The sequence below is a fragment of the Candidatus Blochmanniella chromaiodes str. 640 genome (assembly GCF_000331065.1).
Taxonomy (GTDB): Bacteria; Pseudomonadota; Gammaproteobacteria; order Enterobacterales; family Enterobacteriaceae; genus Blochmanniella; species Blochmanniella pennsylvanica.
Genome location: NC_020075.1, coordinates 1 through 791,219, shown reverse-complemented (window position 1 = coordinate 791,219; position 791,219 = coordinate 1). Strand labels below are relative to the sequence as shown.

Here is a 791,219-nt window from a genome sequence, read left to right as displayed (position 1 = left end):
ACATTGAACCTCGTTACATAACTAACAACAAACCTAGTAAAACGACCCCACAAAATAGAGAAGAATTTTTTAGTTGCATTCCACACCGCAACCACCCACCAACGAAGGTCCACCCTAGTCGGCAGCCACATCCAGAGCGAACTCCCACCAACCAACTCTTATTTACTTTACATATATACGCATATACATATATATGTATCCGTTGACCGAACATTTTAACAATTATATTTAAAAAAGTTGCAAAATTCAATGAAAAGAATAGATTAAATTATCTGCTTATTGAAGATAATTTGAAATAATATTGATTATTGTATGTTATTAGGATTGTATTATTGAGGATTGTTATAGTAGTATATAAAATATTAGAAATAAAAATTTGAAAGTAGGTTATTATTGTTTATTAATTTTTTCTTAATAACTAAATTTATGGAAATATTTGAATTAATATTTTGAGTTATGTTATTGCGGAAGACGGGCTCATTCCATTTAAATAGTCAATATATATGCGTTAATATGTTTTCCATTTTAAATGAATAAGTAGTTTTGTAATCAAACTTAATACATAATTATATGTTGTAGTTAAAGGTTATGGAAAATTGATAATATTTTATATTAATTACAGGCTTGTAGCTCAGGCGGTTAGAGCGCACCCCTGATAAGGGTGAGGACAGTGGTTCGATTCCACTCAGGCCTATCATGAATTGATGTATGTAATAGTAGATAATGAGAAATGTTCAATAGGATTTGTATCCTATTTATGTTTTTTTGCGCATGTTCGATGAATCACTATAAACTACGTGTTAATTATGTTAAATATATGGATTACAAATTATCCGTGATACTTAGATAATGATTTTTGTTTTTTGTATTTTACTCAATACGTGTTGAAAAAAATTAATTTTTATAATTATGATTCCATATTTGTGATGGATGATGGGAATTTGTAATATGTATATAGGCAAAATAAACAATTTAAAACTAAATAAATTTTAAAACATACGTATACATATTAAGGTTATGACATTATGCCAGTTCGGGTATTAAACAGGTTGCCTGCGATAAAAATTTTACAGAATGAAGATGTTTTTATTATGCAAAAATCACGCAATACTTTTAAAGAACAAAGTTCTTTAAAAGTATTGATTCTTAATTTAATGCCAAAAAAAATTGAAACGGAAAATCAATTATTACGTTTATTGTCAAATTCTCCCTTACAAATTGATATTCAATTATTGCGTATAGATGGTCATGTCCCTAAAAACACACCTGTTGAGCATTTAAACAACTTTTATTGTAGTTTTCCAGATATCCGATATAAAAACTTCGATGGTTTAATTGTAACTGGTGCTCCTTTGGGATTAATTAATTTTGAAAATATAACCTTTTGGCCTCAAATTGAACAATTATTCTTATGGGCAAAAGAACATATTAATTCGATATTATTTATTTGTTGGGCAGTACAGGCGGCTTTAAAAGTGCTATACAATCTTCCTAAATTTACTCGGAAACGTAAATTAGTAGGAATTTACCAACATAATACTATAAATTCACATGCGCTTTTAACAAAAGGATTTGATGAAAAATTTTTGGCGCCTCACTCTCGTTATTCGGATTTTCCTAAAGATATAATTTATCGGAACACAGATTTAGAAATTTTAGCAGAATCTGATGAAGCAGGTGCATATTTGCTTATGAGTCAAGACAAGCGTTTAATATTTATAACTGGACATCCAGAATATGACGCGATGACTTTATCTCAGGAGTATTATAGAGATTTAAAATTGGGATTAAGTCCAATGCTGCCAGATCATTATTTTCCTCAAGACAATCCTAATTTAGTTCCTAAGATCAGTTGGAGAAGTCATGCGTATTTATTATTTGCAAATTGGTTGAATCATTATGTACAACAAAATGTCATTAACATTTAAGTTCTTTCTGAACAGATTGAGTGAGATGAATAATAAACTATCATATTTATTCTGTAAAATTAACTTATGAAATATAAATTCAAAAAATTATAAATATTTTAAAATTATATAATTTCCTCAAAACTATAGTTTTGAGTTTGTTGTTATTGCGCATACAAAAGATTATGTATTTTTTGATGTCTATCTGATACCAATGATATTGGTTGGTGTATAAAAGTGTATTTATACATAATCAAGAATTTTTCAATTTACATAAATATATGCAGATATATACTATATTGATATAGAAATAAATGGTTAATTTCGTATATTTAGTTTCCTGTATAAATTTTCACCATATTTATACGCATGAGGTACGATAATTATATATAAATCGGTTACTACATTTATGTAGTAACCTGAATGAGTTATGGCGCGTTGAATAGTTTATTTTAAATTTAATTTTTATTCACTTACTTTTGTGATAGAGCATAAGAAAATGAATTATGAAAAATATAAATCCTAATCGTACACAAGCTTGGCAGCATCTCAAACAACATTTTGAAGATATGAAGAGCACATCAATTAACGATTTGTTCAATCAAGACAAATATAGGTTTGCTCATTTCTCTAAAACATTTAATAATGAAATTTTAGTGGATTATTCAAAAAACTTAATCACGAACGAAACTATTATTAAACTAATCTCTTTGGCTATTGAATGTGATCTGATAGAAGCCATTTCAGATATGTTTCATGGTGAAAAAATTAATTGTAGTGAAGATCGTGCTGTATTACACATAGCTTTAAGAAATATAAAAAATACGCCAATTTTAGTGGATGGATTCAACGTAATGCCACAAATAAATGCAGTACTAAATAAAATGAAACAATTTTGTAATCGGGTTATTCAAGGTAATTGGACAGGTTACACGGATAAAATAATTACAGATATTGTTAATATAGGTATTGGCGGCTCCAATCTTGGGCCTTATATGGTAACTGAAGCATTAAAGCCATATCGAAATCATTTAAATATGCATTTTGTCTCTAATATAGACGGCACACATATTTTTGAGACATTAAAAAATTTAAATCCAGAAAATACACTATTTGTAATAGCATCAAAAACTTTTACTACGCAAGAAACTATGACCAATGCGCTTAGTGCACGTAACTGGTTTTGTAAAGCTACTTCTGACGCACAACATATATCGAAGCATTTTATAGCATTATCCACAAATACCATAGCAGTGCGTAAATTTGGTATTGATCCATCAGAAAATATGTTTAAATTTTGGGATTGGGTAGGCGGGCGTTATTCATTGTGGTCATCAATTGGTTTACCGATAATGCTATCAGTAGGAGTGAGCAATTTTGAGTTATTGCTGACTGGAGCTCATGACATGGATATACATTTTTATAGCACACCGTTACATGAAAATCTACCAGTAATTCTAGCGCTTATTGGTATTTGGTACAATAATTTCTTTCAAGTTGAAACTGAAGCTATTTTTCCTTATGATCAATATATGCACCGTTTTACAGCATATTTACAGCAAGTAAATATGGAATCTAACGGAAAATGTGTAGATCGCAATGGATGCCCTATTACATATCAAACTGGCCCTATTATATGGGGAGAACCTGGGACTAATGGACAACATTCATTTTATCAATTGCTTCATCAAGGCACTAAAATGGTTCCATGTGATTTTATTGCACCAGCAATTAGTCATAATCCTATATCTAATCATCATGAAAAATTAATATCAAATTTTTTTGCTCAAACCAAAGCGTTGGCTTTTGGAAATACACATTTAACATCAATGCAAAAATATGTAAAATCTAAAAAAAATTACAAATATGAACAATGTATAGTTCCTTTTAAGTTATGTAAAGGAAATAATCCTAGTAATTCTATTTTAGTTAAAAAAATTACTCCTTATACTTTAGGAGCTTTGATTGCTTTATATGAACATAAAATATTTACACAAGGCATTATTTTTAATATTTATACTTTTGATCAATGGGGGGTGGAATTAGGAAAACAATTGGCTGACAGTATTTTACCAGAATTAAAATATGAAAGTATGATTTCTAAAAATCATGACAGTTCAACTTATGGTTTAATACATTGTTACAAATCTTGGTGTGGTTAATGTAATTTTTTTGATGAAAGCTACATTTAATTGTGGTAGACGTGTGGAAAAAACATGTTTTGAGTAGTGTTTTTATTATATTTAAACATTCTATGATCTTCTTAAAAAAAGATAATACATAACATTCCGAGTAATTTTTTTATGATATAAAATCCAATAATTCGGAATTATACTAGTATTAAAAATGTTTCTTTTTTTTGAAGTTTCTATATAAATCCAAGATTCTTTTTCCAATAGATTATACCTTTCTAATAAAAAAATAACTTCAGGTATAATATTATTTTGAAAAGGAGGATCAAGAAAGATGACATTATAAGTCGTAGTCGATTGTTGTAACCAAGAACGACAATCAGTATATATTATTTCACTGTTATATGCTGAAAAAGACTGAATGACTTTTATCAATGCAGTAATACAAATATGATTATTATCTAAAAAAGTTACTTTATTAGCTCCTCTAGACAATGATTCTAGACCTAGTGCGCCGCTTCCAGCAAAACAATCTAAACACACCGCTCTAGAAATAATAGGATTAAGCCAACTAAATAATATTTCACGCATACGATTAGTAGTTGGACGTATCTTAGAATGCCGAGTAATTGGTATGTTTCTTCCCTTCCATTTACCGCCAATAATCTTAATTTTTCTGGATACGCCTAAATGTAATTTATTTTTCACACATCCACTATATTTCTGTATATATTAAAATAATAATTCATAGGACATTTTTATTTTTTGAAATGAAAAGGATTTTTATTATGAGTCATGAATCATCAATTTGTTTTTATGCTATATAAATCTAATTACTTATACATAAACTATAGAAGTTTGACAATTATAGTTTCTAATGTTTTGTATATCTACAACCCATTTGTTTTTTGTTATACTCTTTATTAGTTGTATTTGCGTCTGCAATTATGTGTCGTGTATTACATGTAAATATTTTGTATTTTTGAAAAAATAAAAAATAAACAATATCAATGAAAATTGATTAACAAAGTATGTAATAAAAACATCGAAATAAATAAAAAATAACATCGTATATGTTAATGATAATTATGAGGTGAATATATATGAATTCTGCATATAATTTATTTAATAGACTGAAACAAAGTTTGTTGAATACTCGAAAAAAATTGGGTGATAATATAATAGAGTTAATTCGTAATAAAAGAATTGATACTGTTATTTTAGACAAACTTAAGACTCAATTATTAATCGCAGACATCAATATACATACTACCCAAAAAATCATTAATAATTTGAGAAATTATATTAGTTTTAATACTAATTGTAATGAACAATCTTTTCACGATGCATTACGTAATGAAATGTTAAAAATAGTTACACTCATTGACAGACCATTATTTTTACAAGAAAAAAAACCATTTATTATATTAATGGTAGGGGTGAATGGTGTTGGAAAAACTACTACTATTGGAAAATTAGCACATTATTACCGATTAAAGAATAAAACTGTAATGCTAGCAGCAGGAGATACCTGTAGAGCCGCAGCTGCAGATCAGTTAGAAATTTTGGGAAAACGTAGTGGTTGCACCGAAGTCATCACAAAAAATACCACTGCTGATTCTGCTTCAATAGTTTTTGATGCCGTTAAAATAGCTAAAATAAAATCTGTTGATTTACTTATCATAGATACCGCAGGTAGATTACAAAATAAAATATATGCTATGGAGGAATTAAAAAAAATTATTAGAGTAATAACAAAAATTGATGCAGCGGCACCTCATGAAACCATGTTAGTTCTTGATGCCAATATCGGACAAAATTCTGTAAATCAAGTACGCATGTTCAATGAAGCTATTAAAATTACAGGAATAGTTATGACCAAATTAGATGGTAGTGCTAAAGGAGGCACTCTTTTATCTATTGCTGATCATTTTTCAATACCAATACGATATATTGGGATAGGGCAAAATATTGATGATTTACAACCATTTAAATCACACAATTTTGTTGAAGCTATTTTAAAAGAGTAAACTCAATAACAAAAAACGCTACTTATAATTTATATGGGTGTTTTTAAAAACAAGGTTATTAATCTGAATAGCAACAAAAATATTTTTATAAATAATTATTGAAAATAATGTTATTCATATTTATGATGTTTTCTGAGGATTTTAATTAAAAGAGACTAAGTTTAGATAATTAAAATAATATTTATGATTTATTGAAGTAAAAAAGTCATAAAACCCAGAATATTAATTAAAAATAAAATTTAAAAATAGTACAGATTGACAACAAAAAACGAATCGACCGCATCTATTGGCATTTGTATATTCTGTACATAATCCACGCATCATTAATGTTCACTTACAATTCAGATTATACTAAAATTATCTATGAAGTATTTAATGTTATTAAGAATAATGATTAGTTATAATAGGTAATTTATGATATATTATATATAATTAGAATTAGCAATAAAATCAATGATGATTACGTTAATATATACACTATTTAAGTGTCATACATCATTCTGTTGTTGATACAAAATTTTTTACAATGATTCTGATGCAATTACATGCAGACGCAATGATGTACTCATAATTATCTGCGTATACATGGTTATTTTAGGAGAATAAATGCCTAAATATATACAAAAAAATGTAACTTTAATTCCTCAAGGGAATTTAGAAGCTTATATAAAAGTAGCCAATGCTTATACTATGTTAACAGCAGAAGAAGAAAAAACATTAGCTAAACGCTTATACTATAATGGTGATTTAGATGCTGCAAAAAAACTCATTGTATCACATCTAAGATTTGTTGTTCATGTTTCTCGTAATTATTCTGGTTATGGATTACCTCAGGCCGATTTAATACAAGAAGGTAATATTGGTTTAATGAAAGCTGTTCGTCGATTTAATCCAGAGTTAGATGTTCGTTTAGTATCATTTGCTGTACACTGGATTAAATCCGAAATTCATGAATATGTTTTAAAAAATTGGCGTATTGTAAAAATAGCTACCACTAAAGCGCAGCGTAAATTATTTTTTAATCTACGCAAAACTAAACAACGTTTAGGTTGGTTTAATGCAGGAGAAATAGAAATAGTCGCAAAAGCTTTAAATGTGACTAGCAAAGACGTGCGTGAAATGGAATCCCGAATGTCAGCGCAAGATATGACTTTTGAACAATCTTCAGATGAAGATAATAGAGGAATAACAATAGCACCTATTTTATATTTGCAAGACAAAATTGTTTCCTCTAATGAAGAAGAGGAATGGATTGATCAAGTTAGCGATAAATTAAATGCAGCTATAAAGACTTTAGATGAACGCAGTCAACACATTATTCGTGCCCGATGGTTAAATGTAGATAATAAAAGTACGTTACAAGAATTAGCTAATCAATACGGTGTATCTGCTGAACGAGTACGTCAATTAGAAAAAAATGCCATGAAAAAAATGAAACTAATTATACAAAATTAATTAAAATTTTTTTGAATTTCATTGGTGAAACTAAATAATATAAAAATTGTTAAAATGTATATATACTTATTAATTTTTAATTGTTTGATTATAGTATATCAATTTGATATAATTCATATTTATTAATGATTTTTGATGTTACACATTTTTAATTTAAAAAAAAGTTATATAGTAGCTATAGCATTAGTTGTGAAGTTATTTTGCAATAATCGAATTGACTATTGGCGCCATAATACTTTTTTAAATTTTTTACTATAATTTTTTATGAGTACTTCATATAATAAAAATAGCTCATGGAGTGAATTATGACAATTGTCGGTCATATATTAGGATTTCCTCGTATTGGATTACATAGAGAATTAAAATATGCTCTAGAATATTATTGGGATGGAAAAATCAAAGAAGATAAATTATTAGAAATAGGCCGTACATTACGCAAACGTCATTGGAAACAACAGAAAGATTCCGGTATCGACTGGATCTCAGTAGGTGATTTCGCATGGTACGATCATGTTTTAACTACTAGCTTGATGCTCAATAATATTCCAGATAGGCATCGTATTGGTCAAGAAAATATTAATTTAAATACATTGTTTAGAATAAGCCGAGGGTATTCTTTAGACAAAAAATTGATACCTCCTTCAGAAATGAAAAAATGGTTTAATACAAATTATCACTATATAGTACCCGAATTTGTTCCCAATCAGGAATTTAAGTTAAATTGGACTCAATTATTTGATGAAATAGATGAAGCTTTATCTTTACAATATACGGTAAAACCAATACTACTTGGCCCAATTAGTTATCTTTGGTTAGGAAAAATAAAAGGAAAAAAATTTGATCGTTTGTCATTATTACCTAATTTATTATCAGTATATCAAGAAATATTAGATATTTTATTATCAAAAAATATTGATTGGATACAAATTGATGAGCCCATACTAGTTTTGGAGCTACCGTTACAATGGCTAAATGCATATTTAAGCGCGTATGAACAACTTCATGGTAAAGTTAAGTTACTATTAACTACTTATTTCGATAGCATATATCATCAATTAGATATTATTACGCGATTAAAAATAGATGGGCTACATGTAGATCTGGTTTCTAATCCTGATAATTTACCTGTACTGCATGCACGACTACCAAAACATTGGACATTATCAGCAGGAGTAGTTAATGGACGTAATGTATGGAAAACTAATTTACATGATTGGTTTAAAAAACTATATCCTTTAGTAGGCGAGCGCAGCTTATGGATAGGTTCTTCTTGTTCCTTATTACACAGTCCTATTGATCTAAATACGGAGATCAAGTTAGATAAACACGTTAAAGAATGGTTTGCTTTTTCGTTGCAAAAATGTTACGAAATAAAAATGTTATGCGCTGCATTGAATGCTAAAAACACAAGTGACGCGACATATGAAGATACACTTAGTGAATATTATATTTCTAATAACTTACGATCGTATTCTAGTACAATTCATAATATACAAGTTAAAAAACGTCTCGAACACATCGATGAAATTTCTTATTCTAGATCTTCTCCGTACACAACACGAGTTACATTACAGCATAAGAAGTTGAATTTACCATTATTTCCAACAACTACTATCGGTTCATTTCCTCAAACTGAAGAAATTCGTAAACTTCGTTCGCGCTTTAAAAATAACCAAATCAACAAAGAAGATTATCATTGTAATATTAAGAATTACATTAAAAAAATTATTATGGAACAAGAAAAATTAGATTTAGATATTCTAGTACATGGAGAACCAGAACGAAATGATATGGTGGAATATTTTGGAGAGAATTTAAATGGATTTATATTTACTCAAAATGGGTGGGTACAAAGTTATGGTTCACGTTGCGTAAAACCTCCGGTAATTATTGGGGATATTAGTCGTTCAAAACCCATTACTATAGAATGGATAAGTTATGCTCAGTCATTAACTAATAAACCGATAAAAGGTATATTAACTGGACCTGTCACCATAATGTCTTGGTCGTTCCCACGCGAGGATATGCAACGAAAAACAATAGCATTGCAATTAGCCTTATCGATACGTGATGAAGTAATAGACTTGGAAAAATCTGGTATTGGAATCATACAAATTGATGAGCCAGCTTTGCGAGAAGGATTACCTTTAAAACGCTCTGATCAAAAACAATATTTAGAATGGGCAATTAATGTCTTTAGGATCACTGTATCATCAGTGAAAGATGATACTCAGATTCATACTCATATGTGTTATTCTGAATTTAGCGATATCATTTATGCTATTCTAGCATTAGATGCGGATGTTATCAGTATAGAAGCAGCTAGATCAGATGAGAAAATATTAAAATCCATACGACATGTAATAAAGAATTTAAATGAAATTGGACCAGGAATATACGATATTCATTCTCCAAATAAACCAACCCAAAATGATCTTATCAGAAGAATTAATCAATTGTTAAAATATATCCCAAAACAACGTTTATGGATTAATCCTGATTGTGGATTAAAAACAAGATCATGGCCTGAAATTAAACATTCGTTGAATAATATGGTGTCTGCAGCTAAATTATTGCGTAAACAATTTTATTCATCGTAAATAATGACTAATAATTTTTATTAATTGATTGTATAGCAATCAATATCAAGATAAAATTACCGAATTTATTGGTAATACAGTGGATTGATTACGAAATCATCTATTTAAGGAACGATCATTGAATCAGTTAAAATTGATATTTTTTATGAATAAAAAATAAAGAATTTGGAAAAGTTTCCCACGAATCTTAAACATTCTTAATAACTTTTAAAAAACACGCAATAGTTAGATTATGACTATAACTCATTCATTTCATTTAGGTTTAAAGATCGGGGACCTTCAAGGGGCAACTTTAGCTATCCTTCCAGGAGATCCTAATAGAGTTAAAAAAATAGCTTCTCTGATGGACGGAGCGGAATACATTTTTAGTAATAGAGAATTTACAACTTGGTCCGCAAAAATCAATAAAGAGACAGTAATTGTTTGTTCTACAGGTATAGGCGGTCCATCTACTTCTATTGTAGTAGAAGAGTTATCTCAATTAGGCATACGTACATTCTTACGTGTAGGTACCTCAGGAGCTATCCAAAAATATATAAAAATAGGCGATGTGTTGATTATCACTGCTGCTGTTCGCTGTGATGGAGCAAGTCAACATTTTGCTCCATTAGAATTTCCAGCAGTAGCAGATTTATCATGTACTATAGCTTTAATTCAAGCAGCTAAAAACATTGGTATTAAATCACATTTCGGTGTAACCGTATCTTCAGATACATTTTATCCTGGACAAGAAAGACAAGATACATATTCTGGGCGAGTTATTCAAAAATTGCGCGGGTCCATGGAAGAATGGAAAAACCTGGGAGTTATGAGTTATGAAATGGAATCTGCAACACTACTAACTATGTGTTTAAGTCAAGGATTACGAGCAGGAGTTGTTACAGGCGTTATTGTAAATCGCACACAAAAAGAAATTCCAAACGTTACTTTAATACATCATACTGAATATATGGCAATGAAAGTTGCAATAGAAGGCGCTCATATTATTTTGAACAAAAGCAACACTTTACACTGTTATGCAGAATAATATTAATCATTATTCTTTAAATATTTCTATTCATTTTAATAATATTCAGTTATTGACAAAAAAATTTTAAAATAACATATTATTATTTTTTAAATAAAAGAATCGAGAATGGAATTTAGCATGCTGTATTGTCTAAATAACATCATATCATTAATATGATATAAGACCTACTTCTATTTGTATTCCTACACTATTGATATGTTGTATATAATGATTAATAATAAGTAATTATTATAAAGCTTATTTATGAATATATTTTATGACAGAGAATCTATGCCAATTACTTTATTTTATTTGTATAACATAATTAGCATATTCGCAGGTTTCTTAATATCTGGAATATTTTTTAAGATCATAAGCAAACGGTATATAAAAAAATATAATAATGCTTATGCATCTCATGAGAATGCTTTATGTGTAACTGCGCAAAATTTAAAAAATGAGTCTGCTTTACGTTATAATATTGAACAGAAATTGCAAAAAAAATCTCAAGTGATATATGAACTGTATGGTAAATTATCCACTGCCGAAGAGCGTTTAAAATTACTAAATCATTATCATCAAAAATGTGAAAAACTAAATAATGAATTACATGTACAATTAAATTTAAATCATTCTCAAGAATTAAAAATACAAGAATTAAATATTCGTTTAGAAGAATACAAATTAGCAACAGAAGAAAAACAGAAGTTGTTCACCAATAGTGAAAACCGATTAACTATGCAATTTGAAAATTTGGCAAATCGTATTTTTGAGCAAAACGGAAGTAAGATAGACCAACAAAATCGAATAACTCTTGAGAGAACATTATATCCATTAAAAGAACAGTTAGAAGGATTTAAAAGTCAAATTCAAAATAATTTCTCAAAAGAAGAACAATCGAGACATACCCTGACATATGAAATTCGTAATTTACATCAATTGAATGCAAAAATTACTCAAGAAACTATTAATCTAACACAAGCACTAAAAGGAAACAATAAAACACAAGGAAGTTGGGGAGAAATAATTCTAACTCGTGCATTAGAAGCTTCTGGTATGCGTGAAGGTCATGAATTTCATGTGCAAGTCAGCATAAAACAAACTGATGGAAATAGATTGCAACCTGATGTAATCATACATTTACCTCATGGTAAAGATGTAATAATTGATTCTAAAGTATCTCTAGTGGCTTATGAACGTTATTTCAATAGCGATAGCGAAGAAGATCAAAGGTTAGCTGTCACTGATCATGTACATTCATTACGTGCTCATATAAAATCATTAAGCAAAAAAGATTATCAAAAATTATTTGGATTGAACACATTAGATTATATTTTAATGTTTGTCCCTATTGAATCAGCTTTTATGTTAGCTATCAAAAAAGAAGCATCATTATTAACAGATGCTATGCGGTGTAATATTATGTTAATTAGCCCTACAACATTGTTGATAGCTTTGCGCACTATTAATAATTTATGGCGTTATGAATATCAAAACTGTCATGCTCAAAAAATTGCTGATAAAGCAGGCAGATTGTATGACAAACTACGGTTGTTTATGGATGATTTGAATAAAATTGGTCTTTATCTAAATAAAGCAGAAGTTGTTTATAGTGCAGCAAAGAATAAATTTTCTGAAGGAAAAGGTAATATTATAAGTCAAGCGGAAGGTTTTAGAGCGCTTGGAGTGCAAATAAAACAACCAATTGTTACTAATGTGATTTCACCGAATTCTATATTTTTATGTGATACAAAAAAAAAATCTTCCGATGTATCTAATTGTGAAGATAATATCACTGAAAATATATGTCATAAATCTTTATCAAATTATTGATTTAGTACATTAAAGTATGTGACTTGATAAAATCAGAGTACTATTTTAGTAAAATTAGTATTATTTTCTGACAAATAGAAATTTAATGATAATTACGGTAATGATGAATATGAAGAATAAATCTGAAAAAGAAATGACTCATTTTGGTTTTCAAAATGTTTACAAAGATAAGAAAACATCATTAGTGTCTAATGTATTCCATACTGTAGCATCACAGTATGATTTAATGAATGATTTAATGTCGTTTGGAATACATAGAATGTGGAAACGATTTACGATTTATCGCAGCGAAGTATATGTTGGATGCATTGTATTAGATCTAGCTGGAGGTACTGGAGATTTAAGTATTCAATTTTCCCGGTTAGTAGGTAATACAGGGATCGTAGTGCTAGCAGATATCAATGATTCCATGCTACATATAGGGCAAAAAAAATTACGCGATTTAGGTATATTAAATAATGTAATATATATACAAGCTGACGCTGAAGCTTTACCTTTCTCTGAAAATACTTTTGATTGTGTTGCTGTTTCTTTTGGATTACGCAATTTTACAAATAAAGAACAAGCATTATTTTCAATACATAGAGTATTAAAACCTAGAGGAAAATTATTAATTTTAGATTTCGGAGTGCCTACTTTTAAAGTATTGCATAAAATATATGATTTATATTCATTTCATATTTTACCTAAAATAGGTAAATGTATAACTCAAGATATTAATAGTTATCGTTATCTTGTAGAATCTATTCGTATGCATCCAGATCAAGAAACTTTAAAAAACATGATAATACGAACAGGATTCAACAATGTTGAATATTTCAATATGACTTTTGGGATTGTTGTATTACATTGCGCTTATAAATGTTAAAAAAATATTAATATTCAGTGCATTATTAAAATAGACAGTGTCATTATTTTTTTAACATCGCCAAGAACGTGAATATTTATTAAATCCTGTAAAGATATTTTATTTCGATCGCAAAAAACTATGATATTAAACTATTTTACTATCTTAGTAAGAAACAATTATTTATTTTTATATTTATAAAAAACAAATTAGATAAAAATAGAATATACAATGATACTATATATTATGTGAATGAACAACCTATAATACAGTAGATGATGAGTATATTCATTTTAAGATTAGCGAGGATGTTTAATTAATTTAAAATTTAATTAAACAATGTAAACTCGTATCTAGTTTTAACATTATTAGTATTTGTGATACTTACAATCAAACTTATATATTATCAAACAGATGAAATTTTATCTCATACTTTATAGATTTTTATGAAAAAAACGCATTTTAATTAAAAATGTTTACATGTAACTATACTTGATAGTAAGAACACGGTATAAGCCTAATGAACTAAAAGTAATCCTTATAAAGATGTATTATTTAAATATAAAACTGAATATTTTCCTAATCATTTTAAACAAATTATAGGCAATCTGATGCTTGTTGATGAGTTATGTCGACTGTATTCTATAATTAAAACAATATTAAATTATGGGCTAAGTGATTTTGTTCCTACTCATCGACTAATTTTTCCATTAAGAATAGGTAGTAGATTTCTTTTACGTGTTTTAAATAAGCATTCTCAACTAACTTTAGGGGAACGATTTCGTTTAGCATTACAGGAGTTAGGTCCAATATGGATTAAATTTGGGCAAATGCTTTCTACTCGACGCGATATCTTTCCAGATTCTGTTGCAGATCAATTATCAATACTACAAGATCGTGTGGCGCCTTTCGATGGGATTATTGCTAAAATGTGCATAGAACGAGCTATTGGGAATTCATTAGAAACATGGTTTAAAGATTTTCAAGAAATACCATTGGCATCTGCATCTATCTCACAGGTACATTCTGCCAGATTAAAAAAAAACAATAAAGATATAGTAATTAAAATTATTCGACCCGGTCTTTTACCTATTATTAAAATAGATATATGTTTAATGTATAGATTAGCCAAATGGATTTGTAAATTTTTACCAGAAGGACGGAAATTTAAGTTCTTAGAAGTTGTTTCAGAATATGAAAAAACTCTTTTTAATGAGCTCAATTTGCTAAAAGAAACAGCGAATACTATTCAATTGAGAAGAAATTTTAAAAAAAGTCAAATATTATATATACCCAAAGTATACGTAGATTTTTGTAGCGAAAACGTTATGGTTATGGAGCGTATCTATGGTATACCAGTATATAATTTAGTTGCGCTTAAAAAACAAAAAACTAATATGAAATTATTAGCAGAACGTGGAATAGAAATATTTTTTACTCAAGTATTTCGAGATAGTTTTTTTCACGGAGATATGCATCCTGGTAATATTTTTATTAGCTATAAACACCCAGGAAATCCAAAATATATTAGTGTTGATTGCGGCATTGTAGGATCTTTAAATAAAAAAGATAAATACTATTTAGCAGCAAATTTCATAGCATTTTTCAATCATGATTATCGTAAAATAGCTGAATTGCATCTTGATTCAGGTTGGATACCTTTGGATACCAACATTGAAGATTTTGAATGCGCTATGAGAACAGTATTTGAACCAATTTTTGAACAACCGTTAGAAAAAATTCCTTTCAGTAAAATATTGTTGTACTTATTTAATACTGCACGATATTTTAATATGGAAATACAACCCCAATTAATTTTATTACAAAAAACTTTATTGTATATCGAAGGAATAGTTAGACAATTATATCCAAATTTAAATCTTTGGAAATCTGCTCAACCTTTTTTAGAAAGATGGATGCGGGATCAATTAAAATTGTCAACAACAATATGTGCTTTAAAAGACAAGATACCTCATTGGATAGATAAAATACCAGAATTACCGAATTTATTATCTCATGAATTTAAACGTTCTTGTATGTTACAAAAAAAAATAGAAATATTAATAAGAGAATTAAGAACTCAGCGAACTAATCACGGTCAAGCGCTATTTTTATTTGGTGTTGGTGCAACATTAGTTACCAGCAGTATTTTTTTGTATATACAGGATAAATATTTAAAAATTTTTTCTATTTTTTTATTTGTAATTGGAATCTTTATTTGGACAATAGGTTGGAAACGTATCATACAATAACAATATGCTATTACTATTTAATTAAATTTTATTTTCTAATACAAGTTTATTTGAACAATTCAACGAAACATCTTATATTAAATGAGTGCTGAAATATAATAATATCAATTAATTCAATCATAACTTTAAAACTGTACTTAATGATAATTATACGATATTTTGTAATATTATTGAATCACAACAACATTTAATGATCATTAATAAGTTATGAAATATAAAGATTTACGTGATTTTATAAAAATATTAGAACATAAGGGAGACTTAAAAAGAATTAAATTTCCTATTAATCCTGATTTGGAAATAACAGAAATTGCTGATCGCACTATTAAATCTGGAGGACCAGCGCTTTTTTTTGAAAATCCTACAGGATATACAATACCTGTTCTTTGTAATTTATTTGGTACTCCTAATAGAATAGCTTTAGGAATGGGAAAAGAAAGCATTTTATCTTTGCGTGATGTTGGAAAATTACTTGCCTTTTTAAGAGAACCTGAATTACCGACAGGAGTGCATGATTTTTTTTCTAAAATACCTCATTTTCGTCATATCCTACATATGCCAATTAAGCGCGTCAGTACAGCTCCATGCCAAGAAAATGTTTGGTGCAATCAAGATGTAGATATCACACATATGCCAATAATGCGTTGCTGGCCTCAAGACGTATCTCCTGTAATTACTTGGGGTATCACGATAACGCGTGGTCTGAAAAGTAAACGACAAAATCTTGGAATTTATCGTCAACAAGTACTATCTAAAAACAAAATCATTATGAGATGGTTATCTCATCGTGGCGGTGCATTAGATTTTCAAGAATGGCATAAAAATACTTCAGAGAGAAGATTTCCAATTACTGTAGCATTAGGCGCTGATCCAGCCACTTTAATAGGAGCAGTAGTTCCCATTCCTGATACATTATCAGAATATGCTTTTTCTGGTTTACTAAGAGGTTGTAGAACTGAAGTAATTAAATGTATTTCATGCGACTTAGACGTTCCAGCTAATTCTGAAATTGTATTGGAAGGGTATTTAGAACGAGATGAGACAGCAATAGAAGGTCCCTTTGGAGATCATACAGGATATTACAATACTACTGCTAAATTTCCAGTATGCACTATTACCCATATTACACAACGGAACAATCCAATTTATCATTCTACGTATACTGGTCGTCCACCAGATGAGCCTGCGATTCTTGGAATGGCAATGAATGAAATGTTCATCCCTATCATACAAAAGCAATTCCCAGAAATTACAGATTTTTATTTACCTCCTGAAGGTTGCTCATATAGATTGGCTATTGTAACTATAAAAAAACAATATATTGGACATGCTAAACGTATAATTTTTGGAATATGGTCTTTTTTGAAACAATTTATGTATACTAAATTTATTATCGTATGTGACGACGATATTAATGCTCGGGATTGGAATGATGTAGTATGGGCAATAACTACACGCATGGACCCTGATCGAGATACCATAATAGTAAAAAATACCCCCATTGATTATCTTGATTTCTCTAGTCCTATTTCTGGTTTAGGCTCTAAAATAGGTATGGATGCAACAAATAAATGGCCCGGGGAAACTGAAAGAGAATGGGGTATTCCAATTAAAATGCACGATACGGTACGACATTATATTGATAGTATTTGGGATAAACTAGACATATAGAAATAATATTTTACAATAAAAAATAATATAATTAAGTAAGGTAATTAAGTAAGATGCAAAATTAAACGCATAGCAGTATGGTGGATGTTTTACAATAAAAATAAAGAGACATACTGCAATGTATTATCAATAAATCGTCGCATACATTGTTTCTATATTAAAAAAATTTATATTAAGACCTCTCTGTTAATAACAACAGACAATTGTTACACTTTCTTTTTAAAAGTATAAACGCTATAAACACGTCTGTAATGATATATTGTAACTATGAAAACATATATATTAAATAGTTTTAATGTAAATTTTTATATAATATAAGCACATTCAATAATACTATATGCTATATAAAAATATTTTATGACTAACAATTATACTTAAACAGATGGAAATATTTTTTAGATAATCATTATCTATACCTACTTTGACACAACAATCATACACTCTGTTAACTCGTAACAATCACATAAATTTACATGTATATTACACAATGTGTAACATACTATAACTAAAACGAACATCAATAATTAAATTAATTTTAATATTAACTAATTTTGAATAGTATTCAATCATAATATTACAATATTTATATTTTTATATGAAATATTTATGTATATATTAGGAGGGGGAGGGTATGAAAAAATTGCATCTTATTTGGATAGTAATTTATTTGATATTTTCATGTAAAAGCATTGCATCTGCAATTATAGAAGGAAGGCAATACATTCGACTAAATAAACCTATTCACAATGCACCTCAATTATTGGAATTTTTTTCTTTTTACTGTCCACATTGCTATCAATTCGAAGAAATTTATCATATTTCATATAATATAGAACAAACATTGCCTAAAAATATAAATTTTTATAAATATCATGTGAATTTTATAGGTAATTTAGGAAAACAATTGACACATGCTTGGGCTGTAGCAATAGCATTAAGAATAGAAGATAGAATCAGCCCTATATTATTTACAGCGATACAAAAACAACAATCTATTCATACTGTAGAAGATATTCGTGAAATATTTATTAAATCTGGTGTTAATGCAGAAAAATTTGATGTTGCTTGGGATAGCGTATTAGTGAAATCTTTAATTTTAGATCAGGAACAAGCAGCAATAAATTTTCGTTTGAGAGGAGTACCATCAATATTTATCAATGGGAAATATATGATAAAAAACGAGAAGTTAGATATATCATCAGTTAATGCTTATATAAAACAATTTTGTGAGTTGTTAAATTTACTTATAGATAAAACGTAATTTTTGTATATTCATAATATTATCATACTGGCGTATGCAAGTATTCTATTTTTTATTGAAATTATTTTACGCAATGACTGCATTGATTTTATTATTTTGTTGTTTATAATAGCCTTATAGTTAATAGCTTTACTAAGCAATAGTCTAGTATTCTCTTGTCTTTTCTGTAAGATTAAGTCATATATAAATGTCATTATGATTACAATTATAAATAATCCGATAATTTTAGTGGATGGATCTTGTTATATACACCGTGCATATCATGCTTTTCCAGAATTGATCACTAGTGATGGAAAGCCAGTGTGGGTAATATATGGAGTAATCAATATGATTAAAAGTCTATTGATACGATATCAACCTACTCACATGGTGGTTGTTTTTGATGCCATGGGAAAAACCTTTCGTAACAATTTATTTGAAAAATATAAAGCCAATCGTATGAAAACCCCTAAACATTTATATACTCAAATTGATCCATTATGTGAAATAATACAGGCCATGGGGTTATCAATTCTTAAGGTGCCCGATGTAGAAGCAGATGATGTGATAGGCACATTAGCTATATCTTGTGCGCGATCAGGAAATTCTGTGTTAATTAGCACGGGAGATAAGGATATGGCTCAAATAGTATCATCTCAAATAACTCTTATTAATACTATGTCGAATATTATTTTTACTCCTAAAGAAGTAGAAAAACAGTTTGGAGTACCACCAACTTTAATAGCTGATTATTTAGCATTAATAGGAGATCGTTCTGATAACATTCCTGGAGTGCCTGGAATAGGAAAAAAAACTGCTCAGATTTTATTAAATAAAATAGGTAATTTAAAAGTATTATATGATCATTTAGATAAAATTAGTCTATTAAATTTAGGTTTACGCGGCGCTAGAGCGATACAAAACACATTACAAGCCAATAAAGAAGTAGCATTTCTTTCTTATAAATTAACGACTATTAAAACAGATGTATCTTTAAATATATCCGATTATCAATTGCTAATACAACAGTTAAATATTAACACTTTGCAATTATTATTTACACAGTATGAATTTAAAAATTGGTTAATAGATTTACAATCAGGAACATGGCTGAATAAATATCACCATTTGAAACATGTACCATCACACCGACGGTTAAATAATATGCTTTTGTTTCAAAAACATAATTTATTATCAGATTATTCCAAAGAAAAAAAAATTATCAAAATAATATGTAATATTGAAATGCTTTTTCATTGGATTGAAAAAATTGACGAATCCAAATTTTTTATATTTAGTATACATACAGATGTATTTAATGTTGCTACAGCCAATATCATAAGTATATGTTTATCTATAGATACTAAAGAAAGCGCGTATATTCCTATAAAAACTGATTCAATTAATAATCATCAGAATTTTTTATATCTTGAAGAAATATTATCAATTTTGCAACCAACATTAGAAAATGAAAAAATAAAAAAAATAGGCCAGCATTTAAAATTTAGTTATTCTATCTTAAAGCGTTATAATATAAACTTAGCTGGCATGGCGTTTGATGTTATATTAGAATTATATATATTGTATGGTACTGCTAATTATCATGATATTAAAAATTTTTTAGATAAAGATACGTTTAACGTTGTTACAAATTTTAAAAAAAATTATGATAATTATAATGAAAATAATATAATTTCAGATCTAAAAAATATACAATTACAATCTTTATATGCTGCTAAATTTATCAAGTCCCTATTTAATCTACACCATACTTTATGGCCGAAGATAGAAGCAAATAAAAAATTAAAAAAAATATTTGAAGAAGTAGAAATGCCTCTAATATCGATTTTATCACGCATTGAAAATTATGGTGTATTAATTGATAAAAAACTACTTAATACACATGCGGTAGAGTTAGATTATCGGCTTCATGCATTAGAGCTAGAAGCGTATCAATTAGTAGGTACACCTTTTAATCTTGCTTCAACTAAACAATTACAAGAAATATTATATAATCAGCAAAAATTGCCAATTTTAAAAAAAACACCTAAAGGGGCTCCTTCCACTAATGAAGAAGTATTGAAAAAATTATCAAAAAAATATTCAATGCCAAAAATCATTTTGCAGTACCGTGCTTTATCTAAATTGCAATCTACTTACATTAATAAATTAATCGCTATGATTAATAAAAAATCAAATAGGGTGCACACCTCATATAATCAAACTAGAACTTCTACAGGACGTCTTTCTTCTACTAGTCCTAATTTACAAAATATTCCAAATAGAAATTACGATGGAAGGAAAATACGTCAGGCTTTTATTGCTCCAAAAAATTTTTTAATTGTAGCAGCTGATTATTCCCAAATAGAATTAAGAATTATGGCGCATCTTTCTCAAGATATCGAATTAATCAATGATTTTCTTTCTGAAAAAGATATTCATACTGCAACAGCTTCTGAAATCTTTGTTACTGCATTACACTTGGTTACCGATGAACAAAGACAACGAGCTAAAACTATTAATTTTGGATTAATTTATGGAATGAGCGCATTTGGATTAGCACGTCAATTATCAGTAACATGTAAGGAAGCTCAAAAATATGTAGATCGTTATTTTAATCGTTATCCTGGTGTTATGAAATATATGCAACATATTCGAGAGCATGCTAATAAATATGGTTATGTATCTACACTAGACGGAAGAAGGTTATATTTACCAGATATTTATTCTGCTAACATTCTTCAAAAAAAAGGCGCTGAAAGAGCAGCGATTAATGCTCCTATGCAAGGGAGCGCCGCTGACATTATTAAAAAAGCAATGATATCTATTGATAATTGGTTACAAAAAGATGAAATTCCAGCGCGTATCATTATGCAAGTACATGACGAATTAGTATTCGAAGTACATAACGATATTGTAGACCCTGTTGTAAAAAAAATTAAAAAACTAATGGAAGAATGTTTCATTATGGACGTACCACTAAAAGTAGATGTTGGTATTGGAAAGAATTGGGAGCAAGCACATTAATATATCAATTTATGTTAGGTTAATATATTATTATATAATAAGTATATGATTAATAACAATTGATTGAAATAATGTATTTATATATAAAATCGTATGTTTTGAGATATACATACAGAAAGGATATGATAAATCTTAAAAATATATTATCTTAACCAATTATTAAGAACTCTTTTTAATGAGTGTATTCCATATTTTTTGACAACAGAAAAAGGTTCGACTTGTATATGCGTTTCAAACATCATCTTCATATCATGTATTATTTTTTTAGATGTAACTTGCAAAATATTTCTAGAAATTTTATCTGATTTGCTCAATAAAGTAAAAACAGGAACATCTACTGAAAGAGCGCTTTCAATTGTTTTTTGATCTAAATCCTTTATTGGATGCCTAATATCCATCATTAATATCAATCCTTTTAAATTTTTTCTTTTTTTTAAGTATTCACATATCACGTCATGCCAGTAGTTTTTTCTTTTTTTCGTCTTCTTAGCATAACCATAGCCAGGAAAATCAATCAAACGAATACCTGGGCTGACCTCAAATAAATTAATAAGTTGTGTGCATCCCGGTGTTTTACTTACTTTAGTCAATTTCTTTTGATAAGTTAACGCATTAATAGCGCTAGATTTTCCGCTATTAGAATAACCAACAAAAGCTACCTCCATACCTATTTTTTCATTAGGTAAACAGTAAACTGCAGGTACGCTTATTAAAAAATGAGTAATATGATAATCATGTATCATAACATGGTAAATATGAAAATAAGTTTCTAAATTTAGAAAATTTATTTGTTTAAATATTCAATCCTACAACAACTCGTTTTATATAAACAAAAAACAAATTGCTTTTATTCTTAATAAAATTTTTTGAATTATCATAATCAACAATAATATTGTTATATACGTATTTTTACATATTTTACAAAAAATTGTTTTTAAACACTATAATATAGATCAAATTCTACAGGATGTGGCGTAGTAGATACTAATTTACTGTCTTTTTGACACAATAAAATATATGTATTAATATACTCTCGGGTGAAGACGTTGCCTCGGGTTAAAAATTTATGATCTTCAGATAAAGATTTTAATGCTTCGTCAAGAGATTTAGCCATGTGCGGTATGGCTAATGCTTCTTTTTCAGAAATAGTATATAAGTTTTTATCAATAGGATCTCCAGGATGAATTTTATTGATAATGCCATCTAATCCGGCCATAAGCAATGCAGAAAACGCTAGATAAGGATTAGCAGAAGGATCAGGAAAACGGACTTCAACACGACATGCTGCGTCGTTTTTTGATTTTTCTAGAGATGATGGAATGCGAATCGCGCTAGAACGATTACAAGAAGAATAAGTCAACATTACTGGAGCTTCATAATTTGGAACTAAACGTTTATACGAATTAGTAGTTGGATTGGTTATAGCATTTAATGCTTTAGCGTGACGCAAAATACCACCAATATAAAATAAAGCAATATCAGAAAGGTTGCCATATTGAAGACCTGAAAATAAATTAGTATCTTTTTTATGTAAGGATATATGGCAATGCATGCCTGACCCATTATCATTTATAATGGGTTTAGGCATAAAAGTTGCAGTTTTCCCAGAATTATGAGCGACATTGTGTACTACATATTTATATATTTGTATTTCATCAGCTTTTTTAGTAAGAGTATTAAATCGAGTTGCTATTTCATTTTGACCCGATGTTGCAACTTCATGATGATGAGCCTCTACAATCAATCCCATTTTTTCCATTGTTAATGACATGGTAGATCTTAAGTTTTGAGAAGAATCTATTGGGGGCACCGGGGCATATCCACTCTTTATTCTAGGACGATGACCTTTATTCCCATCTTTATAAAATTTACCACTGTTCCATGATGATTCCTGATCGTCGACGATTACATACGATCCTGATATTGTTGTTGCAAAATGAATACTGTCAAATAAAAAAAATTCTGGTTCAGGACCAAACATAACAATATCGGCAATACCAGAATTATACAAAAACATTTCTGCTCGTTTAGCTATAGACCGTGGATCTCTATCATAATTTTTCATAGTACTAGGATCAATGATATCGCAACGAATAATTATTGTAGCATCTTCATAAAATGGATCTATCACAAAACTAGTAAGATCAGGCATTAATATCATGTCTGATTGGCTAACATCTTTCCATCCTTTAATGGAGGACCCATCAAAAATTTTTCCATGTTTAAATAAATGATCATTAACCTGTGTCTTAGGGATAGTAATGTGTTGTTCTTTTCCTTTTGTATCAGTAAAACGTAAATCAACAAATTTTATTTGATTTTCGTTGATAATAGAAAAAATATTTTCAATATTTGTCATATTTATACTCTCAGTTATTATATTATACGATGATAATATTGCTAAAATCATGCGCTATAAAATACTATCTATAAGGATTTTATGATCAACATTTTTTAAAACTTTATTTAATTAAAATATTTGCATTGACATGATTACCAATGTTGCATATACATGCAATGTATTGAATCAGATCTGTTGATCCTTTATTAAAAATTTAATTTTTTAAAAATAACATTTACGTATTATATTACTATTATTTTAATAAATAATCTAATGTAATAAAAACAAATAATACTTGTATGCATAATTACTATTAATCATTTTTTAATTATTTTTAATGCAACATAGATAAAATATCATAAAGTTAATCGTGCTATATTTTGTATTATATACAGCATAAATACTATGAAATGTAATTGCACATACACATTTGTATATGAATTTAAAAAATTAATAATTTTATACGAGTTGTTATTTTGTTGATGTATATCATGAAAAATGCACTTACATTATAAGTATCATTAGCAACATTAAAAACAGTTTTAGGACTTATACAATATACTATTTGTGGTAGACTGTTGCTCTATAAATAAGAAATTATACACATTATATCAATACTAAAAATTTGCATCAGAACAATGTAACAATCTTCAATTTTAATAAATTTTTTAATTTCTACTATGCTAAAGAGACCGTTTTTCCTGCATATCAATTTCATGGCTTAAGCAATATTAATGTTTTTATAGCAATATATAGTTGGTATTTATTTTTTAGTAATTAAGTCTTCTTCTATTTCTCTGAGAGCAAGCACGGTATATTTATCATTATTATTTTTCGTAATTAATGTTTCTTTCCCACCAATTTGCATTTGCCGTGCACGTCGCGCGGCAACTAATATTAAATCAAATATATTACCAACTTTTTCTACTGCATCCTGTACAGTTATACGTGCCATTTTCACTTACCGTGTATGTGGATTTTATTTATTAGTTTAAATTCATATTGATCGTAAACACATATATATATTCATGTATTTATATTAATTTATTATTTATATATCTGGCAATAACAAATGATTGATTAATGTTGCGTAGCGTATTTTTTGATGCGCTATTCGCAATTGCTCGGATAACATAATTGACTGTAAATGCGTCAAAGCAATGTTAAAATTATCGTTTATGATAATATAATCATATTCTTTAAAATGGCTAATTTCATCCATTGCTTGGCCAATGCGTGTGACAATCACTTTTTCTGTGTCTTCTCCTCTTAGATACAATCGACGTGCTAATTCTTTCCTTGATGGAGGCAAAATAAAAATAGTATAGATATTTTTTGATATTTTACTGCGAATTTGTTGGGCTCCTTTCCAGTCAATATTCAGCACAATATGTATACCAGCATTTAACATCGTTTCAATATCAGTTTTTGCGGTACCATAATAATGATTAAAAATCATCGCATATTCAAAAAACATATTTTTATCGATCATATATTTAAATTCTTTTTTTGAAATAAAATAATAATCTTTTCCGTGTATTTCTCCAGGTCTTTTGATACGTGTGGTATAGGAAATAGATAGTTTAGTTTGATAAACAAAGTAATCACATTGTATCACAGTATGAATTAACGTAGATTTTCCTGTCCCACTAGGAGCGGATATAATACACAATATTCCTGAATTTTTCATCATAAAATGATCAAATACATATTTGATTGCATAAATAACTAATATTTATAAAAATAAATTACGTTCGTACATAATACTTATGTCGTGAATAATTATATATTTGGTTCTAATTCATGTTAAACATTATTATTTGCATAGATATATTAAGATTGTTTTAATAGAAGATCCTCAATAAAACATTTTGTAATTTAATTACATTAAAGTATACATTGTTACTATCAAATTACTAAAATTATTAATTTCACCGAGGACCTTATTTATGTTAATGAAAATCTATAGCGCAGTATGCGTGTATGTCATATTGTTATTTTACCATATTATTTTTTTGTTGTATTTCAAGTAAATTACATACTTCTCTAAAGCTTTTAAGCTGTACATCAGACAAAAGGGAAAATATACGATCTAAAATGATGTTATGTGTATCTTCAGCAACACGTAATTTATCGCGTCCTTTTTCTGTAATATAAACGTATTTTACTCTACGATCTGTCAGACTTTGTTGTCGGCGTAACATTTCATCTTTTTCTAATGCATCAAGAACTGTTACAACAGTTCTTGATGAAAACCCCATATAATTTTTAATGTCTGTTGCACTGGTTTTTCCGGTAGTAATAAGATGCAAGATTTTCATTTTAGACATTGAAAGACCTTCATTAATTAATTGACCATTTATTTCTTTGCGTAAACGATGATAAATACGAGATAAGGATTCTACCATGTTTGAAATGTCTGTTAATCTATTCATAATTATTTGTCTCTATATTGAATCAATAATGATAATAGGACTGTATTTGGCAGTATCAGTTAATAATAGTCTAAAAATAGTAATTATTATTTTGAAGTATTGTTTATTGAGAATAATAACTTTTCAGACAATTATTTATATCTGACAATCAATTATCTTTTTAATTAACTATTGTAGTGTATACCTCCTAATTTATTGTAATTTTACTAAATTAATATTTTGGTTTTATTAAAAAAGAGCAGACATTATTAGTTCAGAATATATATATTCTAATATTTAATTTGTGTTGTTTTATTATTTATATTTTATCGGAGTTTTTTTAAATTTGAAATATGACTATCTGAAAAATAAAACTTCTTATAGTTTTGTTAAAAAATAATTTTTTATATTTTATGATTTATTTTTAATCTTAAAATTCTATATATCTGTAAGTAAACAGATTTAAATCAGAAATACAACAATTTTATTATAAAATATAAAATAATATTTTATATTTTTATGAAAATAAAAATAAAAAATTATATATTTATATTAAATAATATTTTTTATTGAATCATATATTCTCGTTTAAATTTACATGTATTTATAAAAATAATAATATTAAAGGATGTATATCAGTTAATTTATAGTAAAATATTAACTATATAAATTTATATAGCACTCAAATAAAATGAATTTGAGTGCTAAATTATATTAAAAACTTTTATTAAAAATAATAATATTAAAACCTAATTTTTTAATAAATGAATCTACTTTGTGTATGCACACGTATATAATAGTTATTGTTTATATACACATGTCGCTGCAATTAAAGTTTAAGTATATTAAATTTCAGTGTTCAATATTATTTATTGTTTAATTAGATTAGTTAATTAAAATGAAACATTGTTTGGTAAGGTCACAATATAATTAATAATTATAAAATTAGCAGGTTATATGACTGATATAGATTTTAAATATGAAAAGATTTTATATTTTATAGGTAGGTACTCTGATTATATTTACTCAATGTTCTGCGTTTGCTCGCGTATCTGTTCAATAAGTATTTTTAAGGAAATTGCTAATTGAGTAATATAAGAATTTATAGATTTAGAAGTTAATGTGTTAGCCTCTCTATGTAGTTCTTGTATTACAAAATCTAGTTTTCTACCAACAGCCCCGTCCCCATCGAGAATACGATGCATCTCTTTGATATGAATAATTAGACGATCTACTTCTTCTGAAATATCAATTTTTTGAGCTATTATTAATAATTCTTGTTCCAATCGTATTGAGTCAGAATAAATGCAAACATCTTTCATTTGTTCCAAGAGTGTTTTGCGTTTGTATTCTAATACATTAGGGATATGTTGATGAATTTTGTTTAATTCAGCGTACATTAGATGTAATCGTTCTATAATTTTATTTTTTAAAAAAATACCTTCTCTTTTTCTATTTTGTATCAAATTATGTAATGTTTCTTTAAAACATATTAATAATTCGGAATGAACATTATTTATATTATTTAAATTATTTTGTTTATACGTTATTACTCCTGGCCAAGATAAAATATCTATCGGGTTAATTTCACCTTCATTAGTTAATGTTTTTACCCATTTTGCGTATAACACAAGATCATGCACCAATTGTTTATTAACAGTAAGTGACTCTGTGTTATTATCGCAATTGTTATTTATTTTGATATGTAAAGTGCATTCTATTCTTCCTCTAATAATAGCATCTTTAATATTTTTACGAATTACCCATGACAAATCACAAAGATATTTAGGTAAATCGATATGAATATCTAAATAACGTTGATTTAAAGAACAAATTTCCCAGGTAACATTACCCCATGTATATTTTACTTCATGTCTTGAGAAAGCTGTCATACTATGAATCATAACAATTACCTAAATTTCGTTAATATGTACAAAAATAAACTTTAAGGTTGCCAGAATTCTATTCTGTCATGCATTTTTTAATTAATTTATATACATCAATATAATTTTTAAAAAAAAATCAGAATTTTTTAATGCCCATAAAATTTTATAATTAAATAAATAGTAGTATGCACAACATTACAATTGATAATAATTTATTAAAATTATTGTTTATATTAAAAATATATAAATCATTACAATAACACGTTCAATTTTATCTATAAAATAATTAATTTGTTATTATTTAGTGAAATAGCATAGTAAAAATATACTTTAAACATATTATGTTTAAAGTATATAAAATAAAAGTTTGGTATACGACATATATAAATGTTAAATAATTTTATTATATTTATTATTAAAAATATTTTTTATTATAAAATAATTTATGAATTTATAGTGAATTTATTTCCCTCATGCATATTTTATATAACTCATTTGTTAATAATTAAATATAATAAAATATTAAAAAATTATTTTAAAAATAAACAATCATTTGAAATTTATATCAATAAAATTGATAAACCAATAGTTATTACTATATAGCGATCAATATTATTTAGTATATATACCACCATTAATATATTTAATTTAATATTATTATCTTAATGATATATATAACAAAATTATATACATTGATAATTTGAAAATACGCATTACATATTTATTAATGTGTAATTAACAATATTTTACATCGAATGCCCAAAACCATGTGGTCCCCGTCCAGTAGGTATAAATGATTTAACTATAGAAAACCTAACTTGAATTATTGGCATAAAAACTAATTGTGCTATTCGTTTTCCAGGATATACAATATACTTTTTTGGTCCACGATTCCATAAAGACACTATCAATTCTCCTTGATAATCTGAATCAATTAGCCCCACCAAATTTCCCAAGACAATACCATACTTGTGTCCCAAACCTGATCGAGGCAAAATAACACCTGCTATCTTTGTATCGGAAATATGTATCGCAATACCGGTAGAAATTAAATGAGTTTTCCCGGGATAAATGGTCAAAGGTTTATCTAAGCAAGCTGATAAATCTAATCCAGCAGATCCTAACGTAGCATATTTTGGTAAATAAAAATGTTTATAAATTCGATTATCAATAATTTTAACATTAATTATTTTCATTATAACGATCAATAATTTCGTTAATAAGTTGTTGTGCTAATAATTTTTTTTTTCTTAAAGGCAATATAACACTTCCTTTATTCCAAAATAAATATAAAGCATTATTATCACTATTGAATCCTTGGTTCATACTAGAAATATTATTAGCACAAATTAAATCTAAATGTTTACTAATACGTTTATCTTGAGCATATTTTTGTATATTATTAGTTTCAGCGGCAAATCCAACGACATAAGGACGGTTTTCAATTAACGACCCTACTTTCGCCACAATATCGGGGTTCTTAACCATAATTATTTTTAAAGTATTTTTATTCTTTTTAATCTTGTCAAGAGAAACATGACAAATGCGGTAATCTGATACCGCGGCACAGCCGATAAAAATTTGTTGATTACTAATGTCTCGCATAACTGCTTCTTGCATGTCTAAAGCGGAAATAACATTAATACGTTGCACTCGAATAGGAGTACGTAAATTCACCGGACCTGTAATTAATGTAACTTTTGCTCCTTTATCTGCAGCGGCTTGAGCGATAGCAAATCCCATTTTTCCTGAACTATAATTAGTAAAAAAACGAACGGGATCTAAGGCTTCGTGAGTAGGACCAGCAGTAATCATGATATTAAGATGACTTAAAGAACTATCATGAGAAAAGTAATGTTTTACGTATTCAGAAAGTACTTTGGGATCCGTCATGCGTCCATAACCAATATCATTACAAGCTTGACATCCGTAATCCGGGCCCCATATTAAAACTCCTCTTTTTCGTAGAATATCTAAATTTGTTTGAGTTGCAATAGCTTTATACATTTGTTGATTCATAGATGGAGCTACAGCAATAGGAGCTGTTGTAGCTAAACATAAACTACATAATAAATCATTAGCTAATCCTACAGATAATCTAGCTAATAAATTGGCTGTAGCCGGAGCAAGTAAAACTAAATCAGCCCATTTAGCTAATTTTATGTGAGGCATTGTGGTTTCTATTTGAGGGGTAAGAAAATTATCCAAAACTGGATGACACGATATTGTTTGTAAACTTAAGGGGGTAACAAATTTTTTTGCAGATTTTGTCATTATCACTCTCACTTCTGAACCTTGTTCTTTTAAACATCGTACAAGATCTATAGTTTTATATGCTGCGATACCACCGCTTACTCCTAATATGATATGTTTATTAATTAATCCCGTCATATTATATTTCACATGATATTGAAGATGATTTTAATTTTATTTATACTAACAAAAACTATTAGTTTTTGTTAGTATAAATAAAATTAAAATCATCTTCACATGATATTGGGTTTCAGAAAATCTGCAATTATATTGTGTTCAGCATAAAAATCTCATATAATATATCTCAGTTTATTATGTATAGAGTAAACATGCATAGGAACATATATAAATAATAATAAAAATAAAAAATTTAATGACTTAAATTTACTATATTTAGATATATTGGTGCTATGTAAATATTTGAAATTGCTTAATTTTATTGTGCTTAATAGTAAAAAATAAAATAACAAATAACAATTATAATATATTTGGAAATCTTATATTAGGTGTTTTAAATAATTTTAAATCTCATAGATAAAAAATAGGAATAAATAATAAATTGTTTTTATTGTTTTGGTTATAAATAATTGTTCTAATAAAAATTAGAGGAGATCATATGGCACGTGTGTGTCAAGTTACCGGAAAACGTCCTATGAGCGGAAACAAACGTTCTCACGCAATGAACGCAGCGAAGCGTTGGTTTGCACCTAATATTCATTCTCATCGTTTCTGGGTGGCAAGTAAAAAACGTTTCGTTGCGTTACGATTATCTACTAAGGGGATAAGATTGATTGATAAGTTTGGCATTGAATATTTTTTCACCAAAATATATCCTAAAAAATAAATAATACTCATCGGGAATAATGTAATGGCTAAAGAAAAACGAGAAACAATCCGTTTATTTTCTTCTTCTAAGAATGGGCATTTCTATAGCACCACAAAAAACAAACGTACTAGCTCTGAAAAAATGACATTAAAAAAATTTGATCCTTTTGCACGAAAACATGTAATATATATAGAAAGTAAGAATAGTTAAATAAAGATAAGACTGCAAATTCAACGGTATACGGTATATTATAAACCCTCCTACAGCTCAATACATATTGAGCTGTAGGAGGGTTTATTTAGTTTAAATATCTAAAACACTATGCTGCTCAGTTTATATTATCAGTTTGTGTTTATATATTTTTATACAGTATCAACATAAAAATATATAATCTATACGTATAGCGCTTCAAATTTTCGCATTTTTTCTTTTTTAAAGAAACGAAATGTTTTTGTTTTTTTTCTCAGTATTGCGTAGTTTTTCAATAACCTTCTCAGCGATAAAATTAGGTATAAAACGATCTATTCTCCCTCCATATTGAGCAATTTCTTTCACTAATTTAGAAGAAAGACATGCCCATATATCCGTAGATATCATAAATATAGTTTCTACTTCATTCGAGCAGTAATTATTAATTTTTGCAAGTTGTATTTCATATTCAAAGTCTGATCTAGTTCTGAGCCCACGAATTAAAATATTCACTTGTTTTTTTTTCATCACGTTTATAGTGAGGTCATTAAACCCAAACACTGTTACATAATCTAACATTGCAGTTGCTTGCTTTGCAAATATTACACGTTCTTCAAGACTAAACAAAGGATGTTTTTGTGAATTTTCAGCTACCGCTAAAAATATTTTATCAAAAATTTTATGTGCTCTAATAATTATATCCAAATGCCCATAAGTTAATGGATCAAAAGTCCCTGGATACATAGCCTGAATTGTCATGATATATTGAATAAAATTTATGTTTTTGCGAAAATAAAGAGACTATAACATATGTATATATATTTCAAATATGCTAAACTACATTTTATTTATATGAAGATATAGTTTTTAGTGAAAATATAGAATGTTCAACTTATTAAATAATCGCATTAGAAAGTTTGACGTGAACATAAATAAATTGTCAAAATATTTTTATAAATTAAATTGTTTCGTACTTATATTTCCATGTATCAAAAATATTTTTTATTAACATTTAATAAAATATTTATTTTAATAATAAAAATACGACGACTATTGGCTGCAATAACACTTAAGAAAATTAAATAACCATCTTCAGTAATACCTATATCTGTAACATCAAAATAAAAATTTTAAGCATTTTGGCCATTTTCTACATTAATTAAAAATCTTTGTAATTATACATCTCTCCCTAAAAATATAAATAACCTTATATTAAATATTTGTTTATATATAAATTCATAAAAATCACGATAAACATCTTTTTGATTATATGAAAAAGAAAAATTATATTTTCATTAAAATTATTCTTTAATAACAGCCATGATTCATTCAATATGTTACATACAACAACATATTTTTAGATATTGCAGTTTTTAGTCTAATTTGGGGTTATAGTTAATCTGATAAAAATTCACTTGTAAATATATGAATATTTAATAACAACTGTTATATTAATTTATAACCATTACAAAATATCATATGAAAAGTTATTTTGGAACTAATAAATAACTATCTAACAAACCCAATAATTGCTTTAGTGCTCCTTGATTATGCTGCAGTACTTTGATGGCTCTATGACCATAGTTCACACGACACTGTTGATTTACCAGCAACATAGCAACAGCCCTTACTAAGGATTCTGTATCAGTTACTGTAATTAATCCATTTGATTTACATAATTTAATGCAAATATCATTAAAATTAAAAGTATACGGTCCCATGATCAATGGAATAGAATGTGCAGCTGGCTCCAACGGATTATGTCCTCCATGTTTTACTAAACTACCTCCAATAAATGCTATATCTGAAACACCGTATAGTAACATTAATTCTCCTATAGTATCATTAATAATTACTTGTGTTTCTTGAGATGGAGCAACCCCATTACTTCTCATGATATAAGACAATCCGGATTGTTCAGTAATGTTTTTAACACTAATAAAACGTTCTGGGTGACGTGGAGCTAAAATCATTAGTAAACTAGGAAACCTTGTCAAGAGATGTTTATGTGCTTGTAATAATAATATCTCTTCTCCTGAATGAGTACTACTAGCTATCCACACCTGTCGTTTTTTAATCCAATTTTTTTTTAAAAATGAAATTTTATTTAATAAATCTTGGTTCATTTCAATATCATATTTTAAATTACCTGTGATAAATAATTGATTTTTTTTTAACCCTAATTTAAGAAATCGAGAAGCGTCTTCTTTATTTTGAGCAGCAATTAAAGTAATACGTTTCATAATCAATGAAATAAAATAACTAAATCTATTATATCCTGTAAAAGAGCGATATGATAACCGAGCGTTAGCAATAATGAAAGGAATCTTGCGTTGATATAATATATTTATGAGATTTGGCCATAGTTCAGTTTCCATAGCAATAACTAATCGCGGCTTAACTTGATTAATAAATCGTTTCATAGCACCAGGTAAATCATAAGGTAAATAACTGCAGTGCGTATTATGACTAAATTTAGAGCGCGCCAATTCTATGCCTGTAGGAGTCATCGCAGTTAATGTGATTGTTATTTTTGGGTAACGCTGCTGCAAAGCACGTATCAGGGGGATAGCTGCTAATGTTTCTCCTAAGGACACAGCATGTAAAATGATTCCATCAGATTGGATAGATTTTCTATAAAATCCGTAGCGTTCCAACCAACATTTACGATACGATGGCGATCGTCTGCTGCGCCATAATAATCGTATCCATATTATAGGTTGAGCAATATACATTATAATATTATATATTGTAATGTACATTATAAACATATCATATCCTAAAGTAATCAGTTATTTATATTCATAATTACTGATTTAATTATTTTATATGTATTTAAACTATATATCAATATCGCTATTTTTTATATAATATATTTTAATAATCAATACCTATATAAATTTTAAAAAACAATTTATCTGGAAAACTATCTATGTTTCTTGCTAGTTGTTAACAACTATGTTGATGAAATATTTTTACTTTAAATTAAAAAATAATGAATTTTTATAAATATTTTTGAAAAAATAAACATTGTATTGTAAACGATACAATCGTTAATTACTGGTTTAATATTTTTTGAATAATTCAAATGATTTGTTAAGTATGACAATAATTAGTTATTAGATAATATTTATAAAGATGATATTTATAATAAATAAATTATATAATCTATAAAATCTGATTAATTTTTATACAACTAAAATGTAAATTAATCATCCAAATAAACACATTTAATATATAAATATTATTTTTACATTAATAATTTGTATTAACATCAATTATATGTTGGATTTAATTTAAAATTCATTACTTAATTGTCATTGACACTAGAATATTCCCAAATTTGCAATCTTATAGTTTTGTTAGTATAAATAAAATTTATTACAAGTTGCTTGAAAATAATTTCAATTACTTTTTTACTATTTTATATTTTAAAAAAATTTATTTATTCAAACTTATAAAAATATATACGTACTATGTATATAATTATTTTTAATATTGAATAATAATTTTAATTCATAATACAAATAATATTTTTAAAAATTAAACAATAAGATTAAACATGATATATGTATTTTATTTTTTGATTTTATCGCATATTTATCTATTTCCATCGTAACGTAATGATAGACACACGGACTACTTATTCAGAATAAAATTATGTTAAAAACGATTTTATTTCTGTAACTTTTAAATATTTTTAGGAATTTATTTTTTCTATGTTAAATATATTTTATATTTTTATTTTAAATTATAAGCAATAATCTATATATATAATCATATAACTATGTACGATGAAATATATAATTCAAATGTTGTTTATTTCATTGTATTATATAGATCTTTTCTGACACAGTATAACAAGCATAATTACTACATATATAATATTTTTTAGTATTGTTGCATAGTTACCAGCTACTACATTAAGTTTTAGATATTATATATTAAATTATGTATAAAATACATGTTAATCACTTTATCGGATTAGATTGTAAACTCATTTTATTATGTTAAATTCTTAATTATCTTTTATTATTTTATTTATACTGTCAATAATTTTATTGACAGTATAAACCAGTAATTTGTTCATAAAAAATGAATTTTTAGTAAAATTTTAATGCTAAAATTAACAGTATCACGTATTTTAATTGTAATATTTATAAAAAATAATAAAAATATATTTTTTTAATCAAGAAATTAATATCTATTATTATTATTTGAAAATTTTAATTTTCCTTAAATAATATTAAATAGTTAAAATGACAAATACACACAATTAAAATATTTAAAAATTTAATATTTGAGAATTATATTCAATTTTTACACCAATATGATTGCAAGAATATTCTAGCACTAGAATGATGAAGAGATTGTAGCGCTGTTTGTTAAAAAAGTCATTAATTCATTAATTAGATCTAATAATTTGCAGTAATTTATAATTGAATGTGAAATGATATTAATTTAAAAATATTGATATTCATCAATAAACAATCTAATTTTTTAGATATTATTCTTTTTATGGAAATACAATTCTTTACTTTTAAACCATATAAACATTATTGCTCCTAATGGATTGATATTTTTTGTTATCAAATAAAAAATATCAATTTACAATTAAAGCATTAAAATTAATATAAGGTTTATATAAACAAGTTTAAAAAAATATTTTTTAAATATATTTTAAATTTAAAATTTTTTGTAATGATTTCCAAACGTGTATAGGGGTTAAATGTTGCATTTTTTTAGTTGAAGATCGTAAAACAATTTGGTTCTGTCCATATGTTCCGATCAATTTAGGATTAGTTGGTCCATACAATGTAATATTAGGACAACCGAGCGCTGCTGTCAAATGACTAAGTCCAGTATCAACAGAGATTACAGCTGTTGCTCCAGATATTTGGATAGCAATCTCTTGCAGCGTTAATTTTGGTAATATTATTATTTGGTTGCAATGTAATCTCGCTAACCGATTAGTACGTAATTCTTCGCTTTTTGTCCAAAAAGGTAATTTAATACAATATCCTGCATTGATAGCATATTGAGCAATAATACTCCAATTTAATTCCGTCCAAAGTTTTTCAAATTTAGTAGTAGAATGGAAAAATATTAAATAAGGAGTATGATGTTTTTGAGGTGGAAATAAATGTTCAATATTATATTTTCCTATATAAGATGGTATAGGATATTTTAAGCTAAGAGAAAAAAGCTGTCGGATGCGCTCTACAGCGTGTTGATTTTTATTGGAATAATGTCGTTCATGATAAAATAAAGAACTCATAGGTTCCCGTACACTCATATAGTCCATGCCATGTTTTTTACCACATGTCATACATGTTACTAACAATGATGTCTTTAATAGACCTTGAGCGTCAATAATTACGTCATATTTTTTTTTTAATTGTATGCAACATTCACGATATTTCTTCCACGAAGACAATTTGTACCATTTTTTTATCCAAAATCTAAGGTTTATAGGAATAATTTGATGTATTCCCGGATGCCATCTAAGAATGTCAGAAAAAGTTTCTTCTACAATCCAATCAAACAATATATTTGGTACAATATTTGATGCATCAGTAACAGCAGGTAGAGTATGTATAATATCTCCCATAGAAGAAATTTTTATAATTAAAACCTTCATGACAATTATCTTTTTGATTGATCAATGTAATAATGTTTTTAATGCCTTTAAAACTTGATCTGGAGTAATATCTATTAAACTGTTATGATAACCATATAAACTATCGCCGTTTCGTATGGGATAATATCCTGCCATACGACGAATCACAATAGATTGAGAAAATAAAGGTGGAGTAAACTTAGGATTACTAGGCCCATACAACCCTATTACAGGACGTTTCAATGCGCAAGCTACATGCATTAAACCAGAATCATTACTAATAATTCCTGTGCAAGCTGCTATAATCGCAATAGCTTCTCCTAACGATGTGATTCCTATAAGATTGTTACAATGTTGTTTCATATTTTTGAGAATGCTATGTTGAATAAATCTATTAATTAGCTGATCTTTAGGGGATCCTAATATTACTACATGATATCCACAACGAATTAACCGAATAGCTAATGTTATGTAATGATAATGAGGCCAACTTTTAGCTAATCCAAATTCCGCGCCTGGGCATAAACCAATCAGTGATTTTCTGTGACAATACAAATTAAATTTGTATAATACATCTGCAATTTCTTTTTCATTTACACTTAATTGGGGTAACGGCAGCGGATAGGGTAAATTATAACAATTTTTTGTAACATTATAATCACATACCAAAGCGGCATAACGTTGTACCATTAACGGGAATAATTTTTTTTTAAGTATTCTCAAATCATTCAATATACCATACCTCATTTCTCCACGCCATCCGGTTCGAATCGGAATGTCCGCAAAAAATGGTATTAAAGCAGATTTAAATGAATTAGGTAATATTATCGCTTGTTGATATTTCTCATTTTTTAAAAATTTTCCGAGATGGTAACATTTTGATAATTCTAAAACTCCATGCCCGTAAGGAATAAATAATGTTTGATTAATTTCAGGCATATGATTGAACAGATCTTTGCACCACATCGGAGTAAGAACATCAATCTTAATATTGGAACAATATTTCTTAATTAACAATCGATACATACTATGTGATATCACGGTATCGCCAATCCATGAAGGACTAATAACTAATATTTTCACAATGAAAATTTTATTTACTTAATGATTACAATGATTGTCATTGTTGTATGACAACCAATTTAAATAGCGACATATACCTTGATTAAGGTTAGTAAATTCCTTACAATAACCTGTCGTTCTTAACTGAGAGATATTTGCCTGAGTAAATATTTGATAATGATCACGTATTTTTTTTGGCATAGAAATATATTTAATGGTTATATTTTGATTAAAAAAACTTAACACGATATTAGCAATGAACTCAAATGATTTAGATTTACCTGTTCCACAATCAAAAATTCCAGATATTTTATTATTCCAGGCCCAAAGATTTATATCAACTATATCTTCAATATATATAAAATCCCTGTTTAACTGTTTACTTCCAATAAATAGTGTTGGGTGTTTTTTACTGGTAATTTGTTGATATAATTGAAATATTATACTAGCCATACTACCTTTATGTGCTTCGTAGGGGCCATAAACATTAAAGTATCTTAATCCACAAACCTGAGATGCAACTTTTGGTAATATAGTACGCACATATTGATCAAATAAAAATTTGGAATAACTGTATATATTCATGGGTTGTTCATATGTCTGGGGATGAAGAAGCATTCTGGTATCTTTACCATACACTGATGCAGAGGAAGCATATATAAAAGGAATTTTGTTTTTAAGACAATAAAATAATAGATCTTTAGAATATTGATAATTATTCTCCATCATATACTTGCCATCCCATTCAGTAGTAGAAGAGCAGGCTCCTTCATGAAACACTACATCTATATCCTTAATATAAGAATTAACAGGATTATTCAGTATATTTTTGATAAAGCAATTTTTATCCATGTAGTCCGAAATATACAAACTTTTCAGATTGTTATATTTTTTTCCATTTTTTAAATTATCTACCACTAAAATATTTTTGTATGCAATTTTATTTAAAGCCTTAATAATATTGCAACCTATAAACCCTGCTCCGCCAGTGACCACAATCATACTTTCTCACATAATTACATGTATACTTAAATATAATTAATATAATAATTTAAATTATTTTATATAACACAACATCATGAAATATAGCGTTTTAATATTTAATAGAAAAAATATATTACTTTAAGTTATTTACTATATGCAATATGCATATAGTAAATCTACAATTTTCGAGTACACTGTTTCCTGAATCATTACAGAAAACATAATGTAAAAATTATTTGTTATTGCCTGATGTATAAACCACTCAGGATGAAAATATATCATAAATAATATTTATTTATTAACATTATTTACAAAAAAACGTACTAGTTTTTTATTTCAACATAGAATATAATGATTTTATGATGTGTTTTTGATACAATAGCTATTGTATGTATACTTATTCATGATATTTATATTTTTATTTGATACTATATCATCAAGTATAAAATATATTTATTATTACGATAATATCTTAATGATTCATAATTTTCTATCTTTATTAAAAAACTACATGATACTGCAGAATATAAATAAATTTTAGTATATTATATAGAGTTATTTTTCAAAAAATTTGCGATCTATGTACATCCAGGAAATAACAATATTTTTACAACGCCATATAATACTCAGTATTATATGGGTACTTTTGTTAATTGCAGTGTTGTACACAACAATTAATAGTTGGTTATTTGGGTCTTCTGAAATATTACGTGATACAGCAATTTATCTAATAAATAAAAAAAATGCGATAGTAATAGATATTCGTAGTCAAGATGACTATCACGCAGGACACATAACAAATAGCATTAATGTTTCAATAGAAGAAATTAAAAATAATAATATTTGTCAATTAAACAGGTTTAAACAGTATCCATTAATTATTGTACACGATAATAATGTGCTGGCACATTCAATTAAACGGTATCTATATAAATTAAAATTTGAAGAAATATATGTACTACATGGCGGAATAGTTGGCTGGAAATCTGATAATTTTCCTCTTCTATTAAAAAATAAAGCATTAAAATAATGAGAATAAAAAATGGCTTATATTGAAATTTATACAAAAAAAAATTGTCCTTACTGTGAGCGAGCTAAAGCATTATTGAAAAAAAAATCTTTAGATTTTAGAGAAATTTCTGTAGATTGTAGCAACTTATCAGATTCTTTAAATATAGAAATGAGACAACGTTCTGGTGGTCGCACTACATTTCCGCAGATTTTTATAGATGGTCTACATATCGGGGGGTCGGATGATTTGTTACTTTTAAATGATCAGGGTAAATTAGATCTAATCTTAATAAATACAAACAGTTAATAAATTATGATTATTTATTAAATTTTGTAATGTACTAAGGGTGTTTTTTGTGTTAGAAAGCAACAGTAATAATGTTTTATTTCGTATACAAAGAATTTATATCAAAGATATTTCATTTGAAGCTCCGAACACTCCTGGAGTGTTTCAAATAAATTGGAATCCAAAAATTAAAGTAGATTTAAATAGTGATGCTAAGAATATTCACATTGATATGTACGAAGTGGTGTTATGTGTTACTGTTACTGCAAAAATTGAGGACGATACAGCTTTTTTATGTCAAGTAAAACAAGCTGGAATTTTTAATGTTTCAGGATTAAACAAGACACAAATGAAACGCTGCCTTAAAGTGCATTGCCCGACTATTTTATATCCCTATGCTAGCGAATGCATTAGCAACCAAGTGTCGAGAGGCACTTTCCCTCAACTTAACTTAGATCCAATTAATTTCGATATTTTGTTTATTCAGTCCTTACAAAAGAAATATAATGATACACTTAAAATTTAATATTTTAAAAATAGTTAGTTTAAATTATTGTGTCTATTAAATACCCTAAATATCCTAACATCACTATTATTGGAGCAGGTTCCTATGGAACGGCCATAGCTATTGCGTTATCTAGAAATGGTCATTCCGTATTGTTATGGGGACATAATGCAATTCATATTCAAAAACTCCAAATTAATCGATGTAATCAAGCCTATTTACCCGGCATCGCTTTTCCACCATCATTGTATTTAGAGAAATCGTTGTCTATAGCTTTATCTACTTGCCGAAATTTATTGATTGCGGTTCCAAGTCGTGTATTTGGTCATGTTTTGATGCGATTAAAACCAAATTTAAAGAGCAATACTCGTATTATTATAGCATCTAAAGGTTTAGAACCAAAAACTGGACGTTTATTACAAGATGTGGCATATGATATTTTAGGAAAAAATATTCCTATTGCAATTATATCTGGTCCAACTTTCGCTAGAGAACTCGCTATGGGATTACCCACGGCAATAACTCTAGCTTCTAATGATACTATATTAAGTTGTGATCTACAAAATATACTACATTGTAATAAAAATTTCAGAATATACAGCAACACAGATACTATTGGTATTCAAATAGCTGGAGTAGTAAAAAACATTATTGCTATCGGAGCAGGTATTTCTGATGGCATAGGGTTTGGATCCAATGCCCGGACAGCATTAATTACGCGGGGTTTAGTAGAGATGTCTCGCCTAGGTATAGCAATTGGAGCGACACTAGACACTTTCATGGGATTAGCTGGATTAGGAGATTTGATATTAACTTGCACTGATAATCAATCACGTAATCGTCGCTTTGGAATATTATTGGGACAGGGTTTCGAGATACATCATGCTCAAAAAAATGTTGGGAAAATAATAGAAGGATTCTATAACGTACAAGAAGTATATATGTTATCTGTTAAACACAAAGTAGATATGCCTATTACCGAACAAACATATCAAATACTATATCAAAATAAAAATGTTCATGATGCAGCTCACTCTTTATTGGAACGTACACAAAAAGAAGAAAAATTAATGGTTTAAAATAATTAATAATAGATTTCAATTATCATTCATACTACGGCGATTAGGTAAGTGTATGACTTTAAATATATTAGAAATAGTTTGGAGTAACATTAAAATTGAAGCAAGATTGTTAATTGACTCTGAGCCTATATTAACCAGTTTTATATATACAACCCTATTAATGCACACAAACTTTAAAGATGCATTAATTTATATACTATCTAAAAAATTAACTAACACAGATATATCTACAATTGCTGTTATTAAGATATTAGAAGATATATTCGGATCCGATGACAATATCATTACTTCTGCTGCACAAGATATTTATGCAATACGTTTAAATGATCCATCTGTCACTAAGTATTTTACTCCTTTTTTATATTCAAAAGGATTCCATGCACTGCAAGCGCATCGTATTTCTCATTGGTTATGGAAGCATAATCGTAAAGAATTAGCTATGTATTTTTATAATCATATTTCTACTATTTTTAATGTGGATATTCATCCTGCAGCAAGTATCGGATATGGTGTTATGATAGATCATGCGACTGGTGTAGTGATCGGAGAAACATCAGTTGTAGAAAATAATGTATCTATAATGCAATCTGTGACCTTAGGTGGAACTGGCAAAATAAGTGGTGATCGTCATCCTAAAATTAGGCAGAAAGTAATGATTGGAGCTGGTTCTATTATTTTAGGTAATATTGAAGTAGGATATGGTGCTAAAATTGGAGCTGGTTCTGTCGTACTACACTCTGTACCGCCTCATGCTACAGTCGCAGGAAAACCCGCCAGACTTATAAAAAAAATCAACAAATAATAATAACTTAATAAAATTTACTACATTTAAAAATATGTATAGTGCTTATTACACTACCGATAATAAATATAATCTATAATATACCGTACATATCAAGTATTTAGAAAGTTAGTATATTTATGTAATAATTAATATATAAAAGATATTCAATACTTTTGATTACAAAATTGATAATATACCTGTACAATATAGGTGTATTATACTTAATATGTAATTTTAATTACGCATAATATATCAATGTAATTTGATGCATTGTATATGAGATTAAAAATAATCGTATATTTGATATATCAGTTATATCAATAACGTATATTTTCTTTTCACATTTCAATACCTTGTAAGATGATCCTCATGATATAATTCATATAATTAAAATCGTTTGCTAATGTGATTATGTATTAATACCAGGAAAACATCATATATGTATAAAATTAATGTACTTCACTACAAGTGATACAATATATATATTGTTATAATAAATAATTAAAATAAATAATACTCCCATGCTCAATATTTAGAGAATTTATTAGTATTTTTAATTTAATTAAAAATACTAATAAATTAAAAACTAACAACAATTTCACATATAACTGTTATATATGTATCTGATACAGCCTTTTATTTTTGTATATTTATATAATAATTATATTTTTATTATTATTTATTTTATATTTCGACATGATTATAGTCTGCTGTACATAACAACATAATAGAGTTTTGTGTTTATGATAAAAAAAATAGGAGTATTAACAAGCGGAGGGGATTCTCCAGGAATGAATGCTGCTATTCGCGGCGTAGTACGGGCAGGTCTTTCTGAAGGAATAGAAGTGTATGGAATATATGACGGTTATTTAGGATTATTTCAAGATCGAATGATACAATTGAGTCGTCGTAGTGTTTCAGATATAATAAATCGTGGAGGAACTTTTCTTGGTTCTGCTCGTTTTCCTGAATTTAAGGAAGATGCCACTAGGACAATAGTTATCAACAATATTAATCAACGTAGTCTCGATGCTCTCATAATAATTGGAGGAGATGGATCTTATTTGGGCGCTAAGAGATTGAGTGATATAGGATTTCCTTGCATCGGATTGCCTGGGACTATTGATAACGATGTTGCTGGAACTGATTACACCATTGGTTATTTTACAGCTTTAGAAACAATTGTTGATGCAATTGATAGGTTACGCGACACATCTTCTTCGCATCAACGTATTTCTATTGTAGAGGTAATGGGACGTTGTTGCGGTGATTTGACTATGGCAGCAGCAATAGCTGGAGGTTGTGAATTTATTATAGTCCCCGAAGTAGAATTTAACCCACAAGATCTAGTAAACGAGATTAAATCTGGTATTTCTAAAGGGAAAAAACATGCTATAGTAGCTATCACAGAACGTATTTGTAATGTATTTTATTTAGCGCGATACATTGAAGAAAAGACTGGTAGAGAAACTCGTGCTACAGTTTTAGGATACATCCAACGCGGAGGAAAGCCTGTTGCATATGATCGAATTCTAGCATCTCGGATGGGAGCATATTCTATTGATCTGCTATTAAAGGGTTATGTAGGGCGTTGTATTGGGGTCCAAAATGAAAAATTGGTACATCATGATATTAACGATGCTATACAACATATGCAACGTCCATTCCGTCGAGATTTATTGAAAACAGCCAAAAAACTATTTTAAGTTATTTTAAAATCATCATAAATAACTTGTTTCTTAAATAAGAATATTATTGATACATAATCAGATTATCTTTGCTTATATAAATATCACTTATTTAGTGTTTTGAACTATTAATATCGTTACATCAATAATATATAATACTACATTAGGATATTCCTGCATATTATTAAGCAGGATATGATTTCTTATGGTTTTCAGCAGTTTGTACGATCATAGAAAAACTATTCGCGTTTAAAGAAGCGGCTCCTACTAATACACCATCAATATCTTTTTGATCAAAAAATTTAGTAACATTTTCTGGTGTGACAGAACCCCCATACTGAATTGTTATTTTATCGGCTATAGATGTATCATAACTTGCAATATAATCCCGGATTGATTTATGAACTAATTGCGCATTTTCTGGAGATGCGCTAGCACCACTTCCTATAGCCCATATAGGCTCATAAGCAATAACTGAATTCTTAAATGCTTCTATGCCAAGTAACGTAATGATTGTGTTGATTTGATTAATGCATACTGACTGTGTGTATCCAGAATCGTATTCTCTTTTATTTTCCCCTACACATAAAATAGGAATTAATCCAACTTTTTTTAATATAAAAAATTTTTTAGCAATATATGCATCATTTTCTTTATGATGTATTCTCCGTTCAGAATGACCTATCAGAGCATATCGTACATTAAGATCTTGTAACATTTCTGCTGAAATATCGCCGGTAAATGATCCAGATAAATGAATATCAACATTTTGAGCACATAACTGAATACGACTGTTCAATAAATAACGCTTAGTTATATCTAAATACATTACAGGCGGAGCTATAGCTACATTACATTTAGAAATATTATCAAATGTATTAACTAATGTAATAATTAAATTAGTTATGGTATTTTTATTGCCATTTAATTTCCAGTTTCCTATTATCAATAGACGTCTCACACTGTCTCTCCCACAGAAATTACTTCATAACAACTATTTGCGATACATAAATCAACATTAATTAACATTAAACAAAATAATGCTATGTATTACACGATTAGAATGTATGTACTTAAAAGATACGCAATTGTATATTGCAACATACGTTGATATTATAAAGATGTACAATAATAAATAATTTTGTAATACAACTGTCAGTTATAATTACTGTACATTATGACTATTTATATTACCAATAACGTTCTTGAGTAACATGACCTGGTTTATATCGTAAATGATCTTGCATTCCGTATTTTTTATTTAATATTTTTTTAGTATCCTGTATCATTTGCGGATTTCCACATAACATCACGTGACTATTGTTAATATCTAATTGTAATCCTACTCTTTTTTCTAAAGAGTCATTTTCTATCAAATTAGGTATACGTCCAAAAAGTGAACTATAAGATTCTTCTTGACTTATGATTGTTTGTACGTGTAATTTACCATTATAAAATTTTTGTAATTTTCTTATTTGAGATAAATAATTTAAATTTTTAGAAAACCTCACCGCATGTACTAATACAATATTTGAAAATTGATACAATCTTTTATCATGATCTTCGAGTATTGATAAATATGGGCCAATCCCTGTTCCGCTAGCTAACATCCATAAATTTTTACAATTTGGAATTTCATTGAGTATAAAGCGTCCGTACGCTTTTTTAGTAAGCATAAGAGTATCACCGGGACGTAAAGTACATAACAATGGGGTACATTTCCCTTCTAGTACAGTAGCTATGTAAAATTCTAGATTTGGATTATGCGGAGCATTAAGATATGAATAAGCACGTTGTACGATTATATTATTTATTTTTATCTTTATTTTTGTAAATTGACCAGCAATAAATGTATTTACTGGAGCTCGTACAATAAGACTAAACAACTGATCTGTCCAATTTTTTATATCAATAATTTTCCCGGAGACCCATGTAGACATACAATTTACCCGTATTCAGTTATATTCAAATATTTAATTTTATTAAGTAACTTCATTGGTATGATCAGAATCAGTATTGAAATTTGTATCTGTTATTATTTACCCCTTAGAAATTAACACAAGATTCCAACATAAAAATTTTTATCTAAAAAAACAACATAAAAATACTGTAATTATTGCTTATTCGATTGAACGTAATTTTATGATATTAAAACAATAGTACATTTAATCAGATATTTTAATGGTTATAATTTTTTATAAAATCATTCTATGTAAAAGATCTTTTATTTATAAAACTAAATACTACAAATAATAGAGTGACTATTATAGTGCTACTATTTATATAGTAGTAATATTTTTTGATTATATTCGTACACGACATATATGAACTAATCTGTAGTGATTTAAAATTTAAATTATCTAAATCAATGTTACTTTAATGATTCGATTATTTTTAGAAAATATATTTTAATTATGTATAATTTTAATTATAATTTTTGTAATTTTTACTACGATGAAGATCGTATATAACTATGTTATATTAACAAATACATAAGATGTATGTTTTTTAATAAAACTTACGGTCATAAATAAAAATAAACACTCCGGATTACCATTGAACACAAGTATGTTACATAGTTTTTATAAATTTAGTTTATTAAATATAATAATTTACTTTAAGCGATTAAAAATACTTTAAACACTTCATACAACTCATTGCTGTAACTATGTAATCAACTATATGCTTCTTGAAAACACGTAAGATTGTGTATTAATTAGATAAAAATATCTGTTATTGTACAATTCCATATGTTTGTATTTATAAAAAGAATGCAATTGCAAGTATCGTACATTTTATTTGGCATATTTATATATGCGCATAAATGGTTATTTGTTCGTATCCTATGTTCAGTTTTAAAAATTCAATAGTTATTATTCTATCAAAATTTATTATATAAAGTAAATATTTGTGTTATTTAATGCGATTAAGGTGTTAATCGTTTATGAGTATAAGTATATTCACTTATGTAGTTGCATATACAATATCAATAGATTATTATGTAGCTATAAACATCAAAAAAAATAGTTTGAGTTGTTATCAGAATCTATGTCAATGTATAAGATATAGCAAATTTTTTATTTCAACTATACATCAGTAAGAATTTTATTAAGCTGTTGCTAATATATAATAACAATAAATCATAAATTATTTTTTGTCGTTAATAGTATCTACATATACATTTGTAGATACATGCAATAAATATTATGAATTTTGTATAAAATTTAGCATGAACTATGTGTTTAAATAGATCAAATATACAACATTAATTGTAATGAATAGAAATATTTGGCTGTGCATGAACGTATAAACATCTAATGTTATTAAGCGCTATAAAATAAATTTATAATTTATTTTTATTATGATAAAATACCAATTTATCAGAAGCATAAATATTTAGCTGGTATTAAAATACATTATGAAGAAAAATGTGCATCCAAAATACAGTGAAATATCTGCATATTGTTCGTGTGGAAATATTATTAATACTAAATCTACTTTAAATCGAAACTTAAATATAGATGTGTGTCATTTGTGTCATCCATTCTATACAGGTACACAACGTATACTAGATACACGTGGGCGTGTAAATATTTTTAATAAACGCTTTAATCTTTCTACTAATGCTGATTTTTTACCGATTGAAAAAAAATTAAATAAAAAATAAATATAGAATTATTTACGTAAGGGGACGTTATGTAGCATCAGAACCATCCGCGCTATACTTGAATAGAAAATAAATATAAGTTCATTAAATTTTATGGGTGTGAAGTGATTAGAAGCAATATACGTGTAGATTTTAATTGTTATCAGAAAATCTATATGCAATATAATTGTGTTTGGATAAAACTATATTAAATCTGGTCAGTAAAAATATTTTCGTACACATAAAAATTTCTATACTTATAACGTACCAGTGTTTGTAGAAATATAGGTCAGTTTAGTTATTATTATGAATATAAAAAAATCTACAATTAGCGTTAGAAGTGGTTTAAATAGCGATGAGCAACATGGATGTGTCGTACCTCCTATTACTCTTTCAACTACTTATAATTTTTTTGGATTAAATCAGCCTCGTCCTTATGATTATTCACGGCGCAAAAATCCTACGCGTGATGTAACTCAACAAACTTTATCAGATTTAGAATATGGAAAAAATGCGATTATGACAAGTAGCGGCATGTCTGCTATTTATTTAATATGTTCTGCTTTGCTTGAACCAAACGATTTATTAATAGCACCTTATGATTGCTATGGAGGTACTTATCGATTATTGGATGCGTTAAACAAAAAAGGTGCATGCAAAGTATTATTTATTGATCAAAATGATACACAGATTTTATTAAAATCATTAGCATATAAACCTAAATTAATTTTTATAGAAACCCCAAGCAATCCTATGCTTCGAATAGTAGATATTCATACTCTTTGCAACTTCCAAAAAGGTATCTTATATGTTGTAGATAATACATTTATGACTCCAGTATTTCAAAATCCATTAAATTTAGGTGCCGATTTAGTAGTACATTCTTGTAGTAAGTATTTGAATGGACATTCAGATTTAATAGCAGGAGTAGTAATATCTAAGGACACATACATTTCCGAAAAATTAACTTGGTGGGGCAATACGCTCGGTATTACTGGAAGTGCCTTTGATAGTTATCAGTTGTTGCGTGGTATGCGTACTTTAATGCCGCGTGTTTACCAACAACAAAATAATACTAAAAAAATTATTGCTTTTTGTCAAAAACAACCCCAAATCAATGCATTATATTATCCGGGATTACCCAATCACCCTGGATATAACATTGTTTGCAAACAACAAAGCGGATTCGGATCGATATTTAGCTTCGAACTGAAGGGCGCTAAAAATGTTTTACTACAATTTTTACGATCATTAAAATTATTTACATTAGCAGAATCGTTCGGAGGTGTTGAAAGTTTAATTGCTCATCCAGCCACTATGACGCATGCTGCTATGCCAGAAAATGCTAGAAAACGCGCTGGAATCAGTGATATGTTGCTTCGTGTTTCAGTAGGACTAGAAGATAGCGATGATCTTATTACTGATTTAGAACAGGCATTTGCATCAATACAATAAGGTCTCTCCATATTATTATTATGCGCATTATTAATATTAATCAATCTTATTTATAACAAATAATAATGGACGATTTATTATAAAATTTTGTTAATTAATTGAGCAATCGCAAAATTCACATATACAGTTTCTTATTTTAAGAAATCATTTATATTTAGTTAATGAAACGTTATTTTTCTAAATCTCATCTACGATGCACATTAAAATAATAATTTATTGCGCTAATGTAATGTATAAACGAAATATTTTATCAATGAGTGACATTCATTAAAATACCTATAATAATAGATTATTAGATTATTAATCTCAATGATTATTTATGTAACGATGATTTTATTTAGAAAAAAGCATACGGTCTATATAATATACATAGGTCTATAAGCATTTATTTTATAGCTTCAAGAAGGAAAACATGAGTATGTTCCATGCCACCCAACAAGCAGTATTAAATCAATATTTAGCTGAATTACAAGGAAATATTAATGTTTCATTTGAATTTTTTCCTCCACGTACCGATGAAATGGAACAAATATTATGGAAAACTATAAACAAATTAAGCAAATTAAATCCTATTTTTGTTTCTGTAACATATAGCGCTCATTCTGGAACACGAAATTATACTGATAAAACAATTAAAGACATAAAAAAACGTACTGGATTAATAGTAGCTCCTCATTTAACATGTATCAATGAAACTCCTCAAGCATTACAAACTATTGCTCAAGAATATTGGAATAATGGTATTCATAATATAGTTGCATTAAGAGGCGATCAAATAAAAAAAAACTATCAATCGTCTATGTATGCTTCAGATTTAGTATATTTATTAAAAAAAATTGGAAATTTTGATATAGCAGTAGCTGCTTATCCAGAAGTACATCCAGAAGCAAAAAACGCACAATCAGATTTAATTAATTTAAAGAAAAAAATAGATGCCGGCGCGAATCGTGCAATCACTCAATTTTTTTTTGATGTAGAACAATATTTAAGATTTAGAGATCTTTGTGTGTCGGTTGGGATTGATATAGAAATTATTCCTGGAATATTGCCTATCTTTAATTTTCGTCAATTACAACATTTTATCACTTTTACTAAAGTGAAGATACCGCATTGGATATATGTAATTTTTCATGGATTAGATCATGATTTGGAAACACAGAAAATGCTTGGAACATTTGTAGCAATAGACATGATCAGAGTCCTTCTTAAGGAAGGAGTAAGAAATTTTCATTTCTACACTCTTAACAGATCAGACTTAACATATGCAATATGTCATACATTGGGAATAAAAAATAACAAAATATAATGTATGAATAATATTTCAAAATTAATTAAATGATTACGTCCATCACAAATCATAACTTAAATATGATAAGTTTATTTTTTAGAGTCTTTTAAATATATGTATATTGAAGAGCTAAATTTTCAAAAAATAATAAATATTGTATTAGATTGGTTATCAGTCAAATATATATACATATTTTATATGTATAGAATAGTATTCTATATACAATATTTTTTACTTGTAAATAGAACTGCAAAGAATATATAGTTATAAATGTGACCATTACAATATGCAAGATGACACTCAACATAGTATTTATAAAAATGAAAATATTTTGAACAAAAAACATATACTCTATATTAAAAATAATATTAACAAAAATTATAGATTACATTACATATATATTCAATTTATGTTAATTATATATATGGTGTATAAATTAAACAATTAATAAAAATATATGATTTATTTTAAAAATACACACAAGCAACCAACAATATTGATATTAGATTCTGGGGTAGGTGGCTTATCTATTTATATTGCGATACGAAAATTATTACCACATGTACGCTATTTATATTTTTTTGATAATCAAGCTTTTCCTTATGGTGAACACTCAGAATTCTTCATTATAAATCGTGTAACCTCTATAATTGAAGCTGTGCAAAAACAACATCAATTAAATCTTGTGATCATCGGTTGTAATACTGCCAGTGTAGTTTCATTAAAAATATTACAAAATCATTTTCTATGTCCCATTGTTGGGGTGATACCTGCAATTAAATTAGCGTCTAAATTAACTAAAAATGGTGTTATTGGTGTCTTAGCAACACATCGCACTGTCAATCATGATTATACTTTGAATCTTATAAAACGTTTCGCCAATAAATATAAGGTCATGTTACTAGGTACATCTGAATTAGTAAATTTAGCTGAATCTAAAATTTATGGCAAAAAAATACCAATATCAATTCTTCGCGATATTCTCACTCCCTGGTTAAACATGAAACAACCTCCTGACACTATAGTACTTGGATGTACTCATTTTTCTTTATTAAAAACAGAATTAATTGCTGCATTATCTTCAAATAGCTACTTAATAGATTCGAGACATTCAGTTGCTAAATATAGTTTTCGTTTGCTACGCAAAAACACAAATAGTCCCACGAATGACTTTTGTTCTTACAGGCCAAATAAAATCTATTGTTCTATGAACACAGAAAAAGCTATCAAATTAAAATCTATTTTAGAATCTTATTATAACTTTTTTTCTTTAGAAATATTATCAATATAAATTGAACACATCATCTTATTTCAATAAGAACACATTGTTTATTAGTTTAATTAGTAATTGAAAAAATTAATTATTATTATGGAATAAATACATATTTACACTAATAGCAATTGATAGCTTTTTTTATCGAATTATTGAATGCTGTTTTATTTTTAGTACACAATATTGTATGCAAACGTCTGTATAATGCAGACTGCATAGATACAGTTATCAACTTTAAATGAATATTACTAACGCATATATAATAAATTCAAAATAAACTGTAAATGAACTTTTCATGCAAGTATCTTTTTATTCAATTATATTGATAATATATCAGTATTACTAATAGTAATGTTAATTAATACAATATCAATTGTATTTTATATACGTCAATCTTGTTTTAAGCCTATTTAATTATGAAAAAATCAAATTTATAATTATATTATTTTATTTGCATGTTTCTGTGAAACTTGTTACAGTATAATTGGTTGATGTGGGGCTATAGCTCAACTGGGAGAGCGTCTGTTTTGCACGCAGAAGGTTAGCGGTTCGATTCCGCTTAGCTCCATTATAATGTATATGCAGAGTATTATATAATTTACTATACAATATAAATGAATATAAAAATGTATATACACAATATTTTCTAATAAATTTAAAGTATGTATAGTATATTACTATAAAATCATCATATAAATTATAATGGTGCGGTAGTTCAGCTGGTTAGAACATCGGCCTGTCACGCCGAGGGTCACGGGTTCAAGTCCCGTCCGCACCGTTTGCGCACCGTATGCTTATCAAAAAATAAAAGGGGTGTAGTTCAAATAGGTAGAACGTCGGTCTCCAAAACCGGGTGTTAGGAGTTCAAGTCTCTTCACCCCTGTAAAAATATGCACAATATCACAGATTATTTTTTGATATAAAAATGTTTATATTTTTTTATTTTTTAATATTTTCTATCAAATATGATTTGAGCATATAAAACTGGATAAGTATGTTATTTAGTTAATATACGTCGCATAAATAATGCAACGTATATTAACTAAATCTACTCGTGTATTTACGTTATAATTCCATGTTTTTAAACTGTGTAAAACCAATAAATAATTCAATAAACTGCAATTCTGCTTGCATTCTATAACCTTTGTTAATTATTATTGCTCACAATTTCGCGCAAAAAAAAGCAATTTTATAATCTAAAATTTTAAATATTAGAAATATATATAGTATAATAATAAAATTCACATGTTGTTCTACTTTAAATAAATAGATTTTATTAAACAAATTTAAAAAATAGAGGTTTGATTTTCTTCATACATTAAATAAAAACTACTATCACAATAACAGAAAACAAACAATGACAAAAATTAGATGATGATCATAATCAGCAATTACACAGAAATAATATTATTTTAAAAACATCATTGCCAAATCTAATTATATGTGGTACATAAAAATATAATGAAGTTATACTATACGATTAAATAAAATGTATACCATATGGTTAGTTTAGTATTTACTAAAAATTAAGAATAAAAAGATTTGATATTTTTTAAATGTTAGGAAAATTAAAATTTTTACTTTTAACGTGATTAAGATTGGTTTTAGTATAAAACAGACGCAGAAAATTAATAAATAATATTAATAATAATATTATTTGAATTCATATATTTATAAAAACTCCGAAATTACTGGTTTAAAATATTATTGTTAGTTTTTAATACAACATATAATGAAATGTTATTTCAAAAGTTAACTATCGACAATTATACGATATATAGGCCATAAAAGAAATTCTATATAAGCAACAATATTTCATTTTAAACCAGAAAAATTATTCTATTATTTAATTTTAAAAATAAAAAGATTTTTCATGTAGTTAGCACACAATACATAGTCATTTTTAAAAAATAAAATTATTTTAAACATTTTTACGTACAAATATTTACTGATATCCCAAATCTACTTGAATCTAATAAACAATATGTAATGTCCATACACTTTGCAATTGATTCAAAATCGGTTGATTTACATCAGTAGCCTGATTAGATTATTATTTCATTTATAAAATCATATGAGGAAAAAAACATGAACGGAGCTCAGTGGACCATAAAAGCGCTGAGAAAAAAAGGTGTGGAAATTATTTTTGGTTATCCGGGTGGAGCAATTATGCCGATATATGATGCATTGTTTGACTCTGAAGTAGAACATTTATTATGTAGGCATGAGCAAGGTGCGATTATGTCTGCTATAGGATACGCTCGAGCTACTGGGAAAATTGGTGTATGTTTTGCGACTTCTGGTCCGGGAGCTACTAACCTCATCACTGGATTAGCTGATGCATTATTAGATTCCATCCCTATAGTAGCTATTACTGGACAAGTGGGATTAGAATTTATTGGTACCGATGCATTTCAAGAAATAGATGTATTAGGTTTATCTTTAGCTTGCACTAAACATAGCTTTTTAGTACATTCATTAAACATGCTACCTGATATTATTGATGAAGCGTTTTTTATTGCTTCTGAAGGCAGACCAGGTCCAGTGTTAATAGATATACCAAAAGATATTCAATTGTCTACTGGAAAATTAATCTCAAACTACTGTATTAATAAAAAAGATATTTGTAGTATTGAAAGTGATATAGAAAAAGCTCGAGTGCTAATGCTGCAAGCATGTCAACCGATACTTTACGTAGGAGGAGGTGTAGGTATGGCTGGAGCAGTAACTTCATTACGTACATTTATTTCTAAAACCAAAATACCTACTGTAGTTACGTTAAAAGGACTAGGTGCGCCAGATTATACAGAAGATTGTTATCTAGGAATGTTAGGCATGCATGGAAATCAAGCAGCTAATTTAGCAGTACAAAAATCTGATTTATTAATTGCGATAGGAGCTCGATTTGATGATAGAGTAACTGGACGATTACATACTTTTGCTCCACACGCAAAAGTAATTCATGTGGATATTGATCCTTCAGAATTTAGTAAATTGCGATTAGCGAATGTTTCTTTATCTGGCAATTTAAACGATTTGTTATTTGCTCTAACACAATCCTTATCTATTGATCCATGGAGAAAAAAAGTAAAATCTTTAAAGTTAAAGTACCGTTGGTCTTATCAATCATCTGATGATAAAATTTATGCTCCAACTTTATTACGAACAATCAGTGAAAATGCTCCTTACGATACTGTGGTTACTACAGATGTTGGGCAACATCAAATGTGGGCTGCTCAACACATGCAATTCAGTCGTCCAGAGAATTTTATCACTTCTGGAGGGTTGGGAACCATGGGGTTTGGCACGCCCGCAGCTATTGGGGCTCAAATTGGTCGACCCAATCATATGGTGATATGTATTTCTGGTGATGGTTCATTTATGATGAACATACAAGAACTCGCCACTATTAAACGTAAAAATTTGCCTATTAAAATTGTTTTGTTAGATAACCAGCGTTTAGGAATGGTGCGTCAATGGCAACAATTATTTTTCAATAAACGTTACAGTGAAACTACATTAACAGATAATCCCAACTTTCTTGTTTTGGCTAAAGCGTTTGATATTCATGGAATATGTATTACTTATACATCTCAAATTTTAGACGCAATTAATATGTTATTTACACACACAGGACCTTTTTTATTACATGCGCTGATTAATGAACATGAAAACGTTTGGCCATTAGTTCCACCTGGTTCTTCAAATGATGCTATGCTGGAGCAGTAATATGACATATTATTCGCTGTTTATAAAAGCCAGGTTTTGCCCAGAGGTGCTTGAACGTATTCTCCGGGTTATTCGTCATCGTGGATTTGAGTTACATACATTAAATATGTTGTCATATAGTAAGCTCAACAAGAAAAAAATAAACATTTTATTAACTGTTTCTAGCAATAGAGCAATATATTTATTGTCTGCACAATTAAATAAATTAATGGATATACATTATATTAAAATTGAATAAATTAAAAAATAATAATTAAATTCGTACTTTCTTCGACTATATTTCCGAGGAAGATATCAGATGAATATATCAAACTTTATTTGGTTTAATGGGGAAATCGTACCATGGAAGGAAGCTAAAGTACATGTAATGTCTCATGCTTTGCACTATGGATCATCAGTGTTTGAAGGTATGAGGTGTTATAATTCACATAAAGGTCCCGTTATATTTCGTCATCGTGAACATATACAAAGATTGTATAATTCCGCAAAAATTTATCGTATGCCTATTTTTTGGAGTATTGATGATTTAATGGAAGCTTGTAGAATTATTATTCGAAAGAATAATCTAATCAATGCATATATCCGTCCTCTCGTATTTATTGGAAATGTAGGTATGAAAATTAATCCGACTCCCGGATACGTTACTGACATTGCTATAGCAGCTTTTTCTTGGCTACCTTATCTGGGAGAAAATTCTTTGAAACAAGGGATTGATGTTATGGTATCTTCCTGGAATAGAGTTCCAGCAAATACCCTTCCAAGCACAGCGAAAGCTGGCGGAAATTATCTATCATCGATGTTAATTAGCAATGAAGCTCACCGAAATGGTTATCAAGAAGGAATAGGTTTAGATATATATGGTTATATTTCAGAAGGCGCCGGTGAAAATTTATTTGAAGTTAAAAATAATATTCTTTTAACACCACCATGTGCTTCTTCTATTTTACCTGGAGTCACACGTGATACTATTATTAAGTTAGCAGTAAATATTGGTTTAGAAGTACAAGAACAAGTATTGCCCCGTGAATCTCTATACATAGCTGATGAAATATTTATGTCTGGTACTGCTGCCGAAATAACCCCAGTACGTAGTGTAGATGGAATTAAGGTAGGTACCGGTACGCGCGGACCCATCACTAAAAAATTACAGCACTTATTTTTTAACTTATTTACTGGAATTACTGAAGATCAATGGAATTGGTTAGATCCAGTGCATTAGAATACTACATTGATGCAAATGTTAATTCTCATAAGATAATCAATATTCAATAATATAGAATACTGGAGTTAAATATGCCTAAATATCGCTCTATTACTACTACACATGGTCGTAATATGACTGGTGCTCGAGCATTGTGGCGTGCTACAGGTATGACCACTGAAGATTTTGATAAAATGATTATTGCTGTAGTTAATTCATTTACCCAATTTGTTCCTGGGCACATACATTTACGAAACGTAGGAGCATTAGTGTCCGAACAAATTAATATTACTGGAGGAGTTGCAAAAGAATTTAATACCATTGCAATAGACGATGGAATTGCTATGGGTCATAGCGGCATGCTATATTCTTTGCCATCTAGAGATCTTATTGCTGATTCTGTGGAATATATGATTAATGCCCACTGCGTTGATGCTATGGTATGTATTTCTAATTGCGATAAAATAACACCTGGAATGTTAATGGCGGCATTACGCTTAAATATTCCAGCTATCTTTGTATCAGGCGGACCAATGGAATCTGGTGCAATAACTTTGTCTAATCAAAACGTTAAGTTAAATTTAATTGACGCAATCACTTGTTCTGTAGATCCGAATATTTCTGATGTTGATCAACAACGCATTGAATCAGCAGCGTGTCCTACATGCGGGTCTTGTTCAGGGATGTTTACGGCGAACTCTATGAATTGTTTAACAGAAGCATTGGGATTAGCACAACCGGGTAATGGATCGTTGTTGGCTACTCATTCTGATCGTAAAAAATTATTTTTAAATGCCGGTAAATATATTGTTCATTTAGCTAAATCTTATTATGAAGAGAATAATTATTCTGTTCTACCGCGCAATATAGCTAACAAGTCTTCTTTTGAAAATGCAATGATGTTGGACATTGCAATGGGTGGCTCTACTAATACTGTATTACACTTACTTGCGGCTGCTCAAGAAGGAGAGATAGATTTTACTATGGCAGATATTGATAAATTATCTCGAAAAGTACCGCATTTATGTAAAGTAGCTCCAAATACTCAACGATATCACATGGAAGATTTTCATCGAGCTGGAGGAGTAATGGGTGTGCTTGGTGAATTACATCGTTGTGGTTTATTACATGAAGACACACGTAATATATTGAATAAATCTTTATTAGAAACGTTATTAAATTATGACATTTTTTCATGTGATAATTTTGAATCAAAAAACATGTATGCTGCAGCACCAGCAGGAATACGTAGCACACAAGCTTTTATTCAAAAAAACAGATGGACTTCATTAGATACGGATCGTCGCTCTGGATGTATTCGTTCACGTGAACATGCTTATAGCCAAGACGGAGGTTTAGCAGTATTGTACGGTAATCTAGCTGTAGATGGATGTCTTGTAAAAACAGCTGGAGTTCATATAAACCTTCAAAAATTTAGTGGACCAGCTAAGGTGTATGAGAGTCAAGAAGAATCTGTTCAAGCAATTTTAACAGGAAATGTACATTCTGGCGATATTATTGTAATTCGATATGAAGGACCAAAAGGTGGGCCAGGTATGCAAGAAATGTTATATCCGACATCTTTTCTTAAATCCATGAGGTTAGATTTATGTTGCGCTTTGATTACAGATGGTAGATTTTCAGGAGGAACATCAGGACTATCTATTGGTCATATATCTCCGGAAGCAGCTAATAAAGGATTAATTGGACTAGTACACGATGGGGACATAATTAATATCGATATTAGCATGCGTAGTATTACCTTAGAAGTTTCTGAGCATATACTAAAAATACGACATGCAGCAGAAATTGCCCGAGGAAATAAAGCGTGGACCCCAACCAACAGAAATAGAAACATATCTATTTCTTTACAGGCATACGCTCACTTAGTAACAAGCGCAGACAAAGGCGCGGTTCGTGATAAATCTAAATTGTTAGGATAACATCCTAAATGAAAAAAATTTATTCTTTTTCTCATGCACCTTGTCCTGCAGAATATCTACGTGCTGCTTTGCGCTCTCACGTGTATGAAGTAGCTCAAATAACTCCATTACAAATTATGAACAAATTGTCAGAACGTCTTGAAAATACAATATTAGTTAAACGAGAAGATAGACAGCCGGTACATAGCTTTAAACTACGTGGAGCTTATGCTATGATCTCAAGTCTTAACGAAACACAAAAATCTTCTGGAGTTATTACCGCTTCAGCAGGTAATCACGCTCAGGGGGTAGCTTTTTCTGCTACTCGTCTAGGTATTACATCTTTGATTGTGATGCCTATAAATACCGCTGACATAAAAATAGATGCGGTACGTGATTTTGGAGGAAAACCGTTATTATGTGGAGCTAATTTTGATGAGGCTAAAATTAAAGCTATGTATTTAGCTGATAAACATCAATTAACTTTTATTCCTCCATTTGATCATCCAACGGTAATCGCGGGACAAGGAACATTAGCGATGGAATTATTACAGCAAGATGCTCATTTAGATCGCATTTTTGTTCCAGTAGGAGGGGGTGGTTTAGCGGCAGGTGTTTCTGTATTAATTAAACATCTTATGCCGCAAATAAAAGTTATAGGAGTTGAATCAGCAGAATCGGCTTCTTTATGTGCTGCCTTATCGGCAGGTATGCCAGTGTGGTTGCATAAAGTAGGTTTATTTGCTGAAGGAGTAGCTGTACGATGTGTTGGCAACGAAACATTTCGTTTATGCCAAGAATATCTAGACGATGTAATTACAGTGGATAATGATGCGATTTGTGCTGCAATAAAAGATTTATTCGAAGACGTACGTGCTATTGCTGAACCCTCAGGTGCGTTAGCATTAGCTGGAATGAAGAAGTATATTCAAAGATATGCAATTCGAGGCGAAAGAATAGCTCATGTTCTTTCAGGTGCCAATATAAATTTTCATGAATTACGTTATATTTCAGAACGTTGTGAACTAGGAGAGCAGCGAGAAGCGTTAATGGCGATTACTATTCCAGAAAAAAAAGGTAGTTTTTTAGAATTCTATAAAATATTAGGAAACAGATCAGTAACAGAATTTAATTATCGCTTCAATGGATCTAAAAACGTTTGTATTTTTATTGGTATACGTTTGAAGCACGGACGTTCCGAAAGAAACACAATAGTTCAAGAAATACTCGCTAATGGTTTTCACGTTGTAGATTTATCTGACGACGAAATGGCTAAATTGCATGTTAGATACATGGTAGGAGCACGTTTATTCCAGCCTTTACAGGAGCGAATTTTTAGTTTTGAGTTTCCAGAAGCTCCAGGAGCATTATTGAAATTTCTTCATACTTTAGGTGCTAATTGGAACATCTCTTTATTTCATTATCGAAATCATGGTACTGATTACGGACGTGTTCTAGCCGGGTTTGAACTATCTCATCAAAAAGAATCAGAATTTAAAGAATATTTATCTAAATTAGGATACGAATGGCACGATGTTACAACTAATCCAGTGTTTGAAGTATTTTTAAATTAATAAAACATTGTGATGGAAAATTATTAAATTATTTTTAACATCATTTAAAAGAGATATTTTATGGCTAATTATTTTAATACATTAACTTTCATAGAAAAATTAAAACATTTGGGAAAATGTCGATTTATGAGTAATAATGAATTTTCTAATGGAATTCAGGCATTATTATCTAAAAAAGTAGCTATAATAGGCTGTGGATCTCAAGGTTTGAATCAAGGTTTAAATATGAGAGATTCAGGGGTAAATATTACATATGCTTTACGTCGTGAATCTATTCTTAATAAACAAGAATCTTGGGAAAGAGCAACAAGGAACGGATTTCCTGTAGGAACTTATGATGAAATCATTCCCAAATCAGATGTAGTTATTAATTTAACTCCAGATAAATGTCACACATCAGTGATACGACAAATAGAACCTTTAATGAAACATGGATCCACATTGGGGTATTCACATGGATTTCATATTGTAGAAGTTGGAGAAAAAATTCGTCAAGATATTACTGTCATCATGGTCGCTCCAAAATGTCCCGGTACAGAAGTTCGTCAAGAATATCAACGAGGATTTGGAGTCCCTGCTTTAATCGCCGTACACGAAGAAAACGATACATATGATATGGGCATGACATTAGCAAAATCCTGGGCATTTGCACTTGGTAGTCATCGCGCTGGGGTATTAGAATCTTCATTTGTAGCAGAAGTTAAATCAGATCTTATGGGAGAACAAACTATTTTATGTGGAATGTTACAAGCCGGATCCATTCTTTGTTTTGATTATATGATTAGTAATGGTGTTAACGCTGCATACGCAGGAAAATTCATTCAATGTGGTTGGGAAGTCATAACTGAAGCATTAAAACAAGGAGGTATTACATTAATGATGGATCGATTATCTAACGCTTCTAAAATACGTGCTTTTATATTATCTGAAAAACTAAAAAATATATTAAAACCAATTTTTGAAAAACATATGGAAAATATACTTAATGGAGTATTTTCTAAAGAAATGATGTTGGATTGGGAAAATAATGATTCTAAATTACTTAAGTGGAGAGAAAAAACCAGTCAACTTCCATTAGAACAAGCTCCAAATTATCAACAAGAAATTTTGGAACAAACATATTTTGATTATGGGATATTAATGGTAGCTATAATCAAATCAGGTATAGAATTATCCTTTGACACAATGATAAAATCTGGAATAGCACCAGAATCGGCATATTATGAATCATTACATGAGTTACCTTTAATTGCAAATACTATAGCTCGTAAAAAATTATATGAAATGAACATGGTAATTTCTGACACCGCAGAATACGGTAATTATTTATTTTGTGATAAGGTAGTACCTTTGTTAAAAAAGACTATAATACCTAATTTAAGAACAGGAGATTTAGGTATGGCATCCAAGAATATTAACGTTGATAACATTGTTTTGCGTAATACTAATGACATGATTCGAAATCACACAATAGAAAAAGTTGGAATTCAACTAAGAAGTTATATGCAAAACATGAAAAGTTTATCGTTTAATTAATGATTAAAACAGAACTATATTCTTGTAATTACAGCGATATTATTGTGATGAAAGATCATCGAGTTGACTCCTAAATAAGAATGAATTTTTTTGGATAAAAACGATAAAAAATTATATTATATTATATTATATAATCAATTATATAAATAATTTTAAATATTCAACAATATACATAAAATAAATAAGTTAATAATAATGATATATAATGATTAGAAGAAAATAAATTATAAGGAGGACAAATGAATCAAATTATCATGCACCTGACAGATTCTAATTTTAAAGAAACGGTGTCAAACTCTACCGATCTTTTTTTAGTTGATTTTTGGGCCGAATGGTGTAATCCCTGTAAAGCAATGATACCTATTTTAGAAGATATCGCTGTTGAATTTAATAATACATTAAAAATAGTAAAATTAAACATAGATGAAAATCCAATAACTACAAAAAACTATGGGATTAAGAGTGTTCCTACTTTATTATTGATTCGTCATGGAACGGTGCTATCTACTAAAGTAGGGTTGCTGTCCAAGCAAAAATTACAAGAATTTTTAAAAATACATGTATAAATGAGCACTTATTTTTAAAACATTTATAATTTTTAAAATTATTTTATATGTTAGTAGACGTTTCTTTAGGATTACAGTAGAATGACAGAATGTCGTATATGATTAATTATAAATGTTTAATTTATAATGGAATATAAATATATTGCCGCTATTATATAGCGGCAATAACAGGTAATACAATTTAATTTTATAAATTAATTATGGACTATATTTTCAATATGGTTATAAAGATTACCGCTGGATTTTTATAAATCTATTTTTTCTGTGATAATCCGATAGTAATTAAACACCTTAACGTTTATTCATGCTCGATATTGTAAGCATAGGATAGACAATCAAATATGTATTGTGCAGGAAATTATTCCATAATGTTACGTGTATACTTTATCTTTGTAATACCAACAATGTATATAACTCCAATTTAAGAATCCATAATTATGAATCTTACAAAATTAAAAAACATACCAGTTTCTGAATTAGTACATCTCGGAGAAAGTATGGGTCTAGAGAATTTAGCACGTATGCGCAAGCAAGATATTATTTTTGCTATTTTTAAACAACATGCTAAAACTGGAGAAGATATTTTTGGGGATGGTGTATTAGAAATATTACAAGATGGTTTTGGGTTTCTTAGATCTAGTGATAGCTCTTATCTTGCTGGACCAGATGATATTTATGTGTCTCCAAGCCAGATTCGTCGTTTTAATTTACGTACTGGAGATACTATTTCTGGGAAAATTAGACCTCCAAAAGAAGGTGAACGTTATTTTGCATTGCTTAAAGTAAATGATGTAAATTATGATAAACCAGAAAATGCTCGTAATAAAATTTTGTTTGAAAATCTTACTCCATTACATGCCAATTCACGATTACGCATGGAAAGAGGAAATGGTTCTACGGAAGACTTAACCGCAAGAGTATTGGACCTGGCATCACCTATTGGGCGCGGTCAGCGCGGTTTAATTGTAGCGCCTCCTAAAGCCGGCAAAACCATACTTCTTCAAAATATTGCACAAAGCATTAGTCATAATCATCCAGACTGCGTATCAATAGTGCTCTTGATAGATGAACGTCCAGAAGAAGTTACTGAAATGCAACGCTTAGTACACGGAGAAGTAATTGCATCTACCTTTGATGAGCCAGCATCTCGTCATGTTCAAGTATCTGAAATGGTAATCGAGAAAGCTAAGCGATTAGTAGAACACAAAAAAGATGTAATTATTTTGTTAGATTCCATTACTCGATTAGCGAGAGCCTATAATACTATAGTACCTTCATCTGGAAAAGTGTTGACAGGAGGGGTTGATGCCAATGCTTTACATCGTCCAAAACGCTTTTTCGGAGCGGCTCGTAATATGGAAGAAGGAGGAAGCTTAACTATTATAGCTACTGCTTTAATAGATACTGGATCAAAAATGGATGAAGTAATTTATGAAGAATTTAAAGGAACTGGCAATATGGAATTGCATTTGTCAAGAAAAATAGCTGAAAAGCGTGTTTTTCCGGCTATTGATTACAATCGTTCTGGAACTAGAAAAGAAGAACTATTAACTACTCAAGATGAACTGCAAAAAATATGGATTCTACGAAAAATTATTCATCCAATGAGTGAAATTGATGCAATGGAATTCATGATGAATAAATTATCTATGACTAAAACCAATGATGAATTTTTTGATATGATGAAGCGTTGTTAATTTATTGTAATAATTATTGTTTACTGTATTAACACATATTTTAAAAAAGACTATTTGTCGTTTTCTATAACGACAATTTTTAAGATCTTTATATAAAAATTTATTTAATAAATTATCTATATATATTAATTTTTAATTGCTGCCCCGCATATTTTTCATAATGGTTTATTTTTATGAATCAAGTATTATGGTAGTATTTAGAATACTTAAATATCCATATATTTCCAATATCTTCATGTATAAGTAATAAATTTTTGATTAATTATTTTGTAATATATATATGATACAAATATCAGATATATGATAGAATATACATATGTCGATGTTGAAAATGTGTTCATGTTATTTCTCTCATATACTATATATAGATTTATGGGTATATCAATATTTATTGATATCTTTTATGTAAAATACACGACACTCTAAACTATAAAATACTCTTTGATTTTCATAAAAATTTTTTCTGCAGTTGTTTTTAATGAAATTCAGTGAATAATATATATGTACTAAAAAATTATTAATGCAAACTGATTAAACCATATTTTGTTGATATTAATTTGTATTAAATATATATGCTAATTCAGCGTTCGTAGCTCAACTGGATAGAGCATCGCCCTCCGGAGGCGAAGGTTTCAGGTTCAAATCCTGTCGGACGCATTGATTTATTTAAATTTTTATGAAAAAATTGAAGTTGATCGATGGTGATTGTAGCTCAGTCGGTAGAGCACTGGATTGTGGTTCCAGAAGTCGTGGGTTCGAATCCCATCAATCACCCATTAAAAATAAATGACATAAAGCGAAGGTGGCGGAATAGGAAGACGCTCTAACTTCAGGAGTTAGTGTCTTGATCAAGACGTGAGGGTTCAAATCCCTTCCTTCGCAGAGAAATAATTGTTATTATATCGCAAATGAAATGATTGGTTATTAGTATTTCAATATTCCTCAATGGAGGACATATATAATACGAAAAAATTATATGAAAGTCAGAAAGCATCGGCGAGTGGCGCAGCTTGGTAGCGCTCCTGGTTTGGGACCAGGAGGCCGGAGGTTCAAATCCTCTCTCGCCGATTCCTATAAACCATATCGAGAAAGATTAAGTATTTTTGTTATTGCATTTTCTAAAATTTTTTATGTGTTCATAGAAATGATTATTCGTATTTGGTTTGGAGTGCTCATAAATTATGCATTCTTAATCAAAAGATGAGTTAGTATCTCGTTGTTTGCTGACTGCGCTATAATAATATTTGTCCAACCTAAACGTCTAGCTAATTTAGCTAGACGTACACTTACCACGATTAATTTACATCGTATCAACCAAGATGTGCGATAAGATTCAGGAATTAAATAATATAGGTGTTGTAGTATTTCTCCAGAAGTAACTACTACTGTTCTAATATTCAATCCTAATAGATTAGATAATTGTTCTTCTCTATTATATTGCAACGGTTGTCTAGTATAACATTCGCAGGATGCAACAAATACTCCTCTTCTTTGAAGAGTGTCATCTAAAATAGTACGTCCATTATTACCTCTTAGAATAAGAGCGCGCTTTCCATAACTATACATTAGTTCAGGTAATTGTAATAAATTTTCACTAGTTTCCTGGATTGTAGGATATTTCACCAATATTCCCGATAACTTGTACATCATTACACTAGTCGCATGACCAATGGAATAATATGCTAATTTGGTAGGCCAGGATATTCCTATGTTAAGTAACTGATTATGAGCATATTTAATTGCATGTTGTGATATAATGCACAAAAAATCTCCTTCAGAAAGTAGATTTAATTTCTGTTCTAATGAATATAATTCTTTTCCTGTAGAAAAGTAAATTAATGGAAAATGATATGCAAATTTACCAAAAGAAAGTAATTTATTTACCAATTGTTCTCCATATGGAGAAGGACGAGTAATTAAAATATTCATAATTTTTAATTCGATACATGATTAAATTAAATCAAATAAAAAAATGTTATCGTTTAAATTTAATTAATAAATCTTCAGCAAGGATAAAACCTAATTTTTCTGCTTGATCTAAAGGCGCCCTTCCTTCAGTACGAATAATCTTGCTACCATCAGGTAATCCAATAAGTGCTCTTAGCCATATTTGATCCTCTTCAATTTCAGCATAACTAGCAATTGGTAAATGACAATAACTTTCCAAATAAGTAGTAACAGCGCGTTCCGCTCTGACACGAAATGAGGTTTCTGGATGATATAATGGTGATAATAAGGATAAAATATCAGCATCATTCGAACGACATTCGATGGCTATAACACCTTGTCCCATTGCTGGTAATAGATCAGACGGATCAATATGAACACGAATGTACTCATGTAACTGTAATCGTTGTAATCCAGCTACAGCTAAAACTATCGCATCATATTGTCCATATTGTAATTTTTTTAATCTAGTATCTATATTCCCTCGCAAGTTACTAACTACTAGATCTGGACGATGCGCTCGTATTTGACACTGTCTGCGTAAACTTGATGTACCTATTATACTACCAATCGGTAACGTATCTATGTTAGGATATTTTAAACTAACAAAAGCATCACGTGGATCATTGCGTTTACATAGAACTGGAAGAGTTAATTCATCTGGTAAAGGCACTGTAATATCTTTCATGGAATGAACAGCAATATCGGCATGAAAGTTTATTAATGCATGTTCTAATTCTTTAATAAATGCACCTTTTTTAATTTTATTTTTTGCATCAATATTTAAAAATTTATCTCCTGTTGTTACAATGGGCATCAACTCTATGCTTAATGTTGGATGATAATGTTTCAATTCATTATGAACATATTGAGCTTGACAAATAGCAAGTTGACTTTTTCGTGTAGCAATTTTTAAAATTTTATTTTTCATCAGTATAATTATGTTAAGACAATATGATTGTAATTTTTAATTAATCTAAATGTTTTTTATATAATTAAATTATAAAAACCTTTATTAAAAAATTTTTAAAATAAGTAAATGTTTATTACTTTAATCAGTTTTAATTATTTTTTATAATTAAATAATAAAAATAATACGTTAAATTCAGATTTTTAATTTTTATGTAATTAAAACGTTTTAGGTAAATCAGCAGCAGTTTTGTGGCGATATTGTATATTGCATACAATCATAGTATTTTGATATTTAAAAAATTGGGACTTAAATAAATATTTTCTCGATAAATTATAGAAAAAAGTTCCTTTGTATATTATTACTTATAGTATTGCAATACTATCACATTTAAAATTTTAATTTTTATTATTTTTTTATAAATATTGAAAATAAAAAATTTATTATAAAATGATTTGATTATTATTAATTATAAAAATTAATCTTACTTATTTTACATGTGATACTTTAATTATTGATGAAAATAAAGAAAGTAACAAGTATTAATAATTTATGCATATAAATTATTCAGTATTTTTAGTTATTGAAAATAAAATCATTTTTATTGTAATAGTTTAAAAGGATACTTGTTTATGTACAAGTATATTGTATCAAACAGTGATATTATTATTTCAAATAAGAATATACCTTTATTAATCATTGAAATAATAATCATGATTATGATATTAAAAATTAATTTCAATGGATATATTAATTATTATATAAAATCCAAATAAGTAATTAAAAAGATAAACATTATAAAATATGTTTTTTGCAAAGATGTTATGATGATCACATGAATGTAATCATTTTTTATTTGTTATTATCCAAAAAGATATTTTCTAAAAAGAATGAATTATGTTCTTATTTCTATAATATAAGCAATATTTTTATGTATTGTATTGTACAATGTAATCAACAGTATTTGCATTGCTTTCAGATGTTGCAATAAATACAATAAAATCAATACTCGTTGAGTACCATAAAACACTAAAACCATTTCCAAAAATTAGTGATGTGTGATGCTATGTGAGGAAGGTATGCGATTTACCAAAATGAACGGGCTGGGCAATGACTTTGTCATCATAGATGCTATTACTCAAAATATACATCTTACTTCTGAAAATATCAGATATTTATCAGATCGATTTTATGGAGTTGGTTTTGATCAATTGTTAATAGTAGAACCTCCTTATGATCCAGCAATAGATTTTCATTGTCGAATTTATAATTCGGACGGAACAGAAGTAAATCAATGTGGTAATGGTATGCGTTGTGTTGCGCAATTTGTCTGCTTAAAAAAATTAACTAATAAACGAAACATTCATATTAGTACTCGCGCTAACCATATAATATTATCTATTATGAATGACAATCGCGTATCTGTTAATATGGGGGCGCCTATTTTTGATCCAAAACTTATTCCGTTTTATATATCACAATATCAAAAAACTTATATTTTATTTTTACCTACGCAAATAATACTATGTGGTGTAGTATCTATGGGTAATCCTCATTGTGTTATTTTAGTAGAAAAAATAGAAAATATCCAAGTTACTTCATTAGGATCAGCATTAGAAGATCATCATTGTTTTCCAGAGCGAGTCAATGTAAGTTTTATGCAAATTATTAACTGTAATAATATTCGATTACGAGTATATGAGCGCGGAGTAGGAGAAACTCAAGCTTGTGGAACTGCCGCCTGTGCGGCAGTTGCCGTAGGCATTCAACAGGGATTATTATATGAATCAGTAAACGTAAACTTGCCTGGGGGTACTATATCAGTAAATTGGAAAGGGGCAAGTAATGCATTGTACATGACTGGATCAGCGTCTTATGTATATGATGGATATATTAATTTATAAATATATAGTAAATCCACCAAAATGTTATTATTTTTAATTCACGTATTTTATATTGAAACTTTATTTAGTATTTAATTTTTTATACATTATATGAATATAATGCAGTGAGCATATAAATATTTCATTGAAAAAATAACGATTGTAATTTAATAACATTAAAGGTATAAATTATGCATGTTTACCGTACATTACAACCTTTTTATGCTATAACTCTAGATTTAGATAACACATTATATGATAATTATCCGGTAATAAATCGGGCCGAAGAAAAGTCAATATTGTTTTTGCAGCAATATCATCCCGCGTTATCTAAAATACAAAACAAGGATTATTATCAATCACGTAAAATGCTTCAATTTATAGAACCAAATATTTGTCATGATGTAAATTATTGGCGTTGGAAATCTTTAAAGATAATTTTATTACAATCAGGATTGACTCAAAATGAAGCACAATTAGGCGCTGATTACGCTATGGAAATTATTATACATTGGCGCAACAAAATCGATATTTCCCGGAGTACACATAATGTATTATCGGCATTAAGTTCTAAATGGCCATTAATTGCAATCACTAATGGCAATGCGAATCCTGTTTCTTGTGGACTACAACAATATTTTCAAGATGTATTACGTGCTGGAATTAATGGTCGCGCTAAACCTTATAAAGATATGTATTATTTAGCTTCAAAGCGTTTTGGAATATCTTGTAACAATATTCTACATGTAGGAGATGACTTGAATACAGATATAAAAGGAGCAATACATGCTGGGATGCAGGCTTGTTGGATTAGTCAATATAACTTAAATCAATATTGTTCAGTTGATGCAACACTGTTACCACATTTGAAAATTTCAAAATTAACATCATTAACATATTTATTATAATGTTAATAGTTATGTTGAATTCATATATCTATAAGTAATTATTTACTATGTGTTGTGATATTTTATGACTGTTTATAACATTCTTGATCAACTAAATGATAAACAACAAGAAGCGGTAACTGCTAATGATCAAAATATATTGGTGTTATCTGAAGCTGGTAGCAGAAAAACTCGAGTATTAGTTAATCGCATTCTCTTGGTTACAATTAGTGAAAAATATATCCAATGGCCAATAATCGTGATTACTTTTGTGAATAAAGCTGATTCAGTAACGCGAAATAGCATACAATCTTTAATTGGTGTTCAAAAAAATGATTTATGGATTAGTACTTTTCATGGATTAGCAAATCGGTTATTACGCGCTCATTACGTAGATGCAAATTTACCAAAAATTTTAAAATCCTCGATAACAACGATCAAATTCAATTTTTGAAATTAATATGCTCACTTAACTTAAATGCAAACAAGTATGGCGTACAAACTATGTATTATATCAATAGTGAGAAAAATAAGATTCCAGATATTCCAAATATAAATATTAATAGCAATTCAATAGAAATAAATGATATGGTTCCGAATTTATCAGTTTTATCAAGACATATGTAATCGCTCTGAATTAATAGATTTTAATGAATTATTGAAACATGCATATATGTTATGTTGAAATTATCTGAATATTTTACGTTATTATCCAAAACGATTTATTAATATTTTAGTGGATGAATTTCAAGATACTAATACAGTTCAATATGTTTTTTTACGCCTTTTATCAGGAGTCAGGAGAAAACAATAATTTAATGATTGTTGGCGATGATGATCAATCTATTTATGAGTGGAGAGGAGCGCAAATAAAAAATTTTCAACGATTTTTAGAAGATTTTACACGTATTACATTAGAACAGAATTATCGTTCTGCTAATAATATTTTAAGAGCTGCCAATACTCTTATTTGTAAAAATGATACACGTTTCAAGAAAAATTTATGGACATGTAAAAATAAAGGAAATGCTATTTCTCTATATTGTGCTTGTAATGTAATAGATGAAGCTATGTTTGTAGCAAATAATCTAATAGATTGAAAAAACGACATGGTTTGCTAAATAAGCAGATGTTTTATATCGAAATAATTTTCAATTTTTTATTAGAAGAAATTTTATTAAAAATATACCTTATCACATATATGGAGGAATAGAATTTTTTGAACGCAAAGAAATCAGAGATATTATAGCTTATTTAAAATTTATTCTTAATCAGAATAATGACACTGATTATATGCGAATCATTAACACACCCCCATAGAAGAATTGGTCAACGTACTTTAAAGCTTATTAAAAAATACGTTAATTTAAATCACTTAAGCTTGCGGGAAAGTAACTGATTTATTTCAAACAAAAAACGATTAAAGGTAGATCTGCTATTGCTCTAAAACAATTTATTATATTGATAGATTCCTTAAAAAATCAAATGTCCATTATATTGCCCTTGCATGAACAAATTTTTTATATTGTTAAGTTATGGAATATGTATAAAAAATATGTCATCCTAACCATATTGTGAACGCATACACAATATTAAAGAATTTGTAACAATGAGTAAGCACAATACAGTATTCTATCAGCATCAACGATAAATACATACATATCCATTACAACAATTTTTATCGTATATTTCTTTAGAATTTGAAGAAAATTTATCTAATACTTATTCAAATGCAGTACAACTCATGATGCTACATGCTTCAAAAGGATTAGAATTTTCCCAAGTATTCATTATAGGCTTAGAAGAAGGGATTTCTCCAAACAATGTTTCTTTAATTAACAAAGAATTATTAGAAGAAGAACGTAGATTAATTTATGTTGGCATCACACGTGCTATGGCATAAATTAACAATTAGTTATTCAGAAACTCGTTATATTTACGGAAAAGAGATGATCATTCAATCACCATATAGATTTGTTAATGAATTACCGATAGATTTTTTAAAAGTATAATATATTGATGTTACTCATCAAGAGTGAAGCCCTGTTATTTGTATAAATTTATATTGCTATTTTATTGAATTTTCAGAGAGTTATTACTCTAATCTTCATTAGAATTATTATATAATACAAATATATCTATATTTTTATTAAAAATATTTATAAATATTGACAATCTTTTTATTCTAGGCGTAACATGCCCGCTCTAATCTGCAGATTGTACTTATACTGGCTCAGTGAATAACATCTAATCGAGTATTTAAATAATTATTATAATTGAATTATATTTATTACTAAATAAATAAAAACTTTACGAATTATTTGTACGTCATAGATATTCGATACGCGATGATGATCGTTTATAGCTGTTTTGTCACGTAATGCGTATTGTCGAATGTCGAAATTACATGGCATGAGAATAGCTATTTATTATCTAATTTTAGTTATTGTGATCTAATGTAGACTAATTTGTATCCTTTGAGGAAGCAATGATATATGTATAATATATTTCAATTAAAAAATAATCATTTATTTCGTATTAATGAAAAAGATAAAATATCATTTTTAAATAATATTATTTGGATTGATATAATAGATTCACGCGGCGATGGTCATAATTATATACCAAACATATTGCTTCACCAAAAAATAAAGTTTTTTGAATTGAAAGACATTAACAAGACTACACGTTTCTTTAAAGATAAAAATGGATTACATATTCATTCTTTTTTCTTTTCATATAATAGCCAAGAACAAATAGATAACTCTAGTGTATTCTTTACCATTCACAACGGATGTTTATATACTTCACGAAAAAAAGAATTTCCAGTATTTTGTATGTATCAAAAATATTTGCATAACCATTTGTTAATTAATGGAAATGCTTATGAATTATTATTAAATTTATTTGAGGTAAAACTTGATGACCTAACAAATAAAATAGAACATATTTATTCTACCTTAGAAACATTGAGCTCTGTTATTATGAATGGACAACAAATCGATGAATACGATCATGCGCTTGCCGATTTAGCTATATTGGAGAATATAGGATGGAAAATTCGTGTTAATTTATTAGATACTGAAAGAGCAATAAAATTTTTAATACGTAAAGTAAAATTACCTGTATCACAACAAAAATATGCTAACGATATTTTAAATGAAATCACATTGTTATTACCTCACAATGAATATGTATTTCATCAAATCAGTTCTTTAACCCAATCAGCAATGGGATTTATTAATATTGAACAAAATAGAATTATAAAAATTTTCTCAGTTATTTTTTTACCTCCAACTTTAATTGCATCTAGCTATGGAATGAATTTTAAATTTATGCCAGAATTACAATGGTCATTTGGTTACCCTAGCGCTATTATTTTAATGATCCTATCAGGACTTGCTCCGTACATTTATTTCAAATATAAAAATTGGCTATAAATATTATAAATATAATTGTAGTACATATATAATTTTTTCTAAAAAAATACTAATCTAATTAAGCTTAAATGTTTTGAAATTATGTTCTTACATGTATCCCAGCAAAAAGATACGATAAAAACTCAATACATTTAAATTATTTTATATCCTTTTTCATACAATGAATCTATGAAATCTTTGTAATAATAATTACATTTTATAATTAAAAAGTTACTATATTTAATATTTTGAAAATTCATTCAATAAATTATTATTTATAAATCATATATATAATATATTAATTTTTATTGATATCATGTCATAATATATTGATATAATAATGATTATTTTTTATTATTTTTAATAAAAACAAAGAGAGGTAATAAATGTTTCGCATCGTTGCGTCTGATTTAGATGGTACTTTGCTAACACCGGACCACCGATTAACGTCTTTTACTAAAAAGATTCTAAAATTACTAACTACTCGTAATATTCATTTTGTTTTTGCTACTGGTCGACATCATACAAATGTCATGCAAATACGTGATAATTTGAAAATTAATTCTTATATGATTACTTCTAATGGAGCTAGAATACATAATACCTACGGGAAGTTAATTGCTTCTTACGATTTAGCTACAGAAATTGTGGCTGATTTATTACGAGTAGTACATTATGATTCTCAAATTATTACTAATATCTTTTATAATGATAAGTGGCTGATTAACCGATCAATATCAAAACAAAATTGTTTTTATAACGGATATGAATCTGATTATGATATATATCAGAAAGATACATTGCCCTTGCATGGTGTCTGTAAAGTATACTTCACTAGTAATAATTATAAACGACTGTTGTCTTTAGAAAAGAAATTACATGCGCGTTGGAATCATCGAATCAATATTAGTTTTTCGCTCCCTACATGTCTTGAAGTGATGCCGGAAGGAGTTTCAAAAGGACATGCTTTAGAACAAGTAGTTAAATTACTAGGCTGTCAACTAAAAGATTGTATTTCATTTGGTGACGGAATGAACGATCAAGAAATGCTAAAAATGGCAGGAAAAGGTTGTATAATGAGCAATGCACAGCAAAGATTGAAAGATACCTTGCCATTCTTAGAAATTATTGGCAGCAACAAAGATGATGCAGTACCTCATTATTTACAATGTATGTATCATAATATATGGTCTGATTTGTCATTAACAAATGGTGTTTTAAATTAATATTTTTATTAAAAATATTATGATTTTTAATATTTTTTCATTATTTATTGAATAGTTTGATGAATTTTCTACATGATTTTTTGTGTTCATGTTTATAACTTTTATATATAACGATAGCTCATAACATTGTTTTAAATAATTAATAAAGTACAACTATGATTTTGTTTAATTAATATAACAAACTTTTTAAACAGTTATATTTCAAACAAAACGTTGTATAAAAATAATCATTAATATATATTTTTTTAAAAAATTATAATTTTTGTAATTTCGCTCTAGTAAAATTAATTTGTTGTATTTTAATTGAAATAATAAATAAATGTATAAATTTTTTATACTCAATTTTTAAAAAAATTATTTATGCTAATTAATTTAAGAGAATCTACTAAAAATTAAATTTAAAACATCCAAACATATTTATATAATGAAATAATTTTTCAATTAAGTTATATACATAAATAACTATGTATCCCATCAAGTAACATTTGAGTAGAAATCATTACTAATAATAAACCCATTAACCTCTCCAATGCTCCGATACCCTTATTACCCAATAAACGAGAAAATACATTAGACAACATCAAAATTAACATAGATAATCCCCACGCAATAATTAATGCTAAAATTAAAAAATTGATTTTCTGAGGATATTGATGAGACAATAACAATAACGTTGCTAAAATTGAAGGACCAGCGACTAAAGGAATAGCAAGCGGCACTAAAAAAGGTTCTTCTCCATCTGAAAATCCAGTATTATTTCCTTCTTCTGAAGGAAATATCATTTTTATGGCAATTAAAAACAACACAATACCTCCAGAAATTGAAACTGTTTCTGTGTGTAAATTAAGAAATATTAAAATATGTTCACCAACAAATAAAAATCCTAACATTAATAATAAGGCGATTATCATCTCTCTAATTATTATAATTTGACGTCGTTTTGGTTCTAGATCTTTTAGTATCGACATAAAAATTGGTAAATTTCCAATAGGATCCATAATTAAAAACAATAGAACTGTAGCTGATATCATTTCATTCATTATTATTTTCCTAAAAGTTATTTGTGTTTTATATACACCACGCTTTTTATAAAGTAAATTACAAAATATTATTATAAACGTATTACATCATATTACATATATTTTTGATACTTAATAATGACTGTGAGATTGATAATGAAAAATATTGGGTTTGTTGGTTGGAGAGGAATGGTAGGTTCAGTATTAATGAATCGCATGAAAGAAGAAAATGATTTTAACTATTTTCACTCAATATTTCTTTCGACATCACAAATAGGAGAACATGCTCCAAACATTCAAGCATCACAAGAATTATTATTACAAGACGCTTGTAATATCGATCTGCTTGATTCTTTAGATATTATTATTACGTGTCAAGGCAGCGCATATAGTAAAATTATTTATCCAAAATTAAGAAAAATTGGATGGACAGGATATTGGATTGATAGCGCCTCATTTTTACGAATGAATGATGATGCGATTATTGTTTTGGACCCTGTTAATCAAGTATTGATAAAACAAAGTATAAATAACGGTATTAAAACATTTGTAGGAGGTAATTGTACTGTAAGTTTAATGTTAATGTCTTTAGGTGGATTATTTGCTCATAATTTAATCGAATGGGTTTTTGCCTCTACGTATCAGGCAGCTTCTGGATGTGGAGCACGCGCCATGCGTGAGCTATTAATACAAATGGGCCAAGTGTACAATATAGTAACTGATTTGTTAACGTCCCCTTCAATGGCTATTTTAGATATTGAACATATAATTACTAAATTTAGTAAAACTGATTCCTTGTTAGTAGATTGCTTTAAAGTTCCTTTGATAGGAAACGTCATTCCGTGGATTGGTGATGATATGTATAATGGTCAAACTCAAGAAGAATGGAAAGGTCAAGCAGAAACTAATAAAATCCTCAATACTTCTAAAATTATAACAGTAGACAGTTTATGTGTACGTGTGGGCGCGTTACGTTGTCATAGCCAAGCATTTGTTTTAAAACTTAAAAAAGACATTTGTTTAAAAGAAATAGAAGAATTACTCCAATCTCATAATAAATGGGTAGAAGTTATCTCAAATGATGTTACGCAATCATTAAATAAATTAACTCCTGTTATGGTATCCGGAACACTCAAAATACCCATCGGTCGGTTACGCAAATTGCACGCAGGTAACAAATATATCTCAGCTTTTAGCGTGGGCGATCAGTTACTTTGGGGAGCCGCTGAGCCATTACGCAGGATATTGCGTCAATTACTATAAATTTTATTTGTTCTACAAATAACAGATTTGCAAATATATAATTTAGGAGCATTTCAAATAGAAATGCAATGCTGAAAATTTTAAACAAACTAACTCAATTATACAAAAACTTATGATTACTTTACTAAAAAATCTTTTGGAATAAAAAATAAAATCTCTAATAAAAAGAATGCGTCCCGTGTTGATGTTGAGTCATATCTAGTACCCCTTTTAATTCTGGAAAAAGATTCTTTAAGGTAGTTTCAATTCCTTCTTTTATGGTATAGCTAGCCATTGCACAGCCGTTACATCCGCCATAAAATTTAATAACAGCTAACAGATCTTCAGTAATACGTATTAAAGATACACTGCCTCCGTGTAGCTCTAATTGAGGATTAATCTGAAACTGTAATACATGTCTTACCCGATCCTCCAACGAATCATTATTCATATTGTTTTTTGTATCATTGCATTCTTTAGTAGCATTCGGAGCTTTAATAGTAAGTTGAGAATCTAATTCATTAATCATCACGTCAATTTTTGCGTCTTTAAGGAAAGACACATACACTGAATCTACATGTACAGAAAAAAGATCAAACTCAATGACCACATCACTGGTTTTAAATTCTTCTGGTGGACAAAAACAAACATTACATTTTGCATGAACTGTACCTGGGTTAACCACAAACACTCGTATCTGAGTACCTGGTTTCTTATCCGCTAGCAGTTTAGTAAAATGTTTTTGTGCAATTGGGGTTATATAAATCATACGATATGATACCTAATTATTTTTTAAAAGTACAAATAGTTTATAGTTTTATCGCGTACATGTTGTATAAACTATTTGGAATAACTTATATATATTGTTATATACTTTCGATATATATTATTTATTTCTTTGTATTTTGATAAATAGCCTATACTGTATAGTTACACGTAACTAGTACGCTCTATGTATGTAATTTAAAAAACTATTAACTACATTAATGACGACTTTGATTTATTGTAGCAAATTTATTTCAACATATAAACAATATTTAAGACAATAAAATGAATATAAAATTGACCGTATTATCTAGTACTTAAAAATCTGGTATCTGTTGATGAGAGAATTAACTACTATATTTTGATTTTCAAAACGAATTAACAAAAAATAGTTAAAAACTATATGATACTAAAAAGATGAAAAAATAATATTTTTTATTACACAATTATTAATTCACACGAACCTCAAATTCTGATAAAGGGATATTTACGAATAGTTAATTCACTGATAAATATCTATGATATTTATGTATAGGAAATTACATAGTATTTAAATCATACAAGAAAACACGATGTAAATATTAAATATGCAATCATTTATTTTTCTAAGAAAATAATTAATTTCAATAACATATTTAAAGTACTACCAATCAGATATTAATAACAATTTAAATATACTTAATATTAAATTTTAATTTTTTATCAAAATCCTAGCGACATCTTTCTTTCGTTTTCAAAAAGACTGATTTTATTCATGATAAAAAACTTATAGTTTTAATATTCATCAAAATGATTATTAATCATAATAATTAACATATCAATTCATCATGCATTACATATACATATGTTAGATTTTTCAACGTACTGCATTATTTATTATAAAATACACATAACTTATTATTTTATATATTTAATGAAAGAAATGTATATCTCTCAATTATATGAATATGTATCAATTCAGATTGATAATGAACATTGAAAATTTATGTGATTTTATCTAATCATATGAGTATACATAATAATAATTTAATTATTATGATAAGTATCAATGTAAAATATAAAAAGCCTACAATACCAGTGTTTTTAAAATTAATTCCGTATCTTTGATAAAGAGATAACATTCTATATATTAGACAATAAAATGTTTAAATTATTAATTAAAAATAAATTTATATTTTAAAAAAAATAATGTTCTCTATATAGAATTAAATTAACCTTGTACTTGCCTTTAATGATATTTGTTCATTGTCAAATTTATTCTCCACTATGAGAATAAATAAGTTTCTAAGTTGTATCTGAACAAAGATTTGTATTACAATGATAGTATGTCGTTACATGTTAACAATTAATAGTATTATTGCGATCATTATATTATCATATAATAGATGTACATTTATAAAAATAAGATGATTTTAATGCTTTATATTTTTTGTATCTGTACATTTGTTGATCAGTTGGGTCTTCATATAAAGTGATGAAACGATAAAATGAAGAAATCATTTTCATATAATAATATGTTAAAAAAAAATAATATTTTTTTAATTGGCCCTATGGGGGCTGGGAAAAGTACCATTGGGCGTCAACTAGCAAATCAATTAAATATGGAGTTTTTTGATTCTGATCAAGAAATTGAGACTCGTACCGGAGCAAATATAAGCTGGGTCTTCGACGTAGAAGGAGAAGCGAGATTCCGCGATCGTGAAGAAAAAATTATCGATGAATTAACAAAAAAACAGGGAATTATATTAGCTACCGGAGGTGGTTCTGTTAAATCTCACATAACACGGAATAATCTTTCCGATCGTGGATTCGTGGTATACCTAGAAACAACTATTGAAAAACAATTAATTCGAACGCAACATGATAAAAGGCGTCCATTACTGAGATCCTCATCAGCATCAGGAAATACTCGCGAATTACTACAAGTATTAGCAAAAGAACGTAATCCGTTGTACGAAGAAATTGCAGATATAAGAATTTCTACGGACGAACAAAATGTCAGGGTTGTCGTTAACAAAATTATTATTCTTCGTAAACAAAACAGTGTATAACGTTTGTTATTATAAATTCATCATTTTAATATTAAAAGCTTTTATAATTTTGTTATGGAAAAAATTATCATAAAATTACAAAAAAGAAGCTATCCAATTATTATTGCAGACAAATTGTTTAATGACTTTTTACCCTTTTGGCCATTAAATATTGATGACAAAGTAGTATTAATTACCAATGATCGAGTGGCGCCGATTTATTTAAACATATTACGTAATTTATTGATTAGATCAGGCATTGTTACTGATCAACTAATTTTACCAGATGGTGAACAAAATAAATCTCTAATTACATTAGATACAATATTTACTAAATTGCTGAAAAAAAATTATGATCGCAGTACAATACTTATTGGCCTGGGAGGAGGCGTCATTGGAGATATAACCGGATTTGCAGCCGCCACATACCAACGTGGAATACGTTTTATTCAGGTCCCAACAACATTGCTTGCACAGGTAGATGCATCCATTGGAGGAAAAACTGGAATTAACCATATACTTGGTAAAAACATGATTGGAGCTTTTCATCAACCTATTGCGGTTATTATCAATTTAGATGTCCTGCATACGTTGAGTATGAAAGAGTTTTCTTCTGGATTAGCTGAAATCATTAAGTATGCTATAGCTCTTGACTCTAGTTTTTTTGGATGGTTGGAATCCCATTTAGATGATTTATTAATTTTGCATTTACCATCTTTAATATACTGTATTCGTCGTTGTTGTGAATTAAAAGCATCCATAATTGCAATTGATGAACGTGATCAAGGTATTAGAAGTGTATTAAATCTTGGACATACCTATGGTCATGCTATCGAATCATACCTGGGCTATTCACAATGGTCTCACGGTGAATCTATAGCAGCAGGTATCATGATGGCAGTAAATACTGCATTACGTTTAAATCAGTTTAATTGCAGTGATGCAAAACGCATAAAATTATTATTAACACGAGCAGGTTTACCTGTGCGTGGCCCAAAAGAAATGACATCAAAAAACTATTTAGAGTATATGAAACGCGATAAAAAGTCAATATCAGGACAACTTAACTTAGTTTTGCCTACTTCTATAGGAAACGTAAAAACTGTCTTTAATGTAAACCATGAGTTAGTATCGTCATCCATTGAAGATACTAACAACTAATAACTATATTTAGTGATTAATAAGTATTAAAATTTGATATAGTAGGTGTATGTATTATAATGCCCATGAGAAGATTTTTTTAAAGTACAGTATAATTTAATAAAATTATTACTCAATAGTATTGAGTTAAATTCTTTATTTTAATTATGTTGGGATTTATTATTGCACTATACGATATAGAAAATATAAATAATCTAAATTTGTAGATAATTACTTCAACATACAAATCATATAAAATATAAATCTTTGCTTGAAACAATTCTGTCTTTATAGATTTATGAAAATAAAATATTTTATGTAAAAGATAATAATATAATCTTTCTCAATTTATATTATTATTTGATTTAATTAAATTAAAATGAACTATTTTATAGTATATAATCTTTAATGGAAATTAAATGAAACGTTTCTTAATAGCTCCATCTATTTTGTCAGCTAATTTTGCTAAATTAGGAGAAGATGTTACTAATGTTATATCTGCTGGCGCAGATATTTTACATTTTGATGTTATGGACAATCATTATGTTCCTAATTTGAGCGTAGGATCTATGGTGTTACGGTCATTACGTAGTTACGGGGTTAGTATCCCTATTGATGTGCATTTAATGGCAAAACCAATAGATCGATTAATTTTAGATTTCGCTGCTGTTGGAGCAAATTATATTAGTTTTCATCCAGAAGCAACAGAACATATTGATCGATCATTACAATTGATTAAAGAATACGGATGTAAAGCGGGATTAGTTTTTAACCCTAGCACCACTCTTAATTATTTGGAATATGTAATGGATAAAATTGACCTAATTGTACTAATGTCAGTAAATCCTGGTTTTAGCGGACAATTGTTTATTCCCATGATTTTAAATAAAATACGTCAAACACGTAAATTAATAGACAATACCAACTATAATATTGATTTAGCAGTGGACGGAGGTATTAATATAAAAAACATACATTCAATTTTAAAAGCTGGTGCAACTACGTTTATTATAGGATCAGCTATCTTTGGATCTGAAAATTATTACGAAGTTATACATAATTTTCGATCTGTTTTATCAAATTAATAATGAAAGATATTTAGTATTTTATTTTTAAATAAATAATTAAAGGAATACAATTTATAATTACAATAATTATTTTATTTGAAACAAATGTTATTTACACATATCATTTATTTTTTATAAAATAATGTTGTTTATAGGTTATATAACTTAATATCATACAAACTATATGTTTTTGCTGTGTAAACTTTAAAAGTAATAACATTATAATTTTTATTATAAATACTATGGAATATATCTGTATGAATAAACCAATTTTATTTAGCGGAGCGCAGCCATCAGGTGAACTTACTATTGGTAATTATATCGGAGCGATACGTCAGTGGGTTAAAATGCAACAAGATTATCAATGTATATATTGTATAGTAGATTTACATGCAATTACAAATCAAAATAATTTACATCGATTATATGAAACATCATTAGATACATTAGCTTTATATTTAGCATGTGGTATTGATCCTAATAATAGTATAATATTTATTCAGTCCCATGTTCCAGAGCATTGTCAATTAAATTGGTTATTAAATTGTTATACGTATTTTGGAGAGCTAAATCGTATGACTCAATTCAAAGAAAAATTAATACAACAAAAGGAAAATGTTAATATCGGGTTATTTAACTATCCAGTACTAATGGCATCAGATATTTTGTTATATCAAACTAATTTAGTTCCGGTAGGTTCTGATCAGAAACAACATTTAGAATTAACACGTAACATTGCTGAACGTTTTAATCATACATACGGAACAATTTTCGTTGTTCCAGAAGTATTTATTCCTACATGTGGTTCTCGTATTATGTCCTTGTTAGAACCAAATAAAAAAATGTCTAAATCAGATCGTAGATCTGGTAATATGATTACTCTTTTGGATGATATTAATATGGTATCAAAAAAAATTAAACGTGCTGTTACCGATACCGATCAACCTCCAAGAATTAAATACGATCCTATTAACAAACCAGGTATTTCTAATTTGTTAGAGATTCTTTCCGGAATAAGTGATCAACCTATTACGTATTTAGAAGAAATTTTTAAAGAAAAAACATATTTCCAGTTAAAAAATGAAATTATTAAATCAATATCATCGATGTTGATAAAATTTCAAAATCGTTATTATACTGAACGTTCTAATGAAGATAAATTACGTTATATATTGTGTGTAGGAGCAAAAAAAGCGCAAAAAAAAGCTAATGTCACTTTAAAAAAAGTACATAAAGCAATGGGATTGAGTAATTAATTAAAAATAATTAATTTTTAATTTTATTAAATATAAATAATATTTATGTATAGTAGACACATAAGTAAAAATAAAAATATTATTTAAATTAAAAAATGAATATGTAATAATGACAGTATTTTCATAGGATATTAGTTATTGAATTAATTATACTTATTACAGCATAATAAATTAATCATCCGCACTAATTTATGATTTTAAATACATAAAAAATGTAATATGTAAATTACAATTGCGTTTAATTGATATTATTTATATGTAAAATAAATTATATCTTTATGTTCTTTCCGTAAATACAATTGATTATTAATCAGATTAATTTGAAACTATGTTCTATAAAAATTTTGAGTGCATGATAAAATTAATCTAACTACAATGAACAAAATTCTTATTATTGATAATTATGATTCTTTCACTTGGAATCTTTATCAATACTTTAGAGAGATGGGTGCTGTTGTGGAAGTTAGAAGAAACGATGCTTTAAATATTATAGATATTGAGCAATTATCTCCTGAACGTTTAGTCATTTCCCCTGGACCTAGTACACCAGACAATGCAGGTATTTCTTTAGATGCAATCTATTATTTTCATAAAAGAATACCTATTCTTGGGGTATGTCTTGGACATCAAGCTATAGCTCAGTTTTTCGGAGCTAAGTTAAAATATGCACAAAAAGTCATGCACGGTAAAATTTCTCTGATCCATCACAACGGAAGCGGAATATTTACTGAAGTAACACAACCTTTAAATGTAGTTCGGTATCATTCTTTAGTAATAGATTCGAACACTATGCCATCATGTTTAGAAATCACTGCATGGAGCACATGCAATGATAAATATACTGAAATAATGGGTATTCGTCATCGTAACCTGCTTATAGAGGGCGTGCAATTTCATCCAGAAAGTATATTAAGCGAACAAGGACATCAAATTCTAGGCAATTTTATGAAGTATTAACTTAAAATTTATCAAATTTGTTGCAGTTCTAGCACTGAAAAGTGATTATTTCTTATTTCTGGTAATTATTAAATTATGATTTTAATACTCCAAAAAAATATATTCAAGGATGCATCTTAATGGCTGAATGATTATTTTATACATTCATCTTATTTTTTTAAAATAAGATGAATGTATAACTCCAATGTTAAAATTTAGTGTAATTCACTTACATGAAATATGTAGAATTTTTCTTCATTTTAAATTGAATTTAATTATGTATTTTTGAATATTTTTTATAATTAGTTTATTTATAAAATTTAAAATTAGTTATACATTCCTTTATTAATAACAAATATAAAACTAAATTATTGTACCTAATGTAGGGATAACAGTAATTTTACTAGTAATATTAAATATTTTAAATATATATATAAATTTATAGGTGCATTGATCTTGAAATATATTTTATGTTCATAAAAACTTATGAACTCAATTTTCAGGAACTACGCTGATTACAGAAATTATATAAAATATATATATCTAAATTAAAAACTGTAAACAGCCAAATTATAAATTCTTTAATTCTTAATAATATGATCGTACCGTTCAATACTTAATTATAAACTGATGCTAAAGTAATATGCGATTTTTAATTTCAAAATACCCCAGAATATAATTAAATGATTAAAATTAAAACATTTCTAGTGATTCTTCATGTGTATAAAAATACTTACATTAATAATTTTTATTAATATGTATTTTTAAAAATTTCAACTTCAAAGTTATAAAACATATAAATTATATGTATTTATTCATATGTCAATATCATATATTGATATGATCAAATCTCAAAAATCTTTCAATGTTTTCATTGATTCCCATCATAAACTAAGAACTTTTAATAAATCTAAATTTATTAAAATCATCGATGTGAGATGCTTATATCAGTTTATAGAACCTATTACATAAACATTTATGTGTTTAGACATATATATATTTATTATAAATGTATATACTCAAAAAATTAATGGTTATACAGGATATCGTAATCATATGTAATAAAAGAGTTATCTTATAAAAAGGTGTAAAATATGAAAACATTTTTTGTTAAATTCATTTTATTCATTTCTATTATTTCTCTTGCTCTTACCGGTATTATTTGTTAAAATGATAAAATTGAAGAAGGGGAAATGTAGGAAACAATTTATACTAAAGTTTCCGATTTTTATAATTGAAATGCATAAAATCGAAAATGCATTTCAATTATATTGGCTGAAAATTTGACTAATCGAGAGTTTATGATATCAAAAAAAGTTTACAGAAATATAATTTATTAAAAATATATTATTGCTATAATAAAATATTTATTGTATTTTTTTTAGAAAAATAAAAAGGTTTAAACATAATATAGTATTTGATACTACTCCTATTTTAAAAAAGGATACAACATTATAATAAAATGTTATATATACTCCGATATAATGCGGTAAAAGTTAATGGTGTTGTGCTTTTCAAAAAAATCGTTTTTTATTTGCAGCAAATAATGAAAATTTATTAAAATACTTATTTTATTGAGAATTCATTTAAAAGAAAAATGTATTAAATTGTTTTTAATTAATAAGGTGTGTGTTTTTACTTCGAACTTAGTAGATAAATATACCGCTTCTGTTATAATTTTATTGACCTTACAATTTAATAATAACAAGATCGTTGTCTGTTATTAAAGTTGAGAGAGATAACAACAAATAGTATATTTTTGTAATATGGTCTTATCAGAAAAAATGGAGATTTTAATAATGACAACAATCAATCAACTTGTTCGTAATGCACGTCCAACAAAAACTTTTAAAAGTAATGTACCCGCTTTAGGAGCCTGCCCACAAAAAAGAGGAGTGTGCGTGCGTGTATACACTACTACCCCAAAGAAACCAAATTCTGCATTACGAAAAGTATGCCGTGTTCGTTTAACTAATGGCTTGGAAGTGACTTCTTATATCGGTGGGGAAGGTCATAATTTACAGGAGCATGCTTCAATTCTGATTCGAGGGGGACGGGTTAAAGATCTTCCAGGTGTTCGGTATCATGTTGTTCGTGGTGCTCTCGATTGCGCAGGTGTGCATTCACGTAAGAAAAGTCGTTCCAAATATGGAACAAAACAACCAAAATCATAGCCCAAAATATCAGGTTTCTTTTTTATTTTTTAATTTAAAGTAAATTTTAAAAAAAGACAATCAAGGTTCAGGTAGTTGAAATGTAATAATTTTTTATTTATGATTTTCCTTTGAAAGAAAATATCTATTAGTCAAATAGGAATTATAATTAATGCCACGCCGTCGCATCGTTACGAAACGCAATATTCTTCCAGATCCAATATTTGGATCTGATCTTTTGGCAAAGTTTATCAATATATTGATGTTAAATGGGAAAAAATCTACTGCAGAGTCAATAGTGTACTCTGCCTTAGATAGTTTATTCAGACGATCTAATAAAAATTGTTTAGAAGCATTCGAAATAGCTTTAAATAATGTGCGCCCAGTTGTAGAAGTAAAATCTAGACGGGTTGGCGGCTCTACTTATCAGGTACCAGTAGAAGTTCGTCTCGTACGTAGAAATACTTTAGCGATGCGGTGGATTATTGAAGCTGCTCGTAAAAGAAATGATAAATCTATGGAATTACGTTTAGCGAGTGAACTTTTAGATGCTATAGAGGGTAAAGGTCACGCTGTTAAAAAACGTGAAGAAATACATCGTATCGCAGAATCTAATAAAGCTTTTGCCCATTATCGTTGGTAATAAAATTTTTTGAATGAACATCATCTGATTTTTTCAAACATATTTAGGTGTTGCTTAAAATAATAATCTATCAAATACAGCAACATTTTTCGTTAAATTATAAAAATATTATTGAGGATATTAATGACTCGTGTAACACCGATCGTACGGTACCGTAACATTGGTATAAGCGCACATATTGACGCTGGAAAAACTACTACCACTGAACGAATTTTGTTTTATACAGGTGTAAATCATAAAATTGGAGAAGTTCATACTGGTTCTGCAACTATGGATTGGATGGAGCAAGAACAAGAACGGGGAATCACAATTACTTCTGCAGCTACTACCTGTTTTTGGTCAGGAATGGCCAATCAATTTGATTCACACCGTATTAATATTATAGATACTCCTGGGCATGTAGATTTCACTATTGAAGTAGAACGCTCTATGCGCATACTTGACGGGGTAGTAATGGTCTATTGTGCTGTAGGAGGCGTGCAACCTCAATCTGAGACAGTATGGCGCCAAGCAAATAAGTATAAAGTACCACGTATTGCATTTATAAATAAAATGGATCGAGTAGGCGCAGATTATCTACGAGTTGTAGAACAGTTAAAAACTAGATTATTTGCTAATCCTGTACCTATTCAATTAGCTGTAGGCTCAGAAGATAAATTTACCGGAATTATTGATTTGATCAAAATGAAAGCTATTCACTGGAACGAATTAGATCAAGGCGTTACTTTTAGTTATAGTGAAATACCTGACAATTTAACAGATTTATCAGGTATTTGGCGCAAGCATTTAATAGAGTCTGCTGTTGAGGCATCTGAAGAATTAATGGACAAATATTTATCTAATAGTGATCAGTTGACAGAACAAGAAATTAAACAAGCGTTACGTCAAAGAGTATTAAGTAATGAAATAGTATTGGTAACGTGCGGATCTGCTTTTAAAAATAAAGGGGTACAAGCGATGTTAGATGCTGTTGTGGAGTATTTACCATCTCCAAGTGACGTGACATCCATCACAGGTGTGCTGAAAGATGGATCTACGCGAGTTAATCGTCATGCTAACGACAATGAGCCGTTTTCAGCGTTAGCATTTAAAATAGCTACTGATCCATTTGTAGGAAACTTAACTTTTTTTCGAGTTTATTCAGGCGTCGTAAGCTCCGGAGATAGCGTTTTAAATCCTATAAAAGAAAAACGTGAGCGATTCGGTCGAATAGTGCAAATGCATGCAAATAAACGAGAAGAAATAAAATCTGTTCATGCGGGTGATATTGCTGCAGCTATTGGTTTAAAAGATGTTGATACTGGAGATACTTTATGCGCCCCATCTTCCCCAATTATATTAGAACGTATGGAATTTCCAGAACCCGTGATTTCTGTGATGGTTGAAGCTAAAACTAAATCAGATCAAGAAAAAATGGGTTTTGCTTTAAATCGTCTAGCTCAAGAAGATCCATCATTTCGTGTATGGATTGATAAAGACTCTGGACAAACTATCATTGCTGGAATGGGTGAATTGCATTTAGAAATTCTTGTAGAACGTATGAGAAGAGAATTCAATGTTGAAGCTAATGTAGGTAAACCTCAAGTTGCTTATCGCGAAACTATTCGTACTAGCGTAAAACAAGAGGGTAAATTTATTCGTCAATCAGGGGGCCGAGGTCAATTTGGACACGTTTGGTTACGCATTGAACCTATGCCTGCACGTGAAGAAGGTTATAAATTTTTAAATGAAATTGTAGGAGGAGCTGTACCCAAGGAATATATACCTGCTGTAGATAAAGGTGTACGGGAACAAATAAGTAATGGTATTCTTGCTGGATATCCAATTGTAGATGTTTGTGTAACTATTTTTGATGGTTCTTATCACGAGGTTGATTCTTCAGAAATAGCATTTAAAATAGCAGGATCTATAGCATTTAAAGAAGGATTCATGAAAGCTCATCCTGTATTATTAGAACCTATTATGAATGTAGAAATTGAAACACCTGAAGATTATATGGGAGATGTTATTGCAGATTTAAATCGTCGAAGAGGCATAATCAGTGGATTAGAAAATTCTACAATTAGTGGAAAGATAATTTGTGCTCAAGTTCCTTTATCTGAAATGTTTGGTTATGCTACTGGTTTACGTTCACAAACTCAAGGACGCGCTTCTTATTCTATGGAGTTTTTAAAATATAACGAAGTACCTAATAGTATAGCGCAAATTATCATAAATTCTCGTCAAATTAAGCAATAATAGGTAATATTTAGGTTCAATTATTTTTGAAAAACCATAAAAAGACCTAAGGAGTTTAAAGGTGTCCAAAGAAAAATTTAAACGTATAAAGCCACATATTAATGTAGGTACTATTGGCCATGTAGATCACGGAAAAACTACTTTAACTGCCGCTATAACCACTGTTTTATCCAAAAAATATGGTGGTTACGCACGTGCTTTTGATCAAATTGACAATGCTCCAGAAGAAAAAGCACGAGGAATTACTATAAATACTTCTCATGTTGAATACGATACTGCATATCGGCATTATGCGCATGTCGACTGTCCTGGACATGCCGATTATATAAAAAACATGATAACTGGAGCTGCGCAAATGGATGGTGCAATTTTAGTAGTAGCCGCTACTGATGGGCCGATGCCGCAAACCCGTGAACATATTTTATTAGCTAGACAAGTAGGAGTACCTCACATCATTGTATTCATGAATAAATGCGACATGGTAAATGATGAAGAATTATTAGAATTGGTTGAAATGGAAATGCGAGAATTACTATCTCAATACGATTTTCCAGGAGATAATACGCCAATCATTCGAGGATCTGCTTTAAAAGCATTAGAAAATGATGAAATATGGTCTAATAAAATTTTAGAATTATCGGATGTACTGGATAATTATATCCCAGAGCCTAAACGTGTTGTAGATCAACCATTTTTACTACCCATTGAAGATGTATTTTCTATTTCTGGACGAGGTACGGTTGTAACAGGTCGTATTGAACGTGGTGTTATCAGAGTAGGAGAAGAAATAGAAATTGTTGGTATAAAAGATACAATAAAAACCACATGTACCGGAGTAGAAATGTTTAGAAAATTATTAGACGAAGGACGTGCTGGAGAAAATGTTGGTGTTTTATTACGTGGCACTAAACGAGATGAAGTAGAGCGCGGTCAAGTATTATCGAAACCTGGGTATATCAAGCCACATTCTCATTTTGAATCAGAAGTGTACATTTTAAATAAAGATGAAGGAGGAAGGCATACTCCTTTTTTCAAAGGGTATCGTCCTCAATTTTATTTTCGCACTACAGATATCACTGGCACCATTGAATTACCAGAAGGAGCAGATATGGTGATGCCTGGCGATAATATTAGAATGATCGTTCATTTAATTGCCCCAATAGCTATGGATGACGGTCTTAGATTTGCTATTAGAGAGGGGGGTCGTACTATAGGCGCTGGTATTGTATCTAAAATTATATCCTAATCACATAAATCAATAGATATAATTTTTTAATCATATGATAGGTATGTAAAGAATGAAAGTAAAAAAAAAATGTATGTATTAGAAATAATTAAATGGATTAGCATTATAGGATTGATCGCAACATCTATTGTTGGAAATTATTTATGTTGCAATTATAGCGTTTTAGCGAGAAGTATGGTAATTCTCATTATTGTGGCTACTGCTATGTACATTGCGTCAACTACTAAAATAGGAAAACTAATAATTATATTTGGAAACGAATCACGTACTGAGTGTCGAAAAGTAGTGTGGCCTACTTATCAAGATGGACTCAACACTACTTTAATCGTGACAGGAGTAACAATAATTATGTCGTTATTATTATGGGGATTAGATACTATTTTAGTTCATGTGATATCATTTGGGCTAAGGTTGTAATATGACTGTCACATCAAAGAAACGTTGGTATGTTATTCAAGCATTTTCTGGATTTGAAAATCGTGTAGCTCATTCTTTGCGTGAGCATATTAAACTGCACAATATGGATACGATGTTCGGTGAAATCATGGTCCCAACAGAAGAAGTAGTCGAAATGCGATCTGGACAACGCAGAAAAAGCGAGCGTAAATTTTTTCCTGGTTATGTATTGGTGCAGATGATAATGAATGATTCTAGTTGGCATTTAGTAAAAAGTGTTCCGCGTGTTATGGGTTTTGTTGGAGGAACATGCGATAAACCTGCTCCTATTGGGGATAAAGAGATTAATGATATTATGCATCGGTTGCAACAAATAGGTGATAAACCTCGTCCTAAAACATTATTTGAACCTGGTGAGCTTATTCGAGTCAGTGATGGGCCTTTTTCTGACTTTAATGCTGTAGTAGAAGAAGTAGATTATGAAAAAAATCGTCTAAAGGTATCAGTTTCTATTTTTGGGCGAGCCACTCCGGTAGAATTAGATTTTTCACAAGTTGAAAAATCTTAATGTAAAATTAATATATAAAAATATATATTTAACTGGTACGGAAAAAGGTAATCATTATTTTGTAGTTATTGTTAGCGTGAACCAATCAAAATAAATACCAGAAATATTATTAGCTAGGACAATGAATATGGTAATAAAAAAAATAAAAGCGTATATTAAACTTCAAATTTCTGCTGGAGCTGCTAATCCCAGTCCTCCCATTGGACCTGCTTTGGGACAACAGGGTGTTAATATCATAGAATTTTGTAAAGCATTTAATGAAAATACCGCCCAACTTGAAACAGGATTACCCATCCCGGTTGTCATCACTGTTTATAGTGATCGTTCTTTTTCATTTATTACTAAAACTCCTCCTGCTTCAATATTATTGAAAAAAGCAGCAAATATTCAATCTGGATCTGAAAAACCAAATATAATAAATGTTGGTAAAATATCGAGCGCTCAAATTTATGAGATCGCAAAAATTAAAGCTGTTGATATGACAGGAGCTAATATAGAATCAATATCACGTTCTATTATAGGTACAGCTCGTTCTATAGGACTTAAAGTGGAAGATAATTGATATGACGGGTAAATTAAGCAAAAGAATGCGTATGATGCGAGATTGTGCAGATACATCTATACAGTATCACGTATTAGATGGATTAGAATTATTAAAAAAAATGGCAAGCGCTAAATTTGTTGAAAGTGTTGATACCGCTATTAATTTAGGTATTGATGCGCGTAAATCCGATCAAAATATACGTAATAATGTGATTCTACCACATGGTATTGGTCGTGATATTCATGTTGCTGTTTTTACTCAAGGTGACAATATAGTGTTAGCTAAAAATGCGGGAGCTGATTTGGTTGGATTAGAAGATTTATATGATCAAATAAAAAATAAGAATTATCGACCAGATGTAGTGATTGCATCCCCTGATGTTATGAATGTAGTAAGTAAATTAGGTCCTATTTTGGGGCCAAGAGGATTAATGCCTAATCTTAAAATGGGTACTGTATCTCATGATATAGCAGAATCAGTGAAAAATGTTAAATCAGGGCAAATACGTTATAAAAATGATAAGAGTGGTATTATTCATTCTACTATTGGAAAAATTAATTTTGATCTTATACAACTTAAAGAAAATTTAGAAGCGTTAATAGTATCTTTAAAACAAGCTAAACCGATTCTATATAAAGGAACATACATTAAAAAAGTAACTATTTCCACTACTATGGGTAGATCTATATCTGTTGATCGAAATAGTTTATGTGTTGTAATTAATTAATATTGATTATTTTTATTAATAAGATTCTTTACATGATCTTCAAATTGATCTAGAATCTTCTTGGAGTGGTGTGTTCCTTGTATTTATATAAATTGCATATTGAGATAAATTTGTGATTTTTGAGTAAAATAACAATAATAACTGCATTCATATACATGAATGCAGTTATTAACTATAACAAATTTAAATTAATTTATGTTTGTTGTCTGTCTAATATGAATACAGGCGATTAAAATTAATTGAAGTTTTTTATATTTAACATGAATAAATTAGTTTATGATCATGCATAGAAGTTTATGATTGGTGCATTCGTGTATCAATATATATTGGGCTATAGCGCGGTGTTATTAATGGCATTAAACCTTCAAAAAAAAGAAGCGATTATCTGCAAAATTCATGAAACAGCTACGAGAGCTGTATCTGTTGTAGTAGCAACTTTAGACAGTATTGCTGTTAATGAAGTAACCAAATTGAGAAAGGAAGCACGTGATATTGGTGTAAGCATACATGTCATTCGTAATACACTCATGCGAAAAGTAATCGTAAACACACCTTTAGCGTGTTTACGAGAAATTTTAACAGGACAAAATATTGTTGCATTTTCTATGAACCAACCCCGTGATTCCGCGCGAATTTTTGTAAAATTTACTAAAAATCATGAACCTTTTAAAATAAAAGGTGCAGTTTTTGAAGGAAAATTTATTCCTGCGTCTAAAATAAATCTCTTGTCTGATTTACCTAATCATAAAGAAGCTATTTTTAGATTAATAACAATTATGAAAACAAGTAGCATAGGAAGTTTAATACACATTTTACATATATTATCTAATCAAAAAAATAAATTATAGTTTAGTAAAAATGTTGTATTTATTTTGAATAAATAGTAATTTGATTATGTAATATTTTTTAATATTTTATATTTTTGGGAATTTTTATGTCTCTTACAAAAGAACAAATTTTAGATGCTATTTCTAATATGTCTGTTATGGATATAGTTCGGTTAACTTCTATGATGGAAGAAAAATTTGGGGTCTCCACTGCTTCACTGACTACTGTTGAACCTGATACATCAGAGGCAATCGTAGAAGAGCAAACTGAATTTAATGTTTTTTTAACTGCTGTTGGTAATAACAAAATTCCTGTCATTAAAACTGTGCGCAGTATCACTGGTTTAGGGTTAAAAGAAGCTAAAGAATTAGTGGAATCTGCTCCTGTCATTTTGAAAGAATCAATAAACAAAGATGACGCTGAAACCTTAAAAAAAACTCTAGAAACAGTAGGCGCATCTGTCGAAATTAAATAAAGATAAATCAAACAATTTATTATTGATTCGTTGTCTGTAGGATTTTATACCATTTGTATGGAAGTGATATTGAATATTTAACAAGTAATAGAATTATGGTACTTCTAAATTCTATATGCATTTAAAAAATAAAAGCACATAAATACTGTATGTGTCTAAATCTAAAATAGATATAGAAATGTATAACTATATTATATAGCAGCTAACTTATTTCTTTGAAAAAACAATCGCCCATATTAACTATCGAGGGACTTTATGGTGTATTCTTATACTGAAAAGAAACGTATTCGTAAAGATTTTGGAAAACGCCCTCAGGTTTTGGATATTCCATATCTTCTTTCTATTCAGATTGATTCTTTTCAAAAATTTATTAAACAAGATCCAGAGGAACCATGTGGACTAGAAGCAGCTTTTAGATCTGTTTTTCCAATTAAAAGCTATAATGGCAACGCTGAATTACAATACATCAAATATCAATTAGGAGAACCAACGTTTGATGTGAAAGAATGTCAGACACGTGGTGCTACCTTTTCTGCGCCGTTACGTGTACGCCTATGTTTAATTATTTATGAACGAGAGGGATTAAATAACATAATAAAAAATACCAAAGAACAAGAAGTATATATGGGTGAAATTCCTCTCATGACTAATAACGGTACTTTTATTATCAATGGTATTGAACGGGTTATTGTATCTCAATTACATAGAAGTCCCGGTGTGTTTTTTGATAGCGATAAAGGCAAAACACATTCATCCGGAAAAGTATTATATAATGCACGTATTATTCCATATCGTGGATCTTGGTTAGATTTTGAATTCGATTTAAAAGATAATTTATTTGTTCGAATTGATCGACGACGTAAGTTACCAGTAACAGTAATATTGCGTGCTTTAAATTATACTACCGATCAAATTTTAAATATATTCTTTAACAAAGTAATATACGAAATTCAGAATAATACATTATATATGCATTTAATCCCTGAAAGATTACGCGGTGAAACAGCATCTTTTGATATTGCTGTTAATGGTGTTATATATGTAAAAAAAGGACGTCGTATTGCAGCTAAACACATTCGTCAATTAAAAAAGGATAAAATTTCAAAAATTGAAGTACCCATGGATTATATAATTGGTAAAGTTGTTATAAAAGACTATTTCGATAAGAATACGAATATACCTATTGTTACAGCTAATACAGAAATATCTTCTGACATATTGCATAACTTAATTCGATCAGGATATGAATCCATAGAAACATTATTCAGTAATGATTTAGATTACGGTAATTACATCTCTGAAACTTTGCGTATTGATGCAACTACAAATAAATTTGACGCATTAGTAGAAATTTATCGTGTAATGCGTCCAGGGGAACCCCCTACTAAAGAAGCTGCCGAATATTTATTTGAAAATTTATTTTTTTCAGAAGAACGTTATGACTTGTCTTCTGTAGGAAGAATGAAATTCAATCGGTCATTACAACGAGTACAAATAGAAGATTTAGGAACATTAAAAAAGGATGATATTGTTGATGTAATAAAAAAATTGATTGATATTAGAAACGGTAAAGGAGAAGTAGATGATATCGATCATTTGGGAAATCGACGTATTCGTTCTGTAGGTGAAATGGCAGAAAATCAATTTAGAATTGGATTAGTTAGAGTAGAACGCGCGGTAAAAGAACGCTTATCTTTAGGTGATTTAGATGTGTTAACTCCTCAAGACCTGATTAATGCTAAACCAATTTCAGCTGCAGTAAGAGAATTTTTTACTTCTAGCCAATTATCTCAGTTTATGGATCAAAATAATCCATTATCAGAAATTACTCATAAACGTCGCATATCTGCTTTAGGACCGGGAGGTCTAACTCGAGAACGTGCGGGATTTGAAGTACGTGATGTCCATCCTACACATTATGGTAGAGTCTGCCCAATCGAAACTCCAGAAGGGCCAAATATAGGTTTAATTAATTCATTATCTGTATATGCTCGAGCTAATAAGTATGGATTTTTAGAAACTCCATACCGAAAAGTCCAAAATGGCATTGTTAGTAATGACATTCATTACTTATCTGCAATTGAAGAAGGTGATTTCGTTATTGCTCAAGCAAATACAAACTTAAATTCAATAGGTGAATTTATTGACGATCTGGTAACTTGCAGAAATAAAGGTGAATCTGGTCTTTTTAAAAAAGACCAAGTTGATTACATGGATGTATCTACACAACAAATAGTTTCAGTTGCTGCTTCATTAATCCCTTTTCTTGAGCACGATGATGCTAATCGTGCTCTTATGGGCGCAAACATGCAACGCCAAGCCGTTCCTGTTTTATGTAGTGAAAAACCATTAGTAGGAACTGGAATGGAACGCGCAGTAGCTATAGATTCTGGTGTTGCCGTAGTAGCTAAACGCGGCGGCGTCATTAAATATGTAGATGCATCACGTATTGTAATACATGTTAACAAGAATGAAACGCATACTGAAGAATCAGGAATTGATATCTATCAATTAACAAAATATATTCGATCTAACCAAAATACTTGCATTAATCAACGTCCTTGCGTGTCTTTAGGAGAACTAGTAGAACATGGAGATGTTATAGCAGATGGTCCATCTACTGATTTAGGAGAATTAGCTTTAGGTCAAAATATGCGAATTGCATTTATGCCTTGGAATGGATATAATTTTGAAGATTCGATGTTGGTCTCGGAACGTGTAGTGCAAGAAGATAAATTTACAAGTATACATATTCAAGAGTTAACTTGTGTATCTCGTGATACTAAATTAGGACCTGAAGAAATTACGGCTGATATTCCAAATGTAGGAGAGACAGCTTTATCTAAATTAGATGAATCTGGAATTATCTATATTGGCGCAGAAGTAATAGGAGGAGATATCCTTGTCGGGAAAGTTACACCCAAAGGAGAAACTCAATTAACACCAGAAGAGAAATTATTGCGTGCTATTTTTGGTGAAAAAGCATCCGATGTAAAAGATTCATCTTTACGTGTTCCCAACGGGGTTTGTGGTACTGTAATTGATGTACAAATATTTACTAGAGATGGTATTAATAAAGATAAACGTTCATTAATAATTGAATCCGAGAAATTAAAACAGGTTAAGAAAAATTTAAGTGAAGAATTACAAATTTTTGAATCAGCTTTATTTGATCGTGTCTGCGATGTATTAATGACCAGTGGAATTGATAAAAAGAAATTGTTTGAAACTAGCCGCAATGCTTGGTTAGATCTGGTGTTATCAGATCCAGAAAAACAATATCAATTATCTCAATTAACTAAACAATATTTTGATTTAAAACGCATGTTTGAAAAAAAATTAGAAATTCAACATCGTAAAATCACTCAAGGAGATGAATTAGCTCCCGGTATTTTAAAAATAGTTAAAGTATATTTAGCTGTAAAACGTCAGATACAACCTGGCGACAAAATGGCAGGAAGACATGGAAATAAAGGAGTAATCTCTAAAATTAACCCCATTGAAGATATGCCATATGATCAACATGGAATACCGGTAGATATCGTACTCAATCCTCTTGGAGTACCATCTCGAATGAATATTGGTCAAATTTTAGAAACACATCTTGGTATGGCGGCAAAAGGTATCGGAGATAAAATAAACTTTATGTTGCAACAACATAAAGAAGCAAATCAATTAAGAAGATTTATGCAGCAAGCGTATAATTTAGGAGAAGGATCGCGTCAACACATCAATCTTAATTCATTTTCAGATATAGAAATATTAAAATTAGCTAAAAATTTAAAAAAAGGCATGCCGATTGCTACTCCAGTATTCGATGGGGCTACAGAAAAAGAAATTAAAGATCTTTTAAAATTATCTGGATTACCTAGTTCTGGTCAGATTACATTATTTGATGGGTGCACAGGAGAAGCATTCGAGAGACAAGTTACTGTGGGCTATATGTACATGTTAAAACTAAATCATTTGGTAGACGATAAAATGCATGCACGTTCTACTGGTTCTTATAGTTTAGTAACCCAACAACCACTGGGTGGGAAAGCTCAGTTTGGAGGTCAACGTTTTGGAGAAATGGAAGTTTGGGCATTAGAAGCTTATGGAGCATCATATACTTTACAAGAAATGTTAACTGTAAAATCAGATGATGTAAATGGACGTACTAAAATGTATAAAAATATTGTTGATGGCAATCATATGATGGAACCGGGAATGCCTGAGTCTTTTAATGTTTTATTAAAAGAAATTCGTTCTTTAGCAATTAATATTGAACTAGAAGATTAATATTTTTAATTAATCTCTATATAAACATATTTTATAAAGCATATAGTACTTATGTGTTCAAAGGTATAACTTTAATAAAGGCTCATCTGTGAAAGATTTACTTAGATTTTTTAAGATACAACATACTCAAATAGAAGAATTTAATGCAATCAAAATTGCACTTGCTTCTCCAGATATGATTAGATCCTGGTCTTTTGGCGAAGTAAAAAAACCAGAGACTATTAATTACCGTACTTTTAAACCTGAACGAGATGGTTTATTTTGTGCACGCATTTTTGGGCCTATTAAAGATTATGAATGCTTATGCGGAAAATATAAGCGTCTAAAACATCGCGGGGTAGTTTGTGAAAAATGTGGAGTAGAAGTAACACAAAGCAAAGTACGACGTGAACGCATGGGACATATCGAATTGGCTTCTCCTACTGCTCATATTTGGTTTCTAAAATCATTACCCTCGCGTATTGGCTTGTTATTAGATATGCCATTACGTGATATAGAACGCGTTCTATATTTCGAATCCTATGTAGTAGTTGAAAGCGGCATGACTAGTCTCGAATGTCGTCAGGTCTTAACTGAAGAGGAATATTTAGATGCATTAGAAGAGTTTGGAGATGAATTTGAAGCTAAAATGGGGGCTGAAGCCATTCAAATTTTATTGAGAAATACAAATTTAAAAAATGAATGCGAATACTTACGAGAAATATTAGAAGATAGTCATTCTGAAACTAAACGAAAAAAAATAACGAAACGTATCAAATTAATTGAAGCATTTATATATTCTGAAAATAAACCTGAATGGATGGTTTTAAATGTGTTGCCAGTACTACCTCCTGATTTAAGACCATTAGTTCCATTAGACGGAGGACGTTTTGCTACTTCTGATTTAAATGATTTATACCGTCGTGTTATTAATAGAAACAATAGATTAAAACGATTATTAGATTTAGCTGCTCCAGAAATCATAGTACGTAATGAAAAAAGAATGTTACAAGAAGCAGTAGATGCATTGCTAGATAACGGACGTAGAGGACGTGCCATTACTGGTTCTAACAAACGTCCTTTGAAATCTTTAGCTGACATGATTAAAGGTAAACAAGGTAGATTTCGTCAGAATCTTTTAGGGAAACGTGTTGATTATTCTGGTCGCTCAGTAATCACTGTTGGACCCTACTTAAAATTACATCAATGTGGATTACCAAAAAAAATGGCTTTAGAATTATTTAAGCCATTTATTTATGGAAAATTAGAATTGCAAGGTTTTGCTAGTACTATTAAAGCGGCTAAAAAAATGGTGGATCGAGAAGAAGCTGTAGTATGGGATATTCTCGATAACGTAATTCGAGAGCATCCAGTAATGTTAAATCGTGCCCCTACATTACATAGGTTAGGAATTCAAGCTTTTGAACCAGTATTAATAGAAGGAAAAGCTATTCAATTACATCCATTAGTCTGTGCTGCCTATAATGCGGATTTTGACGGTGATCAAATGGCAGTACACGTTCCATTAACACTAGAAGCTCAATTAGAAGCTAGAGCTTTAATGATGTCTACTAATAATATTTTATCTCCTGCTAATGGAGAACCTATTATTGTTCCATCACAGGACGTAGTATTAGGTTTGTATTATATGACTCGTGAACGTTCAAATGCTAAAGGTGAAGGAATGGTATTAACTGGCTCAAAAGAAGCAGAATGTCTTTATCGTTTAGGCTTAGCTGATCTACATGCTCGTATTAAGATACGTATTACCGAATATGAATATGATAAAAACGGAGAATGGTCAAAAAAAACAAATCTTGTCAATAGTACAATAGGACGCTCTATATTGTGGATGATTGTTCCTAAAGGATTACCATTTATATTGGTCAATCAAGTGTTAGGCAAGAAAGCTATATCCACAATGTTAAATAATTGTTATCGTTTGCTAGGCATGAAAGCTACTGTAATCTTAGCTGATCAAATTATGTATACTGGGTTTGCATATGCTGCTCGTTCTGGAGCTTCTGTTGGTATTGATGACATGATGATTCCTTCGAAAAAAGCGGATATAATCGATGAAGCGGAATCTGAAGTGATAGAAATACAAGAACAATTTCAAACTGGATTAGTGACAGCAGGAGAACGTTATAACAAGGTTATTGATATTTGGGCTGCAGCTAATGAACGTGTTGCGCAAGCAATGATGGATAATTTAGCTACTGAGACTGTGATGAATCGTAATGGACAACTAGAAAATCAAGCTTCATTTAATAATATTTTTATGATGGCAGATTCTGGGGCTCGCGGATCAGCGGCACAAATTCGTCAACTTGCCGGAATGCGTGGTTTAATGGCAAAGCCGGATGGATCAATTATTGAAACACCTATCACTGCAAATTTTCGAGAAGGATTAAATGTATTACAGTATTTTATTTCTACACATGGAGCACGTAAAGGATTAGCTGATACTGCTTTAAAAACAGCTAATTCTGGTTATTTAACTCGTCGTTTAGTAGATGTTGCTCAAGATTTAGTAATCACTCAAGACGATTGTGATACATTTTCTGGCATTGTAATGAGTCCTGTTATTGAAGGAGGAGATGTAAAAGAACCGCTACGAGAGCGTGTATTGGGTCGAGTTTTAGCAGAAGACATTCTAGAATCCAATGCGGATACAGATGGTAAAGTACTGATTGTACGCAATACTTTATTAGACGAGTATTGGTGTGATGTTTTAGATGAACATTCTATTGATACTGTCAAAGTGCGATCTGTTGTGACTTGTGATACTGATTTTGGCGTTTGTTCAAAATGTTATGGTCGAGATTTAGCTCGAGGTCAAATTGTAAATAAAGGAGAAGCAATTGGCGTCATTGCTGCTCAATCTATCGGTGAGCCAGGCACTCAATTAACTATGCGGACCTTTCATATTGGGGGGGCCGCCTCCCGATCTGCTTTAGAATCGAGAATTCAAATTAAAAACACGGGTACTGTCCGTTTAAAAAACATCAAATCCGTAATAAATGGAGAAGGAAAATTAGTAGTCATCTCACGTAACACCGAACTTAAAATTATTGATCAATTTTCTCGTACCAAAGAAAGCTATAAAGTACCGTATGGAGCTGTAATAACTAAAAAAAATGAAGAAAAAGTCATACATGGAGAAATAGTAGCTTATTGGGATCCACATACTATGCCAGTGATTGCTGAAGTAAGTGGATTTATCCAATTTATTGATTTGATAGATGGCCAGAGTATTGTTAAACAAACGGATGAATTAACGGGATTAACCTCTATTGTAGTATTAGATACCTCTGAACGTGTGAGTAGCGCTAAAGATTTAAGACCTACATTAAAAATAGTAGATATTAATGGTTACGATATCTTTATCCCAGGCACAGATGTGCCTGTTCAATATTTTCTGCCTGGTAGAAGTGTAGTTCAATTAGTTGATGGATCCAGAATTATTTGTGGAGATATATTAGCAAGATTACCACATGAAAGTAGTGGTACTAAAGATATTACCGGAGGCCTACCGCGTGTTGCTGACCTCTTTGAAGCACGTCGTCCAAAAGAATCGGCAATTTTAGCAGAAATTAGCGGGACCATTTCTTTTGGAAAAGAAACTAAAGGAAAACGTCGTTTAATGATATCTCCTATTGAAGACGGTGATGTATATGAAGAAATGATTCCCAAATGGCGTCATCTTAATGTTTTTGAAGGTGAATACGTAGATCGTGGAGATATCATTTCTGATGGACCGGAATCTCCACACGATATTCTGAGATTACGTGGAGTTCACGCTGTAACTCGTTACATTGTAAATGAAGTGCAAGATGTTTATCGATTACAAGGGGTAAAAATCAACGATAAACATATAGAAGTTATTGTGCGTCAAATGTTGCGTAAAGCCACTGTGATTCGATCAGGCAGTTCTGATTTTTTAGTAGGTGAACAGGTAGAATACTCACGTATTAAAATTGCTAATCGAAAATTAGAAAATGAAGGAAAAGTAAAGATCAGCTTTATACGTAATTTATTAGGCATCACTAAAGCTTCATTAGCAACAGAATCATTTATTTCTGCAGCATCTTTTCAAGAAACAACACGCGTATTGACAGAATCATCTGTGGCTGGAAAGCGAGATGAACTACGTGGTCTTAAAGAGAACGTCATTGTTGGTAGATTGATCCCTGCTGGAACTGGCTACTCTTATCATCAGGAGCGCGTACATCATCGTCATTTCAGTAACAAAAAAGAAACAGAAAAATCTGTAATAACAAATATTTCTTCCCAAATTACAGCAGATGAAGCATCGGCGAATTTAACTGAACTATTAAACGCAACTTCTCCTAAATAAATAAAATTTCAAAAATATTATAACAAATAAGGGTAAGAGCTATATTGTAAAGTTACGTTATAGGAATAAATAACAATATTATTTGAGTTAATATTATTTAATTTATATTGTAATTTTTACATACATAGTTTGATTAGTTTATCAGCTAAATATGGGTGTGCATTTTTATTATTTTAACGATAAGCTTTTTATTCGATGTCAAATGAACAATTGACGATTATACTGCCCATAAATTTTCTTATAAAGAATGCTATATATTATTTTAATATAAACACTTGTTTATAAACAACCTAATCAAATCAACATTGTTGATTACACATGTTTATATTTTTTATATAAAAAGTTAGCACTTTTCTCAATTTTATTGAGAACATGAATCCTATTCAATATGTCTTAAAAAAATTATTATCTACAATTTTTAAATGGTAAAAAATCTATTATTTTGATACACAATCACTTTTTCTATCAAAAAAAATGTCTAAGACTCTCGTATGTTCTCAAGAAAAATACAATAATTTTTTAAACAATTAATGTCTAAAATGACGAATATGTGTGAAAATCATCGCAATACCATGCCGATCAGCAGTTTTAATAATTTCTTGGTCTCGAATAGATCCTCCTGGTTGGATAATACATTTAATACCTATTTCAGATGCAATATGTACTATGTCAGAAAAAGGAAAAAAAGCATCAGAAGCCATCACTGACCCTTTAGTATTCAATGTGCCCTGATGTTCTTGAAAGGAAGTAGCTATTTTTGCCGCATACACTCGATTCATTTGACCGGTTCCAATTCCGATAGTTTGACAATTTTTACCACAAACAATGGCATTAGATTTAACAAATTTAACCACTTTCCAACAGAATAATGCATCTTTCATTTCTTCTTTTGTTGGTTTCCGAATAGTAACTATCTCTAAATCTTCTAAATTTGTCATGACATCATAATCTTGTATTAATAATCCTCCATTAATTCGTTTGAAATCTATATCTGATGTTCGTGGGGTCCACATTCCACACCTCAATATTCGTACATGTTTTTTATTAGATACAATACTAATACAATCTCGATTAATATTTGGAGCGACGATTGCTTCGACAAATTGTTGACTAATAATAGCTTGAGCTGTTTCTTTATCTAAAGATCTATTAAAAGCAATAATTCCTCCGAACGCAGAAATCGGATCTGCTTGATAAGCTTTAGCATACGCAGTACAAATAGTATCAGATGTTGCTACACCACATGGATTGGTATGTTTAACAATCACACAAGTTGGTTCATCGAACATTTTCGCGCATTCTAACGCCGTATCCATGTCTACTATATTATTGTAAGATAATGGTTTTCCTTGTAATTGCTGAGCATCAGAAATAGATCCTGTGTGTTTCTTAGATATATCCATATAAAATGCTGCGCGTTGATGTGGATTTTCTCCGTAACGTATATCTTGTTTTTTTATAAATTTAAGATTCATAAAAGTTAAATTTTTAGGAAAATAAGAAAAGGATTGATCACGATGATGATCATTAGTTATGGACGCATGATAGTTGCTTTGTACTTGATGATTAAAATAATCAGAAATTGTATTATCATATTCAGTAACATATTTAAATGCTTTTACCGCCAAATGAAAACGAGTGTCTAAACTGAGTAATCCATCATAACGATTGATTTCATCTAAAATTTTTTTATAACTATCATTATTGACTACAATAGCTACGTTTTTATAATTTTTTGCTGCTGCCCTCACCATACTTGGTCCACTGATATCAATACGATCTAACATTTCTTCTTGAGAATATTTTTTATTTTTTGCAAGCAAAGAATTAAATGAATAAAAATTAACTACTACCATATCAATTGGCGGAATATTATATTGACGCATGATAGCATCATCTAATCCTCGTCTACCAAGAATTCCGGCATATACTTTATAGTGTAAAGTTTTAACGCGTCCGTCCATAATTTCAGGTAATTTAGTATACTCAGAAATCTTGATTACTGGCAATCCAGCATCAGATAATATTCGAGCCGTACCCCCAGTAGATAATAATTGAATACCCCGTTGAATTAATGACTGAGCAAATTCTAAAATATTGGATTTATCAAATACACTAATTAATACACGACGAATTAACAATGATGATTGTGTCATAATATCCTCACAACAATAATTAAACTACGGTATCAATGTATCTTAATCAATATTATACAATAGTAACATACCTATAGTATTATTATTATATATCATTCTCTAAGACATAAAATGATTTAAATAATTTTTATAATTATAAAAATGTAGTTTAAATATTTTAAATAAAAACTATCAAATCATAAAATAATATTAAATACTATTGACATCAGTTAAAATCAATGATAATGATGTGTTTGTTTTATTTTTAAAATGGCATGAAATATGTATAATTAAAAATATAGTTCTTTAACAATTTGATTTTTAGATAATTGGTGTGGGCACTTGAGCAAATATAAGATATAGTATTATCCGTTTTAAAGCATAGAAAGTTAATTAATTAATAGTTACTGATTAAAATTAACGAAATTGTTTTATAAATGGAAATTAATTTTTAAATTGAAGAGTTTGATCATGGCTCAGATTGAACGCTGACGGTAAGCTTAACACATGCAAGTCGAGCGGCAACAGAGAGTTGCAAATTTATGTAGCTCTGCTGGCAAGCGGCGAACGGGTGAGTAAAGTCTGGGGATCTGCCCGGTGGAGGGGGACAACTATTGGAAACGATAGCTAATACCGCATGAAGTCGTTGAGACCAAAGTAGGGGACTTTTTTATTAATTAATAAAAAAGCCTTATGCCACTGGATGAACCCAGATAGGATTAGCTAGTAGGTGGGGTAATGGCCCACCTAGGCCACGATCCTTAGCTGGTCTGAGAGGATGATCAGCCACACTGGAACTGAGACACGGTCCAGACTCCTACGGGAGGCAGCAGTGGGGAATATTGCACAATGGGGGAAACCCTGATGCAGCTATACCGTGTGTGTGAAGAAGGCCTTCGGGTTGTAAAGCACTTTCAATGGGGAAGAACTTAATATTGCTAATATCAATATTAATTGACGTTACCCATATAAGAAGCACCGGCTAACTCCGTGCCAGCAGCCGCGGTAATACGGAGGGTGCGAGCGTTAATCGGAATTACTGGGCGTAAAGAGTACGTAGGTGGTTTGTTAAGTCAGATGTGAAATCCCTGAGCTCAACTTAGGAACTGCATTTGAAACTGGCAAGCTAGAGTTTCGTAGAGGGGGGTAGAATTCCAGGTGTAGCGGTGAAATGCGTAGAGATCTGGAGGAATACCAGTGGCGAAGGCGGCCCCCTGGACGAAAACTGACACTCAGGTACGAAAGCGTGGGGAGCAAACAGGATTAGATACCCTGGTAGTCCATGCCGTAAACGATGTCGATTTGAAGGTTGTAGACTTTGATCTGTGACTTTCGGAGCTAACGCGTTAAATCGACCGCCTGGGGAGTACGACCGCAAGGTTAAAACTCAAATGAATTGACGGGGGCCCGCACAAGCGGTGGAGCATGTGGTTTAATTCGATGCAACACGAAGAACCTTACCTACTCTTGACATCCAAAGAATCTTATAGAAATATGAGAGTGCCTTCGGGAACTTTGAGACAGGTGCTGCATGGCTGTCGTCAGCTCGTGTTGTGAAATGTTGGGTTAAGTCCCGCAACGAGCGCAACCCTTATCCTTTGTTGCCAACGAGTCAAGTCGGGAACTCAAAGGAGACTGCCGGTGATAAACCGGAGGAAGGTGAGGATGACGTCAAGTCATCATGGCCCTTATGAGTAGGGCTACAAACGTGCTACAATGGCGTATACAAAGAGAAGCAAACTCGTGAGAGCAAGCAAACCTCACAAAGTACGTCTTAGTCCGGATTGGAGTCTGCAACTCGACTCCATGAAGTCGGAATCGCTAGTAATCGTGGATCAGAATGTCACGGTGAATACGTTCCCGGGCCTTGTACACACCGCCCGTCACACCATGGAAGTGGGTTGCAAAAGAAGTAAGTAGCTTAACCTTAAGGAGGGCGCTTACCACTTTGTGATTCATGACTGGGGTGAAGTCGTAACAAGGTAACCGTAGGGGAACCTGCGGTTGGATCACCTCCTTACTTTATCAAAATAATATGAGCAAAAGCGCCCACACCAATTATCTAACATTATTTTATGGTAATTGAAATATTTATAAAATACCGAGATTAAATTTTTATTGTTGCTAGAACTCAGTCCCCTTCGTCTAGAGGTCTAGGACACTGCCCTTTCACGGCGGCAACAGGGGTTCGAAGCCCCTAGGGGACATTAATAGGTTTTTATTATGATAAGCGGGTTTTTATAAATAAAAAAATTTAGTATTTTTGTTCTTTAACAATCAGGAAAAAGCTTAAAATTAAAAATATTAGTGTAAATATAGGTTATATAATTTTTTTTTTCATTTGAAAAGTCGGATGCAATAATAATTTCTATGTTTATTGCATTACAAAAAAATTATATACATTTGCATATTATGCTAATAATACTCTAAAAGTATAATTACAGTATCTATATACCAAGTATGTGTAATATCTTAACAAGATTTATAGAAATTTCAGGATTGCGAAGTTAAGTAATTTAAGCGTACACGGTGGATGCCTTGGCAGTCAAAGGCGATGAAGGACGTGCTGATCTGCGAAAAGCATCGGTAAGCTGATTTGAAGCGTTTTAACCGGTGATTTCCGAATGGGGAAACCCAATGCAATTTAAATTGTGCATTATTATTCAGTAAATTAATAGCTGAATAAAGCAAACCAGAGGAACTGAAACATCTTAGTACTCTGAGGAAAAGAAATCAATTTGAGATTCCCTTAGTAGTGGCGAGCGAACGGGGAACAGCCCAGAGTTGCATAGTGTCATTAATATATTAAGAGAATAATTTGGAAAAATTAGCAATATAGAGTGATAGCCTCGTATCTGAAAATATATTAATTACTACGACTCAATGAGTAGGACGGGACACGTGGTATCTTGTCTGAAGATGGGGGGACCATCCTCCAAGGCTAAATACTCTTGACTGACCGATAGTGAACCAGTACCGTGAGGGAAAGGCGAAAAGAACCCCGGCGAGGGGAGTGAAATAGAACCTGAAACCGTGTACGTACAAGCAGTAGGAGCGCAAATTTTGTTTATTTGTGTGACTGCGTACCTTTTGTATAATGGGTCAGCGACTTATATTCTGTAGCAAGGTTAACTAAATAAGGGAGCCGTAGGGAAACCGAGTCTTAACTGGGCGTTAAGTTGCAGGATATAGACCCGAAACCCGGTGATCTAACTATGAACAGGTTGAAGGTTAGGTAACACTAACTGGAGGACCGAACCGACTAATGTTGAAAAATTAGCGGATGATTTGTGGTTAGGGGTGAAAGGCCAATCAAACCGGGAGATAGCTGGTTCTCCCCGAAAGCTATTTAGGTAGCGCCTCGTAAATTCATCTTTAGGGGTAGAGCACTGTTTCGAATAGGGGTCCATCCCAGACTACCAACTCGATGCAAACTACGAATACTAAAGCATGTTATTACGGGAGACACACGGCGGGTGCTAACATTCGTCGTGGAGAGGGAAACAACCCAGATCGCCAGATAAGGTCCTTAAGTCATGATTAAGTGGGAAACGATGTGAGAAGGCTTAGACAGCCAGGATGTTGGCTTAGAAGCAGCCATCATTTAAAGAAAGCGTAATAGCTCACTGGTCGAGTCGGCTTGCGCGGAAGATGTAACGGGGCTAAATCATGCACCGAAGCTGCGGCAATAGAATTTTGTACTTAAATGTTTTTAAATTTATAATTTATTAATTATTGAGCATAAAATTATATTGGGTAGGGGAGCGTTCTGTAAGCCTGAGAAGGTATGTTGTAAAGCATGCTGGAGGTATCAGAAGTGCGAATGCTGACATAAGTAACGATAAAGCGGGTGAAAAACCCGCTCGCCGAAAAACTAAGGTTTCCTGTCCAACGTTAATCGGGGCAGGGTGAGTCGATCCCTAAGGTGAGGCCAACAGGCGTAGCCGATGGAAAACAGGTTAATATTCCTGTACTAGATATAACTGCGATGGGGTGACGAAGAAAGCTAGGTTTGCCGAGGATCGGTGGTCTCGGTTTAAACGTGTAAGCTGAAAGATTCAGAAAATCTAATCTTTCTAACGCTGAGGCGTGATAACGAGTCATTAATATGACGAAGGAATTAATGCTATGCTTCCAGGAAAAACCTCTAAGCTCCAGGTTATGTCTAATCGTACCATAAACCGACACAGGTGGTTAGGTAGAGAATACTCAGGCGCTTGAGAGAACTCGGGTGAAGGAACTAGGCAAAATAGTGCCGTAACTTCGGGAGAAGGCACGCTGGGATGTAAGTGAATGAACGATATTGCTTCTGGAGCTGAAACCAGTCGAAGATAACAGCTGGCTGCAACTGTTTATTAAAAACACAGCACTGTGCAAACACGAAAGTGGACGTATACGGTGTGACGCCTGCCCGGTGCCGGAAGGTTAATTGAGAGGGTTATCTTATTAAAAAGAAAAGCTCTTGATCGAAGCCTCGGTAAACGGCGGCCGTAACTATAACGGTCCTAAGGTAGCGAAATTCCTTGTCGGGTAAGTTCCGACCTGCACGAATGGCGTAATGATGGCCAGACTGTCTCCACCCGAGACTCAGTGAAATTGAATTCGCCGTGAAGATGCGGCGTACCCGCGGCAAGACGGAAAGACCCCGTGAACCTTTACTATAGCTTGATACTGAATATTAAATATTGATGTGTAGGATAGGTGGGAGGCTATGAATTAAGGGCGCTAGTTCTTATGGAGCCATTCTTGAAATACCACCCTTTAACATTTGATATTCTAACTTAGATCCGTTACCCGGATCAAGGACAGTGTCTGGTAGGTAGTTTGACTGGGGCGGTCTCCTCCCAAAGAGTAACGGAGGAGTACAAAGGTTAGCTAATCACGGTTGGACATCGTGAGGTTAGTGCAAAGGCATAAGCTAGCTTAACTGCGAGAGTGACGATTCGAGCAGATGCGAAAGCAGGTCTTAGTGATCCGGTGGTTCTGTATGGAAAGGCCATCGCTCAACGGATAAAAGGTACTCCGGGGATAACAGGCTAATACCGCCCAAGAGTTCATATCGACGGCGGTGTTTGGCACCTCGATGTCGGCTCATCACATCCTGGGGCTGCAGTAGGTCCCAAGGGTATGGCTGTTCGCCATTTAAAGTGGTACGCGAGCTGGGTTTAGAACGTCGTGAGACAGTTCGGTCCCTATCTGCCGTGGGCGTTGGAAGATTGAGAGGGGCTGCTCCTAGTACGAGAGGACCGGAGTGGACGCACCACTGGTGTTCGGGTTGTCATGCCAATGGCATTGCCCGGTAGCTATGTGCGGAAAAGATAACCGCTGAAAGCATCTAAGCGGGAAACTTGCCTCAAGATGAGTCTTCCCTGAGGATTAAAATCCTCCTGAAGGGACGTTAAAGACGATGACGTTGATAGGTCGGGTGTGTAAGCGCTGTGAGGCGTTGAGCTAACCGATACTAATGGCCCGTGAGAGCTTAACTTCGCAATCCTGAAATTTTTAAACAATTGATCGATTATAATAAAAAATAGTGAAAATAGAATGTACATGAAATTACATTTAATTTTTATAAAATACGATTAATTAATCGATCAAATCTTATTTTATGTATTCTATAGAGAAATTGTCCTATCTTTGTAGGATAATCAGATACATGTTGTAATGATGTATAATGCGTTACATGATTCGTATGCATACGAATCATGTTTAGTTCTTTATTTTTTTGATGAAATAGCAATTTACATGGGTCATGAACAAGTAAAGCATTTTCTAAATCAAATCTTATAGATCTAGGGTTTAAATTATTTCCAGTAATCAACTGCCATTCATCATCTACCCAAATACCCTTAACATGATACCCATTATTGCCTTCTTTCCACATCCGAACTAATAATCGTTTATCATCAACATATTTTTGCAATTTTTTTAAAAAATAACGTAAATTTAATTCATATAAATATGGCAAAATACTAATTAGTGTAAATGGATGATGTGCAGGAACATAGAAATCATTAGCAATTTTATCTCCCACAATAATTTCTATATTTATTCCTTGATGTAATAAAGAAACCAAAGCACGTATTAATACAGTAGGCATATTAAAATAAGGTGTACACAATACAACTTTATTTCTTGCTGAATAAATTAAATGATAAATAGTCTTATTAAGAGCGCTGTTTTTACCCAATCCAACTAATGGAGAAATTGCTAATTCATGAAATGTAGCATTACCCTGATAACGATAACAAACTCTCCGTAAATTACGACGCAACAAACGAATATTATTCTTACTGTTGTTTAGTTTTTTTAAAGAATTTCCGTATCCCAAATTATTAGTTACTTTTGCAGACAATAATTCTTGATCAATATAATTCAACATAATATCAGATAATTGCGGATTACGTATTATATGATACCGATCATATCTATATTTAGTATTTACATGTAAATACTCACCATTTAAATTTGCACCACTATACAATATCTGATCGTCGATAATAAATCCTTTTAAATGAAGGACTCCTAAAGCTTCATTCACATGGATTGGTATTCCATATATTGCAATCTCAGTGTTAGGGTACTGTTTTATAATATCTGTATACCAATCAATATTCGTATATTTTTTAGAAGAACCAATACGAACTCTTCGCGCACGATGCCAATCTACCAAAATTCTAATTTTAATTTGAGGACGAAGTTTTTTAACATGAAGTAAAGCATCGATAATTTTTTTACCACCTAGATCATCATCTAGATACAATGTAACCAAACAAATATGATTGCTTGCCCTAGAAATAGCGTGCAATAATGCAATTCTAAATTCTTTAGGGCTAAATAGAATCTTAAAATAATCTACTCTTTGAATAATTTTAGGCAATTCTCTAAGAAATCTTTGATGATCATCATACTTATTCAATTCGTTATATTTTATTTTTTTTGTCATAATAAATAAAAATATCTTATCTTAATTTGAAGACACATTATAAAATATAATAATCATACATAATACGAATAATTCAATAAACCAACTCGAATACTATATGTACATAGAAAGATAATGAATACCATAATATCTAAAATTTTTTAAAATCTTTTTTATCTTTTTATAAAAACCGAATCATTACGAATGATACTAATATTTTATTATTAACAATATACATATTAAATACATATATCATTTGGATGATAGCTTTAATGATAAAGTACACCATAATATTTTTTTAAGTAAATCAATTATAAATTAATCGTAAACTGTAGTAAATTGCAATAAAAAACTATATATGAAGTATAAAATATATATTATTGAACAATAAATGAGTTAAATGCCCTATTTATAATAAAATATTTTATGCATAATAAATATACTTAAAAAGTATCTCATACATATCTTCAAAAACACACTAAATTAATAAATTACTTTTTTAAAAAATTAGTGTTTTATCGTATTGGAAAATATATTAATTAATACAACACCAATAATAATGAAAGCAATACCAATAACAGCTAAACTATCTAATTTTTGATCATAAAATATATATCCCGCTGCAGTAATAAACACAATACCGAGTCCAGCCCAACAGGAATATGCAATACCCATTGGTATTGTTTGCAAAACTAGAGATAACAACATAAAAGAGAATGTATAACCAATTATTACTACAATAGCAGGATATAATTTACTAAATCCTTCAGATGCTTTTAAGTAAGAAGTAGCAATAACCTCGGAAAGAATAGCAATAAATAAATATAAATAATCCATAAGATTTTATTCTTCATTCTTTAAAACTTTTTAATTACACGCAATAGATATTCTTGTATTAAATAAAATTCTTTCATGAAAAAATTTATTTTTTTCATGAAAGAATAAACGAGAAATAAACATGATTTCATTAGAGAAATTTTTGAGTGACGATCAATAAAATTTTATTTTATTGATCGAATAAATAAGCTATAACTAAAACTCCAAACCATTCCAAAATATAAAAACCCCTGCACATTTCGTCATTCTTCATCATTTAATTTTTTTTCTATTTTATTTGATCTTTAAATCCTGGTGGAGCTGGCGGGATTCGAACCCGCGTCCAGAATTCTTTTTATTTTTAGTAACCTACATGCTTAGGTCTTGAATTACATTTAATTGGCGTAGATATATCAAGACCAATCACTAACCAACTAGCTTTTTATACTTAACGTTAAGCCAAAAGCAAGCATTTACGCGCACTCTTATTTATATGACCTCTCTATTTATTTTTAATATCTAAGAGTAAATATTGAAACGAGAGGGAACCTTCAGAATATTAGTCTGATTTAAGCTGCTAAAGCAACAGATTCTCTATATGTAGTATTATTTGCATTTATCTTTTGAGGCTTTTTACGAGGCCTGCCTCACCTCGGCATGCACTTTAAATAATAAGATACTCCGTCGAATCCAAAATCAGCCCCATTCTAACATCGAAAACAATTATATCATCGGTATACTGTATATACAAATAATTATTTTTTCATATACTTTAAAATACGTATTTTTTCTTTCTTCCATTTATGCATATGTATTATATTTCTTTTGTCGTATTTTTTTTTACCTTTAGCAAGGCCAATATTCACTTTAATCCAAGAATTTTTCCAATACAAATCCAAAATAATTGCAGTGTAACCTTTTTGATTAACTTTTTCAATTAAAAATAATAATTCATTTTTTTTTAATAACAATTTACGCACACGAACGGAATTGTGAGCTTCATTATAAAATTGAGTTACATTTGATTGAAATATAGAATTACAAATATACGCTTCCTTATTATAAAAAGATACGTAACTATTATTAATAACTACCATATTAGAACGAGCAGATTTTACTTCCCATCCTAACAATGAAATTCCAGATTCAATTTTTTTTTCAATAAAATATTCATGATATGCATGTTTATTTTGTGTAATTTTCTTTAAAATTAACTGATTCATAATAATTTTTTTAAAAATATTATTTTTTATTATTAAAAACCATTATATTAATATGTATGTAATATTTAAACCCATTCAAAACAGGATTGATATGGCTTACATTAAATATTTTATTTCAGTACCATATAGTGTAGAACAAATGTTTAATTTAGTAAATGATATTAACTCTTATACTAAATTTCTTCCTGGATGCAATGTAAGTAAAATTTTAAAAAAAAATAATAACGAATTGATTGCTGAAATGAATATAGTTTCTAACGGAATTGTTAGGTCATTGATTACTCACAATTTTTTTATAAACAACAAAAGTATCTCAATCCTTTTAGTAAAAGGACCATTTAAATCATTTTATGGATATTGGGAATTTATTCCTATTACTTCTGCTGTCAGTAGAATTGAATATTCTTCTCATTACGAATTTAAATCAATATTTATCGAAAAAATTTTTAATCATATTTTTAAAACTAAATATAAAAACATAATTACAGCATTCATTTCCAGGGCTCATGTAATATACGGAACGTATCGCACATTATAACATAAAAACAAAAACACGTAAGGGTATTATTACTCTTTGTTTATAGTTACCAAAATATCATGAGCATCAAATTTTAATGTTAAAATTTGATGCTCCAATATTCTATTACCTCTACGATAATAAAAAATATAATACCATGTGTTTGGGTTTAAAAACCCTTCTAATGTCGGATCTCCGATATTAGAAGATATTTCCAATTTTGTCATTCCAAGACGAATCTTTTTAATATCATATTCATTTAAACGATTTCCTTGCTTAATATCAAAGGATATCGGCATATATTGCGGCATAGTACAACTTACATTACATACCAGCGTTATAATAAAAATACTGGTATGTAAGGTTTTAAAAAATACTTTCAAATACATAATTTTCTGCTTAATCTATTTTTCAAATACAATATAAAATATATAATTGTTTAATTACAACTATTATCTTTTTTGTTGTAATTATCAATACAATATTATTTTTTTGTTTCAGCAATATTTTGTGACCAACCAAGCTTAATATTTAGCGTCTTAAAATAGTTATAATTATTAGGATGAATCAAATCAAGATAATGATTACTACGTTTAATAAAGATCTCCTCTTCTTTGCATACCAAAACAGGAGTTTGGTTATCATAACCTATTTTTAATTCAGATGTTACTTTAGAAAATTTCAGACAAATTATACTTTTACTATTAATCACAACTGGCCGAGATGACAAAGTATGAGGGCATATTGGTACTAATAAAATAGCATCTACTGTAGGACTAAGAATAGGTCCTCCGGCAGATAAAGCATATGCGGTTGATCCAGTTGGAGTAGAAATAATTAAACCATCAGATCTCTGTGAAAAAATAAAATTATCATCAATATATAACTCAAATTCAATCATATGTCTAATTGTGTTTGTATGTAAAATAACTTCATTAATAGCACTACCTAATCTAATCAGTTTGTTATAGCGTTGTACTGTTACATCTAATAAAAAACGTTTTTCGTTAATAAAATGACCTGATAAAACATCAGATAACTCCACTAGTGCTGAATTAGGGTCCAAATCAGTAAGAAAACCAAGAGTTCCACGATTGATCCCGATAACTTTAATATCGTGTTGTGCTAGAATATTCGCGGCTCTTAACATATTGCCATCTCCACCTATAACTATAGCTAAGTCTGCGTAATTTCCTATATCATTTAAATCACCTACAACTGCTTTTTGTACGTTTAATAAACTAGCAGCATGATGTTCGATAATTACTGTAATCCCTTTACTATATAACCAATGATATAAAATATCATATGTATGCACAGCTTTTGGATAACGAGAATATCCGATAATACCAATAGTACGAAAAATAGAAGAAGTCATATTATTATTGAATCCTTTCTGTTTTTGTTATAACTTTTATTCATAATAAATGATGTCTTGAATACCTGTTATTCATCCTTATAATAACTGAATTATAAAACATATAATCAGGAAACGGAGGAGAAAATTCATGATAGATAATAATGTAAAAAACAATATCGATGAAAGTACATTACAGAATGAAAAAATAGAAAAAGAGGAACTATTAGAATCTGTTTCGACAGTAGATAATGTTATTGATCCTAAAAACGATCAAATCATTAAATTAAAGATACAATTAGCACAACTTCAAGAACATGAACGTAATACGGTATTACGTCTTACAGCTGAAATAGAAAACATCCGTCGGCGTAATACTCAAGAAATAGAAAAAATCCATAAATTTGGATTAGAACGATTTATCTTTGAATTATTACCAGTCATTGATAATTTAGAACGTACCATGAGTATTTCAGATAATTCTAATACTTTATTATCTGCTATAATAGAAGGCATTGAATTAACATTAAAATCGTTTTTAGACACTGTGCACAAGTTTGGATTAAAATCTATATATGAAATTAACGTGCCATTTAATCCCGAAATACATCAAGCAATATCTATAATAGAATCTGAAGACCATAAACCTAATCAAGTATTAACAATGATTCAAAAAGGATACATTTTGAATGGAAGATTAATTCGACCCGCTATGGTAACAGTATCACAATCTAAATGACGAACTACTATGTTTTTTAAAATGTTATAAATAAAAAACAGTACTCATTATATATTTACAAAGTTTCATGTACTTTTCCATGAAATAATAACGTGTTGTGTTTTTTATTCAATTAATATGATCATACTTCACATAATATTTTCCATAAACAATGTAATTATTGTTTATTCAATTATTAAATTTTAATTTAATAATTGAATTTATTAAAATATACAGATTTTTTAAATATATTATAAATTACTAATTTATCATTGTTGATTTATCACAATAAATCAACAATGATATCAAGAGTACAAGATATAAAATAATTAAATTTACATGAAAGAAATCATCCTCATAACATATTTTTAACTTATATTAGTTTTGAGTCAATTATTTTAGGTTGCCAATTAATAATCTGTTTATTTTGTTGCGCTAATAATATATTAACCTTAGAAAAATGATGACATCCTAAAAATCCACGTTGAGCTGATATAGGTGAAGGATGTGACGCAGTGAAAATATAATGTTTTTTATGGTTAATGATGTTACCTTTGTTTTGAGCATATTTTCCCCATAGTAAAAATATAACTTTTTCCTTATGTGTGTTCAGTATAGATATTATTTTGTCTGTAAATCGTTCCCATCCAATATTAGCATGAGAACAACTTCTTCCTTCCTCAACAGTTAAAATACTATTAAGCAATAACACCCCTTCTTGCGCCCAACTCTCTAAACAACCGTGTTCTGGTATTACAAAATCGGGCATATCAGATGCAAGTTCTTTATAAATATTTCTTAAAGAAGGAGGAGGCAAAACACCAGGCAATACAGAAAAGGCAAATCCATGTGCTTGATTTGATCCGTGATAAGGGTCCTGTCCTATAATAACAACTTTTATAGATTCAAAACTAGTAAAACGAAACGCGTTAAAAACATCTTTTTTTTTAGGATAAATCATAATACCTTTTTTTTTACGTTTCTCTATAGCAAACAATATATTCTGAAAGTACGGCAATGTTTTTTCTTTTGATAACAAAAATCGCCAATTTAATTTTTGAGACACGGTTTATTTCCGTATTATTATGTAATCGTACAAATAAAATTTTCACTTATCATTGATGTTTTTATTGATTACCAAAAAATTTATGTATTTAAACACATATAATTTATTTGTAACTTTTTAATCTTAGCACTAAAAATTATAATAAACAGTTAATATCGAAAATTATAATAAATTTGTTACCACAATTTATCATATAGTCTAACAATGAAATATATCTAATATCCGAATAGCTAACTGCATATATTTTCGAATAATTTTTCAAAACATCATAAATATTCTTATACAATCATTTTCATATATATCTATAATATTTTATTATACACTAATTAATCACTATTTTTATACTAATTATATTTGTTTTTTACATTCAACTAATATTAATCATGATAAAATACATACGTAATTTTTCTATTATTGCGCATATTGATCACGGAAAATCAACTTTATCTGATCGGTTGATTCAAACTTGCGGTGGATTAAACGAACGTGAAATGACATCCCAAGTATTAGATTCCATGGAGTTAGAACGAGAACGTGGTATTACTATAAAATCACAAAATGTGACACTCAATTATAAGTCTAAAAGTGGTCAGCCTTATCAATTGAATCTTATTGATACTCCTGGCCATGTTGATTTTTCTTATGAAGTTTCTCGATCTTTAGCAGCATGTGAAGGCGCCTTATTAATAGTAGACGTTACTCAAGGAGTAGAAGCGCAAACTGTGGCTAATTATCGAATTGCTAAAGAAATGAATTTAAAAATTATTGTGGCATTAAATAAAATTGATTTATCAACAGCAGATCCTAATCGAGCGTCTCAAGAAATTAAAAACATCATCGGTATTGACGTAAATAATGCAATACAATGTTCAGCTAAAACTGGTTATGGCATACCAGAATTACTAGAGTGTTTAATTCATGATATTCCTCATCCTCAAGGAGATCCATGCGCTCCTCTGCAAGCACTAATTATAGATTCCTGGTTTAATCAATATTTAGGTGTTGTATCGTTAATATGTATTAAAAATGGCAAATTATATAAAGGTGATGTATTGAAATCCATGAACACAGGGCAAAAATATACTGTTGATCAAATAGGTATCTTTACTCCAAAACAAGTAAAACGAGAAATATTAGATTGTGGAGAAGTAGGTTGGTTAGTCTGTGCCAACAAAAATATCATAAAAACTCCTGTAGGAGATACATTTACTCTGTCAACTCATCCCGCAAAAAAAGCATGTCATGGTTTTAAAAAACTTCAACCTTATGTTTATGCGGGATTATTTCCTATAGGTTCTAAAAATCAAAAAATCTTTCGTGATGCTTTATACAAACTTAGTTTAAATGATTCTTCTCTATTTTATGAACCAGAAAGATCAGAATTTTTAGGTTTAGGATTTCGTTGTGGGTTTCTTGGATTGTTACATTTAGATATAATCCAGGAAAGACTAAGACGTGAATATTCACTTGATTTACTTGTTACAGCTCCAATGGTAGTATATGAAATATTAACCATTGACAATAGAATAATCTATGTAGATAGTCCATCAAAATTGCTTTCTTTAACTAAAATTAAAGAAATACGTGAACCTGTTGTTTTATGTAACATATTGCTTCCAAAAAAATATCTTGGAGAAATTATTTCTTTATGCATTAAAAAAAGAGGTACTCAGATTGACATAATATATCACAGTACTCAAGTTACATTAACTTACGAATTGCCTATGTCTGAAATAATATTGAATTTTTTTGATCAAATAAAATCAGCATCTCATGGATATGCTTCATTTGAATATAAATTCAGTCGTTTTCAGATATCGAACATAGTATGCATAGAAATATTAATTAATAAAAAACGTATTGATGCATTAACAGTAATTACGCATCAAGAACAATCTATATATCATGGTCGCCTATTGGTTAATAAATTACAAAAATTAATCCCAAGACAACAATTCGATATTGTGATTCAAGCAACTATTGGTAAGCGAATAATATCACGTGGCATTGTAAAACAACTACGGAAAAATGTTTTAGCAAAATGTCATGGAGGCGATATAACTCGAAAGAAAAAATTACTATATAATCAAAAAGAAGGAAAAAAACGTATGAAACAAATAGGCAATGTTAATTTACCCCATACTGTATTTCTAGCTGTCTTTGATGTCAATAACAATAAAAAATAACTAAAGGATTTTATTTGTATGATTAACGCATTTTCTTTGATCTTAGCAATTATTACAGGAATATCAGGTATTTTCTGGAGTATAAAAAAATTATATACATTAATGTATGATCGTGATCAACATAAAAAAATATTCCTTCAACAATCAACCAAGACTTATCAACAATCAAAAAATGCTTATTCATTGATAATCTCATATTGTTCAATAATTTCTGAATTTATATCCTCAATTTTTCCGATATTATTATTAGTATTTATAATACGATCATTTGTTTTTGAACCATTCCGAATACCTTCTGGATCCATGATGCCTACTTTGTTAATAGGAGATTTTATTTTAGTAAAAAAATTCATATATGGTATTAAAAATCCTATTACTCAAAAAACATTAATTAATACTGGACATCCAAAACGTGGAGATATAATAGTGTTTAAGTATCCTAAAAATCCTGAACTAAATTATATTAAACGAGTAATTGGAGAGCCAGGAGACAAAGTAATCTATAACATTATTACTAAACAATTAATAATATATGTGAATCATGTTAATAATATTGCATGTATACAACCATTACCCATTGTTTATAGCAATGTTGTTCCTAGTAATTTTATTCAAGTATTTGATAATGACGTAGACGGAAAGGTTAATTCTTCCTTTATTCAAATAGAACCGCATCAAAAATGTCCTCATGGAATTCGACTCATTCAAACTACAGAATCGTTCAATGGAATAGAGCACAATATCTTAACAATGATACCTCCTGGTGATCAAAACTTAATCAAAATGTATGATCAACATACAAAACACTTAATATCTGAGTGGTTAGTGCCCGCAGGTGAGTATTTTGTAATGGGAGATAACAGGGATAACAGCGCAGATAGTCGTTATTGGGGATTTGTTCCTGAACGCAATATAATAGGAAAAGCAATAATAATTTGGATGAATATAAAGAAACAACAAGAAGGAATATGGCCAATTAGTATCCAATTCCATAGAATTGGTAATATACAATAAGATATTCATATTCTCTAATTATAATTTAAAATTATTTTATTACATTTGTTGTAATCAATCTGGTTAAAATTGATTACAAAAAGTTTTCTCCATGAACATTGGAAGAATATATAATACATAAATATTATGTTAGTTAATGCATTGCAAGAAAAACTTGGTTATATTTTTAATCGATATGACTTATTATTACAAGCGCTAACTCATAGAAGCTCTAGCAATCAACACAATGAAAGACTAGAATTTTTGGGCGACGCCATATTAAACTATGTAATAGCTAATTTGTTATATCATAGGTTTCCTCATATTAGTGAAGGAGGTATGAGTAGAATGCGTGCAAATTTGGTACGCGAAAATACATTGGCAACACTAGCACGAGAATTTAATTTAGGAGATTATCTACAATTAGGACAAGGTGAACTAAAAAGCGGGGGATATCAACGTGAATCCATTTTGGCTAATACAATAGAAGCGTTGATAGGCGGTATATTTTTAGATAGTAATATTCAAACTATTGAAATATTAATTATTAATTGGTATAAAATTCGTATAGATCATATGGATCCTTATGCTTATGATACACAAAAAGATTCAAAAACTCGTCTGCAAGAATATATGCAACACCGTCGTTTGCCGTTGCCTGTATATTGGATTAATCAAATAATTGGAGAGGCGCACAATCAAATATTTACGATAAATTGTCAAGTTAGTAAATTAACACAACCGATTATTGGATGCGGTTCTAGTCGACGTAGAGCTGAACAAAATGCAGCAAAAAAAGTTTTAGAGGTACTAGAAGAACATAACTAAAACATATGATTAATCACGTGGCCATTGATCGTAAATCGCTTAATATATTAGGATCTTAAACAAAATTATCTCATTTTATTAAGTTTATTCAATAAATAAACATACCTTTGTTAAAAGGTATGTTTATTATTTTAAAGCACAACTTCACAAATGCAAGAATCATCTCAAAGGACTTATTAAATCTAATCATATATCATACATATATAAATAAATGTTCTTTAATCGGTCTATTTTATAGAGATATTTTTATTTTGTTGTAATTTCAATAATGCTATGTTCATATTATTTGAACCGACACAAATAACTTTGAAGATGACAATATCAACATTTTCAGTATTATATGGAACTTTAATATTAATAATATTTATGTAAATATCTACATCGTGTAATAGTATATTCTTATAAAATGAAATTTATAGATCTTCACACAGTCCATTCAACCATTAAAGAATTATGTGAAAAAATTGTAATTTTGAACCAGAAATAACTGTTTGTTATCAACATTACATTTTAATATATCAACAGTACGAAATAATGTAATTTAAATTAAATAGAAAACAACAAAAAAATACATTTAAAAAGAAATATATATAATTTATATTTATATTCGATGACTATCAAGTAACTATATTTAAGGCATACATATAATGTCAAATTTATTATTAGGTGTAAATATTGATCATATCGCAACATTACGTAACGCAAGAAATACTATGTATCCTGATCCTATATATGCTGCATTCATTGCAGAACAATCAGGAGCAGATAGTATTACTATACATTTAAGAGAAGACCGTCGTCACATTACAGATCGAGATGTCGAAATGTTATGTAAAACCATACAAACATCTATGAACTTAGAAATAGCAGCAACAGATGAAATGATTAATATCGCATGTACATTAAAACCACATTGTTGTTGCTTAGTACCGGAAAGGCGTCAAGAACTTACAACTGAAGGTGGTTTAGATATAATTAATAAAGCAAATAAATTGCAAGATATAATATTTAAACTTACTGAAGCTGGAATTAGAGTTTCATTGTTTATTGATCCTAATGAACAACAAATTAGTGTTGCCTATAATATAGGTGCGCCTTATATAGAACTACATACCGGAATGTATTCTCATGCTACAGATGCAACAACTCAAAATTTAGAATATAAACGTATCAAAAAAAGTGTGCAATACGCTGTCAATAAGGGTTTAAAAGTTAATGCTGGACATGGTCTTAATTATTATAACGTACGACCTATTGCGATGTTACCAGGAATACAAGAATTAAATATAGGACATTCTATAATTAGCCGATCAATATTTTGTGGATTACCAAAAGCTATTCAAGATATGAAGAAATTGATACAAGACTCAAGAAGAGGTTAATAGTGATTCACGGAATCGGAATAGATATCGTTGATATTAGGAAAATAAAAAAAATAATAACACATAGTGGAGATAAGTTAGCTACGCGTATACTTAGTAAATCAGAATGGAAAATATACAAAAATAAAAAGCATCCTGTGCATTTTTTAGCAAAGCGTTTCGCTGCAAAAGAAGCGGTATCTAAAGCATTTGGAACTGGAATAAGCCAAGGAGTGACATTTAATCAAATTGAAATATTTAACGATAAACTAGGAAAACCAATGTTACATTTATTCTCGTGTACAGCTTTATTAGCTAATAAATTATCATTAAAAAAAATGCATATTACTTTATCTGATACTAATTCGTATGCATGTGCTTTTGTTATATTGGAACGATAAAAAATAAGATATAAATATTAATGATCTTATAATTAAAAAAAAATTATTTTGATGTTGTATCGTAATACAGAATGAGTATCTCAATATGCCTTTTAGAATTATTTTATTAATTGTGCATTGTAATATTTTTATTACAATCTGAATGTACGAAATAGAAAATGTAGATACGATATGGATGCGTCATGCTATTGCATTAGCTGCCCATGCTGAAATGATTGGAGAAATATCAGTAGGAGCTGTTTTAATTCAAAATGGTAAACTTATAAGTTACGGTTGGAATTCTTCTATTATATGCCATGATCCAAGTGCTCATGCAGAAATTGTAGCGTTACGTACAGGGGGAAAGGTTTTGGGCAATTATCGATTATTAGGTACTACTCTTTATGTTACTCTAGAACCATGTATGATGTGCATTGGCGCAATAATTCATGCTCGTGTTTATCGATTAGTTTGTGGCGCTAAAAACAGTAAAACTGAACAAAGATCATGGCTAAAAAATACACTCCGTCATCCAATGAATAATCATCATGTGTTTTTAACAACTGGGGTATTAGAAAAAGAATGTGCTTGTCAATTGAATAAATTTTTTAAACGTCAACGTAAAACCTGATATCATCAGATAATATCAATAAGATTGATCATCTAAAACAACCTTATATCTATTTAAATTTCAAGTAAAAACCTATGTGAGAATATTGTAACAAAAAGATATAGAGCATATCTTACTTAAAAAGTAAGTGTTAATTCTATTAAAATGAATATAATATAACCATATTTATATTTTTATATTTTATTATCATTAATAAGATTGTTATTAAAAGTAATTCTTGCTTCATTTCAATTAAAATAGACTGATGTATTTTTACGCATACAATGTATTTTATTTAGACAAGATAAGAGGTTATACATGTCCATATGTACGAATTATGATATTGAATTGTGGAAAATAATACAACAAGAAACTATTAGACAAGAGGAACATATTGAATTAATAGCATCTGAAAATTATGTTAGCACTCAAGTTATGAAAGCACAAGGCTCTCAACTTACTAATAAATACGCTGAAGGCTATCCAGGTAAACGTTATTATGGTGGATGCGAATATGTCGACATGATTGAACAATTAGGCATTAATCGTGCAAAAGAATTATTTTCTGCAGACTATGCAAATATACAACCACATTCTGGATCACAAGCTAATTTTTCTGTTTATAATGCTTTATTGCATCCTGGCGATACAATTTTAAGTATGCATCTAAATCATGGAGGACATTTAACGCATGGCTCACAAGTAAACTTTTCAGGAAAATTATATAACGCTGTATTTTATGGAGTTGACGAAAATGGTTGTATTAATTATGAAAAAGTACATCATTTAGCTGTAAAACATCGACCAAAAATGATCGTAGGGGGGTTTTCTGCATATTCTGGTATTATAAATTGGTCTAAAATGCGTCAGATTGCAGATGCTGTTCAAGCATATCTATTTATTGACATGGCTCATATCACGGGATTAGTTGCGGCGGGTATATATCCAAATCCACTACCACACGCACATGTAGTGACTGCTACTACTCATAAAACATTAGCAGGGCCCAGAGGTGGTTTAATTTTAGCTAGCGGAGGTAATGATGCATTGTACAAAAAATTAGATGCTTCGGTTTTCCCTGGTTCTCAAGGAGGTCCTTTGATGCATGTTATCGCAGCCAAAGCAATTGCTTTAAAAGAAGCAATGGATCCATCTTTTAAGGTATATCAACAAAAAATTGTTCAAAATGCTAAGATAATGGTTAAGGAGTTTGCATTACGCGAATTTAAGATTATCTCTGGAATGACTCATAATCATCTTTTTTTATTAGATTTAAGAAATAAAAATATCACTGGGAAAGATGCCAGCACAGCTTTAGAGCGTGCTAATATCATTGTTAATAAAAATAGCATACCAAATGATTTTAGAAGTCCTTTTATTACCTCTGGTATACGTATTGGTACGCCAGCAATAACTAGACGTAATTTTAATGAAAACGATGTACGAAAACTATCTCATTGGATCTGTGATATATTAAATCATATCGATAACAACGAAATTATTTTTTCCATAAAAAATAAAGTTTTACGTATATGTTCTCAGTATCCCATATATAATAAAAGTTATTAAAGTAACATCACTATATAAATTATATCTAGAATGTAAAAATACAAGTTGTTCTTTCAAGATATAGGAATTTATTAATATCTTATTGAGGCAGATATTCAAATAATTTGTATAATTGATAAAATAGTCCGGATTATTTTCACATTACCCGCAATTATATTTCCAGACAATAAATAATTATCGGTTCCGGTAAAATCTATAATTAAGCCTCCCGATTCACGAATTATTAAAAAACCACTAGATAATTTATTGGTGTAGTTAATTTTTTTAAAAAAAATAGAAACACACCCATCTACGCGTCCAACTGCAACATAGGCTAAATCTAAAATAGTTGATCCAGTATAACGAAAATATGCGCATTTATTAGTAAACTTACTTAGTAGATTAATAGTCATATGTTGCTGTTCATAAGAACAAGATATAGCAATAATAGCCCTATGCAAATTTTTAGCGGTACCTACACGAATCCGATAACCATTAAGATGAGCTCCTTTTCCACGACAAGCACTAAATAACTCATTATGTATAGGATCATATATTACTCCTATTTCGATATGGCCTTTAATAAATACGGAAATAGATAAAGCAAAAAAAGGAAATTGCTTAATAAAATTAACATCATTATCTATAGCTCCAATTATCCAGAAAACGCTTTCTTTGAAATTTACATCATTAACAACATCGTGGGTATTCCATGTATTAATAACAGTATGTAGCGGATAAAATTTTCGAATAATTGCCGTAATAATGTAATATGATTCTTTATTGATTTTAGAAATAAGATTACTTATATGATTTGACTGTACACTATTTTTGTCAAACAATTCATATTGTTTAACGACAAAGTTCCCCGCTCTTCTTATAGATTGAATAGCAATGTTAAGCATCGGATGCATAAAGCATTCATCCAGTAATTCTCATTAAATGAAAAATAGAACATATCAAAACCCGCCATATATTACAAAATTATATTTTTTATATAACACAGATATTGTATTATAGCTCCATTCAACACGTAATACATGTGTTCTTAATATACATAAAGATATCTTCAAAATTATGTTATAAATAAAACATTCATTTTCATTACAAATATATATCTGATATATAGATCAATTCATAGATTTATTATTTCTATGAAAATAATAAATTGAATTATAATGAAAGATTGAATTCTTTAAAATTAATTAAAACAAAGTATTTTGTATAGGCATGTTGATAAACAGTTATACACAATATAACAATCTACCATTATTTAATATATTTATTAAAAACAAAACTGCATTATTTTCATTAAAAATATTATTTTTATAAATAATTAGTTTTTTATTACTACAAATAATATTAATACTAACAATCATTTATTATGGTGTAATTTTTATTACAACGTTACATACAAAAAGTATTGTACACAATTGAAATAACGTCTTACTATTGATTCAATATACATTGCCCATAGCATATATCATAAACATGATATATCGTTAGTATATATTTATATAACTTCAATTAAACGCTTATGGAGATAAAAATATAAAATAGGTTTCAATATTTTATATAGTAACAAATAATAATATCATATAAAATGAATTTTTTACCGTAAAATACAAATCAAGACTAATAATAAATATATTTTAGAGCATTCAATTTAATATATTATATAAATAAGCTGATTTTATAATTTTTATATTTTATACATCAAAATAAGTTTTTTATTTTTGGAGTATGTTAGATGAAGTTACCAATATATTTTGACTATGCTGCTACTACTCCCGTAGACCCTAGAGTAGTAGAAAAAATGATACCATATTTTACCCTAGACGGCATATTTGGTAACCCGTCTTCTCGTTCTCATTATTATGGTTGGAAAGCAGAGGAAGCGGTAGATATAGCTCGTAAACAAATCGCTCAGTTGATAGGTGCTGAATCACATGAAATCATTTTTACTTCAGGAGCTACTGAATCAGTAAATTTAGCCATTAAAGGAATAGCCCAATCTTATCACAAAAAAGGAAAACATATTGTTACCAGCATGACGGAACACAAATCAGTTTTAGATACTTGTCAATATCTTGAGAACAAAGGATTTGAAATTACCCGTATAACTCCACAACCCAATGGTTTAATCGCTTTCGAACAAATTAGTAACGCACTACGTGATGATACAATTTTATTATCTATTATGCATGTAAATAATGAAATCGGTGTAATCCAAGACATCAAAAAATTTGGTAAATTATGTCGTCTACATGACATAATATTTCATGTAGACGCAACTCAAAGCGTTGGTAAATTACATATTGATCTATCTGATTTACCAGTGGATTTAATGTCTTTCAACGGCCATAAACTATATGGCCCAAAAGGTATAGGTGGTTTGTACATACGACAACATAGGCACCCAAAACTCCATATTACAGCTCAAATGCATGGAGGAGGACATGAATATGGTATGCGTTCTGGTACATTACCAGTCCATCAAATTGTTGGTATGGCTGAAGCGTATCGTTTGGCTAAAGAAACAATGACGACAGAAATGATTTATTTAAAAAAAATGAGAGATCGTCTATGGCAAGGATTACAACAAATTGAAGGAATATTAATTAATGGCGATTTAGAGTATAGTATAGGCACATTGTTGAATATTAGTTTTAATAATATTGACGGTGAAACATTAATTATAGCATTAAAAGATTTTGCATTATCTTCTGGATCTGCTTGTACCTCTGGCACTTTAAATCCATCCCATGTACTGCAGGCTTTAGGAAGAAATAATGAACTAGCATATAATTCAATCAGATTTTCTTTAGGGCGTTTCACAACTGAAGAAGAAATAGAGTACGCTATCCATCATATAGCTGCTACTGTTATTAAATTAAATGCTATGATATATTTATTATAATTTTACAATAAAAAAAATAAATTAATTTGTTTTTCATATATGAAATTTATGACGATAATCAATATATCTATAAAAAATCTAAGAAATTTTACTAATATTATTCGAAAGATAAATAAAAAAATAATCATTAAAAAGAATATTTTTTATAGATTAGGTTGCATCTTTTATTTTTGTAATATTTTTACTATTAAGTTTTCTCCATAATTAATTTATATGTAACCATTTTTACGTATTTGTTTTAATATTAAATATTTAAGATATTGCATGGATGTTATTTGTAAACAGCAAGGATTTTATTACTCATCAACACTCTGATCATGTAATTAAGATCGACAAAAATATTTTATTTCATAATGAAATACAGATATGGATATTTCTACTTGTCTGTTTTGTGTTTATTCTGAGTTCAATTTATAGTTTTTAAATCGTTATAGATTTTAAAAAATATTAAATAATATAAACAATATTATCTACAATAATTATTGTTTTTATATTTATTTTCTATACAATAATATTAGTAAATGATTAATAGGAGTTTTTATGGTTTGCAAAGAAAATACGCTGTCAATCATAAAACCAGATGCTGTTGCTAAAAACATAATCGGATCTATAATTAGTAGATTCGAGACTGCTGGTCTTACTATTGTGGGAGCTAAAATGTTGCAATTAACATATATACAAGCTTCTGAGTTTTATTTTGAACATCAAAAAAAATATTTTTTTGACAGTTTAGTAAATTTTATGATTTCTGGACCAGTATTTGTACAAATACTGGAAGGTAATAATTCGATACAACGCAATAGGGAAATTATGGGAGCCACTGATCCAGCGAATGCGTTAGCAGGCACCATTAGATCTGATTATGGTTATAACTATACTAAAAATGCCATCCATGGATCGGATTCTAAAAAATCTGCTATACGTGAAATTTCCTATTTCTTTGATACATAAAAACATACAGATACATTATCTTTTATAAAAGTAATCATTTTAGCTATACAAAAAAATGATTTTTGATTAATAAATTATTTTATCAAAAAAATAATGTTAACGCAAAATATAGATCAATTTAAGTTAAAAAGAATGCCGGTAATGTAGTCAATTTCTATTGAGCAAATGCTCATAGAGCATTACTGTTGATCAACTTTCGCAAAATTGGATCTTGAGAAATATATCTTTATGTATGTGAAAAAAGTTAATTTACTTAACATGAACAAAGAAGAATTACTAATTTTTTTTGATAAATTAGGTGAAAAACCTTTTCGTTCTCATCAAATAATGAGATGGATATATCATTATTATTGTGACGATTTTAATTACATGACAAATATAAGTAAGTCTCTAAAAATCAGATTGAAACAAATAGCGGAAATCCGTGCACCAATCATTATAAAAGAACAACTATCTTCAGATGGAACAATTAAATGGGCTATGAAAATTGATGAACAACAAATCGAAACAGTTTATATCCCTGAAAATAAGAGAACCACTTTGTGTGTTTCATCACAAATTGGATGCCCTTTAGGATGTAGTTTTTGTGGAACAGCGCAACAGGGATTTAACAGAAATCTGAATGTATCGGAGATAATTGGTCAAGTTTGGAGAGCAGCGCAATTTATTAATCTTAATAAAAAAATAAAAATAAAAAATAATAGATTTCCTATTACTAATATAGTGTTTATGGGTATGGGAGAGCCATTATTAAATATTGTTAACGTTGTATCGGCGATCAGAATTATATTAGATGACCTTGGTTTTAAGTTATCGAAACGACATATTACGCTCTCAACTGCTGGGATCGTACCAGGTATAGAAAAATTAAAAAATATGATTGACATCCCATTAGCTATATCTCTACATGCTCCAAATGATATCATTAGAAATAAAATTATGCCAATTAATAAAAAGTACAATATTAATAGTGTATTAGAAGCAGCGCGTAGGTATTCGATAGACACTAAATCTAATCACGGTAGAATAACAATAGAGTATGTATTGTTAAAAAATATTAATGACGATGTCCTTCATGCCCATCAATTAGCAAAACAACTTCAAGGTATTCCGTGTAAAATTAACTTGATCCCATGGAACCCAATTCCAAATATACGATATGCATGTAGCTCACAGATTCGTATGCGTGCATTTCTTAAAGTTTTATTGAAATACAATATAATAACCATCATACGTAAAATAAGAGGAGCGGACATTAATGCTGCCTGTGGACAATTAACAGGAGAAGTAATTAACCGTATAAATTTACAATATAACTCGTTATAAACAATATCGTTGTATTTAATATTATTATAAGATTAATAAGACGGAATTTTTTAAAAAAGGGTCATAAATGTAATATGACAATTACGCATATTGCTATGTATCATAAAATTATAAAAATTATGATTCCTATTATAAATATAATTAAATCTCTTAATTGATATAATCAATAAATTCAAAAAATATATTTATTGTGTAAAAACATGAAAATATGGGAGATTATATGAATAATTTTACGAACATTGTTCGTCGAAAATCTACACGTATTTATATTGGCAATGTCCCTATTGGAGACGGCGCGCCTATTGCGGTACAATCCATGGTAAATACTCGTACTACAGATATTTTAGAAACAGTTGCTCAAATTAATGCCCTAAAAAAAGCAGGAGTAGATATTGTCCGAATATCGATACCTACTATGGATGCAGCTGAAGCTTTCAAAATAATTAAACAACAAGTAATTAATACTCCATTAGTAGCAGATATTCATTTTGATTACCGTATTGCATTAAAAGTAGCTGAATACGGAGCAGATTGCTTACGTATCAATCCCGGTAATATCGGGAATAATAAACGTATTCGATCTGTAGTGCATTGTGCTCAAGATAAAAATATATCTATTCGTATTGGTGTAAATTCTGGATCTCTTGAGCGTGATTTACAAAAAAAGTATGACGGAAATCCAACAGAAAATGTATTATTAGAATCAGCAATGAGACATGTAGATATTTTAGATAAATTAAACTTTCATCAATTTAAAGTTAGCGTTAAATCTTCTGATGTACTAATCACAATACAAGCCTACCGCGCATTAGCATCAAAAATAGATCAACCATTACATATAGGTCTTACTGAAGCTGGGGCTTTGCGTAATGGGACAGTAAAATCTGCAATGGCTGTAGGTTTCTTATTAAACGAAGGCATCGGGGATACAATACGTATATCATTAGCTACAGATCCTATAGAAGAAGTTAAGGTGGCATTTGACATTTTAAGAGCTTTAAGAATTCGTGCTCATGGTATTAATTTTATAGCTTGTCCGGGATGTGCTCGACAAGAATTTAACGTAATCAATGTAGTTAATGCGTTAGAAGAAAAAGTAAGTGATATTACAACGCCTATGGATGTATCTATTATTGGATGTGTAGTTAACGGACCAGGAGAAGCATTAAAATCAACCATTGGTGTTGCCGGCGCACGTAATAAAAGTGGTATATATGAAGATGGTATACGACAACAAAAACGCTGTGATAACATATCAATAATTGAAGAATTAGAACGTCGTATTCGAGCTAAATCTAAATTATTAGACCAAAATAACCACAACACTACCCTATCACATATAATAAATAATTGAAGATTACAAATGCTTAAATATGATAAAAATATCCAATCTGTCCGCGGTATGCATGATTATTTGCCGAAAGATACGATTCTATGGCAATACATAGAAAATATACTTATAACTATATTAGGCAGTTACGGATACAAGGAGATTAGATTTCCTATTATTGAAGACACAAATTTATTCAAACGCTCAATCGGAGAAGTGACAGATGTAATAGAAAAAGAAATGTATAATTTTACTGATCGCAACGGTAATAATTTAACGTTACGTCCAGAAGGAACATCTGGATGCGTCCGCGCGGGTATTAAGCATGGGCTGTTTTATCACCAAGAACAACGTCTGTGGTATCTCGGTCCGATGTTTCGCTATGAACGCCCCCAAAAAGGACGTTATAGGCAATTTCATCAATTTAGTGCTGAAGCTTTTGGTCAAATAGGACCTGACATAGATGCTGAGTTAATTTTAATTACTGCTCGTTGTTGGAAAAAATTAGGAATTAATCATCATGTATCGTTAGAACTAAATTCAATTGGCTCTTTATCATCTAGAATAAATTATCGTAAAAAATTAATAACTTTTTTGGAAAAAAATTTAAGCAATTTGGACAGCAATGCTCTACGTCGTTTATATTCTAATCCATTGCGTATCTTAGATACCAAAAATACTAAAACTAAGGAATTACTACTTAATGCGCCTATATTAAGCGATTATCTAGATGATGATTCACGTGTTCATTTTTCTGAATTATGTCAATTATTAAATCTCTTAGGAGTGTCGTACAGGGTTAATCCGTACTTAGTACGCGGTTTAGATTATTATAACAAAACAGTTTTTGAATGGGTTACTGATAGTTTAGGAGTAAAAAAAACTATTTGTGCTGGTGGTCGTTATGATGAATTAGTCCAAGAATTAGGAGGATATTCAGTACCTGCGATAGGATTTTCCATAGGATTAGAACGTGTAATATTATTAATACAAGAAATTAATAATATTACCATTTTACATAAAAATATATATATTGATGTATATTTCATTAGTATAGGAGACAATTCTCGAAAACATGCAATGTTATTGTCTGAAAATATTCGTTCAACATTACCATCTCTGCGATTAATGGTACATCATGGAGGAGATGATATAAAAAAACAATTTTATTGTGCTAATAAACATAAACCACAAATCGTATTAATCATGAACGAAAAAAATGCTCTTGACAAAACGATTATTCTAAAAAATTTACGATCAAAAACTCAAGAAATATTAAAACATGATGCAGTTTCTGAAAGATTAAAACATATACTACATATTACGAGTAATTCTACTGATAATAAATAATCATAAAAATGATATGAATTTTTCTATAAAATATAGTATCGCTAATACTTAGCGCATCTTAGCAGGTTTGAAGAATATACATAAAATTAAAATTATGAGACGATGCAGATCAAAATTATTTAAGCATTAATCTATTTATACATACTCGAAAAAATAAAATCTAATCTTTCGGTAACTAATAAGAGCTATTGCTAGAATTTGTAATGATTATATTATACTTTAATTATTAAATAATTATTCAAAATAGAAATAGCTTTATTGTGTTATTTAAGACTGATACTATGTGTATTTATACAATCGCTTATTTATGGGTAATTAAATAATGCTACCTATCATCACTCTAATTGGGCAAAAAAATGTAGGTAAATCTACTTTATTCAATAAATTAACACATACACGTGATGCTTTAATATCTAATTATCCAGGATTAACACGAGATCGACAATATGGTTATTTTCAATGCAAACAATTTAAATCTATTCTTATTGATACTGGGGGTATTGATAAATTTTGTAGTACAAAAACAGAAAATATTCAAAGTTACGTAACCTATCAAACAATTCTCGCAATGCAAGAAGCTGACATTTTATTATTTGTTATGGATAGACAATCTGTAGGAACATCTATAAATAATGATATTTTTAATTTTTTAAAAAAAATAAAAAAAAACATATTTGTTGTCATTAATAAAATTGATAACATCCCACATCATATACACACAATGATATGGGATTATTGTTCTTTTGGTATAAAAAATATTATTTTTATTTCAGCGATTCATGGGCATGGAATTGATAATTTATTAGAAAAAATATCTTCATTAATTTCAAAAAATATATTTTTTTTCAACAATAAAATACCTGAAAGTCATATAAATAATACTATTTATCAAAACCACATCATTAATCCGTCATTTAATAAAGTAAATACTGCTATCGCAGTAGCTGTTGTAGGACGCCCCAATTCCGGTAAATCTACTTTTGTCAATCATATTTTAGGAGAAACCCGTATGATTACCTGTAGTACACCAGGAACTACTCGAAATTGCATTCATTTACCTATAATATATGACAAACAAAAATACATATTGATTGATACAGCAGGCGTACAAAAAAATAAAAGAATAGATAATGTAGCGGAGCAAATTTCCATTCTAAAAACATTTCGAATCATTAAGACCGCGCACGTCCTCCTATTCATAGGAGACGCAAATCTGGGGATATCTGACCAAGATTTACATTTGTTACAATTTATCCTAAATTATGGTAAAGCATTAATAATCGTTATTAACAAATGGGATTTGATATCCCCAGATTTGCGCAATACAACTAAAAAAAATTTATACGAAAAAATAAATTTTATTAATTTTACTCAAATACATTTTATTTCAGCATTGTACGGGAATGGAATTAAAACGTTATTTCAATCAATCAAAGCAACAAATTTACGTTCTCGTTATACAAAAACCATCAATACAGCATATTTAATCCGAACATTGCACGCTGCAATCACGAAATACCCTCCCCCATTTTTACATGGTAAAAGAATTAAACCCAAATATATCCATATTGGAAAACATGAACCATTAACTCTGATTATCCATGGCACTCACGTCAGCAAATTACCTGATGATTATAAACGATATCTAAAAAAATATTTTTATCGTATGTTAAACATCACAGGTGTTTTATTACACATTCAATTTAAAGATAATATTAATCCATTTATTAAAAAATAAAAATATGTCGTATATAATATATACAGACGCAACGCGAGCAATTTTTATTTGTGCAGAATTGAAAATAATCAACGAACATATTGATCTTTAACGATCTATTGCTTCTATATAATTTAATTTCAAAGCATTACAAGTATATTGTCTAATTTTATTTACTAATATAAGATCACCATTTAAATTCTTAGTATATGATGGGATCATATCTATAATTTTATTTTTCCACACATCACTATTAATTTTATTATCAAACATTGTATTCAAAAGTTGTAATATTATTGAAACTACAGTAGATGCCCCAGGAGATGCACCAAGAAGCGCCGATAAAGTACCATCACTTGAATTAACCACCTCTGTTCCAAATTGTAAAATACCTCTCCTGTTGCTATTTCTTTTAATAATTTGAACACGCTGTCCTGCTGTTACTAAAGTCCAATCTGACGGGTTAACTGTCGGATAGTATTCTCTAAGCTCGTCAATACGGTTCATGTTTGACATAACTAACTGATTGATTAAATACTTAATCAAATTAAAATTATCTATCCCAGCTTGCAAAATCGGAATAACATTATGCTTATTTAAAGAATGAAATAAATCTAACCATGATCCATATTTTAAAAATTTACTACTGAAAGTTGCGAATGGGCCAAACAGCAAAATCTTCTCACCATTTAATATTCTAGTATCTATATGAGGTACTGACATTGGAGGCGCGTTAACAGATGCTTTCCCATACACTTTAGCTAAATGTTGTGCAACTATCTTCGGATTTTTTGTGACTAAAAACTGACCTCCTACCGGAAATCCAGCATATCCATAAACTTCTGGAATTCCAGAAGTTTGCAAAAGACTAAGAGATCTTCCTCCAGCTCCTATAAAAACATAATTTGTACGAATACATTTTTTGTGCTTACACCGTCGATCAATTACATGCACATCCCAAGTTGCGTCGTTATTATTTTGTACAGATACAACATCATGCTGTAAATACATTTTAAAATTTACATTTTTTTTTAATTCATTCAACAATTGCTGAGTAAGCGCTCCAAAATTAACATCGGTACCCATCTCCATGCGAGTAGCGGCTATTTTCTGCGATATATTACGTCCATCAATAATAAGAGGAGCCCACTGACGAATTTGCTGTAAATCTTCCGAATATACCATACCACTAAACAAAACACTATTCAGCAATGCTTGAAAGCGTTTTTTTAAAAAACAAACGTTTTCTTCGCCCCATACAAAACTCATATGTGGTACATTATTAATAAAAGAATTAGGATATTTAAGTACTTTTATTTCTACTAAATATGCCCAAAATTGCCGCGATATTTCAAACGCTTCATTAACAGCAATAGCCTTTGAAATATCAACGGAACAATTTTTATTGTTATACTGGGTATAGTTAAGCTCGCAAAATGCTGCATGTCCTGTACCAGCGTTATTCCATACATTAGAGCTTTCCTGTGCTGGTTGACTAAGACGCTCATATATATGAATTCTCCAAGTCGGCTCAAGAATTGTTAAGAACATACCAAAAGTTGCACTCATAATCCCAGCACCAATCAGCACTATATCTGCTGAAGATGTAATTTTAATCAATCGATGTTGTTGATTTATAACAGCAACATTACTCATATATTTACTCAAATAATAATATACTTAACATATTTAGTTACCGTAACTAAGACAAAAAATTTTAATAACATGTAATTTACACACCACACAAAAATCCTTATAATTAGATCATATCTCAATAAAGAAATAAAAATAAATATCAAAAAAATAACTAAAAACAGCATTAAATCATATTTTTAACGTTCAATACAAATAACGTAATTAAAATAATAATTTTATTTTAATAAAAACTTAATTGTTGATACATCACGCATACAATATAATTATAATTAATACCATAATAATTTATATTTAATTTTAATAAAATTCTATAATGATTAATTTTTATAACCTGCATTCTAAACTTGATTAATTATATAATTCATGATAAAATTAACAATGTTAGGTGTTATAGAACACAATTATAATCTATAGTGTGCTTTTCCTTGATCTTATAGAGTTAGTCTATTGATGTTTGGGATTTGGTTTTTGAATTTGGTTGTTTGGTGTCTGTGTTTTTGGTATGCGTTGTTTAAATTTTTGGTTTTGGAAGACATGGGGTGATGAAAAGAAATTACCGCCGTAGTAGTGTCGTTACTGTAGTATAGGGTATACTGATAATTGTAATGTTGACTTTTGTTAAAGAGGCTTTGACTTTTGATGATGTGTTGATCGTTCCGTCTCGTTCGAGGGTGCTTCCTGCGGAGACGGTTTTAAAAAGTTTTTTGACTAGTGCTGTTTCTTTGAACATTCCTGTTGTATCATCGGCGATGGATACAGTGACTGAGTCAAGTCTAGCTATCGCTTTAGCGCAAGAAGGCGGGGTGGGTTTTATTCATAAAAATATGTCTTTGGATCACCAGATTAATGAGGTACGTCGGGTTAAACGTTATGAAAGCGGAATAGTAACGAATCCTCAATGTGTTACTCCTGATACGACTTTATTGCAAGTGAAGGAGTTGACCTCTCGCAATGGTTTTGCTGGCTATCCAGTTGTGATGAACACAAATGAGTTAGTTGGAATTGTTACGAGTCGTGATGTTCGGTTTGTCAGTGATTTATCAAATTTTGTTTTTTCTGTTATGACTCCTAAAGAACGTTTAATTACAGTGTTGGAAAAGGAAAATAGAGAAGTAGTATTAAGTAAAATGCATGATAAAAGAGTAGAAAAAATTTTGTTGATTGATGCTGCATTTCGTCTTAAAGGTATGATCACTGCAAAGGATTTTGAAAAAGCAGAACGTAAACCATATGCGTGCAAAGATAATTATGGAAGGTTATGTGTTGGAGCTGCTATTGGAGTAGGAGAGGATTATAAAGAGCGTGTTGAAGGGTTGGTTGATGCTGGTTTAGATGTATTACTTGTTGATTCTTCTCACGGGCATTCAGAGAGAGTATTAGATTGTATTGCAACAGTTCGAAATATGTATCCTAATTTATCAATTATAGGGGGCAATGTTGTTACAAAAGAAGGTGCATTAGAATTGGTCAAATCTGGTGCTAGCGCAGTGAAAGTTGGTATTGGGCCTGGTTCTATTTGTACAACTCGTATTGTTACTGGTGTAGGGATTCCACAAATTACAGCTATTTCTGATGTAGCAGAAGCCTTAAAAAATACGAATGTCCCGGTTATCGCGGATGGTGGTATTCGTTTTTCTGGTGATATTGCTAAAGCAATAGCGGCTGGCGCGCATTGTGTAATGATTGGTTCGTTGTTAGCAGGTACAGAGGAATCACCAGGAGATATAGAATTTTATCAGGGCAGATCTTTTAAAACTTATAGAGGTATGGGTTCTTTAGGGGCTATGTCTCAAGGCTCTGCTGATAGATATTTTCAACAACAGGATCCCGTCATTACTCATAAATTGGTTCCGGAAGGGATAGAAGGACGTGTCCCTTATAAAGGAAAATTAGAGACGATTATACATCAATTAATGGGTGGATTGCGTTCTTGTATGGGATTGACAGGCTGTGTTACTATTAATGATTTGAGGACGCACGCTAGGTTTGTGCGTGTCAGTTATTCGGGCATGCAGGAAAGCCATGTGCATGATGTAATGATAACAAAGGAATCTCCTAATTATCGTTTACGATGATTATTAATAACTAGTTAAGTTTATGTGTGTATTACTGCATTATTTTTGCAGTTTGTGCGGCGCGGTATCACGAACGTAGTTGATCATTAACATGTGGTTAATCAATGATAGATCAATATAAATAATAGAATAAGATATAATGTGAAATGTAATAATCATCGTATTTTAGTAATAGATTTTGGATCTCAATACACTCAGTTGTTGTTGAGAAGGATTCGTGAATTAGGAGTATATTCTGAATCTTGTTCTTGGAACATTAGTAAATCTCAAGTATATGCATTTAATCCTAATGGTATTATTCTTTCTGGAGGTCCTTATAGTGTTATCGATAGTGATTTTCCGTATATTCCTGAATTTGTGTTTCAATTAGGTATACCTATATTTGGAATTTGTTATGGTATGCAAATTATGTCGTTTCAACTAGGCGGGCGAGTAGAACGTGTTATTGCGCAGCGTGAATTTGGTTGTACTCAAGTAACAATTCTTTCTAAAAGCATTTTTATAAATGATATCTATGATTATGTTGATGATGTTACGGGGTGTTTTGCTCTTGATGTATGGATGAGTCACGGGGACGTTGTTACTACTGTTCCCAAAGATTTTACGGTTATTGGTGTTAATAAGTATCGAAAAGTTGCTATGATGGCGAATGAAGATCGTCATTTATATGGTGTTCAATTTCACCCGGAAGTTACCCATACTAAAAAAGGAAAAAGTATTTTAGAACGTTTTATTACGTGTATTTGTCGCTGTAAATCTTCTTGGAAAATAGCGAATATTATTGATGATATTGTTATGGATACTCGTGTAAAAGTAGGTAATGATAAAGTAGTGCTTGGGTTTTCAGGTGGGATTGATTCCCTTGTTACAGCTTTATTATTACGACGCGCAATTGGTCATCAATTTATCTGTCTTTATATTGATAATGGGTTATTATCAAATTATGAATTTGATCGAATTAAAAATTTTTGTGCTCTAAATTGTAATTTAGATATTATTTATCTGTCGCAAGAACAACGATTTTTCAATGCTTTAATTGGAGTTAATGATCCAGAGAAAAAGAGGAAAATAATTGGTAGAGTTTTTACAGAAGTTTTTGAAGAGCAGATTCGTAATTTAGTAGCTGTAAAATGGTTAGCTCAAGGTACTATATATTCAGATGTTATTGAATCTGGTGTATCTTTATCTTCTTTTAAAAATGTGATTAAATCGCATCATAATGTAGGTGGTTTTTGTGGAATTACGGATATTCAATTACTAGAGCCTATAAGAAATTTATTTAAAGATGAAGTTCGCAGTATTGGATTGGATTTAGGGATACCTTATGATATAGCTTATCGTCATCCGTTTCCAGGACCTGGGTTGGCTATTAGAGTATTAGGTGAAGTAAAAAAAGAATATTGCGATATTTTACGTAGAGTGGATTTTATTTTTATCGAAGAACTTAAGCGTGAACATTTATATTCCAAAATTAGTCAGGCCTTCGCAGTATTTTTACCAACTCATTCAGTAGGAATACAGGGTGATCAACGTAAGTATAAGTGGGTAATTGCTCTTCGTGCAGTGGAAACTATAGATTTTATGACAGCACATTGGGTTTATTTATCTTATGATTTTTTAAATAAGGTATCTAATCGTATCGTCAATGAAGTTGAGGAAGTATCTCGTGTGGTGTATGATATTTCCTCAAAACCTCCAGCTACTATTGAATGGGAATAAATGTATTATACAGTTATAGGTTATATATTTTTGTGTACTTTTATTGTTTTATGTGACCTACAATTTAAAGTATGTACTTCCACTATGGAAGTACATACTTTACTCATTAAATGTGTATCAATAGTAAAAATTTTATAATACAATAAGAAGAGTATGCAATTAATGCTATAAAATTAAATATGTATATATGTTATGAGGATTGGTATTTATGTAGTTTATGATGTCATCTCTTGTAGAGATGACATCATAAACTACATAACAATAAATATATATACGCGTAATAATTATTTCATAGTGTTTTATAAAAGTTAATGTGGTTATTATTGTTCTAATAATTTTTGTAATGGATGTATTGTTTTAATTTTTGAAAATATTTTATTTTTCATTTTAATGAGTGACGAATTATCTCAAAATTTTATTGACGGTTGGTTAGGGGAGTTAAGATTAAATTTTGCTTTACGTGGTGGACGTAGTGTGTTGACCAGATGTAAGCATGTTGGTCCGTTTTACGTGAAAAAAGTTTTTTACTCTGAAAACGATAACACTCCGCATGTATATTTGTTACATCCTCCTGGTGGATTAGTGGGAGGGGATAAATTAGTACTGGATGTTAAATTAGAATCAAACAGCCGGGTATTGTTAACGACACCCGGTGCTGCTAAATTTTATCGTAGTAACGGTTTGTATTCAGAACAGAAACATGTATTTAGATTAGAACGTAATACTTCTTTAGAATGGGTTCCTCAAAGTAGTATTTTTTTTCCTAAATCTAAAGCAAAAATAGATACTACTTTTATTATAGAACAAGGATCTAGAGTTATATCATTTGATATGTTATGTTTTGGAAATTTATCATTAGGTACTTCTACTTATCCGGAGGAAGTAGATATCCATCTGAATATTTGTTTATCTGATTCAATTGGATTACAGGAACGTTTTCGGATTAATGAATTAAATTGTGTTATGAAATTAGGCGGGTTCCGAATAAGTGCTTTACTTTTTGCTGTTCCATCGGATGAAAAAACATTATATAAGGTACGTAAATTAATAACATCAGTTAAACATTTTCAAGTTGGAGGCGCTACATTGTTAGATGAGATTCTTGTAGTACGATTATTAGGTAATGACAATCAGTATTTAAAAAAAATGCTTCATCATATTTGGTATACTATACGTCCTTTTATAATAGGGAGAAAAGCTATGCTACCGCGTATTTGGTTGACATAAGTCAGGAAAATCTATGAAGTTATTACCTCGGGAAAAAGATAAATTATTGTTATTTACAGCAGCATTGTTAGCAGAAAAACGTCGAAATCGCGGGTTAAAATTAAATTATCCAGAAGCAATAGCATTAATTAGCGCTGTAATTTTGGAGGGTGCTCGTGAAGGGAAAAGTGTTGCGGAATTGATGGATGTAGGTAAAAACGTATTGACTAGAGATGATGTTATGATAGGAGTACCTGAAATGATTACTAATGTACAAGTAGAAGCTACTTTTAGTGATGGAACCAAATTAGTAACAGTACATGATCCAATAATTTAATGAATGAATGAGGATACCAATAATATTATGATACCAGGTGAATTCTATATTTCTCATGGAAATATAGAATTGAATGCTGGAAGACAACAAGTCTTAGTAACAGTTATAAATACTGGAGATAGGCCCATACAGATTGGTTCTCATTTTCATTTTTATGAGGTTAATAGTGCTTTAAAATTTAATCGAGTTATCACTCGTGGATTTCGTTTAAATATTCCATCAGGAACAGCAATACGTTTTGAACCAGGACAGTTTAGGACCGTAGAACTTGTAAAATATGCAGGTGCATGTAAAATTTATGGGTTTTGTAAAGCCATTATGGGAAAGTTAGATTAGTTATGTTATTATCCAAGCATGATTATGCCTCTTTATTTGGACCAACTATTGGCGATTCTGTACGATTAGCAGATACTGAATTGTGGATAAGAATAGAAAAAGATTTTACTGTGTATGGGGAAGAAGTAAAATTTGGGGGAGGCAAAGTTATACGAGATGGTATGGGTCAAGGACAAATGAGTAGTAAAGATTGTGTTGATTTAGTATTGACTAATGCAGTAATTCTTGATTACTGGGGAATAATAAAAGCAGATATTGGTATTAATAATGGTCGTATATCAGGTATTGGAAAAGCAGGAAATCCGGATGTACAGCCAGATGTGACAATATCTATTGGCCCTGGAACAGAGATAATAGCAGCGGAAGGTAAGATTGTTACAGCTGGAGGAATAGACGCTCATGTTCATTTTATTTGTCCTCAGCAAGTAGAAGAAGCATTGTGTTCCGGAATTACTACATTTATTGGAGGCGGTACTGGACCGGCAACAGGAAGTAATGCAACTACCTGTACTCCAGGTCCTTGGTTTATATCTCGTATGCTACAAGTAGCAGATACCTTACCTATTAATATTGGGGTTACCGGTAAAGGTAGTGCTTCTTTTCCTGATTCTTTAGAAGAACAAATAATTGCAGGGGCGATTGGTTTAAAGGTGCATGAAGATTGGGGTGCAACACCTGCTGCTATCGATTGTTGTTTAAATGTGGCTGATCGTTTTGATATTCAGGTTTCTATGCATACTGATACTTTAAATGAATCAGGATTTGTTGAGGATACCTTATCTGCTATCAAAGGTAGAACAGTGCATGCTTATCATACTGAGGGCGCGGGTGGAGGACATTCTCCAGATATTATACGTATGTGTGGATTTTCTAATGTGTTACCATCGTCTACCAATCCTACTATGCCTTATACTGTTAATACAATAGATGAACATTTAGATATGATGATGATTTGTCATAATCTTAATCCTAATCTTCCTGAAGATATGGCATTTTCAGAGTCTAGAATTAGGAGGGAGACAATTGCAGCTGAAGATGTATTACATGATCTTGGAGCTTTATCTATGATTTCTTCTGATTCTCAAGCTATGGGACGAGTCGGAGAAGTGATTTTACGTACTTGGCAGACAGCACATAAGATGAAACTACAGAGAGGTTCATTATTAGGTGATGCTACTAGATATGATGATAATGTTCGCATAAAACGGTACGTTGCTAAATATACAATTAACCCAGCGATAACTCACGGAATTTCTCATGAAGTTGGTTCTGTTGAAATAGGAAAATTGGCAGATTTAGTACTATGGTCTCCTGTTTTTTTTGGAGTTAAACCAGAGTTAATAATTAAAGGCGGTATGATTATCTCTTCTGTTATGGGAGATCCTAATGCTTCTATACCTACTCCTCAACCAGTACATTATCGATTAATGTTTGGAGCGCGTGGTAAAGCAAAACATGCTACACGTATGACTTTTCTATCTCAAGTTGCTTATAATTCAGAATTAACAGATTATTTAAAGTTGGTTAGTTTGATTGGTGAGGTTCGTCATTGCAGAGATATTCAAAAGAAGCATATGATTAATAATTCTTGGCAACCAGTTATTGAAGTAGATTCTCAAACTTACCAAGTACGTGCTAATGGAGAATTATTAACTTGCGAGCCTGCATCTGTATTACCAATGTCACAACGTTATTTTCTGTTTTAACGTGAAATATAATCACACGTGATATATATAAAGTAGATATTGTTTTTTTTATTAAATGCTTTGAATAATTGTTTTTTGGTATGAGGGGTAATAACAAAAATTATTAATATTATTATATTTGATAGCGATGAAGAATTGTATATGTGATTTACAATGTGTAGCGATCTTTAATGATATTGTGTGGTGGTAACTGGAAATCTAAATATTACAAGGATGGATGTTTATAATATAGGTAGAAGTTTAATGCTATATGTACACTGATATATTCTTATCAATAAGATTTACAATATAGTGTTGTATTGTGGTATTTATTAGGTATATTTTAACGAAATTTTCGATATAATGAAATAAATACTATTTTGAATAAAGAAATAGAGTTTTTTGTGATTGTTATTTTGATAATAATTTGAGACTACAATGATATTTATGTTAATATTTTATAAATATTATTTATATTATTATAATTATGTGTGCTGATCACGGTATTAATTCAGTCTTGTCTTTAATGCAATTGGTTAGTTCTAACTTTCCTGTGGGAAGTTTTGCTTATTCACGAGGTTTAGAGTGGGCGGTAGAAAATAATTGGGTTAATTCTGTAGAAACTTTTTATTCTTGGCAACAACAATGGATTGATGGGCCATTAATTTATTTAGAATGGCCGATGCTTAAACGTTGTTACTATTATGCTCAAATTAGAGATGAAATGAATTTTTTCCAATGTGCGTTAAGGATATTGTCCTATCGTGATACTCATGAGCTTAGATTAGAAGAGAGACAACGCGGGAAAGCGTTGTCGAGAATAATATCGCAATGGTATCCATTTACGGATGGAGATACTTGGTTATCAGCTTTAGAACATAGTGGCTTAGCATCTATAGCATGGTTAGGGTATACGTGGAGTATTTCTTTAGAAAATTTAGCGTTAGGATATGCCTATAATATGTTGGAATCTGCTACAATGGCAGGTTTGAAACTGGTGCCTTTTGGGCAAATAACTGCTCAGAGATTATTAAGATCCTTGATGGAGCGCCTTCCTAATGATTGGAAGAAATCTGATATGATAGCAGATCATGAACTGGGCAATGGTTTTCTGTTGCAATCTATAGCATCCGCCTGTCATGAGACACAATATTCACGATTATTTCGTTCCTAAAAGTATTTTATTGTTAATAAAATATACGTTTATAAAATATATTATATGGATAATCAATTTTTAATTGAGGGGCATGTGTTTTGTTATTAAATCAATATAAAAAACCATTGCGTATAGGTGTAGGAGGTCCTGTAGGATCAGGTAAAACCGCATTGCTTGAAGTGTTATGTAAAAGAATGAAGGATAGCTATCAATTAGCAGTGGTGACTAATGATATTTATACTAAAGAAGATCAACGTGTTTTGATAGAAGCAGATGCTTTGTCGGCTGACCGTATTGTTGGAGTAGAAACTGGAGGATGTCCACATACTGCTATTCGTGAAGATGCTTCTATGAATTTATTAGCTGTAGAAGAATTAATATCGAAGTTTAATAATTTGGATATTATTTTTATTGAAAGTGGTGGAGATAATTTGAGTGCTACTTTTAGTCCAGAATTGTCAGATTTAAATTTATACGTTATTGATGTAGCTGCAGGTGATAAAATACCTCGAAAAGGTGGACCAGGTATTACACGTTCTGATTTTTTAATAATTAACAAAATTGATTTAGCTGAATATGTGGGAGCATCGTTGGAAATAATGAATCGTGATACAAATCTTATGCGTAAAGGTTTACCGTGGTCTTTTACTAATTTAAAAACAGGTCATGGTGTACAATCCGTTGTTGATTTTATTTTGAGACAACGATTATCTATTTGTAATAGAGAATAATATAGTAGTTCGTTGAAATTTTCTCGTAATAACGATTTTGTTATGAAAAATAAACATATGAATTTTTAAAAAACTATATAGATATATATATTAATTATGTATTTGATGTAGATCTTCCGCATCTACTTGTATTTGTGTTCTTTCATTTTAACGGTTGCTTGATACCAGAACCAGAACAGGAAATGTAAAAATTGTTTAATTAAATATTAAATTACGGCTGTGTGTATTTCCGTATGTAAAATGATTGAAAAAATTATGTCTAGCATAGAACAATCACGGGTTATTGTCTAAATATATAGCAGGAAGGAGTAACGATATTGTTATTACGGGTTTTGTGGTAATTCCAGGCGTTTATAGAAGCGTAGATTAATCTAGCAAATAATATTGAAAAACTGATTAATAATATCCATTTGGCAACTCGTATTTTTTTTTTTCTTTTCATAAAAAGAATGTGAAAATTATTAAGATAATCCCTCATTGTAACATTTCTTGATAGAAATCACAAATATTCTATGAAATATATGTTTTTATTTAATTTTAAAATTATTATTTATTAAAGCATGTTTCGTTATGAAACACATTTTCATTGTAAAATGTTTTTTATTCAAAATAAATTAGATTAAAATTAATAAAAGTTATTTATTTTTTTTGAGGGGATTGATTTTTTATGGATTTAAAAAATTAATTATTAAATAATTTGTGTGATTATTTATCATACTTATTTTGACTTACACGGTGTTTGTGTGAAAATATAGAGATTTAATTATTGTTAATATAATATGAAATATTAATAAAATACTTCTAATTTTTGATGCAGATGTTTTTATATAAGTTTCTTTGGAGATAAGTACGTCTCCATCATAACATAACACACTGTATTTGAATATTTATTTTATTTTTAAGCACAATATGATGATGCTATTTGCAATAGTTGTAACTTAAAATGATATTTATTAAAATTAAAATCATAATATAGATAGATTGTGTTATATAATTCCGCTGTTTGTATTTGATATACATTGTATATAGGAGAGTAAATGATTTAATATATTAAAAGTGAATTTTTATTTCATCAATAAAATTCTTCAAATATCAATTTAAATAATATCCCATATTTATTATCTAAATATGGGATATTATTTAAATTGATATTTGAAAGTATAATTGCTTAGGCTTAAGTATTTGCTTTCATGGAGAACAAAATTGATATGAAAATAGTTGAAATTAAACATCCATTAGTACGTCACAAATTAGGGCTAATGCGTATTTGTGATATTAGCACGAAACGTTTTAGAGAATTGTCTTCAGAATTAGGTAGTCTATTAACTTATGTAGCTACCGATGATTTAGAAGTGGAAATAGTAACTATTAAAGGGTGGTGTGGATTGGTGAAAATTGCGCGTATTAAGGGAAAAAAAATAACAGTGGTACCAATTTTACGCGCTGGATTAGGAATGATGAATGGTGTATTGGAGCACCTTCCAAGTGCACGTATTAGTATAATAGGGATTTATCGTAATGAAATTACTTTTGAGCCGATTCCGTATTTTCATAAATTAGTTTCCAATATTAATGAACGTATGGCTATGGTGTTAGATCCTATGTTAGCTACTGGCGGATCGATAATTGCTGCTATTGATTTATTAAAGAAATTTGGATGTAATAATATAAAGGTTTTATCGATAGTAGCGGCCCCAGAAGGAATTGAAGCTTTGGAAGAAAAACATCCAGATATTGAATTATACTTAGCCTCTATAGATCAAAAAATTAATAAAAACGGTTACATTATACCAGGATTTGGAGATGCAGGTGATAAAACATTTGGAACTAAATAATATATGATCTCTTATAATTAAGAATTTTTTAATTGTTTTAAGTGTATTTGCTATACAGATCTTATATTACGGATTTTTCATCGAAAATTAATAATAATAATAATATAAAGATATACATGCATATATACACATGCGCTGTTATCTATGTGGTGATGCATGTTTATCATGTAGATAACGTAGTACGATCCGATCATGATCAATAGGTTTAAAAGATTTAAATACTTGTTCGATAGTACCAGTTTGGTCGATGATGAAACTGACACGATGTATGCCGTTATATGTTTTTCCCATAGAATTTTTTTCTCCCCACACTCCAAATTTCTTGGAAATTTGGAAGTTTTCATCATAAAGTAAAGTAAAGTTTAACATTTCTTTTTTAGAGAATTTGAAAAGTTTTTCTGATTTATCGTTACTAACTCCAATTACCTCTATACCTAATTTTCTGAATGTATCCATATTGTCTCTTAATTTACGTGCCTGTATAGTACATCCTGGTGTCATGGCTTTAGGATAGAAATAAATAAGAATTTTTTTTCTTCCTATATGAGAATCGATACTGACTAAAACACCATTTTGATCAGGTAAATTAAATTGAGGTGCTGTGTCTCCAGGCTGCAATAATGCCATTATATACTCCATTAATAATCAATAGTTATATATACACTAAATAATTCACGATTAAATTTTAATATTATTTTTAACCTCTGTATAGAAATACATAAATTATTTAATAAAAAAATTTTATGTTTATGTATGTTCATGAAAAAATTAGGCTTTAATATAAGAAAGCGATTAAAATTATTTTTAAAAAATTTTAAATTATAATATTTTTAAATATTATTAACGAAGAATAATTTACTTAATAATTAAAAATATAATGAAAATAATTTTTAATTAATTTAAAATATTAAACGGTAGTAAAAGATAAGCATGTTTATTAATAAACATATATTTTAATATTATTAAAAATAATGTTATTGTTTGTTATATATGACGAGCGGTTAATATTTTTATTTGATATTTTTTTTGCCATTTTATTTGAATGTTTTTATTGAATAACAATATTTTACAGATTCTGTTTATTGGAGACAATAGTTCATGTTTATGGGAAGTATAGTAGCATTAATTACCCCAATGGATTTAAATGGCGCTGTAGATCGAATAAGTTTAAAAAAACTTGTTGATCATCATGTAGTCAGTGGTACGTCAGCTATTGTTTCCGTTGGTACAACTGGAGAGATGTCTGGGCTTACACATGAAGAGCATGTTGATGTGGTTATGCGTACTTTAGAGTTTAGCGATGGTAGATTGCCCGTTATAGCGGGTACTGGTGCTAATTCAACGGCAGAGGCGGTTGCATTAACTAATAAATTTAATGATAGTGATATAGCAGCTTGTTTAAGTGTAACCCCTTATTATAATCGTCCCAATCAAGAAGGATTATTTCAACATTTTAAGGCTATTTCAGAAAGCACAGATTTACCTCAGATATTGTATAACGTTCCAATACGTACTGGTTGCGATATGTTACCGATTACTGTTTCTCGCTTAGCAAAGATAAAAAATATAATTGGTATTAAAGAGGCGACAGGAAACTTAAATAGAGTAAATCAATTAAAACAGTTGGTTCATGAAGATTTTATTTTGTTGAGTGGAGATGACTTAAGTGCATTAGATTTTATGAAACTTGGAGGAGTTGGGGTAATTTCCGTTACAGCAAATATTGCTGCAAAGGAAATGGCTGAGTTATGTAAGTTAGCAAATGAAAATGATTTTTCAAACGCACAACACATTAATCAGCGCTTAATGCCTGTGCACCAAGCGCTATTTATTGATTCTAATCCTATACCAGTGAAATGGGCTTGTAAAGAATTAGGATTAATATCGCATTATGTTTTGCGTTTACCTATGACTGTTTTATCTGAGGTACATCGTGATGTTCTAAAGCAAGCTTTAATAGATTCAGGGTTATTTTATAATCAGTCTAATTATAAATAATTATTTATATAAGGGTTATAATGTTAACTTTTTTAGAGATTTTGTGTATGATATTACTATCAGCTTGTTCTTTAGGAACAAGCCAGGAAGAACGTTGTAAGCTCAATGGTGATTTATCATATTTAGATGCGGCATCTTTGGTAGAATTAAATATACCGGAAGATTTAGATGGTGTATTACCTATATCATATGATGATTATGTTATTCCTGATGTTACTAAAGAAGATAATACTATTGCTCAAAAAGTAGGTAAACAACTAGATATATGTCCTCCGTTAATTTTTTCTACAGATATGTCACATGAATCATGTTTAATTAATATTGAAGATTAATTTTAATATAAGCAATCAGTAATACTTGTTTGTTGAGATTATTTTCAATATATGTATTAAAAATAATAACTACATGTTTATTATTCAGTATTCAATTATTCCCTCATATAATAAAAATGTATCTTAGTTTCAGAACTGCTATAATAATACATTATGCATTTATTGTATTAGTATTAAATCTTCTATAATTTTTTTATATATAGAGCTAAGTAATTTTAAATCAATTAGATCAATATATTCGTTAACTTTATGAATCATATGGTTACGTGCTCCTAATTCTATGACTTCTGTTCCCATTTTAGCTATAAAACGTCCATCAGAAGTACCTCCTGTAGTTTCTAATCGAGGTTCAAATTTTTGGTAATATTTAATTGCATTGATTGCAACGTTAGTTAATTGTCCAGGTTTACTAAAATAAGGCTCTGCAGAAAGTTTCCAATTGATATTATAAAGTAAAGTATGACGTGTGAATATGTCATTTATGTATCTTTTAATATTGTCAATAGAACATTTATCATTAAAGCGTACATTAAAATTTAATATAACTGTATGGGGTGTAACATTGTTGTTCTTATGATTAGAATAAATATTAGTAATTTGCATAGCAGTAGGAGGAAATAATATACTTTTTTCTTGATCCCATGTAATGTTTAGTAAATCTGATAGTGCTGGAATGATTAAATGTATTGGATTTTTAGAGAATTGAGGATATGCGACATGTCCTGGAGATCCATGTATTGTCAGTTGTCCAGTAAGTGATCCACGTCTACCATTTTTTATAACATCACCTAGTTGATCTTGACTGGATGGTTCTCCGACTATGCAATAGTTTATATGTTCATTACGTGCAATTAGAGATTCTACAACTTTTGTGGTTCCGTTGAGACCACTGCCTTCTTCGTCAGAAGTGATAAGAAATGCAATCCGCCCTTGATAATTAGGATGTTGGTCGATAAAATTGGCAGAGGCTACTAACATAGCTGCTAATGCCCCTTTCATATCAATTGCGCCTCGCCCATGTAATATATTATTATGTACTAATCCTGAGAACGGAGGGTAATCCCAGTATTGAGGATCTCCAGGATCGACCACATCAGTATGCCCAATAAACAATAATGTGGTGTGTTTTTGTTGTTTTTTACAACTATGAAATGCCCAAAGATTAAGGGTGTTATCAAAGCGCATTAACTCTACATTAAAATTTAGTTTTTCTAAATAATTTGCAATTATTTCATGACAACTATGATGGTTTGGGCTAACCGAAGGTTGCTGAATTAATTTTTGAGCTAATGTTATTAGCGCTGAATAATTCATTTTATATTTTCCCGTGATAATAGTTCTGATAAAATTATTTTGAATTTAATAATTCACACGAATAAATCATATATATAATCAATGTAAAATTCAGATATACAACTATACCGATATTTATTGATATAGTTGTATATAGGATGTTTTTTATAAAAATTAAACATTTTTGGTGATCTGTTGTTTTAGGATTTTTTGAGTAATTTATATGATTTATTGATCACGTAGTCTACAGTAAAGTCAAAAAATTTAAATAATTGATGTGATGGAGCTGATTTTCCGAATGTTTTCATACCAATGATTTCACCATATATTCCAACATACTTATACCAATAGTCAGTGCTACTAGCTTCGATAGCTATTCTATTAATTATTGTGCTTGGTAATACGTATTCACGATATGATTTATCTTGCTGATCAAATATATTAGTAGAAGGTAACGAGATGACTCGTATTTTATAGCCTTCATCGGTTAATCGGTAATATGCTTGTATTGCTAATATTATTTCTGACCCAGTAGCAATTATAATTAATTCAGGGATATTTTGACAATCTTTAAGAATATATCCTCCGCGATTAATGTTATTAATTTGTGTTGATGTGCGTTCTTGCTGCATGAGATTTTGTCTAGACAAAATCAATGCGGTTGGCCCGTGGTGTTCAATTGCTGATTTCCAGGCAATTGCTGTTTCTACTTGATCACAGGGACGCCATACTATTAAATTGGGAGTCATACGTAAACTTGATAATTGTTCTATAGGTTGATGAGTTGGACCATCTTCTCCTAATCCAATAGAATCATGAGTATAAATCATAATATGATGACTATTCATTAATGCCGCCATGCGAACCGCGTTGCGTGCGTATTCAACAAATGTTAAAAATGTAGCAGTATAAGGTAAAAAAGATCCATAATTAGCAATTCCATTGGCAATAGCAGTCATCCCGAATTCACGTACACCGTAATGAATATAATTTCCGGCAGGATTTTTCATAATAGAAGAAGATTGAGACCAAGTTGTCAAATTGCTGGGTGTTAAGTCTGATGATCCACCAAAAAGCTCTGGTAATTCTTTAGAAAAAAATTCAATTGTAATTTGAGAAGCTTGACGTGTAGCAATATTTTGAGAATGCACTTGTAAATTTTCAATAAATTTTTGTGTTTTTTTATGCCAATCTTCGGGTAATTGTCGTTGTATTCTTCTTATTAATTCTTTTGCTAAATTAGGATAGGTAACTTGGTATTTTTGAAAAAGTTGTTGCCAATTATCTTCTTTTTTTTGTCCCAGTATCGTGGCATTCCATGATTTATATATTTCTTTTGGTATGACGAATGGAGGTTCATTCCAATTAAGCGCTTTTCGAGTAGCAGCCACTTCTTCTGCTCCTAATGGAGCACCGTGAGCGCTATGTGTTCCGCTTTTATTTGGAGCTCCGAAAGCAATAATAGTATTACATATTAACAATGATGGTTTATCTAATGTGGATTGAGCTTGATCAATTGCAGCTTTAACAGAATTTCTATTATGTCCATTTACATTACGTACCACATGCCATCCATAAGATTCAAAACGCATAGCAGTATCATCTGTGAACCATTCTTGTACATTTCCGTCTATAGAAATACCATTATTATCGTAAAATATAATCAATTTATTTAATTTCATAGTTCCAGCTAGCGCACAAGCTTCATGAGAAATACCTTCCATCATGCATCCATCTCCTAAAAATACATAAGTATAATGATTGATGATATTAAACTGTGCGCGATTAAATTGAGCTGCTAGTGTTCGTTCAGCAATTGCAAATCCTACAGCGTTAGCAAGACCCTGCCCTAACGGCCCTGTTGTAACCTCAATGCCATCCGTATGCCCATATTCTGGATGCCCGGGTGTTGTTGAGTTTAATTGTCTAAAATTTTTTAGATCTTCTATAGATATTTTGTATCCAGTTAAATGTAGTATGCTATATAGCAGCATTGATCCATGTCCATTAGATAAAACAAATCGGTCTCTATTAATCCAGTTGGGATTGTTTGGGTTGTGATTTAAGTAATCTCTCCACAATACTTCAGCAATATCCGCCATGCCCATGGGACAGCCGGGATGTCCAGAATTGGCTTGTTGTATAGCATCTATGCTTAATATACGTATAGCATTAGCTAATATTTTTTTTGATAACATAAAGTATTTTCCTAATATTAAATGTTTTAATTAAATGATTATAAATTCTTCTCTCTTATAGAGAATTATCGAATACGTTTAGTGAATTTTTCCATACTTATTTTGTTATTTTTTAATAGTTAAATTTATACACAGAAATAGGTTTATTAAATTTTTTATTTAAAAAAGAAAGTACACCAAATTTGATAGGCTGTGTATGCAAGATTAATTGATTGTGTTTCTTGAGTAATTTCTTAACATTTGTTAAGCAATCATATTCATCTGTAACCATTATTGGATTATCTGTATATAAATTAGTATTGATAGAAATATTTTTTTCGTAATATTTATTATGGTTAAAATAATTTTTATTTATTTTTTGTATAATGTTAGGATGATTATAAATACTGAATAGTACATATTGACTATACCAGTTGTAAATAAGATTTATAAATGGATAAATAAAACATAGATTTAATTTGGTACATGTGCATTTTTGATATAAAGATAGTAAAAATGTTAAATTAATTTGGATATTGTTTTTTTGAAATTCTGTTGTTTTTTTTATGATTTTCCAATTGATAGTGATTTTGATAATAAAATACACTGGATCTGTCTTTTTATTTTTATAAATTGCGATAAATCTGTGGTGTTTTTTTATTCTAAAATATTTATTAGAAGAAGATATTATATCCATTTTTATGAAGACATATCTTGGAATATTGTCTAAAATTTTAGTGTCGATATAAGTTTGTAACTTATTTATTGTGTTAATTGTACTAATAAATGTAACATCATATTTTTTTATAGTATAAATTATTATATATTCAATTAATTTGTAATGAGAACTAAAAAAAAATGGTTTTAGAATAAGAAGTGGATTAGTAATAGTATTATTATGTGGATAGTAATACCGAATGGTGTCAATATTTTTGATATTCTCTACAATTACGGAAATTTTTCTTAAACTACTTGATGGATTCACTACTGACTCCGTATTACGTATTATAATTGGGTAATGTTAACGATATTTATAATCATTTTAAATTCATAAAGTAAAATATGTTTATGATCATAAATATTATTTATTATATGTTTTATTTCTATTAAAAAATGTATATATAATATATATATTATATAAGTTGTATTATCATATCTCAAGGTGAGATATGTATACATTGTATGTCTATCAATATTCTATTAATTAATGTGCGTACATTTGTATGTCAGGTGATTGTATTAAAATAGTAAAAATTACTATCATAATTTAATGTTGATTGTAATTTTATTATATAGTTGCAAAGATTATTATGATTGCAGTAACGTTTTAAACGTTAAGTTCGTGAGGTTTTATTTTGTAGAGTGTAACACAAGTATATTATAGTACGTAATTAATTATCATTACATATAATACATCATAAGCAATGATTCTAAAGAATGAGTGTTATTATGTCATGTGTAATGGAATGTAAGATTATATAAGCGGTTTAATTTTTTATATTGTATGATCTTTTCATAAGATAATTATATGTTGTGTAGTACATAATTAATTAATAATAAAAAATAATATTTGAATTTATTTAAAATAATTATTTTTTATTTTTCTTTTGCAACGGGCTATTTTGTTTAGATTACAATTATAGTACATCACAAATTTTATTGTAGTATTAACCATAATAAGCATCGCTTAAATTGTATAAAATTAATTGAAAATATTAATACATAAAGATAATCATCTGTTACATAAATAATTTATTGCAACAGAATTATTTGTTTTAATTTTTTAAATTTTAGTTATTGATATGATCATATTGAGAATTATTTTAGGTTTTAATTCGATTTAACGAAAATATCTATATTTATATGTAGAAATCATTTTCTAAATTATCTTTATGTCTTTATGTAAGATCTTTTATATAGTTTAAAAAAAAGATAATATTACTATATTTTATTATAAATTATAATATTGAATATGGTAGTATTTTTACAGAGAGAAGTATAGACAAAATTAATCAAATATGCTTGATTTAAATTTCATTCAATTAATAATTGGTTACAAAACTTGTGTGCAAGTACAAATTTGCGTGCAGTTTATGTCTTAATGATGCATGTATTATATAATGTGTTCTATCAACTGGAAGGAAAATCTCTATTTTGAGTAGGTATGTTTGTATTCGGATATATATGATTATTATGCATACTGTTTTAAAAATAATTAAAGTGACAGCATTATTGTACTGTGTTTTTTGCGCTCCAATACATGGAACTATTTTATTAAATAGTTCTTATGATGTGTCTAGAGAATTGTTTTTAAAGATTAATTCTGATTTTATCGAATATTGGAAAGATCTTCATCCTGAAGATGAATTAATTATTCGTCAATCTCATGCAGGATCTACCAGACAAGCTATGGCTATATTACAGGGACTGCGCGCGGATGTGGTGACATATAATCAGGTGATAGATGTACAAATTTTGTGTGATCGCGGACGCTTAATTCCTAAAAATTGGCAAGATCGATTTCCACATCATAGTTCGCCATTTTTCTCAACTATGGCTTTTTTGGTGAGACGAGGCAATCCAAAAGGAATTTATAATTGGTATGATTTAACGAATGAAGGGTTGAAAATAATATTTCCTAATCCTAAAACATCTGGTAATGGACGTTATACTTATTTATCGGCTTGGAATTGTTTTTTAAAAAATAGCGACGGAGATATAGAGCAAACTCGAATTTGGATGCAAAAATTTTTAAAAAATGTAAAGGTATTTGATACTGGAGGACGCGCTGCTACCTCTACTTTTGTTGATCGTAATCAAGGAGATGTACTAATTAATTTTGAATCTGAAGCAAAATTAGTTTTAAGTCAATATGGATTTAATAATTATGAAATTGTTATACCCACTCCGAATGTTTTGGTAGAATTTCCAGTGACTTGGATAGATAAAAACGTCATTAGAAATGGAACCAAAGATGTAGCACGAGCTTATTTAGATTACCTATACCTTCCTTCAGCACAAAAGATTATTACTAAGTTTGGGTATCGCGTCAATACAACTGACATTGCTCAAATATATCTGAATGGATCTTCTGGGAGTCAATTATTTAGAATAGAAGATCAATTTGGTAATTGGAATACTGTTATGGATACTCACTTTAAACGGGGCGGTGAATTAGATCAATTGTTATCAATAGGGCATCGTTGATGTTATTTTCTTCATCTAAACATACCTTACCTGGGTTTGGTATAGCACTGGGCGGAAGTTTATTGTTTGTTTGTTTGATTCTATTATTACCTTTAAGTGCGTTAGTTATGCAATTATCTCAGATGAGTCTTTCTCAATATTGGGATGTAATTACAGATCCAGCATTATTGGTTTCTTATCAAATCACCTTATTAGCTGCCGGGACAGCAACATTATTTAATGCTATATTTGGGCTGTTAGTATCATGGGTAATAACTAGATATCAATTTCCTGGCCGGAAATTATTAGATGCGTTAATAGATTTACCTTTTGCTTTGCCTACTGCGGTGGCGGGATTAACTTTGGCAACATTGTTTTCAACGTCAGGTTGGTATGGGTCTTGGTTATCTCAATTCGGCATCACAGTATCGTATACGTGGATAGGTATATCTATTGCTATGATTTTTACAAGTATTCCATTTGTAGTACGAACCGTACAACCGGTACTAGAAGAGTTTACTGTAGAATACGAAGAAGTAGCAGAAACTCTTGGAGCTGATCATTGGCAAATTTTTTGTAATGTAATTTTTCCAGAATTGGCACCAGCTTGGTTGTATGGTGTAGTGTTGTCGTTTATTCGAAGTTTAGGTGAATTTGGTGCGGTTATTTTTATAGCTGGAAATGTTGCCTGGAAAAATGAAGTTATTTCTTTAATTATCTTTATTCGTTTACAGGAATTTGATTATCCAGCTGCCAGTGCTATTTCTTCTGTAATTTTAATTATTTCTTTATTATTATTATTTTTTACTAGTATGTTTCAATTACGAATAAACCGGAGGTTTAAGGGATCCTAATGATCAGCATGTTGAATAATTATGTCAATAGAAATTACAATAATAATTTCAACAGTAGTATTACATGGAACCAATGGATTTTAATTGGTTTCACTATGTTTATATCAATGATGTTGTTGTTAGTTCCTTTAATTGTGATTTTTGTATCTGCTTTTTCAGAAGGTCTAAAAATAGTAATAGTAAATTTAATAAATCAAGATATGATACATGCTACTTTTTTGACGGTTATCATAGCGTTATTTACGGTACCTATTAATGTATTTTTTGGTGTATTAATGGCTTGGTTGGTGACTCGTTTTAAATTTTATGGAAGACAGTTATTGTATATATTAGTAAATATACCCATCGCTGTTTCTCCAGTAATTGTTGGATTATTGTATTTATTGCTTTATGCAAATAATAATGCAATAGCAAGTTGGTTGGATTTGCATAATATACAAATAATATTCACATGGGTAGGATTAGTGTTAGTTACTATTTTTGTTACTTGTCCTTTTGTAGTGCATGAGCTTGTTCCTATGATGGTGAATCAAGGAAGACAGGAAGACGAGGCAGCGATACTTCTTGGAGCATCTGGTTGGATGATGTTTCGTTATGTTACTTTTCCAAATATTCGTTGGGCTTTGTTATACGGGGCTATTCTTACTAATGCTCGTGCTATTGGTGAATTTGGAGCAGTATCTATAGTATCAGGGTTAATACGGGGTGAAACATATACTGTTTCGTTGTATGTAGAATTATTATATCAAGATTACAATACTGTAGGCGCATTTGTTGCGGCATCATTATTAGCTTGTATTTCAATTCTTATGTTGTTTATTAAACATTATTTACAAAGTCGTTTAAAACGTAATAATTAATATTATGATCAAGGATAAGAAATGAGCATTGAGATAGATGGAATCACGAAATTTTTTGGTCATGATAAAATTTTGACTAATGTTTCTTTACATATTGAATCTGGAGAAATAATAGCGTTATTAGGACCATCCGGTTCTGGAAAAACCACATTACTACGTATTATTGCTGGCCTAGAACATTATAATAGTGGTTGTTTGCGTTTTAAAGGTAAAGATGTTAGCCATCTTAGCGCACGTGATCGCCATGTTGGTTTTGTTTTTCAAAATTATGCTTTGTTTCGTCATATGACGGTATCAGATAATATTTCTTTTGGAATAAGAATGTTGCCACGCCATAAACGTCCAAATTCTCATATAATTAGCAAAAAAGTTACGCAATTATTAAGCATGGTTCAATTAGAACGTTTGGCAAATAGATATCCTACTCAACTTTCTGGGGGTCAAAAGCAACGTGTAGCTCTGGCTCGTTCTTTAGCAATTGAGCCAGAAATTTTACTGTTAGATGAACCATTTGGTGCATTAGATACACAAGTTAGAAAAGAATTGCGTCGTTGGCTTCGTAAGTTACATAATGAATTTAAATTCACTAGTGTTTTCGTTACACATGATCAAGAAGAAGCTATGGAAGTTGCTAATAGAATAGTAGTGATGAATCGAGGAGTTATTGAGCAGATAGGTACACCTAAGGATATTTGGTGTGTGCCGGCCACTCGTTTTGTTTTAGAGTTTATAAGTGAAGTGAATTGTTTACAAGGAGTAGTGTGTGGATCGGAATTATTTATTGGGTCTTATCATTGGTCTTTACCGTATATTCCAGCTTTACAAGGAAAAGTAGAATTATTTTTTCGTCCGTGGGAGATGGATATGAGCAAAGAGCATAATGTGCTTTATCCATTACCAGCTAAGATTGTGAATGTTAGTTTGCATGGTTATTATTGGCAATTAAGTGTAGAGCCTTTAGGATGGCATCAAGATTTATTGACTATAATTTTAGGAATTAAAGATATTTTTGGTGTTCCAGAATGCGGTGCATATTGTTATTTAAGCGGACGTAATGCACGATTATATTCAGGAGAAATAGTGTTGTAATTAATGTTTTTTTGAGATTCTGTAATTTATTTAATTAGTAGTAAATATTGTTTTTTAAATGTGTGGTTTATTTAGAGCATAGTTTTTGTATAGATAGTGTGTGTAGATCGTTGATAATTTTCATGTTATAAGAGTTAGGTTTTTGTTTGTGGATTTTGTGGTACTCAGCTATCTGAGTAATCAGATTTTAAAATATGTTGTAAGAAGATATATAGCCAATTAAAAAATTTTTTGTATATATTATATTATTCCTGATTCTATTTATGAAATAGATTGTTTTTATTTATACGTTATATTGGTTATTTTATTTGTGTATAAAATGTAGATATAGGATTAGGTTTAATTTTTTCAAATAAACTATACGATGATTTATTTATAAAATTATAAAAAATTTTTATTCTTAAATTATATGTTTACTATCATAATGGTTTTTGACAAAAGAATAGTTTTATAGTTTTTGTATATTATGTGACACATGTGTATGTGTAAGTAAATGCATTAATGATTCTGTGGTTGAATAGTTCAATGCTTTTTGTGCCAATTTTTTTGCATCGCGATAATATGCGTTACGGATTATGTTTTTTATGTGTGGAATAGATATAGAGCTCATGCTAAATTCATCTAATCCCATTCCCAGTAATAGTAGAGTAGTACGTTCATCTCCTGCCATTTCTCCGCACATAGCTGTCCATTTCCCTACAGTATGTGAAGCTTCAATTACTTTTTTAATTAATATTAGAATAGACGGAGATATGGGATTATATAGATGAGATATTAATTTGTTGCCGCGATCTACTGCAAGTGTATATTGAGTTAAATCGTTAGTTCCAATACTGAAAAAATCCACTTCTTTAACTAAATGATGAGCGATAATTGCAGAAGCAGGAGTTTCGATCATGACACCTACTTTAATATTTTCGTCAAATTTTTTTCCTTCTTGACGTAATTGTGTTTTTAAAAAATTTAATTCTGTATTTAAAGTTTTTACTTCTTCTACTGAAATAATCATAGGATACATTATGCGCAATTTACCAAAAAAGGAAGCTCGTAAGATAGCGCGTAATTGAGTATGTAATATGTCTTTTCTGTCTAACATAATGCGAATTGCGCGCCATCCAAGAAATGGATTTTCTTCGTTTGGGAGGTGCATGTAAGGTAAATTTTTATCACCCCCAATATCCATAATACGTATGATTACAGATTCGTTAATCATGGATTCAGCGGCATTTTTATAAGCTTTAAATTGTTCTTCTTCTGTGGGGAATGAATTACGATTCATAAATAAAAATTCAGTTCTATATAATCCTATTCCTTCAGCTCCGTTTTCTTTAGCTCTAACTATATCGTGTATCGTACCGATATTAGCGCATATTCGTACTTGACGCCCGTCGAGAGTAATAGCTGGGAGATTCTTTAATTTAGTTAACTCATATTTTTCAGAAATATATTTCTTTTTTAATGTATTTATATTTTTGATGATGTTTGGGGTTGGATTGATGTAAATTTTATTATTTAAGGCATCGAGTATTATCCAATCTCCATTGGATACTCTTTTTGTAATTATACCAGTTCCTACGATGGCTGGTAGTTCTAAAGAACGAGCCATAATAGAGGTGTGTGAAGTTTTTCCGCCGGCATCAGTAATAAATCCCAAAACTTTTTTTAAATTTAATTGTGCAGTTTCTGATGGACTAAGATCTACTGCAATAATGATCACTTCTTCGGTAATAGAATTTAAGTCGATAATTGGAATTCCTAGAATGTTTTTTAATAAACGATTTCCAATATCTCGTACATCAGTAGCACGTTCTTTTAAATACTCATCCTCTAGTTGTTCTAAAGCTTTTGCTTGGGTTTCAATTACTGAATGCACAGCGGCATCAGCGCTGAATAATTCTTCTTTAATAAGAGTAATAATATCTTGTTCAAGTTCTTCATCTTCTAGCAATATAATATGGCCTTCAAATATAGCTTCTTTTTTAGAGTCTAACTGTTTTTTTACTTTATTTTTAATTTCTTTCAATTGCTTGGAAGTTTCGGAACGTCCAGAAAGAAATCGATTGATTTCTTGTTCAATAGTGCCAATATTGATTTTTTCTAAATTGATAATGATTTTTTTTTCTTGTAATAGCAACGCTTTTCCGAAGGCGATGCCAGGTGATACTGAAATTCCTGAAATCATAATTCTACCTTCATTAGAGTTATAAATAGTGTAATTATTCAAATATTGATTGATTATATTGTATTTATTTGAGTTCAGTAATAAACTCAATTAAATGTTGTACTGCTTGTTTTGCGTCCGCGCCATCGGCAGAAATAACAATTATAGATCCTTTGCTTAAACCTAGTGTTTGTAGTTTGAATAAACTTTTAGCGCTTGCTTTTTTCCCGTTAGAGATTACTGTAATTTCAGAATTAAATTTTTTTGCTGCTTTTACAAATTGAGTAGCTGGACGAGTATGTAAACCATTGGAAGCAGTGATTATAGTTTCTTGTTGATACATTTTTATCTCCATTTAATTTAACAATATGATAAAAATATTATTTTCATGTAAATTTACTAAAATTAAATATTTTTATTGATGAAACACAGGCGAATGATACTGTTATACGTATAAATAATTTATTAATTTTTTGTTTCTTTTTCATGTATATCACATTCACAATAGAATATGTATTAAAGATATTTTTTCATCGGATCTCCTGATTTTTAATGTCTTAAAAAGATAGTATTCTATTTACATAATGTAATTAATTCAATATTATTATAAATTCTGCAATAAATAAAATATACAAATTGTTTTTATTTATGTAAAAATAAATATAGAAAACATCGTACATGAATGTTTTCTATTTTTTTGAATGTTAATAGAAAATAAAAATTTATTTTTATAACTTTGAAAATAATACAGTACTTAAATATCGTTCACCAGACGATGGAAGTATAACTACTATATTTTTATCAGTATAGGCTTTGTTTTTTTGTAGTTGTACCGCTGCTGCTAATGCGGCGCCCGAAGAAATTCCAGCTAAAATTCCTTCTTTTTCCATTAAATATTTAGCGTAGCTAACAGCTGCATCTATGCTTACTGTTTCTACATGATCAATTAAAGTTAAGTCGAGATTTTTTGGAACAAAACCAGCACCAATACCTTGGATTTTATGTGGCGCTGGTTTTATGTTTTGACCTGATAACGTCTGGGTAATGACTGGAGATTCTTCTGGTTCTACTGCCACGATAATAATTTTTTTATTTTTTTTGGTATGTTTGAAAAATCGTCCAACTCCGGTGATAGTACCTCCTGTACCAACTCCAGCTACAAATACATCTATTTGTCCGTCCGAGTCATTCCAAATTTCAGGTCCTGTGGTTTTTTCATGAATTTCTGGATTTGCAGGATTGCTAAATTGTTGTAATAATAAATAATGTTTAGGATCAGCAGCAACAATTTCTTCTGCTTTAGCAATGGCTCCTTTCATTCCATTACATCCTTCTGTCAATATAATTTCGGCTCCTAGAGCTTTAATTAATTTAAGACGTTCAACGCTCATGGTTTCCGGCATGGTTAAAGTTAATTTATAATGTCGTGCGGCCGCTACGTAAGCTAGAGCAATTCCAGTATTACCACTCGTTGCTTCTATAAGTCTCGTATCTAATTTTAATAAGTTTCTTTTTTCTGCATCCCAAATCATATTAGCGCCAATACGACATTTAACGCTAAAGCTAGGATTTCTAGATTCTATTTTAACAGCAATATGACCATTGCCAATATTATTAAGACGGACTAATGGAGTATGACCAATAGTGTAAGAATTATCTTGATAAATTTTATACATATTTAATAATTCCTCAAGTGTTATGCATCACTATAATGATGAGTTTGTGGTATAGAATATCTTTTATATATAGTTTGGATCAAATAAAAATGTAAATTTTTTATTCTGATATAAATATTAGAATAAAATTAGCTATTATGCATTAATTATAGACGTATATTCAATAATATTTCTGTCATCTTGTCGATATAGATAATTCATAACAATTAATTGGTGTTGTTGATATTTAAACAGTGATCACATTAAACAACTATATGTTTGAAGATATTTTTATTATAAAATGTTAAATCACGTGTAAATAAAAATAACGATTTTAAATATGAATTAATTATCGCAACCCATATCATTGGGATATCTATATTATGAAATTTGTTAAACAAAAAATACAAAAATTAAGAAAAAAATTACGTCATTGGGAATATTTATACTATACAAAAAATGAATCTGCAGTATCCGATGAAAAGTATGATGCGATGTTAGAAAAACTGAATCAGTTGGAACAAATTTATCCACATTTGATTACAGAAAGTTCTCCTACTCAACGTATAGGAGGTGTGTCTCAATATAATTTCAAAAAAATACATCATAAGGTGCCAATGCTATCTTTAAATAGTATCGTTGCATCGTTTCAATTGTTGTCATTTGATAAAAGAATAAAAATTAAACTACATGCTAATCATGTTATGTCATATTGTTGTGAATTAAAAATAGATGGGGTGGCAGTGAGTTTATTGTATAAAGAAGGGAAATTAATTTATGCGGCAACTCGAGGTGATGGTAAAATCGGAGAGGATGTTACTGAAAATATAAGCACTATTCGCTCAGTACCCATGTGTTTAAAAATAGATTCTAATAAATATGGTAAATTACCATATTTGTTAGAAATTAGAGGAGAAGTATTTATATCTAAATTATGTTTTTTAAAATTGAACAAAATAACGATACAACAAGGCAACAAACCTTTTTCTAATGCGCGAAATGCTGCTTCTGGTTCCTTACGTCAGTTAGATCCTAGTGTTACAGCCACGCGCCCATTAAGTTTTTATTGTTATGGCATTAGTAACTATTGCGGAGAAAAGGAATTACCAGATAGTCATTGGGAACGATTACAATTATGTGAAAATTGGGGTTTACCGATTAATAATTATATCCGCTTAATTAGTGGAGTTAATAAAGTATTAGAATATTATTCTTATATAAAGACAATACGATCTAATTTGGAATTTAACATTGATGGAATAGTTATTAAGGTAAATAGTTGCACATATCAGAGTAAATTAGGTTATGGCTCTAGAGCACCGCATTGGGCTCTTGCCTATAAATTTCCTTCGGCAGTAAGTTCTGCTAAAGTAGATAACGTAATTTTCCAAGTTGGGCGAACAGGTATTATTACTCCAATAGCTTATTTAGAGCCTATTGTAATTTCTGATGTTACAATTAGAAAAGTAAACATGCATAACATCAATGAAGTTAAAAGACTTGGATTAATGATTGGCGATATAGTTCGTATACAAAGATCTGGCGATGTGATTCCTAAAATTGTAGAAGTAATTTTATCAGAACGTACCGATCATGTAAAAACTATAGAATTACCCCGATTTTGTCCGGTATGTGGGTCTCGTATTAAAACATGGCATAATCAATCAATATTACGCTGTACGGCCGGATTATCGTGCCTTGCTCAACGAAAGGCAACACTTGAGCATTTTGTTTCTAAAAAAGCAATGAACATTTATGGAATGGGAAATAAAATTATTGATCAATTAGTTAATCAAGGTTTAATATTTACTTCATCTGATGTTTTTCGTTTAAACAAAAATAAGTTACTCTGTTTAGAGGGCTTTGGTTTGGAAAATATTGAACGTTTATTAAGGTCTATCGAGGATTCTAAAAAAATTACTTTGGCTCGTTTTATATATGCGCTAGGTATTTATGGTGTAGGTGAAACAGTAGCTAGTAATTTAGCTATTGTATATAAAACTATAGAAAATTTGGCCGCTGCTGATTTACAATCATTATCAAATTTGAAATATGTAGGGCCAATTATAGCTAATAATATATATCATTTTTTCAGAAATCCAGACAATTTAAAAAATGTTCAAGATTTAATTGATCCGGCTATTGGTATTCAGTTACATGTTATTACATGAAAATGAGAATTTAAAAGATTAAAAAATTATAGGTATATCAAAATTAGAGTTGTGTATATTAGCGATATCTATGATTAACAATTAAAAGGATGCAAATTTAAATTGGGCAATGGATACATGTTAACTGTTTTTTAAGAGAGTTTTTGTTGTTTACATCCTATTTTAAATAAATGTATTCATTTTAAAATAGGGAGCTTTGGTTTAGAGGTAGTGGATATTAAGCTGATTACTTAGTAGTCGATGAAATTGTTAGTGTGATAGAAAATAAACAATTTTTGGGTCGTGCAGGATTCGAACCTGCGACCAATTGATTAAAAGTCAACTGCTCTACCTTCTGAGCTAACGACCCCAATTAAAATTTAGAACGATAAAATAGGTGATGGCGGAATCGAACCGCCGACCCTCTCCTTGTAAGGGAGATGCTCTGCCAAACTGAGCTAATCACCTTTTCTGTTGAATTGAATTATATGGATTCATTGATACGAGTCAATGGGTTTTTATAAAAATAGAGATTTTTTTAATTGTATTTTATTAATGTGAAAATCAAATTTCATTTTGTATTGACTTAAATGAAAATTTAATGATTATCTACAGTCAGGTACTTAATTTTTATGAATATTAAAACTCGATTCGCACCCAGTCCTACAGGTTCCATACATATTGGAAATATTCGCACTGCTTTGTATTCTTGGTTGTTTGCTCGAAAGCAAGGTGGTAAATTTTTATTACGTATAGAAGATTCTGATTTGCAACGTTCTATAGATGATACAGTTGAGCTGATTGTTGCAGGGATGCATTGGCTTAATTTAGATTGGGATGAAGGTCCTTATTTTCAAACTAATAGGTTTAGTCGTTACAATAGTATAATAAGTTATATGATTCAACATGATATGGCTTATAAGTGTTATTGTTCATCAGAAAGATTAGAATCGTTGCGATCAAATCAAATAAAAAACGGAGAAAAACCTAAATATGATGGTTATTGTCGTTTTAAATCTACGGATGTATATAGTTCTTGTATTAGTTCTTATGTGGTACGTTTTTGTAATCCTCAGGACGGCGTAGTAATATTTCATGATCAAATCAGAGGTACAATTACATTTAATAACAAAGAATTAGATGATCTAATTATTCGCAGAGCCGATGGTTCTCCAACGTATAATTTTTGCGTTGTAATAGACGATATGGATATGCAAATTACTCATATCATACGAGGTGAAGAACACATTAATAATACTCCGCGTCAGATTAATATTTTAAAAGCATTGCGAGCTCCGATACCAACGTATGCTCATGTCTCAATGATATTAGATAATAATTTAAAAAAATTGTCAAAACGCTGTGGAACATTGGGTATTATGCAATATCGTGATGATGGATTTCTCCCTGAAGCAATACTTAATTATTTGGTAAGATTGGGATGGTCGCATGGAGATCAAGAAATTTTTAGTATTGCAGAGATGATAAAATATTTTGATTTGAGTAGAATTAGCAAATCTCCTAGTATTTTAAATCTTGAAAAATTACTTTGGTTGAATCATTATTATATTAATCATTTACCAATAGACTACGTAGCTTCCCATTTATCATGGCATATGCATCAGCAAAAAATCAATATACAAAATGGTCCAAAATTAACTGATATAATAAAATTATTTGCAAGACGTTCACGTACATTAAAAGAAATTGTAAATAATTGTCTATATTTTTATATAGATTTTGATTTATTCGATAATAAGGCAGCCAAAGATTATTTAAAACCTGTTTCGATAACACCATTAAAATTTTTAAGAAAAAAATTCAGTAATATAGTTGATTGGACACCAGAGATTATTAAATCTATAATTATAGAAACCGTCAATGAATTTAATACTAGCATAGATAAAATAGGTATGCCGCTTCGTGTAGCATTAACTGGAACAAATTGTTCACCAACGCTCAGTATTACCGTGCATGCAATTGGCCAGTCTCGCGTATTAGAGCGTATTGATCAGGCTATACGCTATATTTCGACATAGTATTAGATGGGAATATAAAAATAATAACTGTTGTGCATATACTTATTTTAATTATGACGTTAAGGTCATATCGGCTAGAATATGGAGTTTTAATAGTTATTGTTATTCAATAAAAGCGCAAAAATATCATCGGGATTATTTTTTATATAAAACAGAGAAACAGAGGATATTGATAACGGGGCTGTAGCTCAACTGGGAGAGCGCTTGCATGGCATGCAAAAGGTTGGCGGTTCGATTCCGCTTAGCTCCATTTATTTTCTTTATATTTTATTATTATGATATGATTTTTAAATCACATAATATTAATGTATGTGTGTTTTTATTTTTTGTTTTATGAGATTTATTTTGATTGTATTAATAAAAAAATTATTTGCTGTATGCAATCTAGATTATTAGAAGTTTTTATCTCTAAATAATATTAAATATCTTGATTTATCATTTAATAGTTAGCAATAATCATCATATAAGTAAACCAACTATTGAAGCAGATAGCATATTGATGAGTGTGGAGCTATATATTAGTTTAAATCCGAGATGTTGTGAAATCATATTACCTTGTGTTTTATTAAGTCCTTTAATAGCACCTGCAATAATACCAATAGATGAGAAATTAGAAAATGAAACCAAGAAAACTGATGTTATTCCTACAGCTTGAGGCGATAAATCACTAGAAATGTTTTGTAGGTTTATAATTGCAATAAATTCATTAGAAATTAATTTAGTTGCCATAATACTGCTGACTGGTAGTATTTCATCAGTAGGTATACCCATAATCCAAGCGCAAGGAAAAAAAATATATCCTAAAATTTCTTGTAAAGATGTATTAAATAATATTTTAAATGTGAAATTAAGAGCAGAAATGAGAGCGATAAACCCTATCAACATTGCAGCAACAGTAACAGCTATTTTGAATCCAATTAAAATATATTCTCCTATAATTTCAAAAATATTTTGATTATTGATGTAAAAATCGGTGATGTCTATATCTTTTTCTTTATCTACTACATAAGGATTCAGTAATGATAATATGATAAAAGCACTAAACATATTTAATATTAATGCCGCTACAACATATTTTGGAGCTAGCATGGTCATATAAGCACCAATTATGGAAAGAGACACTGTAGACATGGCAGTTGCTGCCATGGTATACATTCGTGGTGCAGGTATTTTTCCTATAATATTTTTATATACTATAAAATTTTCAGATTGCCCTAAGATCAATGAACTAACAGCATTAAAAGATTCTAACTTTCCCATGCCATTAATTTTGGATAAAATAGTTCCAATTATTCGAATAGAAAATACTAATATATGAGTATATTTTAAAATACCAATTAGCGCGGAAATAAAAATTATTGGACAAAGTATGTTTAAGAAAAAAGTAGCTAATCCCTGTGCGTGCATTCCTCCAAAGATAAAGTTTGTTCCTTCTGATGCAAAAATTAATAGTGTATCGAACAAAGTACATAATTTTCGTATGGAATTTGATCCTAATTGGGAATGTAAAATAAAATATCCAAATAAAATTTCTATTATTAATACTTGAAAAATAAAGCGTACACGAATTTTTTTTGGATTACTACTGACAATCAGTGACAGAATTACTATCGTAGTAAATCCTAAGAAAAAATGAAAAATGCGAGACACAATTTTTACTCCAGCAATATTGCGCAGAAATTATTTGTATTATTCTATATACAACAGAAATTCAATAAATTTATTTGTACATCTTGTAATTCATTAAAAACTCTATTTGTACGTTATAGCATCATAGTTGTTACAAGATAATTAATGGATTTAAAAAAAATATAATTTAAAAAGTTAGCCTATGCTATACTTATTTGTATTCAAAACGTAACTATCTATAGTGAAATTAGATCTTCAAATTCGATCTCTAATTATATACCCATTATAGTACAATTACTTTATTTAATGTATATAAAATAAGCTCGAATAAGATGATTCTATAAGGATTATCAGTATGCTAAATGAGCAAGATTCAGTGACGGAACATCGTTCTAGAAGAAAAATCAAATTCGCGTTGCTTGGTCCTGCTTTTATAGCTGCTATTGGGTATATCGATCCTGGGAATTTTGCAACTAATATACAAGCTGGAGCTACTTTTGGTTATCAGTTACTGTGGGTTGTAGTATGGGCAAATATAATGGCTATGCTAATTCAATTACTTTCTGCAAAATTAGGTATTGCTACTGGTAAAAATTTGGCAGAACATATTCGAGATCAATTTCCAAGATCAGTGGTATGGATGTATTGGATTCAAGCTGAAATTATTGCTATGGCTACAGACTTAGCAGAATTTATTGGAGCTGCTATTGGATTTAAAATATTGCTTGGTATACCCTTATTACAAGGTGCATTATTAACGGGTTTGATTACTTTTTTAATTTTAACTTTACAAAGATACGGAAAAAAACCATTAGAATTTGTTGTGGGAGGTTTATTATTTTTTGTTGCAATTGCTTATGTTATTGAACTTTTTTATTCGAAACCTAAATTTATTATGTTAGGTATGAGCATGTTACTTCCAATACTTCCAAATAGAGAAGCAGTTTTTTTGTCAGCAGGGGTGTTAGGTGCTACAATTATGCCACATGTTATTTATTTACATTCTTCTCTTACTCAGGATAAGAGTATAACCGCAAGTAGATCGGAGCGATATTCTTCTACGAAATTGGATGTCGCAATCGCAATGACTATTGCTGGCTTTGTAAATCTATCTATGATGGCTACTGCAGCAGCGGTGTTTCATTATGGTGGATATACTGGCATTTCTAATTTAGATGAAGCTTATTTAACATTGTCTCCTTTGTTAAATCATACTGCTGCTATAGTTTTCGGTTTAAGTTTAACAGCAGCTGGATTATCTTCAACAGTAGTAGGTACTTTGGCGGGTCAAGTGGTCATGCAAGGATTTGTTCGTTTTCATATTCCTTTGTTGTTGCGTCGTGTTATTACCATGCTGCCGTCATTTATAGTTATTTCTTTTGGAATTGATTCCACACGTATTTTAATAATGAGTCAAGTACTACTTAGTTTTGGAATTGCACTTGCGTTAATACCGTTGTTAGTATTCACTGGAAATGTTAAATTAATGAATGAATTAGTGAATTCTTTATGGATTAAATTGATTGGTTGGTTAATAACAATAGTGGTAATAATTTTGAATATATATTTATTAATTGGCATTATTATTTGATAAATCAATACATTATATAGGTGATTGCTTTAAAAATTTTCTGTTTTATCGCGTCGTGGTTCACTATGTATGTTTGCGTTATTATTAAAATTTGTTTTAATTTAATTAAATAAAATTTATTATAGATTTATATGTAGAAGTAAACATTATTTATAAATTATTTTGTCTCTATTTTAGAAAAAATAGATAATTATTAATTATTTAATTTTTATAATTGTTTATATTTATGTGTTTATCACATAAATATATCTTACTATTATGTATTGTTGTATTTAATAGGCAATTAGGGCATGGAAATGTCTATTTTAAAGTTGTAAATTTAATAGAAACAAGATTGTACATGGTACTGTATTGTACATGTATTTTAAGTGTATTTAATGTCGAGTTAAATATGCTTATATAACTACTGTGTGTCTTCGACAGGAATCGAACCTGTAATTAGCCTTTAGGAGAGGCTCGTTATATCCTTTTAACTACGAAGACTTGTTGATCATATATTCAAATTGTTATTATTACATTCTAATAAACATACATTTATATATGTTATTTGGCGTTTTTTGGATACTGTAAAATGATAGATGTCTTTATATATAAAAAAGATATACATGGTATAGAACTGTTTTAAAATGTACAATTTGTTAAAAAATAATTTTATTGATTTAATATACATGACATTATATCTACTTATGATTTGATTTTGCATGGATAATTGTAAAGATATTGATCGTGGTTTTGAGTTATACATACATGTATTTATTTTTTTTAGTTTAATCCTATATTTAGTTTGGATTATTATTATATTTTTCACATTGTGCGCGTTGTCTAAGTAGATGATCCATTACAACAATGGCGACCATAGCTTCTGCTATAGGTACTACTCTAATTCCTATGCAAGGATCATGTCGTCCTATAGTAACGACCTGTGTTTCTTCATTTTCACGTGTAATGGTTTTCCCTGGTACTGTTATGCTTGAGGTTGGTTTAATGGCTATATGCATGATTATTGGTTGACCATTGCTAATTCCGCCTAATATTCCTCCTGAATTATTGCTGTTAAATCCATCTAATGTCATTTCGTCTCGATGTTCGCTACCATGTTTAGTAATAACTGAAAATCCATCTCCAATTTCTACTCCTTTCACTGCATTAATACTCATCAATGCATGAGCTAAATCAGCATCAAGTCGATCGAATACAGGTTCACCTAAACCAATTGGTATATTTTCTGCTATTACTGTTATTTTTGCGCCAATAGAGTCTCCAGATTTTTGTAAATTATTTATTAATGTATCTAATGCGGTTAATTTTTCAAGATCAGGACAAAAGAATGGATTGTTATTGACTTGCCGCCAATCTTTTAAATTACAATGAACATCGCCCATTTGTGCTAAGAATCCACGAATTTTTATATTTTTTTTATTAAACAGATATTTTTTAGCAACAGCTCCTGCTGCTACACGTACTGCTGTTTCACGTGCTGAAGAACGTCCTCCGCCGCGGTAATCTCTAAAGCCGTATTTTTTTTCATAAGTATAATCAGCATGCCCAGGTCGGTATAGATTTTTTATTTTTTCGTAATCTTGAGGTCGATGATCAGTATTTTTAATGATTAATCCTATACTAGTGCCCGTTGTTTTTCCATTAAAGACACCAGATAAAATTTCTACCGTATCTAATTCTGATCGCTGACTAGTATAGCGAGAAGAACCCGGGCGTCTACGATCTAGGTCGTATTGTAGATCTTTTTCTGTTAAAGGAAGACTTGGGGGTACTCCATCAATAATACCACCTAATGCAGATCCATGTGATTCTCCAAATGTTGTAACTCTAAAAAATTGCCCAATACTATTACCAGCCATTATTAAAATTTCCTTAATTGTTGATTATTCAGTGTTGTTAAAAGATAATAATTGCTTATAAGTTAACATAAATACACCTTCTCCTCCGTTAGAAAGACGCAACCAACGAAATGGTATATTTGGATAACGCTCTATTAATGCCATTTTAGTGCTGCCTACTTCGCATATTAAAGTTCCATTTTTATTTAAATGATGTATAACGTTCATTAATATTTTTTGAATTATCTTTAATCCATCATTATCTGCAGATAATGATATCACAGGTTCATAATGAAATTCTTTCGGTAATTTATATATATCCGAATTCTTTACATAAGGAGGGTTAGTTATGATTAAATCGTATTTTAATTGCGGCAAATTGCTAAATAAATCGGAATGAATAGGGAAAACACGATGTTCTAAATTATATAGTTTTATATTATGTTCAGCTACTTTTAATGCATCGATAGAAATATCTACTGCATCTATTTCAGATTTTGAGTAAATTGTAGCAATTGCAATAGCGATACATCCGCTGCCAGTACCTACATCAAGAATACGATATGGGTAATAGGGTAATAGATCATTAAAACATGATGTAATTAGCTCTCCAATTGGAGAGCGAGGAATAAACACTCGTTTATCTACATAAAACTTTAGACCACAAAACCATGCTTGATAAGTTAAGTAAGGGACTGGTATGCGTTTATTGATGCGATAGTTAACTAACTGGATTATTTTAGAGCGCTCTCTTGAGGTTAAATGAGCTTGGTATATTTGGGTTGGAATATTTATAGGTAAATATAAACTAGGTAGTATTAAATGTAATGTTTCGTCCCAAAAATTATCAGTACCATGCCCATAAAAAATTGGGTTAGCATTAAATTGACTGCTACTCCAGCGTAATATGTCTAATATAGTATTAATTTCTGTCAGTTTTTCCTTAGTTGCGTTTTTCATAGATTGTAATTCCTGTGATTATATTCATATATAGATCTTATAAAGTTATTGTATTTGAAAGTGTAATTTGTTTTATAATTAAAAATTAAAGTATTATATTTTTGTAATTTATGTGCAGACATGTACATATGAGGATATTGGTGTTATTAGATAGTTGAATAAATGTATATCATGAGTATGGATATCATATAATTATGTATTCGTGTTTATTGATTGTATATATAGATATTTTATATATGATTTTGTACTTTGTTGTAGTTATATGTTGATTGTAATTTATTACACTAACTAAGTTAAGCATATGCAATTCAATTGCATTGAATATGTTTTGTAATTAATACAACATTTTGATTTTAAATCACTACCAATTGTAAATATATGTTTATGTTTGTAGTGAGCTATAATTGTTGTGTTTATATTTTTCATAAATGTGTTACGATTTTTTTGTGCTATGAGATGTAGTGCTATTTATTTTGAAACAGTATACTTTGATGATTAAATCACATTATATATAATTATATTGGTATGCGCTTGATACTGTCATATATTATAACGGTATAAATAATTATTAAATCGCAAAATAATACAATTTTGTATGTTGGATTACAATTTAAGGGGATATGTCCTGAAGATCAGTAGAATATTCTTTTAAAATATTTATATAAGTAATGATTTGTTTTTTAAATTATTGAGTTCTTTCTTATGTTAATAATTTTTACCGTACGATTTAACATTTTAAGTAGATATGTTTAAGGTTTAGTACGATTTTGGTATTGCAAAACATTATTATCATGAGGTATATAAAAAAAATGAAACGCGCTGTTATCACTGGTTTAGGGATTATATCAAGTATTGGAAATAATCAGAATGAAGTTTTGGTTTCTTTAAAAAATGGTAGATCTGGAGTCACTTTTTCTCAAGAATTAAAAGAATCTGGCATGCGCAGTCATGTTTGGGGTAATATTAAACTGAATACATCAGGATTAATTGATCGTAAGATTGCTCGTTTTATGAGCGATGCATCTATTTATGCTTATTTATCTATGGAACAGGCCATAATAGATTCTGGATTATCTACAGGTATGGTTTCTAATGATCAAACAGGATTGATTGTCGGGTCTGGGGGGGGATCTCCACGTAATCAAGTTTCTGGATCTAATGGAATGCGTTTGCGTGGTTTGAGAGGAGTGGGTCCTTATATGGTAACTAAATCTATGGCTTCAGGCGTATCAGCATGTTTGGCTACTTCTTTTAAAATTCGAGGGGTCAGTTATTCTATCAGTTCCGCTTGTTCTACATCTACACATTGTATCGGAAATGCGGTTGAATTAATTCAATCAGGAAAACAATCTATTATTTTTGCTGGAGGCGGAGAGGAATTATGTTGGGAAATGGCTTGTGAATTTGATGCTATGGGTGCATTATCTACGAAGTATAATATGACACCAGAGAGAGCATCTCGTCCTTATGACATTAATAGAGATGGATTCGTAATTGCGGGAGGCGGAGGGATAGTTGTAATAGAGGAGTTAACGCATGCTTTAAGTCGTGGAGCTTATATTTATGCAGAAATTGTTGGGTATGGAGCTACGTCTGATGGATGTGATATGGTTGCTCCTTCTGGAGAAGGAGCAATTCGATGTATGAAAATGGCATTAAGAAATGTTGGCGGTTCGATAGATTATCTTAATGTGCACGGTACATCAACTCAAATAGGTGATATTAAAGAAATTTGGGCTATCCGTGAAATTTTTGGTGATCAACATCCTTCTTTTTCTTCTACTAAGTCAATGACTGGGCATTCATTAGGTGCCGCTGGAGTTCATGAAACTATTTTTACTTTATTAATGTTAAAACATAATTTTATCGCTCCGAGTATTAATATTGATCATTTAGATCCATATATGAAAAATATGAGAATTGTTATTAATAATCCTGTTTATCGTAAATTGAAAACAGCCATGACTAATAGTTTTGGGTTCGGGGGGACAAACGCTACATTAATTATGAGTAAATATTCCTGAATGTTTTGTTAATATTTTGGTTATATAAGGTTTTTAGTGTCGTACATTGTATTTTATACGCATAAAATACAATGTTTAGTTTTAAATGTGTATATTCAGGGCATTGAGGTTTAAACCGATATTGTACTTGTATGATCGGGTATGACGAAATCATGCAATCGTGGTGAGTGGTTATTATGATTATTTTAATCTTTACATATAGTAATTTGTTTGGAGTGTTAATTTGAGAATTTTGGCTGATAAAAATATACCACATATTTTTAAATTATTTGGTTTACATAACACAGTGACAATTTGTGAAGGGCGTGGCATTTCTGCTAAAGATGTAAGAGATATTGATATTTTGATAGTACGTTCAGTGACAAAAGTCAATAAACTATTATTAGATGATAGTTCCGTAAAATTTGTGGGTACTGCAACCGCTGGAGTTGATCATATTGACCAAAATTATTTAAAAAAATATGGAATTAATTTTGTTTATGCTCCAGGAAACAATGCTGTAGCAGTAGTAGAATATGTTTTTTCAGCATTACTTTGGCTGGCGCAGCGTGGTAGATTCTTTTTGCGTGACAAAATTGTTGGAATTGTGGGAGTAGGACATATTGGTAGTTTGTTGAATGAGAGATTACGTAACTTCGGTATACATACTTTGTTGTGCGATCCGCCATTAGAAAAAATAAACTCAAGTAAACCTTGGAAGTCTTTTGAAACATTAGTTGCTGAAGCAGATATTTTAACTTTTCACACTCCTTTAATTTATTATGGAGATTATCCTACATGGCATATGGTTGATATTGATGTGTTAGAGGCGTTGCCTTCTAATCGTGTTTTAATTAATACTTGCCGAGGTTCTGTAATAGATAATAATGCCTTACTAAAAGTTTTAGAAAACGGTAAAAAATTAAACGTGATATTGGATGTATGGGAAACAGAGCCAGAATTATCTTTACCTCTTTTATCTTATGCGGATATAGGGACCCCTCATATTGCTGGATACTCTACTGAAAGCAAGACACGCAGTATTCTACAAATATATAATGCATATTGTAATTTTTTTAATATTTTTAATGTAATTAATTTATCTGCGTTGGATTCTCCTGTGATTTATTATTTAAGAGTTCAGCAAGAAATCGATGAAATGTTGTTACATAAATTGGTTAAATTTGTGTATAATATACAATATGATGACGTTATATTAAGACGATTTGCTGCTAAATCAGGAGGATTTGATAAGATACGTAAACATTATTTAGCTCGTAGAGAGTGGTCTTCATTACGCGTAGAAACATACATAGATTCTAATAATGAAATATTAACTAAGTTGGGTTTTAATATATGTTGTGTGTAAAATTATATTTGCATATGTGTTGTATTGCGTCCATGTTTACTAGTTTTTGTATTATAATGTGCATATTGAGTGATTGGGTAATTGAGTGAATTATAACTGTATTTTTAGGGTAAAGAGTTTTTTATATACAAGCATTTTTTAAGGATTATTGTTTGTATATGTTGAAAAGTGTTTTATGTGCAATTTATTATGAGTGAGGTATATCTACTTTTATATATAGTAGATAAGAGTTTGCATTTTTTGTTAATCAGAATGCCATGTAATGTAGTCTATTGATTTTTTTATTAACAGTTATTGCGTGCTGATTTTACGATATTTTTATATTGCAGATATAGATTATGAACCATTGTGTTTTGTGGTTCCATTATCTTTGAAGTTAATTAAATTGTATTGTATGTGTATGTATTGTTTTTTTAATATAAAATATCAGTTATGTATCTTTATATTTAATTGGAACTCATGTAAACAGTATTAATCTCATATAGATTCATCACATATAATAAATTAATAAAAGTTGTAGTGTAATGCAGAAATTAGCTTTAGGTATTGAATACGATGGGTCTTGGTACTGCGGTTGGCAAAGACAAAGAGATGTGCCTAGTATCCAGAGTTATATAGAAAATGCTATAAAAAAAATAACATCTGAATCAGTAACGGTATTTTGTGCGGGAAGAACCGATTCTGGAGTACATGCTTTGGGACAAGTTGTTCATTTTGAAACTTATTCTTGGCGCTCAAAATCAGCTTGGACGTTGGGTATGAATCGTTATTTGCCGTCAAGTATTTGCGTGCGCTGGGCTAGGTTAGTAAATAAAGACTTTCATGCTCGATTTAGCGCCATTTCTCGTCGTTATTGTTATATTATTAATAATAATTGCATACGATCTGCTTTGTTATTTAGAAAAACTTGGCATTATAAAAAATATTTAGATATCAATAAAATGCGTGATGCTGCTCAGTATTTATTAGGAGAAAATGATTTCTCTTCGTTTCGTGCAGCAGGGTGTCAGTCATATTCAACACGAAGAAAATTATATCATATACGTATCATACGCAAAGGGCAATGTATTGTGATAGATATTAAAGCTAACTCTTTTATGTATCGTATGGTACGAAATATTGTAGGTAGTTTAGTAAAAGTTGGTTGCGGGGAGCAACCAGAAACATGGATTGCAGAGTTGTTAGAAAATTGCAATAGATCACTAGCTGGGGTAACAGCTCCAGCTAGTGGTCTATATTTGGTGGAAGTTAAATATCCTTCAGATTTTTCTATCCCTTCTTCTTTCATCGAAGAACTGTGGCGCGCATAAATATTTTTCATTTTGTATTACATTATTATCATATTTGTACATATTTCTTTCTGTGAATCTGTGTTCTAATGAGAAATGAATTATTTGTTTATAATCATTTTTATAAGATGTCTTCATGCGATTGAATTATTTTTATTATATATTCTCAAAATATGTATATGAAAATAATTATATATGATATATATTTGATATACCGTATTACTATTAATGAGGCGGTAGTTTTATTAAGCTATATTTTTAATAATGGATTTATTTTTTATAAATAATTTGTGAACATGGAATTATTAATGTTTAAAGTATATGAATATATGTTAAGTATACTTAATTTCGTTAAAAATTTAAAGGTTAAAAATGAGTTGGATTGAACGAATTTTTAATAAAAGCACCATTATACCTACCAGAAAAATAGATATTCCAGAGGGAATGTGGACTAAGTGTGATAATTGTGGTCAATTGTTATATAAAAAAGAGTTAGAACGTAATTTAGAAGTGTGTCCTAAATGCGATCATCATATGAGAATTGCAGCGAGGGTACGTTTATTTTCTTTTTTAGATAAAGGAAGTACATCTGAATTAGGAAGTGAATTTGAACCCAAAGATGTTTTAAAGTTTAGAGATTCAAAAAGATATAAAGATCGTTTAATTTCAGCACAAAAAATAACAAAAGAAAAAGATGCATTGATAGTTATGCAGGGTACTTTATATGGCATGAAGATTGTTGCTGCTTCTTTTGAATTCGCTTTTATTGGCGGATCGATGTCTTCTGTAGTGGGAGCTCGTTTTGTGCATGCAGTAAATCAAGCCTTAAAAATTAAGTGTCCGTTAGTTTGTTTTACTGCAAGTGGTGGCGCTCGTATGCAAGAAGCTCTTATGTCTTTAATGCAAATGGCGAGAACTAGCGCCGCTTTAGCTAATTTACATGAACGATGTTTACCATATATTTCTGTTTTAACTAATCCTACTATGGGAGGAGTATCTGCTAGTTTAGCTATGTTAGGAGATCTGAATATTGCTGAGCCAAAAGCACTTATAGGATTTGCTGGGCCTAGGATTATTGAGCAAACAGTTCGAGAAAAATTACCGTTGGGATTTCAACGTAGTGAATTTTTGTTGGAAAAGGGGTCGATTGATCTAATTGTACGTAGACCAGATTTGCGATTTAAAGTAGCAGGGTTATTAGCCAAGTTAACTCAACAACCAATACCAAAAGTTGATTATAGACATTGTGTTGAATAGATATCTATATTTTTATTAATTTATATCCATGATAAAATACTACAATAATTAAAATTGTTGTAAAATATGAATAAAATTTTTCATACTCCCACCGGGCGATCATCTCTGGGAAAATGGCTGCATTATATTGAATCTTTAAGTCATGTATTAATTGATTTAAATCTCGATAGGGTACGAAAAATAGCTACTAATCTTGGTTTAATGCATCCTGCAGAGTATGTTATACTAGTTGGAGGTACAAATGGTAAGGGCACCACATGTTGTTTATTAGAAACTATTTTATTAAATAATAATAATACGGTTGGTTTATATACTTCTCCTCATCTACTTTCTTATAATGAACGGATTCGAGTGTGTGGAAGAGAGCTTCCAGATAGTATTCATATTGAAGCATTATCTGTTATAGAGTCCGTACGTCATCATATTGCATTAACTTATTTTGAATTTATTACTTTGTCTGCTTTGTATATATTTAAGCGAGCTAAATTAGATGTAGTAATTCTTGAAGTTGGATTAGGCGGTAGATTAGATGCTACAAATATTGTCAACCCTGATATTTCTGTGATTACTAATTTTGCAATAGATCATACTGATTTTTTAGGTATAAACCGTGATATGATTGCGCAGGAAAAATCCGGTATTTTTCGTTTTAACAAACCAGCAGTAATTGGGGAAAGTTGTTTTCCGGTGGTTGCGCGCAAAATGGCGCAATATTGTGGAGCAATGTTGTTTGCGCGTGGGAGGGACTGGAATTTTCGTGTTTATGGAAATAAGTGGATTTGGTGGGAGTGCTCTAATGATTATAAATTATTATATGATTTACCGTTACCTATAATTCCAATAGAAAATGCCGCTACAGCGTTAAGTGTATTATATTGGTTACCTTTTTTGGTGGATAAAACAGCAATAAGCTATGGGTTGCAAGTAGCTACGTTGCCAGGACGTTTTCAAATAGTTACTCGCAGACCGATTGCAATATTAGATGTAGGGCATAATCCTCATGCTGCTAATTATTTAACTAAACGATTACCTGGCCTTCTTAAAAGAAGGACAGGTAAAGTGAGAATGGTCATAGGAATGTTAAAAAATAAGGATATTCAAGGTACCATATATTGTTTAAGTCATTTGGTTGATGTCTGGTATTGTTCTGATTTAAATGTCCCGTTTTCTGCAAGTTCTGTAGAATTATTTGATTGTTTGTTGCATTGTAATGTTCAAATATTTAGTAATATATTAGATGCTTGGAATCAAGCTGTATTAGATGCATCATTTGATGATTGCATTTTAGTATTTGGATCTTTTCATGCTGTCAGTCCAATTATGAGAAATATAATGAAGTAGTTATAAATTTATATTTTGTGTATATTCTGATTAGTGTTAGGAATATGATGGTCTTTGATATTTTTGTTATTAAATAGTTTACATTAATTATGTAATATTAATATAAGTAGAAAATAGAAAATTAAAAACTAAGGATCTTAGGTTGTTAGATATTTTAATTGTATAAAATTGTATGTGTCAAAAAATTTATCGCAAATTAATTAAATAAATTTAAACAAATTTTTTTTTTATGATTTTGTGATTATTTATTTGGAAATTGCATTTTTGAGAGAATACTATCAATAGTATTTTGAATTTTAGTTAATTTAATTAAGATTTAATACTTATGATCGCTGTAATATATATTATATATGTTTTATATATAATATATATTCTGTGCAAGAATACACTAATTACTATATAGTATACAGAATTATATTGTCAACTGTGTTATATAATGCAGTATGTGTGGGGTTTTTTATCATTTTTTAATTTTAACTTGTACTAAATCAAAATGGCTATAGTAAATAGTTTGATAGATTCATGAAATAAATTATTAAGTACGTCGTCATGAGTGCATTTTTAATGCAACGTGATAGTAAAAATTTGAATGTTTATGTTTTATAGTAGTTAAAATTATAATTTAATGTAAATGTAGTGTTTAATAATAAAAAAGCAGGTATATAATTTGTGTGATATTTATCATTGGGGTTTAATAGCATTTATAGTTGGTATCTTGTTTTTATGTATTTTTATGTTGTCTTGTGGATATTTTCTGGGAGGATGTTCAAGTTCACATTCTAAAAATGTGCCATTTGAGTCGGGAATTAAATCTATAGGGAATGCTAGAATACAATTCTCTGTTAAATTTTACTTAATTGCGATGTTTTTTGTAATTTTTGATGTAGAAGGAATATATGTGTATGCTTGGGCTATATCTGTACGAGATGTAGGTTGGATAGGGTTTAGTGAGATCTTTATTTTTATTTTTATTTTATTAGTAAGTTTAATATATTTGATACGAATTGGTATGTTTGATTGGATAGAACAATCATCACGATATGTCCATTGTGTAGATTTTTTTGATATTGATACTTCGAGATATTTAAAAAAAGTAATAAAAGGTAGCAGATATGAAATATACTTTAACGACAGCTCGAACAGATAATAGTGAAGATGAGCAATATCCTCTTCAAGAAAAGAAGATTGCGACAGATCCGTTAGAAAAGAATATTCAACGGAATGTTTTTTTTGGAAAATTAAGTGCTTTTTTACATAAAATTGTTAATTGGGGGCGAGGCAATTCTTTATGGCCTTATAATTTTGGATTATCCTGTTGTTATGTTGAAATGACTACCGCGTTTACTGCAATACATGATGTTGCACGGTTTGGTTCAGAAGTGTTACGCGCCTCTCCTCGTCAAGCGGATTTTATGGTTATAGCGGGTACTCCGTTTCTTAAAATGGTGCCAGTAATACAACGATTATATGATCAAATGTTAGAGCCTAAGTGGGTGATTTCTATGGGGGCTTGCGCGAATTCCGGAGGTATGTATGATATTTATTCTGTGGTGCAAGGAGTGGATAAATTTCTTCCTGTGGACGTCTATATTCCTGGATGCCCACCTAGACCTGAAGCGTATATTCAGGGGTTGTTATTATTAAAAAAGTCTATTAATGAAGAACGACGTCCACTTTCTTGGGTGTTGGGAGATAAAGGGATATATAGAAAAAATATGGAGTCAGAGCGTCAACGTAAACGTAATACTCGCATAGCAGAAACTGTTTTATCTTCTCCAGATGATGAACTTAATATATATTCAAAACAAAATGGTGAGGTATAATCAAGATTTTTAAGAGTTTTTGTGATAATTGTCATTAGTTGGTAGATATTATGTGTAATGATTCTACAGGTATTTCTTTAGTTAAAAATATTTACCCGATATTAGATGATTTATTCTCCGTATTCAGTTCTGTAGATTTTGTGCTACAACCTACTCATACTGGAATTTTAATAATTTGGATTAAACGTGAGATGGTAATCTCGGTGTTGACATTTTTAAAAACAACATCAAAACCGTATATTATGTTATATGATTTGCATGGCATAGATGAAAGGTTGCGCATACATCGCGAAGGATTGCCAGAATCAGATTTTACAGTGTTTTATCATTTAATTTCCATATTACGTAATGATGATATAATAATAAAAGTTCCTTTGCTAGAGCAATCTCTATACATAGACACAGTAGTGTCTGTGTTTGTAAATGCGAATTGGTATGAACGGGAAACGTGGGAAATGTTTGGAATTCATTTTAATAAGCATCCTAATTTAACACGTATAATTATGCCAAAAAACTGGAATGGATATCCGTTACGCAAAGAATATCCAGCTCGTGCTACAGAATTTAATCCTTTTATTCTTACGAAACAAAAGGAAGATTTAGCAATGGAAGGATTATTATTTAAACCCGAAGAATGGGGTATGCATAAACATAGTAAACATGAAAATTTTATGTTTCTTAATTTAGGACCTAATCATCCTTCAGTGCATGGAGTATTTCGTATTATTTTACAATTAAATGGAGAAGAAATTATAGATTGTGTTCCAGATATTGGTTATCATCATCGAGGTGCTGAAAAAATGGGAGAACGACAAACTTGGCATAGTTACATTCCTTATACTGATCGTATTGAATATTTAGGGGGCTGCGTCAATGAAATGCCCTATATTTTAGCTGTTGAAAAACTTGCTGGAATTACAGTACCGGATAGAGTAAAAGTGATCCGAATTATGTTGTCTGAATTATTTAGAATTAATAGCCATTTGTTGTATATTAGTACTTATTTACAAGATGTAGGTGCTATGTCTCCAGTTTTTTTAGCGTTCACTGACAGACAGAAGATTTATGATGTTATTGAATCAATTACCGGATCTCGTATGCATCCTGCATGGTTTCGTATTGGGGGGGTTGCTCACGATTTACCTAGAGGTTGGGAGTATTTATTGAGAAAATGTCTTGACTGGATTCCACATCGCGTTTCTTTTTATGTTAAGTCAACATTAGAAAACAGTATATTTAAAAAACGAGCGTGTGGTATTGGCGCATATAATGCCAAGGATGCATTAGATTGGGGAGTAACTGGAGCAGGATTGCGTGCTACCGGCATTGAATTTGATATACGTAAGTCACGTCCTTATTCTGGATATGAAAATTTTGATTTCGATGTACCAATAGGAAATGGAATCAGCGATTCTTACAGCCGAGTAATGTTAAAAGTAGAAGAAATATATCAAAGTGTACGTATTTTGGAACAATGCTTGCAGAACATGCCAATAGGCCCATTTAAATCAGATCACCCTTTAGCAACTCCTCCTATGAAAGAATACGCCCTACAACATATAGAGACTCTTATTACTCATTTTCTGCAAGTATCATGGGGTCCTGTTATTCCAGCTAATGAGTCCTTTCAAATGATTGAAGCCACAAAAGGTATTAATAGTTATTATTTAATTAGTGATGGGAATACTATGAGTTATCGTACTCGTATTCGTACCCCTAGTTTTCCTCATCTACAGCAGATTCCACATGTTATTCGTGGTAGTTTAATATCTGATTTAATTGTGTATTTAGGTAGTATTGATTTTGTTATGTCTGATGTAGATCGTTAATAAATGGAGCAATATGAGTAATATTAAAATTAATGATATGTCTACTAGTTTAACTAGTGATGGTTTTTTTCAATTAAGTCAAGAAGAATGTAATGCTATTCAAGAAGAATGTACACATTATGAAGATATGCGCGCCGTTTCTATTGAAGCGTTAAAAATTATTCAAAAAAATCATGGGTGGGTACCAGATGAAGCAATTATATTGATTGCTAAAATATTATGTATTTCTGCCGCTGATCTAGAAGGTGTCGCAACATTTTATAATCAAATTTTTCGTCAACCGGTAGGTCGTCATATCATTAGGTATTGTGATAGCGCGGTATGTTACTTGGTTGGGTGTGAAAAAATCAAAAACACTTTAACATATCTGTTGAATATTACAGTGGGTAGTACAACTTTAGATAATCGCTTTACCTTATTGCCTACTTGTTGTTTAGGTATTTGCGATAAAGCTCCAGTCGTTATGGTAGACAAAGATATTTATCCTCATATAGTTCCGGAAACAATTACAAAATTGTTAGGACAGTATTTATGAGCAATACTTATGATGTTAGTGCAGAAAATAATCCACTTACATGGAGAATGCGTGACGATAAACAACCAGTATGGTTGCATGAATATAAATCTAAAAATGGGTATCGAGCTGCGTATAAAGCAATTACTCAAATGTCTCCAGAAGAGATCATTGAATTAGTTAGAAATTCAGGTTTAAGAGGTCGTGGAGGTGGGGGGTTTTTTACTGGAATAAAATGGTCTATGATGTCTGAAAGTAAGTCAGTCTGCTCTCGTTATTTAGTGTGTAATGCAGATGAAATGGAGCCAGGAACTTATAAAGATCGATTTTTAATGGAACGATTGCCTCATTTATTATTAGAAGGTATATTAATTTCAAGTTATGCTTTAGGAGCGTCACGAGCGTATATTTTTTTGAGATATGAATACATAATTGTTGCGAAATATTTAACTCGCGCTATAGCCGAGATTAAATCAATTGGATTGATTGGTAAAAACATATTGAATAGCGAGTTTAATTTTGAGTTATTCTTGCATACAGGAGCTGGAAGATATATTTGTGGAGAAGAAACAGCGTTGATTAACGCTTTAGAAGGGCGTCGAGCAGTGCCGCGTGCTAAACCACCTTTTCCAAGTCATGTAGGATTGTGGGGAAAACCTACATGTGTCAATAATGTTGAGACGTTATGCAATATTCCAGGAATTATTGAGCATGGGACCACTTGGTATCGGAACATTTCTTCTAAAAAAAGTAATGATTCAGGTACAAAATTAATGGGATTTTCTGGGCGAGTCAAAAACCCAGGGGTTTGGGAGCTACCTTTTGGTACGACTGCTAGAGAAATTTTAGAAGATTATTCTCGAGGCATGTGTCCTGGTTTTAGTTTAAAAGCATGGCAACCTGGGGGTGTAAGTACAGATTTTTTAACTACAGATCATTTAGATACACCTATGGATTTTGATAAAATTGCTATTTCTGGTAGTAGATTTGGAACTGGTATGGCAATAGCGATAGATAATACTGTAAATATGGTGTCTTTAGTGCGTAATTTAGAAGAGTTTTTTTCAAGAGAATCTTGTGGTTGGTGTACTCCTTGTAGAGATGGGTTACCGTGGATAGTAAAATTGTTGATTTCTTTGGAAAATAAAGACGGCAGACCTGGAGACATAGAATTATTAGAGAAATTGTGTTGTGTACTCGGACCTGGAAGGACTTTTTGCGCTCACGCCCCAGGAGCTATAGAACCTTTGAAAAGTGCTTTAAAATATTTTAAAAATGAATTTGAATTGGGTATTCATGAATTTTATAAAAAGGAACCGAATCGTATTATTTGTGTGCAAATTAATTAAAAAACTTTTTATCAAAAAAATAAATATAAACATTTATATGTTTAACATAAATAATGTACATTGATGTTTTTTAAACTTTTTCAGGCGTCAAAAAATATAAAATTGGTATATTAAAATGATGATTTCTATTTATATAGAAGGGAAAAAGCATACAGTGGAAGATTCAAAAAATATACTGGAAACATGTTTGTCTCTTGGATTCGATATTCCTTATTTTTGTTGGCATCCTGCTTTGGGCAGTGTTGGAGCGTGCAGGCTATGTGCAGTAAAACAACAATATTTTAGTAACACAATAAAAGATACAAAAAGTCATTTGGTGATGTCTTGCATGACACCAGTATCAGACGGTAGTTCTATTATTATTTTTGATGATGAGGTAGAAGAATTTAGAAAAAATATATTGGAGTTGTTAATGATTAATCATCCTCATGATTGTCCAATATGCGAGGAAGGAGGTAATTGTCATCTTCAAGATATGACAGCAATGGTTGGACAAACATATCGTCGTTATAGGTTTAATAAGCGTACACATTATAATCAATATTTGGGACCGTTTATTGGACATGAAATGAATAGGTGTATTACTTGTTATCGTTGCATACGTTATTATAATGATTACGCCGGAGGTGATGATTTAGGGGTATTCGGGGTACATGATAACATTTATTTTGGACGAGTACAGGATGGTATGTTACGAAGTGAGTTTTCTGGAAATTTAATAGAGATATGCCCTACTGGAGTGTTTACTGATAAGACACAGACACAAAATTATACCCGTAAATGGGATATGATTTTTGCGCCGAGTATCTGTCAACAATGTAGCGTTGGATGTAATATTATTGTAGGTGAGCGTTACGGAAAGTTGTGTCGTGTTGAAAATCGCTATAATGGCAATATTAATGGTTATTTTTTGTGTGATCGTGGTCGATTTGGATGTGACTACGTTAATATTGATAATAGACCTAAAGTTCCATCAAATAAGCAAGGTGATAATTGGGTTGTGTTGAGTGAAAGACAAGCAATACAAGAGGCTACTAATGGATTGAAATATAATTGTAACAAGATAATTGGTATTGGATCTTCTCGCGCCAGTATGGAAAGCAATTTTTCTTTATTAAAATTGGTAGGACCAGATAATTTTTATAATGGGATTAATAATCTTGAACAAGAGCGATTATTATTAATAATTGAAATACTGTGTAATAGTGGTATTCAAGTTCCGTCGTTACATGAAGTGGAAAGTTATGATACAGTGTTAATATTAGGAGAGGATTTAACTCAAACTGGAGCACGAGTAGCACTGTCGATACGTCAGGCAGTTAAAGGGAAAGCTCGTAAAGATGCAGAGGCTCAAGGAATTTTTGATTGGCAATCAGCGGCTATTATAAATAACGCTCAAGGTATTAAAAATAATATATTGATAACTGGGGTTGACAAGACTAAATTAGACGATGTTGCTATATTAACATATTATGATTCAGTACAAAATCAAGCACGGTTTGGTTTTGCTATTGCTCACGCGTTAGATCATACTGCTCCCGAGGTTAAAGATTTTGATTCTAAACTGAATGAGAAATTAGATATAGTTGTACAAAAATTAATGGAAGCGCACAAGCCATTAATTATTTCAGGAAGTAGTGCAGGTAGTAAAGAGTTAATTGCTTCAGCAGCAAATATTGCTCGTGCTTTAAAAAATCGGGGGAGTGAGGTTGGAATTACTTTTATCGTAGGAGAAGTAAATAGTATAGGTTTGGTAATGTTAGGTAAAAAAAGTCTCGATGCTGCTCTTATAGATATTTGTAGTACTAATACTTCATCCGTTGGTTTAATTGTCTTAGAAAATGATTTATATCGTCATGCACAGGCAAATCAAGTTGATGTTGCTTTAAACAAGGTTAATTATTTAATTGTATTAGATCATCAATATACTCTGATTCAAAAGCAGGCAAATTTAGTTTTACCAGTTTCTAGTTTTGTTGAAAGCGATGGTACTGTGATTAATTACGAAGGGCGTGCACAAAGGTTTTTTCGCTTATATAAGCCACAAAATTATGAAAAAAATACAGTTATTTTAGAAAGTTGGAGATGGTTATATTTGATACATGATTGCTATATAAATTATATTAGAAAAAAAAATTTGCATATTGATCAGATTATAGATGCTATTATTTATTATTTTCCAAAATTAATTGGAATTAAACAGACATCTCCGGACGCATCTTTTCGTATATATGGACAAAAATTAGCTCGAGCACCGCATCGTTATAGTGGACGCACAGCGATATATGCTAATGTTGATGTACACGAACCCTATATATCGCAAGATGATGATACGATGTTTTCTTTTTCTATGGAAGGTAATCATAATGTTCAATCTTTTCATAAACAAGTGGCGTTTGCATGGGCTCCGGGATGGAATTCTCCGCAAGCATGGAATAAATTTCAAGATAAAGTAGGTGGGAATTTGCATTCTGGTAATCCGGGAATACGTGTATTACATTCTGACAATGGTGCGACATTGAATTGGTTTAATATGATTCCTCAATCTTTTAAAATTATGAAAAATATTGATCGGTGGCTGATAGTACCTTATTGGCATTTATTTGGCAGTGAAGAAACCTCTCAGCGATCCAAGTGTATTCAAGATTGTATGCCAAATCCTTATGCGATGATCAATCAATTAGATGCGTTACAACTAAAAATACAAAAAAATATGTTGCTTAAATTTACATGTGCTGAGCAAATTTTATGCTTACCGATCAAATTTAGTAGTAATTTACCTACAGGCCATATTGGATTACCTTTAGGTTTTCCAGATATTCCTTTATTTTTATCTGGTATGTATGCACAAGATGTTCAAGGAGTATTATTGTGATGTTTGGTTCGTCAGAAATTGTTACGAAACATTGTGTTTCCGAAATTTTTCATGCGGTAATTATTTTGTTAGTGGTAGTCGCTTGTGGTGCATACATGAGTTTTTTAGAACGCAGGTTATTGGCGTTGTTTCAAAATCGTTATGGTCCTAATAGAGTAGGTTGGCATGGTTCATTACAATTATGCGCTGATTTAATTAAAGTTATGTTCAAGGAGGATTGGATCCCTCCATTTTCTGATCGTATTGTATTTGTTTTAGCCCCAGTGATAGCTTTTATTTCATCATTAATGAGTATATTGATTATTCCTTTTACGCCTACATGGATAATATGGGATTGCAATATTGGTATATTATTCTTTCTTATGATGTCAGGATTGATGGTTTATTCAGTGTTGCTTGCGGGTTGGGCAAGTAACAATAAATATGCTTTAATTGGAGCTGTGCGTGCTGCAGCTCAAACTCTTAGTTATGAGGTGTTTTTAGGTTTATCTATAATGGGTGTAGTTGCTAAATCTGGATCGTTTAATTTAAAAATTATAGTTGAAGATCAGTTATATCTGTGGAATGTAATTCCTCAGTTTGTAGGATTTATTACTTTTTTTTTAGCGGGCATGGCTTTGTGTCATAGACATCCATTTGATCAACCAGAATCAGAACAAGAGTTGGCAGATGGTTATCATATTGAATATTCCGGTATTAAATTTAGTTTATTTTTTATTTCTGGATATATCAATATGATTGTCATTGCTTCATTCATTGTAACACTATTTTTTGGAGGGTGGCAAGGGCCTTGGTTTCCTCCTATGATTTGGTTTATTACTAAAACTTTTTTATTCTTGATAGTGTTTATATTGATACGTGCGGCGTTACCACGTCCACGTTATGATCAAGTTATGTTGATAGGTTGGAAAATTTGTTTACCAATGACGTTGTTTAATTTATTAAGTACTGCTGTTGTTATTTTATTATAATTATTAATATAGGTTAAATATATTATGATGAAGTTAAAAAAGGTTTTCATAGATATTGGTTCTATATTACGTAGTATTTGGATGATAGGAATGCAAGCATTTAGTAAACGTGAAACTCGGATGTATCCTGAAGTTCCGTATATTCCATCACCTAGATATCGTGGTCGTATCGTATTGACTCGAGACTCTTCAGGTCGAGAACGTTGTGTAGCTTGTAATTTATGTGCTGTAGCTTGTCCAGTAGGGTGTATTTCTTTGAAAAAAGGAGAATCTACAGATGGCCGGTGGTATCCAAAATTTTTTAGAATCAATTTTTCTAGATGTATTTTTTGTGGTATGTGTGAAGAGGCATGCCCAACAGCAGCTATTCAATTAACTCCAGATTTTGAAATGAGTGATTTTAAAAGACATGATTTAGTGTATGAAAAGTCTGATTTATTAATATCGGGTCCTGGAAAATATTTAGAGTATGATTTTTATCAATTTTCTGGTAAGGAAATATTAGATAAAAAAAAGGGGGACGCGATAAAAGAATCAAAGCCTATAAATGTTAAAAACATATTGCCCTAATTTTGAAGTGATGGTTAATGAGAGGAGTGTGGTATGACGTCGCTATTTTATATTTCTGGAATTATAGCAATATTGTCTACGATATGTGTAATACTGCATTATAATCCAATGCGTGCTTTATTATACTTAATAGTTTCATTTTTATCTATATCATGCAATTTTTTTTCTTTAGGAGCATCTTTTGCTGCTGCTTTGGAAATTATTGTTTATGCAGGAGCTATCATGATTTTATTCGTATTTGCGATAATGATGCTTAATACGAAAAATATTATATTTGGTATACAAAAGAAAAGTAGATTTTTAAACCCCATATTATGTTGTGGTTCTGTGTTGTTGGTAGGTATTTTGTTTGCAATTTTATTGTACATATCCTTTGTGTTAAAAGATGATTTTATAAATGTAAACAACTCAATAATAGACTCAAAACAAGTTGGTGTTGCATTATTTGGGCCATATATATTAACGGTAGAGCTGGCATCATTTTTATTATTAGGTGCGTTGATTTCTGTGTTTCATTTGTCTCAAAATAATACATTATCTGATGATTGTATTGATTCTACTCAATTACAAAAATATAAAATATGATTCCTTTATCGCATGCTTTTAGTTTATCTATAATTTTATTTATATTAGGTTTAATAGCTATAATAGTAAGACGTGATTTATTGTTTATATTATTAGGTCTAGAAATTATGATTAACGCTGCTGCTTCAGCATTTGTGATAGTAGGATCTTTTTTGGGGCAATCAGATGGTCAGATTATGTATATTTTAGTAATTACTTTATCTGCTTCTGAATCTGCAGTTTCTTTAGCATTATTACTTCAATTATATCGTCGTTATCATACATTGCATATTGATAATATTAGTGAGATGCGTGGATGAATTTACTTTTTTTAACTATACTTTTCCCGTTATTAGGATTCATTACGTTAGCTATTTCTCAAGGAAAATGGCCAGAAAATACTTCTTCTATAATAGGAGTAGGCACGATAAGTGCGTCAGCGTTGGTTACTATATACATTATATTTAATTTTTATTGTAATTCTAGTAATGATGTTAATTTTGTGTTTGTGCAGGAACTTTGGACCTGGTTTACTATTAATGCCTTATGTATTACTGTAGCACTTAGATTAGATGGGTTATCCTTAATCATGTTATCAGTAATTGTTGGTGTTGGGTTTATCATTCATTTATATGCCACTTGGTATATGAGTGGATGCGAAGGATATTCTCGTTTTTTTGCTTACACTAATTTATTTATGGCAAATATGGTGCTTTTAGTGCTTTCAGATAATTTGTTATTGATGTATTTTGGATGGGAAGGCGTAGGACTGTGTAGTTATTTATTAATTGGATTTTACTATTCTGATGCTAAGAATGGAATAGCAGCTTTAAAAGCATTTATTATTACTCGTGTTGGAGACATATGTTTGGTATGTGCGTTATTCATGATTTATGATCAATATCATACCTTGAGTTTTAGTAAATTACTAACGTTGGAACTAAAATGTTCATCGTGTCATATTTTTAATGATATCACATGGATATCTTTTATGTTACTTATTGGAGCAATAGGTAAATCAGCTCAGTTACCCTTACAAAATTGGTTAACCAGTGCTATGGCTGGTCCAACCCCAGTGTCGGCATTGATTCACGCAGCTACTATGGTCACTTCTGGTGTGTATTTAATAATTCGTATGAATAATTTTTTTTTAATGACTCCAAGTATTTTATACTTGACCGGTATTATTGGTTCATTAACTGTGATTTTATTTAGTTGTTCAGCGTTATTTCAAAGCAATATTAAAAAAATTTTAGCATATTCTACTATAAGTCAAATAGGATATATGTTTTTAGCACTCGGAGGCAGACATTGGGATGCAGCTATGTTTCATTTAGTAACACATGCTTTTTTTAAAGCGTTGTTGTTTTTATCTGCGGGTTCATTAATCTACGCTTGTAGATATGAACAAAATATTTTTAAGATGGGAGGGTTATATAAATTTATACCTTTAATTTATATTTGTTTTTTAATAGGTGGGGCATCTTTATCTGGAGTACCTATAATTACCGCTGGAGTTTATTCAAAAGAAATGATCATGTTAAAAACATTAGATAATCATGATTATTTTTTCTTGTTATCTGGAGTAATAGGAATGTTTTTAACACCTATTTATACGTTCCGAATGATTTTTGTTGTGTTTCATGGTGAGAAAAAAATAGAGCCACGTGTATGTAATAAAATCGCTCAAAATTTACCTTTAATCTTATTGTTATTGTTATCGACGTTTATTGGTGGATGGATCCAATTACCTTTGTTAACAGATACTATAATTACTAACGTTAGTGAGGTGTATAATTGGGGTCAAATATATCTTGAAATAATATCGGGACTTTTAGTAACGTTCGGTATTTGGTTGGCATCAATTTTTTGGATGGACTCGTCGCGCAGGATTACAGGAGAAATTATTAGACCTCGTGTAACAGAAGTAATAGAACGATACATAGTATTGTTATGTTATTATGGATGGGGATTTGATTGGCTTTACAAATTGATATTTATAAAGCCATATTTATTTATAACAAAAAAATTATCTTATTCTGATCCAGTTGATGTAATCGTGAATGTTATCGTATCGTTATTATTTTGGCTTAAGAATGGTTTGATATGTAGTGAAAATGGTAAGCTTAATTGGTATATAGTATCGATGAACATAGGGGCAATTATGATATTAATCATGATATTAATTTATGATCGTCTGTAAATCAGTGTAGTATTATTGGTATACAATATAAGGAAATACAAATATTTAATGTATGTGTTTTAGCGAGAAAAACAAAAATAATATGTTATTAATTATCTTAATATTTATTCCTTTTATTTTTGGACTGTTATGTTGGCAGTCAGAACGTATTGGATGGTGGGTACCGCGTTGGGTTGCTTTATCTGGAATGAGCATAACATTCATTACTACTTTTTTTTTATGGCAGTACGAGTGCTATGATTTATTAAATTCGCATCCAACAGAACATGTGTTTCCTAAATGGCAATTAGAATATATATATCCTTGGATCCCAAGATTTGGAATTAGCGTTCATTTAGCATTGGATGGATTTTCTTTGTTGATGGTGACATTAACTGGATTTTTAGGATGCATGGCAGTGTTATGTTCTTGGTGTGAGATTCAGCGTTATCACGGTCTTTTTTATCTTAATTTATTGTGGATTTTAGGTGGAGTTATTGGTGTTTTTTTATCAATTGATATGTTTTTATTCTTTTTTTTCTGGGAAATAATGCTTATTCCGATGTATTTTTTGATATCTTTATGGGGACACAAAGAGGTTAATAGAAGTGGTCGCATTAATACTGCTATTAAATTTTTTGTTTATACTCAATTTAGCGGATTATTTATGTTAATTTCTATTATTGCTCTTGTTTCTATACATCATGATATGCATGGTGTGTGGTCGTTTAATTATCAAGATTTATTGAATATGTTGCTGCCAGTGCATGCGGAATATTTAATTATGTTGGGGTTTTTTTTTGCTTTTGCAGTAAAAATGCCAATCGTTCCTTTTCATGTTTGGTTACCTGATGTTCATAGTCACGCTCCTACTTCTGGGTCAGTCGATTTGGCAGGAATTTTATTAAAAACATCGGCTTATGGATTTTTCCGATTTGTTTTACCGTTATTTCCTTGTGCTTCAAAATCTTTTGCCCCAATTGCTATGTGTTTAGGTTTGGTAAATATTTTTTATGGAGCCTGTATGGCATTCGCACAAGCTGATGTTAAGCGTTTAATTGCATATACCAGTATATCTCATATGGGATTTGTATTGATCGCAATTTATAGTGGTACTCACTTATCATATCAGGGTGCTGTGATACAAATGATTTCTCATAGTTTATCTGTTTCTGGAATGTTTATAATTTGCGGTCAATTATATGAGCGAATACATACTCGAGATATGCGTTTGATGGGAGGGTTATGGAGTCGCATGCATTTAATTCCTGCTTTTTCTTTATGTTTTGCAGCAGCAACACTTGGATTACCTGGTACTGGAAATTTTATAGGAGAAGTGACGATTTTGTTCGGTAATTTTCAATCAGCACCTATAATTACAATAATAGCTTGTTTTGGAATAATATTATCATCAATTTATTCTCTTATTTTAATGCAACGCATATATTATGGTCCAATATTGGTTCCCAGAGTTAATAAAATTGGGTTATTAAGAAATATGACACTACGGGAAAAGAATATTATTATAACATTGTTATTATGTATTTTTTTAATTGGGTTTTTTCCGCAATATATTTTGAATGTTTCATATATGACAATGCACAATCTTTGTATTTTTTTAAAAGAATATAATTGTTCAATGTGATTACATTATAACGATATAGGATCTTGATTTGTTATGCTAATAACTTGGACGCACATAATTCTATTGCTGCCTATACTAATTATTGGAATGACAACTGTTATTGTTATGTTATCTATTGCATATCGTCGTAATTTACTTTTACATACTTCATTAACAATATTCGGATTTAGTTTAGCAATTATATCGGTTGGATTGGTATGGGATCAAAGAGCTCGAAATTTTTTGCAATTAATATGTGTTGATGATTTTTCTATATTATACATAATATTGGTGTTAGTTTCTGGTTTATCAAGTTCTGTATTGGCTTATAAATGGTTGTTAATTTATCCGAGTAATAATCGTGACGAGTTTTATTTATTATTACTTATTTCTAGTATTGGCGGTATTTTACTAGCAACTACGAATCATTTAGTAATATTATTTTTAGGAATGGAACTGATTTCGTTGCCGTTATTTGGGTTGATAGGTTATTCTTTTTTTAACAAATTTTCTTTAGAGGCAAGTATTAAATATATTATATTATCTGGAGTATCTTCATCATTTATATTATTTGGTATAGCATTGATATATGCTGCAACTGGTTTTTTGTCTTTTACCAGTATTAGTCAATTGTTACGTTTGCATATTATTGCGTCGAATCAATCTATACTTATGTCAACCATAGGACTAGGTATGATGATGGTTGGGTTCGGTTTTAAATTGTCATTAGTTCCTTTTCATTTATGGACTCCTGATGTATATCAAGGAGCCCCATCTTCAATATCATTGTATCTGACAACTAGCAGTAAAATAGCTGTAATATCTGTATTGATACGATTATTGATGGTGTTTCCTAATCAGTATAATAAGGTATTTTGTATATTTTTATTAGGTATTGCATGTTGCTCAGCGTTATTCGGTAATTTAATGGCTATTAAACAAGATAATATTAAGCGTGTTTTAGCTTATTCTTCAATTGCACATACAGGTTATGTTTTAATTGGTGTTATTGCGATATTACGGGTCAACCACCCCATGGCTTTGGAAACTATTGGTATTTATCTTATAAGTTACGTTCTGACTAGTATTGGTGCATTTGGTATTATCAATGTAGTATCGTTTTTTTATGCCAATGAGGACACAGACGTAGATTCTTTGTTTGTATATCGTGGTCTTTTTTGGCATCAGCCAATGTTATCGGTATTATTTACGATTATTATATTGTCTTTAGCGGGCATACCTATGACATTAGGTTTCATTGGGAAATTTTATTTGTTTGTTTTGGGAATAGACAGTAAATTATGGTGGCTTACTATTTTTATAGCAATGAGTAGTGTTATTAGTATATTTTATTATTTAAGAATTATAATCAATTTATATCTTAGTCCTATAAATCGTTTAAATATCAACTCTGATTCTTTATCTAGTTGGAGTGTTACTCCTGATAAGATAATAGTGATTATAGTATCTTTTTCTATATTATTTTTAGGATTATATCCAAAGCCTTTGATTTATTTTATGCATTTAATATATCCACCGGTACTTTAATTGAAATATAAATGTAATCGGAGGATTTTACATTTTAAATTATTTAACGAATGATTTTATGAGTTTATGAATTTATAATAATGTCGTTTAAAACACGTGTTACAGTAGTTTTAATATAATATGTTCTATAGGAACACAGCAGCATATCAAAATTTCATTAGAACGAATATAACCTAAAGGTTCTGTGTAATATTGTACTTTTCCTCTTATTAATAAAGCACGGCAACTTCCACAGTAACCTGATCGACATTGATAATTTAATGATGGTATATGATGCATTTCGAATGCTTCTAATAAGGAACGATACATTCTGTTGTTATGCACAAATTGTATATTTAAATATTTTTTTTGAAGAAAAAATATTTTACAATTGAAAGTCATGAAATTCATTTTCGTCAATATTAGGATCTATTTGGCCTACTAGATAAGAACTGGCTTCTACTTCTTGTGGCGCCACTTGAACATTATCTGATGATAACCAAGAATTAATCCATGGTATCACGTTAGATTTAATGTCGAAGGGTGTTCTTAACCCGATTGCTTGCATACGTATATTGGTAATATATTCAATATATTGACAAAGTATATCTTTATTTAAACCTATCATAGAGCCATCTTTAAATAAATAGTTAGCCCAATTTTTTTCTTGTTCTGCAGCCATTAAAAACAGCGCATAACTTTCTTGTTGGCATTCTGTACTGATATCGGCCATTTCTGGATCATCTGATCCAGAGCGCATTAAGTTTAAAATATGTTGAGTAGCGTTTAAATGCAAAGCTTCGTCACGTGCTATAAGTCGTATAATTTTTGCATTACCTTCCATGAGTTCTCGTTCAGCAAATGCAAAAGAACAGGCAAAGCTGACATAAAAACGAATAGCTTCTAGGACGTTAACGCTAATCAAACATAAATATAATTTCTTTTTAAGTTCATGTAAGTTTACTGCGACAGTGTTATTATTGATTTGATGAATACCGGGGCCTAAGATATGATAATAACTGGTTAATTCAATTAAATTATCATAGTACGTCGAAATATCTTTAGCACGTTTTAAAATTTCTTTGTTGCTGATAATATCATCAAATATCAAAGATGGGTGATTAACAATATTACGAATAATATGGGTGTAGGAACGGGAGTGAATGGTTTCAAAAAATGACCAAGTTTCTACCCAAATTTCCAGTTCTGGTATAGAAATTAATGGTAGTAATGCAATATTGGGACTGCGTCCTTGAATAGAATCTAATAAAGTTTGGTATTTTAAATTGCTAATAAAAATGTGTTTTTCATGGTCTGGTAATGATTGAAAATCTATACGGTCTTTAGAAATATCTATTTCTTCTGGGCGCCAAAAGAACGAAAGTTGTTTTTCAATTAATTTTTCGAAAATGGAATGTTTTTGTTGATCAAATCGAGCGATATTTACTGGTTGTCCTAAAAACATCGGTTCGAGCAGTTGATTATTTTTATTTTGAGAAAAAGTTGTATAAATCATTTTTATTCCTTTTTTAAAAATAAATATAAATATGTAGGTTTTAGTAAATAGTAGTTACTTTTCTAAATTGTACAAGCATCACTTGTACAAATATTTGATTGGTTATGTGGCAGTGTTTTTTGTACATCTTGAGCTCCATCACGGGTGTTATGATAATATAATGTTTTAATACCAAGTCTGTATGCGTATAATAAATCTGAAAGTAGCTGTTTCATAGGTACTTTGTTTTCTGGAAATCGAGAGGGATCGTAATTAGTATTAGTTGAAATGGATTGGTCAATGAATTTTTGCATAATTCCTACTAATTGTAGATATCCCCGATTATTCGGTATTTGCCATAATAATTCATAATCAGATTTTAGTTTAATAAATTCAGGTACTACTTGACGCAAAATTCCGTCTTTTGAAGTTTTTATGCTAATGTAACCTCTGGGAGGTTCTATGCCATTAGTAGCATTAGAAATTTGTGATGAAGTTTCTGATGGCATTAATGCAGATAATGTAGAATTTCGTAATCCATACTTTTTAATCTTCACACGTAAATCTTCCCAGTTATAATGTAATGGTTCATTAATAAATGAATTCAGGTCTGTTTTATATGTATCAATAGGTAAGATTCCTTTTGAATATGAAGTATCATTGAACCACTCGCAAGATCCTTTTTCTTGAGCCAAATTGTTAGACGCTCTTAATAAATGATATTGAATAGCTTCGAAAGTACGATGTGTTAGTTTATTAGCACTACCATCTGAATAGCGTACCCCATGTTTAGCAAGATAATAAGCATAATTAATTACTCCAATGCCTAAAGAACGTCTTCTTACAGCACTACGTTGTGCAGCAGGAATAGGATAATGTTGATAATCTAATAAAGCGTCAAGAGCTCTTACTATTAAAGTAGAGAGTTCAGATAAGTCATCAAGATTTTCAATGTTACCAAGATTGAAAGCAGATAGTGTACATAAAGCAATTTCACCATTATGGTCATTAATGTTATTTAAAGGTTTGGTTGGTAAAGTGATTTCCAAGCATAAATTGGATTGACGAACTGGAGCGGCAATACTATCAAAAGCACTATGAGTATTACAGTGATCTGTATGTTGAATATAGATTCTTCCAGTAGAAGCTCGCTCTTGCATCATTAAAGAAAACAATTCTATTGCTTTAATTTGTCGATGTCTAATATTACGATCATTTTCATATATGTTATATAAGTGTTCGAATTCATTTTGATTGTTAAAAAAAGCTTCATATAGTCCTGGCACATCAGACGGGCTAAATAGTGTAATATATTTTCCTTCAATAAGACGTTGGTACATTAATTTATTGATTTGTACACCATAATCTAAATGACGTATTCGATTAGAATCGATTCCACGATTATTTTTTAAAACAAGTAAATTTTCTATTTCTAAATGCCAAATAGGATAAAATAGTGTGGCCGCTCCTCCACGTACGCCTCCTTGAGAGCATGATTTTACTGCTGTTTGAAAATGTTTATAGAATGGGATACATCCGGTGTGGAACGCTTCTCCGTTACGTATTGGACTACCTAATGCTCTAATACGTCCAGCATTAATACCTATTCCAGCGCGTTGCGCAACATATTTTACAATAGAACTGGATGTTGCATTGATAGAATCAAGACTATCATCACATTCGATTAATACACAGGAACTAAATTGGCGTGTTGGTGTGCGTACTCCAGACATAATAGGTGTTGCTAAAGAAATTTTAAAAGTTGATATCGCATTATAAAATTGTTGAATGTAATGCATTCGAGTTTTTTTGGGATATTTAGAAAATAAACAGGCTGCAGTTAATATATATAAAAACTGAGCACTTTCATAAATTTCTCCGGTTACCCTATTTTGTACTAAGTATTTACCTTCTAATTGTTTTACAGCAGCATATGAAAAATTCATGTCCCGCCAATGATCAATAAATGTATCCATTTGATTAAACTCTTCCGCATTATAATCATCTAGCAAATGTTGATCGTATTTACCAATTTTTATTAATCGTAACACATGATTATACAGTTTTGGTGGTTCAAATTGACCGTAAGCTTTTTTACGTAAATGAAATACTGCTAAACGTGCTGCTAAATATTGATAGTCTGGTTCTTCTTCAGAAATTAAGTCTGCTGCTGCTTTTATGATTGTTTCTTGAATATCGGAAGTTTTTATTCCATTATAAAATTGTATGTGGGAACGCAATTCTACTTGTGAAACAGAGACTTGCTCTAAGCCTTTGGCGGCCCAATTAATAACTCGGTGAATTTTTTCAAGATTAATAGGTTCGTGATGACCGTTTCGTTTGGTAACTAGTAGAGTTTGGTTCATATAAATGTATACCTGTTGTGAAATAATAATAATATTAGACCACAGTAATTTGTGATGAGTAAATTATGGATCAGACTCGTGATAATTCGGTGAATTAATAATGACATCATAATTTTTATGTATAAAATAGTAATTAATTAAATAGTAATACAGGTGGAAAATATTGCATGATTCTTATTTGGTATAAATATTCTAAATATCAATAATAACTGATTGTGCCTATAAATACATGTGATTATGCTGTACCGTATTATTATTTTAATATAATTGAACAATTGGATTATGTCTTTAATATTATATTGATCATATTAAAAAAAATTGTTCTTGCAATAGTAAACGTTTATTATTTATTAATTTGTAATCGCTCTATATCATATAGAGCGATTATTTTTTAGTTTAGCATGTAAGATATAATTTGTATCGAGGTTACGTATTAAGGCGCATTTATTAGTGAGGGGATTATAGCATAATCCGGTGATGTTTTGTTCTTCTAAAATGGTAGAGTCAATCCATTCTAGTAATTCAGATGGGGTAATAAATTTATTAAAATGATGAGTGCCTTTTGGAATAATGCGAAAAATATATTCAGCGCCTATTACAACGAACAGCCATGATTTAAATGTACGATTTAATGTGGAAAAAAATACTGATCCATCTATCTTAATCATAGTAGAGCAAGCATGAACGATTGATGAAGGACACGGTACATGTTCTAAAACTTCCATACAGGTTACTACATCGTAATGATTAGCATGGTTTAAGGCATGGTTTTCTATTGTTTCTTGTATGTAATGAATATTTAAGCCTTGATGTAAGGCATGTGATTTTGCAACTTCTAAAACAGAAGCATTGATATCTAACCCAACAACTTCTGCGCCTGCTTCTGCCATACTTTCTGATAAAATACCTCCACCGCAGCCAATATCTAATATTTTTTTACCAAATAGTCCATGGCTATGCTCAATAATATAATTAAAGCGTGTCGAATTAATGTGATGCAATGGTTTAAATGCATTAAAAGGACCCCACCATTGTGATGTGGATGCCTTGAATTCATCGATTTTTTTTTTATTCATATTTTTTGCTTTTTCTGTAAGCTCATCAATAATTATGTCTTTTATGTTAAGATTTTCTTAAAATAAGAAAATGGGAATGCTATAGATTTGAATATTAGTATATAAATTATTTACAACTATCAGTTCATCGAAATATGGTTATGAACTGATTTATATGTAACATGATAAATGTATTTATCTTTGTAGAGTAATTTAAATATTATTAAAACAGTTTATATTACAGTTTAATAGATTATTTAAATAATTTTTAAATATATATAAATTAAAAATAAATAGAGGATATAAATGCATGAATGATTTTGCTAAAGAAATCACACAAATTAACATAGAAGAAGAATTAACACATTCTTATTTAGATTATGCCATGTCAGTGATCGTTGGGCGTGCATTGCCAGATGTTCGAGATGGATTAAAACCCGTGCATCGGCGTATATTATTTGCCATGCAAGTACTTGGGAATTGTTGGAATAGAAATCATAAAAAATCAGCTAGAGTAGTAGGTGATGTTATTGGAAAATATCATCCTCATGGGGATACCGCAGTATATGAAACTATAGTACGCATGGCACAACCTTTTTTAATGCGCTATGCTTTAGTAGATGGACAGGGTAATTTTGGTTCAGTAGATGGTGATCCAGCGGCGGCTATGCGTTACACTGAAGTACGTATGTCTAAAATAGCAAATGAATTATTGTTAGATTTAGACAAAGAAACTGTTGATTATGAACTAAATTATGATGGCACTGAAAGTATCCCAGGAATATTACCTGCTAGAATTCCAAATCTTTTGATTAATGGTTCTTCTGGTATTGCTGTAGGAATGGCTACTAATATCCCTCCTCACAATCTTTCTGAGGTAATTAATGGATGTTTGGCGTTTATAGATAATGAGGATATTACTATTGAAGAATTAATGAAATATATTCCGGGCCCAGATTTTCCTACTGCTGCTATTATTAATGATAGCGGTGGTTTGAAGGAAGCATATAGCACCGGAAGAGGTAAAATTTATATTCGCGCCCGGTCGGAAATTGAAACTGATGTTAAAAGTGGTCGTGAATCCATCGTAATATATGAAATTCCTTATCAAGTTAATAAGGCTCGATTGTTAGAAAAGATCGCGGAATTAGCGAAATTAAAACGCATTGAGGGAATATATAATTTGCGTGATGAATCTGATAAGGATGGTATGCGAATAGTTGTTGAAATTAAACGTGATGCTATTAGTGAGGTAATTTTAAATAATTTATATTCTTTAACTTCGTTACAAACTTCATTCGGTATTAATATGGTAGCGTTACATCAAGGCCAACCAAAAATTATGTCATTAAAAGACATTTTATCTGCCTTTGTGTGTCATCGTCGCGTAGTGGTAATACGTCGTGTTACTTTTGAATTAAAGAAAGCTCGTAATCGTATTCATATTTTAGAAGGGTTAGCGATTGCATTATTTAATATTGATTCAGTTATTAAACTTATTCGTCAATCTAATAGTTCGGTGGAAGCTAGTTCTGTTTTAATATCTTCATCGTGGAATATAGGCAATGTCTTTGATATGAAACAGAGAACTTCTATTAATTTGATGAAATCTGAGGGGTCAGAAGTCAAGAATGCTGTTCACAATAATCAATATTATCTTACCAAGAATCAAGCACAAGCTATTTTAGATTTAAAATTACATAAACTTACTACTTTGGAGTATGAAAAATTATTGCAAGAATATAGCAGTTTGTTAGAAAAAATAAAAAATTTAATCTCTATCTTAAAAGATCCTAAATGCCTTATGAAGGTAATTCGTCAAGAACTATTGATGATACAAGAAGAGTATAACGATTCTCGTCGTACTGAAATTAGTAGCAATATTGAAAATATTAATGTTGAAAATTTAATTAATCAAAAAGATGTAGTAGTAACTTTATCATATCAAGGTTATGTTAAATATCAACCATTAACAGATTATGAGGCGCAAAAACGAGGAGGAAAAGGAAAATTAGCAACACGAATTAAGGAAGAAGATTTTATTACGCGATTATTAATAGCTAATACTCATGATACGGTTTTGTTATTTTCTAATTATGGGCGTATATATTGGATGAAAGTTTATCGATTGCCTGCAGCTAGTCGTGGATCACGAGGTAAACCAATTATTAACTTGTTACCATTAGATGTGAATGAACGAATTACTGCTATTTTACCAATTCAAAATTATACAACAGGACATCAAGTATTTATGGCGACTAGTAGTGGAGTTGTAAAAAAAACGCCACTTACTGAGTTTAGTCGGCCACGTAATGTTGGTATTATTGCATTGAATCTTAATGATGGGGATGAATTAATTGGAGCTGATGTAACCGATGGTAGTAACGAGGTAATGTTGTTTACTGCTTACGGAAAAGTTGTACGATTTAAAGAAACGCAGGTGCGCAGCGTAGGTCGCTCGGCGATTGGCGTGAAAGGTATTCATTTATTACAAGGTGATCGCGTAGTATCTTTAATTATACCAAAAGATAAGAGTTCTATTCTTACTGTTACTCGAAATGGTTTCGGAAAACGTACTAATCAATCAGAATATCCAATCAAGTCTCGCGCGACTCAAGGTGTGATTTCTATTAAGGTTACGGAGCGAAATGGTCATGTAATTGGTGCTGTGCAAGTAAATCAATCTGATCAAATAGTAATGATCACTGATTTAGGTCGATTAGTGCGCACTCGTGTTTCTGAAGTTAATATCATTAGACGTAATACTCAAGGAGTTATGTTAATTCGTACAGCATGCGATGAATGTGTCGTTGGATTACAGTGTGTTGTGGAATCGGTATAGAAATTAAAATTGTTTTATTTGACTCAGTATTGAAGAGAATTTATCGTTATTAATTGTTGGTTTTAATAATGAAATTTTATTCAATAATATAGGATTTTTACATCTGTAACAATTAATGTTGTATTTTGTGTTGTTTATTCATTTTTTAATATTTATTATGTTAATATATATGTGGTATACAGTAATTATTTCTAATATAATAATAAAAAATAATTACTATGATTTATGAAATAATTAATTGGAGTAGTGATTATTTAAGTTGAGGTAATGTAACAAACAGGCAATGTTATATTATAACATGATCATTTTATTATTGATATTGAACATTATGATCATAAGTAATATGATATTCAATGGCAGGAATTGTTAGATGTGTACATTGAATAAGAAATCATTGTGTATTAGATAGTAAATAATATAGATAGAGAGAAACATGTAGGTTTTTATGTGTTTATACGTAGGATTTTTGTGTGTATTGTTCAAATATGAGCTGAATTGCTGGAGAATTGTATTTTATTAATATGCCGATATAGTTGATACAATGTGAGCAAAGTGGGCGGTTTATTATGTAATAGTTAATAACTAAGAATGGATTGGCGCATATAAAGTTGTTGATTTATTTTTGAAGAAAGTTACTGGATGTTATTGAAATTGTTAAATAGTATTTTTTATTTACTATATGGTGAGGTATTAATATGAAATTACGGTGTTTTACTAGCCTGGTTGTAACTATGGTTATGGCAAGCACTGCCGTGGCTTCTGAAATTTACAATAAAGATGGGAATATATTAGATATGTTTGGTAGTCTTGTTGGAGGTCATTATTTTTCTAAAGATAATACTAAAAATGGGGATAATTCGTTTGTAAGATATGGTTTTTCTGGAACAACATATATTAATGATCAAATTGTTGGTTTTGGTATGTGGGAGCATGAAATTTCCTTAAAGAATACTGAAGGAAGCATCGTAAATAATAATGATAAGGTGTTGCTTGGATATGCAGGAATAAAATTTGGAAATTTAGGAAGCATTGATTACGGAAGGAATTATGGAGTATTGTATGATGTGGGATCATGGACAGATGTAACACCAGGATTTGGAGGAGATATATTGTTTGTGGATAATTTTTTATCTAATCGTAGTTCGAATGTGATTACATATCGTAATAAAAATTTTTTTGGTTTCGTGAATGGACTGGATTTTGCCTTGCAATATCAAGGTAAAAATGATGTGAACAAAGCAACGGGTCGTACTTTAAAAACGGCTAATGGAGAAGGCTACGGGGTATCTGCATCGTATTCATTGGATAATGGGTTTGCTGCATCCCTGGCTTACACTAATAATAAACGTATCATTGAACAAACTGGTTTAGATAGCAATCTTTGTTGTAATGATAATGCTGAAGCATACTCCTTGGGCATCAAATATGATGGAAACGGTATGTATGTAGCAGCAATTTATGGAGAGACTTATAATATGACTCCATTCGGTAGTTTTTGTGATAATCTTAATCCAGAATATATTTATGGATTTGTTAATAAAGCTAAGAATATTGAATTAGTGGCCCAATATCAATTTGATTTTGGTTTACGTCCTTCTGTATCTTATTTGTATTCAAAAGCTAATGATGCGGAAAATGATGCTTACAGCAATTTCTTAAAAAAATGTGTTACAGTTGGAACAAGTTATGTTTTTAATAAAAATATTTGTACTTCTATAGATTATAGAATTAATTTATTACATAAGGATAGTTTCACCAGTGCGTCTCAAATTTGTACCGATAATGTTGTTGCATTGGGCGTAGCTTACGCATTTTAAGAATAGGTCGACATTAAATACTAAAACAGGCGAATTAAAATATTAATTCGCCTGTTTTAGTATTTAATGTATCAAGGAATGGAATATGTCTAAATTATGCATTGGTATTATTTGCGGGGGTCGTTCTTTAGAACACGAGATTTCATTGAAATCAGCTATGTGTATTGCACGGTTTATTGATAAATTTCGTTTCGAGGCCATGATTTTATGGATAGATAAAAAAGGATGTTGGCATTTGAAAGATATCGATTTTAATGATTTATCGTATCATAAAGATGAAAAAATTTCTATTTTGTTACAAAATTGTCCTTATCCATTTAAATTTCATACTAAAAATATAAATATTTTATTAAAATTTGATGTTATTTTCCCTGTAGTTCATGGAACTCTAGGAGAAGATGGTGCTTTGCAAGGTTTATTGTGTATGATGAATTTGCCATTTGTTGGATCTAATGTTTTGAGTTCATCTGTAGGGATGGATAAAGACGTGTCTAAATGTTTGTTGCGTGATGCGGGTTTATCCGTAGTACCATTTAGAACTGTTTTGGCTCAGGATCAACATAATATAGATTTTGATTATTTTGTTTCTATCTTTGGACTACCTTTATTTGTGAAACCATCAAATCAAGGGTCGTCGATAGGAGTATCGAAAGTTACTAAATGTAAAGATTTTAACTTAGCTTTAATCAAAGCTTTCTCTTTTAGTAATAAAATATTAATAGAACCAGCTATTATTGGAAGAGAATTGCAATGCGCAGTATTGGGTAACGATAATCCAAAAATTAGTGTGTGTGGTGAAGTTATATTATCAGATAATAATTTTTATACTTATCATGATAAATATGTGAAACGTAAAGCACAGATCATGATACCTGCGTTAATTAATGATGCAATAAGTGATGATATTCGTCATATTGCTTTACGTGTATTTCAAGTGTTAAATTGTTCTGGAATGGCGCGGGTAGATGTTTTTTTAAATTTGGATAATAAAATTTTTATTAATGAAGTTAATACGTTACCTGGATTTACTTTCGATAGTATGTATCCTAAATTGTGGGAGGTAAGTGGATTAAATTTTCAAGAGCTAATTACGAAATTGGTAGAATTTGCGCTAGATCTACATGATAAAAACAATTGTTTTTATCATGTAGATGATGCTGTATTTAAATATTTTCGGCATGAGAGGATTTGAACCTCTGACCCCCGACACCCCATGACGGTGCGCTACCAAACTACGCTACATGCCGTTTTAGGTTTATTATAAATAATTTGTAAAAAATATTATTTTTTATGAATACACAACTGTATATTTGCATCCTGAAAATAATCATTAGTTTTTGTTTGTGATCATTCAGATATTTTTATATATATATTTGATGTTATATGTATTGGTACTTTATCATTTTATGTTCAATATTTATTAAATTTAATTTCATTAGTTGTTAATAAACATTTTATTACATGGTTAATGTGCATTTAATATTTCATTATACAAAGAAAATAAATCTTAATTTATAATTAAAGATGTATTTTTTAATTAGGTGTTATTTATAAGATAAATTATATTATTAAATACGTGTAAAATCAATATGGATTAATTTGGACTTGAAAGGATGATATTGTAGTTCTTGTACTTTGACTGTAATAGGTTGTTGATTTTCTATAAACAATAGGATAACATTATTTTTGTATAATTGTATTATAGCTTCAGGATGTAAAATATCGTTTTGATTCAATATAATGGATATGCTTGGTTCTTGGCCTCTATTGTAGATAACAGCTGGACATTTGTTTTGTTTACGTAGCCGTCTTGTTGCGCCTTTTTTGTGATAAATACGTAAATTAGCTTTGATTGTTAACATTATTGTAGTACCACGTTAAGTATTTTTATTAATAATTTGATTATAATATCTATAAATTTAAAACGATGACTCTCTTATCACATAAAGACAACATGAATAACCATTCATATAATTAAATACTATATGTCAATAAATATTCTTTAGTATTTGTCTTCCGTAAGGAATTATCAAGTGAATCATTTCAACCGTTTAATATATTAAACAATGAAAGTAATTGAAAATTTAACATTTATACCTCATTAGGTTTATCTGATTATATTAGTCTGATGTATTTTATTTGTATTAAGTATATCAATTTGTGAAAATTATAAAAAATTCTGATGGTTTTATAGTCCTATGCTCGTGATATTCATTGAATTTGATGTCAAATTTTATTTTGAAAAATTTATGATATCATAAAATTCATAAAAATGTAATAGAATAAATATTCTCGATGATTTGATCATTTTTTTAAAAATTTTGATTATTTGTAAAATATTTTCGATAGAAAAAATATATTAAAAATAAACGAATAAATATAATTTGATTTTTGTATTTTTAATATATTAATGGATATATAATTTATTTGTAGATTACAAAATTATAAATGTGATTTACAGAGATATTTATGTATAAAAATGAGGAATGCATTCTTGATGCTTTTGCATAAATTATAATATTTATTTTTTTACAATACGCAAGTGTTGGTGATGTTTAGGTGTTTTTCTATAACAAATGTAATTATATAAAAAGATCTAAGTAATTTAAAATTAAATTTATATACTTGATTGCGGGTTTGTAATAATAAAATATGCATTTTTAATATTAATCAATGTATACTTGATTTAATTAAAATGCTTTGAAGGTGATTAGTACGATATAATATTACGCGAAAAGTTTTTCTTGAATGTATTTTTAGAGAAAGTTATATGTCTATATTAACACAAGAAGCGCTATTAGTACGTGATGCTTTATCAGTTCGAGGATTAGAAAATCCATTAATTGAGTTGAATATTAATCATAAAGTACGTAAACGTCGCATTGAAGACCATATGAGAGCTATTGTGCATCTTCTTAGTCTCGATTTGGAACATGATAGTTTATTAAATACTCCTAAACGCATAGCTAAGATGTATATAGAAGAAATTTTCTCAGGATTGGATTATTCAAATTTTCCTAAAATTGCAATTATTCAAAATACAATGCAAATAAATGAGATGATTACAGTGAGAGGTATTAATATCACTAGCACTTGTGAACATCATTTCATTGTTTTTAATGGTAAAGTGACTATTTCTTATATTCCAGAAAAAAATGTGATTGGTTTGTCAAAGATAAATAGAATAGTTCAATTTTTTTCTAAAAGACCGCAGTTACAGGAACGATTAACAAAACAAATTTTTTTAGCGTTGCAAACCTTACTTAATACAGATAATGTGGCAATATTTATTGATGCAGTACATTATTGTGTTAAAGCTAGGGGTATTCATGATGTTAGCAGCACTACAACTACTACTGCGCTAGGGGGGTTATTTGAATCTAATACGAATACTAGAGAAGAATTTCTGCACGCAATTATGTATTGTAACCATTGATTTATATTTTTTTTATTTAAAATTTAATAAGGTTATTGTATATCATACAATATGAATTTTTAAAGGCATAGCAATCTGATTTATAATATTTGTTTAAGTATTTGTAATGAAAATGGAATGTTTTATGCTTATTTGAATAGATATGAGAATCGTTTTAAAGGTTTATTTTTATTGATATAGAACTGTAACTGTATATCAGAATATAAATTTAAAATAGAAAATCATGTATATAGCTTTTTATTAAATAGATTGATTTAAGAATTTATTTTTTTATGATTAAATGTGCCAAAAAAGACTATGAAAATTGAAATTTCAGTGTAATTGAATTTATTTGTGTTAATGAATAATATGGATTTAATATCTATATCCATATTATGTTTTTAGATTCGTTTAGTTTATTGCAAATGTAGTTGAGGAGTGTTGTCTTTAGAGGTTCCATTTTTAATGGAAACATGAATGAGTATACTTAGAATTCAAAATTTTTTAAATTATATAAGAATATTGATATGAATGGCGCATATAAATACAATAAATTCTATCAAGTAATAGTTTTATGAATAAAAGGAATGGTTATTAAAAAATTTATTTAATATTTAATTTTGTTTATTGTTATTAATTTTATTAATAATTATTTTTTGTAGACAACATATGTTAATATTATTTTGTTTTATTTTAAAGTATTTTGAAAGAATTAATTGTATTATCTTGTGTAATCACAAGATTAAGAAATATTTTTATTTATCTGCATTAATGTATTAAATGTAACATTAAATTTGTATGTATGTTAAGTTTTTTCGAGTGATATTTTTTTAAACAAAAGTTTATATCATATATATATCTTTAATTTTTGATAATACAATTCCTGTATAGTTTCCATTATCTTTGTAGCGTATGCAAAGATAAAGTTAGTTGTTTTAACGTTATTATGTTTATCTTAAAGAGTGTGATTCGTGCTCTTCATACATTATTACCCGTCGTAGGGTGCTCATGTAATTGAGATTTATTTGTCATAGATGCAATTTGATCGGGATGGATTCGAGAAAAAATTATTTTGAATTTATTAATTCGATGATTTGATAAAGGCGCAGAAAGACTGCCCCATGTAAGACGAGTGTTGAGAAAACATTCGCTATAATTAGCTAATTTAGGTAAGACAGGTTTCAAATAGATCATCAGCACACGAAACAACTGAATACCCATAGAATAAATAGATAATGCCTCTTGTCTACGGTCTATTTTTTTTGCGATATGCCACGGAGCATGTTTATCTATGTAACGATTAGCTTCATCTGCTAATTTCATAATTTCACGCATTGCGTAGTTAAATTCTCTTTTTTGAAATAATTTTCCTATATAATGTCTGGATTCAATAAACATATTATATATAACTGGATGTGTTAATGTATTCGACAAATGGCCATTATAATATTGATGTATAAATCCAGAATTTCTAGATGCTAAATTTAATATTTTATTAATAATATCTGAATTTACTCTAGTAATAAAATCTGATAAATTCAAGTCTATGTCGTTAGCATGAGATGAAAGTTTCGTGGCATAATAATATCTTAAATAATCTGGGTTTAAACATGATAAGTAAGTACTTACGTTGATGCAAGTCCCTTTAGATTTTGATATTTTAGATCCATTTAAAGTAACATGCCCATGAACAAATATATTAGTTGGTTTGCGAAATTGACTGCCTGACAAAACAGCTGGCCAAAATAAACAATGAAAGTAAATAATATCTTTACCTATGAAATGATATAAGTCAGTTTTGGAATTTGAGCCCCAAAAGTCGTTAAAGGATATGTTTTTGTTTTTTTTGCATAGGTTTTTAAAGGTACCCATATATCCAATAGGGGCATCCATCCATACATAAAAATATTTTTCTGAAGAATTAGGAATTTTAAATCCAAAATAAGGAGCGTCTCTAGAAATATCCCATTTTTTTAAACCTAATTTAAACCATTCTTCTACTTTGTTGGCTATTTCTTTTTGTATGCTTCCTGATCGAATCCATGTACGCAATGTATCAGTAAAAGCTGGTAAATCAAAAAAGAGATGTTCAGACTTGCGTATTATCGGAGACGTTCCAGAAATAACTGATTTGGGGTTTATAAGCTCTAAAGAGGTATAGATAGTACCACATGCTGCACAATTATCTCCATATTGATCATCTTTTTTGCATTTTGGACATATGCCTTTAACAAATCGATCTGGTAAAAACATATTTTTTTTAGAATCATATAATTGAGAAATAAATTTAGATTTGATGAATCCACGTGTGTTTAATCGAGAGTAAATGTCATGTAGTAATTCACGAGTTTCTTCACTGTGAGTAGAATAGTAGTTATCATAGCTAATTCCGAATTTATAGCAATCTCGTTGATGTTCTTGTTGTATTTGGGCAATCATTTGTTCTGGGGCTATATTAAGTTGTTGTGATTTTAACATAATGGCAGTTCCATGCGCATCATCTGCGCAAATAAAGTATACGCAATTTCCTTGCATGCGTTGATAACGAACCCAGATATCTGCTTGTATATGTTCTAACATGTGTCCAATATGAAGTGAACCATTAGCGTAAGGCAAGGCACAAGTAACTAGCATTTTTTTTGTAGTCATAATAGTTTTGTGGATTTAAAATTTAAATATATCGTATGACGATATATACTGTAGATTGTTAAAATGTAATTGTTTTTTATAATTTACATCATGAATATACAGTATTTATTATATATATATATTATGATAATTAAAATTGTATTTGGTTATTTTTAATAGTTTTTATTAATGTTTTAATATTGTTGTAATGGTGGTTTATATCCAATAAAAATTCTATTTTATAATTTATTATGCATTTTAAATTGAATTTAGTACGGTGTAATAATATTTTTATTATGATGTATAAAATACATATATGTATATGGTCTACCTTGAAGATATTTTTTAAAATAAATATTCACAATTGGCTCTGTTAATTATGATTTTATAACATTGTTCAATCTGATTATTGCTTTATGTTTTGTATTTACATTTTAATATTGTTTAAAACTTTTTATTTTTATATTGAAGTATTTATGTATAATATGTTCATATTATGCACTAGATACAAATTAGTCATTATTTAACTATTATTAAAATATATAACATACTTATACCCCAGAGGAGCAGATATGTTCAAACAAAAAAAGATTGGTATTATCGGTATGGGTGTTATGGGTCGAAATTTAGCATTAAACATTGAAAGCAAAGGTTATTGTGTTGCCATTTATAATCGTTCTAAGGATAAAACCGATGCAGTTGTTACTACTAATCCAAAAAAAAATATCATCCCATGTTATTCAATAGAGGAGTTCGCGCTATCCTTAAATAAACCTCGTTTTATATTTTTAATGATTACATCAGGAACGCATATCGATAATGTTATAAAAATATTGTCCCCTTATATGAATCCGGGAGATATTTTAATTGATGGAGGTAATTCATTTTATAAAGATACTATGCGTCGTAATCTTGAGTTATCAAAAAAAGGGATAAATTTTATTGGAACTGGTATTTCTGGGGGAGAAGAAGGGGCTTTAAAAGGGCCATCGATTATGCCTGGAGGGAACATAGATGCATATAAAATGGTTGAGTCGATTTTTAAGAAAATTGCTGCTCGTGTTAATGATGAAACTTGTGTTGCATATATAGGACCAAATGGATCTGGTCATTATGTGAAGATGATACATAATGGTATAGAGTACGGAGATATGCAAATAATTGCTGAAATATATTTTTTTATAAAAAATATATTTCATTTAACTCATGAAGCATTAGGAGAAATTTTTGATAAATGGAATCAAGGCGAATTAAATAGTTATCTTATTGAAATAACAAGTCGCATCTTCGTTAGAAAAGATGCCAATCATGGTTACATTCTTGATTCTATATTAGATGTGGCTAGAAATAAGGGTACTGGGGCATGGGCTACTCAAGATGCAATTGATTTAGGAATACCATTAAGTATGATTACTGAATCAGTGTTTGCTCGTTATATGTCTGTACTTAAACAACAACGTCTTAAAGCATCAAAAATATTGTCAGGACCTAATAGAGAAAATTGTTTTGAAAGCAAATGTTTATACGTAGAAAAGGCGCGAAAAGCGTTATATCTCAGCAAGATTATTTTATATGCGCAAGGTTTTTATCAATTGAAAATTGCGTCCGATAAGTATCATTGGGATTTGAATTACAAAAAAATTGCTCAGATTTTTCGTGCGGGATGTATAATTAGATCAAAATTTTTACAAAAAATTATTGATATTTATTCTCAAACTCCAGATATTACTAATTTGTTATTGTCTCCATATTGTGTCAATATCGCGAATGATTACCAACAAATGTTGAGAGAGGTGGTAGTGTGCGGCATTAAATACGGTATTCCCATGCCTACATTATCTGCTGCTATATCTTACTATGATAGTTATCGCAGTAATGTGTTACCTGCAAATCTTATTCAAGCTCAAAGAGATTGTTTCGGAGCACATACTTATGCGTGTTTTGATAAAAAAGGTACGTTTCACACTGATTGGTTAAAATAAATATAAGGTTAATATTATTTCAATAATAATTGAATAATTTAAGTAATAGCCAATATCCCATGATATGTGGGATATTGGAGATATCGCAATTTATTAGTTTTTATTCATTAGGATTGTTTTTTTGTTATATGCATAATAAATTCATTGGTATCCCTGCGAATATATATAATATTGATTATATATATCATTACTAATAACATTAGTAATTGTTTGGTTTCATTATACATATTTATATATGTATAATATTATTGTTCATTGGTTTAATTTGTTATTATTATTTCGAATTTTTAATTCCTTGATGATTGCATTAAAATTTAATGATTTATGTTGTAATAGGACTAATAAATGATAAATTAGATCTGATGCTTCATTAATGAGTTCTTTTGTATTACAACAGGAAATAGCTGCAAGGGCTGTTTCCAGGCCTTCTTCACCAACTTTTTGAGCAATGCGTTTAACGCCACTAGCATACAAACGAGATGTGTAGGATGTATTAGAGAGATAAGATGATATATTTTTTTTTGAGGATATAATATTTTCTAATTGATGAAGAAAACTTAATTCTGCTATCCCAGGATGGAAGCAGCTGCTAGTATTATTATGACAAGTAGGTCCATGAGGCAAAGCAAAAATTAATAATGCATCCTGATCACAATCTGAATACCAATTGATTAATTTTAATATATTTCCAGATTTTTCTCCTTTAGTCCACAATCTGTTTTTGCTGCGTGAAAAAAAAGTAATATGCTTAGTTTGTTCTGTTTTTATTATTGATTCTTTATTCATATGTCCTAGCATTAATACTTCTCCTGATTCAGCATGTTGTATGATAGCGGGTATTAGACCATGATTTTTAGTCCAATTTAATTGCTGATGCTGATTTTTAATTAGCATAATCTAATTTTTATTCCTTCTTTATCTAAAAATTGTTTCAATTTATGAATGTCAATAATTTGATTATGAAATACTGAAGCTGCTAACGCCCCATCTACATCGGCATCACGAAAGGCTTCTAAGAAATGTTGATAGGTACCAGCTCCCCCAGAAGCTATAAGTGGTACTTTACAATGTTTTCTAATATTTCGTAAGTGATCTAAATCATAACCATTTTTCATTCCGTCTTGATTCATCATATTTAATACTATTTCTCCAGCTCCATATTCTTGTACCTTTTTAACCCAATCCAATGTTTGCCATGTTGTGATTTTTGCACGAGTACTGTCCCCAGTATAGCATTTTACTTGGTAAATCTTTTTTTGAGGATTATGCCAGGTATCGATGCTAACTACAACGCATTGTGTGCCTAAATGGTCAGCTAGTTCTTGGATTAGCATTGGGTTAATCAAAGCAGGAGAATTAATTGAAATTTTATCTGCTCCAGATGCAAGAATTTGTTTAGCTTGTTTTAATGTACTTATGCCCCCAGCCACACAGAATGGTATGTTTATTACCTTAGCAATCTGAGAAATCCATCTCTTATTCACTACCTGATCATTAGGTGATGCTGTGATGTCATAAAATACTAATTCATCGGCTCCTGATTTTGCATATCTATTTGCTAATTCTAAGATATCTCCTACAATTTTATGATCTTTAAATTGTATTCCTTTAATTACTTTGTTATTAGCTACATCAAGACAAGGAATTATTCGTTTTGCCAACATGATATAGCCTCATTGATAGTAAATGTATTTTCTAAAAAAGCACGACCAATAATGATTCCTGCCACTCCAGAAGAACGTAATTTAGATATTTCTGCTAACTTATTAACACCTCCAGACGATTGAAATGCTATTCGTGGCCAAGCATGACATATTGATCGATATAAAGATATATTGCTACCTAACAAAGTTCCATCTTTGGAGATATCTGTGCAAATAACATGTTTTAAGCCTACAGTATAATATTCTTCTATTATTTGTTCTAATTGCAAATCAGTTTCTTTTTGCCAACCGTAAATAGCAACTTTTCGATTTTCTTCAGAATAAACGTGTATATCTACCGCTAAAACTAAAGTATTTGGATCAAAATATTCAAACCATTTTTTTACTATCTTTGGTTGTGCAACTGCTATAGAACCTAATACTATGCGTGTTGCTCCTGATTCTAACAGAATTTCTACATCTGAAGCGTTACGTATACCTCCTCCTATTTGTATCTTAGATAAAGAATGAGCTTCTTTTATTAGTTGACTAATTAATAAACTTTGTCTTTTTAATGGATTTTTTGCTCCATCTAGATCAACTAGATGTATCATTTTTGCTCCTTGTCGTATGTATTCCTTCAATAATGATATAGGTTCTCCGTAATTAGTTTGCATGCAATAAGATCCTTGATACAGTCTAACTATATTTCCGTTAATAATATCTAGCGCAGGAATAATCACAAATTATATCTCCAAAAAATTTTTTACTAATTGTTGACCGGGCATTCCTGATTTTTCTGGATGAAATTGTACACCAAAAAAATTTTTATATTTTATAACCGAACTAAATAATTGTCCGTAATTTGTTTGAGAAATTGTTACAGAACATACTTTTATGCAATAACTATGTGCAAAATAAAAATAATCGTTTTCTTTTATGCCATAAAATAAAAAATGTTTTTTTGGAATAGTAATAGTATTCCATCCCATATGTGGTAAGGGAAAACCGTGGTATTGCATACGTTTGACAGGTGTATGAATAATATTTAAAGTGTTTACACCATTATTTTCAGAACTTATGGATCCAAATAACTGCATTCCTAAGCAAATACCCAAGATTGGTTTAGTACAATTTTGTATCAATGTAATTAGATTTTTTTTTTTAATTCTTTCATCGCGGATGAAGCAGCTCCAACTCCTGGTAAAAACAGTTTGTCCGCATGAGATATAACATCAGCTCTGTCACTTATTATTGGGTTGTGTCCTAATCTATGCAGCATGGTTTTTACAGATAATAAATTAGAGCAGTTGGTGTCTATGATAACTATATTCATAGCAATGTTCCTTTAGAGCTTGGTATATTATTATTGTCTATGTAAATGGCTTGACGTAACGATCGCCCGAAAGATTTAAATAAACTTTCTGCTTTATGATGATCATTCTTTCCAGTTGCTTGTAAATGTAAAGTACAACCCATTTTTGAAGATAATGAACGAAAAAAATGTTCTATCATTTCAGTACTAAGATCTCCTATTTTTTGAAAAGTATAGTTAGCTTCATAGTGAAAGTATGTTCGTCCAGAAAGATCTAATACACATTGCGCAATACTTTCATCCATAGGCAATGTAAATCCAAATCTTCCGATGCCACATTTGTTGCCTAATGCAGTGTTTAAAGCTTTTCCTAATGTTAAAGCTGTATCTTCTACAGTATGATGATCGTCTACATGTAAATCGCCTTTTGCCGTAATATTCATGCATAATCCAGAATGTACAGCTATTTGCTGTAACATATGATTAAAAAAATTAATCCCAGTATTAATGTAACTTTTATTATTTTGATCTAACCATATCGTGATGTCTACGTTAGTTTCTTCAGTGATGCGATGAATATGCGCTGATCTGTGACGTTGCGTTAAATAGTTTTTAATTTTTTTCCAACCAAAATTAGTACGATTATATTGTATTCCTTGAATATCCATATTAGTTGCTAAAATCATATCAGTATTTCGATCTCCGATAACATAACTATTAAATTTATTTAATTTGTTATCGATTAGCCAAGAATTTACTAATGCAGTTTTTGGTTTACGACAACTACATTCTTCTTCGGGAAGATGAGGGCAAATTAGTATTTGATTGAATTTAATACCTTGAGATTGAAATATTTGAATCATTAGACGATGTGGTTTATCAAATTTTTCTTTAGGAAATGAAGCACTTCCTAATCCATTTTGATTAGTAACTATAACAAATTCAAAACCTATATTTTTTAACGCTATAAGAGCAGGAATCACATATGGTTCCAATGAGAATTTGTCTAAAGAATCAATTTGAAAATTGTCTTTTGGTTCATTAATTAAGGTTCCATCACGATCTATAAATAAAACTTTATGATTCATGAGCGCTCCTATTTATCTATATAGATAATGATGCAACATGTAATTTTTTTAAAACAGAAACTACGTGTTTGCATTCATTATATGTGCCGACAGTGATACGCAAGCAATTAACTAATCCTGGTTGATTGCTTTGATCTCTTAAAACTATGCCTTGATGCAATAATGTCTTAAAAACCTGATATTTTGGATTGAATTTAACCAATACATAATTAGCGTGACTATTAAATACTTGTTGAACACAAGAACATTTTTTTAAGCCTGTAATTAATATGTTTCGGTTTGTATTGACTGTAGCTATTCTATTCTGGGTGTATTGTATGCTTATAGGGGTTAAAGCTTGTTCTGCGATATCAATTACTGGAGTAGATAATGGGTATGGTGCGATCACTTTTTCTAATAATTTAATAATTTCTGGATTAGCTAAAGTGAAACCACAGCGTAATCCTGCTAACGCGAAAGCTTTAGATAAAGTTCTTAAGATAACCAGATGAGGATATATTGGTAGCCAACGTACTAGGCTTGCGTCCGGGCAAAAATCAATATATGCTTCATCAGTTACTAATAACGCTCGGTTTTGAATAATTTTTAATAACTTTTTTAAACTATTTAAATGAATAATGTTACCAGTAGGGTTGTTTGGGTTACAAATATAAATTAATTTAACATTGTTTAATTGTGATTTAATGGATGCTAAATCAAGTTGCCAGTTTTCCTTTTTAGGTATAATCCGATAATTAATTCCTAAAATTTCTGCAGTGGTTTTATACATACCGTATGTCGGGGGGCAAAATATAATAACGTCTTTTCCAGGGTTACAAAAAACTTTCATTAATAATTCAATACTTTCATCGGCTCCTCTCGACACTAAAATTTGATCAGATCGAACCCCGGCATAATAAGCATAATTGTTGATCACTTCTTGTGGTTGACAAGTAGGATATCTATGAATTTTTTTATAACGAAATTGATAGTCGGGAGCGATTGGAAATTCATTAGCGTTCAGCCATATGTTACCTGAATGTGTGCATTTTCTAGCAGATTGATAAGGTTTAAGCGTTAATATATTATTCCTAGCCAAGTAACGAATGTTCATTTTGTTCCTTGATATAGTTTATACGATGTGTTATGGCATATTCATGAGCTTTTAATTGTTCGATTTGTGTTAATGTTGTAACGGTTGATGATAGTTGCAATAATCCATTTTGGGTTAATTGTTGTACCGACATTCTTTTTTGAAAATCTATAACTCCTAGACCAGATGTGGCAACTGCGCGCCCGTATGTAGGTAAAACGTGATTAGGCCCGCTTGCATAATCTCCAGCAGTTTCCGGAGACCAATGTCCAAGGAATATTGATCCGGCATTCGTGATGTAATGTAAATAATCTGATGCATTTTCAATTTGAATAATCAAATGCTCTGGAGCATAGCTATTGCTTATAGAAAAACATTCCATTAAATTATTAGTAATAATCATGCGACTATTCAATAATACGTTACGAACGATATCATTTCGTGGTAACAATTTTAATTGTTTATGTAGCTCTTTTTTTGTTTTTTCTACAATGCACGAGTAGGGCGTTATAAGTATTGCGTGCGAATCAGGTCCGTGCTCTGACTGTGACAAAAGGTCTGCTGCGATAAAAATAGGATTAGCTGTATTGTCTGCAATAATTAATATTTCGGAAGGTCCAGCTAGCATATCAATAGCAGCTCCATTTGGAGCAAGATTAATTTGTCGTTTTGCTTCTGTAACCCATATATTACCTGGTCCAAATATCTTATCTACTTTCGGAATAGACTCAGTGCCAAATCCCATAGCGGCTATAGATTGACTACCTCCTACTTGATAAATTTCGTCGATACCGCAAAGTTGTGCGGTATATATAATTACGTCCGGAATTGGTGGGGGTGAACATAATATTACACGTTTACATTTCGCAATACGAGCTGGGACACCTAACATCATAACTGTTGATAACAGCGGTGCAGTTCCTCCTGGTACATATAGTCCAACAATATTTAATGGGCGAATAATTTGTTGACAATATACGCCTGGAAGAGTTTCCACGATTATCTCTGAATAACATTGTGCTTGATGAAACCGTGTTATATTGGTCATGGCGGTATGTATTGCTTGTTTTATTTCATTAGACAAGTTACGTCCCGAATTCATGATAATTTCAGTTGGGATTTGCAATTGTGTAGTTTGGACATTGTCAAAATCAAAATTAAATTTAAATAAAGCACGATCGCCTTCGTTATAAACTTTTGTAAGTATATTTTTAACATTTATATAAATATCGTTTAATTTGTTATTTATTGGACGGGTAAGCAGTGTTTTTTGTTCAGATTTGGAACAATCATTCCAATAAATAGATATAGGATGTTCATGAGAAATCATAATATTATTCCATCATTTTTTCTATTGGTAATACTAAAATAGAACTAGCTCCAAGATTTTTTAAATTTTCCATTGTTTCCCAAAATAATGTTTCATTACTTACCATGTATATTGCCACACGATGTTGATTACCTGCTAATGGCAATACTGTTGGACTTTCTGCTCCAGGTAGTAAATTAATAATTTCCTCTAGTTGTTCAGCAGGGGCATGCAACATGATGTATTTAGATCCCCTGGCTTGGATTACTCCTTGAATACGAATTATTAATTTGTTTATCAGTGATTGTTTTATGTTGGATAATTCTCCAGATCGTTGAATAAGACATGCTTTAGATCGATAGATTACTTCTACTTCATGTAATCCATTAGCTTCTAAGGTAGCTCCGGTAGATACTAGATCACAAATTGCATCTGCTAATCCAGCACGTGGTGCTACTTCTACTGAGCCATTTAGTAAACAAGATTTAAAATGAATACCTAATTTATCTAAATATTGTTTCAGAAGATGTGGGTATGAAGTGGCGATTCGTTTCCCTTGTAAGGATTTTGGACCATTCCATGGTTCATCTATGGGTAAGGCCATAGATAACCGACAATCTCCAAAATCTAATCGGAGTAACATAATGTAACAAGGATTATCTCCTTGCGATCGTCTCGTTAATAACGCTTCTTCTAATACATTTTCTCCGATAATACCTAAATCTACTATACCGTCCATAACTAAACCAGGAATATCATCATCGCGCACTCGCATTATATCGATAGCCATGTTTTCTGCAAACGCTAATAGACGTTGTTGTTGTAAATTAATTTTAATTCCACATTGTTCAAGAAGTTGTTGGGATTCTTTGCTCAATCTTCCTGATTTTTGTATTGCTATTCGTAATCGCGATCTATCCAGCATGATATTTTACCTTATGTCAACAATTTTCCATTACTAAATACTTTTTTAAAATTCTTGCAACAGAAGTACCTTTGATATTTTTAATAAACAAAATATTAAAAAAGATTTCTATTATTAAATGTGTTTGAAGGATTTAGTCAGGGTAATGATGATAAATTAACATATGAAGTACAGTCTTCCTATTGAAAATTTTTTATTACTTTAATATATTAACGAATATAATTAAATTTGTATAGAGTTGAATGTTATAAAAGTTACTTTATTTATATACGTATATAATTAATATTTTAATTAAATTAAAAAATTATTTTAAAGTATTAGCTTGCATAGTTGAGAAGTAATTATGTAATAATCCGAATATGTAATTATATATTGCGTATGTTCGCATGATATACATGTATTATAGTGTATATTGTTAGTGTAAATTATGTGATTTTTTTTTGCAAATTTTTTCATATATTTTAGTTTAAATTAAAGTATACCGAATTATGTATATATGAAAAAATTAAAAACTAATTTTTAATAAAAGTTAAAATGAACTTCATAAAGATATTGATAATATTTTTGTAATGAATGTAGAAGTGTAATTTTTTGATCATTATATTTATAGATTGACAGAAGTTGATTTAGTTTATCGTTATAAGATTTTGATTGATCTGTATTAAATAATTTATTTTTTTTATAGTTCAACCATTTTTTTTGTTCTTGGTAATTTAAAGTATTAGGAAAATTTCGGGCTCTATAGTAAAATAAGAGTGGTTTTAAACGAGTATCAACGTGGTCAGTGCATAAATTTTTCAATTCTTTTGAATGAGTTCTACGGATGCTTTCAATTATTTTACGATCAGAATTATTGAAGAGTCTATGATATAATTGACAGTCTACATGAAGATTATTATATATATTTTTTTGATTGATGTAAGATCCTATAATAGTATATAGTGTATTAATTTTATTACGTAGATAGACGCTATTTTCATGCATTCTAATAAAATTTAAATTTTTTAAACAGTATCGATAGTTGGTAGAGAGCTGCATGGTATAAGTAGTGTTAATATTGTTTTTTTCAAAAAAGTTTATTGGTATTAATATGGGGCACGCATTTAATCGAATCAATCGTAGTGGTATTTTTTTTAAAATATCATATATCGTTATGTGATTAGAGTACAATTTTTGATATATCGTATTGATATTTAAATTAACTAAATTATCTATATTACCATTTAAATCACATGCTATTAAAATGTTAGGATTGATGGGATGTCGAGAAATTGGAGCTATATAAGTTATAAAATTTTTATATTTATAATTTATTTTGTTCATGATAAATATCAAAGGATTCATGGTATCTAGATCGATTATTTTTTGCAATTGATATTTGGTACGATGATCAAATAGAAATTGAAATAATTGTGGCTGAACTTCTTTTATTAATTTTGTTAATTCTAAAGTAGCGTATACATCCGACATAGCGTCATGTGCACTGAAATGTTTTATAGCATTTGCTTGTGTTAAATCTTTTAGACGAAAGCTGGGTTTATTTTGAATGTTCAATGGCCATGTAATGCCATTTGGACATAGTGAATAACAGGCACGTAGTACGTGTAATAAGTCCCATCGGGAATTTCCTTGCTGATAAGCCCATAAATAAGGGTCATGAAAATTTCTATAAAAAATGTTTCTACTGAATTCATCGTCAAAATGAATATTATTGTATCCAAGAATACAAGTTTTAGGGATACAAAATAGTTGATAAATACGACGAGCGAACTCAGATTCAATCAATCCATGACGTAAAGTATCTTGAGGAGCAATTCCAGTAATGAGGACGGATTGCGGATCGGGGAGATAATCATTTGATAAGCGACAAAAGAAGATTTTTTCTTTTTCTATAGGTTTTAATGTATTATTCGTACGAATTCCGGCAAATTGCGCTGGTCTATCTAGTGCTGGATTGATGCCAAAAGTTTCATAATCATAAATAAAAAAACTAGGTTGTGATACATTAATATGTGTTAACATCATGATGTGAGTTGTTTTGATTGAATAATCATCAAATTATTTATTAAAATTATAATAATTTAATTAGATTTGATTGTATATATGTATGTATTATATATAGTTGTTTTAATTTATTATTGTTACTAATAGTCTAATCATAAATGTTTACAATATGTAATGACATTACATGATACTGATAATGTTTGTTACATTAATCTTTAGTTTGATTTAATTAGGGATGTGAAGTTTTAGTATAAGGATGTTTTCAGTAAATATAAATAGGATATGATTATGAGAAATGATGTTAATCAATCATTTTATGATGTATTAGAATTTGTGCGTATATTCCGTCGTAAAAATAAACTGCAACGAGAAATTGTTGATAATGAAAAAAAAATTCGTGATAACCAAAAGAGAGCGTTATTGCTGGGTGATTTAAGTGATTACATTAAGTCTGAAACTTCTATAGAAGGGATACAAGTTATTATTGCTAATATGCGTAATGATTATGAAGATCGAGTAGACGAATATATTATAAAAAATGCAGAGTTATCAAAAGAGCGTCGTGAGTTGTCAAAAAAATTAAAAAATTTTAAAGAATCTACAATTGATTAGATTTGATGATTCTTGGTTTTTAAAATATTTATTTTCATTATATAGAAAATGTGTGTAATATTTAAATATATAAATAAGTAAGATACTTCATTTTCTAAATAAAGTATTAGAGGTAATGAGTTTATAAAAACAAAAGAATTATTGTTTCTTATTTATGATAATGGAATATGAAATATCATATTTATAATATTATTTTAATTTAATAAAAATATAATATGGTGATCGTTAATTTTAAATTACATTTTTGTGATATATTTACGTTGATTAAATTATTTGTAAATATTAATTATTTTGATACAGAATGTTATTCTGTGTTTCTAGTTGGGTTTGTGTTAATTAAGGTCAAATCTATTTTAGAATGTTTGTTATTTGTATAATATCCCGCAGATATACATATTCCAATGTTATAAGAAGGATGTAAATTATATTAAATATGAGTTGTTTATGATGTTATAGATTTTACATTTATCATTTTGATAATTATGGTAATAATTAATGATGCATTGTTATTGGAATATGCTAAAGAAACTTTAGAGATCGAAATTAACGAAGCTCAAAGAATGTTAGACAGGTTGGATGAAAGCATTGTGTTTGCTTGTCGTATGTTGTTAGATTGTACGGGAAAGGTTGCTGTTTCTGGAATAGGTAAATCCGGTCATATTGGAAAAAAAATTGCTGCTTCTTTAGCTAGTACGGGTACTCCGGCTTTTTTTGTTCATCCTGCAGAAGCTTTGCACGGTGATTTAGGTATGATTGGAACACAAGATGTAGTAATGTTTATTTCTTATTCAGGTCGTGCTTGTGAAATAATCACTTTGATGCCGTTGTTAGCAGATAGCGGCATTCCTGTGATCGCATTTACTGGAGATATTAGTTCCCCTTTAGCTAAAGGGGCTACGTGTGTTCTTAATATAAAAATACAAAGAGAAGCTTGTCCTATGGAGCTTTCTCCTACTTCAAGCACAGTTAATACTTTAATGATGGGTGATGCGTTAACAATGGCGCTTATGAGACATAGGGGTTTTAGTTTAGAACAATTTGCTCGATCTCATCCAGGAGGTAGATTAGGAGCACAATTGTTAAATTGCGTACATCATTTGATGCGTACTGGAGAGAATATTTCGAAAGTTTTTTGGAAAGTTACAGTAATGGATGCTATGTTTGAATTAAGTCGTACTGGTCTTGGATTAACTGCTGTATGTGATAATCACAATCGTGTTGCAGGAGTATTTACTGATGGAGATTTAAGGCGTTGGATAGTACAAGGTAAATCACTCGATGATCCTGTTGATATTGCTATGACTAAGCCTGGATATTGTATTCTGAAAGAATGGCGCGCAAGCGTAGCATTAAAAGCTTTGCATCAGAGGAAAATTACCGCAGCGCCAGTAGTGGACAAATTAGGAATATTAGTTGGATCAATTAACATGCATGATTTGCATCAAGCTGGGATAGAGTAATTATTTAATTTTATTTGTACTATAGATAAATTTAAATAATCATTAAATTAAGCAAAAAAATTCTCTTAATTTTGTCATTTGGCTCCTCTGACTGGGCTCGAACCAGTGACATACGGATTAACAGTCCGCTGTTCTACCAACTGAACTACAGAGGAACCAACACATAACCGTAACATTTTATAGGAATATTAAAAAAAATACAAGTACTTCATGATGATCAAAGTAGTCAAGAAGGTATTATTATGTATAAAAATAGTGTTTTTATATAAAAATATATGTAATTTATATCCGATGATATACAGAGCGTGTTGATTCCTTCTTTTCCATATAGACATAACAATGGATTTGTACGGTTATAATATATATAACAGTATTTTAAAGATTATTATACTATATTAAAGGATATGTGATATTTAAAATTTTTTAAATAGGGAGAGATGCCGGAGTGGTTGAACGGAGCGGTTTCGAAAACCGTTTTAAAGAAATAATATCTTTCAAGGGTTCGAATCCCTTTCTCTCCGTCATTTTTTGAGAGTATAAAATATGTTGTATTGTGTGACATTTTAAATGTCGTGCTTATAGTACCACCATATGAATAAATCGTATTTGTTAAGGATTTAGTGTTTTTGAGTATAATTCTTTATGTCATTGGGATTATTGAATAATTAATGATGATATTTATCAGTATCACATGATTGCTGGTGTTAGTTAGCGTATATATGATTGTTGTCAATGTATTTTAACACATATAATGATGTGATGTTTTTGAGATGATATCTAAAGGTTTTCATTTACTTATATGGGATTCCTATGTATTCATATATAGAAATCCCATATAAGTAAATGAAGTGATGCACTAATAAGTATAATTTAATAATCGATTTTATATTTTAAAAATATGACAATATAGTAATGGCATCTTAAAAAATACTGAAGATAAGATCATAATGTGAATGTATATGATTATGGCGGTGAGGAAGGGATTTGAACCCTTGATACAAAATTATATGTATACATGCTTTCCAGGCATGCTCCTTAAGCCACTCGGACACCTCACCATATTAAAAGAATAATAAAAAATAATTATAAAATTTGCTGTGTTTGATTGAAGTTAAGTTTGATTAATCAAATTATTTATTAATTGAGTGATGTTCAATGTGTGCATATGTTTTTGTTTAGGTATGAAAAAATATTTGTATTTGTATTCATCGTAAGTTCCAGTAATTAGTAGGTAGTGGTGCATTCGTATTGTTGTTTTATTATTAATCACAGTTTACGTTTCTTATCATGATTATTATTAAGTAAAGATTGAAAAGAATAATATTTGAATTGACAATATAGTCCTAATAATGTAATCAGTCCTATTATACTTAAAATGATCCAAGGTAGTTGCGTAAAATTTTGTTCTTTTCCAATATCATACAACCATCCACTACCACTATATCCTACAGTACCTCCTAAAGCTAGACTTAATTTACTAAAACCTATATAACTACTACGTGCTTTATAGTCCGTTAGTAGCGCTCCCAAAGTTTCTCTTGCAGGTTCGGCAATAATAGATCCTATATAGAATAAGCTAATTAAAATTAATAAAGTATGTAAGTTTTTTACTAATCCAATAGGAAATAAACTAATTATCATAGTTATTAATCCTGCCATCAAGCGTGTTTCTAGTTTGAAATATTTCTCGCTCCACCAAGTTATAGGCATGATTAATAATAAAGATAAAATTGCTTCTATGATATACATCCATTTGATATATGATAATTGACCGGATACTTCATGAATGCGAATGGGTAACATTAACATTACTTGAGCTGATAAAATATAATAACCAGTTAGAGTGAAGACATAAATTACAAATCGTTGATTATTAAGTACCTTTTTTATTCCTTCTAACAATGAAGCATGGGAACTAGAAATTTTATATGCAGGTAACCGCCAGGCATTAAACACTCCGGCAATAAAAAACAATATTGCTCCGGTAAAACATACTAATTTAAAGTTATATTGCAATAACCATGTACCTAGCACGATTCCGATGATGGCGCACATACTGTCTTCTAGCATTAATACAGAATAAAACCGCCCTAATTCCCATGGACGAACTAATTTAATTACTAGTGCGGTACGTGGAGGATCAAATAACGTGCCACCTAATGCTGATAACACACATGCAAGACATAGTAGTAAGGGGGTGTTTGCAACACTCATTATAATAAATCCCAAAGTACGAATGAATAACCCGGATACAATCATAGGCTTAGCTCCTAATTTGTCAGCAAAAGCGCCACTAAAAATGCCTAGTCCTTGTTGAATAAATTGTCTTAATCCTAAAGCAAATCCTACTAAGAAAGCGCCCCATCCTAATTGTTCGACAAAATATATTGAAATCAATGGAAAAACAACATAAAACCCTATAACTACAAACATGTTATCTATAATTAAAAAACATTTACCCAATCTTCTAGCTTTAGATATTGTATACATGAGTCACCGTTTATGTATTTTCGTATACATTATTATTTAATGTATGCACGAAAATTATTTTAAAATAATTATAATTTTTTAATTTTTAAGTGTAATGAAAATTAATATGTATCTTCTATTTTTTGTAAGATATTGATATCAATCAATATTGATATTGTTTACATTTTATTTTTTGTATATGTTATTTTAGGCATAAAATTTTAAAAAATAGGTGTAACAATATTTATTGAAGATATAAAAAAAATTATGCATATATGCGACATATTTATTTATGTATAACTAATTTTTTGGAAAAATTAAAGGAGCATTTTAAATGATCATCTTTTGAAATATATGAAATAAGAAATATAATTCTTTTTATTGGTTCTTTTTTCATGAGTACTGTGTTTTATATGTATTAGCATGCATATACTATATCAGAGATATGTAATAATTGTAATTATATGTGAATTGTATTAGTATTTTAAATATATGATTTTTAAAACATTTTTAAATGTTCTTTCGTGGAAATAATTTTAAAATTGTACATAAAACTGGAGCAATCGTTTAAGTTATAAAAAAATAGTGTTTTTGTGTTGTTGTGTTAATACTGAATGCTAAATATTTTGAATATGATGAATCTGTTAAAGTCTTTGACCGCGATAAGTTTTATAACTATTTTATCTCGTATTTTAGGTTTTATTAGAGATACTCTCGTAGCTCGAATGTTTGGAGTTAGTATTATGACAGATGCATTCTTTATTGCTTTTAAATTGCCTAATTTATTAAGACGTATTTTTGCTGAAGGAGCATTCTATCAAGTTTTTCTTCCTATATTATCAGAATATCAATCTCGAGAAAGTAAAGAAGAAATACGAGTGTTTATTTCTAGAGTATCTGCCTTGTTAATATTTACCGTAACTGTTGTAGTATTCATTGGTTTACTGATAGCACCTTGGGTTATTATGGTTATTGCTCCAGGTTTTAATAGTTCTTCAGAAAAATTTATTATGACTATTGAGATGTTTCGAGTGATGCTTCCTTATATTTTATTAGTGTCATTGACATCATTAATGGGGGCGATTTTGAATGCTTGTAATTTTTTTTTAGTTCCAGCGTTTACTCCTATTTTTTTAAATATTAGCATGATAAGTTATATGTTATTTATGGGATATTCATATTTTCATGTTCCTATTATGGGATTGGCTTGGTCAGTTATTGTAGGGGGAATATTACAGTGTGTTTATTGTTTGTTATTTTTAAAAAAAATTAATATGTTAGTTGTTCCAAAAATGCAACTTTATGATAATAGGGTATATAGAATATGTCGATCCATGGTGCCTGCTGTGATTGCGGTCTCAAGTAGTCAAGTATCATTAATTATTAATACTGTTTTTGCGTCTTTTTTAAGAGATGGTTCTGTTTCTTGGATGTATTATGCTGATAGGTTAATGGAATTACCTATTGGAGTTTTTGGTGCGACATTAAGCACTATTTTAGTGCCATATTTATCTCGTTTTATTTCTAGGAAAAATTATGGAGATTATTTTTATTTAATGAATTGGGGTATAAGATTATGTTTTATATTAAGTTTACCTAGTGCTCTTATTTTAGGTGTTTTGTCTAAACCGTTAGTAATAACATTGTTTAAGTATGGGAAATTTTTAGAATTTGATGTGTTAATGACACAGTATTCTGTAATTGCGTATGCAATAGGTTTGCCTGGGTTAATTTTTACCAAAGTATTAACATCTGGCTTTTATGCGCTTCGTGATATTAAAACTCCAGCGTATATAGTTGTTATTGTTCTTTTTTTTACTCAATTTATAAATTTAGTATGCATTAATACATTAAAGCATATTGTTTTTTCTTTTTCCATCAGTTTGGGTGCATGGCTAAATGCGGGGTTGTTATATTGGAAATTTAAAAAAAAATATTTATTTCAATTGCAATCTGGATGGTTATTTTTTTGTTGTCAATTAATGATTGCTCTTTTTGTAATGTGTATAGTATGTTTGGGATTATTAATGTATGTATCTAGTTGGGATCAAGGAAATATCTTGTATAGATTAATTAGAATGATAGGGGCTTTGATATTAGTTAGTAGTAGTTATGGTATAATGTTATGGTGTGTAGGGATGCGTTTAAAAGATTTTATTTTTTTGAGTAAAGATTTATATTGATGTAATAAAAGATATATTAATTTTTACATATATCTTACTGTTTTAATTCCTAACAAATTTAATCCTGTTTTCAAAGTACGCATAGTAATTAATGCTAATTTTAATCTACTATATTTTATATGTGTATTATGTGCTTTGATAATGGGACAGTTTTCATAAAAGGAGGAAAATAATACGGATAATTTATATAAATAAGAACATAGTATGTGAGGAGCACCTTGATTTGATACCGCAACAATCATTTCTTCAAATTGAAGTAAACAAATTGCTAACAATATTTCTTCTTCAGTTTCTAATTGAATATTGTTTTTTTTTAATTGAAAATTAGGTTGTTTAGATCTCTTAAAAATAGCAGAAATTCTGGTACATGCATACTGTACATAAGGAGCTGTATTTCCTTCGAAGTTTAACATGTTATTCCAATCAAATATGTAATCTGTAATACGATTTTTTGATAGCTCAGAATATTTAATCGCTCCGATACTAATAATATGTGCTAGTTTATTAATTTCAGTATATTTTAAATTAGGGTTTTTGTTTAATATTAAACAACGGGCGCGTTCTAAAGCTTCATCTAATAATGTTTTTAATTTCAACGCATTGCCAGCTCGCGTTTTAAATGGTTTACTGTCTTTTCCAAGCAGCATACCACACATATGGTGTTCTAATAAGACTGATTTTTCTATATAACCTGCTTTATCAGCAATTTCCCATGCTTGTATTAAATGTTGTTTTTGTCGAGAATCAATATAGTAAATAATTCTATCGGCATGTAGTACCTTGCAACGATATTTTATACACGCAATATCAGTAGTGCTATATAAATAAGCTCCGTCTTTTTTTTGAATAATGACTCCAAAAGGAGTACCGAGTTTGTTATGATAATTTTTGAGAAATACCACAGTAGCTCCATTACTTGTGACGGCTAATCCTTTATTTTTTAAATCTGACACAATACCAGGCAGCATATCATTATAAAAACTTTCTCCTATAATGTCGCTTTTTTTTAAGTTAATATTCAATCGTACGTATATGTCCTGATTGTTCAATATGGAAATATCTACTAGATATTTCCATATTTGACGATAATGTTTATCGCCTTTTTGTAATTTTAGAACATAATTGCGGGACAATTCAGCAAAATCAGGATCAATATCATATTTTTTTTTAGCTTCTCGGTAAAAATGTTCTAGCGTAGATAATTGTATAGTTTTATTTAATAAAAATCTAGTTTGTGCATTTTTTTCTATATAGGCGATTAGCATACCGAATTGAGTGCCCCAATCCCCTATGTGGTTGGCTCGAATGACATTATGCCCTAAAAAAGATAAGACACGTGCGATACTATCTCCGATAACAGTTGAACGTAAATGCCCAACATGCATTTCTTTTGCAACATTTGGTCCAGAATAGTCAATAACAATAGTTTTTGGTGTAGCTGGAGTAATACCTAAATGAGATGCGGAAAAAATATTATTAATTTGATTGGATATCCATTTTGTGTTTAAAAATATATTAATAAATCCTGGTTTTTCAATTTTTATTGTATGAGCAACATCATTTAAATTAATAAACTGTATGAATTTTTTAGCGAATTCTTCTATAGGTATATTTAATTTCTTAGAGATAGCTATTAATCCATTAATTTGATAGTTTCCAAATTTTCTTTTTGTTGATTGTTGTACTTGTATCAGATGAAAAAATGATTCATTTGTAATTGCAAGTAAAGCTCTATGAATTTTTTTTAGTAAAAATTTTTGAATATTCATATAAGTGTTTTAAACATATATTATTTCTATATTAGTAATACAATTTGATTGTTTGATATATAGTAAAACTATATTTTGTAATTGTATAAATATCTTTAAAGTTATTTTTTCATTTGTTCGAACTATTCATGTTAGTGCTTATAACACTTAGATTGGTGAATCATTATTGATAATTATATAATGTTCTGATGTGATTTTTTGAAAAATAAATAGTAACAATTATATGTGAAATAAAATATATTTTATTTCACATATAATTGAGGATTTAATTCTATTTGTAATAAAAATATCATAAATAAAAACCATATACAAGGATACATATGTATCCTTGTATATGGTTTTGTTATGTATTATTTATTTTAAATAATTAAGTGTTGTAATTTTATTTAAATAAATATAAGGTAAATTTAATTTACGGTTAATTTAAACAAATTTAAGTATAGTGTAGAAAAAGGTTCTATAATGTTTTTATCAAATTATTCACATCATGTTGGAAATAGTTTTATTTTTGTGAATTGTTGAAAAAAGCGTATGTATTTTGTAAGTTATAATATGCATGTGTTTAATTGATATGTAATTTTCTGTAAAATAGATATTATTCAATTCGATATTCATGATTAGAGGTATTCGTATGCGTACTGCATATTGTGGTCAATTGAATTTGTCCCATGTCGGTTTAGAAGTTACATTATGCGGTTGGATTAATAAATATCGTAATTTTGGTGGGTTAATTTTTATTGATTTACGTGATAGAGAAGGATGTATACAGGTTTGTTTTGATGTACATCAAAACAAAGAAGTGTGCATATCTGCTGCTAAATTGAAACAAGAATTTTGTATACAGTTAATAGGTATGGTGCGCGCCCGCCCTAAAAATCAAATTAATAGTAATATATCTACCGGTGCTATTGAAGTAGTAGCGAAAAAATTTTCTATTCTTAATATTTCTGATCCATTACCATTGGATATTAGTAAAAATAATATTGAAGAAAATAGACTAAAATATCGTTATCTTGACTTAAGACGTTCTATTATGTTTTATCGAATAAAAACTCGATCGCGTATTATGTCAATTGTTCATCGTTTTATGGAATTAGAAGGATTTTTGAATATCGAAACACCGATGTTAACAAAAGTTACTCCAGAAGGTTCTCGTGATTATATTGTTCCTAGTAGATTACATACGGGTAAAAATTATGCTCTACCCCAATCACCTCAAATATTTAAACAATTATTAATGGTTTCTGGTTTTGATAGATATTATCAAATTACTAAATGTTTTCGGGATGAAGATTTACGTGCAGATCGTCAGCCAGAGTTTACGCAAATAGATATTGAAACTTCTTTTATGACAACACAAAAAATACGAGAACTTATGGAAATTTTTATTCGTATCATTTGGCGTGAAATTTTAAATGTAGAATTGGGAGTATTTTCGCAGTTTACATATTCTGAAGTAATACAGCGTTTTGGATCTGATGCTCCAGATTTGAGAAATCCAATAGAAATGTTTGATGTATCATATTTATTTAATTCAACACAAAATAGGTTGTCATTTATTAGAGCAAATAATATTGATGTACAGGCAATAGCTATGAAGGTGCCTAATGGTAGACAACTGACACAAAAACAGATCGATGAGTATATTTATTATTCTAAACAATGTGGTTTGAAGGAATTACTGTGGGTTAAGGTGCAATTTAGTGACAATGATATTACTAAAAAAGAGATTCAAGGATCAGTCACTAATTTTATAGATAACTTAACTTTAGATATTATTTTAAATAAAACTAATATTAAAAGTAATGATATTTTGTTTGTTGGGTTTAATGATAATAAAAATCAATTTATCACAAAAATGTTAAGTGCTTTAAGATTAAAATTAGGTAATGATCTGTGTTTAATTAAGAAAGATTCTTGGGCTCCGCTATGGATAATAGATTTCCCGATGTTTAAAAAGAACAGTCATGGAGAATATACATCTATGCATCATATGTTTACTTCTCCAAAAAATTGTGACGTTCAAATGTTAAAGAAAGATCCGTTATTAGTAATTTCAGAAGCTTACGATATGGTGATTAATGGTTGTGAGATTGGTAGTGGATCAGCGCGTATCCATTCATTTGATATGCAACAAGCGGTATTTAACATTTTAGGTATTACTCAAAACGATCAGAAAAAAAAATTTGGGTATTTCATGGATGCATTAAAATATGGAGCGCCTCCACATGCTGGTTTAGCATTTGGATTGGATCGGATAGCTATGTTACTAACTGGTTCTAAGAGCATTCGAGAGGTGATTGCGTTTCCTAAAACTACGGCATCAGTAGATATAATGGCAAATACGCCTGATTAATTTATGTTATCAAGCAGAAGTGTTTAATATTGGAGTATTCATGTGAGTAGATTTGTTTTGTATTAGAAAAAATATTTAAGGAGGTTATTGTAGATATTGTAAAAAATAAAAGTAATCAATAGATATTACTATATGTAATTATATATCACAAGGTACATAAGTAATGTGATTTTTTTATTGAGAGACAGCGTTAAAATTAAAGTCATTTTTATTATTTTCTGTAATAATTTCTTTTAATTTTGGTCAAAATGACTCTCTTTTTGTTGGAGATCGTAATATAGGCTATTAATTAGTGCGTAGTATTATTGTTAGTTCTATTAAGTTATTATATCGTTATATGTATAAACATTATTTTGTAATGGTATTTGTGTTTCTGTTAATGATTGTGATTGTAATGGTTTGTGAAGTTTTTACTTCATGCATGTTGAATAAAAATAAAAAAAATTCTAGCAAAGCACTTCTTATTAAGAACCATGAGTTTCATCAATTTGAAATTATGAAAAATGGAAAATTTTTCAATAGTGTGATGGTTCATTCTAATATTTTGAAGAAACATTGGTGTTTTAATGAATCATTAAGAGACATAAACATGTATAACTATACAGTATCTCAGAATGAGATATTGAGTAAAATTTTAATAAAATATAGTAACAATGGTATCGATACTTCTGAAATTACTCTTTTACTACAACAGTATCCAGTATTAAGACAGATAAAAACGGGGCAAATACTTTCTTGGATAATAATTACAAAAAAAAAATTACAATGTTTAGTGTGGGATATTTTTCCGCAGGAAATTCGTGTCTACAATCGCATGAATACTAGTTTTACAGAAGGAATTATTAGATTTTCAAATCAATTAAATGATGGGTTATCTCCTTCAGTTTTATTTATAGGTAAATTAAGTGGAACATTTATTGATAGTGCTCGTTCTTTAGGTATAGAGGAAAATTGTATTATGGATATAACTAATGCATTACAATATCAATTAGATTTTCACAAACTACATCAGGGAGATAGATTTTCTGTATTAATATCAATAATGATGAATGATGATCATAGTATTAAAAGTAAATTACTTGGAGCGAGATTGTGTACTGCTGGTAAAGACTACTATGTGTTTCGCGCAAATAACGGTAAATTGTATGATCGTGAAGCTGTGAGATTAGGGGGTAATTTTATACGATTTCCTACATTAAAACCATTTCGTGTGTCTTCTAATTTTAATTTAAATAGATTGAATCCTGTGACTGGTCAAGTATCCCCCCATTCTGGAGTTGATTTTGCCGTTCCAATAGGTACCCCTGTTGTATCTGTAGGAGATGGAGAAGTTATCGTCAGCGCATATAGTAAAATTGCTGGTAATTATGTGGCAATTAGGCACAATTGTCATTGTACAACTCGATATATGCATTTAAAAAAGTTATTAGTTAAACCTGGACAAAGAGTTAAATTAGGTGACAACATAGCGCTATCTGGAAATACGGGTCGATCGACAGGACCTCATTTACATTTTGAAATATGGATCAATCATCGTCCCGTAAACCCATTAACTACTACATTATTAAATTTTGAGAAGTTATTAGGACATGAACGTACGATATATTTAAAGCAAGTAAAAGAAATTCTTCCTCAATTATGTTTTGATTAGATGTATTTAATTTTCTAATTTTTTAGAGCAATATGGTTTTTATTTAGTTTCTTTTTTTTTAAGATAGTTTATGCGCATGTATGCGGGGTTTTTTAAGTAATATTACATATTATTATATTATATGTGTAACGATATTATGAATTTTCATTTAATTGGAAAAAATATTTCAATCCATGATAATTATTCTACTTGTAAAACGTGACTAATATTAATTACATCACATTTATTGTATATATCATTTTGTATCACAACTACTAATTCACCAGATAGAAGAAGTCCTTTGTCACGTAATAAATTACTAGCATATTTGGCATCTATCACGTTATTCCCTGTTCTATTAAAATAAATAGGAATAACTCCTTTGTAAAGAGTAACTATATTTAAGATATGTTTGTGTTGGGATAGCGCAAAAATAGGCAATTTTGAATTGATACGAGACATTAATAACGTAGTACTCTCAAATTCAGTCAAAACGATAACTGCACTTACTCCTGCTAGATGATTGGCAGTGTACATTGCCGATATAGCGATAGCTTCTTCGATATCATCAAATTTTTTTTTTTGATTGATGTCTGATAAAAAATTGATGTTTGAAATTTTTTCGGCACCCAAACATACATTAGCCATAGCTGCTACAGTTTCAGATGGATATTGACCTGTAGCAGTTTCAGCGGATAACATAACTGCGTCAGTACCATCCAATACTGCATTGGCTACGTCCATTACTTCTGCGCGAGTAGGCATAGAATTATGAACCATAGATTCCATCATTTGAGTTGCAGTAATGACTGCGCGATTAAGAGCGCGTGCTCTTTGTATTATTTTTTTTTGTACACCCACTAGTTCTGGTTCTCCAATTTCTACTCCTAAATCTCCTCGGGCTACCATGACTGCGTCTGATGCATGAATGATGTCATCTATTGTTTCGTCGGATGCAACTACTTCTGCACGTTCTATTTTAGAAATAATTTTTGCATGACTACCAGCATCGGCAATTAATTTTCGTGCACAATTTAAATCTATACTGCTACGAGGAAATGATATTGCTAGGTAGTCAACTCCAATTTGAGCTGCGGTGATAATATCAATTTTGTCCTTGTTTGTTAAGACTTTCGCTGAAAGCCCGCCTCCTAATTTGTTTAAGCCTTTATTGTTGTATAATGTACCTCCAATAATTACTTTAGTATATATTTTAGTATTATGGATTGTTATAACTTTTAATTGAATTCTCCCATCATCTAATAGAAGTAAATCTTCTGGGTGTACATCTTGTGCGAGTTCTTCGTAATCAACACCTACGCATTTGTGATTACTGTTATTATTGTTTGTCATCATGGAATCAATTAAAAAGTTATCTCCAGATTTTAAATGTATTTTGTTTCCCTGAAAAGTTGAGATACGGATTTTAGGGCCTTGTAAATCACCAAGAATAGCAATATATGTACTTAGTTTGGAAGCGATTTCGCGTACTTTTTCTGCTCGGACAAAGTGTTCTTGTGTTTTTCCATGAGAAAAATTTAGTCGTACGATATTTGCTCCTGAGATAATTATTTTTTCAAGATTGTTACCTTTATCTGTAGCAGGGCCTAAAGTAGCGATAATTTTAGTTCTTCTCAATTGTTGAGACATAATAGTTCCTTATGCAACTTAAATTTAAATAACCAATATTAAAGTGTGGCGATCATTAATTATGTTATTAATGTATTATAATTTATGTTTATTTTATATTAAATTTTAATATACTATATGATAGTATACCTATTAAATATAGAATATTTGTTCTCGATATTTATAAAATAATTAATTAAATTTTTTTGGAAATATTAGCAAAATTAATGCAATAACATCTAATATAATAAATATTAATGAAAATCTATCGATTTAATAAACACATAGATAATTGCAATTGTAGTAGATAGGATAGTAGATAGGATTTTTTAATATAAAATAAATTATTTAATTATGAACAAACTTATGATACGTTAATTCAGGTATTATAAATTATGTACTATTATATATTTTATTAATATTTAGGAATATTAATTTTTTGGATATGACGTTTGATGATATATCTTAAAGATGTAAAAATTTGTTAAAAAAATTGTGAAAATATAAAGACAATTAATATCAATATTATAAATGATGCTTAATTTTTTACGGGTTATTACGTTTATAAACCTAAATTTAACTAAGCTACTTATTATTGTATTTTGATTAAATATAACAAGTTTATACTTGTTATATAACCTACCTATATATGATGAATATTAAAGATTTATATTCATCTGACATATCAGAGAATAAATATGAGATCAACATCTATCACTCGAGCATGTAATTTAATTATTTTTGGAGCAAAAGGTGATTTGGCACGCAGAAAATTGTTTCCATCATTATATCAATTAGAAAAAATAGGCGCTATTCATCCTGACACACGTATTATAGGAGTAGGTCGTGCAGAATGGAGTCTTGTTATGTATATCGAAGTCGTATATGTTGCTTTAAAAACATTTATGCCAGACCCTATTGATGAATCGCTATGGAATGTGTTTAGAGCACGACTTGATTTTTGTAATTTAGATGTATATCAAACTGAACGATTTGTTTTGTTGTTAGATAAGCTAAAGAGCATAGATATAGAGACAGTAAATTATCTTGCTATGCCTCCTGATACGTTTGGTGTTATATGTAAAGGGTTAAGCACTATTGGATTAAATAAAAAATCAAATCGTGTAGTTATAGAAAAACCATTGGGTACTAATTTAACTTCTGCTCGTATTATTAATGCGCAGATATCAGAATATTTTGAGGAAAAGCAAATTTATCGCATTGATCATTATTTAGGAAAAGAAACAGTTTTGAACTTATTGGCATTACGTTTTGCGAATTATTTATTTTCTTCAAATTGGGATAATAATACTATTGATCATGTGCAGATTACTGTGGCAGAAGAAGTAGGTATTGAAGGTCGTTGGAAATATTTTGATTCGGTAGGGCAAATGCGTGATATGATACAGAGTCATTTATTACAGATTTTGACTATCATAGCTATGTCACCCCCAACTAATTTAAGCGCTGACTGTATTCGAGATGAAAAAGTTAAAGTGCTTCATTCGTTGAGGAAAATTAATTGTAATAATGTACATGATGTTACGGTGCGTGGACAATATACGTCTGGTTTTATTCAAGGGAAACCAGTACCTGGTTATTTAGAAGAAGAAGGGGCTAATAAAAGCAGCAATACTGAAACATTTGTATCTATTTGTGTCAACATAGATGATTGGCGTTGGACTGGTGTGCCATTTTATCTACGTACTGGGAAAAGGTTACCGATTAAATGTTCTGAAATTGTAATTTTTTTTAAAAAACCAATAATTAATTTATTTTCTGATTCGTATAAAGACTTACCTAACAATAAGTTGACTATTCGATTACAGCCAGATGAAGGGATAGATGTTCAAATTTTGAATAAAGTACCCGGATTAGGCCATAAACATCGATTACGTACTACCAAATTAAATTTAAGTTTTTATAAAGATTTTTGTCCAGAACATGTAATTGATGCATATGAACGATTATTGTTAGAGACCATGCGTGGTATTCAAGCATTATTCGTTCGTTGTGATGAAATAGAAGGTGCTTGGAGATGGGTTGATTCTATTGTGCAAGCTTGGGAATTGGAAAATAACGCTCCCAAGCTTTATCAAGCTGGTACTTGGGGACCTACAGATTCTGTGACAATGATTGCTAAAGATGGTCGTTTTTGGAATGAATATAAATTTTATACGTAATGATTTTATATATTATAGTGATCATTAATGTATCTATTATAATTAATAGAAGTTTAAAATTTTTTATTTTTAAAAAAGATATTTGTAACAATTGGATGTTTTTAATTGTTTAAAACTTTCATATAGAAGTGTTTTTATTGTATATAAAAGATTCTTTAAAAATTGAAATTATCTATATCACTAGATATTATTTAAATATTTAGGGTATCTTAGTAAAGAGGAAGATGGTTTTTATGATGCGCATTATATTGTTTTTAATTACTAATTTATCAGTAATGATATTATTTGGTAGTATATTGAGCTTACTGGGATGTTGGTCCTCTACTACATTTGAATTAATGAAAATGGCTGGAATATTTGGTTTCGGAGGAGCGTTCATTTCGCTATTATTATCTAAATCTATAGCTTTATCTGCAGTTAATGGATTGATCATTAGTCAAGCATCTAATGATGTAGAACATTTATTATTGAAAATAATAAATGTTCAGGCTAAGAAATTAGATATTGTTGCGCCACAGTTGGCAATTTACGATTCTATAGATATGAATGCTTTTGCTACGGGAGCAAGAAGAAATTCGGCGTTAATAGCCGTTAGTACTGGTCTCTTAAAAAATATGAATCCAGAGTCAATTGAGGCTGTTGTTGCTCATGAAATGAATCATATCGCTTCTGGCGATATGATTACTATGACTCTTATTCAAGGTGTAATTAATACTTTTGTGATTTTTGTATCACGTAGTCTTGCTGCGATGGTTTTTTATTGGACTTCTTTTATAAATGACCAAAATGATGAGCAGTTTGATGTTCGCAGTAGTAATTATTGTGATATTAACAATTCTATGGTGTATATTATTGTGTCAATAATTTTAGAAGTTGTGTTTGGTATGTTTGCTAGTATCATCGTGTTTTGGTTTTCTCGTTATCGTGAATTTTATGCGGATGCTGGTGCTGCTAAATTAGTAGGATGCAGAAATGTTATTGCTGCCTTACAAGAATTAAAACATAGTTATACACTTAACACATCTAATCATATTACTACTTTGTATATTAATAGTATAAAAAAAAGTATATTAAGTGATTTGTTCGCATCTCATCCTTCTTTAGATAAACGGATAGAAGCGTTACAACATGGTACTTATTTAAATAAGTCGTCTTATTTTTTTAAATAAATAATTTTGATTAAAGATGAAAATGATTGTTTTTATGAGTTTATGTACAGGGTTATGTGTCATATGATTTACAAAGTAAAAAATAAATGCTATCTTACCCGTAGCATTTAGTGCGAGTGCAATGTTTTTATAGAAATTTTTATTTTAATTTAATTATGTTCTAAAATAACGAAAAAATTTGTTTTGTTTTTGGGTTTTATATGGTAGAAATAGTAATGTAGAGTAGTTCTTTATTTATATGTAAAATCTTTTAGACATTATTATTAATTGAATAAATTGGTTTATATAGTGAGTGCGCTGAATTGCATCATTATTTTTAGTATGCTTTTTGCATTATTTTTTCAATGATGATAGTGAAAATATGAATGAAAGATTTTTATATATTATTAGTAGGATCACTAAATCTTACGATTCAGTGATCAAATGTCAGGTAAACCGAGATATGCTTCCGTATATAAGTAGTATTTTGATAACTTCAGTAAAGAAGTGTTATGTATGAATAATATAATTTCCTCTTATTTGAATGTTTCACGAGAATAATAACTCTGGTTTGTCTTTTAATCGCTGTTACGGCAAATGTAAACACTCTAAAGGAAATACGTAAGATGGCAAAAATTAAAGGTCAAGTAAAATGGTTTAATGAATCTAAAGGTTTTGGTTTTATTACACCGTCAGATGGTAGCAAAGATGTATTTGTACATTTTTCTGCCATTCAAGGAAATGGATTTAAGACTTTGTCTGAAGGTCAAAGCGTAGAATTTGAAATTCAAGATGGACACAAAGGTCCATCTGCTGTAAACGTGACGGCTTTATGATATATGATGATTAATTAATGTATGTGTATTTATATAAAATGTAAAATAAGGGTATTTTGAAAACAAACAGCGAGTATCATAGTACAAATTTACTGTTGATGTGAAATACATAGTACTTTTTTTAAAGTTTAAAATGTGTGTAGGTAGGTATAGAAAATAAGATGCGGTACTAATGTGTTAATTTAGTAATTTTGGTAAAGATCTTAAAAAATGGATGATGGTTACTGCTGTGATAGTGTGTTAGAGCTACAAAAAAATAAGAGAACCTAAGAAGTAAAAGTATTAATTAATATTAAAAAAGGTTCTCTTATTTTTTTGTAGCTCTAAATTTTTTGTTTAAAGACTTAATAATCTAGACCAGTATCCAAAAATTCCGATCCCAAAAAATCCTATAATAATCCATAGTGCATTTACTTTCTTATTCAGTAACCACATACAAGCAAACGTTAATAATAAAGGAACGAATCCAGGAATGAGCTGATCTAAAATATTTTGTACAGTTGTTACTACTGTATTTCCATCATTATCAGTAATTGTAGAAAGAACGCATGGTATGTTTACATGTGTCCATTTATTAACTAATGCTCCCATAACAAATAAACCTAAAATTGAAGAACCTTCTGTCAATTTTTGTAAAACCCCTCCTTTCATATCATTAACAACGCTGATTCCTTTTTTGTAGCCGTACATTATACCATAATAACGAGTAGCTAGCCTAACCGTGTTGAACAAAATAAAAAATAGACACGGACCTAGCAAATTCCCACCTATAGCGATTCCTGCTCCTAGGGCAGCAAATACTGGTCTAGCAGTCCCCCAAAATATCGGATCACCAACTCCAGCTAAAGGTCCCATTAGCCCAACTTTTAAACCATTGATAGAAGCATTATCTATAGTAGTAGCACCATTAGCTTTTTGTTCTTCCATGGCCATAGTGACTCCTAATATAGGCGCAGCGACATATGGATGCGTATTAAAAAATTCTAAATGTCGTTTAATTGCTTCTTTTTGATCTTTGCTGTTTTTTGGGTATAAACGTCGGATTACTGGAATCATAGAAAAACAAAATCCTAATGCTTGCATACGTTCAAAATTCCAAGATCCTTGAAAAATATTAGAACGAATAAAAACCGCACGTATATCATTTTTCTTTAATTTTATTGTTTTAGTTTTAGTATGGATTTTTTGAGGATTATTAATCATTATGATTACCTATTAATCTAGTCTTATTAATCTAGTTCATCATCAAGATTACTTGCGGATTGAACAGTTTGGTTAGAAAGATTTTGATTTTTAACTTGATTATAGCGTGGAGACAATTGAATGTACAGGATGGCCAGAATTATACCAATGATACCCAATGCGACTAAATTGAAATCGGTAAAGGCTGTAATAACAAATCCTAAATAAAAAAAAGGCATTAAATATCCGGTGCGCATCATATTTATAACCATAGCATACCCAACTACAACAATAATACCTCCAGCAATATTTAAACCATTAGTTATTACCTCTGGAATAGCATGGAGCATAGAGTGCACTGTTTCAGTTCCAACGGAAACTCCAACAATAGTCGCTGGAATTGAAACCCGCATAGCTTGTAACATAAGAGCTGTAATATGAATCCAACTTAAAATTTTCATATTACAGTGTTCAGCTGCTTTGTCAGCGGCGTGTTGAAATGCTACAGTAATAGTACGCACAATAATGGTTAATACTTGTCCGGTAGCGGCTAATGGAATTGCTAAAGCGATTCCCGCTCCGATAGGTTGTTGCCCCATAATGACTAAAATAGTAGAGATAATTGAAGCTAAAGCAGTATCGGGTGCTACAGCAGCTCCTATATTCATCCATCCTAGTGCTATCATTTCTAGCGTGCCTCCAATAATGATTCCAGTTTTTATATCTCCTAAAATTAATCCAGTTAGCGTGCATGCTATTAACGGTCTATGGCATTGAAATTCGTCAAGTATTGAGCCCATTCCGATAACACAAGATGTAATGAACAATAAAATAATTTGAAGTGTGTTAATTTCCATTTCATTTCCTAAATATATGAAAATAAAATATAGCGTTTACATGAATTTATTAAATAAAATTGTACATCTAATTAATTAAAAATTATTTATTTTTTTTATTAATTGCATCATTTTTAATGATGGATCTGATGGCACTTTACGTACTTCTAATTCAATGCCATATTGATCGAGTTTTTTAAAAGCTTCAATATCTGTATTATTTACTGATATAGCATTATTTATTTGTTTTTTATCTTTATAAAAAGCCATTCCTCCAATATTTACTGAATTGATAGGAATGCCGCCCTCAAAAAGACGTAAAACATCTGTAGGATTAGTGAATAACATTATCACTTTATCTCCGGCATATTTAGGATTATTGTATACACGTATAGTTTTATTGATATCTAGAACATGAGCAGTTATTCCGGGGGGAGTTACTTGAGTAAGTAAAGTTTTTCGGATCATATCTTTAGATACTTCGTCGTTTACTACTATGATGCGTTTAATATTGTATTCTTTAGCCCAACGAGTTACTACCTGTCCATGAATCAACCTATCGTCAATACGTGCTAGGCAAATGATCATATGGTTTTTGTTATTTTTATCTGATAGTTTATTAGGTTTAGGTACGGTGGAGTGTTTAGTAATGTCTTTTTCATCGTATAAATGGGTGTGAGTTAGGGAGTAATTTACTGATTTTATACTTTCATGACCAGATTTTAATGCTATTTGTATTAGTTCTTGAAAGGAATGGATATTGTCGCGTGCCATGAAAACTTCTATTAACATAGGGATATTCATTCCTGTAACGATATCGTATTTTTCTTTATTTAACACGATGCTATGAGCAGCATTAAACGGGCTGCCTCCCCAGGTGTCCACCAAAAATAATACTCCTGCGCTTTTATTAAGATTTGCTAGATGTGCATGATATTTTTCAATTAATATTTTAGTATTTTCTTCGGGTAATAGATCAACCCATGCAACATTTTGTTGTTTTCCTATGATCATTTCAGTGGTTTCAATCAATTTTTTAGATACAGAACCATGAGCTCCTAATATAATAGCAATAGTCACTACTTTTTCCTCTTTTGTATGTTTTTAGCAATTCCTTGTGATTTTAATTCTTAAAATCACAAGGAATTGTTTTTAATGTTATCGTATATAGGTTAACATTGTTTTGATATGTAAAAGTAAAAATTGTATCACTATAATAGTTTAGATTATTTTCTGATTTTTGTTTCAGTCAACGGACAATACAGAATCAAAATAAACTTGATATACTGTAAAAAAATCAACGAGTATATTATACTGTCTTTTTTGTCATAATGATACATTATCTTTAATGTTAAAGCATTTATTTTCAATAATTTGAAAAGATATTTTATATTATTCCATAATAATGATCTTATTATGTAAGTGATATCCACATAATTTATGATTATACATAACATATTTTTAATTTTTATCAATGCCCTCCTTTGTACAAACTTGTATTTTGATCGTGTTTAATTTATTGCTGACAACTTCATTATGTAATCAGATATTTTAATATGTTTAATATAAATATGCCATGAGACGATTTGTTATCTAATGTTCAATGGAGATTATCATGGAATTTTTAACAGACATATCAATGTGGATAGGATTCTTAACTTTAATAATTTTAGAAATTGTACTTGGCGTTGATAATTTGGTTTTTATTGCTATTTTAACAGATAAACTTCCAAAAAAACAACGTGAACGTGCATGTATTATTGGGTTAACTTTAGCATTAATAATGCGTATTGCATTATTATCTTTGATTTCATGGTTTGTTACGCTTACAAAACCATTATGCAAAATTGCTACTTTTTCATTTTCTGGTAGAGATTTAATTTTATTATTTGGTGGCATGTTTCTTTTGTTTAAAGCAACTACTGAATTACATCAACAATTAGAACATAAAGTACATAATCACACTAGTCGTGGATATGCTAGTTTTTGGGTAGTAGTGATACAAATTGTAGTTTTTGATGCTATTTTTTCTCTCGATGCAGTAATAACGGCTGTTGGTACAGTAGAGAATTTGACAATAATGATAATAGCAGTTGTTATAGCAGTAATAATAATGTTTCTATCATCTCGTTTATTAACTAACTTCATTAATAGTCATCAGACTGTAGTAGTTTTGTGTTTAAGTTTTTTATTAATTATTGGTTTGAGTTTAATTGCAGAGGGAATTGGATTTTATATACCAAAAGGTTATTTATATGTTGCTATTGGATTTTCGGTATTAATTGAATTATTTAATCAAATTGCTCACTGTAATTCCATGAAGGGTCAATCAACTAAATCAATGCGTGAACGCACAGCAGAGGCGATTATGAGGTTAATGGGTGGTAATACAGCTCAATGGGACTTTGATACAGAGAAAAATTCTTCACTTCTTTTATCAACAAAAACACATTTTGCTGAAGAGGAGCGCCATATGATTACTGGAGTATTATCGTTAGCTTCACGTACCTTACGCAGCATAATGACTCCTCGAAATGAAATTTCGTGGTTAGATTCTCAAAAATCCGTGCAAGAGTTATATTCTACGTTAATGAATACTCCTCATAATATGTTTCCAGTATGTAACGGTGAATTGGATCAATTAATAGGCATTGTTCGTGCTAAAGATTTAATGGCGGCTATTGCTAATGGAGAGCAATTAGAAACACATGCTTCAGAAAATTTGCCCATTGTAGTTCCAGAAACTTTGGATGTCTTAAATTTATTAAAAGAATTGCGGCGTGCAAAAGGAAGTATGGTTGTTGTATCTAATGAATTTGGTATTATTCAAGGATTAATAACCCCTTTGGATGTATTAGAAGCCATAGCTGGTGAATTTCCTGATGAAGATGAAACACCAGAAATTGAGATAATTAATAATGGGACAGGTTGGTTAGCAAAAGGTAGTATGGATTTGCATGCATTGCAACAGGCATTGCAGGCTCATGATTTGGTGCATGTTTGTGATCATGTAGCTTCTTTAGCTGGCCTGTTATTATCTCGTTGCGATCGTATACCAAAAGAGGGCGATGTGTTAACAATTAATAGATGGCGTTTTATAATTCGAAAAATGATAGAGTATCGTATTGAATTAGTAGAAATAGAATGCCTTTTATTTTTTAATGATACGCATTAATAAATAGTATTGTTACATATACACATATGTATGTGTGATACTATGAATTGTTGATTTAAAGCAGTTATTTTAAATAAAATTTTTTTAGTAGTGGTAGCAATAAAGTAGAGATTTTGTATTGCATTTCTTGATATTCTGCTTCTTCATCGCTATCAAAAATAATACCGCTTCCTACTGAACAAAATAGGTATTGTCTTTCAGCTAATATTGTTCTGATAGCAATATTGGTATCCATATTACCACAACAACTTAAGTATCCAATACTTCCAGACCAAACGTTCCGGCGTTGTGGTTCAAGTTGTTCAATTAATTGCATAACTTGAATTTTTGGGGCTCCAATTATAGATCCTCCTGGAAAACATGCACGTAATAAGTCACAAGCAGAAAAATTATTAGAAAGTTCTCCTGTAATGGTACTGATCATATGATGTACCCCTGGAAATGATCGAATATCAAATAATTTAGATACATGAATACTGCCCGGAACAGCTACTTTTCCAATATCATTTCTTAATAAATCGACAATCATTAAATTTTCTGATTGATTTTTTGTAGATTTAGATAATTTAATAATTTGGTGATAATCATCTTGTGCGTTTTTTAATCTAGGTAACGTACCTTTAATAGGTTGAGTTTTAATTTTTGTATTATGTAACCTTAGAAAGCGTTCTGGAGATAAACTGAGTATACTTAATTTGTTTGGTAGTCGAACAAAAGCTGAAAAAGGTGCGTGATTATAATGTAACAGATAACGAAATGCTATCCATTCATCTCCTATATATGGAGCAGAGAAACGTTGAGAAAGACATACTTGATAGCAATTTCCTGAAATTATATGTTTTTGGATAGTATGGAATTTTTGCTTATATTCAGATCGACTAATGTTACTTTTCCATGGTTGTATGAGATTGAATGATGTATTAGAAACATGATTGTTATATATATGTTGTTGTGCATATACCCAGGTCAATATTTGATTAGGATCGTCGTGAGTAACAAGATAATTTTTACAAAGTTTATGATCTGCAATGATTGCCCAGCGATACAAACCTATTGCCATATCTGGGAACGAAAGGTCTTGTTCTGCTAATTTTGGTATTGATTCAATATATCTTGCGAGATCATATCCAAATACACCTAAAAATCCACCTTGAAATGGTAATTGACAGTTATTTTCTGGTTTCATATTCATGATATGAATATATTTTTTTAGTAATATAAATGGGTCTGTATTATCAATTTGATGATTTTTATCATAAGAAATTGTAGTGATATTGTTGTGCGTTGTTAATGTAAGAGTTGGATGAGTAACTAATATATCAAAACGACTATCTGGGTGTTTATTATTATGACCAGAATATAATAACATAGACCATGGTGTATTAGATAAAGGATCAAAAAGATTCAGTACAGTATAAGGATGATAGGGTAATTCTACAAGATGCATGCTCATTTAAAACAGATTTTTTCCTTTATGATTGTAAGCATATATATTGATTATGCATATAACATTTTATTGTTATTTTTTTAAAAAATGAAGAATATTTAAAATTTATGTTGTTGCATGTATCAGATTTAATGATTGTATATGTATTGGATTTTAGAATACTTTAAAAAATTAAATGATCAGTACATCTATGTTATTGTGTTAAAACGCTTGATCATCATATCATTGAATGATTAAAATATTAATATAATTTTTTAGTTTTAATGATTTTAGTTGGTTTAGTAAATTTCACACTTTACTATAAGTAAAACATATAGTATGTAATGCAGTTATAATTTTCTTTTTATACAATTTCATTTTTATTTACATGATATGTCTACTCAAATTTTGGCTTTTGATACTACCACTGAATTGTGTTCTGTTGCCATAATGATTAATCATAGCATATATGATCATAAAATTATAGCTCCAAGGAGTCATTCAGAGAATATATTGCCTATGATTAATCAATTATTAATAGAAGTAGGTGTTACCTTACAATCCTTGGATTGTATTGTATTTAATAGAGGACCGGGTAGTTTTTCCGGGATACGTATTGGGATAAGCGTCGCACAAGGATTAGCATTAGGAGCAGATTTACCATTAGTAGAGGTATCTTCTTTGGAAGTACTAGCGCAGGGGGCTTGGCGTATTTTTTCTGTTAAACAAGTTATATCTACTATTGATGCGCGTATGGGTGAGTTGTATTGGGCTCATTATTATCGAATGAGCGACGATAGTTATTGGATACGTAGCGATAATGAGTCTATTACAAAACCGGAAATAATTGCAAAAAAATTAATATATTCTGGTTCCCAGAAGCTACAGAGTAACTTGGCGCTTGTAGGAACAGGTTGGAATAACTATCTAGTATTGAAATGCATAAGAGTGCCGGGTGTGATTGGCTTAAAGAAGAGTGTTATGTCGCCTGAAGCACAGGACATGTTGCCTTTAGGCATATGTAATTGGAGAAACAAAATATTTATTAATCCAAATCAGGCGCAACCTGTGTATTTACGTAACGTAGTAGTTGTAAAGAAAAATGATATTTAGTTTTTAATAATGGCTATTAATGATCTAATAATGTTAGATGTTGTCTGTACATTTTAATAATTTTTACGTAAGTAAACATATATTTATTATATTTTGGAATTGTAATATGATTATGTATAGAATTGTTTCGTAACATTACGGCATGGTTATATTTTTTATTTTTTACTGTAATTTGGATTTTTGCAATAAAAATTTTTTATTGGATATTGATTAGAAAAATAAGGAGATATAACAAAGTTGTTGTAATTTTGTTTTGTTTTTATATATTAATGTAATATCTTTTTATACTGAGAGAAGATTGTTTATTAGTAGTATTGATGAATTTTTTAATTGAAGATTGGCATTAATTGTACGATTTATTGTGTCTCTTCATTAAAAAAAATTATCTTACATTTTAAAATAGATGTATTGTTGTCCTTTTTTTCTAATTGGATTGAAAGTATGCGTGGATTATGTATATATTTACTTATTGTTTGGACTAAATCTTTTTTTAATTGAGGTAAAAAATATGGAGCAAAATTATTTCTAATGTTATGGTCAGAAACAATTTCTTGTAGTCTTTTTTTAGCGATGTTGGCCGGTGTTTTTTTTCTAAAAAAAAAGAAATTTACTAAAACCATAATAGTATTATCTCTTGAAAAATCGTTTAAAAAAATTGGGTTTTTTTTCTTCAATAAAGCGCAAAGGACATGGATTACCTAACAAACGATCTACTGTATCTGAATAGGCTTGTCCTGCATGAGATTTTGAATCCAAAATAATTGGTTCACCTTGATTAGATGCTTTTAATACTGATTTATCTTCTGGTATAACACCTAGAACAGGAATTCTTAATATCTCTATCACATCTTCTAAACTAAGCATATCTCCTCGTCGAACGCGGCTAGGATTATATCGAGTTAGTAATAGGTGTTCTTTGATTGTGTCTATACCATTTTCGGAGCGTTTAGATTTAGATGCTAAAATACCCAGTATGCGATCTGAGTCATGTACTGATGAAATTTCTGGATTGGTAGTAACAATGGCTTCGTCTGCAAAATATAGAGCTGTTAAAGCTCCGCTATCAATACCTGCAGGAGAATCACATATTATAAATTCAAAGTTCATTTTATTAAGATTATTTAATATTTTTTCTACTCCAACTCGAGTTAGAGAATTTTTATCACGTGTTTGTGAAGCAGGTAGAATATATAAATAATCAGTATGTTTATCTTTAATTAATGCTTGATGTAAAGTGGCATCGCCCTGGATGACATTAATAAAATCATATACTACTCTACGTTCGCATCCCATAACTAAATCAAGATTACGCAATCCGATATCGAAATCAATGACAGCGGTTTTTTTACCTTTACGCGCCAGTCCAGTAGCGAGAGCTGCGCTTGATGTTGTTTTACCTACTCCTCCTTTTCCTGAAGTAATAACTATTATTCGTGTCATAAACAAATCCTTATTGCAGGATACATTATAAATTTTGAATGATAAGCATATCGTCTTTTAAACTAAGTCTTACCGGTTTACCTGAAAATTCTTTTGGAATTTGATCGCTTAGCCAATAACGTCCTCCAATAGATACTAGCTCAGGAGATAAATGAGTACAAAAAATTTGAGATTCTTTACTACCAGAGGCGCCGGCTAATACTCTTCCTCTCATCGTACCATAAATATGGATATTTCCGTCGGCAATAATTTCAGCTCCAGCGCTAACATTTGCAATAATAATTAAATCTCTGTTGCGAGCGTATATTTTTTGTCCAGAACGTATTGGTGTATTGATTAATTGTGTTTTAGAGATTATTGGGATGTTTTTTTGTAAGCATTCTGCAAAATATTTATATTTGACAGAGGCTCCTTGAGTAAGAATAGGTATTCCACTATGAATAATTATTTTTTTTAATTTGTTATCATGACAACAACATACTCCAACTATAAATAATCCAGCATCGGATATTGTTCGACATAGAGCATCCCAATTATTGCAATAATTAAGATTACCAACGTCTATAACAACTGGAGTGTTTTTTAATAAAAAAAAGGGAGCTTTTTTTATTTTTTCTTCTAATGATCGACGAATTACCCCTATACACGTACTATAGACATGTATCACCAATAATGTAAAATTACTCCCTTTTATGCTGATAGACACATTGATCTTTCACAATTTAGATATATATGCATATACTTATATGCAACACGATTATTTGTATGAACGTATGTTTATTTATTATTCGTTTTATGATTTATATATATTAATTTTTATTTTAAAGTATAAAATACTACTATGCCTATAGTAGAATATGTGAAACGATGACTTGTCAATAAAAATTAATTAATGACCATACATAGTTCAATAACTGCTGTAGTATAATGTATTTCATCGATGTAGTAAATACGACGTATTTAAAATTGTACGATGTTAATGATTGTTTATTTTTTATAAATTATCAGGACAGTTATATTTTTTTTAACATGAGATTAAGGTTAACATATTATAATAGTATATTGGTAATATAATTTTTACTTTTTAAAATTTTAGATATTAATGTAATATATATATTTTATAAAAGTTTTAAAACAATAAGAAATACTAATAATAATATTATTTCAGAAGGTATATATTATGTAGTGCAATATATATTTGAGTTGGTTTTGTTCAACAATATTTTTTTGAACAAATATATGCTAGAATTACTCAGTATATTTCATGTTGATTTTTCAGTATGCACGCAATTAGGGTAAGTAGGTGACTGCAATAAAGATCGGTGATAATATATAATTTTTGTGTTTTATGTATAAATAAGTAATATATACGCTTAAATACAAAAAATTGGTATTAATTTTATTTATATTCTATTTATTATTCCATTTTTTGAGATCAATAATTTGTGATAACGATACGAGTATCGCTATTATTAAGTAGTTAGCAAAAATTATAAGCATCCATTGAGATATTTCTAATGATAAAAAGTACCATTTGTATCCGGCGCAATCACCATCAGCATCAAACATACTAGGCCACCACTTATTTAAAGGTAACCAATGAGGAAATTGGACAAACAAATCACACATGAAAAATGGGGATGGATGTAATTGAATATCAGTATATTCTTTAGCTAGCAACAATCCTTTCCAGGCGCTGTATATCCAAATCGGAATAGAAAAAAATCTTAAAGGAGTAAATGGAGCAATTGTTCCAATCAATCCAGCAATTCCTATACCACACAAAGCACATCTTTGGTAAACACATAATACGCAAGGTTTTATTAAAACAATGTGTTGTAAATATAAGGCTATTAACTCTAAAATAACAACAGTAAATATTAACAAAACCCAGCTTTTTCTAGTTTTAGAGCAAATATTTAAAAAATTCAACATAAATAATTACCTAAAATTAAAATAATTCAGATTGATATATTTTAATATTTTTTGAAAAATAAAAAATTTGATATCAACAAATCTGTTGTATATTAAATTGTTATATATGATATCTGTGTAATTACGTATACGTTTAAACCTTACTAAGGTTATCAAATTAGAAACAATGAAACAAGTATAACAATTTAATATATATTTATTTGTGGTTAATAGCATTGAGATATTAATATTTATAATTTTTCCAATGCAGGTCAATTGGATAGTATAGATTTATATACGTTGTCAACGACAATATCGTATGTCATATTCATAATATGAATTAATACTATTTTTATAGTTTTCCTATTTTATTGATCTTTATTTATATTTCAAATATCCAATTGATAAGAGATGTTATTTGAGGATGTTGCAGAGATAACATCTCTTATTTGAAAGTCATTAAACAGTTTTTATTTGATTCTAATCATTAATGAGATTACCTATGTAATAGGTTGAAGTATTTATTGGATGATATTATTTAATGTTTTGTAATATATACACTTAAATCGATTACTTTGTCAGAGTAGCCTGTTTCATTATCATACCAAGATATTAGTTTAGCGAAATGATTATTTAATAAGATGCTTGCTTGTGCATCGAAAATAGAGATTAATTTTTCTCCGTTAAAATCGCTAGATACCACTTTTTCATCAGTATATCCTATAATTCCTTTTAAATTTCCGTAAGCGGCATTTTTAATAACATCACAAATATTTTTATAAGAAGCGGATTTTTCTAAACGGACGGTAAAGTCAACAACAGAAACATTTGGAATAGGGACTCGGAATGATATTCCAGTTAATTTACCGTCTAGCTCTTTAATAACTTTTCCTAATGCTCGTGTCGCTCCAGTAGAAGATGGAATTATATTTTGGTAGGCACCACGTCCACTTCTCCAATCATTATGTATTGGGGCATCAACGGTTTTTTGAGTAGCGGTGGTAGCATGAACAGTAGTCATTATACCTTCAATGATGCCAAAATTGTCGTTAATAACTTTAGCTAATGGAGCTAAACAATTAGTAGTGCAAGATGCATTAGATATTATTTTTTCTCCCTTGTAGAGATGGTTATTAACTCCCATAACAAACATTGGTGTATCATCTTTTGATGGGGCTGTTAATACTACTTTACGGGCTCCAGAGAAGATATGTCCATGAGCTTTTTCTTCAGTTAAAAACATTCCTGTAGATTCAGTAACAACATCAATATCAAAATTTCCCCAATATAAGTTTTTTGGATCTTTTTTTGAAGTGTAGTGCACAACTTTATCATTAATGATTAGATGGTCACCATGTACATTAATTGTTCCTTTAAATCGTCCATGAGTTGAATCATATTTCAACATATATGCGATATGTTCAATGTCGAGTAAATCATTAATGGCGACAACATCTGCGTCTTTTCTGTCTTGTACAGTTCTAAAAATAACGCGACCAATTCTACCAAATCCATTAATACCTATTTTAATAGCCATATTATTATATGCTCCTGTTTTAGTTGTGATTATATGTTATGTTGTAAATTTTAAATGAAGGCATGGAATATTGTTTTATATATTGAATTCTCAATAAGAATTATTGTAATGAATTCAAAGTAATGTGCGTGTTTGATGTTTTTGATATTTTATATATTACATATTAGCGATATGATATCATATCGCTAATATGTAATATATTTAATTTTTGATAGTTACGTGTATTTTATAATTTATTATGATCTAATAATATAAATATATTTTTAGATTCCTCTTTTATAGGTACTTAAATTAAATGAATTTATTAATGTGATTTTTTGTGATTGAATCATCATTTTTCAATGCTATAAGTATGTAAATAAAATTTTTTTTTTATCTTATAATTGTTCTGAATAATTTAAATCAAGAGCATAGCAATTTTTTGGATCATTCCACGAAAATTGTAGGATATTAGAGTTATTTATTTTTATATTATTATCAAAATTAATTAATGAAACGTAATGATTTAATAAATTTATAATTATAGTATGAATAACTTTATTAGCTTGTTGTATTAAAACATCTATCCAATTTATTTTATTTTCGTACCAATTTAGTTGATATTCTTTTAAGTGAGCTAGTTCAATAGCTTTATTTATTGCGTCATCTAAATCTCCTATATTGTCAATTAATCCATTTTTTATTGCATCATAGCCAAGCCATACATGGCCTTGAGCGATTTTATGGATATCTTCTGTAGTTTTACAGCGAGATTCAGCCACAGTGTTAATAAAATAATGATAACTGGTATTTACATAAAGTTGCATCATATTTATATATTCAGTAGGTAGCGGGGTAGTTATTGAAATATTTGATATAGGGGATGTATTTACTCCATCACTATGAATACCGATGGTGTCAAGAGATTTTTCAAATGTATTAATAATACCAAATATACCGATAGAACCCGTAATAGTACTGTTACTTGCAATAATAACATTGGCTGGTGTTGATATCCAATATCCGCCAGATGCTGCTATGCCACCCATAGAAACCACTACTGGTTTACCAGAATCCCTGACAGCTATTAATTCTAATCTAATTAATTCAGAAGCATTTACACTTCCACCGGGACTATTGACACGAAGTACTATTGCTTTTATTTTAGGATCAAACCGAGCGCTGCGAATTTTATGCGCTATAGTATCACCACCAATTGAACCTGGTATATCAGGTCCATCCACGATAGGGCCATTAATACATATTATTGCTATTTGGTTATCTTTTTTTTCAGGAGCTATAAGATTATAATCATACATGCTAATTGCATTAAACGAAGTGCCTTGTTTATTGGATCCAAATATTTCTTTCATCGTATTTTCTATAACAAAATGGGATGCGATTTCATCAATCCATTTATTTTTCAGCGCATAAGCTGCAGTATCGCCTTGCATTCGATGCAATTCATTTAATATATTGTTGATTCCCGGAAAAATTGATTGTGTTGTTGTGTTACGATTAATAGATATTATTTTTAAATATTGATCCCATAAACGATTTACCAATTTTGTTTCTTCATGTCGCACATGATCAGACATTTGATCTTGAATAAATGGTTCAACAGCAGATTTATATGTACCTACTCTAAAAATATGAGTATTAATTTTTAAATTATTTAATAGAGATTTATAATATAATTTGCTAGTAGAAATTCCTCGTAAATCTACAAATCCATGTGGTGTGAGATAGATTTTATTGGCATAACTAGCGAGCAAATACTGTGATTGATTGTAATAATCAGAAATAGCATAAATTGGCTTACCAGATTCTTTGAATTCACGTAATGCTTTACCAATATATTCTAATGATGTTTGATTGCTTCCACAAAAGTTTTTTAATGATAATATCAATCCAGTTATATGTGGATCGTTTTTGGCTTGACGTAATATACTAATAATATCAAATAATGAGTTTTCTTGAGCATTTGGTTTATTTGTATTTAATAAATGTTGACTGAATTTTTGAAATTTACTATATGTCACTGGTTTATCTACAATAATACCAGAAAGATCTAGAATTAATGCAGAGCACTTTGATAACGAGGCAGAAGAATCACGTAAATTTAAATATACTCCCACACTAATTACAATGAAAATGATGAAAAATATATTTATTATTACTGTTCGTATAAGATGCAGTGTACGTATGCTATATCTAAGTACTTTATAAATGATCTTCCATATATTCTGGATGAACGACTTTATCATTAAAAACATTATATAATATCCACATTAACTTTATATTTTCACATTTAAATCAAATTAGGTATCACACAATACGTATAAATTAAATGAAAATTATGAAATTTTTATGATTTTATTAATTTTTACATATATAAAAATTAAAAATTTTCAGTGATATCATGTCATATTAGTAGTTAAGGTTTATATAAAATGATTTCCGTGTGATGTAAGTACATATTAAATATCAAAATCTACCCATACCGGAGCATGATCGGACGGTCGTTGCATTCTACGAATATCATAGCTTATATCACTATTTTTGCAACGATTGGCTAGAGGACGTGTTGCTAATATCAAATCAATACGTAAACCATTATTTTTGTAAAATCCATGGGATCTATAACTGAACCAAGAATAACGTTCATCATTTTGAGGATGCATGTTGCGGTATATATCTACCAAACCCCAGCTCATCAAACGATTGATCCATGTTCTTTCCTCTGGTAAGAAAGAACATCGACCTGATGCGATCCAACGTTTTTTATTTTTTTCACCAATACCAATATCAAAATCTGTAGGACTAATGTTCATGTCGCCCATAATTAGTAACAATGAATGACTATGATAGGTATGTTCTACGTAGTTTTGGAAACTTTTATAAAAATTTTTTTTGTACATAAATTTTTCTGGATGATTTTTATTTTCTCCTTGGGGAAAATAACCGTTAATAATAGTTAATGTTCCTATTGGTGTCATAATATCAGCCATAATTATCCGTTTTTGTGATAAATTGTCATCATCAGTTAGTCCGCGAGTAACAGTTAAAGGAGTTTGACGTAGAAACAATGCGACCCCATGATATTTTTTTTGACCGTAATAATATACGTGATAACCATGTTGCAGTATTTCTTTTACAGGGAAAAAATCATCATGTACTCTAGTTTCTTGTAACCCAATTACATCAGGTTTCAATTGAAAGATAATTGCGTTTAATTGATGCATACGAGCACGTAATCCATTGATGTTAAAAGAAACAAATTTCATATGATGGCGATCCGTATTTATTTTCGATTATAAAATATAGGCGTTACTGATTTAGTAAAATAAAAATAATTAACAACAACTAATAATTATACTTTGTATGTGTATAATAGTATATGAAAATAAATACCATTTGTTACAATTATTTAATTATTAATCGGTTTAGTATATTAAATTCTTTAAAGATAGTAGTAGAGCTACAGAACTGTAGGCTATTATATATGTATGTTTCTATATAATACAATGAATTAATAAGTTCAAAACATTTGTTGTGTTTTTAATAAATTATTTGGGTATGAGTATGCTTGTGAGTATAAGAAGATTATTGAATGTATTATAATTAATTATTATGGTTCTAATTTTATTATATATTTATTATTGAACGATCAATTAATTTAACTAATAATTGAAAATTATAGCTATTATTGTAATAGTTCATAAAATGTGTGCTTCAGTAATCTGTAGCTTTGTTTTAATTTTATTTCATAGAATGTTTATATATAATGGTTAGTCATTTTAATTAAAATCATGTTGATTTAACATTGGTTTTTATCAACTTTTTATAAAGTTTCTGCAGAATAATTAAAAAGTAATTTAAATGCGTATTTGAAATAATGTGTAGAAAAAACAGATTTATAGCTTGTTCTAAAAGCCTATTTTGATCTTATTATTAGGAGGGTTGTTGTATCTATAATATAGATATATTTTAAATATTATTTGATACTAATGATTTTTGTATAAATTTATTTTTTCAGTAATGTGAAATTATGTTGAAACAATTGAAAATTTATGTGCTGCATAATTGCAAAAAAATCTTATGGTTATTAAATAATTTTTAATATGTTTTATGTCGAGGTTTTTAGTGCCATCGCCAAGTGCATTGTATCTTTTTTATATGTCAATAGGACATATTGTTAAAATTTATAATCACAAAAGTTTTAGAAAATATGTTGAATGATATCATTTGAACTTTTATTGAAATATATTAACAAATATAGTGATCATCCTAATATACATGATGCTAGGATATTTCTAATATTTATTATATCATTAATTTTTATTAAACATATAAAATATATTTATTAGTACAAAAACAATATTATTGTATTAAATTAAATTATATTATGATGTTATGTCGGGATTTTTATTTTTAACTATTTTAATAATTCTAAAAAAACAGTATAGATCGTAAGTATATGGACTTATTTGGTATATATTTATAGGTATTGCGTTTTTAATTAAGAATCAATTTTTAGTAAATTGTGTATGATATTTCCATCTAATATTTTAGATCAGGGTTATGAAGGAAATAATAATGGACATCTATACAAGTGACCATATTTAATAATTGTGATGTTTATGTTAATGAAAAATTTTTCAATTCTACAGTTGATATCAATATAGTTATTTTTATTTTTTAAGATTTATATTTTTAAGGAATATACTATACTAGTAAGTATAGATTATTAGTTATAATTAATGTTGTAGGCATATGTGTAAAATACACAGAGCTATTTTGAGATGGGATTCAACAGAATTTATTTATATGTATAAAAAATATTACCATAATGTAATATAGTGACAATTTGTTTGGGTAATAACAAATTTATATTAGCGATAGAAGTTATTAAAATTAATGAAAATTTGTTTATTTCCGCTAAACGGGGTAGTAATTGGACAATTAGCATTTCGATAAAAACAGTAAATATACAATAGATTTATTAATTTAGTTAAATATATTTGTATTTTATAAAAAGTAATTGTGATTGTTATATTCGATATTATGAATTAAATAATATTAAATTTGAATGGTTGTGAACAGTATAGTACATATTAAATTATGCATATGATGATTTCAGACAAAGAGCTTGAAAATATTACCAAGAATTTCTTTGTTTGAGATGAAATAAATAAGTATTATTTATCATTAATTATAGTAAAAAATCTTCTAATTTTTTCTTTTTTTCATCGATAGCTTTTTTGATAATTGAAGGAGTACGTCCTTGTCCGGTCCAAGTTTTAATTTCACCATATTTGTTAATATATTGATACTTTGCTGGGCGAGCTGCACGTTTATTTTTATGAATAGGCTTAGTATTAGAAGTTATATTTTGTAATAGTTCATTAGGATCTATCCCATCAGCTATGAGCATATCACGATATTGTTGTAATTTTCGAGAATGTTTTTCTATTTCAGCTTGAGCTTGATTATTTTCTTCTCGGCGTTCATTAACAACTACTTCTAATTTTTCTAACATTTCTTCTAAGGTATCAAGGGTGCACGCTCTAGCTTGCGCTCGTAAAGTGCGTATATTATTAAGAATTTTTAGTGTGTCGTTCATTAACTTAATCTCAAAATGTGATAAATAATAAGTCTAGTATAAGGATAGAGCGCTAATTTATTTTCTGCAAGACCTAGGGTGTTTAATTTATAAATAATCTTATTATATTTTGTGTTAATTGGTAATTAAATATATATAGTGTTATAAGTATCAGTGAGTATGATTTATGTTTTTCTATTAAAAATATTTAATTAATTTTAATTAAATGATTTATGTATTATTTATAATAATATTTAATATTATTTAATGTTTAAGTATTATTCATTCAAATTAAAATTATTTATTTACTTATAAAATTTTTAAATACAAATAATATCTTTTTATTAATTTAAATTATTTTGTAAATATATGGATTGCATGTTAAGTACAGATTGTTTTATTTACCTGAATCATTATTTTGAATATAAAATACAAAGTAGTGTTAAAAACATATATGGTATTGTAAAAGTGTTTATCTTAGATAAAATAAAAAAATTATTTCATCGCACATTAATTTAGTATATAAAAATAAATGTTTTTTATAAGTTTATGGATTAAATAATTTTTAAACCTAATATTATCTATAATTTAAATTATATTTATGTTGCTAGTAGTAAAATACTGTGAGTCGAATAGGGTGTTAATTGTATGGCACAATTATATTTTTATTATTCCGCAATGAATGCTGGAAAAACTACCGCATTATTACAGTCTTCTTATAATTATCAAGAAAGAGGAATGCGCACTGTGTTATATACTGCTGACATGAATTCTAGAGATAATAGATATAAACAAATTAAATCTCGTATTGGATTATATGCTTCTGCTAGAGTATTTAACATTAAAACTAATTTTTTTGATCAAGTAGTAACTATGCATCAAAAGGATATAATACATTGTGTGTTAGTGGATGAGTGTCATTTTCTCAACCGTAATCAAGTGATTGATTTAAGCAAAATAGTCGATGTGTTAAATATTCCAGTATTATGTTATGGATTACGTACTGATTTTAGATCTGATTTATTTTCAGGTAGTCTATGGTTATTAGCATGGGCAGATAAATTAATCGAATTAAAAACTATTTGTTATTGTGGACGAAAGGCTAATAGAGTTCTTAGAATTGATGATCAAGGTTTAATAATTCGAGATGGCAATCAAATATTGGTTGGTGGAAATAATCGTTATGTTTCAGTGTGCCGTAAACATTTTGTAGAACAATTAGAGTCACCATTATCTTTAACAAAACGTGTATATAAAAATAGATAATAGTTTATTGAAGCTATGTATATGTTACTTTCTTTTAAATAAGATATATTTTTATGCACAATCAATTTTATATTCAAGTTCTAAACTGATATGGATATTACTTGTATTTTGGATTCACTTTTATTAATCAATATGGATTAATTTATATTTTATATATAACAATTTGTAGTTATATGTAATGACGATGAAATACTGTGTAATTTCATCATGTACTTGGCGCCAGGTGTTAGGTTAATTAAATACAGAATATATTTATTGTTTTAAACGTATATAGAATTTTACTTGTATGCAAATTAAATTGATAAGTGAGTATACGTTTAATTGTGATAAAGGGATTTTATGAATATTTTAATTCAAATTAATAACACCCTATTTAATGGATGGGGTATGGGATTTGTTATATTTATTTTGAATTATGTTGTTGAAATTAAAAGTTAAAAAATCCTTATAACAGAGGACTTAAGAAATAAAATAAACGTTCAACAATGCGTTCCCAATAAGGACGGTTAGCCCATTTTTGGGGATCAATCGTTTTAGAGTGTGCAATATAATTCTCCTGTGTTTTTTCTAGCTCGTTACTAAAATCTTTACTATCAATGACTAATGTGATTTCAAAGTTTAGCCATAAACTGCGTATGTCCAGGTTTACAGTTCCTATTAGACTTAATTGTTGATCGATTAATACACTTTTTACGTGTAGTAATCCATTTTGGAATTGATGTATTAAAACCCCGGCTTTTAATAATTCGCTAAAAAATGCTCTACTAGCCCAGTTTACTAATACAGAGTCGTTGTTTTGAGGAATAATAATATGTACTTCAACTCCCCGTTGTGCTGCTGTACAAATGGCGTGTAATAAATCATCACTAGGCACCAAATATGGAGTAGTAATAATAAGCTTTTTACGTGCTTCATATAATGATATTAGTAATGCTTGATGAATTATTCCTTCCGGGCATCCTGGTCCAGAGGGGATAATTTGAATAGTATGTCCTGTTGATATTAGTTTATGAGCTGCTACTATGTGAGTGTTGAATAACAATGGGAACAATACGTGTTGTCCTGTTTCAATTTCCCAATCAGAAGAAAATATTATGCTCATTGCTGAAGCTGCAGGCCCGTCTATACGTACCATAATGTCGACCCATTGTCCAATTCCTATGTTTTTTTTAAACAATTGGGGATCTACCATATTCATACTGCCAGTATAAGCAATATGGTCATCAATTAATATCATTTTTCTGTGTTGCCGCAAATCCATACGACGTAAGAAGACGCGTAACAAATTGACATGTAGTGCTTCTACAATATTCACCCCAGCTTGACGCATTATATTAGGACATGAACTACTGAAAAAATTGGCGCATCCGGCTGAATCTAATATGATGCGACACCGGATGCCTCTTTTAGCTGCTATAATTAATTTTTTTATAACATGATCTACTAGCCCCCCAGACTCCCAAATATAAAATACCATATCAATGCTGTGTTGAGCCAATTCAATATCTTTAATTAAAGATATAATGGTATCGTCAGTTTTTTTTAATAACTGTATTTGATTGCCTTTTAGAGCGCCTATTCCTTGACGATGTTCGCAAAGCTTAAACAATGAAGAAGCGATTACGCTGTGTTCAGTGGAAAATATATGTTTGTAGGTTTTTAGTATTCGTATGCGACGCATAGTAGATGACCATGCTATCTTACTTCTATTAGATCGTTGTTTACCAAGGTTAGATTCTCCAAATAATAGATATGTAATAATACCTATTAAAGGCAAAACATAAATTACTAATAACCATGCCATAGACGATGGCACTGCGCGGCGTTTTATTAAAACTCGAAATGTAACGAGTACGATTAATAACCAATAACTGCATAAGAAAATACAATTAAATATGGCATGAATCGCAATCATGATTACATAAATCCTATTGAGATATTTATGAGATATTTTAAACAAAGACTATAGATTATTATTGAATATTTATTTTATGACAAATTTTATAATCATATAAAAGGTGTAGATATATATAATGATCAGATATTGATTGATAAAATATATTAATTAATATTAATAATTATTTAATAATATCAATTTTATTATTATATTTATGCATTATATACAGTATATGATATTTGCAAACACTTATTATATTTTGAGGAAATAAATTAATTTGTAATTTTATGTATATAATTAATAATTATTATGCGATGCAATATATATATCGATTATTAATACTCAAATAGTATAAGCAATGAACGCAAAAATGATGTATGTGTTTAGTTGAATTATTTAATTTTAGATAATTAGAATTGATGCATAACTATTTATTGTCGTATATATTCATGTATTTAAAATATTAAGGAAAGTGATTTACAATAATTACTAGTATAAAGACATAAAATATTTAAAATTATAATGAAATATGAGATTTTTTTTTAAAAAAATAAAAAATTTGGTTATAGATCCGTTCCGCCGGATTTGGTGCAAACTGCATATGTCAATTTATTTTTGTTGTTTTTTATCATGTGTAATACATGCATTTATAATGCATGTATTATTACATTATTGTTATCATTTTGTTAATCAGTCTGTTTGCGAGCAAAGATCTAATATAATGACATTGTCATTACTGCAAACTAGTCAACTTTTTCATGAATCGTTAGAAAAAAAACAATTGTCAAAAACACTTAAAACATGTCATAAGCAGAGAAATTCAAGATCTATAGTTCGTTCAGAAAAAAAAAATTTAGATAGTTCTAAATATAAATTCAATGCTGATAAAAATTTGCCTTTGGTTGAGAAAAACGATGTTAATATTGGAGAATCTACAACATATTCTGTGCATGTGCCTAAAAAACATCATGATCGACCGTATATATCTTCTTGCGCAATTAATCGCGTATATCCTGAATATCCTAATAGAGCGAAAATATTAAATGTAGAAGGAAAAGTTATTGTACAATATGATGTGAATGCTAGAGGTAAAATTGATAACATGTGTATATTATCAGCGGTTCCTCCTGGTATGTTCGAAGAAAGTATTAGATCAGCTATGCGTCGTTGGGTATATGAGAGCAATAAACCAGAAAAAAAATTGATTATTACTTTCAAATTTTGTTTAAATTCTGTAAAAATTTTTAGTGATTAATATTACATATGGTTATGTTAATAAATTGATTTTGCAGGTTTATATGAAAATAATGCTTTTAACTAATTGAATAATTTATTATTTTGGGTTGCAATATATACATGTTTTTGTTTTATATGAGTTATTTTTAATATAAATATAAATAAAATTTTTTTAAAAAATTAATAATTTCATACTGTTCTGATAATCATATATAATCGATATAAATAAATTAAAATAATTACAGATGATATATTGTTCGCGGTATTTATTAAAATCTTAACAACGAAGACCCAAGAATGGAAATAATGGATGCATATCAGTATAAGTATAGTTTTTATTAGAAACCATAATAATATTGGTGGTGTAGTTAAATGAATGTTACGACAGCTTACTTTTATACTAAGGCGTATAGCTTCCATAATAGATATATTATTAGTGATAATCATAACCGGAGTTAGGCTGATTATAATGGCTAATAGAATACCCGGAACAATTGCTATCATTAAACCCAGTTGTATGCACAATGTAGTGTAAAAAATTAATAGTAATAATTTTGGAAATAATGGTATTGCTAACTGAATAATATTTATTATATTGAAAGATTGATTATTTTTATCGGTAGTGGATAAAACATGTAACATGGTTAGTATATTTCCGCATAAAAAAGTATTACTTAGAAGCTTAGTAATACTATTAGCAGCAGATAATTTTAATAAAATATACTGTTGATCTGACGATAATTCTTTGATCATGTTCTGTAAGCTTTCATTAATAAAATTATTCATAAATATGAAATCTTCTTTTTTTGGTAATAAAATATAATCTAAGCTAGCTTGAATTAATGTTGTAGCTAATATTAATGTTGTAATATTTATGTAATAATTACGAATAAAACATAATACGTCTTGAGATATTCTGATTATCATAATTTTTATAATTTTTCCAAAAAATATTTTTTGAAAGTAGAGAGGTCATATTTCTTCAAAATTGAATTCGGGAAATATGATCAAATTATTTAATTTCAATTTAAATATAATATGATTCAATAAATAATTATATTCAACATATTGTTTAGAGAATACTTGTATTTGGAAATTTTTCGATAATATATATAGTTTATATATAATAAACTAAAAATTTTTTCTTTAACGCATTGTTGATCTATTGTACGTGTAGATATGTTTATAAGTTTAAGGTATCTGCATACGGATCTTAATAAGTATTATGATAATAATTTTGTATATCAAAGTAATATTAAATTTAATATAATGTATTTCGTGGTTTTTTGTAAGGATGCGCGTGCTAATTTTGATGATTATAATATATAATCGTTCGGTTTTTTATTAAAAATAAAAACAGAAAATACCTATTATTACTAATTCTAATGAGTATTAGAATTCATGGACGTTTTCATAAGACGTACTAATTTTTCTATTTTCTTAAATGCTAGTTTTGTGTTAGATATATTTTCTTCTATAATGCTTGCAATTTTAGAACCGGTAATGATTCCAGAAGTTCCTAACAATAACGATTCTTGAGCTTGAAGCGGTGTGTGTATTCCAAAACCTTGTAGTATAGGTAATGTTTTTTTTTGTTTTTGGATACACATAATTATACTATGTAATACAGCATTGGAAATTTTTTTTGTATTAATATCAATGCCAGTTACTCCGGGTCGAGATAATAAATAGATGTATCCATGGCCGAGAGTAGTAATATTATGGATTAATTCTTCGGTAGCATTAGGTGGACAAATGAAGATGTGGGCTATTTTATGTTGTATAGCAGCATTATAAAACGGTAGACTTTCTTCTACAGGGAGATCAGGAATTAATATAGAATCTATATCTAGTTTTGAGCAACATGAATAAAAATTATCTATTCCATTTTTAAAGACTAAATTTGCATAAATTAGTAATCCGATGGGCAAATTTGGATATTTGTTGCGAATATTGTGTAGTATTGTCACGCAACGTGAAAAATTTATACCTGATTTGAAAGCACGTTCCATACTTTTTTGTATTATAGGTCCATCTGATATAGGATCAGAAAATGGTATTCCTAATTCTAGTGCATCGGAACCTGAAGACACTAATGTATCGATGATATGCATAAAAGAAATAGGATCGGGATATCCTACAGTAATAAAAGGAATAAATGCTCCTAATTTTTTTTTCTTTAAATGTGTAAATAATTTTTTGTAACGATTCATTGTTATCTATCTCTTTCTTTTTGTAATGCATTATGAACGGTAGAAATGTCTTTATCTCCCCGTCCAGACAAATTAACTACTAAAATTTGTGCTTTATCTGGTTGTTTCTGAATTATTTTTAGTGCATGAGCTAAAGCGTGAGCGGATTCTAGAGCTGGAATAATTCCTTCATGAATAGATAATTTCTTAAAAGCGGTTATGGCTTCTATATCATTAATAGATACATATTGTACCCGGCCAGTATTTTTTAGATAAACATGCTCTGGACCGACAGATGGAAAATCGAGACCAGCGGAAACAGAATAAGAGTTTTTTACTTGTCCTTCCGAAGATTGTAAAATTGAAGTTTTCATACCAAAATAAATTCCTATACTTCCATGTTGTAGAGCGGCACCATGATATTCAGTATTTATACCTAATCCTCCAGCTTCTACACCTAATAACTGCACTGATGGCATGTCAACAAAATCAGAAAATATGCCAATAGCATTAGATCCTCCTCCTACGCAAGCAATAATTGCATCTGGTAAGCATTGCTCATATTTTTGTATTTGTTTGTATGTTTCTTTTCCAATAATACGTTGAAATTCTCTAACGATTGTGGGAAAAGGATGAGGTCCAGCAGCTGTACCAAGCATGTAATGGGTGTATTCATAAGTTTTCGACCATTCGCGCATGGCTTCGTTACAAGCATCTTTTAAAGTTTCAGATCCATGATGTACTGGAATAACTTGTGTGCCCATTAATTGCATTCTCAAAACGTTGAGTTTTTGACGTTTTATATCTTTAGATCCCATATAAATACGACATTTTAATCCTAAAAGAGATGCTGCAATGGAGACAGCCACTCCATGTTGTCCGGCACCAGTTTCAGCGATTATTTCTGTTTTAGACATACGTTTTGCTAATAAAGCTTGTCCTAATACTTGGTTGGTTTTATGAGATCCTCCATGCAATAAGTCTTCACGTTTTAAATACAGTTTAGCGCGAGTTCCTTTTGTTAAATTTCTACATAATGTCAAAGGAGTAGGACGACCGGCATAGTTGTTTAAAAGATATTTGAGTTCTTTTTGGAAAACAGCATCATCTTGAGCTGATATAAATGCTTCTTCTAATTGAGTTAGGGCTGGTATTAGAATTTGCGGTACATACATACCTCCAAATTCTCCAAAATAGGATTTTAATTTTATCATATTGATTACTTTATTTTTTAATTATTTGAAATATATATTCCTTTAATAAGACCTGATTATTTGGAAGACTTTGATGAGTTTCTGGTGATTTTTAATACCTGGTTTAATTTCAACTCCAGAATTAAAATCTAAACCTAAACAACCTATGCGCGCCGCTTTATTACAATTGTTTATTGTCAATCCTCCGGCTAAAATTACTTTATCTAATTGCATGCTAGAAAGCAGTGACCAATCAAAAGTTTTTCCACTACCCCCTCCACTATCTGCTAAATAGCGATCTACGTTCAGTATATTACATTTCGACAATGGTCTGTGATTCATATTAATACTTTTCCATATATGACATGTTATGGGTAATCGTGTCCGTAAAATATTAATATAATCTTGATCTTCTACTCCATGAAGCTGAACTGCTGCTAGTCCTAATATGGTAACCATGGTAACAATATAAGAAATTGGAGCATTACAAAACACACCAACATAACTTAAATGTTTTACACAAGAAACAATACGTTGCGCAATTGTGATATTTATGTAGCGAGGTGAAGTGGGAACAAAAATTAGCCCTCCATATATTGCGCCTGATTTGTATGCAATATCAGCGTCTCTCACTCGAGTTAGTCCACATATTTTATTTTCTCCTAAAATTAATTTTTTAATGGCTGTATTAAGCTTTGGTTGAGACATTAATATTGTACCTATTAAAAATCCATTAACATATCGTCTAAGTTTTCTTATATGACAATAATTGCTAATACCAGACTCGCTGATTACAGTGATTGTGTTAGGTATATCTTTACTTAGAGTAATAGTGCGATTTAAATCAACGGACAAATCATTCAGATTACGATTATTTATACCGATAACTTTAGCTCCTAAATATTTAGCGCGCTTTAATTCATCTTCGTTTGCGATTTCTGTTAGTACCCCCATACATAATGTATGAGCTATTTTGACCAATTTTTGATAGGATGCATCATCTAGAATTGATAGCATTAGTAAAATAGCATCAGCTTTATGTAAGCGCGCAAAATAAATTTGCCATTCTGAAATAAAGAAATCTTTACATAATATTGGTTGTTTTACAATGTTACTCACTTGGTGTAAAATATTAAAATTCCCATGAAAATATTTATTATCAGTTAATACTGATATCACTGAGGAGTAATTTTTATAAGTCTGCGCTATTTTGATAGGATCAAAATCATTACAAATAATACCTTTAGAAGGAGACGCTTTCTTACATTCTAATATAAATATTGTTTGATATTTATTGCGAGACACAGCGCTATAAAAATCACGATTGCTTGCTTGTGTTTTACTTTTTAAAAAATGTAATGAATGCTGTTTTTTTTGATCAGCTATCCACATTTTTTTATATGATAAAATTTTATCGAGTATTGTGTGTTGCATGGTTTTGTATCTTAGTTTCTGATAAAGAACTCAAAAGAGTGTAAGGTATGCCATGATGCATTTTTTCTAAAGCTAGTTGTGTATTAGCGCGTAGATCGTTATACCCAAATAATTTTAATAATAATGCTACATTGGCTGCTATTACAGCAGAATGCGCAGGTTTTCCTCTTCCTTTTAATATATTGATCATGTATTCGCGGGCTTGTTTTCTCGAATAACAACGTAATATTTCTATTGGATAAGAGTCCATCCCAAAATCCGATGCTGTCAAAATATAATTATTTATGATGCTATTGTGTAGTTCCGCTACATGAGTAGCGGAGTGTAATCCCACTTCATCAATTCCACCGCAATGTACTACTATAGCGTGATTATATTTAAGTAATTGTAATATTCGGATTATAGGCGATAATAATTCTTTTTTGTATACACCAATAAGTGTTAATGGTGGTTTGGATGGATTAATCAATGGACCTACTATATTAAATAATGTAGGAATTTTTAATTGCTTACGTATGGGCATAATGCGATGTAGCACTGTATAGTATTGCGGGGTATATAAAAAGCATATACCCAATTCATCAAAATTTTTACGTGCTTGTTGTGGACTGTTGAGTATTAAACAATGTTGTTTTAGTAAGTCCATTGATCCCGTTAAATTAGATATACTACGGTTGCCATGTTTAATAATTTTTGCGCCGCAAGTTGCAGCTACAATAGCGCTGATTGTAGAAATATTGATAGTATTACTATTGTCTCCTCCGGTGCCTGTAATGTCTGCAAACAAGCTATTTGGACGAGGAAAAGGTTTAGCGTGAGTTAATAATATATTCACAGCACCTATAATTTCTTCAAAGGTTTCTCCACGTATTTTCATACTAATAAGTGCCGATGCAATTTGTATTGCAGATAATTTTTCTTTTATTATGGAATGTAATAATGCTTCACTTTGTTTTTGGTTAATATTTTTACCTTGATATAAGGTGTCTAAGATGTTTTGCATGTTATTTTTCCTTGTCTAAGCATATTGCCCATGCGATAGTTTGTTGAATAAGTCGTGTTCCATGAGTAGTTAAGATAGACTCAGGATGAAATTGAAACCCGCAAATCCGATCAGAGTCATTACGTACTGCCATTGCTGTGTGTTTATTGTAATAAGCATTAATTTTTAAATTATTTGGTATAGAACTACCTATTAATGAATGGTATCGTCCTACTAAAAAAGGGTTTGGTATATTAGAAAACATAGCTGAATTGTCGTGATGTATCAAAGAAGATTTTCCATGAAAAATTTCTTTTGATCGAGATATGTTCCCTCCATAAAATTCTACAATGGCTTGATATCCCAGACAGATCCCAATGATTGGGATTTTTCTATGTAATTGTGCTATCAATTTTGTCATGCATCCAGCTTTACTAGGGGATCCAGGACCTGGCGATAACATTAAAATTGGGTTTACCATATTCGATATGGTATCGATAATGATCGATGCAGGTAGTTGATTAGTATATATTAGCACTTGATGGCCGTGATTGCGCAACTGATCTACTAAATTATACGTAAATGAGTCAATGTTATCTAGTAATATTACGTTAACCATTGTTAAAATAACTCCTTAGAACCATGTGCTGTAGAGATGGCATGTAAAACAGCGCGTGCTTTGCTACGGCTTTCATCGGCTTCTGATTGAGGTATGGAATCTATTACCACACCGGCTCCTGCTTGTATTGTAGCTATTTGATTTGTGACGTAGGCTGATCGTATGATGATACATGTGTCTAAATTTCCAGCACCAGTTAGGTATCCAATAGCGCCTCCGTAAGTGTTACGACGTGTACCTTCTACTTCATAAATCAGTTCCATGGCTCTAATTTTTGGAGCTCCAGTTAATGTGCCCATATTCATACATGCACGATAGGCATGTAGTATATCAAGATCATGACGCAATTCTCCCACCACTCTAGACACTAAATGCATAACAAAAGAGTATCTATCTACTTTTAATAAATCAGCGACATAACGGCTACCCGTTTTACAGACACGTGCTAAATCATTTCTTGCTAAGTCTACTAACATGAGATGTTCTGATAATTCTTTATGATTTAAGCGCATTTCTAATTCTATACGGTTATCTGCATCTGTATCCAATGATCCGTCAGTACGATAAGTTCTAGCTCGTGTACCAGCGATGGGGTAAATTTCAATTTGTCGAGTATCTGCATTGTATTTTAAAGAACTTTCAGGAGAAGCTCCGAAAAGTGTAAATGCTATGTCTTGCATAAAAAACATGTAGGGACTAGGATTATTAGTTTTTAATACATGGTATGCTGCTAATGGTGAAGGACAGGGAAGGAAAAATCGTCGTGAAGGGACAGCTTGTAATATTTCTCCTTGACGTATAGATCTTTGTATTTTACGTATAACTCGTTTGTATTTTTCGTCATTTGGATCACAGCGTAATGTCATATTATGTATTTTTTTATAAGGAATAGATTGCGGTGTTTGGTTAATTTGGGTTTTTAATTGGTTCATCCTAGTTTGTAATCGATCTTTTTCTAAGATATTTGGACTAAACAAGGTAATTTGTAATGAAGCAGTATATTTTTGATGATCAAACACTAATAATGTTTCGGCTAAATAGAAACAGTAGTCTGGGCATGTATAAGTATTGATTAACCGAGGAAAATATTCAAAACAAGATATTAAATCGTAGGAAAATAAACCTCCCAAAAATGTAGCTTTGGGGGTATCATGAAGAGGTTGTATTATTTTTAACAATGAGCGTAGACAATCAAATATTGAAATCGATCGTAGACGTGTATCTTCGTCAGTCATGGTCTGTGCTGTAGGAAACATAAATTTGATGCTGTTAGAAGTTTTATGAATTTGTATTTTTGTGGGTAATGTTTGTACTAGTAATGGAAGTAAACTTGCGCCATTTTTAGTTAAAGCTTGTACAGTAACAGTTGATCCATAAGCGGTAATACGCAATGCGCTATCAACAATCATCATACTTTCTATGTTGTGTTTTTTATTAATTTCTGCTGATTCTAATAATAATGTCGAATTACGTTTATTACATAATTGATTAAAAACGACTGCTGGATTAGAATGATAGCGCACTTGAATATTTAGACATTTCATCTGATTTTTTTGATATCTCATTATTTTTTTAAATTTCCCAGTGATTTATTTATCAAAAACCTCATTTATATTTAAGGATCTAATTGCAATATTTTCAATCATAGTAATATTCTAAATAATTGCTTAATTACTAGAAATGGTTTCAATGAGAGAATACTCATTTTTATTGCGATGTGATTATATTTATTTTATAGATGCACGAGTGCTAATGATATTAGTAATACTATTTTTTTTTTAAAATGTCAAATAGCAGTAATTGAAGGATAGTAAAAAACATTTTTTAATTAAATGCACTAATTTATATAATTTTTTTAATAGACAGCTTATTCATTAATAAGCTGTCTATTATTTCTATAAATATCAAATGTATGGTTTTTTATTTAAAGTATAATTATTGTGAAAAATATAAAATCATACTAAATTATAATTAATATATATATTTTATTATTTTTTATAGGTCTTGGTGGTTTTATTTGGATAGCTGTTATTGTATAAGCAGCTATAATATAATTTAGTAAATGTATTTAAATAATACTATTAAAAACATATGTTTATACGTACGTGAAATATATTATGAATATATTTTTTATATATATGACTTTTTTGTCATGTTGCGACATAAAAATTATTTAGTTGTTACATTTGGTTTGCTGTGTTAATTTAATGGTAATGTTAGGCTAACATTAGGATAATATATTTGTATAATTTTATGCTATTTAATGGTGTAAAAATAATTAATAAGAATATTTATATAAATGTTTTGATTAATAGCTATGAAAGCTTATTACATGGAATGTATATGAATTTTTTATTATTTTAATTAACGATATAAAGATTAATATATGTATATATATATGTACATATAAAGACAGCTTATTGAGAAACTTTGTTTATCTTAAAGAAGATGAAACAATTATGTTCGTTATGTTTTTATTTATGCGAATGTAATTAATTAATTTAATAACTAGTAAGCTACTTTTGATTAAAAGTAAAAATTTTTACAGTATTTGGAAAAGGATTATTTTAAACATATCAAGATATGTGCAAGATATAGTTTATTTATATTAATGGTATGAATTCATCTTTAATTGAGTTTATAAAACAGTGATTAATGGAAACTTACAAGGATTTTTATTTAAATTATTCAAAATAAATATTGTTATAGAAACTATTATCGTTTGTTAGTTACATCTCATTGAATTCATGATAGCTTAAGTATAAGTATGCATGTAAGTAGGTTGGTTGCAATATATTTAGTCGTGATGATATCATATATATATTTAATATTACATATAAATAAATTATTTTAATTTTTAGTGTTTATAGAAATTTTAATTGACATAATTCTAATGAATTATGGATCAAATAATGATTTATGTGCATTGGAATGATATGAGTAAAAAACTAGATATAATAATAAAAAATAATTAAGTTTAATAATTTTTTATAGATAAAATGTTATTAAATTAGTATTTAAATTATAGTATATATACTAATATTATTTGTTGATAGTATATTATACTAATGTATAAATTTTTTTTGCAATGGGAATTGCAGTATTGAATTAGATATATATATCTTTGGATATATGAATTTATATGTATGTGTCGTTAGTGATTAGATCTATTTTTATTAACCGAATTTAATATGTAATATTCATTACAATAATTATTGTTGTATAGTCAATGTTACTATAAAGTTGAATATATTATTTTTAGAGGATTTTTAAAATAAATTGATGATAGTTGATACCCCAAAATAATATTATATAATAAACTTTAAATTAAGTCTATAATTATTATTTTTATATATGAATGAAATATTTTAACTTATATTTTGATATGTTTTATTATTAATTGTGAAACAAAAAATGCTAATAACTATGTTATTATAGAAATAGTTGTTTGTTAATGAATTTATATTGATAGAGTTATTTTTTAAAATTGTGGTTTTATGTATTTTAAAACAGAAAATATTAGTAGTAAGTAAATTATTTGAAATTTCAGAGTTGTATAGCATCAATTTTATTGTATATACACAGCGGAGATATGTGAAGTAGTTTTAATTAAGGTTAGTTAACAACTAAATATTAGTTGTGTTCTATAGAGAAAAAATTGGAAAATTTATGTAATGGTAATATTATCAAAGAATTTATGTGTGGAGTAGGATAGAATTGATTGCTTATTATAATAATTTAAAGTTGCTTTTGTTTGTAGATGATCGATTATTTGGATCAAGAATTATTTTTTGAATATATTTGGGTTGGGTATTCGAAATTAAAATAAATGTTTGAATATGGATGGATATTCAAGTATGTAATCTATTTTAGATAATAGGGAGTCATAATTAAAACATATATAGATTACGCATATGATACGAATAAGTTCTGAATACAAGGATAACATGTTTTTATACACAGGAGTATATGATTTTTAAATTTGGTATAGTTAAATTGGAATGAATTAATATGTTAATAAAGGGGTTGTATTTGATGCAATAAATAAGACTTTAATTGTGGTGTATGTATTATTTAACGAATTTGAAAGGTAATAGTTTTTTGAATAAAAGAAAGATATTATGTTTGTGGATATTTTTCATACTTTGAAAGTATGTGTAATTTATGATAAGTTGGTGTATATTAAAATTAATTAAATTTAAATATTGTTTATCAATAGATTATTATTTTTTTTAGTTATTTTTATTTAGAATAGACTTATAATTAAAGTCGTGGTCTTTTTCTATAAAAGAATAAATAAAAAATGATTTTTTAAAAATACAACTTATAAAAAATTTGGATAGATTTTATTATGTGAATTAAATGGATTTAATTTTGTATATTTCATTTAAATTAAATACTGATATTTAAAATTATAATTTTCTTGATTGAAGAAAAGAAGATTTGCTCAAGTAGATAGAGCATGCGCGTATTGTTATTTTGTATATACAGAAGTAACTAATAAATTTGCTACATAAAAACATTTTTGCTTTTTTCGTTATCACGTTTATAATTTTTATTTATGATAACTATAAAATAAATGTCCCAATTTAGATGCTTTGGTATCTAAATATCTAGAGTTTTCTGGGTTTCTTCCTACAATTAACGGAACTCTTTCTGTAATATTAATACATGATTTATTTAAGATTTCTACTTTTTTTGGGTTATTAGTTAAAATACGTATTTTTTTTACGCGCAGTAATTTTAAAATATCTGCGCAAATAGTAAAGTCTCTTTCGTCAGGAGCAAAACCTAAACATTGGTTTGCCTCTACTGTATCAGCTCCGCTATCTTGCAATGCATAAGCACGAATTTTATTCAATAATCCGATATTACGTCCTTCTTGCCGATGATAAATTAGAATACCGCGTTTTTCTTCTGTAATACAATGTAATGCGGTTTGTAATTGAAATCCACAATCACAACGTGAACTAAATAAAGCATCTCCTGTTAAACATTCAGAATGTATTCGTGTTAATACTGGATCTGGTCCAGTGATATTTCCATATATTAATGCAACATGATTATGCCCAGTGAAATTTTCTTCAAATCCTACTATTAAAAAATTTCCCCAAAGTGTTGGTAATCTTGCTTCTGTTACCCGCCTAAGTCGCATGTTATTGCCTCTCTCAAGATGTCATCAAGAATGTTTATTTTTATTAAAGCATTGATAGTTTCTCAATAATAGTATTGAAGTATAAAATATGTTATATATACAAATATCTGTATTATGTTTGTTATAGTGCGATAACTTTGTTAATTAATAATTTCGATATTTAATATCATTGCCATACGTATAATTGTTTAATTTTTTTATAACATATATTATATGTGTTATTTATATTACAAATAATATTTGTTAGTGTTGTTCTTTTTAGTGAGTTTTATTAAAAACTATATGAAAAGATGATATTAAATCAGACAATTACAACTTGTATCTACAATTTTAAATATTAATATCTTTTTGAATTTTGAAGTTATATTAGTATAATGTATTTAATAACATTTATGAATATCTATTGCAGATTATTGATTTAATTAAAATTTTTTAAAACAAATAGGAATGATATACATAATTGGTATTTATTTTAATATATGTTTGTAATTACAGAGAAAATAAATACTTTGATATTTAATTGTGCCTATTATAAAAAAGAATAAATGATTGTGGATAGAGAAAATATCATATGTTTGTAATTTTTTAGATATGAAATTAGTACAACAGTTTATGAAATTAGTTAATATCTGTATGCAGAGATTTTATTGGATATTTATTGTTAAAAGATGATGGTATTGCAGATTTGAGTGTTTATATTATTAATATAAATAAATAAAATGATTTTAGTAAAATTTTTATGTTGTTTGTTATGAACAAACAGGTTTAAGGAACTAATACAATCCTAATTGTATAAGATTTTATTTTCTATTTTTTGTTTTTACATTAACATATAAACTATAAAAATATAAAAGTATAAACTAATAGAATGATAAATTCTGTTTTTAGGTAAAAATAAAAAAATTGATATGTGATATTAATTTATGTTAAATAATAGAAATGAATAATAGAAGTATTAAAATGTGATTGATTTTTTTAGATAATTTATTTTAATTTTATATAGAAATGAAAAAAGAATCCGTGCATGATCCATTTGATATATACTCAGATTTAAATTGCGTCTTAATATAACAATGATTAGAAATATTATTCGCAATTAATAGCGATTATGTAATTATAAATGTAATAATTATTTTCTACATATATCTGTATTTTATAATTTAGAGTGTCTACAGTGATTATACAGATCTGGATTTATCTCAAAATTAATATTTTTGAGATACACTAATGAGTAAGTCAAATTTAATTTGAGACTTTACAACAATATAATTAATAAAATTTTGGTTAAATATATCGCGACAGATATAATACAGAGTATTTAAAAATTTTTAAGATGAATGATGAGTAATAATGATTTGATAGATTGTTTACAAATATAATTTTTTAATAAATTTTTTGATAGTTGTGGTGGTTGCATAGAAGCGGATGGTGTATGTTTTTAATTAAAATATACTAGTATATTTTAATTAATGATCATTAATTAATTATCGCAAAATAGAGTTGGGGCATGACACGAGAATGGTTTATTATGGTTGAAATTCATATTGATGTTTGTGATATGGCAAACGTAGATTTCAATGGTAATGAAACATACAGTTTGTAGATATGATTATTATGACAGTAGTAATGTTTTATGAATTTTTTATTAGTAACTTATATAATTAAGATTGAAAACGATGTTGCTGTAATAATAGACAAGTTTATAAAAATGCAATAATATTTGTTACAATTAATTTTAAATGATTGATGTATTGATTATATATTTTAAATATTGGTTATAAAAAACTTTATATTTTGGAGATACAAACATGGCATTGCTTAGTAATAAGCGAATTTTAGTTACCGGTGTAGCTAACAATAAATCTATAGCTTACGGTATAGCGCAGGCCTTACATAGAGAAGGTGCTGAATTAGCTTTTACTTACCATACCGATAAATTGAAATTGAGAGTACAAAATCTGTCTAAAAATTTTGATTCTAATATTGTATTACCGTGTGATGTATCCGAAGATTCTTATATAGATAAATTATTTGTTGAGTTGAGAAAAAAGTGGTCGACGTTCGATGGTTTTATACATGCGATAGCGTTTGCTCCTACTGATCAATTGAAAGGTGATTATGTAGATACTGTTACTCGTGAAGGGTTTACATTATCTCATGTTATTAGTTCTTATAGCTTTGTAGGAATAGCTAAAGCATGCGAAAACATGCTTAACAATAGCGCATCCTTGGTTACATTGACTTATTTAGGTGCTATGCGTGCTACTCCTTATTACAATGTAATGGGATTAGCTAAGGCTTCATTGGAAGCGAATACTCGTTATATGGCCAATGCCATGGGACCAAAAAAAGGTATTCGCGTTAATGCGATTTCTTGCGGTCCTGTTCGCACTTTGGCGTCCTCTGGTATTAAGAATTTTAAAAAGATGTTGTTGTGTTATCAAAGGCAATCACCGATGCGTCGTAATATTTCTATCGATGAAATTGGAAATGTTGCTGTATTTTTATGTTCTGATTTATCATCTGGTATTACTGGTGAAATAATTTATGTTGATGGAGGATTTAATATCGCATCTAATATAGATGATGTAGAATGATTAATATAAATTAGTAATGCGGGATATAGTTATTATATTTGAATGTTTGAGACCGTTCGTGTTTTTAAAAATTTTTGGTTATAGTGAATATGTGATTTCTTTATAATTTGTTTTTTATTGTAGAATTTAATATTTAATTTTCACAATGTGATTGTGTTATAAGTATGATTTGTGAGGGTTAGATTCGTGTTGTAAGAATAATATTAGAATAATTATTAATTTTTAGAAATAGATATACACGATAATGGAATAGATATGCGATATAATATTATACCAGTTACTCCTTTTCATCAAAATTGTTCAATAATTTGGTGCGAAGTAACACATGAAGCAGTTTTAGTAGATCCTGGAGGAGAAAGTGATAAATTACGGTCAGAAATAGATAAATTAGGAGTAAAGGTAAATAAAATTTTATTGACTCATGGTCACTTTGATCATGTTGGTAGCGCTATGGAGTTACGACAATATTATAAAATTCCAATAATAGGCCCAAATAAAGCTGATCAATCGTTGTTAGATAATTTGTCTGTTCAATGCAGAATATTAGATATAGATCTGCCTAACAATAGTACTACTGCGGTTATCCCAGATATTTGGCTAGAAGATGGTGATACAGTACAAGTGGGCCGCGAAGTTTTTGATATATTACATTGTCCAGGACATTCTCCGGGGCACATAGTATTTTGGAATAAAATACGAAAATTTATGGTGATGGGAGATGTATTATTTAAAAAAAGTATTGGTCGCACGGATTTGCCCGGAGGGAATATTGCAGTCTTAATGAATTCTATTAAGACTAAATTGTTTCCATTGGGAGATGATATTCTTTTTTTACCGGGACATGGTAGCAGCTCGACGTTGGGTTATGAGCGTTTAAATAATATTTACATAACACATGCTATATCATAGAACAGTAAAAATTTATGATTCTCTCATGGGAGAGAAATTCTTTAAATTTAAAAAAGGCCGATGCGTGTACGCCGATTTATTATTTGTTTTTTATAAATATTTAATGCATTTATTTTAATTAAAATAAATGCATTAAATATCCACCAACCATCTTATCACCGAGATGGTTATGCTGTTGTTTGTAAAGTTTTAATTATAGAATTGCTGACATAATTGATGTTGTCATCTGATAACCCAGATAAATTAATTCTACCCGCTCCTACTAGGTAGATACCAAATTGATTTCTTAATCTTATCACTTGATTTTCATTTAAACCCATAAAAGAAAACATACCGCATTGTCGCTCAATAAAACTGAAATCTCTATTTTTATCATTAGTTTGCAAAGTGTTTGCAAATAATTTTCTCATATGATTGATGCTTTCTCGCATGTTTTTGAGTTCTTTTTCCCATGTAGATCGCAAAGTTTTGTTATTTAATATCAAAGATACAACGGATGCTCCATGAGCTGGTGGATTGGAATAATTTCCGCGAATAATAACGCGTAATTGACTTAATGCGTGTTCAGCATTTTTATTATTATTAGTGATTACAGTACACGCTCCTACCCGTTCATTATATAAACCGAAGTTTTTTGAATAAGAATTACATACTATCAACTCTGAATTTTTTTTACAGAAAATATATAAACCTTCAAGATCTTCTTGTAAACCACGCGAAAATCCTTGATAAGCTAGATCAAATAAAGGTAGCCATTGTTTTTTTGCTGATAATTCCGATAATATACTCCATTGTTCAGCGTTAGGGTCAATTCCTGTAGGATTATGACAGCAACCATGGAATAATACGACATCATTAGGATTAACGTCTTTCAAACTTGAATATAATTCATTAAAACTTAGTGAATTAGTGACACTATTATAATAAGGATAAGTATATACTTTTAATCCTGCAGCAAGGAAAATATTTCTATGATTAATCCAAGTAGGAGAACTAATCCATATGCGTTTAGAATTAGTATTTTTTACTATAAATTCAGCTGCAATACGTAACGCACCAGTCCCTCCAGGAGCTTGAACAGTTCGCATACATTTTTTTGAAATAATAGAATTATCATCTGTTCCAAATAATAAATATTGAGTTGCAGTATTAAAGGAATGTAAACCCTCTATGCTAAGATAATTTTTACTGATTTCATGTTTTAATAACCATTCTTCAGCTTGCTTGACGCTAGTTAAGACAGGAGTATTTTTCAGTTTATCGATATATACTCCTATTCCTAGATTAATTTTATTTTTTCGTTCATCAGCATCATAAATTTCTGATAAACCAAGAATTGGATCATCAGGTGCCATTTTAATAGATTTAAACATAACATGCATCCGTATTTATTATAATATGCAGAATATTTTATTTATATCAAAAATTATTATGTTTTTCCAATTATTTATATTGAAATTTTCAATTTTAATAATATAAGAATGTAAATATATAATCATACATATAATATATGTATATATGAATTATTTTTAAGCATTATATAATTAGATTTATTTTGTTTATGTATTTATGTCTATGCCTATAGATTTTGTCAAAAATTAATGTTTTTTGAGGTTCTGGGAAATGGAATGACATCTCTAATATTTTTTATTCCTGTTACATATATCATTAATCTTTCAAAACCTAATCCGAACCCTGAATGAGGCACTGTTCCGTAGCGGCGTAGATCACGATACCACCAATAATTTTCTTGTGTTAAACAGTTTTCTTGTAATCTTTGATCTAATTTTGATAATCTTTCTTCTCGCTGAGAACCTCCAATTATTTCACCGATCCCGGGAACTAAAATATCCATAGATGCCACAGTTTTATTATCATCGTTTAAACGCATGTAGAAAGCTTTGATGTTTTTTGGAAAGTTTTTTATTATTACTGGAGATTTGAAATATTCTTCCGACAGATATTTTTCATGTTCAGAGAACAAATCTGTTCCCCAGTGGATTGGATTATTAAATTTTCTGTTGCATATTTCTAGTAATTTTATTGCGTCAGTATATTCTATATGATTGAATTTAATCTCAGAGAAATTTTCCAGAATAGTAATAATATTTTTATTTATTTTATCAACTAAGTATTTTATATCGTCGGAACGTTTTTCAAGGAGTATTCCGATGATGTTTTTAAGTAAAGATTCTGCTAAAATAATGATATCATCTAAAGTCATAAATGCAGCTTCTGGTTCTATCATCCAAAATTCAGCTAAATGTCGATTAGTATTGGAATATTCTGCTCTAAAAGTTGGACCAAAAGTATATACTTTTGATAGCGCACAAGCATAAGCTTCTGCATTTAATTGACCTGATACTGTTAAAAAAGCTTTTTTACTGAAAAAGTCATAGGTGTCGTGAGTATGATGTAATTTTTCGTTTGGATTATTTAAAATTTTTTGAGTTTCTGAAGTAGATACGCGGAACATTTTGCTACTTCCTTCAGTGTCACATGCAGTAATTATAGGAGTAGGAATCCATATAAATCCTTGTTTATGCAAAAAGTTATGAATAGCTTGTGATAATGTGTCTCTGATGCGAGCAACGGCACCAATTGTATTAGTACGTGCTCTCAGATGAGAAACTTCACGTAGATATTCCATAGTATGTTTTTTAGCAGTTATTGGGTAAGTACTAGGATCTTCTATCCATCCTAATATTTTAATGTTTTTTGCAATTACTTCAACATGTTGTTTTATACCAATGGATTTAACTATTATTCCCACAATTATAACTGAGCAACCACTAGTTAAACGCAATATCTCATTTTTATAGTTATGTAACTTATCATACGCAATTATTTGTAACGAGTTGATACATGAACCATCGTATAAATCTAGGAAGGAGATTTTAGCTTTAGAATCTCGTCGGGTTCGAATCCAACCTTGTATAGTAATTTCAGTATTTTTTGATACATGACCACTTAGTATATCTACTACTGATACTACATTCATTTTATAGTCTCCTGATTTTTAGACTAATAATATTTTAATTTTTTAGTTATATTGTAAATATTAAACATCATATACTGATAATTGTATTTGAAATAGTATATAGCTATATAGCTCACAATTTTTTATTTCTTTAAGTACACTCGTAATCAGATATAGATAATTGTTACAACTTAATAAATTATTAATCAGAGATATGCTTATTATTATAATAATATATATATTGTTAGTTGTTGTAATATACAATAGTTGCGTCTTTTATATGAAATAAGTTAAATTTTGATGGAGTTAGTTAATAGAGGTACATTAATATGCAAAAATATTTTTATATTTTATATCTAAATATTTTAGAATACTGTAGAATTCTTAAATAATCCAACTTTTAAATCAGTTGCAGTATAAATTATTTTTCCATCACATGATACTTCACCATCAGCCATGCCCATAATTAGTTTTCTGTTGATGATTCTTCGAAAATGAATAAAATAAGTAACTTTTTTAGATGTAGGTAAAATTTGGCCAGTAAATTTAACCTCTTTTACTCCTAAAGCGCGTCCTTTACCTTCTCCTCCGAGCCAACCAAGGTAAAATCCTACTAATTGCCACATAGCATCCAATCCTAAACATCCCGGCATAACTGGATCTTTTATAAAATGACAATTAAAAAACCACATATCTGATTGAATATCTAATTCTGCTTCTATAAATCCTTTATTATAATTTCCTCCATTTTTAGTCATTTTTATTACTCGATCCATCATCAGCATGTTAGGAGCGGGTAGTGTAGGTCCGTTTTTTCCAAATAATTCACCCCTGCTGGAAGCTAATAAATCTTCTTTTGTATAGTATTCACGTTTATTAAGCATAGTACATCTCATCTTATGAATATATTTTCTCATTTCGTACAATATAAAATATCAAATTATTAAATCTGATTATATTCCGCGTGTGTGTATGTATATAATGAATAATATTTATTGCACTATATATTTAGTGATTTTATCAAATGATTAAATTTTTTTGATAAAAAGTTTAAGTCATTATGTTTTAATAAGATTTGAAATCTTATGTTCATTTTATGAATTATTCTAATATATTTATTTTAATCTGAAAATATTATTGTTTATTAAACATATATGAATCTATTTAAGTGCGCGTAATTATATTTAATATATATTACTTTAATATAAAAATGATTATTTTTGATATCAAACATGATTTAATGGTGTGTGATTTTATAAATATATATTTCTTAAAAAATATATTTTTATTAAAGATAATTAATATATATATTATGTTTTATTAAAAATATAGTTCTATATTAGATATAATGTGAATCTAAATTCTGACAAGATATATTAATTAATATTTATTATAATTAATATGTGGTAATAAAATGCTTTAAGCATCAATTGATATGTTCGAGTGAGAGTTTCTTATAGGCTATGAAGATAAGAGTTATGTTGCATATAGGTATTATTAGAAATTAATTATTACGATTAAATTATTATTTGAATTTGATATCAAATAATAGATATGTTTAATATTTAAGATATTTTTGAATTCAAATGGCTATATTATATTATAAATATAACCATTTGAAAAAAGTGTTTAAAATAAACCTATTTTGTATAGGAAATATAATATATTTGATAATTTTTTCATATATACATAAAAAGTTTCTTGGATATGAAGATTAATTTCTTAATCTTGGTGTTTGTAGTTGTAAACGAATAGATTCAGAAAGCTCATCTAAAGTTGTTTGTTCTGGATGTGTTAGTATGTTCTCATACCCTAGTTGTACTTCTGCTAAGTAGGTATGCATGGGTTTTCCTTCTTCATCTTCCATAACAACATGATACCAGGGAGATTTACGTAGGGTGTCATTTTTTGTAATTTCATCTAATGTAGGTTTTTCAAGAGAATATTCTGGATCTATATCTATTATTACTCCTAAATATCCTAATAATTTATGCCGTACTTGTTGTCCTATTCCAAATTTGCTAGCTATCATAACCCTCCCCTATTAAATGTCATCTACCGGAAATAATAGGATAGATATGGGATAAGATGATAAAATCAAGGGTAAATTATTATTAAGTAGATTTGATGTAAATAAACAATTTGTTTTTTATGTTAAATAAATTTAACAGCCCTCTATTTTAATGTCAAAAATATTTAATAAAACAATTTATTCTAAATTAAAATTGTGCTTATTGTATTATAAGCATTTAACGGGTTTAGGAAGGCCAGAAATTTTTGCAATTTTTTGAACTGCAGATCCTTGTCGAAATAAACGAGCAAGGTATTGGCTATTTCCTTTTTCTTTACCATGTTTAAGCGCTATAGCATTGATTAGTATTCGAATTTTTGGTAGGGAATTAAATTCCATATAAAATTTTCGTACAAAATATATAATTTCCCAATGTATTGTATTCAGTGTAATGCCTTCTAATTTAGCAATATTAATTGCAATTTCTTCATTCCAATCTTCAAGGTGAATTAAATATCCTTGCATGTCAATATTAGCATTAATTTGATTATATTTCATAGAGTTATTCCTTAATTACTTAATAAATTTATTATTATTATTCAATAATAATGCGCGGAGACTAAAATAGTGTTTATATTTAGATGTAATATATACTTGATATAGGTTAATAATAATGTTTTTAAATATGGTCTTTTTGTTTATAGGAATTATTTTTTTTATAATTCAGTATTGATTTCAGTATTAAATTAATAATTTAAACCATTTAATTTTTTGCTATACGTAGAAGTATAATGTATTTATTGTATGTATAAAAAAAAATGATAAAATAATTTATTATTTCAAATCTTATGGAGGAGTGGCCGAGTGGTTTAAGGCGCCGGTCTTGAAAATCGGTAATGTAAAGCATTCTAGAGTTCGAATCTCTACTCCTCCGGAGATTTAAAGTATAATGATATTTTTTGTACTAATGGAATGTGATAGAACCAATATTTTTGTTATTTTTTAAGAATTTGTATAAGTAAATATACTTTTTGAAAAGTAGTTATTTTGATGATTAATATGTGGTTTTTCATTTATACTATTTTAAGAGCATGCATTCAGAAGTAATTATTAAAGTTTTTGCTCTAATATTTTAGTTATTTCGTAGATATATATTTATGTTGAAAATTTTAAAAGGTTTTTCTAACTTACTGAAAATGTTAGCAGATATTGCAGTGTTTCATTGATTGGGTCGTGTAGGATTTGAACCTACAACCAATTGATTAAGAGTCAACTGCTCTGCCATATTGAGCTAACGACCCAATTATATTTTTAAAATATATGATACTATGTTAGTAACTAAATTGAATTTTGATTATTTATTCTTTATATATTACTATGTGTAATTGGTTATTTAATGAGTTAAAGACAGCCCAATTAATTACAGTAATTCACAAGTATTGTATGTACAGCAGTAGAATACTATGGTCTTCATATTCTATGATATCACATAATAATAGAAAAATTGATGATTATGTATTTTATAAATATTTTATGATGTAAGGTTGCAACGATGTAGTTTATTAAATACATGGATACTACATTTCAATTGTATGTTATAAGAATATTGGTTATAGGTTAAATGAGTAGTTCTTTATCTAATTAAGTGTATCAATTATATTGATGGTGAATAATGTTATTATGTAAAATTCTTTATATGTATAAAGAATGGAGTATGTATTTGTACGATTATAGCTCTTTTAAGAGCTAACATTTTAATTTTGTTAAATTAATTGTTTTTTGTTATTATGGATATTATTAATATACCTACGTATCTTACTTTATTACGTGTTGTCATGGTACCGTTTTTTACGGTAATGTTTTATTTACCTGTAAGGTGGGCGCCGATGATATGTACCATTATGTTTTTTGTTGCGGCTGTTACAGATTGGTTTGATGGGTTTTTGGCTCGTCGTTGGAAACAAACTACTAGCTTTGGTAAATTTTTAGATCCAGTAGCAGATAAAGTTATGATAGTTGCAGCACTTGTTTTAATAGCTGAGCATTTTCATACGTGGTGGGTCACATTACCGGCGTCCATTATAATTATTCGCGAAGTGATTATATTAGCATTGCGTGAATGGGTAGCTGCAATTGGTAGTCGTAACGGAATTGGGGTTTTATGGATTAGCAAAATCAAAACATTTGTACAAATGTTGGCTTTAACTGCATTACTATGGAGCTCTGATGAATGGATAGTAATTATAGGCATTGTTGCGTTATATGTTTCAGTGTTGTTGACATTTTGGTCTATGTGCCAATATTTATATATTGTGCGTTATGACTTGTTTAATTATTGATTTTTATTTATATAGATTATAATTTTAAGGTGAGCATGTAATTGTATTTATTTGAAAAATTGGACTGGCATTGACCGCTATCTATATATAATATAGGGTTATTTATGTAAACTTACATTATATTCTAGCATTAAGTATGTATATTACTTATATAGAAAACGTACACTTATTTAAAGATAAAAATACAATTTGAATTTGATCACTGATGCCAATACGATGAAGATCATGTTGATAATTGAATCTATATCATATAAGGATTATATCCTTTTTAAATAAAAGGATGGTGTGAAATTGCTATAGGTCTGTTATTGTTAAGTTGATCAGTAACAATTTAAATTGTTACTGAAGAATATATGAGATTAAAATTTGGTTATGTTGATAGGGTTTGTATTTTGTTGTATGTCTGGTTAATATTTTTTGTGAGGCGCGTTGGCAGAGTGGTCATGCATCGGATTGCAAATCCGTATATCTCGGTTCAATTCCGAGACGCGTCTTTTTATCTGAACAGCCCGGGTGGTGGAATTGGTAGACACAAGGGACTTAAAATCCCTCGGCTTTGACTGTACGAGTTCAAATCTCGTCCCGGGTAGTTTTTTGCTATAGTACTATGTGTGATAAAAATTTTTTAAATATTAAAAATGGTTTTTATTCAAAAATAAATTGATTTGATAATTGCTAGTATGTATTTGCAGTACGATGCCATTATGTTTAATATGGATAGTTATTTACTAATAATTATTTATTTTCATTGTTGGTAAGTTTACGTGTAATGTTTATCGGTATACCGGAACGATCTTTTAATGCTTTGTTAATTATTTCATAATCTACGTTGGAATCATTTATTAATATAGATCGTATTTTTTGTTCTAAATGTGCTATTATCGATGCTTCTGATCTTTTTTTGTCTTTGTTACAAGACAACGGATTATGAATTTCTAAATACCGCATACCATTTTTTTCAACAGTACTTTTCACAGGTTCATTTATAAATTGTACTTTAGTACCGACGGGGACAATGTTGAATAGGTATTCAATATCTTCAGGGCGTAATCTTATGCAGCCTCGAGTTATTCTAAGGCCGATTCCGAAATTCCTATTAGTGCCGTGGATTGCGTAATTTTTTTCTAAGTATAAAGCATACAGCCCCATAGGATTACTAGATCCAGCCGGAAATATGGTAGGTAGGATTTCTCCATGTTTAATGTATTCATCACGCATACTTTTGGTAGGGATCCAAATTGGATTTTTTTTTATGTGTTATTGAGGTTATCCAATGTGATGGTGTTGCATTTTTAATGGTTCCGATAGCTATCGGTAACACAATTACAGTATTTTTTTTTTCAGGATAATAGTATAATCGCATTTCAGCGTTGTTAATAACAATACCTGAATGAGGCGTATTTGGTAAAATTAATTGATGTGGAATTATTAATTTTTTTTCTGAATCTGGAAGATATACATCGACGTCAGGATTAGCTTCTAACATGTTGCTCATTCCTACTTGAAATTGTGCAGAAAAATACTCAAGAGAATATGTATTGTTTTTAGGTGTGAAAATTTCAATATTTTCGCCTATTAGTCTATTATTGTTATCAGGTAATGTATAAACAGTAGCAGTAGCTAAATACTGATGTAAACCAATAATAAAAAATATTATATTATAAAAATATATTTTTGTGTTCATATTTATTTATATTGTTTAAAAAAATATGTGTTTTGTTGTTTTTATATTATGATTAATAGCGTTGTAGAAATTATTTAAAAAATTCTTAGGAACGTTTAATTTTAATTTATAATCAATCCATGTAACCTCTCATTATATCAAAAAATTGCATGAAATTGCAGCGGTATATAATAATATAATTTTTATTAATTTCAAAAAATGATTATTTAGTTAAATAGAAATATTTTATTATATGATGTGATTTAAATAATTATTTAATTATGAAATGAGATGGATAAATTACGCATATTTTTAGTATCTGCATGTATACCAATAATAATTTATATAATATGAGTAATTTTATCGGCTTGCAATAAGTTGTTTGATTTTTTTCGTTTAATTAATATAAAGGAGATTCTCCAGGAGGACGGGTTTTAAATCGACGGTGCAACCACATATATTGGTCAGGGGCTAGTAAAATGACTTGTTCGATTACTTTATTAATATGTTTGATCATGTTGATATTTGTGTCTAAAGGTATTTCATTTTGTTGATTTGGCAAAATTAGTAGTTCATATCCGAGAACATTAGGTAATCTGCGTGCCACAAAAGGAACAATTGCAGGTTTGGCTATTTTTGTGAGTATATAAGTACCGATAGTACTCGCTGCATTTGACACTGCGAATAAGGGGGTAAATACACTGTTTTTATATCCATAATCATGATCTGGTGCATACCAGACGATTTCACCGTGTTGCAAAGCTTTGATCATGCCTTTAATATTAGTACGGTCCAACATGGTTTTATTCGATCTTAATCGTCCCTTGGTTTGTAACCAGTTTAATAATGGATTATTATTAGGACGGTAGACACCAATGCCTGGATTTAGCATACCTAAAATTCGTGCACCTAATTCTAGAGTAAAAAAATGCATCCCAATTAGTAATATGCCTTGATTTTTTTTTCGTGCTTTGGTTATACTGTCTAGTCCATTAATTTTAAACCAGCGTTTAATTCTATGTTCTGACCAAAACCAAGCCATGCCAGTTTCAAAAACCCCCATACCTATCGATTCACAATTTTTGTTGAACAAATTTTTTTGTTCTTGACTTGGTAAATTAGGGAAACAGAGTTCTAAGTTTCTACGAATAATGCGCATGCGGTTTGTCATAAAATATTTTGTAATACGACCAATTCTAGTACCAAGATAATGTATGACAGGATAAGGGAGCAATACTAAAATATATAATGTTCCTATACCTATCCAGATTAACCAAAATCGTGGGCTTAAGAAAGAGTAATTAAAAACCGGAAGTTTTCTCATATGTAGTTGACATCATATAAACGGCATAATTAAAATGTATTAACGTATATTTACAATATTAATTGTTACGATCATCTATATTTTTAAAGATCTATTTTCATAAAATAGCATGCATACATATTTGTGTATAGCACATATTAAATTGTTTATGTAATTTTGCAGCGAATAAAATTTTTTAAAATTAAGTATATATGTGCATGCATCTAGAAAATGTATTTATTTGAATTAGTTATTTCTTTAGAGATTGTAAATCTTAAAAAGAAAAATACAATTATAAATTCATTTTATTAAAAAATGAAGAACTAGTTTTTATTTTGAATTATATTTTGGATATATGAACGGTATGTGTATGTAACGAACTTTCGAGAGTTATTTTAGTGTTATGTTACATTTATTGAGTAATATTTTACTGCATTTTCTTTGAGGTAATTTTTTCTCGACGTTGTTGTAACCGATATTTAAAATTTATACGAAAATGACGAGAAGATCGACGTATACGCCTAATTAGTTGTGTATGGTTATTGTTGTCTTGCTGAGATATGTTGTTGTGCTGTTCAGCAATGCTATGGTTAGCATGTGGATAATGAATGATAGTATTGGTACTTTTTGGAATATATAGAGTATTTGATGTCAAATCAGAGGTATGAATATTTGTAGAATTATCAATAGTATTGGAGTTGACTTCAGCAATGGTGGGTTTTTTGTCAAAAATGCGGGAATCTGCTGCATTATATGTTTTGTAGGAATTGATATTTATAGATACTACTGGTTCTTTATTTACTTTCATATGCAAGGTGTGTTCAGATTGGTAAAGTTTTCGCCATATCCAATATTCTGAGTGATGTGCCTTATTTAAGTGCTGATGTTTAACGTTGTGCATATATCTTTTTTTATATTTCTGTATAGGTGGTTTTTTCGTTATTTTTTCAATAGATTGTGTTGGATTAGTGTAGTAGGGAGTAGGTATGGACTTGTAAATATTGTCATTAAATTTCGATAGAGACTTAGTATTGTTATTATTATTTTTATTAAAAAAATCTGTTATTTTTTTATGATTATTTAAATTAGTTTTGTTTTTTGTATTATGGGTATAATTTTTTTTATTATTATTGCTATTATATTTAGAATAAAAATTCGGATATGACTTGAAACAATGATTTACGCTCTGAGATGGTTTGTGTTGATATATAATTTTAATGTATATCCAATGAATGTTTTTGGTGATTATTTTTGATAATGTTTGTTTTAAATTATTATAACTTATGATACATAAACTGAGTATTTTATGGCAACGATTTTTAATGTTATCAAACCATGATATTTCTCTTTTTGATTTAAATTGTAATTTGTGATTTGCATAATAAAAAATTTTATTATAATCAGGTATTAAATTTGATAGGGCACGCGCTGTTGACTGTAGTTTTTCTGTAGTATAAGTATAATTTGAAGAAATCATTTCTCCTGATGATTGGGTTATTTCATAGTCTTGATTTGTTGCTAACAAATAGCTTGGTTTATTGTATGTTTCTCCTTTACGTATACGTCGTATTTCGTAATTTGGAGTTTTCATTTGTGCATAAGGCACTATAATGGCACGTACTCCTTTTTGTCGTTGTTCTATATCGCTAATGGCTTTTCGTTTTTCATTGAGTAAATATGAGGCGATAGCTACAGGAACGATAGCATGTACTTCATAAGTATTATCTTTTAGTGCTTCTTCTTCAATTAAACGTAAAATTGATAGAGAAAGAGATTCATTGTCACGAATGCTGCCTGTTCCGCTGCAACGCGGGCAAATATGATGACTTGATTCTCCAAGCGACGTACTTAATCTTTGTCTAGATAGCTCTAATAGACCAAATTTAGAAATATGTCCTATCTGAATGCGGGCGCGATCCTGATGCACCGCTATTTTTAAGCTATTTTCAATTTCTCGTTGATGTCGAATTGGAGTCATGTCTATGAAATCTATAACAATTAATCCACCTACATCACGAAGACGTAACTGACGCGCTATTTCATCAGTTGCTTCTAAATTGGTATGAAAAGCTGTATCTTCAATGTCTGCTCCTTTAGTAGAGCGTGCAGAATTAATATCGATTGCTGTTAGAGCTTCGGTAGTGTCTATAACAATGGAGCCTCCAGATGGTAATCTTACTTCTCGTTGAAACGCTGATTCTATTTGAGATTCTATCTGGTAGTGACTAAATAAAGGAATATCGCCATTATAAAATTTTATTTTTTTAGTGAAATCTGGGCGACCTAAAGAAGTTATATGTTCTTTAGCTAAATGCATAATTTTAGGATTATCAATTAAAATTTCTCCTATATCTGGGCGTAAATAATCTCGAAATGCACGTACAATAACATTACTATCCTGATGAATTAAAAAAGGAGCCAAGTGCTTTGCTGCGGTATTTTTGATGGTTTTCCAATGTTGCAAGCGAGAAGTTAAATCCCATTCTAATGCCTCGATAGATTTTCCCAGACCAGCGGTACGAATAATTAAACTCATTCCTTCAGGTAATTCTAAAGTAGATAGAATTTCTTTTAATCCGATACGATCGTTTCCCTCAATTCGTCTTGAGATTCCGCTGGATTTGGGATTATTTGGCATGAGTACTAAATAGCTACCTGCTAAACTGATAAAAGTAGTTAATGCAGCACCTTTATTTCCTCTTTCTTCTTTATCTATTTGTACAATTAGTTCTTGTCCTTCACATAAAATTTCCTTAATATTGAGCTTATTATAGGAAGCTGGCGAAGAAAGAAAATATTCGTGTGAGATTTCTTTTATAGGAAGAAATCCGTGTCGCTCGACTCCATAATCTACAAATACTGCTTCTAAACTAGGTTCAATTCGGATAATTTTTCCTTTATAAATATTTGATTTCTTTTGTTCATGACCTACTGTTTCAATATCTAGATCATATAATCGTTGTCCATCTACTAATGCTACCCGTAATTCTTCTTGTTGAGTAGCGTTAATTAACATTCTTTTCATTATAATTTTTGCTCAATGTTGATATATTGAAATGTAGATATTTTGATTTAAATATCTAATTATTTTCAGTATTTTTATAGTTTGATGTTTAATAGATTTGCATTTACAACTTAAATGTATAATTATTTTTTGCCTAGAAGGTTCATGGAATTGTTAATAACCATATATTTATGCAAATCATAATATTAGTTATCGATAGACTATTGTATAGTACATAACGTTATTGCGAATGATATTTATTATTGTTGTTATTTTTTAGAATATATCAGCTATAAGTAATCTTATTGTAACCAAATGAACTAATAATTGTACTTGATATTAGATGAAAAAATAACACTCTAAAAATAGTATATGTATGAAATTAAATGTTTTAATTTAAAATTATTAATTGTGAATATTAAATATATCAATTTTACAGTATTTATCATGCAAGCTTATATTAGCTTGCTAAGATTACGATCTTTTCATTACCTTTATTATTATATTAAAACAATTATGTAATTGCCATGGGTTCTTATGAAAGAACATGATATAAATGTACATTTTATTAGAATTTCTTCAAATTCTTCTGGTCAAAGAATTGATAACTTTTTATATACTTATTTAAAAGTAGCACCTAAATCTATGATTTATAAAATTATACGAACTGGTGCAATACGTGTTAACAAAAAAAGAATTAAATTTCAGTATAAATTGCAAATAGGAGATTTATTAAGAATTCCTCCAATAAGAGGAATAAAAATCAATAGATTTAATACGAAATATATGGAAGAAGTTGCATTCTTACAGAATATCATAATTTATGAAGATGATTATTTATTAGCACTGAACAAGCCTACTGGCGTTGCTGCACATGGAGGAAGTGGGCTTAAATTTGGTGTTATTGAAGGATTGCGAGCATTACGTCCTAAAGCACAGTTTTTAGAGTTAGTTCATCGTTTAGATCGAGAAACTTCTGGTGTGTTATTAGTGGCTAAAAGACGTACTGCTTTAGTATATTTACATGAACAATTACGTTTACAAAATATGAAAAAGGAATATTTAGCTTTAGTACATGGAAGATGGGATGTAAATCTACAAATAGTATCCGTGCCATTGTTTAAAAAAAACACTTTACTTAACAGTAGCAGAGTTGTTTACATAGACTCGGAAAATGGAAAATTTTCTACAACTCATTTTCAAATTAAAGAATATTTTGATAATGTAGCAACCTTTCTGGCAATTAAACCTATTACTGGACGCACACATCAGATTAGAGTACATACTCAATACGCGAGTCATCCTATTGTAGGGGATAACCGGTATGGTAATTATCAATCTAATACTCGATTTAAACGATTTGGATTTAATCGATTATTCTTACATGCTTCTATAGTGCGTTTTATACACCCAAACACAAAAAAAAAATTCCATATACATGCGCCATTAGATCAATCATTTCATAATTGCTTATTTTTTTTAAGAAATTTATCTGTAAAAAGTTATGATTGTTTATTAGAAAATATTAGTAAAAATATAGATAATTTAAAATAATTAAAATTTATTATTGTTAACTTTTTATTAGAAGGATGATATGCGTAATTTTATTTTAAAATAATTGTGCCTATTTATTTTTTTAATAAAAAATATAAGTAAGTTAACATTGATTTAATTACTTATTTTTAATAAAAATATTTTACGAAACAATGCATTTTTGAAGTAACCGCATAATTTAATTATGAACTATGTGGTTAATTTTAGTTACAAATATTTAGAAACTTTATCTTAAAGAGTAAAAAATTAATCAATTGTTTTAATGAGTTATGAAGTGCATGTATATTTAGTAATGTTGATGATGAGTAAGAATGTAATATTTAGGATGAGCTATATAATATCATAAATGAAGGATTGTATATATTTAAGTAAATGGAATTTTATTGAAATATATCATGAAATTTTATTAGTTGGATTAATATATTAGTGATCGATGTTAAAAGATCTATTGTTAATATCTCTTAAATGATATTTTTTATTTTAAAAAGCAGTAAGTTCATAAAATGAAACTGTAAAAATACAGCATTATGATATATTGGTATATTTTATATCAACTTATTTTTATACAGTTAATATATAATTATGTGTGTAAATGTAGTGATTGTATGTGGTCACTATTTTCTTAAACAGTTAGAAGCATGTTTTGTGATAATGTAAAAAAGTAGGTTGAATAAATAAGAAATTATATTTGCGGAACGATAGATAATTAATCATAATATATTTTCTGCTAAATAATTATTTTTATATTGAAAATGAACAATATTTCTATCTTAAAAAAAACTACATGTATGTGTGATTAAATAAGTGAATATTTTAATTATTAGTCAATCTTATTAAGATTAGATCGGTTTTTTAATAAAAAATAATATTGAAATATATCAAAAGGAGAGTATAGCATGGCCGTACAACAAAATAAATCTACTCGTTCTACAAGAGGAATGCGTCGTTCTCATCATGCGCTGCGCTCGGTTACTATATCAGTAGATCGGACATCTGGAGAAACACATCGCCGTCATTGTGTTACTTTTGATGGATTTTATCGTGGGCGAAAAATGATTGAGAAATAATTTTTGAAAAACGATATACAGCTACAAAATTTGGTTATCGCATTAGATGCGATGGGTGGCGATTTTGGTCCTGTGGTAACGGTGCCAGCTTCTTTACAAGCGTTATCTTTATATCCAAAACTTAGATTGTTACTCGTTGGAAATCCTGATGCGATTTTACCTATATTAGCAACATCAAAATCTATAGACCTTGATAGATTAACTGTTATTCCAGCAAGATCGGTAATAAGCGGAGATGTAAGGCCTGCTCAGGCTATCAGAGTGAGCAAAGATACTTCGATGCGCGTAGCTTTAGAGCTTATCAAGTCAGGTCGCGCTCACGCTTGTGTTAGCGCGGGAAATACAGGGGCTCTCATGGGTTTATCTAAATTAGTGCTTAAGTCTGTACACGGTATTGAACGCCCTGCTCTAACAACGTTGCTGCCGCACAAAAAACAAGGAAAAACTGTCATTTTAGATTTAGGCGCGAATATTTCATGTGATGGTGCAATGCTGGTACAGTTTGCGATTATGGGTTCAGTATTATCAAAGCAAATTTTAGGCGTAAGTAATCCAAGAGTAGCATTATTAAATATCGGATCGGAAGAAACTAAAGGATTAGATAATATTCGTCACGCTTCCAGAATATTACATACTATTTCATCAATTCATTATGTTGGTTATGTTGAGGCGAATGATTTATTAATGGGGAAAACAGATGTTTTGGTTTGTGATGGATTTATTGGCAATATTACTTTAAAGACTATGGAAGGAGTTATAAGAGTTATTTTATCAACGTTACAATCTTCAGAGAAAAAAAATAAGTTGAACTGGTTTATGCAAATTATTAATTTTTGGATCAGAAAGTATCTGTTTAAGCAATTTAATCAATTTAATCCTGATTGGTATAATGGTGCTCACTTGGTAGGTTTACGTAGTACGGTAATAAAAAGTCATGGAGCAGCTAATCAACACGCATTTATTGCTGCTATTACACAAGCAATGCATGCCGTGGAACGGGAGGTTCCAGAAAAAATTTCTCATCAATTAAGTACAGTGTTATCTAAAAATAATCATTAATATACATGTTTACTAGAATTCTTGGAACAGGGAGTTACTTACCTAAAAACATTAGATCTAATATTGTTTTAGAAAAAATGGTAGATACATCGCATGAATGGATTGTTGCCCGTACTGGTATTCAAGAACGGCGTATTTCTACTTCTGATGAAACTGTTGCCAAAATGGGTTATTTTGCTGCTAAAAGAGCTTTAGATATGTCTTGTGTGCACTCTGATAAAGTAGGGATTATTATTGTTGCAACTACATCTTCCAGTCATGCATTTCCTAGTTCAGCGTGTCAAATTCAACGTGATCTACATATACGAGATACTATTGCTTTCGACTTATCAGCAGCTTGTTCTGGATTTGTTTATGCACTAGGTGTAGCGGATCAATATGTTAGAAATGGAAGCGTAGATTATGCTTTGGTTGTAGGGTCAGATACTTTAAGTCATACTCTAAATCCTAGAGATCGTGGAACATTGATTTTATTTGGGGATGGAGCAGGCGCAGTAGTACTTGGTCGCTCGAAAACACCAGGTATTATTTCTATTCACTTACATGCAGATGGAGATCATGGGGATTTATTGACTCTTCCTAATTGTAATAGAAAGAGTCCTGCTATATCTAATTATTTAACCATGTCTGGCAACAAAGTATTTAAAATAGCTGTTTCTGTTTTAGCGCGCGTTATCGATGAGACTTTGAATGTTAATAATTTACATCGAGATGAATTAGATTGGTTAGTCCCTCATCAGGCTAATTTAAGAATTATTTCTGCTACTGCTAAACGATTAGATATGGATATGAGAAAAGTAGTAATTACGCTTGACAGACATGGGAATACATCTGCAGCTTCTGTTCCTTTAGCGCTAGATGAAGCTGTACGTGATGGTCGTATTAAGTCAGGTCAACTAGTATTATTAGAAGCGTTTGGGGCTGGATTTACCTGGGGTTCAGCATTGTTACGATTTTAATTATGAGAGGAATATTAATTATTATGAATACATTAGCTGTGGTATTTCCAGGACAGGCAGCTCAAAAAGTAGGGATGCTAAGAACTCTTGCGGAACATTATCCGCTAGTAAAAGAGACTTTTTCTGAAGTATCGGAGGTTCTAGGTTATGATATATGGAAATTGGTACAACGTGGACCTGTTACAGAATTAAATAAAACTTATCGAGCGCAGCCGGCTATTTTAACAGCTTCAGTAGCTGTTTGGAGAATATGGAAACAACAGGGAGGTTGTGCGCCAAAGATAATGGCTGGTCATAGCTTAGGAGAGTATTCTGCTTTAGTATGCGCGGAAGGTATGGATTTGTATTCTGCAGTTAAATTAGTAATGATACGTGGTATGTTAATGCAAGAAGTAGTACCTTATGGACGTGGAGCTATGTCTGTAATTATCGGGCTAAGTGATGACGTTGTTTTTGAATTGTGCAACAAAGTAGCAGCACAACAAGATCAAATTGTTTCTCCTGCTAGTTTTAATGGGCCTGGACACGTGGTTATTTCCGGACATAAAGAAGCAGTAAATCGTGTCAATTTGTGTTGTAAAAATGCAGGCGCAAAACATATACTTATGCTGCCGATTAGTGTTCCATCACATTGCTCATTAATGAAACCAGCAGTTGTAAAATTCAGAAAAGAATTAGAAAAAATCGTCATCACTACTCCTAGAATACCAGTAGTAAATAATGTTGATGCGTGTGTTGAGTGGGAATCTAAAGATATTCGTAATGCATTAATACGGCAATTATATACTCCGGTGCGTTGGCATGAAATCGTGCAATATTGCATTCATCAAAAAATTAAGAGATTTTTAGAAATGGGACCTGGAAAAATATTAACTGGATTGATACGTAATACTGTTAGTGATGTGTTTAGTTTATCAGTAAATGATCCTGTTTCTTTATCAGAAGCAATTAGAATGAATAAGAGTTAATATATTTGTATAAGAGGAGTACATGTAGGATGAATTTTAATGGAAAAATTGTTTTAGTAACTGGTGCTCGTCGCGGTATTGGTCGTGCTATTATCGAAATGTTTGCAATGTATGGAGCTACTGTAATAGGAACTGCAACTAGTGAATTAGGCGTCAAAGACATTAATAGGTATTTAGGAAATAAAGGAAAAGGGATGCAATTAAATGTTGCAGATAAATGTTCTATCAATCTTTTTTTTGAAAAAATGCGCCAAGAATTTGATAGCGTTGATATATTAGTGAACAACGCTGGTATCGTCCAAGATAATATTTTGTTATACATGAAAGATGATGCATGGCAATCTGTTATTGACGTAAATTTAACTGCTGTGTACCGTATGTCCAAAGCGGTAATAAAATCGATGATAAAAAAACATTATGGTAGAGTTATTAATATTGGTTCTGTAGTTGGTGTTGTGGGTAATCCTGGGCAATCAAATTATTCGGCTGCTAAATCAGGATTGATTGGGTTCACAAAGTCTTTAGCTCGTGAAGTTGCTTCGAGAGGTATTACGGTTAATCTGGTAACACCAGGATTTATTTGTACAGATATGGTGAAAAAATTAACTGATAAACAAAAAAATGATATTTTATTACAAATACCAGTTAATCGTTTTGGAGATCCAAAAGATGTGGCTTATGCGGTAATATTTTTTGCCTCTGATCATTCAAACTATATTACTGGACAAACGATACATATTAATGGAGGAATGTATATGGGTTAATTTATTCTATGTGATTTATTTTAATAAAAATATAAGAAAATAAAAATGTATTTTATTCAGCGTTTGCAGTGTGTGTTTTATATTTTTGGATACTATTATATAAACGCACGTTGATAGGAAAATAAAAATATGAGTACTATAGAAGAAAAAGTAAAAACAATTATTTCTGAACAATTAGGGGTTAAACAAGAGGAAGTAGTAAATCATGCTTCATTTGTCGAGGATCTTGGAGCTGATTCTCTTGATACTGTTGAGTTGGTTATGGCATTAGAGGAAGAGTTTGATACTGAAATTCCAGACGAAGAAGCTGAGAAAATTACAACTGTTCAGGCGGCAATAGATTTTATTAGTAATAGTCATCAACAAAATAAGAGTAATTAATTATAAACTGATATTTTTATCTTGTTGTATTGAATAATATATAAATGATTTTTAGCGCATTATATTCATAATCATAATATGAATTGAATTCTATTGGAGGTAATTTTTGTTATGTATCCATTTGATTAAATGTGCGAGTATTATTTTTATCTAGTTTAATAATTTAATACATTGCTTAATTATAAGCGTACATTATTAATTAATAAATTTACGAATTATTTCTTATGAATAAATCGAATTATAGTATGAAAAATAGTAATGATAGTGTATGAACATTAAAAGATAGTAGTTTCAAAGAATTTAATTCTATAGAGAATATTATAAATATTAATATAAATCTTTTTTACTATAAAATTGAAGATATCATAAGAGCTATATGATATTCAGGTTAAACAAAAATTTGTGCACATAGAAGACATAGGGCGAGATAGATATTAATTGTATGCATATTGATATTGCATGCATTAATGTATGATTACGTTTATTTTAATATGAATAACGTGCAATGCATATAAATAAAAAATAATGTTTATCTTTTGTTATATATGATCATTAAAAATTGTTTTAGTATTAATTATATTAAATAATTATTAACATTATTAAACACTGACTGATTGAGATTAAAATGTATTGGGTGAATGGAATTTCAAAAAAAACAATATCATTAAATAATCGTGCTTTGCATTTTGGAGATGGATTTTTTACGACTGCTAAAGTACAGAATGGAAAAATTGATTTTTTAGATTGGCATATGGATAGATTGGTTATTTCAGCAAAAAGGTTAATATTTAAAAATTTTAATTTTAATCTTCTGTATAAAGAAATGCAGCAAGCAGCTGCATATAGTGATATATATAGTGTTATTAAAGTAATAATAAGTAGAAGTAATAGCCACAGACTATATGGATATCGATGTAGTAATGATATTGAACCATTACGTATAATTCATGTTAGTCGATTGCCAAAATATTACACGCGCTGGATTCATTCTGGGATTCATTTAAGAACGAGTATTGTGCGGTTAGCACGTAATGCTTGCTTGGCAGGAATAAAGCATCTTAATAGATTAGAACAAGTTATGATTGCCATTTGGGTAAGCAAAAGCGAAACTGATGAAGCATTAGTTTTAGACACTGATGGAAACGTGGTAGAATGTTGTAGTGCCAACATTTTTTGGAGATATAAATATCAGGTATTTACTCCATCTTTATATTATTCTGGTGTTAATGGAATTATGCGTCAATTGGTATTAAAATTATTACCAAAATTAGGATACTGTATACGAGAAGTGACGGTTGGACCTGAACATTTAAAAAATGCAAATGAAGTTTTTATTACAAATGCTTTATTACCGTTAGCGTCAGTTAATTCAATTGATGATTTTGTGTATTCGGATAGGACATTATTTCATTTGCTACGTTTTCATATTATACATAATAAAATTTAAAATATTTACAGTGTTGTGTAACATAATATATATAAAATATTTATGCCCCCTGTTAGTTATAATTATGTATTGTATTGATTTATTTAAAAGTAACTAATGATTGCAATCATAATTGTTATTCAAGATGTTGCTATGTAGCGTAAAAAATGATATTTGCATCTGTACGATATAAATCATGATTGGAAATCTTTGTAGGATTGATTAGGTTTTATTATTTTGGGGTTTTATGGTTATATATTTTAAAAGATACGATTAGAGCATATATAAGATTATATATTTTAATTATTGTTTATTTTCATAAATATGTAAAATTTTATAGATTGTAATAAATGATTAAATAAAACGATTACACAATGTATATTAGGATTCTATGGACAATAGGTTTATTACGATTGAAGGGTTAGATGGTGCTGGAAAAACTACTATTACTCATAGAGTAAGTAAATACTTAAATCAATATGGTGTAACCAATATTTTGACCACTCATGAACCCGGAGGTACGCCGGTTTCGGATTTTTTACGTGTATTGATTAAATATGGTGGTCCTATGAATGAACCTATTAATAGTATATCAGAATTATTAATGATATATGCTGCGCGATTACAATTAATAGAAAATGTTATTAAACCAGCTTTATCTAAAGGTTATTGGGTAATTGGGGATAGATTTGATTTGTCTTCTCAGGCGTATCAAGGAGGAGGCAGAGGAATTGATATATTATTGTTACATGCTTTATCAAATAAGATCACAAATACCTTATCTCCAGATTTGACATTTTATCTTGATATTTCTCCAGAATTAAGCATATCACGTATAAATCATAGACAGAAATTAGATCGTATTGAACAGGAGCCTCTGAGTTTTTTTGATCGTGTACGTTCTTGTTACAAAAAATTAGCTTCTGAAAGAAAAAATATTATCACGATTGATGCTACTCAGAGTTTAGAAGAAGTTTCCATGTCTATTTATAGACATTTAGATTGGTGGTTCTTGCATCCTCAGGAATAATCTATAATGAGATGGTATCCTTGGCTAGATAGTACTTATAATCAAATATTAAATGCTTATCGACAAGATAGAGGACATCATGCCTTACTTTTAAATAGTAAACGAAACAATGGTGAAAATACTTTAATTTATGCTATTGCGCGTTGGTTAATTTGTTCTCATCCTGACGCAAATCAATGTTGCAATATTTGTTATGATTGTAGATTAATGAACGTAGGACATCATCCAGATTATTACGAAATAAGTCCTGAAAATAATACTCAAACTATCGGTGTTGATATTATTCGTGATTGTATTAATTCTCTACACAAATATGCATGCCAAAGCAAAGTAAAAATTATATATATAGGATATGTGGAATGTTTAACGGATCAGGCTGTTAATGTATTGTTAAAAACACTTGATGAACCCCCAACAAATACTTATTTTTTTTTTAAAACTCGAGATTACATGAGAATATCATCAACGTTGTTGAGTCGGTGTATGAGATGGTCTATTATATCTCCTAAAGAATCGATTGGATTACAGTGGTTAATGAAAAATAGAGAAGAGATAAATGATATTTTGTTGGCGCAGTGTGCATTACGTTTGTGTGATGGATCTCCTATAGAAGCTGAAGATATGTTTAAATTAGGTTTATGGAAACAACGATTAGAATTGTGCAAATGTATAAATTATGTCATTGCAAACGGGGATTTTTTAAAACTTGTGCCATTTTTAAATATTTGTAAGAATGATATATATTTGTATTGGTTTATAACTGTACTTGTAGATGCATTAAAATGGAAGCAAGGGATAAAAAAAAGATTTTTAATAAATTTAGATCAAGTAGAATTGATCACTGTTATTACAGTTCATTGGGGTATTGTATCTTTAAGTCGTCAGTTACAACAATGGTTGGTGTTGTTACGTTATTTTCAAGAATTTACTAATATTGATCGCGAATTATTATTGACTTATCGATTATTAAATTGGCAACAAGATATTGTTGAATCTTGTTTGCATTAATGGAGTGTATAATGTTATGTTTTTGGTGGATTCCCATTGTCATTTAAATCAACTGAATTATCAAGATGTTCACAAAAATGTTTCAGATGTGTTGAACAAAGCTAAACAAAAGGGGGTTCAATTAGTCTTGTCGGTCAGCCTTACTATGTCAGATTATGAAGATATGGTAAAATTAATTGGATATAGAAGTGATGTTCTGTTTTCTTGTGGAGTGCATCCTACATATGTATATAATATTAATAATTTTGACAGCGAAAAATTGTATGTTTTGTCTTCTAAAAGGAATGTAGTAGCTATCGGTGAAACTGGATTAGATTATTATCATCGATTAGAATCGGATAGTAAAAAAAAGCAAAAAAAAGCATTTAGAGAACATATTCGTGTTGCTAAAGCAACAAAAAAGCCAATTATTGTACATAGTCGCAATTCTTGCCAGGATACTGTCACGCTTTTACGATCAGAAGAAGCAGAGGAGTGCGGTGGTATATTGCATTGTTTTAGTGAAGATATAGATACTGCAAGATTATTGTTAGATCTTAATTTTTATATATCTTTTTCTGGAATGATAACGTTTACTAAATCTTATATGATGCAGGAAGTAATTAAATATATACCTTCCGACCGTATTTTGTTAGAAACTGATTCTCCTTATCTAACCCCAGTTCCTTATAGAGGACAAGAGAATCAACCTGCTTACATATATGAAATTGCCAAATATGTAGCGTCTATAAAAAATATAAATATAGATGAATTAGCGGTTATCACTACATCTAATTTTCGTACCTTGTTTCATTTGGAATAAAATTATAATAATATTATGTATTAATTTGTATGTATAAATAAATTATTGTTCGTATTTTTATTAATTTTTAGAGCATGGTAATTATACTGGTGTTGGATTATGCTTCAGTTAATGTGAGATTCATTTATGTAGTAATTATAGAATAAAATATAAGGGATAGTATTTTTAAATAATGTAGTATCTGTATTTGTTATTTTAAGAGTATAATGTTATTTGATGTATTTAAAAAAAATTATTGTAGAATTCGTATGATTTTTAGGAATAGAATAAGTTATGAAAAAAGACAATATTTTTATGAATATTATTCACAAAAAAATCAAAACCGATATATTATATCAGGATGAGTTAGTTACTGCATTTTATGATTTAAAGCCTCAGGCGCCTGTTCATGTATTAATTGTTCCTAATATTTTGATTCCTACCGTTAATCATGCTAAAACTCATGATGAAATAATATTAGGTAGATTATTTATAGTAGCCGCAAAAATCGCTGAACAAAAGAATATACATTCTTCAGGTTATCGTTTAATAGTTAATTGTAATGATCATTCTGGCCAAGAAATTTATCATCTTCATATGCATTTATTGGGTGGAAAGCCTTTGGGTCCTTTGTTACAGCAGTAACATAGTTTAATTAAAAATGAATTTTTAAATTAATTGTGTGTTTATTTCAATAAAATAGTGTATTTGTACATATGCAGGATACATAGATAATGAAGTGTGGGGTTTTTTATATCAAAATGCATATAATTAAATAAAAAATTAAAAAAAGTAATATGAAATTTTATTGTCGACAATAGAATTGTATATATTATGATTGTAAATAAAAAAATAGTGTATCTATTTCTTAGTATGATTTTTTTAGATCATATTGGTTGGTGTGGCGATAATGTGCCTATTTTGACGACAGAACCTACTTTATTAATACCCCAAAAAATTAATTTAATTAATTGGCAACCGGTTTTATTAAGAATGCTGCAGAGTGTATTTTTTTTTGATAATATTGAACGTGATAGCGTATTATTAGTAAATATGGTAAAGAATAAAACTGATGGTATTTTGCAGGCCAGCAAAATTACGAATATTTTGATTAATTATATTGTAGAGAATACCAGAAAATATAATGTTATCGATATGGGAGTGCTGTATTCTGTGTATAGGGAATTAGGTATGTTGCCAGAAGATAATAGAAATTCCTATAGTTTTTCTATGAAAATTGCAAATTATTTAAAAGCGAATTATATTTTGTATGGCATTGCTTATGGAGATGCATCTAAACCAAGTTTAGAATTGCAATTAATATCCGTTAAAACCGGTGAGATTTTACGTGTTGTTAATAGTTCTGTATAGGGTATAAACAGTTCTAATAATATCGAGACGTTGGTAATTTAACACCTCTTTTAAGAGACTGATAAATATTATATTGAGAAATAATTCAGTTATTAAGATTTTATTAAAATAATTATATGTATTGAAATAATAAATATAATTATTTTAATAAATTTTGTATTCGTATGCATATGTGCATGTAATTATATATGATTGTGTATTATTTTTTTTTATATTTATGAGGTAACTTAAACAAATATTGATGCATCGATCAACTATATTGTTTATTGCGCTACGTTATATTTCAGGAAAATCGATAGATCAATTTGGTCGATATATTTATTGGTTTTCTAGTTTTGCTATTATGATAGGTGTGATGTCTACGATAACTGTGTTATCAGTCATGAACGGTTTTGAGAGTGAGTTAAAACAAAATCTTCTTAATTTCATACCTCATGCGTTACTCACTACCTCCAAAGGATACGTACATGTTAGAGATAAACCAAATTTAGTATTAGATCAACTACATAATATAACACACGAGGAACCATTGGTCATATCCGATGTGATATTGCAAAGTTCCAATAAAATTTCGTTTGGAGTAATGTTAGGGATTAAACCAGATTGTTTTGAACCGTTGTGTGATTATTTGGTAAATAAACATGAAAATCAATTGGTTTTAGGAAAATATTATATAATCCTTGGTTCAGAATTAGCAAAAAAACTTGAAGCACATATAAATGATCAAATTCGTTTGATTATTCCTTCTGTTATGCAGATCACTCCTATTGGCTATATCCCCAGTCAACGATTGTTTACGGTATTAGATATTTTTATTACTAACAGTGAAGTTGATTCTTATCAAGTATTGGTTCATCAATCAGATGCTGCTGCGTTAATGCATTATCCATTACAATGTGTTACTGGGTGGCGTTTATGGCTACATGAACCATTTTTGCTCAGCAATTATACTCAACAATTGCGATTACATACAGATTGGATTTGGAAGGATTGGAGAGAATATAAAGGGTCTTTATTTCAAGCGATGAAAATAGAAAAAAATATAATGTCTTTGTTATTAGGTTTAATTATAATAGCAGCAGGTTTTAACATTGTTTCTTTTTTAGTATTATTAATATTGGAAAAACAAATAGAAATTGCAATACTCAAAACATATGGTTTCACTCGCCGACAGATTATCTTACTTTTTATGGTTCAAGGAGTTACTAATGGTTTTTTTGGTATTATATTGGGAACGATATTGGGAGTATTGTTATCTCATAAGTTAAATAAAATATTATTATTTTTAAAAATATTTCCAGATACTATATTTTTACCTATAGAAATAAAATATTCTCAAATATTAAGTGTCATATTCATGACGTTTATTATGATTTTATTAGCTACATTCTACCCATCGTGGAGAGCAGCTTCCTTTCATCCTGCAAAAATTTTACGTTATGGCTAATATTCCATTGTTGCATTGTATTCAGTTAACAAAATATTATCAACGTGCTAATTTCTTAATTAAAGTGTTGCATTGCATTACTCTAAGTATACAATCTAACGAAATGGTTGCTGTGGTAGGCGCATCTGGATCTGGTAAAAGTACATTATTGCATTTGCTTGGAGGATTAGATAAGCCAACTGAAGGAGAGATATTTTTTGAGGGTCATGCGCTACATAAGTTAACTGACAATGAACGTTCTGTGATACGCAATAAACGGTTAGGATTTGTTTATCAATTTCATCATTTATTGTCAGATTTTGATGTTTTAGAGAATGTAGCAATGCCCTTGTTGATTGGAGGTATTGCGTTTAATCAAGCAAAAAGTAGAGCGCAATGTGTATTAGAGTCAGTTGGATTAAAAAATCATATTAATTCTTTTCCGCATGAATTATCTGGAGGAGAAAGTCAACGAGTTACTGTAGCTCGGGCTATAGTAAATAATCCATCTTTAATATTAGCTGATGAACCAACTGGTAATTTAGATCAAAAGAATTCAGATAGTATTTTTCAATTATTAAAAAAGTTAAATACATATTATGGCACAACTTTTTTAATAGCAACGCATGATTTAGATTTTGCTAAACAATGCCATAAAATATTAATGATATCTAATGGTAAAATAAAATTGAGTCAGAATGATTCGTTTAGGTAATTGTTTATAAATGATGTTGTCTTTGAAAATTGCATTAAAATTTCATCGAGGTTCGAGTAGTAATATTTTAATGTCCTTAATGTCTTTGATTTCTGTTATTGGTATTACTATAGGTATAACTATATCTATAATTGCATTAAGCACAATGAATGGTTTTAAATATGAATTAAGTAATCGTATTTTATCAGTTATTCCGCATGGAGAAATTGAACCAATAAGAGCGCCATTCATTAATTGGCAAACAGTTTTAGAGTGTATTCGTAAAATACCAGATATTAGTTATGTGAATCCTTATATTAATTTTTATGGCGTTGTTGAATATAATAATAAATGGCATGTAGTTTATGTCAGAAGTGTAGATTTAAAGGAAAAAGTAAATGAAAACGCATTAATGAATTTTATAGAAAAAGATTCTTGGAAATATTTTTGTGAAAATGTAGAAAAAATTATTTTAGGGAAAGGCATATCAGAAGATTTAGGAATTAAAGTGGGTGATTGGATTACCGTTTTGACTGCTCATGATTTTCGTTCGAACAATAAATTATTGTCATCCAAAAAAATTCGTTTACAAGTAGCTGGAATATTAAATTTAAATAGTCAATTAGACTGCAATATTGCTATAATGTCTTTATCAGACGCGCAACATTATTACGATGAAACGTCAGATGTTTCAGGAATAGCTATTAAAGTTAATAATATTTTTTCTGTTAATAAAACACTATATAAAATTCAAAGAATGCTTAATCATCAGGTTTTTGCGCGAAGTTGGATGGATACTTATGGGTATATTTATCAAGATATTCAAATGGTTCGCATAATTATATATTTATCAATGATATTAATTATAGGTATTTCTTGTTTTAATGTAGTTGCTGCATTGATTTTATCCATAAAAGACAAAAATTATGATATTGCGATAATTCGCGCATTGGGGGCTAAAAATATTTTAATTCAATATATATTTTTTTGGTATGGGTTAATTATTTATATAATTTCTAGTATTATAGGAACTGGACTGGGTATTTTTATAGCTTTTAATTTAACGAGTTTAATTACGATATGTAATGATTTATTGGAAAGTAAAATTTTATCAGAAGGAACTTATTTTATTAATTTTTTACCAGTTAAGCTAAACGAATGGGACATATTGTTGGTATTAAGCACAACAATATTACTAGGTTCATTAACTAGTTGGTATGCAGCGTCAAAAATAAGGCAGGTTAATTTATCTAAAATCTTAAAATAGCATGATTATGATTTTTATTAGAGTATTATAATGGTGCTTTGAGTAGATAGATTGGTTAAATCACATAATCGGATTTTTTAATAAAATATCAAATTAATATAAATATAATGAGATGATATACTATGTTATTCATTTCAAAATGAATGTGATTGTTATGTATTATAAATACAATATAACGTGAATCGTTCGGTCCGGTTCATGTGCTTTATAGAAATTTATTTATAGTTTTATTATTATATTATATCAGTGATATCATTTGCCATGACTGCCGCCAAACCTATGTAATCACGTGGTGTGATTTTTTGTAATCGTATTTTTTCTGTTGCTGGTAATGGTAATGATTCAATAAAAATTTTTATTTTTTCAGGATTAATCTCTGTATTATTGATGAATTGTTTTGTGCATTCATAAGATTCATGAATATTGTGTCGTCGCATTACTGTTTGAATAGCTTCGCTTAACACTATCCAGTTTTTATTTAATTCGGTTAATACATGTTCTTTATTAACTGTCAGTGTTTTTATACCTTTTAATATGCTATGGTAGGCAATTAAGGCATATCCCATGGCCATACCTAGATTTCTTAAAACAGTAGAATCGCTTAAATCACGTTGCCAACGTGATATCGGAAGTTTAGCAGAAAAATGGTTAAACATGGCGTTTGCTAACCCTAAATTTCCTTCAGAATTTTCAAAGTTTATAGGATTTATTTTATATGGCATAGTAGAAGATCCGATTGTAGTATTGCTATGGTTTTGTTTAAAATAATTAAGAGCAATATATCCCCATATATCTCTATTAAAATTTATTAATATGGTATTAAATCGTGCAATACAGTCGGATAGTTCGGCAATATAATCGTGTGGTTCTATTTGTGTTGTATAAGGGTTCCATTTCATGCCTAAAGATGTAACAAACTCTTCACTGAACTTGCGCCAATTTATTTCTGGATATGCTGTTACATGAGCATTATAGTTTCCTACGGCACCATTCATTTTACCTAGAATTTTAATTGATTCTAATTGATGATATTGACGTATCAAACGGTATGCAATATTAGCCATTTCCTTTCCGATAGTAGAAGGGGTAGCGGGTTGTCCATGGGTTCTAGATAACACAGGAATATCTTTATAATTAATACTCATTTTTTTTATTTCATTAATAATTTGTTTCCAAATGGGCAAAAAAACAGTTTTTTTAGTGTTAATCAGCATCAATCCATACGCAAGATTGTTAATATCGTCTGAAGTACAAGCAAAATGAATAAATTCACTGATTTTTTTTAAATTAGGTAATATGTTTATTTTTTCTTTTAAAAAATATTCTATTGCTTTGAGATCATGATTGGTAATTTTTTCTATTTCTTTAATACGTTCTGCGTCTTTAATATTAAAGTTGATTGTCAGTTTATTTAAAAAATCAGATTCGATTTGTGTAAAAGGCGGTATTTCCGTAATAGAAATTGTGTTAGCTAGTTTTTTTAACCAATGAATCTCTATTTGTACACGAAATTTCAGCAAACTAAATTCACTAAAAATATTACGTAAAGAATCAGTTTGTTTGTAGTAACGGCCATCAATAGGAGATATTACAGTTAAGGGCGATAATGTTATCACTTTTTCCTCTTCATAATTAACTAGATGCTCATATTTTATATGATATTTAAAAATTACAAGTTTATCCAAGATAAAATATGTGTATCTTATTGAATATTTTTATATTTTTGTAAGAAAGTTGTATTTCATAAATATAGGTGATTATATGATATTAGCGTTAATGTTTAAAAACATATGGGATGATGATAATCAATGATAATTCATCACAATGATGGACATGATTTTGTAAAATATTCATATAATTAATTTATTGATATTTGTTCAGGTGATTTTAATTCTAACTAAGCTCATGAAATTATAACATTTATTTATTTATAATGGAAATGTAAATTATATGCAATAACTATTAGTTATATTTGATTTTAACAATTGATATTTTTGATATTTGTTAAAACAATTGTCTTAATGTTTAAGAATCTAAAAAGGGTATATTTTGGTAATAATCCCTCCCCCCAAACAACGTTCTTTTAAATAAAATACTGCTGATTGTCCTGGTGTAATTGCTAAAACCGGAATTTTTAAAATAACTTTAAGATTGTTGTTTAAAAGAGGATATATTTGACATTGAATATCGGGATGTCTATATCTGGTTTTAACTGTGCAATGTAAAGGGGATGTAAGTGTGTGTCGTTTTACCCATTGGGTTTGTTCAGTAATGAACGCGGTAGACATGAGACGCGGATGATTACGTCCTTGCGCTGCAATTAACGTATTATTTGATGTATCTTTATCTATTACGTACCATGGTTGTCCATTTCCTTGTTTCACTCCACCTATTTTTAGGCCTTTTCTTTGCCCTAAGGTATAAAATGATACTCCTTGGTGGGCGCCGATTGTATTTCCATTTATATCGATTATAACTCCTGGTTGTATTGGTATATATTTACTAATAAAGTCTTTAAATTTACGTTTACCAATAAAACAGATACCAGTTGAGTCTTTTTTGTTTGCTGTAATTAAGTTTAATTTTTTAGCAATATTTCTAACTTGGAATTTATTTAATGTTCCTACAGGAAATAAACATTGTTTAAGTTGTTTATAGCTTAGTGTATACAAAAAATAACTTTGATCTTTATTTCGGTCTACACCACGTATCAGATAAGTTTTTTTATTCATATCAACACGGCGTACATAATGTCCGGTTGCAATAAGATCCGCGTCTAGATCTTGCAATGCAAATTCTAAAAAATATTTAAATTTAATTTCTTTGTTACAAAGTATATCAGGATTGGGAGTTCGACCCACGCTATATTCTTTCAAAAACACTTGAAATACATTTTCCCAATATTCTTTAGAAAAATTTATGGTATGTAGATATATGCCCAAATTATCGCAAACAGAATGAGTATCCGATAAGTCAGATGCTGATGCGCAATGTTCTGTGCTGTCGTCATCTTCCCAATTTTTCATAAATAATCCTTCTACTTTATATCCTTGTTGTTGTAGCAACCATGCAGATACAGAAGAATCTACACCACCAGACATTGCAACAATTACTTTTTTTATGTGATTAAATGACATTATTTATAATAAAATAAAATATAAAATGATTCATATAGTATGTAATATAGAAGTTTTGTATTTTAAGTATTTATTTACATAAATGTATGCGGATAATAATAGTATATAGAATAATTTATACGATTTATTTTTTAATTTCCACAATATACATTTTAAAAAAATTAAACATTTTTAACTCATATGAAGGATGGAATTAAAAGATATTTATTTGATCTATAAATATAATGATATAGTGTATCAAATAATATTATCATCACTTAAGTCAATTTGATATATATATATCATATTTTGCTAAATATTTTGTCAATTAATTATTTGTTCTATCAAACATACGTTGATTACTATTATCACATAATAATATATATGGATAAATTACGATAGATCAAGATGATTTTTTATGTAATTAATTATTAAAAGATATATTAATTATTTAATATTTAAATAATTGTTCTTTCTATTTAAGAGATCAGCGCGATAGTCAAATATTTAATTTGTTTCTATGTTATACATGTATATGTAGTGTTTATTATTTTTATTTACATACATAAATTATTTGATATAGCGTATTTACTAATATGAAGTACAGTATGTAGACTGTGAACTTTATCTTCACACTTTGTAGACAAGTATATAACACTCATTATTTATTATAATACAACATCTACTTATGTAAATCGACAAAAAAGTATTATTATTTATAATGTAACATGAGATTTTATTATGACTAAAAATGAAGAAGTGTTGTCCAGTAATTTAGCGTGTTTAAAAAAAAAAACAAATAATTTACAAGGATTTATCCAGGTTAGAGCAGCACATCGACGTGAGCTTATTGATGATTATATTGAATTAATTGCAGATTTAATTCAAGAACGCGGGGAAGCACGTCAAGTAGATTTAGCATTAAGACTTGGAGTAACGCAACCAACAGTAGCAAAAATGTTAAAAAAGTTGATAGCCTCTTCATTAATTAAGCATAAACGTTATTGTGGGGTGTCGTTGACAAAACAAGGAAAGCAATTGGCTTATGAAAATCATATACGACACAAAATTGTAAAAACTTTTTTAATAGATTTAGGCATCAATAAAAAAATTGCTCAAAGAGATGCAGAAGGTATCGAGCATCATGTTAGCAATGAAACATTGTTGGCATTTATTCAATTCTCTAAGCGCTTCAATAAATAATTATTTATGTACGTGATTTTATCTATGTATGTAATACATAGATGGTAAAAAGTAAGTTTTAATGTTGTGTATTATAATTATAAATATTTAATTTTGAGTTTTTATTTTAATAATTTTTTGTTTAAATTTATTTAAGTAAATTACTATTTAATTTTAGTAAAAAACGTATAAAACCTATGTTATCCTTATTTGTTAAAGAAATAAATATTTTGTTCTATACAGAACAGTCAATTTTTTAATATTTTTAGTATAAACTTTAAGTATAATTATTCGCTCGGTAACCAATATAACATGAATCATTATTCGTGTGTCTATGTGTGCATATATGTATAAATAAATATTCTTATATATTTTAATTATTAAAATTGTGGAAAAATTACTTTTTTAAAGTATGAGAGCATCACTTTTGTATAATAATTTTATGAAGAAATACATATTTTGATCATAAAAATTATGAAATTATGAAGATATACATAATACATTTAGTTGTAATTTTGTTACTAACAACTTGTGCTCAAAAAAATATTGAAAAAAATACTACCTGGACATTATATACTCATTCAAAGTACAAGATAATTTATTTTTCTAAACGAATTACACCGTCTATGTATAATGATTACATTCATTATTGTGCTATGAATTATGGAGTAGATGCATCTTTAGTGAAAGCCATTATTCAAGTAGAATCTAATTATAATCCTACTGTAATTAGTAAATCTAATGCTGTTGGATTAATGCAGCTTAAAGCGGATACTGCAGGAAGAGATGCTTATCGTTTGAAAGGATGGAGAGGAGAACCTAGTATTCATGAATTAAAAAATGCTGCTGTTAATATTGATCTTGGTACTGCTTATTTGTCTATATTGCAAAAACAATTAGAGGGAATTATTGATGTAAAAACTAGACGATACGCCATAATTGTTGCTTATGTGAATGGTTTAAGTGCGTTATTGAAAACATTTTCTATTGACCGTAATTATGCTCTTGAAAAAATAAACAAACTTAATCCGGAACAATTTTACCAACATATACAATCTCATCATCCATCTAAGCAAGCGCAACGCTATTTATTTAAAGTTAATTCTGTTTATGTTACACAAAATTAGTTGTAATAATAGTTTTTTATTTTTATAAAAATATTTTATTTTTGATAAATTTTATGAGGTATACGTTATAGCTATTGTGATTTGATGGAACATATTATTAGTATAATTTGTTTATAGCAGGTTAATTTTATGTACTTTAAATAAGTACATGGTATATTTATTTTCGGTTGTTATTGAAATAAATCAATACAGGATATTGATAACTTTTGAACGATAATAAACAATTGTTCTGACTCAGTTAAATTAGTTATAACGATATTAAAAATATAATAATGTTTTCTTGTTCTAATTATTTAATTAAAAAACTTTATTTCACGTAGAGAATAACTTGTGTCTATCTATTTGATAGATAATATACTGTATTTATATACAGTGATATACATTTTATTATTGTTGAGTAGATACAAATATCAATTTATTTTAATGATTTAGATATGTACGATTGATTTATATTTTGTTAGGGGCTCCCTATTCTGGGGAGCTTTCTTAATAATTTTTTAATTTTTGTGCTATTTATTTTATAATGTGGTTATTTTTAGTAAAAATGTAAGAATTACAGACAATGCGATAATGCTTTATTAAAAAATAATATTATTTTTTAATAAATAGTTGATAGACATCAACTATAATGATTGTTGAATTTTAACAAAAGGAAAGTGCGTTGAATTTAATTGGTTTATTTAAAAAATTTATAAATGGATGCTTAATTGAAGAAGTGCTTTTTGATTGAAAGAATATATAAATGAATGCATTTTATTTTTTATATGTTTTTAGTAATTATTAGTGAATAACGTGTGCAATCCATGTAATTTATTGAAAGCACACACTGTTATTACGTGCATGTTGTATAACAATTAAAATTTTAGAGTTAAAAGACAAGATAATATGAATTACATTATTATTTATTTGATGGTGCTATGTAATTTCGGTGCACTGCATAATTCGGTCATTACATTCAAATCCTAATTCTGAATGGAAAGCGCAAATATTACATGAGTTTATTTCTTTGCAACAATATAGTTTAATATGATCTTTTTTAGTGTATAAAAACACAAAACCAATGCTGAGTAATATTACGGCCATTATCGTCAGAGTAATCATATATTTTATATGAGCTTTGATATTTAGTAAGATAGAAGATGATAGTAAATTATTGTTTTGATCTGTGGTTTTATGTAGAGGGGAAGATACGCATGGCCGATCTTCGTGTATTTTTTCTACAATCAATTGATTGTTTAGCTTTAGCCCTCGTTTAGGAATAGTTATAATGGATGAGGAATCTAATCCAAAAGACGTTAAAGTTTTTCGTATTAAACTAATTTGTTGATTTAAGTTGCCGTTAGATGGTTCCAGTCCATAAGCTCTCCAAACGATTGAAAACAAGTGCTCTCGAGTGACTGGCGCACAAATATCAATATTGTGTCGTTTAATAAGCTCTTCTAATACTCGTCCGGCAGAATTAGATAATTTTACTGATGTGTTGGAATCAGTTAATAATGTCAGAGTATATTCTGTAGTGTCAAATATTATAGTTGATTGAATGACATATTTCATTTAATTACTCTATATGAACTGTATATGGGTAAATTAACATTTACGTTAGTTTTTTACATAAGATTCAGATAATATATTTTTTTAATTAAAATATATATAGATGCTATAAGAAGTATTTCATTATAAAAATACATTAACATGATTATAATCTGTGTTATTTAGATTATGGTGTTTACAATTTATTTTTTGATAGTATAACAACATTTTGTAAAAATCTAGCATATTAGTAGGTGTACTGATCAAATCGATATCGTTTTGATAAGTTGATTCTTTTGATAAATTAAATAAGACGTGTTAACTAAACTGCAGGTGAAGATATAGAATAGCAACTCCTTTGACTTTTTCAGTGTTAGTAATAATGTTGTAAATTCAATGTTATATAGATTACAATTTTTTTTAAGTATTATGATATTTGTAAATAATCTCAAGATTAGGTTTTTAGTCAGAAACGTTTGGTTTTAATCGAGATTGTTAATATTATCTATTTATCTGATTTTATATTAGAAGAAATTAAGTTTTTAATATATATTGTAATAACGATGTTAGTATCTTGAAAAGAATGTAACAGTTATGAGTATACATATGATACATGATAAATTTTTTTATAATAATGAAATATTAATTCATATTATATCATTTTTAATATGTTTTATGTTAATCATATTTACTGTTAATAATTCTCAAGCTAATTCAAATGATGTATCTGTTAGTAGTAGACCCAAAGATACTTCGACATCAATGTTTAGTGACATACAAACACTACCTATATTATTCCAAGGAAAAATGCATGATGACGTCATAACTGTTATTTCGCCAAAAAATTCCCCATTGATTTTTAGTGATTCTCCTGCAAAATCTTTGCAGTCGTTGTATGTAATTGATGTTTCTGATTATTTAAAAGGTATTGCTGGATTTTCTGCTATTCGTAATGGAGGAGTGAATAACGAACCAGTGTTTAGGGGAATGTTTGGATCTCGAATACGTATTTTGATGGATAATGGAGAAATACTTGGTGCTTGTTTTTCTCATATGGATCCTGTTAGTGCTTATATTTTTCCAGAGACTTTTGATATTTTAAATATCATTAAAGGCCCTCAAACAGTACTATGGGGTCCTGTAACATCTGCAGGTACATTGCAATTTGAACGATACCATCCTCGATTTGATACATCAAAAATTCAATTACGTAGCAATGTAACAATCGGTGCAAATAATAAAATAGATAAAAATATAGATAGTATTATGGGGAGTAAATATGGCTATATTAGATTAATAGGCAATGTTTCTCGTTCAGACGATTATCATGATGGCAATAAAGACCAGGTACATTCTGCGTGGTATAAATGGAACGCTGATGCGATTTTGTCGTTTAATTTGAGTGCAGATACATATTTAGAAGTCAGCCTAGGACAGGGAAATGGTACTGCAAATTATGCTGCTCGATCTATGGATGGGTTATGTTTTGCTAGAGAAAGTTATGGAATGAAAATAGAAACTTTAGATATCAGCAAAACATTAGATAAAATTGAATTACAAGCTTGGCACAATTATGTAAACCATATTATGGCTGATACTGTGTCTCATAATACAGAACTATCTACTGAAAAATGTTGTGGGTTTAGTGGTAATATTAATAATAATGTTGATCGATTAATATGGGGTGCACGAGGTATTACTGTATCTCAGTGGGACAATATCAAATGTCATAGTGGAGCAGATGTTCAAATTAATACACATAGAGAACATATGAAATCCAATTCTAATTGGAAAACGGACATTGTTTCTCGAGACACTGGCATATTTACCGAATTGATCTTTGATTCATTGTCAAACAGAAGATTTACTGGAGGGACACGATTGGAATACAGTGTGATTAATTTTAATAATTCTTCTAAATATAAACGACATGGCATAGTATATCCCGCTGGTTTTATACGCTACGAGCATAATATCAATCCATTATTGTCATATTATATTGGTGTAGGAACAAGTTTTCGTTTGCCTGATTATTGGGAATTATTTTATACTAAATTCGGTGAAAATATTAATATAGATGATATTTTAAAATTAAAACCTGAAAAAACTTTTCAGGTAGATATTGGAGCATCTTTTCAACATCTACAAATAAATGGATGGATATCATCTTATGCTGGATATGTTAAAGATTTTATTGTGTGTGATTATCGCAACGATGATGCTATACAAAATGCTATTAGTTACGCGGAGAACATTCGTGCTAAAATATGCGGAACTGAAGTAGGATTAAATTATCAATTTAATGAACATTGGCACACTGCTACTAATATCTCATGGGTTTGGGGCATGAATATTGATGATGGTTGCACTTTATTTAGAACTCCTCCATTGGAGGGTAAGATTACATGTCAATGGATACGAGGAAGTTATAGTATAACTGCTAAGTGGAGATTGGCATTGGCGCAATCTATTAATGATTCGTTGATGTCACCAAGGTCTTTTGTTTCTAGAAATATGTTGCCTCATACAGGTGTAAATTGTAATACTTCAGGATTTGGAATATTATCTATGAATTTTGCATGGAAAAGTTCTCAATTTTATAAATTTAGCATTGGTGTAGATAATTTACTAAATCATAGTTATAGAGAATATCTGAATCCATGTGTTCATAAACGGCTTGGATATCCTTCTGGTACTCTGATTTATGAACCAGGACGTACCTGGTGGATTAAATTAGGTATGGAGTTATAAAAAAGATAAAAAATCTTTATTTATATTAATGTGATTGATGCAACGAGTATACATGAATTTACCATGATTTCTTGAAATAAACTTAATAGATAGACTTGTATTTACAGTGGATTTAACGGTGCATATATATAAAAATTTAAATTAGATTTTTATTGTTATCGGCTACGAAAAATAATCCTTCCTTTACTTAAATCATATGGTGTCAGTTCAACGGTGACTTTGTCTCCTGTTAATATTCTAATGTAGTTTTTTCTTATTTTTCCAGAAATATGTGCTACAATGACGTGTCCGTTTTCTAATTTTACACGAAACATCGTATTAGGCAAGGTATCCAATACTGTACCGTGCATTTCGAAACTATCTTCTTTTGTCATTATGATCTCTAAAAAATTAAATAAACGATCCGGAATTCTCTCACAAGATTAGAAGCTAATCAAGTGTTGATTTGATTCGTACGATAATTTAAAATGCTCAATTTTAATAAATTTATTATAAAAGTTTATTTTTTGTCGAATACAATCACTAAATTATAACTATAATAATGGACTATAATGGGACCTATATTGTTAGAATTTGGTTATTTTTTTATTTATTTCAGACATATACACTACTACTTCAGTACAAATCCTACTTTTGTTTTGTATTTTATGTATTCAGATTGCAGTATGTTCACTATATATTTGTGTAATTAACTTCATATGTTTATTCAATGTTGTTACAGCATGCTGTGTAACATTAAACATTAGTTTTTACTTGTTAAATATTAATTTTTATTTTTAGATTTTGTAAGCAAGAATAATTATATGTTTTAATTAAAAATTAATAGATAGTTTTATTTGAATTTTATTTTATTTTTTGTTGTATTAATACATAATAGTAGATAAATAACGTTCAGCGTCTATTGCAGCCATACAACCTGATCCAGCTGCAGTAATTGCTTGACGATAGCTGTGATCCATAACGTCTCCTGCTGCAAATATACCTGGAATAGAGGTGGCAGTTGCGTTGCCATTCATACCGGAATGCACACAAATGTATCCATTGTTTAATACAAGTTGATCATTAAATATAGAAGTGTTTGGATTATATCCAATGGCAATAAATATACCTTGAAGATTTATTATGTGTTCCTTGTGTTGTTGTAGGTCTGTCATACATAAACCGGTAACATCTGTACCATTACCTAATATTTCTTTAACGATATGATTAGTATGCAAAACAACATTACCGCTGTGTACTTTATTCATAAGTCTATTAATTAATATTTTTTCTGCGCTAAATGTAGAACGACGGTGAATCAAATGAACCTTAGAAGCAATATTAGATAAATATAAACTTTCTTCTATTGCTGTATTACCGCCTCCAATAACTGCAACAATTTGTTTATTAAAAAAAAATCCATCACAAGTAGCACACGAAGATACTCCCTTTCCTTTATATTTTTCTTCAGAAGGTATACCAAGACTGCGAGCATATCCTCCTGTACTTATGATTAAAGCGTGACATGTATATTCATGTGTATTACCATATAAACAAAAAGGGTATTGTTTAAAATTTACTTTAAATATGTGGTCAGAGATAATTTCTGTGTGTAAAGAAACAGCGTGCGTATTCATACGATTCATTAATATAGGTCCGGTAAGATTTTTTGGATCTCCAGGCCAATTCTCTATATCTGTAGTAGTATTTAATTGACCTCCTATTTCTAATCCAGTGACTAATACAGGATTTAAATTAGCTCGTGCAGCATAAATAGCCGCGGTATATCCGGCGGGTCCTGCTCCTAATATGAGTAGTTTGCAATATTTTTTTATCACCATAATAATTGTATCTCCTTATATGTTGATTAAGTATATTGTAGTAAGCATTATATTTTTTGGTATGTAATATTAATAGAAAACAGATGCAATATTGTAATTTAAAATAAATTATTACTTAGTTTAGATCATTTTTATAAATTATATTTTTATATGTTATTTTTATGCACAGAAATATATTTTTAACGATATCAATGTTGGATTGGATACATAATTCCTATGTAGTTGAAAATAAGGATTTCAGTCAAAACTACAAATTTGTCATTATATAATAAAATTACTGTAATTAATACTAACTCATACAAAAAATTGTATGTATTTGCGAGATATGCATGCAATATGCATGCAAGCGTTTTATACAAAATTAAAAGTATTTTTTAATTTTATTAGGATTTTGATTTTTGTTAAAGATATATATGTGTTGAAGTAATATATTTAAAACATTATTTGTTTATAATTTTATAAATTAGAGTATATACATAGCATGTATATTGAATCTATGACACAATGATATTGTGTGTAATTATTTATATGAATTAACAGTATTATTATTATTCAAATATAAATGCAATACTTGATATAAATAAAACGATTATTACATAAGAAATTATTATCAATATTTAAGCAAGAGATATCTTCAGTGATTAATGTTATATTGATTGGTATAAGTATAACTTTATTATATTTAATTATCTCTTTAATTAGTTTTAATCCTGCAGATCCTGGCTGGCTACAGACTATTTGGGATGGATCTATTCATAATGTTGGAGGTATGTTAGGAGCGAAAATTTCTGATTTCTTATTTTTTATTTTTGGTATTCCAGTTTATATAATTCCGTTATTTCTGTTCTTTTATCTTTGGAAGATTTGTGTGCAGGGTATGCGTATTACTGTTTTTATTTTTATATTTAAATTAATAGGTATATTGATATTATTATTCGCGTGTTGTGGATTAGCTCATATAACAATCGATAATTTTTTTTATTTTTCTTCTGGTGGCATAGTAGGAAGCATATCGTATGATATTATTTCATCTTATGAAAAAATGACTCATCATGTCAGTATAATTTTATTTTTTTTAATTGGAATTATTGATATTATAGTGTTTTTTAATAAATTTTTTTGGATGATTTTAAAAACTATTAAGAATCAATTATTTAATTATTTACGTTATTTAAGCGCATTATTTTTTTGTAAAAAAAAATATCGATATCAATTTATTCATCAAAAATCGTGTACTAAACGACTCATGTATCCATTGGTTTTTTCTACACAGGATCCTAATTTTTTTAAAAATTTTAAAAATGATTTATTAAACATACAAATCATCCCTGATGTATCTAAAAATATTAGCAGATCTACTAAGCAATGTAATCCTATTTTAAAAAATAATTTTTTTAAAATGAAATGCATTTCAGCAATAAAGATATTTAGTCAGGGTCTCAATTTTATTGAGCGCTTTTTATTTTGTTCTAAATTACGGATAAGCAAGGCAGGTTGCAATTATTATCAAAAAAAATATGTGACTAATGTTGTTTCTAAAGGAAAAAATTGTTTTGTAAAAATTAATAAATTTGACAAAACAATTTGCAGTAGCAATAACAATATACATTATGTTGACAAAAGAGAACAAAAAAATAATGTATCTTTGATACAAGATTTAAATGTAATACGTACTGATAGAAATAATATTGATCAAAAAATTCCCATTTTTGTTAAAAAAAACATAAAAAAATATGTACCCTTATTTAAATGTAAAAAAGTTCCCATGGAGCATCCTACTTTATATTATGACAATCGCGTTGCTACTTTCCCAGATATTGACTTATTGACTACATCTTCTTCAGAAAAAACAACGACAGATTTCTTGGAATTAAAAAGAATTTCTCAATTGCTAGAATCGAAATTACTAGAATATCACATTATAGCAAATGTGGCTAATATTGTTCCTGGCCCGGTAATTACTAGATTTGAGTTGAATTTATCACCGGGTATAAAATCATCAAGAATTTCTAATTTATCACGCGATTTAGCTCGTGTTTTATACACAAATTCTGTTAAAGTGATAGATGTAATTCCGGGTACTCCATATGTTGGATTAGAAATTCCTAATAAACAGCGTAAAACAGTATATCTAGGAGATATTATTGGTTCAGATCAGTTTAGGAATATCAATACTCCATTAGCGTTGGTTCTGGGACAGGATACAGCTGGACAGCCGTTAATTGTAGATCTTAAATCCCTGCCTCATTTATTAGTTGCTGGCACTACTGGATCAGGTAAATCTGTTGGCATTAATACTATGATTATTAGTCTTTTATATAAGGCTACGCCAGAAGAAGTGCGTTTTATTATGATTGATCCTAAAATTTTAGAATTATCAATATATTCAGGTATTCCTCATCTTTTAAAACAAATTATTACCAATACACAAGAAGTTTATGAAGTATTACAATGGTGTGTAAAAGAAATGGAGCGTCGTTATAAACTGATGGCTACGCTCAGTGTCCGGAATTTAGAAAATTATAACAGCCATATAACGCAATTTTATTCTAAAGAATATGTAACAAACAATATTATCAGTAAATACGTGAATAATAATACCGCATCTTGTTCTAATACATTAGACAAATTACCTTATATTGTAATTATTGTAGATGAATTTTCAGATTTGATGATGACTACAACAAAAAAAGTGGAAGAATTAGTTATTCGTTTAACACAAAAGGCTCGCGCTGCTGGGATTCATGTAATATTAGCAACCCAAAGACCGTCAGTGGATGTAATTACTGGAGTAATTAAAGCAAATATTCCAGCTCGTATAGCTTTTACTGTATCAAGTAAAATAGATTCTCGTACTATTCTTGATCAATCCGGAGCAGAATCCTTATTAGGTATGGGCGATATGTTATATTTAGGGCCTCACTCTTCCATGGCTACTCGGGTACATGGAGCCTTCATAGAAGATCAAGAAATAGATGCAGTAGTTAATTTTTGGAAAAATCAAACGATTAGTTCATGATCCTTTCTGAATAATCAGCATTATTATATCTCGTATAGGAATATATATACAGATATATAATGTTGTTGTTTATTTAAACAAATATATAATGATAATGGAGGAGATAATTAATTCAGAATGATGAAACAGACAATATATGCTGTTTTTTTAAACGTTATAATAGCTATTACAGTAGTAGCTGATGATACATCTTTTTTTGTTTTACAAAATCGCCTTAAAAAAATAAATAATTTTTATGTACATTTTATTCAGAAAGTTGTTAACTCTGATAACAATGTGGTGTTAGAATACCATGGAGAATTATGGATAAAACGTCCTAATTTGTTTAATTGGCACATGATATCTCCTGAAGAAAATTTTTTAATATCTGATGGGAAAACACTTTGGTTTTATATTCCTTCTATCAAGCAAGTTACTGCGTATCGGTTGCAAAATTTTTCTGATAATATTTTTTTTATGTTGTTTTCTAGTAACAATGTATATGAATGGAATGAATATACTGTATCTCAAAAAGGGGATTTTTTTCATTTAATACCAATAAGTAACAATTTTACTTTAAAAGAATGTAGAATTAAAATTACTGATCAGGGTATAATCGAGAAATTTAGTATTTTCGAAGAAAAAGGACAACGTGTAGATTATTGTTTATTAGATCAAAATAATAATGACATTGATATAAGTAAGTTTTATTTTGCTCCCTCTAAGGACATTGAACTAGATGATCAAAGAAAATAATATCTATTAGATAATTAATTTAAATTTCTGTTAAATAAATAAGAAAAATTGTTTTTTATGTGAGATATATATCAAAAATCATATAAGACACTGTTCAGTTAATTTTTATTGATATGTTGTAAGAAGTTTGACGTGTATCGTGTTATCTATAAATAAAAGAAATTTGGAAAATGTTATAGTCTAGACATTCCATAATAATAAAACGTATTTGATTATTATTGTATTGGTTCTATATTAGTTTTCACGAAATATTAACAGATTGCGTATTTTGTATCATTGAAAAATAATGGGAGTGTTATTATGAAAATATATATGATTTTAAAAGTCATATATATGATATATATCTTTGTTCTTTAATAAAGATGTAGTAAATTTATTGGAATTGCTTTCAAGTGATCACCTATATAATATATAGGTGTGTTTATATATGAGGGAGGTATTGTTTTTAAAAAAGAATCAAAAATACTATAAAGTAGTGCTACTGTATGTAGTATACAAATGTATTTTTGTACAAACATTGATTTTAGATATTTTGCAAGAATCAAATTAGATAGGTTAGAAAAGCGCATATATGCACTTGAAAAAATATCATTAACATAATAAATCGTGAGATTTTACATTTGGTATAGTGCAATTATATGATATTGTGGATTGTAATAAATAATAATATGGTATGAATTTATCATAATAGTGTAAATTTGTTGTAGTTGTGAAAAAATATATTATTAGTAAAACTAGAATATGATAAAACGAATAGAATAATAGTATAGGTTAGATATGATTGATCCCAATTTATTGCGCAGTAATCTTGATTTAGTTGCTAAAAAGCTTGCTCGCAGAAAGTTTATATTAAATATTAATAAATTTCGTCAGCAAGAGAGTTTGCGAAAAATTTTACAAGAGAAAACTGAAAGTTTACAGACTGAACGTAAAGCTAAAGCTAAAATTATAGGAGTAGCTAAGTCTCGTGGAGAAGATGTAGAGTTTTTATGTCAAGAAGCACATGTTTTAGGAAAAAAATTAACTTCTCTTAAACTTGAAAATAAAGCATTAAAAAACAGGATCAAACAATTTGAGTTATCTTTACCGAATATTCCAGATGATCAAGTGCCTTATGGATTTAGAGATCAAGATAATTTAGAAATTATGCGTTGGGGTAAGCCGGGTCAATATAATTTTCCAATACGGGATCATGTAGCATTGGGCGCATTAACTAATGGTTTAGATTTTTCTAATGCAACAAAATTAACTGGATCACGTTTTATTGTAATGAAAGGACAAATAGCGCATTTGCATCGCGCTTTGTCTCAATTTATGATAGATTTGCATGTTAAACGTCATGGATATGAAGAGTATTATTTACCATATTTAGTAAATCAAGACTCTTTATATGGTGCAGGTCAATTACCAAAATTTTATGAAGACTTGTTTCATATTCAACACTTACAATCTGGAACTAATCCATACGCATTAATACCTACCGCTGAAGTACCTTTAATAAATTTAGTTCGTGATGTAATTCTTGATGAAGAAGAATTACCCATTAAGATGGTTGCTCATACTCCATGTTTCCGTTATGAAGCAGGATCATATGGTCATCATACTCGTGGATTAATTAGGATGCATCAATTTGATAAAGTTGAAATGGTTCAAGTAGTACATCCAGATAAATCTATGCAGATCTTAGAAGAAATAACTAGTCACGCGGAACAAGTATTGCAACTACTTAAATTACCATATAGGAAAATATTATTATGCACAGGAAATATTGGATTTTCTTCTTGCAAAACATATGATTTGGAAGTATGGCTTCCAGCATATAATGCTTATTGCGAGGTTTCTTCTTGTTCAAATGTTGGAGATTTTCAGGCGCGTCGTATAAGAGCGCGATATAAAGGAAGAATGCATAGAAAAGCGAGATTATTGCATACTTTAAATGCTTCCGGAGTAGCAATAGGTCGAGCATTGGCAGCGGTGCTTGAAAATTATCAATTAGAAGATGGACGTGTGGCGATTCCTTCGGTACTATCTCCTTATATGAGTGATATAACACATATTAATTGAATATTAATCTTTAAATACAGGTTTTTGATTTCATTAATTTTATTATTTTATTAAATAAATAAATGTATCATAATATTTATTATGAGTAACTAGATCATTGAATTAAAGATAATAATAAGAAAATTCATTATTTTGATAAAAAATTTTGTTTTGTTTATTGCGCTTAACAATGTTGCTTATGCTAAAATAATAGTTTTCATTTTGTTATATTAAATGAAAATTTCAATATAGTATGTTACTTAAAATTATTTTATATTTTTAATTGTCGTTTCAACAATAGTTCATTATGAAGGATACTGTTTTAATTAATTTAATTATTTATGATCGATCATGATATGAATGAAGTATTTAATTTTAGCGCGGGTCCAGCGATGTTGCCGAAACAAGTTTTAAGGCAAGTTAAAGAAGAATTATATAGTTGGAATAATATGGGCATCTCCGTCATAGAGATAAGTCATCGTAGTGAAGAATTTTTGCAATTAATGCAAGAAGCGAAACAAGACATGCGTGATCTTCTTGATATTCCAGAAAATTATGAAGTTTTATTTTGTCATGGTGGAGCGCGTGCACAATTTTCTGCGATTCCTATGAATTTATTAAAAACATCTTCAGAAAGAGTTGATTATATAATAACTGGGTATTGGGCATACAACGCAGCAATAGAAGCAAAAAAATATTGTAATCCACGTATAATTAATGTGGTCGGCGAAAAAAATGGACTACATAATATTCAACCTATATCTAAATGGGATGTTTCTGAAAATAGTCCGTATATTCATTATTGTCCTAATGAAACTATTGATGGAATATCTGTATATGATACTCCAAATTTTTCTGATAAAATAGTGGTAGCGGATTGTTCTTCAACTTTATTTTCGGGCCCACTGAATATAAATCGTTTTGGTATAATTTATGCTACGGCTCAAAAAAACATTGGCATATCTGGTTTGACTGTGATAATTATCAGAAAAGATTTATTGAAAGAACCTTGCCTAGTAGTCCCGTCTATTTTAAATTATAAAATTTTAGCTGATAATTTCTCAATGTTTAATACGCCTGTCACTATGTCCTGGTACGTTGCTAGTTTGATGTTTAAATGGTTGAAAACACAAGGAGGCTTAAAGGAAATTAATAAACGTAATCAAGAAAAATCAGCCCTTTTATATGACGCTATTGATTCTAGCAATTTCTATTATAATAATATTAGTCTATCTAATCGTTCATATATGAACATCCCTTTTTTTTTAAAAAACAGTAAATTAAATGATCTTTTTTTAAAAGAATCAATATCTTTCGGATTACATGGTTTGAAAGGACATAAAGTAGTGGGGGGTATGCGCGCATCTTTATATAATGCCATGACATTAGAAGGTGTAAAAAAATTAATTAGATTTATGAAATTATTTTCTGAAAAATATCGCTAATTAGATTCAATCGATTGCTATATTCATATGTTAAATAGTTAAATACAATCACATATTATTATTGTAAATGGTGTATTATGGGCTATTAATTTCAAAAATCAAATATTTTTATATAAAAAGTTGGTGAAAAGTGAATGATTTTATCAAATTAGCTCCTATAAAAAAAATACAGGGAACCATCCATCTTCCTGGTTCTAAAAGTATATCAAATCGAGCATTGTTATTAGCAGCTCAAGCTACAGGTACTACTCAGTTAACTAATTTGTTGGATAGTGATGATGTGCGTTGTATGCTGGATGCTTTACGTAATCTAGGAGTATCATATTGTCTTTCAAATAATAGAAAAACTTGCGAAATTAATGGTATTGGTGGTCCGATTCAATCAAAAAATAACAATCAACTAATTTTGTCTTTGGGAAATGCCGGGACTGTTATGAGACCTCTTATTGCGGCATTGTCTGTACAGACTCAAAATATCGTGCTCACCGGTCATCCTCGTATGAAAGATAGACCGATTGCACACTTAGTAGATGCCTTAAGACAAGGAGGAGCGCGTATTGAGTATATGGAACGTAATGGTTACCCTCCCATACGATTGTATGGAGGGTATTATGGAGGCGAAATTTTTATTAAAGGGAGTATTTCTAGTCAATTTTTGTCATCTGTGCTCATGATGGCGCCATTAGCGTATCGAGATACTTTCATTAAAGTGGACGGAGCATTAGTATCCAGACCATATATTGATATAACTTTGTCTCTTATGAAAATTTTTGGAATCAACATACAACATGATAATTATCGTGTTTTTTATTGTAAAGGAAATATGGCATATCAATCACCTGGAGATTATTTAGTGGAAGGAGATGCCTCAAGTGCTTCTTATTTTTTAGCAGCATCAGCTATTCGAGGGGGTACGGTTCGAGTTATAGGAGTTGGTCGTAATAGTAAACAAGGAGATATTTATTTTGCGAATATATTAGAAAGTATGGGAGCAAAGATTGCATGGGGTGATAATTATATAGAGTGTACTCGTGGAGCTGATCTGAATGCTGTTGATTTAGATGTTAATAATATTCCAGATGCAGCAATGACTCTTGCTATTACTGCATTATTTTCTATTAATGGTCCTACGATATTACGTAATATTTATAATTGGAGAGTTAAAGAAAGCGATCGATTAGCGGCAATGGCTACCGAGTTACGTAAAATAGGGGCGGAGATTGTGGAAGGTTATGATTATTTACAAATTACTCCTCCAGTTAAAATAGAATCAGCTTACATTAATACTTATGATGATCATCGCATAGCGATGTGTTTTTCTTTGGTGGCATTATCGGATGTTTCTATTATAATTAATAATCCTAAGTGTACCAATAAAACTTTTCCGGATTTTTTTACACAATTATCTAGTATTAGTGTATTGCAATAAGTATTCTATACAGTGTGATATTCATATATAATCTAAATTGCACATATGAAATCATGATCATTAAATTTTATTAAGATATTAAAAATAATCATTTATATAGTGAATTTTGTGCGCTGCAAGGGGATAATTGTGAACAATATATTTCCAGTTATTACTATTGATGGCCCAAGTGGAGTAGGGAAAGGGACTTTATCTAGGAGATTAGCAAAAATTCTTGGATGGAATTTATTGGATTCGGGAGTGATTTATCGAGTGTTAGCATTAGCAGCTTTAGAAAATAAAATTGATATTAATCGTGAAGAAAAAGTAGCAGTACTTGCGGAAGAGATACAGATAAGTTTTATAAATAGAAAAAATAATTTTTTTGTATCCTTTAATGGTAAAGAAATTAAAAGGGATATTTATACAGAAACTATAGGAAATTATGCATCTAAAATTGCTGTTTTTTCGAAGGTACGTAAAAATTTGTTGACATATCAACGTACGTTTTGTCGATGTCCAGGACTTGTTGCTGATGGGCGGGATATGGGAACAGTAGTATTTCCTAATGCGGAATTGAAAATTTTTCTTTATGCTTCTTTTGAGGAAAGAGAGCGCCGTAGATTACATCAGTTGCAGAAAAAAAACTTTGGTGTTAATTTTAAGTTTTTATTCTCACAAATAAGAGAACGAGATGCGCGTGATTATAATCGACAATCGGCACCGTTAACGCCCGCAATTGATTCATTAATGTTAGATTCTACTCATTTATCTGCTGAAGAAGTAAAATCTAAAGTACTTATGTATATTAGAGAGAGTCTAGTATTCTCATCGAGAGTACTATATAATACTACGCATAATCAAGGATAGTTATGATATATTTGTTATAACTCCATCAAACATGGAGTGTGGTGGATGTTAATTGAAAATTGAAGATTATAAAAATGACAGAATCGTTTGCTCAGCTATTTGAAGAATCTTTAAAAAAAGTAGAAACTTGTCCTGGATCCATTGTTCGTGGAGTTGTTGTTGCTATTTTTAAAGATATTGTGTTAGTCGACGCAGGATTAAAATCAGAATCTGCTATTCCTATTGAGCAATTTTATAATGCTCAAGGAGAATTAGAGATTTCAATTGGTGATTATGTTGATGTTACATTAGATGCAGTAGAAGATGGGTTTGGGGAGACTGTTTTATCTCGTGAAAAAGCAAAACGTTACGAATCTTGGGTATTATTAGAAAAAGCACACCAAAATATGACCACTGTTACAGGTATTATTAACGGAAAAGTAAAAGGAGGATTTACTGTTGAGCTAAATGGCGTACGCGCTTTTTTACCTGGTTCTTTGGTAGATGTTAAACCAATACGTGACACTTCATTTTTAGAAGGGCAAGCATTTGAATTTAAAGTAATTAAATTAGATCATAAACGCAATAATGTTGTAGTGTCGCGTCGCGCAGTGATTGAATCTGAAAATAGTGTTGAACGTGATCAATTGTTAAATCAATTACATGAAGGAATAGAAATTAGAGGGGTAGTTAAAAATTTAACTGATTATGGCGCTTTTATTGACTTAGGAGGCGTAGATGGGTTGTTACACATTACTGACATGGCATGGAAACGCGTTAAACATCCTAGTGATATAGTAAATGTTGGAGATGAAATTATTGTTAAAGTATTAAGATTCGACAGAGAGCGTATTCGAGTATCTTTGGGTCTAAAGCAATTAGGAGAAGATCCATGGGCGGCTATTGTTCAACGCCACAAGGAAGGAAGTAAATTGATAGGACAAGTAACTAATTTAACTGATTATGGATGTTTTATTGAAATTGAAGATGGAGTAGAAGGATTAGTACATGTATCCGAGATGGATTGGACTAATAAAAATATTCATCCTTCTAAAGTAGTGACGGTAGGAGAATCTGTTGAAGTAATGGTATTAGATATTGACAAAGAACGCCGAAGAATTTCTTTAGGATTAAAACAATGTAAAATTAATCCATGGCAGAAGTTTTCAGATATGTATAATCGAGGTGATCGGGTTATGGGCAGGATAAAATCGATTACCGATTTTGGTATTTTTATAGGATTAGAAGGAGGAATTGACGGTTTGGTGCATCTTTCTGATATTTCTTGGTATTTATCTAATGAAGAGGCTGTAAATAAGTACAAAAAGGGTGACGAAATAATTGCTGTAGTCCTTCAAGTAGATGCAGAACGCGAACGTATTTCTTTAGGTATAAAACAGTTAACGGAGGATCCTTTAAATGTGTATTTATCTGCTCATAAAAAAGGAAGTATAGTATCTGGAAAGATTCTTTCTATAGATGAAAAAGGGGGGGTTACTGTCATATTGGATGATAATATGGTGATTGGTTATTTATCTATTCCTGCTGTATCAAATAATAAATCTACTCATAAAAAAACATATATATCATTACACATAGGCAATGATATATTAGCAACGCTAGATGGAGTAGATCGTAAAAATAGAATCGTCAATTTATCTGCATGTAATATATGTGATTCAATTCAAAAATCAGAAGTCAACATTATTGACAATCATATCAAAGAGAAAGATCAGAATTTTTCTAGTGTCATGGTTGAAGCATTTAAAGCGGCAACTAAGAATGAGTAATTATTTTTTATTAAATAATTTTTATATATAATTTATTAATATGTTAGACTGGGTCAGTTATAGGTAACAATAAATAAACTAATTAAATAAATATTTTAATATTTATATATGATATCTATATAGAATTTTAATATAGTTGTGGGGTAGTTAAATTAGTCGTGGTTATAATTGAATTGAGGATTATATATTAGATATAATGAGGTTACTACTTGAGTAGATAAAAAGAATTAAATTTTAATGTTGTGTACTTATTTTATTTTGAAATAAGTTGTCCTAGTTGTTGATTAGTGAAAGTGATAAAAATTTGATTTAATATTAAAAATAGAATAGTATGTATAAGCAAGTTTTGTTTATTTATTTAAGTTCTCTTAATTTAATGTTGTCATATCATTGGTGTTGATAGTAAGGTTTTACAATAAAATAGTTAATATATATGAATGAGCATTAAATTCTTTTTCATCGTTAAAATCACATTTAATCACACAGATTATTAGATATACTAAAGATTAGGAATACGTTTGTATATTATTCAAAAATAATATTTATATATAATAGATATAGTAGTTTTTATTTTTATGCGTATTTATGTTGTAAGATTTTCACGAACATTAGTATATTTGAAGTATTCGATATTTCTAGTATGTTGATTGCGATGTATTCGTATGTTTCGTATGAAATAAATTATGACTGCAGGGACATAAATGTTGCAGTACAATAAAAATCATTCTTCTACTTGGCAAACTTTTCGTCGTCTCTGGCCAATAATTTTTCCTTTTAGAGTAGGATTAGTTGTTGCTTCTATTACTCTGATTTTGAATGCAACAAGTGATGCTTTAATGTTAGCTTTATTAAAACCTTTACTTGATGATGGATTTGGAAAAGCTAATAGAGATGTATTTGTGTGGATGCCGTTGGCTTTAGTAGGATTAATGGGTATTCGCGGTTTTAGTGGTTTTGTATCTACTTATTGCATATCATGGGTATCCGGAAAAGTAGTAATGCAAATGAGGCGTGCATTGTTTAAACATATTATGAATATGCCGGTTTCATTTTTTGTAAAACAATCTACTGGTACATTAGTATCTAGAATTACTTATGATTCCGATCAAGTTGCTTCTTCTTCTTCTGGAGCTTTGGTTACTGTTATTCGAGAAGGAGCATCTATTATTGGTTTATGTATAATGATGTTTTATTATAGTTGGCAATTATCATTAATTTTAGTGTTAATTGCGCCAATAGTATCCATCACTATTAAGCTTGTTTCTCATAGATTTAGAACAATCAGTAAGAAGATGCAGAGCGCCATGGGCCAACTAACCAGCAGCGCCGAACAAATGCTGCAAGGACACAAAGAAGTATTAATATTTGGAGGGCAACACACAGAAAAAGATAGATTTAACTGCGTCAGTAATCGTATGAGACAACAAAGTATGAAGATGGTGCAAACTTCATCTATTTTTGATCCATTGATTCAATGTGTCGCATCATTAGCATTAGCATTTGTGTTGTACGCTGCTAGCATTCCAAGTGTTATGGAAATGCTTACTGCTGGGACTATTACTGTTATTTTTTCATCTATGATAGTTTTGATGAAACCATTAAAGTCTTTGACTAATGTCAGCGCTCAATTTCAACGTGGAATGGCAGCTTGTCAAACTTTATTTTCCATATTAGATTTAGAAACAGAAAAAGATCAAGGCATACTCGATATCACACGGGTACAGGGACATATTATTTTTGATGATGTTACTTTTTTTTATCCTGAAAAAAATACACCATCGCTTTATAAAATCAATTTTTCTATTGAAGCAGGAAAAACTGTTGCTTTGGTAGGTCGATCTGGTTCTGGAAAATCTACTATCGTAAATTTATTAACTCGTTTTTATGATATAGATAAAGGACGTATATTGCTTGATGGTTTTAATTTAAATGATTATAAACTTGCTTCGTTGCGTAATCAAATAGCTATGGTATCCCAAAACGTTCATTTATTTAATGATACTATTGCAAACAATATTGCGTACGCTCGCAGAAATTTTTATTCTAGAGAATCTATTGAAACTGCAGCGCGTATGGCATGTGCTATGGATTTTATTTCTCAAATGAAAAACGGATTAGATACTATTATAGGAGAAAATGGGATACTATTATCTAGCGGCCAACGTCAACGTATTGCAATTGCACGTGCTTTGTTACGGGATTGTCCTATTTTAATTTTCGATGAAGCTACTTCTGCTTTAGATTCTGCTTCAGAGCACATTATTCATAAATCTCTTGATACGTTAAAAAAAAATAGAACATCCTTGATTATAGCTCATCGTTTATCTACCATTGAAAATGCGGATGAAATATTGGTAATTGAAAATGGTTATATTATGGAACGTGGCGTGCATAAGGTTTTGATACGTCGCCAAGGGATTTATGCTCAATTATATAAATTGCAATTTTCTTCTTAATGTTTGATCGTATTTGGTTTAAATCATCGTTTTTTTATTTATTTTTATTGCCATTTTCTTGGTTATACGGTGTAATCAGTACACTGAATCGTATTAGTTATCAGTATGGATGGCGAAAAGTATATCGATTTTCGGTACCAATAATAATTATTGGTAATTTAACAATTGGAGGAAACGGGAAAACTCCGATGGTATTATGGTTAGTAGAGCACTTGAAACGTCGTGGTTGGAAGGTTGGGGTAATTTCAAGAGGATATAAAGGTAAATCGAATAATTATCCAATAATTGTTAATATGAATAGCCATAGTGAGGAATGTGGTGATGAGCCAATGTTAATTTGGAAACGAACTGGAGTATCGGTCGCTGTTTCTCCAAAACGTGCTGATGCAGTTGCTGCATTATTGAGAAAACAACAATTGGATATCATAATAAGTGATGATGGATTACAACATTATGCACTTTTTAGGGATATAGAATGGGTAATAGTTAATAGTGTGCTTCGATTTGGAAATGGTTGTTGGTTACCAGCAGGTCCCATGCGCGAACGCATTAATAGACTTCATACAGTGCAAGCGATTATTGCAAATGGATCAGAAGTAGGAATACAATCTGGAGAAGTATTAATGCAGTTATTTCCTATCGCTGTAGTCAATATATTGACGGGAGAGCGTAAACCTCTTTATTTTTTAAATAATGTTGTAGCTATAGCAGGGATTGGGTATCCTACACAATTTTTTGATACTTTACGAAGTTATGGGATCATTCCGATCAGATCGATTTCATTTTCTGATCATCACGTGTATTCTGAAAAAATGTTAACATCCCTTACTAAAAAAGATGAGATATTACTAATGACCGAAAAAGATGCAGTTAAATGTATAGATTTTGCTCACGATAATTGGTGGTACGTGCATACAGAAGTAAAAATCAATAAGATAGATACGCATAATTTATTGCGCATGGTGGAAAATAAGATTAGATATTATAAGGGTTCAAGATACAATGTACAGTAATTATATTTTTACAACAATATGATAACCATGTAGGAGAAAGATTAAAAAAATAATATTTTAAGTGTGGTTTTATATATAACATTGTCATATATAAAAAATAAATTATTTAAATGATAAAATTATTATTATAAACTATAGAATAGATATAATAGTTTTGTTGTATACAATATGTATAAGTTAAACATTTAATCGATTTAGTAATATTATGATGAAATATCAGTTATTGAAGATTATTGTGTGTCCTGTGTGTCATTCGAAATTATCTTTCGATTTAGAAAAAAAGGAGTTAATTTGTAATGTTGATAATTTGGCTTTCCCAATAAGAAAAGGAATCCCGGTTCTCTTAAAAAGAGACGCTCGTAATTTTATATTATAGTAGGTAAAATATGAATTTTGTAGTAATTATACCGGTTCGATTTTTTTCGACGCGTTTTCCAGGGAAAGCTTTAGCAGATATTAATGGTAAACCTATGATTGTTCGTGTTATGGAAAATGCTTTAGATTCTGGAGCTAATAAAGTAATCATTGCTACAGATAGTTCTTGTATAGCGAGAGTCATTGAATCAGAGCAATCCGAAAGTGAGGTATGTTTAACACGATCTACTCATCAGTCAGGTACTGAACGTCTTGCAGAAGTAGCTATTAATTATAAATTTTCAGATGATCAAATTATCGTACATCTGCAAGGCGATGAACCTTTGCTTTCTTCTATTATGATTCGTCAAGTAGCAAGTATTTTGTGTTCAATAAGTAGTACTATTTCTATGGCTACGTTAGCAACACCATTGAGTTCTTTCAAAGAAGCACGCGATGATAATGTAGTCAAAGTTGTTATAAACATGAATAGCAATGCTCTTTATTTTTCTCGTTCTATGATTCCATGGAATACAGGAGATTTTGTAAATCATCTAGATAGTAAATTCTCTAAGACACTATTACGTCATATTGGTATTTATGCATATCGAGTTAAGTTCTTGCGTCGTTATATTGCATGGACTAAAAGTCCACTGGAACAGCTTGAACACCTTGAACAGCTTCGAGTACTATGGCATGGAGAGGCAATACATGTTTCTGTAATTGATGATGTATTTAATATTAGCGTGGATACTCCAGAGTCATTAAGCCATGTTAATACTGTATTTAAAAAAAATAAATATGCTACAGTACATAACTGATTATGGTAATGTGGATAAACTTTCTTATTAATTACAATACGAATGAATTTAATTATTATTAAAAATAAATACATAGGAGAATTTTAAGCGATTTATATTAAATATAATACATATTATTAATATGTAATTTAAGGATTTCTTTAATTACTATGTTAATAATGATATTATTGTGTCTTCTTATAATGTGAGTATTAAAATTTTTAATGTATGTATAATATTTTTAATTCATCATAGCATATTAAAAATATTTTTAAATGTCATACATAGTGATAATTATTAAAAATCATAAGTGTATTTGTTTATGTTAACGTGGAGTTGGAGTGTAAAAATAATTATGGAGCAACAATTACGTTTAGTAGTAGGAATATCAGGGGCATCTGGTGGAATTTATGGAATCCGTGCATTAACTATTTTAAAAAAATGTTCTGTGAATATAGAATCTCATCTTATCGTTACTAGAAATGCTCTGATTACATTACAGCAAGAATTAAAGATGAGCAAACAATCTGTATATGAATTAGCGGATGTTGTACATTTTCCTCAGGACATTGGAGCATCAGTTGCTAGTGGATCATATCCAACTTTAGGGATGTTAATTGCTCCATGTTCCATTAGAACTATGTCAGAAATTAGTTCAGGAATGACATCATCATTGATTAGTCGTGTTGCAGATGTAATGTTGAAAGAAAAACGTAGGCTAGTGTTAATGATCAGAGAAACTCCATTGCATCTTGGGCATTTACGTACAATGGTTAAATTAACAGAATTCGGAGCAGTGATTATGCCGCCTGTTCCTGCATATTATACACACCCAAAAACTATAGATGACATTATTTGTTATACTGTGGCAAGAGCTCTAAGTTTATTTGGAATTGATACCGATATTTTTCCTACTTGGCTAGGAATACGGGACCGAACTCATGATAATATCATGAAACTAAATTGAAATTATTGCTAACTATTTAATTTTTATATTGATAGATATTTTAATACGTTACTCAATGAGTGTATATTCTTTTAAATTTTAAAAGATAATTAATTTAATAATTTAAAGTAAAAATATATCTAATGATAGCGCGTTTCTTTATTTGTGGAATTAAAACTATCGCTACTATCGTCTGTTGCGCAATCTTCTTCGCTAATGGATGAAGAAGATTGCGCAAGATTTAGTTTGACAAATATTTGTTCCATATCACTGAGGTGTTTAGTTTTTTTTCGTTCTCTTATGGTATTTTCAAGTTTATTTATATGTTCTGTAGTACCCACTGAAGCAAAATTAGATTTCCTATGCGCAAATAAGCGATACGATAAATCATCACTTTGATTGAATTCAATTTCAGAAGATTTAAAAAAAGAATCATGCATTCCTTCGCTATCTGCATTTTTTTCAGAATGAGTTTGTTGATCCTCATGAGATACAGATTGGCTCAATAGCGATGTATCTTTCAGTGTTGATGATGCTATAAATTCTGATGAATCTTTTTCTAAAAAAGGAAAAGGAATGGGAGGGGGAGGAGGAGCTAAAAATATGCGATTATCTTCTATTATAGTATTCTGATCGTTTTCTGTTGTAGTAGTGTTACATACATCATTCTGTGACTGCGGAGCAAAGAAGATATTTGAGACCGACGTATTACTCTTTATGCTACTACTACGCTGATCATAGTCATAATGAATTAATGTATGTGCAGCTGTATTTTCTGTAACGTTAATTCCAGAATCATTATTCATGTTAACAATGGATGCATATTTTTTTTGTGTATTCGTATTCAATAATGGTTTTTGTACAAAATCTTTTACTACAATATGTATATTTTGTTTTTTTTGTTTTTGATGGGGTTGTGTTGTGTTATTAGTAATGTATGCAACAACGATATTGTTTTCTTGTGCAATAGGATAGTTAGGGAAATAGAGCGCATAAGTATTATTTGTTATTGCAACAATATTACCTCCATGATTTTCTAATGACTCCAAATCCCATCGTACATATTTATCATTATTATCATTAATTTTAATTATTTTAATTTCTCCAGGATAACCTGTTATTTTGTGAGTACGCTGTAAAGATGAAAGATAATTATGATCGTTAATGGAAATATAATCGTGATGTGGAATTATCGTAGGTATAAACGGTTGTATTATAGTATCAAGGTTATTTAGTATTGATTTATTTTCGTTATTAGTATAATGAATTTGTTCTATGATAGGAGTACCAAATTGGTAAGTTATTAATACTCGACAAATAGTACTATTGTATTGCTTATTTAAAAAAATATTATTTATGCTAAAACCTAGCATAGGAATGGGTTGATAATTCAGATCTAACGATAAATAATAGTCACTATTTTTTTTATTGAAAATTTTTTTATATTTTTTTTCATAAATAAATTGTTCCAATTTTATTTTTCCGGTAAATTCGAAAAAGCGTGGAAATTTAGTTTGTATATATAATTGATGACCACTTCTTGGATAATGTATGTTACATTTTTGTAATGATGTTTCAGGGTCAAAGATGTTATCTAGATTATAATAATTATTTAACATGAATAATGTATTATGTAACCAATATTCTACACCAACATTAATTGAGTATGGTTGACTGCTTTGTTTAGAAATAGGACAATGATAAAAAGTATTATATCCAATAGCATATTTGTCGTTAGTTAGATGTCTTTTTCCTCCTCCAAAATTAAAAATTTGTTCTGATAAAAGATTGTGTATTCCTAATTGCATAAAGGATAAGTTTTTTTTGTGTTTGTTACGTTGTGTGTAAAACGAATGAAACATATTGATTGAATCGTTTTGCAATTGCATTTTAGATTTGTAAGTAGAAGAAAAGGGAGGTCGATAATTATATGCATGGATGCGTAGTTTATTCGTTGTATAGGGATAAAAATTAAGAGTATGATGTATATGGTCGTGAGTGTGTAATTTCATCTCTTTTTGATATAAATCATCTTGAAACATATTATTACTAATGTTGGATTTAATACCCTCTGTGAGGGTGCTACACCAAGCAATTTTGTTATATGTAAATATTTGAAATATTATTCCTAATATAATAAATGTCGGCATATTTTAATTTTAATTAACGTATCTTATATTGCGCATATACAGTATATTTATATTTTTATTTTATTATTATATATAAATAATTAACATATACAAAATTATAAATTAAATAATTAATTTTTTGAATAGAAATTCAATTTTAAAATGATATCATTGATTTTGTATATATGATACAAACAAATGATTATATTAATATAATTAATAAAATCAATTAATATTTTATAATTAAGTAAGGTGGTATTATTATGGCGATGCGTGTTGAAAAGGATACTATGGGTGCAATTTTAGTACCGAACGATCGATTATGGGGAGCGCAAACACAACGCGCATTAAAATATTTTAATATTTCTAATGAAAAAATTCCTTTCTCGTTAATTAAAGCATTGGCCCAAATCAAGCTGGCGGCAGCACAAGTAAATTATGATTTGAAACTGATAGATTGTGAACGGGCTCAAGCAATTATTCAATCAGCAGGTGAAGTACTATCTGGAATACATAAGGACGAATTTCCAATATCAGTTTGGCAAACTGGATCTGGAACTCAAAGCAATATGAATATGAATGAAGTTTTAGCTAATCGAGCTAATAAATTATTAAGCAGTGAACATAATGCGAATGAGAAATTTATTCATCCAAATGATCATGTCAATAAAAGTCAAAGCTCCAACGATGTTTTCTCTAGCGCAATGCATGTTGCAGCGGTAGTTACTTTAAATGAGCAATTAATACCTAAAGTTAAGATGTTAAAAAAAACTTTATTTGATAAATCTGTTAAATTTAATAACATTATTAAAATTGGTCGTACTCATCTTCAAGATGCTACTCCATTGACTTTGGGGCAAGAGATTTCTGCTTGGGTATCTATGCTAGAACATAACATAGACCATATAGAAGTTACTATACCTCATTTATATGAATTAGCATTAGGTGGAACAGCAGTAGGGACAGGTCTAAACACTCATCCAGAATACGCTGGACGTGTTGTTGACGCATTATCATTTCTTACTAAACATAATTTTGTTAGTGCACCAAATAAGTTTGAGTCGTTATCGACATGTGATGCATTGGTGCACAGTCATGGTTCCTTGAAGGGTTTAGCCGTTTCTATGATGAAAATTGCTAATGATGTACGTTTATTATCTTCTGGCCCTAGATGTGGTATAGGCGAATTAAGCATTCCTGAAAATGAACCAGGTAGCTCGATTATGCCTGGAAAAGTTAACCCAACGCAATGTGAAGCTATGACTATGTTGTGTTCTCAAATTATGGGAAATGATGTTAGTATAAATATTGGAGGTGCATCTGGACATTTTGAATTAAATGTATATAGGCCATTGATTATATATAATTTCTTACAATCGGTACGTTTACTGGCAGATGGTATAGAAAGTTTTCATAAATACTGTATTGTAGGGATTCAACCGAATCATGAACGAATTAAAGAATTACTTAATAGATCACTTATGTTGGTTACTGCGTTGAGTCCGTATATTGGGTATGATAAATCAGCAGAAATTGCTAAGAAGGCGCATTCGGAAGGGTTAAGTTTAAAGGAAGCTGCGTTACAATTGGGTTATGTTGATGAGCAACAATTTGATTTGTGGGTTTGCCCAGAAAATATGATTAATTCTTCAGAAGTATTTTAATTATTGCTAGAACTGAATAATATAAGTAGATTGAATAATAGTAAAAGTATTATAAGTATTTTTAATAAAACGTTATGAAATAATTAAGTGTTATTAATGAATCGTGTTAAACGTTATCAGATTTTATGTAAATTAAGGGATAATAATATTCATCCAGTTATTGAATTAGTTTATCGGTCAGAATTTGAGTTGTTGATTGCAGTATTATTGTCAGCTCAAACAAGTGATATACAAGTTAATAAAGTAACAACGAGTTTGTTTAAAGTAGTTAATACACCACAAGATATGTTACATTTGGGCGTAGATGGGGTTAAAAACTATATTAAATCTATTGGTTTATCAAATACTAAATCTAAAAATATTATTGAAACTTGTCGTTTGTTGATAGACAAATATAATGGTATATTACCGTCGAATCGTGTTGGTTTGGAATCTTTACCTGGAGTTGGACGTAAAACTGCTAATATTATTTTAAATGTAGTTTTCGGTTGGCCTACAATTGCAGTAGATACACACGTATTTAGATTTTGTAATCGTAGTCGTTTTGCGTTAGGAAATACTGTTTTGTCTGTAGAAAAGAAATTATTGTCGGTAGTACCAAAAGAATTTCAAAGAAACTGTCATCAGTGGTTAGTATTACATGGTAGGCATGTTTGCCGAGCTAAACAACCAAATTGTCGTGTTTGTGTGATTAAAGATTTGTGTGAATTTAAGGAAAAAAAACGATTTATATTATAGTAGAAGTTACATAAATAAAATACTACGCATGGTGTAGTAAGGTATAAGGTATTGCGGGAAATTGTATTTATATTTTCAAATAATATAAATAGTTATATACATAAAACAATATATTATCTAAACTAGATCATTCCCATATGATTAAGCAGTGGTGTTTTTTTCCGCGTCTTAATAGTGTAAATCGATTGTATAATCTGTCGGTGGCACAAAAAATATATTCTGTTTTCAATTGTTTTTTTGAGTTTACAGTGATGCTATTAGATGAAATTAATTCTCGTGCTTGTGCACGAGACACTACTAATTTAGATTCTACCAACGCTTGTTGTAATGTAATACCTGCTTTCAGTGGTACGGTCGGTATGCCATCTTGAAATAGCTGTTCGAAATCATCTAAGGTAAGTTTATGTATTTGTCCTGTAAAAAGATTTCTGGTAATTTTTTGAGCTGTTTTTAATCCTGATTTTCCATGAACTAATCGAGTAATTTCTTCTGCTAATATAATTTGAGCTTGTGGTTTTGTATTCTTCATTTTATCTTCTTTTTTTAAAGTATTGATCGCATCTACATCGATGTTGGTAAAAAATTTAAGAAAACGATATACTTCTTTATCAGAAGTATTGATCCAATATTGATAGAATGTATAAGGGCTGGTTTTTTTTGCATCTAACCATATAGTATGTTTTTCTGTTTTTCCAAATTTAGTGTTATCAGATTTGGTAAGTAAAGGCATAGTGAGCCCATAAGTAGTTCTTTTATATATGCGATGTATCAGATCAATACCTGATATAATATTGCCCCATTGATCAGAACCACCGATTTGCAGTATTGCGTTATAATTTTTATGTAAATAGGTAAAATCATAACTTTGTAATAAATTATAGGAAAATTCAGTATAAGAAATTCCATAATTATTTTTTTGTAACCGTTTTTTTATAGCATCTTTATTTATCATTTTATTTACAGAAAAAAATTTACCAATATCTCTTAAAAATGTTAAGAGTGATATAGAAGATAGCCAATCGTAATTGTTAACTATACAGGCTTGCGAATATTGACTATGAGAAAAATCTACGAATAAAGATACTTGGTATTTGATTTTTTCTATCCATTTTTGTACTGTTTCAATTAAATTGAGTTTTCGTTCAGAATCTTTAAAACTTGGATCTCCAATCAATCCAGTACCCCCTCCTAGCAAAATTATAGGACGATGTCCAAATATTTGGAATTGTCTTAAGCATAGCAGTGGAACTAAGTGTCCTATATGTAAGCTGTCAGATGTCGGATCAAATCCGCAATATAAAGTAATGGATTTTGATTTTAATATTTTAATTAATTCTTCTTGGTTTGTAATTTGTGCTATTAAGTCACGTTCATATAAAAGTTGTATTATATCAATATTTTTATTATTCATACAAATATAGTTTTAGTACAGCAATCAAGAGTATTTATTGACTTTTATAAAAGCCAATACTATTTTATTAAGTTTAGTTATATTTTTTATATATCATAAAATTCACTGAAATTGTAATTGTAATTATGGAGATAAACGGTAAATACGCCATGTATGTTTATATCGTTGATATATGAATCGATCATGTAATCGATGCGTTCCGCCTTGCCAGAACTCCATGCTATTTATATTAATTTTATATCCGCCCCAAAATTCGGGAAATGGTACTTTTTTATGGAGATGATTTTTTTTAAATTCTAAAAATTTATTTTCTAGTAAATCTTTAGAGGAAATAACTTTAGATTGATTAGATACCCATGTACTAATTTGATTATTTTTTGGGCGTGTATAAAAATATTTTAATACTTCTTTTTCTGGAAGTTTATCTACACTTCCTGTTATTATTACTTGCCTATCTATAATATTCCAAAGAAAACATAAACTAACTTTTGGGTTATTGGCTAAATGCATAGCCTTACGGCTACTAAGATTAGTATAGAATATCATTTCTTTATTAGTAAAATTCTTTAATAACACCACACGTTGATAGGGTTGACCAGCGTGATCTACTGTAGCTAAACACATTGCAGTAGGATCAGGTATTTTTGAAAAATACGCCTGGTGCAACCATATTGAAAATAACTGAATAGGCTGATTAGTTAAATCTGTATGACGCAATTGTCCAGATATATATTCTCGTCTGATGTTAGAAATATTAGTTTTTTCTATTAGCATAATAATATGGTATTATGTTGGTTGTTATAAAGTATAATAACACATTTTTGTTTGTATCTAAAATAAACAAGAAGTACTACAAGGGATATAATAGTAGTTTTGGTTTTAAAGCTCTTACGATAAAGTTTAATTGATTGATAAATATTCAAGCACATATTTATGTAAGTTAAAAAAGAGTCATTATCAATTTAATTGACGAATAATGATATATTTCAGTATACTATATGATACACATCCGCAGATATTTGTACGGTATCTGGAAAATAAGATATAAAAATTTATTTAATGTTATTGACAGGTATATATGCTTTAATTATATGATATTTTCTAATTCTTATTATGTAAATTTATAATGTTTTTTTCTAATTTAGAAATAATTTTATTTAGAAAAATTGTTTCCTCATTACTAATTCCATTAAAAATTTCATTTTTAGTGATAGAAATGACACGATTTACTTCATGAATAACAGGTCTAGCGTTATCAGTTAATGTAATTCGTTTAGCACGTCGATCATTCAGACAAGTATGTCTTATAATTAATGATTTTTCTTCAAGTTGATCGAGTGTTCGTACTAGAGATGGTTGTTCTATTCCTATGGCTTTTGCTAATTGTATTTGAGATTGTTCCGGAGGTAATTGACAAATATTATGCAATGTAATCCAATGTGTTTGTGTAAGTTTTAAAGGTTTTAAACGATGATCAATTAAAGCACGCCATATTCTTACGAGGCGTGCTAAATCTGATCCTAATGGTGATTCCAATTTTTTCCTTCCTTATAATTGAGTCTACTTTACTTTAGAATTTTATTTGTTTTAGACAATTGGATAATAATATACACACGTGTGATTATAGCGATAATCATATCCATAATATGATTCTAATATGATTTAATAAATTTATTGTACAACAATCGTTATCGTAGTTTATCAATTAGATACGTTATTATGTATAATTTAATTCATTAAAGTATAACATACATTTATTGTTGTGTGTAAATTATTTTTAATACAAGTATTAAAAATAATTTATTGAATGGAATTTACTTATATAAAATAAATAAAAATTTATAATATAATATAATAATTATTTAAAAAAAATTGTTTGTTTAATTATTTATGTTACAATACTAGTCTTTGAGGTTCGATTGCGAACAATTAAATTACTAAAAGAAGTGTGTTTTTATAAATCAACTTGGTGTTATTCATTATTTTTTCTGAGTTATGTATATCTTTATTAAGCATCTGTTATTATATAAATAAATTATAGTTTTTTTCTGTAAATTTTAATATCTTAATGATTAAATAATGAGTATCAACATACGTGATTATCTTAAAAATTAATGAATATTTTAATTTAAGATACATTTATATAAAAATTATATTTTAGATAAAAAATGTGTTGTTTTAAAGAAATAGTTATTTGCTACTTTGCATAAAATGTTCAAACAATCATTTTTACGCGATAAACATAAAAATATAATTAGAATTTATGGTAGTATTAACTGTTTATATAATGTGATATATTCATAATAAATATGATTTGTAAGGACGATCACAGTACTCTTCGAGCAAGATTTCGTGGGTTTTATCCAGTTGTAGTTGATGTAGAGACAGCAGGTCTTGACGCTAATATTAATGCTTTATTAGAAATTGCTGTTGCTACATTTAAAATGGACGAATATGGTTGGTTGTGTGTAGATGGTACTCTTAATTTTCATATTAAATCATTTCCTGGAGCTATTATTCAGCCAGAATCATTAGCGTTTAATGGAATTGATTTAAATAGTCCTTTAAGAGCGGCAGTGACGGAACAAGAAGCATTACATGAAATTTTCGAAATGGTGCACCAAGGCATCGAAACTCAAGGATGTAGTCGTGCTATTATTGTAGCACACAATGCTTTTTTTGATCATAGTTTTTTAATGGCAGCAGTAGAACGTGTAAGTTTTATGAAAAAAAATCCATTTCACCCTTTTGTTATGTTCGATACAGCTACTTTAAGTGGATTAGTATTTGGGCAAACTGTATTAGCTAAAGCGTGTGCATGTGCGGGTGTTCTTTTTGATAAAAACAAAGCGCATTCTGCATTATATGATACTGAGCGCACCGCAATGTTATTTTGTGAATTGGTAAATAAATGGAAAAGACTTGGCGGTTGGCCATTAACTCCTTGTTGTACCGAGTCTTAATATCGTTAAATGTTCGATATTTAGTTACGGCTCTTCTTGTGTTATAAAGAAGAGTTATAAATTTGAATAAAAAATACATTTTCATATTACACTTATCTAGTTTTTATGTGTCTGTATCAGTGGCTACTATACAGACACATAATGTTTAAGTCTCTTTAAAAGAGAGTTAAAATATTCAATTTAAATTATGTCTTAGTTTTACCTGATCAATTAGAGTTTTTAGTGTACCGCTGTGACTCATGTTGAGTATGATATCAGACCCACCTATTAATTTTCCTTCTATCCATAATTGAGGAAAAGTAGGCCAATTAGAAAATATTGGCAGAGCGTTTCTAACATCTACATGAATCAATACGTCAATGTAAAAAAATGATTGAGTATAAGTAGATAATATTTGTGCGGCTTTTGATGAAAAGCCACACTTAGGAGCGCTAGGAGTGCCTTTCATATATAAAACGATAGGATTTTCTTTTATTTGATTTTTAATTTTTTCTATTGCATTATTCATTTTTTATTTATATTGAAAGTTAAAATTATATTTTTAATGAAACTTAATTATGTAAATATTATTTTTATTAATGTAGATAGAGCATTTAACGATTTAACGTAAATCTTTCTTAATTTCTCATAATTATTTTGTGTTTATAAAATCCGTATGTCGATAAACATTAATTATTTTTTTTAAAATTAATAATAGACCACGTCCTTTCAAAGCTGTTTATAGCAGATTTTATAATAATGTCAACTTCAATATTTACTATATTGCCTATTTTTTTTCCACCAAGCGTTGTTTGTATTGCAGTGTATGGAGTTAAACAAATACGTATGTAATTATTGAATATTTTACTTACTGTAAGACTTACTCCATCTACGCCAATTGATCCTTGTTGTAAAATATATTTTTTAAGATATTTTTTTTTTATACTAAACCATATTATTTTGTTGTTTTTTGAAGTAATTATTTTTATAATTTTTCCAGTGCAGTCAATATGGCCGCTCATTAAATGTCCACCAATTTCAGAATGATAACCGATCGATCTTTCTATATTGGTTAAATCTCCTAATTTTAACATACCTATATTAGTTAGTTTTAGTGTTTCATGTATTACATTAAAACTAACTAAATTATATTTCATGGCAATAACAGTCAAACAGCATCCATTATTTGATATAGAGCAACCAATTTTTAAATTTGAGAGTAGATATGTGGGTAATATAACTGTATATGTTTTAAAATTGGTTACTTCATAAATTGCATGTATTGGAACAACAGCTTGTATAATACCTGAAAACATATTTTTCAAATACTATTTAATATTATTTTAAATTATACATAACGCTATTATAGCATGTATCTCTTTTTTGTTAAACATCACTTTGAAATGATTTTAAATCTATGTGATAAAAATGTACTTTCGTAATATAAGATATTCTTAAAACATTTGACGTATGATAAAATTACATGTATTTTACCACATATAAGTGTGGTTTTTGATAAAACATTGCGATTAAGTTGTAGGACGGAAAGAAATAGATAATGTAAATTAGTAATACAGTCTATTTGATGATGGATTATTAAAATTGTATTGTTGTGCGTTCTTAGCTCAGTCGGTTAGAGCACTACCCTGACATGGTAGAGGTCGATGGTTCAAGTCCATTAGAACGCATTAGTTATTGACAACCATATTGAATTAAAATGATAGTGCGATCTTTTTTATATGTAGAGCAAGAAATTAAATAAAAAGATTGTTACTGAATATTTTATTGGATCAAATTGATTTTATTTTTTTTAACGATCAGATGATCAATTCAACACAAGCAATATTATACGACAATAGAGTGTTTGTTAAAAACTAATAAATAATTATTTGCTAATTATATTTTTATATAAGTTAAATTATTACAGTATGGTTTAATATGGGAGAGTATTAAAGATGAATCGTAATCGATTAATATGTTCTGCAATTATTTTAAGTTCTTTTTTATTGGCTAATTGTGCGAGCACAAATAAAATAAAAGAATTATCTTCTGAAGTGCATGACTTAAACGAAAGAATTGATCAAATAAGTAGCGATATAGATGTTTTGCGCCCTGAAATAGAGAAAACAAAAAATGAAGCAGCACGAGCTAATCAACGCATTGACAATCAAATTACTTCTTATCATAAGTAATGGGAATAAATGTGGAAAGAGTATATATGTTTAAGAATTCTTTAAACATAAAAAAATAATGTTAAATCTAATTATAATTAGATTTAATCTGGGATAGCCTTAGTTTAAAGAGCGAATTTAGCTTGAGTTTGTATAGAATCTAGTATCAAGTGTATTCCTTGAGATCGGGACATGCTTAGGTTTTGTCTTAATTCTAATTGATTTATTAAAAAGGGTTTAATATCAACGTTGGCGACTTCTTGTAAATTTAATCCTTGGTATAAACTGAATATTATTGCGATAATTCCCTTAACGATAGAAGAATCGCTGTATCCGTATAATTTGATCAGATTGTCATGAGGTCTTGCAGAGGTTGTTAAAGCAATCCATGTTTGGCTTTGACACCCAGAAATTAAATATTCTTGTGTGCGCATATTTTCTGGAAATGCAGGTAATAACTTTCCGAGATTAATTATATATATATATTTTTCTTCCCAATTAATACAACTTAAGAAATTTTGTAATAATTGGTTTTTTGTTGGAAAATTTATCATCGTTATTAGAGTAATTGTTCATTGGTTCAGTAAATGTTGCACTTTAATTAGTCCATGTGCTAAACGATCAATATCTTCCTTGTTTGTATACATAGCTAAAGATGCACGACACATACCTGGTACTTTAAAATAGTTCATAATAGGTATTGCGCAATGATGTCCTGTGCGTATAGCAATGCCATATTGATTTAACAACATTCCAATATCATATGAATGATGTATCCCCAAATTAAAAGCAATAATACCAACTCGTGTACTTGGTCCGTATAATACTATATTTGGAATTTTTTTTAATATACCTACAGCGTAACGCATTAATTGATCTTCGTAATTGTAAATTTTATCGATACCTATTGTATTGATGTACTCAATAGCATTGCCTAATCCTATGATACCACTAATATTAGGAGATCCTGACTCAAATTTCCAAGGAGAATCTATAAATGTTGCATCTTTAATTAAACTTACATTTCTTACTATTCCGCCTCCCACTATCCATGGGGGCATTTTTTGAAGTAATTCTTTTTTTCCATACATAATGCCAGTACCAGAAGGTCCGTATATTTTATGTCCAGAAAATACATAAAAATCACAATCTAATTTTTGTACGTCTACTAATTGATGCACGATTCCTTGCGCGCCATCAATTAAAATCAGAGTATCACTTTTTTTTCGTGCTATACTAATTATTTCTGTTAATGGATTAATTGTTCCTAAAACATTAGAGATATGTGATATCGATAAGAGTCGCGTACGATGATTTATAAGTTTGGATAATCTGGATATATCTAATGTACCGTTAGGAGTTAATGGTATGTAATGTAATACAATTTTTTTATGTTTTGATAATACTTGCCATGGAACAATATTGGCGTGATGTTCCATTTCGCTAATAATAATATTATCCCCATAATTTATAAAGTTGTGTCCCCAACTGTTAGCAATTAGGTTAATAGCTTCAGTAGTACTTTTGACAAAAACAATTTCTTCTTTAGATGCATTGATAAAATTAGCAATACGTAAGCGTACTGTTTCCATTTGATTAGTTGATTCAGTACTTAACGTGTGAGTACCTCGATGCACGGCAGCGTATTCATTACGATAGTAATGAGTTTGTGAGTCTATGACAATATTAGGTTTTTGAGCAGATGCGGCGCTATCAAGATAAGTAAGAGGGTATTTATTTATCATTCGGTTTAATATAGGAAAATCTGATCTAATTTTTTCTATAGGATAGATTATCATATTATGATCCTTGCTAAAGCTTTATTAACTCTTTTTAATACAAGATCCTGTAGTATAGTATTTTCAAGTGATCCTATAATTTCAATAGCAAAAGCATAAATAAGCATTCTTAAAGCATCTTTTTTTGGAATACCACGTGTACTTAGATAAAATAGCTGATTAGTATCAATGTGGCCTATTGTTGCTCCATGACTACATTTTACATCTTCTGAGTAAATTTCAAGTTTAGGTATACTATGAATAGTTGCATCTTGGTTCAACAACAAATTATTGTTTATCATTATTCCATCAGTTTTTATAGAATTTGGATTTACTTTTATTAGCCCATTAAAAACACCGGCACTGTAATTACATGCTATTATTTTATGTAATTGCCTGCTTGAAGCGTATTCTCGATTATTGTGTTCTAAATAAGTACATATGTTTCCGATATCTTGTTCTGATAGAAAAAGTAAACTATTTAATGATAAAGATGATCCTGAGTGATTGATTTGAGCGCTGGTTCGATGGGATATAAATTTAGGACCAAGAATAACAAAGATACTACTGTTTACATTTGAAGATTGTCCTACATTAATATCATTATGTGCTATATGATAACTTGCATTGTTCTCAAATATTAATTTGACATGGTCTAATTTAGATCGGTTTCCTGTTGTCATGGACATACGCGCGCCACTGAAATGTCCGTTTTTATTTATACTAATAAAATGTTCTATGATGCATGTGTTAGAGTCGTTCCCAATTTGAAGATGGTGATGATAATGAGATGTAACTAATTTATTTTTTACGTTAGATCCTTCATTAATATATAGTAAATATAATGGTTTTTTTGTGATTTTTTTCGTAGGTAAATTTATGTGTATTGTTGCATCACTTAAGCATTCAGTTAAATATAAAAACATGTCTGGTTGAATGGGATTAGTCATATCATGACGATTGGGGTCGCGATTAATTTTGAGGATCCATGGATCGATATTTTTATCACTTAATTCAGGCGAAAATAGACCGTTAATAAATGTTAAGCGATAAGCATCTATTGGAAAACTTAATTTTTCATGTTGCGGGGTATTTAATTCAAAATTTTTAGAAAATTCAAAATTATATGTTAAAAACTCTTCAAATGCAGTATATTTCCAGCTATCTTTTTTAATATTTGGTAATCCAAGTATTTTAATACGTTCCCAATATTTATGTGCTAAATTGGGATTAATATTATTTTTTTGTTTAAATAATCCGTACCATTCGTTTAATACTCGATTTTTGTTATCCAGACAACCAACCATAGCCTTTTTCCTCAAGCTGTTTGACTAAAGAGATATCACCAGATTTTACAATATGACCTTTATGTAGCACATGAACATAATTCGGTTTAATATACTCTAAAATTCTTTGATAATGCGTGATAATCACAAATGAACGTATTTTATCACTTAATATATTAAGACCATTATAAACAATTTTTATTGCATCAATATCTAAACCAGAATCTGTTTCATCAAGAATACATAGTAATGGTTCTAACATCATCATTTGAAGAATATCATTACGTTTTTTTTCTCCTCCAGAAAATCCAACGTTTACTGATCGATTCAAAAGGTCATTAGGCATTTTTAATAACGCCATATTTTTTTGAACGAGTTGGATAAAATGAAACCGATCCATAAGAGGTTGGTGTCTATATTTACGTACAGCATTAACAGCGTGGTGCAAAAATGATTGATTACTGATTCCTGGAATATCTACCGGATGCTGAAATGCTACAAAAATACCTTCTCCTGCACGTTCTTCTGGCTTCAGGAGTAATAAATTTTTATTTTTAAATAATATTTCTCCATTAGTAACAGTATAATCTTGTTGACCAGATAATGTAGCAGATAATGTACTTTTTCCCGATCCGTTAGGTCCCATGATGATGTGTATTTCACCGGGATTAATTTCCAAATTTAGTTTTTTCAGAATAGATATATTTTTTACGCTGACATTCAAATTTTTTACTAATAGCATCATGACTTCTCCTGTTTTGAATGCTATGATTATTGCAAGTACTTATATTATAAATTTTATCCAACGCTGTGTTCTAAAGTAATTTCTAATAATTTTTGTGCTTCTACAGAAAATTCTAAAGGTAATTTAGAAAATATATCCTTGCAAAATCCATTTACAATCATAGAAATAGCGTCATCTTCATTAATTCCGCGTTGCCGACAATAAAACAGTTGATTATCGCTGATACGTGAAGTTGTAGCTTCATGTTCTAACTGTGAATGATTATTATGTGATTCAATAACAGGAAAGGTATGAGAACTACATTTTTTACCTATCAACATAGAATCACACTGTGTAAAATTGCGTGAATTTGAAGCAGTTTTCATAATTTTAACTAATCCTCGATAAGTATTTTGGCTGTTTCCAAGAGCAATGCCTTTTGAAATAATGGTTGAACGTGTATTTTCTCCTATATGAATCATTTTTGTTCCAGTATCTGCTTGTTGTGTACCATTGGTAACAGCTACTGAAAAAAATTCTCCAATAGAGTTTTTTCCTTTTAAAATTACACTAGGATACTTCCAAGTGATAGCAGAGCCAGATTCAGATTGAGTCCACGACATTTTAGCATTTTCTCCAGAACAAAGCGCTCGCTTAGTAACGAAGTTTAAAATGCCACTTTGAGAGTTTTGATTACCAGAAAACCAATTTTGTACCGTTGAATATTTCACTTGAGCATCTTTTAGTACAATAACTTCTACGACCGCTGCGTGAAGTTGATAATTATTGTGCATTGGAGCTGAACATCCTTCAATATAGCTCACATAACTACCTGTATCTGCAATTAAAATAGTACGTTCAAATTGTCCGGTTTTTTTAGAATTCATACGAAAATAAGTTGATAATTCCATAGGACAGCGTACATTTTTAGGAATGTATACAAATGTACCATCAGATACAACTGCAGCATTAAGTGCGGCAAAAAAATTATCTTTAAAAGATACTACAGTTCCTAAATACTGGCGTACCAAATCTGGGTAATCTTGAATAGCATCGTGAAATGAACAAAAAATGATACCTTTTTTTAGTAAGGTATTACGGAATGTAGTAGATACAGAAACTGAATCAAATATTGCATCAACCGCTACGTTTCCTTTTTCATGAACTGGGATGCCTAATTTGTTAAAGGTTTGTTCTACTTCTGTGGTTAAGTATTTTGATTTATTTAAGAGAGTATTTGTATTTTTTTGTACTTTGTGGTTTTTTTGTGTAGTTGCACATGTTGGAGCAGAAAAATAGCTATAGGAATTATAGTTGAGTTTTTGATAATTTCCTTTTAACCAATGTGGTTCTTTCATATTACACCAAGCATTATAACCTGCAAGCCTAAATTCTAGCATCCATTTTGGTTCTAATCTTTTTTGTGAAATAGCATATATTATATCTTTATTAATACCTTTTTTGAGCTCTTCATTATTTAATTTAGTAAAAAAACCTTCCTTATAATACGAATCATTATTTTTAGATAAATTTCTATTAACATCATATATGTTAGAGTTATTGCGCATCATAATAATACCTGTTTTTAAATGCTAAAACTTTCACCGCATCCACAGGAATGTTGAGCCTGAGGATTATTAAATTTAAACATATAATTTAATCCTTCTCGCACATAATCTAATTCGGTTCCATCGATAAATGGCATGGCATACAATGGTACGAATAATTTAGCGCCGTTGTGTTCATACATTAGGCTATTATCATCTAGTGATATAACTTTATCCATGAGATATGTAAATCCTGCACATCCTGATTTTTTTATGGTTACTTTTAATCCTAATATATTAGGGTCTTTATTTTTTAAGTGAAGAATTTGTTGCGCTGCCGCATCAGTTAGTGTTAGACCATTCCAAGAAACATGTTTTTTAGATATGTAGTGTATATTTTTTGTGATATCATTTTTCATGATAAATTCCTTTAAATTTTTTATAAAACATTTTATCACAGTAAACGCTCAATTGTTTGATTGTATAAATATTTATAAAAGTATAAAAATGTGTACGCCAGGATATGATCCTACATATCTAATTATGTTAGAAGTTATAGTTTATCATCATATATTAATTTTTATAAATTCGCATACATATATAATGCTTATTAAAATTTAGTGTAGTATCTATTTTAATAATAGTGCATTAAAGATAGTTTTTTATAATAGTATTCTTCTAAAATTGATTTGCCTGTTTTAAATGGTAAAATGTAACTCATTTAGGGATTCCTATCAATATAGTGTATTATAAAAGCAAATATCATTGATTTGTTTTTTTAAATTAATCGAAAATATTTCATATGAATCTGGTTATAAACAATATGCATAATTTACATGTATGTAATTATGTTAAAAATCTGAAAAATTAATGAAAATTAGGGCCCAGTAAAAACTAACAGTGAATTAGGATATTGTTTTGATTAACCAATTAGAAACCTCTGATAATTCTTTTTTGTATTGAGGCCAGCTTTGCATCCATTCTTTACAGCAACATAGGATACTTTTATTGTTATAAGGGATACCTACTAATTTTTTTGCTAATATTTCTAAAGGACTCGGGTCTAGACTGTCAGTGAAAATGTGGCTACGATGAATGATTCCACGTTCTATGTCGCAATGTAAAGTTACACTGCCCCAATCAAAACGGGTATCCAATTGATGCGTAAATGCAGGAGCGCTGCCAAAATTCCAGTTCCAGTCACTTTGTTTGTTGAATTGTTTAAAAAATTCTGGAATTTTGCAGAAATTATCTGTAGATAATATTTCTGGTTTTACTTTCATTCCATAATGTTGGAAAAATGCTTCTGTTAATCCTAGACATACTTCTTGGTGATTAATACCAGGTTTTAATTCATTTAAATTAGCAACTCTTGATCGAATAGAGGTAATCCCTTTAGTCTCTAGTTTTTTAAAATCTGGATTAAGATAATAATCAAGTTTATCAATGTCAACGTGTAAAAGTAATGTGCCGTGATGAAATTTACGTCCAGATGTTTCACGATATGCAGACCCGCTAATTTTACGTTCTCCATTTTCTGTACGTATGACAATGTCATTTCGTCCAGAAATGATAGCCTTAATCCCAATATAACTCAATCCATTCAAAACTATATTAGAGGATATGCTTTTATCATAATGCTCTTGAGTAGAAATAAAAGTAAAACAAGTGTTGCCTAAATCATGAAACACAGCGCCGCCTCCGCTATTTCTTCTAGCTAATTTAATTCCATCTCGTTCCATACGGCGAGTATTACATTCTTTCCATGCATTTTGAGCACGTCCTATAACTACTGTATTTTGATTTCTCCACAAAAACAGTATAGATTGCTTTTTAGGTATATTTTTATAAATATATTCTTCAAGTGACAAATTAAACCAGGGATCGTAAGAATCAGATAATAATAACCGCAAAGAACACATAGTCCCTCCTTTTTCGATATTTAATATCGCAGGGTAAATCTTGTATGTAAAATATGATTATATTATCACTAATAATAATCATTTTTTAATTATTTTTTATTAAAATTATCAGTATTGGAAGCAAATTTTTATATATTTTTTAATTTAAAATTATATGTAATTAGTACAAATAGCTTCATTAATGGCAATGAATATAAGTTTCTTTATTATTTTATATATTATTGCAATAATATATTTTCATTTCTCAATGTGATAGAGAAATTATATATATATGTACAATCTTTAAATATTTTAATCTTTAGATAAATTTGAGATTTTATTCAATGAATTTTAAAACAAAATGCAGGTATTTTTTATTTTTTAAATAATTAATTGTTATATAATTATATATGGTGTTTATTCTTCATATGTATGCTTACTATGTGGGTATATGAGTTTTTATTTTTGAAAGATTAAGCAATTACAAGAATTAAAGAGCATGCATATATAGATGATTATTTATTTACAACTTATTTATTAACCATTCTTTTTAGAATAATATGAAATAGGGTTTAAAAATAATAATGATAATAATAATACGAGTATCATCATCGCAAGGTTCCGTGGAAACGTTTTTTCAAAATTATCGAACATTTGTTAACAATATCAGAAATTTCTTCTTCTTTTAAAGTATGGGTTTTACTTTGAAAAAATAATCTAATGGTAAAACTTTTAAAACCTTTTGCAATGTTTTGACCTGTGTAAACATCAGATAATTTGATGTCAATTAATTGATCTTCGTTAGCAATTTTTTTACATTCAATAATAACCGATTCTGAAGCCACTTTGTTTGGTACTATTATAGAAATATCACGGAAATTTTTAGGAAATTTAGAAATGGTAGTAATTTTAGGTAATGTAAATTGAGAAATCATATTCCACGATAATTCGAAGACTAGTACCTGTGAACGTAAATTTAATTTCATTTGTACAGTAGGATGAATCATTCCAATATATCCAATACATATATTTTTCAAATAAATTGCTGCGCTTTGACCGGAATGTAATGCGGGATGTGTATATTTTTTAAATCTAATACAATGTAACTTATTAGTTATGTTTAACAACGCTTCTACATCTCCTTTTATATCGTAAAAATCTACTGGACATACTTTTGTAAGATCCCAGTGTTCATTAAATCTGAGTCCGGATCGTATCCCAGCTATCATCAAATCTTGATTTACTTGATTTTCAGCATTTTTTTGTGGAATAAAACATATGCCGCTTTCAAATAATTTCATTTGTTTTTGTTGTCTATTTTGATTATATATTACTGTTTTGATTAATCCAGACCATAAAGACAACCTCATAGTAGACATTTCTGAAGTAATTGGATTTTTTAAAATTAATGGTATTTTTTGTGGGTGTAATAATTTTTGAATATTATAATTTACGAAACTATATGTCATTATTTCTTGATAACCACGATCTATTAATAAATTTTTTATTCTTGATAACGGTATGGTTGATACGTGGGACCGATCTGTTATGAAGTTTGTGCAAAGAGAAACAAAAGGGATATTGTTATATCCATGAATACGTGTTATTTCTGCTATTAAATTTTCTTCTATAGAGATGTCAAAACGCCAAGTTGGCGGGAGTATTTTCCAGATGTTGTCTGAAAATTCTGTTTGAAAACCAAGTCGTTTTAAAATATGTGTTATTTCTGAATCTAAGATACTAAATCCAATAATTTTGTCTAATTTAGTTCGATGTAATATAATATTAGTAGGTTTTGGTAACATACTTTTGTTAGTCATGTTTATTATCGGGCCAGGATAACCACCGCAGCTTCTTATTAATAACGAGGTGACACGATCTAAAGCTAATTTAGATATACTTGGATCTACTCCTCGTGCATAATGAAAGGAATAAAGATCATGCATATGATATAATGTGGATTGACTCGCGATAACAGACGGAGTAAAAAAAGCAGATTGTAATATTATATGACGAGTTTCGGAACAAATAGAATATTTATTTGGAGTGATTGTTCCAGCAATTGATAACGGTTTTTTACAATCAGAGATGACTATTGTATTTGGTAATAGTTTTAAACTGTTGTTATCAGATAATGTTAGAATTTCTCCGGTTTCGGAAAAACGTATACGTATTACGTTACCATCAATTTTTTTATAATCAAAAACATGAATTGGATGCCCCAATTCTAATAATACATAGTTAACAATATCTATAACTATGTTAACTGAACAAATTCCGCAGCGACGTAATTTCTCTGCTATCCATAAGGGAGTGGGGGAAGTAATATGAATGTTTTTTAAAATTCTTCCAAAGAATTGCGGGCATGCATCCGGAACTTCGATAGAAATGGGAATAATATCATTAATTGTCGGAATAATTGATTCTATTTTTATTTTTTTTAATTTTAAATGATTTATAGCTGCTATTTCTCTAGAAATTCCGATTACACTAAGACAATCTCCTCTATTAGGAGTAATGTTGATTTCAATAATATTATCATTAAGACGTAAATAGTTATAAAAATTTTCTCCAATAGGCGCATTTATAGGTAATTCAATTATACCTACCGTGTGACTAGTGATTCCTAATTCTGAAAAAGTACATAATATTCCTTCTGATTGTTTACCTTGTATCGTTTTTAATTTAATTTTACGTCCATCTGGTAGCATTGCTCCTATTTGAGCAACAGCTACTCGAATATTTTTACGACAATTAGGAGCATTACAAACAATATTTAATAATTTATTATCCCCGTTATTGACTTTTGTTATCCATACATTATGTAAATTAGGATGCATTTTGCATTCTACAATTTCACCAATAACTACTCCATAGAAAATATTAGTAACAGGTTTTAATTCATTAACTTTAAATCCAGCCATGGTTAATTGATCAGCTAATTCAATGCTACTAATAGGTGGATTTATCCATTCGCGTATCCACATTTCACTAAATTTCATTTAAATCCTTATATTACTTAAATTGATCAAGAAATTGTAAATCATTTTTGAAAAAAACTCGTATATCGTCAATATTGTATTGTAGCATTGTTAATCGTTCTATTCCTATTCCAAAGGCAAATCCTGAAAATTTTTCTGTATCAATATCAACATGATGTAATATTTTGGGATGTACCATACCGCATCCTAAAAGTTCTAACCAATTTCCAGTTTCTTGTTTTTTCATTACATCTATTTCTGCCGATGGTTCTGTAAATGGAAAATAAGACGGTCTAAAACGCAAAATAATATCTTTTTCAAAAAAATTATACAAAAAATCATATAATATTTTTTTTAGATAACTGAAGTTAACATTAGAATCTACTATTAATCCTTCCATTTGATGAAACATAGGTGTATGATGTTGATCGTAATCTTTGCGATATACTCGTCCAAAAGAAATGATACGAATTGGGGGAGTTTTATTAATCATAGCACGTATTTGAACGCCGGAAGTGTGCGTACGAAGTAGGCGTTTTTCGTCAAACCAAAAGGTATCATGTTCATCTCGGGAAGGATGATACTTGGAAATGTTTAAGGCGTCGAAATTAAAATAATCATCTTCAATTTCTGGACCATGTATTACGGAGAAACCTAAAGTGTTAAAGAAAATCTTCATGCGTTTTATAGTGCTTGTTATTGGATGATGTGTTCCTATATCTGATAACCGTCCTGGTAAAGTAACATCTAATGTATCAGTGATCAGGGTATTTTTTATATTTTTTGATTGTAAAATATTTTTTCGTTCAATAAGTAATGTGTATATATCTTTTTTAGCTTGATTAATAGCTGCTCCTAATTTAGGTTTAATATCTAATGAGGTATCATTAAGATTTTTAATATGTTGGTTTAGGTATCCTTTTTTACCTAAAAATTTAATACGTATTGCTTCTAATGCATCTATATTATTAGATTGCATTATATTTGATTTTGCTAGTATAACTAATTTTTTTACCGGATCTAATGACATAGATATCCCCGTGTCACTATTTTCATATAGTGCTGTCTTGATTAATTAATATGTATAATTAATAATTGTATGATATTTCAATTTGACTAACTGTGTTAATTATTAAATATTATTAATACGAGTTTTTTGTATTATCATTATGAGTTTAATAATTCATGAATATGTATTTTTGATTGAGTAGATTTATGTATGTTCACAATTAATCTTTGCTTTATCGATTAAAGCAGAGAAAGTCTCTCTATCAAAAATAGCTATATCAGCAAGTATTTTTCTGTTAATACATACATTACATTTTTGTAATCCATTTATTAAACGATTATAAGACATACCATATTTACGCGATGCGGCGTTGATGCGGTTAATCCACAATCGACGAAATAAACGTTTCTTCTGACGACGATCGCGATACGAATATTGTCCAGATTTTATAACTGATTGATAGGCAACACGATAAGTACGTGATCTTGCGCCATAGTAACCTGCTGCTTGTTTTAAAATTTTTTTATGGCGAGCACGGGCTACTACACTATTTTTTACGCGTGTCATATGTACTGCTCTCCTAATAATGTAAGCGATGGCATATATTGAAGTTTGCCCTAATCATTAAAACAGCATTAATCTATATATATGGTAAATACTTCATAATTGTAGTTAAATAAATTTTGGGAAGTATAGATTTTTGACGTAAATGACGTTTATGTTTTGTAGATTTCTTTGTTAAAATATGTCGCATATTGGCATGTTTATACTTATATTTCCCTGAGGCTGTTATTTTAAATCGTTTGCTAGCTGCTTGAAGTGTTTTAATTTTAGGCATAAACTAACCCCTATAATTCCTTCATTATATGCGTTGACGCTGATATATAGATAATGTGAATTATTATTTCTTTTTTGGCGCTAAAATCATAGTCATTTGGCGCCCTTCAATTTTATTAGAAAAAAATTCTACTGTTGTTAATTCATGCAATTCGTGACGTATTCGGTATAATATTTTTGCTCCAAGTTGGTGGTGCACCAATTCCCCTCCTCTAAAACGTAAGGTGATTTTGACTTTATCTCCTTCATTAAGGAATTTAATTAAATTACGCAATTTGACTTGATAATCTCCTTCATCAGTACTTGGTCTGAATTTTATTTCTTTGACATGAATCACCTTTTGTTTTTTCTTTTGTTCTTTTGTAGATTTGTTTTTTTCGTATAAAAATTTACCGTAGTTCATAATTCTACACACAGGTGGATCGGAATTAGGGCTCACTTCAACTAAATCAAGACCGATGTCTTCGGATTGCTTCAGCGCTTCATGTAAACTGACTACACCAATTTGTTTTCCATCTACTCCGGTTAGTCGGACTTTTACAGCACTAATTTCTCTGTTAATACGATTTAATCGTATTGATTGTATTTTTTTTGCGAATTTAATAATATGTTATTCCTCCATTTGATAAAGACTGTAACTGTTAATTTCGGATAGTAATTTTTTTATAAATATATCAATATTACAGTTTTTTAATGTTTGACCTCGATATGTACGTATAGCTACTGTATTTTGATTCATTTCTTTATTTCCGCAAATCAACATATAAGGTATGCGTTGTAAGGTATAATAACGAATTTTAAATCCTATTTTCTCATTTCTCAAGTCTACTTTCGTTCTTATTTTTTTATTTATTAGCTTTTTTTCTATAACAGAAACATATTCAGATTGTTGATCAGTGACATTCATGAGCACAACCTGTGTTGGGGCTAACCACGTCGGGAAAAATCCTGCGTATTCTTCCGTTATTAAACCAATAAATCGTTCCATGGAACCAAGAATTGCTCTGTGAATCATTACTGGGACTACGCGACTATTATGATGATCAACATACCGTGCGTTTAATAGATTTGGTAAAGAAAAATCCAATTGTATTGTACCACATTGCCAAGTTCTATCTAAAGAATCAAGTAAAGCAAATTCTATTTTAGGACCATAAAATGCACCATCATTAGGTTGATATTGAAATGAGATATTATTATGCTGCAGTACAGTAGATAAATGTTGTTCTGCCGTATCCCATATCGAATCTGTACCAATTCGCTTTGCAGGACGAGTAGATAATTTTACCAAAATCGTTTTAAAACCGAATGTATTATATACATCATACATCATTTTAATACAGTGGTTTAATTCGTCGAATATTTGTGTTTTTGTACAAAAAATATGACCGTCATCTTGGGTAAATTCGCGTGTTCTCATGAGTCCATGTAAAGACCCAGATGGTTCGTTTCTATGACAATTTCCAAATTCAGCTATACGATAAGGCAAATCTTTATAAGACTTAATACCTTGATTAAAAATTTGAATATGTCCTGGGCAATTCATCGCTTTAATACAATATTCATGACTTTCTGAAGAAGTAGTAAATATATGTTCATGATAATTATCCCAGTGGCCTGTTTTTTTCCATAATGTATGATTAATCATGGTAGGGCTTTTTACTTCTTGATATTTATATTCTTTAAGTTGCGTTCTTATAATTTTTTTTAATTCTTGTAATAAAATCCATCCATTTTGATGCCAAAATACCATACCGGGAGCATCTTTTTGTGTATGGTATAAGTGTAGTTGTTTCGCAAGGTTGCGATGATCATTTTTTTTAGGTACTTGTGACATATTTTTGTGAGTTATACATTATTTATTTTTTGTTCTGTAGAGACTACAAGTATGTGTAATTTTTAATTTTACTGTTTTCAATCTAGTAAAATTTAGAAATTTTAGAGAATTTAAAATTCTGATAAAATTAATGTTGAGTATGTAGTCCATGATATATATTTATATATTTTTCATGATAATATAACCTGGTATGTTCAATAGGGTAAATATTTTTTATTTATAATTGATATTTTATATATTTCAGCAAATGATAGATAAAGTTAATTTAGTTTTCCTGCAGATAAAGTTGGTTATAATATTTGTATTTTTATTAACAATCATTAGCTGTGTTTCCTATAATTACTAGGTTATCTTGAATAAGGCAATAATAGAGATCTATGTCATAATAAAATCCTATGTTTGTTATTGGACTGAATACTATTTGGTCTGCATTATAACAGACTAATTTTTTCACTGCGTGTCCTAATAAATATGTGCAAGAAAGCAATTACATGTCATCTTACATTATAGTCTGTATAATAAACCTAATGTTTAAATTATGATGTATTAAGTCTACAATATCAATAAACTTAACCATTGTCTGCTTAAATAAATATTTTTTTTACGTAAATTTAAATACATATCTCGATAAACTTATAGAAGAGATACAATATAATTATATTGATTTTTCTTTTCGTAAAGTTACAGAAAACATTTATGATTCATTCATACTATAAATATTTCATATAGTCATTTGTTATAATAGGATTGAATGTTTTAAGTTTATTTTTTAATTTTCATTGGATACTATATCCATTATGTAGAAATATTAAATATATCATTTATATATTCAATTGTTATCCCTATAATGTAATTTATAGGGATAACAATTTATTTTGAAAAAAATAATAAAGTACTTGTAAATATTTTAAATTTATTGGATACATATGAAATGTTTTCTTCACGTAGTAACGCTTATTTCATTCTATCATAATATTATTGTGCGTGAAGAACATAAAATACTAAAAACTATGTTGAATTTAACTGATGTTTTTTAAACTGTTAATAACAATATTAATTTTTAATTAATAAATATATATTTTATAAGAAGTATACGGAGGTTCATGTTTAGAAGTTGATTCTTTTTTTGTGTTTTACCAAATGCGGAACTTATGATTAGTAGTGCCTGTCATCTTTTGGTTTAATCATTCTATTTGTAATAAATTGATAAGTCTTTTTATCTTGAGTTTATGAAGATTATGATTTTTTTAAAATAAATAATAATTTATTAATTAATTTTTCAATACATTTAATACTTAAAATTAAGTTAATTCTGTATTATAATTTTTTTTATTAATATGTATTAAAAAATATAATAAATATAATTTAATTTAAGTCTATTTAAAATAAAACACCCCAGAATTCTTTAATAAAATGTTTACAGGTAACTAATATATATATCTATTTTTTATTTACTATATAAATACAAAAGGTACTATTATTATATTCTTTAATATATTGTATCGTATTGTATTTTTATTTAAATAATCATATTTCATCATTATGATTCTTGATGTATTACAATGATGTAATGTTTGCAACATTATTGATATGGGTTTTTGTAAAAAAAATAGACTAATCATAACAAGTCATTATTATACATGATACAGATATAATCTGTCAACATTTGTCATTAATGTAATAATATTGATGAATATTAATAAAAATTTAAAATTTATATAATAATAATAAAATTTATAAATGATAATAAAAATGATGGATATCCAACAAAATTTAGAAAATCAATAAGTATCATTTTTTATGATTTTTGAGTTAATATTATATTCTAAGTTATTTTAGGATCATATTCTTATTTGTTATTGATAACTGAGCTCAGTAAAACTTAATTGTTAAAATATTAAATGTTTAATTTATCTATACTGAATTTATGATATTTTTTTACTATAATTAGTATATATTGTGTTATTGAATTTATATATTTATATTTTAAGTAAAAATTTTTTAAACAGATATCATCATGATTATAGTGATTTTAAAAGTTGTAAACATTCCTAATTGCATGACAAATAAAATGAATTCAAGATATTTATATGAAATATAAAAAAAATTCATGTTTTTTTAAGAAATGATTTTCAATCAGAAAATTTTTTATTATTAATTTAAAATTTTAGTCTAGTGTAAGGTTTTAAAAAGATTTAACTAGTTCATCAATAGATTTTATTTGTGTTAAAAAATTTTCTAATTGATTTAAAGGTAATGCAGAAGATCCATCACATTTAGCACGATGAGGATTAGGGTGTGCCTCAAGAAATAATCCGGCTATGCCTACTGCTGTGCTGGCTCTAGCCATATCATAAATTTGTCTGTTTCTTCCTCCAGAAACAGGACTTAATGGATTACGTTTTTGCAAAGCATGCGTGACATCTACTATTATCGGACAACCTTTGGAAACGTGATTCATTACGTTGAATCCTAGCATATCTACTATCAAGTTATCATAACCAAATACCGTGCCTCGTTCACATAAAATAATGTTTTTATTGCTAAATGAACGACATTTCTTAACAATATGTACGATTTGTGTAGGACTCATATATTGTGGTTTTTTTATATTAATTGGCATACCAGTCTGCGCAATAGATGCAATTAAATCAGTTTGACGAGCTAAAAATGCAGGAATCTGTAGTACGTCTACTACTTCCGATACAGTTTTTACTTGGTAAATTTCATGTACATCAGTCATAAGTTTAACGCCAAATATTTCCTGTAATTCTTGAAATAAACGCAACCCTTCTTCTAATCCTGGTCCACGATATGAGTCAATTGATGAACGATTTGCTTTGTCGAAAGATGCTTTGAATATATGAGGTATATTGAGTTTATGAGTTATTTTTTCATAATGTTCGCAAACTTTTATGGTTATGTCTCGTGACTCCAAAACATTCATTCCTCCAAATAATACGAACGGTAAATTGTTGGATACTTTTATATCAGAGATATTGACTATTAATTGTTGCATGTATATATATCCAATATTTTTTATAATTTTAATATTATAAAACTGTAAATTTATTAGTAATAGCTTTAATTTTTATTAAAGACAACCATAGTGTACCGGTTACATAATGATCATTAATTACCTATAATTTAATCAAGTAAATCCATTATAATATTAAATATTAGTTAAATTTAATACTTATACAACAAAAAAATATGATTTATATAAATATCTTGTTTTTACGGTCATTCAAGTTGTAATGTTTTATTGGCTTTTAATTTATTTATTTAACTTACATTATTCTGTCAATTAAACATTGTACTATATATTTGCGTTTATTAATATAATATTTTAATGGGATTTCCATTTTCCGTATGTTACGCGCTCATAATGATGATAATCACGTATTGTATGGATATGAGTAAATCCAAATTTAAAAAATAACGCGCGCATATAATTTCCTTGATTCCATCCATGTTCCAACACCAGCCATCCATTCTGACGCAAATGTTGAGTGGAATACTTGCAAATTACTGTTAAATCTTCTAAACCTTTTTGTTTTGATACTAATGCATTTTTAGGTTCAAAAATCATATCTCTGAATTGTAAACATGAATCATTTTTATCGATATATGGTGGATTGCTAACAATGAGATTAAATTTTTTATTTCTTAGATATTTAAACCAATTTCCATATATAAATTTTACATTTTTAAAATTAAGTAAAAGCTTATTTTTATGAGCAAGAAATAATGCTTCTTTTTGACAGTCTATTCCTGTAATATTCCAGTTTGGTCGTTCTGATGCAAGAGCTAAAGCTATTGTGCCTACTCCAGTTCCTAAGTCTAAAACATTTAAATGAGATACTTTTAATAAATCGAATACATGTTTTACTAAGCATTCAGTATCTGGTCTAGGAATGAATGTACCTGGCGAAACTTTAAGATCTAAGGACCAAAATTCCTTTGAACCAACGAGATAAGCTATAGGCTCTCCTTTTTTTCTTCGATAGACTAAAGATTCTAACTGAATAATAGTGTCATATTCTAATAATGATTCTCCAAATGCTAACAATTGAGCGCGAGATTTTTTGGTAACTTGACCTAAAATAATCTCTGCATCTCTTTTTGGGCTGATGGATTTTTTTAGTTTTAAATTGGCCCAATGTAACCATTGATCCCATGTCATTATTCTAATTCTAATAATTTATTAAGTTGATCGGATTGATGTTGATGAATGATGGGTTGTATCAAGATATCTAATTCTCCGTTCATTATTTCATTTAATTTATATGATGTAAAAGAAATACGATGATCAGTAATTCTGCCTTGTTGAAAATTATATGTACGAATTCGATCAGATCGATCCCCAGTACCTAGTAAGTTACGTCGGGTGTAAGATACTTCTTGTTGTCGACGTTTCATTTCGATAGCATGTAATCGGGAACCAAGTACTGATAATGCTTTGGCTTTATTTTTATGTTGCGAGCGTTCGTCTTGGCATTCCACAACCAATCCACTTGGTACATGGGTAATACGGATTGCTGAATCGGTAGTATTTACATGTTGTCCTCCTGCACCTGATGACCGAAAGGTATCGATTCTTAAATCATGAGGATCAATACTAGGCAATTCGATATCTGGTATCTCTGGAATTACAGCGATTGTGCAAGTGGAAGTATGAATGCGACCTTGAGATTCAGTATGCGGTATTCTTTGAACGCGGTGTCCTCCAGATTCGAATTTTAAGAGACTATATGCACCTCTATAAGGAATTTTAGCAATAATTTCTTTATAACCACCGCATTCTCCATAAGTAGCATTGATAATTTCCATTTTCCATCGACGAACCTCTGAATAACGAACATACATTCGAAATAATTCTCCCGTAAAAATTGCTGCTTCTTTTCCTCCAGTTCCAGCCCGTAGTTCAATAAAACAACCTAGCTTATCATTAGAATCAGTGGGTAATAGTAGTATTTTTAAGTTTTTTTCAATATTATTCCGATTTAAATAGAATGTCTTTAGCTCATCTTGAGCGATATCATGCATATCTACATCTTCAAGCAATTTTTTTGTATTAATGATTTCTTGTTTTATATCCAACCAACGTTCAAAACAAACAACTATTTCAGATAGTCGAGCGTGTTCTTTAACTAATGTACAAAAATGTTTTTTGTCATCAATAGCATTGGGTTTACTGAGTAATTTTTCTAATACATTAAAACGTTCCTGTAAAGCTATTAGTTTATTGACAATGATAGAATTCATATATCCTTATCTTAAGGAGAGGTGGTTTTTTGTTTAGATAAAAATTGATAACATCAATAATTATCAATATAATTTATATATATATTGTATTTATGAAGATATTATTGATCTTTTTATATACCATTAATTATATTTAAACCACATTTACACGTGAATATTAATAGAACTATACACGTCTTTTTATAAAAAATATTAAAGTATCAACATACCAAAATGGTATCATATATTTTTTATTTATAAAATAATTTAATTTTTATTTTTTTAAAACATATATACCTCGTGAGTAATGAAGATCTATTATTAAATAGATTTTTAGCAGTTATTAAGTATTGTATTTGTGTATATAATTAAGATTATCAAAACAATGTTTAAATTTTTTATTAATTTAAATGATACCTAATTATTATGATTATTTATTTAATAAAGTAATATATATATGAATATCTGAATGAATAGTGAAAATTAAAGTATTGGGATTTAAAGAATTAAATAGAAACAATTGTGTGTTTTTGTTTAAAAATGTTAAATAACAAATTTAATAAATATTTAGATAATTCAAAACATTATTTCTTTTGATTAGCAGATAGATGATTACATTTAAGATGTGAATTTTAATATGAATACAATAAATAAAATTTATGTTTTAACAGATAGTTTTTTAAATTTTAATATTTAAATGTATCAACATAGATGTTTTAGAGTGTTTGGTATAGTGATGTTGATCTGTGTTTCCTGCGTTTATCATCATAATTTTGGTTTGTATGAAGATAAATTGGTATATATGTGGAATAATCATAAGAAATCAATATCCCGGATATTTTATTATCAAACACAAGGTACTATTATTTATTCAGTTAATCACCAAAAGAAGATGCATTTTAGGTTTATTTGGATTCATAATAATGATAATAATCATTGCATGAAATTATTTAATATTTTAGGATTAACTATAATTTCTATATCTGTAGAAAATGGAGTTATTTGTATTTTAAATGGTATAATTTATCAAAATAATGATTTTAAAAATGAAATACAAAAATGGATTGTGGATTTCAACTATTTTTTAAAACAATTACAACAATGGATACTTGGATTACCTGGTAGTAATGCAGAATATAATCTGAATGCTATAGGCTGCTTATCTCATGTAAATTGTTGCTATGGCAATAAAAATATATCTATATATTATCGTCATTATTATACTAATAGTATACCAATTTTGCCTAAAGTCTTGGATGCGCATTATGATCAACATCATATTAAGCTAATAATTAATCATTGGAATGTACGATGAATTATCAATGGCCCTCTCCAGGAAAACTTAATTTATTTTTATACGTAACTGGATGTCGTGCAGACGGTTACCATTACTTGCAGACATTGTTTCAGTTGATTGAGTATGGCGATACGATCAAAATATTTGTAACAAATAATGGTAGAATTAGATTATTTACTATTATGAATGATTTGGTATTTCGTGATAATTTAATTATACGAGCGGCAAAATTATTGCAACATTATTGTTGGCCAAATAAAAAGCCGGTATTCGGTGCAGATATTTTTCTTGATAAAATATTGCCTATCGGATCTGGTTTAGGAGGCGCTTCTTCTAATGCGGCAACTGTATTGATGGTACTTAATCAACAATGGCGATGTTATTTGAACAAACACGTTTTAATGCATTTAGGTTTGATGCTAGGAGCTGATGTGCCATTTTTTTTGTATGGGCGTTCAGCATTTGCTGAAGGCATTGGAAATATATTAACACCGGTTTTTGTTCCTAAAAAATGGTACCTCATTCTTATTCCACCGGTTCGAATTAATACTTTCTGGGGTTTTCAAATGTATAAATTAGAGAATCATTGTTATTCTCCATTTCGTTCGATGAGAGAGTTATTGTCTGTTTCATTTCATAATGATTTCGAAGAAATTATAAAAAAAATATCTCCTGAAATAAAAATTTTTTTTTCGTGTTTGTCGCAATTCGCATTAGCACGACTAACAGGAACAGGGTCTTGTATTTTTGCTGAATTTAAGACTGAACAACTTGCTTATCAAGTTCAAAGTTATTTACCATCATGGGTCAGCAGTATTATAACACGCGGAATAAATCTATCTCCATTACATCAAAAATTATTAAAATGTACCGCATATAGTAGTATAATTTTTTTATCTTAATAAATGTCTTACTATCATCGTCATTATTGATTATATAAATACTTAATAGTATTAGCAAATATAAAATTATGAGATGCTTCTAAATATGAAACTGTTTACTGGAAATGCTATTCCAGAATTAGCCCAGCGTATTGCTAATAGATTATACATTAATCTCGGTAAAGCTTCTGTTGGTCGTTTTAGTGATGGAGAAGTAAGTGTTCAAATTAATGAAAACGTGCGAGGTGGAGATGTGTTTATTATTCAATCGACTTGTGCTCCAACAAATGATAATTTAATGGAATTAATTGTTATGGTTGATGCATTAAAACGCGCGTCAGCCGCTAGAATTACCGCTGTAATTCCTTATTTTGGATACGCTCGTCAAGATCGAAGAGTGCGATCTGCTAGAGTACCTATTACTTCTAGAGTTGTAGCAAATTTTTTATCTAGTGTGGGAGTGGATCGAATTTTAACGGTAGATTTACATGCTGAACAAATACAAGGATTTTTTGATGTGCCAGTAGATAATGTTTTCGGGAGTCCAATCTTATTGGAAGATATGACACAACAGAATTTTAATAATCCTATTGTAGTATCCCCAGATATTGGAGGGGTAGTACGTGCTCGTGCTATTGCAAAATTACTTAACGATACTGATATGGCAATCATAGACAAACGAAGGTCTCGCGCTAATATTTCTCAAGTTATGCATATTATTGGGGATATATGTAATCGTGATTGTATATTGGTAGATGACATGATTGATACGGGGGGAACATTGTGTAAAGCTGCAGATGTTTTGAAAGAAAGAGGAGCTCGCCGTGTATTTGCGTACACTACCCACCCAATTTTTTCTGGAGATGCTTATGAGAATATTCAAAATTCTATGATAGATGAAATTATTGTTTGTGACACTATTCCATTAAAACCAAAAATAAAATCTTTATCTAACGTACGTGTGTTAACTTTGTCTGGTATGCTTGCTGAAACAATTCGGCGTATTAGCAATGAGGAATCAATTTCTGCTATGTTTGATCATTAATAAGATTATGTTGTATATATAAAAATATTAATTTTATATAAATATTGTATTTTTCTTCATGTTAATTGTTTAATTATCATTTTAATGATAGAAAATCTAGTATTATACTAAAATATATACCATGAAAATATCAAGCGATTTTTAATATATGTATATGTGTTCAAGTAAAAATATATTTTTATAACATAAATATTGGGATTAATTAAATTTTAAATTTATAAAATTGTGTAGTGGTGTATATAATAATGACTATTAAGCTTATTGCTGGATTAGGAAATTCTGAAACGAGTTATTTTAATACCAGACATAATTTTGGTGCCAGATATGTTAAATCTTTAGCAACAAGATATAAAGTAATACTAAGTAAAAATACTATATTCTGTGGATATGTTGGGAGGTTAAAATTAGCAACTAATATTGTGCATTTATTAATACCAGATTCGAATATGAACAATAATGGACTTGCAATATCTAAATGTGTTGATTTTTATCAATTATGTCCACAGGAAATATTGATTGCACATGATGATCTTGATCTACCGCCTGGCGTAATACGTATTAAATTAGGTAAAAATATTAATAATAGTCATCGTGGCGTAAAGGATGTTATCGTTAAACTTCATAATAAATATGATTTTTATCGTTTACGTATTGGGATAGGTCATCCTGGTAACAAAAGTAAAGTCATTGATTTTGTGTTAAATAAACCAACTATTTATGAGAAATATAAGATTAACCATGTAATTAATGAAGCAATATTACATACTGAAAGTATAGTTAATAAAAAATTTATTGAAGTTATGAATCAACTACATTCCTATAATCCTGATTTTTTATAGAAATGTTGATTTAAAAGTGTTTAATTTTAATTATAAAAATATTGGTTGCAACAATGAATTTTAATATCTATTTTTTGATTGTTAAAAAAATTTATGCAAATTGATTGTGGTATTATCGGGTTACCGAATGTAGGTAAATCTACTGTATTTAGCATATTGACTAATGCACCTGTTAAAATAGCTAATTTCCCTTTTTGTACTATTCATCCCAATATATCTGTGGTTCGGATACCTGATCCGCGTGTATATCAATTAGCAGGTATTGTTGCGTCACGTGAAACAGTACATGGTAAGATTAAATTTGTAGATATTGCCGGTTTAATAAAAGGGGCTGCTCAAGGTATTGGTCTAGGTAGCAAAATTTTAAATCATATTCAAACAACAAAAGTATTGTGTCATGTGGTACGTTGTTTTGATGATAATCAAACTGTTCATGTTTTTAATGATATAGATCCCTGTAGAGATGCGGACATTGTTAATACCGAACTTATATTATTTGATATTTCTCAGTGCGAAAAAAATATTTGTACTTTACAAAAAAAACATAAACTTATTAACGAAAATATTGAACAACAGCTATTCGTATTGAAAAAATGTTTAGATTATTTATATGATGGAGTTCTTTTGAGGAAGGTATATCTTTCTAATACAGAAAGAACGAATATTGAAAAATTTAATTTTTTAACTAACAAACCAATTATTTATTTTGCTAATATTGATGAAAAATCTGTTACGAATAATACCTATTTAAATAAATTGCACGCATTTGCATTTAATAATAGCATACCATTGATTTCATATTGTGCAATGTTATCTTCATCAAAAAATAGAGATGATCGTTTTAAAACAGGTATGAAACAGAAAACAGATATATTGTGTGATATAGTTAGTGTTATTTTGTCTGTGTTAAATTTACGTACTTTTTTTACTATTAATTCGCATATGACACGTGCTTGGATATATGTAGCCGGAATGACTGCATTAGAAGCAGCTAAAAAAGTACATAGTGATTTTAAAAAAGGTTTTATTCGTGTTCAAATTATTAAGTTCGATGATTTTATTTTTTATCGTGGGGAATTAGGCGCAAAGAAAGCTGGTAAGATATGTTATGCAGGTAAAGATTATTGTGTAAAGGATGGGGATATATTGAAGTTTTTATTTCAAATTTAGTGTATTATCTTAATAATTTTTTTGGGGGTGGGGTAGTTAACAACAATAGCTCGGCCTATTGTTTGGGATAAACAATAGGCCGAGCTATTGTTGTTATATGCGGCTTATTATTAACGGCGATTTCCAAAGATACGGACTATCATTAAAAATAAGTTAATGAAATCTAAATATAAAGTTAATGCTCCTATAATCGAGTATTTACGAAATTGATCTTGATTGTCTATAGATAAAGATGCTCCTATAGATTTGAGTTTTTGAGTATCATACGCAGTTAAACCAACGAATATAATAACGCCAATATATGTAATGAGCCACATTAAAGCTGTATTTTTCAACCATAAATTAACCATTGAGGCTAGTACTATACCAATTAGCGCCATAAATAATAAATTACCAAAACTGCTTAAATCTCGTTTAGTAGTATACCCATATAATGTCATTGCTCCGAACATACCTGACGTCACGACAAACGCGCTAGATATGGATGACGTAGTATACAGTATAAATACACTGGATAAGGTTAAGCCTGTTAACATTGAATATAACATAAATAAGGTAGTTGCTAAAGAACCACTTAATCGTGTTACCATACCAGAAAGAACAAATACTAATGCTAGTTGACCAATAATCAGACTAAAAAATATTATTTGATTAGAAAATAATAATTGAAGTATTGCCGGAGTTCGGGAAGCGTACCAAGCAACAAAGGCTGTCAACAATAATCCGCAAGACATCCACCCAAATACTTGCAAGATATACGGCTGTATTGCGTTATTGACCTGTTCTGACGCTGTATTTTGAAAACGGGGAAATTGATCCATACTTATCACCTTCAAAAATGATTGAAATAAAAAATTTATGTGCATTATATCGCAAGCAAATCATGTGATCAACAAAATGTTTCATAACATCATTTTAAAAATGAATGTGAAGTTCAAATGAATATTAAATAATCGTATATCTTACTTTATCAAAAGTAAAAACTGAAATAAATTATTATTTAAATAATTATTTTAAATAATAATGTTGAACGGTATTTGCTTTTTTGTCAAATTCATATATTAGCGGAACACCTGTTGGTACATTAATTTGAAATATTTCTGATTCATTTAAGTGATTGAGAAACTTTATTATAGCGCGTATGGAATTTCCATGGGCAACGATAATAATTGTTTGACCTTTTTTGATATGAGGTATTATGGATTGGTTCCAACAAGGGATTACTCTTTTTAAGGTTAGTTCTAAACTTTCACTACTAGGTAATTCATCAGTACTGATGTTAGCATAACGATTGTCATTTGTTGCAATAAATTGGTTATTTTCACAAATATTTGGAGGAATAACATTGAAACTACGACGCCATTTTTGAATTGTTTTGTAGCCATATTCTTTTATGGCTTCATCTTTATTTAATCCTTGCAGTGCCCCATAATGACGTTCATTTAGTCGCCAAGATTTTTCTATTGGGAGCCATGCTTGATCTAATTGATCTAATATGATCCATAAAGTATGAATTGCTCGTTTTAATACTGAAGTATATCCATAATTAAAAAAAAATCCATTTTTTTTTAATATTCTACCAGCGCATTGCGCTTCAGAACGTCCTTTTTCTGATAAGTCTACATCAACCCATCCAGTGAATCTATTTTCTTTGTTCCATTGACTTTCTCCGTGTCTTATTAAAACTAATTTAGTTATATGCATAATTTGTTCTCTTATTTTTTTTTGTTTACGAACATATGAAGTGATTATATACTGCTTGTTTTAGATTGGCTATTTTAATTGTATGATGCGTAATATCGAAATAAACTTAAATTGTTAATACGTGCATATACGAATAATATTTTTATTCTAATGCAGTTTAAAAGTGATAATTTTTATGAATTAAATAAAAAATTAAAATAGGTTTGTAGTCCCATACTGAAATACGGTCACATACAGTATGATTTTTTATTTATATTTGATACATTGTTATAAAACGAATAAATATATGATACAAATTATTTATGTAGCGAGCCCGGAAAGTCAGCAAATTCACGTTTGGAAATTAGATAGTATTTATGGGCTACTAGAATTAATACAGGTGATATATACTCATGGACAGGCACAACCTATAGCTATTCATCCTAATAAGCGATTTTTGTATGTTGGAATACGTCCCAATTTTGGAATTACTACTTATCGTATCAATCAGATAGGTTTGTTAGCGGATCACGGGACAATTGAAATCTTCAGTAGTCCCACTCATTTGATTAGCGACAAAAAGGGTGCGTTTTTGTATTGCACATCTTATAGAAATAATACGGTGAGTGTGATTCCTATAAGTATGTCAGGAATGCTTCTTGGTAGCCCTATACAAATTATAGAAGGCCTGTTAGGGTGTCATTCTGCAAATATAGATAAATTCAAAAAATTACTTTGGGTTCCTTGTTTGAAGGAAAATGCTATTAGGTTATTTAACATAAATTCGTTTGGAATGTTGACATCATACGATCCATCTATTATTAAAATTAATGTTGATTCTGGTCCGCGTCATATGATTTTCTGTAATTTCGATTGTTACGCATATGTCATTAATGAATTAACGAGTACTGTTAATGTTATTAAATATAATAATTTTCAAAAAATTCCAAGTATCGTTCAAACAGTAAGTATAATTCCTAAAAATATCAGCATTAACCGATGTTGGGCAGCTGATATACATATCACTCCTAATGGGCGTTGGTTATATTGTACTGATAGATCTATTAATATTATTAGTTGTTTGGAGATCTCTAAAAAGACAAAAAAATTAAAATTTGTTGCTTATCAACTCACGGAAGAACAGCCGCGTGGTTTTGCAATTGATTATCAGGGAAAATTTTTAGTGGTCGCAGGTCAAAAATCAAATTGTATCTCTTTATATAAGATTGATTCAGATAATGGAAAATTAACTATGTTGTCTCGTTATTCATCAGGAAAGGGTCCTATGTGGGTTAGTATTATGGCGTTGAATTGCAAATGAGTATACAACAAAATCATTCATTCTTACACGATGATGATCATGTAACGCATAATTTTTTATAAGTATGATTTTTTATGTACTTATAAATTAATAGTAAATTTATGTGAATATATTTGTATTTTATATATTCGTGTTAAGAATATAGAAACCATAATCGGATAAAACTACCGTTTAAGTATGTTGTTGGTAAAGGATAAAACAAGGTTTATCACAATGATAAGATGTTGGATCTTTGTCTTATTATAAGTGTAATAAAAACACAAAAACTTTTGTTTTATTTTGTTATTTTCCTATATTTGTTCTATCAGATTTTTTAACTGATAATCTTCAAAATTTATAATTTACTTTTTAAGTAAATTGTATAATAGGGAACGCTGGAGGCGAATCATGTGAAAGATAGGATCTTTGTTTTTAAATTTGTTATGATTGTTTGTGATTATTTTTGCATTATATAAGTGTCATGAATATTCATCTTGAGTAATTAAATCTACAGATTTAAGAAACATTTTAGATATATTAAATATTTTTTAAACAAAAGAACATTTAATTATTCTAAACATTTTTATTGATTTTTTTTGTGAGTAAAATGAGTGTACTCACATATCATATGAGTGTATGTTTTGTTTAGTACATAAATTAGTTGATTTTTTTTAAATATTAAATATGACATTTAATATAATGAATTAGTTTGATTAATTGTATATGTGATAATACATATATTAAATTGTGATATCTATATACATAGAATTATATTTAGATTGTATTGTTTCTATTAAAAATATCTTTTATCTCCAGATATTTCAATTTTGTATAGAATATTATAAGAATATTCATCAAGAATAAATAAAATAACACCATTATAATTATAATAGTAGATTAAATTGCTGCAACTTGATAAATAATTGGGATTGTAGTGTATAAGAAGGTTGTTGTTTTTGTTATTTTGGAAGAAAAACTTTATGTTAACTAGAATTAAAAATTCTAGTAAATTTTATTTGTTTTGTATTTTTTAATGTATGAAAGATAAAAGATTTATTTCGAACAATAATTCATTATTATGATAGGTGTATTAGACGTTTTTGAGCTTGTTTTGCTGCATTGCTGTTAGGATATAATTTGCCTACTTTTTTATATATTGTTTTGGCTTTGTCTTTTTGTTCTGTTTCTTGCATGATAATACCGATTTTTAATAATGCATCTGATGCTTTTAATGATTTAGGATAATTCTTTACGACTAATGCAAAATGCCGAGCAGCGTCATGTTTGTTGCCTTTGTTGTAGTAAAGCTGTCCTAGCCAATAATGCGAATTTGATTGGTAAATTGATTCTGGATGATTTCTTATGAAATTCTGGAAAGCCTCTATTGCTTGATTATATTGTTTTTTTTCTAATACTAATGATACTGCTTGTTTATACGCAGTATCTACATCTATTATCATTGCATTATTTGTTTTTTTTGGTTTTTGAATGTTTGAGTGACTAGATAATTTATCAGGAATATTGTTAGAATAGTGTATATTGTTATGTTTATTTGAAATATTATTAGTATGTTGAGGTGATGCTGATTGGTTATTTATAATTTCTGATATATGATGTTGCATATCTTGAATATGTCCACGTAAGATATCAATATCTCGTTGATTTTCAGCTAATTGTTGTTGCATTTGAATTAAGCATTGACTATGTGCGTCATATATCTGATGTAATTGATTAATGCGTTGATTGGTATCTATCTTATGATTTACATCTTTAGCATATACAATATTATTATTTGTAATATTAAAATATATCATCATTATGATGATTATATTTAATTTACATAGAAATAGTATATATTTAATCATATGAATATTATTTATATATTAATATAACGCGTCTATTTTTAGAGTAAGCTTCTTCGTTTTGTCCTAATACAGCTGGTTTTTCTTTACCATAAGATATAGTTAACATTTGTTCAGATAATACACCTTTACTTTGGAGGTATGATTTTACAGAGTTAGCTCGACGTTCACCCAATGCAATATTGTATTCCGGAGTACCACGTTCATCAGCATGGCCTTCAATTTTAATATGTTGTAATGGATTATTATATAAAAAATTGGCATGGATGTTTAATGAGTAAAAAAAATTAGAAGGAATATCATATTGATCTAAAGGAAAATAAATAACATTATTGGATTTTAATTCTTGTGTTTTTAATTGTATTTGTTCATCGATTACTCTACTATTTTTTGTACTAGTACGATTAAAATGATTTAATTCAATTTTTTTTTGATTAGGAGTAGCAGTATCGTACTGAGATAATGAAGAACATGCAGTTATTACTACGCTCACACTTATCGCGAATATTAGTTGTTTAAAAAAATTGTTTGGTTTCATTTATATATCCATTATTCATTATTTTTAAATTGTTAATCGTAATGAAAATAGTTATTATCTTATTCTAAATGTAATGGAGACCAAGTTGGAAATCTTATATCTCCTTGATCTCCTTGTATATGAGCTTTAAAATGACCATCAATAGAGATTAATTCTAAATTGGATTTTGTTGTTAAATCCTTATTAATATTACTGTATACTACCATAGTATTGTTGGGCGCTATACTAGGAGTATCAGCCAACAGTGTATCTGTTAATATTTCTTCTTGTCCAGTTAATAAATTTAATTTAGCAATATTTTGTTTTCCTTGATGTCTATTAACCATTATTATAAATGTTCCATCTGAACTAACATTTGGATTTTGATTACTAGTATGTAGCCAAGATAATCTTTGAATTTCAGCAGTTTTAACATTAATTTTATATATTTGTGGACTGCCTCCTTGGTCTGAAGTATAAGCTATATTTTGATTATCTGGAAACCAACTAGGTTCGGTATTATTGTTCCTATTTTTAGTTAATTGTGTAATCTCTCCAGATTCTAAATCCATAATATATAAATTTAAACTACCTGTTTTGGATAAAGAAAAAGCTAGTTTTTTGCAGTCGGGAGAAAAAGCAGGGGCGCCATTATGGCGCGGGAAACTAACAATATTATTAACTAACCCAGTGTTTAATGCTTGAATAACAAGTTCTGAATGGCCGGAGGAAAAGGTAACATAGGCAATTTTTTTTCCATCTGGAGACCAAGCCGGAGACATTAATGGTTCTGTCGAGCGGCAAATTGAAATTTGATTATGACCATCGTAATCAGAAATATATAATTCATAGGGATATTGATCATTATGAATGCGCAAAACATAAGCAATACGTGTACAAAATGCACCTTTTATACCGGTTAACTTTTCAAAAATTTCATTGCTTATAGCATGGGCTACATAGCGTAGCCATTTTTTTTCTACTGAATATTGATTTTCTGATATTATTAATGCAGGGTTGCTGGAAGTATCTATTAAATGATATGAAATAATGTAACTTTCATCGTAGTTTATATGTACTGTTCCTAATACAATAATGTTAATACCCAGTTTCTCCCAAAAAGTTGGGATGACATCGGATACTTTAGTGGGTTTATGTGGTAAATATTCTACGGGAATAGTATTGAATTTACTGCTATTGCGTAAGTCCGCGGCTATTATTGATGCTATATCTTCAATTGATATTGATTTGTTATACTGATTATTAACACATGTAAAAGGTATTACAGCAATGGGGTGCGCAGCATTTACTCCACATGTAATTTCGATATGCATATCTGCAAGTAACGCAGGTTTCCATAAAAATATAATTAACATTATTGATAAAGATATTTTTTGCAACCAGTGTGGTAGTTTATGAGTTTTTTTAATTATTAAATACATGAAAATTTTATAATGAAAATAGATTATTTAATGGACCAATATATTATTATTATTTTATAAATGTGTAAATATTTTGTTTATTGAGGAGAAAAATTTAATATTGTGTTTTTAAATATTTCGTAAATATCTGAATTTGGTGGTTTAGGAATTTTTGCTAATTTGGCGGCAATAATTGCTGCTTGGCATAAATCGTAATCTCCAGATATAGCGGTTACTGATAATAACGTGCCGTCAGGTGCTAATTTGATACGTAGATTACATTGTTTACCAACATAATACGAAAAGTTATAAAATTTTTGTTGTATTGATTCGCTGATCATATGCTTATATATATTAATTTCATTACTTTTAATCATTTCGTTTGAAATATTATTTTCATTATCATTTTTTTTTGTTGTCAAGTCTAATTTAGATTTTTTGTTATTTTCTATAGATTTTTTTTTGTTAATTAATGTATTCAGTAAATTATTGAGTTCGTTAGAGTCATGGGATTGATAATTTAATTTATCATGTATTAGTATATTGTTTTCTATAGTATTCTGACTTTTCTTTTTAGGGGTGTTGGGTGCTGTTGGTCCTGCCAATGGAGGCTGTGCTTCTGTTATTTTGAATCGATTTGATTGATCTTGACTTTTCTTTTTAGGGGTGTTGGGTGCTGTTGGTCCTGCCAATGGAGGCTGTGCTTCTGTTATTTTGAATCGATTTGATTGATCTTGACTTTTCTTTTTAGGGGTGTTGGCTGCTGTTGGTCCTGCCAATGGAGGCTGTGCTTCTGTTATTTTGAATCGATTTGATTGATCTTGACTTTTCTTTTTAGGGGTGTTGGGTGCTGTTGGTCCTGCCAATGGAGGCTGTGCTTCTGTTATTTTGAATCGATTTGATTGATCTTGACTTTTCTTTTTAGGGGTGTTGGGTGCTGTTGGTCCTGCCAATGGAGGCTGTGCTTCTGTTATTTTGAATCGATTTGATTGATCTTGACTTTTCTTTTTAGGGGTGTTGGCTGCTGTTGGTCCTGCCAATGGAGGCTGTGCTTCTGTTATTTTGAATCGATTTGATTGATCTTGTATGTTGTTGTTTTTTTCTTTTTTCGGGTTAGAGTTGTGAATGAAGGTATTAATTGAATTTTTGTTATTAGCTATTTTAGTAGCGTATTGTTGTTGCTTTTTTATTATGTGTTTATATAGCAATAAAGAAACGATCACATGTACAATGATTGATATTATAACAGCGGATCTAAATTTTTTGTAATATCTATTAAACAAATTTAATAATTATCATCCAAGTTGTGTAAGAATATCGTTCCGTATTCAAACGGAAGGATTTGTTATCATTCCAATTGAATGTATACCGATCTGATTTAACAAATTCAATACTTTAATTATTTCGTCGTATTCTACAGTTTTTGAAGCAGCGATCAAGCACGTTATATTAGGAGCGATGTGTGTTTGATGACTTATTTCTGATGAAATTTGGTCTAAACGCACTTTCTCTACATGTTTAGTATTAATAATGAGATTATAGAATCCCATTCCTAAAATTTCAATAGTAATTATAAGTTTTTCATTGTTGATAATGTTTGGTGTTACTGGGCTATTTGGCAAATTTACTTCAAAGCTTTGTATCCATTTAGATGGTATTAACATAAAGATCATTAAAAGAACTAATAATATATCTAAAAACGGTATGATATTAATATCAGACTTAATCGTGTTTCTGATACGCTTTCTCTTCATATTGATTTTCCTTGTTTAGCGCAGAATCAATATTAAAAAAAATTTGATGATATAGAATCGTAATAAATTCTTCTATAAAGTTGTGATAATCTTGATCCATATTGTTTATTTGTGTAGTTAAGTAATTAAATGCTATAACCGCTGGAATCGCTACAAACAAACCAATTGCTGTAGAAATTAATGATTCAGCAATACCTGGTGCAACAATTTGCATATGCATCATCTGAGTGGCGACATTGTTAGTTGTCGTTGTTGTTTTACCTAATTCTATAAAAACGTGTATAATCCCTAATACAGTTCCAAATAAGCCAAGATATGGACTAATGGATCCGATTGTACCTATTAATGGAATATAATCTTCTAACGATTTTAATTCTATATTTATTGCAGTATGCATACTATCCAGTGTTCTAGACATCATTGTTTCAGGTGAACAATGTTTTGTTTGATATAACTTAGAAAATTCTTTAAAACCTACATAAAAAATTTGTTCAGCTCCATTTAATTTATTACGATGAGCTGCAGCTTTTTGATATAAACTAGATAAATCTATTCCAGACCAAAATTCATTTTCAAATACTTTTAATTTTCTCTGTGCTGAACTTAGTACGAAAATACGATGGAAGATAATACTCCAAGATAAAACAGAAAATCCAATTAATATGAATATGCTAATTTGTACTAAAATATTAGTTTCCAAAAATAAGTCAAAAACATTCATACTAATTAATTCAAATTAAATATTGTATAAAGGGCATAACAATGTGATTATCATAGATAATCTTTATTATTACGAAAGTAATTCAATTCCTAAGATAACATAATCATACACGCATAACAGTTATAAAAGGTAATTCTTACAAAATAATCTTTTATTAACATGTAGTTTTTAAAAAATACATTATAGTAAAATATTACTTAATTTTATCTAAAAAGTGAAATAAGATAAAAGCAAGAAGCGATTACATTATCCATTTGGATATAATAAAGACAATATTAATCATGTCTCATTTACTATTACCACTATATAGGTAATATAGTTACTAATATTATTATTAATGTACATGGCATATGCGTATATTTTATTTACATATATTATGTGTATTGTTGTTTATCAATAGATTTAATAAATTGACCAATGTTAACAAAATTATCTACGATATGTACTCCTGATTTCGATAAAATCTCGTATTTTTCATGAGCAGTACTGCCAATGCCAGAAATAATAGCACCTGCGTGCCCCATACGTTTTCCTTTAGGAGCGGTAGTTCCAGCAATATATGCAATCACTGGTTTCTTAATATATTTACTAATATATTTTGCTGCTTTTTCTTCAGATCTACCTCCTATTTCACCAATCATTACCATTAATGATGTTTGAGGATCTTGTTCAAATAAGGATAACATATCAATAAAATCAGAACCAAGTATCGGGTCACCTCCAATGCCGACGCATGTGGACTGACCCAATCCAAGGTCAGTTGTTTGTTTTACTACTTCATATGTTAAGGTACCTGATCTGGATATAATTCCTACGCAACCTGGGTTATGAATATCACTTGGCATAATTCCAAGTTTACACTGGCCTGGAGTAATGATTCCTGGACAATTTGGTCCAATCATACGTGTGTTATGTTTTTTTAATTGTTGTTTTATTAATAACATATCCAATATTGGAATTCCTTCGGTAATACAAACAATTAATTTAATACCGACATGAATTGATTCTAAAATTGCGTCCTTACAGAAAGGAGCGGGTACATAAATAATAGAAGTCGTCGCACTGGTACTATTTATTGCCTCACCAACAGTGTTAAATATTGGCAATCCAAGATGGGTACTTCCTCCTTTCCCAGGGGAAACTCCGCCTACTATTTTAGTACCATAATTTAATGCTTGTTGAGAATGAAAACTGGCGTGTCTACCAGTAAATCCTTGACAAATTATTTTTGTATCTTTGTTAACTAAAATTGACATTTTTTAAGTTCACCGCAGTTACACTTTGTTGAATTGCATAAATTAAATTATCGGTAACAATAATATTAAGTTTGCTATTAATTAATCGATTAGAACCTAATGTAGAATTATTGCCTTCTAACCGAGCCACAATAGGAATATGTTTTGTGGTATATCTGGACAATGCAGTTATGATACACTCAGCAACTAAATCACAGCATACAATTCCACCAAAAATATTTACAAGTATCGCTTGCACTTTAGTATTTTTTAAAATCATATTAAAAGCTGATATTATGCATTCTTTATTAGCGCCGCCCCCGATGTCTAAAAAATTAGCAGGAATCCCTCCTAATGATTTCATTACATCCATAGTAGCCATTGCTAACCCAGCGCCATTGACCATACAGCCAATATTTCCCTCCAAGGGAATATAATTGATAAAATTCAGCATATCGATTGGTTTATTTATAGCGCATATATTTAACAATTCTGATTGTCTAAATATGGCATTACGATCTACAATCATTTTGGCATCTAAACAATAAAAACAATCATCATCAGTAATAGCTAATGGATTAATTTCAATTAACGTTAGGTCATGTTCCAGCAGCATACGTGTTATGCTAACAATAATTCTGGAAAATTGATTTATTTTGGCTCCAGATAAGCCTAATTTACATGCTAATACCCGTCCTTGATACGGATATATTCCTACTGAAGGATTTATGACAATTTTGTGAATAAAATTGGGTGTTTTTTGTTCTGTAATTTCAATGTTCATACCACCTTGCGTAGAAGCCATACATATTATTTGGGATTCATCTCTATCAATTAATATGCTTAAATAAAATTCTTGAACAATTTTTACAGCTGGTTCTATTAAAATAGAAGTCACTATTTCCCCGGTATCGGTAGTTTGATATGTTATCAATCTATTACCAAGCCATTTATTAGCAAAAGATAATATATTTTTCGTGGAATGTACAACACATACTCCACCTGATTTCCCGCGCCCTCCTGCTCGCACTTGACATTTTACTACCCATGGGCCATAACCTATACTATTTGATACAATACAATGCTCTATATCATTTATAGTAGCACATACAAAACCTTTCAAAACAGGTAAATTGTATTTTTCCATTAATTTTTTTGCTTGATATTCATATAAGTTCATAATATGTGATCGTACGTATTGTGATTGCTTAAGATTAAGATAATAATTTAGTTAATATAATGTATTAATTTATTAAAAATATAAGAATATAAAAAGTATTTATATATATTGTGTTATTATATTTCTAAAAACAAGCGTGTTGGGTCTTCTAACAACTCTCTGATGTATACTAGAAATCTTACCGAATCTTTTCCATCTATTAATCTATGATCATATGATAATGCTAAATACATCATAGGTAATATTACTATCTGCCCATCTTGAGCTATGGGTCGGTCCTTTATTGCATGCATACCAAGAATTGCGCTTTGTGGAGGATTAATGATAGGAGTAGACATTAATGATCCAAAAACTCCACCGTTAGTAATGGTAAAATTACCTCCGCTTAATTCTTCAATTGTTAGTTTACCGTCTCTTCCTTTTTCAGCTAAAGATTTTATATTTTTTTCTATGTCAGACATGCTTAATGTATCGATATCTCGTAACACTGGAGTAATTAAACCACGTACTGTAGATACTGCAATACTTATATCAAAATAATGATAATATACAATTTCTTCTCCATCAATGGATGCATTAATTTCAGGAAAATGTCTCAATCCTTCTAAAACTGCTTTTACATAAAAAGACATGATTCCTAATGTAATTCCATAACGTTTTTCAAACAATTCTCCATATTTTTTTCGCAGTTTTATGATGGGTTGCATGTTTACTTCATTAAAAGTAGTTAACATAGCTGTAGTTTTAGTAACAGCTAATAGGCGTTCTGAGATTTTTTTTCGTAATCGATTCATTACAATACGTGTTTCTTTGCGATCGTTTTTTGTATTTTGTATGTGATGATGCGCTACATTTTCATTATTTTGTTGATCAGTATAATGTAATTTTTTTTCGGAATGAATATGTGACTCTATATCTTGACGAGTTAGACGTCCTTTTATTCCACTGCCTTGAATATTTGTTAGCTGTAAATTATGCTCGGTCATTAATTTACGAATAGATGGAGTTAAAATGTTATGATTTTTGTTATCTCGAGTAAGAATATGTTCTTGAGACGCTACTGATGTAATAGATTTTTGATCTTGAAATATTTTTTTTGTATCTTTTTTGGAAACGATATGATCAATATTTAGACGGCCTAAAATTTGGCCGGATACTACTGTTGATCCCTCTTGTTCTGAAATTGATTCTAAAATTCCTGTGTTTGGAGCAGGAATTTCTAACATAATTTTGTCTGTTTCTATTTCCAGTAAAATATCATCTTGTTTAACTGTATCTCCTGATTTTTTATGCCAAACAGCAACAGTAGCGTCTGCAACCGATTCTGGTAAATTCGGAACCACAATGTCAATACTACTCATTTTCTATCCTTTTTAAAAAAATTAATTTAGATTTAATGCATCGTCAATTAATTTTTTTTGTTGTTGTTGATGCACTGAAAAATATCCCACTGCAGGTGCAGCAGCATCAGGACGTCCTATATAATTTAACGTAATATTTTTAGATATTATGTTATGAAAACAATGTTGTATGTAATACCAAGCTCCTTGATTTTTAGGTTCTTCTTGACACCAAGTAAAATCTTGTACATTTTCATAAGAAGCTAAAATAACCTGTATATTTGTATAAGGGAAAGGATATAGTTGTTCAATGCGAATAATAGCTATGTTATATTGTTCGTTTTTACGTCGTTGAATTAATAAATCATAATATACCTTTCCAGAGCATATTATCACACGTTTGATTTTATTTGAAACGATATTATCGTCTATTTCATTCAAGACCGTTTTAAATGATCCGTATGCTAAATTTTCTAATGAAGTAGTTACTACGGGATGTCTTAATAGAGACTTTGGCGATATAATAATTAGTGGTTTTTTACAATTCATATCACATGTTGCTTGTTGACGTAATATATGGTACATTTGGTCTGGGGTGGAAGGCACACAAACGTGTATGTTATGTTCAGCGCACAATTGTAAATATCGTTCCATACGAGAAGAAGAATGTTCCGGTCCTTGTCCTTCATATCCATGAGGTAAAAGCATTACTAAACCGCATAATTGGCCCCATTTTTGCTCACTGGAACTAATGAATTGATCGATAACAATTTGCGCTCCATTAGAAAAATCTCCAAATTGTGCTTCCCAAATAATTAGCATATTATTTGCCAAACTGGCGTAGCCATATTCAAATGCTAAAGCTGCTTCTTCGGATAACACTGAATCCCAGATAAAAAGAGATCCTTTTTTATTTTCTTCTGTATTAATAAAGTGCATTAAAGGGATATATTTCGTTCCATTATTTTGATCATGTATTACAGCATGTCTATGAAAAAAAGTTCCTCGAGCAGCGTCTTCTCCAGATAAACGAATAGAAATTCCTTGATCTAATAAAGTAGCGTATGCTAGCATTTCTGCCGCTCCCCAATCAAACAGTCTATTACCTAAAGCCATCTCTATTCTTTCATGATAAATTTTTTTTACTCTAGAGTGCATAGCGATACTTGATGGAATATCACTGATACGATAGGCTAAATTTTTTAAGTATTGGATGTTTATTTTGTTAGAATGTAGAGCGTTTTTATTTTTATGTAAGCTATTTGTATGTAAAGAAGCGCGAATATGTATCGGTTTCCATTTATTCAGAACGCAACATTTTTTTTCCAATGTTTCACGATATGTATTAATCATTTGAGAAATTTCATTTGTATTTATAATTCCATTTTTATTTAAAAAATCAGAGTAAATATTAAGCAATGTTGGATGATTACGAATTTTTTTATACATCAGAGGTTGAGTAACACTTGGTTCATCAGCTTCATTGTGTCCATGTCTGCGATAACATACTAGATCAATTATTACATCACGTTTAAATACACTGCGAAAATTTAATGCGGCGCGAGTAACATAAACGACTGCATCTACATTATCTGCGTTAACATGGAATATAGGGGCTTGTATCATTTTTGCAATGTCTGTACAATGTTGAGTAGAACGAATGTCGTGGATATTTGATGTTGTAAATCCCACTTGATTATTAATAATAATATGTACCGTGCCTCCTACATCATAAGCACGAGTTTTAGACATGTTAAAAGTTTCTTGAACGATGCCCTGAGCGCTAATTGCTGCGTCCCCATGAATTGTAATTGGGAGCACGATATTACATTTTTTTTCATCATGATGAATCGATGCTTTAAGCAACTGATCAATCCGAGCTCGTGTGCATCCCATGACTACTGGGCTAACAATTTCTAAATGAGAAGGATTACACAGTAGAGATAAATGTATGATCTCTCCATTCACTGTAATATCCGAATAAAATCCTTGATGATATTTTACGTCGCCACTACTGCAAGTAGTATGGTGTTTATTAGAAAATTCGTCAAATAAATCTTGAGGATTTTTACCTAAAATATTAATTAATACATTTAGACGACCACGGTGAGCCATACCTAAAAATATTTCTTTAATGTTATGATGACAAACGGAGTAACGTATAATTTCTTTTAGCATAGGGATTAAAACATCACCCCCCTCTAATGAAAATCTTTTAACTCCTGGAAATTTTATTCCTAAATAACGTTCTATTCCTTCTGCTGAAACAATTTCTTCGAGAAATTGTTTTTTCTCTTCACCATGAAACTTAAACATTCCCTCTGTGGATTCAAAGTGATTTTGAATCCACAGTATTATATTTATATCAAGAATATGCATGTACTCAATGCCTATAGGACCACAATAAGTTTTTTTAAGAAATTCATATATTTCTAATAAGGTCATTGATTCTTTGTTTATTCCAAAATGGGTTATATCGAATTTTCTTTGAAGATTTTGTAAAACGAAATTATAACTCTCTAAGTCTAAAAGATAGTTTTTATATTCACTGTTCCGTAACTGTAAAGGATCTAATGCGGCGCATTGGTGTCCATATATTCTGAAAGAATTTATTAATTGTAATATCTGTATATAAGTAATATCACTACAAGTATTAGCTTGTGCATGTGCATGTGCATCACGAGATGCGATGTTGTATTCTACTTTAGAATACGTGTTATTTTTTAAATTATCAGAATATTGATTGTTATAATTGCTTTCAACAGATAATTGTTTAAAAACTTCAATCCAACTAGAATCTATGGAATTGGGATTTTTTAAAAAATCTTTATAAATTTGTTCTATATAAGATTGATTATTTTTTGATAAATAAGAAGAATTTAACCAATTTTTCAGTGTGTCACTATACATTCTAAAATCCTTGTATTTTATTAACATTTATTTTTAAAACACTCGACATCAAGTAATTAGTTTAATACAGTATTTGCTATATTATAAATAATCGGTTCTAATTTTATTAGTTACTATAATTATGCATAGATATATATTTCATTTTATTTAGACTGTTGTTTGTGTATTGTGTTAAATTGTGTTTTATAATTATTATTGTTCTCTTAAATGTTATGTATGCCAATTAAATTTTTTGCTAATATTCGTTTAATATGACCTATAGCCTTGGCTGGATTTAACTTTTTAGGACACACACTAACGCAATTCATAATGTTATGACAACGAAAAATACTAAAAGAATCTTGTAAGAGTTCCAATCGTTCTTGATCGTTAGTATCGCGGCTGTCCATCAAAAAGCGATATAAAGTCAATAATCCAGCAGGGCCAATAAATTTATCTGGATTCCACCAAAAAGAGGGGCAAGCACTAGAACAACATGCACATAAGATGCATTCATACGATCCATCTAACTTAGAACGTTCTTCTGGAGATTGTAAATGTTCGTGAAGAAATTGAGGTTGTTGATTGGAACGCTCATGTATTAAAAATGGTTGTACTCTTTCATATTGAAGAAAGAATTGACTCATATCCACTACTAAATCACGAATTATTGGAAATCCAGATAATGGACGTACTACAATTGCATTTTGATGATTGCTATCATATAATTGCTTCAATGAAGTAATGCATGCCAGATTATTTGTGCCATTGATATTCATTCCATCAGAACCACATACCCCTTCTCTGCAAGAACGCCGAAATGTTAAAGTTGGATCTTGTTCTTTCAATTTAATTAAGGCATCTAATAATGTCATATTTTTTGCATGTAATAAATTAAGTGTATAATTTTTCATGCAGGCATTTTTACTAATTTCAGGATGATAACGGTAAATGGAAAATTTAATTTGCATATTTAAACTCCATTTTTTAATAAACACGAGTTTTCGGAGGAAAAGGAGAACGAAATTTTGGTTGCATATTCACATTACGACGAATCATAATATCATTTTTTGGTAAATATAACGTATGACACAACCAATGTTTATCATCACGCATAGGAAAATCATAACGACTATGGGCTCCTCTGCTTTCGGTTCTAAAAATGGCAGCCATAGCAGTTACATAAGCAGTTTCTAATAAATTATCTAATTCTAAGCATTCAACACGTTGTGTGTTGAATGTATAAGATTTATCTGATAAAACCGCACAGTTTAATCGGTTACGTATTTCTTTTAGTTCTTGTAATCCCTTCAGCATTTTTTGCTCTTCTCTGAAAACAGAGAAATTGTTTTGCATACACGACTGCAAATCTTGGCGTATTGTTACTGGATTTTCTGTTGCACCCGATTTATTATTATTCCAACGAATATAACGAGCTAATGATCGTTCTATATCAGAATCGGTAGGTCCGCGAGCCGGCCATTCTTCTTCTGATAAATACGCTTGTATATATGTTCCTGTAGCATGTCCGAATACGATTAAATCTAATAAAGAATTTCCACCTAGTCGATTAGCCCCGTGTACTGATACACAAGCAGTTTCTCCAACTGCAAATAAACCTGGTACTATCGTATCTGTACCCGCATTGTTTACAGTAATTACTTCTCCGCGTACTGTTGTAGGAATACCACCCATCATATAATGACAGGTAGGAAATACTGGAATTAATTCTTTTACAGGATCTATATAAGAAAAAGTACGCACTAATTCCAAGATACCAGGTAAACGTAATTCTAATAATTCTTTTCCCAAATGATCTATTTTTAATTTAACATGAGGGCCGCATGTACCTGAATAACCTCGACCTTCTTGAATTTCCAACATAATTGCTCGAGCTACCACATCACGTCCGGCTAAATCTTTTACATTAGGAGCATAACGCTCCATAAATCTTTCTCCTGCAATATTTAAAAGATATCCTCCTTCACCACGACATCCTTCACTTACTAAGATCCCGACACCAGCTATTCCAGTGGGATGAAATTGCCACATTTCCATATCTTGAGCAGGAATACCTGCTCTCAACACCATGCCAATTCCATCCCCTGTGTTGATATGGGCATTGGTGGTAGATTGATAAATACGCCCTCCTCCTCCAGTCGCAAGTACTGTAGCACGTGCTTTAAAATATGCTAATTCTCCTGTTTCAATAGAAAAAGCAACACAACCAAGTATTCTTCCATCTTGATTTTTTACTAAATCTAATGCGTACCATTCTGAAAATATGGTCGTTTTGTTCTTCAAGTTTTGTTGATACAATGTATGTAATAGCGCATGTCCGGTACGATCAGCAGCTGCAGCAGTACGTGCTGCTTGTTTTTTTCCATAATATAAAGTTTGTCCTCCAAATGGACGTTGGTAAATACGACCATTTTTTAGTCTAGAAAATGGTAACCCCATATGTTCTAACTCCAGAACTGCTTTAGGTCCTGTTTTACACATATATTCAATAGCATTTTGGTCTCCTATGTAATCAGATCCTTTTACAGTATCATACATGTGCCACTGCCAATCATCTTCGTGATTATTACCGAGAGCAACCGTAATTCCTCCTTGAGCAGATACTGTATGTGAACGTGTAGGAAAGACTTTAGATATTAAGGCACAAGAAAATCCCATTTTAGAAACTTGTAATGCAACGCGCATACCCGCGCCGCCAGCTCCTATAACAATAGAAAAAAATTCTTTAACTGGTATCTGATGCATCTATACACTCCAAATAATAATCATCCCAAAAAATAAGTATGCGAACAATATAGAACCGGTTATCCACGCTCCCAACTGCCTTAGCACAGGTAATGTTATATAGTCTTCTAGTATGTGGCGCATACCAATCCAAGCATGACTTAGGGCAGATAATAAACCCATGATACTAAATATTTTAGTGGTGTTTTTGCTAAAAAAATCGTACCATTTATCATAAGATAAGTTGTTAGCTGAAATAATGAAAATAGAAATATACACGATGTATAGCAACATCCAGACGGCTGAAATTCGTACTAGCAACCATTCGTACACTCCGTGATATTTCAAGATTGATTTGATGGATACCATATTAAAATTCCAATGAAAATAGATAACAAAATGGTTAATACAAATACAACTTTTGCGCTAATTTTTCCTATTAGTAACGTTTGATTTAAGCACCCAAAATCCATTAATATTTGACGGATACCAGCAATTATATGATAACTTAGTAAGATCGTAACTGTCCAAAATACAAACTGAAAAATGTAATGATTCATTAATAGAAACCGATGAATTTTGCAAAATTCATTATTAGAAGATAAAGATAATTTTAATATCCAAAGAATTGGACCAATTGTTATGAATAACAGAATTCCGGAGATTCTGTGTAAAATAGAAGTAATAGCAGTAATGGGAAATCGTATAGTTCTGATATTTAAATACATTGGTCTTTGGTTTTTTTTGATCATATAAACGCTCTTAAATATATCACGGTAAAACATATGTTTGCACGCGACTCACGATACATCCTTAAAACATCATAAAAAAGATAATATATGATATAAAGACGGATTACTATTATGGTTTTATTCTATAAATACAATTATTTCAAATATATACACATATATTATCTTTTGTTTTGATACCTCTAAATTACTTTAATCGATTCAGTATTATAACAAATGATTAGATTAGCATAATATCACATCCTGTATATTATTAACAATTTAATAATATTAAAAAATTTAGAATTGAACTCAGTTTTTAATTTTCAAAAAGGGTATATATACAATAATGAAATGAGGTAGATTGTAAATTTGTTTTTATCCTGATCAAAAAAAAGATAATTACAAAAATAATGGAATTTAAATTTGACAACACTTTACTCAAATATTGAGTGTTAGTGTTTAATATCTTTTATGGTACCCTAAAGTTGAACAATGAATATACTAAATATTTATTAGTTGCATTAGATATTATTATTCTGAAAGATAGTGTCGATAATTACCATGCTATCAAACGATAGTAGCATTTAGATAATAAGAACGCTGTATTTCAACAATTATTTTTATTGCGAAAATTATACTGCTTTAATTACACTGCTTTAGTCTTATTAAAGACTGATCCGTTTTATTTAATACAAGATAAATAAGTAAGAAAGTGTGGATATGTTATTTGTAATGCTGATATTATATGTTATTTTTTTTTGGATCTAAAAACTCATTTTTTACAATAAAATAATTGTTGAAATAACAGCATTCCATTGCGTCAATAGTATTGATGTTTTTACTTTTAAATAATGTGCTGTGTTTCAAAATAAAAATATTAAAATACAAAATAAGTTGTTTTTTGTATCGAGTTTAGTATGTATGGTCTTTGGTTTTTATGAATGCATTATTTATACAATTAATTTTAACGTTAGCAACGAGTCTATATTCTATATCTAAATATGTTTTAACGTAATTATAAAGGGATTACTATGTAATTTTATAAAATATATACTTGATTCTTCGGGTAATGATTTAGATCATATATGTGATCATTTCAACAACCCCCCCCAAAAAAATCTATTTATATATGAAAAATATTATTGATATATACATATATGAATATCTAAAAATAGCAATAACCTATACCTATACTATCATAGGTGATGATAAATTGGATAGTCGCATACTCAAATTATGTGTTCATGTTATTTGCGCATCAAATGTATCGAAGATAATAGCCAAATCATATATTTAATATAAAATCATTTAAATAACTATTATATTACAACGCATTCTTCAGATGATTTGTATTATACTGAATACAGTATTGGTTTAAAAAGCAAAGATTTATCTAAGAATTATTTCAAAAAATATGATGTCGAATGCTTATATTTATAGCGACTTATTTTATAATAAGGAATTATAAACATAAAAAATATATTTATTTTTATGAAAATATGCATTAATATTAATAATATTTAATGATATAGTAATTCATGACGTTGATGGTAATTGTATGTGTTTATATTTTTGTGCAAAAATAATGAACATAAATTTTGCCTTACAATCCTAAGTGTTCATAATAATAACGTGCATTGCATATATTCTATTATATATGCAGATATAATTTTTTATTTGTATCTATCTTGTATCCTTGTTATAAGGTCTTGTTAAATAACAATAAAGATTAATAATCTGTAATTATTCAATACTATTGCATTCAATTTATTATCGTGTGTCTTTTACATTAAGATTGATTGATGATAGTATCGATGATACTTATTATTTCTTTTTCAATCTTTTCTCTATGAGAAACACTTAAAAAGCTTTCGCAATAAATTTTGTACACTGATTCAGTGCCTGATAATCGACACGCCACCCAACCATTGTGAGTGATGATTTTTACACCATCCATAGATATTTGATTTTTTAATGAACTCATATTTATGATTTTAGTAATAGGATCATCTGCTAATTCTGTCATATTAATCTGATTAAATAATGTGTTAGAGATAATGGATTTTTGTGTGTAATTAATAGGTAATTGAATACGATTATAATTAGATATACCAAAATTTTGAACCAATTGATCATAATACTTTTGTAAAGATTTATTACTAATAGCAATCATTTCAGCCGCTAATAGACACATAATTAGCCCATCTTTATCAGTAGACCATGGAGAGCAATAAAAATCTAAGAAAGATGCTCCTGCGCTTTCCTCGCCTACAAAACCGAATAAGCTATTAAATAATCCTTGTACAAACCATTTAAAACCTACTGGTACTTCTATCAATTGACGAGAGAGATCGTACGCTACGTGATTCATCATAATACTAGATACATAAGTTTTTCCTATGAATAGTGAACGATTACGCCACAATGGACGATTGTTAAAAAGGTAATGCGCTGCAATAATAAGATAATGATTAGGTTTTATTAAACCAATAGGAGTAATAATTCCATGTCTATCACAATCTGGGTCATTAACTAAAAGCAAATCAAAATTATCATGTAACTTTAATACTCCAGCCATTGCGAATTCAGAAGAGCAATCTAATCGAATACAGCCATCATAATCAAGATGTATAAAACCAAAAGTTTTATCAATTTTTTCACTGATTAAATTTAAATCTAATTGATAAAATTGAGCAATGTTTTGCCAATAATCTATACTTGATCCACTTAAGGGATGTACTCCCAGTTTCAAACCAGATGTTTTTATGGCTTGCATATCAATTATTGTAGATAGTTTTTTTACGTAATTTTGAATAAAATCTTGTGTGTGTATATAACCGCTTTTCCAAGCATTTTTCAACGTCATACGGCGTACGTGTTGTAGATTATTCACTAAAAATTTATTAGCGATTTGTTCAATTGTGCGAGTTATATTAGTAGGAGCTGGTCCTCCATATATTGAATTATATTTTATACCACCATCTTCAGGTGGATTATGGGAAGATGTAAGGATGATACCATCAGCTTTTTTTGAATGATTATTATGATGATTTTTATTATATTGAGTGATAGCATGAGAAATAACAGGGGTTGGAGTATAACCATTATTTTTTTGAACAATAACATCGACGAAATTAGCCGCTAATACTTCAAGTACAGACATAAATGCTGGTTCAGAAAGAGCGTGCGTATCTTTTCCAATGTAACATGGCCCAGATATACCTTGTTGTGCGCGTACTTGTACAATCGATTGACTAATTGCTAATACGTGTGCTTCATTAAAACTGTATCTCTGAGAACTACCACGATGACCTGAAGTACCAAATACAACATTATGAGCGCCATTACTTGGATCGGGAGATAAAGTATAATATTGTGTTATTAATCGAGATGTATTAATAACTTCATTATGTGACGCTAGTTGTCCAGAATGGATATAATTCTTCATTCGAAAATCCCCTAAATTGATTATTTTATGAAATTTTAAAAATATTATGATATCATTTTCGTAGAGTCTATCAGGGTATTGAATTTGTGGTCTTTAATATATAAAGAAATATTAGAACATCTTTTTGATGACCACATTAGATTTAATTTTCGAAAATGCTGATAATTCATAAGTATGCATTAGCAATGTTTAAAGATTACACGGCAATAATAGCTATGTTTATTAAGTAGATAATCTAATGTACAACCTAATAAATACATAAAAATATTGTTTAGATCGTGATAAACAATATCTCAGTGTTATACTTAATAAGTAATTATATTATATGCAACTTAATTATCGATTACGAATTCTTAAAACTGTATACCACAGAACGCCAGTCATAATACTCCATGGACTTTTCGGGGATCTTAGTAATCTTGGGATTATTGTAAAAAGCATAGCTCGATATTGTTCTGTCGTACAAGTTGACTTACGTAATCATGGTCGTTCTCCTCATGAACGATCTATGAATTATTTGGTAATGGCACAAGATATCTTAGATTTGCTAGATCATTTGTTAATAAACAAATGCATAGTTATTGGTCATTCAATGGGCGGTAAAGTTGCTATGACATTATGTATGTTGGCCCCCCAACGTATAAGCAAAATCGTGGTTATTGATATAGCTCCAATAAAATATAATGTACATAATCATGATAATATTTTTCATGCAATTGAACGCGTTAATATATCTGGAGTAAAAAATAGAAACGAAGCTGCACATCTTATGCGGCAGTGTTGTATCGACCAAACATTAATATTGTTTTTACTAAAATCTTTTCATCAAGGATCTTGGGTTTTTAATTTTTCGTCTATTAGAAATAATTATATTCATATCAGTGATTGGAACACATACCACACTTGGTGGGGTCCAGCATTGTTTATGAGGGGCGCATTATCTTCATATTTTGATGATCGTTATTTGCACGATGTTTACCATCAATTTCCCCAGGCGCACATTTGCATGATACCTAATGCAGGGCATTGGGTGCATTGGGATAATGCTGTATATGTATTAAGTAGGATTAATGAATTTATTATCCATTAATTTTTAAATATATATCTTATTTGGTATTTTTGTAAAAATTTATGTAATCGTAAACAAATAATGTTAATGATTAATTAAAATTGATTAGCCATCATAATACATGGTATTATGAACATTGTGGTTGCGTTGCCATTTTGATGTGATCTTGCGAAGATGGATGCATTTTGATCGATAATAAAAATATAATTTATGTTATGTAACATAAAGGATTGGAATACTATGAAAGCAGCGTTAGTAGGTATTTTTTTTAGTAGTGATACAGGTAATACTGAAAAACTTGCTAAAATGATTCGAGCACAGTTAGGAAAGGATATCGCAGATGTTTTTGATATAGCTATGAGCTCTAAAGAAGATATAGAAAATTATGATAATTTATTATTTGGCATTCCTACTTGGTATTATGGAGAACCCCAATGTGATTGGGATATTTTTTTACCTGTACTAAGAAATATTGATTTTTCTGGAAAAAAAGTAGCAATTTTTGGATGTGGAGATCAAGAAGATTATTCAGAATATTTTTGTGATGCAATGAGCATTTTATACGATATTACTTTGAAAAACGGAGCTGTTGTTACAGGATTATGGCCTGCGTCTGGTTATCATTTCGACACTTCAAAAAGTTTAATTGATACGAATAATTTTGTGGGATTAGCTATTGATGAAGATCGCCAACCTGAAATGACCGAGATTCGTGTACAACATTGGGTGAATCAAATTCGGAATGAGATGAATATTAACAACAAATAAAATTATTATATTTGGTACTATTATACTATTAGGATTAATACAAACTACGTCTGAGCATCATGTATCAATGCACTATTTTTATGTTTGCGGTATAATGGTTAATCAATAGAAAGATTAACTAGATATAATTGTGTAACAATTTGAGTGTATTTCTTTACTAATTTTTAGATTCTTTTAAGGTTACGGTTCTGTTAAATACTAGGTAAGATTTTTTAGAATAATGATGGTCTAGAATAAAATATCCTTCTCGTTCGATTTGATATGGACCAGAGCTATAAGAGTGAATTATATTTTCTTCAACAACTCCTTGAGCAATTATTAAAGAATTAGGATTGATATTGGCAATCAAGTTGCTTGCAACAGCAGGATTGGGGTGAATAAATAATTTATCATATAGACGAAATTCAGCGGATATGTTTCTTGTTGCTGATACCCAATGAATTACTCCAGTAATTTTTCTGCCATCTACTGGGTTTTTATGTAAAGTAAATGGATCGTAACTACAGTAAATACAAATGATATTCCCATTTTTATCTTTTTTGACACCCTCTGCTTTTATGACATAAGCGTATCTTAATCGTATCTCCTGCCCCAAAGTTAATTTATAACATTCATTGTTATTTAATATTTCGCAAAAATCAAAACGATCAATAAAAATTTCTTGACTAAAAATGACATGACGCACCCCCATATCAGAGTTATTAGGATGATTTGGCATTTCTATTTTTTCTTCATATCCTACAGGTAAATTATTAATAATAATTTTCATTGGATTGATTACTGCCATAAGTCGTGGAGCATGTTTGTTTAAATCTGTACGAATACATGATTCTAAAAGTGATAATTCTATTTGACTTTCTTGTTTACTGATGCCGATACGATGACAAAATTCGCGAATTGATCTGGCTGTATATCCTCTGCGTCGTAATCCAGAAATAGTAGGCATTCGAGGGTCATCCCATCCATCAACTATGTTTTTTGTAACTAATATATTAAGTTTACGTTTAGATGTGATTATATATTTTAAGTTAAGTCGAGAAAATTCATATTGAGCGGGGTGTGTATTTATATCAATATTATTTAATATCCAATTATATAGAATGCGATTCTCTTGGAATTCTAAAGTACATAAAGAATGAGTAATACCTTCTATTGCATCTGAAATACAATGACTAAAATCGTATGTTGGATAAATACACCAATTTTTTCCAATGCGATGATGTGGAGTGTATTTAATACGATATAATACCGGATCTCGCATCACCATAGAAGGAGAGGCCATATTAATTTTAGCACGTAAACAGGCCTTACCTTCTAGAAAATCCCCATTTCGCATTTTAGAAAAATAAATTAAATTTTCTTTAATACTACGAGATCGGTATGGGCTATTTTTACCAGAACGTGTTAATGTTCCCCGGTATTTTTTAATTTCATCTATGGATAATTCGTCTACATATGCTAGACCCTTTTTAATTAATTTGATAGCATAATCATACAATTCTTCAATATAATCGGATGAATAATGTACATCTCCGTGCCACATAAATCCAAGCCATTGAATATCATATTTTATACCTTCAACATATTCTTTGTGTTCTTTTTCTGGATTGGTATCATCAAGTCGTAAATTGCATTGACCATGATAATATTGAGCAATACCAAAATTGAGGCAAATAGCTTTAGCATGTCCGATATGTAAATATCCATTAGGTTCTGGAGGAAATCGTGTGCGCACATTAGTATGTTTCTTGGATTTCAAATCTTTATCAATAATATGGTTAATAAAATTAGGTCGATAATTCATAAGAATTTTCATTCTTTTATCCTTTTCTAAATATATACCATCATTGCTAATCCGTAGATAACATATCTTCATTGATTTAAATAATGATATCGAATTAAGATTATTACATAAAAATATAAAAATTTTTAAAAAATATCATTCTATATGACAATAATAATATGCACATACATAATATATTGACAAGTTCATTAATTAAAATTTGAAAATATTTAACAGCGTTATAATTATTATCTTAAATCTAAATATATTCCTAGAATAGCTACAATACAAATCAAATAATAATAGATTCTGTTTTTATAATTAAGATGTCATATTTTACGTATCCAAGCCAATATAGATTGATATCTATATATTTTCGTGAAGACATTATGGTCCTTGCAATTATTTTTTTAGATCAATAAGTAGGTAATTATGTAGATCTGCATTGTTACTCAAATTGAGAATAATATAAACGTTACTTTGTTGTTGTAAATTTTAATACTTCTGTATAGAATATATTTGTGTTAACTTTATTATGAGAAAGATAACGTTTTTTTAAAATAAATTAATCGTAAATCTTTATTTAAAGACGGTTGTAATGCGCAGGAATATGTAATTTTTTAATAAGTATACAGGAATGGTTACATAATGGAGATAAACGCATGTATTTAAGTATTGTGACAATTGTGCAAATGATCATATGTTGATATACATAATTGTTCGACAATTACTGGAGCACGTAAGGAACGAATTATCTCATGAGGTAAGTTTATTTCTATAATTTATTATCAGTATAGTACTGTGCTAATAAAATTATTATCTTTAATTTTAAAAAAGAAATCGCATCAGGTTCGCAATTAACCATATATGTATATATATGTATAGTGTTTTATTAGTTTTTAACTAATATAGGATGATTTATTAATAGCTCAATTAAACAAGGATCTTTATATGAGAGTTATATTTTTAGATACCTCTGATCACGTTGCTCAATGGGTTGCGCACTACGTTGTTTGCCGTATTAATTCTTTTCATCCTACCATCGACAATCCGTTTGTATTAGGTTTACCTGCAGGAAGAACTCCAATCAAGACTTATAAAAATATTATAGCGCTGCATCGGTCTAATCAAGTAAGTTTTAAATATGTAGTAATATTTACTATGGACGAATATCTTGGTTTATCTCATACAGATTTAAAAAGCTATTATACTTTTATACATACAAATTTTATTGATCATGTTGATATTCCTAAAGAAAATGTCTACGTTTTAAATGGAAATACCAATAATGTTAAAGATGAATGTCAACGATATGAAGAAAAAATAAAATTATATGGGGGTATTCGTTTGTTGATAGGGGGGGTTGGTAGTGATGGACATCTTGCTTTCAATGAACCTGGCTCTTCTTTAACATCGCGCACCAGACTGAAAAACTTAAGTAAAGAAACTCGTGTATCAAATGCTAAGTTTTTTAATAATAATATTGATTCTGTCCCTAAATTTGCATTAACTATTGGAATTGCTACATTAATGGAGTCACGAGAAATAATAATAATAGCAACTGGAATAAATAAAGCAGCGGCAGTACAAGCAGCAATTGAAGGCAATGTTAATCATATGTGGACTATTAGTTGTCTACAGTTACATCCTAAATCAGTATTAGTATGCGATGAGCTATCAACTATGGAATTAAAAATGAAAACGGTCAAGTATTTTCGAGAACTAGAAATAAATAATCAGAAAGTCATAATGTAATTTCTAAAATATGTATGCTTTAATTAATAGTACGATATACACTGGTAAGGAAATTATTGAAAATCATGCGCTTATCGTTTCTGAAAATGTTATTAAAGCTATTTGTTTGAGTAGCGAGTTGCCTAAAAACATAGATGTACATGATTTATCAGGATCTTTATTGACGCCTGGGTTTATAGATTTACAAATTAATGGGTGCGGCGGCGTACAATTCAACGATCATATAAATGCAATATCAATATGCACGCTTGAAAAAATGCAGGAAACTAATCAATTTTCAGGGTGTACTAGTTTTCTTCCAACGTTGATTACTAGTAATAATGTTCTGATGCAACGAGCTATTGATATCATGCGTGTTTTTTTATCTAAAAATAAAAATCAGGCCTTAGGATTACATTTGGAAGGGCCATTCTTAAACTCTATAAAAAGAGGCATACATAACCCGATATTGATTCGTTGTCCGACAAACGAGATGATAAATTATCTGTGTGAAAATAGTGATGTTATCAGAAAAATAACTCTTGCTCCCGAACAATTAGATATGACATTTATTCAAAAATTAAAAAAATCGGGTATTTGTGTTGCAATTGGACATTCTAATGCTACTTATGAACAAGCACGATTTAGTTTCTCATACGGTGTTAGTTTTGGAACCCATTTATTTAATGCTATGCCCCCGTTAATTGCTCGTGAACCTGGTGTTATCGGAGCTATTTTTGATGTGCCAGAAATATATTGCAGTGTTATAGCAGACGGATTGCATGTTCATTGGGCTAATATTAGATATGCTAAAAAAATTAAAGGAGATCGTTTAATTTTAGTAACTGATGCCACTAGTCCTGCGGGATCTAATAAAATTAGATCCCGATTTCTTTTTTCTAACAAAACCATATATCATCATAATAACATATGTGTGGATAGTAAAGGCACACTTAGTGGATCGACTTTAACCATGATTCAAGCAATAAAAAACAGTGTTAAATATGCTGGAATACCATTAGATGAAGCTGTGCGTATGGCTACCTTATATCCAGCCAAAGCTATCGGAATGGACTATTGTTTAGGTAGCTTAGAAATAAATAAGATTGCTAATTTAACTGTTTTTAACACAGACTATCAAATAAAAAAAACCATAGTTAACGGAAAAATAGTGAATACATCATTGCCATAAATCCGACTACATAGACATATGCTTAAATAAATGTTCATCCCTGATGGAATTTTATCTCATTAATAATTTTTTGTATTAAACTAACAATTTTAAATTTTTATTACTACAAATTATATGTTACCATGTTCATATATGAACAAGGTTGAATTATTATATGGAATAGCTTCGTAATATATATTTCTATGCAGAAATATTTTATTTTTATTTTCAAATCACTTAAATTATAGTTATTTTTATATGAGGGCGCTCATAAAGTAAATCATATAATTTTATAATTTTTTTAATAAAATTATAAGTTTACATAATAACTAAAAATATATCCATTTTATATTCATAAAAGAAAGTTGACGGATATTTTATAATTATTGCATAATGTAGTATGAGTTTATGTGTTTCAGTTCGTAATGGGATCATAACATAGGATAATTAAAAATATTGGCTACGTAGCTCAGTAGGTTAGAGCGCAGCACTCATAATGCTGAGGTCACAGGTTCAAATCCCGTCGTAGCTATTTATATAATCAGATAGGTACAAAGCGGGAGTGGCGAAATAGGTAGACGCGTCAGAATTAGGATCTGATACTGAGAAGTATGCGAGTTCAAATCTCGCCTCCCGTATGTTGTTTATTTAAGTGACTATACACAAGAAATACATAAATAAATATAAAAATATACATGAGTAAGCATATTATGATAAATGGGGCATAGCCAAGCGGTAAGGCAGCGGGTTTTGATCCCGTCATTCCCAGGTTCGAATCCTGGTGCCCCAGTGGATTTTCATGTTATTGAACTCGAATAACAAATATAAAAATGTTGCGTTTTCAACGTTTATATCATGTTTTATTAATGATTATTAAAAATGAACAATCAAAATATATTTAAGTAAGAATCATTTTTACATGTATAATGCGTTGTAGTAATATAAGTATAAAAATTTATTTTTATAATTAAATTCAAGATAGATTTAGAATCTCTCTACATTTGATATATGTATGCAATACTGTATATATACTCTTATATGCCTAAAGCATATTTTAATACTTTTCTTTTTAAATATAAGGAACGCTCAACTGTCATAAATGCAATGTTCCTGGCTATTTTTAATGGCAAGTAATTATTATGAAAAACAACGTATAACCAATCTATGCATGATTGCATAAGGAAAGAGTCATATTTACGGCTTTTTTGATAGGATATCAACACCTCTGAAATACTCGAATACTCGTCAAAAACACGCGAATTAATTAGTAATCGGGATAAACTCATGACATCCCGAAGTCCTAAATTTATTCCTTGCCCTGCTAAAGGGTGCAAAGAATGTGCCGCATCTCCAACTAATGCACCTCCTGAAGTTACGTAGTTGTATGCACATTGACGAATTAATGGAACTACAGTCATATTGTGTAACTTAATGTTACCTAGTTGTTTTTGAAAATTATTTTCGATTTTTTTTTCCAACATTGCTACAGGTAATTGTTGTAACTCCTGAATACGCTCAGGAGTATTGTACCACATTAATGATCCCCAATGATTATATAGAGGCAAAAATCCTATGGGACCCCAAGGAGTAAATATTTGCCAAATTGTTCCATTTTTACATTTGTCTGTTTTAATGGTGAGTAACATACAAAATTGACGATATTTCCAACCAATTACCCCGATTCCTAATATTTTTCGAACTTGAGAATAAATTCCATCAGCTCCTATTAATAAACGACTAATAACTACGGCACCATTATCAAGAATGCATCGCCAACAAAATCCGTCATAATGTGTGGATACTAATATGGATGGGCAATATAATGTTATTGTTTTGAAGTTTACGAAATCTTCCCAAAGTGCTAATTGTAACCGATTATTTTCAATAATGCACCCCATCAAGGATACTCCTGCAGACATGGAATGAAAAATTACTTTTGATGATGGGCATTCCCATACTTCTAGGCGGTGATATGGCGTGCAAAAATTAGAAGGAATTTTTTTCCATATATTAATTTGTTTTAAAAATTCTATTGAAGCATAATTAATAGCAGCAACTCGAATATGCGGTTTTTTTTTTCATTGGAACAGGATGTGTATGATCTACTATGATTACTTTAATGCCAGATTTAGAAAGACGTAATGCTAAAGATGCCCCTATAATACCAGCACCAAATATTAATACATCACAGAATAATTTATTCATAATATTTTATGATCTACATAAAGGTTAAACTGTATATAAGTATATTTTTATATGATGTTAAGATTTTATGCAAGCGAATATTAATTTCAGTAAGTAATCGGGCATATAACACATAGAAATTTCAAATTAAATAAATATTTAAAAATTTAAAGATTTAATTGCAATCATATGTCCTTGACATATGATTGCAATTATTTTAACTTTCAGTTATATTACTGATTTATTAATTTATATTAGTAAATTAAGTTAATTTTTATCTGTATTTTTAATATGTTGTTATACTTATTATTGTTTATTTTTAAAATTTAAAGCATGTATTTAAAAACGTGTATATATTGAAAGTTTTTCATAGCTTATGATGATAGATTTTTTATTTCTAAATAATGTTATATATTACATTTAATGTCTTGATTCAATGTAAGTATTACTATCAATTGTTTTTATTCTGATTAATTTAGGGGTAATTTTTGAATTTAGAAACTAAAGAAATTAGATTACAACCAGCAAATAATAAACGTTTGATCAGTCTATGCGGACCTTTTGATGATAATTTGAAACAATTAGAATCGCAATTGAATATTACTATCAATAGGCGTGATAATTTTTTTAGATTAATAGGAGCATCAGTATCAGTTAATGCTGCCACTAATGCCTTGGTGTCTTTATATTCGGATACCGAGACCAAATGTGGTGTGATTCATGACATTGATCCAGAGCAAGTATATTTGACTATTAAACAAATCCAAATATTACAAACTCAATATAAATATACAAAAAAAACTCGTAATACTTTGATACAAATTGAAACAAAAAATGGGACAATAAAACCTCGTACAAAAAACCAATCAAAGTATATTTATAATATTTTTAATCATGATATCACTTTTGGAATAGGACCTGCAGGTACTGGGAAAACGTATCTAGCTATAGCTGCTGCAGTAGATTTATTAGAGCGTAAAAAAAATAAATATATTGTTTTAACTCGTCCTGCTATTGAGGCAGGAGAGAAATTAGGTTTTTTACCGGGCGATCTTAATCAGAAATCTGATCCCTATGTGCGTCCATTATATGATGCTTTATTTAATATAATTGGGCGTGAAAGAGTAGATCAATTGATACAAAAAAATATAATAGAAGTAGCTCCGTTAGCTTATATGCGCGGACGCACATTAAATGATTCTGTCATTATTCTTGATGAAAGTCAAAATACAACTATTACTCAAATGAAGATGTTTTTAACCCGAATTGGATTTCATTCTACAGTAATTATCACTGGAGATATCACTCAAATTGATTTACCATCTAATCAATCATCTGGTTTAACACATGCCATTAAAGTTTTATCCGTAATTAAAGATATTAGTTTTAATTTTTTTACTAAAGAAGATTCGGTACGTCATGCAATAGTAAGTCGCATAATAGATGCTTACGAAGCATGGGATGAGAAAAAATTTTAAATATACATCATAAGATATACAGATATGCATGAGAATAATTGTAAATTAAAGTATAAATAAAACAAATAGTAGCGATTAATAATTATTATTATAACTAAGGATAATAGATGACAAATAACCAAGTGATTATCGATTTGCAATTAGCATGTAAAAATTTACATGGATTACCTAATCGGAAAATGTTTCAGTCGTGGGTATCTGCTATATTTTCTATATATAAAAAAAAAATAGAATTAACTATACGTATAGTCGATATAAAAGAGATGCACTATTTAAATTGGTATTATTTAAAAAAAGATTGCCCTACTAATGTTTTATCATTTCCCTTTACGCCCCCATTGGGAATGAAATCCCCATTACTTGGCGATGTAGTGCTTTGTCGCCAGATCATAGAATCCGAATCTAAAGAAAAAAATGTACCTGGTAGATCACATTGGGCGCATATGATAATTCATGGATCACTACATTTGTTAGGGTACAATCATATTGTGGACAAAGAAGCTATATTAATGCAACGAGTAGAAAGAAATATACTTCAGCAATGTGGATATCGAACGTGTTGTCATGTTGCACATAGATAATAAAATTTTTATAAGATATAATAAATAATATTATGAATAATAATAATTCAGAGGAGAACGTTAATTCTATTCGTAAAAAAAGTTTTTTCACCTTTATATTACATCATCTCTTTCATAGTAGTCCTAAAAATCGCAATGATTTATTAAATTTAATACGTGATTTTGAACAGAATTCTTTGATAAATTCAGATACTCGAGATATGTTAGAAGGGGTTATGGATATTGTTGAACAAAAAGTTAGAGATGTTATGGTACCTAGGGCGCAAATTATTTTTTTGAAAAATACCCAGTCTTGGGATGAACAACTTAACATTATTATAGAATCTGCTCATTCTAGGTTCCCAGTGTTATATGGTAATCAGGATAAAATTAAGGGTGTTTTAATTGCTAAAGATTTATTACCATTCATACTAAAACAATCACAACCATGTAGTATTGATAAAATTTTACGTCCAGCAATGGTAGTGCCAGAACAGAAAGGCGTAGATAGAATGTTACAAGAATTTCGTCTACAACACTGTCATATGGCTATTGTAATAGATGAATTTGGAGGAATGTCTGGACTGATTACCATTGAAGACATATTAGAATTAATTGTTGGTGAGATTGAAGATGAATACGATAATAAAGATAGTTTTAATATTTGTCAAATAAACCAACATACTTTTATTATTAATGCATTAACCCCTGTTGCAGATTTTAATAAAATGTTTAACACCTGTTTTCATAATGAAGAAATAGACACTATTGGAGGTTTTATTATGCAATCTTTCGGGCATTTACCTACAAATGGGGAATCTATTGATATTTTGGGCTACAAATTTAAAGTTACACTTATAGACAGTCATCGTATTGTGCAATTACTCGTACAAATTCCCAACAACTCATTATATACACCTAAAGAAAATAATTTGTAGACATGATTTTTGTTGTTACTACATATTATAAATATAAACAATATTTTGGGTTTTTTACAGTGTTGTTATTTGGAGCATTCGGTATTTTAGGGTTTTCTCCATATAATTTTTGGCCAGCTAGTATTATTTCCTTAACTGTTTTTTTAAAAACAATTTTAGATTCTACATGGAAAAAAGCCGCATGGAATACATTTTTTTGGGGTATTGGATTTTTTGGTAGCGGATTACAATGGATCTACATAAGTATAGACCAATTTAGTAATATGTGTAGTTGTATCAATATTTTATTAATTGTTTTTTTGGTGTTATATCTGATACTGTTTCCTATATTATTTTCTGTTTTATTGTCGCTGATGCAATCATATACAACTATATGGTCAGCAGTAAGCGCTGCTCCAGTGATATGGTCAATTGTTGAATATATCAGGGGGTATCTGCTCACCGGGTTTCCATGGTTACAATTTGGATATAGTCAAATTGATGGCCCCTTAAAAGGTATTGCTCCTATTTTTGGTGTAGAAGGTATTACATTTACTCTTATTTTAATCAGTGGATTATTAGCTCTTTCTATCAAAAGAGCGCAATTATCGTCATTAATCATATCTTTCGGAATATTATTATTGTTATCACCCTTAACGCGAATACAATGGTATCATTTTCAGCCACAACGCGCTATTCACGTTTCTTTGGTACAAGGTAATGTTGATCAACATATAAAATGGAATTCTAATTATGTAGAAAAAATACTGCAGACATATATAAACCATACTTTACCTTTACTTGGCAAAACAAAAATAGTCATTTGGCCTGAATCAGCTATCCCGGGAAATGAAATTGAGCATAATACAATTTTAACATTATTAGATCATAAATGTAGACAATTTCAAACGAATTTAATTACCGGAATTATTGGAATACGTTACATTCAAAACTATTATCATTACTATAATAGTGTTATAGTACTAGGAGAATCTGAATCCTATAAATATCCGAATCGCAATAGATATGATAAACATCATTTAGTGTTATGGTCTGAAAAGTTGCCATTTCAGAGATTTTTTAAACCATTACTGAATCTTTTTAATGTGCCTGTGCCTTTTATGCAAGAAGGTTGTTATTTTCAACCACAATTGAGTGTGTCGTTCGTAAAAATGACTACTGCTATTTGTTATGAAATAATTCTTGGTAAACAAATACGTGACAATTTTAAATCTGATACTGATTTTTTATTAACTGTTGCAAATAATGCATGGTTCGGTCGGTCTATTGGACCGTGGCAGTTTTTCCAAATGGCTCGTATGCGTGCTCTAGAATTAGGAAGACCTTTATTATGTAGCACAAATAATGGAATTACCGCGATTGTTAATGCAGATGGTTCTCTGCAAGCACAACTGCCTCAGTTCATTTCTTCGGTACTTAGTGACAAGGTCATTCCAACCACAGGTTTAACACCATATGCAAAATTTGGATCCGGTTTTTTTCTGGGCATTATTATATATATATTTCTAATTTTTAAATGCAAAAATTATATATAATTTAAAAAAATTTTTATCAAATCTTCAAAATGCTCAGTATCTAATTACATAGAGATCTCAAAGAGATACATGGCTACACTTTTTATTAGGTATTAAAATAAACATTTCTTATAAAATAAGAAATAAAATTGATTAAATATTATCAATTACGTATATATTGTTATATACTTTGTTATTTTTATTGGATAAAAACAATGTTTATTTAGAAAAAATTAATATTTGTAATTAACTACAATTATTAATTAATTAACATTTTTTAATTTATTGTGATATTTATTATGCATAAATCATATTCTCCAAGCGATATTGAAAGTGCTGTTCAAAAACGTTGGTATAAAAACAAGACTTTTGCAGTCACAGAAGACAGTAATAAAGAAAAATATTATTGTTTATCTATGATTCCTTATCCATCTGGAAAATTACATATGGGGCATGTACGCAATTACACAATTGGAGATGTAATCTCTCGATATCAACGTATGCTTGGAAAAAATGTATTACAACCTATAGGATGGGATGCTTTTGGATTACCTGCAGAACATGCTGCAATTAAAAATAATACAGACCCATCAATCTGGACATACTCTAATATTAATTATATGAAAAGTCAATTGCAATCATTAGGTTTTGCTTATGATTGGAATAGAGAGCTTATAACTTGTCACCCAGACTATTATCGATGGGAACAGTGGTTTTTTACTGTGTTATATAAAAAAGGTTTAGTATATAAAAAAACTGCATCAGTAAATTGGTGCTCATATCATAAAACGGTTTTGGCTAATGAGCAAGTTATTAATAATTGCTGTTGGCGTTGTCATACCCCTGTAAAATATAAAAGAATTCCGCAATGGTTTATAAGAATTACTAATTATGCGGATCAATTGTTACATGGATTAGATCAATTAGCGCATTGGCCTGAACAAGTAAAAATTATGCAACGAAATTGGATTGGGCGTTCAGAAGGCGTAAATGTTACTTTTAGAATTGAAAATTCTAATGATACGTTAACAATATACATGACTCGATTAGATATTTTCATGGGAATTACTTATTTAGTCATATCTACAGATCATCCAATAGCATTGCAGGTGGCAAAAACTGATTTAAATGTAGCTCATTTTATTCAAAAAAATGACGATTTTTATACTAAATTAAACAAAAAAAATGTTTTTTATTTTGAAAAAATGGGAATGCCTACTCATATCTATGCGATACATCCGATTACTAATAGTAAATTACCAATTTGGGTCGCCAATTTTGTAATACCTATGGAGTGTGATGGAATGGGAGCAGCTATATCAATTCCAGCTCATAATCAACAAGATTGGGAATTTGCTTATAAATATAATCTACCAATAAAACCTGTTATAAAGAATCTGGATACAATTACACCAAATATTGCGATGCAAGCGCAAGAAAAGATTTGTGATGGGATATTATTTAATTCTGGTGAATTTGATGGATTAAGTTCTTGTACTGCGTCTAACGCGATTGTCAAATCGTTAATTGCGCGTGGTGTCGCTCAATATAAAGTTAATTATCGCTTAAAAGATTGGGGTATTTCGCGTCAACGTTATTGGGGGGTTCCTATCCCTATGGTAACATTATCTAATGGTGTTGTTAAGCCAGTACTGTTAGATCGATTACCAGTAATTCTTCCAAAGAATATGTCAACTATACAAAAAAGTAACGATGGATATGTCGATAATTCTTTAAAAATGTATCCTAGCTGGATTCAAACTACTTATAAAGGGCAAACAGCCATTCGTGATACTGATACTTTTGATACTTTTATGGAGTCATCTTGGTATTATGCTCGTTATACTTGTCCTCATTATAATGAGGCTATGTTAAATGTGCATGCTGCTAATTATTGGTTGCCAGTTGATCAATATATAGGTGGAATTGAACATGCTATTATGCATTTATTATATTTTCGATTCTATCACAAATTAATGCGTGATGAAGGATTAGTATATTCCGACGAACCTGCAATACGTTTATTATGTCAAGGTATGGTATTAGCAGACTCTTTTTATTATGTGTCTCCTAATGGCCAACATATATGGGTAGATCCAACTCATGTTACAATAAAACGAGACAGAATAGGAGGCATTGTCAAAGCTATTGATAAAAATGGACGTGATTTAATTTATGATGGAATGTGTAAAATGTCAAAATCAAAAAATAATGGTATTGATCCAAATATAATTATTGAAAAATATGGAGCAGATGCGGTGCGGTTTTTTATAATGTTTGCTGCTCCAATTGAAGCACCGTTGGAATGGAAAGAATCTGGCATAGAAGGCGCACAGCGTTTTCTTAAACGTATTTGGAACTTAATATATTATCATATCCAAGATGGACCTGTAGATGCATTAAATGTTGTAATACTGAATCATGCGCAAAAATTTATTCGATACAATGTACATAAAACCATAGAAAAAGTTACTGACGATATTGATCGTAGGCAATCATTTAATACTGCTTTATCAGCTATTATGAAATTAGTAAAAAAATTATACAATGCTCCTAAAACAAGCATGCAAGATAGAGCGGTATTACAAGAGGCTTTATTAGTAATAGTGAGGCTACTATATCCATTTACTCCACATATTAGTTTTATTTTATGGAAGGCTTTAGGAGGATCTGAAGATATCGATAATGCAACATGGCCTATTGTAGATACACAAGCGATACAAAATGACAGAACGCTCGTTCTAGTACAAATTAATGGAAAGATGCGACATAAAATTTTTGTACCATTAAATAGTGATAAGAATGTAGTTTCTAAATTATTAGAAACAGAGGGAGTTTTAAATAAATATCTTATTGGAAAAAAAATAAACAATATAATTTATGTTCCAAATAGAGTAATCAATATTATTGCAAAATAGTAATATGTTGGACATTGCTTATATAAAAAAAATAATTTTTTTAATGATTGTAAGTATTTTGACTGTGATTATCTGTACAAGTTGTGGTTATCAATTATATACAGATACAACCTTAAAAAAATTACGGAAAAATAATATAAGATCCATAATATTATGTAGTTATGACCCATTTGGTCCGATAAATCGAGCTATAATGACTGAGTTACACGCAAGTCGTATTGATATTTTTGATGATTTAAATGATTTACATAGTAATGTGTGTACACGAGAGGCACAAATTCCTCGTTTAAATATCATCAATGCTTCAGAAAAACATATAACCACTTCTGTATTTCAGAACGGAAAAGAAGCTGGATATCAATTGACATTGAGTATACAAACTCATTTATTCATTCCAAACAGAAATTATTACCCCATCAGTGTTTACGTGTATCGTTCACTTATAAAAAATCCTGAAAAAGCTTTATTTAATGACATCCAAGAAAATGATATTCGTAAAGAAATATATCGAGATGCAGCTCAACAGCTAATATATCAATTATTTCTGCGATGTGAAGATTTTAGTTAGGATATGTTGTAAAATAATTTTTTATATTTAATATAAAATTTTTATTTCACCATCAAAAATATATTATGATTTGGATATACCCAGAACAATTGTGTATAGAATTGAAAAAAGAATTGAGATCTGTTTATGTATTATTAGGGAATGATTCTTATTTTTTAGGAGATAGTTATCTAAATATTGTTAATACAGCCAGAATGCTAAATTTCAATGAATCTGTTAATATAGCGTTGGATATGTATTCTGATTGGGAGAATATATTTAATTTGTTCAGAATATCAAGTTTATTTGAAAAACGCAGAATATTATCACTGAAATTTCCTCAAAATTATCCTGTTGCTATTTTAAAAAAAAAAGTGCCTTTATTGTTCTCATTTCTTCATGATGATTTAGTATTAATTTTACATATTCATGAATCGAATCAAATTAATAAAAATAATATTTGGTTACAATGTTTTAAAAAAATAGGAATATTCGTTGATTGCAGCACTCCTACGCATACACGTTTGATAATGTGGATAGAAAATCAAGCTAAAAATATGAAACTTGTTATAGAAAATTTAGCTTGTCAATTATTATGTTATTATTATGAAGGTAATTTAACATTATTAAATCAAACGTTGCAGAATCTGTCTTTAATCTATCCTGATGGAAATTTAAATTTTATTCGTGTAAAAAAAATAGTAACTGATTCAGCATGTTTTAATATGAATCATTGGATAGAATCGATTTTAACGGGCAACAAACAACGTGCTGATCGTATTCTAAGAAAATTGGAATATATAGGTGTCGATTTAGAACTATTATTATGCAGGATTAAATCTGAAATACTGATGATAACTAACATGAAATACAATATGGTGCAAGGAAAATCATTATTTAATTTGTTAAAAAAATATAAAATATATAGAAAGTATCATTGTATGTTGTTATCTAGAGCTGTTAATCGGTTAAATTTATACCAATTATATCAAGCAATAGAATTATTAGTGCAAATAGAATTAATATATAAAAAGGATTATATTGTTTTGTCACGATCAAGTTTTGAACTATTATCACTCATCTTATGTTACGATAAGAAGGTTTCGCTTAAATAGCTATTTTAATCTAAATACATTAGCCATATTTTATAATAAAATTTTTATAAATCTTATTTATTAGATGATTTGAGATAATTATTTATTTAAAAATAAATGCTTATATACAAATATATACATGTGTTTTTTATCAAAAATAATTTACAATAAAGATATTAATGATTTTGATTGATTATATTGATGTGTTTAAAATAATTTTTAAATTTTTTATTAAAAATAGTCATATGTACATGTGTCACATATATATTGTTATATATGTGAGTATATATTGAAAAACTTATAATTCTTATGAAATAAAATAATGATATCGTGCATATTTAGTACGATTATACGTGTGATAATTGAATATTTAACGGAATAACATTTTTATTTAGACTGTATAAAAACAACAAAACACAATAATAATTTGCTATTTACTATATTTCTACAGTAAAAGTAGGTTTATAATGTTGTTTTTTAGAATTAACAATGTGTTATAGTTTCACATTTATCTTAAAAATTAAGAATTGATAAGATAATTATTGTATTATTTAATCAAATACCATACATTATCTGTATATTAAAACAATAGAAAAATCACACCTAAACACATATTTAGGCATTAAATTGTGCAATCCGATGTTCTTAAAGAATTTATAGTTAATGTTATATATAATATACAGGGACAAGATATCGCGTGCTTCGATATGTCTGGTAAAACTAATATTACAGATATTATGATTATTTGTACTGGTATGTCTCGTCGTCATGTAATTTCTATATCTCAAGAGATATTGCGTAAATCCCGTAGTTTAGGGTTACAGCCTTATGGCGCAGAAGGTATGAGCATTGGTGAATGGGTTTTAGTAGATTTAGGTGATTTAGTTATACATGTAATGCAAAAAGAAATTCGTAAATTATATGAATTAGAGAAGCTTTGGAACTAACATAAATTATAAATGTCTGTTTAGGACACAGTATTACGCATACATAGCAATGCATCTATTAAATAAGTGTATAATTGTTTATATCGATAATTAATATTAGATATAGATAAATTTTGATTCAATGAAGTCCAATGGTCATCAAATTTTTCATAATTATTCAGCTGAGTCGTTGTTGTTTGCACGTCGTATAACAATTGCATCTGTTTTTGTATTATTGATCATTGGCATTTTATTTATTCATCTATATCAGATACAGATAATTCATTTTGATATGTATACTACTCGTTCTAATGAAAATCGTATTAAGATTATTCCTATTCCACCTAAAAGAGGAATTATTTACGATCGTAATGGAATAGCTTTAGCATTAAATCGTACTATTTACCAATTAGAAATAGTTCCGGAGAATACAATTGATTTAAGCCATACGATTCATGAGTTGAAATTATTACTAAATTTAAGTGATCATGATATAGAATGTTTTGAAAAAAATCGGAAACGTTCTACCCAATTTGTTTCGTTACCTATTAAAATTGATTTAACGGAAGAACAACAAGCTCGATTTGCTGTTAATAGATTTAGGTTTTCCGGGGTAACAATCAAAAGTTATCAACGTCGTTACTATCCTTATGGATCCGATGTAACTCATGTTATCGGATACGTCGCTAAAATTAACGGGGAAGATATAAAAAGATTGAATAAGCAGGGTATTTTGGGTAAGTATGTTGCAGCTCCTAATATAGGAAAATTAGGTATTGAACGCTATTACGAAAATATTTTACATGGGACGCCAGGATATGGAGCTGTAGAAATAAATAATCGCGGGAAAGTGATTAGAGAATTATATAAAAAATCTCCGATACCAGGAAAAAATATTGTTTTAACATTAGATTTGAATTTACAACAGTATATTATAAAATTATTAGTAGGAAATCGGTCTTCTGTAATAGTTGTTGACCCTCGAAACGGAGGAATTCAGGCTTTAATTTCGCATCCTAGTTATAATCCAAATTTGTTTGTTGACGGTATCTCCAATACAGAATATAGTATTTTATTAAAGGATAACAATTGCCCTTTACTTAATCGTGCCACCCAAGGGGTGTACCCTCCTGCATCTACAGTAAAACCTTATATTTCTGTATCTGCTTTAACATTGGGGGTGATTAATCAGAATTTTTTATTTTCTGATCCTGGTTGGTGGCAATTACCAGGTTCAGAAAAACGTTTTCGTGATTGGAAACGTTGGGGGCATGGAGAATTAAATATTACGAAAGCTCTTGAAGAATCTTCTGATACTTTTTTTTATCAAATAGCCTACAAAATGGGAATAGATAATTTATCAGAATGGATGAATAAATTTGGGTATGGTAGATATACTGGTATCGATCTGTTCGAAGAATTAACTGGCGTGATGCCGACTAAGGCATGGAAAATACAACGTTTTAATCAACCATGGTATCAAGGAGATACGATACCGGTAGGAATCGGGCAAGGGTATTGGACCGCTACTCCTATACAAATGTCTAAAGCTTTAATTACTTTAATTAATGACGGTAACGTGCGCATTCCACATTTACTTGATAGTGTTTTATTAGAAAAAAATTGTGTTCCATACCATCAAACGGAATGTGACCAGGTAGGTGACCCGAAATCAAATGTATGGAAAATAGCTAAAGATGGAATGTTTGGAGCAGCCAATCGTCCAAATGGCACAGTAAGTGGGAGTTTTTCTGGCACTTCATATAAAGCAGCAGCCAAATCTGGTACAGCACAATTATTTAATTTAAAAAGTAATCAAAATTATGATCCAAGTAAGATTTCTGAATCTCTTAGGGATCATAAATTAATGACTGCTTTCGCTCCATACGAAAATCCCACGGTAGCTGTGGTAGTAATTTTAGAAAACGCTAGGATTGGAGTATCAATAGGATCAATTACAAGAAAAATATTTGATTATGTCTTATTGCAATAAATAAACATTTAATTGAGTTATTTTTTATTTATTTTGTCAATCTAACTAGTTATCGTAATACATCATGAGTCAAATTATTCGGAAAAATTCATTATGGAATAGATACCATATTGATTTAACATTATTTCTATTAATTATTGGTTTATTATTATACGGAATTTTCATAATGTGGAGCGCGTGTGGTCAAAATTTTGAAATGATGCGACTAAAAGTGTTTCAAATTATAGGAGGGTTATTGTTGATGTTTTTTTTAGCACAAGTTCCACCCAGAGCTTATGAATTTTGGACACCGTATATATATTTTTTATGTCTTATATTATTAATCTCAGTCAATATGATTGGTCAAATTAGCAAAGGAGCTCAACGTTGGTTAGATTTTGGTATTATAAGATTTCAGCCATCAGAAATAGTTAAGATTTCTGTTTTGCTCATGGTAGCGCGTTATATTGATAGAGAGCAGCATCCTCCATCCTTAAAAAATGTTGGTATTGTACTATTATTAATTATGATTCCTACCATATTTATGTTGCTACAACCAGATTTAGGCACAGCAATTTTAACAGTTAGTTCTGGGTTTTTTGCACTATTTTTATCTGGAATTAGCTGGAAATTAATTGTGTTCACATTATTACTCATGGTTTTATTTGCTCCTATATTTTGGTTTTTTTGTATGCACGATTACCAGAGATCTAGAATAGAGATATTATTACATCCAGAAATCGATCCGCAAGGCGCCGGGTATCATATTATTCAATCAAAAATTGCTATCGGTTCAGGTGGCTTTACTGGAAAAGGATGGCTACATGGGACACAATCACAGTTAGAATTTTTACCAGAACGTCATACTGACTTTATTTTTTCAGTGATAGGAGAAGAACTAGGATTTTTTGGGATATTAATATTATTGTCGTTATATTTAGGGATTATACTGCGCGGACTCCTTATTGCTATCAACACGCAGCATATGTTTGGGCGATTAATTATTGGAAGTTTTATGTTAGTACTGTTCATGTATATATTCGTAAATGTTGGTATGGTTAGCGGTCTACTACCAATAGTAGGGATTCCATTGCCGTTAATAAGTTACGGTGGTTCATCTTTATTAGTATTAATGGCAGGATTTGGCATTGTTATGTCAATAAACGGGCACAGAAAAATGATTTCCAAAATTTTATGAATTAGAAAAAGCTATATAATACGTTATCAACGTTATTATAAATATCATTAATTTTGTGAAAAATTTAAAAATCTAAAAAAATACAGGTGTATACGCCACATGGGTTTTTCAAAAAATAAAAAATAATAATTAATATAAATATAATAATTTAATATGAATAATATTAAAAAATGATATGATATAATAGATTCATGCGCACATAATCTAATTAATATGTAATAACATTGTAATGACATTACATGGGTAAATAAATATGCGTTATCGACAGGTAAATGGATTTGAACTTATATAAATAATAAATGTATTAAATAATTGTATGTAGGAGTATTGTCACCATTTATTATTAATTATAGTTGATTTGGCGCGTACATGAGTTTTATTTGTTGTAAATTAAAATGACATGCTCTGTTTTAACAGAATTCTTCTAATTATTTATTTAAAGATCAGTAATTTTTAAAAAATTATTTTAGTGTGTGTTCTTGCGAATTTTCATGATACATGTAACTCCAGAAATTAGTAAGAACATTCCAATTAAAATTAAGGGAGATGGCCATAATTGTTGATGTATGCATGAATATATTAAACCTGCTACAGTTTCTACCACAATTAATGGTCCTATTAATGTTGTTGGTAATCTTTGGCTAGCTTCATTCCAAAAGAATGTTCCTAACCAAGAACAACAGAATCCAATTAATACCATCAAAAAAATAAAAAAAATCGGTCTAGGCCCGAAGGGTAATGCAAATTCATCTTGGATCAGATCCGAACACCAGATACATACAAAAAAATAAACGAGACACGATAGTGGTAACGTAACCATGCCTTGCGCATTAGCCCAAGTCATGGGCTTATTGTGTGGATGTGTTTTTAACCAATGTGCATTTCTTAATGCATACCATGCCCAACATAAAACAGAAACAATTGCCAAAATTATTCCGCTTACATATTGCCATATATTAAGTATAAAGAACTCATCTCGCAATTCAGAAATATTTACACATAATAATCCCGTTCCCATTAAAAACAATGATATTAGCAAAGTATGGTTTGGTAATTTTTGTTCATTAGGAGAAATGATATGTGTTGTTACAGTTAACATTAGAGGTAATGTACCGATAATAGCAGTTGAAATTGGAACACCGATGCGTTGAATAGCACTTGTTAAACAAGTGTAATATATTATATGACCTGTTAAAACTAATTTTATTGCTTCTAACCAATCTTTTAATAATAATTTGCGTAAATGTGCTCTATCGCACCATGATAATGGCAATGAAATTAATCCAAACGCAATATAACGACCTGATGCTTGTAATATGCTGGGATATTCTGGTATTAATAAAGGACCTATAAAAATCAATCCCCATAATAATCCTGAGATTACAGCAAAAACAATTCCTAATATCATGATATTTTTACTATACTAATGAAATATGCTTGATACTATTATTTATTAAAAATCTATTTTTATTAAATCAAAAGCATATATTATCAAGTATACACATTTTTATTAAATCATGTTATATGAATTATTTAATTAAGACTGATTTATGTAATTGGTGTGATCAATTACATATGATGATATGCGCCCTATAGGATTCGAACCTATAACTTACAGCTTAGAAGGCTGTTACTCTATCCAATTGAGTTAAGGGCGCGTTACTTGTATATTTTACTAAATAATTATTCTTTTTTCGAGATATCTTATTAGATCAAATATTTTCTTTTAAGAAATATATGCTTAGAGAAAGTATATAATTTAAAATTAATAGTAATATATATTACAGAAAATAATATCATCGTGTTAATATATAATTCATTGGATATATTTTAAAATGACCGCTAAGATAATTGATGGTAAATATGTTTCTGAAAAAATAAAACAAAAAATAGCTAAACAAGTGCGTAAAAATATGAATTCCGGAAAACGTGCTCCAGGTTTGGCTATGATTCTAGTAGGACATAATCCAATTTCTCAGATATATGTAACTAATAAGAAAAAAGCATGTGAACAAGTGGGTTTAATTTCATTTCTTTATACTTTACCTATTACGGCTACTGAAAATGAGATTTTTCAATTAATTGAAACTTTAAATAATGATAATCGTATAGATGGTATTTTAATTCAGTTGCCATTACCAAATAAATTAAATAAAATAAATGTTTTAGAACATATTGCTCCTGATAAAGATGTAGATGGTTTTCATCCATATAATGTCGGGCGTTTATGTCAACGATCTCCTACATTACGTCCTTGCACTTCTCGAGGTATTATTACTTTGTTAGAATGGTATAATATAGATATGTTTGTATTACATGCGGTTGTAGTTGGAGCATCAAATATCGTTGGTCGGCCTATGACTATGGAATTATTATTGGCAGGCTGTACGGTATCTGTTACTCATCGTTTTACTCAAAATTTGAAAATATACATTGAAAATGCTGATTTATTAATTGTGGCGGTAGGTCAAGCAAATTTTATTCCTGGTAGTTGGATAAAACAAGGGGCTATAGTCATAGATGTTGGTATTAATCGATTAAATAACGGAAATATAGTGGGTGATGTTCACTTTTCTAGTGCTTACGAACGAGCTGCATACATTACTCCTGTTCCGGGTGGAGTAGGTCCAATGACGGTAGTAACACTGATTCAGAATACCTTACAAGCTTATGATGACCATCATTTAGTAAGATAATTTTTGTTTATTCCATTTTTAATTATTTTTATTACTATTTATTTTATTTGAAATGCCATTTCGTTATTCCTGTAGGCCCATCTTCTAATGTTATTCCCATAACGGTTAATTTTTTTCGTATGCTATCAGCTAATTCCCATTGGTTATTTTTTCGTGCAACTTCGCGGCATTGAATTAATTTTTGAATTTTTTCAAAATGACGATTTGTATTATTTTTTAATGTTATTTTTTTTAAAAAAATCTCTGGATTTTGATGTAATAATCCGATAATATTTGCTAAGTATTTTAAGGTAGCTGCCATACCTTGAGCAAGTGGTGAATGACCTTTAATTTTTAAATTATTTAATCTATGTGCTATATCAAATAATACTGAGTATGCCTCTGGTGTATTGAAGTCGTCATTCATTTTAGAAATAAATTTTGATATAAAATATTCTCCTTCATTATCTCCTCCATTAGGTTGGATTGTAGGATTAGTATCTCGCAAAGCTATGTATAGCCGTTTTAAAGATGTTTGCGCATTTTTAAGATTATTGTCGTTATACTTTAATTGACTACGATAATGAGCAGACATTAAAAAAAATCTTATTGTTTCAGGATCATAATGTTTTAAAATATCGCGTATGGTAAAAAAATTATTCAATGATTTTGACATTTTTTCATAGTTTAACAACAGAAGACCAGAATGCATCCATATATTCGCATAAGAAGTCTCATGAGCACATACGGATTGAGCAATTTCGTTGTCATGATGTGGAAAAATTAAATCTGATCCTCCACCATGAATATCTATTTGATTACCGAAAATGGAATAATTCATAGCTGAACATTCAATGTGCCATCCTGGACGTCCTAATCCCCATGGAGATGACCAACACGGCTCACCTGGTTTATTATTATAAGATGTTGTTTTTTTCCACAATACAAAATCCATAGGGTTTTTTTTTATATTTGGTATTTTTAAGATATTATCATGTATTTTAGGTGGATTTTCTTTGTTAGATAAAACGCCATAATTGTGCATAGTTTCCACAGAAAACATTATATCTCCATTAGGAGCAGTATATGCGTGTTTTTTTGAAATTAACAAACAAATAAATTTAATGATTATATCAATATGTTCAGTTACTTTTGGTTCATAATTTGGGCGTAATATATTTAATGCATCAAAATCTAAATGCATTTCTTGAATCATACGATTCGTTAATTGTTCGGTAGTTTCATTATTTTCATAAGCTCTTTTTATAATTTTATCATCTATATCTGTAATATTTCGGACGTAATCCACCTGATATCCGCAATGACGTAAATAACGAATAACACTATCAAATACTATAAATGTTCTGGCATGTCCGAGATGGCATAAATCATAGACTGTAACACCACAAACATATATTTTAATTTTACCAGCATTAATAGGTATAAACTTTTCTTTTTTTTTTGTTAAGGTATTAAAAATTTTAAGCATTTTAATTTATTCTATACAATATACTCGGCGATATATTGGTCTTTAGTGTATATAAACCTCCTAGATTTATTAGGATCTTCAATCAGTATCATACTTTAATCTAATTAGTTGAGTATTTGGAATCATTGCTTTCATATGCAAAACATAACATATACTATCTTAATCATAAGTATATGACAATGTTTATTGCTTGCATAGTCAGTATAATTATAATTGATAATTATATGACACGACTTAATTCCGTACACTATACTTGTATATAGCGCAGTGTTTATTTATATAAGTGTTTTATTTAATTATTAAATTTTTAACAAATAGTCTTGATCTGGAATGTTAAACATGTAATATTAGTAACACCCATTATTATTCAATATGTGCGTACATGTCTATTTTATTTATTTCAGATGTTCATTTATCTACTAAATCTCCATATATTACTGATGGGTTTTTACGTTTTTTAAGTTATCGCGCAGTGCGTGCTAAAGCTCTTTATATTTTAGGAGACTTGTTTGAAACTTGGTTAGGAGATGATGATTATAATCTATTACATATTAGCATCGCCAAAGCTTTGAAAGCGTTAAATCAAAGAAGAATTTCGTGTTATTTTATTCATGGAAATCATGATTTTTTATTAGGACAGAGGTATGCTAGAGCATGTGGAATGACGTTATTATCTTCTAATCAAGTTTTAAAATTAGCATCAGGAAAAAAAATAATCATTTTACATGGAGATATTCTTTGTGCTAATGATAATTCATATCAATTATTTAGAAAATTTTTACGTCATATTATAGTACAGCGATTATTTTTATCGTTACCATTATCTATACGCTCACGAATATTCAGTGCTATACGTTCATGTTGCTTACAACATACAAAATATAAATCAAAAAAAAAATTAAATATTAATTTAAAAATAGCTACAGATATGTTAATTCAAAATCATGCGGATATTATGATTCACGGGCATACTCATCAACCTGCGATTCATAAGATTTACAGATCTAAAAAAAATGTTTTTAGAATAATAGTGCTAGGATGTTGGAATAAATACGGTTCAATGATAGAAGTAAATGAGAAAAATAATGATATCTTATTTACAGAATTTCCATTATATGAAATAAAAAAGTATTAAATTTAGTATTTTTATATTAATCGTAATATATCTATATATGTTATATATATTTTTTATGGGAAATAACAATATTATTATTTAAAGTAATATTAAAATGATGTTAAGACGCACATACTCTGTTTTCATAGTATACGTATGAAATATAAATAGAAGTGTTTATTGAATGTACTCATTAAGAGTATTTAAATATATGTGTGGTTTCTTTTTTTTGTTAAGAATAAATATTTTAACTACGGTTGTGTTTGCAGATTTCTTCCAGCACTTATGTTTGTTGTTTTATGATACAAAAATTATTAACAAATATTTAAACAAATAAATGTGAGTGCTGTAATATAATTACTCATTTTTGTTGTTAAAAGATAGTTGATTAATTAACAGAATTTAAATTTATCTTATTTAAAGAATAGAATAAAATATAATATGCTCTTTTTAAGATACCACGGTATACATAATGTGCGTGGTACAATATATATAGAAATCATATTAAAGAAGTCAATACAATCAGTGTTTTATAATTGTTATATATATTTAATTATACTATATACAATACTTAGAATAAAATTTCCTATTATATTTTTATAGCGAATTATAAAACAATTTATATATCCGTAATGTTGTGTTGAATATTAATTATTTGATGGCCGGATCTCAGTATTTAATTATACAAGTAATATATCCATATTTACGGTTTTTGATTAATTAGTATTTAGTGTCCATTTATATATTTAAATTAATTATTAATACATGGTTATATTGTTTAGGAATCAAACCAAAAGTATAATTTTGATGAGATAACGATTTTATACGCTGTTATTATCCATAATGATATTGATATTCATAATAAGAACCGAAATGAAAAATGATAACGAGTATCATGAACTAATGATATTAATTAACTCTTTATAGATTTTAGAAATATCACGATTTCCATCAACAGAAAAATATTTCATTTTTTTATATTTCGATTCTTCTCGATAATAATCTAACACTGGTTCGGTGTGTTGGTAGTAATTACTTAATCGTTTACGTATAACTTCTTCGTGGTCATCTTTTCGAGTAGTCAAAATTTCTCCGGTAATATCATCTAATCCATAATTTCTCGGCGGATTGAATTTAATATGATAAGTTCTACCAGAGCCTACATGTATTCTTCGGCCTGCAATACGATCAATAATCACAGAATCTGATGCAAAAAATTCTATGATGTAATTTACAAAAATTTTACATTGTTTCATAGATTTTGCTTGCAAAATTGTTCTAGGAAAACCATCCAATAAAAATCCATTACGACAGTCATTTTGATTAATACGTGTGTTAATTAATTGCACCATAAATTCATCATTTACTAAATCACCAGTATGCATAATATTTTTGTGAAGTTCATAGGACTTATGTGTACTTCTAGTTAGTGTTTGACGCAACATCGTGCCTGTAGAAATATTTGGAATGTTATACTTATTCGCAATAAGATGAGCTTGTGTTCCTTTTCCGGATCCAGGAGGACCTAAAAATATAATACGTATCAAATTTAATTCTCAATAAAATTATAAAAATTTAGTAAACGATGCTTATGATATGTTAAAACATTATCTACTTAATACTCAGATATAAATAACAGCGTTTTATTCAAACATATATTTGAATTTATATTAATCAGATTTTAACAATTGTTATTGTATCACAATTAAAATATAAAATTATATTTTATTAATTGATTACTTTAGATTATAAAAGTAATGTTTCTATTTATATTGTATAAATAACTAGTCAACAATTAAGTTAAAAACAAATTAATATATTTAATAGGATTGCAAGTATTTATGTACATTTTTAAATTAATTTCTTTGCATATGGTTGTTTAATGAATAATTTTTTAAATTTTATTATGCATGAAGGTTGGGCATTGATTTGATTCAATAGGTTGTTTTATCGCTTTAATGATTAATGAAAAATAAATTTTATTACTTAATAATTTTTTAATTTAATTTTTTGATCATTAAATACATAAAATAATAGTTAATTATTATAAAAATCACGGTAGTAGTTCTATTAATTAATGAAAAATTACATTTTTTAAAAATATGCAATTGATATTAATTTGCCATATTACATTATAATTTAGATATATTTGAGAAATAGTGTATTTTATTTAATTAATTTTTATAAGTTTTTATTCTGCTCATAAAGTACTTGAATATCATTTTCATCTATTTCAGCATCAAAAAAAGATTTAATCATTTTAACGTACGGATCACTTGAAAATTCTTTCTTTATTAATGATATTTTTTCTTTATATAAAGTATATAAATGTTCCATTGGTGTTTTAATTGCATAATTGTCATCTTTTTTTATATGTAATTTTATTGCTATACCTATATTATTGCTAAGTGATTTTTGTATGATATTACGGAGTTCTGTAGAATTTAAATGCTGGTAATCAGAACGAACATGTAAGCATATCTCATCTGAAGAAATTTTTTCTTTCCACGAATTCATAACTAATTTTTTTGCTAATTTTGGTAATGACAAATGATATATTTGTGATATCCATAAATCATTGTTTATTGCTTTTTGAAGTATTTCTTTTATGAAATCGGGCATATTTTGATGGTTTTTATGTAGATTTTCTTTATTATTACTGTTATTACTAAACTCTAAATATCCTGATAAATCTTTATTAATTTTTTCGAAACGATCAGAACTATTTTTTAAAATTATTGTATTAATACTGGCAAATCGTTCTAATATATCTTTTATTTTTTTTTGAGATTCTAAAGTTAAATTTGATTTTTTTTCTATGACATTTAACTTGTCACGTTCTTTATATTGTAATAGCTTTGATCGAGCTTCTAATATTGTAGAAGTAATATCCCTAGTATTTCTATTAGAAACAGATTTTGAAATTTTAGGTTTGGTATTATTTGCATTTAATTCAGATTTTTTAAAATTTAAAAGTAATATATTATTTGTTTTTTTTAATTTTTCTGTATTTAATACATTCTTACTATCTTGATTATGATTTTTTTTTTGGAAAAGATCAGTAGCAATATATTGTGTATCATTAGTATTTATTTCGACATTATTATTTGAGCATACAGATTTTTTAAGTGTATGATCATTATCGTCACCATTACCATTTTTTTTGCTTGCTATGTCTACATCAGGACGAAAAGCTAATGCTCGTAACATGGTCATTTCTATTCCCATGCGATGACTAGGAGCATGAGGCAATTCGCGACGACCTAATAGAAATATCTGATAATATAATTGTACATTTTCCGGAGTAATACGATTACTTAATTTACGCATACGTTGATTGATATGTTGCGTTACATTGTTATCCTCTTTTTGTACAGAATTTGACAGAAATTGACCTATAGCTATTTTCTGCAAGATAGTAAGAATTTCATTGAAAACATAATCCCAATGAACTCCCAAAACAGTCAAATTTTCAATTTGGTGCATAATATTATGTATATCTTCATCAATTAAGCTCTCGATTAAACATAATGGATGTTCGATATTCGATATACCAAACATATTATTAATAACATTATTAGTTATCTCATTATTTCCTAAGACAATAGCTTGTTCTGCCAAACTAAGCGCATCACGCATACTTCCTTTTGATGCATATGCTAACGATTCTAAAGCAGAAGTTTCTATGTTTATGTTTTCTTTATGAAAGATATATGTTAGTTGATTTATAATTTGAGAAATGTTTAGAGGTTTCAAGTAAAACTGTAAACACCGGGACAAGATAGTCTCCGGTAATTTTTGGTATTCAGTAGTAACTAAAATAAATTTAACATGTGTAGGTGGTTCTTCTAACGTCTTTAATAAAGCATTGAAACTGTGACGGGATAACATATGTACTTCATCTATAAGATATACTTTAAAGCGACCTCGAGATGGCATGTATTGTACATTATCTAGAAATTCCCTAGTATCTTCTACTTTAGTGCGTGATGCTGCGTCTATTTCAATCAGATCAATAAAACAACCTAATTCAATATCTTTGCAATTATTACATTGACCACACATGGAATATGTTGTGCCTTGTTCACAGTTTAATCCTTTTGCGAATAATCGAGCAATAGTAGTTTTTCCTACTCCTCTTGTACCGGATAATATATAAGCATGGTGAATTTTATTTAATGAAAAAGTATGTGTTATTGCTTGAATGATATGTTCTTGCCCTACAATATCAGAAAATTTTTTTGGACGCCACTTACGGGCGAGTACTTGATAACTCATCAGAATATAACTCATATAGTAATTATTATAAATATAAGAACTAAAACTTATTGGTTTAGTGGGGTATATTTTAATGATTAGAGAACGTCACTAAACTATAGGAATTTATTCCTATTTCCTTTAATAATGATTTTCCACCTAGATTTTCTAAATCTATTATAAATCCAGCATGATTTACTTCTCCTCCTAACCGTCTGATTAATTTTACCGTTGCTGCAATTGTTCCGCCCGTTGCTAGTAAATCATCTATGATTAAAACTTGGTCACCTGGAGTAATAGAATCGGTGTGTATTTCTAAGAATCCATTATCATATTCTAAAATATATGGCTCTCTAATAGTATCACGGGGTAATCTTCCTGATTTACGGGCTGGAATAAAACCTAGTTTCAGTATTAGTGCTAATGGAGCACTGAATAAGAATCCTCTAGCTTCTATACCTACTATTTTAGTTAATTTATGATTTCTATAATAATAGGCCAAAAGAGTAATGCTTGCCGAATATGCTTGAGGATTTTTTAACAATTCAGTGATGTCTCGAAATAAAATTCCTTTTTTTGGATAATTAGGTACAAATTGGATACTTTTTTTGATCAATTCTAATTGTTGATCCGTAACATTTGTCATATTTTTTCCAAAATAGAAACAATATTTATTTGAATTTGTATACATTTATACATAAATTTTATTTTGCCACTAAATTTTATTAAATTATTTTATTCGTACAAGGACATTTATATTTGTATAATTTATAATATCGTTTTTCAATAAAAATAATTTAAATATGATACATGTGCCTTATATATATTTTTAGTGAAAATTTCAAGTGTTTATTTTAAATAAATGAACATTTTTTGTAAGAATATTTTAAATACAGTAGTAGTATAAATATATATAATTGAAATATGCATTTAATTATTTGGTTATTAATAGTAAATAAGTATATTTTATTTTTTAATATAATATGTAAAATGGCGATATAGTTATATATAATGTATTTTAGGATAAAAAATTATTAAATTTGAATAAATTTTCAAATATTATTGGAAATTTGTAAATTTTTTGTTTAAATATATTTAATTATTAGTAAAAGATATGTTTTTAGTGATATTAGTATCGAACCAATTTAGATACTTTTGGATTGATTGTTTATTTGTATCTGAAGCATCGTGCATTCTAAAGATTAAAAATTATGATTTTTAGTAAAATCATAAAAAATTGAGCATTAATATGTTTGAGAAGATACAAAACTATAATGATAGATATGTTCTTAAAAAAATAAACACAATATTTGTAATAACGATATCTTGAACATTTCTATTTCATTGCTTGATATTTTATATGACTAAATATCTATTTGGTAGATCAAAAAAGACGGACGCTAACAAATATTTCTATTTTATTTTTTACTAATACAAAAGACTCATAAAAATTAACATGTCACCTCTACTTTATCGGGATGCTAAACAAAAATACCCATCGTAGTTTTTATTACGGCTGCTTCTTTCCAGACCTGACCGATTTTTTAAAAATTATTATGAATAATTTGATAACATCCCTTTAGAGATTATCTGTGATTATCTTGAATTTATCAAGTAATAATTAAACATTTAAATATTTACTTATATTTAAACTAAAAATACATTTTGTATTTGTAATCATGTGGTTTAAAAATAGTTTTTAATTTTGAAATTAGGTGGTTATTATGTCTATAATGTGATTTTAGAAGTTATGCATCTATATATAGATGACAGGTTTTTATATCTCAATCTTTAATGAATATGCCTTACCTGTAAAACAAAAAATTTTTTAATTATTTTCATAGATTTCTTGTTAATTACTATTTAATGCTAATGGTTAATATTATTTTTCAAAAAATTATGTCAAATAGTTTAATTATTGTTGATCTTATCACCGAATAAAAAATACAGCGCGCTTAGTAGGGCTTAGTATATGATTTAATGAAAATATCATAGTCTGTATGCATATAGCATACAGAAAATTTTTCAAATAATTAAACACACTAACTATAATATAAAATATAGGAAGTGTTACACAAAAATATTAATTTTATTAGAATAACTTGTTTTATTATTTAATCTATAATAATTAAAATCAATAGTAATATTTAACTTTTTACGAGTTTTTGTTTAAAAAATAAAAATTACTTCTATTTAACTAGAACATCATACTATAGTTCTTACATACATTCATATGTGATTATTTTAATACAATAAATGATACACCTTATTTTTAATATATTTCTATGTTTCTAAAATTACACGATATATCATACTAATGGTGCTTTAGGTATTATTTCAGAATTAAACGGGATATCTTGTAGCGCTAATATTAAAACTTCGTCTATTTGTTTGACTGGATGAATATCCAAATTATTAACTACAATAGCTGGCATATCTTCTAAGTCGCGTTTGTTTTCATACGGTATTAATACTGTTTTAATACCTCCTCGATGTGCAGCTAACAATTTTTCTTTCAATCCACCAATAGGTAATATTTGTCCCCTTAAAGTTATTTCTCCTGTCATCGCTACACTAGCTTTAACAGAATTTCCTGTTAAGCAAGAAACTAAAGCAGTACACATAGCAATTCCGGCACTTGGTCCGTCTTTTGGAGTAGCTCCTTCTGGAACATGTACATGAATGTCTTTTTTTTCATAAAAATCAGTATTAATACCTAATTTATCCGCACGCGCTCTTACCACAGTTAATGCGGCTTGAATAGATTCTTGCATAACTTCACCTAATGATCCAGTATATGTTAATTTTCCTTTTCCCGGAACACAAGCAGTTTCAATAGTTAAAAGATCTCCTCCTACTTCAGTCCAAGCTAATCCAGTAACTTGCCCTACACGATTTTCTTGATCTGCATGAATACAATCATAGCGTTGCACACCAAGAAAGTCTTTTAAATTATTTTTATCAATGGTTATATGTCTTATTTTTTTATTCATTAAAAGCATTTTTACTGTTTTACGACATAATTTAGAAATTTCTCGTTCTAAATTACGTACTCCAGCTTCGCGTGTATAATATCTAATAATATTTACTAAAGCATCGTCTTGAATTGTTAGTTCTTCTAGCTTTAAAGCGTTACGCTCTATTTGTTTAGTGAATAAATGCTGTCGTGCTATATTTAACTTTTCATCTTCGGTATAACCAGATAGACGTATTACTTCCATACGATCTAACAAAGGACTGGGAATATCCATTGAGTTAGAAGTAGCAACAAACATAACATCAGATAAATCATAATCTATTTCTAAATAATGATCATTAAAAGTAGTATTTTGCTCGGGATCTAATACTTCTAGTAAAGCAGCAGCTGGATCTCCACGCATATCTAAAGACATTTTATCTATTTCATCTAAAAGGAATAACGGATTCCTTACTCCAACTTTAGACATCTTTTGTATAAGTTTACCAGGCATAGATCCAATGTAGGTACGACGGTGGCCTCTAATTTCGGCTTCATCGCGCATACCACCTAAAGCCATACGTATATACTTACGTCCAGTTGCTTTAGCAATAGATCGCCCAAGTGATGTTTTTCCTACTCCAGGCGGTCCTACTAAACATAAAATAGGTCCTTTAATTTTATTGATTCTGTTTTGTACTGCTAAATATTCTAAAATTCGATCTTTAACACGCTCTAATCCGTAGTGATCTTTGTCCAGGCTTTCTTGAGCTTTAAGCAAATCTTTTTTCATTTTACTTCTTGCGTGCCAAGGTACTGACAGTATCCAATCAATATATCCGCGAACTACAGCAGCTTCAGCAGACATAGGGGACATCATTTTTAATTTTTGCCACTCTGATTCTACTTTGTTTCGTGCTTCCTTAGGCATTTTAGCTGCTTCTATTTTACGTCTAAGAGATTCGTTTTCGTCAATAACAGCATCTAGTTCTCCCAGTTCTTTTTGTATAGCTTTCATTTGTTCATTTAAGTAATACTCACGTTGGCTTTTTTCCATTTGTTTTTTTACGCGATTGCGAATACGTTTTTCAACTTGTAATAATTCAATTTCTGATTCCATCATTGCTATTAAATATTCTAATCTTTCCGTAACATCTGACATTTCTAAAATGGATTGTTTATCATCTAATTTGAGTGGCATATGCGCGGCGATGGTATCAGCAAGACGATCTGCTTTGTCAATATTATTCAAGGATGTTAAAACTTCAGAAGGTATTTTCTTATTAAGTTTAAGAAATCCTTCAAATTGATTAATAACAGTGCGCATTAGAATTTCTTGTTCACGTTCGTTTAATTCATTAGAATGGAAAACACTTGCTTGAGCTTTAAAATGATTTCCAGTATCAGTTAATTCAATGATACGGGCACGCTCTATTCCTTCTACTAATACCTTGACTGTACCATCTGGTAATTTAAGCATCTGTAATATTATAGATATTGTTCCAACCGAAAAAAGATCATTAATACTTGGTTCATCGGTTGCTGCTTCTTTTTGAGCTACTAACATAACTTTTTTGTCGCCATTCATGGCAGATTCGAGACATTTAATTGATTTTTCCCGACCAACGAATAACGGAATCACCATATGTGGATACACCACTACATCACGCAAAGGTAACACAGGTATTTCTATGCGCTCAGTTTGATCAGTATTCATAGAGCGATCTCTCTTGGTTATAACTTGTTAACATTATAACATTTTTAATATTCGGCTGCACCATTTTAATAATCAAATACCTAAAAATATGGGGATAAATCAATTATATTCAACATCGAGCATTATGAAAAATAAAAAATAAATAAAATTATTTATACCAAATTTATTTGGTCATCTAATATTTATTAGATTTTAATTACGTAAAAAATTATTTTTATGTAATTAAAACACGCTTAGTATTTTTAATAATCCAATTTTTATTAAAATAAATATATAATTATATTTCAATAAACCTATTAACTATTGCAATTTTTCAGATATAATCGTTTATTTTATTGAAAGTATATTAGTGTAATCAGTATTTCTTATATATGTAGTTTTACATGTATGTCAAGTTAATCATGTTAACTTGATAAAACATTAAAATTATATTTTTAGATGCTAAGTAATTAATTATTTTTTGAACAACAAATTTGTATCTAATAAGTGCATGTATAACAATATATTGTTATGAACAGACAGTTTTTATCTGTCATTAGTAATGATAATTACAAAGTTTTCAACTCTATTTAATAATAGAAATGCAACAATGTTTAAGTTTGTGTATAAATATGATGATATATCAAAATTTGATAAAAATTTATTTTTGTAAAACTATTTTACATGATAGTAACAGACTATATTGATAAATAATTCTTGGTTATTAATAGTTTTAAATACACAAACTACTAATTATATAATTATATATTATCTCAATCAATTAATATTTGTATAGATCGAGAGTATTTTTATTTTCTATAATGTTTTGATGTGTTTTTATTATGTTTCTAATTGCTTAGGAGAAATTACTGTTTTATTAACACTTTAATTATATAATCTATATAATTAAAAAATAATTATTTTTTAAAAATTAAATTTTTTGATGTTATTTTATTTATGACTATTTAAATGGAAATTATGTTATCATTAACATTATTTATTTTCAGATAATGTTTAGATATTATTATTTAGATATCAATTCATTTATTTAACAATTTCCGATTTTAATACTTTTTATTTGTTATTTATTAAAGCTTTAATTACAATTTATATATAGTTAGGTTACATAAATTAGAAAAGTTATAATTTATTAATTCGATGATATTTATATAACAATTAATTATGTATTATATGAACATATAATATTCATTTCAATTTAAAATAATATTAATTACATCTAAAAATATAATAAAATTTTAAAGAGTTATTCTTTACGCTGTAAAACTACAAAAATCGTGCAATCGATACAATAATTTTATTAATTATGTATATCTGTATATGTATAATTATTATTTTAAATACCTGCTATCTTCATAGAAGATATTAAAACAGATCCACAATGAATATGATTACGTGTTTCAATATCGTGTCCAATAGCATCAATGTTATAAAACATATCTTTTAAATTGCCAGCAATAGCAATTTCATTTACTGGATACTGAATATCACCGTTTTCTACCCAAAAACCAGCTACTCCACGTGAGTAATCTCCGGTAGTAATATTAATTCCTTGCCCCATGATGTTAGTAACAACAAGGCCTCGTTGCATATTCTTAATTAATTCCATAAAACTTAAATTTTGATAACTAATATACCAATTATAGATACCGTCAGCATGTCCAGTGTTTTTTAGCCCCATTTTACGTGCAGAATAACTGTTTAAAATCCAACTATTTAATATGCCATTTTCTACAATAGTGCGGTTCAAAGTTTGTATTCCTTCGCTATCAAATGGAGCTGATCCTAATCCTTTTAATACATGCGGGCGTTCTTTGATTGATATCCAAGAAGGAAAAATTTTTTTCTTCAGATCATTTAATAAAAAAGTAGATTTACGAAATACATTATCCCCATGAATAGCACTTGCTAAATGGTGGAATAAACTTGTAGCTACTTCTGCAGAGAATAATACTGGAGATTCCATTGTTTTTAATTTTTTAGGATTTAAATGATTTAGAGCGCGTTGAGCACATTCTTGTCCAACCCATTCTGCTGAACGTAAATCATCAAATGAACGACTCAATGTATATGCATAATTTTGTTCCATAACATCATTACTTGTAGCAATCACACCACAACATAAAGAATGTCGGCTACTGGTGTAACTTTGTAACATACCATGACTATTCCCAAAAACTTTAGTGGTAAAATAACTGTTAAATCTACCTCCTTCAGTATAAATTATACGTTTATCATATTTTAATGCTGTTTCTTCTGCTGTAGATGCTAAAGTCACTCCTAATTTAGTATCTAAACTAATTGGATGAAATAAGTCAAGATTCATAGAATTGAATGCTAATAGTTCTTTATCGGCAATTCCAGCATATGGGTCGGGAGAAGTATAAGATGCTATATCTGCTGCGGCTGCTACAGTACGATTTATTGCTTTCTTATTTAAATCATTCGAAAGAGCGTTGCCTTTTCGTTGTTGACGAAATATAGTTATATCTAATATACTACGATTATTAAATTCCACATTCTCAAGTTTTCCGTAACGAGTACTGACTGTAATTCCTGTGGTTTTAACTACTGAAACTTCCACTTCATTTGAATATGTATGTGCCAAATTTAATGTTTGATGTACTATATTTTCTAAAAAATTACGTTGTTGTATCACGTCATCTATATCATTCATACTATCCTCCTGTAATAAAAATTCCTAATTAATATAAATGTCTCTAATCCATATCAGAGTTATTAACATCAGTAACTGATGTTAATAACTCTACATCATGATATAAAAAAATAAAAATTTGTTTTTAATTAATAAAAAATTCACTAATTAAAAAATTATTATAAATGTAGCATTTAATGCTAATCAAGAATACGAATGTAAGCAATATCATTAAAATTAATATTTCCTAAGATATGAGAAATTAGATGAAAACATGATTGTATAATTACATGTCTATGCTTGATTCCAAATATACTAATTACTGTTAGTAACATAGACTATGTAGTATATTTTTGTTATAGTCAAAAATTACACATAATTTAATAATATTTAATATAATTACATTATTATTATTTGATTTTTTTATTTAATGCTATGGGTATATGTATCATGCATACAATTTAATTAATTAGTACCCCCAATAGTGATATTATTTAATTTTATTGTTGGTTGACCAACGCTAACAGGTATGTTTTGTCCGTTTTTTATACATATTCCTACTCCTTTATCTAAGAATAGATCGTTGCCAACCATGGAAACACTTTTCATGATTTCGATACCTGATCCTATTAAAGTAGCTCCTTTTATAGATTTAGTGATGCGACCTTTTTCTATTAAGAAAGCTTCAGATGTAGAAAAAACAAACTTGCCCGATGTAATATCTACTTGTCCTCCGCTAAAATTCGTAGCATATACTCCGTAATCTACACTGTTGATAATTTCTTCTGGAGTCGATTGACCTGGCAACATATAGGTGTTAGTCATACGCGGCATAGGTAAAGAAGCATATGATTCTCTTCTACCGTTTCCTGTCGAGGTGCATCCCATTAGTTTAGCATTTAATTTATCCTGCATGTATCCTTGTAAGATACCATTTTTAATTAAAATATTATATTGACCAGGTATTCCTTCATCATCAATAGTTAATGATCCACGTGATCCCTTCAATGTAGCATCATCTACTATTGTACATAATTCTGAAGCTACTATTTTTCCAATTTTGTTAGAAAATACCGAACTACCTCTTCTATTAAAATCTCCTTCTAGACCATGCCCTACCGCTTCATGCAATAAAATACCAGGCCAACCTGATCCCAAAACTACTGTCATAGTTCCTGCTGGAGCTGCTACAGCTTCAAGATTAATTAAACTCATTTGAACAGCATCTTTGGTCCAACAATCGGCTCGAATTTCTCCTTCTGAGATAGTATCTAAAAAAAAATCGTACCCAAATCTCCCCCCTCCACCACTTATTCCTTGTTCTCTTTTCCCATCTTTTTCTGATTGCACTAATATAGATAAACGTACTAACGGTCGAACATCTGCGGATAAAGTACCATCTGTAGCTGCTACTAAAATTTGTTCATAAACACCTGATAAATTGGCATTAACTTTTTGTACTCTAGAATCAGTAGCACGTGCTATTTTATCTATTCTCATTAATAGTTCAATTTTTTCTTCCTTAGATATATTAGACAGTGGATTCATATAGGAATATGCAGTAGGATAAATATCTTTATGTTTCTTTAAATCAACAGTAATATTGTTGTTATTGCAATGACGTTCGTTTGTAATGCTGGTAGCAGCTTTCATGCTACGCATCAATGCGTCTAGAGTTAATTGGTCGGTGTAAGCAAACCCAGTTTGTTCGCCTATGATTACTCGCGCACCAGCGCCCTGATCTATTGTGTAGGAACCAGATTTAATGATACTATCTTCAAGAGCCCATGTTTCATGACAGTATGATTGAAAATATAGATCTGAGTAATCTATTTGGAATTTTTCTGTCATATCTAATAAATATAAAAGATCATTATATTGCAAATTATTAGGTGCGAGTAGTCTTTCAATCACAAAATCTAAGTTCATATAACCTCTATTTAAAATATGATATTAATATGTATCCCCGCCAATTTGGCAAGAATTTTTAGAATATGTACTTTTAATAATTTTTATATGTTTTTATTTAAGTGCTATTTAATATTGGTTAATGTATAATTATATGCTTGCTTTATTTTATTTTGAAATACTTTACTATATATATAAAAATATACTGATTTTTAAATATACTTATACTAAATTAAACACTTTATCAATCTTATTATTTTTTACATACGTGCATACATATATATACATATTTTTAATTAAATGATCCGAGTAAGATAGCGCTTATAATTCGTTAAAGCAATCAAAAATTTATATTTATTTAACTGAAATAATTATTCGATGTTAATTATTACTGTTGGTATTTATAAATCAACAATTATTGATTAGTTTCGATGCATTTTATGCATTAAAAGAACCAAAAATGGCCATGCTCCGCCATCTAATAGGCAGTTCCAAAATATTTCTGGTGTACATAAAACTTTGTTTATCAAAAATTTTACTAAAAATATAATACTTTGATTAATGAACGAAAAAAATATGATAATAAAAGACTGTTGCCAAATAGGCATATACCTAAAAAAATAAATGTTTCGGCTTACTAAATAAGCAAGTATGCTTAAAGATAAAGAGTGTATTCCTAAAGTAGAGCCTAGTATAATATCGATTATTAATCCTAAAGTAAATCCAGTACCGATGTTTACCTGATTTGGAAGTATCGTAATCCAACGAATTAACAATATCATTGTCCAGGATGGATGCACATTCCATATTCGAGGATAAAAGGGAATAATTTGTAAAAAAATTGCAATTATAAAGGAACCGTATACTACCCACAATTTATAATTGTTGAATTTATTGTACATTTTGTCAAGTTGTTTATATTGCAAATATAATTATACTGAATAACATATTTATATATTATCATTATTAATGATGGATTTAATAGATAAATATTTGAATATTAATTTCAGAACTATTCCCAAATTAATACTACATAACATAAAGATTGTAATTTAACCATTGGATGTGCTTGAATGATAGTTGAATCTTGTTCTGAATCTACTATTATATTAGATATGATTGCTACTGGATATCCTTCCGGAAAACGACCATCTAATCCAGATGTTATCAACATATCACCAACACATACATCCAGATATCCTGGATATTCTGCGCGCAAATCTGCGCCATATCCACAACCCATTAAAATAAAACGCATATTATTACGCTTTATTTGTACCGGTAAAGCATGTTCAGGATCACAAATTAACATGACACGGCTACTAAGTGCATTGGTAGAAATGACTTGTCCTATTATTCCTGCATCGGTAATAACTGGTTGACCAATGTAGATATTATTATTCCTTCCTTGATTTATTGTAACTTTATTACCGTATGAATCTGCGTTAAAAAAAAGAATTCTAGCAATTATTTTTCGTTTGTCGTAACAAAAAGGAGAATTAAGTAATGCATGTAACTTGCAATTTTCACGTTTATACTGATCTATTAATAATAATTCACTGTTTTTTAAAAATAACTCTTGACGCAATGTATTATTTTCCAATATTAATTCGTTATACCCTTCTAACACTTTTGTAGTATAATCGTATATATTACGCGACTTATCACATAAATAATAAAATAAATAAACAGAATTATCTATGTAACTTCTTAATTTCAAAAACATATTTAATTTTCCATCGGCAATAATAATAACAACAGACATTATTATTGCCAAAAACAAACGTAATTCTAAATAAGGAAATTTATTACTTACAGCGCTATACATGGAAAGATACCTTGAGTTTAAAAATATTAATTAATATATATTACAAAAGGAATTCATTTTAATTTATATGATTTTATCAACTTAAAATTATAAAAATTATTCTATAGCGCTTTAAAAAATTATTCTTCACTAAATAAATCTCGACCGTGTACATCAATCATATCAAGCGCCTTACCACCACCTCGTGCAACACAAGTCAGCGGATCCTCTGCGATTACTACAGGAATGCTAGTTTCTTTTATTAATAAACGATCGATATTTCTTAATAATGCTCCTCCCCCAGTTAATACCATTCCATATTCAGAGATATCAGATGCTAATTCTGGTGGACATTGCTCTAGTGCCGCCATAACTGCACTGACGATACCAGTTAACGGTTCCTGTAATGCTTCTAAAATTTCATTATTATTTAATACGAAACTCCGTGGTATTCCTTCTGCTAAATTTCGTCCACGTACTTTTATTTCACGAAGTTCATCATCTAAATATGCAGAACCTATGGTATGTTTTATTCTTTCTGAAGTTACCTCTCCAATCAAGGAACCATAATGACGTCTTACATAGCTAATAATAGCTTCGTCAAAACGGTCTCCCCCAATTCTAACGGATGATGAATACACTACTCCATTAAGTGAAATTACTGCGACTTCGGTAGTGCCGCCTCCAATATCTACTACCATTGAACCAGTAGCTTCTGATACTGGTAAACCAGCTCCGATAGCTGCTGCCATAGGTTCTTCTATCAAAAAAACCTCACGTGCGCCTGCTCCTTGCGCAGATTCACGTATAGCTCTACGTTCAACTTGTGTAGCACCTACCGGAACACACACTAACACTCTAGGACTTGGTTTCAAGAAACTATTACTGTGAACTTGTTTGATAAAATGTTGCAACATTTTTTCAGTAATAAAAAAGTCAGCGATTACTCCGTCTTTCATGGGACGAATAGCCGCAATGTTTCCGGGAGTACGTCCTAGCATCTGTTTTGCTGCATATCCTACAGCAGCTACGCTTTTAGGCATGCCTCCTCGGTCCTGTCTAATGGCTACAACAGAAGGTTCGTTTAAAACAATACCTTGTCCTTTTAAATAAATCAAAGTATTGGCAGTTCCGAGATCAATAGACAGATCGCTAGAAAATATACCACGGAATTTTTTAAACATAATAATCTAAAATAGTATTATAATTTTTTTTAAAATTATTCATTCTTTATTAAATCCTCTCGAAAAACAATAAAATAAAATGATCACGCAATATCCCTGAACGTGTTTTGAGTTTTTGTATTAAAAACGTTACATATTATGTAATATTTTGTATTTATTTAATATAAAAATTCAGATATTAACTACATAAAAAATGTTTATATTAAAATACATAATATAAACCATATTGCATGACGAACATAATTATATATGTGTAATACACATGTAGTACTTGTATACTATATAAACAATACCATATAATATTATTTTAGATATTTTCTATACTTATAGAAAGATTACAACTACCTGTTTTGTTGAAAAAATTGTAGCCCAATATTATAATATTGGTATTAAAAAATAAATTGTTTATTACATTAATACTGCGCATAATAGTTTTTATTATTAATAAAAAGTTAAAATGTACATTACAGTAATGTAATATTAGTGTCATTAGTCTTTAACTATAAAATAATTAATACATGCATTATGTAATTATAATGATTTTTCTATGAAATATATTATGAATAAGAAAAAATTTCTCATTTCTAATATATAGGAACACTCGTTAAGTATTAAATAATAAATATGACGATATGCATGAGTTACAGTTGTATACTGTATATTAAATTGATGAGGATATTTGAATATCATGGTAAATACATTTCGTATTTTATTGATAAATGGACCTAATTTAAATTTGTTAGGCATACGTGAACCACATATATATGGATATGAAGCTTTATCTGATGTTGTTGCAAATTTGCATAAAACCTCTGAATCCTTAGGTATATATATGGATCATTTTCAATCCAATGCAGAACATGAATTGATTGAATGTATACATAAAAGTTACAAAAATTTGAATTTCATCATAATTAATCCCGCAGCTTTTACTCATACTAGCATAGCGCTACGAGATGCATTTTTATCCGTGAACATTGCTTTTATCGAAGTTCATCTTTCTAATATACATATTCGAGAAAAATTTCGATATCATTCGTATTTGTCTGATATTGCACTTGGTGTTATTTGTGGGTTTGGAGTATACGGATATCATTGTGCTTTACATATGGCGCATAAATATTTATCCAAAAAGATTAATAAGCGATAGATACACATAGGTTTTGTTATGGATATTCGTAAAATAAAAAAATTAATTACATTGATTGAAGAATCAAATATATTTAAATTAGAAATTTCTGAAGGAAATAAAATAATACGTATTACTCGTTCTACATCTAAAACACCATCTGGCTCAACCCGGTTGCCTACAACGAAAGAATCGGAAACACCAGTCTGTGTTTCAAAAACAGAAACACGTTATGAAAATGTTAAATTAATAGATAATGGGCATGTTATACGTTCTCCAATGGTAGGCATCTTTTACATTGCTTCTAGTTCAGATTCTAATCCATTTGTATCAGTAGGTCAAACGGTTGAAGTCGGCGATACTTTATGTATTGTTGAAGCTATGAAAGTGATGAACCAAATTCAAGCAGATAAATCAGGTGTAATCAAAGCAATTTTGATTGATAACGGTCAACCGGTCGAATTTAATGAGCCATTACTTATCATCGAATAACGAGAATAGAATGTTAGAAAAAATTGTCATTGCAAATAGAGGAGAGATAGCTTTGCGCATTCTGCGTGCATGTAAAGAATTAGGGATAAAAACAGTAGCTGTGCATTCAACCATAGATCGTGATCTGAAACACGTGTTGTTGGCCGATGAAACTGTTTGTATAGGACCTCCTCCTGCAATACATAGTTATTTAAATATTCCAGCTATTATTTCAGCTGCAGAAATTACTGGATCATCAGGAATTCATCCTGGTTATGGATTTTTATCAGAAAACGCTGATTTTGCAGAACAAGTTGAACGTTCCGGTTTTGTTTTTATTGGGCCGCGGTCAGAAACTATTCGTTTAATGGGAAATAAAATATCTGCTATAGCTATTATGAAAGAATCAGGAATAATGACTGTTCCTGGTTGGGATTATGAACTGAATAAAAACATAAATAATAAAATTTATAATTTTTCATGTCAAAATTTACACATTAATTATCCAATTATCATAAAATCTGCTCATGGAGGAGGAGGACGAGGCATGTGTGTAGTTAAAAAAGAATCAGATTTACAAGATGCTATACGCATGATACAAGCAGAAGCAAAAAACACGTTTAATAATGATACTATTTATGCAGAACAATACTTGGCACATCCTAGGCATATAGAAATACAAGTGTTATCTGATGGAAAAGGCAATATAATTTATTTGACAGAACGTGATTGTTCTGTACAAAGAAAACATCAAAAGATAGTAGAAGAGAGTCCTGCGTTAGGTATTAGCTCTGCAATGCGGAAATATATAGGAGAGAGTTGTGTAAAGATTTGTTATAAAATCGGATACCGTGGGGTCGGTACATTTGAATTTTTATATGAGAATAATGAATTCTTTTTCATTGAAATGAATACTCGTATTCAAGTGGAACATCCTATTACAGAAATGATTACCGGAATAGATCTCATTAGAGAGCAGCTAAAAATTGCTTCTGGATATACGTTAAACATTACACAAGATTCAGTTAAATCTGAAGGACATGCTATAGAATGCCGCATTAATGCTGAAGATCCTCATAACTTTATACCTAGTTCAGGATGTATTACTAGGTTCCACGCCCCTGGAGGATTAGGTGTGCGTTGGGAATCTCATATTTATTCTGGCTACTCGGTGCCTCCTTATTATGATGCAATGATAGGAAAATTAATTTGTTTTGGGGAAACACGTGATATAGCTATTGCTCGTATGAAAAACGCGTTATCAGAGTTAATTATTGATGGAATAAACACTAATATCGAATTACAATTAAAAATTGTAACCGATGAGATCTTTCAAAAAGGTAATGGAATTAATATTCATTATTTAGAAAACAAACTTAATATCTAAATAATTAGAAAATAAAACATATATATTTTTCACATAAAAGTGATTGTTGATTTTTAATTAAGGGAATAACATAGCTTCTTAAGTATTAAAATTATAACATGTAATTTGTACTACTAATTTAATAAAATAAACATTAAAAAACATTTGTATATTTTGTATAACCATGTTGTGTTCTTATCATATTCGGTAAAAATGCTAAACTTTCTATGACCCAGTTTGCTGTTTTTTTAGTTTTTTTTGTTATTTTTTTACCGCTACATACTAAAACTTTAGTTCCAATGCCTGCTAATTGGCCTGCCAACATATCATTTTCAGTATCTCCTACCATATAAGAAGTAATCATGTTAATGTTAAAACGTTTTTTTGCATCTAATAACATTCCCGGGTTAGGTTTGCGACACAAACAAGCTCGTTGAAATTTTCTCATTATTCCTTGTGTATGATGCGGGCAAAAATAAATTGCATCTATATACACATGGTAATACATCCCCAAATAAGCAATCATCCATTTTGTTAGCAATAGGAAGTCATTTTGAGTAAATAAACCTCGTGCTATTCCAGATTGATTAGTAACTATGATTAAAAAGAAATTCATTTCTTTCAAAGTTACCATTGCATCTATGACATTATCAATGAAAAAAAAATTATCAATATTATGCACATAGTTTTTATCAATATTAATAGTGCCATCTCGGTCCATAAATATAGCATTATTCACGATGAGCCTCGTATTTATTGTTATAATTGTAAGTGTTTATTTTATTAAATAGTATTAACAATAAAAACTAATATTGTATTATAGCACATAATCATTAGTTTTGTGTCAAATGAAAAACAATATTATTGTTATCAGAATATCGATATTTTCTATAAAATAAGAAAATTTATTGAACAATATTATATTTATATATAAGACCGCATTAGAATATATAACTGTATTGTTTTATAAAAAACACTAAATGTATGCTTATAATAGTGTGGTATTAAATCAAAATTTAATTCTTTAATTATAAATATACTTTAACGACGATTATTATTTTTTATTTTTATAATTACTAATAAACTTTTTCATATCAGGCAAAAATAATGCGTACCAGTCAATATTTATTAGCTACTCTTAAAGAGGCACCTAAGAATTGCAAAGCAATTAGCCATCAACTAATGTTACGAGCTGGCTTAATTCGTCAAGTGTCATCTGGTCTTTATACTTGGTTACCCACTGGATTACGTGTATTACGGAAAATAGAAAATATTATTCGAGAAGAAATGAGTAAAATTGGTGCTATTGAAATAGCTATGCCAATAGTTCAGCCTGCGAGATTATGGAAAAAAAGTGGTCGTTGGACAGGATATGGCGCAGAATTATTGCGTTTTAAAAATCGCAATAATCAGGAATTTGTATTAGGACCAACTCATGAAGAAATGGTGTCAGAAATTATTTGTAAAGAAACAATGCTTCATAAACAGTTTCCATTAATTGTGTATCAAATTCATACTAAATACCGTGATGAAGCCCGTCCTCGATCTGGAGTAATACGTGCTAGAGAATTCATTATGAAAGATGGATATTCTTTTCATATCAATCAGAAATCTCTTCAGAATACATATAATAACATGTATCAAACATATCACACTATTTTTAATCGTATTGGACTAAATTTTTGTGTTGTTCAAGCTGAACCTGGTAAAATCGGGGGGGCGTTGTCTCATGAGTTTCAAGCATATTCTGAAAATGGCGAAGATAGTATCGCGGCTCCTATGATACCTGAGAATAATTTAATTGACTTCCAGTTATCGAATGATGTGATTCCTATCAAAATACAACCGAAAACGGCTGTAGAAACAATGCAATTAATAGCAGCTCCTAATATTAGATCTGTAGAAGAATTAATGAATCAGTTTAATTTGCCTATACACCAAGTTGTAAAAACGATAATTGTTCGCACTAAAAATAAACATATCAATAATGATTATTCTTTGTTAGGATTAGTTATTCGAGCTGATCATCAAATTAGTTTAAAAAAAATTGCGATGATTCCACAAATACATACCCCTTTATCTTTTATCGAACCAGAAGAAATCCAAACAATTACTGGAGCACAGCCCAATTTGTTAGGTCCTATTAACTTGTCTATACCATTGATTATAGATTATAATGTAGCAAAAATGAACGATTTTGTCGCCGGATCTAATATGAGCGGCAAGTATTTTTTTGGGGTTAATTGGAATCGTGATATACTATTTTCAAAAGTAGCGGATTTACATGAAGTGTTGCATCATAATTCGTATACTAATAAAAAAAATATCTTATCCATTCATAACTGTATTGAAATAGGACACATATTTCAATTAGGACAAAAATACTTAAATTTGAATACTAATTATTCACAAAAAAATAATGAGCATAAACATAATTTATCAATGGAAATGGGTTGTTACGGTATAGGAATTACTCGTATTATTGCTGTGATTATTGAGCAAAATTATGATAAAAATGGTATTTTATGGCCGGATGTAATCGCACCATTCAAATTAGCGATCATACCAATTGATATGTATCGTTCTGTTAATGTAAGAAGTATTGCAGAAAAAATTTACACACAACTGTTATCTGTTATAGGAATGGATATATTAATTGATGATCGTAAAGAATACCCAGGTACAATGTTTGCTGATATAGATTTGATCGGAATACCACATATTCTGATTATTAGTGATCGTAGTTTAGCTAATCAAGAGGTAGAATATAAATATCGTAAAAAAAATAAAATAGAAAAAATTAAACTTGAAATGTTAATACGTTATTTGATTGAAAAAATTGTTTCTTCATGAGATTTTTTAATCAATTTGAATTGATAAAATAGTGTTGATATTAAAAAATTTCAGTGATATATAAAGAATATATATATGTAATAGTTATTTTGATTGAAGTTATATCAAATAGCTCTTATTATTAATAATAAACCAATTTATAAAACTTATAGTTTTAGGGCTAATTATTTTATTTAATTAGTTAATAGATATGAAAAATTATTCTAAATGATAACGAACGCTATTTTTAAATATTTTATAAGATATAATATCTTGTAACCAAGATATTTTCCATAACGTATTCTCTTTACTTGTAATTTTACCATTTTGAGTAATGAATACTCCTATGGCAGTAATTAATGTTTTATTGTAAAAAAGCAAAGGAATACGACTTCTTAGCCATGGAGGTACGCCTAATTCCTGCCAAATTTTTTTTAAATGTCGGCCACGATTTCTTCCTAAGATATATAATAACCCATCTATATTTCCAAAAATAATTGATATTTTTTCATCAGATTTTGGGGATCGAACAAAACAATGCGTTAAAACTTTTTTATATTTTTCAAAAACATCATGAGACGTGTTTAATGAAGAATCTATGTTTAAATGCAGATCAAATGGATTTTTAGGCACATGTTCGTTGATACTTAATGGTTGGTATATTAATTTACCTAAATTATATGGTAGTATAAATACATTATGTATGATGTTCCATGATAATTCAATTCTATTTAAAGAACATCTCATATTTACAGGTAAAATATACAACTTTTCACGAAAACGACGACATAGGTATTTATCTAATTGTAGTATTGGGGTTGCATCTTTCCGACTTAATACTACTTCTTTCCAAATACGATTTATAAGTTGATAAGAAGGCATCTTCATAGAAAGATGCGATAACCAACGCCGTAGTAAAGCTTGTCTTTTCGGTATGCTGTATTGAAATAATGGGATAAATAATAAAGAACCATCTGATTCATCAATTAATTTTTGAAAAGATTCTGACAACAATTCATTTAATAAATTTTCTTGATCTCTGCATAGTTGCGCAGTACGCGCAACTACTTGATTAAAACAAGGCCAACGTTGATATATTGATGGCAAAATTTTTATGCGCAAAAAATTACGATCAAAACGTGTATCTGTATTCGTATCGTCTTCTATCCAAACAAGTTTTTTTTTATAAGCATATATTTCTAATTGTTCACGAGAGCAATCCAATAAAGGTCTTAATAACCTGTATTTATTAGCATATAATGCATTTTTACTCATTCCAGATAGTCCAGATGGACCACTCCCTCTCTTTAGTGCAAGGAATAAACTTTCTACTTGATCATTCATGTGATGCGCGGTCAAAAGTATTTCTTTTGAATTTAAACGATTGTATAATTTTTTATAACGAAGATTTCGTGCTAATGCTTCTATATTTCGTTGTTTATTTTCTGTATTATAGCAATTGATATGAATTACTGAAAAAGGTATGCCCCGTATTTTACATTGATTAAAACAATGACTAGCCCATTCATCCGAATAATTACTAATACCATGGTGTATATAGATTGCGCGCAACATGAACGGAGATAATGTGAAATGATCAGAATTATTTTTTAATCTTGTTAATATATCTAAAAGTACTGTGGAATCCAGTCCTCCACTATAAGACAACAGTAATCTTGTATGTCCGACAAGACAATGTGTTACTTTACGATATAAATCCCAATTTTCTGACGATGTATTGGTTGTGATCATATTTTTGCTAATGTAGTAAACATAAAGTCATGACGATTTAAATACTAAATAATAATGATTATATTAATATTTAATATATTAATAATGAGCTCACATTATTTATATAATAAATCAATTATTTTAAAAAAAAAAATATATATATTAATTCAAGATTAACAATATCCATATTGCATCAATCTTTGATATCGTCGATTTAATAATTCTTTTTCATCAAAAGAATCTAATTCGGTCAAATCTAATAATAATTGTGTTTTTAATGAAATAGATGTAGATAATATATCTCTATGTGCTCCGCCTAATGGTTCAGAAATCACACTATCAATTAGATTCAGTTCTTTCAATCGATAAGCAGTAATGCCCATTGCTTCGGCAGCTATAGGAGCTTTTTTAACATTTTTCCATAAAATGGACGCACATCCTTCTGGAGAAATTACAGAATATGTACTATATTCCAACATATTAACTTTATCGCCAACGCTGATTGCTAAAGCCCCTCCGGAACCCCCTTCTCCGATTACGGTACATATAATCGGTATTTTTAATATTGACATTGTACGTAAATTTTTAGCGATTGCTGCAGATTGTCCACGTTTTTCTGCGCCCACTCCAGGATAAGCACCTGGAGTATCTATAAAAGTAATCAGTGGTATTTTGAATCGTTCTGCCATTTTCATCAAACGTAATGCTTTTCGGTACCCTTCCGGCGCGGACATACCAAAATTTCGTTTAATTTTTTCTTTAGTGTCACGACCTTTCTGATGCCCAATAATCATGACTGGTCGGGAATTGAGTCTCGCTATGCCACCTACAATAGCTTTGTCATCAGCATATACTCGATCACCAGATAATTCATCGAAATCGTTAAATATACGTTCTATATAATCCAAAGTGTATGGACGTCTAGGATGTCGTGCTAATTGAGCAACTTGCCAGGCATTTAAGTTAGAAAATATTTTTTGGGTAAGCTCAATACTTTTAGAACGAAGACGATTAATTTCTGCATTAACATTTTGTTTTGATTTTTTATCTGAGTGTACTATCGATGTTAAAGAATTAATTTTTTCTTCTAAATCTAAGATAGGTTTTTCAAAATCAAGAACATTTAAACCCATAAAATTCCTGTTATTAAATTAATGTAATTCTAATTTGATTTGTTCATCCCCAACAAGACTACGTAGATTCCTCAGTAACTGATCAGTTAGGGTAATATACCATTTTTTTCCACAATGTAATTTGATTTGAATACCATTTTTTTGATAAAAAAAATATACTGGTAAAGTTCCAAGTTTATTTTTTTCTAAAAAAAAATGAATATTGGTTAACAATTGATTGTTAACTTGTTTACTCTTTAATGTGATAGATAAACTACGCGTATGTTTTTTATGAATGTCGTTAATATCTTCTAATTTCTGTGCAATCATTTTGTAATGACCACGTATCTTATCAATATTGATCACACCTGTAACAAGTAATAAATTATTTTCTTTTAAACAATGTTGATATTTATGGATCAGTGTTTCAAATATCATTATTTCCAATCGACCAGAATAATCTTCTAAAATAAAAAATACAACACGTTTTCCTTTCTTACTTAATTTTATTCGGATTGATACAATTAAACCAAAAATATGCAATATTTTATTATCTGTTTCTAACAGAACATCTTTTATATTAACGATGTTAGATGCACAACGTTTTATTGTTTTTATATATTGAATAGTAGGATGACTAGTTAAATATAATCCAAGAGCTTCTTTTTCTTTTTCTAATAATAACTGATTAGACCATTGTGGTGTGTTGTCGTCGCGATCAGATATCGCAATAGTATTAGATTCATCTAAACGCATTTCGAATATATCTGTTTGTTTACTATATTTATTTTTAATATGTTGATTAGCATGTTTTAGTACATCATTAAGTGATGCCATTAATTTTGAACGATGTATTCCAAACGAATCACAGGCTCCGGAAAGAATTAATTTTTCAATCATACGATGATTTATTTTTGTACTGTCGATACGAATGCAGAAGTCAAATAATTCTTTAAAATTACCACCTTTATTACGAGATGTTATTATAGATTCTATAGAGGTTTTTCCTATTCCTTTTATAGCTCCAAACCCATAAACAATTTCTTTATTTGCATTAACATAAAAATGATATTGACTGGTGTTAATATTTGGGGGTGAAATTATAAGTTTCATTTTTTGACATTCACCTATTAGGTATACTACTTTATTTAAATTATCCATATCAGAACTTAATGCTGCCGCCATAAATTCAGCAGGATAATGTGTTTTTAACCACAATGTTTGATAAGATATTAATGCATACGCTGCAGAATGAGATTTATTGAAACCATAACCAGCGAATTTTTCTACAAGATCAAAAATCTTCATTGATAGTGTATTATCGATACCATTTTTTGCAGCACCTAAATTAAAAAAAGAGCGTTGTTTAGCCATATCTTCTGGTTTTTTTTTACCAATAGCACGTCTTAATATATCGGCTTGTCCAAGTGTATAACCTGCAAGTACTTGTGCTATTTGCATGACTTGTTCTTGATACAAAATAATTCCATAAGTTGATTCCAATACTGGACGTAGAGATTCATGTTGCCATTTAGCATCAGGATAAGAAATAGTTTCATAACCGTGTTTTCTATTGATGAAATTATCCACCATACCTGACTGTAGCGGTCCTGGACGAAATAACGCAATCAATGCTATCAAATCTTCAAAACAATCTGGTTTTAAACGTTTAATTAATTCTTTTATACCGCGTGATTCTAATTGAAATATTGCAGTAGTTTCTGAAGATTGAAGTACATGAAAGCTTTTTTGGTCATGTAACGATATGGAGTGTATATCAATAATAGCGAGATCATGTTTCAGGCGCGTATTGTTAATCATTTTTAATGCATGATGAATAATGGTCAATGTACGCAAACCAAGAAAATCAAATTTTATTAATCCAATACGTTCAATGTCATCTTTATCAAATTGAGTCATTGGATGAATACTGTCGTTATCATAATACAAGGGAGAAAAATCAGTAATTTTTATAGGCGCAATTACTACTCCTCCTGCATGTTTGCTTACATTTCTCACGATACCTTCTAATTGCAGGGCCATATCGATGAGCTCTGTAATATCTTCGTCGTTTTCATAAAGTAATTTAAGTTGAGGCTCAATAGAAAACGCTTTTTTCAATGTTATTCCCGATTCTAATGGAATTAATTTAGCGATACGATTAATCATCGCATAAGGATGCCCTAGTACGCGTCCTACATCTCGAATCACTGCTTTAGCTGCCATAGTCCCAAACGTAATAATTTGAGATACAGCTTCTGATCCGTAAGTTTTAGAGACATGTTCAATTACTAAATCACGATGATCCATGCAAAAATCAATATCTAGATCAGGCATAGATATACGCTCTGGATTAAGAAAACGTTCAAACAACAAATCAAATTGTAATGGATCAAGTTCTGTAATTTTTAAAACATAAGCCACTAATGAACTAGCTCCAGAACCTCTTCCAGGTCCAACTGGAATATCGTTATTTTTAGCCCATTTAATAAATTCCATAACGATGAGAAAATAACTAGGAAAATTCATATTATTAATTACTTGTAACTCATGTTTTAATCGTAAATCATACGGTTTTCTCTGAACAAGACGTTCTTTAGTCTTTGGAAATAACAAAATTAAACGTTCTTCCAATCCTTTTTTTGCGTGTGCAGTAAGAAAATCTTTAGCAGACTTACACCCAGTAGGAAATTGTGGTAAAAAATATCCACCTAAATCGATGGTGAAATTACATCTGTAAGCAATTTCTACACTATTTACTAAAGATTCTGGCACATCAGAGAATAATTCACACATTTCTTGTTCACTTTTCATAAATTGTTGTGAACTATATTTACGTAACTGTTGGACATTATTTAATGTAGTACCAGCATATATCGCTACGCGAACCTCATGCGCTAAAAAATCTTTTTCATTAATAAAACGTACATCGTTGGTAGCTACTACCGGTAATCCTTTGGCTATTGATAATTCTATCGCTAATTGTAAATAAGATTCTTCATGTTGACGACCAGTACGTATTAATTCCAGATAATATCTATTTGGAAAATACTTGGAATAAAAATATAAACATTGTTCTATCTTTGATTTTTCATTTCTTAATAAATATCTGCCGATATCTCCGTTGCGCCCTCCAGAAAGTAGAATTAAACCCTTGTTATATTCTTTAAGCCAATGGCGTTGAATCATAAGAGCAACATTATTGCATTTATTTTTATATGCTTTTGAAATTAGCATAATTAAATGATAATAACCCTGTTTATCAGTAACCAAGCATGTTAAATTGCTGGGTTTGTTGTCAATGATAAGATCTTGTACTAAAAAATCTGCTCCAATAATTGGTTTGATTCCTGATTTATAAGCAACATCATAGAATTTAATAAACCCAAATAAATTGTTAAAATCAGTAAGAGCTAATGCGGGCATTTTAAGATATGCTGCTTTTGTTATTAATTTATTTACCGTAGCTAACCCATCAATCATGGAGTAATCGCTATGTACGTGCAAGTGAATAAAACGTGGTTTTATCATAATTTAAAAGATCATAAGCAATAATGTATATCTCATTATATTAAACCTAGAGTTTCTTATTAATATCAGAAATCACATGTTTTACAGGAGCAAAGCTTTTTCGATGATGTGATATAGGACCGTATAGTGCTAGTTGTTTTAAGTGAAAAAAAGTAAGATATCCTTTGTTTTGAGCAAATCCATATTTTGGATATTGCTTATCTAATATGATCATATCTTGATCACATGTAACTTTAGCTATAATGGAAGCTGCTCCTATACTTGCTATCCGAGCATCTCCTTTGTTAAAACATTGATAAGGTATTTCTGTAAATCCTGGAGAACGATTTCCATTTATTAAAATTAAATCTGGTTTAACAGATAAATTGTGCACTGCTCGTTTCATTGCTAATAAACGAGCTTCTAAAATATTAGAACGATCAATTTCTGTAACATCAACATATCCGATGCTCCAGGCTAATGCATTTTTAATAATATTTTTATATAAATTGAGTCTTTTATTTTTATTTAATGTATTGGAATCAGATAATCCAGAAATTGGTTGTATTGCATGCAATATCACTGCAGCAGCTATTACTGATCCAACTAATGATCCACATCCTGATTCATCTACTCCTGCAATTAATTTAAATTTTTTGATAGATAGTGTTTGTGATATTTCATTATTTTTTACTTGCACAATAGATAACATTGTTGTCATTTGATTAATCTCAAAACCGCATAGGCTGCTTGTTCATCTGCATTACATCTAATGCTGTGATGTAATTGTCTAAATTTTTTTTTCAATACTATATGTTGATTATTATCATTTAATAAATTAATTAATGTCTGTGCTAAATTTTCAGGACGGCAGTTATTTTGAATAAATTCTTTTACCAATTCATGACCTGCTAATAAATTAGGTAGTGATATCCAGGGAATATTTATAAGATGCTTGGCTAACATGAATGTTAAGGGATGCATGCGATACGCTACAACCATGGGGCATTTGACTAACATACATTCTAAAGTTGCTGTTCCAGCGGTTACTAAAGAAGCATCTGCTGCCATCATTATCTCCCATGCTGATTGATTGCTTAGAATACGATATTTAACCGATGTTGATACAACACTAATAAATTTTTTTATAGATGTCTGATTAGTTAATGGCACTAAAATTTCAAGATTAGGAAAATTATTTTTTAATAATTTAGCGCATACTAAAAAATCATGAGCTAACATTTTAATTTCCCTAATTCTGCTGCCTGGTAATACTGCTAAACAACATACGTCATGAGGAATACCTAATTTTTGACGAGCAGAAACTTTATTTGGATTAAGTGGTATTTGATCTGCTAATGAATGCCCAACAAATTGACATGGTATATTGAAGTGATCGTATATTTTTTTTTCAAAAGGCAAAATAACCAAAATATTATCGGTAGCTTTTTTAAGCGCAAAAATACGTTTTTTCCTCCATGCCCATACTGATGGGCTAACATAATGAATTGTACGAATTCCACGTTTTTTCAAACAATTTTCTAACGAAATATTAAAATCTGGAGAATCGATACCAATGAAAACATCAGGTTTCAAGTTAATAAATCTACGAGCTAAATTTCTACGAATATATAATAGTCGTGGTAATTTCATAACGATTTCAGCAAAACCCATAACTGATAATTCTTCTATATTATACCAAGATTTCATATCTTCAGATTGCATACAGGGACCACCAATACCAAAAAAACATACTTTTTTTAAGTATTTTTTTAATGTACGGATTAATCCTGCTCCTAAAATATCTCCAGAAGCTTCTCCTGCTACTATACCTATAATAATAGTGCGATTATTATGCATGGACGATAGATAACATTGTTAACGAATAATGCCTCGTTGAGAGCGTATTAAAAAATCTACAAATTCATTGATAATTGGATGTTCTGCTGCTAAGGCTTTTAAAGCCTCTTTAGCTGATTCAACAGTTTTACTGCTACGATATAAAATTTTATAAGCATCTCGAATAGCGTGTACGGAGGAACGACTAAAACCGCGCCGTTTTAAACCTTCAATGTTTAATCCAAAAGGTGTTGCATGATTTCCTTGGGCTATTATGAATGGTGGGATATCTTGAACTACACCAGAACATCCTCCAATCATAACATGTGTTCCAATAATACAAAATTGATGGATCGCGGTCATTCCTCCAATAATAGTATGATTATCTACTCTTACGTGCCCTCCTAAAGTAACGTTGTTAGCCATAACACAATGATCTCCTATTATGCAATCATGAGCAATATGTACGTTAATCATAAATAAATTGCTATTCCCTATTTTGGTAACTTTTTTGCCTTGTATAGTACCGCGGTGAATAGTGACACTTTCTCTAATCTGATTATAGTGACCAATCTCTATGCGCGTAGATTCTTTTGCGTATTTTAAATCTTGGTTTACTTCCCCAAGAGAAGCAAATTGATAAATTTGATTATCTTCTCCAATTTGAGTAATTCCATTAATTACAATATGAGATTTCAGTAAAGTTCGCGCCCCTATTTCAACTTGCGCTCCAATAAAACAAAATGGACCGATATGCACGTTATCGTGTATTATAGCTCCTTCTTCTATTATAGAACTAGGATGTATGATGGCAGATTGATGAATCATCAGTTTAAATTTCCTTTCTACGAGCGCACATCATTGATGCTTCACAAGCCATTTCTTCGTTTACTGTAGCGATTCCTTTAAAGCGTGCAATACCACGTCTTTCTTTAATAAATTCCACATCAAGTATCATTTGATCACCAGGCTGTACTGGGCGCTTGAATCGAGCTGCATCAATTGCAGCAAAATAATATAATTCCCCCGGAGCTAATTTACCTGTACTTTTAAAGGCTAAGATGCCTGTGGCTTGAGCCATAGCCTCTAAAATTAATACTCCAGGAAAAATGGGTTTTCCCGGAAAATGACCTTGAAAAAATGGTTCATTAAAGGAAACATTTTTTACCGCTCTTAAGAATTTTCCTTTTTCAAAATTTAGTACACGATCAACTAGCAAAAATGGAAATCGATGCGGCAAAAGTTCTAAAACTTCCTCAATATGCAAAACACAAGTATCAGTAATCAAGGTTTTCTATTCCTGTCTAAGGTAATAAATCGTATTAACAATACTATCCCGTTCATTCTAACAAGATGAAGAATAAGCTGTCCTAATTATCTTAAAATTTATAGGAACAATAGTTTTTTTAATTTTTCTTCTATAGTTTTTATACGTTTATTCATATTACTAATCCGCATAATTAACGCGGCAGTTTTCCACCATACTGTATTTAGTTGTACAGGAATACCTGATGAGTAAATACCAGGTTGTGTTATTGCTTTTATTACCATACCCATTCCGGTTATCGTGACTTTATCACAAATATTTATGTGCCCATTAATTACACTAGCTCCGCCTATCATGCAATCTCTTCCAATTGTTAAACTCCCAGCCATAATGACACCTCCTGCTATTGCAGTGCGCGCGCCTATTATGACATTATGTGCAATTTGGCACTGATTATCAATAATTACTCCGTTTTCAATTTTAGTATCATCTAATGTTCCACGGTCAATAGTAGTACAAGCACCTATTTCCACATTATTTCCAATTTTTACTGTTCCTAAATGAGGAATTTTAGTCCACACACCATGGTCATTAATATACCCAAATCCATCAGAACCAATTATAGCTCCAGATTGTATTAAGCAGCATTCACCAATTTCTACTTCATGATATATAGTAACATTAGCCCATAAACGCGTACCTGTTCCTATTCTTGTTTTTTTTCCTACGAAACTACCGGGACCAATGATTACATCATCCCCTAAAATTACTTCAGATTCTATAACTGCATTAGCGCCAATCCCTACTCTTTGACCTAAAATTGCATCTGAAGCAATTATAGCTCCAGATGCAATGTTTTTTGATGGTTTAGGGGTAGTATCCATCAATCGTGCTATTTTAACATACGCAATATAAGGATCTTCTACTACTAATGCGGCAATCTTACAAAAAATTAAGTTGTTTTTAGACAATATCACTGCTGAGGCGCGACAGGATCTTAGTTGACTTAGAAATCGCTGATCTTTTAAAAAAGTAATATGTCCTACTCGTGCGTTATTTATAGAAGCAACACCAGTAATAATAATATTTTCATCTCCATGTAATTTAGCATTTAACTGTTGTGCTAGGTCAGATAATCGCATTTCGATCATAACTTATCCAACTTGTTTCATTACAGAATTGGTAATGTCTGTAACACGAATACTGTGATACAGTACAGCATTAGTGTCGATTACTATATCGTAATTTTCTTTTTTAGCAACATTCGTTACCACATTCTGAATCATATTCAGAATTTTATCTCTTTCTTCCGTCTGACGTGAATGATTTTCTTGTTGAAATTCTTTAGCTTTGTTAGAGAAAATTTCACGTTGATTTATTAACGATTTTTCTAATTCACTACGCTCGATTGTTTTCATGGTAGCACCATCTCGTTGTAATATTTGTATTTTCATTTGTAAATCGTGCTCCATCTTTTCTAATTCGGTAGCACGATCTTTAAATTCATATTCAAGTTGTTTAATGATTTTCGCGCGTTGTGAAGATTGTTGGAAAATATTAGAAATATTAACTATCGCAATTTTATCCTCAGCATCAACAGGGCTAATTTGTGTTATCCAAATCACCATACTTAATATATATGTCCACTTTTTCACTGTAAACCTCTTAGTTTAATAAAATATAAAAGTTTATACTTTGATAAGATATTTGTTATTTCTATACTGCACCTAAATTTTACCATGTTTTTCCGATACTAAATTGAAATGGTTCTTCTATATCTCCAAGATATTTTTTTATCAATTTTGAATAAGAAAAAATCACTGGTCCAACTGGAGATATCCAGTTCAAAGCTACACCACTGGATATACGAATATTACTTGGAATGCTATAATCTACGATACCAGCTTGTTGTGTTGCTTCAGTATTTTTCCAAAAAGTATCCCATACAGTACCTGTGTCTAAAAACAGAGAAATACGTGCAATATCAGAATGTTGTTTATTAAAATATGTGATAGGAATAATTAACTCAGTTTTAAAAAGAGTTATTGCATTTCCACCAACAGCATCTTGAGAATTTTTTATTGCACATGTAGTATAGTTTTGGCTTGAGTCATTGCAATGATAATAGGCAGCTTTTGGTCCTATACTATTTAATCTAAATCCACGTATTGTTCCAATACCTCCTGCGTAGAAGTTATCATAAAAAGGATTTTCTTTTTTATGTATACTTCCAGAATAACCAGCATATATAGAATTCATCATTATCCAATTATAATATTGGTCTAAAGGCATATAGCTATTGCAATTAATTAGTATTTTATAATATTGATTATTAGACCCAGGTAGTGTTAATGTACTTGATACATTAGCGCGTACGCCATATGTAGGAAAATAAGCATGATTCGAGTTATCAAAAGTCCATCCTGAAACTAATAAAAAATCATTTGTATGAAAATTAATAGCGTTATCCAAAAATTTATTGTTAATCGATATTTTTGGATAAATATTTACAGATTTTAGATAACGCCATATTGCTAGTTGAGGAGCTACTTTACTTAAATAATTAGATACATAATTTAATCCTATATTAAACGTGTTGTATTCAACAATCGGGTATGAGCAATTAACATTAATACCATAATTTTTCAAATTATAATCTGACAAACCCGTTTTGTTAGTATTTAAATCATTATAAAATATTTTCCCTCCTACGTTAATATTATTAATGCCGCAGTAAGGTTTTACAGATGATATTTCAGCATAAGTTTGGTAATTATTTTTAGTACTGGCAACAGCTATAGAGTTTCCAGAACCTAATACATTTTCTTGATACATTCCAAATTGTAAATTTATACCACTTTCTGTTCCAAATCCGACGCTCAAATTTAAATTACCAGTATTACGTTCTTCAACTTTGTAAATAACATCGATTTGGTTTAAAGTATTCGATACATATTCAATGCGAGTGTTTACAGTTTTAAAATAACAAAGACGTTTAAGTCGATCTTGATCTTGAATAATACGAGTATAATCTAATTGCATTTGTTCTGTTTGATGTATTTCTCTACGAATTACTTCATCTTTAGTAATATTATTACCTTCAAAGCGTATTTCGCGTACATAAAAATGAGGCCCTATATCAACATATACATATAATGTTATTGTTTTATTGTTGTCATTTATATCTGGTTCTATGAATATAATAGGTTGCATGTAGCCATTTTTGCTTAACACATATCGTATGTTACGTTCTATTTCTTGAATTTTATTGTTACTATATAATTCTCCAGGAGAGATTATCATGTATTCCTTAATATTAGGAAAATAATCTAATATATTTCCATGTAATTTTACAGAATCAAATGTATATTGCATGCCTTCTTTAATATATAAAGAAAGGTAAATATATTTTTTATTTGGCGTTAAATCAATTTGTGTTTCATCAATATGAAATTTAGCGTAACCATGGTTTAAGTAAAAATTACGTAATTTATCTAAGTCATAAAATAATTTTTGTTGTTGATATTGTCGATTGGGTAATATGGGTCTCCATTTGATTTTTCTATATAATTTAAATTGTGATAACAATTTTTTTGTATGGAATGCATGATTACCAAAAATATTGATTTGTTGTACTTTGGCGGTTTTACCTTCGGTAAACATTATTTTCAAATTAACACGATTTCTTGATAGAGGAATAACTACTATCTTAGTTGTAGCTGTAAATTTGCCAAAGTTATGATACAAATTATCTAATTCTCGTTTTAATTCAAAAATAGAACATTCATTAAATGGTTCACCTGATTGTATTTTTTTTACATTTAATATTTTTTTTATTACATCTTCTGTAATTATTTTATTCCCTTGAAAATTAACATTATCAATAACTGGACGTTCTTTTACTTGGATTATAATAATTCCTTTTTCATTATTAGATATTGTGATTTCTTCAAAATATCCTGTAGAAAACAACACTTTAATACTATTAGCAATATCTTCATCATTAATAATAGTTCCAATTTTTAAAGGTAAATTAAATAGTACTGTATCTAAAGAAATTCTTTTTAATCCGTTAAAAAAAATTTTGTTTATGATTGTATCATCGCTATGTGCTATATTGCTAATTATCAATAAGAATGCTATAAATATTCTTTTCATCTATTGTTATTTATTTTAATCTTTTTATTTTTAATTTTTATTAATTACCATAATCTAGATATATCGTTGAAAATTGCTAAGCACATCATAAACGTAAGTATAATGGACCCAATGATATAACCAAAATTTTGTGTTTTTTTCGATATTGATTTTCCTTTTATTTTTTCTATTATAAAAAATAATAAATGCCCCCCATCTAGTGTTGGAAACGGTAGTAAATTAATAATACCTAAATTGATACTAATTAAAGATAAAAACATAAGATAGTAAATTACCCCAGATTGAGCGGATGCACCTGCTCCTTGCGCTATCGCAATTGGGCCGCTGAGGTGGGTTATCCTAACATCTCCAGTAATCAATTTAAATAAAGTGTTAGTTGTTAGGCATATCAATTTCCATGTTTTTTCGCAAGCTTCCAGTATAGCTAGATGCAATCCATATTGATGAATTGCATGATGTTTTGTTGGAATACAAGTAATTTTCGGAAAAACACCTATAACTCCTTCTGCTTTATCGGAAGGAACCAGATGTTTTTTATCTGGTGTTAAGTTGAAGTTTAATATTTTATTTTTCCGTTCTACTATAATTTTAAAAGTTTTTTCTGGATTATTTTTGATAATTGTAATAAATGACTCCCAATTATGTATTAATTGATCGTCAATTGAGATTATTTTGTCTCCAATTTTTAAACCAGCTCGTTGTGCGGCAGAATCAGATTGTATTCCTGACAAGATTGGTAATACATGTGTATTAAAAGGAAGAATACCCAATGTTATTATAGGATCTTTATTATTGGTAGGTTTATTGAACCAGTTACAAGGCAAATTAATGGTATAAGTTTTAATATGCGTACTATTTATTGGTGTTGCAGAAATAATAATTTTTTCTTTACCTATGCTATTAAGAATTTCCAAACGTACTGCATCCCAATCACGAGTCAGAACATTGTTAATTGATTTAATTTCTACACCAGATGGTACATGTGATTGAGCAATAATGGAGTTAGGTATAACAGAATGGATTATTGGTTTATAAATAGGCACACCTATCATAAAAACTAATGTGTATAACACAATAGAAAAAAGAAAGTTAAACATGGGTCCTGAAACTACAATAATACTTTTTTTCCAAATACGCTTATAATTGAATGATTGATTACGTTCTTCATCGCAAGATGCTATTTTTTTTCGAGTATTAAATAATTTAACGTATCCACCAAAAAGAACAGCGGAAATTACGTATTCAGTATCATTTGAATCTCTCCAACTCCACAAAACAGGACCGAATCCTATAGAAAATCGCTCTACTTTTACCTTTAAAAAACGTGCTGCTACAAAATGTCCATATTCATGGACCGTGATGAGTATACTTAATGCAAGGATAAATGCGATTAAGTTCCAAAAAAAATGTAATAACATGATGTTAATGAATTCTCTATTTTTTTGATGATGATATTAATATAAACTTAATAATATTAGGTAAACGAAAATAGGCACTGCAGCAAATAAGCTGTCTATGCGATCTAACATTCCTCCATGTCCAGGAATTAAACTTCCGCTATCTTTAATACCAGCTTCTCTCTTAAACATACTTTCAGTTAAGTCTCCTATTATAGAGGCTATAATTGCAATGATAGAATAAATAAATATAAGAGATGGATTTATCACCGTGATTGGCATATATTTACTGAATAACCATGAAATTCCTGTTGAAATTAATATACCTCCAATAAATCCTTCCCAAGTTTTTTTAGGAGATACGCTTTCTAATAATTTACGGCGCCCTAATGTTTTACCGATAAGATATGCACTTGAATCATTAATCCAAATTAATATTACAATATACAGTAAACACCATGCTCCGATGGTGCTATCATTGATATGATGAAATTGGCGCAACGTTAATATCCCCCAAAAAAATGGTAATATTGTTAATATTCCGAAAAAAAAACGTAGTACATTAGATTTTTTCCAAAAAATAGCAGAATCAGGATAAGATAATATTAATATAAACGCTAATACCCACCATACTATACTAATGTTACCGAAAATATACCAAAAAATATGCCAATTATTGAAATATAAATATATTTTTTTTATTACAATAATCATTGTAATACACAATAATCCAAATATAGCGCATATCCACATTCGGTGTGCATAATCAGAAAAATGATGCATTTTCCCCCATTCCCATGCACTAATCAAACAAATGATAGATACAACAATCGAGAATGATACAATAGGCAATAAAAATACCATCAAAATAGTGATGGGGATAAGGAGCAACATGCTAATTAAACGGGTTTTTAACACATTTTTTCCTTGATTACATGTGTATTGAAAATTAAATAGATGCGCTGTTTCCAAATCGGCGCTCTCGTTTCATAAAAGTATTTACTGCTCTTTTAAATATGACGTCATTAAAATCAGGCCATAATACATCTGTAAAAAATAATTCAGCATATGCTATTTGCCAAAGCAAAAAATTACTAATGCGATGTTCACCTCCTGTTCGAATCACCAAATCTACTGGAGCTAATTCATGCATACAGATACATTTACATAGAGCATCTTCGTCAATTTGATTAGGAGTTAATATTCCTTGCTGCACTTGCGTGGCAAGTTGTTTTACTCCTTGGATAATATCCCATCGTCCTCCATAATTTGCAGCAATATTAAGCGTAAGTCCACTATTATTGGAAGTTAATTTTTCAGAGCGGTGTATATTTTTTTGTAATTCACCGGAAAATCGATTAATATCTCCAATGATTCTTAGTTTGATATTGTTCTTATGTAGAACATCTATTTCATTATTTAAAGCATGAGAAAACAATTGCATTAAAGAATCAATCTCTTTGTCAGGACGTTTCCAGTTTTCACTGCTAAACGCATATAAAGTTAATGCATCGAATCTATAATTAACAGCGAAATGAACAGCACGCCGTACCGCATTAAATCCAGCTTGATGCCCAACAATACGTAATTTTCCTCGTGTTCTTGCCCAACGCCCATTACCATCCATGATAATAGCAACATGGCGTGGTAATAAATTAGATGAAAAAGTGCTAAGATTTTGATTACGTTGAGATAATATCACATTTATTTATTTTCCAAATTAAATACCTTTGTGTTAAGTAAAAATACTCGTTTATAATAATTAACATTATAATTATAGATTAATGAAATTACTTATCATTTTCGTGATATATATATGTAGTAATTGTGATAAATTTATTAAAGACAACATTATTTATTATATGACACATATAGATATTGCTTTCTCACGAGCTTTTTGATCAATATATAAAATATCTTCTATATCATTAGGATCATTTAAATTTATTGCATCAAGTACACGACGAATGACGTCAGGAATGTCAGTAAAAGAAATCATTTTACGTAAAAATGCTTCTACGGCAATTTCATTTGCTGCGTTCAGAACAATAGTAGCCGATTGACTACAATTATCAGCATCTATTGCTAATTGGAAACAAGGATAACTGCAATTATCTAATTGATCAAAATGTAATTTATTAAGATAATATATGTCTATATTAGATGAGATTTTTAGTCCTATTCTTTTAGGATATGCCATTGCGTACGCAATAGGAATTCTCATATCTGGAGGTGCTAAATGCGCCAATACATTTCCGTCGGAATAGTATACCATAGCATGGACAATAGACTGAGGATGTAATAAAATTTCTATTTCACTTGGTTTAGCATTAAATAAATGACGTGCTTCAATATATTCTAATCCCTTATTCATCATAGTAGCAGAATCTACTGATATCTTACGCCCCATGGACCAATTAGGATGCACGCAAGCCTGCTCTGGTGTTATTTTAGTTAATTGTTTTTGTGGCGTTTTGAAGAAAATTCCTCCAGATGCAGTTAGCACAATACGAGATATACCGCATTCAGATAAAGATGTATTTCCTAAATTCTTCTGACATATCTTTGGTAGATTTTGAAAAATTGCGTTATGTTCGCTATCTATGGGCAGTATACAGGCACGGTATCGATTGGCTTCTTTCATAAACAATTTTCCGCCAGTAACTAAAGTTTCTTTATTTGCCAACAATATTTTTTTACCAGCACGCAACGCGGAAAAAGTAGGCTTTAATCCAGCAATTCCAACTATGGCAGACATCACCATATCCACATCATTAGTTGATGCTAATTCACAGGCATGCATCACTCCAGATAACACTTCAATATCATATTTCCCAGCGGTGATTAAATTTTTTTTCAATATTCGTGCTGCATCTTCAGATATCATACATGCATATTTGGGAGACATCGCTATGCACTGTTCTGTCATGATAGCAACGTTATTTTTTGCGACTAATGCATGCACAAAAAACTTATCGGTGTGTTGTTGTATTACAGATAGGGTAGCTTTTCCAATAGATCCAGTACTACCTAGAATTGTTAAAGATTGCATATGTATAAATTAAATTACTCATTTGGTGTAAAGATAAAAATCTATTATTTATGTTAGTACATATATAAATATGTATCAACGCACAATTTAATACTTAAAATTTCATTAATTCTGATTCTTTTTCCGAGAGAATAATATCAATTTCTTTAATCCAAATATTAGTTAACTTTTGAATTTCATTTTGAAAAAAATGCTCTTCGTCTTCATTAATTTCTTTGTTTTTAAGTAAAATTTTGGTTTTATCATTAGCAATACGACGCACACTTCTTACAGCTATTTTACTTTTTTCTGCTTCAGTTCGTACCATTTTTATTAAAGTATGACGACGTTCTTCAGTCAATGCAGGTAATGTTACTCGAATAGTATTTCCATAAGAAATAGGAATTAATTCCAAATCAGACATAAAAATAGCTTTTTCAGTTGATTTGATCAACTGATGATCAAACACTGTAATAGCTAAAGTACGTGAATCTTCTACTATGGCATTTGCTACTTGAGATAATGGAGTGGATATTCCATAGTAGTCTACTCGGATGTTATTTAATATATTTGGAGAAATACGTCCTATATGAATATTGTTGATATTTGTTTTAAAGTTTTTAATACATTTTTTCATATGTATTTCCGAATCTGTCTGAATATTATCAATTTTATTAATCACATCATATACCTCTGATTTATATTTCTAAATTAAAAATCAATTTATATAAATTTAAGTATTTATTTGAATGTCGCAAATCTTTAAATTATTTGGTTATTAAAGTCCCTTCTTTATATCCCATTATTATTCTTTTTAATGCTCCAAGTTTATTTATATTAAATATGCGTATTGGTAAATTGTGTTCTCGTGCCAATGTAAATGCTGTCAAATCCATAACTTTTAATTCACGCTCTAGTACGTCCTGATAACTCAATTGTTCATATAGTGTAGCATCAGGGTGTTGAATTGGATCAGTAGAAAATACACCATCTACTTTAGTTGCTTTAAGTACTACATCTGCTTTAATTTCAATACCACGCAAACAGGCAGCAGAATCGGTAGTAAATAAAGGGTTTCCGGTTCCAGCTGCAAAAATTACCACCCAATTATTAGACAGTAAGTTAATAGCTTTCATCCAATTATAATGATCGCATACTCCATTTAATGGAATAGCTGACATTAAATGGGAATGAACATAAGCATGATTTAATGCACTTCTCATGGCTAATCCATTCATTATAGTAGCTAACATCCCTATATGGTCTCCTACTATACGATTCATACCGGATTTAACTAATTCAGCGCCACGGAACAAATTGCCGCCTCCCATAACTATACCTATTTGAATACCTATTTTAACTAACTCTTTAACTTCTGTAACCATTCGGTTTAATATAGTAGTATCGATTCCAAAACCTTCGGCGCCTTGTAGAGCTTCTCCGCTCATTTTAAGTACGATACGCCGATAAATTGGTTTCGTGTGAGTTACCATTAATTATATTCCTCACAAAAAATGGCATAAACAGAAGCAAACACTAACTTATTTAAAGTATAATATGCATGTCAATAATTATTCCGATTTAACCAATTTAATTAATAGTTTTTTATTGTTAAAGGGATTGAATATATTACTTTAAAAACCAATGATGATCTGTGTTAATTAATTAAAATTTTAGAAATAATATAAAATATTAATTTACATATCTTCACCTAATTCAAAGCGAGCAAAATTATTAATTTTTATATGATACTCAATCAATAGCTCTTCCACTGTTTTGTTAATATCCATTATGAAGTTTTGTTTTGTTAATACAATATCATTGAAAAATTTACTCATACGTCCTGCGGTTATTTTTTCTGAAATTTTGTATGATTTTCCAGATTTCATAGCAATGTCCATTTGAATATTATTTTCACGAATTATTACGCTTCTAGGAACATCATTTACATTAATATATTTAGGGTTTTTAGCCGCGATGTGCATGGAAATATTCTTCATTAAATCTGAAGTTACATTTCCGCTAGCAGCAACTATTACCCCTATTTTGAATCCGTGTACATAACATCCCAAAAAATCACCCGTCAACACAACAAACCTACGAATATTTATATTTTCTCCAACTTGTGCAATTAAATTAGTTCGTTGTTCTTTAAATCTAGTTTGTAGTATATTAATATCATGAATTTTTTCATTTAATGCTGTAATAATAACAGTTTTAACGAACTCTTGAAAAGTACTATCTTTAGCCACGAAATCAGTTTCACAATTTATTTCTATCATAATACCATATTGCTTATTGGATGTTATTTCTACTGCAATGAGACCTGATGATGTGATGTGTCCAGATTTTTTGCAAGCAGTTTTTAAACCGGATTTTCTCATGTTATCTATAGCTAATTCAAGATCTCCATTAGCTTTAATTAAAGCTTGCTTACATTCTACAACACCAATGCTAGTACGTTTACGTAATTCTTTAATTAAATCGCTATTAATATTAATTATTTTTTCTTTCATAGTAATCTCATCGTATTAAGAATATACATAGAAAATATTATTACACATTTAATTATTAACAAATTTATGTGTAGCATCAATTATATTAGGTATTGCATGCATTTATATGTATCATATTAGATATTATATTTAAATATAGGTTAATCGCGCGTACAGCATCATCGTTCCCTGGAATAACGAAATCTATTCCATCTGGGTTAGAGTTGGTATCAACTATTGCAAAAACTGGAATCCCTAAGCTATTTGCTTCTTTTATAGCAATATGTTCATGTGTTGCGCCAACAGCAAAAATTGCGTCTGGAAGCCCGCCCATATTTTTAATACCTCCTAAACTATTTTCTAGATTAATAAGTTCTCGATTCAAGATCAATGCTTCTTTTTTAGTTAATTTCTTAAAAGTACCATCCTGAGATTGAATTTCTAAATCTTTTAAACGTTTTATAGATTGGCGTACTGTTTTCCAATTAGTTAGCATTCCGCCTAGCCAACGATGATTAACAAAAAATTGATTGCAAGTCAGTGCTGTTTTTTTTACTGATTCACTAGCTGCGCGTTTAGTACCTACAAATAAAATTTTTCCCTTGAGTGCAGCGATTTTATTCAGCTCAATTAAAGCTTTTCTAAACATTACACTAGTTGTTTCTAAGTCAATAATATGTATTTTATTGCGAACCCCGAAAATAAAAGGTTTCATTTTAGGATTCCAATAACGGGTTTGGTGGCCAAAATGAACACCAGCTTGAAGCATGTCGCGTATAGAAATGTTTTCCATTATATACCTCTATTGGTTGTTGAGTAGATTATTTATAATGTTAGTAGTTATCGGTATTTAAATATAGATAGATTACATAATACATGTTATAATTATTTTTTAATAAGTTAAATACGAAGAATAGTGTTTACTATGGTCTAAAACAAGAAATAATTAACATTTATTTTCAAATAAAACATACTTATTGAATAGCAATAAGCGCAGAGTTTTAAAATATACCTAGATGTAATTTATCTCCATTAATGCAATGATTTGTGCATGTAAATCATATGATTTAAAGGCAAAAATATTATGTATTTGTTAATAAAACTAATGATATATATATTATGAAAATTATTATTAAAACGCTTACAGATATAGCAAAGATGCGCATCTCTGGGAAGTTAGCTGCAGAAGTGTTAGAAATGATTGAAGCTTACGTGCAACCTGGTATTAGTACTGGAGAATTAGATATTATTTGCCATAACTATATTACACAAATACAACATGCTATTTCTGCTCCTCTTGGTTATCATGGATTTCCTAAGTCTATTTGTACCTCAATTAATGAGGTAGTTTGTCATGGTATTCCAAATAATTCACATAAATTAAAAGAAGGTGATATAATAAATATTGATATTACAGTGATTAAAGACGGGTTATATGCTGATACTTCTAGAATGTTTATTGTCGGTCGACCAACAAAGTTGGGGTATCGATTATGTAAGATCACTCAAGAAAGTCTTTATTTAGCAATTCGTATGGTTAGACCAGGCATACGTTTAAAAAAAATAGGTCAATCTATTCAAAGATTTGTTGAAAGTCAAAATTTTTCAATAGTAAGAGAGTATTGTGGGCATGGAATTGGAAAATTTTTTCACGAAGCTCCCCATGTATTGCATTATGATGCTGATGATGAAGGTGTGATATTAAAATCAGGCATGACATTAACAATAGAACCTATGGTAAATGCAGGTACTCGCCATATTTATACTGAAAATGACGGATGGACAGTAAAAACAAAAGATCATAATTTGTCAGCACAGTATGAACACACTATTGTTGTTACAGAAAATGGGTGCGATGTATTAACGTTACGTTCTGATGAGTCTTTATCATCAATTATTTAAATCATTATAATTAATAAAAAAGGCATGTGTTTTATTGCCAAAGCATTTTTAAAGATACTTGTATTTATATTAATAAATGACTTTGAATAAGTACAAAAATATGATTATGGGGTGATATATATTGTTTTTATGAAAATAAATAAATCAATTCTTGTTATTGAACAGCAGTATTATTTAATGTATACGTTATTCCATGAATATAACCTGAGTGATAATATGTTAAATGCTAGTCATTCTTTATTAGAGTAGATTTGTTAAATATGAGTAAATTTTGTTTAAGGATATCAACATAATATCCTTAAACAAATATCGCTATATAACTCAAAAACATAGCAATACATCGTAATGTGTTGATGTAAATTTCTAATATTTACTTTGATAAAGATGTTATTTTCATGGTCAATTAGAAACAATATTCTCAAATGAATTTGATATTATGGAATATAAAACATATGAATCAGTTACGAAAAATAATAGAAAGTGCTTTTGAAAAAAAAGAATATATTTCAAATAATAACATTGATTCTACCGTCAATAATGCTGTTCGAGAAATCATGGATAGATTAGATAATGGGACGTTACGTATATCAGAAAAAATCAATGGTACATGGATTACGCATCAATGGCTAAAAAAAGCAATTATGCTTGCATTTCATACTATGGACAATCAATTGATAACGTGGGGGGGTGGTGTTTTTTTTGACAAATTTCCTATGAAATTTTCCGGATGGGATCACACACATTTTGAAAATAAAAAATTGCGTATAATTCCACCGGCTACTGTACGCTACGGGGCTTATATTGCTGATAACACAGTAATCATGCCTTCCTACATCAATCTTGGTGCTTATATTGATGTAGGAACAATGATTGATACTTGGGCTACAGTTGGATCTTGTGCTCAGATTGGAAAATATGTGCATTTATCTGGAGGTGTGGGAATTGGAGGAGTTTTAGAACCCATTCAAACTAATCCAACCATCATTGAAGATAATTGTTTCATTGGGTCTCGTTCTGAAATTGTAGAAGGGGTAATTGTTGAAAAAGGCGCAGTAATCTCTATGGGGGTATTTATAGGTCAAAGCACCAAAATATATGATCGCGCTAGCGGAAATATATACTATGGACGTGTGCCAGCTGGTTCAGTTGTCATTCCAGGCAGTCTGCCTTCTAAAGATGGTCGTGTTAATACTTACTGTGCCGTAATCGTAAAAACAGTCGATTCTAAAACTAAAAATAAAGTTAAGATAAATAATTTATTACGCGACATATAAAATATATTTTTCTTACTTGAAGTACTTTATTCTATGGTATTTTAATTATATTGTTTAAATATTAGCATAAATGTTGTTTATATTTATTGGTGTGAAGTAATTCATTTTTATTTGTTTGATTTATCTGTTTAAACTTGACTAATAATAGTTAATTTTATAAATAATATAGTTGTAATAAAATTCAAGATAACTTTTATTATTTTAAGTAAATATAAACAATAATCATGCGTAATTTAAATGTTTTAGAATTACCCCTGTATGGCATCAATTTAATTGAAGCTTCGGCAGGTACTGGCAAGACATATACTCTCATAATAATCTATATTAGATTATTGTTATGTTTAGGGAACAGATCAGATTTTTCCCGTCCTTTAACGGTAAAAGAAATACTTGTAGTAACTTTTACTAAATCTGCAGTACGAGAACTGCGTCATCGCATAAGAGAAAATATTCATCAATTTAGATTAGATTGTATGCGTGGATATAGTCGTAATTTTTTATTTTCTAAATTATTATTACAAATACATAATGTAGAATTAGCCATAAATCAATTATCTGAAGCAGAAAAAAAAATAAATCAAGCATCTATTTTTACCATCCATAGTTTTTGTCAAAATATCTTAAATCACAATACAATCGAATTAAACATGTTGTTTAATACGAATATTGTTGATAATGAAACAATATTGTACCAACAAGCGTGCACTGATTTTTGGAGACGGAATTTTTATTCACTGCCATTGAATATAGCTAGATTAATTCAAGAATATTGGAAAGATCCAAATTCTCTTTTAAACGATATTATTCCTTATATATATAGATCTAGGTCTAATCTTGATTGTTACAATCATAACGTACATGAAGATAAAAAAAATATCATAACTTATTATGAAAAAATATTGGATCATATCAATCATGTTAAAAAGGAATGGCATAAAAATAAACATAATATAATTACTATCCTCAATTCTTATGACATTAATCGTAGAATATACAATAAAAATAATTTAATACGTTGGATAGATAGAATTAATCAATGGGTCAAACGACCAATAATTGATCATACGATGCCTAATGATTTACAACGTTTTAGAACAACCGAATTAAAGATACATAATAATAGCAATAAATCCGATTATATATGTACTTTATTTGATTTAGTAGAAAAACTATATAGCCAATTATCATCATTTAAAACATCAATATTTAAAATTGCAATAAATGAGATACATAACGATTTAAATAATACTCAACATTATAGGTCAGAAATTACTTTAAACGATCTTGTTGATGTGTTAGCTCATCATTTAGTTAAAGATAAAGACAATAAATTAGCACATATACTGCGTACGCGTTATCCGGTAACGCTTATTGATGAGTTTCAAGATACAGATTGTCAGCAATTTAAAATTTTTAGCACATTATATAATTCTGATTCAGAAAATGGTCTTATTTTAATAGGAGATCCCAAACAATCAATTTATGCCTTTCGTGGGGCTGATATATTTTCGTACATGAAAATACGTCGAACGATATGTAACAAATACAATCTTAATATTAATTGGCGTTCGTCGTTAAATATAGTTAATGCTGTTAACCAATTATTCCAATTGGTTTCTAATCCGTTTATTTTTGAAGATATTCCTTTTATTCCTTCAGTAACTGCTAGCCGAAATAGCATGTATCGGTTTTTGATAAACAATCAATCACAAACAGCTATGTGTTTTTGGTTACATCCTGACGAGATAGTTACAATAGGTGACTATAAACAATCAATGGCACAAGAATGTGCCACTATTTTATACAATTTATTACATGAAATACGTAATGGGACAGCTTGGTTAGAAAATGACAAGTATAAAAGAAAATTAGAAATATCAGATATAACTGTATTAGTGCGAAATCATGAAGAAGCATCACTTATTTGTTCTGCTTTATCAAAAGTAAATATATCAACAGTATTTTTATCCAATCATAAAAATATTTTTGAAACAATGGAATCTTATGAATTATCATTATTATTACGAGCAATCTTATTTCCAGAGAGCCATACAATTTGTACTGCTTTAACAACTGTTTTTTTTGGATTAAATGCCGCTGATATTGAAAGCATTAATAATAATGAATCTAAACAAGAACAAATATTTGAGAAATTTTTTGAGTATTATTCCGTTTGGAAAAAAAAAGGTGTGTATTTGATGATACAGAAAGTAATTTTTGATCATAAAGTACCAGAAAAGTTATTATCTACGCGAGTAGGTGAAAGTAGTTTAATAAATATTTTGCATTTAGGTGAATTATTGCAAGATGCTGCAAGAAAATTGCAAGATGAGCACGCACTTATGGAATGGTTAATATTAAAAATAACACAACCAAAAAATAAAAAAACATCTGATCAAAATTTACGATTAGGCAGTGATCATCAATTGATAAAAATTAGTACAATACATAAAGCTAAAGGATTAGAATTTCCATTAATATTTTTGCCATTTATAGCAGACTTTAATTATGTAAAAAATCCTTTCTTTCATGATAGAAAGTCATATAAAACCCATTTAAATTTCAATACATCAAAATCATATTTAACATTAGCAGATGAAGAACGTTTATCAGAAGATTTAAGGCTATTATATGTAGCGGTAACTCGTAGTATTTATCATTGTTCTATAGGTATTGGCCCAATAGTACGACGATACAAAAAAAAATCTAATACCAATAATGACTTACATCACAGCGCCTTAGGATATTTAATCCAAAAAAAAACTTCTGGAAACGCAGAAACATTGAAGAAACATTTAAAAAAGCTCAGTGTTTATTCGAATGGTGATATTTCCTTCCGTATTATTTCAAAATCGCAAGAACTATTTTCTCGTGCATCGTCTGTTGCATCTAATCAATTGTTATGCGGAAAAAAGTGGAAGACATCACCAAATATTATTCCGTGGAGTGTAACAAGTTTTAGCGCTCTACAACATACTGATGTTGGTATTACAACATATTTAAATTTAGAAAAACAATTAGATATCAGTGAACACATTCAGTCTCAAGAAAATGAGATTCCATTGACGCCACATACTTTTCCTAAAGGAAAAGTATGTGGTAGCTTTTTTCATAGTATCTTTCAAGTTCTGGACTTTAGAAAACTTGTAGATATGAAATGGTTATACGCACATATGGAAAGATATAATATTGACCCAATTTGGGGATTTGTTGTTCGAGAATGGATATATATAGTACTCAATACTCCCCTTAATAATAATTTAACTCTTGCGCAAATAATTCCTGAGAATAAAAAAACTGAGCTTAAATTTTATTTATCTATTAATACGCATTTAACATCGGAAGAATTAGACCATTTATGCAAAAAGTATGATCCTGTATCACGTAAATCTTCATCCCTTACTTTTTTAGATATAACAGGAATGTTAAAAGGATTCATTGATTTAATTTTTCGTTGGAATCATCGGTATTATTTGTTAGATTATAAAACCAATTGGTTAGGAGACAACAATGAGGATTATGTTGGTTCTAAAATAAGACAAGAAATGATTAAACATCATTATGCATTGCAATATCAACTTTATACTTTAGCGCTGCATCGGTTTTTACGTAATAGACTTGTTTCTTATAACTATGAGAAAGATTTTGGAGGAGTATATTATTTGTTTATACGGGGTATGGATGGAACACCATTGAGCAATGGAATTTATTTTTTTCGTCCATTATCGACATTTATTAATAAATTAGATAATTTATTCTCTAAAAATAATCTAAACATCATTAGATGAATAATGTTTAGATTTTATCTCATAAAAAGAACATGATATTTTAAATCAAATAATATATAGATGCGATCTAATGTATTAACGATTAAAGTATGCTTTTATCTTAATAAGCACACATATAAACTTACATATAATTATTAATTCAAATAGATGACTTATATCTAAAAAAGTATAAATTATTTAAGTAAAATTTAAAATTATAATTATCCGTTTTTAACCAAAAAATACAGTTTTTCTGTCGTTTAAAATATACAATCTAATATTGTAGACCGTAAAAATAGTCTCATGAAAGATGTTATTAACAATATTTTAAAATTAGGGTTGTGGCATTCACTAGATGTACAATTTGCCGATGTATTAGCTCTTCCCATTTATGATGGGAATCGACATAATAATATAAAGGAAGCATTAATTTTAGCTAGCGCAACTCTAAGCTCTAAAGTTAGGGATGGCCATGTTTGTTTACCTTTGCAGTGTCTTACTCCCGATAAATTATTTCAAGGAAATTATCCTGAATTAACGTATGCGATATATAGAAAATTAGGGAAATTATCGATATCCTCCTGGCAGGAATTATTGTTTTCTTGTCCCGCAGTTAGTGATGGATCACGGGTCACTCCATTAATATTGGAAAATAAACGTTTATATTTACATCAAATGTGGCAAGATGAATGCATAGTCGCGCAATTTTTTAATCATAAATATCCATCAAATATTTTTCAAAAAGAAAAAATAATTTATGCATTAAATCAATTATTTCCTATAACTTATACAGAAGTTGATTGGCATAAAATAGCTACTGCTATTGGCATAACACATCACAGAGTGCTAATTTCTGGAGGACCTGGAACTGGAAAAACATCTATTATAGCGAAGATAGTAGCGACATTATTGTTATGTAGCAAGAATAATGATCTAAATATTCAAATAACCGCTCCCACAGGAAAAGCAGCAGCTCTTTTAACTGAATCTTTCAGAACAACAATACACAATATTCCACAATTAGAAAAGCTTCTCTTATGTAACTTACCAGAAAAAGCTACTACTCTACATAGTTTGCTTAGAACACGATTATATAAAGAAAATATTCAATATAACTGCTTTAATCTCACGCACTTAGATCTTTTAATTATTGATGAAGCTTCTATGGTTAGTCTATCTATGTTAGCTCAGATAATTTTGATACTTTCTCCTCAAACGAAAGTTATTTTTTTGGGTGATCAATATCAATTATGTTCAGTAGAACCTGGATCCGTATTTAAAGATGTGTGTCAATTTTCTAATTTTTATTATTCTCGTAAACGTTATCAAGAACTTATAGATCTTACAGGTTACATATTGCCTATTATATCTCCTTCTAAATCATCTATGCATTACAATTATAATAGTATTATTGATGGCACATGCATACTAAAGAAAAATTATCGATTTAGTGAAAGTTCAGGAATTAATAAATTATCTGGTGCTATAAATTCAGGAGATTATAATCATGCGTTATCATTGTTAAAATCAAGCATATATAAGGATTTATATTATATTTATTTTGTAGACAAAAAAAGCTATATAACTATGATTCTTAATTGTGCAATGGCATATTCTAACTATTTACAAAAATTGAAACACACTAAAGTCCTGACAGAAAATATTTTAAAGATTTTCAATCATTATCGAATATTATGTGCATTACGTGATGGCCCGTTCGGAGTAATAAGACTTAATTATTATATTGAACAAATATTAAATGAGAAAGGATTAATTCAATTAAATAATTCTAGGAATTATTTAGGTAGACCTATTATTATATTACGTAATAAACCATCATTAGAATTATATAATGGAGATGTTGGTGTATTGTTATTAAATGATCAAAATAAATTGTCTGCATATTTTATTTTGCCACGAGGAGGTATAAAAGTTATACAAATAAATCAATTACCGGAGCATGAAACTTGTTTCGCTATGACTATACATAAAGCGCAAGGATCTGAATTTCAACATACCGCAATAGTATTGCCCAATAAATATATACCATTATTGACACGAGAATTACTCTATACTGCTGTCACTAGAGCTCGTCAATGCCTTTATTTGTACGCGACAGATCATGTAATAATACGCAGTGTTAATTCGATCACACAACGTTATAGTGGATTATATGAAAAAATAAAAAATCATATAATCCCCATAGTTTAATGAATGAAAAGTTTGTGTTTTATTATATATATTGTTTGAAAATGTAGTGTTATGTGTTTGTGTAATATATGCAATTTTTAATTATAAAGTATTTATTATTTTTTGATATAAAAGTTGTAAATTATTATATTATTCTATATTTCATTGGATTAAAAAAGTAATGTTCTGCAGTTTTAATAATTTTTGAAATGTTTTCTTCACTTAAATCAAATGAAATAAGTTTGCGTAAATATGGATCGTGACTCTCTCTAAAAAGAGAATATTTGGTGCCTTGCCAAACTTGTATTAGTTTTCGATGTGCTTCTTTTTGACAATATGGATTTGAAGATATTGTTCGAGTATTCCAGTCAAAAACATGATTCATCCAAGCTCCTCCAGACTGATATAGCAACAATATGGGTGTATTTATACCCTTGTGATAATCGGATATTAGCGTGAATAATAACTTCTTTGCATGCAGTTTTGATAAATTAGGAAAATGCCATGCATCATTAATACCAAACAACCGACTATCACCTTTTCCACCTATAGCACAATAGGTTATATGTTCTAGCCACAACAATAATACATCTTTCATAGAAAGATAGCGAGATTTCCAACGTGTCAATCCATTTTCTTGAACTGCAGTTAATTGACCGACTAATCTAGTCATATCAAATGTTACAGAAATATCTAGATTATGTTTTTCAATACAATGATACGTTTTTATTTGATTCGCTAACATTGTCATTTTTTTTTGTTGTTTAGTCCAATATAATTTTCCAAATACGCCATAAGGTAGAATTCCAGAAGCACTCATACTATGATATAGTTCATCAGTATTTTTACTATGAATTAGATAATCAATCAATTGCATATTTAATTCATAACGATTGAGTCCATCTATGGAAAAAGGTTCGTCATTTGATAATTTCAATATATTTTGATCAAAATACACATTTAAGCGTTTTTGAAACCATATGCGTACTGGATGGCGATAAAAATTATATAAATCTTGAAAAATTATTGTTTTTGCGAGGTCATGAGAAAACGGAGTATTAAAATTCGGATAGATTAATAGAGAATGATTTATATTAATATTTTTTGTAGGTAGCCATTCTTTAGCAAAACTTCGTTTATTATCATTAGGATTGAAATTTTCAGGAGAAAAAGGAAACGGAGGATACCATTGACATAAACGCTGACGTATATGTTTAATATTAATATCTATGTCTATATTTTCATGTTCTTTTGAATAAAAATTTAAAGCAATATATTCTAACAGTTCATTGACCAATACGGAAGGGTAACTCATGCTATTATCATAAATTGAGTGCCCGATAAAACTAATATATATCTTTTCTTGAGCTAATAAAAATGCTATTAAAAATGAATAACAATCTTTTTCGTGTATGTTATCGTCATTTCTACGCGGATTTTTAACCATTAAATTAAAGTCTGGAGATATTTTATTGCGAGGAAACTTATTATCATTCATACCTAAAAAACACACTACTTTATGAGGAATACAGAAAGTTGGAGTAATATTGCAAAAATTAATTACATTTGGTATAAATCGGGGGATTACAGTATCTTGTGCTAATTTGCGACATAATTTATCACGTAATGCTGTTATACTTATAGTTTGAGTATATTCCGCTTGTATGCCTGATTCTAATATATCTCTGTAGCAGTTTTTTAAGAAAAGTAAAACTGTTTTGTTTTCTGAATCCATATGATCACAATGAAAAAAATCGTCAATTATTTCTTTGAAATAGGAAATCCATTCTACCAACGTATAAGAATGACCGAATCGGTCTCTCCATTTTTTTAATGTTTTTAAAAATTCTCCTAATTGACCAATAATATTGATATGATCCCTGATTATTATATCATCATACGGTAAAATTTTTTCCCAGGTGTCATGTTGATTTTTTATAGCGTAACCTAATAACATTCTATTTAATCCAAAATTCCAGGTATTTTGATTAATAATAGGTAAACTAAAATTATACATGGTGTAATCATCAAGCCCCCACCTAATACCAGATTTAATGATCCATTGGTGTAATAATTTTACTTCTTCTTTGTTCATTTTAAACCGAGATGCGATAGATGGTACTGTTAAAAACGAAAAAATTTCTTCAGAAGTAAATCGACTGTACGGTATATTAAGTATATTAATAAAAGTTGATATAATGGGATGTGTATTTTTTTTATAATTATCTATTGCGATATTAAACGGTAAATGTCGATCTTGTATATTATCAAATATAGTTTGAATAGCTGATTTATAACAATGTATATCATAAGCCATAACTATGATGTCTCCCGGAGATAGTGATGGATCTTCTGTCATCATTGATAATAAATTATCATGTAACACTTCTACTTCTCGTTGAATACTATGACAAACATGACAAGTAATTGATTGATCTTCCAATAATAATATATGTCGTTGATTATTTGTAGATGTTGTAGTATCAGGTTGTTTTTTTATATTTTTTATATGATTTTGAAATTCTAAAATGTTTTTTTGTACAATGTGAAGCAAAGAATTTTGTTTAGGAATAATAAAAGATTTTAGTTCAATTTTATTTTTTAATTGAGTAAACAAAGATAAAGTATCATAAGCAACATCGCCCCATGCATCTAATAAAGGATGATTGATATTAGAATAATCATTATGATTGGAAAAATGAACAGCAACAGATGAAGATGAGCGCAATGCATTCTTCTTGCGCAATTGATTTTTTTTTTGTGTTACGTCATACGAATCTTGATCAGATATATAAATCAAATTATGAGAACAGGGATTTATAAACCATAAATAAATATCAATATGGTAACTTAATAATTTTAATATATTCCAATATATAGGCGGTATAGATGTTATTCCAAAAATAAATATTCTACTTGGAAGATAATTAAAAATTATCTTCTGAGTATTTTTTAGGAAATCAATACAACGCTGTAAAGGATATATATTACCCTTCAATTCTTTCTGATTACAACGTATATTCTCTAAGAACATACGCCATATTTTTGATTGCCAGGTTTGATGTGTGTCATCTAAATAATTTATTATTTTATTGGATTCCCAATTGTTCAACCAATCTGGTCGATATATTAAATATTGAATAAATAAATTGGAAAGTTGTTCGGAAAATTGACCTATTTTTTGCTGATTTACATCACCACATAAGTATTTGTGTATAATAGAACACTTTTTTGATATTTGCGTTTGAGATAATATTTTCATAAATTTCCAATACATGATAGACCTGGAAAAGTTATTCGCTATAAAATTATTAGGTTCTATTTTATTAGACATATATTGCATGAAAGACATTAAAGTCATAAATTTGATATTACATGCAATACCAAAATGATTGGCTATTTCTATTTGTATCCATTGGGCCATAATACTGTGTTCTGTTAATATTATTTCAGATTGCATGGGATCAGGTAATGATTTATCTGACATAGTATTAATTAATAGATTTCTGAATGAATTTGATTGATTAGAATGATAAATAGTAAACATTGTGTAATAAAATTATTTAATTTAAATGGAGTGTATTTTTATTAATCTGATATCTATATATCCTCTGTATATATAGAGGATAGGTTGTATTTGTTATAATTATAACGAAAAATATATTATATATGCTTTTTTAAGTGTTATTTCAAACAAAAACAACTTTATTAGTTCACATATTTCAAAAAATAGAAAAAATAAATAAATTGTTTTTCATGAAATGAAACTAATTAAAAATTAAATTTTTTCAATTAGCACTGATTTTTTTTGTATTTATTTATTATATAAATATGGCAGATCGTAGATATAGATATAGATAAATTTTAATGTTTAAAAAACATATATAAACAATTAATAAAAATCAAATTTGATTTAAAGCATGAGAATTATTTTAAAAAACAATGACGTATTAAAAATTAATTGACATAGATTTTTAATTATATTAATAACTTTGATACATCGATTATCTATAAGCAAAATAAATTATAATAGCTCCTAATATAATCATAGGGCATGACAAAATTTGTCCCATGGTGACTATATTGCTAATTAATCCTAACTGACTATCAGGTTGACGAAAAATTTCCGCTATAATACGAAACACCCCATAACAAATCAGAAACAAACCAGACACACTACCCACGGGATGTGGTTGACGAATAAACTTGCTTATGATAATAAATAATATTACTCCCTCCAAAAACATTTCATATAATTGAGATGGATGACGAGGCAGCACACCGTAATTATCAAATAATGGTTCCCATTCAGGATGATCTAGTAGTATTAATACATCTTGATACACAGAATTAGGGAATAACATAGCCCATGGAATATCAATGGCTATTCGCCCCCATAATTCTCCGTTAATAAAATTTCCTAATCTACCGAGCCCTAATCCAACCGGAACTGCTGGAACGACAAAATCTGATATTTGAAAAAAAGGACGATTTTTTTTGTAAGAAAACCATGCGATCGATATAATTACACCTATTAAACCGCCATGAAAAGACATACCTCCTTCCCATATTTTAAAGATCCACAGTAAATTGTTAGAAAAAAAAGACCACTGATAAAATAATACGTATCCAATGCGGCCGCCTAATAAAACACCAAAAAAACACAAACATAATAAATGTTCTACATCTGGATGAGTCCATGAAACATTATTGAAATGACGCATACGGTACGATAATGACCACATAGCATATATAAAACCTAATCCATACATTACGCCATACCAATGTAATGAAATAGGTCCTATTGTAAAAATTACCGGATTACATGTATGATAATAAAGACTCTGCATATTAATTATGCTATTTAATATAATTTTTACAATCAGTTTTAACTACCAAATGTAGTTATTTTAAAGAAACACGTCTCAATGTATTATTGAGATTATCGTGTGTATCTTCAATGGAATATTAAAACTCTTTTTATTGATTATACTATATCTGATTTTCTTCTTTATAAAGAAGCATAGTGTTAAACTATGCTATGATCATATCAACAAATTCTTTCATAACTTTTCTATATACATCTCTTTTAAAGAATACGACTCGGCGTATGGGATACCATAAGCTAACCCACTTCCAGCTATCAAATGTGTAGTCTTTATTACTTTTTATGTTAATTCGTGTATCTTTAGATAAAAGCTTTAATAAAAACCACTTTTGTTTTTGCCCAAAGCAGATAGGCCTAATTTTCCAACGAATTAATTTCTTAGGTAACTTATAATGCATCCAATATTGCGTTGAAGATAGAATACGAACATCTTGATAATTCAATCCTATTTCTTCAAATAATTCTCTATACATAGCTTGTTCTGGGGTCTCTCCAATGTTAATTCCACCTTGAGGAAATTGCCAGCAGTAATGCTGCTTACATTTTCTGGCCCATAATACTTGCTGATGTGTATTACATAGTACAATTCCTACATTTAATCGGTAACCGTTATCATCAATCACCAGATTGCCTCAGTTTTATTAAGATATTTCATTAAATTCTTTTAAATATTTATAATAAATATAACTATTCCTATCATATTTTATAAAAATGAAGAAACGGTAGATTACCCAAAATATATATATGATCCTGTATATCTCTGTTATTGCACATAACAGAGTAAAATTATAGTATTTACATACTCTTTATATTTTATATTATAATTATACTCAACTCAAGGAGTTTTATTATGGTTTGACGTTCTTAAACAATAGCTTGCGCAGAAATTTTTTAATTAAAAAATTTAATTTTAATTTGTATTAAATTTTTCTACTTAGAATCGATGTTATTAAATATTTTTATAAAAATGGAGATATGATGTTTCTTATAGAAACATGCTGAATAATAACCGATACAATTTAAATTAAAAGTAAAAGTGTAAGAATACATTTTAATCTATATCTCACAATTCATAATACGTTTTTTTGTTAACAACACTATAATGAATAATTGTCAAATAAATAAGACTATAAAATAAAATGAAAAAATTATTAGTATATTTAAATCATTTAATCTGGTATTTTACCAGATACTAAATAATAAGTTTTTAGTAAATAATTTTATATAATGTCATATTTATGATATTCAATAATTTCAACAATTTTCCTTATTAAATTTTTCCATTGTTTCCAACATAAATAAATCTTCTAGTTTTTGTTTTCGACGAATTTGACGAATTTGTCCATTTTCAAATAAAACTTCTGGTAGTAACGGACGTGTATTATAATTAGAAGACATAGAAGCGCCGTATGCACCAGTGTCATGAAATATTAAATAATCTCCTACTTTTGCTGAACAAGGTAATTTACGTGCTAATATTGTTCCATGCATATTTTGTGTAAAAATATCCCCAGATTCACATAGTGGACCACCAACGACGGTATCGCATAATGTTTCTAAAACAACGCTGCGATTATCTCCAGGTACTAATGAAATATGATGATAACTACCATACATGACTGGGCGCATTAAATCATTATACCCTGCGTCTATTAATACAAAATGACGATTACCCATGTTTTTTACCGCTCTAATCTGTGTAATTAATATGCCTGATTCAGCCACAAGAAAACGACCAGGTTCTATTTCTAATGTTACTGTGTGATTTAAATATTGGCTAATGTATTTTCTCGCATTATTCCATAATCGAAAATAATGATTTACATCTAAAACCATATCATTATGTTCATATGGTATTGTTAATCCTCCTCCAGCAGAAATAACATCTACATCTATTTTATATTTCAAAATCTGCTGGACCATCGCATTACATACTTTAGACAAATGATCGTACCGTACTCCAGAACCAATATGCATATGCAGTCCGATTAACTGTAGATCATAATGATGAATATAAGATAAAGCTATTGGTATATCTTCATGCCAAATTCCATGCTTGCTATTTTCTCCTCCAGTATTAGTTTTTTGATTATGTCCGTGTCCAAATCCAGGATTAATACGTAACCATATTTTATGTCCAGGAGAACAAGCTCCTAACTGGGCTAACATATCTATCGATCCTGCATTAACAACAATATTTAGTTCTGATATTCTTAATAATGTTTCTTCTTCTAAAATATCAGCAGTGAAAACTATTTCATTACTTTGTTTTCCCGCTTTAAAACCAGCTAATAATGCTCGTTCGATCTCTCCTAAAGAAACAGCATCTACTTTCACTTCATAATTATGCATTAATCGTAAAATATGAATATTAGAACAAGATTTTTGAGCGTACCGTATAACATCAAATTGTTTTAATTGTGTGATACGATTAATTATAATCGATGCATCGTATACCCATACTGGACCTTTATATTTTTTATGTAATTTTTTTAAGTTTTCATAGGTAAGAGCACTTGTTCGCGCAAAGATATTATGTGCCACGCTATATTCCCATTATCTTTTTTGATATATATTTTAAATATCAAAATATTTCGAAATTATATTTCGAATATATAGTCGAAAATCGTAAAACATAGGTTTATATTATTAAAAAATTAATCAGATAAAATCATAAATATATAACTACTTTTAAGTACACTGAAAAAAATATAAACAAATTTTATTTTGGACGAAGTGTAGGAAATAAAATTACATCACGAATAGTATGGCTGTCGGTAAGCAACATAATTAAACGATCAATTCCTATCCCAATACCTGCTGTAGGAGGTAATCCATATTCTAATGCAATTAAATAATCTTCGTCATAATGTATGTGAACATTATTATTATTATTTATTTTATCTTTTTTACCATATGCTTGTTTTAAAAAACGTTCCTTTTGATCTTCTGGATCGTTTAATTCTGAAAAGCCATTTCCTATTTCTCTTCCAGCAATGAAAAGTTCAAAACGATCAGCAAAATCTGGATTGTTGTCATTACGACGTGCTAATGGAGATATTTCTATTGGATAAGAAGTAACACAAGTCGGTTGAATTATTTTTTTTTCTATTACTTCTTCAAAAATAACCATATGTATTCTGTGTAACGTCCAATAACCCTTAACTTTAATGCCAAGTGATTTTGCGATAGATACAGCAGTACATATATCGTCTATATTTTGGGATCTAGTTTCTGGTAGATAATACAATATAGCTTCTTTTATGCTAATTTGCGTAAAAGGATGCTTAAAATCTAATGCATAATCTCCATAATTTATTATATTACTACCTAGTATTTTCTGTGTTACTGATCTTAATAAATTTTGCACTAAGATGATTATATCGCGATAATCAGCATAAGCCATATATATTTCCATCATTGTAAACTCAGGGTTATGATGAGAAGATATACCTTCATTACGAAAATTACGATTTATTTCGAATATTCGCTCAAAACCACCTATCACTAATTTTTTTAGATATAATTCTGGAGCGATTCGTAGATACATATCTATTCCTAATTTATTATGATGTGTAATGAAAGGATGCGCTATAGCTCCTCCTGCAATTGTGTGCATCATTGGTGTCTCTACTTCCATGAAATTATTTTTTTTCATGAATTGACGTATTTCAGAAATCACTAAAGAACGTATTTTAAATATTTTTCTTGTATTTTCATTAATAATTAAATCTAAATATCTTTGACGATATTTTGTTTCTTGATTATTTAAACCATGAAACTTATCTGGTAATGGGCGCAATGATTTAGTTAATAATCGAATTTCTTTACAGTATATTGATAGTTCCCCGGTACGCGTTCTAAACAATATACCGCGTGCTCCTAAGATATCTCCTAAATCCCATTGTTTTATATTTTCATCATATAAATTTGTTGCTAATGAATTAGAAGTAATATACAATTGTATGCAGCCTTCAGCATCGCGTATGGTTATAAAAGATGCTTTCCCCATGATACGTTGACTTATTATACGGCCTGCTATAGTTACTTCAATATTTAATTGTATCAATTCTACATTGGATGTATGAGCGTATTTTTTATGTAATTGATTAGAAATAGAATTACGACGAAAATTATTTGGAAATGCTACGCCTTTTTCACGAAGTTTTGATAGTTTTTTTCGACGAATTTTTAATTCATCATCGACATTAAATTTTTGATATGACTGATCCTTTGAATATACGTATTTAGTCATTATGAATCTCACTTAAAGTGTTTTTAATGCTAATTCTTATAAAATCGTCTAGATCTCCATTTAAAACAGCTTTAACATTACGTTTTTCAAAACCAGTACGTAGATCTTTAACTCTAGAATTATCTAAAATATAAGATCGTATTTGATTACCCCAAGTAATATTTACTTTATTACTTTCTCTCATTTTTTTTTCATAATTTTTTTTTTGTAATTCAAGCTCATATAATTTAGCTCTTAGTTGCTTCATAGCTTGATTTTTATTTTTATGTTGTGAACGATCACTTTGACATTGGGTAACAATATTTGTTGGTATATGAGTGATACGCACTGCAGATTCTGTACGGTTAACATGTTGACCTCCTGCTCCAGAAGCTCGGTAAACATCACAACGTAGATCTTCTGGACGAATGTGAATATTTATACTATCATCTAATTCTGGATATACAAATACTGAAGCAAATGAAGTATGGCGTTTCCCAGCAGAGTCAAAAGGACTTTTGCGCACTAGTCTGTGTACACCAGATTCAGTACGTAACCAACCATATGCATAAGGCCCAATAACTTGAATAGTAGCAGATTTTATCCCCGTGACCTCTCCTGTCGATTCTTCAATAACGTCAGCCATAAAACCTTTGTGATCAATCCAACGTAAATACATGCGTAACAACATACTAGCCCAATCTTGTGCTTCTATTCCGCCGGATCCTGATTGAATATCGATATAACAATTAGAATTATCATACTTTCCTATAAACATACGACTAATCTCTAATTGAGATAATGTACGTTCTAAATCAATTGATTGATCATGAATTTCGGAAAGTAAGATGTTGTCATATTCTTCCGTCAATTCTAACAAATCATTTAAATCCACTAAATTTTTATACAGCTGATCAACAATATTGATAAAAATTTTTAAAGAAGATGATTTTTGTCTAAGAATTTTTGCTGTTTTAGGATTTTTCCAAATACCGGGTGATTTTAGTTCGTTGCTAATTATTTTAAAATGTTTGATTTTGAGATCGTAGTCAAAAATCATCCTTAAACTTCGATATTCTATTTAACATAACTTGAATATGTTGTTTAGTAAAATCGATATCTATCATAAAATTTTATTCCTTAAGATATATATTTTTATTCATATAATTTCACGTAATCGTATATATAGTAATGTACTATAATACAATTCGACAAAGACTCTCTATATAATAATGCAAAGAATATGTATTTTCTTATGATATCAGTTATATAGTATGATTTTGATCTTTGATCGTTATTAATCAAATGTGTAATAAGTCGTATGCAAATACGAAACTGTTATATATGTTTTTATTTATTTAATTTCAATTAATGCTGTAGATAATCATACATGACGAGAGAATAGCATCCTATCAATTATGGTCATACGCTTATATTATCATCTTAATCATACATATAGTTAAAAATCAATAATTGTTTAATTATAAACATTATAATATTATATGGTTAATGATAATGTAATTTTTGTTATCTTTCGGTTGTAGGTATTTAATGAGTAGGATTAATTAGTATATATTATATGATATTTATTTGAAGTTATTTTTATTCATAAGGAAAAATATAATGTTTCCTCGTGTGGCTTTTTTGGGACAGTATCCTGTACCCTCAAAAGATTTGCCGCTAACATTCATCTCCTTAGAAGAATGGACGTTAGTGAGATTAAATGGACCAGATGTTATACAATGCTTACACAATCAGTTTACTTGTGATATTCAAAATTTGAATAAACATAAATATAGTTTTGCAGCACATTGTAATCCAAAAGGAAAAATGATTAGCAATCTATATGTTTTTCATCTTAAAAATCAAGAAATGGCATTTATTGAACGTCTAAATATATGCAAAAAACAAATAGAAGAAATGAAAAAATATATGGTATTTTCTAATGTTACTGTTATTCCTGATTATAATGCAATACTTATTGGAATAGCTGGAATAAATGCAAGAAATCATTTAAGCATGTTTTTTTCAGTTTTACCAAATAAGACACACACAATAATTCATACTCAAGATGTGACCTTACTTTATTTTAGTTCTCCATCAGAACGATTTTTGTTGATTATTAATAAAAAATCAGTATTAGATTATTTGTTAAATAAATCACAGTATCAGATACAACTTAATGATAGTCGTCAATGGGTATCATTAGATATGGAAGCGGGTTATCCAATTATTGAGCCAATAACTAGTGAATTATTTATTCCTCAAGCTGTTAATATGGATATATTAGATGGAATTAGTTTTAATAAGGGTTGTTATATTGGACAAGAATCTATTGCGCGTATTAAGTATCGTGGATATAACAAACAAACTTTATATAGGTTAAACGGTGTCATTGATTATAAAAAAAATTATAACTTGCCTGCTGCTGGTGATCAGGTAGAATTAAAAATAAATAACCAACACTGGAAAAATGTTGGAATTGTTTTACAATCTTGTCAAATTAAAAAAGATAATATATGGGTACAAGTGGTATTAAATAGATCTATTTTAGAACCTTCAGAATTGAGAATTACAAATACACAAACTCATGATAATCTCATGTTTTATTATTGATATTTAATGCATTTAAATATTTCTTATTTTTTTTAATATCACAATATTTATTTTTAGTCGTAATGATCTCGTAGCAACCATTTTGGCATATTATTTAAACCCATAATGCGATGTAAAACATGTATTTTTAAGTTGGGAACCGTGTTTATGAGATAAAAAATAAAATATTGCATGTATTTTAAAAGATAATTCTTATCATGAAGAAACGTGTAAATGTATGGAATATTTATAGAATCTTTAATTATCCTGTATTTTCTATTGCGTTCGTAATACTTTAAATAAGTATAGTGTCCAATATCTTGATCATTTTCTTTCAGATTCTGCAGATGATGTAATAAAACTGCTGCATCTATCAGTTCTGAATTAACATTTTGAAAAAATAAAGGACACATGGTGTACGCAGCTTTTCCTAATAACACCAAACGATGATTTGTAAAGTTATGTGCATATTGCATTCTCAATAGTAAAATATTACAATTTTTACTGTTACATATAACACAATGACCGAATATGTTGCAGATTTTAATTAACGCATAATTAATAGATTGATCGGAAGCAGATACATACAAATATTTTTTAGCGGTACACGGAGGTAACAGCCAAAAAACAACAGAAAGATGCACGTTTTTTAATGGCAATAATATTACTAACCCATCGTTATGAACGATACACCGAAGAGTGTTATTGTGAGTTTTCTCGGTATGAATAATGGTAGTGAATCCATAATATTTAGTATCTTTAAATATTAATGAGATATTTGCGGTGTTTCTTACCCAAGAATTAATGCCATCTGCGCCTATTACTAATTTAGCTTTAAATGTATAATTATTAGTTATTGTAATAAATGCTGCATCTTCACGGTAATTTATTGATTCAGGTGCGTATGAATCTATAAATATAATATTTTTTAATTGTCGTGCGCGATCAACTAAAGCTTGGTATAGATAATATCTATTAACAACATATCCTAACTCAAGATATCCTAAGTAACCAGAATCGAAAACAATTTTACTTATACTATTCTTTTTAATAATTTCTAATTTATGTAATGAAACGGAAAAATGTGATATGTTTTGATGCCAAATTTTTAAATACTGCAGTATTCTCATGCTAGTTATATTAACTAATGATGTTTCCAGACTACATTGATCTGCTTCATATATATGAAGATGGGTTTTATGTTCTATAATTGCAATGCGAAAACAATCACCTAAACCGCAGGCTAATGCCAATCCGGCAATTCCTTGATTTACAATTAATAGATCGAAACTGTCCACATTATTGTTTATTTAAATAAAAATTAATCTGTTTTCCAATTTAATATTGAACTTACTAAAAGATGTCTTAAAAAGGCATTATAGTTAACAAAAAATAAACCCATATTTCGAGCAATAATCAAGGGTAAGTAATGATTGCTAAATAGACGCACTAATCCATCGGTAATTTTAATGGTCCTACATTGATCTAAATACCTGTGTTTTTGGTATCTATTTAACACAGAATAGTCTCCAATATCTAGATTCTGATATAATGCTTGTGTCACTATTTTTGATAACACTACAATATCACGCAATCCAAGATTGAATCCTTGTCCAGCAATAGGGTGTAAATTTTGTGCCGCATTTCCGACTAATGCTAATCTATGACTAATATGACTATTAGCCCGCGTTAACCAAAGATCATAAAAATATCTCTTTCCTATATTCAAAATTTTTCCTAATTTCCATCCGAATACATTTTGCAATTCTTGAGCAAATTTATCTCTATTCCATGTAGATACCTCTTTTTTTTGTTTATCAGAAATACACCAAATTAAAAAACTAGAATCGTTAGCCATAGGCAATATGGCTAATGGTCCATATTCTGTAAATTTTTCAAAAGCTCTTCCAAAATGAGGTATTTCAGTAATAATTTTAGAAACTACAGCAATTTGTTGATAATTCCATCTGAACCATTGCATACCGCAAGTGGCAGCTAGTGTTGAATCTGCACCATCTGCCGCGACCATTAATTTTGAAACTATTTGATGATCATTATTTAAAACAATTATGTTATTTTTTTTTTCACGTTTAATTTTTTTTAAAGTTGCTGGGCAATATACAGTTACAGTAGATTTATTATGTAAAAAATCAAACAATTTCTTTCTAAATATATCTAATTCGATAACATAACCTAATTCTGGTAATTGATAGTCTTGAGCATCAATAAATATTTTATTCAACCGATGATATTCACTAACCTCTACTTGTTTTATAATAGTGGAGCAAGAAGATAAAATTGGAGCCATATTAATTCGTATTAATTCAAAATAAGCGCCTCGCGATAAAGCTATTACATGAGGTGGGTATGCATTTGAGGACAATTTTGTATTATAACAATAAGGAGAATGTTGCTCTATCAAGGAGATTTCTAAATCTCCTTTTGTCAATTTAGATAACATTAAGGCTAGTATTGCGCCCGTCATCCCTCCACCATTTATAACAATAGACATCGATTATTATCTAACGTATGAATATAAAAATTTTAATATCAAACAAAAACATAGTATATATATTATATATAATCAGACTATATATTTTCAAATATCAGTATTATATATTTTTATAATTTAATTTGTTTTAGTTTAATAAAAAACAATTTAGATAACTATATAACAATAAAAAACGCAATATGCAAACATCTTTTGTAAGAATTAACGCACCGATTAAATAAAGTATATTTACAGTTAACTTAAATATGAATTTGATATGAGTATCAAAATATTTTTACATTTGCTATTTGTTATGAACAATTACATTAAATCTAATTGCAATAATTCTTGTTTATTATAAAATACAAGATATGTTTATGCTGTTATATGACGCTTATAAAGATATAAGCATTTACTATAATATCATTTCAGTATTGTTAGTATTTATGGAAAGCAAATCTATTTTTATAATAAAATTAAGTAGTTTTTTAGTATATTGAATATGCATATTCAATATACTACTCTAAAATTTATATAATTTTAAAATAATTTAATCATACAGATGATGTGTAGTATACTATATGGCTACAAAGATATTCTATAAACTGATTGAAATATCCTATTTTTAATTGAACTGCATTTAAATTGCAGATTAATTATATTTTTTATGCAAAATATTTTTTACGTTTAAATATTTTTAAAAATTAAATAATTATTAGTTATTGGATGTGTTCAAAATAAAATAATGATTTTTTTTAATCAAATATTCATATATAAAACAAAATTTTTGTATATGTATATAACCATTATAGTAATTGTTATTGTATTGTATAGTCATTGAAAAATATAAATAGATTATAATTTACAGGAAAGAAATATGCCTGAACAACCAATAGACATTCAAATTTTCGGTCGAACACTACGTATCAATTGTCCGCCTCAACAACAGGATGCTTTAAACAAGGCAGTAGAGGATTTAACTAAACGTTTGCAGGATCTAAAAATTAGAACAAGAGTAACTAATGCTGAACAATTAGTATTTATAGCCGCTTTAAATGTATGTCATGAATTAGCTCAGGAAAAACTAAAAACACGTGAATATGCAGCTAACATTGAGAAACATATTCTGTTATTACAACAAACTATCGAAAAAGCCTTAATTTCACATACTCATATTACTGAGCATGCTAATAGATCACTGGCATGCTCTGAACACGCATGAATTATTATATTATATATTTTGTGTTGTGTAGACATAATAAGATCGTCAGCATAACGAATGTAGATAGGCAAACACAGTTAACACTATTTTCGGGGCAAATAGCGTATAAATACGCTGTATTCATATCAATGAATTCAATCTAATATGTATCTTGATGATAAAAAATCATACAGAAAATTTCTTCGTATGTATATACGAAGAATACGTAGAACTTTAACGTTTCAAGAACAATATACAGCGGCACAATTAATAACTAACAAAATTATGACTATAAATCATATACGTAGATCAACACGTATAGCAGCGTTTATTGCTTTTGATGGAGAAATAAATACTACTTTGCTCATTAAAGATTTGTTATTGATGCATAAACAGATATATTTACCAATTCTGATTGATTCAGGGTCTAAATGCTTGTTGTTTGCACGATATACATTTGCAACACCTCTTATATGCAATCATTTAAATATATATGAACCGAAATGGAATGTTCGTTCTGTTATTCCTATAGAAAAAATAGATGTTGTATTTGTTCCATTAGTCGCATTTGATAGTAGTGGAAATCGATTAGGAATGGGTGGTGGTTTTTATGATAGAACTTTACAAAACTGGAAACATCAAAGTAATTATATACCTATAGGATTAGCACATGATTTTCAAAAAATACCTACCCAATTGTTTCCTATAGAAACATGGGATATAATGTTACCAGAAATTATCACTCCATCTTATCATTTGATTGTAGATACTCATTAAACAATACTTTGAGAAGCATTGTTGCTGTAATATTTAGTTTTGTGATAGTCACATTTTTTTGAATACGGATAGAAGTTTGATGTATTCTCAACAATTAATATTAATTAATTTGCATTTATTATCAAGAAATCTCAATAATGATCATATTAAAAATATATTGATTTATACTGACATATAAATTGTCAATAATTTTTAGTTTTATATTGTTCAAATATGATTTTTTATTAATATAAAAATATTTATTTAATTATTTTTATACCTTCTCTTGTTCCAATTAATACTATATCTGCTCGTCTTTTCGCGAATATACCAACACTCACTACTCCTGGAATATTATTAATTTTGGTTTCTAATAACGACGCATTTACAATCTTCATATTATATACGTCTAAGATATTATTACCATTATCAGTAATTACATTATGCCGATATTCTGGTAAACCACCTAAACGCACTAATTCTCTTGCTACTAATGAGCGAGCCATAGGAATGACTTCTATTGGCAAGGGACCTCTTCCTAATATATTTACTTGTTTACTGCTGTCAACAATACAAATAAATTTTTTAGCTGCAGCAGCAATAATTTTTTCTTTGGTCAAAGCCCCACCCTTACCTTTAATCATTTGCATATGTGAATCAATTTCATCTGCGCTGTCAACATATACATCTAATTCGTGTAAGTTATTAAGATTACATAAAGGAATACCTATTTTTTTTAATTGATTAGATGAGTAATTTGAACTGGAAACCACGCCTTCTATTTTTTCTTTTATACTGTTTAGTGCTTCAATAAAATATGTAACAGTAGAACCTGTTCCTACTCCTATAATTCTGCTAGATTGAACATATTTTAAAGCCGCCCAACCTACTGATTTTTTTAATTTATTTTGTACCATACAACACCCATACAAGACGTATATTATATAATTAGCATGTACTAATTTGATCTATTATTATTGATTTTTGATAATAATTTTCGTTTTATATAGATCAAAAAACGATATTCAATGGGAATTAAAACCATACATTAGATAATTTTTATGATTCATGTAGGCATCGCACTCCATAAACAAAAAACAGGTTTTATGATTTATTTGTATTGAAATTTCATTAAATCTTATTTGTCGTAATCGTAATATTAATAATATTCGTCAAATTTAACTTCATATAATTTGAATTTTATTCGATACACGAACCTAATCTAATATATTATCATTTGTTATTAAAAAATTATTTTACAAAATATTAACAGCATTTAAGGTGTAAAATATTTTTTCTAAATACTTAATCATTGATTTTTGTCCTGCACGAATCCAAATACGTGGATCATAAAATTTTTTATTTGGTTGATCATTTCCATATGGATTACCTAATTGAGTTTGAAGAAAACTTTTATTATGTTGGTAGTATTTTAAAATACCTTCCCAAGTAGCCCACTGTATATCAGTATCAATGTTCATTTTTACAACACCGTAACTGATAGCTTCTTTAATTTCTTCTTCTGTAGATCCAGATCCTCCGTGAAATACTAAATTTAAAAAATTGTCAGGTAATCCAAATTTATTCGAAACATATTTTTGTGATTTTTGAAGAATTTTTGGATCCAATCGTATGTTGCCTGGTTTGTATACACCATGTACATTGCCAAATGATGCAGCTATAATAAATCGAGGACTGATAATATGTAATTTTTCATAAGCATAAGTTATATCTTCTGGGTTTGTATATAAAAGTGAACGATCCAAATGATGGTGATCTATGCCATCTTCTTCTCCTCCGGTGCAACCTAATTCTATTTCTAAAGTCATATTTAATTTATGCATACGACTTAGATACTGTGAGCTAATTTCTATATTTTCTTTTAAAGATTCTTCAGATAAATCAATCATATGAGATGAAAATAATGGACTACCAGTTTCATAAAAATGCTTTGCACCTAAATCCAATAGAGCATTAATCCAAGGCAAATTTTTTTTAGTACAATGATCAGTATGTAAAATAACAGGAATACCATAATGTTTAGAAATATGATGTACATGTAGACTACCAGAGACAGCTCCTAATACTGCTGTATTATGATCATTTTTATCACTATTTAAACCATATCCTGCCATGAAAGCAGATCCTTTTTTAGAAAACTGCAAAATAATAGGAGACTGCATATTAGCTGCAGATTCTAATGCAGCATTAATTGAATCCATTCCTATACAGTTTACTGCTGGTAAAGCAAAATTGTTTTTTTTTGCAAAATCAAATATTTTCTGTACACTATTTCCAGTAACTACACCTGGTTTTATAAAATCGAGGATCTTAGTCATTTATTTTCTTCTGTTGTTAATGAAAGAATACATCGATAAGACTATTTAAATATAGTCGTATACATTTTTCATATATAATACTGGTTAATTCATGTTATTTAAAGCATGCTTTTCAAGCATTTTTACTGATGGAAATGTTTTACCTTCAATGAATTCTAAAAAAGCACCACCTCCAGTAGAAATATAAGAAATTTGATTAGAAATATCAAATAAATCAATAGCCATTAGAGTATCACCGCCTCCAACGATAGAAAAAGCATTACTTTTAGCAATAGCATGAGATATCATCTCCGTGCCTTTTCTGAAATTTGGAAATTCAAATACTCCAATAGGACCGTTCCAAAGAATAGTTTTAGCACAATTTAAAATATCTAATATTCGAGTAATAGATTCATCACCTAAGTCAAGAATTTGCTCATTATCTTTAATATCAATTATAGCTTTCATAGTGACTGGAGCAGTTTCAGAAAATTCTGTACTTACTCGTACATCAGTAAGAATAGGTATATCGCAATTTTCTAAAAGACGTTTTGCTGTAGGTATAAGTTCTTCTTCATATAAGGATTTACCTACTTTTTTACCTTGAGCTGCTAAAAAGGTATTTGCGATACCTCCTCCTACTATCAAGTAATCTGCAACTTTTGATAAAGAATCTAAAACAATCAATTTAGTAGATACTTTAGATCCCCCAACTATTGCAACCATTGGTCTCATAGGATTACATAAGGCCTTTCCTAAAGCTTCTAGTTCTTTTTGCAATAAAAGCCCAGAACAAGCTAAAGAAACAAATTTACCTATACCATGTGTAGACGCCTGTGTACGATGAGCACTACCAAACGCATCCATAATAAATACATCACATAACATGGCGTATTTCTTTGATAATATCACATCATCTTTTTTTTCTCCTTTATTAAACCGCACATTTTCTAAAATTAAAAGCTCTCCTTCCATAAAGTTTACTCCCTCTAAATAATCTTTAACCAGACGTACTTCTTTAACATATCTATTAATCAATTGTTTCTTTAAATATTCAGCCACGGGCTGTAAGGAAAATTGAGCATTATATTCTCCTTCTATTGGTCGACCCAGATGAGAAGTTACCATAACATGTTTACTTTTCTTTAAAGCCAATTTAATAGTAGGTAATGATGCATGAATTTTTCTATTAGAAGTAATAACTCCATTTTTAACAGGTACGTTTAAATCAGAACGAATTAAAACACGTTTACCCGTTAGGTCTAAATCAGTTATTTTGATCATAGTCATGATAGGTAACCTTTTAAATGTGAAGCAATATAGATGGTCATATATTGATGATGAAAAATATTTTTATTTATCTATATATCACTATTTTTTAGTTTAGTTTATTAGTTAGCGACTGAATAAAATAAATAATATATAACTTAAAATAAATTTAATTTTTCAAAATAATTAATTAATAACATAGAAACTCTAAAAAATTAATGTATTGTAAACAACTACTATATACTGAACAGTATTAACCTGCATTAGGAAACATGCAATGTCTTATGAAAGCATAATGTGCTGATTACTTAATAACAATCTGATTTATAAATCATTTATAAATTTAGTGTTGTAATCATATAATCATTTAACATGTTACGTAACTAATATTATAAGTATTGTTGATTTGATGTCAGTATTAAGCATTGAAATATAGTACCAATTTTATCATGCGATGTTATTTTTTCGTGTGATTAATTACAGTGTTTAATTAATGAATAACATATTAAATTAATTTTTAATTCTTCTTTGATTTCACTTGAGTATAAAGCATTTCCAACCCTATTGTAGCTGCTGCTAAAGCAGTAATTTGTGCACAATCGTAAGCTGGTGCTACCTCTACTAAATCAATACCTATAATATTTAAATGTTGAAAACCTCGTATTAATTTTAATACACGGTAACTTGTTAATCCTCCAATTACTGGAGTCCCAGTACCAGGTGCTATAGCTGGATCCAAACAATCAATATCGAAAGTTAAATATACTGGAAAGGATTGAGCGATTGATGTTATTTTATTGATGATAACATCAATGTTAGTATCATTAATATACTCTGCATCTAGCACTGTAAATCCGAAACATTTTTTGTATTCGGTACGAATACCAATTTGTATTGAATGTACAGGATCTATTAATTTTTCATTAAGAGCATGTAATATTACAACACCGTGATCATATTTACTATCGTTATCATAATAATCTGCATGTGCGTCAAAATGTATTATTGCTAATTTTCCAAAAAATTTCGCATACGCACGTAATATAGGTAATGTGATATAATGATCACCTCCAAATGATAACATTTTTTTTCCAGACATTAGTAAATTTTCAGCATGGTTTTGTAGAGAACTGGTGAAATCTTGTATGTCTCCAGATTTATATATTAAATCTCCGCAGTCAATTATGTGCAAATTCTTGCGTATATTCACGTTCCAAGGCCAACGAAAATGTTCCCAGGCTAAATTAATAGATGCCTGTCTAATAGCGGTCGGTCCGAATCTACTTCCTGAGCGACCAGACGTAGCCAAATCAAAAGGAACTCCAGTAATTACCCAATCACTATTACTATTATAAGGATCGAATTCTAATGGAAATCGTAAAAATCCAAAGGAATTTGAAAATAGGGAGCTATCATTTTTATAATTCAAAGTATTCATGTGTTTCCTTTGTTTAATTAATTTTATAAACAGTCTATTATATGTAAAATATAATTTGAGTAAAATTAAATAGAATATTTGTATAAATTAATATTTCTAAAAATTTTTTATATGCTCGGTTGACACAGTTGCAGTTCAACAAGTTTCTCAAATTTAAAAAATTTCTATAAATATGTTCAAATAAACCTGTACTTAAATGTATGATGACATCTATATAGTAAATGAATTACAAACAAGACTTATTTTTATTTATTTTTTAATTTAATTATTTTCTACAACACAAGATGCAAACATTTTATTATAAAATGATTACATAAGATATTTGGTTCGTATAAGTATTGAATATCGTTAGAATTTTAAATTTATATATACAATGATATTGAATAATATAACTTTACTTTTTAATAAATTAATTCAAAACATGATTCAATCATATAAGTGAATAAACGCATAAAAAATTAAGTTAATCGTAATACTTATATAAGTATTAGATGAAAAATATTAGAAACAGGTATATTTGCAACAAATTTTGATCATAATCTATTAATAGTTATTATATAGCTACTTTATCAATATTTGATATATAAATTGAATAATATTTTTATACTATTAAATACAAAAAGGAAGTATGATATGTTGGTAATTTATATAAAATAATTTTATGCGTATGATTAATTTAAATAAATTTACTATACCTATGTTAGGTCATACTAATGTAAGTCACGAACTTGATACTAAAAAGGATATAAAAAATGTCGCAATATTCGTTTACATCTGAGTCCGTATCAGAAGGACATCCGGATAAAATTGCAGATCAGATTTCTGATGCTATATTGGATTCTATCTTAGCTCAGGATCCAAGAGCTCGTGTTGCGTGTGAAACTTATGTTAAGACAGGTATAGTAATAATGGGCGGGGAAATTACTACTACTGCTTGGGTAAATATGGAAGAAATCGCTAGAAACACTATTCGTGATATTGGTTATGTTCATTCAGATATGGGGTTTGATGCAAATTCTTGCGTAATATTGAGTGTAATTAATAAACAATCTTCAGATATTCAATATAGTATTGATCATGGTAATACAAGTACATTACAACGAGGAGCAGGTGATCAGGGATTAATGTTTGGATATGCTACTAATGAAACTAGTGTTTTCATGCCTGCTCCGATAACATATGCGCATCGTTTGATTAAAAGAAAATCTCAAGTGAGAAAAAGTGGGGTGTTGCCTTGGTTGGGATTAGATGCTAAAAGCCAAGTAACTGTTGCTTATGAGAATGGAAAGATCATTGGCATCACTGCTGTTGTCTTGTCTATTCAACATGCTTATGATATAAAGTTAACAGATTTGAAAGAAGCTGCTATGGAAGAAATTATTAAACCAGTGTTACCTAACAAATGGTTATCTAATAACACTATATTTCTTATTAATCCTGGCGGGCGTTTTGTTATCGGAGGTCCTATTAGTGATTGTGGTTTAACTGGAAGAAAAATCATTGTAGATACCTATGGAGGTATAGCTCGGCATGGTGGTGGATCTTTTTCTGGAAAAGATCCTTCAAAAGTAGATCGTTCGGCCGCTTACGGAGCAAGATATGTAGCTAAAAATATTGTAGCAGCTGGATTAGCAGATCGCTGCGAGCTGCAAGTATCCTATGCAATTGGTGTTCCACATCCAATTTCTATGAGTATTGAAACTTTTGGAACAGAAAAAATATCACATGACATTTTAATACAATTAATAAAAAATTTTTTTGATTTTCGTCCTTATGGTTTAATTTCCATGTTAGATTTATTAAGACCAATTTACAAAGAAACAGCTGTTTATGGCCATTTTGGTCGTGAATGTTTCCCTTGGGAAAAAATTGATAAAGCAGACCTTCTTCGTGATGCGGCTGGTTTGAAATGTACACCTTAATAGTATTCACATACTTATTTTTAAGTTGATTTATAATGATTTTATCAATATGGGAATATACAATGTGTTGATCAATGATCATACAATAAGAAGATTGATATTGGTCTTGTATATAATATATATGTTTGGATAATAATTAAAATTATGTAATCAGTTTTTGATAAAAATTAAAATTTAAATACATGTTGTTTATACATAAAATTAATACTTAATTTTATGTATAAACAACATTGCAATGTATGCAAATACAATGATTAAGGTTAGTTAATTTTTAAAAAATTTTTATGAAATATATAGTACACAATAAATATATTTTTAAATATTATAAAATATAATGAGATTTTATATGCTGAATCAACTTCAGTAATTTTTATTAGTCTTTATAAAAACTATATTAAAATATAAGTATATAAATATTTTTTAGATATTTTGATATGTAGTAATTTTGATTAATTTTAATGTAAAAAATAAAATTATAGTATGTGTTATTTGAGAATCTACATGTTTATATGTTGTATAATTAATTGTTGATTTTTTTTGCATTTAAAATGTTATTAGTTTAATTTAAATTTTATTTAAATATTCTCATTATAAATATTGTGTTAAAAAAACACGAATCCATGTGTTCATAATAATTAAAAATACTTAAATTGAAGAGTGGTTTGCACAGAAATCAATCAATTATAATTGATAACAAGGATGTGTATTATTGAAGAAAAAATAATTGATTTAAATTTTTAAACTTTATATTTTTAACAAATAAATTTATAAATAATTTATGTTAACACCACATAAGATAATAAATTTACAAAATCATTTTTTAATAGCTATGCCTGCACTGAAAGATCCATTATTTAAACAATCAGTGGTATATATTTGTGAACATAATGACGCAGGTGCTATGGGAATTGTCATTAATAAACTAGTGACACGATGTACGGTAGAAACTATATTAAACAATCTAAAGATTGTATCCCCCACACGCGATCCGTCTGTTCGATTAGATAATCCAGTATTTTCAGGAGGCCCCTTATTAGATGATCGAGGTTTTATTTTACATACTCCTATAAAAGGTTTTGGTTCTAGTGTTAACATTTCTTCAAAAGCTATGATTACTACTTCTAAAGATATTTTAGAAACTTTAGGAACCCCTAATCAACCAAAGGATATATTGGTGGCGCTTGGCTATTCTGGATGGGATAAAGGTCAATTAGAACATGAATTAATGGAAAATACTTGGCTTACTGCTCCGGCTAATGAAACAATTTTATTTCATACTCCTATTATTGATCGTTGGCGCGCAGCTGCAAAAATATTAGGAATTGATATTTATAATATTGCTGACCAGACAGGTCATGCGTGATGTCAATCGTCGACATAGTTATGGGTTTTGATTTTGGTACTAAGCACATAGGAGTAGCTATTGGTCAGAAATTGACTTGTACTGCACAACCTCTGACTGTATTGCAGTCGCAATCTGGTGTTCCTAATTGGAAACGTATCCGAGATATTTATGATACGTGGAAGCCAATGATTTTTGTAGTAGGATTACCTTTAAAAATAGATGGTAGCGAACAACCTATTACAATTTTAGCAAAGATATTTGCTATTCAACTCAAAGAACTGTTTCCAGTTCCAGTAAAAATGCATGATGAGCGTTTTAGTACAAGTGAAGCACGTTTAAACTATTTTAAATATTATCATGATGATTTATGTGCTAGATCAAATATTAAAATCAATGCAATTGCAGCTGGAGTAATTTTAAAAAGTTGGTTAAACAAATCTTAAGCACAAAAAATAATATTTCCTATATAAATAGAATAAAAAATAATAACTAAATATTAGAAATAATATTAATTATTATAATAATGTTCAAATTTTAAAATTGTTTTTATTATTTGTTATTTTAAAAAATTTTTTAATAATGTAAAAAAAATGATAATACATCAAATGTATAAATTATTCATATTAATTTATATATAAAAAGTTTTATTTTATATGTAAGAATAAATATTAATTTTTAATGAGCATAACAATAAGAAATTTACTCAATTTTATTAGTTTTGTATAATTTGATTACAATTAAAAGATAATTTTAAATTATGATAGATGATGTAATTATACATATTTTATAAATTTTAAATTTCAAGTGAATAAGGGTATTTAAAAATATTTTCTTTGTTTTTATTTATATTTTTTTTGAAATAGAGTGTCAGTACAAACGAAATAAATTAGGAATTGTAATAATGGATAAAAAATCGGTTACGTTAATTGAGACAAATCAGTGTACAGCACCACATTAATAATGTTTGTGATATTATTTTTTTATTTCTAATAAAAATTAGATGATAAAAATTTATAACTTTTAATAAAAATATGCATATGCGTTTGTTATGAATAAATGCATATGCACTGATATATGGACACTGTTTTCTAATAATTATTAGAAATATGATTGTTAAATCACTTTCCTCAAAAAGTAGTTTATTATAAAAGTGACATTAGCATGTTTAAAAATAAATAATTATTAAATTATATTACTAATTATTGAAATTAAATTTTATATTTTGTTAGTTGACTGAAATATCTATAATTACTTTAACAACACATTAATCAGGTATTTCTATTCAGCAAAATTGTTTTAAATTTTTAACAATACCTTGTAATAAAAGTTTTAGTTGATTGCGTAAGAATGCGATTACATTTGATTTTTATATAGCACAAAAACGTATGACTCAAGATATTATTTTTTCAAAAAAAATGTTACTGTGGTATCACAAATATAGAACTCAGGAATTGCCATGGCAATTGAATAAAACAATGTATAAGACTTGGTTATCTGAAATCATGCTGCAACAAACACAAGTGAAAACTGTAATTTTTTATTATGAACGATTTATTTCAAAATTTCCAACTATTAAACAATTGGCGACAGCAGAATTAGATGAAGTATTATTTTTATGGAGCGGATTAGGGTATTATGTGCGAGCTAGGAATTTACATAAAACAGCTAAAATTATTGTTAATCATTATCACGGTAATTTTCCAAAAGATTTCGACACGCTTGTTTCTTTTCCTGGTATCGGAAAATCTACCGCAGGAGCTATATTATCGTTAACATTAGATCAGCATTATCCTATACTTGATAGTAATGTAAAACGAATACTAATTAGATATTATGCTCTCGATTATTCTTTATCAAGAAATAGCTCTGAAGTAAATAATAAACTATGGTTATTAATCAAACAATTACTTCCTAATATAGGAGTTGCAGATTTTAATCAAGCCATGATGGATCTCGGGAGATTAATATGTACTAGTACGTATCCACTTTGCAATGATTGCCCTCTTCGAGAAGGTTGTCGATCTTTTCTAAATCACTGTGTTGATCAATATCCCAGAAAGAAACTTAAAAAAAAATTAATTAAGAAAACTATCTGGTTTTTATTGTTATTGTCACAACAGTATCAAATGAAAATGATATGGCTCGAAAAGCGATCATATCAAGGAATATGGGGAGGATTGTTTTGTTTTCCTGAATTTTCCACCCTTAAAATATTAAATACGTGGTTGTTACACTATAATCTTCATAATAATCAACGTATGAATCTGGCTATTCTAAAACACAAATTAAGCAATATTGATTTAGAAATAAAACCAATATTGCTTAATACACATAAAAAATTAAATTATAAAAAAGATGGGATTTGGTATGATTTGATGCATCCTCCAGTCATTGGATTACCTAAACCAATTTCTATAATACTGCAGAAATTGTAATCATAACGCAGTAAAGATATTGAATTTCCAATTCTCATAAAAATGATTGTTGCAATGTGAGACTTCTAATAATGTCCAAAATAATTTATTGTGTTTTTTTAAAAAAATATGCTGAAGGACTAGACGCTCCATGTTATCCAGGAGCATTAGGAAAATATATTTATGAACATATTTCTAAAATCGCATGGATGCAGTGGCAAGATAAACAAACTATTTTAATCAATGAAAATAAACTCAATATGATGAATATTACAGATCGTACAATACTTGAAAAAGAAATGAAAATTTTTCTATTCGGAAAAAATTTTTCAATAAAAAATAATTAATTACTAGAGTTTTTTCTTTCAATTGTAATGTACATTACACGTAAATTTTTTCGAACTTCGTGTTTAAAGCAAAGCGATGATTTGTTATGATAATAACAAATTTTTATTCTCAATTTATTTACGACAATATCACATGTAGCCATTATTCAATGAACGTGCACTTACGTTTAATTGGTTTTTATGGTTACTGACTGTGGATTAACAATGGTTTTGAAAGCCCAAATATTACTGATTCGTCAATTATTATTTTGTCTATATTATTTTTTGAAGGTAATTCATACATTACATCTAGCAATATATTCTCTAAAATAGCTCTAAGTCCACGAGCACCAATTTTTTTTTTCATAGCGTTTTTAGCAATAGCAGTCAATGATGTTTCTGAAAATTCCAATTTTACTCCATCAATATGAAATAGCATTTCATATTGTTTTATTAAAGCATTCTTTGGTTCTTTTAAGATTTTAATTAATTCTTTTTCTTTCAGTTCATCTAAAATAGAAACTATTGGAAGTCGACCAACAAATTCTGGAATTAAACCAAATTTAATTAAATCTTCTGGTTCAACTTGTGTTAATAATGAATGCTCAATGTTTTTTGTTGTATCGTTGTTTTCTAAAACTCGAAACCCAATTGTACGTTTGTTAGTAGTGCGTTGCTGGATAATTTGATTCAAACCAAAAAAAGCACCACCACAAATAAAAAGAATATTAGTAGTATCCACTTGTATAAATTCTTGCTGAGGATGTTTACGACCTCCTTGTGGTGGTACCGCAGCTGTAGTCCCTTCAATCAATTTTAATAAAGCTTGTTGTACTCCTTCTCCGGAAACATCTCGAGTAATAGAAGGATTTTCTGATTTTCTAGAAATTTTGTCTATTTCATCTATATAAATGATTCCTTGTTGCGCTTTATTTACATCGTAATTACATCGTTGTAATAATTTTTGTACAACGTTTTCTACATCTTCACCTACATACCCCGCTTCTGTCAAAGTAGTAGCATCTGATATAGAAAATGGTACATTAAGAAACCGAGCTAATGTTTCTGCTAATAATGTTTTACCACTCCCTGTAGGGCCGATCAATAAAATGTTACTTTTAAACAATTTTGTACCATTGCTATTTATACACGTCTTTTCATTACGTAAACGTTTGTAATGATTATATACTGCTACTGCAAGTACTTTTTTAGTGTATTCTTGTCCAATCACATAATCGTCCAAGTAATTCTTAATTTCACAAGGGGTAGGATATTTGGTCAATTTTTCGTTAATTATTTTACCTTTATTTTCTTGACTAATTATATCTTTACATAAACCAACACATGTATCGCAAATATGCGCTGATAATCCAGCAATTAATTTTAATACTTGATTTTGATCTTTCCCGCAAAATGAACAACATAATGCACTATTTTTTGAATGATTTTGATGATCATCGCTCACAGTCTGATATCCTTCTGTTTACGTTTAATTCATTTAAAGCAATCTATAAATTACTTGAGATATAAATAACAAATTCAGACATAAATTTTATTACAGATCATGATGATAATGAAACGTAAATTAAGTAATAATTTAAATTTATATTCGCTGAGATAACACACAATCTACCAATCCATACTTCATTGCTTCATCAGCAGATAAAAAACAATCTCGTTCTGTATCTTTATTGATGATATCAATAGATTGTCCGGTATGTTTTGCCATAAGCTTGTTGATATTATTTTTAATTTTTAATATTTCTCTCGTATGAATAGCAATATCAGTAGCTTGTCCTTGGAAAGATCCTAATGGTTGGTGAATCATTATTCGAGCATTCGGTAAACAAAATCGTTTACCTTTGGTACCAGAAGCTAATAGGAAAGCGCTCATGGATGCAGCTTGTCCCATGCAAAACGTACTAACATCAGGTCTTACAAATTGTATAGTGTCGTATATTGACATTCCCGCGGTTATTACTCCTCCTGGAGAGTTAATATACAAATGGATGTCTTTTTCTGAATTCTCTGATTCTAAGAACATCATTTGAGCAACAATTAAATTAGCTACACTATCTTCGATAGTTCCTGTCATAAAAATAATTCTTTCTTTTAATAATAAAGAAAATATATCGTATACACGATCTCCTCGAATAGTATGCTCTATTACTGTTGGAACTACTACCATACGATGACAATAAGGCGTTTTAAAGTTATGTGAGCATTGCATAGCATGTATTATAATCCTCTTGTATTGTATATCTGTTATATAAAAGTTTTATTTAAACCTTGATATAATACAATTTATGAAAAATTTCAAACTAAATTTAATAATCATATTTTATTAAGAAATAATTGTTGAGCATATAGCTTTCTGTTAATTTATTATTAATCAAAATGTTTAAGGATTAAAATAGAAAATATTTATATATTCACATATATATTATTTGTTCTTATCGTATCTTATGTATACGATTACAGTCGCATGTAATAAATAGTTAAAGACATTGCGTATGGATAAAAACTGATTGTTTATGATTTAATCAACTAATTATAATAAAAACATTTATTATTTAAGATGATATTTCTTACAGTCTAATATTTCTAATGATCAGCTAATTTAATCATAACTTATTAAATCTTTATATGTAATTTTTTGCAATAATTTTGTCTGATTAAGAATAAAATCAGTTATTTTTCTCTATAAAAGAGACGCGAATATATTGTTAGCGTTGTCGTATTGTTGTTTCATGATCACATTTTTTGAAACATCGAGTGTATCTAATACACTATTAATAATGTTGTAAATTAGAAGCATAGTTGACATCAATTCTTGAGCTAATATCATTACATGGCAATGCAATTTTACGCGATGTTTATCTGGATCTTCGAAGATAAATCTGCTTAACAATAAATGTGTAATTGTTTTATTTTTTTAAGTTCATTGACATAAACATGCTTAATTACCTTATTACTATGAACTATTGATGCATATGTTATTAAACATAGAAATAAATTCAATACGTTATATACGATATATTTTTTTTATATTTAATTTTTTATTTTATTCTAATAATATAGTTTAAATAAAATTTCACATATTCCTGAGTTTTTACATACATACATTTATTTTTTTAGTATCTATTCTGTGAAATAGACCGATTTACGTCATTTTGATTTGATTTTAAAAACTTTAAAATTTTCATTTTTTAAAAAATAACAATTCATTCATGCATCTTTCCTTAAAGATTATTTGAAATAATATTCATGTTAAATATCAATTTTTATATTGAAAACATCTTCTACATTATAATCAAACATCTTATCCTTATAAATTAAGGCAAAACTAATTATTTTTTTATTAATTATCATAACAACACCTCCAATGTTGTCGTCTCCATCTTATACCATAAGATAGTATAACGATGTTACAAGTAACCTGATTCCAATACTAATTTTCTTATTACTACATTTCTAAGTATATGTATTTTTACATTTTTAAAACTACAACCAATATCCATTTTTTATAATGTCTGATAAAAATTGGTTTTTCATTTCAATATTAATAAATCCTTTCAGTTTTATATGTGGATATACTTCTACTGTGACAGTAGACACAAAATTTTTACTATTATTACAAAAATGTATAAATTATTGCATGTAGGTTTACTAATTAAATTATTTTTTTGATGATAAGATTAATATAATTTTTATTACATTTAATTTTATCATGATTTTATGACTAATAATTAGTCCATAATTTTTCTTAAAAAACAAATAGGTACCTTCTCAACACGGAACCCATGAATATATATGTTTTTAGAAACATGTGTCGATCTTTCACAATATTCTTTATTCGCAATATTATAGAATAAATTAACAGTAATGCGTTTCTATTAAGATTTAATATTTTCAATCATTACGCGTATCTAATTCATTCCTTTTTATTTTATAAATCAAAAATAACAATAAAAGTATACGATATTATGTGACATTACACATAATATAAAAATTATAAATGTAACAGATCTTTAATTCATATTTATATCTAATAAATAATTATCATATAACTCATATTCTCAACATTATCAATGCACTAAATTTTTAATAATGTTATATGTGTCATCATTAAGATGATATCGATACTTGAATAGATATGTAAAATATATAATTAAATTAATTTACATTAAGTTATTTAGTAAAAAATCTCAATTATACCTAACAATACAAGTATTGCTGTAAATTTATTAAAATAATGGAGTATTTAATGTTATCTTTACGTCATAAAATGAAGCTAATTTCAAATAAATATACTGACTATATTTAAAACTTTCTAATAAATGGTAATTATAAAAAATTTTTTGATATATATAATCTATTTACATTAATGCAGGTTTGCGGTAGGATGTTTAACTTAAGAACTTAAAATATATATTCGCATTAGAATAGTTGAATGAAATTCAGAATATGCAAACATAGAAAGATATATATTTCATTGTTACTGTATAGTTTAATAACAATATTAAATGGATGCAGCGATTTGGTTTTATTACATCCTAGAGGCCAAATTGGGATGGAAGAACGTTCATTGATATTGACCGCATTCGGATTAATGCTTAGTATAGTTGTCCCAGTAATCGTGATGGCAATTTTTTTTACTCTAAAATATAGAGCATCTAATCTCAGAAATACGCAATATAGTCCTAATTGGGTAAATTCTAAAGAAATAGAATTTATAGTTTGGGCTGTACCAATTTTAATTATTATCTTTTTAGGAACTGTAACTTGGCAATCTACTCATAAATTAGATCCTAAAAACCCTATTGTATCGTCTGATGAGCAACCAATTATTATTAATGTCATATCATTAGATTGGAAATGGCTTTTTATTTATCCAAAACAAAATATAGCAGTTGTGAATGAGCTTGTTTTTCCAGCGCATATACCAATAAAATTCAATGTTACTTCTAATTCAGTTATGAATTCTTTTTTTATTCCTCAATTAGGAGGACAAATTTATGCGATGGCTGGAATGCGTACGGAACTATATTTAATAGCTAATGCAGCAGGGCGATATAAAGGTATTTCATCAAATTTTAGTGGTCAAGGATTTTCTGGTATGAAATTTACTGTTGTTGCTACACAGACTAAACAAGAATTTGAACAATGGATACAAAAAGCTCGACAATCATCTCATCAAATTAATAATATGTCAATTTATGAAGAATTAGCTAAACCCAGTGAATACCATCCGATAATTTATTTCTCCAATGTACAACCCAACTTGTTTTACAATGTAATCAATAAATTTACACATCAAAAAAAAGAATATTTTTAGCTATAATTCATGTTTCCTTAATATAAAGCATGATTGTTTTGGGAAATGTTGCAAATATATGAGGATAATAAAGTAATGTTTGGAAAATTAACAACACATTCTATTCCATATGAAGATCCAGTTATTATGTCGACAGTTATTATCATTCTTTTCATTGGAGTAATTCTTTCTGGTATCATTACATATTACAATAAATGGCGATATCTTTGGAATGAATGGTTTACTTCTGTAGATCATAAAAAAATTGGAATTATGTATATTATAGTCTCATGTATTATGTTTGTACGTGGTTTTGCCGATGCCATCATGATGAGAGCGCAACAAGCTTTATCTTCTTCTGGATCGTATGAATTTCTTTCAGCCTATCATTACAACCAAGTAATTACTGCTCATGGCGTAATCATGATCATATTTATGGCTACTCCTTTCGTAATAGGATTAATGAACTTGGTAGTTCCATTACAAATTGGAGCACGAGATGTTGCTTTTCCTTTTTTAAACTCATTGAGTTTTTGGTTATTTATGGTGGGTGTAATTTTGATGAATCTTTCCTTAGGAATAGGAGAATTTGCGCAAACAGGATGGTCAGGTTACCCGCCATTATCAAGCAAAGAATACAGTCCTGGTGTTGGTGTCGATTATTGGATATGGAGTATACAAATTTCTGGAATAGGAACTACTTTGACTGGTATAAATTTTTTCACTACAATTTTATACATGCGAGCTCCAGGATTGTCGATGATGAAAATGCCAGTTTTTACTTGGACTGCTTTATGTACAAATACATTAATCATTGCGGCTTTTCCAATTTTGACTATTACTATCGCTTTATTAACACTAGACCGTTACCTAGGAACCCATTTTTTTACTAACGATTTAGGCGGAAATATGATGATGTATATCAATTTATTTTGGGCTTGGGGTCATCCAGAAGTATATATTTTAGTATTGCCCGTATTTGGTGTATTTTCAGAAATTGTTTCCACTTTTTCACAAAAGAAATTGTTTGGATATACTTCATTAATATGGGCTACTATAGCTATTACTGTGTTATCTTTTTGTGTATGGTTACACCATTTTTTTACTATGGGTGCAGGTGCTAACGTTAATGCATTTTTCGGCATTATGACCATGATAATTGCCATTCCAACTGGAGTAAAAGTATTTAACTGGTTATTCACTATGTATCGAGGGAAAATTGTTTTTTCCTCTCCAATGATGTGGACTATTGGATTTATCATTACATTTTCCATAGGAGGAATGACTGGGGTATTATTGTCTGTGCCAGGGGCTGATTTTGTATTGCATAACAGTTTATTTTTAATCGCACATTTTCATAATGTTATTATTGGAGGAGTATTGTTCGGTTGTTTTGCAGGAACCACCTATTGGTTTCCTAAGGCTTTTGGTTATGTTTTAAATGAAAAATGGGGGAAACGAGCTTTTTGGTTTTGGATTATTGGATTTTATATAGCGTTTATGCCGTTATATATTTTAGGGTTTATGGGTATGACTCGTCGATTAAGCCAACACATTGATCCAATATTTTCATCGATGTTAGTAACCGCATCAATGGGTACTATATTGATTGGATTAGGTATTATGTGTCAATGTATCCAAATAATAGTCAGTATTGTAAATCGTGATAAACATAAAGATATAAATGGAAATCCATGGAATGGATCTACTTTAGAATGGGCTGTTTCTTCTCCCCCGCCATTTTATAATTTTGCAATTATTCCTATAATAAACAATGATCGTGATGTTTTTTGGTATGTACAAAATAATAGAAAAATATACTCTTGTCCTGATCAATTTCAATCCATACATATGCCCAAGAATACGTATTCTGGCATTGTTATATCTTTTTTCGCTTTAACATTTGGATTTGGTATGATTTGGTATATATGGTGGCTCGTTGTTTTTAGTATGTTGGGAATAATAGCAACTTGGATTCTTCATACATTTAATAATGATACAGAATATTACGTACCAGTAGAGAAAATTAAAGAAATTGAATGTGTTAATAATGTATAAACATAATAATTTAAATATCAAGACAATATTTGGTTTCTGGTTATACATAATGAGTGATTGTATTCTATTCGCAAGTTTATTTGCAATATACTCTGTGTTATGTAATAACACAGCAGATTGTTCTTCAGGAAAAGATATATTTTCATTACCTTTTGTGTTTATAGAAACTTGTTGTTTATTATTGAGTAGTCTTACTCATGGTAAAGTTATGATATACGTAGAAAAATCATATACGAAACAAATAAATATTTGGATGGGAATAACTTTTTTATTAGGACTATGTTTTATTAGTATGGAGATCTATGAATTTTATCATTTAATTAAATTAGGAAACAATCCATGTCGCAGTGCATTTCTTTCTTCTTTTTTTACTTTAGTTGGGACCCATGGTCTACATGTGATGGCGGGTCTTATTTGGATTGCGGTAATGATTATACATATTGTGTATCAAGGATTGACATACACCAACTATATACGAATGCAATGTTTAAGTTTATTTTGGCATTTTCTTGATGTTATATGGATATGTGTATTTACTGAGGTATATTTACTGGGAGTACTATAATTAATGAAGAATGGTTATACACAGAAGTCATATTTAATTGGGTTTGTATTGTCTTTGGTTTTGACAATCGTTCCATTTTTTATGGTTACATATGACACAATAAATAAAAAAATATTAATAAATATTATTGTATTTTGCTCAATAATGCAGATTATTGTTCATTTAATTTTCTTTTTACATTTAGGAAATGTATCTAATCAAGCATGGAATTTAATATCTTTAATATTCACAATATTTATTGTTTTTATCCTTGTGTTAGGAAGTGTATGGATTATGACACATTTACATCATAATTTGATGATTTAAATAAGATAGTTTAATTATTATGATTAAATATTATTTACACTTAACAAAACCAGGAATTGTTTTAGGTAATTTAATGTCATCTGCAGGAGGATTTTTAATTGCATCGCGAGGTGCTATATCTTATTCTTTATTTATCACAATGATTGTAGGAACAGCCTTAGTAATAGCTTCTGGCTGTGTGTTAAATAACATTATTGATCGAGATATTGATGGAGTTATGGAAAGAACTAAACATAGAGTCTTGGTACAACACGGTCAAATTTTTTTAAATCAAAGTATCTTTTATGCAGTAATATTAAGTATATTTGGATTTTTGTTTTTAAGTTTTACTAAAAATGTTTTGACAATATATTTATCGGCAATAGGTTTATTTATATATGTCGGTGTGTATAGTTTATGGATGAAACGTAGATCTATTTATAGTATAATGGTGGGTAGTATATCAGGAGCGATGCCTCCAGTCATTGGATATTGTGCTGCTGCAAATCAATTTGATGCAGGGGCTTTGATGTTATTAATAATTTTTAGTTTGTGGCAAATCCCACATTCTCATTCCATTGCTATTTTACGATTAAATGATTATAAAGTAGCTTTTATTCCAACTTTCCCTATTAAAAAGGGAGTAGAGTCAACTAAGAATCATATGGTTGTTTATATAATCGGATTTATTATAGCAACTATATTATTTACTGTTATGGGGTACACTAGTTATATATTTTTAACAATAATTAGCATTATGAATTTATGGTGGTTACATATGGGATTCTATGGTTATAGAATAATTAATCACGATAGTTTGTGGGCAAAAAAAATGTTTTTATTATCTCTTATCATTATAGTATCATTAAATTTGCTTTTATCCTTAGATCATATTTTATTCTCTACAAAAAATATATTACTGTAATTATGACATATTCGAAATATTATTAATATAAATGAATAAATAATATAATATTTCTCAATATTTATAAAAATTTTTATTTTGAATATTTCATATAATATATTGATATTTTTAAAATATATAAATTTAAGATATTTCAATATCCATTTATTGTTAATACTATAATGACTAAAAAAGAATTGTATATTATATTGGGATTGAGCATGATATTTGCATTACGTATGGCAGGAGTATTTATGATTCTGCCCGTTTTGACTGTTCATGCTGTTTCCTTACAAGGAGCAAATGGAAGTTCGCTAGGTGTAGCTATTGGAATATATGGCTTAATGCAAATAATCTTCCAATTACCTTTTGGATTAATGTCTGACAAAATTGGACGTAAATCTGTTATTATCGGAGGATTAGTGTTATTTATTTTGGGTAGTGAAATAGCAGCAACTACTAATAATATTTGGGGGCTTATTATTGGAAGAGCGCTACAAGGATCAGGAGCTATTGGCAGCTCACTTATAGCATTGTTATTAGACTCAGTACAAGAACAACATCATATAAAAGCAATGGCGTCAGTTGGCATGAGTATTGGGATAGCTTTTGCTGCTTCCATGGTTTTTGGGCCAATTATTACTAACAGGTTTGGGTTAAACGGATTATTTCATTGTATTACTATATTAATTATATTAGCTATTATTTTAATTTATATTATAAAACCACCTATTTCTTCTCATCCCGTGAAAAATGATGAAAATTTATTTATTATGTTTAATAAAATTAAACATATACTAATTCAGTCACAATTAATGAAACTAAATATCAGCATATTTTTTACACATACTATCTTAATGTTAAACTTTATTGTTTTACCTAAAATCATGATAAATTTAGGATTTCCTCTTAGTGTACATTGGAAAATTTATAGCATTATTATGATAATATCTGCGATCGCAGTATTGACATGTACCTTCTATTTTGAAGGTAAAAATTGTACAAAAAAGATATTAATTGCTTGTATGAATATTTTATTTTTATCTGAACTAATTATGTCAATGAATACGTTATATAGTAAAATGTTTTTATTTGGAATGCAGTTATTTTTTATAGCATTTAGTTTAATAGAGACAATATTACCTGCTTTGATAAACAAAGCAGCACAAAAAAAATATAAAGTAACTACCATCAGTATTTATTCTATTGGTCAATTTTTAGGAATAGGATTTGGCGGGATTTTAGGTGGATTTTTATTAGAAATGAAAGGAGTATGGTTGGTATTGTTTTTTTCATTAACTATATCCTTATTATGTGTTATAGTAATTAACACACTACATTAATTATCTATAATACGGTAAAATTTTACAGCTAATAAATAGTACAATAAAATACATAAGTCCATTGCTTCATTAACATGCAGAATATTTCAATAAATACTGAATAAAAAAATTATGTTTTTTAAAATGTAAAACCGTAATTCTTACAGTATGGTTACTGTAATTTATCAAAAAAAATTTTGTAATTCAGTAATACTTAAACTGATAACGGGACGTTTTCTGTAAAACAATTTCTAGTTTACTTAATTAGTAAGTAAATAATGCTTTCATTATTAATCAATTTTTTAAAATTGAAGTTATTTGTCCAAGAATTACTTGTTTGACCTAATTTGCTATCTAGGTGGTCTGTATACCTTTACATTGCAAAATCCTTGTCTATGCAAATACATTACTTGCAATCGGCTCATTATACCATGATCACAATATAATAAATATATTTTATTGGGATCTAATTTAGAAAATTGATCAATTAAATTATAAAAAGGTATTTTTTTTATTTCTATATTATTTAAATAAAGAGGATTTTTTTCTTGTTCAATTTCTGTTCGTATATCCAATACTACATCAGTAGAATCCAATATTTTTTTAGTTTCTACTTGAAATACATGTTGATTAATAATTTGATCAGGAATGTTTTGTACGTCTATTACATAAGATTGAGACACTGCACGGTTTAACACAGTGAAATCAAAATTATTTTCTTCAAATTCGATAAGTTGTTTTGTTGTTTTTGCAGTTGATTTTTTTGATATTATTCCACAATATTCTGGAACAGATTTTGAAAGTATTTCTGTGCCTATCTTTCGAGCTAAATTGATAATTTTTTCTTTGTCATAAGAAATTAAAGGACGAAATATTACATGATCAGAAACATTGTCAATAAGTGTTAGGTTGCTCAAAGTTTGGCTCGATACTTGTCCTAACACTTCTCCTGTTATTAACGCGGTAATTTTATAACGATTAGCTACCAATGATGCAGAACGTATCATCATACGTTTTAACACTACTCCTATTTGGTTGTCTTTTATTTTAGCAACAATTTCTTTAATGACTTCTGAAAAATCAATAGAAATAAATTTTATTTTATGAGAACTACTAAATTTGTTCCATAGAAAATATATTACTCTACATACTTCAACAGTATGCATATCTCCACCTAAATTAAAAAAACAATAATTCACTTTACATCCTCTCCGAATTAACATATAGCTAGCAACAGCTGAATCAAATCCTCCTGAAATTAATGACAACATTTCTTGTTGCGTACCTATCGGAAAACCTCCTAATCCTTCGTAACGCTTGATAATTATAAAAAGTTGATTATCTTTAATTTCTAAATATATAGTTTTTTCAGGTTTTGTTAAGTTAACTCTAATATTACCTATGTTTTGACACAGTTTATTCCCTAAATAATGTTCAACTTCTTGAGAAGTGAAATTATGTTTACCACAACGTTTCACTCGAACACAAAAACTTTTGCCTGATAATTGAATCTCATAATTCAGACTGAGTATAATTTTTTCATAAATATCTTGTAAAGAACGAAACATATGTTTTTTAATTAATAACAAATGATGAATTCCAGGAATGTTTATTAAAATAGCGCATATCTTTTGATACTTGTTATGATTACATATTACCTCAAGATAATCCCAATTACGTATAATTGATGCTGATTCATTATTTTTTTTTAAAATAGTTTTAATATTTGTAATGAGGATTTTTATAAAAAAAATTCGTATAGCACGGCTTTTTATTGTAATTTCTGGTGATAATTTAATAACTATTTTCATATAAATATTTTAAACATTAAAATACATAAGCATAATATATTAGATATAGTAATCTTATACTATATAAATTATTATTATTTATATAATAATGTGCTCTTCTTTTGGATTATCGCATCAAAAATGATGATAGGCTATCATATACGTAATCAATATATGAATTGATGAAAATAATTATACTAATATATAGATATTTTTATTATGTAATATTATTATATACTGTGTATGTCATTTAAATACATATATCTAATAGTGTTTTATTTTATGATTTTATGGTATTAGTACAATACTATGCTTATGATTGATTTTTCTAATGAGTTACGTGACAGCCATCAACGAGTAGACGAAGCTATTAGTCGTTATTTGATTATGTTTCTTAAGCAAGATGTATCTCTCCTTATGCAAGCAATACGTTATAGTGTGCTGTTAGGAGGAAAACGGTTACGTCCTTTTTTAGTTTATCAAACAGGTAAATTATTTGGTGTTAGATCGTCAAATCTTAATGCTCCAGCAGCAGCCATTGAATGCATACATGCTTATTCTTTAATTCATGATGATTTACCTATTATGGATAATGATAAACTGCGTAGAGGGCATCCAACATGTCATGTCAAATTTGGAGAATCTATTGCTGTTTTAGCAGGTGATGCTCTACATACATTGGCTTTTACCATTCTTTCAGAAGCACATATGCCAACTGTCACAGATCAAAATCGTTTAAAAATGATTGCTACATTAGCTTCTGCCAGCGGAGCTAATGGAATGTGCTTAGGTCAGTCTTTAGATTTAATTAATAAAAATAATAAAAATATATCAGCCACACAGTTAGAAACCATATATCAGTACAAAACAGGATCATTAATTCGAGCTGCAGTTCGCATTGGAGCGTTAGCAGCAGGCAACAAAAGCTGCGACGACGTATTGTCATTTCTAGACCACTATGCTACAACTATAGGTTTAGCTTTTCAAATACAAGACGACATTATAGATATTTCACATGCATATAATCAGAAAAAAAAACGCAGTATGCAATCGCATCATAACGATGTCAACAACACTTATCCAAAAATATTAGGATTAAGCACAGCTCGCACTAAAGCTCAAGATTTATATTGTGAGTCATTAACATCTTTAAAATACATTGCGAAATTAGGCTATAATGTTAATATTTTATCTGCATTTTCGCGTTATATTATTAAACGTAACAACTAAAATTACATAAATAAACAATATTAAATAAATTTAATATGAACTGTAATTCAAATAAATACCCCATATTAGGTTTAATCAATACTCCTAAAGAATTAAGACAATTATCTGAAGATCATTTAGCAAAGTTGTGTAATGAGTTACGTCAATTTCTTTTAACTAGTGTTAGCAAATCTAGCGGCCATTTTGCATCTGGATTAGGGACTATTGAACTTACCGTAGCATTACATTACGTATATAATACTCCATTTGATTATTTAATTTGGGATGTAGGGCATCAGGCATATCCACATAAAATTCTTACGGGGCGGCGCGAACGTATTTTTAGTATTAGAAGAAAGAACGGATTACATCCATTTCCTTGTCGTGATGAAAGCGAATATGATGTTTTATCAGTGGGACATTCCTCTACTTCAATTAGCGCGGGGTTAGGTCTAGCAATAGCGGCAGAGCGAGAAATGCTAGGACGTCGTACAGTATGCGTGATAGGAGACGGAGCAATAACTGCTGGGATGGCCTTTGAAGCAATGAACCATGCTGGATCTACAAAATCTGATTTATTGATTATTTTAAATGATAACGAAATGTCTATTTCAGAAAACGTAGGAGCATTAAACAATCATCATACTCATATTTTATCAAAAAAAGTATATTCCAATTTAAAAGTAGACAATAATAAAATATTGTCTGACGTTTTTTCAACTAATACATTGATTAAACATATTGGTAACCAAATCAAAAATTTTAATGGCACATCAAGTTCATTATTTTCACAACTTGGTTTTAATTATATTGGCCCCATTAATGGACACGATGTATTAGAATTAGTATATATTTTGAGAAATATACGTGATATGAAAGGTCCACAATTCTTACATATTATTACCAAAAAAGGTTGTGGCTATAAACCTGCAGAAAAAGATCCTATTAAGTGGCACGCAGTACCAAAATTTAATCCCGAAAGCGGATCGTTACCTACAGAGCATTCTAAAAATATAACTTATTCTGCAATTTTTGGTGATTGGTTATGCCAAGTTGCGGCTCGAGATAATAAGATTATAGGAATTACGCCCGCGATGAGAGAAGGTTCTGGAATGAGTATCTTTTCTCAAAAATATCCAAAACAGTATTTTGATGTTGCAATTGCTGAACAACATGCTGTGACATTTGCTGCTGGATTAGCTATAGCGGGTTATAAACCTATTGTCGCTATTTATTCAACATTTTTACAACGCGCATATGATCAAGTAATCCATGACGTAGCAATTCAGAATTTGCCTGTGTTATTTGCTGTCGATCGAGGAGGTATTGTCGGAGCAGATGGGCAAACTCACCAAGGCGCTTTTGATTTATCGTATTTACGTTGTATTCCGAATATGATAATAATGACCCCAAGTGATGCGTGTGAATGTAAGTTGATGTTATATACAGGATATCGTTACCGATATGGACCTAGTGTTGTACGTTATCCCAAGGGATATGCAGTACCCGGTAATTTAGTAGATACAACAAAATTGTATACTTTACCATTAAGTAAAGGTGTAATACGTCGCCAAGGAAATTGCATTGCAATTCTTAATTTCGGAACTTTATTGCAATCAGCCTATAATGTTGCATCTGAATTAAATGCGACCCTAGTAGATATGAGATTTGTTAAGCCATTAGATGAAAACTTAATAAAAACTCTTGCTAAAAATCATCAAGTATTAATAACATTAGAGGAAAATACAATAATGGGTGGAGCCGGAAGCGGGGTAAATGAATTTATTATGCAAAATAAGCTATCAATTCCTGTTTTAAATATTGGTTTGCCTGATTTTTTTATTTCTCAAGGTTCACAATCAGAGATACTTTCTGAATTGGGATTAGATAGCATAGGTATTTATAAAAAAATTATAAAATGGATACATTAACAAGGTTATATTCAATGTAGTATGACGTTTGAATAATCTAACGCGCATAAATTTAACTTTCAATATTATTGACATATATATATATATATTTTATTAACATTTTAATGATATAAATTCATTAGTAATAAAATGATGCAAACCGATATAATACTCGCTAATATGTCATCAATAATAATGCCAAATCCACCTTTTATTTCACGATCACACCATGAAATTGGCCAGGGTTTTACTATATCAAATATTCTAAATAATAAAAATGCGATAATCGTCCATAACCAACTATGTATTGGTACTATAATTAATGTCATCCACATACCAACAAATTCGTCCCAAACGATTGATTTAGGATCATGAACACCAAGTATTTTGGTAGTATGATCGCAAAAATATATGCCTACTCCTATTCCAATAATCAAGAACAAAAAGTAAAACTGAAATGAAAATAAATAGTTCAAAATCCACCATATTGGTATTGCTAATAATGACGCTACAGTTCCTACGGGTAGCCAAGAAATTGTACCTAAACCAAAACCAGTAGCAAATAAACACCATATTTTAGATAATTTCAAATCACTAATCATATTTAAAAACATATCAGTAGCACATGTCTATTCGGTTCGGGATTAATAAAAACAATTATTATTCCTTCAAATTTATTTTTCATTATACAAACAATCATATTATTATTTAATAATATGATTGTTTGTACTAACACAAAGCTGATTGGCTATTTTATCTAATACTCCATTAATAAATTTATGACTTTTTTCAGCTCCAAAAATTTTTACAAGCTCAATTGCTTCATTAATGGCAACTTTATATGGTATATCATTACATTTGGTAAGCTCAAATAATGCGATACGTAACACTGAATGTTCAATATAACCTAATTTCTCTAAATTTCGGGATAAATACGGTATCATTAATTTATCCAATTCTTCAGCGCAACTTATTACTCCAATATATAATTCATGAAAATAAGAGATATTGCAATCTTGAATATCTTGCTCTGTTACAACATAACGTTCTATTTCTTTAACATCATTTTTAGATACTTGCCAAGAATATAATGCCTGCAATGTACATTCACGAGCACGCCTTCTACTAATTGCTTTCACATAATTCCTTTTATATATTTATATGTATTAAGAACTATTTTTAATTATTTTTAGTATATTAATCATTTCTAAAACAGCCAAAGCAGCTTCTGATCCTTTGTTATTAGATTTAATACCTGAACGTTCTATAGCTTGACTAATATTATCCGTAGTAAGTAATCCAAATCCAATAGGCAATGTGTTTTCCATGGAAATTCTGGATAATCCAGAGCTACATTCTTTTGCAACAAATTCAAAATGAATGGTAAATCCACGAATTACTGTACCCAAAGCTATTATTCCATCATATTTATGACTAATAGCCAATGCTTTTGCGATTAATGGTAATTCATAGGAGCCTGGAACCCAAATTATGGTTATATTTTCATCTTTTACGTGTCCAATTCTTTTTAAAACATCTAAAGCTCCTTCAAGTAAATTATTATTAACGAAACGATTAAATCGAACAATCGCGATAGCAATCTTAGCTTTATTTGCTATAGTATCGCTTTCAATAATATTCATTATAATCCTTATTATTCAGGTTACTGACATCATTACTTGTTCTTATTTATAAATAAACATGTTATAGCATAGCATAAATTAATATAACTAATAAAAAATATATTACATACCCTTTGGAATTAACCTTAAACGAAGGTCTGGTCCTATATTTTTTACGTCAAGTAATTTAAAAGATTTAATGTCATTCAGACATTTGATATTTGGTAATAAACATAAAGGCCGCGCGTCAGATCCTAAAAATTTTATAGCTTGATACAAAATAAGTTCGTCTACCAATCCAATATCTAATAACACTCCTGAAAAAGTAGCGCCTGCTTCTACCCAAATATTATTAATTTCACGATATCCAAGATGTTGCATTAATTCTGTTAAGTTTATTCGATGATGGCCATGACAATTAATTGATGATAATAATAGTTGTTCTACTGATGAGGGCCAATTTCGATGGTCTTTTTTTAAACGCACGAGTAGAATTTTTCCCTCATATCGTATAATACGATGCGTTGGAAGTACTCTATTTGTGCTATCAATAATGACTCTTAGTGGTTGCCTAATTTGATTGTTGGCATAAATACGTTTCATTTCGTCTGAAAAGCATTCCCAACGTACATTTAATTTTGGATCATCTGCTAAAACAGTGCCAGCAGTAGAAAGAATGACATCACTTTCTGCACGGAAACATTGTACATCTTGGCGCGCCTGAATAGATGTAATCCATTTACTTTCTCCAGAAGACATAGCAGTCCTACCATCTAGAGATGCAGCTAATTTTAATTTAACCCATGGAAATCCGGTACGTATACGTTTGAGAAATCCTCGATTTATTGATTCAGCTTCAGGTAACATCAGACTATGCTGTACTTCAATACCTGCTTGTTGCAGCAAATGTAAACCACGTCCTCTTGCGTAAAAATGAGGATCTAACATAGCTACAACAACGCGTTTAATGCCTGCATTAATTAATGCAGTAGTGCAAGGAGGAGTACGTCCGTAATGACTACATGGTTCCAGAGTGATATAAGCAGTTGCTCCTTGTGCTAAATTTCCAGCAATACGTAACGCATGTATTTCAGCATGCGCGTCTCCTGCTCGTATGTGATATCCCTCTCCTATAATTTTATTGTTGCGAACGATAACACATCCTACATTAGGATTAGGCATCGTAGTAAATCGTCCTTTCCATGCCAATTGAAGTGCTCGTGTTAAAAATCTTTTGTCATGTAGTATAATATTGTCTGTCATAGTATCATGAGATCGTGAAACTAAATATATTTTTATAATGATCAATTTTATTAATAAAAAATAATTTAAATCCGATATTACGAGAGTGCTATTGTTTTGGGTCTCTCGACCATGTCATGATATTAATAAATTATTCAGTAAATGTTGAAGTTATAATCAGACATGAGATACGAGTATCACAGCTAATATTTTATTACATAATAATGTATTAGATTTCATTTGTTTATATATTAATTGTAGTAATGTTTATTGATAATTAAATACGTATGCGTTAATGTATAACGCATACGTAATGTTGTTATAAATTTAATTTTGTTTAAAATATAAATCATACATCATATATAAACTGTATTCCAAAACACTTATGTTTAACAGTAATATCAATCAGTGTTGATATAGTAGCAAAAATACTATTATATTTTTGATGTTTGTTAAGCAAAAATATACAATTAGTAGTGAAAAATTTTATTTTTTGTTAATTTTTATAAAATGATTACGTGCAGTACCAAATTTAAATGCTAACGCAGAAGCTATATATATAGATGATACTGTGCCAATAATAGTTCCAAGTAATAAAGTAACCGCAAATCCGTGTAATATATCCCCCCCCCAAATTAGTAGTATCAGTAGTACCATAATAGTTGTAACTGAAGTTATAATAGTTCTACTTAATACTTGACTCAATGAGATATTAAATATATCTATAGATTTTGATACAGGTGTATAATAGAAATTTTCTCTAATTCTATCAAAAATGACAATTTTATCATTAATAGAATAACCAATTGCTGACATTAGGGCAGCAATAATGGTGGAATCTATTTTAATAGCAAATAAAGATAATATACCTAAAATAACTACCATATCATATATTAAAGATATGACTACTCCAGTTGCTAATCTCCATTCAAAACGAAAAGTTATATATACTAAGATACATATTAATGCGACTAATAAAGCTATTATTCCTGTATTTATCAGTTGACTATGGACGCTGGGACCAATCCAATTTACTTGTTTAACGAAAAAATTTTGAACAATACCTTGTCGCAAGGTATATAGTACTTTGCTTATAGTATGTTGATTAATCTTATTTTCATTAGGATCCAATGGCAATCGTATCATAATATCTTTCTGAGAACCAAAATGTTGCACGATAGGATTTTTGAATCCTGATTGAACTAAAATATTTTGAATATTAATGAGATTTACATCTTTTTCTGAACTAATTTCAACCAACATACCTCCAGTGAAATCTATCCCCCAGTTAAAACCGCGCGTTATCATAGTACAGCATGAAATAAAGAATAAAAATATCGATAAAAAAAATATTAAACGTTTCCATGCAAGAAAATCATAAATTTTATAATAACTTTCACTCATTTTAAAAAATTCAATTAAAATATATAAAATTGGTATATATGATTTAAAAACGTAAAAAGTTAAATGGATAGTTTATTAATACGTCTTTTCCCGTAGACTAAATTAACAACAGCACGAGTACCAAAAATAGATGTAAACATTGATGTGCCTACTCCAATAATAGTAGTAATAGCGAATCCTTTAATTGGTCCTGTACCGATTAAATATAGTATAATAGAAGTAATAATAGTTGTAATGTTTGCGTCTACAATACTAGTAAGCGCTTTACGATATCCCGCGTATATAGCGTATTGCACTGGTTTACCTTGTTTTATTTCTTCTTTAATTCTTTCGTTAATTAATACATTTGCGTCTACAGCTACGGATAAAGTCAATACTATGCCTACTATACTTGGCATAGTTAACACTATTCCTGGGACTATAGACATCGTACTTATCATGAGTATTAAATTAGCAATTAAAGCAACACTAGCGATTAATCCAAAGTAATGATACCATAAAATCATAAAACATATAGAAGTTAATAATCCTAAAGCACATGCAATAAATCCCCGCACAATGTTTTGTTTACCAAGTGTAGGACCAATCATGCGTTCTTCTTCAATATGAATAGGTGCTGCTAAATTTCCCATACGTAATAATAACGAAAGATGACGTGCTTCATTTAAATTGTTGATTCCGGAAATACGGAAATTATCACTTAATTGAGATTGAATAGTAGCAATATTAATAACTTTTTCATGTTTAATTAAAATAGCATGTCCTTTAGAATCTTTTTTTCCGCTATCTTTGTATTCTACGAATAAAGTAGCTATTGCTTTGCCAATATTATTTTTAGTAAAATTAGAAATTGAGATACTACCTGTTTTATCTAAAGAAATATTCACTTGAGGTCGATTATACTCATCTAAACCAACATTAGAATTAATGATGTTGTCTCCAGATAACACTATTTGTTTATATAACGGCACTAAATAACCATTATCGCTCAATTTTATCTCAGAATCTTCTGGAATTAAATTATTATTTATTTTAGATTCACTTATTGTTGAATTAACCAGTCGAAACTCCAGGCTTGCCGTGGTACCAAGCATCTCTCTAATTTTTTCAATATCTTGAAAACCGGGTAATTCTATAATAATACGATCACTTCCATGACGTTGTACTAATGGCTCAGTAATACCTAACTGGTGGATACGATGATGTAAAATAGTACAATTTTGATGTATTGCGTGCTCACGAATTGCATTTTTTTTTCTTTCAGAAAAAATCACATGTAATTTGTTGGTTCCTATTGCATACAATATTCGCTCATTATCTATTTTAGATAGAGGTAAAATTGCTTTATTTCTATAATTAGAATTTTTGAAATTAATTTCAATATCATTATTTTTAATTTTGTATATTTGTAAATAGGGAATGTTTTCTTCAAATAAGATAACTCTTAAAGAATTAATATATTGTTCTTGGAATTTATCTAGTACAGTTTTCGTATTTGCATGTATTACAAAATATATTCCGCCGCATAAATCTAATCCTAATTTTATAGGCTTAGCTTTTATTGCAGATAACCAATGTGGTATGTTTCGAGTATTACAAAGTAATATCTGATATTTTTTTGAAAAAATAGTTGATAGTTTTCGGTAAGCTTGAAGTTGATCCTGTTCCTGAAAAAATTGTATTCGAATTTTATTTGCTTGCGATACAATAGATTTATTAATTATTTTTTCGTATGCAAGTATCTTTTTTATTTGACATAATAAAATATCATCCATCTCTTGATAATTTCGTTCTAGAGCACATTGAGCAATATATATTGTAGGATAATCCCTATATAAACTCGGTAATGTGTAGATTATACCAGTAACAAATACTAAGATAACCGCAAGATACTTCCATAACGGATAATTATTTAACACAAAATCTTATCTCAATCTATATTGAAATTATAAATTATAATGCTTTCATAGTGCCTTTAGGCAAAATAGCAGTAATACAATCACGCTTAATCAATATTTCATTGCCATTAGTGTCATTTTTGTCATTGAGAATAACAAAGATATAGCCTGTTTCCGTAACTTTGACCACACGCCCGACTAATCCGCCATTAGTTAGGATTTCATCTCCTTTAGAGATGGAGCTTAATAATTCTTTATGAATTTTATTACGTTTTTGTTGTGGCCTAAAGATCATAAAATAAAAAATTCCAGCAAATACTGTTAACATGATCACTAAGGAATACGGATTACCCTGAGAATTAGCATTGACACTTGCCCAAGCAGCATTAGTAAATATGTTCATGTATATTTCCTGTTTTATGAATAATTTGAATCATTGGGTCTAATTAAAAAAATACTGAATATAAATTCAACATTAAATACGATTAACACGCTTATAAAAAATATCGATAAAGTTTTGCAATGATTTTGTTTTTATAGCTTGACGTAATTCCTTCATTAAACGCTGATAATATCTTAAATTATGAATGGTATTTAAACGCACACCAAGAATTTCTTTGCAACAATCTAAATGATGCAAATAAGAACGACTGTAATGTTGACAAGTATAACAATCGCAGTCTCCATCTAACGGAGAAGTGTCCTTTTTGTATTGCGCATTACGAATTTTAATTGTTCCATCAGAAACAAATAAATATCCATTACGAGCGTTACGCGTTGGTATAACGCAATCAAACATATCAATACCTTTCTGTACAGCCTCCAGCAAATCCTCTGGCTTCCCAGCACCCATTAAATAGCGTGGTTTATTTGTAGGAATTAATTTGCATATATGAGATAAAATACGATACATTTCTTTTTTCGGCTCACCTACTGATAAACCTCCTATTGCGTATCCATCAAAACCAATATTTATTAATTCTTTTGCTGACATATCCCTTAAATTTTCATACATACCTCCTTGAATAATAGCAAATAACATATTTGAATTATGTAATGTATCGAAACGTAAACGGCTGCGTTCAGCCCAATTTAAAGATATGTTTACTGATTTTTTTACATAATCCCAAGTGTTGGGATAAGATATGCATTCATCAAATATCATAACTATATCGGATTGCAAATCATGCTGAATTTCTATGGATTTTTCTGGAGTTAAAAACACAAGATGACCGTCAATAGGGCTTTTAAAGCATACTCCTTTTCTTGTGATTGTACGAGTTTTACTTAGACTAAATACTTGGAATCCTCCAGAATCTGTAATTATAGGGCCATTCCAACTCATGAATTTATGTAAGCTGCCGTGTAGTTTTATAATGTCTAAACCAGGACGTAACCATAAATGAAAAGTATTACTTAAAATGATTTGTGTTCCACTGGCTTCAACTTCCTTTGAAGTTAATGTTTTTATGGATCCATAGGTCCCTACTGGCATAAAGGCAGGTGTATCTACTATTCCTTGGTTACAAATAAGTCTACCAAGACGTGCGTGGCCATCTGTTTGTAATAGTTGAAATGGCATAAATGTTATCCTAATTAAAGAAATGTTTATTAATTAATATATAAATATAGTAAGTACTAATTATAAACTATATTTATTATAATAATCTGTATTTATATATATTATGCACAATAAAAGTAATATATTCATAACTTAAAAAGTTATATGTATATGCCATAATTTATAATCCTTAATAAATATAATAACAATTTTTTTATATTTTTTCTGACTTAATTAATATTGATTTTAAAAAGTATAAATTAAATAATAATATCGTTTAAGATCTATCAAATAAAATTGATAGAATAAAAGATTTGTTGCATATATGAAAAATATTCAATAGTTTATGGGATTATTATCATCAGTTATTTAATAACTATTTTTTGAATTTCAATATAGATTTTTATTCAGATAAGTTGTATTAATTAAAATTAATTGATTTCATACGTAAAATTGCTAAAATTGTTACTATATTATAGTATATAATTTTGTTAATAAAGTATTTTCAAGGAAATGTTATATCTACTATTAAAAATAATTTATTATATATGAGTGTAATATTAATTATTTGATATATTATTTGGATCGATTTTTATTTACGAATGAAAATATGATGACAAATTTTACAATTAATATTGTCTAATATTATTCACACGATTATTTAATCATTATCGACTACATTTTTATATCATTCTGTGTATCTTTATTATTTACCGATTATTAAATGAAATATTAATTTTATTAAGTCAAAGACTACACATGATTGTTTATTTAATAGCTAGAATACGTAGATGTTGATCATGAAAATATCAATTGACATAATTGAATTTGTATGTTGTTAATCACTATTATTATTGATGATATCAAGTATCATAAATTTCCTGAATTTAATTTTTTTAAGAAGATATTAAATGATCTAATTGAATTGATTAAGTTATTTTTCAATTAAGTGGTCGTGATTGACTCTAAATCTTTCAATTTAGATACAAGGATTTGGTTTTTATTCAAAAAATAAATAAAAAATCTTCAGGTTTTTATAATTTTTTTATATACTGACTTTTAATTGAAAAATACTACTATATTTTCAATATAGAGTAATTATTGTGGTTCTCTGTATTTATTATCGCGAAATATTAAATTTTTATTAATAGTTTTATCTTGAAAATAAGGATTTAAGATAAATTATACAGTAATAATCGATTATTATTGTTAATAATAAACAATAAATTTTATTGCCGAATCATGTTATTGTAGATATAGTATCTACATGAAATAATACTAAATCATCAGATTAGTAATTCATAAAAAAGAATGAGATTTTATAAAAAATATTTAAACAGATAAGGAATTTTTTATTTTAAAAATTTTTTATATAGTATTGTTTGTATAAAGATAGTTTAAACAGTAGAATAAATATTGATTGTCAGCATCAATATTTATATATTTAATGTCGTAAAAATATTGAATGTATTACAACAAAAATTATAAGGAATCAATATGGTATTAGTTAGTCATTGTGCTCCAGATTTTACTTCTTCCGCAGTATTAGGAAACGGTGAAATTGTAGATAATTTTAATTTATTAAATTATATTAATAAAAAAGAAGCAATAGTGTTTTTTTGGCCCATGGATTTCACTTTTGTGTGTCCATCGGAATTGATTGCTTGCGACAAACGTTATGTTGAGTTTCAGAAACGAAATGTGGAGGTTATTGGGGTTTCTATAGATTCAGTTTTCGTGCACAATGCTTGGAGACAAATCCCTGTAAGTCAGGGAGGGATTGGATTGTTAAAGTATGCTATGGTTTCTGATATAAAACGTGAAATTATTAAAAAATATGGTATTGAACACTCGAATAAAGGCGTAGCTTTACGCGCTTCTTTCTTAATTGACAAATCGGGAGTAATACGTCATCAAGTAGTTAATGATTTACCTTTTGGTAGAAATTTTGATGAAATGATTCGCATGGTAGATGCCTTGAAGTTTCATGAGGTTCATGGTTTGCTTTGTCCCGCTCAATGGAACAAAAATAAAAAGGGATTAGAAGCATCACAGAAAGGGGTAGTTGATTATCTTTCTGAAAATTTCTCTCAATTGTAAGTAAATATCCTTGCATTATAAATTAGTAAAGCAATAGGCTCAGTGTTGCTTGAAAAATACAGACGTTTGATCATAAATCAAAATTATTTAAATCAGTAAAATATTGATATTACATCATTATGCCGATAATAGGATTTGAACCTATATCCTTCGCATTACGAATGCGCTGCTCTGCCTTTCTGAGCTATATCGGCATTTGCTTACCAAAAAAGTTTAACGCATAATATAATAGAATATCTTCTACTTTTTATACCGACAAAAAATCCAGCCCTCTAGAACACATACAGACCTAAGTGTATCAAGTTTGTACAAAAAAACAAGTAAATACATGTTTTGTTTCTATTTGTAGAATATCCTTCTGCATGGGTTACGCATTGGAATCAATTTTCATCATTTCTCACGAAATGGACACCATTTCTTTTTCTATAAGCAAGATAAGTAAATGGATTATTTTAATATGAATTTCTTGAATATAATCAAGATAACTTGCATATGGCGCACAAATTTCTATATCTATATAGTTAGATACTTTGTTTTCTTTTTTTTCTCCGGTCAAGAAAATTATTTTCATACCTTGTTTGTACGCTGCTTCTATAGCATATAGAATATTGGTTGATTCTCCGGAAGTAGAGATAGCAAATAGTACGTCTTTCTCATTTCCAATAGATTCAACATAACGGGAGAAAACATATTTGTACCCAAAATCATTACTAACACACGATAAATATGAAGGATCAGAAATAGCTATTGCTGCATAACCTGCACGATTGCTTCTATAACGTCCGGTCAGTTCTTCTGAAAAGTGCATAGCATTACAGTGCGAACCACCATTTCCACAGGATAATATTTTTCCTCCTTTTTTAAAAGCATTAGCAATAAGTTTTGCAGATGATTCTATTGTTTGAATGTTATGTTTTTCACCAGAAAATATCTGCATCATTTTTATAGTTTCATTAAATTCGTTATAAATTATATCATGATACATGATTACTCCTTCAAAAAAATAATATGTTATGATATTATGTATTGTGTCTAACTAACAAATTAAAGACATTAAATTTTAAATAAACATTCATAATATATTTATTTCAGTTTAAAACTTATCTGCAATATAGAGTATATTTATACTGCTTAGAAACGTATCTACTGTTTTATTTTATTATGAAAAACAATCTGAAAATTATTATTTTGTTACATCATTATTATTGTCGCCATATACAAGATTTATTTAACTGCTGTATGCTATCTAAATATTCTTCGTGAGCTAATTTTTCTTGTTCGTTAGCATAAATGATTTTTAATGATCTTTTATTTATACATTTTGTATTATTTAGTCTTATTATATTATTGATTTTATTATTTGATATATTTGTATTCATTATTTCCATAAATTTCATTTTTATTTGACCTCCACTCATAGATAAAAATACATTAGCTAGAAGTCGCGCATCAAGTAATGCGCTATGTAAATTTCGGCGATTACCATTATTAATAAAATAACGTTCGCATAATGCATCTAAACTGTTACGTTGTCCTGGAAATTTTTTTCGAGCTAATTTTAAGCTATCAATTACAGTGCAGTAAGATTCTATTTTTTTTGAGTTTGCCTTGCAAATTCGTAATTCTTGATTAAGAAATCCTAGATCAAAAGAAGCATTATGAATAATTAATTCACTCCCTCGAATGAATGTTAAAAATTCATTTATTATTTCTGAAAAAGTTGGTTTATTTTTCAAAAATTGATCGCTAATTCCATGTACCTGAATGGCCTCAATGTCAATCATACGATTTGGTTTCAAATAAACATGGAATGTGTTATCAGTTAGATGACGGTTTATTATCTCTACTGCACCTATTTCAATAACCCTATGTCCTTCATAATGTGGCCCAAACTTATTCATGCCAGTGGTTTCAGTATCTAAAACGATTTGTCGTATAATATTAGTGCTCATAGCTTTTCATTTGTGTCACACTAGTTATTTAAATTGAAATGATAATATATCCTATAATATGTATAAAAAAATAGAAATTTTTACGGATGGATCATGTCTTGGTAATCCAGGTCCAGGTGGTTGTGCTGCGATATTACGGTATAAACAACATAAGAAAGAATTTAGTATTGGGTACCGATTAACTACTAATAATCGTATGGAATTAATGGCGGCTATTATCGCATTAGAATCGCTTAAAAATCCCTGTCAAATCATTTTAAATACTGACAGCCAATATTTATTACACGGCATTACTCAATGGATTCATATATGGAAAAAACATCACTGGAAAACCTCTGAAGAAAAATTAGTAAAAAATATTGATTTATGGCAACGTCTAGATGTAGCGATACAAATTCATAGCATTATACATTGGAATTGGTTAAAAAGCCATACTGGACATCCAGATAATGAACGATGCGATCAATTAGCTCGATTAGCTGCGAAATGCCCTATAAATGAAGATTTTTATTAATGATTATTATTTGGAATCAGTATTATTACATAATTAATCATATAATAATTATAGAAATATAATTTTCATATATAAGGCTCTTACGTATCGAAATTCTTATGAACTAAACTTATATATCTTCTGATTTAACGACGACACAACACTGTTTACTCGTAATTTACGAAATGTCTGTTGTATTTATTTTTATATTTAAAACAATTAATCTAAGTACTAAAAATAATATTTTTACCCATTGAATATTTCTGAAAAAATTTTAAAATACTTATTTTAAATTTGTATCACTACGATCCATGATGAATATCATTAGAGTCCCTGTATTAAGCACTAATTATATTTGGTGTTTGTATAATTATAAAAATGAATGCATAATTATTGATCCCGGAGAAGCAACAAAGGTACTAGATATTTTAAAAAAATTCCAATTTAGATTACGAGCAATTTTATTGACTCATAATCATATTGATCATGTCAATGGAGTAGCCCCTTTAATTCAATATTTTCCAAAAACGATTGTTTATGGTCCTACGGAAACTAAAAATAATGGCTCTCATTTTTTGGTATCAGAAGGAGATGATTTTGTATTATTACAAAAAAAATTTAAAGTTCTCAATTTACCTGGGCATACACCGGGGCATATTGGGTTTTATAGCGCACCCTGGTTATTTTGCGGAGATACTGTATTTTCAGCAGGTTGTGGTAAAATTTGTATAGGATTTGCTCAATATATGTATGAATCCTTTTTAAAAATTAGATACCTCCCTCGTAATACCTTAATTTTCAGCGGACATGAATATACTCTATCTAATGTTAACTTCGCTATCTCTATTTTACCTCAAGATCAATCCATTATCAACTATCGCAATAAGATTATTAAATTATATAAAAAAAAACAACCCACTGTGCCAACAACGCTAAATTTAGAACTAAAGGTTAATCCTTTCTTTCGTTGTGGTCACTCAAATATAAAAAAATCATTAAATTTACCCTGTGACCTTAAAGAAGAGTGGCAAGTTTTTTCTGAATTACGTAAGAAAAAAGATTCATTTTAGTCTTTATTATATAGTATAATTACTGAATTTAAGTCATTGTCTCTTATTATAATTTTTTATTTTAAAAATTAATTATTACATTCCTAATTAAAACTTTTTTAAATTTCAATCTTACACGCACGTTAGTTCTCATTGTGGTGATAATTGCTTTTCAATACTATTGAAACAACAGATAATAGAATATTTAAAAAATTCAAGTTACAATATTATATTGATGTTTAGTTATATTTTTATTTTCTACAAAAAGAGAAAAACTCGCTAATTATTATTACTTTTCTATCAAAAAAACATAAAAAATAAATTCATCTGTATTGTTTTTAATTGTTTTATAGCTTCGATGATTAGATTCCCATTGAATTTAAATACTTGGCAGCCCCCTACTCTCGCATGAGGACACCCCACACTACCATTGGTACTACGACATTTCACTTCTGAGTTCGAAATGGAATCAGGTGGTACTATCGCGCTAATGCCACCAAGTATTATTTTTCATAATCAAGAAAATATCAATAAATCAAATCAATATTTCATATTATATATGATTTTTTTAAAAATCAAAATAAATTCTAAAAATTATAGACTTCAACTGCACCATATACTTTTTAATAATAGCAAATATTTTATGAAAGAATTATACCCTATATTTATTTCGTTATCAAATCAATACAATTTTACATATAAAATGCAGATCTTAAACGATTTATCACAGGATTAATAGTAGGAAATGTATTATGCCATAATAAAAATGAATGAGCCGCTTGTCCTACTAACATACCTAATCCGTCTGCACAATAATTTGCCCCATTTTTTTTACACCATGTTATGAACAACGTGTCTTGTTTTGTATAAAATAAATCATAACATTTAGTGTCAGAAGTAATAAGAAAATATGGTATTTTTGGAATAGTATTATGTATATTGCTGGTTGTAGCATTAATAATTAAACTATATTTATTGGTGTCATAACGTAATTTATATAAAGGTAAGCATGATATATTTTTATATCCTATTTCCTGATAATAAGATGTCAGTTCCTGTGCCCTAGAAAACGTTCTATTTACTATATTTATGTGACATGTTGTTATAGTCGTTAATAATATAGGAAGAATTCCTTTTGCAGCGCCCCCCGCACCAATTAACAGAATGTTCGTTACCATAGTAGGTATAGGAGGTGCGTCGTTAGAAATGATTTGATTATTATTATCTAACCAATTAAGCCGTTTTAAATCGCCAATAAATCCTATACCATCTGTATTATCTCCCAGCAAAGTACCATTTTTTAATTTTTTTATCGTATTAACTGAACGAGCTTTTTCAGCTCGTTCAGTTAATTGATTACACAAAAAATATGCATTTTCTTTAAATGGAGAAGTAATATTTGCTCCTAATCCACCTAACTTAAAAAAATTATGTAATAAATAATTGAAATTATCTTGTACTGCCAATTTAAGGTTATATTCTTTTGATATTCCAAATTCATGTGCAAATAATGCATAAATATCTGCTGATTTGCTATGTCTAATCGGATTACCAAAAACAGCAAAAGAATTCATCTATTTATCTCCTTGAATAATAAAAAATTATTCGCGAATTAGTTTACCAGTCATAACATCTCTAATTTTTGAAGGATTGGGTCTCCCAAGTATATCTTCATACATGATAGGTATCTTATACCCGAGTTGATCATGTACTTCTTCAATAGTACGCGCAGGAATCTGTCCAGATAAATTCGCACTAGTGGATACCAAGGGTTTTCCAAAAGCCAAGCAAAGACGTTGAATTGGTTCAAAATGACTGACTCGTACTGCTATGGAAGAAAATTGACCCGTTAACCAATATGATCTATTAGCTTGTGCCGGAAATACCCATGTCATCGGTCCAGGCCAAGTAGAAAAAACTCGTGATCGTTGGGTTTCATTTAAGCAACTATCATCAATATACTTAAGTAATTGTGTATAATTGGCAGCAACTAAAATTAAACCTTTTTTCCAAGATCTATTTTTTATTTTTAGTAAAGTAGATATTGCGTTTTTATTATCAGGATCACACCCTAAACCAAACACTGATTCTGTTGGATAAATAATTACTTTCCCTTGACTTAGCTGTATAAGTAAATCTTTCATATTTGGTGAAGAAAATATCCTTATTGTAGATTATTAATTCCAATTAATTATTTATTAAAAAAACATATAATATTCTTTTATTTAAATCGATATTTAAAAATAATAAACTTTCAAGTATTAATTGGGTAACTTTAAAATTTATATGTAATATCTATAACAATTTAAGATTCTTATATATCAATGATTTTTTGATTAACAAAATATTTTTTAGTTATATATTTTATATAGCATTTTGTGGTGCAGCGCACGCAGTTTCTGTATGCATTTAGTACGCGTCAAATATTTATTCAATTACTTAATTAAATAATAAATTTTTATCTCCGTATATTATCATTATGAATATAAAATATCTATATCATATCTTGATTATATTCATAAGTCACTAGATAATATATGGAATTAAAAATTTAATGTAATAATTTTTTATTTTATGTCGATATTAGAAATACTGTATTATCCAGATAAACGTCTTAGAACAATCGCTGATCCTGTTGTTGCAGTATCTGATGATACCAATCAAATTATAAATGATATGTTTGATACTATGTATTTTAAAAAAGGTATTGGTTTAGCTGCAACACAAGTTAATATTCACCAACAAATTATTGTTATTGATCTTTATAAAAAGAATAAACAACGTTTAGTTTTTATTAATCCTTCTATTACAAAAAAAACAGGTGTTATTAGTATTCCTGAAAGTTGTTTATCTATTCCTCAAATATACGAAATTGTTCCACGTTCAGAAAAAATAACCATTCAATCATTAGATCAATACGGCAATAAATTTGAAATGGAAGCTAATAATTTATTAGCAATTTGCATTCAACACGAAGTAGATCATTTGTTTGGAAAACTTTTTATTGATCATTTATCTCCATTAAAAATTAAAAAAATTCATAAGAAAATAAAAAAATTATCTAAAACATTTAAAAAGAATCAATTTCCTCTTTGATATATATTATGGTACACTCAAAACCATTGCGTATTGCTTTTTTTGGAACTACAAGTTTTGCGGCGTGGCATTTACATGCACTGGCTCACTTATCTACGCATCAGATAATAGCAGTGTTTACTCAAGAGATACAGATATCTACATGTAAATCCTTTTTATCTTTACATAAAATAGCGAAAAAATATAATATATCATTATTCCAGTCTCGTACTTTATCTATTTCTGATATTATTTATATTGTTAAAAAAATTAACGTGGATTTGATAGTAGTTGTATCTTATGGATTAATTTTACCGCAAGAAATATTAAATATACCACGACTAGGCTGTATTAATGTACATGGTTCATTATTGCCTCGTTGGCGCGGACCAGCGCCCATTCAACGTGCACTAGAATATGGTGACTCCATTACAGGAATAACCATTATTCAAATGGATTTAGGAATAGATACTGGAGATATTTTGCATATTATGCCTTGCAAAATTTTTCCGAAAGACACTAGTTGTACTCTTTCTAATAGATTAGTGAATATTGGATCTGCCATGTTATCCCAAGTACTGGATCAGTTCATATTGGGTACATCTACTTTGATGCCTCAAGACTCAACTTATGCTACATATGCGCATAAATTAAATAAACAAGAAGCACGTATCAATTGGAATTTATCAGCAATTCAATTGGAACGATGTATCCGAGCTTTTAATCCATGGCCAATTAGTTTTTTTCAAATAAAAAATGACCGCATTAGAGTATGGGATGCCGAAGTAAGCGATCAAAACATCAATAACCACTCGTCGTCGACATCTATATTACCTGGTACCATATTAGCAGCTCATCCAAACGGTATTTATGTTAGCACTGGTTCTGGAATATTAATACTTACTATGTTACAAATTTCAGGAAAAAAAATAACATCTGTGCGCGATCTTCTCAATGCATACAAAGAATGGTTCAAACCTAACTCTGTGTTAGAATAGCAAGATAGAGATATGTTTGTATTTATTACTAAACTTAATTATATATCTCTATATTATTTTTTATATTTTTTGTTTTATTTTAGATCGTTCCACTAGTTCTATATATGCCATTGGAGCGTTATCTCCCTTACGTAATCCACATTTTAGTATACGAGTATATCCTCCAGGTCTATTATAAAAATATGGACTAATTTGTGTAAACAATTTTTTAACAACATCATTATTTCTAGTTTTAGAAAAAATTAGACGACGATTTGCAATCGTATCCACTTTGCTACGTGTAATCAACGGTTCAATAATACGACGCAATGCCTTAGCTTTAGATAAAGTAGTTTTTATTATTTTATGCATTACCAATGAAATAACCATGTTTTTAAACATAGCTTTACGATGTGCGCTAGTTCTGTTTAGTTTAGAACCGCTTTTTCGATGACGCATAATAAATTATCCTTTGTTTTAAATATTAAATTATCTATGATTAATTATCTAAAATATTCGTAGGAGGCCAATTTTCTAAACGTGTTCCTAAAGATAATCCGCGAGATGCTAATACATCTTTTATCTCTGTCAAAGATTTTTTTCCTAAATTAGGAGTTTTTAATAATTCTATTTCTGTTCGTTGTACTAAATCTCCAATATAGTGAATAGATTCTGCTTTTAGACAATTAGCAGAACGTACAGTCAGTTCTAAGTCATCAACAAGACGTAATAAGATTGGATCAAATTCTGGTTTTTCTTCTTTATGTTCTGGTTGATGTATATCCCTTAAATCAATAAATGCTTCAAGTTGTTCAGATAAAATTGTTGCTGCACGCCTAATCGCTTCTTCAGGTTCTATAGTTCCATTCGTTTCCATATCAATAATTAGTTTATCTAAATCTGTACGTTGCTCAACGCGAGCAGCTTCTACATTATAAGAAATCCTTTCTACCGGGCTATAACATGCATCCAATAATAACCGGCCAATTGGTAAGATATCTGATTCAGAATGAAACCTAGAAGAAGCTGGAACGTAACCTCGTCCGCGCTGCACTTTAATGCTCATACTAATAGATGTATTCTCATCAGTTATATGACATATAATATGATTAGGAGTAACAATTTTTACGCTATTACTATCATACAAAATATCATTTGCGATTACAGGACCAATACCGGATTTTTTTAAAGTTAAAGTAACGCTATCTTTTCCTTCAATTCTAATAGCTAATTTCTTTAAATTGAGTAAAATTTCTAGAACATCTTCTTGTATACCTTCTTTTGTACTATATTCATGTAATACCCCATCAATTTCAACCTCTGTTATAGCATATCCAGGCATTGAAGAAAGTAAGATACGACGTAGAGCGTTTCCTAAAGTATGGCCAAACCCTCGTTCTAACGGCTCTAGAGTAACTTTAGCACGTGTTTCAGTAATTTGTTCAATATCTACTAAACGTGGTTTTAAAAATTCTATTACAGAATTCTGCATGTTTCCTCTCTTTTTACTATTTCACAAATTTTACTTATTTTGAATATAATTCAATAATCAAATGTTCATCAATATTTGCGGATAATTCACTACGCTCTGGATAACGTTTAAATAGACCTTGTAGTCTAATGGGATCTACTTCAATCCATGCTAATTTTTCTCTTTGCTGCTCAGAAAGCTCTAAAGAAGCACGAATCCTAGATTGCTTATGTGATTTTGTATGTATTTTAATAACAGTATTGGGAACAACTTGATATGAAGCTATATTAACAATACGGTTTTCAACCATAATGGATTTATGACTTACTAACTGACGGGCCTCAGCACGTGTTGCTCCAAATCCCATACGATACACAGTATTATCTAATCTGCTTTCTAATAATTTTAATAAATTTTCACCAGTGTTACCTTTAATACGTGCGGCTCTCTTATAATAATTAGAGAACTGACGCTCTAAGATACCATATATACGTCTAACTTTTTGTTTTTCTCTTAACTGTATTCCGTAATCTGAAAAACGAGATTTACGCATATTATGTTGTCCTGGAGGTTGATCAATTTTACATTTAGAATCAATAGCACGAATTCCAGATTTTAAAAAAAGATCTGTACCCTCACGACGACTTAATTTAAGTTTAGGTCCTAAATATTTAGCCATATTTTTTATTCCTTGAAAATAAACTAATAAATCTTCTTTAGACACGGCGTTTTTTAGAAGGACGGCAACCATTATGAGGAATTGGGGTGACATCAGTAATACTGGTAATATGAAATCCTGCTGCATTTAACGCTCGTACCGCCGATTCACGTCCTGGTCCTGGCCCTTTAACCATAACTTCTAAATTTTTTACCCCATATTCTTGAACTATTTCAGCGCAACGCTCTGCTGCTATTTGCGCGGCAAACGGTGTAGATTTTCGAGATCCTCTAAATCCAGAGCCTCCAGCTGTAGCCCATCCTAAAGTATTACCTTGCTTATCACTAATGGTGATAATAGTGTTATTAAAAGATGCATGTATATGAGCTACACCGTCTAAAATTTGTTTTTTGAGCCGCTTGCGCGCTCGAAGATTGGATGATTTCATCATTTTATATTTGTGCTTTTTTATTTATTAATACTTATTTAAATTGTTTGTTCATTGATTTACGAGGACCTTTACAAGTTCTAGCATTTGTTCTAGTCCTTTGCCCCCGTACTGGTAAATTACGACGATGACGTAATCCTCGGTAAGTACCAAGATCAATTAAACGTTTGATATTTAGAGTTACTTCTCGGCGTAAATCCCCTTCTACGATATATTCATCAACCGCATCACGTAATTTATCTATATGAATTTCAGACAATTTACAAAGTTGTACATGCTCATCTATACCTGTATTCAAACAAATTGAACGAGCACGGGACTTTCCAATGCCATAAATAGACATTAAAGCAACAACGGCATGTTTTCTGTCAGGAACATTAACGCCTGCTATACGTACCACTATTTTTCACTCCTAAAAGTTAATTAATTATCCTATACTGAACAACCATTATCCTTGTCGTTGCTTATGCTTTGGATCCGCACGACAAACTACACGAATAACGTTATGTCTCTTCACAATTTCACAATAACGACATAATTTTTTCACTGACGTACGTACTTTCATAATGTTTCCTATAATCATATGTATATGATTTTTTAATCAATGATTAAAATGTTTCAGGTTTGCTTTTTTAAGCACAGATTCATATTGACTAGACATCATTAAAGTTTGTATTTGCGCCATAAAATCCATAATTACTACAACTACAATAAGTAAAGATGTTCCTCCAAAATAGAAAGGAACTTTCATAGCAATTCTCATAAACTCTGGTACTAAACAAATAAATGTAACGTACATTGCACCAATGAAAGTCAAACGAATCATAATTTTATTAATATATTTTGCAGTTTGTTCTCCCGGTCTAATTCCAGGAACAAATGCTCCCGATTTTTTTAAATTTTCAGCTGTTTCGCGAGGATTAAAAATTAAAGATGTGTAAAAAAAACAAAAAAACATAATAGCTGCCGCATAAAGTAAAATATATAATGGCTGACCTGGTTGTAGATATAAAGAAATAATAGTTAACCATTGCCAATTAGTACTACTGCCGAACCAAGAAATTACAGTACCCGGAAACAAGATGACACTAGAAGCAAAAATAGCAGGAATGACACCAGCCATATTTACTTTCAGTGGTAAATGTGTGCTCTGAGCAGCATAAATACGACGACCTTGCTGACGTTGAGCATAATGTACTAAAATGCGACGTTGTCCCCGCTCCATAAATACAACAAAAAAAGTAACACTCAATACCAAGAAAATAATTAAAATTAATATAAAAAAATGTAACTCATCTTGTCTCACTTGTTCTATGGTATGGCCTATAGCCAGTGGTAACCCGGCAATTATCCCTGAAAAAATAATAATTGAAATACCATTTCCTATGCCTCTACTAGTGATTTGATCGCCTAACCACATTAAAAAAACGGTACCACAAACAAGACTGATAATTGCTATGCAATAAAAGGAAAATCCTGGATTAATCACTAACCCCGATACATTAGGTAAACTAGTGACAACGCCTACTGATTGTAGTATTCCAAGTATTAAAGTTCCATAACGAATATACTGGTTAATTATTCTCCTGCCACTTTCTCCTTCTTTTTTAATTTCTATTAAAGCAGGGTGTACCGCAGTTAATAGCTGAACAATAATTGAAGCTGAAATATATGGCATAATTCCTAAACTAAAAATAGAAGCACGACTTAAAGATCCTCCAGAAAACATATTAAACATTTCGATAATAGTACCGTGTTGTTGTTCAATAATTTGTGCCAAAACAATCAAATCTACTCCTGGAATTGGAATAAATGATCCCATACGAAAAATGATTAAAGCGCCAATCACAAACATAATTCTACGTTTCAAGTCACCTAATCCTCCTTTGATACTTTGAAAAGTAGATCTAGATCGTTGTTTATTAGTAATTGTCATCATTTTAATTCAATTACTCCTCTATTTGACCGCCTATAGATTGAATTGCAGCACGTGCTCCTTTACTAACACGTAATTTACGTATCGTGATAGGACGTTTAATTTCTCCAGACATTATAATCTTAACAAACTTAATTTTACGACTAATAATATTATAGGTTTTTAAAACATTTAAATCTATTACTTTGTCTGAAACACGAGATAAATCAGATAACCTAATTTCCTGGGTAACCATAGCCTTTCGAGATATAAATCCAAACTTTGGTAATCTACGATATAAAGGAGTCTGTCCTCCCTCAAATCCAAGACGCACCTTACCTCCAGAACGAGATTTTTGTCCTTTATGTCCACGTCCTCCTGTTTTACCCAATCCAGATCCTATGCCTCGACCCACTCGTTTACTTAAATGTTTAGATCCTCTGGACGGAGAAATGGTATTAAGATACATGATTTACTACTCCACTTTGACCGTGTAATTAATTTAAGTTAATCATACCACGGATGGCGGTACATCAATGATTTCAACAACATTTTTAATAAAATAACGACGCAATCCCTTCTCAACTCACCATATACAGTGCTTATGCTTGGGATATCAGCTTTCTCTGATAAAGCTCCAATCCGAATAAGATTAATAATGTTTAACATAATTATAATAACCTAAAATTTCACTAATAGATTTACCTCTTTTTTCTGCGATCATTTCAGGAGATTTCATGCTTTGTAACGCATTTATAGTCGCACGCACTATATTAATAGGATTTGTAGATCCATAAGCCTTTGCTAATACATTATGTATTCCAACCACTTCTAGTATAGCACGCATTGTAGTGCCGGCAATAATTCCAGTTCCTTCAGAAGCAGGTTGCATATAAATACGAGAACCTGTGTATACCCCCTTAACTGCGTGTTGTAGAGTACCTTTATATAAGGAAATAATTACCATGTTACGACGAGCTTTTTCCATTGACTTTTGAATTGCTGATGGAACTTCACGAGCTTTACCGTAACCAAACCCTACCCGACCATTTGCATCTCCTACCACAGTTAGAGCTGTAAAACTAAAAACACGACCACCTTTAACCGTCTTGGATACTCGATTTACTGTAATTAATTTTTCTTGCAATTCACCAGGCTGTTTATCAGTATATTTCATATTATTTACCTTGTTTTAAAAGCTTAACCCAGTTTGCCTAGCGCAATCAGCCAACATTTTCACTCTACCATGATATTTAAATCCAGAACGATCAAAAGATACATTTATAATACCTTTTTTTATCGCCCGTTCCGCAATAATTTTTCCTACTATAGCTGCAGCTTTTTTATTACTGGTTGTTATTAGTTGACTAGAAATTAATTTCTCCGTAGTAGAAGCTGCAACTAAGACGTTAGAATTATCTTTTGCAATTATTTGTGCATAAATATGCCGACAAGTTCGATGTATCACTAATCTTATAGCATCTAATTTATACAACTTTTTTCGTGTTTTCATAGCTCTTTTGATACGAGCATCTTTTTTATTCATGTTACATGATTCTCTATATAATTGATAATAATTATTTTTTCTTAGTATCTTTGTTATGCACTATTTCATCGATATAACGAATACCTTTTCCCTTAAAAGGTTCAGGAGGGCGAAGTGCTCTCAGGTCTGCAGCAACTTGTCCGATAAGTTGTTTATTTATTCCTGTTAGAATAATTTCGGTTTGACTTGGACACGTTGCTGCGATTTCAGTAGGTAGTATATAGTCAATGGAATGAGATAACCCTATGATTAGGTTGATGATATTATCTTGAATAGATACACGATAACCTATTCCTACTAATTGCAGTGTCTTAGTAAACCCTTTTGTAACTCCAGTAATCATTCCATTAATTAATGCACAGGTTGTTCCTATCAAAGCTTTGTTTTTAACATCAAAACTGTTGCTATAGACCATCAGTTTTGATGCATCATGCAATTGTACATTAACCGATTTGTGTAATATACGAGTCAATGCACCAAGCGTACCTGTAATAGAAATGCTATGGTTTTCTACTATTATATTTACAGTTATTGTTTTAGGAACAGAAATTATCGTTTTACATATATGACGCGGAAATATCTTGGTATTAAGACACATAACATATAATCTCCCCACCAACATTAAGCTGACGAGCTCTATTATCTGTGATTACACCTTTAGAAGTAGAAATTATAATAATACCCATACCAGACATTACCTGAGGTAGCTCCTTTCTCTTTTTATAGATACGTAATCCAGGTCGACTAATACGTTTTATGATATCTATGACGGGTTTTCTTTTTTGATAATATTTTAAAAATACTTCTAGAGTTGGTTTGATGCTATCTTTAATATTATATTTCTGTATAAATCCTTCTTCTACTAATACATGAACAATTGCTACTTTCATTGCAGAAGATGGAGTGCAAACTTTTTCTTTTTTAGAAATTTGCCCATTACGTATAGTAGTTAACATATCCGCGATTGAATCTTGCATACTCATTATAGCTCCAAGCAATAAAATATTGTTACAATTACCAACTAGCTTTCCTTAAACCAGGTATTTCGCCGCGCATGGCAGCTTCGCGTACCTTCATACGGCTCAATCCAAATTTTCTTAAAAAAGCGTGAGGACGTCCAGTATGGCGGCAACGATTACGTCGTCTAGATGGGCTAGAATCACGTGGTAAAGTCTGTAATTTTAAAACCGCATTCCAACGTTCCTCATTAGGAATGCGTTGATCAATAATAATTTTTTTTAGAGAAATACGTTGTGTATAATATTTATTAACTAATTTTAAACGCTTTATTTCACGTGCCTTTATAGATTCCTTGGTCATAATTAACGCTCCTTCTATTTGAAGTAATACGATTATTTTCTAAATGGAAATCGAAATGCAGTTAATAAAGCATACGCTTCATTATCAGAAATGGCGCTAGTAGTAATAGTAATATCCATTCCTCGCATATCATCCACGGTATCATAATCAATTTCTGGAAAGATAATTTGCTCTCGGATTCCAATACTATAATTACCATGCCCATCGAAAGATTTAATAGATAACCCGCGAAAATCACGAATACGAGGCATAGCAATAAAAATCAATCTTTCCAGAAATTCCCACATACGCGAACCTCGTAAAGTTACCTTACAGCCGATTGGTTGCCCTTGACGAATTTTGAAACTAGAGATAGATTTGCGTGCTGTAGTAATTACTGGTTTTTGTCCTGAAATTACCATTAAATCTGCTGTTGCTTTTTCTAAAAGCTTTTTATTGGTAACAGATTTACCTACTCCCATATTAATAGTAATTTTTTTAATTTTAGGCACTTGCATAATAGATCGATAACTAAATTTATGCATTAAATTTTGTATTATATTATTTTTATAATAATCATATAATTTAGCCATATATTATTCCAATCATTTAACTATATCCCCATTAGACTTAAATATACGTATTTTTTTACCATTTTGTATTGTAAAACCTATACGATCTGCTTTATTTAAAGTAGGATTAAATATTGCAATATTAGATAAATCAACGGATGCTTCTTTTTCAATAATGCCTCCTGGTTGATTTTTATTGGGGATAGGCTTTTGATGTTTTTTTACTAAATTTATTCCTGTTACTATAACCCTGCCTTTATTATAAAAAACACACTTTACTTTCCCCTTTTTTCCTTTATCCTTTCCACTTAATACAATAACTTCATCGTTACGTTTAATTTTAGCTGCTGCCATATATAATATTCTCCATTAAAGTACCTCGGGGGCTAAAGAAATAATCTTCATAAATTTTTCGTTGCGTAATTCGCGAGTTACCGGCCCAAAAATACGAGTACCTATAGGTTGGACGTTGGTGTCATTTAATAATACACAAGCGTTATTATCAAATCTAATAATAGATCCATCTAGACGACGTACACCTTTTTTCGTACGTACTACAACAGCTTTTAATACATCGCCCTTTTTCACTTTAGCACGTGGTACTGCTTCTTTAATAGCAACTTTAATAACGTCGCCTATATTAGCATAACGACGACCAGAGCCACCTAACACTTTAATACACATTGCATATCGTGCACCAGAGTTATCGGCAACATTTAAAATAGTGCGTTCTTGAATCACACGATTACTCCACAGTAATGATTGAATTTAAATCTTTAAAAGATATATATATGGTTATATATTTTGATTTATTAGTTCTAATTAAATAGATTACCACTAATTCATATGATTATTATCTTTTTAAAAATTAGATTTTTTGATAATAGAAGTTAATATCCAAGATTTTGTTTTAGAAATAGGACGGCATTCTTGTACTTCAACAAGATCTCCAACATTAGTCTCGTTATTAGGGTCATGTACATGCAGTTTAGTAGTACGTTTAATAAATTTTTCATATGTTGAATGCTTAATTAATCTCTCTATAGAAACAACGACAGATTTATTCATTTTTTTGTTACATACACGACCTAGTAGGATGCGAATCCTATCACTCATGGAATATTCTCCTTTTATACTTTTTTATTATTAGATAAATAATGTTTAATAGATGCTATATTGCGACGTACTTTTTTTAATAAATGCAATTGTTTTAATTGACCTGATTTTGCTTGTATACGTAAATTAAAATGTTCACGTAATACCTTTACTAATTCTGACTGAAGCAATGTAACAGTAATAGTGTCATTTTTTTTTTGATTTAATAATTTGACGATGTTATTCATTATCTTCCTATTAAAGTGGTTTTAACGGGTAATTTTGATGCGCCTAATTTAAAAGCATTATACGCTAGTTCTTTTGGTACTCCATTTATTTCATATAATATTTTTCCTGGTTGTATTAGCGCTACCCAATATTCTACATTACCTTTTCCTTTCCCCATGCGTACTTCGAGAGGTTTTTTAGTAATAGGTTTATCTGGAAACACACGAATCCAGATTTTTCCTTGACGTTTTATAGCATGACTGATGGCGCGTCGTGCTGCTTCAATTTGACAAGATTTTAATCGCCCGCGGCTAATAGCTTTTAAAGCAAATTGCCCAAAACTAATATTGTCGTTTACTTTTGTTCCCCGGTTACGCCCTTTATGCATTTTACGAAATTTTGTGCGCTTTGGTTGCAGAAGCATCATATTATCCTTTATATGCGAGTTTTATGTTTTTTCTTGCTAGAATTATTAATCGTTTGATCTGATGAATATCCTGTATTCAGCAACACATCTCCTAAAATTTCCCCCTTAAAAACCCATACCTTAATTCCAATTATACCATATGTAGTACGCGCTTCTGAAAGACTATAATCAATATCGGCACGTAAAGTATGTAATGGAACTCGTCCCTCTCTGTACCATTCAGTACGAGCAATCTCAGCTCCGCTTAGTCTCCCGCTTACTTCTACCTTAATTCCTTTAGCTCCTAAACGCATAGCGTTTTGTACCACACGTTTCATTGCCCTCCTGAATACTACCCTACGTTCTAATTGAGATGCGATATTATCAGCTAACAGCTTGGCATCTAATTCTGGTTTACGCACTTCAGCAATATTGAGTTGCGTTGGAACCCCAGAAATCCTTGCTATATTTTTACGTAATTTTTCAATATCCTCCCCCTTTTTTCCAATTATAAGGCCAGGTCTAGCTGTATAAACAGTTACTCTTATGCTTTTAGCAGGACGCTCAATAATTATACGGGATACTAAAGCTTTCGAAAGTTTTTGCATCAAAAAATGACGCACTTTAAAATCATTCCCTAAATTGTCAGAAAAATCTTTGTTATTTGCGTACCAGGTAGAATGCCACGTCTTAGTAATACCCAAACGCACACCATTCGGATGTACCTTTTGACCCATTTTTAAATACTCCGTCCGTTTAAATATAATTTTTTAATTAGACACTACTATAGTAAGATGACTTGTTCGTTTCATAATTTTATCTGATCGCCCTTTAGCACGTGGCATAATTCTTTTAATAATAGGACCGCTATCGACAAAAATTTTAATAATTTTTAAATTATTAATATCTGAATTATCGTTATGTTCCGCATTAGCAATAGCTGATTCTAAGGTCTTTTTTACTAATTCGGCGGATTTTTTGTTGGTATACTTTAAGATATCAAGCGCCTGAGATACTTTTTTTCCTCGTATTGTATTAACTACTAAACGAAGTTTTTGAGCAGAAGAACGAATATAACGGCATCTAGAAATTGTTCTCATACCAAAATTCCCTCTATAGTACATCTTATTTTAAGATCATAATCATATTTTTAATAATGTTTTTTTATTTTCTTATCAACTGAATGACCACGATACGTACGAGTTGGAGCAAATTCACCTAATTTATGCCCAACCATTTCGTCTGAAATGAATATGGGTATATGTTGACGTCCGTTATGCACTGCTACAGTTAAACCGATCATTCTTGGAAATATTGTTGACCGCCGTGACCAAGTCCTAATAGGTTTTTTATCACCTGTTTCTATTGCTTTTTCCACTTTTTTTAGAAGATGCAAGTCAATAAATGGCCCTTTCTTAATAGAACGCGACATATACTGTATTCCTAATCCTTCAAATTTTATTTATTACGATGAGACAATATAAACTTATTAGTGCGTTTATTACTACGAGTTTTTTTGCCTTTGGTTTGTATTCCCCAAGGAGACACGGGATGTTTTCCAAAATTTTTGCCTTCTCCGCCTCCGTGAGGGTGATCGATTGGATTCATGGCTGTTCCACGTACAGTAGGACGATTGCCGCGCCATCTATTGGCTCCAGCTTTACCTAGCATACGTAACATATGTTCAGCATTACCAACTTCTCCTATGGTTGCGCGACACTCACAGCGAATCTTTCGTATTTCACCAGATCGCAGACGAAGTATCATATACTCCCCATCACGAGCTACAATTTGTATGTAAGATCCTGCAGACCGGGCTAATTGCCCGCCTTTTCCTGGTTTCATTTCTACATTATGAATAATGGACCCTATCGGAATATTACTCATAGGTAAAGCATTGCCTGGTTTTATTGGAACATTCGCTCCAGAACTTATAAAATCTCCTATTTTTACATCTTTTGGAGCTAAAATATAACGATACTCCCCATCCCTATATGAAAGCAATGCTATATTTGCTGAACGATTTGGATCATATTCTAAGCGTTTAATTACAGCGGAAATCCCATCCTTATTACGCTTAAAATCAATGATTCTATAACGTTTTTTATGCCCCCCTCCTATATGTCGCACAGTAATACGACCGTAATTATTGCGTCCTCCTGATCTATTATTAATTTTATTGGATAATAATGAAGAAAAAGGATTCCCTTTATATAAATCATGGTTCACTAATTTAGTCACATGCCGTCTACCCGGTGAGGTTGGGTTGCATTTAATAATTGGCATCTCTTTTAATCTTCCGTATTCATCTATTCTACTGTATTGATAAAATCAATTTTTTGGCCTTTATCTAAAACAACATATGCTTTTTTCCAGTTGCTACAGCGACCAATTTTATTAGCCTTTCTTTTAGATTTTCCTACTACTATCATAGTGTTTATAGTATTTACTTTCACAGAAAACAACATATTGATAGCATTTTTAATATCTGTTTTAGTTGCATATTTCGCTACTCTAAAAGAAAAAGCATTGTGGCGTTCCAATATAATGGACGTTTTTTCAGAGATATGTGTAGATCTCAGTATTTTTAATAAACGTTCTTGATAAATCATACTAACTGTTTCTCAATTTTCTTGATCACGTTATCGGCAATTAAAGTAACGTTGAAATTTATTAAACTTACTGGATCTATATGCGTTGCGGTACGCACCTCTATTTTATGAACGTTACGTGATGCTAAAAGCAAATTTTTATCCAAAAAATCAGTAAAAATCAATATACTTTTTTTTGAAGTTATTGTTCTTAATTTTTCTAATAATAATTTAGTCTTTGGTTCTTTTATAAACAAATTTCTTACTAAGAATAAACGATTATCACAAACTAATTTAGATAAAATGCTTCTTATTGCCCCTTTGTACATTTTTTTATTTATTTTTTGGGCATATAATTTAGGTTTAGCCGCGAAGGTCACTCCACCAGAACGCCAAATAGGACTTTTTACCGATCCAGAACGTGCGCGACCGGTACCCTTTTGACGCCACGGTTTTTTATTAGAACCCGAAACTTCTGATCGACTTTTTTGCGATCGAGTACCTTGACGAGAATTAGTTAAGTAAGTAGAAATTACTTGATGTATTAATGCCTGATTAAAAGGACACTTAAAAATTTCATCAGATACAGAAAACTTCTCTGAATCTAGAATATTAATTTCTGTTGTAAAATCCCTGACTTCTAATTCCATTTACATTTTCTCTCTAATATTTATTTTAACAGACTTTTTAATAGATAAATTACCGCCAATTGCGCCCGGAACAGCACCTTTAACTAATAATAAATTAAGTTTTACATCTACATTAACAACATCTAAATTTTGTACCGTAACTTTATAATTTCCTAATTGCCCTGCCATTTTTTTGCCCTTAAATACTCTACCAGGAGTTTGATTTTGACCGATAGATCCAGGTGCTCTGTGTGACAGTGAATTACCATGACTTGCATCTTGCATATGAAAATTCCAACGTTTTATTGTACCTGCAAAACCTTTACCTTTAGAAATGCCTGTAATATCAACTTTTTTAACATTTTTAAAAATCTGTATAGTAATAATATCTCCTAATGATAGCTGTGGCATCCCAGATTCTTCGCAACGAAACTCCCACACACCGCGGCCAGCATCAACTCCTGACTTTATCATATGCCCTGTTTCTGGTCTATTAATATGTTTAAAGTTTTTAATGCCAGTAGTTACTTGAACTGCGCAATACCCATCGTTTTCAATATTTTTTATTTGCGTCACACGATGCGGTGTTATTTCAATCATAGTTACAGGGATAGATACTCCATCTTTATCAAACAAACGAGTCATACCCAATTTTTGACCAATTAGACCTTTCATGATTATGGATATAACCTCTCTATTACCTTTAGTACAAAAATTATTAATTTGTATTTTATGTGTAAAATACAAATTAATGCCTATTACGATGCATCTTCTATATGCTAACCGAGACTAATTTGTACGTCTACTCCTGCCGCTAAATCTAAACGCATTAAAGCATCTACCGTTTTATCGGTAGGTTCAACAATATCAATCAACCGTTTGTGAGTTCGTATTTCATACTGATCCCGCGCATCTTTATTTACATGCGGAGAAATTAAAACAGTGAATCGTTCTTTTCTAGTAGGCAATGGAATAGGGCCTCGTACTTGAGCGCCAGTACGTTTAGCAGTCTCTACAATTTCTACGGTCGACTTATCTATCAATCGATGATCAAATGCTTTCAAACGAATGCGGATCCTTTGATTTTGCATAACCTAAAATAGATCCTAAAAATTAGTTATTCATAAACAACTCTACATAAACCTTTTTGTATGTTTCACCCGAAAGCGTTAAATGAACATCTAAAACATCTTCGTATCACACACACATCCAAAATGTAAAACTGTTTTTTATTCCTATCGAACATGCCAATTAATTTTGTTATCATTTTCTGCAATAAAACATTACATAAACTTAGTGTACCAATAAACAAATAAAAAACAAGGCTAACAAGAATAAAATTCAAATTATTACCAGAAAATTTTAATATTAAAAATATTATAAACAATGTATATCATTTTGATAAGTATAAAATTATTTTTTCAACTGTGATTGTATATAATTATGCATACCAATTTTTATCATAAGATTTAGCTCTGTTTCTAAAAAATCAATGTGCTTTTCTTCGTCTTTAAGAATTTGTATCATTATATCCCTAGATACATAATCTTGTATTGAACCAGCGTATTTGATGCCTTTGCGTAAATTTTCGATACTATGAAATTCTAAACTAAGATCAGCACGTAAAATATCTTCAACATTTTTTTTAATATTTAATGGATCAAATTTCCTCAAGGTAGGCATACCTTCTAAAAACAAAATACGTTTTGCATAAAGATCTGCATGATCTAACTCATCCACGCATTCTTGATATTCTATCTTATTAAGGCGTTCTAATCCCCAATTATTAAAAATTTTAGAATGTAAAAAATATTGGTTTACAGCGACCAACTCATCGCTCAACAAACTATTAAGATGGGTAATAATGTGATCGTCTCCTTTCATAACATCTCCTTAGATATGTATCCACATACATTGTATTGTTTAACTGTAAATTATAAATTAAATATTTAAAAAATCATACCTATCTTCTTATTTTTAATAAGAAGATAGGTATACGACGTACGCTGGTGCTGATAAGCAGATTCGAACTGCTGACCTCACCCTTACCAAGGGTGCGCTCTTACCTTCTGAGCTATATCAGCATAATTCAATTACATTATATAAGCGGACAGTGGGAATTGAACCCACATCATCAACTTGGAAGGTTGAGGTAATAACCATTATACGATGCCCACTACTACATAGTAAAATCCGTATTCTTGATATTACAAGAATATATGGTATTTGTTGTTTATGTATAATTAAAATGATGGGGGAAGGATTTGAACCTTCGAAGTCTACGACGACAGATTTACAGTCTGCTCCCTTTAGCCGCTCGGGAACCCCATCAAAAAAGTTGTAGATGCCGGTAAAAGGATTCGAACCTTTGATCTACTGATTACAAATCAGTTGCTCTTCCTATTGAGCTACACCGGCATCATTTTAATATTGTTAAAATAACCATTGATTCTTTCTTAGAAACACACTTTTTGAAACAAACTTCATTAAACTAATATTTTTGAGATAATACAATGGTTTAAAACATTTGTAAAAATAAATTTACTTTAATAAAACTAAAATTATTAGTTATTTCGTAAGCTTCCATTATAATACATAATTATAATTAAATCTTTTATTTTGATCAAGCATTTACATGAAATTTCATTCTATAAGATAAGCATTTATCTATGATAATAGAACAATATGCTACATGTTTCATCTGTTCCATTTTTAACTTTCAATCGCAAGGAATGGTCATCTCTTCAAGAAGAGGTACCATTAATATTATCTCCAAGAGAAATCCTAAATTTAAGAGGAATAAATGATAATCTTTCTATGAATGAAGTAATAGAAATTTATTTACCATTATCTAGCTTGCTTAATCTATATATTTCTTCGCATATAAAACGACAAAATACTTTAAAACAATTTTTAAGTATTCAAAACCAACATATACCATATATTATTGGTATCGTTGGTGGTGTTGCTGCAGGGAAAAGCACTACAGCTAGAGTTTTACAAGCACTGCTTAGTAGATGGACTGAACACCGTGTTGTAGAATTAGTAACAACTGATGGATTTTTGTATTCTAATAAAGTATTAAAAAAACGACATTTAATGAAAAAAAAAGGTTTTCCACAATCTTATGATATGACTAGTTTAGTAAATTTTGTTTCCAAAGTTAAATCTGGAGTTCAATCGATGACAATTCCTGTATATTCTCACATAATATATGACATTATTCCTAATGTTCAACAGGTAATTTATAAACCAGATATTCTTATTTTGGAGGGATTAAATGTTTTACAAACTAATCACGATTATCATCGTGACTTACCTTGTGTTTTTGTATCTGATTTTATTGATTTTTCTATTTATGTTGATGCTCCAGAATATTTATTACAAGAATGGTATATCAATAGATTTTTGAAATTTTGTTACACTACTTTTTCCTATCCTGATTCTTATTTTTATCGTTATACTCAATTATCTAAAAAAAATATAACTTCTATCGCTTCGCAATTATGGACTAAAATAAATAGACTGAATTTGCAAGAAAATATCTTACCGACCCGGGAACGCGCAAATTTAATTTTGAGAAAAGACGTGAATCATATAATAAACAACATTCAATTAAGAAAATAAAAACGATTATAAAAACAATAATTTTTTTCTTTACAGTTATTATAAGTATCGATTTTCATTACTGAAACGTTTGGAGCTAATCATATTATATTACAATAAGCATGGGATTTACGTTAATCAAACGGTTATTGTTATAATTAATATAATTTTTAAGATGTATAAACAGAAATATTATTTCCCGAGTAATAACATACTGAACTTATTTGATCCACTATTAAAGCTCCATGTATATTTATCCCAAGAGCTGTGCCGCATATTGTACGATCCCCAACTAATAATGTGACTGGTTTATTATATAAGCAATCAAAAAATTTCCAATATGTAATAAATGGAGTAAACCCAAAAAGCATAAAATCTTTTAATTTCTTACGTAATACATTAATAAGCGTGGCGACTAAAATATTACGATCAATCATGATCCCAATATCCATTAAGTTAATCCAATTCTTACCAATTTTAGTATTTAATGTTGCATGCGTGCGTATAGATAAATTAATACCAATACCTATTATTATATGAGTAATATTATCAGTTCTTGTTATAATTTCGATTAAAATTCCTGCTAATTTTCGTCCATGAATATACAAATCATTAGGCCATTTAATTTTAATCTGAGATGCGCCCAAATTCTTTAATATCTTTGCCACAACAATACTTATCATTAAACTAAATTCAATCATCGTTGGAGGAATCTTACTCAATTTCCAATAAATAGATAAGCAAATACCTTCTCCAACAGGCGCCACCCAAATTTTATCACGTCTTCCTCTTCCTTGAGTTTGGTGTTCTGTAACGCAAGCATCACCCGATTTTATATATGGAATGTTGTCTATTATATATTGATTGGTTGAATTAACTCTATTTAACACAATTACCCTGCCTTCGGGTAATTGTGTTAAAATCTTAGATTCATTTAAGAAAGGGTAAAATACGGGAAAACTATAATTTTCATTATACCTTAACAAGGTTTTCAAATCTCCAAAAAATAAATTGATATTTATATTTAATTCCATTACATTATACTACGTAAGTATGTTTTTCATTCTATTTTAAGATAAAATTATTAGAAATATATTTAATTTCAAATTTATTAAATAAAATTTATATATCAATTATTTACTACATGAACAATTTTTTTGGATTTATTTCTCCATAATTACCAATTAATCTAACTTCAGGTTGTAAATAAATATTAAACTGATCTGCAACCTTATTATATATGTAAAGAGCTAATGCTGCAATTTCAGTGCCAGTAGCTATTTTTTTGCTATTAATTAATACTAATGCCTGTTTAGGATATATTGCTGCTTCCCCAAAAATATAACCTTTTAGTTGACAATATTCTATTAACCAACCTGCTGATAATTTTATTCTACCATCTTTTTGATAAAAATAAGGCATATTTGGATAAATTTGAAATAAGCAGCGTGCTGTTTTAATATCTATTATTGGATTTTTAAAAAAACTACCAGCATTTCCTACTAAAGCAGGATCTGGTAATTTTTTATGTCTAATTATACAAATAAAGTTAAAAATTTGACGGGGTGTAATATGAAATTTGTCTAAATGAGCTAATTCATGATAATCTAATATGGGTTTCCACTTTTTACATAATCTTAATCCTACAGATACAATAGCATATTTCTCCAAACAATTTCTAAAAATACTATCTCTATATTTGAAATCACATTCAGAACAAGTGAACCGAATTTTTTTTCCACTATATAAATCTATAGCATCTACATACTCACATATTTGTGATAACTCAACGCCGTAAGCCCCAATATTTTGAATTGGAGCAGCCCCCACATACCCTGGAATACATGCTAAATTTTCTAGCCCCGGTATATTTTTTTTGATAGTATGAACTACTAATTCGTCCCATTTTTCTCCAGCTCCAACATGGAGTTGCCATGCCGTTTTATTTTCTGTAATAAAAATACCTTTTATCCTATTTAATAATATTGTTCCAGCATAGTTTTCTAAAAATAAAATATTACTACCGCCTCCTAAAATAAGAACAGGTTTTCCTTTTCGATAAGCTTTCCTCCAAAACTTTAATAACGTATATTCATGATGTGCTGTTACTACACTTTTAGCAAATGCGTTAACTGAAAAGGTATTTAATGATTTTAATTGAAAAGGATGCTCATACATTTATTTATTTTAAACAAAAATATTTGATATATTATTTTTATAATAATTATTGAATTTTATTCACACATCGATTCATAATTTCAATTATACTAAAAATATAATTGTATTATTTTATTTTTCAGTTGCTGTAGAATTTCGATTCTTATCTTTTTATGATTATAAAAATCATTATTTAACTTATAGTTTGCAACATAAATTATGAATAAAGATATATACTATATTATACGAGAACATGAAAAACGAGCATTACATATCAATATATATATGATTGCTTATTAAAATTATTTAAAATTTCTTAAATAATTTCATGTTAGAAACATTTAAAATTTCATTGAATAAAGACGATTGTATTATTTACAATATCTAAAGTAATTTTTTTACCTGGCAGCAATTTCCCAGATATTATCTTTTGAGATAATGCATTTTCAATGTGTTGTTGTATAGCACGCTTTAATGGGCGTGCACCGTATACTGGATCAAATCCAATTTTTGATAAAAATACCAAGACTGCGTTAGTAATATTAGTATTCGGATATCCTTTTTCTTCTAAACGATCACATAATCGCTGTAGTTGAATACTAGCAATTTTCATAAGATGTTCAGTGCTAAGTGGATGAAACACTACTATTTCATCTATCCTATTAACAAATTCTGGACGAAAATGTTGATTAACTATGTTTAATACTGCAACTTTAACTTCTTGATAATCTACAATCCCAAAACGTTTTTGAATGAAATCTGACCCTAAATTAGATGTCATAATGATGACAGTATTATTAAAATGTACTGTACGTCCATGCCCATCTGTTAATCGTCCATCGTCTAAGACTTGTAATAGTACATTAAAAATTTCTGAATGCGCTTTTTCTATTTCATCTAACAAAATAATAGAATACGGTCTACGACGGATTGATTCAGTCAAATATCCTCCTGATTCATACCCAATATAACCAGGAGGAGCTCCTAACAATTTTGATACAGAATGCTTTTCCATAAATTCAGACATGTCAATACGCACCATTGCTTTATTGGTATCGAAAAGAAAGATAGACAATGCCTTGCACAATTCAGTTTTTCCTACTCCAGTAGGCCCCAAAAACATAAACGAACCAATTGGACGTTTAAGATCTGATAACCCAGAACGACTCCGACGAATAGCATGAGATATTGCCTTTACTGCTTCGTGTTGCCCAACAACTAATTGATGCAAAGAATGTTCCATATCTAATAATTTATCTTTTTCACTTGCTAACATGCGAGACACGGGAATACCAGTCCAACGAGATAATACTGCGGCAATTTCTATATCAGTAACACGATTTCGTAAAAGACGTATCTTTTTATAATTAGATTGCAAGATTGTAGATAATTTTTTCTCTAATTCTGGAATCTTACCATATTGTAATTCAGACATACGAGCTAAATCACCAACACGGCGTGCTTGGTCAATAGCAATTTTTGCTTGTTCTAAATCAGATTTAATGCTTTGAGCGTTAGATAAAGAAACTTTTTCTTTTTTCCATTCTTTTTCAAGATTAATATAATTTTTTTCTTTCTGAATTAATTCAGTAGTTAAAAGATTTAATCGTTTCATGCTAGCATCATCTGATTCTTTTTTTAATGCTTGTTGTTCTAATTTTAACTGTATAATACGCCGTTCTAATCTATCTAATTCTTCTGGTTTAGAATCTATTTGTATGCGAATGCTAGAAGCAGCTTCATCAATCAAATCAATGGCTTTATCAGGTAACTGACGATCAGAAATATATCGATGTGATAAAATTGCAGCAGCCACTATCGCTGGATCAGTAATATGAACATTGTGATGCAATTCGTAACGTTCTTTTAACCCACGAAGAATAGCTATAGTATCTTCCACGCTAGGCTCAGAAACAAATATTTTTTGAAAACGTCTTTCTAAAGCTGCATCTTTTTCAATATATTTACTATATTCATCAAGTGTAGTTGCTCCTACGCAATGCAACTCACCTCTAGATAGTCTTGGTTTAAGCATATTACTTGCATCCATTGCGCCATCAGTTTTACCTGCTCCAACCATAGTATGCAATTCATCAATGAATAAAATGATATTACTATCTTCTTTAGATACATCACTTAATACGCTTTTTAAACGTTCTTCAAACTCTCCCCTATATTTTGTTCCTGCTAATAGTCCTCCCATATCTAAAGCTAATACGCGACTATGTTTTAATCCTTCCGGAACTTCACCATTAATAATACGTTGTGCCAATCCTTCCACAATAGCAGTTTTTCCTACTCCAGGTTGTCCGATAAGAACAGGATTATTTTTAGTACGTCTCTGCAACACCTGAATAGTACGACGAATTTCTTCATCTCGACCAATAACAGGATCAAGATTACCTTGTTCTGCAAATTTAGTTATATCTACAGTAAATTTTTGTAACGCTTGACGTTGAGATTCTGATTGTTGATTATCAACTAAGTGATTATTGCGTATATAGCTTGTTGATTTTTTTATATTTTCTGGAGATACTCCGGATTTTTTTAATAAATCATTTAATGCTCCATGAGATTCAATGGCTGCTAGAACGAACATTTCTGACGCAATAAAAGTATCATTATGTTTTTGTGCTAATTTATTACATAAATTTAATATTCTAATTAAATCATGAGAACATTGAATATCTCCCCCAATACCTTCTACCTTTGGTACACGATCACATGCCTCTTCAACTAATATAGTGAACTGAAGCATATTAAACCCCGCGCGCTCCAGTATCTGATATACTGATCCATTTTTTTCTTTTAAGAAAGCGAGCATCACATGAATGGGTTCAACAAATTGATTATCTTTTCTAAGTGCTATAGATTGAGCATCAGAAATAGCTAATTGAAAATCATGAGTAAAATGATCCAACCGCATAATATTCATTTTCCTCTTATAAATAATATAAAAATACCTGTAGTCCAGTATATGCCTATCGATATGGCGATTAGGTACTTAAAATTCAAGCATCTAAACCACTGGAATAAAAATATATTTTTATTCACCTAAAGAGCAATACAACTATAAATTTATAAATATATGATATTTCACTACAGTGAGTTTAAGATGTGATTTTCGAGCGAAAAATTACAAGTCCATGACTATATTCAGTAACGATTGTACACAAAAAATCTCTATCATAAGATATATATAATAATGCTATTTAAAATGTCTTTCATTTTTTCTTAATATATTTATTAATTTTATAATATCCTTTGGTAAAGGCACATCCCATTTCATTTTTATTCTAGTAATAGGATGACATAATTGCAATGTAGCTGCATGTAATGCTTGGCGATTTAAAACATGTAAACAGTCATTGACTGTATCAGATACACCTTTAATGAAATAAGTTGATTTTCCGTATTTATGATCTCCTAGCAATGGATGATTAATGTAAGCCATATGTACACGAATTTGATGAGTTCTTCCAGTTTCAAGACGTACACGAATTCTAGTATACATTCCAAATGATTCTATAATAGAATAGTGAGTTATGGCCGATTTTCCCATAGGATTAACTGTCATGCGAGTACGATGAACAGCATGTCTTCGAATAGGTTGATTGATTGTCCCTTCATTATGCAAAAAATTTCCGAGAACTACCGCGTCATATTCCCTAACAATTTTTCTTTTTTTGAATAATCGTAACAAACTGTGATATGCAATCATGTTTTTAGCGACGACCATTAAACCAGTGGTGTCCTTATCTAACCGTTGAACAATACCTGATCGGAATACTTCTGTGATAGCTGGATATTTATATAACAAAGCATTTAGTATAGTACCTGAATGGTTGCCAGCGCCAGGATGAACTACCATATTTTTTGCTTTATTTATTACTACAATATCATCGTCTTCATATACAATATCAAGAGGAATATCTTGAGGAACTATACTATTATTATCGATATTAACAATATCTTTTATTTCAATGAATTCACCGCCCATCATTTTTTTTTTAGGTATAATAACCGTCTGATTATTAACGTTTACTTTTTTAGAAAGGATCCAACATTTTATTTTAGAACGTGAATAATTTGGTAGTAATTCAGAAAGAATACAATCTAATCGTTTTCCAGATTGCGATGCCTGCACAATCATAGGTTTTATAATGTAAGATTCAGGTGTTATCATATTAATATGCGGTTGAATACTAAATTCAACCAAATTGTTGTATGCTGCATTCATTTAAATAAACGTACATACATATTATTTGCTAATATCTACATACTACTAAGGAGTATTAATAAAAAATTTTATGAGACGTATTCAATACTATATAATGATAATATTAATTATTAGTATCATTATGATTTCTTATGCCTCTGCTTCTGTTAACATTGTAAATGATGCTACTTATAATCTTTACAAATCCGCTCAAAACAAATTGTATAATGCTGATTATAAAGAAGCTACACAGGATTTGATGAATTTACTAAATTTATATCTATTAGATCCTTGTCCGCAACAAATTTATTTAGACTTAATTTATGCTTATTACAAATTAAACGATTTAAAATCTGCAAATAATTATATAGAACATTTCTTTAAATTATATCCTAATCATAAACATTTTGATTATGTATTATACATGCATGGCGTAATCAACATGTGCTTAGATGAAGATAATAAAAAATTAATAAAATATTTAAATATAAACTGGTTTGATCGTAATCCCGTGTATGCATGTATAGCATTCCATACCTTTGTAAGACTTATACGCCAATATCCAGATAGTCAATATTCTTTAGACGCTTACAAACGTTTAATTTTTTTAAAAAATAGAGTAGCTGAATATGAACTTTCCATTGTGAAATTTTATTCTAAAAAACATGCTTATATATCAGTAATAGCTCGTGTAGAAAAAATGTTATATCACTTTCCAGATACTCAAGCAACTCGTAAAGCACTGTATTATATGCAGCAAGCTTATCAAAATATATATTTGCCAGATCAAGCTAAAAAAGTAGCAAAAATCATTACTGCTAATCCAGTATATTAAATATACTCTTTTATAAATATGATATCTATATCTATTTTTGTAGATATCATATGATTGATACAATGTTTAAAACATGTATTAATTAAATTAATAATATAATATACATAAGGAATGTAATATTCATCCATATAAATAAATATTAATTTATAATGATACTGTTGCACTACGGAAACTGCAATTATCTAAAAATGTTATATTTGAATATTAAATATTACGGTAATGAATTTTATTATGATTTATAAATCTACAGTGCATATAGCATTTTTGGGTCCTAAGGGATCATATTCTCATATTGCCGCTATGCAATATGCTAGTAGCCGTCATTTTAATCAAGTAGTAGAACATAGCTGTCGAAGATTTGATGATATTTTTAATTTAGTAGAATGTGATCATGCAGAATATGGTGTAGTTCCCATCGAGAATTCTAATTCTGGATTAATTGATGAAATAGGCGATTTATTACTAAACACCCGATTGTCGTTAGTAGATGAAATTACTATTCCTATAAAGCATTGTATTTTAGTCAATAATCATACTGATATAAATCAAATTCAAATTATATACAGTCATCCTCAACCCGTTCAACAATGCAGTGAATTTTTAAAACATTTCTTGACATGGAAAATTGTATTCTGTGAAAGTAGCGCAGTTGCCATGGAAATAGTATCTAAATTAAATCAATCTAATTTAGGAGCTTTAGGCAATAAACAAGGAGGCCAATTTTATGGATTGCATTCACTATTGACATATAATCTCTCTAATTCTCATAAAAATACAACTAGATTTATTATTTTAAAAAATACAAATATTGCAATTTTTAATCATTCTATAACCACAAAAACTATTCTTATTATTTCTGTTCAAGAGCAATCAGAGAAATTATGCGAAATATTAAAAGTATTACACTTTTACAATACTAAAATAACTTATTTAAGACCACGTCTTTTATCATACGAGAGACCGAGAAACATAGTTATTATTGAATTGATGGCGCACATAAATAATGTATACATACAACATATTCTTATAGAATTACAAAAAATTACCTATTCATTGAAAATATTAGGTTGTTATCAAGTGACGCCGCCTACTAATGTAGTTTTCCATTAAAATGAAAAATTGTTACAATTATATGTTGTTAACTATATTCTTCACAAGCTAAATACAGAAAATAATAAATATGTGATCATATAGTATTATTTCAACAATATTAAAAAACAAATACACATATTAGTATACTAAATAATATTTAAATTAAAAAATTATCTTATATAGAAAACTCTTGGATCTAAATAAATAGATTTAATCAAAAATTATTAAATATAATTACAATAATTATTAAAAATTATTATTTACTCTATAAATTATCTTTATAATTATCAATTTGACGCAATATTTTACGACTTTCTTTAAAAAAAAGATCGGTATATGAACCATACCAATTTTGAATTTTTTTAAATTGATCAATAAATTCTTGTTTTTTATTCCGTTCTAATAATATCAAAATCCTACCTAATCTCCTATAATAACGTTTAATTAATATAAGATTGTTTTTGGAATTCATGATGATGTCTGCATATAACTGAGGATCTTGAGCAAATAATCTCCCTATTGTTATTAGTTTTAATCGAAATGTTGGTGAAGAAATAGACAGCATTTGTTTTAAATTAACGTTTTCTTTTGAAAAATAATATCCAGTTACAAATGTAATAAAATAACATAATCCTTGCATAATGCTCATATATTGATCATGTTCTGTTGTATTGCAGAAATGTAACCTTGCGCCCCACAATTGTATTTGTTCTAATAACCATTGATACGATTCTGGAGAACGTCCTTCGCAGTAAATTACTACTTGTTTTACCATACTTCCATGGTCTGGGTTAAACATAGGCTGTAATCCTAATACTGGACCACCATGCATAGCTAATATAGCATTTAAGGATATTTTTTTTACAGATGATAAATCTACTATAATGCAGTTTGGAGGTAAATATGATAATTTACCAACTACATCAGTAACGGAATGAATAGGAACGCTGATTATCACCATACCGGCATCTGTCAGCATTGACTGTGCATGTACCCAGTCATCTTTATCTAAAATCCTTATTTTATATCCAGATAAAGTCAACATTTTAGAAAAAAATTGCCCCATTCGCCCTTTTCCACCAATTATAACGACTGGGCCTAAATTTGGATGCAACGTTTTAAATCCTTTTTCATTTTCATTATAATAAGATTCACTTATAATACGACGCAATATATCTTCTACTAAATCTGGAGAAATACCCAATTCTAATGCTTCTCGCCTCCGACAGGCAACCAACATTTCTTCTCTATCTGGTGAATAAATAAATAATCCATAACGACTTTTTATTTCTCCTACTTCAGAGACTAAAGAAAGTCGTTTAGATAATAACTTTAATAAATTCTGATCTATTTTATCGATGCTGTTTCGCAAAATATTTAGTTCCTTTGTCATACCATTCCAGCTCCTGATATACGATTGATAAGAAATGGTTTTAATTCTTTATGCAAATCATACAGTAAATGTTTGGTTGTTTTCCAATCTATACACGCATCGGTAACTGATACTCCGTATTGCGTTGTAGAAGATGATAAATTTATAGATTGATTACCAGAATAAATATAACTTTCAATCATCAATCCAATAATAGAACGGTTTCCATATTTAATTTGATGTGAAACGGACCGTGCTACATCAATTTGGCGACGATAGTCTTTGTTAGAATTACCATGACTGCAATCTACCATTAATGCTAAAGGCAATCCTGCTTCTGTTATTTTCTTTTCACAACCAATAATATCTTCCGGATAATAATTAGGATTTTCTCCTCCTCGTAAAATTATATGAGCATTAAGATTACCTTTAGTATGCAGTAAACATACCTGGCCAGATTGATTGATACTAATGTAACGATGAGGCATCATTGCAGCATGTATCGCGTTAACTGCATTAGAAAAATTCCCGCTGGTGCTATTTTTAAAGCCTACAGGCGTATACAATCCAGAAGCTATTTCTCTATGTATTTGAGATTCCGTAGTACGCGCTCCAATAGATGACCAACTGAAGAGCTCTCCAATATATTGTGGAATATATGGATTTAATACTTCAGTAGCAAGTGGTAATCCAATTTTTATTAATTTCACCAACATATGTCGAGCAATCTTTAAACCCAATTCAATATCGTTGGAGTCATTCATATGCGGATCGTTAATTAATCCTTTCCAACCAATACTAGTACGAGGTTTTTCTAAATATACACGCATAACGATATATAATTGATCTTGCAATTCTGTTGATAAAGTTTTCAATTTACCAGCGTAATCAAAAGCAGCATTGACATCATGAATAGAACAAGGACCACATATCACCAGTAGGCGCGGATCGCGTCTATGAATAATATTCATAATTATATTTTGAGAATCCAAAATGGTTTTCTGTTCCAAATGTGTTACAGGAAATTGAGTTTTTAATTGCTCAGGAGTAATTATTGAATATGTGTTATTAACATAGATACTGTTACGCTCATTTTTCTGCATATTATTATCCTTAATATAATTATGTATTATATAATAAATTCGTAAAACTTTAATGATCATTAAAAATGATAATATATATATCATATTATGATACACATATAAAACTAATGTAAATATAGTTTTATATTATTATTGTCAATAAATTATTATAAGTTAATTAACTGAGTTACATTTAATTTTTGAATTTATATGAGATTCTTTTAACAATATAAGCACACGTATCTGGGTGGTTATATTGTTACTCATACAACATATAGTATGGAATAACACATAGTATGGAATGTAGTTTTTAAAATTTTAATACATAATATTATATTATTTTAACGATACATGACTTTTTAAAAATTTAAATATTAAAATATTTTGAATTAATTAATTATATTATAAAAAACAAATATACCGAATGATTATAAAACTAATTTACAATCAACAAAATGATTATAAAATTCTAAATGCTTAATATATGTATTAAACTTATATTAAATATTTTTAAGAAAAAATGTATCATGAATTCATACGTACTTTGATTCGTGCAGATTTTCCGCTAAGATTACGTAAATAATATAACTTAGCACGACGAACGATACCAAATCGTTTAATTTTAATCTCTTCAATCACAGGAGAATGTGATTGAAATACTCGCTCTACACCTTCTCCGCTAGAAATTTTCCTTACAGTAAACGCAGAATGTAATCCGCGGTTTTTAATAGAAATAACTACGCCTTCAAAAATTTGTAGGCGTTTTTTACTACCTTCAATGACCCATGTTTTCACTTCCACTGTATCACCTGGATGTAAGTGCGGTATATTTTTTTTCATTTGTTTTTTTTCGAAATTATTTATTAATTCGTACATATATATATTATTTCCTAGTTTTTTTATTTAAAGATAGCAAGTATTCACTTTTAAATTCAGAAAGTAAATTTTTTTCCTCATTAGTTAATTGTGTATAATTAAGCAAATCTGGCCTTTTAATCCAAGTACAACCCAAAGCTTGTTTTTGTTTCCAACGATGAATTTCATCATGATTTCCTGATAATAATACCGACGGTACTTTCATGCCGTCAAAAGTTTCTGGTCGTGTATAATGTGGGCAATCTAATCTTTCTTTGGAAAAAGAATCTGATTCTTTTGAATCTTGATTTCCTAATACGCCAGGCAGAACTCTAGATATCGTATCTATTAATACCATTGCTGCTAACTCTCCTCCGCTAAGTATATAATCTCCTATAGACCACTCTTCGTCAATTTCCGTTTGAATTAATCTTTCATCAATGCCTTGATATCTACCACAAACTAAAATTAATTTCTGATTATCATATGCTAACTTATATACATATTTCTGCTTTAGCTTTCTTCCTTGAGGAGAAAGATAAATCACTTTAATATTATTTCCTAATTCATTTTTCGCTTGATTGATTGCATTTCTCAGGGGTTCAATCATCATTAACATGCCCGGTCCTCCTCCATAGGGACGGGCATCTACGCTGTGGTGTCGATCATATGTAAACAGACGTGGATTCCACAATTTTATGGAAAGAATACCCCTTCGAATTGCTCGACCTACTATTCCATAACGAACAATAGATTGAAACATATCTGGAAATAAAGTAATCACACCTAACAACATATTTTTTTATACTTTATTTTAAAAAACTAAAAATTAGGATCCCAATCTACAGTAACAGTACGTGTAACAAGGTTAATATTTTTAATGACTCTCTTGATAAGAAAAGGAATAAGGCAATTTTTGATTTTACAAAGATTATATTGACACATTTTTACTACCAAAACATCATTTGCTGTAGTCTCTATTATACTGATAATTTCTCCTAAAAGACTCCCTTGTACAGTGATTACTACACATCCTATTAAATCTTTCCAATAATATTCATCATCATTTATACATGGAAATTGTGTTTCATCAATAATAATATTGCAACGACTTAATGACTGAGCAGAATTTCTATTTGAGACTCCTCGTATTTTAACAATATAACGTTTCCCAATTAGTTTCCATTTATCTAAAAAAATTTCTTTCCATGTAGATTGGACGATAATAAAATACGGACTATAATAAAATATATTATCATTTTTTTCAGTAAATGATAATATTCGTACCCACCCCAATATACCATATGCTCCTATTATTCTTCCTATTACTACGGGATGAAGAGGCGGGATCATAACATCTTCTTTATTTATTGAATATTCATCATGTTTCACAAATTCTTTATTAATTTTAAAACACGATCAGATGGACTCGCTCCTTTGTGTAACCAATATTTTACACGTTCTAAATTTACACGTAATCCTGTACGATTACCAAATTTAATTGGACTAAAAAACCCAACACGTTCAATAAAACGCCCATCACGTGCATTTCTACTGTCAGTAATAACTATGTGATAAAAAGGAGTTTTTTTATGACCTCCTCGCGCTAATCTAATTCTTACCATAAGTGTATAACCTTAAATTAATAACTAAAAAACCAACAAACTCAGCGTAATAAAGAGCATGAGCATATCTAGCAATTTCAACAATAAAATATTTTTTAATTAATTGTAAATTTAGATGATATTTTATTTTTTAATGTACGTATCATTTGAAATATTTCATTTTTATTTATTTTCTGTATTGTAATACGTATATGATTAAACGTGTTTAGTAACTTTGTGACATCTTGTACATGTACTCCAGATCCATTAGCAATACGTTTTTTTCTAGATCCAGTAATTATTTTTGGATTCATACGTTCTTTCACAGTCATAGAGTTAATTATGGATTCCATACGTATGAATGTATTGTCATGTGTATATGATTGAATATTATCTAAGTTTACTCCTAGATTAAGAGGTAATTTACCTATTATTTTATTAATTCCTCCCATACCACGTATTTGTTTTATATAACCTAAAAAATCATATAAATTAAAGTCTACACTATTTTTATTAATATATTTTTTTTCTTTAACCCATTTTGATTGGTTATCAATATCTTCGATTAACGAAAGTATATCGCCCATTCCAAGTATGCGTCCAGCTATTCTATATGAATTGAAAGGCTCTAATGCATCAATTTTTTCTCCTGTTCCTATGAATTTTATAGGTTTTCCGGTAAGATATTTAACAGATAAAGCCACTCCTCCACGTGAATCCCCATCTAACTTAGTTAAAATAATTCCGGTTAATGGCAAATTTTTATTGAACACATTTATACTATTAATAGCTACTTGTCCAATCATAGAATCTACAATGAATAAAGTTTCTATTGGATTAACACAGCTATGCATTTCAGCTAGTTCTGAAAGCAAACAATCATCTGTGTCTAAACAACCAGCAGTATCTATTAACAAAACATCATAAGATAATGATCTTGATACAATGGATGCTGCTTTCAGTATATCAATTGGTTTATTCCGAACATTACAATCTTCAAAAAAAATTATATCTTCAGATTTTATCAACGATTTTAATTGTTGCACACCTGCCGGTCTATATACGTCAGTTGACGCTACTAATATTTTTTTATTTTTTTTGATTTTCAAAAATTTCGCAAGTTTTCCGGTAGTAGTAGTTTTTCCAGAACCTTGTGCACCTACTATTAATATTATTGATGGTGTTTGAGTATTTAAATTTAAATTATTGGATCCTTCTCCCATAATTTTTACTAAAGAGGCATGCATAATTTTAATAAATTCTTGACCCGGAGTTAAATGTTTGTTTATATCGCTTCCTATTATACCTTCTTTAACTGTATTAACAAAACCGTGTACTACAGGTAATGCTACATCTCCTTCTAGTAAGGCAATCTTAACCATATTTAAAGTTTCTTTAATATTGTTTTCTGTTAAACGCCCAGAACCAACAATATTGCGTATTGATTGTGATATTTTATTGGATAATTTTTTAAACATCTCTATGGCTCAAAATCAAAGCAAACACACGAACAAATTTATTATATATTCATACTGAGTTAGAATAAACACAATCTTTAATATTTTTAGTTTTTCATTGCAATGAAAAATTGTTTTTATAACTAATTAATTAAATTTTTACTATTCAATAATTTTAAATGTCAAACAATACACCCGAGAGGATTCGAACCTCCGATCGCTCGGTTCGTAGCCGAGTGCTCTGTCCAATTGAGCTACGGGTGCATCGTCACTACTAACAGTGAGGGAGGGATTTGAACCCTCGACACAGTGTTAAGAACCATATACTCCCTTAGCAGGGGAGTGCCTTCAGCCACTCGGCCACCTCACTGAATTTTCTATCCATTCCAGTTATTGGCTATTTTGTTCTTTCTTATGATCAAAAACTCCCTGCTACATTACGTTGTTTTTATGTAATTTACAACTAAATTTTTTATCATAAAATTACTATGTTTGGAAATTTATTTTATAAAATAATAAATTTAGCACAAATTCTGTTGTGATTTTTCAGATTTGATACGTTGATAAATTTCTTCTCGGTGTATAGATATCTCCTTGGGAGCATTTACACCAATACGGACTTGGTTCCCTTTAATACCTAATACAGTTACTGTAACCTCATCTCCAATGACGAGAGTTTCACCAACTCGTCGAGTCAGAATAAGCATTCTTTACTCCTTGAAAAATTCAAATAACCGGACTTCTTAAATTTTACTGTTTTTAAAATTTTTGAACAATATAAAATAAACATCTGCATATGATATTTATACTGTTTGTAAAATTTTAACGCACCACTTTAAGAACACATTAATAATTTTTATTTTAAAACAACTTTTAATATAATTGTGCAATTATTTACAATATATTATGTAATAAGGAATTTACTTCAATAGATATTTTGGATGTAGTTGCCATATTGTTAATACCGGCTTGAGCAAAATCTAGTCTACCTCCGCCTTTTCCGCCGAGGATCTTAATGATATACTGAACTAAAGATAAAGCGTTTATACGATTACGTTCTATTAAATCTTTAGTTACAGCTACTACTAAATTAATTTTTTTGTTTGTATTCAGATTAATAAGAACAATCACTCCTGATTTTAACTGATGTTTAATACAATCTGTCATATTAAATAATGTTTTTGGCGTCATATTGATAACCTGCTTAACTAAGATTCGCACATCTTTAATATAATAGACATCTTTAATAAATGATAAACTTTGTTGTATAATTTGTTGATTTCTTAAAGCATCTATTTCTTTTTCCAATTTTTGATAACGACATTTAAATTCATGTATTTTACTTAAAATATTTTTATCATCACTTTGAGTCGATTGAAAAATATTTTTAAGTAACATTTTATATTGATGTATTGCAGATAATGCTACGTTATTAGTTACTGCTTCAACACGTCTAATACCAGCAGCAATACTACATTCTTTAGTAATCACAAATACACCAATTTCTCCAGTATGCTCAGCATGGGTTCCTCCGCATAATTCAGTAGAAAAATTTCCTATTTTTAGAACACGAACTTTTTTATCATATTGTTTATTTATCAATATTACAGCTCCACTATTTCGAGCTAGTTCTATTGGCATCACATCAACTGTAATTGGAGCATTCTTCCAAATTTGTTCATTTACAATATTTTCTACTGTATTCATTTGTATTGTCGTCATCGTTGCATGATGACAAAAATCAAACCGTAAGTATCGATCGTTCACCAAGGATCCCTTTTGCGTTACGTGAGATCCGAGAACTTGAGATAACGCAGCATGTAGCAAATGCGTAGCGGAGTGATTTAAAGAAATGCATTTCCTTTTATGTTGATCTACTTGAGCTACTATTTCCTCCCCAACGCTAATAGTCCCGCTATTGACTATCCCTAAATGACCTATTGCTTGTCCATATTTTTTCGTATTGGTAACCTGAAAAAATCCGGATATAGTATTTAATTGACCACAATCTCCAATTTGACCTCCAGATTCTCCATAAAAAGGGGTATTATTCAGAATCACTATTCCTTCTTCTTTTGTATAAATTTTATTTATTGATTTATTGTTTTGGAACAATGCCATTACTCGAGATTTACAAATCAGTTTATCATATCCAACAAATATGCTTGATACATTACAAAGTGATAACTTTTCATAACTTATATCAAATTTATTTAGTTCTTTTGCATATTTTTTTTGTGTCAACATGGCTTGATCAAATCCTTCTTGATCTACGTGTATGCCACGTTTTAAACAGACATCTTGAGTTAATTCAAATGGAAATCCATAAGTATCATATAAGTTAAATGCTATTTCACCATTTAGGCAATTTCCTTTTAATCGTATTAATTGTTTTTCTAATAATTCTAAACCTCTTTTTAAAGTATCTTGAAATAATTTTTCTTCACTAAGTAAAATTTCTGCTATAAAATCTTTCTTTTCATGTAAAATATCAGCTATATGGTGCATATATTTAATAAGAGGAGAAACTAATTTGTAAAAAAAAATATCATTTACACCTAATTTTTTTCCATGAAGAATAGCTCTACGAATAATACGACGTAATACATAACCACGTCCTTCATTGGCAGGGAGGACTCCATCTTGGATTAAAAATGAACATGCACGTATATGATCAGCAATCACATACACAGATCTATTTATATAGATATCATTAATTTTCATGATTCGAGATATAGAAGATATTAATTTTTTAAATACATCAATAGAAAAATTACTATTTACTCCTTGCAATATTGAAGTAATACGTTCTAACCCCATTCCAGTATCTACTGATAACATAGGGAGTGATAAAAGACGACCATTTTCTTGACGATCAAATTGTATAAATACTAAATTCCAAATTTCAACATATCTTTCCCCAAATTCTTCTAAACTGCCAGGAGGTCCTCCTTGAAATCGATCACCGCGATCATAAAATATTTCTGAACAAGGTCCACAAGGACCGATATTTCCCATTTGCCAAAAATTATCAGAATCACAAAAATCGTTTGTATTACTACCAATTTTAACAATATGTTCATTAGGGATATCTATTTGATTTGACCAAATATCATAAGATTCACCATCGCAATTATGTACTGTTACCCATAATTTATTTTTAGATAAATTGAACCAATTAACGTCTGTTAATAACTCCCAAGCAAATTGAATAGCCTCATTTTTAAAATAATCTCCAAAACTAAAATTACCTAACATCTCAAAAAATGTTAAATGCCGCTCAGTATATCCAACATTATTTAAATCATTATGTTTACCTCCAGCACGTACACAACGTTGCGCGGTAGCAACACGCTTAAATAATGGCTTATCAATTCCTAAAAATATATTTTTAAACTGATTCATACCGGAGTTAGTAAATAATAATGTTTGATCACTACTAGGAATCAAAGTACTACTTGAAATAATTTCATGTCCTTTTTTTTTAAAAAAATTAAGAAATTCTTGACGAATATCATCAATATTTTTGTACATGTAGATTCCATCATGGAATAAAATTCCATATATATAGCTCGTATTACTCTGTATTATAAACAATTTTCAAAAAGATAGAAATCAAAATCACAGAATATTATGTATATTTAAAGTATATAGAAATTCATTTTCTACTTAAATATCACCAATTATTATTAATAATATAGTAATTTACTATTTTACAAATAAATTTCAAAAAATACAAAGTTTAAAATTTTTATAAATAATTTTTTCTTATATTCATAAATAATAATAGATAAGTATTTAAGCAATAGTATCAAACTATTTCTATATATAATTTTAAAAACATGGATGTAATTTTTTTTGATTAATAATATACGTTTGTATTTGTTAAATATTGTTTCTAACAACATTTCATTAGTATATGTATAGATATGTATTCCAATGTTATTTTGAAATAAATCAGAAGTATCAAAGTGCATTAACACTGTTACTACAATATTCCTCAAATATCGTTATCATTTTAAACATATTTTTTTGCAACAAAATGAATAAAACATAATATAATTTTCCACAGTTACCATAACTTTGTTGCCGCACTGAAATTGCGATACATTTTATTGTTTTGATTAATATCGTAATCGCATAAATATATTATTATATATGCTCGATACTATATTTTATTAAATTAAAAAAGATGATCTTTCTTGTATAATTAAAGCATATCAATAGATATAAACCTAATGTATATACCTGAAAAATAAAATATAAAACCATGTGCATGTATTTTTACGTTAATAACTGACCAAAATTATTTAAACTAAAATATTTCAAATAATCATTAAATTAATTCAATCATAAAAAGTAATATTTATTTATACAAATAAAATATTTTCGTATATTCGAAATATAATATTAATTTGTAATCAATTTAAATTACCTATTTTGGAGATAAAATAAAGGATCTACAGATTTTCCTTTATATCTGATTTCAAAATGTAATTTTACTTCATTAGTTCCGCTGTTACCCATGGTTGCAATCTTGTCGCCCATCTTAACTATTTGTTGTTCATTAACTAATATCATATCATTATGCGCATAAGCGCTAAGATAGTTATTATCATGTTTGATGATAATCAAGTTACCGTATCCTTTCAATGTATTTCCAATATATACTACTTTTCCATTAGCGGTAGCTAAAATAGGTTGCCCTAAAGCACCAGATATATCAATTCCTTTACTACCTCTTTCAGAATCAGAAAAAGTATTAATAATTATACCATTTGTTGGCCAATACCAGTTCTTGATTGTTGCTGAGTCTGATGCTGTTGAACTAGAAACCATATTATAAGACATGTCCATATTAGAATAAGTATTGTTATACGTACTAGAATAAAACAATTGTTTTTTAACAAAAAATAATATTTTTTTAAAAGCATTATTACCGCTATCAAAAGGAATAAAAATTTTTCTTAAGAATTTTTCAAAATATAACCACATTATATTACGACGTACTATTAGCACTTGATCTACTTTTAATACATTTATATTTTTAATATTATTGATTTTTGCTAAATTTAAACAATTATTTCCCGTAATCCAAGCAATATAAAATAAAGTATCACCTGATTTTACCGTATATGTAGACTTGTGATAAGAACTGTAATTTGTATGATTGTACTTATGAATGTTAGCAGCCACAGGTATTATCTGTGGATACCGTATATTTTTCTTTTTATCTTGAGGCATATAAATAGTAATAACATCAGAATTCAGGGATTGTGACGTGCATTTATTATGGTATCTATGGATATTATCTCCAGAGCACCCCTCTAGAGATACAAGAACTACTATTATATAAATTATCGATCTGCTACTATCTACTAGCATAATAGATGTGCTAAACTCCCCTGCTCCCTGCTTATTTTCTATTGATAATTTATTTGTTTAAGAATCATACAATATACGAATAATACATATGCATTCGACATTAATATTAAATATATTTTATATAATCAAATAAACAATTCATAAATTTAACATACATCCCAATGCTACGTATTAATAATCAGTATATAATATTTACTTGTTGCATACAACAATAAAATTATTTTTAATAATTTTTTAGAATCGTTATTATATATTTTTAATATTTAAATATTTTTTTATAAAAAAATCACCGGCATATAGTATATATTAAAAACTAAATAAGTATCTTATAAAATAAGAATAATTTTATATTTTTTATAAATCATAATATTTATATTCAATATACATATCACATATAAATGTGTGCACGATAATATACATCCTATATCTTTATATAGGATCTGATGATACTGGTTGTAGTAATTTACTAATAGATAATAAATATTAGAATATCACATATATTTTGTATATTAATTTATCTAGAATTAGTTACACATCATTATAACCGTAATAATAATTAAAATAATTCTTAGATAAATCTATCGTATTGATAGATTTATATGTGAACTATGAAATAGAAATATACGTATTTTATTATTTTAATAAATGTTTAACGTGTTAATAACACGACTGCTATACACGCAATACCCTCAGATCGGCCAATATATCCCAGTGTGTCAGTTGTAGTGGCTTTTATATTAATACTAGTTACTGAACAATTTAAATCTTGAGATAAATGATGTTTCATCTGATAAATATATGTGTTTATCTTTGGGATTTGTAGGATTACAGTAATATCTATATTTTCTAATAAGAATCCTTGCATGGTAATTTTTTCCCATGCAATTCGTAACAATTTTCGACTATCTATATTATTATATTTAGCATCAGTATCCGGAAACATCGACCCAATATCACCACAACAGGCAGCTCCCAATAAAGCATCGATTAGTGAATGCATCATCACGTCGCCATCAGAATGCGCTTTAATTCCTTTCATACAGGGAATACTCACACCCCCAATGGTAAGCGGTCGACATCCTCCAAATTGGTGCACATCAAACCCATAACCAATACGTAACATGCTTACAATCCTTGTTAAGTTTTTTTATATAATTTAGATAAATAAAAGTTAGCTAATTTTAAATCATTTTGATGAGTAACTTTTATATTATCAGAACGACCGTGTATCACAATGGATTTATACCCACAATATTCTATTGCTGATGCTTCATCAGTAACAGTTACTCTATTTTTTAAAGCTTTTTTAAGACAATATTTTAAAAGATCATAATTAAACAACTGTGGAGTTAAAGCATGCCATAAATTTTCACGATCTACAGTATATCTTATAAAATTAGTCCCACAGTAAGTTCGTTTAATAGTATTACAAATTGGTATTGCTAAAATTCCACCTACTTGAGAAAATTTTGTGATCTCAAAAAGCCGTAATAAATCTTCATGATGTAAACAAGGACGCACCGCGTCATGCACAATAACCCAAACTGATTTTTTTACATGCTGTAATCCAGCCATAACTGAATCAGCTCGAGTGTGTCCTCCAACAACTACACTAACTCTAGGATCGTAAGAAATAGATAATTGACGAAACCAATGATCACGCGCATTAATTACTACGATGCAATGACGAATGCAGGATTGACATAATAAGGCGTTCATAGAATGTTCAATCAAAGTTTTATCACCTATGGTGCAGTATTGTTTCGGCAATAAACTTTTCATGCGTTTCCCAGTGCCTGCTGCTGGAAGGATAGCAGTAATGTATGGAATTTTTTTTTTCAACATATTTAGTATAAACACCCACATATATCAAAATAATTAAACCATCGTTGACTTTTATTTAATTAATATTGCTGTTACAATGTTATTAGATAAAAAGTTTCACCGTGTTTAATCATACCAAGGTCATATCTTGATCGTTCCTCGATTGCTTCATATCCATGAAGTAAATCATAAATTTCATATAATAATTGATTATTGCGAACCTTTAGTTGATCAATATTATTAATATTTTTATATAATGTAATTGTATTATGGATATTTATTAAATCACAAATACCATTTTTTCCTAACCAAAGTGAATATTGTAACCAAGCCAACAATGCCACGAATATACAATTTAACTTATTCATTTTTACGCTAATTCATTATATTTTACATTAATTAATCGATTATATTCACAATATACCCAACTCGCTGTTACTGATAATGAATAAAAATCTATTAAATAGGTAACTTATGGTCATTAAATATATAATTGTAGTTATTGATATAAACTTATAATACATGTTAAAATGACCGATTTAAAAAATCATCATAATTTATGATAATTTTATTATAAAAGAGTATTTTTTTTTTAAAAGATTTATTTTAATTATAAAATATAAAAATTATTGTGTTTCTATTAAAACAAAATAATCTTTACTAAAGATAGTATCCATTCATCATAGAATATGATTAATCATACAAATTATTAAGTATATAAATTTATATTACATCTATATTAGATAGATAAGTTTATTTTAGACAAATGCTCAATACACGATGATCGCAATATTTGATTGATTAACTCTGTGATCGATTTTTGCCCATCTAAATGTATATCTGGTTTTTTTGGTCGTTCATAAGGAGAACTTATACCAGTAAAATTTTCTATTTCACCTAATCTAGCTCTTTTATACAAACCTTTTGAATCACGTTGTTCACACACATTAAAGGGTGTATCAACAAATATTTCAATAAAATGATTGATGGGAAACATATTACGTACCATTTGACGCTCACGATGATAAGGAGAAATAAAAGTAGCTAATACTACTACGCCAGCATCAACCATCAATCGCGCTGTTTCCCCTACTCGACGCATATTTTCATGTCGATCATGATCACTAAATCCTAAATCTCGACACAATCCATGTCGGACATTATCTCCATCCAACATATATGTACTGATATTTCTATGATGTAATTTTGTTTCTAAAACATTAGCTAAAATTGACTTACCGGATCCTGATAGCCCTGTAAACCATAACAATATAGCTCGATGTTTATGTAAAAGCTCACGATCTTGTTGTGTTATATAACAAGTATTCCAAAAAATATTTTTGTTAGATATACGATTGATATTTTTATGAATCATAATATGATTATCATCATGATAAGTCTTGGATTTTCCAATGAGGAAAATGAAAACGAATAAATTCATGTAATGCCAATTCAAATTCACTATAATTTTTAGTATACTTAAACTTATGAGGCGCGATAGGAGTACGAACCATTCCAGCTCCTACAGTCTCATTGGTTAATAAATCAATAAATATCATACTACCAGTTATTGGGTAATGAGAATATTGATCTAGTATCAGTGGCTCATCAAATAACAACCTTGCTAGTCCAATTCCATTGAGTGAAATTGTGTTTGTCTTTTGAGATTGCAAGGTATTAATATCTATTTGGTATTCTATATTTTTTACCTGCGCTCTTACAACTTTAGTAGCAATCTTGACATTAAAATATTGATTTTTTTTTAATGCTTCTTTTTTCATCCATACCACATCTACCAACGCATTCTGAACTGGTGTAATAGTAGCATGAGAATCAATTATCATATCTCCACGACTAACGTCAAGATCATCTTCCAAAGTTATAGCAATTGCCTCTCTAGCCCCAGCATGTGTTTGATCCTCATGAAATTTAATAATACGTTTAATAGTAGAAGTAGTATTGGAAGGAAAAATATTAATACGTTGTCCAACATGCATACTACCGGAAGCAATAGTGCCAACATAACCTCGGCAATCTAAATTATGACGAATTACATACTGTACTGGAAAGCGTAATTCTTGTTGCTCGAAGTGTAAGGAATCATTAATCTGGATATTTTCTAACATTTCCAACAATGTAGGTCCTTTGTACCACTTCATATTTGTTGATAATGTCGTAACATTATCCCCGTCTACAGCAGATATTGGAATAAATGTTGTATGTATCTCAGTCGGTAAATGTTTCTTAGTAAATTCTAAATATTCTTTGCTAATTTTTTGAAATATTTTTTGGTTATAATTTATTAAATCCATTTTATTAATTGCCACTATAATATACTGAATACCTAGAAGTACAGTGATAAACCAATGCCTTTTAGTTTGACTCTGTATTCCTTTACGAGCATCAACTAATAAAATAGCCAATTCGCTAGTAGAAGCACCAGTAACCATATTTTTTGTATATTCTATATGCCCTGGAGTATCAGCAATGATAAATTTACGTTTTTTAGTAAAAAAATAACGATAAGCAACATCTATAGTAATACCTTGCGCGCGTTCCGATTGTAATCCATCTACCAGCAATGCTAAGTCTAATTTATTTTTTTGAGTACCAATTTTTTTGCTATCCGTATAAAGAATAGATAACTGATCATCATAAATTTGATAAGAATCGTGCAACAACCGGCCTATCAAGGTACTTTTACCATCGTCTACGCTACCACATGTAAGAAAGCGCAACAACATTTTATGTTGTTGCGCATATAAATAATTTTCAATTCCTCCATGATTGATAATTTCCTGCTCTATGGTGTTAATCATAATGATCCTTTAGAAATAACCTTGACGTTTTTTACTTTCCATAGATCCAGATTGATCAAAATCAATGATTCGACCTTGGCGCTCACTTTTCTTAGATATTAACATTTCCTCAATTATTGCAGGTAATGTCTCTGCTCGAGATTCAATCGCTCCGGTTAATGGCCAACATCCCAACGTACGAAATCGTACCATACGTGTTTCTACAACTTCTTCAGATGTAAGATTGATTCGATCGTCGTCCACCATAATCAAATTACCATTCCTACGAATCACAGGTCGATTTTTAGCTAAATATAATGATACTATATCAATTTTTTCAAAAAAAATATACTGCCAAATATCTAATTCTGTCCAATTGGATAAAGGAAATACACGAATACTTTCTCCTTTATTAATTTTGCTATTATAATTATGCCATAATTCCGGACGTTGTTTTCTAGGATTCCAACAATGAAATTTATCTCGAAACGAATAAATCCGTTCTTTAGACCTAACTTTTTCTTCATCCCGGCGAGCGCCTCCGAAAGCTGCATCAAAACTATATTGATGTAATGCTTGTTTCAATCCTTCTGTTTTCATAATATCTGTATGTTTAGCGCTACCATGAATAAATGGGTTGATTCCCATAGATATTCCTTCTGGATTTTTATGCACTAATAACTCTAAATCATAAGATTTAGCGGTATTGTCTCGAAATAAATACATTTCATGAAATTTCCAACCAGTATCTATATGTAATAAGGGGAAAGGTAATGCGCTCGGATAAAATGCTTTTCGAGCTAAATGTAACATTACTGAAGAATCCTTACCTATAGAATATAACATGACTGGTTTTTGAAACTCAGCAACTACTTCACGAATAATATAGATACTTTCTGATTCTAATCTATGAAAATAAGTAATATGCTTTCTATTGTGGATCATACATTGTCCTTTTAACTTATATCAAATTAATAATTGAATTAATAAGATAATAATGCAATGCTTTTTGACCAAACCAATTAATTTTACTATGCAATGACACGACATCGCCAATAACTAACAAAGCGGGATAATCAGCCATTTGTGTCAATTTTTCTAATTCAATTAAGGTCCCAATTAAAATTTTTTGATCTTGATATGTCCCTCGACTAATTACGGCTACGGGCGTATGCATATTTCTTCCATGAATGATTAGATTATTCCTAATACTTATAGCATTAACCTTACCCATGTAAATGACTAATGTCTGTTGATTGTTCGATAAACTGTTCCAATTAAATTGATTATCGCCATTTGTATTATGTCCTGTAATAAAAACAACACTATGAGCATATTTTCTATGAGTTAAAGGAATACCAGAATAAGCCGCAACTCCGATTCCTGCTGTAATACCAGGAACTACTTGAAAAGCAATACCTGCCTCCGATATTGCTTGTAATTCCTCTCCGCCCCGTCCAAAAATAAATGGATCTCCTCCTTTCAGTCTAACGACTTTATTTCCTTTTTGCGCTAATTGTACTATAAATTGATTGAGTTTTTTTTGAGAAATTGAATGATTCCCAACATGTTTTCCAACACAAATTTTATCAGCATCGCGCCGGGCTAAATCTAGAATATCTGAATTAACTAAATAATCATATAGTATGATATCTGCTTGTTGTATTACTTGCAATCCTCTGATAGTTAACAATCCTGTATCTCCGGGCCCCGCTCCTACTAACGTGACATGACCTTTTTTATTATTCTTATTTTTTACAGAATTGTTAAGCGCATAATTTAAAACTTTATTGGCTTCTTTAGGGCGACCTTTTTCCATTAAGGTAACAACGTGCCCATTATAAAATATTTTCTCCCAAAACTGACGCCTAAGTACTGTATCTACGATATGCTGTTTTACTTTATTACGCCATGTTCCCGCCAATTTTGCTACAAATCCCAGAGACTTTGGTAATAACAATTCAAGTTTTTCACGTAAAATACGTGCTAAAATAGGCGCTTTTCCGCAAGAAGAAATTCCTATTAAAACAGGATTACGATCAACAATAGCAGGGAAAATAAATGAACATTTATTTTTGTCATCCACAGTATTTATTAATATATTGTGTTTTTCAGCATTTTGGTATATTAAAGTATTTAATTTAGAATCATTGGTTGCTACAATCACTAAAGTTACTTTATTTAACATAATAGGTTGAAAATTTTTACTAATCCAACTGATATTTTGTTTAATTAAAACTTTTTTTAATTCTGTACAAAGGGCGGGGGCTACTATTGTAATAGTAGCCCCCGCCCTTTGTAGCATGTGTATTTTTCGTGCAGCAACAGCGCCTCCCCCAACTACTAACACTGGCCTATTTTTGAGATCAATAAATATCGGTAAATATTCCACGGTATTACGTTGATGCTTAAGTAATAATAAAATATTAAAAGTTTTTAATGTACATATTATATAATTATATAATCACAAAATTATAATTAATGAATAATAGTTCATATTTTTTATTTTTTAAATTTTATTCTCTGCAATTATGAACATACATTTAAGATATTTTAATAATGACTAAAATTAAGAATACATACTATCAACCAGGATACTGTCTTGAAGTACAGTATCCCTCTACTAATACAAATAAAGTATAATTACATAAATATTTCATATAAATAATGAATTCACTCAATAATATGTAAACCACATTCACGTTGTAGCCCAAAAAAACGTGTGTCTTCTTCTTTCATACCAGGTTCCCATTTTCTGCTAGTATGCACATCTCCTATTGATACATAACCTTGTTGCCACAATGGATGATATTCCAAAGAATGTTTTTCAATGTACCTATGAATCTGAAGAGAATTCCAATCAACGATAGGTAAGAATTTAAAAATTCCATTTTGAATGGTTATTATTGGCAATTTTTTACGGCTATCTGACTGATTTCTTCTTAATCCTGCAAACCATGTTTCCACTTTCAGCGTCCTTAGAGCACGATGCATGGGTTCAACTTTGTTAATAGCATTGTATTTTTGGATTCCTTTTATACCCTGTGTCCATAATTTACCATATCGTGCTTCTTGCCATGCTGCAGATTGATTCGGAGAAAATATATGTAAATTTAATTGCATTTTTTCTGTCAATCGATCAATAAATCGATATGTTTCTGGAAATAAATAACCAGTATCAATTAAAATAATCGGAATATTAGGATAATAATGAGTGGTTAAATGTAAACTGACTGATGATTGAATACCAAAACTCGAAGACAATATTGCTCGCTTAGGTAAATATTCTATAGCCCATTTGAACCTATCTACCGTATTTAAAGATTCCAAATATCGATTTATTTTAACTAAAACCAATTTTTGTTCATTAGTGTCTAATGAATTGAATTCTGTAAAAGTCCAGCAATGATTAATAACATTTAATAGTTTATTCATAAAAATCTTTTTCAGAATTTATAACAGCATTAACTATCCCAGATCTTACTACATAATCTCCATAAGATTCTTGACTATTTCTCTCTTGTGCCCAACGACTAATAGTCATATCAAGAATATTTAAAATATCATTTTCCGTAATATTTTCTTTGTACAATCGAGGAATACGCGTACCGATATTATTACCTCCTAAATAAAGATTATAACGCCCAATTGATCTTCCTGTTAATCCAATTTCTGATAACATCGCGCGAGCACAACTGTTAGGGCAACCTGTTACTCGTAAAATAATAGCATCTTTTTCCAATCTATATTTAGACATGATATGCTCTATTTTAGTAACAAATTTTGGTAAAAATCGTTCTGCTTCTGCCATCGCTAATGGACAAGTAGGAAACGCTACACATGCCATAGATGCTTTTCGTTGCGGAGTAATATCATCATTGATTACACCATATTTTCTCAATGTACTTTCAATCATTAATTTATTGTCCTTAGATACTCCAGAAATAATTAAATTTTGATTTGCAGTCAACCTAAAAGAACCTGAATGTATTTGCGCAACTTCTGCAATCCCACGTTTTAAGAGCTTACGGGGATCATTATTTGATATTCTTCCGTTTTCTATAAATAAAGTAAGATGCCAATAATCATCAATACCCTGCACCCATCCAAATCGATCTCCTCTATCTGTAAATACATAAGGATGAATTGGATGAAATTGTACTCCAGAACGACGTTCAACTTCTGATTTAAATGCTGTCACTCCAACGCGCATCAAAGTATACTTTGTTTTAGCATGTCTACGGTCAGATCTATTTCCCCAATCTCTTTGTACTGTAACTACTGTTTCTGCAATTTTTAAAACATCTTTTTTAGAAATATATCCAAATGCGCTAGCTTTACGAGGATATGTGGTAATATCTCCATAAGTCATTGCTAATCCTCCGCCTACTAATACATTGAAACCAATTATTTGGTCAGTGTTCTCGCTTTTGATAGCAATAAAACTCAGATCGTTAGCATGAACATCTACATCATTTATAGGTGGTATCGCAATTGCTATTTTAAATTTACGAGGTAAATAAGTAGCGCTTAAAATTGGCTCAGAATCTGTAGATTCTGTTTTTTTTGAATCTAACCAAATTTCTGCATATGCATTAGATTTTGGCAGTAAATATGAAGAAATACTTTTTGCCAATTCCCATACTTGATAATGTAATGTTGATTCCATGGGATTAGCTGTGCATATTACATTACGATTTACATCTCCAGCAGTAGCTATAGAATCTAATCCCAATTTATTCAATAAACGATGCACATTTTTCAAGTTAGGTTTTAATAAACCATGCAGTTGAAAGGTTTGTCGAGTAGTAAGACGTATTGTGCCATATAAAGTATATTTTTCTGAAAAATCATCGATAGCCAACCATTGTGGCGGCATAATCACACCACCCGGTAAACGACAACGTAACATCATATTAATTAGTGGTTCTAATTTTTGATTTGCTCGTTCTACACGTACATCGCGATCATCCTGTTGATACATGCCATGAAATCTGATTAATTGAGCATCTTCTGTATTAAATCCACCGGTTAAGTTATTGTCTAAATTTTGAGCAATAGTGCCTCTTAGGAAGTTACTTTCTTTTTTGATTCGCTCATTATCGGATAATAAGGGTATATTTTTATCATTGTTATTATCATATTTTCTGTTCATTAGTAAATATCTCTCTGATAACGATGTTGTATCCGCATGTTATGCCAAAATTCATTCGCTTTATCTAAACCCATACTCCCGTGTTTAGATGCTAACATAACTAAAGCCTTATTTACATCTTGAGCCATATGTTTAGCATCGCCACATACATAAATATGAGCTCCTTCTTGAATCCATGACCAAAGCTCTACACCATTCTTTAATAATTTGTTTTGTACATAAATCTTATCATTTTGATCTCTGGACCAAGCTGTATCAATTTTGGTTAATAAACCATCTCTGCAATAACGTTGCCATTCAATTTGATAAAGAAAATCATCTATAAATCTTAAATTCCCAAAAAATAACCAGTTTTTTCCTGATGCACTATCCGCAGATCTTTGTTGCATAAAAGCACGAAACGGAGCAATACCTGTTCCGGCCCCAATCATAATTACTGGAACATTAGAATTTTTTGGTAGTCTAAAATTATTATTAGGTTCAATAAAAATACGTATTTTTTCATTTTCTTTTATGCGATCTACTAAATAACCACTAGCACCACCTGTTCTAAAGCGTTCATTTGTCTTATAACGTACTACGCTTACAGTAATATGTATTTCATCTCCTACCTCTGATTGAGCGGAAGAAATGGAATAAAATCGGGGTTTCATAGGACGTAATATTTGCAATAACTCTTGCGGAGTTATTGCAATTGATACACGATGCATCATTGCAATAATAGGCGTAGTTAAAATAAATTTATTTAATTTTTCTGAATTGCAGAATAAATCCAACAACATTTTATCTTGAGTAATAGTAGCTATATTTTTTACAACAACGGAAGTATTATGAGTTAATTCATAATGTTTCTGTAATGCTTCACTAAGAGACATTGGCTCTTCTTTAACTCGTACTTGTTCAGTTCCTTTCAATCTTAATAATTCTAGTAACTCATTAATAAGATTAGGATCATTTTCATACCACACTCCTAACGCATCTCCTGGTTGATAGTGTAAATCAGAATCAGCAATATCTATCTCTAAATGATGCACATCTTTCAGTGAGTCACGACTAGTAATTTTGTATCGGGTTGATAAACAAGCACTTAATGGATATTCTTTGTTATATACAGTGTTATTTACTTGCTCAAGACTATAACTGTTGTTATTTTGCTTAAATGTAGAAGTAGATATTATTTTATTTTTCAATAAAAGAACTATTTTTTTTCTCCATACATTAGCTTCTTCTTTAAAATCGATATCGACGTCGACTCGATCACATAATCGATGCGCTCCAAGCTCCTCTAATCGGTGATCAAAATCTTTTCCAGCTTTAGCAAAATATTCATATGACCGATCTCCAAAACTGAATACCGCAAAATGAGTATTTGGCATTTTAACTGCTTTATTGGAAAATAAATACCTGTATAACGCAATTGCTTCTTCTGGAGGTTCTCCCTCTCCATAAGTGGAAGTAATAATAATTAATAATCTTTCTTTAGAAATTTTCTTAAATTTGTAATCTCTAGCATCAAACAACATGACATCCATATTAATTGCATGAATATCATCGCGTAATTTCTCAGCTAATTGACGTGCATTTCCAGTTTGAGAAGCAGATATTAAAGTAATTGTTTTATTAAGACAAACACCTTCTATTTTAGTGTTTTCAGAAATATCAGTTATTTTATTAGTTTCTGCAACACTTGTTAATCCCCATAAGTATCCGGATATCCAAATCAGTTGAGAACTGGACAAAGTAACTAAAAATGATCGAATATAATCTAACTGTTCTGAAGTTAACGGTATTATTTCGCTATGTGCTGTTTTTTTTATCATTAAATTAAACTACTTAATCTGTTGTATAAATAACAAATCTTACAAATTAGTAAGGATGTGCATCTTCTTAAAATATCGATATATCCACGTAACCCAATTTATTTGGGTATTAAACAATATGAATTACTAACGTATATAAATAATTTAATTTGAAAATTTTTTAGATCTTATTAAAAAATATTTTTTAAGAATCATTTTTTGTTATTTTAAAACAACATAAACTGTAAGAAAATATAAAACACACATACTTCAACAGGTATGTTGTTATAGTAGCAATATAAAATATATGCGATATAATCAATTATTCAATTTTTTTGAAATTAACAAGAAACAGTTTATAACACAATACAAAAAAGACACATTAAGAATTAACTATATTACTCGTCTATATATTTAGATAGACTGTTTTTGAGCTCACAGCAATAATTACATATATATTTTCATATTAAAAAATACGTAAATTAATTACTTTTTAACTAATGCTCTATTATCGTATAAAGCATACAAATTGTTTCATCTTTTAATTTTTCTATAAAAATATTCTTTTATCTATTTTATATATATATTTAATATACTGAATTAAGTCATCAACTATGACATAAGTTTATTTTTAAATCTATAAAACACTCCTTTTTTTCCTAACATTTCTTCTATACGAATTAGTTGATTGTATTTAGCTACTCGTTCAGAACAACGCACAGGTCCAGTTTTTATTTGACCTGCAGAGGTACCCACGGCTATGTCAGCAATGCTTGTATCTTCAGTTTCTCCGGAACGATGTGAAATAATTGTACCGTAACCTGCATTTTTAGCCATTTTAATCGTTTCTAGTGTTTCAGTTAAAGACCCTATCTGATTGCATTTAATTAAAATAGAATTTGCAATATTTCGATTAATACCCATTTGTAACAAATTTATGTTAGTTGCAAACAAGTCGTCTCCTATTAATTGAATTTTATTACCAAGAACTTTGGTTTGGTAAGCAAATCCATCCCAATCGTATTCGCTTTGTCCATCTTCAATAGAAACTATCGAGTATTTTTGCGCTAATGATGACAAATAATAAGTAAATTCTTCAGAAGTAAAAAACTTTTTTTCACTTTTTATGTGATACTTATTGGTGGATGTATCAAACAATTCAGATGCAGCACAATCTATTGCTAGGACAATATCTTCTTTTAAAATATAACCGGACTGTTCTATAGATTCTTTTATTAATTCTAATGCAGTGGCATGAGAATTAAGATTAGGAGCATATCCACCTTCGTCACCTAATTGCGTGGATATTCCTTTATTACTTAATATTACTCTTAAATTATATGATATTTCAGATCCCATCTGGATTGCTTCTTTGATGGTTTTTGCTCCAACCGGGATAATCATAAATTCCTGAATATCTAAATTATTATCAGCATGCTTACCGCCATTAATAATATTCATCATAGGGAGCGGCATAATAAATGTATTTTTTGGCGCGTCATACAAATCAGAAATATGCTGATATAATGGAACATTTTTAAATGCCGAGGCTGCTTTTGCAACTGCTAAAGAAACACTCAAGATAGCATTAGCACCAAATTTTGATTTATTACTGGTTCCATCCAAATCAATCATAATAGTATCAATAACACGTTGTTGCGTTACATCCATGCCTATTAATGCTTTATGAATGGGTCCATTTACAGAACTGACCGCTTGTGTGACCCCTTTCCCAAAAAACCGTTTGTTATTATTATCCCTTAACTCTAAAGCTTCTTGAGAACCAACAGATGCTCCAGACGGAACAGATGCTAATCTAGAACCACCTTTGATATATACTTCGGTCTCTACTGTTGGATTACCACGAGAATCAATAACCTCACGTCCAACAATATTTAAAATCTTAGGCATTTTTATTTCCTTTGTGAATTAATCTTGATTTTCATGCGAACCAAAAAAATAATATCATAAACATTGACTCGTATGTACTAAATTAATTTATTATGACGATGTTGGTACTCTATTGCAGCTTTTATAAAACCTATAAATAAAGGATGACCTTCACGAGGTGTAGAATTAAATTCAGGATGGAACTGACTACCTATAAACCATGGATGATTTGGATATTCAATTACTTCTACTAAATTATTTTTTTCAGAAAAACCAACACAACTTAATCCAGCATGTGTTATATATTTTAATAACATGTTGTTTACTTCATAACGATGCCGATGACGTTCTAATATAGTACTTTTTCCATATATTTGATGTGTTAAACTCCCCTTAATTAAATAACATGCTTGATTACCTAGGCGCATAGTCCCGCCCAAATTAGTATTATTATTGTGTGTTATAAAAATACCATTCTCATCTTTACACTCAGTTATTAAAGCTATTACTGGGCATTTACAATTAGTTACAAATTCTGTAGAATTAGCTTCTGGCATTCCAGCAACATGACGAGCAAATTCGATCAATGCTACTTGCATACCCAAGCAAATTCCAAAATACGGTATATTGTTTTCTCGAGCATATTGTGCGGATAAAATTTTTCCTTCCACTCCGCGATAACCAAATCCTCCAGGCACTAAAATAGCATCTAAACCATTCAGTGTTTTTTCTATACCTAATTTTTCCACATCTTGGGAGTTAATAAGACGAATATTAACAATAAAACGATTTTTTATCCCAGCATGCTTTAATGCTTCTGTCACTGATTTGTAAGCATCTACCAATTCAATATATTTTCCTACCATACCAACAGTCACTTCTCCTATCGGATGTTCTTGATAATAAATTACTTCCTCCCAATCTGATAGATTTGCCTCGGGACAATTTAAATTAAAACGTTTACAAATATAATTGTCTAATCCTTGGTCTTTAAGTAAAGCAGGTATTTTATAAATTGAATCTACATCTTGCAGAGCAATTATCGCTTGTTTAGGTACATTGCAAAACAAAGAAATTTTTTTTCGTTCACTATTACTGATTACTCGATCAGATCTGCAAATTAAAATGTCAGGTTGAATACCAATAGAAAGTAATTCTTTTACTGAATGTTGTGTTGGCTTAGTTTTTAGTTCTCCAGATACTGCAATAAAAGGCACTAATGTCAGATGTATGTATAAAGTTTGTTCTCTATTTACTTCCATTACCATTTGCCTAATAGCTTCTAAAAAGGGCAATGATTCAATATCACCTACTGTGCCACCTATTTCTACTAATAACACATCGTGACCAAAGGCACCTGCTATAAGACACTTCTTTATAGTGTCAGTGACATGAGGAATAATCTGTATCGTAGCGCCCAAATAATCTCCGCGACGCTCTTTCCGTAAAACATCAGCATAAACTTTACCAGCAGTAAAGTTATTATGATGTCTCATTTTAGTACGGATAAAACGTTCATAATGCCCCAAGTCTAAATCAGTCTCTGCTCCATCTTCAGTAATAAACACTTCTCCATGTTGTACGGGGCTAATCGTACCAGGGTCCATATTGATATAAGGGTCTAATTTTATTATAGTTACACTGAGACCGCGCGCTTCTAAAACTGCAGCCAAAGATGCTGTAGCAATGCCCTTACCCAAAGATGATACCACTCCACCAGTTACAAAAATATAATTCACTCTCACATATCAACCTAAATTATACATTTAATTTATTCACGGTTTAAAATTTTTTTCTATGATCATGGCGGATTATTAGTTAAATAAGTAATTATTATATGCGTATCTTTATTTTTAGAATATAATTCTTATTATTCCTAGATATTCTGCAAAATTTTATAATTAATAAATAAATTATTCGATTGCAAATAAAACATCTAAAAATTACATAACTTGGCTATAAAAAATAAATAACAATACCATCATTGAGTATCATGACATTACGCAATCTTTTACAACAAAACGCAATATTCACTTACTATATAGAGTAATCACAGTAACAACTTTCAATACTTAAAGTGTATACTATACAAAACATGATGTATATATGATACAAACTTTAATATAATAATATTTTATGAACATAATTACAGTAAAATATAACATGTCTGACTATTTGGTATAAGTATTTGTTGTATACAACAAATACTTATACACTGAAAGAAGAACCACAACTACAAGTATTCTTGGCATTTGGATTGATTACAACAAATCGAGACCCTTCTAATCCTTCATAATAATCTATAATACCTCCAAATAAATATTGCAAACTCATAGGGTCTATTACTAGAGTAACGCCATTGTTTTCTACAATACAGTCATCGCTAGAAATTTTATCATCTAAAATAAACCTATATTGAAACCCACTGCAACCTCCTCCTATAATATATACACGCAATTTTAAATGTGAATTACTGTTAATTATTTCATTTTCAGTGAAAAACTTTACTTTTCTGGCTGCAAAATCAGTCAATTGTATAGGAAATTTTGCATCATTATTCATAATTATTAACCTTTTATATCAAATAAAAACATTGTAATTCCTGTTGTAATAATTAATTAATCAATTCATAATTGGAGCATATTTAACTTTATAAAAAATTAATCCATTAAAAAATTTATATAATTACCAAATATATGTTATATACAACGACATTATTTACAATTTATAGACATATATTATATAAATAAATTTTATTTTATTAGGAAATATTTAAATATAATGTTATCAATTAACGATTGATAGAATAAAATAAAAGTGACGTAAAGTATCATTGGACGTTATTATATAAGTCGTACTGCTGTTTTTCCAAACAATTAGCAATCATTTATAGTAAAAATTATTTATCTATTCATTTGTATTGAAATACCTTGTTCTTCTACAGTATTTATTGGTTGCTGATTATATGAGATTATTTTTGATTCTTTAAGTGACTGAAATAATAATTGCCAATCATTCACCCACACCGGCAAAACCTGACAACTATTATTTTTGCTATCATGTAGTGTAAAATTACCACAATTATCTATAGGTATGTACCTAATACCACTAGGTAGTTCTAAATGTAAAGGAGTAGGATTTTTATTATCTAAATACAAATTATATAGAGTTAATGCGCCATTAGTACCTGTTAACTTAGTTCTTCCGTTATTGTCACGTCCTATCCAAACCACAGTTACTTCTGTGTCATCAATTCCAACAAACCAACTATCGCGAAGATCATTAGTAGTTCCGGTTTTTGCGGCTAATTGAGAACAAGGAAATTTTAAAGATAAAATACAAGAAGTTCCTCGTGTTGCTACTTGTTGCATTGCATATAACGTTAAATAAGCTGCTTGAGGGAAAATAACACGCTCTGTCTTGGTAAAATTTTGATATAATACTATATCTTCTTCGTTCATAATATAACAAACAGATGATAAGGCAGAATATTGCCCGCCGCTAGCAATAGTTTGAAACTCCTGAGCAACTTCTATAGGTGTCAAACTAATGGATCCTAAAAGGATAGATGGAAAGGAAGAAATAAAATTAGGCGAAATGCCCAATTTTTTTAAAACATCAGAAATAGCGTCTAATCCTATTGTCATACCTAAATTAACAGTAGGTACATTGAGAGATTTAATAAAAGCATCAATAAGAGTGACCTTGCCTCGAAATTTTCGGTCATAATTTTTAGGGGACCAAATTACTCCATTTGGTTGTTGTAAATGAATAGGCTCATCAGCAATCCATGTATTGAGGTGATATTTATCAGGATGACTTAAAGCTGCTAAATAAATTGCTGGCTTCGCTAATGAACCTATAGAACGACGAGCATGCATAGCACGATTAAATCCAGAAAAATGGGGATCAGATCCTCCTACCATAGCTCGTATTTTTCCACTAAATCGATCTACTACAACTATGGCCCCTTCTAGATCTTTTACGTTATAATAATGTCTTAATTTATGAATACCTAATTCCATTGCCTGTTCTGCTGCTTTTTGGGAAATAGGATCTAACGTAGTAAATATTTTTATTCCAGAAAAATCATTAATTTGATTAATATTTTGTATTTCTTTATTTACCATTTGTGTAAAAGCAGGTTGTAAAATTAATATCTCATCCTTTGGCTGCGTTCCTAAAGGGCGTGCACTAAGAATAGCACACATTTTTTTATCAATAATATCTCTATGTTCTAACAATTTGAGTATTAAATTGCGACGTTCCAGTGTTATGTATGGATTTTTCCAGGGATTATATAAAGACGCTCCTTTTATCATCCCCACTAACATTGCTTGTTGATCTATACTTAATTCATTTATCGGGCGACCAAAATAATAAAAACTGGCTAAAGGAAATCCATGAATCTGATCATTTCCGTTTTGACCAAAATATATTTCATTCAAATATAATTCAAGAATGCGGTCCTTACTATATCGATGATCGAAAATTAAAGCCATATAGGCTTCATTAAATTTACGCCACAATGATCGTGTATTATTTAAAAATAAATTTTTTACCAATTGTTGCGTTAAAGTACTTCCTCCTTGTACAGTACGACCAGAAAAAACATTTGCTAAAAAAGCACGACCAATAGAAGATATCTGAATACCATCATGCTGATAAAAATAACGATCTTCAACAGCTAACAACATATCTATTAATATATCTGGAAACCCTGATCTCGGTATAAATAATCTTTGTTGCTTATTGGGAGCATATAAAATAGATATGATCTTGGGATCAAATCGAAACAAACAAAAATTATTCTTTGTGTCTTGGTTGTAAATGCGGAGTAATTTTTTTTGATTAAAAAAAAAGGATACATGCATTTCTCCTTCTTCTCCACTTGGAAAATTAAAAGGCCTACGAAATAATTCAATGTCATTATTATGTACAACAAACTCTCCTGAATGAGTAATTTTAGAGACTTGACGATACTGTAAAGTTTCCAATAAATGAATTATATCATTTTTATGATACGACATATTAGGTTCTACATTAATCATACGGCTATAAATAATCGTAGGTAATCTCCAAACCTTTCCATCAATACGACTTTGAACTTTCTTATCTAAAAATATTCCATACGCTATAATTAAAACGATAATAAAGAAAAAAAAACATATTACAGTGTATAAAAAAAATAAAGCTCGTTGCACAATGACAGAATGACACTTATATGATAATTGATTCATAAAAATTATATTATTGATATACGTTACAATACTCAGATAAATTGATAATCGGTTATCATTTATTTTCCTTTGATTATACGTGATAGTAGGTCACATAATGAATCACACAAATCTACAACAATTTATGTTTATTTTAAATAAGTAATTCTATCTGTTTAAATAAAACATTATGATTAATGTTAAATAATTAATTAAAAACAAATAAATACTTGGACTACATATATATATTCCTACAAACAAGTTATATTAACTAATAATTAATTATTGAATAAATAAAATGGAATAACACCATAATATATTATTAATGTTTTAAATGTTTAAATATTGATCAATGCCAATGCCAATGCCAATGCCAATGCCAATGCCAACATTATCATAATTATAACTTGCTAAAATACAACAATATTCATACTTATCTTTCTATAAATGTAAATATTTCTCTTTATGCAATACAACTAAGTTTTTATTAAATCAGCTCTAGTACAGTATTAAACTGCGCCACTTATTTAAATTTAATATCAATTAAAATTTTTTATAATTTTTAATTATAAATATAATCTAACAAACTTCTGATAGCTAATAGCATTTTAATTAAAAATATCAAACAATTTTCTAATAATATGAAGCTGTTCTTTATGAAGAAGATTATAAAGAACATTTGATATATACCAAAATATCCATAATATGCGGTTAAAAAATTCCAGTTTATATTCATGTGACTATTGTTATTAACATCTAGAATTGTGAGTATTCTTTGATACTTAATCTACTTAAATAAATATATTTTTTAAAAATTTATAAAACATCGTTAAGGATATACTGATAGTATAGATCATTTTGGTGTTGTATTTTTAAAAAATTTTCGAATTTTTCTTATTCTAAAAAAAATAGACACAAATAAAATTCAAATAATTCGATCATACATAAAATTTCTTAAATTAATGTTTGATGATCAAATAATTTCAATATCTGAAATTTTAAATTTTTATAATTATGACTGAATAAGAATATGATACAAAAATATCTATATTGTATATATATAACATAGATCTTATTATTATAGATTATTTCTGATATGAAGAAGAAATTCTTGTAATGTACTGGTAATGTTATTACCATTAATTCCAGAAGGAATTATTAATATAATATTTCTCTGAATGCAGAAATATTTAACATCATATAATAAACTTAACATATCTGTAATCATATTTTATTATACATAAATTCTTAAATGTACTTAGCGTTCATACTAGTATTTAGATTGTAATTTAAATTAAAAATCCACCATATGCACAATTAATAAGATTAGATGCAATACGACACTGAATGTAATGCATTTCATTACATGTATGATGGATATCATTCAATACAATTATAATTGTATCCTATTATTACTCGTGATACTATCTGAGGATTAGTTAATAATATATACACCATGTGTCTTAACACCGTCTCATTTATCGTTATCAACTATTCAAGTATTATTTTTGTTTGTCACATTTGAATATATAATCAAAATGTTGATACTGTATATAAAATACACATCATAATTAAACACAATAAAAAATTAACATGTATTTTTAATATATTATTATAAAAAATATGAAATATAATTCGATTTTATGATGATATATATGAAACTATCTTACGATGAAATAACATTATTAATTTAAATTGTATAATATAAATTGGTATAAAAAATAAGTTTCTTATACATTTTAATACGATCACTTTAATCAGTGATATCTTATATAGGATTAGTACAAAAATTTATAAATAATATTTTTTTTTGAATATTATTTTTTAATTCTTCATTTCATTATTAATTTCTCTTAGAGAAAAGATCATAGAATGTCATGGACCCATCATACATTCATTGAATTACTGAATATTGTTTTTCCGTAGCAAATATTTTAATTTTTTAAAAAAAATGACACCAATATGTTTTTTAAAATCATTTTATTCATTATATATACAAACGCATGTAAATATTTTATTACAATATTTATAAAATCAACATAAATATGAACATACTTTTAAATACATTAAGGAAATGCTGCAATGTTAGAACGTTCATCTGATGATGTAGATCCCATAGAAACACAGGATTGGTTAAAATCTATTTCTTCAGTTATTCAAAGAGAAGGTGTTAAGCGAGCTCAATTTTTAATGAATCAAATCATACATGAAGCCTGTAATAATGGCGTTATTATTTCTAATAATGAAATAACAAATAATTATATAAATACTATTCCAGTTGAGGATGAACCAGAATATCCCGGAGATCTAGAAATAGAAGAGCGCATATGTGCTGTTGTGCGTTGGAATGCCATTATGATGGTATTGCATGCATCAAAAAAAAACTTGGATTTAGGAGGTCATATTGCCTCATTCCAATCTTCCGCTACGTTATATGAAGTGTGTTTTAACCATTTTTTTCGTGCGCGTAATAAGCACGATGGCGGTGACTTAGTATATTTTCAAGGCCATATTTCACCTGGTATATATGCCCGTGCTTTTCTTGAAGGCCGATTACATGAGGACCAAATAAACCATTTTCGCCAGGAAGTAAAAAATTTAGGACTTCCCTCATATCCTCATCCAAAATTAATGCCAGATTTTTGGCAATTTCCTACAGTTTCTATGGGTCTTTCTTCAATTAGTGCAATTTATCAAGCAAAATTTTTAAAATACTTGAATAATAGAAATCTAAAAGATACCACTTTACAAACAGTATACACTTTTTTAGGAGACGGAGAGATGGATGAACCTGAATCTAAAGGAGCGCTTAATATTGCTGCTAGAGAAAAATTGGATAATTTAATTTTTATTATTAATTGTAATTTACAACGATTAGATGGCCCAGTAATAGGAAATGGAAAAATTATTAATGACTTAGAAAACATATTTAAAGGATCAGGGTGGGAAGTAATTAAAGTTATTTGGGGAAGTAAATGGGATGCATTGCTACACAAGGATACTAGTGGCAAGCTAATTCAACTTATGAATGAAACTGTTGATGGAGACTATCAAACGTTTAAATCTAAAAATGGGGCTTATATACGTAAGCACTTTTTTGGTAAATATCCAGAAACTAGCGCGTTGGTAGACGATATGAGCGACTCTGAAATTTGGGCATTAGATCGCGGTGGGCATGATCCTAAAAAAGTATTTTCTGCTTTAGAAAGAGCTAAAAAAAATAGTTCTGGAAAACCTGTTGTAATACTAGCGCATACTGTTAAAGGTTATGGTATGGGTTCTAGCGCAGAAGGAATGAACGTTGCGCATCAAATAAAAAAAATTAACATAAAAGAAATACGTTATTTTAGGGATAGATTTAATTTAAATCGCGTCAAAGATGACCAAATTGAATCTTTACCTTATTTAAAATTTAAAGAAGGCTCTCAAGAACACATATACTTACATGAGCGACGTAAAACATTATTTGGATATATTCCAAATAGGTTAGAACATACTACTAATTCTCTAGAACTACCAACATTAGAACATTTTTATCCTTTGCTAATACAACAAAATAAAGATATTTCTACTACTCTAGCATTTATACGTGTTCTAAATATATTACTAAAATACACCCCAATTAAAAATAGACTAGTACCCATAATTGCTGATGAGGGCCGAACCTTCGGGATGGAAGGGCTATTTCGTCAAATCGGTATTTATAACTCCATGGGGCAACAATACACTCCTCAAGATCATGATTTACTTGCATATTATCGTGAAGATAAACAAGGTCAGATTTTACAAGAAGGTATCAGCGAATTGGGCGCAGCAGCATCGTGGTTAGCAGCCGCCACCTCATACAGTACTAACGACTTCCCCATGATACCATTTTATGTATATTATTCAATGTTTGGTTTTCAAAGAATCGGAGATTTTTTTTGGGCTGCTGCTGATCAACAAGCTCGAGGATTTTTGATCGGAGGAACATCTGGTCGAACTACTTTAAATGGCGAAGGATTGCAACATGCTGATGGCCACAGTCACATTCAGTCATTGACAATTCCTAATTGTATTTCTTATGATCCAGCATATGCATATGAAATTGCTGTTATTATACAAGATGGCCTTATGCGTATGTATGGAAGTAATCCAGAAAATATATATTATTACATAACTACATTAAATGAAAAATATCATATGCCAGCCATGCCGATAGGAGTTGAAGAAGGTATTAAAAAAGGAATTTATAAGTTAGAATCTTTATCGGGGAAAAATGGAAAAATTCAATTGATGGGATCTGGCGCTATTTTACGTCTTGTTCGTGAAGCGGCTAAAATCTTATCTCAAGAATATAACGTAAGTTCTGATGTATATAGTGTTACCTCTTTTACTGAATTAGCAAGGAATGGGCAAGACTGCGAACGCTGGAACATGTTACATCCCATGGATATACCCAAAATACCGTACATTACTACCGTATTGAATGATTTTCCCACTATAGCTGCTACTGATTATATGAAATTGTTTGCAGAACAAATTAGATGTTTTATTCCAGGTCATCATTTTTTTGTATTAGGCACGGATGGATTTGGTCGATCCGACAGTCGAAAAAATTTACGACATCATTTTGAAGTAAATACAGGTTATGTAGTTACAGCCGCATTAGCCCAATTAGTAAAAAAAGGCCATATTCACGCTGATGTTGTTCTAAACGCTATCAAAATATTTGATATTGACCCTGACAAAATTAATCCACGCCTAATATAAGAGGTAATACGATGACAATTGAAATTAATATACCAAATATTGGAGAGGATGAATTAGAAGTTACAGAAATAATGGTAAAAATAGGAGATAATATCAATGCTAATCAGCCACTTATTATAATTGAAGGTGATAAATCATCTATGGAAATACCATCTTCCTGTTCTGGTATTGTTACTAAAATTTATGTCCATGTTGGAGATAAAGTACATACAGGATCTTTGATTTTACTACTTGATGTGCGAAATCATACTCATGCTTTTACTATTAACGATAAAAAAAATGTTGTTCCTTCTCCTTATATTGTAACAAACAATGATACAAAAAAAGGAGCGATATGTAACGATATACACCATGATGCCGCGATACATGCTACACCATTAGTGCGTCATATGGCTCGTACATTTGGAATAGATTTGTCAAAAATAAAAGGTAGTGGCCGTAAGGGACGTATTTTAAAAGAAGATATTCAAAATTATATAAAAGATATCTCAATGTATTATACAAGCCGTACATCATCCATGCAATCTGATCAATTACCGCCCATATTATCTTGGCCGAAGATAGACTTCAGTAAATTTGGCGATATTACAACCGTAATGTTAAGCAAAATACAAAAAACTTCTGGTGCAAATTTACAAAGAAATTGGATTATGCTTCCGCATGTAACGCAATTTGATGAAGCTGATATTACCGATTTAGAAAGTTTTAGAAAACAACAAAACATTGATATTGAAAAGAAAAAAATAAATTGCAAAATTACACTTTTAGTTTTTGTTATGAAAGCAGTTGCAAAAGCATTAGAAGAGTTGCCACGATTCAATAGTTCTTTATCTCAAGACGGAGAAACACTAATTTTAAAAAAATATATTAATATTGGCATAGCAGTGGATACTCCTAAAGGTTTATTAGTGCCTGTTCTCCATGATGTAAACAGGAAAGGTATTATTTTATTATCACAAGAGTTAGAAGAGCTTGCAAAGAAAGCTCGTACTGGGAATCAATTGACTCCTGCTAATATGCAAGGAGGAAGTTTTACTATATCCAATTTGGGGGGTATAGGAGGTACAGCTTTTACTCCAATTGTTAATGTTCCAGAAGTAGCTATTTTAGGCATTTCTAAATCTTTTATAAAACCAGTGTGGACCGGAAAAAAATTTACTCCGCGTTTAATGCTACCTTTGTCATTATCATATGATCATCGTGTTATTGATGGAGCTGATGGTGCTCGATTTATGACGCTTATTAATAAAATAATTGCTGACACAAGACTATTATCTATGTAAATTACTAATCATATAAAAATAAATTTAAAGATTTCACTTTTTTAAAAAGTGTCTTTCCATCCTTTATGGTTAAAGATAATCTCGCTTAAATTGAGGTATGATATGATAATATCCGTACCATATATAAGTTGAAATACATATTTCTATCAAACTAGATACTATAATTAATAATTGTAATCACAAAATGAAGGCGCCACATATTATGTATATAAAAATAAAAACTCAAATTCTTGTTTTAGGGGCGGGACCAGGAGGTTATTCCGCGGCTTTTCGCTGCGCTGATTTAGGTATGGATACTACAATAGTAGAACGTTATCCTGATTTAGGTGGAGTGTGTCTTAATGTTGGTTGTATTCCTTCTAAAACATTATTACATATTGCCAAATTAATTGAAACACAAAAAAAATTCAATAAATATGGTCTCCTGTCAGGAGAAACACATATTGATCTTGATAAGACGCGTTCTTGGAAAAATAAAATTATTGATCAATTATCAAATAGTTTAAGTGCTATGGCAAAAAAACGGAACGTTAAAGTAATTGATGGAGTTGGTAAATTTATTGATAGTCATACTATTCAAGTTGAAAACAATGAAATGACCTTAGAAATAGCATTCAATTACGCTATTATAGCAGCAGGATCACATACTGTGTCGCTACCATGTATTCCTAATGATCAGCGAATTTGGAATTCAACTGATGCTCTATCTTTACAATCAATACCCGAACGTTTACTCATTATAGGCTCGGGAGCTATAGGATTAGAAATGGCAACAATATATCGTGCTTTTGGATCAGAAATAGATATAGTAGAAATGTGTAATCGAATTATGCCAATTTTAGATGAAGATATTACTAATATTTTTACTAAAATAATTACTAAAAATATTAATTTAATTTTAAATACTAAAGTTAATATAGTAGAAGCTAAGAAAGATGGTATTTATGTAACTATGGAAAATAAACAAACTTTATTAAAAAAAACTCAACGTTATGATGCATTATTAGTAGCAATTGGGCGCGCTCCAAATGGTAACATGTTGAACATCGAGCGTGCGGGAGTAAATGTAAATAAATATGGTTTCATTCCTGTAGATAAGCAGATGCGTACTAATGTTCAACACATTTTTGCTATTGGAGATATTATTGGACATCCAATGCTAGCTCATAAAAGTATTCATGAAGGCCATGTAGCTGCAGAAGTTATTTCCGGTAAAAAACGTTGTTTTGATCCAATAATAATTCCATCCATTATATATACTGATCCAGAAATAGCGTGGGTTGGATATACTGAAAAAAGTGCTCAAGAAAAAAATATAGATTATGAAGTTGCGCTTTTCCCTTGGATGGCTTCAGGTCGAGCAATTACTGAAGATTGTAAAGAAGGCATAACCAAATTAATTTTTAATAAAAAAACGAACAGAATTATTGGGGGATCAATATTAGGCACGAATGCTAGTGAAATATTAGGAGAAATTGCATTAGCCATTGAAATGGGATGTGATGTAGAAGATATTACTCTAACCATTCATGCCCATCCAACCTTATATGAATCAATAGCATTAGCAGCATCCATTCATAATGGATCAATTACTGATTTGCCTAATATAAAAAAACAAACACAATAAATTTCACATGATTCTTTAAAATTTTTTAATAAATAAATTAACGTACAAATAATACTTTACCGTTGTATAGTTTATTGCAATTTATAAGGTAATTTATAAGGTATATAACGAAGTTCATTGCTATTAATACATACAATGAATAATGAATAAATAAATACATTACTTATAACTTTATATTTATACGCTCGGAATACAAGTGTATTTATCTACAAAATATATACATAATCATAAAATTTTTTGCTATTATTAATACGTAACACAATTAACAAACAAGAAAAGTATTCATAATTTAAAGAATGTTGTCAAGTGTTGATATATGAAGTTAAAAGAATATTGTTATGATTTAATTAAACATCATGAAAATATACATGGGGTTTAAATTGATAAAATTTTATTTTTTGATAAACAGTAACCAATATTAACATATACTAACAGAAAAAGTAACGTATACAATTTTAGATTTTTACGGATGAAATGTACATATATAATTAATATATTTTACATATATTCATTTGGGATGCAGAAAGTATATGATTTCATAATTATAAGATACAATATTTTCTCTTTGGTTTAAAGAGAAAATATTGTAAGTGCTGCTTGTATGAACTAATCGATAATTTTTATCTTCACATCCCTTATAAGTATATAAAGGTCTTTTATTACAACTCACAAAAGAAAAACATTGATGATATTTTTTGCTCTTACTTAATAAGATCTTATCAACGACAAAACTTATATAAATTAAATAGTGATACTTTGACTACTAAACATCATCTAATCATGATAGATTCATGATATAATTAAAATAAATTTTTATAAATACTTAAAATTGAATTTTTCGCGCTATTAGTATTAGCACCTAAAATAGAAAAATTATCAAATTTGAAAATATAACAAACATTTAAACTACCGAATGTAATCGAAACAACTTTCAAATTCAATAGTAATATTATGTAATTAATACGATTGAATAAATTTTAATTTTTTAATTAATAATATTAAATCTATAAAAATAAACATCCTTTTTGGCTATTTGCGAATGCCCGATATATTTCAATGCAACTGTTGATAGACTATATATCAACAGCTATTCGCATTCATCAAGAAATAATGAAAACACCACATTTATTAGGATAATAAATATTAATTAATTTTGAAAATCATAAATTATCTATATACCAAACGATATCGGTAAATATACATTTTTATTATCAATACATTCATGTATCGTAATATTCACAATATTTATATACTTAAGTATATGACAACTAAACATCAAATATTTTTTGTAATCGTAAAATTTTTGTTAAATATATTTTAATTAAAAATAAAATATTTTAATACGTTTTCTATATATAACACTTATGTATAAATATGAAGCGTACTTGTTACATACAACATAACAAATTAGGTATACTAAACCTGGTATCAAAAAATTTATATATATATTATTAATTATAAAAATTTTTTTTAATTACTTTAAGCAAAAATAACAAAATTTTTCTAAAGCTACATAAATTTTTATAAATTACAGTAAAAAAATAATAAAAAATGTGTTATTTGATTAAAATTTTTAACAATCATATCAATATATCTGCCGCATTAAACAATGCGACTCACATGTACCAATATTGTCAATATCATTAGATCTTTAGTTGAATATATATCGTCTAATTTATTTTTAAAAACAACACATACAACAGTCTATATATAATATATATTTTCATTTTTATTATTCCTTCCAAAAATCTAAACCATTTTTAGGTACAGTTTTAACGATATCTGTTATAATGCTCCCATTAGGAAAAATGAAATTATTATCTAATGCCATTAATGGATAAAGTACGAACTCTCGATTAAGCAAACCATGATGCGGTATTGTCAATTCAGTACTATATGTAAAGTATTTTCCAAATAATAAGATATCTAAATCTAAAGTACGTGGCTGCCATATAAGAGAATCACGTGATCGTCGTCGTGCACGTCCTTGTTTTCGTTCAATATATTGCATATGACTTAATAATGCTTTTGGAGATAAATTAGTATCTAGAATTATTATCGCATTTAGAAAATCGGGTTGATTTTTATCTCCTAATGGTAGACTACGATAATAGGAGGAAAAATCTATAAGTCTAGTCATTGGAAGCTTAGAAAGAGACCAGATAGCACGATCCGCTTGTTGTTTTGGATTTAACAGATTACTACCAATGCTGACCCAAACTCGTTCCATTTTATTATATATTCCAATAAATTATCAAATTACCGATCCCTTCATTTTCATGAAAAAACTTTAAATAATATCAAAATTAAAACATCACATAAATATTTAGATAAACAATGTCTATAATATATATAGATCAGAAAAAATAGAAACTAAATAAATAGTCATAATAAAATTATATCTACGGTATTCAAAAACTAATTTTCCAGAATTATATCATATAACGCACATATAAATTTAGTTTTATTAATAATTTATCCGGTCATTTGTTTTTCTTTAATTTCTTCTAAAGTTTTACAATCAATACATAAATCAGCTGTTGGACGAGCCTCTAATCTTCTGATTCCGATTTCTACATCGCATGAAGCACAAAATCCAAATTCATTTGTATCTATTTTTTTTAAGGTTTTTTCAATTTTTTTAACAAGTTTATATTCTCTATCTCGATTACGTAATTTAATATTGAATTCTTCTTCTTGCACCGCTCTATCTACTGGATCTGGAAAATTGATAGATACCTGATCTTGCGCACATAACGCAGAATATCCTAAATCTTTTTTGAGTTGATTTTTCCATGTTTTAAGGATACGTTTAAAATGTAAAAGTTGCTCAGAACTCATATATTCTTCATTAGGTTTTCGTTGATATGGTGTAACTCCAGCAATTATTAATACATTCAAAGAAGAACGTCTACGACTGCTCAGTGATTTTGTTGACATATATTTGCTCCTGTATATATATATTAAAAGCAATTCATATCAATATTTTCTTTAAAATTTCATTATTTTTATGTAATATTCTCCAATATTTTTAAACACATGATGAATTTTAATTTTTATTAAAAAGTGATAATTATATTATATTTAAATCTAATATGATAGATATATATGTCATAAATGTTTATTACCACAAATATTTATGAAATATATGTAGGATCATAAATTAACCCGTATTGGTTATATAATTACTTATGTGTAATAATTTATTGATATATATTATGTACAGGTTTATAACCAACTTTTACGTTATTCAAATGAATTTGATAAAGAATTATCATTAATTATAGAAAATTTTTTAATTGCATAATAAGATCATCAATAAATTTTATTGAGGCTTAAAATATTGCAAAAAATAAACAATATTATTTGGATATTTATAAAAAACTATTTTTTACTATAAAATAAGATGTCATCATATAAATTTGTCAGATATCGTTCTAAATATTTTTTAATATTAATTTAATTTTATAATTTTTATAAAAAAATTTCATAAAAACATTTTTTATTTAATAACACACATCACATTATGTCTTATATTGTTGCGCTTACCGGTGGTATTTGTTCTGGAAAAAGTGTTGTTGCTAAAAAATTTTCTAATTTATCAAAGAAAGTATCCGTAATAGATGCTGATGTGATTTCTAAAAACATCACGCAACCTGGCAGCATTGCTTTACGTATGATAACAAAACATTTTGGACCCCACATTTTATTTTCTAATGGATCATTAAATAGATCCATGTTAAAAAAAATTATTTTTTTCAATCCTAAAGATAAAGAATGGCTCGAACAATTGTTGCATCCGCTTATTAGAAAAGAAACGCAGAAAACAATAAATATCTTATCCAGTCGATCATCTTATATTTTATGGGTTGTTCCATTGTTAATAGAAAATAATTTACAAAAATATGCAGATCACACACTAATGATAGATGTACACGCTGATATTCAGTTAAATCGAATTATCAGGAGAGATAAAATACACAAACAATATGCTGAAAATATTTTATTATCACAAGTATCCCGTCAGCATAGATTAAACTATGCTGATAACGTTATTGAAAATAACAAAAGTATTGACGGAATGACACAACATATTCATGATCTCCATAGAGATTATCTTAAGGCAGAAAAAACAATTACTAAAAAAACTATTTTTAGTAAATAAAATAACACTCAAAATTATACCGTATTTATATTTTAGCAAAAAACAGCATACGAAATTATTTGTCATAAATAACACAACAACGTTTGCATAAATTATGGTTATAACATCATAATCATGCGTATATATACATTTATATTTTACAAAAATTTACTACTTATAAATTCAATTTAAATGTGATGATTTAAAAAAAATAATATCAACTTATATTTACTATGCAACTGATTACAATAATGTTAAAATCAAAATATTTTGTATATATCAATGACGTTTATTTACGATTTTACCATGACATTCTTTAAATTTCTTATTAGATCCGCAAGGACAAGCATCGTTGCGACTCACTATTTTATTCTTAGTTAATGTATGTTGATTGAAAAAATGATCTATCGATAACAATTTAGTATTCATTATTTGCGTATTTATAGATTGAAAATCATTATATTTATTAGTTGAATTTAAAATAGATTCTTTTTTATTGAATAATTCTATTACTAACTTGCTCACTTCGCTTATTACTTCATATTTTAAATGATCTAACATTTTAGTAAACATAGAGAATGATTCTCTTTTGTATTCCTGTTTCGGATCTTTTTGTGCATACCCTCTCAAATGAATTCCTTGACGCAAATAATCCATTGACGCTAAATGCTCTTTCCACAGCACATCAAACGTTCTCAACATAATTTCTTTTTCAAAAGAACACATAATATCTATTCCAATTATTTTTCTAGTATGTTCATATTTCTGTGTCATATTTTCTAATATACGTTGACGTAATATTTCTTTTTCTTCATATAATCTGGGCTCTACCTCTATCCATTTTAGAAGAGGTAACTCTAAACAAAAATCTTTTTCCAAACATTTTTCTAATTTCATTACATCCCTTTTATTCTCTATAATTTCTAAAGGAATATAAATATTAAATAATTTTTCAACAACATCACAACGAATATTTCTAATAATATCACTGATATCTGATATATTTAATAATTTATCACGTTGTTCATAAATAACGCGACGTTGATCATTAGCTACATCATCATATTCTAATAATTGTTTTCTAATATCAAAATTACGATTTTCTACTTTTTTTTGAGCATGAGCAATAGCTTTAGTAATCCATGGATGTTCAATAGATTCTCCTGATTTCATTCCTAATTTTTTCATCATGTTCACTAATCTGTTAGAAGCAAAAATACGTATTAATGAATCTTCCATTGATAAATAAAATCTAGACGAACCTATATCTCCTTGTCGTCCAGATCGTCCACGCAATTGATTATCGATACGGCGAGATTCATGCCGTTCAGTACCAATGACATGTAACCCTCCAGATTTTAATACTGCGTGATGACGTTTTTTCCAATCAGATTTAATTTTTAAAATTTTACATGTATTTGCTTTATGCAACGCAGTAATTTCTGCCCGCCAATTTCCTCCTAATATAATGTCAGTGCCGCGCCCAGCCATATTCGTAGCAATAGTTACTGCGCCAGGATATCCTGCTTGTGCTATAATATCTGCTTCTGCAGCATGAAATTTCGCGTTTAAAACTTTATGCATAATTCCGATCTGACTTAAAGCATGAGAAATAATTTCAGATTTTTCAATTGATATAGTTCCCACCAACACTGGCTGGTTTCTCTTAACACAATCTTTGATATCATTAATGATAGCCTCAATTTTTTCATGTTCCGTCATATAAATTATATCTGGAAAATCATTACGAATCATAGGACGATTAGTCGGTATAACGATAGTATCTAATTTATAGATAGATTGAAATTCAAATGCTTCAGTATTAGCGGTACCGGTCATACCAGATAATTTTTCATATAAACGAAAATAATTTTGAAATGTAATTGAAGCTAATGTTTGATTTTCATTTTGAATAGTTACATGTTCTTTCGCTTCTATTGCTTGGTGCAATCCATCTGACCATCGACGACCAGGCATAACTCGTCCTGTGTGTTCATCAATAATAAGTATTTCGCCATTTTTAACAAGATAATCCACTTCACACGTAAATAAAATGTGAGCACGAAATGCTGCATTAACATGATGCATCAATATAATATTATCTGATGAATACAACGATTCCCCTTGGCTCATGATTCCAGATTTAATTAATAATTGCTCTATTAATACTAATCCATTCTCAGTCAGAATAACTTGTCTGGATTTTTCGTCAACTGTAAAATATTCTTCTTTTTGTAAATTATCTATATTTCTTTTATTTTTTTGAATTATGCTAAAGACTAATTCATTGATTTTTGAATATAATAAAGAAGTATCATCTGATGGTCCAGAAATAACTAATGGAGTACGAGCTTCATCAATCAAAATAGAATCTACTTCATCTATTAACGCATAATGCAATCCTCGTTGTACCCGTTCTTCTGGGACAAAAACCATATTATCGCGTAAATAATCGAAACCATATTCATTGTTTGTGCCGTAGGTAATATCTGCTGTATACGCTGCACGTTTCATAGATGCTGATAGTCCCGGTAAATTAATTCCAACAGTCAATCCTAAAAATTCAAATAACGGCTTATTATTTATTGCATCTCTATGTGCTAAATAATTATTAACTGTAACAATATGTACTCCTTGACCACTTAATGCATTCAAATAAGCAGGTAAAGTAGCAGTTAAAGTTTTTCCTTCTCCAGTTTTCATTTCCGCAATACATCGACTGTTAAGAACTATTCCTCCCAACAATTGGACATCAAAAAGACGTATATTAAATATTCTCTTAATAGATTCTCGTACTACAGCAAATGCTTGTGGTAATAAATTCTCGGGGTTTTTTACGCCTGATTCAATAGATTCGCGAAACTCATTCGTTTTAGAAGCAAGTTGACTATCATTTAACTTTTGTATATCTTTTTCCATATAATTTATCATATCCACCACTTTCTTCATACGAAGTAACACGCGATCATTTCTATTTTTAAAAATTTTAGTAAATAATTTAAATGGTGTTAACATGACAATTTATATCTCATTACAATGGCAGCACATTATTTAAATAACATGCAACAATTACATATTTTCCGTTCGTAATACATACGACTACAAGGAAAATTTTAATAAAAATTGTAAAATAATACTAATTAACAATTTATCAAAATAAATGTTAATAAATTGTAATAAAATACATGATAAATATAAATTTTTATTTATTTAAAATCCATGTGCATATCTTTTCTTAAACATATTACAAACATGATACTATTATTAATAGTTGATTAGAATAGTTCTACTATTCTAAGACTGAAATATATTATACAAATTTAAAAAATTTTGAAACAATTACTAATTAATTATTACAATTGTCATTGTATTGTACAGATATATAAAGATATACGATGAGTATCAAAAAATATCTTAATCTGACGATACTAAAAATTTCTATAAATACAAATAAAGGAAATCACAATATCAAAAATATTAGTTTTCTAATTTGTATAATACATGTTATATACATGTAACACTTATTATAATCGTAACAATATATGATGTATTAAATGATTAATAAACTCAGTAAAATTGAAAATAAATTATAATCTAAATTTTTTACTACAGTATTCATTATACACTTACCTAAGTAATCTTTAATATTTTTAATCTAAAAAACTATAGATAAAATATGTAAATAAACATACAGTTGCATATATTTATTTGAAAAACCTCGATCAAAATACATAATATCTATAAATAAATCTAGGTAAATTTGTATGCTAAAATTTAGAATGATTATTATCATATTCTATATTCAAGGATACGATTAAATCTTAAAATACTAAAGGTAAGTCAGATGCGTTAGAAAACGTAGCAAGTTCCCATGCTTCTTGGCATGACAAAACAGTTTTTAATAATTTATTATTTAAGGTGTGTCCCGATTTAAAAGCAATAAAAGAACCAATAAGATTATGTCCACACATAAATAAATCCCCAATAGCATCAAGCATTTTATGACGGACAAATTCATCATCAAAACGTAAACCATCTTCATTAAGTACACGATAATCATCAATTATTATAGCAGAATTAAAACTTCCTCCTAAAGCAAATCCACGAGATTGTAAATCTTTAATATCGCGCATAAAACCAAAAGTACGTGCTCTACTAATATTATGCACAAAAGATGCTGAAGAAAAATTAAAAAAACAATGTTGTGTATCCACATTAATAGCTGGATGATTGAAATCAATAGTAAAATCAAGCGTAAAACCATTAAACGGCCTTAATTCAGCCCATTTTTCTCCATCTTCAACACGTACTGTTTGTTTTAATCGAAGAAATTTTTTTGCACTATTAAGTTCTTCTATACCAGCATCCAATAACAAACACACAAAAGGACTAGCGCTACCATCCATTATTGGAACTTCAGGAGCATTGAGTTCTATAATAATATTGTCAATACCCAATCCTGCTTGAGCAGCACTTAAATGTTCAACAGTAAAAATCTGAACACCATATTCATTAATCAAACATGTACATAATACAGTATTTCCTACTGATTTCACATTAACTTGAAGATCTACAGGAGGATATAAGTCAGTACGACGATAAATAATTCCAGTATTTGCTGAAGTAGGACGTAAAGTTAACGTAACTTTTTTACCGGTGTGTAAACCTACACCAGTAGTTTGCACAACGCGTTTCAATGTTCGTTGCTTTATCATTATATCATCTCATGCAATTATTGTATTATTTACTTTATTAGTAAATCACTATATATATATTGCATTTTTTATACAAATTACTCATTTACACTATTATCTCTAGTTAGTCTGATTGTTTTCTTAGAAAAGCAGGGATATCTAAATAATCTACATCTTTATCAAGAGTTGTACTTTGATGATCTACTGTATTAGATGATGTATGTCTTGATTCTTTAAAAAATGTAGATGCTCTTTGGGGGGAATGATTATGATAATGATTATCTCGTACTACCTTTTTTTCTTCTTTAGTATTAGATAACATAACATCTGAACGTTTATCGATACCAATTCCTGTTGCTACTACAGTAACACGTAGTTCATTATTTATGTCTGGATCTAAAGCAGTCCCGATTACTACTGTAGCGTTATCAGAAGCAAAAGAACGTATAGTATTGCCTACAGTTTCAAATTCATCTAACCGTAAATCTAAACCAGAAGTGATATTCACCAAAACACCACGAGCTCCAGATAAATCAATGTCTTCTAATAAAGGGCTCGCGATAGCTAGCTCTGATGCTTCCTCTGCTCTATCATCACCACATCCTACTCCAGCTCCCATCATAGCATATCCCATTTCTGACATTACTGTGCGTACGTCCGCAAAATCTACATTCATTAAACCCGGTCGAGTAATTAATTCCGCAATACCTTGCACGGCGCCTTTTAACACGTCATTAGCAGCGCTAAAAGCATCTAGTAATGACACCCCGCGCCCTAAAACTTTTAATAACTTATCATTTGGAATTGTTATTAATGAATCTACATATTTAGATAATTCAGAAATTCCTTGTTCAGCAAATGTCATACGTTTTTTTCCTTCAAAATTAAAAGGTTTAGTAACTACAGCCACAGTCAAAATACCTAAATCTTTGGCCACCTCTGCTATTATCGGGGCAGCACCCGTTCCAGTGCCGCCACCCATACCTGCAGCAATAAATACCATATCTGCACCTTCTATAGTAGCCCTTAATACATCACGATCTTCTTCTGCAGAATTACGACCAATTTCTGGATTAGCACCCGCTCCTAATCCTTTAGTAATAGAACTACCAATTTGAATAGTTTGACCTACTGTCATTTTTCTTAAAGCTTGGGCATCAGTATTAACAGCAAAAAAATCTACACCTTCGATACGCTCACGTAACATATGTTCAACTGCATTACTACCGCCTCCGCCAATACCAACAACTTTAATTACTGCATCACTAGTTAATTCCATTGGTTCAAACATAGTTTTCTCCATATTACTTCAGTTATTTTAAAAAATTAATTTTAACGGATTCAGCATATTTTGTACTCATAGCAACTAAAATTCTTTTTTTAACCAATTGTTTACTTTTCTTATCCAACCTTTAATTGTTATTCCTTTTTCTATATCTACCTCATTATTCAAATGAGATTCTTTCCCATAATGTAACAATCCAATAACAGTAGAATAATGAGGCCTTTTTATATCATCTGTTACCCCGTTTGTATTTATAGAAGATGCGATACGAACTTGTGTATGAAACACTTTTTGCGCACAAGCTGATAATCCATCTATAAGAGATGCCCCTCCTGTTAACACAATTCCTGCTGCAAGATGATGTTTAATATTAAGTTGACGAAGTTGTGATTGTAACTGTAATATTTCTTTATTAACCAACATCATCAATTCAATATATCGAGGTTCAATGATTTCTGCCAACATATGACGTTGCAAAATACGAGGCGGCCTACCTCCGACGCTTGGAACTTCAATATTTTCTCCTTTACTAATTAATGATTCTAAAGCACAACCATAACGAACTTTAATTATTTCTGCATCCGATAATGGTGTTCCAAAAGCATAGGCAATGTCACTAGTGACTACGTTTCCAGCATATGGAATAACTTTGGTATGACGTAAAGCTCCAGCAGTATATATTGCTATATCCATGGTACCGCCACCAAGATCTACCACACAAACACCCAATTCACGTTCATCTTCTGTTAACACAGCATGGCTTGAAGCTAATCCAGAAAATATCAATTGATCTACTTGTAATCCACATCGCTCTACTGCTTTGACGATATTTTTAGCCATATCATTATGGCAAGTAATTAAATGGACTTTAGCTTGCATTCTAACTCCAGATAATCCAACTGGATTCTTAATGCCTTCTTGATAATCGATAGCATAATCCTGCGGAATTACATGTAATATTCGATGTTCATCGCGTACTCTAACTGATTTAGCTATGTGTACTACATTATCCACATCTGATTGTGTCACTTCTTCTTCTGAAATAGGTACCATACCTATTTCATTTTTACAACTAATATGTTTGCCAGACAAAGAAAGGTAAACAGATGAAATTTGACAACCTGCCATTAGCTCTGCTTGATTAATAGAATATTGTACACATTTTATTACTGATTCTAAATTGTTCACTCCTCCCTTGTCCATGCCTCGTGACGGGCAATACCCTAACCCAATAACATTTACTATTCCATCAGGCAAAATTTCACCTACCATCGTAGCAACTTTAGCTGTTCCAATTTCCAATCCTACTAATAATTTTTTATCTGAAGCTTTGATCATATTTGTGATTGCCTTTATTTATTTTTTCTTCTATTTACCACGAAGTACAGGAGTGATCGAGTTTGAGCTCCATCTTACAGCAAATCCTGAACGATAACGTAAATCTATATAATCAATACATGTATTATTGTCGTTAATTTTCTGAAAAAGAATAGGATAAATTTTAATGAAATAATATAATCGTTCGATTATATTATTTCTACCTAATTTTAGATGGATATTATCCTGTAAAATCAGTTGCCATGAGTAGCGTGTATCCATTTGCACTGATTTTATTTGAAATTTGATAGATTTTAATATCTCATTAAACGCATAATAATTAGCCAATACTGCCCGCTCGCTGCCTTCTGGTCCATACAAAGATGGCATCACTTTTTTGTTGTTATCTCGATATTCTTTAGGTACTTTAAATATAATTCCTGTTGTACTAATTATGTGAAAATCATTCCAATATGTTAAAGGAATATATTCTATTATATGAATTTTTAATGTGTCCGGCCATTGTTTCCTAACACTAACTTGCTGAATCCATGGCAAACTTTCAATTTGTTTTTGGATAATGTTAACATCCTGTGTTATAAATGTACCTAATACTCCTAGTTTTACTATAAGCTGATGGATATCAGTGTCAGTGGTATAATTCCGTTTCCCAGTTACTATCATGTAAGATACAGGGTTACAACAAACATTATGAATCCATTCTTTTATTTTATAAGAACTCCAAACAATACTAATTGTAACAACAAATATTAGTATCCAATCTAATAATTGATGCTGCAATCTATACCTTTTTTTTAAAACATATTTGATTATCACTCGATTATACACCTCAATCTAATTGAGGTGTATTAGTAAACCCACTCTTTGCGTATTCTTATTTTCATAAAAATTTATTATTGTGTTTCGTTTCCACATTCTATCATTTCGTATCATTAAGAATCATAATTATCACATATTTATGATTAATCGTTTTTAACAATTAATCTACGTACAACCTCTCCTATTGTACCAGCTCCTTGAATTAAGAGCAAATCGTTATTTCTTAAGAATCTGGATAATGCTCCTGATAACATTTGCGTATTTGATATAAATGTTGGATTAATCTTACCAAATTCACGAATTGCATGACATAAGGATTGACTATCTGCTCCTAAAATAGGTGGTTCCCCGGCGGAATAAACATGTAATATCAAAAGAATATCTACATTAGAAAGTACATCAATAAAATCATAATACAATTCTTTTATACGCGTATATCGATGAGGTTGAAATACCATAATCAACCGTCTATCAGGCCATCCGGTCCGGATCGTTACAATAGTAGCTTGTAACTCAGCCGGATGATGTCCATAATCATCTATCAACAGAATTTCTCCTGTTTGACCATTTATTTTATTTAAAGAATAATAACCTAAATTTTCAAAACGGCGATGTGTTCCTTGAAAATCCAACATAGTTTTGAGAATAATTTTATCACTGATTCCTTCTTCAGTTGCTACTGCAATAGCAGCTGTAGCATTCAATGCATTATGACAACCAGGGGCATTTAAAGTAACCTGTAGTTTTGTTTGATTTAAACGCGATACGGTAAAACTACTTTTTTCTATATGTTGATGATAATTAAAAATATGCAAATTAGCATTTTTATTAAAACCATAAGTGATTATCTTTCTTTTAATTTTAGGTAAAATCTCACAAATTACTGGATCATCAATACACACTATAGCATATCCATAAAATGGTAGATTGTGTAAAAAATCAATAAATGCTTTTTTAAGATATTCAAAATTTCCTTGATACTCATGTATATGGTCAGTATCAATATTGGTAATCACCTCTACCATAGGATGCAAATGCAAAAATGAATTATCACTTTCATCTGCTTCTACGATTAAATAACGACTATATCCAAGTCGAGCATGTACACCTTCTGATTTGACTATGCCTCCGTTTATAAACGTTGGATCTAATCCTGCTGCAGTATAAATATTAGCTATCATTGTAGTAGTAGTAGTTTTACCATGCGTTCCAGAAATAGCTATTCCATGTCTAAATCTCATTAGTTCGGATAACATTTCTGCACGCTTAATAACAGGAATACGAGCTTGTTTAGCAGCTAAAATTTCAGGATTATTTGGATGAATAGCGCTGGATACAACAATAACATTGGCGTTGTTTATATTACTATATTTATGTCCAATAAAGATTTTCACCCCTAATTCAAATAAGTGCCGTGTCTTGCTACTATATACAATATCAGACCCAGTAATACAATAACCTTCATGTGCCAATATTTCTGCAATTCCACACATTCCGGTTCCGCCTATACCAACAAAATGTATTTTCCTAATACGATTCATCATTGGTATAGCATTGATCGGGTTAAATAATAGTATATCTGACATATCTATTCAATATACTTTCAATATTTTTCTATTTATAAAGATGACATTTATTAATATATTTATTTTTTTAAGTATTCAATGATTACTTGGGAAACTTGTTGAGTTGCATTAGGCGCAGCTATGCTTCTAGCACGTTGAGCCATACTACATAATGTTTTTCGATCCCAAGATTCTAACATTGCGCTAACAACATCACTTGTAAAATTTTGTTGTTCAATAATTTTTGCTGCTCCTGCTTGCACTAATGGTACAGCATTCCAATATTGCTGACGATCTTTATGATGTATAAAAGGTACGAATATTGCTGGTAACCCTACAATAGATACTTCGCTTACTGTTAATGCTCCAGCACGGGATATCAATATATCTGCCCAAGCATATGCTTGGGCTATATCATCAATAAATTTTACAATTCTATGATAGCTTTGTTTTATTTTTTGATAAGCCCATATTACTTTTTTGAAATCTTGTTCTCCAACTTGATGCCATATGATCAATTTATCAGACAATTTTTCAGCCATATTTGGAATAGTTTTATTTAATATATGCGCGCCTTGACTGCCTCCAATCACTAAAACGCGAATAGGACCAACACGACCTTTCCATCGTCTAGATGGATTTGGAACAGCTAATATTGCGCGTCGTATTGGGTTTCCTACCATTTTAGCATTAGGAAAAGTACCAGGAAATCCTTGCAATACTTTTTTAGAAAAAATTGATAAATACCGATTAGTTAAACCGATAATTCTATTTTGTTCGTGTATTATTAATGGAATACCGCATGTCCATGCTGCTAATCCACCGGGTCCGGAAACATATCCACCCATACCTAATACTATATCAGGTTTCCAATATTTTATAATTTTTCGTGCTTGATATATTGCTAAACAAATAAACAATGGCATAATACACTTATTATGTAGTTTTTCACCATTCCATCCGTTAATACGAATAAATTTAATATCGATTCCATATTGAGGAACTAACTTCGATTCAATGCGATCTGCAGTGCCTAGCCAAACAACTTGATACCCATGATTAATTAAATAATGAGCCACCGACAACCCTGGAAACACGTGCCCCCCACTACCGCCCGCTACAATCATAATTTTCTTTTTTTGATTCATGTTTTTGTGCACTTCAAAAAAGCTTGATTTTTAGATAAACGTGTCTCGAAATCTATTCTTAGCAACTGCATGCTTGCCATTACTGTAATCAAAAAACTAGACCCCCCATAACTAATAAATGGCAATGTTAATCCTTTTGTAGGTAATATTCCGCTAACAGTGCCCACATTAATAAAAATTTGCAATCCAAACCACATGCTAATAGAACAGGCTAAAATACCAGAAAATCTGTGATTAATATTCAAAGCACGATGACCAATAATCATAGCGCGAAGCACAATTATAAATAACATAAATAACACTAAAATCGCTCCAAAATATCCTAATTCTTCCGCAAGAATAGAAAAAATAAAATCAGTATGAGCTTCAGGTAAATATTCCAATTTCAGCACAGAATTTCCTAGCCCCTCTCCAAAACATTTTCCACGACCAAAAGCTATTAATGATTGAGTTAATTGATAACCATTGCCAAATGGATCTTTCCATGGGTCCCAAAAAGTAAGTATACGTTGTATACGATAAGGTTTAATCACAATTAAAGGGATAATTAAAAATATATTGAATACAAAAACCAATATTAATTGACATAACTTAGCGCCAAAAAGAAATAATATAGACAGAGTAGTAATAAAAAGAATAATAATGCTACCAAAATCAGGTTGCGCTAGTAATAATACAGCTAATATAATCATTATTACTATAGGTTTACATATACTCCAAAATTTGGTACATACTTCTTTTGATTTACGTTCTAAATAGTTAGCAAGATAGCAAATAAAAGATAATTTTGATAATTCCGCAGGCTGAATACACAATGTACCCCACATTATCCAACGCGATGCTCCATTAGTAGAATTATTTAAGATTAATGCGGTTATCAACATGATACAACTACACAGCAACATTATAGCACTATAATTCTGCCAAACTATTATGGGTATCTTTAAAATAATTACAGATAATAAAAATGTCACGCTGTAATAAATAATGACACGTTTTATGAAATAACATGGATCATTCGCTAATCGCATACCAGTAGGGATTGATCCGGAACTAATAATAACAAACCCAATTCCAATTAATCCCAACAGAAACCAAAAAAATATACGATCATATAATACATGAATGTTTGATAATTTTTTTTTACCCAATTTTAATGGACGATTAATAATTTTTGTTTTAAAGAGCCTCATTATCTAAATTCTCGCGCAAAACAAGTAAATATCAGTCCACGCATTTCAAATGATTTAAATTGATCTAAACTAGAACAAGCCGGAGATAATAAAACTATATCCTTCGCTTTTATACGACGATTAATAATACGCATTGCTTGAATCATTGTATTTGTTAAAATAACATCACTAAATCCTAATGTCGTCAATAATAATCCATCTTTTCCAAAACAATAAAGATGTATCTCATGTTGTTTAATCAAATGTTTTAAAGAAGAAAAATCAGCTAATTTACCATCACCTCCTAATATTAAATGTAACGTACCAAATAACTTTAAATTGTTGATTGCTTCTTTGGTAGCGATAACATTAGTAGCTTTGGAATCATTAATCCAACTCACTCCATGATTTTTATAAATCAATTGACAACGATGTGTTAAACCAGAAAATTGGCACAATACTTTTAAAGAAACAGATCGAGGAATCTTGATGATATCCGATAATGCTAAAGCAGATAATGCATTTATATAGTTAATACGATTATTAATTCTCATTTCAGAACAATTAAGCACATATTCATTGTATGCAACTATCCAGGTGTGTCCTTTATAATATTTCAGATAATAATCTGCAGAATCTTCGTTTTCACCAAAACTTATACAATAATCATATTCATGATATATAGGTATCGTTAAAAAATCTAAAGCGTTCATCACGCAAAATTTAGCATTTTTATAAATCCTTTGCTTAGAAAACCAATATTGCTTTAATCCTCCAGGATAATGATCCATATGATCTTCACTAACATTTAAAATTGCAGCTGCTATTGCACGTAAACTATAGGTTGTATCTAACTGAAAACTTGAAATCTCCAGTATATAGAGTTGATACGATTTATTTAATAAAGACAGCACAGGTATACCTATATTTCCTGCTACACCAACACGCCATCCAGCGCTCCTAGCCATTCTGGAAACCAATTGGGTTACTGTGCTTTTTCCATTAGATCCAGTAATAGCTATTATCGGTGCAGTTGCTTCACGAGTAAATAATTCAATATCACCAATAATTTCTATTCCTAATTTTAAAGCTTCAATTAAAACTGGATGATCTAACCGTACTCCAGGGCTAACTACAATCAACGTAGCACTCAACAACCATATATCATTAAATGCCCCCAAATAACACTGTACAACATGAGGTAATTTTTTTATTCCGGGAGGATATATACGAGTATCTATTACTTTCGGTATTACGCCACGATCTAAAAAAAAATTAACACAAGATAAACCCGTAATCCCCAAACCGATAATTACAACTTTTGATCCTCGGTAATTACGCATATTTTTATTGCCGTATCTTTAAAGTAATTAATCCCACAAAAACTAACAGTAAAGATATGATCCAAAATCGCACTATAATACGGGGTTCTGGACAACCTTTTAGTTCAAAATGATGATGAATTGGTGCCATTTTAAATATCCGTTGCCCAAATAATCTAAAATAAATTATTTGCAAGATCACAGATAAAGTTTCTATTACAAACATACCGCCCATAATTAATAATAAACATTCTTGATGTAACAACACTGCAATTATCCCAAGTGTACCTCCAAGTGATAAAGAACCTACATCGCCCATAAATATCTGAGCAGGATAAGTGTTAAACCATAAAAACCCAAGACCAGATCCAATAATAGCAGAACATATAATTATTAATTCTCCAGAAAAAAAAATATAAGGAATATTTAGATGACTAGCAAAGTGAATATCATTGCTTATCCATGCAACTACAGCCAATCCAGCTGCAACGAACATTATAGGCATAATCGCTAACCCATCTAAACCATCAGATAAATTCACGGAATTACTTGTCCCAACAATAACGAAATATGCTAAAAAAATATACCAAATACCCAATTGAGGCATAAAATTTTTAAAAAATGGCACTATTAATTGTGTAGATGTAAGACTGCGATCTGACATAAAGATAATAATGACTAATGTTAAAGCAATTAAGGATTGCCAAAAGTATTTTTGTAGCACACTCAAACCCTTAGAACTTTTCTTTTTAATTTTTAAAATGTCGTCAGTTAAACCCAATATTCCATATGTTATTAGTATGAAAAATACATACCATACATATATATTTGATAAATCAGCGCACACCATTACTGATATGACAATAGAAAGAATCAGCACAATTCCACCCATAGTAGGTGTACTTTGCTTTTGAGTATGTGATTTTGGTCCATCACAACGCACTATTTGAAAAAAACACAAATTATGAAACCATGTAATTACATAATGACCTATCCCTAAAGAAATAAACAATGCTGATAAAAAACTAATAATAGCTCTGAAAGTTAAATTACAAACAACATTAAATCTGGATGAATATAGTGCTAATACATTCTCTGTTAGCCAAAATAACATTTTGATTCATCTCGAATAGCATCTATTATTTGCTCCATTTTAAAGCCCCGTGATCCTTTTACTAATACACTAATTGAATTATGGATAGATAACATCTGCTTGATATAAATAATTAATTTATTTTTATTTCGAAAATGTTTTCCTTTTCCACATATTTTAGAAATGCAACAACTAACACTACCTATGGTAAGAATTTTATTGATATTTGTCGTTGCGATTAATTTCCCAATATAACAATGATATTTGATTGATTTATATTTTCCTAATTCTAGCATATCACTGACCACCAATATACGATAACCTGGCATTGTAGTTAGTACATGAATAGCAGATATCATAGAACCAACGTTTGAATTATAAGTATCATCTAATAATAATTTACCTTCACCTAAAATAATTGGAAATAATCTACCAGGTAACGTTTTTATATTTTCTAATCCATAAACTACTTCTGATAAATTTGCTCCTACAGAAAATGCAAGAGCGCTAGCAGCTAAAGCATTAGCCACATTATGCGTGCCTAACATTGATAAAACCACTGGAGAAGTTCCATATGGAGTATGTAAAATAAACCGTATTCTATTTTTTTCAGAAATAATATTACTTGCAAAAAAATCTATGCCTACGTTAGTACGTAAAGAAAAAAACCACATAGATTTTCCCTTCAATGGTTTACGCCATAAAGACAAAGCATGACTGTCAGCATTTATAATACCTGTTCCATTTAAATCTAATTCAGAAAAAATTTTCCCTTTTTCTTTTCCTATTTTAGATAACGATTTAAAACCTGATAGATGTGCAGGGTAAACATTATTTACTAAAGCTACATTAGCAGCAACTATCTTACTTAATTGAACAAGTTCTCCAGGACAACTTGATCCTAATTCGATAATTGCAAAATTGTTTTTTTTCGTTAAACGTAATAAAGTAATCGGTACTCCAATCATATTATTAAAGTTACCTTGTGTGGCTATTGTATGTCCACACTCTTTTAATATAGACGTAGTCATTTCTTTTACTGATGTTTTACCGCTTGATCCAGTTATAGCAATAACTTTTGATGAGACTTTTTGACGCACCCAACGTGCCAACATGATTAAAGCACAACGAGTATCAGGAACTATTAATTGAGGAACATCTAATAATATATGATGATTTACTAGCAATGCCTGAGCGCCAGCAGCAATTGCTTGACTTGTAAAATCATGACCATCAAAACGTTTACCTATTAATGCTATAAACATACATTGTTTATGAATAATATTTGAATTAATAGTAATCTCATGAATAATCAAATCCATACCAATATATTTAGCGTTTAAAATTGGCGCTATTTCATGCAAACTAAATGGAATCATAAAACAACATCGTTCTTTAAAAAATTTTCTACTATGTCTTTATCAGAATGATATATGCGATTATTTCCGATAATTTGGTATTTTTCATGACCTTTTCCAGAAATTAATATTACATCTTCTAAAGATGCCTTTAAAATAGCAGTCTGTATCGCACAGCAACGATTTTGAATAATTTTGATGATTTTTTTTTGGTGTGTTATGCCACGAGTAATATCATTTATAATCGATTGTGGTTCTTCCGTGCGTGGATTATCATTGGTAATTATTATATAATCAGCATACCGGCTTACAATGTAACCCATTAAAGCACGTTTACTTGGATCTCTATCTCCTCCGCAACCAAAAACACACCATAGTTGACCCCAATAATAAAATCGTCTAATTGAAATTAGAACTTTTTCTAACGCATCCGGAGTATGCGCATAATCCACTATAACCGTCGGATATCCATGAGAACGAAATACTTCCATTCTACCAGCTACCGGTTGTAATTGAGATGACGTGTGTACCAATAATGACAGAGGATATCCTAACACTAATAACGTACCTAAAGCTAATAACAAATTGCTAACGTTGAATTCTCCTAATAATTGACTATGAATTACTCCATGACCCCAACTTGAATCAAAAGTTATATCCGTGCCATGAATATGATAATTGACCTTAACCGCACATATCCATTTACCTTTCCAAAAAAATGGTAAATTCCTTGTTATTGTCACTGCGATCGCTTGAGGCAAATAATATAACCATCGACAACCAATGGGGTCATCAGCATTAATTATATATTTTTCTACACATAATTCATCAAATAACCGCCACTTAGACATAGAGTATTGCATAAAGTTACCATGATAATCTAAGTGATCATGGCTTAAATTAGTAAATATAGCTGCTTTAAAATATAAAGCATCCACGCGATATTGATTTAATCCATGTGATGATACCTCCATAGCAACAAACGTAATCTTATCTTTAACAAACTGAGATAATATTTTTTGAGCATCAATGGAAGAGCATGTTGTATTATAAGACAAACACATATTATTTAACATTCCGTTACCTAAAGTACCCATCACAGCGCTTTTTTTTCCTAATAATTGGACCCAACGAGCTAACAAATGCGTTATAGTAGTTTTCCCATTAGTGCCAGTAACACCAATTAAATCCAAAAAACGTGACGGATGATTATAAAAACTACCTGCTATATCGGACAAATACCGTGGTAAATAGTTAACATGGACCACAGGTATTTTATTTAAATGATAACTATATTTTTTAAATATTGTTATACCACTCCAAGATTCTAATAAAACTGCCGAAGCTCCCTTTTTGATCGCATAGTCAATATATAATCTTCCATCAGTCTTAGAACCTTTAACTGCTACAAATAAATTTCCCAATACAATGTTACGACTATCCAATTCCATCCCCGTCAATGCAGGACTAGTAGGATTATTAAAAACATATGGAATAAATAATTTATATAAATTACGTGAATCACACATATAATTTTCTCAAAGAGACCTGATTGCTTATAAAATTACTGCAAAAAATCCGGCACTACATTCATGATTTTTAATGCATTGCCCATCACTGCGCTAAAAACTGGCGCAGATACCATACTTCCATAATAATGACCATTTTTAGGATCATTTATTACTACTGCTAAAGCAAATCTGGGATTACTCGCTGGAGCTACTCCAGCAGTACATGCAATATATTTATTAATATATTTCCCATGTGATCCAACTATCTTAACAGTCCCAGTTTTTATAGCAACCCTATATCCTTTAATTGCAGATTGACAACCACCACTTGGCAATGACACATTTTCCATCATGTCTAAAACAGTTCGCACTAAAGATCTTGGAAAAACTTGATTTCCTAATACCGAGGCAGAATCAACTCGTATAATAGAAAGTGGTCGAGATATTCCCATTCCACCGATAGTAGCATAAACTTTAGCTAATTGTAACGGAGTAATCATCAAACCATATCCATAAGAAAAGGTGGCGCGTTCTATGTCTGACCAACATCTATTATATGGATATATTCCGTTACTTTCTCCCACTAAGCCTATATTTGTTGATTTACCCATTCCAAAATTTGAATATGTATTGACTAAAACTGCTGCAGGCATAGCTAATGCTAATTTAGAAACACCAACATTACTAGACTTTTGTAATATCTCTCTAATAGTCAATTTTTTACGATATAATACATCCTTAATTTGATGCCCATTAAGTATATAGGGTGATGTATTCATAATAGTGTCTTTTGTGATTATCTTATGTTTTAATGCAGCCATAATCACAATAGGTTTCACGGTAGAACCTGGTTCAAATGCATCAGTAATAGCACGGTTACGCATAACAGACTTATTAACAATGGACAAAAAATTGTTTGGATTATACGATGGACTGTTTGTCATAGCTAGAATTTCTCCAGTATTAATATCTATCAATACTATACTACCGGATTCTGCTTTATTCATATGTACAGCATTATTTAATTCACGGTATGCTAAATCTTGCAGACGTTCGTCGATACTGAGAATAATATTCTGAGAAGATTGACCGTTATTCAAAGTAATTTCTTCAATTGCTCGACCAAATCTATCTTTTCGTATTACTCTTGTTTTGGGTTGACCAGTCAACCAAGCATCAAAACTTTTTTCTATACCTTCAATCCCTTGGCTATCTACATCTGTTACTCCTATCAAATGTGCAGTTGCACACCCAGCAGGGTAATATCTTTTCGATCCTTGTTGCAAATATACTCCTGGTAATTTAAGTTGACTAATGTATTTAGAAACAGTAGGATCAATCTGTCGTGCTAAATACAAAAAATGATCTGTAGTATGATTATTGATGAGAGATGATAGTTTATCTGATGATATAGATAATACCTCAGATAATTCTGTCCAACGACGTATATCAGCAGTAATACCGCCACTCTTGCTAATTTCTTGAGGATCAATCCAAACCGAATCAGCCGGTATACTAATTGCCAATAGTTGACCCATTCTATCAGTAATAATACCCCGAGTAGAGAGTGTGCTTTGCACGCGTAACGAACGCATGTTACCTTCATTAATTAGCTGATCAGAATAAATAATCTGCAAAAAAGCTAATCTCAATAGCAAAATAATTAATACAAAAAAAATACCGCTATACAATAAATTAAAACGTTTGTTATTTAAAATTATTTTAAAATTGTAAGGTTCAAACTTCATATAACATAAATTGTATCATCACAGGAGGAGCTATAACTATTTTCAAATAATATTTTTATTTATCACATAAATAAATTTTATAGATTAGTACAATGTATTATCTTGAGTTAGTTCCGTGTAATGCATTTGTAATTTATCCATTGCGATACGTTCAATACGATTATGATGAGATAATATTTTTTCTTCAAGAATTAAACTTCTCCATTCAGTATCCAAATTATTTTTTTCTAACACAAGTTTTTCGCGATCTATAATCATAGATCTAGTTTGATAAGTTACGAAAACAACTAACATTGCTGATATTAATACTAACAACAATAAAAGCAACTGCCACTTACCATATAAGCACAAATCATCATAAATAATACTAACAAGGTTATATTGTTTCTTTTCCGTCATATTTAGATAGCCAATTTTTCAGCGCAACGTAATATCGCGCTACGAGCACGTATATTTCTTTTAATTTCTTGTTTTGAAGGTGTTAATTTTCCTATATTTTTTAACTGACACTTATTTTTATATTTACTAAATATTTGATTATTTGTTAATGGAAGCTTGGGAGGAATAGATAAAGCACAACTATGTTCACGAATAAAGTATTTTACCAATCGATCTTCTAGAGAATTAAAACTAATTACTACCAATCTGCCTCGTGGAGACAATATAATCAATGCATCTTTTAATACTTGCATTATTTCTTCTAGTTCATTATTAATGAACATTCTAATTGCCAAAAAACTTTTAGTTGCAGGATGCTTATTCATATTGCGATGCGGAATAGCATCGCAGATTAATTTCGATAAAATAATCGAGCGTATAATAGGCGCGTATCGTCTTTTAGACACTAAAATCTTAGCGATATTTTTTGCAAATCGTTCTTCTCCAAAATTTTTTAAAACCCAAGTAATATTTTCTTGAGATGCCTTCGATAACCATTCAGCAGCAGATATTCCGCTACTAATATCCATTCGCATATCTAGTAGACCATCTTGCATAAACGAAAATCCTCTGCTACAATCATTTATCTGAAATGTACTGATCCCTAAATCTAGTAAAATACCATCCACTGATCCAATTAATCCTATACTTTTAACATGGTTGATCATTTTGGAAAATGAGCTATGTATTATAGTGAATCTATCATCTTTTTCAGCAATGTGCTTTCCAATTTTGACAGCCAATAAATCTTTATCTATTGCTAACAAACGACCTCGTTTATTTAATTGAGATAAAATTAATTTAGAATGACCTCCTGAACCAAACGTTCCGTCAATATACATTCCTGTTGCTTTAATATTCAATGATTGTATCGCTTCATTTAGCAATACACTTTTATGACTGTAGTGAATATAGAACATATATATAATAATAAAAAATACAGATGCACACATTTGTTATTTCATGAACAAAATACTTAATAATAAAAAACATCAAACACGCAACTTTCTATGTTTCATACTACTAAGTGTTTATATGAACTGCAATTGGAATATATTCCATACTTTATATTCTCAAAAAATAGAATTTGTATGGTTATAACCTAACAACTCATAAAAAATTTTATTATCATTAATAATGATAACACAAAAAATCAATCTTAAAAAATATTATAACGCTATTATATTAACATTTTACTTTCAATAATATTAATAGTTGACAAACGATATTTAATAGACTTAAAATAGATTTAATGTAATAAGTTATTATTTGAAATCTGATATTATTGATTCACAATCAGTATGTTATTAATTAAAATATTATACACATATCCATCCTAACATTCATGAGATGTAGATAATCATGAGTCAACAAGTCATTATTTTCGATACAACTTTACGGGACGGTGAACAGGCTTTACAAGCGAGTTTAAGCGTAAAGGAAAAATTGCAGATTGCTTTTGCTTTAGAACGATTAGGGGTAGATATTATGGAAGTTGGATTTCCAATATCCTCTCCAGGAGATTTTGAATCGGTTCATACAATAGCTCAAAAAATAAAAAATAGTTTAGTATGCGCCTTGGCTAGATGTATTGATAACGATATTGATGTTGCAGCTGAAGCGTTAAAAGTTGCAAAAAATTTTCGTATTCATATATTCTTACCCACTTCAAATGTACATATTCAATCTAAATTGAAAAAAAACTTTGATCAAATTATAGACATGACCGTTCATGCGATACGTTATGCAAGAAAATACACTGATGACATAGAGTTTTCTTGCGAAGATGCTGGACGCACCAATATAGATAATTTATGTCGTATTGTTGAAATTGCTATTCAATCCGGAGCAAGCACAATTAATATTCCTGACACAGTGGGCTACACCACTCCATATCAGTTTGGACAAGTTATTACTTCTTTATATAATCGTGTCCCTATTATTGATAAAGCTATCATTTCTGTTCATTGTCATGATGATCTAGGAATGGCAGTTGGTAATTCTATTTCAGCTATACAGGCAGGAGCTCGTCAAATTGAAGGTACTATAAATGGTATTGGTGAACGAGCAGGAAATACTGCTCTAGAAGAAATAATTATGGCCATCAAAGTACGAGAAGATTTACTGAACGTACATACTAATATTCGTTGTCAAGAGATTTATAGAGCCAGTCAAGTAGTTAGTCAATTATGTAATATCCCTATCCCGGCTAATAAAGCAATAGTTGGCTCCAATGCTTTCTCTCATTCTGCAGGTATTCATCAAGATGGTATATTGAAAAATAGAAAAAATTATGAAATTATGACTCCTGAAACTATTGGTTTAAAAGATGTTAAATTAAATCTCACATCTCGATCTGGAAGAGCGGCAGTAAAACATCATATGAAAACAATGGGTTATCAAGAAAGTGATTATGACATGGATAAATTATATGATGTTTTTTTAGAATTAGCAGATAAAAAAGGACAGGTATTTGATTATGATCTAGAAGCATTAGCATTCATTAACAATCAACAAGAACAATCAGAATTCTTCAGATTAAAATGTTTTCATGTAGATTCTAGCTCTTCTGGAATTGCTCACGCCTCAGTAAAATTATATTGTGGAAACAACACATACACTCATTCGGCGAGTGGTAATGGGCCAATAGATGCAATTTATGAAGCGTTAACTCACATTTCTAAGTTATCTATAAATTTAGAAAGATATCAACTGAATGCAAAAGGACATGGTCGTAACGCGTTAGGACAAGTGGATATTGTTGTATCGTATGAAGGACGTAATTTTCATGGAGTTGGATTAGATACAGATGTAATAAAATCTTCAGTAAAAGCCATGATTCATGTTTTAAATAATATTTGGCGCGCAAAACAAGTGATAATTCAACGCAAATATATCAAAAAAAATAATAACTAGTAATTTGGAAAATCTAAATACTTATGAATAATAATTATCATATTGCAGTATTACCAGGGGATGGTATCGGACCGGAAACTACAAGACAAGTTTATAAAATCTTAAATGTAATAAAAAAACAATTTCAAATCAATATTGTCACCACAGAACATAAAATAGGAGGAGATGCAATTAATAGTGAAGGCACTCCTTTTCCGAAAAGTACTTTAAAATATTGCGAACAATCAAATGCTATATTATTTGGAGCAGTAGGAGGACCACAGTGGACACATTTAAAAGGATCAGAAAGCCCGGAACAAGGAGCTTTATTAGCTTTACGCAAACACTTTAATTTATTCGCTAATTTAAGACCTATATACCTTGCTGATGAATTAAAAGAATTATCTCCTTTAAATATAAATATGATTCCAAATGGAATTGACATTATATTCGTACGTGAATTAACCGGAGGTATTTATTTTGGCCAACCAAAAGGACGTTCCGGGACCGGTTTAAATGAATATGCTTTTGATACTGCAGTTTATCATCGCTTTGAAATAGAACGTATTGCCAACATTGCTTTTAAATTAGCTCAAAAAAGACGTAAACGTGTATCTTCTATAGACAAAGCTAACGTGCTACATACTTCTATGTTATGGAGAGAAGTGGTATCACATCTTGCAAAAAATTATCCAGATGTTGAATTAGAACACTTATACATTGACAATGCTAGCATGCAATTAATAAACAATCCTTCTAAATTCGATATTATTCTATGTCCAAATTTATTTGGGGACATTTTATCTGATGAATGTGCTATGATAAGTGGATCCATTGGAATGTTACCTTCTGCTAGTATTAATGAACACAATTTTGGTTTGTATGAACCTGCCGGAGGATCAGCTCCGGATATTGCAGAAAAAAATATCGCTAATCCTATCGCACATATTCTCTCTATTGCGTTATTATTTAGACATAGTTTAAAACTAGATCATATTGCAATTAAAATTGAAAAAGCAGTTGCTCAAGCATTAATGTTAGGATATCGAACTATTGATATAGCAAAAAAACACGAAAAAAGCATAAGCACTAATGAAATGGGTGATATTATAGCTGCGTTAATTAAAAATAAAAGAGAAAAATAATATGGGAAAATCCTTATACCAGAAGTTATACGATGTACATATAGTGCATAAGAATAAAGATGATGTTCCAATATTATATATTGATAGACATTTGTTGCATGAGGTTACATCACCCCAAGCTTTTGAAGCACTACGTCTAAAAAAACGTATAGTTAGACAACCAAATAAAACATTTGCCACTATGGATCATAACGTCCCTACTACAACAAAAAATATTAATCATTCTGGAAGTATGGCTAAAGAACAATTAGATAGATTAACAAAAAATTGTAATGATTTTGGAATTACGTTATTTGGTTTAAATCATCCTTATCAAGGAATAGTGCATGTTTTAGCGCCAGAACAAGGTATCACATTACCCGGTATGACTATCGTGTGCGGAGATTCTCATACTGCTACTCATGGAGCTTTTGGTGCTTTAGCTTTTGGAATAGGAACATCAGAGATAGAACATGTATTAGCAACACAAACTTTACAACAAATTCGATATAAATCAATGCAAATTAACCTTTCAGGTATTATCGCTCCTCAAATTACAGCCAAAGATATAATTTTAGCAATTATTGGAAAAATTGGGCATGGAGGAGGATCCGGTCATGTAGTAGAGTTTTGCGGACCTATTGTCACTCTCTTAAGTATGGAAGAACGCATGACCCTGTGTAATATGGCTATTGAAATGGGAGCAACTTCTGCTTTAATAGCACCAGACAGTACTACTTACGATTATTTAAAAAACCGTAAATTTTCTCCAACCGGAAAGAATTGGGAACAAGCATTATTATATTGGAAAACTTTATATTCCGACCATGATGCTCACTTCGATAAAAAATTTGATTTTGACGTATCTAATGTTAATCCGCAAGTAACCTGGGGAACTAATCCTAGTCAAGTTATCTCTATTGACCAACCAATCCCATCTCTAGAATCTTTTATAGATCCTATAGAACGCAATTCTGCTGAACGTGCTTTAATTTACATGAAACTTCAATCCAATACTTATTTAACAGATGTTTCTATCGATAAAGTATTCATAGGGTCATGCACTAACTCACGTATTGAAGATTTACGTGTAGCGGCACAAACAATTAAAGGACATCATATTTCCAAAAATACACAAGCAATTGTAGTACCCGGATCTAAGTTAGTAAAAAATCAAGCAGAAAAAGAAGGATTAAATAAGATCTTCATACAAGCAGGATTCGAGTGGCGTTTACCTGGTTGTTCTATGTGTCTAGCTATGAATAATGACAGACTCGAAGCAGGTGAGCGATGTGCTTCTACTAGCAACCGAAACTTTGAAGGTCGCCAAGGGCGTGGGAGTCGTACTCATTTAGTTAGCCCAGCAATGGCGGCGGCGGCCGCCATTGCTGGACGCTTTGTAGATATTCGAAAATTTAAATGATATATATAGGACATATGCGTACATATGATTCAATTTATTCAACATACTGGTATAGTTTTACCACTTGATATTTCTGATATTGATACTGATACTATAATCCCAAAACAATTTTTAAAAGCTATTACTCGCTCTAATTTTGGGTTATACTTGTTTTTTAATTGGCGCTTTCTTGAAAATACACCTAAAATCTTAAATCCAAATTTCGTATTAAATGATCCGTGTTATAAACATGCTAGCATTTTGCTAACCCAAAGAAATTTTGGATGTGGATCATCTCGAGAACATGCAGTATGGGCACTCATGGATTATGGATTCAAAGTTATCATAGCTCCAAGTTTTGCAGATATTTTTCATAAAAATAGTTTTAATAATCGATTATTGCTTATCACTTTATCAGAATTAAAAATAAATGATTTATTTAAAGAAATTGCAACACAAAAAAAAGGTATATCTTTTACTGTAAATTTACACGAACAGATTATTTATATGCATAATAAAAAAAAGTGTTTTTTTGAAATAAATGACTTCCATAAACGTTGTATACTTAATAATATAGACAATATTAGCTTAACTTTGCAATACGATGCTGCTATTAAAAAATATGAAAATAACCAACCATCATATTTAAAATAAATTGCAATAATAAAAATATAAACACATTGGAACACATATATATGAAAAAATTTCACAATAGTATAAATTAAAATAATTAAAAATTTGTATCAAAATGACCAGGAAATATATATCAAGATAATATGATACGAATCAAATATTAAAATTCTCTTATATTATATGTACATGCAAGAGTATAAACATAATATAAAATGATAGACATCAACTATTATCTGCTTTTTATTTTTATATCACTTAATTAAAAAGTGATTCATATAAATACTTCAATAAATGAAGTCTATTATTGGAAATTAATATTTAAATACTAAAAACATGGCGTATGTAAACCAGTAAAAATTGCAAAATAACTCGAATTTAATGTTACCCAAAGAAACACATATTAGTATGTTTTTTCACATCTAAATAAACCAATACCTACATAGATACAAAACATAAAATTCACTACTCATTAATCTATAAAAAAATATTTAAAAATCATGATAATTAATTAATAAGATAATATTCAGTAATAAATATACTATATAATATACTTATTTATCCAAGAATAAAGAGTTCATATTCTTTTTTGAACAACATGTATCAAAATAGTTTAACCAATGATTATTAAGTTTTTTTTTAAAAACACTATCATTAATTCAATTTTTATAATATTTTATACTCAATTTTATTTTTTGGCTCATGCATCTAATTGTCTGCAAATTCCTGTAGCCAATAATCTCTTTTCTATTGATCAACCCATCTATGTGTCATCTGATGAAATAGATATTTATTATCCTAATAATATTCAATTTTCTGGAGATGTCAATATGAAACAAGATAATAACATTTTCATGTCCGACAAATTAATAATATCACTTAATGAAAAAAATGAATTATTATACAATACGCTGTATGCATGTGGCCATGTTAGCTATAACAACAACTATATTATATTAACTGGATCTCATGCTTGGATTAATTTTTATAATAAAAATATAGATATTCATGAAGGTACATATCATTTCTCAGAACCTCCTATTCATGGAACAGCAAATTCTATAATGCAGAGAGGGAAAAATCGTTATACTATTGTCAAGAAAGGAAAGTGTACTTCTTGTGTTTCAAACAAAAACTATTGGAACATAACAGGATCAGAAATGCTTTATGATCATCATAAACATAACATAGATGTATGGAATGCTTGTCTTAAAATAAAAAAAATACCTATATTCTATAGCCCTTATTTATCACTATCTTTACATCAAAATAATGTCTTAAAACACTACATACCTAATATTAAATACAGTAGCAAGCATGGATTGATTTTTAAAATACCTTGCCCTATTAATTTCTCAAAACACTACTCAGGCAGCATCTCTCCATGTTATACATCTAACCTAGGAACAAAATTAGAAACAGAAATACGTTACTCAATTAAACCAGGAACTGGATTATTAATTTTAGATCTCGTAGAAAATAATAAAATGTGCAATCAAAAATTTTCCAACAATTACCCCAACAGATATTGGCAATTATACTGGAAACATAATGGTATTATGAATAAAAAATGGCATTTTAATTCTAATTATATCTCAACTATAGGTTCCAATAATTATATTGAAAATATCAATATACCAACATATACACACTCTAATAATAATTATATGAACCAAAAAATACTGTGCAATTATACTGATAAAAATTGGAACGCTAATTTATCTTATTTTGGCATCACAAATATTAATATTACGACAATTAAAGACTATTATAATTACAACGAATCGTTCCAACTAGAATTAAATTCATATTATGATAACATCAAGCATAAACCATTAAATTTAAAGTTATTTAGTCAAATAACCCAATTTATACCCGTAAATCATCATTATCCAAAAACAATTAGAATACACACGGAACCAACTTTAAATTTCTCAATAAATAATTATTATGGCCATTTTAATACTGAAGCCAAATTAAAAATAACACATTATCGACAAAAAAATATAAATCATTATAACAAAACACAATATCCAAACTATCATTTAGAAAATATAGTTAATCGTATCGTCCCGCAATTAAAAATCAACGGAAAAATGATTTTAAAAAAAAACACGCATATTTCAAAAAAATACAAACATTTTTTAGAACCAAAATTACAATATTTATATGTACCATATCGTTTTCAAGAAAATATTGGTATCTATGATACTGATATGATTCATATAGATCATAAAAATTTATTTCGTGACACTACATATAGTGGATTGGATCGTATTTTACCTGTTAATCAAATTACAGGAGATATAACCATACGATGTTTTAAGAAAAAAAAAGAATTATTTTATGCATCTATAGGTCAAATTTTGAATTTAAGAAAACTTAATTCCGAATATATAAAAATATCTAAATGCACACAAAACACTCCTAATATTCTGTTATTTTCAGGAATAAGTCATTGGAATATTAACGATTATTGGCATATGAACACCGAAACGCAATATGATATGCAACGTCATACATTATCATTTGGAACTATAATATTAGAATACACAGGTAAAGACAACCAAGTTTTACAAACACATTATAGATATGCCAACGAACGATATCTTGAAAAAATACTACCAGATATTAAAGCATCAATATACCACAACACAATTGCTCAATTAGGCGCACTCATTTGTTATCCTTTAATTAATAATTGGAAAATAAGTTGTTCATATTACCATAACATAAAAACTAATCAACTCATTGATCAAACAATAGGAATAGAGTATTATACGCCATGTTGGGGGATTAATGTATCTTGTGAGCGAAAAATAATTGATTGGAACAAACAATTGAACCGTAATACATATGATAATAAAATACGATTAGATATCAAAATATATAACTCTACATCAGATTTTAAAGAAAACCCATATAAAATGTTGAACATAGGCATTTTTCCTTACCAACGTACATTTTAACCTTAAATATCACCACATGAAGTCAAATTCGTGCTTATAATATTGTTAATTATATGAAATTTTGGAAAATATTAATTCTAATATTTACGTTAAAAACAAATATTGTTCTTGGGGCATTAAAAACGGTAGACAAAATTGTAGCATTAGTGAATCACAATATTATATTAGATAGCGATATCAGAAATAATATTTATATGATTCAAGATAATATCTTGAATGGCAATGACAATATATTACAAGACATTTCACATTATCAAAAAATATTAGATCAATTAATCATAGATAACCTCATTTTCCAAATTTCTGATCAACAAAAAATCAATATTGACCACACTCAGCTTAATCAAATGATTAATTGTATTTTAAATTTATATGATATGACATTTGATAAGTTTCGTGCATACCTATATGATATTGGATTAAATTACGAAAAATTTTATTTCCAGCAATATCAGAATATGCTTAAAAAGCAAATATGTGATCATGTTATGCATGATCGTGCTCATATATTGACAAATGAAATAAATAAAATTGTCAAAAAATCAAATATTATCGATATTAATAAGCAATTTAAATTAAGGCATATTACATTTTCATTACCAATACAACCCACTCCAAGACAAATAGATAGAATAGAATATTTTGCAAGATTATTAATTAAAAAAAAAGAATTTAACAATAATATTAAGGAACTTATACGCACATATTCTAATAAAAATATTATTCAAATCATTAAAGTACACGAAACAGAATGGGTTTCATGGAAAGACATACCAATTATTTTTGATAAATATTTACAAAAAATAAACAAAGGCGATGTTATCGGTCCAATTATATCTTGCAATGGAATACATATTGTAGAAATACAAGATATACGTTATAAACAAATTATGCTACCTGTAACTAAAGTTACAGCAAAAATATTTGGTATACAAAATTCGTGTGAAAATATAAGCATAGTGGAACAACTGTTACAAACTAAAGAAAACATGGAAAAAAGTAATACTGCTTTTGACATGATGATTAAAGAAAAATCCAAAGATATATGTTTTAATCATTACGAAGAAAATACAATATGCAAGGATTTAGATGATTTCGAGCCATCAATCCGAAAAGCTTTGAGTTCTTTAAAAAGCAATGAAATTAGTATACCAGTACACACCTCTTGCGGATGGCGTTTAATTCAATTAATAGATATATCTATATTAGAATATAATGAAATAATGTATGAACGTGCTTATTTATATTTATTAAATAACAAATTTGATGAAATTATGAAAAATTGGATTCAAGAATTACGATCCGAATCATATATTAAGATCATTAACTAAAATGATAAAAAAAAATAAACAATTTCAACGCATTGTGCTTACTACGGGAGAACCGGCTGGAATCGGTCCTGACATAATTATTATGAGCGCACAAAAGAAATGGCCTGTAGAGTTGGTTGTGTGCGCAGACCCTAATTTACTATTAGATAGAGCAAAGCAAATAAATCTGCCTCTAAGATTACGTTCTTACCATTCTAAAAAAATAGCATCTCCTTGCATGCCTGGAGAATTATCTGTATTAAAGATGTTACTTCCACAAAAAACTATACCTGGTCAATTAAATGTTAATAACAATAATTATGTTATTCATACTCTAACAAGAGCATCACAAGGATGTTTAAATGGAGAATTTTCAGCATTAGTGACCGGTCCTATACATAAAGCTATTCTTAATAAAGGAAACATAGCGTTCAGTGGGCACACTGAATTTTTATCTCAAATCAACAAATGTAAAACAACTGTAATGATGCTAAGTAATAGAAAATTACGTGTTGCTTTCGCCACTACCCATATACCTATATTATCTGTTCCAAAAATGATTACTCAAAAATCTCTTTGCGACACTATTTCCATTCTAGCACAAGGATTAAAAAAATACTTTGGTGTTCCACACCCTAAAATTTATATATGCGGCTTAAATCCACATTCCGGAGAATCCGGCTATATAGGAAAAGAAGAGATTAATATCATTATACCTGCTTTAAATATTTTAAAGAAAAACATTAATTGTGACCTAATAGGTCCTTTGTCAGCTGATACAATATTTCAGAAAAAATATATTCAACATGCAGACGTAATATTAGCTATGTATCATGATCAAGGTTTACCTGTTTTAAAATATTCTGGATTTGGTCAATCAGTAAATATTACTTTAGGATTACCTTTTATTAGAACCTCTGTAGATCACGGTACTGCTCTTGAACTATCTGGAACAGGAACAGCGCTACCTGATAGTATGATTATGGCTATTACAGTTGCAATTAAAATGTTGAGTCATCGTTATGAAAAAAATATACTATAAAAATCATCTTATAAAAAAAAAATGGAGCCAAGTATTCCTTAAAGATCAAAATGTTATTGATACTATTGTTAAAACTATTAATCCTAAAAAACATCAAAAAATACTAGAAATTGGACCCGGATTAGGTGCGTTAACTAAACAAATTCTAAATATTGCAGATCTCGATTCTTTAATATTAATAGAACGTGATTCAAACTTAGTCAATCGACTAGTTCAAATGTTCAACAAAAAAATTAATATTCTTCACCAAGATATAATGACAACAAATTTTTTTGATTTATCACATAAAGTTGGTCAAAAACTACGATTAATAGGAAATTTACCCTATAACATAGCCACAGAATTAATTGTGTATTTATTCCAATACACTAATGTAATTTACGATATGCATTTCATGTTTCAAAAAGAAGTAGCTACACGACTTTACGCAAATCCTAATAAAAAAGAATATGGAAGACTAAGCATAATAACACAATATCATTGTAAAGTTGTTCCATTGTTAACTATACCAGCAACTTCTTTTTTTCCTATCCCAAAAGTAGAATCTATGGTAATGCGTCTGCTCCCTCACACAAACACTCCCTATCCAATAGTTAATATTGGAAAATTATCTTCACTAACAAAATTAGCTTTTAGACAAAGACGAAAAACTCTTCGAAACAGCTTATCTACATTTTTTAACGAAACAGAAATAACACAAAAAGGAATAAATCCGGCACTGCGAGCAGAAAACATTACTATTAATCAATACTGTACATTAGCAAATATGTTAAATAACAAATAAACTTGCTATATGATGTTTTATCATAACTGGTATCATTATTTTATAATTGTATTTCAACTAAAAAAATGTTATAAATCTATTTTTATTAAAAAATCATATACCATTGAATTATGATATTTTTATTTAAACAGTACTGTAAATCAATACCGCAATAGCATAAAACTCTTTTTTTAACACAAAAAATATTTAAAATAAATCAGTTTCTATTATAATGAAAAAATTGTTTACTAACAGTCGCATATTTTCATATTTTTATAGAATATATTTTTATTATACAAATAATCTTTTTCTAAAAAAGGAAAGTTTATCTTAATACAAAATATTAAAAATATTATGATATATATGTATTTGATCAATTTTATTGTAAAAAAAATCTATAATCACCCAAATGTCTACTTATTTTATTGGAGATGTCCACGGATGTTACAAACACTTACAAACTATATTAGATCATGTATGCTTTAATCCTAAAGTTGATACTCTACATTTTACCGGAGATTTAATCGCCAGAGGACCAAATTCATTAGAGGTATTGCGTTTAGTCTATGCATTTAAGACAAGTGCTTCCATAGTGTTAGGTAATCATGAGTTACATTTGTTAAAAACATATTTTGGAATAAATAGTAGAAAACGTAAAGATTATTTTGATGCTATATTCAATGCTCCCGATCTAGAAGAATTAATTAATTGGTTACGTCATCAACCTGTATTATTCATAGATGAAAATAAAAAGATATTAATGACCCATGCAGGCATTAATCCTAATTGGAATATTAACAATACTAAAAAATATGCCCAAGAAATAGAAGAAATTTTAGTTAGCGACCATTATTTTCTGCTTTTTAAAAAAAACATACATGACAATGTATCTGATACATATCAGATACATAATAATAAATTAAAACAAATACGAGAAAACATGAATGTATTCACACGAATGCGTTATATTTATTTAAATGGTCAATTAGATTTAAAATACAAAGGAGCTCCTAAAGATGCCCCAAAAAATATATATCCATGGTTTTCTTTAAACAAATTAATTGATCCCACATATAATATAATTTTTGGTCATTGGGCATCTTTAGGAGAAATAGAAATACCAGATGGTATTTATGGATTAGATTCTGGTTGTTGTTGGGGAGGGGCACTAACCTTATTGCGATGGGAAGACAAAAAGATTGTTTGCATACCTTGTGACCCATCTACTTAGCTTAAAAATAATTAAATTTGATGATTATTTATACATATTCTATACAAATAGAAATAAATTAGTACCATATTCTCATTATCACTCTTTTAAAAATAATTTATTAATATGCAAGTTTGGTTTCATTAACATAATGTTTATTATTAATCATACTAATTTTTATTAGTAGCGTTCTAAAATAGAAAAATGCAAATAACAAAAACAATCCTCTCTAACTTTATAGAAACTATTGAAAATAGATTTCCATTCTCTTACATCATAATCAGGAAACAAAGTGTCACCATCAATTTCAACCATGTTATGAATATATGTTAAATATAAACGTTGCGCACGAGGTAAAAAAACATTGTATATTTCACTTCCTCCAATTACCATAACTTCATATGCGTCCTGTATTAAAGATAAAGCTTCATCTATATTTTCCACTACAAAAACACCATTATAATTATTTAATAAATTACGACTTAACACAATATTCAATCTATTTAATAATGGTTTCTTACCTATAGACTCGAATGTTTTACGTCCCATAATAATTGGCTTATATAAAGTATGATACTTAAACCACTTAATATCTATAGGTAAATACCAAGGAATAACATTTTTTTTTCCAATTATATGATTGGTAGTCAACGCAGCAATTAAGCTAATAATCATTATGGCACAACGTTCAACGTGTATGTAAAATTATAAAATACTTTTTAATAAAATCTATAATGACAGAAACATACCAAGTGTAATTCTGCAATATATACTAATTATAGTTTTAATGTACTATTTTAGAATGCATATCTTGAAGTGATACCACATGTTCTGTAGCATCAACAGCTAATGACATAGCTGCAGCAAAACTTCCATTTATTGTAGTAATATAATAGACGTTATGTCGCAATGCAATTCGGCATAATAATGTAGCATAATCATTACTAATATTGTCTGTTAAGGTAGTATCCACAATATAACTATATCCACCATTCTTAATTTTTTTATGAATATATGGATGAGTTACATGCACTGGTCTAATCATCTGAGAAACAAGACCAACACTTTTTAGTATCTTCGCTGTTTCACATGTAACATCCAACATAAAACCATTTTTAATAAATTTAGTAACTAAATCCACTGCTTTATCCGTATCTTTATTAGATAATGACAATAATACATCGCCATGTTTTTTCATATACAACTGACTACTTAATGTTGCTTTAGCAAATGCTTCTTCAAAAGTACGTCCAATACCCATTACTTCTCCTGTAGATCTCATTTCTGGGCCTAACTTTGGATTCATATCGATAAATTTGTTAAATGGTAATACTACCTCCTTCACTGAAAAATAAGGAGGAATTACTTCTTTTAAAATACCTTGATCCAACAAAGATTGTCCAATCATTACTCGGGTTCCAATTTTTGCTAACTCCATACCAGTGGCTTTAGATACAAAAGGAATTGTACGTGATGCTCTTGGATTAATCTCAATTATATAAATTTCATCTTTTTGTATTGCAAATTGTATATTTACCAAACCTTTTATATTAAATTTAAATGCTAGTTCTTTTACTTGACAACGTATTCTATCCTGAATATTGTTACTTAACGTATGAGCTGGCAAAGAACACGCTGAGTCCCCGGAATGTATTCCTGCGTATTCGATATGCTCCATAATTCCCCCGATAAACACCTGTTTTCCATCACAAATTGCATCTACATCTACTTCTATCGCATTTTCTAAAAAACTATCTAACAAAACTGGTGCATTATTAGATACTAATATGGCATTTTTAAAATAGAATAATAATTCTTTTTCATTGTATACTATTTCCATGGCCCTACCTCCTAAAACATAAGAAGGCCTGACCACTATGGGGTACCCTATATTTTTAGCTTTTTTTAAAGCTGATTGTATAGATATAACAGTAGCGTTATCTGGTTGTTGTAAACCTAAACATTTTATTGATCGTTGAAATCGTTCCCTGTTTTCAGCTTGGTCAATTGCGTCCGGACTCGTTCCTATAATAGATATCCCGGATGCTTCCATTTCTTTAACCAATTTTAATGGAGTTTGACCTCCATATTGAACAATCACGCCTGTTGGTTTATTTATACGTATAATTTCTAAGATATCTTCTAATGTAATTGGTTCAAAATAAAGAATATCCGATATATCATAATCAGTAGATACAGTTTCAGGATTGCAATTCACCATAATTACATGATATCCGCTTTCACGTAACGTTATTGCTGCATGGACGCAACAATAATCAAATTCAATACCCTGACCAATGCGATTAGGCCCCCCTCCTAATATCATTATAGTTTTATTTGTGTGATTAAATTGAAATTCACATTCACCATCGTAAGTAGAATACATATAAGAAGTATTAGTAGAAAATTCTGCCGCGCATGCATCTACATGTTTATACACAGGATGTATATCATATATAAATCTTAATGTACGAATCTTATTTTCTGATACTCCTGTCAATTTCCCCAATCTTGCATCAGAAAATCCTTTCTTTTTAAGAAAATATAACCGATTCTTGTCAAGACATGATATACCTGCCAACATTATATCATTCTCTAATTGTACTAATTCTTGAATTTGAACTAAAAACCAACGGTCGATATTAGTTAAATAAAAAACTTGTTCCAAAGATATGCCGTAGCGAAAAGCATCGGCAATATACCATATTCGATTACTGCTAGCATTTTTTAATTCATATACAATAATACTAAATGCTTTAGGGTGATTTAAATCAATTTGAGAATCTAGTCCCATTACTCCTATTTCTAATCCACGTATCGCTTTCTGTAAAGATTCTTGTTGACTACGTCCGATTGCCATCACTTCACCCACTGATTTCATTTGAGTTGTCAATTTATTGTGTCGCTCTGGAAATTTTTCAAAATTAAAACGCGGAATTTTAGTTACTACATAATCGATTGATGGTTCAAAAGATGCGGGAATACAACCATTGGTAATATCATTTGATAATTCATCCAGAGCATATCCCACTGCTAACTTAGAAGCTATTTTTGCTATAGGAAATCCAGTTGCTTTCGAAGCTAACGCCGATGATCGCGATACTCTCGGATTCATTTCAACAACGATAAGTCTTCCATTATTTGGATTGACCGCAAATTGCACATTAGCTCCTCCAGTCTCTACTCCAATTTCACGTAATACCATGATTGAAGCATTTCTCATTATTTGATATTCTTTATCGGTCAAAGTTTGAGCTGGCGCCACAGTAATGGAATCACCAGTATGAATACCCATGGGATCAACGTTTTCTATAGAACACACAATTATACAATTGTCTTTAATATCACGTATTACTTCCATTTCATACTCCTTCCAACCAATTAAAGATTCATCAATTAAAAGTTCATGATGGGGATATGAATCCAATCTATATCTACAAAGTTTTTCAAATTCTTCTTGAGTATAAGCAACACCGCCTCCGCTTCCTCCTAAAGTAAAAGAAGGACGAATAATGCAGGGTAGACCGATTTTTTCCAAAACCATCATAGCTTCATCTATATCGCGTGCAACACCAGATCGTGCTGTTTCTAAGCTAATTTTTTTCATAGATTCTCTAAATTTTTGACGATCTTCTGCCTTACAAATAGAATCTATCGTTGCTCCAATTGTTATTATATTAAATTTTTTTAAAATTCCGTGACGTTCTAAATCTAAAGTGCAATTCAAAGCAGTTTGTCCGCCCATAGTTGAGAGCAGTGCATCCGGATGTTCTTTTTCAATAATCTTATGTATTATTTTCCATTGAATCGCTTCGATATAAGTAACATCAGCCATATCAGGATCCGTCATAATTGTAGCAGGATTAGAATTTACTAAAATAATACGATATCCTTCTTCACGTAACGCTTTACAAGCTTGTGCGCCAGAATAATCAAATTCACAGGCTTGACCAATAACTATTGGTCCAGCTCCCAATAATAAGATGCTGTGTATATCGGTTCTTTTTGGCATATTATTATACTCTCAAACTTATTATTTATTACGGTAATTTTTAATTAATTCAATGAAATGACCAAATAACGATGATGCTGCATCATGAGGGCCAGGACTAGCCTCTGGATGTCCTTGAAAACTAAAAGCAGGTTTATTAATATGATGAATACCTTGGAGAGTACCATCAAATAATGAAATATGCGTTATTTTCAACGTATCAGGTAAAGTTTGTTTGTCTACTACAAAATTATGATTTTGCGCGGTAATTATAACCTTGTTTGTTTCTATATCTTTAACTGGATGATTAGAACCATGATGTCCAAATTTCATTTTTATCGTTTTAGCTCCGCTAGCTAACGCAAGTAACTGATGTCCTAAACAAATTCCAAACAATGGGATTGTAGTTGTATTTAAAAAAGTTTGTATAGAATTAATGGCGTATTCATATGCATTTGGATCTCCGGGCCCATTGGCTAGAAAGATGCCATCTGGTTGCATATCAATTATTTCTTTCGCTGTAGTATGTGCTGGAACCACAGTTAATAAACAACCATAATCTACTAATATACGCATTATATTTCGTTTAACACCAAAATCATATACTACAACACGATAAGGTAGGTGCAATGGAGTGCAGAATACTCCAGATTTAATATTCCAAGTACCTTGATTCCAAATATACCGTTGAGAAGTACTTACTTCATGAACAAGATTAAGTCCATTCAATCCAGTAAATTCACGAGCCTTACGCAATGCTAATGTAGCATCAGGCATGTCACAAGCAATGATGCAGCCGTGTTGTATTCCTTTTTCTCGTATTAAACGAGTTAACTTACGAGTATCTACTCCAGCAATTCCAACAATATTTTGTTGCACTAAATAATCTGAAAGGCTCAATGTATAACGAAAATTACTAACAACCGTTGCTAGGTCACGAATAATTAGTCCTCTTACCTGAATACAAGAAGATTCATTATCAAATTCATTAGTACCCACATTTCCAATATGAGGACAAGTTAATATGACTATTTGATAAGCATAAGAAGGGTCAGTAATTATTTCTTGATATCCAGTCATTGATGTGTTAAACACTACTTCTCCTACTGTTTCTCCTTCTGAGCCTATTGCATAACCATAAAATTGATTACCATCTTCTAGTACTAACAATGCTGATTTCATTAAAATAACTCTATCTTAATAGATAAATAAATCATTAAGTATATAACTTACATTTAATTTATTATAAGAAATTGATAAGTCAAATATTAAATTAATAATACTATTATTTTAAATTAAAATAAAACGTGTGTAAATAAAATTTATACATGTTTTATTTATTATTAGTCTCAAAATTCTTTAAATAACATAAATTATGTATCATATATATGATTATATAACTATATAATTATTTACTTGCATCTAGCTATCATAATAATGTATCCATTTCTAAAATATCGCTTATATCAAATAATCCTATTTTATCGCGCCCTATCCAAAAAGCGGCACGTAATGCCCCATGAGCAAATATTAAACGATCCGATGCTTTATGCGTGATTTCTAAACGTTCTCCTGGTCCTACAAATAAAACAGTATGTTCTCCAACGACATCTCCAGCACGTATCGAATGAATTAATATATCTTTATAAGAAGACGCCGATGAATACGTTGTAGGATCAAGATTAGAATCTATAATTCTATTAGAATGAATAGATCGCAATGCATTTACAATAATATTTTGCATTGTTAAAGAAGTTCCAGACGGTATGTCACGTTTTCTGTTATGATGAGTTTCAATAATACTGATATCTGAAGTATTACCTATAACTTGTGTAATCTTATGCAATAATTTAGATATTAACGCTACACCTATACTAAAATTGGAGGAAAAAACAATTCCTATTTTATGAGACGCATTGAGAATAATATTCTTATGTATCTGATTAAATCCAGTAGTACCAATAACTATATTTTTATTATTATTAACACAAAATTTTAAATATTCTATAGATATATCAGGGGCAGTGAAATCAACCAAAACATCAAAATTGTCTTTAATTGATTCCAAATTATCAGTAATTTCTATACCTACTAAAGCATCAGTGTTTATTAATATTCCAGCATCCATTCCGCAAATGTTAGTATTTAAACGTGTTATAGCAGCTCCTAAAACAATTTCTTGACTAAATTGTTTTTCTTTTTTAACAATACACGTTACTATTTCTTTTCCCATGCGGCCAGTTACTCCCGTAACGGCAATACGGAGAGGTGTATCATTCATAATTTTATAACCTTATTAATAATGTTTATTCTTTACATACAAAAAATTTATGACTCTAATGTGTTCCTATATACAATACTAAGTGCAATAAAGTATAATAAATAATGTTACATATCATTTTTAATTTTTTATAATCAACTTCTTTATATTTAATACGTAATGTTACTGTTACAATAAAATCAACAAATCCATTATTATTATAAATACGTTAAATTTTAGGTGTATCAAAAAATATATTTTCTTCCTCTCCGATCATTTCTTCAACAACAACATGATCTGTGCTTAATACACGTAATTTTTCAATAACTTGGAGTACTAAAATGTCTGGGGCTGACGCCCCGGCAGTAATACCAATGTTATTTACCCCACGCAACCAATTTTTTTGAATATCATTAGCATGACTAATTAAATACGTAATTTTCCCAATACGACGTCCTAGCTCCATTAATCTTACCGAATTAGATGATGTTATTGACCCTACAACAAATATCATCTCCACCATTAGAGCTAAATTTTTAAGGGCATTTTGTCTATTAAATGTTGCATAACAAATATCATTTTTTCTAGGACCCATAATATTAGGAAATCTTTTATTTAAAATTGCTATAATCTCTGCAGTATCATCTATAGATAAAGTTGTTTGTGTTACAAAAAATAAATGATTTGGATGATTAACCTGAATGGACCAAGCGTCTGCTTGCGACTCAACTAAATATATTTTTTGTCTAGAATTCACAGAAATATATTGTCCCATAGTTCCTTCTACTTCTGGATGGCCAGAATGACCTATTAAGATTACTTCCATGTCATTACGATTAGCTCGGGAGACTTCCTTATGTACTTTAGTTACCAATGGGCAAGTAGCATCAATTATTATTAAATTTTTAATTTTTGATTGCTCCCGTATCTTTTTTGACACTCCGTGAGCAGAAAAAATCAGAACCGATCCATTTGGTACTTCATTTAGCCGCTCAATAAAAATAACACCTTTCTTAGATAACTGAGTTACCACATAATCGTTATGTACTAACTCATGTCGCACATAAATTGGAGTACCATATACTTGTATCGTTTTCTCTACAATATTAATCGCTCGATTTACCCCTGCGCAGAACCCACGCGGGCTAGCTAATACAACTTTAATTATTTAAACCCTTTTGTATTTTCATGGTAAACAAAATTGCTATATTTATTACTCACATAAAATGTGACAATTAATTTTTAGTAATTTTGTAATTAGATTAATAAACATTATGGTACATATTATATTGATAATAATCATTATACATATCACGATTCTAATATAAATTATTTTTAATAAAATCGTAATAGAATCTTATTGTTACAATAGTAATTCCTATACAAATTGCTATATCTGCAACATTAAAAGTTGGCCAATGCCAATTTTTAATGTGAACATCAATAAAATCAACTACTGCTCCATATAATATTCGATCCAATAAATTTCCTAAGGCCCCTCCAATAACCATAGAGTAAGATATACTATAACATTTTGGGCGTTCAATCAATTTATATAAAGCTATGATAAACGCTACAATTACTAATGTTATTATCCACACAAATATCCAACGATAATATAAACTAGCATTAGTAAATAACCCAAAAGCTAATCCTGAATTACAAACATAATAACAATTAATTCCAGGTAATACTGATAATACCTCACCAATCCAAAAATGAGTCTTTACCCAATACTTTGTTCCTATGTCTAATAACATTATTAATATAGACAACCATAACCATTTTAAATTTTTATAATTATATTTTTTATTCATTAAAAAAACCTACGTTTTTCCCCTGGCCCAACTATATTGTTGACACAACGTGCACAAATATTTGAATAATTTTTATATTGACCAATATCTAATCTATAATGCCAACAACGCAAACACTTCTGACCCTTAGCTTTTTCTAAAAAGATTTTCAGTCCAGGCATGCCCTCTTGTGTATATTGGGTGACATTAAATCCATTGCAATAATCGGAAACTATAGCTGATGATGTTATTAATCCAAAAGAAAGTTCATTGCCTAAGATACGTAATGTATTTGCCAGTTCTGGAGTAGCATACAAAACTACACTGGCATCTAAGGATCCGCCAATAATACCATTAAGACGAGTTTGTTCAACTATTTTATTGACTTCACTTCTAACATTTAAAAAAGTATTCCAATCATGACTATTCATAATTTGTTTTGAATTTATGCTAAATAAGCCATTATACCATTCTTCAGTAAATACATATTTTGATCTATTTCCTGGAATATACCTCCAAATTTCATCAGCAGTAAAAGATAAAACCGGAGCAATCCAACGCACCATAGATTCAATAATATGATACAATGCAGTCTGACAGCTGCGACGTTCTTTACTATTTTTTTTTGTAGTATATTGTCGATCTTTAATAACATCCAAATAAAACGAACCCATTTCTACTGAACAAAACTGCATAATCCGTTGTATTACATTATGAAAATTATATTTATTGTAATCTGATATTACTTCTAACTGTACAGATAAAGCACGATCTACTGCCCAACAATCCAATTCAATCATATTTTCTGGATGTACAGAATCTTTTTCTGGGTCAAAATCACTAATATTAGCTAAACAAAACCGGGCAGTATTCCGAATACGTCGATACATATCAATTGTGTGCTTTAAAATAGCATTTGAAATTGCCATTTCTTTAGAATAATCAGAAGAAGCTATCCATAATCGTAAGATATCTGCTCCGAAATCTTTTATTATCTCCTGAGGACTGATGACATTACCAAGAGATTTAGACATCTTACGCCCCTGGGCATCTACAGTAAATCCATGAGTTAATACTTCTCTATAAGGCGCTTGACCTGTAATTACAGTTGATATAATTAAGGACGACATAAACCAACCTCGATATTGATCTGAACCTTCTAAATATAAATCTGGTGACTGCTTTCTATATTCTAATCTTTCTGGTATCACTGAATAATGAGTAGAACCAGAGTCAAACCATACATCCAGAGTATCTAACACTTTTTCATATTGATCTGCTTCTTCATTGTCTATGATATCTTCAGTTTTTAAATCCCACCACGCCTGTATTCCGTGCTGCTCTACATGTTGGGCAATTACTTCCATTAATGCAATTGTACGCGGATGTAAAATTGAAGTTTTTTTATGAATGAAAAGAGGTATTGGTACACCCCAAACACGTTGCCTTGAAAGACACCAATCAGGTCTATTAACAATCATTTTTTCAATACTATATTCTCCTTTATTTGGAATCCAATCTACCTGGTGTATTTTTTGCAACAATTTATTTCTTAAATTATATTTATCCATACTTAAAAACCACTGTGCAGTAGCTTTGAAAATGACTGGAACTGCATGACGCCAACAATATGGATAATTATGTTTATAGTTATGATTTACGTGTAATAAAGAACCGGATTGATTTAATAACTTTATTATGATTTCATTGGATTGAAATACTTGTACACCATCTAACATAGGGTGCACATTAGATACATAATGACCTGTTTCATTTATTATATTAACTATTTCAAAATTATATTTTCGAGCTACAATATAATCATCAACGCCATGATTTGGTGCGATATGTACTACTCCTGTTCCAGAATCTAGTGCCACATGACCGCTTAAGACAACAGGGACATCAAACGACATAAACGGATGACGAAATTTTAACGATTCTAAGGAACTACCTGAAGTTTCACCTAAAATTCTCCAAGAAAAACATTGTATGCGTTGCATCACAGTATTCACTAAATTAGCTGCAATAATTATATATTTATTATTATTTATCGCAATTAATTGATAACTATAATCTGGATGTACAGAAATAGCTTGATTAGAAGGTAACGTCCAAGGAGTAGTAGTCCAAATTATTAATTCAATAACACGTTGACATGAATCAATATTGAATATTTTAGAAATACGAATATTATCTACTGCAAAAAAAGCAACATCAATAGCCGGAGAACAATGATTATTATATTCCACTTCTGATTCAGCTAATACAGAACAACATTGAAAACACCAATGTACAGGTTTCGTTCCTTTATAGAAATAACCATTAGATATAACTTTGCTTAAGGTACGAATAATATTCGCTTCAGTCTTAAAATCCATTGTCAAATAAGGTCGGGACCAATCTCCTAAGACACCTAACCTTACAAAATCTTTTTTTTGCATTTCTATTTGATCTAAAACATAATTACGACAGATACTTCGAAATTCATTTGGATCAACATTAACTCCTAATTGCCCTATTAATCGTTCCACTTGTAATTCGATAGGCAACCCATGGCAATCCCAGCCGGGAATATAAGGAGCATTATACCCCGTTAAGGTTTTATATTTCAGAATAATATCTTTAAGTACTTTATTTACTGCATGACCTAAATGAATACTGCCGTTTACATAAGGCGGGCCATCATGTAGTATAAATAATTTTTTTTTACTTTTTTTATGACGAATTGCTTCGTATAAATTATCTTTATACCAACGCTCTAAGATAGTAGGCTCGCATACAGATAAATTAGCACGCATTGGAAATAATGTGTACGGTAAATTCAAAGTATTTTTATAGTTAATCATTTATAAATTATTCCGTTTTTATAAATTTTGTTGATATTATTAGTTTTATTAAAATAACTACGTACTTTTATTATATCTTTTTTAATTTGACGCTGTAATTTTTTCACGGAACTAAAATATTGTTCATCACGTATTTTAGCTAAAAAAACTACTTTAATGTGATAAGTATATAAATTTATAGATACATTTAACAAATGTACTTCTAATTTTTGTTGATTTTTTCCAGTAACTGTCGGGCAAATTCCCACATTGGCTATGCCTGGTAATGGATAATTAGAAATACCATACACTTCCACCGCGTATACACCATGTATGGGTAATCGTTTTCCCTGTAATGATACGTTTGCCGTAGGAAATCCAATCCTACGACCTAATTCATCTCCGTGCACTACACGACCAGAAATACAATAAGAATGCCCAAGTAATAACTCAGCATCCAATATTCTATTTTCTACTAAAGCAACACGTATCGCAGTACTACTTATTCTTTGATTATTTTCATCAAAATAAGTGGCGATGCGTATTACTTTAAAACCTGCATTTTTACCTATTTTTTTCAATAAAACAAAATCCCCTTTTCTAAAAGCACCAAACTTAAAATCATCTCCGATATAAACAAACCGAACGTCTAATTTAGATATTAATATATTTTTAATAAAATTGTATGCTTCAATAGCAGCAAATTTTTTATTAAAAGTAATACATAGAATTACATCTACTCCTGCTGTACATAAATAATTCACTTTATCTCTCAATCTAGTTAATCGTATTGTTATTATATTAGATAGATATTCTTTAGGTTGTGGCTCAAAGATCATAACTACAACAGGTAATTTCAAAATGTTTCTTTTTTTTTGTAATTTTTCAAGTAATGCCTGATGCCCGCGATGAAACCCATCAAAATTACCGATAGTAAGTATGCAACCTTTATGACGGGATTTTATGTTATGTAATCCTCTAACAAATTCCATCTTAAATTCAAATAAATTCTTAAAAGATATTTATATTTATTCATATATTTTTAAAAGTGCTAACTTATTTTATAAAATTAATTCAAAAATCATACAAATAATATAATTATTAAAATAGATTTATAAAAAAATTGCACACATGATAGTAATCATATTGAAAATAACAAATAATAATTGTAATTTACAATATAAAAATATAACATAAGGCATATATGTAATTAAAATTTTAAATTTTTTAAAGGTACTTCATATTGGCTAACACTAAATCAGCTCGAAAGTCTCTTATAAAATCAAGACAGCAACGTAAGTGTAATGCAAGCCGGAGATCCATGTTGCGTACCTTTATAAAAAAGGTATACACAGCAATCGAAACTAAAGATAAGACAGCTGCAATGGCTGCATTCGTTTTTATGCAGAAAAAAATAGATCATCAGGCTTGTAAAGGTTTAATCCATAGAAATAAAGCCGCTAGATGTAAATCTAGAACATTTGCGCGTATCAGGTCCATGGGTTTTTGACTGAAGCAAAGGGAAATATAACAACATTTAAAAAATTATATACTGTTGTTGTTGATAACATCATTGTAAGCAATTAACGAGTAAGATCATCGAAGAATTTTTTTACACCATCAAAAAAACTTTTAGATCTAGGGCTGTTTCGGTTTCCATGAGGTCCCTCAAAACTATCTGACAAATCTTGAAGTAATCTTTTTTGTATATCATTTAACTTCACTGGAGTTTCTACCACTACTCTACATAACAAATCACCATTACCACCGCTTCGAACTGATTTTACTCCTTTTCCTCTCATACGAAATAGTTTTCCAGTTTGGGTTTCAGGAGGAATTTTTAATTTTACCCTCCCATCTAAGGTTGGCACCTCAATTTCTCCTCCCAAGGCCGCCATAGAAAAACTAATTGGTACTTCACAATAAAGATTTTTTTCTTCTCTATCAAAAATTGGATGTTTTCTAATTTGAATTTGAACATATAAATCTCCTGAAGGTGCACCATTTTTTCCAGATTCACCTTCACCCGATAAACGTATACGATCTCCTGTGTTTACACCAGATGGAATCTTAACAGAAAGAGTCTTAGACCGTTCTACTCGTCCATTTCCATGACACTTACTACAAACCTCTTTAATAATTTTACCATGTCCATGGCATGTAGGGCAGGATTGTTGTACAGAAAAAAAACCTTGGCGTATTTGAACTTGCCCTTGACCATGACATGTCATACAAGTAATTATAGCTGCATTTGATCTCGCGCCAGTTCCACGACATTTCTCACATGTCGATAAAGTTGGTATGCATATTTCTTTAATAATCCCACGCACTGCATCTTCTAAACTTAACTCTATATTATAGCGCAAGTCCGATCCTCTACCTGCACGACTCCTTCTATTTCCTCCAAATATATCTCCGAACACATCACCAAAAATATCGCTAAAATCCGCTCCTCCTGAATTTGATGTTGCCCCCATACTTCCTGATTCAAACGCTGCATGACCATACTGATCATAAGCTGCACGTTTTTCTGAATTACTTAATACTTCATATGCTTCTTTAATTTCTTTAAATTTTGTTTCAGCTGTAGTATTCCCTGGATTACGATCTGGATGAAATTTCATTGCCAGGCGTTTATAGGACTTTTTGATTTCACGCTCATCCGCATTCTTGGAAATGCCCAAAATCTCATAATAGTCTGATTTAGCCATGGTTTTCTTTATGTCCCTTTGTATACCTATTAATTTAGTAATACATTTATAGATTCAATATTTTCTTGTTTATAATTTTATTAATTACTATTCTCCTGCTCTAAATTTATTTTTTTAAAAATATTATTTTTTGTTCTTTATTTCTTCAAATTCTGCGTCTACTACTTCTCCATTCGGATCAGAAGTACTATTAGAAGACTGAGACTTAGATTGTTCTTGATGTTTTTGACTGGCTTCCAATAATTTTCCAGAAACTTTAATTAAAGACTGAATTTTGGATTCAATTTCATTTTTATCTTCTTTTTTTATGACTGATTCCAATTCTTTTAATGCACCTTCTATAGCAGATTTATCGTCTAATGATATATTATCACCAACTTCCGTTAATTGTTTCTTGGTGCTATGCAACAAATGATCAGCTTGATTTCGAATTTGTACTAACTCTTCAAATTTACGATCTGATTCAGCATTAGCCTCTGCTTCTTGAACCATTTTATTAATTTCTTCTTCATTTAAACCAGAAGAAGCTTTAATAGTAATTTTTTGTTCACGTCCGCTATTTTTATCTTTAGCAGATACATGTAAAATACCATCAGCATCAATATCAAAAGTCACTTCAATCTGAGGTATACCACGCATCGCCGCTGCTATTCCATCTAAATTAAATTGTCCCAACGATTTATTATCACTTGCTCTCTTTCTTTCTCCTTGTAAGACATGAATAGTAACAGCAGATTGATTATCTTCAGCGGTAGAGAAAATCTGACTATGTTTAGTAGGAATAGTAGTATTTTTAGCAATTAATGAAGTCATAACTCCCCCCATCGTTTCAATCCCTAAAGATAATGGGGTCACATCCAACAACAACACGTCTTTTACATCTCCAGACAATACCCCTCCTTGCACTGCCGCTCCGATAGCAACAGCTTCATCAGGATTGACATCTCTGCGAGGCTCTTTTTGAAAAAATTCAGATACTTTTTTTTGAACAAGAGGCATGCGAGTCTGCCCGCCTACTAAAATAACATCATTTATATTAGACACAGACAAGTTAGCATCTTTGAGCGCTACTTTTAGAGGCTCCATAGTACGATTAACTAAATCTTCTACTAAGGATTCTAATTTAGCACGGGTTACTCTAATATTCATATGCTTCGGTCCAGTATTATCTGCTGTAATATACGGTAAATTCACATCAGTTTGATGTGAAGCAGATAATTCTATTTTTGCTTTCTCTGCTGCCTCTTTCAGTCGTTGCATTGCTAACGGATCATTATACAAATTAATACGTTGATCTTTTTTAAATTCATCTGCTAAATAATTTATTAAAAGGCTATCAAAATCTTCGCCCCCTAAATGAGTATCTCCATTAGTAGACAGCACTTCAAAAGTTTTTTCCCCATCAACATCATCAATTTCAATAATTGAAATATCAAAAGTCCCCCCCCCTAAATCATATACCGCAATTGTACGATTCCCTCTGGTTTCTTTATCTAAACCATAAGCTAATGCTGCAGCAGTCGGTTCATTTATAATTCTTTTAACCTCTAAACCAGCAATACGTCCGGAATCTTTAGTAGCTTGACGTTGAGCATCATTAAAATAAGCCGGAACTGTAATAACTGCTTCAGAAATTTGTTCTCCAAGATAATCTTCTGCGGTCTTCTTCATCTTTTTTAAAATTTCAGCGGAAACCTGAGGCGGTGCCATCTTTTGACCTTTAACATCTAACCAAGCATCTCCGTTGTCAGCAGAAATTATTTTATACGGCATGATATTTACATCACGCTGCACTTCTGTATCTTGGAACCGACGACCAATTAATCGCTTAATAGCAAATAAAGTATTTTTAGGATTAGTAACAGACTGCCGCTTAGCTGGTTGACCAACTAAAATTTCTCCATCTTGTGTATAAGCAATAATGGAAGGAGTTGTACGATCACCTTCACTATTTTCTAATACACGAGGCTTATTCCCTTCAATAATTGCAACACAAGAATTGGTTGTCCCCAAATCTATGCCAATAATTTTTCCCATCTATACATCTCCACTGAAAAATCAATTTAACCACACCATGCACCTGATATGCGGTCGAAACTGTACTTTTCAACCTTAAAACAAATTTGTTTTCAAAACTTTTCAAAAAACATTATATGAATTTAAGATAATTAATTATTTTGTAAAAATCACTAATAAAATTATAAAATACCTATATATAGCAAACGGATTATTCATATAATTATTTAATTTTATTCATCACTACTCTTCACAAAACATCACCTTGTTATATATATTTTATATAATTATTTTTAATCTTATTAAATGTATTAACGAACGCAAAATATAAAAAATACTAGATTTTAATATAACACATATATGTTTGTAGTATATGAATAATATTTTAAGACATTATGCTTAAAATTAGGTTGCGTAATGAAGAGAAACATGTAGGTATGTTATACGATAAAACAGGTAATTTCATACGTTCTTTTAATACAATTGGTAATATTAATTGTATCTTTTTTTTTAAAAAATCTTCTACTAACTCTTTAAATTTAACAGGGTGAGCAGTACCAAGAAATATACCAAATTCATCAGAATGTAATTTATCACACAATGATCGATATGCTACAGCGGTATGAGGTTCGGAAAGATATCCTAAATCTGCAATTTCTTGGACTGTTTTCTCGGTGAGAAAATCATTAACACAACCATATTCCAATTCTTTAATGGATTTATTTTCTCGACGAAACAATTCTTCTATTCTAGACCAATTATTTGGAGAGCTTACATCCATAGCATTAGAAAACGTTGAAAGAGTAGGACGAGGTTCCCAATAACCAAACTCTAAAAATCTAGGCACAGTATCATTAATATTAGTAGCAGCAATAAACTTCTTTACTGGTAATCCACAAGATTGAGCTAATAGTCCTGCTGTTAAATTTCCAAAATTACCGCTAGGAACCGCAATAACTAATTTATTACGCATTTGATGCGGTAATTGTGATACCCCTTCAAAATAGTAACAAATTTGAGCTAATAATCGGGCAATGTTAATGGAATTCGCAGAATTTAAATTTAATTTCTGTCGCAGTACACTGTCATCAAAAGCTTTCTTAACTAAACGTTGACATGAATCAAAATCTCCATTTACTGATATTGTAGAAATATTGCCTCCTAAAGTGCAAAATAATTTTTCTTGTAATGCACTAATCTTGCCTCTAGGGTAAAGAATTATAACATGTATATTGCTTAAATTAAAAAAAGCATGGGCTACAGCAGCACCTGTATCTCCAGAAGTAGCAGTCAGAATAACCATCGGTTTATCAGAACAATGGTTAGTCTGATTTAACATTTGCGCCATTAATCGGCTTCCAAAATCTTTAAAAGCCAAAGTTGGGCCATGAAAAAGTTCTAAAATTGCAACATTATTATTTATACACACTAATGGGACTGGAAAATTAAAAGCATTTTTAACACAAGTTAATATACTATTTTTTGATAATTCAGAGCCAATATATGTAGACAAAATATGCGTACTACGTTCTATAAAACTCATTTCTAAGAGAGAATTTATTTCAAATATAGAGAATTTTGGAAGATCTTTTGGGAAAAATAACCCCTGATTTTTTCCTAATCCTTGTAAGAGAGCTTGAGTAAACGTGACTTGTTCACTAGGTTGATTAATATTATATAGTTTCATTAATTATTCACCATAATACGCGCTCCAAGATTATCTAAAGAACAGATTCGAATAAACCCTGAATTATTTTGTAAATAAAAACGTGATAACCAATCAGAAATATCTTCTATTACATCGTGATTGTTACATAATACAAAAACTGTTGGACCAGATCCTGAAATACCGCAAGATATAGCACCTCTCTTCATAAGATTATGCCGTATACAAGATAATTCAATCGGAAACAATCGTGATCGATAAGGTTCTGCAATGATGTCCTTCATACATCTAATTGCTAAATATTCTTGTTTAGTATGGCAAGCATGTACAAATCCGGATAGATATTGACTATGATTAATACAATCTTCACGATCATATTTATTTGGTAATACTGATCGAGATACTGCTGTAGATATTTTAATACCTGGATACGCTACAATCCACAACCAATCATCAAAGCTAGGTATTATCTGGTTAACAATATTACAATTCTGCAATATTAAACGCATACCTCCTAAAAAACAAGGAGACACATTATCAAAATGAATTGAACCAGAAATTTTACCTTCCATTTCCCCCATTAACATGAGCAATTGATCTGTATTAAGTGGACATCCACAATGATAATTCATTGCTACCAATCCAGCTACTATGGAACAAGCGCTAGAACCCAAACCAGAAGCAACAGGAATATTTTTTTCCAATTTAATACTTAAAAAATATGTTTGTCCTAAAATTTCACAAAACTTTCTCCAACATTGGAATACGATATTTTCTTCTAATTGTATTGGTAATTGACTATGAAAAAATCCTGTACTTCTTAAACTAAATGCATTAGCATGCTCGATGCTAATGCAATCTCCAAGTAAGCTACCATTTATTGGAGCAATTGCCATACCTAACGTATCAAACCCTACTCCAATATTAGCAATAGACGCTGGCGCATAAACTCTGACCATATCCACACACATCCTTACTATGATAAAGTGCGTAATAAATCTGCAAATACTCCGGCTGCTGTAACATCATTACCTGCTCCATAGCCACGTAATACCAATGGTAATGGTTGATAATACCGAGTAAAAAATGCAAGAGCATTTTCTCCATCTTTTACTTTAAATAATGGATGATTATTATTTATAGATTCGATTTGCACACGACACTGTCCTTCCTGTATATTCCCAACATAACGCAATACATGTCCTAATTTATACGCCCTTTGAGCTTTATCATAAATAATATCATCTAATAAAGACAATTTTTTAAAAAAACTATCCGTATCATTTTTATTTATAAAATTATATGGTATTACTGGATCGACTTGAATATCATTCAATTCTAATTCATACCCAACTTCTCGTGCTAAAATTAATAATTTTCTAGCTACGTCTATACCAGAAAGATCATCTCGGGGATCCGGTTCAGTATAGCCTTTCTGCTGAGCTAATAAAGTTGCAGCAGATAATGATAATCCTTCATCTAATTTTCCAAAAATAAATGATAAAGATCCAGATAAAATACCTGAAAAACTAATTAATTCATCTCCAGCATTTAATAAATTTTGCAAATTTTCTATAACTGGTAATCCAGCTCCGACATTAGTATCATATAAAAATTTCCTTCGTGATTTTATCACGATATCCCTAAGTCTTCTATACTGTTCCATAGATCCAGTATTAGCTTTTTTATTTGGTGTAATCACATGACAACCATGTGACAAAAAATCTACATAATAATTAACTACGTCAATACTACTAGTGCAATCAGCAATAACTGGATTTAATAAATGATTTTCTTGTATAATTTCCATTAATTTTTTTAAATTACAAGATTCATGAGTTTTCTTTAAAGAAGATTCCCAGTCATTTAAATCAATCCCATTTATGTCGATACACATCATTCGGGAATTAATAATACCACATACTCGTAAGTCGACATGTTTATTTTTTAACCAATATCTTTGACGGCGAATTTGTTCTATTAAAGCAGTACCAACGCCTCCAGATCCAATAATAAATACTTCTATTAATTGATCAGTACTAAATAACATTTGATGAGCTACTCTAATTCCAATAGCAGTAACATTGTTTTTTACCACCACCGAAATAGAACGCTCTGAAGATCCTTGAGCAATTGCAATAATATTAATATTAGCACGAGCTAATGACTCGAACAATTTGCTAGACAAACCAAGTTGCGTACGCATGCCATCTCCCACAACTGAAATAATTGCGAGATCTCGTATGACATCTATTGGCTCCAAAAGTCCATTTTTTAATTCTAAATTAAATTCTTCATTTAATGCAGTGCAAGCTTTTGATAACTCTTGATAAGGCACGCAAAAACTGATGCTATACTCAGAAGATGATTGAGTGATTAACACTACTGAACATATAGCTTGAGACATTGCAGAAAACACACGAGCGGCCATTCCAATCATGCCTTTCATTCCCGGTCCAGAAATATTTAACATTACCATATCATTTAAATATGTAATTCCTTTAACTATATTAGTCACATCATTATTAATTGATCCAATTAATGTTCCAGGAGCATCAGGTTTGAAAACATTTTTTATTAAACAAGGTATATGAAATTGAGCAATCGGCACAATAGTACGTGGATGTAAAATTTTAGCTCCAAAATAAGACAGCTCCATAGCCTCTTGATAAGATAATGAATTTAATAATTTTGCATTAGGTACTTGACGCGGATCACACGTATAAATCCCGTCTACATCTGTCCAAATTTCACAACGACTAGCACCTAAACAAGCCGCTAAAATCGCAGCTGAATAATCAGAACCATTTCGACCTAAAGCAACTAATTCACCCTGCTCATTTCCAGCAGTAAATCCGGCCATTAATATAATATCTAAATGAGAAATAGGTATATTTTTAATACGCCGTGCAGATTCTTCAATATTTACCATGGAGGTCAGATATTCTTCTCTTCCTTGTGCTATAATATTATCCACTGGATTAATAACAGTTATTTGGAGATTCCTCGCATTTAAAAGACTTTCCATTAAAATAATAGACAACTTTTCCCCCAAACAAATAATATTAGCATTTATATTATCTGGACAAAATTTTAACAATGAAATTCCATGCAATAAATTTTTTAAACGAATAAACTCTTGTTCTAATATAAGACGCAAAGTTATATGATTAAATCCTGGTTGAATTTGTGCTATATCTTCCAACAAAGTATTAAAAATAGTTTCTATATTGTAAATATGTTCACATACAGAACTACCATTTAATGTACAATCAATAACTGATACTAGATAATTAGTAATCATTGCAGGCGCCGATAACACCGCTGCTATTTGTTCTTCTTGCGCGTTTTTTTCAAGAATATTGGCGACATGGATAAACTGATTTGCATTAGAAAGTGCAGTACCGCCAAATTTCAATACTCGCATATTTTATCTCCTAAATATGACTCTAATATCCTGAATTTTCATTAATAAAAATAAACAGCAAAGATCACGTAATATTTATCCATCTTACTACTATGCTTTATTAGATAAATAATTATAATAAATAGTTAAAAATTATAACAAACACACATTATATCTAATTATATCATTATATTAATTAATGTAGTACTATCTACAATAAAAATTTTTAAAAATAATCAATTATTATTTGAGTATATAAAGGCTATACTAATGTAGTAATATCTGTTTTGGCAAAAATTATCAAAATATATATACCTACATATACGCAAATACTTTTTATATATACATACAATACATATTGTATACATTTAATTAAAAATAGATCATCTATTCATAATAGAACGGTTTCAGTAATATTAATATATTTATATACTTAAATATTCTTATGTTTGCACATAAAATACACCAATTTATTTTAATAAAAATAGCAATAAAAAATAAAATTACTCATTCTCAATGAGATGTTTATATTCTATAAAAAAGATATTCTTATATTTTTTGATATCAAAAAACTTAATATTGATCAAATCAAAAATTAAAGTAGGAGTAAATAGATTAATTAAAATAACATATTTTATAATTCACGTTTAAGCATCGTGTAGTTTGTTGAACCACATTTAACATTAATTTTTTATTGGAAATAATTTTCGACGTTTTTAGTAAAAACCACGCATATAGTTTTACATTCATATTATAAATACTCTAGCAGTTAATAACTATTGTTAATTTTAAAATTAATATAATTCAATAGAATCAGGATATAAATTCTATTTATCTAACAAATTTTTATTTACATTACATCAAATCATCAGTATGTTGTAGAAGAGGTTGTATGCATATAATTTTAAAAATTAAAAATCAAGATAACATCACTGTATTATTTTTTATATATTTTTTATTACCGATAAAATATTGATTAAATAATTTAAATATTCAGTCTAATACCACTAATTTGTCGCCATAAATCACGCTTTGCGTGAATATCACATTTTAATATTGACAAGGCAGGAGTAGTTAGACATATACTATTCAAATTATTTGATACTTTAGTACCAATCCACCAACAATAATAAGAAAACTCTGATGGAATAATTAGAATTTTAATTTGGTTAGTAGTCAACGCGCATACTTCTCTAGGATTAATCTGCATGGCACGTATAACATCTTTAACAAAAGGATCATTTAATGATATCGGAACATCCGGTGATATTAATACTAACCGAAGAGATGGCCATAACTTAATCGGATTTATGCTGTCTAAAACTACAGGATATCGTAATTTCCAAAGTGTAATACCTAATTCCTGAAAAATAAACGTATGTGGTTTATTTCTATTATTAGTAAGCATAGTTATTCATATTTCACATATCATTATTTAGTAGAAAATAATACAAATAATTTATTCTGATAATAATGTTCATATATTTAATATATGTACTAAAAAATAATTAATTTAAAATGATGTTACTTCATCTGAATTATATACATTTCCAATTAAATATTTTGTTATCAATGTACATCATTACATGAGGACATATTACCTAAAAATTTCATATTTATTGGTTTATTTAAAATACGTGCATGAGACAACTGCGTTAATATTTTGTTGCTAGATAACCCTTTGTCTAACTCAATAATAGCATGAAAGGAAAATAATTTAATATTACCTATTTTGTGATAGCGAATATTAGCAATATTATTCGAAAGCACTCTAATAATATGACGTATTTTAACTCCATCATTACGCCCTACTGATATGTGATAAGCATCCATATTATCAGAAATTTTAGATTGCAACTTAGTTTTAATAACTCTATTTTCGACACGAAAACAATTTTGACGATTACTACTATTTATGCGTATTTTAGAAACTGATTTATTTTTAATAATCGGATCTGGAGGAAATACCAATGGACGATTGCCTTGCGCTATTTTCAGCAAAACAGCTGCTAAATTTTCCGTTGTCAAGTCTCTTCTAGGTTTTATTTGAGGTAATAGAGATCGATATACATCCAAATCATCATTCTCGGTACTTAATTGATATTCTACTTTATTCGTAAATCTCGATAATCGACAATCAAATAAAGTTTTAGAGGTAGGATACTGAACCTCTGGAATTTTTAGTTTTATTTTACGTTCAATATGACGCAACAAACGATATTCTTTATGCTCTACAAATAATAAGGATTTTCCCATACATCCTGCTCTACCAGTTCTACCTATACGATGTATATAGGCATCAGAATTTATTGGTATATCATAATTTATTACTAAACTAATACGATGAACATCTAATCCGCGTGCAGCAACATCAGTAGCTATAAGAATATCTAACTTACCATGCCTTAATCGATCTAATGTCTGATGTCGTACTGTTTGATTCATATCTCCATTCAAAGCTGCACTATTATAACCAAATCTCTCTAATATTTCGGAAATCTCCAACGTTGCATATTTAGTACGAACAAAAACAATAGCTGCATCAAAATCTTCTGTTTCTAAAAAACGCATTAAAGCCTCATGTTTAGCGATTCCTGAATGTACTAACCAATAACTTTGTCTAATATTAGCACACATGCTAGTATTAGAATGAATAAATACTTCTTTTGGATTATTCATAAATCGATAACTTATACGACGAATACCCATAGGTAAAGTAGCAGAAAATAACGCTGTTTGACGTTTAACTGGAATATTTTTAATGATACGCTCTACATCTTCAAGAAATCCCATACGCAACATTTCATCAGCTTCATCTATTACTAAGGTTTTTAATTGAGATAAATTAGCAGTTCCACGGTTTAAATGATCTATTAGTCTACCTGGAGTACTTACTATAATATGAGGTCTCTTATTTAAAGCGCTTAATTGAATGCCATAACTTTGCCCTCCATATAAAGTAACAACATTTATTTTTTTCATATATTTTGCAAAATTAGAACACACTCTCCCAATTTGTATCGCCAACTCTCGAGTAGGCGTTATAATTAAACCTTGAGAACAAGAATTGTTAATATCAACATTATGTAATAATGGTAAGACAAATGCCGCAGTTTTTCCGCTACCTGTATGCGCCATTCCTAACACATCATATCCAGCTAATAAATATGGAATGCATTGAATTTGAATAGGTAAAGGTTTTGTATACCCAACATCATGTAAAACATTGACAATATAACGATTTAATCCTAAATCTATAAAAGAGTCTACAGTTTTCGACATCTGTGATTACCTCATTTTAATAAACAATTAACTGTATAAAATACATATCAAAACCCTTTTAAAAACACAAAAAATACACATGCCTACATGCATACAGAAGGATTAAAGTTATTTCAATAACAACGCTCTCGTCATACATATACTGCGTTTGCAATAACTACAATTAAAAATAAAATTAACAATATTGATTATAACTTCATGAATACGAGTATAAATTCCTTTTCATAAAGAAGAAAAAACTAATTCTTGAAATACTATGAAATATTAACTATATATATACTTTTTATAAGTTATGATAATAGTGTATCATTAATTCAATTAATTTATTTCCTGAGTACCCACATTTATCTTGTATCATAATTTATTCTATTGAGCATCAAATGATTTAATTTGCTTTATTTTAAAATTATAATATGAATTATCTTACACAATTGTATTGTCGCCATATATTTACCCTAATATATGCTTAATATTATTAAGATTTTTATTGTTATAAATTTCAGCACCCAACCTAATTACCTTGAATTGTCACCAATCTTTTCTATGTAATCCTCCGTGCAACTACAATTATCTCACATACGTAAACATATAAAATTTTATCACAGTAAAATACTATGTATGCTATGCACTCGCTTGATGTACTCCTTTCATACTCAAACGAATTCGTCCCTGACGATCTATTTCTAACACTTTTACTAATACTTTTTGCCCTAATTTCAAATAATCAGTTACTTTATTTATTCTTCTTTCAGAAATCTGGGAAATATGAACTAACCCTTCTTTTCCAGAAAGGATAGTAACGAATGCCCCAAATTCCACAATATGACTAACTTTTCCAGTATAAACGGCTCCTATTTCAACGTTTGCAGTGATATCATTAATTCTACGAATAGCTTGTTTTGCTTTATCATAATCTAAAGCAACTATTTTTATGATACCATTATCTTCAATATCGATAATAGTATTAGTTTCTTCAGTCAATGAGCGAATAACTGACCCTCCCTTTCCTATAACATCTTTAATTTTATCTGGATTAACTTTAATGCTATATATCCTGGGAGCAAATTTAGAGATTTCCTGATTAGGAAACTTAATAATTTGTTCCATAACATCTAATATTTGCAGTCGAGCATTTTTTGCTTTTTTTAACGCAATATTTATTATATCATACGTAATCCCATCTGTTTTAATATCCATTTGCAATGCTGTTATGCCTTGACGACTACCAGATACTTTAAAATCCATATCTCCAATATGATCTTCATCGCTAACAATATCAGATAATACTACGAAATCGTTTCCTTCCTTAATCAGACCCATAGCAACACCAGCAACTGATGCTTTAATCGGTACTCCAGCATCCATCAACGCTAATGATGTACCACAAATAGATGCCATGGAGGACGATCCATTAGATTCAGTAATTTCTGACACTACACGTATTGTATACGGAAACTCATTAGCATTAGGCATAACTGCTAACATACCCCGTTTGGCTAAACGTCCATGTCCTATTTCTCTCCTTTTTGGAGCTCCTATGACACCTATTTCACCTACACAATATGGTGGAAAATTATAATGTAATAAAAATCTATCCACACGAATACCAGTTAATCCATCAATATTCTGTGCATCACGTTCTGTGCCAAGCGTAACAGCAACCAGCGCTTGAGTATCGCCTCTAGTAAATAATGCTGATCCATGAGTACGTGGTAATATGCCTGTTTTTATATCTATTTTCCGAATTGTATCTTGTGAACGTCCATCGATACGTAATTTGTTCGTTAAAATACGATAACGAATTGATTGTGCTTCTAAATAATTTAAAAGATACATTATTTCTTTTTCATCTACAGCGGCATGCTGGTAACTATTAAGAACGGTTTTTACTATATCTTTCTTAATACTATCAACTTGAGCATGACGCTCTTTCTTATCAAAAAAACAATATATATCTTGCGCACGAGACTCATACAATTCAGATAAATACGTTTTTAAAGATATATTCACTTCCTTTTCGTTCCAAGAATACTTAGTTTTTCCAACTTTTTTAACTAATTTATTAATATTATGAATCACTATTTGTTGTTGTTCGTGACCAAATATAATAGCGTCTAAAATTTCTTTTTCACTTAGTAAACACGATTCTGATTCCACCATCAAGATATTAGATTCAGTCCCTGAAATCACCAAATCTAACTTACTATTAGATAACTCTGTTGCTGTTGGATTTAATACATATTGATTTTTAATATAACCAACTCTAGCTGCTCCAATGGGTCCAAAAAATGGAATATCAGACAAACTCAATGCAGCAGATACTCCTATTATTGCTACAATATCTGGATTTACTTGCGGATTTACTGATACTACCGTAGCAACTACTTGTACATCATTAATAAATCCCTTAGGGAATAACGGCCGAATAGGACGATCAATCAATCGAGACGTTAATATTTCGTTTTCACTTGGTCGACCTTCTCGACGAAAAAAACCTCCTGGAAATTTTCCAGCAGCATAAGTGCGTTCTTGATAATTTACAACAAGAGGAAAAAAATCTTGTTCTAATCTTACTTGATTAGAACTAACTACTGTAACTAATACTGTAGTATCACTCATACTCACCATGACTGCAGCATTTGCTTGACGAGCTATGGTTCCAATATCTAAAATTACAGTATGCTGTCCATATTTAAATTTATGAATAATCGGATCTAACAAAATAATATCCTTTTTATAATTTAATATATAATTTTTTAATATGTCTAAACAATCATAAGAACATCATGATCTTAAATATAAAATTAAAAAATTTCATTTTCTAATTTATTTTAAAAACTCCTTAATAAATAAAAAATATCATCAAAACATGTATATTCTTCACAAACTAAATTATATTAATGACGTAATCCTAAATTTCGTATTAAATTAGTATAATGTAACATGTTATTTTCTTTTAAATATTTCAATAATCTTCTCCGATGAGCGACCATCTTAAGTAATCCTCTGCGACTATGATGATCTTTTTTATGTTTTAAAAAATGATGCTTCAAATGATCAATGCGTTTAGTTAACAGAGCAACTTGTACCTCAGTAGAACCAGTATCTTTAACGTTACGACCAAATGTAGAAATTATTTCTCTTTTTTTTTCAACACTCCAAGACATGGACAACACCTTTTATGTAAAAACTATATTTAATTTGAAGGTAAATTATATTTAATAAATTAAATAAAATTGAAATCAATATTCAATTTTCTATTGTATTCCTCTATTTAATTAAAAAATACATTAAACAAAAATAGAAAATATATTTCTTTGATTTTATATATTATCTGTATCTATCATAAAAATACAATAAAAACTGTCTAACCCTTATAAACACCAGCAATAACACATATAATCAACACTCATACGTTCACGTAATTTGACTGTATCAATTATCAAAATGCATCCATTTTATATTCTTGATGCAAGAATAACATATATAGAAAATGTCAACATTTTTCATTGGATATATTCGCAAACTCAAGCATGATCATATGCATTGGTATCAAGAATGCATCTAATTTGCAAAACACTTGTACATCATCAAAAGAATCATTGTAAAAAATAGCTTCTAAAGTTGCTGGATTTATCATAGAAGAAGAAATGTACTGTCCTACTGATAAACGACGTAATTCTATTACATGTGCTCCACAACCTAAATACTCTCCAATATCATTCACTATACTACGAATATAAGTACCCGTAGAACAATGGACATCTAACTCGATAATATTTTCTTTTTTTTTAATAAGACTCAGATTGTATATATGAATCGACCTGGGTTTTCTAGGAAAATGTATTCCTTTTCTGGCGTATTTATATAAAGGTAATCCACGATATTTTAATGATGAAAACATAGGAGGAATTTGATTTCTTATTCCTCTAAACGATTCCAAACATTGTTCTAATATATAATCATTTGACTGTACAGGCGACACACTAATAATCGTCCCATCTGAATCAAAAGTATCAGTACTTACTCCCAGCTGAGCGCTGACTTTATATCGTTTATCAGAATGTAACAAGTATTTAGCAAACTTAGTCGCTTTACCAAAACAAACAGGCAGCATTCCTGTGGCTAAAGGATCCAAAGTACCAGTATGTCCTATTTTTTTAGCATTAAACAATTTTTTGATCTTATTTAAGAATAAACCAGAAGATATTCCTTTAGGTTTATCTAATAATAAAATGCCATTAATATCTCTATTTCTTACATTCTTATATCGCTTCACTAGAAACCTTAATGCATTATTAATTTAACTTTTATATCATAATTTCTCTGTAGCAGAAATTAAACTACATACTTTTGCTCCTTCAATTAATGAAGAATCATACTTAAAGAATAATATAGGCGCTACACGTATACACATAGTATTAGCTAATAAAAAACGAATAAACCGTGAAGCACGTTGTAATATCATAACAGCAGTATCTATTTCCTCGGGACCTTCTTTATTAATAAAAGTCACAAAAATATTAGCATTTTTTAAATCTTTAGATACTTGCACTCCTGAAATAGTAGGTATACCTATTCGAATATCATCGATCTTATGTTGCAAGATAATAGAAACTTTTTTATGTATTTCATGAGCAATACGCTGAGTACGATAACTATGTTGAAAGTACATCTGTCTACCTTCCGTAAAAAATAAACATGTATATCACATACAAATAAACACCCAATTGAATAATCTAATAATGAACATACTTAATCTCAGTTATACATGAGATATTTTTACCATATCAAACACTTCAATCATATCTCCAGAATGAATATTCTTATAATTTTTTATACCAATACCACATTCTATTCCACTGCGTACTTCATTAACATCATCTTTAAAACGACGAAGCGACTCTAACTCGCCTTCATACACTACTATATTATCTCTTATAACTCTAATTTTTTTATAACGTTTTATAATTCCCTCAACAACCATGCAACCAGCAACGTTTCCATATTTTGGAGAACGAAATACATTACGTACTTTTGCTAAACCAATAATTTCATGTTTATAGCGTGGCGCTAGCATACCATGTACTGCTTGTTTTACTTCATCTATCAAATCATAAATTACCGAATAATAGCGTACATCTAGCTGATCCGATTCAATTATACGCCGAGCAGTGGGATCTGCTCGAACATTAAATCCTAAAATAACCGCATTAGAAGCTGCTGCTAATGCAACATCAGTTTCAGTAATACCACCAATAGACGAAGACAAAATTTTGATTGTTATATTACCACCAGTTGATAAATTTTCTAAGGATTCACGAATAGCTTCAGAAGAACCTTTCGTATCAGATTTGACAATTAAATTTAATTCAGAAACCACACTAGTATTCTTAATACTGGAAAATATATTTTCTATGTTAGGTTCTTTTTGACGAGCCAATTTTATTTCACGAGATTTTCCTTGACGATACAAAGCTACCTCCCGAGCTTTTTTTTCGTTACGAACTACAATTACACTCTCCCCAGAAGCAGGTGATCCCGATAAACCCAATAATTCAACCGGGATTGACGGCCCAGCTGAAGTAATCTCATGCCCGAATTCATTACGCATGGCACGAACACGTCCATATTCTGTTCCACATAAAATTATATCACCACATTTTAATGTACCTTCACGCACCAGAACAGCAACTACAGGACCACGTCCTTTATCTAAAAAAGATTCAATGACTATGGCCCTTGCCATACCATGATGCACAACTTTCAACTCCAACATATCTGATTGCAATAAAATAGCATCTAATAAATTGTCTATTCCATTTCCTGAAGTAGCAGAAACATGTATAAATTGTGTATCGCCACCCCATTCTTCTGGAATAAGACCATGGTTATTAAGATCATTTTTTATTCTTTCAGGATTGGCTTCTGATTTGTCAATCTTGTTTATTGCTACAACCACGGGAACATTGGCAGCCTTAATATGCTCTATTGCTTCAATAGTCTGAAGCATAACTCCATCATCAGCGGCTACTACTAAAACAACGATATCCGTTATCTGAACCCCACGAGCGCGCATAGCAGTAAATGCTGCATGTCCTGGAGTATCAAGAAAAGTAATCATACCATTATCAGTACTCACATGATATGCGCCTATACTTTGAGTAATACCTCCTACCTCAGAAGAAGCTATTTTAGTTGAACGAATTCTGTCAAGAAGGGATGTTTTTCCGTGATCTACGTGGCCCATAATAGTAACTATTGGCGCTCTATTTGCGAGAGTAGTATCAGAACTTGTTATATCAATATCACGATCATTCATAATTAACTCTTCTAGTTCGTTTTCACGACGTAAAATAACATTATGACCCATTTCTTCTGCCACCAGTTGAGCAGTATCTTGATCGATAATTTGATTAATCGTTGCGATTATACCCAATTGCATCATCGTTTTAATGACACGAGAGCTTTTTATGGACATCTTATTCGCTAATTCAGCTACACTTATAGTTTGTCCAATAATAATATCACGGGTAATTGTTTGAACAGGTTTATTAAAAACTTGTACTAATGTGCTTTGTTTGCGCTTACTTTTATTAACACGATTCGGAATATATAACTCTTCTTCCATACCGAATTCATCAGATGTTGCCTCATATAAACGATGATGATTACCCCTTTTATGTTGTTTAGTCAATTTTCCGCCATTTCGATATCGTGTACGCACACGAGAGCGATTTCTTCTTTCATTTTCTAATTTTTGATTATTATTCTTCTCTAATAATTCAGGCATACAATACAATTTACTATTACTGGAGCTATCTCCTAAATTAGAAGGAATTGCATTTGTATTATTTAATTCAATGTCCCAACAATTTTTAGTCTTTTTTTTAAGCAACTGTGTTTCATCTGAGACTTGTAAAGACTTATCTTCAAATTTACGGGAGATTTTTCCTATGACTTTCTCTTTGTGCTCTATTAATTCAGAATAACGATGATTTTTTTTGGAAATTTTTGTTAATGATGACGGACCGAGAGTATTACTTATTTTTTTGTTGACCAATCTATTATTCTTTACAATTAGACTAGATGCTTCGCGATTAGCATCTAAAACCATTTTGTTTTTTACATCAATAAACTCTGTCTCTTGTAAAGTAGATTGTACATATGTAAGCTTCTTTCGTATCTCTATTTGTACTTTTTTATTTTTACCACCGACACTAGATACACTTAAAATACTACGTGTTTTTCGTTGTAATATTAATTTTTTAGATATGTCGCTTTTATTATTATTCATATACTTAAATAAAATTTCTTTTTCTCTTTGAGTTACAATACCTATTTCTGTTTTTAAAATGCCAATATATGAAAACCATTGTATTAATTGATCTACTGACATTTTCATTTCCGCAGCAAACGATTGTATGGTGGTATCTGTCATGGCTTTCCTTAATTATTACTAATAATAATATTAATGTTTGTTATCATTATTAAACCAACAAATATTGCGGGCTTCCATAATTAATTCTCCAATTTTTTCTTTAGTTAATCCTTCAATATCGGAAAGATCAGAAATATCTTGTTCAGCTAACTCTTCTAATGTAGAAATACCACGTTCAACTAATGTTAGTGCTAATTTATATTCAATATTAGGCAATCTCAATAATCCTGTAACGGGATGAATAACCGCCGCAGTATAATTATCTTCCTTAATATTTTTTTCATTATGAATCACAGAAAAATTCTTTAAAGCACTTTTTGCGCGATCCCTAATTATTTCTACCGTTTTTCTATCAAATTCTTTTATTGATAATAATTCTGTCATAGGCACATAAGCTAACTCTTCAAGCGAAGAAAACCCTGAATCAATTAAAATTTTAGCAAATTGCTCACTGATATTTAAGGAATGAATAAAAATATTTGTGATAGTACATATTTCAACTTGACGTTTCTTTTCCAGCTCATCTACAGTCATAATATTGAGTTCCCATCCGCTTAATTGAGATACTAAACGAATGTTTTGTCCATTCCTTCCAATAGCCTGAGGTAAATTAGTTTCCTCTACTGAAATATCCATTGTATGTTTATCTTCATCTATCACAATAGACGCAACATCAGCAGGAGACATAGCATTGATAACAAATTGAACAGGATTATCATCCCATAATATAACATCTACTCGTTCTCCTCCTAATTCACCAGACACAGCCTGAACACGTGCTCCTCTCATTCCTACACATGCTCCTACTGGATCAATACGCTTATCATTTGTTTTGACGGCAATTTTTGCCCGTGAACCAGGATCTCGCGCTGCGGCTTTAATTGTGATTAATTCTTCTCCAATTTCAGGTACCTCGATACGAAATAATTCAATCAACATTTCAGTCCTAGTACGACTGATAAGTAATTGAGGACCTTTAAAATCCGGTCGCACCAAATAAAGAATACCACGAATTCTATCTCCTAATCTAAAATTTTCACGCGGTAACATTTCTTCTCTATTAATCATGCCTTCAGCATTATTTCCTAAATCTATACTTATACTATCTCTATTAATTTTTTTTACTATACCTGTAACAATATCACCCTGTCGGTTTAAAAACTGTTCTATAATAATTGCACGTTCAGCTTCACGCACCTTTTGAACAATAACTTGTTTTGCGGTTTGAGTTGTAATACGATCGAAACTAATAGATTCAATGACATCTTCAACGTAATCACAAATTTGTACTTTTGGATTCTCAAATCGAGCTGCATCTAATGTAATTTCTTTAGTAGGTTGAGTTACTTGTTCCACTACAACCCACCTCCGAAATGTATTAATCTGACCTGATTTACGATCAATTACAACACGAACTTCAACATCTTGTTCATATTTCTTTTTTGTAGCGGCAGCCAATGCTGTTTCTAATGCTTCAAAAATTTTTTCTTGAGGTACAGCTTTTTCATTAGAAACTGCTTCTATAACAGCCAAAATCTCTTTATTCATCCCAGTTTCTCAAATGCTATTTCCTTAATAGCTATTATGTGTATATCATTGTGTAATTAAATTTTAAAAAACAATTCACCCCTACATCGTATTGAAAACATGATGTATTTGTAATTTATCGATTCAATTACAAAAACTATGATTATAATTGATAAAAATTAATTTAATCGTCCTATTCATATCAGACAACCTTGTAACATATAACAGAATTCTATTCGATATTATGAAATTAATAAACCTTGAGAAATTTCCATAGAAAATAATCAGTGATCTACTTATTTGATAGGTATGTTATCAACATGAAAAGAAATCTATTAATATTCTCTGAATATTAACTAAACATTTAACCATAACTAATTTAATATAATTGATATTATTTATGTAGCTCCTAATAATATCAACATATTTTCCATTATTCTTAAACTACAATACCAGGCTTAATCAGACACAGTATAACACACAACACGTATTATATTGCCTATAGTACAAATAAAGCAACCTACTTGATACGGTTGCGGGGGTCGGATTTGAACCAACGACCTTCGGGTTATGAGCCCGACGAGCTGCCATACTGCTCCACCCCGCGCCTGTACTAAAACAATAGGAATTGTATACCATATAACTTCGAAAAAGCAAATTATTTATATTATAAAACAATACCGAGGACGGGACTTGAACCCGTAATCTCAAATAAGAGAACTACCACCTCAAAGTAGCGTGTCTACCAATTCCACCACCTCGGTTATTAACAACCATCGATAATACGGATATCACATAGTAATACTTTAACTTATGTATACATTTCCGGTTACATACATTTTATATCTTTTTATTACATATAAAAAGATATCTTAATTCATTTGTTGTTGAAAAACTTACGCTTAAAATTTATATAATTTTATTAATCTTGCAATTGACTATTTTGTATATTATTTTGAATATACTTTTGATTTTGTTTGCTATTTATATTTCCCAATAACAAACTAAATAAAAAAAATAATATAGCTAAAATTACTATTAAACACGTTATACCATTATTGATACCTCCTGAACCTAACATATCTCCTAAAGAACGACTACTAAACATTCCTCCTGAATCATTACTTTTGTTTTGTTGTAACATAATCAACGTGATTAGAGCTATTGCTATAATTAAAAATATAACCAAAAAAAAATGATACATAATATTATATCGCCTTATACAAACATTTTATGTTTAAAAAAATAAATAATTTCCGAAACTAAACTACTAATATTTCTTTTTATATAAAAATACTATATAACTCACTTATATTATAATTATTCAATATACGCATAATATTTGAAGTAAATGACTATTGTATTGATTTTATTTCCGATCTTATTACAGAAGCGATCCTATTTGCTAAATATAATATTTTACCATAACAATTTCCCTCCACCATAATACGAATATATGGTTCAGTACCAGATTGACGCAGTAGCACGCGGCCTTGTTCAGATAACTCCTGTTCTGCTGCTTTAGTTTCTTTTCTAACCAAATCAGACTCTAAAGGGCTTTTAATACTAGAACAATATACGTTAACTAAAATTTGAGGCAATAAAGACACATCGTTGCATAATTCATGTAAACTTAAGCAATTATTTACCATTGCGGATAATACTTGAAGAGCAACAATAATACCATCTCCCGTGGTAGTTTTATCTAAAAGTACAATATGCCCGGAATTTTCACCTCCAATATTCCAACCCTGTTTTTTTAACATTGCAAGTACACAGCGATCACCGACATTAGAACGTATAAAAGGAATATTCAACTGTTTTAATGCCAATACAAGCCCCATATTACTCATAAGAGTCCCTACAATACCGCCTGTTAATTGCTTGCAATGTAATTTTTCTCGAGCAATAATATATAGCATTTGATCACCATCTACTTTATTTCCAAAATGATCAACCATAATGACCCTGTCTCCATCCCCGTCATAAGCAATACCTAAATCTGCTTTTTTTGCTAATACATGGGCACGTAATTGCCGAATATCTGTAGTACCACATTCTTTATTAATATTAACTCCATTTGGACGACACGCAATAGTAGTCACGTTAGCGCCCAATTCACGAAACACACTTGGAGCTATATGATAAGTAGCTCCATTAGCGCAATCTACAATTATTTTTAATTTTCTTAAACTGAGATGAGCAGGGAAAGTTCCTTTGCAAAATTCTATATAACGACCAGCTGCATCAACAATACGACTAGCTTTTCCTAACTCTTTTGGGTCAACACACGTTAAACATTTTTCTAATTCTATTTCTATAGAATGCTCTACTTCATTATCTAATTTAGTACCCTTAATAGAAAAAAACTTAATACCATTATCATAAAAAGGATTATGTGAAGCAGAAATTACAATACCAGCCTCAGCTCTAAAAGTACGAGTTAAATACGCAATAGCCGGAGTAGGCATAGGACCAGTTAATGCAGCTGACAAACCAGCAGCAGCTAATCCTGACTCTAATGCCGATTCTAACATATACCCAGAAATACGAGTATCCTTTCCAATAATAATGTAATTAGACCTACCGCCACTAAAACGACTTAATACTTTTCCTGCAGCCCAACCAAGCTTCAGAATAAAATCTGGAGTAATGGGAATGCTCCCAACTTTACCTCTAATTCCATCAGTACCAAAGTATTTGCGGCGCTTCATATTAATTTTTGTCCTTACTTTGTCTGCTGTTTCAACATCATACGCACCACTTTTAATGCTTCTGCTGTTTCCTTAACATCATGCACGCGAATAATTTGTACGCCTTGTATAGCTGCAATCACTGCGCAAGCAATGCTGCCTATTAATCTTTGTTTAGGATTATATGAATTAGAACTAAGATTAAGCATTGACTTGCGTGATATACCTACTAATAAAGGTAAACCAAAATGATGAAAATATTTCAAATTAGCTAATAGCTGATAATTATGTGATAAACTTTTCCCAAAACCAAAACCAGGATCAAGTAATAATTTATTTCTGCTAATACCCGCTGATTCAAAACGAGTGATTTGTTTAGTAAAATACTCGTTTACTGAATGTGTAACATTAGAATATATGGGAGCATTTTGCATTGTATTAGGTTCTCCTTGCATATGTACTAAACATACCGGCAATTTACAATATAATGCAGCTTTCAGTGCTCCTGTAGCAGTAAGAGAGCGGACATCATTAATCATATGAGCACCGATAGCTGCGCTCTCGCGTATGATTAACGCTGATGATGTATTTATTGAAATATAAGTATCAAAACGCTGTGCTATAGCACGTACTACGGGTATAACCCGATCCGCTTCTTCTTCATCACTGACAACATTGGATCCAGGTCGTGTTGATTCTCCTCCGACATCAATGCAAGTAGCGCCATAAGTAATCATATTAAACACATGATCAATTGCTTTAGGAAGGGTACAATAATTACCTCCATCAAAAAAAGAATCAGGAGTAATATTTAAAATCCCCATAATCTGAATTTCAGAAAAATCTAAAATACGTTTATTTGTAATCAATGTCATAAATTTAAAGACATCTCCAAACAGTATTTAAAAATTAATTTAGGTGATCTAATTCATATTAAAAACGTAAAATACTATTTAAGTCTGACAATAAGTCAATTTTTATTTTTATATAAAAATAATTACATATTATTGTGATGCAGCATCAGGATTATCATTGTAAGATTCGCTGTCTACTGACTTTGATTCTTTTATAGAAGAAACACAAGACTCCTTATTGCTATCATTAGTATCAGACACGCTATTTTCCCATCCAGATGGAGGATTAATTGATTTTCGATCCATCAAATCATTTATCTGAGATGCATTAATCGTCTCGTATTTTATTAACGCATCTTTCATAGAATGAAGAATATCCACATTTTTTATCAAAAGCTCACGAGCACGTATATAGTTTTTTTCAATCAGAAATTTAATTTCCTGATCAATAATACGAGCAGTTTCGTCAGACATATGCTTTTCTTTCGCCACTGAACGCCCAAGAAATATTTCTCCTTCTTCTTCTGCGTATAATAACGGACCAAGTTTTTCCGAAAACCCCCATTGAGTTACCATATTTCGAGCAATAGAAGTAGCTACTTTAATATCGTTAGAGGCGCCAGTAGATACTTTATTAGGGCCATAAATTATTTCTTCAGCAAGCCTACCCCCATATAATGTAGAAATTTGACTCTCTAATTTCTGTCGACTAGTACTAATTGCATCACCTTCTGGTAAAAAAAACGTTACACCTAAAGCACGTCCCCTAGGGATTATAGTTACTTTATGAACCGGGTCATGCTCCGGGACTAATCTACCAATTATAACATGACCGGCTTCATGATAGGCTGTGGATTCTTTTTGAGCTTCTGTCATCACCATGGAACGACGCTCTGCACCCATTACAATCTTATCTTTAGCTTTTTCAAACTCTATCATCGATACCATATGTTTGCTATCACGAGCAGCAAATAATGCCGCTTCATTCACTAGATTAGCTAAATCCGCTCCTGAAAATCCTGGTGTACCTCGCGCAATTACTAATATATCTACATCTGATGACAACGGTACATGACTGATGTGTACTTTTAATATTTGTTCTCGCCCCCTAATATCCGGTAATCCTACAACTACTTGCCGGTCAAATCGTCCTGGTCTTAATAAAGCTGGATCCAATACATCTGGACGATTAGTGGCAGCTATGACAATAATACCTTCTTTTCCTTCAAATCCATCCATTTCTACTAACATCTGATTTAAAGTCTGTTCACGTTCATCATGGCCCCCTCCTAAACCTGCGCCTCTCTGACGACCAACCGCGTCAATTTCATCAATGAAAATAATACATGGAGCAGCTTTCTTAGCCTGTTCAAACATATCCCGAACACGAGATGCTCCGACACCGACAAACATCTCTACAAAATCAGAACCCGAAATGGTAAAAAATGGAACTTTTGCTTCTCCCGCAATAGCTTTGGCTAAAAGTGTTTTTCCAGTTCCAGGAGGTCCTACCATTAAGACTCCTTTTGGAATTTTTCCACCTAGTTTTTGAAATCTGCTGGGTTCACGTAAATAATCTACTAATTCTTTCACTTCTTCTTTTGCTTCATCACATCCTGCCACATCAGCAAAAGTAGTTTTTATTTGATCTTCAGTTAGCATACGTGCTTTACTTTTACCAAAAGACATAGCTCCCTTTCCGCCTCCTTGCATTTGACGCATAAAGAAAACCCAAACCCCAATCAATAATAACATTGGAAACCAAGAAATAAAAATAGATGTAATTAAACTAGGTTCTTCTGGAGGCTCCCCAACAACCTTAACTTTTTTAGTTAAAAGAATGTCAAGTAATTTCGGATCATTTACTGGAATATAAGTAATATAACGATTACTATCCTTTTTAATAACCACAATTTCACGACCGTTAATGCGAGCTTCTTTAACTTGATCTTGGTTTAAATCATACATAAAAGTGGAATAATCCAATTTGCGACTGTTCGAGTCGCTAGGCCCAAAATTCTGGAATAAAGACATCAAGACTACTGCAATGACTAACCAGATACCCAGATTTTTCGCCATGTCACTCAAAAGATTAACCTCGCATTACAACAAAATTTAAATAATTTTAACATATCTACATATAAATTATGCTTACTTACGTTCTTTCGCTACAATATAAACCTCACGAGAATGAGACCTAGAGGCATCTGGCTTACGGATCCTTACTATGTTAAATAAGGAATGCACATCACACAAGTATTTATCCAAACCCTTTCCCTGAAAAACTTTCACTAAAAAAGCACCTCTACGCATTAATACGTTACGACATATATTTAACGCCAAATTTCCAAGATGTATGGATCGACTTACATCGATTATTGATATACCGGTTGTATTAGGAGACATATCAGATAAAACCACATTAACCTGTTTCTGTCCTACCCATTTATATAATATTTTAGAAATATTAGGATTAGAACAATCTCCTTTCAAAAAATTCACCCCAGAAATATTACGCATAGATAATATGTCACACGCTACAATACGCCCTGTCTTTCCTATTTTACTTTTTACATACAGCGCCCACCCGCCAGGTGCCGATCCCAAATCTATTACTGTCATACCAGTAGAAAACAATGTATCTATGCGATTTATTGCATCAAGCTTAAACCAAGACCGTGACCGCAGTTTCTGTCTTTGTGCTGCTTTCACATACTGGTCTTTGAAATGTTTTTGTAACCATCCTGAAGAACACATAGAACGTTTGCTATTTACCATATCGGGTTACTTCTCAAATATTTTATTGAATAAACAACATTGGTAAAATGGCGATAATTTCTATTTCTTTCAATCTTACTTAAACAAAAAATAAAAATTCCATAAAAATAAATAAATTTTTTGTGTATATCCAATTTTATATATTTTGCTAATTATTACAAATAGCGCGCATAAACATATATTTAATTGTAAATAATAAATATTTCAAAATAGATAAAAGTAAAAAATATAAATTTAATAATAATGTTAATAGAATCATATATTTGTATTATTAATATTAATTAAATATAACGATTACGAATAAAATTTTATTTTTTACTTTCATAATCATCATTTTTTAAAAAAATTCAAAATAAAAACGAAAATAAAAATATGTTTAACAATATTTAACCTGGAGTATTTTATATCTTACTTTTCCTTTTGGAGTATTAATTCGAACAATATCTCCTTCTTTATGACCAATCAAACCTCTAGCAATAGGAGAATTGATAGAAATCATATGTTCCTTAAGATTTGCCTCATCATCCCCTACAATACTATACGTTTGTCTATATGTTGTATCCAAATTTTCAACGCCAACCGTAGCGCCAAAAACTACTTTATCGTCAGTAGTTAATTTGGTAATATCTATAATATGTGCATTAGAAAGTTTAGACTCTATTTCTTGAATACGACCCTCACAAAATCCTTGTTGTTCTCGAGCAGCATGATACTCAGCATTTTCTTTTAAATCGCCATGCTCCCGCGCTTCGGAAATATTCTTTATAATTTCTGGACGAAGAACATTTCTTAAATAATCTAGTTCCTCTCTCAACTTTTCAGCTCCACGTAAAGTCATTGGTATGCGCTTCATGTTATACCTTTATTATATTGCATACATGTAAATAATAAACAATCACACTACATACAAAAACATGATTTAATTAAACATTATAATTTTATCTTCTTAAAAAACAAAAATTGTCATTACCTAACTTTTAAAAACTTTTTCAAAAAAACATCTCTCTTAATATGTATAAACTATTTTATAAATATCTATGTTTATAAAACATCATCAATTACGATATCATGATATTAAAATTTTTTAAACTTAACGGTATATTATGTGTATTGTTTTAAAATAACAATAGAATTAGCTAATCCTGATTCCTACTCGATGTCTTGTGTATACATAAGAGTTGATTCTTAACTTTGAGTATGATGAATAATAAACTTCATAATACTGTTACATAGCGATAATACATTAGTATTATGCATAGAAGATATAGAGTAATAGCGCCCTTTCCATTTTAAAGAACTAATAACATGGTTAATCCTTTTTTCCGCCACTTGTTGTTCCAACAAGTCTATTTTATTGAATATTAACCAACAAGGTTTGCTAACTAAATTTTCATTGTAATTACTTAATTCATGCTGAATAGTAATAATATTTTCTAATGGATCGGAATTATCCACAGGCGCAATATCAATAAAATGCAGTAAAATTTGACAGTGTTCTAGATGCTTCAAAAATCGCATTCCTAATCCCAAACCATGAGAAGCGCCTTTAATAATACCAGGAATATCCGCAATAATAAATCTATCATAGCTATTAATTTGTACCACACCTAAATACGGTACTAATGTAGTAAATGGATAATCTGCTACTTTTGGTTTCGCTGACGATATTATACGAATAAAACTAGATTTTCCAGAATTAGGTAATCCAAATATTCCAACATTTGCTATTAGAAGCAATTCTAATAGCAAATGTTGGAACTCTCCTGTTGACCCATTTGTATTAAGTACCTTACAATAATGCAAAGAAGATTTAAAATGTCCATTTCCCAAACCATGGCGACCTCCTTTAGCCACCATCAACCGTTTATGATGAATACCCATATCTCCCAATAATTTATTTGTTTTTTTATAACTTACTCTAGTTCCCCACGGTACTTTCACAATAACATCTTTGCCTCTTTTACCAGTACAACCACGGCTACGCCCACTTTGTCCATGCCCGGCTCTAAAAACACAATTAGAATGAAAATAATTTAAAGTATTAATATTAGGATCTGCTAATAACCAAACATCCCCCCCATTTCCTCCATTACTACCATTAGGCTTCTTCAAAAAAGAAGCTCTTCTTCCCGATTTTTGAAAACTGATACATCCATTCCCTCCGTTACCAGCAATAACCGTAATGTTGGTCATGTCAACAAATTTCATAATATATCTCTAACATATCGTCTATATTTATAGTATATACAACTTGTCACTTAATAAGTTAGTGTAAATTTTGTAATAATAAAATTTATTCCATATTGTTAAATAATGTTTTTAGTATTTTTATTCCTTCTATCGTTATCAATATACACAGTTACTTACCTTTCAAATCCGTATAAATACATGAACATTTTTAATAATTCTTAAACCTTATAAAAAACACACATGTCATTTTCAAAATACTAATATAATCATCGCTTGTAACTATACAACTACCAAAATACCTGGGCGCAATTAATCCTTTATTTATAAAATTAAAAATTTTAATTATTAAGTAACATTAACAAATTAAATTTCTATTTCTGAGAAACGATACTAATAAATTTGCGGCGCAATGCTCCCCTTTTTTCAAATAAAACTTTTCCAGATTTTAAAGCAAAAAGAGTATAATCTCTTCCACAACCTACGTATTTTCCTGGATGAAATGTATTGCCTCGTTGGCGCACAATAATAGTGCCTGACGATACATATTCACCTCCAAAACATTTAACTCCTAAACGCTTACTATGTGAATCTCGACCGTTACGAGTAGAGCCTCCAGCTTTTTTATGTGCCATTTTTATTCCTTATTTCTTAATGATTTGGATTGCAATTGCTTATGCTTAATACTTAATGCTTACTATTTTTATTGTTGTAAAACACTGACGATGTCCTTGGAATTTACGAAAATGTTTACGACGTCTAAATTTAATAATCTTTATCTTTTGATTAAGACTCTGAGCTATAATTTCTGCTATAATCTGCCCTTTTTTTATAAAAGGACTCCCTATGTGAAGGAATTCATTAGAGTCAATAAGCAATATTTGATTAAATTCCACTTGATTACCAACCTCAAGATCAATCCGTTCTATATGAATCACTTGGCCTTCAACAACACGATACTGTTTACTACCAGTTTGAAAAACTGCATACATAAATAATAATCCATCTCTTGTTTATAATCTGATATTATTTCTATACATATTGTTATACATTAAAAAAAAATGTTTCTCAACACAATAATAAAATTTACTGCATACTCATAAGCGTAGTTTAACTTAATAAGAAAATTGCATACGTAAACAATATATAAATACATCAACATTTTATATTTATAATAATATTAATGAATATTGATCAAATCTCCGAACTAACTGAACAAGATATGGAAGATGTGAATTCAGAAATTCGCACGCGATTAGCATCTGAAATCACTTTAATTAACAAACTTGTTCAATACATTGTAGATAGTGGAGGAAAACGAATTAGACCCATGATTACCTTGCTGACCGCAAGGGCGTTATGCTATAAAAAAACACAACATGTTACTATTGCTACATTAATAGAGTTTATTCATACTGCTACTTTATTACATGATGACGTAGTAGATAAATCACACATGAGACGCGGTAGGAAAACTACTAATATAATTTTTGGTAATGCTGCTAGTGTATTGGTAGGGGATTTTATATATACACGAGCCTTTCAAATGATGACTGAATTAGAATCCTTGCGAATATTATCTTTGATGGCAGATGCAGTCAATATAATTGCAGCAGGAGAGATATTGCAATTAACACATTGTAATGACCCCACTATTACTATCGATAGTTACATGAAAATTATTTATAGTAAAACTGCTCGTTTATTTGAAGTAGCTTCTCAATCATCTGCTATTTTAGCTGATGCCAATACATGTCAAGAAAAAGCATTGCGTAATTATGGGCGATATATGGGGATTGCCTTTCAACTAGTTGATGATGTATTAGATTATTCTGCCTCAGAAACAATATTTGGTAAACATGTCGGAAATGATTTAAATGAAGGAAAGCTTACTCTTCCTCTGCTACACGCTATTCATCATAGCACCTCAAAACAAGCATCACTTATAATTCAATCTATTAAAGAAGGTAACCATCGTCACTTGTTAAATATAATTTTAGATACAATGCATCAACATGGATCATTAGACTACACTCGAAAACGCGCTGAAACAGAAATCAAAAAAGCTATCTCTTGTCTTGATATTTTACCTCCTTCTCCTTATCGACAAGCATTAGCAAGTTTAGCGACTTATACGGTTCAAAGAATTTATTAGATTTTCATCTTTAAAATCACAAATCATTTGACATTAAAATTATATATAAAATATAAAATTGTGATGCTTATAAACATGAAATACTTTTATTAACTGCAATAAACGCAATTATGTTATGTTAATAAAAATATTGATAATAAAATTAATATAACATATGATTGTTTTTAAATTTATTATCTACATATATAGGCAATATAAATGTATTTCAATCAAATACCAGCGGGAAAAAATATTCCAGAAGATATATATGTGATTATTGAAATTCCAGCTAATTCTGACCCAATTAAATATGAAATTGATAAAAAAACAGGAATAATATTCGTTGATCGTTTTTTATTAACACCTATGTTTTACCCTTGCAATTATGGATATATTAATAATACTTTATCATTGGACGGAGATCCAGTAGATGTCTTAGTGCCTACCCCATATCCTTTACGATCAGGTTGTGTAATACATTGCCGCCCTATAGGTATGCTTAATATGCATGATGAATCTGGAGAAGATGCAAAAATAATTGCAGTGCCCCACGAGAAAATATCAGAACAATACTCACTAGTGAAAGATATAAATGATTTTTCAATTTTATTGCGCAATCAAATTAGTCACTTTTTTAAAAATTACAAAGAATTAGATTCTAAAAAGTGGGTAAAAATAAAAGGATGGAGCAATATTAATGCTGCTAAAACGGAAATTTTAAATGCTTTTGAACGTTTTGAAAAAAAAATTTAATATCACACTTGCACTTTATATTAGATCTTACACATTTTAAGTATATTGGTATTGGGTATACGCAAATATAAAAAACTAAAAATCAAGCTTATATAATATATCAACCGCTTGTTGATTACTTCCTGAAGTAACTTCTAAATATAGTTGCGAACACAAGCAATAACGTACTGTTATTGTTGTCAATAAATCAAAAATGCCAATTCCATATTTAATTTGTAGGCCAGGAGCAATATATCCACTTAACGCAACTAACGGGGCAGTACTAATATCTTGAGTATTTAATGTTAAATCTTGAACACCAAATATCTTTCCTATTTTGTTAATAAACTTCTCACTATTCCTAACAGTTGCTCCGATTAACAACGATGTTACTATATTCGTATCTGTATTCAAAGGAATTACATTTTTACTATCGCCCAATAAATAAGATGTTATCTCTTGTGAAGAAAGGGATAATGAATCAGAGAAAATTTCTATTTTTGGTTGACTAAAAGTACCAGTAATCCGTATACCAACTATACTCCCTTCTTTAATACTAGAAGGATCGCAAATTGCTTCAATATCGATATATGGTTGGTTTATCGCTCCGGAAAACAATAATTGTCCCTTTCGTATTATCAAATTTTGTCCATATGCTTGAAAACAACCAGAAGGTATATCAATATGGCCTGTTAATGCCAAATGATTTTTATTGTATTCAATTTCTAAATTACCTCTTAATTTTGTACGAAAACCCAATCCGTTAAAATTAACATCATTACCAAGACACACGTTAATATTAGCAGAAAAAGAAATAAATAAATTTTTAGAATTATTTAAAATAAGTTGGAGATTATCATCTAGCAAAATTTCTTCTGAAGAAATATTTGTTATATTTTTTGAATACTCCTTCACTTCAATATGAGCCCAAGGGATTACAACATTGCCTTCTATATGAATTTTTTCTGGAGTAATTGTACAATTAAAATCAGGAGATATCTTCATTTTTATTTCTGGTGACATACAAAAATTAATTTGGTTACCTCGTATTTTAAAAAATGCACGTATATTACTAATAGAATCAAAATTCATAATATTCCCATTTAAATGCAATCTATATCCATAATCTGTATCTATTGTTCCATTTAATACAGCATGATCTCCAAAGAATTTTATAAATAATTGACCATTTTTTACAAAAAATAGCGTATCAGGTTTATTAACATTAAAATTTTTTAATTGAGCTGTGCCATAAATTTTTAGGTGACGTTTATATCCATAAAAATAAAGATTTAAATTTAACAATCCATGTATAGGTTCTTGTAACGAAATCAATGAATTACAAAAAGATACTAACGAAACATTTTTAATATGTATATTTCCTGCTAATTTAGATGTATTGTGTAATTTAGTTATTTTAAATAATCCATGGACTTGATCATCATCTCCAATGTTCATAAACCACTTGCAATACGAAGCAGTTTGTGTCAATACGATTTTTGCAGTTATGTTATTTATTGTAATCGGAAAAATTTCGGGCTCTTCAATAGAAGATTGGATGTTAAATTGTTTTCCTGAAAATGAAATTATACCCTTAGGTAATAAGGTGCCTAATATCCAATAACAATCTGTACAATATATACGAACAGTATGCATGTTCATTAATCTTGGCAATAAAATCTTTAAAGAAACTACATTAAAATTTTTGAATGCATCATTCACTGTATTCAATATATTCTCCTTTAAAACATAAGAAATAGGGATGGTGCAATCAACAATTTCCCAGTAATGTGAATCAAGGATAATTTTTCGCGTTAAATATTGATAAGTAAGAACAACATCTTGCATTAATTTCCATGTTCCTATTGAGGTAACAATGTTTGTTTTTTTAATTTTACTATGCCAAGTTTTATGAAAAAGATCTAAATTTCCAAAAAGTTTTACTTGACCAGATAACATATCGCCATAAGCAACTAAATCTAAATAATGTTCTTTAATATTACCTTGTCCTTGTATAATTAATTTACATAACGACACAATTCCACATTTTATCTGATTTGCTTGAAAAAAAATTTTGCTTTGTATAACGGTATCATAACAAATATCCCCGTTTATCATTATTTTTTCAAAAAAAAGGTTTTTTTCATGCCAATACAAAGAACATGCATCAATATTTAACAACAGTCTAGGAGAATATTTAACGGGACTATATAATTTAAATTTTCCATATACACTACCGTTTAATCCAGGTATCAGCACGTTGCAATCTGGAGCCTCCAACACAATGTTAAAAATAGAATCTCTTTTCAAGTCTTCTTGTATTTTTAACACGTTAGGACCCCATTTAATTAGTAATGCGGGTATTTTCCATGTACCAGTTGAATTATTGTATAATACACCTATGCATGAAATATTATTATTTTCTATACTCCCATTAAGATTTAAATCAGATATTGTTATATCCCAAGCGTCAGAATATACGTGTCCTTGCATATTGATGTTACCTGACAAATTTATAGGATATTTTAACCACTTTTGAAAAATATTTATTTTGTTTAACGCACACACACTGTTCCAACTAATCATATCACCCGACCAATTAACCATTCCTTGTATATCAAGATATTCTTCTAATACAGTCATTCTTAATTTAGAAATAGAACAACTATTCACATCTCCCTGAGCGTTCATAACTATATGTACTAATGATGAAAATTGAGCGCTACTTAATTGAGACGTTATCTGAATGGAATAATTTCTTGTTTCACCATTGACAAATACATCGAGCTCTTCTATTAAAGAATCATTCTTTCCTAAAAAAGAAAGTGGTATTTTTCTACCAACTATAGATATAGTTATAGGCATTCCGGATTGTATTATCTTAGTTTTTAATAATACATGTACTGTAGAAATAACACCTAAAAAATCACAACAAAGACGTACCTCGTTATATAATTCTCCTACGATAACTAATTTTATTTTACTTACGTCTTTTTTCTTTATATTGGTAGAATTACTACTAGTATTAAAATGATATTTCGTATAATTGAGGGTTATATTTATTGGGTAATATTCTTTAAATATTATGCTACCTATTACATTAAGGTATCCATATGGCCATTTAAGATTTAAGTTAATATTTGCAGTTTGATTATATAAATATGTTTGTAAATAAAAATAATTAATAATATAAGAATTATTATTATCAAAAATATAAAAATTCTCTCCTGTTATATCCTTTAGAACTATATTTATAGGAAAATTAAAAGAAGGTAATTTTGTTAATAATTTACTAGAAAATGATTTCAATAAATACTTTATATTCCGTTGATTACTATACTTATATATATCTATCGCATTGGTTGCTATATTTGATGTATTTACATCTGGAATATTTAAAACTGCCCCTTTAATATTTACAGGTAAAACTGTCAATAAATTATCTTGAAATGTTAATTCAGTATCTAATTTCGTTACTTCAAACGTAATGTTATTTAAATGAATACAAGTATTATTCAATACTATATTCTTTAATATTATGGCAAATGGGATAGAACGAATATTATTTATTTCTATCCTTTCGTATTTTTTATGTGATTTGTTCGTCGCATCATTTTTTTTTATTTTTATACAAACATCTTCCAAAAAAAGATGATTAATATATATTTTTTTATTCCATATGTCTTTTAGATTTAAAAAAACATCACATTTATTAATGTTAATTACACCTATCGAGGTTTCATATACTACATGAGTTATATTAAAATTACCCCAACTGCCAGAAACAGAATCAAATTCTAAACCAGGAATACAATACGTAATGCCTGTAAAAATTAAATATGTTCCTATATTAGTACCTAATAAAAACACAAAAAATCCACATACTATTGATATCCATAATAAAAAAATAACACAGATTTTTTTTACAAAAATCATAAATCTGGTCCTAAACTGACGTATAAATATAAAAAATGATGATTTATCTTACCTTTGTGAATTAATGGAGTCGCTACGTCCAATTTTATAGGACCTATTGGTAATTGCCAGCGCACTCCAATACCTATACCAGATTTAAAACTATTCCATTTGATATCATTGGTAATCTCTCCTGCATCTATAAAAATAGCTCCCCACCATTTATTAATTACATTATATTGATATTCAAACGTAGTAGTAATAAGTTTAGTAGCGATACCTACAAAAGATTCAGAATTATCATAAGGATATAAAGATTTATATTTGTATCCACGGATACCATTATTTACATTGGAAAAAAATCGCAACATTAAATTAACAGATGAAAAATTGTTGGTATCTATCCAACTTAAGTTTCCACGAGCCAAAATACGATGTTTTTTTAATAACGTCCTAACCCAAATATTTTGAACTTGCACAGCAATAAAATTAACATCCGATTTCCAACAATTATTAGATATATTGATTGAGTAACGCTGGCTATCTCCCCAATACGGTATTATATCTCCACGCTTTCGAATACGAGATATATTTATCCCTGGATAAATTAACATTACATTTTTAATGATATAATTATTAGAACAATGATTAAAGTGCCAATGCACATTAATTGAACGTTGCCATTTATGAGAACAATTCCAATAACGAGCTATATTTATAGTTATAATACTAGACTGAACATTATGTGTATCTTCATGTATCAACCCTCCTTGCAATAAATAGTATTCTTCTAGTGGATTAGAAACCAGTGGAACTTTATAACTTAAATCAAAAGCTTGTTCTGGCTTAGATAAACTACAGTTAGTTTCTAAACTATGTCCATATGCATTAATCCACGGTTTTTTCCAAATGATTTTAGTTCTAGGGCCTGTGTCGATAGTATAACCAGATCCGGTTGCAAAATTATTTTTTGCACAAGGATAGAGAAAAATATCTAATTTTATTTTTTTTTTTTGTTGAAAACGCATATAATCTGAAGAAATCGATACTGATTCAAACCAATTAGTGTAATAAAATCGGCGATTTAATTCCATAACGGATGTAGCACTGTAATATTCTCCCGATCGTATGTTGGATATATTTTTTAAATAATCTTCTTTAATTTGACTACCATGAAACTTAATTCTTTCAAAAACATAACGCTGGCCACTATAAAAATCTATGTTCCAAATGCTCTGACAGCGAGAAGGAATGACAATAAGTTGACTATTTTGGAACTTGGCATCAAAATATCCTTTAAATAAAGCTAAGTTATATAGTTTATTTTTAAATTGTTCGTAATCATTATGATTCAATCTTTTCCCAATAAAAGATTTGCTATCTTTTATTATTTTCTGGTAATCAACGTCCTTTACACCATCTCCTCGTATAACAACATTTACTTCAGTAACTACAACTGGATCCCCAGGTTCAACTTTAATAACTAATAGATCAGAATTTTTATTCAAAGACTTAAGTGGAAAAAAAATCAATGTTGGGGCGTAATAACCTAGTGGGCGTAGTCCAGTTCTAATTGCATTGTCTATTTTTTTTTTAAATCTGAATCTACATACTTTACATTAGTATGTATATTTAATAATTTTTGACGTACATTATAATCTAACTCACTATTTAATCCTTCTACTTGTAAATTAATGCTACTATTACATATCAATGGCATAAAAAAATATATTATTAAATACAACCGTATTATCATATACTTTTTAAGATCCTTAAACATATATCGAATCCTTGACTATATCAAAACTTTAAATAAAGTAATTTTCATACTCCATTAATACACTATATTTATATTTAAACCTTGTAAAAACATAATATATAATTCACACATTATTAAATGTAAAATACACATATTTTATAATTTTGAAAAATAAAACCCATTTGAAAAGACATTTTAATAAATTAAAAAATAATAATTATATTTATTATATAAATAACATAACATCTGTATTTTTTCTACATCTACAACAACTAATATACGAACTCAACATGGATATGTCATATTTTTTGTGTAAATTTTATGAATACCTTACTCTGACGATTCTGACAAATAATATTACAAATTAAAAAATCCAAACATTAATAGTAATTATTTATTTAATTAATATAAATAATTATTATTAATACAATATAATCAATCAATACAATGAAACTTGAAAACCAGGATTTAAAAAAGACTGATTGATATTTTTGTAATGCAAGGGATTACCATTCCAATCATTAACAACGGCACCAGCTGTTCTAGCTATTACATGACCAGCGGCCGTATCCCAAATTTTAGTACAAGAAAACCTTGGATAAAATTGAGCACTACCTTCTGCTATTAAACAAAATTTAAATGAAGATCCAATATTAACAATTTTATAGTCTTTCAACCTGTTTAAAAAATTGTATAACTTATATTGATCACAACAAAAATTACTACGACTCATCACTATAATTGGATAATGAGACATACGTACTGCTATGTTTATACGTTCTCCTCTAGCATTAATCTTCCATACTTGTCCATTATCTGCAGCATATAACACATTATACACAGGAACATACACTACCCCCATAATAGGTTGACCGTACTCAATGAAAGCAATGTTAACAGTGAATTCACCATTGCGTAATAAGAACTCTTTTGTTCCATCCAAAGGATCTATTAGCCAAAAACAACTTCCATCTCTACATTTCCGCCATGTAGTAATATCTTCTTCAGATAAAATTGGGATTTCAGGTGTTAAATTTTTTAAATAATACACAATCACCTTATGAGAAAACAAATCAGCATTAGTTACAGGAGATGTATCTAACTTTTTATACGCGTTTAACTTTAAACCTCCATTATAAATCCTCATAATTTCTATTCCAGCTTTACGAGCAATACAACTTATTTTTTCAACCATTCTATGATAAAAAATCATCATGTATATCCCTAATAAATTTTTGCGTGCTCCGTAGCATAAATTCGAAAAGACAGTATAAAAATAGATTTATAAAATATAAACTTTATTTTTAAGCAATTATATACTATAATTATTAATTGAAATAAAAAATACACACATTCATGTTTATATCTCTTTCAACAAAACATATATACTTTAATATTTTCGTATTACAATAACTAAAAAATTTAATAATTTTTTTATTAAGATAGATAATGATAAAAATTATTTTATTACTTATAATTATTTACTCTATACTATTTCATCAAGGATGATGACATTTATTGTAGAAAAAATATCATTATAAATATGAATATTTATGCTATATGTACCAATAGTTCTTAATACATCATGATTAGGTAATCTAATCTGAGATTTAGAAATATTAAAACCAGAAGCTTCTGTAATTGCAGTAGCTATATCACGAGAACCGATGGAACCAAATAATTTCCCTTCAACACCTGATTTAGCTTTAATAGTAATACTACCTAATCTATTAATGGTTTTTGCGCAAAATTCAGCCTGAGTTTGCGCCTCTATAGCTTTAGCTTGTAACTCAAGCTGGTGCGCTTTAAATATTTCAATATTTTTTTTTGTAGCTGGCATTGCTTTAGATTTTGGTATTAAAAAATTACGGGCATAACCTGAGCGCACAACAACTTCTGATCCCTTATTTCCAAGTTTATCGATATTATCCAGTAAAATAATCTTCATTGTTATTTCCATTATAAAATATACCAATCATATTCATTCACAAAGAATTACACTTTACTGATGATGGTCAGTATACGGTAGTAAAGACAGATAACGCGCTCTTTTAATAGCACGCGCTAACTGTCTTTGATATCTTGCTCGTGTTCCAGTAATTCTACTTGGAATAATCTTTCCGCTTTCTATAATAGAATGCTGTATTGTGACAAGATCTTTATAATCAATATTAATGCATTTTTCCGCTGTAAACCTACAAAATTTGCGATGACGTACAAAACGTGCCATAATTAACTCCATAGTTCATTATAAAATATATATAAATGCAATCAACTTTTTTTACAATCAAAATTGTTTTTTTCTCCAAATTACAGATCTGATCAATATATTTCTATACTTGCAATTATTATTTTTACTACAAAAAATTTACAAAACCACACTAGACCAGCACAATACTGAATATTAAATACAACTATCAACCTTATACATCATACTTGATCCCATATGTACTTCATTATACTATATATTAATTGCATGATGCTCTTGGTTTTCTTCTATCTTTTTCATCATAGGAGATGGTTCAACGACCGCATATTTAGTTCGTACAATCATGCTACGTATAATATTTTTGTTAAAATGAAAATCATCATTTAATTCTTTAACAGTATCTTGCGATACTTCTATATTTAATAAAACATAATAAGCTTTACAAAGCTTATTAACTGGATATGCTAATTGGCGACGTCCCCAATTTTCTATGCGATGGACTTTGCCTTGAGCATTAGTAACAATTGTTGTATAGCGATTGATTATGCTAGATATTTGTTCACTAAAATCAGGATGTACCATAAAAACTATTTCATAGTAACGCATATATTATTTTCCTTTCATTATAAATCTTCCAGTATATTGAACGTAACAACATTCTTAAAAATTATAGATATTTATATTTTTACGTGTTTATCCTTAAATGATTTTTTATATAAATTCGAAAACTTCATCTTCTATGAAGTGACCATATCATATATCATTTCAATCATCATTATTTATATTTCCAACGCTGTCTTAATGCTTCAAACAAACATATTCCCGTAGCTACTGAAACATTCAGCGATGTCGCAACTCCTAACATTGGGATCGTAACTAGTTCATCGCATTTTTTCTGAGTCAGATAACGAATACCATTTCCCTCAGAACCCATTACAAAAGCTAATGGCCTAGTTAATTTGCTGTTAAAAATTAGACGTTGAGATTGCATTACAGTACCAATAATCCAGATATTATATTTTTGAAGTAATTGTAACGTTCTAATTAAATTAGTTACTTGCATAAAAGGTATATTATCTACAGATCCACTAGCCACTTTTCTAACCGTCCCATTTAAACATGCTGAACGATTACGTGGTGCAATAACTATGTGTGCCCCAGCTGCATCTGCAGATCTCAAACATGCACCCAAATTATGTGGATCAGTCACGCCATCTAATATCACTAATAATGGTGTAGTTTTACATTGCATTAAAAAATTCGGTAAAGCATTTTCTTGCATACAATCATTTGGAACTATTTTAACAAAAATACCTTGATGCAATGCACCTTGCGTTTGAATATCTAACTGGCGACGACTACATTCTCGAATGCTAATTCGACGTTGTTTTATTTGATCAATTAACAATTTCAAACGCAAATCTTTAGATTTCTGCATGATACATACAGACACAATTCGATGTGAATAATTATCTAAAACCGATTTTACTGCATGTATGCCGTATACTAATTCACTCATTTCATTTATTAAAATAAATTACTTTAACACACAGTATTGCAATAAATTTTTAAAGTATTTTTTTATATACTATTATTATGAAAGGCATCAGTTGAAATATAATTAAGATGCTTTATTTAAATATTTTATTTACCGTAACTGTATGTCTAATATAATTAGAAATATAGTTTAATATTTATTAACAACACAAATAATCTTCTATTCAAAATAAGATATTAATTTCTTCATACTACTAATCAAGAATCAAATGGATTACGTAATATTATTATTGCAGCACGGTCTGAGCCCGTAGAAACAATATGTATAGGAACCCCAATAAGTTCTTCTATACGTTTTACATACAGCTGTGACTCCTTAGGAAGTTGATGGAATTCCGTGATACCTACGGTACTTATCATCCACCCAGGTAATATTTCGTATATAGGTACACAATTTTCTAGTTCTTCCAAAGAACATGGAAAATTGTGTATTACTTTTCCATTTTTCTTGCGATATGCAATACAAATTTTTAGCTCTTTTAAGCCATCTAAAACATCAATCTTTGTTAAACAACACGAAAAAAAAGAATTAATTTTTACAGAATACCGTACTGATACCGCATCAAACCAACCAATACGACGACGGCGACCAGTAGTAGAACCAAATTCATTTCCATTCATACATAACCAATTACCTATATCATTTGACAATTCTGTAGGGAAGGGACCAAATCCCACACGAGTAGAATACGCCTTTACAATACCTAAAACATAATCAATATAATTAAGCCCAACTCCCGCACCAACACTTACACCCCCAGCAATAGTATGACTGGAAGTAACATAAGGATATGTTCCGTGATCAATATCTAATAAACTACCTTGTGCTCCCTCAAATATTACTGAATCACCCCGTTTTGCGGCATCATCTAATAACTCAGGTACATCGACAACCATATCTATCAGTATATCAGATATCGACATAACTTCATCTAAAACAATTTGATAATTGATAGGCTTCGTTTTATAATAATGAACTAATTGAAAATTATAATAATCGACAACATCTTTCAGCTTATTTTTAAAATATTTCAGATTATACAAATCACTGACTCGTAAAGCACGCCGCGCAACTTTATCCTCATATGATGGACCAATACCACACCCAGTGGTACCAATAGCTTTAGAGATATGATGATTTTCTCTAGCCAAATCCATTGCTACATGATAAGGTAGCAACAGAGGACAAGATGCAGAAATAAATATGCGCCTACACGTTGACACGCCTAGTTTTAGTAACATTTTCATTTCTTTTATTAAAGAAAATGGCGATAATACAACACCGTTAGCAATAACAGCAGTAACATGATTATGCAAAATTCCAGAAGGAATTAAATGTAGAGTTATTTTTTGCTGGTCTACTACAATAGTATGGCCAGCATTGTGCCCTCCTTGATAACGGACTACATATTGCGCTCGGGAAGTTAACCAATCAACTATTTTTCCTTTACCTTCATCACCCCACTGAGCTCCTAACACAACAATACTTCTAGCCATTTCTTAAAGTCGCCTATTTAATTCAAATTAACTATTTGTGACAAAATTAAATATATAGTTCCGATGATATACACCATATATAATATTTGCTCTATACTCTATATATCAAACATAACGAATAATAACTATCCAAGAATATGCGAACACCTTTAACTACATCATTAATTATTAAGCCCGGTAGTACTTTTTGGTGATTTCATAAAACGTAAAAAATCAGTTTCTGCGCTTAACACCATAAGATCATTATTGTTTTTCTTAAAACTATTTTCATATGCACGTAAGGTACGTACTAAAGCATAAAATGAAGGGTCTTCATTAAAAGTAGTAGCATATAGTTTAGCAGTTTCTGCGTCAGCTTCACCCCGAATGATTAATGACTGACGTTTAGCCTCAGCTAGAGTACGTGTTACTTCATAATCTGCTGTAGCACGTAATTTTTCCGCTTCTTCTCGTCCCTGTGATCTATGACGTCTAGCAACAGCATCGCGTTCCGCACGCATACGTTGATAAATTGCATCAGATACTTCTGTTGGTAAATTAATTTGCTTGATTCGTACATCCACTATCTCAATGCCCAATGCAGCCATACTATTTGGATTAACCAAATCAGAAACACGATATTGTTCTTGCATTGACGAGTCATAATTTTTCGAATGAAAATGAAACTTTTTAATATCATTATTACAACGAAATCCTGACGCTTCCTCTCCTGAAGTTCCATGATTTAACGATGCACGTACATCGGTCATTAATTTATTTCGAGAATCTGTTACAATACCTTGAACATTCAATCTCCCTAATTCTGAACGTAAACGGTCGGAAAATTTTCGTTTTATCAGTACTTCTGCTTGGCTAATATCACCCCCTCCTGTTGCTAAATAATATCGACTCAAATCGCTAATACGCCATTTTACATAAGAATCAATAATCAAATCTTTTTTTTCCATAGTAACAAAGCGATCTGCTTGATTGTCCATAGTCTGAATACGTGAATCTAAAATTTTTATTGTCTCAATAAATGGAATTTTTATATGCAATCCTGGATTGTAAATTAATGAATTGTTATCTGCATCGCGTAATACTTTACCAAAACGCAATATAATACCCTTATGCCCCTCTTCTATCGTAAATAAAGAAAAAAATAATATTACTATTACACATATTACAAATGAAAAAAAATTTCGTATCATCTACGACTCTCTCCCTTTGCGCGCAATATCAACACGTTGTACATTAGCCTGTCTTTGGTCTAATACTTTTTCTTTAGGTATAGAATTTGTATGACGAGACAGATGGCTATTTTTTGATATTAACTGTACATTATTCATGTTAGCATCAGTACTAGCACATATTTGATTTAAGTTTAAAGCATCATCAGTATTATCAATACTATCAGAATATACAATATCATTGTTATCTTTAATTTGTTTTAATTGACCTGAAGGTAACAATAGTACATTCTGCGTATCTTTTGAATTTACAAATATTTTTCTAGTATTACTTAACACACGCTCCATGGAATTAATATATAATCGCTCACGAGTAATTTCAGGAGCTGCTTTATATTCTGGCAAAATTTTAGTAAATCTTTGTACTTCACCTTGTGCTTCTAAGACAGTACGTGCTTTATACGCTCGCCCTTCCTCTAAAATACGTTGCGCATGTCCATTGGCTCGTGGTTGTACTTCATTGGCATAAGCTTCAGCCTCGCGAATATATTGTTGTTCATTTTCTCGGGCAGCAATAGCATCATCAAATGCTGCTTTTACCTCTTCTGGGGGGCGAGCTGTTTGAAAGTTTACATCTAATAAAGTAATACCCATATTATAAGGGTGTATCGTTTTCTCTAACACTCTTCGAGTATCACTACGTACCACCGTGCGCCCTTCTGTTAAAATACGATCCATATTATATTTCCCAATAACTCCACGCAAAGCACTATCAGTAGCTTGACGCAAGCTATCGTCAGCATCAATAACGTTAAATAAATAGTTTTTTGGATCAGTTACGCGGTACTGTACATTCATCTCTACTCGGACTACATTTTCATCTGAAGTCAACATCATGCCAGAAGCTGCTAATTCACGTACTGATTCTACATTTACTGGAATGACAACATCAAAAAAAGTAGGTTTCCAATTTAAACCTGGTTGCACTAAATGATGATATTTTCCAAATCTTAAAACTACCCCGCGTTCTGCTTCTTTAATCGTATACAAACCACTAATAATCCACGCAAAAACAACAATAATTAACATTAACGTTATAAAAAAATTTTTATTTTTAGGAAATTTTTCTGAATCCTTATTTTTCTTTCTAAATATATTTAATTTATCAGTTATTTTATCCAAATATTTATCTGAATCTAATATATTAAATTCAGATTTATTCTTATCTTCAATAGAAGGACGACCTACATCATTCTTATCATGATGCCCCCATGGATCATGAATATATTTATAGTTATTAAGATAATTACAAATCATATTTTTCCTCACACATTATATGAGTGATCTATATATATTTTCTTTATTTTAAAAATATTAAACAATATAATCCATCAATAATTTATTATTTTTTAATAAACGACCCCAATTTACAGAAGATAAATATATTTTTAACCTAATATAATTATGATCTTCAACCCAATATTGTTTAACAACTTGTAATTTATATAACTTCTCGCATAAACCGTTACTTATAGGCATTCGTAATTCATAAGAAATCATATAGTTTGATAGCAATTCATTAATAGATTGTAGCAATAAAGAAAGACCTAAATTATTTTGAGCTGATATCCAAACCCGTATTGGACGACCATGATTATCTCGATCAATACGTGGTACTATTTTTTTTAATCGATCTATCTTGTTCATCACCAAAATCATTGGAACATTATGAACGTTTAAATTACTTAAAATACAATGTACCGTGTTAATATTTTGTTCAAATCTTTCATCAGAAACGTCTACAACATGTAATAATAGAGTTGCTTGTACTGTTTCTTTTAAAGTCGCCTGAAAAGAAGATATTAAACCACGTGGTAAATTTTGAATAAAACCTACCGTGTCCGTTAATATAATATCATGTATACCTTTGTATACAATACGTCTACTGGTAGGATCAAGAGTAGCAAACAGTTTCGATGATGTATACACATGTGATGCGGTCATTGTGTTAAATAAAGTAGATTTTCCAGCATTTGTATATCCTACTAAAGAAACAGTAGGTACTCCAATTCTAACACGATGTCGTCTACCCTGTTCTCGTTGATTTTCTATTTTTTTTAGACGCAATAAAATCTGATTCATCTCCTTGCGTAATAAACGGCGATCACTTTCTAATTGCATCTCTCCTGCTCCCCCTCGTAAACCAATACCTCCTTTTTGGCGTTCAAGATGACTCCACTCATGTACTAAACGAGAATTTAAATGCCTCAGTTGAGCTAATTTCACCTGCAACTTACCTTCGTACGTACGTGCACGTTGCGCAAAAATGTTGAGAATCAGTTGATTTCTATCAATAATCTTACATTTCAATAAACACATAAGATTCCGTTCTTGATGAGGAGACAAAATACAATTGAACAACACAATAGATACAGAATTATTCCTAATCATTCGTTCAAGTTCTAATGTTTTTCCGATCCCGATAAAATATTTAGCATTACAAGTTTTACAATTACTAGTAAGAATATCCAATACCTCCATGCCTGCCGTAGATGCCAAGGATAAAAATTCCTGTAAATTGAAATTTTCATTTTGTTTTTCTTTAGCAAAAAAAGTATGGACTAAAATAGATTGATTAGCCGAATAACCCGAATCACACAATAAAAGCTACTCCACAAATTCTACAAATAAGTTATACTTATTTCATCAAATATGATGAAGTTATCACATATTATATAGTATATCATACTTAATAGTATTCGGTAATACTGCATTTAATACATAATTATACTTTAAAAGATTAAAAATCCCTAAAAAAACGATCAGAATGTAGTGTGATTACCAGCGCGACCAACATAATATGAAACAACACGGGAAGGAACAATAGTAGATATAGCATGCTTATAAATCATTTGATTCACTGTATTTCTTAACAAAATCACAAATTTATCAAAAGACTCAATTTCTCCTTGTAATTTAATACCGTTTATCAAATAAATAAAAACCGGAACACGCTCACGACGTAATACATTCAAAAATGGATCTTGTAATGATTGAACTTTGTGCATTTTCAATTTCCTTAAAAATTAATTTTATATTATTCTAAACGGTCTAAATTAAGCAAATAACTTCAAATTTAATTTTTTAAATTTTATATATTAGATAGATTTTTCAATTAATATCTTCGATATACTATCAGTTGCAGCAGATAAATTATCACTATTTAACCAGCATAAATTCGGCCATCTACGCAACCAGGTTAATTGTCGTTTCGCAAGTTGCCGGGTAGCACAAATTCCTTTAATTATCATCTGATTATAGTTAATATCACCAGATAAATACTCCCACATTTGACGATAACCTACACAAGAAATGGACGATTTTACTTCTTTTGTATGTAAATCAGATCGATTAAATAATTTGATAACTTCATCTTCAAATCCAATATCTAACATTCTATGGAAACGTTCCTCAATTCGTTTATATAATAAATCACGACTTGATGGAACAACAGCAAATTGATGAAATCGATATTTCAGTTTTTGATTATTAATTAATTTTAATTCTGTCCATGTTTTACCAGAAATAAAAAAAATTTCTAATGCTCGGATTATTCTCTTATGATCATTTAAGTGAATTTTGTTGGCCGAAATCGGATCAATATGTTTTAATAAATCGTGTATATTTACCCATCCCGTTCTTTTTGCTTCATATTCTAGATCATCACGAATTTTTTGGTTAGTTGCGGGTAAAAAACATAACCCATCTAGCAGAGTTTTAAAATATAACATCGTTCCACCCACCAACAAAGGTGTATGTTCAGACTGTATAATATTTTCCATTTCATTATCCGCATCACAATAAAAATCTGCCGCTGAATAACATTCAACTGGATCACGAATATTTATCAATTTATGCGGGGCTAGTTTTAATTCTTCAGCAACAGGTTTAGCTGTACCGATATCCATATCACGATATATCAAAGCCGAATCAACACTGATAATATCTATTTTTTCTTTTCTTTTCTTTAAAGCTATAGCTAAACTTGTCTTTCCAGAAGCCGTAGGACCCATTAAAAATATAACTAATGGTTGATGTTTAATAAAATTCTCCCTGAATTATATAAAATCAAAAATGTTACTACCTGCAATCATTTCTATAATTTATCAAAAAATTCAATTATTTCGAGACACGCGTTAACTCTTATACATATAAGTATATGCAATAAATATTAATCATTATTGCTGAAAAATACTGAATGTATAATAACTTATTTAATATAATAATTGTTGCTTTTTTATTTATTAATTTACAGTAAATATATATTTTTAAGATTATGAATGATCTAATAATTTTCGTTGTGACATTATGAAATAAGCACGTAAGCCTTTGTATAAAGCATTAGCTATTTTTTCTTGATATCCACTACTAACCAACAAAAATTCGTCTTTTACATTACTAATAAATCCAGTCTCTACTAAAATAGAAGGGATATCAGGAGATCGTAATATACCAAAACTAGAATACTCAGGTATATCCTTATGTAAAGGAGTAATATTTTTTAATTGATGTAAAACATGTGCTGCAATATCATACCCTGCTCGTTGAGCGTAACCAAATTGCAAATCTAAAACTAAATGATTAAAATACGGATCATTATGATAACTAGTTAGTATATCTCCCAATCCTCCCAATAACTCTGCGTGTTTCTCGCTGCGTTGTAACCAATGTATCATTTCACTTTTAGCACGACGATTAGATAACACCCAAACTGATGCCCCTCTAACATTAGTGTTTAAAGAAGAATCTGCATGAATAGACACTAATACATTTGCTTCTCTTTTTCGAGCCAAATTAGAACGTTCCATGACCGATAAAAAATAGTCTCCGTCCCGAATCATAACAGCTTTAAAACTCGGGTCTAAATCCAATAATGTTTTTAGTTTTTTAGCTATATTAATTGTAATATTTTTTTCATATATCCCATGGCGACCTGTAGCTCCTGGGTCTTGCCCTCCATGTCCAGCATCGATAGCTACAATAATAGGAGATAATGTCTTATTGTGATTCTGATTTTTTCTAAATCGTGTATCTATTATTCTCTTTTGATTATTTATCATTTGACCTGAATTAACATGAATTTTACGATGCACAATGGGCGATATTTTGCGAGTATTTACCTCAGGAATAGTAAATATTTCTTTTTTCAAAATTGTTAATATAATACTATAATGCTCTTTTATTTGTTTTTGTGTTACTGTTCCTATATTTGAAGGAGAAGTTAGATCTAATACTATACGTATACTTTGGTGATTAAGAGATGTATTTGTTCGAATGCATTTGACTAAATTAGTGCCATTAAAATTTATTGGAAATATATTTTTTTGAACTTTAGATGTTTTTAAAAGATCTATTACAATTCTTTCAGGGTTATGTAAGGAAAATATCATATACACGGGAACAACAACGCTGTCTAATGTTACTGTAGCTTGATTTGCATTATTGGTAACAGAGATTGAACTAAGAGTTGATGCTATAACTGGTTCAACACATAAATATCTTGAAAATATTGTCATTACGAAAATTATTTCGTATTTTAACTTCATGCGTCTAACTTCCAGCGTACTAACAAAGCATCTAACATTTTGTGACCTAAATTACTAAAAGATTTTATAATGACTTTCCTAGATTCTTTATGATCATGATAATTTATAGTGACTGAAATATCTTCTTTCGGTAAAATTCCCATTCCTTGTTTTGGCCACTCTATTAAGCATATAGTACGCCCATCAAAATAATCTCTAATTCCCATGTACTCCAGTTCTTCTGAAGAAATTAACCGATAAAAATCAAAATGACACACACGCCAATGTTTCAAAATATAAGATTCAATTAAAGTGTAAGTAGGACTTTGTATATGGCCATTATGTCCTAATGCATGTAAAAATCCCTTACAAAAAACAGACTTTCCTGATCCTACATAACCATTTAAATAAATCACACAACCTTGAACACAAACAGAAGCCAAAGTAGCACCTAATGACAGAGTTTTTAATTCATCAGATAATACCAACACATATTTCTTCATCATTAGTATGAATTTAAGAACTTATACATCACAGTATTTTTATAAGTAAAATAATATAAAAGATATCAACATAATCACTTATTATTCAATTAATTTTTATAGATACATAACAATATATATAAAACTTATATAACAAATACAAAATCATAAAAAACACTAATTACATCTTTCTACATTAAATAAATTTTTAATTAGAATTAAAAAATAATAATTTTATACACATTTAAAATTAATTTCTATTACTATAGATTATACCAGAAAATGATTTACTCTTTATATCAATGTTGCAATTTGATATAAAGAGTAAGAGACAAATAAATGTCTAATCAAATATATTGAAAAAATCGTACATTATATAGTCATAAGACTGCAAGTAATTTTGTCATATTCGCTATCCATCAATTTGTCAAACTCATCATTATCGTATCAATAAATATGCATGCTCAATTTATTTTTAAACAACAAATAATTCCTGATTTATATATAATTAACCACTCTAAAATATATTAATAGTGCACTTATTTTAAACTTCATTTGGAATTAAAATACATAATGATAATCAATGATATAAAAGCAAATACTAAAATGGAGCGGGAAACGAGATTTGAACTCGCGACCCCAACCTTGGCAAGGTTGTGCTCTCCCAACTGAGCTATTCCCGCACACTTTAAATAAAAAATAAAAATATAATTATTATTTCAATGAATCTGCATCGTATATTTAGCAACAGTTTACAACCGCGCCAACTAACTATCTTATCAATTGATTTTTCTTACGCTTTCAAATAATATCTATATTATTAATTTTATGGCATCTTGTAATTGTATAAAATGCTTGCGATAATACATTAATTCTGCAACAGATTCACGAATGTCATCTAATGCACAATGGGTTTTCTGTAACCGTAATCCAGATATCAAATCTGGTCTCCAACGAACCATTAATTCTTTAATCGTGCTCACATCTAAATAACGATGATTAAAATATGATTCTAACTCTGGCATATATCGAAATAAAAATATACGATCCTGAGCTATACTGTTTCCACATATCGGTGATTTTTTAAAACCGACCCAATTTCTTAAAAATTTTATTGTCAAATTAGATGCGCTAACCTCATCCAATGTACTACATCTCACCTTTTCTATTAATCCAGTAGCACTATGAACACGTGTGTTCCAATCATCCATTAATAACAGCTGAGATTCAGATTGATGTATTGATATAACAGGACCCTCTGATAAAATATTCAATTTACTATCGGTAACTAAAGTAGCTATTTCCAAAATACGATCCCATTCTGGATTTAGTCCAGTCATCTCTAAATCAATCCATATCAAATTGTCATCACGCATATAACCCCGCTTACATTTATATACCGAATCTTTATTTCAATAAATGACATTACTGCGGTACTAAATTATTTTATTCATATTATTCCATTATTCTTAATTATGTTAAATATTCATGAAATTTATCTAATATTGTTTGCATATAACGCTAATAAATATCAGTCTACAATTTTAAAATTGTAGACTGATATTAACATATTCTTTAAACACACATCAAATATTAAAAAATAAATCATCGCATTATTTAAATAAAATTACAGATTTATTATTTACAAATTTCATTTTTACAACATTTCAAAAATAATAAAATTGATTACTAACAAACCACAAAAAATTTCATCTATAAATTTAATACTACAAACGTAAATAATTACTTTTTATTTCAAATTTAAAATAAATCAATGATCTATAAATATTTCGCGTAACTACATTTACAAAATGTATAACTGCATATATTCTTAAAAAATCAATAAAAACTATATCATTAATCATCACTATTCCTTCATTGATTTTTATCGACAATAAAATTAACTTTATTTCTACAGTGAACCAGTAAACAACTTTTATAACTTTTGTGCGATTAATAACATATTATATGTTATACTTATTTTTGGAAGAAATATGAATTTCCAATACAATCTAACAGCGAAATACATAATCTAATCACTATCTCATAATTACAAATTAATCATCCAAATTAGGTATACATTATGTTAGAAAAAATACAGATTTTATTGCAATATTTACTACCAAAATACTGGATTACTTATTTGGTAGGACTTGGAGCCTCGTGGAAAGGTGGATGGATAACACGTTACACTATTTTGCTATTCATCCATATTTATAAAATAGACATGAAAGAATCCGATAAACCTAATGTAACTGATTATGCAACGTTTAATGCATTTTTTACTCGAAAGCTACATAAAAATGCCCGGACTATCGATACCAACCCATCTACATTAATTATCCCGGCTGATGGGATCATCACTCAAATAGGAAAAATAAACCAAACAAATATATTTCGAGTAAAAAATGCCCCATACCATTTGGATGGGTTACTAGCAGGTCATGACAATATCATTGACTATTTTATTAATGGAAGTTTCGTTATTATTTATATACCCCCACAAAACTGCCATCGTATCTACATGCCTTGTACAGGCACACTCCGTGAAGTGCTATATATACCCGGTAATTTATTTTCAGTACATCCAAAAATTACTAAAAACATGCCTAATATATTTTCTCGCAATGAAAGAGTCATTTGTTTATTTGAAACAGATTTTGGCTATATGGCTCAAATTTTAATTGGGGCTATAATAGTAGGGAGTATTGAAACTACATGGCTAGGCACCATTACCCCTCCACGAGAAGGTATTGTTAGACATTGGCGTTACTCATCAAATAACACAAATACCGATGATTCAATAATATTACAAAAAGGACATGAAATGGGTTTATTTAAGTTAGGATCTACTGTTATTAATTTGTTCGGTGATAAAAAAGTTATTTTAAACAATCTACTACAACCGTATGATATTGCCCGTATTGGAATGCCTTTAGCGCACGGACATAGTCAAAAAAATAATCATACATAATTTACATTACATTATATATTTTTCAGAATCATACAATAATCCTGTGTATATATGGTTACTATTCAAAAGAAAACTATATTTTTTAAATATTTTTTTTTATTGACATACATAATAACATGGTTACTTCCGTTAGTAACGTTTTCCTGTAATTTTTCAAATGAACAAGAAATAAAAAAATATTTACAATATGCGCAACAAAAAGAGCATATAAATTCTCATCAAAAAGCTATTATAGATAATCTACAATCTGCATTGCACTTTATTTCTGAACAAAAATATTCTAATATCAAAATTCAAGAATACCAAAAAACCATAAATGATTTTTCATACATAACTCTTCAATTATATGAAGAGTATAATAATACATCCAATACCATTATTAATATTGATAAAAATCTTTCTGAGAATGAGCTAAAACAGAAATTATTTCACATTGATAATCAATTAACAGATTTATCAGAGCAATTAAAAAAAGAATACGATCATGTACATTCTATCAATGAATTGTTGATATTATCACCGCAACAACAAGTTGCAGCTCAAAATACATTAAATAATTTAGAGCAACGACAAATATTATATACAAATGCAAACACTTTAATAGAACAAGCTAAATTTACTGCATTACAATCAGAACAAGCAGCTAGACAACTAAAAGTAGCCGAACTTAAGCTTGCTGAACTAAGCATCAACAATCGTAAAGAATTATCCCGACTACGCATAGAATTGCTTAAAAAAAAATACAATTATATAAACAATGAAGCACACATACTAAGACACCAGTTAAATGATTTGTGTCAAAAAGAAAAAAAACAATCCATTGATTATATCAAAAAAACATTAACAGAACATAATAACATATTACCAAAATCCATCAAAAAACAATTACAAATCAATCGTGATCTTTCAATTATTCTAAATCAACAAACACATCGTATGAACAATATCGAGTCGAGCAAGCAAGAAATTGCGTCATGTATATTACAAGTACACCAGACCTTCAACAAATTAATTGAACAAGCGCAGTGGTTAGATACATCTTCAGTGCTTAAAGAAACGCTGCGCTCTCAAATCTCTAAGTTACCAAAAATGCCTCAATCTCGACAAATAGATCATGATATGGTGCAATTAAGAACCAAACGTCTACAATATGAAAATCAATTGAATAAAATAATACCGCTATCATCACAAATTAAACAAAACAACGGCATACCACTAACAGCCCCTCATAAACATATTCTAGAGACACAACTCACCATACAACGTAACCTTATCACTTCATTATTAAATAGTTTTGATGCGCAAATCTTAGAATTAACAAAATTAAAAATTGCTCATAGACAGCTTAAAGAAGCACTAAAAGATGTACAAAAAGCTGCACATCGCCATTTATTTTGGATCGCTGATTTTCATCCAATTACTATATCTTATCCTGTAAACGTTTATCAAGATTTATACAAACTATTAACTTCAGATGAATTTAATTATCAAATCATATCTTCTCTAAATAGGATCTTTACTATTCGCAAAACACTGATACTAATAATCATATCATGTATTATAATATCAACTGGATTGTATTATGCTATACATCATCATTATCAAATATTTTTAGAACAATCTAGTAAGAAAATAGGAAAAGTAAATCAAGATAGTTTCTTACTCACTTTTTATAATATATGGTACTCAATGTTAATAGCTTTACCAATCCCGATATTGTGGGCGTTTGGAGGGTATAATTTGAATCATGATTGCTCATATCCTATGTCTGTTGCAATTAATGATGGAATTAAGGTTACAACTTTCATATTATGGATATCCATAGTAGGCGCTTATTTCTCGTCTTCAAAAGGGTTATTTATTGTTCATTTTGGTTGGAATAAAAAAAGAGTTCAACAAGTTTTTTCGCATCATTATACCTGGTCTGTTGGAACAATTGTGTTTTTAATAATGATGCTAACTATATTTAATAATTACAACAATAGAGAGTTTTCCAATACTTTGGGTCGTTTGTGCTTTATTTTACTATGTATTTATTTAACTTTTATTACCAATAACCTAAAACACTCTGGATTACCTTTATATTTAAACAAATATGATTCTTCTGACAATATCATCAATCATGGTTTATGGAATATAATAATATGTGCACCACTAATCGCGGCAATTTCTTGTACATTAGGCTATTTATTTATCGCCCAAGAACTATTAGCGCGACTGGAAATATCATTATTCATTTGGATTATATCATTAATCATATACCATATAATTCGAAGATGGACATCAATCCAACGACGTCGTATTGCTTTTGAACGCGCCAAACAAAAACGAATTCTACAATTAACTCTAAGAACACATAATGAATCTAATTCTTCTCAACTACTACAAACTAATAAATTGGTATCTAATAATGAAAAAAATAGCAAGATTTTAGATTTAGATACCATTAGCATACAATCATTGCAATTGATACGATCTATTATTACTATTATTGCCTTATTATTAATGACTGTATTGTGGTCTGAATTACATTCCTCATTTTCTTTCTTAGAAAACATTACATTATGGGATGTCACTTCTACTATAAAAGGGGTAGATAATATTCAACCTATAACATTACATTCATTTCTTATTGCTATTCTAGTAATTGTTATTACCACAAAAACAGTGAAAAACTTACCATCATTTTTAGAACTTACCGTTTTACAACATTTAGACCTCACACCAGGCACAGGATATGCTATTACCACATTAATTAAGTACATATTGATGTTCCTTGGTGGAATAATAGGATGTTCTTTGATAGGCATAGAATGGACTAAAATACAATGGTTAATAGCAGCATTAGGTGTTGGATTAGGTTTTGGATTACAAGAAATATTTGCTAATCTCATATCCGGTTTAATGATACTGTTTGAAAAACCAATTCGTATTGGCGACACCGTAACTATTAATAAACTTACCGGTAATATTACTCGAATTAACACTCGTGCAACTATTATTACTGATTGGAATCATAAAGAAATTATTATTCCAAATAAAGAATTTATTACAAAACAATTTATTAATTGGTCTTTATCGGATACATTAACACGAGTAGTCCTACGTGTGCCTGCTCCTCTTCAAACAGATATGAAAAAAATAGTAAAAGTTTTATTACAAATAGCAAAAAATTCTTCTTTTTCCTTAAATACCCCGCCTCCAGAAGTATATTTAGTAGATTTACAACAAGGACTACCTATGTTTGAAATAAGAATACATATATCAGATATAAAATTGCGTATGCCTCTATGTCATCAAATACATATGTTAATTATAGAATATTATCAAAACAATGGAATAAAATTACCATACATACCTAATTATCTTTATAATAATCAACTATCTATTAATAATTTTGATTCTAACTACCCGAACACAAGTTATTACACAATAACATAAGTTATTATCATGCTTCACTTTGCTCGGGATATATATATTCCTGAACGGGTATTAATTTTAATCAATTCTCCCAATTGAATAAAAAATGGGACTTTAACTATAGCGCCAGTGCTGACGGTAGCTAACTTAATGCCAGACGATCCAGTGCTATTCTTTTTTATCGGAGTAATTTTTATAATTTTTAATTCTATACAATCAGGAGGAGTTACAAGAATTGGTACTTTGTTCCATAAAGTTACTATATAATGTAATTGAGTTGTAATCCATTTTATGTTCGTTCCTATTATTTTTGCAGCAACTGCGATTTCTTCAAAATTTTTTTCATCCATGAAATACCAAAATTCATTGTCATGATAGACATAAACCAATCTGATCTCCATGATATTAGCTGATTCTAAAAAATCTCCAGACTTGAAAGTCTTTTCTAAAATTTTACCAGAAATTATTTGTCTAAACCGTACACGACTAAAAGCTTGGCCTTTTCCAGGTTTTATGGATTCGTGACTAATGATAACACATGGTTCTCTATTTTGAATAATCTTAAGTCCAGTTCTAAATTCGTTAATGTTGTACATTACCATAAAAATTATTCTAAAAAATCTGTAAAAAAATTAATTAACATTCTACTATAATCACTGAAACAAACAACCCTGATCTAATTAGATCAGGGTTGTTTGTTTCAGTGATTATAGTAGAATGGATATCAAACTACATCATGCCCCCCATATTACCGCCAGCTCCTGCATTTCCTAAGTCTGGTTTATCTTCTTTAGGTAATTCAGTAACCATACATTCAGTAGTAATCATTAAACCTGCAATAGATGCTGCGTATTGTAAAGCAGAACGAGTTACTTTAGTAGGATCTAAAATCCCCAACTCGATCATATTACCATATTTTTCAGTAGCAGCATTATAACCAGTATTACCTTCTCCTGATCTTACGTTATTAGCGATTACTGATGGTTCTTCTCCAGCGTTCGCCATAATTTGACGCAAAGGAGCTTCCATTGCACGGCGAGCTACCTTAATACCAACATTTTGATCTTCATTATCACCACATAGATTTCTAATGGCGTTAGCTACACGAATTAAAGCAACACCACCACCCGCAACTACACCTTCTTCAACAGCGGCACGAGTTGCATGTAATGCATCCTCTACACGCGCTTTCTTTTCTTTCATTTCTACTTCAGTAGCTGCTCCAACTTTAATTACTGCAACTCCACCAGCTAATTTAGCAACACGCTCTTGCAGCTTCTCGCGATCATAATCAGAAGTAGCTTCATCACGTTGTTGATTAATCTGTGCTACACGACTATTTATAGCAGACTTATTACCTACTCCATCAATAATAGTAGTAGCATCTTTGGTAATAACTACACGTTTAGCTTGCCCCATATCTTCTAATGTTGCTTTTTCCAATTCCAATCCAATTTCTTCAGAAATCACAGTACCCGCAGTCAATACAGCTATATCTTGTAACATAGCTTTACGTCGATCACCAAAACCTGGTGCCTTTACGGCAGTTACTTTTACTATACCACGCATATTATTTACAACCAAAGTCGCTAAAGCTTCACCTTCTACATCTTCAGCAATAATAAGCAATGGTTTTCCTGCCTTTGCAACAGATTCTAATATAGGTAACATTTCCCTAATGTTAGAAATCTTTTTGTCTGCTAATAAAATGAAAGGATGTTCTAGTTCCACTGTACCGCTTTCAGGTTTATTAACAAAATAAGGAGACAGATAACCACGATCAAATTGCATACCTTCAACTACATCTAATTCATCTTGTAAACCCGATCCTTCTTCTACAGTGATAACTCCTTCTTTTCCCACCTTATCCATTGCTTGCGCAATAAGTTTACCAACAGTTTCATCAGAATTTGCAGAAATAGTACCTACTTGTGCAATAGCTTTAGGATCTGAACAAGGCACAGATAGTTTTTTCAATTCTTCTACTGCTGCAACGACTGCCTTATCAATTCCACGTTTTAAATCCATGGGATTCATTCCAGCAGCTACAGCTTTGAGTCCTTCATTAACTATAGATTGAGCTAACACGGTTGCGGTTGTAGTTCCATCTCCCGCAGAATCATTTGCTTTAGAAGCAACCTCCTTCACCATTTGAGCGCCCATATTTTCAAATTTGTCTTCTAATTCAATTTCTCGTGCCACAGATACCCCATCTTTAGTTATAACTGGCGCCCCAAAAGATTTATCTAATACCACATTTCTACCTTTAGGACCAAGAGTAACTTTCACTGCGTCAGCCAATACATTCACTCCGCGCAGCATTTTTACACGCGCATCATTACCAAATTTCACATCTTTAGCTGCCATTTCATTTTCCTTAAAGATTTCCAAGTTCAATTAATAAGTTAGTCGCGAATTATTTCTCAACGATAGCAAGGATATCGCTTTCTGACATAATTAATACTTCTTCATTATCAATTTTCTCCACTTTTACACCATACCCGTCATTGAAAATTACGGTATCACCAATACGCACATCTAAAGCTTTCACCCCCCCGTTTTCCAAAACGCGGCCATGACCAACAGCCAATACTTCTCCACGAGTAGATTTTCCTGCTGCAGATCCAGTCAACACAATACCTCCTGCAGACTTCGATTCAACCTCTTTACGTTTAACAATTACACGATCATGCAATGGACGAATTTTCATTTAATGCTCCCTAATTATGTTATCTAACTATTCGCATCCTACATTAATAAACTATGACATTAAACATTATATGCAAACTTTATTAATATTCACCACTTCAGGACAATACCTAAAATGGGGGCATTCAAGATTGCTTCAAGGGGGGATAAGAAAATTTTTTATATATGTACATATTCGTATCTTCATAAGTACACCTTCTTTTAATTAATAAAAATTAATATTTATTTACTTAGTACTTCAAATACAATCGTTATCTTGTATAATAAACAAACAATAATACGAACATCATCCATTATTAAAATAAATATACAATTAAAATAATAGGTAAGACGTTTCTTTTCTATTGCTTAGAAATTTCACTATAGCAATATAACTAACAAATACTTAACCAAATTGTTTACAGAGAAAATGATAATAATTTTGTGTACCACACCTAAAGATATGTCCATTGTTTTGAATTTAACGAAAACTTTATTGCATCATAAATTAGCGGCATGCATAACTTTATTGCAAGAAGCTCGCTCATTTTATTATTGGGGCAACGCTTTAAAAGAACAAGATGAATTACAATTATTAATCAAGACACGAAGTTCCTTAAAAGAAGCGGTGTTAAACACAATTCAACAATTACACCCCTATAAAGTTCCAGAATTTTTAGTTCTTCCTATTATAGATGGGGAACCAAATTATTTATCATGGATGCAATCTGTATTACGGAAGCATTAATAATATTCTATAAATACAAAAAAACACAGCACAATTATTATAACGCAACACCAATAATATAATCACCACCTAATATACTATATAAAATAAACTTTATTTTTAAATTTTATTACAATCGTAATATCTAAAAATTAGACAAAAAAAATACCATCTTATATTAAAATTGCTGCAAGTATCCTATGCAAATAGGAACATATAAAAACTTTCTTTCAATGAAGTATCTTATCTAAAACCATTTTCTATTTAAAAATCATTTTAGATGGAAATGTAATCATCAACAAATAAAATATATTGACGAATTTAAAAGAATAAAGATAATACAATTATATTTCTTTCATACGTATGGTAATAAACACAACTAATAAGCCCGGATAGCTCAGTCGGTAGAGCAGAGGACTGAAGATCCTCGTGTCCTTGGTTCAATTCCAAGTCCGGGCACATCTTAAAGACCCGGTCCAGTTGATTCGACGTTTGAATAAATTAATCATTATTCTTGCTGCATGCCTATGCAATTTACCATAAAACTGCAAACGACTCCAGACATCTTCTGTTGCTCATTGTGATATACTTCTATAGTAAAAATAAAATGATCAATAAAAACTCAACAATCATGAAGTGTTAGTAGAAAATCATCGTTTGTGTAAATAAAAAATTAAAATTAATAAAAATCATACGCGACTCAAATAAAAACTATTACTTTATGATAAGACTGAAAATAAACAGCACATCCAGTACAAAATATCTAAAAATTCTAAAAAACAAATTTTAAATTTTTCTATAACCTTAAGTATATAATACTACATTTAATCAATGCAAACTCATTTATTAATCCAAGTTACTGGGATTATTAGAAGACTAATAACCAATAATATTGCAATAAATAGTTCTGTATTAACTGATTAAAATTACTCAAAATATGAATACTAAGAAATTACAATAATACATTCGAATAACCTCATATTTTAATTGAAGATTGCTAAATTATTTCTACTTAATAAATATATAATTAAAAAATTAATAACTAACATTTAAATGTTAAAAATAACACATTAAAAATATAATTTGTAATGATATTCAATAACAATTAAGTAAAAAAATTAACATGAATATTCTAAATTTCATTAAGGAAAACCAATGTTATTTATATAACACAATAATTGTTCTAATTATTTTAAAAAATATTATTATTATAAATAAAATGTGCTCTTTATAAGTATTCAACTGAAATCATTTCATTTTTTCTATACAGCCACATCATTAATTATCACAACAAACGATCATATTAATTTCTTCATTGAAAACAACATAACCTATTGTTATTAACCAATACTTACTGGTCTAGTTTATTAAATCTCGTATGTCGTGTAGCTAAATATAACGATTTGATTCCGATATATACTCATAATAACTTTTATTGTTTATAAAAACCTAACATAGTCAATGCACATTAAATTTAATATACAATTACAGGGCTATAATAAATAAAATTAATGTAACAACGATCTAAGTAAATTTAGAAATTAAATATAATATGCATAATATTTAACAATCGCTGGTATTAAACAAATAATTTTATTTAAAAAATAATTTTTCTATAATACAAAAATGATACTCTATGCTTACCATTTTAAATCTTTTTAATTTCTTTTAGAAAAAATTACCATACCTCTTATATTAATAAGAGGTATGGTAATTAAATAATTTTAAAAAAAAATAACATCCATCACATCATGTATTCAAAAATCTTCAATCATAACTCTCTATCTATAAATTATCATTATTATAAAATTAAAAATTAAAATTAACATATGCTATATAACACTATATACTAGACATCAACATGTAAATCCATTAAAATCGGTGAAATATGAAGTTATTATTATATTTAATTTCGATTCAATAAAATCCATATAAACATATTAAAATAATACCAATAAAAATATAATATTTGTTGTATAACATATCAAATATGTTTAGTTTTTATTATTAGTCCATTCAATACAATAATCATGAAAAAATTTGAAACTACACTAATTACTTCTGGAAGAGATCAGAAGTATACATACGGCGCAATTAATCCTATTATCCAACGAACATCTTCAGTAGTATTCAATTCTATTCAACAAAAACAGAAAGCTGTAAATAATCATAGTACAACTGATAAATTATTCTATGGTCGATATGGAACTATTACCCATTTTTCCCTACGCCAATCAATGACTGAATTAGAAAATGGTGTTGGTTGCATGCTGTATCCATGCGGTACAGCGGCAATTACTCATACAATCCTTTCTTTTGTCCAACCAGGAGACCATATATTAATGACAGGATCTGCATATGAACCAACTCAGAAATTCTGTCGATATGTTTTAAAAAGAATGAATATAGACACTACCTGGTTTGATCCATTAATTGGAAATAATATTTCTAATTTAATTCAACATAATACTCGTTTAGTTATATTAGAATCACCAGGATCAATAACAATGGAGGTGCAAGATGTTCCTAGCATCGTTAAAACAGTACGTAAAAAAAAATCAGATATTATCATATTATTAGACAATACTTGGTCAGCAGGAGTTTTTTTTAAAGCATTAGATATCGGAGTAGATGTTTCTCTACAATCAGGCACTAAATATATCATAGGCCATTCTGATGGAATGATAGGAACTGCAGTTTCTAACGCACGTTGTTGGGATCAATTACAAGAACAATCTTATTTAATGGGACAAATGGTTGATGCTGACACCGCTTACATGGCATCACGTGGATTACGAACTTTATATGTTAGATTAAAACAACATGAAGAAAATGGACTGCATGTTGCTCATTGGTTAGCGCAACACCCAAAAATAGAGCGAGTCAATCATCCCGCTTTATCTACATGTAAAGGACATAAATATTTTATAAGAGATTTTAGTGGATCTAGCGGATTATTTTCATTTATTTTAAAGAACCGTTTAAATGATTTACAATTATCTAATTTTATTGATCATTTTAAATACTTTAAAATTGCATATTCCTGGGGCGGATTTGAATCTTTGATTTTAGTTAATCAAGTAGAAGAACTACGTCCTATACGTCCTTCCGGTACGTTAGATTTTACAGGAACATTAGTTCGAATTCACGTGGGATTAGAACACCCTAATGATCTGATTCATGATTTATCAGATGCTCTTAACCGCATAAATGCATAGTGACATAAATAACTTTAACGTTCAAAAATATTTTTATCTTTATACATTAACCGCAAAAGTATCTAATCAATGATTTTGATACACATATCCGTAATTTTTACATATTCAAACTAACAAACGATTAAAAATCGTATCCACTCCTCCAATACAGTTAAAAATTATTTTATACATGCGTTTTTAATGATCGAGATATCTGTGTTTCATATTCAATTACCTCTTTATTTAATGAATCAATTTTCACTTTCATAATCTCATAACAGTATTTAGTCATGTCACGTACTTTATTGGGTTCATATTTTTGAGTTTCTATAGGAGGCATAACTTCAATAATCACTACACCATTAGACCAACGATTTAATTTTATTTTTTTATTAGAAATATTAGAAACACAAACAGGTACAATTGGTATTCGAGCTGCAATTGCAGCATGAAACGCACCAATTTTAAACGGTAACAATCCTCTTCCGGAACTACGTGTACCTTCTGGAAAAACCCAAATAGAAATATCGTGCGTTTTAACAGATTTAGCCTTTTGTATTAAAATATTATGAGACCGAGTATTTTTACTACGATTAATTAATATATTTCCACATAACCAATATAGTTGCCCAAAAAATGGAATCCACAATAAATTTTTTTTACCTACTATTATTGTACGGGGCTTCACAACACAAGATACTGTGATCATATCGTAATTATTTTGATGATTCGCAATATATATACAATGCCTTGGTAATTGATTACTTGATAAATTTCGTATTTTAAGTTGAATACCAAAAATAGGAGCCATGCTTCCGAACAATCGACCAAAAAGAGCAGTGTGGTATGACTGACGCGGTCTTAATAAACAATAAATAATACCAAATATACAAATATTAATTGACAATATCAAGACTAAAATAACACGTATAATGGCAAGCATATTTTCTCCTTGAACATATCGCTAGGAACTTGTCACTAAAAAATTTTAGTATAATTATTACGTTTATGTTTAATCAAACAATATCATTTCTTATACTTAATATTTTCAGAACAGTTATTAACTTATAATAATTTCAGTCAAAAACACTATCCTGATTAGGATATATAAATTTTATTCACATAAAATGTTGTCATATAAATATGTTATTGAAATATATTCACAAACTACAAATAAAACACAATCATTATTAATTATATTCAATATATATAATTTCCTTTATGTAATATATATAAAATATTCTTAAAACTTTATTACTTAATGAACAATTATTTTCATTAAGTCATATGAATACGATAAGTTATCAAATCTGAAATAGTTAAAACTGGCATTTTGTGTCTACGTGCAAACGTAATTATTTCTAATATACGCGCCATACTTCCATCTTCATTTGTTACTTCGCATAATACCCCAAATGGCTTTAATCCAGCTAATAAAGTTAAATCAACAGCTGCTTCTGTATGACCAAAACGAGCTAATACTCCCCCATTTTGAGCACGTAATGGAAAAACATGTCCAGGACGATTTAAGTCAGAAGGCTTTGCACTATCTTCTATAGAAGCTCTAATAGTAGTTAATCGATCTGCAGCCGAAACCCCGGTAGTTACACCTTTTGCTGCTTCTATAGTAACAGTAAAAGCAGTTCTATAACGATTACTATTATTTTCCACCATCATTGTTAAATTTAACTGTTTACATCGGTCCTCTGTCAAGCATAAACAAACTATTCCACTGCCATAACGAATAGTTAATGCCATTTGTTCAACTGTCATATTTTCCGCAGCAAATATCATATCACCTTCATTCTCACGATTTTCATCATCCATTACTAAAATACCCTGTCCATTGCGCAATGCTTTTAACGCATTTTGGACACGTTCGACAGGCGATCCAAATTCAGATAAAACATTCCTCCGGTGCATGATAATTAAATCCTCACTAAATACCATAATTTATTGCAATAAAAATACGATCAAACTATAAAAAAGTACAATTTTAATAAATTGAATATATGTATATTCAATTAAAACCTATATCCCCATCCCTCACTTAAACTATCGCCACTAATGCTCAGATTATATCAAATCATTTTCATAAAATCGTACTGATAATGCTGTCAAATTCATATTTTTATGATTAAATGTAGCTCGTGTGTACTAAACCATCTTTACTCTGTATGCATAGACACTATATACACAAAACATGTCACACCTGATATGTTTCAATAAATCAAAAATTTATATTAAAACACTATTTATTATGAGTAATACTACATATATTAAAAATAATTAATAACATTGATATGTTGATTTTAAAAATCAAAAAAATTGATGTCATTCATATGAATTTATTCCAAACATTATTCAAAATATTACATATAATTTAAATAAAAACATCTCGAAATTATTATCATATTAAATGAGCAAATACGAATTATGGAGAATCAAAATAATTTTATATACCTACATAATGTTATTACAAACCAATATAAACACAAATTAAAACCGTCATCCATATTAAGACAAAGATAAAACAATTCTCTTTTAACTACATTGTCATAAATAGAATAATTATATTGACTTTCAAATCATATCAACAATACATTTACGTCTTTCTTATGCCGAGTATTGTCACGCTCGTACGCGCATCTCATGACTTAAACATTCTCTATATTTTAATATCATACTAAAATACATATTTATGATACAGTACCTTACATTCTTTTAATTTTTACGTTTAATAGCATTAATAATATTACTGCTAGAACACCCATTTTGAAAATTTAACACACGCACTGTCCCTCCACGATTCAGCACTCCTTGGCTTCCCTCGATATCACATACATGATAATCACCGCCTTTTACCAAAAAATCTGGAGATAAGTATGCAACTAATCTTGAGGGTGTATCCTCATAAAAAGGAACTACCCAATCTACGACTGTTAAAGCAGCTAATATAAACATACGTTGTTCTAAAGTATTTATAGGTCTTGTTTTACCTTTTAAACGCCTCGTTGAGCTATCACTGTTTACGGCCACAATTAATCTATCGCCAAGTTTTTTAGCATTAGTCAAATAACTTACATGGCCAGCATGCAATATATCGAAGACGCCATTAGTCATGACTATTTTTTCACCTCTATTACGAACTACAGATATTGTCTGTTTTAACGTTTTCTCATCTAATATACCGACAGGCAAAGTAGTACATATATGACTATTCATAATATTTTTCATTTCAGTTACATTACTAGTAGAAGTCCCAAATTTTTTTATTACCGCGCTAGCGGCCAAATTAGCTAAAAAACATGCTTTTTCTAAACTTTTACCAGAAGACAATGCTGCTGACAGTACACCAACTACCGTGTCCCCAGCGCCAGTTACATTATATGCTTCCTTTTTCTGAGTTGAAAAATATAATGGGGCTGCATATCGTGTACATAAAGTCATACCCCTTTCAGATCGTGTAATCAATAAAGCTGATAAATTGTAATCGATTATAATTTCTTGAGCTCGATTTATCAAAATTTTTTCATTACGACAAGACCCTACGATCGATTCAAATTCTGATATATTAGGAGTTAATAAAGTAGCTCCTTTATAACGAGAAAATTGTATACCTTTAGGGTCTACGATAACCGGTACATTCATATAACGTGCCAATTTAATAATCTCTTCTATGCAGTTTAAAGAACCCTTGGCATAATCAGACAATACTAATACCTTATATTTTGGTAAATACAATTCAACTTGTTTAAGTAATTTCGTAGTATCAACATTATTAAAATATTGTTCAAAATCTAATCTGATAAGTTGTTGATTACGTGACATTACTCGTAATTTAATTATAGTAGGACATGTTCTGACTGAGATAAAATTCCATTTTATATTCGATTCGTTAAGTTGCTTTTTTAAAATTTTAGCTGCTTCATCAACTCCAGTTACTCCTAATAATCTCGATCGAGCACCTAAAGAAGCAATATTCATTGCAACATTGGCAGCTCCACCTGGTCGATCTATAACTTTATTAACTTTGACAATCGGAACAGGTGCTTCTGGGGCAATCTTATCGGTAGGCCCATACCAATATCGATCTAACATAACATCCCCTACAATTAATACACTCGATTTAGAAAAATTTGGAAAAATAACAGTCATGATTTACCCAATAAACATCTTGAACAAATAAAAGCATAGCTAATTATACATTATAATAATATTAAAATTATTAATAAATTAAATTATTTTGTAAGTAATCAAAATCATAATACAAACAACTTTAGTACATTTGTAACGCTGTTTGAAATACAACTGAATTTATATTTTCAAAAAATTAAGAATAATATTCTGTCTTAGACTATAGCCCATATTAATACTTTATGTGTGAAATTATCTGTACTATATATAACTTGATGTATCAATTAATGAATTGACTTGATGCATTAGTACCAAAATAATTGTTTAAAAATCTTTGTTTAATATAATTAATAAAAACAAAAAAATCACTATATTTTATTTTTAAAATTATATTCTACATAAAATAGTTTTATTTTTAATTAATCAGTAGCATTTTAATATGCAAACCATTTGATTGAGAATTGCTCAATGGAAAAATATTTAGTGGGTGGCGCCGTACGAGACGCATTGCTAAAACTACCAGTTCAAGAAAAAGATTGGGTAGTAGTAGGATCTAGTCCTCAAGAAATGTTAAATATAGGCTATGAACAAGTTGGAAAAGATTTTCCGGTATTCTTACACCCAGAAAGCCATGAAGAATATGCATTGGCACGCACTGAACGAAAATCTGGTCAAGGATATACTGGGTTTATTTGTCATACAGCCCCTTCAATTACTATTGAAGAAGATCTGTATCGTAGAGATTTAACCATTAATGCTATGGCTTATGACTCACACGGAAATCTTATAGATCCATATCAAGGACAAAGAGATATAAAATTACGACTGTTACGGCATGTTTCTCATACATTTCATGAAGACCCTCTACGAGTATTAAGAGTCGCTCGCTTTGCTGCGCGATTCGCACACATGAATTTTGCTATAGCTCCAGAAACACTAATATTAATGAAACAAATGATTCATGAATTACTATCACTATCTCCAGAACGTATATGGACAGAAACAAAAAAAGCTTTGATTACAGATAATCCACAAGTATATTTTACAGTCTTACGGCATTGCGGAGCCTTAAAGATTTTATTTCCTGAATTAGATGCATTATTTGATATACCTATTTCAACTCAGTATTGCGCAAAAATTAACACTGGTTATTATACCATGACAACACTTTCCAAAGCTGCTTATTTAACAGATGATATCAGTGTACGTTTTTCTGTTCTATGCCGTGATTTAGGAAAAGGAATCCCTCTCAATAAAACAAACAAAAATACCAAACATCATGATCACAGAAAATTGGGGATTACTTTAATTCACAATTTATGCAATAGATTCAAAATACCACATGAAATTCGTAATTTTTCAAAAATTACCTCAGAATATCACGATTATTTATATAACGTAAAAATATTAAAACCTGAAATGCTAATGACCTTATTTCATGTTTTTGATTGTTGGCGCCGCCCAAACAGAATAGATCAAATTATTTTGGTTAGTCAATCCGATCCAATAAGATGGAAGAATTATAATAATTATTCACTCAATCAAGAAAATTTACTACGTACAGCCTTTACCGTTACTAAAAAAATTTCCACTGTAGACATTATTAAAGATGGATTCGCCGGATCGAACATAAGTAGGGAATTATACGCCAGACGTTTACATGCTTTAAATTCATGGAAAAATAAATAAATATAAAATATGTATATACATAATTTTAAAAACACTATAAACAATCGAATAACTTAAAGCAAATATGCACAACTAAAAACAAACCACAAACACATATAGCGGCACTTTTAATGGTATTAAATTTACATACAAAAATAATGTTTTTATATAAATCACAACAATAGTTACCATTATAACAATAATTCTATTCTTTAATACTCAACACAAACCGCATTAACCAATACAAATATCTAATAATTTTAAATTTTTATCAAACACATTAATGTAAATCATGTCATTAACCCCCAATAAATACCTCCTGCCAATAAAAATCGATATATAGCAAAAGGAATTAAAGAAACATTTTGAACTATTTTCAAAAAATATCTTACAGTAAATAATGCTATAAAAAATGCTGTAGCACTACCCGCTATCAATAACAAAGCATCCATGAGACCAATACAAGATCTATAATGATATAAGGTTAATACCGCAGAACCAAATATAATAGGCACCGCTAAAAAAAATGAAAACTCTGATGATATACGCCGATCAAGCCCAACTACTAATCCACCTCCGATAGTAGCACCAGCACGAGAAAATCCCGGCCAAAAAGCTAAACATTGAAAACACCCAATTAAAAAAGCTTGCAAATAAGTTATATTATTGATACGTGATACACGTGGTTCTTTAGATGCACATAATTCTCCAACTAATAAAAAAATCCCTCCAATTATCAATCCATACATAATATATGTTAACTCAAAAATCAAACCAATTTTTTCATAAAAAATCATACCTAACATTATTCCTGGAAACGTTCCTAAAAATATATGCCGAATACATAAATGATTATGATCATCATGTTGTTTAAAAAATATTTTTTTTATACAAATCATACTCATACCATATAATTGACTCCAAAAAATTTTTGTTATAGACAAAATAGCACCTAATTGAATAATTACAGTAAAAGCTATGACTGAATCATCCATGCAATTTAAAATATTTTCTACTAATATCATGTGCCCTGTTGAAGAAATAGGAAGAAATTCTGTTAAACCTTCTACTATCCCCAAAACCAATGAAAAAACTAATCTACGTACATCTAATATTAATGATCTAACATCAATAACGTAGACTATAATATTTAACGTAATATAAATCATTGACATATGCATCACCACGTTACTCATGGTATATAGAAATAATTATACTTATTTAAAAATTTTTCTTATCTTACAGATACATCCATACACTTTTCAACAAACTAACTCTTTTTTAAAGACTTGAGAAGTGTTTTATTCTTTCGTTCAACACATATACCAACATTACAAGCATTATGAATTGCACCAGGTTTATTCACTTTTACACGAACCCAGTAAATACAAAATTTTTCTATCAATGTATTTGCTATTAAATTAGCAACATCTTCTATTAAGTAAAAATGTTTCTGGCTCACTAAACTAAGTATGACTTGATTTACATGAGTATAATCAATATAAGACACTATACTTTGATGATCTTTAAAAAATTCAGTATTACATGACAATTGCAAATCAAAAATTAATTTTTGCAAACAATTTTTTTCCCAATCATTTATACCGATATACGCCATTACTGTCAGTCGATCGATAAATAAGATATCCATCATATATTATATTCAATTACATAAAAATTATTTATTTAAATGATATTGACTATTTAATATACACACATATATATGTAAAATATATGCAATAATTGCTATTAAATATCAATAAATTAATTATTATGATTTTTTTTTCTATTCTAATAACGATATTTGCTTATTTTTTAGGGTCAATATCTAGCGCTATTTTAATATGCAAAATATTACGTTTTCCAGACCCAAGAAATTTTGGATCTAAAAATCCTGGTGCTACTAATATTTTACGCATCGCAGGTCTTAAAATTGCAATTAGTGTAATTCTGTTTGATGTATTAAAAGGAGCAATCCCAATGTGGTTTGGATATCATTTAAAAATTTCACCTATTTTTTTAGGAGCTACGGCTGTTTTTTCCTGCCTGGGACACATGTACCCCATATTTTTTAAATTTTATGGAGGAAAAGGTGTAGCTACCGCATTTGGAGCCCTTACAACCATAGACCTGCATCTTTCCATGGTTATGATCAGTTCCTGGGCGTTGACTGTGCTATCTTTTGGTTATTCCTCGCTAGGAGCTATCGTTACTGCGTTCATTATACCTTGTTATGCTTGGCATTTTCAATCTCAATATTTACTGCCAGCTATCATAATATCTTCTTTAGTTGTAATAAAGCATGCAGCTAATATTAAACGATTATGGCATCACAAAGAAAACCGTATTTGGCGTAATTAACATAAAATATTACTAACACGCAAATTATAATGATTGCTTTATTCGTGGAAGATCTTCTAATGACCAGCGTGGTCTTACTAAAATTGGTAAATCACTAAATAATCCAGCCTTTAGTCTAATTAATCCAGCGTAAGCCACCATTGCGCCATTATCTGTACAAAACTCCGGTCTAGGATAAAACAAGCTTCCTTGTAAGGTATACATCATCTTCAAAAGATACGACCTTAACGCATAGTTAGCGCTAACACCTCCAGATATCACTAAACATTTTAATCCAGTTTGATTTAAGGCACGACGACATTTGATTGCTAATGTTTCAATAATTGCATCTTCAAACGCACGTGCAATATCAGCACAATTTTGAGCATCATGAGAATTTGACATAATAGTATTTACCGTACAAGTTTTTAAACCAGAAAAACTAAAATTCAAACCGGGACGATCAATCATAGGGCGAGGAAATACATAACGCTTCGAAATACCCTTCTGAGCCATTTTTGATAATAAAGCTCCTCCAGGATATTTTAATCCTAACAATATAGCAATCTTATCAAACACTTCTCCAACAGCATCATCAATAGATTCTCCTAATATTTTATATTCCCCTATATTGCTTGCAGACACAAGTTGAGTGTGTCCGCCAGATACTAATAATGCTATAAATGGAAAAGTAGGAACTTTTTTTTCTAACATTGGCGCTAATAAATGAGCTTCCATATGATGAATATCAATAGCGGGTATTTTCCAAGCATACGCAAGTGTCCTAGCAACAGTTGCTCCGACCAATAAGGCACCCATCAATCCAGGTCCAGCAGTGTACGCTATTCCATCAATATTTTTTGGTTCTAAACGCGCTCGATTTAGTGTACATGAAATTAAAGGAACTATTTTTCGTACATGATCACGAGCAGCTAATTCAGGAACAACCCCGCCATAATCAGCATGCAATTCACTTTGACTATATACTTCATTAACTAATAACCCTTTATGTTGATCATAAATTGCTACACCTGTTTCATCACATGAAGTTTCAATACCTAAAACACGCATATAATACTCCATATTTAATTGACAATTACAAAATACTCATACTATTTATATTTCATGTCATAATATTTAATGCTATATTACAAAGTAGTAAAAATATAGTTATTTATATAAATAAAATAACAATAATCCTCAATCAAAATATTAAATAATAGAGACAGATATATGCCAATAATTAAAGTGCGTGAAAACGAATCATTTGATGTAGCGTTACGTCGTTTTAAAAGATCTTGTGAAAAATCAGGAATTTTATCTGAAGTACGTCGTAGAGAATTTTATGAAAAACCAACTACAGAACGTAAACGAGCCAAAGCATCGGCTATTAAACGTCATATAAAAAAACTATCTCGAGAAAATTTAAGACGTATTCGCTTATATTAAAGAAGCTCGTGGTTTTTCATGTGCAAAAATTAAACAATAAAAATTATTTTTCTAATTATAAAATACCAGGACACATTTACCTACATATATGACATTCAACCATCCATGATGATAATAATTATGTTATCTGTTCTCAATAACATGAGCTAAGGTGAGACAATTACCCGAATCCCAAATACAGTAATTAATGAATTGATATCACGTACTAATATTGTTGATTTAATTAGTCAACGCGTTCCTTTAAAAAAACAAGGAAAGAATTTTTTAGCCTGTTGTCCATTTCATACTGAAAAACATCCATCATTTACTGTTAATATCGAAAAACAGTTCTATTATTGCTTCAGCTGTGGATCACATGGAAATGTGATAGATTTTTTGATGCATTATGATCGACTTACATTTCTTGAAGCTATCAAAGAACTATCGATCATGCACGGAATCTCAATAGAAAAAAATCTAAATGTTTGTAAGCGCAATAATTATCTAAAAAATAACTTATATCAGTTAATGAATAAATTATGCGCATACTATAAAAATATCTTAACCCAAGAAAAATATTTATACGCTTACAAATATTTGAAAAATCGTGGATTAAATACCAAAACTATTGATGATTTCAATATTGGATTTGCTCCACCCAGATGGAATAATATAATACAAAAATTTGGTCTTACATTATACGATCAAAAACTACTTGACCAATCAGGTATGTTAATTAGTAGTAATACAAAAAAATATAAATATGATCGCTTTCGTGACCGATTGATGTTTCCTATACGAGATATAGCAGGAAGAATTGTAGCATTCGGAGGTCGTGTTATTACTCAAAACAAAATACCCAAGTATTTAAACTCACCAGATACCGAAATTTTTAAAAAAAGTCAACATTTATATGGCTTATATGAAGCGCGTATGAAACACAGAAATCTCTCTTGCATACTTTTGGTAGAAGGTTATATTGATGTTGTCACGTTAACACAATTTGGTATTAATTATGCAGTTGCTGCTTTAGGAACATCTACTACTGATAATCATATTCGATTGTTGTATAGTATTACTGATCAAATCATTTGTTGTTATGATGGCGATTATGCTGGTAAAAAAGCTGCTTGGCGTACATTAAATACTGCCCTTCCGTATCTTACTGATGAACGTCAAATACATTTCGCATTTTTGCCTCATGGAGAAGATCCAGATACATTAATACGTAAAATAGGAAAAGACAACTTTTTAAAAAGGTTAACTCAAACACAAGATTTATCAAATTTTTTATTTGAAACATTATCAAAAAAAACAAATTTACAAACATTATCAGGTCGAGTTAAATTAAGTAGTCTGATATTACCTATACTTAAAAAAATTCCAGGGCAAACACTGAAATTATGTTTACTGCAACAATTAGGCAATAAAATAGGGATTTTAGATGATAATAAATTAAATCAATTGCTAACAAGAAACCCTGTTACATACACTAATAAAATAAACAGATGTTATGTAAACAACAACATAGGACACATACTGGTAGGATTATTAATACAAAATCCACGACTTTCTAAATTAGTACCAAGTACACAAGGATTAGAACAATTGAAACAGAATGATATTGTAATGTTTATTGATTTAATTCAAATATGTAAAACATATCCAATATCAACTTCTGCGCAATTATTAGAGCATTATCGTGGAAATAAATTTTTTTCAAAACTTGAATCACTAGCATATTGGAATCATTTAATTACAAATGATATGATAGAGACTACTTTTGTTGATGCTTTGACCAAATTATATAATCTGACTCTTGAAAAACGCCAAGAGCTACTTATTGCTCGTGATCGTACATCTGGTCTAACAACGCAAGAACGTCAAGAATTATGGTTAATAAATCAAACATTATCGAAACATTAATATAAAAATTACAAACTCTTTGGATTTAATGTCACTAATGAAAACAATCATGAAGATACCTCCTGAATGAAATTATTTTTGTAATCATTTACTACATATTATCGATAGATGGGACATTACACCACTATTAAACTTTTAAATATAAATATTATTTTGAAACGTGGGAGTATTTTATGGAACATAACCCACAATCACAACTTAAGTTGCTCGTCACACTCGGGAAAGAACAAGGATACTTAACTTTTTCTGAAGTTAATGATCATTTGCCAGAAGACATCGTGGATCCTGGTCAAATCGAAAATATAATCCAAATGATGAATGATATGGGTATTCAAGTCATAGAAGAAGCCCCTAATTCCGACGAGTTTTTATTAATCGAAAACACTCATTCTACTAATGATGAGGAAGATGCAACAGAAGCAGCTGTGCAAGCATTGACTAACGTTGACTCAGAGTTAGGCAGGACAACTGATCCAGTACGAATGTATATGCGAGAAATGGGTACTGTAGAATTATTAACACGAGAAGGTGAAATAGATATTGCTAAAAGAATTGAAGACGGAATAAATCAAGTACAATGTTCAGTTTCTGAATATCCAGAAGCAATTACTTATCTTTTAGAACAATATAAACGCGTGGAAACCGGTGAAACACGCCTTTCAGATTTAATTACGGGTTTTGTAGATCCTGATATAAATGAAAATATATCAATACACACAAACATCAATCACATAACTGCTGAAGTTACAACTGAATCAATATCTGATGACGATGAAGAAGAAAATAATGATGAAAATAACATTGATCCAGAAATAGCCTATGTAAAATTTACAGCACTACGTAATCAGTATGATATAACACGTAAAACAATTAAATATAATGGACGAAATCACATTAAATCATCAAAAGAAATTTTAAAACTCTCTGAAATATTTAAACAATTTAGATTAGTTCCAAAACAATTTGATTATTTAGTTAATAATATGCGCTCTATGATGGAACGAGTACGTAAACAAGAACGCTTAATTATGAAATTATGTGTCGAGATTAGTAAAATGCCAAAAAAAAATTTCATAGCGTTATTTTCAGGAAACCAAACGAATAAAACATGGTTTAATACAGCTTTATCTATGCGCACATCATGGTCAGAAAAATTATATAAAGTTGATGAAGATGTGCAGAATAGTTTATCAAAATTACATCAAATTGAAAAAGAAACAGGACTAACAATAGAACAAGTGAAAGATATTAACCGTCGTATGTCTATTGGAGAAGCTAAAGCTCGAAGAGCTAAAAAAGAAATGGTTGAAGCTAATCTTCGTTTAGTTATATCTATTGCTAAAAAATATACAAATAGAGGATTACAATTTTTAGATTTAATACAAGAAGGTAATATTGGTTTAATGAAAGCCGTAGATAAATTTGAGTATCGTCGTGGTTATAAATTTTCCACTTACGCTACTTGGTGGATTCGTCAAGCAATTACTAGATCGATAGCCGATCAAGCACGTACTATCCGAATCCCAGTCCATATGATAGAAACTATTAATAAACTTAATCGAGTTTCTCGACAAATGCTACAAGAAATAGGACATGAACCAACGCCAGAAGAACTAGCAGAGCGTATGCTTATGTCAGAAGATAAAATTAGAAAAGTGTTAAAAATTTCTAAAGAACCTATTTCTATGGAAACTCCTGTAGGAGATGATGAAGATTCTCATCTTGGGGATTTTATTGAAGATACTAATCATGATTTACCTTTAGATTCAGCAACTTCAGATAATTTACGTACTGCTACTCATGATATACTTTCTGGATTGACTCCAAGAGAAGCTAAAGTATTGCGTATGCGGTTTGGTATTGATATGAATACTGATCATACTCTAGAAGAGGTGGGTAAACAATTTGATGTAACCCGTGAACGTATTCGTCAAATAGAGGCGAAAGCTTTAAGAAAACTACGTCATCCTAGTCGATCTGAAATATTGCGAAGTTTTTTGGATGATTAAGTAAATATCATCTAAAAAGTATGATTACTCGTTTCTTTATAATCATAATACTGTATGTATATAGTTTTATAAATACATTATTCAACACATAACATCAAAAATAACAATTTTTTTATTGTAAAATATGATATACATGATGATAATCAAACACATCAATAAATAAAAATCACACAGTGTAGCAAAAATTAAAATTAATAAAAAATATTATATTATGTATGTAACATAATATTTTATTTAATGAATGAAATAAAGTTATTATATACATGAGGTAAAATTATTAATATAATGATGGTGAACGCTCTTTATGCCATATTGATAGTCATCCAGGCCCCTTAGCTCAGATTGGTTAGAGCAGGCGACTCATAATCGCTTGGTCGCTGGTTCAAATCCAGCAGGGGCCATTCCTTATATTTTAAAGTGTTTAAAAAAGAATCATTTATTCTTCAGTCAAAAATCTAACGTTTTATTTTTAATAACAAAAAACACATCAGAATGGTACACATGGTCATTTTTATTATCAAAAAATATAAAATCTACATTTCTCTTATTATTGATAATAATTAGTTTTTTATTACATATTATAATATGTATGAAAAAATTCTAATCGTTCTAAAAAGAAACCTAATACAATAAATACAAACACCCACAAAAACGAACTGATCCAATTGAATAATTGAAAACGAAAGGAACTTAGCCCAGATATTCCTGCAATAACAGGTAAAACGGTTCGCACAAATGCTATAAAACGACCAATAAAAAGAGCGGACAATCCATGTCTATGGATCATATAATTCGCTCTTTGATAAAATTTATTAGGTAACAGAGATAGCCAACGTTTTAAAATTTTATTATTCTCCAAAAACTTACCTTGTAAATAACTAATCCAACTGCCTAAGCTTACAGCTATTGTTAAAATTCCTAAAGTAATAGTAAAGTTTAAAACGCCCTTTGCGACTAATACCCCTAATATCACTAACAAGCTATCTCCAGGCAAAAAAACAGCTGGAATAATAGCATTTTCCAAAAAAAGAATAAGAAATGCTAACGAATAAATAGCTAATGCTAATCTCACATTAGGGAAAAACACAATATTGTTTTGCCATAAAACTACGTTTAGTAATTCTTTTAAAATATTCATTACTTACTGAATTCCATAGCACACAAAATATTTAATTATTCAAATAAATATAATTTATATTAGCAAATTTACCCTAATTAAATGACTTTTCTTTTAACAGTGTTAATATACTACCTCATTAAAATCTAAAATAACACTTTGATTCCATTTCAAAATAAATAATTTCTAATTAATTACTATAATTCTCAATTTTTTTCGGAAAAATAGTTATAAAAACAACCAATCTATAATTTTTTATAAAACATATCAGCATATCATGTTGATATCTATTTATATCTTCTTATATCATAACGTCTTTTGACAAAGACTACTATTATTTTATTTTTATTAAATTTAGTTTAAAAATATGTATTCCAACTACTAATTAAATCTTTAAAAAATTAAATTACAATATGTAAAAAACATATCTATTCTAAAACAACGACCATTTCTCATAATATATTATGATCAACAACTTACAAATTATTAAATGCGATTTTGATTACTATCTAAATACAATTTAGATAATCTTTCCTGAAGAAACATTATTTAAATATACAATACTAAAAATATCCTGCATTATGAAATAATAACAACAGCATACACGATGATTATATTCAAAATTTTTTAAAAGGAGTTAACCGATAAGCCGGGTTCTGTCTCGGACAATCATTCATCTAAACTAGCATTCACACACTAGTTTCAGCAGCTTACCCAAGTTCAGTACGGACCATACTATTGAACTTCTATTTAGCCTTGCTCCGAGTGGAGTTTACATAACGCGAATTGTTACCAATTCGGATGGTGTGCTCTTACCACACCTTTTCACCCTTACCCATATTATTTTCTATAACATATTATAAATAATTATCGGCGGTTTTCTTTCTGTTGCACTTGTCGTAGATTAATATCCCCCAGGTGTTACCTGGCACTCTGTCCTTTGGAGCCCGGACTTTCCTCCCCTTCATTTGTAATTACAACAACTATATAATCACTTGTAAACACAAAAAAGCAGCGATTGTCTAGTTAACTCCTCAAAATATTATAACCATTCTTTCTATACTATGTCATCAATCAATAACATCTAATCATTAATTTTATTTAATTTTTCATCTATATACTGCTTATAAAGCATATTCTTTTGCACACCATATATGTATCCTGCTAAAATTGCAGCTCTTTTTACAGGTAATTCAGATGCTAATAATCGCATGACCTGAAGTATTTTTGGGGACAATTCATTCTTTTTCAAACAATTTCCTGCTACAACTAAAACTATTTCACCTTGAATCCGGAAATGATCTTTTTGTACCCAAGATAATAATTGACCAACGGGAGCTCCATAAATAGATTCCCATATTTTAGTTAATTCTCGAGCTAACACAACATAACGATCTAACCCAAAAACACTAACCATGTCTTTTAAAGTATCTATTATACGATGTTTTACATCATAAAAAATTAACGTACGTGATTCTTCTGATAAATCTCGTAAACGATCTATGCGTAATTTATGTTTATGTGGTAAAAATCCTTCAAAACAAAAACGATCCGATGGTAAACCAGATCCACACAATGCAGTAATAGCAGCACATGGACCAGGCAAAGGAATAACTCGAATTTTTAATTTCTGACAAGATTGCACTAAACAATATCCTGGATCATTAATCAATGGAGTACCCGCATCGGAAACCAAAGCGATACTCAATCCTCTTTGTAGTTTTGAAATTAATATTGGTATTCTTTTGTATTCATTGTGCTGATGTAATATATATAAAGATGTATGAATAGAAAAAAAATCTAACAATATACGAGTACGACGTGTATCCTCTGCTGCAATACAGTCTACTTGACGTAACACTGATAAAGCCCGATACGTAATATCTTGTAAATTTCCAATAGGAGTCGGCACTATATACAACGCAGATACAAAATTAGGTATTGATGGCGGCATATTCTTCACATATCAATATCTACTACAATAGATCTCATACTTATCAAATAAACAAAAAATATTTACACATTCTTTATTAAAAGCTTCAACATACTAATTTATCATTCTAATACGGAATTTTTATAAAAACATAAATAACTCAACCCATTATCTATTGCAACTAAATTACACTACAAATATGCCGGATAAATAATATTAAATTTAATGAATTAATCTTATTTTTTTTAAAAAATTCTAATATATTTCTAGTGTGCAGCTCTCAAAATATACTTTTAATGTATTTGACAACATTAAATAACAACAATTTTTAATTATAACATAATTTTTCAACAAAATCCTCTATTCATGTGGTATACTCTGAAAACAAATTGTAAGTATGATTAAATATTTAAAATAAATTTTAAAAATATATTATAACTTTTACATATACTTTAATGATTATATTATACTATGTCTATGACATAATTACTATTGCTAGCTTTACATCTCAAAATAGTGTATTTAAAATAAATCTACTCATCAATCTACTAAAAACCAACATTAGTATTATATTTTTCGGTTTCGAATACATGAATGCGTGCACATGAAATATTCATGTCATATATCACAGGCATTATTAATTTTATTTTCTATATTAATGTTACAAGCTTGTTGTTCAGGTATGTTAGCTATTGGGACTGCAGCATTTATAACTACAGCATGGAATGATCCTCGTACTATAGGCACTCAATTAGATGATAATATCTTAGAAAATCATATTGCTTATGCTCTTAAAAAAAACAAACACATTAAAAAATCAACAAGAATAAAAAATGCTGTATACCAAGGCAATGTGTTATTGACTGGACAAACTCATTCTATGTCTTGCGCTGAAGAAGCTATAAAAACAGTAATGAAAATTAATGGAACAAAAAACATTTATAATGCAATTCGTCAAGATAAACCAATATGCATACAATCTATTCTTACAGATATTTGGATTAGTACCCAAATACGCTTAAATTTCTTTATAAAAAGTAATATACATACCTCCAATATTAAAATAATTACAGAGAACAAAGAAGTATTTCTTTTGGGACAAGTTACTCATGAAGAAAGTAAATGCGCCGCAAAAATAGCACATGCAATAGACGGAGTAAAAAATGTATTTACTGCTTTTTCCTATACTTCTTAAAATTTAGCGTAATTATAAGATCGTACATTATACTATCTACTATCACATCCTTAAAACTTTTTACATGAGCCTACACGTAGACAACGCTCACAAATATTATTAAAACATTTATTTTCATGATCTCTTATTAGAGATTCGTTTTAAACCTAATTTTTAGCCACCTTTTACTTTATTCTCATTCAATACTACATACTAAAATAACATTTTAATTCCTACTATATTTAATAATGGCTATTGTTCGCTAAAACTCAGAGATAAAATTATAAAATGACCTTAATTGCAGCACATACTACACAAAAAAATTAATTAATATACTTAATGTACACATCTATAAGTTTGCTTTATTTTAAATGCACTTACAAATATACAACTTATCGATACTCTTACCGATAAGCTTTAAATCTTTTGAATTTTATATTGTGCTTTCATTTACACCCATAATCAATTCTTAAGAAGAATACATTTTAAAAAATATAATAAAATATCCAATTTACAAAAAAATAATGTCCTTATGGAATAAGGATACACTTATTAAATTTATTAAACTAATAACAGTTAAAACAATGCACTATGGATAAACTCTCACTGCCTAAATATCAATTAATACAACACTTACATACAGCTACTATATAATCAACGGTAACAAATACATAAACTCATATTAGATGAATAAAATTCATCTAATTAATTAAACAAAAATTAACAATACCATTAAAAATGGTAATAACATCACCCTATACATCAATTAAATAAATATAATTAAGATTATTGAGATTCCTCCATAAATTATGTAAATCACATCTTTTATGATAAGAATACGTTTTCTCCTTACATTTAAATTAAACTAATTCTAATTTTCACTAAAAAACATCGTATACTGTTATATCAAAAATAATTTCATCTGTATGAACAGAACGAACAATAGTTACTTGTTGTATCAATTAAAATCACATGATTACCATGCATCCACTATTAAAACAAAAACCATTATAAATTATATAATATACTCAAATAATAAAAATTATATATAAACAACAATTATAATCATAACAAGAGTATGTTTATCTCCTGTGATAAACATACTCTTGTTACTAATCATTTAAAATTATTCTCAAATAAACATCAAAAAAGCATAATATCCGAGATTTAACTAACTACTTTTATAATTAACACGAAAAAATAAAAATCTCTCCCAAAAAAAAGTGGTTAGTTAAATCTCGGATATTATGCCTATCTTTAAATGCGATCTACAATCCTAACAGTAATAAATAAAAAATAAAAATAGATTTCTAATCTTCTCTAAGAAATACACATCTACCAATTATAATTAATACTTGCTCAATACGCTGAAATGTGCATATATTCAATTTAATTATCAATCGCACCTGTCGATTAATTACATCTAATACTTACTATAATTTTTTATTCTTGATAATAATTTTATATATAATTTTTGAGCTAATACCAATTAATACATATTTTACAATAAAAGTATTAACGCTTAGAAAACTGAGGCCGCCTGCGTGCTTTACGTAAACCCACCTTTTTTCTTTCTACTTCTCTAGAGTCCCTAGTAACTAACCCAACTGATCGCAATACACCCCGTAATTTCTCGTCATACTGCAATAATGCACGTGTCATGCCATGACATATCGCTCCAGCCTGACCAGATATACCTCCTCCTTTTACAGTAATATATATATCTAATTTATCTAATAAATTAGTAATTTTCAAAGGCTTAATAATGATTGACTGTGTATTGTTTCTAGGAAAATATTGATCTAATGTACGTTTATTTATAATAACTCTTCCATTACTTATCCCAGACTTAATAAACACGCGAGCAGAAGCAGTTTTTCTTCGTCCAGTACCATAATATTGATTTAAATTCATACTTTATTTTCCATCTCTTTTTATTCATTAACAATCTATATCTATAAATTGAGGTTCTTGAGCAGCATGCGCATGTACATTTCCTGAATACACTCTAAGTCTACAATACATCATGCGTCCTAAGGGGCCTTTAGGTAACATACCCTTTACTGCAATTTCAATCACCTTTTCAGGATATCTATTTATCATCCTTTTAAAATTTAATTGCTTAATACCTCCAATATATCCAGTATGATGATAATATATTTTATCATCACGTTTATTGCCACTTACAGATACCTCTTTTGCGTTTAACACAATAACATAATCTCCAATGTCGACATGAGGAGCATATTCTATTTTATGCTTACCAATTAAATATCTAGAAATCACGGTAGATAAACGACCAAGTATTTTATGCTTAGCATCAATAATATACCATTTTTTCTTAATTACATGTGATTTTGCCATAAAAGTTTTCATAAAGATAAACCCAACTCAATATAAAAATTCAATCATATTAACTAAATATAAAGTAATTAATAAATATAAAATAAGATACCTGATTGCTGTAGGGCACAGCGTGCTGCTATTAAAATCAAATGTCTCCAACATCTTTGAACCTAAAACAAGTATACGTTAGTATTTACTTCATACAATATTTTTAGTCTAAAATATATATATATCAATTAAAGCAAATAATTGATATAATTAAGAGACGTTTTAGCATTATTTCATTTTTAAAATTATTCAAATATTTATTTTAAAAAAATATTACTAAAACCTCTATCTATTTACTTACTTCATAGCATTCTATACGAATACTTATTGATAAAGAAAATTAAGTAGAATAAAATTATACTATACAACGTATATCGTAGCTAATAGATGATTGGATACTTACCACTTGAACTATTATACCGATAACATATCAACATATGCAAAAATTATATATCAATCAGTTAACATACAAAAATGAACACATAAATAAAATAATTTAGGAGTATTATCATGATATGGATATGTATATTAGTAAGCTTAATAATTGGAATTATTATAGGAGCATTTATAATGTATTATAAAGCACGCTATTTACTAAATAATCAAAAAACTTTATATAATGAATTACAAGATAAAAAAGTTAAACTAAATGAATACCAAAAGGAATTAAGTAATCACTTTATTTACACTATAAAATTATTGAACAAAATAGAAGATGATTACCGTCACTTATCTCATAACGTCAAAAGAAGCGCTAATTTTTTTTTACCAAATACACATATACAAGATAATATACACGCATTTAATACAAAAAAAACAACTATAAAAAACGAACAATTACCAATAGAAGCGCCGTTAGATTATTCCAGTAATACGGAAAATACAATAAAAAATCATGATAATGAATAATATAAGGCAACTTTTATTAGTTTATATAAATTATTCGATGTCTTATTACACTATGTGCATAGTGTAATAATATGCAATATAAGCAATTCATCTGTCTGAATCTATTGTGGACGTTAAAAATTACCAAAAATAAAATAGAAATTCAAATTTTAGTAATTAAGACTCTATGAACATTTTTAAAACAATATTATTCTTTATATAATATAACTAATTAAATTAATTACCTATGAAGATAACACATTTCCTAAAAATATTAAGTATATTATTCACATTGGGAATTTCATATGCTGAATCTTCTATAAATCACAAAACATTTTCTACAGAAATGTCGGGACTCTTACCGAGTTTAGCTCCCATGTTAGATACAGTACTGCCAGCAGTAGTAAGTGTACATGTTGAAGGTATTCAACCTGCGAAAAGACTTACATTGCCTAAAGAATTTAAATATTTTTTTGGACCAGATATCCCTGGAGGAAATTTTGGATCTAGACCATTCGAAGGACTAGGATCTGGAGTGATTATTAACGCTAATAAAGGCTACATTATTACCAATAACCATGTTGTCAATGGTGCAGATAAAATTAAAATACAACTTAACGATGGTCGCGAATTTGACGCTAAACTAGTAGGACATGATGAACAAACTGACTTAGCATTACTTCAATTATTAAAATTTAAAAATCTCTCTGAAATAAAAATGGCTGATTCTGATATTTTGAAAGTTGGTGATTTTGCTGTTGCGATTGGCAACCCCTTTGGATTAGGTCAAACAGCAACTTCTGGTATTATATCAGCATTGGGAAGAAGTGGTTTAAACCTTGAAGGATTAGAAAATTTTATACAAACTGATGCCTCCATAAATAGAGGAAATTCTGGAGGGGCACTAGTAAACTTACATGGAGAATTAATTGGAATCAATACTGCTATTTTAGCGCCTGGAGGAGGAAATATTGGCATTGGTTTTGCTATTCCTAGCAACATTGTGAAAAATTTAAGCCAACAATTAATTGAATTTGGAGAAGTAAAACGAGGTCAATTAGGAATAAAAGGCACAGAATTGACCGCTGATATCGCTAAAGCACTTAATATCGATGCGCAGCGCGGTGCATTTGTTAGCGAGGTGCTACCGGGTACCGCAGCCGCTAAAGCAAATATTAAAGCAGGGGATATTATTGTATCCATAGAAGGAAAACCAATAAAAAATTTTGCAGAATTAAGGGTGAAAATTGGTACTACTACTCCAGGTAAAATTATAAAACTAGGATTATTACGAGATGGGAAAATTCAAACAGTATCAGTTTTATTAGATGATAGTACCTCTGTGAGTACCAGCGAGGAAATGTTAAGCCCAGCGTTACAAGGAGCTTCTCTAAGTAATGGATATTTAAAGGATGGAACAAAAGTAGTGCAGGTTGAAGACGTAGTAAAAGATTCTCCAGCTTACTCTATTGGCTTACAAAAAGGCGACATAATTGTTGGACTGAATCGTACGAAAGTACACAATTTATCTCAATTACGTAAAATTTTAAATGAAAAACCATCAGTTATAGCACTTAATATTATGCGTGGAGATACAAATATATTCTTACTACTTCGTTAATTTTGACTCTATTTTAAATAACATCACAACTAAAAAATGATAATAAACCTATACTTCATGAAGTCATATCAATTGAAATTGATATTTCAACACATTAAAAATTAAATATCATAAATATACGAATAATTCTAATTAATATTTTAAAAATTATTATAAATAGTATTATAATACATATTAAAATAAATTGTAATTATTCGGGATAATTAATTAACTCAAAAATATATCTTCTAATAATATCACTGAAAATCATCGAAATTAAAAATTGTTACACACCTGATAACAAGATTATTTATTAGTAACCCGTTTTATATGAGCTCCCATATTTCTTAACTTTTTCTCAATATGATCATATCCTCGATCAATATGATATACACAATCCACTATCGTCAATCCTTCAGCAATACAACCAGCTAATACTAAGCTTGCAGAAGCCCGCAAGTCCGTTGCCATAACTTGAGTGCCAATTAATGAATCAACACCATGACAAACAATCATATTGTTTAATATTTTAATACGCGCTCCCATACGAACAAGCTCTGGTACGTGCATAAACCTATTTTCAAATATAGTCTCTATAATTTTGCCCTTTCCTTTGGAGACTATATTTAATAAAGTAAACTGTGCTTGCATATCAGTAGGAAACCCTGGATACGGCTTCGTGCATACAGTAACAGCTTTAGGTCTTTTCCCATGCATGTTCAAACCGATCCAATCTTTACCCATATTAATATCAGCACCAGATTCACGTAATTTTTTTATCACAAAACGCAACGTATCCGGACGAGACCCCAAACATACTACATTTGTACGTGAAACAGCAGCAGCAACTAAAAAGGTACCAGTTTCAATGCGATCTGGCATAATTGAATACTTTCCCCCTCCTAATTTTTGAGCCCCTTCGATAGTAATTCTATTGCTTCCAGCTCCGTTAATATTAGTTCCTAACATAATAAGAAAATTAGCAGTATCAACAATCTCTGGTTCGCGAGCAGCATTATCAATGATAGTAACTCCCTCTGCTAATGCAGCAGCACTCATAATGGTAACCGTAGCTCCAACACTGATTTTATCCATGATAATATGAGCACCATGTAATCGTCCATTCACAGAAGCTGTAACATACTCTTCTTCTAAAATAATTGTTGCCCCCAACTGCTCCAAACCGTTAACATGTAAATCTACTAATCTTTTCCCAATTGAACATCCTCCAGGTAGCCAAATTTTACCTTCTCCAAACCGTGCTACTAATGGTCCTAATGCCCAAATGGAAGCACGCATGGATTTAACTAAATCATAGGATGCGCAGCACGTATTAACACTACTAGTATCTACAAAAACTACATCACAATGATCCACTTTTGCTCCAAGTTGTGTTAATAATTTTATAGTAACATCAATATCTTTTAATTTAGGCACATTAAAAATTTCTACCGGTTCCTCAGTTAATAACGTAGCAAACAAAATTGGTAATGCAGAATTTTTAGCACCTGATATATTCACTTCACCACTTAAAGGAGTAGGACCATGAATATAAAATCTATCCACTGTCATGACCTAATATCAATCATTATAATTAATTCATATTAATTTAAAAACTGCTTCACACATCGCATAATCCACGCTTTTTATTCCATTCCTGAGGATTAAATGCTTGAATAGATATTGAATGAATTTCATTATTTAATATATACTTCATAAGAGGAGCATATATAATTTTATGCCGTTCTAATTCAGTCATACCATCATAAAAAATATGACTTACAGCAATAATTTGATAATTATCCTTATATAAAGAGACATATGCTTCATCTAATGCCAAATTTTTTAATAAAATATTTTTAATATCATCCACGTCCATAATGTCCACCATTTGAATAATTATTAATAACAGCAAAACGCAGAATTATGTTCTCATATTTTTATGCCATAAAATTATTATTCTATTGTTGTTTTTATTTCAAAATATCAATCATTTATATTTCATTATGCATTTAGATAATGAATGATTTAAACTAAAATAACTAATATAACTTAATTAATTAATTACTATTCTCACTTTTTATAAGAAATAAATTACAATATAAAATATTCACAAAATAATCAAAAAATATCAATAATTTCCGTTATTAAATATAATATTTTTATATAATTAAATTAATATGCATAAATATGAAAAACTCTATATTTCTAAAAAATAAAAACATATAACAATATCCTTTCAACTATAAATCAAAATGATTATATATCTCATTCCTACAATATCAGTATTTGCTGCTAAAATATTTATCCAAATATAAAAAATAAATAATATCTAATTTTATTTTTTGGCATAAATACTATAAATAACTATTCTTGTTAAAATATATATTATTGTATCTATCAGCTGTAATGTTCTATATTGAAAAAGTTTTATTTTAATTATTAATTCAATAATAATAGTATATACAAAAAAACATATACTTAATATATCAAAATCAATTATAATCCCTTTTAATCAGGACAATTATATTCATTTATAATAAAAATAAAAATTGATTAATTATATAATTAATTGGCACAAAGGTACCATCTTTCCACTTAAATGGAGTGATATCGATCATCAGCAGCATCTATACAATTAAAAAATTATTTTTTTATTTTTTATAAATATAAAATCTATTTTATTTGTATTTGCTCAATACAAATATACATATTCTTATAACTTCAATACTAAAACTTTTAAAAAATAAAATTATAATTGATATCATTTGCTATGATAATTCATACAACCTTAATGTATATATCAATGATTATTTAATTCACATTAATATTATTGGTCGCTAATCTAAACTAATGTCGACTATATCTTAATAACTTTTAATGATGAAACAATATTCACATATTAATACTAAAATCACACTAAATGTTGTAATGCATCCGTTCAATAAACATCAAATAAATAGCACTTTGCTTACATTTTTATATACACTACATGCAATCAATCAACAACTATAATTAATAATTTCTCACACTATCTATCCATGATAGATAATATCTTTAACCATTTTAGGTTATACATATTTTTAATTATTAATATCATCAAAAATAAATAACAATTTAACAAAAATTTTAATAATTCTTTAATCATTACTATCGATCAATAAATAATATTGGATAATCTAATTACTAACGTAAATGTAATTTTTTACCTATAGTTAAATATTCTTAAATGAAAATTTTCTTATAAAGTTCAAATACCTTCTAATTTTCAATTTTTAACTTTATTAAAAATCAAATTCTTCTTTTTTAATTTTTAAAAATCATAATAACAATTTTTATTTAAATACACTCTAATACTTATTTTCAACAAATCACTTAACACTTATATCTTTATTTATAAAGCAACTGTCAATCATTCCATCTATTATTAATAATCTATTATTTTAATTTATTTATACTCTATATTCTAACTATGTTTATCATCATAAATAACAATTTAATTTTAAGAATAATATTTTTCTATAAAAATAAAAAATTAAAATATACACATTCGATTCATGTAATAAGTTATAATATATAATTTATTTAATATTTTTACTGAAACATTAAAAACTCATTAAGTGATCACAGACACTCTGTCTGCCATATTAACGAATAAATAACAATAAATCTTTAACATAAATAATCATTAAGAATGATACTAAATTAATCTTGTATAAAAATTACACATCATATATTCTAATGATAAAATATTCTTGATTGCCCCATTTTTTCACCTAAAAACATAATTATTTTTATGACACAAATTATTTTTCTATTATACGCATAATACTTCATTACAAACATATATCAAAAATTAAGAATCTATTTTCTATATATAAATATATATATGATATGAATTATGATTTCATCATTAAAATCTATTTAAAAAATAAATTTAGGTGTTTCATTTAATTACTTATTAAATAATTGCAAATTTATATAAATCAACAGTAATTGTGTTTTTTACATTAAAATTCATTAATTAACTAACAATTGCTCACATTGAATATATTCATATATAATGGATACTATTTACGCAGCCTAGCAATGCTACTTAACATACGCAATCTTGTTAATAGATAAAGGTTTGAAAATACACAATATCCCTCAGATCTGCATATCACAGAAACAAAAAATTATATAATATAATATGCCAACAATATTAATATGCAGTATTAACAACTATATCAATAATTTATATCTTAATACAATTTTCTTATACATTGTCTTGTAAAGACAATGTAAAAATATTTAATATAATATATCTTAAATATCTAGTTATTTTAATATGTATTTCATGCAAAAAAAGTTAAAACCAACAATCGTAACAATAATATTAAATCATAACCATCTCTCCAAGAATATCTTTTGTCGTCTAAAAATAAAAAACTATTAAATTACAATCTTTAAATATGAGATCCCACATAATGTTTTATGTTTTAAAATCACTGAAAAAAAATAAAAAATACATTTTTATTTCAATTTTATTCGTATTGATAATAATCTTTCTATCTTTTATTATAAAAAAATCATTAATTATGTTTAATGCATCATTACACCCATTAACTCGGAATGATATATGCACTCATCAAGGCAACGATGTAACGATTAACATATATAGTAAAACAGGACAACTGAAATTTAAATTGACAGCGCACCGCATTCAACATTTTTCAAATCAAAGAATTACTTGGTTTACATGTCCTAGCATTATAGCTTTTGATGACAAAAATATCCCAACATGGAAAATTACAGCAAATCAAGCCAAACTAAGTTATAAAAAAACACTGCACCTATACGGATATGTATATATCAATAATTTAATACATGATAGATACTTTCAATCCATTATTGCAAACCAAGCGACAATTAACTTAATAACTCAAGATATTATTTCAAACAAAAAAGTAATTATACATGGTCATTATTTTTATTCTATTGGGATGAAAATACATGCCAATTTACATACACAAACAGCAAAATTAATTGATAACGTACAAACTTGTTATGAAATCCAACACATATGGTAAATATAAAATAATACTTACTTATATCAATATACTTTTAGCATTTACATATTCTCATGCTTTAGCACACAAAAAATCACAAATACTTCAAATATATTCTGAATGTCAATCAATTAATATGTTGACTAATACAATAATCTTTACAGATCGAGTTATGCTTAAATATAAAAACATTGATCTTTACGCAGATAAGATATTAATCTCTCATACAGAAGATACGCATCATCTATCCATGATAGAAGCACACGGAAATCCTGTTACTTTAAATCAAACACAAAAAATGGGAAATATGATATTTGCTCAATCATCGATAATACATTACAATACCAGCGATGACACTATTACTCTAATTGGTAATGCTTATATAAAACAATCAGGAAATTCTATACAAAGTGATAAGATCATATACTCAATAAAAAACAAACAAATAAAAGCCATTTCCAACCAAGGAAATAAAGTTATAACAATTTTATCAAAAAAATCCATCTAAAAACATATTTAACAGACACTATATAATTAGTTATAGTTTAATTCCATGACAACACTGACTATAAAAAATCTATCTAAAATTTATAAGGGACGATATGTAGTTAAAAATATAAGCTTATACATAACTTCTGGAGAAATTGTTGGATTATTAGGCCCAAACGGATCAGGAAAAACTACGACATTTTATATGATATTAGGAATTGTTCAACATAATTCCGGTAGTATTTCAATTGGCGAAAAAGATATTAGCATGTTACCAATCTATCGTAGAGCTCAATTAGGGATAGGCTACTTGCCTCAAGAAAGCTCGATTTTTCGTCGATTAACTGTATTTGACAATTTAATGGCTATATTACAAACTCAACGTAATCTTAATACAAAAAAACGTAATAAGCTTATTATAGAATTAATGAATAATTTTCATATTAGTCATTTAAAAAATAATATTGGACAAACATTGTCTGGAGGAGAACGAAAACGTGTAGAAATTGCACGAGCATTGGCTGCTAATCCTAAATTTATATTACTTGACGAGCCATTTTCTGGAGTCGATCCAATTTCAATAACAGATATACAAAAAATTATTAAACAACTTAAAACCCGAAAACTTGGAATACTAATAACCGATCATAATGTAAGAGAAACATTGCGTATATGTGAGCGAGCATATATAATTAATCAAGGACAATCAATTGCTCATGGATCTCCTAACGAAATATTAAATAACAAACACGTACAACAAGTATACTTAGGAGATATATTTAAGCTATAACACACGATATCAATCGTATTTATATATAAAATAATTTAACCAAACAATTTTAACAATTTAAAACTCAAAAACCATACCGAATAATTTAAAAAATAATTTGTAGTATATATATTACAAATATCATGTGAATTAATCTATAAATAATCAAATTTAACACTCTGAATTAAAGTAAATATGAAATAACTAATAACAAATACTTTATGTGCCATATAATAAAATATATGCATTATCAACTAGATAATTAGAACCCTAGAAGCAATTTTTAAACGGGGATATTATACTGATTTATAGTAATCAAGCAAAAAAATTATAAATTGATGATATTTTAAATATGAAATACATTTATATTTTTAATAAGTTAGTATTACTTTAACTAAAATAGTTATTTTGTTTACAAATATAAATCACAAGATATGAAGAATATTATCAGCCATATTTCTAATAAATTATTAAAATAATTTATTCTTATTTATATCTTACAATTATTCTAATTTCACCAAAAAATAATTATTATTCATATTACCCTGAACCCTCTTGAATCAATATTCAAATTTATTTAGACCTTACAGATATCTATTTAAACGACAATAAAGATATATGTGCTGTTAATAACAGCACATATACAGATTAATGTTAATATATATTTTACACGGTATTATTATATATAATCCAATCATTTATATCTAAAATTATATCTTGAAAACACACTGAATTCCTCGTTAGGTATAAGAAAGAATTTAATTAAATAAACACGAGAAAAATTTTATTTTTTGTTATATACAAAAAATAAAATACCTTTATTCCTACCAAACAACACTGAAATTAAAAAAATTATACTACCACATAACACTATAGTAGGTCCTGCCGGCAAAAACATATAAAATGATCCAATCAACCCTATCCACGAGCAAAAAAAAGCAATAAATACCGATAACAATAACATATGTATTAAACTCTTAACCCAACACCGAGCTGATAAACCAGGTAACATCATTAAACCAACAGACATTAAAGTACCAGTTACTTGAAAACTCGCTACTAAATTTAACATAACTATGGATAAAAAAAATATTTGAATACATCTCGATATTTCAATATTATTATCTCTTAAAAAATCTGGGTCAAATGTTTCAATAATTAAAGCTCTGTAAAATAATGCAATAGTAAGTAAAGTTATAGTACTAATGATTCCAATACATTCTAAATTTAATAAATTTACAGACAAAATAGATCCAAATAACAAATCCAACAAATCTACATTAGGACCATGTAACGACATCAATACAACTCCAAATGCCAAAGATCCAAGATAGAGTCCAGCAAAACTAGCATCTTGTTGCAACAATGTTTTTTCGCTAATCCAAATAGACAATATTGCAACCATTAAACCAGAAATAAATCCTCCTATACTCATTATCATAAATGACATTCCTGAAAAAAAATACCCTATCGCTACACCCGGTAATATAGCATGAGATAACACATCTCCCACCAAACTCATACGCCTCAACATTAAAAAACTACCTATTGGCGTTATACTGATAGATAATACACAACAAGCAACTATAGCTCTTCGCATATATCCGCAATTAATAAAAGGATCAAATAACATATGAATCATCATAAAAACCTTTTCTTTCCCAGAAATAAATATTCCCATATACATGGGATGTATATAATCAGTTCACAATACCATAAAATTAAATTTTTCACATTTATATAGATGAATTCCAAATACTACGAGAACAAGTTAACAACAATGTATTAGGAAAATATTCAGTTATGAATTCATTATTATTATGTAACGCAGCAATCACAGTACATCCACGTCTACACAATAGATTTACAGCACGTATCATTATTTTACAAGTATTTATATCAATTCCTTGAAATGGCTCATCAAGTAAAATTAATGATGCTTGCTGAGCCAATATTCTAGCAAATAACATACGTTGCACTTGCCCTCCTGATAAAGTTTCTATATATTGATTTAATACATCTAACAATTTTACCTGACCTAAAGAACGCCAAATTACTGCTCTTTGATGTTGATTCAGTCTTTTTAATAAATTTATTCTTGGCCAACAACCCATAGATACTACGTCGAATACAGTTAATGGAAAATAAGGATCTATATTTCTGTTTTGAGGTAAATAACCCATACGAGGTCTACCTTTTTTCCCAAATTCCAATCGACCGGAAACTGGAGGCAACAAACCAGCTAATGTTTTTAATAAAGTAGATTTTCCTATTCCATTGGGTCCTATAATAGCAATCATGCTACCATACTTAATGCGACCACTTACAGATGGGCTAACATTACGGCCACAGTAACCCGCTATTAAGTTATATAATGTCATCATAGTTTTAACATTATATTATTCATGGCAACAAAGAGGACCAAAGAATGGCAGCCCATGAGCATAACAATACAATCAGTACTATGAGCATACGAATCAAACCTGAAGCAAGAAACAATTTCATACCAATAGACAAACTTTGTTTAGAGTGATACGACAACGATAAATTTCCTTAATAATTTAGTTATGTTATAACATAACATACATGAACCAAAAACCAACTACTTTTTTGTCACTAAAAAAAACAAATCAATATATAATCCTTTTAACTTTAATAAATTCATATAAATATTCTAGATTTTTTATGCTATAATATACATTATTACTAAAGTTAGTAGATTTTAATTAATATAAAACTTACTTTATAAACATATGAAATTTTTTTCACAACAGACACAACGTGATTACTATAATTTCAAAATAAAAAATTAAAATTCAATACTTGTTCATCTAGGATTATTTTTTATAATTACTTGATACTTCTTATAACACTGCCGAAGGCCGGACTCGAACCGGCACGCCATTAAGGTGATTGATTTTGAGTCAATTGCGTCTACCTATTTCGCCACTTCGGCAAAACACGAACATATCTAACAAATCCATCTGATGTAAAACTATGCAGCCACTAAAATTTACCAAATTTTTCAAAAGAATTCAATATACAGAATCAATTTCTTCACAATCATTCAATTTAAACATTAGATTTGTAAACATAATATAATTTTTTAACAAGGTATCATTTTAAAAAAATATTAAAAATATTCACAAAACCATCTACAAATATGCCATCGTAGCAACATAAACAATTGCTAAATACACATTTAATATGCTACATTATAATAATGTAATAATTTTTACTTATATCAACCATATCATCACTTACATTGCTTATGCTTATAAAAATACAATCGTATTGTGTGCTCGATTATATCTATGATTAACGAGCATATTATTCTTGAATACATTTAATATATTTTACTCTTGTATATTTATACATTATAATACAGGGTAAAATAAATATTACATAAAAATTTTTTATATGAATAATTTTGATTTCAATTTACTAATAATTCTCAATGCACTACTCGAAGAGAATAGCGTAAACTTAGCAGCAAAAAAATTAAATGTCACTGCTCCGGCTATTAGTAAATCCCTCAACAAAATACGCATTCTATTTAATGATCAAATTTTAGTACGCAGTGGAACTAAATTAATCCCTACGCCTAAAGCAATCTCTCTAAAAGAAAATATTAAAGAATTAGTGAACCGTATTGAATCAATATTTAACAACAACATAGTATTTGAACCTAAAATTGCCACTATATCATTTACTATTGCATCGAACAACGCTATTCTTTTTATCCTTAATACCATCTTATTTCAAAAAATGAAAGATAAAGCTCCCAAAGCATTTATTCATTTAGTAAATGACTCAGACTACGATGATAATTTTTTAAGAAACCATACCATAGATTTATATATAGGAGAAATGCGCGCACTTAATCCAGAAATAACTATTCGAACTATCTACGTATCCAAATGTTGTATAATATCTCGGAATCATCATCCTATTTTGTCTCAAACTAAGAATATGGATAATTTATTAAAATATCAATTCATTAAAACCAAACATGAGTATTTAACCAATTCCGATGAACATAGTAAATATTTTTGGTCGGAGCGTAACTTAATTGGTATTACCCCAGAATACATCACTACTGTAAACGCTATAATTCATTCAGATGCACTAGCGATAATACCAGAATTTATATTAACAATGATACAAAAATTAAATATACCAATCACACATTTTAATACTGATTTAAATTTAGGAAAAAAAAGCATTATTCAAGCATGGCATTCTAAACACAACCGCTCTTCCGCTCATAAATGGCTACGAGAATTTACTAAAAAAATATTTTTAACTAGTATAGTATAATAAAATTTATTAAAAATTTTTATGTTCACAAAATTATGAATATATCCGCATAATAATAACACTAATTACCAAAAATATTATACTGGGTGATATTGATCCAATTATTGGAGAAACACTGTGTATAGCACTTAATATTCCAAATATTTGATTTAAAATATAAAATAAAAACCCCGCTATACTTCCTACGAACAATCTAATACCTATCTTTTTTTTATATAATGGCCCAAAAGTAAACGCTAATGCCATTAGGGTCATAACGGATCCAGATATAGGGGATAATATTTTCTTCCAAAAAATCACTTGATAATATTTAGAATTTTGCCCAATCCTATTAAAATATTTAGCACAATGATATAATTTAGAGATAGATAAAAAATTTGGATGAGTGATCATCATGGATAATCTATATGGGGTTAATTCAGCATTCCATTCAGAATGTGGTATATTTTTATTAACAACGGATGTTTTTTGAGAAATATCTAATTCATTTACATTAATCAAATGCCATAATTTATCAACAAACACTGCCCGTTCAATATAACATATCTTTTTTAGCTTTCTTTCTTCGTTAAAATTATATAGCTTTACTCCTAACAATTCATTATAGGCTATTACATTTTCAACACAAACAAAATCATTCTTATCTATGAACCACAGATTTTTAATCTTTATAGAAAGTAAAGAAGTATCATGTTGTGATTGATTACGATACATGCACATTATTTTTTCGCTATTAGGCACCACCCATTCATTAGAAATGAAACTGCATAATAATACAGGAACAGAAGCTTTTATGACTGATAAAGTGATCTGTAACCTACTAAATCCAGAAATCTGCATTGCTATAAATTCATTATGTACTTCAAGCATGCACAAACCTAAAAGCCCACCTAATAAAGTAGCTATTGGAAAAAATAATTCAAAATCTTTTGGCAAACTTAAAATCATGTAAATAATAACATCAAAAAAAGAATGATTTCCTTCTCCTATCTTACGCAATTCATCAATCAATTTAATTACACTAGATAAAGATAATAACACTAAAAAAACCGTTGTTGTATTTGATATTACCGTTTTTATAATGTAATAATTTAAAATGTTGTGCATATATACTATGTTTTTATATGATATCGATAACACATTATTAAAACTAATTTTTTTATATAAGAAGTATCCCATGAATTAAGCAATAAAACTATCGATAGATAAATACTATTAATAACCCACATCCATACTATAGGATTTATGTTATCTAAAAGAACACAGGAACGTAATAAAATATGAAAAATAAAAAAAATTATATATAAAAAAACAGTTACCAATAAATTTATTAAATAATTATACGAAACAACAGTAATTAATAACGTTGTGATCATTGGCATAAGAAAAATAGATACTAATAAAGTTAAACGCCAATGTAACTCTGCACGCATCTCTGATTTATTAGAACACCATAACTGATGCATAAACATATGATCAACAGATTCATTTTCTTCATAAAATGTTTTAATAGTACTATTGATTAACATTTGATACTGAGAAAAATCAGTAATAAGCACATCCTGGCACAACTCACATTTATTATAAATTTCATAATATGTACCTTTTTTTAAAATAATTAATCGGGAGCCATCAGGATTTCTACAAACACTGCCTTGATCTGAAGTAATAATTATAAACATACTGTTATCTTTATCTGAATTTGTTTTTGACAAAAACACATTTTTTAATTTATTTCCCTGAATGCTATCCGAAAACAAAATTAAATATTTAGTAGCCAATGGTTGAAATTTTCTTTCTGAAAAAATAACTAAATTAATGTTTTCCTTAATTTTATACAATAATTTACTTTGATAACTTGAGCAATAAGGAGATAACCACGATATATTAATCATAGTGCATGTAGCAACGATCCCACTAAAAAAAAATATACTTCTTATAAAAATGTATTTATCTACGGCACAAGAATACATAGCTATAATTTCATTATGAGCATGTAATCGATAAAACGTTACTAAAACGCTCAAAAATACGCTAAAAGGAATAAGTAATTTTCCTGATTCTGGCATATTTAATCCAAGACATAGAAAAACCAAATATATTGAAATACCACTATCTATCACCAAACTCAACATTTTGATCAATTTTTGACAAAAACACACTAAAAATAATAATGTTAGAATGATTAACTGATTTCTAAATATTTCTTTCAATATATATTTGGTAAATATCATTATTTTACCTAAAAAACTTGTTTTTAAATAAAAAATAAGTATCGTAATAATAACAGATTGTGGTATTAAAAAATGATACATATTCGTTTTTTATAATGTAAGAAAATTATCCATTACGTTATAAACACAATACAATCTCACCCTGATATATTTCAATGTTTTATATAAAATATAAAAATTGTAAATATTGTGACTAATTTATTTTTTGAGTATGCCATTTGACATATTTATATACAGGAAATATTATGATAAAATTTAACGTTACTAGCGGGCATCAAGAATTATATCCTGATAGTTGCATAATTACTGGTACATTTGAAGAATTAAATTTATTTCCTTCAACAAAAAAAATTGATGACGTAAGCAAAGGATACATCAGTTCATTGTTACGTCGTGGCGCGTTACACGGAAAAGTCGCGCAAACGCTCTTATTATACGATGTTCCTCATTTACATAATAGACAAATTTTATTAGTTGGGTGCGGTAAAAAATCTGATTTTGATGAAAATTGTTATAGAAAATTAATTCGAAAAATAACAATCTTATGTAAAGAGATACCTATAATTAGAATATTACTTTTTTTAAGTGAATTAAATATAAAAGGATACGATAATTATTGGAAAATAAGACAAACCATGGAAATCGTTAATGAAGAGTTGTATGTTTTTAATAAATTTAAAAATAGCAAAAAAACTACACTGAATAAATCACTAAATGAAATAATATTACATATACCTAATGAAAATGAATTAGGATGTTGTAAAAAATCTATTAGAGATGGATTATCTATCGTTCATGGAATAAAAATAGCTAAAGACCTAGGAAATATGCCCCCTAATTTTTGTACTCCTGATTACTTTGTAAATCAAGTAAATGAATTATCTAATTGTGATAACGTCACAATAAATATAATCAATGCTTTAGAAATGAAAAAATTAGGTATGAATGCTTATTTAGCGGTAGGAAAAGGGTCTAATTATGCTCCCGCAATGCCTATAATTAAATACAGAGGGCATCCTGAAGGGTCTAATATTCCTCCCATTGTACTTATAGGAAAAGGTTTGACCTTTGATTCTGGTGGAATTTCTATCAAAGAATCAAATAAAATGGACGAAATGAAATATGATATGTGCGGAGCTGCCGTAGTATATGCAATTATGCGTATAGCCATAGAACTAAATTTACCATTAAATATTATCGGAATACTTGCTATTTGTGAAAATATGATAAGTCATACTTCATTTCGTCCAGGTGATATCCTGACTACTTTATCTGGAAAAACAGTGGAGGTATTAAACACCGATGCTGAAGGTCGTTTGGTTCTATGTGATGCATTGACATATGCAGAACGTTATAAACCAGATGTTGTAATAGATATAGCTACATTAACTGGAGCTTGTGTTATTGCTTTAGGACATCATTTTAGCGGTTTAATGTCTAACAACAAAAACTTAGCCGACGAACTAATTCTGGCTGGACAACAATCTAAAGATTATGTTTGGAAATTACCATTAGACGAAATGTTCCAAAAACAATTAAAATCTACATGTGCGGATATGACAAATGTTGGGGGTAGACCTGGTGGTGCTATTACAGCCGGATGTTTTCTTCATCAGTTTGCCTATAAATATCGTTGGGCACATTTAGATATTGCTGGAACAGCATGGGTATCTGATTATTGCGATAAAAGCGCAACAGGTCGCCCCGTTGCGCTTTTATCGCAATATCTGATTAATAGATCATCCCATAAAATTTAAATTATCTTTATTAATCAATACTAACTTTATAACAGAATCACACCAAAATAAATTTATATTTTATTTTTATAATCAATTATCATTGATTATAAAAATAATAAAAATTAATAACATATGAAACGAAGTATTTTTTATTTACTATCTCAAGAATTTGAACAAAAAAATAGACCTAATTACATAGAACAGCTTGCTTGTAAGTTAATAAGCACACAATGGAGATCTGGAAAAACCATCTTAGTAACTTGCGAAAATGAACATCAAGCTACAAAAATAGACAAAATATTATGGACATTTGACCAAAATTCATTTGTGCCACATAATCTATTTGGAAAAACCATCCAGAATGCTCCAATCGTCATATACTGGAGTCAGTGTTGCTACGATAATCAACCAAAAGATCTATTAATAAACCTTATGCTAAAAAATATGAATTTTTTCTTAAATTTTAATGAAATAATAGATTTCGTTCCTATATCTGACATTTTAAAAAAATGGGCAAGATACAGATACCGATCTTACAAAAGAAATGGATTTCAGGTAAGTGTTGTTAACACACCAACTGAATGAGTAATTATATCGTGGAAAAAATATATAATCCTAAAAACATAGAAGAACCAATTTATAAATTTTGGGAATATGGAGACTACTTTAGTCCCCATGGAAATACATCTCAAGAAAGTTATTGCATTATGATGCCTCCTCCTAATATTACAGGACAATTACATCTCGGACATGCATTTCAACAAACTATTATGGATGTTTTGATTCGTTATCAAAGAATGCAAGGAAAGAATACTTTATGGCAAACAGGAACAGATCATGCTGGAATTGCCACTCAAATGTTAGTAGAACATAAAATTTATAATAATACAGGTAAAACTAGACATGATTACACACGAGATGAATTAATAAAAAATATTTGGGCATGGAAAAGTCAATCTGAACAGATTATTACTTACCAAATGAAACGATTAGGAAATTCAGTAGATTGGAAACGACAACGTTTCACCATGGACACAGAAATGTCTTATGCAGTAACAGAAGCTTTTATTCGATTATATCAAAAAAATTTAATTTATAGAGGAAAAAGGTTAGTAAACTGGGATTGTAAATTACAAACCGCAATTTCTGATCTAGAAGTTATAAATAAAAAAACAAAAGGCTCTATATGGTATATATATTATAAATTAGATAATGCTACTATCAGTTCGAATTCTCATCACTTAATTGTCGCAACAACGCGACCAGAAACTATGTTAGGAGATACTGCCGTTGCAGTGCATCCGGAAGATACTCGCTATAAAAATTTAATTGGACAATACGTTATTGCACCCATAACTAACAGACGTATTCCTATTATTTCTGACAAAAACGTAGACATGTTTAAAGGCACTGGTTGTCTTAAGATTACTCCTGCCCATGATTTTAATGATTATATTATAGGAAAAAGACATGGATTGCCTATGATAAATATTTTTTCACTTGATGGCAAAATTCTTAAAAAACTAGAAGTATTTAACAGTTATGGACAACTTACCGATCAATTATACTGCAAAATTCCCCAAATATTCCATAATCTTAACAGTGATAATGCGCGAAAAAAAATAATTTCCGAATGCAATGCACTTAAATTATTACACAATATAGAACCTCACGATTTAACAATTCCATATAGTGATCGCACTGGCACTATAATTGAACCCATGTTAACTGATCAGTGGTATATACGCGTTAAACATTTAACACAACACGCGATAGACGCGGTAAATTTAAATATAATTAATTTCGTTCCGAAACAATATAAAAATATGTATTTCAGTTGGATGAACAACCTTCAAGATTGGTGCATCTCTCGTCAAATCTCGTGGGGACATAAAATCCCTGCTTGGTATGATGATAACAACACAATATACGTAGGATACTGCGAAAAAGATATCAGAATAAAAAATAAATTAAATAATAACGTAATATTGCATAGAGAGAAAGATGTATTAGATACATGGTTTTCTTCAAGTCTTTGGACATTTGCTGCTTTAGGTTGGCCTAAAAATACTAATTTATTAAATGTATTTCATCCTACTAATATTATAATCAGTGGATTTGACATCATATTTTTTTGGATCGCACGAATGATTATGTTAACTATGCATTTCATTAAAAATGATAACGGATCGGCACAAATTCCTTTTAAAAATGTATATATTACTGGTCTTATACGCGACGAATTAGGTCAAAAAATGTCTAAATCTAAGGGAAATATTATTGATCCAATAGACATAATAGATGGTATTTCAATAGAAAATTTATTAAAAAAACGTACAAAAAACATGTTACAACCACAATTATCTAAGCATATTATAAATAATACTATAAAACAATTTCCTAATGGAATTAAACCTCACGGAACTGATGCTTTACGATTTACATTGGTAGCATTAGCATCATCTGGACGGGATATACATTGGGATATGCAACGACTAACAGGTTATCGTAATTTTTGCAATAAATTATGGAATGCTAGTCGCTTTGTTCTTATGCATACCAAAAATCAAGATTGTGGTATATCTATCAATGAAAAATCATTTGCCTTAGCAGATCGTTGGATCATTACAAAATTTCATCAAACAATACAAATTTTTCATAAAAAATTAGAAATTTATCGTTTTGATGAAGTAGCAAATATTTTACATGAATTTATTTGGCATCAGTTTTGTGATTGGTATCTAGAATTAACGAAACCAATACTTTATCATGGAAATGCATTAGAACTAAGAGGTACACGTTACACATTAATCACATTATTAGAATCATTACTGCGACTAACACACCCAATTATTCCTTTTATTACAGAAAAGATTTGGCAAGAAGTTAAAACAGTTACTGGGAATAACGGAAAAACTATCATGTTACAACCATTTCCAAAATATGATGCATCTGTAATTGACATGAAATCCGTAATAGATATTGAATGGATTAAAAACGCCGTTTTAGCAATACGTACCGCTCGTGTAAACATGAATATATCATATAATATACCCCTACAGATAGTATTTAGAGATACTTCATCAGAAGTTAAAAAACGCATTACAGAAAATTCCAACATTTTATGTCATATTGCTCAATTAAAAAGTATCCATTTCATATCAAAAGGCACGATCTATCCAAAATCAATGACAATGCCTTTAGATTCATCAGAACTATTAATACGTATACCAGATATATTTAACAAAGAAAACGAAATAAATAGATTAAAAAAAGAATCAGAATTAATAAATCGTAAAATTGAAACAATACAAAAACTACTAGATGACAATAATTTCATTAAGCAGGCGCCAAAATCTGTCATCAAAGACAAACAAGCGCTATTAAATTATTATGAACGAATTCAAAATAAATTGATTGATCAATGTGCTATCATGAAGAAACCGTAATTATTTTATATAACAATATCTAAATAAAATAACTTGGAGAATAAATTTTCTATTCGTATTTTAAGTATTAAAAATTTAATAATAAATTTATTTCTTTATTTTTAATTAATTGTTAAATAATTGTCACGCTATGTTTCATCAAAATTAATTTCTACACATTTAAAAAATTTAAATTTAACATAATAAAATTTTTTTTAAATGACATTTTTCATTGAAATATAAATAACCACATTATCTATATAAATATCAACAGATAGGTAAATGTCATATGAATCAATTATATAAACGGTCTTTTTTACGATTAATAGATTTCACTATAAATGAAATTTATTATCTATTACAATTATCCAGTTATTTAAAACACCAAAAAAATACACATACTGAAATTAAAAAATTAAATGGAAAAAACATTGTACTCATCTTTGAAAACCATTCAACTAGAACAAGATGTGCTTTTGAAGTAGCAGCATTTGATCAAGGCGCGTGTGTGACCTGCTTGACTCCAAATATTAGTCAAATTGGGCATAAAGAATCTATTAAAGATACTGCTAAAATATTAGGAAGGATGTATCATGGGATTCAATATCGTGGTTATAGTCAAGATACAGTTACTACATTTGCACAATATTCTGGAGTACCAGTATGGAATGGACTTACTGTGAAATTTCATCCAACACAATTACTTGCTGATCTTATGACTATGAAAGAACAACTACCCCATAAAATGTTTCATCAAATGAAATTAGCCTATATAGGAGATGCAAAAAACAACATCAGTAATTCTTTATTAGAAGCTGCCGCAATAATGGGATTCGATTTAAGATTAGTATCACCTAAAATATTTTGGCCGATACAAGAGCTATTTATAAAGTGTCAAAATATTGCACAACGTAATAATGGAAATATCACACTTACTGAAGATATCCCTATCGGAATAAAGGACGTAGATTTTCTATACACTGATGTATGGGTATCTATGGGAGAAAATGAAAAAGTATGGAAAGAACGTATTTCTTTATTATCTCCATATCAAGTAAATCATCGTATGATCCAAAATACCAATAATCCAAATGTAAAATTTTTACATTGTTTACCGGCATTACACAACAGTGAAACCACTATTGGTAAAAAAATAGCACGACAATATAATTTAAAAAATGGAATAGAAGTAACAAATGACATATTCGAATCTCCGTATAGTGTAGTGTTTGATCAAGCCGAAAACCGTTTGCATACTGTCAAAGCTCTGATCCTGGCAACATTACTGCCTGATTCCACTAATTTTAATCAATAGTAATAGAATAGATTCTATTATTTTTTTATATAAATACTAAAAATAATGCCTTATTTTTAATGCAAATTCATTAGGATAAATTATATGCTTCAGGTTATCAGTACAAAAAAATCTCCCATTCCTCTCGGACCTTATGTACAAGCGATAGACATAGGAAACATAACATTTGTATCTGGGCAAATAGGAATACGCCCAGATACAAATGTTATCCCCGACAACATTTACGATCAAACGTATCAATCACTAGAAAATATCAAAAATATCATAGAGGCCGCTGGCCTACAAATCAATAATATTATTAAAACTACATTATTCATTGTTGATATCAATGATATTCCTACTATAAATATCAGCTATATGAAATTTTTTCATTCATCTTCTTTACATGAAGATATAATTTTACCAACACGTTCCTGTGTAGAGGTTTCTAGATTACCAAAGAATGCCAAAATAGAAATTGATGCTATCGCTACACGTATTTTATAAATTTAATAATAATCGTGAAAATAAAACACTAACACACAACAAATGAACAAATTATTTCGCATAATCCCTATTATTCTAGAAATGCTCTCACAGTTATTCATTAATAATAAAAAGCATATAAATACAACATAGTCATAATATGACTGAAATTTTTTCATCATTATTGCATACATTTTTCTTTCAAAAAGAAAAATCTGATAATACCAAATACTGTAGAATCTTATTCTTGCAATAATTACGAATAATAAACATATTATTCATTTAGATAGCATCTCTGATTCATATATCAAAGCTTGTTCTGTATCATACTGATTCTCCCACTTTGCAATTACTAACACCGCTAAAGCATTACCTATAACATTTAACGCTGTACGACCCATGTCTAAAACCCTATCCACTCCTGCTATAAACGCCAATCCTTCCAATGGAATACCTACGCTGCCTAATGTAGCTAACAATACTACAAATGAAACTCCTGGAACACCAGCGATACCTTTAGAAGTGATCATTAAAGTCAATACTAAAATAATTTCCTGACTTAAAGATAATTCAATACCATATAATTGTGCAATGAAAATAGCAGCAATACTTTGATATAAAGTTGATCCATCTAAATTAAAAGAATAACCAGTAGGCACTACAAATCCAGTGATAGTTGACGGAGCTCCATAAGCTTCCATTTTTTCTATAATACGTGGTAATACAGTTTCTGAACTAGCAGTAGAAAAAGATAAAATCAGTTCTTCTTTTAAAATACAAATTAATTTCCAAATTCTAAGATTGCATATGCGTGCCACTATACCTAATACTACTAATGCAAAAAAAACAATAGCACCATAGACTAATAATACAAGTTTAGTAAGAGGCAACAAAGAGCTAAATCCAAAAGTCGCAACTGTAACTGAAATTAAAGCAAACACCCCAATAGGAGCATAACGCATTACTATATGTGTTACTTCGAACATAGTATCCGCTACAGAATTAAAAATGTCCAATAATGGAGTTTTAGTTTTTTCTGGCAATGTAGCTAGTCCAAGTCCAAAAATTACCGAGAAAAAAATAACTGGTAACATATCTCCTTTAGCCATAGAATTAATAATATTCGAAGGAATCAACGATAACATAGTATTTACCAAATTTGACTGTATTTCAGATGTAGTTTGCTCGTACATTGAAATATCCGTTTTCGAAAGAAGAGACATGTCAATGCCATAACCAGGATGCAACAAATTAGCAAAAGCTACACCAAGTACTATAGCAAGTGTTGTAATAATCTCGAAATAAATAATAGTCTTTAAACCAATACTTCCCAATTTTCTTGCATCTCCAATACCAGCGATTCCAACCACCAATGTAGCCATTACAATGGGAACCACGATCATTTTTATCATACGAATAAAAATTTCTCCAGCTGGAGAAAGAAATGTCGTGATCATCCAATCTTTTAATTCTGTTTGATTATGCAATACAATTCCTAAAACAATACCCAAGTTTAAAGCAAAAAAAATTTTCCAAGCAAGGGTAATTTTAAACTTTCTAATCATCATAGTTACCCCTTAATTAAAATGAGTTATTTTTTTATTTCACATCAATCCGGAATTAATTATATCAACTGATTTAAATTCTCTTCCAAAAAATCCCCATTAAACAACACAAACGTACACCAAGAAACTGCTAACCAAATATAAATTAATTTATAGAAAATTTCTTAACCTTCATATCAAAAAAATGTCACATAACCTATAAATTATTTATTAAACACAATTACTTGAAAAAACAAAACTCAACGCAACATCTTTTTATGTGCATTGAGCAATATATATACTGAACACCTAAAATTATATATCAACTATTTATAAAAACTTACAAAGAGACACAAGAACACTAACATTAATATCTATAACTTCCAAAATAGAGATATACCCTTAACAATTTTTTAAATTACCTTTTCAACAAAGGATAAGATCATCCATCGTTTAAGTCAACTGTTTACATAATTAAATATTCATAAAAAATTTCATTTTATTAACAAATTATATCTTGCATTAATGCGTAACAACCATAACAATAATAATATATTTTACAATATATGTAATCGCTCTTTACTATATCAAAAAATATGACAATGGAATATGTGTGATCTTGACATCAATTCCTGTTAATTCCTTAAAATTTCTCAGCATTAATGATATAAATATTTATAAAAATTGCAATCACCCTTATTAAATAAGGTAATATTATTCATTCTCTGCTAATAAAGCTTCTAAAAAATCTAAGTCGCGTAACAATTTAGTTAACGTTTCATTACTAATTTTTTGTTGCGCACGTAAATGATAATATTCTCCTCTTTCAGCGCGTAATGCGTTTAACCTCATCCGTCTCTCTAACTCTTCAGTTAACATAGAATTTACATCATTATTTCCGTCTATACGACGGCGTAAATTACCTATAACACGTGCGCTTACCTCATTAATAATTTGACTATCAATATTTTCTTCTTGGCTATGCATTAACCGTTCTTCTAGTTTATATAAACTTTCAATAGCTACTTCTGCTGCTATAGCCCGTGCCATACGCTCTTCTTTTCGTTGTAATAATTTATCAGATACTATAATTCCCTGCAACAACCACGGAAGAACAATTACACCACATAATAAAGAGAATAAAATAACACCAGTGGCAATAAAAACCAATTGATAACGAAACGGAAAAGCTGATCCATCTCTTAAAAAAAGCGGTATTGAAAGTACTCCTGCTAATGTAATAGCACCACGTACTCCAGCAAAAGAAGCAATTAAAATTTCTCGTACACTATATTCACTAAATACCATTGGACGTTTAGTCATAAAATATAAACTTATATTTTTCATTAACCACAACCACCCAAATCTAAGTATCATTAATGCGAAATAAATAAGAATTACATATACAAATAACATCCATGTTTTAGTAGTTGGATCCATTGCTGCTTGTGAAATAGAAGTCGATAAAATATCTGGTAATTGCAATCCCAGCATAATAAACACCATACCATTAAACACAAACTCTAACATTGTCCAAACACTATTTCCCCTCAAACGCATAGCTAACGGGGCATTACGGATTATTCCTGATTGGCCAATAGTCATTCCTGAGGCAACTGACGATAATATTCCAGATACTCCAATATGCTCAGCAACTAAATATGCCGCAAAAGGTAACAATAAAAGAAGTATTGTTTGAGTAGCAGGATCACCACCACTCCAATGCGTAATAAACCTTAATGATTTACTATATCCCCAAGTAACAGCTATCCCAGTTAATAAACCACCCATAGATATTTTAATAAATTCTATAGAAGCCCCGCTCACACTGAAAACCATAGTGCCCATAGCTACTGAAATAGCAAATTTAAGAGATACTAATCCTGACGCATCATTCATCAAAGCTTCTCCTTGAAGAATGTCCATAAGCTTTTTAGAAATACGTCCCTCTCCTACAATACCTGAAAGCGCTACTGCATCAGTTGGAGATAAAACTGCTGCCAATGCTAACGCTGCTACAAGAGGCATGTCTGGTATCATCCAATGAATTAAATATCCAATACCAACCACAGTAATAATTACCAACACCAATGCTAATATAACAATTTCACCTCCATGACGTAAAAACTCACGAATTGGAGTTTTCCAACCATCGGAGAATAATAACGGGGGGATAAAAAGCAATAAAAATAGCTCAGGATTAAAATCTACATGTAATCCAAATCTAGGCCAAGCTAATAAAGCCCCTAATACAATTTGCATAAGAGGCAATGGCATTTGAAACGGCAAAATTCGTGTTATAACTCCTGAAACAGAGACAGCTAAAGTAAGAATCAGAATCGTAAAAAAAATCTCCATACTTTAAATCTCAATCATATCCAAAAAAATAAGTATTTTTCTACAAATATAGTATTTAGTTTTTATATGTACTTCATATTGTGAATAAGCACGGCATACCTATAAAGTATTAAACAAAACGATAAAATTATATATATGAATATACGCGGCCTTTAATTATACACTACTCATAAGAAATGAAATATTTTTATATTTACTCTAACAATATAAATTTATAATTTTGTTATTTAAGTACTATCAGTATAGTACTGATATATAATACTACACTGATTGCAACATCCTAAATATATATTTTGCAATAGGTTTAGGAATATTTAACACGCTTTAATATAACTACATGGATTGAATACTAGCAAGGACATAAGTACATATTTGATATGCTTTTATGTTTAAAAAAACACAGCAATAATATCAAATATTTTAGTACACTACGCATGTTGTGTTTATAGGTGTATATGAACGTAAAAAATAATTATTGAAAAATCCAACCTATACCACCTATACAATAATGAAAATGACTCATTAATTTTTAATACATCTAACCCATCTAAAAAGGAATATCCTCGTCATCGAAATTAACATCGACCGGGTCACCCCCCGATACATCATTCGATATGGTTTTATCGTCGCTATTCATTACATTCTGATTATCTAACGATACATTTTCTCCTGAATGACGACTACCCAACATTTGCATTGCGCCTCCAATACTAACAATAATTTCAGTAATATACCGATCTTGTCCATTTTGATTTTGCCATTTTCTAGTTTTTAACGATCCTTCAATATATACCTGAGAACCTTTATGCAGATATTCTGATGCAATTTCTGCTAATTTCCCAAATAACACCACACGATGCCACTCAGTTTTTTCTTTAAATTCATTAGTTTGTTTATCTTTCCAGGATTCAGTAGTAGCTACTGAAATATTAGTAACCATACTACCACTAGACATATAACGAACCTCTGGCTCCTGACCAAGATACCCTATTAAAATAACTTTATTAATTCCCCTATTAGCCACAACTCCTCCATTCATTACATCGTATGGTTATTTTTAATATTTTATTAAAGTAACCACGCTATTGCCGTTTAATAAACCCGTATATTTAATATACTTAAATAAAAATTAATATTATTACTAATATCTTTACAAAAAACCCACACAATAAAGTGTATTATATTAAAAATCAATATTCTTCACTTAACACCGCACTATATTAGCAAAAATAATTTAAAATTATTTAACGTATTTTATGAACAAATGTAAATTATATTTAAAATAAATATATAATAATAAATTTCAAATAATCATTCATTCCATGTGTTATATTTGTTACAGTATAAAATATTATAAAAATAATATACATACATTATGTGCCATTTTTTACAAAACAGATACCAAAAGTTTATCATAGAATAAATACATAAATTATTTCATATAATAATATCTATAACCAATCCATATCACTAATAAAATATTAATATTGACCAGATTCAACATAGTTATCAAATCGAGAACATTTTCCGTTAAACATCAATCGTATAGTGCCAATGGGACCATTCCGTTGTTTCCCTAGAATAATTTCAGCAATCCCTTTCATTTCACTGTTTTCATGATACACTTCATCACGATAAATAAATAAAATAAGATCAGCATCTTGTTCAATTGCTCCGGATTCACGCAAATCTGAGTTAACGGGATGTTTGTCAGTGCGTTGTTCTAAACCTCTGTTTAACTGAGAAATCGCTATGACTGGTACTTTCAATTCCTTAGCTAAAGCTTTTAACGATCGAGAAATTTCTGAAATTTCTAATGTGCGATTATTAGATAAAGACGGTACTCTCATTAATTGTAAATAATCAATCATAATTAAACTCAAACCATCGTGTTCACGGAACAACCTACGAGCCCGTCCACGCACTTCAGAAGGTGTTAAACACGAGGAATCGTCAATATATATATTGCGCTTTTCCAAAAGAAGTTCCATAGCACTAGTAATTCTTTCTCGATCTTCATTATTCAGTCGTCCCGTGCGAATACGTACTTGATCAACTCGAGATAATGAAGCTAACATACGTATCATAATTTGATCGCCAGACATTTCTAAACTAAATATCAATACTGGTTTTTTTTCAGTCATTGCGGCATGTTCACACAAATTCATAGCAAAAGCAGTTTTTCCCATAGAAGGGCGAGCGGCAATAATTATAAGATCAGATTTTTGTAAACCATCAGTTTTTTTATCCAAGTCTCTATATCCGCTAGAAACACCAGTAACACCATATTTTGGTCTATTACATACCTGCTCAATATGAGCGATTGTCTTTTCTAAAATATGGTCTATTCCTTTTGGATTAATATTATGATTGCTTTTACTATGTGAAATTTGAAAAATGAGAGATTCAGCTAAATCCAATAGCTCATCACTGCTTCGGCCTTGAGGATTATATCCGGCATCAGCAATTTTATTTGCTATAGAAATCATTGCGCGTATTACTGATCGTTCGCGTACTATATCTGCATATGCAACTACGTTAGAAGCACTGGGAACATTCTTTGATAATTCTGCTAAATACGCAAATCCTCCTACTAATTCCAATTTTCCTTGAATCTCTAAAGATTCTGACAGTGTTATTAAGTCAATAGGTTTATTTGTTTCCAGTAAACGTTTCATTTCAGTAAAAATAATTCGATGAGCATAATTAAAAAAATCATCAGAATTTATTTGTACTGATATATATTCCCATTGAGTATTATCTAACATTAAACCACCTAACATTGATTGTTCAGCTTCTAATGAATACGGTGGTATTTTCATATTATTTACTTGCTGATCATGAGAAACATGCATTTTTAATATTTTCCCCGCATAAATTTCTATTTTCCTTAACAAGAAATATCTAAATTTTAAACACGAAAAATCATATTTCCACTATTACAATACCATATAAAACACCTAAAATAATTACACTGATATAAATCATAAAACCATATGTACAGACATCATGCGTACATACATTAAAGTTATTTAAAATAATATAAATAAAATTAAAAAATACACTGTTATATTAAATAATCTCAGCATTTTTTATTAACGTAATTTGAAAATACTTACAGTTTATTAATGAATTAATAACATACAACAAATAAACATCTGTTATAAACGAAAAATAACATCGCTTATGTGTAATTATCCTGTAATATCATTCATATTCGTTTACTGTAAACTGTATACTTATAAATGCAAAAGATGTAATAATTTTATAAATCCATAATTTTTTATATACTATATAATTACTTTTTAGCATCATCTTTTTCAGTACATACCTAATAATTTTTTATTTATACGTCCTATGCTGATAGTAATACAAACATATCATTAATAATTAAGGAACAGTATGAATACTAATATCCAAAAAATATTAACTCAAATTAAAAAACTATGCGAACAACGATGTGTGCGTTTAACACCGCAACGCTTGGCAGTGTTACGATTGATATCCCAATACAACGGAGCTATAAGCGCTTATGATTTACTGCATTTACTGCGACAATCTTCACTACCTCATGCAAAACCTTCTACTATTTATCGTGCTTTAAATTTTCTATTAGCACAAGGATTTATTCATCGCATTGAATCTACCAATAGTTTTATGTTATGCCGCTATTTTTTTGAATTATCACATAATTTTGCTTTCTTTATTTGTAAGAGTTGCAAACAAGTTACCGAACAAACTACAAAAGGAATCGAAGAAATTTTACAAAATACGGCTAAAATTACAGGGTTTACTATGTTTAATAATGTTATTGAAGCACACGGACTATGTCCGAAATGTATTGCCCTTGAATTGCGACCAAATTTTAAACCCTAATTATTTTAATATATGTAATGACATTAATAAAATACTAATATATACGTCATCAATTAACGTAATGACACACATCAATTTAAGTAAAAATCGATGTTGCAACTATACCTATGTATTAATACTAACTTAAACTAAAATTATTAATGTTCAGAATCTATAAAACTACATAAAAATTAACCACAAACTTATTATTAATATTTTATTACACACAGCAATCGTATTCATTTAAATACGTTTATCCTGCACACTCTTATTGTTTAGAGTGAAATTGATTATATTTAAATTAATGGAAACTCGAAGCAATACCTATGAACACTAACATACCTACATAATTATTACTTAAAAAAGCCTGAAAATATCTTATTCGTTTTCTTTTATTAATTAATATTTGTTGCCACATAAATAATATGATGACTCCAAATAATGAAAAAAAATAAAATACTACAGTAAATCTCTCCTTCCATCCAATAATTCCTAATATAAATACAATACATAACTGCAATATTCCTATTAAAAATTTATCCATGTCGCCAAACAATACAGCAGATGACTTTATTCCAACATATATATCATCTTCCCGATCTATCATAGCATATTGCGTATCATATACTATTGTCCATACAGTATTCATTAGAAATAATAACCAAGCAGTACTATTTATGGGATTATTAATTGCAGTAAACGCCATTAAAATAGGCCAACTAAACAATAATCCTAACATTACTTGGGGAAAATAAATATATCTTTTAAGATACGGATATATCCAAGATAATATTAGGGCTACTACAGATAAAAAGATAGTAATAAAATTAAAACTTAAAACCAATATGAATGCAATAAAAAGAAGTATCGATAACGCCACTAATGCCTCTTTTTTCCTGATCATACCAGATGGTAATGGACGGGTTTTAGTACGTTGAACATGACTATCGATATCGTAATCAACATAATCATTGATTATGCAACCTGCAGAGCGCATACACAGTGCCCCGGCAACAAACACTATCAAAACAACTTTGTCAGGGATACCTTTGTGTGATAACCACAGCCCCCATAAAGTAGGCCATAATAATAGAAAAAACCCAATAGGTTGATTAATGCGCATTAACTGTGCTAAATTATAGCACTTTTTGATAAAAAAAAGCCTGTTTGACATAAAATTAGTAAATAATATAATCGTTATAACTTTTACCGATAATACTATCAATGATAAATATCATCATCATAGTATATAGAATGGCATTGCGGATATTTATTTCGTTTGTATTTCATGAAATAACTACGTATTACTGTAATTGTATCCATTGCCAATTTGTTAAACCAATAAATATTGTGTCATATACAATAGGAAGCAGACATGAAATATTTTTATAAAAAACATGATCATACAATAGAAAAATATATCATATATGCACATGATCATCATAAAAAAATATAATTTTCTTTTTCTCTACATAGATTCTCTTAGATAATACGAATTTTATCATTTTAATAATGGCGTATTTCTTATGTCACATTTTCTCTTTAACTTAGAAATACACATCAGCATTATGTTGATTCTGGCATTGATTCTCGTATTTGTTTATGAAGCTATTAATGGTTTTCATGATACTGCTAATTCTGTAGTCACTGTAATTTACACCTGTGCGTTACGTTCTCATAGCGCAGTATTGATGTCGGGAATATTTAATTTTTTAGGCGTAACATTGAGCGGTTTAAGTGTTGCATATACAATTATCCACTTACTTCCCACACATTTTTTTATGAATACCAATGCTAACCATATTTTAGCTATGATTTTTTCTACATTATTTGCGGCAATACTATGGAATCTTGGAACGTGGTATTTCAGGTTACCTACTTCTAGTTCTCATACTTTAATTGGAACATTAATTGGGATCGGATTAGTGCACGCAATTATTACGCATTGCCCAATGATGCAAGGATTGAATATTCCAAAATTAATTAATATTTTTTTATCACTAATAATATCACCAATAATAGGTTTGACACTAGCTAGAATAATTATGTTAATATTATGTAGATACTGGAATAACAACAAAAAACATAAAAACATTCATATTACTCCAACTCAACAAACGCAACAATATGGAAGACCCCAACCATCATTATGGACTCGTATTATATTAATTTTATCTGCAGCTGGAGTTAGTTTTTCTCATGGAGCAAACGATGGGCAAAAAGGAATTGGACTCATTATGTTACTGTTAATAGGAGTAGCTCCAGCAAACTTCATGCTGAATATGCATGCTAGCAGTCATGAAATATCCCGTACTCGAAATGCTGTTAACAATTTTTATGAATATTATACTCAAAACTATAACAATTTTAAAACTATCATACCATCAGAAATCACATCTATGCCTATATCATTAGCATTAAATCAACTAAAAGTTATCGTTCCTTCCATTAAAGACTCTACGCAATTTTTTATAAATAACAATAACGTAACATATTTTAATAAATGTCTGTCTACTTCAGAAACAGAGATACAACTAAGAAAAATTTTTCATGATTTGTCACTAACTCTTACTATTATTAATAACGCTTTATTACTACTTGAAAATTTAGATAATTATGCGCAATTAAACATAGATCAACGCTCCCAAATGAGACAATTACTCATATATATAGTAGATATTTTAGACCAAATCATAGTACTTCCAGAAACTTCATATAAAAATAAAAATTTTCTTAAACATTTAAAAGAACATTTGCTGCACACAATTGAATACGCACCGACCTGGATTATTTTAGCTGTTGCATTGTCATTATCTCTGGGAACGATCATTGGATGGAAACGAGTTGCTACCACTATTGGTGAAAAAATAGGAAAAAAAGAGATGACTTACGCACAAGGTTTATCAGCTCAATTAACCACAGCTATTTCCATAGGTACGGCAAGTTATGCTGGTATGCCTGTTTCCACAACTCATGTGTTATCCTCATCCATTACGGGAAGTATGCTAATTCGGGGATGGGGAGTACAAGGGAAAACAATAAAAAATATATTAATAACTTGGTCATTAACTGTACCTGTTTCTATTGTGCTAAGCGGAAGTTTTTATTGGGCTACACTACGGTTATTACATAAATATATTCAAATATAAAAAATATAAACATAAATAAAAAATTAAATCAACAAACTTGTAATATTGTTCTATATTTTTATTAAAAAGAAAGTTCTTCATTTCAAATGATATTTTTAAAATGAAGAATTTTGTAAGTATTAAAAAAATAATACTTATTACCATTTCGATTTATTAATTAACACTTTTATTTATAGATAACACGATTATCCAGATTTCTTTACACATGACTATCAAAATAGTCTAGCATGAAAACTAATATGAAAAAATCTTCAACATCAGTATATCGATAATCCTTTTAATAAATAATTCAAAAAATACACATATTATTTTAAAAAATAAAAACCTCACATCCTTTGTCTATAATAAACATTAAAAACATCAATCTATCATTCTTAATTGCAGAATGATTCACATATAAAATAATATTTTTAATAATTTATGCATATTATATTGATATGGAATGGTCAACAGAAACAGGGATCCCGTAATACTTTAGCATAGGTTCTACTGTCATAGTTTGTGTGCAAAATTTTACCAAACATTTTTTCAAATCGATAGTACCCCCCAACGCAAGGATGTCATTAAGAAACAATTTCCCTATTTTTGAATTAAGAATACCTAATTCTTGAAAACGACACCAAACGTTAGATGCTAACATATCTGCCCATAAATAGCTATAATACCCCGCAGAATAATCATCAGAAAAAGCATGCAGAAAAGAGTTAGGGAAACGATCCCAATCCATTGAAAGATGACACGTTGATACTTGTTTTATTACTTCGTTAAATATTTTTAATGCACTCCTTTTTTCTCCTGGTATATATTCATGATGTATTCGTAAATCAAATAACCCATATATCACTTGACGTAAAAGATAAGATGATGATTGATATGTTTTTATTTTTAATAAATTATTTATGATATAACCAGGTAACGATTCTTTTGTTCGATAATGCATAGAAATTAATTGTAATACATCGGGATCCCAACAAAATTTTTCCATAAGTTGACTAGGTAATTCTAATGCATCCCAAGGTACTCCATTAACTCCAGATATTTCCGGAATATCAATACGTGTCATGATATGATGTAGTACATGGCCAAATTCATGAAACAAAGTCATCACATCATGATGCGTTAACAAACATGATGATTTTTGATTCTCTGAACAATTAAAGTTACAAGTTAAGTATGCGATAGGTTTTTGGCTAATAGTATCATTTCGATACATCTTACCTACTAACTCATCCATCCAAGCACCCTCACGTTTATCATCTCTAAGATACATATCTAAATAAAATCCTCCCATCCATCTATCTTCTCCATCAAAAATATCAAAAAATCGTACATCAGAATGCCATGTTTCTACATTAGAACGCTCTTTAATAGTAATTCCGTAAATACGATTCACTACTGCAAACATTCCATGAAGTACTGTTTTTTCAGGAAAATAACAACATAATTCTTCATTTTTAATAGAAAAAAGATATTGTTTCTGTTTCTCTCTATAATATGCAATATCCCATGGATTTAAAGATATACAAGAGCTGTTTTTTTTAGAAAAATTTTGTATTTCTAAAAATTCCTTATATTCAGAAGAACGTATCTGGATAGATAAATTCATAAGAAAATTAAATACTTTTTTTGGGCTCTGTACCATTCTTTTTGATAAAGATTTTTCAAAATAACTTCTAAATCCTAATATTTTTGCTAACTCATAGCGTAATGCAAGAATTTCATCCATTACTAAAGTATTATCCCATTTTCCACTATTAGGTCCTTGGTCAGAAGCACGAGTATTAAAAGCCCAATATAGCTCTTCTCTAAGTTCTTTTGTATCACAATAAAAAAGAACTGAAGAATAACTAGGGTATTGCAGTGTAAATAACCATCCTTTTTCTCCACGAGCTTGTGCTGTTAAACGAGCAATCTCCAATGCATGATCTGGTATCCCAGATAATAACTTTTTTTCAGTAATTAACTTGCTCCAACCTAGCGTTGCATCAAATACATTATTAGCATAATTTGACCTTAATCGAGACAATCTAGAAGTTATATATGCATATATTTTTTTTTTCTGGGGAGATAAATAAATCCCCGATAACTTAAAATTATGTAAAATATTATTTAATACTTTTTTCTGTATTACGCTCAACTTTTGACCGGAATCTCCACGTTGTAATGATTGATAAGATTTATACAATCCATCATGTTGATTGATCCAATTCCTATATTCAGAAATAAATGACAGACTTTCTTCATAAACCTTACGTAATGCTAAATTATGCTGTACAGAATTTAAATGTGTTATCGGAGACCAAATGCGTTGCAATTCATTTTCTGCAATCATCAACGGATAATATAACGTATCCCAAGTTATACGTTTTTCAGATACAATCTGATCTACCGTATTATAACAATTAGTCAAAATCTTTTGTACAGCTTCTTTTACATGATTTATCTTAATAGAAGAAAATGGAGGGAATATAGAATAATTTAATAACGGATTATTATCCATATAATAAAACCTAAAAATTAGTAACTATTATGTAGCCAAATTTGAAATCTTCCGTTGTATCGAGTTTATATATCTAAACGGGACACACGTATATCTGATGTATACACTTATTTATTTATTAAATGATCTTGATTACAGTATCATTTCGCACAAAAAATTAAATAAAAATATATTACTACTTTTATATCGGTGAGGAAGGATTTGAACCTTCGACCTATACGTCCCGAACGTATTGCGCTACCAAACTACGCTACTCACCGTACTATAAGTATAGTCATATATAACTACAATTTAAATACAAATATTTTCGTTCTCATTAACACAATTAATAATAATAAAATTTAAAATTACTAATTCAATCTTATCAATAAAATAATCCCTCTGGATATATATTCAAATTATATTATTTATAATATCAAGTTTCATTAAAAATCAATATATACATAACTATCATTTTAATAACGCAATTATTTTTTATACATTTATTAATAAATAATCTACTTGTATACATTATTTATTAATAAATGTATAATTTAAATTGTTCTTAGAATTACTACGCTTTAATATTTACATAACTATGGAGAAATTTTTATTATGAGTTTCATATTACCTTCTTTAACTTATTCATATGATGCTTTAGAGCCATTTCTTGATGAAAAAACTATGAAGATTCATCATACAAAACACCATCAAGCATATATTGATAACGCTAATGCAGCACTAATTGATTTACCTGAATTTTCCAATCTACCTGTCATAGAATTAATAAAAAAATTAAATCATTTACCTAATCAGAAAAAAACCATATTACGCAACAATGCCGGAGGACATATCAATCATAGCCTTTTTTGGAAGTATCTTAAAAAGAATACTATACTTCAAGGATCATTAAAAGATGCAATAGAATACAACTTTTCAAGTATCTCTTCTTTTAAAGAGCATTTTGAAAAAACTGCTATCAGTCGTTTTGGATCTGGTTGGGTATGGCTCATAAAACACAATAATATTTTATCTATAGTATCTACTGCCAATCAAGATAACCCATTAATGGGGATAGATATCTCCGGAACAAATGGGTATCCAATTCTTGGATTAGATGTGTGGGAACACGCTTATTATTTAAAATATCAAAATCGGCGTTTAGATTATATTAGATCATTTTGGAATGTAGTCAACTGGGATGAAGTATACGCACAATTTAATCAAGTATAAAAATACTTGTTAATTAACTAAAGTGGTCAGATTTTTTCAATATTCATGTAAAACTTATGGCCACTTTCTAAATCTCAATCAGTAAGTGTCTTGAGATGTATATTTGTACATTTAAAATTTTAATAAAGCAATATCCGCTATCCTTAAAAATAAATTTTTAACCTTATTTAGCAAAGTTAATCGATTAATTTTTATATCTTCATTTTCATCCATAATTATAACATTATCAAAAAATGCATTTACTGCGCTTGTTATTGTTATAGCAGCAGTTAGTGCATCATAATAACGATGGTGCATGCACAATACCTGTAGCCTCTTTTCTATCGAAATCACCTCCATGGCTAAACATATTTCTTCTGGTATTTTTAACAAAAAATATTGCACATCCTCATTACAAGATATTTTCTTTTTTAATAGTATATTAGATATACGTTTATAAATTAAATTTACCTTAACATTTTCCTCTTTGTGTAATCTAAAAAAATCAGTAACTGCTTGTATTCGGGCATCGATATCTACTACGCTATCAGATTTAACACTTAACACTGCTTTAATAACATCTAGTTTATAACCTCTCGAGGTATACCAGGAAAGTAAACGATTACACATAAAATTATGAATATCATTAATAACTGTCGTATTAATTAATTGTGAACCATATAATTTTACTGACTTTTGTATTAGATCAAATAAATTTATTGGTAATTTTTTATATATAAGAATGCGTAAAATTCCAATTGCAGATCTCTTTAAAGCAAACGGATCTCTATTACCTTTCGGTAACTCTTTCACACCAAATATACCTGATATAGTATCCATTTTATCTGCGATAGATACAGCACAAGAAATATGAGTAGTAGGAAGTGTATCCTTAGAAAAACGTGGTTGATAATGTTCCTTTTGTGCTAATGCTATTTCTTCTGACTCACCATCACGGCGAGCATAATGCATACCGATAGTTCCTTGAGCTGAAGGAAACTCAAATACCATATTGCTCATTAAATCACACTTACACAAATACCCAGCGCGTTTTGTCTGTTCTATATCTACACCTATTTTTTCAGCAATCCATCCAGATAATTCTTCTATACGCCAACTTTTATCACGCAAAGTACCAAGCCTACTATGAAATAACACAGAATTTAATTTAGGTATATAATCTTCCAAACGACATTTATTATCTTGCATTAAAAAAAACTCTGCATCCATTAAACGTGGAATTATCACATTTTCATGTCCAGCAATAATTTTCTTATAATTATCTGAAATCGTATTCGATACAAAAATAAAATACGGTAATAAAACTCCATCGATAACATTATACACCGGAAAATATTTTTGATCGTATTTCATAATATGAAGTATTACTTCGCGTGGTAATGCCAAAAATTTATTATTAAATTGACCAGAAAGAATTACAGGCCATTCAACTAACGAAGTAACCTCTTCTAACAAAATTTTTTCATCCTGAACATCTACAACTCCCCCAATTTTTCTAGCTTCTTTTTCTATCTCCGAACATATAATATTTTTACGTATATCGTAATCTGCTATTACCCAACCCTTTTTAATCAAAATATCTGGATAATGATCTGCATGTTCAAGAGTAATTTTATCGTCTTCCATACATCTATTGCCATACAATACCCGATCTGTTTTCATGCCAAAAAAATAACCAGGAATAAGATATGTATCTAACAATATAGTCACAGTACGAACAGGTCGAATAAATGGAATATCTATGTCACTCCAACGCATCATTTCATAATTATTTAATTTTTCTAAAGCGGAACTAATAATTTTACACAATAAATATTTTAAATTTTTATGTATTACTATATTTTTATCGCATTCCAATGTTCTTTGAACATTATTCACGCACACACCACTTCTAATATTTATATTATTAACTATATGATTGATTTGAGTATCTGTATTGTTAATATATTTATCATATGTGTCGCCAGTATCTGATTGATCAACACATGCAATTTTAGTATTAAAATCACTTTTTATTATTAAATTAGCCTTGACTGCTAAACGACATGAAGATGCAAACCAATTAACCTTATCGTAAACAAAATTATTTTTTTTAAACCCACTAATAATTTGATAAAAAAAGTCTTTTCCTAATTTTTTTAAAATTTTAGATGGTAACGATTCAGTACCAATCTCTACTAAAAAAGTACATACTTTCATTATAAAATTATCCTTGCATTATGTTATAATTTCCTCATACACATAGGAAATCCTAATTTTTTACGAGATGCATAGTAAGATTCTGCTATCATTTTTGATAATTTGCGAATACGTAAAATATAATTTTTTCTTTCTGTAATGGAAATTACTTTCCTAGCATTTAATAAATTAAAAATATGTATTGCTTTTAAAACTCGTTCATATGCTGGCATAAGTAATGGTCGTGTCATAGTGATTAAATATTTTATCTCATTTTCATATTGACTAAAAATTTTAAATAAAAATTCAATATCCGTATGCTCACAATTATAAATTGATTGTTCCAATTCATTTTGATGAAATAAATCTCCATACGTAACAGGTCCTAATGAACTATAACCCCAAATCAAATCATAAACATGATTTACTCCTTGAAGGAATAAAGATAAGCGTTCTAAACCATAGGTTATTTCTCCAGTAACAGGTCTACATTCTAATCCTCCTATTTGCTGAAAATAAGTAAGTTGTGTTATCTCCATACCATTCAACCAAATTTCCCAACCTAATCCCCATGCTCCAAGCGTAGGGTTTTCCCAATTATCTTCAACAAAAAAAATATCATTTTTTATGTGATTTAATCCAAGTTTTTTTAAAGAATCTAAATATAATTGCAGCATATTTTTTGGAGAAGGTTTTATAATTACTTGAAACTGATAATATTGTTGTAATCTATTTGGATTGTAACCATATCGACTATCCATCGGTCGGCGAGATACCTGAACATAAGAGGCAGCAACAGGTTCTGGGCCAATAGCATTAAAAAAAGTCATAGGATGTGAAGTAGCTGCTCCAACTTCTATATCTAATGGTTGAGCTATAATACAACCGCAACCTTCCCAATAACTTTCTAATGCCCGTATTAGTCCTTGAAAAGTTTTTGCATCATTGTTATCGTACATTTTATTTTATCTATTTTAAAGGCTCATTGTGGTTCCACATCTATTTACGATAATAACAACTATTCATGAATTATTATTAATAATATTTATAATATAATGAAAACTGAATCTATGTTTATAGAAAATAATTGCTATCATGTAACTAAAAATATTTTAAATTAAAAAATCAGTATACATTATACATGTATAGAGCATTATAAAATACCAATACTTACATTTTTATATCTATCAGAATAGATATTATTTTTTCTACACATATATATAATTACGAGATATTTTTAAAATAAATTATTTAAAACATATTGATTCTACATCGATTTTATAAATATGCTATATAAACGAAGTAAACAATCCACGTTCATATGTAATGAACGCCATGGTTTTGTCCTTAATATTGATAAGGAATTACATATTGCAGAAATTCTACATGCATTAGGATATAACAATGATTTCCCAAAAAACACCAATTATAATAATTTCTTATCTAATAATGTTTATTTTTATAATGATCGTGATACCATTAGGTTTATTTCCTTGTTTTTTTTCTGGATTTTTAACTTATGAAATTATAGTATCTTTTGCGTCTTACTTTGAACGATTTATTGGAATAAATCGTGCTCGAGGGGCTGCAGTAGCATTCATTATTATAAGTATATCTATTGTTATAACTATAGGAATTATTAATTGTACTAATTTTTTCACAGAAGATATTAATAAAATTACTATTTCTATTGAAATTAATAGAATTTTTTCTGATTTTAAAAAAAGACTTCCTGATTTTTTACCCTCTTTTTTACCAAATACTACCGAAGAACTAAAAGATCAAATATTTACTTGGATTGAGTCAAACTTAATTCTTATTCGAAATATGGGACATACTTTCCTACACGGATTTATTGCTTTACTAGTAGGAGTAGTAGTTGGTGTTTTAGTATCTTGTTCCAAATCTACAAAACAACACACTCATGATACATTTTTTATTACTCAATTATCAGAACGTATATATAATCTTTCTAGAGCGTTTCGTAACATTGTTTTTGCTCAAATTAAAATTTCTTCAGTGAATACATTGTTAACATCTATTATAATTTTTGTTTTACTACCATTAATTGGGCAATCTTTACCATTAGGAAAGACCTTAACTGTCATTACTTTTATTTTGGGTATGTTACCAATTATTGGTAATCTTATTTCCAATATTATGATTACTATTGCAGCTTTATCCATCTCATTAAGTATCGGAGTAATGATGCTCATTTATTTAATATTAATTCATAAGTTAGAATATTTTCTGAATGCCGAAATTATTGGAAATAAAATCAATGCTAACCCTTGGGAATTAATACTTGCAATGCTTTTACTAGAATCAATATTTGGATTAGAAGGCTTAATAGCAGCCCCAATTTTTTATGCTTATCTAAAAAATGAACTACGTTCGAAAAAATTAATCTAATATTTTAGTATAAAACTTATACATATAAGTAACTAATGACTAATTGAACATCGAAAAATTACCAAAAAACCGAGCTCCATATATACAATTAATAAAGCCCGGCTTGATTATCGAACACTTTAACAAACAAATATAACAATAAATTCACCTATTTAATTTCTATACGCCTTGGTTTTAATGTATCTGGTAAAATTCTTTCTAAATGTATATAAAGAATTCCATATTCCAAATTTGCACCTGTTATTTGAATATGTTCGGATAATTGAAATTTTCTTTCAAAATTATGCTCAGTAATACCTTGATACAAATAATTTTTAGAATTTTGATGAGAATCAATATGTATTCCTTTTACTACTAACATATTATCATGCATTGTAATATCCAACTCACTATTTGTAAAACCGGCTACTACAATAGAAATACAATATTTGTGTTCGCTAACTAATTCAACATTATAAGGTGGATAATTTCCATTATTTTGTCCAATCTCCAAAAAATTCACTAATCTATCAAATCCAATGACAGAGCCATACAACGGAGAAAAATCAAAATTATGCATACATAATACTCCTAATCAAGTGTTTGCTAATTTTTATGAATACAAAAGTAAATAAGGTTTAATTACTATATCTTTCATTCTAATATCACCCACTTGTATTATAATACAATTTGTGCCTATAATATCAATACATAATTACATAATAACAATCTATTGACTCACGAAACCATTTTTCTATATAAAATTCATATAAAAAAATTATCTTTATAATTTAGTAATCTACATTTGTTGCTTTTAACGCATTCTTTTCAATAAATGCACGTCTTGGTTCAACTAAATCACCCATGAGCGTGGTAAATAAATGATCAGCTTCTATCGCATCTTTTATTGTGACACGCAACATACATCTGTTTTTTGGGTTCATAGTTGTTTCCCATAATTGATCTGGATTCATTTCACCTAGTCCTTTATAACGTTGTATTACTAATCCTTTTCTAGATTCTTGCATAAGCCATTCCATTGCTTGATCAAAAGAATGTACCTGTTTACGATATATCCCATATTCTATATATGCGTCTGAAAGAAACAATTCATTCATTTGCATTCCAAAAGATATTAGTTTTTTATATTCATGACTTTTAATAAAATCAATACTTAATACATAATCTATGTTGATTCCATATGTTCGTATCCGTAATACGGGTTCAAAATATTCATTCTCATGATGTTTTAAAATAACAAAATCGTAACTACTGCCATATTCCTCAAAACTACTCAAAGAGTCAACTAAAGATCTCATCCATATTTTAACGCTTTCATAACAATAACATTGTTCCTCAGATAAAACTGAATGATAAATTAATCTATTCAATAGTATCCTGGGAAATTGATGTTCCATACGAACAATAATTTTTTGTATTAAATAATATTCAAAAACTAATTGTTCCAATATTTTTCCTTTCAAAGGAGGTGCATCAGGATTAATGTAAAAACGAGAACTACCTACTGCTATTGATATTTGATATTTACTCATTGCCTCTTCATCTTTAAGATATCGTTCTTGGCGTCCTTTCTGAACTTTATATAAAGGAGGTTGCGCGATAAATATATGTCCTCTTTCAATAATTTCTGGCATCTGGCGATAAAAAAAAGTCAATAACAAAGTCCGGATATGCGCGCCGTCAACATCTGCATCCGTCATGACTATGATATTGTGGTATCTCAATTTATCTGGATTATATTCATTTGGGCCAATGCCACATCCAAGAGCAGTAATTAATGTCATTACTTCTTGAGAAGTCAACATTTTATCGAAACGTGCTTTTTCTACATTCAAGATTTTTCCTTTAAGTGGTAATATTGCTTGATTTTTACGATTTCTACCCTGTTTTGCAGAACCACCAGCAGAATCTCCTTCTACCAAATATAGTTCAGAATAAACTGGATTTTTTTCTTGACAATCAGCTAATTTACCTGGAAGTGTTGAAAACTCTGACAAACCCTTACGACGTGTCAAATCTCTAATTTTTCTCGCTGCTTCTCGAGCACGAGCAGCCCCTATAACTTTATTTATTATATTCTTAGAATCTATTGGGTTTTCTAAAAAAAATTCTATTAACTTTTCATAAACTAATGACTCAACGGCAGTTTTCACCTCTGATGACACCAATTTATCTTTAGTTTGAGAAGAAAATTTTGGATCCGGTATTTTAATAGATAATATAGCAACAAGTCCTTCTCTAGCATCGTCTCCTATGGTTACAACCTTAACTTTTCTATTATATCCTTCTTTATCCATATAAAAATGCATTGTTCTTGTAATCGCAGCTCTTAATCCTGCTAAATGAGTCCCTCCATCCCGTTGAGGGATATTGTTAGTGAAAGAATATATCTTTTCTTGAAAGTTATCGTTCCATTGTAATGCAACCTCTATATTAATTTCCCCCTTATTACCTAAGTAATAAAATATATTAGGATGAATTGGTGTTTTATTGACACTCAAATATTTTACAAAAGCTTTCACTCCACCTGCACAATGAAAATTTTCTTCTTTATCGTTACGACAATCACGCAAAATAATTACGATTCCAGAATTTAAAAATGATAACTCTCTAAAACGTCTAGCTAAAATATCATATTGAAACTCAGTCTTACCCGTAAACGTTTTAAGACTTGGCCAAAATCGCACTATGGTGCCACTATGTTTGCTATCGCCTATAATTTCTAAAGGTGATAACGGCCTTCCTTCACAATAAACCTGTTTGTAGGTTTTAAAATCTCTTTTTATTACTAACTCTAATCTCTCCGACAATGCGTTTACTACTGATACTCCAACACCATGTAATCCTCCTGATACTTTGTAATTACTATTGTCAAATTTACCTCCAGCGTGCAATACAGTCATAATAACTTCAGCCGCAGATACTCCTTCTTCTTCATGTATACCTGTGGGAATACCGCGTCCATCATCCTGAACCGATACTGAATTATCCTGATGAATTATTACTACTATTTTTTTACAATACCCCGAAATAGCTTCATCAATAGCATTATCTACTACCTCAAATACCATGTGGTGCAATCCTGTTCCATCGTCAGTATCTCCAATATACATCCCAGGACGTTTTCGTACTGCATCCAACCCTTTTAAGATCTTAATACTTGAAGAATCATAAGCACTCAACATGATCTTATTCCTGTATAAATACACATATAATATGAACTAATTTTTTTCAAAAATACATATAACCAAAGATAACGCCAATCGAACTATTACATTTACCAAATATACACGCATACATGTATACATAATTATTTCTTATGACACAAATATTTATTTTCATAAGAAAAATATACTGACCTACATTTTTTAATTTTTAAATATATAATCACGTAGATAATTTATATGTTCTAGTATTATTGTTACTGCGTGCTATCAATTCAATCACATTTGATAACATTAAAATACATGTTAGGTTACAATCTGTAAATCATTATTATATCCGAATTGGCATGACAATATATGTTGCTCCATGACATTTCTCGGTACTCTCAATTTGCACGCTGGATATTTCACTTGTCAAATAAAACCGTAAAAATTGAGTATCCATTACATGAAGAACATCAATCAAATAATCTACATTAAAAGATATTTTCATACTCTTTCCTGCATAAAAAACGTCTAAAATTTCTTCCGATGCTTCATGTTCAAAATTATGCGCGGTTATTTTTAATTGATTAGTAATTAATGTAAATCGAACGATACGAAGTTTTTCATTTGCAAGAATAGCTGCACGTTTTAAAGCCTGCTTCAAAATACCGCATTCTACTTCCAAAACATTTTTTGAACGCTTTATAAAAACATCATGACAATTTGGAAACACAGCATCAATCAATTTAGAAGTAAAAGTATAATTCTCTGTCTCCATGCGGAGATTATTACTATTTGTTTGAATATTAACTAATTTTTCTTTAACGTTTAACAAACGTAAGATTTCGATAACTCCTTTACGAGGTATAATCGATGATTGATTGGGTAATAATAAATCCATAGTTATTTCACAACTTGCTAATCGATGTCCATCTGTCGCAACAATACGCAAAATATGTTCTTTAGTTTCAAATAATATGCCATTTAGGCAATAACGTACATCTTGATGGCCCATAGCAAATTGGGTTAATTCAATCATTTTTTTTAAAATAGCCTGGGATATAACTAATTTTAGATTATTACCCCATTTTTCTAATTTAGGAAAATCTAACGAAGAAAAAGTAGATAAATAAAATTTACTACATCCAGAACAAATAATCAGTTTTTTGTCTTTTGATACTATGGAGATTTTTGATGATTCAGATAAACTACGACAAATTTCAAAAAACTTACGCCCTGGTACTATCACAGACCCAATGGGATATTTATCTTGTAATATAACACGAACTGTTATCTCTATTTCTAAGTCTGTAGCAGTAATACATAAGCAATTATCATTCACTTCTAATAACACATGAGTTAATATGGGCATTCTCGGGCGTCCGCTAAGAATGCCCACTACTTTTTGCAAAGATTGATATAATAATTTCCTATCTATTACAAAATTCATAACCAAACTCAGTAAAACACAACATTTCGAATAATCACATGACAATGTGATATCACTTTAAAAATCTCAAACACATATCGCGACAGTATAATATGTACAATTGAAACATAAACACATTAACACATTAAAAACTGAATAACATATCCATACAAGTAATTACCTCCATTAGTGCTATTCTTAAGAAAATAATTATTATTAAATATAATAAAACAAACTTTAAATATTTTGACTTTATATACTATATCCTATAATATGAGTTTCAATTATCAGCATATAATAATTAGATAGCAATAATTAAATAATTTTATTCTCATTATCAAATAAATACACAAGAATGTAAATATGAAACGCACCTTTCAGCCTTCCATATTAAAACGCAATAGAACGCACGGGTTTAGAGTAAGAATGTCAAGAAGACAAGGCCGTAAAATATTATCAAGGCGTAGGTCTAAAGGGCGCGTTCGATTGGTTGTATCTGTTTTAAATATTCACTAAAATTTTATTAGTGCAGCAACCAAATGAATAGAAAATTTTTACCTAAACAGGCACGATTGTTAAATTTAAATGAGTTTGTTTTTGTATTTCAAAATCCAGAACGCATCAAAACAACTGGAATCACTTTGTTCAGTCGATCCAATCGATTAGGGTATCCTCGTATTGGGCTAGCTATCTCAAAAAAATATGTTAAGTATGCTCATGAACGCAATAGAATAAAGAGACATATTCGTGAAACTTTTCGTACATGTCAACATAACTTATTAGCTAAAGACTTTGTTCTAACTATTCGCTCAAAAGAGATTATTCATTACAAAAATAAAACATTGATACAAGAACTCGAAAAATTATGGTATCACCATTTGTGTTAATAGAAAAAAGCATAATATGGCTGATATATGGATACCAAATCAGTGTTAGTCCTATATTGGGTCATCATTGTCGTTTTCAAAAAACATGTTCTCAATATGGGGTGGAATCAATACATAAATTCGGGGTATTACGAGGTATCTGGATGACATGTATTCGTATATTGCAATGCCATCCTTTAACTTTAAATAACAATGAAGATTTTAAATATTATTCACATTCACATATTCAGGACATAATCAACATGGATTCGCAACGTAATTTCTTTGTGATAGCTTTTTTAATTATGTCGTTTATACTATGGCAAATATGGCAAACAGAATATCATCAGAGAACTAATATTCAAAAAATAAATATACATGAAAATACATATCCATTAATTCGTTCTGAAGATAATGATGCAATAAAATATGTACATCATACAAGTCATGTGATTACTGTAAAAACAGATGTGTTGTTACTCAAAATAAATACTTATGGAGGAGATATTGAAGAGGCATATCTCGTGAATTATTTAGAGAATTTACATTCTAAAGAACCTTTTCATCTCTTAAGTACGTCACAAGCATTTACATATCAAACAAACAGCGGACTAATAACTGAAAACATACCAGACCAATCATATAATAAAAAATTTTTATATACTACCGCAACTGATAAAAGTTTATATACCATACCAAAAAATGAAAATAAATTACAATTAACTTTAACGCATTACGCTTCTGATGGGATTACATATACTAAGAATTACATTTTTCATAGAAATGATTACTCCATATATGTATTCTATACCGTAAATAATATGAGCACTTATCCATTAAAAATTAAGTTATTTGGTAATATAGTACAATCCGAACATTATCCCAAATCACATAATAACAGCGATAACGGAGATAATTTTCCTTTATACTCCTATCGAGGACCAGCATACTCTACTGATAAAAAAAAATATCAAAAATACAGCTTTAAAGATATAAAAAATATGAATTTAAAAATTAATACTTCTAAAGGTTGGATAGCAATGTCGCAAAAATATTTTGCGACAGCTTGGATTCCTCTTACTCAAGGGAATAATACATTTTATACTACCTACCATAACAATAATAGCGCTTCTATAGGTTTTCAATCTAATTCAATAGATCTCCCGATAGGAGAAACAGGTAAATTCCAATCTATATTATGGATAGGCCCAAAAATTCAAGAAAAAATGAAAGAAATAGCTCCAAATTTAGATCTATTAGTTGACTACGGATGGTTGTGGTTTATTTCTCAACCATTGTTTAAATTATTGAGCTTTATTTACAGTTACATAGAAAACTGGGGAATATCTATTATTATAATAACATTAATTATACGTCTAATCATGTATCCTTTAACTAAAGCACAATATACTTCCATGGCAAAAATACGTATGCTACAACCTAAATTGTCTATAATACAAGAAGAATATAAACACGATAAATATCAATACCATCAAAAAACTATAGAATTATATAAGTTAGAAAAAGTAAATCCATTGGGGGGATGCTTACCTTTATTAATCCAAATGCCAATATTCTTAGCTTTATATTATATGTTATCAGGTTCTGTAGAATTAAGGCACGCTGAATTTGCTTTCTGGATTCATGATTTATCTGCTCAGGATCCTTATTACATATTACCGATATTAATGGGAATTACTATGTTTTTTATACAAAAAATGTCGCCGACTACAATTACTGATGCGATACAGAAAAAAATGATGACTATCATGTTAATCATTTTTACTATATTTTTTTTATGGTTCCCATCTGGTTTAGTATTATATTATATAGCAAGCAATATCATCACTATTATTCAACAATACATGATTTATCATGAACTAGAAAAACGAGGATTATACAATAAAAATAACTAATAAAAATATTCAAAAAAATTTATAACTCAAGTATATCTTCGCATTATAATATGTTTTAAAGTATAATAAAAATTATGAGCTATACAATAGATACAGTAGTTGCTATTTCCACACCTCCAGGCCGTGGAGGTATTGGAATTATACGAATATCTGGAAAATCAGTTCCTGAAATTGCTCCTAAATTGTTAGGAAAAATACCAAATCCCAGAAAAGCAGAATATTTACCTTTTTTGGACACGGACGGATCCATATTAGAACGAGTAATAGCCTTGTTTTTTCCTGAACCAAATTCTTTTACCGGGGAAAACATACTAGAAATCCATGGGCATGGAGGTCAAATAATCCTAGATATATTATTGGAACGTATTTTAAAAACATCTTCTGATATTCGAATAGCACATCCAGGAGAATTTACAAAACGAGCATTTTTAAATAACAAAATAGATCTTGTACAAGCAGAAGCAATAGCTGATATTATCGATGCTACTTCATATCAGGCTGCAAAATCAGCATCAAATTCTTTACAAGGAATTTTCTCTCGTAAAATATATATAATATCAGAACAACTTACTAATCTACGCATGTACGCAGAATCATCTATTGACTTTTCAGAAGACGAAATTAGTATCATACCATATGAAGATATAAAAAAAAAATTGAGGAACATTATAAACGATGTACAAAAAATGTATAAATCAACCTATCACGGTGTTTTACTTCGTGAAGGGATAAAAATAGTAATTGCTGGAAAACCAAATGCTGGAAAATCTAGTTTATTTAATGCATTAGTTGGCATTGATAGAGCAATCACAAGTACGATATCCGGAACCACACGAGATACATTGCATGAGTATATCCAATTAAATGGAATAGCATTCCATATTACTGACACTGCTGGGCTACAAAAAAAAAGCGATAACGAAATAGAACAAATTGGGATGAAACGTACATGGGAAGAATTAAGTAACGCAGATCATATATTATGGGTAATTGATCCTAACGATGTAACAAATAAGGAAAATGATATCACATTAAAACATGTAGAAAAAGTGCTGTTTTGTAAAAATAAAAAACCCCCTATCACAATTATACATAATAAATCTGATTTAACCAAAAATCAAATCGGAATTAGTATAATAAATAATTATACAATTATCACGTTATCGGCTTTATTTAATGATGGAACAGACTTATTAAAAGAATATTTAAGTAATAATATCAAGTCTAAAATACAGCAAGATTGCTGCAGCAATCTTTCTGAAAATCAAGGAAATTTCATTGCGCGGAGACGTCACTTAAATGCACTTGAAAAATCTTCTAAATACCTTTTGTCTGCCCAAACACAACTATTATCTACTATGTCAATCAATGAACTTTTTGCTGAAGATCTTGGATTAGCACATAAAGAATTAAGCAAAATTTTTGGAAAATTTACTCCTGATGATTTATTAAAAAGAATATTCTCTACATTCTGTATTGGGAAATGATAATTTATGAACTTATAAGTAATTTTCATAATATTTTATAAATATAAATTTCAAGAATGATATCGTTTCTTTGCTATGATTACATATAGGTTATAGATTAATAATGAATAGACTACACATGCAAACAAACATATACACTTTGATAAAAATATAGAAAGAAATAATTTCTGAATAAGCTACATTATATAATGTTTGATTGGCGAACAATTCTTAAACAAAAAATAATTTTATTTTTTATTTTTTAATCGCTTCCGATTTAAAATGGAAAATTGTCGTATCCTACTAATAATAGTTTCATTAGCTGCCACATCTCGAGTTACTGTAGTTCCAGCTCCAATAGTTACATTTTTTCCAATAGTGATTGGAGCTACCAGCTGACTATCAGCTCCAATAAAAACGTCATCATCAATAATAGTTTGATGTTTCATCATGCCATCATAATTGCAAATAATAGTGCCAGCTCCGATATTTACTTGATTACCAATTTCTGCATCACCTAAATAACTAAGGTGTTTAACCTTGGATTGCTCTCCCAATCGGGTATTTTTTATTTCTACAAAATTTCCCACATGACTTTTTTCTTTTAATTCAGTTCCTGGTCTCAACCGAACAAATGGTCCAACTTTGCTTTGGAAACTTATTGTTGTATTTTCAATAATTGAAAATGGGTATATCTCTACATCATCTGCAACTATCGTATCTTTCAATATACAACTTGCTCCTATTTTAACTCTATTCCCCAAAGAAACATGCCCCTCAATGATCACATTTATATCAATGTACACATCCTTCCCATGTACTAACGTTCCTCTTAAATCAAACCTATTTGGATCAATAATCATCAACCCTGATGATAATAAACATTGTACTTGTCTTTGTTGATATTGTTTATCTAAATTAACGAAATCTGATTTACTATTTACTCCCATGATTTCAAATGTATCATCAGGGCACATGGTATGTATACTGTAACCTGATTGATGAGCTATCTGAATTATATCTGTTAAATAAAATTCATTTTTTGACTTATGAGTTGTTAATGTGCTTAACCAACACTTTAAATGATTAGAAATAGCAATAAAAATACCAGTACTAACTTCTTTAATTTTTTTTTGATCATCATTAATGATGTCGTCATGTTCTATGATACTAACAACACTCCCTTCCTGGTTCCGAACAATACGCCCATATCCTTTTGGATTAGATAGCGTAGCAGTTAACATACTTATATCACATTGGGATTTAATGCTATGCAATCGTTGTAATGTTTTATAAGAAACAAAAGGAACATCACCATATAAAACAAGAACTTCTTCATCATCACTGATGAAAGGTAACACTCTCTGAACAGCATCTCCGGTCCCAATAAGATCATGTTGCAATATCCAATATACAGGAATTTTGTATTGATTCGTATTAATTTCTTTTATTATCATTTCTCCTTTGTATCCATGCACTACATATATGGAGCTCACACCTACCTGCATTACAGAATCAATCAAATGTTGTAACATAAACTTACCACCAATTTGGTACAACACCTTTGGTGTATCAGACAACATTCTATTACCTCTACCGGCAGCAAGGATAATCGCGCTGAAATTAATATACGACATAATCTTTATCTTTATATATTTTTGTGATTCTTATTTTTGGTTATAAACTATTTTTATTACATTAAACATATAACTACATATACATAAACAGAAAAATTATTTATACAACAAATAGAAATATTATTACTAGTTACATATACTTATTTTTTTTAGTTAATTCCATTAATCTAAGTTTTGCAATAGCTTTAGATATATCTGAAGTTATTTTAATATAATCTATATCAGAACTATGGCGATAATTCTTAATATGTTTTTCAGCTTCATGTTTAGCTTCTCTGGCTTTTTTTTCATCTAATTCTTCCGCTCGGATGGCTGTATCCGCCAATATCGTCACTATATTTCTTTGAACCTCAAGTATACCTCCAGATATATATATATATTCTTCATTATCATGTGATTTTACTATGCGCAATACTCCTGGCTTAATCGACGTAAGTAACGGAGTATGACCTGGAAAAACACCCATTTCACCTTCAATACCTGTTACTTGAATTTTACGAACTACGCCAGAGAATATTTCTCTTTCAACAGAAACAACAGTTAAGTAATAAGTACATTCAGACATTCTGATATCCAGACCTTTTATCAATAAAATAAAAAATTTAAAGCATTTTATTTTTTTTTATAACCTCTTCTATAGTGCCTACCATATAAAATGCTTGCTCTGGAATATGATCATATTTTCCTTCTATAATTTCTTTAAATCCTTGAATAGTATCTCTTAAAGAAACATATACACCAGAGAATCCAGTAAATACTTCAGCAACAAAAAAAGGTTGTGATAAAAACCGTTGAATTTTTCTCGAACGTAATACTATTAATTTATCTTCTTCTGATAATTCATCCATACCTAAAATCGCAATAATATCTTTAAGCTCTTGATAACGTTGAAGGATAGACTTTACATCACGAGCCACATTGTAATGTTCTTGCCCTACAATCAGCGGATTTAATTGTTGACTATTAGAATCTAATGGATCTACCGAAGGATAGATACCAAGAGCAGCAATTTGACGACTTAAAACTATAGTTGCATCTAAATGCGAAAAAGTAGTAGCAGGAGATGGATCTGTAAGATCATCTGCAGGAACATACACTGCTTGCACAGAAGTAATTGATCCTAAACTTGTAGAAGTAATACGTTCTTGTAAAATACCCATTTCTTCTGACAACGTAGATTGATATCCTACTGCCGATGGAATACGCCCCAATAATGCAGAAACTTCAGTCCCAGCAAGAGTATAACGATATATATTATCTATAAATAACAATACATCATGTCCTTCATCTCTAAATTTTTCCGCCATAGTAAGACCAGTTAAAGCCACACGTAATCTATTTCCAGGCGGTTCATTCATTTGACCATATACTAAAGCAACTTTATTAATAACATCAGAGTTTATCATTTCGTTATAAAAATCATTACCTTCACGAGTGCGCTCCCCAACACCAACAAATACTGAGTAACCAGAATGTTCTACAGCAATATTACGAATAAGTTCCATCATATTTACGGTCTTTCCAACTCCTGCTCCTCCAAAAAGACCTATTTTTCCTCCTTTAGAGAACGGGCACATTAGATCAATTACTTTAATACCAGTAACTAAAAGATCTTGGTCAGTAGATAATTCGGAATAAAGTGGAGCAGATCTATGAATAGACCACTTTTCTTTTTCTTTAATTGGTCCTTTCATATCAATTGGTTCACCTAATACATTCATTACACGACCTAAAGTTTCTTTTCCTACCGGAACTTCAATAGAGTGTTTTAAATTAATTACTACTAACCCACGACGTAATCCATCAGTATTACCCATTGCAATACAACGTACTATGCCTCCACCTAATTGTTGCGCTACTTCTAATATTAACTTTTTATTAAAACTATCAATATGCACCTCAAGCGCATGGTATACAGTCGGTACTACATCTTGATTAAACGCAACATCAACCACTGCTCCAATAACCTGGACAATTTTTCCAGAACTCATATTAATTATACCTCTAACTATCTTTTAAGTTTATATTACAGAAGCTCCTGAAACAATTTCTGTAAGTTCTTCTGTAATTTTAGTTTGTCTAGCTTTATTATAAAATAACTTTAAATCATTAATAATAACTTCTCCATTATCCGAAGCTGTCTTCATCGCCATCATTCGAGCAGATTGTTCACTAGCTAAATTTTCTACTACTCCCTGGTAAACTTGTGATTCAATATATCTTTGTAATAAACTGTTTAACAAAACTTTAGAATCAGGTTCATATAAATAATCCCAATATTTAGTTTTTAATATAGAGTTTTTTGAGGAAATGATTGGTAGAATCTGTAAGATCTGAGGACTCTGAGTTAAGGTATTAATAAATTTATTGTACGCTAAATATAATCTATCTATCTGATTATTATCATACAACTGCAACATTACTCTCACAGACCCAATTAGAGCTGACATTTTAGGAGCATCTCCAATTCCATAAACACAACTGACTATCTCTGTTTGCTTTATGGAGCGTAAAAAAGAAGCACCCTTTGACCCAATAATAGCTAATCTAATCGTTATTCCCTCGTTACTCCATTTGTTAAAATCATGCAATAATGTTTTAAGTAAGTTAATATTCAACCCTCCTGTTAATCCTCTATCTGTCGAAACTACCCAGTAACCAACAGATTGAATTTTTCGTTCTAAAAAATAAGAATGTTTATATTCTAATGTCCCTGAAGAAATATGATCAATTACTTTACGAATAGTTTCCGCATATGGTTTACTTATTAACATACGTTTCTGAGTTTGATAAATCTTAGCAACAGAAATCATCTCCATAGCCTTGGCAATTTTTTGTATATTGCGAATGCTATTTATTTTCCCGCGTATTTCTTTCAAACCAGACATATTCCTATTCCACAACGATAACGCATTTGAGTTTACCAAGATTGATTTGATTTAAAAGTCTCAAGAATACTTTTAAATTTATTTTCAATATCAATATTATATACACCATCATGATCAATTTTTTTAATCAGCTCCTTTTCCGTATAAGTCATATACAATATTAATGCAGACTCAAAATCACTTATTTTTGAAACCTCAACATCTTCTAAATAACCATGCACTGCTGCAAACAAAATGATGGATTGACATGAAACAGTCATGGGTGCATATTGTTTCTGTTTTAATAATTCAGTTACCTTTTGACCATGCTGCAATTGCTTTCGAGTAACATCATCTAGTTCTGAAGCAAATTGAGAAAAAGCAGCTAATTCACGATATTGAGCTAAAGCAGTGCGAATTCCTCCAGATAATACCTTCATGATATTAGTTTGAGCAGATCCTCCAACTCTCGATACCGAAATACCTGGATTTACCGCAGGACGAATTCCTGAATTAAATAAATGAGATTCTAAAAAAATCTGACCATCAGTAATCGAAATAACATTAGTCGGAATAAACGAAGAAACATCTCCAGCTTGAGTTTCAACAATAGGTATTGCAGTTAATGAACCAGTTCTTCCTGTTATCTTTCCGTGAGTACACCGCTCCACATAGTCAGAACTAACCCTAGAAGCTCGTTCTAACAAACGAGAATGTAAATAAAATATATCCCCTGGGTATGCTTCACGCCCAGGAGGACGTCGTAGTAATAAAGAAATTTGACGGTAAGCGATCGCTTGTTTAGAAAGATCATCATATACAATTAATGCATCTTCCCCGAGATCTCTAAAATATTCTCCCATAGCACATCCAGAATAAGGAGCTAAATATTGTAATACAGCTGATTCAGAAGCAGATGCAATAACCACAATAGTATTAGACAACGCACGATGTTCTTCTAGTTTTTTTACAACATTAGCTACAGTTGTTGCCTTCTGACCAACAGCAACATAAATACATTTAACCCCGCTATAACGCTGATTAATAATAGCGTCAATTGCTAATGCAGATTTTCCAGTTTGACGATCTCCTATAATTAATTCACGTTGACCACGTCCAATAGGTATCATAGAGTCGACAGACTTATATCCTGTTTGAATAGGTTCATCTATCGATTTGCGATCAATTACACTAGGAGCAACAGCTTCTACCGGAAAATAACAGGAACATTGTATGACTCCTTTATTATCCACAGGGACCCCTAATGCATTTACTACTCTTCCCAACAACGCTGTTCCTACTGGAACTCTTAATATATTTCCTGTGCATTTTGCCACCATTCCTTCAGACAAATTTAAATATGAACCCATAACTACAGCACCGACAGAATCACGTTCTAAATTCAATGCTACAGCAAACTGATCTGATGGCAAAGCAATCATTTCACCTTGCATGACATTAGTCAATCCATGTATATGGATTACTCCATCACCTACAGCAGTAATAGTACCTTCATTACGAATCTCACACGTTATATCAAATTGGGCAATACGTCGCTTAATTAATTTACTAATTTCATTTGAATTTAATTGCATAATCTTGTTTTTACCTTGTAACTACTGTTAAAATATTAAGATTGTAGTACGTGATTTAAGCGAAAAATACGTCCACGTATACTTCCATCAATCACAGTATCTCCAATACGAATAATTACACCAGCCAATATATCTTTATCTACTTTGTGTACTGGATTCACTGTTTTAGATAAACGTTTAGCCATTATATCAGTAATTTTTTTCAGCTGATTATACTTCAAAGGCCAAGCAGAGATAATTTCTATTTCTACAGTATGAACATATATAGAACATAAATAAGTAAACTCTTTAAATACAATTGGTAATAGTAATAAACGATTATTTTCCGCCATAATATAGATTATATTTTTACTAAAGGTATCAACTTTCTTCTTTTGATAATCTTCACAAATAGCAATAAATATATCTGACAATCTTTTTGGGTCTAAACATCTAAAAAATAAAGATTGTACTAGTCTATTCAGACTAATCTCAGAAAATAAATCAAGAACTGATTTCCACTTGTTTATATTTTTCTTTTCTACAGCTATATCAAATATAGCTTGAGCGTACGTACGCGCAACCACAAGCATACTAGACATCTAATCCTCATATGACAACGTATTAATAATATTATTTAAAAGATCTATATCAATCATTTCATTTATAGAATGTTCTATAACTTTCTCTGTACCCTCAATTACAAGTTTGCTAATTTTCTTTCTTAATTCGTCAGTAACACGTTTTCTTTCATAAATAATCTGTTCTCGAGCTTGAGATAAAATTCTACTTTGCTCCTTTTCAGCTTCATGTTTGGCTTCATTAATTATTTGCATTTTACATTTATTTGCTTGTTTTATAATTTCTTGAGCTTTGACCCGAGCCTGTCTCAAACAAAGCAAAGCTTCAGCATTGACACGCTCAGATTCTGTTTTAGCATGAGTAGCAGAAACTAAATTATCAGAAATTTCTTTTTGGCGTTTCTCAATAATAGATATAAATGGATACCACACATACTTCATGCAAAACCAAACAAACAAAACAAATGAAATAGTTTGACCTAATATTGTTGCATTAAGATTCACAGCGCAAATCCTGATATTTAATAATCATATAATAAATACATTCAATTAATTTTCATTGTTAAACCGCAGAAAACATCACATACAAACCAAGACCCACAGTAATCATTGGTATTGCATCAACCAATCCCATGACAATAAAAAACTGAGTTCGAAGAATCGGAATGAGATCTGGTTGACGCGCAGCCCCCTCTAAAAATTTACCACCTAAGATGCCAATACCGATAGCCGCTCCAATTGCTGCTAATCCCATCATTATTGCTGCAGCAATATATAACATATCAAAATTTAAATGTTCCATAATAACCTCTCTGCAATCTTCTGTATTACATTATTCATTTTAACAGGAGTCATGGGCTGTAGATAAATAAATCACCGTTAAAACCATAAAAATAAAAGCCTGTAATGTAACAACTAAAATATGAAAAATAGCCCATGGTAAATTTAAAACCCATTGTCCCCACCATGGTAATAAACCAGATATCAAAATAAAAATCAACTCACCAGAATACATGTTTCCAAATAATCTAAGACTAAGTGATACTGGTTTAGATAACAAACTAACAACTTCAATAATAAAATTAATAGGAATACACGTTGGATGATTAAATGGATGATACATCAGTCCTTTAATAAAACCATGAACGCCATTAACGTAAATATTGTAGTACATAACAAGTACAAATACATTTAAAGCTAGCGAAGAAGTGATATTCACATCGGCAGACGGCACAACGCGTAAAGCAGGTAATCCTAACAATTTAGCTATAGCAGGAAATAAATCTATGGGAAATAAATCCATTGCATTCATTAAAAAAATCCAAACAAAAACCGTCATAGATAATGGCGCAATTAGTTTATTTTTACCATGAAACATATCTTTTACGTTGTCATCAATAAACAATATTACTAACTCAATAAACACTTGTAGTTTTGTGGGAACCGCATAAGTTGCCACTGTAGCCAAACGACCAAAAATTAATAAAAATAAAATAGCCAATAATATTGAAAAAAACATCGAATCTACATTTAATACCCAGAATGAAGAAGTATTTTCCGAGCTCACTAACGAAAAAGTACTTAAATCAAATTGCAGATGATATAAATGATGTCCAATATATTCTTGGGAAGTGCCTTTGATTCCTGACATAAACCACCTTTCAAAAAATATTGGCTGCAATATACTATAAATATTTTACAATGTTCTTGTATAATGCAACATTACAACCTCGATATACAACATGTCACTAACATGTCGAAATTCTAAATCATTATTATATATAACTTACAATGATGTTGTATCCGAGCAGAACGACAGTGCCTGCATCAACTTTTAAAAAATTAGTACTAATAGAAAATAACAAGAACACTCTCTCTTTTTACACAACCATATACTAATGCAATACAAGAGAATTAAAATGGCACTATGAATTAATTAGTAAATTTCACATAATATGTTACAACTTACAGAAACAAACACACGACCGAACTATAGTTCGGTCGACAAGTCATTTATCTTGTAATTAATAACCATTAGTACGGCACGTATATTTATTCAATACTATGAAATAGTACACTTGTATACAACTAAAAACTCAGTATAATCCTATTTTCAAAAAAATTCAAAGCGCAAAATTTAGATACGTATAAACAACCGTATAATATTAAAAATAGTACCATACATAACAAACCCATTAAAATAATCTAATTACTATTATTATCTCTATAAAACTATTATTGGAAAAGACATAAATATACCGGTTTTCTACACGACCAACTCTCTTCATATTGTAACAATCACAAACACCCTATACAGGAAATAAATAATACCTTGATTAATAGAAAATTCATTATTCAACAGATTAGCATGTATTGTGCTCTAACAAACCTTGTTTTTTTAACCAAACCAATAAATTAGAAATAGCCGCAGGAGTTATACCAGAAATGCGAGAAGCCTGCCCAATAGAATAAGGTTTATAATTATTGAGTTTATCGATGACCTCCTGAGATAATCCAGAAACAATATTGAAATCTATGTCAGTCGGTAACAATGTATTTTCATTATAAATATGTCTCTTTATTTCTTCTTGTTGATGACGAATATAACCTTCATATTTTATTTGAATTTCAATTTGTTCGAATACTTGACGATCCAATATAGATGGACTAAAAGTACTTAGTTGAGATAACTTTTTATAATTAATTTCTGGCCTTCTCAACAGATCTTCGCCATTTGTTTCATGTGTTAAAGGTGTTTTAAGAAAATTATTTAATTGTGCAACATCTGAGCTATACGGGAAAATATAAGTATTACGTAATCTCTGACGTTCTTTTTCAATGTTTTCTCTTTTGCAACAAAAAGCTTTCCATCGTGACTCGTCTATCAAACCTAACTGTCGCGCGATCTCAGTCAATCTTAAATCAGCATTATCCTCACGTAAAGACAGACGATATTCAGCACGTGAAGTAAACATACGATAAGGTTCTTCTGTTCCATGTGTACAGAGATCATCTACAAGCACCCCTAAATATGCCTGATCTCTTCTAGGGTACCATCCTTCTTTATTTTGGGAAAACCTAGCTGCATTAATTCCGGCCAATAATCCTTGGGCAGCTGCTTCTTCATAACCAGTAGTACCATTAATTTGACCAGAAAAAAACAATCCAGAAATAATTTTACTCTCTAATGTTAATTTTAAATCACGAGGATCAAAAAAATCGTATTCAATAGCATATCCTGGCCTAATTATACAAGCATTCTCTAATCCCTGAATTGATTTAATCATTTGCATTTGTACACAAAAAGGTAAGCTAGTAGAAATACCATTCAGATACACTTCAGGTGTTGTCAAACCTTCAGGTTCTAAAAAAATTTGATGAGCATTACGATCTGAAAAACGAGTTATTTTGTCTTCTATAGATGGACAATACCGAGGTGCTATTCCTTTTATTAAACCTGTATACATAGGACTCTGATATAAATTTGATCTAACTATTTCATGTGTTTTGTTATTAGTATGGGTAATATAACAAGGCACCTGCGTAGGATGTAGTTTTGTAGATCCTATAAATGAAAACACAGGAATAGGATCATCACTATATTGCGCACGTAAAGAACCAAAATTTATCCCTTTGGTATGCACACGAGGAGAAGTACCCGTTTTTAACCGACTAATCTGCAAAGACAATTCTTTCAATCGCTCTGATAACAATGACGATGACTCCGAATCTCCAGATCGACCTCCTCTAAAATTATTCATCCCAATATGAATCTTACCATTGAGAAAGGTTCCGGTTGTCAAAACAACAGACGTGCCACTAAATTTCATTCCTAATTTTGGAGTAATTACTCCAACAATCTTGTTCCCGCTAACTATTAAATCTTCTACTGACGCTTGAATAACCAACAAAAATTTTTGATATTCAAGAATACTACGTATTGCTTGACGATATAATATTTTATCTGCCTGAGCACGTGTTGCTCTAACAGCAGCTCCTTTACTACTATTAAGTACTCTAAATTGAATTCCTGATTGATCGATAGCATAAGCCATCGATCCACCCATCGCATCAATTTCTTTCACTAAATGTCCTTTCCCTATGCCGCCAACGGCCGGATTACAAGACATCTGTCCAAGAGTATCAATATTATGAGTAATCAAAAGCGTATTACATTGCATCCTAGCAGAAGCCAAAGCCGCTTCTGTCCCAGCATGACCTCCTCCAACAACAATAACGTCAAAATGAATGGGATAGAACAT

General features: G+C 29.5%; 609 protein-coding genes, 40 tRNA genes, 3 rRNA genes, 3 other RNA genes and 6 pseudogenes. 286 read left to right on the top strand and 375 right to left on the bottom strand.

Features of this window, described 5'->3' with window-relative positions; genetic code table 11:
* Positions 1 to 13: 13 nt before the first annotated feature.
* Positions 14 to 214, bottom strand: a complete 201-nt coding sequence (locus BCHRO640_RS03360) for a hypothetical protein (RefSeq protein WP_148282917.1) — start codon at positions 212 to 214, stop codon at positions 14 to 16.
* 406 nt (positions 215 to 620) lie between these two features.
* On the opposite strand from BCHRO640_RS03360, the gene BCHRO640_RS03270 reads away from it, so the two are divergent.
* The 3 genes from BCHRO640_RS03270 (at position 621) to pgi (ending at position 4,069) form a co-directional block, all read left to right on the top strand.
* Positions 621 to 694, top strand: a tRNA-Ile gene (locus BCHRO640_RS03270).
* A gap of 331 nt (positions 695 to 1,025) precedes the next feature.
* Positions 1,026 to 1,928, top strand: a complete 903-nt coding sequence (locus tag BCHRO640_RS03265; protein ID WP_015344861.1) for a homoserine O-succinyltransferase — start codon at positions 1,026 to 1,028, stop codon at positions 1,926 to 1,928.
* A gap of 485 nt (positions 1,929 to 2,413) precedes the next feature.
* Positions 2,414 to 4,069, top strand: coding sequence for a glucose-6-phosphate isomerase (gene pgi / locus BCHRO640_RS03260; RefSeq protein WP_015344860.1), 1,656 nt, complete (start codon positions 2,414 to 2,416; stop codon positions 4,067 to 4,069).
* 90 nt (positions 4,070 to 4,159) lie between these two features.
* On the opposite strand, the gene rsmD is transcribed toward pgi, so the two are convergent.
* Positions 4,160 to 4,747, bottom strand: coding sequence for a 16S rRNA (guanine(966)-N(2))-methyltransferase RsmD (gene rsmD / locus BCHRO640_RS03255; protein ID WP_015344859.1), 588 nt, complete (start codon positions 4,745 to 4,747; stop codon positions 4,160 to 4,162).
* Positions 4,748 to 5,142: 395 nt separating this feature from the next.
* Here rsmD and ftsY point away from each other — a divergent pair, with 395 nt between their 5' ends.
* The 10 genes from ftsY (at position 5,143) to polA (ending at position 22,003) form a co-directional block, all read left to right on the top strand.
* The gene (gene ftsY, locus BCHRO640_RS03250) at positions 5,143 to 6,069 is read left to right on the top strand and encodes a signal recognition particle-docking protein FtsY (RefSeq protein WP_015344858.1); all 927 of its coding nucleotides are present in this window, start codon (positions 5,143 to 5,145) and stop codon (positions 6,067 to 6,069) included.
* A 606-nt stretch (positions 6,070 to 6,675) separates the two neighbouring features.
* The gene (gene rpoH, locus BCHRO640_RS03245; RefSeq protein ID WP_011283162.1) at positions 6,676 to 7,524 is read left to right on the top strand and encodes an RNA polymerase sigma factor RpoH; all 849 of its coding nucleotides are present in this window, start codon (positions 6,676 to 6,678) and stop codon (positions 7,522 to 7,524) included.
* Between the two features lie 305 nt (positions 7,525 to 7,829).
* The gene (gene metE / locus BCHRO640_RS03240) at positions 7,830 to 10,124 is read left to right on the top strand and encodes a 5-methyltetrahydropteroyltriglutamate--homocysteine S-methyltransferase (protein ID WP_015344857.1); all 2,295 of its coding nucleotides are present in this window, start codon (positions 7,830 to 7,832) and stop codon (positions 10,122 to 10,124) included.
* A 232-nt stretch (positions 10,125 to 10,356) separates the two neighbouring features.
* On the top strand, positions 10,357 to 11,151 hold the full coding sequence (gene udp / locus BCHRO640_RS03235) for a uridine phosphorylase (protein ID WP_015344856.1): 795 nt from the start codon (positions 10,357 to 10,359) through the stop codon (positions 11,149 to 11,151).
* 246 nt (positions 11,152 to 11,397) lie between these two features.
* Positions 11,398 to 12,966, top strand: coding sequence for a DNA recombination protein RmuC (gene rmuC / locus BCHRO640_RS03230; RefSeq protein WP_071819622.1), 1,569 nt, complete (start codon positions 11,398 to 11,400; stop codon positions 12,964 to 12,966).
* Positions 12,967 to 13,075: 109 nt separating this feature from the next.
* A complete protein-coding gene (ubiE, locus tag BCHRO640_RS03225) occupies positions 13,076 to 13,834 on the top strand; it encodes a bifunctional demethylmenaquinone methyltransferase/2-methoxy-6-polyprenyl-1,4-benzoquinol methylase UbiE (RefSeq protein WP_236608098.1) in 759 nt (252 codons plus the stop codon).
* 590 nt (positions 13,835 to 14,424) lie between these two features.
* On the top strand, positions 14,425 to 16,065 hold the full coding sequence (gene ubiB / locus BCHRO640_RS03220) for a ubiquinone biosynthesis regulatory protein kinase UbiB (protein ID WP_015344853.1): 1,641 nt from the start codon (positions 14,425 to 14,427) through the stop codon (positions 16,063 to 16,065).
* 207 nt (positions 16,066 to 16,272) lie between these two features.
* The gene (ubiD, locus tag BCHRO640_RS03215; RefSeq protein WP_015344852.1) at positions 16,273 to 17,736 is read left to right on the top strand and encodes a 4-hydroxy-3-polyprenylbenzoate decarboxylase; all 1,464 of its coding nucleotides are present in this window, start codon (positions 16,273 to 16,275) and stop codon (positions 17,734 to 17,736) included.
* Positions 17,737 to 18,367: 631 nt separating this feature from the next.
* Positions 18,368 to 18,997, top strand: coding sequence for a thiol:disulfide interchange protein DsbA (dsbA, locus tag BCHRO640_RS03210; RefSeq protein ID WP_015344851.1), 630 nt, complete (start codon positions 18,368 to 18,370; stop codon positions 18,995 to 18,997).
* A gap of 195 nt (positions 18,998 to 19,192) precedes the next feature.
* Positions 19,193 to 22,003, top strand: coding sequence for a DNA polymerase I (gene polA, locus BCHRO640_RS03205; protein WP_015344850.1), 2,811 nt, complete (start codon positions 19,193 to 19,195; stop codon positions 22,001 to 22,003).
* 143 nt (positions 22,004 to 22,146) lie between these two features.
* Here polA and yihA read toward each other — a convergent pair whose 3' ends face one another.
* The 8 genes and pseudogenes from yihA to coaBC all read right to left on the bottom strand — a co-directional run bounded on the left by yihA (position 22,147) and on the right by coaBC (position 31,035).
* On the bottom strand, positions 22,147 to 22,746 hold the full coding sequence (gene yihA, locus BCHRO640_RS03200) for a ribosome biogenesis GTP-binding protein YihA/YsxC (protein WP_011283153.1): 600 nt from the start codon (positions 22,744 to 22,746) through the stop codon (positions 22,147 to 22,149).
* Positions 22,747 to 22,937: 191 nt separating this feature from the next.
* Positions 22,938 to 24,362, bottom strand: a complete 1,425-nt coding sequence (glnA, locus tag BCHRO640_RS03195) for a type I glutamate--ammonia ligase (protein WP_015344849.1) — start codon at positions 24,360 to 24,362, stop codon at positions 22,938 to 22,940.
* Between the two features lie 748 nt (positions 24,363 to 25,110).
* Positions 25,111 to 25,299: pseudogene (gene rpoZ / locus BCHRO640_RS03190) on the bottom strand (DNA-directed RNA polymerase subunit omega); the annotation flags it as partial.
* 96 nt (positions 25,300 to 25,395) lie between these two features.
* Positions 25,396 to 26,037, bottom strand: coding sequence for a guanylate kinase (gene gmk, locus BCHRO640_RS03185; RefSeq protein ID WP_015344848.1), 642 nt, complete (start codon positions 26,035 to 26,037; stop codon positions 25,396 to 25,398).
* Positions 26,038 to 26,338: 301 nt separating this feature from the next.
* Positions 26,339 to 26,779 carry a MarR family winged helix-turn-helix transcriptional regulator gene (locus tag BCHRO640_RS03180; protein ID WP_015344847.1) on the bottom strand — a complete coding sequence of 147 codons (441 nt, stop codon included), beginning with the start codon at positions 26,777 to 26,779 and terminating at the stop codon, positions 26,339 to 26,341.
* A gap of 1,001 nt (positions 26,780 to 27,780) precedes the next feature.
* The gene (locus tag BCHRO640_RS03175) at positions 27,781 to 28,662 is read right to left on the bottom strand and encodes a YicC/YloC family endoribonuclease (protein WP_015344846.1); all 882 of its coding nucleotides are present in this window, start codon (positions 28,660 to 28,662) and stop codon (positions 27,781 to 27,783) included.
* A gap of 728 nt (positions 28,663 to 29,390) precedes the next feature.
* Positions 29,391 to 29,843, bottom strand: coding sequence for a dUTP diphosphatase (gene dut, locus BCHRO640_RS03165; RefSeq protein WP_236608120.1), 453 nt, complete (start codon positions 29,841 to 29,843; stop codon positions 29,391 to 29,393).
* Positions 29,827 to 31,035 carry a bifunctional phosphopantothenoylcysteine decarboxylase/phosphopantothenate--cysteine ligase CoaBC gene (coaBC, locus tag BCHRO640_RS03160; protein WP_015344844.1) on the bottom strand — a complete coding sequence of 403 codons (1,209 nt, stop codon included), beginning with the start codon at positions 31,033 to 31,035 and terminating at the stop codon, positions 29,827 to 29,829. Before coaBC ends, dut begins: the two co-directional genes overlap by 17 nt.
* 478 nt (positions 31,036 to 31,513) lie before the next feature.
* On the opposite strand from coaBC, the gene rpmB reads away from it, so the two are divergent.
* Both rpmB and rpmG read left to right on the top strand, forming a co-directional pair.
* The gene (rpmB, locus tag BCHRO640_RS03155) at positions 31,514 to 31,741 is read left to right on the top strand and encodes a 50S ribosomal protein L28 (RefSeq protein ID WP_015344843.1); all 228 of its coding nucleotides are present in this window, start codon (positions 31,514 to 31,516) and stop codon (positions 31,739 to 31,741) included.
* Between the two features lie 24 nt (positions 31,742 to 31,765).
* Complete coding sequence (gene rpmG, locus BCHRO640_RS03150; protein WP_011283144.1) at positions 31,766 to 31,933, top strand: 50S ribosomal protein L33; 168 nt, start codon at positions 31,766 to 31,768, stop codon at positions 31,931 to 31,933.
* Between the two features lie 222 nt (positions 31,934 to 32,155).
* On the opposite strand, the gene coaD is transcribed toward rpmG, so the two are convergent.
* From coaD to rfaD, 5 genes are all read right to left on the bottom strand, one after another.
* Complete coding sequence (gene coaD, locus BCHRO640_RS03145; protein ID WP_015344842.1) at positions 32,156 to 32,671, bottom strand: pantetheine-phosphate adenylyltransferase; 516 nt, start codon at positions 32,669 to 32,671, stop codon at positions 32,156 to 32,158.
* A 728-nt stretch (positions 32,672 to 33,399) separates the two neighbouring features.
* Positions 33,400 to 34,674, bottom strand: coding sequence for a lipid IV(A) 3-deoxy-D-manno-octulosonic acid transferase (gene waaA, locus BCHRO640_RS03140; protein ID WP_015344841.1), 1,275 nt, complete (start codon positions 34,672 to 34,674; stop codon positions 33,400 to 33,402).
* A gap of 1,907 nt (positions 34,675 to 36,581) precedes the next feature.
* Positions 36,582 to 37,553: a lipopolysaccharide heptosyltransferase I gene (gene waaC / locus BCHRO640_RS03135; RefSeq protein WP_015344840.1), complete on the bottom strand. Its 972-nt coding sequence runs from the start codon at positions 37,551 to 37,553 to the stop codon at positions 36,582 to 36,584.
* Positions 37,554 to 37,574: 21 nt separating this feature from the next.
* A complete protein-coding gene (gene waaF / locus BCHRO640_RS03130) occupies positions 37,575 to 38,615 on the bottom strand; it encodes a lipopolysaccharide heptosyltransferase II (protein ID WP_015344839.1) in 1,041 nt (346 codons plus the stop codon).
* An 18-nt stretch (positions 38,616 to 38,633) separates the two neighbouring features.
* A complete protein-coding gene (rfaD, locus tag BCHRO640_RS03125) occupies positions 38,634 to 39,596 on the bottom strand; it encodes an ADP-glyceromanno-heptose 6-epimerase (RefSeq protein ID WP_015344838.1) in 963 nt (320 codons plus the stop codon).
* A gap of 562 nt (positions 39,597 to 40,158) precedes the next feature.
* Here rfaD and BCHRO640_RS03120 point away from each other — a divergent pair.
* The 6 genes from BCHRO640_RS03120 to pfkA all read left to right on the top strand — a co-directional run bounded on the left by BCHRO640_RS03120 (position 40,159) and on the right by pfkA (position 44,952).
* Positions 40,159 to 40,608: a rhodanese-like domain-containing protein gene (locus tag BCHRO640_RS03120; protein WP_015344837.1), complete on the top strand. Its 450-nt coding sequence runs from the start codon at positions 40,159 to 40,161 to the stop codon at positions 40,606 to 40,608.
* 12 nt (positions 40,609 to 40,620) lie between these two features.
* Complete coding sequence (grxC, locus tag BCHRO640_RS03115; protein WP_015344836.1) at positions 40,621 to 40,896, top strand: glutaredoxin 3; 276 nt, start codon at positions 40,621 to 40,623, stop codon at positions 40,894 to 40,896.
* Between the two features lie 49 nt (positions 40,897 to 40,945).
* Positions 40,946 to 41,401 carry a protein-export chaperone SecB gene (gene secB / locus BCHRO640_RS03110; RefSeq protein WP_015344835.1) on the top strand — a complete coding sequence of 152 codons (456 nt, stop codon included), beginning with the start codon at positions 40,946 to 40,948 and terminating at the stop codon, positions 41,399 to 41,401.
* Between the two features lie 29 nt (positions 41,402 to 41,430).
* Positions 41,431 to 42,459 carry an NAD(P)H-dependent glycerol-3-phosphate dehydrogenase gene (gpsA, locus tag BCHRO640_RS03105; protein WP_015344834.1) on the top strand — a complete coding sequence of 343 codons (1,029 nt, stop codon included), beginning with the start codon at positions 41,431 to 41,433 and terminating at the stop codon, positions 42,457 to 42,459.
* Positions 42,460 to 42,514: 55 nt separating this feature from the next.
* Positions 42,515 to 43,264, top strand: a complete 750-nt coding sequence (cysE, locus tag BCHRO640_RS03100; RefSeq protein ID WP_015344833.1) for a serine O-acetyltransferase — start codon at positions 42,515 to 42,517, stop codon at positions 43,262 to 43,264.
* Positions 43,265 to 43,989: 725 nt separating this feature from the next.
* Positions 43,990 to 44,952 (top strand): 6-phosphofructokinase, encoded by a 963-nt coding sequence (pfkA, locus tag BCHRO640_RS03095; protein WP_015344832.1) that lies wholly within the window; start codon positions 43,990 to 43,992, stop codon positions 44,950 to 44,952.
* 166 nt (positions 44,953 to 45,118) lie between these two features.
* Here pfkA and tpiA read toward each other — a convergent pair whose 3' ends face one another.
* Both tpiA and BCHRO640_RS03085 read right to left on the bottom strand, forming a co-directional pair.
* Positions 45,119 to 45,895 carry a triose-phosphate isomerase gene (tpiA, locus tag BCHRO640_RS03090; RefSeq protein WP_015344831.1) on the bottom strand — a complete coding sequence of 259 codons (777 nt, stop codon included), beginning with the start codon at positions 45,893 to 45,895 and terminating at the stop codon, positions 45,119 to 45,121.
* Between the two features lie 229 nt (positions 45,896 to 46,124).
* Positions 46,125 to 46,874: a ferredoxin--NADP(+) reductase gene (locus BCHRO640_RS03085; protein WP_015344830.1), complete on the bottom strand. Its 750-nt coding sequence runs from the start codon at positions 46,872 to 46,874 to the stop codon at positions 46,125 to 46,127.
* 1,478 nt (positions 46,875 to 48,352) lie between these two features.
* Between BCHRO640_RS03085 and rpmE the strand changes: the two genes are divergently transcribed.
* From rpmE to BCHRO640_RS02990, 19 genes are all read left to right on the top strand, one after another.
* Positions 48,353 to 48,601 (top strand): 50S ribosomal protein L31, encoded by a 249-nt coding sequence (gene rpmE / locus BCHRO640_RS03080; RefSeq protein WP_015344829.1) that lies wholly within the window; start codon positions 48,353 to 48,355, stop codon positions 48,599 to 48,601.
* Between the two features lie 285 nt (positions 48,602 to 48,886).
* On the top strand, positions 48,887 to 50,035 hold the full coding sequence (gene metB / locus BCHRO640_RS03075) for a cystathionine gamma-synthase (RefSeq protein ID WP_015344828.1): 1,149 nt from the start codon (positions 48,887 to 48,889) through the stop codon (positions 50,033 to 50,035).
* A gap of 412 nt (positions 50,036 to 50,447) precedes the next feature.
* Positions 50,448 to 51,341, top strand: coding sequence for a methylenetetrahydrofolate reductase (metF, locus tag BCHRO640_RS03070; RefSeq protein ID WP_015344827.1), 894 nt, complete (start codon positions 50,448 to 50,450; stop codon positions 51,339 to 51,341).
* A 439-nt stretch (positions 51,342 to 51,780) separates the two neighbouring features.
* Entirely contained in the window at positions 51,781 to 52,614 is an 834-nt protein-coding gene (murI, locus tag BCHRO640_RS03065) for a glutamate racemase (protein WP_015344826.1), read from the top strand.
* Positions 52,615 to 53,091: 477 nt separating this feature from the next.
* Positions 53,092 to 53,164: transfer RNA gene (locus BCHRO640_RS03060), tRNA-Ala, on the top strand.
* Positions 53,165 to 53,300: 136 nt separating this feature from the next.
* Positions 53,301 to 53,374: transfer RNA gene (locus tag BCHRO640_RS03055), tRNA-Asp, on the top strand.
* Between the two features lie 31 nt (positions 53,375 to 53,405).
* Positions 53,406 to 53,479: transfer RNA gene (locus BCHRO640_RS03050), tRNA-Trp, on the top strand.
* Between the two features lie 1,205 nt (positions 53,480 to 54,684).
* Positions 54,685 to 56,325, top strand: coding sequence for an acetolactate synthase 2 catalytic subunit (gene ilvG, locus BCHRO640_RS03045; RefSeq protein WP_015344825.1), 1,641 nt, complete (start codon positions 54,685 to 54,687; stop codon positions 56,323 to 56,325).
* A 1-nt stretch (position 56,326) separates the two neighbouring features.
* A complete protein-coding gene (ilvM, locus tag BCHRO640_RS03040; RefSeq protein ID WP_011283125.1) occupies positions 56,327 to 56,563 on the top strand; it encodes an acetolactate synthase 2 small subunit in 237 nt (78 codons plus the stop codon).
* A 60-nt stretch (positions 56,564 to 56,623) separates the two neighbouring features.
* Positions 56,624 to 57,544 carry a branched-chain amino acid transaminase gene (locus tag BCHRO640_RS03035; protein WP_015344824.1) on the top strand — a complete coding sequence of 307 codons (921 nt, stop codon included), beginning with the start codon at positions 56,624 to 56,626 and terminating at the stop codon, positions 57,542 to 57,544.
* Positions 57,545 to 57,618: 74 nt separating this feature from the next.
* On the top strand, positions 57,619 to 59,469 hold the full coding sequence (gene ilvD, locus BCHRO640_RS03030) for a dihydroxy-acid dehydratase (RefSeq protein WP_015344823.1): 1,851 nt from the start codon (positions 57,619 to 57,621) through the stop codon (positions 59,467 to 59,469).
* A gap of 8 nt (positions 59,470 to 59,477) precedes the next feature.
* On the top strand, positions 59,478 to 61,022 hold the full coding sequence (ilvA, locus tag BCHRO640_RS03025; protein ID WP_015344822.1) for a threonine ammonia-lyase, biosynthetic: 1,545 nt from the start codon (positions 59,478 to 59,480) through the stop codon (positions 61,020 to 61,022).
* A 60-nt stretch (positions 61,023 to 61,082) separates the two neighbouring features.
* Positions 61,083 to 62,558, top strand: a complete 1,476-nt coding sequence (ilvC, locus tag BCHRO640_RS03020) for a ketol-acid reductoisomerase (protein ID WP_015344821.1) — start codon at positions 61,083 to 61,085, stop codon at positions 62,556 to 62,558.
* A gap of 239 nt (positions 62,559 to 62,797) precedes the next feature.
* Positions 62,798 to 63,124 carry a thioredoxin gene (trxA, locus tag BCHRO640_RS03015; RefSeq protein ID WP_015344820.1) on the top strand — a complete coding sequence of 109 codons (327 nt, stop codon included), beginning with the start codon at positions 62,798 to 62,800 and terminating at the stop codon, positions 63,122 to 63,124.
* 437 nt (positions 63,125 to 63,561) lie between these two features.
* Positions 63,562 to 64,821, top strand: a complete 1,260-nt coding sequence (gene rho, locus BCHRO640_RS03010) for a transcription termination factor Rho (protein ID WP_011283119.1) — start codon at positions 63,562 to 63,564, stop codon at positions 64,819 to 64,821.
* A 583-nt stretch (positions 64,822 to 65,404) separates the two neighbouring features.
* Positions 65,405 to 65,478, top strand: a tRNA-Arg gene (locus BCHRO640_RS03005).
* A 44-nt stretch (positions 65,479 to 65,522) separates the two neighbouring features.
* A tRNA-His gene (locus tag BCHRO640_RS03000) sits at positions 65,523 to 65,595 on the top strand.
* Between the two features lie 22 nt (positions 65,596 to 65,617).
* Positions 65,618 to 65,703, top strand: a tRNA-Leu gene (locus tag BCHRO640_RS02995).
* A gap of 112 nt (positions 65,704 to 65,815) precedes the next feature.
* Positions 65,816 to 65,889, top strand: a tRNA-Pro gene (locus tag BCHRO640_RS02990).
* Between the two features lie 111 nt (positions 65,890 to 66,000).
* Here BCHRO640_RS02990 and hemD read toward each other — a convergent pair.
* Both hemD and hemC read right to left on the bottom strand, forming a co-directional pair.
* Complete coding sequence (gene hemD / locus BCHRO640_RS02985) at positions 66,001 to 66,750, bottom strand: uroporphyrinogen-III synthase (protein WP_015344819.1); 750 nt, start codon at positions 66,748 to 66,750, stop codon at positions 66,001 to 66,003.
* Positions 66,751 to 66,796: 46 nt separating this feature from the next.
* Positions 66,797 to 67,699: a hydroxymethylbilane synthase gene (gene hemC, locus BCHRO640_RS02980; RefSeq protein ID WP_015344818.1), complete on the bottom strand. Its 903-nt coding sequence runs from the start codon at positions 67,697 to 67,699 to the stop codon at positions 66,797 to 66,799.
* 1,058 nt (positions 67,700 to 68,757) lie between these two features.
* On the opposite strand from hemC, the gene dapF reads away from it, so the two are divergent.
* The 8 genes and pseudogenes from dapF to yigL all read left to right on the top strand — a co-directional run bounded on the left by dapF (position 68,758) and on the right by yigL (position 75,093).
* Complete coding sequence (dapF, locus tag BCHRO640_RS02975) at positions 68,758 to 69,582, top strand: diaminopimelate epimerase (protein WP_015344817.1); 825 nt, start codon at positions 68,758 to 68,760, stop codon at positions 69,580 to 69,582.
* A 170-nt stretch (positions 69,583 to 69,752) separates the two neighbouring features.
* Positions 69,753 to 70,469 carry a 5-amino-6-(5-phospho-D-ribitylamino)uracil phosphatase YigB gene (yigB, locus tag BCHRO640_RS02970; protein ID WP_015344816.1) on the top strand — a complete coding sequence of 239 codons (717 nt, stop codon included), beginning with the start codon at positions 69,753 to 69,755 and terminating at the stop codon, positions 70,467 to 70,469.
* Positions 70,470 to 70,533: 64 nt separating this feature from the next.
* Positions 70,534 to 70,902 carry a UvrD-helicase domain-containing protein gene (locus BCHRO640_RS03295; RefSeq protein ID WP_051015647.1) on the top strand — a complete coding sequence of 123 codons (369 nt, stop codon included), beginning with the start codon at positions 70,534 to 70,536 and terminating at the stop codon, positions 70,900 to 70,902.
* A 316-nt stretch (positions 70,903 to 71,218) separates the two neighbouring features.
* Positions 71,219 to 71,548, top strand: coding sequence for a UvrD-helicase domain-containing protein (locus tag BCHRO640_RS03395; protein WP_171805067.1), 330 nt, complete (start codon positions 71,219 to 71,221; stop codon positions 71,546 to 71,548).
* A 43-nt stretch (positions 71,549 to 71,591) separates the two neighbouring features.
* Positions 71,592 to 71,768 (top strand): annotated as a pseudogene (locus tag BCHRO640_RS03405) (3'-5' exonuclease); the annotation flags it as partial.
* 331 nt (positions 71,769 to 72,099) lie between these two features.
* Entirely contained in the window at positions 72,100 to 72,351 is a 252-nt protein-coding gene (locus BCHRO640_RS03340) for a 3'-5' exonuclease (RefSeq protein ID WP_083865968.1), read from the top strand.
* Between the two features lie 592 nt (positions 72,352 to 72,943).
* The gene (corA, locus tag BCHRO640_RS02960; RefSeq protein ID WP_015344815.1) at positions 72,944 to 73,888 is read left to right on the top strand and encodes a magnesium/cobalt transporter CorA; all 945 of its coding nucleotides are present in this window, start codon (positions 72,944 to 72,946) and stop codon (positions 73,886 to 73,888) included.
* A 365-nt stretch (positions 73,889 to 74,253) separates the two neighbouring features.
* Complete coding sequence (gene yigL, locus BCHRO640_RS02955) at positions 74,254 to 75,093, top strand: sugar/pyridoxal phosphate phosphatase YigL (RefSeq protein WP_015344814.1); 840 nt, start codon at positions 74,254 to 74,256, stop codon at positions 75,091 to 75,093.
* Between the two features lie 446 nt (positions 75,094 to 75,539).
* On the opposite strand, the gene BCHRO640_RS02950 is transcribed toward yigL, so the two are convergent.
* On the bottom strand, positions 75,540 to 76,133 hold the full coding sequence (locus tag BCHRO640_RS02950) for a YhgN family NAAT transporter (RefSeq protein ID WP_011283112.1): 594 nt from the start codon (positions 76,131 to 76,133) through the stop codon (positions 75,540 to 75,542).
* A gap of 135 nt (positions 76,134 to 76,268) precedes the next feature.
* On the opposite strand from BCHRO640_RS02950, the gene asd (BCHRO640_RS02945) reads away from it, so the two are divergent.
* Entirely contained in the window at positions 76,269 to 77,375 is a 1,107-nt protein-coding gene (gene asd, locus BCHRO640_RS02945; protein WP_015344813.1) for an aspartate-semialdehyde dehydrogenase, read from the top strand.
* A 157-nt stretch (positions 77,376 to 77,532) separates the two neighbouring features.
* Here asd (BCHRO640_RS02945) and BCHRO640_RS02940 read toward each other — a convergent pair whose 3' ends face one another.
* On the bottom strand, positions 77,533 to 78,123 hold the full coding sequence (locus tag BCHRO640_RS02940; RefSeq protein WP_015344812.1) for an NfuA family Fe-S biogenesis protein: 591 nt from the start codon (positions 78,121 to 78,123) through the stop codon (positions 77,533 to 77,535).
* A 1,510-nt stretch (positions 78,124 to 79,633) separates the two neighbouring features.
* Here BCHRO640_RS02940 and aroK point away from each other — a divergent pair.
* The 17 genes and pseudogenes from aroK (at position 79,634) to rpoC (ending at position 102,986) form a co-directional block, all read left to right on the top strand.
* Positions 79,634 to 80,170 carry a shikimate kinase AroK gene (aroK, locus tag BCHRO640_RS02935; RefSeq protein WP_015344811.1) on the top strand — a complete coding sequence of 179 codons (537 nt, stop codon included), beginning with the start codon at positions 79,634 to 79,636 and terminating at the stop codon, positions 80,168 to 80,170.
* A 54-nt stretch (positions 80,171 to 80,224) separates the two neighbouring features.
* Positions 80,225 to 81,310 carry a 3-dehydroquinate synthase gene (aroB, locus tag BCHRO640_RS02930; protein WP_015344810.1) on the top strand — a complete coding sequence of 362 codons (1,086 nt, stop codon included), beginning with the start codon at positions 80,225 to 80,227 and terminating at the stop codon, positions 81,308 to 81,310.
* Between the two features lie 398 nt (positions 81,311 to 81,708).
* Positions 81,709 to 82,374: a ribulose-phosphate 3-epimerase gene (gene rpe, locus BCHRO640_RS02925; protein ID WP_015344809.1), complete on the top strand. Its 666-nt coding sequence runs from the start codon at positions 81,709 to 81,711 to the stop codon at positions 82,372 to 82,374.
* A gap of 239 nt (positions 82,375 to 82,613) precedes the next feature.
* Entirely contained in the window at positions 82,614 to 83,612 is a 999-nt protein-coding gene (trpS, locus tag BCHRO640_RS02920; protein ID WP_015344808.1) for a tryptophan--tRNA ligase, read from the top strand.
* 375 nt (positions 83,613 to 83,987) lie between these two features.
* Positions 83,988 to 84,569 (top strand): anthranilate synthase component II, encoded by a 582-nt coding sequence (locus BCHRO640_RS02915; protein ID WP_015344807.1) that lies wholly within the window; start codon positions 83,988 to 83,990, stop codon positions 84,567 to 84,569.
* A 1,778-nt stretch (positions 84,570 to 86,347) separates the two neighbouring features.
* Entirely contained in the window at positions 86,348 to 86,722 is a 375-nt protein-coding gene (gene rpsL / locus BCHRO640_RS02910) for a 30S ribosomal protein S12 (protein WP_015344806.1), read from the top strand.
* Between the two features lie 151 nt (positions 86,723 to 86,873).
* Complete coding sequence (rpsG, locus tag BCHRO640_RS02905) at positions 86,874 to 87,344, top strand: 30S ribosomal protein S7 (protein ID WP_015344805.1); 471 nt, start codon at positions 86,874 to 86,876, stop codon at positions 87,342 to 87,344.
* A gap of 123 nt (positions 87,345 to 87,467) precedes the next feature.
* On the top strand, positions 87,468 to 89,582 hold the full coding sequence (gene fusA / locus BCHRO640_RS02900) for an elongation factor G (protein ID WP_015344804.1): 2,115 nt from the start codon (positions 87,468 to 87,470) through the stop codon (positions 89,580 to 89,582).
* Between the two features lie 61 nt (positions 89,583 to 89,643).
* On the top strand, positions 89,644 to 90,828 hold the full coding sequence (gene tuf, locus BCHRO640_RS02895) for an elongation factor Tu (protein ID WP_015344803.1): 1,185 nt from the start codon (positions 89,644 to 89,646) through the stop codon (positions 90,826 to 90,828).
* A gap of 63 nt (positions 90,829 to 90,891) precedes the next feature.
* Positions 90,892 to 91,245: pseudogene (gene secE, locus BCHRO640_RS02890) on the top strand (preprotein translocase subunit SecE); the annotation flags it as partial.
* 1 nt (position 91,246) lies between these two features.
* Entirely contained in the window at positions 91,247 to 91,792 is a 546-nt protein-coding gene (gene nusG / locus BCHRO640_RS02885; protein ID WP_015344801.1) for a transcription termination/antitermination protein NusG, read from the top strand.
* A gap of 127 nt (positions 91,793 to 91,919) precedes the next feature.
* On the top strand, positions 91,920 to 92,354 hold the full coding sequence (gene rplK, locus BCHRO640_RS02880; RefSeq protein ID WP_015344800.1) for a 50S ribosomal protein L11: 435 nt from the start codon (positions 91,920 to 91,922) through the stop codon (positions 92,352 to 92,354).
* Position 92,355: 1 nt separating this feature from the next.
* Positions 92,356 to 93,063, top strand: coding sequence for a 50S ribosomal protein L1 (gene rplA, locus BCHRO640_RS02875; protein ID WP_015344799.1), 708 nt, complete (start codon positions 92,356 to 92,358; stop codon positions 93,061 to 93,063).
* A 296-nt stretch (positions 93,064 to 93,359) separates the two neighbouring features.
* Positions 93,360 to 93,911: a 50S ribosomal protein L10 gene (gene rplJ / locus BCHRO640_RS02870; protein ID WP_236608097.1), complete on the top strand. Its 552-nt coding sequence runs from the start codon at positions 93,360 to 93,362 to the stop codon at positions 93,909 to 93,911.
* Positions 93,912 to 93,997: 86 nt separating this feature from the next.
* Positions 93,998 to 94,366: a 50S ribosomal protein L7/L12 gene (gene rplL, locus BCHRO640_RS02865; protein WP_015344797.1), complete on the top strand. Its 369-nt coding sequence runs from the start codon at positions 93,998 to 94,000 to the stop codon at positions 94,364 to 94,366.
* A gap of 255 nt (positions 94,367 to 94,621) precedes the next feature.
* Positions 94,622 to 98,647 carry a DNA-directed RNA polymerase subunit beta gene (gene rpoB / locus BCHRO640_RS02860; RefSeq protein ID WP_015344796.1) on the top strand — a complete coding sequence of 1,342 codons (4,026 nt, stop codon included), beginning with the start codon at positions 94,622 to 94,624 and terminating at the stop codon, positions 98,645 to 98,647.
* An 88-nt stretch (positions 98,648 to 98,735) separates the two neighbouring features.
* A complete protein-coding gene (gene rpoC / locus BCHRO640_RS02855) occupies positions 98,736 to 102,986 on the top strand; it encodes a DNA-directed RNA polymerase subunit beta' (protein WP_015344795.1) in 4,251 nt (1,416 codons plus the stop codon).
* 527 nt (positions 102,987 to 103,513) lie between these two features.
* On the opposite strand, the gene purH is transcribed toward rpoC, so the two are convergent.
* Positions 103,514 to 105,142, bottom strand: a complete 1,629-nt coding sequence (gene purH / locus BCHRO640_RS02850; protein WP_015344794.1) for a bifunctional phosphoribosylaminoimidazolecarboxamide formyltransferase/IMP cyclohydrolase — start codon at positions 105,140 to 105,142, stop codon at positions 103,514 to 103,516.
* A 432-nt stretch (positions 105,143 to 105,574) separates the two neighbouring features.
* On the opposite strand from purH, the gene BCHRO640_RS02845 reads away from it, so the two are divergent.
* The 3 genes from BCHRO640_RS02845 (at position 105,575) to BCHRO640_RS02835 (ending at position 110,608) form a co-directional block, all read left to right on the top strand.
* Positions 105,575 to 107,141 (top strand): 16S ribosomal RNA (locus BCHRO640_RS02845).
* A gap of 114 nt (positions 107,142 to 107,255) precedes the next feature.
* Positions 107,256 to 107,328, top strand: a tRNA-Glu gene (locus tag BCHRO640_RS02840).
* A gap of 298 nt (positions 107,329 to 107,626) precedes the next feature.
* Positions 107,627 to 110,608, top strand: a 23S ribosomal RNA gene (locus BCHRO640_RS02835).
* A gap of 82 nt (positions 110,609 to 110,690) precedes the next feature.
* On the opposite strand, the gene pssA is transcribed toward BCHRO640_RS02835, so the two are convergent.
* From pssA to smpB, 4 genes are all read right to left on the bottom strand, one after another.
* Positions 110,691 to 112,067, bottom strand: a complete 1,377-nt coding sequence (gene pssA, locus BCHRO640_RS02830) for a CDP-diacylglycerol--serine O-phosphatidyltransferase (RefSeq protein WP_015344793.1) — start codon at positions 112,065 to 112,067, stop codon at positions 110,691 to 110,693.
* Positions 112,068 to 112,553: 486 nt separating this feature from the next.
* On the bottom strand, positions 112,554 to 112,883 hold the full coding sequence (locus tag BCHRO640_RS02825; protein WP_015344792.1) for a DMT family transporter: 330 nt from the start codon (positions 112,881 to 112,883) through the stop codon (positions 112,554 to 112,556).
* A gap of 292 nt (positions 112,884 to 113,175) precedes the next feature.
* Positions 113,176 to 113,566, bottom strand: a transfer-messenger RNA (tmRNA) gene (ssrA, locus tag BCHRO640_RS03335).
* A gap of 51 nt (positions 113,567 to 113,617) precedes the next feature.
* Complete coding sequence (smpB, locus tag BCHRO640_RS02820) at positions 113,618 to 114,085, bottom strand: SsrA-binding protein SmpB (RefSeq protein ID WP_015344791.1); 468 nt, start codon at positions 114,083 to 114,085, stop codon at positions 113,618 to 113,620.
* Between the two features lie 91 nt (positions 114,086 to 114,176).
* Here smpB and BCHRO640_RS02815 point away from each other — a divergent pair, with 91 nt between their 5' ends.
* Positions 114,177 to 114,623 (top strand): type II toxin-antitoxin system RatA family toxin, encoded by a 447-nt coding sequence (locus BCHRO640_RS02815; RefSeq protein WP_015344790.1) that lies wholly within the window; start codon positions 114,177 to 114,179, stop codon positions 114,621 to 114,623.
* A 29-nt stretch (positions 114,624 to 114,652) separates the two neighbouring features.
* Here the strand turns inward: BCHRO640_RS02815 and BCHRO640_RS02810 are convergent, their stop codons facing one another.
* Together BCHRO640_RS02810 and nadK are read right to left on the bottom strand one after the other, a co-directional pair.
* On the bottom strand, positions 114,653 to 114,901 hold the full coding sequence (locus tag BCHRO640_RS02810) for an outer membrane protein assembly factor BamE (RefSeq protein ID WP_236608096.1): 249 nt from the start codon (positions 114,899 to 114,901) through the stop codon (positions 114,653 to 114,655).
* Between the two features lie 185 nt (positions 114,902 to 115,086).
* On the bottom strand, positions 115,087 to 115,980 hold the full coding sequence (gene nadK / locus BCHRO640_RS02805; protein ID WP_015344789.1) for an NAD(+) kinase: 894 nt from the start codon (positions 115,978 to 115,980) through the stop codon (positions 115,087 to 115,089).
* Positions 115,981 to 116,110: 130 nt separating this feature from the next.
* Between nadK and grpE the strand changes: the two genes are divergently transcribed.
* Positions 116,111 to 116,698 (top strand): nucleotide exchange factor GrpE, encoded by a 588-nt coding sequence (grpE, locus tag BCHRO640_RS02800; protein WP_011283085.1) that lies wholly within the window; start codon positions 116,111 to 116,113, stop codon positions 116,696 to 116,698.
* A 352-nt stretch (positions 116,699 to 117,050) separates the two neighbouring features.
* Here grpE and ung read toward each other — a convergent pair whose 3' ends face one another.
* A complete protein-coding gene (gene ung / locus BCHRO640_RS02795) occupies positions 117,051 to 117,743 on the bottom strand; it encodes a uracil-DNA glycosylase (protein WP_015344788.1) in 693 nt (230 codons plus the stop codon).
* Between the two features lie 383 nt (positions 117,744 to 118,126).
* On the opposite strand from ung, the gene lepA reads away from it, so the two are divergent.
* The 7 genes from lepA to glyA all read left to right on the top strand — a co-directional run bounded on the left by lepA (position 118,127) and on the right by glyA (position 125,670).
* A complete protein-coding gene (lepA, locus tag BCHRO640_RS02790; protein WP_015344787.1) occupies positions 118,127 to 119,929 on the top strand; it encodes a translation elongation factor 4 in 1,803 nt (600 codons plus the stop codon).
* Positions 119,930 to 119,947: 18 nt separating this feature from the next.
* Positions 119,948 to 120,943 (top strand): signal peptidase I, encoded by a 996-nt coding sequence (gene lepB / locus BCHRO640_RS02785; protein ID WP_015344786.1) that lies wholly within the window; start codon positions 119,948 to 119,950, stop codon positions 120,941 to 120,943.
* A 117-nt stretch (positions 120,944 to 121,060) separates the two neighbouring features.
* The gene (rnc, locus tag BCHRO640_RS02780) at positions 121,061 to 121,750 is read left to right on the top strand and encodes a ribonuclease III (protein WP_041567591.1); all 690 of its coding nucleotides are present in this window, start codon (positions 121,061 to 121,063) and stop codon (positions 121,748 to 121,750) included.
* A gap of 647 nt (positions 121,751 to 122,397) precedes the next feature.
* Positions 122,398 to 123,132 carry a pyridoxine 5'-phosphate synthase gene (gene pdxJ / locus BCHRO640_RS02775; RefSeq protein ID WP_015344784.1) on the top strand — a complete coding sequence of 245 codons (735 nt, stop codon included), beginning with the start codon at positions 122,398 to 122,400 and terminating at the stop codon, positions 123,130 to 123,132.
* Positions 123,132 to 123,512 carry a holo-ACP synthase gene (acpS, locus tag BCHRO640_RS02770; protein ID WP_041567613.1) on the top strand — a complete coding sequence of 127 codons (381 nt, stop codon included), beginning with the start codon at positions 123,132 to 123,134 and terminating at the stop codon, positions 123,510 to 123,512. The genes pdxJ and acpS overlap by 1 nt, the downstream gene beginning before the upstream one ends.
* A 142-nt stretch (positions 123,513 to 123,654) precedes the next feature.
* Complete coding sequence (gene tadA, locus BCHRO640_RS02765; RefSeq protein ID WP_015344782.1) at positions 123,655 to 124,122, top strand: tRNA adenosine(34) deaminase TadA; 468 nt, start codon at positions 123,655 to 123,657, stop codon at positions 124,120 to 124,122.
* 297 nt (positions 124,123 to 124,419) lie between these two features.
* Positions 124,420 to 125,670, top strand: coding sequence for a serine hydroxymethyltransferase (gene glyA / locus BCHRO640_RS02760; protein ID WP_015344781.1), 1,251 nt, complete (start codon positions 124,420 to 124,422; stop codon positions 125,668 to 125,670).
* A 95-nt stretch (positions 125,671 to 125,765) separates the two neighbouring features.
* Here glyA and BCHRO640_RS02755 read toward each other — a convergent pair whose 3' ends face one another.
* Positions 125,766 to 126,563: an inositol monophosphatase family protein gene (locus BCHRO640_RS02755; protein ID WP_015344780.1), complete on the bottom strand. Its 798-nt coding sequence runs from the start codon at positions 126,561 to 126,563 to the stop codon at positions 125,766 to 125,768.
* 836 nt (positions 126,564 to 127,399) lie between these two features.
* Here BCHRO640_RS02755 and BCHRO640_RS02750 point away from each other — a divergent pair.
* The 6 genes from BCHRO640_RS02750 (at position 127,400) to der (ending at position 135,264) form a co-directional block, all read left to right on the top strand.
* Positions 127,400 to 128,569: an IscS subfamily cysteine desulfurase gene (locus tag BCHRO640_RS02750; protein WP_015344779.1), complete on the top strand. Its 1,170-nt coding sequence runs from the start codon at positions 127,400 to 127,402 to the stop codon at positions 128,567 to 128,569.
* Between the two features lie 540 nt (positions 128,570 to 129,109).
* Entirely contained in the window at positions 129,110 to 129,520 is a 411-nt protein-coding gene (gene ndk / locus BCHRO640_RS02745; protein ID WP_015344778.1) for a nucleoside-diphosphate kinase, read from the top strand.
* Positions 129,521 to 129,724: 204 nt separating this feature from the next.
* Positions 129,725 to 130,846: a dual-specificity RNA methyltransferase RlmN gene (gene rlmN / locus BCHRO640_RS02740; protein ID WP_015344777.1), complete on the top strand. Its 1,122-nt coding sequence runs from the start codon at positions 129,725 to 129,727 to the stop codon at positions 130,844 to 130,846.
* A gap of 220 nt (positions 130,847 to 131,066) precedes the next feature.
* Entirely contained in the window at positions 131,067 to 132,200 is a 1,134-nt protein-coding gene (gene ispG, locus BCHRO640_RS02735; protein WP_015344776.1) for a flavodoxin-dependent (E)-4-hydroxy-3-methylbut-2-enyl-diphosphate synthase, read from the top strand.
* 9 nt (positions 132,201 to 132,209) lie between these two features.
* Entirely contained in the window at positions 132,210 to 133,526 is a 1,317-nt protein-coding gene (gene hisS, locus BCHRO640_RS02730) for a histidine--tRNA ligase (protein WP_015344775.1), read from the top strand.
* A 322-nt stretch (positions 133,527 to 133,848) separates the two neighbouring features.
* The gene (der, locus tag BCHRO640_RS02725; protein ID WP_015344774.1) at positions 133,849 to 135,264 is read left to right on the top strand and encodes a ribosome biogenesis GTPase Der; all 1,416 of its coding nucleotides are present in this window, start codon (positions 133,849 to 133,851) and stop codon (positions 135,262 to 135,264) included.
* Positions 135,265 to 135,351: 87 nt separating this feature from the next.
* Here the strand turns inward: der and mqo are convergent, their stop codons facing one another.
* Positions 135,352 to 136,899: a malate dehydrogenase (quinone) gene (mqo, locus tag BCHRO640_RS02720; RefSeq protein WP_015344773.1), complete on the bottom strand. Its 1,548-nt coding sequence runs from the start codon at positions 136,897 to 136,899 to the stop codon at positions 135,352 to 135,354.
* 605 nt (positions 136,900 to 137,504) lie between these two features.
* Here mqo and guaB point away from each other — a divergent pair.
* The 9 genes from guaB to upp all read left to right on the top strand — a co-directional run bounded on the left by guaB (position 137,505) and on the right by upp (position 147,979).
* Entirely contained in the window at positions 137,505 to 138,974 is a 1,470-nt protein-coding gene (guaB, locus tag BCHRO640_RS02715) for an IMP dehydrogenase (protein ID WP_015344772.1), read from the top strand.
* A gap of 141 nt (positions 138,975 to 139,115) precedes the next feature.
* Positions 139,116 to 140,693: a glutamine-hydrolyzing GMP synthase gene (gene guaA / locus BCHRO640_RS02710; protein ID WP_015344771.1), complete on the top strand. Its 1,578-nt coding sequence runs from the start codon at positions 139,116 to 139,118 to the stop codon at positions 140,691 to 140,693.
* A 390-nt stretch (positions 140,694 to 141,083) separates the two neighbouring features.
* On the top strand, positions 141,084 to 141,920 hold the full coding sequence (locus BCHRO640_RS02705) for an urease accessory protein UreD (RefSeq protein ID WP_015344770.1): 837 nt from the start codon (positions 141,084 to 141,086) through the stop codon (positions 141,918 to 141,920).
* Positions 141,921 to 141,933: 13 nt separating this feature from the next.
* Positions 141,934 to 142,236: an urease subunit gamma gene (locus tag BCHRO640_RS02700; protein WP_011283065.1), complete on the top strand. Its 303-nt coding sequence runs from the start codon at positions 141,934 to 141,936 to the stop codon at positions 142,234 to 142,236.
* 27 nt (positions 142,237 to 142,263) lie between these two features.
* Positions 142,264 to 142,572, top strand: coding sequence for an urease subunit beta (locus tag BCHRO640_RS02695; RefSeq protein WP_015344769.1), 309 nt, complete (start codon positions 142,264 to 142,266; stop codon positions 142,570 to 142,572).
* A gap of 2 nt (positions 142,573 to 142,574) precedes the next feature.
* Positions 142,575 to 144,278 carry an urease subunit alpha gene (gene ureC, locus BCHRO640_RS02690; protein ID WP_015344768.1) on the top strand — a complete coding sequence of 568 codons (1,704 nt, stop codon included), beginning with the start codon at positions 142,575 to 142,577 and terminating at the stop codon, positions 144,276 to 144,278.
* A gap of 466 nt (positions 144,279 to 144,744) precedes the next feature.
* Positions 144,745 to 145,431: an urease accessory protein UreF gene (locus BCHRO640_RS02685; RefSeq protein ID WP_015344767.1), complete on the top strand. Its 687-nt coding sequence runs from the start codon at positions 144,745 to 144,747 to the stop codon at positions 145,429 to 145,431.
* 80 nt (positions 145,432 to 145,511) lie between these two features.
* Positions 145,512 to 146,144, top strand: coding sequence for an urease accessory protein UreG (gene ureG / locus BCHRO640_RS02680; protein WP_015344766.1), 633 nt, complete (start codon positions 145,512 to 145,514; stop codon positions 146,142 to 146,144).
* A gap of 1,208 nt (positions 146,145 to 147,352) precedes the next feature.
* Entirely contained in the window at positions 147,353 to 147,979 is a 627-nt protein-coding gene (gene upp, locus BCHRO640_RS02675) for a uracil phosphoribosyltransferase (RefSeq protein ID WP_015344764.1), read from the top strand.
* Positions 147,980 to 148,117: 138 nt separating this feature from the next.
* Here upp and bcp read toward each other — a convergent pair whose 3' ends face one another.
* Positions 148,118 to 148,606 carry a thioredoxin-dependent thiol peroxidase gene (gene bcp, locus BCHRO640_RS02670; RefSeq protein WP_015344763.1) on the bottom strand — a complete coding sequence of 163 codons (489 nt, stop codon included), beginning with the start codon at positions 148,604 to 148,606 and terminating at the stop codon, positions 148,118 to 148,120.
* 471 nt (positions 148,607 to 149,077) lie between these two features.
* Here bcp and dapA point away from each other — a divergent pair, with 471 nt between their 5' ends.
* Positions 149,078 to 149,977, top strand: coding sequence for a 4-hydroxy-tetrahydrodipicolinate synthase (gene dapA, locus BCHRO640_RS02665; protein WP_015344762.1), 900 nt, complete (start codon positions 149,078 to 149,080; stop codon positions 149,975 to 149,977).
* Positions 149,978 to 150,024: 47 nt separating this feature from the next.
* Positions 150,025 to 150,309 (top strand): outer membrane protein assembly factor BamC, encoded by a 285-nt coding sequence (gene bamC, locus BCHRO640_RS02660; RefSeq protein WP_236608095.1) that lies wholly within the window; start codon positions 150,025 to 150,027, stop codon positions 150,307 to 150,309.
* A 159-nt stretch (positions 150,310 to 150,468) separates the two neighbouring features.
* Here the strand turns inward: bamC and dapE are convergent, their stop codons facing one another.
* From dapE to BCHRO640_RS02645, 3 genes are all read right to left on the bottom strand, one after another.
* Positions 150,469 to 151,623: a succinyl-diaminopimelate desuccinylase gene (gene dapE / locus BCHRO640_RS02655; protein ID WP_015344760.1), complete on the bottom strand. Its 1,155-nt coding sequence runs from the start codon at positions 151,621 to 151,623 to the stop codon at positions 150,469 to 150,471.
* Positions 151,624 to 151,802: 179 nt separating this feature from the next.
* On the bottom strand, positions 151,803 to 153,800 hold the full coding sequence (tkt, locus tag BCHRO640_RS02650; protein WP_015344759.1) for a transketolase: 1,998 nt from the start codon (positions 153,798 to 153,800) through the stop codon (positions 151,803 to 151,805).
* Positions 153,801 to 153,912: 112 nt separating this feature from the next.
* Positions 153,913 to 154,764 carry a transaldolase family protein gene (locus BCHRO640_RS02645; protein ID WP_015344758.1) on the bottom strand — a complete coding sequence of 284 codons (852 nt, stop codon included), beginning with the start codon at positions 154,762 to 154,764 and terminating at the stop codon, positions 153,913 to 153,915.
* Between the two features lie 1,199 nt (positions 154,765 to 155,963).
* Between BCHRO640_RS02645 and cysP the strand changes: the two genes are divergently transcribed.
* The 4 genes from cysP to cysA are packed head-to-tail and all read left to right on the top strand — an operon-like array spanning position 155,964 to position 159,768.
* Positions 155,964 to 156,986: a thiosulfate ABC transporter substrate-binding protein CysP gene (cysP, locus tag BCHRO640_RS02640; RefSeq protein WP_015344757.1), complete on the top strand. Its 1,023-nt coding sequence runs from the start codon at positions 155,964 to 155,966 to the stop codon at positions 156,984 to 156,986.
* Positions 156,986 to 157,819, top strand: coding sequence for a sulfate/thiosulfate ABC transporter permease CysT (gene cysT, locus BCHRO640_RS02635; RefSeq protein WP_015344756.1), 834 nt, complete (start codon positions 156,986 to 156,988; stop codon positions 157,817 to 157,819). The genes cysP and cysT overlap by 1 nt, the downstream gene beginning before the upstream one ends.
* Complete coding sequence (locus BCHRO640_RS02630; protein ID WP_015344755.1) at positions 157,819 to 158,679, top strand: sulfate ABC transporter permease; 861 nt, start codon at positions 157,819 to 157,821, stop codon at positions 158,677 to 158,679. Before cysT ends, BCHRO640_RS02630 begins: the two co-directional genes overlap by 1 nt.
* 21 nt (positions 158,680 to 158,700) lie before the next feature.
* Complete coding sequence (gene cysA / locus BCHRO640_RS02625) at positions 158,701 to 159,768, top strand: sulfate/thiosulfate ABC transporter ATP-binding protein CysA (RefSeq protein ID WP_015344754.1); 1,068 nt, start codon at positions 158,701 to 158,703, stop codon at positions 159,766 to 159,768.
* 448 nt (positions 159,769 to 160,216) lie between these two features.
* On the opposite strand, the gene ptsI is transcribed toward cysA, so the two are convergent.
* From ptsI to cysK, 3 genes are all read right to left on the bottom strand, one after another.
* A complete protein-coding gene (gene ptsI / locus BCHRO640_RS02620) occupies positions 160,217 to 161,950 on the bottom strand; it encodes a phosphoenolpyruvate-protein phosphotransferase PtsI (RefSeq protein WP_015344753.1) in 1,734 nt (577 codons plus the stop codon).
* A gap of 64 nt (positions 161,951 to 162,014) precedes the next feature.
* Positions 162,015 to 162,272: an HPr family phosphocarrier protein gene (locus BCHRO640_RS02615; protein ID WP_015344752.1), complete on the bottom strand. Its 258-nt coding sequence runs from the start codon at positions 162,270 to 162,272 to the stop codon at positions 162,015 to 162,017.
* A 385-nt stretch (positions 162,273 to 162,657) separates the two neighbouring features.
* Positions 162,658 to 163,605 (bottom strand): cysteine synthase A, encoded by a 948-nt coding sequence (gene cysK, locus BCHRO640_RS02610; RefSeq protein ID WP_015344751.1) that lies wholly within the window; start codon positions 163,603 to 163,605, stop codon positions 162,658 to 162,660.
* Positions 163,606 to 163,967: 362 nt separating this feature from the next.
* Here cysK and ligA point away from each other — a divergent pair, with 362 nt between their 5' ends.
* Positions 163,968 to 165,755 carry an NAD-dependent DNA ligase LigA gene (ligA, locus tag BCHRO640_RS02605; RefSeq protein ID WP_015344750.1) on the top strand — a complete coding sequence of 596 codons (1,788 nt, stop codon included), beginning with the start codon at positions 163,968 to 163,970 and terminating at the stop codon, positions 165,753 to 165,755.
* A gap of 276 nt (positions 165,756 to 166,031) precedes the next feature.
* Here the strand turns inward: ligA and BCHRO640_RS02600 are convergent.
* Together BCHRO640_RS02600 and BCHRO640_RS02595 are read right to left on the bottom strand one after the other, a co-directional pair.
* Positions 166,032 to 166,104, bottom strand: a tRNA-Lys gene (locus BCHRO640_RS02600).
* Between the two features lie 24 nt (positions 166,105 to 166,128).
* A tRNA-Val gene (locus BCHRO640_RS02595) sits at positions 166,129 to 166,202 on the bottom strand.
* 164 nt (positions 166,203 to 166,366) lie between these two features.
* Here BCHRO640_RS02595 and gltX point away from each other — a divergent pair.
* Positions 166,367 to 167,773 carry a glutamate--tRNA ligase gene (gltX, locus tag BCHRO640_RS02590; protein ID WP_015344749.1) on the top strand — a complete coding sequence of 469 codons (1,407 nt, stop codon included), beginning with the start codon at positions 166,367 to 166,369 and terminating at the stop codon, positions 167,771 to 167,773.
* A gap of 177 nt (positions 167,774 to 167,950) precedes the next feature.
* Positions 167,951 to 168,023: transfer RNA gene (locus BCHRO640_RS02585), tRNA-Ala, on the top strand.
* 209 nt (positions 168,024 to 168,232) lie between these two features.
* Here the strand turns inward: BCHRO640_RS02585 and BCHRO640_RS02580 are convergent.
* Positions 168,233 to 169,423, bottom strand: coding sequence for a NupC/NupG family nucleoside CNT transporter (locus BCHRO640_RS02580; protein ID WP_015344748.1), 1,191 nt, complete (start codon positions 169,421 to 169,423; stop codon positions 168,233 to 168,235).
* Positions 169,424 to 169,757: 334 nt separating this feature from the next.
* On the opposite strand from BCHRO640_RS02580, the gene BCHRO640_RS02575 reads away from it, so the two are divergent.
* A complete protein-coding gene (locus tag BCHRO640_RS02575) occupies positions 169,758 to 170,993 on the top strand; it encodes an Nramp family divalent metal transporter (RefSeq protein WP_015344747.1) in 1,236 nt (411 codons plus the stop codon).
* A gap of 411 nt (positions 170,994 to 171,404) precedes the next feature.
* Here BCHRO640_RS02575 and BCHRO640_RS02570 read toward each other — a convergent pair.
* The 3 genes from BCHRO640_RS02570 to prmB all read right to left on the bottom strand — a co-directional run bounded on the left by BCHRO640_RS02570 (position 171,405) and on the right by prmB (position 173,791).
* Positions 171,405 to 171,476 (bottom strand) — tRNA-Arg (locus BCHRO640_RS02570).
* Between the two features lie 296 nt (positions 171,477 to 171,772).
* A complete protein-coding gene (aroC, locus tag BCHRO640_RS02565) occupies positions 171,773 to 172,852 on the bottom strand; it encodes a chorismate synthase (RefSeq protein ID WP_015344746.1) in 1,080 nt (359 codons plus the stop codon).
* Positions 172,853 to 172,876: 24 nt separating this feature from the next.
* Complete coding sequence (gene prmB / locus BCHRO640_RS02560) at positions 172,877 to 173,791, bottom strand: 50S ribosomal protein L3 N(5)-glutamine methyltransferase (protein ID WP_015344745.1); 915 nt, start codon at positions 173,789 to 173,791, stop codon at positions 172,877 to 172,879.
* Between the two features lie 809 nt (positions 173,792 to 174,600).
* Here prmB and fabB point away from each other — a divergent pair.
* From fabB to nuoN, 18 genes are all read left to right on the top strand, one after another.
* Positions 174,601 to 175,815 (top strand): beta-ketoacyl-ACP synthase I, encoded by a 1,215-nt coding sequence (gene fabB / locus BCHRO640_RS02555; protein WP_015344744.1) that lies wholly within the window; start codon positions 174,601 to 174,603, stop codon positions 175,813 to 175,815.
* Between the two features lie 223 nt (positions 175,816 to 176,038).
* The gene (locus BCHRO640_RS02550; RefSeq protein ID WP_015344743.1) at positions 176,039 to 177,163 is read left to right on the top strand and encodes a 4-phosphoerythronate dehydrogenase; all 1,125 of its coding nucleotides are present in this window, start codon (positions 176,039 to 176,041) and stop codon (positions 177,161 to 177,163) included.
* A 524-nt stretch (positions 177,164 to 177,687) separates the two neighbouring features.
* Positions 177,688 to 178,473 (top strand): tRNA pseudouridine(38-40) synthase TruA, encoded by a 786-nt coding sequence (gene truA / locus BCHRO640_RS02545; protein ID WP_015344742.1) that lies wholly within the window; start codon positions 177,688 to 177,690, stop codon positions 178,471 to 178,473.
* 351 nt (positions 178,474 to 178,824) lie between these two features.
* Complete coding sequence (gene accD / locus BCHRO640_RS02540) at positions 178,825 to 179,709, top strand: acetyl-CoA carboxylase, carboxyltransferase subunit beta (RefSeq protein ID WP_015344741.1); 885 nt, start codon at positions 178,825 to 178,827, stop codon at positions 179,707 to 179,709.
* Positions 179,710 to 179,775: 66 nt separating this feature from the next.
* Positions 179,776 to 181,050, top strand: a complete 1,275-nt coding sequence (gene folC / locus BCHRO640_RS02535) for a bifunctional tetrahydrofolate synthase/dihydrofolate synthase (protein WP_015344740.1) — start codon at positions 179,776 to 179,778, stop codon at positions 181,048 to 181,050.
* Between the two features lie 733 nt (positions 181,051 to 181,783).
* Positions 181,784 to 182,197: an NADH-quinone oxidoreductase subunit A gene (gene ndhC, locus BCHRO640_RS02530; protein ID WP_420021790.1), complete on the top strand. Its 414-nt coding sequence runs from the start codon at positions 181,784 to 181,786 to the stop codon at positions 182,195 to 182,197.
* The gene (locus BCHRO640_RS02525) at positions 182,163 to 182,873 is read left to right on the top strand and encodes a NuoB/complex I 20 kDa subunit family protein (RefSeq protein WP_015344738.1); all 711 of its coding nucleotides are present in this window, start codon (positions 182,163 to 182,165) and stop codon (positions 182,871 to 182,873) included. The genes ndhC and BCHRO640_RS02525 overlap by 35 nt, the downstream gene beginning before the upstream one ends.
* A gap of 50 nt (positions 182,874 to 182,923) precedes the next feature.
* Positions 182,924 to 184,702 carry an NADH-quinone oxidoreductase subunit C/D gene (gene nuoC / locus BCHRO640_RS02520; protein WP_015344737.1) on the top strand — a complete coding sequence of 593 codons (1,779 nt, stop codon included), beginning with the start codon at positions 182,924 to 182,926 and terminating at the stop codon, positions 184,700 to 184,702.
* A 13-nt stretch (positions 184,703 to 184,715) separates the two neighbouring features.
* A complete protein-coding gene (nuoE, locus tag BCHRO640_RS02515) occupies positions 184,716 to 185,237 on the top strand; it encodes an NADH-quinone oxidoreductase subunit NuoE (RefSeq protein WP_015344736.1) in 522 nt (173 codons plus the stop codon).
* Positions 185,234 to 186,565: an NADH-quinone oxidoreductase subunit NuoF gene (gene nuoF / locus BCHRO640_RS02510; RefSeq protein ID WP_015344735.1), complete on the top strand. Its 1,332-nt coding sequence runs from the start codon at positions 185,234 to 185,236 to the stop codon at positions 186,563 to 186,565. Before nuoE ends, nuoF begins: the two co-directional genes overlap by 4 nt.
* A 115-nt stretch (positions 186,566 to 186,680) precedes the next feature.
* A complete protein-coding gene (gene nuoG / locus BCHRO640_RS02505; protein ID WP_015344734.1) occupies positions 186,681 to 189,440 on the top strand; it encodes an NADH-quinone oxidoreductase subunit NuoG in 2,760 nt (919 codons plus the stop codon).
* The gene (gene nuoH, locus BCHRO640_RS02500) at positions 189,440 to 190,411 is read left to right on the top strand and encodes an NADH-quinone oxidoreductase subunit NuoH (RefSeq protein WP_015344733.1); all 972 of its coding nucleotides are present in this window, start codon (positions 189,440 to 189,442) and stop codon (positions 190,409 to 190,411) included. Before nuoG ends, nuoH begins: the two co-directional genes overlap by 1 nt.
* Before the next feature lie 27 nt (positions 190,412 to 190,438).
* Positions 190,439 to 190,981: an NADH-quinone oxidoreductase subunit NuoI gene (gene nuoI / locus BCHRO640_RS02495; protein ID WP_015344732.1), complete on the top strand. Its 543-nt coding sequence runs from the start codon at positions 190,439 to 190,441 to the stop codon at positions 190,979 to 190,981.
* Positions 190,982 to 191,014: 33 nt separating this feature from the next.
* Positions 191,015 to 191,566 (top strand): NADH-quinone oxidoreductase subunit J, encoded by a 552-nt coding sequence (gene nuoJ, locus BCHRO640_RS02490; protein WP_015344731.1) that lies wholly within the window; start codon positions 191,015 to 191,017, stop codon positions 191,564 to 191,566.
* Positions 191,563 to 191,865 carry an NADH-quinone oxidoreductase subunit NuoK gene (gene nuoK, locus BCHRO640_RS02485; RefSeq protein WP_011283025.1) on the top strand — a complete coding sequence of 101 codons (303 nt, stop codon included), beginning with the start codon at positions 191,563 to 191,565 and terminating at the stop codon, positions 191,863 to 191,865. Before nuoJ ends, nuoK begins: the two co-directional genes overlap by 4 nt.
* Positions 191,862 to 193,748, top strand: coding sequence for an NADH-quinone oxidoreductase subunit L (nuoL, locus tag BCHRO640_RS02480; protein WP_015344730.1), 1,887 nt, complete (start codon positions 191,862 to 191,864; stop codon positions 193,746 to 193,748). Before nuoK ends, nuoL begins: the two co-directional genes overlap by 4 nt.
* A gap of 82 nt (positions 193,749 to 193,830) precedes the next feature.
* Positions 193,831 to 195,372 carry an NADH-quinone oxidoreductase subunit M gene (gene nuoM, locus BCHRO640_RS02475; protein ID WP_015344729.1) on the top strand — a complete coding sequence of 514 codons (1,542 nt, stop codon included), beginning with the start codon at positions 193,831 to 193,833 and terminating at the stop codon, positions 195,370 to 195,372.
* Positions 195,373 to 195,405: 33 nt separating this feature from the next.
* Positions 195,406 to 196,899, top strand: a complete 1,494-nt coding sequence (gene nuoN / locus BCHRO640_RS02470) for an NADH-quinone oxidoreductase subunit NuoN (RefSeq protein ID WP_015344728.1) — start codon at positions 195,406 to 195,408, stop codon at positions 196,897 to 196,899.
* A 99-nt stretch (positions 196,900 to 196,998) separates the two neighbouring features.
* Here the strand turns inward: nuoN and yfaE are convergent, their stop codons facing one another.
* From yfaE to ubiG, 4 genes are all read right to left on the bottom strand, one after another.
* Positions 196,999 to 197,280: a class I ribonucleotide reductase maintenance protein YfaE gene (yfaE, locus tag BCHRO640_RS02465; protein WP_320408551.1), complete on the bottom strand. Its 282-nt coding sequence runs from the start codon at positions 197,278 to 197,280 to the stop codon at positions 196,999 to 197,001.
* Positions 197,264 to 198,394, bottom strand: a complete 1,131-nt coding sequence (gene nrdB / locus BCHRO640_RS02460; protein ID WP_015344726.1) for a class Ia ribonucleoside-diphosphate reductase subunit beta — start codon at positions 198,392 to 198,394, stop codon at positions 197,264 to 197,266. Before nrdB ends, yfaE begins: the two co-directional genes overlap by 17 nt.
* 62 nt (positions 198,395 to 198,456) lie before the next feature.
* Positions 198,457 to 200,739 (bottom strand): class 1a ribonucleoside-diphosphate reductase subunit alpha, encoded by a 2,283-nt coding sequence (gene nrdA / locus BCHRO640_RS02455; protein ID WP_015344725.1) that lies wholly within the window; start codon positions 200,737 to 200,739, stop codon positions 198,457 to 198,459.
* 371 nt (positions 200,740 to 201,110) lie between these two features.
* A complete protein-coding gene (gene ubiG, locus BCHRO640_RS02450; protein WP_269077269.1) occupies positions 201,111 to 201,860 on the bottom strand; it encodes a bifunctional 2-polyprenyl-6-hydroxyphenol methylase/3-demethylubiquinol 3-O-methyltransferase UbiG in 750 nt (249 codons plus the stop codon).
* 244 nt (positions 201,861 to 202,104) lie between these two features.
* Between ubiG and gyrA the strand changes: the two genes are divergently transcribed.
* The 3 genes from gyrA to BCHRO640_RS03325 all read left to right on the top strand — a co-directional run bounded on the left by gyrA (position 202,105) and on the right by BCHRO640_RS03325 (position 207,645).
* Complete coding sequence (gene gyrA, locus BCHRO640_RS02445) at positions 202,105 to 204,636, top strand: DNA gyrase subunit A (protein ID WP_015344723.1); 2,532 nt, start codon at positions 202,105 to 202,107, stop codon at positions 204,634 to 204,636.
* A 695-nt stretch (positions 204,637 to 205,331) separates the two neighbouring features.
* Positions 205,332 to 206,453: a porin OmpC gene (locus tag BCHRO640_RS02440; protein WP_015344722.1), complete on the top strand. Its 1,122-nt coding sequence runs from the start codon at positions 205,332 to 205,334 to the stop codon at positions 206,451 to 206,453.
* Between the two features lie 85 nt (positions 206,454 to 206,538).
* Entirely contained in the window at positions 206,539 to 207,645 is a 1,107-nt protein-coding gene (locus BCHRO640_RS03325) for a D-alanine--D-alanine ligase family protein (protein WP_015344721.1), read from the top strand.
* Here BCHRO640_RS03325 and BCHRO640_RS02435 read toward each other — a convergent pair.
* Together BCHRO640_RS02435 and rplY are read right to left on the bottom strand one after the other, a co-directional pair.
* Positions 207,627 to 207,700, bottom strand: a tRNA-Pro gene (locus tag BCHRO640_RS02435). The two genes, BCHRO640_RS03325 and BCHRO640_RS02435, sit on opposite strands and share 19 nt — an antisense overlap.
* 321 nt (positions 207,701 to 208,021) lie before the next feature.
* Positions 208,022 to 208,315 carry a 50S ribosomal protein L25 gene (gene rplY, locus BCHRO640_RS02430; protein WP_015344720.1) on the bottom strand — a complete coding sequence of 98 codons (294 nt, stop codon included), beginning with the start codon at positions 208,313 to 208,315 and terminating at the stop codon, positions 208,022 to 208,024.
* A 908-nt stretch (positions 208,316 to 209,223) separates the two neighbouring features.
* Here rplY and folE point away from each other — a divergent pair.
* A complete protein-coding gene (folE, locus tag BCHRO640_RS02425) occupies positions 209,224 to 209,889 on the top strand; it encodes a GTP cyclohydrolase I FolE (RefSeq protein ID WP_015344719.1) in 666 nt (221 codons plus the stop codon).
* Between the two features lie 957 nt (positions 209,890 to 210,846).
* Here folE and metG read toward each other — a convergent pair.
* Entirely contained in the window at positions 210,847 to 212,517 is a 1,671-nt protein-coding gene (gene metG / locus BCHRO640_RS02420) for a methionine--tRNA ligase (protein ID WP_015344718.1), read from the bottom strand.
* Positions 212,518 to 213,068: 551 nt separating this feature from the next.
* Between metG and gndA the strand changes: the two genes are divergently transcribed.
* A complete protein-coding gene (gndA, locus tag BCHRO640_RS02415; RefSeq protein ID WP_015344717.1) occupies positions 213,069 to 214,478 on the top strand; it encodes an NADP-dependent phosphogluconate dehydrogenase in 1,410 nt (469 codons plus the stop codon).
* A gap of 252 nt (positions 214,479 to 214,730) precedes the next feature.
* Here gndA and hisIE read toward each other — a convergent pair whose 3' ends face one another.
* The 9 genes and pseudogenes from hisIE to sbcB form a co-directional block, all read right to left on the bottom strand.
* Positions 214,731 to 215,372 (bottom strand): bifunctional phosphoribosyl-AMP cyclohydrolase/phosphoribosyl-ATP diphosphatase HisIE, encoded by a 642-nt coding sequence (gene hisIE / locus BCHRO640_RS02410; protein ID WP_015344716.1) that lies wholly within the window; start codon positions 215,370 to 215,372, stop codon positions 214,731 to 214,733.
* Positions 215,366 to 216,142: an imidazole glycerol phosphate synthase subunit HisF gene (gene hisF / locus BCHRO640_RS02405; protein ID WP_015344715.1), complete on the bottom strand. Its 777-nt coding sequence runs from the start codon at positions 216,140 to 216,142 to the stop codon at positions 215,366 to 215,368. The genes hisIE and hisF overlap by 7 nt, the downstream gene beginning before the upstream one ends.
* Positions 216,124 to 216,864, bottom strand: coding sequence for a 1-(5-phosphoribosyl)-5-[(5-phosphoribosylamino)methylideneamino] imidazole-4-carboxamide isomerase (locus tag BCHRO640_RS02400; RefSeq protein WP_015344714.1), 741 nt, complete (start codon positions 216,862 to 216,864; stop codon positions 216,124 to 216,126). The genes hisF and BCHRO640_RS02400 overlap by 19 nt, the downstream gene beginning before the upstream one ends.
* A 3-nt stretch (positions 216,865 to 216,867) precedes the next feature.
* A pseudogene (hisH, locus tag BCHRO640_RS02395) lies at positions 216,868 to 217,457 on the bottom strand (imidazole glycerol phosphate synthase subunit HisH).
* Positions 217,454 to 218,524, bottom strand: a complete 1,071-nt coding sequence (hisB, locus tag BCHRO640_RS02390; RefSeq protein ID WP_011283006.1) for a bifunctional histidinol-phosphatase/imidazoleglycerol-phosphate dehydratase HisB — start codon at positions 218,522 to 218,524, stop codon at positions 217,454 to 217,456. Before hisB ends, hisH begins: the two are co-directional and overlap by 4 nt.
* 16 nt (positions 218,525 to 218,540) lie before the next feature.
* Entirely contained in the window at positions 218,541 to 219,617 is a 1,077-nt protein-coding gene (gene hisC, locus BCHRO640_RS02385; RefSeq protein ID WP_015344712.1) for a histidinol-phosphate transaminase, read from the bottom strand.
* Entirely contained in the window at positions 219,595 to 220,926 is a 1,332-nt protein-coding gene (gene hisD, locus BCHRO640_RS02380; protein ID WP_015344711.1) for a histidinol dehydrogenase, read from the bottom strand. The genes hisC and hisD overlap by 23 nt, the downstream gene beginning before the upstream one ends.
* 4 nt (positions 220,927 to 220,930) lie before the next feature.
* Positions 220,931 to 221,830, bottom strand: coding sequence for an ATP phosphoribosyltransferase (hisG, locus tag BCHRO640_RS02375; protein ID WP_011283003.1), 900 nt, complete (start codon positions 221,828 to 221,830; stop codon positions 220,931 to 220,933).
* Positions 221,831 to 222,349: 519 nt separating this feature from the next.
* Positions 222,350 to 223,852 (bottom strand): exodeoxyribonuclease I, encoded by a 1,503-nt coding sequence (sbcB, locus tag BCHRO640_RS02370; RefSeq protein ID WP_041567586.1) that lies wholly within the window; start codon positions 223,850 to 223,852, stop codon positions 222,350 to 222,352.
* A gap of 270 nt (positions 223,853 to 224,122) precedes the next feature.
* Here sbcB and tmaR point away from each other — a divergent pair, with 270 nt between their 5' ends.
* Together tmaR and gutQ are read left to right on the top strand one after the other, a co-directional pair.
* A complete protein-coding gene (tmaR, locus tag BCHRO640_RS02365) occupies positions 224,123 to 224,446 on the top strand; it encodes a PTS system regulator TmaR (RefSeq protein WP_015344709.1) in 324 nt (107 codons plus the stop codon).
* Positions 224,447 to 224,928: 482 nt separating this feature from the next.
* Positions 224,929 to 225,906 carry an arabinose-5-phosphate isomerase GutQ gene (gene gutQ / locus BCHRO640_RS02360; RefSeq protein WP_015344708.1) on the top strand — a complete coding sequence of 326 codons (978 nt, stop codon included), beginning with the start codon at positions 224,929 to 224,931 and terminating at the stop codon, positions 225,904 to 225,906.
* Positions 225,907 to 225,985: 79 nt separating this feature from the next.
* On the opposite strand, the gene BCHRO640_RS02355 is transcribed toward gutQ, so the two are convergent.
* Positions 225,986 to 226,061: transfer RNA gene (locus BCHRO640_RS02355), tRNA-Asn, on the bottom strand.
* A 276-nt stretch (positions 226,062 to 226,337) separates the two neighbouring features.
* Between BCHRO640_RS02355 and BCHRO640_RS02350 the strand changes: the two genes are divergently transcribed.
* Positions 226,338 to 226,427, top strand: a tRNA-Ser gene (locus BCHRO640_RS02350).
* 445 nt (positions 226,428 to 226,872) lie between these two features.
* On the opposite strand, the gene BCHRO640_RS02345 is transcribed toward BCHRO640_RS02350, so the two are convergent.
* Positions 226,873 to 226,964 (bottom strand) — tRNA-Ser (locus tag BCHRO640_RS02345).
* Between the two features lie 208 nt (positions 226,965 to 227,172).
* Positions 227,173 to 228,396 (bottom strand): multidrug efflux MFS transporter MdtH, encoded by a 1,224-nt coding sequence (gene mdtH / locus BCHRO640_RS02340; protein WP_015344707.1) that lies wholly within the window; start codon positions 228,394 to 228,396, stop codon positions 227,173 to 227,175.
* A gap of 614 nt (positions 228,397 to 229,010) precedes the next feature.
* Between mdtH and murJ the strand changes: the two genes are divergently transcribed.
* Positions 229,011 to 230,558 carry a murein biosynthesis integral membrane protein MurJ gene (gene murJ, locus BCHRO640_RS02335; protein ID WP_015344706.1) on the top strand — a complete coding sequence of 516 codons (1,548 nt, stop codon included), beginning with the start codon at positions 229,011 to 229,013 and terminating at the stop codon, positions 230,556 to 230,558.
* A gap of 23 nt (positions 230,559 to 230,581) precedes the next feature.
* Here the strand turns inward: murJ and argS are convergent, their stop codons facing one another.
* On the bottom strand, positions 230,582 to 232,327 hold the full coding sequence (gene argS / locus BCHRO640_RS02330) for an arginine--tRNA ligase (RefSeq protein ID WP_015344705.1): 1,746 nt from the start codon (positions 232,325 to 232,327) through the stop codon (positions 230,582 to 230,584).
* A 631-nt stretch (positions 232,328 to 232,958) separates the two neighbouring features.
* Between argS and aspS the strand changes: the two genes are divergently transcribed.
* The gene (gene aspS, locus BCHRO640_RS02325) at positions 232,959 to 234,683 is read left to right on the top strand and encodes an aspartate--tRNA ligase (protein WP_015344704.1); all 1,725 of its coding nucleotides are present in this window, start codon (positions 232,959 to 232,961) and stop codon (positions 234,681 to 234,683) included.
* 292 nt (positions 234,684 to 234,975) lie between these two features.
* Positions 234,976 to 236,334 carry a murein DD-endopeptidase MepM gene (gene mepM, locus BCHRO640_RS02320; protein WP_015344703.1) on the top strand — a complete coding sequence of 453 codons (1,359 nt, stop codon included), beginning with the start codon at positions 234,976 to 234,978 and terminating at the stop codon, positions 236,332 to 236,334.
* Positions 236,335 to 236,514: 180 nt separating this feature from the next.
* Here mepM and pyk read toward each other — a convergent pair whose 3' ends face one another.
* Entirely contained in the window at positions 236,515 to 237,963 is a 1,449-nt protein-coding gene (gene pyk / locus BCHRO640_RS02315) for a pyruvate kinase (RefSeq protein WP_015344702.1), read from the bottom strand.
* 677 nt (positions 237,964 to 238,640) lie between these two features.
* Here pyk and zwf point away from each other — a divergent pair.
* The 3 genes from zwf (at position 238,641) to cspE (ending at position 242,109) form a co-directional block, all read left to right on the top strand.
* Complete coding sequence (gene zwf / locus BCHRO640_RS02310) at positions 238,641 to 240,125, top strand: glucose-6-phosphate dehydrogenase (protein ID WP_015344701.1); 1,485 nt, start codon at positions 238,641 to 238,643, stop codon at positions 240,123 to 240,125.
* A gap of 233 nt (positions 240,126 to 240,358) precedes the next feature.
* Positions 240,359 to 241,294: a protease HtpX gene (gene htpX / locus BCHRO640_RS02305; protein ID WP_015344700.1), complete on the top strand. Its 936-nt coding sequence runs from the start codon at positions 240,359 to 240,361 to the stop codon at positions 241,292 to 241,294.
* Positions 241,295 to 241,899: 605 nt separating this feature from the next.
* Positions 241,900 to 242,109 (top strand): transcription antiterminator/RNA stability regulator CspE, encoded by a 210-nt coding sequence (cspE, locus tag BCHRO640_RS02300; RefSeq protein WP_011282991.1) that lies wholly within the window; start codon positions 241,900 to 241,902, stop codon positions 242,107 to 242,109.
* Positions 242,110 to 242,445: 336 nt separating this feature from the next.
* Here the strand turns inward: cspE and BCHRO640_RS02295 are convergent, their stop codons facing one another.
* The 3 genes from BCHRO640_RS02295 to manX form a co-directional block, all read right to left on the bottom strand.
* On the bottom strand, positions 242,446 to 243,312 hold the full coding sequence (locus tag BCHRO640_RS02295) for a PTS mannose transporter subunit IID (RefSeq protein ID WP_015344699.1): 867 nt from the start codon (positions 243,310 to 243,312) through the stop codon (positions 242,446 to 242,448).
* 26 nt (positions 243,313 to 243,338) lie between these two features.
* Complete coding sequence (locus BCHRO640_RS02290) at positions 243,339 to 244,148, bottom strand: PTS mannose/fructose/sorbose transporter subunit IIC (RefSeq protein ID WP_015344698.1); 810 nt, start codon at positions 244,146 to 244,148, stop codon at positions 243,339 to 243,341.
* Between the two features lie 75 nt (positions 244,149 to 244,223).
* Entirely contained in the window at positions 244,224 to 245,207 is a 984-nt protein-coding gene (gene manX, locus BCHRO640_RS02285; protein WP_015344697.1) for a PTS mannose transporter subunit IIAB, read from the bottom strand.
* A gap of 535 nt (positions 245,208 to 245,742) precedes the next feature.
* Here manX and BCHRO640_RS02280 point away from each other — a divergent pair.
* Positions 245,743 to 247,302, top strand: a complete 1,560-nt coding sequence (locus BCHRO640_RS02280; RefSeq protein ID WP_015344696.1) for a TerC family protein — start codon at positions 245,743 to 245,745, stop codon at positions 247,300 to 247,302.
* Positions 247,303 to 247,366: 64 nt separating this feature from the next.
* Here the strand turns inward: BCHRO640_RS02280 and pabB are convergent, their stop codons facing one another.
* Positions 247,367 to 248,755 (bottom strand): aminodeoxychorismate synthase component I, encoded by a 1,389-nt coding sequence (gene pabB / locus BCHRO640_RS02275; RefSeq protein ID WP_015344695.1) that lies wholly within the window; start codon positions 248,753 to 248,755, stop codon positions 247,367 to 247,369.
* Positions 248,756 to 249,121: 366 nt separating this feature from the next.
* Here pabB and tsaB point away from each other — a divergent pair, with 366 nt between their 5' ends.
* Positions 249,122 to 249,841, top strand: coding sequence for a tRNA (adenosine(37)-N6)-threonylcarbamoyltransferase complex dimerization subunit type 1 TsaB (gene tsaB / locus BCHRO640_RS02270; RefSeq protein ID WP_015344694.1), 720 nt, complete (start codon positions 249,122 to 249,124; stop codon positions 249,839 to 249,841).
* Between the two features lie 356 nt (positions 249,842 to 250,197).
* Here tsaB and minE read toward each other — a convergent pair whose 3' ends face one another.
* The 8 genes from minE to hns form a co-directional block, all read right to left on the bottom strand.
* A complete protein-coding gene (gene minE / locus BCHRO640_RS02265) occupies positions 250,198 to 250,461 on the bottom strand; it encodes a cell division topological specificity factor MinE (protein WP_015344693.1) in 264 nt (87 codons plus the stop codon).
* Between the two features lie 7 nt (positions 250,462 to 250,468).
* The gene (minD, locus tag BCHRO640_RS02260) at positions 250,469 to 251,281 is read right to left on the bottom strand and encodes a septum site-determining protein MinD (RefSeq protein ID WP_015344692.1); all 813 of its coding nucleotides are present in this window, start codon (positions 251,279 to 251,281) and stop codon (positions 250,469 to 250,471) included.
* Positions 251,282 to 251,306: 25 nt separating this feature from the next.
* Complete coding sequence (gene minC, locus BCHRO640_RS02255; RefSeq protein ID WP_015344691.1) at positions 251,307 to 251,987, bottom strand: septum site-determining protein MinC; 681 nt, start codon at positions 251,985 to 251,987, stop codon at positions 251,307 to 251,309.
* A 704-nt stretch (positions 251,988 to 252,691) separates the two neighbouring features.
* The gene (dsbB, locus tag BCHRO640_RS02250; RefSeq protein WP_015344690.1) at positions 252,692 to 253,216 is read right to left on the bottom strand and encodes a disulfide bond formation protein DsbB; all 525 of its coding nucleotides are present in this window, start codon (positions 253,214 to 253,216) and stop codon (positions 252,692 to 252,694) included.
* Positions 253,217 to 253,733: 517 nt separating this feature from the next.
* Entirely contained in the window at positions 253,734 to 254,732 is a 999-nt protein-coding gene (gene gap, locus BCHRO640_RS02245) for a type I glyceraldehyde-3-phosphate dehydrogenase (protein ID WP_015344689.1), read from the bottom strand.
* Positions 254,733 to 255,109: 377 nt separating this feature from the next.
* Positions 255,110 to 256,963 (bottom strand): signal peptide peptidase SppA, encoded by a 1,854-nt coding sequence (gene sppA / locus BCHRO640_RS02240; protein ID WP_041567611.1) that lies wholly within the window; start codon positions 256,961 to 256,963, stop codon positions 255,110 to 255,112.
* A gap of 228 nt (positions 256,964 to 257,191) precedes the next feature.
* Entirely contained in the window at positions 257,192 to 257,998 is an 807-nt protein-coding gene (gene xthA / locus BCHRO640_RS02235) for an exodeoxyribonuclease III (protein ID WP_011282978.1), read from the bottom strand.
* Positions 257,999 to 259,926: 1,928 nt separating this feature from the next.
* Positions 259,927 to 260,337 carry a histone-like nucleoid-structuring protein H-NS gene (gene hns, locus BCHRO640_RS02230; RefSeq protein ID WP_011282977.1) on the bottom strand — a complete coding sequence of 137 codons (411 nt, stop codon included), beginning with the start codon at positions 260,335 to 260,337 and terminating at the stop codon, positions 259,927 to 259,929.
* A gap of 627 nt (positions 260,338 to 260,964) precedes the next feature.
* On the opposite strand from hns, the gene BCHRO640_RS02225 reads away from it, so the two are divergent.
* Positions 260,965 to 261,582 (top strand): thymidine kinase, encoded by a 618-nt coding sequence (locus tag BCHRO640_RS02225; protein ID WP_015344687.1) that lies wholly within the window; start codon positions 260,965 to 260,967, stop codon positions 261,580 to 261,582.
* A gap of 445 nt (positions 261,583 to 262,027) precedes the next feature.
* Here the strand turns inward: BCHRO640_RS02225 and cls are convergent, their stop codons facing one another.
* The gene (cls, locus tag BCHRO640_RS02220; RefSeq protein ID WP_011282975.1) at positions 262,028 to 263,497 is read right to left on the bottom strand and encodes a cardiolipin synthase; all 1,470 of its coding nucleotides are present in this window, start codon (positions 263,495 to 263,497) and stop codon (positions 262,028 to 262,030) included.
* A 634-nt stretch (positions 263,498 to 264,131) separates the two neighbouring features.
* On the opposite strand from cls, the gene BCHRO640_RS02215 reads away from it, so the two are divergent.
* Entirely contained in the window at positions 264,132 to 264,734 is a 603-nt protein-coding gene (locus BCHRO640_RS02215; protein WP_236608094.1) for a TonB family protein, read from the top strand.
* Between the two features lie 170 nt (positions 264,735 to 264,904).
* Here BCHRO640_RS02215 and BCHRO640_RS02210 read toward each other — a convergent pair whose 3' ends face one another.
* From BCHRO640_RS02210 to ribA, 8 genes are all read right to left on the bottom strand, one after another.
* Positions 264,905 to 265,642, bottom strand: coding sequence for a YciC family protein (locus BCHRO640_RS02210; protein ID WP_015344685.1), 738 nt, complete (start codon positions 265,640 to 265,642; stop codon positions 264,905 to 264,907).
* Positions 265,643 to 266,097: 455 nt separating this feature from the next.
* Positions 266,098 to 266,928, bottom strand: a complete 831-nt coding sequence (gene trpA, locus BCHRO640_RS02205) for a tryptophan synthase subunit alpha (protein WP_015344684.1) — start codon at positions 266,926 to 266,928, stop codon at positions 266,098 to 266,100.
* Between the two features lie 2 nt (positions 266,929 to 266,930).
* Positions 266,931 to 268,121, bottom strand: a complete 1,191-nt coding sequence (trpB, locus tag BCHRO640_RS02200; protein ID WP_015344683.1) for a tryptophan synthase subunit beta — start codon at positions 268,119 to 268,121, stop codon at positions 266,931 to 266,933.
* Between the two features lie 42 nt (positions 268,122 to 268,163).
* Positions 268,164 to 269,534 (bottom strand): bifunctional indole-3-glycerol-phosphate synthase TrpC/phosphoribosylanthranilate isomerase TrpF, encoded by a 1,371-nt coding sequence (gene trpCF / locus BCHRO640_RS02195; RefSeq protein ID WP_015344682.1) that lies wholly within the window; start codon positions 269,532 to 269,534, stop codon positions 268,164 to 268,166.
* Positions 269,512 to 270,537, bottom strand: coding sequence for an anthranilate phosphoribosyltransferase (gene trpD / locus BCHRO640_RS02190; protein WP_015344681.1), 1,026 nt, complete (start codon positions 270,535 to 270,537; stop codon positions 269,512 to 269,514). The genes trpCF and trpD overlap by 23 nt, the downstream gene beginning before the upstream one ends.
* Before the next feature lies 1 nt (position 270,538).
* On the bottom strand, positions 270,539 to 271,135 hold the full coding sequence (locus tag BCHRO640_RS02185) for an anthranilate synthase component II (RefSeq protein WP_015344680.1): 597 nt from the start codon (positions 271,133 to 271,135) through the stop codon (positions 270,539 to 270,541).
* 2 nt (positions 271,136 to 271,137) lie between these two features.
* Positions 271,138 to 272,700 (bottom strand): anthranilate synthase component 1, encoded by a 1,563-nt coding sequence (locus BCHRO640_RS02180; protein ID WP_015344679.1) that lies wholly within the window; start codon positions 272,698 to 272,700, stop codon positions 271,138 to 271,140.
* Between the two features lie 2,990 nt (positions 272,701 to 275,690).
* A complete protein-coding gene (ribA, locus tag BCHRO640_RS02175) occupies positions 275,691 to 276,290 on the bottom strand; it encodes a GTP cyclohydrolase II (protein ID WP_015344678.1) in 600 nt (199 codons plus the stop codon).
* Between the two features lie 1,808 nt (positions 276,291 to 278,098).
* Here ribA and BCHRO640_RS02170 point away from each other — a divergent pair.
* Together BCHRO640_RS02170 and BCHRO640_RS02165 are read left to right on the top strand one after the other, a co-directional pair.
* A complete protein-coding gene (locus BCHRO640_RS02170; protein ID WP_015344677.1) occupies positions 278,099 to 278,887 on the top strand; it encodes an enoyl-ACP reductase FabI in 789 nt (262 codons plus the stop codon).
* 255 nt (positions 278,888 to 279,142) lie between these two features.
* Positions 279,143 to 279,796 (top strand): MBL fold metallo-hydrolase, encoded by a 654-nt coding sequence (locus BCHRO640_RS02165; protein ID WP_015344676.1) that lies wholly within the window; start codon positions 279,143 to 279,145, stop codon positions 279,794 to 279,796.
* A gap of 167 nt (positions 279,797 to 279,963) precedes the next feature.
* On the opposite strand, the gene BCHRO640_RS02160 is transcribed toward BCHRO640_RS02165, so the two are convergent.
* The 5 genes from BCHRO640_RS02160 to BCHRO640_RS02140 all read right to left on the bottom strand — a co-directional run bounded on the left by BCHRO640_RS02160 (position 279,964) and on the right by BCHRO640_RS02140 (position 285,345).
* Positions 279,964 to 281,169: an amino acid aminotransferase gene (locus BCHRO640_RS02160; RefSeq protein ID WP_015344675.1), complete on the bottom strand. Its 1,206-nt coding sequence runs from the start codon at positions 281,167 to 281,169 to the stop codon at positions 279,964 to 279,966.
* Positions 281,170 to 281,387: 218 nt separating this feature from the next.
* A complete protein-coding gene (asnS, locus tag BCHRO640_RS02155) occupies positions 281,388 to 282,797 on the bottom strand; it encodes an asparagine--tRNA ligase (RefSeq protein ID WP_015344674.1) in 1,410 nt (469 codons plus the stop codon).
* 344 nt (positions 282,798 to 283,141) lie between these two features.
* On the bottom strand, positions 283,142 to 283,660 hold the full coding sequence (fabA, locus tag BCHRO640_RS02150) for a bifunctional 3-hydroxydecanoyl-ACP dehydratase/trans-2-decenoyl-ACP isomerase (protein WP_011282961.1): 519 nt from the start codon (positions 283,658 to 283,660) through the stop codon (positions 283,142 to 283,144).
* An 830-nt stretch (positions 283,661 to 284,490) separates the two neighbouring features.
* On the bottom strand, positions 284,491 to 284,808 hold the full coding sequence (hspQ, locus tag BCHRO640_RS02145) for a heat shock protein HspQ (protein ID WP_011282960.1): 318 nt from the start codon (positions 284,806 to 284,808) through the stop codon (positions 284,491 to 284,493).
* Positions 284,809 to 285,015: 207 nt separating this feature from the next.
* A complete protein-coding gene (locus BCHRO640_RS02140) occupies positions 285,016 to 285,345 on the bottom strand; it encodes a TusE/DsrC/DsvC family sulfur relay protein (RefSeq protein WP_015344673.1) in 330 nt (109 codons plus the stop codon).
* Between the two features lie 292 nt (positions 285,346 to 285,637).
* On the opposite strand from BCHRO640_RS02140, the gene BCHRO640_RS02135 reads away from it, so the two are divergent.
* Positions 285,638 to 285,721: transfer RNA gene (locus BCHRO640_RS02135), tRNA-Ser, on the top strand.
* Positions 285,722 to 286,014: 293 nt separating this feature from the next.
* Here BCHRO640_RS02135 and BCHRO640_RS02130 read toward each other — a convergent pair.
* Positions 286,015 to 286,088, bottom strand: a tRNA-Lys gene (locus BCHRO640_RS02130).
* Between the two features lie 486 nt (positions 286,089 to 286,574).
* Between BCHRO640_RS02130 and pgsA the strand changes: the two genes are divergently transcribed.
* The 3 genes from pgsA to BCHRO640_RS02115 all read left to right on the top strand — a co-directional run bounded on the left by pgsA (position 286,575) and on the right by BCHRO640_RS02115 (position 287,715).
* Positions 286,575 to 287,126 (top strand): CDP-diacylglycerol--glycerol-3-phosphate 3-phosphatidyltransferase, encoded by a 552-nt coding sequence (pgsA, locus tag BCHRO640_RS02125; protein WP_015344672.1) that lies wholly within the window; start codon positions 286,575 to 286,577, stop codon positions 287,124 to 287,126.
* 423 nt (positions 287,127 to 287,549) lie between these two features.
* A tRNA-Cys gene (locus BCHRO640_RS02120) sits at positions 287,550 to 287,620 on the top strand.
* 13 nt (positions 287,621 to 287,633) lie between these two features.
* Positions 287,634 to 287,715, top strand: a tRNA-Leu gene (locus BCHRO640_RS02115).
* 146 nt (positions 287,716 to 287,861) lie between these two features.
* Here the strand turns inward: BCHRO640_RS02115 and BCHRO640_RS03400 are convergent.
* The 3 genes and pseudogenes from BCHRO640_RS03400 to rne form a co-directional block, all read right to left on the bottom strand.
* Positions 287,862 to 288,810: pseudogene (locus BCHRO640_RS03400) on the bottom strand (L,D-transpeptidase family protein).
* Between the two features lie 379 nt (positions 288,811 to 289,189).
* Positions 289,190 to 290,113, bottom strand: coding sequence for an LpxL/LpxP family Kdo(2)-lipid IV(A) lauroyl/palmitoleoyl acyltransferase (gene lpxL, locus BCHRO640_RS02105; protein ID WP_015344670.1), 924 nt, complete (start codon positions 290,111 to 290,113; stop codon positions 289,190 to 289,192).
* Between the two features lie 406 nt (positions 290,114 to 290,519).
* Positions 290,520 to 293,117: a ribonuclease E gene (gene rne / locus BCHRO640_RS02100; RefSeq protein ID WP_015344669.1), complete on the bottom strand. Its 2,598-nt coding sequence runs from the start codon at positions 293,115 to 293,117 to the stop codon at positions 290,520 to 290,522.
* Positions 293,118 to 293,633: 516 nt separating this feature from the next.
* On the opposite strand from rne, the gene rluC reads away from it, so the two are divergent.
* From rluC to lolE, 16 genes are all read left to right on the top strand, one after another.
* Positions 293,634 to 294,650, top strand: coding sequence for a 23S rRNA pseudouridine(955/2504/2580) synthase RluC (gene rluC / locus BCHRO640_RS02095; RefSeq protein ID WP_015344668.1), 1,017 nt, complete (start codon positions 293,634 to 293,636; stop codon positions 294,648 to 294,650).
* A gap of 896 nt (positions 294,651 to 295,546) precedes the next feature.
* Positions 295,547 to 295,717, top strand: a complete 171-nt coding sequence (gene rpmF / locus BCHRO640_RS02090; protein ID WP_015344667.1) for a 50S ribosomal protein L32 — start codon at positions 295,547 to 295,549, stop codon at positions 295,715 to 295,717.
* A 51-nt stretch (positions 295,718 to 295,768) separates the two neighbouring features.
* Entirely contained in the window at positions 295,769 to 296,776 is a 1,008-nt protein-coding gene (gene plsX, locus BCHRO640_RS02085) for a phosphate acyltransferase PlsX (protein WP_236608116.1), read from the top strand.
* Between the two features lie 5 nt (positions 296,777 to 296,781).
* Positions 296,782 to 297,735 (top strand): beta-ketoacyl-ACP synthase III, encoded by a 954-nt coding sequence (locus BCHRO640_RS02080; RefSeq protein WP_015344665.1) that lies wholly within the window; start codon positions 296,782 to 296,784, stop codon positions 297,733 to 297,735.
* 23 nt (positions 297,736 to 297,758) lie between these two features.
* The gene (gene fabD / locus BCHRO640_RS02075; protein WP_015344664.1) at positions 297,759 to 298,703 is read left to right on the top strand and encodes an ACP S-malonyltransferase; all 945 of its coding nucleotides are present in this window, start codon (positions 297,759 to 297,761) and stop codon (positions 298,701 to 298,703) included.
* Between the two features lie 29 nt (positions 298,704 to 298,732).
* Positions 298,733 to 299,467, top strand: a complete 735-nt coding sequence (fabG, locus tag BCHRO640_RS02070; RefSeq protein WP_015344663.1) for a 3-oxoacyl-ACP reductase FabG — start codon at positions 298,733 to 298,735, stop codon at positions 299,465 to 299,467.
* Positions 299,468 to 299,596: 129 nt separating this feature from the next.
* Positions 299,597 to 299,848 (top strand): acyl carrier protein, encoded by a 252-nt coding sequence (gene acpP, locus BCHRO640_RS02065; protein WP_011282948.1) that lies wholly within the window; start codon positions 299,597 to 299,599, stop codon positions 299,846 to 299,848.
* Positions 299,849 to 300,473: 625 nt separating this feature from the next.
* A complete protein-coding gene (gene pabC, locus BCHRO640_RS02060; RefSeq protein ID WP_015344662.1) occupies positions 300,474 to 301,295 on the top strand; it encodes an aminodeoxychorismate lyase in 822 nt (273 codons plus the stop codon).
* 370 nt (positions 301,296 to 301,665) lie between these two features.
* Positions 301,666 to 302,304, top strand: coding sequence for a dTMP kinase (tmk, locus tag BCHRO640_RS02055; RefSeq protein WP_015344661.1), 639 nt, complete (start codon positions 301,666 to 301,668; stop codon positions 302,302 to 302,304).
* Positions 302,305 to 302,310: 6 nt separating this feature from the next.
* On the top strand, positions 302,311 to 303,312 hold the full coding sequence (locus tag BCHRO640_RS02050) for a DNA polymerase III subunit delta' C-terminal domain-containing protein (protein ID WP_015344660.1): 1,002 nt from the start codon (positions 302,311 to 302,313) through the stop codon (positions 303,310 to 303,312).
* Positions 303,313 to 303,328: 16 nt separating this feature from the next.
* Positions 303,329 to 304,114, top strand: coding sequence for a YchF/TatD family DNA exonuclease (locus tag BCHRO640_RS02045; protein WP_015344659.1), 786 nt, complete (start codon positions 303,329 to 303,331; stop codon positions 304,112 to 304,114).
* 273 nt (positions 304,115 to 304,387) lie between these two features.
* Positions 304,388 to 304,738, top strand: a complete 351-nt coding sequence (locus BCHRO640_RS02040; protein WP_015344658.1) for an HIT domain-containing protein — start codon at positions 304,388 to 304,390, stop codon at positions 304,736 to 304,738.
* 228 nt (positions 304,739 to 304,966) lie between these two features.
* Complete coding sequence (locus BCHRO640_RS02035; protein WP_236608091.1) at positions 304,967 to 305,464, top strand: penicillin-binding protein activator LpoB; 498 nt, start codon at positions 304,967 to 304,969, stop codon at positions 305,462 to 305,464.
* Positions 305,465 to 305,705: 241 nt separating this feature from the next.
* Positions 305,706 to 306,911, top strand: coding sequence for a lipoprotein-releasing ABC transporter permease subunit LolC (gene lolC / locus BCHRO640_RS02030; RefSeq protein WP_015344656.1), 1,206 nt, complete (start codon positions 305,706 to 305,708; stop codon positions 306,909 to 306,911).
* Positions 306,904 to 307,605 (top strand): lipoprotein-releasing ABC transporter ATP-binding protein LolD, encoded by a 702-nt coding sequence (lolD, locus tag BCHRO640_RS02025; protein ID WP_015344655.1) that lies wholly within the window; start codon positions 306,904 to 306,906, stop codon positions 307,603 to 307,605. Before lolC ends, lolD begins: the two co-directional genes overlap by 8 nt.
* Positions 307,606 to 307,618: 13 nt before the next feature.
* Positions 307,619 to 308,851 carry a lipoprotein-releasing ABC transporter permease subunit LolE gene (gene lolE, locus BCHRO640_RS02020; RefSeq protein ID WP_236608090.1) on the top strand — a complete coding sequence of 411 codons (1,233 nt, stop codon included), beginning with the start codon at positions 307,619 to 307,621 and terminating at the stop codon, positions 308,849 to 308,851.
* Positions 308,852 to 309,084: 233 nt separating this feature from the next.
* Here the strand turns inward: lolE and purB are convergent, their stop codons facing one another.
* Positions 309,085 to 310,464, bottom strand: coding sequence for an adenylosuccinate lyase (gene purB / locus BCHRO640_RS02015; protein WP_041567610.1), 1,380 nt, complete (start codon positions 310,462 to 310,464; stop codon positions 309,085 to 309,087).
* 420 nt (positions 310,465 to 310,884) lie between these two features.
* Positions 310,885 to 311,988: a tRNA 2-thiouridine(34) synthase MnmA gene (mnmA, locus tag BCHRO640_RS02010; protein ID WP_015344652.1), complete on the bottom strand. Its 1,104-nt coding sequence runs from the start codon at positions 311,986 to 311,988 to the stop codon at positions 310,885 to 310,887.
* A 720-nt stretch (positions 311,989 to 312,708) separates the two neighbouring features.
* On the opposite strand from mnmA, the gene mntR reads away from it, so the two are divergent.
* Positions 312,709 to 313,170 carry a manganese-binding transcriptional regulator MntR gene (gene mntR / locus BCHRO640_RS02005; protein ID WP_015344651.1) on the top strand — a complete coding sequence of 154 codons (462 nt, stop codon included), beginning with the start codon at positions 312,709 to 312,711 and terminating at the stop codon, positions 313,168 to 313,170.
* Positions 313,171 to 313,631: 461 nt separating this feature from the next.
* Positions 313,632 to 314,276: a transglycosylase SLT domain-containing protein gene (locus tag BCHRO640_RS02000; protein WP_015344650.1), complete on the top strand. Its 645-nt coding sequence runs from the start codon at positions 313,632 to 313,634 to the stop codon at positions 314,274 to 314,276.
* Between the two features lie 915 nt (positions 314,277 to 315,191).
* Here BCHRO640_RS02000 and BCHRO640_RS01995 read toward each other — a convergent pair.
* On the bottom strand, positions 315,192 to 315,830 hold the full coding sequence (locus BCHRO640_RS01995; protein ID WP_015344649.1) for a winged helix-turn-helix domain-containing protein: 639 nt from the start codon (positions 315,828 to 315,830) through the stop codon (positions 315,192 to 315,194).
* A gap of 651 nt (positions 315,831 to 316,481) precedes the next feature.
* On the opposite strand from BCHRO640_RS01995, the gene BCHRO640_RS01990 reads away from it, so the two are divergent.
* Complete coding sequence (locus tag BCHRO640_RS01990; protein WP_236608089.1) at positions 316,482 to 318,557, top strand: TonB-dependent copper receptor; 2,076 nt, start codon at positions 316,482 to 316,484, stop codon at positions 318,555 to 318,557.
* Between the two features lie 155 nt (positions 318,558 to 318,712).
* Here the strand turns inward: BCHRO640_RS01990 and infA are convergent, their stop codons facing one another.
* Together infA and trxB are read right to left on the bottom strand one after the other, a co-directional pair.
* Positions 318,713 to 318,931 carry a translation initiation factor IF-1 gene (gene infA / locus BCHRO640_RS01985; protein WP_011282932.1) on the bottom strand — a complete coding sequence of 73 codons (219 nt, stop codon included), beginning with the start codon at positions 318,929 to 318,931 and terminating at the stop codon, positions 318,713 to 318,715.
* Between the two features lie 489 nt (positions 318,932 to 319,420).
* On the bottom strand, positions 319,421 to 320,377 hold the full coding sequence (gene trxB, locus BCHRO640_RS01980; RefSeq protein WP_015344647.1) for a thioredoxin-disulfide reductase: 957 nt from the start codon (positions 320,375 to 320,377) through the stop codon (positions 319,421 to 319,423).
* A 637-nt stretch (positions 320,378 to 321,014) separates the two neighbouring features.
* On the opposite strand from trxB, the gene BCHRO640_RS01975 reads away from it, so the two are divergent.
* From BCHRO640_RS01975 to BCHRO640_RS01925, 12 genes are all read left to right on the top strand, one after another.
* Entirely contained in the window at positions 321,015 to 323,396 is a 2,382-nt protein-coding gene (locus BCHRO640_RS01975; protein WP_015344646.1) for a DNA translocase FtsK, read from the top strand.
* A 117-nt stretch (positions 323,397 to 323,513) separates the two neighbouring features.
* Positions 323,514 to 324,131 carry an outer membrane lipoprotein periplasmic chaperone LolA gene (gene lolA / locus BCHRO640_RS01970; RefSeq protein ID WP_015344645.1) on the top strand — a complete coding sequence of 206 codons (618 nt, stop codon included), beginning with the start codon at positions 323,514 to 323,516 and terminating at the stop codon, positions 324,129 to 324,131.
* 777 nt (positions 324,132 to 324,908) lie between these two features.
* On the top strand, positions 324,909 to 326,195 hold the full coding sequence (gene serS / locus BCHRO640_RS01965) for a serine--tRNA ligase (RefSeq protein ID WP_015344644.1): 1,287 nt from the start codon (positions 324,909 to 324,911) through the stop codon (positions 326,193 to 326,195).
* Positions 326,196 to 326,530: 335 nt separating this feature from the next.
* Positions 326,531 to 327,619, top strand: coding sequence for a 3-phosphoserine/phosphohydroxythreonine transaminase (gene serC / locus BCHRO640_RS01960; RefSeq protein ID WP_015344643.1), 1,089 nt, complete (start codon positions 326,531 to 326,533; stop codon positions 327,617 to 327,619).
* A gap of 130 nt (positions 327,620 to 327,749) precedes the next feature.
* On the top strand, positions 327,750 to 329,048 hold the full coding sequence (aroA, locus tag BCHRO640_RS01955) for a 3-phosphoshikimate 1-carboxyvinyltransferase (protein ID WP_015344642.1): 1,299 nt from the start codon (positions 327,750 to 327,752) through the stop codon (positions 329,046 to 329,048).
* 129 nt (positions 329,049 to 329,177) lie between these two features.
* Positions 329,178 to 329,897, top strand: coding sequence for a (d)CMP kinase (cmk, locus tag BCHRO640_RS01950; RefSeq protein ID WP_015344641.1), 720 nt, complete (start codon positions 329,178 to 329,180; stop codon positions 329,895 to 329,897).
* A 74-nt stretch (positions 329,898 to 329,971) separates the two neighbouring features.
* Entirely contained in the window at positions 329,972 to 331,666 is a 1,695-nt protein-coding gene (rpsA, locus tag BCHRO640_RS01945; protein WP_015344640.1) for a 30S ribosomal protein S1, read from the top strand.
* A gap of 701 nt (positions 331,667 to 332,367) precedes the next feature.
* Complete coding sequence (gene msbA / locus BCHRO640_RS01940; RefSeq protein WP_015344639.1) at positions 332,368 to 334,122, top strand: lipid A ABC transporter ATP-binding protein/permease MsbA; 1,755 nt, start codon at positions 332,368 to 332,370, stop codon at positions 334,120 to 334,122.
* Positions 334,122 to 335,135 carry a tetraacyldisaccharide 4'-kinase gene (gene lpxK / locus BCHRO640_RS01935; RefSeq protein ID WP_015344638.1) on the top strand — a complete coding sequence of 338 codons (1,014 nt, stop codon included), beginning with the start codon at positions 334,122 to 334,124 and terminating at the stop codon, positions 335,133 to 335,135. The genes msbA and lpxK overlap by 1 nt, the downstream gene beginning before the upstream one ends.
* A gap of 208 nt (positions 335,136 to 335,343) precedes the next feature.
* Positions 335,344 to 335,511, top strand: a complete 168-nt coding sequence (locus tag BCHRO640_RS03320; RefSeq protein ID WP_011282921.1) for a Trm112 family protein — start codon at positions 335,344 to 335,346, stop codon at positions 335,509 to 335,511.
* A gap of 10 nt (positions 335,512 to 335,521) precedes the next feature.
* Positions 335,522 to 336,310, top strand: coding sequence for a 3-deoxy-manno-octulosonate cytidylyltransferase (gene kdsB / locus BCHRO640_RS01930; protein WP_015344636.1), 789 nt, complete (start codon positions 335,522 to 335,524; stop codon positions 336,308 to 336,310).
* Between the two features lie 334 nt (positions 336,311 to 336,644).
* Positions 336,645 to 337,256 (top strand): UbiX family flavin prenyltransferase, encoded by a 612-nt coding sequence (locus tag BCHRO640_RS01925; RefSeq protein ID WP_015344635.1) that lies wholly within the window; start codon positions 336,645 to 336,647, stop codon positions 337,254 to 337,256.
* Positions 337,257 to 337,375: 119 nt separating this feature from the next.
* On the opposite strand, the gene BCHRO640_RS01920 is transcribed toward BCHRO640_RS01925, so the two are convergent.
* Positions 337,376 to 339,385, bottom strand: a complete 2,010-nt coding sequence (locus BCHRO640_RS01920; RefSeq protein ID WP_015344634.1) for an inverse autotransporter beta domain-containing protein — start codon at positions 339,383 to 339,385, stop codon at positions 337,376 to 337,378.
* Positions 339,386 to 339,624: 239 nt separating this feature from the next.
* Between BCHRO640_RS01920 and fumC the strand changes: the two genes are divergently transcribed.
* Together fumC and nth are read left to right on the top strand one after the other, a co-directional pair.
* On the top strand, positions 339,625 to 341,028 hold the full coding sequence (gene fumC / locus BCHRO640_RS01915) for a class II fumarate hydratase (protein ID WP_171805071.1): 1,404 nt from the start codon (positions 339,625 to 339,627) through the stop codon (positions 341,026 to 341,028).
* A 96-nt stretch (positions 341,029 to 341,124) separates the two neighbouring features.
* Positions 341,125 to 341,766, top strand: coding sequence for an endonuclease III (gene nth, locus BCHRO640_RS01910; RefSeq protein WP_015344632.1), 642 nt, complete (start codon positions 341,125 to 341,127; stop codon positions 341,764 to 341,766).
* Between the two features lie 127 nt (positions 341,767 to 341,893).
* Here the strand turns inward: nth and tyrS are convergent, their stop codons facing one another.
* From tyrS to slyA, 3 genes are all read right to left on the bottom strand, one after another.
* The gene (gene tyrS, locus BCHRO640_RS01905) at positions 341,894 to 343,177 is read right to left on the bottom strand and encodes a tyrosine--tRNA ligase (protein ID WP_015344631.1); all 1,284 of its coding nucleotides are present in this window, start codon (positions 343,175 to 343,177) and stop codon (positions 341,894 to 341,896) included.
* 123 nt (positions 343,178 to 343,300) lie between these two features.
* Positions 343,301 to 343,951 carry a pyridoxamine 5'-phosphate oxidase gene (gene pdxH / locus BCHRO640_RS01900; RefSeq protein WP_015344630.1) on the bottom strand — a complete coding sequence of 217 codons (651 nt, stop codon included), beginning with the start codon at positions 343,949 to 343,951 and terminating at the stop codon, positions 343,301 to 343,303.
* 327 nt (positions 343,952 to 344,278) lie between these two features.
* Positions 344,279 to 344,713, bottom strand: a complete 435-nt coding sequence (gene slyA / locus BCHRO640_RS01895; RefSeq protein ID WP_015344629.1) for a transcriptional regulator SlyA — start codon at positions 344,711 to 344,713, stop codon at positions 344,279 to 344,281.
* Between the two features lie 773 nt (positions 344,714 to 345,486).
* Between slyA and rnt the strand changes: the two genes are divergently transcribed.
* Entirely contained in the window at positions 345,487 to 346,140 is a 654-nt protein-coding gene (gene rnt / locus BCHRO640_RS01890) for a ribonuclease T (RefSeq protein ID WP_015344628.1), read from the top strand.
* A gap of 175 nt (positions 346,141 to 346,315) precedes the next feature.
* On the opposite strand, the gene grxD is transcribed toward rnt, so the two are convergent.
* Together grxD and BCHRO640_RS01880 are read right to left on the bottom strand one after the other, a co-directional pair.
* Complete coding sequence (gene grxD / locus BCHRO640_RS01885) at positions 346,316 to 346,648, bottom strand: Grx4 family monothiol glutaredoxin (RefSeq protein ID WP_011282911.1); 333 nt, start codon at positions 346,646 to 346,648, stop codon at positions 346,316 to 346,318.
* A 160-nt stretch (positions 346,649 to 346,808) separates the two neighbouring features.
* Positions 346,809 to 347,435 carry a riboflavin synthase gene (locus tag BCHRO640_RS01880; protein ID WP_015344627.1) on the bottom strand — a complete coding sequence of 209 codons (627 nt, stop codon included), beginning with the start codon at positions 347,433 to 347,435 and terminating at the stop codon, positions 346,809 to 346,811.
* 298 nt (positions 347,436 to 347,733) lie between these two features.
* Between BCHRO640_RS01880 and BCHRO640_RS01875 the strand changes: the two genes are divergently transcribed.
* Positions 347,734 to 347,807, top strand: a tRNA-Val gene (locus tag BCHRO640_RS01875).
* 267 nt (positions 347,808 to 348,074) lie between these two features.
* Complete coding sequence (locus BCHRO640_RS01870; protein ID WP_015344626.1) at positions 348,075 to 348,311, top strand: LPP leucine zipper domain-containing protein; 237 nt, start codon at positions 348,075 to 348,077, stop codon at positions 348,309 to 348,311.
* A 104-nt stretch (positions 348,312 to 348,415) separates the two neighbouring features.
* Here the strand turns inward: BCHRO640_RS01870 and BCHRO640_RS01865 are convergent, their stop codons facing one another.
* The 16 genes from BCHRO640_RS01865 to prfA all read right to left on the bottom strand — a co-directional run bounded on the left by BCHRO640_RS01865 (position 348,416) and on the right by prfA (position 367,458).
* A complete protein-coding gene (locus BCHRO640_RS01865; RefSeq protein ID WP_015344625.1) occupies positions 348,416 to 348,844 on the bottom strand; it encodes a SufE family protein in 429 nt (142 codons plus the stop codon).
* Between the two features lie 18 nt (positions 348,845 to 348,862).
* Positions 348,863 to 350,089, bottom strand: coding sequence for a SufS family cysteine desulfurase (locus BCHRO640_RS01860; RefSeq protein ID WP_015344624.1), 1,227 nt, complete (start codon positions 350,087 to 350,089; stop codon positions 348,863 to 348,865).
* The gene (sufD, locus tag BCHRO640_RS01855) at positions 350,086 to 351,375 is read right to left on the bottom strand and encodes a Fe-S cluster assembly protein SufD (RefSeq protein WP_015344623.1); all 1,290 of its coding nucleotides are present in this window, start codon (positions 351,373 to 351,375) and stop codon (positions 350,086 to 350,088) included. The genes BCHRO640_RS01860 and sufD overlap by 4 nt, the downstream gene beginning before the upstream one ends.
* Positions 351,356 to 352,096: a Fe-S cluster assembly ATPase SufC gene (gene sufC, locus BCHRO640_RS01850; RefSeq protein WP_015344622.1), complete on the bottom strand. Its 741-nt coding sequence runs from the start codon at positions 352,094 to 352,096 to the stop codon at positions 351,356 to 351,358. The genes sufD and sufC overlap by 20 nt, the downstream gene beginning before the upstream one ends.
* A gap of 56 nt (positions 352,097 to 352,152) precedes the next feature.
* Positions 352,153 to 353,649, bottom strand: coding sequence for a Fe-S cluster assembly protein SufB (gene sufB / locus BCHRO640_RS01845; protein WP_015344621.1), 1,497 nt, complete (start codon positions 353,647 to 353,649; stop codon positions 352,153 to 352,155).
* Between the two features lie 14 nt (positions 353,650 to 353,663).
* Positions 353,664 to 354,044, bottom strand: coding sequence for a Fe-S cluster assembly scaffold SufA (gene sufA, locus BCHRO640_RS01840; RefSeq protein ID WP_015344620.1), 381 nt, complete (start codon positions 354,042 to 354,044; stop codon positions 353,664 to 353,666).
* A 486-nt stretch (positions 354,045 to 354,530) separates the two neighbouring features.
* Complete coding sequence (locus tag BCHRO640_RS01830; protein ID WP_015344619.1) at positions 354,531 to 355,547, bottom strand: lipoate--protein ligase; 1,017 nt, start codon at positions 355,545 to 355,547, stop codon at positions 354,531 to 354,533.
* A gap of 587 nt (positions 355,548 to 356,134) precedes the next feature.
* The gene (gene pheT / locus BCHRO640_RS01825) at positions 356,135 to 358,528 is read right to left on the bottom strand and encodes a phenylalanine--tRNA ligase subunit beta (RefSeq protein ID WP_015344618.1); all 2,394 of its coding nucleotides are present in this window, start codon (positions 358,526 to 358,528) and stop codon (positions 356,135 to 356,137) included.
* Between the two features lie 13 nt (positions 358,529 to 358,541).
* A complete protein-coding gene (gene pheS / locus BCHRO640_RS01820) occupies positions 358,542 to 359,537 on the bottom strand; it encodes a phenylalanine--tRNA ligase subunit alpha (RefSeq protein ID WP_015344617.1) in 996 nt (331 codons plus the stop codon).
* Between the two features lie 183 nt (positions 359,538 to 359,720).
* Positions 359,721 to 360,083 carry a 50S ribosomal protein L20 gene (gene rplT / locus BCHRO640_RS01815; RefSeq protein WP_015344616.1) on the bottom strand — a complete coding sequence of 121 codons (363 nt, stop codon included), beginning with the start codon at positions 360,081 to 360,083 and terminating at the stop codon, positions 359,721 to 359,723.
* Positions 360,084 to 360,156: 73 nt separating this feature from the next.
* Entirely contained in the window at positions 360,157 to 360,354 is a 198-nt protein-coding gene (gene rpmI / locus BCHRO640_RS01810; protein WP_015344615.1) for a 50S ribosomal protein L35, read from the bottom strand.
* Between the two features lie 63 nt (positions 360,355 to 360,417).
* Complete coding sequence (gene infC, locus BCHRO640_RS01805) at positions 360,418 to 360,957, bottom strand: translation initiation factor IF-3 (RefSeq protein ID WP_011282897.1); 540 nt, start codon at positions 360,955 to 360,957, stop codon at positions 360,418 to 360,420.
* Between the two features lie 6 nt (positions 360,958 to 360,963).
* Complete coding sequence (gene thrS, locus BCHRO640_RS01800) at positions 360,964 to 362,190, bottom strand: threonine--tRNA ligase (RefSeq protein ID WP_015344614.1); 1,227 nt, start codon at positions 362,188 to 362,190, stop codon at positions 360,964 to 360,966.
* 2,185 nt (positions 362,191 to 364,375) lie between these two features.
* Complete coding sequence (kdsA, locus tag BCHRO640_RS01795) at positions 364,376 to 365,209, bottom strand: 3-deoxy-8-phosphooctulonate synthase (RefSeq protein WP_015344613.1); 834 nt, start codon at positions 365,207 to 365,209, stop codon at positions 364,376 to 364,378.
* Between the two features lie 330 nt (positions 365,210 to 365,539).
* On the bottom strand, positions 365,540 to 366,376 hold the full coding sequence (prmC, locus tag BCHRO640_RS01790) for a peptide chain release factor N(5)-glutamine methyltransferase (RefSeq protein WP_015344612.1): 837 nt from the start codon (positions 366,374 to 366,376) through the stop codon (positions 365,540 to 365,542).
* Positions 366,376 to 367,458 carry a peptide chain release factor 1 gene (prfA, locus tag BCHRO640_RS01785; RefSeq protein ID WP_015344611.1) on the bottom strand — a complete coding sequence of 361 codons (1,083 nt, stop codon included), beginning with the start codon at positions 367,456 to 367,458 and terminating at the stop codon, positions 366,376 to 366,378. Before prfA ends, prmC begins: the two co-directional genes overlap by 1 nt.
* A 676-nt stretch (positions 367,459 to 368,134) precedes the next feature.
* On the opposite strand from prfA, the gene lolB reads away from it, so the two are divergent.
* The 5 genes from lolB (at position 368,135) to ychF (ending at position 372,669) form a co-directional block, all read left to right on the top strand.
* Positions 368,135 to 368,752 carry a lipoprotein insertase outer membrane protein LolB gene (gene lolB / locus BCHRO640_RS01780; RefSeq protein WP_015344610.1) on the top strand — a complete coding sequence of 206 codons (618 nt, stop codon included), beginning with the start codon at positions 368,135 to 368,137 and terminating at the stop codon, positions 368,750 to 368,752.
* On the top strand, positions 368,749 to 369,636 hold the full coding sequence (gene ispE, locus BCHRO640_RS01775; RefSeq protein ID WP_015344609.1) for a 4-(cytidine 5'-diphospho)-2-C-methyl-D-erythritol kinase: 888 nt from the start codon (positions 368,749 to 368,751) through the stop codon (positions 369,634 to 369,636). Before lolB ends, ispE begins: the two co-directional genes overlap by 4 nt.
* A gap of 73 nt (positions 369,637 to 369,709) precedes the next feature.
* Entirely contained in the window at positions 369,710 to 370,660 is a 951-nt protein-coding gene (locus tag BCHRO640_RS01770) for a ribose-phosphate pyrophosphokinase (RefSeq protein ID WP_171805065.1), read from the top strand.
* A gap of 245 nt (positions 370,661 to 370,905) precedes the next feature.
* On the top strand, positions 370,906 to 371,499 hold the full coding sequence (gene pth / locus BCHRO640_RS01765; protein WP_015344607.1) for an aminoacyl-tRNA hydrolase: 594 nt from the start codon (positions 370,906 to 370,908) through the stop codon (positions 371,497 to 371,499).
* A 93-nt stretch (positions 371,500 to 371,592) separates the two neighbouring features.
* Entirely contained in the window at positions 371,593 to 372,669 is a 1,077-nt protein-coding gene (ychF, locus tag BCHRO640_RS01760) for a redox-regulated ATPase YchF (RefSeq protein WP_015344606.1), read from the top strand.
* 110 nt (positions 372,670 to 372,779) lie between these two features.
* On the opposite strand, the gene BCHRO640_RS01755 is transcribed toward ychF, so the two are convergent.
* Positions 372,780 to 373,490: a Bax inhibitor-1/YccA family protein gene (locus BCHRO640_RS01755; RefSeq protein WP_011282887.1), complete on the bottom strand. Its 711-nt coding sequence runs from the start codon at positions 373,488 to 373,490 to the stop codon at positions 372,780 to 372,782.
* A 187-nt stretch (positions 373,491 to 373,677) separates the two neighbouring features.
* Positions 373,678 to 374,373, bottom strand: coding sequence for a 2,3-diphosphoglycerate-dependent phosphoglycerate mutase (gene gpmA / locus BCHRO640_RS01750; RefSeq protein ID WP_015344605.1), 696 nt, complete (start codon positions 374,371 to 374,373; stop codon positions 373,678 to 373,680).
* A 286-nt stretch (positions 374,374 to 374,659) separates the two neighbouring features.
* Between gpmA and pgl the strand changes: the two genes are divergently transcribed.
* Complete coding sequence (gene pgl, locus BCHRO640_RS01745; RefSeq protein ID WP_015344604.1) at positions 374,660 to 375,673, top strand: 6-phosphogluconolactonase; 1,014 nt, start codon at positions 374,660 to 374,662, stop codon at positions 375,671 to 375,673.
* Positions 375,674 to 376,728: 1,055 nt separating this feature from the next.
* Here pgl and ybgF read toward each other — a convergent pair.
* The 15 genes from ybgF to BCHRO640_RS01670 form a co-directional block, all read right to left on the bottom strand.
* The gene (ybgF, locus tag BCHRO640_RS01740; protein WP_015344603.1) at positions 376,729 to 377,517 is read right to left on the bottom strand and encodes a tol-pal system protein YbgF; all 789 of its coding nucleotides are present in this window, start codon (positions 377,515 to 377,517) and stop codon (positions 376,729 to 376,731) included.
* 7 nt (positions 377,518 to 377,524) lie between these two features.
* Positions 377,525 to 378,052 (bottom strand): peptidoglycan-associated lipoprotein Pal, encoded by a 528-nt coding sequence (gene pal / locus BCHRO640_RS01735; RefSeq protein ID WP_015344602.1) that lies wholly within the window; start codon positions 378,050 to 378,052, stop codon positions 377,525 to 377,527.
* Between the two features lie 59 nt (positions 378,053 to 378,111).
* The gene (gene tolB, locus BCHRO640_RS01730; protein ID WP_041567607.1) at positions 378,112 to 379,407 is read right to left on the bottom strand and encodes a Tol-Pal system beta propeller repeat protein TolB; all 1,296 of its coding nucleotides are present in this window, start codon (positions 379,405 to 379,407) and stop codon (positions 378,112 to 378,114) included.
* A gap of 143 nt (positions 379,408 to 379,550) precedes the next feature.
* Complete coding sequence (gene tolA, locus BCHRO640_RS01725) at positions 379,551 to 380,735, bottom strand: cell envelope integrity protein TolA (RefSeq protein ID WP_015344600.1); 1,185 nt, start codon at positions 380,733 to 380,735, stop codon at positions 379,551 to 379,553.
* 45 nt (positions 380,736 to 380,780) lie between these two features.
* Positions 380,781 to 381,206, bottom strand: a complete 426-nt coding sequence (locus BCHRO640_RS01720) for a biopolymer transporter ExbD (protein ID WP_015344599.1) — start codon at positions 381,204 to 381,206, stop codon at positions 380,781 to 380,783.
* Positions 381,175 to 381,927: a protein TolQ gene (gene tolQ, locus BCHRO640_RS01715; RefSeq protein ID WP_015344598.1), complete on the bottom strand. Its 753-nt coding sequence runs from the start codon at positions 381,925 to 381,927 to the stop codon at positions 381,175 to 381,177. The genes BCHRO640_RS01720 and tolQ overlap by 32 nt, the downstream gene beginning before the upstream one ends.
* Positions 381,928 to 382,301: 374 nt before the next feature.
* The gene (gene sucD / locus BCHRO640_RS01710; RefSeq protein ID WP_015344597.1) at positions 382,302 to 383,183 is read right to left on the bottom strand and encodes a succinate--CoA ligase subunit alpha; all 882 of its coding nucleotides are present in this window, start codon (positions 383,181 to 383,183) and stop codon (positions 382,302 to 382,304) included.
* Positions 383,167 to 384,342, bottom strand: a complete 1,176-nt coding sequence (gene sucC, locus BCHRO640_RS01705; RefSeq protein WP_015344596.1) for an ADP-forming succinate--CoA ligase subunit beta — start codon at positions 384,340 to 384,342, stop codon at positions 383,167 to 383,169. The genes sucD and sucC overlap by 17 nt, the downstream gene beginning before the upstream one ends.
* Positions 384,343 to 384,458: 116 nt before the next feature.
* Positions 384,459 to 385,703, bottom strand: a complete 1,245-nt coding sequence (gene odhB, locus BCHRO640_RS01700) for a 2-oxoglutarate dehydrogenase complex dihydrolipoyllysine-residue succinyltransferase (RefSeq protein ID WP_015344595.1) — start codon at positions 385,701 to 385,703, stop codon at positions 384,459 to 384,461.
* Positions 385,704 to 385,724: 21 nt separating this feature from the next.
* On the bottom strand, positions 385,725 to 388,592 hold the full coding sequence (locus BCHRO640_RS01695; protein WP_015344594.1) for a 2-oxoglutarate dehydrogenase E1 component: 2,868 nt from the start codon (positions 388,590 to 388,592) through the stop codon (positions 385,725 to 385,727).
* Between the two features lie 203 nt (positions 388,593 to 388,795).
* Positions 388,796 to 389,542: a succinate dehydrogenase iron-sulfur subunit gene (locus BCHRO640_RS01690; protein ID WP_011282874.1), complete on the bottom strand. Its 747-nt coding sequence runs from the start codon at positions 389,540 to 389,542 to the stop codon at positions 388,796 to 388,798.
* Between the two features lie 16 nt (positions 389,543 to 389,558).
* Entirely contained in the window at positions 389,559 to 391,337 is a 1,779-nt protein-coding gene (sdhA, locus tag BCHRO640_RS01685) for a succinate dehydrogenase flavoprotein subunit (RefSeq protein WP_015344593.1), read from the bottom strand.
* Positions 391,338 to 391,685 (bottom strand): succinate dehydrogenase, hydrophobic membrane anchor protein, encoded by a 348-nt coding sequence (gene sdhD / locus BCHRO640_RS01680; RefSeq protein ID WP_015344592.1) that lies wholly within the window; start codon positions 391,683 to 391,685, stop codon positions 391,338 to 391,340.
* Positions 391,661 to 392,068, bottom strand: a complete 408-nt coding sequence (gene sdhC, locus BCHRO640_RS01675) for a succinate dehydrogenase, cytochrome b556 subunit (RefSeq protein WP_015344591.1) — start codon at positions 392,066 to 392,068, stop codon at positions 391,661 to 391,663. Before sdhC ends, sdhD begins: the two co-directional genes overlap by 25 nt.
* Before the next feature lie 1,768 nt (positions 392,069 to 393,836).
* Complete coding sequence (locus tag BCHRO640_RS01670) at positions 393,837 to 395,495, bottom strand: phosphoglucomutase (protein WP_015344590.1); 1,659 nt, start codon at positions 395,493 to 395,495, stop codon at positions 393,837 to 393,839.
* A 325-nt stretch (positions 395,496 to 395,820) separates the two neighbouring features.
* On the opposite strand from BCHRO640_RS01670, the gene BCHRO640_RS01665 reads away from it, so the two are divergent.
* A complete protein-coding gene (locus BCHRO640_RS01665; RefSeq protein WP_015344589.1) occupies positions 395,821 to 396,585 on the top strand; it encodes an alpha/beta fold hydrolase in 765 nt (254 codons plus the stop codon).
* 219 nt (positions 396,586 to 396,804) lie between these two features.
* The gene (gene fldA, locus BCHRO640_RS01660; RefSeq protein WP_015344588.1) at positions 396,805 to 397,332 is read left to right on the top strand and encodes a flavodoxin FldA; all 528 of its coding nucleotides are present in this window, start codon (positions 396,805 to 396,807) and stop codon (positions 397,330 to 397,332) included.
* A 157-nt stretch (positions 397,333 to 397,489) separates the two neighbouring features.
* Here the strand turns inward: fldA and glnS are convergent, their stop codons facing one another.
* Positions 397,490 to 399,148 carry a glutamine--tRNA ligase gene (gene glnS / locus BCHRO640_RS01655; RefSeq protein WP_015344587.1) on the bottom strand — a complete coding sequence of 553 codons (1,659 nt, stop codon included), beginning with the start codon at positions 399,146 to 399,148 and terminating at the stop codon, positions 397,490 to 397,492.
* A 918-nt stretch (positions 399,149 to 400,066) separates the two neighbouring features.
* Here glnS and nagB point away from each other — a divergent pair.
* From nagB to BCHRO640_RS01630, 5 genes are all read left to right on the top strand, one after another.
* Positions 400,067 to 400,870, top strand: coding sequence for a glucosamine-6-phosphate deaminase (gene nagB / locus BCHRO640_RS01650; RefSeq protein WP_015344586.1), 804 nt, complete (start codon positions 400,067 to 400,069; stop codon positions 400,868 to 400,870).
* Positions 400,871 to 400,880: 10 nt separating this feature from the next.
* Positions 400,881 to 402,041: an N-acetylglucosamine-6-phosphate deacetylase gene (nagA, locus tag BCHRO640_RS01645; protein ID WP_015344585.1), complete on the top strand. Its 1,161-nt coding sequence runs from the start codon at positions 400,881 to 400,883 to the stop codon at positions 402,039 to 402,041.
* 437 nt (positions 402,042 to 402,478) lie between these two features.
* A tRNA-Met gene (locus tag BCHRO640_RS01640) sits at positions 402,479 to 402,552 on the top strand.
* 24 nt (positions 402,553 to 402,576) lie between these two features.
* Positions 402,577 to 402,658: transfer RNA gene (locus BCHRO640_RS01635), tRNA-Leu, on the top strand.
* Between the two features lie 80 nt (positions 402,659 to 402,738).
* Positions 402,739 to 402,810 (top strand) — tRNA-Gln (locus BCHRO640_RS01630).
* Positions 402,811 to 403,054: 244 nt separating this feature from the next.
* Here the strand turns inward: BCHRO640_RS01630 and BCHRO640_RS01625 are convergent.
* Both BCHRO640_RS01625 and BCHRO640_RS03375 read right to left on the bottom strand, forming a co-directional pair.
* A complete protein-coding gene (locus BCHRO640_RS01625) occupies positions 403,055 to 404,029 on the bottom strand; it encodes an FAD-dependent monooxygenase (RefSeq protein ID WP_236608114.1) in 975 nt (324 codons plus the stop codon).
* A gap of 34 nt (positions 404,030 to 404,063) precedes the next feature.
* Positions 404,064 to 404,225, bottom strand: coding sequence for an FAD-dependent oxidoreductase (locus BCHRO640_RS03375; RefSeq protein WP_236608111.1), 162 nt, complete (start codon positions 404,223 to 404,225; stop codon positions 404,064 to 404,066).
* A gap of 467 nt (positions 404,226 to 404,692) precedes the next feature.
* Between BCHRO640_RS03375 and BCHRO640_RS01620 the strand changes: the two genes are divergently transcribed.
* The 10 genes from BCHRO640_RS01620 (at position 404,693) to rodA (ending at position 417,349) form a co-directional block, all read left to right on the top strand.
* Positions 404,693 to 405,682, top strand: coding sequence for a PhoH family protein (locus BCHRO640_RS01620; RefSeq protein WP_015344583.1), 990 nt, complete (start codon positions 404,693 to 404,695; stop codon positions 405,680 to 405,682).
* A gap of 107 nt (positions 405,683 to 405,789) precedes the next feature.
* A complete protein-coding gene (gene ybeY / locus BCHRO640_RS01615) occupies positions 405,790 to 406,263 on the top strand; it encodes an rRNA maturation RNase YbeY (protein ID WP_015344582.1) in 474 nt (157 codons plus the stop codon).
* A gap of 32 nt (positions 406,264 to 406,295) precedes the next feature.
* Positions 406,296 to 407,180, top strand: a complete 885-nt coding sequence (gene corC, locus BCHRO640_RS01610) for a CNNM family magnesium/cobalt transport protein CorC (RefSeq protein ID WP_015344581.1) — start codon at positions 406,296 to 406,298, stop codon at positions 407,178 to 407,180.
* A 2-nt stretch (positions 407,181 to 407,182) separates the two neighbouring features.
* On the top strand, positions 407,183 to 408,715 hold the full coding sequence (gene lnt, locus BCHRO640_RS01605) for an apolipoprotein N-acyltransferase (RefSeq protein ID WP_015344580.1): 1,533 nt from the start codon (positions 407,183 to 407,185) through the stop codon (positions 408,713 to 408,715).
* 278 nt (positions 408,716 to 408,993) lie between these two features.
* On the top strand, positions 408,994 to 411,612 hold the full coding sequence (leuS, locus tag BCHRO640_RS01600; protein WP_015344579.1) for a leucine--tRNA ligase: 2,619 nt from the start codon (positions 408,994 to 408,996) through the stop codon (positions 411,610 to 411,612).
* A gap of 4 nt (positions 411,613 to 411,616) precedes the next feature.
* The gene (lptE, locus tag BCHRO640_RS01595; protein ID WP_015344578.1) at positions 411,617 to 412,180 is read left to right on the top strand and encodes an LPS assembly lipoprotein LptE; all 564 of its coding nucleotides are present in this window, start codon (positions 411,617 to 411,619) and stop codon (positions 412,178 to 412,180) included.
* 65 nt (positions 412,181 to 412,245) lie between these two features.
* On the top strand, positions 412,246 to 413,274 hold the full coding sequence (gene holA, locus BCHRO640_RS01590; RefSeq protein WP_015344577.1) for a DNA polymerase III subunit delta: 1,029 nt from the start codon (positions 412,246 to 412,248) through the stop codon (positions 413,272 to 413,274).
* 608 nt (positions 413,275 to 413,882) lie between these two features.
* A complete protein-coding gene (gene rsfS, locus BCHRO640_RS01585) occupies positions 413,883 to 414,200 on the top strand; it encodes a ribosome silencing factor (RefSeq protein WP_015344576.1) in 318 nt (105 codons plus the stop codon).
* Between the two features lie 121 nt (positions 414,201 to 414,321).
* Entirely contained in the window at positions 414,322 to 416,172 is a 1,851-nt protein-coding gene (gene mrdA / locus BCHRO640_RS01580) for a peptidoglycan DD-transpeptidase MrdA (RefSeq protein WP_011282854.1), read from the top strand.
* Between the two features lie 64 nt (positions 416,173 to 416,236).
* Positions 416,237 to 417,349: a rod shape-determining protein RodA gene (rodA, locus tag BCHRO640_RS01575; protein ID WP_015344575.1), complete on the top strand. Its 1,113-nt coding sequence runs from the start codon at positions 416,237 to 416,239 to the stop codon at positions 417,347 to 417,349.
* A gap of 466 nt (positions 417,350 to 417,815) precedes the next feature.
* Here rodA and BCHRO640_RS01570 read toward each other — a convergent pair whose 3' ends face one another.
* Both BCHRO640_RS01570 and BCHRO640_RS01565 read right to left on the bottom strand, forming a co-directional pair.
* On the bottom strand, positions 417,816 to 418,757 hold the full coding sequence (locus tag BCHRO640_RS01570) for a DMT family transporter (protein WP_015344574.1): 942 nt from the start codon (positions 418,755 to 418,757) through the stop codon (positions 417,816 to 417,818).
* A gap of 176 nt (positions 418,758 to 418,933) precedes the next feature.
* Positions 418,934 to 419,007 (bottom strand) — tRNA-Arg (locus BCHRO640_RS01565).
* Positions 419,008 to 419,184: 177 nt separating this feature from the next.
* Here BCHRO640_RS01565 and folD point away from each other — a divergent pair.
* Positions 419,185 to 420,045 (top strand): bifunctional methylenetetrahydrofolate dehydrogenase/methenyltetrahydrofolate cyclohydrolase FolD, encoded by an 861-nt coding sequence (gene folD, locus BCHRO640_RS01560; protein ID WP_015344573.1) that lies wholly within the window; start codon positions 419,185 to 419,187, stop codon positions 420,043 to 420,045.
* 43 nt (positions 420,046 to 420,088) lie between these two features.
* Here folD and cysS read toward each other — a convergent pair whose 3' ends face one another.
* Positions 420,089 to 421,513, bottom strand: coding sequence for a cysteine--tRNA ligase (gene cysS, locus BCHRO640_RS01555; RefSeq protein WP_015344572.1), 1,425 nt, complete (start codon positions 421,511 to 421,513; stop codon positions 420,089 to 420,091).
* Between the two features lie 382 nt (positions 421,514 to 421,895).
* Between cysS and BCHRO640_RS01550 the strand changes: the two genes are divergently transcribed.
* Positions 421,896 to 422,648 (top strand): UDP-2,3-diacylglucosamine diphosphatase, encoded by a 753-nt coding sequence (locus BCHRO640_RS01550; RefSeq protein WP_015344571.1) that lies wholly within the window; start codon positions 421,896 to 421,898, stop codon positions 422,646 to 422,648.
* A gap of 872 nt (positions 422,649 to 423,520) precedes the next feature.
* Here the strand turns inward: BCHRO640_RS01550 and adk are convergent.
* The 10 genes from adk to BCHRO640_RS01505 all read right to left on the bottom strand — a co-directional run bounded on the left by adk (position 423,521) and on the right by BCHRO640_RS01505 (position 439,109).
* Positions 423,521 to 424,171, bottom strand: coding sequence for an adenylate kinase (gene adk, locus BCHRO640_RS01545; RefSeq protein ID WP_041567605.1), 651 nt, complete (start codon positions 424,169 to 424,171; stop codon positions 423,521 to 423,523).
* Positions 424,172 to 424,808: 637 nt separating this feature from the next.
* Positions 424,809 to 426,905 (bottom strand): DNA polymerase III subunit gamma/tau, encoded by a 2,097-nt coding sequence (dnaX, locus tag BCHRO640_RS01540; protein ID WP_015344569.1) that lies wholly within the window; start codon positions 426,903 to 426,905, stop codon positions 424,809 to 424,811.
* A gap of 70 nt (positions 426,906 to 426,975) precedes the next feature.
* A complete protein-coding gene (gene apt / locus BCHRO640_RS01535) occupies positions 426,976 to 427,530 on the bottom strand; it encodes an adenine phosphoribosyltransferase (RefSeq protein ID WP_015344568.1) in 555 nt (184 codons plus the stop codon).
* Positions 427,531 to 428,364: 834 nt separating this feature from the next.
* An RNA gene (gene ffs, locus BCHRO640_RS03315) (signal recognition particle sRNA small type) lies at positions 428,365 to 428,455 on the bottom strand.
* A gap of 738 nt (positions 428,456 to 429,193) precedes the next feature.
* A complete protein-coding gene (gene lon, locus BCHRO640_RS01530; RefSeq protein ID WP_015344567.1) occupies positions 429,194 to 431,557 on the bottom strand; it encodes an endopeptidase La in 2,364 nt (787 codons plus the stop codon).
* 1,333 nt (positions 431,558 to 432,890) lie between these two features.
* Entirely contained in the window at positions 432,891 to 434,231 is a 1,341-nt protein-coding gene (pmbA, locus tag BCHRO640_RS01525; protein ID WP_015344566.1) for a metalloprotease PmbA, read from the bottom strand.
* A 444-nt stretch (positions 434,232 to 434,675) separates the two neighbouring features.
* A complete protein-coding gene (tldD, locus tag BCHRO640_RS01520) occupies positions 434,676 to 436,139 on the bottom strand; it encodes a metalloprotease TldD (RefSeq protein ID WP_015344565.1) in 1,464 nt (487 codons plus the stop codon).
* Between the two features lie 401 nt (positions 436,140 to 436,540).
* Positions 436,541 to 437,020 (bottom strand): rod shape-determining protein MreD, encoded by a 480-nt coding sequence (gene mreD, locus BCHRO640_RS01515; RefSeq protein WP_015344564.1) that lies wholly within the window; start codon positions 437,018 to 437,020, stop codon positions 436,541 to 436,543.
* Positions 437,021 to 437,130: 110 nt separating this feature from the next.
* On the bottom strand, positions 437,131 to 437,946 hold the full coding sequence (mreC, locus tag BCHRO640_RS01510) for a rod shape-determining protein MreC (RefSeq protein ID WP_015344563.1): 816 nt from the start codon (positions 437,944 to 437,946) through the stop codon (positions 437,131 to 437,133).
* Positions 437,947 to 438,065: 119 nt separating this feature from the next.
* Positions 438,066 to 439,109, bottom strand: coding sequence for a rod shape-determining protein (locus tag BCHRO640_RS01505; protein WP_011282840.1), 1,044 nt, complete (start codon positions 439,107 to 439,109; stop codon positions 438,066 to 438,068).
* Between the two features lie 688 nt (positions 439,110 to 439,797).
* On the opposite strand from BCHRO640_RS01505, the gene aroQ reads away from it, so the two are divergent.
* From aroQ to accC, 3 genes are read left to right on the top strand one after another with little or no spacing between them, the layout of a single operon-like run.
* Positions 439,798 to 440,259, top strand: coding sequence for a type II 3-dehydroquinate dehydratase (gene aroQ / locus BCHRO640_RS01500; RefSeq protein ID WP_015344562.1), 462 nt, complete (start codon positions 439,798 to 439,800; stop codon positions 440,257 to 440,259).
* Positions 440,260 to 440,277: 18 nt separating this feature from the next.
* A complete protein-coding gene (accB, locus tag BCHRO640_RS01495; protein WP_015344561.1) occupies positions 440,278 to 440,730 on the top strand; it encodes an acetyl-CoA carboxylase biotin carboxyl carrier protein in 453 nt (150 codons plus the stop codon).
* A gap of 10 nt (positions 440,731 to 440,740) precedes the next feature.
* The gene (gene accC / locus BCHRO640_RS01490; protein ID WP_015344560.1) at positions 440,741 to 442,096 is read left to right on the top strand and encodes an acetyl-CoA carboxylase biotin carboxylase subunit; all 1,356 of its coding nucleotides are present in this window, start codon (positions 440,741 to 440,743) and stop codon (positions 442,094 to 442,096) included.
* A 133-nt stretch (positions 442,097 to 442,229) separates the two neighbouring features.
* On the opposite strand, the gene gmhB is transcribed toward accC, so the two are convergent.
* Positions 442,230 to 442,814, bottom strand: a complete 585-nt coding sequence (gene gmhB, locus BCHRO640_RS01485) for a D-glycero-beta-D-manno-heptose 1,7-bisphosphate 7-phosphatase (RefSeq protein ID WP_015344559.1) — start codon at positions 442,812 to 442,814, stop codon at positions 442,230 to 442,232.
* A gap of 368 nt (positions 442,815 to 443,182) precedes the next feature.
* Between gmhB and BCHRO640_RS01480 the strand changes: the two genes are divergently transcribed.
* The gene (locus BCHRO640_RS01480) at positions 443,183 to 444,928 is read left to right on the top strand and encodes a proline--tRNA ligase (RefSeq protein ID WP_015344558.1); all 1,746 of its coding nucleotides are present in this window, start codon (positions 443,183 to 443,185) and stop codon (positions 444,926 to 444,928) included.
* A gap of 198 nt (positions 444,929 to 445,126) precedes the next feature.
* Here BCHRO640_RS01480 and tilS read toward each other — a convergent pair whose 3' ends face one another.
* The 18 genes from tilS to rpsB form a co-directional block, all read right to left on the bottom strand.
* On the bottom strand, positions 445,127 to 446,659 hold the full coding sequence (tilS, locus tag BCHRO640_RS01475; protein ID WP_015344557.1) for a tRNA lysidine(34) synthetase TilS: 1,533 nt from the start codon (positions 446,657 to 446,659) through the stop codon (positions 445,127 to 445,129).
* A gap of 152 nt (positions 446,660 to 446,811) precedes the next feature.
* A complete protein-coding gene (gene accA / locus BCHRO640_RS01470; protein ID WP_015344556.1) occupies positions 446,812 to 447,771 on the bottom strand; it encodes an acetyl-CoA carboxylase carboxyl transferase subunit alpha in 960 nt (319 codons plus the stop codon).
* Positions 447,772 to 447,789: 18 nt separating this feature from the next.
* Positions 447,790 to 451,281 (bottom strand): DNA polymerase III subunit alpha, encoded by a 3,492-nt coding sequence (gene dnaE, locus BCHRO640_RS01465; protein ID WP_015344555.1) that lies wholly within the window; start codon positions 451,279 to 451,281, stop codon positions 447,790 to 447,792.
* 46 nt (positions 451,282 to 451,327) lie between these two features.
* Positions 451,328 to 451,981, bottom strand: a complete 654-nt coding sequence (gene rnhB, locus BCHRO640_RS01460) for a ribonuclease HII (RefSeq protein ID WP_015344554.1) — start codon at positions 451,979 to 451,981, stop codon at positions 451,328 to 451,330.
* Positions 451,978 to 453,120 carry a lipid-A-disaccharide synthase gene (lpxB, locus tag BCHRO640_RS01455; RefSeq protein ID WP_015344553.1) on the bottom strand — a complete coding sequence of 381 codons (1,143 nt, stop codon included), beginning with the start codon at positions 453,118 to 453,120 and terminating at the stop codon, positions 451,978 to 451,980. Before lpxB ends, rnhB begins: the two co-directional genes overlap by 4 nt.
* An 18-nt stretch (positions 453,121 to 453,138) precedes the next feature.
* Complete coding sequence (gene lpxA, locus BCHRO640_RS01450) at positions 453,139 to 453,927, bottom strand: acyl-ACP--UDP-N-acetylglucosamine O-acyltransferase (protein ID WP_011282829.1); 789 nt, start codon at positions 453,925 to 453,927, stop codon at positions 453,139 to 453,141.
* A 4-nt stretch (positions 453,928 to 453,931) separates the two neighbouring features.
* A complete protein-coding gene (gene fabZ / locus BCHRO640_RS01445) occupies positions 453,932 to 454,387 on the bottom strand; it encodes a 3-hydroxyacyl-ACP dehydratase FabZ (RefSeq protein WP_011282828.1) in 456 nt (151 codons plus the stop codon).
* A 98-nt stretch (positions 454,388 to 454,485) separates the two neighbouring features.
* Entirely contained in the window at positions 454,486 to 455,517 is a 1,032-nt protein-coding gene (gene lpxD / locus BCHRO640_RS01440; protein WP_015344552.1) for a UDP-3-O-(3-hydroxymyristoyl)glucosamine N-acyltransferase, read from the bottom strand.
* 3 nt (positions 455,518 to 455,520) lie between these two features.
* On the bottom strand, positions 455,521 to 456,021 hold the full coding sequence (locus BCHRO640_RS01435) for an OmpH family outer membrane protein (RefSeq protein WP_015344551.1): 501 nt from the start codon (positions 456,019 to 456,021) through the stop codon (positions 455,521 to 455,523).
* 79 nt (positions 456,022 to 456,100) lie between these two features.
* Entirely contained in the window at positions 456,101 to 458,524 is a 2,424-nt protein-coding gene (bamA, locus tag BCHRO640_RS01430; RefSeq protein ID WP_015344550.1) for an outer membrane protein assembly factor BamA, read from the bottom strand.
* 44 nt (positions 458,525 to 458,568) lie between these two features.
* Entirely contained in the window at positions 458,569 to 459,942 is a 1,374-nt protein-coding gene (rseP, locus tag BCHRO640_RS01425) for a sigma E protease regulator RseP (RefSeq protein ID WP_015344549.1), read from the bottom strand.
* A gap of 36 nt (positions 459,943 to 459,978) precedes the next feature.
* Complete coding sequence (locus tag BCHRO640_RS01420) at positions 459,979 to 460,839, bottom strand: phosphatidate cytidylyltransferase (RefSeq protein WP_015344548.1); 861 nt, start codon at positions 460,837 to 460,839, stop codon at positions 459,979 to 459,981.
* Between the two features lie 31 nt (positions 460,840 to 460,870).
* Complete coding sequence (uppS, locus tag BCHRO640_RS01415; RefSeq protein ID WP_015344547.1) at positions 460,871 to 461,623, bottom strand: polyprenyl diphosphate synthase; 753 nt, start codon at positions 461,621 to 461,623, stop codon at positions 460,871 to 460,873.
* A 156-nt stretch (positions 461,624 to 461,779) separates the two neighbouring features.
* Complete coding sequence (gene ispC / locus BCHRO640_RS01410) at positions 461,780 to 462,973, bottom strand: 1-deoxy-D-xylulose-5-phosphate reductoisomerase (protein WP_015344546.1); 1,194 nt, start codon at positions 462,971 to 462,973, stop codon at positions 461,780 to 461,782.
* Positions 462,974 to 463,067: 94 nt separating this feature from the next.
* On the bottom strand, positions 463,068 to 463,634 hold the full coding sequence (gene frr, locus BCHRO640_RS01405) for a ribosome recycling factor (RefSeq protein WP_015344545.1): 567 nt from the start codon (positions 463,632 to 463,634) through the stop codon (positions 463,068 to 463,070).
* An 85-nt stretch (positions 463,635 to 463,719) separates the two neighbouring features.
* A complete protein-coding gene (pyrH, locus tag BCHRO640_RS01400; protein ID WP_011282819.1) occupies positions 463,720 to 464,445 on the bottom strand; it encodes a UMP kinase in 726 nt (241 codons plus the stop codon).
* Between the two features lie 204 nt (positions 464,446 to 464,649).
* The gene (gene tsf / locus BCHRO640_RS01395) at positions 464,650 to 465,468 is read right to left on the bottom strand and encodes a translation elongation factor Ts (RefSeq protein WP_015344544.1); all 819 of its coding nucleotides are present in this window, start codon (positions 465,466 to 465,468) and stop codon (positions 464,650 to 464,652) included.
* 85 nt (positions 465,469 to 465,553) lie between these two features.
* Entirely contained in the window at positions 465,554 to 466,240 is a 687-nt protein-coding gene (gene rpsB / locus BCHRO640_RS01390; RefSeq protein WP_015344543.1) for a 30S ribosomal protein S2, read from the bottom strand.
* A 326-nt stretch (positions 466,241 to 466,566) separates the two neighbouring features.
* Here rpsB and map point away from each other — a divergent pair, with 326 nt between their 5' ends.
* From map to recD, 4 genes are all read left to right on the top strand, one after another.
* Positions 466,567 to 467,349, top strand: coding sequence for a type I methionyl aminopeptidase (gene map / locus BCHRO640_RS01385; RefSeq protein WP_015344542.1), 783 nt, complete (start codon positions 466,567 to 466,569; stop codon positions 467,347 to 467,349).
* Between the two features lie 452 nt (positions 467,350 to 467,801).
* Positions 467,802 to 468,623 (top strand): 2,3,4,5-tetrahydropyridine-2,6-dicarboxylate N-succinyltransferase, encoded by an 822-nt coding sequence (dapD, locus tag BCHRO640_RS01380; protein ID WP_015344541.1) that lies wholly within the window; start codon positions 467,802 to 467,804, stop codon positions 468,621 to 468,623.
* Between the two features lie 224 nt (positions 468,624 to 468,847).
* Positions 468,848 to 472,411, top strand: a complete 3,564-nt coding sequence (recB, locus tag BCHRO640_RS01375; RefSeq protein WP_015344540.1) for an exodeoxyribonuclease V subunit beta — start codon at positions 468,848 to 468,850, stop codon at positions 472,409 to 472,411.
* Between the two features lie 282 nt (positions 472,412 to 472,693).
* The gene (gene recD, locus BCHRO640_RS01370) at positions 472,694 to 474,601 is read left to right on the top strand and encodes an exodeoxyribonuclease V subunit alpha (RefSeq protein WP_015344539.1); all 1,908 of its coding nucleotides are present in this window, start codon (positions 472,694 to 472,696) and stop codon (positions 474,599 to 474,601) included.
* Between the two features lie 124 nt (positions 474,602 to 474,725).
* On the opposite strand, the gene recC is transcribed toward recD, so the two are convergent.
* The 6 genes from recC to prfB form a co-directional block, all read right to left on the bottom strand.
* Complete coding sequence (gene recC, locus BCHRO640_RS01365) at positions 474,726 to 478,127, bottom strand: exodeoxyribonuclease V subunit gamma (protein WP_015344538.1); 3,402 nt, start codon at positions 478,125 to 478,127, stop codon at positions 474,726 to 474,728.
* Positions 478,128 to 478,584: 457 nt separating this feature from the next.
* A complete protein-coding gene (lgt, locus tag BCHRO640_RS01360) occupies positions 478,585 to 479,430 on the bottom strand; it encodes a prolipoprotein diacylglyceryl transferase (RefSeq protein WP_015344537.1) in 846 nt (281 codons plus the stop codon).
* 184 nt (positions 479,431 to 479,614) lie between these two features.
* A complete protein-coding gene (gene rppH / locus BCHRO640_RS01355) occupies positions 479,615 to 480,091 on the bottom strand; it encodes an RNA pyrophosphohydrolase (RefSeq protein WP_015344536.1) in 477 nt (158 codons plus the stop codon).
* A 631-nt stretch (positions 480,092 to 480,722) separates the two neighbouring features.
* Entirely contained in the window at positions 480,723 to 482,012 is a 1,290-nt protein-coding gene (gene lysA, locus BCHRO640_RS01350; protein WP_015344535.1) for a diaminopimelate decarboxylase, read from the bottom strand.
* A 178-nt stretch (positions 482,013 to 482,190) separates the two neighbouring features.
* A complete protein-coding gene (gene lysS, locus BCHRO640_RS01345) occupies positions 482,191 to 483,723 on the bottom strand; it encodes a lysine--tRNA ligase (RefSeq protein WP_015344534.1) in 1,533 nt (510 codons plus the stop codon).
* A protein-coding gene (gene prfB, locus BCHRO640_RS01340) for a peptide chain release factor 2 (RefSeq protein ID WP_236608109.1) occupies positions 483,716 to 484,829 on the bottom strand; the annotation gives its coding sequence in 2 pieces (ribosomal slippage) (positions 483,716 to 484,771 and positions 484,773 to 484,829; 1,113 coding nt in all). Before prfB ends, lysS begins: the two co-directional genes overlap by 8 nt.
* Before the next feature lie 496 nt (positions 484,830 to 485,325).
* On the opposite strand from prfB, the gene ygfZ reads away from it, so the two are divergent.
* Positions 485,326 to 486,318 carry a tRNA-modifying protein YgfZ gene (ygfZ, locus tag BCHRO640_RS01335; protein ID WP_015344532.1) on the top strand — a complete coding sequence of 331 codons (993 nt, stop codon included), beginning with the start codon at positions 485,326 to 485,328 and terminating at the stop codon, positions 486,316 to 486,318.
* Positions 486,319 to 486,371: 53 nt separating this feature from the next.
* Here the strand turns inward: ygfZ and BCHRO640_RS01330 are convergent, their stop codons facing one another.
* Positions 486,372 to 487,595 (bottom strand): FAD-dependent monooxygenase, encoded by a 1,224-nt coding sequence (locus BCHRO640_RS01330; RefSeq protein ID WP_015344531.1) that lies wholly within the window; start codon positions 487,593 to 487,595, stop codon positions 486,372 to 486,374.
* 23 nt (positions 487,596 to 487,618) lie between these two features.
* Entirely contained in the window at positions 487,619 to 488,809 is a 1,191-nt protein-coding gene (ubiH, locus tag BCHRO640_RS01325) for a 2-octaprenyl-6-methoxyphenyl hydroxylase (protein WP_015344530.1), read from the bottom strand.
* A gap of 856 nt (positions 488,810 to 489,665) precedes the next feature.
* On the opposite strand from ubiH, the gene zapA reads away from it, so the two are divergent.
* Both zapA and BCHRO640_RS01315 read left to right on the top strand, forming a co-directional pair.
* Positions 489,666 to 490,010, top strand: a complete 345-nt coding sequence (zapA, locus tag BCHRO640_RS01320) for a cell division protein ZapA (protein ID WP_015344529.1) — start codon at positions 489,666 to 489,668, stop codon at positions 490,008 to 490,010.
* A 144-nt stretch (positions 490,011 to 490,154) separates the two neighbouring features.
* A complete protein-coding gene (locus BCHRO640_RS01315; protein ID WP_015344528.1) occupies positions 490,155 to 490,766 on the top strand; it encodes a 5-formyltetrahydrofolate cyclo-ligase in 612 nt (203 codons plus the stop codon).
* A gap of 239 nt (positions 490,767 to 491,005) precedes the next feature.
* Here the strand turns inward: BCHRO640_RS01315 and rpiA are convergent, their stop codons facing one another.
* The 4 genes from rpiA to speB form a co-directional block, all read right to left on the bottom strand.
* Entirely contained in the window at positions 491,006 to 491,662 is a 657-nt protein-coding gene (gene rpiA, locus BCHRO640_RS01310) for a ribose-5-phosphate isomerase RpiA (protein WP_015344527.1), read from the bottom strand.
* 339 nt (positions 491,663 to 492,001) lie between these two features.
* The gene (gene fbaA / locus BCHRO640_RS01305; protein WP_015344526.1) at positions 492,002 to 493,084 is read right to left on the bottom strand and encodes a class II fructose-bisphosphate aldolase; all 1,083 of its coding nucleotides are present in this window, start codon (positions 493,082 to 493,084) and stop codon (positions 492,002 to 492,004) included.
* A gap of 84 nt (positions 493,085 to 493,168) precedes the next feature.
* Positions 493,169 to 494,353, bottom strand: coding sequence for a phosphoglycerate kinase (locus tag BCHRO640_RS01300; protein WP_015344525.1), 1,185 nt, complete (start codon positions 494,351 to 494,353; stop codon positions 493,169 to 493,171).
* Between the two features lie 496 nt (positions 494,354 to 494,849).
* Positions 494,850 to 495,770, bottom strand: a complete 921-nt coding sequence (gene speB, locus BCHRO640_RS01295) for an agmatinase (RefSeq protein ID WP_015344524.1) — start codon at positions 495,768 to 495,770, stop codon at positions 494,850 to 494,852.
* A 752-nt stretch (positions 495,771 to 496,522) separates the two neighbouring features.
* On the opposite strand from speB, the gene metK reads away from it, so the two are divergent.
* The 5 genes from metK (at position 496,523) to BCHRO640_RS01270 (ending at position 501,798) form a co-directional block, all read left to right on the top strand.
* On the top strand, positions 496,523 to 497,692 hold the full coding sequence (metK, locus tag BCHRO640_RS01290) for a methionine adenosyltransferase (protein ID WP_015344523.1): 1,170 nt from the start codon (positions 496,523 to 496,525) through the stop codon (positions 497,690 to 497,692).
* 799 nt (positions 497,693 to 498,491) lie between these two features.
* Positions 498,492 to 499,055, top strand: a complete 564-nt coding sequence (locus tag BCHRO640_RS01285; RefSeq protein WP_041567602.1) for a YqgE/AlgH family protein — start codon at positions 498,492 to 498,494, stop codon at positions 499,053 to 499,055.
* Positions 499,055 to 499,480, top strand: a complete 426-nt coding sequence (gene ruvX / locus BCHRO640_RS01280) for a Holliday junction resolvase RuvX (protein ID WP_015344521.1) — start codon at positions 499,055 to 499,057, stop codon at positions 499,478 to 499,480. Before BCHRO640_RS01285 ends, ruvX begins: the two co-directional genes overlap by 1 nt.
* 942 nt (positions 499,481 to 500,422) lie before the next feature.
* Entirely contained in the window at positions 500,423 to 501,472 is a 1,050-nt protein-coding gene (gene mutY, locus BCHRO640_RS01275) for an A/G-specific adenine glycosylase (RefSeq protein ID WP_015344520.1), read from the top strand.
* A 71-nt stretch (positions 501,473 to 501,543) separates the two neighbouring features.
* A complete protein-coding gene (locus BCHRO640_RS01270; RefSeq protein WP_015344519.1) occupies positions 501,544 to 501,798 on the top strand; it encodes an oxidative damage protection protein in 255 nt (84 codons plus the stop codon).
* A gap of 184 nt (positions 501,799 to 501,982) precedes the next feature.
* Here BCHRO640_RS01270 and clpX read toward each other — a convergent pair whose 3' ends face one another.
* Positions 501,983 to 503,242, bottom strand: a complete 1,260-nt coding sequence (clpX, locus tag BCHRO640_RS01265; protein ID WP_015344518.1) for an ATP-dependent Clp protease ATP-binding subunit ClpX — start codon at positions 503,240 to 503,242, stop codon at positions 501,983 to 501,985.
* 138 nt (positions 503,243 to 503,380) lie between these two features.
* Positions 503,381 to 504,007 (bottom strand): ATP-dependent Clp endopeptidase proteolytic subunit ClpP, encoded by a 627-nt coding sequence (gene clpP / locus BCHRO640_RS01260; RefSeq protein WP_011282791.1) that lies wholly within the window; start codon positions 504,005 to 504,007, stop codon positions 503,381 to 503,383.
* A gap of 2,223 nt (positions 504,008 to 506,230) precedes the next feature.
* Here clpP and cyoA point away from each other — a divergent pair.
* From cyoA to BCHRO640_RS01230, 6 genes are all read left to right on the top strand, one after another.
* Positions 506,231 to 507,115 (top strand): ubiquinol oxidase subunit II, encoded by an 885-nt coding sequence (gene cyoA / locus BCHRO640_RS01255; protein ID WP_015344516.1) that lies wholly within the window; start codon positions 506,231 to 506,233, stop codon positions 507,113 to 507,115.
* 75 nt (positions 507,116 to 507,190) lie between these two features.
* Positions 507,191 to 509,152, top strand: a complete 1,962-nt coding sequence (gene cyoB / locus BCHRO640_RS01250) for a cytochrome o ubiquinol oxidase subunit I (protein WP_015344515.1) — start codon at positions 507,191 to 507,193, stop codon at positions 509,150 to 509,152.
* Positions 509,145 to 509,717 carry a cytochrome o ubiquinol oxidase subunit III gene (gene cyoC, locus BCHRO640_RS01245; protein WP_051015641.1) on the top strand — a complete coding sequence of 191 codons (573 nt, stop codon included), beginning with the start codon at positions 509,145 to 509,147 and terminating at the stop codon, positions 509,715 to 509,717. The genes cyoB and cyoC overlap by 8 nt, the downstream gene beginning before the upstream one ends.
* 3 nt (positions 509,718 to 509,720) lie before the next feature.
* Positions 509,721 to 510,023: a cytochrome o ubiquinol oxidase subunit IV gene (gene cyoD, locus BCHRO640_RS01240; protein ID WP_015344513.1), complete on the top strand. Its 303-nt coding sequence runs from the start codon at positions 509,721 to 509,723 to the stop codon at positions 510,021 to 510,023.
* Between the two features lie 19 nt (positions 510,024 to 510,042).
* Positions 510,043 to 510,927, top strand: coding sequence for a heme o synthase (gene cyoE, locus BCHRO640_RS01235; protein WP_015344512.1), 885 nt, complete (start codon positions 510,043 to 510,045; stop codon positions 510,925 to 510,927).
* A gap of 200 nt (positions 510,928 to 511,127) precedes the next feature.
* Positions 511,128 to 512,249: an MFS transporter gene (locus BCHRO640_RS01230; protein ID WP_236608108.1), complete on the top strand. Its 1,122-nt coding sequence runs from the start codon at positions 511,128 to 511,130 to the stop codon at positions 512,247 to 512,249.
* A gap of 329 nt (positions 512,250 to 512,578) precedes the next feature.
* Here the strand turns inward: BCHRO640_RS01230 and thiI are convergent, their stop codons facing one another.
* Positions 512,579 to 514,039: a tRNA uracil 4-sulfurtransferase ThiI gene (gene thiI, locus BCHRO640_RS01225; RefSeq protein ID WP_015344510.1), complete on the bottom strand. Its 1,461-nt coding sequence runs from the start codon at positions 514,037 to 514,039 to the stop codon at positions 512,579 to 512,581.
* A gap of 288 nt (positions 514,040 to 514,327) precedes the next feature.
* Between thiI and ispA the strand changes: the two genes are divergently transcribed.
* Together ispA and dxs are read left to right on the top strand one after the other, a co-directional pair.
* Positions 514,328 to 515,248 carry a (2E,6E)-farnesyl diphosphate synthase gene (gene ispA / locus BCHRO640_RS01220; protein WP_015344509.1) on the top strand — a complete coding sequence of 307 codons (921 nt, stop codon included), beginning with the start codon at positions 514,328 to 514,330 and terminating at the stop codon, positions 515,246 to 515,248.
* Between the two features lie 35 nt (positions 515,249 to 515,283).
* Entirely contained in the window at positions 515,284 to 517,158 is a 1,875-nt protein-coding gene (gene dxs / locus BCHRO640_RS01215) for a 1-deoxy-D-xylulose-5-phosphate synthase (protein ID WP_015344508.1), read from the top strand.
* A gap of 101 nt (positions 517,159 to 517,259) precedes the next feature.
* Here dxs and BCHRO640_RS01210 read toward each other — a convergent pair whose 3' ends face one another.
* The 8 genes from BCHRO640_RS01210 to tgt form a co-directional block, all read right to left on the bottom strand.
* A complete protein-coding gene (locus tag BCHRO640_RS01210) occupies positions 517,260 to 517,751 on the bottom strand; it encodes a phosphatidylglycerophosphatase A family protein (protein ID WP_015344507.1) in 492 nt (163 codons plus the stop codon).
* Positions 517,752 to 517,841: 90 nt separating this feature from the next.
* Positions 517,842 to 518,276: a transcription antitermination factor NusB gene (gene nusB, locus BCHRO640_RS01205; protein ID WP_015344506.1), complete on the bottom strand. Its 435-nt coding sequence runs from the start codon at positions 518,274 to 518,276 to the stop codon at positions 517,842 to 517,844.
* A 27-nt stretch (positions 518,277 to 518,303) separates the two neighbouring features.
* The gene (ribH, locus tag BCHRO640_RS01200; RefSeq protein WP_015344505.1) at positions 518,304 to 518,780 is read right to left on the bottom strand and encodes a 6,7-dimethyl-8-ribityllumazine synthase; all 477 of its coding nucleotides are present in this window, start codon (positions 518,778 to 518,780) and stop codon (positions 518,304 to 518,306) included.
* A gap of 102 nt (positions 518,781 to 518,882) precedes the next feature.
* Positions 518,883 to 520,022 (bottom strand): bifunctional diaminohydroxyphosphoribosylaminopyrimidine deaminase/5-amino-6-(5-phosphoribosylamino)uracil reductase RibD, encoded by a 1,140-nt coding sequence (gene ribD / locus BCHRO640_RS01195; RefSeq protein ID WP_015344504.1) that lies wholly within the window; start codon positions 520,020 to 520,022, stop codon positions 518,883 to 518,885.
* A gap of 465 nt (positions 520,023 to 520,487) precedes the next feature.
* Positions 520,488 to 521,405, bottom strand: coding sequence for a protein translocase subunit SecF (gene secF, locus BCHRO640_RS01190; protein ID WP_015344503.1), 918 nt, complete (start codon positions 521,403 to 521,405; stop codon positions 520,488 to 520,490).
* A 59-nt stretch (positions 521,406 to 521,464) separates the two neighbouring features.
* The gene (secD, locus tag BCHRO640_RS01185; RefSeq protein WP_015344502.1) at positions 521,465 to 523,324 is read right to left on the bottom strand and encodes a protein translocase subunit SecD; all 1,860 of its coding nucleotides are present in this window, start codon (positions 523,322 to 523,324) and stop codon (positions 521,465 to 521,467) included.
* Between the two features lie 34 nt (positions 523,325 to 523,358).
* Positions 523,359 to 523,706, bottom strand: coding sequence for a preprotein translocase subunit YajC (yajC, locus tag BCHRO640_RS01180; RefSeq protein WP_011282775.1), 348 nt, complete (start codon positions 523,704 to 523,706; stop codon positions 523,359 to 523,361).
* A 72-nt stretch (positions 523,707 to 523,778) separates the two neighbouring features.
* On the bottom strand, positions 523,779 to 524,885 hold the full coding sequence (gene tgt / locus BCHRO640_RS01175) for a tRNA guanosine(34) transglycosylase Tgt (RefSeq protein WP_015344501.1): 1,107 nt from the start codon (positions 524,883 to 524,885) through the stop codon (positions 523,779 to 523,781).
* A gap of 1,476 nt (positions 524,886 to 526,361) precedes the next feature.
* Here tgt and BCHRO640_RS01170 point away from each other — a divergent pair.
* Positions 526,362 to 526,964: a peroxiredoxin C gene (locus BCHRO640_RS01170; RefSeq protein WP_011282773.1), complete on the top strand. Its 603-nt coding sequence runs from the start codon at positions 526,362 to 526,364 to the stop codon at positions 526,962 to 526,964.
* Between the two features lie 120 nt (positions 526,965 to 527,084).
* Here the strand turns inward: BCHRO640_RS01170 and BCHRO640_RS01165 are convergent.
* From BCHRO640_RS01165 to dnaQ, 3 genes are all read right to left on the bottom strand, one after another.
* Positions 527,085 to 527,158, bottom strand: a tRNA-Thr gene (locus BCHRO640_RS01165).
* Between the two features lie 203 nt (positions 527,159 to 527,361).
* A complete protein-coding gene (gene lpcA, locus BCHRO640_RS01160; RefSeq protein WP_015344500.1) occupies positions 527,362 to 527,949 on the bottom strand; it encodes a D-sedoheptulose 7-phosphate isomerase in 588 nt (195 codons plus the stop codon).
* A gap of 217 nt (positions 527,950 to 528,166) precedes the next feature.
* Entirely contained in the window at positions 528,167 to 528,916 is a 750-nt protein-coding gene (gene dnaQ / locus BCHRO640_RS01155) for a DNA polymerase III subunit epsilon (RefSeq protein ID WP_015344499.1), read from the bottom strand.
* Positions 528,917 to 528,974: 58 nt separating this feature from the next.
* Between dnaQ and rnhA the strand changes: the two genes are divergently transcribed.
* Both rnhA and gloB read left to right on the top strand, forming a co-directional pair.
* Positions 528,975 to 529,430, top strand: a complete 456-nt coding sequence (gene rnhA, locus BCHRO640_RS01150; protein WP_011282770.1) for a ribonuclease HI — start codon at positions 528,975 to 528,977, stop codon at positions 529,428 to 529,430.
* Positions 529,431 to 529,723: 293 nt separating this feature from the next.
* Positions 529,724 to 530,479, top strand: a complete 756-nt coding sequence (gene gloB / locus BCHRO640_RS01145) for a hydroxyacylglutathione hydrolase (RefSeq protein WP_015344498.1) — start codon at positions 529,724 to 529,726, stop codon at positions 530,477 to 530,479.
* Between the two features lie 364 nt (positions 530,480 to 530,843).
* On the opposite strand, the gene rrf is transcribed toward gloB, so the two are convergent.
* The 3 genes from rrf to tsaC form a co-directional block, all read right to left on the bottom strand.
* Positions 530,844 to 530,959 (bottom strand): 5S ribosomal RNA (rrf, locus tag BCHRO640_RS01140).
* A 191-nt stretch (positions 530,960 to 531,150) separates the two neighbouring features.
* Complete coding sequence (aroE, locus tag BCHRO640_RS01135; protein ID WP_015344497.1) at positions 531,151 to 532,032, bottom strand: shikimate dehydrogenase; 882 nt, start codon at positions 532,030 to 532,032, stop codon at positions 531,151 to 531,153.
* Positions 532,033 to 532,059: 27 nt separating this feature from the next.
* The gene (gene tsaC, locus BCHRO640_RS01130) at positions 532,060 to 532,602 is read right to left on the bottom strand and encodes an L-threonylcarbamoyladenylate synthase type 1 TsaC (protein WP_015344496.1); all 543 of its coding nucleotides are present in this window, start codon (positions 532,600 to 532,602) and stop codon (positions 532,060 to 532,062) included.
* 430 nt (positions 532,603 to 533,032) lie between these two features.
* On the opposite strand from tsaC, the gene def reads away from it, so the two are divergent.
* A complete protein-coding gene (def, locus tag BCHRO640_RS01125) occupies positions 533,033 to 533,554 on the top strand; it encodes a peptide deformylase (RefSeq protein ID WP_015344495.1) in 522 nt (173 codons plus the stop codon).
* 8 nt (positions 533,555 to 533,562) lie between these two features.
* Positions 533,563 to 534,531 (top strand): methionyl-tRNA formyltransferase, encoded by a 969-nt coding sequence (gene fmt / locus BCHRO640_RS01120; RefSeq protein ID WP_015344494.1) that lies wholly within the window; start codon positions 533,563 to 533,565, stop codon positions 534,529 to 534,531.
* Between the two features lie 60 nt (positions 534,532 to 534,591).
* Here fmt and rplQ read toward each other — a convergent pair whose 3' ends face one another.
* The 32 genes from rplQ to BCHRO640_RS00960 form a co-directional block, all read right to left on the bottom strand.
* Positions 534,592 to 534,969, bottom strand: a complete 378-nt coding sequence (gene rplQ / locus BCHRO640_RS01115; RefSeq protein WP_015344493.1) for a 50S ribosomal protein L17 — start codon at positions 534,967 to 534,969, stop codon at positions 534,592 to 534,594.
* A gap of 40 nt (positions 534,970 to 535,009) precedes the next feature.
* Positions 535,010 to 536,002, bottom strand: a complete 993-nt coding sequence (locus tag BCHRO640_RS01110) for a DNA-directed RNA polymerase subunit alpha (RefSeq protein WP_015344492.1) — start codon at positions 536,000 to 536,002, stop codon at positions 535,010 to 535,012.
* A 34-nt stretch (positions 536,003 to 536,036) separates the two neighbouring features.
* A complete protein-coding gene (rpsD, locus tag BCHRO640_RS01105) occupies positions 536,037 to 536,660 on the bottom strand; it encodes a 30S ribosomal protein S4 (protein WP_015344491.1) in 624 nt (207 codons plus the stop codon).
* A gap of 37 nt (positions 536,661 to 536,697) precedes the next feature.
* Positions 536,698 to 537,087, bottom strand: a complete 390-nt coding sequence (gene rpsK, locus BCHRO640_RS01100; RefSeq protein WP_015344490.1) for a 30S ribosomal protein S11 — start codon at positions 537,085 to 537,087, stop codon at positions 536,698 to 536,700.
* Positions 537,088 to 537,121: 34 nt separating this feature from the next.
* A complete protein-coding gene (rpsM, locus tag BCHRO640_RS01095; RefSeq protein ID WP_011282760.1) occupies positions 537,122 to 537,487 on the bottom strand; it encodes a 30S ribosomal protein S13 in 366 nt (121 codons plus the stop codon).
* Between the two features lie 48 nt (positions 537,488 to 537,535).
* The gene (gene rpmJ / locus BCHRO640_RS01090) at positions 537,536 to 537,652 is read right to left on the bottom strand and encodes a 50S ribosomal protein L36 (RefSeq protein ID WP_011282759.1); all 117 of its coding nucleotides are present in this window, start codon (positions 537,650 to 537,652) and stop codon (positions 537,536 to 537,538) included.
* 36 nt (positions 537,653 to 537,688) lie between these two features.
* Positions 537,689 to 539,023: a preprotein translocase subunit SecY gene (secY, locus tag BCHRO640_RS01085; RefSeq protein ID WP_171805068.1), complete on the bottom strand. Its 1,335-nt coding sequence runs from the start codon at positions 539,021 to 539,023 to the stop codon at positions 537,689 to 537,691.
* A gap of 13 nt (positions 539,024 to 539,036) precedes the next feature.
* Positions 539,037 to 539,471: a 50S ribosomal protein L15 gene (gene rplO, locus BCHRO640_RS01080; RefSeq protein ID WP_011282757.1), complete on the bottom strand. Its 435-nt coding sequence runs from the start codon at positions 539,469 to 539,471 to the stop codon at positions 539,037 to 539,039.
* A gap of 183 nt (positions 539,472 to 539,654) precedes the next feature.
* Complete coding sequence (gene rpsE / locus BCHRO640_RS01075) at positions 539,655 to 540,179, bottom strand: 30S ribosomal protein S5 (RefSeq protein ID WP_011282756.1); 525 nt, start codon at positions 540,177 to 540,179, stop codon at positions 539,655 to 539,657.
* A 15-nt stretch (positions 540,180 to 540,194) separates the two neighbouring features.
* Positions 540,195 to 540,548, bottom strand: a complete 354-nt coding sequence (gene rplR, locus BCHRO640_RS01070; RefSeq protein WP_015344488.1) for a 50S ribosomal protein L18 — start codon at positions 540,546 to 540,548, stop codon at positions 540,195 to 540,197.
* Positions 540,549 to 540,579: 31 nt separating this feature from the next.
* Positions 540,580 to 541,146 (bottom strand): 50S ribosomal protein L6, encoded by a 567-nt coding sequence (gene rplF / locus BCHRO640_RS01065; RefSeq protein ID WP_015344487.1) that lies wholly within the window; start codon positions 541,144 to 541,146, stop codon positions 540,580 to 540,582.
* On the bottom strand, positions 541,136 to 541,531 hold the full coding sequence (rpsH, locus tag BCHRO640_RS01060) for a 30S ribosomal protein S8 (RefSeq protein WP_011282753.1): 396 nt from the start codon (positions 541,529 to 541,531) through the stop codon (positions 541,136 to 541,138). The genes rplF and rpsH overlap by 11 nt, the downstream gene beginning before the upstream one ends.
* Positions 541,532 to 541,562: 31 nt before the next feature.
* Positions 541,563 to 541,868, bottom strand: a complete 306-nt coding sequence (gene rpsN / locus BCHRO640_RS01055) for a 30S ribosomal protein S14 (protein ID WP_011282752.1) — start codon at positions 541,866 to 541,868, stop codon at positions 541,563 to 541,565.
* A gap of 32 nt (positions 541,869 to 541,900) precedes the next feature.
* Positions 541,901 to 542,440: a 50S ribosomal protein L5 gene (gene rplE, locus BCHRO640_RS01050; protein ID WP_015344486.1), complete on the bottom strand. Its 540-nt coding sequence runs from the start codon at positions 542,438 to 542,440 to the stop codon at positions 541,901 to 541,903.
* A gap of 12 nt (positions 542,441 to 542,452) precedes the next feature.
* The gene (gene rplX, locus BCHRO640_RS01045) at positions 542,453 to 542,773 is read right to left on the bottom strand and encodes a 50S ribosomal protein L24 (protein ID WP_011282750.1); all 321 of its coding nucleotides are present in this window, start codon (positions 542,771 to 542,773) and stop codon (positions 542,453 to 542,455) included.
* Between the two features lie 15 nt (positions 542,774 to 542,788).
* Positions 542,789 to 543,160: a 50S ribosomal protein L14 gene (rplN, locus tag BCHRO640_RS01040; RefSeq protein WP_015344485.1), complete on the bottom strand. Its 372-nt coding sequence runs from the start codon at positions 543,158 to 543,160 to the stop codon at positions 542,789 to 542,791.
* Between the two features lie 120 nt (positions 543,161 to 543,280).
* Positions 543,281 to 543,535, bottom strand: coding sequence for a 30S ribosomal protein S17 (rpsQ, locus tag BCHRO640_RS01035; protein WP_011282748.1), 255 nt, complete (start codon positions 543,533 to 543,535; stop codon positions 543,281 to 543,283).
* Positions 543,536 to 543,549: 14 nt separating this feature from the next.
* Positions 543,550 to 543,762 (bottom strand): 50S ribosomal protein L29, encoded by a 213-nt coding sequence (rpmC, locus tag BCHRO640_RS01030; protein ID WP_015344484.1) that lies wholly within the window; start codon positions 543,760 to 543,762, stop codon positions 543,550 to 543,552.
* The gene (gene rplP, locus BCHRO640_RS01025) at positions 543,762 to 544,166 is read right to left on the bottom strand and encodes a 50S ribosomal protein L16 (protein WP_015344483.1); all 405 of its coding nucleotides are present in this window, start codon (positions 544,164 to 544,166) and stop codon (positions 543,762 to 543,764) included. Before rplP ends, rpmC begins: the two co-directional genes overlap by 1 nt.
* An 11-nt stretch (positions 544,167 to 544,177) precedes the next feature.
* Entirely contained in the window at positions 544,178 to 544,885 is a 708-nt protein-coding gene (gene rpsC / locus BCHRO640_RS01020) for a 30S ribosomal protein S3 (RefSeq protein WP_015344482.1), read from the bottom strand.
* Between the two features lie 33 nt (positions 544,886 to 544,918).
* Positions 544,919 to 545,248 carry a 50S ribosomal protein L22 gene (rplV, locus tag BCHRO640_RS01015; RefSeq protein ID WP_011282744.1) on the bottom strand — a complete coding sequence of 110 codons (330 nt, stop codon included), beginning with the start codon at positions 545,246 to 545,248 and terminating at the stop codon, positions 544,919 to 544,921.
* Positions 545,249 to 545,298: 50 nt separating this feature from the next.
* Positions 545,299 to 545,580: a 30S ribosomal protein S19 gene (gene rpsS / locus BCHRO640_RS01010; protein WP_011282743.1), complete on the bottom strand. Its 282-nt coding sequence runs from the start codon at positions 545,578 to 545,580 to the stop codon at positions 545,299 to 545,301.
* 26 nt (positions 545,581 to 545,606) lie between these two features.
* The gene (gene rplB / locus BCHRO640_RS01005) at positions 545,607 to 546,434 is read right to left on the bottom strand and encodes a 50S ribosomal protein L2 (protein ID WP_015344481.1); all 828 of its coding nucleotides are present in this window, start codon (positions 546,432 to 546,434) and stop codon (positions 545,607 to 545,609) included.
* 23 nt (positions 546,435 to 546,457) lie between these two features.
* Positions 546,458 to 546,760 carry a 50S ribosomal protein L23 gene (rplW, locus tag BCHRO640_RS01000; RefSeq protein WP_015344480.1) on the bottom strand — a complete coding sequence of 101 codons (303 nt, stop codon included), beginning with the start codon at positions 546,758 to 546,760 and terminating at the stop codon, positions 546,458 to 546,460.
* Positions 546,757 to 547,389: a 50S ribosomal protein L4 gene (rplD, locus tag BCHRO640_RS00995; RefSeq protein ID WP_015344479.1), complete on the bottom strand. Its 633-nt coding sequence runs from the start codon at positions 547,387 to 547,389 to the stop codon at positions 546,757 to 546,759. Before rplD ends, rplW begins: the two co-directional genes overlap by 4 nt.
* Positions 547,390 to 548,043, bottom strand: coding sequence for a 50S ribosomal protein L3 (rplC, locus tag BCHRO640_RS00990; protein WP_015344478.1), 654 nt, complete (start codon positions 548,041 to 548,043; stop codon positions 547,390 to 547,392).
* A gap of 104 nt (positions 548,044 to 548,147) precedes the next feature.
* On the bottom strand, positions 548,148 to 548,459 hold the full coding sequence (rpsJ, locus tag BCHRO640_RS00985; protein WP_011282738.1) for a 30S ribosomal protein S10: 312 nt from the start codon (positions 548,457 to 548,459) through the stop codon (positions 548,148 to 548,150).
* 322 nt (positions 548,460 to 548,781) lie between these two features.
* The gene (gene bfr, locus BCHRO640_RS00980) at positions 548,782 to 549,252 is read right to left on the bottom strand and encodes a bacterioferritin (RefSeq protein WP_015344477.1); all 471 of its coding nucleotides are present in this window, start codon (positions 549,250 to 549,252) and stop codon (positions 548,782 to 548,784) included.
* 123 nt (positions 549,253 to 549,375) lie between these two features.
* Positions 549,376 to 549,452, bottom strand: a tRNA-Thr gene (locus BCHRO640_RS00975).
* A gap of 21 nt (positions 549,453 to 549,473) precedes the next feature.
* Positions 549,474 to 549,545: transfer RNA gene (locus tag BCHRO640_RS00970), tRNA-Gly, on the bottom strand.
* Between the two features lie 72 nt (positions 549,546 to 549,617).
* Positions 549,618 to 549,699 (bottom strand) — tRNA-Tyr (locus BCHRO640_RS00965).
* Between the two features lie 14 nt (positions 549,700 to 549,713).
* Positions 549,714 to 549,786, bottom strand: a tRNA-Thr gene (locus BCHRO640_RS00960).
* Positions 549,787 to 550,053: 267 nt separating this feature from the next.
* On the opposite strand from BCHRO640_RS00960, the gene coaA reads away from it, so the two are divergent.
* On the top strand, positions 550,054 to 550,995 hold the full coding sequence (gene coaA / locus BCHRO640_RS00955; protein ID WP_015344476.1) for a type I pantothenate kinase: 942 nt from the start codon (positions 550,054 to 550,056) through the stop codon (positions 550,993 to 550,995).
* A 149-nt stretch (positions 550,996 to 551,144) separates the two neighbouring features.
* Here coaA and BCHRO640_RS00950 read toward each other — a convergent pair whose 3' ends face one another.
* From BCHRO640_RS00950 to rluD, 4 genes are all read right to left on the bottom strand, one after another.
* Positions 551,145 to 552,008 (bottom strand): biotin--[acetyl-CoA-carboxylase] ligase, encoded by an 864-nt coding sequence (locus BCHRO640_RS00950; RefSeq protein WP_015344475.1) that lies wholly within the window; start codon positions 552,006 to 552,008, stop codon positions 551,145 to 551,147.
* Positions 552,009 to 552,114: 106 nt separating this feature from the next.
* On the bottom strand, positions 552,115 to 553,152 hold the full coding sequence (murB, locus tag BCHRO640_RS00945) for a UDP-N-acetylmuramate dehydrogenase (RefSeq protein WP_015344474.1): 1,038 nt from the start codon (positions 553,150 to 553,152) through the stop codon (positions 552,115 to 552,117).
* Between the two features lie 328 nt (positions 553,153 to 553,480).
* Positions 553,481 to 556,057: an ATP-dependent chaperone ClpB gene (clpB, locus tag BCHRO640_RS00940; protein ID WP_015344473.1), complete on the bottom strand. Its 2,577-nt coding sequence runs from the start codon at positions 556,055 to 556,057 to the stop codon at positions 553,481 to 553,483.
* A 282-nt stretch (positions 556,058 to 556,339) separates the two neighbouring features.
* On the bottom strand, positions 556,340 to 557,317 hold the full coding sequence (rluD, locus tag BCHRO640_RS00935) for a 23S rRNA pseudouridine(1911/1915/1917) synthase RluD (RefSeq protein WP_015344472.1): 978 nt from the start codon (positions 557,315 to 557,317) through the stop codon (positions 556,340 to 556,342).
* 124 nt (positions 557,318 to 557,441) lie between these two features.
* On the opposite strand from rluD, the gene bamD reads away from it, so the two are divergent.
* Both bamD and BCHRO640_RS00925 read left to right on the top strand, forming a co-directional pair.
* Positions 557,442 to 558,185 carry an outer membrane protein assembly factor BamD gene (gene bamD / locus BCHRO640_RS00930; protein ID WP_015344471.1) on the top strand — a complete coding sequence of 248 codons (744 nt, stop codon included), beginning with the start codon at positions 557,442 to 557,444 and terminating at the stop codon, positions 558,183 to 558,185.
* A 231-nt stretch (positions 558,186 to 558,416) separates the two neighbouring features.
* Positions 558,417 to 559,295, top strand: coding sequence for a prephenate dehydratase domain-containing protein (locus tag BCHRO640_RS00925; protein WP_015344470.1), 879 nt, complete (start codon positions 558,417 to 558,419; stop codon positions 559,293 to 559,295).
* A gap of 247 nt (positions 559,296 to 559,542) precedes the next feature.
* On the opposite strand, the gene tyrA is transcribed toward BCHRO640_RS00925, so the two are convergent.
* From tyrA to mrcB, 26 genes are all read right to left on the bottom strand, one after another.
* On the bottom strand, positions 559,543 to 560,670 hold the full coding sequence (gene tyrA, locus BCHRO640_RS00920) for a bifunctional chorismate mutase/prephenate dehydrogenase (RefSeq protein WP_015344469.1): 1,128 nt from the start codon (positions 560,668 to 560,670) through the stop codon (positions 559,543 to 559,545).
* The gene (locus BCHRO640_RS00915; RefSeq protein WP_015344468.1) at positions 560,667 to 561,752 is read right to left on the bottom strand and encodes a 3-deoxy-7-phosphoheptulonate synthase; all 1,086 of its coding nucleotides are present in this window, start codon (positions 561,750 to 561,752) and stop codon (positions 560,667 to 560,669) included. The genes tyrA and BCHRO640_RS00915 overlap by 4 nt, the downstream gene beginning before the upstream one ends.
* Before the next feature lie 504 nt (positions 561,753 to 562,256).
* Positions 562,257 to 562,607: a 50S ribosomal protein L19 gene (gene rplS / locus BCHRO640_RS00910; RefSeq protein ID WP_015344467.1), complete on the bottom strand. Its 351-nt coding sequence runs from the start codon at positions 562,605 to 562,607 to the stop codon at positions 562,257 to 562,259.
* A 7-nt stretch (positions 562,608 to 562,614) separates the two neighbouring features.
* Positions 562,615 to 563,382: a tRNA (guanosine(37)-N1)-methyltransferase TrmD gene (gene trmD, locus BCHRO640_RS00905; RefSeq protein ID WP_015344466.1), complete on the bottom strand. Its 768-nt coding sequence runs from the start codon at positions 563,380 to 563,382 to the stop codon at positions 562,615 to 562,617.
* A gap of 26 nt (positions 563,383 to 563,408) precedes the next feature.
* The gene (gene rimM / locus BCHRO640_RS00900) at positions 563,409 to 563,978 is read right to left on the bottom strand and encodes a ribosome maturation factor RimM (RefSeq protein WP_083865965.1); all 570 of its coding nucleotides are present in this window, start codon (positions 563,976 to 563,978) and stop codon (positions 563,409 to 563,411) included.
* Positions 563,975 to 564,211, bottom strand: coding sequence for a 30S ribosomal protein S16 (gene rpsP / locus BCHRO640_RS00895; protein ID WP_015344464.1), 237 nt, complete (start codon positions 564,209 to 564,211; stop codon positions 563,975 to 563,977). Before rpsP ends, rimM begins: the two co-directional genes overlap by 4 nt.
* A 95-nt stretch (positions 564,212 to 564,306) precedes the next feature.
* Positions 564,307 to 565,668, bottom strand: a complete 1,362-nt coding sequence (gene ffh / locus BCHRO640_RS00890; RefSeq protein WP_015344463.1) for a signal recognition particle protein — start codon at positions 565,666 to 565,668, stop codon at positions 564,307 to 564,309.
* Positions 565,669 to 565,837: 169 nt separating this feature from the next.
* A tRNA-Arg gene (locus tag BCHRO640_RS00885) sits at positions 565,838 to 565,911 on the bottom strand.
* 14 nt (positions 565,912 to 565,925) lie between these two features.
* Positions 565,926 to 566,017: transfer RNA gene (locus BCHRO640_RS00880), tRNA-Ser, on the bottom strand.
* Positions 566,018 to 566,168: 151 nt separating this feature from the next.
* On the bottom strand, positions 566,169 to 566,354 hold the full coding sequence (gene csrA, locus BCHRO640_RS00875) for a carbon storage regulator CsrA (RefSeq protein ID WP_011282722.1): 186 nt from the start codon (positions 566,352 to 566,354) through the stop codon (positions 566,169 to 566,171).
* A gap of 187 nt (positions 566,355 to 566,541) precedes the next feature.
* Complete coding sequence (alaS, locus tag BCHRO640_RS00870) at positions 566,542 to 569,181, bottom strand: alanine--tRNA ligase (protein WP_015344462.1); 2,640 nt, start codon at positions 569,179 to 569,181, stop codon at positions 566,542 to 566,544.
* Between the two features lie 897 nt (positions 569,182 to 570,078).
* Complete coding sequence (locus BCHRO640_RS00860; protein WP_015344461.1) at positions 570,079 to 571,032, bottom strand: peptidoglycan DD-metalloendopeptidase family protein; 954 nt, start codon at positions 571,030 to 571,032, stop codon at positions 570,079 to 570,081.
* 649 nt (positions 571,033 to 571,681) lie between these two features.
* Positions 571,682 to 572,155 carry a 2-C-methyl-D-erythritol 2,4-cyclodiphosphate synthase gene (ispF, locus tag BCHRO640_RS00855; RefSeq protein ID WP_011282719.1) on the bottom strand — a complete coding sequence of 158 codons (474 nt, stop codon included), beginning with the start codon at positions 572,153 to 572,155 and terminating at the stop codon, positions 571,682 to 571,684.
* 14 nt (positions 572,156 to 572,169) lie between these two features.
* Positions 572,170 to 572,877, bottom strand: coding sequence for a 2-C-methyl-D-erythritol 4-phosphate cytidylyltransferase (gene ispD, locus BCHRO640_RS00850; protein WP_015344460.1), 708 nt, complete (start codon positions 572,875 to 572,877; stop codon positions 572,170 to 572,172).
* A 71-nt stretch (positions 572,878 to 572,948) separates the two neighbouring features.
* On the bottom strand, positions 572,949 to 573,224 hold the full coding sequence (locus BCHRO640_RS00845; protein ID WP_015344459.1) for a septum formation initiator family protein: 276 nt from the start codon (positions 573,222 to 573,224) through the stop codon (positions 572,949 to 572,951).
* A gap of 371 nt (positions 573,225 to 573,595) precedes the next feature.
* Positions 573,596 to 574,231 carry an adenylyl-sulfate kinase gene (cysC, locus tag BCHRO640_RS00840; RefSeq protein WP_015344458.1) on the bottom strand — a complete coding sequence of 212 codons (636 nt, stop codon included), beginning with the start codon at positions 574,229 to 574,231 and terminating at the stop codon, positions 573,596 to 573,598.
* Between the two features lie 13 nt (positions 574,232 to 574,244).
* Positions 574,245 to 575,675 (bottom strand): sulfate adenylyltransferase subunit CysN, encoded by a 1,431-nt coding sequence (cysN, locus tag BCHRO640_RS00835; RefSeq protein ID WP_015344457.1) that lies wholly within the window; start codon positions 575,673 to 575,675, stop codon positions 574,245 to 574,247.
* Between the two features lie 9 nt (positions 575,676 to 575,684).
* Positions 575,685 to 576,599: a sulfate adenylyltransferase subunit CysD gene (cysD, locus tag BCHRO640_RS00830; protein ID WP_015344456.1), complete on the bottom strand. Its 915-nt coding sequence runs from the start codon at positions 576,597 to 576,599 to the stop codon at positions 575,685 to 575,687.
* A gap of 16 nt (positions 576,600 to 576,615) precedes the next feature.
* Positions 576,616 to 578,046: a siroheme synthase CysG gene (gene cysG / locus BCHRO640_RS00825; protein ID WP_015344455.1), complete on the bottom strand. Its 1,431-nt coding sequence runs from the start codon at positions 578,044 to 578,046 to the stop codon at positions 576,616 to 576,618.
* 281 nt (positions 578,047 to 578,327) lie between these two features.
* Positions 578,328 to 579,089: a phosphoadenylyl-sulfate reductase gene (locus tag BCHRO640_RS00820; protein ID WP_015344454.1), complete on the bottom strand. Its 762-nt coding sequence runs from the start codon at positions 579,087 to 579,089 to the stop codon at positions 578,328 to 578,330.
* Positions 579,082 to 580,809, bottom strand: a complete 1,728-nt coding sequence (gene cysI / locus BCHRO640_RS00815) for an assimilatory sulfite reductase (NADPH) hemoprotein subunit (RefSeq protein WP_015344453.1) — start codon at positions 580,807 to 580,809, stop codon at positions 579,082 to 579,084. Before cysI ends, BCHRO640_RS00820 begins: the two co-directional genes overlap by 8 nt.
* On the bottom strand, positions 580,809 to 582,629 hold the full coding sequence (gene cysJ, locus BCHRO640_RS00810) for an NADPH-dependent assimilatory sulfite reductase flavoprotein subunit (protein ID WP_015344452.1): 1,821 nt from the start codon (positions 582,627 to 582,629) through the stop codon (positions 580,809 to 580,811). The genes cysI and cysJ overlap by 1 nt, the downstream gene beginning before the upstream one ends.
* 591 nt (positions 582,630 to 583,220) lie before the next feature.
* The gene (eno, locus tag BCHRO640_RS00805) at positions 583,221 to 584,519 is read right to left on the bottom strand and encodes a phosphopyruvate hydratase (protein ID WP_015344451.1); all 1,299 of its coding nucleotides are present in this window, start codon (positions 584,517 to 584,519) and stop codon (positions 583,221 to 583,223) included.
* Between the two features lie 77 nt (positions 584,520 to 584,596).
* The gene (locus BCHRO640_RS00800; protein ID WP_041567579.1) at positions 584,597 to 586,243 is read right to left on the bottom strand and encodes a CTP synthase; all 1,647 of its coding nucleotides are present in this window, start codon (positions 586,241 to 586,243) and stop codon (positions 584,597 to 584,599) included.
* 463 nt (positions 586,244 to 586,706) lie between these two features.
* Positions 586,707 to 587,060 (bottom strand): iron-sulfur cluster insertion protein ErpA, encoded by a 354-nt coding sequence (gene erpA / locus BCHRO640_RS00795; protein ID WP_015344449.1) that lies wholly within the window; start codon positions 587,058 to 587,060, stop codon positions 586,707 to 586,709.
* Between the two features lie 341 nt (positions 587,061 to 587,401).
* Positions 587,402 to 589,738, bottom strand: a complete 2,337-nt coding sequence (gene mrcB, locus BCHRO640_RS00790) for a bifunctional glycosyl transferase/transpeptidase (RefSeq protein ID WP_015344448.1) — start codon at positions 589,736 to 589,738, stop codon at positions 587,402 to 587,404.
* 2,061 nt (positions 589,739 to 591,799) lie between these two features.
* Here mrcB and aceE point away from each other — a divergent pair.
* The 3 genes from aceE to lpdA all read left to right on the top strand — a co-directional run bounded on the left by aceE (position 591,800) and on the right by lpdA (position 597,379).
* Positions 591,800 to 594,469 carry a pyruvate dehydrogenase (acetyl-transferring), homodimeric type gene (gene aceE / locus BCHRO640_RS00785; RefSeq protein ID WP_015344447.1) on the top strand — a complete coding sequence of 890 codons (2,670 nt, stop codon included), beginning with the start codon at positions 591,800 to 591,802 and terminating at the stop codon, positions 594,467 to 594,469.
* An 11-nt stretch (positions 594,470 to 594,480) separates the two neighbouring features.
* Positions 594,481 to 595,752, top strand: coding sequence for a dihydrolipoyllysine-residue acetyltransferase (gene aceF / locus BCHRO640_RS00780; RefSeq protein WP_015344446.1), 1,272 nt, complete (start codon positions 594,481 to 594,483; stop codon positions 595,750 to 595,752).
* A gap of 199 nt (positions 595,753 to 595,951) precedes the next feature.
* Positions 595,952 to 597,379 (top strand): dihydrolipoyl dehydrogenase, encoded by a 1,428-nt coding sequence (lpdA, locus tag BCHRO640_RS00775; protein WP_236608112.1) that lies wholly within the window; start codon positions 595,952 to 595,954, stop codon positions 597,377 to 597,379.
* 1,732 nt (positions 597,380 to 599,111) lie between these two features.
* On the opposite strand, the gene folK is transcribed toward lpdA, so the two are convergent.
* Together folK and dksA are read right to left on the bottom strand one after the other, a co-directional pair.
* On the bottom strand, positions 599,112 to 599,609 hold the full coding sequence (gene folK, locus BCHRO640_RS00770) for a 2-amino-4-hydroxy-6-hydroxymethyldihydropteridine diphosphokinase (protein ID WP_015344444.1): 498 nt from the start codon (positions 599,607 to 599,609) through the stop codon (positions 599,112 to 599,114).
* A gap of 245 nt (positions 599,610 to 599,854) precedes the next feature.
* The gene (gene dksA, locus BCHRO640_RS00765) at positions 599,855 to 600,319 is read right to left on the bottom strand and encodes an RNA polymerase-binding protein DksA (protein ID WP_015344443.1); all 465 of its coding nucleotides are present in this window, start codon (positions 600,317 to 600,319) and stop codon (positions 599,855 to 599,857) included.
* A 586-nt stretch (positions 600,320 to 600,905) separates the two neighbouring features.
* On the opposite strand from dksA, the gene coaE reads away from it, so the two are divergent.
* Positions 600,906 to 601,544 (top strand): dephospho-CoA kinase, encoded by a 639-nt coding sequence (coaE, locus tag BCHRO640_RS00760; RefSeq protein WP_015344442.1) that lies wholly within the window; start codon positions 600,906 to 600,908, stop codon positions 601,542 to 601,544.
* 258 nt (positions 601,545 to 601,802) lie between these two features.
* On the opposite strand, the gene secA is transcribed toward coaE, so the two are convergent.
* From secA to rsmH, 15 genes are all read right to left on the bottom strand, one after another.
* The gene (secA, locus tag BCHRO640_RS00755; protein WP_015344441.1) at positions 601,803 to 604,538 is read right to left on the bottom strand and encodes a preprotein translocase subunit SecA; all 2,736 of its coding nucleotides are present in this window, start codon (positions 604,536 to 604,538) and stop codon (positions 601,803 to 601,805) included.
* An 806-nt stretch (positions 604,539 to 605,344) separates the two neighbouring features.
* A complete protein-coding gene (lpxC, locus tag BCHRO640_RS00750) occupies positions 605,345 to 606,238 on the bottom strand; it encodes a UDP-3-O-acyl-N-acetylglucosamine deacetylase (RefSeq protein WP_011282698.1) in 894 nt (297 codons plus the stop codon).
* A gap of 103 nt (positions 606,239 to 606,341) precedes the next feature.
* Positions 606,342 to 607,508 carry a cell division protein FtsZ gene (gene ftsZ / locus BCHRO640_RS00745; protein ID WP_015344440.1) on the bottom strand — a complete coding sequence of 389 codons (1,167 nt, stop codon included), beginning with the start codon at positions 607,506 to 607,508 and terminating at the stop codon, positions 606,342 to 606,344.
* Positions 607,509 to 607,583: 75 nt separating this feature from the next.
* The gene (gene ftsA / locus BCHRO640_RS00740; RefSeq protein WP_015344439.1) at positions 607,584 to 608,840 is read right to left on the bottom strand and encodes a cell division protein FtsA; all 1,257 of its coding nucleotides are present in this window, start codon (positions 608,838 to 608,840) and stop codon (positions 607,584 to 607,586) included.
* A 30-nt stretch (positions 608,841 to 608,870) separates the two neighbouring features.
* Entirely contained in the window at positions 608,871 to 609,656 is a 786-nt protein-coding gene (locus tag BCHRO640_RS00735) for a cell division protein FtsQ/DivIB (protein ID WP_015344438.1), read from the bottom strand.
* A 146-nt stretch (positions 609,657 to 609,802) separates the two neighbouring features.
* Entirely contained in the window at positions 609,803 to 611,245 is a 1,443-nt protein-coding gene (gene murC / locus BCHRO640_RS00730) for a UDP-N-acetylmuramate--L-alanine ligase (protein ID WP_015344437.1), read from the bottom strand.
* A gap of 59 nt (positions 611,246 to 611,304) precedes the next feature.
* Complete coding sequence (gene murG / locus BCHRO640_RS00725) at positions 611,305 to 612,372, bottom strand: undecaprenyldiphospho-muramoylpentapeptide beta-N-acetylglucosaminyltransferase (protein WP_015344436.1); 1,068 nt, start codon at positions 612,370 to 612,372, stop codon at positions 611,305 to 611,307.
* Positions 612,369 to 613,565 (bottom strand): cell division protein FtsW, encoded by a 1,197-nt coding sequence (ftsW, locus tag BCHRO640_RS00720; RefSeq protein WP_015344435.1) that lies wholly within the window; start codon positions 613,563 to 613,565, stop codon positions 612,369 to 612,371. The genes murG and ftsW overlap by 4 nt, the downstream gene beginning before the upstream one ends.
* Positions 613,565 to 614,887, bottom strand: coding sequence for a UDP-N-acetylmuramoyl-L-alanine--D-glutamate ligase (murD, locus tag BCHRO640_RS00715; protein WP_015344434.1), 1,323 nt, complete (start codon positions 614,885 to 614,887; stop codon positions 613,565 to 613,567). The genes ftsW and murD overlap by 1 nt, the downstream gene beginning before the upstream one ends.
* Positions 614,888 to 614,891: 4 nt before the next feature.
* On the bottom strand, positions 614,892 to 615,980 hold the full coding sequence (mraY, locus tag BCHRO640_RS00710; RefSeq protein ID WP_015344433.1) for a phospho-N-acetylmuramoyl-pentapeptide-transferase: 1,089 nt from the start codon (positions 615,978 to 615,980) through the stop codon (positions 614,892 to 614,894).
* Complete coding sequence (gene murF, locus BCHRO640_RS00705) at positions 615,965 to 617,338, bottom strand: UDP-N-acetylmuramoyl-tripeptide--D-alanyl-D-alanine ligase (RefSeq protein ID WP_015344432.1); 1,374 nt, start codon at positions 617,336 to 617,338, stop codon at positions 615,965 to 615,967. The genes mraY and murF overlap by 16 nt, the downstream gene beginning before the upstream one ends.
* Positions 617,335 to 618,846 carry a UDP-N-acetylmuramoyl-L-alanyl-D-glutamate--2,6-diaminopimelate ligase gene (gene murE / locus BCHRO640_RS00700; protein ID WP_015344431.1) on the bottom strand — a complete coding sequence of 504 codons (1,512 nt, stop codon included), beginning with the start codon at positions 618,844 to 618,846 and terminating at the stop codon, positions 617,335 to 617,337. The genes murF and murE overlap by 4 nt, the downstream gene beginning before the upstream one ends.
* Positions 618,847 to 618,881: 35 nt before the next feature.
* A complete protein-coding gene (gene ftsI, locus BCHRO640_RS00695) occupies positions 618,882 to 620,576 on the bottom strand; it encodes a peptidoglycan glycosyltransferase FtsI (RefSeq protein WP_015344430.1) in 1,695 nt (564 codons plus the stop codon).
* A gap of 84 nt (positions 620,577 to 620,660) precedes the next feature.
* Positions 620,661 to 620,975 carry a cell division protein FtsL gene (gene ftsL / locus BCHRO640_RS00690; protein WP_015344429.1) on the bottom strand — a complete coding sequence of 105 codons (315 nt, stop codon included), beginning with the start codon at positions 620,973 to 620,975 and terminating at the stop codon, positions 620,661 to 620,663.
* Between the two features lie 2 nt (positions 620,976 to 620,977).
* Positions 620,978 to 621,934 (bottom strand): 16S rRNA (cytosine(1402)-N(4))-methyltransferase RsmH, encoded by a 957-nt coding sequence (gene rsmH, locus BCHRO640_RS00685; RefSeq protein WP_015344428.1) that lies wholly within the window; start codon positions 621,932 to 621,934, stop codon positions 620,978 to 620,980.
* A gap of 442 nt (positions 621,935 to 622,376) precedes the next feature.
* Here rsmH and leuA point away from each other — a divergent pair, with 442 nt between their 5' ends.
* From leuA to apaH, 9 genes are all read left to right on the top strand, one after another.
* Positions 622,377 to 623,930: a 2-isopropylmalate synthase gene (gene leuA, locus BCHRO640_RS00680; protein WP_015344427.1), complete on the top strand. Its 1,554-nt coding sequence runs from the start codon at positions 622,377 to 622,379 to the stop codon at positions 623,928 to 623,930.
* A 23-nt stretch (positions 623,931 to 623,953) separates the two neighbouring features.
* Entirely contained in the window at positions 623,954 to 625,054 is a 1,101-nt protein-coding gene (gene leuB / locus BCHRO640_RS00675; protein WP_015344426.1) for a 3-isopropylmalate dehydrogenase, read from the top strand.
* 1 nt (position 625,055) lies between these two features.
* Positions 625,056 to 626,456 carry a 3-isopropylmalate dehydratase large subunit gene (leuC, locus tag BCHRO640_RS00670; protein ID WP_015344425.1) on the top strand — a complete coding sequence of 467 codons (1,401 nt, stop codon included), beginning with the start codon at positions 625,056 to 625,058 and terminating at the stop codon, positions 626,454 to 626,456.
* A 24-nt stretch (positions 626,457 to 626,480) separates the two neighbouring features.
* A complete protein-coding gene (leuD, locus tag BCHRO640_RS00665; RefSeq protein ID WP_015344424.1) occupies positions 626,481 to 627,089 on the top strand; it encodes a 3-isopropylmalate dehydratase small subunit in 609 nt (202 codons plus the stop codon).
* A 671-nt stretch (positions 627,090 to 627,760) separates the two neighbouring features.
* The gene (gene lptD / locus BCHRO640_RS00660; RefSeq protein WP_236608106.1) at positions 627,761 to 630,034 is read left to right on the top strand and encodes an LPS assembly protein LptD; all 2,274 of its coding nucleotides are present in this window, start codon (positions 627,761 to 627,763) and stop codon (positions 630,032 to 630,034) included.
* Between the two features lie 53 nt (positions 630,035 to 630,087).
* Entirely contained in the window at positions 630,088 to 631,365 is a 1,278-nt protein-coding gene (locus BCHRO640_RS00655) for a peptidylprolyl isomerase (RefSeq protein ID WP_015344422.1), read from the top strand.
* A gap of 1 nt (position 631,366) precedes the next feature.
* The gene (gene pdxA, locus BCHRO640_RS00650) at positions 631,367 to 632,386 is read left to right on the top strand and encodes a 4-hydroxythreonine-4-phosphate dehydrogenase PdxA (protein ID WP_015344421.1); all 1,020 of its coding nucleotides are present in this window, start codon (positions 631,367 to 631,369) and stop codon (positions 632,384 to 632,386) included.
* Positions 632,367 to 633,170, top strand: coding sequence for a 16S rRNA (adenine(1518)-N(6)/adenine(1519)-N(6))-dimethyltransferase RsmA (gene rsmA / locus BCHRO640_RS00645; protein ID WP_011282677.1), 804 nt, complete (start codon positions 632,367 to 632,369; stop codon positions 633,168 to 633,170). The genes pdxA and rsmA overlap by 20 nt, the downstream gene beginning before the upstream one ends.
* A 388-nt stretch (positions 633,171 to 633,558) precedes the next feature.
* A complete protein-coding gene (gene apaH / locus BCHRO640_RS00640) occupies positions 633,559 to 634,380 on the top strand; it encodes a bis(5'-nucleosyl)-tetraphosphatase (symmetrical) ApaH (RefSeq protein ID WP_015344420.1) in 822 nt (273 codons plus the stop codon).
* 159 nt (positions 634,381 to 634,539) lie between these two features.
* On the opposite strand, the gene folA is transcribed toward apaH, so the two are convergent.
* From folA to ribF, 8 genes are all read right to left on the bottom strand, one after another.
* Positions 634,540 to 635,034 carry a type 3 dihydrofolate reductase gene (folA, locus tag BCHRO640_RS00635; RefSeq protein ID WP_015344419.1) on the bottom strand — a complete coding sequence of 165 codons (495 nt, stop codon included), beginning with the start codon at positions 635,032 to 635,034 and terminating at the stop codon, positions 634,540 to 634,542.
* Positions 635,035 to 635,143: 109 nt separating this feature from the next.
* The gene (carB, locus tag BCHRO640_RS00630; protein ID WP_015344418.1) at positions 635,144 to 638,371 is read right to left on the bottom strand and encodes a carbamoyl-phosphate synthase large subunit; all 3,228 of its coding nucleotides are present in this window, start codon (positions 638,369 to 638,371) and stop codon (positions 635,144 to 635,146) included.
* Between the two features lie 21 nt (positions 638,372 to 638,392).
* Complete coding sequence (gene carA / locus BCHRO640_RS00625; protein ID WP_015344417.1) at positions 638,393 to 639,532, bottom strand: glutamine-hydrolyzing carbamoyl-phosphate synthase small subunit; 1,140 nt, start codon at positions 639,530 to 639,532, stop codon at positions 638,393 to 638,395.
* A gap of 247 nt (positions 639,533 to 639,779) precedes the next feature.
* The gene (gene dapB, locus BCHRO640_RS00620) at positions 639,780 to 640,631 is read right to left on the bottom strand and encodes a 4-hydroxy-tetrahydrodipicolinate reductase (protein WP_015344416.1); all 852 of its coding nucleotides are present in this window, start codon (positions 640,629 to 640,631) and stop codon (positions 639,780 to 639,782) included.
* Positions 640,632 to 640,839: 208 nt separating this feature from the next.
* A complete protein-coding gene (gene ispH, locus BCHRO640_RS00615) occupies positions 640,840 to 641,775 on the bottom strand; it encodes a 4-hydroxy-3-methylbut-2-enyl diphosphate reductase (protein ID WP_015344415.1) in 936 nt (311 codons plus the stop codon).
* 154 nt (positions 641,776 to 641,929) lie between these two features.
* Positions 641,930 to 642,427, bottom strand: a complete 498-nt coding sequence (gene lspA, locus BCHRO640_RS00610; RefSeq protein WP_015344414.1) for a signal peptidase II — start codon at positions 642,425 to 642,427, stop codon at positions 641,930 to 641,932.
* Positions 642,427 to 645,255, bottom strand: coding sequence for an isoleucine--tRNA ligase (gene ileS, locus BCHRO640_RS00605; RefSeq protein WP_015344413.1), 2,829 nt, complete (start codon positions 645,253 to 645,255; stop codon positions 642,427 to 642,429). The genes lspA and ileS overlap by 1 nt, the downstream gene beginning before the upstream one ends.
* Positions 645,252 to 646,226: a bifunctional riboflavin kinase/FAD synthetase gene (ribF, locus tag BCHRO640_RS00600; RefSeq protein WP_015344412.1), complete on the bottom strand. Its 975-nt coding sequence runs from the start codon at positions 646,224 to 646,226 to the stop codon at positions 645,252 to 645,254. Before ribF ends, ileS begins: the two co-directional genes overlap by 4 nt.
* 251 nt (positions 646,227 to 646,477) lie before the next feature.
* Here ribF and rpsT point away from each other — a divergent pair, with 251 nt between their 5' ends.
* The gene (gene rpsT, locus BCHRO640_RS00595; RefSeq protein ID WP_015344411.1) at positions 646,478 to 646,744 is read left to right on the top strand and encodes a 30S ribosomal protein S20; all 267 of its coding nucleotides are present in this window, start codon (positions 646,478 to 646,480) and stop codon (positions 646,742 to 646,744) included.
* A 73-nt stretch (positions 646,745 to 646,817) separates the two neighbouring features.
* Here the strand turns inward: rpsT and dnaJ are convergent, their stop codons facing one another.
* From dnaJ to rplU, 24 genes are all read right to left on the bottom strand, one after another.
* Complete coding sequence (gene dnaJ / locus BCHRO640_RS00590) at positions 646,818 to 647,945, bottom strand: molecular chaperone DnaJ (protein ID WP_015344410.1); 1,128 nt, start codon at positions 647,943 to 647,945, stop codon at positions 646,818 to 646,820.
* Positions 647,946 to 648,068: 123 nt separating this feature from the next.
* Positions 648,069 to 649,982, bottom strand: coding sequence for a molecular chaperone DnaK (dnaK, locus tag BCHRO640_RS00585; protein WP_015344409.1), 1,914 nt, complete (start codon positions 649,980 to 649,982; stop codon positions 648,069 to 648,071).
* Between the two features lie 364 nt (positions 649,983 to 650,346).
* Positions 650,347 to 651,648 (bottom strand): threonine synthase, encoded by a 1,302-nt coding sequence (thrC, locus tag BCHRO640_RS00580; protein WP_015344408.1) that lies wholly within the window; start codon positions 651,646 to 651,648, stop codon positions 650,347 to 650,349.
* Complete coding sequence (gene thrB, locus BCHRO640_RS00575) at positions 651,648 to 652,586, bottom strand: homoserine kinase (RefSeq protein WP_015344407.1); 939 nt, start codon at positions 652,584 to 652,586, stop codon at positions 651,648 to 651,650. The genes thrC and thrB overlap by 1 nt, the downstream gene beginning before the upstream one ends.
* Before the next feature lie 17 nt (positions 652,587 to 652,603).
* Entirely contained in the window at positions 652,604 to 655,054 is a 2,451-nt protein-coding gene (gene thrA / locus BCHRO640_RS00570) for a bifunctional aspartate kinase/homoserine dehydrogenase I (RefSeq protein ID WP_015344406.1), read from the bottom strand.
* A gap of 964 nt (positions 655,055 to 656,018) precedes the next feature.
* Entirely contained in the window at positions 656,019 to 656,441 is a 423-nt protein-coding gene (locus BCHRO640_RS00565) for a DNA polymerase III subunit psi (protein WP_015344405.1), read from the bottom strand.
* Positions 656,442 to 656,602: 161 nt separating this feature from the next.
* A complete protein-coding gene (locus BCHRO640_RS00560; protein ID WP_015344404.1) occupies positions 656,603 to 658,315 on the bottom strand; it encodes a DEAD/DEAH box helicase in 1,713 nt (570 codons plus the stop codon).
* 621 nt (positions 658,316 to 658,936) lie between these two features.
* Complete coding sequence (gene pnp, locus BCHRO640_RS00555; RefSeq protein WP_015344403.1) at positions 658,937 to 661,036, bottom strand: polyribonucleotide nucleotidyltransferase; 2,100 nt, start codon at positions 661,034 to 661,036, stop codon at positions 658,937 to 658,939.
* A gap of 176 nt (positions 661,037 to 661,212) precedes the next feature.
* Positions 661,213 to 661,482 (bottom strand): 30S ribosomal protein S15, encoded by a 270-nt coding sequence (gene rpsO, locus BCHRO640_RS00550; protein ID WP_015344402.1) that lies wholly within the window; start codon positions 661,480 to 661,482, stop codon positions 661,213 to 661,215.
* Between the two features lie 329 nt (positions 661,483 to 661,811).
* Positions 661,812 to 662,594, bottom strand: coding sequence for a tRNA pseudouridine(55) synthase TruB (truB, locus tag BCHRO640_RS00545; RefSeq protein WP_015344401.1), 783 nt, complete (start codon positions 662,592 to 662,594; stop codon positions 661,812 to 661,814).
* A gap of 36 nt (positions 662,595 to 662,630) precedes the next feature.
* Positions 662,631 to 662,990: a 30S ribosome-binding factor RbfA gene (gene rbfA / locus BCHRO640_RS00540; protein ID WP_015344400.1), complete on the bottom strand. Its 360-nt coding sequence runs from the start codon at positions 662,988 to 662,990 to the stop codon at positions 662,631 to 662,633.
* Between the two features lie 90 nt (positions 662,991 to 663,080).
* Positions 663,081 to 665,756 carry a translation initiation factor IF-2 gene (gene infB, locus BCHRO640_RS00535; protein ID WP_015344399.1) on the bottom strand — a complete coding sequence of 892 codons (2,676 nt, stop codon included), beginning with the start codon at positions 665,754 to 665,756 and terminating at the stop codon, positions 663,081 to 663,083.
* A gap of 30 nt (positions 665,757 to 665,786) precedes the next feature.
* Positions 665,787 to 667,304: a transcription termination factor NusA gene (gene nusA / locus BCHRO640_RS00530; RefSeq protein WP_011282654.1), complete on the bottom strand. Its 1,518-nt coding sequence runs from the start codon at positions 667,302 to 667,304 to the stop codon at positions 665,787 to 665,789.
* A 512-nt stretch (positions 667,305 to 667,816) separates the two neighbouring features.
* A tRNA-Met gene (locus BCHRO640_RS00525) sits at positions 667,817 to 667,890 on the bottom strand.
* 71 nt (positions 667,891 to 667,961) lie between these two features.
* Positions 667,962 to 668,047: transfer RNA gene (locus BCHRO640_RS00520), tRNA-Leu, on the bottom strand.
* Positions 668,048 to 668,205: 158 nt separating this feature from the next.
* Complete coding sequence (secG, locus tag BCHRO640_RS00515; protein ID WP_011282653.1) at positions 668,206 to 668,487, bottom strand: preprotein translocase subunit SecG; 282 nt, start codon at positions 668,485 to 668,487, stop codon at positions 668,206 to 668,208.
* 151 nt (positions 668,488 to 668,638) lie between these two features.
* On the bottom strand, positions 668,639 to 669,997 hold the full coding sequence (glmM, locus tag BCHRO640_RS00510; protein ID WP_015344398.1) for a phosphoglucosamine mutase: 1,359 nt from the start codon (positions 669,995 to 669,997) through the stop codon (positions 668,639 to 668,641).
* 14 nt (positions 669,998 to 670,011) lie between these two features.
* The gene (folP, locus tag BCHRO640_RS00505; RefSeq protein WP_015344397.1) at positions 670,012 to 670,851 is read right to left on the bottom strand and encodes a dihydropteroate synthase; all 840 of its coding nucleotides are present in this window, start codon (positions 670,849 to 670,851) and stop codon (positions 670,012 to 670,014) included.
* Between the two features lie 129 nt (positions 670,852 to 670,980).
* Positions 670,981 to 672,909 (bottom strand): ATP-dependent zinc metalloprotease FtsH, encoded by a 1,929-nt coding sequence (gene ftsH, locus BCHRO640_RS00500; protein WP_015344396.1) that lies wholly within the window; start codon positions 672,907 to 672,909, stop codon positions 670,981 to 670,983.
* 72 nt (positions 672,910 to 672,981) lie between these two features.
* Positions 672,982 to 673,608: a 23S rRNA (uridine(2552)-2'-O)-methyltransferase RlmE gene (rlmE, locus tag BCHRO640_RS00495; protein WP_015344395.1), complete on the bottom strand. Its 627-nt coding sequence runs from the start codon at positions 673,606 to 673,608 to the stop codon at positions 672,982 to 672,984.
* Positions 673,609 to 673,984: 376 nt separating this feature from the next.
* Complete coding sequence (gene greA / locus BCHRO640_RS00490; RefSeq protein ID WP_015344394.1) at positions 673,985 to 674,461, bottom strand: transcription elongation factor GreA; 477 nt, start codon at positions 674,459 to 674,461, stop codon at positions 673,985 to 673,987.
* A 332-nt stretch (positions 674,462 to 674,793) separates the two neighbouring features.
* Positions 674,794 to 675,816, bottom strand: coding sequence for a GTPase ObgE (gene obgE, locus BCHRO640_RS00485; protein WP_015344393.1), 1,023 nt, complete (start codon positions 675,814 to 675,816; stop codon positions 674,794 to 674,796).
* Positions 675,817 to 676,169: 353 nt separating this feature from the next.
* Positions 676,170 to 676,430: a 50S ribosomal protein L27 gene (gene rpmA, locus BCHRO640_RS00480; RefSeq protein WP_015344392.1), complete on the bottom strand. Its 261-nt coding sequence runs from the start codon at positions 676,428 to 676,430 to the stop codon at positions 676,170 to 676,172.
* A gap of 45 nt (positions 676,431 to 676,475) precedes the next feature.
* Complete coding sequence (gene rplU / locus BCHRO640_RS00475) at positions 676,476 to 676,787, bottom strand: 50S ribosomal protein L21 (protein WP_015344391.1); 312 nt, start codon at positions 676,785 to 676,787, stop codon at positions 676,476 to 676,478.
* Positions 676,788 to 676,978: 191 nt separating this feature from the next.
* Between rplU and ispB the strand changes: the two genes are divergently transcribed.
* Together ispB and ppa are read left to right on the top strand one after the other, a co-directional pair.
* Positions 676,979 to 677,950: an octaprenyl diphosphate synthase gene (ispB, locus tag BCHRO640_RS00470; protein ID WP_015344390.1), complete on the top strand. Its 972-nt coding sequence runs from the start codon at positions 676,979 to 676,981 to the stop codon at positions 677,948 to 677,950.
* A gap of 198 nt (positions 677,951 to 678,148) precedes the next feature.
* Entirely contained in the window at positions 678,149 to 678,682 is a 534-nt protein-coding gene (ppa, locus tag BCHRO640_RS00465) for an inorganic diphosphatase (RefSeq protein ID WP_015344389.1), read from the top strand.
* A gap of 75 nt (positions 678,683 to 678,757) precedes the next feature.
* On the opposite strand, the gene tamB is transcribed toward ppa, so the two are convergent.
* From tamB to orn, 18 genes and pseudogenes are all read right to left on the bottom strand, one after another.
* Complete coding sequence (tamB, locus tag BCHRO640_RS00460) at positions 678,758 to 682,597, bottom strand: autotransporter assembly complex protein TamB (protein ID WP_015344388.1); 3,840 nt, start codon at positions 682,595 to 682,597, stop codon at positions 678,758 to 678,760.
* Positions 682,594 to 684,084 carry an autotransporter assembly complex protein TamA gene (locus BCHRO640_RS00455; protein ID WP_236608105.1) on the bottom strand — a complete coding sequence of 497 codons (1,491 nt, stop codon included), beginning with the start codon at positions 684,082 to 684,084 and terminating at the stop codon, positions 682,594 to 682,596. The genes tamB and BCHRO640_RS00455 overlap by 4 nt, the downstream gene beginning before the upstream one ends.
* Before the next feature lie 74 nt (positions 684,085 to 684,158).
* Positions 684,159 to 684,356 (bottom strand): hypothetical protein, encoded by a 198-nt coding sequence (locus BCHRO640_RS03370; RefSeq protein WP_236608104.1) that lies wholly within the window; start codon positions 684,354 to 684,356, stop codon positions 684,159 to 684,161.
* A 418-nt stretch (positions 684,357 to 684,774) separates the two neighbouring features.
* Complete coding sequence (gene cysQ / locus BCHRO640_RS00450) at positions 684,775 to 685,530, bottom strand: 3'(2'),5'-bisphosphate nucleotidase CysQ (RefSeq protein WP_015344386.1); 756 nt, start codon at positions 685,528 to 685,530, stop codon at positions 684,775 to 684,777.
* Between the two features lie 291 nt (positions 685,531 to 685,821).
* A complete protein-coding gene (gene rplI / locus BCHRO640_RS00445) occupies positions 685,822 to 686,283 on the bottom strand; it encodes a 50S ribosomal protein L9 (protein ID WP_015344385.1) in 462 nt (153 codons plus the stop codon).
* A gap of 54 nt (positions 686,284 to 686,337) precedes the next feature.
* The gene (rpsR, locus tag BCHRO640_RS00440; RefSeq protein WP_015344384.1) at positions 686,338 to 686,565 is read right to left on the bottom strand and encodes a 30S ribosomal protein S18; all 228 of its coding nucleotides are present in this window, start codon (positions 686,563 to 686,565) and stop codon (positions 686,338 to 686,340) included.
* Positions 686,566 to 686,796: 231 nt separating this feature from the next.
* The gene (gene rpsF / locus BCHRO640_RS00435; protein ID WP_015344383.1) at positions 686,797 to 687,150 is read right to left on the bottom strand and encodes a 30S ribosomal protein S6; all 354 of its coding nucleotides are present in this window, start codon (positions 687,148 to 687,150) and stop codon (positions 686,797 to 686,799) included.
* Positions 687,151 to 687,319: 169 nt separating this feature from the next.
* Positions 687,320 to 688,063, bottom strand: a complete 744-nt coding sequence (gene rlmB / locus BCHRO640_RS00430) for a 23S rRNA (guanosine(2251)-2'-O)-methyltransferase RlmB (RefSeq protein ID WP_015344382.1) — start codon at positions 688,061 to 688,063, stop codon at positions 687,320 to 687,322.
* Positions 688,064 to 688,299: 236 nt separating this feature from the next.
* On the bottom strand, positions 688,300 to 689,598 hold the full coding sequence (locus BCHRO640_RS00425; RefSeq protein WP_015344381.1) for an adenylosuccinate synthase: 1,299 nt from the start codon (positions 689,596 to 689,598) through the stop codon (positions 688,300 to 688,302).
* Positions 689,599 to 689,759: 161 nt separating this feature from the next.
* Positions 689,760 to 690,788, bottom strand: coding sequence for a protease modulator HflC (hflC, locus tag BCHRO640_RS00420; protein WP_015344380.1), 1,029 nt, complete (start codon positions 690,786 to 690,788; stop codon positions 689,760 to 689,762).
* Complete coding sequence (gene hflK, locus BCHRO640_RS00415) at positions 690,789 to 692,084, bottom strand: FtsH protease activity modulator HflK (protein ID WP_015344379.1); 1,296 nt, start codon at positions 692,082 to 692,084, stop codon at positions 690,789 to 690,791. It abuts the gene before it with no gap.
* 57 nt (positions 692,085 to 692,141) lie between these two features.
* Positions 692,142 to 693,428 carry a ribosome rescue GTPase HflX gene (gene hflX / locus BCHRO640_RS00410; RefSeq protein ID WP_015344378.1) on the bottom strand — a complete coding sequence of 429 codons (1,287 nt, stop codon included), beginning with the start codon at positions 693,426 to 693,428 and terminating at the stop codon, positions 692,142 to 692,144.
* A 167-nt stretch (positions 693,429 to 693,595) separates the two neighbouring features.
* Positions 693,596 to 693,835: pseudogene (gene hfq / locus BCHRO640_RS00405) on the bottom strand (RNA chaperone Hfq); the annotation flags it as partial.
* Positions 693,836 to 693,925: 90 nt separating this feature from the next.
* Positions 693,926 to 694,840, bottom strand: a complete 915-nt coding sequence (gene miaA / locus BCHRO640_RS00400; protein WP_015344377.1) for a tRNA (adenosine(37)-N6)-dimethylallyltransferase MiaA — start codon at positions 694,838 to 694,840, stop codon at positions 693,926 to 693,928.
* A gap of 261 nt (positions 694,841 to 695,101) precedes the next feature.
* Entirely contained in the window at positions 695,102 to 696,343 is a 1,242-nt protein-coding gene (locus BCHRO640_RS00395) for an N-acetylmuramoyl-L-alanine amidase (protein WP_236608103.1), read from the bottom strand.
* A gap of 26 nt (positions 696,344 to 696,369) precedes the next feature.
* Positions 696,370 to 696,843, bottom strand: a complete 474-nt coding sequence (tsaE, locus tag BCHRO640_RS00390; protein WP_420021783.1) for a tRNA (adenosine(37)-N6)-threonylcarbamoyltransferase complex ATPase subunit type 1 TsaE — start codon at positions 696,841 to 696,843, stop codon at positions 696,370 to 696,372.
* 598 nt (positions 696,844 to 697,441) lie between these two features.
* A tRNA-Gly gene (locus tag BCHRO640_RS00385) sits at positions 697,442 to 697,517 on the bottom strand.
* A gap of 129 nt (positions 697,518 to 697,646) precedes the next feature.
* On the bottom strand, positions 697,647 to 698,210 hold the full coding sequence (gene orn / locus BCHRO640_RS00380; protein ID WP_015344374.1) for an oligoribonuclease: 564 nt from the start codon (positions 698,208 to 698,210) through the stop codon (positions 697,647 to 697,649).
* Between the two features lie 707 nt (positions 698,211 to 698,917).
* Here orn and asd (BCHRO640_RS00375) point away from each other — a divergent pair.
* Positions 698,918 to 699,808, top strand: coding sequence for an archaetidylserine decarboxylase (gene asd / locus BCHRO640_RS00375; RefSeq protein ID WP_015344373.1), 891 nt, complete (start codon positions 698,918 to 698,920; stop codon positions 699,806 to 699,808).
* Positions 699,809 to 699,859: 51 nt separating this feature from the next.
* Positions 699,860 to 703,249 carry a miniconductance mechanosensitive channel MscM gene (gene mscM, locus BCHRO640_RS00370; RefSeq protein ID WP_015344372.1) on the top strand — a complete coding sequence of 1,130 codons (3,390 nt, stop codon included), beginning with the start codon at positions 699,860 to 699,862 and terminating at the stop codon, positions 703,247 to 703,249.
* A gap of 14 nt (positions 703,250 to 703,263) precedes the next feature.
* Here the strand turns inward: mscM and efp are convergent, their stop codons facing one another.
* The 3 genes from efp to BCHRO640_RS00355 all read right to left on the bottom strand — a co-directional run bounded on the left by efp (position 703,264) and on the right by BCHRO640_RS00355 (position 705,938).
* Positions 703,264 to 703,830: an elongation factor P gene (gene efp, locus BCHRO640_RS00365; protein ID WP_015344371.1), complete on the bottom strand. Its 567-nt coding sequence runs from the start codon at positions 703,828 to 703,830 to the stop codon at positions 703,264 to 703,266.
* A gap of 127 nt (positions 703,831 to 703,957) precedes the next feature.
* Complete coding sequence (gene groL / locus BCHRO640_RS00360; RefSeq protein ID WP_011282623.1) at positions 703,958 to 705,595, bottom strand: chaperonin GroEL; 1,638 nt, start codon at positions 705,593 to 705,595, stop codon at positions 703,958 to 703,960.
* A 49-nt stretch (positions 705,596 to 705,644) separates the two neighbouring features.
* Positions 705,645 to 705,938 (bottom strand): co-chaperone GroES, encoded by a 294-nt coding sequence (locus BCHRO640_RS00355; RefSeq protein ID WP_011282622.1) that lies wholly within the window; start codon positions 705,936 to 705,938, stop codon positions 705,645 to 705,647.
* Between the two features lie 70 nt (positions 705,939 to 706,008).
* On the opposite strand from BCHRO640_RS00355, the gene BCHRO640_RS03365 reads away from it, so the two are divergent.
* The 4 genes from BCHRO640_RS03365 (at position 706,009) to metC (ending at position 709,861) form a co-directional block, all read left to right on the top strand.
* Positions 706,009 to 706,146, top strand: coding sequence for a hypothetical protein (locus BCHRO640_RS03365; RefSeq protein ID WP_236608102.1), 138 nt, complete (start codon positions 706,009 to 706,011; stop codon positions 706,144 to 706,146).
* 200 nt (positions 706,147 to 706,346) lie between these two features.
* On the top strand, positions 706,347 to 706,664 hold the full coding sequence (cutA, locus tag BCHRO640_RS00350; RefSeq protein WP_011282621.1) for a divalent-cation tolerance protein CutA: 318 nt from the start codon (positions 706,347 to 706,349) through the stop codon (positions 706,662 to 706,664).
* 365 nt (positions 706,665 to 707,029) lie between these two features.
* A tRNA-Phe gene (locus BCHRO640_RS00345) sits at positions 707,030 to 707,102 on the top strand.
* Between the two features lie 1,571 nt (positions 707,103 to 708,673).
* A complete protein-coding gene (metC, locus tag BCHRO640_RS00340; RefSeq protein WP_015344370.1) occupies positions 708,674 to 709,861 on the top strand; it encodes a cystathionine beta-lyase in 1,188 nt (395 codons plus the stop codon).
* Positions 709,862 to 710,024: 163 nt separating this feature from the next.
* On the opposite strand, the gene BCHRO640_RS00335 is transcribed toward metC, so the two are convergent.
* From BCHRO640_RS00335 to hldE, 3 genes are all read right to left on the bottom strand, one after another.
* Positions 710,025 to 710,783: a 1-acylglycerol-3-phosphate O-acyltransferase gene (locus BCHRO640_RS00335; protein WP_015344369.1), complete on the bottom strand. Its 759-nt coding sequence runs from the start codon at positions 710,781 to 710,783 to the stop codon at positions 710,025 to 710,027.
* 335 nt (positions 710,784 to 711,118) lie between these two features.
* Positions 711,119 to 711,763 (bottom strand): 3,4-dihydroxy-2-butanone-4-phosphate synthase, encoded by a 645-nt coding sequence (gene ribB, locus BCHRO640_RS00330; protein ID WP_015344368.1) that lies wholly within the window; start codon positions 711,761 to 711,763, stop codon positions 711,119 to 711,121.
* An 801-nt stretch (positions 711,764 to 712,564) separates the two neighbouring features.
* A complete protein-coding gene (gene hldE / locus BCHRO640_RS00325; RefSeq protein ID WP_015344367.1) occupies positions 712,565 to 713,998 on the bottom strand; it encodes a bifunctional D-glycero-beta-D-manno-heptose-7-phosphate kinase/D-glycero-beta-D-manno-heptose 1-phosphate adenylyltransferase HldE in 1,434 nt (477 codons plus the stop codon).
* 447 nt (positions 713,999 to 714,445) lie between these two features.
* On the opposite strand from hldE, the gene BCHRO640_RS00320 reads away from it, so the two are divergent.
* Positions 714,446 to 715,666: a tRNA CCA-pyrophosphorylase gene (locus BCHRO640_RS00320; RefSeq protein WP_015344366.1), complete on the top strand. Its 1,221-nt coding sequence runs from the start codon at positions 714,446 to 714,448 to the stop codon at positions 715,664 to 715,666.
* Positions 715,667 to 715,935: 269 nt separating this feature from the next.
* On the opposite strand, the gene uppP is transcribed toward BCHRO640_RS00320, so the two are convergent.
* The gene (gene uppP / locus BCHRO640_RS00315) at positions 715,936 to 716,820 is read right to left on the bottom strand and encodes an undecaprenyl-diphosphatase UppP (RefSeq protein WP_051015648.1); all 885 of its coding nucleotides are present in this window, start codon (positions 716,818 to 716,820) and stop codon (positions 715,936 to 715,938) included.
* Between the two features lie 95 nt (positions 716,821 to 716,915).
* Positions 716,916 to 717,299 (bottom strand): dihydroneopterin aldolase, encoded by a 384-nt coding sequence (locus BCHRO640_RS00310; RefSeq protein ID WP_041567577.1) that lies wholly within the window; start codon positions 717,297 to 717,299, stop codon positions 716,916 to 716,918.
* 119 nt (positions 717,300 to 717,418) lie between these two features.
* Here BCHRO640_RS00310 and plsY point away from each other — a divergent pair, with 119 nt between their 5' ends.
* On the top strand, positions 717,419 to 718,006 hold the full coding sequence (plsY, locus tag BCHRO640_RS00305) for a glycerol-3-phosphate 1-O-acyltransferase PlsY (RefSeq protein ID WP_015344363.1): 588 nt from the start codon (positions 717,419 to 717,421) through the stop codon (positions 718,004 to 718,006).
* A gap of 24 nt (positions 718,007 to 718,030) precedes the next feature.
* Here the strand turns inward: plsY and tsaD are convergent, their stop codons facing one another.
* Positions 718,031 to 719,056, bottom strand: a complete 1,026-nt coding sequence (gene tsaD, locus BCHRO640_RS00300) for a tRNA (adenosine(37)-N6)-threonylcarbamoyltransferase complex transferase subunit TsaD (protein ID WP_015344362.1) — start codon at positions 719,054 to 719,056, stop codon at positions 718,031 to 718,033.
* Positions 719,057 to 719,218: 162 nt separating this feature from the next.
* Here tsaD and rpsU point away from each other — a divergent pair, with 162 nt between their 5' ends.
* The 4 genes from rpsU to BCHRO640_RS00280 all read left to right on the top strand — a co-directional run bounded on the left by rpsU (position 719,219) and on the right by BCHRO640_RS00280 (position 723,749).
* Entirely contained in the window at positions 719,219 to 719,434 is a 216-nt protein-coding gene (gene rpsU, locus BCHRO640_RS00295; protein WP_011282611.1) for a 30S ribosomal protein S21, read from the top strand.
* A 159-nt stretch (positions 719,435 to 719,593) separates the two neighbouring features.
* Positions 719,594 to 721,339, top strand: a complete 1,746-nt coding sequence (gene dnaG, locus BCHRO640_RS00290; protein ID WP_015344361.1) for a DNA primase — start codon at positions 719,594 to 719,596, stop codon at positions 721,337 to 721,339.
* Positions 721,340 to 721,512: 173 nt separating this feature from the next.
* Positions 721,513 to 723,348, top strand: coding sequence for an RNA polymerase sigma factor RpoD (gene rpoD, locus BCHRO640_RS00285; protein ID WP_015344360.1), 1,836 nt, complete (start codon positions 721,513 to 721,515; stop codon positions 723,346 to 723,348).
* A gap of 326 nt (positions 723,349 to 723,674) precedes the next feature.
* A tRNA-Ile gene (locus BCHRO640_RS00280) sits at positions 723,675 to 723,749 on the top strand.
* A gap of 170 nt (positions 723,750 to 723,919) precedes the next feature.
* Here the strand turns inward: BCHRO640_RS00280 and BCHRO640_RS00270 are convergent.
* From BCHRO640_RS00270 to rsmI, 3 genes are all read right to left on the bottom strand, one after another.
* Positions 723,920 to 724,486 (bottom strand): DedA family protein, encoded by a 567-nt coding sequence (locus BCHRO640_RS00270; protein ID WP_015344359.1) that lies wholly within the window; start codon positions 724,484 to 724,486, stop codon positions 723,920 to 723,922.
* Positions 724,487 to 725,094: 608 nt separating this feature from the next.
* Positions 725,095 to 725,499, bottom strand: an RNA gene (rnpB, locus tag BCHRO640_RS03300) — RNase P RNA component class A.
* 50 nt (positions 725,500 to 725,549) lie between these two features.
* Positions 725,550 to 726,419, bottom strand: coding sequence for a 16S rRNA (cytidine(1402)-2'-O)-methyltransferase (gene rsmI / locus BCHRO640_RS00265; RefSeq protein ID WP_015344358.1), 870 nt, complete (start codon positions 726,417 to 726,419; stop codon positions 725,550 to 725,552).
* A gap of 583 nt (positions 726,420 to 727,002) precedes the next feature.
* Between rsmI and dolP the strand changes: the two genes are divergently transcribed.
* A complete protein-coding gene (gene dolP / locus BCHRO640_RS00260; RefSeq protein WP_015344357.1) occupies positions 727,003 to 727,593 on the top strand; it encodes a division/outer membrane stress-associated lipid-binding lipoprotein in 591 nt (196 codons plus the stop codon).
* 1,494 nt (positions 727,594 to 729,087) lie between these two features.
* On the opposite strand, the gene rpsI is transcribed toward dolP, so the two are convergent.
* Both rpsI and rplM read right to left on the bottom strand, forming a co-directional pair.
* Positions 729,088 to 729,486: a 30S ribosomal protein S9 gene (gene rpsI / locus BCHRO640_RS00255; protein WP_015344356.1), complete on the bottom strand. Its 399-nt coding sequence runs from the start codon at positions 729,484 to 729,486 to the stop codon at positions 729,088 to 729,090.
* Between the two features lie 27 nt (positions 729,487 to 729,513).
* Positions 729,514 to 729,948 carry a 50S ribosomal protein L13 gene (rplM, locus tag BCHRO640_RS00250; protein ID WP_015344355.1) on the bottom strand — a complete coding sequence of 145 codons (435 nt, stop codon included), beginning with the start codon at positions 729,946 to 729,948 and terminating at the stop codon, positions 729,514 to 729,516.
* Between the two features lie 528 nt (positions 729,949 to 730,476).
* Here rplM and BCHRO640_RS00245 point away from each other — a divergent pair.
* Together BCHRO640_RS00245 and BCHRO640_RS00240 are read left to right on the top strand one after the other, a co-directional pair.
* Positions 730,477 to 730,875, top strand: a complete 399-nt coding sequence (locus BCHRO640_RS00245; protein ID WP_015344354.1) for a Z-ring associated ZapG family protein — start codon at positions 730,477 to 730,479, stop codon at positions 730,873 to 730,875.
* Between the two features lie 226 nt (positions 730,876 to 731,101).
* On the top strand, positions 731,102 to 732,475 hold the full coding sequence (locus tag BCHRO640_RS00240) for a Do family serine endopeptidase (protein ID WP_015344353.1): 1,374 nt from the start codon (positions 731,102 to 731,104) through the stop codon (positions 732,473 to 732,475).
* A 285-nt stretch (positions 732,476 to 732,760) separates the two neighbouring features.
* Here the strand turns inward: BCHRO640_RS00240 and murA are convergent, their stop codons facing one another.
* Positions 732,761 to 734,026, bottom strand: a complete 1,266-nt coding sequence (murA, locus tag BCHRO640_RS00235) for a UDP-N-acetylglucosamine 1-carboxyvinyltransferase (RefSeq protein WP_011282601.1) — start codon at positions 734,024 to 734,026, stop codon at positions 732,761 to 732,763.
* A 49-nt stretch (positions 734,027 to 734,075) separates the two neighbouring features.
* Positions 734,076 to 734,333, bottom strand: coding sequence for a BolA family protein (locus tag BCHRO640_RS00230; RefSeq protein WP_015344351.1), 258 nt, complete (start codon positions 734,331 to 734,333; stop codon positions 734,076 to 734,078).
* A 2,575-nt stretch (positions 734,334 to 736,908) separates the two neighbouring features.
* On the opposite strand from BCHRO640_RS00230, the gene lptC reads away from it, so the two are divergent.
* Genes lptC through lptB form a run of 3 tightly spaced genes read left to right on the top strand, consistent with a single transcriptional unit; the run spans position 736,909 to position 738,784 of the window.
* On the top strand, positions 736,909 to 737,526 hold the full coding sequence (lptC, locus tag BCHRO640_RS00225) for an LPS export ABC transporter periplasmic protein LptC (RefSeq protein ID WP_041567574.1): 618 nt from the start codon (positions 736,909 to 736,911) through the stop codon (positions 737,524 to 737,526).
* Positions 737,504 to 738,013, top strand: coding sequence for a lipopolysaccharide transport periplasmic protein LptA (gene lptA, locus BCHRO640_RS00220; protein ID WP_015344349.1), 510 nt, complete (start codon positions 737,504 to 737,506; stop codon positions 738,011 to 738,013). Before lptC ends, lptA begins: the two co-directional genes overlap by 23 nt.
* 45 nt (positions 738,014 to 738,058) lie before the next feature.
* Positions 738,059 to 738,784, top strand: coding sequence for an LPS export ABC transporter ATP-binding protein (lptB, locus tag BCHRO640_RS00215; RefSeq protein ID WP_015344348.1), 726 nt, complete (start codon positions 738,059 to 738,061; stop codon positions 738,782 to 738,784).
* Between the two features lie 763 nt (positions 738,785 to 739,547).
* Here lptB and BCHRO640_RS00210 read toward each other — a convergent pair.
* The 3 genes from BCHRO640_RS00210 to BCHRO640_RS00200 all read right to left on the bottom strand — a co-directional run bounded on the left by BCHRO640_RS00210 (position 739,548) and on the right by BCHRO640_RS00200 (position 741,719).
* Positions 739,548 to 740,408, bottom strand: coding sequence for a metal ABC transporter permease (locus tag BCHRO640_RS00210; protein WP_015344347.1), 861 nt, complete (start codon positions 740,406 to 740,408; stop codon positions 739,548 to 739,550).
* A 91-nt stretch (positions 740,409 to 740,499) separates the two neighbouring features.
* The gene (locus tag BCHRO640_RS00205) at positions 740,500 to 741,147 is read right to left on the bottom strand and encodes a metal ABC transporter ATP-binding protein (RefSeq protein WP_015344346.1); all 648 of its coding nucleotides are present in this window, start codon (positions 741,145 to 741,147) and stop codon (positions 740,500 to 740,502) included.
* A gap of 489 nt (positions 741,148 to 741,636) precedes the next feature.
* A tRNA-Leu gene (locus tag BCHRO640_RS00200) sits at positions 741,637 to 741,719 on the bottom strand.
* Positions 741,720 to 742,183: 464 nt separating this feature from the next.
* Between BCHRO640_RS00200 and BCHRO640_RS00195 the strand changes: the two genes are divergently transcribed.
* A complete protein-coding gene (locus BCHRO640_RS00195; protein WP_015344344.1) occupies positions 742,184 to 743,083 on the top strand; it encodes a LysR family transcriptional regulator in 900 nt (299 codons plus the stop codon).
* Positions 743,084 to 743,116: 33 nt separating this feature from the next.
* Here the strand turns inward: BCHRO640_RS00195 and lptG are convergent, their stop codons facing one another.
* Entirely contained in the window at positions 743,117 to 744,190 is a 1,074-nt protein-coding gene (gene lptG / locus BCHRO640_RS00190) for an LPS export ABC transporter permease LptG (protein ID WP_015344343.1), read from the bottom strand.
* A 5-nt stretch (positions 744,191 to 744,195) separates the two neighbouring features.
* Positions 744,196 to 745,317, bottom strand: a complete 1,122-nt coding sequence (locus tag BCHRO640_RS00185) for an LptF/LptG family permease (RefSeq protein ID WP_015344342.1) — start codon at positions 745,315 to 745,317, stop codon at positions 744,196 to 744,198.
* A 245-nt stretch (positions 745,318 to 745,562) separates the two neighbouring features.
* On the opposite strand from BCHRO640_RS00185, the gene BCHRO640_RS00180 reads away from it, so the two are divergent.
* The 5 genes from BCHRO640_RS00180 to BCHRO640_RS00160 all read left to right on the top strand — a co-directional run bounded on the left by BCHRO640_RS00180 (position 745,563) and on the right by BCHRO640_RS00160 (position 752,285).
* Complete coding sequence (locus BCHRO640_RS00180) at positions 745,563 to 747,074, top strand: leucyl aminopeptidase (RefSeq protein WP_015344341.1); 1,512 nt, start codon at positions 745,563 to 745,565, stop codon at positions 747,072 to 747,074.
* Between the two features lie 114 nt (positions 747,075 to 747,188).
* On the top strand, positions 747,189 to 747,641 hold the full coding sequence (locus BCHRO640_RS00175; RefSeq protein ID WP_015344340.1) for a DNA polymerase III subunit chi: 453 nt from the start codon (positions 747,189 to 747,191) through the stop codon (positions 747,639 to 747,641).
* Between the two features lie 11 nt (positions 747,642 to 747,652).
* Positions 747,653 to 750,505 carry a valine--tRNA ligase gene (locus tag BCHRO640_RS00170; RefSeq protein ID WP_015344339.1) on the top strand — a complete coding sequence of 951 codons (2,853 nt, stop codon included), beginning with the start codon at positions 747,653 to 747,655 and terminating at the stop codon, positions 750,503 to 750,505.
* Positions 750,506 to 750,773: 268 nt separating this feature from the next.
* Positions 750,774 to 751,799: an ornithine carbamoyltransferase gene (gene argF / locus BCHRO640_RS00165; protein WP_015344338.1), complete on the top strand. Its 1,026-nt coding sequence runs from the start codon at positions 750,774 to 750,776 to the stop codon at positions 751,797 to 751,799.
* Positions 751,800 to 751,883: 84 nt separating this feature from the next.
* Entirely contained in the window at positions 751,884 to 752,285 is a 402-nt protein-coding gene (locus BCHRO640_RS00160) for a Rid family detoxifying hydrolase (protein ID WP_015344337.1), read from the top strand.
* 257 nt (positions 752,286 to 752,542) lie between these two features.
* Here the strand turns inward: BCHRO640_RS00160 and gltP are convergent, their stop codons facing one another.
* The 4 genes from gltP to dnaB all read right to left on the bottom strand — a co-directional run bounded on the left by gltP (position 752,543) and on the right by dnaB (position 759,021).
* Positions 752,543 to 753,832, bottom strand: a complete 1,290-nt coding sequence (gltP, locus tag BCHRO640_RS00155; protein WP_011282585.1) for a glutamate/aspartate:proton symporter GltP — start codon at positions 753,830 to 753,832, stop codon at positions 752,543 to 752,545.
* Between the two features lie 690 nt (positions 753,833 to 754,522).
* Positions 754,523 to 756,166, bottom strand: coding sequence for a Na+/H+ antiporter (locus BCHRO640_RS00150; RefSeq protein WP_015344335.1), 1,644 nt, complete (start codon positions 756,164 to 756,166; stop codon positions 754,523 to 754,525).
* Between the two features lie 547 nt (positions 756,167 to 756,713).
* A complete protein-coding gene (ssb, locus tag BCHRO640_RS00145) occupies positions 756,714 to 757,190 on the bottom strand; it encodes a single-stranded DNA-binding protein (protein WP_015344334.1) in 477 nt (158 codons plus the stop codon).
* 457 nt (positions 757,191 to 757,647) lie between these two features.
* The gene (gene dnaB, locus BCHRO640_RS00140; protein ID WP_015344333.1) at positions 757,648 to 759,021 is read right to left on the bottom strand and encodes a replicative DNA helicase; all 1,374 of its coding nucleotides are present in this window, start codon (positions 759,019 to 759,021) and stop codon (positions 757,648 to 757,650) included.
* Positions 759,022 to 759,568: 547 nt separating this feature from the next.
* Here dnaB and zur point away from each other — a divergent pair.
* Positions 759,569 to 760,042 (top strand): zinc uptake transcriptional repressor Zur, encoded by a 474-nt coding sequence (gene zur / locus BCHRO640_RS00135; RefSeq protein ID WP_015344332.1) that lies wholly within the window; start codon positions 759,569 to 759,571, stop codon positions 760,040 to 760,042.
* Positions 760,043 to 760,322: 280 nt separating this feature from the next.
* Here the strand turns inward: zur and ubiA are convergent, their stop codons facing one another.
* Positions 760,323 to 761,195 (bottom strand): 4-hydroxybenzoate octaprenyltransferase, encoded by an 873-nt coding sequence (gene ubiA / locus BCHRO640_RS00130; RefSeq protein ID WP_015344331.1) that lies wholly within the window; start codon positions 761,193 to 761,195, stop codon positions 760,323 to 760,325.
* Between the two features lie 352 nt (positions 761,196 to 761,547).
* Here ubiA and BCHRO640_RS00125 point away from each other — a divergent pair, with 352 nt between their 5' ends.
* Positions 761,548 to 763,170 (top strand): inorganic phosphate transporter, encoded by a 1,623-nt coding sequence (locus BCHRO640_RS00125; RefSeq protein WP_015344330.1) that lies wholly within the window; start codon positions 761,548 to 761,550, stop codon positions 763,168 to 763,170.
* Between the two features lie 427 nt (positions 763,171 to 763,597).
* Here BCHRO640_RS00125 and BCHRO640_RS00120 read toward each other — a convergent pair whose 3' ends face one another.
* On the bottom strand, positions 763,598 to 765,670 hold the full coding sequence (locus tag BCHRO640_RS00120) for a M3 family metallopeptidase (RefSeq protein ID WP_015344329.1): 2,073 nt from the start codon (positions 765,668 to 765,670) through the stop codon (positions 763,598 to 763,600).
* Positions 765,671 to 765,856: 186 nt separating this feature from the next.
* Positions 765,857 to 765,930: transfer RNA gene (locus BCHRO640_RS00115), tRNA-Pro, on the bottom strand.
* Between the two features lie 334 nt (positions 765,931 to 766,264).
* Here BCHRO640_RS00115 and BCHRO640_RS00110 point away from each other — a divergent pair.
* Positions 766,265 to 766,882, top strand: a complete 618-nt coding sequence (locus tag BCHRO640_RS00110; protein WP_015344328.1) for a Fe-Mn family superoxide dismutase — start codon at positions 766,265 to 766,267, stop codon at positions 766,880 to 766,882.
* A 111-nt stretch (positions 766,883 to 766,993) separates the two neighbouring features.
* On the opposite strand, the gene glyS is transcribed toward BCHRO640_RS00110, so the two are convergent.
* Both glyS and glyQ read right to left on the bottom strand, forming a co-directional pair.
* A complete protein-coding gene (glyS, locus tag BCHRO640_RS00105) occupies positions 766,994 to 769,081 on the bottom strand; it encodes a glycine--tRNA ligase subunit beta (RefSeq protein ID WP_015344327.1) in 2,088 nt (695 codons plus the stop codon).
* A gap of 23 nt (positions 769,082 to 769,104) precedes the next feature.
* Complete coding sequence (gene glyQ, locus BCHRO640_RS00100; protein WP_015344326.1) at positions 769,105 to 770,019, bottom strand: glycine--tRNA ligase subunit alpha; 915 nt, start codon at positions 770,017 to 770,019, stop codon at positions 769,105 to 769,107.
* 445 nt (positions 770,020 to 770,464) lie between these two features.
* Here glyQ and BCHRO640_RS00095 point away from each other — a divergent pair, with 445 nt between their 5' ends.
* The gene (locus BCHRO640_RS00095; protein ID WP_015344325.1) at positions 770,465 to 771,472 is read left to right on the top strand and encodes an AI-2E family transporter; all 1,008 of its coding nucleotides are present in this window, start codon (positions 770,465 to 770,467) and stop codon (positions 771,470 to 771,472) included.
* A gap of 148 nt (positions 771,473 to 771,620) precedes the next feature.
* On the opposite strand, the gene BCHRO640_RS00090 is transcribed toward BCHRO640_RS00095, so the two are convergent.
* From BCHRO640_RS00090 to dnaN, 3 genes are all read right to left on the bottom strand, one after another.
* Positions 771,621 to 772,031 carry an Hsp20 family protein gene (locus BCHRO640_RS00090; RefSeq protein WP_011282573.1) on the bottom strand — a complete coding sequence of 137 codons (411 nt, stop codon included), beginning with the start codon at positions 772,029 to 772,031 and terminating at the stop codon, positions 771,621 to 771,623.
* Positions 772,032 to 772,242: 211 nt separating this feature from the next.
* Positions 772,243 to 774,657, bottom strand: a complete 2,415-nt coding sequence (gene gyrB, locus BCHRO640_RS00085; protein ID WP_015344324.1) for a DNA topoisomerase (ATP-hydrolyzing) subunit B — start codon at positions 774,655 to 774,657, stop codon at positions 772,243 to 772,245.
* A 310-nt stretch (positions 774,658 to 774,967) separates the two neighbouring features.
* Positions 774,968 to 776,071, bottom strand: coding sequence for a DNA polymerase III subunit beta (gene dnaN / locus BCHRO640_RS00080; RefSeq protein ID WP_015344323.1), 1,104 nt, complete (start codon positions 776,069 to 776,071; stop codon positions 774,968 to 774,970).
* A 342-nt stretch (positions 776,072 to 776,413) separates the two neighbouring features.
* On the opposite strand from dnaN, the gene rpmH reads away from it, so the two are divergent.
* From rpmH to mnmE, 4 genes are all read left to right on the top strand, one after another.
* Positions 776,414 to 776,566 carry a 50S ribosomal protein L34 gene (gene rpmH, locus BCHRO640_RS03305; protein WP_011282570.1) on the top strand — a complete coding sequence of 51 codons (153 nt, stop codon included), beginning with the start codon at positions 776,414 to 776,416 and terminating at the stop codon, positions 776,564 to 776,566.
* A 23-nt stretch (positions 776,567 to 776,589) separates the two neighbouring features.
* The gene (gene rnpA / locus BCHRO640_RS00075; protein ID WP_015344322.1) at positions 776,590 to 776,937 is read left to right on the top strand and encodes a ribonuclease P protein component; all 348 of its coding nucleotides are present in this window, start codon (positions 776,590 to 776,592) and stop codon (positions 776,935 to 776,937) included.
* Positions 776,916 to 778,832 carry a membrane protein insertase YidC gene (gene yidC, locus BCHRO640_RS00070; RefSeq protein WP_015344321.1) on the top strand — a complete coding sequence of 639 codons (1,917 nt, stop codon included), beginning with the start codon at positions 776,916 to 776,918 and terminating at the stop codon, positions 778,830 to 778,832. The genes rnpA and yidC overlap by 22 nt, the downstream gene beginning before the upstream one ends.
* 74 nt (positions 778,833 to 778,906) lie before the next feature.
* Positions 778,907 to 780,319, top strand: coding sequence for a tRNA uridine-5-carboxymethylaminomethyl(34) synthesis GTPase MnmE (gene mnmE, locus BCHRO640_RS00065; RefSeq protein WP_015344320.1), 1,413 nt, complete (start codon positions 778,907 to 778,909; stop codon positions 780,317 to 780,319).
* A 227-nt stretch (positions 780,320 to 780,546) separates the two neighbouring features.
* Here the strand turns inward: mnmE and glmU are convergent, their stop codons facing one another.
* From glmU to mnmG, 10 genes are all read right to left on the bottom strand, one after another.
* Positions 780,547 to 781,935: a bifunctional UDP-N-acetylglucosamine diphosphorylase/glucosamine-1-phosphate N-acetyltransferase GlmU gene (glmU, locus tag BCHRO640_RS00060; protein WP_015344319.1), complete on the bottom strand. Its 1,389-nt coding sequence runs from the start codon at positions 781,933 to 781,935 to the stop codon at positions 780,547 to 780,549.
* A gap of 130 nt (positions 781,936 to 782,065) precedes the next feature.
* Positions 782,066 to 782,500 (bottom strand): F0F1 ATP synthase subunit epsilon, encoded by a 435-nt coding sequence (locus tag BCHRO640_RS00055; protein WP_015344318.1) that lies wholly within the window; start codon positions 782,498 to 782,500, stop codon positions 782,066 to 782,068.
* A gap of 37 nt (positions 782,501 to 782,537) precedes the next feature.
* Positions 782,538 to 783,926, bottom strand: coding sequence for a F0F1 ATP synthase subunit beta (atpD, locus tag BCHRO640_RS00050; protein ID WP_015344317.1), 1,389 nt, complete (start codon positions 783,924 to 783,926; stop codon positions 782,538 to 782,540).
* A gap of 30 nt (positions 783,927 to 783,956) precedes the next feature.
* Positions 783,957 to 784,823, bottom strand: a complete 867-nt coding sequence (gene atpG, locus BCHRO640_RS00045; protein ID WP_015344316.1) for a F0F1 ATP synthase subunit gamma — start codon at positions 784,821 to 784,823, stop codon at positions 783,957 to 783,959.
* Positions 784,824 to 784,855: 32 nt separating this feature from the next.
* The gene (atpA, locus tag BCHRO640_RS00040; protein ID WP_015344315.1) at positions 784,856 to 786,397 is read right to left on the bottom strand and encodes a F0F1 ATP synthase subunit alpha; all 1,542 of its coding nucleotides are present in this window, start codon (positions 786,395 to 786,397) and stop codon (positions 784,856 to 784,858) included.
* 35 nt (positions 786,398 to 786,432) lie between these two features.
* Positions 786,433 to 786,978 carry a F0F1 ATP synthase subunit delta gene (locus tag BCHRO640_RS00035; RefSeq protein ID WP_015344314.1) on the bottom strand — a complete coding sequence of 182 codons (546 nt, stop codon included), beginning with the start codon at positions 786,976 to 786,978 and terminating at the stop codon, positions 786,433 to 786,435.
* Entirely contained in the window at positions 786,979 to 787,461 is a 483-nt protein-coding gene (gene atpF, locus BCHRO640_RS00030) for a F0F1 ATP synthase subunit B (protein WP_015344313.1), read from the bottom strand.
* Positions 787,462 to 787,519: 58 nt separating this feature from the next.
* A complete protein-coding gene (gene atpE / locus BCHRO640_RS00025; protein WP_015344312.1) occupies positions 787,520 to 787,759 on the bottom strand; it encodes a F0F1 ATP synthase subunit C in 240 nt (79 codons plus the stop codon).
* A 39-nt stretch (positions 787,760 to 787,798) separates the two neighbouring features.
* Positions 787,799 to 788,608 carry a F0F1 ATP synthase subunit A gene (atpB, locus tag BCHRO640_RS00020; protein WP_015344311.1) on the bottom strand — a complete coding sequence of 270 codons (810 nt, stop codon included), beginning with the start codon at positions 788,606 to 788,608 and terminating at the stop codon, positions 787,799 to 787,801.
* A gap of 712 nt (positions 788,609 to 789,320) precedes the next feature.
* Positions 789,321 to 791,219 carry a tRNA uridine-5-carboxymethylaminomethyl(34) synthesis enzyme MnmG gene (gene mnmG, locus BCHRO640_RS00015; protein WP_015344310.1) on the bottom strand — a complete coding sequence of 633 codons (1,899 nt, stop codon included), beginning with the start codon at positions 791,217 to 791,219 and terminating at the stop codon, positions 789,321 to 789,323.

Bases quoted from the DNA above. Each gene is read 5' to 3' on its own strand.
- cyoB (WP_015344515.1), top strand. From the start codon at position 507,191: ATGTTTGGAAAATTAACAACACATTCTATTCCATATGAAGATCCAGTT.
- BCHRO640_RS02290 (WP_015344698.1), bottom strand. From the start codon at position 244,148: ATGGAAATTAACACACTTCAAATTATTTTATTGTTCATTACATCTTGT.
- murC (WP_015344437.1), bottom strand. From the start codon at position 611,245: ATGTCAGATATACTATTATTTAACCCGATCAATGCTATACCAATGATG.
- leuS (WP_015344579.1), top strand. From the start codon at position 408,994: ATGCATAAATCATATTCTCCAAGCGATATTGAAAGTGCTGTTCAAAAA.
- cysI (WP_015344453.1), bottom strand. From the start codon at position 580,809: ATGAACAGAAAATATGATAATAACAATGATAAAAATATACCCTTATTA.
- pheS (WP_015344617.1), bottom strand. From the start codon at position 359,537: ATGTCATTAGATCCGGTAAAAAAATTAGTTATACTAGCAAAATCAAAT.
- thiI (WP_015344510.1), bottom strand. From the start codon at position 514,039: ATGAAAATAGTTATTAAATTATCACCAGAAATTACAATAAAAAGCCGT.
- BCHRO640_RS01880 (WP_015344627.1), bottom strand. From the start codon at position 347,435: ATGTTTTCAGGTATTATACAAGCTGTTGTTCCAATACATGCAATTTAT.
- rpsH (WP_011282753.1), bottom strand. From the start codon at position 541,531: ATGAGTATGCAAGATTCAATCGCGGATATGTTAACTACTATACGTAAT.
- BCHRO640_RS02915 (WP_015344807.1), top strand. From the start codon at position 83,988: ATGAACAAAATTCTTATTATTGATAATTATGATTCTTTCACTTGGAAT.
- rfaD (WP_015344838.1), bottom strand. From the start codon at position 39,596: ATGATTGTGGTCACTGGCGGAGCAGGGTTTATAGGTTGCAATATTATT.
- sufC (WP_015344622.1), bottom strand. From the start codon at position 352,096: ATGCTATTAGTAAAAAATTTGAATGTCAGCGTAAAAAATATATCTATT.
- atpB (WP_015344311.1), bottom strand. From the start codon at position 788,608: ATGTCAGGAATCAAAGGCACTTCCCAAGAATATATTGGACATCATTTA.
- lptC (WP_041567574.1), top strand. From the start codon at position 736,909: ATGAGATCCCACATAATGTTTTATGTTTTAAAATCACTGAAAAAAAAT.
- lepB (WP_015344786.1), top strand. From the start codon at position 119,948: ATGATTAACGCATTTTCTTTGATCTTAGCAATTATTACAGGAATATCA.
- hisF (WP_015344715.1), bottom strand. From the start codon at position 216,142: ATGTTGGCAAAACGAATAATTCCTTGTCTTGATGTAGCTAATAACAAA.
- gpmA (WP_015344605.1), bottom strand. From the start codon at position 374,373: ATGCATATAACTAAATTAGTTTTAATAAGACACGGAGAAAGTCAATGG.
- folA (WP_015344419.1), bottom strand. From the start codon at position 635,034: ATGATTATTAGCTTAATTGCTGCGTTGACTACCAATCATATAATTGGA.
- BCHRO640_RS01920 (WP_015344634.1), bottom strand. From the start codon at position 339,385: ATGCCGACATTTATTATATTAGGAATAATATTTCAAATATTTACATAT.
- dnaB (WP_015344333.1), bottom strand. From the start codon at position 759,021: ATGCATGTTTCTCATGATCAGCAAGTAAATAATATGAAAATACCACCG.
- polA (WP_015344850.1), top strand. From the start codon at position 19,193: ATGATTACAATTATAAATAATCCGATAATTTTAGTGGATGGATCTTGT.
- BCHRO640_RS00180 (WP_015344341.1), top strand. From the start codon at position 745,563: ATGATAAAATTTAACGTTACTAGCGGGCATCAAGAATTATATCCTGAT.
- BCHRO640_RS02080 (WP_015344665.1), top strand. From the start codon at position 296,782: ATGTTTACTAGAATTCTTGGAACAGGGAGTTACTTACCTAAAAACATT.
- dnaN (WP_015344323.1), bottom strand. From the start codon at position 776,071: ATGAATTTTGTAATAGATAGGAAATTATTATATCAATCTTTGCAAAAA.
- corA (WP_015344815.1), top strand. From the start codon at position 72,944: ATGTATAATATATTTCAATTAAAAAATAATCATTTATTTCGTATTAAT.
- aspS (WP_015344704.1), top strand. From the start codon at position 232,959: ATGCGTACTGCATATTGTGGTCAATTGAATTTGTCCCATGTCGGTTTA.
- BCHRO640_RS02615 (WP_015344752.1), bottom strand. From the start codon at position 162,272: ATGTATCAACAAGAAACTATAATCACTGCTTCCAATGGTTTACATACT.
- fabG (WP_015344663.1), top strand. From the start codon at position 298,733: ATGAATTTTAATGGAAAAATTGTTTTAGTAACTGGTGCTCGTCGCGGT.
- pgi (WP_015344860.1), top strand. From the start codon at position 2,414: ATGAAAAATATAAATCCTAATCGTACACAAGCTTGGCAGCATCTCAAA.
- cysQ (WP_015344386.1), bottom strand. From the start codon at position 685,530: ATGGTTGAAAAAATAAGTTGTATTGCTCGTAAAGCTGGAATAGAAATT.
- BCHRO640_RS02280 (WP_015344696.1), top strand. From the start codon at position 245,743: ATGGAATTTTTAACAGACATATCAATGTGGATAGGATTCTTAACTTTA.
- rpmC (WP_015344484.1), bottom strand. From the start codon at position 543,762: ATGAATAACATCGTCAAATTATTAAATCAAAAAAAAAATGACACTATT.
- rpiA (WP_015344527.1), bottom strand. From the start codon at position 491,662: ATGGTACAAAATAAATTAAAAAAATCAGTAGGTTGGGCGGCTTTAAAA.
- nadK (WP_015344789.1), bottom strand. From the start codon at position 115,980: ATGACTTCTTCTATTTTTCGTACTATTGGTATTATCGGATATTCTCGT.
- plsX (WP_236608116.1), top strand. From the start codon at position 295,769: ATGGGTGGCGATTTTGGTCCTGTGGTAACGGTGCCAGCTTCTTTACAA.
- dksA (WP_015344443.1), bottom strand. From the start codon at position 600,319: ATGTCAACAAAATCACTGAGCAGTCGTAGACGTTCTTCTTTGAATGTA.
- murI (WP_015344826.1), top strand. From the start codon at position 51,781: ATGATTTATTTTAAAAATACACACAAGCAACCAACAATATTGATATTA.
- efp (WP_015344371.1), bottom strand. From the start codon at position 703,830: ATGGTAATGTACAACATTAACGAATTTAGAACTGGACTTAAGATTATT.
- sbcB (WP_041567586.1), bottom strand. From the start codon at position 223,852: ATGTTAACACATATTAATGTATCACAACCTAGTTTTTTTATTTATGAT.
- nuoG (WP_015344734.1), top strand. From the start codon at position 186,681: ATGATGATTTCTATTTATATAGAAGGGAAAAAGCATACAGTGGAAGAT.
- waaC (WP_015344840.1), bottom strand. From the start codon at position 37,553: ATGAAGGTTTTAATTATAAAAATTTCTTCTATGGGAGATATTATACAT.
- gltX (WP_015344749.1), top strand. From the start codon at position 166,367: ATGAATATTAAAACTCGATTCGCACCCAGTCCTACAGGTTCCATACAT.
- asd (WP_015344373.1), top strand. From the start codon at position 698,918: ATGTTAGAAAAAATACAGATTTTATTGCAATATTTACTACCAAAATAC.
- ispE (WP_015344609.1), top strand. From the start codon at position 368,749: ATGAATTATCAATGGCCCTCTCCAGGAAAACTTAATTTATTTTTATAC.
- lolD (WP_015344655.1), top strand. From the start codon at position 306,904: ATGGCTAATATTCCATTGTTGCATTGTATTCAGTTAACAAAATATTAT.
- BCHRO640_RS03320 (WP_011282921.1), top strand. From the start codon at position 335,344: ATGAAATATCAGTTATTGAAGATTATTGTGTGTCCTGTGTGTCATTCG.
- leuA (WP_015344427.1), top strand. From the start codon at position 622,377: ATGAGTCAACAAGTCATTATTTTCGATACAACTTTACGGGACGGTGAA.
- mrdA (WP_011282854.1), top strand. From the start codon at position 414,322: ATGAAGTCCAATGGTCATCAAATTTTTCATAATTATTCAGCTGAGTCG.
- obgE (WP_015344393.1), bottom strand. From the start codon at position 675,816: ATGAAATTTGTTGACATGACCAACATTACGGTTATTGCTGGTAACGGA.
- metF (WP_015344827.1), top strand. From the start codon at position 50,448: ATGAGTATGTTCCATGCCACCCAACAAGCAGTATTAAATCAATATTTA.
- BCHRO640_RS01480 (WP_015344558.1), top strand. From the start codon at position 443,183: ATGCGTACCAGTCAATATTTATTAGCTACTCTTAAAGAGGCACCTAAG.
- mdtH (WP_015344707.1), bottom strand. From the start codon at position 228,396: ATGTATACAATATCTAAAGCTAGAAGATTGGGTAAATGTTTTTTAATT.
- rplW (WP_015344480.1), bottom strand. From the start codon at position 546,760: ATGATTTATCAAGAACGTTTATTAAAAATACTGAGATCTACACATATC.
- secF (WP_015344503.1), bottom strand. From the start codon at position 521,405: ATGAGTGAAAGTTATTATAAAATTTATGATTTTCTTGCATGGAAACGT.
- BCHRO640_RS02000 (WP_015344650.1), top strand. From the start codon at position 313,632: ATGAAGATATACATAATACATTTAGTTGTAATTTTGTTACTAACAACT.
- rlmB (WP_015344382.1), bottom strand. From the start codon at position 688,063: ATGAGTGAATTAGTATACGGCATACATGCAGTAAAATCGGTTTTAGAT.
- dapB (WP_015344416.1), bottom strand. From the start codon at position 640,631: ATGAATGATACACCTCTCCGTATTGCCGTTACGGGAGTAACTGGCCGC.
- yigL (WP_015344814.1), top strand. From the start codon at position 74,254: ATGTTTCGCATCGTTGCGTCTGATTTAGATGGTACTTTGCTAACACCG.
- rplQ (WP_015344493.1), bottom strand. From the start codon at position 534,969: ATGCGTCATCGAAAAAGCGGTTCTAAACTAAACAGAACTAGCGCACAT.
- rpsE (WP_011282756.1), bottom strand. From the start codon at position 540,179: ATGAAATATACTGATAAACAGCCTGGTGAATTGCAAGAAAAATTAATT.
- pth (WP_015344607.1), top strand. From the start codon at position 370,906: ATGACTATTAAGCTTATTGCTGGATTAGGAAATTCTGAAACGAGTTAT.
- metC (WP_015344370.1), top strand. From the start codon at position 708,674: ATGAAAAAATTTGAAACTACACTAATTACTTCTGGAAGAGATCAGAAG.
- ybgF (WP_015344603.1), bottom strand. From the start codon at position 377,517: ATGATTAAATATATACTATTTCTATGTAAATTAAATATAATCATCATA.
- ilvG (WP_015344825.1), top strand. From the start codon at position 54,685: ATGAACGGAGCTCAGTGGACCATAAAAGCGCTGAGAAAAAAAGGTGTG.
- grxD (WP_011282911.1), bottom strand. From the start codon at position 346,648: ATGAATAATGCAATAGAAAAAATTAAAAATCAAATAAAAGAAAATCCT.
- tldD (WP_015344565.1), bottom strand. From the start codon at position 436,139: ATGAACTTAGATTTTGTGATTGAAAGACTACTCGCACCTAATAATTTG.
- ppa (WP_015344389.1), top strand. From the start codon at position 678,149: ATGTATTTCAATCAAATACCAGCGGGAAAAAATATTCCAGAAGATATA.
- rplT (WP_015344616.1), bottom strand. From the start codon at position 360,083: ATGACACGCGTAAAAAATAGTGTAGTAGCCCGTGCTCGCCATAAAAAA.
- pdxA (WP_015344421.1), top strand. From the start codon at position 631,367: ATGATAAAAAAAAATAAACAATTTCAACGCATTGTGCTTACTACGGGA.
- BCHRO640_RS00655 (WP_015344422.1), top strand. From the start codon at position 630,088: ATGAAATTTTGGAAAATATTAATTCTAATATTTACGTTAAAAACAAAT.
- BCHRO640_RS02685 (WP_015344767.1), top strand. From the start codon at position 144,745: ATGTGTGCTGATCACGGTATTAATTCAGTCTTGTCTTTAATGCAATTG.
- gyrB (WP_015344324.1), bottom strand. From the start codon at position 774,657: ATGTTGAGTGCTTATGATTCTTCAAGTATTAAGATCTTAAAAGGGTTG.
- thrB (WP_015344407.1), bottom strand. From the start codon at position 652,586: ATGGTCAGAGTTTATGCGCCAGCGTCTATTGCTAATATTGGAGTAGGG.
- BCHRO640_RS02575 (WP_015344747.1), top strand. From the start codon at position 169,758: ATGCTAAATGAGCAAGATTCAGTGACGGAACATCGTTCTAGAAGAAAA.
- ribA (WP_015344678.1), bottom strand. From the start codon at position 276,290: ATGCGACTTAGGCGGGTAACAGAAGCAAGATTACCAACACTTTGGGGA.
- rpsO (WP_015344402.1), bottom strand. From the start codon at position 661,482: ATGTCTTGGAGTGTTGAAAAAAAAAGAGAAATAATTTCTACATTTGGT.
- tyrA (WP_015344469.1), bottom strand. From the start codon at position 560,670: ATGACAAAGGAACTAAATATTTTGCGAAACAGCATCGATAAAATAGAT.
- glnS (WP_015344587.1), bottom strand. From the start codon at position 399,148: ATGAAAATTCTTATGAATTATCGACCTAATTTTATTAACCATATTATT.
- fabA (WP_011282961.1), bottom strand. From the start codon at position 283,660: ATGCTTAATAAACGTGAATACTATACAAAAGAAGATTTATTAGCTTCC.
- dxs (WP_015344508.1), top strand. From the start codon at position 515,284: ATGAACTGTAATTCAAATAAATACCCCATATTAGGTTTAATCAATACT.
- lpxL (WP_015344670.1), bottom strand. From the start codon at position 290,113: ATGAGAAAACTTCCGGTTTTTAATTACTCTTTCTTAAGCCCACGATTT.
- BCHRO640_RS00950 (WP_015344475.1), bottom strand. From the start codon at position 552,008: ATGGAATTAAATATAAATATCAATTTATTTTTTGGAGATTTGAAAACC.
- BCHRO640_RS02950 (WP_011283112.1), bottom strand. From the start codon at position 76,133: ATGAATGAAATGATATCAGCTACAGTTCTATTGTTTTTAATTATGGAT.
- aroC (WP_015344746.1), bottom strand. From the start codon at position 172,852: ATGGCTGGTAATAGTATTGGGCAATTTTTTAGAGTTACAACATTTGGA.
- bcp (WP_015344763.1), bottom strand. From the start codon at position 148,606: ATGGCATTATTGCAGCCTGGAGACACAGCACCTCAATTTAATTTACCT.
- BCHRO640_RS00035 (WP_015344314.1), bottom strand. From the start codon at position 786,978: ATGTCTAGTATGCTTGTGGTTGCGCGTACGTACGCTCAAGCTATATTT.
- fldA (WP_015344588.1), top strand. From the start codon at position 396,805: ATGAAAGCAGCGTTAGTAGGTATTTTTTTTAGTAGTGATACAGGTAAT.
- fmt (WP_015344494.1), top strand. From the start codon at position 533,563: ATGGTACACTCAAAACCATTGCGTATTGCTTTTTTTGGAACTACAAGT.
- rnpA (WP_015344322.1), top strand. From the start codon at position 776,590: ATGAATAGAAAATTTTTACCTAAACAGGCACGATTGTTAAATTTAAAT.
- BCHRO640_RS02525 (WP_015344738.1), top strand. From the start codon at position 182,163: ATGAAATATACTTTAACGACAGCTCGAACAGATAATAGTGAAGATGAG.
- tsaD (WP_015344362.1), bottom strand. From the start codon at position 719,056: ATGCGTGTTTTAGGTATTGAAACTTCATGTGATGAAACAGGTGTAGCA.
- ndhC (WP_420021790.1), top strand. From the start codon at position 181,784: ATGTTGTCTTGTGGATATTTTCTGGGAGGATGTTCAAGTTCACATTCT.
- apt (WP_015344568.1), bottom strand. From the start codon at position 427,530: ATGACAAATGTTACGGATCAACAATTAGAATTGATCAAAAAAAGTATC.
- bamC (WP_236608095.1), top strand. From the start codon at position 150,025: ATGATATTACTATCAGCTTGTTCTTTAGGAACAAGCCAGGAAGAACGT.
- rpsB (WP_015344543.1), bottom strand. From the start codon at position 466,240: ATGGAAAACATTTCTATACGCGACATGCTTCAAGCTGGTGTTCATTTT.
- BCHRO640_RS00175 (WP_015344340.1), top strand. From the start codon at position 747,189: ATGAAACGAAGTATTTTTTATTTACTATCTCAAGAATTTGAACAAAAA.
- BCHRO640_RS01315 (WP_015344528.1), top strand. From the start codon at position 490,155: ATGTATCTTGATGATAAAAAATCATACAGAAAATTTCTTCGTATGTAT.
- glyS (WP_015344327.1), bottom strand. From the start codon at position 769,081: ATGAAAGTATGTACTTTTTTAGTAGAGATTGGTACTGAATCGTTACCA.
- accB (WP_015344561.1), top strand. From the start codon at position 440,278: ATGGATATTCGTAAAATAAAAAAATTAATTACATTGATTGAAGAATCA.
- dnaJ (WP_015344410.1), bottom strand. From the start codon at position 647,945: ATGGCTAAATCAGACTATTATGAGATTTTGGGCATTTCCAAGAATGCG.
- corC (WP_015344581.1), top strand. From the start codon at position 406,296: ATGAATAATAATAATTCAGAGGAGAACGTTAATTCTATTCGTAAAAAA.
- BCHRO640_RS02180 (WP_015344679.1), bottom strand. From the start codon at position 272,700: ATGAGATATCAAAAAAATCAGATGAAATGTCTAAATATTCAAGTGCGC.
- coaBC (WP_015344844.1), bottom strand. From the start codon at position 31,035: ATGACGGGATTAATTAATAAACATATCATATTAGGAGTAAGCGGTGGT.
- folE (WP_015344719.1), top strand. From the start codon at position 209,224: ATGTCTATATTAACACAAGAAGCGCTATTAGTACGTGATGCTTTATCA.
- BCHRO640_RS02035 (WP_236608091.1), top strand. From the start codon at position 304,967: ATGATTTTTTTAGATCATATTGGTTGGTGTGGCGATAATGTGCCTATT.
- BCHRO640_RS02940 (WP_015344812.1), bottom strand. From the start codon at position 78,123: ATGATTTATATAACCCCAATTGCACAAAAACATTTTACTAAACTGCTA.
- BCHRO640_RS02210 (WP_015344685.1), bottom strand. From the start codon at position 265,642: ATGATAATCAGAATATCTCAAGACGTATTATGTTTTATTCGTAATTAT.
- prfA (WP_015344611.1), bottom strand. From the start codon at position 367,458: ATGAATTCTATCATTGTCAATAAACTAATAGCTTTACAGGAACGTTTT.
- BCHRO640_RS00320 (WP_015344366.1), top strand. From the start codon at position 714,446: ATGGAAAAATATTTAGTGGGTGGCGCCGTACGAGACGCATTGCTAAAA.
- mutY (WP_015344520.1), top strand. From the start codon at position 500,423: ATGACTCAAGATATTATTTTTTCAAAAAAAATGTTACTGTGGTATCAC.
- rnhB (WP_015344554.1), bottom strand. From the start codon at position 451,981: ATGACAACAATGTTATCTATTGTGCAAGTAAAAAATAATGAAATATCA.
- rpsR (WP_015344384.1), bottom strand. From the start codon at position 686,565: ATGGCACGTTTTGTACGTCATCGCAAATTTTGTAGGTTTACAGCGGAA.
- smpB (WP_015344791.1), bottom strand. From the start codon at position 114,085: ATGAATCAGTTAATTTTAAAGAAAATTACACAAAATAAACATGCATAT.
- lptA (WP_015344349.1), top strand. From the start codon at position 737,504: ATGAAATCCAACACATATGGTAAATATAAAATAATACTTACTTATATC.
- folD (WP_015344573.1), top strand. From the start codon at position 419,185: ATGACCGCTAAGATAATTGATGGTAAATATGTTTCTGAAAAAATAAAA.
- BCHRO640_RS00355 (WP_011282622.1), bottom strand. From the start codon at position 705,938: ATGAAAATTCGTCCATTGCATGATCGTGTAATTGTTAAACGTAAAGAG.
- minD (WP_015344692.1), bottom strand. From the start codon at position 251,281: ATGACACGAATAATAGTTATTACTTCAGGAAAAGGAGGAGTAGGTAAA.
- tmk (WP_015344661.1), top strand. From the start codon at position 301,666: ATGGACAATAGGTTTATTACGATTGAAGGGTTAGATGGTGCTGGAAAA.
- hisIE (WP_015344716.1), bottom strand. From the start codon at position 215,372: ATGCTAATTAAAAATCAGCATCAGCAATTAAATTGGACTAAAAATCAT.
- fbaA (WP_015344526.1), bottom strand. From the start codon at position 493,084: ATGACTAAGATCCTCGATTTTATAAAACCAGGTGTAGTTACTGGAAAT.
- def (WP_015344495.1), top strand. From the start codon at position 533,033: ATGTCGATATTAGAAATACTGTATTATCCAGATAAACGTCTTAGAACA.
- cysC (WP_015344458.1), bottom strand. From the start codon at position 574,231: ATGATTCATAAAAATATCAATCGTATATCTAACAAAAATATTTTTTGG.
- BCHRO640_RS00245 (WP_015344354.1), top strand. From the start codon at position 730,477: ATGATATGGATATGTATATTAGTAAGCTTAATAATTGGAATTATTATA.
- BCHRO640_RS01170 (WP_011282773.1), top strand. From the start codon at position 526,362: ATGGTATTAGTTAGTCATTGTGCTCCAGATTTTACTTCTTCCGCAGTA.
- cysP (WP_015344757.1), top strand. From the start codon at position 155,964: ATGATTATTATGCATACTGTTTTAAAAATAATTAAAGTGACAGCATTA.
- rplM (WP_015344355.1), bottom strand. From the start codon at position 729,948: ATGAAAACTTTTATGGCAAAATCACATGTAATTAAGAAAAAATGGTAT.
- secG (WP_011282653.1), bottom strand. From the start codon at position 668,487: ATGTATCATTTTTTTTTGGTTATATTTTTAATTATAGCAATAGCTCTA.
- asnS (WP_015344674.1), bottom strand. From the start codon at position 282,797: ATGAATGTAGTATCAGTAGTAGATATACTAAGTGGTCATGTATCAAAA.
- rpmG (WP_011283144.1), top strand. From the start codon at position 31,766: ATGGCTAAAGAAAAACGAGAAACAATCCGTTTATTTTCTTCTTCTAAG.
- sdhA (WP_015344593.1), bottom strand. From the start codon at position 391,337: ATGCATCAGATACCAGTTAAAGAATTTTTTTCTATTGTTATAGGAGCT.
- argS (WP_015344705.1), bottom strand. From the start codon at position 232,327: ATGAATATTCAAAAATTTTTACTAAAAAAAATTCATAGAGCTTTACTT.
- rpmJ (WP_011282759.1), bottom strand. From the start codon at position 537,652: ATGAAAGTACGTACGTCAGTGAAAAAATTATGTCGTTATTGTGAAATT.
- lolA (WP_015344645.1), top strand. From the start codon at position 323,514: ATGATGAAACAGACAATATATGCTGTTTTTTTAAACGTTATAATAGCT.
- tsaB (WP_015344694.1), top strand. From the start codon at position 249,122: ATGTCTACTCAAATTTTGGCTTTTGATACTACCACTGAATTGTGTTCT.
- cyoC (WP_051015641.1), top strand. From the start codon at position 509,145: ATGTATAAACATAATAATTTAAATATCAAGACAATATTTGGTTTCTGG.
- ybeY (WP_015344582.1), top strand. From the start codon at position 405,790: ATGACAAATAACCAAGTGATTATCGATTTGCAATTAGCATGTAAAAAT.
- cysE (WP_015344833.1), top strand. From the start codon at position 42,515: ATGACTTTAAATATATTAGAAATAGTTTGGAGTAACATTAAAATTGAA.
- ileS (WP_015344413.1), bottom strand. From the start codon at position 645,255: ATGATTAACTATAAAAATACTTTGAATTTACCGTACACATTATTTCCA.
- rplV (WP_011282744.1), bottom strand. From the start codon at position 545,248: ATGAGAACAATTTCTAGATGCCGTTATATTCGTTCTTCTGCTCAAAAA.
- secA (WP_015344441.1), bottom strand. From the start codon at position 604,538: ATGTTAACACCATTTAAATTATTTACTAAAATTTTTAAAAATAGAAAT.
- rplS (WP_015344467.1), bottom strand. From the start codon at position 562,607: ATGTACGAATTAATAAATAATTTCGAAAAAAAACAAATGAAAAAAAAT.
- ftsY (WP_015344858.1), top strand. From the start codon at position 5,143: ATGAATTCTGCATATAATTTATTTAATAGACTGAAACAAAGTTTGTTG.
- rplP (WP_015344483.1), bottom strand. From the start codon at position 544,166: ATGCTTCTGCAACCAAAGCGCACAAAATTTCGTAAAATGCATAAAGGG.
- cysK (WP_015344751.1), bottom strand. From the start codon at position 163,605: ATGTATAAAATTTATCAAGATAATTCTTACACTATTGGTCATACTCCA.
- tadA (WP_015344782.1), top strand. From the start codon at position 123,655: ATGTACGAAATAGAAAATGTAGATACGATATGGATGCGTCATGCTATT.
- ilvD (WP_015344823.1), top strand. From the start codon at position 57,619: ATGCCTAAATATCGCTCTATTACTACTACACATGGTCGTAATATGACT.
- rpsS (WP_011282743.1), bottom strand. From the start codon at position 545,580: ATGTCGCGTTCTATTAAGAAAGGGCCATTTATTGACTTGCATCTTCTA.
- alaS (WP_015344462.1), bottom strand. From the start codon at position 569,181: ATGTACAAAAATATTGATGATATTCGTCAAGAATTTCTTAATTTTTTT.
- acpP (WP_011282948.1), top strand. From the start codon at position 299,597: ATGAGTACTATAGAAGAAAAAGTAAAAACAATTATTTCTGAACAATTA.
- BCHRO640_RS02750 (WP_015344779.1), top strand. From the start codon at position 127,400: ATGAAGTTACCAATATATTTTGACTATGCTGCTACTACTCCCGTAGAC.
- pgl (WP_015344604.1), top strand. From the start codon at position 374,660: ATGATACAAATTATTTATGTAGCGAGCCCGGAAAGTCAGCAAATTCAC.
- BCHRO640_RS01830 (WP_015344619.1), bottom strand. From the start codon at position 355,547: ATGTGTTCTTTGCGGTTATTATTATCTGATTCTTACGATCCCTGGTTT.
- csrA (WP_011282722.1), bottom strand. From the start codon at position 566,354: ATGCTTATTCTGACTCGACGAGTTGGTGAAACTCTCGTCATTGGAGAT.
- rbfA (WP_015344400.1), bottom strand. From the start codon at position 662,990: ATGTACTTTCAACATAGTTATCGTACTCAGCGTATTGCTCATGAAATA.
- carA (WP_015344417.1), bottom strand. From the start codon at position 639,532: ATGAAATCAGCATTGTTAGTACTAGAAGATGGTAATCAATTTTATGGT.
- rplX (WP_011282750.1), bottom strand. From the start codon at position 542,773: ATGGCAGCAGCTAAAATTAAACGTAACGATGAAGTTATTGTATTAAGT.
- rplB (WP_015344481.1), bottom strand. From the start codon at position 546,434: ATGCCAATTATTAAATGCAACCCAACCTCACCGGGTAGACGGCATGTG.
- uppP (WP_051015648.1), bottom strand. From the start codon at position 716,820: ATGTCAATGATTTATATTACGTTAAATATTATAGTCTACGTTATTGAT.
- rsmH (WP_015344428.1), bottom strand. From the start codon at position 621,934: ATGTTCTATATTCACTACAGTCATAAAAGTGTATTGCTAAATGAAGCG.
- ureC (WP_015344768.1), top strand. From the start codon at position 142,575: ATGTTATTATCCAAGCATGATTATGCCTCTTTATTTGGACCAACTATT.
- ribD (WP_015344504.1), bottom strand. From the start codon at position 520,022: ATGACAGACAATATTATACTACATGACAAAAGATTTTTAACACGAGCA.
- ychF (WP_015344606.1), top strand. From the start codon at position 371,593: ATGCAAATTGATTGTGGTATTATCGGGTTACCGAATGTAGGTAAATCT.
- mntR (WP_015344651.1), top strand. From the start codon at position 312,709: ATGACTAAAAATGAAGAAGTGTTGTCCAGTAATTTAGCGTGTTTAAAA.
- trpA (WP_015344684.1), bottom strand. From the start codon at position 266,928: ATGAATCGTTACAAAAAATTATTTACACATTTAAAGAAAAAAAAATTA.
- lolC (WP_015344656.1), top strand. From the start codon at position 305,706: ATGCATCGATCAACTATATTGTTTATTGCGCTACGTTATATTTCAGGA.
- glnA (WP_015344849.1), bottom strand. From the start codon at position 24,362: ATGACAAATATTGAAAATATTTTTTCTATTATCAACGAAAATCAAATA.
- BCHRO640_RS00210 (WP_015344347.1), bottom strand. From the start codon at position 740,408: ATGATGATTCATATGTTATTTGATCCTTTTATTAATTGCGGATATATG.
- rpmA (WP_015344392.1), bottom strand. From the start codon at position 676,430: ATGGCACATAAAAAAGCTGGAGGCTCTACTCGTAACGGTCGAGATTCA.
- dnaE (WP_015344555.1), bottom strand. From the start codon at position 451,281: ATGATAAAACCACGTTTTATTCACTTGCACGTACATAGCGATTACTCC.
- dapF (WP_015344817.1), top strand. From the start codon at position 68,758: ATGCGATTTACCAAAATGAACGGGCTGGGCAATGACTTTGTCATCATA.
- rpoD (WP_015344360.1), top strand. From the start codon at position 721,513: ATGGAACATAACCCACAATCACAACTTAAGTTGCTCGTCACACTCGGG.
- dapA (WP_015344762.1), top strand. From the start codon at position 149,078: ATGTTTATGGGAAGTATAGTAGCATTAATTACCCCAATGGATTTAAAT.
- cls (WP_011282975.1), bottom strand. From the start codon at position 263,497: ATGATTGCGATTCATGCCATATTTAATTGTATTTTCTTATGCAGTTAT.
- argF (WP_015344338.1), top strand. From the start codon at position 750,774: ATGAATCAATTATATAAACGGTCTTTTTTACGATTAATAGATTTCACT.
- lnt (WP_015344580.1), top strand. From the start codon at position 407,183: ATGATTTTTGTTGTTACTACATATTATAAATATAAACAATATTTTGGG.
- rpsA (WP_015344640.1), top strand. From the start codon at position 329,972: ATGACAGAATCGTTTGCTCAGCTATTTGAAGAATCTTTAAAAAAAGTA.
- BCHRO640_RS02185 (WP_015344680.1), bottom strand. From the start codon at position 271,135: ATGGTTAACGTAATATTACTAGATAACATTGACTCATTTACGTATAAT.
- rpsG (WP_015344805.1), top strand. From the start codon at position 86,874: ATGCCACGCCGTCGCATCGTTACGAAACGCAATATTCTTCCAGATCCA.
- BCHRO640_RS01865 (WP_015344625.1), bottom strand. From the start codon at position 348,844: ATGATAAATTTTCCAACAAAAAACCAATTATTACAAAATTTCTTAAGT.
- BCHRO640_RS01505 (WP_011282840.1), bottom strand. From the start codon at position 439,109: ATGTTTAAAAAATTCCGTGGTATATTTTCTAGCGATCTGTCTATTGAT.
- rpsL (WP_015344806.1), top strand. From the start codon at position 86,348: ATGACAACAATCAATCAACTTGTTCGTAATGCACGTCCAACAAAAACT.
- BCHRO640_RS01550 (WP_015344571.1), top strand. From the start codon at position 421,896: ATGTCTATTTTATTTATTTCAGATGTTCATTTATCTACTAAATCTCCA.
- der (WP_015344774.1), top strand. From the start codon at position 133,849: ATGCTACCTATCATCACTCTAATTGGGCAAAAAAATGTAGGTAAATCT.
- BCHRO640_RS02630 (WP_015344755.1), top strand. From the start codon at position 157,819: ATGATCAGCATGTTGAATAATTATGTCAATAGAAATTACAATAATAAT.
- mnmA (WP_015344652.1), bottom strand. From the start codon at position 311,988: ATGTCATTTAATCACATAAAAAAAGTAATTGTTGCAATGTCTGGTGGT.
- thrS (WP_015344614.1), bottom strand. From the start codon at position 362,190: ATGTCACAAGTACCTAAAAAAAATGATCATCGCAACCTTGCGAAACAA.
- aroQ (WP_015344562.1), top strand. From the start codon at position 439,798: ATGGTAAATACATTTCGTATTTTATTGATAAATGGACCTAATTTAAAT.
- rne (WP_015344669.1), bottom strand. From the start codon at position 293,117: ATGAAAAGAATGTTAATTAACGCTACTCAACAAGAAGAATTACGGGTA.
- BCHRO640_RS00160 (WP_015344337.1), top strand. From the start codon at position 751,884: ATGCTTCAGGTTATCAGTACAAAAAAATCTCCCATTCCTCTCGGACCT.
- ispG (WP_015344776.1), top strand. From the start codon at position 131,067: ATGAATAATTTTACGAACATTGTTCGTCGAAAATCTACACGTATTTAT.
- sucD (WP_015344597.1), bottom strand. From the start codon at position 383,183: ATGTCAATTTTAGTTAACAAAGATACAAAAATAATTTGTCAAGGATTT.
- BCHRO640_RS02215 (WP_236608094.1), top strand. From the start codon at position 264,132: ATGCATGTATTATTACATTATTGTTATCATTTTGTTAATCAGTCTGTT.
- dapD (WP_015344541.1), top strand. From the start codon at position 467,802: ATGAATCAGTTACGAAAAATAATAGAAAGTGCTTTTGAAAAAAAAGAA.
- leuC (WP_015344425.1), top strand. From the start codon at position 625,056: ATGGGAAAATCCTTATACCAGAAGTTATACGATGTACATATAGTGCAT.
- murG (WP_015344436.1), bottom strand. From the start codon at position 612,372: ATGAATCAAAAAAAGAAAATTATGATTGTAGCGGGCGGTAGTGGGGGG.
- nth (WP_015344632.1), top strand. From the start codon at position 341,125: ATGAATCGTGTTAAACGTTATCAGATTTTATGTAAATTAAGGGATAAT.
- BCHRO640_RS01770 (WP_171805065.1), top strand. From the start codon at position 369,710: ATGCTTCTAAATATGAAACTGTTTACTGGAAATGCTATTCCAGAATTA.
- trxB (WP_015344647.1), bottom strand. From the start codon at position 320,377: ATGGTGATAAAAAAATATTGCAAACTACTCATATTAGGAGCAGGACCC.
- nuoI (WP_015344732.1), top strand. From the start codon at position 190,439: ATGAAGTTAAAAAAGGTTTTCATAGATATTGGTTCTATATTACGTAGT.
- accC (WP_015344560.1), top strand. From the start codon at position 440,741: ATGTTAGAAAAAATTGTCATTGCAAATAGAGGAGAGATAGCTTTGCGC.
- pyrH (WP_011282819.1), bottom strand. From the start codon at position 464,445: ATGGTAACTCACACGAAACCAATTTATCGGCGTATCGTACTTAAAATG.
- folP (WP_015344397.1), bottom strand. From the start codon at position 670,851: ATGACATTGATTACAAATAAACGTATTTTAGATTTTTCTGAAATTCAG.
- BCHRO640_RS02755 (WP_015344780.1), bottom strand. From the start codon at position 126,563: ATGCATCCGATGCTTAACATTGCTATTCAATCTATAAGAAGAGCGGGG.
- BCHRO640_RS03035 (WP_015344824.1), top strand. From the start codon at position 56,624: ATGAATATATCAAACTTTATTTGGTTTAATGGGGAAATCGTACCATGG.
- mreC (WP_015344563.1), bottom strand. From the start codon at position 437,946: ATGTATAGCGCTGTAAGTAATAAATTTCCTTATTTAGAATTACGTTTG.
- trpD (WP_015344681.1), bottom strand. From the start codon at position 270,537: ATGCAAAACATCTTAGACACCTTATATCAAGGTAAAAATATTAACCAA.
- ispC (WP_015344546.1), bottom strand. From the start codon at position 462,973: ATGCAATCTTTAACAATTCTAGGTAGTACTGGATCTATTGGAAAAGCT.
- BCHRO640_RS01925 (WP_015344635.1), top strand. From the start codon at position 336,645: ATGGAGCAACAATTACGTTTAGTAGTAGGAATATCAGGGGCATCTGGT.
- ispB (WP_015344390.1), top strand. From the start codon at position 676,979: ATGAATATTGATCAAATCTCCGAACTAACTGAACAAGATATGGAAGAT.
- rpsQ (WP_011282748.1), bottom strand. From the start codon at position 543,535: ATGAGTGATAGGATTCGCATCCTACTAGGTCGTGTATGTAACAAAAAA.
- ptsI (WP_015344753.1), bottom strand. From the start codon at position 161,950: ATGATTTCAGGAATTTCAGTATCACCTGGCATCGCCTTCGGAAAAGCG.
- rpe (WP_015344809.1), top strand. From the start codon at position 81,709: ATGAAACGTTTCTTAATAGCTCCATCTATTTTGTCAGCTAATTTTGCT.
- BCHRO640_RS00150 (WP_015344335.1), bottom strand. From the start codon at position 756,166: ATGGAGATTTTTTTTACGATTCTGATTCTTACTTTAGCTGTCTCTGTT.
- atpA (WP_015344315.1), bottom strand. From the start codon at position 786,397: ATGCAATTAAATTCAAATGAAATTAGTAAATTAATTAAGCGACGTATT.
- sdhD (WP_015344592.1), bottom strand. From the start codon at position 391,685: ATGGTATCCATCAAATCAATCTTGAAATATCACGGAGTGTACGAATGG.
- ilvA (WP_015344822.1), top strand. From the start codon at position 59,478: ATGAAAAAAATTTATTCTTTTTCTCATGCACCTTGTCCTGCAGAATAT.
- lpcA (WP_015344500.1), bottom strand. From the start codon at position 527,949: ATGTATCATGATATAATTTATAACGAATTTAATGAAACTATAAAAATG.
- groL (WP_011282623.1), bottom strand. From the start codon at position 705,595: ATGGCAGCTAAAGATGTGAAATTTGGTAATGATGCGCGTGTAAAAATG.
- BCHRO640_RS01995 (WP_015344649.1), bottom strand. From the start codon at position 315,830: ATGAAATATGTCATTCAATCAACTATAATATTTGACACTACAGAATAT.
- rpmF (WP_015344667.1), top strand. From the start codon at position 295,547: ATGGCCGTACAACAAAATAAATCTACTCGTTCTACAAGAGGAATGCGT.
- rpmB (WP_015344843.1), top strand. From the start codon at position 31,514: ATGGCACGTGTGTGTCAAGTTACCGGAAAACGTCCTATGAGCGGAAAC.
- cysD (WP_015344456.1), bottom strand. From the start codon at position 576,599: ATGATCCACAATAGAAAGCATATTACTTATTTTCATAGATTAGAATCA.
- BCHRO640_RS00395 (WP_236608103.1), bottom strand. From the start codon at position 696,343: ATGACAATATTTTCAAGATATTTATGTGTTGAACCAGTTATAGCATCA.
- rpoB (WP_015344796.1), top strand. From the start codon at position 94,622: ATGGTGTATTCTTATACTGAAAAGAAACGTATTCGTAAAGATTTTGGA.
- BCHRO640_RS01570 (WP_015344574.1), bottom strand. From the start codon at position 418,757: ATGATATTAGGAATTGTTTTTGCTGTAATCTCAGGATTATTATGGGGA.
- BCHRO640_RS00240 (WP_015344353.1), top strand. From the start codon at position 731,102: ATGAAGATAACACATTTCCTAAAAATATTAAGTATATTATTCACATTG.
- odhB (WP_015344595.1), bottom strand. From the start codon at position 385,703: ATGAGTAGTATTGACATTGTGGTTCCGAATTTACCAGAATCGGTTGCA.
- lpxB (WP_015344553.1), bottom strand. From the start codon at position 453,120: ATGCATAATAATCGCACTATTATTATAGGTATAGTAGCAGGAGAAGCT.
- rplA (WP_015344799.1), top strand. From the start codon at position 92,356: ATGACGGGTAAATTAAGCAAAAGAATGCGTATGATGCGAGATTGTGCA.
- BCHRO640_RS03265 (WP_015344861.1), top strand. From the start codon at position 1,026: ATGCCAGTTCGGGTATTAAACAGGTTGCCTGCGATAAAAATTTTACAG.
- gap (WP_015344689.1), bottom strand. From the start codon at position 254,732: ATGGCTATTAAAATAGGTATTAATGGATTTGGTAGAATTGGTCGCGTT.
- nuoE (WP_015344736.1), top strand. From the start codon at position 184,716: ATGAGTAATATTAAAATTAATGATATGTCTACTAGTTTAACTAGTGAT.
- cysN (WP_015344457.1), bottom strand. From the start codon at position 575,675: ATGATTAACACCATAGAGCAGGAAATTATCAATCATGGAGGAATTGAA.
- recD (WP_015344539.1), top strand. From the start codon at position 472,694: ATGAAAGATGTTATTAACAATATTTTAAAATTAGGGTTGTGGCATTCA.
- ubiB (WP_015344853.1), top strand. From the start codon at position 14,425: ATGCTTGTTGATGAGTTATGTCGACTGTATTCTATAATTAAAACAATA.
- rpsJ (WP_011282738.1), bottom strand. From the start codon at position 548,459: ATGCAAAATCAAAGGATCCGCATTCGTTTGAAAGCATTTGATCATCGA.
- tyrS (WP_015344631.1), bottom strand. From the start codon at position 343,177: ATGAATAATAAAAATATTGATATAATACAACTTTTATATGAACGTGAC.
- cyoE (WP_015344512.1), top strand. From the start codon at position 510,043: ATGATTAAATATTATTTACACTTAACAAAACCAGGAATTGTTTTAGGT.
- prmC (WP_015344612.1), bottom strand. From the start codon at position 366,376: ATGACATGGGATCAATGGTTACATTGGGCCAATTTAAAACTAAAAAAA.
- lptG (WP_015344343.1), bottom strand. From the start codon at position 744,190: ATGCACAACATTTTAAATTATTACATTATAAAAACGGTAATATCAAAT.
- rplO (WP_011282757.1), bottom strand. From the start codon at position 539,471: ATGTATCTTAATACCATTTCTCCGTCCAGAGGATCTAAACATTTAAGT.
- map (WP_015344542.1), top strand. From the start codon at position 466,567: ATGAAAATTATTATTAAAACGCTTACAGATATAGCAAAGATGCGCATC.
- pfkA (WP_015344832.1), top strand. From the start codon at position 43,990: ATGATAAAAAAAATAGGAGTATTAACAAGCGGAGGGGATTCTCCAGGA.
- nusG (WP_015344801.1), top strand. From the start codon at position 91,247: ATGACTGTCACATCAAAGAAACGTTGGTATGTTATTCAAGCATTTTCT.
- infA (WP_011282932.1), bottom strand. From the start codon at position 318,931: ATGACAAAAGAAGATAGTTTCGAAATGCACGGTACAGTATTGGATACC.
- greA (WP_015344394.1), bottom strand. From the start codon at position 674,461: ATGAAGCGCATACCAATGACTTTACGTGGAGCTGAAAAGTTGAGAGAG.
- BCHRO640_RS02825 (WP_015344792.1), bottom strand. From the start codon at position 112,883: ATGGATTATTTATATTTATTTATTGCTATTCTTTCCGAGGTTATTGCT.
- cysT (WP_015344756.1), top strand. From the start codon at position 156,986: ATGTTATTTTCTTCATCTAAACATACCTTACCTGGGTTTGGTATAGCA.
- miaA (WP_015344377.1), bottom strand. From the start codon at position 694,840: ATGGGTCCTACGGCTTCTGGAAAGACAAGTTTAGCTATAGCTTTAAAG.
- BCHRO640_RS00270 (WP_015344359.1), bottom strand. From the start codon at position 724,486: ATGAATATTTTAAAAGAATTACTAAACGTAGTTTTATGGCAAAACAAT.
- hns (WP_011282977.1), bottom strand. From the start codon at position 260,337: ATGAACGACACACTAAAAATTCTTAATAATATACGCACTTTACGAGCG.
- ftsI (WP_015344430.1), bottom strand. From the start codon at position 620,576: ATGAAGTTTGAACCTTACAATTTTAAAATAATTTTAAATAACAAACGT.
- yidC (WP_015344321.1), top strand. From the start codon at position 776,916: ATGGTATCACCATTTGTGTTAATAGAAAAAAGCATAATATGGCTGATA.
- leuD (WP_015344424.1), top strand. From the start codon at position 626,481: ATGATTCAATTTATTCAACATACTGGTATAGTTTTACCACTTGATATT.
- rpsD (WP_015344491.1), bottom strand. From the start codon at position 536,660: ATGGCTAAATATTTAGGACCTAAACTTAAATTAAGTCGTCGTGAGGGT.
- lpxA (WP_011282829.1), bottom strand. From the start codon at position 453,927: ATGATTCATCAATCTGCCATCATACATCCTAGTTCTATAATAGAAGAA.
- sdhC (WP_015344591.1), bottom strand. From the start codon at position 392,068: ATGATCAAAAAAAACCAAAGACCAATGTATTTAAATATCAGAACTATA.
- metK (WP_015344523.1), top strand. From the start codon at position 496,523: ATGTCGCAATATTCGTTTACATCTGAGTCCGTATCAGAAGGACATCCG.
- atpG (WP_015344316.1), bottom strand. From the start codon at position 784,823: ATGTCTGGTTTGAAAGAAATACGCGGGAAAATAAATAGCATTCGCAAT.
- nrdA (WP_015344725.1), bottom strand. From the start codon at position 200,739: ATGAACCAAACTCTACTAGTTACCAAACGAAACGGTCATCACGAACCT.
- mreD (WP_015344564.1), bottom strand. From the start codon at position 437,020: ATGTACAATAAATTCAACAATTATAAATTGTGGGTAGTATACGGTTCC.
- minE (WP_015344693.1), bottom strand. From the start codon at position 250,461: ATGGTTTTAGTAAATTTCTTTTTTTTTAGAAAAAAAACACCGGCCAAC.
- ygfZ (WP_015344532.1), top strand. From the start codon at position 485,326: ATGTTTCCTCGTGTGGCTTTTTTGGGACAGTATCCTGTACCCTCAAAA.
- nusA (WP_011282654.1), bottom strand. From the start codon at position 667,304: ATGAATAAAGAGATTTTGGCTGTTATAGAAGCAGTTTCTAATGAAAAA.
- murD (WP_015344434.1), bottom strand. From the start codon at position 614,887: ATGCGTAATTACCGAGGATCAAAAGTTGTAATTATCGGTTTGGGGATT.
- aroE (WP_015344497.1), bottom strand. From the start codon at position 532,032: ATGAATTCTTTTGCTGTTTTTGGTAATCCGATTAGACATAGCAAATCA.
- gltP (WP_011282585.1), bottom strand. From the start codon at position 753,832: ATGATGATTAGAAAGTTTAAAATTACCCTTGCTTGGAAAATTTTTTTT.
- dnaK (WP_015344409.1), bottom strand. From the start codon at position 649,982: ATGGGAAAAATTATTGGCATAGATTTGGGGACAACCAATTCTTGTGTT.
- leuB (WP_015344426.1), top strand. From the start codon at position 623,954: ATGAATAATAATTATCATATTGCAGTATTACCAGGGGATGGTATCGGA.
- lptB (WP_015344348.1), top strand. From the start codon at position 738,059: ATGACAACACTGACTATAAAAAATCTATCTAAAATTTATAAGGGACGA.
- orn (WP_015344374.1), bottom strand. From the start codon at position 698,210: ATGCGTGATGACAATTTGATATGGATTGATTTAGAGATGACTGGACTA.
- pdxH (WP_015344630.1), bottom strand. From the start codon at position 343,951: ATGCTAATAGAAAAAACTAATATTTCTAACATCAGACGAGAATATATA.
- BCHRO640_RS01870 (WP_015344626.1), top strand. From the start codon at position 348,075: ATGAATCGTAATCGATTAATATGTTCTGCAATTATTTTAAGTTCTTTT.
- ftsL (WP_015344429.1), bottom strand. From the start codon at position 620,975: ATGACGGAAAAGAAACAATATAACCTTGTTAGTATTATTTATGATGAT.
- tsaC (WP_015344496.1), bottom strand. From the start codon at position 532,602: ATGAAAGATTTACTTATACAGCTAAGTCAAGGGAAAGTAATTATTTAT.
- grxC (WP_015344836.1), top strand. From the start codon at position 40,621: ATGGCTTATATTGAAATTTATACAAAAAAAAATTGTCCTTACTGTGAG.
- truA (WP_015344742.1), top strand. From the start codon at position 177,688: ATGCAGAAATTAGCTTTAGGTATTGAATACGATGGGTCTTGGTACTGC.
- BCHRO640_RS02170 (WP_015344677.1), top strand. From the start codon at position 278,099: ATGGCATTGCTTAGTAATAAGCGAATTTTAGTTACCGGTGTAGCTAAC.
- yihA (WP_011283153.1), bottom strand. From the start codon at position 22,746: ATGATACATGATTATCATATTACTCATTTTTTAATAAGCGTACCTGCA.
- lysS (WP_015344534.1), bottom strand. From the start codon at position 483,723: ATGACTAAATACGTATATTCAAAGGATCAGTCATATCAAAAATTTAAT.
- yajC (WP_011282775.1), bottom strand. From the start codon at position 523,706: ATGAACATATTTACTAATGCTGCTTGGGCAAGTGTCAATGCTAATTCT.
- glmU (WP_015344319.1), bottom strand. From the start codon at position 781,935: ATGTCGTATATTAATTTCAGCGCGATTATCCTTGCTGCCGGTAGAGGT.
- ubiD (WP_015344852.1), top strand. From the start codon at position 16,273: ATGAAATATAAAGATTTACGTGATTTTATAAAAATATTAGAACATAAG.
- nagB (WP_015344586.1), top strand. From the start codon at position 400,067: ATGAGAGTTATATTTTTAGATACCTCTGATCACGTTGCTCAATGGGTT.
- mraY (WP_015344433.1), bottom strand. From the start codon at position 615,980: ATGTTATTTTGGCTAACAGAGAATGTATTAGCACTATATTCATCCAGA.
- dapE (WP_015344760.1), bottom strand. From the start codon at position 151,623: ATGAATTATTCAGCGCTAATAACATTAGCTCAAAAATTAATTCAGCAA.
- rnt (WP_015344628.1), top strand. From the start codon at position 345,487: ATGATTTGTAAGGACGATCACAGTACTCTTCGAGCAAGATTTCGTGGG.
- pmbA (WP_015344566.1), bottom strand. From the start codon at position 434,231: ATGAATGATATAGATGACGTGATACAACAACGTAATTTTTTAGAAAAT.
- murA (WP_011282601.1), bottom strand. From the start codon at position 734,026: ATGACAGTGGATAGATTTTATATTCATGGTCCTACTCCTTTAAGTGGT.
- fabB (WP_015344744.1), top strand. From the start codon at position 174,601: ATGAAACGCGCTGTTATCACTGGTTTAGGGATTATATCAAGTATTGGA.
- BCHRO640_RS02810 (WP_236608096.1), bottom strand. From the start codon at position 114,901: ATGCCGATATCCTTTGATATTAAGCAAGGAAATCGTTTAAATGAATAT.
- BCHRO640_RS03295 (WP_051015647.1), top strand. From the start codon at position 70,534: ATGACTGTTTATAACATTCTTGATCAACTAAATGATAAACAACAAGAA.
- accD (WP_015344741.1), top strand. From the start codon at position 178,825: ATGAGTTGGATTGAACGAATTTTTAATAAAAGCACCATTATACCTACC.
- BCHRO640_RS02815 (WP_015344790.1), top strand. From the start codon at position 114,177: ATGGCTTACATTAAATATTTTATTTCAGTACCATATAGTGTAGAACAA.
- nuoJ (WP_015344731.1), top strand. From the start codon at position 191,015: ATGACGTCGCTATTTTATATTTCTGGAATTATAGCAATATTGTCTACG.
- rpsU (WP_011282611.1), top strand. From the start codon at position 719,219: ATGCCAATAATTAAAGTGCGTGAAAACGAATCATTTGATGTAGCGTTA.
- BCHRO640_RS01690 (WP_011282874.1), bottom strand. From the start codon at position 389,542: ATGCAAATTAAATTTTCCATTTACCGTTATCATCCTGAAATTAGTAAA.
- cyoD (WP_015344513.1), top strand. From the start codon at position 509,721: ATGAAGAATGGTTATACACAGAAGTCATATTTAATTGGGTTTGTATTG.
- BCHRO640_RS00205 (WP_015344346.1), bottom strand. From the start codon at position 741,147: ATGATGACATTATATAACTTAATAGCGGGTTACTGTGGCCGTAATGTT.
- BCHRO640_RS00860 (WP_015344461.1), bottom strand. From the start codon at position 571,032: ATGCTAGTAGATAGTAGCAGATCGATAATTTATATAATAGTAGTTCTT.
- BCHRO640_RS03375 (WP_236608111.1), bottom strand. From the start codon at position 404,225: ATGAATAAATTATTCTGTGATGTATTAATATTTGGTGCTGGTATTATA.
- trxA (WP_015344820.1), top strand. From the start codon at position 62,798: ATGAATCAAATTATCATGCACCTGACAGATTCTAATTTTAAAGAAACG.
- kdsB (WP_015344636.1), top strand. From the start codon at position 335,522: ATGAATTTTGTAGTAATTATACCGGTTCGATTTTTTTCGACGCGTTTT.
- BCHRO640_RS00915 (WP_015344468.1), bottom strand. From the start codon at position 561,752: ATGCAGAAAAATGAGCGTAACAGTATCTATGTTAATAACACATATTCA.
- glmM (WP_015344398.1), bottom strand. From the start codon at position 669,997: ATGAAGCGCCGCAAATACTTTGGTACTGATGGAATTAGAGGTAAAGTT.
- hemC (WP_015344818.1), bottom strand. From the start codon at position 67,699: ATGAAAAATAAAATTTTAAAAATTGCTACACGAAAAAGTCAACTTGCT.
- secY (WP_171805068.1), bottom strand. From the start codon at position 539,023: ATGACAATTACTAATAAACAACGATCTAGATCTACTTTTCAAAGTATC.
- metE (WP_015344857.1), top strand. From the start codon at position 7,830: ATGACAATTGTCGGTCATATATTAGGATTTCCTCGTATTGGATTACAT.
- BCHRO640_RS03175 (WP_015344846.1), bottom strand. From the start codon at position 28,662: ATGATTCATAGTATGACAGCTTTCTCAAGACATGAAGTAAAATATACA.
- rplY (WP_015344720.1), bottom strand. From the start codon at position 208,315: ATGTTAACAATCAAAGCTAATTTACGTATTTATCACAAAAAAGGCGCA.
- sufB (WP_015344621.1), bottom strand. From the start codon at position 353,649: ATGATGCGCAATAACTCTAACATATATGATGTTAATAGAAATTTATCT.
- serC (WP_015344643.1), top strand. From the start codon at position 326,531: ATGAATGAAGTATTTAATTTTAGCGCGGGTCCAGCGATGTTGCCGAAA.
- pdxJ (WP_015344784.1), top strand. From the start codon at position 122,398: ATGTCAAATTTATTATTAGGTGTAAATATTGATCATATCGCAACATTA.
- ffh (WP_015344463.1), bottom strand. From the start codon at position 565,668: ATGTTTAAAAAATTATCCAATAAAATATCACAATCAATACGCAATATT.
- glyA (WP_015344781.1), top strand. From the start codon at position 124,420: ATGTCCATATGTACGAATTATGATATTGAATTGTGGAAAATAATACAA.
- mrcB (WP_015344448.1), bottom strand. From the start codon at position 589,738: ATGAATCAATTATCATATAAGTGTCATTCTGTCATTGTGCAACGAGCT.
- grpE (WP_011283085.1), top strand. From the start codon at position 116,111: ATGATAGATAATAATGTAAAAAACAATATCGATGAAAGTACATTACAG.
- guaB (WP_015344772.1), top strand. From the start codon at position 137,505: ATGTTGACTTTTGTTAAAGAGGCTTTGACTTTTGATGATGTGTTGATC.
- rpmI (WP_015344615.1), bottom strand. From the start codon at position 360,354: ATGCCTAAAATTAAAACACTTCAAGCAGCTAGCAAACGATTTAAAATA.
- BCHRO640_RS01665 (WP_015344589.1), top strand. From the start codon at position 395,821: ATGCAACTTAATTATCGATTACGAATTCTTAAAACTGTATACCACAGA.
- pssA (WP_015344793.1), bottom strand. From the start codon at position 112,067: ATGACAAAAAAAATAAAATATAACGAATTGAATAAGTATGATGATCAT.
- yigB (WP_015344816.1), top strand. From the start codon at position 69,753: ATGCATGTTTACCGTACATTACAACCTTTTTATGCTATAACTCTAGAT.
- htpX (WP_015344700.1), top strand. From the start codon at position 240,359: ATGATGCGCATTATATTGTTTTTAATTACTAATTTATCAGTAATGATA.
- serS (WP_015344644.1), top strand. From the start codon at position 324,909: ATGATTGATCCCAATTTATTGCGCAGTAATCTTGATTTAGTTGCTAAA.
- BCHRO640_RS00125 (WP_015344330.1), top strand. From the start codon at position 761,548: ATGTCACATTTTCTCTTTAACTTAGAAATACACATCAGCATTATGTTG.
- nuoC (WP_015344737.1), top strand. From the start codon at position 182,924: ATGTGTAATGATTCTACAGGTATTTCTTTAGTTAAAAATATTTACCCG.
- rpsP (WP_015344464.1), bottom strand. From the start codon at position 564,211: ATGGTAAGAATTAGATTAGCGCGAGGAGGTCATAAAAAAACTCCTTTT.
- gutQ (WP_015344708.1), top strand. From the start codon at position 224,929: ATGGTAATAATTAATGATGCATTGTTATTGGAATATGCTAAAGAAACT.
- mnmG (WP_015344310.1), bottom strand. From the start codon at position 791,219: ATGTTCTATCCCATTCATTTTGACGTTATTGTTGTTGGAGGAGGTCAT.
- BCHRO640_RS02050 (WP_015344660.1), top strand. From the start codon at position 302,311: ATGAGATGGTATCCTTGGCTAGATAGTACTTATAATCAAATATTAAAT.
- lon (WP_015344567.1), bottom strand. From the start codon at position 431,557: ATGAATACTGATCAAACTGAGCGCATAGAAATACCTGTGTTACCTTTG.
- murB (WP_015344474.1), bottom strand. From the start codon at position 553,152: ATGTATGAGCATCCTTTTCAATTAAAATCATTAAATACCTTTTCAGTT.
- lolB (WP_015344610.1), top strand. From the start codon at position 368,135: ATGTATCAACATAGATGTTTTAGAGTGTTTGGTATAGTGATGTTGATC.
- zapA (WP_015344529.1), top strand. From the start codon at position 489,666: ATGCCTGAACAACCAATAGACATTCAAATTTTCGGTCGAACACTACGT.
- aceF (WP_015344446.1), top strand. From the start codon at position 594,481: ATGACAATTGAAATTAATATACCAAATATTGGAGAGGATGAATTAGAA.
- metB (WP_015344828.1), top strand. From the start codon at position 48,887: ATGAATATAAAAAAATCTACAATTAGCGTTAGAAGTGGTTTAAATAGC.
- ispA (WP_015344509.1), top strand. From the start codon at position 514,328: ATGCTTATGATTGATTTTTCTAATGAGTTACGTGACAGCCATCAACGA.
- plsY (WP_015344363.1), top strand. From the start codon at position 717,419: ATGATTTTTTTTTCTATTCTAATAACGATATTTGCTTATTTTTTAGGG.
- cysJ (WP_015344452.1), bottom strand. From the start codon at position 582,629: ATGATAAAAAAAACAGCACATAGCGAAATAATACCGTTAACTTCAGAA.
- hflC (WP_015344380.1), bottom strand. From the start codon at position 690,788: ATGATACGAAATTTTTTTTCATTTGTAATATGTGTAATAGTAATATTA.
- rmuC (WP_071819622.1), top strand. From the start codon at position 11,398: ATGAATATATTTTATGACAGAGAATCTATGCCAATTACTTTATTTTAT.
- hflK (WP_015344379.1), bottom strand. From the start codon at position 692,084: ATGATTTGTAATTATCTTAATAACTATAAATATATTCATGATCCATGG.
- coaA (WP_015344476.1), top strand. From the start codon at position 550,054: ATGCTACATGTTTCATCTGTTCCATTTTTAACTTTCAATCGCAAGGAA.
- kdsA (WP_015344613.1), bottom strand. From the start codon at position 365,209: ATGCAACAATTAATAGTCAATATCTCTGATATAAAAGTATCCAACAAT.
- coaD (WP_015344842.1), bottom strand. From the start codon at position 32,671: ATGACAATTCAGGCTATGTATCCAGGGACTTTTGATCCATTAACTTAT.
- carB (WP_015344418.1), bottom strand. From the start codon at position 638,371: ATGCCAAAAAGAACCGATATACACAGCATCTTATTATTGGGAGCTGGA.
- trpS (WP_015344808.1), top strand. From the start codon at position 82,614: ATGAATAAACCAATTTTATTTAGCGGAGCGCAGCCATCAGGTGAACTT.
- dnaX (WP_015344569.1), bottom strand. From the start codon at position 426,905: ATGAGTTATCAAGTACTCGCCCGTAAGTGGCGTCCAAAAAAATTTTCT.
- rplR (WP_015344488.1), bottom strand. From the start codon at position 540,548: ATGAATAAAAAAGATGCTCGTATCAAAAGAGCTATGAAAACACGAAAA.
- BCHRO640_RS01755 (WP_011282887.1), bottom strand. From the start codon at position 373,490: ATGGATCAATTTCCCCGTTTTCAAAATACAGCGTCAGAACAGGTCAAT.
- BCHRO640_RS00820 (WP_015344454.1), bottom strand. From the start codon at position 579,089: ATGAATAAACTATTAAATGTTATTAATCATTGCTGGACTTTTACAGAA.
- rsmI (WP_015344358.1), bottom strand. From the start codon at position 726,419: ATGCCGCCATCAATACCTAATTTTGTATCTGCGTTGTATATAGTGCCG.
- BCHRO640_RS01860 (WP_015344624.1), bottom strand. From the start codon at position 350,089: ATGATAATCTATCCTATAGAAAAAATTAGATCAGATTTTCCTATATTA.
- murE (WP_015344431.1), bottom strand. From the start codon at position 618,846: ATGTGTGATTCACGTAATTTATATAAATTATTTATTCCATATGTTTTT.
- gyrA (WP_015344723.1), top strand. From the start codon at position 202,105: ATGAATGATTTTGCTAAAGAAATCACACAAATTAACATAGAAGAAGAA.
- metG (WP_015344718.1), bottom strand. From the start codon at position 212,517: ATGACTACAAAAAAAATGCTAGTTACTTGTGCCTTGCCTTACGCTAAT.
- rodA (WP_015344575.1), top strand. From the start codon at position 416,237: ATGAGTCAAATTATTCGGAAAAATTCATTATGGAATAGATACCATATT.
- sufA (WP_015344620.1), bottom strand. From the start codon at position 354,044: ATGAAAAATGATATCACAAAAAATATACACTACATATCTAAAAAACAT.
- BCHRO640_RS00055 (WP_015344318.1), bottom strand. From the start codon at position 782,500: ATGTCTGAATGTACTTATTACTTAACTGTTGTTTCTGTTGAAAGAGAA.
- trpCF (WP_015344682.1), bottom strand. From the start codon at position 269,534: ATGCAACACACAATACTCGATAAAATTTTATCATATAAAAAAATGTGG.
- pheT (WP_015344618.1), bottom strand. From the start codon at position 358,528: ATGAAATTTAGTGAAATGTGGATACGCGAATGGATAAATCCACCTATT.
- BCHRO640_RS02440 (WP_015344722.1), top strand. From the start codon at position 205,332: ATGAAATTACGGTGTTTTACTAGCCTGGTTGTAACTATGGTTATGGCA.
- murJ (WP_015344706.1), top strand. From the start codon at position 229,011: ATGAATCTGTTAAAGTCTTTGACCGCGATAAGTTTTATAACTATTTTA.
- waaA (WP_015344841.1), bottom strand. From the start codon at position 34,674: ATGTACATTACAATATATAATATTATAATGTATATTGCTCAACCTATA.
- ribB (WP_015344368.1), bottom strand. From the start codon at position 711,763: ATGCACCGGAGGAATGTTTTATCTGAATTTGGATCGCCTGTCGAACGT.
- BCHRO640_RS01210 (WP_015344507.1), bottom strand. From the start codon at position 517,751: ATGTTTTTAAATATGATTAGTGATTTGAAATTATCTAAAATATGGTGT.
- hisG (WP_011283003.1), bottom strand. From the start codon at position 221,830: ATGCTGGATAGATCGCGATTACGAATAGCAATACAAAAATCAGGAAGA.
- BCHRO640_RS01110 (WP_015344492.1), bottom strand. From the start codon at position 536,002: ATGCAGAATTCTGTAATAGAATTTTTAAAACCACGTTTAGTAGATATT.
- ruvX (WP_015344521.1), top strand. From the start codon at position 499,055: ATGTCAATCGTCGACATAGTTATGGGTTTTGATTTTGGTACTAAGCAC.
- ftsW (WP_015344435.1), bottom strand. From the start codon at position 613,565: ATGAGGCTCTTTAAAACAAAAATTATTAATCGTCCATTAAAATTGGGT.
- ribF (WP_015344412.1), bottom strand. From the start codon at position 646,226: ATGGAATTTGTTAGAGGATTACATAACATAAAATCCCGTCATAAAGGT.
- apaH (WP_015344420.1), top strand. From the start codon at position 633,559: ATGTCTACTTATTTTATTGGAGATGTCCACGGATGTTACAAACACTTA.
- tmaR (WP_015344709.1), top strand. From the start codon at position 224,123: ATGAGAAATGATGTTAATCAATCATTTTATGATGTATTAGAATTTGTG.
- holA (WP_015344577.1), top strand. From the start codon at position 412,246: ATGATTTGGATATACCCAGAACAATTGTGTATAGAATTGAAAAAAGAA.
- gmk (WP_015344848.1), bottom strand. From the start codon at position 26,037: ATGATGAAAAATTCAGGAATATTGTGTATTATATCCGCTCCTAGTGGG.
- nuoM (WP_015344729.1), top strand. From the start codon at position 193,831: ATGTTATTAATTATCTTAATATTTATTCCTTTTATTTTTGGACTGTTA.
- ubiE (WP_236608098.1), top strand. From the start codon at position 13,076: ATGAAGAATAAATCTGAAAAAGAAATGACTCATTTTGGTTTTCAAAAT.
- hisC (WP_015344712.1), bottom strand. From the start codon at position 219,617: ATGAACATTCGTTACTTGGCTAGGAATAATATATTAACGCTTAAACCT.
- BCHRO640_RS01695 (WP_015344594.1), bottom strand. From the start codon at position 388,592: ATGTATAGTGACACACTGAAAAATTGGTTAAATTCTTCTTATTTATCA.
- ndk (WP_015344778.1), top strand. From the start codon at position 129,110: ATGGTTTGCAAAGAAAATACGCTGTCAATCATAAAACCAGATGCTGTT.
- tkt (WP_015344759.1), bottom strand. From the start codon at position 153,800: ATGTTATCAAAAAAAATATTAGCTAATGCTATACGTATATTAAGCATA.
- BCHRO640_RS01270 (WP_015344519.1), top strand. From the start codon at position 501,544: ATGTCCAAAATAATTTATTGTGTTTTTTTAAAAAAATATGCTGAAGGA.
- rluD (WP_015344472.1), bottom strand. From the start codon at position 557,317: ATGATAACACCTGAATCTTACATTATAAAACCTATGATTGTGCAGGCA.
- BCHRO640_RS00925 (WP_015344470.1), top strand. From the start codon at position 558,417: ATGATTTATAAATCTACAGTGCATATAGCATTTTTGGGTCCTAAGGGA.
- tamB (WP_015344388.1), bottom strand. From the start codon at position 682,597: ATGATTTTTGTAAAAAAAATCTGTGTTATTTTTTTATTATGGATATCA.
- xthA (WP_011282978.1), bottom strand. From the start codon at position 257,998: ATGAAATTTGTTTCTTTTAACATCAATGGATTACGTGCTCGTATGCAT.
- hisB (WP_011283006.1), bottom strand. From the start codon at position 218,524: ATGAATCATAAAGTTTTATTTATAGATCGTGATGGAACCTTAATTAAT.
- recB (WP_015344540.1), top strand. From the start codon at position 468,848: ATGCGTAATTTAAATGTTTTAGAATTACCCCTGTATGGCATCAATTTA.
- ubiA (WP_015344331.1), bottom strand. From the start codon at position 761,195: ATGTCAAACAGGCTTTTTTTTATCAAAAAGTGCTATAATTTAGCACAG.
- accA (WP_015344556.1), bottom strand. From the start codon at position 447,771: ATGGGTTTAAATGTTCTTGATTTTGAAAAACCTATCTTAGATTTAGAA.
- BCHRO640_RS00195 (WP_015344344.1), top strand. From the start codon at position 742,184: ATGAATAATTTTGATTTCAATTTACTAATAATTCTCAATGCACTACTC.
- pabB (WP_015344695.1), bottom strand. From the start codon at position 248,755: ATGAGCATGCATCTTGTAGAATTACCCTATCATCCTTATACTGTACTG.
- rplC (WP_015344478.1), bottom strand. From the start codon at position 548,043: ATGAAAGGTCTAATTGGTCAAAAATTGGGTATGACTCGTTTGTTTGAT.
- bfr (WP_015344477.1), bottom strand. From the start codon at position 549,252: ATGAAAGGAGACGATCACATTATTACCCATCTTAATAGTTTGTTGAGC.
- lpxK (WP_015344638.1), top strand. From the start codon at position 334,122: ATGTTTGATCGTATTTGGTTTAAATCATCGTTTTTTTATTTATTTTTA.
- BCHRO640_RS03360 (WP_148282917.1), bottom strand. From the start codon at position 214: ATGTTCGGTCAACGGATACATATATATGTATATGCGTATATATGTAAA.
- dsbB (WP_015344690.1), bottom strand. From the start codon at position 253,216: ATGTTGAATTTTTTAAATATTTGCTCTAAAACTAGAAAAAGCTGGGTT.
- BCHRO640_RS03395 (WP_171805067.1), top strand. From the start codon at position 71,219: ATGTTTTTTTACGCCTTTTATCAGGAGTCAGGAGAAAACAATAATTTA.
- lspA (WP_015344414.1), bottom strand. From the start codon at position 642,427: ATGAATAAAAAATATAATTATAAAAATTTAAAATGGTTATGGTTGTCT.
- lpxD (WP_015344552.1), bottom strand. From the start codon at position 455,517: ATGATCGAAATGCGATTATCTGACCTAGCACAACAGTTAAATGCTAAA.
- BCHRO640_RS01670 (WP_015344590.1), bottom strand. From the start codon at position 395,495: ATGAAGAATTATATCCATTCTGGACAACTAGCGTCACATAATGAAGTT.
- rho (WP_011283119.1), top strand. From the start codon at position 63,562: ATGAATCTTACAAAATTAAAAAACATACCAGTTTCTGAATTAGTACAT.
- mnmE (WP_015344320.1), top strand. From the start codon at position 778,907: ATGAGCTATACAATAGATACAGTAGTTGCTATTTCCACACCTCCAGGC.
- thrC (WP_015344408.1), bottom strand. From the start codon at position 651,648: ATGAAACTATATAATATTAATCAACCTAGTGAACAAGTCACGTTTACT.
- BCHRO640_RS03365 (WP_236608102.1), top strand. From the start codon at position 706,009: ATGCAAACTTTATTAATATTCACCACTTCAGGACAATACCTAAAATGG.
- BCHRO640_RS00090 (WP_011282573.1), bottom strand. From the start codon at position 772,031: ATGCATAATTTTGATTTTTCTCCGTTGTATGGCTCTGTCATTGGATTT.
- eno (WP_015344451.1), bottom strand. From the start codon at position 584,519: ATGCCTAAGATTTTAAATATTGTTGGACGTGAGGTTATTGATTCTCGT.
- pyk (WP_015344702.1), bottom strand. From the start codon at position 237,963: ATGTCTCAACAATTGAGAAGAACTAAAATTATCGCTACTTTAGGCCCT.
- atpD (WP_015344317.1), bottom strand. From the start codon at position 783,926: ATGAGTTCTGGAAAAATTGTCCAGGTTATTGGAGCAGTGGTTGATGTT.
- lpxC (WP_011282698.1), bottom strand. From the start codon at position 606,238: ATGATAAAGCAACGAACATTGAAACGCGTTGTGCAAACTACTGGTGTA.
- aceE (WP_015344447.1), top strand. From the start codon at position 591,800: ATGTTAGAACGTTCATCTGATGATGTAGATCCCATAGAAACACAGGAT.
- BCHRO640_RS03085 (WP_015344830.1), bottom strand. From the start codon at position 46,874: ATGTCTACATGGGTCTCCGGGAAAATTATTGATATAAAAAATTGGACA.
- cysS (WP_015344572.1), bottom strand. From the start codon at position 421,513: ATGCTTAAAATTTTTAATACCTTAACAAAAAAAAAAGAAAAGTTTATA.
- rpsN (WP_011282752.1), bottom strand. From the start codon at position 541,868: ATGACCAAGGAATCTATAAAGGCACGTGAAATAAAGCGTTTAAAATTA.
- fusA (WP_015344804.1), top strand. From the start codon at position 87,468: ATGACTCGTGTAACACCGATCGTACGGTACCGTAACATTGGTATAAGC.
- BCHRO640_RS00110 (WP_015344328.1), top strand. From the start codon at position 766,265: ATGAGTTTCATATTACCTTCTTTAACTTATTCATATGATGCTTTAGAG.
- zwf (WP_015344701.1), top strand. From the start codon at position 238,641: ATGAGATCAACATCTATCACTCGAGCATGTAATTTAATTATTTTTGGA.
- BCHRO640_RS00560 (WP_015344404.1), bottom strand. From the start codon at position 658,315: ATGTCGAAAACTGTAGACTCTTTTATAGATTTAGGATTAAATCGTTAT.
- BCHRO640_RS00425 (WP_015344381.1), bottom strand. From the start codon at position 689,598: ATGGCTAGAAGTATTGTTGTGTTAGGAGCTCAGTGGGGTGATGAAGGT.
- trpB (WP_015344683.1), bottom strand. From the start codon at position 268,121: ATGATAAAATTAAAATCCTATTTTGGAGAATTTGGAGGTATGTATGTA.
- yfaE (WP_320408551.1), bottom strand. From the start codon at position 197,280: ATGACTTTCAATTGTAAAATATTTTTTCTTCAAAAAAAATATTTAAAT.
- purH (WP_015344794.1), bottom strand. From the start codon at position 105,142: ATGACACAATCATCATTGTTAATTCGTCGTGTATTAATTAGTGTATTT.
- ispF (WP_011282719.1), bottom strand. From the start codon at position 572,155: ATGTTACGTATTGGTTATGGGTTTGATGTGCACCAATTTGGAGGATGT.
- rpmH (WP_011282570.1), top strand. From the start codon at position 776,414: ATGAAACGCACCTTTCAGCCTTCCATATTAAAACGCAATAGAACGCAC.
- BCHRO640_RS00120 (WP_015344329.1), bottom strand. From the start codon at position 765,670: ATGGATAATAATCCGTTATTAAATTATTCTATATTCCCTCCATTTTCT.
- fabD (WP_015344664.1), top strand. From the start codon at position 297,759: ATGAATACATTAGCTGTGGTATTTCCAGGACAGGCAGCTCAAAAAGTA.
- glyQ (WP_015344326.1), bottom strand. From the start codon at position 770,019: ATGTACGATAACAATGATGCAAAAACTTTTCAAGGACTAATACGGGCA.
- BCHRO640_RS00230 (WP_015344351.1), bottom strand. From the start codon at position 734,333: ATGGACGTGGATGATATTAAAAATATTTTATTAAAAAATTTGGCATTA.
- folC (WP_015344740.1), top strand. From the start codon at position 179,776: ATGAATAAAATTTTTCATACTCCCACCGGGCGATCATCTCTGGGAAAA.
- BCHRO640_RS02045 (WP_015344659.1), top strand. From the start codon at position 303,329: ATGTTTTTGGTGGATTCCCATTGTCATTTAAATCAACTGAATTATCAA.
- BCHRO640_RS01990 (WP_236608089.1), top strand. From the start codon at position 316,482: ATGTTAATCATATTTACTGTTAATAATTCTCAAGCTAATTCAAATGAT.
- trmD (WP_015344466.1), bottom strand. From the start codon at position 563,382: ATGTTGTTAGGTGTGATTACTTTATTTCCAGATATGTTTCAATCTATT.
- recC (WP_015344538.1), bottom strand. From the start codon at position 478,127: ATGTTTACTATTTATCATTCTAATCAATCAAATTCATTCAGAAATCTA.
- ubiH (WP_015344530.1), bottom strand. From the start codon at position 488,809: ATGTCTATTGTTATAAATGGTGGAGGGATGACGGGCGCAATACTAGCC.
- nagA (WP_015344585.1), top strand. From the start codon at position 400,881: ATGTATGCTTTAATTAATAGTACGATATACACTGGTAAGGAAATTATT.
- BCHRO640_RS00185 (WP_015344342.1), bottom strand. From the start codon at position 745,317: ATGATATTTACCAAATATATATTGAAAGAAATATTTAGAAATCAGTTA.
- folK (WP_015344444.1), bottom strand. From the start codon at position 599,609: ATGGAACGAGTTTGGGTCAGCATTGGTAGTAATCTGTTAAATCCAAAA.
- BCHRO640_RS02140 (WP_015344673.1), bottom strand. From the start codon at position 285,345: ATGAAATATAATCAAATTAATGCTAATATTGACATGCAAGGATATTTA.
- coaE (WP_015344442.1), top strand. From the start codon at position 600,906: ATGTCTTATATTGTTGCGCTTACCGGTGGTATTTGTTCTGGAAAAAGT.
- BCHRO640_RS03325 (WP_015344721.1), top strand. From the start codon at position 206,539: ATGTCTAAATTATGCATTGGTATTATTTGCGGGGGTCGTTCTTTAGAA.
- atpE (WP_015344312.1), bottom strand. From the start codon at position 787,759: ATGGAACATTTAAATTTTGATATGTTATATATTGCTGCAGCAATAATG.
- rsmA (WP_011282677.1), top strand. From the start codon at position 632,367: ATGAAAAAAATATACTATAAAAATCATCTTATAAAAAAAAAATGGAGC.
- ftsA (WP_015344439.1), bottom strand. From the start codon at position 608,840: ATGATCAAAGCTTCAGATAAAAAATTATTAGTAGGATTGGAAATTGGA.
- erpA (WP_015344449.1), bottom strand. From the start codon at position 587,060: ATGAATAATGATGCAAAATTTCCTATACAATTGACTGATTTTGCAGCC.
- hemD (WP_015344819.1), bottom strand. From the start codon at position 66,750: ATGAATATTTTAATTACTCGTCCTTCTCCATATGGAGAACAATTGGTA.
- tgt (WP_015344501.1), bottom strand. From the start codon at position 524,885: ATGCCATTTCAACTATTACAAACAGATGGCCACGCACGTCTTGGTAGA.
- rplD (WP_015344479.1), bottom strand. From the start codon at position 547,389: ATGGAATTAGAAGTCAGGGATTTTACAACAGAAATTAATATTCTAGAT.
- rnhA (WP_011282770.1), top strand. From the start codon at position 528,975: ATGTATAAAAAAATAGAAATTTTTACGGATGGATCATGTCTTGGTAAT.
- ilvC (WP_015344821.1), top strand. From the start codon at position 61,083: ATGGCTAATTATTTTAATACATTAACTTTCATAGAAAAATTAAAACAT.
- nuoN (WP_015344728.1), top strand. From the start codon at position 195,406: ATGCTAATAACTTGGACGCACATAATTCTATTGCTGCCTATACTAATT.
- hisS (WP_015344775.1), top strand. From the start codon at position 132,210: ATGCTTAAATATGATAAAAATATCCAATCTGTCCGCGGTATGCATGAT.
- rplI (WP_015344385.1), bottom strand. From the start codon at position 686,283: ATGAAGATTATTTTACTGGATAATATCGATAAACTTGGAAATAAGGGA.
- bamD (WP_015344471.1), top strand. From the start codon at position 557,442: ATGAGACGTATTCAATACTATATAATGATAATATTAATTATTAGTATC.
- BCHRO640_RS03120 (WP_015344837.1), top strand. From the start codon at position 40,159: ATGTACATCCAGGAAATAACAATATTTTTACAACGCCATATAATACTC.
- dolP (WP_015344357.1), top strand. From the start codon at position 727,003: ATGAAATATTCATGTCATATATCACAGGCATTATTAATTTTATTTTCT.
- nuoF (WP_015344735.1), top strand. From the start codon at position 185,234: ATGAGCAATACTTATGATGTTAGTGCAGAAAATAATCCACTTACATGG.
- BCHRO640_RS01720 (WP_015344599.1), bottom strand. From the start codon at position 381,206: ATGAAGAGAAAGCGTATCAGAAACACGATTAAGTCTGATATTAATATC.
- BCHRO640_RS02695 (WP_015344769.1), top strand. From the start codon at position 142,264: ATGATACCAGGTGAATTCTATATTTCTCATGGAAATATAGAATTGAAT.
- cysA (WP_015344754.1), top strand. From the start codon at position 158,701: ATGAGCATTGAGATAGATGGAATCACGAAATTTTTTGGTCATGATAAA.
- tsf (WP_015344544.1), bottom strand. From the start codon at position 465,468: ATGAAAGAAAAAATAATTAATATTAATAGCGATTTAATTAAAGAATTA.
- BCHRO640_RS03370 (WP_236608104.1), bottom strand. From the start codon at position 684,356: ATGTTTAAGGATCTTAAAAAGTATATGATAATACGGTTGTATTTAATA.
- rpsI (WP_015344356.1), bottom strand. From the start codon at position 729,486: ATGAATTTAAATCAATATTATGGTACTGGACGAAGAAAAACTGCTTCT.
- infB (WP_015344399.1), bottom strand. From the start codon at position 665,756: ATGACAGATACCACCATACAATCGTTTGCTGCGGAAATGAAAATGTCA.
- sucC (WP_015344596.1), bottom strand. From the start codon at position 384,342: ATGAACTTATATGAATATCAAGCAAAAAAATTAATGGAAAAATACAAT.
- rpsF (WP_015344383.1), bottom strand. From the start codon at position 687,150: ATGCGTTACTATGAAATAGTTTTTATGGTACATCCTGATTTTAGTGAA.
- rpsC (WP_015344482.1), bottom strand. From the start codon at position 544,885: ATGGGTCAAAAGGTACATCCGAATGGTGTGCGTTTGGGTATTACTAAG.
- BCHRO640_RS02700 (WP_011283065.1), top strand. From the start codon at position 141,934: ATGAAGTTATTACCTCGGGAAAAAGATAAATTATTGTTATTTACAGCA.
- msbA (WP_015344639.1), top strand. From the start codon at position 332,368: ATGTTGCAGTACAATAAAAATCATTCTTCTACTTGGCAAACTTTTCGT.
- BCHRO640_RS00845 (WP_015344459.1), bottom strand. From the start codon at position 573,224: ATGAATAAGTTAAATTGTATATTCGTGGCATTGTTGGCTTGGTTACAA.
- pal (WP_015344602.1), bottom strand. From the start codon at position 378,052: ATGAAACCAAACAATTTTTTTAAACAACTAATATTCGCGATAAGTGTG.
- ribH (WP_015344505.1), bottom strand. From the start codon at position 518,780: ATGAATATTATTGAAAGCGATACTATAGCAAATAAAGCTAAGATTGCT.
- clpP (WP_011282791.1), bottom strand. From the start codon at position 504,007: ATGCAATGCTCACATAACTTTAAAACGCCTTATTGTCATCGTATGGTA.
- thrA (WP_015344406.1), bottom strand. From the start codon at position 655,054: ATGCGAGTATTGAAATTTGGCGGTACTGCACTTTCTAATGCAAATCAG.
- ispD (WP_015344460.1), bottom strand. From the start codon at position 572,877: ATGTTGAAAAAAAAAATTCCATACATTACTGCTATCCTTCCAGCAGCA.
- lepA (WP_015344787.1), top strand. From the start codon at position 118,127: ATGATAAAATACATACGTAATTTTTCTATTATTGCGCATATTGATCAC.
- prmB (WP_015344745.1), bottom strand. From the start codon at position 173,791: ATGAAAAACGCAACTAAGGAAAAACTGACAGAAATTAATACTATATTA.
- rseP (WP_015344549.1), bottom strand. From the start codon at position 459,942: ATGTTATTACATTTTTTTTGGAACTTAATCGCATTTATCCTTGCATTA.
- speB (WP_015344524.1), bottom strand. From the start codon at position 495,770: ATGAATACTTTGAATTATAAAAATGATAGCTCCCTATTTTCAAATTCC.
- BCHRO640_RS00310 (WP_041567577.1), bottom strand. From the start codon at position 717,299: ATGATGGATATCTTATTTATCGATCGACTGACAGTAATGGCGTATATC.
- nuoH (WP_015344733.1), top strand. From the start codon at position 189,440: ATGTTTGGTTCGTCAGAAATTGTTACGAAACATTGTGTTTCCGAAATT.
- nuoK (WP_011283025.1), top strand. From the start codon at position 191,563: ATGATTCCTTTATCGCATGCTTTTAGTTTATCTATAATTTTATTTATA.
- ftsH (WP_015344396.1), bottom strand. From the start codon at position 672,909: ATGGCGAAAAATCTGGGTATCTGGTTAGTCATTGCAGTAGTCTTGATG.
- rluC (WP_015344668.1), top strand. From the start codon at position 293,634: ATGAAAGAACATGATATAAATGTACATTTTATTAGAATTTCTTCAAAT.
- ligA (WP_015344750.1), top strand. From the start codon at position 163,968: ATGAAATTTGTTAAACAAAAAATACAAAAATTAAGAAAAAAATTACGT.
- gndA (WP_015344717.1), top strand. From the start codon at position 213,069: ATGTTCAAACAAAAAAAGATTGGTATTATCGGTATGGGTGTTATGGGT.
- dsbA (WP_015344851.1), top strand. From the start codon at position 18,368: ATGAAAAAATTGCATCTTATTTGGATAGTAATTTATTTGATATTTTCA.
- lptE (WP_015344578.1), top strand. From the start codon at position 411,617: ATGTTGGACATTGCTTATATAAAAAAAATAATTTTTTTAATGATTGTA.
- rplJ (WP_236608097.1), top strand. From the start codon at position 93,360: ATGATTGGTGCATTCGTGTATCAATATATATTGGGCTATAGCGCGGTG.
- nrdB (WP_015344726.1), bottom strand. From the start codon at position 198,394: ATGATTTATACAACTTTTTCTCAAAATAAAAATAATCAACTGCTCGAA.
- aroK (WP_015344811.1), top strand. From the start codon at position 79,634: ATGTTAAAAAAAAATAATATTTTTTTAATTGGCCCTATGGGGGCTGGG.
- pabC (WP_015344662.1), top strand. From the start codon at position 300,474: ATGTATTGGGTGAATGGAATTTCAAAAAAAACAATATCATTAAATAAT.
- cutA (WP_011282621.1), top strand. From the start codon at position 706,347: ATGATAATAATTTTGTGTACCACACCTAAAGATATGTCCATTGTTTTG.
- rlmE (WP_015344395.1), bottom strand. From the start codon at position 673,608: ATGGTAAATAGCAAACGTTCTATGTGTTCTTCAGGATGGTTACAAAAA.
- ilvM (WP_011283125.1), top strand. From the start codon at position 56,327: ATGACATATTATTCGCTGTTTATAAAAGCCAGGTTTTGCCCAGAGGTG.
- hldE (WP_015344367.1), bottom strand. From the start codon at position 713,998: ATGACTGTTATTTTTCCAAATTTTTCTAAATCGAGTGTATTAATTGTA.
- hspQ (WP_011282960.1), bottom strand. From the start codon at position 284,808: ATGATAGCTAGCAAATTTGGAATAGGACAACAAGTACGGCATAAATTA.
- dnaQ (WP_015344499.1), bottom strand. From the start codon at position 528,916: ATGAGCACTAATATTATACGACAAATCGTTTTAGATACTGAAACCACT.
- BCHRO640_RS01230 (WP_236608108.1), top strand. From the start codon at position 511,128: ATGATATTTGCATTACGTATGGCAGGAGTATTTATGATTCTGCCCGTT.
- hisD (WP_015344711.1), bottom strand. From the start codon at position 220,926: ATGATTTCTCATGAACATCCTATATCTATTTATTGGAATGATTGTTCC.
- tolB (WP_041567607.1), bottom strand. From the start codon at position 379,407: ATGTTAATTATATTTTTATGGAAACCTGCGTTACTTGCAGATATGCAT.
- sufD (WP_015344623.1), bottom strand. From the start codon at position 351,375: ATGGTTGGTTGTCTGGATAACAAAAATCGAGTATTAAACGAATGGTAC.
- rplU (WP_015344391.1), bottom strand. From the start codon at position 676,787: ATGTATGCAGTTTTTCAAACTGGTAGTAAACAGTATCGTGTTGTTGAA.
- rplF (WP_015344487.1), bottom strand. From the start codon at position 541,146: ATGTGTCTTAATACCAAGATATTTCCGCGTCATATATGTAAAACGATA.
- BCHRO640_RS02040 (WP_015344658.1), top strand. From the start codon at position 304,388: ATGAAAAAAGACAATATTTTTATGAATATTATTCACAAAAAAATCAAA.
- lgt (WP_015344537.1), bottom strand. From the start codon at position 479,430: ATGCAGAGTCTTTATTATCATACATGTAATCCGGTAATTTTTACAATA.
- BCHRO640_RS02225 (WP_015344687.1), top strand. From the start codon at position 260,965: ATGGCACAATTATATTTTTATTATTCCGCAATGAATGCTGGAAAAACT.
- rpmE (WP_015344829.1), top strand. From the start codon at position 48,353: ATGAAGAAAAATGTGCATCCAAAATACAGTGAAATATCTGCATATTGT.
- BCHRO640_RS02295 (WP_015344699.1), bottom strand. From the start codon at position 243,312: ATGATTAATAATCCTCAAAAAATCCATACTAAAACTAAAACAATAAAA.
- BCHRO640_RS03180 (WP_015344847.1), bottom strand. From the start codon at position 26,779: ATGAATAGATTAACAGACATTTCAAACATGGTAGAATCCTTATCTCGT.
- pgsA (WP_015344672.1), top strand. From the start codon at position 286,575: ATGGATATTATTAATATACCTACGTATCTTACTTTATTACGTGTTGTC.
- ftsZ (WP_015344440.1), bottom strand. From the start codon at position 607,508: ATGTTTGAACCAATGGAATTAACTAGTGATGCAGTAATTAAAGTTGTT.
- mscM (WP_015344372.1), top strand. From the start codon at position 699,860: ATGGTTACTATTCAAAAGAAAACTATATTTTTTAAATATTTTTTTTTA.
- tolQ (WP_015344598.1), bottom strand. From the start codon at position 381,927: ATGAATGTTTTTGACTTATTTTTGGAAACTAATATTTTAGTACAAATT.
- clpB (WP_015344473.1), bottom strand. From the start codon at position 556,057: ATGCGGTTGGATCATTTTACTCATGATTTTCAATTAGCTATTTCTGAT.
- asd (WP_015344813.1), top strand. From the start codon at position 76,269: ATGAAAAATATTGGGTTTGTTGGTTGGAGAGGAATGGTAGGTTCAGTA.
- bamA (WP_015344550.1), bottom strand. From the start codon at position 458,524: ATGAAAAGAATATTTATAGCATTCTTATTGATAATTAGCAATATAGCA.
- aroB (WP_015344810.1), top strand. From the start codon at position 80,225: ATGGAAAAAATTATCATAAAATTACAAAAAAGAAGCTATCCAATTATT.
- lolE (WP_236608090.1), top strand. From the start codon at position 307,619: ATGTTGTCTTTGAAAATTGCATTAAAATTTCATCGAGGTTCGAGTAGT.
- BCHRO640_RS01300 (WP_015344525.1), bottom strand. From the start codon at position 494,353: ATGACTATGATCAAAATAACTGATTTAGACCTAACGGGTAAACGTGTT.
- rpsK (WP_015344490.1), bottom strand. From the start codon at position 537,087: ATGAAATCATCCAATCTTCGAGCGCGCAAGCGGCTCAAAAAACAAATT.
- cyoA (WP_015344516.1), top strand. From the start codon at position 506,231: ATGAAATTCAGAATATGCAAACATAGAAAGATATATATTTCATTGTTA.
- rplK (WP_015344800.1), top strand. From the start codon at position 91,920: ATGGTAATAAAAAAAATAAAAGCGTATATTAAACTTCAAATTTCTGCT.
- BCHRO640_RS00565 (WP_015344405.1), bottom strand. From the start codon at position 656,441: ATGCTTACTAATAATAGAAATAAACCACATACGTTTATTTTTCAGGAA.
- rplL (WP_015344797.1), top strand. From the start codon at position 93,998: ATGTCTCTTACAAAAGAACAAATTTTAGATGCTATTTCTAATATGTCT.
- nuoL (WP_015344730.1), top strand. From the start codon at position 191,862: ATGAATTTACTTTTTTTAACTATACTTTTCCCGTTATTAGGATTCATT.
- zur (WP_015344332.1), top strand. From the start codon at position 759,569: ATGAATACTAATATCCAAAAAATATTAACTCAAATTAAAAAACTATGC.
- rpoH (WP_011283162.1), top strand. From the start codon at position 6,676: ATGCCTAAATATATACAAAAAAATGTAACTTTAATTCCTCAAGGGAAT.
- BCHRO640_RS00335 (WP_015344369.1), bottom strand. From the start codon at position 710,783: ATGCTTGCCATTATACGTGTTATTTTAGTCTTGATATTGTCAATTAAT.
- BCHRO640_RS02160 (WP_015344675.1), bottom strand. From the start codon at position 281,169: ATGTTTAAATCTATTAAAATGGCACCTGATGATCCAATTCTTGGTTTA.
- BCHRO640_RS02165 (WP_015344676.1), top strand. From the start codon at position 279,143: ATGCGATATAATATTATACCAGTTACTCCTTTTCATCAAAATTGTTCA.
- cspE (WP_011282991.1), top strand. From the start codon at position 241,900: ATGGCAAAAATTAAAGGTCAAGTAAAATGGTTTAATGAATCTAAAGGT.
- mqo (WP_015344773.1), bottom strand. From the start codon at position 136,899: ATGAGTAATGTTGCTGTTATAAATCAACAACATCGATTGATTAAAATT.
- gloB (WP_015344498.1), top strand. From the start codon at position 529,724: ATGAATATCATTAGAGTCCCTGTATTAAGCACTAATTATATTTGGTGT.
- udp (WP_015344856.1), top strand. From the start codon at position 10,357: ATGACTATAACTCATTCATTTCATTTAGGTTTAAAGATCGGGGACCTT.
- upp (WP_015344764.1), top strand. From the start codon at position 147,353: ATGAAAATAGTTGAAATTAAACATCCATTAGTACGTCACAAATTAGGG.
- BCHRO640_RS00095 (WP_015344325.1), top strand. From the start codon at position 770,465: ATGATTTCCCAAAAAACACCAATTATAATAATTTCTTATCTAATAATG.
- rplE (WP_015344486.1), bottom strand. From the start codon at position 542,440: ATGGCTAAATTATATGATTATTATAAAAATAATATAATACAAAATTTA.
- BCHRO640_RS02705 (WP_015344770.1), top strand. From the start codon at position 141,084: ATGAGTGACGAATTATCTCAAAATTTTATTGACGGTTGGTTAGGGGAG.
- murF (WP_015344432.1), bottom strand. From the start codon at position 617,338: ATGATTCCATTTAGTTTGCATGAAATAGCGCCAATTTTAAACGCTAAA.
- tilS (WP_015344557.1), bottom strand. From the start codon at position 446,659: ATGATCACAACCAATACATCGTCAGAAAATTGGGATTTATATCGTAAA.